Source organism: Pseudarthrobacter sp. W1I19 (assembly GCF_030817835.1).
In the GTDB taxonomy this organism is placed as follows: Bacteria; Actinomycetota; Actinomycetes; order Actinomycetales; family Micrococcaceae; genus Arthrobacter.
The window spans coordinates 3,096,590-4,014,508 of sequence record NZ_JAUSZR010000001.1; the positions used below are offsets into that span (position 1 = coordinate 3,096,590).

General features: G+C 64.9%; 809 protein-coding genes, 12 tRNA genes, 3 rRNA genes, 1 other RNA gene, 7 pseudogenes and 4 riboswitches (2 of these 836 only partly in view). Of the genes and pseudogenes, 374 read left to right on the forward strand and 458 right to left on the reverse strand.

Features of this window, described 5'->3' with window-relative positions; all coding sequences use genetic code 11:
- The 26 genes from QF038_RS14420 to QF038_RS14545 form a co-directional block, all read right to left on the reverse strand.
- A protein-coding gene (locus QF038_RS14420) for a branched-chain amino acid ABC transporter permease (protein WP_307610750.1) crosses the window boundary here: on the reverse strand, window positions 1–1,184 show its 5' portion. It extends 67 nt beyond the left edge of the window; 1,184 of the gene's 1,251 nt are visible here — the first part of the coding sequence; the start codon lies at window positions 1,182–1,184; the stop codon falls past the left edge of the window.
- Window positions 1,181–2,188, reverse strand: coding sequence for a branched-chain amino acid ABC transporter permease (locus QF038_RS14425; RefSeq protein WP_307610751.1), 1,008 nt, complete (start codon window positions 2,186–2,188; stop codon window positions 1,181–1,183). Before QF038_RS14425 ends, QF038_RS14420 begins: the two co-directional genes overlap by 4 nt.
- A 129-nt stretch (window positions 2,189–2,317) precedes the next feature.
- Window positions 2,318–3,550: a branched-chain amino acid ABC transporter substrate-binding protein gene (locus QF038_RS14430; protein WP_307610752.1), complete on the reverse strand. Its 1,233-nt coding sequence runs from the start codon at window positions 3,548–3,550 to the stop codon at window positions 2,318–2,320.
- Between the two features lie 235 nt (window positions 3,551–3,785).
- Window positions 3,786–3,859: transfer RNA gene (locus QF038_RS14435), tRNA-Leu, on the reverse strand.
- A 20-nt stretch (window positions 3,860–3,879) separates the two neighbouring features.
- Window positions 3,880–4,890, reverse strand: coding sequence for an N-acetyltransferase (locus tag QF038_RS14440; protein ID WP_307610753.1), 1,011 nt, complete (start codon window positions 4,888–4,890; stop codon window positions 3,880–3,882).
- A gap of 122 nt (window positions 4,891–5,012) precedes the next feature.
- Entirely contained in the window at window positions 5,013–6,494 is a 1,482-nt protein-coding gene (locus QF038_RS14445; protein ID WP_307610754.1) for an NAD(P)/FAD-dependent oxidoreductase, read from the reverse strand.
- Window positions 6,495–6,554: 60 nt separating this feature from the next.
- Window positions 6,555–7,940 (reverse strand): S8 family serine peptidase, encoded by a 1,386-nt coding sequence (locus QF038_RS14450; protein WP_307610755.1) that lies wholly within the window; start codon window positions 7,938–7,940, stop codon window positions 6,555–6,557.
- A gap of 6 nt (window positions 7,941–7,946) precedes the next feature.
- Window positions 7,947–8,894 carry a Ppx/GppA phosphatase family protein gene (locus QF038_RS14455; RefSeq protein ID WP_307610756.1) on the reverse strand — a complete coding sequence of 316 codons (948 nt, stop codon included), beginning with the start codon at window positions 8,892–8,894 and terminating at the stop codon, window positions 7,947–7,949.
- A complete protein-coding gene (locus QF038_RS14460) occupies window positions 8,891–9,574 on the reverse strand; it encodes a DUF501 domain-containing protein (protein ID WP_307610757.1) in 684 nt (227 codons plus the stop codon). Before QF038_RS14460 ends, QF038_RS14455 begins: the two co-directional genes overlap by 4 nt.
- Window positions 9,575–9,602: 28 nt before the next feature.
- Entirely contained in the window at window positions 9,603–10,301 is a 699-nt protein-coding gene (locus QF038_RS14465) for a septum formation initiator family protein (RefSeq protein WP_307610758.1), read from the reverse strand.
- A 123-nt stretch (window positions 10,302–10,424) separates the two neighbouring features.
- A complete protein-coding gene (eno, locus tag QF038_RS14470) occupies window positions 10,425–11,705 on the reverse strand; it encodes a phosphopyruvate hydratase (protein ID WP_307610759.1) in 1,281 nt (426 codons plus the stop codon).
- A gap of 133 nt (window positions 11,706–11,838) precedes the next feature.
- The gene (locus QF038_RS14475) at window positions 11,839–12,450 is read right to left on the reverse strand and encodes a MazG nucleotide pyrophosphohydrolase domain-containing protein (protein ID WP_307613490.1); all 612 of its coding nucleotides are present in this window, start codon (window positions 12,448–12,450) and stop codon (window positions 11,839–11,841) included.
- A 76-nt stretch (window positions 12,451–12,526) separates the two neighbouring features.
- Window positions 12,527–13,663: an adenosine deaminase gene (locus QF038_RS14480; RefSeq protein WP_307610760.1), complete on the reverse strand. Its 1,137-nt coding sequence runs from the start codon at window positions 13,661–13,663 to the stop codon at window positions 12,527–12,529.
- 27 nt (window positions 13,664–13,690) lie between these two features.
- Window positions 13,691–14,431 (reverse strand): DedA family protein, encoded by a 741-nt coding sequence (locus QF038_RS14485; RefSeq protein WP_307610761.1) that lies wholly within the window; start codon window positions 14,429–14,431, stop codon window positions 13,691–13,693.
- A 125-nt stretch (window positions 14,432–14,556) separates the two neighbouring features.
- A complete protein-coding gene (locus QF038_RS14490) occupies window positions 14,557–15,186 on the reverse strand; it encodes a DedA family protein (protein WP_307610762.1) in 630 nt (209 codons plus the stop codon).
- Window positions 15,187–15,192: 6 nt separating this feature from the next.
- Entirely contained in the window at window positions 15,193–16,524 is a 1,332-nt protein-coding gene (locus QF038_RS14495; protein ID WP_307610763.1) for a thymidine phosphorylase, read from the reverse strand.
- Window positions 16,521–16,946, reverse strand: coding sequence for a cytidine deaminase (locus QF038_RS14500; RefSeq protein WP_307610764.1), 426 nt, complete (start codon window positions 16,944–16,946; stop codon window positions 16,521–16,523). Before QF038_RS14500 ends, QF038_RS14495 begins: the two co-directional genes overlap by 4 nt.
- Window positions 16,933–18,258: an ABC transporter permease gene (locus QF038_RS14505; RefSeq protein ID WP_307610765.1), complete on the reverse strand. Its 1,326-nt coding sequence runs from the start codon at window positions 18,256–18,258 to the stop codon at window positions 16,933–16,935. The genes QF038_RS14500 and QF038_RS14505 overlap by 14 nt, the downstream gene beginning before the upstream one ends.
- On the reverse strand, window positions 18,255–19,628 hold the full coding sequence (locus tag QF038_RS14510; RefSeq protein ID WP_307610766.1) for an ABC transporter permease: 1,374 nt from the start codon (window positions 19,626–19,628) through the stop codon (window positions 18,255–18,257). Before QF038_RS14510 ends, QF038_RS14505 begins: the two co-directional genes overlap by 4 nt.
- Window positions 19,621–21,207 (reverse strand): ABC transporter ATP-binding protein, encoded by a 1,587-nt coding sequence (locus tag QF038_RS14515; RefSeq protein ID WP_307610767.1) that lies wholly within the window; start codon window positions 21,205–21,207, stop codon window positions 19,621–19,623. Before QF038_RS14515 ends, QF038_RS14510 begins: the two co-directional genes overlap by 8 nt.
- A gap of 182 nt (window positions 21,208–21,389) precedes the next feature.
- Entirely contained in the window at window positions 21,390–22,460 is a 1,071-nt protein-coding gene (locus QF038_RS14520; RefSeq protein WP_307613491.1) for a BMP family protein, read from the reverse strand.
- 294 nt (window positions 22,461–22,754) lie between these two features.
- Window positions 22,755–23,771, reverse strand: coding sequence for an NADP-dependent oxidoreductase (locus QF038_RS14525; RefSeq protein WP_307610768.1), 1,017 nt, complete (start codon window positions 23,769–23,771; stop codon window positions 22,755–22,757).
- On the reverse strand, window positions 23,768–24,196 hold the full coding sequence (locus QF038_RS14530; protein WP_307610769.1) for an organic hydroperoxide resistance protein: 429 nt from the start codon (window positions 24,194–24,196) through the stop codon (window positions 23,768–23,770). The genes QF038_RS14525 and QF038_RS14530 overlap by 4 nt, the downstream gene beginning before the upstream one ends.
- Window positions 24,197–24,233: 37 nt before the next feature.
- Window positions 24,234–24,668, reverse strand: coding sequence for a MarR family winged helix-turn-helix transcriptional regulator (locus QF038_RS14535; protein ID WP_307610770.1), 435 nt, complete (start codon window positions 24,666–24,668; stop codon window positions 24,234–24,236).
- A gap of 101 nt (window positions 24,669–24,769) precedes the next feature.
- Window positions 24,770–25,969, reverse strand: coding sequence for an amidohydrolase (locus QF038_RS14540; RefSeq protein ID WP_307610771.1), 1,200 nt, complete (start codon window positions 25,967–25,969; stop codon window positions 24,770–24,772).
- Window positions 25,970–26,044: 75 nt separating this feature from the next.
- Complete coding sequence (locus tag QF038_RS14545; protein WP_307610772.1) at window positions 26,045–27,178, reverse strand: mannose-1-phosphate guanylyltransferase; 1,134 nt, start codon at window positions 27,176–27,178, stop codon at window positions 26,045–26,047.
- Window positions 27,179–27,442: 264 nt separating this feature from the next.
- Between QF038_RS14545 and sdhC the strand changes: the two genes are divergently transcribed.
- The 5 genes from sdhC to QF038_RS14570 all read left to right on the forward strand — a co-directional run bounded on the left by sdhC (window position 27,443) and on the right by QF038_RS14570 (window position 31,904).
- Window positions 27,443–27,823: a succinate dehydrogenase, cytochrome b556 subunit gene (sdhC, locus tag QF038_RS14550; protein ID WP_307610773.1), complete on the forward strand. Its 381-nt coding sequence runs from the start codon at window positions 27,443–27,445 to the stop codon at window positions 27,821–27,823.
- A 3-nt stretch (window positions 27,824–27,826) separates the two neighbouring features.
- On the forward strand, window positions 27,827–28,288 hold the full coding sequence (locus tag QF038_RS14555) for a succinate dehydrogenase hydrophobic membrane anchor subunit (protein WP_307610774.1): 462 nt from the start codon (window positions 27,827–27,829) through the stop codon (window positions 28,286–28,288).
- Window positions 28,289–28,396: 108 nt separating this feature from the next.
- Window positions 28,397–30,196, forward strand: coding sequence for a succinate dehydrogenase flavoprotein subunit (sdhA, locus tag QF038_RS14560; RefSeq protein ID WP_307610775.1), 1,800 nt, complete (start codon window positions 28,397–28,399; stop codon window positions 30,194–30,196).
- Between the two features lies 1 nt (window position 30,197).
- Window positions 30,198–30,980 (forward strand): succinate dehydrogenase iron-sulfur subunit, encoded by a 783-nt coding sequence (locus QF038_RS14565; RefSeq protein ID WP_091423158.1) that lies wholly within the window; start codon window positions 30,198–30,200, stop codon window positions 30,978–30,980.
- 153 nt (window positions 30,981–31,133) lie between these two features.
- Window positions 31,134–31,904: a S9 family peptidase gene (locus QF038_RS14570; RefSeq protein ID WP_307610776.1), complete on the forward strand. Its 771-nt coding sequence runs from the start codon at window positions 31,134–31,136 to the stop codon at window positions 31,902–31,904.
- Between the two features lie 38 nt (window positions 31,905–31,942).
- Here QF038_RS14570 and QF038_RS14575 read toward each other — a convergent pair whose 3' ends face one another.
- Window positions 31,943–33,244 (reverse strand): ABC transporter substrate-binding protein, encoded by a 1,302-nt coding sequence (locus QF038_RS14575; protein ID WP_307610777.1) that lies wholly within the window; start codon window positions 33,242–33,244, stop codon window positions 31,943–31,945.
- Window positions 33,245–33,488: 244 nt separating this feature from the next.
- On the opposite strand from QF038_RS14575, the gene QF038_RS14580 reads away from it, so the two are divergent.
- Window positions 33,489–35,738 (forward strand): hypothetical protein, encoded by a 2,250-nt coding sequence (locus QF038_RS14580; RefSeq protein WP_307610778.1) that lies wholly within the window; start codon window positions 33,489–33,491, stop codon window positions 35,736–35,738.
- 11 nt (window positions 35,739–35,749) lie between these two features.
- Here the strand turns inward: QF038_RS14580 and QF038_RS14585 are convergent, their stop codons facing one another.
- The 10 genes from QF038_RS14585 to glyA form a co-directional block, all read right to left on the reverse strand.
- Entirely contained in the window at window positions 35,750–36,799 is a 1,050-nt protein-coding gene (locus QF038_RS14585; RefSeq protein WP_307610779.1) for a YihY/virulence factor BrkB family protein, read from the reverse strand.
- A gap of 37 nt (window positions 36,800–36,836) precedes the next feature.
- Complete coding sequence (locus QF038_RS14590) at window positions 36,837–37,532, reverse strand: 2'-5' RNA ligase family protein (RefSeq protein WP_307610780.1); 696 nt, start codon at window positions 37,530–37,532, stop codon at window positions 36,837–36,839.
- Window positions 37,533–37,536: 4 nt separating this feature from the next.
- A complete protein-coding gene (gene trpS / locus QF038_RS14595) occupies window positions 37,537–38,580 on the reverse strand; it encodes a tryptophan--tRNA ligase (RefSeq protein WP_307610781.1) in 1,044 nt (347 codons plus the stop codon).
- 19 nt (window positions 38,581–38,599) lie between these two features.
- Window positions 38,600–39,433 (reverse strand): exodeoxyribonuclease III, encoded by an 834-nt coding sequence (locus QF038_RS14600; RefSeq protein WP_307610782.1) that lies wholly within the window; start codon window positions 39,431–39,433, stop codon window positions 38,600–38,602.
- A gap of 10 nt (window positions 39,434–39,443) precedes the next feature.
- A complete protein-coding gene (locus QF038_RS14605) occupies window positions 39,444–40,001 on the reverse strand; it encodes a hypothetical protein (RefSeq protein WP_307610783.1) in 558 nt (185 codons plus the stop codon).
- A 129-nt stretch (window positions 40,002–40,130) separates the two neighbouring features.
- Window positions 40,131–40,964 carry an ABC transporter permease gene (locus QF038_RS14610; protein WP_307610784.1) on the reverse strand — a complete coding sequence of 278 codons (834 nt, stop codon included), beginning with the start codon at window positions 40,962–40,964 and terminating at the stop codon, window positions 40,131–40,133.
- Window positions 40,961–41,821 (reverse strand): ABC transporter permease, encoded by an 861-nt coding sequence (locus QF038_RS14615; protein ID WP_307610785.1) that lies wholly within the window; start codon window positions 41,819–41,821, stop codon window positions 40,961–40,963. The genes QF038_RS14610 and QF038_RS14615 overlap by 4 nt, the downstream gene beginning before the upstream one ends.
- Window positions 41,814–42,791 (reverse strand): ABC transporter ATP-binding protein, encoded by a 978-nt coding sequence (locus QF038_RS14620; protein ID WP_307610786.1) that lies wholly within the window; start codon window positions 42,789–42,791, stop codon window positions 41,814–41,816. Before QF038_RS14620 ends, QF038_RS14615 begins: the two co-directional genes overlap by 8 nt.
- Before the next feature lie 134 nt (window positions 42,792–42,925).
- Window positions 42,926–43,828: a bifunctional methylenetetrahydrofolate dehydrogenase/methenyltetrahydrofolate cyclohydrolase gene (locus tag QF038_RS14625; protein ID WP_307610787.1), complete on the reverse strand. Its 903-nt coding sequence runs from the start codon at window positions 43,826–43,828 to the stop codon at window positions 42,926–42,928.
- 3 nt (window positions 43,829–43,831) lie between these two features.
- The gene (gene glyA, locus QF038_RS14630; protein ID WP_307610788.1) at window positions 43,832–45,130 is read right to left on the reverse strand and encodes a serine hydroxymethyltransferase; all 1,299 of its coding nucleotides are present in this window, start codon (window positions 45,128–45,130) and stop codon (window positions 43,832–43,834) included.
- A 274-nt stretch (window positions 45,131–45,404) separates the two neighbouring features.
- On the opposite strand from glyA, the gene purU reads away from it, so the two are divergent.
- Genes purU through QF038_RS14645 form a run of 3 tightly spaced genes read left to right on the forward strand, consistent with a single transcriptional unit; the run spans window position 45,405 to window position 47,492 of the window.
- Window positions 45,405–46,265, forward strand: a complete 861-nt coding sequence (purU, locus tag QF038_RS14635; protein WP_307610789.1) for a formyltetrahydrofolate deformylase — start codon at window positions 45,405–45,407, stop codon at window positions 46,263–46,265.
- Between the two features lie 28 nt (window positions 46,266–46,293).
- Window positions 46,294–46,953: a class I SAM-dependent methyltransferase gene (locus QF038_RS14640; protein ID WP_307610790.1), complete on the forward strand. Its 660-nt coding sequence runs from the start codon at window positions 46,294–46,296 to the stop codon at window positions 46,951–46,953.
- Between the two features lie 20 nt (window positions 46,954–46,973).
- Complete coding sequence (locus tag QF038_RS14645) at window positions 46,974–47,492, forward strand: gamma carbonic anhydrase family protein (protein ID WP_307610791.1); 519 nt, start codon at window positions 46,974–46,976, stop codon at window positions 47,490–47,492.
- A 32-nt stretch (window positions 47,493–47,524) separates the two neighbouring features.
- Here the strand turns inward: QF038_RS14645 and QF038_RS14650 are convergent, their stop codons facing one another.
- The gene (locus tag QF038_RS14650; protein WP_307610792.1) at window positions 47,525–49,258 is read right to left on the reverse strand and encodes an NAD(P)/FAD-dependent oxidoreductase; all 1,734 of its coding nucleotides are present in this window, start codon (window positions 49,256–49,258) and stop codon (window positions 47,525–47,527) included.
- Window positions 49,255–50,793 carry an amino acid permease gene (locus tag QF038_RS14655; protein ID WP_307610793.1) on the reverse strand — a complete coding sequence of 513 codons (1,539 nt, stop codon included), beginning with the start codon at window positions 50,791–50,793 and terminating at the stop codon, window positions 49,255–49,257. The genes QF038_RS14650 and QF038_RS14655 overlap by 4 nt, the downstream gene beginning before the upstream one ends.
- 107 nt (window positions 50,794–50,900) lie before the next feature.
- Here QF038_RS14655 and QF038_RS14660 point away from each other — a divergent pair, with 107 nt between their 5' ends.
- On the forward strand, window positions 50,901–52,553 hold the full coding sequence (locus tag QF038_RS14660) for a PucR family transcriptional regulator (protein WP_307610794.1): 1,653 nt from the start codon (window positions 50,901–50,903) through the stop codon (window positions 52,551–52,553).
- Here the strand turns inward: QF038_RS14660 and QF038_RS14665 are convergent.
- A complete protein-coding gene (locus tag QF038_RS14665) occupies window positions 52,532–53,326 on the reverse strand; it encodes a nitrilase-related carbon-nitrogen hydrolase (protein ID WP_307610795.1) in 795 nt (264 codons plus the stop codon). The two genes, QF038_RS14660 and QF038_RS14665, sit on opposite strands and share 22 nt — an antisense overlap.
- Window positions 53,327–53,531: 205 nt before the next feature.
- On the opposite strand from QF038_RS14665, the gene QF038_RS14670 reads away from it, so the two are divergent.
- The 4 genes from QF038_RS14670 (at window position 53,532) to QF038_RS14685 (ending at window position 58,895) form a co-directional block, all read left to right on the forward strand.
- The gene (locus tag QF038_RS14670) at window positions 53,532–54,722 is read left to right on the forward strand and encodes an ROK family transcriptional regulator (protein WP_307610796.1); all 1,191 of its coding nucleotides are present in this window, start codon (window positions 53,532–53,534) and stop codon (window positions 54,720–54,722) included.
- 132 nt (window positions 54,723–54,854) lie between these two features.
- A complete protein-coding gene (mmsA, locus tag QF038_RS14675) occupies window positions 54,855–56,417 on the forward strand; it encodes a multiple monosaccharide ABC transporter ATP-binding protein (RefSeq protein ID WP_307610797.1) in 1,563 nt (520 codons plus the stop codon).
- A 43-nt stretch (window positions 56,418–56,460) separates the two neighbouring features.
- Window positions 56,461–57,747 (forward strand): multiple monosaccharide ABC transporter permease, encoded by a 1,287-nt coding sequence (mmsB, locus tag QF038_RS14680; RefSeq protein WP_307610798.1) that lies wholly within the window; start codon window positions 56,461–56,463, stop codon window positions 57,745–57,747.
- Window positions 57,748–57,797: 50 nt separating this feature from the next.
- On the forward strand, window positions 57,798–58,895 hold the full coding sequence (locus QF038_RS14685) for a sugar-binding protein (RefSeq protein WP_307610799.1): 1,098 nt from the start codon (window positions 57,798–57,800) through the stop codon (window positions 58,893–58,895).
- 87 nt (window positions 58,896–58,982) lie between these two features.
- On the opposite strand, the gene QF038_RS14690 is transcribed toward QF038_RS14685, so the two are convergent.
- Window positions 58,983–60,479: a polysaccharide lyase family 1 protein gene (locus QF038_RS14690; protein WP_307610800.1), complete on the reverse strand. Its 1,497-nt coding sequence runs from the start codon at window positions 60,477–60,479 to the stop codon at window positions 58,983–58,985.
- A gap of 223 nt (window positions 60,480–60,702) precedes the next feature.
- On the opposite strand from QF038_RS14690, the gene QF038_RS14695 reads away from it, so the two are divergent.
- The 5 genes from QF038_RS14695 (at window position 60,703) to QF038_RS14715 (ending at window position 66,804) form a co-directional block, all read left to right on the forward strand.
- Window positions 60,703–61,773 (forward strand): Gfo/Idh/MocA family protein, encoded by a 1,071-nt coding sequence (locus tag QF038_RS14695; protein WP_307610801.1) that lies wholly within the window; start codon window positions 60,703–60,705, stop codon window positions 61,771–61,773.
- Between the two features lie 321 nt (window positions 61,774–62,094).
- Window positions 62,095–62,898, forward strand: a complete 804-nt coding sequence (locus QF038_RS14700) for a hypothetical protein (RefSeq protein WP_307610802.1) — start codon at window positions 62,095–62,097, stop codon at window positions 62,896–62,898.
- An 87-nt stretch (window positions 62,899–62,985) separates the two neighbouring features.
- Entirely contained in the window at window positions 62,986–64,782 is a 1,797-nt protein-coding gene (locus QF038_RS14705; protein ID WP_307610803.1) for a hypothetical protein, read from the forward strand.
- Between the two features lie 292 nt (window positions 64,783–65,074).
- Window positions 65,075–66,298: a serine/threonine-protein kinase gene (locus tag QF038_RS14710; protein ID WP_307610804.1), complete on the forward strand. Its 1,224-nt coding sequence runs from the start codon at window positions 65,075–65,077 to the stop codon at window positions 66,296–66,298.
- 5 nt (window positions 66,299–66,303) lie between these two features.
- Complete coding sequence (locus QF038_RS14715) at window positions 66,304–66,804, forward strand: hypothetical protein (protein ID WP_307613492.1); 501 nt, start codon at window positions 66,304–66,306, stop codon at window positions 66,802–66,804.
- 162 nt (window positions 66,805–66,966) lie between these two features.
- On the opposite strand, the gene QF038_RS14720 is transcribed toward QF038_RS14715, so the two are convergent.
- Window positions 66,967–69,186, reverse strand: coding sequence for an NADP-dependent isocitrate dehydrogenase (locus tag QF038_RS14720; RefSeq protein ID WP_307610805.1), 2,220 nt, complete (start codon window positions 69,184–69,186; stop codon window positions 66,967–66,969).
- Between the two features lie 311 nt (window positions 69,187–69,497).
- Here QF038_RS14720 and QF038_RS14725 point away from each other — a divergent pair, with 311 nt between their 5' ends.
- Both QF038_RS14725 and QF038_RS14730 read left to right on the forward strand, forming a co-directional pair.
- Window positions 69,498–70,466: a serine protease gene (locus QF038_RS14725; protein ID WP_307610806.1), complete on the forward strand. Its 969-nt coding sequence runs from the start codon at window positions 69,498–69,500 to the stop codon at window positions 70,464–70,466.
- The gene (locus tag QF038_RS14730) at window positions 70,450–70,623 is read left to right on the forward strand and encodes a hypothetical protein (protein WP_307610807.1); all 174 of its coding nucleotides are present in this window, start codon (window positions 70,450–70,452) and stop codon (window positions 70,621–70,623) included. Before QF038_RS14725 ends, QF038_RS14730 begins: the two co-directional genes overlap by 17 nt.
- A gap of 131 nt (window positions 70,624–70,754) precedes the next feature.
- Here the strand turns inward: QF038_RS14730 and purH are convergent, their stop codons facing one another.
- Window positions 70,755–72,440 (reverse strand): bifunctional phosphoribosylaminoimidazolecarboxamide formyltransferase/IMP cyclohydrolase, encoded by a 1,686-nt coding sequence (purH, locus tag QF038_RS14735; RefSeq protein WP_307610808.1) that lies wholly within the window; start codon window positions 72,438–72,440, stop codon window positions 70,755–70,757.
- A gap of 141 nt (window positions 72,441–72,581) precedes the next feature.
- Here purH and QF038_RS14740 point away from each other — a divergent pair, with 141 nt between their 5' ends.
- Window positions 72,582–73,934, forward strand: coding sequence for an MFS transporter (locus tag QF038_RS14740; protein WP_307610809.1), 1,353 nt, complete (start codon window positions 72,582–72,584; stop codon window positions 73,932–73,934).
- A gap of 82 nt (window positions 73,935–74,016) precedes the next feature.
- Here the strand turns inward: QF038_RS14740 and QF038_RS14745 are convergent, their stop codons facing one another.
- Window positions 74,017–74,529, reverse strand: coding sequence for a hypothetical protein (locus QF038_RS14745; RefSeq protein ID WP_307610810.1), 513 nt, complete (start codon window positions 74,527–74,529; stop codon window positions 74,017–74,019).
- Between the two features lie 54 nt (window positions 74,530–74,583).
- Here QF038_RS14745 and QF038_RS14750 point away from each other — a divergent pair, with 54 nt between their 5' ends.
- On the forward strand, window positions 74,584–74,937 hold the full coding sequence (locus QF038_RS14750) for a hypothetical protein (RefSeq protein WP_307610811.1): 354 nt from the start codon (window positions 74,584–74,586) through the stop codon (window positions 74,935–74,937).
- Between the two features lie 202 nt (window positions 74,938–75,139).
- Here the strand turns inward: QF038_RS14750 and purN are convergent, their stop codons facing one another.
- Window positions 75,140–75,718, reverse strand: a complete 579-nt coding sequence (gene purN / locus QF038_RS14755; protein WP_307610812.1) for a phosphoribosylglycinamide formyltransferase — start codon at window positions 75,716–75,718, stop codon at window positions 75,140–75,142.
- 39 nt (window positions 75,719–75,757) lie between these two features.
- On the opposite strand from purN, the gene QF038_RS14760 reads away from it, so the two are divergent.
- A complete protein-coding gene (locus tag QF038_RS14760) occupies window positions 75,758–76,189 on the forward strand; it encodes a hypothetical protein (protein ID WP_307610814.1) in 432 nt (143 codons plus the stop codon).
- Window positions 76,190–76,213: 24 nt separating this feature from the next.
- Here the strand turns inward: QF038_RS14760 and QF038_RS14765 are convergent, their stop codons facing one another.
- Entirely contained in the window at window positions 76,214–77,527 is a 1,314-nt protein-coding gene (locus QF038_RS14765; protein WP_307610815.1) for a DUF6350 family protein, read from the reverse strand.
- A 155-nt stretch (window positions 77,528–77,682) separates the two neighbouring features.
- On the opposite strand from QF038_RS14765, the gene QF038_RS14770 reads away from it, so the two are divergent.
- On the forward strand, window positions 77,683–78,144 hold the full coding sequence (locus QF038_RS14770) for a DUF4383 domain-containing protein (protein ID WP_307610816.1): 462 nt from the start codon (window positions 77,683–77,685) through the stop codon (window positions 78,142–78,144).
- Window positions 78,145–78,430: 286 nt separating this feature from the next.
- Here QF038_RS14770 and QF038_RS14775 read toward each other — a convergent pair whose 3' ends face one another.
- On the reverse strand, window positions 78,431–79,303 hold the full coding sequence (locus QF038_RS14775; RefSeq protein ID WP_307610817.1) for a PRC and DUF2382 domain-containing protein: 873 nt from the start codon (window positions 79,301–79,303) through the stop codon (window positions 78,431–78,433).
- A 345-nt stretch (window positions 79,304–79,648) separates the two neighbouring features.
- Here QF038_RS14775 and QF038_RS14780 point away from each other — a divergent pair, with 345 nt between their 5' ends.
- Together QF038_RS14780 and QF038_RS14785 are read left to right on the forward strand one after the other, a co-directional pair.
- Window positions 79,649–80,824 (forward strand): glycosyltransferase family 1 protein, encoded by a 1,176-nt coding sequence (locus QF038_RS14780; RefSeq protein WP_307610818.1) that lies wholly within the window; start codon window positions 79,649–79,651, stop codon window positions 80,822–80,824.
- The gene (locus QF038_RS14785) at window positions 80,821–82,239 is read left to right on the forward strand and encodes a UDP-glucose/GDP-mannose dehydrogenase family protein (protein WP_307610819.1); all 1,419 of its coding nucleotides are present in this window, start codon (window positions 80,821–80,823) and stop codon (window positions 82,237–82,239) included. Before QF038_RS14780 ends, QF038_RS14785 begins: the two co-directional genes overlap by 4 nt.
- On the opposite strand, the gene QF038_RS14790 is transcribed toward QF038_RS14785, so the two are convergent.
- Entirely contained in the window at window positions 82,236–83,102 is an 867-nt protein-coding gene (locus QF038_RS14790) for an HAD hydrolase family protein (RefSeq protein ID WP_307610820.1), read from the reverse strand. The two genes, QF038_RS14785 and QF038_RS14790, sit on opposite strands and share 4 nt — an antisense overlap.
- 241 nt (window positions 83,103–83,343) lie before the next feature.
- Between QF038_RS14790 and QF038_RS14795 the strand changes: the two genes are divergently transcribed.
- The 4 genes from QF038_RS14795 to QF038_RS14810 all read left to right on the forward strand — a co-directional run bounded on the left by QF038_RS14795 (window position 83,344) and on the right by QF038_RS14810 (window position 90,036).
- Window positions 83,344–83,613 carry a GlsB/YeaQ/YmgE family stress response membrane protein gene (locus tag QF038_RS14795; RefSeq protein WP_307610821.1) on the forward strand — a complete coding sequence of 90 codons (270 nt, stop codon included), beginning with the start codon at window positions 83,344–83,346 and terminating at the stop codon, window positions 83,611–83,613.
- Window positions 83,614–83,788: 175 nt separating this feature from the next.
- Window positions 83,789–85,942, forward strand: a complete 2,154-nt coding sequence (locus tag QF038_RS14800; RefSeq protein WP_307610822.1) for an EAL domain-containing protein — start codon at window positions 83,789–83,791, stop codon at window positions 85,940–85,942.
- Window positions 85,943–86,083: 141 nt separating this feature from the next.
- Complete coding sequence (locus QF038_RS14805) at window positions 86,084–89,131, forward strand: response regulator (protein WP_307610823.1); 3,048 nt, start codon at window positions 86,084–86,086, stop codon at window positions 89,129–89,131.
- On the forward strand, window positions 89,128–90,036 hold the full coding sequence (locus tag QF038_RS14810; protein WP_307610824.1) for a diguanylate cyclase: 909 nt from the start codon (window positions 89,128–89,130) through the stop codon (window positions 90,034–90,036). Before QF038_RS14805 ends, QF038_RS14810 begins: the two co-directional genes overlap by 4 nt.
- 6 nt (window positions 90,037–90,042) lie before the next feature.
- Here QF038_RS14810 and QF038_RS14815 read toward each other — a convergent pair whose 3' ends face one another.
- A complete protein-coding gene (locus QF038_RS14815; RefSeq protein WP_307610825.1) occupies window positions 90,043–90,540 on the reverse strand; it encodes a hypothetical protein in 498 nt (165 codons plus the stop codon).
- A 227-nt stretch (window positions 90,541–90,767) separates the two neighbouring features.
- Between QF038_RS14815 and QF038_RS14820 the strand changes: the two genes are divergently transcribed.
- The 3 genes from QF038_RS14820 (at window position 90,768) to QF038_RS14830 (ending at window position 93,472) form a co-directional block, all read left to right on the forward strand.
- The gene (locus tag QF038_RS14820; protein WP_307610826.1) at window positions 90,768–91,319 is read left to right on the forward strand and encodes a dihydrofolate reductase family protein; all 552 of its coding nucleotides are present in this window, start codon (window positions 90,768–90,770) and stop codon (window positions 91,317–91,319) included.
- Window positions 91,320–91,387: 68 nt separating this feature from the next.
- On the forward strand, window positions 91,388–92,515 hold the full coding sequence (gene rlmC / locus QF038_RS14825) for a 23S rRNA (uracil(747)-C(5))-methyltransferase RlmC (RefSeq protein ID WP_307610827.1): 1,128 nt from the start codon (window positions 91,388–91,390) through the stop codon (window positions 92,513–92,515).
- A 540-nt stretch (window positions 92,516–93,055) separates the two neighbouring features.
- Window positions 93,056–93,472, forward strand: coding sequence for a hypothetical protein (locus QF038_RS14830; protein ID WP_307610828.1), 417 nt, complete (start codon window positions 93,056–93,058; stop codon window positions 93,470–93,472).
- A 42-nt stretch (window positions 93,473–93,514) separates the two neighbouring features.
- On the opposite strand, the gene QF038_RS14835 is transcribed toward QF038_RS14830, so the two are convergent.
- Window positions 93,515–94,927 carry a PLP-dependent aminotransferase family protein gene (locus tag QF038_RS14835; RefSeq protein WP_307610829.1) on the reverse strand — a complete coding sequence of 471 codons (1,413 nt, stop codon included), beginning with the start codon at window positions 94,925–94,927 and terminating at the stop codon, window positions 93,515–93,517.
- Here QF038_RS14835 and QF038_RS14840 point away from each other — a divergent pair.
- Window positions 94,926–95,915 (forward strand): DMT family transporter, encoded by a 990-nt coding sequence (locus QF038_RS14840; RefSeq protein WP_307610830.1) that lies wholly within the window; start codon window positions 94,926–94,928, stop codon window positions 95,913–95,915. The two genes, QF038_RS14835 and QF038_RS14840, sit on opposite strands and share 2 nt — an antisense overlap.
- A gap of 3 nt (window positions 95,916–95,918) precedes the next feature.
- A complete protein-coding gene (locus tag QF038_RS14845) occupies window positions 95,919–96,536 on the forward strand; it encodes an FMN-binding negative transcriptional regulator (protein WP_307610831.1) in 618 nt (205 codons plus the stop codon).
- A 105-nt stretch (window positions 96,537–96,641) separates the two neighbouring features.
- Here QF038_RS14845 and QF038_RS14850 read toward each other — a convergent pair whose 3' ends face one another.
- Window positions 96,642–97,466, reverse strand: a complete 825-nt coding sequence (locus QF038_RS14850; protein WP_307610832.1) for an SDR family NAD(P)-dependent oxidoreductase — start codon at window positions 97,464–97,466, stop codon at window positions 96,642–96,644.
- A 158-nt stretch (window positions 97,467–97,624) separates the two neighbouring features.
- On the opposite strand from QF038_RS14850, the gene QF038_RS14855 reads away from it, so the two are divergent.
- A complete protein-coding gene (locus QF038_RS14855) occupies window positions 97,625–98,011 on the forward strand; it encodes a TfoX/Sxy family protein (protein WP_307610833.1) in 387 nt (128 codons plus the stop codon).
- Here QF038_RS14855 and QF038_RS14860 read toward each other — a convergent pair whose 3' ends face one another.
- Complete coding sequence (locus QF038_RS14860; protein ID WP_307610834.1) at window positions 98,012–98,656, reverse strand: LysE family translocator; 645 nt, start codon at window positions 98,654–98,656, stop codon at window positions 98,012–98,014.
- A gap of 114 nt (window positions 98,657–98,770) precedes the next feature.
- Between QF038_RS14860 and QF038_RS14865 the strand changes: the two genes are divergently transcribed.
- A complete protein-coding gene (locus QF038_RS14865; protein WP_307610835.1) occupies window positions 98,771–100,354 on the forward strand; it encodes an alkaline phosphatase in 1,584 nt (527 codons plus the stop codon).
- Between the two features lie 137 nt (window positions 100,355–100,491).
- Here the strand turns inward: QF038_RS14865 and QF038_RS14870 are convergent, their stop codons facing one another.
- The gene (locus tag QF038_RS14870; RefSeq protein ID WP_307610836.1) at window positions 100,492–101,895 is read right to left on the reverse strand and encodes a GntP family permease; all 1,404 of its coding nucleotides are present in this window, start codon (window positions 101,893–101,895) and stop codon (window positions 100,492–100,494) included.
- Window positions 101,896–101,937: 42 nt separating this feature from the next.
- Window positions 101,938–102,474, reverse strand: coding sequence for a gluconokinase (locus QF038_RS14875; RefSeq protein WP_307610837.1), 537 nt, complete (start codon window positions 102,472–102,474; stop codon window positions 101,938–101,940).
- A gap of 191 nt (window positions 102,475–102,665) precedes the next feature.
- Here QF038_RS14875 and QF038_RS14880 point away from each other — a divergent pair, with 191 nt between their 5' ends.
- Window positions 102,666–103,400: a FadR/GntR family transcriptional regulator gene (locus tag QF038_RS14880; RefSeq protein ID WP_307610838.1), complete on the forward strand. Its 735-nt coding sequence runs from the start codon at window positions 102,666–102,668 to the stop codon at window positions 103,398–103,400.
- A 122-nt stretch (window positions 103,401–103,522) separates the two neighbouring features.
- Here QF038_RS14880 and QF038_RS14885 read toward each other — a convergent pair whose 3' ends face one another.
- The 4 genes from QF038_RS14885 to QF038_RS14900 all read right to left on the reverse strand — a co-directional run bounded on the left by QF038_RS14885 (window position 103,523) and on the right by QF038_RS14900 (window position 107,983).
- A complete protein-coding gene (locus tag QF038_RS14885) occupies window positions 103,523–104,794 on the reverse strand; it encodes a plasmid pRiA4b ORF-3 family protein (protein ID WP_307610839.1) in 1,272 nt (423 codons plus the stop codon).
- Between the two features lie 131 nt (window positions 104,795–104,925).
- Window positions 104,926–105,129, reverse strand: coding sequence for a cold-shock protein (locus QF038_RS14890; protein ID WP_050056011.1), 204 nt, complete (start codon window positions 105,127–105,129; stop codon window positions 104,926–104,928).
- 279 nt (window positions 105,130–105,408) lie between these two features.
- On the reverse strand, window positions 105,409–106,854 hold the full coding sequence (locus QF038_RS14895) for an SLC13 family permease (RefSeq protein ID WP_307610840.1): 1,446 nt from the start codon (window positions 106,852–106,854) through the stop codon (window positions 105,409–105,411).
- Between the two features lie 10 nt (window positions 106,855–106,864).
- Window positions 106,865–107,983 (reverse strand): PrpF domain-containing protein, encoded by a 1,119-nt coding sequence (locus tag QF038_RS14900; RefSeq protein WP_307610841.1) that lies wholly within the window; start codon window positions 107,981–107,983, stop codon window positions 106,865–106,867.
- A 237-nt stretch (window positions 107,984–108,220) separates the two neighbouring features.
- On the opposite strand from QF038_RS14900, the gene QF038_RS14905 reads away from it, so the two are divergent.
- Window positions 108,221–109,159 carry a LysR family transcriptional regulator gene (locus tag QF038_RS14905; RefSeq protein WP_091417880.1) on the forward strand — a complete coding sequence of 313 codons (939 nt, stop codon included), beginning with the start codon at window positions 108,221–108,223 and terminating at the stop codon, window positions 109,157–109,159.
- Here the strand turns inward: QF038_RS14905 and QF038_RS14910 are convergent.
- Genes QF038_RS14910 through QF038_RS14925 form a run of 4 tightly spaced genes read right to left on the reverse strand, consistent with a single transcriptional unit; the run spans window position 109,156 to window position 111,557 of the window.
- Window positions 109,156–109,488, reverse strand: a complete 333-nt coding sequence (locus QF038_RS14910) for a PRC-barrel domain-containing protein (protein ID WP_307610842.1) — start codon at window positions 109,486–109,488, stop codon at window positions 109,156–109,158. The two genes, QF038_RS14905 and QF038_RS14910, sit on opposite strands and share 4 nt — an antisense overlap.
- Entirely contained in the window at window positions 109,475–109,882 is a 408-nt protein-coding gene (locus QF038_RS14915; RefSeq protein WP_307610843.1) for a hypothetical protein, read from the reverse strand. Before QF038_RS14915 ends, QF038_RS14910 begins: the two co-directional genes overlap by 14 nt.
- The gene (locus tag QF038_RS14920) at window positions 109,879–111,108 is read right to left on the reverse strand and encodes an Nramp family divalent metal transporter (RefSeq protein ID WP_307610844.1); all 1,230 of its coding nucleotides are present in this window, start codon (window positions 111,106–111,108) and stop codon (window positions 109,879–109,881) included. The genes QF038_RS14915 and QF038_RS14920 overlap by 4 nt, the downstream gene beginning before the upstream one ends.
- Window positions 111,105–111,557 carry a hypothetical protein gene (locus QF038_RS14925; RefSeq protein ID WP_307610845.1) on the reverse strand — a complete coding sequence of 151 codons (453 nt, stop codon included), beginning with the start codon at window positions 111,555–111,557 and terminating at the stop codon, window positions 111,105–111,107. The genes QF038_RS14920 and QF038_RS14925 overlap by 4 nt, the downstream gene beginning before the upstream one ends.
- A gap of 276 nt (window positions 111,558–111,833) precedes the next feature.
- Here QF038_RS14925 and QF038_RS14930 point away from each other — a divergent pair, with 276 nt between their 5' ends.
- Window positions 111,834–112,286 carry a DUF4383 domain-containing protein gene (locus QF038_RS14930; protein ID WP_307610846.1) on the forward strand — a complete coding sequence of 151 codons (453 nt, stop codon included), beginning with the start codon at window positions 111,834–111,836 and terminating at the stop codon, window positions 112,284–112,286.
- 116 nt (window positions 112,287–112,402) lie between these two features.
- Window positions 112,403–113,170 (forward strand): alpha/beta fold hydrolase, encoded by a 768-nt coding sequence (locus tag QF038_RS14935; protein ID WP_307610847.1) that lies wholly within the window; start codon window positions 112,403–112,405, stop codon window positions 113,168–113,170.
- Window positions 113,171–113,184: 14 nt separating this feature from the next.
- On the opposite strand, the gene QF038_RS14940 is transcribed toward QF038_RS14935, so the two are convergent.
- The gene (locus tag QF038_RS14940; protein WP_307610848.1) at window positions 113,185–114,063 is read right to left on the reverse strand and encodes a hypothetical protein; all 879 of its coding nucleotides are present in this window, start codon (window positions 114,061–114,063) and stop codon (window positions 113,185–113,187) included.
- Window positions 114,064–114,918: 855 nt separating this feature from the next.
- Between QF038_RS14940 and QF038_RS14945 the strand changes: the two genes are divergently transcribed.
- The gene (locus tag QF038_RS14945) at window positions 114,919–115,524 is read left to right on the forward strand and encodes a GntR family transcriptional regulator (protein WP_307610849.1); all 606 of its coding nucleotides are present in this window, start codon (window positions 114,919–114,921) and stop codon (window positions 115,522–115,524) included.
- Between the two features lie 43 nt (window positions 115,525–115,567).
- Here the strand turns inward: QF038_RS14945 and QF038_RS14950 are convergent, their stop codons facing one another.
- A complete protein-coding gene (locus QF038_RS14950; RefSeq protein ID WP_307610850.1) occupies window positions 115,568–116,791 on the reverse strand; it encodes a DNRLRE domain-containing protein in 1,224 nt (407 codons plus the stop codon).
- Window positions 116,792–117,163: 372 nt separating this feature from the next.
- On the opposite strand from QF038_RS14950, the gene QF038_RS14955 reads away from it, so the two are divergent.
- Complete coding sequence (locus QF038_RS14955) at window positions 117,164–117,889, forward strand: hemerythrin domain-containing protein (protein ID WP_307610851.1); 726 nt, start codon at window positions 117,164–117,166, stop codon at window positions 117,887–117,889.
- Here the strand turns inward: QF038_RS14955 and QF038_RS14960 are convergent.
- On the reverse strand, window positions 117,886–118,926 hold the full coding sequence (locus tag QF038_RS14960; RefSeq protein ID WP_307610852.1) for a nucleoside hydrolase: 1,041 nt from the start codon (window positions 118,924–118,926) through the stop codon (window positions 117,886–117,888). The two genes, QF038_RS14955 and QF038_RS14960, sit on opposite strands and share 4 nt — an antisense overlap.
- Before the next feature lie 30 nt (window positions 118,927–118,956).
- Complete coding sequence (locus tag QF038_RS14965; protein ID WP_307610853.1) at window positions 118,957–120,402, reverse strand: MFS transporter; 1,446 nt, start codon at window positions 120,400–120,402, stop codon at window positions 118,957–118,959.
- Window positions 120,403–120,539: 137 nt separating this feature from the next.
- Between QF038_RS14965 and QF038_RS14970 the strand changes: the two genes are divergently transcribed.
- The 4 genes from QF038_RS14970 to QF038_RS14985 all read left to right on the forward strand — a co-directional run bounded on the left by QF038_RS14970 (window position 120,540) and on the right by QF038_RS14985 (window position 122,900).
- Entirely contained in the window at window positions 120,540–121,406 is an 867-nt protein-coding gene (locus tag QF038_RS14970; RefSeq protein WP_307610854.1) for a ribokinase, read from the forward strand.
- On the forward strand, window positions 121,403–121,903 hold the full coding sequence (locus QF038_RS14975) for a GNAT family N-acetyltransferase (RefSeq protein WP_307610855.1): 501 nt from the start codon (window positions 121,403–121,405) through the stop codon (window positions 121,901–121,903). The genes QF038_RS14970 and QF038_RS14975 overlap by 4 nt, the downstream gene beginning before the upstream one ends.
- Before the next feature lie 115 nt (window positions 121,904–122,018).
- Complete coding sequence (locus tag QF038_RS14980; protein ID WP_307610856.1) at window positions 122,019–122,372, forward strand: hypothetical protein; 354 nt, start codon at window positions 122,019–122,021, stop codon at window positions 122,370–122,372.
- A 141-nt stretch (window positions 122,373–122,513) separates the two neighbouring features.
- Complete coding sequence (locus tag QF038_RS14985) at window positions 122,514–122,900, forward strand: hypothetical protein (protein WP_307610857.1); 387 nt, start codon at window positions 122,514–122,516, stop codon at window positions 122,898–122,900.
- Window positions 122,901–122,921: 21 nt separating this feature from the next.
- On the opposite strand, the gene QF038_RS14990 is transcribed toward QF038_RS14985, so the two are convergent.
- Window positions 122,922–123,299 carry a nucleoside deaminase gene (locus tag QF038_RS14990; protein WP_373461649.1) on the reverse strand — a complete coding sequence of 126 codons (378 nt, stop codon included), beginning with the start codon at window positions 123,297–123,299 and terminating at the stop codon, window positions 122,922–122,924.
- Window positions 123,300–123,363: 64 nt separating this feature from the next.
- Here QF038_RS14990 and QF038_RS14995 point away from each other — a divergent pair, with 64 nt between their 5' ends.
- Complete coding sequence (locus tag QF038_RS14995; protein ID WP_307610858.1) at window positions 123,364–123,738, forward strand: PH domain-containing protein; 375 nt, start codon at window positions 123,364–123,366, stop codon at window positions 123,736–123,738.
- Between the two features lie 12 nt (window positions 123,739–123,750).
- Here QF038_RS14995 and QF038_RS15000 read toward each other — a convergent pair whose 3' ends face one another.
- The 6 genes from QF038_RS15000 to QF038_RS15025 all read right to left on the reverse strand — a co-directional run bounded on the left by QF038_RS15000 (window position 123,751) and on the right by QF038_RS15025 (window position 129,558).
- Window positions 123,751–124,635 carry a sulfurtransferase gene (locus QF038_RS15000; RefSeq protein WP_307610859.1) on the reverse strand — a complete coding sequence of 295 codons (885 nt, stop codon included), beginning with the start codon at window positions 124,633–124,635 and terminating at the stop codon, window positions 123,751–123,753.
- A gap of 82 nt (window positions 124,636–124,717) precedes the next feature.
- On the reverse strand, window positions 124,718–125,335 hold the full coding sequence (locus QF038_RS15005) for a CGNR zinc finger domain-containing protein (RefSeq protein ID WP_307610860.1): 618 nt from the start codon (window positions 125,333–125,335) through the stop codon (window positions 124,718–124,720).
- 56 nt (window positions 125,336–125,391) lie between these two features.
- Complete coding sequence (locus QF038_RS15010) at window positions 125,392–126,180, reverse strand: enoyl-CoA hydratase/isomerase family protein (protein WP_307610861.1); 789 nt, start codon at window positions 126,178–126,180, stop codon at window positions 125,392–125,394.
- Between the two features lie 56 nt (window positions 126,181–126,236).
- On the reverse strand, window positions 126,237–127,451 hold the full coding sequence (locus tag QF038_RS15015; protein WP_307610862.1) for an alpha/beta fold hydrolase: 1,215 nt from the start codon (window positions 127,449–127,451) through the stop codon (window positions 126,237–126,239).
- On the reverse strand, window positions 127,452–128,174 hold the full coding sequence (locus QF038_RS15020; protein WP_307610863.1) for a flavin reductase family protein: 723 nt from the start codon (window positions 128,172–128,174) through the stop codon (window positions 127,452–127,454).
- 214 nt (window positions 128,175–128,388) lie between these two features.
- The gene (locus QF038_RS15025; protein ID WP_307610864.1) at window positions 128,389–129,558 is read right to left on the reverse strand and encodes a thiolase family protein; all 1,170 of its coding nucleotides are present in this window, start codon (window positions 129,556–129,558) and stop codon (window positions 128,389–128,391) included.
- Between the two features lie 279 nt (window positions 129,559–129,837).
- Between QF038_RS15025 and QF038_RS15030 the strand changes: the two genes are divergently transcribed.
- Together QF038_RS15030 and QF038_RS15035 are read left to right on the forward strand one after the other, a co-directional pair.
- Window positions 129,838–130,731, forward strand: coding sequence for an alpha/beta hydrolase (locus QF038_RS15030; RefSeq protein ID WP_307610865.1), 894 nt, complete (start codon window positions 129,838–129,840; stop codon window positions 130,729–130,731).
- A gap of 36 nt (window positions 130,732–130,767) precedes the next feature.
- A complete protein-coding gene (locus QF038_RS15035) occupies window positions 130,768–131,619 on the forward strand; it encodes an MBL fold metallo-hydrolase (protein WP_307610866.1) in 852 nt (283 codons plus the stop codon).
- A 537-nt stretch (window positions 131,620–132,156) separates the two neighbouring features.
- On the opposite strand, the gene QF038_RS15040 is transcribed toward QF038_RS15035, so the two are convergent.
- Window positions 132,157–133,542, reverse strand: a complete 1,386-nt coding sequence (locus tag QF038_RS15040; protein WP_307610867.1) for an MFS transporter — start codon at window positions 133,540–133,542, stop codon at window positions 132,157–132,159.
- 543 nt (window positions 133,543–134,085) lie between these two features.
- On the opposite strand from QF038_RS15040, the gene QF038_RS15045 reads away from it, so the two are divergent.
- The 4 genes from QF038_RS15045 to QF038_RS15060 all read left to right on the forward strand — a co-directional run bounded on the left by QF038_RS15045 (window position 134,086) and on the right by QF038_RS15060 (window position 138,249).
- Window positions 134,086–135,075 (forward strand): 2-keto-3-deoxygluconate permease, encoded by a 990-nt coding sequence (locus QF038_RS15045; RefSeq protein WP_307610868.1) that lies wholly within the window; start codon window positions 134,086–134,088, stop codon window positions 135,073–135,075.
- Complete coding sequence (locus tag QF038_RS15050) at window positions 135,072–136,274, forward strand: four-carbon acid sugar kinase family protein (RefSeq protein ID WP_307610869.1); 1,203 nt, start codon at window positions 135,072–135,074, stop codon at window positions 136,272–136,274. The genes QF038_RS15045 and QF038_RS15050 overlap by 4 nt, the downstream gene beginning before the upstream one ends.
- On the forward strand, window positions 136,274–137,278 hold the full coding sequence (pdxA, locus tag QF038_RS15055) for a 4-hydroxythreonine-4-phosphate dehydrogenase PdxA (RefSeq protein ID WP_307610871.1): 1,005 nt from the start codon (window positions 136,274–136,276) through the stop codon (window positions 137,276–137,278). Before QF038_RS15050 ends, pdxA begins: the two co-directional genes overlap by 1 nt.
- 194 nt (window positions 137,279–137,472) lie before the next feature.
- A complete protein-coding gene (locus QF038_RS15060) occupies window positions 137,473–138,249 on the forward strand; it encodes a DeoR/GlpR family DNA-binding transcription regulator (RefSeq protein ID WP_307610872.1) in 777 nt (258 codons plus the stop codon).
- Between the two features lie 81 nt (window positions 138,250–138,330).
- Here QF038_RS15060 and QF038_RS22345 read toward each other — a convergent pair whose 3' ends face one another.
- The 3 genes from QF038_RS22345 to QF038_RS15070 are packed head-to-tail and all read right to left on the reverse strand — an operon-like array spanning window position 138,331 to window position 141,211.
- Window positions 138,331–139,332: a glycosyltransferase gene (locus QF038_RS22345; RefSeq protein ID WP_373461579.1), complete on the reverse strand. Its 1,002-nt coding sequence runs from the start codon at window positions 139,330–139,332 to the stop codon at window positions 138,331–138,333.
- Entirely contained in the window at window positions 139,322–140,632 is a 1,311-nt protein-coding gene (locus QF038_RS15065; RefSeq protein ID WP_307610873.1) for a glycosyltransferase, read from the reverse strand. Before QF038_RS15065 ends, QF038_RS22345 begins: the two co-directional genes overlap by 11 nt.
- A gap of 21 nt (window positions 140,633–140,653) precedes the next feature.
- Complete coding sequence (locus tag QF038_RS15070; RefSeq protein ID WP_307610874.1) at window positions 140,654–141,211, reverse strand: hypothetical protein; 558 nt, start codon at window positions 141,209–141,211, stop codon at window positions 140,654–140,656.
- A 205-nt stretch (window positions 141,212–141,416) separates the two neighbouring features.
- Between QF038_RS15070 and QF038_RS15075 the strand changes: the two are divergent.
- Window positions 141,417–141,748: pseudogene (locus QF038_RS15075) on the forward strand (DeoR/GlpR transcriptional regulator); the annotation flags it as partial.
- Between the two features lie 61 nt (window positions 141,749–141,809).
- Here the strand turns inward: QF038_RS15075 and QF038_RS15080 are convergent.
- Together QF038_RS15080 and QF038_RS15085 are read right to left on the reverse strand one after the other, a co-directional pair.
- Window positions 141,810–142,874, reverse strand: a complete 1,065-nt coding sequence (locus QF038_RS15080) for an amidase family protein (protein WP_373461580.1) — start codon at window positions 142,872–142,874, stop codon at window positions 141,810–141,812.
- An 81-nt stretch (window positions 142,875–142,955) separates the two neighbouring features.
- On the reverse strand, window positions 142,956–143,300 hold the full coding sequence (locus QF038_RS15085) for a hypothetical protein (protein ID WP_307610875.1): 345 nt from the start codon (window positions 143,298–143,300) through the stop codon (window positions 142,956–142,958).
- Window positions 143,301–143,413: 113 nt separating this feature from the next.
- Between QF038_RS15085 and QF038_RS15090 the strand changes: the two are divergent.
- Both QF038_RS15090 and QF038_RS15095 read left to right on the forward strand, forming a co-directional pair.
- Window positions 143,414–143,533, forward strand: a pseudogene (locus tag QF038_RS15090) (DeoR/GlpR transcriptional regulator); the annotation flags it as partial.
- 73 nt (window positions 143,534–143,606) lie between these two features.
- Window positions 143,607–143,909, forward strand: a complete 303-nt coding sequence (locus QF038_RS15095) for a YciI-like protein (RefSeq protein WP_307610876.1) — start codon at window positions 143,607–143,609, stop codon at window positions 143,907–143,909.
- 37 nt (window positions 143,910–143,946) lie between these two features.
- On the opposite strand, the gene QF038_RS15100 is transcribed toward QF038_RS15095, so the two are convergent.
- Entirely contained in the window at window positions 143,947–144,426 is a 480-nt protein-coding gene (locus QF038_RS15100) for a nucleoside deaminase (protein ID WP_307610877.1), read from the reverse strand.
- Between the two features lie 188 nt (window positions 144,427–144,614).
- Here QF038_RS15100 and QF038_RS15105 point away from each other — a divergent pair, with 188 nt between their 5' ends.
- Window positions 144,615–145,190, forward strand: coding sequence for an HNH endonuclease (locus tag QF038_RS15105; RefSeq protein ID WP_307610878.1), 576 nt, complete (start codon window positions 144,615–144,617; stop codon window positions 145,188–145,190).
- A 36-nt stretch (window positions 145,191–145,226) separates the two neighbouring features.
- Here QF038_RS15105 and QF038_RS15110 read toward each other — a convergent pair whose 3' ends face one another.
- Both QF038_RS15110 and QF038_RS15115 read right to left on the reverse strand, forming a co-directional pair.
- On the reverse strand, window positions 145,227–145,646 hold the full coding sequence (locus QF038_RS15110) for an Ig domain-containing protein (RefSeq protein WP_307613495.1): 420 nt from the start codon (window positions 145,644–145,646) through the stop codon (window positions 145,227–145,229).
- Window positions 145,567–146,586 (reverse strand): annotated as a pseudogene (locus tag QF038_RS15115) (beta-propeller fold lactonase family protein); the annotation flags it as partial. The pseudogene QF038_RS15115 and the gene QF038_RS15110, both read right to left, overlap by 80 nt.
- A 344-nt stretch (window positions 146,587–146,930) precedes the next feature.
- Here QF038_RS15115 and QF038_RS15120 point away from each other — a divergent pair.
- Complete coding sequence (locus tag QF038_RS15120) at window positions 146,931–148,061, forward strand: toll/interleukin-1 receptor domain-containing protein (protein ID WP_307610879.1); 1,131 nt, start codon at window positions 146,931–146,933, stop codon at window positions 148,059–148,061.
- A gap of 25 nt (window positions 148,062–148,086) precedes the next feature.
- Complete coding sequence (locus tag QF038_RS15125) at window positions 148,087–148,572, forward strand: DUF4231 domain-containing protein (protein WP_307610880.1); 486 nt, start codon at window positions 148,087–148,089, stop codon at window positions 148,570–148,572.
- A gap of 75 nt (window positions 148,573–148,647) precedes the next feature.
- Here QF038_RS15125 and QF038_RS15130 read toward each other — a convergent pair whose 3' ends face one another.
- Window positions 148,648–149,388, reverse strand: coding sequence for an aspartate/glutamate racemase family protein (locus QF038_RS15130; RefSeq protein ID WP_307610881.1), 741 nt, complete (start codon window positions 149,386–149,388; stop codon window positions 148,648–148,650).
- Between the two features lie 56 nt (window positions 149,389–149,444).
- Entirely contained in the window at window positions 149,445–150,698 is a 1,254-nt protein-coding gene (locus tag QF038_RS15135) for a S8 family serine peptidase (RefSeq protein ID WP_307610882.1), read from the reverse strand.
- 280 nt (window positions 150,699–150,978) lie between these two features.
- Between QF038_RS15135 and QF038_RS15140 the strand changes: the two genes are divergently transcribed.
- The 8 genes from QF038_RS15140 to QF038_RS15175 all read left to right on the forward strand — a co-directional run bounded on the left by QF038_RS15140 (window position 150,979) and on the right by QF038_RS15175 (window position 159,779).
- On the forward strand, window positions 150,979–151,974 hold the full coding sequence (locus tag QF038_RS15140; RefSeq protein WP_307610883.1) for a LacI family DNA-binding transcriptional regulator: 996 nt from the start codon (window positions 150,979–150,981) through the stop codon (window positions 151,972–151,974).
- A 42-nt stretch (window positions 151,975–152,016) separates the two neighbouring features.
- Window positions 152,017–153,393, forward strand: coding sequence for an ABC transporter substrate-binding protein (locus QF038_RS15145; RefSeq protein ID WP_307610884.1), 1,377 nt, complete (start codon window positions 152,017–152,019; stop codon window positions 153,391–153,393).
- Window positions 153,390–154,313 carry a carbohydrate ABC transporter permease gene (locus tag QF038_RS15150; protein ID WP_307610885.1) on the forward strand — a complete coding sequence of 308 codons (924 nt, stop codon included), beginning with the start codon at window positions 153,390–153,392 and terminating at the stop codon, window positions 154,311–154,313. Before QF038_RS15145 ends, QF038_RS15150 begins: the two co-directional genes overlap by 4 nt.
- A gap of 40 nt (window positions 154,314–154,353) precedes the next feature.
- Entirely contained in the window at window positions 154,354–155,274 is a 921-nt protein-coding gene (locus QF038_RS15155; RefSeq protein WP_307610886.1) for a carbohydrate ABC transporter permease, read from the forward strand.
- Window positions 155,275–155,326: 52 nt separating this feature from the next.
- Window positions 155,327–157,648, forward strand: coding sequence for a beta-L-arabinofuranosidase domain-containing protein (locus tag QF038_RS15160; RefSeq protein ID WP_307610887.1), 2,322 nt, complete (start codon window positions 155,327–155,329; stop codon window positions 157,646–157,648).
- A 451-nt stretch (window positions 157,649–158,099) separates the two neighbouring features.
- Window positions 158,100–158,693 carry a molybdopterin-dependent oxidoreductase gene (locus QF038_RS15165; protein WP_307613496.1) on the forward strand — a complete coding sequence of 198 codons (594 nt, stop codon included), beginning with the start codon at window positions 158,100–158,102 and terminating at the stop codon, window positions 158,691–158,693.
- Between the two features lie 10 nt (window positions 158,694–158,703).
- On the forward strand, window positions 158,704–159,441 hold the full coding sequence (locus tag QF038_RS15170; RefSeq protein WP_307610888.1) for a ferredoxin reductase: 738 nt from the start codon (window positions 158,704–158,706) through the stop codon (window positions 159,439–159,441).
- The gene (locus QF038_RS15175; RefSeq protein ID WP_307610889.1) at window positions 159,438–159,779 is read left to right on the forward strand and encodes a DUF6510 family protein; all 342 of its coding nucleotides are present in this window, start codon (window positions 159,438–159,440) and stop codon (window positions 159,777–159,779) included. The genes QF038_RS15170 and QF038_RS15175 overlap by 4 nt, the downstream gene beginning before the upstream one ends.
- A 108-nt stretch (window positions 159,780–159,887) precedes the next feature.
- On the opposite strand, the gene QF038_RS22350 is transcribed toward QF038_RS15175, so the two are convergent.
- The 8 genes from QF038_RS22350 to QF038_RS15205 all read right to left on the reverse strand — a co-directional run bounded on the left by QF038_RS22350 (window position 159,888) and on the right by QF038_RS15205 (window position 167,973).
- Complete coding sequence (locus QF038_RS22350) at window positions 159,888–160,010, reverse strand: hypothetical protein (RefSeq protein WP_373461581.1); 123 nt, start codon at window positions 160,008–160,010, stop codon at window positions 159,888–159,890.
- The gene (locus tag QF038_RS22355) at window positions 159,976–160,218 is read right to left on the reverse strand and encodes a type II toxin-antitoxin system PemK/MazF family toxin (RefSeq protein WP_373461582.1); all 243 of its coding nucleotides are present in this window, start codon (window positions 160,216–160,218) and stop codon (window positions 159,976–159,978) included. The genes QF038_RS22350 and QF038_RS22355 overlap by 35 nt, the downstream gene beginning before the upstream one ends.
- A complete protein-coding gene (locus QF038_RS15180) occupies window positions 160,215–160,418 on the reverse strand; it encodes an antitoxin MazE-like protein (RefSeq protein WP_307610890.1) in 204 nt (67 codons plus the stop codon). Before QF038_RS15180 ends, QF038_RS22355 begins: the two co-directional genes overlap by 4 nt.
- Before the next feature lie 86 nt (window positions 160,419–160,504).
- Complete coding sequence (locus QF038_RS15185; RefSeq protein ID WP_307610891.1) at window positions 160,505–161,623, reverse strand: Wadjet anti-phage system protein JetD domain-containing protein; 1,119 nt, start codon at window positions 161,621–161,623, stop codon at window positions 160,505–160,507.
- 11 nt (window positions 161,624–161,634) lie between these two features.
- Window positions 161,635–165,069 carry an ATP-binding protein gene (locus tag QF038_RS15190; RefSeq protein ID WP_307610892.1) on the reverse strand — a complete coding sequence of 1,145 codons (3,435 nt, stop codon included), beginning with the start codon at window positions 165,067–165,069 and terminating at the stop codon, window positions 161,635–161,637.
- Window positions 165,066–165,740, reverse strand: coding sequence for a DUF4194 domain-containing protein (locus QF038_RS15195; protein ID WP_307610893.1), 675 nt, complete (start codon window positions 165,738–165,740; stop codon window positions 165,066–165,068). Before QF038_RS15195 ends, QF038_RS15190 begins: the two co-directional genes overlap by 4 nt.
- Window positions 165,737–167,197: a DUF3375 domain-containing protein gene (locus QF038_RS15200; protein WP_307610894.1), complete on the reverse strand. Its 1,461-nt coding sequence runs from the start codon at window positions 167,195–167,197 to the stop codon at window positions 165,737–165,739. Before QF038_RS15200 ends, QF038_RS15195 begins: the two co-directional genes overlap by 4 nt.
- A gap of 149 nt (window positions 167,198–167,346) precedes the next feature.
- Window positions 167,347–167,973 (reverse strand): DUF4230 domain-containing protein, encoded by a 627-nt coding sequence (locus tag QF038_RS15205; RefSeq protein ID WP_307610895.1) that lies wholly within the window; start codon window positions 167,971–167,973, stop codon window positions 167,347–167,349.
- Between the two features lie 377 nt (window positions 167,974–168,350).
- Between QF038_RS15205 and QF038_RS15210 the strand changes: the two genes are divergently transcribed.
- The gene (locus tag QF038_RS15210; RefSeq protein WP_307610896.1) at window positions 168,351–169,547 is read left to right on the forward strand and encodes a hypothetical protein; all 1,197 of its coding nucleotides are present in this window, start codon (window positions 168,351–168,353) and stop codon (window positions 169,545–169,547) included.
- Between the two features lie 86 nt (window positions 169,548–169,633).
- Entirely contained in the window at window positions 169,634–169,861 is a 228-nt protein-coding gene (locus tag QF038_RS15215; protein ID WP_307610897.1) for a hypothetical protein, read from the forward strand.
- A gap of 272 nt (window positions 169,862–170,133) precedes the next feature.
- Here QF038_RS15215 and QF038_RS15220 read toward each other — a convergent pair whose 3' ends face one another.
- From QF038_RS15220 to QF038_RS15230, 3 genes are all read right to left on the reverse strand, one after another.
- Window positions 170,134–176,592, reverse strand: a complete 6,459-nt coding sequence (locus QF038_RS15220) for a DUF3320 domain-containing protein (protein WP_307610899.1) — start codon at window positions 176,590–176,592, stop codon at window positions 170,134–170,136.
- Between the two features lie 289 nt (window positions 176,593–176,881).
- Complete coding sequence (locus tag QF038_RS15225) at window positions 176,882–177,571, reverse strand: hypothetical protein (protein ID WP_307610901.1); 690 nt, start codon at window positions 177,569–177,571, stop codon at window positions 176,882–176,884.
- Between the two features lie 534 nt (window positions 177,572–178,105).
- Window positions 178,106–178,843, reverse strand: a complete 738-nt coding sequence (locus QF038_RS15230) for a hypothetical protein (protein ID WP_307610903.1) — start codon at window positions 178,841–178,843, stop codon at window positions 178,106–178,108.
- 169 nt (window positions 178,844–179,012) lie between these two features.
- Between QF038_RS15230 and QF038_RS15235 the strand changes: the two genes are divergently transcribed.
- The 4 genes from QF038_RS15235 (at window position 179,013) to QF038_RS15250 (ending at window position 181,235) form a co-directional block, all read left to right on the forward strand.
- A complete protein-coding gene (locus QF038_RS15235; protein ID WP_307610905.1) occupies window positions 179,013–179,408 on the forward strand; it encodes a hypothetical protein in 396 nt (131 codons plus the stop codon).
- A 177-nt stretch (window positions 179,409–179,585) separates the two neighbouring features.
- On the forward strand, window positions 179,586–180,248 hold the full coding sequence (locus tag QF038_RS15240; RefSeq protein WP_307610908.1) for a hypothetical protein: 663 nt from the start codon (window positions 179,586–179,588) through the stop codon (window positions 180,246–180,248).
- A gap of 153 nt (window positions 180,249–180,401) precedes the next feature.
- Window positions 180,402–180,620 (forward strand): hypothetical protein, encoded by a 219-nt coding sequence (locus QF038_RS15245; protein ID WP_307610910.1) that lies wholly within the window; start codon window positions 180,402–180,404, stop codon window positions 180,618–180,620.
- A 9-nt stretch (window positions 180,621–180,629) separates the two neighbouring features.
- Window positions 180,630–181,235, forward strand: coding sequence for a hypothetical protein (locus tag QF038_RS15250; RefSeq protein ID WP_307610912.1), 606 nt, complete (start codon window positions 180,630–180,632; stop codon window positions 181,233–181,235).
- A gap of 731 nt (window positions 181,236–181,966) precedes the next feature.
- Here QF038_RS15250 and QF038_RS15255 read toward each other — a convergent pair.
- From QF038_RS15255 to pglW, 7 genes are all read right to left on the reverse strand, one after another.
- A complete protein-coding gene (locus tag QF038_RS15255; protein WP_307610914.1) occupies window positions 181,967–184,069 on the reverse strand; it encodes a DEAD/DEAH box helicase in 2,103 nt (700 codons plus the stop codon).
- A gap of 3 nt (window positions 184,070–184,072) precedes the next feature.
- Complete coding sequence (gene brxD / locus QF038_RS15260) at window positions 184,073–185,401, reverse strand: BREX system ATP-binding protein BrxD (RefSeq protein WP_307610916.1); 1,329 nt, start codon at window positions 185,399–185,401, stop codon at window positions 184,073–184,075.
- A 5-nt stretch (window positions 185,402–185,406) separates the two neighbouring features.
- On the reverse strand, window positions 185,407–188,094 hold the full coding sequence (gene pglZ / locus QF038_RS15265) for a BREX-2 system phosphatase PglZ (protein WP_307610919.1): 2,688 nt from the start codon (window positions 188,092–188,094) through the stop codon (window positions 185,407–185,409).
- Window positions 188,091–191,951: a DUF6079 family protein gene (locus tag QF038_RS15270; protein ID WP_307610921.1), complete on the reverse strand. Its 3,861-nt coding sequence runs from the start codon at window positions 191,949–191,951 to the stop codon at window positions 188,091–188,093. Before QF038_RS15270 ends, pglZ begins: the two co-directional genes overlap by 4 nt.
- Before the next feature lie 67 nt (window positions 191,952–192,018).
- Window positions 192,019–195,621, reverse strand: coding sequence for a BREX-2 system adenine-specific DNA-methyltransferase PglX (gene pglX / locus QF038_RS15275; protein WP_307610923.1), 3,603 nt, complete (start codon window positions 195,619–195,621; stop codon window positions 192,019–192,021).
- A gap of 69 nt (window positions 195,622–195,690) precedes the next feature.
- On the reverse strand, window positions 195,691–199,278 hold the full coding sequence (pglX, locus tag QF038_RS15280; RefSeq protein WP_307610925.1) for a BREX-2 system adenine-specific DNA-methyltransferase PglX: 3,588 nt from the start codon (window positions 199,276–199,278) through the stop codon (window positions 195,691–195,693).
- Complete coding sequence (gene pglW / locus QF038_RS15285; RefSeq protein ID WP_307610927.1) at window positions 199,275–203,441, reverse strand: BREX system serine/threonine kinase PglW; 4,167 nt, start codon at window positions 203,439–203,441, stop codon at window positions 199,275–199,277. The genes pglX (QF038_RS15280) and pglW overlap by 4 nt, the downstream gene beginning before the upstream one ends.
- Window positions 203,442–203,739: 298 nt before the next feature.
- On the opposite strand from pglW, the gene QF038_RS15290 reads away from it, so the two are divergent.
- The 6 genes from QF038_RS15290 to QF038_RS15315 all read left to right on the forward strand — a co-directional run bounded on the left by QF038_RS15290 (window position 203,740) and on the right by QF038_RS15315 (window position 216,463).
- A complete protein-coding gene (locus QF038_RS15290; RefSeq protein ID WP_307610929.1) occupies window positions 203,740–204,948 on the forward strand; it encodes a DUF6361 family protein in 1,209 nt (402 codons plus the stop codon).
- Window positions 204,941–206,821 (forward strand): phospholipase D family protein, encoded by a 1,881-nt coding sequence (locus tag QF038_RS15295; protein ID WP_307610932.1) that lies wholly within the window; start codon window positions 204,941–204,943, stop codon window positions 206,819–206,821. Before QF038_RS15290 ends, QF038_RS15295 begins: the two co-directional genes overlap by 8 nt.
- Window positions 206,811–209,960: a helicase C-terminal domain-containing protein gene (locus QF038_RS15300; RefSeq protein ID WP_307610934.1), complete on the forward strand. Its 3,150-nt coding sequence runs from the start codon at window positions 206,811–206,813 to the stop codon at window positions 209,958–209,960. The genes QF038_RS15295 and QF038_RS15300 overlap by 11 nt, the downstream gene beginning before the upstream one ends.
- Window positions 209,961–210,525: 565 nt before the next feature.
- Window positions 210,526–213,438, forward strand: coding sequence for a DEAD/DEAH box helicase (locus QF038_RS15305; RefSeq protein ID WP_307610936.1), 2,913 nt, complete (start codon window positions 210,526–210,528; stop codon window positions 213,436–213,438).
- A 2-nt stretch (window positions 213,439–213,440) separates the two neighbouring features.
- Complete coding sequence (locus QF038_RS15310) at window positions 213,441–215,369, forward strand: AAA family ATPase (RefSeq protein WP_307610938.1); 1,929 nt, start codon at window positions 213,441–213,443, stop codon at window positions 215,367–215,369.
- Window positions 215,370–215,440: 71 nt separating this feature from the next.
- Entirely contained in the window at window positions 215,441–216,463 is a 1,023-nt protein-coding gene (locus QF038_RS15315) for a hypothetical protein (protein WP_307610940.1), read from the forward strand.
- Between the two features lie 58 nt (window positions 216,464–216,521).
- On the opposite strand, the gene QF038_RS15320 is transcribed toward QF038_RS15315, so the two are convergent.
- Complete coding sequence (locus QF038_RS15320) at window positions 216,522–217,526, reverse strand: IS481 family transposase (RefSeq protein WP_307610942.1); 1,005 nt, start codon at window positions 217,524–217,526, stop codon at window positions 216,522–216,524.
- 109 nt (window positions 217,527–217,635) lie between these two features.
- Window positions 217,636–220,713: a DUF3427 domain-containing protein gene (locus QF038_RS15325; RefSeq protein ID WP_373461650.1), complete on the reverse strand. Its 3,078-nt coding sequence runs from the start codon at window positions 220,711–220,713 to the stop codon at window positions 217,636–217,638.
- 152 nt (window positions 220,714–220,865) lie between these two features.
- Here QF038_RS15325 and QF038_RS15330 point away from each other — a divergent pair, with 152 nt between their 5' ends.
- Window positions 220,866–221,855, forward strand: a complete 990-nt coding sequence (locus QF038_RS15330) for a hypothetical protein (RefSeq protein ID WP_307610946.1) — start codon at window positions 220,866–220,868, stop codon at window positions 221,853–221,855.
- Between the two features lie 176 nt (window positions 221,856–222,031).
- On the opposite strand, the gene QF038_RS15335 is transcribed toward QF038_RS15330, so the two are convergent.
- Window positions 222,032–223,219, reverse strand: a complete 1,188-nt coding sequence (locus QF038_RS15335; RefSeq protein ID WP_307610948.1) for an McrC family protein — start codon at window positions 223,217–223,219, stop codon at window positions 222,032–222,034.
- A gap of 3 nt (window positions 223,220–223,222) precedes the next feature.
- A complete protein-coding gene (locus QF038_RS15340; RefSeq protein WP_307610950.1) occupies window positions 223,223–225,394 on the reverse strand; it encodes an AAA family ATPase in 2,172 nt (723 codons plus the stop codon).
- Between the two features lie 267 nt (window positions 225,395–225,661).
- On the opposite strand from QF038_RS15340, the gene QF038_RS15345 reads away from it, so the two are divergent.
- Window positions 225,662–227,251, forward strand: coding sequence for an SIR2 family protein (locus tag QF038_RS15345; protein WP_307610952.1), 1,590 nt, complete (start codon window positions 225,662–225,664; stop codon window positions 227,249–227,251).
- Between the two features lie 100 nt (window positions 227,252–227,351).
- Here QF038_RS15345 and QF038_RS15350 read toward each other — a convergent pair whose 3' ends face one another.
- On the reverse strand, window positions 227,352–228,020 hold the full coding sequence (locus QF038_RS15350; RefSeq protein ID WP_307610954.1) for an NUDIX hydrolase: 669 nt from the start codon (window positions 228,018–228,020) through the stop codon (window positions 227,352–227,354).
- A 93-nt stretch (window positions 228,021–228,113) separates the two neighbouring features.
- On the opposite strand from QF038_RS15350, the gene QF038_RS15355 reads away from it, so the two are divergent.
- The 12 genes from QF038_RS15355 (at window position 228,114) to QF038_RS15410 (ending at window position 245,182) form a co-directional block, all read left to right on the forward strand.
- A complete protein-coding gene (locus QF038_RS15355) occupies window positions 228,114–229,079 on the forward strand; it encodes an ARPP-1 family domain-containing protein (protein ID WP_307610956.1) in 966 nt (321 codons plus the stop codon).
- A complete protein-coding gene (locus QF038_RS15360) occupies window positions 229,076–230,209 on the forward strand; it encodes an ADP-ribosylglycohydrolase family protein (protein ID WP_307610958.1) in 1,134 nt (377 codons plus the stop codon). Before QF038_RS15355 ends, QF038_RS15360 begins: the two co-directional genes overlap by 4 nt.
- A complete protein-coding gene (locus tag QF038_RS15365) occupies window positions 230,199–230,573 on the forward strand; it encodes a hypothetical protein (protein ID WP_307610960.1) in 375 nt (124 codons plus the stop codon). The genes QF038_RS15360 and QF038_RS15365 overlap by 11 nt, the downstream gene beginning before the upstream one ends.
- Before the next feature lie 173 nt (window positions 230,574–230,746).
- Window positions 230,747–232,171 carry a hypothetical protein gene (locus QF038_RS15370; protein WP_307610962.1) on the forward strand — a complete coding sequence of 475 codons (1,425 nt, stop codon included), beginning with the start codon at window positions 230,747–230,749 and terminating at the stop codon, window positions 232,169–232,171.
- A gap of 27 nt (window positions 232,172–232,198) precedes the next feature.
- Entirely contained in the window at window positions 232,199–232,882 is a 684-nt protein-coding gene (locus tag QF038_RS15375; protein WP_307610964.1) for a DUF6308 family protein, read from the forward strand.
- A gap of 17 nt (window positions 232,883–232,899) precedes the next feature.
- On the forward strand, window positions 232,900–233,754 hold the full coding sequence (locus tag QF038_RS15380) for a hypothetical protein (RefSeq protein WP_307610966.1): 855 nt from the start codon (window positions 232,900–232,902) through the stop codon (window positions 233,752–233,754).
- The gene (locus QF038_RS15385) at window positions 233,751–235,439 is read left to right on the forward strand and encodes a nuclease-related domain-containing DEAD/DEAH box helicase (protein ID WP_307610969.1); all 1,689 of its coding nucleotides are present in this window, start codon (window positions 233,751–233,753) and stop codon (window positions 235,437–235,439) included. Before QF038_RS15380 ends, QF038_RS15385 begins: the two co-directional genes overlap by 4 nt.
- Before the next feature lie 78 nt (window positions 235,440–235,517).
- Window positions 235,518–238,058 carry a sigma-70 family RNA polymerase sigma factor gene (locus QF038_RS15390; RefSeq protein ID WP_307610971.1) on the forward strand — a complete coding sequence of 847 codons (2,541 nt, stop codon included), beginning with the start codon at window positions 235,518–235,520 and terminating at the stop codon, window positions 238,056–238,058.
- A gap of 47 nt (window positions 238,059–238,105) precedes the next feature.
- Window positions 238,106–238,645 (forward strand): hypothetical protein, encoded by a 540-nt coding sequence (locus QF038_RS15395; RefSeq protein ID WP_307610973.1) that lies wholly within the window; start codon window positions 238,106–238,108, stop codon window positions 238,643–238,645.
- A 134-nt stretch (window positions 238,646–238,779) separates the two neighbouring features.
- Window positions 238,780–239,238, forward strand: coding sequence for a hypothetical protein (locus QF038_RS15400; RefSeq protein WP_307610975.1), 459 nt, complete (start codon window positions 238,780–238,782; stop codon window positions 239,236–239,238).
- 71 nt (window positions 239,239–239,309) lie between these two features.
- On the forward strand, window positions 239,310–241,952 hold the full coding sequence (locus QF038_RS15405) for a PD-(D/E)XK nuclease family protein (RefSeq protein WP_307610977.1): 2,643 nt from the start codon (window positions 239,310–239,312) through the stop codon (window positions 241,950–241,952).
- Entirely contained in the window at window positions 241,949–245,182 is a 3,234-nt protein-coding gene (locus tag QF038_RS15410; protein WP_307610979.1) for an exodeoxyribonuclease V subunit beta, read from the forward strand. The genes QF038_RS15405 and QF038_RS15410 overlap by 4 nt, the downstream gene beginning before the upstream one ends.
- Before the next feature lie 440 nt (window positions 245,183–245,622).
- Here the strand turns inward: QF038_RS15410 and QF038_RS15415 are convergent, their stop codons facing one another.
- The 4 genes from QF038_RS15415 to QF038_RS15430 form a co-directional block, all read right to left on the reverse strand.
- Entirely contained in the window at window positions 245,623–246,747 is a 1,125-nt protein-coding gene (locus QF038_RS15415; RefSeq protein WP_307610981.1) for an EcsC family protein, read from the reverse strand.
- Window positions 246,748–247,133: 386 nt separating this feature from the next.
- Window positions 247,134–247,913 carry a carbon-nitrogen hydrolase family protein gene (locus QF038_RS15420; RefSeq protein ID WP_307610984.1) on the reverse strand — a complete coding sequence of 260 codons (780 nt, stop codon included), beginning with the start codon at window positions 247,911–247,913 and terminating at the stop codon, window positions 247,134–247,136.
- A gap of 51 nt (window positions 247,914–247,964) precedes the next feature.
- Window positions 247,965–249,314 carry an APC family permease gene (locus tag QF038_RS15425; RefSeq protein ID WP_307610986.1) on the reverse strand — a complete coding sequence of 450 codons (1,350 nt, stop codon included), beginning with the start codon at window positions 249,312–249,314 and terminating at the stop codon, window positions 247,965–247,967.
- 9 nt (window positions 249,315–249,323) lie between these two features.
- Window positions 249,324–250,202: a carbon-nitrogen hydrolase family protein gene (locus QF038_RS15430; protein WP_307610988.1), complete on the reverse strand. Its 879-nt coding sequence runs from the start codon at window positions 250,200–250,202 to the stop codon at window positions 249,324–249,326.
- A gap of 94 nt (window positions 250,203–250,296) precedes the next feature.
- Here QF038_RS15430 and QF038_RS15435 point away from each other — a divergent pair, with 94 nt between their 5' ends.
- Entirely contained in the window at window positions 250,297–251,049 is a 753-nt protein-coding gene (locus QF038_RS15435) for a FadR/GntR family transcriptional regulator (protein ID WP_307610990.1), read from the forward strand.
- An 878-nt stretch (window positions 251,050–251,927) separates the two neighbouring features.
- Here the strand turns inward: QF038_RS15435 and QF038_RS15440 are convergent.
- Window positions 251,928–252,650 carry a hypothetical protein gene (locus QF038_RS15440; RefSeq protein ID WP_307610992.1) on the reverse strand — a complete coding sequence of 241 codons (723 nt, stop codon included), beginning with the start codon at window positions 252,648–252,650 and terminating at the stop codon, window positions 251,928–251,930.
- A gap of 45 nt (window positions 252,651–252,695) precedes the next feature.
- Window positions 252,696–253,025 (reverse strand): DUF4234 domain-containing protein, encoded by a 330-nt coding sequence (locus QF038_RS15445; protein ID WP_307610995.1) that lies wholly within the window; start codon window positions 253,023–253,025, stop codon window positions 252,696–252,698.
- Between the two features lie 359 nt (window positions 253,026–253,384).
- Here QF038_RS15445 and QF038_RS15450 point away from each other — a divergent pair, with 359 nt between their 5' ends.
- From QF038_RS15450 to QF038_RS15470, 5 genes are all read left to right on the forward strand, one after another.
- Complete coding sequence (locus tag QF038_RS15450; RefSeq protein WP_307610997.1) at window positions 253,385–255,025, forward strand: AAA family ATPase; 1,641 nt, start codon at window positions 253,385–253,387, stop codon at window positions 255,023–255,025.
- A gap of 3 nt (window positions 255,026–255,028) precedes the next feature.
- On the forward strand, window positions 255,029–255,457 hold the full coding sequence (locus QF038_RS15455; protein WP_307610999.1) for a hypothetical protein: 429 nt from the start codon (window positions 255,029–255,031) through the stop codon (window positions 255,455–255,457).
- 217 nt (window positions 255,458–255,674) lie between these two features.
- Entirely contained in the window at window positions 255,675–256,469 is a 795-nt protein-coding gene (locus QF038_RS15460; protein WP_307611001.1) for a helix-hairpin-helix domain-containing protein, read from the forward strand.
- 20 nt (window positions 256,470–256,489) lie between these two features.
- Window positions 256,490–257,104, forward strand: coding sequence for a 4Fe-4S single cluster domain-containing protein (locus QF038_RS15465; RefSeq protein WP_307613497.1), 615 nt, complete (start codon window positions 256,490–256,492; stop codon window positions 257,102–257,104).
- A 504-nt stretch (window positions 257,105–257,608) separates the two neighbouring features.
- Window positions 257,609–258,049, forward strand: coding sequence for a hypothetical protein (locus QF038_RS15470; protein ID WP_307611003.1), 441 nt, complete (start codon window positions 257,609–257,611; stop codon window positions 258,047–258,049).
- A gap of 380 nt (window positions 258,050–258,429) precedes the next feature.
- Here the strand turns inward: QF038_RS15470 and QF038_RS15475 are convergent, their stop codons facing one another.
- The 5 genes from QF038_RS15475 to QF038_RS15495 all read right to left on the reverse strand — a co-directional run bounded on the left by QF038_RS15475 (window position 258,430) and on the right by QF038_RS15495 (window position 263,731).
- Entirely contained in the window at window positions 258,430–259,581 is a 1,152-nt protein-coding gene (locus QF038_RS15475; protein WP_307611005.1) for a CaiB/BaiF CoA-transferase family protein, read from the reverse strand.
- Window positions 259,578–260,135: a cupin domain-containing protein gene (locus QF038_RS15480; RefSeq protein WP_307611007.1), complete on the reverse strand. Its 558-nt coding sequence runs from the start codon at window positions 260,133–260,135 to the stop codon at window positions 259,578–259,580. The genes QF038_RS15475 and QF038_RS15480 overlap by 4 nt, the downstream gene beginning before the upstream one ends.
- The gene (locus tag QF038_RS15485; RefSeq protein WP_307611009.1) at window positions 260,132–261,223 is read right to left on the reverse strand and encodes an alcohol dehydrogenase catalytic domain-containing protein; all 1,092 of its coding nucleotides are present in this window, start codon (window positions 261,221–261,223) and stop codon (window positions 260,132–260,134) included. Before QF038_RS15485 ends, QF038_RS15480 begins: the two co-directional genes overlap by 4 nt.
- Window positions 261,220–262,233, reverse strand: a complete 1,014-nt coding sequence (locus QF038_RS15490) for an MBL fold metallo-hydrolase (protein ID WP_307611010.1) — start codon at window positions 262,231–262,233, stop codon at window positions 261,220–261,222. The genes QF038_RS15485 and QF038_RS15490 overlap by 4 nt, the downstream gene beginning before the upstream one ends.
- Before the next feature lie 118 nt (window positions 262,234–262,351).
- Window positions 262,352–263,731 carry an MFS transporter gene (locus QF038_RS15495; protein WP_307611013.1) on the reverse strand — a complete coding sequence of 460 codons (1,380 nt, stop codon included), beginning with the start codon at window positions 263,729–263,731 and terminating at the stop codon, window positions 262,352–262,354.
- A 361-nt stretch (window positions 263,732–264,092) separates the two neighbouring features.
- Between QF038_RS15495 and QF038_RS15500 the strand changes: the two genes are divergently transcribed.
- Both QF038_RS15500 and QF038_RS15505 read left to right on the forward strand, forming a co-directional pair.
- Window positions 264,093–264,758, forward strand: a complete 666-nt coding sequence (locus QF038_RS15500) for a GntR family transcriptional regulator (RefSeq protein ID WP_307611015.1) — start codon at window positions 264,093–264,095, stop codon at window positions 264,756–264,758.
- Window positions 264,751–265,587: a CoA ester lyase gene (locus QF038_RS15505; protein WP_307611016.1), complete on the forward strand. Its 837-nt coding sequence runs from the start codon at window positions 264,751–264,753 to the stop codon at window positions 265,585–265,587. Before QF038_RS15500 ends, QF038_RS15505 begins: the two co-directional genes overlap by 8 nt.
- A 293-nt stretch (window positions 265,588–265,880) precedes the next feature.
- On the opposite strand, the gene QF038_RS15510 is transcribed toward QF038_RS15505, so the two are convergent.
- Both QF038_RS15510 and hisC read right to left on the reverse strand, forming a co-directional pair.
- Window positions 265,881–267,296 (reverse strand): amino acid permease, encoded by a 1,416-nt coding sequence (locus tag QF038_RS15510; RefSeq protein WP_307611019.1) that lies wholly within the window; start codon window positions 267,294–267,296, stop codon window positions 265,881–265,883.
- Between the two features lie 45 nt (window positions 267,297–267,341).
- Window positions 267,342–268,439, reverse strand: coding sequence for a histidinol-phosphate transaminase (gene hisC / locus QF038_RS15515; protein WP_307611021.1), 1,098 nt, complete (start codon window positions 268,437–268,439; stop codon window positions 267,342–267,344).
- Between the two features lie 93 nt (window positions 268,440–268,532).
- Between hisC and QF038_RS15520 the strand changes: the two genes are divergently transcribed.
- The 9 genes from QF038_RS15520 to QF038_RS15560 all read left to right on the forward strand — a co-directional run bounded on the left by QF038_RS15520 (window position 268,533) and on the right by QF038_RS15560 (window position 278,484).
- Window positions 268,533–269,063: an Lrp/AsnC family transcriptional regulator gene (locus QF038_RS15520; protein WP_307611023.1), complete on the forward strand. Its 531-nt coding sequence runs from the start codon at window positions 268,533–268,535 to the stop codon at window positions 269,061–269,063.
- 94 nt (window positions 269,064–269,157) lie between these two features.
- Complete coding sequence (locus QF038_RS15525) at window positions 269,158–270,816, forward strand: thiamine pyrophosphate-binding protein (RefSeq protein ID WP_307611025.1); 1,659 nt, start codon at window positions 269,158–269,160, stop codon at window positions 270,814–270,816.
- A 390-nt stretch (window positions 270,817–271,206) separates the two neighbouring features.
- Entirely contained in the window at window positions 271,207–272,109 is a 903-nt protein-coding gene (locus tag QF038_RS15530) for a hypothetical protein (protein WP_307611027.1), read from the forward strand.
- A gap of 345 nt (window positions 272,110–272,454) precedes the next feature.
- Window positions 272,455–273,741: a hypothetical protein gene (locus QF038_RS15535; RefSeq protein ID WP_307611029.1), complete on the forward strand. Its 1,287-nt coding sequence runs from the start codon at window positions 272,455–272,457 to the stop codon at window positions 273,739–273,741.
- A gap of 394 nt (window positions 273,742–274,135) precedes the next feature.
- Entirely contained in the window at window positions 274,136–275,032 is an 897-nt protein-coding gene (locus QF038_RS15540; protein WP_307611031.1) for an RNA polymerase sigma-70 factor, read from the forward strand.
- Between the two features lie 120 nt (window positions 275,033–275,152).
- Window positions 275,153–275,908, forward strand: a complete 756-nt coding sequence (locus tag QF038_RS15545; protein WP_307611033.1) for an SDR family oxidoreductase — start codon at window positions 275,153–275,155, stop codon at window positions 275,906–275,908.
- 31 nt (window positions 275,909–275,939) lie between these two features.
- The gene (locus QF038_RS15550) at window positions 275,940–276,683 is read left to right on the forward strand and encodes an SDR family oxidoreductase (protein ID WP_307611036.1); all 744 of its coding nucleotides are present in this window, start codon (window positions 275,940–275,942) and stop codon (window positions 276,681–276,683) included.
- A gap of 94 nt (window positions 276,684–276,777) precedes the next feature.
- Window positions 276,778–277,452, forward strand: coding sequence for an alpha/beta fold hydrolase (locus QF038_RS15555; protein ID WP_307611038.1), 675 nt, complete (start codon window positions 276,778–276,780; stop codon window positions 277,450–277,452).
- A gap of 135 nt (window positions 277,453–277,587) precedes the next feature.
- Complete coding sequence (locus QF038_RS15560; protein ID WP_307611040.1) at window positions 277,588–278,484, forward strand: ketopantoate reductase family protein; 897 nt, start codon at window positions 277,588–277,590, stop codon at window positions 278,482–278,484.
- A 109-nt stretch (window positions 278,485–278,593) separates the two neighbouring features.
- Here QF038_RS15560 and QF038_RS15565 read toward each other — a convergent pair whose 3' ends face one another.
- The 3 genes from QF038_RS15565 to QF038_RS15575 all read right to left on the reverse strand — a co-directional run bounded on the left by QF038_RS15565 (window position 278,594) and on the right by QF038_RS15575 (window position 281,660).
- The gene (locus QF038_RS15565; RefSeq protein ID WP_307611043.1) at window positions 278,594–280,105 is read right to left on the reverse strand and encodes an MFS transporter; all 1,512 of its coding nucleotides are present in this window, start codon (window positions 280,103–280,105) and stop codon (window positions 278,594–278,596) included.
- A 240-nt stretch (window positions 280,106–280,345) separates the two neighbouring features.
- The gene (locus QF038_RS15570) at window positions 280,346–280,816 is read right to left on the reverse strand and encodes a hypothetical protein (protein ID WP_307611045.1); all 471 of its coding nucleotides are present in this window, start codon (window positions 280,814–280,816) and stop codon (window positions 280,346–280,348) included.
- Window positions 280,817–280,898: 82 nt separating this feature from the next.
- A complete protein-coding gene (locus QF038_RS15575; protein WP_307611048.1) occupies window positions 280,899–281,660 on the reverse strand; it encodes a hypothetical protein in 762 nt (253 codons plus the stop codon).
- Window positions 281,661–282,143: 483 nt separating this feature from the next.
- Between QF038_RS15575 and QF038_RS15580 the strand changes: the two genes are divergently transcribed.
- From QF038_RS15580 to QF038_RS15590, 3 genes are all read left to right on the forward strand, one after another.
- Window positions 282,144–282,875 (forward strand): response regulator transcription factor, encoded by a 732-nt coding sequence (locus QF038_RS15580; protein ID WP_307611050.1) that lies wholly within the window; start codon window positions 282,144–282,146, stop codon window positions 282,873–282,875.
- 426 nt (window positions 282,876–283,301) lie between these two features.
- On the forward strand, window positions 283,302–284,249 hold the full coding sequence (locus tag QF038_RS15585) for a sensor histidine kinase (RefSeq protein ID WP_307611053.1): 948 nt from the start codon (window positions 283,302–283,304) through the stop codon (window positions 284,247–284,249).
- Between the two features lie 82 nt (window positions 284,250–284,331).
- Entirely contained in the window at window positions 284,332–285,288 is a 957-nt protein-coding gene (locus QF038_RS15590) for a lipid kinase (protein ID WP_307611055.1), read from the forward strand.
- Between the two features lie 66 nt (window positions 285,289–285,354).
- Here the strand turns inward: QF038_RS15590 and QF038_RS15595 are convergent, their stop codons facing one another.
- Together QF038_RS15595 and QF038_RS15600 are read right to left on the reverse strand one after the other, a co-directional pair.
- Entirely contained in the window at window positions 285,355–285,675 is a 321-nt protein-coding gene (locus QF038_RS15595) for a GYD domain-containing protein (RefSeq protein WP_307611056.1), read from the reverse strand.
- Between the two features lie 79 nt (window positions 285,676–285,754).
- Window positions 285,755–287,194: a serine hydrolase gene (locus tag QF038_RS15600; RefSeq protein WP_307611058.1), complete on the reverse strand. Its 1,440-nt coding sequence runs from the start codon at window positions 287,192–287,194 to the stop codon at window positions 285,755–285,757.
- 533 nt (window positions 287,195–287,727) lie between these two features.
- On the opposite strand from QF038_RS15600, the gene QF038_RS15605 reads away from it, so the two are divergent.
- Window positions 287,728–288,420: a DUF2306 domain-containing protein gene (locus tag QF038_RS15605; RefSeq protein WP_307611060.1), complete on the forward strand. Its 693-nt coding sequence runs from the start codon at window positions 287,728–287,730 to the stop codon at window positions 288,418–288,420.
- A 6-nt stretch (window positions 288,421–288,426) separates the two neighbouring features.
- Here QF038_RS15605 and QF038_RS15610 read toward each other — a convergent pair whose 3' ends face one another.
- The 3 genes and pseudogenes from QF038_RS15610 to QF038_RS15620 form a co-directional block, all read right to left on the reverse strand.
- A complete protein-coding gene (locus tag QF038_RS15610) occupies window positions 288,427–288,873 on the reverse strand; it encodes a DUF1003 domain-containing protein (protein ID WP_307611062.1) in 447 nt (148 codons plus the stop codon).
- A 62-nt stretch (window positions 288,874–288,935) separates the two neighbouring features.
- Window positions 288,936–291,344 (reverse strand): HAD-IC family P-type ATPase, encoded by a 2,409-nt coding sequence (locus QF038_RS15615; protein ID WP_373461651.1) that lies wholly within the window; start codon window positions 291,342–291,344, stop codon window positions 288,936–288,938.
- 97 nt (window positions 291,345–291,441) lie between these two features.
- Window positions 291,442–292,532 (reverse strand): annotated as a pseudogene (locus tag QF038_RS15620) (zinc-dependent alcohol dehydrogenase family protein).
- A gap of 261 nt (window positions 292,533–292,793) precedes the next feature.
- Here QF038_RS15620 and QF038_RS15625 point away from each other — a divergent pair.
- Genes QF038_RS15625 through QF038_RS15640 form a run of 5 tightly spaced genes read left to right on the forward strand, consistent with a single transcriptional unit; the run spans window position 292,794 to window position 295,629 of the window.
- Window positions 292,794–293,699 carry a DUF6544 family protein gene (locus QF038_RS15625; protein WP_307611065.1) on the forward strand — a complete coding sequence of 302 codons (906 nt, stop codon included), beginning with the start codon at window positions 292,794–292,796 and terminating at the stop codon, window positions 293,697–293,699.
- The gene (locus QF038_RS22360) at window positions 293,587–293,952 is read left to right on the forward strand and encodes a DUF6544 family protein (protein WP_373461584.1); all 366 of its coding nucleotides are present in this window, start codon (window positions 293,587–293,589) and stop codon (window positions 293,950–293,952) included. The genes QF038_RS15625 and QF038_RS22360 overlap by 113 nt, the downstream gene beginning before the upstream one ends.
- A 9-nt stretch (window positions 293,953–293,961) precedes the next feature.
- Window positions 293,962–294,447, forward strand: coding sequence for a pyridoxamine 5'-phosphate oxidase family protein (locus QF038_RS15630; RefSeq protein WP_307611067.1), 486 nt, complete (start codon window positions 293,962–293,964; stop codon window positions 294,445–294,447).
- A gap of 55 nt (window positions 294,448–294,502) precedes the next feature.
- The gene (locus QF038_RS15635; RefSeq protein ID WP_307611069.1) at window positions 294,503–295,168 is read left to right on the forward strand and encodes a hypothetical protein; all 666 of its coding nucleotides are present in this window, start codon (window positions 294,503–294,505) and stop codon (window positions 295,166–295,168) included.
- A 17-nt stretch (window positions 295,169–295,185) separates the two neighbouring features.
- A complete protein-coding gene (locus QF038_RS15640; protein WP_307611071.1) occupies window positions 295,186–295,629 on the forward strand; it encodes a universal stress protein in 444 nt (147 codons plus the stop codon).
- An 8-nt stretch (window positions 295,630–295,637) separates the two neighbouring features.
- Here QF038_RS15640 and QF038_RS15645 read toward each other — a convergent pair whose 3' ends face one another.
- The 4 genes from QF038_RS15645 to QF038_RS15660 all read right to left on the reverse strand — a co-directional run bounded on the left by QF038_RS15645 (window position 295,638) and on the right by QF038_RS15660 (window position 301,361).
- Entirely contained in the window at window positions 295,638–296,624 is a 987-nt protein-coding gene (locus tag QF038_RS15645; protein WP_307611072.1) for an NAD(P)-dependent oxidoreductase, read from the reverse strand.
- Window positions 296,621–299,332, reverse strand: coding sequence for an alpha/beta fold hydrolase (locus QF038_RS15650; RefSeq protein ID WP_307611074.1), 2,712 nt, complete (start codon window positions 299,330–299,332; stop codon window positions 296,621–296,623). Before QF038_RS15650 ends, QF038_RS15645 begins: the two co-directional genes overlap by 4 nt.
- On the reverse strand, window positions 299,326–300,348 hold the full coding sequence (locus QF038_RS15655; RefSeq protein ID WP_307611076.1) for a 3-oxoacyl-ACP synthase III: 1,023 nt from the start codon (window positions 300,346–300,348) through the stop codon (window positions 299,326–299,328). The genes QF038_RS15650 and QF038_RS15655 overlap by 7 nt, the downstream gene beginning before the upstream one ends.
- A 179-nt stretch (window positions 300,349–300,527) precedes the next feature.
- On the reverse strand, window positions 300,528–301,361 hold the full coding sequence (locus QF038_RS15660; protein ID WP_307611078.1) for a hypothetical protein: 834 nt from the start codon (window positions 301,359–301,361) through the stop codon (window positions 300,528–300,530).
- A 98-nt stretch (window positions 301,362–301,459) separates the two neighbouring features.
- On the opposite strand from QF038_RS15660, the gene QF038_RS15665 reads away from it, so the two are divergent.
- On the forward strand, window positions 301,460–301,951 hold the full coding sequence (locus QF038_RS15665) for a hypothetical protein (protein ID WP_307611080.1): 492 nt from the start codon (window positions 301,460–301,462) through the stop codon (window positions 301,949–301,951).
- A 253-nt stretch (window positions 301,952–302,204) separates the two neighbouring features.
- Window positions 302,205–302,471: a hypothetical protein gene (locus QF038_RS15670; RefSeq protein ID WP_307611081.1), complete on the forward strand. Its 267-nt coding sequence runs from the start codon at window positions 302,205–302,207 to the stop codon at window positions 302,469–302,471.
- Between the two features lie 45 nt (window positions 302,472–302,516).
- On the opposite strand, the gene QF038_RS15675 is transcribed toward QF038_RS15670, so the two are convergent.
- Window positions 302,517–303,413, reverse strand: a complete 897-nt coding sequence (locus QF038_RS15675; RefSeq protein WP_307611083.1) for a diacylglycerol kinase family protein — start codon at window positions 303,411–303,413, stop codon at window positions 302,517–302,519.
- Between the two features lie 188 nt (window positions 303,414–303,601).
- Here QF038_RS15675 and QF038_RS15680 point away from each other — a divergent pair, with 188 nt between their 5' ends.
- The 3 genes from QF038_RS15680 (at window position 303,602) to QF038_RS15690 (ending at window position 308,328) form a co-directional block, all read left to right on the forward strand.
- Window positions 303,602–306,346: a PEP/pyruvate-binding domain-containing protein gene (locus tag QF038_RS15680; RefSeq protein ID WP_307611085.1), complete on the forward strand. Its 2,745-nt coding sequence runs from the start codon at window positions 303,602–303,604 to the stop codon at window positions 306,344–306,346.
- Window positions 306,343–306,942 (forward strand): DM13 domain-containing protein, encoded by a 600-nt coding sequence (locus QF038_RS15685; protein WP_307611087.1) that lies wholly within the window; start codon window positions 306,343–306,345, stop codon window positions 306,940–306,942. Before QF038_RS15680 ends, QF038_RS15685 begins: the two co-directional genes overlap by 4 nt.
- A 147-nt stretch (window positions 306,943–307,089) precedes the next feature.
- Entirely contained in the window at window positions 307,090–308,328 is a 1,239-nt protein-coding gene (locus tag QF038_RS15690; protein WP_307611089.1) for an MFS transporter, read from the forward strand.
- Between the two features lie 114 nt (window positions 308,329–308,442).
- Here QF038_RS15690 and QF038_RS15695 read toward each other — a convergent pair whose 3' ends face one another.
- Both QF038_RS15695 and QF038_RS15700 read right to left on the reverse strand, forming a co-directional pair.
- Complete coding sequence (locus QF038_RS15695; RefSeq protein WP_307611091.1) at window positions 308,443–308,859, reverse strand: CBS domain-containing protein; 417 nt, start codon at window positions 308,857–308,859, stop codon at window positions 308,443–308,445.
- An 850-nt stretch (window positions 308,860–309,709) separates the two neighbouring features.
- On the reverse strand, window positions 309,710–311,860 hold the full coding sequence (locus QF038_RS15700; protein ID WP_307611093.1) for a glycogen debranching N-terminal domain-containing protein: 2,151 nt from the start codon (window positions 311,858–311,860) through the stop codon (window positions 309,710–309,712).
- A gap of 309 nt (window positions 311,861–312,169) precedes the next feature.
- On the opposite strand from QF038_RS15700, the gene QF038_RS15705 reads away from it, so the two are divergent.
- Together QF038_RS15705 and QF038_RS15710 are read left to right on the forward strand one after the other, a co-directional pair.
- Window positions 312,170–312,997 carry an SGNH/GDSL hydrolase family protein gene (locus QF038_RS15705; RefSeq protein ID WP_307611095.1) on the forward strand — a complete coding sequence of 276 codons (828 nt, stop codon included), beginning with the start codon at window positions 312,170–312,172 and terminating at the stop codon, window positions 312,995–312,997.
- An 80-nt stretch (window positions 312,998–313,077) separates the two neighbouring features.
- Complete coding sequence (locus QF038_RS15710; RefSeq protein ID WP_307611097.1) at window positions 313,078–313,443, forward strand: DUF488 domain-containing protein; 366 nt, start codon at window positions 313,078–313,080, stop codon at window positions 313,441–313,443.
- A 9-nt stretch (window positions 313,444–313,452) separates the two neighbouring features.
- On the opposite strand, the gene QF038_RS15715 is transcribed toward QF038_RS15710, so the two are convergent.
- Entirely contained in the window at window positions 313,453–313,788 is a 336-nt protein-coding gene (locus tag QF038_RS15715; RefSeq protein WP_050056172.1) for a cupin domain-containing protein, read from the reverse strand.
- A 121-nt stretch (window positions 313,789–313,909) separates the two neighbouring features.
- On the reverse strand, window positions 313,910–314,779 hold the full coding sequence (locus tag QF038_RS15720) for a DUF1295 domain-containing protein (protein WP_307611101.1): 870 nt from the start codon (window positions 314,777–314,779) through the stop codon (window positions 313,910–313,912).
- Window positions 314,780–314,942: 163 nt separating this feature from the next.
- Between QF038_RS15720 and QF038_RS15725 the strand changes: the two genes are divergently transcribed.
- Window positions 314,943–315,869, forward strand: coding sequence for an SAM-dependent methyltransferase (locus tag QF038_RS15725; RefSeq protein ID WP_307611102.1), 927 nt, complete (start codon window positions 314,943–314,945; stop codon window positions 315,867–315,869).
- A 16-nt stretch (window positions 315,870–315,885) separates the two neighbouring features.
- Complete coding sequence (locus QF038_RS15730) at window positions 315,886–317,562, forward strand: FAD-binding dehydrogenase (protein ID WP_307611104.1); 1,677 nt, start codon at window positions 315,886–315,888, stop codon at window positions 317,560–317,562.
- A 326-nt stretch (window positions 317,563–317,888) separates the two neighbouring features.
- Here QF038_RS15730 and QF038_RS15735 read toward each other — a convergent pair whose 3' ends face one another.
- Window positions 317,889–318,821: a YncE family protein gene (locus tag QF038_RS15735; RefSeq protein ID WP_307611106.1), complete on the reverse strand. Its 933-nt coding sequence runs from the start codon at window positions 318,819–318,821 to the stop codon at window positions 317,889–317,891.
- Window positions 318,822–318,938: 117 nt separating this feature from the next.
- Between QF038_RS15735 and QF038_RS15740 the strand changes: the two genes are divergently transcribed.
- From QF038_RS15740 to QF038_RS15750, 3 genes are all read left to right on the forward strand, one after another.
- A complete protein-coding gene (locus QF038_RS15740; RefSeq protein WP_307611108.1) occupies window positions 318,939–320,240 on the forward strand; it encodes a hemolysin family protein in 1,302 nt (433 codons plus the stop codon).
- Between the two features lie 160 nt (window positions 320,241–320,400).
- Window positions 320,401–320,676: a hypothetical protein gene (locus QF038_RS15745; RefSeq protein WP_307611109.1), complete on the forward strand. Its 276-nt coding sequence runs from the start codon at window positions 320,401–320,403 to the stop codon at window positions 320,674–320,676.
- Window positions 320,677–320,791: 115 nt separating this feature from the next.
- Window positions 320,792–321,574, forward strand: a complete 783-nt coding sequence (locus QF038_RS15750; RefSeq protein ID WP_307611111.1) for a YsnF/AvaK domain-containing protein — start codon at window positions 320,792–320,794, stop codon at window positions 321,572–321,574.
- A 152-nt stretch (window positions 321,575–321,726) separates the two neighbouring features.
- Here QF038_RS15750 and QF038_RS15755 read toward each other — a convergent pair whose 3' ends face one another.
- Window positions 321,727–322,608 carry a MurR/RpiR family transcriptional regulator gene (locus tag QF038_RS15755; RefSeq protein ID WP_307611113.1) on the reverse strand — a complete coding sequence of 294 codons (882 nt, stop codon included), beginning with the start codon at window positions 322,606–322,608 and terminating at the stop codon, window positions 321,727–321,729.
- Window positions 322,609–322,717: 109 nt separating this feature from the next.
- On the opposite strand from QF038_RS15755, the gene QF038_RS15760 reads away from it, so the two are divergent.
- Genes QF038_RS15760 through QF038_RS15770 form a run of 3 tightly spaced genes read left to right on the forward strand, consistent with a single transcriptional unit; the run spans window position 322,718 to window position 325,866 of the window.
- Window positions 322,718–324,112, forward strand: a complete 1,395-nt coding sequence (locus tag QF038_RS15760; protein ID WP_307611115.1) for an MFS transporter — start codon at window positions 322,718–322,720, stop codon at window positions 324,110–324,112.
- Complete coding sequence (locus QF038_RS15765; RefSeq protein WP_307611117.1) at window positions 324,109–324,600, forward strand: GAF domain-containing protein; 492 nt, start codon at window positions 324,109–324,111, stop codon at window positions 324,598–324,600. Before QF038_RS15760 ends, QF038_RS15765 begins: the two co-directional genes overlap by 4 nt.
- Window positions 324,601–325,866, forward strand: a complete 1,266-nt coding sequence (locus QF038_RS15770) for an amidohydrolase family protein (RefSeq protein ID WP_307611119.1) — start codon at window positions 324,601–324,603, stop codon at window positions 325,864–325,866.
- Between the two features lie 16 nt (window positions 325,867–325,882).
- Here QF038_RS15770 and QF038_RS15775 read toward each other — a convergent pair whose 3' ends face one another.
- Window positions 325,883–326,920: a helix-turn-helix transcriptional regulator gene (locus tag QF038_RS15775; RefSeq protein ID WP_307611121.1), complete on the reverse strand. Its 1,038-nt coding sequence runs from the start codon at window positions 326,918–326,920 to the stop codon at window positions 325,883–325,885.
- Between the two features lie 119 nt (window positions 326,921–327,039).
- Here QF038_RS15775 and QF038_RS15780 point away from each other — a divergent pair, with 119 nt between their 5' ends.
- Window positions 327,040–327,438: a DUF1304 domain-containing protein gene (locus QF038_RS15780; RefSeq protein WP_307611123.1), complete on the forward strand. Its 399-nt coding sequence runs from the start codon at window positions 327,040–327,042 to the stop codon at window positions 327,436–327,438.
- A 104-nt stretch (window positions 327,439–327,542) separates the two neighbouring features.
- Here QF038_RS15780 and QF038_RS15785 read toward each other — a convergent pair whose 3' ends face one another.
- The 6 genes from QF038_RS15785 to QF038_RS15810 all read right to left on the reverse strand — a co-directional run bounded on the left by QF038_RS15785 (window position 327,543) and on the right by QF038_RS15810 (window position 331,496).
- Window positions 327,543–328,247: an excalibur calcium-binding domain-containing protein gene (locus QF038_RS15785; protein WP_307611125.1), complete on the reverse strand. Its 705-nt coding sequence runs from the start codon at window positions 328,245–328,247 to the stop codon at window positions 327,543–327,545.
- A 62-nt stretch (window positions 328,248–328,309) separates the two neighbouring features.
- On the reverse strand, window positions 328,310–329,341 hold the full coding sequence (locus QF038_RS15790) for a DUF1524 domain-containing protein (protein WP_307611127.1): 1,032 nt from the start codon (window positions 329,339–329,341) through the stop codon (window positions 328,310–328,312).
- A 370-nt stretch (window positions 329,342–329,711) separates the two neighbouring features.
- The gene (locus QF038_RS15795) at window positions 329,712–330,092 is read right to left on the reverse strand and encodes a VOC family protein (RefSeq protein ID WP_307611129.1); all 381 of its coding nucleotides are present in this window, start codon (window positions 330,090–330,092) and stop codon (window positions 329,712–329,714) included.
- Between the two features lie 221 nt (window positions 330,093–330,313).
- Window positions 330,314–330,826 (reverse strand): DinB family protein, encoded by a 513-nt coding sequence (locus tag QF038_RS15800; protein ID WP_307611131.1) that lies wholly within the window; start codon window positions 330,824–330,826, stop codon window positions 330,314–330,316.
- Window positions 330,823–331,026 (reverse strand): hypothetical protein, encoded by a 204-nt coding sequence (locus tag QF038_RS15805; protein ID WP_307611133.1) that lies wholly within the window; start codon window positions 331,024–331,026, stop codon window positions 330,823–330,825. The genes QF038_RS15800 and QF038_RS15805 overlap by 4 nt, the downstream gene beginning before the upstream one ends.
- Window positions 331,027–331,151: 125 nt before the next feature.
- Window positions 331,152–331,496, reverse strand: coding sequence for an iron chaperone (locus tag QF038_RS15810; protein WP_307611135.1), 345 nt, complete (start codon window positions 331,494–331,496; stop codon window positions 331,152–331,154).
- Between the two features lie 128 nt (window positions 331,497–331,624).
- Between QF038_RS15810 and QF038_RS15815 the strand changes: the two genes are divergently transcribed.
- Window positions 331,625–332,026: a DUF1801 domain-containing protein gene (locus QF038_RS15815; protein WP_307611137.1), complete on the forward strand. Its 402-nt coding sequence runs from the start codon at window positions 331,625–331,627 to the stop codon at window positions 332,024–332,026.
- 393 nt (window positions 332,027–332,419) lie between these two features.
- On the opposite strand, the gene QF038_RS15820 is transcribed toward QF038_RS15815, so the two are convergent.
- Together QF038_RS15820 and QF038_RS15825 are read right to left on the reverse strand one after the other, a co-directional pair.
- A complete protein-coding gene (locus QF038_RS15820) occupies window positions 332,420–334,000 on the reverse strand; it encodes an HNH endonuclease signature motif containing protein (protein WP_307611139.1) in 1,581 nt (526 codons plus the stop codon).
- 92 nt (window positions 334,001–334,092) lie between these two features.
- On the reverse strand, window positions 334,093–334,956 hold the full coding sequence (locus QF038_RS15825) for an alpha/beta hydrolase (RefSeq protein WP_307611140.1): 864 nt from the start codon (window positions 334,954–334,956) through the stop codon (window positions 334,093–334,095).
- A gap of 172 nt (window positions 334,957–335,128) precedes the next feature.
- Here QF038_RS15825 and QF038_RS15830 point away from each other — a divergent pair, with 172 nt between their 5' ends.
- From QF038_RS15830 to QF038_RS15840, 3 genes are all read left to right on the forward strand, one after another.
- Window positions 335,129–336,463 (forward strand): amidohydrolase family protein, encoded by a 1,335-nt coding sequence (locus QF038_RS15830; RefSeq protein ID WP_307611142.1) that lies wholly within the window; start codon window positions 335,129–335,131, stop codon window positions 336,461–336,463.
- Between the two features lie 158 nt (window positions 336,464–336,621).
- The gene (locus QF038_RS15835; RefSeq protein WP_307613499.1) at window positions 336,622–337,182 is read left to right on the forward strand and encodes a hypothetical protein; all 561 of its coding nucleotides are present in this window, start codon (window positions 336,622–336,624) and stop codon (window positions 337,180–337,182) included.
- Complete coding sequence (locus QF038_RS15840) at window positions 337,182–337,415, forward strand: helix-turn-helix transcriptional regulator (protein WP_307611144.1); 234 nt, start codon at window positions 337,182–337,184, stop codon at window positions 337,413–337,415. The genes QF038_RS15835 and QF038_RS15840 overlap by 1 nt, the downstream gene beginning before the upstream one ends.
- A gap of 29 nt (window positions 337,416–337,444) precedes the next feature.
- On the opposite strand, the gene QF038_RS15845 is transcribed toward QF038_RS15840, so the two are convergent.
- Window positions 337,445–337,942, reverse strand: coding sequence for a GNAT family N-acetyltransferase (locus QF038_RS15845; RefSeq protein ID WP_307611146.1), 498 nt, complete (start codon window positions 337,940–337,942; stop codon window positions 337,445–337,447).
- Between the two features lie 208 nt (window positions 337,943–338,150).
- Here QF038_RS15845 and QF038_RS15850 point away from each other — a divergent pair, with 208 nt between their 5' ends.
- Both QF038_RS15850 and QF038_RS15855 read left to right on the forward strand, forming a co-directional pair.
- Entirely contained in the window at window positions 338,151–338,528 is a 378-nt protein-coding gene (locus QF038_RS15850) for a MarR family winged helix-turn-helix transcriptional regulator (RefSeq protein WP_373461652.1), read from the forward strand.
- Window positions 338,525–339,784, forward strand: coding sequence for an MFS transporter (locus tag QF038_RS15855; protein WP_307611150.1), 1,260 nt, complete (start codon window positions 338,525–338,527; stop codon window positions 339,782–339,784). Before QF038_RS15850 ends, QF038_RS15855 begins: the two co-directional genes overlap by 4 nt.
- 17 nt (window positions 339,785–339,801) lie before the next feature.
- On the opposite strand, the gene QF038_RS15860 is transcribed toward QF038_RS15855, so the two are convergent.
- The 4 genes from QF038_RS15860 to QF038_RS15875 all read right to left on the reverse strand — a co-directional run bounded on the left by QF038_RS15860 (window position 339,802) and on the right by QF038_RS15875 (window position 343,230).
- Window positions 339,802–340,176, reverse strand: a complete 375-nt coding sequence (locus QF038_RS15860) for an SRPBCC family protein (RefSeq protein WP_307613500.1) — start codon at window positions 340,174–340,176, stop codon at window positions 339,802–339,804.
- Window positions 340,177–340,308: 132 nt separating this feature from the next.
- Complete coding sequence (locus QF038_RS15865; protein WP_307611152.1) at window positions 340,309–341,238, reverse strand: 2-hydroxyacid dehydrogenase; 930 nt, start codon at window positions 341,236–341,238, stop codon at window positions 340,309–340,311.
- Window positions 341,235–342,017: a DeoR/GlpR family DNA-binding transcription regulator gene (locus QF038_RS15870; RefSeq protein ID WP_307611154.1), complete on the reverse strand. Its 783-nt coding sequence runs from the start codon at window positions 342,015–342,017 to the stop codon at window positions 341,235–341,237. The genes QF038_RS15865 and QF038_RS15870 overlap by 4 nt, the downstream gene beginning before the upstream one ends.
- A gap of 70 nt (window positions 342,018–342,087) precedes the next feature.
- Complete coding sequence (locus QF038_RS15875) at window positions 342,088–343,230, reverse strand: Gfo/Idh/MocA family protein (protein WP_307611156.1); 1,143 nt, start codon at window positions 343,228–343,230, stop codon at window positions 342,088–342,090.
- Window positions 343,231–343,365: 135 nt separating this feature from the next.
- On the opposite strand from QF038_RS15875, the gene QF038_RS15880 reads away from it, so the two are divergent.
- The 10 genes from QF038_RS15880 to QF038_RS15925 all read left to right on the forward strand — a co-directional run bounded on the left by QF038_RS15880 (window position 343,366) and on the right by QF038_RS15925 (window position 354,208).
- Window positions 343,366–344,280 carry a PfkB family carbohydrate kinase gene (locus tag QF038_RS15880; protein ID WP_307611158.1) on the forward strand — a complete coding sequence of 305 codons (915 nt, stop codon included), beginning with the start codon at window positions 343,366–343,368 and terminating at the stop codon, window positions 344,278–344,280.
- Between the two features lie 12 nt (window positions 344,281–344,292).
- On the forward strand, window positions 344,293–345,177 hold the full coding sequence (locus QF038_RS15885) for an aldolase (RefSeq protein ID WP_307611160.1): 885 nt from the start codon (window positions 344,293–344,295) through the stop codon (window positions 345,175–345,177).
- 93 nt (window positions 345,178–345,270) lie between these two features.
- Entirely contained in the window at window positions 345,271–346,557 is a 1,287-nt protein-coding gene (locus QF038_RS15890; RefSeq protein ID WP_307611162.1) for an ABC transporter substrate-binding protein, read from the forward strand.
- The gene (locus tag QF038_RS15895) at window positions 346,554–347,513 is read left to right on the forward strand and encodes a carbohydrate ABC transporter permease (protein WP_307611164.1); all 960 of its coding nucleotides are present in this window, start codon (window positions 346,554–346,556) and stop codon (window positions 347,511–347,513) included. The genes QF038_RS15890 and QF038_RS15895 overlap by 4 nt, the downstream gene beginning before the upstream one ends.
- Before the next feature lie 4 nt (window positions 347,514–347,517).
- Window positions 347,518–348,333: a carbohydrate ABC transporter permease gene (locus QF038_RS15900; protein ID WP_307611165.1), complete on the forward strand. Its 816-nt coding sequence runs from the start codon at window positions 347,518–347,520 to the stop codon at window positions 348,331–348,333.
- A gap of 52 nt (window positions 348,334–348,385) precedes the next feature.
- Complete coding sequence (locus QF038_RS15905) at window positions 348,386–349,825, forward strand: NAD-dependent succinate-semialdehyde dehydrogenase (RefSeq protein WP_307611167.1); 1,440 nt, start codon at window positions 348,386–348,388, stop codon at window positions 349,823–349,825.
- Window positions 349,826–350,569 carry a sulfite exporter TauE/SafE family protein gene (locus QF038_RS15910; RefSeq protein WP_050056138.1) on the forward strand — a complete coding sequence of 248 codons (744 nt, stop codon included), beginning with the start codon at window positions 349,826–349,828 and terminating at the stop codon, window positions 350,567–350,569.
- Window positions 350,570–350,624: 55 nt separating this feature from the next.
- On the forward strand, window positions 350,625–351,899 hold the full coding sequence (locus QF038_RS15915) for an AGE family epimerase/isomerase (protein WP_307611169.1): 1,275 nt from the start codon (window positions 350,625–350,627) through the stop codon (window positions 351,897–351,899).
- A 280-nt stretch (window positions 351,900–352,179) separates the two neighbouring features.
- The gene (locus tag QF038_RS15920; RefSeq protein WP_307611171.1) at window positions 352,180–353,415 is read left to right on the forward strand and encodes a mechanosensitive ion channel family protein; all 1,236 of its coding nucleotides are present in this window, start codon (window positions 352,180–352,182) and stop codon (window positions 353,413–353,415) included.
- 40 nt (window positions 353,416–353,455) lie between these two features.
- Entirely contained in the window at window positions 353,456–354,208 is a 753-nt protein-coding gene (locus tag QF038_RS15925) for a metalloregulator ArsR/SmtB family transcription factor (RefSeq protein ID WP_307611173.1), read from the forward strand.
- A 56-nt stretch (window positions 354,209–354,264) separates the two neighbouring features.
- Here the strand turns inward: QF038_RS15925 and QF038_RS15930 are convergent, their stop codons facing one another.
- The 11 genes from QF038_RS15930 to QF038_RS15980 form a co-directional block, all read right to left on the reverse strand.
- Window positions 354,265–354,471, reverse strand: a complete 207-nt coding sequence (locus QF038_RS15930; protein ID WP_307611175.1) for a hypothetical protein — start codon at window positions 354,469–354,471, stop codon at window positions 354,265–354,267.
- Window positions 354,472–354,502: 31 nt separating this feature from the next.
- Window positions 354,503–355,864 carry an MFS transporter gene (locus QF038_RS15935; RefSeq protein WP_307611177.1) on the reverse strand — a complete coding sequence of 454 codons (1,362 nt, stop codon included), beginning with the start codon at window positions 355,862–355,864 and terminating at the stop codon, window positions 354,503–354,505.
- A 47-nt stretch (window positions 355,865–355,911) separates the two neighbouring features.
- Window positions 355,912–356,823, reverse strand: a complete 912-nt coding sequence (locus tag QF038_RS15940) for a serine hydrolase (RefSeq protein WP_307611180.1) — start codon at window positions 356,821–356,823, stop codon at window positions 355,912–355,914.
- 175 nt (window positions 356,824–356,998) lie between these two features.
- Window positions 356,999–357,349, reverse strand: a complete 351-nt coding sequence (locus tag QF038_RS15945; protein ID WP_307611182.1) for a GNAT family N-acetyltransferase — start codon at window positions 357,347–357,349, stop codon at window positions 356,999–357,001.
- A 50-nt stretch (window positions 357,350–357,399) separates the two neighbouring features.
- Complete coding sequence (locus QF038_RS15950) at window positions 357,400–357,630, reverse strand: hypothetical protein (RefSeq protein WP_307611184.1); 231 nt, start codon at window positions 357,628–357,630, stop codon at window positions 357,400–357,402.
- Between the two features lie 7 nt (window positions 357,631–357,637).
- Window positions 357,638–359,668 (reverse strand): glycogen debranching N-terminal domain-containing protein, encoded by a 2,031-nt coding sequence (locus QF038_RS15955; protein WP_307611187.1) that lies wholly within the window; start codon window positions 359,666–359,668, stop codon window positions 357,638–357,640.
- The gene (locus tag QF038_RS15960; protein WP_307611189.1) at window positions 359,665–361,002 is read right to left on the reverse strand and encodes a hypothetical protein; all 1,338 of its coding nucleotides are present in this window, start codon (window positions 361,000–361,002) and stop codon (window positions 359,665–359,667) included. The genes QF038_RS15955 and QF038_RS15960 overlap by 4 nt, the downstream gene beginning before the upstream one ends.
- Window positions 360,999–361,796 carry a sugar phosphate isomerase/epimerase gene (locus QF038_RS15965; RefSeq protein ID WP_307611191.1) on the reverse strand — a complete coding sequence of 266 codons (798 nt, stop codon included), beginning with the start codon at window positions 361,794–361,796 and terminating at the stop codon, window positions 360,999–361,001. The genes QF038_RS15960 and QF038_RS15965 overlap by 4 nt, the downstream gene beginning before the upstream one ends.
- Window positions 361,793–362,857, reverse strand: a complete 1,065-nt coding sequence (locus tag QF038_RS15970; RefSeq protein ID WP_307611193.1) for a zinc-binding alcohol dehydrogenase — start codon at window positions 362,855–362,857, stop codon at window positions 361,793–361,795. The genes QF038_RS15965 and QF038_RS15970 overlap by 4 nt, the downstream gene beginning before the upstream one ends.
- Window positions 362,858–363,030: 173 nt before the next feature.
- A complete protein-coding gene (locus QF038_RS15975; protein ID WP_307613501.1) occupies window positions 363,031–363,813 on the reverse strand; it encodes a substrate-binding domain-containing protein in 783 nt (260 codons plus the stop codon).
- A 15-nt stretch (window positions 363,814–363,828) separates the two neighbouring features.
- Window positions 363,829–364,128: a LacI family DNA-binding transcriptional regulator gene (locus tag QF038_RS15980; RefSeq protein ID WP_307611195.1), complete on the reverse strand. Its 300-nt coding sequence runs from the start codon at window positions 364,126–364,128 to the stop codon at window positions 363,829–363,831.
- Window positions 364,129–364,208: 80 nt separating this feature from the next.
- Between QF038_RS15980 and QF038_RS15985 the strand changes: the two genes are divergently transcribed.
- On the forward strand, window positions 364,209–365,189 hold the full coding sequence (locus tag QF038_RS15985) for an ROK family protein (RefSeq protein ID WP_307611197.1): 981 nt from the start codon (window positions 364,209–364,211) through the stop codon (window positions 365,187–365,189).
- Here QF038_RS15985 and QF038_RS15990 read toward each other — a convergent pair.
- Window positions 365,153–366,916: a class I mannose-6-phosphate isomerase gene (locus QF038_RS15990; protein ID WP_307611199.1), complete on the reverse strand. Its 1,764-nt coding sequence runs from the start codon at window positions 366,914–366,916 to the stop codon at window positions 365,153–365,155. The two genes, QF038_RS15985 and QF038_RS15990, sit on opposite strands and share 37 nt — an antisense overlap.
- 92 nt (window positions 366,917–367,008) lie before the next feature.
- Here QF038_RS15990 and QF038_RS15995 point away from each other — a divergent pair, with 92 nt between their 5' ends.
- Complete coding sequence (locus QF038_RS15995) at window positions 367,009–367,581, forward strand: SGNH/GDSL hydrolase family protein (protein ID WP_307611201.1); 573 nt, start codon at window positions 367,009–367,011, stop codon at window positions 367,579–367,581.
- Here the strand turns inward: QF038_RS15995 and QF038_RS16000 are convergent.
- From QF038_RS16000 to QF038_RS16015, 4 genes are read right to left on the reverse strand one after another with little or no spacing between them, the layout of a single operon-like run.
- Window positions 367,562–368,773, reverse strand: a complete 1,212-nt coding sequence (locus tag QF038_RS16000; RefSeq protein WP_307611203.1) for a trehalase family glycosidase — start codon at window positions 368,771–368,773, stop codon at window positions 367,562–367,564. The genes QF038_RS15995 and QF038_RS16000 overlap by 20 nt on opposite strands.
- On the reverse strand, window positions 368,773–369,702 hold the full coding sequence (locus QF038_RS16005) for a carbohydrate ABC transporter permease (protein WP_307611205.1): 930 nt from the start codon (window positions 369,700–369,702) through the stop codon (window positions 368,773–368,775). Before QF038_RS16005 ends, QF038_RS16000 begins: the two co-directional genes overlap by 1 nt.
- On the reverse strand, window positions 369,702–370,703 hold the full coding sequence (locus QF038_RS16010) for a carbohydrate ABC transporter permease (RefSeq protein ID WP_307611207.1): 1,002 nt from the start codon (window positions 370,701–370,703) through the stop codon (window positions 369,702–369,704). Before QF038_RS16010 ends, QF038_RS16005 begins: the two co-directional genes overlap by 1 nt.
- The gene (locus QF038_RS16015) at window positions 370,700–372,115 is read right to left on the reverse strand and encodes an ABC transporter substrate-binding protein (RefSeq protein ID WP_307613502.1); all 1,416 of its coding nucleotides are present in this window, start codon (window positions 372,113–372,115) and stop codon (window positions 370,700–370,702) included. The genes QF038_RS16010 and QF038_RS16015 overlap by 4 nt, the downstream gene beginning before the upstream one ends.
- 299 nt (window positions 372,116–372,414) lie before the next feature.
- On the opposite strand from QF038_RS16015, the gene QF038_RS16020 reads away from it, so the two are divergent.
- Together QF038_RS16020 and QF038_RS16025 are read left to right on the forward strand one after the other, a co-directional pair.
- Window positions 372,415–373,563, forward strand: a complete 1,149-nt coding sequence (locus QF038_RS16020) for an ROK family protein (RefSeq protein WP_307611209.1) — start codon at window positions 372,415–372,417, stop codon at window positions 373,561–373,563.
- Window positions 373,564–373,774: 211 nt separating this feature from the next.
- The gene (locus QF038_RS16025) at window positions 373,775–374,104 is read left to right on the forward strand and encodes a DUF6457 domain-containing protein (protein WP_307611211.1); all 330 of its coding nucleotides are present in this window, start codon (window positions 373,775–373,777) and stop codon (window positions 374,102–374,104) included.
- Between the two features lie 118 nt (window positions 374,105–374,222).
- Here QF038_RS16025 and QF038_RS16030 read toward each other — a convergent pair whose 3' ends face one another.
- Entirely contained in the window at window positions 374,223–376,550 is a 2,328-nt protein-coding gene (locus QF038_RS16030) for an FdhF/YdeP family oxidoreductase (RefSeq protein ID WP_307611213.1), read from the reverse strand.
- A gap of 247 nt (window positions 376,551–376,797) precedes the next feature.
- Between QF038_RS16030 and QF038_RS16035 the strand changes: the two genes are divergently transcribed.
- The 3 genes from QF038_RS16035 (at window position 376,798) to QF038_RS16045 (ending at window position 383,568) form a co-directional block, all read left to right on the forward strand.
- A complete protein-coding gene (locus QF038_RS16035) occupies window positions 376,798–378,525 on the forward strand; it encodes an ATP-dependent DNA helicase RecQ (RefSeq protein ID WP_307611215.1) in 1,728 nt (575 codons plus the stop codon).
- Between the two features lie 53 nt (window positions 378,526–378,578).
- Entirely contained in the window at window positions 378,579–379,784 is a 1,206-nt protein-coding gene (locus QF038_RS16040) for a TerC family protein (protein WP_307611217.1), read from the forward strand.
- 139 nt (window positions 379,785–379,923) lie between these two features.
- On the forward strand, window positions 379,924–383,568 hold the full coding sequence (locus QF038_RS16045; protein WP_307611218.1) for a TM0106 family RecB-like putative nuclease: 3,645 nt from the start codon (window positions 379,924–379,926) through the stop codon (window positions 383,566–383,568).
- 32 nt (window positions 383,569–383,600) lie between these two features.
- On the opposite strand, the gene QF038_RS16050 is transcribed toward QF038_RS16045, so the two are convergent.
- The 3 genes from QF038_RS16050 to QF038_RS16060 form a co-directional block, all read right to left on the reverse strand.
- On the reverse strand, window positions 383,601–383,930 hold the full coding sequence (locus tag QF038_RS16050; protein WP_307611219.1) for an acylphosphatase: 330 nt from the start codon (window positions 383,928–383,930) through the stop codon (window positions 383,601–383,603).
- 150 nt (window positions 383,931–384,080) lie between these two features.
- Window positions 384,081–384,998, reverse strand: coding sequence for a glycosidase (locus tag QF038_RS16055; RefSeq protein WP_307611221.1), 918 nt, complete (start codon window positions 384,996–384,998; stop codon window positions 384,081–384,083).
- A 264-nt stretch (window positions 384,999–385,262) separates the two neighbouring features.
- Window positions 385,263–386,324: an adenosine deaminase gene (locus tag QF038_RS16060; RefSeq protein ID WP_307611223.1), complete on the reverse strand. Its 1,062-nt coding sequence runs from the start codon at window positions 386,322–386,324 to the stop codon at window positions 385,263–385,265.
- Window positions 386,325–386,372: 48 nt separating this feature from the next.
- Between QF038_RS16060 and uvrA the strand changes: the two genes are divergently transcribed.
- Together uvrA and QF038_RS16070 are read left to right on the forward strand one after the other, a co-directional pair.
- On the forward strand, window positions 386,373–388,949 hold the full coding sequence (gene uvrA / locus QF038_RS16065; protein WP_307611225.1) for an excinuclease ABC subunit UvrA: 2,577 nt from the start codon (window positions 386,373–386,375) through the stop codon (window positions 388,947–388,949).
- Between the two features lie 170 nt (window positions 388,950–389,119).
- On the forward strand, window positions 389,120–389,776 hold the full coding sequence (locus tag QF038_RS16070; protein WP_307611227.1) for a transglycosylase family protein: 657 nt from the start codon (window positions 389,120–389,122) through the stop codon (window positions 389,774–389,776).
- 182 nt (window positions 389,777–389,958) lie between these two features.
- On the opposite strand, the gene QF038_RS16075 is transcribed toward QF038_RS16070, so the two are convergent.
- A complete protein-coding gene (locus QF038_RS16075) occupies window positions 389,959–390,549 on the reverse strand; it encodes a hypothetical protein (protein ID WP_307611228.1) in 591 nt (196 codons plus the stop codon).
- 155 nt (window positions 390,550–390,704) lie between these two features.
- On the opposite strand from QF038_RS16075, the gene QF038_RS16080 reads away from it, so the two are divergent.
- From QF038_RS16080 to QF038_RS16095, 4 genes are all read left to right on the forward strand, one after another.
- Window positions 390,705–391,625 (forward strand): MSMEG_6728 family protein, encoded by a 921-nt coding sequence (locus QF038_RS16080; RefSeq protein ID WP_307611230.1) that lies wholly within the window; start codon window positions 390,705–390,707, stop codon window positions 391,623–391,625.
- 3 nt (window positions 391,626–391,628) lie between these two features.
- The gene (locus tag QF038_RS16085) at window positions 391,629–392,489 is read left to right on the forward strand and encodes an SDR family oxidoreductase (protein ID WP_307611232.1); all 861 of its coding nucleotides are present in this window, start codon (window positions 391,629–391,631) and stop codon (window positions 392,487–392,489) included.
- A 120-nt stretch (window positions 392,490–392,609) separates the two neighbouring features.
- Window positions 392,610–392,996 (forward strand): DUF1622 domain-containing protein, encoded by a 387-nt coding sequence (locus QF038_RS16090; protein WP_307611234.1) that lies wholly within the window; start codon window positions 392,610–392,612, stop codon window positions 392,994–392,996.
- A 120-nt stretch (window positions 392,997–393,116) separates the two neighbouring features.
- On the forward strand, window positions 393,117–394,034 hold the full coding sequence (locus QF038_RS16095) for a glycoside hydrolase family 16 protein (protein WP_307611235.1): 918 nt from the start codon (window positions 393,117–393,119) through the stop codon (window positions 394,032–394,034).
- 47 nt (window positions 394,035–394,081) lie between these two features.
- On the opposite strand, the gene QF038_RS16100 is transcribed toward QF038_RS16095, so the two are convergent.
- The 12 genes from QF038_RS16100 to QF038_RS16155 form a co-directional block, all read right to left on the reverse strand.
- Window positions 394,082–395,134, reverse strand: coding sequence for a hypothetical protein (locus QF038_RS16100; protein WP_307611237.1), 1,053 nt, complete (start codon window positions 395,132–395,134; stop codon window positions 394,082–394,084).
- Entirely contained in the window at window positions 395,131–395,334 is a 204-nt protein-coding gene (locus QF038_RS16105; protein WP_307611239.1) for a hypothetical protein, read from the reverse strand. Before QF038_RS16105 ends, QF038_RS16100 begins: the two co-directional genes overlap by 4 nt.
- A complete protein-coding gene (locus QF038_RS16110; RefSeq protein ID WP_307611241.1) occupies window positions 395,331–395,666 on the reverse strand; it encodes a hypothetical protein in 336 nt (111 codons plus the stop codon). The genes QF038_RS16105 and QF038_RS16110 overlap by 4 nt, the downstream gene beginning before the upstream one ends.
- A 5-nt stretch (window positions 395,667–395,671) precedes the next feature.
- The gene (locus QF038_RS16115; protein ID WP_307611243.1) at window positions 395,672–397,450 is read right to left on the reverse strand and encodes a glycosyltransferase; all 1,779 of its coding nucleotides are present in this window, start codon (window positions 397,448–397,450) and stop codon (window positions 395,672–395,674) included.
- Entirely contained in the window at window positions 397,447–398,730 is a 1,284-nt protein-coding gene (locus QF038_RS16120) for a lipopolysaccharide biosynthesis protein (protein WP_307611245.1), read from the reverse strand. The genes QF038_RS16115 and QF038_RS16120 overlap by 4 nt, the downstream gene beginning before the upstream one ends.
- A complete protein-coding gene (locus tag QF038_RS16125; RefSeq protein WP_307611247.1) occupies window positions 398,727–399,539 on the reverse strand; it encodes a glycosyltransferase in 813 nt (270 codons plus the stop codon). Before QF038_RS16125 ends, QF038_RS16120 begins: the two co-directional genes overlap by 4 nt.
- A gap of 13 nt (window positions 399,540–399,552) precedes the next feature.
- Entirely contained in the window at window positions 399,553–400,644 is a 1,092-nt protein-coding gene (locus tag QF038_RS16130; RefSeq protein WP_307611249.1) for a hypothetical protein, read from the reverse strand.
- Window positions 400,645–400,657: 13 nt separating this feature from the next.
- The gene (locus tag QF038_RS16135; protein WP_307611251.1) at window positions 400,658–400,792 is read right to left on the reverse strand and encodes a hypothetical protein; all 135 of its coding nucleotides are present in this window, start codon (window positions 400,790–400,792) and stop codon (window positions 400,658–400,660) included.
- Complete coding sequence (locus QF038_RS16140) at window positions 400,789–401,784, reverse strand: glycosyltransferase family 2 protein (RefSeq protein WP_307611253.1); 996 nt, start codon at window positions 401,782–401,784, stop codon at window positions 400,789–400,791. Before QF038_RS16140 ends, QF038_RS16135 begins: the two co-directional genes overlap by 4 nt.
- 1 nt (window position 401,785) lies before the next feature.
- Window positions 401,786–402,589, reverse strand: a complete 804-nt coding sequence (locus tag QF038_RS16145; RefSeq protein ID WP_091417951.1) for a glycosyltransferase family 2 protein — start codon at window positions 402,587–402,589, stop codon at window positions 401,786–401,788.
- Between the two features lie 398 nt (window positions 402,590–402,987).
- Entirely contained in the window at window positions 402,988–403,308 is a 321-nt protein-coding gene (locus QF038_RS16150) for a hypothetical protein (protein ID WP_307611256.1), read from the reverse strand.
- Between the two features lie 67 nt (window positions 403,309–403,375).
- Entirely contained in the window at window positions 403,376–405,811 is a 2,436-nt protein-coding gene (locus tag QF038_RS16155) for a Tex family protein (protein ID WP_307611257.1), read from the reverse strand.
- 153 nt (window positions 405,812–405,964) lie between these two features.
- Here QF038_RS16155 and QF038_RS16160 point away from each other — a divergent pair, with 153 nt between their 5' ends.
- Window positions 405,965–406,261, forward strand: a complete 297-nt coding sequence (locus tag QF038_RS16160; protein ID WP_307613503.1) for a hypothetical protein — start codon at window positions 405,965–405,967, stop codon at window positions 406,259–406,261.
- A gap of 232 nt (window positions 406,262–406,493) precedes the next feature.
- Here the strand turns inward: QF038_RS16160 and QF038_RS16165 are convergent, their stop codons facing one another.
- On the reverse strand, window positions 406,494–407,564 hold the full coding sequence (locus QF038_RS16165; protein WP_307611258.1) for an alkene reductase: 1,071 nt from the start codon (window positions 407,562–407,564) through the stop codon (window positions 406,494–406,496).
- Window positions 407,565–407,704: 140 nt separating this feature from the next.
- On the reverse strand, window positions 407,705–408,469 hold the full coding sequence (locus QF038_RS16170; RefSeq protein ID WP_307611259.1) for a hypothetical protein: 765 nt from the start codon (window positions 408,467–408,469) through the stop codon (window positions 407,705–407,707).
- On the opposite strand from QF038_RS16170, the gene QF038_RS16175 reads away from it, so the two are divergent.
- Window positions 408,470–408,592 (forward strand): hypothetical protein, encoded by a 123-nt coding sequence (locus QF038_RS16175; RefSeq protein ID WP_307611260.1) that lies wholly within the window; start codon window positions 408,470–408,472, stop codon window positions 408,590–408,592.
- Window positions 408,593–408,633: 41 nt separating this feature from the next.
- Here QF038_RS16175 and QF038_RS16180 read toward each other — a convergent pair whose 3' ends face one another.
- Both QF038_RS16180 and QF038_RS16185 read right to left on the reverse strand, forming a co-directional pair.
- Complete coding sequence (locus QF038_RS16180) at window positions 408,634–409,290, reverse strand: DUF6318 family protein (RefSeq protein ID WP_307611261.1); 657 nt, start codon at window positions 409,288–409,290, stop codon at window positions 408,634–408,636.
- Window positions 409,291–409,485: 195 nt separating this feature from the next.
- A complete protein-coding gene (locus tag QF038_RS16185; RefSeq protein WP_307611264.1) occupies window positions 409,486–411,201 on the reverse strand; it encodes a cytosine permease in 1,716 nt (571 codons plus the stop codon).
- 175 nt (window positions 411,202–411,376) lie between these two features.
- Between QF038_RS16185 and QF038_RS16190 the strand changes: the two genes are divergently transcribed.
- From QF038_RS16190 to QF038_RS16200, 3 genes are all read left to right on the forward strand, one after another.
- Window positions 411,377–411,805 carry a pyridoxamine 5'-phosphate oxidase family protein gene (locus QF038_RS16190; protein WP_307611266.1) on the forward strand — a complete coding sequence of 143 codons (429 nt, stop codon included), beginning with the start codon at window positions 411,377–411,379 and terminating at the stop codon, window positions 411,803–411,805.
- Between the two features lie 23 nt (window positions 411,806–411,828).
- Window positions 411,829–412,293 (forward strand): very short patch repair endonuclease, encoded by a 465-nt coding sequence (locus tag QF038_RS16195; protein WP_307611268.1) that lies wholly within the window; start codon window positions 411,829–411,831, stop codon window positions 412,291–412,293.
- A gap of 298 nt (window positions 412,294–412,591) precedes the next feature.
- Entirely contained in the window at window positions 412,592–413,002 is a 411-nt protein-coding gene (locus tag QF038_RS16200) for an Hpt domain-containing protein (protein ID WP_307611270.1), read from the forward strand.
- Here QF038_RS16200 and QF038_RS16205 read toward each other — a convergent pair.
- On the reverse strand, window positions 412,975–413,742 hold the full coding sequence (locus QF038_RS16205) for a response regulator transcription factor (protein ID WP_307611273.1): 768 nt from the start codon (window positions 413,740–413,742) through the stop codon (window positions 412,975–412,977). The genes QF038_RS16200 and QF038_RS16205 overlap by 28 nt on opposite strands.
- Before the next feature lie 94 nt (window positions 413,743–413,836).
- Here QF038_RS16205 and QF038_RS16210 point away from each other — a divergent pair, with 94 nt between their 5' ends.
- On the forward strand, window positions 413,837–415,492 hold the full coding sequence (locus QF038_RS16210; protein ID WP_307611275.1) for a cell wall metabolism sensor histidine kinase WalK: 1,656 nt from the start codon (window positions 413,837–413,839) through the stop codon (window positions 415,490–415,492).
- Between the two features lie 45 nt (window positions 415,493–415,537).
- Here the strand turns inward: QF038_RS16210 and QF038_RS16215 are convergent, their stop codons facing one another.
- From QF038_RS16215 to speB, 10 genes are all read right to left on the reverse strand, one after another.
- On the reverse strand, window positions 415,538–416,782 hold the full coding sequence (locus QF038_RS16215) for a restriction endonuclease (protein ID WP_307611277.1): 1,245 nt from the start codon (window positions 416,780–416,782) through the stop codon (window positions 415,538–415,540).
- Entirely contained in the window at window positions 416,769–419,000 is a 2,232-nt protein-coding gene (locus QF038_RS16220; RefSeq protein WP_307611279.1) for an McrB family protein, read from the reverse strand. Before QF038_RS16220 ends, QF038_RS16215 begins: the two co-directional genes overlap by 14 nt.
- A gap of 69 nt (window positions 419,001–419,069) precedes the next feature.
- Complete coding sequence (locus QF038_RS16225; protein WP_307611281.1) at window positions 419,070–419,327, reverse strand: hypothetical protein; 258 nt, start codon at window positions 419,325–419,327, stop codon at window positions 419,070–419,072.
- A gap of 95 nt (window positions 419,328–419,422) precedes the next feature.
- A complete protein-coding gene (locus tag QF038_RS16230) occupies window positions 419,423–419,839 on the reverse strand; it encodes a thioesterase family protein (RefSeq protein ID WP_307613504.1) in 417 nt (138 codons plus the stop codon).
- Between the two features lie 83 nt (window positions 419,840–419,922).
- Window positions 419,923–421,995, reverse strand: coding sequence for an ABC transporter ATP-binding protein (locus tag QF038_RS16235; RefSeq protein ID WP_307611283.1), 2,073 nt, complete (start codon window positions 421,993–421,995; stop codon window positions 419,923–419,925).
- The gene (locus QF038_RS16240; RefSeq protein ID WP_307611285.1) at window positions 421,992–423,725 is read right to left on the reverse strand and encodes an ABC transporter ATP-binding protein; all 1,734 of its coding nucleotides are present in this window, start codon (window positions 423,723–423,725) and stop codon (window positions 421,992–421,994) included. The genes QF038_RS16235 and QF038_RS16240 overlap by 4 nt, the downstream gene beginning before the upstream one ends.
- Window positions 423,726–423,870: 145 nt before the next feature.
- Window positions 423,871–425,994 carry an MDR family MFS transporter gene (locus QF038_RS16245; protein ID WP_307611287.1) on the reverse strand — a complete coding sequence of 708 codons (2,124 nt, stop codon included), beginning with the start codon at window positions 425,992–425,994 and terminating at the stop codon, window positions 423,871–423,873.
- A complete protein-coding gene (locus QF038_RS16250; protein WP_307611289.1) occupies window positions 425,987–426,484 on the reverse strand; it encodes a MarR family winged helix-turn-helix transcriptional regulator in 498 nt (165 codons plus the stop codon). Before QF038_RS16250 ends, QF038_RS16245 begins: the two co-directional genes overlap by 8 nt.
- Window positions 426,485–426,654: 170 nt before the next feature.
- A complete protein-coding gene (locus QF038_RS16255) occupies window positions 426,655–428,358 on the reverse strand; it encodes a thiamine pyrophosphate-binding protein (protein WP_307611291.1) in 1,704 nt (567 codons plus the stop codon).
- A 5-nt stretch (window positions 428,359–428,363) separates the two neighbouring features.
- Window positions 428,364–429,428: an agmatinase gene (speB, locus tag QF038_RS16260; protein WP_307611293.1), complete on the reverse strand. Its 1,065-nt coding sequence runs from the start codon at window positions 429,426–429,428 to the stop codon at window positions 428,364–428,366.
- Window positions 429,429–429,716: 288 nt separating this feature from the next.
- Here speB and QF038_RS16265 point away from each other — a divergent pair, with 288 nt between their 5' ends.
- Window positions 429,717–430,544 carry a type IV toxin-antitoxin system AbiEi family antitoxin domain-containing protein gene (locus QF038_RS16265; protein ID WP_307611295.1) on the forward strand — a complete coding sequence of 276 codons (828 nt, stop codon included), beginning with the start codon at window positions 429,717–429,719 and terminating at the stop codon, window positions 430,542–430,544.
- 133 nt (window positions 430,545–430,677) lie between these two features.
- Here QF038_RS16265 and QF038_RS16270 read toward each other — a convergent pair whose 3' ends face one another.
- Window positions 430,678–431,253, reverse strand: coding sequence for a cupin domain-containing protein (locus QF038_RS16270; RefSeq protein ID WP_050056198.1), 576 nt, complete (start codon window positions 431,251–431,253; stop codon window positions 430,678–430,680).
- Between the two features lie 284 nt (window positions 431,254–431,537).
- On the opposite strand from QF038_RS16270, the gene QF038_RS16275 reads away from it, so the two are divergent.
- Window positions 431,538–433,058 carry a sodium:solute symporter gene (locus QF038_RS16275; RefSeq protein ID WP_307611298.1) on the forward strand — a complete coding sequence of 507 codons (1,521 nt, stop codon included), beginning with the start codon at window positions 431,538–431,540 and terminating at the stop codon, window positions 433,056–433,058.
- A gap of 78 nt (window positions 433,059–433,136) precedes the next feature.
- Here the strand turns inward: QF038_RS16275 and QF038_RS16280 are convergent, their stop codons facing one another.
- Window positions 433,137–433,361: a hypothetical protein gene (locus QF038_RS16280; protein WP_142059867.1), complete on the reverse strand. Its 225-nt coding sequence runs from the start codon at window positions 433,359–433,361 to the stop codon at window positions 433,137–433,139.
- Window positions 433,362–433,616: 255 nt separating this feature from the next.
- Here QF038_RS16280 and QF038_RS16285 point away from each other — a divergent pair, with 255 nt between their 5' ends.
- Both QF038_RS16285 and QF038_RS16290 read left to right on the forward strand, forming a co-directional pair.
- Entirely contained in the window at window positions 433,617–434,750 is a 1,134-nt protein-coding gene (locus QF038_RS16285; protein WP_307611301.1) for a VIT1/CCC1 transporter family protein, read from the forward strand.
- Window positions 434,751–434,883: 133 nt separating this feature from the next.
- Window positions 434,884–435,726 (forward strand): matrixin family metalloprotease, encoded by an 843-nt coding sequence (locus QF038_RS16290; RefSeq protein WP_307611303.1) that lies wholly within the window; start codon window positions 434,884–434,886, stop codon window positions 435,724–435,726.
- Between the two features lie 37 nt (window positions 435,727–435,763).
- Here the strand turns inward: QF038_RS16290 and QF038_RS16295 are convergent, their stop codons facing one another.
- Both QF038_RS16295 and QF038_RS16300 read right to left on the reverse strand, forming a co-directional pair.
- On the reverse strand, window positions 435,764–436,897 hold the full coding sequence (locus tag QF038_RS16295; protein WP_307613505.1) for an LOG family protein: 1,134 nt from the start codon (window positions 436,895–436,897) through the stop codon (window positions 435,764–435,766).
- A 114-nt stretch (window positions 436,898–437,011) separates the two neighbouring features.
- Window positions 437,012–438,427: a sugar porter family MFS transporter gene (locus QF038_RS16300; protein ID WP_307611305.1), complete on the reverse strand. Its 1,416-nt coding sequence runs from the start codon at window positions 438,425–438,427 to the stop codon at window positions 437,012–437,014.
- Between the two features lie 286 nt (window positions 438,428–438,713).
- On the opposite strand from QF038_RS16300, the gene QF038_RS16305 reads away from it, so the two are divergent.
- From QF038_RS16305 to QF038_RS16315, 3 genes are all read left to right on the forward strand, one after another.
- Complete coding sequence (locus QF038_RS16305) at window positions 438,714–439,454, forward strand: GntR family transcriptional regulator (protein WP_307611307.1); 741 nt, start codon at window positions 438,714–438,716, stop codon at window positions 439,452–439,454.
- 18 nt (window positions 439,455–439,472) lie between these two features.
- Window positions 439,473–440,366, forward strand: a complete 894-nt coding sequence (iolB, locus tag QF038_RS16310) for a 5-deoxy-glucuronate isomerase (protein ID WP_307611309.1) — start codon at window positions 439,473–439,475, stop codon at window positions 440,364–440,366.
- 115 nt (window positions 440,367–440,481) lie between these two features.
- Window positions 440,482–441,447 carry a LacI family DNA-binding transcriptional regulator gene (locus QF038_RS16315; RefSeq protein ID WP_307611311.1) on the forward strand — a complete coding sequence of 322 codons (966 nt, stop codon included), beginning with the start codon at window positions 440,482–440,484 and terminating at the stop codon, window positions 441,445–441,447.
- Here the strand turns inward: QF038_RS16315 and QF038_RS16320 are convergent.
- On the reverse strand, window positions 441,382–442,602 hold the full coding sequence (locus QF038_RS16320; protein WP_307611313.1) for an MFS transporter: 1,221 nt from the start codon (window positions 442,600–442,602) through the stop codon (window positions 441,382–441,384). The two genes, QF038_RS16315 and QF038_RS16320, sit on opposite strands and share 66 nt — an antisense overlap.
- A 178-nt stretch (window positions 442,603–442,780) precedes the next feature.
- On the opposite strand from QF038_RS16320, the gene QF038_RS16325 reads away from it, so the two are divergent.
- Window positions 442,781–443,230, forward strand: coding sequence for a MarR family winged helix-turn-helix transcriptional regulator (locus QF038_RS16325; protein ID WP_307611316.1), 450 nt, complete (start codon window positions 442,781–442,783; stop codon window positions 443,228–443,230).
- Window positions 443,231–443,234: 4 nt separating this feature from the next.
- Here QF038_RS16325 and QF038_RS16330 read toward each other — a convergent pair whose 3' ends face one another.
- The 9 genes and pseudogenes from QF038_RS16330 to QF038_RS16370 form a co-directional block, all read right to left on the reverse strand.
- Window positions 443,235–444,251 carry an MFS transporter gene (locus tag QF038_RS16330; RefSeq protein WP_307611318.1) on the reverse strand — a complete coding sequence of 339 codons (1,017 nt, stop codon included), beginning with the start codon at window positions 444,249–444,251 and terminating at the stop codon, window positions 443,235–443,237.
- Window positions 444,166–444,528: pseudogene (locus QF038_RS16335) on the reverse strand (TIM barrel protein); the annotation flags it as partial. The gene QF038_RS16330 and the pseudogene QF038_RS16335, both read right to left, overlap by 86 nt.
- Window positions 444,529–444,631: 103 nt before the next feature.
- Window positions 444,632–445,645, reverse strand: a complete 1,014-nt coding sequence (locus tag QF038_RS16340; RefSeq protein WP_307611320.1) for a Gfo/Idh/MocA family protein — start codon at window positions 445,643–445,645, stop codon at window positions 444,632–444,634.
- Between the two features lie 34 nt (window positions 445,646–445,679).
- Complete coding sequence (locus QF038_RS16345) at window positions 445,680–446,591, reverse strand: sugar phosphate isomerase/epimerase (RefSeq protein WP_307611322.1); 912 nt, start codon at window positions 446,589–446,591, stop codon at window positions 445,680–445,682.
- 69 nt (window positions 446,592–446,660) lie between these two features.
- Window positions 446,661–448,175 (reverse strand): CoA-acylating methylmalonate-semialdehyde dehydrogenase, encoded by a 1,515-nt coding sequence (locus QF038_RS16350; protein WP_307611324.1) that lies wholly within the window; start codon window positions 448,173–448,175, stop codon window positions 446,661–446,663.
- A gap of 44 nt (window positions 448,176–448,219) precedes the next feature.
- Window positions 448,220–450,208, reverse strand: coding sequence for a 3D-(3,5/4)-trihydroxycyclohexane-1,2-dione acylhydrolase (decyclizing) (gene iolD / locus QF038_RS16355; RefSeq protein ID WP_307611326.1), 1,989 nt, complete (start codon window positions 450,206–450,208; stop codon window positions 448,220–448,222).
- Window positions 450,209–450,214: 6 nt separating this feature from the next.
- The gene (locus QF038_RS16360; RefSeq protein ID WP_307611328.1) at window positions 450,215–451,150 is read right to left on the reverse strand and encodes a deoxyribose-phosphate aldolase; all 936 of its coding nucleotides are present in this window, start codon (window positions 451,148–451,150) and stop codon (window positions 450,215–450,217) included.
- On the reverse strand, window positions 451,147–452,187 hold the full coding sequence (gene iolC, locus QF038_RS16365) for a 5-dehydro-2-deoxygluconokinase (protein WP_307611330.1): 1,041 nt from the start codon (window positions 452,185–452,187) through the stop codon (window positions 451,147–451,149). Before iolC ends, QF038_RS16360 begins: the two co-directional genes overlap by 4 nt.
- Window positions 452,188–452,362: 175 nt before the next feature.
- Window positions 452,363–452,767, reverse strand: a complete 405-nt coding sequence (locus QF038_RS16370; protein ID WP_307611332.1) for a tautomerase family protein — start codon at window positions 452,765–452,767, stop codon at window positions 452,363–452,365.
- Between the two features lie 152 nt (window positions 452,768–452,919).
- Between QF038_RS16370 and QF038_RS16375 the strand changes: the two genes are divergently transcribed.
- Both QF038_RS16375 and QF038_RS16380 read left to right on the forward strand, forming a co-directional pair.
- Window positions 452,920–453,279, forward strand: a complete 360-nt coding sequence (locus tag QF038_RS16375) for a helix-turn-helix transcriptional regulator (protein WP_307611334.1) — start codon at window positions 452,920–452,922, stop codon at window positions 453,277–453,279.
- Window positions 453,276–453,758 (forward strand): SRPBCC family protein, encoded by a 483-nt coding sequence (locus tag QF038_RS16380; RefSeq protein ID WP_091417278.1) that lies wholly within the window; start codon window positions 453,276–453,278, stop codon window positions 453,756–453,758. The genes QF038_RS16375 and QF038_RS16380 overlap by 4 nt, the downstream gene beginning before the upstream one ends.
- 146 nt (window positions 453,759–453,904) lie before the next feature.
- Here the strand turns inward: QF038_RS16380 and sucD are convergent, their stop codons facing one another.
- From sucD to QF038_RS16410, 6 genes are all read right to left on the reverse strand, one after another.
- The gene (gene sucD / locus QF038_RS16385; RefSeq protein ID WP_307611337.1) at window positions 453,905–454,807 is read right to left on the reverse strand and encodes a succinate--CoA ligase subunit alpha; all 903 of its coding nucleotides are present in this window, start codon (window positions 454,805–454,807) and stop codon (window positions 453,905–453,907) included.
- Between the two features lie 11 nt (window positions 454,808–454,818).
- Complete coding sequence (sucC, locus tag QF038_RS16390) at window positions 454,819–455,988, reverse strand: ADP-forming succinate--CoA ligase subunit beta (protein WP_050056227.1); 1,170 nt, start codon at window positions 455,986–455,988, stop codon at window positions 454,819–454,821.
- 222 nt (window positions 455,989–456,210) lie between these two features.
- Window positions 456,211–456,918, reverse strand: coding sequence for a hypothetical protein (locus QF038_RS16395; protein WP_307611339.1), 708 nt, complete (start codon window positions 456,916–456,918; stop codon window positions 456,211–456,213).
- A gap of 19 nt (window positions 456,919–456,937) precedes the next feature.
- On the reverse strand, window positions 456,938–458,245 hold the full coding sequence (locus QF038_RS16400) for a glycosyltransferase (RefSeq protein ID WP_307611342.1): 1,308 nt from the start codon (window positions 458,243–458,245) through the stop codon (window positions 456,938–456,940).
- Between the two features lie 101 nt (window positions 458,246–458,346).
- On the reverse strand, window positions 458,347–460,842 hold the full coding sequence (pcrA, locus tag QF038_RS16405) for a DNA helicase PcrA (RefSeq protein ID WP_373461653.1): 2,496 nt from the start codon (window positions 460,840–460,842) through the stop codon (window positions 458,347–458,349).
- Window positions 460,843–460,939: 97 nt separating this feature from the next.
- On the reverse strand, window positions 460,940–461,770 hold the full coding sequence (locus tag QF038_RS16410) for an inositol monophosphatase family protein (protein WP_307611346.1): 831 nt from the start codon (window positions 461,768–461,770) through the stop codon (window positions 460,940–460,942).
- A 32-nt stretch (window positions 461,771–461,802) separates the two neighbouring features.
- Here QF038_RS16410 and QF038_RS16415 point away from each other — a divergent pair, with 32 nt between their 5' ends.
- Window positions 461,803–462,438, forward strand: coding sequence for a hypothetical protein (locus QF038_RS16415; protein WP_307611348.1), 636 nt, complete (start codon window positions 461,803–461,805; stop codon window positions 462,436–462,438).
- On the opposite strand, the gene QF038_RS16420 is transcribed toward QF038_RS16415, so the two are convergent.
- A complete protein-coding gene (locus QF038_RS16420; protein ID WP_307611350.1) occupies window positions 462,435–463,196 on the reverse strand; it encodes a DUF998 domain-containing protein in 762 nt (253 codons plus the stop codon). The two genes, QF038_RS16415 and QF038_RS16420, sit on opposite strands and share 4 nt — an antisense overlap.
- A gap of 84 nt (window positions 463,197–463,280) precedes the next feature.
- Here QF038_RS16420 and QF038_RS16425 point away from each other — a divergent pair.
- The 3 genes from QF038_RS16425 to QF038_RS16435 all read left to right on the forward strand — a co-directional run bounded on the left by QF038_RS16425 (window position 463,281) and on the right by QF038_RS16435 (window position 464,262).
- Window positions 463,281–463,353, forward strand: a tRNA-Arg gene (locus tag QF038_RS16425).
- A 1-nt stretch (window position 463,354) separates the two neighbouring features.
- Window positions 463,355–463,849, forward strand: coding sequence for a DUF6314 family protein (locus QF038_RS16430; protein WP_307611352.1), 495 nt, complete (start codon window positions 463,355–463,357; stop codon window positions 463,847–463,849).
- Window positions 463,846–464,262 carry an NUDIX domain-containing protein gene (locus QF038_RS16435; RefSeq protein ID WP_307611355.1) on the forward strand — a complete coding sequence of 139 codons (417 nt, stop codon included), beginning with the start codon at window positions 463,846–463,848 and terminating at the stop codon, window positions 464,260–464,262. The genes QF038_RS16430 and QF038_RS16435 overlap by 4 nt, the downstream gene beginning before the upstream one ends.
- A 41-nt stretch (window positions 464,263–464,303) precedes the next feature.
- Here QF038_RS16435 and QF038_RS16440 read toward each other — a convergent pair whose 3' ends face one another.
- Window positions 464,304–466,217 (reverse strand): ABC transporter ATP-binding protein, encoded by a 1,914-nt coding sequence (locus tag QF038_RS16440; RefSeq protein WP_307611356.1) that lies wholly within the window; start codon window positions 466,215–466,217, stop codon window positions 464,304–464,306.
- The gene (locus QF038_RS16445) at window positions 466,214–467,857 is read right to left on the reverse strand and encodes an ABC-F family ATP-binding cassette domain-containing protein (protein ID WP_307611359.1); all 1,644 of its coding nucleotides are present in this window, start codon (window positions 467,855–467,857) and stop codon (window positions 466,214–466,216) included. Before QF038_RS16445 ends, QF038_RS16440 begins: the two co-directional genes overlap by 4 nt.
- Window positions 467,858–468,105: 248 nt before the next feature.
- Between QF038_RS16445 and QF038_RS16450 the strand changes: the two genes are divergently transcribed.
- On the forward strand, window positions 468,106–468,843 hold the full coding sequence (locus QF038_RS16450; RefSeq protein ID WP_307611361.1) for a hypothetical protein: 738 nt from the start codon (window positions 468,106–468,108) through the stop codon (window positions 468,841–468,843).
- The gene (locus tag QF038_RS16455; protein WP_307611363.1) at window positions 468,840–469,577 is read left to right on the forward strand and encodes a hypothetical protein; all 738 of its coding nucleotides are present in this window, start codon (window positions 468,840–468,842) and stop codon (window positions 469,575–469,577) included. The genes QF038_RS16450 and QF038_RS16455 overlap by 4 nt, the downstream gene beginning before the upstream one ends.
- Window positions 469,578–469,826: 249 nt before the next feature.
- On the opposite strand, the gene QF038_RS16460 is transcribed toward QF038_RS16455, so the two are convergent.
- From QF038_RS16460 to QF038_RS16505, 10 genes are all read right to left on the reverse strand, one after another.
- On the reverse strand, window positions 469,827–472,868 hold the full coding sequence (locus QF038_RS16460; RefSeq protein ID WP_307611365.1) for a glycoside hydrolase family 38 C-terminal domain-containing protein: 3,042 nt from the start codon (window positions 472,866–472,868) through the stop codon (window positions 469,827–469,829).
- Window positions 472,869–473,012: 144 nt separating this feature from the next.
- Window positions 473,013–473,900: a formate dehydrogenase accessory sulfurtransferase FdhD gene (gene fdhD, locus QF038_RS16465; protein WP_307611367.1), complete on the reverse strand. Its 888-nt coding sequence runs from the start codon at window positions 473,898–473,900 to the stop codon at window positions 473,013–473,015.
- A 75-nt stretch (window positions 473,901–473,975) separates the two neighbouring features.
- Window positions 473,976–475,355 (reverse strand): molybdopterin molybdotransferase MoeA, encoded by a 1,380-nt coding sequence (locus QF038_RS16470; protein WP_307611369.1) that lies wholly within the window; start codon window positions 475,353–475,355, stop codon window positions 473,976–473,978.
- On the reverse strand, window positions 475,352–475,645 hold the full coding sequence (locus tag QF038_RS16475; protein ID WP_307611371.1) for a DUF6457 domain-containing protein: 294 nt from the start codon (window positions 475,643–475,645) through the stop codon (window positions 475,352–475,354). Before QF038_RS16475 ends, QF038_RS16470 begins: the two co-directional genes overlap by 4 nt.
- Window positions 475,629–476,309, reverse strand: a complete 681-nt coding sequence (locus QF038_RS16480) for a molybdenum cofactor guanylyltransferase (protein ID WP_307611374.1) — start codon at window positions 476,307–476,309, stop codon at window positions 475,629–475,631. Before QF038_RS16480 ends, QF038_RS16475 begins: the two co-directional genes overlap by 17 nt.
- Window positions 476,310–476,358: 49 nt before the next feature.
- Window positions 476,359–476,859 carry an HNH endonuclease gene (locus tag QF038_RS16485; protein WP_142043789.1) on the reverse strand — a complete coding sequence of 167 codons (501 nt, stop codon included), beginning with the start codon at window positions 476,857–476,859 and terminating at the stop codon, window positions 476,359–476,361.
- Between the two features lie 248 nt (window positions 476,860–477,107).
- A complete protein-coding gene (locus QF038_RS16490) occupies window positions 477,108–477,878 on the reverse strand; it encodes an NlpC/P60 family protein (RefSeq protein WP_307611377.1) in 771 nt (256 codons plus the stop codon).
- 160 nt (window positions 477,879–478,038) lie between these two features.
- Window positions 478,039–478,713 carry a C40 family peptidase gene (locus tag QF038_RS16495; RefSeq protein ID WP_307613506.1) on the reverse strand — a complete coding sequence of 225 codons (675 nt, stop codon included), beginning with the start codon at window positions 478,711–478,713 and terminating at the stop codon, window positions 478,039–478,041.
- A 70-nt stretch (window positions 478,714–478,783) separates the two neighbouring features.
- Window positions 478,784–478,944, reverse strand: a riboswitch (cyclic di-AMP (ydaO/yuaA leader).
- Between the two features lie 147 nt (window positions 478,945–479,091).
- On the reverse strand, window positions 479,092–479,913 hold the full coding sequence (locus QF038_RS16500) for a M23 family metallopeptidase (RefSeq protein ID WP_307613507.1): 822 nt from the start codon (window positions 479,911–479,913) through the stop codon (window positions 479,092–479,094).
- 10 nt (window positions 479,914–479,923) lie between these two features.
- Window positions 479,924–480,166: riboswitch (cyclic di-AMP (ydaO/yuaA leader) on the reverse strand.
- Window positions 480,167–480,269: 103 nt separating this feature from the next.
- A complete protein-coding gene (locus QF038_RS16505; RefSeq protein ID WP_307611379.1) occupies window positions 480,270–480,977 on the reverse strand; it encodes a metal-dependent transcriptional regulator in 708 nt (235 codons plus the stop codon).
- Window positions 480,978–481,256: 279 nt separating this feature from the next.
- On the opposite strand from QF038_RS16505, the gene serC reads away from it, so the two are divergent.
- On the forward strand, window positions 481,257–482,387 hold the full coding sequence (serC, locus tag QF038_RS16510) for a phosphoserine transaminase (RefSeq protein ID WP_307611382.1): 1,131 nt from the start codon (window positions 481,257–481,259) through the stop codon (window positions 482,385–482,387).
- Between the two features lie 65 nt (window positions 482,388–482,452).
- On the opposite strand, the gene QF038_RS16515 is transcribed toward serC, so the two are convergent.
- Both QF038_RS16515 and QF038_RS16520 read right to left on the reverse strand, forming a co-directional pair.
- Entirely contained in the window at window positions 482,453–483,154 is a 702-nt protein-coding gene (locus QF038_RS16515) for a DUF3027 domain-containing protein (protein WP_307611384.1), read from the reverse strand.
- 6 nt (window positions 483,155–483,160) lie between these two features.
- Window positions 483,161–483,544, reverse strand: a complete 384-nt coding sequence (locus tag QF038_RS16520) for a cold-shock protein (RefSeq protein ID WP_050056250.1) — start codon at window positions 483,542–483,544, stop codon at window positions 483,161–483,163.
- Window positions 483,545–483,774: 230 nt separating this feature from the next.
- On the opposite strand from QF038_RS16520, the gene QF038_RS16525 reads away from it, so the two are divergent.
- The 6 genes from QF038_RS16525 to QF038_RS16550 all read left to right on the forward strand — a co-directional run bounded on the left by QF038_RS16525 (window position 483,775) and on the right by QF038_RS16550 (window position 490,808).
- Window positions 483,775–484,008, forward strand: coding sequence for a hypothetical protein (locus QF038_RS16525; protein WP_307611386.1), 234 nt, complete (start codon window positions 483,775–483,777; stop codon window positions 484,006–484,008).
- A 10-nt stretch (window positions 484,009–484,018) separates the two neighbouring features.
- Window positions 484,019–486,499 (forward strand): helicase-associated domain-containing protein, encoded by a 2,481-nt coding sequence (locus QF038_RS16530; RefSeq protein WP_307611388.1) that lies wholly within the window; start codon window positions 484,019–484,021, stop codon window positions 486,497–486,499.
- 13 nt (window positions 486,500–486,512) lie between these two features.
- Complete coding sequence (locus QF038_RS16535) at window positions 486,513–488,159, forward strand: DNA repair helicase XPB (protein ID WP_307611390.1); 1,647 nt, start codon at window positions 486,513–486,515, stop codon at window positions 488,157–488,159.
- Between the two features lie 65 nt (window positions 488,160–488,224).
- A complete protein-coding gene (locus QF038_RS16540; protein ID WP_142059953.1) occupies window positions 488,225–488,935 on the forward strand; it encodes a response regulator transcription factor in 711 nt (236 codons plus the stop codon).
- Window positions 488,936–488,937: 2 nt separating this feature from the next.
- Window positions 488,938–490,413 (forward strand): cell wall metabolism sensor histidine kinase WalK, encoded by a 1,476-nt coding sequence (locus QF038_RS16545; RefSeq protein WP_307611392.1) that lies wholly within the window; start codon window positions 488,938–488,940, stop codon window positions 490,411–490,413.
- Window positions 490,414–490,520: 107 nt separating this feature from the next.
- On the forward strand, window positions 490,521–490,808 hold the full coding sequence (locus QF038_RS16550) for a WXG100 family type VII secretion target (RefSeq protein WP_307611394.1): 288 nt from the start codon (window positions 490,521–490,523) through the stop codon (window positions 490,806–490,808).
- Window positions 490,809–490,839: 31 nt separating this feature from the next.
- Here the strand turns inward: QF038_RS16550 and QF038_RS16555 are convergent, their stop codons facing one another.
- Window positions 490,840–491,853: a ribonuclease HI family protein gene (locus tag QF038_RS16555; protein WP_307611396.1), complete on the reverse strand. Its 1,014-nt coding sequence runs from the start codon at window positions 491,851–491,853 to the stop codon at window positions 490,840–490,842.
- Between the two features lie 275 nt (window positions 491,854–492,128).
- On the opposite strand from QF038_RS16555, the gene QF038_RS16560 reads away from it, so the two are divergent.
- Window positions 492,129–493,439 (forward strand): ABC transporter substrate-binding protein, encoded by a 1,311-nt coding sequence (locus QF038_RS16560; protein ID WP_307611398.1) that lies wholly within the window; start codon window positions 492,129–492,131, stop codon window positions 493,437–493,439.
- 90 nt (window positions 493,440–493,529) lie between these two features.
- Here the strand turns inward: QF038_RS16560 and groL are convergent, their stop codons facing one another.
- The 5 genes from groL to QF038_RS16585 form a co-directional block, all read right to left on the reverse strand.
- Window positions 493,530–495,158 (reverse strand): chaperonin GroEL, encoded by a 1,629-nt coding sequence (groL, locus tag QF038_RS16565; RefSeq protein WP_091417205.1) that lies wholly within the window; start codon window positions 495,156–495,158, stop codon window positions 493,530–493,532.
- 280 nt (window positions 495,159–495,438) lie between these two features.
- Window positions 495,439–496,719 (reverse strand): ABC transporter substrate-binding protein, encoded by a 1,281-nt coding sequence (locus tag QF038_RS16570; protein ID WP_307611400.1) that lies wholly within the window; start codon window positions 496,717–496,719, stop codon window positions 495,439–495,441.
- The gene (locus QF038_RS16575; protein WP_091417924.1) at window positions 496,716–496,922 is read right to left on the reverse strand and encodes a cold-shock protein; all 207 of its coding nucleotides are present in this window, start codon (window positions 496,920–496,922) and stop codon (window positions 496,716–496,718) included. The genes QF038_RS16570 and QF038_RS16575 overlap by 4 nt, the downstream gene beginning before the upstream one ends.
- Window positions 496,923–497,117: 195 nt before the next feature.
- Window positions 497,118–497,756, reverse strand: coding sequence for a LytR C-terminal domain-containing protein (locus tag QF038_RS16580; RefSeq protein WP_307611402.1), 639 nt, complete (start codon window positions 497,754–497,756; stop codon window positions 497,118–497,120).
- 51 nt (window positions 497,757–497,807) lie between these two features.
- A complete protein-coding gene (locus QF038_RS16585; RefSeq protein WP_142059961.1) occupies window positions 497,808–498,137 on the reverse strand; it encodes a DUF3263 domain-containing protein in 330 nt (109 codons plus the stop codon).
- 126 nt (window positions 498,138–498,263) lie between these two features.
- On the opposite strand from QF038_RS16585, the gene QF038_RS16590 reads away from it, so the two are divergent.
- Both QF038_RS16590 and QF038_RS16595 read left to right on the forward strand, forming a co-directional pair.
- Window positions 498,264–499,034 carry a uracil-DNA glycosylase gene (locus QF038_RS16590; RefSeq protein WP_307611406.1) on the forward strand — a complete coding sequence of 257 codons (771 nt, stop codon included), beginning with the start codon at window positions 498,264–498,266 and terminating at the stop codon, window positions 499,032–499,034.
- Window positions 499,035–499,048: 14 nt separating this feature from the next.
- Entirely contained in the window at window positions 499,049–499,888 is an 840-nt protein-coding gene (locus QF038_RS16595; RefSeq protein WP_307611408.1) for a siderophore-interacting protein, read from the forward strand.
- Here the strand turns inward: QF038_RS16595 and QF038_RS16600 are convergent, their stop codons facing one another.
- The 3 genes from QF038_RS16600 to QF038_RS16610 form a co-directional block, all read right to left on the reverse strand.
- On the reverse strand, window positions 499,889–501,376 hold the full coding sequence (locus QF038_RS16600; protein ID WP_307611410.1) for a threonine/serine exporter ThrE family protein: 1,488 nt from the start codon (window positions 501,374–501,376) through the stop codon (window positions 499,889–499,891). It abuts the gene before it with no gap.
- A 55-nt stretch (window positions 501,377–501,431) separates the two neighbouring features.
- The gene (locus QF038_RS16605; protein ID WP_307611412.1) at window positions 501,432–502,748 is read right to left on the reverse strand and encodes a peptidoglycan bridge formation glycyltransferase FemA/FemB family protein; all 1,317 of its coding nucleotides are present in this window, start codon (window positions 502,746–502,748) and stop codon (window positions 501,432–501,434) included.
- Window positions 502,749–502,875: 127 nt separating this feature from the next.
- Entirely contained in the window at window positions 502,876–504,009 is a 1,134-nt protein-coding gene (locus QF038_RS16610) for a peptidoglycan bridge formation glycyltransferase FemA/FemB family protein (RefSeq protein ID WP_307611414.1), read from the reverse strand.
- Between the two features lie 126 nt (window positions 504,010–504,135).
- On the opposite strand from QF038_RS16610, the gene QF038_RS16615 reads away from it, so the two are divergent.
- Complete coding sequence (locus QF038_RS16615) at window positions 504,136–504,681, forward strand: TspO/MBR family protein (RefSeq protein WP_307611416.1); 546 nt, start codon at window positions 504,136–504,138, stop codon at window positions 504,679–504,681.
- Between the two features lie 31 nt (window positions 504,682–504,712).
- Here QF038_RS16615 and QF038_RS16620 read toward each other — a convergent pair whose 3' ends face one another.
- The 5 genes from QF038_RS16620 to QF038_RS16640 form a co-directional block, all read right to left on the reverse strand.
- On the reverse strand, window positions 504,713–506,110 hold the full coding sequence (locus tag QF038_RS16620; RefSeq protein WP_307611418.1) for an L-serine ammonia-lyase: 1,398 nt from the start codon (window positions 506,108–506,110) through the stop codon (window positions 504,713–504,715).
- 43 nt (window positions 506,111–506,153) lie between these two features.
- Window positions 506,154–506,537, reverse strand: coding sequence for a glycine cleavage system protein GcvH (gcvH, locus tag QF038_RS16625; protein WP_307611420.1), 384 nt, complete (start codon window positions 506,535–506,537; stop codon window positions 506,154–506,156).
- A 459-nt stretch (window positions 506,538–506,996) separates the two neighbouring features.
- A complete protein-coding gene (gcvT, locus tag QF038_RS16630; RefSeq protein ID WP_307611421.1) occupies window positions 506,997–508,145 on the reverse strand; it encodes a glycine cleavage system aminomethyltransferase GcvT in 1,149 nt (382 codons plus the stop codon).
- A 4-nt stretch (window positions 508,146–508,149) separates the two neighbouring features.
- Complete coding sequence (gcvP, locus tag QF038_RS16635; RefSeq protein WP_373461588.1) at window positions 508,150–511,092, reverse strand: aminomethyl-transferring glycine dehydrogenase; 2,943 nt, start codon at window positions 511,090–511,092, stop codon at window positions 508,150–508,152.
- 177 nt (window positions 511,093–511,269) lie between these two features.
- A riboswitch (glycine riboswitch) is annotated at window positions 511,270–511,368 on the reverse strand.
- A gap of 94 nt (window positions 511,369–511,462) precedes the next feature.
- Window positions 511,463–512,002: a TetR/AcrR family transcriptional regulator gene (locus QF038_RS16640; RefSeq protein ID WP_307611423.1), complete on the reverse strand. Its 540-nt coding sequence runs from the start codon at window positions 512,000–512,002 to the stop codon at window positions 511,463–511,465.
- Window positions 512,003–512,068: 66 nt separating this feature from the next.
- On the opposite strand from QF038_RS16640, the gene QF038_RS16645 reads away from it, so the two are divergent.
- Window positions 512,069–513,649, forward strand: a complete 1,581-nt coding sequence (locus QF038_RS16645) for an MFS transporter (protein WP_307611425.1) — start codon at window positions 512,069–512,071, stop codon at window positions 513,647–513,649.
- A 97-nt stretch (window positions 513,650–513,746) separates the two neighbouring features.
- On the opposite strand, the gene QF038_RS16650 is transcribed toward QF038_RS16645, so the two are convergent.
- Window positions 513,747–514,226 carry a Dps family protein gene (locus QF038_RS16650; protein WP_307611427.1) on the reverse strand — a complete coding sequence of 160 codons (480 nt, stop codon included), beginning with the start codon at window positions 514,224–514,226 and terminating at the stop codon, window positions 513,747–513,749.
- A 215-nt stretch (window positions 514,227–514,441) separates the two neighbouring features.
- Between QF038_RS16650 and QF038_RS16655 the strand changes: the two genes are divergently transcribed.
- The 3 genes from QF038_RS16655 to QF038_RS16665 are packed head-to-tail and all read left to right on the forward strand — an operon-like array spanning window position 514,442 to window position 518,087.
- The gene (locus tag QF038_RS16655; RefSeq protein ID WP_307611429.1) at window positions 514,442–515,470 is read left to right on the forward strand and encodes a nitrilase-related carbon-nitrogen hydrolase; all 1,029 of its coding nucleotides are present in this window, start codon (window positions 514,442–514,444) and stop codon (window positions 515,468–515,470) included.
- A gap of 41 nt (window positions 515,471–515,511) precedes the next feature.
- Window positions 515,512–516,537 carry an agmatine/peptidylarginine deiminase gene (locus QF038_RS16660; RefSeq protein ID WP_307613509.1) on the forward strand — a complete coding sequence of 342 codons (1,026 nt, stop codon included), beginning with the start codon at window positions 515,512–515,514 and terminating at the stop codon, window positions 516,535–516,537.
- Window positions 516,534–518,087, forward strand: coding sequence for an APC family permease (locus tag QF038_RS16665; RefSeq protein WP_307611431.1), 1,554 nt, complete (start codon window positions 516,534–516,536; stop codon window positions 518,085–518,087). The genes QF038_RS16660 and QF038_RS16665 overlap by 4 nt, the downstream gene beginning before the upstream one ends.
- Window positions 518,088–518,154: 67 nt before the next feature.
- On the opposite strand, the gene QF038_RS16670 is transcribed toward QF038_RS16665, so the two are convergent.
- The 3 genes from QF038_RS16670 to QF038_RS16680 form a co-directional block, all read right to left on the reverse strand.
- Complete coding sequence (locus QF038_RS16670) at window positions 518,155–518,703, reverse strand: hypothetical protein (RefSeq protein WP_307611432.1); 549 nt, start codon at window positions 518,701–518,703, stop codon at window positions 518,155–518,157.
- A 284-nt stretch (window positions 518,704–518,987) separates the two neighbouring features.
- Entirely contained in the window at window positions 518,988–519,290 is a 303-nt protein-coding gene (locus QF038_RS16675) for a DUF4193 domain-containing protein (protein ID WP_050056290.1), read from the reverse strand.
- Window positions 519,291–519,382: 92 nt separating this feature from the next.
- Window positions 519,383–519,586, reverse strand: a complete 204-nt coding sequence (locus QF038_RS16680; RefSeq protein WP_307611435.1) for a hypothetical protein — start codon at window positions 519,584–519,586, stop codon at window positions 519,383–519,385.
- A gap of 191 nt (window positions 519,587–519,777) precedes the next feature.
- Here QF038_RS16680 and QF038_RS16685 point away from each other — a divergent pair, with 191 nt between their 5' ends.
- Window positions 519,778–521,199 carry an FAD-binding oxidoreductase gene (locus QF038_RS16685; RefSeq protein WP_307611437.1) on the forward strand — a complete coding sequence of 474 codons (1,422 nt, stop codon included), beginning with the start codon at window positions 519,778–519,780 and terminating at the stop codon, window positions 521,197–521,199.
- Between the two features lie 35 nt (window positions 521,200–521,234).
- On the opposite strand, the gene QF038_RS16690 is transcribed toward QF038_RS16685, so the two are convergent.
- Window positions 521,235–521,308 (reverse strand) — tRNA-Thr (locus QF038_RS16690).
- A gap of 169 nt (window positions 521,309–521,477) precedes the next feature.
- Window positions 521,478–522,365: a thioredoxin domain-containing protein gene (locus QF038_RS16695; RefSeq protein ID WP_307611439.1), complete on the reverse strand. Its 888-nt coding sequence runs from the start codon at window positions 522,363–522,365 to the stop codon at window positions 521,478–521,480.
- A 179-nt stretch (window positions 522,366–522,544) separates the two neighbouring features.
- Here QF038_RS16695 and otsA point away from each other — a divergent pair, with 179 nt between their 5' ends.
- The 4 genes from otsA (at window position 522,545) to QF038_RS16715 (ending at window position 527,736) form a co-directional block, all read left to right on the forward strand.
- The gene (otsA, locus tag QF038_RS16700; RefSeq protein WP_307611441.1) at window positions 522,545–524,044 is read left to right on the forward strand and encodes an alpha,alpha-trehalose-phosphate synthase (UDP-forming); all 1,500 of its coding nucleotides are present in this window, start codon (window positions 522,545–522,547) and stop codon (window positions 524,042–524,044) included.
- Window positions 524,034–524,861, forward strand: a complete 828-nt coding sequence (gene otsB / locus QF038_RS16705) for a trehalose-phosphatase (protein WP_307613510.1) — start codon at window positions 524,034–524,036, stop codon at window positions 524,859–524,861. Before otsA ends, otsB begins: the two co-directional genes overlap by 11 nt.
- Window positions 524,862–525,079: 218 nt before the next feature.
- Complete coding sequence (locus tag QF038_RS16710) at window positions 525,080–526,162, forward strand: ABC transporter ATP-binding protein (protein WP_307611443.1); 1,083 nt, start codon at window positions 525,080–525,082, stop codon at window positions 526,160–526,162.
- 155 nt (window positions 526,163–526,317) lie between these two features.
- Entirely contained in the window at window positions 526,318–527,736 is a 1,419-nt protein-coding gene (locus tag QF038_RS16715; RefSeq protein ID WP_307611445.1) for a DUF4032 domain-containing protein, read from the forward strand.
- A gap of 3 nt (window positions 527,737–527,739) precedes the next feature.
- Here QF038_RS16715 and QF038_RS16720 read toward each other — a convergent pair whose 3' ends face one another.
- Complete coding sequence (locus tag QF038_RS16720; RefSeq protein ID WP_307611447.1) at window positions 527,740–529,113, reverse strand: FAD-binding oxidoreductase; 1,374 nt, start codon at window positions 529,111–529,113, stop codon at window positions 527,740–527,742.
- A 168-nt stretch (window positions 529,114–529,281) separates the two neighbouring features.
- Here QF038_RS16720 and QF038_RS16725 point away from each other — a divergent pair, with 168 nt between their 5' ends.
- Window positions 529,282–530,994, forward strand: a complete 1,713-nt coding sequence (locus QF038_RS16725) for a glycoside hydrolase family 13 protein (protein ID WP_307611450.1) — start codon at window positions 529,282–529,284, stop codon at window positions 530,992–530,994.
- A gap of 2 nt (window positions 530,995–530,996) precedes the next feature.
- On the forward strand, window positions 530,997–532,037 hold the full coding sequence (locus QF038_RS16730; protein ID WP_307611452.1) for a LacI family DNA-binding transcriptional regulator: 1,041 nt from the start codon (window positions 530,997–530,999) through the stop codon (window positions 532,035–532,037).
- Here QF038_RS16730 and QF038_RS16735 read toward each other — a convergent pair.
- From QF038_RS16735 to QF038_RS16765, 7 genes are all read right to left on the reverse strand, one after another.
- Window positions 532,034–532,564 carry a hypothetical protein gene (locus QF038_RS16735; protein WP_307611453.1) on the reverse strand — a complete coding sequence of 177 codons (531 nt, stop codon included), beginning with the start codon at window positions 532,562–532,564 and terminating at the stop codon, window positions 532,034–532,036. The genes QF038_RS16730 and QF038_RS16735 overlap by 4 nt on opposite strands.
- A gap of 415 nt (window positions 532,565–532,979) precedes the next feature.
- Window positions 532,980–533,096: ribosomal RNA gene (gene rrf / locus QF038_RS16740) — 5S ribosomal RNA — on the reverse strand.
- 241 nt (window positions 533,097–533,337) lie between these two features.
- Window positions 533,338–536,463, reverse strand: a 23S ribosomal RNA gene (locus QF038_RS16745).
- Window positions 536,464–536,976: 513 nt separating this feature from the next.
- A 16S ribosomal RNA gene (locus QF038_RS16750) occupies window positions 536,977–538,501 on the reverse strand.
- The 16S, 23S and 5S rRNA genes sit together here, the layout of an rRNA operon.
- 482 nt (window positions 538,502–538,983) lie before the next feature.
- Window positions 538,984–542,682, reverse strand: coding sequence for a 1,4-alpha-glucan branching enzyme (locus QF038_RS16755; protein ID WP_307611455.1), 3,699 nt, complete (start codon window positions 542,680–542,682; stop codon window positions 538,984–538,986).
- Between the two features lies 1 nt (window position 542,683).
- Entirely contained in the window at window positions 542,684–544,480 is a 1,797-nt protein-coding gene (gene treS / locus QF038_RS16760) for a maltose alpha-D-glucosyltransferase (RefSeq protein WP_307611457.1), read from the reverse strand.
- The gene (locus QF038_RS16765) at window positions 544,477–546,558 is read right to left on the reverse strand and encodes an alpha-1,4-glucan--maltose-1-phosphate maltosyltransferase (protein WP_307611460.1); all 2,082 of its coding nucleotides are present in this window, start codon (window positions 546,556–546,558) and stop codon (window positions 544,477–544,479) included. Before QF038_RS16765 ends, treS begins: the two co-directional genes overlap by 4 nt.
- A gap of 153 nt (window positions 546,559–546,711) precedes the next feature.
- On the opposite strand from QF038_RS16765, the gene glgP reads away from it, so the two are divergent.
- Entirely contained in the window at window positions 546,712–549,333 is a 2,622-nt protein-coding gene (glgP, locus tag QF038_RS16770; RefSeq protein WP_307611461.1) for an alpha-glucan family phosphorylase, read from the forward strand.
- A gap of 47 nt (window positions 549,334–549,380) precedes the next feature.
- Window positions 549,381–551,177, forward strand: a complete 1,797-nt coding sequence (locus QF038_RS16775) for a thiamine pyrophosphate-requiring protein (protein ID WP_307611462.1) — start codon at window positions 549,381–549,383, stop codon at window positions 551,175–551,177.
- Between the two features lie 13 nt (window positions 551,178–551,190).
- Here QF038_RS16775 and QF038_RS16780 read toward each other — a convergent pair whose 3' ends face one another.
- From QF038_RS16780 to QF038_RS16815, 8 genes are all read right to left on the reverse strand, one after another.
- Window positions 551,191–551,547 carry a barstar family protein gene (locus QF038_RS16780; RefSeq protein WP_142059007.1) on the reverse strand — a complete coding sequence of 119 codons (357 nt, stop codon included), beginning with the start codon at window positions 551,545–551,547 and terminating at the stop codon, window positions 551,191–551,193.
- Window positions 551,548–551,554: 7 nt separating this feature from the next.
- Window positions 551,555–552,055, reverse strand: coding sequence for a ribonuclease domain-containing protein (locus QF038_RS16785; protein ID WP_307611465.1), 501 nt, complete (start codon window positions 552,053–552,055; stop codon window positions 551,555–551,557).
- Between the two features lie 16 nt (window positions 552,056–552,071).
- Entirely contained in the window at window positions 552,072–554,201 is a 2,130-nt protein-coding gene (gene glgX, locus QF038_RS16790; RefSeq protein ID WP_307611467.1) for a glycogen debranching protein GlgX, read from the reverse strand.
- 28 nt (window positions 554,202–554,229) lie between these two features.
- Window positions 554,230–555,219 (reverse strand): 23S rRNA (guanosine(2251)-2'-O)-methyltransferase RlmB, encoded by a 990-nt coding sequence (gene rlmB, locus QF038_RS16795; RefSeq protein ID WP_307611469.1) that lies wholly within the window; start codon window positions 555,217–555,219, stop codon window positions 554,230–554,232.
- Between the two features lie 103 nt (window positions 555,220–555,322).
- Window positions 555,323–556,789, reverse strand: a complete 1,467-nt coding sequence (gene cysS, locus QF038_RS16800; protein ID WP_307611471.1) for a cysteine--tRNA ligase — start codon at window positions 556,787–556,789, stop codon at window positions 555,323–555,325.
- A 9-nt stretch (window positions 556,790–556,798) separates the two neighbouring features.
- Entirely contained in the window at window positions 556,799–557,311 is a 513-nt protein-coding gene (gene ispF / locus QF038_RS16805) for a 2-C-methyl-D-erythritol 2,4-cyclodiphosphate synthase (RefSeq protein WP_307611474.1), read from the reverse strand.
- Between the two features lie 2 nt (window positions 557,312–557,313).
- Window positions 557,314–558,096: a 2-C-methyl-D-erythritol 4-phosphate cytidylyltransferase gene (gene ispD, locus QF038_RS16810; protein WP_307611476.1), complete on the reverse strand. Its 783-nt coding sequence runs from the start codon at window positions 558,094–558,096 to the stop codon at window positions 557,314–557,316.
- Window positions 558,097–558,193: 97 nt separating this feature from the next.
- Entirely contained in the window at window positions 558,194–558,676 is a 483-nt protein-coding gene (locus QF038_RS16815) for a CarD family transcriptional regulator (protein ID WP_011690592.1), read from the reverse strand.
- A gap of 273 nt (window positions 558,677–558,949) precedes the next feature.
- On the opposite strand from QF038_RS16815, the gene QF038_RS16820 reads away from it, so the two are divergent.
- On the forward strand, window positions 558,950–559,516 hold the full coding sequence (locus QF038_RS16820; protein ID WP_307613511.1) for a hypothetical protein: 567 nt from the start codon (window positions 558,950–558,952) through the stop codon (window positions 559,514–559,516).
- 101 nt (window positions 559,517–559,617) lie between these two features.
- On the opposite strand, the gene QF038_RS16825 is transcribed toward QF038_RS16820, so the two are convergent.
- The gene (locus tag QF038_RS16825; protein ID WP_307611478.1) at window positions 559,618–560,298 is read right to left on the reverse strand and encodes a response regulator transcription factor; all 681 of its coding nucleotides are present in this window, start codon (window positions 560,296–560,298) and stop codon (window positions 559,618–559,620) included.
- Window positions 560,295–561,536, reverse strand: coding sequence for a cell wall metabolism sensor histidine kinase WalK (locus QF038_RS16830; RefSeq protein WP_307613512.1), 1,242 nt, complete (start codon window positions 561,534–561,536; stop codon window positions 560,295–560,297). Before QF038_RS16830 ends, QF038_RS16825 begins: the two co-directional genes overlap by 4 nt.
- 207 nt (window positions 561,537–561,743) lie before the next feature.
- On the opposite strand from QF038_RS16830, the gene phoU reads away from it, so the two are divergent.
- The gene (gene phoU, locus QF038_RS16835; protein ID WP_307611480.1) at window positions 561,744–562,406 is read left to right on the forward strand and encodes a phosphate signaling complex protein PhoU; all 663 of its coding nucleotides are present in this window, start codon (window positions 561,744–561,746) and stop codon (window positions 562,404–562,406) included.
- Between the two features lie 74 nt (window positions 562,407–562,480).
- Here phoU and QF038_RS16840 read toward each other — a convergent pair whose 3' ends face one another.
- Complete coding sequence (locus QF038_RS16840; RefSeq protein ID WP_307611481.1) at window positions 562,481–563,227, reverse strand: phosphoglyceromutase; 747 nt, start codon at window positions 563,225–563,227, stop codon at window positions 562,481–562,483.
- Between the two features lie 116 nt (window positions 563,228–563,343).
- Here QF038_RS16840 and QF038_RS16845 point away from each other — a divergent pair, with 116 nt between their 5' ends.
- Window positions 563,344–564,189 carry a class I SAM-dependent methyltransferase gene (locus tag QF038_RS16845; RefSeq protein WP_307611483.1) on the forward strand — a complete coding sequence of 282 codons (846 nt, stop codon included), beginning with the start codon at window positions 563,344–563,346 and terminating at the stop codon, window positions 564,187–564,189.
- A gap of 60 nt (window positions 564,190–564,249) precedes the next feature.
- On the opposite strand, the gene QF038_RS16850 is transcribed toward QF038_RS16845, so the two are convergent.
- Together QF038_RS16850 and QF038_RS16855 are read right to left on the reverse strand one after the other, a co-directional pair.
- On the reverse strand, window positions 564,250–564,618 hold the full coding sequence (locus tag QF038_RS16850) for a DUF2516 family protein (protein WP_307611485.1): 369 nt from the start codon (window positions 564,616–564,618) through the stop codon (window positions 564,250–564,252).
- Window positions 564,619–564,627: 9 nt separating this feature from the next.
- Window positions 564,628–565,818 carry a PLP-dependent aspartate aminotransferase family protein gene (locus QF038_RS16855; protein WP_307611487.1) on the reverse strand — a complete coding sequence of 397 codons (1,191 nt, stop codon included), beginning with the start codon at window positions 565,816–565,818 and terminating at the stop codon, window positions 564,628–564,630.
- Window positions 565,819–565,929: 111 nt separating this feature from the next.
- On the opposite strand from QF038_RS16855, the gene tmk reads away from it, so the two are divergent.
- From tmk to QF038_RS16880, 5 genes are all read left to right on the forward strand, one after another.
- The gene (gene tmk / locus QF038_RS16860) at window positions 565,930–566,586 is read left to right on the forward strand and encodes a dTMP kinase (protein ID WP_307611489.1); all 657 of its coding nucleotides are present in this window, start codon (window positions 565,930–565,932) and stop codon (window positions 566,584–566,586) included.
- Entirely contained in the window at window positions 566,583–567,725 is a 1,143-nt protein-coding gene (locus tag QF038_RS16865) for a DNA polymerase III subunit delta' (protein ID WP_307611491.1), read from the forward strand. Before tmk ends, QF038_RS16865 begins: the two co-directional genes overlap by 4 nt.
- Window positions 567,726–567,743: 18 nt before the next feature.
- Complete coding sequence (locus QF038_RS16870; protein WP_307611493.1) at window positions 567,744–569,312, forward strand: alpha/beta hydrolase; 1,569 nt, start codon at window positions 567,744–567,746, stop codon at window positions 569,310–569,312.
- A gap of 104 nt (window positions 569,313–569,416) precedes the next feature.
- A tRNA-Thr gene (locus QF038_RS16875) sits at window positions 569,417–569,489 on the forward strand.
- 909 nt (window positions 569,490–570,398) lie between these two features.
- Window positions 570,399–570,656 (forward strand): hypothetical protein, encoded by a 258-nt coding sequence (locus QF038_RS16880; protein ID WP_307611495.1) that lies wholly within the window; start codon window positions 570,399–570,401, stop codon window positions 570,654–570,656.
- A gap of 90 nt (window positions 570,657–570,746) precedes the next feature.
- Here QF038_RS16880 and QF038_RS16885 read toward each other — a convergent pair whose 3' ends face one another.
- Entirely contained in the window at window positions 570,747–571,571 is an 825-nt protein-coding gene (locus QF038_RS16885) for a DUF1206 domain-containing protein (RefSeq protein ID WP_307611497.1), read from the reverse strand.
- A gap of 398 nt (window positions 571,572–571,969) precedes the next feature.
- Here QF038_RS16885 and QF038_RS16890 point away from each other — a divergent pair, with 398 nt between their 5' ends.
- The 3 genes from QF038_RS16890 to QF038_RS16900 all read left to right on the forward strand — a co-directional run bounded on the left by QF038_RS16890 (window position 571,970) and on the right by QF038_RS16900 (window position 573,898).
- Complete coding sequence (locus tag QF038_RS16890; RefSeq protein ID WP_307613513.1) at window positions 571,970–572,614, forward strand: DNA alkylation repair protein; 645 nt, start codon at window positions 571,970–571,972, stop codon at window positions 572,612–572,614.
- Window positions 572,615–572,693: 79 nt separating this feature from the next.
- Entirely contained in the window at window positions 572,694–573,674 is a 981-nt protein-coding gene (locus QF038_RS16895) for a hypothetical protein (RefSeq protein ID WP_307611499.1), read from the forward strand.
- Window positions 573,675–573,712: 38 nt separating this feature from the next.
- On the forward strand, window positions 573,713–573,898 hold the full coding sequence (locus QF038_RS16900; RefSeq protein ID WP_091422226.1) for a hypothetical protein: 186 nt from the start codon (window positions 573,713–573,715) through the stop codon (window positions 573,896–573,898).
- Window positions 573,899–574,009: 111 nt separating this feature from the next.
- Here the strand turns inward: QF038_RS16900 and QF038_RS16905 are convergent, their stop codons facing one another.
- The 9 genes from QF038_RS16905 to QF038_RS16945 form a co-directional block, all read right to left on the reverse strand.
- Window positions 574,010–574,855 carry an aldo/keto reductase gene (locus QF038_RS16905; protein ID WP_307611501.1) on the reverse strand — a complete coding sequence of 282 codons (846 nt, stop codon included), beginning with the start codon at window positions 574,853–574,855 and terminating at the stop codon, window positions 574,010–574,012.
- 62 nt (window positions 574,856–574,917) lie between these two features.
- Window positions 574,918–575,400: a hypothetical protein gene (locus QF038_RS16910; RefSeq protein WP_307611503.1), complete on the reverse strand. Its 483-nt coding sequence runs from the start codon at window positions 575,398–575,400 to the stop codon at window positions 574,918–574,920.
- Between the two features lie 5 nt (window positions 575,401–575,405).
- Window positions 575,406–576,035 (reverse strand): bacterial proteasome activator family protein, encoded by a 630-nt coding sequence (locus QF038_RS16915; RefSeq protein WP_307611505.1) that lies wholly within the window; start codon window positions 576,033–576,035, stop codon window positions 575,406–575,408.
- A gap of 98 nt (window positions 576,036–576,133) precedes the next feature.
- The gene (locus QF038_RS16920) at window positions 576,134–576,337 is read right to left on the reverse strand and encodes a YbdD/YjiX family protein (protein ID WP_091422215.1); all 204 of its coding nucleotides are present in this window, start codon (window positions 576,335–576,337) and stop codon (window positions 576,134–576,136) included.
- Window positions 576,337–578,637 (reverse strand): carbon starvation CstA family protein, encoded by a 2,301-nt coding sequence (locus QF038_RS16925; RefSeq protein ID WP_307611506.1) that lies wholly within the window; start codon window positions 578,635–578,637, stop codon window positions 576,337–576,339. The genes QF038_RS16920 and QF038_RS16925 overlap by 1 nt, the downstream gene beginning before the upstream one ends.
- A 273-nt stretch (window positions 578,638–578,910) precedes the next feature.
- A complete protein-coding gene (locus QF038_RS16930) occupies window positions 578,911–581,775 on the reverse strand; it encodes an FtsX-like permease family protein (protein WP_307611508.1) in 2,865 nt (954 codons plus the stop codon).
- Window positions 581,775–582,512, reverse strand: coding sequence for an ABC transporter ATP-binding protein (locus tag QF038_RS16935; protein WP_307611511.1), 738 nt, complete (start codon window positions 582,510–582,512; stop codon window positions 581,775–581,777). Before QF038_RS16935 ends, QF038_RS16930 begins: the two co-directional genes overlap by 1 nt.
- Window positions 582,509–583,117, reverse strand: coding sequence for a PadR family transcriptional regulator (locus QF038_RS16940; RefSeq protein ID WP_307611513.1), 609 nt, complete (start codon window positions 583,115–583,117; stop codon window positions 582,509–582,511). The genes QF038_RS16935 and QF038_RS16940 overlap by 4 nt, the downstream gene beginning before the upstream one ends.
- A 134-nt stretch (window positions 583,118–583,251) precedes the next feature.
- Entirely contained in the window at window positions 583,252–584,235 is a 984-nt protein-coding gene (locus QF038_RS16945) for an NAD(P)H-quinone oxidoreductase (protein ID WP_307611515.1), read from the reverse strand.
- Between the two features lie 108 nt (window positions 584,236–584,343).
- On the opposite strand from QF038_RS16945, the gene QF038_RS16950 reads away from it, so the two are divergent.
- The 3 genes from QF038_RS16950 to QF038_RS16960 all read left to right on the forward strand — a co-directional run bounded on the left by QF038_RS16950 (window position 584,344) and on the right by QF038_RS16960 (window position 590,327).
- Window positions 584,344–584,431: transfer RNA gene (locus tag QF038_RS16950), tRNA-Ser, on the forward strand.
- Between the two features lie 179 nt (window positions 584,432–584,610).
- Window positions 584,611–585,405 (forward strand): VOC family protein, encoded by a 795-nt coding sequence (locus tag QF038_RS16955; RefSeq protein WP_307611517.1) that lies wholly within the window; start codon window positions 584,611–584,613, stop codon window positions 585,403–585,405.
- A 380-nt stretch (window positions 585,406–585,785) separates the two neighbouring features.
- Complete coding sequence (locus QF038_RS16960; protein ID WP_307611519.1) at window positions 585,786–590,327, forward strand: ExeM/NucH family extracellular endonuclease; 4,542 nt, start codon at window positions 585,786–585,788, stop codon at window positions 590,325–590,327.
- A 138-nt stretch (window positions 590,328–590,465) separates the two neighbouring features.
- Here QF038_RS16960 and QF038_RS16965 read toward each other — a convergent pair whose 3' ends face one another.
- The 5 genes from QF038_RS16965 to QF038_RS16985 all read right to left on the reverse strand — a co-directional run bounded on the left by QF038_RS16965 (window position 590,466) and on the right by QF038_RS16985 (window position 596,810).
- Window positions 590,466–591,389, reverse strand: coding sequence for a TauD/TfdA family dioxygenase (locus QF038_RS16965; RefSeq protein WP_307611520.1), 924 nt, complete (start codon window positions 591,387–591,389; stop codon window positions 590,466–590,468).
- Window positions 591,390–591,457: 68 nt separating this feature from the next.
- Window positions 591,458–592,357: an ABC transporter permease gene (locus QF038_RS16970; RefSeq protein ID WP_307611523.1), complete on the reverse strand. Its 900-nt coding sequence runs from the start codon at window positions 592,355–592,357 to the stop codon at window positions 591,458–591,460.
- Window positions 592,357–593,259, reverse strand: a complete 903-nt coding sequence (locus QF038_RS16975) for an ABC transporter ATP-binding protein (RefSeq protein WP_307611525.1) — start codon at window positions 593,257–593,259, stop codon at window positions 592,357–592,359. The genes QF038_RS16970 and QF038_RS16975 overlap by 1 nt, the downstream gene beginning before the upstream one ends.
- Before the next feature lie 3 nt (window positions 593,260–593,262).
- Complete coding sequence (locus QF038_RS16980) at window positions 593,263–594,342, reverse strand: ABC transporter substrate-binding protein (protein WP_307611528.1); 1,080 nt, start codon at window positions 594,340–594,342, stop codon at window positions 593,263–593,265.
- Between the two features lie 527 nt (window positions 594,343–594,869).
- A complete protein-coding gene (locus tag QF038_RS16985) occupies window positions 594,870–596,810 on the reverse strand; it encodes an FAD/NAD(P)-binding domain-containing protein (protein WP_307611530.1) in 1,941 nt (646 codons plus the stop codon).
- A gap of 85 nt (window positions 596,811–596,895) precedes the next feature.
- Here QF038_RS16985 and QF038_RS16990 point away from each other — a divergent pair, with 85 nt between their 5' ends.
- The 4 genes from QF038_RS16990 (at window position 596,896) to QF038_RS17005 (ending at window position 601,436) form a co-directional block, all read left to right on the forward strand.
- On the forward strand, window positions 596,896–599,139 hold the full coding sequence (locus tag QF038_RS16990; RefSeq protein WP_307611532.1) for a prolyl oligopeptidase family protein: 2,244 nt from the start codon (window positions 596,896–596,898) through the stop codon (window positions 599,137–599,139).
- Window positions 599,109–599,669 carry a GNAT family N-acetyltransferase gene (locus tag QF038_RS16995; RefSeq protein ID WP_307611534.1) on the forward strand — a complete coding sequence of 187 codons (561 nt, stop codon included), beginning with the start codon at window positions 599,109–599,111 and terminating at the stop codon, window positions 599,667–599,669. Before QF038_RS16990 ends, QF038_RS16995 begins: the two co-directional genes overlap by 31 nt.
- 95 nt (window positions 599,670–599,764) lie before the next feature.
- Window positions 599,765–599,852: transfer RNA gene (locus QF038_RS17000), tRNA-Ser, on the forward strand.
- A gap of 150 nt (window positions 599,853–600,002) precedes the next feature.
- Window positions 600,003–601,436 carry an MFS transporter gene (locus QF038_RS17005; RefSeq protein ID WP_307611536.1) on the forward strand — a complete coding sequence of 478 codons (1,434 nt, stop codon included), beginning with the start codon at window positions 600,003–600,005 and terminating at the stop codon, window positions 601,434–601,436.
- A gap of 54 nt (window positions 601,437–601,490) precedes the next feature.
- On the opposite strand, the gene QF038_RS17010 is transcribed toward QF038_RS17005, so the two are convergent.
- Window positions 601,491–603,719: an ATP-dependent DNA helicase RecQ gene (locus tag QF038_RS17010; protein WP_307611538.1), complete on the reverse strand. Its 2,229-nt coding sequence runs from the start codon at window positions 603,717–603,719 to the stop codon at window positions 601,491–601,493.
- Between the two features lie 152 nt (window positions 603,720–603,871).
- Between QF038_RS17010 and QF038_RS17015 the strand changes: the two genes are divergently transcribed.
- The 4 genes from QF038_RS17015 (at window position 603,872) to QF038_RS17030 (ending at window position 607,606) form a co-directional block, all read left to right on the forward strand.
- Complete coding sequence (locus QF038_RS17015; protein ID WP_307611540.1) at window positions 603,872–605,290, forward strand: phosphomannomutase/phosphoglucomutase; 1,419 nt, start codon at window positions 603,872–603,874, stop codon at window positions 605,288–605,290.
- A 7-nt stretch (window positions 605,291–605,297) separates the two neighbouring features.
- A complete protein-coding gene (locus QF038_RS17020) occupies window positions 605,298–605,798 on the forward strand; it encodes a hypothetical protein (protein WP_307611542.1) in 501 nt (166 codons plus the stop codon).
- Window positions 605,799–605,813: 15 nt separating this feature from the next.
- On the forward strand, window positions 605,814–606,263 hold the full coding sequence (locus QF038_RS17025) for an Rrf2 family transcriptional regulator (protein WP_307611544.1): 450 nt from the start codon (window positions 605,814–605,816) through the stop codon (window positions 606,261–606,263).
- Between the two features lie 182 nt (window positions 606,264–606,445).
- Window positions 606,446–607,606, forward strand: coding sequence for a globin domain-containing protein (locus QF038_RS17030; protein ID WP_307611546.1), 1,161 nt, complete (start codon window positions 606,446–606,448; stop codon window positions 607,604–607,606).
- Window positions 607,607–607,689: 83 nt separating this feature from the next.
- Here QF038_RS17030 and QF038_RS17035 read toward each other — a convergent pair whose 3' ends face one another.
- Window positions 607,690–608,874: an IS30 family transposase gene (locus QF038_RS17035; RefSeq protein WP_307610195.1), complete on the reverse strand. Its 1,185-nt coding sequence runs from the start codon at window positions 608,872–608,874 to the stop codon at window positions 607,690–607,692.
- Between the two features lie 221 nt (window positions 608,875–609,095).
- Entirely contained in the window at window positions 609,096–610,922 is a 1,827-nt protein-coding gene (locus QF038_RS17040) for a phosphoenolpyruvate carboxykinase (GTP) (RefSeq protein ID WP_307611548.1), read from the reverse strand.
- 277 nt (window positions 610,923–611,199) lie between these two features.
- Here QF038_RS17040 and QF038_RS17045 point away from each other — a divergent pair.
- The 6 genes from QF038_RS17045 to QF038_RS17070 all read left to right on the forward strand — a co-directional run bounded on the left by QF038_RS17045 (window position 611,200) and on the right by QF038_RS17070 (window position 617,071).
- Window positions 611,200–611,273: transfer RNA gene (locus tag QF038_RS17045), tRNA-Arg, on the forward strand.
- Window positions 611,274–611,397: 124 nt separating this feature from the next.
- Window positions 611,398–612,852: an NAD(P)/FAD-dependent oxidoreductase gene (locus QF038_RS17050; RefSeq protein ID WP_307611550.1), complete on the forward strand. Its 1,455-nt coding sequence runs from the start codon at window positions 611,398–611,400 to the stop codon at window positions 612,850–612,852.
- A gap of 67 nt (window positions 612,853–612,919) precedes the next feature.
- The gene (locus QF038_RS17055) at window positions 612,920–613,678 is read left to right on the forward strand and encodes an ABC transporter ATP-binding protein (RefSeq protein WP_307611552.1); all 759 of its coding nucleotides are present in this window, start codon (window positions 612,920–612,922) and stop codon (window positions 613,676–613,678) included.
- A complete protein-coding gene (locus QF038_RS17060) occupies window positions 613,675–615,711 on the forward strand; it encodes a YhgE/Pip domain-containing protein (RefSeq protein WP_307611554.1) in 2,037 nt (678 codons plus the stop codon). The genes QF038_RS17055 and QF038_RS17060 overlap by 4 nt, the downstream gene beginning before the upstream one ends.
- Window positions 615,708–616,388, forward strand: coding sequence for a TetR/AcrR family transcriptional regulator (locus tag QF038_RS17065; RefSeq protein ID WP_307611556.1), 681 nt, complete (start codon window positions 615,708–615,710; stop codon window positions 616,386–616,388). Before QF038_RS17060 ends, QF038_RS17065 begins: the two co-directional genes overlap by 4 nt.
- Window positions 616,389–616,396: 8 nt before the next feature.
- Window positions 616,397–617,071: a hypothetical protein gene (locus QF038_RS17070; RefSeq protein WP_307611558.1), complete on the forward strand. Its 675-nt coding sequence runs from the start codon at window positions 616,397–616,399 to the stop codon at window positions 617,069–617,071.
- Between the two features lie 6 nt (window positions 617,072–617,077).
- On the opposite strand, the gene QF038_RS17075 is transcribed toward QF038_RS17070, so the two are convergent.
- Window positions 617,078–617,605, reverse strand: coding sequence for a histidine phosphatase family protein (locus QF038_RS17075; RefSeq protein ID WP_307611560.1), 528 nt, complete (start codon window positions 617,603–617,605; stop codon window positions 617,078–617,080).
- 404 nt (window positions 617,606–618,009) lie between these two features.
- Window positions 618,010–618,876: a winged helix-turn-helix domain-containing protein gene (locus QF038_RS17080; protein WP_307611562.1), complete on the reverse strand. Its 867-nt coding sequence runs from the start codon at window positions 618,874–618,876 to the stop codon at window positions 618,010–618,012.
- 681 nt (window positions 618,877–619,557) lie between these two features.
- Between QF038_RS17080 and QF038_RS17085 the strand changes: the two genes are divergently transcribed.
- The 4 genes from QF038_RS17085 (at window position 619,558) to QF038_RS17100 (ending at window position 623,369) form a co-directional block, all read left to right on the forward strand.
- The gene (locus QF038_RS17085) at window positions 619,558–620,298 is read left to right on the forward strand and encodes a response regulator transcription factor (protein ID WP_307611564.1); all 741 of its coding nucleotides are present in this window, start codon (window positions 619,558–619,560) and stop codon (window positions 620,296–620,298) included.
- 7 nt (window positions 620,299–620,305) lie between these two features.
- A complete protein-coding gene (locus QF038_RS17090; protein ID WP_307611566.1) occupies window positions 620,306–621,808 on the forward strand; it encodes a HAMP domain-containing sensor histidine kinase in 1,503 nt (500 codons plus the stop codon).
- Window positions 621,809–621,926: 118 nt separating this feature from the next.
- Window positions 621,927–622,087: riboswitch (cyclic di-AMP (ydaO/yuaA leader) on the forward strand.
- Between the two features lie 5 nt (window positions 622,088–622,092).
- Complete coding sequence (locus QF038_RS17095; RefSeq protein ID WP_307611568.1) at window positions 622,093–622,836, forward strand: hypothetical protein; 744 nt, start codon at window positions 622,093–622,095, stop codon at window positions 622,834–622,836.
- Window positions 622,837–622,925: 89 nt separating this feature from the next.
- A complete protein-coding gene (locus tag QF038_RS17100) occupies window positions 622,926–623,369 on the forward strand; it encodes a YdeI/OmpD-associated family protein (protein ID WP_307611570.1) in 444 nt (147 codons plus the stop codon).
- On the opposite strand, the gene QF038_RS17105 is transcribed toward QF038_RS17100, so the two are convergent.
- From QF038_RS17105 to QF038_RS17120, 4 genes are read right to left on the reverse strand one after another with little or no spacing between them, the layout of a single operon-like run.
- The gene (locus QF038_RS17105) at window positions 623,350–624,030 is read right to left on the reverse strand and encodes an HAD-IA family hydrolase (protein ID WP_307611571.1); all 681 of its coding nucleotides are present in this window, start codon (window positions 624,028–624,030) and stop codon (window positions 623,350–623,352) included. The genes QF038_RS17100 and QF038_RS17105 overlap by 20 nt on opposite strands.
- A gap of 22 nt (window positions 624,031–624,052) precedes the next feature.
- Entirely contained in the window at window positions 624,053–624,427 is a 375-nt protein-coding gene (locus QF038_RS17110) for a glyoxalase superfamily protein (RefSeq protein ID WP_307611573.1), read from the reverse strand.
- Between the two features lie 45 nt (window positions 624,428–624,472).
- The gene (upp, locus tag QF038_RS17115) at window positions 624,473–625,108 is read right to left on the reverse strand and encodes a uracil phosphoribosyltransferase (protein ID WP_307611575.1); all 636 of its coding nucleotides are present in this window, start codon (window positions 625,106–625,108) and stop codon (window positions 624,473–624,475) included.
- Window positions 625,109–625,150: 42 nt separating this feature from the next.
- A complete protein-coding gene (locus tag QF038_RS17120) occupies window positions 625,151–625,999 on the reverse strand; it encodes a phosphatase PAP2 family protein (protein WP_307611577.1) in 849 nt (282 codons plus the stop codon).
- A gap of 61 nt (window positions 626,000–626,060) precedes the next feature.
- On the opposite strand from QF038_RS17120, the gene tadA reads away from it, so the two are divergent.
- A complete protein-coding gene (gene tadA / locus QF038_RS17125; RefSeq protein ID WP_307611579.1) occupies window positions 626,061–626,567 on the forward strand; it encodes a tRNA adenosine(34) deaminase TadA in 507 nt (168 codons plus the stop codon).
- Between the two features lie 24 nt (window positions 626,568–626,591).
- On the opposite strand, the gene QF038_RS17130 is transcribed toward tadA, so the two are convergent.
- The 5 genes from QF038_RS17130 to QF038_RS17150 form a co-directional block, all read right to left on the reverse strand.
- Window positions 626,592–626,939, reverse strand: coding sequence for a hypothetical protein (locus QF038_RS17130; RefSeq protein ID WP_307611581.1), 348 nt, complete (start codon window positions 626,937–626,939; stop codon window positions 626,592–626,594).
- A gap of 64 nt (window positions 626,940–627,003) precedes the next feature.
- Window positions 627,004–628,101, reverse strand: coding sequence for a glycosyltransferase family 4 protein (locus tag QF038_RS17135; protein ID WP_307611583.1), 1,098 nt, complete (start codon window positions 628,099–628,101; stop codon window positions 627,004–627,006).
- A 4-nt stretch (window positions 628,102–628,105) separates the two neighbouring features.
- Complete coding sequence (locus tag QF038_RS17140; protein ID WP_307611585.1) at window positions 628,106–628,504, reverse strand: 6-carboxytetrahydropterin synthase; 399 nt, start codon at window positions 628,502–628,504, stop codon at window positions 628,106–628,108.
- A gap of 3 nt (window positions 628,505–628,507) precedes the next feature.
- Entirely contained in the window at window positions 628,508–629,566 is a 1,059-nt protein-coding gene (locus QF038_RS17145; RefSeq protein WP_307611588.1) for a zinc-binding alcohol dehydrogenase, read from the reverse strand.
- A 335-nt stretch (window positions 629,567–629,901) separates the two neighbouring features.
- Entirely contained in the window at window positions 629,902–631,731 is a 1,830-nt protein-coding gene (locus QF038_RS17150) for an HNH endonuclease signature motif containing protein (protein WP_307613514.1), read from the reverse strand.
- 382 nt (window positions 631,732–632,113) lie between these two features.
- Here QF038_RS17150 and QF038_RS17155 point away from each other — a divergent pair.
- The 6 genes from QF038_RS17155 to QF038_RS17180 all read left to right on the forward strand — a co-directional run bounded on the left by QF038_RS17155 (window position 632,114) and on the right by QF038_RS17180 (window position 639,948).
- A tRNA-Ser gene (locus tag QF038_RS17155) sits at window positions 632,114–632,203 on the forward strand.
- Window positions 632,204–632,909: 706 nt separating this feature from the next.
- Entirely contained in the window at window positions 632,910–633,860 is a 951-nt protein-coding gene (locus tag QF038_RS17160) for a patatin-like phospholipase family protein (protein ID WP_307611590.1), read from the forward strand.
- A 188-nt stretch (window positions 633,861–634,048) separates the two neighbouring features.
- A complete protein-coding gene (locus QF038_RS17165) occupies window positions 634,049–635,644 on the forward strand; it encodes a CdaR family transcriptional regulator (protein WP_307611592.1) in 1,596 nt (531 codons plus the stop codon).
- Window positions 635,641–636,573 carry a glutaminase gene (locus QF038_RS17170; RefSeq protein ID WP_307611594.1) on the forward strand — a complete coding sequence of 311 codons (933 nt, stop codon included), beginning with the start codon at window positions 635,641–635,643 and terminating at the stop codon, window positions 636,571–636,573. The genes QF038_RS17165 and QF038_RS17170 overlap by 4 nt, the downstream gene beginning before the upstream one ends.
- A 70-nt stretch (window positions 636,574–636,643) precedes the next feature.
- Complete coding sequence (locus QF038_RS17175; RefSeq protein ID WP_307611596.1) at window positions 636,644–638,164, forward strand: amino acid permease; 1,521 nt, start codon at window positions 636,644–636,646, stop codon at window positions 638,162–638,164.
- Between the two features lie 50 nt (window positions 638,165–638,214).
- Window positions 638,215–639,948 carry a thiamine pyrophosphate-dependent enzyme gene (locus tag QF038_RS17180; RefSeq protein ID WP_307611598.1) on the forward strand — a complete coding sequence of 578 codons (1,734 nt, stop codon included), beginning with the start codon at window positions 638,215–638,217 and terminating at the stop codon, window positions 639,946–639,948.
- A 76-nt stretch (window positions 639,949–640,024) separates the two neighbouring features.
- Here QF038_RS17180 and QF038_RS17185 read toward each other — a convergent pair whose 3' ends face one another.
- The 14 genes from QF038_RS17185 to QF038_RS17250 form a co-directional block, all read right to left on the reverse strand.
- Window positions 640,025–642,295, reverse strand: coding sequence for a gluconokinase, GntK/IdnK-type (locus QF038_RS17185; RefSeq protein WP_307613515.1), 2,271 nt, complete (start codon window positions 642,293–642,295; stop codon window positions 640,025–640,027).
- Between the two features lie 47 nt (window positions 642,296–642,342).
- Complete coding sequence (manD, locus tag QF038_RS17190; protein ID WP_307611600.1) at window positions 642,343–643,572, reverse strand: D-mannonate dehydratase ManD; 1,230 nt, start codon at window positions 643,570–643,572, stop codon at window positions 642,343–642,345.
- Window positions 643,573–643,625: 53 nt separating this feature from the next.
- Window positions 643,626–645,059, reverse strand: a complete 1,434-nt coding sequence (gene uidB, locus QF038_RS17195; protein WP_307611603.1) for a glucuronide transporter — start codon at window positions 645,057–645,059, stop codon at window positions 643,626–643,628.
- Between the two features lie 220 nt (window positions 645,060–645,279).
- A complete protein-coding gene (locus tag QF038_RS17200) occupies window positions 645,280–646,695 on the reverse strand; it encodes a mannitol dehydrogenase family protein (protein ID WP_307611605.1) in 1,416 nt (471 codons plus the stop codon).
- Complete coding sequence (gene uxaC, locus QF038_RS17205; RefSeq protein ID WP_307611607.1) at window positions 646,692–648,098, reverse strand: glucuronate isomerase; 1,407 nt, start codon at window positions 648,096–648,098, stop codon at window positions 646,692–646,694. The genes QF038_RS17200 and uxaC overlap by 4 nt, the downstream gene beginning before the upstream one ends.
- Window positions 648,099–648,214: 116 nt before the next feature.
- The gene (locus tag QF038_RS17210; protein WP_307611609.1) at window positions 648,215–649,276 is read right to left on the reverse strand and encodes a LacI family DNA-binding transcriptional regulator; all 1,062 of its coding nucleotides are present in this window, start codon (window positions 649,274–649,276) and stop codon (window positions 648,215–648,217) included.
- 82 nt (window positions 649,277–649,358) lie between these two features.
- Window positions 649,359–650,525 carry a Gfo/Idh/MocA family protein gene (locus QF038_RS17215; protein WP_307611611.1) on the reverse strand — a complete coding sequence of 389 codons (1,167 nt, stop codon included), beginning with the start codon at window positions 650,523–650,525 and terminating at the stop codon, window positions 649,359–649,361.
- Window positions 650,526–650,584: 59 nt separating this feature from the next.
- Complete coding sequence (locus QF038_RS17220) at window positions 650,585–651,445, reverse strand: sugar phosphate isomerase/epimerase (RefSeq protein WP_307611613.1); 861 nt, start codon at window positions 651,443–651,445, stop codon at window positions 650,585–650,587.
- 60 nt (window positions 651,446–651,505) lie between these two features.
- On the reverse strand, window positions 651,506–652,381 hold the full coding sequence (locus QF038_RS17225) for an ATP-binding cassette domain-containing protein (RefSeq protein WP_307611616.1): 876 nt from the start codon (window positions 652,379–652,381) through the stop codon (window positions 651,506–651,508).
- On the reverse strand, window positions 652,378–654,297 hold the full coding sequence (locus QF038_RS17230) for a dipeptide/oligopeptide/nickel ABC transporter permease/ATP-binding protein (protein WP_307611618.1): 1,920 nt from the start codon (window positions 654,295–654,297) through the stop codon (window positions 652,378–652,380). Before QF038_RS17230 ends, QF038_RS17225 begins: the two co-directional genes overlap by 4 nt.
- Entirely contained in the window at window positions 654,294–655,235 is a 942-nt protein-coding gene (locus tag QF038_RS17235; RefSeq protein ID WP_307611620.1) for an ABC transporter permease, read from the reverse strand. The genes QF038_RS17230 and QF038_RS17235 overlap by 4 nt, the downstream gene beginning before the upstream one ends.
- A gap of 6 nt (window positions 655,236–655,241) precedes the next feature.
- Window positions 655,242–656,777: an ABC transporter substrate-binding protein gene (locus QF038_RS17240; protein ID WP_307611623.1), complete on the reverse strand. Its 1,536-nt coding sequence runs from the start codon at window positions 656,775–656,777 to the stop codon at window positions 655,242–655,244.
- Window positions 656,778–656,984: 207 nt separating this feature from the next.
- Window positions 656,985–657,995, reverse strand: a complete 1,011-nt coding sequence (locus QF038_RS17245) for a Gfo/Idh/MocA family protein (RefSeq protein ID WP_307611625.1) — start codon at window positions 657,993–657,995, stop codon at window positions 656,985–656,987.
- On the reverse strand, window positions 657,992–658,840 hold the full coding sequence (locus tag QF038_RS17250; RefSeq protein ID WP_307611627.1) for a sugar phosphate isomerase/epimerase: 849 nt from the start codon (window positions 658,838–658,840) through the stop codon (window positions 657,992–657,994). Before QF038_RS17250 ends, QF038_RS17245 begins: the two co-directional genes overlap by 4 nt.
- A gap of 216 nt (window positions 658,841–659,056) precedes the next feature.
- On the opposite strand from QF038_RS17250, the gene QF038_RS17255 reads away from it, so the two are divergent.
- A complete protein-coding gene (locus QF038_RS17255) occupies window positions 659,057–660,088 on the forward strand; it encodes a LacI family DNA-binding transcriptional regulator (protein WP_307611629.1) in 1,032 nt (343 codons plus the stop codon).
- 52 nt (window positions 660,089–660,140) lie between these two features.
- Here QF038_RS17255 and QF038_RS17260 read toward each other — a convergent pair whose 3' ends face one another.
- A complete protein-coding gene (locus QF038_RS17260; RefSeq protein ID WP_307611631.1) occupies window positions 660,141–660,485 on the reverse strand; it encodes a hypothetical protein in 345 nt (114 codons plus the stop codon).
- 236 nt (window positions 660,486–660,721) lie between these two features.
- Between QF038_RS17260 and QF038_RS17265 the strand changes: the two genes are divergently transcribed.
- The 5 genes from QF038_RS17265 to QF038_RS17285 all read left to right on the forward strand — a co-directional run bounded on the left by QF038_RS17265 (window position 660,722) and on the right by QF038_RS17285 (window position 664,387).
- Window positions 660,722–660,931, forward strand: a complete 210-nt coding sequence (locus tag QF038_RS17265; RefSeq protein WP_307611632.1) for a hypothetical protein — start codon at window positions 660,722–660,724, stop codon at window positions 660,929–660,931.
- A gap of 71 nt (window positions 660,932–661,002) precedes the next feature.
- On the forward strand, window positions 661,003–662,073 hold the full coding sequence (locus QF038_RS17270) for a nitronate monooxygenase family protein (protein ID WP_307611633.1): 1,071 nt from the start codon (window positions 661,003–661,005) through the stop codon (window positions 662,071–662,073).
- Between the two features lie 100 nt (window positions 662,074–662,173).
- The gene (locus QF038_RS17275; RefSeq protein WP_307611634.1) at window positions 662,174–662,794 is read left to right on the forward strand and encodes a hypothetical protein; all 621 of its coding nucleotides are present in this window, start codon (window positions 662,174–662,176) and stop codon (window positions 662,792–662,794) included.
- 89 nt (window positions 662,795–662,883) lie between these two features.
- The gene (locus QF038_RS17280) at window positions 662,884–663,639 is read left to right on the forward strand and encodes a YcnI family protein (protein WP_307611635.1); all 756 of its coding nucleotides are present in this window, start codon (window positions 662,884–662,886) and stop codon (window positions 663,637–663,639) included.
- A 103-nt stretch (window positions 663,640–663,742) separates the two neighbouring features.
- Window positions 663,743–664,387, forward strand: coding sequence for a DUF4232 domain-containing protein (locus QF038_RS17285; RefSeq protein ID WP_307611638.1), 645 nt, complete (start codon window positions 663,743–663,745; stop codon window positions 664,385–664,387).
- A 96-nt stretch (window positions 664,388–664,483) separates the two neighbouring features.
- Here QF038_RS17285 and QF038_RS17290 read toward each other — a convergent pair whose 3' ends face one another.
- Window positions 664,484–664,954, reverse strand: coding sequence for a DUF4383 domain-containing protein (locus QF038_RS17290; protein WP_373461590.1), 471 nt, complete (start codon window positions 664,952–664,954; stop codon window positions 664,484–664,486).
- A 181-nt stretch (window positions 664,955–665,135) separates the two neighbouring features.
- On the opposite strand from QF038_RS17290, the gene QF038_RS17295 reads away from it, so the two are divergent.
- The 3 genes from QF038_RS17295 to QF038_RS17305 all read left to right on the forward strand — a co-directional run bounded on the left by QF038_RS17295 (window position 665,136) and on the right by QF038_RS17305 (window position 672,683).
- Window positions 665,136–666,686, forward strand: coding sequence for an FAD-dependent oxidoreductase (locus QF038_RS17295; protein WP_307611640.1), 1,551 nt, complete (start codon window positions 665,136–665,138; stop codon window positions 666,684–666,686).
- Window positions 666,687–666,772: 86 nt separating this feature from the next.
- Complete coding sequence (locus tag QF038_RS17300) at window positions 666,773–671,860, forward strand: DEAD/DEAH box helicase (RefSeq protein ID WP_307611642.1); 5,088 nt, start codon at window positions 666,773–666,775, stop codon at window positions 671,858–671,860.
- Window positions 671,853–672,683 (forward strand): Fpg/Nei family DNA glycosylase, encoded by an 831-nt coding sequence (locus QF038_RS17305; RefSeq protein ID WP_307611645.1) that lies wholly within the window; start codon window positions 671,853–671,855, stop codon window positions 672,681–672,683. Before QF038_RS17300 ends, QF038_RS17305 begins: the two co-directional genes overlap by 8 nt.
- On the opposite strand, the gene QF038_RS17310 is transcribed toward QF038_RS17305, so the two are convergent.
- The gene (locus QF038_RS17310; protein ID WP_307611646.1) at window positions 672,680–673,330 is read right to left on the reverse strand and encodes a YitT family protein; all 651 of its coding nucleotides are present in this window, start codon (window positions 673,328–673,330) and stop codon (window positions 672,680–672,682) included. The two genes, QF038_RS17305 and QF038_RS17310, sit on opposite strands and share 4 nt — an antisense overlap.
- A gap of 58 nt (window positions 673,331–673,388) precedes the next feature.
- Here QF038_RS17310 and QF038_RS17315 point away from each other — a divergent pair, with 58 nt between their 5' ends.
- The gene (locus tag QF038_RS17315) at window positions 673,389–674,939 is read left to right on the forward strand and encodes a PLP-dependent aminotransferase family protein (protein ID WP_307613517.1); all 1,551 of its coding nucleotides are present in this window, start codon (window positions 673,389–673,391) and stop codon (window positions 674,937–674,939) included.
- Here QF038_RS17315 and QF038_RS17320 read toward each other — a convergent pair.
- Window positions 674,929–675,435: a DUF4188 domain-containing protein gene (locus tag QF038_RS17320; protein ID WP_307611648.1), complete on the reverse strand. Its 507-nt coding sequence runs from the start codon at window positions 675,433–675,435 to the stop codon at window positions 674,929–674,931. The genes QF038_RS17315 and QF038_RS17320 overlap by 11 nt on opposite strands.
- 76 nt (window positions 675,436–675,511) lie before the next feature.
- Between QF038_RS17320 and QF038_RS17325 the strand changes: the two genes are divergently transcribed.
- Entirely contained in the window at window positions 675,512–676,087 is a 576-nt protein-coding gene (locus QF038_RS17325) for a TetR-like C-terminal domain-containing protein (RefSeq protein ID WP_307611650.1), read from the forward strand.
- A gap of 126 nt (window positions 676,088–676,213) precedes the next feature.
- On the opposite strand, the gene QF038_RS17330 is transcribed toward QF038_RS17325, so the two are convergent.
- Window positions 676,214–676,906 carry an SRPBCC domain-containing protein gene (locus tag QF038_RS17330; RefSeq protein WP_307611652.1) on the reverse strand — a complete coding sequence of 231 codons (693 nt, stop codon included), beginning with the start codon at window positions 676,904–676,906 and terminating at the stop codon, window positions 676,214–676,216.
- The gene (locus QF038_RS17335; RefSeq protein ID WP_307611654.1) at window positions 676,899–677,585 is read right to left on the reverse strand and encodes a helix-turn-helix domain-containing protein; all 687 of its coding nucleotides are present in this window, start codon (window positions 677,583–677,585) and stop codon (window positions 676,899–676,901) included. The genes QF038_RS17330 and QF038_RS17335 overlap by 8 nt, the downstream gene beginning before the upstream one ends.
- Window positions 677,586–677,684: 99 nt before the next feature.
- On the opposite strand from QF038_RS17335, the gene QF038_RS17340 reads away from it, so the two are divergent.
- Both QF038_RS17340 and QF038_RS17345 read left to right on the forward strand, forming a co-directional pair.
- Window positions 677,685–678,662, forward strand: coding sequence for an RluA family pseudouridine synthase (locus QF038_RS17340; RefSeq protein ID WP_307613518.1), 978 nt, complete (start codon window positions 677,685–677,687; stop codon window positions 678,660–678,662).
- Between the two features lie 79 nt (window positions 678,663–678,741).
- Entirely contained in the window at window positions 678,742–679,365 is a 624-nt protein-coding gene (locus tag QF038_RS17345; RefSeq protein WP_307611657.1) for a DedA family protein, read from the forward strand.
- A gap of 5 nt (window positions 679,366–679,370) precedes the next feature.
- Here the strand turns inward: QF038_RS17345 and QF038_RS17350 are convergent, their stop codons facing one another.
- The 4 genes from QF038_RS17350 to QF038_RS17365 all read right to left on the reverse strand — a co-directional run bounded on the left by QF038_RS17350 (window position 679,371) and on the right by QF038_RS17365 (window position 684,653).
- Window positions 679,371–679,676 carry a hypothetical protein gene (locus QF038_RS17350; RefSeq protein ID WP_307611659.1) on the reverse strand — a complete coding sequence of 102 codons (306 nt, stop codon included), beginning with the start codon at window positions 679,674–679,676 and terminating at the stop codon, window positions 679,371–679,373.
- Between the two features lie 97 nt (window positions 679,677–679,773).
- Window positions 679,774–682,584 (reverse strand): phosphoenolpyruvate carboxylase, encoded by a 2,811-nt coding sequence (gene ppc / locus QF038_RS17355; RefSeq protein ID WP_307611661.1) that lies wholly within the window; start codon window positions 682,582–682,584, stop codon window positions 679,774–679,776.
- Window positions 682,585–682,698: 114 nt separating this feature from the next.
- Window positions 682,699–683,241 (reverse strand): hypothetical protein, encoded by a 543-nt coding sequence (locus tag QF038_RS17360; protein WP_307611663.1) that lies wholly within the window; start codon window positions 683,239–683,241, stop codon window positions 682,699–682,701.
- A 134-nt stretch (window positions 683,242–683,375) separates the two neighbouring features.
- Window positions 683,376–684,653 (reverse strand): ROK family transcriptional regulator, encoded by a 1,278-nt coding sequence (locus QF038_RS17365; protein ID WP_307611665.1) that lies wholly within the window; start codon window positions 684,651–684,653, stop codon window positions 683,376–683,378.
- Window positions 684,654–684,730: 77 nt separating this feature from the next.
- On the opposite strand from QF038_RS17365, the gene QF038_RS17370 reads away from it, so the two are divergent.
- The 7 genes from QF038_RS17370 to QF038_RS17400 all read left to right on the forward strand — a co-directional run bounded on the left by QF038_RS17370 (window position 684,731) and on the right by QF038_RS17400 (window position 693,553).
- Window positions 684,731–686,026, forward strand: coding sequence for an ABC transporter substrate-binding protein (locus tag QF038_RS17370; protein ID WP_307611667.1), 1,296 nt, complete (start codon window positions 684,731–684,733; stop codon window positions 686,024–686,026).
- A gap of 62 nt (window positions 686,027–686,088) precedes the next feature.
- A complete protein-coding gene (locus QF038_RS17375) occupies window positions 686,089–687,063 on the forward strand; it encodes a carbohydrate ABC transporter permease (RefSeq protein ID WP_307611670.1) in 975 nt (324 codons plus the stop codon).
- Complete coding sequence (locus tag QF038_RS17380) at window positions 687,060–687,971, forward strand: carbohydrate ABC transporter permease (protein WP_307611672.1); 912 nt, start codon at window positions 687,060–687,062, stop codon at window positions 687,969–687,971. Before QF038_RS17375 ends, QF038_RS17380 begins: the two co-directional genes overlap by 4 nt.
- A complete protein-coding gene (locus QF038_RS17385) occupies window positions 687,968–689,692 on the forward strand; it encodes an alpha-glucosidase (RefSeq protein WP_307611674.1) in 1,725 nt (574 codons plus the stop codon). Before QF038_RS17380 ends, QF038_RS17385 begins: the two co-directional genes overlap by 4 nt.
- A 105-nt stretch (window positions 689,693–689,797) precedes the next feature.
- Window positions 689,798–691,720 (forward strand): family 49 glycosyl hydrolase, encoded by a 1,923-nt coding sequence (locus tag QF038_RS17390; RefSeq protein ID WP_307611676.1) that lies wholly within the window; start codon window positions 689,798–689,800, stop codon window positions 691,718–691,720.
- Window positions 691,721–691,810: 90 nt separating this feature from the next.
- A complete protein-coding gene (gene ppgK / locus QF038_RS17395; RefSeq protein ID WP_307611678.1) occupies window positions 691,811–692,614 on the forward strand; it encodes a polyphosphate--glucose phosphotransferase in 804 nt (267 codons plus the stop codon).
- A 102-nt stretch (window positions 692,615–692,716) separates the two neighbouring features.
- Window positions 692,717–693,553, forward strand: coding sequence for a DUF1684 domain-containing protein (locus QF038_RS17400; RefSeq protein ID WP_307611680.1), 837 nt, complete (start codon window positions 692,717–692,719; stop codon window positions 693,551–693,553).
- 65 nt (window positions 693,554–693,618) lie between these two features.
- Here the strand turns inward: QF038_RS17400 and QF038_RS17405 are convergent, their stop codons facing one another.
- Window positions 693,619–694,824 carry an acyl-CoA dehydrogenase family protein gene (locus tag QF038_RS17405; RefSeq protein WP_307611682.1) on the reverse strand — a complete coding sequence of 402 codons (1,206 nt, stop codon included), beginning with the start codon at window positions 694,822–694,824 and terminating at the stop codon, window positions 693,619–693,621.
- Entirely contained in the window at window positions 694,821–695,627 is an 807-nt protein-coding gene (locus tag QF038_RS17410) for an SDR family NAD(P)-dependent oxidoreductase (RefSeq protein ID WP_307611684.1), read from the reverse strand. The genes QF038_RS17405 and QF038_RS17410 overlap by 4 nt, the downstream gene beginning before the upstream one ends.
- 135 nt (window positions 695,628–695,762) lie before the next feature.
- Here QF038_RS17410 and QF038_RS17415 point away from each other — a divergent pair, with 135 nt between their 5' ends.
- The 4 genes and pseudogenes from QF038_RS17415 to QF038_RS17430 all read left to right on the forward strand — a co-directional run bounded on the left by QF038_RS17415 (window position 695,763) and on the right by QF038_RS17430 (window position 700,932).
- Window positions 695,763–696,968 (forward strand): glycoside hydrolase family 76 protein, encoded by a 1,206-nt coding sequence (locus tag QF038_RS17415; protein ID WP_307611686.1) that lies wholly within the window; start codon window positions 695,763–695,765, stop codon window positions 696,966–696,968.
- Window positions 696,969–697,130: 162 nt separating this feature from the next.
- Entirely contained in the window at window positions 697,131–698,180 is a 1,050-nt protein-coding gene (locus QF038_RS17420; RefSeq protein WP_307611688.1) for an iron ABC transporter substrate-binding protein, read from the forward strand.
- A gap of 4 nt (window positions 698,181–698,184) precedes the next feature.
- A complete protein-coding gene (locus QF038_RS17425) occupies window positions 698,185–699,777 on the forward strand; it encodes an iron ABC transporter permease (RefSeq protein WP_307611690.1) in 1,593 nt (530 codons plus the stop codon).
- A pseudogene (locus tag QF038_RS17430) lies at window positions 699,774–700,932 on the forward strand (ABC transporter ATP-binding protein). The gene QF038_RS17425 and the pseudogene QF038_RS17430 overlap by 4 nt, the downstream one beginning before the upstream one ends.
- A 12-nt stretch (window positions 700,933–700,944) precedes the next feature.
- On the opposite strand, the gene QF038_RS17435 reads toward QF038_RS17430, so the two are convergent.
- Both QF038_RS17435 and QF038_RS17440 read right to left on the reverse strand, forming a co-directional pair.
- Window positions 700,945–702,930 (reverse strand): glycoside hydrolase family 32 protein, encoded by a 1,986-nt coding sequence (locus QF038_RS17435; RefSeq protein ID WP_307611692.1) that lies wholly within the window; start codon window positions 702,928–702,930, stop codon window positions 700,945–700,947.
- Between the two features lie 110 nt (window positions 702,931–703,040).
- Window positions 703,041–703,640, reverse strand: a complete 600-nt coding sequence (locus QF038_RS17440) for a YdeI family protein (RefSeq protein ID WP_307611694.1) — start codon at window positions 703,638–703,640, stop codon at window positions 703,041–703,043.
- Between the two features lie 104 nt (window positions 703,641–703,744).
- Here QF038_RS17440 and QF038_RS17445 point away from each other — a divergent pair, with 104 nt between their 5' ends.
- The 6 genes from QF038_RS17445 (at window position 703,745) to QF038_RS17470 (ending at window position 709,104) form a co-directional block, all read left to right on the forward strand.
- Entirely contained in the window at window positions 703,745–704,479 is a 735-nt protein-coding gene (locus QF038_RS17445; RefSeq protein WP_307611696.1) for a VOC family protein, read from the forward strand.
- A gap of 9 nt (window positions 704,480–704,488) precedes the next feature.
- A complete protein-coding gene (locus QF038_RS17450) occupies window positions 704,489–705,028 on the forward strand; it encodes an NUDIX hydrolase family protein (protein WP_307611698.1) in 540 nt (179 codons plus the stop codon).
- A gap of 87 nt (window positions 705,029–705,115) precedes the next feature.
- The gene (locus QF038_RS17455) at window positions 705,116–706,150 is read left to right on the forward strand and encodes a DUF6707 family protein (protein ID WP_307611700.1); all 1,035 of its coding nucleotides are present in this window, start codon (window positions 705,116–705,118) and stop codon (window positions 706,148–706,150) included.
- A gap of 60 nt (window positions 706,151–706,210) precedes the next feature.
- Entirely contained in the window at window positions 706,211–706,936 is a 726-nt protein-coding gene (locus tag QF038_RS17460; protein WP_307611702.1) for an SRPBCC domain-containing protein, read from the forward strand.
- 33 nt (window positions 706,937–706,969) lie between these two features.
- The gene (gene tgt / locus QF038_RS17465) at window positions 706,970–708,319 is read left to right on the forward strand and encodes a tRNA guanosine(34) transglycosylase Tgt (RefSeq protein ID WP_307611704.1); all 1,350 of its coding nucleotides are present in this window, start codon (window positions 706,970–706,972) and stop codon (window positions 708,317–708,319) included.
- A 35-nt stretch (window positions 708,320–708,354) separates the two neighbouring features.
- Window positions 708,355–709,104 carry a dienelactone hydrolase family protein gene (locus tag QF038_RS17470; RefSeq protein WP_307611706.1) on the forward strand — a complete coding sequence of 250 codons (750 nt, stop codon included), beginning with the start codon at window positions 708,355–708,357 and terminating at the stop codon, window positions 709,102–709,104.
- On the opposite strand, the gene QF038_RS17475 is transcribed toward QF038_RS17470, so the two are convergent.
- The gene (locus QF038_RS17475) at window positions 709,105–709,821 is read right to left on the reverse strand and encodes a queuosine precursor transporter (protein ID WP_307611708.1); all 717 of its coding nucleotides are present in this window, start codon (window positions 709,819–709,821) and stop codon (window positions 709,105–709,107) included.
- Between the two features lie 160 nt (window positions 709,822–709,981).
- Between QF038_RS17475 and QF038_RS17480 the strand changes: the two genes are divergently transcribed.
- The gene (locus QF038_RS17480) at window positions 709,982–710,839 is read left to right on the forward strand and encodes a hydroxymethylpyrimidine/phosphomethylpyrimidine kinase (RefSeq protein ID WP_307611710.1); all 858 of its coding nucleotides are present in this window, start codon (window positions 709,982–709,984) and stop codon (window positions 710,837–710,839) included.
- Window positions 710,840–710,852: 13 nt separating this feature from the next.
- Here the strand turns inward: QF038_RS17480 and QF038_RS17485 are convergent, their stop codons facing one another.
- The gene (locus QF038_RS17485; RefSeq protein ID WP_307611712.1) at window positions 710,853–711,461 is read right to left on the reverse strand and encodes a TetR/AcrR family transcriptional regulator; all 609 of its coding nucleotides are present in this window, start codon (window positions 711,459–711,461) and stop codon (window positions 710,853–710,855) included.
- Between the two features lie 99 nt (window positions 711,462–711,560).
- Here QF038_RS17485 and QF038_RS17490 point away from each other — a divergent pair, with 99 nt between their 5' ends.
- Entirely contained in the window at window positions 711,561–711,860 is a 300-nt protein-coding gene (locus QF038_RS17490) for a hypothetical protein (RefSeq protein WP_307611714.1), read from the forward strand.
- A gap of 22 nt (window positions 711,861–711,882) precedes the next feature.
- Here QF038_RS17490 and QF038_RS17495 read toward each other — a convergent pair whose 3' ends face one another.
- Entirely contained in the window at window positions 711,883–713,139 is a 1,257-nt protein-coding gene (locus QF038_RS17495; protein ID WP_307613519.1) for a serpin family protein, read from the reverse strand.
- A gap of 329 nt (window positions 713,140–713,468) precedes the next feature.
- The gene (locus tag QF038_RS17500; RefSeq protein WP_307611716.1) at window positions 713,469–714,860 is read right to left on the reverse strand and encodes an MFS transporter; all 1,392 of its coding nucleotides are present in this window, start codon (window positions 714,858–714,860) and stop codon (window positions 713,469–713,471) included.
- Window positions 714,861–715,206: 346 nt separating this feature from the next.
- Here QF038_RS17500 and QF038_RS17505 point away from each other — a divergent pair, with 346 nt between their 5' ends.
- From QF038_RS17505 to QF038_RS17520, 4 genes are all read left to right on the forward strand, one after another.
- Window positions 715,207–715,875: a response regulator transcription factor gene (locus QF038_RS17505; protein WP_307611718.1), complete on the forward strand. Its 669-nt coding sequence runs from the start codon at window positions 715,207–715,209 to the stop codon at window positions 715,873–715,875.
- On the forward strand, window positions 715,872–717,326 hold the full coding sequence (locus tag QF038_RS17510) for a HAMP domain-containing sensor histidine kinase (protein WP_307611720.1): 1,455 nt from the start codon (window positions 715,872–715,874) through the stop codon (window positions 717,324–717,326). The genes QF038_RS17505 and QF038_RS17510 overlap by 4 nt, the downstream gene beginning before the upstream one ends.
- Window positions 717,319–718,347, forward strand: a complete 1,029-nt coding sequence (locus QF038_RS17515; protein WP_307611722.1) for a TAXI family TRAP transporter solute-binding subunit — start codon at window positions 717,319–717,321, stop codon at window positions 718,345–718,347. The genes QF038_RS17510 and QF038_RS17515 overlap by 8 nt, the downstream gene beginning before the upstream one ends.
- Window positions 718,348–718,607: 260 nt before the next feature.
- The gene (locus tag QF038_RS17520) at window positions 718,608–719,114 is read left to right on the forward strand and encodes a hypothetical protein (protein ID WP_307611724.1); all 507 of its coding nucleotides are present in this window, start codon (window positions 718,608–718,610) and stop codon (window positions 719,112–719,114) included.
- A 1-nt stretch (window position 719,115) separates the two neighbouring features.
- Here QF038_RS17520 and QF038_RS17525 read toward each other — a convergent pair whose 3' ends face one another.
- Window positions 719,116–720,627 (reverse strand): XRE family transcriptional regulator, encoded by a 1,512-nt coding sequence (locus QF038_RS17525; RefSeq protein ID WP_307611726.1) that lies wholly within the window; start codon window positions 720,625–720,627, stop codon window positions 719,116–719,118.
- A 148-nt stretch (window positions 720,628–720,775) separates the two neighbouring features.
- Here QF038_RS17525 and aceA point away from each other — a divergent pair, with 148 nt between their 5' ends.
- The 3 genes from aceA to QF038_RS17540 all read left to right on the forward strand — a co-directional run bounded on the left by aceA (window position 720,776) and on the right by QF038_RS17540 (window position 724,127).
- Complete coding sequence (gene aceA / locus QF038_RS17530; RefSeq protein WP_307611728.1) at window positions 720,776–722,092, forward strand: isocitrate lyase; 1,317 nt, start codon at window positions 720,776–720,778, stop codon at window positions 722,090–722,092.
- A 241-nt stretch (window positions 722,093–722,333) separates the two neighbouring features.
- A complete protein-coding gene (gene aceB, locus QF038_RS17535; RefSeq protein ID WP_307611730.1) occupies window positions 722,334–723,986 on the forward strand; it encodes a malate synthase A in 1,653 nt (550 codons plus the stop codon).
- On the forward strand, window positions 723,987–724,127 hold the full coding sequence (locus QF038_RS17540) for a hypothetical protein (RefSeq protein ID WP_307611732.1): 141 nt from the start codon (window positions 723,987–723,989) through the stop codon (window positions 724,125–724,127).
- 138 nt (window positions 724,128–724,265) lie between these two features.
- Here the strand turns inward: QF038_RS17540 and QF038_RS17545 are convergent, their stop codons facing one another.
- A complete protein-coding gene (locus QF038_RS17545) occupies window positions 724,266–725,462 on the reverse strand; it encodes a CynX/NimT family MFS transporter (RefSeq protein WP_307611735.1) in 1,197 nt (398 codons plus the stop codon).
- 140 nt (window positions 725,463–725,602) lie between these two features.
- Between QF038_RS17545 and QF038_RS17550 the strand changes: the two genes are divergently transcribed.
- On the forward strand, window positions 725,603–726,562 hold the full coding sequence (locus QF038_RS17550; RefSeq protein WP_307611737.1) for a D-2-hydroxyacid dehydrogenase family protein: 960 nt from the start codon (window positions 725,603–725,605) through the stop codon (window positions 726,560–726,562).
- 35 nt (window positions 726,563–726,597) lie between these two features.
- Here the strand turns inward: QF038_RS17550 and QF038_RS17555 are convergent, their stop codons facing one another.
- Window positions 726,598–727,806 carry an ROK family transcriptional regulator gene (locus QF038_RS17555; protein ID WP_307611739.1) on the reverse strand — a complete coding sequence of 403 codons (1,209 nt, stop codon included), beginning with the start codon at window positions 727,804–727,806 and terminating at the stop codon, window positions 726,598–726,600.
- 172 nt (window positions 727,807–727,978) lie between these two features.
- On the opposite strand from QF038_RS17555, the gene QF038_RS17560 reads away from it, so the two are divergent.
- From QF038_RS17560 to QF038_RS17580, 5 genes are read left to right on the forward strand one after another with little or no spacing between them, the layout of a single operon-like run.
- Window positions 727,979–728,725 carry a sugar phosphate isomerase/epimerase gene (locus QF038_RS17560; RefSeq protein WP_307611741.1) on the forward strand — a complete coding sequence of 249 codons (747 nt, stop codon included), beginning with the start codon at window positions 727,979–727,981 and terminating at the stop codon, window positions 728,723–728,725.
- On the forward strand, window positions 728,722–729,858 hold the full coding sequence (locus QF038_RS17565) for a Gfo/Idh/MocA family protein (protein WP_307611743.1): 1,137 nt from the start codon (window positions 728,722–728,724) through the stop codon (window positions 729,856–729,858). The genes QF038_RS17560 and QF038_RS17565 overlap by 4 nt, the downstream gene beginning before the upstream one ends.
- Complete coding sequence (locus QF038_RS17570; protein ID WP_307611745.1) at window positions 729,855–731,012, forward strand: Gfo/Idh/MocA family protein; 1,158 nt, start codon at window positions 729,855–729,857, stop codon at window positions 731,010–731,012. The genes QF038_RS17565 and QF038_RS17570 overlap by 4 nt, the downstream gene beginning before the upstream one ends.
- A gap of 1 nt (window position 731,013) precedes the next feature.
- A complete protein-coding gene (locus QF038_RS17575) occupies window positions 731,014–732,009 on the forward strand; it encodes a sugar phosphate isomerase/epimerase (RefSeq protein ID WP_307611747.1) in 996 nt (331 codons plus the stop codon).
- 31 nt (window positions 732,010–732,040) lie between these two features.
- A complete protein-coding gene (locus QF038_RS17580; RefSeq protein WP_307611749.1) occupies window positions 732,041–732,574 on the forward strand; it encodes a GNAT family N-acetyltransferase in 534 nt (177 codons plus the stop codon).
- A 40-nt stretch (window positions 732,575–732,614) separates the two neighbouring features.
- On the opposite strand, the gene QF038_RS17585 is transcribed toward QF038_RS17580, so the two are convergent.
- The gene (locus QF038_RS17585; protein ID WP_307611751.1) at window positions 732,615–734,762 is read right to left on the reverse strand and encodes a glycogen debranching N-terminal domain-containing protein; all 2,148 of its coding nucleotides are present in this window, start codon (window positions 734,760–734,762) and stop codon (window positions 732,615–732,617) included.
- Between the two features lie 53 nt (window positions 734,763–734,815).
- A complete protein-coding gene (locus QF038_RS17590) occupies window positions 734,816–735,877 on the reverse strand; it encodes a glycosyltransferase family 4 protein (protein ID WP_307611753.1) in 1,062 nt (353 codons plus the stop codon).
- Window positions 735,878–736,098: 221 nt separating this feature from the next.
- On the opposite strand from QF038_RS17590, the gene QF038_RS17595 reads away from it, so the two are divergent.
- Together QF038_RS17595 and QF038_RS17600 are read left to right on the forward strand one after the other, a co-directional pair.
- Window positions 736,099–736,797: a DsbA family oxidoreductase gene (locus tag QF038_RS17595; RefSeq protein WP_307611755.1), complete on the forward strand. Its 699-nt coding sequence runs from the start codon at window positions 736,099–736,101 to the stop codon at window positions 736,795–736,797.
- 56 nt (window positions 736,798–736,853) lie between these two features.
- Complete coding sequence (locus QF038_RS17600) at window positions 736,854–737,504, forward strand: TetR/AcrR family transcriptional regulator (RefSeq protein ID WP_307611757.1); 651 nt, start codon at window positions 736,854–736,856, stop codon at window positions 737,502–737,504.
- Window positions 737,505–737,512: 8 nt separating this feature from the next.
- Here the strand turns inward: QF038_RS17600 and QF038_RS17605 are convergent, their stop codons facing one another.
- A complete protein-coding gene (locus tag QF038_RS17605; protein ID WP_307611760.1) occupies window positions 737,513–738,187 on the reverse strand; it encodes a LytR C-terminal domain-containing protein in 675 nt (224 codons plus the stop codon).
- Window positions 738,180–738,479, reverse strand: a complete 300-nt coding sequence (locus QF038_RS17610; protein ID WP_170850843.1) for a type II toxin-antitoxin system VapB family antitoxin — start codon at window positions 738,477–738,479, stop codon at window positions 738,180–738,182. Before QF038_RS17610 ends, QF038_RS17605 begins: the two co-directional genes overlap by 8 nt.
- A gap of 147 nt (window positions 738,480–738,626) precedes the next feature.
- Between QF038_RS17610 and QF038_RS17615 the strand changes: the two genes are divergently transcribed.
- A complete protein-coding gene (locus QF038_RS17615; protein ID WP_307611762.1) occupies window positions 738,627–739,556 on the forward strand; it encodes a hypothetical protein in 930 nt (309 codons plus the stop codon).
- Between the two features lie 286 nt (window positions 739,557–739,842).
- Window positions 739,843–741,258, forward strand: coding sequence for a stealth family protein (locus QF038_RS17620; protein ID WP_373461655.1), 1,416 nt, complete (start codon window positions 739,843–739,845; stop codon window positions 741,256–741,258).
- Window positions 741,259–741,337: 79 nt separating this feature from the next.
- On the opposite strand, the gene QF038_RS17625 is transcribed toward QF038_RS17620, so the two are convergent.
- On the reverse strand, window positions 741,338–742,267 hold the full coding sequence (locus QF038_RS17625; protein ID WP_307611766.1) for a phosphodiesterase: 930 nt from the start codon (window positions 742,265–742,267) through the stop codon (window positions 741,338–741,340).
- A gap of 160 nt (window positions 742,268–742,427) precedes the next feature.
- Entirely contained in the window at window positions 742,428–742,940 is a 513-nt protein-coding gene (locus QF038_RS17630; protein ID WP_307611768.1) for a glutathione peroxidase, read from the reverse strand.
- 104 nt (window positions 742,941–743,044) lie between these two features.
- Between QF038_RS17630 and QF038_RS17635 the strand changes: the two genes are divergently transcribed.
- Window positions 743,045–743,428: a hypothetical protein gene (locus QF038_RS17635; RefSeq protein WP_307613559.1), complete on the forward strand. Its 384-nt coding sequence runs from the start codon at window positions 743,045–743,047 to the stop codon at window positions 743,426–743,428.
- A 722-nt stretch (window positions 743,429–744,150) separates the two neighbouring features.
- Here the strand turns inward: QF038_RS17635 and QF038_RS17640 are convergent.
- Window positions 744,151–744,933: pseudogene (locus QF038_RS17640) on the reverse strand (M23 family metallopeptidase); the annotation flags it as partial.
- An 87-nt stretch (window positions 744,934–745,020) separates the two neighbouring features.
- Here QF038_RS17640 and QF038_RS17645 point away from each other — a divergent pair.
- Window positions 745,021–745,950 (forward strand): oxygenase MpaB family protein, encoded by a 930-nt coding sequence (locus tag QF038_RS17645; protein WP_307611771.1) that lies wholly within the window; start codon window positions 745,021–745,023, stop codon window positions 745,948–745,950.
- 56 nt (window positions 745,951–746,006) lie between these two features.
- On the opposite strand, the gene QF038_RS17650 is transcribed toward QF038_RS17645, so the two are convergent.
- Window positions 746,007–746,091 (reverse strand) — tRNA-Ser (locus QF038_RS17650).
- 326 nt (window positions 746,092–746,417) lie between these two features.
- Between QF038_RS17650 and QF038_RS17655 the strand changes: the two genes are divergently transcribed.
- From QF038_RS17655 to QF038_RS17675, 5 genes are all read left to right on the forward strand, one after another.
- Window positions 746,418–746,768, forward strand: a complete 351-nt coding sequence (locus tag QF038_RS17655) for a hypothetical protein (RefSeq protein WP_307611773.1) — start codon at window positions 746,418–746,420, stop codon at window positions 746,766–746,768.
- 18 nt (window positions 746,769–746,786) lie between these two features.
- Window positions 746,787–746,883: signal recognition particle sRNA small type (gene ffs, locus QF038_RS17660), an RNA gene on the forward strand.
- A 51-nt stretch (window positions 746,884–746,934) separates the two neighbouring features.
- Window positions 746,935–750,447, forward strand: coding sequence for a DNA polymerase III subunit gamma and tau (locus QF038_RS17665; protein WP_307611775.1), 3,513 nt, complete (start codon window positions 746,935–746,937; stop codon window positions 750,445–750,447).
- 36 nt (window positions 750,448–750,483) lie between these two features.
- Window positions 750,484–751,083, forward strand: coding sequence for a recombination mediator RecR (gene recR / locus QF038_RS17670; protein WP_307611777.1), 600 nt, complete (start codon window positions 750,484–750,486; stop codon window positions 751,081–751,083).
- A gap of 14 nt (window positions 751,084–751,097) precedes the next feature.
- Window positions 751,098–751,694 (forward strand): GNAT family N-acetyltransferase, encoded by a 597-nt coding sequence (locus QF038_RS17675; RefSeq protein ID WP_307611779.1) that lies wholly within the window; start codon window positions 751,098–751,100, stop codon window positions 751,692–751,694.
- Here QF038_RS17675 and QF038_RS17680 read toward each other — a convergent pair.
- The 3 genes from QF038_RS17680 to QF038_RS17690 form a co-directional block, all read right to left on the reverse strand.
- On the reverse strand, window positions 751,686–752,762 hold the full coding sequence (locus QF038_RS17680) for a hypothetical protein (RefSeq protein ID WP_307611781.1): 1,077 nt from the start codon (window positions 752,760–752,762) through the stop codon (window positions 751,686–751,688). The two genes, QF038_RS17675 and QF038_RS17680, sit on opposite strands and share 9 nt — an antisense overlap.
- Window positions 752,763–752,857: 95 nt before the next feature.
- Window positions 752,858–754,003, reverse strand: coding sequence for an ABC transporter permease (locus tag QF038_RS17685; protein WP_307611783.1), 1,146 nt, complete (start codon window positions 754,001–754,003; stop codon window positions 752,858–752,860).
- On the reverse strand, window positions 754,000–754,965 hold the full coding sequence (locus tag QF038_RS17690) for an ABC transporter ATP-binding protein (RefSeq protein WP_307611785.1): 966 nt from the start codon (window positions 754,963–754,965) through the stop codon (window positions 754,000–754,002). Before QF038_RS17690 ends, QF038_RS17685 begins: the two co-directional genes overlap by 4 nt.
- A gap of 245 nt (window positions 754,966–755,210) precedes the next feature.
- Here QF038_RS17690 and QF038_RS17695 point away from each other — a divergent pair, with 245 nt between their 5' ends.
- Entirely contained in the window at window positions 755,211–756,569 is a 1,359-nt protein-coding gene (locus QF038_RS17695; RefSeq protein ID WP_307611787.1) for an aspartate kinase, read from the forward strand.
- Between the two features lie 116 nt (window positions 756,570–756,685).
- Here QF038_RS17695 and QF038_RS17700 read toward each other — a convergent pair whose 3' ends face one another.
- A complete protein-coding gene (locus QF038_RS17700) occupies window positions 756,686–756,901 on the reverse strand; it encodes a hypothetical protein (RefSeq protein WP_307611789.1) in 216 nt (71 codons plus the stop codon).
- 171 nt (window positions 756,902–757,072) lie between these two features.
- On the reverse strand, window positions 757,073–757,315 hold the full coding sequence (locus tag QF038_RS17705; RefSeq protein ID WP_307611791.1) for a hypothetical protein: 243 nt from the start codon (window positions 757,313–757,315) through the stop codon (window positions 757,073–757,075).
- Window positions 757,316–757,389: 74 nt separating this feature from the next.
- On the opposite strand from QF038_RS17705, the gene QF038_RS17710 reads away from it, so the two are divergent.
- Genes QF038_RS17710 through QF038_RS17725 form a run of 4 tightly spaced genes read left to right on the forward strand, consistent with a single transcriptional unit; the run spans window position 757,390 to window position 759,820 of the window.
- On the forward strand, window positions 757,390–757,914 hold the full coding sequence (locus QF038_RS17710; RefSeq protein WP_307611793.1) for a MarR family winged helix-turn-helix transcriptional regulator: 525 nt from the start codon (window positions 757,390–757,392) through the stop codon (window positions 757,912–757,914).
- Window positions 757,915–757,948: 34 nt separating this feature from the next.
- Window positions 757,949–758,566, forward strand: coding sequence for an SSI family serine proteinase inhibitor (locus QF038_RS17715; RefSeq protein ID WP_307611795.1), 618 nt, complete (start codon window positions 757,949–757,951; stop codon window positions 758,564–758,566).
- Complete coding sequence (locus tag QF038_RS17720; RefSeq protein ID WP_307611797.1) at window positions 758,544–759,476, forward strand: 3-methyladenine DNA glycosylase; 933 nt, start codon at window positions 758,544–758,546, stop codon at window positions 759,474–759,476. The genes QF038_RS17715 and QF038_RS17720 overlap by 23 nt, the downstream gene beginning before the upstream one ends.
- The gene (locus QF038_RS17725) at window positions 759,473–759,820 is read left to right on the forward strand and encodes a serine protease inhibitor (protein ID WP_307611799.1); all 348 of its coding nucleotides are present in this window, start codon (window positions 759,473–759,475) and stop codon (window positions 759,818–759,820) included. Before QF038_RS17720 ends, QF038_RS17725 begins: the two co-directional genes overlap by 4 nt.
- A gap of 71 nt (window positions 759,821–759,891) precedes the next feature.
- On the opposite strand, the gene QF038_RS17730 is transcribed toward QF038_RS17725, so the two are convergent.
- Together QF038_RS17730 and QF038_RS17735 are read right to left on the reverse strand one after the other, a co-directional pair.
- On the reverse strand, window positions 759,892–762,930 hold the full coding sequence (locus tag QF038_RS17730) for a S8 family serine peptidase (RefSeq protein WP_373461656.1): 3,039 nt from the start codon (window positions 762,928–762,930) through the stop codon (window positions 759,892–759,894).
- A 345-nt stretch (window positions 762,931–763,275) separates the two neighbouring features.
- Window positions 763,276–763,461 (reverse strand): hypothetical protein, encoded by a 186-nt coding sequence (locus QF038_RS17735; protein WP_091421117.1) that lies wholly within the window; start codon window positions 763,459–763,461, stop codon window positions 763,276–763,278.
- Between the two features lie 282 nt (window positions 763,462–763,743).
- Here QF038_RS17735 and purS point away from each other — a divergent pair, with 282 nt between their 5' ends.
- From purS to QF038_RS17755, 4 genes are all read left to right on the forward strand, one after another.
- A complete protein-coding gene (purS, locus tag QF038_RS17740; protein WP_003798434.1) occupies window positions 763,744–763,995 on the forward strand; it encodes a phosphoribosylformylglycinamidine synthase subunit PurS in 252 nt (83 codons plus the stop codon).
- Between the two features lies 1 nt (window position 763,996).
- Window positions 763,997–764,770 carry a phosphoribosylformylglycinamidine synthase subunit PurQ gene (gene purQ / locus QF038_RS17745; RefSeq protein ID WP_307611804.1) on the forward strand — a complete coding sequence of 258 codons (774 nt, stop codon included), beginning with the start codon at window positions 763,997–763,999 and terminating at the stop codon, window positions 764,768–764,770.
- Window positions 764,767–767,076, forward strand: a complete 2,310-nt coding sequence (gene purL, locus QF038_RS17750) for a phosphoribosylformylglycinamidine synthase subunit PurL (protein ID WP_307611806.1) — start codon at window positions 764,767–764,769, stop codon at window positions 767,074–767,076. The genes purQ and purL overlap by 4 nt, the downstream gene beginning before the upstream one ends.
- A 96-nt stretch (window positions 767,077–767,172) precedes the next feature.
- Complete coding sequence (locus QF038_RS17755; protein ID WP_307611808.1) at window positions 767,173–767,988, forward strand: GDSL-type esterase/lipase family protein; 816 nt, start codon at window positions 767,173–767,175, stop codon at window positions 767,986–767,988.
- Window positions 767,989–768,028: 40 nt separating this feature from the next.
- Here the strand turns inward: QF038_RS17755 and QF038_RS17760 are convergent, their stop codons facing one another.
- The 4 genes from QF038_RS17760 to QF038_RS17775 are packed head-to-tail and all read right to left on the reverse strand — an operon-like array spanning window position 768,029 to window position 769,612.
- The gene (locus QF038_RS17760; RefSeq protein ID WP_307611810.1) at window positions 768,029–768,322 is read right to left on the reverse strand and encodes a DUF503 domain-containing protein; all 294 of its coding nucleotides are present in this window, start codon (window positions 768,320–768,322) and stop codon (window positions 768,029–768,031) included.
- On the reverse strand, window positions 768,322–768,639 hold the full coding sequence (locus tag QF038_RS17765) for a putative quinol monooxygenase (protein ID WP_307611812.1): 318 nt from the start codon (window positions 768,637–768,639) through the stop codon (window positions 768,322–768,324). Before QF038_RS17765 ends, QF038_RS17760 begins: the two co-directional genes overlap by 1 nt.
- Window positions 768,636–769,196: a DUF1990 family protein gene (locus QF038_RS17770; protein ID WP_307611814.1), complete on the reverse strand. Its 561-nt coding sequence runs from the start codon at window positions 769,194–769,196 to the stop codon at window positions 768,636–768,638. The genes QF038_RS17765 and QF038_RS17770 overlap by 4 nt, the downstream gene beginning before the upstream one ends.
- Window positions 769,196–769,612, reverse strand: coding sequence for an MmcQ/YjbR family DNA-binding protein (locus QF038_RS17775; protein WP_307611816.1), 417 nt, complete (start codon window positions 769,610–769,612; stop codon window positions 769,196–769,198). Before QF038_RS17775 ends, QF038_RS17770 begins: the two co-directional genes overlap by 1 nt.
- A 45-nt stretch (window positions 769,613–769,657) precedes the next feature.
- Here QF038_RS17775 and QF038_RS17780 point away from each other — a divergent pair, with 45 nt between their 5' ends.
- Entirely contained in the window at window positions 769,658–770,686 is a 1,029-nt protein-coding gene (locus QF038_RS17780; RefSeq protein ID WP_307611818.1) for an isopenicillin N synthase family oxygenase, read from the forward strand.
- Between the two features lie 12 nt (window positions 770,687–770,698).
- Here the strand turns inward: QF038_RS17780 and QF038_RS17785 are convergent, their stop codons facing one another.
- The 6 genes from QF038_RS17785 to QF038_RS17810 form a co-directional block, all read right to left on the reverse strand.
- Window positions 770,699–771,124, reverse strand: coding sequence for a CoA-binding protein (locus QF038_RS17785; RefSeq protein WP_307611820.1), 426 nt, complete (start codon window positions 771,122–771,124; stop codon window positions 770,699–770,701).
- Between the two features lie 24 nt (window positions 771,125–771,148).
- Window positions 771,149–771,991, reverse strand: a complete 843-nt coding sequence (locus QF038_RS17790) for a hypothetical protein (RefSeq protein WP_307611821.1) — start codon at window positions 771,989–771,991, stop codon at window positions 771,149–771,151.
- Window positions 771,988–772,539, reverse strand: coding sequence for an RNA polymerase sigma factor (locus tag QF038_RS17795; RefSeq protein WP_307613520.1), 552 nt, complete (start codon window positions 772,537–772,539; stop codon window positions 771,988–771,990). Before QF038_RS17795 ends, QF038_RS17790 begins: the two co-directional genes overlap by 4 nt.
- 286 nt (window positions 772,540–772,825) lie before the next feature.
- A complete protein-coding gene (locus tag QF038_RS17800) occupies window positions 772,826–773,179 on the reverse strand; it encodes a YegP family protein (protein WP_307611823.1) in 354 nt (117 codons plus the stop codon).
- A 317-nt stretch (window positions 773,180–773,496) separates the two neighbouring features.
- Window positions 773,497–774,786: an adenylosuccinate synthase gene (locus QF038_RS17805; RefSeq protein ID WP_142063040.1), complete on the reverse strand. Its 1,290-nt coding sequence runs from the start codon at window positions 774,784–774,786 to the stop codon at window positions 773,497–773,499.
- Between the two features lie 253 nt (window positions 774,787–775,039).
- Entirely contained in the window at window positions 775,040–776,101 is a 1,062-nt protein-coding gene (locus QF038_RS17810) for a M14 family zinc carboxypeptidase (RefSeq protein ID WP_307611827.1), read from the reverse strand.
- Between the two features lie 340 nt (window positions 776,102–776,441).
- Here QF038_RS17810 and QF038_RS17815 point away from each other — a divergent pair, with 340 nt between their 5' ends.
- Window positions 776,442–777,071 carry a uracil-DNA glycosylase gene (locus tag QF038_RS17815; RefSeq protein WP_307611829.1) on the forward strand — a complete coding sequence of 210 codons (630 nt, stop codon included), beginning with the start codon at window positions 776,442–776,444 and terminating at the stop codon, window positions 777,069–777,071.
- Between the two features lie 134 nt (window positions 777,072–777,205).
- On the opposite strand, the gene QF038_RS17820 is transcribed toward QF038_RS17815, so the two are convergent.
- The 4 genes from QF038_RS17820 to QF038_RS17835 form a co-directional block, all read right to left on the reverse strand.
- Complete coding sequence (locus QF038_RS17820) at window positions 777,206–777,628, reverse strand: DUF3151 domain-containing protein (RefSeq protein ID WP_307611831.1); 423 nt, start codon at window positions 777,626–777,628, stop codon at window positions 777,206–777,208.
- A gap of 2 nt (window positions 777,629–777,630) precedes the next feature.
- Window positions 777,631–778,650 carry a class II fructose-bisphosphate aldolase gene (gene fbaA / locus QF038_RS17825; protein ID WP_307611833.1) on the reverse strand — a complete coding sequence of 340 codons (1,020 nt, stop codon included), beginning with the start codon at window positions 778,648–778,650 and terminating at the stop codon, window positions 777,631–777,633.
- Window positions 778,651–778,824: 174 nt separating this feature from the next.
- A complete protein-coding gene (locus tag QF038_RS17830; RefSeq protein ID WP_307611835.1) occupies window positions 778,825–779,763 on the reverse strand; it encodes a hypothetical protein in 939 nt (312 codons plus the stop codon).
- A gap of 128 nt (window positions 779,764–779,891) precedes the next feature.
- Window positions 779,892–780,548, reverse strand: a complete 657-nt coding sequence (locus QF038_RS17835) for a TrmH family RNA methyltransferase (protein ID WP_307611837.1) — start codon at window positions 780,546–780,548, stop codon at window positions 779,892–779,894.
- A gap of 71 nt (window positions 780,549–780,619) precedes the next feature.
- Between QF038_RS17835 and QF038_RS17840 the strand changes: the two genes are divergently transcribed.
- Window positions 780,620–781,450, forward strand: coding sequence for an HAD-IIA family hydrolase (locus QF038_RS17840; protein WP_091421066.1), 831 nt, complete (start codon window positions 780,620–780,622; stop codon window positions 781,448–781,450).
- A 2-nt stretch (window positions 781,451–781,452) separates the two neighbouring features.
- On the opposite strand, the gene QF038_RS17845 is transcribed toward QF038_RS17840, so the two are convergent.
- From QF038_RS17845 to pyrE, 4 genes are all read right to left on the reverse strand, one after another.
- Complete coding sequence (locus QF038_RS17845) at window positions 781,453–782,493, reverse strand: alpha/beta hydrolase (RefSeq protein ID WP_307611839.1); 1,041 nt, start codon at window positions 782,491–782,493, stop codon at window positions 781,453–781,455.
- Window positions 782,494–782,576: 83 nt separating this feature from the next.
- Window positions 782,577–783,221 carry a hypothetical protein gene (locus QF038_RS17850; RefSeq protein WP_307611841.1) on the reverse strand — a complete coding sequence of 215 codons (645 nt, stop codon included), beginning with the start codon at window positions 783,219–783,221 and terminating at the stop codon, window positions 782,577–782,579.
- Window positions 783,222–783,306: 85 nt separating this feature from the next.
- Window positions 783,307–784,074: a GAF and ANTAR domain-containing protein gene (locus QF038_RS17855; RefSeq protein ID WP_307611843.1), complete on the reverse strand. Its 768-nt coding sequence runs from the start codon at window positions 784,072–784,074 to the stop codon at window positions 783,307–783,309.
- A gap of 113 nt (window positions 784,075–784,187) precedes the next feature.
- Window positions 784,188–784,772, reverse strand: coding sequence for an orotate phosphoribosyltransferase (gene pyrE, locus QF038_RS17860; RefSeq protein WP_307611845.1), 585 nt, complete (start codon window positions 784,770–784,772; stop codon window positions 784,188–784,190).
- A 74-nt stretch (window positions 784,773–784,846) separates the two neighbouring features.
- On the opposite strand from pyrE, the gene nadE reads away from it, so the two are divergent.
- Entirely contained in the window at window positions 784,847–785,701 is an 855-nt protein-coding gene (gene nadE, locus QF038_RS17865; RefSeq protein WP_307611847.1) for an ammonia-dependent NAD(+) synthetase, read from the forward strand.
- An 80-nt stretch (window positions 785,702–785,781) separates the two neighbouring features.
- Here the strand turns inward: nadE and QF038_RS17870 are convergent, their stop codons facing one another.
- Complete coding sequence (locus QF038_RS17870; protein WP_307611848.1) at window positions 785,782–786,576, reverse strand: IclR family transcriptional regulator; 795 nt, start codon at window positions 786,574–786,576, stop codon at window positions 785,782–785,784.
- Window positions 786,577–786,758: 182 nt separating this feature from the next.
- Between QF038_RS17870 and QF038_RS17875 the strand changes: the two genes are divergently transcribed.
- From QF038_RS17875 to QF038_RS17885, 3 genes are read left to right on the forward strand one after another with little or no spacing between them, the layout of a single operon-like run.
- Window positions 786,759–787,490: a CoA transferase subunit A gene (locus QF038_RS17875; RefSeq protein ID WP_307611849.1), complete on the forward strand. Its 732-nt coding sequence runs from the start codon at window positions 786,759–786,761 to the stop codon at window positions 787,488–787,490.
- Window positions 787,491–787,521: 31 nt separating this feature from the next.
- Window positions 787,522–788,226 (forward strand): CoA transferase subunit B, encoded by a 705-nt coding sequence (locus QF038_RS17880; RefSeq protein WP_307611851.1) that lies wholly within the window; start codon window positions 787,522–787,524, stop codon window positions 788,224–788,226.
- Window positions 788,223–789,407: an acetyl-CoA acetyltransferase gene (locus tag QF038_RS17885; RefSeq protein WP_307611853.1), complete on the forward strand. Its 1,185-nt coding sequence runs from the start codon at window positions 788,223–788,225 to the stop codon at window positions 789,405–789,407. Before QF038_RS17880 ends, QF038_RS17885 begins: the two co-directional genes overlap by 4 nt.
- Before the next feature lie 119 nt (window positions 789,408–789,526).
- Here QF038_RS17885 and QF038_RS17890 read toward each other — a convergent pair whose 3' ends face one another.
- Together QF038_RS17890 and QF038_RS17895 are read right to left on the reverse strand one after the other, a co-directional pair.
- Complete coding sequence (locus QF038_RS17890) at window positions 789,527–790,234, reverse strand: ankyrin repeat domain-containing protein (protein WP_307611855.1); 708 nt, start codon at window positions 790,232–790,234, stop codon at window positions 789,527–789,529.
- Window positions 790,235–790,244: 10 nt separating this feature from the next.
- On the reverse strand, window positions 790,245–790,811 hold the full coding sequence (locus QF038_RS17895; RefSeq protein WP_307611857.1) for a heme-binding protein: 567 nt from the start codon (window positions 790,809–790,811) through the stop codon (window positions 790,245–790,247).
- A 210-nt stretch (window positions 790,812–791,021) separates the two neighbouring features.
- Between QF038_RS17895 and QF038_RS17900 the strand changes: the two genes are divergently transcribed.
- From QF038_RS17900 to QF038_RS17920, 5 genes are all read left to right on the forward strand, one after another.
- Entirely contained in the window at window positions 791,022–792,281 is a 1,260-nt protein-coding gene (locus QF038_RS17900) for a sensor histidine kinase (protein ID WP_307611858.1), read from the forward strand.
- The gene (locus QF038_RS17905; RefSeq protein ID WP_307611860.1) at window positions 792,278–792,904 is read left to right on the forward strand and encodes a response regulator transcription factor; all 627 of its coding nucleotides are present in this window, start codon (window positions 792,278–792,280) and stop codon (window positions 792,902–792,904) included. Before QF038_RS17900 ends, QF038_RS17905 begins: the two co-directional genes overlap by 4 nt.
- Before the next feature lie 132 nt (window positions 792,905–793,036).
- Window positions 793,037–793,240, forward strand: coding sequence for a cold-shock protein (locus tag QF038_RS17910; RefSeq protein WP_013599688.1), 204 nt, complete (start codon window positions 793,037–793,039; stop codon window positions 793,238–793,240).
- Window positions 793,241–793,407: 167 nt separating this feature from the next.
- Window positions 793,408–793,791, forward strand: a complete 384-nt coding sequence (locus tag QF038_RS17915; protein WP_373461657.1) for a hypothetical protein — start codon at window positions 793,408–793,410, stop codon at window positions 793,789–793,791.
- 33 nt (window positions 793,792–793,824) lie between these two features.
- Window positions 793,825–794,610 (forward strand): MerR family transcriptional regulator, encoded by a 786-nt coding sequence (locus QF038_RS17920; RefSeq protein ID WP_307611864.1) that lies wholly within the window; start codon window positions 793,825–793,827, stop codon window positions 794,608–794,610.
- Window positions 794,611–794,671: 61 nt separating this feature from the next.
- Here the strand turns inward: QF038_RS17920 and QF038_RS17925 are convergent, their stop codons facing one another.
- Both QF038_RS17925 and QF038_RS17930 read right to left on the reverse strand, forming a co-directional pair.
- Window positions 794,672–795,649: an SDR family oxidoreductase gene (locus QF038_RS17925; protein WP_307611866.1), complete on the reverse strand. Its 978-nt coding sequence runs from the start codon at window positions 795,647–795,649 to the stop codon at window positions 794,672–794,674.
- Between the two features lie 117 nt (window positions 795,650–795,766).
- Window positions 795,767–796,900: an acyl-CoA dehydrogenase family protein gene (locus QF038_RS17930; RefSeq protein WP_373461658.1), complete on the reverse strand. Its 1,134-nt coding sequence runs from the start codon at window positions 796,898–796,900 to the stop codon at window positions 795,767–795,769.
- Window positions 796,901–797,063: 163 nt separating this feature from the next.
- On the opposite strand from QF038_RS17930, the gene QF038_RS17935 reads away from it, so the two are divergent.
- Window positions 797,064–797,573, forward strand: a complete 510-nt coding sequence (locus QF038_RS17935) for a MarR family winged helix-turn-helix transcriptional regulator (RefSeq protein WP_307611870.1) — start codon at window positions 797,064–797,066, stop codon at window positions 797,571–797,573.
- Window positions 797,574–797,625: 52 nt separating this feature from the next.
- On the opposite strand, the gene QF038_RS17940 is transcribed toward QF038_RS17935, so the two are convergent.
- Window positions 797,626–798,279, reverse strand: a complete 654-nt coding sequence (locus QF038_RS17940) for a DedA family protein (RefSeq protein WP_307611872.1) — start codon at window positions 798,277–798,279, stop codon at window positions 797,626–797,628.
- Window positions 798,280–798,430: 151 nt separating this feature from the next.
- A complete protein-coding gene (locus tag QF038_RS17945; protein ID WP_307611874.1) occupies window positions 798,431–799,006 on the reverse strand; it encodes a helix-turn-helix domain-containing protein in 576 nt (191 codons plus the stop codon).
- Window positions 799,007–799,073: 67 nt separating this feature from the next.
- Between QF038_RS17945 and QF038_RS17950 the strand changes: the two genes are divergently transcribed.
- On the forward strand, window positions 799,074–800,075 hold the full coding sequence (locus tag QF038_RS17950; RefSeq protein WP_307611876.1) for an NAD(P)/FAD-dependent oxidoreductase: 1,002 nt from the start codon (window positions 799,074–799,076) through the stop codon (window positions 800,073–800,075).
- Here the strand turns inward: QF038_RS17950 and QF038_RS17955 are convergent.
- Genes QF038_RS17955 through QF038_RS17970 form a run of 4 tightly spaced genes read right to left on the reverse strand, consistent with a single transcriptional unit; the run spans window position 800,038 to window position 804,419 of the window.
- Window positions 800,038–800,814, reverse strand: a complete 777-nt coding sequence (locus tag QF038_RS17955; protein WP_307611878.1) for an enoyl-CoA hydratase — start codon at window positions 800,812–800,814, stop codon at window positions 800,038–800,040. The two genes, QF038_RS17950 and QF038_RS17955, sit on opposite strands and share 38 nt — an antisense overlap.
- Complete coding sequence (gene mmsB, locus QF038_RS17960; RefSeq protein WP_373461659.1) at window positions 800,811–801,794, reverse strand: 3-hydroxyisobutyrate dehydrogenase; 984 nt, start codon at window positions 801,792–801,794, stop codon at window positions 800,811–800,813. The genes QF038_RS17955 and mmsB (QF038_RS17960) overlap by 4 nt, the downstream gene beginning before the upstream one ends.
- A 34-nt stretch (window positions 801,795–801,828) precedes the next feature.
- The gene (locus QF038_RS17965) at window positions 801,829–802,920 is read right to left on the reverse strand and encodes an enoyl-CoA hydratase/isomerase family protein (protein ID WP_307611883.1); all 1,092 of its coding nucleotides are present in this window, start codon (window positions 802,918–802,920) and stop codon (window positions 801,829–801,831) included.
- Window positions 802,920–804,419, reverse strand: a complete 1,500-nt coding sequence (locus tag QF038_RS17970; protein ID WP_307611884.1) for a CoA-acylating methylmalonate-semialdehyde dehydrogenase — start codon at window positions 804,417–804,419, stop codon at window positions 802,920–802,922. Before QF038_RS17970 ends, QF038_RS17965 begins: the two co-directional genes overlap by 1 nt.
- A 162-nt stretch (window positions 804,420–804,581) precedes the next feature.
- On the opposite strand from QF038_RS17970, the gene QF038_RS17975 reads away from it, so the two are divergent.
- Both QF038_RS17975 and QF038_RS17980 read left to right on the forward strand, forming a co-directional pair.
- Window positions 804,582–805,388 (forward strand): exodeoxyribonuclease III, encoded by an 807-nt coding sequence (locus QF038_RS17975; protein ID WP_307611886.1) that lies wholly within the window; start codon window positions 804,582–804,584, stop codon window positions 805,386–805,388.
- Between the two features lie 34 nt (window positions 805,389–805,422).
- Complete coding sequence (locus QF038_RS17980; protein WP_091421007.1) at window positions 805,423–806,304, forward strand: hypothetical protein; 882 nt, start codon at window positions 805,423–805,425, stop codon at window positions 806,302–806,304.
- Between the two features lie 38 nt (window positions 806,305–806,342).
- On the opposite strand, the gene QF038_RS17985 is transcribed toward QF038_RS17980, so the two are convergent.
- The 5 genes from QF038_RS17985 to QF038_RS18005 all read right to left on the reverse strand — a co-directional run bounded on the left by QF038_RS17985 (window position 806,343) and on the right by QF038_RS18005 (window position 811,009).
- Complete coding sequence (locus tag QF038_RS17985; RefSeq protein WP_307611889.1) at window positions 806,343–807,395, reverse strand: LacI family DNA-binding transcriptional regulator; 1,053 nt, start codon at window positions 807,393–807,395, stop codon at window positions 806,343–806,345.
- Window positions 807,396–807,533: 138 nt separating this feature from the next.
- Window positions 807,534–807,782 carry a hypothetical protein gene (locus QF038_RS17990; protein WP_307611891.1) on the reverse strand — a complete coding sequence of 83 codons (249 nt, stop codon included), beginning with the start codon at window positions 807,780–807,782 and terminating at the stop codon, window positions 807,534–807,536.
- The gene (locus QF038_RS17995) at window positions 807,779–808,675 is read right to left on the reverse strand and encodes a carbohydrate ABC transporter permease (RefSeq protein ID WP_307611893.1); all 897 of its coding nucleotides are present in this window, start codon (window positions 808,673–808,675) and stop codon (window positions 807,779–807,781) included. Before QF038_RS17995 ends, QF038_RS17990 begins: the two co-directional genes overlap by 4 nt.
- Entirely contained in the window at window positions 808,672–809,709 is a 1,038-nt protein-coding gene (locus tag QF038_RS18000) for a carbohydrate ABC transporter permease (protein ID WP_091420997.1), read from the reverse strand. Before QF038_RS18000 ends, QF038_RS17995 begins: the two co-directional genes overlap by 4 nt.
- Window positions 809,710–809,716: 7 nt before the next feature.
- Window positions 809,717–811,009: an ABC transporter substrate-binding protein gene (locus tag QF038_RS18005; protein WP_307611895.1), complete on the reverse strand. Its 1,293-nt coding sequence runs from the start codon at window positions 811,007–811,009 to the stop codon at window positions 809,717–809,719.
- A 140-nt stretch (window positions 811,010–811,149) separates the two neighbouring features.
- Here QF038_RS18005 and QF038_RS18010 point away from each other — a divergent pair, with 140 nt between their 5' ends.
- Window positions 811,150–812,952 carry a glycoside hydrolase family 13 protein gene (locus tag QF038_RS18010; protein WP_307611897.1) on the forward strand — a complete coding sequence of 601 codons (1,803 nt, stop codon included), beginning with the start codon at window positions 811,150–811,152 and terminating at the stop codon, window positions 812,950–812,952.
- 11 nt (window positions 812,953–812,963) lie between these two features.
- On the opposite strand, the gene QF038_RS18015 is transcribed toward QF038_RS18010, so the two are convergent.
- The 9 genes from QF038_RS18015 to QF038_RS18055 all read right to left on the reverse strand — a co-directional run bounded on the left by QF038_RS18015 (window position 812,964) and on the right by QF038_RS18055 (window position 818,177).
- On the reverse strand, window positions 812,964–813,575 hold the full coding sequence (locus tag QF038_RS18015) for a hypothetical protein (RefSeq protein ID WP_307611899.1): 612 nt from the start codon (window positions 813,573–813,575) through the stop codon (window positions 812,964–812,966).
- Window positions 813,572–814,180: a hypothetical protein gene (locus QF038_RS18020; RefSeq protein ID WP_307611901.1), complete on the reverse strand. Its 609-nt coding sequence runs from the start codon at window positions 814,178–814,180 to the stop codon at window positions 813,572–813,574. The genes QF038_RS18015 and QF038_RS18020 overlap by 4 nt, the downstream gene beginning before the upstream one ends.
- Complete coding sequence (locus QF038_RS18025; RefSeq protein WP_307611902.1) at window positions 814,177–814,557, reverse strand: hypothetical protein; 381 nt, start codon at window positions 814,555–814,557, stop codon at window positions 814,177–814,179. The genes QF038_RS18020 and QF038_RS18025 overlap by 4 nt, the downstream gene beginning before the upstream one ends.
- Window positions 814,554–814,745 carry a DUF2273 domain-containing protein gene (locus QF038_RS18030; protein WP_091420981.1) on the reverse strand — a complete coding sequence of 64 codons (192 nt, stop codon included), beginning with the start codon at window positions 814,743–814,745 and terminating at the stop codon, window positions 814,554–814,556. The genes QF038_RS18025 and QF038_RS18030 overlap by 4 nt, the downstream gene beginning before the upstream one ends.
- Window positions 814,742–815,197 carry an Asp23/Gls24 family envelope stress response protein gene (locus tag QF038_RS18035; RefSeq protein WP_307611904.1) on the reverse strand — a complete coding sequence of 152 codons (456 nt, stop codon included), beginning with the start codon at window positions 815,195–815,197 and terminating at the stop codon, window positions 814,742–814,744. Before QF038_RS18035 ends, QF038_RS18030 begins: the two co-directional genes overlap by 4 nt.
- 163 nt (window positions 815,198–815,360) lie before the next feature.
- Entirely contained in the window at window positions 815,361–816,959 is a 1,599-nt protein-coding gene (locus QF038_RS18040) for a glycoside hydrolase family 68 protein (protein WP_307611906.1), read from the reverse strand.
- Window positions 816,960–817,816: 857 nt separating this feature from the next.
- A tRNA-Phe gene (locus QF038_RS18045) sits at window positions 817,817–817,892 on the reverse strand.
- 48 nt (window positions 817,893–817,940) lie between these two features.
- Window positions 817,941–818,014 (reverse strand) — tRNA-Asp (locus QF038_RS18050).
- Between the two features lie 90 nt (window positions 818,015–818,104).
- A tRNA-Glu gene (locus tag QF038_RS18055) sits at window positions 818,105–818,177 on the reverse strand.
- Window positions 818,178–818,341: 164 nt separating this feature from the next.
- On the opposite strand from QF038_RS18055, the gene QF038_RS18060 reads away from it, so the two are divergent.
- The 5 genes from QF038_RS18060 to QF038_RS22365 all read left to right on the forward strand — a co-directional run bounded on the left by QF038_RS18060 (window position 818,342) and on the right by QF038_RS22365 (window position 822,675).
- Complete coding sequence (locus QF038_RS18060; RefSeq protein WP_307611908.1) at window positions 818,342–819,385, forward strand: PHP domain-containing protein; 1,044 nt, start codon at window positions 818,342–818,344, stop codon at window positions 819,383–819,385.
- Between the two features lie 103 nt (window positions 819,386–819,488).
- Window positions 819,489–820,547, forward strand: a complete 1,059-nt coding sequence (locus tag QF038_RS18065) for a DMT family transporter (protein ID WP_307611910.1) — start codon at window positions 819,489–819,491, stop codon at window positions 820,545–820,547.
- Between the two features lie 9 nt (window positions 820,548–820,556).
- Complete coding sequence (locus QF038_RS18070; protein ID WP_307611912.1) at window positions 820,557–821,021, forward strand: metallopeptidase family protein; 465 nt, start codon at window positions 820,557–820,559, stop codon at window positions 821,019–821,021.
- A gap of 10 nt (window positions 821,022–821,031) precedes the next feature.
- Window positions 821,032–821,952 (forward strand): cation diffusion facilitator family transporter, encoded by a 921-nt coding sequence (locus tag QF038_RS18075; protein ID WP_307611914.1) that lies wholly within the window; start codon window positions 821,032–821,034, stop codon window positions 821,950–821,952.
- Between the two features lie 312 nt (window positions 821,953–822,264).
- Complete coding sequence (locus QF038_RS22365) at window positions 822,265–822,675, forward strand: C40 family peptidase (RefSeq protein WP_373461593.1); 411 nt, start codon at window positions 822,265–822,267, stop codon at window positions 822,673–822,675.
- Here the strand turns inward: QF038_RS22365 and QF038_RS18085 are convergent.
- The 5 genes from QF038_RS18085 to QF038_RS18105 form a co-directional block, all read right to left on the reverse strand.
- Window positions 822,653–823,501 carry an ABC transporter permease gene (locus tag QF038_RS18085; RefSeq protein ID WP_307611916.1) on the reverse strand — a complete coding sequence of 283 codons (849 nt, stop codon included), beginning with the start codon at window positions 823,499–823,501 and terminating at the stop codon, window positions 822,653–822,655. The genes QF038_RS22365 and QF038_RS18085 overlap by 23 nt on opposite strands.
- Before the next feature lie 22 nt (window positions 823,502–823,523).
- Window positions 823,524–824,564 carry an ABC transporter ATP-binding protein gene (locus tag QF038_RS18090; protein WP_307611918.1) on the reverse strand — a complete coding sequence of 347 codons (1,041 nt, stop codon included), beginning with the start codon at window positions 824,562–824,564 and terminating at the stop codon, window positions 823,524–823,526.
- Complete coding sequence (locus QF038_RS18095; RefSeq protein ID WP_307611920.1) at window positions 824,561–825,796, reverse strand: hypothetical protein; 1,236 nt, start codon at window positions 825,794–825,796, stop codon at window positions 824,561–824,563. Before QF038_RS18095 ends, QF038_RS18090 begins: the two co-directional genes overlap by 4 nt.
- A gap of 73 nt (window positions 825,797–825,869) precedes the next feature.
- Window positions 825,870–828,656, reverse strand: a complete 2,787-nt coding sequence (locus QF038_RS18100; RefSeq protein ID WP_373461594.1) for a PEP/pyruvate-binding domain-containing protein — start codon at window positions 828,654–828,656, stop codon at window positions 825,870–825,872.
- Window positions 828,657–828,689: 33 nt separating this feature from the next.
- Entirely contained in the window at window positions 828,690–829,727 is a 1,038-nt protein-coding gene (locus QF038_RS18105; RefSeq protein WP_307611922.1) for a universal stress protein, read from the reverse strand.
- Between the two features lie 483 nt (window positions 829,728–830,210).
- On the opposite strand from QF038_RS18105, the gene QF038_RS18110 reads away from it, so the two are divergent.
- Window positions 830,211–830,846 (forward strand): FAD-dependent monooxygenase, encoded by a 636-nt coding sequence (locus QF038_RS18110; protein ID WP_307611924.1) that lies wholly within the window; start codon window positions 830,211–830,213, stop codon window positions 830,844–830,846.
- A gap of 3 nt (window positions 830,847–830,849) precedes the next feature.
- Here QF038_RS18110 and QF038_RS18115 read toward each other — a convergent pair whose 3' ends face one another.
- Window positions 830,850–831,455 (reverse strand): copper resistance CopC family protein, encoded by a 606-nt coding sequence (locus QF038_RS18115; protein ID WP_307611926.1) that lies wholly within the window; start codon window positions 831,453–831,455, stop codon window positions 830,850–830,852.
- Between the two features lie 113 nt (window positions 831,456–831,568).
- On the opposite strand from QF038_RS18115, the gene QF038_RS18120 reads away from it, so the two are divergent.
- The gene (locus QF038_RS18120; protein WP_307611929.1) at window positions 831,569–833,011 is read left to right on the forward strand and encodes an NCS2 family permease; all 1,443 of its coding nucleotides are present in this window, start codon (window positions 831,569–831,571) and stop codon (window positions 833,009–833,011) included.
- A 7-nt stretch (window positions 833,012–833,018) separates the two neighbouring features.
- Here QF038_RS18120 and QF038_RS18125 read toward each other — a convergent pair whose 3' ends face one another.
- Window positions 833,019–834,323: a sodium:proton antiporter gene (locus tag QF038_RS18125; protein WP_307611930.1), complete on the reverse strand. Its 1,305-nt coding sequence runs from the start codon at window positions 834,321–834,323 to the stop codon at window positions 833,019–833,021.
- 176 nt (window positions 834,324–834,499) lie between these two features.
- Between QF038_RS18125 and hutG the strand changes: the two genes are divergently transcribed.
- A complete protein-coding gene (hutG, locus tag QF038_RS18130; RefSeq protein WP_307611932.1) occupies window positions 834,500–835,453 on the forward strand; it encodes a formimidoylglutamase in 954 nt (317 codons plus the stop codon).
- Between the two features lie 6 nt (window positions 835,454–835,459).
- Here the strand turns inward: hutG and QF038_RS18135 are convergent, their stop codons facing one another.
- Both QF038_RS18135 and QF038_RS18140 read right to left on the reverse strand, forming a co-directional pair.
- Window positions 835,460–836,128, reverse strand: coding sequence for a response regulator (locus QF038_RS18135; protein WP_307611933.1), 669 nt, complete (start codon window positions 836,126–836,128; stop codon window positions 835,460–835,462).
- Entirely contained in the window at window positions 836,125–837,741 is a 1,617-nt protein-coding gene (locus QF038_RS18140) for a sensor histidine kinase (RefSeq protein WP_307613522.1), read from the reverse strand. Before QF038_RS18140 ends, QF038_RS18135 begins: the two co-directional genes overlap by 4 nt.
- Window positions 837,742–838,039: 298 nt before the next feature.
- On the opposite strand from QF038_RS18140, the gene QF038_RS18145 reads away from it, so the two are divergent.
- From QF038_RS18145 to QF038_RS18160, 4 genes are read left to right on the forward strand one after another with little or no spacing between them, the layout of a single operon-like run.
- Window positions 838,040–839,050 carry a tripartite tricarboxylate transporter substrate binding protein gene (locus QF038_RS18145; protein ID WP_307611935.1) on the forward strand — a complete coding sequence of 337 codons (1,011 nt, stop codon included), beginning with the start codon at window positions 838,040–838,042 and terminating at the stop codon, window positions 839,048–839,050.
- On the forward strand, window positions 839,047–839,550 hold the full coding sequence (locus QF038_RS18150; protein ID WP_307611937.1) for a tripartite tricarboxylate transporter TctB family protein: 504 nt from the start codon (window positions 839,047–839,049) through the stop codon (window positions 839,548–839,550). Before QF038_RS18145 ends, QF038_RS18150 begins: the two co-directional genes overlap by 4 nt.
- The gene (locus QF038_RS18155; protein ID WP_307611939.1) at window positions 839,551–841,095 is read left to right on the forward strand and encodes a tripartite tricarboxylate transporter permease; all 1,545 of its coding nucleotides are present in this window, start codon (window positions 839,551–839,553) and stop codon (window positions 841,093–841,095) included. It begins immediately after the preceding gene.
- 52 nt (window positions 841,096–841,147) lie between these two features.
- The gene (locus tag QF038_RS18160) at window positions 841,148–841,537 is read left to right on the forward strand and encodes a universal stress protein (RefSeq protein ID WP_285314295.1); all 390 of its coding nucleotides are present in this window, start codon (window positions 841,148–841,150) and stop codon (window positions 841,535–841,537) included.
- Here the strand turns inward: QF038_RS18160 and QF038_RS18165 are convergent.
- Window positions 841,534–842,469, reverse strand: coding sequence for a fumarylacetoacetate hydrolase family protein (locus QF038_RS18165; RefSeq protein WP_307611941.1), 936 nt, complete (start codon window positions 842,467–842,469; stop codon window positions 841,534–841,536). The two genes, QF038_RS18160 and QF038_RS18165, sit on opposite strands and share 4 nt — an antisense overlap.
- Window positions 842,470–842,705: 236 nt before the next feature.
- Here QF038_RS18165 and QF038_RS18170 point away from each other — a divergent pair, with 236 nt between their 5' ends.
- The gene (locus tag QF038_RS18170) at window positions 842,706–842,966 is read left to right on the forward strand and encodes a hypothetical protein (RefSeq protein WP_307611944.1); all 261 of its coding nucleotides are present in this window, start codon (window positions 842,706–842,708) and stop codon (window positions 842,964–842,966) included.
- Between the two features lie 90 nt (window positions 842,967–843,056).
- On the opposite strand, the gene QF038_RS18175 is transcribed toward QF038_RS18170, so the two are convergent.
- The 4 genes from QF038_RS18175 to QF038_RS18190 form a co-directional block, all read right to left on the reverse strand.
- Window positions 843,057–843,293 (reverse strand): hypothetical protein, encoded by a 237-nt coding sequence (locus QF038_RS18175; RefSeq protein WP_091420919.1) that lies wholly within the window; start codon window positions 843,291–843,293, stop codon window positions 843,057–843,059.
- A gap of 162 nt (window positions 843,294–843,455) precedes the next feature.
- Window positions 843,456–845,048, reverse strand: coding sequence for a histidine ammonia-lyase (gene hutH, locus QF038_RS18180; RefSeq protein ID WP_307611946.1), 1,593 nt, complete (start codon window positions 845,046–845,048; stop codon window positions 843,456–843,458).
- Between the two features lie 86 nt (window positions 845,049–845,134).
- Window positions 845,135–846,832: a urocanate hydratase gene (hutU, locus tag QF038_RS18185; RefSeq protein WP_307611948.1), complete on the reverse strand. Its 1,698-nt coding sequence runs from the start codon at window positions 846,830–846,832 to the stop codon at window positions 845,135–845,137.
- 201 nt (window positions 846,833–847,033) lie between these two features.
- Window positions 847,034–847,858, reverse strand: coding sequence for an IclR family transcriptional regulator (locus tag QF038_RS18190; protein WP_307613523.1), 825 nt, complete (start codon window positions 847,856–847,858; stop codon window positions 847,034–847,036).
- 208 nt (window positions 847,859–848,066) lie between these two features.
- Here QF038_RS18190 and QF038_RS18195 point away from each other — a divergent pair, with 208 nt between their 5' ends.
- Window positions 848,067–848,639: a DinB family protein gene (locus QF038_RS18195; protein ID WP_307611950.1), complete on the forward strand. Its 573-nt coding sequence runs from the start codon at window positions 848,067–848,069 to the stop codon at window positions 848,637–848,639.
- Between the two features lie 6 nt (window positions 848,640–848,645).
- Here the strand turns inward: QF038_RS18195 and QF038_RS18200 are convergent, their stop codons facing one another.
- Window positions 848,646–849,620 (reverse strand): NAD(P)-dependent alcohol dehydrogenase, encoded by a 975-nt coding sequence (locus QF038_RS18200; RefSeq protein ID WP_307611951.1) that lies wholly within the window; start codon window positions 849,618–849,620, stop codon window positions 848,646–848,648.
- Window positions 849,621–849,861: 241 nt separating this feature from the next.
- Here QF038_RS18200 and QF038_RS18205 point away from each other — a divergent pair, with 241 nt between their 5' ends.
- The gene (locus QF038_RS18205) at window positions 849,862–851,367 is read left to right on the forward strand and encodes an amino acid permease (RefSeq protein ID WP_307611953.1); all 1,506 of its coding nucleotides are present in this window, start codon (window positions 849,862–849,864) and stop codon (window positions 851,365–851,367) included.
- Between the two features lie 62 nt (window positions 851,368–851,429).
- Window positions 851,430–852,065, forward strand: coding sequence for a LysE family translocator (locus QF038_RS18210; RefSeq protein ID WP_307611955.1), 636 nt, complete (start codon window positions 851,430–851,432; stop codon window positions 852,063–852,065).
- Window positions 852,066–852,127: 62 nt separating this feature from the next.
- Here QF038_RS18210 and QF038_RS18215 read toward each other — a convergent pair whose 3' ends face one another.
- Complete coding sequence (locus tag QF038_RS18215) at window positions 852,128–852,991, reverse strand: SDR family oxidoreductase (RefSeq protein WP_307611957.1); 864 nt, start codon at window positions 852,989–852,991, stop codon at window positions 852,128–852,130.
- Window positions 852,992–853,088: 97 nt separating this feature from the next.
- Here QF038_RS18215 and QF038_RS18220 point away from each other — a divergent pair, with 97 nt between their 5' ends.
- Window positions 853,089–853,478: a helix-turn-helix domain-containing protein gene (locus tag QF038_RS18220; protein WP_307611959.1), complete on the forward strand. Its 390-nt coding sequence runs from the start codon at window positions 853,089–853,091 to the stop codon at window positions 853,476–853,478.
- A 217-nt stretch (window positions 853,479–853,695) separates the two neighbouring features.
- Window positions 853,696–853,959: a hypothetical protein gene (locus tag QF038_RS18225; protein WP_307611962.1), complete on the forward strand. Its 264-nt coding sequence runs from the start codon at window positions 853,696–853,698 to the stop codon at window positions 853,957–853,959.
- Between the two features lie 79 nt (window positions 853,960–854,038).
- On the opposite strand, the gene QF038_RS18230 is transcribed toward QF038_RS18225, so the two are convergent.
- Entirely contained in the window at window positions 854,039–854,791 is a 753-nt protein-coding gene (locus QF038_RS18230; RefSeq protein WP_307611964.1) for a 3-hydroxybutyrate dehydrogenase, read from the reverse strand.
- A gap of 50 nt (window positions 854,792–854,841) precedes the next feature.
- The gene (locus QF038_RS18235; RefSeq protein ID WP_307611966.1) at window positions 854,842–856,224 is read right to left on the reverse strand and encodes an MFS transporter; all 1,383 of its coding nucleotides are present in this window, start codon (window positions 856,222–856,224) and stop codon (window positions 854,842–854,844) included.
- 132 nt (window positions 856,225–856,356) lie between these two features.
- Between QF038_RS18235 and QF038_RS18240 the strand changes: the two genes are divergently transcribed.
- Window positions 856,357–857,265, forward strand: coding sequence for a LysR family transcriptional regulator (locus QF038_RS18240; RefSeq protein ID WP_307611968.1), 909 nt, complete (start codon window positions 856,357–856,359; stop codon window positions 857,263–857,265).
- A gap of 119 nt (window positions 857,266–857,384) precedes the next feature.
- On the opposite strand, the gene QF038_RS18245 is transcribed toward QF038_RS18240, so the two are convergent.
- From QF038_RS18245 to QF038_RS18295, 11 genes are all read right to left on the reverse strand, one after another.
- On the reverse strand, window positions 857,385–858,314 hold the full coding sequence (locus QF038_RS18245) for a spermidine synthase (protein WP_307611970.1): 930 nt from the start codon (window positions 858,312–858,314) through the stop codon (window positions 857,385–857,387).
- Window positions 858,315–858,375: 61 nt separating this feature from the next.
- Window positions 858,376–859,932 (reverse strand): D-glycero-beta-D-manno-heptose 1-phosphate adenylyltransferase, encoded by a 1,557-nt coding sequence (gene rfaE2, locus QF038_RS18250; RefSeq protein WP_307611972.1) that lies wholly within the window; start codon window positions 859,930–859,932, stop codon window positions 858,376–858,378.
- Window positions 859,929–861,452 carry an aldehyde dehydrogenase gene (locus QF038_RS18255; protein WP_307611974.1) on the reverse strand — a complete coding sequence of 508 codons (1,524 nt, stop codon included), beginning with the start codon at window positions 861,450–861,452 and terminating at the stop codon, window positions 859,929–859,931. The genes rfaE2 and QF038_RS18255 overlap by 4 nt, the downstream gene beginning before the upstream one ends.
- Window positions 861,453–861,492: 40 nt before the next feature.
- Complete coding sequence (locus QF038_RS18260; RefSeq protein ID WP_307611976.1) at window positions 861,493–862,194, reverse strand: SDR family oxidoreductase; 702 nt, start codon at window positions 862,192–862,194, stop codon at window positions 861,493–861,495.
- Window positions 862,195–862,255: 61 nt separating this feature from the next.
- A complete protein-coding gene (locus QF038_RS18265; RefSeq protein ID WP_307611977.1) occupies window positions 862,256–863,680 on the reverse strand; it encodes a PfkB family carbohydrate kinase in 1,425 nt (474 codons plus the stop codon).
- Window positions 863,677–864,420 carry an SIS domain-containing protein gene (locus QF038_RS18270; protein WP_307611980.1) on the reverse strand — a complete coding sequence of 248 codons (744 nt, stop codon included), beginning with the start codon at window positions 864,418–864,420 and terminating at the stop codon, window positions 863,677–863,679. The genes QF038_RS18265 and QF038_RS18270 overlap by 4 nt, the downstream gene beginning before the upstream one ends.
- The gene (locus QF038_RS18275) at window positions 864,417–865,670 is read right to left on the reverse strand and encodes a glycosyltransferase (RefSeq protein ID WP_307611982.1); all 1,254 of its coding nucleotides are present in this window, start codon (window positions 865,668–865,670) and stop codon (window positions 864,417–864,419) included. Before QF038_RS18275 ends, QF038_RS18270 begins: the two co-directional genes overlap by 4 nt.
- Window positions 865,667–866,710, reverse strand: coding sequence for a glycosyltransferase (locus QF038_RS18280; protein ID WP_307611984.1), 1,044 nt, complete (start codon window positions 866,708–866,710; stop codon window positions 865,667–865,669). The genes QF038_RS18275 and QF038_RS18280 overlap by 4 nt, the downstream gene beginning before the upstream one ends.
- Window positions 866,707–867,795 (reverse strand): glycosyltransferase family 9 protein, encoded by a 1,089-nt coding sequence (locus QF038_RS18285; RefSeq protein WP_307611986.1) that lies wholly within the window; start codon window positions 867,793–867,795, stop codon window positions 866,707–866,709. The genes QF038_RS18280 and QF038_RS18285 overlap by 4 nt, the downstream gene beginning before the upstream one ends.
- Window positions 867,795–868,331 carry an HAD-IIIA family hydrolase gene (locus tag QF038_RS18290; RefSeq protein ID WP_307611987.1) on the reverse strand — a complete coding sequence of 179 codons (537 nt, stop codon included), beginning with the start codon at window positions 868,329–868,331 and terminating at the stop codon, window positions 867,795–867,797. Before QF038_RS18290 ends, QF038_RS18285 begins: the two co-directional genes overlap by 1 nt.
- 130 nt (window positions 868,332–868,461) lie before the next feature.
- Window positions 868,462–869,346: a sigma-70 family RNA polymerase sigma factor gene (locus tag QF038_RS18295; RefSeq protein ID WP_307611988.1), complete on the reverse strand. Its 885-nt coding sequence runs from the start codon at window positions 869,344–869,346 to the stop codon at window positions 868,462–868,464.
- 145 nt (window positions 869,347–869,491) lie between these two features.
- On the opposite strand from QF038_RS18295, the gene QF038_RS18300 reads away from it, so the two are divergent.
- Window positions 869,492–870,583, forward strand: a complete 1,092-nt coding sequence (locus QF038_RS18300; RefSeq protein ID WP_307611990.1) for an NAD-dependent epimerase/dehydratase family protein — start codon at window positions 869,492–869,494, stop codon at window positions 870,581–870,583.
- A gap of 42 nt (window positions 870,584–870,625) precedes the next feature.
- On the opposite strand, the gene QF038_RS18305 is transcribed toward QF038_RS18300, so the two are convergent.
- Window positions 870,626–871,171 (reverse strand): hypothetical protein, encoded by a 546-nt coding sequence (locus QF038_RS18305; protein ID WP_307611992.1) that lies wholly within the window; start codon window positions 871,169–871,171, stop codon window positions 870,626–870,628.
- Window positions 871,172–871,349: 178 nt separating this feature from the next.
- Here QF038_RS18305 and QF038_RS18310 point away from each other — a divergent pair, with 178 nt between their 5' ends.
- The 6 genes from QF038_RS18310 (at window position 871,350) to QF038_RS18335 (ending at window position 875,610) form a co-directional block, all read left to right on the forward strand.
- Window positions 871,350–872,339 carry a hypothetical protein gene (locus QF038_RS18310; RefSeq protein WP_307611994.1) on the forward strand — a complete coding sequence of 330 codons (990 nt, stop codon included), beginning with the start codon at window positions 871,350–871,352 and terminating at the stop codon, window positions 872,337–872,339.
- A complete protein-coding gene (locus tag QF038_RS18315) occupies window positions 872,339–872,770 on the forward strand; it encodes a phage holin family protein (protein WP_307611995.1) in 432 nt (143 codons plus the stop codon). Before QF038_RS18310 ends, QF038_RS18315 begins: the two co-directional genes overlap by 1 nt.
- Window positions 872,767–873,429 carry a DUF3618 domain-containing protein gene (locus tag QF038_RS18320; protein ID WP_307611997.1) on the forward strand — a complete coding sequence of 221 codons (663 nt, stop codon included), beginning with the start codon at window positions 872,767–872,769 and terminating at the stop codon, window positions 873,427–873,429. Before QF038_RS18315 ends, QF038_RS18320 begins: the two co-directional genes overlap by 4 nt.
- Before the next feature lie 104 nt (window positions 873,430–873,533).
- Complete coding sequence (locus QF038_RS18325) at window positions 873,534–874,718, forward strand: YihY/virulence factor BrkB family protein (RefSeq protein ID WP_307611998.1); 1,185 nt, start codon at window positions 873,534–873,536, stop codon at window positions 874,716–874,718.
- A 355-nt stretch (window positions 874,719–875,073) separates the two neighbouring features.
- Window positions 875,074–875,331, forward strand: a complete 258-nt coding sequence (locus tag QF038_RS18330; protein ID WP_307612000.1) for a hypothetical protein — start codon at window positions 875,074–875,076, stop codon at window positions 875,329–875,331.
- 102 nt (window positions 875,332–875,433) lie between these two features.
- The gene (locus QF038_RS18335) at window positions 875,434–875,610 is read left to right on the forward strand and encodes a CsbD family protein (protein WP_307612002.1); all 177 of its coding nucleotides are present in this window, start codon (window positions 875,434–875,436) and stop codon (window positions 875,608–875,610) included.
- A gap of 103 nt (window positions 875,611–875,713) precedes the next feature.
- Here QF038_RS18335 and QF038_RS18340 read toward each other — a convergent pair whose 3' ends face one another.
- The 3 genes from QF038_RS18340 to QF038_RS18350 form a co-directional block, all read right to left on the reverse strand.
- A complete protein-coding gene (locus QF038_RS18340; protein WP_307613524.1) occupies window positions 875,714–876,187 on the reverse strand; it encodes a Dps family protein in 474 nt (157 codons plus the stop codon).
- A gap of 110 nt (window positions 876,188–876,297) precedes the next feature.
- On the reverse strand, window positions 876,298–876,975 hold the full coding sequence (locus tag QF038_RS18345; protein ID WP_307612004.1) for an O-methyltransferase: 678 nt from the start codon (window positions 876,973–876,975) through the stop codon (window positions 876,298–876,300).
- 99 nt (window positions 876,976–877,074) lie between these two features.
- On the reverse strand, window positions 877,075–877,401 hold the full coding sequence (locus tag QF038_RS18350) for a thiamine-binding protein (protein ID WP_142059119.1): 327 nt from the start codon (window positions 877,399–877,401) through the stop codon (window positions 877,075–877,077).
- Between the two features lie 121 nt (window positions 877,402–877,522).
- On the opposite strand from QF038_RS18350, the gene QF038_RS18355 reads away from it, so the two are divergent.
- Both QF038_RS18355 and QF038_RS18360 read left to right on the forward strand, forming a co-directional pair.
- Window positions 877,523–878,152, forward strand: coding sequence for a TetR/AcrR family transcriptional regulator (locus QF038_RS18355; protein WP_307612006.1), 630 nt, complete (start codon window positions 877,523–877,525; stop codon window positions 878,150–878,152).
- A 202-nt stretch (window positions 878,153–878,354) separates the two neighbouring features.
- Window positions 878,355–878,615: a hypothetical protein gene (locus QF038_RS18360; RefSeq protein ID WP_307612008.1), complete on the forward strand. Its 261-nt coding sequence runs from the start codon at window positions 878,355–878,357 to the stop codon at window positions 878,613–878,615.
- Window positions 878,616–878,672: 57 nt separating this feature from the next.
- On the opposite strand, the gene QF038_RS18365 is transcribed toward QF038_RS18360, so the two are convergent.
- The 6 genes from QF038_RS18365 to QF038_RS18390 form a co-directional block, all read right to left on the reverse strand.
- Window positions 878,673–878,933: a hypothetical protein gene (locus QF038_RS18365; protein ID WP_307612010.1), complete on the reverse strand. Its 261-nt coding sequence runs from the start codon at window positions 878,931–878,933 to the stop codon at window positions 878,673–878,675.
- Window positions 878,934–879,038: 105 nt separating this feature from the next.
- Window positions 879,039–879,350, reverse strand: a complete 312-nt coding sequence (locus QF038_RS18370; RefSeq protein WP_307612012.1) for an AzlD domain-containing protein — start codon at window positions 879,348–879,350, stop codon at window positions 879,039–879,041.
- Entirely contained in the window at window positions 879,347–880,129 is a 783-nt protein-coding gene (locus QF038_RS18375) for an AzlC family ABC transporter permease (protein ID WP_307612014.1), read from the reverse strand. The genes QF038_RS18370 and QF038_RS18375 overlap by 4 nt, the downstream gene beginning before the upstream one ends.
- On the reverse strand, window positions 880,126–880,611 hold the full coding sequence (locus QF038_RS18380) for a hypothetical protein (RefSeq protein ID WP_307612015.1): 486 nt from the start codon (window positions 880,609–880,611) through the stop codon (window positions 880,126–880,128). Before QF038_RS18380 ends, QF038_RS18375 begins: the two co-directional genes overlap by 4 nt.
- A 59-nt stretch (window positions 880,612–880,670) precedes the next feature.
- A complete protein-coding gene (locus QF038_RS18385; protein WP_307612017.1) occupies window positions 880,671–882,068 on the reverse strand; it encodes a CoA transferase in 1,398 nt (465 codons plus the stop codon).
- A gap of 7 nt (window positions 882,069–882,075) precedes the next feature.
- Window positions 882,076–882,975, reverse strand: a complete 900-nt coding sequence (locus QF038_RS18390) for a glycerophosphodiester phosphodiesterase family protein (RefSeq protein WP_307612019.1) — start codon at window positions 882,973–882,975, stop codon at window positions 882,076–882,078.
- Between the two features lie 49 nt (window positions 882,976–883,024).
- Here QF038_RS18390 and QF038_RS18395 point away from each other — a divergent pair, with 49 nt between their 5' ends.
- Window positions 883,025–884,374: a DUF445 domain-containing protein gene (locus QF038_RS18395; RefSeq protein WP_307612021.1), complete on the forward strand. Its 1,350-nt coding sequence runs from the start codon at window positions 883,025–883,027 to the stop codon at window positions 884,372–884,374.
- Between the two features lie 6 nt (window positions 884,375–884,380).
- Here QF038_RS18395 and QF038_RS18400 read toward each other — a convergent pair whose 3' ends face one another.
- Window positions 884,381–885,130 (reverse strand): LamB/YcsF family protein, encoded by a 750-nt coding sequence (locus tag QF038_RS18400; RefSeq protein WP_307612022.1) that lies wholly within the window; start codon window positions 885,128–885,130, stop codon window positions 884,381–884,383.
- On the reverse strand, window positions 885,114–885,920 hold the full coding sequence (locus tag QF038_RS18405) for a hypothetical protein (RefSeq protein WP_307612025.1): 807 nt from the start codon (window positions 885,918–885,920) through the stop codon (window positions 885,114–885,116). The genes QF038_RS18400 and QF038_RS18405 overlap by 17 nt, the downstream gene beginning before the upstream one ends.
- 152 nt (window positions 885,921–886,072) lie before the next feature.
- Between QF038_RS18405 and QF038_RS18410 the strand changes: the two genes are divergently transcribed.
- The gene (locus QF038_RS18410) at window positions 886,073–887,389 is read left to right on the forward strand and encodes an MFS transporter (protein ID WP_307612028.1); all 1,317 of its coding nucleotides are present in this window, start codon (window positions 886,073–886,075) and stop codon (window positions 887,387–887,389) included.
- Here QF038_RS18410 and QF038_RS18415 read toward each other — a convergent pair.
- The 3 genes from QF038_RS18415 to QF038_RS18425 form a co-directional block, all read right to left on the reverse strand.
- Window positions 887,386–889,752 carry a glycoside hydrolase family 65 protein gene (locus QF038_RS18415; protein ID WP_307612030.1) on the reverse strand — a complete coding sequence of 789 codons (2,367 nt, stop codon included), beginning with the start codon at window positions 889,750–889,752 and terminating at the stop codon, window positions 887,386–887,388. The genes QF038_RS18410 and QF038_RS18415 overlap by 4 nt on opposite strands.
- Before the next feature lie 142 nt (window positions 889,753–889,894).
- Window positions 889,895–890,644 (reverse strand): HAD family phosphatase, encoded by a 750-nt coding sequence (locus QF038_RS18420; RefSeq protein WP_307612032.1) that lies wholly within the window; start codon window positions 890,642–890,644, stop codon window positions 889,895–889,897.
- A 450-nt stretch (window positions 890,645–891,094) separates the two neighbouring features.
- Window positions 891,095–891,733 carry an alpha/beta hydrolase gene (locus QF038_RS18425; RefSeq protein ID WP_307612034.1) on the reverse strand — a complete coding sequence of 213 codons (639 nt, stop codon included), beginning with the start codon at window positions 891,731–891,733 and terminating at the stop codon, window positions 891,095–891,097.
- A gap of 22 nt (window positions 891,734–891,755) precedes the next feature.
- Here QF038_RS18425 and QF038_RS18430 point away from each other — a divergent pair, with 22 nt between their 5' ends.
- The 6 genes from QF038_RS18430 to QF038_RS18455 all read left to right on the forward strand — a co-directional run bounded on the left by QF038_RS18430 (window position 891,756) and on the right by QF038_RS18455 (window position 896,802).
- Window positions 891,756–891,968 (forward strand): hypothetical protein, encoded by a 213-nt coding sequence (locus tag QF038_RS18430; protein WP_307612036.1) that lies wholly within the window; start codon window positions 891,756–891,758, stop codon window positions 891,966–891,968.
- 73 nt (window positions 891,969–892,041) lie between these two features.
- Window positions 892,042–892,299: a DUF6458 family protein gene (locus QF038_RS18435; protein ID WP_050056600.1), complete on the forward strand. Its 258-nt coding sequence runs from the start codon at window positions 892,042–892,044 to the stop codon at window positions 892,297–892,299.
- A gap of 257 nt (window positions 892,300–892,556) precedes the next feature.
- Window positions 892,557–893,363: a DeoR/GlpR family DNA-binding transcription regulator gene (locus QF038_RS18440; RefSeq protein ID WP_307612040.1), complete on the forward strand. Its 807-nt coding sequence runs from the start codon at window positions 892,557–892,559 to the stop codon at window positions 893,361–893,363.
- Complete coding sequence (locus tag QF038_RS18445; protein WP_307612042.1) at window positions 893,360–894,379, forward strand: 1-phosphofructokinase family hexose kinase; 1,020 nt, start codon at window positions 893,360–893,362, stop codon at window positions 894,377–894,379. The genes QF038_RS18440 and QF038_RS18445 overlap by 4 nt, the downstream gene beginning before the upstream one ends.
- Window positions 894,380–894,381: 2 nt before the next feature.
- The gene (locus tag QF038_RS18450) at window positions 894,382–896,460 is read left to right on the forward strand and encodes a fructose-specific PTS transporter subunit EIIC (RefSeq protein WP_307612044.1); all 2,079 of its coding nucleotides are present in this window, start codon (window positions 894,382–894,384) and stop codon (window positions 896,458–896,460) included.
- 63 nt (window positions 896,461–896,523) lie between these two features.
- The gene (locus tag QF038_RS18455) at window positions 896,524–896,802 is read left to right on the forward strand and encodes an HPr family phosphocarrier protein (protein ID WP_091423580.1); all 279 of its coding nucleotides are present in this window, start codon (window positions 896,524–896,526) and stop codon (window positions 896,800–896,802) included.
- A gap of 95 nt (window positions 896,803–896,897) precedes the next feature.
- Here QF038_RS18455 and QF038_RS18460 read toward each other — a convergent pair whose 3' ends face one another.
- From QF038_RS18460 to QF038_RS18470, 3 genes are all read right to left on the reverse strand, one after another.
- Window positions 896,898–897,329, reverse strand: a complete 432-nt coding sequence (locus QF038_RS18460; protein ID WP_307612047.1) for an SRPBCC domain-containing protein — start codon at window positions 897,327–897,329, stop codon at window positions 896,898–896,900.
- Window positions 897,319–898,176, reverse strand: a complete 858-nt coding sequence (locus QF038_RS18465; protein ID WP_307612049.1) for a class I SAM-dependent methyltransferase — start codon at window positions 898,174–898,176, stop codon at window positions 897,319–897,321. Before QF038_RS18465 ends, QF038_RS18460 begins: the two co-directional genes overlap by 11 nt.
- A gap of 235 nt (window positions 898,177–898,411) precedes the next feature.
- Window positions 898,412–899,542, reverse strand: coding sequence for a Ku protein (locus tag QF038_RS18470; protein ID WP_307612050.1), 1,131 nt, complete (start codon window positions 899,540–899,542; stop codon window positions 898,412–898,414).
- Between the two features lie 40 nt (window positions 899,543–899,582).
- On the opposite strand from QF038_RS18470, the gene QF038_RS18475 reads away from it, so the two are divergent.
- On the forward strand, window positions 899,583–902,153 hold the full coding sequence (locus QF038_RS18475) for an ATP-dependent DNA ligase (protein WP_307612052.1): 2,571 nt from the start codon (window positions 899,583–899,585) through the stop codon (window positions 902,151–902,153).
- Window positions 902,154–902,270: 117 nt separating this feature from the next.
- Here QF038_RS18475 and QF038_RS18480 read toward each other — a convergent pair whose 3' ends face one another.
- On the reverse strand, window positions 902,271–902,531 hold the full coding sequence (locus tag QF038_RS18480; protein WP_307612054.1) for a hypothetical protein: 261 nt from the start codon (window positions 902,529–902,531) through the stop codon (window positions 902,271–902,273).
- Window positions 902,532–903,006: 475 nt separating this feature from the next.
- On the opposite strand from QF038_RS18480, the gene QF038_RS18485 reads away from it, so the two are divergent.
- The gene (locus tag QF038_RS18485) at window positions 903,007–904,617 is read left to right on the forward strand and encodes an MFS transporter (protein WP_307612057.1); all 1,611 of its coding nucleotides are present in this window, start codon (window positions 903,007–903,009) and stop codon (window positions 904,615–904,617) included.
- A 254-nt stretch (window positions 904,618–904,871) separates the two neighbouring features.
- Window positions 904,872–905,963, forward strand: a complete 1,092-nt coding sequence (locus QF038_RS18490; RefSeq protein WP_307612059.1) for an FUSC family protein — start codon at window positions 904,872–904,874, stop codon at window positions 905,961–905,963.
- On the opposite strand, the gene QF038_RS18495 is transcribed toward QF038_RS18490, so the two are convergent.
- From QF038_RS18495 to QF038_RS18515, 5 genes are read right to left on the reverse strand one after another with little or no spacing between them, the layout of a single operon-like run.
- On the reverse strand, window positions 905,913–906,722 hold the full coding sequence (locus QF038_RS18495) for an SDR family oxidoreductase (protein ID WP_307612061.1): 810 nt from the start codon (window positions 906,720–906,722) through the stop codon (window positions 905,913–905,915). The genes QF038_RS18490 and QF038_RS18495 overlap by 51 nt on opposite strands.
- A gap of 54 nt (window positions 906,723–906,776) precedes the next feature.
- A complete protein-coding gene (locus QF038_RS18500) occupies window positions 906,777–908,600 on the reverse strand; it encodes an IucA/IucC family siderophore biosynthesis protein (RefSeq protein WP_307613525.1) in 1,824 nt (607 codons plus the stop codon).
- A 32-nt stretch (window positions 908,601–908,632) separates the two neighbouring features.
- Window positions 908,633–909,202, reverse strand: coding sequence for a GNAT family N-acetyltransferase (locus QF038_RS18505; protein WP_307612064.1), 570 nt, complete (start codon window positions 909,200–909,202; stop codon window positions 908,633–908,635).
- Window positions 909,199–910,611, reverse strand: a complete 1,413-nt coding sequence (locus tag QF038_RS18510; RefSeq protein ID WP_307612066.1) for a lysine N(6)-hydroxylase/L-ornithine N(5)-oxygenase family protein — start codon at window positions 910,609–910,611, stop codon at window positions 909,199–909,201. The genes QF038_RS18505 and QF038_RS18510 overlap by 4 nt, the downstream gene beginning before the upstream one ends.
- Window positions 910,608–912,194, reverse strand: a complete 1,587-nt coding sequence (locus tag QF038_RS18515) for a pyridoxal-dependent decarboxylase (protein WP_307613526.1) — start codon at window positions 912,192–912,194, stop codon at window positions 910,608–910,610. Before QF038_RS18515 ends, QF038_RS18510 begins: the two co-directional genes overlap by 4 nt.
- A gap of 296 nt (window positions 912,195–912,490) precedes the next feature.
- Here QF038_RS18515 and QF038_RS18520 point away from each other — a divergent pair, with 296 nt between their 5' ends.
- Window positions 912,491–912,841 carry a hypothetical protein gene (locus tag QF038_RS18520; protein ID WP_307612068.1) on the forward strand — a complete coding sequence of 117 codons (351 nt, stop codon included), beginning with the start codon at window positions 912,491–912,493 and terminating at the stop codon, window positions 912,839–912,841.
- Between the two features lie 158 nt (window positions 912,842–912,999).
- Window positions 913,000–913,323 carry a hypothetical protein gene (locus tag QF038_RS18525; RefSeq protein WP_307612069.1) on the forward strand — a complete coding sequence of 108 codons (324 nt, stop codon included), beginning with the start codon at window positions 913,000–913,002 and terminating at the stop codon, window positions 913,321–913,323.
- Window positions 913,324–913,425: 102 nt separating this feature from the next.
- Here QF038_RS18525 and QF038_RS18530 read toward each other — a convergent pair whose 3' ends face one another.
- The 6 genes from QF038_RS18530 to QF038_RS18555 form a co-directional block, all read right to left on the reverse strand.
- The gene (locus QF038_RS18530; protein ID WP_307612071.1) at window positions 913,426–914,385 is read right to left on the reverse strand and encodes an NAD(P)/FAD-dependent oxidoreductase; all 960 of its coding nucleotides are present in this window, start codon (window positions 914,383–914,385) and stop codon (window positions 913,426–913,428) included.
- Between the two features lie 169 nt (window positions 914,386–914,554).
- Window positions 914,555–914,908 carry a GNAT family N-acetyltransferase gene (locus tag QF038_RS18535; protein WP_307612073.1) on the reverse strand — a complete coding sequence of 118 codons (354 nt, stop codon included), beginning with the start codon at window positions 914,906–914,908 and terminating at the stop codon, window positions 914,555–914,557.
- Between the two features lie 15 nt (window positions 914,909–914,923).
- Window positions 914,924–916,243 (reverse strand): acyltransferase, encoded by a 1,320-nt coding sequence (locus tag QF038_RS18540; protein WP_307612075.1) that lies wholly within the window; start codon window positions 916,241–916,243, stop codon window positions 914,924–914,926.
- Window positions 916,244–916,349: 106 nt separating this feature from the next.
- Window positions 916,350–916,757, reverse strand: coding sequence for a DUF1304 domain-containing protein (locus QF038_RS18545; RefSeq protein WP_307612076.1), 408 nt, complete (start codon window positions 916,755–916,757; stop codon window positions 916,350–916,352).
- A gap of 100 nt (window positions 916,758–916,857) precedes the next feature.
- The gene (locus QF038_RS18550; RefSeq protein WP_307612077.1) at window positions 916,858–917,709 is read right to left on the reverse strand and encodes a class II fructose-bisphosphate aldolase; all 852 of its coding nucleotides are present in this window, start codon (window positions 917,707–917,709) and stop codon (window positions 916,858–916,860) included.
- Window positions 917,709–917,919 carry the end of a GntP family transporter gene (locus tag QF038_RS18555; protein WP_307612080.1) on the reverse strand. The gene runs 1,256 nt beyond the window's last position, so the window shows 211 of its 1,467 coding nt (coding positions 1,257–1,467); the start codon falls outside the window, past its right edge; its stop codon occupies window positions 917,709–917,711. The genes QF038_RS18550 and QF038_RS18555 overlap by 1 nt, the downstream gene beginning before the upstream one ends.

Genomic DNA, 917,919 nt, shown 5'->3' on the forward strand with positions numbered 1-917,919 from the left:
GCCGGATCCTTACCGTCTTTTCCGGAAGCCTTGTTGAAGGCGGTACGACCGTAGGCGAGCAACCGCTGACGGGCCGGGAGCAACCCTTGGGACCGGAAGATCATGATGAGCACCAGTGCGATGCCGAAGATCAGGTACTTGTACTCTGCGATGGCCGTGAACCGCAGCGGGATATAGCTCACCAGTGCCCCGCCCAGGATGGCACCCACTTTGTTGCCCGCTCCGCCCAGCACAACGGCGGCAAGGAACAGGATGGAAGTGGTGACGTCAAATTTCTGGTTGTTAACGAACCCGACCTGGCCAGCAAACAACGCGCCGGAAAGGCCGCCCACGGCGGCGCCGATGGCGAATGCCCATACCTTGTACTTGAAGGTTGGCACGCCCATGATTTCAGCCGCATCCTCGTCCTCGCGGATCGCGATCCAGGCCCGTCCAACCCGGCTGCGCTCGAGGTTGCCCACCAAGAGCGTAATGACGATGATGATGGTCAATGTCAGCCAGTACCAGGGCACACCATTTGAATTCGAAAAGATCGGAGCCCCGTCCGCCGCTGTCCCCGGTGGATGACCCACGTTCTGGAAACCCACCTGGCCCTTCATCGCGGGGACGATGGTGGCAAGAATGCGCACAATTTCACCGAAGCCAAGGGTCACGATGGCAAGGTAGTCGCCGCGCAGCCGGAGCGTCGGCACGCCGAGCACCACTCCGAAAAACATCGTCACCGCCATGGCCACAGGAATGGTCCAGAGGTACGGGATGTGCAGGTACGGCGAGTCAGGGCTGGTGAGCATCGCCGCACAGTAGGAACCCACAGCAAAGAAGGCCACGTAACCCAGGTCCAGCAGGCCGGCGTATCCAACCACCACATTGAGTCCGACAGCCACCAGCGCGAACCGCGCCATGTCAAAACACGCCAGGGCAAAGTTGTTTCCGGGCTCTGTGGTGATAATGGGCGGATTCAAAACGGGCAGCATGTAAGCCAGCACCACAACGACGATGAGGAATGCCCACTGCTGCTGGCGGGAGAGCGCATTCCAGCGCTCGGAAAGCGCTCCGCGCTTGCCTCCGCGGCGGGCGCCGGGTGTAACGCTTGTTCCCGGGCTGGATGCGGCAGCCTCGCGGTCCACGGCAGCCTGCTTGGCGGCCGCCGTTTCAAGAGGGGTGGGCCCATCGGTCATGCTCATGCTTTGCTCCTTCCAAGGGAAGTACCCAGGATGCCCTGCGGTCGCAGCAGCAGCACCAGGACCAGCACCACAAAGGCCACCACATCGGTCCATTGCGAGTTGCCCAGCAGAATCTGGCCGTAGTTGCCGATAAGGCCCAGCAGCAGACCGCCGAGAAGTGCCCCCCGTACGTTACCGATCCCGCCCAGGACGGCGGCCGCAAAGGCCTTGATGCCGAGGATGAAACCGCCGCTGTACTGGACACCGGATGGAATTTTCATGACGTAAAACAATGCGGCGGCTCCCGCCAGCAGGCCTCCAATGATGAAGGTGGTAATAATGATCCGCTCTTTGTTCACACCCATCAACGTGGCGGTATCCGGGTCCTGTGCGACGGCGCGGATTCCACGGCCGGTGCGTGACTTGCTGATAAACCGCTCAATGCCCACCATCATGATGATGGCCGCGATGATGATGAGCAGCTGCTGCGAGTCCACGATCGTTCCGAAGATGTCGAAGATGGGAGTGGGCCGGAACATCGTCACTGCAAGCTCAGGGCTCGGTCCACGCCACAGGTAGATCAGGTACTGGATGGTGAAGGAAGCGCCGATGGCGGTGATCAGGAACACCAGTCGCGGAGCGTTGCGCTTCCGCAGCGGTTTATAGGCAATCCGTTCCAGCAGGAAGGCCGTCACCGCTGACGCGGCCATCGCCACCACCAGCGCCAGCAGGAGGTTGAGAACGATCGCCAGGAAGCCCAGTCGGGGAATGGAAGGGCCGAAGCCGAGGTTGCTGAGGGTGAAGAAAACGGCGTAACAGCCGACGATGAATACTTCCGAGTGGGCGAAATTGATCAGGTTCAAGACGCCGTACACCAGTGTGTAGCCCAGCGCGACGAGCGCGTAGATAGCTCCGAACGTCAAACCGTCAAACGTGGCACTCCAGAAGTTTTGCTGAAGAGACGGAATATCGAAAGTTATCCAGTCATTTTCGATGGGGGGTAAATGGACAAGCAGGGGAAGCATGGGAACATCCTGATCCAATAGCACGCGGCCGTCGGCCCGCCGGTGATGGGTATGGTCTCTTTGTCGCCGAATCACGAAAAGGCTGTGGGGCCTGCATCTGCTGGCCCCACAGCCGATTCCATGGAGTTGTTACTCGCCGATCGGGCCAACAGGAACGATCTTGGCGTTCTCAACCTTGTAGCCGTACACCGTAGGCGCCTGCAGTTCACCCTTGGCATCCCACTTATAGTGCTTGCTCAGACCGTCTTTGTCGTAGGACTTGACCCACGCCAGCAGGTCCGGCCGCGACTGCTTGCCCGCGTCGATTCCGGACAGGAGTACTGTTGCTGCGTCGTAGCCCTCAATCGAGTACGTACCGGGTTCAACACCCTTGGAGACATCTTTGTAAGCCTTGGCAAAGTCAGGAATAAGCTCACCCGGGATGCAGGGGCAGGTGAAGAAGGCGCCGTTGGAGGCATCTCCAGCCTGCTTGATGAACTGTTCGTCCTTAACGCCGTCAGGAGCAACGAAGGTACCGGTATAGCCCTTGCCGGAGAGTTGCTGGATGAACGGGGCGCCCTCGGGATAATACCCGGAGTAGAAAACAGCATCTGCCTTGGAGTTCATGATCTTCGAAATCACGGCAGAGAAATCCTTCTGCCCGGTGGTCACCTTATCCGTTCCAGCCAAGGCGTCGCCCAGTCCCTTGGACGTCGAAGTAGCCAGACCGATGCCGTAGTCCGAGTCATCCTGGACCAGGTACACCTTCTTGGCGCCGAGCTTACCGGTCAGGAACTTGGCTGCGGCCGGCCCCTGCACTGCGTCATTGCCCAGGCCGCGGAAGAAGGTGGTCCAACCGTTCTCGGTCAGGGACGGGTTGGTGGCAGAGGGAGTGATGTGGACGAGGCCCCTTTGCTCAAAGATGTTGCCGGTCGCCTTGGACTCGCCCGAGAAGGCCAGGCCGATGACGCCCACGATATTTTCTTCGCTGACGAGCTGGGTAACTGGGCCGGTGGCCTTGTTAGGGTCACCTTCAGTGTCGAACTTCTTGAACTGGACCTGGCAGCCCGGATTGGCCTCGTTGTGTTGGTTGATGGCCAACTGGACCCCGTTGAAGATGTTGATCCCGAGCTGGGCGTTGGGGCCGGTTTGCGCACCGGCAAAGGCTAGCGTGGTGGTGGCGGGACAGGTAGCCTTACCGTCTCCAGCAGGAAGCACCCCTCCCGCCGGAACGTCCACCTTGGAAATGGCAGGAATGTCGACCTTGCCTCCGGCTGACGACGTCTCGTTTGTGCTTGGTCCTGCTTGATTGGCGCAGGACGACAGCAGCAGGCTGAGTGCAGCCGCTGTGGCAAACGAGGTGAAGACTTTCTTTCGGTACATAAACTTGCCTTCCGAAACAGGCCCTTGGATGACGGGGATGCGAACGTGCCGGCGCAGCTGCGCCGAGGATCAGGTGTTCCTGAGTAAGCTTCAAGCTAATGCATATCGCAAGGGAAGATAAGTGACTGAGGTCACATCTATATAACAGTCGTTGCATATTCGAAATTAAACGTGGGAAGCCGCCCGTAACTTGGGCGGCTTCCCTGTTTGCGGCCTCCACGGCCGGCAATCCAAGTACCCCAGGTGGGACTCGAACCCACAACACGCGGATTTTAAGTCCGCTGCCTCTGCCAATTGGGCTACTGGGGCAACTGATCCATGGTATCCCGTCAGAGGCGGGTGAATGGGTCGGCATACCGGAAGACACCGTGGATGCCGCCGCGCCAGAGCGCGAGCGGCAGAAGCTGGAAATTGTCGCCCCACACTTCCTCGGGCGGCAGGACTCCCAGCGAGGCCGCAGGAACGAAGCCAAACCTGGGGTAGTACTCTGTGCTGCCCAGAAGGGCGATTCCGTTCTCCCCCGCCGCGTTGGCCCGGGCGATGGTCTCCTTCATCAGGGCGGAGCCTATTCCCTGTCTCTGGAGCCGCGGCGTAACACTGATCGGGCCGAGTCCGAGGAGTTCCTGGGCGCCCACCCATCCGCGCGTGCTGATGACATGGCCCACCACTTCGCCGTCCAGCTCCGCCACCACGCTGAAGCCGGGCAGGTATTCCTGGGAGTCAAACAGTTCACGGAGCACGTTGACTTCCACCGGTTCCCCGTCCGCGGGAAGGCCGGTAGCCGGGGAGATGGCGAATGCTTCGGCTGTCAGCGCGAGGATGGCACCCCTGTCTGCCGGAGCTTCGTCGCGCAGCTGCAGCCCGGGCATGGGTTGCGATACCTCATCCAGCCCGCGCCCGTTGCCCGGCAGCTGGACAGGCTCCGGCACCCCGGCGGGGCTCTGCCTGCTCCGGGCGGAAAGTCCAGCAAGCACCTCAAGGGCCCGGGGTGCGTCAGCCACCGGCACCAGAAGGTGGTCGTGGTGGAAGCCTGCCAGGACGTTGCAGCTGATCCGGGCTTCCGTGAGGGCTTTGCTGACTGCGGCGGTCAGTCCCACGGCTTCCAGCGCGGAATGGATTTCCAGGGTGATCCAGGACGCCACAAAGTCATAGGACAGCCCTTCCCTGTCCGCTGCGGCCCGGGGCAGCACCACCGTCAGGCCTTCGGCTTCGCGGACCGCCGCCTCGATGCCGGGCGCCAGGGGCCGGCCATGCGGCCACAGGACGTAGACGTACTCGCCGCTGCGCTGTACCGGGTGCATCCCCGCGAGCAGGGCCTGCAGGTTCTTCTCGCCACTCATGCTGCCAGTCTAGAAGGGGAAAAGTTGCACCGACGCAAACGGCGGCCATCCCCCAAGAGGGGACAGCCGCCGTCGTGTGTTAAGGCAGGGTGTTCAAGCCCGTGCCCCAGGCAGAACCGGTGTTACTTGGCGTTGGCCGTAACGGCTTCCTTGGGATCAACCTTCGTCTTTTCCGCTGATCCTGCAGCGCCTGCCGGCGGCGCGGCGTCGACAGCAGGTGCGGCCGCGGGCTTGGGAGCCGGGGTGGCTGCTGCCACGAAGGCGCCGCGGGGGTTGTCCAGGTCCAGCAGCTGCGTGGTGTCGCGGCCGGCGAAGAAGGCGAGGATCCAGTTGAAGATCACACGGAACTTGCGCTCGAACGTGGGCATGGCCAGGCCGTGGTAGCCACGGTGTGCCAGCCAGGCGAGCCCGCCCTTGAGGCCAATGCTGCCCACGAGGTTGATGTTGGCAACACCCTTCCACTCGCCGAAGCCGGCAACGGCTCCCAGGTTCTTGTGCTTGTAATCCTTGAGCGGCTTGTCCCAACGGGAGGCCCACAGGTTCTTGGCGAGGCGCTTGGCCTGGCGGAGTGCGTGCTGGGCGTTGGGGACGCAGGTGCCGTCAGGGAGGCCCTTGCCGGTGAGGTCCGGAACGGCGGCGATGTCGCCGGCAGCCCAGGCGTTGTCGATGATGCCTTCGTCACCGGCGATGCGCAGGTCCGGAAGGACACGCACGCGGCCGCGGGGCTCGAGCGGGAAGTCGGTGGAGCGGACCATGGGGTTGGCCTGCACGCCTGCGGTCCACACCAGGGTGTCCGCTTCGAATTCCTGCGCCGGGGACTTGTCCGGCAGGTTGATGAGCTTGAGGGTGCCTTCGGCGCTGTCCAGCGAGGTGTTCAGCAGCACCTCGATGCCGCGGCTGCGGAGGTGCTCCACAACCCATTCTGCCTGCTTGGCGGTAACTTCCGGCATGATCCGGCCCATGGCTTCGACCAGCACGAAGCGGACTTCCTCCTGCTTGATGCGCGGGTTGTTGCGGACCGCGGCGCGGGCCAGGTCCTCCATCTCGGTGATGCACTCGATGCCGGCAAAACCGCCGCCCACCACCACGAAGGTGAGGGCCTTGGCGCGGGCAGCGGGGTCGGTCATGGTGGAGGCAAGTTCGATGCGCTCCAGGAGCTTGTTGCGCAGGGCAACGGCTTCCTCGATGGTCTTCAGGCCAATGCCCTTGTCAGCGAGGCCCTTGATGGGGAAGGTGCGGGTGATGGCGCCGGCGGCCAGGACGACGTCGAAATAGGGAACCTCGAAAGGTGCGCCGCCATCAGCGGGAGCCACTACCGCGGTGCGGTTTTCGTGGTCGATCGAGGTGACGCGGCCCTGGATCAGTTCGGTCTGCTGGAGGTGCTTGCGGTGGGAGACCACGGCATGGCGGGCCTCGATGTTGCCGCCGGCCACCTCGGGCAGGAACGGCTGGTAGGTCATGTAGGGCAGTGGATCCACGAGGGTGACGATGCCACCGGCATTCGCGATCTTCTTCTGCAGTTTGAGTGCTACGTACAGGCCGACGTACCCGCCGCCGACGACGAGTACCCGGGGACGGTCCTGGAGCTCTGGGGTGGTTGCCATAGCTCCAAGGATACAGCAGTTTGTGAAAATCTTCACTAACTGCCAAAAAGGCTGGAGGCCCTAGGTTTGCCGGCCCGAATCCACCCTGTCCACCACCCCGGTATCGGGCTCCTCCCGCAGTTCGCCCGGGTTCCTGGCGGCCCGCCTCAGCTGGATGACCGCTGCCGCGATAATGGCCACAAACAGCAGGCCAAAACCGATCACGACGGCGGCGCCCAGGGCACTGTCCCGCTGGGAGGGAGCCTTCACTGCGGGCACGGTGGCCTCGGGCAGGGTGGGTACTGCGCTGGGGACCTCCGCGGTGGGCACGGGCGCGGGTGTGGCCAGGTTTCCGCGGCGGTGGACCCTGATCCATTCGGCGATGGAACCCAGCGGGTTGGCCGATACCTCGGGAACGTCGTCCTTGAGAGCTGCCTCGGCGTTCAGCACACCAAACCCGTAGAGCGGATCCTTGCCGGGGGCACCCGAGTCCTTGGCCGTGGCAACAATCCTGTTGATGACCTGCTTGGCGCTCATGTCCGGCCACTTGGACCGGATCAGTGCGGCAACGCCGGCAACTATGGGGGTGGAGCCGGAGGTTCCGGCCCATTCCGCGTAGCTGCCGCCGGGAACGCCGCCCAGCAGATTTTCGGCCGGCGCCGCAACGCCGATGCTGATGCCCTGCGAGGATGCGTCAACGGACGCGGTTCCCTTGCGGTCCAGTCCGGCGACGGTAAGGACGCCCGGAATAGTGGCAGGCGCGCCCACCTGGATGTTGCCGCCCACCCGGTTGCCGGCAGCGGCCACGATCACCACGTCTTTTTGTTCGGCGTAGAGGAAGGCGGCGTCCCAGCTCTGCGGCCACTGCGGAGTGGTGCTGCCAAGGGAGATGTTGATGACCTTGGCACCGTTGTCCACGGCCCAGCGGACGGCTTCGGGGATCTGGTCCTGGTCGCTCTTGCCGGAGGGGTTCGTTGAGCCCAGCCAGGTGGAGACAGACAGGATCTGCGCTTCCGGGGCCACGCCCACGATTCCGTCCGGCGGAAGTCCTGATGGTCCCGGTGACGGACTGGCCGTGGCGTTGGCAGGCTGGTGGCCGCGTCCGGCAAGCATGGTGGCCACCAGGGTGCCGTGTTCGGTCTTGGACCCCACCACTTTTTGGCCGTCGGGTTGCCCTGAGCCGGAAGCGTCGTAACCGCCCACCACTGCGCCCTTGAGGTCGGGGTGCTTGGCGTCCACGCCGCTGTCGATCACGGCCACCTTGACGCCGGCGCCCCTGGAGACCTCCCAGGCCTTGGTGATTCCGGATTCAGCCAGCCAGTACTGCTTGTCGCGCCACTCGTCCGCCTGGGCATCGGGTGCGGTGAAGAGTCCTGTTCCCAGGCAGCAGGCGGCCAGGAGCAGTGCGAGAAGGGCTGTGCCGGCCCGCCCGAGCAATGGAGTTGTCCCGGTTTCGTGTTTCTGCATGGGCGCTCAGCCGATGCTCAGGGCGATGCCGTCGAGAATGTCGTGTTCGCTGGCTGTCGCGCTGGTGATACGGCCTCCGGTCAGCTCGCCGAGCCGTTCGAGGATCCGGCCCCACACCAGTCCGCCTGCACCGATGACGTCCACCCGGCCCGGGTGCATGTAGGGCAGGGCGGCGCGGTCCGCGCGGTCCATTGCCAGCAGGTCGTTGGCGGCGGCGCGGACAGTATCCAGGGGCAGTCCGGTGCCGTGGATCGCCTCCGGCGAATATTCGCGGAGCCGCATGGCGTGCGCGGTAATGGTGGTGATGGAGCCGGCAACGCCGACGACGGCGGTGGCGCGTTCCAGCGGAACGTCCTGCTGAGCGAGGGCGATGGCGTTGTCCACGTCGGCCTGGGCGGCCGCGATCTGTTCCGCCGTGGGCGGGTCCTGGCGCAGGTGGCGTTCGGTGAGGCGGACACAGCCGATGTCCACGGATTTGGCCGCCGTGACCCCGGCCGCGGTGCCGAGGACGAACTCGGTGCTTCCGCCGCCGAGGTCCACCACCAGCACTTCCTGGCCGTCCAGGATGGGCAGGACGCTGCTGGCGCCGGCAAAGGACAGCGCGGCTTCCTCATCTCCGGTGATGACCTCGGGTTCCACGCCGAGGAGGGTGCGGATGCCGTCCACGAAGACGTCCCGGTTGCGGGCGTCGCGGCTGGCCGAGGTAGCGACGAAGCGTACTTTGACCGCAACATGTTCCTTGATGAGCCGGGCGTAATCGGCGGTGGCTGCGAAGGTGCGCTCCAGGGCCTCGGGGGCCAGTTCGCCGGTGGCGTCCACGCCCTGGCCCAGCCGGACCACACGCATTTCGCGCACAACGTCGGTGAGGGTGGTGGTGCCGTGGCTGTGCCCGATGTCTGCGATCAGGAGGCGGATGGAGTTGGTGCCGCAGTCGATGGCCGCGACGCGCGTCACTGGTCCACCCCTGAAGTGCCTGCTGTTGTGCCGGAGGCCTTCCGGACGGGAGCGGGCCGGCCCACGATGTCAGGCAGCCCCTGCGGGCCGTGGCGGCTCAAGTCCTTGGAGGGCGCCTCCCCGGAGGTGTCCCACGCCCCGCCGCAGTAGCACCTGTCCGCGGTCCACCACTCGCTGATGGCGGTGATGGCCTGGTCTCCGAGGGGGTTGACCCCGGGACCGGCGGCCAGCGAGTGGCCCACCAGGACGTGGAGGCATTTGACCCGGGTGGGCATGCCGCCGGCGGAGATACCGTCGATTTCAGGAACTGCACCGATGCCTGAACGCTCGCCGATGGCAGCGCGGGCGGCCAGGTATGCCTCATGGGCGCTACGGTAGGCAGCGGCCAGTTCCTCGTCGCCGGCAAGCTGATCATTCATCTCATTCATCACTCCTGCCGCTTCCAGCCTGGAGACGGCGGAGGTGATGACGGGGTGCGTGAGGTAAAACGTGGTGGGGAAGGGTGTTCCGTTGCCCAGCCGCGGAGCGGTGGCCGCCACCAGCGGGTTGCCGCAGACGCACCGTGCAGGAATTTCCACTACGTCACGGACCGGCCGTCCCAGTTGGCGGCTCAGTACTTCCAGGTCCTGCGGTGATGGTTGGCGGGATTCGTCCCGGGCGGCTGCCGTGTAGGGTTCCACTGTCGCTGGCCGTCCTTCCTGTTGCTGTTCAGTCTGTGGCCGCGCGCGTGATGGACTCCCACAGGGAATCCACCCACGGCAGATCGGCGGGGTCTTGTGCTGCTGCACCGGTCTGGCTACCGCTTTCTCCGGCCGGCAGATCGCTGCCGAAGACCCAGTAGCCGGTTTCACCCGGCATAACCATGTTAATGCGGTCGCGGGCCTGCTGTTTCACGTAGTTGGGGTCCTGCCAGCGGGAGACCTGCTGCCGCAGTCTGTTGCCTTCGGCCTCACGGGCAGCGATATCGGCGTTCAGGGCCGCTATTTCAGCCCTCTTGTCGAAGAAGATCTTCACCGTGGGCGCCAGCATGATGGTGATGGCAATCATCACCACGGCCAGTGCGAGCATACGTCCGGAGAACGCCTTGGCCGGTACGGGCTGCTGCTCCTCCGCCAGGTCTGTGCCGGCCGTCCGGGAAACGCCGTGGGCGCCGGTCCTCTTCCCGCCGCCGTCGGACCTTTTTGCAGACGCGTTTGCAGACGGTGGCCGCGGGGCGTTGTCCGCTCCCGCTGTTCGGTGGCCTGTCCTTGCGGTTCCCGGTGCTTCGCGGCCGGCTGCGGCGGTGCCCGGTTTTCCTTTGGCCGAACCAAAATCAGCGCGGATGACGTCGGCGGTCTCATGCGTTGCCTGTGTTGTGCCGGACCGGGATGAGGCAACCTTGGGAACTTTGGGACGGCGGGTAGCCATGACACTCCTGAAACGCGCAGCCTGCCTGGGGCCGCCACTTTTTTGGGCTGGAACAATGCCGGAAACAACAACGGTGGCTATGGTCTTTCAACCATAGCCACCGGTTATTGGTTTACGCGGCTACTAGCCCTTGAAACGCGGGAATGCGCTGCGGCCTGCGTAGCGTGCGGCGTCGTCGAGTTCCTCTTCGATGCGCAGCAGCTGGTTGTACTTGGCCACACGCTCGGAGCGGGCCGGGGCGCCGGTCTTGATCTGGCCGGCGTTGGTGGCCACCGAGATGTCGGCGATGGTGGTGTCCTCGGTTTCGCCGGAGCGGTGCGAGGTGATGGTGGTGTAGCCGGCGCGCTGGGCGAGGCTGACGGCGTCGAGCGTCTCGGTCAGGGAGCCGATCTGGTTGACCTTGACCAGCAGCGAGTTGGCGGTCTTGGTGTCGATGCCGCGCTGCAGGATGGAGGGGTTGGTCACGAACAGGTCGTCACCCACCAGCTGGACCTTGTCGCCGATGGAGTCGGTGAGGGTCTTCCAGCCTTCCCAGTCGTTCTCGTCCAGCGGGTCTTCGATGGAGACCAGCGGGTAGTCGGCCACGAGCTCGGCGTAGTAGGCGCTCATCTCGGTGGCGGACAGCGACTTGCCTTCGAACTGGTAGGCGCCGTCCTTGAAGAACTCGGAGGAGGCGACGTCCAGGGCCAGGGCGATGTCCTTGCCCGGGGTGTAGCCGGCGTTCTTGATGGCTTCCTGGATGAGGTCTAGGGCTGCACGGTTGGACGGCAGGTTCGGGGCGAAGCCGCCTTCGTCGCCGAGGCCGGTGGACAGGCCCTTTTCCTTGAGCACGGACTTGAGGTTGTGGTAGACCTCAACGCCCCAGCGCAGGCCTTCGGAGAAGGTCTCGGCACCAATCGGGGCGATCATGAATTCCTGGATGTCAACGTCCGAGTCGGCGTGCGAGCCACCGTTGAGGATGTTCATCAGCGGGACCGGCAGGACGTGGGCGTTCGGGCCGCCCAGGTACTTGTACAGCGGCAGGTCGGCGGAGGCGGCGGCGGCGTTGGCAACGGCCAGGGAAACGCCCAGGATGGCGTTGGCGCCCAGCTTGCCCTTGTTCGGGGTGCCGTCCAGGTCCAGCATGGCCTGGTCGATGCTGCGCTGGTCCGTGGCGTCGAAGCCGGTCAGGGCCGGAGCGATCTGGTCGATGATGGCGTCAACAGCCTTCTGGACGCCCTTTCCAAGGTAACGGCCCTTGTCGCCGTCACGCAGCTCAACGGCCTCGTGCTCGCCGGTGGAAGCACCGGAAGGAACCGCCGCGCGGCCGATCTGGCCATCGGAAAGCAGAACTTCAACTTCTACGGTCGGGTTGCCGCGGGAATCGAGGATCTCGCGGGCGTGGATGGCATCGATAAGCGCCATGAATTTGCTCCTTATGGGCGATTAACGGGGGAAATACAGCAGAAAACTCGACGTACTCGTCAGGGACCAGCGTAGTCGAGAGTGGTCCGGGTTACGGAAACCTATCCAGCCCCCGGACGTCATGATGGTGCGGTTAACTTTGTTGATGCTGCCGGGGGACGTGCTGCTGGTAGTCCCGGACGGCGCCACGCAGGGCACGCTCGGCGTCGAATCCACTGGCATGCGCCGAACGTACGACGGCGAGCAGCAGCTCGCCGAGTTCTTCTTCCGTTCCCGGAATGGGAACCCCGGCAGGCAGTTCGACGCCGGCCCTTGCCGCGCGGTCGATGGACTTCTGCGCCCGCGCCAGTGCCGGCAGGGCCAGCGGGATTCCTTCGAACGGATCCGTGCGCTGTGGCCGCTCTGCGCGTTTCACGGCATCCCATTTCTGCACGATCTCATCGACCGTCGCGGGGAAGCTGTCCTGCAGGGAGCCGTCCGGGCGGAACACGTGGGGGTTGCGCCGGACCATTTTGGCAGTCAGGCCGCGCGCCACGTCGTCGAACATAAAGGCGCCGCGTTCCTCGGCGAGGCGGGCATGCAGCACCAGCTGCAGCAGGACGTCGCCCAGCTCACCGAGCAGTTCGGCGTCGAAGTGCTGCTCCCCCGCGGTTCCGCCGGAAACTCCTGCCTCAATGGTTTCGGCCACCTCAAAAGCCTCCTCGAGGAGATACTCCACGAGCGACTCATGCGTCAGGGCGCCCATCCAGGGGCAGTGCTCGCGCAAGGAAGCAATCACCCACTGCAGCTCCGCCACCGGGGAGCTGCGGGCGTCCTGCCCGTTAGCCAAGGTTTGCGTAAGCGTCGTTGATGTACTCGACGAGCGCTTCCTTCTCCTCCAGCGGCAGGAACGATGCCTCGGCGGCGTTCAGCGTCAGCTCCAGGAGGTCGTCGAGGTCGTAGTCGAAGGTTTCCACCAGCAGTTCGAACTCGTCGGTCAGCGTCACGCCGCTCATCAGCCGGTTGTCGGTGTTGATGGTGACGTTGAAGCCCAACTGGTACAGCATGTCCAGCGGGTGGCTTTCGATGCCCTCCCCGAATCCGGCGATGGCGCCTGTCTGGAGGTTGGAGGACGGGCAGATTTCCAGGGCGATGCCGCGGTCGCGGACCCAGCTGGAGAGATCGCCCAGGGTCACCAGTCCGATGGTGTCCTCGGTGTCCTCGTCGTCGTCGAACTCCACCATGATGTCCTCGGCGATCCGGACGCCGTGGCCCAGCCGCAGCGCGCGGCCGTCAACCAAGGCGGACTGGATGCTTTCGAGCCCGGCTGCCTCGCCGGCGTGCACCGTGGCCGGGAAGTTGTGCTGGGCCAGGTAAGTGAACGCGTCCCGGAAGCGGGAGGGCAGGAAGCCGTCTTCGGCGCCGGCGATATCAAAACCCACCGCGCCCTTGTTCCGGTGCCGGACGGCCAGTTCGGCGATCTCCTGGCCGCGGTCGGCGTGGCGCATGGCGGTGATGAGCTGGCCCACCTGGATTTCGCGTCCGGTCTCCCCCACTGCCTCGACGCCGGCCTCCAGGCCATCCTGCACGGCCTCCACTGCTTCGTCCAGGCTGAGTCCCTTCTGCAGGTGCTGCTCCGGAGCCCACCGCACTTCGCCGTACACCACACCGTCATCAGCGAGGTCCTCAACGAATTCCTTGGCAACCCGGAACAGGCCTTCGGTGGTCTGCATCACTGCAACCGTGTGGTCAAAGGTTTCAAGGTAGCGGACCAGCGAGCCGGAGTCAGCGGACTCACGGAACCACTGGCCCAGCGCCACAGGGTCGGTGGATGGAAGCGTGTGCCCAACGGCCTCGGCCAGTTCGATGATGGTTGCCGGACGGAGTCCTCCGTCCAGGTGGTCGTGAAGGGACACCTTGGGCAGGCTCTTCAGGTCAAAATCGATGGCAGGGGCAGCGTCAACAATAGGCTCAGTCACGTTCCCACCTTAGGGTGGGCAGGGATTCTATGCCAGCCGCTCTGTGGCGGCGTGCTCAGCGTCCCCGGCCGCTGGAGCAAGCAACTCCGCGGTCCCCGGATTCGGCTTCGTGGCACCGGAGCGGCCGCCGTCGAGCCACTCGTCCACTTCTTCGGCGTCGTTGCGGGCGAGGTGCTTATGCCACAACCTGAGCAGGTGGTCGAGGAGGACACCAAGCACGACGGCGAACACCACGGCGATGCCGGCACTGAGCAGCGGGTTATTGTGCAGCCACGGGAAGGAACTGGCCAGCACGCCGATGCCAATGGAGTACCCCACCCAGGTGATGCAGGCGAAAGCGTCCAGCAGGAAGAAGCGGCGGTGGGAGAAGCCTGTGCTTCCGGCGACGTAGTTGACCGCCACCCGGCCCCAGGGAATGTAACGGGCAGTGAAGATCAGCACCGCGCCGCGCTTGTCCAGCTCGTAGCGCGCCCAGCCGAAAGCCTTCTGGACCTTGGGCCGGCGCATCCACTTCCACCGGTTCAGGCCAATCCGGCGTCCAAGCATAAAGGCCATGTTGTCGCCGGCGATAGCGCCCACCAGAGCAGTGAAACCGAGGATCCACAGGTTGGGTTCACCGCTGTGCCGCGAGAACGCCGCCAGGGCCACGATAAGGGTCTCGCTGGGGACCACCATGGCGAAGCCGTCCACAAAGAAAAACACCAACAGGACCGGGTAAATCCACCACTGGCCCGCCGCATGGAGCACGGCCTCATTAATAAACTCCACGCAGTCTTGCTCCTATGCAACCTGGCGCAGCCGAAAGTGACGCAGCCAAAGCGGAAATCGTTCCTAAGTGTCCCACGGCCAAGGCGCTGTCCGCTACGCCCCTGCCTGCCCGAACAACGCTTCAACTACGCTTCTGGTTCCTTCATCCGCTCCATCATCGGAGCCCGGCGCCGCACCCGGTTGATCACAAGGTCCACCACCACGCCAAGAGCCACCGCGCACACGATGGCGATGGCGGCGCCCAGCAGGTGGTTGTCCTCGAACCATTGGCCGAAAAACAGGCCGATCCCCACTGAATAGCCTGCCCAGAGGGACGCCGAAAGGACGGTCAGGCCCACGAAGCGCAGGTGCGGATAGTGCGTGACGCCGGCCGTGAGGTTGACGGCCACCCGGCCGATGGGAACAAACCGTGCCACGAGGATGAGCGAGGCCGGGCGCTTGCGCAGTTCCCTGCCCGCCCACCGGAAGGCGCTCTGCATCCGGGGGCCCCGCATCCACCCCCAGCGCCTCGTGCCCACCCTCCGCCCGATCAGGTACGCGATGTTGTCGCCGGAGAAGGCCCCGAGCGCTGCCACCAGCATCAGGAGCCACGGGTTGGGAACATCCGCTGTGGCCGCTACGGCCGAAAGGCCCACCACCACGGATTCGCTGGGGATGGGGGGAAAGAAGCCGTCAATGATGCAGCAGGCCAAAACCAGGAACAGCACCCAGGGCTGACCGGCTGCCGCGAGGATGAAGTCATTGATGGCCTGCATGGGACCCTATGCTATGCGGTCGATGATCAGGCGCTGCGCCGGCCGTGATCCTTCGGGCGCTATCACCACAGCCTGCTCCAGTGCTTCCTTGGCGCGGGCGAAGCGTTCCGGGGTATCGGTCAGCAGGGTCATCAGTGGCTCGCCGGCCCGGACCACGGCGCCGGGCTTGGCGTGCATGCGCACCCCTGCACCCGCCTGCACTACGTCCTCCTTACGCGCCCGTCCAGCGCCGAGCCGCCATGCCGCCACCCCGACGGCCAAGGCGTCCAGCTCCACCAGCACGCCATCTGCCGGGGCGTACACCACCAACGATTCCCGGGCCACCGGCAGCTTGGCCCGCGGATCGCCGCCCTGGGCCTCGATCATGCGGTTCCAGACATCCATGGCGCGGCCGTCCCTCAGCGCTGCGGCGGGATCGGCGTCGTGCACTCCTGCGGCGGCGAGCATTTCCTCCGCGAGCCGGACAGTCAACTCCACCACATCATCAGGACCACCGCCGGCCAGCACCTCCACGGACTCCTCCACCTCGATGGCGTTGCCGGCGGTGAGCCCAAGCGGCGTATTCATGTTGGTCAGGAGGGCCACGGTGTTGACCCCGGCGTCCTTGCCCAGGGCCACCATGGTCTCGGCGAGTTCGCGGGCCTTGGCCCCATCCTTCATAAAAGCACCGCTGCCCACCTTGACGTCCAGGACCAGCGAGCCGGTCCCCTCGGCGATCTTTTTGCTCATGATGGAGGATGCGATGAGCGGAATCGCCTCCACGGTGCCGGTGACATCGCGGAGTGCGTACAGCTTTTTGTCCGCGGGAGCCAGCCCGGCCCCGGCGGCGCAGATGACAGCGCCCACGTCCTGCAGCTGTGCCAGCATTTCCTCATTGCTGAGGCTGGCCCGCCAGCCGGGGATGGCCTCCAGCTTGTCCAGGGTGCCGCCGGTGTGCCCCAGTCCACGGCCGGAGAGCTGCGGAACGGCAACACCGAAGACGGCCACGAGCGGCGCGAGCGGCAGGGTGATCTTGTCCCCCACCCCGCCGGTGGAGTGCTTGTCCGAGGTGTATTTCAGGCCGCCGTCGGGCCGCCGCAGGCTGGAGAAGTCCATCCGCTCGCCGGAGGCGATCATTGCGGCCGTCCACCGGGCTATCTCGCTGTGGTTCATGCCGTTGAGCAGGATGGCCATGTTCAGGGCGGCCATCTGCTCGTCGGCGATGACACCCCTGGTGTAGGCATCGATGGTCCAGTCGATCTGTTCGGGGCTGAGCGTGCCTTTGTCCCGCTTGACGCGGATGATGTCGACGGCGTCGAACGCTTCGGCGGTGTTGTTCTGTGCGCGGGGGCCTGTCACCGGGTTTCCTCCAAGTGTTCGGGACCGAAGGCGTCGGGCAGCACCTGGTCCATGGTTTTGATGCCTTGGGTGGTCATGAGTTCCATGCCGGGCGCACGGAATTCGTACAGCAGCTGGCGGCAGCGGCCGCAGGGCATCAGGACCCTGCCGTTGCCGTCCACGCAGTAGAACGCCCGGAGCAGTCCGCCCCCGGTCATGTGCAGGTTGCCCACCAGCGCGCATTCAGCGCACAGGGTCAGCCCGTAACTGGCATTTTCGACGTTGCAGCCGCTGACAATCCGGCCGTCCTCGGTCACCGCCGCCGCCCCCACCGGGAACTTCGAATATGGCACGTACGCCTTCTGCATGGCCGCGACGGCGGCAGCCTCCAGGGCGGACCAGTCCGGTCCCTTCGCCCCGGCCACGGCGTCAACCCTTGACATAGGGGATACCGCTGGCCGCCGGGCCCCGTGACCTGCCCACCAGCCCGGCCACAGCAAGGACAGTCACCAGGTAGGGCAGCATGGCCATGAACTGGCTGGGTACCGGGGTTCCGATGATGGTCACGATGCTCTGCAGGTTGTCCGCGAAACCGAAGAGCAGCGCAGCGGAGAAGGCTCCGATCGGGTTCCACCGGCCGAAAATCAGGGCGGCCAACGCGATAAAGCCGCGCCCGCCTGAGATTTCCTTGGTGAAGCTGTCGATCGCCACCAGGGTGAAGAATGACCCGCCGATGCCGGCCACTGCCCCGCCCAGGGTGACGTTCCAGAACCGGGTGGCGTTGACGTTGATGCCCAGGGTGTCGGCGGCCTGCGGGTGCTCGCCCACGGCCCGGACCCGCAGGCCCCAGCGGGTTTTGAACAGACCTACCCAGACCACAAGGACCGCGATGTACATCAGGTATCCCACCAGGGACTGGCGGAACAGGATGGGCCCGATGATCGGAATGCTGGACAAGACGGGAATCTCGATGATGTCCAGCCCGGGAGGGGAATTGAACCGGGCCTTGGTGGCCTGCATTACGGTGCTGAAGAGGAATCCCGTGACGCCGGAGACCAGGACGTTGAGCACCACGCCCACGATGATCTGGTTGACGAGGTATTTGATGCTGAACAGCGCCAGCACCATGGACACCACGGCGCCGGCAACGGCGGCGGCCGCCAGCCCGATGAACGGGTTCTGCGTCATGCTGGCCACGATGGCGGCGGTGAAGGCGCCGCCCAGGAGCTGGCCCTCGATGGCGATATTCACCACGCCCACGCGCTCACACAGGACGCCGGACAGCGAGCCGAACACCAGCGGGACCGCCAGGGTGACAGAGCCGGCAATAAGGCCGGCGAGGGAAATGTTCGGGGTCCGGGCGCCGCCCACCACCCAGATGAGGAACGCGGCCACGAACAGGACGATGAACGTCACGGTCAGCCAGCCCGGAGCGGGCCTGCCCTTGGTCTTGAGGTAGGCGGCATAGCCGGCGAGTCCCAACAGGAGGACGGAGAGGACGATGCCGCCGGCAAAGGCGTTGACCTGCAGTGCCGGCAGCTGGAAAAAGTCCTCGCCGGTGGAGATCCCGAAGCTGGCGGTCTGGTTGGGTGCCAGCAGGCCGAAGAAGACCAGGGCAATCAACCCGAAGATGGTGAGCAGGACCGGGGTCCGCCAGGTCACTGGTTTGGTGGAGATGGCGGCTGAGCCGGCATCCGGTGCTGTGCTGTCCGGCTGGGGCTTTCCGGGCCGGGGTGAGGAAACTGTTGTGCTCATGCTGCACCTCCGGTGGTTGCTGCCTTGCGGGACTTGGCGGTGCGGGCCTGCTTCTTGCGCCGCGGATTCAGGCCGAAGACGGCCCGGACCAGTGGCGGTGCCGCAATAAAGAGCACGATCAGGGACTGGACCACCAGGACGATGTCGATGGGGGTTCCGGTCTGGATCTGCATCTGGACGGCTCCGGCGCGGAAGGCGCCGAACAGGAGGCCGGCGGCGAAGGTGCCCCACGGCGTCGAACGTCCCAGGAGGGCAACGGTGATGGCGTCGAACCCGTAGGTGGCGGCCACGCCGTCGGTCAGGACTTTCTCGGTGCCCGCCACCTGGGCCACGCCGGACATGCCGGCCAGCGCGCCCGCGAGGGCCATCACCAGGACGGTGGACCGGGAGACGTTGATGCCGGCGGTCTGGGCCGCCTTGGGGTTGGCGCCGACAGCCCGGAACTCGAAGCCCACGGTGGAGCGGTTCAGCAGCCACCACACCAGGACGGTGGCCGCGATGGCCAGCAGGAAACCGAGGTGCAGCCGGTACTGCGTGCCAAAAATCTGCGGGTAGACGGCGCTGGGGTCCAGGATGGGCGAGATGGGGTTGGTCTCCCCCGGCCGCTGGAACGCCGGCGTGTTCAGCAGGAAGCGCAGGAAGTACAGCGCGATGTAATTGAACATGATGGTGAGGATGACCTCGTGGGCGCCGGTCCGTGCCTTGAGGACACCGACGAGTCCGCCCCAGAAGGCGCCGCCGACGATGCCCGCCAGCAGGACCAGCAGCAGGTGCAGTCCCACGGGCAGGTGGAGCGCGAAGCCCACCCAGGCGGCCAGGATGCCGGCCACGATGATCTGCCCCTGGGCACCGATATTGAACAGGCCCGCGCGGAAGGCCAGTGCGACGCCGAGGCCGGCCGTGATGAGCGGCGTGGCGATGGTGAGTGTCTCCATGAACGGCGCGAACTGGGCCGCAACGCTGTTGCCCCGCGGGTTGAAGACCGAGCCTTGGAACAGCGCTATGTAGGAGCGGGTGGCGGCGTTCCAGACGGCCGTCAGGAAGTCGGTGGGACGGGCGAAGAAGTACGTGGAGGTGGTGGCCACCTGCTTGTCGGTGCTGGCGATCAGGAGCCCGCCGATGATGAGCGCCAGCAGCACGGCCAGGACCGAGACCATCCCGCTGCCGGTAAAGATCCTGCGCAGCACGTTGTCCGGGCCGCCCGGCAGCTGCCCGCTCTGGGCAGAGGCTGGAACGGCGGAGGGCTCCATGGCACCGCCGGCCGTGTCAACGGAGACGACGGCGGCCGTCAGGTCTTCCGCAGGCGTGGCCTCCTGCGCCCCGGGGCCGGGTTCACCAGCCGCGTGCTTGGGTGGATGCTTGTCAGACATGCTCGCCTCCTTCGGCGTCAGACGTGGAGGACGTGGATGCCCTGGACGCTGGCCCTGCTTGCGGCACAGGCGTATGCTCCTCCCGCGGAATTCCCGCCATCATGAGGCCCAGGACGTCGCGGCCCGTGCCGGCCGGAACGATGCCCACCAGTTTGCCTTTGTAAATCACGGCGATCCGGTCCGCCAGTTCCATGACCTCGTCCAGCTCAGTGGAAATGATCATCACCGGTGTGCCCTGATCCCGCTCGACCACGATCCGGCGGTGCAGGAACTCGATGGAACCCACATCCACGCCGCGGGTGGGCTGTGAGGCGATGAAGAGGCGCAGGGGCCGGGAAAGCTCGCGCGCCATCACCACTTTCTGCTGGTTGCCGCCGGAGAGTGTGCCGGCGGCGGCAACCGCCGACGGTGTGCGGACGTCGAACTCGCCGATGCGCGCCTTGGCGTTTTCCAGGATCTTCGCCGGGCTCATGCTGATGCCCTTCGCGAACGGGGGCTTGTCGTAGAGGTCCAGGACCAGGTTCTCCGCTACAGAGAACGTGCCCACCAGTCCGTCCACCTTGCGGTCCTCCGGAACGAAGCCGACGCCCGCTTTCAGGACTTCCTTGACCGACCGGCCCAGCAGCTCCTTGCCGTCCAGTTTGATGGAACCTGATACACGGTCCTGGAGGCCGAGGATGGCCTCGGTGAGTTCGGTCTGGCCGTTGCCCTGCACGCCGGCCACTGCCAGGATTTCGCCGCGGGCAATATCGAAGCTGAGGCCGTCCACCACGTGGTGGCCGCTGGGTGCGATGACGGTGAGGTCGCGGACCTCAAAGGTCTTTTCCTTCGGCTGGGCCGGTGCCTTGTCCAGGTTCAGGCTGACGGCGCGGCCCACCATCATGGAGGCAAGCTCTGCGGTGGGGGCGGCGGGACTTGCCTCACCCACCACCTTTCCGCGCCTGATCACCGTGATGGTGTCCGAGACTTCCTTCACTTCCCGCAGTTTGTGGGAGATGAACACGATGGAGGTGCCGCCGGACTTGAGCTGCCGCATGATGTCCAGCAGTTCGTCCGTTTCCTGGGGCGTCAGCACCGCGGTAGGTTCATCGAGGATCAGGACCTTGGCGTTGCGCACCAGTGCCTTGATGATTTCCACGCGCTGCTGGACGCCGACCGGCAGGTCCTCCACCAGGGCGTCAGGATCGACGTCGAAGCCGTACTGGTCCGAGATCTCCTTGATCCGGCGGCGGGTCTCATCCAGGTTCAAGAAGCCGGCGGCCTTGGTGGGTTCGGCACCGAGTGCCACATTCTCCGCAACCGTGAAGACCGGGACCAGCATAAAGTGCTGGTGCACCATGCCGATTCCGGCCGCCATGGCGTCGCCGGGGCCGCGGAAGGAAACGGCCCTGCCGTCGATGAGGATCTCACCTTCCGAGGGCTCATACAGGCCGTACAGCACATTCATCAGGGTGGATTTTCCGGCCCCGTTCTCGCCCAGCAGGCAATGGATCTGCCCGGGTTCAACCACCACGTCGATGTGGTCGTTGGCAAGCAAAGTCCCGAAGCGTTTGGTGATCCCTCTGAGTTCAAGTTTCAAAACTGAAGACCAATCTCGAAGCGTCCAGTGATCGACCGGACGGGATATGTGGCTGCAGCACCAGCCTAGTGGTTGCAGTCCTGGGAAGGGCGGGCGGTAGCCCAAAAGCGGCAGGCCGCAGCAAAAAGCGCCGCCGCCCGGCCGGTCATCGACCAGCCGGGCGGCGGCGCTCTATGCACGGGTCAGGACTTGGGGCTTTCCTTGGACTCAACCTTGAGCTTGCCGTCCACGATGTCCTTTTTGATCTGCTCCAGCTCGGACTTGAGCTCGGCGGGGACCTGCGAATCGAGATCGTGGAAAGGCGCTAATTGCACACCTTCGTTGGCCAGGGTGCCGACGTACGGCGTGTTGCTGAACTTGCCTTCCGTGTCATCCTTGACCACGGACTCTACGGCCTCGTCCATCGTCTTTATGACGGAGGACAGCATGATGTCCTTGTAGTCAGGGGCGGTCAGGTAGCCGTCGGAGTCGACCCAGATCAGCTTGACGTCCTTGCCGGCGGCCTTGGCATCCTTCAGCGCCGCCCCCGCGCCCTTGCCTACCGGGCCTGCCACGGGCATCACGATATCGGCGCCCTGGTCCAGGAAGTTCTGGGTGACCTGCTTGCCCACGTCCTGCTTTTCGAAGTCGCCGGTGAACGTCCCGTCCTGGGCGTCCTTGTTCCAGCCAAGGAGCTGGACGTCCTTGCCCTTCTGCTCGTTGTAGTACTTCACGCCGTCAGCGAAGCCATCCATAAAGATGGTGACAGCGGGGATGTTCCTGCCACCGAAGGTGGCCACTTTCCCGGTTTTGGTGGTCCCCGCAGCCAGATAGCCGGCGAGGAACGCCGCCTGCGCGGTGTCGTAGATGATCGGCTTGACATTCGCGACCGGCGTGTCGTCTGCGAAGTCGATGATGGCGAAATGCTTGTCGGGGTTGGCTTCTGCCTGCTGCTCCGTGGCGTCACCCAGCAGGAAGCCTACAGTGAGGGTGAGGTCGCAGCCGGCGGTGACCATGGCGCGCAGGTTCGGCTCGAAGTCGTTATTGGTCTTGGACTCGGCCTGGTTGACCTTGATCCCCAGGTCCTTCTCGGACTTTTTCAGGCCTTCGTAGGAGGACTGGTTGAAGGACTGGTCGTCGAATCCGCCCGAGTCGGAGACAATGCAGCCGGTGTAGTCGGTGGCACCGGCGGACGAAGTGCTTCCGGTTTCGGGGGCTGCGCCGCAGGCGGTCAACAGAAGGGCCGAGGCGCTGACGGTAGCCAGGCCGGCCATTGAACCGCGCTTGACGTGTGCACGCAGTGATGTCTTCAATTTTCCTCCAGGATGAAGAGAGTGGCGCTACGGCTCGAATTCAATGAGTGTCCGTTTCTGCACTGAAATTCTGTTTTCACTGACGCCCGCAGCACTGCGCCGGAGCGCACTGATGGCACCTACTTTAGTGGCCTGCGCCACGTCTCCGTAGCACACCCGGACCCCATCCCGGAGATTGTTTACAAGTTGTTACCAACCAGTAGGGGGCCGTACCTCGGTGCGGCCCCCTGCATCGTCCACCGGACCTGTAGAACGTCAGAGGCGGACCAGCATCTTGCCCGTGTTGGCGCCGTCCAGCAGGTCCATAAAGGCCCGGGGAGCGTTCTCGAGCCCGTCCACGATGGTCTCGTCGTAGCGGACAGTGCCGTCCGCGAGCCAGCCCTCCATCTTTTCGGCGAATTCCGCGGCGTGCTGCCGCTGGCCGCCCACCAGGAAGCCCTTAAGGGTGAGCTGCTTGCCGATGGCCAGCATCAAGTTGTGGGGTGCCGGCGTGGGTTCGGTGGAGTTGTACTGCGCAATGGCGCCGCACATCGCCACGCGTCCGCCAACGCTGAGCGTGGCCAGTGCCGCTTCCAGGTGCTCGCCACCCACATTGTCGAAGTAGACGTCGATCCCGCCAGGGCCCGCGGCCTTCTGCAGCTGATCCAGGACAGGCCCGTCGTGGTAGTCGAAAGCGGCGTCAAAGCCCAGTTCCAGCAGCCGGGCCACCTTCGCGGGCGTGCCCGCGGAACCGATCACCCGGGATGCGCCCATGGCCTTGGCGATCTGGCCCACCAGCGAGCCCACGGCACCGGCGGCACCCGAGACGAAGACGGCGTCACCCGGCGCAAACTCCGCAACCTTGAGCAGGCCGGCATAGGCCGTCAGCCCGGTCATGCCCAGCGCGCCCAGGAAAGCGGAGGCAGGTGCGAGGTCCGTGCGGGCAGGCGTCGCCGCGGCGGCATCCACCACTGCGTACTCCCGCCAGCCAAGGGTGTGCACCACCACGTCACCTTCCTGGTGGTGTTCTGAACGGGACGCGGTCACCTCACCCACGGCGCCGCCGTCGAGCGCTTTGTCCAGCTTGAACGGCGCGGAGTAGGACTTGACGTCATTCATGCGCCCGCGCATGTAGGGATCCACCGACATAAAGAGGTTGCGGACCAGGACCTGGCCGTCCCGGAGTTCCGGCAGCGGCGACTCGGCAAGCCGGAAGTTCTCAGGAACCGGGCGGCCCGACGGTCGGGAGGCCAGCTGTATTTCGCGCGTGGCGACAGGAAGCGGCTGGCTCATGCGGCGTACTCCAGGATCTTGATGTCCACTGTGATGTTTCCGCGGGTGGCATTGGAGTAAGGGCAGATCTCGTGGGCCTTTGCCACCAGTGCCTCAGCTGTGGCCAGGTCAAGCGCCGGAAGGGCGATCTCAAGTTCCGCGGCCAGCCCGAAACCCGCGGTGTCCAGCTGGCCAAGGTGGACCTTGGCCGCCACTGCGGAATCCGTCAGATCGGCACGTTCCTTGCGGCCCACCAGCCGCAGTGCGGAGTGGAAGCAGGCGGCATAGCCGGCAGCAAAAAGCTGTTCCGGGTTGGTGCCCTGCCCGGATCCGCCGAGCTCCACCGGGCTGGACAGCGTGACGTCGAGTTTCCCGTCGTTGCTGCGTGCGGTGCCGTCGCGGCCTTCGCCCGAGGCAAGCGCCTCGGCAGTGTATAGGGGTTTCACGGTGTGTCCGTCCTGTTGGGGGTTGAAATCTTCGGTGTCAGAGAGCGCTGTGCAGGGCAGCTGTCAGGCGGCCCAGGGTGTCGCGCAGCTGGTCAAGTTCTTCGGCTGTAAGCCCCGCGGCGTCCGCGAGCCGCTGCGGAATGGCGCCGGCGTTCCCGCTCAACTCCCGCCCGGCCGGTGTCAAGTGGATGGCCACACGCCGCTCGTCTTCTCCGGACCGGCGGCGTTCCACCAGCCCCAGGGACTCCAGGCGCTTCAGCAGCGGTGACAGGGTGCCCGAATCAAGGCCGAGCTCTTCGCCCAATTCCTTCACGCCCCGCGGCTCGCTTTCCCACAGCACCAGCATCACCAGGTATTGCGGATACGTCAGGCCCAGCTTTTCAAGGACAGGCCGGTAGACAGCGGTGGCGGCACGGGACGCCGAGTAAAGCGCAAAGCACACCTGGCGGTCCAGCCGTGGAGCATCAGTCATGCAATAACCATAGCGCGCAAGTAAGTTGTGCACAACTTACTGCCTCCACCACGGGAAGGGATGGTCTTTATAGAGTGCGACGCCGGCGGGCGCGGCCGCTGCTACAGGTCCCGGATGGTGCGCAGCGCCGCAGCGGTGAGCACCCGGATGCCAAGTCCCAGGGCGCGCTCGTCCAGGATGTAGTCGCCGCGGTGGAGATCGTACTCCTCGCCGCCGGGAGTTTTGGTGCCGAGCCGCATCATGGCGCCCGGAAGCTCCGCGAGGAACCAGGCGAAATCCTCCCCGCCCATGGACTGCGGGGTCAGCACCACGGCGCTTTCGCCGATTTCGGCACGCGCGGATGCCTCGATGATGGCTGTTTCGTGCTCCGAGTTCACCACAGGCGGCACTCCCCTGGTGTGCTCCAACCGCACGTCCACGCCGTACGGGGCAGCCACCTGGTGCACCACTTCGTCGAGCAGTTCACCCGCGGCGTGCCACGCCTCGCGGTCCAGGCAACGCATGGTCCCGGCCATGTAGCCGGTGCCGGGGATGGCGTTCGGAGCCGAACCGGCCGAGATCTGGCCCCACACCACTGAAACGCCGCTGCGGACATCCACCCGGCGGGACAGGACTGCCGGCACATTAACGGCGATCTGTGCCAGGGCGAACACCAGGTCCTCGGTCAGGTGCGGGCGCGAGGTGTGGCCGCCGCGGCCGGAGAGCTCGATCCGGATGGTGTCCGAGGCTGACGTGATGGCGCCGATGCGGGTACCAATCTTGCCTACCTCGATGCGCGGATCGCAGTGCAGGGCCAGGATGCGGGGAACCCCGTCCAGGACACCCTGCTCGATGCAGGAGTGCGCGCCGCCGGGCATGGTTTCTTCGGCAGGCTGGAAGATGATGCGGACGGTGGCGCCGAGCGGTTCGTCCTGGTGCATGCGGTGCAGCACCAGGGCGATGCCCAGCATGGTGGTGGTGTGGACGTCGTGGCCGCAGGCGTGCGTTACGCCATGGTTTTTCGAGGCGAAGGGCAGGCCCGTCTCCTCGATGATGGGCAGCGCATCGATGTCTCCGCGCAGGGCAGTGGCGATGGGCCCCTCGCCCACATCTACGGTCAGTCCCGTGCCCTCCAGGCGGCGGGGGCGAAGGCCTGCGGCTTCGAGCCGCTCGGCCAGCTTGTCCGTGGTGCGGAATTCCTTGAACGACAGTTCCGGGTGCGCATGCAGGTCCCGGCGGAAATCGATCAGTTCCGGCAGGAGCGGCTCAAGCCAGGGTGCCACCAGCGCGGTGGGCTCGGCTTCCGTAGTGTAATTGCGCACTGCTTCACTCTAGCGAGGGTCACCGGATTACGGGCCATCGCGGTCCCCGCGTTACATCGCAGGGACCGCCACTGCCTAGAGAACGTCGGTGTCGCCGCTGGCTTTCAGGGCGTCGACGGCGGCCTTGACCCGCTGCGAGTTGGCCATGGTGGTCACCAGCAGGGCATCCGGGGTATCCACGATGACAACATCCTGGATACCGATCAGGGCGATGACACGCTTGGTGTCGGTCACCACCACGCCGCTGGAGTTCTCGGTGAACACGCGCGCGCCCTCACCAAGAACCGTAACGTCATCCACTTCCTTGGCACTGTTGAGCCGGCCCACGGAGGCGAAGTCGCCGACGTCGTCCCAGCGGAAGGAGCCGGGTACGACGGCGACGTCCCCGGCTTCGGCGGCAGGTTCGGCAACCGCATAGTCGATCGCGATCTTCGGCAGGGTGGGCCAGATCCGGGCAGTGACCTCGTCACGGGCAGGAGTGTCCCAGGCGCGGGCAATTTCCTGCAGGCCCTGGAACAGCTCGGGCTGGTTGGCCTCAAGGTGCTTGAGCAGGAGGGCAACGGGGGCTACGAACATGCCGGCGTTCCACACGTAGTTTCCGCTGTCCACGTACTGCTGGGCTACTTCCTCGTTCGGCTTTTCGACGAACTCCACCACGTCCTGGGCGCTGGGAGCGCCGTCAATGTGCAGGTCCTGGCCGGAACGGATGTACCCGAACCCCGTGGACGGGTGGGTGGGCTTGATGCCGATGGTGACGATCTTGCCGGCGGCGGCGGTGTGGATCGCCTCACGGACTGCCTGCTGGAAGAGGTTGTCCGGGCTGATCACCTGGTCCGCGGCGAAGGAACCCATGATGGTGTCCGGATCCCGCTCGTGCAGGATGGCGGCGGCAAGCCCAATGGCGGCACCGGAATCCTTGGGTTCGGACTCAAGGACAAGGTCGCCGTCCTGGACTTCCGGAAGCTGGCGGCACACCGCGTCCCGGTGGGCCTGGCCGGTGACCACCAGCACCCGGGTTCCGGCCAGCGGGTGCAGCCGGTCATAGGTGGCACGCAGCAATGTACTGCCCGAGCCGGTGAGATCGTGAAGGAACTTGGGAGCTGCGGCTCGCGACAGGGGCCAAAGGCGGGTCCCCACGCCGCCGGCCGGGATCACCGCAATGAAGCGGTCAAGGGGTGATACCGGGCTTGTCACTTTGTCTGTACTCATCAAGGCCTACTTTAGCCGACCGCCGGCCGGGGCCCCTTATGGGCCCTCGCGGCAGGCGCCCGGACTTCATCAGGACGCGCGATTGTGGTGTTTGTCTCATTAATCACGAAAATCCTTGCCGTTGTTGGGCACCAAGGAGTTCCTAAATTGAATAAGCTGTGAGCGAAGCCTAGATTTAGGCCTGAGCTACGAGTGCTCTCGCAGCAGGCGTTCCCCCCGCGTGGATCTCATGCCAGCGCCGCTGTGTTGCAGGGAGGTTTATCAGTGCCGACAAAACCAGCTGGCACCTTGTACCGCGGCCGTGAAGGCATGTGGTCCTGGGTAGGACACCGTATTACCGGTGTAGTGATCTTTTTCTTCTTGTTGGTCCACGTGTTGGACACCTCCTTGGTGCGAGTGTCTCCCGAGGCCTACACCGCGGTGATCGGTACCTACAAGAACCCCCTCATGGCCCTGGGCGAGACCGGCCTTGTTGCGGCCATCGTCTTCCACGCCTTTAACGGCCTTCGCATCATTGCGGTGGACTTCTGGAAGAAGGGTGCCAAGTACCAGCGCCAGATGCTCTGGGCAGTGCTCGGACTCTGGGTGGTCACCATGGTCGCCTTCTCCATCCGCCACCTCTCCCTCGCGCTCGGAGGTCACTAAGCCATGTCAGCAACGATTGAGAGCCCGCGCAGCGGGCGGATCGCACCCCAGTACCGCCGCACGGGCGGAAACCGTGGCAACTTCGAAATGATCGCCTGGCTGTTCATGCGGCTCTCCGGCGTGGTGCTTGTGGTCCTGATCTTCGGCCACCTCTTTGTGAACCTCCTGGTGGGCGAAGGCGTCCACGCGATCGACTTCGGTTTTGTGGCCGGCAAGTGGGCCGATCCTTTCTGGCAGTTCTGGGACCTCGCCATGCTGTGGCTGGCCATGCTGCACGGCACCAACGGCGTGCGCACCATCATCAATGACTACGCCGAGAAGGACTCAACCCGCCGCTGGCTGAAGACGGTCCTCTACTCAGCCACTGTGGTCATCATTGTCCTGGGCACCCTGGTGATCTTCACCTTCAACCCTTGCCCCGTCGTCGACGGCGTGCCCCTGCCTGGCGGCTTCTGCCCTGCCTAGCACCGGCACCATCCCGGGCCCGCGGGTACAACCGCGGGCCTTGTGTTGCGGAGCAGGCAACGCCCGCCCGTTGTTTTATTGCGAATTTTGAGAGAAAGAGCGTCTGGTATGCAGGTCCATAAGTACGACGTCGTCATCGTCGGTGCCGGTGGCGCTGGCATGCGCGCCGCGATCGAATCCGGTCAACGCGCCCGCACAGCAGTACTGACCAAGCTCTACCCCACCCGCTCGCACACAGGTGCGGCGCAGGGTGGCATGTGTGCTGCCCTGGCCAATGTCGAGGAAGACAACTGGGAGTGGCACACGTTCGACACCGTCAAGGGCGGTGACTACCTGGTGGACCAGGATGCCGCGGAGGTCATGGCCAAGGAAGCCATCGACGCCGTGCTCGACCTGGAAAAGATGGGCCTGCCGTTCAACCGCACGCCCGAAGGACGGATTGACCAGCGCCGGTTCGGCGGCCACACCCGCGACCACGGCAAGGCCCCCGTCCGCCGCGCCTGCTACGCCGCAGACCGCACCGGCCACATGATCCTGCAGACGCTGTACCAAAACTGCGTCAAGCACAACGTTGAGTTCTACAACGAGTACTACGTCCTGGACCTGCTCACGGTCGAAGAGGACGCCGTTCGCGAAGACGGCACGCCGTACAAGCAGAAGCGCGTTGCCGGCGTGGTCTCCTACGACCTCGCCTCGGGCGAACTGCACGTCTTCCAGGCCAAGTCCGTAGTGTTTGCCTCCGGCGGTGCCGGCAAGGTCTTCAAGACCACCTCCAACGCCCACACCCTCACCGGTGACGGCATGGGCATCGCCTTCCGCCGCGGTATCCCCCTGGAGGACATGGAGTTCTTCCAGTTCCACCCGACCGGCCTCGCCGGCCTGGGCATCCTCCTCTCCGAGGCCGCCCGCGGCGAAGGTGCCATCCTCCGCAACTCGGAAGGTGAGCGCTTCATGGAGCGCTACGCCCCCACCATCAAGGACCTGGCCCCGCGCGACATTGTGGCCCGTTCCATGGCCAACGAGGTCCGTGAAGGCCGCGGCTGCGGCCCCAACAAGGACTACGTCCTCCTGGACCTCACGCACCTTGAGCCGGCCCACATCGATGCCAAGCTTCCGGACATCACCGAGTTCGCCCGCACCTACCTGGGCGTGGAGCCCTACACGGAGCCCGTTCCCGTGTTCCCCACCGCGCACTACGCCATGGGCGGCATTCCCACGAACATCACCACCGAGGTCCTGCAGGACAACGACACCGTAGTCCCCGGACTCTACGCGGCCGGCGAGGTTGCCTGCGTCTCCGTCCACGGCTCCAACCGCCTGGGCACCAACTCGCTGCTGGACATCAACGTGTTCGGCAAGCGTGCCGGCATTGCCGCCGCCGAATACGCCAAGACGGCCGACTATGTGGAATTGCCGGAGAACCCGCTGGCGTACACCACCGAGCTGCTGGACATCGCCCGTAACGGCACCGGCGACGAAAAGGTGGCCCAGATCCGCAAGGAACTGCAGGACACCATGGACGCCAACATGCAGGTGTTCCGCACCGCGGACACCCTGAACCAGGTCCTGCGCGACATCGCCTCCTTCGAGGAGCGCTACAAACGCATCAACGTCCAGGACAAGGGGAAGCGCTTCAACCTTGACCTGCTCGAGGCCGTTGAACTCGGCTTCCTGCTGGAGCTGGCCAAGGTGATGACCGTGGCAGCCCTGCACCGTGAGGAATCCCGCGGCGGACACTTCCGCGAGGATTTCCCGGAACGCGACGACGAGAAATTCATGAAGCACTCCATGGCGTACAAGGACGACCACGCCCCGGCAGACGGATCGGCAGAAGCAATTGCCGGCATCCGCCTGGCCACCAAGCCGGTTGTCTTTACCCGCTACGAGCCGATGGTGAGGAAGTACTAAGATGACCGCTGAAATCGCTGAGCCAGCCTCAAAGATTGAACTGCCTGCCGGCGTCGGCGGTGGCGGCGAAATCCCCACGTTCGATGTGCACCTGCGCGTCCGCCGGTACAACCCGGAGGTTTCCGGCGAGGCCACCTGGGATGACTACAACCTGACTATGTACGGCACGGACCGTGTCCTGGATGCCCTGCACAAGGTCAAGTGGGAAATCGACGGCAGCCTCTCCTTCCGCCGCTCCTGCGCCCACGGCGTCTGCGGCTCCGATGCGATGCGCATCAACGGCCGCAACCGCCTCGCCTGCAAGACCCTCCTGAAGGACCTGGACACGTCCAAGCCCATCACGGTGGAACCCATCAAGGGCCTGCCGGTGGAGAAGGACCTCATCGTGGACATGGAACCGTTCTTCCAGTCCTACCGCGAAGTGATGCCGTTCCTGATCAACAAGGGCCACGAGCCCACCCGGGAACGCCTGCAGTCCGCCGAGGACCGTGAGCGCTTTGACGACACCACCAAGTGCATCCTGTGCGCTGCCTGCACGTCCTCCTGCCCCGTCTTCTGGACCGACGGCCAGTACTTCGGCCCGGCGGCGATCGTCAACGCCCACCGCTTCATCTTCGACTCCCGTGATGATGCCGGCGACATGCGCCTGGAGATCCTCAACGACAAGGAAGGCGTGTGGCGCTGCCGCACCACCTTCAACTGCTCCGAAGCATGCCCCCGCGGCATCCAGGTGACCCAGGCCATCCAAGAGGTCAAGCAGGCCATCCTCTCCCGCAAGATCTGACACAAGGATTTAGCGAACGACGGCGCCGTCCCCACTTTTGGGGATCGGCGCCGTCGTTGTTTCTCCCCACCCGCCCCCTGACCTCGCAAGCTCGGCCAGGGAACCCGGCGGGCGTGGGCCCACAGCCATTCGTACCAAACGAAAGGGGACAACGTGTCCCGCTCCGAAAAAGTCTCGTTTGCCGGTTCCACCGGCGAAATGCTCTCCGGCATCATTGATATTCCGGAGGGCCCGGTCAAGGGCTGGGGGGTCTTCTCCCACGGGTTCACTCTGGGCAAGGATGCGCCGTCCGCGTCGAGGATGTGCAAGGCCCTGGCGGACAGCGGCGTGGGCATGCTGCGGTTCGACAACCTGGGCCTGGGCGGGTCCGCCGGCGAGTGGTCAGCAGGCTCCTTCAGCCACAAAGTGGCGGATACCGTAAAGGCTGCCGAGTTCATGCGCAGCGAAGGGAAAGTGATTTCCCTCCTGGTAGGCCACTCGTTCGGGGGCGCGGCCGTGCTCGCTGCAGCGCGCGAGATTCCCGAGCTCGACGCCGTCGCTACCGTTGGCGCGCCGTTCTCACCCAAGCACGTGGCCCACGTGTTCGACGCCGCCCTGGACAAGATCCTCAGTGAAGGCAGCGCCGAGGTGGACCTCGGCGGGAAGCGGGTGGAGATCCGCAAGCATTTTGTGGAGGACCTGGAAAACGCGGACCTGACGGACTGCATCAAGCAGCTGCACAAGCCGCTGATGGTGCTCCACTCCCCCACGGACAACACTGTGGGGATCGAAAACGCCAGCACCATTTTCCAGACCGCCCGGCATCCACGGAACTTCGTATCCCTCGAAGGCAGCGACCACCTGCTCACCGGGAAGGGCCAGGCGGCACGGGCGGCAAGGATCATCGCTGCCTGGGCCGATCAATACCTCGACGCCGCCCAGTAGCCTGCCCGCGGGGACAGGCCGCTGGGCAACCTGTGCGCCTATTTGCCGATGGCGGCCTTACTTTCGCTGATCCATTGTTCCGCCGCCTTTTCCGGCGTCAGCCGCTTGAACAGGACTTCAGTGTTGATGCGGGCCGTGATCTCGGAGACAGCAGTGGATCCCGTGGGTCCGATGAAGGTTGGGGCGAAGTCCATCTTCCCGATCGCATCAATGTAGTCCGCCTCCACCTTGCCCTGCGGCGTCAGCAGGTCCTTGATGGCCGTGCGCATTTCAGGGTTGCTGGGGACTCCGCGGTCGCTCTGGATGATTTTGGCGGCTGACTCGTTGTTCACCAGGAAGCTGACCAGTTTCGCGGCAGCGTCCGTATGCTTGCTCCGCGCGGAGATGGTGTAGAACTGCGACGACTGCAGCCAGATCCCCGGGGTGGGGTTTTCGCCGGGAAGCTTGAGCAGCTTCAAATCCGCGCCCGATGCCTTGCTCAGCGCAGTGAGCGAGTTGCTCCAGGTGAGCATCATGGCCGCTTTGCCCATGCCCATCAGGGTTTGCTCCGTACTCACGTTGAGCTTCTCCACTGTCTCTGATGCACTGGGCGCAGCGCCGGACTCGCTCAGCTTCAAGCTGTAGTTGAAATAGTCCTGGACCGTTCCCTGGTCCAGTCCGAGCCGGCCGTCCTGGGTGTACAGCGACTGGCCGTGCTGCCGAGCGAAGGCGTCCAGCGAATCGTGGGTGAGGACTGTTGCCGTTCCGTACGTGCCTTTGGGGCTCTTGGCAGTTACGTCCGAGGCGACCTTCGCGAAATCGTCCCAACTCCATGTGCTGTCATCCGGAATGGCAACACCGGCGGCCTGGAAGACCGCAGGGTTGGCGACGATTGACAAGGCATTGGCGCCGGTGGATACACCGTACTGCTTCCCTTGGACCTGGCCGTTCTCCAGCGCGCCCTGGTCCATCTTTGTCAGGTCCAGGGAACCGCTGACCTTGCTGAGATCCAGGAGAGCCCCCCGGTTGGCATATTCGGCCGGATAAGCGCCGCCCATGGTGATCACGTCAGGGGCATCATTGGCCGCTACCTGTGTTGCCAGCTTGTCAAAGTACCCGCCGATGTCCCCGTATTCGGGCTTGACCTTGATGTTGGGGTTGGCGGCCTCGAATTCGGCGATGGCCTTGTTGGTCAGCTCCGCCCGCCCTGCGTTGCCCCACCAGGAGAATCGGATTTCAACAGGGCCGTCCCCAGGCTGGTTCGACGAAGCGCTGGAGCATCCTGCCGTGACGCCCAGAAGGCCCAGTGCAGTGAGTATTGCGACTGATTTACGGATTTTTCCAAAAACTCTACGCGTCATTGGGCAAGCTTCTTCCAGTCAGAAAGCGGTTTCGTGAAACGTATCAAGGACGCCTGCCGAGGGTCAAGGGGTAGCGCACGGGCTTTAGGCCGGCGGGGTGGGGTTGACAGTATCCGGCGCAGCGAACAAGGATTGGAACCTCGGAAACCGGTTTCTAGGCGAAGCGCGTTTCCACTCCCAGTCCAGCACCAGCACCGGAAGGGCGTGCAGCGTGCACAGCCAAAGCACCACCAGCCTGCCAGGAATGTCTTCCACCGGTTCCGCCAACAGCGCCGCCATCGACAGGCAAGCACTCGTCCGGCGCCACAACGTGTGCCAGCGGACCCTGGATCCCCGAAGCCCCGTCTCCGTGGGTAACGGCGAGTTCGCTTTCACCGTGGACCTCACCGGACTCCAGTCAATCCCCGACGCTTACCCGGTGGGTGCACGGGACGAGCTGCCGGCGGGAACCCTGCTGGGCACGCAGGCCCAGTGGGGCTGGCATTCGACACCCCCGGAGCAGCCGTACGGGCTCGCCGGTTCCACCGTCCTCTACGACTCCCCTCGAGGACCGGTTCCCTACGTGGACATGGTGGGAAACATCGTTAATGACCGGGAAACGGATGCCTCCAGGGCGGAAACGTGGCTCAGGGCGAACCCCCACCGACTGGACCTGGGCCGCATAGGATTCCGGCTGGTGGAGGACGGAACAGAACGGGCAATCATACGGGACGATGTAGCCCACACCCGGCAGACGCTCGATCTGTGGACCGGCGTGGTGAGCAGCAGCTTTACCCTGGCAGGCCACCCGGTCACTGTCACCACCGCCTGCCACCCGGACCGCGACGAAATCGGACTGCGCGTGGTGTCGCCGGCGCTCAGGCACGGTCTGGTGGTGGCCATGGATTTCCCATACGGTTCCGAGGCCTGGCACGATGCGGCGGACTGGAACCGCCCGGATGCCCACACCACCATGCTCGGGGAACCCGCGCCGTTCGGACTTCATGCCGGATCCAGCAGCTGGACCGCTATGCGCACGTTGGACGCTGCACGCTACGAGGTGGTGGTCACCGGCAACAACCTTAGGGTGGAACAAACCGGGCAGCATCGCCTTCGAATCGCTCCCAGCAGCGCCGCCCAGGGCCAGGACCACGCGGATGCCATGGACCTTGCCATTGCATTTATCCCAGACGGAACCGGCGGCTGCATCCCGCGGGGTGACAGCAGGCTGTCCCGGGTGGCGGCAAAGCCAGCCAAGGACGCAGGGGCCGGAACCGCCGTCGGCCTTTCACCGGGCAGCACCCTGTCCCCCGGCAGTGCCGTTGCCGATGCCTCCGCCGCCTACTGGCCCCGGTTCTGGTCCTCCGGCGGTGCCATTGAGCTGGAGGCGACAGACGATCCCCGGGCGAAGGAGCTGGAGCGCCGGATTGTTCTCTCCCAGTATTTGACCGCCATCAACTGCTCGGGCTCGCTGCCGCCGCAGGAAACAGGGTTGGTCTGCAATTCCTGGCGCGGCCGCTTCCACCTCGAAATGCACTGGTGGCATGCCGCCCACTTTGCCCACTGGAACCGTCCCGAACTCCTGCTGCCCTCCTTGCGCTGGTACTCCACTGTGATGGAACCTTCACGCGCGACTGCAAGGGCGCAAGGCTTCGACGGCGTCCGTTGGCCCAAGCAGGTGGGCCCCGACGGCAGGGAGAGCCCCAGCCCCATCGGGACGTTCCTCATCTGGCAGCAGCCGCACCCCATCCACCTGGCCGAACTCGTGTATCGCGCCCGCCCCGGCCGTGAGGTGCTGGAGGAATTCGGGGACATCGTGTTCGAAACGGCCGAGTTTATGGCCAGTTTCGCGCATCCAACCTCCCGGGGATTTGAACTGGGGCCTCCGTTGATACCTGCGCAGGAGAGCTACGGCAGCATCCGAGGCTCAGTCACCAACCCCACGTTCGAGCTCGCGTATTGGCAGTGGGCCCTTCGGGTCGCAGCTGCCTGGCGGGAAAGGCTGGGGCTGGAGCCCATCCCGGCCTGGCAGGAGGTGGCTGACGGGATGGTGCAGCCGCGGGTGATCGATGGCGTCTACGCTGCCATTGAGGTGGAGCCGTTCACCATCCGGACGGATCATCCTTCGATGCTATGCGCACTCGGTGTACTGCCGGAGACTGACGTCATCGACAAGGACATCATGCGGGCAACACTGGCGGAGGTGCTTGCCGACTGGGACTGGGGCAGCACCTGGGGCTGGGACTATCCCGTCATGGCCATGACCGCGGCGCGCCTCGGCGACCCGGAGGCTGCCGTCAACGCACTCCTGATGGACGCGGGGAAGAACACCGTCCTGCCCAACGGACACAACCGCCAGACGGACTCACTGCCGCTGTACCTGCCGGGCAACGGCGGGCTCCTCGCCGCCGTCGCACTGATGGCCGCCGGCTGGGATAACGGACCGGACCTCCATGCCCCTGGTTTCCCGCCCGGCTGGACTGTGGCGTGGGAAGGCCTGGTGGCCGCACCATAGCCCTGCCGGGATCAGCGCTGTTTTGCCGCGCCAGTACCCCGGCGCCGGACAGTAGCCGGGGTCCCATTGTCCGTGTGGACGGGCACCTTGCCCGGCTGGACCTGACGGGCTCCAAGGGTGCCTTTTTCATGTCCGTTCAACCCATTGTGCAGGTCGGCCTCACGGACCGCCGCCCAGCCCGCTGCGACGAGGTACACCTGGCTCACCAGGTTGAACCAGATCAGCAGGCCGATAATGATGGCGAAGGGCGCAAGGAGGGGATTTCGTCCGGCCCCGGCAAGCAGTTCGGTACTGAAGACCTGCAGCACGGTGGTACCCAACGCAGCGAGGACAGTGCCTTCCAGCAGTGCTCTGCGCGAAAGCTTCAGGCTCCCTCCCAGCCGGAACATGATGACGGCCGTAACCCAGCTCAAGACAAGCGGGACCGCAATCTTTACCGAGGTCGTCAGTGGCCCGGCAACGGCGTCGTCAAGCCGCAGGAAGTCTGCCACCCAGCCTGCGGCGGTGCCGAACAACAAGGAGGCGCCGGCGCTGATGACCAGGGCCAGGCCCAGCAGCAGCAACGTGCCGGCATCGCGCAGCTTCAAAAGGACCGGGTTGACACGCAAAGGCGGGAACTGAAGGACTCCGCGGAGGCCATCCCGCAGGCCGGCGATCCAACCCAGCGACGTGATTACCGTGACTATCGCTGCAATGAAGGCCGTCCAGCCCAACCCGTCAGGGTTCAACAGGTCCTTCGGATCGACCAGTCCTTCCCCGTTGCCAACCTTCAAGAGCCCGGGTGCGCTTTGGGCGACACTCTCGATGATGGTGTCCAGCAGTGCCTGCTGGCTCCGGAGCACCAGGCCGGCGATGGAAAAGCCGGTAGCGAGGAGGCCGGTAATCGAGAAGAACATCCTGAAGCCGATGCCGGCGCTCATCAACGGGCCGCGCTGGAGATTGTAGTGCTGGAAGGCCCGCAGGGGCCGGAGCGTGTTGAGCCGGGCAAGCAGCCATTGGACCATCGCCAGCAGGCTGGGCAGCGCGCCGCCGTCGGACCTCCGGACCTTGCCCCATTCCATCCGCTTTTGAATGACAGCGAGCTTAAGTTGGGAGCGGTCAGTGGGAAGCGGAGGCTCCGCCGGCATCCGCGGACCAGGTCCCGGCATGGTTGTCAGTTTCGGTCCCAAAGTCCAGCTCTTCCCGTAGCTGCCAGATGCCGTCCGCATCGTGCTCGTAGAGTCCCATGCTAACCACGGGGAAGGTGGCTCTGTAGTTCTTCAATACCGTTTCGGCCTCATCGAGGCTTTCAGGGGCAACATCGTGGGCGATGGTGACGTGCGGGTGGTAGGCGAAGGGAAGATCCCGCTGGAGGGGGCCCTGCTGGAGCTTCTCGTGGAGGTCCACGCAGGCCTCGAAACCTTCCTCCACGTTGATGAACACCACCGGCGAAACGGGACGGAACGTTCCGGTACCGGCGATGGTGACCATAAAGGGGCTTTGGCGGCGGGCCACGTCCCGCACGTGCTCCCGGGTAGCCTCCCAGTCCCGGGTAGGCGTGGTGGTCACCAGCGTGATGTGGGCCGGGACCACTCCTGCGAGGGGATCCCCGAAGGAAGCCCGCCAGCGCTGCAGCTCCTCAGCCACCTCCGGCGGGAAGCCCAGAATGACGCCGACGCTGATATCTTCCGTCCGGGACGGCCCATGCCCGGCCGCGCCGGTGTCCTCCGCCGGGTCGCCTTGGGGGTCGCCTCGCCTGCCCGCTGCTCGGACGGAGCGGGAGCCTTCCCTTGCGGTGACTTTGCTGGACGGCATGGCGCTAGCGGACTCCTGCGAGGGAGAAGGACGGCAGGAAGCCCATACGCTCATAGACCTGGCCGAGGGTAACCGACGCAATTTCACGGGCGCGCTCGGCGCCGTGGGCCAGCAGCCGGTCCAGTTCCGCCGGATCATCCATCAGCTCGTTGGTCCGGTCGCGCAGCGGCGTAATGAATTCCACCACCACCTCGGCCAAGTCAACCTTGAGATGGCCGTACATCTTCCCCTGGTACTCCGCTTCGAGTTCGGCGACGGGCTTGCCGGTGAGGGAGGAGTAGATGGTCAGCAGGTTCGAGATCCCCGGCTTTTCCTCCTGGTCGAACCGGATATCGGTACCGGCATCGGTCACGGCGGACTTGATGCGCTTGGCCGCGACCTTGGGGTCCTCAAGCAGCTGGATGGCCCCGTTGGGCGACTCCCCTGTCTTGGACATCTTGGCACTGGGGTTCTGGAGGTCATAGATCTTGGCGCGTTCCTTCACGATGGTGGCTTCCGGCACCGTGAAGGTTGCCCCGAATTTCGTGTTGAACCGCTGGGCCAGGTTCCGGGTCAGCTCCAGGTGCTGGCGCTGGTCCTCCCCCACCGGCACGAGGTCGGTCTGGTAGAGCAGGATGTCCGCGGCCATCAGGGTGGGGTAGGCAAACAGGCCCAGGGTGGCGGCGTCAGCACCGGACTTCTGGGTCTTGTCCTTGAACTGGGTCATCCGGGACGCTTCACCAAAGCCGGTGATGCAGTTCAGAGCCCAGGCCAACTGCGCGTGTTCGGGCACATGGGACTGGACGAAGAAGATGCTTTTATCCGGGTCGATGCCGGCCGCGATGTATTGGGCGGCCACTATTCGGGTGCGCTTGGCCAGTTCTGCGGGATCGAAGTCCACGGTGATGGCGTGCAGGTCCGGAATAAAGAAAACAGCATCGTACTCGGCCTGCATGTCCACCCAGTTGCGGACGGCGCCGATGTAGTTGCCCAGGTGAAGGGAGTCCGCGGTGGGCTTGGCTCCGGAGAGGATGCGCTTCTTGATGGCAGGGGAAGTCTGGCTAGTCATGGGGAGGAAACCTTCGGGCTTAGAGCTGGTAGTCCACTACAAGCGGGGCATGGTCGGAGAAGCGGGTGTCCCACGAGGCTGCCCGGTCAACAACGGCGGAAATGGCACCGGCCGTCAGTTCCGGTGTGGCCAGGTGGTAGTCGATGCGCCAGCCGGTGTCGTTGTCGAATGCTTTCCCGCGCTGGGACCACCAGGTGTACGGCCCGTCAACGTCCCCGGCAAGGTTGCGGTGGACGTCCTGCCAGCCGATGTCCTCCCCGAAGAAACGGTCAAAATACGCCCGTTCCTCCGGCAGGTGGCCCGCCTTTTTCACGTTGGCCTTCGAGTTCCGGATGTCCCTGGGCGTGTGGGCCACGTTGAGGTCCCCTACCACGAGGGCATGGTCACTGTGCTTGGTAAGCTCCGGCAGGCGGGTGCTCATCGCGTCCAGGAAACGGAATTTGTCGTCCTGCTTGGGGGTCCCCACCTCGCCCGAGTGGACGTAGGCGCTGGCCACGGTGAGCTGGACAGGGCGTCCGGCTGCATCGGCGAAGCGGAAGTCCGCCTCCACCCAGCGGCCCGCCGTCGCGAAGTAGTCGTCGCCGATGCCGTTGCGGGTTTCCAGCGGCTCCTCGCGTGAAGCGATGGCGACGCCGGCACGGCCTTTGGCTTCTGCCTCGGCGTGCAGGATGTGCCAGCCTTCGCCCAGCAGCTGGCCGACGATGGCGTCAGGCGCCCGGACTTCCTGGAGGCAGAGGATGTCCACTTCGCGCGGCTCCAGCCACGCCGCCATACCGTTCTTGTAGGCAGCCCGAAGGCCATTGACGTTGACGGATGCGATGCGAAGGTGGTCCTTCTTCAATGCCGAGCTCACCCGCTCCACTCTAGTCGATGATGGTTCCGGTGACCGGTTCCCCGCTGCCGGAGGACTTGATCATGTCCCGGGCGTTCGTGGCGGTGATCTCGATGGTTTCCAGGGCCCTGTTGATGGTGTCCTGGTTGGCGGCAGCGCCCTTGGCCCGCTCCTCCTCCACTACACGGATCTGCACCTGGACGATCTTGAAGGAGTGGTCCAGCTTGAGGTCGCGGACCTGGTCCGCCTGGCTGCGCTCCGCAACAACCCGGGTACCGCCCTGGTCCGCGCCGGCGTAGGGGCCGCGACCTGCCGCCGTCGTGAAGGCATTTTGGGCTTCGGTCAGCTTCGCGCCGGCCTTTTTGGCGGCCTTCTGGATGCTGAAGACCACGAAGGAGGCAAGGGCCAGCCAGAAGAAGGCGATGACGGCAACCACCCAGCCCACGACGTCGTTCTGGTTGGCTGCGAAGATCACTGCCACAACGAACGCGGTGACGAGGACCATCAGTCCCGGCCCGCTGATGCGGAACATCGAGAATCCGCCCCTGGCGGGTTTGGAGGATGACTTGGAGCTGCCCAGAGATTGCATGCACCCATTCTCTCAAACGCCCGGGCATGCTCCCGCCGCCTTCCACCCCCGGCGAACACCCAACTAACTCGCACTTAACGCCCCCAAATCGCGTTTTGAGTGCGTTACCTGCCAGCCAGTTGAGCCGGGCTACTTCAGGAAGAGGTGCCGCAGCCGCATGGTGGTGAGCAGCATGCCGGCGGCGGTCATTACCAGGTAGTAGCCAATGTGGACGGGCGTGGCCGCCGTGAAGGTGCCCACACTGATCTGCCGCAGCAGCTCCACCCCGTGCCACAGCGGCATGGCCTGGATGAGCCACTGGATGGCCTGCGGGTAGACACTCAGCGGGTAGAACGTGGCGCTGAACAGGAACATGGGCAGCATGATGAAGTTGATCCAGTCCATCTGCTGGAAGGTCTTCAGGAAGCTCGTGATCCCCATCCCGATGCTCGCGAACCCGAACGCGATCAACACCGACGCCGGGACCATCAGCAGGGCCCACGGAGTGGTGATCAGGCCCATCGCGCCCATCACTGCCGTGAAGCCCAGGGCGTAGAGGAGTCCGCGCAGCAGGGCCAGGAAGATCTCGCCCAGTGCAACATCCAGGGGTCCCAGCGAGGTGTACAGCATGCCCTGGTAGAGCTTGGCGAAGTTCATTTTGAAGAACACGTTCCAGGTGGAGTCGTACACGGCTCCGTTCATGGCCGAAACGGCAAGCAAGGCCGGGGCGATGTACGCGGCATAGCTGATCTCCCCGCCGCCCGGCCCCTGCACCGCTCCCACGATCGCGCCGAGCCCCACTCCCATGGAGACCAGAAACAGGACGGGCTCGAAGAATCCGGAGAGCATCACCAGCCAGTTGGTGCTCTTGGTGGCCAGGAGCCCGCGCGAAATCACGGCCTTGGCGTTGCGCGAGTACAACGGCCCGAACGTCCTGTTGCGGGCCGCCGCCGCGGCGCCCTTGACGGACACTCCGGCGCTCATCGCCCCATCCTCAACACGAACTGCCGCCTCGTCAGGAACCAACCCGCCACCGCAAGGCCCACCAGCACCAGCACGTGCACGGCGGTCAGCAGCGGCGGTTCCTGGTAGCCGTACGTAAAGACGCGTCCCAGCTCGGTCCCGTGCCAGATCGGCGAGATCCAGCCGATCCACCGCACCGCCAGCGGCAGGGTGTCCAGCGGAAAGAAGGTCCCGGAGAACAGGAACAGCGGCATCACAATGAAGCGCATCACCAGTGCGAACTGGCCTTTGTCCTCCGTTATCGACGCCGAATAAGCCATCAGCGGCAAACCAAAGGAGAGCGCAGCCAGCGTGGCTGCCAGGATGGCCACCCATCCCCATCCGCCCGGAGCGGCGCCGAACAGTGCAACCGCAGCAAAATAGATGGCAGACTGCAGCAGGAACCGCAGGGTCACCGCCATGATGTGGCCCGCCGCGATCTGTTGGGGCGCCAGCGGCGAAGCGTGCGGGCCGTAGTACGTTCGGCGCCACTTGAATCCGCCCATCACGGGGAACGTGAATTCGTTGGCTGCCGTCATCACCGCCGCGGAGACCAGCAGGGCCGGCGCCACAAACGTCACGTACCCCACTCCCCCGAAAGCTCCTGCACCCTGCGCGTCCACGAGGGTGGCGAGGCCCACGCCCATCGCGAACAGGTAAGCCACGGGGTGGCCCACGCTGTACATCAGCAGGGACCAGCTGTAGCCCTTCATCACCCGGAGCACATGCTCCATGTAGTAGAAAGCACCCCAGCGGCGCGCCTTCGCCGCCGCCACTCCAGGGCTGTGCGCCGCCGGAAGGGCACGGGCGGCCGCCCCCGTCAACGTCTCGTCAGTCAACGAGGCTCCTGCCCGTCAGCCGCAGGAACACGTCCTCCAGCGAGGACCTGCGGACCAGCGATGTCAGCGGCCTCAGGCCGCGGGCCGCTACCTGCTCAAGGGCGGACTCGCCGTCGTGCGCGTAAATGAGCACCCGGTCTGGCAGCACCTCAAGCCGCTCCCCAATGCCGTCCAGCTCGGCGGCGATGGTGGTGTTCCGTTCGGAGCCGAAGCGCAGCTCCACCACCTCACGGGTGGAGTGGTCGCGGATGAGCTGCGCCGGCGACCCCTCGGCCATGATGCGGCCCTTGTCCACCACGATCAGCCGGTCGCAGAGCTGCTCCGCCTCATCCATGTAGTGGGTGGTGAGAATCAGCGTGACGCCCTGCTCCTTGAGCCGGAACAGCCGGTCCCAGAGAATGTGCCGGGCCTGCGGATCCAGGCCGGTGGTGGGTTCGTCCAGCAGCAGGATCCGGGGTTCGTTAATCAGCGAGCGGGCGATTGTCAGGCGCCGCTTCATGCCGCCGGACAGCGCATCCACCTTGGACTTCGCTTTGTCGGTCAGCTGCGCGAACTCGAGCAGTTCGTCGGCCTTCGGTTTCAGGTAGCTCATCGGCAGGCCAAAATACCGGCCGTAGACCAGGAGGTTGTCGCGGACCCGCAGTTCCTCGTCCAGGTTGTCCTGCTGCGGCACCACACCCAGGTGTGCGCGCACTTCAGGCCCGTGCGCGTCCGGGTCCAGGCCCATGATTTCAAGGCTGCCGGAGGTGCGGCCGGTGACACCGCCGATCATCTTCATGGTGGTGGACTTGCCGGCTCCATTGGGTCCCAGCAGGCCGAACGACTCGCCCGCCGGGACACTGAAGGAGATACCGTCCACGGCGGCCACGTCGCCGTACTTTTTGGTGAGGTTTTCGGCGGTGATGACCGTGCGGGGCGTCTTCCGGCCGCCGGCCCGGGTTGTGGAGGGCAGGATGGCTTCGTTGTGCACCCTCCGCAGACTAGTTCAGCCACCCGCTAAACGGTAGTGCCGTCCTCCTTAACACAACCGTGTTAAGTGCGACGGCGGCAGGCGCCTTCGCTGGGGAAGGTGCCTGCCGCCGTCGTACTTGTCTGAGAGTGCCCTTAGGCGATGCCCGCCTTGCGCTCCGCGGCTTCCACCACGTTGGTCATCAACAGCGCCACGGTCATGGGACCGACGCCGCCAGGGTTCGGAGAGATCCAGCCGGCTACCTCGGCGGCAGCAGGATCGATGTCGCCGTGGACCTTGCTCTTGCCCGTCTCGGGGTCGGTCTCGCGCGTGACACCAACGTCCAGTACGGCAGCACCGGGCTTCACGTCCGAGGCTTTGACGATGTGCTTGGCACCGGCCGCGCCCACGATGACGTCCGCCTGGCGCAGCAACTCGGACATGTTGGTGGTGCCGGTGTGGGTCAGCGTCACCGTAGCGTTGATTTCGCGCCGGGTCAGCAGCAGCCCGATGGACCGGCCGATCGTCACACCGCGGCCAACCACCACCACGTGCTTGCCCTTGAGGTCGTAGTCGTTGCGCAGGAGCAACTCGATGACACCGCGGGGTGTGCACGGCAGCGGCGAGGTGATCTTGCCGTTGACGTTGAGCACCAGCCGGCCGAGGTTGGTGGGGTGCAGGCCGTCGGCGTCCTTGTCGGGGTCGATCCGTTCAAGGATGGCGTCGGTGTCCAGGTGCTTGGGAAGCGGCAGCTGAACGATGTAGCCGTGGCAGGTGGGGTCCGCATTGAGTTCGTCAATGAGGGCCTCAACCTGCTCCTGGGTGGCGTCGCCGGGAAGCTCGCGCTGGATGGAGTTCATCCCGATCTCCACCGACTGCTTGTGCTTCATGGAGACATACAGCTGGGAGGCGGGGTCCGCGCCCACCAGCACCGTGGCGATGCCGGGGGTGATGCCGCTGGCCTTCAGGGCCGCCACACGCTCAGTCAGTTCGGCCTTGATGGCCGCTGCTGCTGCCCGTCCGTCGAGGATCCGGGCGGTCTTGGTTGCTTCAGTCATGGGTCACCACTGCTCGTGCGTCGGGTACAGCGGGAAGTCGGCGGCTAGCTTGTCCACGCGGGCCTGCAGGGCCTCGACGTCGGCGCTGGTGCCGGCCTTCAGCGCGGTGGCGATGATCTCGGCCACCTCGGTGAACTCGGCGGCACCGAAGCCGCGGGTTGCCAGGGCCGGGGTGCCGATGCGCAGGCCGGAGGTAACCATCGGCGGGCGGGGGTCGAACGGAACAGCGTTGCGGTTAACGGTGATGCCCACGGAGTGCAGGAGGTCTTCCGCCTGCTGCCCGTCCAGCTGCGAGTTGCGCAGGTCAACCAGGACCAGGTGCACATCCGTTCCGCCGGTCAGGACCGAGACGCCGGCTTCGGCGACGTCAGCCTGGTTAAGGCGGTCAGCGATGATCTTGGCGCCTTCCAGCACGCGCTCCTGGCGCTCCTTGAATTCCTCGGTGCCGGCGATCTTGAAGGCCACGGCCTTGGCCGCAATAACGTGCATGAGCGGGCCGCCCTGCTGGCCCGGGAACACGTTGGAGTTCAGCTTCTTGGCCCACTCCTGCTTGGCCAGGATCACACCGGAGCGCGGACCGGCGAGGGTCTTGTGCACGGTGGAGGTGACGACGTCGGAGTGCGGCACCGGGCTCGGGTGCAGGCCGGCGGCAACCAGGCCGGCGAAGTGTGCCATGTCGGTCCAGAGCAGTGCGCCCACCTCATCGGCGATGGAGCGGAAGGCAGCGAAGTCCAGGTGGCGCGGGTAGGCGGACCAGCCGGCGATGATGACCTGCGGCTTTTCGGCTATGGCCTGCTCACGCAGCTTGTCCATGTCGATGCGGAAGTTGTCTTCCTCCACCTGGTAGGCAGCCACGTTGTAGAGCTTGCCGGAGAAGTTGAGCTTCATGCCGTGCGTCAGGTGGCCGCCGTGGGCCAGGGACAGGCCCAGGATCTTGTCGCCCGGGGTGATCATGGCGGACAGTGCAGCGGCGTTGGCCTGGGCACCGGAGTGCGGCTGGACGTTGGCGTACTCGGCGCCAAAGAGTGCCTTGACCCTGTCGATGGCCAGCTGCTCGGCAACGTCAACATATTCGCAGCCACCGTAGTAGCGGCGGCCCGGGTAACCCTCAGCGTACTTGTTGGTGAGGACTGAGCCCTGGGCCTCCATCACGGCGCGGGGGGCGAAGTTTTCGGAGGCAATCATTTCCAGGGTGCCGCGCTGGCGGCCGAGCTCCTGGTCCAGGACTGCTGCGATTTCGGGGTCAAGCTCAGCCAGCGGCTGATTGCTGACGGCGGTGGTTGAAGTGGCTGTAGTAGTCACGAAGAACTCCTGGCTAGGGATACGGGCACTGCTTAGGTCAGGCTACCGGCTGGCGCGCTTGCACACTGCCTTGTGACAGGCGTGAAAGCGCGGGTATGGCGCTGCAGTACTGACGCAGGTGCAGCCCCAATTCCGGCAAGACATGACCCTCGGCCCAGGCGTACGATCCGTGGTCTTCGTGATTGCCGCTCCCTGGTGGTTAGCCACCCAACGCCAGTTGCGACCTCCCCAGCGTACCAAATCCGGCCCCTCGTGCGCGGGTAGGCTTGTACGCGTGACTGAAGAGCAGCTGAACCAAGCGTACGTAGTAACCCTGTCCTGCCCGGACCGCCCGGGAATCGTCCATGCGGTGGCCGGCGCCCTGCTGGCGGCGGGGTGCAATATTACGGATTCGCAGCAGTACGGCAGCCCCGCCACGGGCAACTTCTTTATGCGCGTCGAAGTAACGACGGCGGCCCCCGCCGCCGAGCTTCGGGCCGCCCTGGAGCCCGTGACCGGCGCCTTTGGTATGCAGTGGAGCCTCAATGCGGCGGGCCAGAAGGTCCGCACCCTGGTGATGGCCAGCACCTCCGCACACTGCCTCAACGACCTGCTGTTCCAGCAGCGCTCCGGCACCCTTCCCATTGAGATCCCCGCCATTGTGTCTAACCACCAGGACCTTGCCGGGCTTGCCGAGTTCTACGGCATCCCGTTCCACCACATCCCGGTCACCAAGGACACCAAGGTCCAGGCCGAGGACAAGCTCCGCGCCATCATCGCCGAGCACGACGTCGAACTGACCGTTTTGGCCCGGTACATGCAGATCCTTTCCGACGAGCTCTGCACCGACCTCACCGGCAAAGCCATCAACATCCACCACTCGTTCCTGCCGTCCTTCAAGGGCGCCAAGCCCTACCACCAGGCCCACGCGCGCGGCGTGAAGCTTATCGGCGCCACTGCCCACTACGTGACGGCGGCGTTGGATGAGGGCCCCATCATCGAGCAGGAAGTGATCCGCGTTGACCACGCCCGCACTCCGGAGCAGTTTGTCCAGATGGGCAGAGACGTGGAAGGCCGCACGCTGGTCCAGGCGGTGCAGTGGCATGCGGAGCACCGTGTGCTGCTGGATGGCAACCGGACAGTCGTCTTTAACTAGGGTGTAGCCACCCTCCCCCGGAGGCGCAATGGACGCGGAATCGGACCACGGCGAGCGGCGCCTTGCCGATTTCTACAACGGCCGCGCCGCGTCCGGTGCCGACCACCCGCCGTCGCACCACCGGGTGGAACAGCGCGAACGCTTCATTGCCCTCCTGAAGTACGAGGGGCGCCACGCGATCCTGGAGATAGGGGCGGGAACCGGCCTGGACGGGCTGCAATTTGTGCAGGCCGGGATCCATTACACAGGCGTGGACATCGCCGAAGGCCAGGTCCGGTGGGCGCGTAGCCGTGGGCTCGATGTCTCGGTGGCCAGTGCGCGCCGGCTGCCCTTCCCGGACGGCTCGTTCCCGGCGATGTGGTCGATGAGCACGCTGCTGCACGTTCCCGCCCGTGATATCGATGCGGTACTGGCGGAGCTGACCCGCGTGGCCGCTCCCGGCGCGCCCATCGCCGTCGGGCTGTGGTCCGGGGACGATGAAGAGGTCCTTAACCCCGAGGACGACGTCGAACCTCGCTTCTTCAGCAGGCGCAGCGATGCCACGGTACGCGAGGTCTTTGGCCGCCATGGCACCGTCGAGGAGTTTGTGACGTGGCCGGAGGGAACCGGTCCCGAGTCGGGGCCCGGTGCGGGGCTCTGGACCCAGCATTACCAGTTCCTCATCCTGCGCACCCCTGGCCCCAAGTAGGGATGTCCTAGGCTTGGGCCATGGCTCCTCTTTACCCTTTCGCCGGGAATACCCCGGCCGTCCACCCCTCCGCTTTTGTTGCCCCCACAGCCTCGATCATCGGCAACGCCACCCTGGCCGCGGACGCCAGCGCGTTCTACGGTGTCTCGGTCCGTGCCGATACTGCCGCCATCTCGGTGGGCGCCGGCAGCAACCTGCAGGACAACGTGGTGCTGCACGCGGACCCCGGATTCCCCTGCACAGTGGGCGAGCGCGTCAGCGTGGGGCACGCCGCGGTCGTGCATGGCTGCACTGTGGAGGACGACTGCCTGATCGGCATGGGCGCGACAGTACTGAACGGCGCGGTGATTGGCGCCGGCTCGCTTGTTGCGGCCGGCGCCGTGGTGCTGGAAGGCACGGTGGTCCCGCCCCGCTCACTCGTGGCGGGCGTCCCCGGCAAGGTGCGCCGCGCACTCACCGATGAGGAGTACGACGGCGTCCGGGCCAACGCGGCGCGCTACGTCGAGTTGGCTGCAGCGCACCGGAACCTCCACGGCTGAGATTTCGACAGGCTCAACCGCCGGGCCTAATCTCAGTCCAACGAAATAGGCCCGATCTCGTCCAGCAGTTCGCCGGGCCCGGGATTGCCCGGGGCAGAGGCGCCGCCCAGGTGGTTCAGCACTCCCCACACGGCGTTCAGGCCCGTGGTCACGGCACCTTCCGCCCAGCCGGCCGTGAAGGAAACGTCGTCACCGGCCAGGAAGATGCCGCGCTGTGATTCGGGCAGCTTGTCCTGCTTGAAGTGCGTGAACAGCCGCTGCTGGTACCGGTAGTGCCCGGGAAGGTTGGCCTTGAAGGCGCCCATGAAGTTGGGGTCGGCCTCCCAGGAGACGGTGATGGGCTGGCCCACGATGTGGCCCGCGATGTCCACGCCGGGGTAGATCTGCTCAAGTGAGTGCAGCATGAGTTCAACGCGCTCGTCCGCATCAAGCGCCAGCCACTTCAGCGCGTCGTCGTTCCAGGTGTAGGAGAGCAGGATGACGGCGGGCTGGTCCGGGCCGTTGTCCAGCAGGTACGTGGCCCGGTTGAGGCGGTCGGTAAGGGTCATCGACAGGACCTCGTTGCCGGTGTCAGGGTCGATGTCCTTCCAGAACGGCCGGTCCACCATCACAAACGTTTTGGAGGACTGCATGTAGTGCGAGCGCTCGATAGCCGTCCAGAGTTCTGCCGGGAAGAGGGCTTCCTCCGTGTGGATCCGGGTGGACAGGAGCCAGGACTGGCAGGTGGTCACCACCGCCGGGTAGCTGGCTTCACGGCCCCAGCGTTCGCGGATCCGCAGGTTTCCGTCCGGGTCGCGGCTAATCCTGCCCACGGCACCGCGGGGCGAGCCGGAGTGCAGTGAGGACAGGGAGGTTCCTTCCGGCCAGTGCGCCATGCCCGACGGCGCGTGCTGCCAGAGTGCCTCGGGAAGGCGTTGTGCTCCCCCGCTGATGAGCCGGTGCTGGTCATCGGCATCCGTGTACACCACGCGCAGGATTTCCAGGATGGAGTTGGGGAAATCGGTGTCCCAGCCGCCGGTGCCGAAGCCCACCTGGCCAAAGGCTTCCCGGTGCGCGAACCCAGCCTTCTTGAAAGAGTCGCTGGCGGCGATGAAGCCGTAGAAGGTCTGCTCGTCCATCAGCGGCAGCAGTTCGTTCCACAGTTCCTTGATCCGGCCGGTATCCCTGGCCCGGATGGCCTGTTGCATCTCGGCGAACTTGGCCCCGTCATTGACCGCCGCTTTCCAGGCATCCGCCACTTCGCGGAAGAACGGCGGCAGGTCGCTGGGTTTTTCTGCATAATGTTTCTGGCCCGCCAGCTCGATCACCGTGCTGGACGTTGCCTGGGAGAGCGGATTCGGAAACTCCTCGGTTTCCAGGCCGAGCAGGTCCACGTAGTGGTAGAACGCCTTGCCTGATTCCGGGAAGCGCATGCCGCCAAGGTCTGCCACCACGCCCGGTGCCGCAGGGAATGAGGCAGTGCGCAGGCGCCCGCCGATGCGGTCGGCTTCGTACACCACCGGCCGCAGCCCCAGCTTCATTAGCTCATAGGCAGTGACCAGCCCGGAAAGTCCTGCCCCGATGACGGCGACCTCAGTGCCCAGCAGTTCGGCCGGGGCGGATCCCAAACCATCCTGGTGCGCCAGGTAGTGGTCGTAGCTGAACGGGAAGTCCGGGTTCAGCATGGTGATGGGACCCGCGGCGGTTCCCCCGGCAGCTGCAGCCGCGGCCGGGGCGGCTAAGGTGCTGGACGGGTCGGAGGCCGGCAGTTCGGTGGCGATGGTCATGGAAGTTCTGCCTTCGTCGGTTCGGGGTTTTGCTGGGTTGAAAGGTTCGGTCCGGACAGCTCGCGGTATTCTTCGTTGCTCAGTGCCGCCACCTTGGAGTTGCGGCGCCCGTAGCCAAAGTACGCCGCAACGCCCACCAGCATCCAGAGGGCGAAGACCACCCAGGTGTCCGCGCCGAGGTTGGCCATCAGGTAGGCGCACATCACGGCGCCCAGGATGGGTGTCAGCGGGAAGAACGGCACGCGGAAGGTGCGCTCCAGTTCCGGCCGGGTGCGGCGGAGGTAGATCACGGCGACGTTCACCAGGGCGAAAGCGAACAGGGTGCCAATGCTGGTAGCGTCCGCGAGGGCGCCCAGCGGTACCAGTCCGGCGGTGAGGGCGACGGCGGTTCCCACCAGGAGCGTGCCGGCCACGGGGGTGCCTGTGCGGCGGGAGACGCGGCCGAAGACCTGGGGAATAAGCCCGTCACGCGCCATGGAGAGCAGGATGCGGGTCTGCCCGTAGAGGACCGTGAGGACAATGCTGGCGATGGCCAGCACGGCTCCCACCGCGAAGACCAGGGCGATCCACGGCTGCCCGGTGGTTTCCTCAAGGATCTTCACGAGGGCCGCCTCTGTACCGTCGAACCAGCCCCAAGGCCGGGCACCGATGGCGGCGACGGCAACCAGGACGTAAATGGTGGTGACGATGAGCATGGACAGCATGATGGCCCGGGGCAGGTCCCGCTTGGGGTTGCGCGCTTCTTCACCTGCCGTGGAGGCGGCATCAAAGCCGATGTAGGAGAAGAACACACGGGACGCGGCGGCCGAAACGCCGGCGGCGCCCATGGGCAGCAGCGGTTCGAAGTTACCGGCGTCGAAGGCCGTGAAGGCCACCGCGCAAAAGAACAGCAGAATGCCCACCTTCACCACCACGATGGCGGTATTGATCCAGGCGCTCTCTTTGGCGCCCCGGACCAGGAGGATGGTGGCGAGCACCACGATGACCATGGCAGGAATGTTCACCACGCCGCCGTCGCCGGGTGGCTGGGACACGGCGTCGGGAAGGACGGCACCGAACACCGCGAGGGCCTCATTGACATACTGCCCCGCGCCCACGGCAACTGCAGCCACGGACACCGCGTACTCCAGTACCAGGCACCAGCCGCAGATCCAGGCCATTCCTTCGCCCATGGTGGCGTAGGTGTAGGAGTAGCTGGAACCGGCCACAGGCACCAGTCCTGCCATCTCCGCATAGGACACCGCGGACAGGAGTGCGGCCAGGCCGGCAATCGCGAAGGAAATCCAGATGGCCGGTCCTGCCAACGGGACGGATTCACCCAGGATCACCAGGATGCCCGTGCCCAAAGTGGCGCCTACGGAGATCATGGTGAGCTGGAGGACCCCGAAGCTGCGGACCAGGCGCGGGCCACCGCCGGAGGTTTCAGCCTCGTTGACCATCTGCCCGATGGGCTTGCGGCGCAGGAGCTGGGCGCCCAGGGCGGGACGGGCGGCTTGCGCGGCCCCTGCCCGGCCGGAGAGTGTAGGCACAGTCATCGTTGACGTCCGTTCTTTCGTTGGCTGCTTGAACTGGTTTCCCCTCATTCACAGTAGGGCTGTGAGGCGCATCTCAGGCGGTGCAAAGTGCCCTATAGTGATCATCCATGAGACGTAATGCACCAGCAGTGGACGGCAGCCCGGATCAGCTGGACGCTGTCACGCTGGGCCAGTTCCTCCATGCGCTGCCACCGGAAGTGGCAGTGGTCCACGATGCCGGCAACCGCCACGTGCCGTTGCGCTGGGTGGAGCCGAGCGAGCTGGAGGATCCCACCCCGTACCTGCTCGACGGTGAATTTGTCCTCACCGCGGGCTTGCCGTTCCGCGGTGAGGGGGACGGGAAAGGCGGCGGAGGCAGGGACATCCGGAACGCCACGTCACGGGCACACGAGTATGTCCGCCGGCTCGTGGACGCCGGGGTGGGCGCGCTGGGCTTCGGCCTGCAACCGTATTACGACGGCGTTCCGGACCACGTGCTGGCCGCTTGCCGGCAGCACGGACTCACCCTGGTGGAGGTCCCGGCCAGCGTCCCGTTCGCCGCCCTGGGACTGGAGTTCTCCAAACTCCTGGAGTCCGGAAACGCCCAGGTTTTCCGGCAGCTCGCGGAGACCAACCGGCACCTGATGCGCGCGGTCCTCTCCGCCCGGCCGGAGCATGAACTGCTGGCGGCACTGACCCAGCGCGTGCCCGTGTGGGCAGTCTTGTTTGGCGCGGACGGCCGGGTGCGTGCCCGGGCGGGTGCCGCCGTCGAGCCTTCCCAACTTCAGCCCCTTCTCAAGAAGCTCATGACCGGAAGCGGACCCCGGGTGGAAACAGAAGCGTTTGATGCCCCCGGTTCTGCGCTGGTGTTCGGCCATCCCCTCAGGAGCAGCAAGGACGCGACCCTGGGCAGCCTGGTCCTCGGTGCGGACAAACCGCTGACCCCGGCCCAGAACAGCGTGGTTTCGTCCGTCGTCGGGCTCCTGGAACTGCTGGTCCGCCAGCGCACCAGCGGGTCCCTGGCCCCGAGCCAGCTCGCCACCGCCCTGCTGCTCCACCCGGAGACACTGGCCGGAGGCAACACGCGGCAGCTGAACGGGCTGAAGGATCTGTTGGCGCAAAGCGTGGCCGGAACACGTTCCGGGCAGGTGCGGGTGGTGCAGGGAATGCGGGCGGCGGACGCCCCCGCAGCCGACGACGGGCCGGTCCGGGAACTGCTGCAGTGGCGGCGGCTGTTCGACAGCAAGATGGTGGAACTGACCGACTACGGCTTCGCGGCGGTGACGCGGCTGAAGGTCGATGACCAGCTGGTTGCGGAGGTGGAACAGCTTGGATGGCGCCTGGTGGTGGGTGAGCCGGTGGAGCTGTCCGGCCTGTCGGCGGCCTACCGCCGCACCTCCTCATTGCGGCCCCGGGTGGCGGCTACCGGCACAAGCGCCCGCGTCGAGGAGGTGACCTGGTCCGTCACAGGGCTGCTCGGCCGGGAAGCCGGCAGCATGCTGGCAGCCAAGCTCCTGGCGCCGGTGCTGGAGCTGGAGCCAGAACGCCGCGACGGACAGCTCCGCGTCCTGAAGTCCTGGTTGGCTGCGAACGGAAGCTGGGACGCCACGGCGGAAGAGCTGGGCTTGCACCGAAACAGCGTTCGCCGCCAGGTCAATGCCATTGCCGAACTGCTGGATCTGGACTTAAGCCTGGCCCAGTCCCGTGCGGAGCTGTGGATTGCCCTGCAGTACGAAGAGGTCCTGCTGGCCCGGGACGCTCAGGAATCCCAGGACCGGTAGAGGTCCGGCCGGCGTTCGGCCAGGTAGGGCACTTCGCTGCGCGCCCTGGCAGCAGCGTCTTGGTCCACCTCAGCGTAGAGGAGTTCAGGTTCTTCCCCGGCTGCTGCCAGCAGTGAGCCGTCGGGGCCGGCGATGACGCTGCCGCCCAGGAATCTGCATCCCTCTTCGACGCCGGAATGGTTGGCGTAGGCGATGGTCAGCTGGCTTTCCAGCGCCCGGGCCCGCAGCAGTACCTGGGGGACCTCGTCGTACCCGTGGGCCAGGGCGGTAGGAACCAGGAGCAACTCGGCACCGGCCACGGCAGCGGCCCGGACCGCCTCCGGGAATTCGACGTCGTAGCAGATCACCATGGAGGTGGGGATGCCGTTAAAACTGACGACGGCGGGAGGCCGGGCGGCGGGACCGAAAGCAGCCCGTTCCTCGGGGCCGAAGAGGTGGATCTTGTCATACGTGAGCAGGTTGGTGCCCTTGGTATCAAGGAGGGTTGCGCTGATGTGCCACTCCCCCTGCGGGCTGACCCGCGGAAGGCTGTACACCAGGCCAATCCGGTGGCGCCGGGCGATGCCTGCCAGCCTGGTGCGCAGCTCCGGCAGGACAGCGGGGTCCAGTTCCGCCCGGACACGGCGGGGAGAGTAGCCGGTGGGAAAAAGTTCCGGCGTCAGCAGGACTTTCGCCCCGGCTGCAACTGCCGTTCCGGCCGCTTCGTCGATGGCGGCGCAATTGGCATCCAGGTCCATCACAACAGCATTCGCCTGCAGGAGTGCCAGCAACACCGCGGCCACCTTCCGTCGTCGGAGCAGCCTACCCATTGAAGGCCTGACACCAGACTAACCAGCACGTTGGGCTCTCCCGGGGGGCCATTTGCACCGCTTCACCCCTTTCCCGGGACAGATCGTCCCGGTAGGTCCACTGCGGCGGAAGCGCTTCATTGCGTTAACTTCTTGACTACAAGAGCCCGAATGGGGCAATCTTCTAAGCATGCCCGCAACTACGCGCTCAACGAGGAGCAAGCCCAAAAACCCCGGCTCCCAGTCGGCCCTGAGGCAACTGAACCAGCAACGCATCATCGAGACGCTGATGGCGGGCCCTTCCACGCAGGCAGAACTGGCGCGGCAGACGGGTTTGTCCACCGCAACGGTTTCCAACATCGTGAAAATCATGCTCGATTCCGGCCTGGCTTCCACCGAACCCATCACCAGTTCGGGCCGGCGGGCGCTCAATGTCCGGCTCAACAGCAACGGTGCGGTGGCCGTGGGAATCGACTTCGGCCGCAGGCATCTGCGGGTGGTCCTGGCTTCGCTGAGCTACCACGTCATCGCGGAGGAATCTGTCGCCCTGCCGCTTGGACACCAGGCCGAGGAAGGCATCCAGGCGGCAGTGGTCCTGCTCGAGAAACTCCTGCGGGAAAGCGGCATCGCACGCTCTGCGGTGGTGGGCGCCGGCGTCGGAATCCCCGGCCCCATAGACCGGCGCACCGGCACTGTGGCGCAAGGGGCCATCCTGCCCGAATGGGTGGGAATCAACATCCTCCAGCACCTGGAGGATCGGCTCAAAATCCCCGTGTTTATTGACAACGACGCCAATCTTGGAGCCTGGTCAGAGGTGACCTGGGGCCAGCACACCGGGGTAAGCAACTTGCTGTTTTTGAAGATTGGATCCGGTATTGGAGCCGGCCTCATCCTCAACGGGGCACCCTACTACGGCAACGTGGGAATCACTGGCGAAATTGGCCATGCCACCATCCACGAGCAGGGGCTGGTGTGCCGCTGCGGAAACCGCGGCTGCCTTGAAACGATCGCTTCCACCACAACCATGATCGAACTCTTAAGCAGGGGCGAAGACCGGCCACTGACGCCTGCCGACATTGTCCGGAAGGCCTTGGCACGTGACTCCGCGACACTCCGGGTGCTGGATGATGCCGGGCTTGCCGTCGGCCGTGCGCTGGGCAATGTTGCGAACCTGATCAACCCGGAAGTAATCGTGGTTGGCGGGCCGCTGGCCGGCCTCGGCCACCTTCTCCTGGATCCCATCAAGAGGGGGCTGGTGCGGCATGCCGTCCCCGTTATCGGCGAGACCACCACCATCACCATGTCATCTCTCGGGGACCGGGCCGAGGCGCTGGGAGCGGCCGCATTGGTATTCCAGCACGCCGGAATCCGCAAAACCTAGACCGTTTCGTTACCCCCGATATGCGTTAAAGACTTGACGACAACACGCGTGATCCAGTTTACTTTTTCATCAGACGGCCCTGCGCTTTGCCGGCCGGACAAAGAAGTCATTGCATTGGAGGGTTAGGGCAATATGACGTCCCAGACCACGCAGACAGACCCGATCATCCTCGAGATGCGGTCCATCACCAAGGAATTCCCCGGCGTTAAAGCGTTGGATAACGTGAGCCTGCGAGTAAAGGCCGGCGAGATCCACGCCATCTGCGGCGAGAACGGCGCCGGAAAGTCCACCCTGATGAAGGTTCTCTCGGGTGTTTACCCCTACGGCAGTTACGACGGCGACATCGTCTACCAGGGGCAGGTCCAGCAATTCAGGGATATCCGGGCCAGTGAACACGCCGGCATTGTGATCATCCACCAGGAACTGGCGCTGATCCCGGAGCTCTCCATCATGGAGAACATCTTCCTGGGCAACGAGCCCACCAAACGCGGGGTCATTGACTGGGCCGAAGCCCGGCTGCGTTCCCTGGACCTGCTGGCCCGCGTGGGCCTGCGCGACGATCCGGACACACCCATCAAGGAAATCGGCGTGGGCAAGCAGCAGCTGGTGGAAATCGCCAAAGCACTGAACAAATCCGTGAAGATCCTCATCCTCGATGAACCCACGGCCGCCCTGAACGAATCCGATTCCCAGCACCTGCTGGACCTGATGCTCGGCCTGAAGGCCAAGGGCATCACGTCCATCATCATTTCGCACAAGCTCAACGAGATCGAGCAAATCGCAGATTCCATCACCATCATCCGTGACGGCAAGTCCATTGAGACCCTTGACGTCAAGGCCGACGGCGTGGACGAGGACCGGATCATCAAGGGCATGGTGGGCCGCACGCTGGAATCCCGGTTCCCGGACCACACACCGAAGATCGGCGAAGTCTTCTTCGAGGTCAAGAACTGGACTGTGGGGCATCCGCAGGTCCAGGACCGGCTGGTGTGCAAGAACTCCAGCTTTTTTGTCCGCCGCGGAGAGATCGTGGGCTTCGCAGGGCTGATGGGCGCCGGACGCACCGAACTGGCCCGGTCCGTGTTCGGCCGGTCCTATGGCCGTTTCATCGACGGGCACATCTATAAGGACGGCAAGGAAGTTGTCCTTAAGAACGTCCGCCAGGCCATCGACGCCGGCTTGGGCTACGTCACCGAGGACCGCAAATCCCTGGGGTTGAACCTGCTGGACGACATCAAGACCACTACTGTGGCCGCAAACCTGCGGAAGATCAGCCGCAATTCGGTTGTGGATCCGAACCAGGAGTTCACGGTGGCGGAGCAGTACCGCAAGTCGCTGCGGACCAAGACTCCATCAGTGGAGGAGGGCGTGGCCAAACTCTCCGGCGGCAACCAGCAAAAGGTGGTCCTGGCCAAGTGGATGTTCACCGATCCTGACCTGCTGATCCTGGACGAACCCACCCGCGGCATCGATGTCGGTGCCAAGTACGAGATCTACGGCATCATCCAGCAGCTCGCCAACCAGGGCAAGGGAGTAATCGTCATCTCCTCGGAGCTCCCCGAACTCCTGGGCCTGTCCGACCGTATCTACACCATCTTCGAAGGCGCCATTACCGGTGTCCTGAACAAAGACGAGGCCAGCCAGGAAAGCCTGATGAAACTGATGACCTCCGCCCGCAAAGCCGAAGCCGCCTGACCCTCAGGATCTCCCAGAACCTTCCGGACACAAGGACTGAACAATGAACGCCCTCAAGAAGCTATTTGGCGGAAATACCCGCCAATTCGGCATGATCTTTGCCCTGGTGGCCCTGATCGTCTTCTTCCAGATCGCCACCAGCGGCCGGACCCTCACCCCCGGCAACGTCATCAACCTCTTCAACGGCAACTCCTACATCCTGATCCTGGCCATCGGGATGGTCCTGGTCATCATCGCCGGCCACATCGACCTCTCAGTCGGTTCTGTGGCAGCCTTCGTGGGCGTCACGGTAGCCCTGGCCATCCGCGACTGGGGAATCCCCTGGTATGCCGGCGTGCTCCTGGGCCTGGTGCTCGGTGCGGTGATCGGCGCTTGGCAAGGATGGTGGACAGCGTACGTGGGGATTCCAGCCTTCATTGTCACCCTGGCCGGCATGCTGCTGTTCCGCGGCTTCAACCAGTTCGTGGGCAAATCCAATACCATCCCGGTACCCAATGACTTCCAGTACCTCGGCTCCGGCTACCTCCCTGAGATTGGGCCCAACACCGGCTTCAACAACCTCACCCTGCTGCTGGGCATCGCCGCCGCAGCGTTCGTGGTGTGGGGCGAACTCCGCTCCCGGGCCCGCGCCAAGGCCCTTGGTGCCGAGGTACCGGAAATGTGGGTCACCGCGCTCAAGCTGGTCCTGATCTGTGGTGCCATCCTCTACGCCACGTACCTCTTCGCCACCGGCAGGCCGGGCACCTCGTTCCCGATCCCCGGGCTCATCCTGGCCGTCCTGGTGTTGGTTTACGGCTTCATCGCCTCCCGCACCATCCTCGGCCGGCACGTCTACGCAGTCGGCGGCAACCGCCACGCGGCCGAACTCTCCGGTGTCCAGTCCAAGAAGGTCAACTTCCTGGTCATGATGAACATGTCCATCCTGGCCGGCCTGGCCGGCATGATCTTCGTTGGCCGTTCCACAGCATCGGGCCCCTTCGACGGCGTGGGCTGGGAACTCGATGCGATCGCAGCAGTATTTATCGGCGGCGCTGCGGTCACAGGCGGCGTGGGTACCGTCGTCGGGTCCATCATTGGTGGCCTGGTGATGGCTGTGTTGAACAACGGCCTTCAACTTCTCGGCATTGGCGCCGACCTCACCCAGATCATCAAGGGCCTCGTCCTCCTGATCGCCGTCGCCTTCGACGTCTACAACAAGAGCCAGGGAAAGAGGTCCATCATCGGCCTGCTGACCCGGAACTTCAACCGCCCCGCCTCAGGCGGTCCCAGCAACCCGCTCCAGCCCGACGAGACCACCTCCACCAAGGAAGCGATCGCCAGGGAAGCCTGAGCCTTGCAGCCTGAATAGCGGTACACCACCACAAAGAAAGAGAACCAACAATGAGAATGTTTGGTAAAGCAGGAAAGGCCGCAGCGGTTGCTGCCATCGCAGCGCTGACGCTGACGGGCTGCGGCCGCTCCGAGCCCAGCACGGGCGGCGGGACAGAAGGCGCCGGTGGCTTCGAGAAGGACGCCTCCATCGCCGTTGCACTCCCGCAGAAGACCAGTGAGAACTGGGTCCTCTCCGAAAAGCTGTTCAATGACGGCCTCAAAGATGCCGGATTCAAGGCTGATGTCCAGTTTGCCAATGCCGGCGTTTCCGAACAGCAGAACCAGATCAGCGCCATGATCACCAAGAACCCCAAGGTCCTCATCGTGGGCGCTGTCGACGGCACCCAGCTCGGCACCCAGCTGAAGCAGGCCAAGGATGCAGGCGCCACCATCATCGCCTACGACCGCCTGCTGCTGAACACCGAGAACGTGGACTACTACGTGGCCTACGACAACTTCAAGGTGGGCGTCCTTCAGGGCCAGGCGCTGCTGGAAGGCATGAAGGCCAAGAAGCCGTCCGGCCCGTACAACATCGAACTGTTCGCCGGCTCCCCCGACGATGCCAACGCCAAGGTCTTCTTCGACGGCGCCATGAGCGTCCTGAAGCCGAAGATCGACGACGGCACCCTCAAGGTCCTGTCCGGCCAGACCAGCTTCGAGCAGGCCGTAACCCAGGCTTGGAAGGGCGAAAATGCCCAGCGCCGCGCTGACACCCTGCTCAGTGGCAGCTACACCAGCGAAAACCTGGACGGTGTCCTGTCACCCAATGATCTCCTGGCCCGCGCGGTGTTGACATCCGTCAAGGCGGCAGGCAAGCCGATCCCGGTGATCACCGGCCAGGACTCCGAGGTAGCGTCTGTCAAGTCGATCCTGGCTGGCGAGCAGTACTCCACCATCAACAAGGACACCCGCAAGCTCGTTGAGCACGCCATCACCATGGTGAAGGACCTCCAGGCCGGCAAGACGCCTGAAATCAACGACAAGGACTCCTACAAGAACGGCGTCAAGACAGTTCCGGCCTACCTGCTGGAGCCGGTCATCGTCACCTCCGCCAACGTGAAGACTGCCTACACCGACGACCCGATACTCGGCCCGATCACCAAGTAAGCAATCCTGTTCTCACAGGAAACGGCTAGGAAAAGCCCGGTCCCCCACCGCGGGGACCGGGCTTTTCCGTGCCTGGTTACTGCAGCCCTACTGCTTGACGGTCAATACGCCCGGTCCGGTGAACTGGAGCGCGTGGTTCTTCACCGCCTGTGCAGTGGTGAACGCCTTGTAGTTGTAGGCATCGGCAGGGTTCCAGCCGACGTCGGTGGTGAAGTCCCAGCCGGTCCAGTCCGGGGCGGGTTCCCCACCGAGCTCGGCCTCGATGATCGCCTCCGCCCGGTTCTGTTCAAACGACGTCCGGGCCACCTGGTCCAGGTCCGCTTCGGCTCCGTTGTACCAGGACCCGACGTCATTGAAACGGTGGCCGTTATAGCTGCTCACCATGATGGACGGGTCCGCGCCCGGGCCGGTGTATTCAAAGGCATTGCGCTCAGAGAAGATCCGGGACTCATAGCCGGCGCCGAGGAAGTAGCTGCTGCCGCCTTGGGCTTCACTGATCATGGGATACTGCGGGTGGTCTGTGCTTCCCACAAAGTAGTTGTTCAACACATGGACCTGGCCGAACCGCACCCGCGGTCCCCGCTGCTGAATGTTCTCGAAGTAGTTCCCGATGAAGCTGACCCGCAGTTTGCCACCATCCTTGTCCACGTGTTCGTCGCCTGATCCCAGCAGCATTGTCTTGTCGTGGTTGGAGAGCCTGCTGTTTGAAATGGTCACGAAGTCGGTGCCGTCCTTGAGGTCCAGCAGGCCGTCATGCCGGTTCGCCCGCTTCCCGCGGAAACCCGCAGGGGCCTCACTGTCCGGGAACCTGCCGTCGGTGAGACGGACATGGTCTATCCACAGGTGATCCGAGGTCACCGAGGAGACGGCGTCAAAGCGCGCATTCCAGGCACCCTCCCCATCATCCGGTGACCAGGTGGTGAAGAAGTCCACCGGGGCCTCCACGCTGAGATTGCGCACCACTACGTTGGTGGCGCTGAGGATCACGATATTCGTACCCACGAATCCCGAATCTGCGCCGACCCCAATCAGGGTGGTGTTGCTCGGCAGGCTCACCTCGATCTGCCGTTTCATGTTGTTGCTGCCGGTCTGCCGCAACTGTCGCTGCTGCTTGCAGTAGTCAAACGTTTGGTCGCTCCATGCCTTCCCTTCCGGGCCGAAGCAGGACATGTACTTATTGATGTCGTACCCTGGGGCGTAGTCCTGCTTCCCCAGGATGCGGCCATCAGGGGTCTGGTTGCCGTCGATCGTTCCGTTGATGTAGACGATTTTCGGCGCCGTGGGCTCGCCATGGTTTGCAAGCGCGGCCTTAAGCCCGGCCAGCGTGCTGACCTCATAGCGGTTTTCGGCAGGCGCCCCCGCCCCACCGTTTGTACCGCTTCCGACGGCGGCCCAGCCGGTTGGTGCCGAGTCATCCGCTTTGATGACACCTCCCCCGGCGGGACCCGGGTTGGCCACCCCGGGCGCTGCCAGAGCCAGCCCCGCCGCGAGGGCAAACGCTGAAGCAGAGGCAGCAACTCCGGCCCCGCGGCGGAGATTGCCGAGGCAGGATGCAAAGGTTCGAGTTGTTGTTTTGGACGTCATTGGCCTTGTTTCCGGCATGCCAAACAGACCACATGCCTTAGTGGGTGCGGATCGGATGAAAAAGGATTGCCAGAGGGAAGACCAGTCAGAAAACGGTTTCCCGCTCGGTCTTCTATTCTTACTTCTCCCGTGACAAAGCTGTCAAGAGGTCTTCACAGCTCCACCACCGCTGTCCACCGCTGCCTTCCCCAACGCTCCAGCCGGCCTGTGACAGGATTGCTCCATGAGCGCGCCCATCGCCACGCCGTGGTTGTCCAGCCAATCCGACCAGGACCCCCGCTCCGCAACGGGAACTTCCCTGCGCTGGGGAATCATTGCGACCGGCGGGATAGCTCGTTCGGTATCGCAAGATCTTGCCTTGCTGAATGACGCTGAGCTCTATGCCGTCAGCTCCCGCGGCCAAGACACAGCAGACGCCTTCGCCGTGGCCTATGACTTCAGGAAGGCTTATGGGGACGACGGCGGTGTCCCCGGCTACCAGCGGCTGCTTGCCGATGAAGCGGTGGACGTTGTCTACGTTGCCACGCCCCACGCACAGCATTACGAAATCGTCCTGGCGGCGCTCAACGCGGGCAAACACGTTCTCTGCGAGAAGGCCTTCACCATCAACGCCCGGGAAGCGGCCGAACTGATCAAGGTCGCCAGGAGCCGCAAGCTCTTCCTGATGGAGGCCGTCTGGAGCCGCTTCCTGCCCAGTATGCAGAGGGCTTTCGAGATCGCAGCTTCCGGAGAACTCGGTGACATCCACTGGGTCACCGCCGATCTCGGGTTCCCCGCTCCATACTCACCGACCGCGAGGCTGTGGGCGAGGCAGGACGGCGGCGGCGCTCTCTTGGACCTTTCGGTCTATCCGCTGCTCTGGGCACTGGGCACCCTTGGCTTTCCGCAGACGGTCAGCGCTACGGGATTTCTCAATGACGACGGCGTCGATGCCCAGAACGCCATGACGCTCGGATACAACCACGGCGCGCAGGCGCAGCTGACCTCCTCCTTGCTCGCCCATGGTCCGCGCACGGCCAGTGTCGCCGGAAGCAAAGGCTTCCTGCAGAGCATCGGGTCGATTAATAATCCGCGTGAACTGGTTGTCGGATCCGGATGGGAAGAACGTCGCGTCGAGTCCTTTGATGTCGTCGGCCGCGGATACACCTACGAGCTGCGCGAAGTCACCCGTTGTATCCAGCAGGGCCTGACAGAAAGCCCGGTGATGCCGCTCGAGGACTCTTTGAACACGATGCGGCTTTTTGACGGGGTGCGGGCCCAACTTGGGGTCAGCTACCCCAATGACAGCCACTAGGAGCTTCCGCCAATCCGTCATAACAATGACCGACAGAGGGCGTGTTGTCATTGGCGTGATACAAAAGTTTCCGCTTTTGTCGAATTGTTTTAGCAGGCCCTAGACTTCCCGCAACATCCAGTCTTAGGCTGTAGGCATCGTCGAATGCACCGGGTACTGGGGGTGGTACGCATGGCTAGCGCTGTTTCTCCATGGCGTGCCCTTCGGCCTGTACTCCTCGCGGGGGCTGCGACCCTTAGCTGGTTAACGTTTTCATCCCCGGCAGCTTCCGCCGATGCACTTTCGGACACATCGCCGTTGCTTGGCGGTGTCACCAGCTCAGTGTCTTCGGTTACGGACAAGCTGGCCGGCCCTGCACCAAACGTTCCTGCCCAGGCTGCTCCTGCCCCATCTCCTGCGGCTGCGACCCCTGTCGGGCTGCTGCAGCCGGTGGTCGGCCAGGTTTCGGGTCTCGCGGAGAACATCGTTTCGCCAGTCCCGGTGGTGAACCAAGTGGTTCCCGCCGGTACCGTTACGTCTGTCGCTGTTCCAATCGCCCAAGTTGCGGACGGAGCAACCGCAGCAGTCGTGGACGCTGTTGTTCCACCCGTGGCTGGGACTCTTCCCGTGCTCGAACCCGTCCTGGAGCCTGTTTCCGATCTGGTGACCGGCCCGGCGCCGCTGCCAGTTGAGCTTCCCGAGCCGCCTATCGCGGCGGTTGAGGAGGAAGTTCCAGCGACTGCCGCCATTGTCCTTACTGAAGCCTCCACCGCAGAACAGTCGACGGCGGAGACGGCGGCAGCTGCGGAATCCTCCGTTGCTGCTGCTCCGGATACCGCCGCAAACCCTGATGGTGCCGTATCCCTGGCAGGAGCCTCTGCGCCCCTTCGGGCAACGATCGGCGCATCTGACTCCAGCCATGACCTGCACAGTACGGTCGACCCTTCGCCCGCGCCTGCCCACGCTCCTGCGGCCCCTGGTTCCGGCACAGGAAGCGGATCGGCATCAGCCGGTTCCCCCGGTGCGACTGCATTCCTGAACCCCTTCACCTTTGATCTTTCCCTTCCCGGTGCCATCTGCGCCGATGAAACCCCTGAGCATGCCCCTGCACCGGTGTCCTTCGACCCCGGTTCTTCCCCTGACTAGTTGAGGCACGCCTGCCCATTGCGGCAGAAACGTGACCAATCGGGTTGCTAAAAGCACCCTTACTCAACTTTCTCAGGAGACATCACCATGAGTTCCAACCTTCGCAGGGGGATGCTTGGCACCCTCTTTGCCGGCGGGCTTTTAGCCCTCGGCTGCACCGCGGCAAACGCCGCGGACACCACCAGCGGTTCGGATCTATCCGCATCCGCCCTCATCTCGGCGGCGGCGTCCGCTGACTCGACGTCGTTGGGCCTGCTGGGTGGTCCAACGCCGTCCGATTCATCGGCCGTCGCCGCCGTAGTGGATGCCGCAGTTACTCTGGGCACCGGCACAGGGACCGGAGGTACCACCAGCCCCGACCTTGCTGCGGCAGCGGTCGTTGACCTCGGGCTCGGCAACAGCGGAACCGAAGCAGCAGCAGCCGACCTGGCCGCCGCAGCAGACGTAGCCGTAGACCTCGGCACAGGGACCGGTAATACCACGAGCCCCGACCTCGCTGCGGCAGCCGTAGTTGACCTCGGCCTCGGCAACACCGGAACCGAAGCAGCAGCAGCGGACCTGGCCGCCGCAGCAGACGTAGCCGTAGACCTCGGCACAGGGACCGGTAGTACCATGAGCCCCGACCTTGCTGCAGCAGCCGTCGTTGACCTCGGCCTCGGCACCAACGGAACAGAAGCAGCAGCAGCCGACGTGGCCGCCGCAGCAGACGTAGCCGTAGGCCTCGGAGGCACCGGCACCTCAGACGGCCTCAACACCGCCGTGGATGCAGCAGCCGATCTCAGCCTCGACACCAACGGAACAGAAGCAGCAGCAGCCGACCTGGCCGCCGCAGCACACGTAGCCGTAGGCCTCGGAGGCACCGGCACCTCAGACGGCCTCAACACCGCCGTGGATGCAGCAGCCGATCTCAGCCTCGGCACCAACGGAACCGAAGCAGCAGCAGCCGACCTGGCCGCCGCAGCAGACATAGCCGTGAACCTCGGAGGCACCGGCACCTCAGACGGCCTCAACACCGCCGTGGATGCAGCAGCCGATCTCAGCCTCGGCACCAACGGAACCGAAGCAGCAGCAGCCGACCTGGCCGCCGCAGCAGACATAGCCGTGAACCTCGGAGGCACCGGCACCACCGGCGGCCTCGGCACCGTCGTAGACGCAGTGGTTGATCTCGACGCGGGCAACACCGGCGGCCTCGGCGCCGTCGTAGACGCAGCCGCCGACCTCAACCTCGGCAACACCGGAACCGGCACCACTGACGGACTCACCTCCGGCGGCCTCGGCGCCGTCGTAGACGCAGTGGTTGATCTCGACGCGGGCAACACCGGCGGCCTCAGCGCCGTCGTAGACGCAGTGGTTGATCTCGGCGCGGGCAACACCGGCAGTACCGGTGGACTCGGCGCCGCAGTCGACCTGGGCATTGACCTCGGCATCGGGCTAGGCGGCGACAACAACGGCACGGAGAACCCGGGCACCGGCACTCCGGGAACAGAGAACCCAGGCACTGAGGTCCCCGGCGATGGCAGCACGGGAGGCACCGGCACCGTTGACCCCGGTACCAACGCTCCGGGTACAAACGCCCCCGGCACCGGCGGCAACACCGGAAACACCGGAACCACCGGAACCACCGGAACCACCGGAAGCACCGGAGGGGACAACGGGACTGACGCAGGTACCGGTGGCTTCACGGCAGCACCGGCAGGGTCCACCGCAGTGAGCGGCACCATCGGCGTCGACACCAGTGCCCGCGGCACTGCGACCCAGAGCGGGACTGCAAAGGGCAGCACAGGCCTGGCCAACACGGGAATGGATGCTTCGCTCGTCCCGCTGGCCCTGCTGCTGCTGGTGGCTGGCCTCCTGGTCCTCCTCCGCAAGCGCAAGGTGTCCTAGGCGCCCGACGCTTCGTTGACCGTGCCTGCACCATGCGCCTGAAGCGGCAGCAACAAGCAGGCTGAGGGAAGGGAGGACCCCGCAAAAGCACACGACTCAAATACTCACATTCACGCAAACATGTCATCAGCACACATGTCCTTGTGGCCGATGGTCCGGCGGCGGAAGCTAGAGGTTCGCCGCCGGGCCGTCGGCATGTCGCAGAACAGATGTGCGGGGCCAATCTTCCGTTTACTCCACCGCCCGTATAATTTGAGGTAGGACAGTGCCGCAGCGCACCGGGAGGAACGGTATGGTGGCGGAATCGCCTAGCTCCATCAAGAATGAAGTGGTCGGCGGACGTTATCGGTTGGGTGAGGTCATTGGCCGCGGCGGGATGTCATCGGTCTACTGCGCCCGGGACGAGAACCTAGGCCGCGACGTTGCCCTCAAACTCTTCGCCCCGCAGGCGCCGGACGCCGACGAGCTGAAACGCCAGGAAGCGGAAATCCAGCTTCTCGCGACGCTCAACCATCCCGGCCTGGTGACACTCTTTGACGCCGGCATCGACGACCGCATACCCGACGAGCCCAGGCCCTTCCTCACCATGGAACTGGTGGAGGGCCAGGACCTGCGGACCCGGATCCGGCACAGCCGCGTCCCCCTCGAGGAACTCTCGGTCATCGGGGCCGGCATCGCCGACGCCCTGGCCTACGTTCACGGCCTGGGAATCATCCACCGTGACATCAAGCCCGCCAACATCCTGCTGGTACAGATCCGCCCCGGCGAGCCGCTGCGGCCCAAGCTCACGGACTTCGGCATCGCCAGGATCGCGGATGCCACCCGCCTGACCGCTACGGGAACCATGGTGGGCACGGCCGCTTACCTCAGCCCGGAGCAGGCCCTTGGCCAGCCCCTCTCCCCAGCCTCGGACATCTATTCCCTGGGACTGGTGCTGCTTGAGTGCGTCAAGGGCACCGTTGAATACCCGGGCGGTGCGGTGGAGTCGGCGGTGGCCCGCCTGCACCGCGCACCGGAAATACCCGAGGATTTGCCCACAGAATGGGCTGATTTGATCCGCTCCATGACAGCCATCGAGCCGCTGGAACGCCCCGCCGCGGCGGACATTGAAACTGCCCTCCGGCAGGCTCTGGTTTCCCCCGCCTCCACGCCCGGGGAGCTCGTTCCGGAAACCACCCGGGTCCTGCCGGCCATGCCGTTCCACCCTCCGTCCATCACCGCGGAAGAGTCGCTGGACGAACTGCGGGAAGCAGCGGAACCTGCAAACGAAGCCTCTCTGGAGGCACCGGAAGCAGGAACCAAGGGCAAACGCCCCGGAAAGAAACCGTCCGGCGCGTCCCGTGGCAGGAGGGTCTGGGTGGCCGTGGTTCTGGGGGTCCTGGTGCTGGCAGCAGCTGCAGCGGCCGTGCTGGTGAGCCTGAACGCCCAGTCCACGCCCGACGTCGTGCCTTACCCAACAGTGACCGGTGTCCTGGGCGACCACCTGGAGGAGCTCCAGAAGAGCGTGGAACCGTGAGGCTGATGAACGCCGAATGGCGGCCATCGCTGGCCATGGCGGTAACGGCGGCTGTACTGGCCGCCGGCCTGTTGGCCGGCTGCGGCACCACAGACGCAAGCCTGCAGCCGAGCGCCGCGCGGCAACTCCAGGCGCGGGTCCTGGAAGTGAGCGAGGCCTCCTCCCGGAACGATCCCGCTGCGGCGCTGAAGGCCTTGGAAAACCTTGAGTCTGACCTGGCCGCCGCGCAAAGCAAGGGGCAGGTTTCAAAGGAACGGCAGCAGACCATTACTACCATCGCCGCGGCCGTCCGCGCCGACCTCAATGACGCGGTTGCCGCGGCAGCAGCCAAGGCAGCGGATGAGGCGCGCGTCGCTGAGGAGGCGGCTGCCGCCCAGGCCTCCCGGGAAGCCGCACAAAAGGAGGCAGCCGCCCAGACGCCTGCTCCGGCACCAGCTCCGGCCACCGGTAAAGATGACGGTGACGGCGACGACAAGAAGGGCAACGGGGGCAAGGGCAAGGACTAGGGCGGTCTCTTAATCAAAAGCGCACGACGACGGTCCGCCGGCTGCTGCGCCACGCGAAAGCCCAGCCGCACGACAAACCAGCCACAGACAAAGAGGCGGTGTCCCGGATATCCGGGACACCGCCTCTTGGCGTTGCCTGTTCAGAGCTTGGGCAGCCCTGCCCTAGCTCAGGGTGGCGAGGACCTTGTTCAGCGTGGCTGACGGACGCATCACGGAGGAAGCCTTCGCGTCGTCCGGGCGGTAGTAGCCTCCGATGTCCACGGGTGAGCCCTGGACCTCGGCCAGCTCGCCCACAATCGTCTCCTCCTTGGAGGAAAGCTCGCCTGCGATGGAGCTGAACGAGGCGGCCAGCTCGGCGTCGTCCGTCTGCTTGGCCAGCTCTTCCGCCCAGAAGCGAGCCAGGTAGTAGTGGCTGCCCCGGTTGTCCAGTTCACCGGCACGGCGGCTCGGGGACTTGTTCTCCAGCAGGAAGGTGCCGGTGGCGCGATCCAGGGTGTCAGCCAGGACCTGGGCGCGGGCGTTGCCCGTAGTGGTGGCCAGGTGCTCGAAGCTGACGGCCAGGGCCAGGAACTCGCCCAGGCTGTCCCAGCGCAGGTGGTTTTCCTTGAGCAGCTGCTGGACGTGCTTCGGCGCGGATCCGCCGGCACCGGTTTCGAAGAGCCCGCCGCCGTTCATCAGCGGTACCACGGACAGCATCTTGGCGCTGGTGCCCAGCTCGAGGATGGGGAACAGGTCCGTGAGGTAATCGCGCAGGACGTTGCCGGAAACCGAAATGGTGTCCTCGCCCTTGCGGATGCGCTCGAGAGTGAACTCAATGGCCTTGACCGGGGACATGATGCGGATGTCAAGGCCCTCGGTGTCGTGGTCCTTGAGGTACTCGTTGACCTTGGTGATGAGGTTTGCGTCGTGGGCGCGTTCCTCATCCAGCCAGAACACAGCCGGGGTCTGCGAGGCGCGGGCGCGGGTGACGGCCAGCTTGACCCAGTCGCGGATGGGCAGGTCCTTGGTCTGGCATGCGCGCCAGATGTCCCCGACGGAAACCTCGTGTTCGATCAGGACGTTCCCGGAGCCGTCCACGATCTGCACCGTGCCGGCTTCCTGGATTTCGAACGTCTTGTCGTGGCTGCCGTATTCCTCGGCGGCCTGTGCCATGAGGCCCACGTTCGGGACAGTGCCCATGGTGGTGGGGTCGTAGGCGCCGTTGGCGCGGCAGTCGTCGATGACCACCTGGTAGATACCGGCGTAGGAGCTGTCCGGCAACACGGCCAGGGTGTCAGCTTCCTTGCCGTCCGGGCCCCACATGTGGCCGGAGCTGCGGATCATGGCGGGCATGGACGCGTCCACGATGACGTCGGAGGGGACGTTCAGCGTGGTGATGCCCTTGTCGGAATCCACCATGGCCAGGGCGGGACCCTCGTCGAGGCCCTTCTTGATCAGGGACTGCACGCCTTCGCGGACATCCTCCGGCAGGTCTTCGAGGCTGCTGAGGATGGCGGCCAGGCCGTTGTTGGGGCTGATGCCGGCGGCGGAGAGCTGCTTGCCGTAGGTCTCAAACAGTTCAGAGAAGTAGGCCTTGACCACGTGGCCAAAGATGATGGGGTCCGAAACCTTCATCATGGTGGCCTTCAGGTGGGCGGAGAACAGCACGCCCTCTTCCTTGGCGCGGGCAACCTGTGCCTGCAGGAATTCGTCCAGGGCGGCGGCGCGCATCACGGTACCGTCGATGACTTCGCCGGCCAGGACCAGGAAGGCCTTCTTCAGGACCTTTACCGAGCCGTCCTCGCGGACCAGCTGGATTGCGATGGTGCCCTCGGACTCGATGACCACGGACTTCTCGTTGGAGCGGAAGTCATCTTTGCCCATGGTGGCCACTTTGGTCTTGGACTCGGAAGTCCAGGCGCCCATGGAGTGCGGGTTCTGGCGTGCGTAGTTCTTCACGGACAGGGGTGCGCGGCGGTCTGAGTTGCCCTCACGCAGGACGGGGTTCACGGCGGAGCCCTTGATCTTGTCGTAGCGCGAGCGGATGGCCGTCTCCTCGTCCGAGGAGGGGTTGTCCGGGTAGTCGGGCAGTGCGTAGCCCTGGGACTGCAGCTCTGCAATGGCCGCCTTGAGCTGCGGGATGGAGGCGCTGATGTTGGGCAGCTTGATGATGTTGGCTTCCGGCGTCTTCGCCAGCTCACCGAGTTCAGCAAGGGCGTCACCGATCTGCTGCTCGGGGGTCAGGTAGTCACCGAAGACGGCGATGATGCGGCCGGCGAGCGAAATGTCGCGGGTCTCCACCTCCACACCTGCTGTCGAAGCAAAAGCCTCGATGATGGGCAGGAACGAATAGGTAGCCAGCATCGGCGCTTCGTCGGTGTGGGTGTAGATAATCTTGGACATGCGCGGGCGTCTCCCTGTGGGTCGGCTTGGTTATCATCTACAACTTACCCGAGTGCACGGCTTTGAACCCTACTGGCGCCCTACGGTTACCGCGGCGGTGAGGAGGATTACAGCGATGGAGAACGGCCGACGGCGTCGCCCGCCAGGTGCGTTAGCCCGCCGTCGCGCTTTCTGCTTGGAGGGCCCCTCCAGCCCGTCCGCGGCCGCTACATGATACGTCACTACTATTTACAAATCTGTCATATCCCGATAAATTCGAGTCCTTACTTCCGGCCCTTCCCACGGCCTACCCCCGTTACGACAGGACAACCATGACACGCACCAGGTCTCTGGCTACCGGCTTTCTCAGTCTCACGGCCACAGCCGTTCTGGCACTCACTGCAGCCGGTGGAGCCACCGCCGCCCCGGCCGCTTCCGGGGACGATAAGAATCCTTCCGTTACGAGTGCAGTGGTCAACACCGCGGGCGCAGCTGATTACTGGACTGCTGACCGGATGCTGACCGCCATTCCCGGGGACGTCCTTGCCGGCAAAGCCCTGGAACGGGGCAACCGGTCAAGCCCCCTGCTCGTGGAAAAAGGCAAGAGCACCGAGGTCAAGGCCACCCGGAGTAAGCAGCTCCTCGCGCAGAGCGAAACGCCGGTGAAGACGATCGGCAAGGTCTTCTTTACGCTTGCCGGCGCCAACTACGTGTGCTCGGGGAACTCGGTGTCCGCCAAGAACAAGAGCACGGTGTCCACCGCAGGCCACTGCATCAATGAAGGACCGGGAGCGTTCGCCACGAACTTCGTGTTTGTTCCTGCGTACCAGAACGGAGCCGCCCCTTACGGCAAGTGGACAGCCACCTCCCTGCATGCACCCACCCAGTGGAGCAGCGGCGGGGACATGACCTATGACACAGGGTTTGCGGTGGTGGGCCGGAACGGCAGCGGACAGTACTTGGCCGACGTCGTTGGTGCCTCGGGCGTCGCGTTCAACCAGGCGCGGGGCCTGACCTACAAGTCCTTCGGCTACCCGGCCGCCTCGCCCTTCAACGGCGAGACCCTCAAGAGCTGCACAGGCACCGCATCGAATGATCCCTACAACCCGCAGTTCAATACTCAGGGCATCCCCTGCGACATGACCGGCGGCTCCTCCGGCGGCCCGTGGTTCATCGGTACCAGCTCCGCCGGCACCCAGAACTCCATCAACAGCTACGGCTACGACCGTTCGGCAGTGATGTACGGCCCGTACTGGGGTTCGGTCATCCAGCAGGCGTACAACAGTGCAGCAGCCTCCTAAGGACACGCCTTCCGGCGAGGATGCCGTCAGCCGCAGCGACCTGAACCAGACGCGCGAGGAAGTCCTCGAGTACTGGACAGAGGAGCGGATCGCGGAAGCCAAGCCCCGGGAGGTCCGGCTTCCGAAGCCCGGCCCGGCTCCAGCCAGCCAGGACTAAGCCAGCAAACAACGACGGCGCCCGTCCCCTTTGAAAGGGACGGGCGCCGTCGTTCGTTAAGCCGTCATCGATTGCTCAGTAGTTGCCGTTTCAGAATGCGAAAACGGCAACTGCTGAGCAACCGGTGCCTGCTAGTGGAAGAAGTGGCGGGCACCCGTGAAGTACATGGTGATGCCGGCCGCGTTGGCTGCCGCGATGACTTCCTCATCCCGGACGGAGCCACCGGGCTGGACCACGGCACAGACGCCGGCGTCGATGAGGATCTGCAGGCCGTCGGCGAACGGGAAGAAGGCATCGGACGCCGCCACGGCGCCGCGGGCCCGCTGGGGTGCGCCGTCACCGCTGGCGTTTGAGGCACCGCCGGCGCCTTCGACGTCGGACTCCACCTGCACGCCAAGAGTGTTGGCCCGCTCGACGGCGAGCCGACAGGAATCCAGTCGGTTGACCTGTCCCATTCCGATGCCCACGGCAGCGCCGTCCTGGGCCAGCAGAATGGCGTTGGACTTGGCGGCGCGGCAGGCAGTCCAGGCGAAGACGAGGTCCGCGAGGGTCTTTTCGTCGGCGGCCTCACCGGCGGCGAGGGTCCAGTTGGCGGGGTTGTCGCCGTCGGCATCAACCTTGTCGCTGACCTGGACCAGGACTCCCCCGGAAACCTGGCGGATCTCCGAGGGGTAGCGGCCATAGCCTTCCGGCAGGGCGAGCAGGCGGATGTTCTTCTTCTTGGACAGGATCTCCACCGCCTCGGGCTCGAAGCCCGGCGCGATGACAACCTCCGTGAAGATGTCCTTCACCGTGTTGGCCATGCCCGCGGTCACGGTGCGGTTCGCGGCAATGACGCCGCCGAAAGCGGAGACCGGATCGCAGGCGTGCGCCTTGGCGTGCGCGTCGGCAATGGGGTCCGCAGCATCTTCCGCTCCGACGGCTACGCCGCAGGGGTTGGCGTGCTTGATGATGGCAACAGCGGGCTCGCTGAAGTCGTAAGCCGCGCGGAGGGCTGCATCGGCGTCGACGAAGTTGTTGTAGCTCATGGCCTTGCCGTGCAACTGGTCAGCCTGCGCGATGCCTGCCGGAGCGGCCTTGTCAACGTAGAGGGCCGCCTGCTGGTGCGGGTTCTCGCCGTAGCGCAGCACCTCCGAGCGTTCCAGGGACAGACCGGCGTAGGCGGGCCAGTCGATGACGCCGTCGCCGTCCTCATCCAGGAATTGGCTGGCAGTCCAGGTGGCCACGGCGTTGTCATACGAGGCAGTGTGGGCGAACGCCTTGGCGGCCAGCCGGCGCCGGGTCTTTAGGTCGAAGCCGCCCTCGGCGGCAGCGGCGACCACCTGGCCGTAGAAGGTTGGGTCCACCACGATGGCGACGGCGGCGTGGTTCTTCGCGGCCGAACGCACCATGGCGGGGCCGCCGATGTCGATCTGCTCCACAACGTCGTCCTGGGCCGCGCCGGACTTCACCGTCTCGACGAACGGGTAGAGGTTCACCACCACCAGGTCGAAGGGCTCGATCTCCATGCTGGTGAGCGTTTCCATGTGCGCCGCAACGCGGCGGTCAGCCAGGATGCCGCCATGCACACGCGGATGCAGCGTCTTCACGCGGCCGTCCAGCATTTCGGGCGAGCCGGTGACTTCCTCGACCTCCTGGACGGGGATGCCGGCCGCGGCGATCTTCTTGGCCGTGGACCCGGTGGAAACCAGCTTCACTCCCGCTGCATGCAGGCCCTGGGCAAGCTCCTCCAGACCGGTCTTGTCGTAAACCGAGATGAGGGCCCGGCGGATCGGAACTCGGTCAATGGATACGCGCTCATGCTGCGTGAAGCTCACAAATGTCTCCGTCTTATCTCGCGGAACAACGCCGCGGTTGGTGGGGATACGGCCAGTTTATCGCGAAGTGCACTTTGCCCCCCGTGCAGCCTGAAGTGTGAACGTCAGCGGGCCGGGCTAAAGTTCTTGCAGGAGGCTGCGATGAATACTTACACCACTGTGCCAAGCGGCGAGCAGGTGGTCCAGGAACTGCCATGGCGATGGAAAGTCCAGGGCAGGATTTTCGTGATCGGCGGCCTTGGTTTTATGTTCGACGCCTGGGACGTGACCCTTAACGGCATCCTCATCCCGCTGCTCTCCACGCACTGGGCCCTGACCCCGGGCGAGGTCGCCTGGGTGGGGACGTCCAACCTGATCGGTATGGCACTGGGTGCCTTTGTGTGGGGCACCATCGCGGACACCATCGGGCGCAAGAAGGCCTTCACGGCCACCCTGCTGATCTTCTCCCTCTTCACTGTGCTGGGCGCCTTCTCCCCCGATTTCATTTTGTTCTGTGTGTTCCGGTTTATGGCTGGCTTCGGCCTGGGCGGCTGCATACCCGTGGACTATGCGCTGGTGGGTGAGTTCACCCCCCGCAAGCAGCGCGGCAAGGTCCTCACCGCCATGGACGGCTGGTGGCCGGTGGGTGCCGCCCTGGCCGGCTTCGTCTCCGCCGGGCTGGTGGGCCTGTTCGGTGACTGGCGGCTGACCATGCTGGTGATGGTGCTGCCTGCTCTGCTGGTGTTCTGGGTCCGCCGGAGCGTGCCCGAGTCCCCGCTGTTCCTCATCCGCAAGGGCCGGCGCGAGGAAGCAGCCAAGGTCATCGACGGACTGGTGGCGGCCACGGGGGCCGAAGCCCGTGCCTACAGCCTGCCCGATGCCAAGGAAGTCCCCCGGCTTTCCGCTGGCAGCGCCTGGCACCAACTGCGCCTCGTGTGGCAGTTCAACTGGAAAATCACGGCCGCAGCCTGGTCCCTCTTCTTCACCATCCTGCTGGTGTACTACCTGTCGCTGACATGGATGCCGCGGATCCTGATCGGAGCCGGCTTCGCAGAGTACAAGGCGTTTGTCACCACGGCATCCATGGCCGCCGTCGGGCTCCTGGGCGTTATTGTGGCGGCCCTGCTGGTGGAGCGGGTGGGCCGCAAATGGATTCTTGCCATCACGGGACCGCTGTCCGCGCTGACCCTGGTGATCGTGGCGATTGTGGTGGACATCCCCACGGCGGCGGTGTTCTGGCTTCTGGTGTTCGGCTTCGTGGTTCAGGTGGCCATCCCGGTCCTGTACGCCTACGTTTCCGAGCTCTACCCCACCGAGCTGCGCGGCACCGGTTTCGGCTGGGCGTCCACGTTCTCCCGCCTGGGCGCCGGCTTTGGCCCGCTGATCTTCGCCAATTACTTCTGGCCTGAGCTGGGCCTGGCCACGTCCTTCGCCCTCGCCGGCGGCCTGGTGCTCCTTGCTGTTTTGTGGATGGCGTTCTTCTCCCCCGAAACCAGGCAGCGCCGCCTCGACTGACCCCCCTCTCCCTCCCCAACTAGGTAGCGCTAAGTGTCGTTTTGGGGCCTGATAACGACACTTAGCGCTAGCTAGTTTCATGTCAGTCGTACCGGGACCAGCCTCGTGAGAGCATTGTCCTTCTCACCTTCGCGACAGCAAGCCGGGCGTCGTTCTCCATGTGCCTTTTGGAGATTCGTACCAGGATCCAGCCCGCCCGGACGAAGTCCTCTTCGCGGGCAATGTCCCTGACAATCTGTGCACTCTCCGAATGTCCCTCGCCGTCGTATTCGACGGCGACTTTCTGTTCCGGGTAGCTCAAGTCAGGTTGACGCACGACGCCGCAACCCAGCTCCGTAGGTATGTTCAGCAAAGGTTCGGGCAGGGCAGCGTCCTCCAACGCAAGCCGCAGCCTGGTTTCCGGCGCGGAGTCCGATCCCACCCGAGCCAGGTCAAGGGCAAGCCGCGCCTTACGGATTCCTGGCGTTCCCTTGTGGCGGTCGAGCATGTCCTCCAGGTCCTCCCGCGTTGCGTAGGGCTCAGACCGGTTTTCGAAGTCGGGCCGCGGGACCCGTAGCAAGTGGTCAGCCACCACGGTCAGCTCTTCGACGCTCATTTTGCGGGAGCAATCCAGCCAGGTGCGGGTCCGGGACGTGATAAACAACCCTTGATGGATGACTACCTCGTCAGCGAAAAATTGTCCGCGGTGCCCCTTCACACCAGGTCGACGCATGATGGAGAAGGTGTCAGGACGGGAGATATGAAGCAGCGGTTCATTGTTGCCGGGCAAAAACCCGGGGAACTGCCAAAGGAGAAAAGCAGACGCATGGGAAGCTGCGGCGAACTCAGTCACCAAAGTAAAGGGTCGGATCCGGGGAGCCAGGGTTACGTCATCGGCAACCTGAGGCACCCGGATTCCCCTGCTTGGCGACTGCAAGCCTTGGTGACGGAGCCGACGTCGGCTTATTCCGGCGTCGACCGCTTCTTGGAAGGTGAACGGCAGGGACGCCAGTTGTTCGGGTAGTGGTGTTGGAACCTTCATTCGCCCATCGTGGCAGGCCTCCGCGACCGCAGCCGAAGTTATCCACAGCCCGCCCTCATCCTGCCAATCTGAGTAGCGCTAAGTGTCGTTTTGAAGGGTCAGAACGACACTTAGCGCTACCTAGTTGGGGGGAAGGGGGCGCGTTAAGCGGTGAGGGAGAGGAAGGGTTAAGAGGCAGGCGGGGTTAGGAGATGTGGGTGTTGGCGGCGGCGAGGTTTGCCAGGGTGGACACCAGCAGCCGGCGCTCCACCACTTTGATGCGCTCGTGCAGGCTTTCCTCGGTATCGGTCTCCTCGATGGCAACGGCTTCCTGGGCAATGATGGGCCCGGTGTCCACGCCGGCGTCGGCCCAGTGGACGGTGCAGCCGGTCACCTTCACGCCGTACGCCATCGCATCCCGCACGCCATGGGCGCCCGGGAACGCCGGAAGCAGGGCGGGGTGGGTGTTCAGGTACTTGCCGCTGAAAGCATCGATGAACTCCGGACTCACAATCCGCATAAAGCCTGAAGACACCACCACGTCCGGCTCAAAAGCAGCAACGGCCTTGGTCAGGGCGGCGTTCCAGTCCGCCCGGTCCTGATAATCCTTGAAGTCCACCACAAAGGTGGGGATGCCGGCAGCCGCGGACCGTTCCACCCCAAAAGTCCCCGGCCGGTCGGCCCCCACCGCGGCGATTTCGACGTCGAGTTCCCCGGCCTTAACCGCGTCAATGACTGCTTGGAGGTTGGACCCGGTTCCGGAAACGAGGACTACGATGCGCATGGCTCTAGCTTATGGGCAGCCTCGCGTAGGCTGGAAAACATGAACTCCACACCGCAACCGGCTGGGCAGCAGCGCACAAAACCGCCGCTCAGCGAGGCAGCCAAGGCCTCGCTCGCCAAGACCCACACCCTGTTTCGGATTTTTGTGGTTTCGGTACTCGGCGCCTTCTTTGTATACCAACTGGACGTCAACTACCTCTGGCTGACGGCCATCCTGACCGTGGCCAGCCTCACCCTCGGCGTGCTGCTGCTGATCCGGGCCGCGCGGCTGAAGGAGTCCCGCCTGGTCCTCATCGGCACCATCTCCGGCCTGGTGGTGTCGGCCATCATGGTGCTGCTGGTCCTGGTCACTGCCCTGTTCTTCGAGGACGTGCGCGAGTACCAGGCGTGCGCCGGGCGGGCTTTGACGCAGCAGGCACAGTCGGCGTGCCGGGCGCAGCTGCAGGAGTCGCTGCCCTCGCAGCTGCCCTAAGGGGCCGAACGCACCGGGCAGCCGCTATTGGACCAGCTCCGATTCGTCTTCCTTCGCCGCCTGCTCACGTTCCAGCCACGGCCCGGCCGCGTAACCGATGACGACGCCGGCGGCAACTTCGGCGGCCACCCAGACTCCAGTCCACAATGGGTCAGGGCCGATCGCGGTGAGGCGCCCGATCCCGGCTGACCCGCGCGCCAGCCACGCCAGCCCTGCGGTCAGCAGCCCGGCAGCCAGTCCGCACAGCACGCCGAGCACCAGGGTGGAAACCGTAGCGGTGAACCAGCGGGCGCGGACCTTGATGGAGAGCCACTCGTCAAAGTGGTTTTCGCCTTCGCGCAGGAACCACCAGCCGGCCAGAACACCGGCCAATACCGGAACGATCAAGGCAACGAAAGCGTACTCCAGCGGGCCGGCCGGGATCGCAGCCAGCACCGGGACGGAAGGGAGCGGCCCCACGGCAGTGCCCAGCGGGCCCACCTGGGAACCGACGCCCATGGAAAAACCTGAACCTGAGGCCCATGCCAGGGCAAACACCACGAGGTTGGGCAGGAACCCCAGCTGGGCAATGGTGAGTGCGGCACCTCCCACAGCGCCGGCGTCGAGCGCTTCATAAACCGCCACCACCAGGTTCCAGTGGACAAAGAGGTCAACAGCCAGCAGCAAAGCGGCCAGCGCCAGGGCGGACAGCACCGCCACAAATCCGGCCTTCGCGGCGGCCCCGAGGTAGGACCCCGCCCAGCGGGAATGCTGGCTGGTCCGGGAAATCCAGTCCACGGCGTCCACGCCGATGAGCCGGCTCCACGAGCCTGCCTCACGCCGTGCGCCGATCACCATGCCAAGGGCGTAGGAAATGAGCGGGATGAACATGGCATGCCAGGCATTGATGCCGACGTCGGGCGTACGGCAGACGAAACCGGTCGCCGCGCCGAAAGCCCCGTACACCACCCAGGAACCGAGGAGTGCCTGCCACAGCTGGTCTGTATAGGAAGCCCGTGCCAGCCGGCGGCCCGCCCGCCAGGCCAGCAGGAAGGGGATCAGTGTAAGGCCAAGCGGTATCAGCGTGAGCAGCCCGGAGCCCGTGCCGGCAGCGGCTGTGGAGCCGGCAGCCCTGAGTTCCAGCGGCACCCCATGGACCAGCAGCCAGGACTGGCCAGCCAGGCGGGCCAAATAGTCCACCGCGCCATCATGGAATCCGGCGGTGGCCCAGACGGCCAGGACCGGTGCGATCACCACCAGTGCGGAGATGATGGCGGCCTGGGCCGTTTCGAGGGCGCCTTGCATCCACAAGGGCATGGGAAGGCCACGGTCTCCGGTCTGATCAGCGCGCAGTTTCATCGTTTTCCATGGTGTCACGGCGGCATTGCCCGGTCCGTGACCGACAGGCGCAACACCCATACCGGCGCCGGCTCAATAGCGGCCCGCGCCGGCGCTTTTCACCAGGGGCAGCCGTAAAATTGAACTGTCCACAATATAGTGGCAGGAGGCAAAGAATGACTACCGCATCCCCGCATGCACACGGCGTTCACTTTGGACGGGCAGACGTCCAAAACGTTGGCATGGGAGTGGGAATTGTTTTGATGCTGGTGGGTGTCCTGGGCTTTATCCCGGGCGTCACCACTCAATACAGCGAACTGATGTTCCTTGGACCGGCTTCACATGCCATGTTCCTTGGTTTGTTCCAGGTATCCATGCTGCTCAACATTGTGCAGCTGGCCATCGGTGCAACCGGCCTGGCCATGTCCCGTTCCGAATATGGTGCCCGCAACTTCCTTCTGGGTGCAGGCGCGCTGTATATCGTCCTGGCTATCTTCGGGCTGATTGTCGGCGTTGGTTCGGCGGCCAATTTCCTGTCGCTGAACATGATGGACAACTGGACCCACCTGGCATTGGGCGTCGTGATGATTGTTGCCGGCTGGCTGTTTTCCAGGAACCTGACGGCCGGCAGGACATAGCCCGGAATCCGTACCCCGGGAAACAGGAGCCGCGAATGGAAGAAGGACACTAAGTTCTGAAGATGTTCGTCGTACTGGCTGGTGCAGTTGCCGTTTCCGGCGCTGCTGCACCAGCGTTCCGCAGCTGAACCGCCATCAGCGGGAACCAGCGGCGGGAATAGAACAAAGTTCCGCATGCACAACGACGCCGGGAGCCCCCAAGTGGACTCCCGGCGTCGTTCGCTCTGTGGTTGCTTTCGCGCCGGTCCGTTCAGCGGCGCGTCAGCAGCACTTCAGCGGCGGAAGGTCAGCGGCGGCGGTTGCCGTCGACGCCGTCGCCATCAGCCTCAATATGCTCCTTGCGGACTTCCTCGTTGACTGTGACGTCGTCCTGGACCACGTCCTTGTCGAGGCGGACCCGCTCCACGGGGACGGTTTCCTTCTCCACCACGGGGCGTTCCTCGTGCAGGATCACTTCGTGCTCTTCTTCGCTGATGTCCGGGCCGTCAAGCGCCGCACCGCGGTTGGCATCAGTGATGGGCTCGCGCTCCAGGCGTACCTCTTCGCGCTGTACCGGGACTGTCTTGGTGACGTTCTCAGTGGTGACGTACTTCCGGAGCCGGGCGCGGCCGGCAGCCTCGCGCTCGGTGCCAACGTGAAGCTGCTCCTCGGAGCGGGTCATGGCGTCATCGGTGGTGGGGCCGGACGTGTCATGGCCAACAGCATCGCGGCCCGAGGTGCCGCCAGTGGTGGCGGCGTAGCCATCCGTACCCGCATTCGGGGTGCCGGCGTTGAGGTCGGCGTCGCCCTGCAGGTCCACGCCACCGCGGGCACTGGAGTCGCGGGTGTCGGAGTAGGTCCGCGCGCCGCGCTCGTAGTAGGTGTACAGCCGGTCCTCTTCCTCAGGAGTGAGATGCCCGTCCACGTCCACCCGGGGCGCGTCCTTGACGTGATCCTTGCTGTACGGAACCACCAGGTCATCGCCCTGCGCGTGCGCACCTTCCACGGGCACAAAGGACTGGGAGGTGCCGAAGAGACCGGTCTTGACGGTGACCCAGGTGGGCTCACCGGTGTCATCATCCGCGTAGAGCTGCCCGATTGAGCCGATCTTCTCGCCGTCGGAACCGATGACGTTGCCGTTCTTGTTGAGCAGGCTTTCAAGGTTTTCCCTGTTGAGCATGACGTCTCCTTGGATTTGTCGTTGCGCTGGGTCAAGCCAGCATGATGTCCCGGCACCGGGGTCTCCCCCAGCGCACGGCCTCCGCCCCCTTTGCTAGAGGCTTCGCTGACTGCCCATCTACAGTAAGCATGCTTAGCATCAAAAGGAAAGTCTGCTTAGTAATTTTTTATGGTGGCGTCCCCCGTTCCCGCGCTGACAAGGCGTTTTGTCCTGAAGAATTTTCTGACACCTTGGCGCGGAAGACGAAGCGCCGCTGAGCCAACAGGCACTGATGTTTCCCTAATTTTTCCCCGGGCGTCACATCAGGTCCCCCGCCCCGCAACGCCGCACGCCCACCGTAGAGGGGTGAGGATCGCAATTGTTGCTGAATCATTCCTGCCCCTGATGAACGGTGTTACGCACTCAATCCTGCGGGTGCTGGAACACCTTGAGGAACGGGGTGACGACGTCCTGGTCATCGCCCCCTCCACCCAGGACGCGGAAGCGCCGGACCACATCAAGGGCGCGGAGATCCACAGGCTTCCAGCGGTGCCGCTGGCTGGCTATATGAACGTCCGGGTGGCCATGGGTGGTGTGTACCGGGTCAAGAGAATCCTTGCCGACTACGCACCGGACGTGGTCCACCTGGCCTCCCCGTTCGTCCTCGGCTGGCGGGCGGCCCAGGCCGCGAATCAGCTGGGGATCCCCGCCGTGGCCATCTACCAGACTGAGGTTCCCAGCTATGCGGCGCGGTACGGCGTCCCGTTCCTGGAGAACTGGGCCTGGAACCGGGTGGAGAACATCCATCTGCTTGCCAACCGCACCCTGGTGCCGTCCACATTCGCGCTGAACCAGTTGCGCGGCCGCGGCATCCCCCGGTTGCAGATGTGGCGGCGCGGCGTGGACACGGGACGCTTTTCGCCGGAAAAGCGCGACGACGGGTGGCGGGCCGGGGTGGCCCCCGGCGGTCAGCGGATCATCGGCTACGTGGGCCGGCTAGCCGTGGAGAAGCAGGTGGAGGACCTCGCCGCCCTGGCCGGAATACCTCACACCAGGCTGGTGATTGTGGGCGACGGTCCGCAGCGGGCGGCCCTGGAAGAGGCCCTGCCCGATGCCGTCTTCACCGGGTTCCTGGGCGGCGAAGACCTGGCCCGCACCGTGGCGTCCTTTGACCTGTTTGTCCATCCGGGCGAGTTCGAAACGTTCTGCCAGACCATCCAGGAAGCCATGGCGTCGGGTGTACCGGTGGTGGCCACGGGCCGCGGCGGGCCGCTGGACCTGGTGGAGAACTCGCGGACCGGCTGGCTCTACGAGCCCGGGGACCTGTCCGGAATGCGCAGCCGCGTGCTGGACCTCATGGGCGACGACGCCAAGCGGCGCGCCTTCGCCGCAGCGGCGCACGCGTCGGTGCAGGACAGGACCTGGCCTGCCCTCTGCGGACAGCTGGTCCGGCACTACGAAGAAGTCATCAGCGGCACATTGGCCGTGTTCCCTGCGCGCACCGGCCCGCGCCTAACCAACGCCAAAGGGGCAACGCTGTGAAGATCTCAGTTATCGGCTGTGGTTACCTCGGCGCCGTGCATGCCGCCACGCTTGCGTCGATGGGCCACACCGTTGTGGGCATCGACGTCGATCCCGGCAAGGTGGGCCAGCTGTCCCGCGGCCAGGCACCCTTTCACGAGCCCGGCCTGGACGAGCTGCTGCAGGACGGCCTTACTACCGGGCGGCTGAGTTTCTCCACGACTATGGCCGACGCCAAGGGCGCGCGGGTGCACTTCCTGTGCGTGGGCACTCCCCAACATAAAACGTCCGACGCCGCCGACCTCACCTACCTCGTCTCCGCTGCGGAGGCGCTGCTGCCGCACGTGGCCGTGGGCGCCGTCGTCGTGGGAAAGTCCACTGTGCCCGTTGGCACGGTGGACATGCTCCGCGAGGTGATGCGCGCGCGGCCGGACGTGCTGCTGGCCTGGAATCCGGAGTTCCTCCGGCAGGGCACTGCGGTGAAGGACTCGCTGGTGCCGGACAGGCTGGTCTACGGTGTGGAGGGCGGGCGGGCCGCCGCATTCAGCCCCCGAACGGGCGCGCCCAAGGGGGCCACTGCCGCCCTGGATGCTGTCTATGAGCCGCTGCTCGACGCCGGGATCCCCCGCCTGGTGTGCAACTTCGCCACCGCGGAACTGATCAAGTCGGCGGCCAACGCCTATCTTGCCACCAAAGTCAGCTTCATCAATGCCGTGGCCGAACTTTGTGACGCCGCCGGCGCTGACGTGGCGGAGCTGAGCGAGGCGATGGGCATGGACCCGCGGATCGGCGGCCGGTACCTGCACGCAGGGCTGGGCTTCGGCGGCGGATGCCTGCCCAAGGACATCCGCAGCTTCCGTTCCCAGGCAGCGGGGCTCGGCATCACTGCCCTGGAGGACTGGATGCAGTTAGTGGACGGCGTCAACCTCGGCCAGCGCGCCCGGACCATAAAGCTCGCCGCCGAACTCTGCGGCGGAAGCCTCGCCGGGCGTTCCGTCACGGTGCTGGGCGCGTCCTTCAAACCGGACACCGATGACATCCGCGACTCTCCCGCCCTGGACGTCGCGGACCGCCTCGCGGCGGCAGGGGCGCACGTAACGGTGACCGACCCCAAGGCAGTGAATCACGCCTGGCGGCGCTACCCGCGGCTCCGGTTCGAGGCCTCGACGCTGCGGGCGCTTCAGGGAGCAGAGCTGGTGCTCCTCCTCACCGAGTGGGATGAGTACCGGCAGCTCTCGCCCGGAGTTGCAGGCGCGCTGGTACGACGCCGGGCGGTGCTTGATGCGCGCAACGTGCTGGATGCCGCGGCGTGGCAGGCCGAGGGCTGGGTGGTGCGCGGCCTCGGAACCTCCACCGGCAATGGACTCAAGGTAACCCCGATGCCTGCCACCCCCGGGCAGGCTGCCAGCGGCGTCCCATTCCCTCGAAAGGGTTAGTTCAAGAGTCCGAGCTCGGCAAAGGCAACCGCCACACCATTGCCGCCCGGGCCGGGCGTAACCCTGTCGGCAACGGCCAGGACCTTGGGATGGCCATCCTCCACCGCGATGCCAATGCCTGCGTACTCAAGCATCTCGATGTCATTGGCGCTGTCCCCGATGGCCACGATGTCCTGGCGCTTCAGGCCCAAATGCTTCTCCACCACCTGGATGCCTACCGCCTTGTGGGTTCCGGCCATAAAGATCTCCCCTGCCTTGTCGCCCAGTGCGGAGAGCGAACTGGGGATGAGTCCTACCCCCTGGCCGAGCTCCTCGATCAGGCCGGTCAGCGGAACCGGCGAGTCAAAACAGGAGATCTTGGCGTAGGACACGGACCGGAGGTCATCGCTGTACTGCACCGGGCCCAGGATGTCCTCCACCGGATCAACGTCGGTGCTCAGCACGCCGTCGTGGCCCGACCTGCCCGCAAAAACAGGCGTCAGCACCCGCCGCAGGCGCTGGTCCACGCCGGTCCTGCCATACAGCGCCTCCGGCGCTTCAAGGATGTAGGCGACATCGTTGGCGTCAAGCGTGTCCACGATCCGTGCTGCCAGGTCCTGGCTGAACCGCGTGTCCTTCAGTACCGCCCCGTTCAGCTCAACCCGGGCACCCGCGCCGGTGATCACGCCGTCGAACCCTGCGTCCAGGATGTGACCCGGGACCATGGACAGCGGCCGGCCGGTGCACACGAACACCAGGTGTCCGCGCCGCCGCACCTCCTGGACGGCGTCCACATGGGCAGCAGGCACCACCCCGTGATCCGCATAGGTGCCGTCGATGTCGAGGAAGATGGCGCGTGGCCGGACGGTTTGCGGGCTGGACATTCCGGAGCTCCTTCGGTTTGGCCGGGGAGAGTCAACTCTATCGAAGGGGCCACCTGTTGCCCGAAAAACCACCGTATTCCCGCTGCTGCCGCCACCGGTTCCACCTTCAGGGCAGCCTGCTCCGGCCAAACTGACAGTCATCCCGTGATATTTAAGGTCTTGAAGTGTAGTAAGCACACTGATTGAATTAGGGAACCGGACATGGGGGCACGGCACAACTTACTGATTAAGGAGTGACAACATGGGTATTCTCGGATTTCTCATTTTGGGCCTGATCGCGGGTGCTATTGCCAAGGCCATCCTGCCGGGACGTCAAGGCGGAGGCTGGGTAATCACCATGGTCCTCGGCGTCGTCGGCGCCATCCTGGGCGGCTGGATCGGCTCGCTGATCTTCGGCGGCGGACTGGCTGAATTCTTCGATATCCGCACATGGCTGCTGGCCATCCTCGGATCGATTGTCGTACTGCTGATCTACGGTGCAGTCACCAACCGGAGCAGCCGCCGCGTATAGCTGCAGCTCACATTAACCAAGGCAAAGCGCCGTTCTCCCCTACGGAGGGCGGCGCTTTTGCATGCCCTGCACCCGTAGATTCTGCGTCTTCAGCCTGTACCTCGGAAAAAACGGTTTCCGCCGACCCGTGGATTTTGGGGGCGGGCACTTTATGATGTGCGAGGGGGGTGGTTTAATGGCTGATTCTCAAAGCCAAAACAACGGACTGGCAACGCCGTCATTCGGCATGGTCCTGGACGCCAGCCCCGACGCACTCCTTGCACTCGCCCCCGGCGGCAGCATCACCATGGCCAACGCCGCTGCTGAGAGACTTTTCGGGTTCAAGCCGAAAGAATTGGCGGGCCGGAATTACCGCTCCCTCTTTACGCCAGGCTTCCACGACGAGGTGGACCGGCTGTTCCAGCAACAGCTGGCCGAGCCGGGAGGACACCCGCCGCCGCGGGAGGTCTTTTGTGTGAACAGCAACGGGGCCGAGTTTCCGGCGGAAGTGGCAGTGGCGCTGCTCCCCGGTTCCGTCCTGGCGGTTCCACCCGGTGCCGGGAGCGGACACCAACTGCTGCTCTCGGTCCGCGGCACATCGCACCGGGCTGCGGCACAGGAGGATCTGCGGGAGGCGATGTCGCTTCTGACCGCAACCCTGGAATCCACTGCGGACGGCATCCTGGTGATCAGCAACCAGGGCAATGTTGCCGGTTTCAACGACCAGTTCTTAAGAATGTGGGGCATCCCCCCGGAACTCCTCGAGGGCGACAGCGAGGAACCGATCGTGCAGCTGGTGGTTTCCCAGCTGGCGGATCCGGTGGCATTCATGGGCCGCATCAATGAACTGCAGGACAACCCGGAAGCGGAAAGCCACGACGTCCTGGATTTCAAGGACGGCCGCACGTTCGAGCGGTATTCCCGCCCGCAGCGGGTGGGTGAGCAGATCGTGGGCAGGGTATGGAGCTTCCGGGACGTCACCCCCCGGCGCAAGGCCCAGGAACAGGCGCAACAAGCCATGCTGGACCTCGCCGCGCAGGCCGAAAAACTGCGGACCATGGCCTTCCAGGATCCGCTGACAGGGCTGGCCAACAGGGCTGTGTTCAACGACGCCCTGGCGGATGCGTTGAAGGAGCCGCGGCTGAAGGCGGTTGACGTCCTCCTGCTGGACCTGGACGACTTCAAGGAAGTCAATGACATCCTGGGACACCAGGCAGGGGACGACATGCTGATCGAAGTCGCGCGCCGGCTCCGCGGCTGCGTCCCCACCGCTGATGTGGTGGCCCGGCTGGGCGGTGATGAATTCGTAGTGCTGCTCACCGCCTGCCCGGACGCCGACGACATAGCGGGCTGCATTGTCCGCTGCCTGCACGTCCCCGTCACCATCAGCGGCACGGTGCTGCGGCCCAGCCTCAGCCTGGGACTCGCGTCCCTGGGGCAGGACAATGTGGGCCCCTCCGAACTGCTGCGGCATGCGGACATCGCAATGTACGCAGCCAAGGCCGCCGGAAAGAACCGCTTCCTCCGGTTCCACCCGGACATGATGACTGCCCTGGTACAACGGACCGACATGGAAAGCGGGCTGCAAATGGCGGTATCCCGGGGCGAGATCTCGGTGGACTTCCAGCCGATCGTGTCGCACCGGATGGGCCAGGTGGTGCAGTTCGAGGCGCTGGCACGGTGGGACAAGGACGGCGAGCGCGTGCCGCCGTCGGTCTTTATCCCCCTCGCTGAACGTACCGGGCTGATCAACGAAATCGGCGCCGAAGTGATGGCCTACGGCATGGTGCAGCTGGCCTCGTGGCTGAGCGAGGACCCGTCCCGATCCCTGTCCGTGAACGTCTCCGGCGTCCAGCTGCAGAATCCGGATTTCGCCGAAGAAGTCCTGCGCCTCGCCGATGCCACCGGAGTGGCCGCATACCAGCTGGCGCTGGAGGTGACCGAGTCGGTCTTTTTCGACGCCGACTGCAGCCTGATCAAACAGCTCAGCCGGCTGCGGGACGCCGGGGCCCGGGTTGCCCTGGACGACTTCGGCACCGGTTATTCCTCCTTGGGACGGCTGCAGGACCTACCGGTGGACACCGTCAAAATCGACAAAACCTTTGTGTCCATGGTGCGAACCGGCGCCGAACGGCTGCCCATCCTCAGTTCCATGATCAACATGGCCCACAGCCTCGGGTTGACCGTCACAGCGGAAGGCGTGGAGACGGCGGCCCAGGCCGACTATCTCACCGCCCTGGACTGTGACTCCCTGCAGGGGTACCTTTTCTCGCTGCCCGAGCCGGGCGTGCGTATGAAGTACGCCCTGCACCACGCGGAAGAAGCCCTTAACGCCCTTAAGGGGCGGTAAAAGGAAGCCTGAATCCCCGTCACCAGGCGCTGTGAGGCATATCATGGAAAAGCGTCTCCGCCCAGGTCTCGGGTGGGCCCCGTGCCCGGTTTTCCCAACGGTTCCGGGGTTCCAGGACGCACCTATGGGGAGGGTTTCCGCGTGTCTCAGACTGGTCTCCTGCAACACCGTCACGCCGGCAGCAGCAACAGATTTCCCCTGAAATGGCCGGCGGTGCTGACGGCTATCGCCCTGGCCGGGCTTGGCCTGTTTTTCGCGGCCAACAGCGGATCCCCGGCTGCCCTGGTCACCGGTGACTTCGTCATTCTGGCGGCGTCCCTGCTGGCGGGGGCAAGCTGCGCCCGGGCGGCACGGCGTGGCGGCGCCAACGCCAGGGCCTGGACTTTGATGGCAGCGGCGGCTTTCATCTGGGCAGCAGGCATGGCCCTCTACGCCTTTTACGGCCTTGCCAACAACCACGTGTACCCCTTTCCCTCCCTGGCAGATGCCCTGTTCATCGGCTACTCGGTGCCCGCCGTCGTCGCGCTTTTTGCGTTCAAAAGGCGCGGCGGCAACCATGTGGCGCTGTACCGGGCGGTGATGGATGCCGCGGTGATTGCCGGTTCCGTGCTGGTGGTCAGCTGGTACATCGTGCTGGGCGCCGCCTTCGACGCAGAGGGCGATCCCCTGGCCCGGCTCACCGGGATGGGCTACCCCGTGGTGGACCTGGTGATCACCTCCCTGGTGTTGGTCCTGGCCATGCGCCGGCAGCCGGGTGAGCGGCTGCCGTGGCTGTGTTTCGGCGGCGGGCTGCTGGTGCTGGCCGTGACGGACAGTATCTACGTGCGGTTGACGTTCGACGGCGTCAGCGGCACCACGGGTTCGCCCCTCGCCCTTGGCTGGATTATCGCCTTCCTCCTGATCGCCCTCGCGCCGCTGGCACCGTACCAGGAGAACACCGGGTCAGACCGGACCGGCTACACCCTCGCGCTTGAGCTGCTCCCGTATGTGCCGCTGCTGGTTGCCGTGGTGCTGTTCGCCGGTCCCCACCTGCCCGAACTCGAGCCCTTCCTGCTGGTGGTGGGTGCCGCCGTCCTGGTGTTCGTGATGGTGCGGCAGGTGCTGATCATCCTGGAGAACATCACCCTCACCAGCGGGCTCGAGGATGAGGTGGCGGTCCGCACCAGGGAGCTGGAGGCCGCCCGCGAAGCTGCCCTGGAATCGAGCCGGTTGAAGTCGGAGTTCCTGGCCACCATGAGCCACGAGATCCGGACGCCCATGAACGGCGTGGTGGGCCTGACCGCGCTGTTGCTGGAGACCCCGCTGGACCCCACCCAGAAGCAGTACGCGGATGGGGTGAAGGGCGCAGGCGAGGCGCTGCTGGCCCTGATCAATGACATCCTGGACTTCTCCAAGCTGGAGGCCGGCAAGGTTGACCTGGACGTGCGCCCCTTTGATCCGCGCGTCCTCGTGGAGGAAGTGGCCGGGCTCCTGGCCGAACCGGCACAGGCCAAGAACCTGGAACTGATCGCCTATTGTGAACCCGAAGTCCCCGCACGGCTGGTGGGCGACTCCGGCCGGATCCGCCAGATCCTCCTGAACCTGGCGTCCAACGCGGTGAAGTTCACGGCGTCCGGCGAGGTATCCATCAGGGTCACCATCCAGAACCCCGGCGTTGGTGCCGGAAGCACCGCCACGGTGCACTTCGAAGTCCGCGATACCGGTATCGGCATTGAGCCCTCCCACCACAGCAGGCTCTTCCAATCGTTCTCGCAGGCCGACGCCTCCACTACCCGGCGGTACGGCGGCACCGGGCTGGGCTTGGCCATCTGCAGCCGGCTGACGGAGGCGATGGACGGCGACATCGGCCTCGAGAGCGTCCCCGGGGAGGGCAGCACCTTCTGGTTCCGGCTGCCCCTGCCGGTGGCGCCGCCGTCAACGGATCCCGTTCCCGCGGCCGGCTTCCTCAACGGCCTGCGGGTCCTGGTGGTGGATGACAACGCCACCAACAGGCTGGTGCTCGAATCGCAGCTGCGGGGCTGGCGGCTCCTGCCCGAAGCCGTCCCCGATGCTGCCTCGGCGCTGGTCCGGGCCCGCGAAGCTGACGCCGCCGGGGAACCCTTCCACCTGGCAGTGCTCGACTTCTGCATGCCGGATATCGATGGGCTGGAGTTGGCGCGGCGCATCAAGGCCGATGCCGGGCTCGCGCAGATGGAACTGATCATGCTCACCTCCACGATGCAGGTCAACGCGGCGGAAATCAGCCAGGCCGGCGTGCGCGAATGGCTGATGAAGCCCGTCCGGAGCTCTGAGTTCTACAACCGCCTGGTCCGGCTGATGTCCACACACGAGCCTTCCGTCCCTGCCGTCGCCCCATCCCCTGTGCCGGCTGCTTCGGGCGGGCCGTCACGGGGCCGGATCCTGGTGGTGGAGGACAACGAGGTGAACCAGCTGGTGGCCCGCGCCACCGTCAGCAGGCTCGGCTACGCGGTGGACGTGGTCTCCAACGGCGTTGAGGCCCTCACCGCCACCGCGGAAACCCGCTATGCCGCAGTCCTGATGGATTGCCACATGCCGGTGATGGACGGGTTTGAAGCCACCCGCCAGATCCGGCGCCGGGACACCGCGCACCCGCGCCTGCCCATCATTGCCATGACCGCCGGCGCGCTGGACGGTGACCGGGAACGGTGCCTCGCTGCCGGAATGGACGATTACCTCGCCAAGCCGGTGGACGCCGCCGCGCTGGAAGCCACGCTGGTCCGCTGGGTTCCGGAACCCGGGGCCCGCCTTGTTCCAGGGCTTGTCCCCCAGCCGCTGGCAGTGACTGGAGGGACTCCGCTGGGCCCGGCAACCGTTGCCGCCCTGGACCAGGACCGGGTTGCCATCCTGCGGGAGCTGGGACCGGAGGATGGGCGGGGCTTGTTGCCCGAGGCGGTGGCCGCGTTCCGGCGGGGCCTGCCCGAGCGGGTGGCCGCCCTGCAGGCGGCCGTGGACGACGGCGACGGGCCGGCTTTGGCACAGGCGGCGCACGCGCTGAAGGGCTCGGCGGCCAATATCGGGGCCGCCGCCGTTGCCGGGATCTGCGCCGGGCTGGAAGGGCTGGGCCGGGGTGGGACGGCCGACGGCGGTGACGCCCTGGTCCGGCGCCTTGAGGCGGAGCTGCACCGGCTGGACGTGGAACTGGACGCAGCGCTGGAGGTGAACCTGTGAAAGTTCTGGTGGCCGATGACGACCCGGGCTCGCTGATGGTGGCAAGGGCCGCCGTCGAACGTTCCGGGCATAACTGCGTGACTGCCGCGGACGGCGACGAGGCGTGGGCGCTCTACCTGGAGCATCGGCCGGACGTGGTGGTGACCGACTGGATGATGCCGGGTATGGACGGGCTGGCATTGTGCCGGGCTATTCGGGCGCGGGAGCAGGACCTGTACACGTACGTGGTGCTGCTGACCTCGCAGGGCTCCCGGGATGATGTGCTGGCTGGGCTGGAGGCCGGCGCGGACGACTACGTCACCAAGCCGCTGGACCCGTTTGTGCTGCATGCCCGGCTGCTGGTGGCCCGGCGCATCACCACGCTGCACGCGGACCTGGCACATTACCGCCGCGTCCTGGCCCGGCAGGCGCGGACCGATCCACTGACCGGGCTGCACAACCGGCTCAAGCTGTCGGAGGATCTGGAGCAGCTGCACCTGCGCAGCGAGCGGTACGCGGAGCAGTACAGCCTGGCGATGTGCGACGTGGACAATTTCAAGAGCTTCAACGACCTCTACGGGCACCAGGCGGGAGACCTGGCCCTGCGGGCGGTGGCGGCGGCGCTGCTGGGCATTGCCAGGAAAAGCGATGGCGTGTACCGCTACGGCGGCGAGGAGTTCCTGCTGGTGCTGCCTCAGCAGTCGGGGTCGGGCGCGAAGGCGCTGATGGAACGGGCGCTGGCGGCCGTACGGGACCTGGCGATTGTGCATGCCGGCGATCCGTCCGGGCAGCTGCGGCTCAGCGCCGGGGTCTCGTCGTATTGCCACGGGCACCGGGCTGATGCCGACGCGCTGGTCGGTGCGGCCGACGCCGCGTTGTATGCGGCGAAGGCCGCGGGACGGAACAGGGTGGAACTGGCCCGATAGTTGCGGTCAGGCAGCCTTCTTGGAGCCGGACTTTTTCTGGGTCGGCTTCTGCTGATTCGGCCGCTGCTGGGCGGTAGCCTGCTGGGCGGGCGGCTGCTGGGCGGGCGGCTGCTGGCGTGCTGGCTGCTGCTGGGCGGGCGCCTGCTGCGGGACTGGCTGCTGTTGAACCGGCTCGGTGACAGTTTCTGCTGCGACTTCGTACGCCACGTCAGCTGCCTCTGCTTCCATCGCTTCGGCTGCTTCATATGCGCCGGCTGCAACGGCGGCGCGGTTGCGCTTCCAACGGCGGAGCAGGTCGACTGCGGCCACGGCGCCGGCCAGCGGCGTGAGTACGGCCGCCAGGTAGACGAAGAGCATCCAGGTCAGTGTGGTGAGCGGCGGCTGGTTGTTGTTCAGGAGGGAGAGCCCGCCCAGCAGGCCAGTGGCCCAAAAGAGGACCACTGCGGTGAGCACCGCCGCGGCCGGGAAATACTGGTTGGACACGATCTTTTTCAGGGTTTCCACGCACTTCCTCCTGCCTGGCCGGGGCACGGCTACAGCCGCTCAAGACCAGTATGGGGCTGCCGGCGCGGGAATCCCGGCAACACGCAGGCAGTGGTGACGAACCTAACGTCCGGATCGCCGCGGCCTGGATCTTTTCCCCCTCTTCCCTGCCGCAGACCCAGCGAATACCGTGGACCTGACCGGCGCCGCTGCCGGCTTGCCCGAACTGTTGGCCTCTGGAGGTCCCCATGCGAAAAGTCACTGCCGGTTTGTTCCATTCCGTGGACGGTGTGGTCTCAGAACCGTTCAAGTTCCAGTTCGACAGCTTTGACGACGAGCTCGGTGCGGGCCTGACCAAAATGATGCAGACGGTGGACACGGTGGTGCTGGGCCGGGTCAGCTACCAGGAATGGGCTGGTTACTGGCCAACCGCTACAGCGGACCAGGACTTTGCGGCCTTCATCAATTCCGTGGAAAAGTTTGTGGCCTCGCGGTCGCTGAAGGAACCGCTGGAATGGCAGAACTCGCGCCTGATGGACGGACCCCTGGAAGAGTTCGTGGGGAAGCTGAAGGAGCGCGACGGCGGAGAGATCGCCGTGTGCGGCAGCATCTCAGTGACCCGGCAGCTGCTGTTCGCCGGGCTGCTGGATTCGCTGACGCTGATGACCCACCCGGTCATCGCCGGCACAGGCCGCCGCCTGTTCGAAGACGGCCACCCCACCACCAGGCTCGAACTGCAGGACCAGTACCGGACCAGCAGGGGCAACGTGATCAGCGTGTACGGGCGGCGCGGGGAGTAGCGGCCGCCTCCATGCCCGCCGCGGCCGGGAGGTAGGCAGCTTCCCACAACGGGTAAAATCTTCGGGTCATGCATTGTTTCTACTTCGATGCCGGCCGTTGCCGCTCCTGCACCCACATGGGTACGCCCTACCTTGAACAGCTCGCAGGCAAGCAGAGGCACTGCCAAACCCTCCTCGCCGACCACACTTCGTCGTTGGCATGGCTGCCAGCTCTTGCGAGTGCGAAGTCCGGCTTCCGCAACAAGGCCAAGATGGTGATTGGCGGAACGGCCCAGAGGCCCACCATCGGGATCCTCGACGCTGAAGGCTCTGGGGTTGACCTGCGCAAATGCCGCGTCTGCTCCCCCGGCCTGCGGGCGTGTTTCCCGGTTCTAGCGGACTTCATCCGTCAAAGCCGCCTGACGCCGTACGACGTTCCCCGGCGGTGTGGGGAGCTGAAGCACCTGATCATCACCGAATCACCGGACGGCGACATTATGCTCCGGCTGGTGATGCGCTCGGAACAGCTGGTGCCGCGCATCCGGAAGAACCTCCCCGGCCTGCTGGCTGCCCTGCCGCAGGTGAAGGTGGTTTCGGTGAACCTGCTCCCGGAGCACAAGGCGGTGCTGGAGGGTGAGCGCGAGGTCCTGCTGACAGAGCAGTCAACGCTCAGGATGCGGGTCAACGACGTCAACCTGCACCTTCGGCCGCAGAGCTTTTTCCAGACCAACAGCGAGATGGCCGCCGCGCTTTACCGGCAGGGGCGGGAGTGGGTCAACCAGCTGGCGCCGGCCTCGGTCTGGGACCTCTACTGCGGCGTGGGCGGTTTCGCCTTGCACTGCGCGGACCCGTCCAGGAACGTGACCGGCATCGAAACGAGCAGCGAAGCCATTGTCTCGGCCAAAATCAGCAGGGAGGAAGCGGGTCTGCAGCGCATGGACTTCCGGGCCGGTGACGCCACCGCCTTTGCCCTCGCAGCGGACCAGTCGCCAGAACTGGTGATCGTTAACCCGCCCCGCCGCGGCATCGGCAAGGAGTTGTGCGGCTGGCTTGAGTCGTCGGACGTTGAGCACATTGTCTACTCGAGCTGCAATGCCCAGTCGCTGGCCCGTGACCTGGATGCACTCCCCTCTTTCACGGCGCGGCAGGCCCGAGTCCTGGACATGTTCCCGCAGACCACGCACTACGAAGCGATGGTCCTGCTCAGCCGGTCCTAACTCCTGCACGGGCGGCAAAGCCGATCATCTTCTATGCCTAGCCCTGACTGGCAACGACCAAGCCTGCAAATCAAGGTCTCCGAAGGATCACCTCAAGATTCACGCCTATCCCATCTTCTGCCTGCTCAGGATTGCTAGGCTCGCCTCACAATTCGCATCCTGCAACACAAAATTGGGGCATAAATGAATAAGAAGCACCACATTTCCCGGATCTTTCAAGCCCGGATGAAGAAATCAGGTCCCCCGCAAGGCACCCAGCAGCCAGGCTCAACGAGGATAAAGCTCGCCGCAACAGCGGGCGTCGCAATGCTTCTGCTCACCGGCTGCGGCGCATCGTCCAACTCACTGGCAGCGGTCTCCGACGGCCGGACCACCAGCTCAGCGACCGCTACCCCCACAGCCTCTCCGACACCGACTCCCATCGCAAAAACGCCCTGCAGCCCTCTGGAGAGCCAAAGGACCTCTGCTGGCGCCACATATATCTGCACTGGCGACGAAACTGGCAAACAGATATGGCTCGAACAGTCAGAATCAAAGAAGTTGAGCGAAAAGATAGCAGCCGCCGCAGCGGCAAAGGCGGCAGCGGAAAAAGCAGCAGCGGAAAAGGCTGCTGCAGATGCGGCCGCAGCGGAGGCAGCGGCCAAGGCGGCTGCGGAGGCCAAAGCCGCGGAGGACGCGGCGGCAGCTCAAGCAGCGGCCGCAGCAGCTGCGAAAGCGGCTCCGGCCCCGGCCCCGGCCCCTGCTCCTCCGGCACCAAAATATGTAGCGCCCGCCGCTCCAGCCGCACCATCGGGATGCGATCCCAACTATTCAGGCTGCGTCCCGGTCGCCTCGGACGTCGACTGTGCCGGTGGAAGCGGCAATGGACCGGCCTACGTCCAGGGTCCGGTGCGCGTCCTGGGGTCCGACATCTATGACCTGGACAGAGACAGCGACGGCATCGGCTGCGAAGGCTAACCGGCCCAAGGTCAGGGCAGCCACCAGTTCGTGGCCCAGGGCCTAGCCCCCGTTCCGGGCCAGCATCTCCCCGATGATCCGGGCGCCCTCAGGAAAGGCGCCCGGATTCGTCCCTGAGTAATTGAGCCGGATGAACGGGCCTGCGGGTTCTGCCGGGAACCACTCGTTCCCGGGGACGATAATCACCCCCGCTGCCTCACAATCCCGGGCCAGCCGGTCCAAGTCCGTCCCGTCAGGGAGCCGCACCCACACGTGCAGGCCGCCTTTTGGCACCTGCTCAATGTGGCCCTGCGGCACGTGCTGGCGCAGGCTGCTGACCAGCAGGTCGCGACGGGATTCAAGCTGGTGGCGGAGGCTGCGCAGGTGCGTCTGCCACCCGGGCTGGGTGACGACGTCGAGCGCGGCCGCCTGCAGGAGCCCGCTGACGTACATCGACTCGGCGGCCCGGTCGGCAAGGATGCGCTCCCGTGCAGGCCCGCGGGCGATCACCGCGGCCACCCGGATCGACGTCGACACACTCTTGGTCAGCGAGCGCAGGTACACAACATGCCCGGAATCATCGCGGGAAGCCACCGGCACCGGCGTACTGGTGATGCCGAAGTCATGCGCCCAGTCGTCCTCCACCAGGAACGCGCCCTGGTCACGCACCACGTCCAGCACCTGATCACGCCGCTCCGCGGTCCACTGGGCTCCGGTGGGGTTCGCGTAATTTGGCTGCGCATAGAACACCCTGGCTCCGGACTCCTCAAAGGCCCGGGTCAGTTCTACGGGGTCGGGGCCATCCGGACCAGTGGGCACCGGAATCACATGTACTCCTGCCTGCGCGGCCGCGAGGATGGCGCCCCAGTAGGTTGGCGATTCCAGCAGCAGCGGCTGCCCCCTGCCCACGAGTGCGCTGAAAATTGAGCTCAGTCCGCTCTGGCTTCCAGGAAGTACGACGACGTCGCTGGGGTTCGGCGGCGTAGTCCCGGCCGGCGTTGCCGCGCCCAGCTCGTGCGCGAACCAGGACTGCAGTTCCGGCAGGCCGGCCGCGGGCGGGCGGGACAGGGCTGCATCACCGCGGGCAGCCCGGGTGAGGGCGGCCCGCACCAGCCGCTCGGGCAGCAGCTCGCGGGCGGGGTAGCCGGAGTGGAAGGCGATGACGCCCAGTGGCAGGTCGCGCATGGTGGAGGAAGCGGACGGCAAGGTGGCGCGCGGTGAACGCAGGGCCGCCGTCTGCCAGCCGTAGTCCGACGGCTTGGCAGTCCTGGCCGAGCGGACAAAAGTCCCCACGCCGGGCCTGCTCTCGATCAGTCCCTGCGCTGTCAGCGTCTGCAGGGCTTTCTGCACCGTCACCGGGCTGGCCTGGTACTCGGCCACCAGGGAACGGGTGGACGGCAGCTTCGCTCCGGGTGCGGCGGCAGCCATCCAGGTTTTCAGGTGCGTCACGATCCGCGAACTGCTATCGTTGTTCATGAGAGACAATAGTAGCGCTACTCTTGCCGCGCGCACAGTGATACTGCCATCGCAGGCCTCCGGAATCTGGCTGGGGCTCCTCGGAGTGGCCGCGTTCTCCTTTACCGTCCCGTTCACCAAAATCGCCGTGGCCAGCCTGTCCCCGCTGTTCATCGGATCAGGACGGGCCGTGGTGGCGGCAGTGCTGGCAGGGTTGGCTTTGGCACTTACCCGGCAACGACTCCCCCACGGGAGGCAATGGGCGCGCCTCGCGGTAGTCGCGGCCGGCGTCGTCGTTGGCTTCCCGCTACTGACTTCCTTTGCCTTGACCGCCACACCCGCAAGCCACGGAGCCGTGGTGATTGCTTTGCTCCCGGCCGCTACTGCAACGGCCGCGGTGCTCCGGGGGCGGGAACAGCCGCCGCTGGCGTTCTGGCTTGTCACAGCGGCGGGAGCCCTTGCGGCAATTGTCTTCGCCTCTCTTCACTCCGGCGGCTTCGGGCAGCTGCACTGGGCGGACCTGCTGTTGCTTGGTTCAGTGGTTGCTGCTGCCGTCGGCTATGCGGAAGGCGGCCTGCTGGCCCGCGAGCTTGGCGCATGGCAGACGGTGTCCTGGGCGTTGGTGCTCGCGTCGCCGCTGATGGTGCTCCTGACCGCTGTGTCTATCGCGCAGCAACCGCCGTCCGCCGGGCCGGGGCAATGGCTGGCGTTCGCGTACCTCGGTGTGGTCAGTATGTTCCTCGGGTTCTTCGCCTGGTACCGCGGCCTGGCCGTCGGCCCCATCGCCTCGGTCAGCCAAATCCAGCTCATCCAGCCTGTCCTGACCATCTGTTGGGCGGCCCTCCTTCTTGGCGAGAGCCTAACCTGGCCCACCGCCCTCGGCGCCCTCGCCGTGATCCTTTGCGCCGGGGCGGCTGTCCGGGTGCGGCTCAAGCCGGAACCCCTGCAGCCGGCGCCCGCGCCGCCCGCCGTTCCCCCCGTCCCATCCCTTCAATCAGTAAAGGACTAGCCCATGTACACGCCAGCCCATTTTGCCGCCGGCCCCGAAACCGTCCATGGGCTCCTTGCCCGCCCCGGCGCGGCGAACCTGGTCACCATGACACCGCAGGGCCTGCTCGCTACCCTGGTGCCGATTGTCTTTGATCCCGACGTCGGTGAGCACGGCGCGCTGCAGGGGCACCTTGCCCGGAACAACACACAGTGGTCAGAACCCGCCGTCGGGGAGGCACTGGCCATCATCCAGGGAGCGGACGCCTATATCTCGCCATCCTGGTACGCGTCCAAAGCGGAACACGGGCGGGTGGTCCCCACCTGGAACTACACCACAGCGCATGTGTACGGCCGGCTGGTGATCCATGACGATCCTGAATGGATTTCCCGCCAGGTCCGCCGGCTCACCGGGGTCCACGAGGCAGAGTTCGAGCACCCGTGGAGCGTGGACGACGCACCGGAACGCTTCATCGCCGGGCAGTTGCGGGCCATCGTCGGCGTGGAACTGGTGATCACCCGGATCGAAGCGAAGGCCAAGCTGAGCCAGAACCGGCCGGAGTCGGACATTGATGGTGTGGTTACGGGGCTTACTGCCAGAGGGCAGACGAGGATCGCGGCCGACGTCGAGCGGACGCGCTGACCCGAATGCGTGACTTTTGGCGCCCGCACGGACGTGGACCCCGGAATGGCGCGGGCCGGGACGGGCGGGAGGACTAAAAGTCACGCATTCCTGTCCGGCACCAGCCTACGAAGCAGCCTTGACCAGCTCTTCGCTCTTCTCCCACAACCCCCGGGCCAGCACGGCGTCGTAGGCCTGGGGGTTGGCCTTGGCCAGGGCGCGCTTGGCGTAGTAGGCGCCGGAGATCCAATCCTTGCCCGCCGTGCCGTTGATGAGCCAGAGCATGGTGTCGGCACCTTGGTCCGGGCTGAGCATAAACCGGTTGAGCAAGGTCTTGTAGGCGTGCCGGAACGGGCTGGTGGACTCGGCCGCGAAGTTGGTACGGACCACGCCCGGGTGGAATGCCGCCGTCGTGATGCCCTGGGCGGCGTAGCGCCGGTCCAGCTCAGAGGTAAACAGGATGTTGGCGAGCTTGCCGGTGCCATAGGCGCGGTTGGTGGAGTAGCTGTGCTCGGAATTGAGGTCGAACAGGTCCAGCTTGCCCATGCCGTTGGCGGCGCTGGCAGTGTTGATGACCTTCGCGTTGCTGGCGGTGAGGGTGTCCATCAGCAGGGTGGTGAGCAGGAACGGCGCCAGGTGGTTGATCTGGAACGTGGATTCGTTGCCGTCCACGGTGAGGGTGTGCTTGCCCATGATGCCGCCGGCGTTGTTGGCCAGGACGTCGATGCGCGGGTAGTCGGACGTCAGCTGGGCCGCGAGTGAGCGCACCTGCGCGAGTTCGGCGAAGTCCGTGACGAAGTAGTCCGCATTCAGCTCCTTGGCCATGGCGCGGGTCTTCTCATCGGACCGCCCGACGAGCACCACCTGCTCCCCCGCCTTCGCCAGGGTCCGTGCGGCGGCTGCCCCGATTCCGTCGCTGGCGCCGGTGATCACGATAGTGCGAGGAGTCAAGGGAAAGTCCTTTGGTCGGTGGCAGGCCGGGCTCCCGGTGGGAGCGCCTTGCCCTTGGCACAACGACGGCGGGCGGCCGGGTGTTCCCCGTCGCACCTGGCAGGGCATATCCTGCACACACAATCGAGCACCCAGCCGAGCCCCGGGAGGGAAGCATCATGGAGATGCCCAAAGCGTCAGACGAGGATAAAGAGCGGTTCCGGTCGCTGGTCCCTGACCACCCGGACGTGGTGGTCAAGCCCATGTTCGGCAACCTGGGCGCTTTCGTGAACGGCAACATGTTCGCCGGGTTGTTCGGGCCCACCATCGGCATCAAGCTCTCCCCGGAGGACCGGGAAAAACTCGAAAGCTCGGAACGGACCGTCCCGTTCGGGCCCGCCGAGCGTCCGATGGGCGGCTACACCGGCCTGCCGGAGATGTGGAACGAGGAAGGCGACGGCGACGACGCACGGGCGAAAGCCTGGATCCACAAGGCTTTTGAGTACATCTCCACGCTCCCGCCGAAGGAGCCGAAGGCCGCCAAAGTGCGGTCCGCAGGCAAATGATCAGTGTGCGGGTTCGAGCGCGAGCCTGAGCCCGAAGCCCACCAGGACTGTGCCGGTGATGCTGTCGATGATGCGGATGCTGCGGGCGCCCTTGAGCCAGCGGGAGGCATAGCCCGTGCCGAAGATCAGCAGCGTGAACCAGGCCATGGTCAAAACGCAGTGGACCCCGGCCAGCAGGACGCCCACCAGCAAGGGTGATTCACCCGCCGGAATGAACTGCGGGATGGTGGCGATGTAGAAGACGCCCACTTTCGGGTTCAGCAGGTTGGTTCCGGTCCCGGTCAGCCAGCCTTTAAAGAGGTCGTTCCGGCCGGCCGCCGGCGCGGCCCCCTCAGGGGCTGCAGCCTTGCCGTGCCGCAGGCTCTTCCACAACAGGGACAGCCCCAGCCAGAGCATGTACGCGGCGCCGGCAATGGTCAGCAGGCGGTAGGCCACCTCGGATGCTGCCAGCAGTGCCGAGACACCTACCGCCGCGGCAACTCCCCAGATCATCGCCCCGGTGCTGATGCCGATTGCCGTGGCAAAGGCGAACGGGCGGGACCTGGAGATGGACGAGCGCAGCACCAGGGCCGTGTCCATGCCGGGCACAAGCGTCAAAAGCCCGGCAACCACAGCAAAGGAAAGAACAGCCTGAAGGAGAGTCACCGTCCAAGGATATGGGGCGAGTGGTTGAGCCTGCCGAAACCCGTGACCCTCAGTTCACTTTTGATTCACCCAGGCAACAACGGCTGTCCAACCGGCCTCCATAGCGTCGAACCCATGGACAACATCTCACGCAGATCCCTGATTTCCGCCGGCCTCGGAGCCGGCCTTGTCGCAGCCCTGCCGGGTGCCGCCGTCGCCACTTCCCTCGCGGACGACGCCGGTCTCCGCACCGATCCGTTTATGCTCGGCATCGCGTCGGGCGAGCCGTGGGCGGACGGCTTCGTCATCTGGACACGCCTGGCCCTGGACCCCCTTGCCGAGGACGGCCTGGGCGGCATGCCCTCCCGGCAGGTCCCGGTGGCCTGGGAGGTGGCCGAGGACCCGAACATGCGCACTGTTGTAGCCCGCGGCATCGAACAGGCCCGGATTGAAACCGCGCACTCGGTGCACGTGGAGCTCAAAGGCCTGAAGCCCGGCCGCGAATACTTCTACCGCTTCCGCAGCGGCCGCCACATCAGCGAAACCGGCCGCACCCTTACCGCACCGGCTCTGCACGAGACCCCGGCCGCACTGGCCATGGCCTTCGCCAGCTGCTCACAATACGAGCACGGCTACTTCACGGCGTACCGGCGGCTCGCGGAGGACCACCCGGACCTGGTGCTGCACCTGGGTGACTACCTGTATGAGTACAAGAAGGGCAGCTACGTGATCGGCGGCGGCAACCCGCGCGACCATCAGGGCCCGGAGACCACCACGCTGCAGGGCTACCGCCAGCGGCATGCCCAGTACAAGGCCGACGCCGACCTGCAGGCAGCGCACGCCGTCGCGCCGTGGCTTGTGGTCTGGGACGACCACGAGGTGGACAACAACTGGGCGGACGACATTCCGGAAAACCGCGACGCCGGCCAGCTGAACGACACCACCGAGAGGTTCCGCCAGCGCCGGGCCGCCGCGTTCCAGGCATACTACGAGAACATGCCGCTGCGGGCCTCGTCCGTCCCGGCCGGGTTCGACATGAAGATCTACCGGACCATCCGGTGGGGCCAGCTGGCCAATTTCCACATGATGGACACCCGGCAGTACCGCGACGACCAGCTCGCCGGTGACGGCTGGCGGAAAAACGTGGCGGAGCGTCTCGCAGAGGACCGCACCATCACCGGCGCGGAGCAGGAGAAGTGGCTGCTGGACGGGTTCAAGAACTCCACCCAGCGCTGGGACATCCTGGGCCAGCAGGTGTTCTTCGCCGAGCGCGACCGCGCCCAGGCACTGGACGTCGACGACGTCTCGATGGACGGCTGGGACGGCTACGCCGCTTCCCGCCGCCGCATCACCCAAGGCTGGCTGGACGCGAAGGTGCGCAACGCCGTCGTACTTACCGGCGACGTGCACCGCAACTGGGCCAATGACCTGAAGCTGGACTACAAGGATCCGGCCTCGCCCGTGGTGGGTTCGGAGCTGGTGTGCACGTCCATCACCTCCACCGGCAACGGCACGGGCTCCACCACCGACCCCACCATGGCGTGGAACCCGCACCTGAGGTTCTACAACGATTCGCGCGGGTACGTGAACACGAAGATCATCAAGGACGCGATGACCGCCGACTTCCGGGTACTGGACTACGTCACGACGCCGGGCTCCCCCGTTTCGACGAAGGCCTCCTTCACGATCCAGGACGGCGTGCCCGGCCTCGTAGGTTGAGCCCGTCGAAGGCCGGTGGTAGAGCCTGTCGAAACCCGTTGGTTGAGCCTGTCAAAACCCCTATAAACAAGTAACTCGCAGTCGACGTCGTGAAATTGCGTTTTCACGGCGTCAACTGCGAGTCAGTTTGGGGGAAGCTAGCCTGCCAGGCCGGCCACCAGGAAGATTGCCGCCGCGATAGCGAAGCCCATCACGCCGATCAGGGTCTCCATCACGGTCCAGGTCTTCAGCGTGGTCTTGACGTCCATGCCGAAGAACCGGCCCACCAGCCAGAAGCCGGAGTCGTTGACGTGCGAGACCACTACTGAGCCGGCGGCAACCGCGATCACCAGGGCGGCAACCTGCATGCCGTTCAGTCCGGCCAGTGCCACGGCCGGGGCGATGAGGCCGGCGGTGGTGGTCAGTGCCACCGTTGCCGAGCCCTGGGCGATGCGCAGGATGGCGGAGATCAGGAAGCCGGCCAGGATGAGCGGGATGCCCAGGTTGCCCAGGACATCGGCCAGTGCGGCGCCGATGCCGGAAGCGCGCAGCACACCGCCGAACATGCCGCCGGCGCCGGTGATCAGGATGACGGAGCAGACCGGGCCCAGCGAGGATTCGAGCAGCTTCTCGAGCGCGCCGGCGTCCTTGCCCCGCTTGGCACCCAGGACGAACATGGCCACGATCACGGCGATCAGCAGGGCCACCGGGGTCTCACCGATGGTGCGCAGGATCTGGAACCACTGCTCGTTCTTGACGGCTTCGCTGAGCACACCCGAGGATGCCAGGGTGTTAAGGCCGGTGTTCATGAAGATCAGGACCAGCGGCAGGAGCAGCAGCCCCACAATGGTGCGGAAGCGCGGCGGGTGGGACTCGGCGTCGGCCGTGGCGTGCCCCAGGAGTTCCGGCACGGGAAGGACCAGCTTCTTGCCCGTGTAGAGGCCGTACAGGTAGGCGGTGACGTACCAGGTGGGGATGGCGGTGATCAGGCCGGCGATCATCACCAGGCCGATGTTGGCCTCGAAGAAGGCGGCGGCAGAGACCGGGCCCGGGTGCGGCGGCAGGAAAATGTGCATCACGGAGAACGCGCCGGCGGCGGGCAGGCCGTAGCGGAGCACTCCCCCGCCCAGGCGGTGCGCCACGGCGAAGACCACCGGCAGCATGACCACCAGGCCGGCATCGAAGAAGATGGGGAACCCGAAGATCAGCGAGGCCAGGCCAAGGGCGAAGGGGGCGCGTTTCTCACCGAAAATGCCGATCAGGTAGTCGGCCAGGACCTTGGCGCCGCCGCTGGTTTCCACGATCCGCCCCAGCATGGCGCCCAGGCCCACGAGCAGGGCTACGGTGCCGAGGGTTGTCCCGAAGCCGTTGATCAGGACCGGCACCACCTGGTTGGCGGGGATGCCGGTAGCGAAGGCAGTGGCCAGGCTGATGACGATCAGCGCCAGCAGCGCGTGCATCCGCAGCTTGATGATCAGGAACAGCAGGGCGACGATCGCCGCCGCGGCGATGAGCAGCAGGGGGCCTGCGCCCATCGTTTGGGTCCATCCTTCGATGGTCATGGTTCTCCTTTGAAACAGGATTGGTGGGGATTCGGGGGAGGCTTAGGGTGCCTGGTCTGCAGGGAGGTGCAGTGCGGCGATGATGGTCTTCACGAGCTCTTCCGGGGACTTGGAGATGTCCAGCCGGAGGCTTCCGGCGGCAAGCTCCTCGTCGGTCAGCGGCTCGAGGGTGGCCAGCTGGCTGGGCAGGAGCGTGGGCGGCATGAAGTGGCCTTCGCGGCCCTGCATGCGCTGGCCGATCAGATCCGCCTCTCCGTGAAGGTGAAGGAAAAGAACGCGGCCCTCAGCCTGGGACAGCAGCTGACGGTAGCTCTGCTTGAGGGCGGAGCAGGTGAGCACTGTACTCTTGCCCGCGTTGGCCTGGGCGGTCATCCAGTTTTGGATTTCCTGCAGCCACGGCCAGCGGTCCTCGTCCTGCAGCGGCGTGCCCTGGCTCATCTTCTGGATGTTGGCCTGCGGGTGGAACTCGTCCGCTTCGGCGCAGGCCCAGCCAAGCTGCTGCGAAAGTGCTCCCGCGATGGTGGATTTGCCGGAACCGGCAACGCCCATGACCACCAGGTGCGTGGCGGGATACTGCATGTTTTACCTCCGAAGAAGACGCCGTTGGCTTAGGGAAGAAAGCTCGTGTGCACTTCGGGTGAGGAAATGCGCTGGAAATAAGGTATCACCTTTTGTGACCACAGATACTATCTTTGCGTGTCACAAGTCATACCTTTGCCGCTTTTTTCGGTAGGCTGTTACCGCGCAGGCGCGCAGAGGAAGGCAGGAAGATGTCGACGGCGACACCACAGGACCATGACACCGCGGACGACGGCGGAACCTCCCCCGCCATGCAGGGACGCGTTGTTGAGGCGCTTGGCGTAGCCATCGCCTCCGGCGATCTGCCGCCCGGAAGCCGGCTCACCCTGGAGGGCCTTCAGCAGGAGTACGGGATTTCGCGCACCGTGGCCCGGGACACCATGAAGGTCCTGGAATCCATGAACCTGGTGTACTCGCGCCGGCGGGTGGGCATTGTGGTGCAGGAGCGCCGGTTCTGGAATGTCTTTGATCCGAAGCTGGTGCGCTGGCGGCTTGCCTCGGACCGGCGGGAGATCCAGTACAGCAGCCTCACAGAGCTGCGCATCGCCGTCGAACCCATTGCCGCAGCCGGGGCGGCGCGCAGGGCGAGCGCCGCGGAACGGGCCAAGCTGACATCCCTGGCCGCCGATCTCCGCCGGCTGGGCGAAGCCGGTGAGCTCGAGGCTTTCCTTTCTGCGGACATCGAGTTCCACTGCCTCCTGCTGGAAAGCTGCGGCAACGAAATGTTCCTTGCCTTGGAAGGCATGGTGGCCGAAGTGTTGACCAGCCGGACCAAGCAGGGGCTTATGCCGTTCAAGCCGAGGAACGAAGCGCTGCAGGCGCACGAGGATGTGGCTGCCGCTGTGGCCGGCGGGGACGCGGTTGCCGCAGAAACAGCGATGCACCACATCCTGGATGAGGTGCGCAATGCCATGGGGCTGCACTGACCGTTGGTTGAGCGTGTCGAAAGCCTCGGCATGGACGGCCCTCGCCCGCATAAACGGTGTTGGCCAGCACCGTTCAAGCGGGCCACGGCCGCTCGTGCCGCCAGGATCCACACCGGCCGCGGCTACCCCTTCCGGGACAGCTTCTCTGCTTCCTGGACGGCCAGGAAGAACTTCACTCCGCCGTCGGTAAGAAGTGCAGGGTCAGCGAAGGTGGCCTTGGGAGTCTTCAGGCACAGGCACATCAGCTCCCACGAGACGGTCCGGTAGATGTCCGTGATCCACTCTTCGGGAATGGGATGGCCGGAGCGGGTAACAAATCCCGCTTCCTCCATCGCCAGCCGGATGACATCCCTTTCCAGGTTCCAGGGCGGCGCAATACCCGCGAGGTACCAGTTCGCATAAAGGTGCGTGACGAGCCGGACGGCATCGTGCCCGGGACTGGCGATGGTGTCCACCACGAGGTCCCACAAGTAGCCGGGATGTTCCAGCGCACGCCTGCCACGCGGCGCGAGCACCAGCCTGCCCTTGAGTTTCCGGACCAGCTTCCAGGCAAGTGCGTGCTCCCTGAGTTCGCGGACCGGCAACACATGGGCTTCACGGTTCCCCTTGCCGAAGACAATGCCGTCCCAGCCGATCTCCTCCACTGCCTGCTTGACCAGGACGGGCTTCAGGTAGCCGTCCTTGGTCAGTTCCAGGCCGTCGCCCGCGGCGTTTCGCAGGAGCCACAGTACCGGCTTGAGTACGTTGTCCCGCTCCTCCTCCGTGAGGGGCCGGGGCCACCACTGAAGGGCGAGAATCCGCAGTTTGCGGTTCGCGGCCTGCATATTGAAGCGCGTGGCGTCGAAGCGCTCGCCGAATTCGCCGGCCGTCTCGAAAACCCATCGCGCCGCATCCTCGTGTTCCGGGTGCTGCTGGTCGGCCAGGATTTGCACCAGGCGGGCGTACCCCCACGGCCCGCCGGAGTCCTCCACGGGTCCGCGGTTGGCGCCGTCCAGGCACACCAGTTCGCCGCGCTCCAGTTCAGCGGGGCCCACCAGTTCCACGCGGTGGGTCCATCCGTCGCCAAAGTCATACTCGTATTCGAACACCGTGTCCGGCTTCTGTGGGTCCAGCAGGTCTGAAAGTACGACGGCGGCAGGCGACTCGGCGTCAGAATCTTCCGGTGCGCCGTCGGGACCCATCACAACGCGTGGTTTTCCGGCGGGGTCCACAGCGCGGACGCCGTACAGGTGCCGGTCCTCCCAGCCGAAGACCGCCTGCACGGCCAGGTGGAACTGCTGGACTGTCAGCCCGGCGGGAAGCCGCAACTGACGCCAGATCAGCGGCTCAGATTCCTCGATGCTGATACGTAAGTCAAACGCAGGGACGGTGCCGGCTGAAAACATAGTGGCCATCTTGCCAGAGAGCCTGCGTGAAGAGTGCCTTGATCCTTTGTGGCACGCCCGGGTTAAACAAAAGCAGGGCCGGTCAGTGACCGGCCCTGCTCAAAAATTGAAACCCTGAGGGCCCCAGTTTCCCTAAGAGATTAGAGAGCCTGGATGTTGGTGGCCTGGGGACCCTTGGGGCCCTGCTCGGTTTCGAAGGAAACCTTCTGGTTCTCTTCGAGGGAGCGGAAGCCGTTGGAGTTGATCGCAGAGTAGTGTGCGAAAACATCCTGTGAGGAGTCATCGGGGGAAATGAAGCCGAAGCCCTTTTCAGCGTTAAACCATTTGACGGTACCAGTAGCCATTATTTTTGTCCTTCGTGAAGGTGGAGGAAAAGTCCCGACTTTCGGGTCCTCCGGTGTGGGGTGTTCAAAACCGCTACTTCAGAAGAACGCGGACTTTCGACCGCGCGTACTGCCTGAACTACCAACTGCATAAACACAACAACAGGATCAACCTTACAGGAGTTTTGGCGGACGGATTACCACGGGGCGTTTGTGGCGGACCGGCGCCCGCGAAATGGCACTTCGCGGCAATGTTGTGGGGAAACATTGCCGCGAAGTGCCATCTCGGGGAAGGTCCGGCTACATGATGCCGGTGGGTACCAGCAGGGCCCAGGCCAGGGCCGGAGCAACCAGCACCACACCACCTGCGTACATCATCAGCTGTTTGTAGACGCGCTGCCGGTCATTGTCACGGGCGTTGGCAACTACCAGTGCGCCGTCGGTGGAGAAGGGCGAAACATCCACCACAGTGGCCGCAATGGCCAACGCGGCCACTGTGCCGGAGGCGCTCAGGCTGCTGGTGGCCAGCAGCGGGCCGGCGAGCGGGATGAACGCGGTCAGCAGGGCAGTGGATGAGGCAAAGGCGGAGCCGACGCCGATCACATAGCACAGGACCAGGGCCACGAGCAGGGGCGCACCGAGTGCCAGGGCCTGTTCGGCAAGGGTGTCGATGACACCCACGTGCTGCAGGAGCGAGACGTACGTGATCATGCCGGCCACCAGCAGGACGGTGGACCAGGAGACGCCGCCGATGAATGTCTGGTGCTCCTTGATGTTGATGAAGGCGAGCAGCAGCCCGGCGGACAGGGCCACGAAGCCGATGGGCATGTGGAAGCCCAGTGTGCACACGAGCATCGCGCCGATCAGGACCAGGGTGAGGATCTGCTGGCCGTGCGGACGGCCGGTGCTGGTGGTGTCCACGTCGGCAAGCTGGCCGCCTTCGCCGTCGCGCAGTTTGCCCAGGAGGCCGAACAGCACGATGGTCAGGACGGACAGGATGAGGTTCAGGGCGAAGCTGGCAATGAAGAGTGCGCCCTGCGAGATGGGGAACCCGTTTTCAACGGCGATGTTGTGCACCAGAACGCCGGCCACGGACAGCGGGGAAAAGCCGCCGGCGTGGGCACCGTTGATGATGAATGCGCCCATCACCACCGGGTGGATGCGGGATTCGTAGGCGAAGCCCAGGGCGGCCGGTGCCAGCAGGGCGACGGCGGCGGGCGAGAAGGTGCCCAGCGAGGTGAGCGCGGCGGCGATCAGGAAGAAGACCCAGGGCAGCAGCATCGTCTTGCCCCTGACCAGGCGGACGCAGCTCTGGACGATGATGTTGATGGTGCCGTTCCGCTGGGCCATGCTGAAGAAGTAAGTGACGCCGATGATGGTCAGGACGATGCTGGCCGGGAATTCCTCCAGGATCTGCTTGTCCGTCATCCCGAGCATGAAATATCCGACGCCGAAGGAAGCTACCAGCCCCATCACGCCGATGTTCAGCGGCCACTTGGTGGCGACAACGAACATCACCACGAGGATGACGAGCGGGATGATCTGTACGGCTGTCATGGTGCGCTCCGGGTCCGTGGCGGCCCCCGGGTTGAGGAAGCCACCCCCCAGCACGAGGGCAGCCAGGCCCAGGATTGCGAGTCCGGCCACCACCATCAGTAGGATACGGCGGCGGCGGTTGGGACGCGGTGACTGTTCGTCCCGGGTCTCCTCAAGAGTGTCAGTGGGGCGTTGCGCTGTTTTGGTCATGGCTTACTCCTCATTGAGTGGCTCCCGCGAGGACGGCAGGTGCAGCGCTGCCGGAAACCTCGGGGAGGTGGATGATGGTGGTGGCGATGGTGCGGGCAGTGCGGTCGACGCCGACGAGCAGCCTTCCGCCGTGCTCCTCGCTCCAGGTTTCAATCACGCCGGCGGGGGTCTGCAGCCGCAGGGTGGCTCCCGGAGCGCCGCCCGTGATGGTGTGCAGCACGGTGCCCGGGGTTCGGGCGGCCAGTGTCAGGGCGATGCTGCCGGTGATGGCCAGCGCCGGGTGCGGCCTGCCCATGGAGAGCATCATGACGTTGACGTCGGCGCCCGCTTCGGCGTCTGCGGGGGCGGCAACGATGGCGAGCTTGGGGATTGCCCTGGCAGCTTCGGCGGTGGTGGGAGCCAGGCCCATCCGCACGGCTGCCTGGCGACGGATCTGCTCCAGGGTGTCCAGCTGCAGTTCCACGCCTGCGCGCCACGTGTCGTAGCGGGCGGGGTCCAGGCCCAGCTCCTCTGCGCGGACCATCACAACTGGTGCTCCGGCGTCGACCATTGACACGGTCCAGCTGGGCCCGCCGGCGGTGATGCTGTCTGTTGCTGCGCCGGTAGGAAGCAGGGCCCCGGTGGTTTTGCCGGCGGGGTCCTGGAAGCCGAGGCCCACGGGATAGCCGGGGAACGGGACGCCGGGCATCTGTCCTTCCGGGATGACCGGCAGGGCACCGTCCGGAGTGGGCACGCGCTGGACGATGATCTGGTTGGTGTTCGTGTTGCGGGTGACGATCCGGGTGACGTCCCCGGTAGGGACAACCCAGCCCTTCTCGATGGCGTACAGGCCCACCACTGCGGAGCCGTTGCCGCAGTTGCTGCCCCAGTCCACGCCGGCTTCTTCGATCCCCACCTGTGCGAAGGTGTATTCGACGTCGATATCCCCGCCCGTGGGCCGGTGCAGGATGATCGCTTTGCTGGTGGTGGAGGTGGCCCCGCCGACGCCGTCAATCTGGCGCGGGTCCGGACTTCCGAACAGCCGCGGCAGCAGCACATCAAGGCTGGCACCACCCTCCTGAAGATGCTCCGCTTCGAACACCCAGCACTTGCTGGTGCCTCCGCGCATCCATTCCGCTTCGATCTTCATCGACTTCCACCTCTCCTTCGCCTCAAAACTGTTGAGGGCCTGATAAGAGGTTGAGCCAGATCACACTTTAGGACAATGTCGGATAGTTGCATGGGGATGTAGAGTTGCTTCATTCGCTGTGGCAAAAGGGCGGCGGGCATCGGATTAGGCGTCCAGTACGTGGGTGTAGCGAGGGAAAGCACGCGGAATGGCGGAGACAATGCAGTGATTTAACGAATAGAACAGAGAGGCGAACGGATGCTTAACGAAGAGGAGCAGCCTCTGTTCGATATCCGGCGGCTGGCCCTGCTCCTGGAGGTGGTGGAGCAAGGATCGATCACTGCCGCGGCAGAGCTGATGATGTACACGCCCTCGGCTGTCTCGCAGCAGCTGCGCAAGCTGGAACAGGAAGTGGGGCAGCCCCTGCTCAACCGCCGTTCCCGCGGAGTAGTGCCAACCGAGGCCGGGCAGGTACTGGCCGGGCACGCCCGCAAGATCGTCCACCAGATGAAGGCGGCGCAGTCGGACCTGGGCCAGATCGCCGGGTTGAAGCGCGGATCCCTGACGGTAGGTACCTTTCCCACCCTTGCCGGTTCCTTCCTGCCCATCGTCATCCGGACCTTCAAGAAGCGCTACCCCGCCATTGGCCTTTCCCTCCGCAGCGCCCGCTTCGACGAACTCGTAGCAGACCTGGAGTCCGGCGTCACGGGCCTGTGCCTGCTGTGGGACTACCCCTGGAACCGTTTCGAGGACGAGTCCATCCGGGTCACCGAGGTGTTCCAGGAGAGCACGGTGATCCTGGTGGCGCGCGGCCACAAACTGGCAGGACGGGACCAGGTGAGCATGGAGGACCTGCGCAACGAGTCGTGGATCGTCCGGGCAGAAGCCCACCCTGTGGTGGAAGTCCTGCAGCGTTCCGCGCACGACGCCGGCTTTGAACCGACCATCGGCTTCCTGGCCAACGACTACCAGGAAGCCCAGGCGATGGTGAGCGTAGGCATGGGCGTGGCGATGGTGCCCAAGACCGCCGTGTCACTCCAGCATCCCGACGTCAGAGTCCTCAGCCTCGGCGCCGCAGCACCCCTGCGGCGGATCCTGCTGGCCCAGCGCCAGGATAAGGTCTACGCCCCGGCCGAGGTAGCCTTCCACTCGACGCTGCTTGAGGTTGCCCGCGAACGGGCCGGGGACTACCTCTAATCCAGCGCCGGCGAGTACGCGGTGAACCCCGCGCGCAGCCGGACCCCGGAGGAACCGATCATCAAAATGTCCTCCCACAGCACCAGGAACGAACCCCGGTGCCGCCACCGCAGCAGGGACGGCAGCGGCCAGGGCTGCCGAAGGCCCGTCCGCTCGTAGCCCAGGAAGGAGGCCGCACTGTGCGGGCTGACCACGAGACCGAGCAGGCGCGCCTCGGCCAAAAGCTGCCCCGGCTCGCCGTCCACCACGAACCGCGCGTCGGCCACCCTGCCCAGGCGCGTGCCGCCGTCGTCATGGACATCCATGCCCAGCAGGTCACCGAGGATCATGGTGGCCTCCCGGGATCCGCGCGATGATCTTGTCCCGGATCCAGCGTTCCACCCAGCCGGCGTCCAGGTGCTCCCCGCTGACACCCAGTTTCAGCACCACGCCCACGTCGGAAACGTCCTTCCAGGGAATGCGGATAAGCCGGGCCGACGGCGGCCTGCCGCCAAAGATGCGCGTCCCCAGCACGGGCCCGGTCAGCAGCGCCGTCAGGACCGGCGCAGGGGTGCCCGGTGCCAGCTCCACGTCCAAAGCAGGCCCGTTCAACTCGAGGTCGTCCACGGTGGTGACCGGGACGCCGTCGTTATCCAGGACCTGCCGGTCCAGCAGATGCAGCTGCGCGTCCAGGAGGCGGCCCGCCACAGGTGGAGCCGGTGCGAGCGGGCGGCGGGGCTTCACGATCCGGCTCCCGTCACGATCATCAGGGGAATCGCCGCCAGGGAGGCCGCCAGGATGATCACCAGGTAGAGCATGGCCAGGACGTTAACCGGCCGGCCGTTGACGTGTTGGCCCATGTACTGCGGATCGTTGGCCACAATCAGGATGGGCAGGTACGTCAATGGAAGGGCGATTGCGGAAAAGACCACCGAGTATTCGGTGACCAGCACTGGATCCACGCCGGTGGCCAGGACCGCCAGCCCGATGAACAGGCAGATGATCATGGCCAGGTGGAAGCGGGCGGCCTGCGCCGGGCGGCGGAACTTGCCCCAGGACCAGCCGAAGAACTGGGCCAGGGTGTAACCGCTGGACAAGGTGGTTTCGAGGGCCGCGCCAAAGGTGGCCGCCACCAGGCCCACCAGCACAAATGCCAATCCCACCTTGCCCGCGCCTTCGGCCACCGGGAGGACCACCTGGGACAGTGACGTCACGGCGATCCCGGCGGGAAGGAGCACCACGGCGGCGCAGCCGGCGATTGCCACGGACAGCAGCCCGCCCAGCGGAAAGCCCACCAGCACATTGACGCGGGACTGCACCAGGTCCCTGATGGACCACCCCTCCTCCACCGCCCCGGAGGAGAAGAAGAACACCTCGTACGGTGTCATGGCCGCGCCGAACAGGGCGATGGCGTAATACCAGTAGGTGGGCGCTGTTTCCTGGGCAGGCACGGCGGGCGCCAGGGCCTGCCCGGCGAGGCTCCCCCAGTCAGGTTTGAGCAGGAACAGGGCCACGGCAAACACGATCAGGGTCAGGCCCAACAGCCCGGTGACGTTCTCCATGATGGAGAACTTGACCCGCCACACCACCAGCCACACGGCGAGCGCCGCCACCGGGATCCACAGCAGGTAGTGGACGCTGCTGGCCAGCTGGAGCGCCAGGGCCACGCCGCCGATTTCCGCCGTCACGGTCATCAGGTTGATCAGGAACGACGCCGAGAGGTTGGCCAGCCCCGCCCGCGGCCCCAGCCGTTCACGGATCACCTCGAACGTTGCCCGGCCCGACGCCGCAGCCACGCGCCCGGACATGTTGGCGAACAGGCAGATGCCCAGCACGCCCACTCCCACCACCCATACCAGGGACAGGCCAAAGCGGGAACCCACGACGGCGTTGGTCACCAGGTCGCCGATGTCCACGAATCCGCCGATCGCCGTCAGGATGCCAAGCGCGACGCCGAGGAGCCGCTTCATGTTCCGCCGCCCTTCGCCATCAGTGCGGACAGCCGGTCCACGGCTGCGGCCAACTCCCGGTCGCCGTCGTGGAGGGAGGGATCGCCGTCGTCTGACGCTACGGCATCCCGCGCGGTGGTGAGGCTGGCGGTGCAGCCGTCCAGGACGGAAAGCGCGTCCTGGACTGACTCCCTTTCTTCTGCGCTGCCGGGCGCCAACCGGAGCACTGAGTCCCTGCTGGTCTGCAGTTCTTTGAGTGCGTCGTCCAATGCGGTGGCGGTGGCAGCTTTGGTGAGCTTGCCCGCTGAGTCCAGCCGGACTGCGAGCTGCGCGGTGGCCATGGCGGAGTGGCTGTCCTCGACGGCTGTGAAGATGGTACCGCTTGCCCCGCCGCAGCCGGCGAGGACGGCGAGCGCGGCGAAGCAGGCGGCGCACGTCAACCGCCCCTTCAGCACTGGTCCCCACAGCACTGCGCGCCTCCAGCCTCCGGTGCTCACCCGGTGGTTTTAGCGCCCCTCAGCAAACCGCCGAATTAGTTGCCTTGAGCTAGGTATAGCACCCCGGGGACGCATGTGGCTGCGATTGAGCCAGGGAAGTTTTTGATGGCCAGGGGGAGCATCGTCCAGCCACAAAATTCTTTGGCAACAACCCATCCCGGGCGCCTTGGACCGCGAATAGCTGGCATAAGCACATGGGTCGGCAGGACGGGCTGATCCATACAAACAGATCGCATTCAGGAGATCACCATGGCAACACACACCAGCACCGGCATGGCAGCACGCACCAACGTCCAGAAGGCATCGATTGCTGTGGGGGCGGTGTTCCTGCTGGTTGGCGTCCTGGGCTTCGTTCCGGGCATCACAAGCAACTTCGACCAGCTGCACATCGCCGGCCACCACTCCGAGGCCATGCTGCTGGGCCTCTTCCAGGTCTCGGCCCTGCACAACATCGTCCACCTGCTCTTCGGCGCAGCGGGCATCGCACTGGCCAGGACTGCCGCCGGCGCCCGCTCATTCCTGCTCTACGGCGGGGTCATCTACCTGGTCCTGTTCATCTACGGCCTGGTGGTCCCCCAGGATTCCGCCGGCAACTTCGTGCCCCTCAACGGCTTCGACAACATCCTGCACCTGCTGCTCGGCGTGGGGATGATCGCCCTGGCCGTGATCCTCACCAAGGGCCGCACCACAACACGCGCCTAGACGTCCCCGCGGCAACCCGCCGCATCCGCACCAGTTCCTGGCCCCGGCCGCAGCTTCCGCTGCCGCCGGGGCCATTCACGTTCCGGACGCCTGGCGGCAGGCGTAGCATCCTCCCCATGGAACCAGTTCGGGCCATCCTTCTACCCGGGAGCGTGCTTCCCGCCCAGCCGGCGTACGGCGCGCTGATTGATGCTTTGGGGCCGGAGGTCCAGGCCGCCGCCAAGGACCTGGAACTCTACGCCGGCGACGCTCCCCCGCCCGGCTGGAGCCTGGACACCGAGATCGAAGGCGTCCTGCGCGAAGCGGACGCACGGGGCTGGGACACGTTCCACCTGGTGGGGTATTCGGGCGGCGGATCGGCCGCTTTGGCCTTCACCGCCAAGCACGGCGGGCGCCTGCTCAGCCTGGCCCTGCTGGAGCCGGCGTGGGCAGGGAGCTGGGACTGGAGTCCCGCCCATGCTCAGCTATGGAAGCAGTATGACCGGCTGGACACACTGCCGCCGCAGGAGTTTATGCCCGCGTTTATGCGGCTGGGAGTTAAGCCCGACGTCGTCCTGCCGCCACCGCCGCCGGGTCCCCCGCCGCCGTGGATGGCAAAGCGCCCCGGTGGCATCAGGGCATTCGTCGAAACCTTCAAGTCCTATGATCTTGACCGTTCGCCGCTGGCCGCTTTCACCAGGCCGGTGCTCTTTATCCTTGGCGGGCTGAGCAACCCTGACGACTACGCGGACAATGCGGAGCGCCTTACCAGGGTCTTCCCGGACTTCCGGCTTGAAGTATTTCCGCAGCGGCACCACTTCGACCCGCCGCACAGGATGGAGCCGGGCCGCGTTGCGGAATTGCTGCGGGAGCACTGGGAGCGGGCGGAGGGCAGGGCCGCATAGCCGGAGTGGGACAGCTACGGTTTGGAACGCGTACCCGAGTCCGTGCTTGTCCCGGTTGTTGGCACGAAGTTCCAGTCGAAGGACCCGTCCCCGTGCAGCGTCAGCCGAAGGAACCCGTGGGTGTCGCTGAACCGCTTCTCGATGTACCGCGGACTGCTGATGAAGGACCGGAGGCTGGTGCCGCCCGTTGAAACCTGGAACGCCGTCATCCCGTCATCAACGCACCGGTCCGCGTTGTTCACCGGGCATGACCTCTCGTAGTTGTGTTGTGACGCCGACAGGGTCAGGCGGACCCGGTGCTTCCACATGACGTCGACCCACGGCTTGTGGTCGGCGGCCCGCTCATGCTGGTCCGTGTTCGAGGTGAAATACGGTTCGTGGTACACCACGGCCAGGTGCTTGCCGGCCTCCTTGGCAGCAGCGAGGTCCTTGTCCAGCCAGGTGGTCAGCTCCCGGGCCCGCTTGGGGTTGTACTCCCACTGCGCGGAGGACAGGAATGCGAAATGCCAGTTTCCGAAGTCCTTCGAGTACGGTTCCCCGTTCGAGATGGAACCACGCTCCTGGTTGATCGCAGCCTTCTCCGGTGACCCCGGGCACCGGCCATCCATGAAGTTGTCCAGGTCCGCATTGCGCCCGGGTTCCCAGTCATGGTTGGGGGCCGACACCCAGTACAACTTGGGCAGCGTGCCGCCCCACAGCGGCTTCCAGTAGTCCACGTAGTCTTTGCAGCGCGCGGTGCTGTACTGAAAGTCCCCGAGCCCCAGGAAAGCGTCAATCTCGTTGTTCTCCACGAGCCGGGTGATCTCCGCACCGTTCCGGCCTGACGGGCTGTCCGGGTCAACATTCCCAGCGTCGTTCATGTCGCCCACAGCGGCGATGCGGACATCAGGCACAGGAGACGGGGGCGGCTCCGGAGTGCCGGTGCACCCCGCGGCTGAGAACGCCAGAAGGGCTGCGAAGATTGCCGCCGCACCCCGGAGGGATCTGCGGCGAGGGACTGCTGACTCCAACCGATACCCCCTTCGAGAAGCCGAACCGAAGCCTGGCGCGTGAACGACAGCCAAGGTCAGGCACCTTCAGTATTCCTCAGGCGACATTCCCATGCACGGACTGGCTGTCAAGGCGCGCCGGGCTTAGGCAACACCACTACCGGGGCCGCGGCTACCAACGCTGCCATCGCCTCCAGGTCTTTTCCTCTACGTCATCGGCCTCGCCAATCTCAAAGGGCTGCTTGGTGCCTTGAGAAGGCAGGCCCGTCCCCGGGCAAGCCATGGCGAGGAAACATTGCCCGCAGTCAGAACGCCGGCAAGCATGCTGCTGGCCCGAACGTCATGGGTGGTGGACAAGCTACAACGCCGTGGTCACGGGCATAGTGGTCGCGGCCGCCTTCGCGGTCGGTTCCTTGCAGCTGGCGTCAGTCGTGGCAGGCGCCGCCTGACTTCGGCTGCCCGGCATCTACCTGCACCAGGCGAGCGCTGTCCCGTAATTCCGCGCCAGGGCAGTCCTGTTGTCCAACAAACCCGTCACACCGGTAGGCTGGAAATCCCAGACCCACGAAGCGAGGCAAAACGTGCACCAGGACGCCGCCCGGTTCCTGTCCCAGCCGGTGGCCGCCCAGCCCGGCTCCCCCCTCCGCGTGGCGGTGTACTCCCGGATCGCCGAAGCCATCCGCAACGGCCTCCTCACGCCCGGCTCCATGATCCCCACCGAAACCGAACTCGGGGCGGACATGAAAGGTCAGCCGCACAGTGGTCCGCGAAGCCCTCATGCTGCTCGAGGAGGACGGGCTCATCAGGGCGAGGCGCGGCGTCGGCCGTTTCGTCTCGGACACCCTCCCCCGCATCGGCATCGAACGCATCCGCCCCTTCGAGGAAGTCCTCGGCACTGCCGGACAACAGCTCGAGGTCAAGCGCGTCCAGGTGGTGCGCCAGCCCGCGTCCGAGTTCGCCGCACCGGGCGTCGGCGTCGAGCCGGGCACCGACTGCTGGCTCTGGGAGTCCGTCCTGATCCGCGACGGCGAGGCCATCGCCCACCTGCAGGAAAACATCTCCGCCCAGCCTGTCAGCCTCGGCACCAGCCCTGCCGCGCCTTTGGACATAGAGGACGACGGCGGCAGTACTTTGCTTGCCTCCCTCAACAAACAGCTGGGCCGGCTGCCCGGGCCGGGCGAGTGCCAGATCAGCCTGAGCCAGGTGGGGCCCAGCCGCGCCAAGCTGCTGGACCTCCGCCCGTCCGATCCTGTGCTGGTCCTCACCCAGTACGTCAGGTACGGCAACCGGCCGTTCTACCTGGCCAAGTGCCTGGTGGCCGGCCGGGCCGGGCACATCTCCGTGATGCAGTCCCTCCAGTCCTGACGGACACTGGCGTCCGCGTCTTTTAACCGGGGGCGGAACTGCACTAGGTTCCAGCCGCATACACGCGGACCCAGTCCACCCGCATCTCGCCGGGGCCATCAGGAGTGCCGTCCGGGAACCAGTCCAGTTGCAGTGTCTGGTGCATCGACGCCGGAGGCTGGTGCGCGGGGTCGGTGTCCTCAAACCACTTCACGCCATCGACGTAGCCCACCATCCCGTACGGTGACCAGTCAACGGCGTAGTTGTGGAACTGGGAAATGTCCAGAATCATGGACCCTGACGTCTGCGAGTTCGAGCATCCATAGTGGTGGAAGAACTTGAGCAGGTTCCAGTCACCGGTGGTTTCCGCGTAGTCGATCTCGCCTTCACATGGCCAGTTTCCACTGTCCGGCCACAGAAGGGACACAAAACGGTATTCGTTGTCACCGGACCCCGCGGCACGGATCTCCCACCGCCCATACTTCTGGCGTGCGAACTTGGCGGACATGCCGGCGGTAGTGCCGTCCGGTGTCCCGGTGATGACCATCGTGGAACCATTCACGGCAGCCTGCTGCGGACTCCGGATACCGTTACCTCCGTGCCCAAGACTGTTGTAGACGTTCCACTTCGTGGCGTCCGGTGCACCTGCGTAATTGAACTCGTCGCCGGCAACAGGGGCGCCCCAGCCATGGAGCACCGCGGCCTCGGTGGAGGAAACCGTGTCAGGCGCGGTGGTCACCACCAGCTGTGGCCGCAGGGCGGTAGCCGGGGATTCCTTCGACTTAAACCCGATCCACTTTTGCGCGTTGCTTTCCAGCTTGAAGTTCTGTTCGCCTCCTTTTGCGCTGACGCCCTTGGTCACGTCCCATTCAACCCAGGAGCCCGTACGGAAGCCTCCGGCTCTCCCCAGCCATGTCCCGGCCGCCGGTGCGTTATTCCAGGTGAGTCCCCGTTCGGTCCAGCCCCCGGATGTGGTGTAAACATCCACAAACTGGGTGGACGTCGTGGACGCCTCAGAATATGCCCGCAGTTTGGCCGAAACAACGTGCTCGCCGGCAGGAACCGGAACGTTGAACCGCACGAATGCATGCCGCCAGATGCCCGCGCGGCCCTCTGTGGACACGCGGGCGCTGGTCCCGAAGTTCGTCGCCGGCCTGTCCCGCTGAGTGTAGGTGTCCATGGTGGCCACCGAGGTGCTTGTTGCCGCGTTTGCCGTTGTGGGCGCCATGATGGCGAACCCAACCAGCAGAAGGGAGGAGGCAATGGCCAGGCATCTACGCCGGAACATCAACCCGCCGCCTGACAAGGCTGAAGATCCTGTCAGACCCCGAGGAAGGGGGTTTGCGAAGCCAGCGGACGGAGCATTCATTTTGATCGCTGTTTCTACTGGGGATTTAAAGCATCGAACTGGATAAAGCGATGATCGGCCCAGTAACAATCATGCAAATGCCAGCTATGCAAAGCGTAGGCGGGTGCGAAAAGGTGCGCAATCAATCCCCTATACCCAATTCCTGGGAGTGATTAAATCCCTGTACCGGACAGTGAAATGTACTTACGCCCCCACCAGTCCGGGGCCCATTGTGCCCCGGTAGGGGCAGCGGCTACGATGCTGGCGGGGAGAGGGCCTGGTCTGTCATGACGAGCGCAAAGGGGCCCACCAATGACCGACTTCTTCACCATGCGGCCCGGCGAGACCGCGGCTCCGCTGCCAGCCGGACCCATCCTGTGCGGCGGGACCGCCGGCATGCGGCGCATCCACCGCTTTTTCCTGTGGGCCTATGAGGAGGCGCCCGGCCTGGTGCGTTCCGCAGCGGCCGGAGACACCGCCCGTGCCGCGTACGTCGGCGACGTGCTGGGGAACTTCGACAAGGTGCTCCATATCCACCACGAAGGCGAGGACCTGCTGATGTACCCGCCGCTGAAGGACCGGGCACCAGCCTGCGCGCTGCACGTAGGACAGATGCTCGAGCAGCACCGGCAGGTCACCCAGCGCCTCGAGAGCATCGAGCCGCTCCGCCTGCGCTGGATGCAGACGGCAGACGCCGAAACCGGCTCAGAACTCGCTGCACGCTACGAGGACCTGAAGTCTGTCCTCAACATTCACCTGCGCCGCGAAGTCACCGAGATGATGCCCGTAGTGGACAGGGTGCTGACCGAGAAGGAGATGAAAACGGCCGCGCAGCACGGCATTGATCAGCTCGACAAAAAGTTCCTGGTGGGATACCTCGGGATGGTGCTGGCCACGAATCCGCCGGCGGACCGGAGGGAAATGTTCAAGGAAATCCCCCCGCCGGTCCGCCTTGCGTACCGCCTCTTCGGGCGCAGGCTGTACCGGAAACAGTACGCCACGCTCTTTCCCGGACGCCCGATTCCCGAGACGCTTTAGGCGACCGACGCCGCGGCGGCGAGCGCCGCCGTCGTGGTTTCGACAGGCTCAACCACCGGGGGTACCGGCTCAACCACCGAGAAGTAGCTCAGCAGCGTCTCCACCAGGTGCGGGGCGAAGTCCTCCTCAAGCGACAACACCACCCGGCACCGCGAGCCCGCCACCGGAGGGTAGCCGGCATACAGGCCGCGCATGTCGCAGATGGTCTGGCCACGGCCCGGCCCTTCAGAGGTGTCGACGGCGGCACGCACCACAGGCGCAAGAGCGGCCTTAACAGCACCTACCGCGAGCGCTGCCGCCAGCGGATCGTGCATGGCGGAGCACGGTCGGCCATAGATGCCCTCGTAGAACCGGAAGTAGTAGCCCAGCATCTCCCCCAGCGCCTGTGCCACAGGCGAAGAAGACGCGAGCAACTCCTGCCTGTGCGATTCCTCCAGGACAGAAGCCATGGTCACGTCCAGCGGCACCAGGGTGATGTCCCAGTCGGCGGCCAGTACCAGCGCGGCGGCCTCGGGGTCGTTGTGGATGTTGGCCTCAGCCACCGGTGTGATGTTTCCCGGAGCCAGGGCAGCCCCGCCCATCACCGTGATGGACTCCACCAGGGACGGCAGGGAAGGCTCCAGCCGGAGGGCCTCGGCGATGTTGGTCAGCGGGCCGATGGCCAGGACCTTAAGAGTGCCAGGGTACAAACGGGCCAACCGGACCAGCATCTCAGCCGCGGATTCCTCCACAACCGGAGCAGCCGCCGTCGTCAGCGCAACCTCGCCGATCCCGTTACCGCCATGCACCCACGGCGTCCCGCCGCCGAAGGAACCGGCGAGGGGATCGTGCGCGCCGAGCGCCACGGGGATGTGGGCGTGGCCGGCGAGCTGGAGCAGGTCCAGGGTGTTGCGGGCGCCGACGGCGGCACTGACGTTGCCGCTGACGGTCCCGATGCCCACCACCTCGGCGGTGGGGGCGGCCAGCAGGTAGGCCAGGGCGAGGGCGTCGTCGATTCCGGTATCGCAGTCGAGGTAGAACGGGGAGGTGGCGGTCATGGCGGTGGTTCTCTTTCGGTTGAAGCGGGGTTAGACGGTCTCGCCCTTGGGGGCGGCGACAAAGAGGCTGACGATGAACGCGGCGGCGGTGATGGCCACCGAAATCCAGAGGGCGGTGGCGTACCCGGCAGCCGTGGCCTGGGCGGCGAACGGTGCCACGAGGACGACGCCGAGGCTCGCCCCGATGCCGAAGGAGGCGCCGTTGATGCCGGGCAGGGCAGCCGGGGCTTCCTTGGGTGAGAGGAGCACCGAGAGCCCGTTGATGGCGGTGAGGAACAGTCCGTTGTAGAAGACGCCCAGGGCCGCGACGGCGATCAGCACAGCCGTCTGGTTGGTGGAGAACGTGGCGGCTGCGATGGCGCAGGCCAGGCTGAGCCCGGTCCCTGCGCGGAGGGTCTTGATCCAGCCGCGGCGGTCGGCCAGCCAGCCGGCCAGCGGTGCGGCGAAGACGCCGATGAGTGCGGCCGGGGTGAGGAACAGCAGCGCCGAGACGGAGGCACTAAGCCCGAAGCCGCCGTCGGGATCCTGGCTTAGCAGCACCACGGTGAAGTTGATGATGGCGAAGATGCCGGCGAGGGTGAGGACGGTGGTGGCGATGACCGGCCACACCTGGCGGGAGCGCAGGTGGTGGACGGCGATCAGCGGGTTGCTGCGGCGCTTCTCGATCAGCCAGAAGGCGGAGAAGGACGCGATGGTGCCGGCCAGCAGGGCCAGGGTGGAGTGCGCGGTCCAGCCCGCTGCCGAACCACCGGAGACGAAGTAGGTGATGAATACCAGGAAGAGCGAGAGGGATCCGGCGCCCCACCAGTCCATGGCACCGCGGACGCCGGCGGGACGGCCCTTCGGCACCATTTTGATGATGCAAGCGGCGGCGATCGCGGTGAGGACCAGGACGACGCCGAAGATGGACCGGAAGCCGAGCGTCTCGGCCATCAGCCCGCCCACGTAGCCGTCCACCCCGCCGATTCCGCCGTTGATTGCGGCGATGATGCCCACGGACGTGCCGAAGACCTTGGCCTGGAGGTTCTCGCTGAGCACGATGTAGGCGAGCGCAAAGACGGCGCTGGAGACGCCCTGCAGGAACCGGCCGGTGACCAGGAGCGGAAGTGTGGGTGCGGTGATGCAGAGGCTGGTCCCGGCGCCCATGATGCCGAGGACCAGGAGCAGTGCGGCGCGGCGGCCGATGAAGTCGCTCCACCGGCCGATCACGGGCCCTGCGATGGCGCCGGCCAGGAAGAACACGGACTGGACGGGGGCGGCGCTGTCCGCGCCCTGGCCGAATTCGGCGGCGATCTGCGGCAGTGCAGGGGTGACCATGCTGGCGTTGAGCTGGAAGGACAGCACGCCGAGCAGGAGCGTGGAGATCAGCAGGGCGGCGCGGCGGCCCTGGAATTTGGGTGCGTTCGTTTCATGGACGACGGCGGCGTCCGCGGCTTGGGCGGGAGGCGCGGCTGCCGCGGGGGTTGGGGTGTTCACATCAAACTCCTTTGTTTTGGGCTTACTGCCATGTGGATGTGAGTTGTTATACAACCATGTATGACGGACAAGTACAACAGTCCCGTACACTATTTCCTAATCCGGCCGCTTCCGGCTCCTCCCCCGTAAGGAATCTCATGAGCAACCAACTTCCTGCCCTCACCGTTGTGGGCAGCATCAACCTGGACCTGATCGCTACCGCCCAGCGGCTCCCCACCGCGGGCGAAACCATCGGGGATGCGGTTCTTTCCGAGCAGCCCGGCGGCAAGGGCGCCAACCAGGCCGCAGCTGCCGCCCGGCTGGGAGGCAGCGCCCGCATGGTGGGCGCCGTGGGCAGCGATGCGCAGGGTCGGCTGATGCTGGACGCCCTGGCGAGTGCCGGCGTCGACACCGCTGACGTGGCCGTCCTGCCCCAGCCGACTGGGACCGCCTTGATTGTGGTGGACCGCGACGGCGAGAACCAGATTGTGGTGTGCCCCGGCGCGAACTCGCAGCTGTCTTTGGAAGGCGTGGAGTTCGGCCCGGACGAGGCGGTTCTCTGCCAGCTGGAGGTGGGCCTGTCGGTGGTACTGGAGGCTGCCCGCCGGTCAACGGGCTACTTTGTGTTGAATGCCGCCCCCGCCATGGACCTGCCGGCGGAGCTGCTGGAGCGCTGCGACCTGGTGATCGTCAACGAGAGCGAGTATGCCCTGATCCCCGCCCTCGCGACGGCGAAGCTGGTGGCGGTGACCTACGGCGGCGAGGGCTCCGCAATGTTTGAGCATGGGCGGAAGGTGGCCGAGGCTCCGTCGGCGTCAGTAACGGTGGCGAACACCATCGGTGCCGGTGATGCCTTCTGCGCCGCCCTGGTCCTGGCGCTGCAGCAGGGGCTGGACTATGCAAGGGCGCTTGCTGTGGCGAACGCGGTGGGCGGAGACGCTGTGGGCGATCCCTCGTCGCAGCCGGAATTGGCACGGCTGGGCAACTATGTTGGGCGGACTGCCGCGACCGCAGGCGTGCGGTGAGCGTCGGGTTCAGGCGGGCGGCGCCGTCGGACTTTTCGGAGGTCCGGCGCATCACCCGGGATGCCTATCTGGCGGCTGGTCACTTCGCTACGGATCATCCGTACATGAGCGTGCTGGAGGACGTGGAGCACCGGGCCGAGCATGCGCAGGTGTGGGTGGTGGAAGCCGCCGGGCAGGTGGTTGCGGCGGTAACGCTGACGTTTGCCGGCGAGCCGTACAGCGAGGTCGCCCGGGACGGTGAGTTGGAGTTCCGGATGCTGGCCGTGGACCCGGCATGCCAGGGCAGTGGCCTGGGCCGGGCGGTGGTGGGCAAGGTGGTGGAGCATGCCCGGCAGCTGCGCGGCATCGAGGCGATCAGCATCACCAGTGCCATGTTCATGGAACGGGCCCACGGGCTGTATGAGTCGCTGGGGTTCCGGCGCGCGCCGGAGCGGGACTGGTACGTGCCGGGCGAGGACGTGCTGCTCTGGGTGTTCACGCTCCAGTTCGGTGGTTGAGCCGAGGTTAGGGCGGGGGTGGGGAGCGAAACCCGGTGGTTGAGCCTGTCGAAACCCCCAGCGCTGGGGCCCGAATCCGCACCCCAAAAAGACCGCCAGCTAGGTAAAATGGGTCATGGTGTTCATCGGGCTCCTACTCTGGTTTGCTTTCCTTTTCGCCGCCATGGTCCTGTTCGGCATTATCTGGGCGGTAAGCAAAATCGCCCTGTGGCTGATTGACCTAAAACCACTGCCTTCCGGGCCAACAACCCGATTGACGGCCCCGGTGAATCCGCCCGTCCGCCAGAGGCCGAACGTGCCCCAAGTGCCGCGCCCGCGGAGCGTTGCACGGGTTCCAGACCGGCCCGCGGCCGATACCCCCGCCGCATCCGACATCTGGCCGAAATGGACTGCGTCGTACAGGCAATACGTAAACCAGGAAAAGTCCCTCTGGCAGGAGCAGTTCGACTCCCTCAACTCCCGCGAGTGAGACTCGCTCCCGCGTCCGAGCATCCGACTCGGTTTGATCTTTGAAAGTAACGAGCGACTCATTGACGGAGCTATACCGGACCGCTATGATTCGTTCACTGCGCACTGGGGAGCCCGACACGGAAACGAAAGGGACCCCACAATGAACAATCTAACGCGCCTGATTGTCGCCTCCGGCGCTGGCCTGATTCTCGGACTTACTGCCTCGCCAGCTTTGGCAGCACCTTCGACTGGAGCGGGCACCAATGGCGCCCAGGTGGAACGATTCGAATCCTCCGATGGGACAATTCAAAACCATACCGTTGCACGGCAACATGCCGGCGACCAGTACACGACCAACGGCCGCTATCAAGAAGTCCTTGGCGGCACCACCACCGACTGGAAAACGCAATACACCGTGCTCAATCGTGTGACAAAGCTGAGTAGCCAGATCACGACGTCTACGGAGGCTGGCGTGACGTGCCGCGCCAACTCCCTCACCGTCATCGCCAACGGCGACACGCGTAGGGTGAAGGAGCCGGGCTGCTAATACGGGGATGTCTGCCCGATCCTACTCGGCGATGTCCTCCGCCCAAAGGTCCGGGTAGGCGTCCTGGAACCGGCCCATCGTGTCCACGCAACGCTGATCATCCAGGATCACCACATCAACGCGCCGCGAGCGCAGAAGCTCCAGTTCGCCGTCGAATGTGCGTGCTTCCCCCACCACCACGCGGGGGATCTCGAACTGGATGATGGTTCCGGCGCACGGGGCGAGGGTGGTATACAGCGTCGTGTCGTGGTAGCGCTTCTGCCCAATTTGTTGTTGTACGCTCGCCAACCTGCACCGTCCACATCGGTGGTTGCGACAGAAATGGGCGCCACGGAACACAGGAAAAGCGCCCGCGGGGAAGCTTCCGCCGGACTTCCGACACGCCGTCAGCCAGCTCAGGACATCGGCGGCTACGGGCCTGAAAGACTGACCCTGTACGTGAACCAAGCGAGAGGGGGCACCAATGGAGGCAGCAGCAGTAACCACGTGGATGTTCGTTGAAGAATGTCCCGTCCCACAGGACGTCATGGAACTCATGGTCGCGGGCGAACAGCCGGTGGCCGCTTACCGGACCTTCCGGGACAGCGCCATCTTCACCACCAAGCGGATGATCGTCCGCGATGCTCAGGGCATCACGGGAAAGAAGGTGGAGATCTATTCACTGCCCTACTCCGCCATCAATATGTGGTCATCTGAGAACGCAGGGAAATTCGACCTCGATGCCGAACTTGAGCTTTGGACCCGAGCCGGGCACATCAAGATCAAGGTCGGTAAAAAGGTGGACATCCGTCGCTTGGACATGCTGATCGCGCATTCGGTCCTTGGCGGGCAGCACTAAGGAACCCGACCTTCAACTACCCACCGCTATGGGAGCCTGCACTGCGTTGCCCCATTCGGTCCAGGAGCCGTCGTAGTTCCTCACCCTGTCCATCCCCAGCAGGAAAGTCAGCGCAAACCACGAATGGCTTGAACGCTCGCCAATGCGGCAGTAGGTGATGACTTCATCGTCGGCTCGCAGGCCTGTTTCCTTGAAGTAGATCTCCTCAAGTTCCTTCCGCGGCCTGAACGTCCCGTTGTCCGACACAGCCCGCGCCCACGGGACGTTGCGGGCCCCGGGAATGTGGCCGCCCCGAAGAACCCCCTCCTGCGGGTAATCGGGTATTGACGTGCGCTCCCCCGTGTATTCCTCAGGGCTGCGGATGTCTATCAGGGGTAGCCCGATGTGTCCCTCAACGTCATTCTTGAACGCCCGGATGGACACGTCGTGGCGCATCACCACCGGATACGGCTTTGCCGTCCTGGCGGCAGACGGCGCCGCCGACTCGAGAGGCCGCCCTTCGGAAATCCAGGTTTCCCGTCCGCCGTCGAGCAAGCGGACGTCTGGGTGGCCAAAAAGGCTGAATACCCAGAGCGTATAGGCAGCCCACCAGTTGTGCTTGTCACCATAAATGACAACCGTGCTGTCCCGTGAAATACCGCGGGAGGTCATAAGATCGGCAAATTCCTGCCCATTCAAATAGTCGCGCATCACCTGGTTGTTCAGATCTGTGTGCCAATCAATTTTCACTGCGGACGGGATATGGCTCATTTCATACAGCAGCGGATCCTCGTCAGACTCCACGATGACCAGCCTGCGGTCGGTCATGTGCTGCACCAGCCAATCGGCGGTGACCAGCCTGTCAGGATGTGCGTACTCGGTGATTCGATCGGCATTGTCCGGAGGTAATGCTTGCATTGAGGTCCTTTGAGTGGATAGTGAGCCCAGTCAGCGAAAAGACCCCTCTGCCATCCTGTTCATACTCGAACAGGAATGGGAGTCAATTCACGAGCTTCGATTCATGTTTGCGCGCCCGGTGCGCGCGAAGATTCGCCGGGTTGCCGCACATTTTGACGTCATGCCAAACGCCACTGTTGTTGCGTGAGCGGTCAAAGAACGCAACCCTGCATTTTTCGCTGCGGCATAGTTTGAGCCGGTGCCAGGTCCCTGCCAGTTGGGCCTGGAAAATCTCTGTCATGGCCAGGGATTCGATGTGGCCGGCTCCCGCTCCCTGCGGTTCTGCCTGGACCGTGCCATTGGATTTGAGTTTCAACGATGTGGCAGCGGTCCAGACTGTGGGCAGGGCGTCGACGCCGGAACTCACGACGGCGTCGGGGTCACCTTCGGCGCTGAGAGTGCTGGCAAGTTCATCACGGAAGTACCGCAGGTGTTCCATGTCGCGTTCCGTAAGTTTGACGTCGATATAACGCTGGCCGGTGGCCAGTGCCCACTGTTGCAGCGCAGCATCCACCCATGCCTGGGCGAGTCCGAGGTCAAGCATCAAATCGGACCTTCGCGGCTTTCCAGCGGATTTAGTGTTGAGCAGGTCATGCACGAAACCGAGTCCCCCGGGAGCACTTTCCATGTCATAGCGCTGCGTCGCGTTCCAGTCGCTCACTGCATCCTCTTTCGCCGACTTCCTGGGCACTTCGCCATCCATCATGTTAAGTGTGGTTACCGCCCTTGGAATTCCAACACGGGCCGTGGCCTTCCCTCCTTGAGGGCTTCCACCGCCGAGTTCAACCCCGCTTGGGTATCTTCGCGCTCAAACAAGGGCATGGCGATATCAAACATGGCTTGGTCCGCCGCAGCGACGCCGCCGAGCGACCAGGTCCTCAGCAGTGCCTTATGGGCAGCGTGTGCCTGCGTGGCGCCGGTAGCGATCCGCTGCGCAAACGCGGATACTTCCTCCCGGAGCTTGTGGTCAGAAACAACGCGGTTCACCACTCCCGCGCGCCGCATCTCGGACGCCGGTACTCTTTCCGACGTCATCGCCCATTCCGCCGCCCGCGCCTTTCCTGCCTTCTCGGCCACCCGGTAGATGCCGCCCAGGAGAGTAACGATGCCAAGAGTCTGTTCCGGATGCCCGAACTCCGCTGACTCGGCGGCAAAGATGAGGTCGGCCCGGAGAGCAAGTTCAAATCCTCCTCCAAAGCACAGGCCCTGGACTTCGGCAATGACGGGCATCGGCAGCTGCTCAAGCTGGTTGAAGACTGACATGTAGCGCTCAAATAGGGCACGCAGTTCCCGCGTTTCTGCGCCGGGCCACGTCATGATGTCACCTCCGAAGCTGAAGTCCGCGCCCTCGGACCGGACGATGACCGCACGGGCATCACTACTGCCGATGGCGATAATGGCTTCGGAAAGCTCATCCGCCATCTGAAGGTCGATCCGGTTCTGCGGCGGATTGTCCAGGACGATGGTTGCGATCTGGTCCCGGACGGTGAACGTTAGGTGGGTCATTGGCTTAGTCCCTTTCGTTGGGAACGTACTGGCGAATCGGCTGAGTGCAGCAGGATTCATTCGGTGGAGTAGAAACGGGATTCCCCCATGGCCTTCCCGATCCGCTTACCGAGTTCAGCTGAAAAGCGGAGCGCTGCCTCAAGGGGACGGTGGTGGATGGCGGCGGAGACGATCTGGCCGGATTCATCCTTGGTGAGGATGGTGACTCCGTCGATTGTGAGACCGCCGAACGCCGTTGCATGCCATTCAAGATAGGTGCGCGGACCATTGACGGTTTGTTGCGTGAACTCCAAGGATTCGTAGATGGAGCTGGCAGCGCTCATGACCGCTTTGACGTTCTCCCGGCCGGTGATGGGAGACCGCATGACAGAAGCCTCGAGGACAACGTCGCGGTGGAAGGCCTCCCCAAAGTCGTCCGCGGATTTGCTCGCAAAGGCGTTGATCCAGCCTTGGGTGTTTGCTTCGCCAGGCGCAGTGGCAGGTGCTTCCGAGATGTCCGTGAGGAACCGGCCGATGAGTCCGGCGACGTTCCGGGGCTGCTCGACGTGGGGCCAGTGGCCCGCCTCACTGAGTACTTCCTCATGGACGCGCCGGAATCGTGGGGAGACCGCTGTAGACACCAGTTCAGCGGTGGCGAAGGGGTCTGCTTCACCCCGGATGATTAACACGGGTGAACTAAATTCGCTTTCAACAGGGGCGTCCGGAATACCTTCGTTCCAGCAGTCCACGAGGTGGGTAACAACTTCCGGGCGGATGCGGTCGCCTATATAGGTGAGCTTGTCCAACCCGAACTCGTTCAGCCCGCCGCCCAGGTACTTCCGGACCCCTCGCTGCGCTTCCGTATTCCCGCCGAGCTGCCGGAAAGGACCTACAGCTTCCTCCGGCAGATGTGTCCCGGCCAAGGGCACGGGCGTTAGGAGTACCGCACCCACCACCTTGTCGGGATGGCGGACGCCAACGAGCTCGGCGACGAGCGTTCCCATGCTTTGCGCGACGATCACGACGGGCCTGTCCAGACCCCCAACGACGCGCGCGACGTCGTCGGCATATCGCTCCAGGCTGTAGGGCCCCTCGTCCCCGCTCCGGTCCCCCATGCCTGCCAGGTCCAGCCTGAGCAACTGGACGTCAGCGGCGGCGAGTTCGGAGACGACGTCGTCCCAGACACTCTGATCATCCAGGAAACCGTGGATGAAGAGCACCGCCACAGTCCCGTTTCCGGTTGTGGTCAGTGAAGGATCCTGCTTCTGCAACTGCTCCATTACAGTCGTCATCTACTGCTCCTTGGTGAGGGTCGAACCGGACGGCGACCACGCTGCCGTATTGATGGGTGACCAGTCAGCCGGCTGGCCGTCCAGCCGTGCCATGCGCTGCTTGTGCTTGGACTGGAGGAGTTCGTCCTCAAGGGGTGTGGTGAACACGTTTTCAACCAGGGTGTACTCCGCCGCCAACCGGCCGACGGCGGTGACCGCCGCAGTGTCGATCCGCCCCCGTTCCAGGTAAAGCTCGTCCTTGACATGGAAGCGGACAACTTCACCCCAGACCACGTGATCGTTCATGTCGCCCACAGGAATGATGCGGTTAAGGATGCATTCCATGGCGATCGGGGCGTCTTTGATCCTGGGCGCTGTCACGGCGTCTGAAGCCTCTTTTTCGAGTCCCACCGCCTCAAACTCGTCGATACCCGACGGGAATTCGAAGGCGGAGGAGTGCAGGGCGTGAGCCTGTGGAAGCGTGGCCACGTTGACCACGAAGTTCCCCGTTTCACGGATATTGACGAACGTGTCCTTGAGGGTTTCGCCGTCTGAGCGTGGCTGGAGCGAGATGGACACCATGGGCGGCTTGCGTCCCACCGCCGTGAAAAAGGAAATCGGTGCAAGGTTGGCCACTCCCTCCGGAGAGACGGTGCTTACCCAGGCGATCGCCCGGGGAATGATGCTTCCGATGAGGAGTTTGTAGGAGTCGACGGCGTCGAGATCTGCACTGTTGATGATCATGGAGGGCCTGTATCTTTCCCTGTGAATGAGTGGGGGCGTTCCCGAATGGGAACGCGGCCTGGGGCTGCATCGGCGCAGCCTGCGGCGGCTGGAAGTATTTGAGCTTTTGGAGAATCAGCTGAAGTAAGCGTACGCGTTTTACTTATTTCGTTCAAGGGGTGGATCCATAAATTGCAGTCACGTCTCGGGTTGCTGCTGGGGTAGGGACTGCGGCCTAACGTTCCAGGACAACGGCGAGGCCTTGCCCCACTCCGATGCAAATGGCGGCAACTCCGACTCCTCCGCCGCGGCGTTTCAGCTCCCGCGCCAGGTGGATCAGGATGCGGGAGCCGGAGGCGCCCAGCGGGTGGCCCAGGGCCAGCGCGCCGCCGTGGATATTCACCTTCTCAGGATCCAGCTCTGGCCAAAGCTGCAGGCACGCGAGGCTTTGTGCTGCAAAGGCTTCGTTGAGCTCCACGACGTCGACGTCCGCCCAGGTCTTGCCTGCCCGGGCGAGCGCCCGGTTGGCGGCCTCGACGGGAGCAATGCCGAAGATGTTTGGGTCGTTGCCGGCCACGCCGCGGGAAACGATGCGTGCCAGGGGTTCGGTTTCCAGGGCGCCTTCACAGCCGATGAGCATGGCTGCCGCCCCGTCATTGAGTGGAGAGGAATTGCCTGCGGTGACGGAGCCGCCGTCACGGAATACCGGCTCCAGGCTGGACAAGGCGTCCATGGAGGTGGTGGCCCGGACGCCCTCGTCCGTAGTCAGCTGCGAATCCGGATGCGGCAGCACTTCGTCGTCGTAGATCCCCTCCGACCAGGCCTTGGCGGCTAATCTGTGGCTTTGAACGGCAAACTGGTCCTGCTCGGTCCTTGATATGCCGAACTTGTCGGCGAGGATTTCTGCCGTTTCGCCATTGGAGACGGTCCAGGCCTCGTTCATCTTCGGGTTGACCATGCGCCAGCCGAGCGTCGAACTGTGCAGGGTTTCAGGACCGGCAGGATACGCCCGTTCGGGCTTTGCGAGGATCCAGGGCGCCCTGCTCATCGATTCGACGCCGCCGGCAACAATCAGGTGGCCATCGCCGGTTTCCACCGCTCGGCTCGCCTGGATGGCAGCCTCGAGGCCGGAGCCGCACAGTCGATTAACCGTGACGCCGGGCACCGAGGTGGGAAGCCCGGAAAGCAGCGCAGCCATTCGTGCCACATTGCGGTTATCCTCTCCGGCACCATTGGCGTTGCCCAGAATCACTTCATCAATCCTGTGCGTTTCCAGCCCCGGCTGCCTGTCCACCACCTCACGGATCACATGGGAGGCCAAATCATCGGGTCGGATGCCCGCCAATGACTTCCCGAATTTTCCGAAGGGGGTGCGGATCCCGTCATAGATGAAGCTGCTTGCCATGCTTCTGCCTTTCGTTGTGCATCGGTGAAGAAAATCAGGAATGGGGGGCCGGCCCGCGGCCGTGCAAGGAGCATACGTCAAAAAGTCGTTGCTGGACATAGCCTAACGCTGTACGCTTATTTCACACCTTACTCCTGTAAAAGTCTTGGGCTCCCCTTGGAAGCCAGGACGCGGGCCCTTCACCACGCAACTAATTCACGATTTCCCGCGCCACGCGGCGTGGCTCCCGCGGTTTTCACACCTACCCGGCCATGAGCGCCGGAGAGAAAAGAGAGACTCATGGCAGAACGACTCGATGTTGAATTCACGGCCGAAGGCGGCATCAAGCTTCGCGCTTGGCTCTACCTCCCGGATGGTCCCGGACCCCATCCCGCCATCACCATGGCCCACGGATATGCCGGCACACGCGCCCACGGACTCGCCGCGTATGCCTCCCGCTTTGCAGCCAACGGATTTGTGGTCCTGGTCCACGACCACCGGAATTTCGGAGCCAGCGAGGGGGAACCCCGCCACGACATCAACCCTTGGCAGCAGGTCAAGGACTGGCGCCGGGCACTGACCTACCTCGAGAGCCGGCCTGAAGTAGACGCATCCCGCATAGGTCTTTGGGGATCCAGCTACTCCGGCGGGCACGCCCTGGTTCTGGGAGCTACGGAGCAGCGGCTCAAGGCGGTGGTGTCCCAGGTGCCCGCTATCAATGGCCATGTGGCGGGTTCCCGCCGCGCGGTAGGCGATGCCAAGACGGCCCTGGAACAGTCCTTCATAGACGACGAACGGGACCAGGCCGCGGGTAAGGCACCCAGAATGATCGCGGTGGTGAGCAGTGACCCTAGCCAGCCTGCCGCGTACCGGCTGCCCTCCGCCGTCGCCTTCTACACACAGCCCGGCCCGGAAGAATACGGCTGGGACAACACCGTCACGTTGCAGTCCACCCGTGCCGCGCGGCTCTACGAGCCCGGGGTCTGGGCCTCAAGGGTGTCGCCGAAGCCGCTGCTCTTCATCGTCGCTGAAGACGATGAACTGACCGGCACGGACCTGGCCCTTGAAGCCTACGAACAGGCCCAGGAGCCCAAATCCCTCGTGATGCTTCCGGGCGGCCACTTCGAGCCGTACGTCGAGAACTTCGAAGACTCAAGTTCGGCCGCCCTCACCTGGTTTCAGCAGCATCTCTAAAACCCACACCAAAGTTCAGGGAAAGTGAAACAAACTATGGCACCCACAACCGAGCTGGCTTACGACGTCTTTGTCTCCGGCACTCTGCCCCAAACCGGACGAGGGACACTCCCGAACGGGGAGCCCCGCATCTGGTCGCCGCTGTCCTCAACCCTGATCTCCGGACAGGAGAACGCCGTGCTGGTTGACCCGCCCATGACAGTCCACCAGACAAGGAGTGTCGGGGACTGGGTTGAGGCATCGGGAAAGAACCTCAGCCACATCTACATCACCCACGGCCACGGTGACCACTGGTTCGGCGCAGGACCCCTCGTGGAGCGGTTTCCGGGGGTGACAGTTCTGGCAACCCCGGGAACGCTCCAGGAAATGGCGACGCACGGGTCCCCCGGGTTCCGATCCTCTTTCTGGGACTCGATTTTCCCTGACCAGATTCCGCCCACCACCACGGTGACCCAGCCCATCGAGGGTGGATCCTTTGAACTGGAGGGACATGAACTGCGGATTGTTGAAGTAGGACATACTGACACCGACAACACCACCATGCTGTTCGTCCCCTCCACGGGGCTCCTGGTGGCCGGGGACGCCGTCTACAACGGGGTCCACCCGTACCTGACGGAGTCGCAGGATGGGGGCATCGATTCGTGGCTGCGGGCGCTTGATATCGCCGAGAGTCTGGAGCCGCGTTTCGTGGTGGCCGGGCACAAGAACCCCGCATTACCGGACCTGCCCGCTCAGATCCAGGAAACGCGCGGCTACCTGCAGGACGCATCGAAGCTCCTGGCCGAGGAACCAACGCCGGAGGAGTTCTTCTCGGCAATGCTGGCGCTTCATCCTGATCGGATCAACCCCGGCGCGTTGTGGGGTGCGGCCCTGAAACTGCTGGGCTGACCAGCCGCAGCGCAGCCCCGCGCGGCCGCGCCCAGGGCAACGCCCGACGTCGGGGGCTTGTGTGGGAAATGGTTGCGGTGTGCGACGGGAGACATAAGGAAGACCTCCGGGTGGAGCGGGACTTGTTAAGAGTCCAACTCCACCCGGAGGTCTTTGTGTTGCCCCAGCACTTTCGTCGCATCGCAGGGCTGGATCCGGCTGGCCAGGCCGCCGTCGACGGCGGCTACTCCCTCTGTGCCGGCAGCAGAACTTTCCTGCTTGGGTCAGGAAATGCCACTGCCTATGCGCCGCTGCTGCAGGCTTTCCCTTCGTTAAGTCTTCTGCCCCCTCGATGGAGCACCGACCCACTAACGCACGGTTCTGCACGGCCGTTGTGGGCCACCGTCCGGATGCATCCAGGAACCTGGCTGTCTCCGTCTGCCGCTGCCAACAGCCGAGCCACCTTGCTCCCAGGTAGGCGCAAGGTGGCTCGGCTGACTCTGTATCGCTGCCCTCAGGTGACCATGCGACTGTCAGGGGCGGTAAACGTTGGCCGCGTCATGCGGTTGCGCGCGAACGACGTGTGGTCATCGCCTTGACTGCACCCACGGCTGCAGCTCCAGCCAGGAGCGGGATGGCCAGGGCCAGGAAGATCTGGGCGACATCCCATCCTGCACCCAGCATCAATCCACCCAGTAAACCGCTGACGATCGAACCGGCCTTGCCGAAGCTGTGCATCCAGGACACACCGGTTGCGCGTGCCTCAGTGGGGAAAACCGAGGTGCTGAGTGCGTTCATGCCGCTGTTGGCTCCCACCAGCACGACGCCGATGCTGAAGCCCAGGACAAGCAGCAGGGGCAAGGTCAGATTGACGGAAGCAAGGATCCAGGCAGCTCCGGCGGCCAGTGTGAAGGCTGCTCCGAGGGATACAAATTTCCCGAGCTTCTCCATGGCGAAGCCGATGGCCAGGGCTCCAATGACGCCGCCGAGGCCGAACAGCGACACCACACTACCTGCCCCCGCGGCGTCGATATTGAGTTGCTTGACGATGAGCGGCAGGTAGTTCAGGAACATGTAGACCACCGCGGCACAGATGAAGTAGCAAAGCCAGATCAGCAGCGACACGACCACCAGTTTCCTGGAGAGCACGGCCCTCACGCCGCCAACCGGCTTGGCACCGGCGGTGGGAGGAACGCCTGCGAGGTCGATTGTCGTCATGTCGAAACCGGGGATGATTGCGCTCAATACCTTCGTCACGTTTTCTGTCCGTCCTCCCCGTCGAATCATGAAGACGGTGGATTCGGGCAGGCCCCACAGCAATGCTGGCAGGAGAATCAAGGCCAGGAGTGTTCCGGTTCCGAGCAGCCAGTGCCAGCCCAAGATGGGCATAATGGCAGACGCCAGGAAGCCGGTGATCACTGTCCCTAATGGGAAACCGGTGAACGTGATGGCAACGATTGCCGCCTTCCGATTTTCAGGGGCGAACTCGGCTACCAAAGTGATGACGAGGGGCATAACAGCTCCCAGGAACAGGCATGCCACTACGCGGAAGATTCCTAATGTCAGGTCGTTTTGTGCCAGCGCGCCCCCTAGGGTGGCGAGGCCGAACCCGGCCGTGCCCACGATGATTGGGAGCCTTCGGCCGATCTGGTCAGAGAGTGGCCCTGCGACCATCGAACCGACGGTAAGTCCCACCACTCCCAGTGTGACCATGGTTGTGACTGTTGCCAGCGACGTACCCCATTGGGTGACGATCTGGGGGTAGACAAATCCCCATAAGCCGATTTCAACTCCCTCCAGGGTCATCGTCAGGAACCCGAGCAGGATGATCACCCGCCGCCTGTTGCCCAGCGGTGCTTGATTTAGTAGTTCCTGAACCGTCAAGCGGGAGAAATGTGAGGTCCGGAGGTCGGTCGTCTTTGACGCCTCATTGGCCATTGCCATGGTTGTTCGCCTTTCTGAGACACGCCGTCGTTGGCGTGCGTGAGCTGATGCGAAGCTCGTAGTGCTCGTGAATCCTGGCACGCAGCCTTCTTTGAGGGGTTGCCCGTCTAAGTTGTTCCCTTGCGCCTTGCTCTTAGCAACCGAAGCTTCAACTGTGATATCGGCTACACAAGGGAACCCTGCGATTGAAAGAAGCTTAGGCTATACGTCTCTTTCGAGCAATGCTTTCCTCCAGATGGATCCACGTCTCGCTCCAAGGCAGCAGGCGGGGGCCTGAAACCAGGCAATGTTCACTATGAAACCGCCTAATTACTGACGCTTCTTTTTCTGAGCGCTCAAGGGCTTGCACGCCAGCTCTAGGCAACCCCGCGAGAATGGGCGTCGGGAGGCGGGGTTCGACAGGCTCAACCACGTGATGCGCACAACAGTCTGCGTGTTGTGCGCATACGGGGTTGCGCTAAACGCGCACTAGTGTTTATGATCTTAATCATGCTTCGAGCAGAGCGCTCGACCCCTCTCCCCCAACAACAATGAGGTTGCAACATGTCTGTCCCCATCAAGGCCACCATGGAAAAAGTCCCTGGCGGCATGATGCTGATCCCGCTGCTGATCGGCGCCCTTCTGGCCACCTTCGCACCGGACTCCGCTAAATTCTTCGGTTCGTTCACCGGCGCACTCTTCACCGGCGGCACCACCATCCTTGCCGTTTTCTACGTGTGCATGGGCGCAAGCATCGATATCAAAGCCACCCCCTACATCCTCAAAAAGGGCGGCGTCCTCTTCGGCAGCAAGGTCCTGTTCGCTGTGATCATCGGCGTCGTTGCCGGCCGGTTCCTGGGCGAACTTCCCATCGACGGCGGGCTGCTTACAGGCCTGTCAGTCCTGGCCATCCTGGCAGCCCTCAATGACACCAACGGCGGAATGTACATGGCCCTCATGGGCCAGTACGGAAAGCCGAAGGACGTTGCTGCCTACTCCGTTATGACGCTCGAATCCGGGCCCTTCCTGACGATGGTCACCCTGGGCGTGGCCGGCTTGTCTGCCTTCCCGTGGCAGGCTCTTGTCGGCGCCATCATCCCCCTGCTCCTCGGAGTCCTGCTGGGCACCCTTGACCCGGCCATGCGCAAGTTCCTTTCCTCTGCAGCCCCCGTTCTTATTCCGTTCTTCGCCCTCGCCCTCGGCTTCGGCCTGAACCTGGGACAGGTGCTCAATGCGGGCCTGCTCGGCGTGGCTCTTGGCCTGTTCGTTCTCATCGTCGGCGGCGCTGTGCTGTTCTTCGCAGACAAGCTGACCGGAGGCTCAGGCATTGCCGGCCTGGCGGCGGCCACCACTGCAGGCAACGCGGCAACAGTCCCCATGCTGGTAGCCGCAGCCAACCCTGCTTACCTCCCCGCTGCCGGACCCGCCACCGTGCTGGTTGCCGCTTCCGTGGTAGTCACCGCCATCGGGTGCCCCCTGGTGGTGGCCTGGTACGCCAAGCGCCTCAAGAACAAAGAAGCCGCAGCATCACCCGAGGTGTCTGCAGCAGTATGAACACCTCCGCAGCTCCGCGCTGGGCAATCATCGCCGACGACCTCACGGGAGCGGCAGATGCTGCCGCAGCCTACGGACCCACACACACCAGTTCCGTAATCCTCGACGTCGACTGCACCTGGCCTGAGGCAGAGATCCTTTCGGTCAACACGGAGAGCCGCTACCTGGCCGCGGAGGAGGCAGCCTCGGCTGTCACCTCCGCCGTGGGGCGCGCCCTGGGGCAGAACCGCCGGATCTTCAAAAAGATCGATTCGTTGCTTCGAGGCAATGTGGGCGCAGAGGTCGCGGCAACACTGGCGCAGCTTACACATGGCCACGGCAAGGGCCTCGCCGTTGTTGCTCCCGCCTTCCCGGCCACGGGCAGGACCACCGAGGGCGGCATCGTCCACGTGGGCGGCGTTCAGAACACTGAAGGAAGCTTTGGCGGCGACGTCGCCGGGGCGCTGGCTGCCGGTGGATTAACCGTCGAGGCAGCCGGCGTGGCCGGACGTAACCCCGAGGAACTGGCCTGGCACCTTCGCGAGGTGCAGGAACGGGGAACTGACGCCGTCGTACTGGACGCTGCTTCCGATGACGACCTGGAAACCATCGCGGCCGCTGCAGACCTGCTGGACTTTCCGGCACTCCTGGTGGGATCCGGCGGACTGGCGGGGCACATTGCTGCGCGTGAAGACGGAACGGCTGCGCGGAATGCGCAGGAGCGGCACATAATCCGCACCCTGACCGTGATCGGCAGCTACTCGGGCCTTGCCCGGCAGCAAACCGAGGCACTTGTTGACGCCGGCGCTGAACACATCACGCTGGACCACGCCGCGCTGGACGATCCGGAAGTTCCCCGCCGGGTTGCCGAGGCGATGGCCTGGACGGACGTGGTACTGACGCCGGATCCGATGGCCACCGTGGACAAGTCGCAGGCATTTGTGGTGGCAGAGGCTCTGGCCCGCGCCACCGCTGCCGGCATCGGACACTGCGACGCCCTCGTCCTCACGGGCGGCGAAACGGCCACAGCGGTCCTGAAGGCCCTGGGCGCCGGCAGCTTCACCGTCCTCGGGGAGATTGAAGCCGGCGTCGTCATGAGCCTGCTGCCCGACCCCCTCCCCCTGCTGGTCACCAAGGCCGGCGCTTTCGGGGACGCCGGTACGCTGGCCCGGACCAAACAATTTCTTACTGGCACAACGACTGAAATGAGTATCAAATAATGGGACGCCCGATTGTTGCCATCACCATGGGCGATGCGGCCGGCATCGGTCCGGAGATCATCGTCAAGGCCCTGGCTGACAACGAACTGCGGTCGAAAGCCCGCATGCTCGTCATCGGCGACCTCCGCCGGCTGAAGCTCGCCGCGGACATCGTCGCCAGCCCGCTGACCCTGCGCAAGGTCGCGGAACCGTCGGAGGCCCTGTTCGAGGAGGGCACCATCGACGTGCTGGACATCGACTGCATCCCGGAGGACCTCGCGTGGGGCGAACTCTCCGCGGCAGCCGGACACGGTTCCTACCTCTTCATTGAGAAGGCTGTTCAGCTGGCCATGGACCGCCAGGTGGACGCCATCTGCACGGGCCCGCTGAACAAGGCCGCCCTGCACGCCGCCGGCCACAAGTACCCGGGCCACACCGAACTCCTCGCCGAACTGACCGGCACCGAGGAGGTTTCCATGATGCTGACCGCTCCGAAGATGCGCGTCATCCACGTGACCACCCACATTGGCCTGATCGATGCGATCGCCAAGATCAACGGTGACCTGGTCTACCGGACCATCAAGCGTGGACACGAACTGCTGCAGGCCTCCGGCATCGAAAACCCGAAGATCGCGGTGTGCGCCATCAACCCGCACGCCGGCGAGAACGGACTGTTCGGCTATGGCGAAGAGGCCGAGAAGATCCAGCCGGGCATCGAGAAGGCCCAGGCTGACGGCATCAACGCCTTCGGCCCGCTTCCGGCCGACACCCTGTTCTTCCTCGCCGGCCGCGGCGACTTCGACCTGGTGGTAGCCCAGTACCACGACCAGGGCCACGGCCCGGTCAAGGTCCTCGGCCTGGAGAACGGCGTCAACATCACCGTGGGCCTGCCCGTGGTGCGCACGTCCGTTGACCACGGCACCGCCTTCGACATCGCGGGCAAGAACATCGCCGACCACGAGTCCCTTCTTGAGGCGCTGCGGCAGGCAGTGGACCTGGCGCCGGCGCGGGAAGAGGCGCACTAAGCACTCCGCAGGAGACAAACGGCCGGTCAGCGTAGAATTGCTGACCGGCCGTTGCCGTCCCCGGCCGGTGGTTGAGCCTGGGCCCACGCCCGCAGGGTCCCCTGGCCGAGCTTGCGAGGTTAGGGTGCGGGTGGGGACGAAACCCCGGCCCGGAACTAGCATGGTTACCACTGCCACGGGAAGGAGACCGGGAAATGCTGAGCGCAAACGCGCGGCGCGAGGAGATCTACCACCTTGCCGTGACCACCGGCCTGGCCTCCGTGGAGGAGCTCTCCGCCCGGTTCGAGGTGACGGCGTCCACCATCCGGCGCGACCTGGCTTTGCTGAACGGGCAGGGCCGGCTGGCCCGCACCTACGGTGGGGCCATGGCCTTGGGCGCGCACCCGGAGGCGTCGCTGCGGCAGCGCACCGGCGAGGCGTTCGAGCAGAAGCACGCCATCGCTAAGTGGGCGGCGTCCGTGATCCGGCCCGGGGAGAACATCCTGCTCGACGCCGGTTCCACCGTGGGTGCCCTGGCCCACGAACTGCGCGGGTTCGAGAAGCTGTCCGTGACCACCCCGGGTATCAACACCCTGCAGGAGCTCGCCGAGTCCGAGGGCGTCGAGGTGGACTGCCTGGGCGGCCGGCTGCGCAGCGTTTCGCAGAGCTTTGTGGGACCGCTGGCCGAGGCGGCACTGGAGCGGATGAGCTTCGACCGGGTGTTCCTGGGCGCCGACGCCGTCACCGCCGAGGACGGCATCTGCGAGGCCGACCACGCCCAAACCCGCCTCAAGGAACTCATGGCCCGCCGCGGCAACGCTGTGTATGTCCTGGCGGACTCCTCCAAGCTCGGGTTGCGGCCGTTCCACGCCTGGGCCCGCTTGGGCCTCCCCTGGACGCTAGTGACGGACGACGGCGCCGACCCGGCCCAGGTGCAGAAGTTCCGGGACGCGGGAGTTGAGGTTGAGGTGGCCGCGGTCGTTACTGGGTAAGCGTAGCCTTGGCCTACAAGCCACAAGGACAGCGTGCGCCTCGTGTCTCATATTGCAGCCGAATCACAAAGATTTTAGAGCTTAGTCTTCCTGGACCAGCCGCTCATACAACGACACCAGAGCTATCGCTGCTCTTTCATGTGGCCGAGAGGCCGCCCATCGGGCAGCCTCGTCAGCCCTACGACTCCGAAGACCCTCGTCGTTACAGAGCGAACGTAGCTGCTCGGTGAAAGTGCTGTCCGTACCGAGAACATAGCTTGCGGTTGGGGCGCTCCGATAACATTCCAAGTCACGCAGAACGAGGGGTAGACCACTAGCAGCAGCTTCGAGGACGGCTACCGGGTCCAGCTCGTGGTAGCTGGGATGAAAGTAAACATCGGCTGCGGAATAGTAAGTCTTTACATACTCTCGAGGTAGATGCCCGGCGTGAACGACGTTTGCTGGCTTCGACTTCAACATGCGTCGCATCGTCCAATAGCTGGCTGTCAAAGGCCCAAAAGGAAAGGCCCCCACCCAAATGAACAGTGTCTCAGGCATGAGCCTAGCGCATCTATGGAATGTCCATATGCCTTTGCGCGGTTGCAATTGACCGACAGAAAGTACTATCTTTGTGTCCGGATCAACAGCAATGGCTTTTCTTGCATCCATACGCGAGATGGTGCGAGGCATTCTCGAATTGAAAATTGCATTGGGTATCACCGTGATTGGACTGGTCACTCCTAGATCATCCAACTGGTCGCGCATGTGTGCGCTCAGAGCTATCACCGCGTCAGCTCTGCTGTAGAACCAACGTAGATAACGGCGCGCGATTCGCGCGAGCAGTCGGCCCGCCGCCAAACTGCCGACTAAAGAATCTGGAGTCAAGTGAGCTGTCACGACACTCCGAGTGGCGGAGTACCGCATCATCAATACGGCAACAGGCCCTGCAGTATGAAGATGAACGACGTCGGACTTTGCGAAAATTTTGCTGAAAACATCAAGTCCAGGGGTTTCTCTGAGCGCTTTTAAATTGTCCTTGTATACGGAGTGAACGCCGTGTCCCTTTACCGTAAAGGACGACTCTGAAATCACATTAACGCGCATGCGACTCTGCTCGCTTATGTCTATCTGGCTGACCGATTATTGACTTATATAGATCAATGGTCGCGGCGGCTTGCTGTTCCTTCGAGTACCGAAACGACATTGCCTTCCCCACTTTTGAGGCTTCATTCCTGTATGTGGAATCTGAACATAATGCCACCATCTCGGTCATAGCAACAGCCAATGACGCGGCAGTTGCATCACATATCAGCGCGTTCTTATTCTGCCGGAGGACCGCTAGCAGTTCTGTATCCACCGAGACGATAGGAAGTCCGGCTTGGGCGGCCTCATGTAGAACAAGAGCCTGCGTGTCAGAGGTTGAAGGGAATACGAATGAGTCGGCGTTGCTGTAGTACTCAGCAAGCGCGGTTCGTTCTACTTCCCCCACAAATGTGATGTTACTGTCGTTGAAAGCAGCCCTTAGCCGCTTCCTTAACCTTCTGGCATTTCTATAATCGCCAACAAGAACCATAGTGGCATTGGGCACTTTATGGCGAACTATCGAAAATGCGTCCAACAGGAGGGCGATTCCTTTTTCCGGCGTTATTCGTCCCACATACAGAAAACGGTGACCGTGTGATCTGCGCGGAGCATCAACCACGCGTGAACGAAGTACAGGTATACGAAGATCCGCTCCGGAGGGGATCATCTTTATGGGAGTCGTGACACCAAGATGCTTGAGCTGGTTAGCAACCTTTTCCGATGGAGCCGTCACATAGTCCGCAGCGTTCAATAAGATCATGGTTCCTATTGCCAAATCGCATTGCTGGCGGTCACTCCCATACCTTCTGTCAGAATCTTCGCAATTCATTCTTTGATCAGGCTTATGGGTGCAAATGGTGGTGACGACATGTCGCCACAAACGAACCAGCGGGCGGAGGTAGCCATAATGCTGAAGATACGACGAAAGGTCCGTGTGCCAACTGACCACCAAGGGCAAGCTATTTTTTTGCGCGAAATATATCCCAAACAGACTGACTAGTCCGACACCGTGGACGTGCACGACATCCAGCCGCTCCTGGACGAGCAGACGTCGGCAACGAAATAGTCCCCAGCCCGTTGCTACGGGCGGATGCATACCCGGCAGCCGCAAAGAAGGAAGTGCATACCAAGACTTATCAGCTCTTCCCTTGCCCTTAGAGTCAGAAGGAGCCACGAATGCTACGAAATGTCCCCTTGCCCGCAACTCTTCATGAAGCTGCGCAACGGCGATGTTGACACCGTTGTAACCGGGACCGGCGCTGTCCGTGAAAAGTCCTACGCGCGGGAGCTGCACCCCGCACTCAATCTGGATGTTGGTCACTCGATGCAGAACCCGCCTTAATCAAAGCCAAGCGTCACTCGCAAGCTTTTCCGCCGCTTTTTCAGCGTTAACATTTTCTTTCACCGCAAGAAAAATTACAAAGAGCGCAAAAGCTATCAATGCAATGTATATAGCGAAATAAGCGGTATTCCAAGGTCCAAAAATCGCATACCAAGACCAAACAGTAATACCTCCCAGAGCTATTGTTCCTATCCAAACAATGAATATTAGGACAGGGGCTAGAGCGACACTCCTACGCCTGGCATGGCCGGTCGCTACGCGGTTTTGGCCAACTAATACGACTTGGCCAAACTCCCTTTCCAGGTGCAACTCTAAGGCGCGACGGTGTCCGCTGTGCATACCTGCATCGGTATAAATTTGAACCATATACAGGATAATGATTGCTAGCCCTATGGGCAGCCCTACCAGGATTATGTCTAGGCGCTCTTTGAGTCCCAAAGTGAGTCCGACGCCAGCTAAGGCACCCGCAACGGCGATGAATCGCTCCGCGGCAGCATGTCTTTCGGCAATGGAATCTCCTAATCTCGACGCCTCGGACAACATGGCGTCGAGAACCATCTTTCGTGTCTCGCTCTTATCCATTTTCCACTGTCCCGCCCTTCTCCCGATGCAGTGAAGTGATTGAAGTTTACGTCCGCAGACTCCTCGAACCCGTTAGACGCGGCTGTTATCAAGAAAAGGCCTGCGCGCCTTGGCGTTTCGCATGCTGAGAAACGGGCCGTTTGCCGATATCAAATTTTTTTCAACTCGCGTGGTACCGCCTATTCAGCAGAGCTTTGTGGGCCCGCTCGCCAAGGCGGTGCTGGAGCGGATGAGCTTTGACCGGGTGTTCCTGGGCGCCGACGCTGTCACCGCCGAGGACGGCACTGCGAAGCCGACCACGCCCAGACTCGCCTCAAAGAGCTTATGACCCGCCGCGGGAATGCTGTGCACGTGTTGGCGGATTCTTCCAAGCTCGGGTTGCGGCCGTTCCACGCCTGGGCACGGCTGGCCCTCCCCTGGACCCTGGTGACGGACGACGGCGCCGACCACGCCCAGGTGCAGAAGTTCCGGGACGCGGGGGTACAGGTCGAGGTGGCGGTAGTTGGGGGATAAGTACCACCGGCCGGGCAGGTGACGGAGCGCCTCAAACACCAAAGGCTGCAACTGCCAGCCGTTAGGGGAAGCCGCCAGATCTCACCGCGGTGACGCCCTCGAGCCATTCGGCAAAGTCCAACGCCAGCGCATCCGCGCCCGGGCGTGCAACAACCTGGACTGACAGGGGCAGGCCCTCGGATGACAACGCGACGGGCAGCGAAACAACAGGTGCGCCAACCATGGTCACGGCCCTGCATTGGCCCATGATGTCCCAGCCAAAGATGGATTGTCCGTCGATGTCCAGCTTTCCGGTCACGTCGCATGCAGGACCGCCGGCCACCGGCAGGAGGACGATGTCAGCGGTATTGAAGACTGCCAAGTCCTGGCTTCGTGCCTGTGCGGATTCGGCAAAAGCCGCTTCGAGTTCGCGAGCGTCAGTTTCCATGGAACGCCGGATGACGTCGAGATTCGCAGGGATAACCAGGTGCTCCTGGCTGGCGACAGCCGCGGCATGATCAATCATCGGATCAAGAGGGCGGAGCCGGTTATAGGCCGCCAGTGATCCCGCAAAGAGATCCGGTACGTGCGTCAATGTCCGGACCTCCGGCGAGATCTGCTCCGCCAGAGAAGCGATCATCGCTGACACTTCACGGCGTACCGGCCCCAAGGCCGAACCGTCACTCCATGCCACCGCGATGTTGCCGGGGCCGGCCCCGGCCGCCAAGCTCTGAACGCCGGGACGTAGATCCGCAAGCACTGCGAGCGCTGTCCGCAGGTCCCGCACGGACCGCGCAAGCGGCCCTATGGCTTGAGTGGCGGTTTGAAGGCGGGCACCGGGCGGGGCCGGGTTGCCAACCCCGTACCAACCGCCCGCTCCCGGAACGATTCCAAGGTCGGGCACGATGCGCGGGGTGGGCCGCAGGGCGGTGATACCCACGCATTGCGCCGGCCACCGCAGTGATCCGCCGTAGTCGGTGCCCAAGCCGAGTGCCGAAATGCCGGCAGCGACGACGGCAGCTTCTCCCCCGCTCGAACCTCCCGCCGTCGAGCCGGGAAACCGCGGGTTGAGCGTCCGGCCCCCTACGGCGCTCTCGGTGATGGCACCGAACGCAAACTCGGGGCAATTGGTCTTCCCGATCACCACTGCCCCCCGCCTCCTGCAGGCGCCGCACAGCAGTGGCAGTGAATGAGGCTATGTTTCCGGCGTAGGCGGCACTGCCGCCGGTCAGCTGCAGACCTGCCACGGCGATGACGTCTTTGACGCTGAGCGGGACACCGGCCAGCGGCCCCGGATCCTCCCACGGGCCCGGCGGCGGTCCACCTCCTTCGCGGCGATGGCGGCACCGTCCCAGTCCTCCTGGATAAACGCACAGAGAAAAGGAGCCGAATCGGCCCGTGACCGCGACTCTGCCAGGACATCTTCGGCGAAGGCTTCACCGGCGCGGACCGCGGCGGCGAGCGCGGTGGCGTCACGGAGCGGAGTCTCCAGTGAGCCAGCGGTCTGCAGGCTATCGTCCTGCACGCCTGCACCCGGCTGGTTTCGGGCCCGGCAGCCCGGTGTTATTGTCACGTGCAGCGCTCCCCTTTGATCTCGATCGTCCCGCGCTTCATAGCCCTCGCAGGTCACGTACGGGTGGTTGAACCGAATGTATCAGGACGATGTCCGCCGGAAGACACTCCCCCGCTCGGGCACAGCTGCCGCTCCCGTGGACTTTGGTGACGGACGACGGCGCCGACCCCGCCCAAGTGCAGAAGTTCCGGGGCGCGGGGGTACAGGTTGAGGTGGCCCCAGCCGGCGGTTGAGCCTGTCGATACTAGTCCCGGTGGGTACGCTGCTCCTACAACGATTGAAACCCTGAACAAATCGGAGACCCCCATGCATGCCGTGCTCGAATACACCTACGAGGACAACTACCTTGAAACCCGTGAGAAGTACCGCGCCGACCATCTCAGGGCAGGGTGGGAAGCAGTCGAACGGGGCGAGCTTCTCCTGGGCGGGGCTGTTGGTGACGGCCCCTTGAAAGGGTTGCTGATCTTCACCGGAGAGAACGCGCTCGAGGCCGCAAGAACTTTTGCCGCCGCAGACCCCTACGTCATCAACGGCGTCGTCACGTCGTGGACTGCCAGCCCATGGACAACGGTGCTGGGAAACGAGGCGGCCACACCCGTTCGCCCCTAAAGCCCATCAACCCCGCGTCATCGCAGCAGGACCGAGGCTACTCGGCGATGTCCTCCGCCCACAGTTCCGGGTGCGCGTCTTGGAACCTGCCCATCATGTCCACGCAACGCTGATCATCCAGGACCACCACGTCAACGCCGCGTGAGCGCAGAAGCTCCAGTTCGCCGTCGAACGTGCGTGCTTCCCCCACCACCACGCGCGGGATCTTGAACTGGATGATGGTTCCGGCGCACATGGCGCACGGGGCGAGGGTGGTGTACAGCGTCGTGTCGTGGTAGCGCTTCTGCCGGCCGGCCGCACGGAGCGCGGACATCTCCCCGTGCGCGATCGGATCGGCTTTTTGGACGCGTTCGTTGTGCCCGGTGGCAATCAACACGCCATCCCGTGCAAGTGCCGCCCCGATGGGGATGCCGCCTTCGGCCAGGCTCTTTTGTGCGGCCTGATAGGCGGCTTCAAATGCTCGGAGGTGGGCGCTGTCCAGTTCCAGCTCGGCGGACTGAGGCTGCTCGTGGGTCATGGCGTCATTGTTGCACAGCTGTTCCCACTGCCCTGAGCCGCCACAGCGCCTGACCCGGCCACCAATGGGGCAGGAAGAACTCGGCAAAAACTGAGCTAAACCTGGGACCACGGCCTCCGTCCGGCCTATACGATTCCCCTGGAGATCCGGGACGGGGCGCTTCCGGCCAACTGAAAATGGGGGAATCGATGCAGGAACTGGGCCGCATCTATTGGACACGACAGGGCCTTCGCCTGACCTACTCAGCGGTGATGTTGTGGCTCGCCGTCTCCGTGATGATGGCGCTTATGCCGCAGGGAACATCTGTCATCGGAACGGCACCGTCCTCCGCCGCTGAGGTTCTGCGCGGCATGGTGGGCAGTGTCGTGGCCGCGGCCACGCTCCCTGGCCTGGCCGTCGTCGCGCTGGGCGTTGTGGGTGCCGTCCTAAACCGCCGCGACACTAGGCGCCGGGACCCGGTTCGCCGCTTTACCCGCCAGCAGCGCCGCGAGGGGATGGCCCGGGCCGGTGGCCGGTGTGAGATGGAAAGCGGGTTCGGCCACCGCTGCGGCCGGCCCGCCGAGCACGGCGACCACTTCTATCCATGGTCCAAAGGCGGCTCCACCAGCCTGCAAAACTTCGTCGCTGCGTGCGCCCGGTGCAACCGCACAAAGCGGGCCAGGATTCCGTCGCCGGCGCAGCAGCAACGGATGGAACGACGACGGCGGGACTACGTGCCGCCGTCGTCCTCCGTCAGCGTCGGCGAACGGCAGCCGCTTCCCTAGGCACCTGCTCTGCCGACGCATCCACGCGGGTCATTCTCACCGGACCTTCGCCTTGGCCACGGTGATCGTGATGCGGCCCGTCACCGCGTCGGGGCTGACCCCGTTGGTGGCGGTCACCCTGAACGTGAACTTGCCGGCCTTGGTGGGGGTTCCGGACAGCACTCCCGTGGCAGCGTCCAGGCTGAGGCCTGCAGGCAGTGCACCGGAGGACACCCGCGAAGGTCGGGGCAGGGGCACCCGTGGCGGCAAACGTGTAGCTGTAGGCTGCACCCGTTTTCGCCTTTGTGGGCGGTGTGGCGGCGGTGAACACCGGCCGCGCTGCGTCCACGGTGATGACGGACACCATGTTGGACGGGGTGTTAACGACGTAGACACGCGACCTGTCCGGGGCGACCGCAACACCGGTCGGAGACGTCCCGACGGGGATGGTGGAGGTCTCCTTATGCAACGCCACATCGATGACCGACACCGTGTCCGCACCGGAGTTCGTGACGTAGGCTGTCGACCCGTCCGGGGCAATCGCAACACTGTCCGGGTCCCACCCGACCGGGATGGTGGAAGTCACCTTGCCCCTGGCGACATTGATGACCGACACAGAGCCGCCCTCGTTGTTGGTGACGTAGGCTGTGGACCCGTCCGGGGTGAACGCAACGCCTGTCGGAGACGACCCGACCGGGATCGTGGAAGTCATCTTGCCCTTGGCGACATTGATGACCGACACCTGGTTGGAATCCTGCCCGTTGGTGACATAGGCCTTCGACCCGTCCGGGGTGAACGCTACGGCATTCGGAAGCGGCCCGACCGGAATTGAGGAGGTCATCCTGCGAGAGGCCACGTCGATGACCGACACGGTGTCGGACCTGGCGCTGGTGACGTAGGCCGTCGATCCATCCGGGGCGAACGCAACGGCGGTCGGAGCCGCCCCGACCGGGATGGTGGAAGCCACCATGCCCGACGCCACATCGATAACCGTCACAGTGTTGGAACTGGCGCTGGTGACGTAAGCAATCGACCCGTCCGGGGCGAACGCAACACCGATCGGAGACTCCCCGACCTGGATGGAAGTCACCGCGCTCGAGGCGACATTGATGACCGACACCGTGCTGGAATCGAAGTTGGTGACGTAGGCTTTGGACCCGTCCGGGGTGAACGCAACATTCCTGGGGCTTGAACCGACCGGGATCGGGGAGGTCACCGTGGCTGCAGCGGTTGCGGGGATATTGCCAACCAGCATGAGGGCCGCCAGGATCATACCGGGGATGGCCGCACGCCGGCCGCGAAGGCGGGCAGCGGACGAACGCATGGCAAACAGGCGTTTACCCGGGCGCAGTGCTTTGATGGCTTGGCTCGAAGATGGACCCTGGTATCGCCTGGACAATGTACTGATTAGCTGCATCACGTTTCCCCCTGTTTGAAGAGCGGATTCTGTTGTGGCGCGTTCCTGCGGCCTTCGGAAAATCACCTGTCGTCGCTGACGGCCGGAAAGGTTTCGGCTCAACCTTGCGCCGAAACCAACGGATGCCGGCAGACGACCCCTTTAACGGTGGACGACATAACGGCTTGAGCCGGAGTCTAGAGGCCACGCAAACCCACGATCACCGTGGCCGGTACCTGTCTTTTGGGATGGAACTACCTGTTTCCTCGACAGACCGTTCCCCCCCGCGGCAGTAACGCGCCAGTAACGCCTCCGGCGGTGTAATGCCCGCAGGGTCTGGGCTCGGTCGCAGAAGGTCGTGGGCAATGACTAGTTCTCTCCCGAACGCTACGGGCCGGATCTTCATCAGTTACCGGCGGGAAGAGACCGCCTACCCGGCCGGCTGGTTATATGACCGGCTTGCGGACCGTTACGGCGGCGGCCAGGTCTTCAAGGACGTCGACTCGATCCAGCTGGGCGACGACTTTGTCGAGTCAATCACCAGGGCCGTGGGGTCCTGCGACGTGGTGCTCGTGCTGATCGGCGATGAGTGGCTGACCATCACTGACGAGCATGGCCGGCGCCGGCTTGACGACCCTGACGACTTTGTACGCCTTGAGGTCCAGGCTGCCCTGACCCGGAACGTCCGGGTGATCCCCATCCTGGTGGACACGGCCAGGATGCCGCGCGCCGACGAGTTGCCCGAGAGCCTGGCCAGGCTGGTGCGCCGGCAGGCCCTGGAATTCAGCCCGGCCCGCTTCGAGTTCGACACCAGCCGGCTCTTCAAGGTCCTGGACAATACTCTTGCCGAGGTGCGGAGAACCCAGGACGACGGCGAGACTGCGGCAGCGGCAGCACCTCCTCCAGCCCCTGCAACGGACCGTACGCCCCTCCGCGAGCAAACTGCCCACACCGAAACATCGCGCCGCCGGCCCCTCTCCAGGCGCGCGCTTCTGCTAGGCGGGGCCGCCGCCGCCGTCGTAATCCTGCTGGTGGTCCTGGTGGTCGCCAATCTCCAGACGAGGCCATCGCCAAATGCCAACCCTGGTGATCGGCAGGCACCTGTCAAGGAAGGTGGCGGAATCGACGTCGACTCCTCCCCCGTCACGAGCGAAGACGGGATTCAACTGACGGGGCTGCAGGCGGCCAGCCGGCGGGATCCCGATCCTCCCCGCGTCGGTGACACCATCACGGTGAGCTACGCCTTGACCAACACCACGGACCAGCGCCTGCAACTGGAGTACACGTTTGTTGGAGCCCGGGATGCGGAAGGGGAACACCACGATGCCGAGGAGATGAACGAAGGAAGAGCCCTCGAGCCCGGAGAAACCATCAATGCCCAGGGCAGGGTCCTGCTCACCAGCGCCGGCAGCTGGGAGATGTGGCCGTGCTACGTGCTGACCGGGGAACGCTTCTGCCCGGATAAGTGGCAGGTGTTCTTTGTCCTTGCCGAGTAGCTGACTTCAAGGGAAGGGAAAGCCCATGGCGCGCCGCGAGGATGAACAGGAACCGGCACGGCCCATCACGGCAGTGCGCACTCCCGTCGCTGAGGATCCCACATGGGACCGGCTGGAGGACCAGATCAGCTGGTATGACGGCAAGAGCGCGGACAACCAGCGCTACTACAAGTGGCTCAAGCTGCTGGAACTCGCGGTCGCCGCGGCGCTGCCGGTGGTGGCCGGCATAGGCAGCCCTGTCCTGGTGACCGGCGCACTGGCCGCCGTCATCGTGGTCCTGGAGGGCGCCCAGCACCTCTATCAGTTCCAGGAGCGCTGGATTACCTACCGTTCCACCGCTGAGGCCCTCAAACACGAACGCTACCTGTACCTTGCCAAGGCAGGGCCGTACCTGCGTGCGGACCGACACCAGCAGTTGGCAGAGCGGATCGAGGGCCTGATCTCCCAGGAACACGCGAAATGGACCAGCAGCCAGCAACAGACCCCGAGCCACTCGGAGGAAGCGCGGTAGCCAGGATTCCCTCCCCGGGCCAGCAGCAAGGGACGGAACGACGACGGCGGGACTGCGTTCCGCCGTCGTCCTCCGTCAGTGCCGGCGAACGGCAGCCGGTTCCCGAGGCAGGTGCTCTGCCGACGCGTCTGCCGGGTCATTCTTGAAGCCCCGTTGTACCGCCGCGACGGCTTCGACGGCGGAGCGGGGGCTCGTGAGGACAGGTGTTTCGAGGCCGGCCAGCAGGGCGGCGGCAGGTTCCATGCTGGCCTGGGCGAGGACAACGACGTCGCAGCGGCCGGCGAGCCCACGAGCCGCCTGGGCGATGCGTGAGTGGTAAGCCTCCGCGTCTCCGGCCAGGAAGGCGTCCCACGCACCCTCCACCACGCTGACCTCAAGGGTTATGTCAGTTCCCGCGTCCGCGGCCTCCTCGGTGAGGACACCGGTGGTTGGCTCGATGGTGCTCGTGAGGGCCACGAGGACTCCAATTCGTGGGCCGAGGGTCACGGCCCGGCGAAGCATCGGCCGGTCGATCCTGATAACGGCCAGTCCGTCAGCCGACAGGTCCTCCGCTACCTCGCCCAGCGTGGAGCAGGTGCACAAGACGATTCCGCATCCAGCATCGCGAAGTTCCGCCAGATGGGCGGCGACGACGGCACGTACCCTCTCCGAGGTCCCGTCCTGCCGGGCAAGCTCCAGGGCTTCGGGATCCACACGGTGAATCGTAGAGGCGGACGGCAGATGCTTACGGGACAGGGCGTCGAATGTCGCCACGTGGACCTGCGCCGTATGGAGGAAGCCGACCTTGCCAGCGGCGTCGGGTCTAAGTTCGGTCATGCAGCACGACTTTAACAGAGCGTGCGGCAGGGCGCCGATCCCAACCGGCGCGCTGGCTAGGGAAGCGGCGGCTTGACGGCGTTGTACGCGTTCACCCGGCCACGCGCCCAGTCGGTCCCGATGACGCCAACTGGGTCCGTGCTGGATTCGACCTTCTCGCGAATGGCCGAGTTCGTCCAGCCAGGGTTGGCGCTGCGGGCGAGCGCAACGACGGCGGCGACGATTGGTGAGGACATCGACGTGCCGCTGCCGATGTCATAGCCCCGGGAACGGTTGTACTCCCTGGCAAGGACAAATTTGTGGTTGGGGAAGGTGGAGTAGACGCTGACCCCTGGCGCTGCGATGTCCACCCACGCGCCATACGTGGAGAACAACGCCTTGTTGTCGTTATTGTCGGTTGCCCCCACGGCAATGACGTTGGGGTAGGCGGCGGGGTAATTCATGCTGGTGTTTCCACCGTTGCCGGCTGCAGCAACGAGCACCACGCCAGCATTCCAGGCGTTGTTCACCGCAGTCTCCAGAGTGGTTGACGCCCCAACAACCAAGCTCATGTTGATGACCCGCGCACCATTCTGGACTGCCCAGTTGATGCCGTTCGCCAGGCCTGAGCTGGATCCCATCCCCGTGTCGCTGAGGATTTTTCCAGCCAGGATGGTGCATTCCGGGCAAACGCCGGCTACGCCCATGCCGTTGTTGGCGAAGGCAGCCACGATGCCGGCTACGTGTGTGCCGTGTCCGTAGTTGTCCTCGTTGTTTCTCGATGTGGTGAAGTTGGCCCGTGCAACCACTTTCGGGTTGATGTCGGGGTTGTCGGTTGCGACGCCGGAATCGAGGACGGCAACTTTGATCCCGCCGCCCTTCGTGACGTTCCAAGCTTCGACGGCGTCCACATCAGCGTCCTCCGCGCCAGCGTCTATTGTGATCTTGCGGTCTGTGTTCTGGAACGATTGGCCAGTGTTTTCCAAGGCATACTGACGGTCAAAGTAGGTATCGTTTGTGGCCGGAGTGACCACGTAATCCGGTTCCGCATATTCAACGGCCGGGTTCCGGCTGAGTGCTTCAACGAGCTGCAATTCCTTTCCCGCCGGCACCGTGATGAGGTGCGCACCGGTGCTGCCGACGCCGGGCCCGTCACCGAGGCCGTGCGGGCGGAGGACTCCCGGGGCAGCGGCGCTGTCGCGGAACTTTACGAGGATCTGCCCCGCCGTGATCGAGGGGCCGGGCGCGGCATTGCCCGGGACGACGGCGCCCAGCAGGGTGCCAACAACCATAACAAGAGCGGTGAGACCGGCCAGCACGAGTTTTTTCATAGGGTCATCTTCCGCGCACGAGCACGTGGTGGATAGGGGGAAAGACCCTAATGTCCCGCAGCTGCAGAGTGGGGCGAGCGCCGCCGTCGTACTTCCACGTGGCAGGGCGGAGGACGGCGGGAGCACCGCCCGCCGTCGTCCCGCCCCTACGGATGCACCAGCTACAAGAGGACAGACATACGACAGGAAAAGTGCTTGCAGAAAAGTTTCCTATTGACAGGAAAAGTTTCCGCAACCTATGGTGAATGTGTTGCACATCTCATCACTTCCAGGAGGATCCGTGAGCTTCACGTCCCGCAGGGTCACCATGGCCGACGTCGCCAGCGCCTCCGGCGTTTCCATCGGCACGGTCTCCAAGGCGCTCAACAAGCGGGGCCAGTTACGTGAAGATACCCGGGACCGTGTCCTCGCCGCGGCGAGGGAACTCGGTTTCGAGGCCCCTGCGGCGGAAGGCAACGCCAACGACGTCCTCACCATCGGGCTGGTGACCTCGGACGACATCGGACGATTCAGCATTCCCGTGATGTACGGGCTGGAGGATTCGTTCGGCCCGGAGCAGGCATCCGTGCTCATCAGCAACTCCCGGGGCGATCTGGTCCGCGAGCGCCACTGCGTGGAGACGCTGGCCTCCCGCAATGTGGATGCGATCGTGGTCATGACCAACCTCACCGGCCCGCGCACCCCACTGCCCCCGACATCGGTCCCGATCGTCTATGTCATGGGACATTCTTCCGACCCCGAAGATATGTCCGTGGTGGTTGACCAGGTGCAGGGGATGCTCCTGGCACTCGAACACGCAGCCAACCTGGGCCATAAGAACATCGCCTATGTAGCAGGGCCGCGCCAGGACTACTCCGCCCGAATCCGGGCCCAGGCCGTCCAGGAACATGCCGGAGCCTTCGGGCTGACCCTGGTGGGCGACCGTCCACTCTACGGAAACTGGTCCGAGGCCTGGGGCAGGCAAGCCGCACAGATGCTGCGCCAGCGGGTGGAACCGGTGGACATCGTGCTGTGCGGAAGTGACGAAATCGCTCGCGGCGTGGCAGACGGACTCCGCGAGGCAAACATTGTGGTGCCGCATGACGTCGCAATCATCGGCTTCGACAACTGGGCCGCAGCGGCCGTGAGCTGCCGGCCTTCCCTGACAACCATCGACATGAACCTTGAGGAACTGGGCCGCGCAGCAGGAACACGCGTCCTTGAAGCCATCGGCGGAAACAGCAGGCCCGGCGTCGAAGAACAGCCTTGCCAGCTGATCGTCCGCGATTCCACTTAAACACCCATCCAGCTCCACCAAGTCAACGACCACGAGGGACCAATGATGCACTCCCCACCGGCCGGCCTTCGCCGCGCCAAAATTTCCCCCGACGGCGGCAGCCGGGACTTCAGCCGCCGCTCAGTACTTACGCTTGGAGCCGCAGCCGCGGCAGCGGCGTTCGGCCTGTCAGGATGCTCGGCTGTCCTGCCCGAAACCGATGTGGCTGCAGTGAACTTCGGGAAGAACCCGTCGGGCACCATCCGCTTCTGGTGCCGGGCCACGGCCTTCAAGCCCGCCCAGCTCATCGTGGACAAGTACCACCGGGCCCAGCAGGCAGTGAGGATCCAGCTCACCGTCCTGCCGGAGGGCCAGATGACCACAAAGCTCGCCACCGCGATCCGGGGCGGCTCCGTGCCGGACGTCGTAGCCCCTGACTCTGTCACGACTCCCGTTTTCACCACCCGGGACGCCTTCACGGACCTCACACCGCTGATCAACGGGCTCCCCTACGCTGAGTACCTGAACAAGCCGCTCCTGGACGTGGCCTCCTTCGACGGAAGAATCTACGGGCTCCCGGCCCTTTCCAACGTTTCCCAGCTGTTCTGGAACAAGGAACTCTACGAACAAGCTGGGCTAAACCCGGAAAAGGGCCCAGGCAACTACACCGAATACCTGGAGCACGCCGCGGCGGTTCAGTCCATCAACGGCGCCTCCGGAGTGACCTTCACCGGTAACTCCGCCGGCATCCTTGGCTATGTGATCCAGCCGCATTTCTGGGCAGACCAGAGCCCGTTCTACACGGGACCGCTGGGCCGGCAGCAGGCGGCAGTGCTGGGCAACGAGCCGCTCCGCAGGACGCTGGAGCTCTACCGCAGCTTCTACGCCCAAGGATTCGCCCAGCCAGGGGCCGAGGCAGACTCCGGTGCGGCGTGGGGGCAGGACTTCCTGAAAGGAACTGTAGGGCTCTTCCCGGGGTCCTACGACCTGGTGGTAGGGGGTGCCACGCCTGATTTCCTGGACAAGCTCGGTGTCAGCGCCTTTCCGGGACCCGACGGAAACTTTTCCCAGTTTTCCGGCGGAGCCGTGTTGTCCATCCCCCGCGGCGCCGCGAATCCGGGCGCCGCCTGGGATTTCATCCGCTTCGTGGGCGAGCTTGAACAGCAGTCCGAACTGGCCGCCTTGGGCTGGTATCCGGTCCGCAGCGACATCCTCAAGACGGGCTTCACCGAGAAATTCCCACTTATGGTTCCGGGCATGGAGCGCATGAACGAAGGCTTCGCTGCTCCTACAACGCTGTACACACAGCTCACCAACACCGTGCAGTCGCCTTGGCTTGCGATGTTCCGCGAAGCAGTCTTCAGCAAAGACGCCCTCGATGACGTTCTTCACCGGGCGCATGAAGAGACTGCCCGAGTTCTGAAGGTGAATCAGGCATGAAAACCGCAACCCCGTACCAGACCCAACCCCGTGCCGGTGAAAAGGCACCCCGGCGCGCATCGCGCCGCGATTCCTACACCGGCATGCTGATGCTCGCCCCGGCCGTGCTCCTCGTCGCTGTTTTCGTCATCGTTCCGCTGGTGTTTGCCGTGGTCATCTCCCTGACCAACTGGCCGCTGGTGGGCGAAGTGGAGTTCAACGGGATCGAGAACTACGTCACCGCCTTCGCCGACACCGTGTTCTGGGGATCCATCCTCTACACGCTGGGTTTCGCCGTCATCTCCACAGCCCTGGGGATCACCGTGGGCTACCTGCTCGCCATGCTTGTCCGCTCCAACCGCAGAGGTGCCGGGCTCATCCGCACTGCAGTGTTCCTGCCCTACGTCATCGGCATCACCTCCTTAAGCTTCGTGGCCATCCTGGAGTTCCGGCCGGACAGCGGCGCGCTGGACCAGCTGCTCCTTAACCTCGGCATCACCCCGGCGCCCACGGCCTGGCTCCTGGACGGCACCAGCGCCACAGTGCTGATAGTCCTCCTGGGCGCCTACGTGGGCGCCGGCTTCACCATGATCATCCTTATGTCCGGCATGCAGAGCATCCCGGACGAACTCTACGAATCCGCCCAGATAGACGGCGCCGGACGGTGGAAGCAGGAATTCCTGGTCACTGTGCCGCTGCTCAAGCGGTACCTCGGGCTGCTGACGGTGATGGGCTTCATCGGCGCCATCCTCGCCTTCACCCAGTTCTTCATCATCACCGGCGGAGGCCCGGGAACAGACACCCTCACCACCATGCTCTACGTCTACAACAAGGCCTTCGGCGACCTGCAGGTGGGTTACGCAACCGCCTTGTCCTTCGTCGTCGTCGTCATCGCAGCAGGCCTCACCCTCATCCAGTTCCGCGTCATGCGCGAGGACTGACAAACACACTCTTCGTCCGGGTCCGATCAAAGGAGATATCGTGACAACTTCCATCCAAGCGCCGCCGCGGGTTACATCGCGGCTGGCCGGCACTCCCCCTAACGCCCCCCACGCGAAAAAAGCCACTGCATCGGCACGGTTCAGGACGGTACTGTACGCGCTCATCGGCACCGTGGTATCGGTACTCTTCGTTGCCCCGGTCCTCTGGTCAGTCCTCCGTTCCCTTCAGCCCGGAGACCAGATTGCGGGCCCTGCGGCGGGGCAATCGTTCACGGACCTGTCCCTGGACAACTACATCGGCCTCATCAACAACATCGGCGCCGGCTCCTACATCTGGAACAGCCTGACCATCGCGCTGGGCTCCGCGGTGCTGAGCGTGGTGGTCACTACCCTTGCCGCCTACGCCCTGGTCAACTACCCGTTCCGCGGCTCGAACCTGGCGTTCGCGCTCATCCTGCTGACCATGATGGTCCCCTTCCAGGCCATCCTGACGCCGCTCTTCCTGGAGATGAACGCCCTGGGCCTGACGGACTCGCTGGCCGGGATCATCGTTTTCCACCTCACCTTCAACCTCCCCTTCGGCGTCTTCCTGATGAGGAACTCCTTCGCCCAGATTCCGGCAGAGGTTGTGGAAGCGGCACGGATCGATGGCGCGGGTCCCCTCCGGATCCTGTTCTCCGTACTGAGGCCAATGATTGTCCCCGGAGCCGTGACCGTATTCCTCTTCGCGTTCCTCGGCGCCTGGGGAGACTTCATCGGTGCGCTGACTTTCCTGACCCGGCAGGAGCTCTTCACACTGCCCGTGGCGGTGGAAAATGTCGCGTCCGGCGCGTTCGGAACGGTGAATTACGGCTACGTCATCGCAGGCGCGGTATTGCTGATGCTCCCCTGCCTCATCCTCTACGCAGCCGTCCAGCGGTACTACGTGCGGGGCCTCGTCGCGGGGGCCGTCAAGGGCTAAGAACCCGCCGTCCCGCTCCTCACACACCCAAGCCAAGAAAGCCGCACTTCCCATGCACCCCACCACCGCCTTCGCGGAAACTACCCTGCCGCCGTCGTCCTTCCCTTTGAGCAGCGTCCGGCTGCTGGCCGGCGACTTCAAGAACGCGCAGGACACCAGCATCCGCTATGTCCTGGCACTGGACGCCGACCGCCTCTGTGCGCCCTACCGCAGGGAAGCAGGACTTACGACGACGGCGGCTGCTTACGGCGGGTGGGAATCCGACGGCATGGGAGGACACATCGGCGGGCACTACCTCTCTGCCTGCGCGCAGCTGTTTGCGGCAACGGGCGATGCCCGTTTGCTCGAGCGGCTGCAATACGTCCTGGGCGTGTTCGAAGAGTGCCAGGACGCGGCCGGCACCGGGTACCTGGGCGGGGTTCCGGGCGGGCGCCGCCTCGGCGACGAACTCCGGGCAGGAGAGATTGATGCGGACATTTTCACGCTGAACGGGCGCTGGGTCCCGCTGTACAACCTGCACAAGACCTTTGCCGGGCTCCTCGATGCCTACACGTATGCCGGGGCGGAATCCGCCCTGCGGATGCTGACCCGTCTGGCGGACTGGTGGCTTACGGTTTCGGCCGGCCTGGACGATGCCTTGTTCGAGGAAGTCCTGGCCACTGAGTTTGGCGGCATGAACGACACCCTGACGTCCCTTGCCCAGCTGACGGGGCGGGAGGACTACCTGCGCGAGGCCGATCGTTTTTCCCACCGGGCCGTCCTGGAGCCCCTGGCCGCGGGCCATGACCGGCTGGACGGGCTGCACGCTAACACGCAGATACCCAAAGTGGTGGGGTACGAACGGTACGCGCAGGCCACGGGCAGCCACGAGCACCTCAAAGCGGCAGACTTCTTCTGGCACACCGTCACCCGTCAGCGGACTGTATCGATCGGGGGCAACAGCGTCCGGGAGCATTTCCACCCGTCGCGCGATTTCACCCCCATGATCCTGGACGTCCAGGGGCCGGAGACCTGCAACACCTACAACATGCTGAAGCTCGCCAAGCTGCGCTTCGAGCGGACCGGCCACCCCGCAGCGGTGGCGTTCTACGAGCGCGCCACCTTCAACCACATCCTCTCCTCCCAGCACCCGGAGCGCGGCGGGTTCGTGTACTTCACGCCGATGCGTCCGTCCCACTACCGGGTGTACTCCACCGTCCATGAGTCCATGTGGTGCTGTGTGGGCTCCGGCCTGGAAAACCATGCCCGCTACGGTGAGCTGATCTACAGCCACAGTGGCGGCGACCTGGCGGTGAACCTCTATATCGCCTCGGAGCTCACTTGGGCCGAACGAGGCGTGACGGTGCGAATGGAGACCGTTTTCCCGTACTCCGACACCGTCCGGCTGAGGGTCACGGCGGACAGTCCCACAGCCTTCACCCTGCAGCTGCGCCGCCCGGAATGGGCGACGGCCATGGAGATTCGTGTCCAAGACGCTGCCGGCGGGCGGCCGCATGCGCAGGCAGTGGAGGGGGACGCCGGCTTCGTCCATCGCGTGTGGGAGGGAACCACCACGGTCTCCGTCCGGCTGCGGGCCGACATCACTGCCGAAGCCTTGCCCGACGGTTCTCCCTGGGTTTCCTTCCTCTACGGCCCAGTGGTCCTCGCCGCCCGTGAGGGAACCACCGGTGTGGAATCTTTCGAGGCGCCGGACGAGCGGTTGGGCCATGTTGCCTCGGGTTCCCAGGATCCCTTGGCCGGGACACCAGTGGTGGTGGGAGTAGACCCAGCGGCCGCCGTCGAACTGTCCAACCGCGCGGACCTTACTGCGGAACTGACCGCCGTCCGGAATGGCGCAACCGTTCGGCTCACGCTCGAACCGTTCGCCGGGATCCACGACGAGCGCTACACCGTGTACTGGCCCACGGGTGCCTCCGCCGCCGGGGTACGGACGGCCGAACTTGCCGCAGCTGATGCGGCCACGGCCACGAGTGGCGGTGTGATCGACGCCCTGACCGCCGGTGAGCAGCAGCCGGAGGCCGACCACTTCTTCGCCGGTGAAGCCACCCGGGCCGGCGGCCAGGACGGAGTGCACTGGCGCAACGCAACGGGCTGGTTCTCATATGTCCTCAGGGATCCCAACGGAAGGGCCGCCTCCTTGAGGGTGAGGATGCGGCCTGATACAGGACGCGGGCAGCGGATCAGCCTCAACGGTGTGCCGCTGACCGAGGCATTGAGTTCCGGCACGGATCAGGGCACTGAGGTTATTGAATACGCCGTTCCGGCAGAGGCAAGGACTGAAGAGTCCGGGGCACTCGTGTTCGCCGTCCATGCCCTCTCCGGCACCGCCACCGGCGACCTGCTCTCCGTCGAGTTGCTCGGGGAGGCGGGTTGATGGGGTTGCTTGGTCTTCCGCTTGGTCGGGTGCCAGCAACTGCCTTTTACAAGTAGGCCACTAGCAGGTGATCACACTCAAGGCAATGAAGGCTTGGCGAATGGACTCCTCGGAAAGCCGCGCCAGTGGGACACTCGACCGCCGGCTGGCAAACTGTGTGCGCCTCAGGTGGGAATGATCCGGATATGCCCCAGCCGGAGGTACTTCAGTGTGCGCTCTCCGCGAGCATTACATTAGACCTCGATAGCCGGGTATTCGTCAGTTTGGGCCAGCCGCGCCGAATTCTCAATGGCTTTTTAGGCCATCACCCTTACTGCGGCATTGTGCTTTCACCTGCCGATCCTGGCCTCAAGCTAAGTCCCCAATCGGACCTCTAGACCCTGCTGTTCGCTTGCCCTATCGTTGGGGAACCGATCACAGTCGACCGGAAGCTCCGTACTGGAGGTGCATGATGGGCATCATTTCGTCCGGTTTTCATGGAAAACGGCACTCCGGCAATCCAGCCTTACCTCCGGGCCAGTACGAGACGGCGAGTTTTCCGGTCCTGAGCGCCGGACCTGCACCGCACATCCCCCAAGGTGACTGGGAATTCTTCATCACTACTGAAGCTGGTCTGCGGCATGCCTGGTCGTGGGAGGCGTTTATGGACCTTCCGCAGGTTGACATCCCCACTGACATCCATTGCGTTACCAGCTGGTCCAAGCTGGGCACCACGTGGCGGGGCGTATCCATGGACACGTTGTTCGAGGATGTGGAAACGAGCTGCGGGTATACGACGGCCCTCTCTTATGGCGGCTACACCACCAATATTCCGCTGCCGGATCTCTTGGGCGGCCGGTCCTGGGTGGTTTGGGAATTCGACGGTGAGCCGTTGGAGCGCGCCCACGGCGGACCCGCCCGGCTGCTTGTGCCGCACTTGTACTTTTGGAAGAGTGCAAAGTGGGTCAACGGCCTTGAACTCACGCCGACCGATATCCCGGGCTTCTGGGAATCCAACGGGTACCACCTCCACGGCGACCCGTGGCGCGAAGAGCGGTATTCATGAGGCCGCAACAATGACCGGGCTCTGGCGCGTCGCCGAAGTGGTCAGCGGCGTGCCCGAATCGGAAACGTCCAGAACCATCGGCCTGCGGGTTGACGGTTTGATGGGCAACCTCGCCGGACAGCACATCGATATCCGGCTTACGGCGGACGACGGTTATTCGGCGGTCCGCTCCTACTCCGTGGCGACGGCCGGCACGGATGAGCTCCTGGAGATCACTGTTGACGAATTGCCTGACGGTGAAGTCTCCCCCTATCTGGTCAGGGATGTTGCCATCGGCGACCAGCTGGAGATCCGTGGCCCTGTGGGCGGCTGGTTCGTCTGGCGTCCGACGGATACGAACCCGGTGCAGCTGATCGCGGGCGGATCCGGCATCGTGCCGCTGATGTCCATGATCCGGGCGCATGAGGCCTCGGAAAACCCATCCCAGTTCCGGCTGTTGTATTCACTCAAGTCACCCAAGGCGGGGTTCTACCGCGAAGAGCTGCTGACCTTGAGCCGGGAATCCCCCAAACTGACCGTGGACTATGTCTACACACGCGAAGCGCCACCGGGCTGGTCGGCGACTCCTCAACGGCTCACGGCGGAGGTGCTTCTGGCGAGTATCCTGCCGGCGGACCCTGCACCTGACATCTTTATTTGTGGCCAGACTGTCTTCGTCGAAACGGTCGCAGAATGGCTGGTCCAGGCAGGCTATCCCGCCGCCTCGATCAAGACCGAACGCTTCGGCGGAACGGGAGGAACCCTGTGAGCGGCAAACACGCTATCCCCGGAGCTGAGAACCCGGGCGCTGAGGACCGGGACATCGCCGGTAGTGAGCACAACCCGATACCCCATCTCGATGGAAACGCGGCGGCAGGACCCCTGTGGGAAGTGTTCCGCTTCGATATCGTCGCGGCGATCGGACGGTGCAAGCACTGCGGCGCGGTCCGGGCCTTCGCGGAGGCAAGGGTCTACGCTGACGCCCCGGGCATCGTGGTGCGCTGCAGTTCCTGCGAGGGCGTCCTGTTGCGCCTGGTGGAGACTCCCACCCAGTACTGGCTCGACCTCAGCGGACTCAGCTACCTGCAGATCGACCGCGAGGGCTAGGGTTCTACGACCATAGCGACGGGGCGATATTCGTCGACCAGGCACGACGCCGGGAATCACCGTGGTGTTCCAGCCCGCCGTGGCCAGCGGGCTGGCCCTCGTCCTCCATCAGTGTGCCAAGTCGAGAAAGGCGGCGAGCGATTGCTCAACAGCAACCATGGTTTCGGAATCGATTCGGCCTATTCGCTGGCTGAGGTTAGCGCGTCGTACGGTTGTCAGCTTGGCCACCATGATCTGACTGCTCGGTGCCAACCAACCCTGTCAAGGAACTGGGGTTCACCGTCAGCCGGAGCAATGGAGCGTCCGTGAGGTGCGAGGTCAGCGGGAGAAGGGTGATCGATTCTGATGCGGCAAACAGGTCATCCTGCATGATGAGCGCCGGCCGCGGTTTCTGCGCATACGTTCTGCCCCATACCGTCCAGAGCTCACCACGATTCACTCCGGCAAGTCTTCCGAGATCTGCTCGATGAAGTCCTGATCGTCGCAGGCACGCTCGGCAGCGGCAACCTCCAGCGCCTGACGTTCAGCCTCCCGACTGAACTCGTCCGTGCGCGCGTCCGGCACCCACATCTGAATCTGCCGGAAGCCCCGTTCGCGCATTGCGGCACGGTGACGGGCAACTCGATCCCTAACGCCCATTGCCCGACGTTACATGTAACGCTTTGACCTGTCACTCATGTTGTTGCCATGCGGTGCTAAAACAAAAAGAGATTACGCCCAGCCGGTCAACGCCGTGTCGAAATTAGCGCTTTCATGGCAGTACTCCAGTCGATTCGTTCCTGTTCCAGGCGCACGTTGCCGCGTATTGCTAGCTGTTCCACTGTGGCAAGCTCTTCCGGCAGAAGGTGCTGCATGGTCCCAACGGCAGGCTGGGGCTCGTGCCCCCACAGGTCTTTGAATGCCTCCAAAGTGGCGACGTCCATCAACACAGTGCTGACTGCAATGTGTTGGGCCCGCAAGCGGTTCAAAATGCCAAAGCCGTGGCTGTCCAGGTCGCCCCAGTAGATCACGCCAACATCACGGATCCACGGGATGCGGGCCAACCGGTCCACGGCGTAGCCGGAGCCATGGAACACCACAGCACCCCGTAGAGGTGGCATGGCCAATACGGACTCCAGATTCTCAAATACATAGACCACTTCAGGGTTTAGGTCCATAGCGGCCAACTCCGTGACCGGTGCAGCCAGATCCGCCAATCCTCCCGGCGCCAGAGCGGGGTCGAGGAAACGGACGCGGACCAGATCCGGTTTGTCCGCCAATCCCAATCCGCTTCTACCGGTGGCTGCTTCATGCAGTCGCGTGACGAGGGGCCTATACTTCTGGACCCATTTGGTGTCGACTCCGCGGATGGGCAACTGGCGGATATACAGTCCAGACGCCGGATGCACTCTGAGCCATTCCAGTACCCCGGCGAGGCGGGTGAAGTCTTCGGGAGCCAAAGCGACGAGTTCCACGGCGCTGCGGCCCACAGCGGTCGCAAACAGGTCCGTATGGGGCAGCGGCACCGAGTCGAGCAGCGCCTTGGCCCTAGAATATGCCCGTTGCCAGTGGGTGCTTTTGCCGGCAAATGCCGCGACGGCCGCAGGGGTGTCGAGTTGCACACGGTCGGGAATCCTCTGCTGGCCCAGACTTGCCCACCGACGTTCTGTCCAGACCACGGAGTCAATCCCCTCCCATGACTTGGCCCAGTCGACGGCGGTGGACACGGAGGCCAAGGCCTGCGCTTCGGTGGGCGGATGCAAGGGGATGCCCAAGGGAAGCGACGCGTCGCCGCCTACCGACCACGGACCGACGTGACGGTTATATTTCTTGAGCGCCTGCGCGGTCGCCCCGGCAGGAGTCACAGGCGTAGGGCTCAAAACAAGGCACCCGTCTCGGCCGGGTCTTCAGCGTTCCCGGTGTCCGACAGCGCTGCGACGGCCGGCCTCTCCCGTGCCGGCACTTCGGCGCGCAGTGGAGCAGAATCCGGACCGTCATCGTCATCCATGGACAGGGAGCCGATGCGGGAGTCCTGGAAGTCCCGGCAGGTGATCACGGCCATGCCCCCGATGTAGTCCTCCAGCGTTTGCAGGAGTTTCAACGGGGTGGCGAGCACCATGTGGAAACCGAATTCGGTGAAGACGTCCATGGCGATCCGGGTGAAGTTGCTGTCCGCCTTATCGAACGCCTCGTCCATGATGACAGTTCCGTAGCGCGGCACGTCCTCGTCATCGCCGGCCAGCTGGTAGCGCAGGGCCGCGGCCAGGCAAAACGTGACAAGCTTTTGCCGCTGACCGCCCGAGAGACCCGCGCTGGAATCGTATACATTGAGCTGCCTGCCAGCGAAGTCCACCTCCGTGGCGGTGAAGCGCACGTGCAGTCGGGTGTCCAGGCATTGGTTCCGCCAGGAGGTATCGCCGGGTTCGCTCGAGGCGAGTCTCTCCATGAGGCGCCGCATGACTTCGAACTTGGCTTCGGCCTCGTCGCGGTTCTTGGCCACCCATGATCCCGTACTGATGTCCTGCAGGTCGCTAAGGAACTTCCTACCCAGCTCGCCCCGGTTCTCCTTGACGACGATCTTCAGGAACCGCCCGGCGTCGAAGGCAGACCGTTTAAGGGAGCCGTTGATGGGGGCCACCCTGTCGCGCACTTCCAAGGGCGCGCGGCGGATCTCATTGGCCAATGTGGCCACATTTTGCTGCGACTGGCGTTCCACGAGTTCGAAGAACCGGGTCTCAAAGTCCGGCAGGCGGTCCGCGACAAGCTGCTCCAACAGAGCAAGATATCCGCCAGCATCCTCCACCTGGTCGGTCAAGTCCCCGGCTTTGGCGGCCCAAAGACGCCGGAACTCTCCCGCCAGCGAGGCGAAGGCAGTTCGGGCGGCTGCGGCCTGTGACGTGGCCAGCTTTTCCTCCGCGCCCAACCCCGTGGCCACTGTCAGTGCGACTTCGTCGATCACCTCGTGGACGATGCTGCGGCGCTGCCCCAGGAACCGTTCCCGGAGAAGATTGCCAAGCTCCTCAGGCACCTCTGTTGCCCCGGCAACGCGAGGCTCAAGCCCCAAGACAATACGGTTTAATCCCGCTAGTTCGGTTTTCACTTCAGCCAGTGTCTCCATGGCGGCTTGCTGGGCCTTCTGCGCGGCCTCCCATCGTGCCCCCGCCTCCATCGCGGCAGCTTCCGCTGCTCGAAGGTCGCCGCTTGCCGCCAGGATCTCTTCCAGCCGTTCCTTGTGGCGCTCCACCCTGCTGCTGGCCCGGGCAGAATCCAGTTGGTCCCATTTGTGGGTTTCAGTCAGTGCCAGTGCCTCAGCGCGCAGGCGTTCGGTCTCACGGCGATTCTCCGCAGCGTCGACTTCGGCGGCGAGTTGGTCAGCCTTGACGCGGGCGGCCTGGAGGAGCGAACTCAGGTGCTCCAGTTTGTCAACGTTGTCGAATCCAAGCACCCATGTAGAGCGATCATCCACTCGTGACCGATCGTCTTTTTCATGACGGGTGCGGGAACGTTTGACCTGCCCGGCATGGGTTACGGCTTTCTCCGAACCGCTTAGTTCCGCGGGTGCATCCACGCATTCGTAGTCATAGTTGACGGACAAGACCGAGTGCAGCCACCCGGCCATAGGACCGTCCGCCACTTGCACCCGCGAGACTAGGGACCGCTCGGTCCTTGCTGGCCGCGGCAGTTCCGCCCGGCTCGGGACGGATTCAAAGACAAGCCGCGTACCCAGAAATAGCCTGTCGACGGCGTCGCGCACTCGGTCAATGTGCGTCTCCGGGACGAGCATGACGGTGGCCAGGGGGCGCAGCACCCGCTCGATGGCTCCGGTCCAGTCGGCGAACTCCTTCCGGACCTCCAACAGCTCACCAGCGAACGGAAACGCGGACGCCGGTAGGCCCGCCGCTTCGGCTACGACGGACCTCGCGCTGACGAGCCTGTCGCCAAGATTGGACCGTCGACCGCGAAGGGATTTGAGCTCCGTTTCGAGGTCACGGACTTTCGCTTTGGCGGCGGCGCGGGCCTCATGGAGCTCATTGATCGCCCGTCGGCTGGCCACTTGGGCGTCATGGAAGGCGCTGCGTTCAGTGCGGGCCGCAGCCCGAAGTTCCTCATACTCTTCAAAGCTGGCGGGAAAGGTGATACCCACCGCCTCAAGCTTCGAGGCCAGCTCGGCCCGCCGCCCCAGAACAACGCGATTGCGTTCCTGTGCGAGGTCCAACTGACCCTGTTGGTCGCGCAGGGCCTGGCCGCCATGGTCGACCACCAGTCGCCGGGCGGCCGAGTGAGCCTGGTCCAATTCTGCTGTGGTGGAGGTCGTCATATCGACGTCGTACTGTGCGGTCAGCGCAGCGGACTCGGCCGCCGTTTTGGCGTCCATGGCCAGCTTGAGCTTCCATTCATCTTTGAAGCTTGGCAGCGCCACGGCAAGTGCGGCGGCCTCGGCCGCACGGGCACTGCTGAGCCTAAAGCTGCGGGCCGGTTCCTCCATACTCCGCAGGTGTTCCACCTGCTCGCGCGCCTCCACCACCAGCCGGTGGGCCTCGGACAATTCGCCAAACTGCGCCACTGCGGTAGTGGCGATGTCGAACGTCTTCGGCTTGTCCAGCATGAATTGGCGGAATAGGTCATCAAGGCTGCCCAGCGACTTGGCCGATTGCGTCTTGTGCAGCAGAAGGACGGCATTCTCGCCGGAGATGCCCATCAGGCGGCAGAAGCGGCTGGCAAAGGCCGAATGCTTGTCGGTGACGTATGCGGCCGGCCAAGTGCTCTTGATGCGCCGGGTCTCGATGCCGTTGCGAAGGTAGTCGACAAAATCGGTGAGCGTCGCATCCTCCTGAAGGAGGATACTCAATTCGCTGACTTCAGCGGGCGTGTTGGAGCCTCGGCGCAGGTGGTACAGCTTGAGCAACAGCACGGGCTTAGCCCCTGTGTTGTCGTTGTAGCGCAGCAGGATGCCGCTAAACGTGGCGCCGGTACGCAGATATTCCGCACGCACTTCGCCCGTTTCGTCATCGGCGCTGCGCCGCCACGCGCCGCGGATGTAGCTCACAATCGTCCGGTCTTCCCCCCGGGCGGAGGTGTCCTGGGCGGCCGCGTTGAAATGCAGCTTTCCGCGAGGCGTCAGCACGGCTGAGATGGCGTCGACCAGCGAGGACTTTCCCGAGCCGGAATGTCCAGTTAGCAGGAAGCCCTTTCGTGCAATGTCCAGGCGGTGGTGGCCTTGAAACGTCCCCCAGTTGAGCAGCTCTACCCGTTCCAGCCGCCACTGACCGGTCCGGGTGCCTGGTGCCGTGGCCGCCATCGTCATGCTCATTCTGTCTCCTCATCGGTGTCGGGCAGTTCTGCGGAGCCGGGCTCTACCTCCGCAGCCAGCCGCCGGTACTCCGCCTGCACGGCTGCAATCTCCTCCGCACCGAAGACGAGCCTCAAGACGGGCGAAACCTCGAAACGGCCCTCCGTGCTGGTTGCAGCCAACAGCCCGTATTTGACCATTTTTTGCCAGGACGAGTTGATGCGTTTGGAGAATCCCGCGACGTCGGCGTTGTCTTTCCCTCGGTAAACCTGCAGTTGATCGGCCACCTCATCCGCGCCAACGATGGTTTTCCGACCGCCGCTTTCCTGCAGTAGCGTCTGCCGCAGGTGGAGCAGCAGCGCTGTGTCCAGGAACGTCAATGTGGCAGTGCGCATCACCTTCGGCGCGTCAACGTCCGCAGAGGTGTTGCGGACGAAGGCGACCTGTGCGGCGTGATCGGTGACTAGGTCCAGGAACAGGTCTGCCAAGCTGGACCGGACGGCGTCCTCGTCGGACAAGAGAGCCGTCCATAGATTGCCGTGCCGGGAGGCGGAGAGATAGGGGCCGCGTAGAAGCTGGACGAGGACCCGGCGGGAGGGCTCCCGCAGGGTGCCGGTGTCGCCCTCCCACAGCGCGACGTCGGACAACGGTCCCTCGGCTCCGGCCGGTCCGGGTACGCCTGATTCGCTCACGGGTGAATCCTTTCGGTGAAGAGATAGCGGCCCACAGTGCCGCGGCGCGTGGTGCCGGAGCCTCCGGGGGGCCGCCAGGTGACGTCTTCACGGCCGCTCAGCGCGATGGCGTGCTCTTCGGCTAGAACTAGGAGTCCGACGACGCTCGCCACACCTTGGGTGGCCGGACGATCAGCCAAAACGTCAGCAATGGTTGCAGAGCTTTGACGGCTCAGCACGGTATTTATATTGCCGGTCAATTCGATCATGTCGATCTCGGAGGCGCGGGCCAGAGCCCGGAGTTCCTCAATGTCCACTGTCTCGGCGGCATGCTCCGTGATCTCGCCAGCGGCTTCGAAGTCGGCCGGATTGTGCAGATTAAGGGCGGCCACTGAATTGAGCGGAACACTGGTCAGGTCCAGTGACAATTCCGTCTTAGCATAGGGCTTTACCGACTGCGAGGTCTCTAAAGCTTGCCGCAATGCAGAACGCAGCCGCTGGTTGATCAACCGGTCCTGTTCGAGTTCCTGGGACTGGACGAAGCGGCGCAGGCTGCGGCTGAACGCAGTCATGACGGCATGGATTTCGGAGCTACGGTCTTGGAGCGTGGGCAGAATCCGGCGCAGAGTCCTCACTTGCGTTGCGGAGAGCCGGGACGTGAATTGCCTGTCCATGATGGTGTCGATGCTGTCCTCGAAATCACGTCCCTGTTCCGGGTCAAGCAGTAGAGCATAGAAGCCGGAAAAGCTCCGTCCAGCCTCGGACTCCGCCAAGAGATCAACACCGCGGAAGATGTCATCCAGGACGCTGCCGCGCGGGCCATCCTGTTCGATCAGCCGTTCCCGCAGGTCCCTGTTGAGTTGCTCAAGCTCGGACCGGACCCGGGCAAAATCACTGGGTATTTCTTCGATGAGCGATAGTACGTCGCGCAGCCGTTCAGCGGCCTGCTCGGCGGACAGCACGTCAATGTCCCCGCCGGCGGCCCGCTCAATCTGGCCATCGATGCGGGCGCGTTCCTCATGCAGTGCGCGCAGCCGTGACGTACTGTCCGGGTCTGTTTCGCGGGCCAGTACGCGCACCCTGTCCAGGATTGTGGCAAGACGCGATTCGGTGGCGGCCTGCCGCGGCTGGGACAGCTCCGCGACAAAGCGAATGGCCTGCAGAGCTCCCAGCGACAATTCAAAGGTCTCCTCGCGGGATCCCTCTGCAGTGCGACGGATCAGGACGCCGTCATTGCGCCACGCTGTGCAATAGGCCTGAGCCGTCTGCGGCAGATCGAACCCGTTGCCCCGCAGCTCCTCCAGATCCTCCTCAACGTGCTCAAAAAGCGCCGGCGCCGCCAACCGACGTTGCTCGCCGCCCAGATGCTTGCTCAGCACAGCTACTGCAATCGCTGCGTTATTTGCCCGGAGCAGACGCCACGCTGGATCCTCGCTCAACAAGCGAGAAGCCGTGAGTGCGGCGCGGAGAACAGTCATGGGTTCACACTAGCCAATGGCACTGACAATGATTCCTTGCCCGATAAGCCCGAAGTCGTCAACGGTGAGCGCCATCACCGCCCCTGTTGCTGCCAGCTAGCCGGGTGATACAGCAGCAAGTTTGAGCCAAACCGGTCGATCAGCATTACCTAACTAGATGCGCCGCCCTCAAAGGTAACCTCGTATCCAAGCGACCCGAACAGACTGGTCAGCATGCTCTTGGTATTTTCACCCGCTCGCTGCCGCAGCTCGGAGTTCTCAGCAGCGTGAGCCATATCCGATTCGGCGAGGAGATAGAGCTCCGCTTGCTGAGGGGCCGTGAACGCATCTACGACTCGGTCAGCGATACCCCGATCCTGGCTGTACACATAGGACCGGTCATGGTCGATATTGGGCTTGTCGAGCTGCGGCTCGGGAAGCCGCAGCGTCACCGATTTGCCGTCCGCTGACACCGTAAGGTCCTCTTCGGCGAGACCTGCAAGGTCGACATAGGCATTGACGGTTCCAGCGGCCACAAAGAGCGTCCGTCGTCCTGCTATGAAATCGGGAAGCCCCCCGGTGCTTTCTTTCTCGTCCAACAAAAGTTCAAAATTACCGACCGCAGCATGGTACTGGCTTACGTTCTTCACGGACTTCAAAAGAGCGGTTTGGTTACGCTCGCTCTTGCTCGAAAACGGGCCGAACCCAAGCATGCTCGCTACAAGCAGTGCAGCCAGTAGCACCGCCACCGCAGATGCAGCGAGCGCGACCGGCTTGAATGATTTGGCTTCGGACATTGGACCCCTTTTGCCTTGAAACGGCTCGGGTTCCGTTCCTCTTGGTTGCCTTCCAGAACTGCTGGATGGCTAATTCAGCACCAGTGTAGCGGGACCAACCTACGGGCGCGGCAACGACAGTTTCATAAATTTAGGTCTCAATATGGGACGATAACGACTGGTGACAATTGGGCAAGGATCACGTTCTTGGCTCCCCCAGGCGCCGTCGCTAGCACCGCCCACGGCGGCTTCACTTTATCGAGGGGAAACAAGTGACTACTATTGACAGCAAGGCACTCGTGCCGGTATGGACACTGGCTACAGAGGCAGTCAGCGTTTCTGACGTCTTGGGCACCGAAGGTCTAACGCCGGCCCGCCTCGCAGAATTGAGAACGGTTTTGGCAGCACTTGCGGATTCTCCCATCGCAACACTCGAGATGCATGCCATGCCGCAGACCCGTGATCGCAAGGGCGGTCTGCCGCTTGACGTTGCAAGTCCACTCGCAAAGCAATTGGCGCAGCTCGTAACCCAAACAGCAAAATCCGCTCCCCCACAACTGAACGTGGCTGAAACCGGAGAAGTGCTGTACCGGATAGTGGTACCCGCCAAGCTTGCAGCGCAGGTGGGCAAGGGACTGGTTCGGCCTATGGCAGCCCAAGGACCTTCAGGAGCTGTGTACGGCGCTTTGGTGAACTCGACCGGGATAGTCGGGCAGGCCAAGCTCGTACCCGTCGTTGGTGGAGCCGCAGCTGCAGGCACTGCCGGCGCTGCAACTGGCTCGGCAGCGACGGCTGGCGTTGCGGTAGCCAGCGCTGGAGCTCTGACGGTGGCCGCGCCACTCGTGCTGATGGCCGTGGCCGTCAGCGTCAGCGCATACGCCGAGCACCAGCGCCAGGAAGCAATCGAGCGGATCACTGACCTCTTGGAGCAGTTGCACGAGGACAACCTGGATAAAGAACGCAACGAGTTGGACGGTTGCCGTGAAGCGATCGACAAGGCGACGTCGATCCTCCTTGACCAGGGCCGCATTGGCCTTTCGCTGGGTCTGGATTCCTCCGTGCACGGCATTAATACCGCTATCGCTGCAACTCGGCGGCGGCTGAAGAAGTGGGAAGCGGCATTGGATGCGTTGTCCGATGCCGCAGTCGAAGTAAGTGAATTGAAAAAGCCGTTTCCCGGCATCACTGAGGAAGGCGGAACCTTCCGGGCGCACCTGGAGATTGCACGGCTGGCCATCGCTCTCAAACGGCGGGTGCTCGTGCTTCAGGCAGTCGAGCACGCCCAGCAGGACACCGGCAATTCCTTCAAGAGTTTCATCGGGACGCTCCACGACGACGGGCGCAGCACCGACGAGTTGGAGTCAGGTATCAACCAGGTGCTCCTTCGACTGTCTGCGCTCCAGGTGAAGCGCGACAGCGGTTTCCGTATTCCCGCGTTTACGGCCGGCGAGGTAGACCAACTGCTTCAAGCCTCGTACCGACTTCGCGCTCTGGGAGACGGTCTCCACATGTCTGGCCACCGGGATGACGTTGCAATTGAAATTGAACGGAAGCGTGACGGATCCCTCGTCGTATTCCCTGGAGTCGCAGCCTAATAAACTCGGGTGGGCAAAGCGCTTACTACCATCTGACGCTTACTCAGCTTGCTAACACAACCAGCCTACGATTTTACGGAGCAACTATGGCCGGAAAAGCAGACAAAGCCGCTGCTGTCATGAAGGACGGCGGGCAGAAGGCCAAAGATGCCGCCGCAAAGCTTTACGCTCTCGCTCAAGATCCCGAAATGCAGGCGAAGGCAGGGAAGTTGCTTGAGGACGGCAAGAAGTTGTACCGGGCAGCAACAAGCCCCGAAGCCAAAGAGGCCTACCGCAAGGCAGCGGAAGTAATACACAAGATGCGGAAGACATAGCCGAGGGTTGGATTCCCGCCAGGTCACCCAAGGCGGCGTTGATCCCGCCGATCCCGCCGATCCCGCCAATTGCCCGTGTTTTAAGGGGTACTTCGACAAGACCCGCGCGATCGGTGCTCCGAAATCACGAGCCACTCCACGAGTTCCTCCGCCCGTGCCTCGTCCAGTAATTCGCCGGGCCGCCTAATGACGAGCTTGTATGCTTTGCGGTCGGGCCAGTGACCGCCGTTGCCGCGCGGCACCGTGCGGATGGAAAGAGGTCAGGGCCTCTTTTAGGATTGAAACGATGTGGCCAGCCGCACAGTGTCGCCGCGCAGTTCCAGGTGCCCAGTGTCCACTCCATGCTGCAGCCCCTCATTCAGGCGAGCCGTGATGCCAGCAGTGCGCCGCCTCCCGCCGAAGGTCTGGATCGTTTCCCGATGCAGCTCACTCACTCCGATGCCGCCTGTCGCACTCACGATATCCACCATCGCATTCCGTAGTTCCACAACGCTGATGTGCTCGGGCTTACGAACGATCTCAGCGTCATTAGACCGAAAGATCCTCCAAGTGCGCCGATCCACCGTGGCATCCCAAACAAATCCGTCTTCATCAATAACCTGTGTCGACGGTTCGACCAGACGAAGCACGGAGTCCGCACGAGGACCGTTGACCTTATTGAGGCCGAATGCAGCACACACCAGTCTTGCCAGGCGATCCTTGTGCACGGGCCCTTCAGCCGCGACCACAACACCGATGGCGTCACGGACGGCAGCAATGGAACGACGTGAATGCAGGCTGTCAAGGACGTCGGTGCTACCAAATCTCTGGACAGTCCACGGTTCGTAAACCCCTGCATCAACACGTTCTGTCGACAGCGAGGCAAAAGGTTTCCGGATCTCCTCGAAAAGTGGCAAGGTCCCCAAGATGTCCGTGAAGCTGCCGTCCGCATCAGCGGGATCAGATTCGTCAAGGATTCCCGGGCCGGCGATCACCCAGGTGTCCGGCTCTGCCGTCAGTTCGTCCGAAACCTCGTCTGCGGCTTCCCGCAAGGAAAGTTCCAGCCGGTCGAGGACAGCCTCGCTGTCCGAAAGCCAGGCCGGCAACCAGACGCGCTCCACCGAAGGCCACCGCATCATCCGCGTCAGGACATCCCTGGGCAACCCGTCCCGGTCGCCCGCGGTCCGGCGTGCAGCCCAGGCCGGACCGTCCAACAATATGGCCATCAGCTGGCGGGACGGGTCTTCCGCCAACGCAACGCTCAAATCCACCTTGAAATCGGACAATCCCACATCCGAGACAACCACGAACCCGCGGTCCCGCAACGCGTCGGCTATCTCTTCCCGGTGCAGGTCAATACTGGCGGCGCGGCGCCCGTCATATGGCAGCGCAGCGGTCCCCTGCTCGGCCAGATCGAGGTATGACCGCAAATGCTTGATGCCAACAGAGCTGGTTTCCTCGGAGCGCAGATCGGCCGGGTTGAAGCTGGAGAAGACAATAACTTGCCGGCGTGCACGGGTGACAGCAACGTTGAGGCGCCGTTCCCCGCCAGACCGGTTCAAGGGACCAAAGTTCAGCGGCAGGTATCCCTTGTCATTCTTGCTGAACCCCGTCGAGAACAGGATGACGTCCCGCTCATCACCCTGCACGTTCTCGAGGTTCTTGACGAACAGCCCCTCTGAATCCTCGTCCAGGGCAGCGACGATACGCGGATCCTCGGTGTCGCGCAGCAGCCCTTCGATCAGTGCACGTTGCTGCAGGTTGAACGTCACCACACCTACGGAGGGAGTCCCCGCCGGATCAGCATCAAACCTGCGGCGGATCTCGGCCACCACGGCAGCGGCCTCCACCGGGTTGGTACGAAGGAACTTGGACGGTCCCGAGCGGTGGAACTGGCCATCCACGCGGACAAAGTTCACGCCATGCCCCCGGACACCCGCATTCGCAGCGCCGTGGGACGGGCCCGGGAACGAGGAAAGCTTGCTGTCGTAGTACTGCTGGTTGCTAAAAGCAATCAGCGATTCGTCCTGGCTCCGGTAGTGCCAGGACAACCACTGCCGCGGCACCCGCGCTTCCACGCACTCGGAAAGGATCGACTCCATATCCTCCACCACGGAGATCTCGGCGTCGCCGTCGCTGCCGGCGTCGGAGGAGATTTCCGCAAACGACGTGGGCGGCATCTGCTTGCTGTCACCCACCACCACTACGGACGCACCGCGGCCCATGGCACCCACCGCGTCAGCTACCCGGATCTGTGAAGCTTCATCGAACACCACGATGTCAAACAGACCGGCCCTGGCCGGGAAGAACCGCGCCACTGAATCCGGGCTGACCAGCGTGCAGGGCATGATCCCCGTGATGAGATCTGCATAGTGTTCCATCAGTTTTCGGACGGACAAGCCACCTCGTTGCCTGGTCAGTTGCCGCTGCAGCTCGCCCATGCGCCCGGAGGTCGACGACGACGAGACCGTACGGGAGCGCAGGACCCCGGCGGCGAGGTTGGTTTTGAGCAGCTGACGTACCGTTTCCGCTCGGCTGGTGAACCGCTCGATGGTGCGCTCGTGCAGGATGGTGTCAAAGTCGCTCAACCCCGTAGCGATGCGCCGTTCGGCCAGCGACCCTTCGGCCAAACCGCGCTCAAAAGCTGCTGCTGCGTCATCGGCCTCCAGCTCGCCGTCGAGGATGGCACTACGGGCGTCCACCAGCCCCGCAGCACGCAGCGGCTCGACATGACGGACCAGCTCGAGCCACCGCGTCAGCGGCACCGACCCCGCCGTATCCAGTCGCCGCGCCACGGACGTTTCCCACCAGCGGGCCAGGAAGCCCCGCCCACCGGTCCACTTACGCAGGTCAGCAGCAACCACACCCTTGATCTGCAGGAATTCTTCCCAGGCCTGCGAAAGCTCCCGCAGCCAGCCGACAACGTTCTGGTGGACGTCCGGGGCGTCCCTCAGGAACGTACGGAGCTCGCTCTGGAAGCTCACGACGTCAGGCTCCGGGGACGGCTGCACCGCCTGCGCGGCCCAGCGAAGCCAGGAAATGCGGTGCTGCAAGTCGGCTTGTGCGTCCGGCGTCAGCGGGTTCCATTGCTGATCCGCAGGAAGCCCAGGCAAAGAGCCCCGCGTCGCCCGCAGGCCGGAGACCTCGTGCTGAACGGCCACCAGTTTCTCCAGCAGCGGCACCAGCTCCTTGTGACGGACTTCAGCTCGAGAAACAAGCACGGGAGACAGTTCGGCGGCCACTGCCAACAGCCGCTTCTTGCGTCCCCAGAACCCGGAAGCGGCGGCCTGCTGCGCGCGACCGAGGATTTCCGGCAGAGGAAGATCCATAGCCTCCGGCGCCACCTGCTCGAGGCCCGGATGTTGGACGGATGCAAAGGCCGTCACCAGTTTCTCCAACTGTTCAGCGTTAACTGACCAGTCGCCGGAGCGGACCACATCCAGGGTCCCCAACGGAACGTTCCGGTCCTGCAACAGCGTAGCGAGAGTCTCGACGTCGGCCGGCGTCTGTGCTGCGTCCAGAACCGATGGCAGTCCGGGGGTTGGCCGCAAGGCGTTCAGCGCCTCGTTGAGGCGACGTCCCAGAGTCAGCAGCTGCTGTTCCTGCTGCTCGCCAACGGCAACAGTGGCGAACCGCCATGGGTGGTCAGGCCCCGGACGGACGGGGTCGGTGAACTCCGGAAGTTCCCGGAGCACCTGCCGGATCGAGTTCAGGGTGGAGTCATTCAAGGACGCTGTCAGTTCAGGGCTGAGCGGAACTGTTGCATGATCAGGTTCATAGGTCAGAGCCTTGGTCCGCGCGCTGTAGAGGGAAAGCTGCGCACCATTCTCTTCGTGGACGTTGTTGGCATAGCGGACCAGTCCACGCCGGGCTGCGGCAAGATCGGTGGAGGCAGTCTCAAGCTGCTGCTTATTTGCAGACAGGCTCAGCTCCAGGGCGTGTTTGATCTGCGCCCTGACCACCGCCGGCTTGCTGCCCTTGTCGTGCAGGTCAAGGGAGAACGGCCCCATCCCGACGTCGTCGAGCCGCCTCTGGACAACATCGAGTGCTGCCCGCTTCTCCGCAACGAACAGAACCCGCTTGCCGTCAGCAATGGCGCGGGTCAGGAGGTTGGTGATGGTCTGTGACTTTCCGGTGCCCGGAGGGCCTTCCAGGACAAACGTCTGGCCGGCGACGGCAGACGCGACTGCCTCCAGCTGCGACGAGTCCGCTGGTATTGGACACTGCGCGGCAAGGGCGTCCAGGTCGACGTCGGACGTGACGGGAACGCCGTCAGAATAGAGCTCCGTCGGGGTGCTGATCAGGTGGTTGACCAGGCTGTTGGCCGTGAATTCCTTCCAGTTCTCGTCAAGGTCCTTCCACAGCCGGAACTTGGCGAACTGCAACATGGACAGGTCCACGGTGTTTTCCACCCGGAAGGCAAGGCCCTTGGCCGAAACGGCCGCCCGGACTGCAGCGAACGCCGCGTCCAGATCGATTCCAGATCCGTCTTCGTCCGGCTCTGCGAGACCCGGGATGCGCAGGTCATGGGACTGCGCCAGCTTCTCAAGTAGACAATAGTTCGGCGTGGACTGGCGCGTCTCATCAAGTGTGACCCGGTACAGACCGTTTTTCCCTGCAGAAGTCAGTTTGACGGGGACCAGAACCAGCGGGGACCGAAGCGCCCGGCCGTCCAGCTCCCACATCAGGCTGCCGATGGCCAGGTAGAGGTTGTTGGCTCCGGTTTCCTCCAACTGGGTCTTCGCCTTGTAGGCGAGCCCGCGCATCCTGGCGTTGTAGCCGTCTTCGCTGACCTCGGCGAACACGGACTTTTTGGAGCTGAGCAGCTCCGCGAGTTCGTCTTGCGGAAGGTCCCTGCCGAAGCGGACGCCGCGCTCCTGGTGGATGGCGCTGATCTGGTTGGACGGAAGCAGGCTGACGGACGTGCCCTTGCTGATGAGGTCCTCGAAGGCGCCCATCCATGCAGTAGGCACTGCGAGTGGAAACCGGGCGGTGTCAGTGAAGTTGATGAGCCTGTTCCGCAGGCTCAGGTCCAGCAGGGCGTTCTTCCACTGGAGCACCCTGGGTGGAACATCAGTTGTGGTCCTGGCCGGTCCCCCGCTTGAGGCTGCTTTCTTCGGCAGCGCCGGCGCAGTCTTGGTTTCCGGGACATAGTTGACCACGGTGTAGGTTCCGGCGTCGGACGTGGTCCGGGCCGGCAGCGGGTAGATGCCATCGAGGCGGGCGCGCCTGATGTCAGTCACCGCGTTGATCTCGTCATTGCCGCTCTCCACATAACGGTTCAGCGGGCTGTTGCGGAGTGCACCCGCCGAGATCGGCTGACTGCCGGTGAGGAGCGTGGTTTCCACGAGGCCGATGAAGCCCCGCTGTACGAGGCTGACCAGCTCGGGCACGTCGTCGGAGGCCGCAGTGCTGAGGCTGCCTTCCTCGCGCCAGTAGCCGAGGAAGGCGTGGCCGTCCACTAGCCAGAGCAGAGGCCTGATGCCGCAGAATTCCAGGGCGGCGGCCAGGACCAGCGTGGTGTCGAGGCACGTGCCAAGACGGTCGTCAAGGACCTGCGCCGGCGTGCGTACCTGCTGGCCTTCAAGGCCCCAGCTGGCGGGTGGCATGCTGTAGCGGATGTCGCGGGCGCTCATGGCCTGGGCGATGGCGAACACGATCTGGTCAACCCGGTCCCCGTCCTCCAGGTACCCGTCGAAGCTGCCGCTGCCGCTTGTTTGCATGAGGATGTCGGCGGCCTCGGACATGAGCTTGGCAATGCTGGGATGGTGCGGTTGCACGTACGCGGCCAGGAACTCGTAGGAGACGAGTCCCCGTCCAGCGATCCACAACTGTGCGGGCAGGAGCGTCAGGTCTGTCTCTGCGCGGCCCAGCTCGGCGACGGCGGCATTGGCGCCGGCCGAGTGGACGGTCACCAGCACCTTTCCCATCTGGCGGTCAGCCAGTTCATACATGGTGGCAGCCTGAACCGGGACGTTGAGGTCATCGAGCGTGATGGTTTGGCCTGCGGCAAGATCCACATACTGCTGGAAGTCGCCGGAGATCCGGCCTGACTGCGCGGAGGCCTCCACCTGGACCACTGCACCACGGATTTCCGCCCCCATGTTGGTGATCTTGACCTGCCTGACGAACCGGAAGCCGTTGTGCGCCATCGCATAGCTCAGGGCATCTGCTGTGGTCACCTCAACCACAACGTGGGCAGCGGATGCAGCCGGTCCAGGGACCGAGGGCTCACCCGGAAGGCTTTCCTCCGGGTGGTCGGACTGCGCGACGGCGGCCGGCAGAGCCTGCTGGTCTTCTTCCGGTTGTTCCCGGTTCGGAGAGGACCGGTTCTGGTACTCGGTAAGAAGCGCAACCAACTTGCTGTGAGTTTGGTCCAGCCCGATCACTTTGACCAGCCGGCCTGCGGTGTCCAGGGCACGGAAGGTATCGGCGTCGTCGAAGGTCTCATTGTGGGCCCACCGGTTCCGTGCCTGGCGCAGCTCGGAGGTATGGCTGCGTGCGTCATGCGGAAGGTTGAAGGGGTAGCCAAGTGAGCCCATGGATTCAGTCATGATGCGCAGCTGCAGGCTGAGATCCGTGGCTGCGTAGGATTGCGCAGCGCGGCCTGCGTTCTCATCCTTGTGCTGAATGATCTTGGTCCATGCCACGCCGGGGGCTACCTCGGAGAGCACTGCTGCGATGTAGGGCTCAAGGCCAACCGCCAAGGCCTCAAGGGCCCGGCCCACATACTCGCGGTTGGACAGACTCATCAAATTCCCCCATCTACGGCACCGGCATCAGTACCGTTATTCAATCAATGCAACCAATCATGGCATCCGGCGCTGACAATCCTGCGTGTCTGCTGGTTCTGGCGCCGCTCAGCGGTCATCAAGCCCGTTAGGTTACGGCCCGGACCAATTGAACCCGCCGGTGTGAGGCCCTTTCGGCCTCACACCGGCTACGGACACGAAGAAGCCGTGCGAACGGCCCAGCGAGCTTTGACCGCGGACGCCGCCGTTCCGCAGCGCCGGTGGGACTGCGACTAAGTGGACTTCCGGCTTACCGTGCGATCCGCCCTTGGAGTTCTTCGTCGATCCTGCGATTGCGCGCGCTGATGAAAGCGTTGCTGAGCCGTAGATACTCGAGGTATTCGTCACGGTCTTTCGGAACAGCCGGTGTGCTGAAGTCGGCGAACGGGTGGAAGAACCGGATTGTCTGGCCGTCATCCTCGACGAGGTCTTCGAGTAAGAAGAATTCGACGTAACCGACGAAATCCCCGAACAGTGCGAAGAAGTCCGCATACCTGAGCAGGACCTCTCCGAGGGGGCTCGGCTCACCGAAATAGTGGCGGCGGATGCACTCGAGAGTCAGATCGAAGCGATCGGCGATCCTCGGGTGGAGCCCGCGTGCACCATTGATAGTCGGTTTTCTGCCGATCCTGTTGCCTGGAAACACGAGCGTGCTTCCGGGGGTGTAGCCGCGGTACTTGGGTAGGCCGTCTTCCGGTATGTCACGGATGACGTTCCAAGCCTTCTTTCGCAGCCTGGTGGTGATCGTGTCGCTGGCCAGGAAGAAAACACCGGACGAGGATCGGTGCACGAGGTACCTGCGGGGTTCCATAGCCAGGTGGAAGTGCTGGCCGGTGGGCAACTCCTTGCTCCACAGCAGTTGGTGGTACTTCCGCAAGGCGGGGCTGAAGGAGTCAGGGTCTTTGCCGGCCGGAGTATCGGAGTGGAAGTCGAAGGTCATCGGTGTCCCTCGAGTTCGATGCGGATTCCACGGCTGTGACTTTCACCAGTCTGAGCGCCCGGAGGTTGCTCCGCGTGCCTCATGGCCACTTCAGTAGGCGCTGTGAGAGCAAGCGCCGGCAATAATCTTTTGTACTTCACTGTTGGAGACCCCCAGATCGTGCATTGTGCGTGCATCGTCTCACGTGGATTCACGGGCAAAACCGGTCTTGATCCAATGCTTCCGTGTTCCTGCGCCAATGCTGAGACATAGTCGCTGGGTCCCTGTAAGCGTTGGGCTGTTGCCTGACCACGGGCAGGCGTGGGGGTACGACGGCGGCAATCGCCTCCCGCCGTCGTCCTTCCTCACGGCCGCCCACCAGAACCTAGCGGCGCACCGGAACCTTCACCTCTTGTCCTTGTGGTTGAAAGTATCGAAGCCCTGCTCCACCAGGTCCTCCAACTGGATCCGGCCCGTGATGCGCGTCCACCAGGATCTTCTCGCTCGGCCCTCCCCCGCCCCGCCGGACAGGTCACCGCGCCGCTGGCCCCGTGATCAGGGCACTCCCGCTGCTGCTTCCGCCGCCGCCAGCGCTTGGGAAAACCGGTCCACCGCGAGCCTGTACCCGCCCGGATTACCTGCGCTTCTCTCGTGGTCGGCGGCGCGCATGGCCCTGAGCATGGCCGAAGTGGCCGGAAGAGAAGTATCCGACATCGCGGGATAGTCGAACTGCAACTGCGGGTCCACCTCGTAGGTGAGCCACCGCCGCTTCAGCAGGTCATGCCGGTCCGCGGTCCTTCCGTATTCCTGCAGATCCGTCAGCGAAAGATTCGCCAATAACATTTCGTCCACGCCTGAAACTTGGGACGCTGTTCGAACTGCCTCACGCTGGCGGCCCAGGGCGTCTTCGGTCCCCAGAGCCAATGGTGTCACGCCCTTTTGGGCGAATTCTGCGTTGAATTGGTAAGCCCGGATCTCCGCCGGGGTCATAAAGTCCATGTCGGCCGGGGATTTCTTGGCGAACTCCCTGACGCCGTAGGGGCTCGCGAAACTGCTGCGGGGCACCGGGTAAAAGTACCTTCCTCCGAAAAACCCCGCCACCGTTGCAAGCCAGAAAACAAGGTCGGGAGCATCGACCGACACTGCCCCGACCGCTGCGCCCACCGTGCAGGCCGCGTGGCCGGTTGTGAAGAGAATTTTGGTCCGGCCCAGCCGGTGTACACGACGGGGACGGTCCAGTTGCTTCTCATGGATTTTCTTGAGTCCCAATGCCCAATCACTGGCGTTGCTCACCAGTCACGCTCCTCAGTAATTCCGGACGGCGCCTGCACCGTCAACTCGGACCCCGGTGGCGTGCTGCTGCGCGACCTGCCGCGGTCAACCCGAACACCGGTGTAGGACTTGACCGTGTACGGTCCCCCTCGCCAAGAATACCTGGGCGGGCTGCCCAGGCTCGCGTGTCATGTCCGGTGTCCCGCGCCCGGAGATCCCCACCGGCCTGGCTGATTCGTGGCGCCGCTCCATCGCCCTGGGAATCAGCCCGGACCACCACAGCCCGCGGCACCTGCACGACGTCGCCGACGTCCTGGAGCTTCGGCGGGAGCACCGGCTGCACCAGGTGATGCCGGCGCTGCACGACCTGCTGGCCGACGATTTCAGTTCCGGCCGGCACCTGCTGGTGCTGACCGACGCCCGCGGCGAGATCCTGTGGCGAGTGGGCAGCCCGGAGGTGCTGCGGCGGGCGGACCGGCTGGAGTTCACCGAAGGGGCCGCCTGCCAGTATCACGGTCGTTTCGTCATCAACGGACGCAACAGCGGGTTCTCAATGCCCTCACGCGGCAAATGCCGATGTAGATGACCTGGCCGTTTATGATTCCTTGGGTGACTCGAAGTGAAAGCTCGGTTGCTCCTACCGCGGCATCACCAGCAAGCCTCGTCCGTTCCATGACGTTAATCTCGTTGAATGAGTCGATTCGAAGCGGTGTCGCCATATGTAATTAATTAAGCGCTTATGACGGGAATTTAAAAGAGCATCATGGAGTTCTTGAACTGGCTTCGCGGGACACTGTCAGGACTTGCCGGGATACTGTCAGCTGAGAAGGCGTCGTGGTGGGGCATTCCGGCCGTCACCGCAGCAGCTACGATCTTGGGTGCCATCGTAGCCTTCACTTCGACTAGAGCCAGTGACAACCGTAAGCAGAAGGCGGAGGATGCCCGCCGCTATGACGAGGAAATTAAAGATCTCGGCAGCAAGTTTCTGACGTACACCGATGAATACAAGAAGAATTCGCAGGATTACAACCGCCTCTCCAAGGCGGCGACATACAGGTCCGTAACTGATGCGAAGACTGGCAAGAGCATGAAGCAAAGTGACATTGCCCTTCGCGACCAGTCCGTCGCACGTCACAAAGCGCATAAGGCCCTCAACAAGCTGTCCTTCGTAGCGCCTGAAAGTCTCCACGGTGTGTGCCGAACGTTGATCGTTGCAGCTATACGGATAGACATGCTGGAAAAGAACGATAAAACCACAAATGATGAATATCGGTTTAGGCGGCGTGCTGTCCTCAACGAGTTGAGAAAGACTATAAAGCTGGAGCCCCTCCCTCATAAGGCACCACTGCGAGCACGTGTGAAACGGCGCATTAAGAACCCAAAGAGCTTCTGGACTGATTTCCAGCAGATCAAAGCAGAGCCGTGAGAAGAAGGAAGCCAAGAAGCTGGCGAAAGAGGCCAAAAACAAGACAACCTAGTGGGACCTCTTCCTCGGTTGCAGGCTGCTACGTAGTCGGGCGCTTTCAGTCACGGTGTCCATGTTAAGTTCCCTGCATCCGACTCACGATGGGTGTTACGGATGGCCGTAAAGAACGATCGTCGACCTGCCGAACAGGAACGTGACGAGAAGCAGCACAAGACGGCCTATGCAACAGCATTCATCACAGTTGTGGGCACGCTCGTTGCAGCCGGCATCGGGTTCGGTGGAGCGGGCTGGGGCGCCCATATCAGCCCCGAGGCGTCGGAAACCACGCAGCTTCGAGAAATCAAGCATCATCAAGGCACAAAAAGAAGGTAAAAGAGGCGCATGGACCAGTTCATCCAGTTCCTGATGCAGGGAGAAGCGCCCTGGTGGTCCGCACTTGTCGGCACTGTCGTGGGTGGCCTCATCACGTATCTAACGACCAAGCACAACGCCAACGAGCAGCGGTTAGCTGATCGCATCAAGGCTGACGATGATCGCTTGATAGCCGACAAGGAGAAATGGCGCACGGAGACTATCGCTCATGTCTCCGACATGCTGGTCGCAAACTATCGACTGCGAAACCACATCTTGGTGTCCCGGCGTGGCATTTTCAAGAAGTACCCAGGAGCACCTGTCGTGGCACCCGAGGAACTGAAGGCGTTTCAAACGGATTTGATGGACACCACTGAAACGACACTGCCAATATTGACCGACTTGCAGCGACAGTGGGCCATACTTCAGATCACCTCAGACGGAGACTTAGCCGAAGCGGCAGGTAACCTCTTCCTTACGCTGAGCGATCACCATCCCGAACTCTCTAGTGCCGAGTTTGAGCTGACGCGGGACAAAGCGTCAAAGGCCGCAGCGCTACTCATGAACGTGGCGAAGCGAGAGCTGGGCTTCCCCTTCGGGTCTAGCACGGGCGTGGTGAAGCAGTTCGGCCAGTAGACAAGTGAAAGAGCACCCAACCGGGTGCTCTTTGCATTGGTGCCGGTCGATTCTTTGCTGGATTGCTTCTTTGTTTCAGCCGCGGCCTTCGCAGCGTCATCCTTGGCTTTAGCCAGGACTATTTGCGGGAGTGCCGCTGCGTGGGTGCAGACTCCTAGTCTCGGCGGCGGCCGATGAGCGGCAACGAGCTGGAATTTCGACCCTTGCCTGTCAGGACGCGCAAATTGAAAGATTCCGGGCCTGTACGCTTCTACTGTGCACGATGCTCTCTTTAACTTCGAACCAAGTGAACCGCCAGCTGAAAGCGCGGGTCCCGCTGACCCCTTAATCCGGGATGACCAGGTCGCAGCGATTCGCGAAGCCTTCGCCGCGGCTGGGATTGACGGCCAAGATCGGCGGCAGGAGATCGCCCAGAGCTGTGTGGTGCGGCCGCTAGCAGCCCTAAGGGACCTCACGGCTGCTGAAGCTCATCGGGTTCTGAAGCGAATCAAAGCAGCTGCGGAGGCAAAGCCGCGCCCGGAAGGCGCTTCCTCCTGGGACCTCAGAGAAGAAGATACCTGGATAGATAAGCTCTGATGGCGCCATAAACGAGCATCAGACCGTTACTGACGTCCCGGCATGGGCACTTGTACGGCGAACGTTCGTCAAGTGCAGGCACCCGTTAAGTGCTGAGAACCGGGGCAGCATCTAATCCGCTGCGAACAGGCATCATCGTCATTCACGGTGCTTCGCTATTCAGGACTCATCCTCCCGGTCGCGGGTATCAAACTCTCCGCCGCAACCGCTGCTGCACCCGCCCTATCGGCGAACCGCTCCGAGAGCGTCTTGACAGCTGTCGCTTCCGGCAGCGCAGCGGAAAACTTTAAGTTGTCGACCATCTCCACAGGAATATGCGGCACTATGTCGTCAAACGAGATCTGCGCGAGCCGCGACAGGTCCACCGCCCCGCGCAGTACCATGACGTCGTTGTACGACTGTCCCTCCGCTCCTCCAAGGCCGGCACGTAGCGTCTCGTTCGCCTTGAGTCCCGCCCAAGTCCAGAAATGGACGTCTTGACCCGACTGTTCAACCACGAGCTCGCCTTTTGAGACCTGATCTGCCCGTGCCTCGCGGACGAGGTCCAGCCGCTCGGTCGCTCGCCGTGACAACGGCACTTCTGGAGTCTCGCCAAGAACCACATCGCGTTGCGCTCGCATCATCTGAAATGACAGCGCCATCGCGTCGCTATGCCACCGGACGTCGCCCTTGTAGGTCGACGGACTGACAACGACTTCGAACCGTTCCCAGTTCACGTGCTCGACACGCCAAGCCCGCCCATTCATGAGGATGGGCTTGGCGTCGAGCTTCTCGGAGCCTTCTCGTGGCAACGCGAGTGGTGAAATGAAGCCAAGTTCCTTGTTCCCGCTGACGACACGCAATTCTTTCTCAGCGTTGAATGAGCTGAGCAGGTCCATAAAGTGTCGGCGGCCGAACGCCTTCTCGGCGGCCGGCCCGATCATCAACAGTCCGCCGTCCTCTACGAGCAAGTCTTCGTCGCACAAGTACTTAAGTACTTCTTCGCCGTCGTCCATCAGTTCCAGGGTTCCCCACCATTCCCGCCAGGTGTTGGCTCCGTAGGCACCTTCCTGCAGCGCAAGCGCAAGCAGCTGCTGCGCGGTGAGGTGCCGCGGGTGTGGTGGTGGCGTGATGGGCTCAACAAAGCCGCGCTTCCACAGCAGCAGAAGCCCTGCGGCCTCGAGGAACGCGTCTGGGCTGGTGGCCAGGAACAATGTGTTTCGCGTCGACCCGGGGCGCCGTCCCGTTCGCCCCAACCTCTGGAGGAACGATGCGACGGTTCTGGGCGCATCGATCTGGACGACGCGGTCGAGGTCTCCTATGTCAATGCCCAGCTCGAGGGTTGAGGTAGCGACAATGACGGTATTCTGAGCTTCGGCGAACGCCTGCTCGGATCTGCGCCTCTCCTCCGCGGAGAGAGATGAGTGGGACACAAACGTCGCCACGCCAAGCGTACGGAGCTCGAAAGCAAGCTGCTCGCTGACGCGGCGTGATTCGCAGAAAACGAGCCGCTTCTCCCCCCGATGAAGTGCCGCAATGATCTTCGCTGCGTTAGCCACCGAGCCGACGTAGTCCAGCAGCACTTCGGGCTCTGGTGCAGATGCCGGGGTTTCCTCGAAGACCACGCGTAGCTCCTGCTTCCCTGGTCCGGCAGCGGTCTCTCCTCCTTGTAACCAACGTCCGATTTCCTGTGGATTGCCAACTGTGGCCGACAAACCGACCCTCTGGATCGGACGCCCAGCTATCCGTTCCAAACGAGCGAGAACTCCAAGCAGGTGCCATCCACGATCAGAGGCCGCGAATGAGTGCAGCTCGTCAACAACGATGGCCTGCAGTCCGGTAAATAGTCTGTCGTGGTCGACCCTCCGCGACACGAGCATCGCTTCGAGCGACTCTGGCGTGGTTAGAAGGATATCCGGCGGATCAGCAAGGATGCGCTTCCGTGCGGTGTCGCCGACGTCGCCGTGCCAGAGCCCGACTCGTCGGCCGAGCCAGTCGCCGTATTTGGTAATACGTGGGTGGAGGTTGTTGAGCAGCGCTCGGAGCGGGGTCACGTAGAGGACGGACAGCCCGCTCCATTGCCTTTGCACCATGGAGGAGAGCAAGGGGAAGACAGCCGCCTCAGTCTTGCCTCCGGCCGTGGGTGCGATGAGCACGCAGTCACCGCCCGAGCGGATGGGCTCGACTGAGGCCGCCTGAAGAGGGCGCAGGCTGGACCATCCCAGAGAGTTGACGACATGGTATTCAATAGCCTCGTCCAGGCCCGAATCGCCTGCCATTGGCTAGAAACCTATGTCGACGTCGTCGACCGAAGACGCGGCGCGCAGGTCACCGCGTGTCTGGGCTTCCCGCTCGACGTCAGTAAGTTCGGAGACGCTAAGAGTGAGCTCGTAATGTTTGCGCGGGTCAAATTCCGGGAACTGATCGACGCGATCGAGTACATCTGCAACCAGCTTCTTGAGGAACACACGAGGAGCCACCCCCGTCCGGCCGCCCAGCTCCCCTGCTACCGCACCTGCAAGGTCAGCGACGTAAGCATCGTCAACAACAGCGTGAATGCGGTCGAACGTCGCGGTCCCCACTGCGTAAATGTCACGAACCCGGCTGCCGAGCTCTACTAGAGATTCCGGTGTGAACCCTTGCAGTCGGATCTGTGCTGCTCGCGGGTTGTCGAATCGCGCGTCGGTTGCGAAGTCCGTCTGCAGCCGCTGGGCGAGTGGAGCCAGCCGCTGGACTCCCTGTTGCCCGTCGTAGAACGCGGGCGTGCCCGTCATAAGGAGGTACAGGCCCGGGTAGCGTCCACTGTCAACTTCGTCCATGAGCTGGCGCAACGCGTTGAGCGACTTCTCGCGCACATCGGACCGCATCCTTTGCAGTGTCTCGACTTCATCCAGGACGAGAACGAGCCCGGCGTAGTCCGAGTCGCGCAGTACCGTCAGGAGCCCTTGAAGGAATCCGAGGGCGCCAAAATGGTCGAGCTCGCCTCGCACTCCAGCGGAACGGCGGGCACTGGCAGACACATGGGGCTGACCACCAAGCCAGGCCAAAAGGGCATCCGCCTCGGCGTTTTCCGCGGCAGCACTCATCTGGCGGTAAGCACGCAGCGCCATGGCGAACGCGGGCGCTTCCTTCGACACCGATGCAAGGCGCTTTTCTAGCAACTCGTCAGTTCGACTCTCGAGGTCAGCGGCGTCAGCGGGGCCGGCTCCTTGAGCATCCTGCCCGAGCACGTACAGCCAACCATCAACGACATCGCCGAAAGCTCCGCTGGCGACAGTCGGCGTCGAAAGGTTTTCGACGACACGCCGGTACACCTTTTCCAGCTTGTACAGCGGCGTCTCGGTCTCTGAAATTTGAATCTCGGCAGTAGCGAAGTTCATCTTCTTCGCGCGCTCGGTGAGCCAACGGGAGAAGAACGTCTTACCGGAGCCGTATTCACCGCGCACCGCCTTAAACTGCGCTGCACCCTGCTTGACTGAACTCAGCTCTTCGTCAATTGCCGCCTTGAAGCTGCCGAGTCCTACGGCCATGACCTCAAGACCCTGTTGGGGCACGGTTCCGCGGCGCAAAGCGTCTATGATTTCACGACGACGTCGAGGACTGATCGCCACATCCGTCATCCTGCGACTCCGAACTGATCCTTGAGCAGATCGACGTCGAGCCGCAGCGTCTCACCGTCACTGTCGTAGGACAAGATGTCGTAGCCCTCAACGTTCAACAAACGTTTAACCACGGCCAGCCCTTGTCCTATTGAGGCGTAGGGCAGCCCGGCGGCGGACGCTACTGTCTCCTGGTGCGCTCGCCCACCTCGATCAATTAAGGTGCGCAGCACCGCCTCCACAAGCGGCGCTGCTCCTGCTGCTGCACGCCCGGCGAGCCTCATTTGGGCGCTGTACACCTTCGAAGCAAGTACTCGTTTAAGGAGGTCAGTCGCAGGCGCCACCTCGGGAGCTCTTGGCTCCTCCAATTCGAATAACGTGAACGCTGATTCCTTGGCCGCGGGCTTTTTGCGGGACTTCTTCGCGGGAGCGGCCGTAGGCGCCGGCAATGTCTCGAGGACCGGATCATTCCACCAGGCCGGCGCCTGAGGTGGGGCCGGCTCCCAGCCTTCCGGCGCGGTCTGCGCCAGTGACCGCTGGTACACCAGTACTGGGACGGTCAGCTCGGCCAGTGACGCACCGCCATGGTAGCCGGCCCTGGCAGGCCCGAACCGCGCGTCATCACGCCACAGCAGTACTGCTTCGCCGGCGTCGAGCGCAACACGCGGTCCGCTGACCAGTACCTCGCCATCCCGAGGCGGACCTGATGCTGTCGGTCGCCAGCGAGCGTCACCACCCGCCAGCGTGGAAAGCATTTCGGTCTGCCGCTCCACGACGTGGCCATGGTCGGAAGTGAGCACTACGGCGCGTCCAGCGATTGATGCGGCGTTCAGCAGTGCACGCAAGGGTTCCAGGTCTGCCATTACCCATGCCCGGCCAGCGGTGTCGTTCTTATGCGTCGCGTCGTCTATCGCATTGATGACCACGCCGACTACAGGGACGCTTGGGTCTGCAATCGCCGAGGCGACACCTTCCTCTAATTGAGATCCCCCGGCAGCGCGCAACTCGCCCTTATGGAACATCCTCGCGCCAGGGAATGCCATTGCGATGCCGGCCTTCTCCGTTGCCGAATTTCCGTTGCGAATTTCGCCGCACAACAGGCTTGTGCGCGAGATCCCCGTCATCGACGGCAGCGCGGCCACGGCAGCAAGCCGGCGCTTCGACGAGGGTACCCATTCCACGAGACCCGAACGACCTACCTCGGTGGCGAGATCGATGGCTACTGCGGCGCTCATCCCGTCCAATACCACTAGAAGCACCCCGCCGTGGGACTTCCAGGGGCCAACGACGGCGCGTAGAACATTTTCGATTCCAAGCGCTGGTCCATTGCTCAAGACTTCGGCGATGGAATGCTCGGCGGGCGAATCCCCCAGGTGTGCCGCGGCTACCTCATCACGCCGACGGCGGCGGGCGCGTGCCCGCTCAATTAGCCTCCCGTAGGCAGCGCCCACCTCGGCATCTGACGAGCCGCTCCACAACACGCCGATCGCGGCGTCCACCCACGCGCCATCGTCAAGTTGTCTCTGCAGATCTGCCGCGAGACTGTGCAGCTCTGACTCCGGCGATGCCAACCATCGGGAAAGCCGCACGGCCATCCGCGGCGCAAGATCCTGACCAGCTAGGGTGGCCTCACGGTGGTCAAGTACCGCCGCCAAGGCTTCCTCAGCACCGGAACCGTCATCGAGTGCCTTGCCAAGCGCCCGTAACCGACTGATGAATCCGGGACGCAGGATCGCCGACTGGTCAGCCCCGCCGGGCCAGCCAAGATTTTCGCGGAGCAGGGCCTCGGCCTGGTCTAGGACCACTCCCAGCCGCCCTTCAGGATCGCCCTCCCGCGACAGGCGTAGAACAGCAGCAGCCGAGGTGTTGGCAATTTCCCGTGCCTGCAGCGGGGTAATAGATCTGCCGCCCGCGTATCGCTCGAGCAACCGGGTGCGGGCTGCAACCTGCTCCTCAGTAAGATCCCCGGGGGGATGAGGCCACAGCACATCGATGGCCAGCCCGAGCGCGAGAGGCTTAACGAGCCCGGAAGGCGCTGCGGCGGTGCGCAGCGCGAACCCGGCGGCAGTGCCGTACTCCTGCTCAGCCCACTCGACCAGGTGGCCCTGCAATTTCTGATCCACAGCAGCCCAGGATGCCCGGGACTCACTGCTCAACGCACTGAGGATGACAACCCCATCGAGGTCACCTGAGCCGATCTCCAGCAGGTGTGCGAGCAGGCCGCCGATGGCATGCCCGGCGCTCACGGCCAAGTCAGGCGACGGCGACCATCCTCCAACAGGCTCGTGGTCAAGCAGAGCCGTAGCTGCCCATTCCAGCCGGCGCAGCTCGCGACTGACTTCCCGCGCTCCGCCGAAGAGAGCCGGGATACTCCCCCACTCATCAGGGTCTTCGACTTGCTGCCGGTAGGCCCGGGCCAGCACCGTGTCGCCAAGGTCGGCGCGCGGCCGGTCGGTCAGCACTACCAGGTACTCGTCGTCCGCTTGAGCAGCGTAGGCGTCAAGTATCGCGAGCTGGGAGATACCCTCAACGACCCTCACGCTCTGACCATCGACAGCCAAGGTACCGCCGTGCCAGCGCGGCTGAGCACGCATTACGAGCACCCGCGCGTCACCACCCTTGCTGATGAGCTCAGCAGCACGCGACCGCACCAACGCCTCAGAAACGGCAACGGCGCGGGTCGGCTCGCTTGCAATGCTGATCACTCCCACCTCCAACTCACCCGTAGTTTCTTGCCCTCGACTGGATTGGCAAGTTCCTCGCTGATCTTCTGCCCAATCGCTTGAACCTCAACCACGCGGGCGACAACCTGGCTTTTTTCACTGAGTCGCTGCCGTTCGCGTTCCTCCTCCTCAAGAAGGATTCGGTTGAGCTCGGCGAGTTTCCGGTGAATTTCGGCCTCTCGCTCCTCCTGCTCCCGACGCTGGGCATCGAGAGACGCTTGCTCCTGCTGCAACTCTGCCTCACGAGCCGCGCGCTCTGCAGCCGCTTTGCGGTCAGCCTCGTCCCGCTGCCTTTGAGCTTCCTCCCGAGCATGCCGTTCTGCTTCCTCCCGACGGCACCGCTCAGCTTCATCCCGTTGGCGGCGCTCAATCTCGTCGGGGTCCTCAAGCAGAGCCTCTGTCGCTGCGTGCGCTGCAGCTTCAAGGGCCGGTTTGAGCGGGGCATGCAGCTCCGCTTGGGATGCGGCCTCGCGCAGCTGAGCCAGCGCCTGGGCGGCGCGCTCGCCACCCAGCGAGGGCAGCTTGTCGATGAGCCCCCAGTTCGCACCACGGATGGCAGCCACAATGTCACCCGCAGCGCTGATTGATTTCGCTATGGTTTGCGGCTCGGCTGGCAGGTCGAACTGGGCAAGGGCCTCGATCCTCGCCACCGGCCCGTTGGCCGCGGAAAGGACGGCGATTAAGTCCCGCGCGCGCTTAATGCTCTGCCATCGCGGTGCAATTTCGGTGAGTCCAAGTGTCTCAAAGTGCGCGGTCAGCTCCGTCGCCGCGTTCTCGGTAGCCTGGACCGCCGGACGGACCCTGCTCACTAGCCCGTCACTGACGCGTTCCACGGCTGCTGTCGATAGGTGATACTCGTCTGCGCCCACTCCGAAAAGTGTTTTAGCACGAGTAAGCGCGATTTGCCACTCCTCCTCCGACGGCAGCAGGGGCTCACGCAGCAGCATGTCCGGAGCCAGGCCACCGATTCCAGGCTCAGCCGTGCGTGCCCCGGCCCGGTGCCACTCGCGGTCGGTGATCTTGGCCCATGCCAGGACCAGGAGGTCCATGGTGTCCATCGTCATGCCACGCTCGGCCAGCAAACCGCGCAGGGTTCCGACTGTCACATCGCCAGTGCCCGCGGCGCGGGTGAACTCATCAAAGAACGCAAAGTGCTGTGCATCAAGCGCGTAAGTGGTTTCGCGCAGTGCACCTATGCCATAAGCGGTCACTAGGCGGCGTACACGGGTTCCGGCAGCCCGGTCGACATTGGGCAGCCGACCTCCGGCGTCCACGGCTTTGCGTGCCAGTTCCAGAACGGCGTTGAGCTCCGCTCTGCGGACCTCCTCCATGCCACGCTCAATCTCCGGGTGCTTGGGGTACCGGGCAGTCAACGCCGAGCCGAGCACGCTCGTGACGGCATCCCGCAAGGTCGCTACCGAGGGCTGGGTCGCTGTGAACCCGTCAGCAAGGGTGACAAAGTTGGGCCCGGAAACGAAGGTCCCAAGGTTCTCCTCATTTCTAGCGTCCACTCCATAGGCTTGGCGCAGCAGGGCGGCAAGCTGACTGCGCAGCGAGTCACGCTGCCCCGTCAGAAGCCGGCGGGCCGGCTCCCGGTCGCCGACCGGGAGGTTTGCGGCATATTGGTCGAACCGGTCACCGGTCAGCAAGTACTCGAGCTGGACGAGTTTGCCCACGTCCTCCATTCGCTGTGCCGTCAGAAAATGCGGGATCCACGCGATTGTGTCGCTGACCACACCGTCCTGCCGAAGCGTGTACATACGCTCGACATCATCCGACGGTCCGCGGTCATCCATGTCGTCAAAGGGGAAGTCGATCACGAGCTTCCATCGTCCGTCTGAGGCCTTGAGCGCCTCGACAGGGAGGGCGGCCTTGTCCCGGACGTTCCCGAAAACGACGTCGACCGTTCGTTTCTGGCCTCGCCAGATGTGGTCGAGCGCGTACTCGCCCGCGTACGACCCCGTGGTAACGGCGTTGATTTCAGCGATTACCGTGTCACGGATAAGGCGGCGGCGGTTCGCGTGGGAGTCCTCCTGCGTGACATGTGCGAGGATCGCGTCGAAGTCCACGCCGGTCAGCTGAAGGCTGATCACCGGGTCCGCCGTTGAGCCGACCGTAATTTCCGAAAACTTGGCCTGCCATTCAGTGGCCAGGGTCACGACCTGCCCGGACACATTGCCGCCGAACATTGACACGACGCTGCCGAAGTTGAGCGCGGCGAGCTTGGATGCCGTCAGGTCCTTCAGCGACGTGGCCCCCGGGGCGATGGCCGCGACAAGAAGGGTCTTGGCGAGGCGGTCCTCGCGGCGGAACGAGTCGTTGCGGTCGAGGTTTCGGGCGTCCGCGTCGCTGACTTGGTGTTTGTCCAGCAGGTATGGGCGCATCTTTCCACGGTAGAAGGACGATGCGGCCTCAAAGACCTTGACCATGTCGTCGGTCAGAGGCTTGGCGTCGCCGAGCACGATGGCGTCGAACAGGTCACCGACCGGGATGACGTCTCCGACAGTCAGCTCATCACGCCCGCGGTACAGCAGCTCGCTCATGATTTTCAGCGCGGTGCGTTCGCGTTGCATGATCGCCGACAGCGCGACCATGGCGTCCACGAGCGCCGGGGAGAACGGATAAACCTTTTCGAAGTCCACGGCTCCCGAGCCGACTGAATCCGTCAGCAGGTGCTTCCAGTCTGTCGGATTTGCCCGCACCCTTGCAACGGCGGCGGCCAGCGACATTTTGCCGGTCTCGGACGCCGGCGACAGCAGGCGTTTGTTGACGATCTCTGGAAGGTCCGCGGCGGCAAGGGTAATTTTGTCGAATCGATCTTCCCACCACTGAAACGAATCTTCCAGGGCGACTTGCTCTGCGCCGACGTTGCCGCCGCCCAGGAACTCCTTCAGTGCTCGCTGCCGCGCGACGAACGAGATCATCGGGATCGCCATCTGCCCCGAACCGGTTTCGACAAGCTTGGCTACCTTGGAGGTCTCGTTTTGGATGAAAGCCGAGTCGCGCAGGTGGTTGGCGAGCCACAGCACCAGTTCATCAAGAAACAGCACTAAGCCGTCATAGCCGAGCCCTTTGGCATGCTCCGTCATGATCCGGAGCCCCTGATCGATCGGAAGCCAGGCCGAGGTGGAGGTGTAGGCCTCGAAATAAGTCTCTACCAACGTGGCGGCCACCGCCTGCCGGTCCCGTTCGCTTGCGGTGCCAGCGGCCGCCGCGTCCAGCTCCGCCGCCGTCAGCCCTCCCCCGCTCAGGGTCCCCAGCACCGGGTCGAGGTCAGAGGCAAACTTCGAGAAGAACAGCTCATCCCCCATCTGCGCCCGGAGACCCTGCGCGTTCTGGAACAGCAGGTCGCTCTGGTGCAGCACCGGCAGCGTCGCCGTGGGGTGCCTCGCCTTGACAGTGTTGATGTACCCCCCAAACAGGGCACCCTCAAAGGAATTGGCCCCGATGAGGTGATAATCGACCGCGAGGAACTTCCTTGCCAGGACGTCTGAGTGTTCGGCCACGACCGCTTGCAATCCCTGCAGCGCCCGTGCCTGCGGGTTTCCGCTCAGTAGCAAGTGCATCACAGCCATGTAGTGGGACTTACCGGCACCGAACGAGCCATGGATGAACGCCCCTTTGGCGTTGCCCCGGGTAAGCGCGGACTTTACGAGCGTCAGGCCCTCTCCGAACGCCTCGGCGATTTTCTCCGTGACGACGTAGTCCTTGAGGGTTTGCTCGGCGGCCGGCACGCCCTCGTGGATGCGCATGACGAAGTCATCGTCGTGGACTGCCTCGGGTACGTGGATCGCGTCGCGCAGCATCATCGTCAAGGCGCCTGCGGTTGGAGTGCTCATTGGTTGAAATTCCCGTTCATCAGATACTTTGTCCCTCGTCTACTACTGTGTGTGCATCCAAAGTTCATTAGGTGCTACGACGGCGCCCGCGCGTCGCCGCCGGCGGTCGCCACGCGTTGACGTCGTCGCGCGTCAGCTGCAGCTGTGCCAGGAGCTGGTCGATCTGGCTGGTGACCGCTTGGGCTGCACTGGACCCGAACTCCGGTTCCAGCTCCGTGTGCCACTGGTGTAGCCACGGCTCGAGCTCGACCAGCCCGGCAACCATGGGTACCAAGGTTTCGTTCGACGCACCGAGGGCTTGCTGGTTCATGATCTCTCGGACCAGCGCAACCGCCTGGTCTCGGTGACTCCATCCTGCCCAGCCAAGCACAGAGCTGTTATCTCCCTCGCGTCCGACGCCCGGATACAGCACAAACCGCTCCTTGGGCACATCCAGCTTGCCGCGGGCCTTCCAGTACTCAACTTTCTGAAAGTCCGGCGTCGAGTACTTCGGCGGAACCGGGATTTTGACTTCCTCCCCCGCGTCCTCGCGCCGCTGCAGATCCCAGACCGCCTGCCACTCGCGAAACTTCTCCATGCCGGAGGGCTTGAACCGATAGGCCGCCAAGTAGGGAACGGCTTCGACGGGGGCCAAAGACCCGATTACAGCCCCGAGATCTGGTTCAGGATTGCCCGTTAGCACTCGGACCAGCTCAGCCAGGCCCTCTTCGCTCCGTAATAGGTCCGCCAGCTGGGCAACCGAACGGGTACTGGGCCCTTGGAGATCCCGCCACAGCTCGGGGTCCTCAAGTCGGTCTAGAATCGCCGCCTCCAATGCCTCCCGGAGCTGCTTGTCCCACGGGACAGTCGCCCACCGGCGCTTGTACTCCGGGCGCTCAAGCAGACGAATGCTTCGGTCCGACTCTATGAGCGCAAGCCGCTTTTGCACGAGCGCTCGGTAGTCCGCGGGCCATTCCAAGGGGACTTCGCGCACCGGAATCGATCCGTGCCTCTCGAACCAGGCGGCCCCATCTTCGCCTTCCTCGATGCTTTGAGCCAGCGCGATTTCGAATGCCCGCTCTCCCAGGGAGATCTTGTCGACAGACCAACCGTCATACGTCATCGGCTCGTCCACGAGGCCGTAAATCTCGTACGTTTCCCAATCCAGCTCCTCCTGTTCGAACACTAGACGTTTACGAAACATCGACCACTGTTCATAGGCCTGAACCAGCGCGTCTTCAGGCTCTTCACCCTTGACACTTCCCCTGCCCCAGTCGGCCACGACGGCACGTGGAGCCAAGGAGTCCAGCGCCCTCGCTAGCCCGTCAATCAATGTCGATCGCCGCCCAGGCAGCACCGCCGGCAACGGGAACTGTCCTACTTTGGTGCCATTGAACTGGTAGAAATCCTCCCAAGGGATGGTGGTCTGACGGGCGCCATTAGAATCAACACTAGAACCCTTGTTGTGCGCCACCTGCTTCAGCCAGAAACACGCCACCGAGCTGTTGAGTATGCCGAGCAGCTCGAGGTGCTGCGCCTCTGTCGCACCGTCCGGCAGCTTGATCACGGGCGCCGTCTGTTTGAACACCTTCGCTCCGCGGTCGAGCACGAAGTGGTTATGCGTCGCTACCTCCGCGAGGGTGATGGCCGGTCCCTCAACGCGGTCGAGGCCGATTTGATGCCACTCCCACCAAGTGCGCCCTTCTTGGCGGTACGTGTTCTTGGAAAACGTTGCTCTGTTCCAAGCCTCAGTGCGAACGGGCCACACCCACCTATACGCGCCAGGGAAATCATGGATGTCGAGCAACTCCCGCGAGTTGTACGGAAAAAAGACATGATCACCACGGTTGATGCCATGGTCACGGACAAGGTCTCCCGTCACCAGGCAGCGGACAAGGTCGGTCTCGACCCCCCTCCTAGCAAACGCATCACGCGGCGCCAGAAAGGCGTCGTCGATATTGGTCATCCCCATCACTCCGACGAGCCGGACTGCCGCCGCAAGCTTTTGAGCGGCCCCGTCTTCGAGAACCTTTTTCAGGTCACTGGCACCACCGCCGCTGAGCGACCACGGGAACGTGGAAAAGATTTGGCTGGAAAGGTCGCTTACCGAGACGTACAGGCCCTCGAATCCAGCGTGATCGATGTGCTCGATGATCTCGGTCCAGACGAAACCCTTCGACGGATCCTTCGGCCGGCCCGGCTCACCGCGGACGCCGAGGACCGCCCGGACCTCGCCCGCGACAGGTCGGCGTCGCCGTCCGATGAGGATGACGGTCGGCGTGCCGTGGCCGGGAATGTAGGCGCCCGAGGTGTCGATGACGTGGGTCAGGTCGACGGGGTTGTCGAGGTGGTATCCGGCGAAGAGGTCCTCGATGAGCTTTTTGCCGAACTCCCGTTTCATGAACGAGTTGGACGTGATCTGCCCGACGTGCCCGGCGCCTTGCCCTGCTCCGCCCTGGATCGCGAGACGGAAGAACAATTCCATGAACGGCACCGACAGCGCATACTTCCCGGCCGCCGTCTTGTAAGCCTCCCGATAGGCTTGGTTGAGGACTTTGTCTTTGACCGTGATGTAGGGCGGGTTTCCCACGACGACGTGGTACCGCCCAGGTTTGAGAATGTCGGTGTATTCGCCGAGGTCCTCGGTGGAGTAGGTATAGGCGTCCTCACCGAAGAGGGCATTAGTGACGCCTTGTTCCCCCAGGAGCGAGTCCCCGATGGCCAGATGGAACCCCCACTCCTCCAGCCCGACCAAAGACTTCTCGCCCGCGGCCAGGATCCCCGCGACCGTGAGACGGAAACGGGCAATAGCCACGGCAAAGGGGTTCAGGTCCACGCCATGGATGGAGTCCATCGCCTTGCGGACCCGCTGCCTGGGATCCATGCCGGGGGCCTCGGCAGCCCACTGTTCGTTGAGGCGCTCGAAAGCCCCGAGCAGGAAGTGACCGGATCCGCAGGTAGGGTCGATGACCTTGAGTCCGTCGACGCCGAACTCGGCGATCGCGGGCGTCAGGGTGCGGTCGAGGATGAATTCTTCAACAAACACCGGCGTCTGCAGCAGCGCGTAAGTTTTCTTCGCATGATCCGACAGGTCCTGGTACAGGTCACCCAGGAAACGGGTGTCCAGATCCGGGTCGGTGAAGTCATGCACCAGCACGCCGTCGCCGCGAGTGCGGCGCCAGAAGCCAACGAGCCCCTTAGCGGCCTCGGCGCTGATCTCCGCGGTCCAAACCGGATTATGCCGGGGATCGACAAGAGCTGCCCCGGCGGGCTGGGCAGCCAGCACCCGGAACGACTGTTGCAGCCAGTCACGGTCATGATGACTTCTGTTGACGCGAAAATACGCAGTCTGGTTCTCCCGGGCGCGGAGGACCCGGTCACCAGGCCCGGCGATCCAGCTGACCGGGACCGGCACGCCGTCCAGGACGGCACCCATGAGCAGATCGTTGTCCTCACAGAACCGGACAAACGTCGTCGCAAGAACCCATGCGACAGCCGCCTGATCAACCTCGTTGTCCCGCCACACCGACCACGACAGACCCGTGCGCTCACGCTTCACCGCCTCCGCATGCTCACGCTGCAAGGCAGCGCCCCACACGGTGCCTGGGTCATCGGCCCGCGACTTCAGGTCAGCCTGCAACACCCGCAACTGAACCTTGAGATCGGAAAGAAGGGCGGAAGAGTCAATCATGAACGGTCTCCGGAACGCTGCATAAATTCGGTGGTCATATCGTCGCCAAGCTGCGCCAAAGTATTGGCGTTATCCACGTTTACGGCCGCGGACAGGCGGTGGCGGTCGCCACGCGTTGACGTCGTCCCGGGTCAGCTGCAGTTGTGCCAGGAGCTGGTCTATCTGGCTGGTGACCGCTTGTGCTGCACTGGACCCGAATTCCGGTTCGAGCTCGGTGTGCCACTGGTGCAGCCACGGCTCCAGCTCGACGAGCCCGGCAACCATCGGCACCAGAGCTTCCTCCGCCACGCCGATGGCCTGCTGGTTCATGATCTCGCGGACCAGCGCAACCGCCTGGTCACGGTGGCTCCAGCCGGCCCAGCCGAGTACAAGGCTGCTGTCTCCCTCGCGTCCGACGCCCGGATACAGTACAAACCTTTCTTTGGGAACATCAAGCTTTCCGCGGGCCTTCCAGTACTCAACCTTTTGGTAATCCGCCGCCGAGTACTTGTCTGGAATTTGAATTGTGACCTTGTTCCCGGCGTCCTCGCGCCGCTGCAGATCCCAAACCCTCTGCCACTCATTGTATTTCTCGAGGCCCGAGGGTTTGTACCGGTAAGCCGCCAAAAAAGGGACCGCTTGGGTGCTTGTCAAAGACCCAATTACCGCCACAAGATCTGGTTCTTGACTGCCCGTCAACTCTCGTGCTAATTGGAGCAGGAACTGATCGTGACGGAGCATGTCGGCAAGCTGGGCCACCGAGCGCGTGGTAGTTCCCTGGTGGTCGCGCCACAGTTTTGCATCCTCGAGGTGGTCGAGTATCGCTGCGTGCAGTGAATCTCGGAGCTGCTCCTCCCAAGGAGCAGTTGCCCAACGACGCTTGTACTCTGGACGTTCAAGCATGCGGATCTTCCAGTCCGACTCTAGGATAGCTAGCCGCTTCTCCACGAGAACTCGGTAGTCCTCAGGCCAGTCCGCGGGCACGTCATTCAGCTGCGTCAATCCGTGCCTTTCAAACCAAGCTGATTGCTCTTCGCCACCATCAATGCGCCGAGCCAGCGCAATTTCAAACGCCCGCTGCCCACTGTGAATAAGCTCCATCGATGAACCACTGTAAGTCATCGGTTCATCGACAAGTTCGTAGAGAGCGTATGTTTCCCAGTCCAACTCTTCCTGCTCGAAAACCATTCTTTGGACGGCATAGGCCCATCGACGCTCGGACCGCTCAATCAGCTCAGCAAGACTTTCTGTCCGCCCTTCAGAGACCCATTTCGCAACTATGTTGGAGGGAGAAACCATCTCCCGCTGTTGCGCCAGCTCGTCGAGCACGCCCCCACGAATGCCTGGTAGCTTATCCGGCAACGGGTACTCTTTTAGCTTCGTGCCTGTAAATTCATAGCGCCAGCCCCAAGGTTCGGCCTGATCCCCCCCCTTGCTGTGGCTGACCTGCTTGAGCCAAAAGCACACTAAGGAGGTGTTCATCAAACCGAACACCCCAAGGAATTGTTCCTCACTCGCATCTCCTGGCAGCTTGATTACAGTCGCCGAGTGATGAACGGGGGCCCCCGATCGATCAATCATGAAGTGATTGTGGGTAGCAACCAAAGGAAATACAATTACCCGGTCATTGCCGATTTTGTCGGGGTAAACTTCGCGCCACTCCCACCATGTAAGTCCACGTTCCCGCATGGAGATCCCAAATTTTTTGCGGCGGGATAGGTGTTCGCGAAACATCCACAACAGCTTTTGACTGGTATTTCCAATACTGTCGAAGAGCAAGGGCTTTAGGTTTTCCCCTTGGGTCCAAATAACAACTTCACTTAGGCCTGCTGCGTAGTCGCGAACCTCGTCCCCTCGCACCACACGCACCCCTGGACGAATGGAATCTGAAAGTCGCCGTGTCGGTTCCCCGAGGAAGTAAAACTCGTCCTCACCCGAAACGACCGATAAACCCATTGTCGCCACCACCTCTTTTACCCGGGAAGACGAGGTTGCCTCGAGCAATTGCTTCAAGTCGCTTGCACCACCGCCTCCAAGGGACCACGGATGCTTCGACAGCACACTTCGTTCCAAATTCGTTACACTCACGAAAGTTCCGTCGTGGCCTGGGTCCTCCACGTGAGCCACAATTTCAGTCCACACAAGTCCATTAGCGGGGTTTGCTGGTATGCCAGGCTCACCTCGTACCCCTAAGACAGCGCGGACAGTAGCTGACACTGGGCGACGACGCCTGCCAACCAGAATTACGGTCGGAGTTCCGTGCCCTGGGATGTAGGCGCCAGATGTGTCAATTACCTCTACGAGATCTACCGGGTTCTCCTGCCCCAGCTTTACATTCCGGCCGCCGAAGAAATCCTCGACAAGAAGCTTGCCAAATTCTCGTTTCATAAACGAGTTGCCCGTGATTTGGCCCACGTACCCGGCAGACCGACCTTGCTCACCGCGAATAGACAGGCGGAAGAACAGCTCCATGAATGGTACGGTCAGCGCGTACTGGCGATGAGTGGTGGCATAGGCAGCGCGGTAGGCTTGGTTGAGCGTCCGATCTTTGACCGTGATGTAGGGCGGGTTTCCCACGACGACGTGGTACCGCCCAGGTTTGAGAATGTCGGTGTATTCGCCGAGGTCCTCGGTGGAGTAGGTATAGGCGTCCTCACCGAAGAGGGCATTAGTGACGCCTTGTTCCCCCAGGAGCGAGTCCCCGATGGCCAGATGGAACCCCCACTCCTCCAGCCCGACCAAAGACTTCTCGCCCGCGGCCAGGATCCCCGCGACCGTGAGACGGAAACGGGCAATAGCCACGGCAAAGGGGTTCAGGTCCACGCCATGGATGGAGTCCATCGCCTTGCGGACCCGCTGCCTGGGATCCATGCCGGGGGCCTCGGCAGCCCACTGTTCGTTGAGGCGCTCGAAAGCCCCGAGCAGGAAGTGACCGGATCCGCAGGTAGGGTCGATGACCTTGAGTCCGTCGACGCCGAACTCGGCGATCGCGGGCGTCAGGGTGCGGTCGAGGATGAATTCTTCAACAAACACCGGCGTCTGCAGCAGCGCGTAAGTTTTCTTCGCATGATCCGACAGGTCCTGGTACAGGTCACCCAGGAAACGGGTGTCCAGATCCGGGTCGGTGAAGTCATGCACCAGCACGCCGTCGCCGCGAGTGCGGCGCCAGAAGCCAACGAGCCCCTTAGCGGCCTCGGCGCTGATCTCCGCGGTCCAAACCGGATTATGCCGGGGATCGACAAGAGCTGCCCCGGCGGGCTGGGCAGCCAGCACCCGGAACGACTGTTGCAGCCAGTCACGGTCATGATGACTTCTGTTGACGCGAAAATACGCAGTCTGGTTCTCCCGGGCGCGGAGGACCCGGTCACCAGGCCCGGCGATCCAGCTGACCGGGACCGGCACGCCGTCCAGGACGGCACCCATGAGCAGATCGTTGTCCTCACAGAACCGGACAAACGTCGTCGCAAGAACCCATGCGACAGCCGCCTGATCAACCTCGTTGTCCCGCCACACCGACCACGACAGACCCGTGCGCTCACGCTTCACCGCCTCCGCATGCTCACGCTGCAAGGCAGCGCCCCACACGGTGCCTGGGTCATCGGCCCGCGACTTCAGGTCAGCCTGCAACACCCGCAACTGAACCTTGAGATCGGAAAGAAGGGCGGAAGAGTCAATCATGAACGGTCTCCGGAACGCTGCATAAATTCGGTGGTCATATCATTAGCAACCTGGGTCAGGTCGGACGGAAGGTCTAGCCAGCCACTGGGGCCGAGCGGAACCGAACGGCCTTCCAGGAGCGGGGCGCGGGCGTCGCCAGCTTTGGCAACCAGTAACCAGCGGGCGGCGGGCCGCTTGGTGCCCGTGTCCAGCAGGGTGGCAAGGAATGAGGTCATCCCGTAGCGCACCAACGGGCCGGCGTTTGTCAGCAGAAGGGGGCGGTCTGAACTGAGCCGTTCTTCCCACACGGGTTTGACGGCCACTTGAACGACCCCCTCGAGCGCCTTCCACTGCTTGCTGTCACGGTCCAAAGCGTCATAGGTCAGCAGGCCGTTCCAGATACCGCCGGCCTTTTCAATTTGCTCTCTCGTAGCCCTAACGACGAGCTCGGCGATGTCGAGCACTTCGATGCCGAACCTTGAGGCCAATACCCGCTCGGCCAAAACATAGCGTTTGGGGGCCACAGTCAGGGTGAGTGCTGCATGCCTTTGAAGCGACTCCGTGAGCTTGCGCGAAATCTCGGCGGCGGGTGTAGCAGCAAACTGAGTCGTTGATACCGTACCGGTGGTGTACAACGCCGTGCTCTTGGGGGCGAATACCCCGTTCTGATACACAAGCTCGGGGTAGAGCTCACGCATAAGCGCGGTGAGCCGATTGGCAGCCGGCAGCGGTTCGGTCAGATGGGGGAACCGCGCACTGAGCGTACGCTGCACCGCCATTTGGCTGATCGAACGGCCTGGCTTACCGCGCATCGCATGTTCCAAGGCCTCCTTGACAGGCATTTCCCGTGGGTACAGCTCGTGGAACCCCGACACAGCCGCCGTCTGGCTCGCCGCCGCAGCCAAACGCAGGAGGCGGGCGTCGGTTACCTGCCACTGGCCGACGCCGTCAAGGTCACCGACGACGCTGCGAAGTTCAGTGGTCGCTGTGCTGGCGGCGACGACGCCTCTAACCACCAGTTCATCTGCTTTACTGCCGAGCTCGCTGGCTAGCTCGGTGAGCAAGTCTGCAGGCGGGGCAGCCGGGCCGTCCTCGGAGACCTCGTCGTCCTCGCTCAGCGCCAACAGGTCAACCTTGGCGCCTGCACGGCGGCGTAGCACGAAAACCGGGTGGCTGTTCCGCGCATCAAGCTCGATGATCGCCCTGATGAGCGCAGTGCCGTAGGCAGAGCGTTGGGCACCGTCAAGGGTGGAGCCACGAAGAGTCAGGAGCGCGGCGACAGCTTCTGGCACGGTCATGACGCGTCCAGCATTTGCCACAATATTACTTAGCTCACTGCACGCCGTGAGGAATGATTTGTCCTTCGACCACTCAGCGACAGCGTCATCGAGCATACCGGTAACGCGTTCGCGAGTGGTCTGGAAACTGCTGGCGATCTCGGCAGCGGTGGGCCACAGGGAGCCGTCGCCGAGGCCGAGCAGGCCTTGCGCGAGCGGCTTGTCCGCCGCGGGAAGCCGCTCGAGGAGGTTGTCGACTACCCTGTCGACACCAAGGGCTACGTTGAGCCCAGGTGCAGACTCGGTAGGCCGCAAGAAGGTACGCCACTGCTTGATGCGTCGCTGGATTTCCTTGCGGTAGGTTTCACCCAAGCCGCGGATGCCGTTGATCTTGACGGGGTGGACGCCGAGGAGATCGCCAACAGTGACCACGCCGTCCAGGCGGCGCAGCGCAGAGAGTGCTTGGGCTGACAGGCCGGACTGCTCAAGCGGCGTCTCCAGGGTCGCCTTGGACGCCAGTTCCTCGTCCTTTTGCAGGGCGTCGTCGTTCAGGTCAAGGCTTGCGAAGACGCCGCTCCAGGCACGCAACAGGTCTTCGACGTTGCCGAAACGCTCCTTTACGTCCGGCGACAGCGCCTTGCGGAACAGCTCGGCAAGAGGCCCGCCGACAGCCGGATCGAACGACGTCGGCTCTACGACCGGGGAGTCGGTTGGGCTGGCAGGGGTGTTCGCTCCGTTGGTCCACCAAGGCAGCACCCCGGTCGCCATTTCGAACAGCGTCGCTGACACTGCCCACAGCTCAGCTGCCCGGTCGTAGCGGGTGCGGCGTCCTTTGCCCAGATAGGGATCGAGGTACCCGGGGGTGCCCGAGGTGATGTTGTCTAGCGGCTCACGGGCCAGCGAAAAGTCGAACAAGGTCAGGTGCGGCTTGCGGTATGCAGGATCCGGTGCGATGCCCAGATTCGCCGGCTTGATGTCCCGGTGGAAGACGCCTTGGGCGTCGACGAGGTAGGCCATGGCTTCCAGAAGATCGGTTCCCCAGCGCTGCAGCTGCTCCAAGGTCGACTGGCCTTCCTTAGCCAGACGCGTAGCCAAAGTCTCCTTGCCGGCGTCGGACATGAGCAGGACGCGGCGGCCGCCGAGGAACAGCGTCTCTGTCAGCCGCACGACACGCGGGTGCTCAAGATCCTTGAGTACCGCAGCCTCGACGTCGAGCCTTCGACCTGCCGCGTCGTCCCGGGCGATTTTGAGAATGACCTCCTTGTCGTCGCCCGAGTTATCGTCCAGTACTGCAAGGGCAATGCCGGAAGACCCCTCACCGCGGCGATTGACCACGAGGAACCGTCCCTCGATCATGTCGGCAGTCTGGGCGTCCAGCGGGTCCTTGACCTCGACCGGCGGGGCTTGGGTGTCAGGCCGACGCGCTTCGTCCCATGCCATGCGGATAAGTTCCAGCGCGTCTTCCAAGGACGAGGGCCGGACAGTTTCGTCAACACTGGTCAACTCCGCCACAACCTCGGCCAAGGTGTCCGGAAGACCGGCGGTGACCGCACGGGGATCGAATCGCCCAGCCTGCTGCTGAATCTCTTGAACCTCGACGATAGTCGTACCCGGGGCCTTGCCGGTCAGGATCAAGAACGCCAATGCACCGAATCCGAAGACGTCCAGAGGTGTGCCAGGCACGTCAGTCACCGAAAGACGTGCTTCCGGCGCAAGCCAAACCAGGTCCACAGCGCCTGCCACACCGAGCAGGTCCGTCACACCGCGGCTGATGACGGTCCAGTTTGTTGAAGTGGCCGTTTCGCTGTTTTTCTGAGCAGAGTACCAGTCCCGTACTTCAAGGCGGGGCCCGTCCGGTGATGGCCGCACCCATACCCGCTGTGGTGACAAAGCGCGGTGAAAAAGATGACGGTTATGGGCGAACCGGAGGATGTTCCCAAGTTGTTCGGTCATCGCTACGCGGTCGTCCAACGTCAGGACGGCGCCCTCGTCTACAAGGTAGGCGTCGAGTGGACGCTCGTTATCTTGATATTCGAAGACGAGCGCCGGCCCATCATCGGTTGTCAAGTACTGATGCGGTACTGCGATGCCCTCGTGGCGGATGCCGAAGGTAAGTTGGTACTCCCTTTGGGCGAGCTGCTCAATGCGCTTGCGCTCCAGCGCGGACGCTTTGGGAGGTACGTCGTACAGGCGCAACCGCTGCTTTATTTTCGACAAGTTCGGGTGAGTAACGACAACGTCTTGCCAGTCGACACCTTCTGCTACTGGATCAGAGTCAGCGACAGCGTAGTCGCCCACCATCCGGGTTTTAGGGGTCGGACGGAAATCCGCCCTGTCGCAGAGCTGCCGCACCATGTGTGCGCGCTGGGGGTCGATGAGATCCCGGGGGTTCTCCGGCGGCGTCGCCAGGAATTCGCTCAACCGCTGCAGCGGAGGCCTGGAGGCCACGTTATATCCGTCAAGCTTTATGACACCTGCTCTCCCGGAGGCATCGACTGCGAATGTGGAGCCCTCTCCATGGAGCACAATGAGCGCCGTGATCCACGGAACTGACCGCTCCACGTGGGATGGCGCATAGGACTTCAGAAGCGACGCGAGGCGCTTCCCCTTCCTGTCAGTTACCAGGAACGGGTTGGGGTGCGTCTTCCCGGGCTGATACCAGCGCTGTGAGTTGCCGGTAATGGTGCCATGCCAGCCCTTGAGCTCCACGCAGAAGAGACCAACCGGGGTTAGCAGCAAGACGTCAATTTCCGCGGTGCGGCTATTGGTGTCGATAAAGGTCAGGTTGACCCAGGCAGTGGTACGCCCATCGTCCGGCAAAACCTTGCGAAAGGCCTCGAGCGCGGCCGCCTCTTCCGGCGTAGCAGGCGGTCCCATCACCTTCCAGTGGGGCGAATCAGCCTTCATCGGATTATCGGTACTCCCCCATTATTGAATGTCCCCTCGCACTGCTGTCAGTGTCCTGCACCAACATCATAGATCGCGTATTGGGGCGGCAGTTCACTGCGCTCCCGTTAGCCGCCGCGATAAGTCCTCGTCGGATACAAGGCACAAGACGTGAAACGAAGGATTTCCTGAGGATTGTCGCAGCTTCACAAGCCGTGGGAGCCCGGTGCCATAATGTGCAGTTGGGGGACGATTCGTAGTTGCGGAGTGCCACCATTGCACACGTTTGGCACCAGCGCAGAAGCGAGTCCTCAGAACCATGACCTCCCTGATCTCCTGGCTCGACGCATCCACCGAGGAAAACTCGAAGATGCGTGAGCTCGTTAAGCTCTTCGGCACGCCCGAAACCACGGACGACCTCGGCATGGGCCAGCTCCGCGACGCGATCAGCAACAGCCTGTTCCCCGGCACGTCCGTACTGCACCTCGGCGCACGTTACATGCTCCTTGTCCCCTGGGCCTATCAAACCGCTCACCGCGGCACTAGAAACCCTGAGGACCTTCGGAAGCGGTCCGAGGAATCTGAGCGGCAGCTGATTGGCCGGTTCAAGGAACTGGGCGTGGAGAGCTTCATCGGCCGCGACGCCGGCAGAAACGTTCAGCAGCTGCCATCAGCGGCCTACTGGTCGGCACTTCGCCGATACGGGATCGTCAGCCCAGAGACAGATCGCTCCGCCGTCGCACAACTAATGTGCGCAGAGACCCCTTCCCCTGAGGAAGGCGAAAACGCCTACTACATCTGGGATCCAAGCCTGCCAAAGCCGCCGGAAGGCTTTCCGCAGTCCGAAGAGAATGGACTGACGCTGTCCCACGATGAAGCGCGGTGGCTCCAGGAGCGGATCCTTATCACTTGCGCGGGCACAATGCTGGCTCACGTCGTTGGCTCCGCGACCAGTCCCGAACCAAAGTCGCGGGCACCTTGGGTTGACCCCGCATGCCGCAGTGCGGAGGGAGGACCAGCGCGGTGGCTCAACGATGCTGAAGCATTCTCCTTCATTCACAACGGTGCCACCATCCTCTATCAGCACCTTCTCGCGGAGCTGTCAGGAAAGACTTTCTCCAAAGAGGCCGACACTCTGGAGCCAACACGGGATCTCCTGGAAGCCTGGGAAGAACGCCGCGACAGCAAGCGCCAACTCCTCGCCAACTGGGACATCGAGGATTACCTCGGCCGTGCCAAAACCCTGAACAAAGGCATTAACAGCAGCACTGCGGACTTCGCCCGGGAAATGCTCGCAGCCGCCGTAAGCCCCAGGAAGCTGATCGACAACGCAAATTTCCGCGAGGCGGTCGAAACCCGGGAGAAGCTGATGAAGAAGTCCAACTCACGCTTTCGCAACGAACGCCGGCTCCGTGCATGGCAACCGCCAACCCAAGTTGCGTCGCTGACCTTCCGCTGGACCCAAGTCCGCCGAAACGTACTGGATATCCACGCCGGGCTGGTCCGGGAAGGACAGGCAAATGCTTAATCCAGCAAACAGGCAGGCACTCACCCAACAACTGCGCCCGCCAGCCGGATTCCGGCTCGCCCATGCCGTGGGTACCACCTTCACTTTGGACATGACCAGCGCACTGTCGGTACCGCTGAGCTTCGTCGCCGGTTCCGGAGAAGAATTCACCAATCCGGTGGCAGTTCTCAGTGCCCTGCGTAAAGTCTCCGACCGCGTAGACATCTTTTGCCAGGCCGGCCACATCAAGGCACCTTCGGATGCCTCCGACCTGCTCGCGCTGCTGGAACCGATGGTCCACCAGGTCAGCGTCAAAAGCGGCCTGTTCCACCCCAAAGTCTGGCTCCTTGAATTCGAGAACGACCACGAGCGCCGTTACCGCTTCCTGTGCAGCAGCCGCAACCTCACCACCGACGCCAGCTGGGACCTTCTCGTCCGGCTGGACGGCGAACCCGTGCAGGACGTCGACGATGTCGGCCCGGACAGCGGGCCTCTTGCGCGCTTCATCGCCGGGCTCCCCAGCCTCTGCACGGTAAAGCCCGACGCCGACCGACTGGCCAGGGTGCGCGGCCTCGCCTCCCGCCTCGCGAACGTCCGCTGGGACCTGCCCGAGGACATCCACCGTCTGGCGTTCCACCCGATGGGCATGGGAGAAGACTTCGAACAGGGCTCGATCGTGGCCCACCTCCGAGACCCAGAGAACTTCATTGCGCTGAACAACAAAACAGGGAACGCAGCCTTCCTGGGACGCGACAAGCTGGTCATCTCGCCATTTTTGGACGACCGGCTGATCGGCCGGCTGCAGGACCGCTGGACAGAGAACCTCTACGTCTACTCGCGAGGCGACCAGCTGGACCTGCTCAACGAGAAGACCGTGGCCGATACCCGTACGTCCTTCCAGGCTTTCGACGAGCTCGGCATCCCCGAGTCGGCGGACTCAGGTTTGAGCGAGATAAGCGAATCAGGAATCCAGCGCGTGGCAGATGACCTGACCGGCCTGCATGCCAAGGCCTACTTCTGCGACTACGACCACTTCACCTACGCCCTTCTGGGATCCGCCAACGCCACCGAGGCAGGGTTCACGCGGAACGTGGAGTTCCTGTTGGAAATGCGCGGAACCAAGAAGCGTCTCGGGGTACAGCGGATCAGGGAAAGCATGAAGGACGTTCCCTTCGCGGTTTATGACGGTACGGGCGGCCAAGCCCGCTCGGAGGAAGACAAGGCAGCCTTCCGACTCGAGAATGCCCTGCGGGATGCCGCAGCGCACCGGTTCCTCCTAGACGCCGTTCCCGATGACGGACCAAAGAACGCCTTCACGGTGACCGTCTCGCATGACTGGTCGCCGAAGCCCGAGTTCACCGCGACGCTGAGGCTCCTCTCGCTCCCCCAGCCGAGCGCCGTCGTCGAGCCTTCCTCTGGCCCGCATGGCCATTCCTTCCGAGCAATACCGCTCGCAGACGTGACCCCTTACCTGGTGCTCACGCTCGAGGACCCGGACGCCAAATTGTCCAAGAGCACGGTGATTCAGGGCAGCCTGCGGACGGACCCCGAGGGGCGGCTGGATGAGATCGTCGCCCGCCAACTCGATGATCCGCAGAAGCTGCGTCAGTTCCTGCTGCTGTTCCTCACGCCCGAAGATGCGCTGCCCGGCTCCGGAACCGGCACTGGGTGGTTCGCGAGTTCCGGTTTTGGAGACGGATCCACCGCCGGACTCTTCGAGGCGATGGTGGGTGCTATGGCTGGCCCCGACGCGTCGTCCGTGTTTCCAGACTTGAAGGTGGTCATGGACCGGCTGCTCGCCCTTCGCGGCGATGATCCGGAGATTCAACAGCTGCACGCACTGTGGACGGCAGCCACGGAGGCACTAGACATGGGGGAACTTTATGGGGTTTGACGCAACGCCTGCTCTGGAGGGCCTCCGCGGGTTCCAGCGCCGGACCGTGGAACACGTCTTCAAACGCCTGTACCTGGACGATCAGCCGGCGGACCGCTTCCTTGTGGCCGACGAGACAGGCCTCGGTAAGAGCATGGTGGCCCGGGGCGTCATAGCGAAGGCAATTGAGCGACTCGACCAGAGGGACTCCGGCGTGGACCGCATCGACGTCGTCTACGTCTGTTCCAATGCTGACCTGGCAAAGCAGAACCTGAGCCGTCTAAACGTCACAGGCCAGAAGGACATCATCGAGTCTGGAAGGCTTACACTGCTGCCCACCGAGTTGGCCAAGCTCAACGCCCCGGCGGCGCCCGGGACCCGCAAGCGCGTCAACTTCATTTCGCTGACACCGGGTACGTCGTTCAATGTGGGAGGCGCGACAGGGCAGGCGCGGGAGCGGGCCGTGCTCTTCCGCATCCTGGCGCAGCTCGGCGTCATTTGCGAGGAGCAGCATTCCGACGCCGTTGAGCTTCTTCGCGCCGGCTCCTCGACCGAGCGATTCGCTCGCCGCGTGCAATACATGCACGAGCAATTCCCTGGTGGTTTTTCCGTCCCGGTACGGAACCGTTTCCGGACGATCGCCCACCAAAGCGGCAATCTGCCCGCGTTCCGCAAAGCCCTCCGTGATGCTTCGCGCGACGGAGCTAATGCTGTTCGGCCCCGCATGAGCGCCATTATCGGTGGCCTACGGGGAGACCTCGCCCAGGCAGGCCTGGATTGCCTGGAACCGGACCTGATCATTCTCGACGAGTTCCAGCGCTTCCGCGATCTGCTCTACTCCCCCGGCACCACGTCCGAGGAGGATGCCGCCACAGAGCTCGCCCGGCAGTTCCTCAATTACAAGGGGGCCAAGCTCATCCTGCTTTCGGCGACGCCGTACAAGGCGCACACGGCTGCGAATGACGCTGACGGCGACGATCACGCCGCGGACTTCCGGCAGCTGCTGCGGTTCCTGAGCAGCGAGCGTTCCGGGTATATGGAAAGCCTCGAGGCAGGTCTGGACGACCGGCGGACGCAGCTGCTCAAGCAGGTACCGGACGATGCGCTTACCGAGCGGATTGAAGACCGGCTGAAGATGTTTATGGCCCGGACGGAGCGCCCACAGCTGGGCAAGGACGACATGCTGTCCGTGATTGAGATGGCGCCTACCGATGTCCGGGCTGCCGACCTTACGAGCTACAAATCTCTCTCCGCATTGTTCCGGGCCACCCGCACTGGCAATCCCATGGAGTATTGGAAGTCCGTGCCGATGTTCGCCCACTTCCTGACGGACTACAAGGTGGGCAGGATGCTGGACGGGCGGATCCAATGCGACCGCGAAGCCGTTGACCCGCTGCTGCCGGCGCTGACGACGATCGATGCAGATGCGTACCGCCGCTATGGCGCCGTGGAAACTGACAACGCGAAGTTCAGGGCCGTGCGGGACCACACCGTTGGGCAAGGCTGGTGGAAGCTGCTGTGGATGCCGCCGTCACTCCCGTACGTTGAGCCTTCCGGGGCTTTCGCCGAAGTTGGAGCGGCCGTTACCAAGCAGCTGGTCTTCTCCGCGTGGAACGCCGCTCCGACGGCGATCACCACGATGCTCTCCTACGACGCTGAACGGCAAATTCTTGAGGGGTCTCCGCTGCACGGTGAAAACACCGCTGATGCCCGCCAGCGTTTCCGTGGTCGATTGCGGTTCCGTGTCCGCGAAGGTGAACCACAGGCTATGTCCACCTTGGCGTTGTTCATTCCCCATGCTGCCCTTGCCTTGGTTGGTGATCCGTTGCAAAGCGCGTCCATGAGTGGCTCTGCGGTGCCCGCCGACGTTGTCCGGGATGCTGCCGCGACTGCCGGCAACACCATCCTGGGCGGCACGTCCGTCGACCATGCGAGCCGCCTCGGCGCATGGGCTTCCTATTTCGGAGTTCCGGGCGCTCTGCCGGCAGAGTGGAAGAACGATGCCAAGCTGGCGACGCGAGAGCTGCGGCAGCTGGACGAGTTCACCCAGCAGCAAGGCAAGGCCAGCGAGGGCGGGGAAGTCGACCAGGAAGGCGGTTCCGAGGCCGGGCTATACCTTGCCCACATTGAGCGCATGTTGGAGGCAACCGGCGGCGAGCACACCGGTTGGGAAGACGGAATCGAAGACTTGGCCGTCAACTCCCCGGCCAACTGCCTCTACCGCGCCTTGCGGCGTGTGGTTCCCGATGACTTCGACGGTGCTGAGCTCTGGAAGGGCGCAGTGTTCGCGGCAACCGGCCTGCGTACGCTGTTCAACCGGCTCGACGCCACGGAGCTGCTGGACAAGCTGTATCCCGAAGGCGATTACTGGCAGAAGGTCCTGCGCTACTGCGAAGCTGGAAACCTCCAGGCGGTGCTGGACGAGTACGTCTTCCAGCTCCGCAGCCAGCAGGCTCCTGGGCAGATCACCAACGAGCAGCTGTGGGTCCTGGCCGATGACGTCCGTCGCTCGCTGTCCCTCAAGCCGGCACAGATGCTCGCCAAGTATCCCGACGGATCCCACGAGGACCTCCGGATGGGTGTGCGCTTCGCCGTGAAGTACAGCAACGCCAAGACTGACGACGGCGACAGCAACCGTATGCCCGATGTCCGGAGAGCCTTCAACAGTCCGTTCTGGCCGTTCGTGTTGGCCTCCACGTCTGTGGGCCAAGAGGGCATCGACTTCCACTGGTGGGCGCACTCGGTGATCCACTGGAATGTCCCGGGCAATCCTGTCGACTTCGAGCAGCGGGAGGGGCGGGTGCACCGGTATCTGGGACATGCGGTACGTAAGAACGTGGCAGATGCCCACGGCGCCGCGGTGCTAAAGCCTGGGGTGACGGATCCGTGGGAAGCACTGTTCTCGGTTGCCGCCTCTGAGATCGCTGCGCGGCTGGAAGATTCCGGCTCTGAATTCGCCCCGCACTGGATTCACCCCGGAGCACACAAGATCGAGCGACGACTGCTGGATCATCCACTGAGCCGTGATGTGCCGCGAACCAAGCACATGTTGGCCGGGCTGGCGAAGTACCGGCTGACCCTGGGGCAGGCCCGGCAGGACGATCTGCTGGGGCTGATCAAGGATGGAGCGGAGATCAAGCCCTTGAACTTGCGGCCGTAGAACGAAACAAACCGCCCAAGATTGCAGGAAACCACAATGGCGAGCGCCGTACGTTCAGCTTGACTAGACGCTCGCATATTATTCAGCTATCGAATTGTCAGACCCCTGAGTCACAGTTGTCTCAGGAAGTCTTTTGCTACAACTGGGGGAAGTTATTAACCAGAACATGTGCGGTTACCATCCGCAGATTTCGGACCTTGTCCAGCTCGGTGCCTCGTGGGGGCGGGTCCTGCAAGTGGGCTGCACTCCTCTGGACTTAGAACTCGACGTGGAAACTCGCGTCTTGACCCGTGCCGGTGAAGATCCGCAGTTGCCCCCCGGGATCTACTGGGCCACGACTGACGGCGTCACCGATGCTCTAGTCCTCCACGGAAGTGGCGACTTGAGCACGCTGCCGGAACCGGCCCAACGGACCACGTTGGCGGAGGCATCCGAGAACGACCTCGGGCCCGCAGGGCTGAACTGGTTGGACCACTGGTGGCCGGATGGATTGGAAGTTCCAGCCCCATCATTCTCGTTGAGGGACCTAGCGGTAGCCCGTTCCACTGGACGGGATGCCACGATCATGAAGCGCAGACTCGACCGCACGGCGTGGAGCTACTACGTGAGGACCGATGGCAAGCATCAGTGGGTGTCGGAGCGCGACCTTGAGCCGATCCCAGAGCTCGCGGGTGAGGCAGATTGGGTATCCGGTGACCCCTCACCGGCCGCCAGCTTTTCCGCAATGTTAACGCGGGCCAAACTGAACCGCGGTGTGACGGACGCTTTGTTCTCCTACGGAGTTTCCAAGACCAACATTTTGCCTTATCAGTTTAAACCCGTACTCAAATACCTCGATTCGGCTACGGAACGCATGCTGATTGCCGACGAGGTGGGCCTGGGTAAGACGATTGAGGCAGGGCTGCTTTGGACGGAAATGGCGGCCAGAGGCCAGGCCGACCGTGTCATGATTGTGTGCCCCTCCGCTCTCGTTGAAAAGTGGCGGCGCGAAATGCAGAACCGTTTCGGGTTTGAGTTGCAGAGACGCTCGTCTGCGGATCTTTCGAACATGGTTGAACAGCTGAGAAACGGAACACTTCCCGCCCGGTTTGCCTATGTAGTTTCTCTTCAGACATTCCGAAGCTTTAAAGACCTGGACGAGCTGGACGGCCTGAACTTTGGTCTTGATCTGTGCATCGTAGACGAAGCTCACCAGATGCGGAATTCAATAACTGCTAGCCACAAACTCGGGCTCCTACTGCGGGATTTTTCGGCTTCGATGATCTTGCTGAGTGCTACGCCGCTTAACCTCGGGAACTCTGATCTGTTGTCACTCATGCAGCTGCTCATGCCCGGTGAAGTGGAAACGGTTCAGGATCTCGAGGCCAGGCTTGACCATCATGAGCCACTTCAGCTGCTTCGCCGAAGCGCCACAAACCCATCAGTGACAAACGCGCAAAGGCGCTTATGGCTAGGACGAATTGCAGACTCCAGCATGGGGGCGGCACTGCGGCAGCGCGCTGCGTTCAGCAAGCTCGAACAACTTCTTAAAGACGACAGTTTTGGCCCTGATCAGGTTCCAGCGCTGAGGGAGGCCTGCTCTCAACTCCACGGGCTGTCTGCGGTTATCACGCGTACTAAGAAATCTGAAGTAAACGAGTCGACAACAGTACGTCACGCCACCAACGCCCCAGTCCGTTGGACGGACGCGGAGCGTAACTTCTATGAGGCGTACTACCAATGGCTCCGCGACGTTTCGATCCAACGTCAGCTCCCTACGGGGTTCGCTCTACAGATGCCCCTTAGGCTGGCCGGGAGCTGCCTGCCGGAAACCGCCCGCAGCGTGCTTCGCGGCGCGCTGGATGAATCTGACGGTGACGGCGGCGGAAGCGCAACCAATAAGACTTCAATTCTGCAGCAGGAAACACCGCCTCCTGGGGTCGTAAAGCTCGCGCTTGAGCTAGGTTCGACGGACACAAAGTTTGAAGCGCTTATCGAGGCACTGAATTCCGACGAGATGAGAGGCCGTCAAGCCCTCCTCTTCACGTTCTCGCGGGATACGCTGGCCTATCTTAGGAAGCGCCTTTCCCCCCTAATGAGGATCGCGGAACTTCACGGTGGTGTCTCCGTCGATGACAGAGAGACACTAATGCGTCAATTCCGTGCTGGAAAGTTCGACCTAGTGATCGCCACACGAGTAGCAAGTGAGGGTCTGGACTTCGAGTTCTGTTCACTCGTGATTAATTACGATCTCCCCTGGAATCCAATGGAAGTTGAGCAGCGTATCGGCCGTATCGACCGTATCGGGCAATCCTCGGAAAAGATTCTAATCCTGAACTTCTCCACACCAGAAACGATCGAAACGAAAATTCTGGAGCGTCTCTATAAACGGCTTGGAGTTTTCGAGCACTCGATTGGAGAGCTGGAGCCGATTTTGGCCGAAAGCTTCGAAGAGATCCAGGACATCGTTCTAGACTTCACATTGAGCGCGAGCGAGCAGCAGTCAAAGCTCAACAAAGCCCTGGCTGCCGTGGAGCAGAACCAGTCCGATTCACGTGAGCTGGACTCTGCCGCATCGAAGCTTCAAGCCGAGGATCAATTCGGCATAGAAGCGGTAGAGAAGCGAGTGGCTCGGGGCCGTTATCTTGGCCAGAACGAGCTGGCGACCCTGGTTGCCGATTGGGCTCGGATTAGAGGTGGCAAAGCTGACATCAATCGCGAAGCCTCGGAGCTTAGGGTCTCAATAAATGACGAGATGCTCCATCGTATGGTCACGTGGCGCCGCGACAATGGGCAAACTTCCTCTGAGATCACTCGTGTGGAGAGTGCAGCTCGGGCCAAGCGGCCCGTCGTTCTGTCTCTGAGTCCGGAAATAGCCCGACTCGAGGGCGGGTCGCTACTTAATGGTCATCACCCATTAGTCCAGATGGCCTCACACGATTATCAGGACCACCATGTTCCGCGTTTTTCGATGCTCCAGGCGGATGCTACGGACGAATGCCGACCTGGCACCTACATAGTGGCATTCGCCGCGGCTGAATGGCGGGGACTTCGCCCGACTCATGAGCTGTGGACAGCGTCGATAAACCTAGACACCGGTGAACAAATGGACGATTCGGTCGGCGGACTGTTGTTTTCGGCCTTGGCGCAAGGCCGTCTTCGTGAGGGGACAGCCTCGCTACATCCAGAAGCAGGTATTCTTTCCACCGCATCGATGGAGACGCTGAGGCAGAGACGGCACGAGATCGAATTTGATCGTCAGAAGGAAAATGAGGCACTGGTCCTCGAACGAGAAATGCGGGCGAAGCAAGTATTCAAGAATCATCGAATATCAGTCCTGAACAGGATGGCCCAAGCACCGAGCATGAGGAAGGCGTTTCAGGGGCAGCTGACACGGGGGGAGAACCGCTTCAATGACTCGATGGCACGGATCAGCACCAGTCGACAGACAAGCCTTTCGCTGCAAGAACTCGCCGTCGCCCAGTTCGAGGTGGTTTGAACGTGGATAAGAAGTCACAGGTTCTGGCCTACGAGAACGCGGTGAACAGTCGTTACATAAAAAGTGCCGCGTCAAAGTTGGAGTACCGCGCCGCTGGAGCATCGCGGTCTCGGAAGGAACAAGGACCGCTTACTGGGCGAGTGTCGGTCGAAGGCCAAGAAAAAGGCACGTTTGAAGATTTCTATATCGGACCACGTCACCTGGAGGCTGAGGGTGTTTACGTAATCAGCTGGGCTGCCCCCGCCGCTGCAATGTTTTTTGGACGTGAGAAGCGCTGGAACAACCAAAAAATCAGGGCACGGCGTCGTTTTTCGAAGCGAGTAGACCGTTTGACTGATTATGCGGACGACTGGATTGTACGCCCTGAGGGCGATCCTTTCGTTGCCGCTCGCAGCCAACCGAAGCAACCACCCCGACCCGCTCCGGCGGGTGGAAAATCCTGGTTATCCAAAACACGCGCAGAGAAGGCTCCGATTACCGAGCCACAACAAGTGGACCTGATTCCCGACCTGCTCCTCCCACCGCCGTCAGTCAACGGTGACCTTTTCTCGCACCTCGAAACCCCGGCTGAGTCCGCGCCCTCAACTACCGAAGATCTCCTGCGAGCGACGCTGGCCGCCCCAAGGACGGGCGGGTTGGAAGCGGTCCTGTCCACTCTTCAGCCCGAGCAATACAGTCTCGTTACGGCAGACCCAACTGCTTCCCTTGTTGTTCAGGGCCACGCCGGTACCGGAAAAACGATCATCGCTACGCACCGTGCAGCCTGGCTAGTTGACCCTAACAGGGGGCAGCCCCTCAAGGACGTACTATTGGTGGGCCCGACCGAGGCGTGGGAAGAACACATTTCTCTGGCGGTAGCGGACCTGCACGATGGCGCAGGACTGGTCCGTATCACCTCGATCCAGCGGGTACTTGTGGACGTGCTGGCAATAGATGAAAAACAAATCCTTGGCCGACGAATGGAAGATGCCGCCGCGCCACCGAAAGGCTCGGAGCGAGTCATTGCGGATTTAGTCGCCTTGTACAAATCGACTCGGAGAACTGGCAGTTTGCGTGCTGCCTACGAAGCAATCCTGATCCTTGAAACGGCCAAGGCGTCTGCTCGGTCGAGAGATTTTTACTCATGGAGAAGCACACTCCCCCGCACCTACGAGACAGCACGTTCCCGACCATCCCTTTGGCCCCTCCTCGCATACGTCCAAGTGCTGATCAATCCGCCACAGCGACACTCGCACATCATCGTTGATGAAGCCCAAGATCTGTCACTGCTTGAATGGCAGACGCTGATGCACCTAAATTCCGGTACGTGGAGCCTGGTCGGAGATATGAACCAAAGGCACTCTCCTCGGACGTTCAAAAAGTGGAGCGAACTGTATAGGGATCTTCCGAGTAGTCGTTGGGCGGAGCACACAATTAACAGCGGTTTCCGCACAACCCAGTCCATTTCCGACTTCGCTGCATCCCTATTGCCGATCACCCAACGCCGCCGCGGAGCGTCGCCTCTTGGCGAGGGCAAGCCGCCCTTGGTCATCAGCGTGGCGGAGCGCCGCCGGACGATGGAGTCCCTGACAATCGACGAATGCCTTCGACTGTCCGCGGATCACCCGGAAGGAACAGTAGCGGTCATCACGCCCAACCTTGAAGGGGTGGCTGCAGCGGCCCGACTGGCAGGCTGGAAAGCCGATGGACGGCACGCTTACGTGACGGGGGAACGGAAGCGCTTTCAACTTCTCTCGCCAGAGGAGGCTCGCGGGCTCGAATTCGACGCCGTCGTCGTCATGGAGCCAGCGACTTTCCGTGCCAGTTCCGGGACTAACGGTCGGCTTTATACCTCACTAACACGTGCCAACTTGGAGCTCGTCGTTGTGCACGACAAGCCTCTTCCAGCCGCTTTGGCGCGAGCGACCAAAAAGCTGCAGCGCGGTACATAACAACTGACGGAGTATAAGCCGTTATTGTGCTTCGGTTCAGCAGGGTACTAGAAAATGAAATTACGAAAATTATGAGGACTTCTTTGGGTTACGGGACAAACTCTGCCAGAAAGATCAAACGCGGATACCTAAGCGCCTTTCTAACAGGCTTCTTTTTCCCTGTCACCGTATTTTTTTACATGATGGCTTATGTAATAAACGAGGCACTTGTTCACTGGAACCGCCGCCCCAAGAATAAAGCGAAGTGGGGTCGTGATTCGGTGATCAGCATTGAGATGTTAGCGACCCTGATTGTTATACCCACGGTGGGATTAGTCGCCAGCGTTGGCACGAGTTGGGCGTTTTACCAATTCGCTGAATCATCGAGCAAACCAGGACTAATAAATGATGCATGGGTGACGCTGACTGTAACCATGATCGTGAGCCTTCTTATTATAGTCTCAACGGTAAGAGAATTAGCTCGGCATCAGGAGGGAATTGAAGTTTTCCCGTTTGAACGCGATGCCAAGCCTTCCGTCGCGCTGAGACAGCTTCGCGACCTTCGAGTCCGGGTAGACGCCGCCTTCCTTCCGGGACGGTACCGCGAAGCGAGTCGTTGGATTGATGAGATCTGTGCTGACGACGCGCGGATCGAATCATTTTCGCGCCGAGCTGCTCTCCACAGACTCTTACGGAAAGGCTCGCTAGATTTCAGGCAGTACGTTGTGATGATGTCCGGCGGTCTCATGTCAACGGCGGCGGTCCTTTTGTTCATTTGGATCAAATTCCAGCCGCCAGGTGGGACGCTCGCCCAGTGGCAGTTGACGCTGGCGCTCCCCATTATGTTCGTTTTGTTTATTGCACTTTTTCGAGGCACGGTCGCCTGCCGCCTTCTACTTGAAGCATTCCGGCATCAACGACTAGAGAAAAGAATCCGGATTATGGAATCGAGACAGCAGGAAAGAACGGAGGGCGGCGCTAGTAGCGCAATCCAACTTCAGAGTCTGAACGATAAGCTGGTTGCACTTACCACTGAAATTGAGCAATTGAGATCCGATATTCGCCGCTCGCAAGTGCAAGCCACACCCAGATTCAAAATTTGGGGGACGCGCTGAAAGTTTTCCCTTAGAAGCGGCTTGTTGGCCAGGCCACTCCAAGAAAGAGCTAGCTGTACTAACCCGGTTGGTTGATGACGCGGCTGGCTGGTGAGGCGCCTTTGAGTGCGGTGTGGGGCCTGCGCTGATTGTAGTACTTGATGAAGTCCGGGTAGCAGGCTTGCCTTTCGGCTTCTGAGCGGTAGGTCTTGGCGTAGGCCCATTCCTCCTGGAGGATGCGGTTGAAGCGCTCGACTTTGCCGTTGGTTTGCGGCCGGTAGGGCCGGGTGCGCTTGTGTTTTATCCCGGCTTCGGCGAGGACAGCGGCGAAGGTACGGGAGCGGTAGCAGGCGCCGTTATCGGTGAGCACCCGCTGGATTTTGACGCCTCGAGCGGCAAACGCGGCGATGGCGTTGAGCATGAATGCCGACGCGGTTTCCTTGGTTTCGTCGGGCAGGATCTCGGAGTAAACGAACCGGGAATGGTCATCCACTGCGTGATGCAGGAATGAGTAGCCCCGGACCTGGCCGCGGTATTTGGCCCGGCCTTCACCGAGGTTCCGTGCCCGGGAGTTCGCTGCGCCCTGCACCCGGCCGTGGACGCGGTGTCCGCCGCCGTCCGGGATCCGGCCAAGTTTCTTGATGTCCACGTGAATCATTTCGCCAGGCCAGGCGTATTCGTACCGGCGGGCCCGGTCCCGGCCACGGACCCTGACCCCGGTGGCGGGGTCGGTGAACCGCAGTGGCGGGCAGAGATAGCGGGTCAGAATGCGGTGGACCGTAGAGATGTTTAGGTGCAGGTGGTAGGCGATTCGGGCAGGTCCCCACCGCCTGCTCACCCGTAGTCCCAGCACGCGTCGCTCCGTGCGCACCGGGGTCTGGTGCGGGCAGGTCAGGGGCCGGCTCCGGCGGTCCTCCAAGCCCGCTTCCCCCAGTTCCCGATAGCGGCGGGACCAGCGTGTGGCGGTCGGGACAGAGACATTGAATCTTTCGGCGGCACGGCGCAACGGCCAGCCGTCAACCACGATGCAACGGGCCAGACGCAGACGCCCCGAATAGGCCAGAAACGCGTTACGGTGGGACACGAGGACCTCCTGGTTTGTGTTTGCTCTCGACAAGCACCACACAACACCCGGAGGTCCTCTTATTACGTCAAATCAGTACCCGTGTCATCAACCTGCCGGGACAGTACAGCTAGCGAGCCACTGCGGCCGATGCCGCATACACATCCGCGGGCATCGGCCGGTGCAGTTTCCACGTGATCGCCATCGGTTTCTCGCCGACGTGCTGCAGGTAGTCCACCTGCCCCAGGCATGTATACGGAACAGTCAGACCGGTCTCGTCGTCCGCAGTGTCCCTAGTAAAGATCAGAACCCTTGAGCCGTGGGAAACCCGGTCAAGGTAGCGCCGTCCCGTCGGGCTCGTCGGCGACGTCGCGTTCTGCGACTCCCAGTGGAACAGCTCCGGGCTGATGGCGTAGTCCTTGTACATCGTGGTCGCAGAATGCTTCTTGTCGTCCTTGTTCAGGGTGACAAAGAAGGCATCTGTGGAAGTTGCAGGACACCATGCGACGCCCTCGCGGTGCTGCACGTTCTTGCCCTGTTCCAGCGAGCCGTACTGAAGCGCCGCGAGAACCTCCTCGCGCCGGTAGGTAGCATGCGAGAGCAGCGGGACATGCTGTAGCCCGGCACCAAGGCTCTTGGCTGCATGTTTCGATGCAGCCACCCCCAGCCTCACGACCTGACGGATCTCGCGGCACACAAACTGGTAGCTACGCAGATGGTCCAGGCCGTCGTCGTACGTTGTGAATCCGCCGCCGTCGTCCCATACCGTGTAAAAAAGCATGCGTGCAAAAGTCTGCTCGCGCATGCCGAGCTCGGCGTAGCGGGGCGCGTCGGGAGCAACGAGCATCGAATAGGCATCGACACGTTCGGGATCGTCCACGTGAATCAGCGCGGCCATGCGGCCCAGCAGCTTCTTTTCCTCCGTGTCCGACAGCTCCTCGATCTTCCCGCGGAGCACGGTCTCCAGGGGTGAGAGCCCTTCGATCAGCCCTGCCTGGCGGAGGTACCCGGTCCACGAGTCCCTGGTGGACCGGTAGATCGTCTTCATGTCGTTCCCCGACCGCTCCAGATAGGCCTCCAGCTCGGTCTCGGCGTATGAGGCGATGTCCCGGACCAGCTGCGCCCGGTTAAACCGGAGCTGTGCCTTGATGTTGTCCAGCACCACCTTCTGCGCCACCCGGTCCAGCACGATCTGCGAGCCGGACGGCAGGAACGGGAACTCGTCCTCGACAGCCTTCTCCAGCTCCTTGCGGCCGTAGCCGGTCAGCGCCCGGTAGCGCAGATCAAAGCGGAGCTCACGGCGCTGCTGACCGATGAAGTCCAGGACCGTCAGCACCGCCTTGCCCTCGGCGCGACGCAGTCCGCGTCCCAGCTGCTGGAGGAAGACGGCGGCGCTCTGCGTGGGCCGGAGCAGCAGGATGGTATCTACTTCAGGCAGGTCGAGGCCCTCGTTAAAAAGGTCGACAGCGAAGATGCAGTTGATGGTCCTGTCCCGCAACTGTTGCAGCGCGAGGGCGCGTTCGCCGTCGTCGGTCTTTCCGGAAACGGCGACGGATGGGATGCCTGCACGGTTGAAGACCTCTGCCATGTAGAGCGCATGCTGCACCGAGACGCAGAAGCCAATGGCCCGCATGTCCGCTGTGCTGGTGACCTTGTCGCGGAGTTCGCGGATCACTTTGCCGGCACGCGCCTCATTGCCGGTATAAAGGGCGTCCAGCTGAGCGACGTCGTAACTGCCACGCTTCCACTCCAAGCGGCTGAGGTCGACGTCGTCGGAAACGCCGAAGTAGTGGAACGGCACCAGGAGATCCGCGTCCAGTGCGTCCCAGAGACGGAGCTCGCTGGCCCGGCGGCCGTCAAAGAACTGCTTGGCGACGTCGACGCCGTCACCACGTTCGGGAGTGGCGGTCAGGCCAAGGAGCTCCAGGGGGCGCAGGTGGTCAATGATCCTGCGGTAGGTTGGTGCTTCGGCGTGATGGAACTCGTCGATGACAACGACGTCGAAGTCGCCTGGCGCGATCTTGTCCAGTCCAAGGGACGCCAGAGACTGGACACTCGCGAAGACGTGCTTCCAATCTTTTGGCTTATGTTCCCCGACGAACAATTCGCCGAAGGAGCCTTTCTGCAGCACCCGCCGGTAAGTCTGCAGCGATTGCTTCAGGATTTCCTGCCGATGCGCGACGAACAGCAGTTTGAGGTCCCGACCGGCCGCTTCGCTGAGCCCCTTGTAATCCAATGCCGCGATTACGGTCTTGCCGGTGCCCGTGGCAGCGACGAGCAGGTTGCTATGGTGGCCCTTGGTGCGCTCGGCCTCGAGATCTTCAAGCATCTCAATTTGGTGGAGGAAGGGCTGGACTTCCAGGCCGGTGTTCCACTCCGGCGCCCCGGTGGCCCTCCCGCCATTGCGGGCCAGGGCTGCGTCCAGCTTGTCCCCGTCCGCTTCCGGGTCGTAGGGCTGAAAGGTCCGCTGCTCCCAGTAGCTGTCGAAAGTGACCTCGGATTTCTGCAGGAGCGCCGGCGTGGCTACCGAGCTGAGCCGGACGTTCCATTCGAGCCCGTCCAGGAGTGCAGCGCTGCTTAGGTTCGAACTGCCCACGTAGGCGGTGTGGAAGCCTGAGTTGCGGCGGAACAGCCACGCCTTCGCATGGAGCCGGGTGGAGTGGGTCTCGTAGCTGATCTTGACCTTAGCTCCGTACCGGTTGACAAGTTCGTCGATGGCCCGGCGTTCACTGGCGCCCATGTAGGTGGTGGTGATGACGCGAAGTTTCACGCCCCGGTCTCTGAGCTGCTCAAGTGCCGGCTCGAGAAGTCTGATGCCGGTCCAACGGACAAAGGCGCAGAGGAGGTCGACGGTGTCCGCTGACTCTATTTCTGCGCGCAGTTCTGCAGCCAGGTTGGGGTCCTCGTTGCTGTTAGTCAGGAGCGCGGAGTCGCTGAGCCTTGTTGTGGGGCGGCGGAGGTGGCGGCGCTTGAGGGTGTCGGGGCGGTGGAGCGAGTGGAGCACCGTGGGCCCGTCCGCGATGCGGTCATTTTGCTGCAACGCTTCGAGTAGTCGGTTGGCAAGGGCAACTCTGTCCGCGGGGTGGGCGGCAGCGAGAGCGTCGCGCACTGCGTCGGCGACATGACGGGAGAGGAGATCGGGAGTGTCTTCGTCTCCTACTGATTCGAAACACGGTTCCAACAGGGGAAGCTTTGACAGTGTCGTCATAAGTGCGTCGGTCTTTATCAGTTCATAGAGACCTTCCGGCAATTCCTCAATCGCCGCTCCCCCATCAGAAATATTCACTTCGCCAGGCTATTGGGTGGAGCAGATGAAAACCAATAACTCGTCCTGTCCGCGGCGTCATTTAGCATGGGCCAATGACCATCTCAGTGGGGGAACTCTTCGAAAAGTCCGAATTGCTGCCAGCTGGTGTCGTGCAGTGGGGCGAGCAGGCTGAACTAGATCTTCTCGGTGTCTACATAGTGGCGTCCACCCCGGACCTCAGCGACCGAGTAGGCCGGATCGGCATTTATCGGCCTGACACCAGTGCATTCGACACGCTTAGATCCCGTTGCCCCTCGGTGACCGTGGATGGCGCACCGGCAACGAACGAGAAGCTCGCCAAACGAATCGGAGCCTTTTGGATTCCTGAGTCTGCCGTCCTTTACATCGGTCTTGCCGGCACTTCTGTGCGGAAGCGGGTCAACCAGTACTACAGCACTCCTATTGGTAACCGCTCCCCCCATGCCGGTGGTTGGTGGCTGAAGACCCTTGCCGATCTTGAGGCACTGTACGTGCACTATGCGGCCGCAGAGTCACCGAAATCGGCCGAAGCTCGACTCCTTAATTCCTTCGCAGCTGCCATTCCACCTCCCGTGCGCCGTGCCCTTCACGATCCTGAGAGAATCGCACCCTTTGCAAACATCGAGGTGCAGGCGGGAATGCGGAAGCGGCACGGCATGGCCGGTTATAAGAAAGAGCGTGCAAACGCAGCGACTCCGCCGATACCTGCCGCCGGCGCCGCGTTCTCAGCTGCGCCTGACAGTAACCGTGCTCCTGCAAGGCCGGCATCCGCAGGCACGGCTGGTTCCGGTAGTGGGATTCGAATTGAATCTCAGATCATCACCGACAAAGACCGTGCCAGTTCTAACCTACGTATCCCTGCCCGATCGAAGTTTGCGCTGCCGCGTGCAGATGGATATCTAGAGGTGAGCTATCAAGACCGGATTTTTAAGGCACGCTGGCGAGTGAACGGGTCCCGTTCTGGAACCATCGGACTGGGAAGGACAATCATGAGTTCAATTGAGGCCCCGAATAACACCATTTGGATGCGCGTTGATGGAACCAGAGTCTTTATCGAGGATTGAGGCAGTCATCATCGAACCGGTAACATACCATCGCCCGGCGTCGTCAGGAAGGGGAGAGTGAAGGCATATCTGATCTGAAAATTCATCTGGGACGGGGCCTGCACCGGCTGCGACTTTAGTCCAGATAGGTGACCCTGACCGGTCACGGTCATACCTGAACCTGGGGGCAGGCACAATCACTCGGCTTTGATGTTGGAGTGTTTCACAACCTTCGCGGCCAGGCGTCCGATTTGGCCCAGTAGCTCGAGCGGTTGTGCTTCCAGATCCAATGAATGAGTGAAAATACGAACGTCCGTCCCATGTATCTCATAAATCGTCTCGTCGCATTCACCCTTGGCGTAGACAAGGTGGCCCGCCTGCATCTTGAACCTCGTGCAATATGCGAGCATTTGATAGAGGTCTGCATTAGGAAAGCGACCGTTCCTCTCAGCCTTGTATTTCGCGTCGAGAACAGCCAGAACGTCTTGGTCGCGTCGCCACACGATGTCAGGCCGGAGTGGCACCACTCCGCCAACGTCCAAATGTTTTCCTCGGTACTGCAGATCCACACTTCCACCGTGGGACGCCATAGCTTCACGGAGTGCTACGGATACGAAGTCCTCGAAAACCTCCCACATGTCGAAGAGGAATGAACTGGCACTAACGGTCCCAACCTGCTGTTCCAGAGAGCCACCCTTGAGAATGATCTCCGCCAACAGGACGGCGGGAGCGTAGTGGGCGTTGAGCCGGGTAAACCGGATGGGTGGAAAAACCGTAGGCCAGGCCAGACCCACTCCTTCAAACTTCAGTTCCAGCTTGCGCAAGGACTGTCTGTCAGTTTCGGCCAGTCGGGGGACGGTGAGCAGCTTGCGTGTTGCTGCCAGCAGCATGCGGTTCTCCGCGATGTCGACGGTGTAGTCGTCGTATGTCACCTCCGCCGGCAATGGGAGTCCAGCTCGGCGCCCAATCTGTGCTGGAATGTTAAGTTTGCCTCGGACCATGGGTTCAGACTCCTGCACCGTCTTGTAGTCCTGAAGAAGGCCTTGGACGGTGGCCTGCTTGACCTGGCGGATGAAGGAGCCCACGATGCTGCTGACCAGGTGCTCATCTGCTGAGAGTGACACATCGTCATTTCGCCAGTAATTCGGCGAACGCGAGTAGCCCATGAGGAAGAACAAACGTGGGATCGGAAGCTTGGGCTTGATGTATAGCTCGTGCTCACCAACGGCGACCACGCCAACTTTTGACACGGAAGACACTGACCACAGTCCTTCACCTTGTGGCAAAGCAGTAGCAATTCCCAGACTATTTATGGCCCAACCAAGACTGTCCGGTAATGCCAAAGTCAGGGTGGCTGCGGCTTCACGGATTTCGAACGCCGGCACTATCTATTCGCTCCCAGTGGCTGCGGGACCGTGACCGTCCAAGTCCTCGAGCGAAACTGGAACGCGCTCCGCGAGCTCCGTCCTCAATGTGTCCAGACGGTACTGCTTTAGTACATCCTTCCCTTCGCCGTAGTGGTGCTCTTCCAGGAGCGGCAGGATTTCCGACTCCCAAATCCTCGTGAGGACATCCTGCGTGATCCCTCCAACCTTGGGCATGAGATATGACGGCCCGATGCTGAATGATGGATCAATAATCTTCTTGTTGAGCTGTCGAAGCAGCAGTGCTGGTTCTGAACCGAGATCATTGCTCTTGTGCGCAAGAAGCCATCCGTGGAGCACCTCGGATACAGGACTTTGCGCTGGATGCAGTTCGCGGAAGGCGAAGCGACGGCGCATGGCCGCGTCCATCAGGGCGATGGACCGGTCAGACGTGTTCATGGTTCCGATGATGAAGAGGTTGTCTGGCAGCTCGAACGTTTCCTCGCTGTACTGAAGGCTGATCTTCCGGTGCCGGTATTCGAGCAGGAAGTAGAGCTCTCCGAAGATCTTCGCAAGGTTGCCCCGGTTGATTTCGTCGATGACCAGTACGAAGTTTCGGTGCTTGGCTTTGTTCGCTTTGTCGACTATCCGCCGCAACGGTCCATCTTTGAGTTCGTAGCTCAGGGCCCCGTTGACAGTAATGGGCCGGTACCCCTGGAAAAAGTCTTCATAGGAATAACTCGGGTGGAACTGCACAAGCTCTGCCTCGTCACGGGCAACGTGTTCGGCCAAGGCCAGGGCAATAAACGTCTTACCCGTCCCCGGCGGGCCGAAGAAGATCAATTGCCGCTTGTTCTCGAGGAGGTCCAACGACTCCTGCAACCACTTTTCCTCGATGTAGACCCGACCACTCAGAGCCGCGTCTGCAGCAGGAAACGGTTCGCGTTCGAGCCCTGGAGTCATCTGTTCGCCGTTCGTCGGCGTGACGTCGTCCACGGGTTCCGGTTGTGGGGTAGGACGAGTAACACCCTTTTTCCAAAGGGGCTTGTGCTGTTCATCGTAGAAGTCCACGGGAGCCATGGTCTCCTGTTGCATTCGGAGACCGATGTTGAATAAGTCGCGGTCCACGTCCCCAGTCGAATCAGCATCGCTGCTGATGAAAGCGTTTCGGACCAAGCCCTTGTCCTCGTCAGAAAAGATATCGGTGAAGGTTTCCGGATGGACCATGTACAACAGTGCGTTCCTCTGGGTAGGGAAGCTGCGTCCCTTGACGCTGAAGACGAAAGACTTCCAAGCCCACGGGTCCGATAAGACTTCCTGCTGCACCTCAATCGAGGACTGCAGGTAGTTCTCTACGACGGAAAGCACAAGGACCATCGCCTGAAATGTGTTGCTGTTCATCGCCTGGCCGGGGTGGACGACCCCGTTCTTTAGTCCTTTGAGGACCACGTCTGGAATTACTGCTGGCTCGTCCATGGTCTGGAGAATTGCCGAGATTCGTTCATTTTTCTTGCCGAAGCCGATTGCACCCTCAAAAATGGGCAGAACCTGCCACGTCACAAGCTCGGCCATCAAGAGTCGCGCTTCATCAGAGGCCTCTGCCAGCTGCATCCTTATCTTTTCGACAAAGGTGCCACCTCCTGCGTCCGGAGCTTCGATAAATCTGGTCCTTAGTTCGGTGATCGCAGCAACGGTCCAAACATCACGGTCCGGATCAAATACTGAAGACCCTTCCCGGAGGCCCCTCTCCACGAAAAGACCCGTAGTGGCGCGGAAAACATCCTCTTTCGCGTTCCGTGAGACGAGTACCGTTCGGAGTTGCTCTGCGCGGTTAGCTTTTCGCCGTGCGGTCTGGGCAGCTGAAAGCTTTGCCATCTGGCCGAAAAGTTCATCAGCGCTTGGGTAGAGGTCTAGAACCTTCAGGCCCTCCGGCGTTATTCGCCAGATTCCGTCCGTCTTCGTTATCCAGCCTGCCGCTACCAGGCCGATGGAGTCGAAAGACAAGTTTGCGTTCCCGCGCACGAGACCGCTTGCATTGGTGGTGGCTTCAGCCGGGCTCAGAGGCACGCGATCAACGGCGAGTTGAAACACACCATCCGGATCCTTCGAGTTGCGGACGCCCTCCGAGTGTTCCGACAGGATCTCCAGAACCGCCCTGATGCGTTTGCGGCGGTTTGGTCCAGTGCTTTCAGTCATATCGGTATTTGCCAATCTCTCGGGAAAGGGCACAAAGCAGAAGCTCGATGGCTAGTACGCTGCCGCTAACACTAACGATGTAACACAAAGGAGGCATAGATACTCCTCTTCGATCCTAAACATTGCCGCTTGGAATGCAGTGGTGGCAGATGGAGAGCGAGTCGCCTTATCCAATTAGTTGCACTTAGACTGCAACGGCTTGTACCAGCAGTCCGTGGGAACAGCAAACCTTTTGCCTCGGCGGATGGCAGCTGATATACCAGCTCAATGACCAAAGGCCACGTTTTCGTCACCATGGGCGATCTGCTGAATCTCAAGTCGGATGCTTGGTTGCTGCCTGTCGATCGAAGGGCTTCTCCAGGGGCTCGATGGACGAGGGCAATGCCAGAGCTTGCGGATGCAATAGATGCAGAAGACCTCTGGTCCTTTCAAAATGAATCCACTTTCGCACATGCGCTTCATGCTTGGCCCGCTGGTTCATCCATTCCGGTCCTAACAGCGGTACCAATGGCGGGCATTACGGATGCGGATGGGTTGCTGCCGCGATTTCGTGCATTTCTGGAAGTAGCCACCGCTGCTGTAAACGAGCGCCGGGTGACGTCCGCAGACCGGGCGAGCCCTTCCGTGCTGGCCACGCCCTTCTTCGGGACCGGCCATGGAGGTGGAAACATATATCGGGGCGCCATTCTAAAAGTCCTTCTTAAGGAGGCTCACCGGCATGCCGGTGAGGCGGGCGTCGATATCGTATTTGTGTTTCAAGATCCGGCAGCCTTCGCTCTCGCACAACAACAGCGCAGGGAAGGGGAAACTGCGTGGGCCGCCTTGACGCCGCCCCTTCTGACCAAGGCCAAAGAGCTGGGTGAGATCGCCCGGTCCGGCAGGTTGGTCCCATTCATGGGCGCTGGAATCAGTATTAGCGCCGGCGCTCCCACTTGGAGTCAGCTCCTAGGCCGGTTGGCAGGAGCCGCAGGTCTCTCAGAGCTGGAAAAGAAAGCGCTGGAGGAGCTCAGCAACTTAGACCAAGCTGCGGTTCTTCGGTCCTACTTTGAGGAGAAGTTTCCCGAAACCAGCGACACCAGATTTGGTCGCACGGTGAGCGAAGCCGTCAACATGAAGCAATATGGACTTGCGCCCAGTCTGCTCGCCTGCCTGCCTTCCAGCGGCGCCATCACCCTCAACTACGACACTCTCTTCGAGACGGCGTCCAAAGACGCCGGCAGCCCTCGCACGGTCATACCTGGGGAGAAACCTGACGACGCTACCGCCGCGACCCATAAGTGGCTGCTGAAGCTCCATGGGTCAGTTGATAAACCAGAAACCATCGTCCTTACACGAGACGACTACTTAGGTTACAGCGCTACGAGAGAGGCACTCTCAGCGCTCGTGAAAGCACATCTCATTACACACCATTTGTTGTTTGTGGGCTTTGGACTTGCCGATGATCATTTTCACGAAATAATCCATGACGTCCGCCGGGCTTTGCCTGCGCAAGAAGCAGGCCGGCGATTCGGGTCAGCGCTCATGCTGAAGCGCGACGCGATGCAGGAAAAGCTTTGGGGCAAGCATCTGAACCTCATCGATATGGAGGACGCTGGTTTCTCTGAATCCGGTACCGCCGCCCAAGCGAGACGGCTTGAGATCTTTTTGGACGCCTTGATTGCCCACGCTTCGGACAGCCATTCCTTCCTTTTGGCTCCCCATTACGGGGACGGCCTCACGGACGAAGAGTCGGCTCTCAGAAGCGCCCTGCTTGAAGTCGCCGGAGTTTCTTCTCGCGGAGCGGCCAGCAGCACAACATTGGTGATTCACCGCATGCTGAGGGATCTCGGCTGGGACGGGTCAGCTCCCAGCAGTTAGCGGTACCCCCGGAAGACCGAGTCGCTCACCTCCGGCAGCACGGCCGAGAAGTCGGGATTGGCCACCAGCAGATACGCGGAAATACAGAAGATCCACGGAGCTAGCTGCCCCGCACCCACAACCGCGACGGCCTCCCCCGCGTCCCGTCGGACATCTGCCCTGTCCCCACCAACTTGGGCTCCATGAACCTCCGGAACGTGTCGCGCATCAGCGGGGCGCCCGCCACCGCCTCGTGCAGCTCCCGCAGGTCCTTCAGAGTGAACGGCTCGTCCAGAAGCGCCCCAGGATCCGGCGCCTCGGCATAGGCAGCACGCAGCCACTCCACAGCCTTGGCCACGATGTCCGCGTGCCCATAGGGAAGCCCGGCGATCAGCTCCGGCTCCCCGGTCACGGAAGCCAGCCGCGCGCCGTCGGACTTTAACGCTTCCTTCAACGCCGCCAGCGGCACCACGTCCACGTGCGCCACTGACAACACCCAGCCGCGGTCGTCGCGCCCCGGCTCGTCAAACACCTGCAGCTGCCGAGGCACCCGCCCCGAGATCCCCGCCTTTTCCCGCAGGCACCGCAGCACCGCGTCCGCCAGGGTCTCGCGTTCACGCAGGAACGTTCCCGGCAGTGCCCACTTTCCGTGCTGGTGGTCCTCCGCGCGGCGCACCAGCAGCACGCAGACGCTCCCCTTCGCCACGGTCAGCACCGCCGTATCCACTGCCACCGACGGCCGCGGGTAGTCGAGCAGGGACGGTCCCGGAGTGTTCTTGGAATCCTTCACACGTCCATTTATCGCAGTCTTGCGCTAAAGAAGCAACACGTGCATACTGAAACCAATTAGCGCAGAAATGCGATAAATCAACTGGAGGTTCCCATGAAAGTCCCGCAGCTTCACGTCGGCGCCGGCAGCAGCCTCGGCCCGCTCAACATCTTCCCTGTCTGGACCTCGGCACCGGGAAGCCTCGGCATCAGCACCGGCACCCACGCAGACGTGGCCGTCACCGAACTAGCCAGCGGCGCCCAGGTATCCCGTCTCAGCGTCACCAACAACGGCCCGCACCCGGCGCTGCTGCTGGAAGGTGAGCTGCTCGAAGGCGGCCAGCAGCACCGGACCTGTGCCCGCGACGTCGTCCTCGGCCCAGACGAAACCCGCGACATCGACACCTTCTGCGTCGAAGCCGGCCGCTGGGAAGCCGGAGAGAGCAGCCACCGCCGGCAGGCACGCCGCGCCCCGCTGAACGTCTGGTCCGAGCTGGCCAACGGCCTGGACGGGCAGCGGGGAGGAGACCGGCAGGACCGCATCTGGGAACGGGTCCGCCGCTTCGACGCCGCCCGGGGCGCATCCGCCACCAGCTCCCTCCTCCAGCACATGGACTGGTTCAAGGACGACAAGGAGGAACGGAACCGGTTCAGCGCCGCGGACGCGCCCGCTCCGCTGGAGGGCCAGCGCGGTGTGGTGATCGGCCTGGGCCGGCAGCCGCTGCTCCTGGAGGTCTTCGGCACCCACACCCTCTTCCGCCGCCACTACCGGCAGCTGATCGAAGCGGCGCTGCTGGACCTTGAGCTCCTGCCACCCCAGGTGCTGGCATCAGGACCGATGCCCGGCCAGCGGGCCCGTTACTTCGCCGCACACGTCCAGGCGATGGACTTCGGAACGTTCGACGGCGGCACCGCGGCTGTCGAGGTACGGAACCACGGCTCCCTCCGGAGCCGCAGCGTGTCCCGTGCCGCCGGAGCAGTCACCGCCGCCGGCATCGCCGTCGCACTCCCACAACGCCGGCCCCAGCTGGCCCACCTGACCGGCTGGAACACCCAACACCCCCTGATGGAGATGGCATGAAACTGAACCCCCTGCAGAATGACCGCGCGGCCGGCGTCCTCGTCGCCCTGGCCGCCGGCGACGCCCTCGGAGCCGGCTACGAGTTCGGCGCCCCGCTGCCGGACGGCGCCGAAGTGACCATGAAGGGCGGCGGCCCGTTCGGATTCGCGCCTTCCGAGTGGACCGACGACACGTCCATGGCCATCCCCATCGCCCAGGCGCTGCTGGAGTCCGCGTCCGACGCCGGCCCCTCCTCCCCCGCGACGCTCACCATGGTGGTCCGGGCCTGGACATCCTGGGCGGCCGAAGCGAAGGACGTCGGGGCGCAGACGAGCTCCGTCATCGCTGCCGCCCGGCGGCTGGCTGCTGCTGCCGGGCGGAACGTCACAGCCGCCGACTTCACCGCCGCGGCCGCGGACTTCCATGCCCGGACCGGCCGCAGCGCCGGCAACGGGTCGCTGATGCGCACCGCCCCGCTAGCCCTCGCCTACCTGGAGCGGGACCCTTCTGAACTGATGGCTGCGGCCGGGATGGTAAGCGCCCTGACCCACGCCGACCCTGATGCCCAGGAGGCCTGCGGGCTGTGGTGTGTGGCGATCCGTCACGCCGTTCTCAGCGGGCAGCTCGATGTCCGGGTGGGTCTGCCGCTGCTGCCCGACGAGCGGGCTTCGGTCTGGCTGGAGCGGATCGAAACGGCGGAGCGGTCCCGACCCCGCGACTTCACGCGCAACGGCTGGGTGGTTGAGGCGTTCCAAGGCGCTTGGAGTGCCATCCATTACGCGGGCCTTTCAGCGTCAGGCCCGGACCATCTTCGGGCAGCGCTGGAGGAGGCCGTGCGCGGCGGGCGCGACACCGATACTGTCGCCGCCATCGCCGGCGGCCTGCTGGGAGCTACTTACGGCTACACCGCTGTGCCCTTCGAGTGGCGGCAGCGCCTGCACGGCTGGCCGGGCCTGCGCGCCCGCGACTTGATGGTGCTGCATGGAGCTGGGCCGCGGCGAGGGCAGGCGGGCTGCGTCCTGGCCGCGGGCCGAACGTCAGGACTACAGCATGTGGGGCCGCACCGATGCGCTGGTCCAGCATCCGCACGACGACGGCGTGTGGCTGGGCGGGGTCGGTTCGCTTGGGCGGGGCGCCGAGTTGGGCATTGAGGCGGTGGTCTCGCTTTGCCGGCTGGGCACGCTGGATGTGCCGGGAGTGGCTCCTGAAGATTATGCTTCTTTCTGGATGGTCGACTCTGCTTTTGAAGGCGACAACGCACATGCCGCCTTTGTCCTCGGGGAGGCGGTAGCCGCCGTCGAACGCTATCGGGCGGAGGGCAAAACGGTACTGCTGCACTGTGTCCGGGCAGAGTCCAGGACGCCGACAGTCGCTGCGCTTTACGGGGCTCATGTGGCCGGCATTTCAGCGGTGGAAGCCTTGGAGGAACTGCAGCGCGTGCTGCCAGGGGCGCAGCCGAATCCGCTGTTCATGCGGATATTGAAAGACGCCTGGACTGCCGTCGTCACGTCATGAGGGTGACCGCGCGGAGCAGTTGCCCAACAATGTCCGCAGGTGCTGATAAGAATGACATGGCATCGGAGAAGATGCCGCGTTGGCGCTCAGGATGGGGAGAGTTGCAATTGGGGGAACTGGAGTCCAGGTCGCACCGACGTCCACTGGATCGGCACCAGGTTGCTGGTCGGGCAGTGAAGGCCTACCAGGCAGGTGACCCGCTGCTGCGCATAGCGGCCGATGCCTGTATGAGAACTTACGACATACTGCGTCTACTCAGCACGCGGGTTGCTGATAACAGCGAGCAGCAGCGGTCCGAAGCCCTTCGCCGGCGGTGCTCTGCGACTGCTGAGGTTCTGCGAGAGGATGCCTACCGGATTGTCCAGCTTTTAGAAGCTGGAATTGAAAGATCTGACATTCCAAGAATCCTGGCCGCTCTTGGCACCCCGATCGACATCGATATCGCTGCAGAGCTGTTGAAGAGCCCTGACCTCCTCATAGACCCCGTCCTTCGTCGAAGACCATCTATGGTCACCCACATGATGTGGTTGCGCTACGTGACGGGGTATCACCGAGGGCTACAGCCTGATTACGAGCTCGCCGTAGGCAAAATTCCTTTGCCAGCTATCCACGATTTTCGAATGATCCTAACTGAGCATCATTCGCTGCAGCAGGTAGCTCAAGTCATTGCCCTTGTTGAAACAACAGCTGAGGCCATTAGTACGGGCGACGACGAAGGCATCACATTCTCTGAATACGAAACCGCTCGGGAAGCGATAATCCTCGGCTCAGGCGCGGAGCGACGCCCATTGCTTCCACCCCCGGCAGAATTGATCCGTGATCAAACGGAAGGAAGGTCCTGGCACGTGGCGCTGGAATCGGTGGGCTTGAAATTTCCTGCTGTGCGCGGCGGATTTATCGCTTCCGACTTCGAAGATGCGTCGCAGGCATACGGTGCCACAGAGTGTCACTTCGGGTCCCCGAAAGATGTCGCCAGTTATGACAGCTGGATGATCGCCGAAGCAGCCATGGGTCGGGATCGCCCCTCTGCGGTGGCCATCGGACGGCACTTTGGAGCCTGGGAGTCTGTGATCGGCGCCTGCGTTCCGCTAGAAGAAGATGAGCTCCGCGGGATCGTCACTCATTTGAGGACCGAGGCTGCTGCAGACTACGCGTGGGCGCGAGCTGCAGAACTCATCAGTGAAGTGCTCCAAACGATGCCGTGGAACTCGTTCCTCAGCATCCAATACGGGGCAGGCGCGGATGGAGGGCCTCAGCCGTACGCCCAGATCACCCCTGGGCCCGACGGGGCGTGGTGTGAGATCGTCTCCGAAGAATTCCTGCAGCCGGACGACTGGCCGATTTATCCCGAGCGCCTGCTGCAAGACGGATGGTCGAAACCTGATGCGGAGGTCCCCAACTGGTTCAGGGAAGGCGTTGCGTTGGAAGATGCCGGGCACGTCACTCTTGAGGGCCTCAGAGACGGCCGGTCTTGTTATGAAGCTGACGAGCTTCGATGGCACACCGGGAGTTTCCCCTCCGGAACCAGCCCAGACGGCGGAGTCACAGTTGACGATGTCCTGAAAGGCTCTGTGCAAACGCTCCGCAATGCCAGTTGAATTCCCGTTTGAGTAGATAGGACCAACGTGCCAGTCCCCACGATCCTCACCGAAGGCAATGAAGAAGAAGCGGCCCGTCTCCTGGCCGCTTACTATCGGCGCACAGCAGATGGCCTGCCCGCCTACACCGGCAGCTATTTCAATTCGTGGGCTGGCGGCGGCGACTCAAGCGACAACGTAGACACTATTACGGCCGACGACCTTATTGCTGTCTCTTTCCTGTCAGTCGATATACCGGGCGACGCCGCTATTGGATTACTGGATACCCACAGCGACAGCATTTCGCGCTTGCTAAAAGACATTTCTAGCGACCGTGATCTTGCAGACGTCTCCCCCAGCGAATATTCGGATTTTTTTGGCACAAACAGTCCAGCGACTGAGTTATGGCACGTCCTTCGCGGACGTGACACCGGCAGGTGGGGAGTAGGAGAAACAAGGGCCAGTAAGATCATGGCCAGGAAACGCCCCCGACTGATTCCCATTTACGATTCTGTAGTGGGCCCACAGATGGGCCTAAATGGGACATCCAAAAACCAGTGGCTCATCTGGCACTCCGCTTTCATTGAGGATAAGGGACTGAGGCAACGCCTGGCCACGATCTACAAACTCTCTGGTGTCGAGGACTCCATTTCCGATATCCGAGTTATGGACATCGTCCTGTGGATGTTCGGTAAGCAGCCTCCACAGGCAACAGCAAACATCAACAAGTAAAGGCACGTGGAGTCGTCATGCCCCTATACCTCGACCAACTTGCCATAAGCGTCGCCCGTTGCAGTGAGCTAGTGCGCGTAGGCAAGGAAACTGAAGAGGGCCGCCATCACCCCTGCCGGAAGATCGTGGACTCACAGGACGCGTTCGCCGGCCCCTTTCAGGTGCCTGAAGCATGGGCGGGCAACCTAGCTTCGGCCCGCATAGCGTTCCTCTCCTCGAACCCGGCCATCAGCGTAGGCAACCCCGCCGCTCGATGGCGCGCAAAGCGCGTAGCCGAAAAGTACCCCACCGTGGACTGGCAAGATTCCGACATTGCGGACTTCATGATCCACCGCTTCGAGCCGGAGCACGGTTGGGTCCTGAACCGCCGACACCGAAAAGTGGAAACAGCGGACGGGCCGACGTGGGGTACCCCCGAGCCGTACTGGGGCTGGGTAAAGCAGCAGACGTATGCCCTACTCGGCGCAGGAGCACCGTGGTACGAGCAGGCTGTGATGACGGAGGTGGTCCACTGCAAGTCCAACGGTGAGGAGGGCGTCGCCCAGGCTGCACCTCTTTGCGCTCAAAAACATATGGACCGCATTCTCGCTGCGTCACCGGCAGGGCTTGTTGTGGTCGTTGGAAGCAAAGCCGCGCAGACCCTCAAGCTTGCCTATCCTGCCGTCTTCCAGCAGCGGCCATTGTTTGGGAAGTACACGGAGCACGGCGTGCCGTACCAAGAGCAGAACCTCTTTCAGATGGTGCTCGGTGGCAGAAATAGGCTCATCTGCTTCCTGAAGCATCCGAGCTCACACGGCGCCAAGCCTTCGCTAGCGCTGACTTACGCCGACAACCTCGACAGGCTGAGACTCGCTGTCGAAGGAACAGTATGAGGTGCATTCCGGAGGAACCGGAATTCGGCGAGGGACATCACGCGGAGAAGGCCGTCTGGACCGCCCTGCGGAACAGCCTCCCCGATGACTGCGTCTTGGCCCACTCGGTCCACGTCCGTGATGGCCGGAACGAGTACGAGATCGACTTGCTGGTCCTTTGGCCCAATGTGGGCATGGCCGCGATCGAGGTCAAGGGTGGCCAGGTCAGCATTGCAGACGGGCAGTGGTATCAGTCGGACCGGACGCAGAGGCGCAAGATTCAAAGCCCCGTGGCGCAGTCCCAGAGTTCTCTTCATGCCCTCAAGAACTGGCTTGAGGACCAGCTTGGTTCGCGCCTTAGCAGCCGCTGCGTCTACATGGTCAGCCTGCCGTACACCGACGTGCCAAGCGACTGGACCATGGCGGGCTGCCCCCGATCACTCATCCTTGACCAGACCGACAGCAAGTTCCCCGCCGAGCTAGTCCGCCAAGCCATCGAAAACGAAGGAGGCGGCGCCGCCCCGCTGGCCCCGGCTTTCCTGGACCGCATCGTCCGCAAGCTAAGTGGAGACCTGGACGCCGCCGTCGTACCTTCCACCACTTCCCAGGAGGATGAGGCAGCGCAGGACCACCTCACCGAGCGCCAGTCCGTGCTGCTCCAGGCGACCCGGTCGCTCCCCCGGATCCGCTTCACCGGAGGCGCCGGCAGCGGAAAGACCTGGCTCGCCGTCGAAAAGGCCCGCATGCTCAGCAAACAGGGCAAACGCGTTGGCCTCTTCTGCTACAACAAAGGCCTGGGGCAATACCTCCAGGACCGCGTCGAAACATGGCGGCGCCAAGCGAAGCCGGTGTTCACGGGCGAGTTCCACGAATACGTGCGCAGGCTGGGCGTACCGAACGGTACAGGGCAGGAGTACTTCGACGTCGAAATGCCCCGACTCCTCAAGGAACTGGCAGCCAAAATGCACCCGCACGAGCGGCTGGACGCTGTCATTGTCGATGAGGCACAGGACTTCGCGCCCCTGTGGTGGGACGCGCTTCTCGCGTGCACCACCGACCCGGACGCGGGTGAGGTGTACGCCTTTATGGACGGCCGGCAGGACGTCTACCAACGCTGGGGAGGCGCGACGGCGGATCTCACCAGTGGGCCGATGACCACGCTGGTGCCTATCCACATCGACGACAACCTACGCAATACCCGCAAAATCGCCGAGACCTTCAAGCCCTTCACGGGCGAGTACTTCACACCCCGCGGCAGCACCGGCCTGCCCGTACGGTTCGTGGACTGCCCAACCGAGGAGGCGCTCCAGGTCGCCGATGACTGTGTGGATGCCCTAATTGACGAGGGCTGGGCGAACAACCAGATCGCGCTCCTCACCACCAAGGACCGCCACCCCATCCATCTGGACTACTTCAAGCGCGATGCCACCGAGGAATACTGGCGGGACTTCCACGCCAACGACGGTGAGTTCTACGGCCATGTGCTGGGATTCAAGGGATTGGAACGGTCCGTGGTTGTCCTCTGCGTCAACGGGTTTAAGGACATGGGCCGGGCGCGGGAACAGCTTTATGTCGGATTGTCCCGGGCGCGTAGCCTGTTGGTTGTTGTGGGTGATTCCGGGCTGCTGGAGGAGGCGGGCGGCCGCGAGCTGAAGCATGCGCTGTCGCGCAGCCAGGCCTGGAAGCCGGCGCTGGAAGACGGTTAGTGGCACTGCTCACCTAAATTGTCGGTGCCCCGCAATACTCTTCAGGCACCAGATCAGAACCGTCCAATAGGGGATGAAATGCCAGAACTAGCCGACGCCGGGTCTCACCCGGTCGCGACGCTTCCGCCGGTGCCCGCCCAGGCTCCGCCCGCGGCGGTGCCTGCCTCCTACGACTACGCCTTCCTGTACCCCTGGCAGCAGGAGGCACTCAAGGCCTGGCACTCAAATGCGCGCCGCGGCGTGGTGGAGGCCGTTACGGGTTCCGGTAAGACCCGCGTCGGGATCGCCGCCGCTTTCGAAGCAGTGCGGCAGGGCATCAAAGTCCTGATCCTGGTGCCAACAGCCGAGCTGCAGCGCCAATGGCTGGTCTCCCTGCGCCGGGACCTGCCCGCCGCACAGCGCGGTGCCCTCGGTGACGGCCGATCCGATTCCCTCGATGAAGTGGACATCCTCGTCGCCATCGTTCACTCCGCGTCGAACCGAGAGACCCTCCGCTCGCACAAGGCCGGACTGATCATCGCTGATGAGTGCCACCGTTATGCGGCACCCATGTTCACCGGCGCCCTGCAGGAAGGGTACGCCTGGCGGCTTGGACTGACAGCCACGTTCGAAAGGGCGGACGGTGAGCACGAGAACCTCCTGACCCCCTACTTCGGCGGCGTCATTTACAACCTCTGGTACGACCGGGCGTTGAAGGACCAAGTCATCGCCCCGTTCGACATTGCGTTGGTGGGCGTTGATCTGACTTCAGCGGAACAGACCGACTATGACGAGTTCTCGGCCGTGATGGTGGAGGCGGCGCGAAACCTCGAGACGTACGCAGGCATTCCCCGCCGGCCCTTCCCGCAGTTCATTGCAGCGGTGGCCACGCTGGCGGCTTCGGACTCCCTCAGCCGGGAAGCAACAATCGCGCGCAGGTACATGCGGGCAATGTCCTCGCGGCTCACCCTGCTGGCGGAAGCCAAGACGAAGTACCTGGCACTTGCAGCACTGAAGGAAACGGTTGATGGGTCCCGCGGGACCTTGGTTTTTACACAGACCCAGGAGTCAGCCCGGCGGGCGCAGGAGCTGTATACGTCCCTCGGTTCGACGGCGTCGGCGGTTTTCAGCGGAATGGCCAGGGATGACCGCCGGCAGGGCCTGGAGGATTTCCGCACCGGCGCATCACAGGTACTCACCGCGCCGCGGCTCCTTGACGAAGGCATCGACGTACCCGAGGCGGACCTCGGGATCATCGTTGCAGCCAACCGGAGCCAGCGGCAGATGGTGCAGCGGCTCGGCCGCGTTATCCGTAAGAAAGCCGACGGGCGGCCCGGACGTTTGGTTGTCCTCTACTCCAAGGGCACCGTGGAGGACCCGGACGTCCAGGGCGAGGAGTTCCTGGGCAAGGTTCTGCCCTTCGCCCGCAACGTTGGGTTCTTCGACATCAAGACGGACCAGGACGGGTTGCAGGAGTTCCTCCGCCAGGCCGACCCTGAAGAGGCTTCAGGGCCCGAGCCCGGTGAGCCCGCGGCGGGTACGCCCGGCGACGGCGCTGGACCGGAGGTCGGCAATGAGCTGAAGCCGGTTGTGGAGCCTCCCGTGGAGGAGGACGACGAGAGCGCGCCGACGTCGTTTGATCTTGATGACTCCGGCTGGCTTGAGGAGCTCCAGGGGGTCGAGGGCTTCAGCGACGACGGTGTATCGGACTACCTCCAGCGGGCAGGCCGCGCGGACCTGCTGACAGCCGAGCAGGAAGTGGAGCTCGCGAAGGACATCGAGGCCGGCCTTTACGCCGCTCACCTGCTGGCAGAAGGCCCTGCCCGCGGGCGCCGCGAGACCCGGGAGCTCCGGATGATCGCCCAGATGGGCCAGCGGGCCGCGGCCGCATTGCTTGAGGCGAACCTCCGGCTGGTGGTGTCCATCGCCAAGAAGTACGTCTACCACGGCATGGACCTGCTGGACCTGGTCCAGGAGGGGAACATCGGCCTCCACCGGGCGGTCTGCAAGTTCGACTACACCTTGGGCTTCAAGTTCTCGACGTATGCCACGTGGTGGATCCGGCAGGCTGTCACCCGGGCCCTGGCCGACCAGGCGCGGGTGATCCGGCTCCCGGTCCACATGGTGGAGCAGATCCACAAGGTGCAGGCAATTCAGCGTGAAGCCGCCCGGAAGGGGCTCGAATACAGCCTTGAGGAACTCGGCAAGCTCATGGACCAGTCGACTGCAAAAGTGGAGTATCTTTTGGCGCTGGACCAGCCTGTACGTTCGCTGGAGTACCTTGTCCCCGACGGCAAGGGGGGCCTCGAGCCGCTGGCGGACCAGCTCCTCGATCCCTGGCACGTGGATGTCGTTGACAAGATCGCCAAGGAACAGCTGACGGCACAGGTGCATGCGGTCCTGGACACGCTGACTGAACGGGAGGCCGGAGTCATTGCGATGCGTTTCGGCCTGGACGACGGCGAGGAAAAGACCCTGGATGCCATCGGCAAGGCCTACGGCGTCACGCGCGAGCGCATCCGCCAGATCGAGTCGAAGACCATGGCTCTGCTCAGAGAACCAGAACGATCCCAGTCCCTACGCGAGTACAACTTTGACGGCATCGCCGGATCCACAGGCACCGAGACCGGTGCAGCATGATGGCGGAGCCACGAAAACTGCCCTGGCCGACCAAAAGTGCGGCGCCGGTGGACAACTACGAAGAGTTCATCGGCCGCCTTGATGCCGCGAGCGCCAAACTCAAGGCCCGGCGCAACACCCTGAACGAGATTATTGCGATCCTGGCATTGCTGCTGAGGCAGAACACCACCGGTATTCAGCTCTGGGAGCAGCGGCTTCACGCGTGCGAAGAGCTGTTGGCACATGCCGCCGGCGAGCCTGAACGGAGCACTGCCCTGATGGAACTTCACGAGGTTGCGCTCAAAATGGAGCCCCTGTTCCGGAAGAGGGCGCAGCGGATCGACGTGCGGCTGGCCGCGGTCCGCGCGCGCTACGCGGAGATCAACAGCTCCCTCCACAGTCTGGAGAAGAGCAAAATCAAACTGACGTCATCCCGGATGATTGCGAAGGAACGCGAGAGCCTGAGCAGGGCGATCGGAGAACTCAGCGGGACGCCGGACGCGGTTGCAGTGGCCAACCCGGACCCGGGCCTGCGCAGCGATCTCCAGGACGCACGGCACGCCATCATCCTGGCCGAGGCCCTGCTGGAAGCGAAACGGGAGAAATGATGCCGAATCCCAAACCGGAGCAGCGTGTGCTCCATGCTTTTACTTCCGAACAATGGAGCGGCCGGCCAGCAAAGGACGGCGGAAGCATATTCGTTGGGTCTGCCATCATCGGCGGGGTGCTATGCCTGGTTCTCATGACCTTCGTGCCGGGCCTCAGGAGCGGAGGAGCATTCACCCTCTTTACCGCTGCCTTCGCCGTCCTCTTCACGGTGCTGGCAATCAAGGGGAAGGCTTCTACCGAACGCAAGTTCCTGGAGGCCCTGACCGCAGCACTCAACGACACAATCGTGGGGCTGACCGGAAATATTGAACACCGGTTGTCGGCCCAACAGTTCAGGGCACTAATCGAAAACGGCGGGCCCCTGCCGCTGCCCGTCAACGGTGTTCCCGGGCTGGAACTCCAGGCAGTCCGGGAGAAACCGCCTGTGCAGGCTTGGAATCCTGCCGTAAAGCGTGTGGACAACGTTGTCTGGACGACGCGCATCGTCGTCACCGCCACCCCTCCTGACTATGGAGTAACAAGCTTTGACCGTTTGATGGCCGCCGCTGCAGACTTTGGCGGGGACAGCGGCGCGCAGAAAACAGCAGGGTAATCCGATGGCACTACCGCACGGACCCTGCCCTACCGTAGAACAAAGCCAGCAGACAAAACTTGGGGGCAACAATGATCGTTGAGTTCGGATGGCTTCTGGACCGAGCCCCGTGGGCTTACACTGAGCCTGGCCTGAACCACGTGCGGGTAGGCCGCAAGGGATTGACCACCCTGCTGCAGACACGGCTGGGCATTACCCGCCCCGAAACCCCGCACGCCGAGCGCATCGGCCAGTACCTGCAGCGACTTCAGTCCATAGACACACCGGCCCAATGGTTCCATGCCTCGCTCCAGGTGGATCCATGGTCCACCGCCCGGGAGGTTCTCGACGCCCGGGACGACGCCGTCAGCAACGGATGGGACGGCACGCTGCCCGAGAACGGTCCTGACGTCGCAGGTCCTTCGCCGTTGCTTCGCACGCTGACTGCTGCGGAACATGCCGCAGGATATTTGGCCCCCTCGCTTGCGGACGACACCTTGGAACTGCTCGACGCCCTCGACACTCCCCTGCCGCTCGGGATCGACCAGCTGATCCTCCAGCACCCCGAGACATCCTTCCCCGCAGTCTGGCAACGCATTATCGCCAAACTTCGCGGGCACGGCGTCCAGGTCAGCGATGCGACTCAGGCACGTGTCCAGCCGCGCCTGACAATTCTCACAGCCGAAACAGAGTGGGAGGCCGCCGAGCAGGCAGCCCGTTGGCTTTCCAACGGAGACAACGCCAGAACAGCTGTGGTGTGCTCGGACAGCACCTCCGTCCTTGACCAGTACCTTGCCGGGCATGGACTACCCCGTCTGGGTGTGGGCGCCCGCTCCCCGTGGCGGGTACAGGACCAGCTAGTTCCCCTATTCTTCGAGCTCATCTGGGCCCCGGCCGACGTACGGCTCCTGGCTGAGTTCCTGTCGCTCCCCGGCAGCCCGGTCAAGCGACGGGCAGCGCACCACCTCCTCCAGGCCCTCCAACAGGCACCCGGCACAGGCGGCGCCGCTTGGAAGGAGGCCATCCGGAAGATTGCCGACGACGAACAGCTTGGTCATGACCTGGCCGCCATCCTCGACCGTACGTTTAACGCTGGCCTGATCACCGGGGACAACGCCAGCGGAGCCGACCTGGCGGGGAGCGCGGCGTGGTTGGCCGGGCGGCTGCGGGCCCGCGCCGCCGTCGACCCCGTCTTCCAGGCCCCGTCCACCCAGCTACAGCGGATTCTGGAGCTCGTCGCGCCCCTCCCGTCCGTCTCCCGCCGCGAGCTGCGGCGCATCATCTCCGCCGTGGTGACGCCAACGTCCAGCCCCTTAGTCGCCGCGGAAGCCAGTCCTTGGCTCCGGCTCAACCATCTGCACGAACTCGGTGGAAACGTCGAGAACGTACTGTGGTGGGGCTTCCGCAGTGGATCCGTGGCTCCGGGGCGGCGCTGGGACGCGCACGATGTCGAGACCCTCGCCAGGGTGGGTGTCCACCTGCCGTCACCGGAAGGCCTTGCGGCGCTTTCGGCCGGGCAGACGCTCGCAGCCGCCAGCCGGTGCCGGAACCTGGTCATCATCCAGGCCCAGCAGCTCAATGGCGAGCGGACGGAAAGCAATCCGCTCCTGGAGGCACTGGCCGCCGCCCAGCCCCCGCGCCCGGAAGAGGGAACTGCGAAGTCATTGTCCGAACGCATCGCCCTACTGAGCACGACGCCGGCCGAGCTCACCGGCCCCGACGGCCGCTGGCGGTTCGCCGGGCGGAGCGCCCAGCTGGTTCCCGTGGACCGGCACCTGCCCGTTCCACCTCCGCCTGTCCACGAAGTTGGCCCGAATCCCTCGCTACGACCGGAGCGACTGTCCTTCAGCCAGCTAACGACGCTGCTCGGCTGCTCCCTTGCCTGGGTGCTGCAGAAGAAGTCACGGCTGCACGTTGCCGACGCCGCTGGCATCCCCATGGACAACCAAATGCTCGGGAGCTTCGCGCACAAGGTGGTGGAGGTCCTCCACCATCGCCTTCGCCCCAAAAATCGCGCAGTTCCCGACGAAACAGAGATCCGGCTGACCGTCGACGAACTGATTCCCCACTACGCCTCGGAACTGCTGCTGCCGGGCCAGTTGCGCCGCCGTTCCGCCGTCACCGCCACCCTCGTGGCCTCGATCGGAACCTTCTTCAGACAGCTCTCAGGGGGCGGCATAACGCTCCAGGACGTCGAGCGGGAATTCGAAAAAGACGTACTTCTGTCCGCCGACGGCGAGGAATTCACGGTCCACGTGAAGGGCAGCGCAGACGCCGTGGGCATCGACGCAGAAGGCCGCACCGTCGTCGTCGACCTCAAGTGGACCAATAACGCGAAGTACCGCCGCGAGGAAATCCAGCAGGGCACCGCCCTCCAGCTAGCGCTCTACCAGTGGGCCCTCCATTCCGGGGACACCCCGCCCGATGACCCGACGGCGTTCTACCTGCTGAAACAGGGCGCTTTCGCGTCGGCCCATCCGCACTTCGGAACGCCCCTGCCCCGGGCGGTTGAGCCCGCGCAGCTTTGGACACGGGCTGTGGCGGCCGCCGAATTCACTGTTGAAGAAGTGCTAGCGGGCCGCATCACCGCAGCCCAGCCGGCCGACGACGCCCGCACGGCAGACGTGCCTGACCGCGCCCAAGTGGACGCCGACGCTGGCAGACACCACATAAAGCCGCCTTGCCGTTTCTGCGATTTCGGTGTGCTCTGCGGATTGAAGGGGGACTTTTCATGAACCTGCTGGACAACGTCACCATGGTCTCGGCGAGTGCCGGGACCGGCAAAACGTTCCATCTCACCCAGGTCATCGCCGAAAAGATCGAGGACGGACTGCCTGCCGACGCCGTGATGGCCACAACCTTTACCAAGAAGGCGGCTGGTGAGCTGAAGGAGCGCATCGGGGCGCGGCTTCTGGATCAGTCGGGTTCAGCCTCCTCGTCCGGAGATCTCACGCTGGCCGAGTCATTGCAGCTCGCGGCGCAGCAACTGCCGGCGAGCCTTATCGGGACAGTGAACAGCGTCTGCGGAAAACTGCTTCAGGAGCATGCCATCGATGCAGGGCTCTCCCCGGCACTTGAAGTGATCGGAGAGGAGCAACTTCATGGGATCTTCCACCTGGCCACGGACACCATCCTCGCTGAGCACGGAGCCGATATCCTGCCCATCGCCCGCAGGATGGGCACTGACGGTAACGGAGCCCGGGACGCACAGCCGTGGGAAGAGACTGTTCGCGCGATCGTAGACGCCGCGCGCACCAATCTCCTTGATGCCGACGATCTGGCTGCCTGTGCCGAGCAGTCCTGGCGCGGGCTCCGGGAACTGCTGGACGAGCCGGGCCAGGACGACCGGCAGGTATGGCACCGGGAGTTCATCGAGCGGCGAATCCAGCTCGATACCGTTGCGAGGACGGGAATCGGTCCGGACGGAAAAGCCGCGAAAATCAACACGAAGGCTTTCTGCGAGCAGTACCCCAAGGTGATCCAGAAGCTCGACCAGGCGGTCAACGTCGATGACACACCGTGGGAGATCTGGCGCGGTTTCATCGCGTCCGCCCCTGCCGCGCCGATCAAGTCGATCTTCTGGGACCTGCGGGAACGCATTCATGAGGGACTTCTCTCCAACCCGGCGTTCCACTCCGACTTGGAGCAGTACATCCGGCGCATCTTTGCCTGTGCCAACGAATGCCTCCTGACCTACGCCGAGTTCAAGCGGCTTCACGGGCTCATGGACTTCGTGGACCAGGAGACCCTCGTCCTCCAACTCGCCCGGAACAGCGAGGCCTTCCGCGCATCGTTTGGCCGGCGCATCAGCTTCCTTGTTGTCGACGAGTTCCAGGACACGAGCCCGCTGCAGCTGGAACTCTTCCTCCAGCTCAGCAGCCTGGTGAAAGAGGCCGTGTGGGTAGGCGATCCGAAGCAGTCCATCTACGAATTCCGCGGCACCGACCCGGACCTGATGCAGGCGGTCGTTGACCGCGTGCCAACGAGACAGCAGCTTTCACAGTCCTGGCGGTCCCACCAGGCCGTCGTCGAGCTGTCCAACGCTGTCTTCGAGCCGGTATTCGCCCAGCACGGCATGGCTTACGACACCGTGCACCTCGAGCTGCCGGAGGATCACAAAGACTGGTCACCCGGAAGCCTCGAGGCCTGGACGCGTCCGCAAAGCAACGATGGCGAGCGCTTGCGTGCCACGGCGGCCGGCGTTGCTGAGTTCCTGGCACGCCGCACAGAGTTAAGCCCGGGAGACGTTGCTGTGTTGACCCGGTCCAACGCCGATGTCGAGGCGCTCTCCGCGGCCCTTGACGGCTTGGGTATCCGGGCAAGCCGCAATCCGCGCAAGCTTGCCGACGCCCGTGAAATCCAGTTGGCCCGCGCAGGAATGGCTTATGTGGCGGACGGCTACGACACGGTGGCACTCACCGAGATTGTGGCCCTCCACCCCGGTCATTCTGCGAACCTGACATGGCAGCGGGAACTGCTGTCCGCCGTCGAGCCCTCAACGGTGCTGGACCGCTGGAGAACGGAACCATTGCTGACAGCGCTGGATGCGCTGCGCACGCAGGCCAAGACGGCAACGCCGACCGAAATCTTCGAAGCGGTGGTCGGTGCGCTGGGACTTCCGCGGCTGATCAAGTCCTGGTCCGCGCCGGCGACACGACTGCGCAATCTCGACGCTTTCCGCGGCGCCCTTGAGGACTACTACGAGCGTTGCCTGGCGCTCCGCTCGCCCGCCACCTTGCGGGGATTCCTGACGTTCTTCGGTGCGGAGCAGCAGCAGTCGGCTGAGAACGCCGGCCCGGACGTCGTCAACGTCCTCACCTACCACAAAGCCAAGGGGCTGGAGTGGCCTGTGGTGGTCATGGAAGCACTGGACAAGGACCTGCGCTTCGCGGCGTTCGGTGCCGCCGTGGAACAGGACGGAACGCTTGATCTTGAGCAGCCCCTCGCCGGACGCTGGATCCGCTTCTGGCCTAGCCCTTTCCCCTACTCCGGCTCTCCGCTGGATGCCCGCGGCAAGGAGAGCCAGGTGGCCTTGAACGCCGAGGAGCGCGAGCGGCGGAACGTGGCACGGCTGATGTACGTCGGAATGACCCGAGCTGTGGAGACCAATGTGCTGACGGGCAAGGGAAACGTCCCCGGTCTGCTGAACAATCTCGGCGTCGAATCCCTTCTGTCCTGGTCTGCAACCGAGGAACCCGAAGCCCGGGACTCCGGGGCGGACCTGTTCGAGGACCCTGAGTCGCCAAGCGCCTCTGGGACGCTGAAGGTTGCCGGCGACGGCGTCTTTCCGGCCCGGGTTGCGACACTCGAACCGGCGGAGCAGACTGCGGCCGTACCCGCAGTGGCCGCACAGTTCACCGACGCGCCGAGTCAAGTACCCCCCGTCGCGTATCTTCCGGCGCGTCTGACCGCCAGCTCCGAGGGTTCCGGCGCGGACAAGGCAATCGTGTCCTTGGCTGCCGAACTTGGCTCTCGGCTCGCCGAGCATGGTGCGGACGAATGGGGCGCCGTGGGAAGCGCGGTCCATGCGTACCTCGGCACCGAATACGGTGCTCTGGACGGCGGGCAGCAGCTGAATCTTTCGGAAAGAATTATCGGGCGTTGGAAAGTCGGACATCTGGTCACGCCTGAGCTCCTCGTGACATCAGGAACCCGCCTAGAGGAGTACCTGGACTCAGAGTTCCCCGCCTGGGTCAGGCACCGTGAGGCCGCTATTGGCTGGCGCCCGGACAACAGAGTAATGGAGGGGTGGATAGACCTTTTGCTGGAGGGGCCGGAAGGATTCGTGCTTGTCGATCACAAGACGTATCCGGGCAGCGATCCCGAAGCACATGTGCGGGAAAAGTACCTTGGCCAGATGGCGGCGTACCGGAATGCGATTCTCGCTGCGACGGGAAAACCTGTGTTGCGGACGCTAATCCACTTTCCGGCATTGGGCAGTGTTTACGAGGTAAGCGAGGCGTAGAACCCGGGTGCGGTCACCACCAGTAATGACCGCACCCGCCGTTCTGGCAGGCCCATTTCGGAACACCGAGTTCTGTCTTACCGGTCCGCGGGTAGTAGCGCTCTTCAGTGAGTACGACGCAGCCTGCGAACTCCGCTTTCGGGTACTGTTCCCTCGCATCGGGCATAACCATGCCGTAGATGATGCGCCAAGACTCATGCCCGCAAACCGGACACTTCCTTGTCGCAGTTCTTTTCCTTGTCGCGCCGTCATTAGCCATACGAGCAATATAAAGGCTGTCGTGGGCATTTCCCCGACTTACAAAAAGTTCTTATCGCCAAGCGTTTTTTGTAATCAGCCGGTCCGTTTGGCACTGTCACTGTTCTGGGGCACAGCTTTGAGGTCGGCGTCCACGGCCTGGACAGATCTACATCACGCTCCTTCGCGCGGAGACACTACGATCAGTGCAGGTCAGGGCCGCCCGCCTCGACGATCTCACCGAGCACGCTGATAGGTTCGTCGGAGTCGTCTAGGCCGGATTGGTCGTCGTAAGGAAGCCATCCTTGTGATTCCCCCTCTTCAAGGTGCGGGTACTTTTCAAGGAGAAACCGCCGACGGTACGCGATATTGGCGGCGTCAAAGATCCCTTCCAAAGTGGTCCAGTTAAGGGTCCCGCCCACGAGAATTCCTGCAACGGGAACAACCTTGCCAAGCCCCTGCTTTGTAAGGCGAACGCCGAATGCCTTCGCGAATTGCTTCGAGACCTGCGAGACGATCGATCTATCCAGAACTTCCCACGTCTTTTTGCGGACAAGAGCTTGGGTGAGGCGTGAAATGTCGGCCAGTGCGGCAGACTTCGCACCGGCGGACACAGCCGTTCCGGCATTGACGACAGACATGATGAAGAGCTTTTCAGCAGGTTCTTCCGGATCGTAGCCGTAGTGCAACGACACTTCGCCGACGCAGCGGGACCCAAGCGCCAGAACTAATGCGGCGTCGCCAACGAAGGCGCCGGCGATTACGGCACCCGAAGGTGCTGCCGCAGCACCACCAGTGAGGGGGACTGCAAGTTCCCCGCCGGAGATCGCCAGTCCTGCACCGGCTCCAGAAAGTGCAGCAGCAAGCGGATATCCCCAGCTCGCCCCTCGTCCACGAACAGCGTCGATCTGCTCGAGGTCCAAACGTCGCAGGTCGGAAAGGTTACTGACGGCATGCTTTCGCTTCTTGTGCTTCGCTACCACTTGCTTTGGTGAGAGTCCTGCCCTTGAGACCCGAGCCACCGATTTGCGCATCGATGTAAATGCAGCGCCGCTCCAATCGGAAATTCCATCCGGAATGGCCTCGGCCGCTTTTCGAGCCCCGGTGCCGAGCGCGTGAGCTCCCCTGGAAACGAGCTCCTGTCCCCGGACAACGGTAGCTTGAGCTCTTGGCCTTTCCTCCAAATACTGCGTAGCGCGTTCACCGATCTTCTCAGCGCCGATGGCCACCTGCTCGCCCGCATTTCGTATCGCCTGTGAGAGCGGTCGGCCCTTGAACCGCTGGATGTTGTGCCATGCTTCGAGCTCGTACGTCGAGGGTTCTGTCATGCCGCAATTATGCCTTCACGTAGCAGTGAACGCAGTCCGACACGATGGCAACCGGAAAGCGACCCACGAGCAGTACGAGCCACAGGTATATAAGAGCATCGGACTTCATCCATGAAGACATGTAATTCTTGAATATTTTGATGATCAATCTTGAGTCATTGCTGAGCAAGGGCAGTTAGATTGGTCTTACGGTTCACAAGGTTGGTAGCCAAGAGTACCGAACAGCAAGGCCCTTGCTCACTCAGCGAGGGCCTTGCACGTTTCCGACGCGGTGCAAGGGCGGCGGGCACTTATCGTCTCCGTTTATACCGGCCCGTTGGTCTTAGCCGGTAAGACGGTGACGGGGCGGCTGCCTGGGTTCGCAGGTCTCGCCGAGGGCATTACCCCTAAAGACGCCGCTGCCGGAACATCGGAAACGACTCCCGCACCCGCTCCACCGTCTCCAGCGAAACCTTCACCGCCAGCACCCCAGGCTCCAGCCCAAGATCCGCCTCGACAACCCCCATTGGATGGACCAGCACGCTCCGGCCGACAGACACCGGCGGCGCCTGGCACACCCCGGCCACGTACAAACTGTTCTCGATCGCCCGCGCGGCGTTCAAGGCGAGCCACTGCTCCGTTTTGTGCTCGCCCGGCACCCAGGACGAGCAGACCAGCAGAACCTGCGCGCCGGCGTCGGCCAGCGACCTGGCCAGTTCCGGGAACCGCAGGTCGTAGCAGGTCATCAGCCCGAACCGCACTCCCCCGTGCTCGAACACCACCGGGTCCGTGGACGGTCCGGGCTTGATGAACGTGGACTCCCCGAAGCCCTGCGCGTCGAAAAGGTGGATTTTCCGGTAGGAAGCCAGCGGGCCGCCGTCGGGCCCAAACGCCACCAGCGTGTTGTACGCCCTGCCCGGCTCGTCGGAGGTTTCCACCACGCCCGCCACCAGCGCGATGCTGTGGCGGCGGGCAATGGCGGCGAGCTCCGTGCAGACGGGGCCGTCCAGCGGCTCGGCCACCGCGGGAAAGGTCGCGTCCACCTTCTTCTTCTCGTAGGTGGCGTACTCCGGGAAGGCGACCAGCGCGGCGCCGTCGTGGGCTGCTTCTGCGGCGAACCGGTCGATCGCGGCGAGGTTGGCCCGGATGTCGGCGCCCGACTCCAGCTGCCCCAGCGCTATCCTCACAAGAAGTTCCTTCCCTCGGCCCAGCGGCCAAACAACCACGCTGACCAGAACTCAGGCCGCGGCCTCGACCGTCGCCTTCTCGGTCGCCGTCATCTCCGGCGGCGCTGCCTTGAACCCGCGGGTGATCAGGGCCAGGACCAGCACGCCCAGCACCAGCCAGGACACTCCCAGCGTAATGGCGTTGCTGTCCAGCTGGGAGAGCAGGTAGGCGCAAATGATCGCGCCAATCACCGGGACCACCACGTAGGACACCGGGTTCAGCTGCTGCCCGGCCCGGCGCTGGCGCACGTAGTGGAACACCACCGAGGCGTTCACCAGCGTGAAGGCGGTGAAGGCGCCGAAGTTGATGAACGACGTCGACGTGGCCACGTCCAGGAAGATCGCGATCAGGCCGATGATGCCGGTGATCACCAGATTCACCACAGGGGTGTGGAACTTCTCGCTGAGCTTGCCGAAGACGGCCTTGGGCAGGACGGAGTCGCGGCCCATCGCGTACATCAGGCGGGAGGCGCTGGCCTGGGCGGCGAGGCCGGAAGCGAACTGTGCCACCACCAGGCCGGCCAGGAACACGGCGCCGAACAGCTGCCCGCCGATCTGCAGGGCGATGGAGCTGGCCGCGGACGCGGAGTCCTCGAACACGCCGCCGGGGTGGACCAGCTGGGTAACGTAGGACACGGCCACGAAGATGCCGCCGCCGATCAGCGCCACGAGCATGATGGCGCGCGGCATGGTCTTGCGCGGGTTGACGGTCTCCTCGGTGAGGGTGGTGACGGCGTCGAACCCCAGGAAGGAGTACGCGGCGATGGCCGCGCCGGCGGAGATGGTGGCGAAGCTGGAGGTGCCGTTGACGAACGGCTGGCTGCTCACCAGTCCCCCGGCGCCGGCGGTGGACACCACGTTGCCGATGGACAGCGCCACGAAGAACACGATGACCAGCAGCTGGAACGCCATCAGCACGTAGTTGGCCTTGTCCGCCACCTTGATGCCCAGGATGTTCAGCAGCGTGGTGATCACGATGAAGCCCACGATCCAGAGCCCGATGGGGATGCCGGGGAACTGCGCGCTCAGGTACGAGCCGCCGATCAGCCAGATGACCATGGGCAGGAACAGGTAGTCCAGCAGGATGGCCCAGCCCACCAGGAAGCCCACCCGGGGATCGATGGAGCGGCGCACGTAGGTGTACGCGGAGCCGGCCACGGGGTAGGCGATGGCCATCCTGCCGTAGCTGTGCGCGGTGAACAGCATGGCGATCAGCGCCACCAGGTAGGCGGCCGGCGAGGCGCCGCCGGTGGCTTCGGCGATGATCCCGAAGATCCCCAGGACGATCAGCGGGGTGAGGTATGCCAGGCCGAACAAGACCAGCGAGGGCAGTTTCAGCGTGCGGGTGAGGGTTGTTGTCACGGTGTTTCCTTAGGGCTTGTAGGACGGCGGTGTCCAGGTGGCCGGATTGATCCGGCCTTGGTAGACGGAAAGTTCGACGGCGGGCTCCCCCTCGCGGAACTGCGACCAGGGGCGGTTGAGGTTCTCCGTGCCATGCGTGCGGACGCGGTCGACGGCGGCCAGGTCCAGTTCCGCGGTGAGCAGCTGCGGCTGATCGTCCGGTGCCTCGGCGAGAGTGTTGCCCTCCGGGTCCACGATGATGCTTTGGCCCCTGCCGGTGGGGCCGGCGCAGTTGACGCTGACCATGAACACCTGGTTCACGATGGCGTTGGCCTTGGCGAGGATGAGCTCCTGCCTGCGGTCCGGCGTCGTGGTTTTGACGACGTTGAGGATCACCTCGGCGCCCATCCAGGCGAGCTGGCGGGACACCTCGGGGTACCAGGCGTCGTAGCAGATGTTCAGGCCCACCCTGCCGATGCCGGGCAGGTCCACGGTGGTGAACCGGTCGCCGGGATCGTACGGCTCGAACGGGCGCCAGGGGAAGATCTTCCGGTAGTACCCGGCGAGCTCCCCCTCCGGGGAGAGGACCAGCTGGGTGTTGAACAGCTGCCCTTCCGGGCCGCGTTCGCAGACGCTGCCGGGGACCAGCCAGATGTTGAGGTCTTTCGCTAGCTGTTTCAGTTCTTTGACCCTTGGGCCGTCCAGCGGTTCGGCGGATTCTTGAAGGATTTCCGTGCGCTGCAGGTCCGGGTTTTCGTCGCCGAACAGGTGCAGCTCGGGGAAGACCACCAGCTTGCTGTGCGGCTGGGCTTCGAGTGCTGCTTTGACCTCGTCAGCGAAGGCCGAGACGGGTTCGCCGATGAGCCGTGGCCTTGCCTGGGCTGCGACGAGGGGAAGGATGCGTTGCATGTTTTTCTCCACTTTGGGGTGTGATCCGGGTTATATTAGATCAGAATGATCCAATAAAGGGAAGGGGGCCGGTGTGGGCCGTAAAGTAGCGGTTATGACGGATCGGCTGGAGGACACCGCCGAGCCCTCACGCCTGAGTGCCGGCAGGATGCCCGGGATGGAGCGGCGGAGCGCCATGGATGCGGTCCGGATGCGGATCGGGATGGCGATTTCCCTCGGTTTGCTGAAGCCGGGTGAACGGTTGCCGGACCAGGAGGACGTGGCGCTTGGTCTTTCGGTCAGCCCGATTACGGCCCGCCGTGCGCTGGCGAGCCTGGCGGAGCAGGGTGTTGTGGTGCGCCGGCGCGGCCGGGCCGGCGGAACCTTTGTTGCTGATTCGCCGCCTACGGATGTCTTGGCCGAACTTTCAGCGTCCCCTGCGGAATCCCAGGCCGTGAACCGGCTGGTGGACCGGAGGCTTTTGTTCGAATGCGCGGTGACCCATTATGCGGCAGTTAATGCCACGCCTGAGCAGCTGGATGAGTTGGAGCGGCTGACGCGCGAGATGGCGGAGTCCACAGACTGGTCCTACTATCACCGGATGGACGAGCAGTTCCATCAGCTGGTGGGCACCGCGTCCTGCCTGGACTCCGCCGTCGGGGTCTACCACGAGACTCTTGCGGAACTGTACGACTACTTCATCCCCTACCCGATCGAGAAGCTGCACAGATCCAACCACGACCACATCGCTTTGGTGGCCGCCCTCCGGGCTGGTCATGTCGAGGAAGCGGTGGAGCTCGCCCGGAAGCACGTGGACATCCTCCACGGGACGATGTTTATGGGGCTGACGCAGGGCGGACGTCCGTAGCGCCCAGTGCAGGAACGTAGCAACTTCTAGCGCGTGCCCTGCCTTATGCGTCAGTCGTTCCCCGAGCCTCCCTGTAGAAAGCAAGTATGTACGGCAGGATTGAACCGTGGACGACTTCATGATCAGCGCTGAAGAAGCCGCTGCCAATATTGGGATGAATCCGAAAACGTTACGACAAAGGCTTCGTGATGAACGGCCTCCAGGCGCCCGACAGTTCCCTCCGCAGCATGGAGGAAACTGGTTTCTCAGGCCGAGTTACGTAGAACAACTCGCCGCCGAGCGCGGACGGCGTATTCCGAAACCGCCGTCACCTCCCGCTATCCCACCCATTCCAACCCATCTGCCGACAGTTGAAAAGCCCAGTCTTCACCCTGCTCCCGTCCGTGCAGTCGCCACCCCCAGTCATGGAACTTGGTCCGAATGGACCCCGTTTGACGATGCCCTTAAAGTCGCACCGCGATTTCCCGGCGTTTAGATGTTCCGGATCGCAGCGGAACCTCATCGCGGCCCTGTCTACATAGGCATGGCGGGAGAAAGGAAGGGCAATGGGCTCCGTGGCCGACTGGCAATCTACGCAAGCGGCAAGGGAGCCGGCTCCGGGTTGGGAGAGCATGCTTTCGACAGGGCATTGGAAGACCCGAAGTGGCTCCAAGCACGGCTGGACGAAGCTCATGCAGGCACTCCCATGAGGGCGAAGGAAGCAGCGCGTTCAGCAATTGACCATGCAGGACTGGAAGTGCGCTGGCAGACGCTTGAGACCAGAGCCCAGGCCCTTCAGGTGGAAGCTCAACTGATCAACGAATACAGGAATCAGCTCTGGAACCGCTGATACGACAGACAACTCCGCCGGTCACTTACCGCGCCCTCCTGAGCCTTTATCAGCTGCCCAAGTGCCATGAATAGCTGGCATCGTTCCAGTTGACAGTTGCCGAAAAGCGGTAGCCTGAGGATGACCCGTCAGCTTCGGTCTTGTTGACTGCGATGCATTGGAAGGTCCCGGTGATGGCCGTCAAGTCATCGGACGAACCTCCACCAAGAGGGGTGCAGGATGCCCGGGTGATTGGCCCCTCGAGGACTCCTTTGGCGACACGGGACTCGGCGTCCTTCAGGATGGAATCTTCTAGGGATGTCACTATCAGCTTCCGCTGGGCGCGTTTGGTTGCATCTGCTGCCTGTTTGGCAGCGGCCGCGGCCTGGGATGCCCGCGTAGCTTCCGCCTGACGTTTGTTTTCCGCTTCGGCCGCCGACGCTGCCGCAGCCTTCTCTGCATTGACCTGGTTTGCGTGCTGAATATTAAGTGAAATGGCAATCCCGGCTACCGCAATAATGAGAACGGCTGCAGCTATAGCCACGAGGCGCTTATTCACATTGGCGAAACGCCGTCGCGCGACATATGGCGTGCCACAACTCGGGCAGTAACCACCGACGGTCAGACTTTGCACACTGCATTTAGGGCAGACCTTTGTCTGTGGCTCTAGGGAATCCGTTGAGTTTGGCGTTCCGGCAGGGAAGGCGGTGTTGCTGCCGGAGACATCTTCCTCAGGCTCCTCCGGACGAGGCGGACCGCCCTGAGGTGAATTGTTAGTTGCTGAAGTCGTCACAGTGCATCTCCCTTTGCCCGGTTTCTGAATCAGTCAGGTAGGAAGTCAGGCGGAGGCCGGCAAGGTGAGCGGGGCTGGTGCGACTTTTCGGTTGAACTCGTGCTGCACTATGGCTGAACCGATGGTCCCGAGAAGGAGCATCAGCCAAAAAGCAGCATGACGTCCGAGACCACGACGCGTGAAGGCTTCGACTCCCACAGAGTATTTCCATAGCCAAACGATGTTGGCGATAGGCAGGACCAGCAACCAAGCGGTGGGTATGCCCGTGCCGTACTTATTCATTTCGTTCTTCGTTTTAACACTCCAAACCAAGGAGTAGATACCGAAAGTGACGAGAGGCAAAAGTAGGGGAGCTGCGATGCTGCGGTATTTCATAATTCTCCTAGGTACGTTTTATGAACTCTCGGAGTAATACCGTCGGCGCAACACAGCGTCGTAGATTTCCCCCGAAAGAGACGGTATCCGACGGCCGTTATGCGGATCGGCGAATCTGCGCAAATCTTGAGGTGATCCTGCGGGAAACGTCATATTGAAGAGTCGCAGTGACTTTTTCCTTGAGCGCGAGATGGCCGCTCCTCATCCCTCGGGCCTGGATACGTGGCATTCAACTCGCGCCCTCGTTGCGTGCCTTTCGTACTTGCGTTGCTTCAGCCGCCGTTTTTGCCCTTCACCGCGGTGGAAGTTAGTGGGATATGCTTCCTCCAGTTGTGACAGAAGTTATATTGGGGGCATATGTGAATTCGAAGACGCCACTGAAGTTCGGGGCCACACTCGTGGAGTTGATCCGGGCCAGGCACCCGATCCTTCTCGTCGAGACCCACGAAGGTGACAGGGTAGTCGCCGCGGCGGAAGCCGTCGCGGTCAGCCCGGACATTCGTCGTCAGCGGAGGGTCGTCACTTACACCGTTTCGAGGGGACTGCACGCCCCCGGTCAGATGACGGGAAAGCCCACGGCTCCCGACGCTGCCCTAGCAGAAGCGATAAAGACTCAAGAGCCGACCATATTCGTCTTCTTCGATCTGCACCACTTCCTAGGATCGCAGGGACGCCCAGCCGAGGCCACCATGGTGCGTGCAGTGCAGGACGCAGCGACTGCGTTTCGCACGGGAGAAGTCCCGCATACTCTCATCATCGTTTCACCGGGAATGACGCTTCCGCCTGACCTGGAAAAGGAAGTCACTGTTGTTGACCTTCCTTTGCCTACAGCAGGGGAAATCGAGGGTGTTCTGGATGAGATAGTCAACGCGAACGCGGCATCGATCGTCGTTGATCTGAGCACGGATGAACGTCAGAGGCTCATCCAAGCAGCACAGGGCCTCACGCTTGGCGAGGCAGAAAATGCCTTCGCACGCGCCATCGCTTCGGACCGTCGACTGGACGCTTCTGACATCGCTCTGGTCCTTGACGAAAAGCGCCAGACCATCAGGAAATCAGGACTGCTGGAGTTCATCACGCCTGAAGGTTCGATGAACGACGTCGGAGGCTTGGAAAATCTGAAGAAATGGCTGGAAAAGCGGAACGGCTCGTGGCTGCCCGAAGCCCAGCGCTGGTCCATCCCGGCGCCGAAAGGTGTCCTCATAACGGGCATCCCCGGCTGCGGCAAGAGCCTGACAGCGACATGCATGGCGACGCTCTGGGGTCTGCCCCTACTCCGCCTAGATGTCGGCCGAGTCTTCTCCGGCCTCGTAGGATCCAGCGAGCAAAATATGCGGGGAGCTCTCAGGCTGGCTGAGGCTGTCTCGCCCTCCATCTTGTGGATAGATGAAATTGAAAAGGGCTTTGGTTCCAGCGGCAGTGGTGACTCGGGCACCAGCCAGCGGGTCTTCGGTACATTTTTGACCTGGATGCAGGAGAAAAAGAATCCGGTCTTCGTCATCGCCACCGCAAATAAGATCGATACCCTTCCGCCAGAGTTCCTCCGCAAGGGCCGCTTCGACGAGATCTTCTTCGTGGACTTGCCAACCAGAGAGGAACGCGTCCACATCTGGCGCATCCAGCTTGAGAAGAGACTCACCGCGGGGTCTGCGGCGAGTGGCGATTTCGAGATCAACAGCGACTCCCTGGGCTTCCTTGCGGAACATACAGAAGGTTTCTCAGGTGCAGAAATTGCCGAAGCGGCCGTCAGTGCCTGCTTCGAGGCTTATTCTGAACGCCGGCGGTTAAACGAAAAAGACCTCCGACGGGCGATCACCAACACTGTCCCCTTGTCGGTCACCCAAGCCGAGCAGATCAAGGGAGTCCGAGATTGGGCTTCACAGCGTGCCGTGGCAGCAACGTCGACGAGTTCCAGGGGCGATTACTCCACCAGCGGGTCAGCAGCGCCAGCAGACGTCAACTCTTGGCGTGGTGGTCGGCAGATTGACTTCGGGGACTAGGCCATGAGTCTCGAAGTCCTCCTCATCCCCCTTGGGATTGCCGCCATCGCGGCTATCCGCGAAGCGCGTAGCACTGATCTCTGCGAGAAGTGCAAGACCACCCGGATCAAGGACCAGCAACTGCTCCACGACGCGCTCCTTGCAATGGGCGCCACCAGCCTCAGCGTCGCAGAAGGGCGCATTACCGGCGACAGCCCTTACGGCCGGATCACTTTTCAACGGATCGGTGAACTGTTCCTCGGGCGTGTCGATCGCGCCGACGACCAGGTCACTGACAACATGCTGGCTGCCTTGGACATGACCGTTGGTGCCGTGCTGCAGCAAAGAACGATCGCTTCCTTGCACGCCCGGGCCGCGGAGATGGGGATGACCCTGGTCTCCCAGACGGCAGCAAACGGAGAAGTTCAACTCGTTTTCGAACAGGCCACATAATGCAAAAGAAGACCATAACTATCACGGTTTCAGCCTCCGGATCAATCACTGCTGAGGCCAATGGTCCGGGCCCAGCCTGCGTAGATGAGCTGGCGGCGATTCAGGCACTCCTCCCCGACGCGGTCATTGCGGATTCACGCCTGACTCCGGCCTACTTCCAAACCGCCACACAAACAGTGGCACATCAGCAACTACAGCATGAGGGGGACAACGGACGATGACGCCCGAAGAAAAACTGTGTTCACGAACATGGCGGCTGCGGAACAGTGCCGGAGTCCTGTGGAGTATTCTCTCCTTCGGCTTACTTACGGGCGTGGGAATTCTTATCCGCGGGGTGAAAGCCAAGAACAAGCTGTGGATCCAAACGGGCATAGGGTTCCTCGTTTTGGGGGTCGGCCTCATGGTGGCGACCGGAACGTATGACTCCGGCACGAAGGAAGCACCTATTCGTTCCACGGCGAGCACCGTTTGGGGATGGGTATGGTTCCTCACCTTCATCGGTGGACTCGTGGCAACCTTCATCACAAACCGGAAATGGCTGGTGTGGAAGGCACACGCTGGCGACACCAAGTGGTATGCCCAAGCCGGTAGTTCCGCACCCTCGGTTAGTACCAACCCTGCCGCAGGCTACGATCCCAACGCCGCGTCCGCCGCCTTCAGGTCAGTCGTTCCTCCACCTCCGGCACCTCCTGTGCAATACGCTCCGCCAGCCCAAATTTTTTCGGGTCATAGTGCCCAGTCGGCCGCCATTGACGTGAATGCGGCACCCACCCAGGACCTCGTTGCTGCCCTCGGAATCGATCATGCCGTTGCCGAACGTATCGTGCAGGCACGTCAAAGCCAAGGACAGTTCACCTCCTTCGAGCAACTCATGGCCAGGGCCCAGATACAACCGCACATTCTCATTCCACACCGTCACAGGCTTGTCTTCGGAAATTCAAACAGTGGGGCTACGCCGTCCCCGGACCAGCCACAGCCAACACGGCGCAGCGCAAATCAAGCAGCCCGTTGACTCGACCTTTGACGACGGACGTGCTGCGCATCGCGCGTGTCCTTCATGGGACGACAGCCGAAGGCCCTGGCCTACGCACAGCTGTCTGGTTTCAGGGATGTAGCATCCGCTGCATGGGATGCATTAACCCTCACCTCTTTAGCCCCAGCGGCGGAAGCGATGTGACGGTCAGCGACATCGTTCTTGGTGCCATGGCCGGGGAAGTCGAGGGCCTCACGCTCATCGGGGGTGAGCCCTTTGACCAGCCTTCCGCCGGTGCAAAGCTTGTCACAGAGGCGCAGGAACAAGGGCTTGGTGTCATCGCGTTCTCCGGCTACGAGTACGAGATGCTGCGTGACAGGGACGAAGACACCAAAAGGTTCCTTGCCGGGATTGATCTGCTCGTCGACGGCCCCTACCAGGCATGGAAGCAGGAAACAGGTCGAGCATTGGTCGGTTCCACCAACCAGCGCTTCATCCATATCTCCGACCGGTATCGCTCCTACCAGCCTGATATGGCTGCCAACCGCGTTGACATACGGATTCTTCCTGATGGTTCCATCGACGTGGCCGGCTTCCTTGACACGGATGCGCTCAAGAACCTACTCGAAGCAACGGGAACGAGCAGAAAACCGCGACGAGCAATCGCCGAGTAGAAAGGCGACAACCGCTGAGCGCGTCCTCTCCTAACATCCTGCACAAAATTCGAGTTGTGGAAGGCTAAGTAACCCGTCACCCTATCAATCCCGCGGGCCTCGGGGTTATTCTGCTCGAGCGCTACATAGTCCTCTCCGGAACTTGTCCTCGCTGCACGTACTTTCCGTAATTCCGGATTCGGGGCAATAACAATAGAACCGTGCCTTCAAAATTAAGGACAAGGGGCTCAGGGGGTTGCGCGATCTGGTACCGCGCTAGCCGGGTGGCACCGTGCATCCCTCCTAGGGCGACTATGCACATCACCCGTGGCAGCATGAAGAACCCAAGTGCCGCCAACGGTACATCTGGCTCCATGATTCCGTGGTTGCCGGCAGACTTTGTCTCGTTGTTTCTGTACACGAGAAAATTGCAGCCGGCTTAGGTGGATTGACTTTGACGCATTCTTAAAAAATGATACTTGTGCCATATTCTGTCATTCGGTCTTCTATCCGAATTGGGGGAATATGCAATTCAAGCCATCAGCCGGCATCTTTGTTACAGGCCTGGTCCTATCGATCATCGGCACTGTTTTCGGATTTATCGGGATCGGTATCGCCGGTTCGAGCCGTTCCTACTACTCCAGCGGTGCATCAGCCGGTGGAGGCTTCTTAGCTTTCCTTGGCTTCGCTACCGCCTTGATCGGAGTGGTTCTGATTTACGTTGGTGCCAGCCGTGCTCTCAAAATCATTGATGCGTTGCCATTCGTGCTGAACTTCAACGGGCAGGGGCAGTCTTCCCACATACCCGCCCACCAGCCAGCTACCCATCAGCCATCTGCTCAGCAGATCCAGCAATCTCCTCCCGCGCCGAAGCCACAGCAGCAGCAACCCAACGCCCGACCGCAGACCCCTCAGCACCTCGTGTACAACGAGCCACAGGGCGAGCAGCAGCCGCCAGTTCAATAGCTGGGGTTCGCCGTTGGAGGTTGGGTCGTAGGGCGCCCGTACGGCTGGTCTCTCCCCTGGAACTCGTCAACGAGGTCCGTGCCTTCTTAGTACAGGGCGATGCTCCGCATGTGGTCCAGGTCCCCCCCTTTGGCCACGCTCCTCCGCTCTATGTTGCAAACGGACGAGCGCGGACGCGCCTGGCAGAACGCCCTCATACGAGGGGCCTTGAGGTTGCTAATGCTTACAGGGAAGCCGAAAGTGCGGCCGCCGCGCCAAGTTGTCAGAAGCCGCAATCCGCGTGCCGCCGTCGCACTTTCGCGGTGCGACTCCAAACACATCCGGCCTCCCCGCCAGAGCATGGGAGGCCGGATGTGTTCGGCTCCATCGGAACAATGTCACTACGCTGACACACGTTCTTCTTCGAGCCAGCTGAGAATGGCTTCGGTGTCGGCGCCGACGGCGGGCACTGGCTCCAGCCTGGGTACCCAGCCCGCTGATTCCACCACGGGGAGAAAGGCATTCACTGTTCCCGCCTCCGTTTCCACTGTCGAGATGCGGTTCCGCGCTAAAAGCTGGGGATGTTGATCCAGGTCGGCAACATCATTCATCCGGCCCTGGGCTATTCCCGCTTCGTCCAAAGCCTCTGCCACATCGAGGACAGGCCGCTTACCCAGCTGTTCATCGATGAGCAGGTCGAGGTCAGCGCGGTTGGCGATCCGGTTGCTGACCGTGTCGAAGCGCGGATCCGCAGAGAGCTCGGGCTTATTCAGCACCGAGGTGCAGAAGCGTTCCCACTCGCGTTCGTTCTGAACCGCGATCAGGAGTGAACCGTCAAGGCAGGAGACAGGGCCGTAGGGGGCGATGGATGCGTGGTGTGCTCCTGCCCGGACCGGGCGGCTTCCCCCGTAACGGGCGTAGTAGTACGGGAAGCCCATCCATTCCGTGAGGGAGTCCAGGAGGGATACGGACAGCTGGCGGCCCTTTCCCGTGACTTCCCGTTCATACAGGGCGCTGAGGATTCCACTGTAGGTGTACATGCCCGCTGCGATGTCCGCGATGGAGATGCCCGCCTTCGCCGGTTCATCCTCCGTGCCCGTCACCGAGAGGAATCCGGCTTCCGCCTGGATCAGCAGGTCGTAGGCCTTTTTATTTCCAAGCGGGCCACCGCTGCCGTATCCACTCAGGCTGCAGGTGATCAGCTGCGGAAACTCCCCGCACAGCTCTTCTGGAACAAAACCGAGCCGTTCAATCGCCCCGGGGGCGAGGTTCTGGACAAAGACGTCGGCCTTAGAGATCAGCCGGCGCAGCGCTTCCTTGCCGCTTTCTGTTTTGAGGTCCAGGACGATCGACTTCTTGTTCCGGTTAAGCCATATGAAGTGGCTGGATAAACCATGGACGGTTTCGTCATAGTCCCTAGCAAAGTCGCCTCTTCCCGGCCGTTCTACTTTGATGACGGTGGCCCCGAGGTCGGCGAGTTGGCGCGTGGCGAACGGCACGGCTACGGCCTGTTCGAGGGCGACAACCGTGATTCCTGTGAGTGGCAGCGTCATCGGACCGGGCTTTCGTCGTGGTGGTACCTTCCTTCAGCGTCAGTGGTGGCTCCGGGGACGGGGATGCCCCAGAACTTCGAGCGGAGGTCCTGGTGGACGGCAGGGGTGTTCACCGCAAAGATCTCGAAGTCCTCCTCGTTTTCGGCGGGGTTGAATACTTCGTGCCGCACTCCTGTCCGCTGGTGGAAGGTGTCCAGTGGGCCGGCGTCATAGAGCTCCCCATCGATCCGGACCTTGCCGTGGCCGGAGATGACGAGGTAGATCTCATCCCCGTAACCGTGCACATGTTCCGGGAAGCCATGGCCGGGCTTGATCCGGATCAGGCAGTAATCCATCTGCCGGTTGGGCAGGGCAAGGAAATTAATGGGCAGGTCGGTGGGGCAGCCTGGGAACTCTGCGGTGATGACCGGTTCGCGCAGGTTGCCCTTCGGAGAGAACCCCGCGTCGTTGCGGGCCTTCTCGAGGGTGGCGTCGAACTCCCGTGCTTTGTCCGCCAGGGGCCCGGTCAGCCGGGAGAATCCGTTGTCGGTAAAGAAATCTGTGGCGTCGCTCATGACATGGTCCTTTCAGGTTCTTCGGCGAACAGGACGTCGCCTTCATTCAATGCGTCGGCAGCGGGCTCGACGATGGTCCGGCCAGGTGCACGGCCGGGTGACCCGAACGTGGCGAGGGCGCGGTCCACGTCGTCCAGGCCGATGACCTGCCCGATCATGGTGTCCACGTCGATGAGCCCGCGGCTCATGAAGCCAAGCACGTCTTCAATCTCGTTCTTGTCGAAGGCGTAGGAGCCCATAACCGTTTTTTCCTCGCGGACCATGATGCTTCCGGCCGCAGTGTTCCAGGAGTGGGGACTGTGGCCAACCACCACCACGCGGCCTCCACGGTCCACCAGGCGTGTGGCGGCCTGGACGGTCTCGGGACGCCCGACGAAGTCCAGGGCATAAACAGCGTTTCGGGTCCCGGCCCAGGCAGGATGGTCAGCGTCCTCCAGTGCTTCGGCGGGGATACTGTGCGTCGCTCCGAGGCTCATGGCCAGCTCGAGGGCTTTCGGATCGGCGTCCACGGCAATGATCGGGTAGGCGCCGCGGATCTTGAGCAACTGCACGGCGCTCAGGCCCAGGCCGCCCACCCCGATCACGATGCAGCCCTCCCCCGCCTGCACCTGCGCGCGTTTGGAGATTGCGTGCAGGGAGGTGGCGAAGGCGTCCGTGGCCAGGGCCGCGTGGCGGAAGGGAACTGGGTCCGGAATGCGGATGAGGTTCCGTTCGGGCACCACCATGTACTCCGAGAACCCGCCGTCGCGTACGATGCCGAGCCCCTCCCTGCTGAGGCAAAGCGAGGTCCTGCCTGCCACGCAGTACCGGCACTGTCCGCACGTGATCAGGAAGTTCACCGCAATTCGGGCGCCGGCCTCGATCCCGGTAGAACCGGGGCCGGTTTCGCATACCGTGCCGGCGATCTCGTGGCCCAGGACTCTGGGGTAGTGAGGCAGGGGCGTCCGGCCGTTGAGGATGTGCAGATCGGAGCCGCACAGGCCGGCGGCTTCGACCCGTATCAGTACCTCGTCACCGGTTGGGCGCGGGACGGGAATGTCATCCACTTGGACGCCATTGCCCACCTGGTGCAGACGGACGGCTTTCATTTCCGGGCTGCTCCTTCACGCGCTTCGGCGTCGAGGTCCACCGCAGGGGTGGGCCCTGCCTGCAGGGACACCGAAGAGCCTGTGACGTTCAGGAGGAAACGGTCCGGGATGGCTCGGGCGATGTCCATAATCGCCTCCATGCCGGTGCAGTGGCTGGGAGCGACGACTTCGACGTCGAGGTCCTTCAGCGCCTGAATGGTCTTTTCGGTCTTGGCTTTGGGCGAGCCCGGGAAGCCCAGATGGAATCCGCCAAAGGCCCCGATGACCCGCTCAATACCGGTGATCTTCTTCGCGTAGTTAATCGTGTTGATGATGCCCGCGTGGCTGCACCCGGCGAGGATGATGATGCCGTCACCCAATTGGATAACCAGGGCCTGATCATCGGGAACCACGTCCGCCTCCACCTTGCCCTCGCGGACGTGCAACAGCGCGTTGGGCGCGGACAGGTCCGTGGGCGGAACCTCGAAGTCGCTCTCCCGGGGAATCGGACCTGTCGCAACGAGCCCGGGCCCGATCTCCAACGGCTGCGTGTGCTCCACCAGCATTCCGCCACGGGATGAGATCGATTCCTTGGTCAGTCCGTAGTTGAAGTACGGCGCCACCTGGCCGGAGGCGAGCCGAAGGTAGCGGGGGGCGAAGGCGTCGGGGTGCACGGAAATCGGCAAGGGCGCTTCCCGCGCGTCGAGCAGTCCTTGCAGTCCCCCGTAGTGATCCGGGTGCCCGTGGCTAAGGACCACGTGGTCCAGTTCGTTGGCGGCGAGGTGAAGTGTTGAGAGGTTGTGCAGCAGAACGTTTGAGGACATGCCGGTGTCGAACAGTGCCCGGTAGGTGTACCTGCCCCAGCTGACTTCCACGTGCAGCGCGATGCCATTTTCGCCCAGCACGCATTGGGTTTTCGGATCGAAGTGGTGGGCGAGCCCCGTGCGGGTGACGTTGGGAAGGTCCGCAAGCAGCATGTCGACGTGGTTGTCGGTCACCATCGTCAGCTTGACCCGGTCAACTCCAGGCATTTTCAACTCCTAGTTATGTATATGGACTCTCGTGGCGGCAGGTGAGGCCGGGTCCCCGGCCATCCGCTTCGAGCCTGAAGGCAGGAGAAGGGATGACCGGGGTTTGTTTCGGCTGCGGTTACTGCGAGGGCACTGACTGCACAGCGTTCGTGCGGGAGTTCGGGCCTTGGCCCTCGGTGTTTTCGTTGAAGCGCTCGTCGCTTCCCTGGTGCGCGTCTGAACGGAAGTACTTGGAGTAGTAGACCGCCGTGAGGCTGACCAGGGCCATGACTGCCATGAACGTCGCGATCGGCCACCAATGCCCTGACCAGGCGAACAGTGCCGTGGCGAGGAGTGGCGCGGTGCCGCCCAGCAGCGCACCGCTGACTTCGCGGGCGAACGCGACGCCCGAGTAGCGGATGGCCGGAGGGAACAGTTCGGTCAGGAATGCGGCCTGGGCGGCCATGGAAGTGGCCACCGCACCGACGAAGCAAACAACCAGTGCCAGCAGGATCACAACAGGCTGGCGGGTATCGATGAGCATGAACATGGGGAATGCCCACACCGCGCCGAAGGCAGACCCGAAGAGGAACAGTTTGCGGCGGCCGATCTTGTCCCCGAGACGTCCGAACAGGGGCATGAATGACGCCCCGCCGAGCAGGAGCGCGGCGTTGATGCCGAGGGCCAGGACAGCTGCGAGACCAAGGTTATTGGTCAGGTAGCTCAAGGCCCAGACCTGGGGAATGTAGGCAAAGCCGGACAGGATGAAGTTCGATCCGAGGGCAATCAGCAGCCGGCGCTTCTCGGTCCGGAAGAGGCGGACCAGCGGGATCCGCTCAATCTCCTTGCCCTGCTTTGCCTTCTCGAAGGACTTGGTTTCGTTGACCTTGCGCCGGATGTACATGCTGATGAGCAGCATCACGAGGCTGAGGATAAACGGAACCCGCCAGCCCCAGGTGTAGAAGGCATCGCCGGTCATGGCGAGCACCGCCTGGAACGACAGGAGCCCGAGGGCCGAGCCGATCCATACGCCGGCGCCGGACCAGGACGCGTAGAAGCCGCGACGGGCAGACGGTGCCGACTCCGAGGAGAGGATGACCGCTCCGGCGTATTCCGCTCCGGCTCCAAGGCCCTGGACAATGCGAAGCAGCACCAGCAGCAGCGGGGCTCCCAGGCCGATGGTGGTGTAGCCGGGCAGCAGTCCGATCAGCGCCGTGCTGATCCCCATGATGGTCAGCGTTGCGATCATCACCGGCTTGCGGCCGATCTTGTCACCCAGATGTCCGAACACCATGCCACCGAACGGGCGGGCAAAATAGCCGACGGCGAAGGTTGCGAAAGCGGCCAGCAAGCCGGCTGCGGGGTCGGTGGTCCCAAAGAAGTAGGTCTTGAATATCAGGGCCGCTGCGGCACCGTAGAGGGCGAAGTCATACCATTCGACAAGGCTGCCGACGGCGGAAGCTGCGGCGGCCCGCCGGGCCTCGCGTTCCCCCGCTGGGGACTGGACTTTCGAATCCATTGTTGCTCCTTTGCACGTGGATCTGATCTTGCCGGCTGTTTTTGTGGCCGGCGAAGGGTTGCCGCGTTTTTCCAGTGCTGGGTTCTGCTGGCGCTGGTGGCAACGCGAACGGGAGACGCCGACTGGGAAGGGAAGTGGTTCCTTCTGTCGGCTGCGAGCCTTGCCGGAGGACCTACCGCGGCTGTGCCGCAGGACCCCATCAGTCGCCCCTTGTTGACTCCTGCCATCCACAGTGACAAAGAAAATGCACATCGTCAAGAGATAATCGATAATCTTTCAAAAGAATGCATTCTTTGCTAGTCTTAGGCATAGTTCAAGCTAGTCTGATGTGTAAGCACCAGACCGGAACCGAAGGAGCAGCGTGGCAACCAAGAGGGATTTGATCGCGGCCGAACTGCGGCGGCAGATCAGCACCGGTGAACTCGCGCGCGGGGCGCGGGTGCCCCAGAGCCAGTTGGCATCGAAATTTTCAACGAGCATCACTCCTGTGCGCGAAGCGCTGGGACTCCTCGAGGCCGAGGGCGTCTTGGTTGCAGAGCCGCACCACGGTGTACGCGTGGCGACAGCCAACCTCGCCCAGGTCAAGACGGTGTATCTGATGAGGCAGTTGGCCGAGCCCTATGCAATGCAGCGGGCTGTGTGGAATATGAGCCGCCGGGACCTCCAGGTGGTGACAGAGCTCTTCGAGCACATGGAGAAATCGGAAAGCGTCGGGGACAAGCCGGCGTTCAACGAGGCCAACCGGAAGTTCCACTTCGCCTTTTATGACCGGTGCGGGGACGACGGGCTTCGGACGGAGATTGCGATGCTGTGGCAGCGGTACCCGTGGGACCTGCTGCAGGTCATCGAACACCGGGCCCCCGATTCGCATGAGGAACACCGTCGTATCCTTGATGCAGCACGGGCCGGTGACCTGAACCTAGTGGCCACGGCCACGCGCGACCATCTGAAGCACGGGTACCTGGCTCTGGCCTCCCGGCTCTCCGAGGAACCCCAGCTGGACCCTTTCCCGGTGAACGATGACTAGGGCCGCCTCAAGCAATGCCTCGTTTCTCTATGTCCCCGCTGACCAACCCAAGCTTCTCGCTAAAACAAGAAGTCACCGCGGGGCCATCATTCTTGACCTGGAGGACAGCGTTGCACCCTCACGCAAGGAAGCTGCGCTTGCCGCAGCCGTCGCCTTTCTGAAAGACGAACTCCGGGACGGTGAAGTCTGGGTCCGGATCAATACCGGAGCGGCAGGATTGCGTGAAGCGGAACTGCTTGCTGGATGCCCCAACCTCACCGGGCTCTGGATCCCAAAGGCCGAGGAACCCGCCTACGTACAGGACATTGCCCGGAGAACCAGTGAGGCACCCGGTGGCGGCCCTGCCCTGGGTTTGTTGATCGAAAGCACCCGGGGCGTGCTGGCTTTGGCCGAACTGCTGAATCTTCCCGACACCCAACAGGTACAGCTCGGCGAAATCGACCTTGCGGCTGATTTACGGCACTCCGCCTCACACCCTGAGAACATGACTTGGTTCCGCCACTGGCTCATCACCCATGCGGCCGCAGCGGGTCTTCCCCAGCCAGTGGCTCCGGTGGACGCGGATTACACAAACCTGGCCAGTTTCAAGGCCTCCTGCATCAGTCTTCGGGACATGGGGTTTGGAAGCCGAGCCTGCATCCACCCAGCACAAGCGGACGTCGCGGAGCAGGTTTTCAGCACCGGCGCCGAGGACCTCGCCGCCGCACATGCCCTTCTGGACCAGTACGAAGCCGCGCTCAGGGAAAACCGCGGAGCAGTGGGTGATGACAGCGGTTCAATGATCGACGCCGCAAGTGTGCGGTCGGCGCGGCGCCTCACGGGGCGCTAACGGTCCCGATTCTGCTGGCACATGTGTGAAGCAGGTCCGGTCTGGGTGGCAATGCGGGGCTCGGCAATGGTCGCGGAGCTGCCCAGGAATCGGAGAGTGTTGTTCGGCCAGTCCGGAACAACATCCTCCGACGTGTTTCGACAGCAACGTGCTGCACCACCGGCAACGGCGGGCCAACGAGCCAGAAAACTAACGGCCTCCGGGCCGCTTCCAGTCAGTTACGCGGGGAAAGCAGAGGCGACGCCCCCGCAAAAGCCGGGGCGCCGCCGTCGTGCATTTCCTTTTAAATTGTTTCAGTCGATGAGCACCGGAGGCTTGGCGCGATCGGAAGGATCCACAACGGGCGCCACCTTCCGGACGCCACGATGATTCACCCAGTTCGCCACCGCCAGCAGCGCCACGAGTCCGAATGTGCTCAGAAGCTGGGGACGGGAATCCTCGCCGATGAAGCCCACGGTGAAGATCGCGGCGAGGATCAGCAGACCAAGGGAAGTGAGCCACGGGAAGCCGGGCATCCGCAGGGGAAGCTCCGTTCCCTCCCGGTCGGCGCGGAGGCGCAGTGCAAGCTGGGCCAGGAGCGCGGACGTCCACACCAGCAGGCACGTCGAACCCACGATGTTGAGCAGGATGGGCAGGACCATCTCCGGGAAAGCCAGCTCCAGCACCACCGTGACAACGCCGAACGCGACGCTCGCCAGGACTGCCGCCACCGGGACCCGGGCCTTGGACACGGACGCAAGCAGCCGCGGTGCTTCACCGCGCTCGGCCAAGGAGTACGCCATGCGGGAGGCGCCGTAGAGGTTGGCGTTGAGCGCGGAGAGCAGTGCTGCCACGGCCACCAGGGTGATCGCGGTGGCTGCACCCGGCATACCCGCGGCGTCCAGCACCGCGGCGAACGGGCTCTTGAGCCCTGCCGAACCCACGGGAACCACAGCCGCGATCACAAAGATGGCACCGATGTAGAACACCAGGATGCGCCACAGCACCGTGCGGACGGCCTTCTTCACGCTGCGGGCCGGCTCGGCGGTCTCAGCTGCCGCCACGGACACAATCTCGGTGCCCCCGAACGCGAATGCCACCACAAACAGTGCCGTGGCAATCCCGGCGAAACCGCTGGGCGCGAAGCCCGCTCCGGTGAAGTTGGCCAGGCCCGGCGACTGCACGCCCGGCAGCCATCCGAAGAGCAGGGCAGCGCCCACCAGGAGGAACCCGACGATCGCCGCCACCTTGAGCAGGGCGAACCAGAACTCGAACTCGCCGAAGTTCTTTACGCTGGTCAGGTTCACGGCGGTGAGCACCACGATGAACACAAAGGCCATCAGCCATACCGGCAGCGCCGGGAAGATGGTGGCAAGCAGGCCCGCCGCACCGAGCGCTTCCGCCGCGATCACCACCACGAGCTGCAGCCACCAGAGCCAGCCCACCGTGGCACCGGCCACCGGCCCGTAAGCCTTGGCCGTGTAGACGGAGAAGGCGCCGCTGTCCGTGTTGGCCGCAGCCATCTCGCCGAGGGCCCACATCACCAGGATGATGAGCGTGCCGGCCACGAGGTAGGAGATCAGTACCGCCGGGCCGGCCGCCTGGATGCCGGCGCCGGAGCCGATGAAGAGGCCCGCGCCGATGGCGCTGCCGAGCCCCATCATGGTGAGCTGGCGGGGTTTGAGGGCCGCGCCGAGCGCGCGGGCAGACGTCTTTGTCTGTTGTTCCATGGGATTCCTCTAGTTAGTAGGTGGAACGGATTTTGGGATAAAAGTTCAGGCTGCGTGGGCTGCCAGGATCCGGAGCACGCGGTTGTTGGCGGCGGCGTCAGCAACGGTGATCCGCACGCCGTCGCCTTGGTACGCCCGGACCATAATGCCGGCGCCGTCGAAGGCCTCCATCAGCCTCGTCCGGAGCTCGTCGTCGGCACGGATCCACAGGAAATTGCCCTGGCTCGGCTCCAGCTTCCAGCCCCGGGCTGCCAGCTCCCGAGACATCCGGGCACGCTCCTGCTTGACGACGGCGACCCGCGCCTCCATCTCCTCCCCCGCGTCCAGCGACGCCACGGCTGCCTTCTGGGCCAGGGCGCTCACGGAGAAGGGAAGGGCGGTCCGGCGCAGTCCCTCAGCGATGTCCGGCGCCGCCACGGCGTACCCCACGCGCAGTCCGGCCAGTCCGTAGGCCTTGGAGAAGGTGCGCAAGATGCAGACGTTCGGAAACTCGCGGTAGAGCGACAGGGAATCGGGGCCGCTGCCCGCCTCGGCGTATTCCACGTAGGCCTCATCGATCACCACGAGGATGTCGGAACGGACCGAGCGCAGGAAGGCCTCGATGCGGTCGTGGCTTATCGGGACGCCGGTGGGATTGTTGGGGGTGCACAGCAGGATGACCCTGGTGCGTTCGGTGACGGCCGCGGCCATGGCATCGAGGTCGTGGCCCTCCAGGTGGTCCAGCGGGATGCGGACCGGCCGGGCGCCTGCCAGTTCCACCAGGATGGGGTAGGCCTCGAAGGAGCGCCACGCGAAGATCACCTCATCGCCGGCGTCGCACAGTCCGGTGATGATCTGCTGGAGGACGCCCACGCTGCCCGGTCCCACGGCAATCTCCCCGGCGGAGACGCCGAGGTGCCGGGCAAGCCGGTCGCGGAGTTCGACCGCGGCCATGTCCGGGTAGCGGTTCATGGCACCGGCCGCTCCGGCCACCGCAGCAATTGCTGCTGGCAGCGGCTCGTAGTGGCTTTCGTTGCTGGCGAGGGCTGCGATGTCCATGCCAGCGCTGCGCCGGCCCGGGACGTAGGACGGGAGGCCGGTCACCGCGCCACGAAGGGTGGGGCGCGCGGCGGCCGGTGCCGATTGAAGCTGAGTGAGGGTCATGAGGACCGATCATGATTGTGACCCGGCGCACATTGCAAGGTACCCTCAAGGCATTGGGACTTCTGCTCAACTTCTACTGCATGTGGTGAAAATATGACCATCGCTAACTCCCGCACCCTGGATTCCCTCGACGGCAGGATCATCCTCGCCCTGGACAAGGATCCGGAAGCCAGCGCCCTGGCACTCTCCCGGACGCTCGGCGTCGCCCGCAACACCGTCCACGCCCGGCTGTCACGGCTCGAGCGCAGCGGCGCGCTCCGCTCCTTCAGCCGCAGGCTGGACCCCGCCGCCCTCGGCTACGACCTGATGGCCTTCCTCTCGCTGGCCATCAGCCAGACCCGGGCGGGCGCGGTGGAAAACGGGCTCGCGGCCATCCCCGAGGTGATCGAGGTGCACGCCACCACCGGCGACGCGGACCTGATGGCCAAGGTGGTAGCCCGCAGCACTGCCGACCTCTACCGCATCACCAACCAGATCCTGGCCATCGACGGGATCCAGCGGACCAGCACCGCGATTTCCGTCGTCGAACTTATGCCACCCCGGTACGACGGCCTCCTGAACCGGCTCTCGAAGCAGGAATCCCACCCGTCGGATGAAGCCACGGGTGACGCAGGCCATAAGTAGGCATATTTTCAATAAACCCTGTTCCTTATTGCCAATAAGCCCAGTCAGATCCAGCTCTATTGCTTATCCGCAAGCTGGCCCACAGGATTCCTGCATGACTACTCTCACCGTCTCGGGCCGCGTGGTACAGGTTCTCAGCAGCTACCTCAGCGACGTCTTCGGCGTTATGGGCAACGGCAACGTCTACTTCCTGGACGCTGCCGAAAAGATGGGCCTGCGCTTCTCCGCGGTCCGGCATGAGGGCGCCGCGATCGCCGCCGCCGACGCCTACTACCGGACGTCCGGACGGCTCGCGGCGGGCACCACCACCTACGGACCCGGCTACACGAACGCACTCACCGCCCTGGCCGAGGCGGTCCAGGCGCAGATCCCGGTTGTGCTCGTCACCGGAGACGCACCCAGCAGCGGCGCCCGGCCGCAGGACGTGGACCAGGCGGCCATCGCTGCCGGACTCGGCGCGGCCACCTTCACCGTCACCCGCGACGCCGCGGGCTCCATCACCCAGCAGGCGGTGGAGTACGCACTCACCAAGCACACCGCCGTCGTGATTGCCATTCCCTACGACCTCGCGTCAGTCGAGGCAGCGGACGAGGAACTTCCGGCGCCGTTGGCTGCAAAGGTGACGGACGACGTCGACCGCGGCCTCGTGCAGGCAGCCCGCCTGCTCGCCGGGGCCAAGCGCCCGCTGATCCTCGCCGGCCGCGGTGCGCACCTGGCCGGAGCCGGCCCGGAGCTCCGGGAACTCGCCGACCGACTCGGCGCCCTGACCGCCGGCACCGCCCTGGCGCTCAACCTGCTCCAGGGCGAGGGGTACCTCGGCGTCGCGGGCGGCTTTGGCACGGACACCGCGGCCGGGCTCATGGGCGAGGCCGACGTGGTGCTGGCGGCCGGGGCGAGCCTGAGCCCGTTCACCATGCGGTTCGGGCACCTGCTCGGCCCGGACAGCACGGTCATCCAGATCGACACCGCCCTGCAGCCGACGAACCCCCGGGTGGACCTGTTCGTCAGCGCGGACGCGAAGTCCGCCACGGGACGCCTTCTTCATCTGCTTGATGACGCGGCTTCCGCGGAAGGCTGGCGCGCGGAAGCTTCTAAGCGTCTGGCTGCGGGACCGGGGCACCACCCGGGCTCGGACGAGACGCCGGACGGCCGCCTGGACCCGCGCTCCCTCGCCACCGCGCTCGATGCCGTGCTGCCGGAGCGCCGCACGGTGGTCCAGGACGGCGGGCACTTTGTGGGCTGGGCACCGATGTACTGGAACATTCCGCGGCCGCAGGACCTGGTGATGGTGGGGACCGCGTTCCAGGCCATCGGGTTGGGCCTTGCCAGCGCCGTGGGGGCGGCCCGCACCGTGGAGGACGGCCGCACCTTGGTGCTGGCCTCCGGCGACGGCGGTTTCCTGATGGGCCTGGCCGACCTCGAATCGCTCATCGGCGCGGCGAAGAGCGCCATCGTGGTGATCTACAACGATGCCGCCTACGGGGCCGAGATCCACCAGTACGGCTCCCAGGGCCTGACCGAAAAGCCGATGCTGATCCCCGAGGTGGACTTCAGCGGGATTGCGCGCGCTCTGGGTGCAGAGTCGGCGATCGTCCGGTCCCTGGCGGACCTCTCGGCGCTCACGGATTGGATCGACGCCGGCGCTCAGGGAACCTTCGTGGCCGACTGCCGGATCACGTCCAGCGTGCGGGCGCCGTGGCTGAGCGAGTGGATGAACGCCAAGCAGGCGGCTAAGGCGGCAGTGGCGGGGTAACCGTTTCTATCCTCAGAGCTTGGCGGTTGCTTCTTGTGACCGGACGACGACCTACATACGGGTTTACGCAATTCGGGGAGGCGCCCCGGACCCGACAGTCTGAGACAACCACGTACCTACCGTAACCAAGCTGCCACTTATCAAGAATCAGTCCGTCGTTCATGATGAAAACTCATCCACTCTCGGGCTGCTGCAACTTCGTCAAAATTACATCAAGATCTGTGCAGGATTTCCCTCGTAGAAACGAATTATTGCTGCAGCATTAGGGCAGGATTTATTTGATATTGAGCGCATTGCCCGCGAAATCAAGGGCGAAACTTGCATCGGGCGAGTCCTTTTCATATGAAGGGGATGAATGCGAAAAGCCAACAATTCTGTCATCATCATGACATGACTACACCAGAGCTTCCGGGGGCAAGTTCTCAGCAGACGGCGCCCCACCAGCAACCGCAATTTCCACCTATGCCGCCGCGCTACGGCCCACCAAGTGCTACGGGCCCTCAAGAGTACGCAAAGGCAAAAAAGCAGCGAAATGTCATCGGACTCGTCGCACTTAGTGCCGCAATTGTCGGTTTCATCTTTGCATGCATTCCCGGGGCGCTTATTATCGGTTGGGTCTTGCTGCCGATTGGGTTCATCCTGGCAATTGTTTCTCTCTTCTTGAAAGACAAAGCCAAGGGAATGGGCATCACAGCCCTGATCTTGTCGATCGTGGGAACCATCGTCGGCTTTGCTGTCTTCTTCTCCGTTGTCACCTCGTCCGCCAAAGACGCTTTCGGCAGCGGCGACACTAAAGTTTCGGCACCTACCGCTGAAGCAGGTGGTGATGCTCAAGCAGCAGCAGCAGCAGCGCCCGCCGCCAAGGCCGGAACACGTGAAAATCCTTCGCCAATCGGCTCGGTGGTGGAGTCTAAGGACTGGAAGGTAGTGGTTAATTCGGTCACCCTTGGGGCTTCCGATGCAGTCGTAGCGGCCAACCGGTTCAATGACGCTCCTGCTGCGGGCTCGGAGTACATCCTGGTGAACTACTCGGCAACGTACGTCGGCGACGACGCCAATGGACAGACACCTTCCTTCGTCTCTGTGGATTACGTCACCGCCGACGGTAAAACCATAAATGCGTACGACCACCATGTCGTTGCACCTGAAGCCATCGACAGCAACACCCTCTACAAGGGCGGCACAGCAACCGGCAATATCGCCATTCAAGTACCAACCGCCACAACCAGCCAAGGTGTTCTCGCCGTCCGGCCGGGCATGATCGCCGACAAGGTATTCGTCGCCGTCAAATAGCTTTCTTCCACAACAAATCAAGGCCTCCGGCAGTCACCGGGGGCCTTGATTTGTTGGGATACTACGATCGATCCCCGGCCCATCTTCAAATTCCCGGTCGTTCACACCGGCCAGATGAGCGAAGAGCAAAGGCTCCAGCTCCTCGAATTCATGGGCGGTGGACAATGTCCGCGATGTTCCGGGGACACCTGCGGGGTTCGCAAACGTCTACCTAATGCCCTCCCCTTTCGGCTCCCCTTTTTGCCACCGCTGTGGCTCACGGTGAAGCATGCAGACGTAGAGTTTTGCCGCATAGAGGTGATGAAACGGCCTCCCGTCCACCGATATAACTCAGAGGACACCATCATGCGTCTGCTACGCCTTTTCATCGCTCTACTACTCGCGGCGGCTGGCGCTGTCGCACTCCCCGTCCCGGCCCAGGCGGCCGACATCGGAGTTCCTGGGCCGTCCTATGTAGGCGACGGTGTCCGAAACCCGACTGCGGACAAGGCCCAGAGCAAGCTCTGGTACCAGGATGGGAGCTGGTGGGGGCTGTTATGGAGCGCGTCCGCACACGCGACGACGATTCACCGGCTCGACGCCGCAACGCAGGCGTGGCAGGAGACGGCAACGGTTGTTGACTCACGGGTGAGTGCGCGCGGTGACGCGCTCTGGGATGCAAAGGATGGCAAGCTCTACATCGTGTCGGGCACCACCGTGCAATCGGAGTGGGCCGCGCCGCCATCCCAGAAGGAGGTGGCCTCCGGATCCGCAGTGCTTCTCCGCTTCAGCTACAACGCGTCGACGAAGACCTACTCACAAGACGCCGGATTCCCGGTCACCCTTCACAGCGGGAGCACGGAATCGATCACCGTGGCCAAAGATTCCATCGGTAAGCTGTGGGTCACCTATACCGTCGTATCGTCCGCCGACAGCAACAGTGTCTACGTCAACCACTCGACGACGAGCGACTCGGCATGGGGGACTCCCTTCGTCCTGCCGACGCCCAATGCCAAGGTGAACCCGGACGATATCTCCGCGGTCACGTCGTTCCAGGGCGACAAGATCGGAATCATGTGGAGCAATCAGCGGAAAGAGCATAAGAAGTTCTACTTTGCTGTCCACCAGGACGGTCAGCCAGAGGACTCGTGGCAGACGGAGGTCGCTTTCGGAGGGGGAAAGAACTGCACCGGAGGCTGCGCGAACGACCACCTGAACCTCAGGCAATTAACAAGCGACGGCAGCGGCCGGCTCTACGCAGCGATCAAGACAGCCAATCGAAACGCCGGTCAAACGTTGGTGGCGCTCCTGGTGCGCGATGGTAAGGGCCAATGGACCAGCGCGCAGTTCGGGGTTGTCGAGGACGCCCACACCCGGCCCATGGTCATGATCGACGAGGAGCACCGTCAGGTCTGGATGTTCGCGGTCGCACCGGAGACGGGCGGCACCCTCTATTACAAGAAGGCGCCGATTGACAACGTTTCCTTCCCGCCCGGCGCCGGTACGCCCATCATCAGCAGCAGTACCGACACGGACATCAACGACCCCACAACAACGAAACAAAACGTCAACGGCCAGACCGGTCTGGTGGTGTTGACGGCCGCGAGCATCAACGCCCGGTACTGGCACGCCTACATAGATCTTGCGCAGTAGTTCACACCGCTGGATGGTGGGGGTACGGCGGCGCGGACGGTGACCGCCGTGTCCCCGGACGGCTTCGCGGGCTGCGAAGGCGGTGGTCGCCGGTAGGACTGCCTCAGCCAGGCGGCAACTGATCCAGTGATCGCGGTGCCATGGCTCATCTCCTTCACAACCCACTTGCTGCAGCGGCATCAACGTCTCAAAACGAGATGCCCGTTTCTTCTGTCACAAATTCGAATGCTGTCCGGTCTTAGGTGTTGACGAGACCAGAGGACAAGCTGCAGAGCAAGGGAAACAGTCAAGGATGGCACATCAACTTACCGCCAGAGTTGCCCGCCGTCGGATGCCACCGCGCCCCGGAATTCCATCGCCAGGATCCAACCCTTGGAACAGTAATATTGGGCGCATGGATGCCGACGCCGGGTCAACGGACGAATTGGAAACGGCAGCCTCGATTTTCGCTGAGGTCCGTCCTCGACTCTTCGGGATCGCCTACCGCATGCTCGGCAGTGTCAGCGAGGCGGAGGACATTGTCCAGGAGACGTGGGTCCGATGGCAGACCTGCGATCGCAGCCTGGTTCGGCATGCGCCGGCGTTCCTGGCGACCACCGCCACCCGGCTAGCCATCAATGTCGGGCAGTCGGCACGTGTCCGTCGTGAGACGTATGTGGGTCCCTGGCTGCCCGAGCCTGTGGACACCAGCGCCGACCCCGAACTGGGCGCCTTGCATGGTGAAGCGCTCGAGTTTGCGGTGTTGCTGATACTGGAAAAATTGTCGCCGACCGAACGGGCAGCGTACGTACTCCGGCAAGCGTTCGACTACCCGTATGAGCAGATCGCCGAGGTCATCCAACAGACAGAAGGGAATGCCCGCCAGTTGGTCAGCCGGGCGCGGAAACGCCTTGCTGAAGAGAAACGCGCCGAGGTGAGCGTGAGCGAGCAGCGGCAACTGCTGGAGGCATTCCTTGCTGCTGCCCGAACCGGAAACCTGGCCGCGCTGGAGGCACTGTTCGCCGCCGACGTCGTCAGTTACTCCGACGGCGGTGGCAAGGTCCGGGCTTCCAAGTTCCCTGTTGTCGGACGGGAACGGGTGGCGAAGTACTACCAGGCGTTCGCGTCGCGTTTCTGGGTTGGCGTGGATACCCAGCCTTTCATGGCTAACGGCCGGCCCTCCGCACGGCTGGTCCAGGACGGGGTGGTGTTTGCGGTGGTGACGCTCACGGCGTCTGCCGATGGAATTGATCGGCTGTTGTGGACCATGAATCCGGACAAACTCTCCGGCGTGACGAGGGTTGGCGCCTAACCTGCTGGCCTTACAGCCCATTTTTCCTAAGCCTGTCACAGATTGATCTGGTACCCGGTCATAGCTGGTGGAAGGAATGCCATTGCATTCCTCTCAGCCATTATCGGAGGGAAGACCATCATGAAAATCGTTGTAATCGGCGGCACTGGCTTGATCGGCAAGCAGGTTGTGGAGATCCTCAGCAGTCAATGCCATGAGGCGAAAGCGGCGTCCCCTTCCACCGGGGTGGATTCCGTCACCGGCCAGGGACTGGATGAGGTGATGGTGGGGGCGGACGTCGTCGTCGACTTGACCAACACCGCCGATTTCGATGAGAAGGTAGTGGTTCCCTTCTTCTCCACTTCATCCCGCAACCTTCTCGCTGCCGAGAAAAAGGCCGGCGTGCGGCATCATGTGGCTCTCTCGGTTGTGGGAACCGACCGCATCGGCGTCGGCTATTTCGCCGGAAAAACTGCACAGGAGAAGGCAGTTAGGGAAGGCGGAGTGCCGTACACCATCCTGCGGGCTACTCAATTCTTCGAGTTCATCCCGCTCATCGCCGATGCCGGAACACGCGACGGCTCGGTGTACGTGACAAATCACCTGATGCAGCCGATGGCCGCCGCCGACGTTGCCCGCATAGTGGCGGAGACGGCCGTCTCGCCCGCGATTGACGGCGTCCTTGAAATGGCGGGCCCTGAGCGCGCTGGACTCGATGAATTCGCGAGTCGGGTTCTCGCGGCCCGCAATGATTCCCGCCCAGTGGTCACTGATACCCAAGCCGGCTACTTCGGCATACCGATCGAAGAGACCAGCATCGTTCCCGTGGGTGAATCCCGCATCGGGGACATCACCCTCAAGGAGTGGCTGAACTCGACGTCCCCGGCCGGTCTGTAGCTCGTTACAAGAGATTATTGAAAGGAAGATCATGAAGGTCGTAGTTATCGGCGGTACCGGCCTTATTGGCTCGAAACTGGTCAGCAAGCTCCGCGAACACGGACACGAAGCAGTGGCCGCTTCCCCTGACTCGGGGGTGAACACGCTCACCGGCGAAGGCCTTGCGGACGTGCTGCAGGGAGCCGACACCGTAGTCGACGTGTCGAATTCGCCCTCGTTTGCAGATGCGGCCGTGCTGGATTTCTTTACCACCTCCACCCGCAACCAGCTCGCCGCGGAGAAGGAGGCCGGCCTGGGGCACCACGTCGCCCTGTCGGTGGTGGGCACCGAGCGCCTGGCCGAGAGTGGCTACTTCCGGGCGAAAATCGCGCAGGAGAAGCTCATCAAGGAATCAGGCGTCCCGTATTCGATTGTTCATGCGACGCAGTTTTTCGAGTTCGTGAAAAGCATCGCCCAGGCCGCGACCGAGGGAAACACTGTTCGCCTGTCACCCGCCCTGATCCAGCCCATGGCCGCAGAGGACGTGGCCACCGCGGTTGCACGCACCGCCGTCGGGACTCCGCAAAACGCCACCGTTGAGGTGGCCGGTCCCGAGCAGTTCGGCCTTGATGAGCTCATCCGCAAAGGCCTCAGCTTCCGTGGCGACCCCCGCGAGGTTGTCACTGACCCCACCGCGCGCTACTTCAACGCCATGCTTCAGGACGGAGAACTGCTTCCCGGAAGCGAAGCGACCATTTACAACACCCGCTTCGAAGAATGGTTGAACCAGCAGTAGCCGAACGGGGCGGGGTGTCCTTCACGGCCTCTGGAGGACACCCTGCTCCCGCTTTTCCATGCCCTCGGGCGAGAATGAACAGATGGAACCAGCCGTGAGTACCTTCGTTCTGGTCCCAGGTGCAGGCGGCGCGGCCTGGTACTGGAGCCGTGTGGTCCCCCTGCTTCAAAGAGCCGGCCACGAAGCAGTCGCCGTCGACCTACCCGGTGACGACGAAAGCGCCGGTCTGCCCGAATATACGAACCTGGTTCTCGAGGCGATCGGTGAGCGCCAGGACGTGGTGCTCGTCGCTCAGTCGTTGGGCGCCTTCACAGCGCCGCTGGTCTGCAACCGGGCGGCTATTCGAGAGCTTATCCTCGTCAATGCCATGATCCCCGTCCCGGGCGAGACTCCCGGTGCATGGTGGGAGAACACCGGGTGGGCTGTGGCGCAGCAAAGCGCGGCGAAAGCCCAAGGGTACGGTACCGAGTTCGACGTCGGCACCTACTTCCTGCACGATGTCCCACGGGACGTCGCCGCCGAAGGAGAAAAGCATCAACGCTCCGAGGCAAATGCAGTCTTCGAATCAGTGTGCAATTTCGACGAATGGCCCAAAATTCCAATCCGAATACTCGCCGGAGAGGCAGATCGGTTCTTTCCGATCGACTTCCAGAGACGAGTCGCCCGCGAACGCCTCGGGCTGGAGCCGGACGTCGTGCCCGGTGGCCACCTTCTGGCACTGGCAAACCCGGAGGCCGTGGCCAACTACCTGATCCAAGACATGCCCTGAGCAGTTCGCGGGATCCGGAACAAATGCGCCTTATCGCTTCGGGGGAACCCCTTACCCTGAATGGGGACCCATCGGCACTTCCTGGCTCCTGTGCCCGGTCAACATTCTTCGAAAATTACCGAAAGGTAGCCACGCATGCGGATACTCGTCGTCGGAGCAGGAGCAACAGGTGGGGCGTTCGGAACGCTCCTGCAGGAGGCAGGACGGGACGTCACGTACCTGGTGCGGCCACGCAAGCAGGAGGTCCTCAGCCGCGACGGATTACGCTTCGTCTCCCCCACCGGTGACCGGACGCACGCAGTGAAAACCATCACCGGCCCGGACGCGTCAGGAGCGTTCGATCTGATCCTCGTAACGGTCAAAGCCACGGCCTTCGATGGCGTTGTGGGTGAAATCGGCGCTTTCGCCGGGCCAGGAACCAGCATCATTCCCATCCTTAATGGCATGGCTCACGTGGAGCGCCTCGAGCATCTGTACCCGGGTCAGGTCCTGGGCGGTCTGGCCCGGATCGTCGCCACTCTCGACGGCGACGTGGTCCGCCAGCAGACAACCCTGACGTCCCTCACCGTCGGCGGGTTGAACGGCAACCCCGTCCCTGGGGAGGTTGCCCAGGCACTGGACGTCCCCACCATCGCCTTCTCGGTGGTTGACGCCATCGTCGGCGCCCTCTGGGAGAAATGGGCATTCATCGCCGCCGCGGGGATTGTCAATTGCCTCTTCCGGGCACCCGTCGGACGGATCCTGGACGCCGGCGGTGAGCCGAGGATTCTGGAGGCCATCCATGAAACGGAAGCGGTAGCGGCGGCGGCAGGACATCCCGTATCGGACGCCGGCCACGCACAGGCCGTTGGTTTACTCACCGAGCCCGGATCAGCCTTCACGTCCTCCCTGTACCGGGACCTCAGCGCAGGACTGCCGTCGGAAGCTGAGCACATCCTTGGCGACCTCGCCCGCAGGGCCCGCGACCTCAACGTTCCCACGCCGCTGCTGGACCTCACCCTCATCCAGATCAGGGCCAGCCCGCAGCCCTGAACCCCTAGGCGCGGCTGCACGCAGCGCGCGGACTGCAGCCTTTGACGCGTAACCCGAATCATCGGCGACGGCGGCACTCACGCAAATCCCGCCGTCGCACGTCCCCGCATCACATCACTGTCGGCTTCCCGGGCCGCCCCTTGTGCGACTCCCGCGCGATCGCAAAGCTGCTCTCGAACGGCAGTGAGTCCACGTCCAGCAGCGGGTTGGTGTCCTGCGTCTCCACCAGTTGCCGGGCGGCTTCCTCGGAGTCCACACTGGGCATCGACCCGGGCAGGTGCCGCCCGGCTGATTCTGGCAGGAAACGGATGGCCACGGCGGCCACCACGGCCACCGCCATGAGGTAGTACGCAATCGCCATATCGTCGCCGGTCAGCTCAATGAGGGCCGCGATGATGAACGGGGCCGTTCCACCGAAGATGGCAACTGCCAGGTTGTAGGCGATGCCCATGGCTGAATAGCGGTGCTCGGTGGGAAACAGCGCCGGCAGCGCCGAGGCGAGGTTCGGTACCGAAAACGCCACCGGGAAGGCAATCAGGGCCAGGCCGAGCAATGTCATCGGAAGGCTGCCCGCCGCTATCGCCAGGAACGCGGGAACCGCGAACACCACCGTACTGAAGGCCCCGATCCACAGCACGCGGCGGCGGCCGATCCGGTCCGAGAGAAGCCCGGTGAACGGGATGCACAGCGCCATGGCCACCAGGACCGGGAGGGTCAGCAGCGTCCCCTGGACCTCGTCGTAGCCCTTGTTGCTGGTCAAATACGTGGGCATGTAGGACGTCAGGGCATAGGCCACCGTATTGGCAGCCGCCGCCAGGATCATGGCCAGCACGAGAGGCCGCCAGTGGGCCTTCACAATGCCCACCGGGCCCACGGGGCGAACCTCTTCGGCGCCAGGACGCTTCGCCGCCACGGCTTCAGCTTCCAGCGTGGCCTTGAAGGCGGACGACTCCTCGATCTTCATCCGGAAGTAGACGGCGACGATGCCCAGCGGACCGGCCACCAGGAACGGGATCCGCCAGCCCCACTCCCCCATCTGCTCCTGGCCCAGGGTCAGCTGAAGGACGGACACCACCGCCCCGCCCGCCGCAAAACCAAGGTAGCTGCCCATGTCCAGGAAGCTGACGTAGAAGCCCCGGCGCCGGTCCGGCGCGTGCTCGCACACAAAGGTGGTGGCTCCCGAGTACTCGCCGCCGGTGGAAAAGCCCTGCACCAGCTTGGTGGCCACCAGCAGCACCGCCGCCCACAGGCCCAGCACCTCGTACCCCGGCAGCAGGCCGACGGCGAACGTTGCGGCGGCCATGAGCATCAGCGTCATGGCCAGGACCTTCTGGCGGCCGATCTTGTCCCCGAGCCAGCCGAAGAAGATCCCGCCCAGGGGCCGGGCGATGAACGTGGCGGCGAACGTCCCCAGCAGGAACAGGTTCTGCACTGCTTTGTCCGCTTCGGGCAGGAACACCGGCCCCATGGTGGTGATGAGGTAGCCGAACACCCCGACGTCGTACCACTCCATCGTGTTTCCGACGATGGTGCCGCCCAGCGCCTTCCGCAGCGTCCGGTGGTTCACCACGTTGACGTCGGATACCTTCAGCCGCCGCTGCTGCCCGTTGCGTTCTGTCATGGCCCGCTCGTCGCCGCCTCGCTGATCACGCTGGGCACACGTCGTCGTTCTTCCGGCCCGTTTGGCCGGCAGGAGCCCAACACTTTCGATCATCCTGCTACTGCCGCGCGGTGGCAATAACGGAAGACGGGCACTTCCTGAAGTGCGCCGTCGTAAGCCAACGGACGACGGCGGCCCGCTGGCCACCTGCCTAGCTCCCCTGCTGTCCCGGTCCTCTCCACGGCGGCCGGGTGCCCTGTCTCAGCGATCAACATGCAGTAGCAGGATCTGTTCACTCAGCTTGCCCTCGACCACGCAAATGTTCCTCAGCCGTACCGCCGAGAATGCAAACACCGCAACCCCCAATGTTGCGGTGGCCACGGAACAGCAGAGGAAGAGGGGACCCCCTGCGGGATCGCGGAGAAAACCATATACGTCGATCAGAGTGACCACCGCTGTCACCGCCGGAAACACGCGGAGGGCCAGCGAATACGTCTCCCGCTGTTGTGCGAGTTCATCGCTCCAGTCACTGAACAGACTGGCCAGGGGCAGGACTCCGGAACGGATTGCGTATTTCAGCTGCCCCTGGTGCCCCTCCGGCATGGCGTCGGGCATCGTTCCGCCCGGCAGTGGCTTCAATGCCAGAAGGAGTCCCGCGGCGAGGAGAACCACCGCAGAGGACAAGTGATCCATGTAGGTGGTGCCTGGATAAAGATCCAGGCACAGGACCATGCTGCAGGGCAAAAGAGTGAGGAAACACGCGGCGGGAAGCCACGGCAACCCGCTTCTGGGTTCGCTTGCCATGTCACACGAGCTAGCTGGTGACCGGATTCGCCGGCTTGACGGCAAACCGGGCTCTGGGGTGGTTGCGGGCGAAGCCCCAGCGCAGGCTGATCACCAGTTCCCACACGAGGATCAGCAGGAACGACGGCGCGAAGCCGGACTCCGGAAGATTCACGCCAATGACCGCCGCGGTGACGATATTGCCCGCCCCAATGGCAATGCCGGACCAAGCCAACACAGGGCCCAACTCCTTCGCCCGGAGGGCAGAAATGGCAGCGCAGAGCACGAACAGACCAGCCGGCAGCAGTCCCACCATGAAGTCTGCCTTGTTCATCTGGGTGAGAATAGCGGCCTGCTCCGGCGAAATCTGGTCACGCAGCGAATAGCCCGAAATGAGAGGGGCCGCTGAACCCAGCTTCACTGCAATCTCGACAACACCGCCCACCAGGGCCACTGCAGCCACCCAACCGGCAGCCCGAAGGCGCCAGCAGACGTATCCGATGAACGCCATCCAAAGTGTAAACGCCAGAAATTCGAGGCCAACCGCCACCTGGGCGGCTGGGTTTGCAGCCATTCGTTCCAAAGCATCGAGGCTCTGCTGCCCCGTTGGTGCATCAGGCGTCGCCGGGTCTGCGCCAATGGCAATTGCAGCGTTCGCCAGGATGAAATATGCGGCGCCGCTGAAGGCTCCGACCCTGTCCATGGCGGTGATGGCTCCGCCTGACGCCCGCTGTCCTGGGCCGTTGCGGCCGCCGGATTCAATGTCGTCTGCTGGGTCTGGACGGGTTTTCATGATGATTCCTTTCACTTCCGGCGCCACTGATCTTTACGGCCTCATCTGTGCGTGAGGCGGCGAAACTTCCAGAGTTCCGGTGAGCCTTCCAGCGGCGTGTCCGTATGGTCCTGCTGATGTGGAACGTCGCAGCCAGTTGGTGCTGGAGGTACTGTGCTTTCCTGTGTGCCCTCGGAGAGAGCTGTCGCAATTAGGCCGAGGCTGAGGATGGTGATGGTCAGCCGAGCTGTCCGCGGTCTGGATTTGTGGGCCATGGTGCTCCTTGGCTTTTCTCGTCCATGAACGTCTACGTCACGGAGTTGATAGCCATCAGTGTTGATCGCGGAAGCGATGTGCCGCGTCGACCCCCGGTAGCCATTCCGGCGTACATCTACAGGGGATGCGGCGCGGTCACCAACTACATCCCGCGGCGTAGGAATCCTCCGCCCGCCAGATCCACACGTGCCCGTGGCTTTTCAGTTCGCGGATGGATAAGGTCCACTCATGGATGGCACACGAAGCGGTGCGCCCGTGTCGGCCGGTGAAGCCGAGCGCCGCCTTCGTGTGGTCCTGATTGACGACGAAGCCCTGATCAGGGCCGGCCTCGCCCTGCTGCTGGAGTCGGAGCCAGACATCGAGGTGGTTGGGGAGGCTGGCGACGGCCGCGCCGGCGTCGAAGTGGTGGCAGGGCTGCAGCCCGACGTTGTGGTGATGGATATTCGGATGCCTGTGATGGACGGCGTCGCGGCCACCCGGGTCCTCACCTCCGAAGAGTTCAATGCCGGCCGCACGGAAGCAATACCCGTGCTCATCCTGACCACCTTCAACGAGGATGAAGCCGTCCACGCCGCCCTCCGTGCAGGCGCCTCCGGCTTCATCCTTAAGAACTCTGCGCCACGCATCCTGGCCTCCGCCATCCGTGCTCTTGCCGAGGGAGCAGGCTGGCTTGACCCCAATATCACCCGCAAGCTCCTTGAGGAATTCTCGAACAGGCCGGAACCGTACCTTCCCGGCCACGCCGAGCTGGATCAGCTGACACGGCGCGAACGGGAAGTGCTCGCCGCGATAGCCACAGGAATGAACAACAGCCAGATCGCAGGCAAGCTGTTCCTGAGCGAGGCGACCGTGAAAACGCATGTGCACCGCATCCTCATGAAACTCGGCGTCGCAGATCGTGCGCAGGCTGTGGCGGCGGCGTACCGGTCGGGCCTGGTCAAGCCGGACGGCCGCGGCTGAGCATTACAGCCGCTGCTTGCCCTAGTCCTGCAATAGTCCACTCGGTGGTGTATGCCATTGCTCAACCGGAGGATGGATGAAGGCCGCCGTCCCCGGGGGCACACTAGGGACAGAGGCATAGCCTTGACTGGTAAACCAGTTGTGAGGTGGGCAATGGTCCAAAATTATTTGAAATTCAGAGTGGCAAATTCTGGCCCTGCACGCCTGAACGGATCGCGTGGCTTCACACGGGCGGATTACACTGTTGTGCTGCTGGCATTTGCGCTTGAGCTTGCCAGCTTTTTTCCGGCTACGGCCGGCTCGCTCTCGGGGATCCTGGCCGTGGCGGCCTTTCTGTACGTGGCGGTTGGATTTCTTCCCCTCCTTTGGAGGCACCGCGCCCCGATCTTAGTTTTCGCCGGGCTCTTGTTGCATCAGGCGATCTTCGTGTTCTTCGTGACTCCCAACTACTTCGACTTCTCGCAGATTTACCGTGTCCCTTACATGCCAATAACCACTGTCCTGGTGGCGCTGGCCGCAGTGGCATCCGATCGTTCGTTGCGGCAGTCCCTCACGGCCCTCTTTACCGCAATCGCCTTTCCTGTTCTGATCACTTCACGCGGCAGGCCAGTCGAAGAGGATCTGTGGTTCATCGGCACCGGGGCCGTGTGGCTGGGAGGAGCTTGGGCTTTTGGCCGCTTTGTGGCCCGGAACCGGCAACGGATCAGCGCCCTTCAAGAAGAGCAGCGCAAGGCTGAACTGGCCGTAGCGCAGGAGCGCGCCCACATCGCCGCGGAACTGCATGACATCGTCTCCCATGCCGTCACCGTGATGATGCTGCACGCGGCCGGCGGGCGCAGGGTCATCGATTCCGATCCCCAACGCGCCGCCCAGGCCCTGGAGGTGATCGAGTCCGTCGGCACGGAGGCGACGCAGGAACTCGGCCGCCTCCTGAGGCTGCTGAAGCCACCCGGTAAGAACTCAGACGAAGAACAGCAGACCCCGCTCCCCACCCTGGGCGATATCCATTCGCTGATCGAGCCTGTCCGTTCAGGAGGAGTGCAGGTGGACGTGCGGGCATCCGGGGAAGCTGGCAGGCTTGACCCAAGCGTTGGCCATGCTGCGTACCGTGTTGTGCAGGAGTCGCTGACGAACATCTCCAAGCACGCCGGATCAGGAACCACTGCACTCATCGATGTTCGATGGGAGCCGCGGACGCTGACCCTCAACATCTCCGATGACGGTGGAGGCACGCCCGGAGGCCATCCGGAGGGTGCATCAGGCTATGGGCTCCTGGGGCTCAAAGAGCGGGTGGAAGTGGCCGGGGGAAGCATCGAATGGGGGCCGCGAGATCGAGGCTTCTTCCTGAGTGCCCATCTTCCCTCGTCACCTTAGTAAACCCGCCTCGCCTTGGAACACCGGGAACAAAGCGCCGTCGCCCGGAGGAATTCACAGGTCCACCGCCTAACATTGCCCCATGAAGGCTGCCCGGGACGCACGCTCTGCCGCCGTGGTGATCAACGCCGGATCACGCCGGGGGGCGGCACACGAACTCGCCGTGGACACCATGCGCAAGGCAGGCGTGCCCATCTCCTCCGTCCATCCTGTGCACTCCGTGTCGGACCTGGCCGGGACGCTTGACCGGGTGCTTGCCGACGGGCACGACCTGGTGGTTGTCGGCGGCGGCGACGGGACTGTGTCCTACGCCGCCGGCCGGGTTGCCGGCACCAACACTGTGCTGGGTGTTCTTCCGCTGGGCACCGCCAACGACTTCGCCCGCACGCTGGAGATACCAAGCAATCTTTCCGAGGCCTGCGCTGCCCTTGCCGACGGGAAGGTGGTGGACATCGACCTCGGCCGGGCCAACGGTGAGCCCTTCCTCAACGTCGCCTCCGTGGGCCTGTCGGTGGCTGTGACGGAAGCCCTCAGCCCACGCCTGAAGCGGTACATCGGGCCATTGGCGTACAGCATCGCCACCCTAACGGCTTATGCCCGGCACAAGTCGTTCCGGGCCCGCCTCGAATTCCCCGAGGGCGACCATGAGCCGATGGAGCTCGAGGACCTGCTTCAGGTGGCCGTCGGCAACGGCAGGCATTACGGCGGCGGCAACACGGTCTCCCCCACGGCCGGGATCGACGACCACACCCTGGACATCTACGCCATCGTGGCCGGGCCGCTCCGGGAGCACGTGAGCATCGCCCGGCTGCTCAAGGACGGAAGCTTCATCAAACACGACCGCGTGCACCACCTGACCAGCCGGGCGGTCCGGCTGGTCACCGACCCGCCGCTGCCCGTGAACCTCGACGGCGAGATTGCGGCCACCACGCCCACCGACTTCACCATCCAGCGCAACGCCGTCCACGTCGTGGTGCCCCAGGGCAGCAACAGCGCGCTGTTCGACGGACCGGGCGCGGAGAACTGGCCGCCTCTGTGAAGCACAAGGCGACGGGCCGCCGTCGTACATTACGACGGCGGCCCGCAGGCAAGGTGCCTGACTCCCCTACTGTCCCGGGGCCCGGTAGGACGGCGTCTTCTTGGCGGCTTCGTCGAGGTCTTCCACGGTCAGGAGCGGCTTCAGGCGGACGTTGACGTTTCCCGTCGAGTTGATCAGCAGCGACAGCGCTGCAGCACTCGCATCGTCCGGCGCCTCAAAAACACCAAGGACGTCGTAGTAGCCAAAGGCGTAGTAGAAGCTCTCCAAGGAACCTCCCACCGAGTTGAGGGCCTCCGCCAGCGCGTCACGCCGCTTGCTGCCGCCCTCCTGCATCAGCCCCTTGACGCCCGGGCCCACATACGTTCCTTCAAACAGATACTTCGGCATGCTCTTTCCTTCCTATTTTTCATTCCACCCGCGCTGTGGCGGACGTCTGCCGGCCCGTCCCTTAGCCGGGAGCGCACGGCTAAGAATCCCGGGTGAAGGTTCCCAGCCCGGTTCTGTCGTAGAAGTCCAGGGTGACGCTGGGCGAGGAGCCGTTGCCTGGTGCAGCAAAGATCGCACCGGCCAGGCCGTTGCCGTTCTCGCCGATGGTCTCGAAGCTGAAGGTATCGCCGTCGAAGTGGGTGAGGGGGAACGTGGTGAGTTTGTCGGCAGGGCCCATCCGCATGGCCAGCTGCCCGTCCTGCTCGAAGACCACGAGCGGGCCGTAGTAGGGGTTGTCATAGGTGCCCGTGTAGGCACTGTTCGGTTTGGCAAAGGCCGGCTTGGGCGGAAGTTTGGTGTAATCGACCTCGGGTTTGTCGGCCTCGTCCTGCTGCTTGAAGAGTCCGGCGAAGAAAGACAGCCAGTCCACGGTGGGTGAGCCATGCTGGGCCGTGTCCATAAAGTCCGCGTTGATGGCTTCCGGAATCCCCTGCGGGCGGCCGTTGGTCAGGGTCACAATGGCCAGTTGTTCACCGGGAAGCATGGAAACGGCAGTTGCGGCGCCGAGGTTGAACGCGCCCGAATGTCCCAGCGAGACACGGCCCTGGTCGTCGTAGGAGACATTCCAGCCCAGCCCGTAAAAACCTGACCGGGCTGCGGGGGCGGACGCTACCCGGGAAACGATATGGGGGACGTGGGTTGTTTGCAGGGCAGCGGGATCAATGACCGGCTTCCCCTCATATTCGCCGTTGCCCAGCTGCAGCCGGAGCCACTGGGCCAGATCCCGGACGGACGAGCTGGCACCACCCGCCGGGGCTTCGGAGTCGGGGTCGCGGTGGTATTTCGCCGCCCACTCCTTGTTCCCCACCGGCACATGCAGCACGGCCTTGTCTGCGGCCTTTTCATAGTCGGCGAGGCGGTAACTGGACGCAGACATGCCCAGCATGCGGAACAGGATCCCGTCCGCCAGGTCCTCCCAGGCCAAGTTCATGGCATCCGCTGCTGCCTGCCCGCCCTCGGTGAAGCCGAAATTGCTGTAGTTGTAGCTGGACCGGAAGGTATCAAGCGGTTGCTGGTTCAGGTGGGACAGGATGTAGTCACGGTCGAAGCCGAGGTCCTCCAGCAGGTCACCCGAACCGGTTCGAAGCCCAGTGCGGTGGGACAACAGGTCAGCGAAGGTCGCGTTCCGGGTGACGTACTCATCGTTGAGCGCGAAGTTGCTGTTGTATTCGATGACGGGGTCGGTCCATTTGATGACTTCTTGTCCCACCACCCCTGCCACCACGGTGGACGCCAGGGGCTTGGACACCGAAGCCACCTGGAACACCGTGTCCGGAGTGATCTTTCCGGGCTTTCCGACTTCCCGGACGCCAAAACCCTTGGAAAACACCACCTCGTCCCGGTACACCACGGCAACGGCCATCCCCGGCAGGCCGGTACTGGCCATGGAGTCCTGGATGAATCCGTCCAGCCTGGCCAAGGCACGGTCTACTTTCGGCCTGTCCAGCAGCGGTGGAACCTGTCCCGGCGGGGTCGGGAGAAGTGATGCGGGCGCCGATGCACCAACAGCCTGTGCCGATGCCCCGCTGCAAGCGGTCAGAAAGGGTAAACCGACGACGCCCACCCCGGCTGACTTCAGCAGCGTTCGTCGGTTCGGGAGAAGGGGAGCATTGTTCATAACGAATCCTTGATCCTCAGGCGGTGAGCACTCATGAGGCCCCAGCCTTCCCGAGCCTTAATAGTGGACCCGGCGCCCGCACCCGTGCAATGGGCTGCTGGGACGAGCCTCCCCTAAATCGGAGCACCCGCGGGGAGAGCGGCTACCTCATGATCCCGCAGGGACCTTTGGCCTATCGCTTACCGGATCCATGTGCAGTAGGTTGGGCGTACGCCGTATGAACAGGGTGCTGCTGGGCACCGTTATTTCCGGCTGTCAACGCTTGGCTCAACTCGTCAGGCCTGCATGGACAGTGCTGTCCACGCCAACGCCCAGTAACTTCAGAGAAGCCCATCATGGCAACTGCAACCATTCCCCGTATCCGTCCCAACCCCAGGTTCGGGTGGCTCGTGCCCGCCGCCCTGATTCTCCTCAGCCTCGTGCCCATCATCGCCGGGGCCGTCCGTATCACCGATCTGACGGGTGGCCAGATCAGGCCGGACAACGCCCGGTTCTTCGATGCGCCCATCCCCGTGCTGATCCACATCCCCGCCGTCACCCTGTACCTGGTTCTGGGCGCGTTCCAGTTCGTTCCCCCGCTGCGCCGGGGCAAGCGCGGCAGGCCGAGCTGGCACAAAGTCGCCGGCCGCATCCTTGCCCCCACAGGTTTGCTCGCTGCCCTGTCCGGTTTGTGGATGGCGGTATTCTACGACCTCCCGCCCCTGGACGGGACCCTGCTGCTTGTCCTTCGGTTGGTGTTCGGGTCCGCGATGGTGGCGTTTATTGCCCTGGGATTCATTGAGGTGCGCCGCAGGAACTACGTCCGGCACAGCGAGTGGATGTCCCGGGCGTACGCCATCGGCATCGCCCAGGGAACCATCGTTGTGGTGACCATTCCCTGGATCGTCCTGGTGGGGCCGGTGACCGAGCTGAGCCGGGCGCTGCTGATCGGCGCCTCCTGGGTGCTCAGCCTGGTTGTGGCCGAATACTTCATCTACCGGCGCGCGCACGCATCCGGACGGAACCCCCGCGCTATCAAGCCGGCCTAGGCCTGCCTACGCCTCTTGGGTGTCTGCGCGGCCATGGAGGTGCAGGCCCTCGAACGCCGCGACCTTCTTCAGCTCCTGCAGGATCGCGAGCTGCTCACGGTTGATGGCTATCAGAAGTTCGATCTCTTCCTTGGCCTTGGTGTTGGTGTCGTAGTCGTGCTGGGCCATGGCCGCGGCGATGGCGTCCTGCCGTTTGGCGGCGATGAGCAGTATGGCGCCCTGGAGTCCTGCCAACATGGAGAGCAGGAGGTTCAGGAGGATGTAGGGGTATGGGTCCCAGGCCTGGGTGGCCAACGCCCAGGTGTTGATTGCGGCCCAGATGAACATGAACCCGATGAAGCTTCCAACGAACGGCCAGCTTCCCATGCCGTTGCGCATGACGTCAGCCGCCCGTTGCCCCCTGGTGAGAGAGGCCTTGTGTTTGTCATGCCAGGTCTTCTGTTGATGGTTCATGACTCAGACTAAGCCTCCGGTCCACGCCGCGGGGTGCACGGTGGTTCCGCGGATTTGCGATCCTAGGCAGTATGGGCGCGGTCCCTGCTGAGGTACCGTCTGTGTGCCCGATGGAGGAGTTCGACGGCGAGGCACCCGGCGAGGGCGATCAGCGCCGTCGCTGTCAGGTGTTCTTGTTCGGGCAGGGTGAAATCAAAAAAATCGCGGAGCAGCGGCACTGTCAGCAACATGGCAAGAGCGGCATACATCACGCCAACAATTAACATCCGCCAGCGGTTCAAGGGGCGCGAGAGAACCACCAACACCCACAAGGCGATAAGGGTCAGGACAAGAACGGAACCAGTCCGGACGGCGGGCCCGGTGCCCTGACCGGCCAACAGGGCATAGGCGTTGATGCTGAGGACGGCGAGCGCGATGATGAGCCCGGCAGGGACAGCGAAGGACAGTGAGCGCTTCAGGAATCCGGCCCGGTAGCGGCGGGTGTTCGGCATCAGCGCCAGGAAGAAGGCCGGAATTCCGATGGTGATGCCGTCCGTGGCGGACAGCTGGCGGGGAAGGAATGGAAATCCCCAGAGCAGCGCCCCGAACGTGACCGAGAGGATGACGGCGTAGGCGGTTTTGGCCAGGAACAGCATGGAGACCCGTTCGATGTTCGCGATCACCTGCCGGCCTTCCGCGACCACCCCCGGGAGCCTGTCGAATCTGCCGTCCAACAGGACGAGCCGCGATACGGCTTTGGTCGCGGCGGCGGCGGAGTCCATGGCGATGCCGATGTCCGCTTCCTTCAAGGCCAGGGCATCGTTGACGCCGTCACCGGTCATGGCCACCACGTGCCCTCGCCGTTGCAGCGCCCGGACCATGTCCTTCTTCTGTGCAGGAGTGACCCGGCCGAAGACGGTGTGCTGCTCCATGACATCAGCCAACTCATCGGGATCTTCGGGCAGCTCCCGGGCGTCGAAGCCTCCATCGGTTTCCACCCCTACCTCCCGGGCAACAGCTGTCACGGTCCGGGGATCGTCACCGGAAATAATTTTCAACTCCACGCCCTGGTCCCGGAAATAGGACATCGTCTGCGCGGCGTCCGGACGGACCTGCTCACGAAAGGTCAAAAGTACGGCGGGAGCGGCCTGGGCCGGAAGCACTTCTTCGTTGTCGTTTCGGGTGAAGCTTGTTCCGGGGGCGTGTGCGAGCACTAGTGTCCGTAATCCTGTGGAGGCAAGTCCGGCGGCCGTCCGGAGGGTACTGTCAGGCTCGGGCGTTCCCGGGAGAAGGACAATCTCCGGGGCCCCCAGCAGCCATGTCCCGGCCATGGTGGTGCCGGCAGGGAAGCTGACGGCGCTCCACTTCCTGCCGGACGAAAAGGGCACTGAATCGAGCGGACGGAGCGTATCCGCGGGAAACGCTTCCGTGAGGCACCGGGCGGTGGCGTTGGCGTTCGGGTCGGCGCCAAACCATCCAAGCGCCCGCTTCCATCCTGCCGGTGCTTCTGTATCCAACTCGTGGACGGCGTCGAAGACGATCCTGCCCACGGTGAGGGTCCCGGTCTTGTCCAGGCACAGAACGTCCACCCGGGCAAGGCCCTCCACAGCAGCAAGTTCCTGGATGAGCACCTTCTGGCGTGCCAGCCGGACGGCGCCCACAGCAAAGGCGACGCTCGTCATCAGGACCAGGCCCAGCGGAATCATGGCTATGACGCTGGCGACGGCGCCCACGGACGCAGTCTTCCAGGTTCCCGTTGCTATGGCCTGCTGCCATCCGCCCTGGCCCTGCATCTGCCCGTTGACGACGATGGCCATGATGGGCAGTAGCGCCAGGGTGATCCACCGAAGAATCCGGTCAAGCCCCCGGCGGATCTCCGACTGCACCAGGGAGAACCGCTTCGCCTCGGCTGTCAGGCGGCTCGCGAACGACTCCGCGCCCACGCGGGTCACCACAGCCCTTCCCTGGCCGGAGACGATGCTGGAGCCGGACAGCACTTCAGCACCGGCAGCTTTCTGCACGGCGTCCGATTCGCCGGTCAGCAAAGACTCATCGACCTCCAGGCCGTCGGCGTCCAGAATCACCCCATCCGCGGGGACCTGGTCTCCGGCGCGGAGGACCAGCACATCGTCGCGGACGACGTCTTCGATATGGATCTCCTGAACCGCGCCGTCCCGGAGCACCCGTGCCCGCGGGGAGTTCAGGACGGCCAGGCGGTCCAGTGACTTTTTGGCCCTGTATTCCTGGACGACACCGATGAGGGCGTTGCTGACGGCCGCGAATCCGAACAACGCGTCCCGCCACTGGCCGAGCAAAAGCAGCAGCACGAAGCTGCCGGCAACGATGGCATTGAAGAGAGTCAGGACGTTGGCCCGGAAAATGTCCCAAAGGCTCCGGCTGGAATCATTTGACGTGACGTTGGTCAATCCGGATTCGATGCGCACGGCAACATCGTCAGTGGACAGTCCTGCCCTTTCCGACAGGTGCGCCATGCGGACAGCCGCGTGCTCTTGCCCGGTCATCCCGGTTCCCGCATCCAGCGCGGTGACATCCCTGAGCGCCCGGCCACGGTCCGGGGCGGGGCCATCTTCATGTGGCTGCTTCCTGCCGTGCCTCCGTGGTTGCACTCGCATTGAGCATCACCTTCAGTGCCTTGGTTTCGGCGGCCCGGGAAAAGGTGTCGTACGCCTTTTCGATGTCGTCGAGGTCGAACTCGTGACTGACGAACGGGTCCACCTGCAGCTTTTTCTGTGCGACGAGCTTGAGTAGCGTGCCGGTGGTGTTCGTATTCACCAGCCCCGTGGTGATGGTGATGTTCGAGATCCAGAGTTTGTCCAACGGCAGGTCAGCACCTTTGCCATGTACGCCCACATTGGCCACGTGGCCGGCGGGCCTGACAATGTCCAGCACCATGGCAAAGGTCTCCGGTATACCCACTGCTTCAATGGCTACGTCGACGCCGAGACCATCCGTGAGGGCGAGCACCTGACCCTTCCAGCCAGCATCGGTGGACACCACGCCGTCCGTGGCACCAAACCGTTTGGCCTGCTCCACCCGGTTCCGGTCCACGTCCACCGCGATGATGCGGGATGGACCGTAGAGTCCCGCGGTGGTGATCGCCGCCAGTCCAACGGGACCTGCACCCACCACGGCGACGACATCACCGGGCTTGACGGCCCCGTACTGCACTCCGATCTCGTGGCCGGTGGGCAGGATGTCGGACAGCATCGTGCCCGCCTGGGTGTGACGCCGTCGGGCATTTTGTACACGGAAGTCTCGGCGTACGGGACGCGCACAAACTCGGCCTGTGTCCCGTCGATGAGGTGCCCAAGAATCCAGCCGATCCCGGCGGCCCCCTCCTCACCCAGACAGTGGGCGAAAACTCCCTGCTTGCAGTAATCGCAGTGCCCGCACGCGGAGATACACGAGATGATCACCCGGTCACCGGTCACGAGGCCGGTGACCGCGGACCCCACTTCAGTGATCGTGCCCACGCCCTCGTGCCCGAGGATGCGGCCGCGCTCCACTGCCGGCACGTCGCCCTTGAGGATGTGCAGGTCCGTCCCGCAAATGGTGGTTGTTTCGACTTTCACGATGACGTCGGTCGGTTTCCGGATCTTGGGATCGGGTACCTCTTCCCATGCCTTCTGGCCAGGACCGTGGTAGACAAGTGCCTTCATCGTCGTTCCTTCGATCGGCCAAGGCGCCCCCGCCTGGGAGCTGCGTTCGGCGGCATCGCTGACTGCACGAGTTGCCCTAAGCGTACGTCCGGCCTCCCCGCCCCACGCAAGGGGACCATTCGGTTCGGGCCGCAGCCTGAAGTCGAGGACCGGCAGTCACGGTCAGAATGAGCATGACTTGTGGACTCTTTCGCCGGTGAAGGGGCACACACTGGGAAGAGGAGGGGGCCCACCCCGCCACCGGCCAGGACGCGAGATGACATGAGAATACTGTTTGCCCTTTTTCTCGGCCTCCATGGTCTACTTCATCTGCTGGGTGCAGCGAAGGGGCTCGGGCTCGCCGACGTTGCCCAGCTAACCCAGCCAATCACCCAGCCCGAGGGCGTTCTATGGCTTCTCGCAGCGGTACTGCTCCTCGCCACCGCGATCTCCCTGTTCGTCCTGCCCCGGTTGTGGATGGTGATCGGCATTTCCGCGCTCATCATGTCCCAGCTTACGATTAGTCTTTCGTGGGCTGACGCCGGGTACGGGACCATCCCGAACATCATCCTGCTTGCCGGACTGGTCTTCGGGTTTCTGTCCTCGGGGCCCCGGAGCTTCCGCGCCGAGTACAACCGTGAGGTCGCACAAGACCTGGCCCGATCCGTCCCCACGCCGCTGCTCACCGAGGCCGACCTCGTGCACCTCCCCGCCGTGGTGCAGCGCTACATCCGCCGCAGTGGCGCTGTGGGTTTACCCAAAGTCCAAAATTTCTCGGCCCGCTATCACGGACAGATCCGCAGCGGGCCGGACTCGTCCTGGATGTCCTTCACGGGCCGGCAGCAGAACGCCTACGACCGTCCCTCACGCCTGTTCCTCATGGACGCCTCAAAATCCGGAGTGCCCTTCCAGGCCTTCCACCGTTTTGTCGGCCCCTCCGCGACGATGAGGGTCAAAGTCGCCTCACTCGTCACTTTGGTGAACGCGGCTGGCCCGGAGATGGACGAGGCGGAGACAGTCACCCTTTTCAACGATCTTTGCGTCCTGGCGCCGGGCGCGTTGATCGCCGGCAGCATTGAATGGCGCGAGATCGATCAGGAGTCGGTGGAAGCGTCCTTTACCAATACCGGCCGCACCATCCACTACCAATACCGGCCGCACCATCCACGCAATCCTCTCGTTCAATGAGCTCGGGGAACTGATCAACTTCGTTGCCGATGGACGAGGCGCAGCGTCGTCGGATGGACGATCATTCACCAAAATGCGGTGGTCCACTCCGTTGACTGCCTACCGGAGCTTCGGAGTGCACCGGCTCATGGGTTCCGGCGAGGGAATCTGGCACGCACCGGCAGGGAACTACTCCTACCTGCGCTTTGTCCTGGATTCGATCGAGTACAACGTGGCCAGACCGCCCCTATTGCAAGGCTGGCCCCCTGTGTAGGCTCAGGCCATGGATACCGCCGAGCCAGGACAAACAACTGAAAACCTCAGCGTTCATGACTGCTGGAAATACCTTCGGTCAGTCTCCGTCTGCAGAGTGGCCGTGACCGGCGGCGACGGAACGGACATCTTCCCCGTGAACTATGTCCCCAACTACGGGACCGTCATCTTCCGGACGGGCCCCGGCACCAAATTGGATGCCCTGCTGGCAATACCTGCGGTGGTGCTGGAAGCGGACGGAATGAACAGTTACGGCACCATTGCCTGGAGTGTTGTCATTAAGGGTCTTGCTGAGGTGGTATCGAACGGCGAGGAGCTCCAGGAGGCTGCAGAGGCAGGCCTGTCCCCGTGGCAGCCGGGGGTGAAAGACACGCTCGTCCGGGTCACTCCGAAAGAAATCAGCGGCCGCCGCTTTGTCATCAGCTCGCCATTGAATTGGTGGCCGCCGCTGGACTCGGCCTCTTCCGAGCCCAAGGACGCTGGCCAGACAACGTGAAAAGCGAGAGCAGGCACGTGGGTGAAGGCCCGGGCTCCGGTATTACCGGAGCCCCGTGAAGAAAGCCGACGCCGCCCCTGGGCTGCCACGAAGAGCTTTCCTCCGCAGATGGGTCATTGCAGTCACGGCGGGCGAGGCACTCGGTTTTATGATCCCGGCCGCCGTGGGTGGAGTTCTGGCAGTGGCCGCCACACCCAGTTTCCTTGTTTACCCTTTGATGATTGCTGCTGGCGCCTGCGAGGGTGCTCTGCTCGGGCTGGGGCAGTCGATCGGTTTCGGTTCTTCGGTGGTACGGCGGTCCTCCTGGGTGGCGGCCACCGCAGCAGGCGCGGCTGTGGCCTGGTCGGTCGGCATGCTGCCCAGCACCATCAACGACTTCGATCCCGGCTCACCGTCGGTTGTCCCATGGATTCTGGCCGGTGCCGTGCTGCTTCTGGTGTCCATTCCGGCCTTGCAGTGGCTTGTCCTCAGGAGGGTTATCAGGCCTGCGTTCTGGTGGATACCCGTTAATGTCGGCGTCTGGGCAGTGGGCATCCTGTGGACCCTGGCGCCGTCACCGTTCATCGACGAGAGGACGGCACTTCCTGTGCTGTTCGGGACGTACCTCTTGGCGGGCCTACTGATGGCCCTCACCGTGGCCTCACTGTCAAGCCTCGCCGCACTGCGCGTGGTGCAGTTGCATTCCCGAACTGAAAACCAGCAAGCGGAAGTTACTAACTAATCGATTGGAGAAGTGCCATGCAGGACAACCCCGGATCCCACGTCGTTGTGGGGGTCGATGGCTCCCCGGCATCAGTTGAGGCGCTGAGGCAAGGACACCGCCTTGCCACCGCACTTGGTGCGGAAGTCCACGCCCTCGCCTGCTGGGAGAACCCGCAAATGTATGACGGCTACGCCGTGATGGGCATCGGAGGCTTTGAGGAGAAGGTGGAACAAATACTCGCCCAGGCGGTGCAGGACGCCTTTGGAACACAGCGCCCAGCCAACCTGCGGACCCGCCTGGTCAATGGAGCACCGCGCCAGACCCTTCTTGATGCCAGCAAGGACGCGGCCATGCTTGTTGTCGGCAGGCGCGGCCACGGTGGCTTTGGAGGGCTGCTTCTGGGTTCGGTAAGTTCCGCGTGCGTCGCACACGCCGATTGCCCGGTTCTCGTGGCTCACGCACCCAGCACCAGCAGCTGATCCAGCCCTCAAGAACCGCCCTGCGGCCGGGAGCCGTAGTGCTCGGCCAGCTTCGCCAGCCCCTCGTCAATGGAGACTGCGGGGGTCCAGTCGAGGAGTTCCCGGGTCTCGCGCTGGTCGAACCAGTGCGCGGTGGAGAGCTGTTCGGCGAGGAACCTGGTCATCGGCGGCTCCTCTTCCCGCCCGGCCCAGATCCAGAGCTTCTCCACCACAGCCCCCGCCGCCCGCGCCACCGCACCAGGCACGGACCACGACGGCGGGCGGACGCCTCCCGCGGCGCAGATGCCTGCCAGCAGCTCGCCCACCGGGCGGGGCTCGCCGTTGGTCACCACCAGAGCCCTGCCATGGATGTGGTCCATCCTGTGCAGCGCGGCGACGATGGCCGTGGCGGCATTGTCCACGTACGTGGTGTCGATCAGGGCCCCACCGGCGTCGAGCAGCGGCAGGCGTCCCTGCTTGGCGCGTGCCAGGACCCGTTCCACCAGTTGGGTGTCGCCCGGTCCCCAGACGATGTGCGGGCGCACCGCCGCCACCCGGAAGGCAGGAGAGTCAGCTGCGAGCGCCAGCAGCTCGGCCTCGGCCTTGCTGCGGGAGTAGTCTCCGTGCGCATGCTCCGGGTCGGCCGGCTCCGCGCCCAGCCCGGCGATGGCGGCGCCGGAATTGGCCACCGACGGGGAGGACACATACACGACGTCCCGCACCCCGGCGGCACGGGCGCAAGCGAGCAGGCGGCGGGTCCCTTCGACGTTCACCTGATCGAACTCCGCCGCGCGGCCCGTGAAAGAGACTTTTGCCGCCAGGTGGATGATTCCGCCGGCGCCTGCAACTGCTGCCCGGAGCGCCGCATCATCCGTGACGGACCCGCAGAAGTCCGTGGCGCCGTCGACCCCCGATGGGCGGCGCTGGAACGTCGCCACCTCATGCCCCTGACGTACCAGCAGCCGGGCAACCTCTCCCCCGAGCAGCCCGCTGGCACCGGTGACGAGGACCCTCATGGCTTTCCCGGCCGGCCGCCAGCAAGCACCCGCGAAGCCCAGCGGGACAGGCGGGTCCGGTCGATCTTGGCGTTGTGCCGGATGTCCGTGGGCTGCGCGGGAACCACGAGCACGGCGGAGACTTTCACGCCGGCCTCCAGTGCGGCCTTCCGGACCCGCCCGGCCAGCTGCGGCCCAGCGGGTCCGGCTTTCCGGACTGGAGGGGAGGTCTCGACGACGGCCACCACGGCCTGGGTGCCCGCGGGTCCGACGCCGGTGATCGCCGCCAGCCGTACGCCGTCCAGTCGTTCGATGGCCTGTTCGGCACCCACGGGGGTCACCACGCCGTCGGGTCCCGTAACAACATGCGCAAGGCGTCCTTCCACCCAAAGCCTGCCCGCGGCGTCGAAGTGCCCCACATCGCCGGTGCGGTGCCATCCGGGCAAGCTGGCACTCTCCCGCTGGACCAGCCAGAGCCTGTCGTACGCTTCCTTGACGTGCGGGGCGCACACCAGGATCTCACCGGTCACTCCGGCCTCTGTCACGGGATCGGCTCCGGGGGCGGTGCCATCCGCCGCCAGCGGGACGACGGCCACACGGGCGCCATGCACGGGCCACCCCACACACACGCCGTTGCCTGCTCCCGCCACGGCGTCTGCTCCAGCGGAGGTGCCGGCGGCAGCATCGGCGTCGGCCGTTTGGATCTGTTCCAAGCTGATGTCGGTGACCGGCAGCGCCTCCGTCATCCCGTACGGGGTGTGCAGCGAGGCCCGGGGCATGAGCCGCTGTACCTCTGCCAGCAACGGTTCCGGGACGGGGGCACCGGCGGAGAGCAGCAGTTCGACACGTTCCAGAGCTTTATGCCCTGCGCTGCTGAGGCCATCTTGCGTGGCAAGGACGTTGCGCAAAGCCGCCGGCGAGGCGAAGACCGCCGTGGCGTCGATGGCCGCGGCAGCGTCGGCGAGCGCGTTCGCCGTCAAGGTGCGCGGCGCGGTGACGTCCATGGCCGGGGTCACCGACACCGCACCGAGCGCCGGACCCAGCAGCGCGAACGGCGCGAAGCCTGCCACCAGCCGGGCACCGGGACGGATCCCGAACGTTTCGGCCACCGTGTCCCGCATCGCCGCCAACTTCCGGTGCGTATAAAGCACACCCTTGGCTGGGCCGGTGGAGCCGGAGGTGAAGAGTACGGCGGCCGGGGCATCCGGGTCCACGCTGTCCGGCAATTGCGCCGCACCGGGAGCGGCGCCGCTCCGGGCCAGCTCGTCAAGGGAGGTCTCCACGCCTAGGATCCGACGGCGGGCGGCCGGGAGATCCCGCACGCTGATCCGCCGCCCGGGCCAGCCCAGCAGTGAAGCGGCCGCGAACGCCTTGTCGATGCCGATGAGGACATCAGGGGTGGCGCCTTTGACGGCGCGGCTCAGGCCCCTGGTTCCCAGTCCGGCGTCGGCCACTACCACCACGGCGCCCAGCCGCAGGCAGGCGTAAAGGGCCACGGTCAGGTCCACCCCGGGCGGAACCATCAGGCTGACACGGCTGCCGCTTTCAACCCCCGCCTCCTTCAGCCCCGCGGCGAGGTTCAGGATGTTACGGTCCAGCTGCCGCCAGCTCAGCGAGCGGGCAGCTGTGCCGTCCGGCGCCATTTCCACGACGGCGGTGTCCGCTCCCGCCGGTCCTGTCGCCTGCTGCTGGAGCGGGTGCCAGAGGGGCCGGAATTCGGCAGGGCCTGGCTGCGCCGCGTCCTGCTCCTGGCCGCCGGCAGGCGTTGCTTCAGATCTCGTGGACTCGCCTTCGCTGGCTTCAACGTTCCCGGCGAGCCACTGGAAAACCGGCGTGGCAATGTCCCGGTCCTCCGCCACAAGATGGCCGGCGCCTTCGAAGCGGTGCACCTTGGCGTGCGGGAGCCTGCTGATGAGGTCCTTGAGGTACCGGTCCGAGAAGATGGGATCCCGCGGGCCCCAGAGCATCAGCGCCGGGGCTTTCAACCCGCGCAGTCCTTCCGCCACGCCACTGAGCGCCGCGAAACTGGGATGCGAGGCGTCCACCGGAATGTCTGCAACAAAGTTCCCCACTCCCGCCCTGCGCTCCGCTCCGCGGTAGGGGGCCATGTAGGCGCTGCGGATATCGGCGGAAAGCGGCGGGTGCGCCAACGAGTGCGTCACCCGCAGGAAGGCGTCCGACGTCGTGGTTCCCCACTTGTGCAGGGCGGGGTGCAGGGCAAGCCGCAGGGCCGGCGGGATGGCCTGGCCTGCGGGCTGGTGCACGGCCGTGTTGGTCAGCACCACCCCGGCCAGCTGTTGCGGATGCGCGAGGGCCCAGCCCAGGCTGATCACGCCGCCCCAGTCGTGGCCCACAGTGACAACCGGCCCGTCCAGGGCCAGGGCGTCCGTGAGGTCGCGAAGGTCATTGATCCGGTGGGCCAGCCGCCGGAAAGTGCCGGTCCGCTCCGAGTAGCCCATGTCCAGCTGGTCTACCGCGACCACGCGCCACGGGTGGGCGGGATCGGATCCGGCAGCGAGCAGCGTCCGCCACAGGTATGACCAGGTGGGGTTGCCGTGCACGCACAGCAGGGTGCCGGCGGGGACCAGGGCACGGCGGGACAGCTGCGGGCCGTTGTCCAGCAGGTGCCAGCGGCGCACGGTGCCTGGCCGATCGGCGTCGGACGTGGAAGCTACCTCGATTTCACGCGACCACTCCGGGTCCACGCCGGGCCAGTTGGCGGCTACCAAACGATTTCCATCATGGCGGTGTTCAGTCCGGATCCGACGCCCATGCAGAGCACCCGGTCCCCCGTCTCGAGGGATTGTGCCTCGGCCGCGAGGGTCATGGGCAGCGACGCCGGACCCACGTTGCCCCAGTGCGGGAACGTGATGGGCACCCTGGCAGGGTCCAGGTCGATCGCGTCGATGATCGCTTGGGTGTAGGCGTTGCTCACCTGGTGCGTGACGTACCGGTCCATGGCGGCCCAGTCCCACTCTGCCCGCGCCTCATCCCAGGCGTCGACGACGAGTTGGAGGCCGCCGTCGAGCAGTCCCTTGGTGTCGGTGGCCATGCCGTCGATGCCGCCCACGCACAACTCATGGTGTTCGGTGCCGGCGCGCATCACGCCGCCCACCACCCGGTGCGATCCGGGGTGCTGGTCCGCGGGGCCCAGGACGGCGGCGGCGGCACCGGATCCCAGGGTGAGTGTGGCGAACTCCCGGTTGAAGTCCTCGCGTGTGGTTTCGGGCCGCTGCAAACGGGCCAGCGTGGCCTCCTGCGTGGCTTCGGCATCCTCTCCGTTGACGATCATGGCGTACTTGATCTGGCCGGAGTCGATCATGTTGGCCGCCAGTGTCAGTCCGTTTACGAATCCCAGGCAGGCGTTGGCGAGGTCAAAGTTCATGGCCGACGACGGCAGGCCAAGTCCGTGGTGGATCTTCACCGCAACGGACGGTTCAAGGTTGCGACGGGTCACCGAGGTGTTGATCAGCAAACCTACCTCGGACGCTTCGACGCCGGCCTCCGCCAGCGCCTTCGCGCCCGCCTCGGCAGCAGCGTCATCGAAGGAGGTCCCGGCCGCCCACCAGCGGCGGTGCGTTACGCCGGCAACGCGCTCAAGCAGCCGTGTCGGGAACTTCAGCCGCTGCAGGGTGGAAGCCAACCGGCGGTCAAAATCCGTGGAGCTCACGATCCTTGGAGCCTCGACACTGCTCACCGAGAGCAGCGCGGTGTTACTGTGCCGGAAGGTTGCATTCCCTGCCAATTCAAGCCCCTGTTCGTCCGTCCTGCATTCACGCGGCGATGTACCCATCAAGGCAAACGCAGAGCTTAATAATGCCGGTCCGTGACCGGCATCCGCGAAATGCCAATGGTAAGCATGCTTAGGATAGGATACAGCGGCATTCAGGGACTGCCCCTACGCAACAGGCTGGCAGGTACCCCTCAAGGCTGGCTGGCTGGAACAAGCCGGTAGGCGAAGCGGCCCTCCAGCCCACCGTCCGGGATCATGGTGAGGTCCGCTCCCTCGGTAGGCAGCTGCACGGGCGCCTTGAACATCGTCCCCGTGCAGGGCACCTGCACGGGAGCCAGGACTTCAACACCTGCTGCCGTGGACACGGACAGCTGGGCCCCGGGCAGCCAGTCGCAGACGAACTGCAGCTCGTACTGGCCCGGTGCCGCCATGAGCGTTGCCGTGCTGGTGATCTTTCCGCTGCTGCTGCCGCGAAGCTCGCCGGGGAGCCGTGGCTGCAGCTGCTGCGCCGACCACTCCGACAAATCCTCCAGCTCCGACGCCCGGCGGTCCGGATTGGTCTGGACTTTGACCCCCGTTGCGGCAGGCTTGCCCGATGGCGGGACCGCGCTGATGGTGATCGGCCCGCCGTCGTGCCTGACAAAGCGGTCCAGCGAGGAGCCGCACTCAAAGCTGGACGCCTCCGGTTCCCCGTCACCCTTCACGATGGTCAGTTTGGCCCCGTACGTCCCGGCACAGGCACCGGAAACCATATAGTCTCCGGGCGCCAGAACCAGGGACAGCCTCCCGGCGGGCTCCGCCTCGGACGGCATGCCCGGCTCTGTTGGGGAAGCCTCGAGCCGGCGGGCCACCTCGTCCGCGTTCTCCCCGAAGGACCGGGGCTGTGGTGTTGCTGCCGGCGGGGAGGCCGGAGCCGCCTGTTCATCCGGGCCGCTGTACTCACACCCCGCAAGGGCCATGGCCAGAACGGCCACTCCGAACAAAACTCCTCCGCGCCGTGCCGGCACTCCCCCAGAAGCTGACATGGCTTCGAGTCTATGGCCTCCTGCCGGATGCCGTTGCCTGAGGAGACCCGTGGCTGCGCGGCGTAGGAAGGAGGGGCCAAAGGGCGCATAGTTGAACCATGACCAGTCCTTACACCCGCGGCGACTCCTTGAGCAGCGGCGCTTCCCGGGAACGCATCAGGCTGGCGCTCGTGGAATACGGCGCCACGGACGTTCTTTTCAGTCAGCGCGGAAACCGGAGCGCTATCGCCTTCAGGGGCGGCGGAAGGCAATTCCGGATTGTAGTTTCCTTGCCGGACTCTGACGGGAGCGTGATGGTCCCGGGGGACACAGCGCAGGGCCCCATGGGCGAAGCGAAGGCAAAGGCGCTCGAACGCGCCAACCGCAGGTTTTGGCACGCCCTGTCCGTGTCAATAGACGCCAAACTAGCAGCGGTGGCGGCAGGCCTTGCCACTCTGGAATCCGAATTTCTGGCCCACGTGGTTCTCCCCGGGAACCACACGGTTCTGGACGAGCTCGAACCGGTCATCGAGTCTGCTTACCGGTCTGGCCGGCGTCCCTCCTTCGGCGATTCCGCCCCGTCTTCGAGGCTGGCTCCGGCGGTGCCGTAGCTTGGCGTAGATTGCCCCGGCTTCACCGGCTGAATGTGGGCTATTGGAGCGTAGACTCGCTGTACGTCGGGACGGCCGTGACTGGACATCTGGTTCCCTGATCAACGCGGACGGCCATGATGGAACCACAGGCCGGAACAGGCATCAACCGTTGCCCTCGCTGCAGTGACCCGGCCCCGGGTCTCTGACCCCGGCACAGCCGTTCCACGTTTCCAGCGGACGGACAGTGCATCCACACGAACGTTGGCGCGCAATGACCGACACCTTTATCCAAGACCAGTGGCACCGGCTTCCTTCAACGGTCACGCAGTGGCTGATAGATAACCCTGGCTGCATGATCCTTCCGCGGACCTTGTCTGCGGAAATCAGTGCAGCCACCGGCCACCCCCTCAACCAGGACCCTCACGGCGAGACTACGCTCTGCCAGGAGGATGTGGATTTCATCCGCATGAAATCGCATGAAGCCGAGACCGCGGGGCCGGATGGCGGGTACACGTTCTTCGACTCCGTGCAACCGTAGGCACCTCCCGGAGACAACACCAGGACTGCATGCGGCAAAGATCCGTCAAGTGGTGGCGAGGGCGCCTTTGGCGCTTTCCACGAGGACGTGCGTGCCCGCCTGGATATGCACAACTTCGCCGTCGATCTGGCAGGGAACGGCGTTGCGCGTGGTAAAGGCATAACTGCTGACGGCGGGTTGATGGCCCAGGCCCAGCGTGACGGCGCGCAGTGTCATCAACGCCATCTTCCACCGGCCGGCATGGGGCAGCGTCACCACCTCGAACCGGCCATCGACCGGGTGGTGCGCCTCGCTGGCTGTTCCGTACTTCGCCATCCGGGAGATGTTGGCCAGGATCAGGCTGTCGAACTGCGCCGTGGCCCCGTCATCCCGCACAAGCTCGAACGGCCGCAGGCCGGAGAGGGTCCGGGCAACGGAGATGAGTTCGAGGACCTTTCCTTTTCCGCCCTTTTCGATGCCGATCGCCATCAACGGCGTGAGCCCGAACCCCACGTAGGAGTGGGCGTACTGGACCTGTTCACCGCCGGCGCGGCGGAATGTGATGCGCAGCAGGTCAATGTGCCGTACCCGGCGCTCGCGGATGGCGTCCGTCAGCGGCCTTGCGGGCAAGCTCCGATGATGGTCATTGGCATTACCTGCAAGAAGCACCGTGCACACCGCCCTGCTGCCGGGAACGTCCATCACCCCGTTGACTACCTCGTTGTATCCGCCATCGCCGCTGACTGACACGATGAGCGGGGCTCCTCGCCCGGCCTCGGACCTCGCCAGGTCCCTGGCATGCCCCGCAAAGCCTGTCGGCAGAAGCTCAACAGGCAGGCCCTGCAGGTCGAGGGCCAGATCCCGCTGCAGCGTTTCTATGCGCCCGGCCATTCCGGCCCTGCCTGGATTGAAGATCAGGACTAAGCGGTCGAAGGGGGCGGCAGGTGCCAGGTCATCAGCCATGGTGTTCATCCTTCAGGCGCTGCTGCGGTTAAGTCCAGCCGAGGCCCTGGCGACCGCCGTTCCGCCCTGCCAGCAGTCCCCGATGAACGGGCCACGCCCGGAAGTTATGGCCACCCGCCCGCTGCAGTGCCAGTATGTGGAGAACCAGTTCACTCCAGGCACCCCATCCAGGCAGCAAGGACTCGCTCATGAGCTTTATCACCGATTTGGCCGATGTTGGACAGGGCGACCTAGCCGGGGCCGGCGGCAAGGCCGTGGGCCTTGGCGGCCTCATCCAGGCCGGCCTGCCGGTCCCGCCGGGGTTTGTCCTCACCACTGCCGCCTACTCGCACTTCGTCCACGAAAACCAGCTCGACGCCGCCATCCAGGATTTGGCCACGCTCCCGCCGCAAGCGTCGCCCCAGGAGTATGAGGAGGCCTCGGAGCGGATCAGGTCACTGTTCCACGGCGGCACTGTGCCGGCAGGGATTGCGGCCGAACTCGCCGAAGCCTACGGGCGCCTCGGCGGGGACGCTTCAGTGGCGGTCCGTTCCTCGGCCACCGCCGAGGACCTGGCCTCCGCCAGTTTCGCCGGGCAGCAGGACACCTACCTGAACGTCCGCGGCATGCAGGCGCTGACTAAAGCCGTGATCGACTGCTGGGCTTCGCTCTGGACGGCGCGCGCCATGGCCTACCGTGCCCGCGAAGGCGTGGCGCCTGACCAGGTGCGACTCGCCGTCGTCATTCAACAGATGGTGGAGGCGGACGCTTCCGGGGTGATGTTCACCGCCAACCCCACGAACGGGCGGCGGGACCAGACGGTGATCAGTGCCGCGTGGGGCTTGGGCGAATCGGTGGTGGGCGGAACGGTCACCACGGATGACCTAGTGGTCGACGCGGCGACCGGCACGGTGCTGTCGCGGCAGACAGCCGACAAGGACGTTATGACCGTCTACGCGGAGAACGGAACGCAGGAGCAGCCGGTGGCGGAAGCCCGCCGTCGTACGCCGGTGCTTGGTGACCGAGCAGCCGCCCAGCTGGCCAGCTACGGCCGGCAGATCGCCGCCCATTTCGGTGCCCCGCAGGACATCGAGTGGGCGCGGGCCGGTGGCCGGTTCTACATGCTGCAGTCCCGGCCCATCACGGCGCTGCCCGAGCCGGCGGCCGACACCCCGGACACGTGGCCCCTGCCCTATCCGGACGGGCTCTACTTCCGGGCGAGCATTGTGGAACAGCTGCCGGACCCGCTCACTCCGCTGTTCGCCGACATGATTGACGGCTCCGTGGCGCGGTCGCTAAACGCCCTGATGGCCGAGGCCCTGGGCAGGAACGTCATCCGCGACGGCGACGTGGGACTGCCCACCATCAACGGCTACGCCTATTACTATTACCGCAACTCGGGCATGCGCCGGATGATGGCCAGGACGCCAAAGGCCCTTGGTGCCCTGGCCCGCGGCAAGGCGCATATGGGAGTGGCCGGCTGGCGGGGGTTTTCGCACCCGCGGTACGTGAAGGTGATCAAGGACTGGGCGGCCAGGCCGACGGCGGGGCTGACGGGCGAGGAACTGCTGGCGGGAGTGCAGGCGTTGCTCGACGCCGGAACCGTGTACTACACGGCCGTGCAGTCCATCATTCCGCTCGCGGCCACCAGCGAGATCGCCTTCCGGGCCTTCTACGACAAGCTGGTCCGGCGCGACGGCGATCCCCCGGCCCAGACGTTGCTGCTGGGCTTCGACAGCCAACCCATTCAGGCGGAGAAGTCCCTGTACGATCTCGCGGGCTGGGCGCGGAGCGATCCCGGGCTGACGTCGGCCCTGCTGGATGAGCCGACGGCGGTGCTCACCGAGTCCCAGCGCACCGGCACCCCGCCCGCCGGGGTGAACGATGGCCTGTGGCAGGAATGGCGTTTCGCGTTCAAGGAGCATCTGGCCCTCTACGGCCATGGAGTCTACAACCTTGATTTCGCCAGCCCGGTACCTGCTGACGATCCGTCCGCCCTGCTGGAAACGGTGAAGTTCTACCTGGGCGGGCAGGGCATAGATCCGCATGAGCGGCAGCGGCTGCTGACCGAGCGCCGGGAATCGCTCACTGAGCAGATGGCCGCGCGGCTGGGGCCGCGCCGCCGGGCCGCCTTCCTCCGTCTGCTCCGGTGGGCGCAGGACACAGCACCGATCCGCGAGGACGCGCTGGCCGACGTCGGCCTGGCCTGGCCGCTGCTGCGGCAAATGCTGCTCGAACTCGGGCAGCGGCTGGTGGGCTCCGGCGTCATCGCTGCTCCGGACGACGTGTTTTGGCTCCGGCACCAGGAGCTGCGGAGCGCGGTGGAGTTCGGCCTTGCCGCGCCGGGCGCGCGGGCCGCCGTCGTTATTGCCGGAGCCGGGCGGCCCGTCCGTGCCGCCGCCGTGGAGGAACGCAGGATGCTGTGGCGGGGCCAGGCGAAGGCCGCCGCACCGCAGATGCTTCCCGAGAGCCGCTGGATGGACAAGGCCTTCGGATCCATGATGCCGGCCGGCCCCCGGCAAAAGCCCGGCGGCGTGATCAAGGGCGTGGGAGCAAGTGCGGGCAAGGTTACTGCTCCCGCCCGCGTCCTGACGGGTCCCCAGGACTTCGGCACCATGCAGCCCGGCGACGTCCTGGTGGCCCGCATCACCACGCCCGCGTGGACATCGCTGTTCGCGATGGCTTCCGCCGTGGTCACCGACGTGGGCGGTCCGCTGAGCCACAGCTCCATCGTGGCCCGCGAGTACGGCATTCCCGCCGTCCTTGGTACCGGCGTGGCCACGCAGCGGCTGGCCACCGGCCAGCGGATCCTCGTGGATGGCGACGCCGGGACGGTCACGGTTGAGGATGCTTCCCCGGACCGGGCGGCCGTCGGGGACGCGCCGGGCAGCTCCTTGGCGAACGGCTATCCAGGCCGGAACGGCGCCCTTCGGCCGGGCGTTGACAGGTTATGAGAAAGCGCATAATCATCCCGGCTGCGCTTCTCATTGGCGCCATCGTGGTGGCCGTGGGCCTCTACCTGTTCCAGCCCTGGCGGATCTTCACCAGCTCAACGGTTATCGAGGATCTTCCGGTTGCCCCCACCCCGGCCTCGCAGTCGCAGGGGCCCACGGGAGCGCCCTCCACACCGGCCGCGGGCGCTGCGCCTTCCGCCGGTACCACGCCCTCCGCGGGCCCCGCACCTTCCGCCGTCGCCGCTCCGCGGGAACTGGCAACAGGCCAACTCATCAGCCACGAACACGCCAGCTCGGGAACGGTGAAGATCCTCGAGCTCCCTGATGGAAGCCGGATCCTGCGCTTCGAAGGCCTTGACACCTCAGACGGTCCGGATCTCCGGGTATGGCTCAGTGACGCACCGGTGGTAGAGGGAATAGCTGGCTGGTATCTGTTCGACGACGGCCGCTATCTCGACCTGGGCGCGCTCAAAGCAAACAAGGGCAATCAGAACTATGACATCCCGGCCGCAACGGACCTGGGCGCCTACACCTCGGTCAGCATCTGGTGCGCCCGTTTCACTGTGTCTTTCGCCGCCGCCGAGCTGACCGCATAGCCCGCCCCGGCACCCGTTGGATGTCCGCTGCGCCACGCCGGAACCTGCGCGGAAGCCCTTAGTTCACCGGGTAAACTTGTTAGAGGAACTGTTAGGCCAGAAGCGCCCGGTTCCACTCTCCCTCCCCCTTGAATGGAACACCCCTTAATGTCCTCCGCGATTTCCGCGCCGGCGCCCCAGCGTTTCCCGCTGGCCGCCATGATGGTCCTGGCCACCATCGCCTTCACCGCCATCACCACCGAGCTGCTCCCGTCCGGCCTGCTCCCCCAGATCAGCACCGGGTTGAACGTGTCCGAACCGGTGGCCGGCTACCTCGCCGCGGCCTACGCCGCCGTCATTGTGGTTACGGTGGTGCCCGCCGCACGGCTGCTGGCCAACATCCCGAAGCGGCCGTTGCTGGTGGCCCTGGTCCTGACCTTTGCGCTGAGCAACGCCCTGGTGGGGCTGGCCCCGGACTTCACCTTCGCGATGGTGGCACGGCTGGTGGGCGGCCTGGCGCACGGGCTGCTCTGGACCACCATGGCCCCGTACGTCGCCCGCGTGGTCCCTGCGGACAAGGTGGGAAAGGCCCTGGCCATTGTCTTCAGCGGCAACAGCCTGGGCCTGGCTATCGGCGCACCCATTGGCACTGCGCTGGGCACAGTCCTCGGCTGGCGCTCGGCGTTCCTTGCCCTCGCCGGGTTCGGTGTGGCCCTTGCGGTCCTGGGCTTTTTCTTCCTCCCGTCTGTCAAGCGCGGCGCCGGCGAAGCCCGCCCCTCCATGCGCGCGGCCATCGCCCAGCCCGGCGTGAAGTCCGTGGCCATCGCATGGCCATTGCTTGTCCTGGCCCACTTCGCGCTCTTCACCTACATCGCTCCGTATATCCGCGAGGCCGGCCTGCCGGACTACGCCATCAGCCTCTCCCTTACCGTCCTGGGCGTCTCCGGCCTGCTGGGCATCTGGATCGCAGGAATGACCGTGGATTCCCACCCGCGCCGTTCGCTATTGATAACGACGGCGGCAATTGCAGCTTCGATGCTTGCCTTGCCGTTTGTGGGTGGCAGCCTCTTCTTCGCCCTGGCTTTGATGACCGTGTGGGGCGCGGGGCTGGGTGCCATCGGCATCTACAACCAGTCCGCCATCCTCCGGGCAGGCCGTGAAAACAAGGACGCGGCCAACGGGCTGACGGTCCTGACCATCCAGCTGGGCATCACCATCGGCGCCCTCTACGGCTCCGCCGCGCTGGTTGTTGCCGGGCCTTTGCTGGTTCCCGCGGCGGCTGCGCTTCCGGTTCTTGCCGCGCTGGCGATCGCTTGGGCCGGCAAGACTGCGGCCTACCCGCCGGGCCCCCGCGAGTCCACGTGGAAGAGCCCGCGGCCTGTTAGGGAACCCGAAGAGTCACACTAAACAGTTTGAGACTCCTCACGCTGTAACGGCGTTAAGGCCCCACCATGGACGGCACTGAGGCGACCCGGGCAGCCAGGTTCACGCTACCGGCTCACGCTGCCGGCCGAGATTCTGTCAGTAAAAAGAGATCAGCTCCACGAGTTCCCCCACCCTGTCTTCCGGGTAGTTTCGGGCGATGTCCGCCTGGGTGAGGATACCCACCAGGTCATGGCCGTCAATGACCGGCAGCCGACGTACCTGGTGCTCTTGCATGGTGCTGATCGCTTCCTCAATCGAATCGTCCGCACCGATGGTCACCGGCTTGCCCTGGCCGAAATCCCCTGCCTTTGCATTTCGCGGATCGCCGCCCTCCGCGAAGCATTTGATGACGATGTCCCGGTCCGTGATCATGCCTTTGAGCCGGTTGTCCTCTCCGCAGATAGGCAGTGCGCCAACGTTCAGTTCCTTCATCTTCCGGGCGGCTGCTTCCAGCGTTTCGTTTTCACCAATGCATTCAACCCCGCCGGTCATGATTTCGCGTGCTGTGGTCATGGCATTTCTCCTTCGGTTGCGCCCCGGCGGCGTCACGAAGTTCCCCTGCTCCGGGGGTTTCCCAGGACTTCGTCGCCTCAGGGGACAGTTCTCCCTATCCTGCAATTCAAAGCGCATGCAGCACCGGGCACACGAGTATTTACTACCTGCATTTGAGAGCCCCGCGATACTCAGCCGGCACTCCACGGGCAGCTCAACCGCGAATTCCCCTGGCACCCAATCTGCGCCGCCGCCCCGGCGGGTGAGCCGTTGCGGGGTGGATGCGGTGCCACGGCTTCTGAACGTGGTTTACGACGGGGTCCGTTGGTGGGGATGCTGTTGCTACCACCGATGACCCACGCCTGCGGCGGCGCAGGCGGAGGAGTACGAATACGGTCAAGCCCAGCCAGGCCAAAGCCACACCAAAAATCAGGAACACCGCCGGCATCGCATCCATGGCTCAGTCTAGGCGCGAGGCCATGTATGCGGCTTACTCGTTTTCCAGCGCCGGACTACGTGCTTGCCGGCTATCCGGCGGCGGGTACCTGCTAAGGCTTCTGCCTCTTGCGTGCCAACAAAGAAAGGAGCCGGCGACGGCTGGGGGGTGGTGCCCGCGGTCTCGAACGGACACTCTCGTCGCCGGCCCCTGCCTGGTACCTGAGGGACTCAGGAAGTTCAACTGGCGGAAGCCTCAGCGCCGTGAATCTCAACTGCGCTGTGCATCAAGCCTATGCAACACCCCCCGGGTGCGGCACGAGTAGCCGGTACTCGTTTACGGGCCGGCGCCTTACCTGCCGAGCCTGGCCACGCCAAAGGCTTACGCGGCGAAGGGATAGCTTCAGACGGTTCTGCGCCAGGACCGGCGCCAGCCTCAATCGGCGGCCAGGACCGAACGCATCTTGACCAGTTCGTTCAGCGGCGGGCGCGGCTCACGGCGCAGCCTGATGTTCTCGGGCAGGCCCCGGACATCGACTGTTTCCCCCTCGATGTGGATCGAGAGCCGGTTGTCATCGCCGGAAAAGGGGACGTTGTCGAAGTGGAAGTAGGTGTTGTGTGGGGGCAGCGTGGGTGCAAGCCACACCTCGTCCCAGGGCAGCCCGGGATCGAACCGCAGGAGCGTCCGGATGAGCTGAACAGGGGCGGCCGACGCCCAGGCTTGCGGGGAACAGGAGGCAGGGTATGGGACCGGCTCCGGGTAGGCTGCCCGGTCCAATCCGCAGAAGAGTTCCGGCAGCCGCCCGCCGAAACGGTCGGCCGCCTCCAGCAGGGAGTACGCCACTTTCCGGGCCTCCTTAACGAAGCCGTGCCGCATAAGCCCTGCAGCGGCGATCGCATTGTCGTGGGGCCACACTGATCCGTTGTGGTAGCTGGCTGGGTTGTAGGCGCCCATGTTCGTTGCCAGGGTTCGTATCCCCCACCCGGTAAACATTTCGGGGGACATCAGGTGTTCCACCACTTGCGGCGCCTTGGAGTCATCCACGATTCCGGTCCACAGGCAATGGGCCATATTCGAGGCGAGGGCGTCAACGGGTTTCTTGTCCCGGTCCAGGGCAATCGCGTAATAGCCGCGGTCCGGCAGCCAGAACTGGTCGTTGAATTTTCGTTTGAGGACGGACGCTTTGGCCAGGCAGGCATCAGCCGTGGCTCCGTCCCCCGCGGCGATCGCCATCAGCGCCCGGCCGAGGTACGCGGCATAGGCATACCCTTGGACTTCGCAGAGGGCGATGGGTGGCTCCGCGAGGGACCCGTCGGCGAAATTCACTCCGTCAGCGGAATCCTTCCAGCCTTGGTTGCGAAGGCCCTTTTCCGTTTTTCGCTGGTACTCGATGAAGCCGTCGCCATCGCTGTCACCGTAGTCCTCCATCCACCGGATTGCCCTGTCTGCTGCGGGAAGAAGCTGACGGGTCGCGTCATCGTCAAGCCCCCACCTGCTGAGCTCGGCCAGCACGACCACGAAAAGCGGGGTCGCGTCGACGCTCCCGTAGTAGACACCGCTGCCGCCCAGTGCGAGCCCGGCGGTGGCGCCGAGACGAACTTCGTGGAGGATTTTCCCGGGCTCTTCTTCCGAGGCTGCATCCATTTTGGTGCCCTGGTAGTCCGCCAGGGTCAGGAGGGTTCCCTTGGCCAGGGAAGGATCCAGGAGCAGGGACATAAACGAAGCGAGGAGGCTGTCCCTGCCAAACAGCGCCATGAACCACGGTGCCCCTGCAGCAACCACGGCGCGGTCCGGGTGCTCAGGGTTGAAAATGCGAAGGGAGCCCAGGTCTTCCTGGCTGCGCCTGATGATCTTCTCCACGGCGCGGTTCCGCAGGTTGGCCGTCGGCATGGACTTGCGCCAATGCATGACACGCTCGACAGCATCCGCCTCGGGAGCGCCGGTGCCGGCGGCCGGGGCCCCGGCTGCCCCTTCCAGCAGGGGTGTGGCCGAGACGGTGAAGGACCAGTGCCCATGGGCGGCAATGGTGGAGGCCAACACCAGCCTGTCCCCCTCGATTTGGGCGCCGGGGCAGGCGACGGCGATGCGCCGGGTGTGGCCGTCCCGCACCGACTCCAGCGTGACGCCGTCCTGCACCATCCGACGCGAGCGATGCCGGGGAACCCGCTTACCTTCCTTCACCTCGAAGAGGCTGGCAAAGTCGGCGTCAACAAATAGCTCCACGCGGCATAACTGTGGAGTCCGGGAGTAGTTATGCACCGTGACTACCTCCGTCAGGCTTGTCCCGAGCTTTCGTTCCCGGTCAATGAGGAGGGAAGTATCGGCGTGGTCGGGCCTGCGTGCCCTTCCAACGAAGACTCCGTGAAAGGGGTCCGGAGTACTCGCGGACAATGCTTCAACCGGCAGGCCCTGAACCTTCAGGGCCCAATCACTGATGAAGCGGGTGTCCTGGAAGAACACCCCCTGAGGGAGACCCGATGCCATATCCCCGTTGGAGGACGCTATGCAGAAGGAAGTCCCCTGAATCAGGGTGACTGCTCCGGGACCAGCGGAGCCGGCATTATTCTCGACATCCCCGTTGGCCATCCCGGCTTCTTCCACAGCACTTCACGGTCGCACCACCTCCCATAACTATCGGAGATCCTGCTGCCTTCCGGCAAGGGGGCACCTCCGGGCTTGCATGGAACCTGCGGCAGTTCTTTGGGTACACCGGAATCTCACTACGGGAACATTGCGGCCGGTCAAACGGTTATCACCATATAAGAATGTTCTTCCGCAGCGAAGGGAGGCAGGGCGATGAGATGGCGTGGCCCGGCTGCTACCCGGAGCCTTCTTCGCAGCGACGGCACAGCGGTTCCTCGGTCCCTGGAGCACAATGCCCCCAGTAGTGAAACCGTGCGCACTGAGGACGGGCTGCACCCGTGGAGCCGCTACGTGGCACTGGGTGATTCCTTCACCGAGGGGGTCGGAGATCCGGAACCGGCGAGCGCAGGAGGACTGCGGGGGTGGGCGGACCGTGTTGCCGAAGAACTGGCTGCCGGCCGGTCCGATTTCGGCTACGCCAACCTGGCAGTCCGCGGCCTGTTGCTGCAGCAGATCATGGACCAGCAGGTTGGCAAAGCACTGGCACTGCAGCCGGACCTGGTCACCTTGTCAGCCGGCGGAAACGACATGGTGTTCCACGGGACTGATCCGGACAAGCTCGCGGCCAAACTCGAGGCCGGTGTAAGCCAGCTGGCTCAGGCAGGCCCTACGATCGTGTTGTTCACCGGACCGGACTGGGGTTCCACCCTGGTCCTGGGCCGTAACCGTGCGAAGGTGGCCATCTTCAACGAAAACGTCCGCGCCCTCGCTGCCCGCCACGGCGCACTCATCGCAGACCTCTGGGCGCTGACCCAACTCAGGGACCCCCGGATGTGGGACCCTGACCGGCTGCACCTCTCGCCGCTGGGCCATCACACCGTGGCCATGGCGGTACTGGAAGCCCTCAACGTGCCGCACACCCTGCAGCCCCTGGAGCCCAAAGAACTGCCGGCGAGCAGCTGGCGCCAGGCAAGGGCAAGCGACCTGTCCTGGGCCAGGGCATACTTTGTCCCCTGGATGGTCAGGCAGCTCCGCCCCCACGGAGCGGATGAGGAGCTGCAGGCTAAGCGCCCGTACGCCGGCCCGGTGTTCCCGGCCGGAAACCCTTCGGCACCAGCCCTGGCCCACCTGAAGAGTTAGCGGTTGAATTGGTGCGCGATTGGTCGACATCCATTCGGGCCAACCGACACTAGGGGTGCCGGTGGAAAGGGGACCAGCTCATGGCGACGCATCATCCAGTGAAGGTACGGCGGATCTATGACGATCCGCTTCCGACAGACGGCACGCGCATCCTCGTGGACCGGCTCTGGCTACGAGGATTGACCAAGGAAAGGGCACACCTCGATGACTGGTGCAAAAGCGTGGCCCCCTCCACAGAACTGCGGAAGTGGTACGCCCACGATCCCCGGCTTTTCGATGAGTTCAGCCGGCGCTACCGGACGGAACTCCAGGAGCCTGCCGCAGCCAGAGCCCTTGACCATCTCCGCACCCTTGCCGGGCAGGGTCCCCTGACGCTGCTGACTGCCACCAAGGAGCCCGGAATCAGCGAAGCAGCCGTGTTGTGTGAGCTCATCACCGCAGGGTGAGGCGGGGACTTACCGGTCCAGCTTCACCGCCGTGAACAGCACCGCCGAGTCCTCCTCGGCCTCCAGGCTGTGCATCCCGTCCGGGACGATCAGGAGGTCCCCGGCCTTGCCCTGCCACGCCTCGCCGCCGGACTTGAGCCACACGGATCCCTTGATCACGAAGACTGTGGCTTCACCGGGGTTCAGGTGTTCGCTGAGCTGGGTGCCGGCGCGGAAGGCCATGACGGTCTGCCGCAGCCTCTTCTCGTGGCCGCCGAACACTGTGTCCGAAGCGCGCCCACTGGATCCGGACACGGCCGCTTCGAGTTGCTGGCGGGCCAGGGCATCAATCGATATCTTCTGCATGAGGACACCGTACCCATGGGCCGCGGGCGGATCGAGGTAAAGCTGCCAATTCCGCCGTAAAAAGAACAGCGACGGCGGCACCCGGCCGGGTGCCGTCGTCGTACGCCCTGATCCCAGCCCGCTACGTGAGCTTCGGAAGCAGGACCGGGGTGTCCTTTTTGTAGGCCTCATAGTCGGGCTGGCCGCCCCACTTCCTGTCCGCCTTCTCCTCAAGGGGCGGCACGCCGCTGCCCCGGATCAGCAGCAACGCCACAAACACCGGCGACACCAGGGCAACCCACTGCCAGCCCTGCAGCACCGGCAGGGCGATGATGGCCACGCCCACCCAGAGCGTGATCTCGCCGAAGTAGTTGGGGTGCCGGGACCTGGACCAGAGGCCGGTGCTGATGAAGCGGCCCTTGTTGGCGGGGTCGGCCTTGAAGCGGGTCTTCTGGGCGTCCGCCACCGTCTCCAGCGCGATACCCAGCGCCCACACCAGCAGCCCCACCCAGAAGAACCCGTCCAGGCCCACCTTCTTGTCCGAGGTGATGGCCACCCAAGCGAGGGCTGCGGTGAGCACCACCCACAGTCCCTGGAGGGTCCAGGTGTTCAGGAAACGGGCAAAGTCAGCCTTGAGCTCGTCGAAGCGGTCGTCCTTGCCGTGCTTCATCACCCGCCGGAACAGGTAACTGCCAAGCCGGGCCGCCCAGAGGACCACCATGGCCGCCAGCAGCAGTCCGCGCGCATCCACACCCGGGCTCGCCAGCACCAGGAACACCGTAATGGCGATATAGGTCAGGGCACCGGTGAGGTCGTAGAACTTTTCCGTCTGCGCCTTGTAGGACGGAACGAACACCAGCCACTGGATCACGAACGCGGCAGCCACGCCCAGCGCGAACACCGGCAGCCCGCCGATCGTGGAGCCGCCATGGCTTCCGGCCAAGGCGATGAGCACCCCCGCCACCACGGCGATGGGGATGCTGATGAGTGCCTTCCGGCTCTTCTCGTTCATGCGTTTGGTCCTTTCAGCGGAGCTCGCTCACCTAGTCTTCGGAGCGGGGCCGGTGTTGTATGGGTGGCCGTGCGCCATGCTGTGAGCGAAGCAGGAGGAGAGTGTCGGTCCCCGGGGGTAGGCTCCGTGTCAGAGAATTGACCACTCCCAGGAGGGGCACCACATGACGGAGTTCGAGGACCAGGGCGTGTCATTGACCGCGCTCGCCGTGGCTGCTGGCCGGGCCGTGGAAACCTCCCGGCCCGATGCCCTGGTGAAGGACCAGTTCGCTGCCGCGCTCGTAGAGGCGGCCCATTCGCACGTGGATTTCCCGACGGCGTGGCCTTCCCATTCCGAGGGTGTGTCGCCTTTGCAGCAGCCTCTCCTTCTGGCCTCCATTTACATCGGTGTGCGGACCAGGTTCATCGACGACTTCCTCCAGTCCGCCCCTGCCACCGCGCAGACTGTGGTGCTCGGAGCAGGGCTGGACACGCGCAGCCACCGGCTGGACTGGCCCGCGGGAAGCCGGGTCTTTGAAATCGACCACGCCAACGTCCTGGACTTCAAGGCCGGCGTGCTTGCACACCTGTCGCCGCCGCCGTCGTGCGAGCTCATCACCCTGGCCGCCGACCTGTCCGAGCCGTGGCGGGCACTCCTCCTGGCGGTGGGGTTCGACCCCCGCCAGCCCACCACCTGGGTCCTCGAAGGGCTGCTCCCCTACCTCGATTCCGCGGCTCAAAAAGCTGTGCTGGCAGAGGTGATGGAGCTGTCGGGTCCAGGCTCACGCGCCGTGATGGAGCGTGCCGTACCGCTGCCCAAGACCGAGGACTTCGAGGCCAAGCTGCGCGACTTCAGCCTGCAGACCGGGCTGCCCATGAGCAAGCTCCTGGCCCGGGCGGACCCGCCGGACCCGGAGGAACTGCTGACAGGGGCAGGGTGGCACTGCAAGGGGCACGCGGTCCAGGACCTCTGCGAAACATACGGGCGCACGTTGTCGCTCAGTCCGGCTGACCCCGCTGACCGCATAGACCCCGTTGACCCCGTTGAGGCAGGGCGGCAGCCCCCGCACGACCATTCCCGCGGCGGCTTTGTCACCGCTTGGCGACCTTAGTCGGAGGAAGCATTTGATGGACGCGGACGTCATTATCATCGGCGGCGGCCTGGCCGGGCTGGTGGCCAGCAACGAACTTGTGATGGCCGGCAAGCGCGTGGCCATCCTCGACCAGGAGAACGGCGCAAACCTGGGCGGTCAGGCGTACTGGTCCCTTGGCGGGCTCTTCCTGGTGGACACGCCCATGCAGCGCCGGCTTCGGGTGAAGGATTCCTTTGAGCTGGCGTGGCAGGACTGGCAGGGCTCGGCGCAGTGGGACCGGCTCGGCGGCGAGCATCCCGAAGACGAATGGGCGCAACAGTGGGGACGCGCTTATGTCGAGTTCGCGGCCGGCGAGAAGCGCCCCTGGCTGCAGGAGCAGGGCATCAAATTCACCCCGCTGGTGGGCTGGGCCGAACGCGGCGACGGCAGGGCCGGTGGCCATGGCAACTCGGTCCCGAGATTCCACGTCCCGTGGGGAACGGGCACCGGCGTCTCCGAACCCTTTGCCAGCAAGGCGCGGGCTGCTGCGTTGACGGGGTGGGTAAAGTTCTTTTTCCGCCACCGTGTGGACGGTTTAATGTTCGACGGCGGCAGGGTCACCGGAGTGCGCGGCAGCATCCTGACGCCCGATTCGTCGCCGCGCGGCGTGGCCTCCAACCGGGACGTTGCTGGAGAATTCGAGCTGCACGCCCAGGCCGTGGTCATCGCCAGCGGAGGCATCGGCGGCAACCACGATCAGGTCCGCAAATGGTGGCCGCAGCGCCTCGGCACTCCACCACGGAAGATGATCACCGGCGTGCCGCAACACGTGGACGGGCGGATGCTGGACATCGCAGACCAGGCAGGCGTCCGGCTGGTCAACCGCGACCGCATGTGGCACTACACGGAAGGAATCCAGAACTGGAACCCCATCTGGCCGGACCACGCCATCCGGATCCTGCCCGGGCCGTCGTCGCTCTGGTTCGATGCCCTGGGCCGCCGGCTCCCCGCACCCGGCCTGCCCGGCTACGACACACTGGGCACTCTCAAGCTGCTGCGGACCACCCCGGATATCCAGCAGTACAGCCATTCCTGGTTCATCCTCACCCAGAAAATCATCGAAAAGGAATTCGCCCTCTCCGGCTCCGAGCAGAACCCGGACATCACCAACCGGGACCTGAAACTGCTGCTCAAAGCCCGGCTGGGCCGCGGCGCCCCTGCTCCCATCGAAGCGTTCAAGGACCACGGCGCGGATTTCGTTGTCGCCAGCGACCTGGCCGAGCTGGTCAAGGGCATGAACGGCCTCACCGACGAGCCGCTCCTGGACTACCAGCACCTTCGCCGCCAGATCGAGGAACGCGACGCGGAAGTCCAGAACCGCTATTCCAAGGACATCCAGGTCACGGGCATCCACAACAGCCGCCGCTACCTCGGGGACCGGCTGTTCCGCACAGTGAAGCCGCACCGCATCCTGGACCCCGCGGCAGGACCGCTGATCGCCGTGCGGCTGCACGTTCTCACCCGGAAAACGTTGGGCGGCATCCAGACTGATCTCACTGGCCAGGCCCTCGGCCAGGACGGCTCCCCCATCCCTGGCCTTTACGCCGCCGGCGAGGCAGCCGGGTTTGGCGGCGGCGGAGCCCACGGCTACAACGCGCTGGAAGGCACTTTCCTGGGCGGCTGCCTCTTCACCGGCCGGACCGTGGGCCGGTCGCTGGCAGACAGGCTTTAGACGCGGAGCCAAAGCTCGCGGCTGTGCCCGGCTACCGCCCCGGTATTAGTCCCAGGTCCAGTCCGTTGCCGGATCCGCCGCCGGTTCGGCTCTGCGCCTCCGCAGCACGACGACGAGAACGGCAGCCCCCATAAGCAACAATGTCGCGGCCCCTGCCGCGATGGCCGGAGGCGCGGCAGAAAAAGCGCCGCCAGAGGGAACTGCGTCGGCATCAAAGGGCCCGCCGGTTCCCGTGGAGCCAGTATTCTCGTCGGCCGTGGGTGCCTCGGGAGAGGGACCCTGCAACCCGCCGTCGATCACTGTAAGTGATTTATCGCCCCGATTCACTACCGCCACTGAGCCGTCCGCCATGACTGCCAACCTGCCGGGTCTTCCCCCGTCGGGACCGTTTCGGCCACCCTGTCTGTTCCCGCCTGGATGACGGAAACCGTATTGTCCCCAGCGTTCGTCACGTATACCGTTCCGTCCGGCGCAGCCACCACTTCCTGCGGTTCGCGGCCCACGCGGATCCTCCGCGCCACCTCTGTGGCGCCCGGTTCAATGACTGCAACGTCATTCGAAAGGACATTTGCCACGTACACCGTTCCGTCCGTCGCTGCAGCAATCCCGTGCGGGCTCGACGTCCTGCCCATATCGATGGTGCGGGAGGGGCCGGATGCACCACCGGGCACCACGGTGACGGTGCCGGCGTGCTGATTTGTGGCGTAGGCGGTTCCGTCCTTCGCCACAGTGACCTCCACAGGATAGGGCCCGGCCTCGACGACGCGTTCAACGCGCGCCTGCCCGGGCAGGACCACAGACACCGTGCCTTCAAACGGGCTGGCCACGTACAGCGAACCGTCCGGCGCTGCCGTCAGCCAGTGCATGCCGCGGGCGAGCGGAATGGTTTCTGAAACTTCGTTTGCGCCGGGCTCAACAACGCCGATCTCGGTGTGCATATCTTCGCTGTTTTGGAGCACATACAGGGTGCCGTCCGAAGTCATGGCTATCGAGGTTGAAAAAAGGCCCGCCTGGATCTGCCTGGCCGCTTTAGTCTCCCCTGGCTTGAAGACGCTGACACCCCCTGCCGGGCTGTAGTCGCTGACATACAACAAACCGTCCGGTGCTGCCACTACGCCCAACGGCTGGCCCGGCGTATCAATCACCGTCGGGTCAGCGGAGGCAGGAGTCGCGGCATTCGCCGGTGGCGGTGACAGCAGCGCCGCTGCCCCCGCGACGAGCAATGTGCCTATGGCACGGCGGAAAGGATTGATTCCCACGATGTTTCCCCCAAAACTGTGGCCGGCCCTCCGGCGATCTTTAGATCCTACCGGCCGTGTGCCTGCGCGCGTTCCGTGCGCACCCCAACCGGCAGTGCCATTGGGTAGTGTCTGATCATGGACAGCGACACCCTGGCCAATTTTCTGTTGGTCCTCTTCTTTGTGCTGCTGGGCGGCGTCTTCTCCGGCACCGAAATGGCTCTGGTGTCCCTCCGCGAGAGCCAGGTGCGCCGGATGGAGAAGTCAGGAAAACGCGGCGCCCGGATTGCAGCACTGGCCGGGAACCCCAACCGGTTCCTCTCAACAGTGCAGATCGGCGTGACCCTGTCCGGCTTCTTCTCGGCGGCCTATGGCGCCTCGACGATCGCGCCCGACGTCGAACCCCTCCTGCGGGGCATCGGCTTCGGTGCCGCGGCCGAGCCCGTCTCATTCATCGGCATGACGCTCCTCGTGGCCTACCTCTCCCTGGTGCTGGGGGAACTGGTACCCAAGAGGCTCGCCATGCAAAGCGCCGTCGGCTTCACCAGACTCCTTGGCCCTCCCCTGCATGTCCTTTCCGAGATCATGCGGCCCGCCGTCTGGCTGCTCTCTGTGTCCACGGACGCCGTCGTGAGGCTTCTCGGCGGCGACCCGAACGCAAAGCAGGAAAGCGTCACCTCGGAAGAACTCTGGGACATGGTGGCCGAGAGCGAGGCGCTGGAAGAACACAGCCGCATTATCCTTTCGGACGTCTTCGGGGCCGGGGAACGCTCGCTGCAGGAGGTGATGCGCCCGCGAACCGAGGTGACCTTCATCAACGGCAACCTCACCATCGCCGCCGCCCGCAGCATGGTCCGGGACGGCCCGTACTCCCGCTATCCCGTCATCGACAAAACACCCGATGACGTCCTCGGCTTCATCCATCTGCGGGACCTTATGCCCCGGGATGCAAACTACGACGACGGGCTGGTGCGGGACATCGTCCGGGAGCTCCTCCCGCTGCCGGGAACCAACAAGGTGGTGCCCTCCCTGTCACGTATGCGGAGGCTGGGCCAGCACATCGCACTCGTGGTGGACGAATACGGCGGCACGGACGGGATCGTCACCCTGGAGGACCTCGTTGAGGAGCTGGTGGGCGAAATCTACGACGAGTACGACGCCGGTGCGGACCCCGAGGACCATGTCACCAGGGCCAACGGTTCAGTAGACGTCGACGGGGGCCTGATCCTTCAGGAGTTCGCTTCGGCTTCCGGGGTTGAACTGCCTGAAGGGCACTATGAGACGGTGGCCGGGTTCGTTATCGACCGGCTGGGCCGTCTCCCCCGGGTCGGCGACAGCGTGGAGGCGGACGGACACGTGCTGACTGTGACGGCCATGGACCGGCTGCGCATCGCCCGGATCCACGTCACTCCACTTGCCTCCCAGCAGGGCGGATCCTGACTCTGGCGCTTCCGGCCCAGGCTGCATTCGGAGCGATTCAAATTTTTTCATATTCTGGCCCATCCGCTACCGCCGTGGCTCCGAACCGCTTTATGTGTTCGGGGGCAACGCCCGGGCAAGCCCATATTGTAGAGCTTGATCGCGCAGAAGGACTAGAGAAATGAGTGTTTCGAACTACTCCCGGTTTTTGTCCGAATGCATTGTCCCGGCACCGGACAGGCACAGCGGCGTTCTCGCAGAAGAGGTGTATGGGGTGTACGTCAGTTGGTGCCTGCTGAACAGGGAGAAACTCGGCACAGAAAGTGCTCTCGGCGCTGCCATGGAACACGAGGGCCACGTCAAGCAGGGCGGTGTTCGGGACCGGTACCCGGGACTCGCCGTGACGGGGGCAGCAGCCGTGGATTACATCCTCGCGAGCCAGCCGAGCCTTATCTAAGCATCCGGGCCACGCTGGGGTCAAATAGTAAGCATGCTTGCTTTCTTGCTCGCAGACATGCTTGTATGAACTCCACCACGCAGGTCTTCAACCGCAGTACGAGAAGGAGAACAGCATGATCAGCACTGATAACCTTTCTGCACTCACCACCGCCGGCGGCCACGTCGTAGGCTCCGACGGAAGCAAGATCGGCTCCATCGGACAGATCTACGTCGATGACCAGACCTCCGAACCCACCTGGGTCACGGTCAAGACCGGACTCTTTGGAACCCACGAATCCTTCGCCCCGCTGGATTCCGCTTCGCTGGACGGCCACGACATCGTGGTCGCGCACACCAAGGACAAGGTCAAGGACGCGCCCCGCGTCGCTCCTGACGGTCACTTGGAGCCGGAAGAAGAAAATGAGCTCTACACGTACTACGGGATCACCGGCGGCGCTGCCTTTGCCGGTACCGGCCGGGACACCACCCACGAAGCTGCCGGACACGGGACCGTTGGCCATGACACGTCCGGACCCACCACGGATGACGCGATGACCCGCTCGGAAGAACAGCTCCACGTGGGCACCCGCAAGGAACAGGCCGGCCGCGCACGTCTGCGCAAGTACGTCGTCACCGAAAACGTCACCAAGACGGTGCCGGTCCAGCGAGAAGAGGTCCGGCTGGAACGCGAACCCATCACCGACGCGAACATCGGCAACGCCATGGACGGCCCTGCCATCAGCGAGGAGGAACACGAAGTGATCCTCCACGAGGAACGCCCAGTGGTCCAGAAGGAAACCGTCCCCGTCGAACGCGTCCGCCTGGACAAGGAGACGGTGACTGACGAGCACACCGTCACCGAGGAAGTCCGCACGGAAAACATCGAGCTCGACGACGACGGCCGCAACCGCCGCTAAACCCCGCCTTGACCCCGGCTACCCGGGCGTCAGAACACAAGCCAGCGGCCCGTCCTCCAAGTGGAGGGCGGGCCACTGGCTTGTGTGCACCGAGGTGACTACCGGCTCCCCGGCACTCGCACGCCGGGCAACCACCGTAATAACTGCACTCTTTATGAGCTTGAGCGCGGATGCATGATCCGCATCTGGTCCCAGGTCCGCTCAGACGCGGCGATGTTTTTGTTGGACCGCTCCCGGTCCAGTGAAGCGAGTTCGACGGCGATGGCCTGCACCGCGGCGACCGCCCCGGTCAGCGACGGGAAAAAACCCGCGCCTTCGGTGGGGACAACGATTCGCTGCTCGGCATGCTCCGCCACGGGAGACCCCGCGCTGTCCGTGATCGAAGCGATGGCGGCGCCCGCATTGTGGGCGATCCCCATGGCCCGCATGGTGCTGTCGTAAACCCGCCACAGGCTGATGGCAATCACCAGGTCCTCTGAGGTCACCCGCGCGAGAGTATTTGTGAGTGCTGCGACGTCGGCGTCGAGCAGCCGGACGTTGTAGCCGGCAATGACAGCGTTGTGCTCCAGTGCCTTGCCCGGGATCGCGTAGCTGCCCGCGGCGACGATCAGGGTCTGCCGTGCCCCCGCGATCGCTTCGGCGATGGAGCGGACGGTAGCCGGATCGAGTGTGCGCTCCAGATGGGCGAGGTTGGCTCGGTCCGTGGAGACGGCGGCCTGGGCGGGGCTGCTGATGTGGCCGTTGTGCTCCGCGGCGATTTCGAGGGCGCTCAGGGATGCCAGAAACCGCGAGCGGAGCTCGAACTGGAAGTCGGCCCAGCCTTTGAATTCCAGCGCCTGCGCGGTCCTGGTCACCGTGGAAGCGTTCGACGACGCGGCTGCCGCGATGTCGCTGACTGACCCGTAGGAGGCAAGCCGGGGCTGGGAGCGGAGGACGCCGATGACCTGCATCTGCCTGGCAGCCAGCTTCCTCCCCTGCACCCGGCTGTCCAGCCACTCGGTGACCGACGAAGAGTTGTTTTCCTGTTGCACCACCTATTGACCTACCTCACACTCTGGCGTAATTTCGATTACATCACATCTGCACAGATCCGTGCATATTCCCCAAAATGTACAACTTGGCCCACTCTGGCAGGAACCCGCAATGTCACTTACAGCACGCTTGGACCGGCTGGCTCTCAGTCGCCCACACTACAAGCTTCTCCTCATCGGAGGCCTCGGTTACTCGTTCGACGGAATGGACGGGGCAGTGGTCGCATTCCTGCTCCCGCGCATCCAGGAACTCTGGGGCCTTAGCAACGCCAGCCTTGGCCTGGTGGGGTCCGCCGCCCCGCTTGGCTTCTTCTTCGGAGCCATCCTCTCGGGATGGATGGGCGACCGGTTCGGCCGCAAGAAGGTGATGCTCTGGGCGCTTGCCTTCTACTGCGTTATGTCCGTTGTGGCCGCCATGGCTCCGAACTTCGAAGTCTTCCTGATTGCACGGATCTTTGCAGGATTGGGTGCCGGCGCTGAGAGCGTGATCATCGCGCCGTTCCTGTCCGAGTTCATCCCGCCGAAGCGCCGCGGCTGGTTCATTGGAACGCTGGCCGGGTTCTTCTCCTTTGGCTTCGTTGGTGCAGCACTGATTGGCCGTTTCATTGTTCCGATGGGCGAAGACGGCTGGCGCTGGGCCCAGGTGGTCACCGCCATCCCCATCCTCCTCCTGCTCTGGTGGCGCCGAAGCCTGCCCGAATCCCCCCGCTTCCTCATCAGCCGCGGCCGCATAGCCGAAGCAACAGAGGTGGTTGAACGCTTCGAGCAGAGCGTGGTGAAGGCAACCGGCAAGAACCTCGCCACGCTCCCGCCAGCCACCGAGGAGATCACCAAGCACGAGCAGAAGATCAGCATCTGGAATGCCCTGAAGTTCATGTGGTCCAGGGCCATGCGCCGCCGGACCGCCGTGATCTGGCTGATCTGGTTCGTGATCACGTTCTCCTACTACGGCTTCTTCTCCTGGATCCCCACCCTGCTGGTGGGCCGCGGCTCCACCGTCACCAAGAGCTTCGAGTACTCGATCATCATCTACCTCGCACAGATTCCCGGCTACTTCTCCGCCGCCTGGCTCAACGACCGGATCGACCGCAAGAACACCATCGCCCTGTACCTGACCGGTTCCGCGCTCAGCGCCTTCTGGCTGAGCCAGTCCAACGATTCGGGCATGATCCTGGTGGCCGCGGCGACCCTGTCCTTCTTCCTGAACGGCACCTACGCCGGCGTCTACGCCTACACACCCGAGCTGTTCCCCACCTGGATGCGGGCCACCGGCGTTGGCCTGGCCAGTGCCGTGGGACGCATCGGCAGCATCCTGGCCCCTTCCATCATCGGCATCTTCTCCGTGGCGCTCGGCTTCGGCGGGGTATTCGTGATGACAACGGTGGTCCTGACCATCGGCGTCCTGGGCGTGGTCATCTTCGGCGCCTCCACCGCCGGCAAATCGCTCGAAGACATCAACGCCCGGGCCGAGCATGACCCGGCACCGGCGGGAACGGGACAGAAATGACAGAAACACCAATGAAATCGGACGTCGTCTTCCAGCAGGTCTTCGACGCCATGCGGCAGGATCCCGGCGTCATTCTCTTCACCGTCCTGCAATGGATCCCGGAGCGGTCCAGCCTGCGGCGGCTCTTCACCAGCCATCCGGCTGAGTACCCGGTAGGCGGTGAGAAGACCGTGGAAATCTCCCCAGGCTGGCTCGGGACGGTCATTGAAGACAAGAAGCCGTTCCTGGCCCCGGACCTGGACGCGCTCCGTGAGGTCTTCGCCGATTCCGAACTCATCCAGCGGCTCGGCTGCGGTTCCGTCATCAACGTTCCCGTGCTCGACGGCGGCGGCAACGTGGTGGGGGTCCTCGCCATGCTGGACGCGGAAGGCCGCTACACGCAGCAAAGTGTGGAAGCCGCCGTCGCCGTCGTCAAGACGAACCTGACCGGCCTCATCGAAGCATTCGCAGCCCATCCCCACGAAGTCCCAGGGAAGGACACCATCTAAATGAGCACCACCCCGAACACCCAGGCCCCGCCTGAAGAAACGGCCGGCAGCGGCGCCCTAGTGGTCCGCAACGCCAGCGTGCTGGACGTGGACGCAGGCACCTACTCCATCGCCGACGTCGTCAGCATGGACGGGAAAGTAAGCCACGTTGGTCCGGACGCCGACGCACCCTCCGGGGCCCGGGTCATCGACGGCACCGGAAAGTTCGTCCTTCCGGGGCTCATCGACTGCCACGTCCACGTGGTCGCCTCCAGTGCCGACTTCCGGTCGCTGACCTACACGCCGGCGTCGTACGTATACGCGCAGACGGCCCGGATCATGGGCGGGATGCTGCGCCGCGGCTTCACCACCGTCCGGGATCTCTCCGGCGCGGACTTCGGCCTGGCGATGGCACAGCAGGAAGGCCTGTTGGAAGGCCCGAAGATCCACTTCTGCGGGCACGCGTTGAGCCAGACCGGCGGCCACGGCGACATGCGCCTGCCCGGTGAAGACCACGATCCGAACGGGCGGGGATGCTGCGGCATCGGCCGCGTCGCCGACGGGGTGGACGCCGTGCGTGCCGCCGCACGCGATGAAATCCGCAAGGGCGCACATCACATCAAGATCATGGCCTCCGGCGGAGTCTCGTCCCCCACGGACCGCATCGACTCCACCCAGTACTCGATGGAGGAGATGCGTGCAGCCGTGGAGGAGGCGGAGGCAGCGAACCGCTACGTCGCCGCCCACGCCTACACGGCCCGTGCCATCAACCGCGCCCTGGAGGCCGGCGTTCGTTCCATCGAGCACGGCAACCTGCTCGACGACGAGAGCCTCCGCCTGTTCCTCGAGAAGGACGCCTTCCTGGTGCCCACCCTGGTGACGTACTGGGCGCTCAAGGAGGAGGGCAGGAGTTTCGGCCTCACCGAAGAGATGTGGGCCAAGGTGGACTCCGTCCTCAACAGCGGCCTCGAAGCGATCGGCCGGGCGCACGAAGCGGGGGTCAAGATGGCGTTCGGAACCGACCTGCTCGGCGGCATGCACCGCCACCAGAACGAACAGTTCCGGTTGCTGGGCAAGGTCCAGCCGACCATCGATGCCATCCGTTCGGCCACCACGACGGCGGCGCGGCTGCTGGAGCGCGAAGGCCAGCTCGGCGTCGTGGCAGCGGGGGCGGATGCCGACATGCTGGTGCTGTCCGCGGACCCGCTTGCGGACATCTCGGTGCTCGCTGACATTGCCGACCACCTGGACGTACTGGTCCAGAATGGGAAGGTGGTCGGTCCCTGACCTTGGGATGCCCGCCTTACGCGACGAGCCTGGCCACCAGCTCTCCGCGGCTGCCCACGCCCACCTTTCCGAAGAGCGACTTCAGGTGGTCGTGGACAGTGTGCGGGGAGATGAACAGGTGGCGGGCGATGTCCGCCGTCGAACTCCCGGACAGTACCTCCAGGCAGACCTCCCGCTCCCGGGCCGTGACGCCATATGCCGCGAGCAGCAGGGTGGCCAGGTCAAAGGTGGTGGCCGGCTCCACCGTGACCACCATCTGTTCGGGATCATCGCCGGTGATCAGGCGGCTGGCCTGGAGCACCACCCAGTTGTTTCCGGCGTCGCGCATCCTTGCCCTGGCCGTGCCCGATCCCGAGGCATGGGCATGTGCCACCACCGAGTGCAGGGTCATGCTGAAGCGCCCCGGTTCGGCGTCTTCCACCTCGGCCAGCCAGGTTGCCGCTGCCGCGGTGGCTGCCTTCAGCCCGCCGTGCAGCCCGGCGATGACGATCACCGGCCCGGCCGTTGCCTGGCGGCCGGCATGTTCTGAACGCACGGCGATCCGGCTGGCCGCCGCCAGGGTGGCTGTGAGGGCGGCGAGGAAGTCCACCTCCCGGTCCGAGAAATCAGGACCCGATTCCCGGAAGATACTGCCCACTCCCCAGCACGCCTGGTCCACCCGGAATGCGGCCCGGAGTTCGTGCTCCAGGCCCAGCGGCTTCAGGATCTCGTTGACGCGGACGCTGCCCGTCACGTCCCGGTACGGCGCGTCGGAAATCCGGGCGATGGGCCGTGGGCGCAGGGACAGCTCAGCGAACCGGTGGGGCTCCTGCCCGGCATACTCCGTTTCGGCGAACCGTGCCGCATACTCCTCCGTCACGCCCCAGTCCCGCCAGTTGGTGACAGAGGTCATCACCAGAGACTCGGGGTCGACGCCGGCCCAGCAGCCCTGCTCGAACGGCACCTCCCGCTGCACCACGGCGAGCGCAGCGGCATAGAGCTCGGCCAGGCCCAGTCCGCCGGCGGCCAGGGTGGCGATCTCCCGCCGCGCGCGTTCAGCGCGCTCCTCCCACATAGCTCCAGTATCTGCCCAAGGGGCGGTGACGCAATCCCCCACAGTGGGGATTCCCCAAGCACCCGGAACCCCGGCGCGGGGGATGTGGGCGGCGCGCACCGCCGTCGTACTCTTCCTCCATGAACGCCGTATCCCAGATTTTCGCGGTACTCGCCGCCATGATCTACATCGTGGTGTTCCCGCTGGAAAGCTTCCTGATGCACCGGCCGGGCGCGCAGAAGTTCCTCAGCACCCCGCCGCAAAACGTTCCGGCCGTGATGATGTGGGCCATTCCCACCGGGTTCCGGAATCTGGCGATCGGGCTGGGCGTCCTGGCCGGGGTGGTGGCCGTGAACCTGGGCGACGAGGTGGTGGGCTATACCCTGGTGGTCTACTGCTGTTTGAACATGGTGCTGACCGCTCCGGCGATGTTCCTCGCCGACATGCAGGGCCATTATCCGAAGAGGGGCGACAGCATCCCCGGGACGTTGGGTGCCACCGTGCCGGCGCTGATCGCACTGGTGGCGCTGCCGTTCTGAACCGGCAGCACCCAACGAAGATGCCGTAGACACCCGTAAAGGGCGTCCACGGCATCTTGTCTAATACGCACTCATTCGACGGTGAGTCAGTTCAGCACTGGACCCTACTTGTCGCAACCGATGCCGTCGCCATCCCTGTCGAGGTGCTTGCCGTAGCCCGGCGTACCGGCGTACACCGGCGCTGCTCCTGCTTGTCGCGCTGCAGTGCAGTTGGCGTAGTAAACAGCGGCCGGTGCCGGCACAGCGGGAGCCGGAACAGCAGGAGCGGGTGCAGCGGGAGCCGGTGCAGCGGGAGCCGGTGCGGGCTTGGCTGCTTGTGCAGCGGCAACATCTGCCGCAGCCTTGTCCGCGGCCGCTTTGTCTGCGGCGGCTTTGTCGGCCGCTGCCTTCTCTGCCGCAGCCTTTGCAGCAACTGCCTGCTCGGCGGCAGCCTTCTCGGCAGCCGCTTTCTCCGCGGCAGCCTTTTCCGCGGCCAGCTTTTCAAGGGATGTGACCCCGAGGTGCACCGTGGACCCCTTCGCAGCCGTGGCACTCTCGGTGGGGTCCTGGGAAATCACCTGCCAGTTTTTCTTCACAATGATCGATTTGCCGTCAACGGTGTCCAGAGCCTCAACCTTGAAGCCGAGATCTTCCAGCTGCTCCGTGGCCTTGTCCAAAGTCATGCCTATTACGCCTGGAACCGCCACCGTTTCTGCAACCGCGGCAACGGCGGTTGCAGTTTCTGTTGCCTGCACGGCTACCTGCTTGCCGCCGCCGCATCCGGTCAGCATCAGTCCGGTCAGGACAACTAATGTCAGCGTCTTTTTCACTTTTCCCCCTAGGAATGTTTGTGATGGTGAAACATGGGGCCTGAAAGCCCCAAGACTTTGGGTCAGCTTTCGCAGGCGACGCCGTCCAGGTCGCGGTCCAGCCCTGCCCGGTAACCGGGCTGGCCTGTGAGGATGGGCGCTGCACCGGCGGCTTTTGCCGCCGCGCAGTTCGCATAGAAGACGGCCGCCGGTGCAGGAACAACTGGCGCAGGGGCAGCAGGAGCCGGCACCACTGCAACCGGAGCAGGTGCCGCAGCAACCGGCGCCGGTTCCGGCGCAGATGCCGGCGGAGCTGATGCAGGAGGTGCTGGAGCAGCAACCGCCTGCTGTTCCGTGGGGGCCAACTGCCCCGTGCATGCGGCGAGGATGTTCGCCATAGCGTTGTGCTCCGCCTGGGTAACCCACAGGCTGTACGTCGCCTTGACCGAAATCTGCCGCGCGACGTACTCGCAGCGGAACGCCTTGTTCGGCGGCAGCCAGGTGGCGGCGTCGCCGTCGCCCTTTTTCTGGTTAGTGGGACCGTCCGTAGCCTGGAGGTTCCGTGGGTCGTTGGCAAAGGCCGTCCGCTGCTCAGTGGTCAGCTGCTGCGCGCCCTTCTGCCAGGCATCACTGAGGGCAACAACATGGTCGATCTGGACGGCGGTGCTGGTCCCGCTCCCCCGCAGGAAGCTGATGCTGGCGCCCGTGTACGGGTCCGCCAGCGTTCCGGTCTGCACTTTGCAGGGAACGCTGTTCGTGTAGGTGACGTCGGTCAGATCGCGCTGGAGGATGTCGTTCCGGGTGTCGCAGCCGTTGCGGTCAACGTCCGCCCACGCCTGCCCGAACTGCGCCCGGTCATAGCCCGTCTTGGGCGCCCGGCCCTTGATGGGCAGGGTGGCGAGCAGATCGATCGCTTTGGTGGTAAAGGCCGGCGCGTTCGGCGCAGCGGCGCCCTGCGCCACAACGCTGGACGTTTCGCGGGCCAGCGGCTCCGCGGTCTCCCAGGAGGAGGGAACGGACGACGGCGCCGGCGCAGCTTCCGCAGTTGGGCTCGCCTCCGCCGGGACGGCCGTAGCTGTGCTGGCTGAAGCTGCCGTCTCCAGATCCGCGGACAAAACACGAGGCAGGGCGATGGCACCTGCGATAAAAAGTGCAAGAGAAACCCCAACGGCAATTGCCCCTGGCTTCCGGGCCCGCCGCGGTCTCCCTGCTGACCCCGGCACCTTCCCAAACTTTGACAATGATTTCCCCCATAAAAAGGCCCGGCAATGAGCCGGGCCTCTTGCTTAAGCCGCGTTGGTTACAGCTGGGAGCCTATTCGCCAAAAAGCGGGGGAAGCCGGGATTCGGAAAAACCTGAGGCAACTTTGCTCTTCTCTTGATCCAACCTTGATATGCCTGTCGCACAGCAGACTCTGCACTTAACAATCGCGTGCGCAGTACCCCAAGCCCGCGCGGGCAGGAGGCTCGCGCGGGCTTTGGCGGGCTATGCGCGCTGGGTGATATTAAGGATGTTGCCCTCGCTGTCCAGGAACCAGGCGGCCTTTCCCCAATCACTGGTGGCAACGCCGTTTTCCGTCTTCAGGCCGGGAAAATCGTAGTCTTCGAACCTCACGCCGCGGCTGCGCAGGTCCCCCATTTCCTTGTCAAGGTTGTCCGTTTCCCACCCCATCTGGGTGTTCTTGGCAGACCCCGCATTGTCAGTCTGGTAAACGAGGAAGCCTGTCCCTTTGCCGCAGGTATACATGAGGCTGTCCTCTTCCATCGAACCGGATGGTTCAATGCCCAACTTGTCCCGGTAAAAGTCCCGCGCCCTGTTGATGTCCTTGGCCGGAAGAACAGCAATGATTGCTGAATCTTTGAGCATAATAAATTCCTTTGTGCATTTTTATCGCGATGATGGCGCTGCTCTCCCCCGATTGCAGTCCCGGAACGTCCCTGTCCGCGGCTGCGTGGCCGTCCACTCCGCCCTGCTGTGGGCGGCTACCTGGGACTCTGCAACGCCCCGCCAGCCATACCGGCGCGAGGGTCCCCGAAGCCTATGTGGCCATTATGGAACTGAATTGTGGCCAGCGAAATAGGGAAAGTTTATTCTGCGGGTTTCCGCTGCAGGCCCTTTGCATACGCGGCCTGCCCTATGTGTTGAAGGCAGTCCGCAACGGTGCTCACCAGCCGCACGCCGAGCGTCACGGGCGGGTCCCACCGGGTGTCAACCACCCGGTCCAAGTCCTCGTCGCTGACTGTCTGCAGAAATTCAACCGTCTGCCGGTGGACTGCGTCGTAGTACTCAAGCAGCTCTTCGGCCGGAGCCCGCACAGCATCCACCTGGTCGCTCGAGTGCCCGTAGCCCGTATCGGTGGGGCGAAGTGGCAGTCCGAAGCGGCCTACGAAATCCTGCGTGAACCATACTTGTTCCAGCCCTGCAACATCCGAAACCTGAACATCTTCCACCCTGGCCAGATGCCAGATCAGCCATGCGATCGAGTTGCCGGTTCCCGATGGCCGCACGGTGAGGGACCCGTCGTCGAGCCCTTCAAGAGTTGCTTCCACCGTTTCCCGGATCCTGCCGAACGCGTCCAGCAGCAGGTGGTTCGATTTCATTGCTGCTGCCCGTCGGCTTCCGTTTCCTTGCTTCGGGCGTCGCGCAGGTGCTGCTCCAATTTGGCTTCCGCATCCCGCCGGCGGTCACCAACAGACCGCCCCTGTTCGGCCGCGGGAGGCGGATTTCCCGGCTCCTGCACCTGGTCATCCACCCCGGCGGCGGGGACGGCGCTGTCCAACTCTTCGCTGTTTTCACCCATACCGGATGGTCTCACAAGCGGGGGAAGGGGTCGAGGAACCTGCCGGGCGGGCCGCGGAATCCACCTGACGGCGAATGACCAGCCCATTACTCCCCTGCCGCTGGACCCGGCGCAACTCTAGGAGACTACTTCCGGATCTCCGCCATCCGCAGCCGGACCATCTCCGCCACTATGTCATCGGGAACGGGATGGTCCGGCGTGAACCGGACCGTCCCCTTGGACAGGGAAAAGCCTTCGAGACGGAGTGCGACGGCATCAACCACCGCGGGCGAGAACGGAAAGATGGACAGGTGCTTGGCCGCCGCCACCACGCCGATCAGCGGCTTGCCGTCCAGCTTCAGGGCGGGCATGCCGTAGCTCATCCCTTCGACGGCGTCCGGCGCGAGGCCCCGCGCAAGCTCGACAACGCGCTGCAGGCATGCGCGATCGGTCCCGGACATGGCGGCGAGGGAATCGTCAACGGCACCCATGCGGCAAGCTTAGACCCGGAGAACTTACGACGGCGGAGCGCAGCTTTCCGCACCGCCCACCTCTTCCCCTCTCCGATGGAACGGTGAACCATGGCCGTAGAGGCGCCGACATTCGAAGGAGTTCGCCGATGAGCTACGAGAAGGACCCCCGCGTGGACCAGTACATCGACCCCCTTCCGCCGTGGCAGCAGGGGATCTGCCAGCGGGTGCGGGACCTGGTCCACGCCGCTGATCCAGCGGTCGAGGAGACCATCAAGCGCACCGTCCAGCCCTACTTCGTCCTGCAGGGCAACATCTGCGCGCTGCTCGCGGCGAAGGACCACGTCAACGTCTTTCTGTACGACGGCGGCCTAACCCCGGACCCGCACCACATCATCACCGGCGGCCACGGCAACAAGACGGCCCGGATGATTTCGTACTACGAAGGTGACCCCGTCCAGGAGGAACCCCTGCTCGAGATCTTCCGCGGGATCATCGCCACCAACCGCTCCGGAGGCTGGCGGAAGGCCAAGGCAGGTTCCGGCGCTTGACCCGTCGACGTCGCGGTACTTGAGTACGGTGCACTTCGGTGGTTGAGCCTGGGCCCACAGCCGCCGGGTTCCCGGGCCGAGTTCGCGATTATGGAGCGGCTGGGGAGCCAAACCCGAAAGCAGATGGTCGATCCTGCGGCTGGGCATGACGAATCCGGTGGTTGAGCTTGTCGAAACCCGAAACCCGAAACCCGCGGCGAATCCGGTGGTTGAGCTTGTCAAAACCCTAAACCCGAAACCCGCGACGAATCCGGTGGTTGAGCTTGTCAAAACCCGAAACCCGAAACCCGCGACGAATCCGGTGGTTGAGCTTGTCAAAACCCTAAACCCGAAACCCGCGACGAATCCGGTGGTTGAGCTTGTCGAAACCCTAAACCCGAAACCCGCGACGAGTCAGGCGGGTGGGGCGTGCAGGAACCGTTCGAGTTCTTGTTCTCCTGGGGAGGGGCCGTAGACAAAGTCAGGTGGCAGGCAGGTCGGGTTGAGGCGAGTTGGCTGCGGTTGTCCTGGCTGCCCTTGCGTGGGCCAGTGTGGTGGTTCCCAGTCGTGGTGTTCGGCTTTGTAGTGGCGGCCGGTGGGTGAAATCCAGCCGGGTGGTCCGTGTTTGGTGGCCGGTGTGGGCGTCCATCCGGTGGCATGTTTGAGGTGGTGGTGTTTCGGGCAGAGTTGGGCCAGGTTGCTGAGCCCAGTGGTGCCGCCGTCTTGCCAAGCTTGAAGGTGGTCGGTCTCGTTGTCCAGGGATGGGTTGTTGCAGCCGGGGAAGGTGCACTTACCGTCCCGGAGTTGCAGGGTCTTTTTCATGGCTTTGGTGAGCCGGTAGCTGGTGCGGCCGATTTCCAGCGGCGCCCCGTCCCGCGGGTCCACCAGCACCCGGTAGAACAAGGTGGCACCGTTGGCGACGAGTCTGCGGGCCATGGACGCGGGGATCGGACCGTAGCCGTCCAGGTTTGCCGGTTCGTCCGTGATGCCGAACAGGACGAGTACCGGCACGGTGACGAGGACGTCCGCTTTGGGTGCCGGGACGGTGCCTAAGGCGGCACCTGCGTACGTTTCACCCGGCTTGCCTGCAGCCGCGATGCTTTCTCCCGTGCTGCTTTGTCCTGTGCTGGCCTGTCCCGTGCTGCTTTGTTCTGTGCTGGTTTCCGGGCCGGGGTGAAGTGCGGCTCCGGCGCCGAGCAGGAGGCTGGCGGCGATGTCGGGGCGGAGTTGGGTGATGGTGCGCGGTTCGTCGGGGCTTTGGAGGCCGCGGGCGATGGCGGTGGTGCGGTTCCAGATGGCTGAGGCCTGGTCCGCGGGGACGTAGAGGGAGACCCGGGCCATGCCGTCGCGGTCCGGGGTGTATTCCATTCGCCGGTCCGCCACACTCTTGGCGTGGCGCTTCTCGATGGATTCGGGGTGGTGGCGCTCCCGCCACTTCCTGGCCTTGGCACGGAACCTGTACGCCGGCAATTCCCCGATCGGGGCGGCCGTGGCCGGCCGAGGCACATCGGGGGCCAGGAACTGTGCCTCCAGCGCGGCAGCGCCGGCGGGGTCAAGGCCGGCCGTTTCCTCCACCACGACCAGGGCATGCTGCCAGGAGATCTTGCCAGCCTGCAAGGCCGAGAACGTCAGCGGCCGTTCCTTCGTTATGGCGTGGGACGCGGCCAGGAACGCACCGGCTGCCCGGGGACCGAGGGCCAGGAGGGCGCCGATTTCCGCGGCCACGGACATTTCCAGCGCCTGCATCGGCACGTCCGGCCCCGCAATGGCCTGGGCAGTATCCGCGTACGTCACGGCAGCCCGGGCCTTCAAGCCCGCGATCCCGGCCTCCGCCGCCCGCGCCCCGGCGAGGATGTCCAGGCACCCATCCCCCAGCCCGGCCAACGGATCAGCATCCGAGAACGGCTCCGCACCACACCCCTCCACCTCCGCGTTGAGCACGGCAAGGGCGGCATTGATGTCCTCAAACGCCTTCACCACCGCCGCTTTCCCCATGCATCAATCATCGCAAGGGGGTCAGACAATTCCTGCCGCCGGAAGCGGAAAGCGGGGGTCGACAAAGGAGACATGACCCGCGCCCCGTGATCCTAGTCCCGAACCCAGCCAACCTTCCTCAACCACGCGCCCAGGAGAGGCAGGACCACGGCACCGTGCATCGCGCCCAGGTGATCCAGTCCAGGCAGGACCTGGACATCCCAGCCGTCGGCGAGCAGCACGTCGCGGTGCTTGGCGAGCGGCTCGCCAATGCTCACCCGGACACCGCCCCACTGCTCGCTGTAGTCAATCTGGTCGTTGGCCCCGGCGAACGCAAGACGCGACAGGCTGGCCGGCACTGCAGCAGCGACGTCGTCGAAATCCTGCAACGCCTCATACAGGGTGACGAACTGGCGGGTTTGGGCCTCGGTGGTCTGTACGGCCACTGAGTCCCAGTCCCCCGGCTCCGCCTCAGCAAGAGAGATGGCCGACGGGTCAGGTGCTCGGGTGGACGCGGCATGCGCGGCCCGCGTTACTGCCAACATGCTTCGGTAGGGCCCGTCCCGCGGCGGAAACCCGCCCATTGCGAGGGCCCGCAGGCGGTCAGTGCGGAGGGCCAGTTGAAGCCCGGCGAGCGCGAGCCAGGAGTAGCCGTAGTAGCCAAAGGCGGCTGTCCCGCCGGCATCGGCAATCGCGAGCAGGTCGGCGGCAAGGTTGTCCGGCGTGAGGGTCTCCGTTGCAGGGTGGGCCATCCGATGCCCTTCGTAGTCCGCCACGATCAGCCGGTTCGATCCGGAAAACCCGTCAACCAGGGCCGGCCCCAGGTCCGGGTCCCCGCCCCACTTCCGCATCGTCGCGGCCTCGTCCGGCGTATACGGCTCCAGCCTGGCAAGCAGCAGCAGCGCGGGGCCATCGCCGTGGACGCTGACCGGAATGACGGAGCCGTCATGGAGGACGGCCTCAGCAGTTGCAGCCATAAACAACCCCTTCGATGGATGGAGCACCAGTTTCAGGATGACACCGGAGCGCAGAAGTTATCCATTCCCATTGGCTGGGATCCCAGAACGGCCGTTCAATACCGGCAGGTAGCCACGTAGCATCGTCGACAGCCCGCGTCCGGTTCGGGCGATTCACCGTAAGGAGACAACGATGTGCCTTCATGACCACACCTCTGCCCCCACACCCGGCGCCAGGCTTCCCCGCCGCGGAATCCTGGCCGGCGCCGCAGCCCTCGCCGGAATCTCAGTGGCCAGCATCGCCGCCCAGCTCGGCGGCTCCCCGGCCGCGCATGCCGGGGACGAACCCTCCGGTCCCAACTACCCCGGCAGCCCCCTCACCAACCGGCCGCTGATCATCGAAGGCGGTACCATCGTCGATCCCAAGACCGGAGGCGCCGTCGAGGACGGTGTTGTGGTGCTCGACGGCGGCAAAGTCACCGCCGCCGGAACGCGCGACGAGACGCGGAAGGCGGTGGCCGCGGTCGCCGGGCGTGCGCAGGTCCTGAACGCCTCGGGCCGGTGGGTACTCCCCGGCCTGGTGGACGTGCACGTCCATGCGAACACGCTCGCCGACGCCCGCGCCATCCTGCAGGGCGGCGCCACCAGCGTGCGCAGCGGCTCGAGCAGTTTCTACCAGGACGTGGCGCTCGCCGCCCTCCCGGAGTGGGCCCCCGGCGTCTCCCCGCGGATGACACCCGCCGGTTTGTTTATCTCGCCGGACCTCGGGGATTCACTCCTTGCCGATCCCGACCTTGCACCGCTGGCCACCCTCTCCGGCGGCGTTAAGGAAACCTCGGACCTGGCCTACCTCACCCGCGTGAACCTGAGCCGCGGCGCCAAGGTCATCAAGACCCGCGCCAATCCCCGCGCCGGTCTCCCCGAGCAGGATCCGCGCGAGCTGGTCTACAACCAGGAACAGCTGTCCGCCGTGGTCAAAGCAGCGAACGGGGCCGGCGTCCTGTGCCACGCCTACAGCGCAGAAGGTATCGACGGCGCAGTGCGCGCCGGGGTGCGCAGCGTGGAGCACGGCGTCTTCGTTGCCGAAAACACCATCGCCGAGATGGCCCGCCGCGGCACCTACTTCACGCCCACCATGGATGCGATCACCAGCATGGCAACTTCCACGAATCCCATCCTGGCCGCACGGGGCAAGGAGTACACGCCCATCCTGCAAGCCGCGGTGCTTGCGGCGCAGGAAGCGGGCGTGACCATCGTGGCCGGCACGGACTCCTTCGGCACCGATGTCACGCCCATTGGCACCGAGGCGCGCCTTCTCGCCGAGGCCGGGCTCTCGCCGCTCGAAGCGCTGCAGTCCGCCACCGTCCACGCGGCCCGCCTGCTTGGACGGGACGACGTCGGGCGGTTGGTCCGCGGATCACTCGCCGACGTGGTGGTGGTCGACGCCGATCCACTCAGCGACGCTTCCGCCTTGGAGAAGGTGCGCGTTGTGGTGGCTCAGGGCGCCGTGGTGCGGAACGAACTGTAGGGATTTGACGCCAGGAGTGTGGGAGCCGTAGGTTATCGATTGTCATTATTATCGGCAATCGATAACTTACTGGGGGAATAGTGAATTTTGCCAAGGCAGGTTTGCAATGGAGGCAGGGTAACCGCAGGGTTGTATCCAGGGCGGACGCGGTGGCGCTGATGGCAGTGTCCGCGGCAGCTGCTGTTGCCACGACGGCCCTCACCATCCCGGGCATCGTGGCCTACTTCACCGGCCCAGTGACGCTGACCCTGCCGTTGAGCACCAACCAGCACACCCTTTCGGACGTGCAACTCGGCGCGCAGGCGCATTTCACCTCAGTGGAGGTGGCCATCCCCGCCTTGCCCACCGGTGAAGCCGCGCTGTTGGCGTGGGCCGGGACGTTGAGCCACATCAGCGTCCTGGCCGTGCTGGCTTTGCTGTTCCTGCTGGCCTTCCGTCTTCGAGCTGCGAACCTGTTCACAGCTGCATCCGTCTGGATCATCGGAGCCTGCGGCGCGGTCCTGGCCGTGGCGGGCAGCGCTGCCCAAGTTCTCGACCAGATCGCCCGCGGCCGCCTGGCAGAAGTGCTCGGGATCAACGCGCGGACTGCAGGAGAAGGGCTCAGTTTCAGCGCGCATTTCAACATGGCTCCGGTGGTTGCCGGGCTTGTGCTCATCCTCGTGGCCGGGGTTTTCCAGTTCGGCGGACGCCTGCAGAAAGACACCGAGGGCCTGGTCTGATGCCAGCCGAGGACACAACCGGGATTCATTGCCGGCTGGACGAATTGCTGGAGCAGCGCGGCATGACCCTGACGGAGCTCAGCAAACGGGTCGGGGTTAGCTTGGTCAACCTGTCCGTCCTCAAGAATGACCGCGCGAAAGCCATTCGTTTCTCCACGCTCGCGGCCGTTTGCCAGGCCCTGGAGTGCGAGGTCGGCGACCTGCTGGTGACAGACCCCGGCGCAGCAGGCTAGCAGGCCTTGCACCGCAGCTCCTCGCCCCGCTACGGCCCAGTCCGGACCATCCGTATCTCCGGCAGGCTTTCCCACTCTGGCGGCAGCAGCCCACGCCCGCCGTCGGGCCGGAAGCCGAGCCTGCGGTAGAAAGCCTGGGCCCTTACGTTGTCCTCCAGCACCCAAAGGTACGCCGGCGACTCCCCGATTGCCGCGCCCACCAGGGCCGTCCCCAGGCCCGTGCCCTGAGCGCGGCCGAGGAGGTAGATCGAATACAGCTCCAGCGGAACGGGGCCATCCTCGTCGCGGCCTGGACCGGCGTCGGCAAATCCCACCACCTCGTTGTTGGCGTCCACAGCGACGATGCGGGGGTCCTCCACGTCCAGGTGAGTCCGACGGCGGGCCACCCGTTCGGGAACCGCAGCGCGGCGGGCGGCAAAAAAGGCCGGGGACAGCAGGTGGAAATAGCACTCCTCGTGCGCCAGCGTGTGCATCAGCACCACGGCTTCTGCATCGTCAGCAGTGGCCTGCCGGAGTACATAATCCATGCCCCAGCCTAACCAGTGATCAACGTCAACCTTCGAAGCCCTTGCCCTGAGTCCTGCGCAGAAGCATACTTATTAGCAGGACTAATTAGCAATGCTAAGCATTTTCGGGAGGCGCAACACCACAGTGACCACAACCAAAACCGACAACAGCAAGACCACGGAATCCACTACCTCCGACACCCTCGCCATCGAGCTCCGCACTGCCGTGATGCGCACATCCCGCAGGCTCCGCGTCGAAGCCACCGGCGACGTCATCACCCCCGGGCAATACACAGTGCTGGCCCAACTGCACGGCAGCGGCCCGACCACCCTCCGTGAACTGGCCGAGCGGGAGCACGTGCAGGCTCCCTCCATGACCCGCATCGTCAACGCCCTCGCCGACCAGGGCTTCGTGTCCCGTGCTGCCAATCCCGACGACGGCCGCCAGGTCCGCGTGGACATCACCGACGGCGGCAGGGCAGTCCTGGCGGAAGCCCGCAACCAGCGCACCGCCTGGCTCGCCCAGCGCGTGGCCGGGCTGAGCGAAGAGGACCGGCAGATCCTCAGCCGGGCCGCCCACATCATGCAGGAGATGAGCGGAAAATGAGCGCCATGTTCCGGGCCCTGGATAACCGCAACTACCGCATCTGGGCCGGCGGGGCCATTGTGTCCAACATCGGGACCTGGATGCAGCGTGTGGCACAGGACTGGCTGGTACTGACGGTCCTCACCAACCATTCGGGCGCCGCCCTCGGCATCACCACCGGCCTGCAGTTCCTGCCCATGCTGCTGCTCGGCCCCTACGGCGGAGTACTGGCGGACCGCTACCGCAAACGCGTCATCCTGCTGTGGACGCAGGTGGCCATGGGCGTGACCGGGCTGGTGCTGGGACTCCTGGTGGTCACGGGCACCGCCCAGCTCTGGCATGCCTATCTTGCCGCTCTCTGCCTTGGAATCGCCGGCGCCATCGACGCGCCGTCGCGCCAGGCGTTCGTTTCCGAACTCGTGGGGCAGGACAACATCTCCAACGCGGTGGCACTGAACTCCGCGTCCTTCAACACTGCACGGCTCACCGGGCCCGCCATCGCAGGCGTGCTGATCGCATGGGTAGGCACCGGACCAGTGTTCCTGCTCAACGCGGCCAGCTTTGCCGCCGTGATCATTTCGCTGTTCCGGATCCGGACTTCGGAACTGGTCCCTGCCGTCCGGCCGTCCCGCAGCAAACACCAGGTGGCGGAAGGCGTGCGCTACGTCCGCCAGAGGCCGGATCTGGTGCTGATCCTCTTTATGGTGGGCATTTTGGGCGCCTTCGGCATGAACTTCCCTATCACCAACGCCCTGATGACCACCACCGAGTTCGGGGTGGGACCCGGTGAATTCGGGCTCCTTGGTTCCATCATGGCGGTGGGCACATTGGCCGGTGCGCTGCTCGCGGCGCGCAGGGCCGGCCCGCGGCTGCGGTATCTCCTGGGCGGGGCGCTGGGCTTAGGTGCGTTCACGCTCCTGGGCAGCGTATCGCCGTCGTTCTGGCTCTATGCCGCCGTGCTCATACCGGTTGGCCTGGCATCCATCACGTTCCTGAACAGCTGCAACACCAGCATCCAGCTCTCCGTGGAACCGCAGTTCCGCGGACGGGTGCTGGCCCTGTACCTTGCCATCCTCCAGGGCGGAACTGCCGTGGGTGCGCCGCTGATGGGCTGGATCGGCTCCGAATTCGGCGCCCGCTGGTCAGTGGCCGCCGGCGGTGCCGTGGTCCTGGCCACCGCACTGTCCGCTGTCATCGTGGTGAGCCGCCGGAACAGCCTCAGCTTCCGTGACAACCTCAGGATAGTGTTCCGCAGGCGGCGCGAGCCGGCCGTGTAGCCGGCCGGCTGCGGGGGTCAACTCTTCCGGGCCGCCACTGCCTCGGACAGCGATTTCAGCCCGCGTTCGAAGTCCGATCCCACCAGCTTGTCCATGTTCATAAAGAGCGCGAACAGCTTGGCAGCGCCTTTGTTTTCCCCTGTCATCACCCAGGTGACCTCGGTGCCGCCGGGTACGGGGGTGAAGGTAAAGGTGGTGGGGTTCAGGGCTTTGAACGGCTTGTTGAACTGCAGGCGGACGTGGATCCGGCTGGATGGTTCCGACTCGACGATCTCCATGGTTCCGCTGCCGGCTTTGCGGTTGCCGCTCCCTCGTAGCCTGCGCCCACGCCTGATTCGCTGCCGAAGTAGCGCCGGCTCATGCCCGGATCCACGGTCTCCCACGGCGACCATTTGGTCCACTCGTGGAAGCTGTTGACCACCGGGAAAACGTCTTCGGCGGGAGCAGGGATGACCGCGCTGCGGCGGACTTCATAAGTGGACATGGCCCTAAGCATAGGAGCGGGGGGCTCCGCCTGGGTAGCTTCAAGCCAGTGGAGCGCCCAGCACCACGTTCACTGGTTCCTTGCCCTCCAGCATCAGCCTGATCTGCTGCTTGACCAGCCGGACCATGCGCGGAAACATCGCCGAACTGGCCCCGCCCACATGCGGAGTGATCAGCACGCCGGGCGTCGTCCACAGCGGATGGCCCGCCGGCAGCGGTTCGGGATCCGTCACGTCCAGGGCCGCGCGCAACCGCCCGGCTGACGTCTCCGCCAGCAGCGCATCAGTGTCGGCGACCGGGCCGCGCGCCACGTTCACCAGCAGCGCGCCGTCCCGCATCGCCGCCAGGAACTTCGCGTCCACCAGCTGCCGGGTCTGCTCGCTGAGGGGAACGCTTACCACCACAATCTCGTGCAGCGGCAACTGCTCATACAGGGAGTCGATCCCGTAGATTTTTCCGCCGGCATCCTCGCGTTCGCGGCTGGCCATCCGGGTTACCTCGGTTTCGAACGGCAGCAGCCGTGCCTCGATGGCCTTGCCCACTCCCCCGTAGCCCACCAACAGCACCCGCCGGTCGGCCAGGCTGGGCCGCTGGCTGTTGTCCCAGGTTCCGGTGGCCTGATTGCGGGCAAAATCAGCCAGGCCGCGCTGGCTGGCGATCATCATGCCTAAGGCGAGTTCCGCCGTCGAGGTCTCATGGACCCCCGCCGCGTTGGCGAAAAGGCACCCTTCGGGCAGCACGTCCGCCACGCCGTCGTACCCGATGGACTGGCTCTGGACCAGCCCGACGTCCACACCGTCCAGGGCCGCCAGCGCTCCAGGCTTGCCCATGTAGGGCGGCACCAACAGGTCGATCCGGCCCTCCGGGGCGGGCCCGGTGAGATCCCAGAGGAGAAGTTCGACGCCGGCGCTGACCTCCAGCGCATCCAGCAGCTTCTGGTCGGGCAGGGCCACCCGCAGCGGCGCGCTCATGCGGCCACCACGAGCTTCACGTTGGCGGCGCCCAGTGCGTCCTCGATCTCCGGCGGCGGTGGTGCGTCGGTCACCAGCACGTCCGCGGCGTCAAACGCGGCCAGCCGGGCCAGTGCGTACCGGAGCATCTTCTGGTGCGTGGCCACTACGACCACCTGTTCCGCAGAGTTCATGAGGGCGATCTTAGTGGCGCGCTCCACATCCCGCTCAATGTAAAACGCCTCGTCGTGGATCCCGCTGACGCCGATAAAGGCCGTCTTGGCACGAAGGCCTGCAGCGGCGCTGACCGTCATGGGGCCATTGAACGCCTGGCTGTCCAGGAGCAGTTCACCGCCCAGGCAGATGGTCCGCGCCGCCGTCAGCTGCAGGCACCGCTGGATGGCGGGCGCCGAGTGCGTGATGATGGTGCCCGTGAAGGAAGCGGGGAGCTCCTGCGCGATCTGGTACGTGGTGGTGCCGGCATCCAGGATGATGGCGTCCCGCTCCCCGATCATTGCAACGCAGGCCAATGCCACCCGTTGCTTGGCGTCCGCATCCTCCCGGACCCGGGCCGCGAAGTCCGCGTTCTGGCCGCCGGTGTGGAGGGCGCTGACGCCACCGTGAACCACCCGGACCAGGCCAAGCTTGGACAGCACCCGGGTGTCCCGGCGCACCGTCATGTCAGAAACAGCAAACGTCTCGGCCAAGTCGGTGGTGGAAATGAAGCCCCGCCGGCCCAGCTCGTCCAAAATAGTGCGCTGGCGGGGCGTCAGCGGGCCCTCTTCACGTGCGTTGCTCATTTCCTCTTCTTCCTGCCCCATGTGCCGGACACCGGCCCGGCGCAATGTTGCTATTCCAACACCAATCTACTTACTGGCCTACCCCGGCACCGGCATTCGCAAGCTCCACGGGGCGCCCCTCAACAATTGAACGCTCGGCGGCCAGGCCCATCCGGACCGACTGGAGGCCGTCGGCAACCGTAACGTCCACCGGTCCTTCACCCAGGATGGCCTTCCGGTAACCAAGGTGTTCGTAGTAGGTGGAACCATGGTGCGCGCCCGCTGCCAGAACCGCCTCATCCACCGGAACCTCGTGCTTTTCCGGGCCCAGCGGCGAGCGCGGGCTGAGTTCCACCGTGGCTTCGGCTTCATCTCCGGGAATCCAGTGGTTTGCCGCGACCGGGATGAGGGTCTCGATCTTGGCTGCGTCACCCACGATGGAGATCCGCTCCTGGAACTTGGATCCCTCGGCGAACATGGACAGCTCCAGCATGGCCCGCCGGCCGCCCTTGAAGTCCACAATCACGTAGGCGTTGTCGATCATGTCCGGGATCCGGCCCTCGTAGACCTCATCCATGTGGTTCACGTCGTGGCCTCCGCTGGCATAGACGCGCACGGGCTCGTCCTGCAGGATCAGCCGCATCAGGTCGAAGAAGTGGCAGCACTTCTCAACGAGGGTGCCGCCGGTCCGCTCCGCGAAGCGGTTCCAGGAGTCCACCTTATGAAGGAACGGGAACCGGTGCTCCACGATGGAGAGCATGTAGATATTGCCGAGTTTGCCGTTGTGCGCGGCCTGGATGACTTCCTGCACCGGCGGCATGTAGCGGTATTCCATCGCCACCCAGACCGGGGCGGGGTAGCTGGCGGCCAGCACCTCGAGTTCATCTGCCTGCTCGGCGGTGGTGCATACGGGCTTCTCCACCAGCACCGGGAGATTGGTGCCGCTGGCGAAGATGTCCTTCAGGATGCCCAGATGGGTGTCGTTGGGGCTGGCGATCACCAGCGCGTCCACCAGGCCGGAGGCCAGCAACTCCTGGTGGGACGGAAAAGTCTGCACCTCGTAGCCGATCTCCGCAGCGGTTTCCGCCAGGGAGGACGGCTGCGGATCGGAGACTGCAGTGATCCGGCTTCCGGGGATCAGGGCAAGGTTCCGGACGTGTTCGCGGGCCATGTGGCCAGCCCCGATAAGGCCGTAACGAACTGTCCGGACCGGTTCCGCAGAAGGCAATGACATGAGTTGCTCCGTTTCTCTACGTTGAGGGGGGACCGCGGCGTTGCATCCCAAACACAACTATACAGAAAGTGTTGTTTTTCCAACATAGCGTGTGTATATTTCTTCAATACCAGCCAAACTACAACGAGGTGGAACGTGCCCCAACCGTCAACCGGAACCCTGCTCTTCGTAGGCTGCGCCACTCTTGACTCCATCGCCCTGGTCCAGGATTACCCCGCCGCGGACAGCCGCACCGTTGCGTCAGGCTTCGCGACGGCGGGCGGCGGCCCTGCCGCCACCGCAGCCGTTGCGGCAGTGAGGGCCGGTGCCAGCACAGCGTTCGCCGGGGTCCTCGGCACGGACGAGGAAGGCGAGCGCATTATCTTGGGCCTGCAGGCGGAAGGCGTGGACACGTCCGCCGTGATCCGTGATTCGACCGTCAAGACCGGCGCCAGCGTCATCGTGGTCAGCCAGGCCACCGAGAGCCGCGCCATCGTCACCCGCCCCGTGCCGCCCGTCAGCTTCCCCGCCGGCAGCCGCTTCCACGAATTGCTCGCATCCGCAGCCTGGGTCCACGTGGACCACCTGGGCTGGAACGCCGTCGCTTCCGCGCCCGGCTTCACCCCGGGCCGGCTGAACATCAGCGTGGACGCCGGCAACCCCATCCCGTCTTTCAGTCCGCAAGGCGTCGCCCTCTACGTCCCCACCATCGAGCGGCTCCGCGCAGACTACGGCGTGGACCACTCCGCCGGGGACCTGCTCCGGAAAGCCATCGACTACGGCGCCTCCGCCGTCGTCGCCACCGCCGGCTCTGACGGTGCGTGGGTCCTGGAACGGGGCGGCGAACCCGTCCACGTTCCGGCCACGCCGGCCACCATCGTTTCCACCCTGGGCGCCGGCGATGTGTACCACGGCGCCCTGCTCGCCGCCGTCGCCGCCAACCTCCCGCTGGTAGAAGCCGCCGCTTTCGCCGGCCGCACCGCCTCCGCATCGTGCGCCGGCCTCGACGGCCGCTCCGCCATCCCCCGCCAAACCATCAAACCCGTCCTAGCCTCCAACCTGCCTAGCTGAAAGAAGCAGCACATGACCGCCACTGACCTTTCCCCGCTGCAACGCCCGTCCGGCGCCTTCGCGATGCTCGCCGTGGACCAGCGCGAGGCGATGCGCAACATGATCGCCGAACACCAGGAAACCCCCGTCACGGACCAGGACCTGCAGGACTTCAAGCTGCAGGCCGCCAGAATCCTCACGCCCTACGCCTCAGGCGTCCTGATCGACCGCCAGTTCGCCCTGGACCAGGCCATCGCAGACAACGTGGTGGACCCCAGCTGCGGACTGATCGCCTCCGCTGACCACTTCGAATCGGCGCACGGCGAACTGGTGGGCGAGGTAACCATCGACCGCCTGGTGGACCCCCACAAATACAAGGCCCTGGGAGTGAAGGCCCTCAAGCTCCTGGTGCTGTACCGCCCGGACGAGCCCGCCGAAGGCCGCGTGGCCATGGTCCGTGAATTCGTGGACATCTGCCGGTCCGCCGGACTCATCAGCATCATCGAACCCGTCTCCCGCAAACCCCTGGCCGGCGGTGACTTCGACTGGAACGCCGGCATCCTCGCCGCTGCCAAGGAACTCGGCAGCCTGGGCGCCGACCTCTACAAGGCCGAGGTCCCCTTCCACGGCAAGGCACCCGAAACCGAAGTCCGCGCAGCCTGCGCCGAACTGACCAACGCCATCGACGGCCCGTGGGTGGTCCTGTCCTCAGGTGTCCCCGAGGACGTCTTCCCCGACGCCGTCCGCTGGGCCTGCCTGGAAGGCGCCAGCGGCTTCCTCTCCGGACGCGCCGTCTGGGCGTCCTGCATCGGCGCGCCCGACGTCGTCGAATCCCTGTCCACTGACGCCGTCCGCCGGCTGCAGCGCCTCTGCGCCGTGGTTGACGACGTCGTCTCGTCACAGAGGTCCAACGCATAGCGCTCCCGGAGCGCAACAGCGTCCTGGCAGTACCCACCCGCTTTTCCGCAGTCAAGTAACAAGGCATAGCAAAAACTCAACGAGGAGATTATTGTGAGTCAGATTTCACGCAGGCAGGCCATGGCCCTTCTCGGGGCGCTGGGCTTCGGTGCCACCGCGGCAGCATGCGCCGGACCCGGTGGATCCACTGCACCCGGTGGTGCCACCGGACCGGCCGCACCCGCCACCGGCAACGTCACCGGCAGGGTGTCCTTCGCGCACTGGCGCGGCGAGGACAAAGCGGTGTTTGACGAACTCATCAAGCGCTTCGCAGCAATGCACGACGGCGTGGAGGTGGCCCAAGACATCTCCACCTCCAACGACTACAACGCCCAGGGCCTGCAGAAGGTCCGGGGTGCAGCCATCGGCGACGCCTTCGCCACTTTCCGCGGCGCCCAATTCAAGAACTTCACCGAAGCCGGGATCTACACCGAGCTCAAGAACAGCAAGGCTGTTTCCAACTACCAGGAGGGCCTGCTGTCCGCCGGAAAGTCCGGCGAGAGCCAGCTGGGACTGCCGTACCAGGTGGTGTTCCCCATGCCCATGGCCAACGTGGACCTGTTCGACAAGGCCGGCGCCGACATCGCACCCAAGGACTGGGACGCGTTCCTGGGCATGTGCGAAAAGCTCGCTTCCTCCGGCGTGGTTCCCATCTCCTGGCCGGGCGGCGATGTGGGAAACGGCGGCCAGCTGTTCAATTGCATGATCGCCAACAACGCACCGGTCGATGACATGTGCGCCCAGATCGAGCAGGGCAAGCTCAAGTGCACCGACGACTGGTTCATCAAGATGCTGAACCAGTACAAGCAGCTGGTCCCGTACCTGCAGTCCAACGCCACCGGCACGGCCGTGGAACCGGCGCAGAACCTGTTCTCGCAGGGCAAGGCCGCCATGCTGGCCACCGGGTCGTACCACATCGCCGCCGTCCGCGGGCTGGGCGCCACCTTCCCCATCGAGCTGGTGTTCCCCAACACGTCGGACGGCAACGGCAAGTATGAGGGCGCCTATAACGCCACGTTCATCCTGGGCGTCAATGCCGCCAGCAAGAACCAGGCAGCCGCCGCGGCGTGGATCGACTTCCTGTCAGAGCCGGAAAACGCCGGCTACTACGCCAACCAGACAGCGCAGCACGTGTCCGTCAAGGACGTCGAATACACCAACCCGGACCTCAAGCGCCTGAGCCCGTGGCTGGACAAGAAGACGGCCCTGGCCGCCCGGTTCCAGTTCCAGAACCTGGACGTCCGCAACGCCGTGGAAGCCAGCGCGACGGCGGTCATCTCCGGCACCAGCCCGGAGCAGGCAGCCGACGCCGCCCAGAAGATTGTTGACGAACGGCTATGAGCATCCATCCCGGAACGGCGTCGGAGCGAAGGGCGCCGGACACGCATACCGAAACCGGTGCGAAGAAGCGCCGCCGCTCCCCCACCCGGGTGAATCCGGCGCTGTACCTCTTCCCGCTTCCCGCCGTCGCCATCATCGCGTTCTTCCTGGTGATGCCCACCCTGCAGGCCTTCCAGTACGCCATCACGGACTGGAACGGGTTCTCGGCGGCCTTCAACTACGTGGGGCTGGACAACTTCATCCGGGCCTTCACCAAGGACTCGCTGTTCACCAACGCGCTGACCAACAACCTCAAGTTCGTGCTGCTGGTGGTGATCGCGCAGACGGCGTTCTCGCTGATCCTGGCCCTGATGCTGACAAAGAACTCCCGCGGCAGCATCCTGCTCCGCGCCCTGTTCTTCTTCCCCACCATCCTGTCCTCGGTCTCCGTGGCCTTCATCTGGAAGTTCATCTACGACCCCAACTTCGGCCTGGCCAACGCGGTCCTGGGCACCGTCGGCCTGGACGCACTGCAGGGCTCCTACCTCGGCAACAACGCCCAGGCGCTGTACTGGGTGGCCGTCACCCAGGTGTGGTTCCACGCAGGGCAGATGATGGTGGTCTACATCGCCGGCCTGCAGTCCATTCCCCGCGAACTCTACGAGGCAGCGGAGATGGACGGCGCGGGCAAGTGGCAGCAGTTCAAATCCATCACCTGGCCGTTTGTGGCCCCAGCAACCTCCATCGTGGTTGCCTACACCACCGTCCAGTCGTTCAAGGCGTTCGACCTGATCCTCGGCATTGCGGGCAACCCGCCCAAGAGCTCCCTGGACATCCTCTCCACCCGTATCTACAGCACTTTTGCCAACTCGGAGTTCGGCTACGCCGCCGCCCAATCGATCATCTTCATGGCGATGATCGCCCTGGTCACCTGGCTGCAGCGCCGGCTCCTCCGCCTCACCCCGAAGGGGGAATGACAGCATGCTCGCGTCAATAACCCGCCGCGGAATCCTCGCGATCTACGCGGTCATCATCATCGTTCCGCTCACCGTGGTGGGGTTCGGCAGCTTCAAGTCCACGCAGGAACTCTTTGCCGGGCCGTTCAGCCTGCCGCAGTCCCTCTCTCCCGCCAACTACGCCGAGGTGATCGGCGGCCAGGACCTGGGTTCCTCGTTCTGGAACAGCGTCATTGTCACCGCCGTCTCCGTGCCGCTCACCCTGTTCCTGGCCAGCCTTGCCGGCTACGCCGTGTCCCGGCTCAAGGGCTTTATCTCCTGGGCCATCTTCGGTTTCCTGGTCCTGGGCATGGCCATCCCGGCGCAGGCCAACATGGTGCCGCTGTACGTCCTTTTCGGCCGGTTAGGGCTGCTGGACAACCTCACTGGCCTGATCCTGGCCAACGTGGTGTCCACCCTGCCCATCGCCGTCTTTATCCTGGGCGGGTTCATGCGGACCCTGCCCCGCGAACTGTACGAAGCATCCTCCATTGACGGGACCGGCCCGTGGCGGACCTACGTCTCGATCGCCCTGCCGCTGTCCGCTCCGTCCATCGCCGCCGCTGCGATCTTCCTGTTCGTCATCCACTGGAACGAACTGCTGTATCCGCTGCTGTTCATCCAGTCCCCCGGCAACCGCACCCTGCCGCTGGCACTGCTCAGCTTCCAGGGCGAGTTCCAGACCAACTACCCGCTGCTGTTCGCCGGCGTCATCCTGGCCTCCCTGCCCGTGGTGGTGGCGTACATCTTCCTGCAGCGGTACTTCGTGGCCGGCATCACGGCCGGCGCAAGCAAAGGATGAGGCACCGGCAAGAGATGACCGGACCCCGCCTGGCCCAACGAAAGGCACATCAGTGAACCTCAAATCAGCCCGACACCTGGTGAACGGCACCTGGCATGCGGCCGGAACGTCGAAGGACGTCACGGATCCCGGAAACGGCAGCACCGTGGGCGAGGTCGCCTGGGGAACCGCCCAGGACGCCACCCTGGCAGCCGACGCGGCCGCCGAAGCCTTCGCCTCCTGGTCCCGCACCACGGTCCGCAACCGTGCGGACCTGCTCCGCAACGCCGCCGACCTCCTGGCCGAACGCAGGGACGAACTGGCCCACACCCTGGCGCTGGAAGCCGGCAAACGGCTCCCCGAGGCGCAGGGCGAAGTGGACTTCTCCGTGGAATACTTCCGCTGGTTCGCCGAGCAGGTCCGCCGCTCCACCGGCACTGTCAGCCCGCCTGAGCTGCACGGCCGCCGCCACCTCAGCCTCCGCAAGCCCATCGGCGTCGCGCTAAGCCTCACGCCCTGGAACTTTCCCGTGTCCATCCAGGCCCGGAAACTGGCAGCCATGCTGGCCGCCGGCTGCACGGTGGTAGGCCGGGTTTCCGAGAAAGCGCCGCTCGCAGCCACCGGGCTGTTCGAGGTACTGCACGACGCCGGGTTCCCGGCCGGGGTGGTCAACCTGGTCCACGGCCCGTCCAGGGACGTTACCTCCGCGCTGCTCCAGCACCCGGCCGTGCGTGCCGTCAGCTTCACCGGCTCCACCGGCGTGGGCCGCCAGATCATGGCCTCAGCTTCGGAGCGGGTGGTCCGGCCGCTGCTGGAACTCGGGGGCAACGCGCCCTTCATTGTGTTCGAGGACGCGGACCTGGACGCCGCCGTCGAGGGTGCTGTGCTGGGCCGGCTCCGCAACACCGGCCAGTCCTGCGTGGCGGCCAACCGCTTCCTGGTACAGGACAGCATCGCCGAAGAGTTCGCCCGGAAGCTGGGCGCCCGCTTCGATGCAATGAGCATCGGGCACGGCGTTCCCGACGGCGGAACACCCGTCCCGGACCTTGGCCCGATGATCGACGCCGACCGCGTCTCGGCCGTCCAGGCCCTCGTTGACGATGCGCTGGAGCGCGGCGCCCGCCGCGTCACGCAACGGACATCCGTCCCTGGACACGGCGCGTTTATGGCACCCACGCTGCTGATGGACGTCCCCGGGGACGCACCCCTGGTGAGTGAAGAAGTCTTCGGCCCGGCGGCCGGCGTCGTCACCTTCTCTTCGGAGGAGGACGCAATCCGCAAGGCAAACGCCACCGAAATGGGACTCGCCGCCTACGTGTGGAGCGGCAATGCCAGGCGCGCGTGGGATGTTCCGGAGCGGCTGGAAGCCGGCATTGTGGGGGTCAACGATCCCCTGCCGTCCGTGGCGTTTGCCCCGATGGGCGGGGTCAAGCAGTCCGGCCTGGGCCGCGAAGGATCGGACCTCGGCCTGGAAGAGTTCGAGGAGGTCCAGTACGTGGCCTGGCGGCCGTAAGTGCTGACCACGGGACTGGTGCTGGCCGCCGTTGTGATGGGCGCGGGGATGCAGCGCATCACGGGGATGGGCTTCGCGCTGGTCGCGGCTCCCTTCCTGGTCCTGCTGCTGGGGCCGGTGGAAGGAGTGGTCCTGGTCAACCTCTGCGGTGCCGTAACGGCGGGGGCCATCATCTTCCGGGTGGTGCGGGACATCGACTGGAAGCGGTACGCGGCGCTGGCGGCGTCGGCGCTGCTGGGGATTGTCCCCGCCGCTTTCCTGATCCGGCTGATCCCGGCGGCGGTCCTGGAAATCTCCATCGGCGTGATCCTGGCCGTGGGGCTGACAGTTCTGCTGGTCCTGAAATCCGCGGTGCTGCCTCCCCGCCGGCGCTACCTGCTGACGGCCGGCGGCCTGAGCGGTTTTATGAACACGGCGGCCGGTGTGGGCGGGCCGGCGGTCAGCATGTACTCCATCGCCACCCGCTGGCAGCACAAGTCCTTCGCCGCCACCATGCAGCCCTACTTCTTCACCATCGGCACCTTCTCCCTGGTGTCCAAAGCCCTCACGGCACCTGCCTCGTTTCCGGCCCTCCCGTTTGCCATGTGGGCAGCTGTTGCTGCGGCCTGCCTAGCCGGCCTGGTACTGGGAGACGTCGCCTCGAAGTTCGTTCCCGCCCGCGCCGCCCAGCTCCTGCTGATTGTCCTGGCCTACCTGGGAGCGGCCGCCACCATCATCCGCGGCGTACTGGACGCCGCCGGCTGACCTGATTTTCACTTGCACCAGCAACCTTGCACCAGTACCAGAGAGAGGAAATAACATGACGTGGCTGAACAGTGCCGCTCACGCACGATGGCTTGAGGCGGAAACCGACCGGCTGATCAATTTCGCCGCGGCTTCAAAGGTCCCTACGGGATTCGGCTGGCTCGACAACAACGGCGTGGTATTTCCCGACAAGCCGACCCATCTCTGGATTACCGCGCGGATGGTGCACAGTTTCGCTGTCGCCGCTTTGATGGGACGCCCGGGCGCCGGGAAACTCGTCGACCACGGCATTGCCGCCCTCAACGGAGCCCTCCACGATGACGAGTTCGGCGGTTGGTATGCCGAGGTGGACCAGAACGGTCCCGTGAACGACACCAAGTCCGGCTACCAGCACTCTTTTGTGCTCCTCGCTGCTGCCAGCGCCGTTGCGGCGGAGCGCCCCGGAGCCCGGGAACTGCTCGACGAGGCGCTGCGGATAGCCGACACGAAATTCTGGGACCATGAGGCCAACATGTGCTTCGACTCGTGGAACCGGGACTTCACCGAAACCGAGGCATACCGTGGCGGGAACGCGAGCATGCACTCAGTCGAGGCGTACCTCATCGTCGCTGATGTGACCGGGGAAGACCGGTGGCTGGAACGGGCCCTCCACATTGCCGAGCTGCTCATCCACAACTTCGCGCGCAACAACAACTACCGGGTCTTCGAGCACTTCGACCCGGAGTGGAACCCTATGCCCGAATACAACACCGATGACCGGGCCAGCCAGTTCCGGGCCTACGGGGGAACCCCTGGCCACTGGGTTGAGTGGGCGCGGCTGCTGCTGCACCTCCGTGCCGGGCTCGAGGCCCGCGCACTGGACGCCCCGGAATGGCTCCTAGAGGACGCGCGGGGCCTGTTCGACGCTGCCATCCGCGACGCCTGGGAGCCGGACGGTCATCCGGGATTCGTTTACACCGTCGACTGGGAGGGCAAGCCGGTTGTTACCACCCGCATCCGCTGGGTACCCGCCGAGGCAATTGGAGGAGCGGCGGCCCTCTACATCGCCACCGGCGAGAAGAAGTACGCCAACTGGTACGAGCGGATCTGGGACCACGCCCGCGACTGGTTCATCGACTACGAGCACGGCTCCTGGAAGCAGGAACTCGACGAGAACGGCAACGTTACCTCCACCGTGTGGTCCGGCAAGGCGGACATCTACCACCTCTGGCACTGCCTGGTGGTCCCGCGCCTACCGCTGGCGCCAGGGCTTGCTCCGGCAGTCGCGGCAGGCCTGCTGGACTCACGGCTTGATGCACCAGTGCCAGCCAAGGAACCGGCCGCCCGCTGATTCCGGAGGCCCCCGCCCGGCCGGGCTCCTACACGGACACCGATTTCGGCATCCGCGGATAGCCTGGGCGTTCCACGCCACCACGCCCGGGCTGCGGCGTGCGTTCCAGCCCAGTTGGCCGCCCGGGTGTCAGGCTTTGGCCGGCAACAACCGCACGGATAAAGGGATTGCTAACCACCAGCGGGTGCGGCCCACGGAGTAACCGGGAAGGAGCGCACGCACCACACCAGGGTCAGGGTCAATTTCGGCCCCTGCAGCCGAAGTTGGTAGTGGTTAATGGATGCAAGACCTGCTCAATCCCGCCATGCCGTTCATTGCCGTCACGCTTGCAGTGGCCGCAGGACTGGTCCTGTCCTGGCTGCTGCGCAAGCTCGTCCTGCGCCTCAACCGCAAACGCCCGGAACTGCAAGCCACCTCCCGGGTGGCCCGCCAACCGCTGCGGCTGGCGCTCTGCCTCATCGGCGTCCGCACCGCGCTGGGGCTGACGGCCGGGGACGAAGGCTGGCGGCCCGGCGTCGACCATTTGCTTCTGATAGCCCTCATCGGTTCCCTCGCCTGGCTGGGCGTGGCTGTCCTGCTGATTATCGAAGCGGTGGTTCTCGGCCGGTACAGCGTTGACGTTGCGGACAACCGGCGTGCCCGGCGGCTCCGGACGCAGATGATCCTGGCCCGCCGGATTGGCGTTGCCCTGGTGGTGGTCCTGGCCGTGGGCTCGGTGATGCTCACTTTCCCGGCCATCCAGGCCCTCGGCGCCGGACTGCTGGCATCCGCCGGCGTAATCTCGATCGTCGCCGGCCTCGCCGCGCAGACCTCGCTGGTCAACGTCTTCGCGGGCATGCAGCTTGCTTTCACGGACGCCATTCGCGTGGACGACGTGGTGGTGGTCCAGAAGGAGTGGGGCCGCATCGAGGAGATTACCCTGACGTACGTGGTGGTCCACATCTGGGACGACCGGCGGCTCATCCTGCCCTCCACCTACTTCACCACCACACCGTTCGAGAACTGGACCCGCCGCCAGTCCGAGGTGATGGGCACCGTGGAGTTCGACCTCGACTGGCGCGCCCCGGTGGAGGACATGCGCGCCGAACTGCGCAGCGTCCTGGCCGGCACGGAACTGTGGGATGAACGTGTAGGCGTCCTGCAGATCACGGATGCCACCGGCGGCTTCGTCCGCGTCCGGATCCTCGTCAGCGCGGCGGACAGCGCCGCCCTTTTCGACCTGCGCTGCCTTATCCGCGAGGCGATGGTCACCTTCCTGCAGCACCGCCATCCGGAAGCACTTCCCCAGCAGCGCTGGACCGAGGCAGCGTCCGACGGCGGCGCCTCCTCTCGCCGTCAGCAGCCACTGCAGGGGCTGGCAGCTTCCGGCCGGGACGGCTCGCGCGCTCCGGCAGACCCGCACGAGTCCCAGCTGTTCACCGGCTCGATCGAGGCCGTCCAGCGTTCGCGCGCCTTCACCGGCCCCGGTGATGAGGTGTTCCAGGACCGGGACCAGAGCTTGGCATCGAGGAACTGACCGTTGATATGTGACCGAATGGTCACCTATCATTGTTCCTATGGATGCCGTGTTCAAGGCACTTGCAGACCCTACCCGCCGGGACCTGCTTGACGAGCTCTTCCGCGAGGACGGCCAGACCCTCGGCGCCCTCGAGGGCCGCTTCGACATGACCCGCTTCGGGATCGCCAAGCACCTCAGGATCCTGGAAGAAGCAGGCCTGGTGGTGACCCGCCGTCGGGGGCGTGAAAAGCTGCATTTCCTGAATCCGGTGCCCATCCGGCTCGTCCACGACCGCTGGGTGAGCAAGTACGCCGAACCATGGGCCGCTGGCCTCAGCGACCTCAAATCCAGATTGGAAAGTCCCATGGAAAAAATCTTCGAGATCTACATCAAGACCACGCCGGAGCGGCTCTGGGAAGCCATCACGGACAGTGACATCCGGAGCAAGTACCAGTTCGGGAACACGATCGAAACGGACTGGACCCCGGGCAGCAGCTTCACCATGAACAACATCAAAGCCGGCGCGCCCCTGGGTGAAGGCGAGAACCTGGAGGTGGACCCGCCGCGCCGGCTCGTCCAGACCATGCGCGCCCTCTGGGGCGAGGACGTCAAGGCCGAGGGAACCTCGAAAGTCACCTGGGACATCGAGCCAGTGGGCGATTCCTGCCGCCTCACCGTCACCCACAGCGACCTCCGCGAAGGCGCCAACGAACAGCTCTACGGCGGCTGGCCCATGATCCTCTCCGGCCTGAAGACCTGGCTGGAAACCGGCCAGAAGCTCACCACGCCGGGCTCGCTGATGTACACCTGAGAAAAGCCGACCACGCGGGACTGAACAGGCGGGGCGGCACGTTGCTCAGATGAGCATCAGCTTCGGCGCGTGCCGTCCCACCCTCTCCGCCGCAGGTTTCGGGTGGCCATCAGCGACCCGCCGATGAACAACACTCCAAGCACCACGGTGGCCACGCCCACGTAGAACCATGCACCGCGGCCAAAGATCATCATCGCCGCGCCCAGGATGCACAGGCCTTTTGCGGTGATATCCAGGTACAGCTGCGCCTTTGGAGAAGCCATATCTCCACGATAAACCCGGCTTACAGGACGCTTAGTCCGTCCGCTGCTTCCACACCAGGAATACACCGAACGTCACCACGCACAGGGCCAGCATGGCCAGGACCATCCGCGCCCAGTTTTCCTGGTGCACGCCGTCGGCCGCGAACACCCCGATCATCACCGTGGCGGTGATGGCGCCGACGTACCGGCAGGTCTGGTAGATGCCCGCCGCAACACCACGCTCCTGCGGCCGGGTGGAGACGAACATCCCCTGGTTGGTGGCGATGCTGACCGTTCCGTAGGGAACGCCCATCAGTGCCGTCAGGACCACCACGAGCGGAATCACGAGCGTGCCGGTGAGCAGCCACATCAGGGCTGCAACGGCTGTCAGCAGGACGACGCCGGCAATCAGCACCCGCCGCACACCGAACCTTCCGATGGCCTTCACTGCCCACGGGGTTGCCACCACGGACATCGCTGCGAGCGGCAGCATCAGCAGGCCCACAACGCCGGGATCGTAGCCCCCGGCCTCCTGCAGCAGCTGCGGCAGGCCGAAGAACACAAAGTAGTACACGCTGCTGAACACCGCGAAGCCGAGGTACACCAGCATCAACGGCCGGTTCCGGCCCAGGAGCCTGAGGTCCAGGAACGGCCTGTTGAAACGCAGCTCCCGCCAGGCGAACAGGGCCGCGATGACGGTACCGGCGGCCAGCATCCACCAGCGGTAGCCCGGCGCCACGTTGAGCGCGGCCATCATCACCAGCAGCAGGGCTGAGACAAAAGCCAGGATGCCGGGAATGTCCGAGTCCCTGACGAGCTCGGCCACGCTGCCGTGCTCCCGGGCCTCATCCCTTGGAGCGGCCTGCCGCACGATCAGCAGCGCGGCCAGGGCGAGAGGCACGTTGATCAGGAACAGCGCCTCCCAGCCCACCAGGCTTACCAGCAGGCCGCCGACTACCGGGCCCACCGCCGCGGCCGACGTGTTCGCCATTTGCAGCCGCCCCAGCGGCCGGGCCGAGTCAACGTTTGCCCGGTGGGCTATGGCGCCCACCATCACCACCGCGCTGGGATAGGCCGTTGCCGTACCCAGCGCCATGAATGCCCGGGCCACACACAGCAGGGCGAAGTTCGGCGCGAGCGGCGCAAGCGCGCAGGTGACGGCGACCAGTGCCATGCCGAGCATAAACATCCGCCGTGGCCCGAAACGGTCCGCCAGCCTGCCCATCACGGGCTGTCCGGCTGCCGAGGCGAGGTAGAACGAGGTGACCACCCATGTGACTGCCGCGACGTCGAGGCCGAAATCGGAGCGGAGCACCACCAGTGCCACCGCGATCATCGACGAGTTGAGGGGGTTCAGGGCCGTGCCCAGGCTGAGTCCGGCGACGGCCAGACCGGTCCGGGGATTGTTGCTCACGGAAACAGTCTTACCCACGGGGGCGGGCGTTAGCGACTTTGATGACCCTAGGGTACCTTGTTGCCTGCCTGCACCGGCGGGTACAGGGCCTTTTCCACCACGCCGGTAAGCTCCCGGATGACCTCAGCCTGCCCTTCATCCTGGGTGCCGTCTTCATTCTCGGTGTAGATGACCAGGACAAAGGTCGAGCCGCGGTAGGCGAGGATGGCGGCGTCGTGGAGTTCGCCGTCGAACTCGCCGTATTTGTGGAACACTTCGATCCCGGACTGGGAGCCGGCGGGAATAAGTTCCTCGTTGTTGGTGTCTTGCATGTAGCCCAGCAACTGTTTGGTGTTGTCCGGGTTCAGCAGGTCTCCGGCGTACAGCTGCTTCAGGACCAGGGCCATGCCGACAGGGGTCAGGAGATTCTTCTCCGGGTCGTAGGTGATGCCGATGGAGGACGCGTAGTCGATCAGCCGCGGATAACCCACCGCATCCATCAGCAGCAGCCAGGAATCGTTGTTGCTCTCGTTGACCATCGCCTCGAGCTGGAACGCGGCGTCGTAGTCCCCCAGCGGGTCATCGAGGCTTGCTTCCCCGGTTTCCACCAAGTGGTAGTAGGCGGCGGCGGTGATGATCTTCGCGGTGCTGGCGGCCGTAAAGACCTCCTGGTCGCCGAAGGTGAGTGCCGCGTCGCCGGAGATGTCGGCCATGGCCAGCCCGATCCGGTAGTCCGGATTTTCGTCGAGGATGGACTGGATGCTGTCCTCGAGGGAATCCGGGGCCACGGCCACAGGCGCTTCCGGAACAGCCACCGGGACCGGACTGGTGGCCGACAGGGGCCCTGACCGCACCACGGCCAGGACAAGAATCGCCACGATCACCAGCGCCACGGCCGTGAACAGCAGCGCAAGCCTCTTCCGGTCCCGCCGGGGCGCAGCGACATCCCGCGCTGCAGCACGCCTCTCTTGGTCCCGCATAGGGGCTCCTCTTTCACCTCAACGAACCGATCCGCATCCTGCGGGCCCACAGGGCACGCGATGCGGTGTCGATTAGATCATCCAAGGTTGGGAGCTGGCTGTAAGGATTGCGGACGTGTCTTTAATCCGCACCCGTTTGTGGACTTTGCACCCGAAAGCGGGGGTGCAAAGACCGTCAGCGGGTGCGGGCAGCCAGCGCAGAGTCCAGGAACTCCAGGTGGGCCGGTGCCACGCGGACAGCGCTGCCGGCGTACTCGGGGTGTTTGGTGAGGAACTTCTTGATGAAAGGGCACACCGGAACGATGCCCATCCCCGCACTGACCGTTTCGTCCAGTGCCACCGTGGCGAGCTGGCCTGCCAGACCCTGGCCGCCGTATTCCTCGTTGATCACCGTGTGGTAGAAAATCCGCTGCGGTGAGCCGCCGCCGTCGTACTCCTTGTACGCCGCCTTGCCGATCACGCTGCCTGCGTCCAGGATTTCGAAACGCTCGCGGCCGGCATTGTGGCGGACGGTGATCTCACTCAAGGGGACTCCTTCGATGGGCTCTGCACATGATAACTCGGCAGCGGCCCCCGCTATTTCCGCTCCCGCACAAGACCGTGGGGCACCGCGGGGTGGGCCCGCACCACGTACCAGCCTTCGCCGAGCCCGGTGATCATGATTCCGGTGGAATACCGGTCCGCCGCTTCCCGCACCATCAGGATGGCGTCAGCCACTGCGTCGCGGGCCTGTCCTGCCTCCCGCACCCTCACCTCCACCATGCCGGCACTGCAGGCCCCGGCCTTGGTTTCCTCTTTGCCGGGCATCAGCGGATTAACCACTGGTGGGCCCAGCTTCCACTGCCTGCCCTGTTGGCCGGGGACTGTTCCATGCGACGGCGGCCCCGGCCTGTTGAAGCCCGGTCCCTGCATCGCCGGCCCGGCCCGCGAGCCGGACAGCAGCAAGTCCGGCAGCGGCTGCCCAGGCCTGGGGCGAGCCAGCGTGGTGGTACTGAACTGGCACGGGGAAATCTGTGCGGGAGAACCCGGCGAACAGCTCCGGAAGCGTGTTTCCGAAGTGCGCTGCCGCCTCCCGCATGGCACCTGCGACCTTCCGCGCCTCGTCCAGAAAGCCATACGCTGCCATACCCTCGGCCGCCAGCATCGTGTCATGGGGCCACACGGAGCCATTGTGGTATGACATCGGGTGGTAGTAGTGCTGGCCGGCGGCGAGCGTGCGGATGCCCCAGCCCGTGAAGAAGTCGTCCTGGAGAAGCCGCGAGGTCACCGACCGCGCATCATCAGCATCAAGGATTCCCGTCCAGAGAAGATGCCCCGCGTTGGAGGCCAGCGCGTCCACCCGGCGCCCTTCACCATCCACTGCCAGCGCCGGGAAGCGGTGCTGCTCCATCCAGAACTCTTTGCGGAACCGGGTCTTCAGTGCGTCCGCGAGCGCATGCAGCGCTTCGGCCCATGCGGGGTCCCCCCACTGCCCTGCCGCGAGGCCGGCGCACTCCCGCAGACCGCGCCACGTGTAGCCCTGGACCTCGGCGAGTGCGATGGCGCCTACCGGTTCACGGCCGTCCGCGCCGGCAACGGCATCGAATGAGTCCTTCCAGCCTTGGTGGAGCAGCCCCTTGGGGTCAGGGGTGTAGCGGACAAAACCGGTATCCCACAGGCCGCCGTGGCCGAGGATCCAGTCCACGGCCTCCCGGGCCGGCTCCTCGAGTTCGCGGAGCAACCCGGGATCCTCCACGTTGCCCAAGGCCATCAGGAACAAGGGGGTGGCATCCACAGTGCCGTAGTACCTGCCGTAGGGAACAGCCCCAAGTTGGGCCAGTTCGCTGACCCGCACCTCATGCACTATTTTCCCCGGCTGTTCTACCCGCCCGGGGTCCTCAACTGCGCCCTGGGTGGCGGCGAGGGCGCGCAGGACGTCGCCGAGCATCGCGGGCCGTTCGGCCCCGGCCAGCAGTGAGGTCAACAGGGAGTCGCGGCCAAAAAGCGTGAGGAACCAGGGCAGCCCGGCCGCAGGGATGGTCAGTGCGGGGTCAATCGGACACGGCATGAGCAACGAGTCCAGGTCCAAAAGGCTCTGGCGTGCCAATGGTCCCGTCTGATCAGCAGTTCCGCCAGTCGCGGCGCCCGCAGTAGCGGCCCTGGCAGCCAGTCCACCACCAGTGGACGCGCAGGGACGGCTCTCGCTGGTGGACAGGGCAGCGAGAGTCAGGGCACGGGTTTCCCCGGCGGCCAGCGGCAGCTCCCATGACAGAACGGCACCCACGAAGCGCCCGGCCACCCGTTCGCGCAGGATTTCCGGGACGATACTGGCTGTCAGTTGGACGCCGGCGGTGAAGGTCCGCTCCCCCACGGTATGGGTGTAGTCAAAGGTGAGCGAGCCCTCGTCAAGGACTGTGAGGCTGGTGGCCGCGCCGCTGAGGTCGAAGTTGCGTCCGTCAGTGCGGACCGTGAATTGGTCAGCGAAGTCGGTGCCGGCGCGCAGGACCAGCCGCGCCGTCATGGGTTCCCTGCCAAGGTTGCGGATGGACAGGGTCTCGGTGAGTCCGTCGGCGGCGAGGTCCTGGGTGCGGAGGACGAAGAGATCGTGCGTCTGGTTTCGCCGGGCTGCGGGGCTGAGGGCAGTGTGGCGGCGGCCTGGTTCGAGGACTCTGCCCACGTCCCAGAAGGTGGATTCGTTGATTTCCACGATCCACCGGGACAGGAGGCGCGTGTCTGCCACATAGAGCCCCTCAGTGCCCTGAGCAGGAGAATCGGCGCGGCCCACGCTGCCGTCAGCTCCGCCGCGCATCATGGCACCGTGGGCCACGAGTACGGAAACTGCCGATGGCGGGGCGGTTGCGGTCATGGCCTGCTCCGCTGATAGGTGGTTTCCAGCGCCAGCGCCGCTGTCCAGCTGAAGCTGCGGGTGCCGTGTGCCGCGCCGGTCCACGGGTCCACATATTCCGGAAATTCGTGTTCGACGGCGAGCCTGCCGATATTGCCGCGGAGGAAATCCGCCTGGTCCGTTTGTCCGAGCCCTTCCAGCGCCTCAGCCACCATCCAGGACATGTTGAACCAGGCAGGCCCCCGCCAGTAGAGGGCAGGGTTGTGGTCCTCTGCCGTGGCGTCGTAGCTGGGCACCAGAAGGGCGTTGCCTGCCATAAAGCGGGGTCCGTTCAGCGTTGCGAGCAGCTCATCAGCATGGGCGTTTCCCGGCAAAAGCAGCGGGACGAGGCCGTTGATGGTGGCCTTGCGGATAACGCTTCCGTCCGTCACGTCGCGCGCCGAGTAGCAGCCCAGTTCCGGAACGTAGAGCTCCTCCAGGGCCGCAGTGATGAGCTTGGCCCGCTTCCGGTGGGGGGTTCCGGGCAGGCCCAGTTCCGCGGCGATGTCCGCCAACGCGAGTTCCGAAACGGCGAGCAGGGTGTTAAAGAGCGGATCCTCCATCAGAAAGGGGTAGTCAGTGTCTGCGTCGTCACAGTTGTGGTCACGGTAGCGTTCGGCCATCCAGAAGTACTTGCCGTACTCCTTCTGGCTGGGCCGCTCTCCGGGGTCGGCGTGCCGGAGGTCGGGGCGCTTCAGCTCCGTTTTGCAGTCTGCCGGGACGCGGGTCATGGCTGTGTCCCAGAGCGGTGAGTTATCAGTGCCGGATTCCCAGGGGTGCACAATGGCGGCCAGGCCGGAATTGCCCCGGTCCCGGCGCCCGGAAAGGTACGCGTGCCACTGCAGGAGTTTGGGATAGTTGCGCTGAAGGAAGGATCGACGGCGGGACTCGCCGGGATCGGCCTGGTGGATCCTCCACACCGCCCAGGCATGGTTGGGCGGCTGGACCAGGCCTGCCGTGTCCACTGATGCGGGGGCACCCGGGATGCTGCGGGACTGCCAGAAGGCTGCTCCCGGCGAATACTCCTGGTCCCGGTGGGGGTCGAAGACAATCTGCGGCAGCCTCCCGTCGTCCCATTGCCCGGCGAAGAGTGCGTCCATCTCCTGCCCGGCCCGGCGCGGCGAGATCCTGGCCAGCCCCATGGCGATAAAGGCCGAATCCCAGCTCCACTGGTGCGGGTACAGGCCTGCCGCCGGGACTGTGTGGCTCTTGCGCCAGTTGGCCTCCAGGACGGCCGTTGACCGGGCTGCGATGATGGGATCGGCAATCGCCACGCCGGTACTGCCGGTTCCGGCGTTTCCTGCACCGCCGGTCACAGGTACCGCCCCAGCAGGGACGGCACGCGCGGAAGGACGTCCTCCGCGGGACCGGACAACCTGGACTCCAGCGCCACGGTCCCCGCGTAGCCGATCGATTTCAGGGTGGCGCCGAAGAGCGCCCAGTCCACGTTTCCGGCACCGGGCTCAAGCCGGTTGGAGTCGCTGGCCTGGATATGGCCGATGAACGCGGCGGCGTCCTGGAGTGCGGCTGCGGGGTCGCTTTCCTCGATGTTCATGTGATACGTGTCCGGTGCCAGGCGCACGGCGTCCTGCCCCACCAGCTTGAGCAGCTGGACGCCGTCAGCGAGCGTGTTGATCATATGGTCCTCGTAGCGGTTGAGGGGCTCCAGGTAGATCTCCACGCCTTCGGACGCAGCATGCTCGCCGAGCGCTGTAAGGGCTTCCACCAGCACAGCAGTGTCCTCCTCGTCAGTGCGTGGTGGCACGAACGGCGGGAGCCGCTTGGAGAACATGCCGTAGGAGGCAGGGGTCATCACTCCGCGTCCGCCGATCTCGGCCATAACACTCAGCTGGGATTTCAGCTGGACGACGGCGTCCTTCCGGAGTTCGTCGTCGAACGCGCCAATGAAATGGGCCATGTCCACGCAGGCCGTGGGCATCACCACTCCGGCGGCGCGGGCCCGGCGCAATTCAGGAAGCCTGGCCTGGAACTGCAGGTTTCCGGCGGAGCGGAGTTCGATTCCCCCGAAGCCCCACGCCAGTGCGTTGCCGAATTTCTCCTCCAGGCTGCCGCCCGGGAGGTGCTGCTCCTGCACGGTAATCATGGTCATGAGAACTCCAATACAACCTGGAGCGCGGATTGGGGATCCGTGTCCAGCAGTTCATAAGCCTTTGCGGCATCTGTCAGGGAAAAGGTGTGGGTGACAAGCGAGGGGGCATCCAGCAGCCCCTTGGCAAGATGGTCCACCACGGTCTGCTGAAGCCGCGGGACGGTCCAGCGCGAACGGAGGCGGTTGGGAACGGAGCCGATTTGCGATGCCAGGAGCTGGACCCTGTTGTGGTGGAACTCTTCGCCGAAGCGCACCCCCGCGGCCTCGCCCTGGTAGAAACCGGCTGCGATGACCGTGCCGTCAGCACCCACCGCCCGGGTAGCCTCATGGAGCGCCCGGTAGTTTCCGCTGAGTTCGACGGCGACGTCCACGCCCGCACCGCTGGTGATCCTGCGGATAGCGCCAGCCAGCTCCGGTGACGGGTTCAGGGCGTGTTCGGCGCCCCACGCGAGCGCGCGGTTCCGACGGGCCTCGATGCCGTCCACCGCTATGACCTTGGCCCCGTTCAGGACGGCGAAGCGCGTGGCCAGCAGCCCGATGACGCCCTGCCCGAAGATGGCCACCGTGGACCCGGGCCCCAGATCGGCAGCAAGGACCGCGCTCAGGGCGATGGCGCCCACCCGGACAAATGCGCCGGCCAGCGGATCCATGCCTTCCGGCAGCACGTGGCCGCGCAGGGACTCCGCGGCCAGAATCCCCTCGTCACGATGCCCCCAGATCCCCCACACAACATCGCCAACACGGACCGGAGGAACCTTTTCTGCAGTGCCGGGAGAATGGGCCGCAGTCGGGGCAATCTCCACAACTTCGCCCACTTCCGAATAACCCCAGCCGTCCAGTGGATACCCGAGTTCTTCCTGCCCTGGCTGGAAGAGCCGGGATTCCGGGTCCCAGACGGAGGTGAGGTAAGGGTTGGTACCGCGATAGGCCGTGAGCTCAGTGCCTGCCGAAATACCGGAGTAAATGGTCCGGACCCGCGCCTGCCCCGGCTCCAGCGGGACGGACGGCTGGTCAATAACGGCGACGCTGCGCGGTGCGGCGATACGAAGGAAGCGGGACACTTTTGGCGGTCCTTAGGGTGGTGGGAGAGTCCTGAAAGGATGTGACGCAAACGACATTAGCATAAGCGCTAGCCAACTTGTGTATAGACGTTAGGCAGAATCTGCAGTAACTTCAACACATGGTTTTGGACTCCCCCGCCGCCCCACCCGCTGCCTCCGGGAGGATTGGAGGATCAGAAGCGGCGCACGGAAACGGGCAGCTGGACAGTGACCGGCTCACGGCGGGGGCCACCGGCGGCCTCCCCGGCCAGCCGCTTGAACAGCAGCTCCGCGGCGGCGGCTCCGAGCTCCCGGGGATCGTGGGACATCACACTGAGCGGCACGCCCAGCAGGTCGGCGAGTTCGACGTCGTCAAAGCTCGCCAGTGCGGGCACGGGTGGGGCGATCCCTGCATCGGTTGCAACGCGGCCGGCCCGCCATTCACAGATGGCCCGCAGCGCGCCCACGGTGGTGCGGTTGTTGGCGGAGAAAAAGGCCGTGGGCGGATGCGGCCCGGCGAGGAGTGCCGTCACCGCACGGGCCGCCGCCTCCGAACCGCGGACCCGCGCCAGAAGCCCCTGGTCGAAGCCGAGTCCTGCACCTTCCAACGCCATACAGAAGCCCTGGAACCGGCGCCGCGCTGTGGAGATGCCCTCAACGTCGCCCAGGAACCCTATTCGAGCGTGACCGTCGGCAAGGAGCGCCGCGGTCCCGGCGGCAGCTCCGGCGACGTCGTCCACCAGGACCGCATCACACGCCAGGCCGTCCACCGTCCTGGTGGCGAGAACCAGGGGAATCCCGGCCAGCTGGCGGACCCCCTCCGGATTCAGCCCATTACCCGCAGGAACCAAAATGACACCCTCCAGCTGCCGCCCGGCGAACTCCGTGAGCAACTGTTCCTCCAGCTCCGGATCCTCCACGCTGCTCCCCAGGACAACCTGCCGGCCGTGCGCGGACGCCACCTCCTGGACACCCAGGGCGAACCGCCCGTACTAGGGGTTGCCCAGATTCGTGACCGCAATGCCGATCAGGCCCGTGGGTTTGCGCAGGCGCGTGTTCCGGGCATTCTGGTTGGGCCGGTAACCGAGCTTCTCCACGGCCGCCCTGACCCGCTCCTGCACCTCTGGCAGGACGTTCAGGCCGCCTGCCATGGTGCGGGACACCGTCATCGGACTGACGCCCGCCAAGGCTGCGACGTCCCGGACGGTCGGGGCAGCCCGCACCGCGGGATCACGCGAGACCGGCGCACCCTGATCCGGCGCGGCGGACGCTTTGCTGCGGGACATGGTCATACCCAGGAAATTCTTTCGGCAGTGCCGCACGGCAGGTTCCTGCCGGACGCTGTCAACGTTACCAACAGCCAGGAGCGCGAATGAAGAATGACAGCCTGTCCACACCGGTCCTGGAGATCGGCGGGACGCACGTCACCGCGGCCCGGGTCCTGGGGCCGGAGGGCGGCTGGCAGGTCGAGGACGGCAGCCTGGTGCGGCGGGAATTGGACGCGCATGCTTCCGCAGAGGCCCTGCTGGACGCCCTTGCCAAGGCAGCCCATGAACTGGGCGGCAGCCACAGCGGCAGGTGGGGCGTGGCATTGCCGGGCCCGTTCGACTATCACCGCGGAATAGCCCTGTACGAACATGTGGGAAAGTTCGACCAGTTGCGGGGCGTGGACGTGGGAACGCAGCTCGCCCGGCGCCTGGGGCACGAGCTTCGGAGCATGATTTTCCTCAATGACGCCGACGCCTTTGGAATCGGCGAGTTCGCCATGGGCGTCGCGGGCAACAGCCGGCGCGCCGCCTGCATCACGCTGGGAACCGGCGTGGGATCCTGCTTCCTGGCCGATGGGGTACCCGTAAAGACCGGCCCCGACGTGCCACCCGATGGCAGCAGCTACCTCCTGGCATACCAGGGGCGCCCGCTTGAGGACACTGTTTCGCGCCGGGCAATCCGAAGCGCGTACGCTGCAGCGATTGCCGGCGCCGCCGAACAGCGCGTTGCCGTCGGACAGCACGGCCCCGGCGCTACCCGTGGCACCGGGGCGCCGGACGTGCACAACATTGCTGAGGCCGCCCGGCGCGGCGACGCCGTGGCAGCCGCGGTGCTGGAGCATGCCTTCGCGGCAGTGGGAGAAGCTGTGGGCCCGTACCTCCACCGCTTCGGTGCCGAAATGCTGGTCATCGGAGGCTCGATGGCGGGCTCCTGGGACATTGTGGAACCCGCCATCCGACGTGGCCTTGAACGGGCGCACCCCGCACTGGGCACACTGCCCATCAACGCCGCGAAGCGTTCCGAGGAGGCGGGCCTGATTGGCGCCGCCTACTGGGCCCGCCGTGCTTCGGTCCCGCGGACATAGGCCTTCACCGTGGCGAGCTTCTGGCCCACACCACTGCCGTGCGGCCGGATGGTGTACGCCCCCACCGATGCCGGAATGATAAAGGTTTCGGCATAACTGACCACGAAGGGGGCAAAGCTGCCGGTGGGGCTTTCCACCACAGCTTCGCTGCCCTCCACCAGGTTCAGTACGTTGACGGTTCCGTTCGTGTGGTGGTCCACGGATCCCGTGAACCAGTGCCGGCGCACTTCTATGAATTCGAGCTCGTGCAGCCCTGTGCGTTCCTCGGTCCAGCCCGGGCCTGATCCCAGTTCCTGGACCTGGTCCAGCAGCTGTTCCCGCGCCCATTCCGTATCGCGGTCCCACTGGATGTTCCGGCTGGCGTGGTCCACGTGGATGGGGCGCGGCCGGCCGTCCAGTCCCACCCGGTCCCAGTCCCACATTTTGAAGGTGAAGATGTACGGTGTGGCGGATATTTCCAGCACCATGGAGTTGGCGCCGGAGCAGTGCACCGTGCCGGCGGGGATGGAGAAGTGGTCGTGCTTCTTTGCCGGGAATGCGTTGACGTAATCCTCGGCCGGGAAGTGGGTGCCGCCGTCGGACGCCTTTTTCAGGGCCTTCACCATCTCCTCCGGGTCCGTCCCGGACTGCAGGCCAAGGTACACCACCGCGTCCGGACCGGCGTCCAGCAGGTAGTAACTCTCATCCTGGGTGTAGTGCATGCCGAACCGGTCCTGGATGTAGTCCGTCAGCGGGTGGACCTGCAACGAGAGGTTGCCGCCCTCCATGGTGTCCAGGAAATCAAAACGGATGGGGAACTCGGCACCGAAGCGGGCGTAGGTCCGCGGCCCCAGCAGCGCCGTGGGCTGGGTAAAGACCACGTCCACCGAGGGCAGTTCCACCGCCTCCCCGCCCACGTCCAGCAGGATGCTGTTTTCCTCCGGAACGCAGTCAAAGCACCAGGCGTAGTTCTCGGCGTCGCTGTCCAGGCCGATGACCTGCTTCATCCACTGGCCGCCCCACACGCCGGGATCAAAAAACGGCACCACCCGGAAAGGGGCAGCCGCGGCGGCCGCCATCCCCTCGTGGAAAGCATCGCCCGTGATCAGCTTGGCTTGTCCGGTGCCGCGGTTGGTGTCCAGGACGTAGTCGACGGCGGGGAACAGTTGCCGCTTATGCCGGTCCGCCACGCGCCATTCCACGAAGAAGCTCCGCTTGTATTTGCGAAGGTTGTCCTCGGCAGCGTTGTTGCAGCGCCAGTTGGGGGCACCGGCACGCTGCCTCTGCTGAAGTTCCCAGCGCGCCATATCCGCGAGGACCAGGGTCCGCTCCTGCAGCGGCACCAGGGCAGCTCCCCAGCCCACCAGGATCACGGGACCGGCCGACGCCGAGGCCTGGCGGCCGAGGTCCGCCAGCCTTTCGGCGTCGTAAAAGTCGCTAAGGGTGTGGTGGCTCATGACACCGAACACGCGGTCATCGGTGAGGTTGGGGGCAATCAGGGCATCGATGTGGCTGATGGGATGGGCCGCGAGTTCTTCCACGTTCAGGATCCGGTGTTCCGGGAGGGCCCGGGCGAGGGCCGCCACCAGGTCATCCAGGTCCACGCCGGGATAGGTGTCCACCACAACGGGGCCTTTCCCGGACCGGGCGATTTCCCGCCAGGCGTCCTGCCCGGACCATGTCCGATGGTTGCCGGGCACGGTGACGGTGGGGAACTTGTCGTAGCTGCGGGGAGGGTTGTGGCTCATCGTCTTCCAATCAGGCTAATATTATTGATAACGTTACCAGAACTGCGCTGCTCCACCACGGAAGGCGCTGACAGCGAAGGGCAGGTGCCGCGATGCGGCGGATGGTTTCTTACGGGCATTCCTGGGTGGACGGCGATGGCGCCTCCACGGGAGCATCCTGTATGGCTGCGCTGGTGGCCAGCGGGCTGGGACTGGAACTGGACAACCGGGGCGTGGGCGGCAGCAGCAGCACGGGAACGGCGGCACTGATCACTGCGGACGCTCCCCCGCCGGCCGTCCTCTACCTGCTGATGACGGGACTGAACGATCTGCGCCTGGGCGGCGAGTCGGCGTCGTCCCTTCAGCAGTACGCGGACTCCCTGCGGACGATTTTCGAAGCGATCCGCCAAGCCTCTCCCGATGCTGTGGTGGCAGCCCTCGCGCAGCCGCACCTGCTGGATTTCAGCCTGCATGCCCCGCACAACCTCGGCTCCAACACCCTGGTGGACACCTATAACGCAACCCTCCGGAAAATCGCCGGTGCCCAGCCGGGGGTTGTGGTGGTGGAGCCGGACGGCTGGGATGCTGCGTCCATGCTCGATGCGGACACGGTCCATCCCAACGACGCGGGCCACTCCTGCCTGGCCCGCGCCGCTGTTCGCGCGGTTACTGCTGCATGGCAATGACGAGGCCTGCCCAGCTCTGGGGCACGGCGCCCAGTCCGCGCCCGTTCTCGGGGTTCCAGTACTCCGCCCACCCACTGGTGGTGGCGCCTCCGGCGGTGAGCTCCGCGAGCGCGGCGGCCTCCTGCTCCAGGCCGAGCCGCTTCAACGCCTGCTGGAAGAGGTAGTTCAGCGGCGGCCATGCCGGGCCCCGCCAGTACGTGTCCGGATCGTAGGCGGGGTGGTCCCGGGCCACGTTTGCAGGGCCGAACGCAGCACCGAACCGGGCCGGATCCGCGAGCTGGCGCAAGGCAGCCCGGGCCTTGGTTTCGTCGGCAGTGACCAGGGCGCCCATCACGCCGTCGCTGATGGGGATCCTGACAGATGCTCCGCCGCCTACGACAGCCAGGTCGGACCAGAGCTGCTCCTCCCCGTCCCAGAGATGCCGGTCCATGGCGGCCGCCAGCTCAGCTGCCCTGTCCTCCAGCGCCGGGTCGCCGGTAACGGCAGCCAGCTCCCGGAAGTTGAAGGCCGTGTAGGCATTGAAGGCAGCCGGGCACGCGACGAAGCTGGTGGACCAGGCGGCCGCGCCGTCATCAGAGAACGAGACTTCGTTCATGCGCTCCTTGTTCCAGGCGGTGCGTGCCGGGCGGCTGTAACCGTCCGGGGTCCGGCCCGGGGCGCCCCAGTCGTCCCAGCGGGGTGAATGGTCGTTGCCCGCTTCCCAGGGATGCACCACATAGATGAGCCCCTCCCGGGTGCGCCGGTTCTCCCACAGCCAGTCCAGTCCGTCCCGCGCCTTGGCAAGGGTCTCCTTGGACACCTGGATGCCGGCATCGGTCAGGACGCGGATGGCGTGGCCGAACATGGGCGGTTGTGTGAGGGACGACGTCTCTGCCAGGGGCCCCAGCCACGTGTCCGGCCCTTCGCCGCCGTAGCGCATGTGCGGAACCATCCCGTTAGCCAGCTGGCCGGCCAGCACGGCCTCGATCTCGTGCAGCGCCCGGTCGTCGCCCAGGCATGCCCAGATGATCGCATGAAAACAGGAATCCCACAGCCACAAGTGGGGGTAGGTGCCCGGATTGGGCACGCTGTAGCCGTGGTCCGGGCGCCAGTGCGCCTCCATGAGGCGCCGTACGTCGTCGGCCAGAGCCACCGTCGTACTGCTCTCCTGCTGGGCGGTGCCGCCCTCCCGCGTACCGCCCTGCTGCCCCATCAACCCTTCTCCGCCCCGGCCGTGAGGCCCTCGGTGAGCAGCCGCTCGGCGGCGAAGAAAATGATGATGATGGGCAGCGTCAGGATCACCGAACCGGCCATCAGCACGGTGGTGGGCACTTCGATGCTGCCCGCCAGCTGGGACAGGCCCAGCGAGACGGTCCAGTTGGGCCGGGTGTTGACCAGGAACAGCAGGGCGAAGAGGAACTCGTTCCAAGCGATCATAAAAACGAACAATCCGTTCGAGATGATGGCAGGCATGGCCAGCGGCAGGCTGATCCGGCGCAGCACGCCGAGCCTGCTGCAGCCGTCAAGGGCGGCGGCCTCTTCCAGGCTGGTGGGGATGGTGTCGAAGTAGTTCCGCAGCATGTAGATGGTGACAGGAATGACCTGCGCCACATACACGATCAGCAGTGCCACCAGCTGCCCCCGCAGGCCCAGCCGGGTGAAGAAGGTGAACAGCGGGATGGCCAGCAGGATGCTGGGAAACAGGTACACCGCCAGGAACAGTCCACTGACCTGGCGCCGGCCAAAGAAGTTCAGCCGGCTGATCGCGTAGGAGCCGGGGATGGCCACGATCAGCGAGATCAGCACTGTGCCCAGTGCCACCAGGGCGCTGTTGCCCATAAATTTCAGGAAGCCCTGGCCGCCGTTCTCCTGGGGGGTCAGGATGCTGACATAGGAACCCCAGTCCAGTTCGCCGAACGGGATGACCAGCGAGCCCGGATCCCGCAGCAGCGAGTCCAGGGGCCGGATGGACAGGACGAACATGTAATAGAAGGGGAACAGCGTCACCAGCACCAGCCCGGCGATCACCACCCAGCGGAGGATGCCGAAAACCTTGGTTTCGATCACGTCGCGGGTCCAGCGGGAACCCTCCGGCGGCCTCGACGGGGAGGACGGGCGCCTCGTTTCTACTGGGACCGCCATCAGGAGACCTCCTCTTTCCTGGCGAAGAATTTGATGTACACGCCGACGAACACGCCCAGAATCACTGCCAGGACCAGGGCCTGGGCGGAAGCGGCACCAATGTCGCCGCGGGCTGTCAGGTAGTTGAACACTGTCACGGCCACCACTTCGGTGCCGCCGCCACCACCGGTGAGCAGGTAGATGTCATCGAAGCTGTTGAAGGTCCAGATGAAGCGCAGGACGGACAGCATGGCCATGGTGGGCAGGAGCTGGGGCAGGATGATGTGGTTGAACCGCTGGATGGGCGTGGCGCCATCAACCCTGGCCGCTTCCTCCAAGCTGTCGGGCACGGCGTTGAGCCTGGCCGTGAGGAACAAGAAGGCGAACGGGAAGGACCGCCACCATTCGAACACTATGACGGCGATCAGCGCTGTGGGGAGCTGGAATTCCAGCCCCAGGAAGGAAACGTCCCTGGCCCGCTCACTGAGGAAGGGAATGGATTCCTCCCAGCCGAACAGGCGCTTGCCCCAGTAATTGACCAGCCCGAACTGCGGATCGAGCATGGTGCTCCACGTGAACGTGACCGCCACGATGGGGGCAACGTACGGGATCAGCATGGACGCCCGGATCAGGGTCCTGCCCTTGAACGGCTTCCGGAGGGCGAGCGCCGCGATCAGGCCCAGGATGATGGCCCCGGCGGTGCCGAAGATGGAGTACGCCAACGTGGTGGCGAGCGAGGTGAAGAAGCTGCTCGAGAACACGTTGTCGAAGTTGGCTATTGTGTACGGGCCGAAAATGCCTGCCGTGCGGATGTTCAGGATCCGGACCCGCTGGAACGCGAGGACCAGGGTCCAGAGGATCGGCAGGACCACCATGACCAGCACCAGGACCAGTGTGGGCGAAAGCAGGGTGAGGCCGGCGCGCTGCTCTTCCCGGGCCATCGGTGAAAGCTTGCGGCGCCCCCGCGGGCCGGCGGTTGATGCCGCCGGCCCTGCAGAAGCGTCCTTTTTGGTCGAACTCACTTCAGCGAATCCTTGATGGACTTAAGGGATTCTGCGGCCTGCTTGGCTGCAGTGGCGGGATCCACGCCGCCGGAGGTGACATCGCTGACGGCCTTGGCGATGGGCAGTTCACCCAAAGCCGCACCCACCAGGTCGCCCTGGCCCTGCGTGATGCCCCAGCGCTTCAGCTCGTCCGGGCCCTGCTCCAGGACGGAGAGCACATCTTTGGAGTAGAAGTTGCCGAGGGGTTCCTTCTTGTCCACGCCTGCGGGCATGGTCTTCCACTTGTCCGCGTACTCGGTGGGGTTGTCCTTCGTGCCTGCCCGCACCGGGAGCCGGCCCTCGGGAGCAATGGACAGCCAGTCAACGTAGCCTTCGGTCATGAAGTACTCCACGAACTTGCGGGCAGACTCGGAGGCCGAGTCCTTGGTGACAGTCCAGGAAACAACCTCGCCGAACTGGGCGGGCTGGTCGCCGTCGGGGCCTTGGATGCCTGTGACCACGCCGGTGTTCTTGGCGAGGAAGGTCGGGTCTGCGGCGCACTCGGGGCACGTGGGCTTGGCGTCGTTGCGGAGGCCGGCCATTTCATCCAGGAGGAAGGTGGACCAGACGGCCATGGCAGCCTGGCCGGCGAAGTAGGAGGCACGAACGGTGTCCACGTCCTGGGCCCCCGGCACCGAATAGTCCCGAAGCATGTCGCGGTAGAACTCCAGCGCCTTCACACATTCGGGGCTGTCGAAGGTGATGTCCCCCTTGTCGTTGACCATCTCGCAGCCGTTGCCTTGGGCGATGTGCTCAAAGGTCTGCTGGGTGAACGCCTCGCCCGGCTTGTTGGCTGCGGCGATGCCGGCCAGTTGCGGGGTATCCAGCTTCTGGGCTGCGGCCTTGATGTCGTCGTACGTCTTCGGGGCAGCGATGCCTGCCTTATCGAAGAGGTCCTTGCGGTAGTAGAGGAGCTGCTGCCAGGAGGAGTCCGGGACCGAGAGTTGCTGATCGCCGTCGCGCGTCAGCTCAAGGGCGCGCTCTGAGAAGGTGCTTGCGTCCAGGCTCTCCACGATCGCCTTGTTGGTGCCCGCGTCCACCAGATCGTTCGCGGCAAGCGTGCGCACCTGGGCAAGGGAGATGGAGCCAATGACGTCCGGCAGGTCGCCGGCTGCGGCCGAGGACGTGAGGACCTGGTTGAACTGGTCTTCGGGAACGCCCACCAGGTCAACCTTCACACCAGTGGCTGCCGTGAACTTCTCGATAATGGCCTCGGTCTTGGCCACCCGGTCAGGGAGCGTGTCCGCGGTCCAGACCGTGATCGCCTGGGCCTCCCCGTTGGGGCTTTCGCCGTCGTTCGAACCTTCATTTTGTGTACAGCCTGCCAGCATTGCCATGGTCAATGACGCCGCGGTCAGCACGGCCATGGTGGACCGGCCTCTGGTTCTCATCACTTCGATGCTCCTGTCTATAGCGGCGCCGGAAGCGGTGCCGCGGTTCGCGCGCTCGGCCCCGTCGCCAAACGGTGCGGGCCACTTCGGCCGCGCCGCCGGAACAGGTGCTGAATACTTCCCGGGCCTGTGAGCGCAGTCACAGGCCCGGGACTTGTGCCTAAAGGCTATCCAAATGTTGCCTAGCTGTCTAGCATTAGCTGCAGAACCATTCGACATGAGCGGGAGAGTGTTTTGTCCGATGCGCTCCCGGAGCACCTAGGATTGCAAGAGTGCCTTTTGAGCGGTAGGAGCCATCTATGTACGTGGGACCTGGGGATGTCCTTCACCTGATCCGGTCCGGCCAGGCCCGGACGCGGGGGGATATCCAGGAAGAAACGGGCATGTCCCGCATGACCGTGGCCCAGCGTGTGGACACCCTGCTCAAGGCGGAACTGATCCGGGAGGCCGGCACAGCCCGGCCCTCGGGCGGCCGCCGCCCCACCGACCTCGCCTTCAACCTCCAGCACTCCTGCGCAATCTCGGCCTCTGTGGAAACGACATCCAGCCGGGTGGCCCTGACGGATCTTGGCGGTGCAATCCTTGCCGACGAACACCTGGACATCGCCGTGGACGACGGTCCGGAGAAGGTGCTCCACGCCATTACCCAGGCGGGGCGCGAACTGTTGAAGCGCTCGAAGATGCCATTGGCCAAGGTTTCCGGGGTGGGCATCTCCATCCCCGGTCCCGTCGACCCCGGGACGCTGCGGCCCTCGCAGCCGCCCATCATGCCGGGGTGGGACGCCTACCCCGTGGTGGAGCTCATCCAGGAGGCCTTCCCTGTACCGGTCCTGGTGGAGAACGACGCCGACGCCATGGCGGTGGGCGAATACAGCGCCGGTTTTGCCGGCACGAGTTCGCTTTGCCTGGTGAAGGTGTCCACCGGCATCGGCACCGGGCTGGTGATCAACGGGCAGATCTACCAGGGAGTGGATGGCGGCGCCGGGGACATCGGGCATGTCCGCCACCCTGCCTTCGCCGAACTGCAATGCCAGTGCGGCTCCTTCAGCTGCCTGGCGGCGGGAGCAAGCGGCGGCGCCATTGCCCGCAGGTTGACCGAGCTGGGCATCCCTGCCTCCTCCGGCCGTGACGTGCGCCAGCAGCTGCTGGCGGGAAACGTAGACACGATGCGCCTCACGCACGAGGCAGGCAGGCGGCTGGGCGAGGTGATGGCAACGGTGGTGTGCCTGCTGAATCCGGCGGTCCTGCTCATTGCCGGTGACCTTGCTTCGTCATCCCTGATTGGCGGAATCCGGGAAACCCTGTACCCGATGTCGCTCCCGCGTGCCACCCGGCACCTGGACGTGCGGTTGGCTGCCCTGGGTGAGGATGCCGGCATCCGGGGCATGACCTCACTTTTGGTCAACCAGGTCTTCTCCCCCGCCGCGGTCAACGCCCGGCTCGCCTAGCCATGCCCTCATAATTGGCCTGGTCGCCCACCCAGCCGCCCGTGTCCACATACCCGGGGCCAGAGCCAGAAGGGCGGCGGCTCTACCCTGTTTGGGATGAGGGGTTTTAGGAACCCGATGACTTCGGCGGTGAAGCCTTGTAGTGTCAGCACCGGTAACAGCCGGCCTCGGGGCAAAGTGGATCCTCGGGATGTTGATGAAGGAGCAGACCATGGCAGTCAGTGACGAAGAAGCACAAGTGCTTGACCAGTGGAGCAACAGGCTTGCCCAGGCGCTGCAGATCCTGGACCTCAAGGTGGACAACGAACTGCTCCTGGACCTGGCCCGCAAGTCCGCCGACTCCGTGATCCACCCCGCCGCCCCGGTCACCACGTTCCTGGTGGGCTACGCCGCCGGGTTGGAAGCCGGCACTGGCAGCGCCGGGTCGCGGGAAGCATCCAGTGCGGCGGTGCAGCGGGCGGCAAGCGTTGCCTTCGGCCTTTGCGACGACGGGCACGAGGGCGGCCCCGCCAGCCAGGGCTGGGCGGACACCGCCCAATAAGGGCCTGGTGATTGAGCTTGTCTTAGGTGCCGGTGATTGAGCTTGTCGAAATCGGGCCGGGTAATTGAGCTTGTCGAAATCGGGCTGGTGAATACAGCTTCGACAAGCTCAACGACCGCTACCCCGCGGCTGTTGGCTCCTCTTCGAGTACCAGGACCGGCTCGAGCTTCACGATCACGGCCTTGGATGCGGGCGTCTGACTGCCCTCGGCCACGCTTTCCAGCGGCACCAGGACGTTGGCCTCCGGGTAGTAGGCGGCGGCGCACCCGCGGGCCGTAGGGTAGGACACCACGCGGTAGCCCCTCAGGACCCGCTCCGCGTTGTCCGGATACACGCCCCAGATATCTACGTGCTGGCCGTCCTCCAGCCCCAGATCGGTGAGGTCTGCTGGGTTCACGAACACCACCTCGCGGCCCTTCTTGATGCCCCTGTAGCGGTCGTTGTGGCCGTAGATGGTGGTGTTGAACTGGTCGTGCGAGCGCATGCTTTGCAGGATCAGGGTGCCGGCCGGCCGTTCCACGTGTTCGAGTTCATTCACGGTAAGAATGGCCTTGCCCGTGGGGGTGTTGAAGGTGCGCGAGTCCCTGGGCCCGTTGGGCAGGATGAAGCCGCCCTCCTGCCTGATCTTCCGGTTGTAGTCCTCGCAGCCCACCACCACGCGGGAGATGTGCTCCCGGATGAGGTCGTAGTTCTTTTCGAAGCCTGCCCAGTCAGCGGCGATCCGGTCGCCCAGAACCCGGCGCGCCAGCCGGCTGACGATCGCCACTTCGGAGAGCAGTCCCGGCGCCACCGGCTCCACGGTTCCGTGGGAGGCGTGGACGGCGCAAACAGTGTCCTCCACCGAAACAAACTGCGGGCCGGATTCCTGGCGGTCGATCTCGGTGCGCCCCAGCGTGGGCAGGATCAGGGCCTCGGCGCCGGTCACGGCGTGGGAGTGGTTGAGCTTGGTGGAAATCTGGACCGACAGTTCGGTGCTCTCCATCGCCGCTTCAGCAGCGTGGGTGTCCGACATGGCGCCCACGAAGTTGCCGCCCAGCCCCACAAAAACCTTGATGCCGCCGTCGCGCATCTGTCGGATGGTCTCCACGGCGTCCGCTCCGTGCTCCCGGGGCGGTTCGAAGCTGAACTCCTTGCCGAGCGCATCCAGGAACGCAGGCGGCATCTGCTCCCAGATGCCCATGGTGCGGTCCCCCTGGACGTTGCTGTGTCCACGGATGGGCGAGGCGCCGGCGCCGGGTTTGCCGATGTTGCCCCGGAGCAGCAGCAGGTTGATGATCTCCTTGATGGTGGCCACGGCTTTTTTGTGCTGCGTGATGCCCATGGCCCAGGTGATGATTACTTTGTCTGCCTGCAGGTAGCGGTCCGCCAGTTCGTCGATTTCCTCCGAACGCAGCCCTGTGGCCTCAAGGACGGTGGCTTCGTCCAGGGTGGCGAGGTGTGCCTTCAGTTCTTCAAGCCCCTGGCAGTGCTCCTCCAGGAACTGATGGTCCAGCACGGTGCCCGGTGCCGCGGCTTCGGCGGCCAGGACCCGCTTGGAGACCGCCTGCAGCAGCGCCATGTCCCCGCCGAGCCGGATCTGCAGGAACTGGTCAGCCAGGTCCGTTCCGTGGCCGATGATGCCCTTCACCCGCTGCGGATTCTTGTAGCGCATCAGGCCCGCCTCCGGCAGCGGGTTGACTGCAACGATCTGCGCGCCGGCGTCCTTGGCTTCCTCCAGTGCGGTGAGCATCCGAGGATGGTTGGTCCCAGGGTTCTGCCCCAGGATGATGATCAGGTCAGCTTTTTCGAAGTCGTTGTAGGAGACCGTGGCCTTGCCCACGCCGATGGTCTGGCCCATGGCCCAGCCGGAGGATTCGTGGCACATGTTGGAGCAGTCCGGCAGGTTGTTGGTGCCGTATCCGCGAATGAACAGCTGGTACAGGAACGCTGCCTCGTTGGACGTGCGGCCGCTGGTGTAGAAGGCTGCCCGGTCAGGGCTTGGCAAGGAATTGAGCTTGTCCGCGATGATGCCGAACGCCTCGTCCCAGCCCACCGGCCGGTAATGGTCCTCGCCGGCCGGTTTGTACACGGGTTCGGTCAGGCGCCCCTGCATCCCCAGCCAGTACTCTGACCTTTCCCGCAGTTCGCTGACGGGATGCTCGGCCCAGAACTCCGATGAGACCACTACCGGGGTGGCTTCCCAGGTGACAGCCTTGGCGCCGTTCTCACAGAATTCGAACGTCTTGCGGTGGCCCGGGTCCGGCCACGCACAGCTCATACAGTCAAAACCGTCCTTCTGGTTCAGCGCCAGCAGGGTTTTCCTGGACCGCTCCAGGCCCATGTGCTCCAGCGCAGGCTTCATGGAGTGATAGACACCGGGGACTCCGGCGGCCCAGGTTTTGGGGTGTCCGGTCACCTCAAGTTCGGACTCGTCTGCCTCTTCAACCTTCGGATTTTTGCGCGCCACGCTGCATCCTCCTTGCTTGGCCCGGTCCCGAAAATACCGTGCACCTGCCGCGGGACTGGTTCCCTTCCACAGTTGTTCACAGGTGGCCGGGAAGTCAAGGACGCGGGCGCCGGATGTGGATAACAGGAGCGCTCGACTTGTCCACATAGCCTGCGGACGGTGACCACGTTGTGTCCGGGCCGCGCTAGGCTGGTTACCTCGGCTGAAGCAAGCGGCCGCAGGATCCACCGTTGCGGAGCCGCTCCCTATGCCCGACGATCGTGCCCTCGCCGCCCTGGCGGCCTCTTCCTTCTCCCTGCCCCGCCTCCGCGACGGCCAGCTGGCCGGAATGGCTGCCCTCGCAGGCGGCCGCGATGTCCTCGCGGTGATGCCCACCGGCTACGGCAAATCTGCTGTCTACCAGGTCGCGGCCCTGCACCTGAAAAACACGACGGGACGTCCCGCCGTCGTGGTTTCACCCCTCATTGCCCTGCAGGAAGACCAGCTGGACGGGCTGGCCGCGGATCTTGGTGCGGATGCCGCCGTCGCGATCAATTCCTCCCGTAGCGACGCGGAACTGGAAGCCGCGTGGCAGGCGGTTGAGAACGGCAGGGCCAGCTTCCTGTTCCTCGCCCCCGAACAGCTCGCCAAGCAGGAGACCCTGGACCGGATCGCGGACCTGGAGATCTCCATGTTCGTGGTGGACGAGGCCCACTGCGTATCCTCCTGGGGGCACGATTTCCGCCCCGACTACCTCAACCTTGGCAGCGTCCGTGAGCGCCTGGGCAACCCGCCGGTGGCAGCACTGACCGCCACTGCATCCCCGCCGGTGCGCGACGAGATCGCTGAACGGCTGCGTATGGAGGACCCGCTGGTCCTGGTCCATGGCTTCGACCGGCCCAACATCGGCCTCGATGTGGTCCGGCACCAGGAGGACAAGGGCAAACGCAAGGCAGTCCTGGAACAGGTCGCGGCGCTGGCCAGGGACCAGGGGCAGGGCCTGTTGTACGCCGCTACCCGCAAGGACACCGAGAAGTACGCGGCCAGTCTGGCCAAGGAAGGACTACGGGCGGAGGCGTATCACGCCGGCCGTTCGGCTGCCGACCGGGAGCGGATCCACGAGCTGTTCCTCGACGACCAACTGGACGTGGTGGTTGCCACCACCGCTTTTGGCATGGGCATCGACAAACCGAATGTGCGGTTTGTGGTGCATGCAGACATTCCGGAGTCGCTGGACGCGTACTACCAGGAGATCGGCCGGGCGGGGCGCGACGGCGAGCCTGCTTCGGCCATATTGCACTACCGCGCCGAGGACCTAGGCCTGCGGAAATTCTTCGGTACCAACTCCCCCGATCCGGACCGGCTGCTGGCTGTGCTGAAGGTCCTTAAGGCCGCGAAAGCGCCCGCTCCCAAGACGTCGGTGGCTGAACTGACCGGGTTCCCCGTGCGCCGCGTCACCGGCCTGGTCAACCAACTGGAGGAGGCGGGGGCAGTCACCACGGGCAAGCGCGGCATCCGGCTCACTTCCAAAGCCAAACTGCCCGCGCTGGTGCAGCGCGCCGTCGAACTGGCCGAGGCCCGGCAGCGCGTGGACCAGTCGCGGCTCACCATGATTCGTGGCTATGCGGAAACGGACAGTTGCCGGCGACAGTTCCTGCTGGGCTACTTCGGCGAGGATCTGCCGGAGCCGTGCGGCAACTGCGATGCCTGTGCTGGAGCCGCCGCCCAAGCGGATGCCGCCGGTGCAAAGGACTTGCACGACGGCGGGTCGGGCCCCGTGGGAAAGGGTTCCACTGGGAAGGGCTCATCCCGGCAGGCCTCCCCAAGTGCGGACGAGCAGTTCCCTTTGCAGTCGGCCGTCATCCATAAGGAGTGGGGTCCGGGGCTGGTGATGCGGCACGAGGACGACGTTATTACTGTCCTGTTCGAGCAGGAGGGGTACAAGACGTTGTCCCGTACCGCCGTCGTGGAGCATGAACTCCTGCGCCCTGCTTAGGTAAGCATGCTTTCGGTAGGCTGGGAGGACACTGACGACGAAAGGCCCGCCGCGTGGAAGTACCTTCTTATGTCTGGACGCTGACCATCGCAGGGATCGTTGGCCTGCTGGCTTTCGATTTCTTTTTCCATGTGCGGAAGGCCCACACACCCTCGCTGAAGGAATCGGCCACCTGGTCCGCGATTTACGTCAGCATTGCACTGCTTTTCGGGCTGGGCGTGCTGCTGTTCGGCGGGCCAACGATGGGCACCGAGTACTTCGCCGGCTACGTCACGGAAGAAGCGCTCTCGGTTGACAACCTCTTTGTGTTCCTCATCATCATGGCCAGTTTCAAGGTGCCGCGGGCGCACCAGCAGAAGGTACTCCTGTTCGGCATCGTCTTCTCCCTGATCGCCCGCACGGCCTTTATTTTCGTCGGCGCCACCTTGATCAACCGGTTCGCCTGGGTGTTCTATATCTTCGGCCTGATCCTCCTGATCACCGCCGGAAACCTGCTGCGGCCCGAAAACCACGACGACGAGGACGCGGACGGGCTGGTGGTGCGGCTCGCCAAGAAGTTCCTCCCGGCATCGCAACACTACGACGGTGACAAGCTCTTCACCATTGAAAACGGCAAGCGCGTCCTCACCCCGATGCTCCTGGTGATGGTGGCCCTCGGCGGCACGGACCTTCTTTTCGCGCTGGACTCCATCCCGGCGATCTTCGGCCTCACGCAGAACGTCTACATCGTCTTCACCGCTACGGCCTTCTCCCTGATGGGCCTGCGCCAGTTGTTCTTCCTGATCGACGGACTGCTGGACCGGCTGATCTTCCTCTCATACGGCCTGGCCGTCATCCTGGGCTTCATCGGTGTGAAGCTGATCCTGCACGCCCTGCACGAGAACACCCTGCCGTTCATCAATGACGGCCAGCATGTAAATGTAGTGGAGGTCAGCACGGAAGTCTCCCTGGGCGTCATCCTTGGTGTGCTGCTGGTGACCATCCTGGCCTCCGTTTTCAGCTCCAAGGGCAAAGCCAAGAACGCCGTCTCCGGTGCCAAGCGGCATGCCAACGAGTATTTGGACCTGAACTACGAGACGGACATGGCCGAACGGGACAAGATCTTCGCTGCCATGTGCCGCGAAGAGGACCAGATCCGCAAGCTGCCGGAGAAGTACAAAAAGCTCGTCCGCAACGAGACCGAGTTCATGAACCTGCTGCGCCGCGCGCACGCGGAGCACGACAAGGCACAGGTCCGGGCGGCGGCCAACGGGAGCTGACAGCTGTCCGCTGGCATGTTGGTCCCCGTCTGCCAGTGCCGGAATATCAGTCCCGCACCGGATTGTCAGTACCCCTTGCTAGGTTGGACTCAAGGCCACGGGAACCCTCCTCGGGCCTGGCTGTCGATGGGGAGGCCCCGTGTTTTTGATTGAAGCTGCAGCCGCCGGTGCGCCGCCGGACCTGGTGTTTTCCGCCAGTGACCTGGTGGCGGCCAGCGAGTGCGAGTACCGCGCGCTCCGGATCCTGGACGAGAAACTGGGCCGCTCCCCCAAGGCCGAATTTGACGCCGACGAGATGCAGGTCCGAGCCGGCAAGCTGGGCGACAAGCACGAGCAGACCGTCCTTGCCAGCCTGATCGCCAAGTACGGCGCATGGAATGCCAGCCGGGGAGCGGGCGTGTATTCCCTTGAGCGCGGCGAGAACCTGCGCGGGGAGCTCCAGGCCAAGCACGCGGAAACTGAGCTTGCCCTGCGCTCGGGGGCCGACGTCGTTTTCCAGGCAACGTTCTTTGACGGCGAGTTCCTGGGTTACGCGGACTTCCTGGTCAACGAGGCGGCCGGCACGGGCAGCCCCGGCCGTTACGAGGTTTGGGACACCAAGCTGGCCCGGCACGCTAAAGTGGGTGCCCTGCTGCAACTGGCAGCGTATGGGGACCAGCTCCTTGGGATGGGCCTGGAACCCTCCTCCACCGTGACCCTGGTGCTCGGAACCCGTGCGGGAGATGACTGGCTTCGCAGCAGCCACTCCCTCCCGGACCTGCTGCCTGTTTTCCGGGAACGACGCCGGCGCTTCCGCCAGCTGACAGCGCAGCACCGCGCCGCTGATACCACTGTGCAGTGGCAGCAGGCCGGGATCGTACACTGCGGCCGCTGCGACTATTGCTCCGAGCAGGTGCAAGAGCATCGGGACCTGCTGATGGTGGCCGGGATGTCTGTGGTGCAGCGCCGGAAGCTTCACGCCGCCGGCATCACCACCATCGACCAGCTCGCGGCCATGCCTGCTGACGACGCGAGGAACTCAGTGGTCCGGCTCCGGGCGCAGGCGCGGATGCAGCTGGGCCTGGATGCAGCCGCCGGGTCCAGGACGTTCACTAAAGACGGCCACCCGCACACAGTGTCATTCACGGTCCTGCCGGAGAACAGCATCGGGGCGCTCCCGGCACCCAGCCCGGGCGACATCTTCTTCGACTTCGAAGGCGATCCGCTCTGGCAGGACCCGGCCACGGGAGCGTGGGGCATCGAGTACCTCTTCGGGGTGATCGAGGCACCTGTTGCCGGGAGTTCCGGTGATCCTGTTTTCCGTCCGTTCTGGGCCCACTCCCGATCCGAAGAACGCCGGGCCTTCCTGGATTTCCTGGGCTATGTAGAGGAACGCCGCGCCCGGTATCCGGACATGCACGTCTACCATTACGCCGCCTACGAAAAAACAGCCCTGCGAAACCTTTCACTGGCGCACCAGGCCGGTGAAGACACCGTGGACGCCTGGCTCCGCGAAGGCCTGCTCGTGGACCTCTACGCCACGGTGCGGCAATCCCTGCGCATTTCCGAAGCGTCGTACTCCATCAAGAAGCTCGAACCGCTGTACATGGGAGACAACCTGCGTTCCGGGGACGTCAAGGACGCCGGCGCCTCCGTAGTTGCATACGCCGCATACTGCGCGGCCCGTGATGCGGGGAACGAGGCGGAGGCGGCAACAATCCTGGCGTCCATCTCCGACTACAACCGGTACGACTGCCTTTCCACACTCCGGTTGCGTGACTGGCTACTGGAAATCGCCGGGCCAGCCGGGACGGAACCTGCGTCAACGGCAGCTTCGAAAGCGCGGGCCGGTTCATCCGCTGGGACTGAATGGGATGAACGCAGGGAAGTGCCGGACGAGGCTGCCGGAACCCCTGAAACCCTCGAGGAGCGCCGGTTGCGGGAATACTTGGCCGGCCTGCCGGACAACCGCCCCTGGACGGACGACGAACGTGCCATCGCCATGGTCGCCGCGGCTACCGGCTACCACCGCCGCGAACGCAAGCAGTTCTGGTGGCAGCACTTCGACCGGGTGGAAGCACCTATCGAGAACTGGTCCGATCAGCGGAATGTTTTTGTGGTGTCTTCGGCCGAAGTTACCTCGGAATGGGCGCTGGCCAAGCCGCGGGAACGCATGCGGACAAGGGTCCTTCGGCTGCGCGGCACCATGTCCGAGGGCTCGGACTTCAAAGCTGACTCAAAATGGTGCCGGCTCTACGATGCCCCTCCTCCGGAGGGGATGGTCGCTCCTGACGCCGCTCCCGGTTCCCGGGCGTATACCTTCGCGACCAGGATCAGTGAGGTCGCGCCTGCCCCGGACAATCCGGAGCACACTTTCATCACCATCGCCGAGCGGGAGACCGGCAAGGTTGCCGCTTACCCGCACCTGCCGGTGGCGCTCACAGAAGACAAGCCGATACCTACGGACAGCATCGAAGCTGCCATCGCCGAGATTGCCGCCAGCGTCGGAGCGTCAGTGCCTTCGCTGCCGGCCCAGCCGGGACTCGACATCCTGCGCAAGCAATCCCCGCGCTTCCGGACCCTGCAGCAGCCCGTGGACGTCCCCCACGGCCCTGACGGTTCTGCCGATTACGCCGCGGCGATCACCGCGTCTGTCCGCGACCTCGACCGCTCCTACCTCGCCGTCCAAGGTCCCCCGGGTACGGGAAAGACCTACGTCGGTGCCCACGTCATCGGCAGGCTGGTGCGTGAGGGCTGGAAGATCGGCGTGGTGGGCCAGTCGCACAATGTGGTCGAGAACCTGCTCTGCTGTGCCATTGCTACCGGCGGGGTGGATCCGCGTGTCGTGGCGAAGAAGCTCGCGACACCGCACGACGTTCCCTGGCCGGCCACCGCCGAAGGCGACGTTGCACGGCTCCTGTCCTCGCCGGGCGGCTGCCTGGTGGGCGGCACCGCCTGGACCATGACGGGCAAGGAGGTGCCGGCAGGATCACTGGACCTGCTGGTTATTGACGAGGCCGGGCAGTTCTCCCTGGCCAACACCCTTGCTGTGTCCCAGGCCGCGAAACGGCTCCTTCTGCTCGGCGATCCCCAGCAACTGCCGCAGGTCACGCAGGGCGCACATCCCGAGCCCGTGGACGAATCAGCCCTGGGGTGGCTCGCCGCCGGGCACGCCACCCTGCCGGCCAACCTGGGATACTTCCTCGCGGACAGCTGGCGGATGCACCCCGAATTGTGCCGCGCCGTATCCCGGCTCAGCTACGAGGGAAAGCTCCAGTCCGCTCCGGCGGCGTCCCAGCGCCAGCTGGAACAGCTTCCTCCGGGCGTGGAAACTGTCTTCGTCGATCACAGCGGCAACGCCACAGCATCGAAGGAGGAAGCGGCAGAGGTGGTTCGCCAGGCGCGCCGCCACCTTGGGTTGAAGTGGACGCCGGGTGCGGACAGCGAGTCCCGTCCGCTGGGCCAGGAAGACCTGCTGGTGGTGGCCGCCTACAACGCCCAGGTCCACCTCATCCGGAAAGCCTTGGAGGAGGATGGCCTGCCGGACGTGCGGGTAGGAACGGTGGATAAATTCCAGGGCCAGGAGGCACCGGTGGTGCTGGTCTCGATGGCGTGCTCTGCGATCAGCGAGGCACCCCGCGGCGCCGAGTTCCTGCTGAACAGGAACCGCATCAATGTGGCGGTCTCCCGCGGGCAGTGGCGGGCAGTCATCATCCGCTCCCCCGAGCTCACAAATTACATGCCGCGCCGGCCCGCAGCACTCGAGGAACTCGGCGCCTTCATAGGGCTCAGTCCCCGGGAGTGAAGTGTCCCAGGCGTGAGGGGCCTGGGACGAAATCAGCGGGCATTGAAGCCGCGGAAGGTCCCCTCAGCTTCGGAGATGGAGTCCTCCACCCGTTCCACCCGGCCTGGTGTCCTGTCGGAATTCAGCCACTCCCGGAGCTCGTGGATCTTCCACTGCGGCCCCTCGGCAACCAAGCCGACTGAACCGTCGTCAAGATTCCTCACCTCGCCGGTGAGGCCCAGCTCCTCTGCCTTGCCCATTGTCCAGTAGCGGAATCCAACACCCTGCACCACGCCAAAAACGCGGGCAGTCAGCCGCACGGCCCCGGCACCAGGCGCAGCCGGATCAGGCTCTTCGGGCGGTGAACCTGCGTGCCTCGCCATGGGTGCCTTCCCCTCTTTCGCCGGCTTACTGGCCCACAAATTCTCGCGGGGCACTGTCCCACAACCAACCCTCCCAACTGAGTCGCAGTTAACGCTCCGAAAACGGGTTTTCGCAACGTTAACTGTCAGTCAGTTGGGAGGGTAAGGCGGTTAGTTGATGGTGATGTCGCGGGTGCTGTGGTTGTAGCGGATGGTGACGGTGCCGCCGTCGTGGTGCAGCTCGTGGTTGGGGCCATCGAACGTGCCGAAGGCGCCATAGTTTTCATCCCAGGACCGGTTCAGCGCGATCTTGAAGGTGTAGAAACCGGCCGGCAGTTCGGCGCTCTTCTTCCAGAGCTGGTCCAGGAAGTCGAACTCCATCTGCGCTTCGTCGTACTCCGGGGCCCAGTTCTCGGGTGCACCAAGGAGGGTGTTGAAGTCGCCCGCGACAGCCACGGCCTCCGGCTGCGGGTGCGTCTCGACATCCGGGCCCTCAAACGGCTCCGCGGCAGCAGCCTCATCGGCCTTGGCCGGAGCCTTGCCCTTACGCACTGCCTTCACCACCGGCTCAACGGCGTCCTCGATCACCTTGGCAGCCTTGCCCACAGCCGCGGCAGCCTTCTTGGCAGGGGTCTTCCTGGCGGTCTTCTTGGGCTCAGCCTTGGCCACTGCCGGCGCCGGGATTTCAGCAACAGCAGAGGTCTTGCGGACGAACCCTGCGGGAGCCGCAGGAACCGGGGTGTCGGCAGGAACCGGGGTGCCGGCGTCGAGCGCCGTGGCGAAGGACACGGCGTCCGGGTAGGCCACCGTGGCGCGCATGCCGTCTTCGGTGATGGTCCAGCCGGAGCGGCCCTTAACCAGCCAGCCGGCCTTGACCAGCTTGGCCGTGGCCGAGGTCAGCGTCTTGTGCCCGCGGGGAATCCCGCCGCTGAGCAGTTCGGCCTCGTGCTCGTTGAACGGCACGCGTGCCGTAGCCTCCGCGAGGACCTGCCCCGCGTTCAGTGCATCACCGGACCACACGCCTTCGGTCAGGACATCCAAAACGGTCTTGAGTCGAAGGAAGGTGTTTTCTGCGGTGGACTTGGCCATGATTCCCCTTTTATAAAAGCGATCGGTCTTAGGCATCTTGCCAACTGCCGGTTACATCGCGCGACTTAAAATGGTTAACTCTGCGTGTCGTGACCGACTATGAAGCGGAGATTCCCGCAAGTGAGTCTGGAGTATCGGGTGTAGGGCCGGCTGCATAACCCTGGAGCGACTCCACAGGTACCCGTTCTGCACCCCTCCGGACACGCCTGCGGCACCAAGTTTAGCCGCAAGTTGGCGCGGTTGTTGCCTTGGACACAGCGGACGTCATTGCGGCGCTTCGAGGCCGTTCAGTTCGGCCAGCAACTCTGCCTTCCGCTCTTCGGATGCGAAGGACGAATGGATGGAGTTCGCGGCCAGCCGGGCTTTGTCGAAATCGGAGAGTTCGAATACTGCGTCCAGCTGGCTGAAGTTGTCGTCCACATAGCCGCCGAAGTAGGCGGGATCATCCGAATTGACGGAGACGTTCAGTCCCGCGGCGAGCATGGCGGGCAGCGGGTGGTCGGCCAGGGTGTCCACCGCACGCAGCCGGACATTCGACAGCGGGCAGACGGTCAGCGGGGTGCGCGCGTCAACGAGCCGCTCCACCAACTCAGGATCTTCCATGCAGCGGATGCCGTGGTCGATCCGCTCCACGCCCAGGATGTCCAGGGCTTCCAGAATGTAGGACGGCGGCCCCTCCTCGCCTGCGTGCGCGGTGAGCCGCAGGCCCGCTTCGCGCGCTTTGGCGTAGAGCCGCTCGAATTTCGACGGCGGGTTGCCCACCTCGGCTGAGTCCAGGCCCACCGCGCCGATAGGGGCGTTCATCACCAGCAGGGCGTCGAATACTTCAAGCGCAGACTCTTCGGAGAGGTCACGCAGGAAGGCTGCGATCAGCAGGGTGGAGATCCCGAACTCTTCCTGGGACGTGGCCAGGACGGAGGCGACGCCGTTGACGCAGGTCTCCAACGGAATGCCCCGTGAAGTGTGGGCCTGCGGGTCCATCATGATCTCGGCGTGCCGCACACCGGCAGCAGCAGCGCGCTCCAGGTATGCACGGGTCATGTCGGCAAAATCCTGCTCCGTCTGCAGCACGGCCATGTTGGCGTAATACAGGTCCAGGAAGGACTGCAGGTGGGTGAACTCATAGCGTGCCCGCAGCTCATCCAACCCCGAATACGGCAAGCTGATGCCGTTCCGTTCGGCCAGCGCAAAAATCAGTTCCGGCTGGAGGGTTCCCTCGATGTGGAGGTGCAGTTCAGCCACCGGGAGGGGCTTGGCGGAGACCTCCAGCTCGGCTGCATCGGGCTCGGTTTCAGGCACGGCAGTACCGCCGGCAAAGTTATCCATCCGGTCAGGATAATGCCCTGTCCGGTAAACGCCACTAGAGTCGAACCAATGCAGAACGCCAAGCACGCTGATCACCTGCAGTATCCGGTTCCTGCCCACGCAGCCGATGGCTTTGTCCGGGTACGCGGAGCCCGGGAAAACAACCTCCGCAACGTGGACGTGGATGTTCCGAGGGACGCCATTGTGGCATTCACGGGGGTTTCCGGCTCCGGGAAGTCATCCTTGGCGTTCGGTACGATTTACGCCGAGGCCCAGCGGCGCTACTTTGAATCGGTTGCCCCTTACGCGCGCCGCCTGATCCAACAGGGGCACAACCCCAAGGTGGAGCTCATCAGCGGCCTGCCGCCCGCCGTCGCGCTTCAACAGCGGCGTGGCGCGCCCAGCAGCCGATCCACGGTGGGAACGGTCACCACGCTCTCCAATTCCCTGCGCATGCTCTTTTCCCGTGCGGGTACCTACCCGGCAGGCAGCACCCAGCTGGACTCGGATGCCTTCTCCCCCAATACGGCCGCCGGAGCCTGCCCCGAATGCCACGGACTGGGAACCGCGCATACCGTCACGGAGTCCTCGCTCGTCCCCGACCCGTCCTTGAGCATCCGCGACGGTGCGGTCGCTGCCTGGCCCGGCGCATGGCAGGGAAAGAACCTGCGGGACATCCTCACCCAACTGGGGTACGACGTCGACATCCCGTGGCGCAAACTGCCCAGGAAGCACCGGGAGTGGATCCTCTTCACCGAGGAACAGCCCGTGGTTGAGGTGACCCCGCAGCGCGACCGGGTTGCCAAGCCTTACAAGGGGCGGTTCTGGAGCGCCAGGAGCTACGTGCTCCACACACTGGCAGACTCGCAGAGTGCCTCGATGCGTGAACGGGTCCTTGCCTACATGGAATCGGGGCCCTGCCCGCGCTGTTCGGGCACCGGGCTGACTCCGCAGGCCCTGGCCGTCACGTTCGCGGGCAGGACCATCGCGGAACTCAACCGCCTTCCCATGACTGACCTTGCTGAGATTGTCCGTCCCACCTCGGAGTTGCACGACGCCGGTACGGCCTCACGCAGGCAGCTCACCGGAGAGTCGAACGAGGTTGCGGTGGCCATCACGCGGGACCTGCTCCAGCGCATCACTGTCCTGCTGGATCTCGGGCTAGGATACCTGGCTCTGGGCCGGGCCACTCCCACGTTGTCGCCCGGCGAGATGCAGCGGCTCCGGATCGCCACGCAGCTGCGTTCCGGCCTCTTCGGCGTGATCTACGTGCTGGACGAACCTTCCGCAGGGCTCCACCCGGCCGACGCCGAGCCTCTCCTGGACGTGCTGGAGCAACTGAAGTCGTCAGGCAACTCGGTGTTCGTGGTGGAGCACAACATGGATGTGGTGCGCCGGGCCGATTGGCTTGTGGACGTGGGCCCCCGCGCCGGTGAGGGCGGCGGCGAGGTGCTCTACAGTGGACCCGTTGCCGGGCTCGCTGACATCGGCGCGTCCGTCACCAGGCCCTTCCTGTTCAGCGAAGCCTTGCCGCAGGTCCCCGACAGTTCGGAAGCAAGGCAGGCTCGGGAGCCCGGCGGATGGCTCGAACTGAAGGACGTCCGCCGGCACAACCTGCGCGGACTCCATGCGCGCTTTCCCCTGGGCGTCTTGACTGCCGTCACCGGCGTGTCCGGTTCGGGGAAGTCCACCCTGGTGAGCCGGGTGCTCGGTGAGGTAGTGGGTTCAGGACTCAAGTCCCCCGTTGAGGCAGGGGAAGCCGGCGACCCGTTGGCCTCGGGAACCGTTACCGGGAGCCACCTCATCGATCGCCTGGTGACAGTGGACCAAAAGCCCATCGGACGGACGCCGCGCTCGAACCTGGCCACCTACACGGGACTCTTTGACGCGGTCCGCAAGGAGTTTGCCGCCACCGAACAAGCGAAGGACCGGGGCTTCGGTGCCGGAAGGTTCTCCTTCAACGTTGCCGGCGGCCGCTGTGAGACCTGCCAGGGCGAGGGCTTTGTAGCGGTGGAACTGCTTTTCCTGCCAGGCAGCTACGGCCCTTGCCCGGAATGCGCCGGGTCCCGCTTCAACCAGGAGACACTCGAGGTGGAGTACCGGGGCAAGAGTGTGGCCGAAGTGCTGGCCCTGACGGTAGATGCCGCTGCGGAGTTCCTTGCCCAGGTCCCTGCCGCGGCACGAAGCCTCAAAAGCCTTCAGGATGTGGGGCTCGGCTATCTTCGCCTCGGGCAGCCGGCTACGGAGCTCTCCGGCGGAGAAGCGCAGCGCATCAAGCTGGCCACCGAACTTCAGCGGGCGCAACGGGGGCACACCCTGTACCTGTTGGATGAACCCACCACCGGGCTGCACCCGGCGGACGTGGAATTGCTGATGGCCCAGCTCCACGGCTTGGTGGATGCCGGGAACTCGGTGGTGGTTGTCGAGCACGAGATGGCGGTGGTGGCCGGTGCTGACTGGGTCATCGATCTCGGCCCGTCAGGTGGCGACAAAGGTGGGCAGATCATGGCCACTGGAACTCCGGCCGATGTGGCGCAATCCCCTGAGAGCCGTACAGCCCCTTACCTGGCTGCTGCCCTCGGTCAGGAAACTGCCAGGCAACGCCCAGAAAAATCTCGATTTGATAACGCCGCTGCTATGTCCTAGCGTGAAACACATGCCCGGCCAGCGGGCGACATGAATGCCCGGTGCTGCCTCCACCAGAACTGCCCAGCAGGCAGCCGCCGAAATTGACCTCTATTCGTCAGGGGCGGGCAGTGGCGCGATGATCTCCGGGGACGGAACCAGCGCAGGTGGCCTTCAGGAGCATAACCATCATGAACAACACCAGATTCCGTACTGCCGCGCGCCGTGGAGCCACCGTGGTCGCTATTTCGGCCGCAGGACTCGCCCTTTCGGCAACCGCGGCAAACGCGGCTACCAGCACCTCTACGTGGGACGCACTGGCACAGTGCGAGAGCGGCGGCAACTGGGCCATCAACACCGGCAACGGCTTCAGCGGCGGCCTCCAGTTCACCCCCAGCACTTGGGCAGCTTACGGCGGCAGTGGTTCGGCCGCAGACGCCAGCCGCGAGCAGCAGATTGCCGTGGCCGAGCAGGTCCAGGCAGCACAGGGCTGGGGAGCCTGGCCCTCCTGCGCAGCGCAGCTTGGCCTGAGCGGCGGAGCTACCGGCGCGGTACAGCAGAGTGCGCCGGTGCAGAGCGTTCCCGTTCAGGCGGCACCCGTCCAGGCCGCCCCTGCCCAGGCCGCCCCCGTCCAGGTGGCCCCAGCCACGGCTCCGGCTGCCAAGCACGTGAAAGCAGTTGCCCTCAGCGGCGAGACGTACACGCTCCAGGCCGGCGACACCTTGAGCATCGTGGCCGGGAAGCTGGGCATCAACGGCGGCTGGCAGCAACTTGCCGACGCCAACCTGGACACCATTTCTGATCCGAACCTCGTCTTCGAGGGCCAGGTCATCCAGCTTCCCGCGTGAACCACTCACTCCCGCGTAAACCACCGCCGCGTCATTGACGGCGCGATCGTGGACTGAGGCCCGGCACGGCCTCCCATACAGGTCGGCGATAGACAAATTCCGTTGACCAAAAAACGACGCCGGCGTGCCCCCAGAAGGGGCGCGCCGGCGTCGTACTTTAATGCAGCTGTTGGCAGAAGTCCTTAGCTGCTGGCAGGAATTTCGCGGACGATCCGCACCTTCCAGGCGGACTCGTCACTCGTGTCCAGCAGGGCAACGGTGCCGTGGGCCAGGTTGAGGGCGACGCGCTTGACCGCCAGGAGCTCCAGGTAGAGGTGCTCGTTCATGCGGCTGGGGGTGTCGATCATGTACTTCACGGCGTCGCGGACCTTGCGGTAATTGGCGCTCTTCTCCCGGTGCATGTGCAGCTCCAGCGCCGACTGCTGCTTGAGCCGCGGCTCGTGCCGGTTCAACAGCGTAACGGCAGTGTGCACGCCGACCACGAGGGCGAGCGAAACGCCGTAGATCCACCATCCGCTGGAGAGCAGGAACAGTGGAAGATTGCCGATGGCCACGATCGCGATGATCACGCGAAGGGCCGCGATACGGCGTACGGTGCGGGCGACGGCGGCAATGCCGTCGCGGAAACGGTGCTGGTCCTTCCGCGCCGTCTCGGGGTCAAGGGTAAATTCGTCAAGGACCAGGATGCCGTTTGCTTCCGGGCTCAGCATCTGCCCAAAGCGGGGCGCGAAGGAGTGCGGGATTCCGGCGGTTTTTTCAGGTGTTGATGTCATGAGTGGGCTTCCAAAATGGTGGGGTGTTGCGGAGATCTTAGTGGTTTTACCTCCGGGCTGTATGCATAGGTCCACTATGTGAACACTTCGACGTTCCCCGTGTGGCGCCCGGCACTGCAATTGGCACATCCGCAAGCTGCCGTCAGACTGAAGGGATGCAAACCTTCCTCCCGTACCCCGATTTCCGGCAGAGCGCCGCTGCCCTGGACACCGCCCGGCTCGGCAAGCAGCGCGTCGAAGCGCTCCAGACACTGCGCGCCCTGGTGATTCCCGGATACGGCTGGCAGACCCACCCGGCGATCCGGATGTGGATGGGCTACGTGCCCGCCCTGACCATGTACGGGCTGGCGATGGTGGACGAATGGACCAAGCGCGGGCACCCGGATAAGACGCGTGAAAACATCACCGAGTTTGCGCCGCAGGCGGCCCACCCGGACTATGCGGCCAAGATTCCGATGCCGCCGTGGCTGGGAGACCCCGACTTCCACCTCAGCCACCGCTCCAAGCTGGTGCGCAAGGAACCCAAGTTCTACACCTCCGTCTTTGAGGACGCGGTACCGGACATGGACTACATCTGGCCGGAGCCGAAGCACGAGTTCCTGCCGCAGGAACCCGAGGGCGACATTTTGTGGATCCTCCGTTCACCGCATCACGACGTCGATCCCCAGGCCCTGGACACGGTGGCGCTTCCCCCGGTGCATGGTTTCCCCGCTGCCGCGGCTGCCGAAGACGAGCCGGATGACGGCTACTCCCCTGTCTACATCGACGACGGATCCCGCCGCCCTTCAAAGCAGCCGCGGAAGGCGCCGCCCAAGCCGCAGCAGAAGAAGCCCACCCGCAAGCGCCTGGCGCAGGAGGAAGCCTTCGCTACCCTCCCCGGGAAGACGCCCGTGGCCGTCCCGTTCGAACACGGCCACAAGTTTGCCGTGGGACAGGTGGTGGGCCGGCCCATCACACTGGAGGACGGACGGTTCGGCAGGAACTTCACGGTGACCGAGATCATCGACCGCTCGGCCTTTACCTACCCGGCGCTCCTGCAGGATCCCCGCGTGTTCTTCCCGGTTGAGGCACCGTAGCGCATGACAATCCTCCTTGCCGGCTGCGGCGACCTGGGCACCGAAGCGGGCCTGCGGTTCGCTGCCCTGGGCCATCGTGTGGTGGGATGGCGCCGCTCCCCCTCGAAACTGCCGGCCGCCATCGAAGGCGTTGCGGCTGATTTGAGCGCGCCCAACCTTCCGCCGGTCCCGGCGGACACTGCCGCCGTCGTCATTTCCATAGCCGCAGATTCACCAACGGAAGCGGCCTACCAGGCCGCGTACGTTCGGGGAGTCGGCAATATCCTTGACGCATTAAAGCGCGACGGCGTGACGCCGGACAGGGTGCTCTTTGTCTCGTCCACGGCGGTTTATGGCGATGCCGGCGGCGGCTGGGTGGACGAGGAAACTCCGCCGGCACCGGCTGGCTTTTCCGGCAGGATCCTCATGGAGGTGGAGGAGCTCCTCCGGGAGCGGCTCGCGGGAACATCCACCGCTGCTGTATCCCTGCGGCTGGGCGGCATTTACGGGCCGGGCCGGACCAGGTTGATCGACCAGGTGCGCAGCGGTTCCGCCGTTGTCCCGGTGGACATCCGGTACACGAACCGCATCCACCGGGATGACGCTGCCGGTGCGATCGTCCACCTCGCCACCATGACTGCTGAACCGGCTCCCGTCTATGTCGGGGTGGACGATGACCCGGCCGGCCTGGGCACCGTGCTCCGGTTCCTTGCGGGCGAACTGGGCATGGCCGAACCCCCGGTGGGTGATGCCGGACCTGCCCGCGCTGGAAACAAGCGCTGCAGCAACAAGCTCCTCCGGGGCACGGGCTTTGGCTTCACTTTTCCGTCCTTCAGGGAGGGCTACCGGGACATCCTGGCCGGGAACGGCATGCGCCACCCATAGCTTCCGCTGCGGCCGGTTCCGGCGCAGACCGAGGCCCGGCGTTTAGGCTGGCTGGGCAGGAGTTCCGTGCCGGTGCTGGCGCAGGAGTCCGGACAAGCGTTGGGCAGGAGTGAGGCGGGAATGGATTTTCGGGAAGTTATTGAGGCTGCCGGGCAGGTTGTCGATTTCGCCGGCGTAGCTGTGATGGTGATCGGCGCCCTGGTGTCCATCCCTCTGGCGCTTCGAGGTCATCAGCCGCGAAGGCTCCCTGCCGGCACCGGGAAACTGAGCTTCTACCGCTTATACCGCCAACTCTTAGGCAGATCCATTCTGCTGGGGCTTGAGCTGTTGGTTGCCGCCGACATCATCCGCACTGTCGCGGTCACGCCCACCTTCGAAACCGTGGGAGTCCTGGCAATCATTGTGCTGATCCGGACCTTCCTCAGTTTTTCCCTTGAGCTTGAAATCACCGGGCGCTGGCCGTGGCAGAAGCAGTCAGGTGATCCTGGAGAGGCACCGGCAAGTTAGGAACTCCTGGAGTAGGCGCGGAGAGAACAGCGCGCCCTTACCGGGGCGCATATCCCGCAAGTAGTGACTGCGGTACAGTGCCTGTATCTTTCCGCCGGCCCGCAGAGGCAACTGAATGCAATGATCGGATTCAGAACCATCGAAGCGGGCCCTGCACGGGCTGACAGTGCGGAGAAATCCCGGCGTCGCATGCAGGCACGCCCCGTCGTGCTGACGATCGTGTTGTCGGTTCTGGCATATGGCTCGCTGAGTTTCGTTTCCGATTCATCACCGGTCCAAGCCAACATCAACCCGCCCAGCGGAGAAGCCATGCCCATCGGCAACCTGCCCGGTTGGAAGCAGGTGTTCACTGAGGATTTTGTCAGCGGAAATGTGCCTGTTGGCGAATTCCCCGGCGGGATGTACGGCGCGAAGTGGAGCGAAAATTATGCTGACGGCACCCCGGATACAGCGGCCCAGCTGAATGAGGCGAGGTCCGGATATTTCCCGTCCAGGGTTCTCAGCGTCAAAGACGGCGTCCTGGACATGTATCTGCACTCCGAAAACGGCACCTCAATGGGCGCAGCGCCGTCGCCCAAGTTCAGCGAGACCAGCGGGCGTCCCTACAACAGCCAAGTCTACGGACGCTACTCCGTGCGGTTTAAGGCCGATCCGCTGCCGGGATACAAAACAGCCTGGTTGCTCTGGCCCGACAGCAAGCAGTGGCCGGAGGATGGCGAGATCGACTTTCCCGAAGGAGATTTGGCGGCAACGATCTTCGCTGCCATGCACGGCACTGGCAGCGCTGAGGGCGAGCTCATTGACATGTTCCACACCACGGCAACATTTAGCTCCTGGCACACTGCCACCATCGAGTGGAACCCCGGACGCGTTGAATTTTTTCTTGATGGCAGGTCTATCGGCATCAGCACGACATCGACTCCTGACAAGCCCATGCATTACATCCTGCAGACTGAATCGTGCCTGCCGGTATGCCCGGCCCCTGAAACCAGCGGCCATCTGTACGTTGATTGGGTTGCCATCTGGGAGAAGAGCTAGGACGCATGGGCCGGAGCCAGCATGCATAGGGCGGAGGTGAGCCGGGCTTAGCCGGCATCCGGGCGCCAGTACTGCAGCCCGCCGCCGGTGGCGCCGTCGAGGCCGACGTCGACCACAGCATACGGAAACGTCCGGCGGTCCGATTTGTCAGGTCCGCGGCCACGGACATCCGAACACCATGTACCGGTGTTGACGTACCGGGTGGCGCCGCCCTCGAGCGCAGCCTCAAGGGCCCGGTGGGTGTGGCCCGAGACGTACCAGGCCACCGCTGATCCATGCGCCTCAAGGGTGCGTGCCACCTGGCCCGCAGCCGCAGGAGCTTCCTCGCTGGCGATGCTGCGGCCGGCTGCAGCGAGAACCATACGGCTGGCGGTCCGCGGGAGCACCGACACCGTCCGGAAGCGGGACAGGCGTGCGAGATCCCGAACGGCGGCCCCGCCGAGCTCCAGCCGAAGCGCTTCGGCCTGCAACAGCTCGCCGTAGGCGAGCTCCCGGACGCGGCGTTCCGCCCGTTCTGATGCCAGGAAGGCCCGGGCAACGGCCCCGGCACGGCTGAGGCGCGAGTTCGACGGCTGGGCGTGCCAGGCGGCGAGCGGTGGCAGATCCAGTTCGTCGGTACCGCTGACCGCGGTGCGCAGCAGTTCGGGGATACGGTGCAGCGCGTGGTGCTGGTGCCCGTGCTCGGCCAAGAGAACGCCGGGTACGTGCAGGAACCACGGGTGCACCCGGACCTGGGCGGGCTCGACGGGTGACAGCAGCGATGCCAGGCGGGCGGCCACCGAGGGCCGCGCCAGCTCCACGTCGTGGTTCCCGCACACGAAGTGCAGTTGAACCCCGCGCGCCGCACACCCTTCCAGCGCGCTCTGCGTCTCCGGGTGCCGGGCCAGGATGGATTCGAGGCGGGCCAGGCTCTCGTCTTCGGCGAGCCCTGCCAATTCGAAGGTGTCACCGACGAAAACGACGTGCTGCTGCGGACCTGACGCTTGGAGCACCTCGCGGCGCAGGAAATCGGGCAACACTTTGCCGGGGCGCCTGGGGTCCTCGTCCCCCACGCCGAGGTGGAGGTCGCTGAGGAGCCACCACCGCGCCGAGCGGTTCACGTCAGTAGTTCCAGCAGGCGTGGCAGGAAGAGGAACAGGCATATCAACCACATGACGGCGACGGCCGTGTGGCTCACTGCCCGGCCGAGGAGCCTCGGGCGGACGGTTTGCCGCGGGTCCGGTCCGGCGTGCCGGACCTCGAGCGTGACAAGGGTGGCGAGCAGGACAGCAGCCACCACCAGTGCTGCCAGATCAATCATGACGCAGCCTCCTGCCGTGCGCGTGCAATGCACGCAAGGATGGTGATAACGCCCATCGAGATGACGCATGCCTGCCAGGACCACACTGCGAGGTAGAACATCGCTGTGGACACCGCGGTGAGCGTGGCCAGGCCAAGCGCCAGGAGGAGCAGCATTCCGAGGGCAAGGTCGGTAACCGGGGTGAGTCGGGCCAGTGCCCGCCCCGGCAGCAGGATGAGGACCGCTACCGCGGCGACCGTTTGCAGTGGTGTCGGCAGCCCCACAAGGGTGAGGAGCGCCAGTACGACGGCGGCGAGGCCGAGCACGATGGTGGGCCGTTTGGCTAATGTCATGGCACTCATGGCGCCACCCGGTAGACGCGCGCGTCGGTGTTGCTGAACGCCAGTTCCACGCCGTTCTGCATGCTGATCCACTCCTCCAACTCGGCAAAACCTTGTGCACTGCTGTCGCCCTGGAGCACCACGCTCGCCTCGGACGAGCGCATGAAGAGCATCATGGCGCCCCCGGGGTTGTGCCGGGCGTAATTGAAGACGATGGGGCCGCAGGTAGCCGTCGTCAGGTCCTCCCGGCACAGGTCGTCCATTGTCCGGTAACGGTGATCGAGGTAGGACTCGCTGCGCCATGGCGTCGGGTGGGCGGCCGAGAGGATCGCCATGCCCGGGGGCGCCAGCTGTTGCACGGTGGCGACTGCGTCCATCTCGCTGTCAGTGAAAACGTCATACTGGGCGTTTCCAAACCGGCCGGTCACGGTCAGCACGGCCAGCAGGAAGCAGGTGAGCACAAGGGCGCCCGTGGCACGGGAGGACGGGCGGGTGCCCCGGTCCGAGGGAAGCAGGACCGAGCTCGCCAGCAGTGCAATGAAGGGCAGCGCGAACAACGAGACGCGGATGAGCATTTCTCCGCCGTATGCCTGCGCCGGGAAAAGCAGCAGCGGTGCGCCGGCGAGCAGGACCACCCTGATGTCCAGGCGCTTCCTCCGCCAGTCACGCACGGCTCCCACGGCGGCGAGCGCCCAAAGCAGAACGGTGAGGAGAACCCGAAGCTGCACCACGAGCAGGTGCCCGGCAGACCCGCTCACGCGCTCGACGACGTTCGCCTCGGCCGCAACCTGCAGCCCCGCGTCCTCCAGGAGCGGATGTCCGGCGAGGTACGTACTCGCTGGGTAGATGAGCCAGAGCACCAGCACTAGGCCGGCGATCAGGGGCAGCCGGCTGGTCCATACCCGTCCGCTGAGGGTGAGAACGGTGATGACGATGAGCAGGATAAACGGCGTCAGCTGATGGCTCGCGGTGATGACGGGGATGAGCAGGAGGGTCACGACGAGAGCGGCCAGCCGGAATCCCGCCCGGGGCTCGGCCGGTGACCGCTCCCGCCACCACTGCCCGAGGTCGGCTGGCCGGAAGCCGTGGAACTTGGCGGACCGCGCGGCCAGGGGACCGAGAAGCATTCCAAGCACAACGAGGTACAGGAAGAAGCCAAAGGCTTGTGGAGACAGGTAGTCCTGGTCCTGCCAGTTACCAAGGCAGAACAGCCAGAGCACCAGCCAGCGCCGACGCGGATCCCGCGTCAGGTAACCGGTGAGCACCGCGACGGCAACGAGCCACAGACTCACGTTGAATACTGGAGCCCACAGTGCAAGGCTCACCGGGTCGAGCCCCGTTGCCCCGAGGACCGTCGCCAGCAGGGCGAAGAAACCGGGCCAGTTGAAGTAAGCGTCGATGTTCGGATCGACCCGCTGCATGCCCGAGAGGGCATCGGCGATGCCGAGATGCCGGAACGCGACCTCGCCGCGCGGTACATCTGTAACGAAGGCTGCGGTCCCGAAGAGCACGAGCACGAGCACCGCGACGAGCCAAATCATCACGGGGCCCCTCGCCGGGCCCGCCGCGTCCCCCCGCAACGCCACGAAGAAGGCGGCATTAAGAATCAGGACGCCGGCCCAGAAGGGGACGGGCAGGACGGCCACGAGCCCCAAGTCGCTGGTCACAGGCACTGCCACGGTGGACGCGGCCCACACAACAAGGGCCAGGGACACCGCGCCGGCGAGGGCACACCACAGGTCGCGGGGCTTCCAGCGCCGGTCTATGCGGCTGGGCGTATCAAGCGTGCTGGTCATCGTACCTCCTGTTTGACGCGCCGGAGGACTGCGATCAACCGAATGCCGACCACCAGGGCTCCGATAGAGAGCACCACCAGCCAGGTAAGGGCCATGGCGCTGGGGCCGCTTCCAGCGGCCGACAATGCTGAGATGCAAAGGGCGGCGGCGAGCACCACGCCCACCGTGATGGCCTCAACGTAGCGACCGCGGGCACGGCACACGGCGTTGTAGGCCTGCAGCACCGCATAGGCCACCACGCCGGCCGCCAACCACCGCAGGGCGCCGGCTGACGCGTCGGCGTACCGGTCTCCGAGCAAATGGAGCAGGGGGCGGGCGAAGACGATGAGGACGACGGCGCCCAGCCCTCCGATGGCGAGCGACCACCGGAGAGTCGCCCACGTGGTCGATACGAGGCGGCCAGGATCCCGGACACCCTCGGAGAACTGAACGATGCCCATCAACATCGGAGCGGTATAGGCTGCCCACGCCATCATCCAAGCGGGGTACCAGTAGGCAGCGGCCTCCGGCGACACCATGTGCGCAAGCAGGAGCGGCAGCACCAGCCCGGGGGCACGCTCGGTGAGCGTGAGGAGCTGGTTCGGGATGCCAAGCATCAGCAGCGGACGGCCGCGCGCCGGGTGCAAGGATGGCCGCGGCCGGTAGCCCACAAGTCGTCGCAACTGGATGACGCCCACGATGCATGTCAGGGCGGTCCCGAGGGTCCAGCAGGCCATCAGCAGGTCTGCCGCCGCGGGATGCGCCAGCCAGGCCACGAGCGCTGCAGCCCCGAGTGAGACGCCGCCGCCCATCGTGTACCTCAAGGTGGCGCTGGCGCCGCGTCCCAGTGCCACAAGGGCCTGGTCCAGCACGGTACCCATTGTTCCGGTCACGGCGGCCACGAGGAACATCAGCCAGAAGAGAACCGATGTCGAGGCCGTGTCCGGGGCTGCGGTCAGCTGCAGGACGAGGTACCCCAGGGCCAGCACGGTGCTGGCTACCCCCACGATTGCGAACGCCGCATCCAGCACCCGCGCCGGCGGTTCCCCCCGCCCCACCGAGACGATCACGGCCGACCCTGCGCCCAGCACCGCGAGCTGAGCGCAGATCAACACTGCCGAGACGGCGGCCGTAGTGAGCCCGACCTCACGGTCGGAGGCCGCGTGTGCGGCCACCACCCAGAAAGCGAAACCCGAGCCGGTCTGGGCACCCTTGGCAATGATGAGGCCTATTGAACTGCGCAGTGCGGAGTGCCGGACGGGCGGGCCGTCCACGGCGGATTTCCCCCTCACTGTTGTCACGATGCGAAACCCTTGACCAAACCCGTGTAGTTGTACCAGCAGAAGGCGATGTAGTAGCGAAGCCAGCGGGGCTGGCCCGCGGCGAGGCTCAAGGCGCTGCCCCGGACCGCGGCGGCGGCGGGCAGCAGCGCCAACCTCGCGCCGCGCCAGCCGTGTTTGCGGATCATCCGTCCCAGTCCGGTTCCATCCATGAGGAACTGGTCGAGCGCAAAGTCGAAGTCGTCTGCGGCGAATCGATGTTCGACGACGACGCGGCGTGACACCGCCGTTCGCAGCCCGGACTGCCGCATCCGCCAACGCAGCTCGATGTCCTCCCCCGACTTGAACGAGTCGTCGAAGCCCAGGCCCAGCATCAGGTCCCGGTTGACGATCGTCGCCACGAGCCCGAACCAGTTGCGGCTGCGGCCGGTGCGGTGGTGGTGTGCCAGCGCCTGCCCCCAGTAGCCCGGTCCGGCGACACTTTCCAGGCCGGCCTGGAGGGCATCGTGTCCGTCCTCCACCAGCTCTGTGAGCAGGTCGGCCACTCCCCTAGGCCCGAACACAACGTCGGCATCAACAAGAAGGACCCAAGGGGTGTTACTGCTCCGCACACCGAGCGTTCGTGCCCAGGGCAGGCCGCGGCCCTCGTCACTGAGGACCCTGGCACCGGCGGCGAGCGCGAGCTCGACGGTGCGGTCGGTGGAGAGCCCGTCCACCACAATGATTTCAGCGACACCTTGTTGGCGGAGGGCCTCCAGGCAGCGCGGGAGCAGGCTCTCAGCGTTGCGGGCCGGAACGACGGCAGTAACGTCGGCAGGACTGTGAGTCATGGTCTCCCACCCCTCAGGCCTGGTCGTCCAGGACCGACGGCAGCAGTTCCTCAAGATGCCGGACGATGTCGTCGGACGCCTCATCCGCGGAGTACGAGGCAGGCACCTGCAGCAGGTGGCAGGGGCGTCCGTCGAGCGCCTTGTTCAGTACGAGCCCCTTGGCCGCGAAGTGCTCGCGCCACGGGACGACGGACGTGGCCGCCAGGCCGGTGACTACTTGCTGCGAGAAGCCTGCCATCTCGATGTGGAAGTTGCCGATCATGCGGTCCACCATCCAGTCGGTGCTCCGCTCGAGAATCCGGGTCTTGGTACCCTCGAAGCGCTCAACATAGATGGCGGCGGCGAGCGGGGCCGTGGTGGTCACTTCACGCCCTGGGAACGCGGTGGCCGCGTCAACCATGCGGTGCTCCGGCGACCACCGGCGGGAGAAGTCCGCGAGCCGCGGATACCGGATGACATACGGGTGGACCACAGTGGTGAGGCGGCCGACGCTCTGTGAGAACCGTGGGGGGACGAGGGGCTTCCGGACACCTTCGAACAAGTGCGGGTAGATATTCCGGTGGTGCGGCTTGATGAACATAGGTTTCGCGTAGCCGAGCAGCGTGGCGTCCTCCGCGAGGAAGGCCCAGTCATCACCCATGAAAGACCAGCCCTCGCGCCGCATCAGCTTGGCCGCCGTGCTCGTCTTACCGGTCCCTCCGGCCGCGGGAAGCGCGATCGCGTGCCCCCGGTAGGCCATCGTTGCCGCATGGATCATGGCAGCGCCCCGGGCGATCATGGCCGCATCGAGCACGGGAACCACAGATGTCAACAGCTCACCCGATCCGTGGACGCGCCACTGGTCTGCGTCCCTGACCACCTGGACCCGATCTGCGTTGAAGCGCACGGTGGTGTCGGTGTATGCCAGCTCGTGCTCAAGCAGGCCCGCATCCGGCATTGGCTCCGGCCGGTCATCGACCACGATGTCGGCCGGCCGTTCGGTGTCGGTGGCGAAACACGCCAACATGGTCCGGAGCTGGTGTGCTGCCGGAGCCTGTGCGTCCACACGGATGGTGAGGCGGCCGTGGATGTCGAAATTCAATGCCTTAGTTTCTCTGGTGCGCATAGTCGTCCCCTAACTAAATGGTGTCGCTTGGATCGTTGTTGCTGATGTAAGTCGTGTCGCCCCGGCGGAGTGTGTCCGTGGTGTCATCCCGGCGGGTGGTTGCAGGTGGACCGGTGGCGGCGGGACCGCGCAGGAAGACCGCGGTCACTTGACTTCCCGCCACGGGCTGACTCCGGCCAGTACCGGCTGGCTCAAGGGCCTCCCAGGCACGTGCGCCAGCTGGCGTCCCCGAAGGTAGCCTGCCGCCGTACACCCCACGACTGCGACGTAGGCGGCTGCGCGGCCCAGTCCTGCGGGATCACCGCGGGTCCAGTCATACATCGCTAAAAAGACGGCCCGGGGCAGGATGCTGCGCACGTACCGGCGTTCGGGGCCGAGGGCCCGCTTGTGCCCGACGACGTGACTGACCTGGGCTTTCGAAATGCCTTCCGACCAGGAGCGTGAAAGCATGTAGCGGACGGTTCCCCTGTTTGCGGGCACATGGTGCCGTACCAGCGCCGCCGGCTCGTAAACGATGCGGCATCCGGGGGCACCCATGGTCGACCGAATGCAGATCTCGGTTTCCTCGCAGCCTAAGGGAGTGGAACCCTGCCGGCCCAACGAGTGGTTGAAACCGCCCACGGTCCGAATGACGTCAAGCCGGAACGACATGTTGGCACCGATCACGTTCCTGACTTCGGATGCCACGCGTGGCAGGCCCCGGTGGCTGCAGCCGACGATCCAGTCGAGCTCTTCGCCGAAGTAACCGGGCCGGCCCGCCTCCCAGAGGGGTTCCACCCGGCCGCCCACACCGAGCACCTCAGGATCGTCGTAGAGCGCCATGAGCCGTTCAAGCCAGTCCGGCGCGGCTATTGCATCATCATCAAGGAAGGCCACAACGTCCGAGTCCGCCAGTCCCACGCCCGTGTTGCGGGCTCCGGAGAGTCCCCGCGGGCCGGTGTTTTTCACGACGGTGACGTCATCTACGGTCGCAGCCAAACGCTCGTAAAGTTCGTCGTTGTGGTCAACCACCACCAGGACCTCTTTAGGGGCCCAGGTTTGCACGCGGAGGGATTCGATGACATCCAGCAGCCAACTCCAGCGTTCGGTGGTGTAGGCGCAGACGATCACGCTGACGCTCGGGAAAGGTAAGTACGTCATGTCACGCCACGCTTATGACGGGAAGAACGCTGGTCGGATCGGTGGGCGTTCGCGGGAAGCTCACGTTGGCGTAGGCGTACTTCACCCTGCGCAGTGCCTCGGGGCGGGCGCCGGCCGTGGGGGCCTCCCACAGGAGGCACTCATGGGCCATGGTCTTCAGCACCCGCCAGCCGTCCCGGAACGTCTGGAGGTTTGATGCCCCCGATATACGGTCCAGCTCCAGGCTGGGGACTTCGGCAATCCGCAGGCCTGCCTTGGCAGCCCTGACGATCAGCTCCGTCTCAATTTCAAAACCGTCGGATTCCAGCTGCAGGACTTCCAGGCACTCCCGGCGGAAAGCGATGTAGCCGTAGCAGAGGTCCGAGTAGTTGCTGTGCAGAACGGCGTTGGCCAGCCCGGTCAGCGCACGGTTTCCGTAACGGCGCAGCCGGGTCAGGTCCTCGGACCCTCCTCCGGTGACGTGGCGGGAACCTTTGACGAAGTCGAAGTTGTGCTGGAGTGGAGAGACAAACCAGCCGATTTCCTGGGGATCCATGCTTCCATCAGCGTCCAGCATGACGATGATGTCACCTGTTGCTGCAGCAAACCCGGACCGCAGCGCAACTCCCTTGCCCTTGCGCTGCTCGTCCACCACCACGATGTCGTTGCGGACCGCCCGCGCCACTCCAACAGTGTTGTCTGTGGAACGGCCGTCAACAATCACCACCTCGTCGACGTAGAGGGGCATCCGCCGGAGGACCCAAGGAATGTTTTGGGCCTCGTTCAGGGTTGGGATCACCACGCTGATGGAGGCTCTCTCGGGCACTGCCGCCAGCTTGGAGAAGGAAATTGGGGGCTGAATGGAAATAGACAAATGCCTCACCACTTCATGGCGTGTGTAGGGTACTTTGGCCGATTGGCGGCCCGGACTACTAATTCGTGAACTGAGCGTATGGGAGGCCGGTCTACCTAAACATCAGTAGTGTGTACTTGCTTTTAGAACCTTTCCTACGTAGGGAATTTCCGTGTTCAGCGCGCTAGGGGTGAAGGGGCAGGGGCGGCTGTTCTGTTAGGTACATAGGGGTTTATCGGCAGGGCCCGCGCGTAGCCCAATCGAACCAGAATCCGGCGCTTAAACAGCTCCGCCCCGGGGGAACCAAAGGTTCCACCGGGGCGGAATGCCACCCGCCGACGACGTTCTTGCGGGGAAAGGGCGCAATGGGCCTAGATGTCCTGCCAGCCGCGGCCTTCAGTGAAAGTGGCAACGAGGGTACCCACCCCTGCGTTCAGCGAGTTGGACGGGTCGAAGTACAGGGACGCCTCAGTGGCACGGCTGTGGGTGATCAACTGCTCGGCCTCCAGCTTCGCCTCGGGAACGGTGGCGCCAATGATGCCCGTCCGCGCCGGCAGTTCCGGGGCGTGAACGACGTCGGCCTTCGTCTGGGTCAGCGGGACGGTAGTGCCGGAGCTGATCTCATCGTGGGGGAACTCAAACTCGGCGTCGTTGGCGGGCGCAGGAATGGTGTACTCCAGGAAATAGGTCATGAAACCACCTTTGCAGAAACGCACCATCGAATCCACCAACCCCACGTGGCCAACCGCCGGCGCGTACCTACTTACCGAGGCCGGCTTTCCGCAGCGCCTCAGCCATCGCGGTATTGGCCGGTGCCGGCGGGGGTGAAGAAGCGCGCCCGGCGGAAGGGGCATTGCGGTTCGGCCGGTTTCCGGACCGCCCTTGCTCCTGGCGTCCGCCCCGATCGGATCCTTGGGCATGTCCGCGGTCAGCCCCGGGCCGGCCGCCCTGCTTGGCAGAGGCTGCCCCACCCGGGGACGGTTCGTCGTCGAGCCGCAGGGTCAGGGAAATCCGCTTCCGCTCGGGGTCTGCCTCAAGGACTTTCACCCGTACAACTTGCCCGGACTTCACCACCTCGCGGGGATCAGACACAAAGCGGTTCGCGAGCGCAGACACGTGAACCAGGCCGTCCTGGTGCACGCCAACGTCAACAAAGGCGCCGAAAGCGGCAACGTTGGTCACGGTCCCTTCCAGGATCATGCCCGGCTTGAGGTCCGAGATCTTCTCGATCCCCTCGGAGAAGCTGGCCGCCGCGAATGCCGGGCGTGGATCCCTTCCGGGCTTGTCCAGCTCCGCCAGGATGTCCTTAACAGTGGGCAGGCCGAAAGTTTCGTCCACAAAGTCACGGGGATCCAGGGACGAGGCCGGCGCCGTGCCCGCGGCAACCAGGATCCTGCGCGCCACTGAGTAGGACTCGGGATGCACGCTCGAAGCATCCAGGGGTTCCGCTCCCCCGGTAATCCGGAGGAAGCCGGCGCACTGTTCAAAGGCCTTTGCGCCGAGCCGCGGCACTTTTTTCAGGTCCGCGCGTTTGGCGAAGGGGCCATGTTCATTGCGGTAGGCGACGATATTCTCACTCAGCAAAGGCCCCACGCCGGCCACCCGGCTGAGCAGTGCGGGCGAAGCGGTGTTCACGTCCACTCCAACGGCGCTGACGCAGTCCTCCACCACGGCGTCAAGGCTCCGGTCCAGCTTCGACGCCGTGACATCATGCTGGTACTGGCCCACGCCAATGGACTTCGGATCAATTTTTACCAACTCGGCCAGCGGGTCCTGCAGCCTCCGCGCGATGGACACCGCTCCGCGGAGCGATACATCCATGCCGGGCAGTTCCGCCGCGGCAAGAGCGGAAGCTGAGTAAACGGATGCCCCGGCCTCGGAAACCACCAGCTTCTGCGGTTTCCGGTCCACGTCCGGCAGTCGCTTGATCAGCTCGGCGGCGAGTTTGTCGGTTTCCCGGGATGCTGTGCCGTTGCCAATGGCCACGAGTTCGACGGCGTGCTGCCGCGCCAGCCGCTCCAGCGTCGCCAGTGCATCGTCCCACTTCCTGGCGGGAGCATGCGGGTAGACGGTGTGGGTGGCCACCACCTTGCCGGTTCCGTCCACCACAGCTACTTTGACGCCGGTTCGAAGGCCCGGGTCCAGGCCGAGCGTCGCCCGGTTCCCGGCGGGGGCAGCGAGCAGGACATCGCGAAGGTTGGCAGCGAAAACGCGCACGGCCTCGTCCTCGGCTGCGGCAAACATCTTGCCGCGCAGGTCTGCGGTGAGCCGGGCCAGCACGCGGGACCGCCACGCCACCTGGGCCGTCTCCATTAGCCAGGCATCGGCGGGCCGGCCGCGGTCGGCGACCCCGAGGCACTTGGCCACCGCTGACTCGTACCGGGCACGTGCGGCGGCGAGGGCGGCGTCGTCAGTGGGATCTGCTTCGGTGAGGTCCAGCTCAAGGACGCCGTCCTTCTCCCCGCGGAGCAGTGCGAGGACGCGGTGGGACGGCATGCCGGCCGGAGCCTGCGCGAACTCAAAGTAGTCGGCAAACTTCTGCCCGTCCGCTTCCTTGCCCTTCTTCACGCGCGACACCATGCGGCCCTGCGTCCACAGCCGCTCGCGCAACGTGGCGGCGAGGTCAGGATCCTGGGCGACGCGTTCAACCAGGATGGCCCGGGCACCTGCGAGTGCGGCGGCGGCGTCGCCCACGGCATGCTCGGTGTTCAAGTACTTTGCGGCTTCGCGTTCCGGATTGAGTTCGGGGCGTTTGAGCAACGCCTCAGCGAGCGGTTCCAGGCCGGCTTCGCGCGCGATCTGCGCCTTGGTTCGGCGCTTGGACTTGAACGGCAGGTAGATGTCCTCGAGGCGGGACTTGGTGTCGGCGGCGAGGATGGCTTTTTGCAGCTCCGGGGTCAGCTGGCCTTGGGCAGCAACCGAGTCGAGCACTGTACGACGGCGGTCCTCCAGTTCGCGGAGGTAGCGCAGCCGCTCGTCGAGGTCACGAAGCTGGGTGTCGTCCAGCGTCCCGGTGGCTTCCTTGCGGTAACGGGCGATGAAGGGCACGGTGGATCCGCCGTCGAGCAGTTCCACTGCCGCCTTGACCTGCCAGGCTTTGACCCCCAGTTCCGTGGCAATCTGCGTGTAGATGCCGTCCTCCCGTTTCTGGGACGTGGACGGAACGGTGGAAGGGGCCTGCGGCTGTTGGGTCACCAGAACATCTTGCCCTAACCGGCTGCACGGCTCCACTGCCATACGGTTGCCATACGGTGCGAGCCCTCCGGTAAGGGTATTCCGCTGCCGCCCGCAAAGTGCTGTAGTTGAAATGCCGTCTCAGGCAACCCAACGCTCGAGGAAGAGGGCATGATGCGGGAGCTGCTTATTGTGTTTCAGGAGGGGTTCGAGGAGGCAAACATCACCGTGACGGTGAACGGCAAGCAGGCGCGGCGCGACTTGGATGTGTCCACCAATCCGATCCTCGGCATTGCGAACGAGGTGTCAATTGAGTTGCCGGCGAAGGGTGCGCATGTGGGGGTTGAGGTGACAAACCGCGGCCTTAAGGCGATCACGAAGGTCAGCGGAAAACCCAAAAGCGTCCTCGTTAATATTCAGGACGGGAAGCTTGTTATGACGGAGGGAACCGGCCGGGAGGCGGTCTTATAGCCCCCTGATGCCGTGGCCAAACCGGCCTCTGGTAAAAGTCCATTTGCTGGAGTAGCATCTGATCACCGCCGGCTTCCCCGAGGAGCCCGGCGGGCCAACTTCACTAGCCAAGGGCCGTCGGATGGCTTTTTGGCGCCTGCTGCCGGGACAGCACACCGAGCAGCAAACGACGGCGGCACCCAAGCCGGGTGCCGCCGTCGTCTCTGTCAGCGGGTTGCTTTGGAAAGCGCGTTTAGCCCGCGTACGCCGGGTAATCCGTGTAGCCCTCAGCGCCGTCCGCGTAGAAGGTGGACGGGTCCGGCTCGTTCAGCGGCAGGCTCTCGTTCCAGCGGCGGGCCAGGTCCGGGTTGGCGATGGCGGGACGGCCCACCACCACGGCATCGGCGTGACCGTCGGTCACCAGGGCTACGGCTTCCTCGCGGGTGGTCACGACACCAAAGCCGGTGTTGACCAGGAACGTTCCGCCGAACCGGGCACGGAGATCCTGGACCAGATCGCCGGAGGGTTCGTGGTGCAGGATGCTCAGGTAGGCGAGGTTCAGCGGGGCGATACTGTCCACCAGCACCTCGTAGGTGGCACGGACATCTGCTGCGTCCACTTCGGCAATACCCTGAACATTGTGCTCGGGCGAGATGCGGATGCCAACCCGGCTGGCTCCGATGGCTGCCACAACAGCGTTGACCGTCTCGATGACGAACCGTGCCCGGTTTTCGGGGGAACCGCCATAGCTGTCATTTCGGACGTTGGAGTTCGGTGCCAGGAACTCGTGGAGGAGGTAGCCGTTGGCCGAGTGCAGCTCCACGCCGTCGAAGCCCGCTTCGATGGCGTTCAGCGAGGCGTCGACGATTTCCTGCATGATCAGCGGCAGTTCGTCGGTGGTCAGCGCATGCGGCGCCGGATACGGCCGCTTGCCCGCCGGGGTGCGGACTTCACCCTCGATGGCAACGGCGCTCGGGGCCACGATGGTGTGGCCGCCCGTAATGTCGGGGTGCGAAACCCTGCCGCCGTGCATAATCTGGGCGAACATGCGTCCACCCTGGGCGTGGACGGCGTCGGTGACTGTTTTCCAGCCGGCTATCTGCTCTTCGGTAACAATGCCAGGCTGGCCGGGGTAGGACCGGCCGGCGGGGCTGGGGTAAGTACCTTCGCTGACGATCAGGCCCAGGGATGCGCGCTGGCGGTAATGCTCAGCGAGGAGGGGCCCGGGAATGCCATCTTCGCCGGCGCGCAGCCGGGTCAGGGGCGCCATCACCAGGCGGTTCGGGAGTTCAAGTTCGCCCAGGGCCAGAGGGGAAAACAGCATGCGCGGTTCCTTTCGGGGTTGCCAACGTTCTGTTAGGCCCAACTGGCAGGCGTATGCAACTATTCCGGATGCGGCGGGAATCACACAGCGTCGGCGGCGGACTGGTGCGCGGGTGCCGGGGGTTCGGCTGCATTCCGTCCCTACCGCGTGGCACCAACTCCGGGGCAGCCCTGGCCCTGGGGGTTGGCGTTACAGTCATCGGCGTAGTTCCGGGTCAGGGACCGCCAGACGCTGATGGTTTGCGGCGGTGCATTGAATTGCCCTTGGCCCGGGATGGGCAGCGGAGGGCCGGCGTTGACCGAGTATGTTCCCTGGAAGGACGTGGTCAGCACAACCTGGAAGTCGCCGGTTGCGCCGTAGGCATGGCTTGTCCTGGTCTTTTCGCCCCACCGGTCCTGCGGCAACGGGCCTCCCATGGAGGGTTGAGGTCCGAAGACGGTGCCGTCGCCGTAGTTCCAGGTGTACTGGACGGGAGTTGCGACAACGTGCACTGCCTGCCCGAACATGCTGATGTCGAACTGCTGCTCTGTTGCTTCTGCGTAGAAGTTGGTCTCGGCTCCTCGAAGTGTGTGCGGACTGGGCTGCGCCACCACCGTTCCGGCGTTGACGGGAAGGTTCTGGAACTCCCGCTGGATGTCGGCGGCAATGCGGGGCAGCAGGTCCTCCGGCTTGGCGTCAAAGAGGCAGGTAGGTCCCGAGTGGATGGCCCACACGGCTCCAGGAACACCACGCGGCCTTGAGTGCCAGATGACAGGAATCCCGTCTTCACCATCAGGACCGTCTTTGCACTCCAACTGCCGGCCCAGGCAGGGAGTGTCAAAGTCTCCCCCGCCGAGATGGCACTGAAGTTCGTACTTGTACTCGTTGGGGTCGGTGTTTACTGCTCCGGGTGCGGGCGGGGACATGTGACCGATCACTGGATCCATCGTCCAGCTATCGACATCGATTCCTACTTCACCGAAGTCAGCTTCAAGACCGTCGTCAGCAAGAGCGAGAACGGCTGGCGCGACGTTAAGAACGAACAATAGCACCAGTAACGTGACGATACGTCGCCGCACTGACCCAGTCATCACCGGATTGGGTGCAGGTCGTTGACGCGCCAAGCGCCGTTTACAAAATTGGCGAGTAATACGTTGCCCGTGTTCGAGCCGTCACTTGCGGTTCTGAACTCCTTACCACCGGTCTCGTAGTAGATAACTGGACTTTGCAGGACCTGCAAAATGACCTGAAAGTTTCCGTCGCTGGATCTCTCAAACGATGTGGTGCTGGCAGGAGTTGTGATCTTTCCGCCAGCGAGCCAACGATCCCCTTGATAGTTCGTCGTTAGAGAAGCCGTTAGTTTCGAGCAGTAGACGCAGTTCGGGGAAGTCACCGCGTCGAATCCCGCAATGTCTCCGGTTTGATACGCGTAATTGAGCTGCTCGAACCAATACTTCGCAAACGCCTCGAGCCCCTCCTTCGTCTCCGTCTTTGCCACCTCAGGCAGCACTGGGACGGGAACGTTTTGGGCCGGGCCGGAGGCATCCGCGGGTTTGTAGACCGCGCTCGGGGTCGGCGTAGGAGTGGGCGTGGCGCTGGGCGAACTGGGTTCCGACGCGCTGGAGGATGGGCCAGGATCTGCAGGGGCTCCGCCCGAGCAACCGGCCAGCACGAGCGAGCCAAGAAGAATGAAGGCAATTGCGCCAGAGCGCATTCCACCGGACGTACAGCTGTTGTGCGATGTCATGGGCCGCTATTCCCCCAGTAGTTTTAGACGGCATTCTCCGGACAGTGACTTAAGGGTAGCCCACATCACATTTCAACGATAAGAGTTATCCACAGGCACTTCACCCTCGTTCTACCACTGCCGGAAACCGGCGCAAAGTCACAAAGGAGGCCGGAGCAACAGATGCTCCGGCCTCCTCAACAACAGCTGCGGCAACTAGGGCTTCGGGGGCAGCACCAACTCCCCTGTCTTGTCCGTTGAAAGTGCCAGGGATGAAACGTACTGGGGGCCGCCGTCGGGCGCGTCCTGCGCGGACCGGACCATGTCCGGCCGCTCAAACTCAATCCCTGTCACGTGGCAAAGGAGCCTGGCGTCGCTGGGGTTGCCGTCAGCGTCGAACATGGGAAGGTCGATGCCGTCGTCGGTCCTCCGCAGGTAATACCGCCCCTTAATGAGAAGAGCCAGCACAGGCGGAAGAACCAGGGCCAGCCCCACCGCGAAGATCGGTGAGAAGGGCTGGATGGCCGGCCCAAAAGCCCCAAAGAATACGGCTATCGAAATACCCGCAGAAACCAGCATGGAAACGAAGCCCACAGGGTTTACCGCGTACAGCATTCCACGGCGGAACTCAGGCGTCTTGGGTGAGATCTTCAGCAAGTACTTATTGATGGCGATATCGGAGGCCACGGTAACAACCCAGGCCATGGCGCAGTTGGCATAGAAGCCAAGAATGGTGTTGAGGAAGTCGAACATGTTTGCCTCCATCAAAACGAGCGCGATGAGCAGATTGACCACTACGAAAACCATGCGGCCCGGGTACGTCTTGGTAATCCGGGTAAAGGAGTTTGTCCAGGCCAAGGACCCGGAATAGGCATTGGTGACATTGATCTTGATCTGCGAAATGACCACCAGCACCACCGCGAGTGTCATGGCCAGCCATGCCGGCATCATTTCACGATAAACACCCAGGAATTGGTGCACCGGCTCGTTGGCTGTGGCAGACGCGGCGGGATCCAACGAGGCAATCAGGTAAATGGCAATGAACAACCCCACGATCTGCTTCAAGGCCCCAAAAATCACCCAGCCCGGCCCTGCCAGGATCACCGCACGCCACCACGCGCCCTTGTTCGCGTCGGTGCGCGGCGGCATGAACCGCAGGTAGTCGATCTGTTCGGCGATCTGCGCCATCAGGGACAGGCATACACCCGCGGCGAGCATAACGGACGCCAGGTTCGGCCCGCCGTCGCCCGATTCTCCGGTGTACGCAAAAAAGCTGTTGATGCTCTCGGGGTGGGAAATCAACAGGTAAGCAACCGGCACCACCATCAGGAGCAACCACAGCGGGGTGGTCCACACCTGCAGCTTGGCCAGGGTGTTCATCCCATAAATCACCAGCGGAATGATGATGACGGTGGACGCCGCATACCCCAGCCACTGAGGAACGCCCAGCCCCACCTCCAACCCCTGCGCCATGATGGAGCCCTCCAACGCAAAGAAGATGAACGTGAAGGTAGCAAAAATAACGTTGGTGACCACGGACCCGTAGTAGCCAAAGCCTGAGCCCCGGGTGATCAGGTCCAGATCGATGTTGTACCGGGCTGCGTAGTAAGCCAGCGGGAAACCGGTGGCAAAGATGATCACGGCGGCCACCAGGATGCCAAAGATCGCGTTCACGGTTCCGTAGGCGATGCCAATGTTCGCGCCAATCGAGAAGTCGGCCAGGTAGGCGATGCCTCCCAACGCACTGGTGGCCACCACCCCCGCACTCCACTTCCGGTACGATCGCGGCGCAAACCGGAGCGTGTAATCCTCCAGGCTTTCCTTGGTGGCGTTCAGTGCAGCGGCATTACCCGTGGGAGAACTGCCGACGACGGCGGCAGGCGGTTGCGCCGCCGGCTCCAGTAATTTGGTGGTTTCCATGTCATTACTCATCTATGTGCGTCGCTTTCGTTGCAGGAATTTCCTGGGCTGACGCTATCCAGCGCGGACGACGGTCCCGTCACAGCCTTGTTTCCACACGGTTAATCCTTGACAGCGTCTGTCAATAAGAAGCCCTGCAACGGGTCTTCCCCTAGCGAATTTCTACCTAACGTAGAAGAATAGGCCCATGATGTTCGAACACGCAGATGGAAACCCTGTCCTGGAGCTCAATGACGAACAGTCCTGGCGCCTGCTGGAAGGCACAAGGCATGGACGCCTTGTTGTTGCCGTTGCCGGCGAACCGGACATTTTTCCCGTGAACTACGTCAGTTCCAAAGGCAAGCTGTACTTGAGGACTGCACCGGGCAACAAACTCGCCCAGCTGACCATCAATCCGGAAGTGCTCTTCGAGGCTGACGGGATCCTCTCGGACGAGGCATGGTCGGTGGTCCTTCGGGGGAAGGCGCGGGTGCTGAACACCTCAGCGGAACTGGCGGAAGTGGAGGGGTTAGGACTGAAATCGTGGGTGCCCACGCTCAAGGACTTCTATGTCGAGATCGACCCCACCTCCCTCAGCGGACGCCACTTCCAGCTTGGGGAGCAGCCGGAGCGCTGAATCCCGGCTTCTAGACTGGAAGCATGGCGGATAAGCTCACGCCGGAGCGGCGCAGCTGGAACATGGCCCGGATCCGGGGTAAACACACCAAGCCTGAACTGCTGGTGCGCCGGCTCCTGCACGCCAAGGGATACCGGTACCGCCTGCACGGGCGCGCCGGCGGAACCCGGCTGCCGGGCAATCCGGACCTGGTGTTCGCTGGCCGGCGGAAGGTCATCTTTGTCAACGGCTGCTTCTGGCACTTCCATGACTGCCGCGTCGGCCAGCATGCGCCCAAAGCGAATGCTGAGTTCTGGGCCGCGAAGCGGGAACGCACCAAGGAGCGCGATGCAAGCCAGCGCCGCTTGCTGGAGGACGCCGGCTGGGAGGTACTCACCCTGTGGGAGTGCGAGCTCAAGAACAGTTCAGCACTCGAATCCCAGCTGGTACGGTTCCTGGAATCCACCAGCCCAGCGCAACACCCAGACCTGCAGAAACGCCATTCTTGAGGTAATCTTTGGCCTTTGTCCGAGCCGATCTTGATGCGGTTCCAGAAAAATGGATGCATTGTCCCCGTAAGGGACTGCAAGCCATTCCACCTCGGCATGCGGCCGCGGCCGGCATTAATTGGCCGGCAATTCCCCGAGTTAAGTATTAGCGACAGAAACCCGCAGTCCCATCAAGAAACCCACAATTATCCCGCGAAACCATTATTAGCAAAAGGAACACCCCTAATCTGAAGAAGAAGAAATTCCGCCCATGAGCGGCCCGTTTCCCAAGTGGAAAACCCCAGCCGAGAGGACCGTAATGACGCCGTCTGGTGACGCCGGGAGGCCACTCGTGGACAAGTCAGTCCTGGACAGGCTGCGTGCGGAACTCGAGGAGGAAGAGGGTTACTGCAGGATCTTTGTGGGGAACTTCATCCACTATCTCCCGCACCGGATCGGACGGCTGCAGCAGGCCTTGACCACCGGCGACCTGGACGGGTCAGTGGACGCGGTCCTGAGCTTGAGGACATCAAGCCAGATGGTGGGGGCCGAACGGCTGGCTGGCCTGGCCATGGCCTTGGAAGGAGAAATCCGCACGGAAGCGTACAAGGCCGACGTCACCGTCGTACTGCCCAGGCTCGCGGCGTCCTTCCTGCGGCCCATCAACCAGTGCAGCCGGCAAACAATGGATCGGCTGCAGTCTCAGTGCTCGCTTGGAGCCAGCCGGTAGCCGACGCCGCGCACGGTCTGGAGCCATCGCGGCTTCTGCGGTGAATCACCCAGTTTCTTGCGCAGGTTGCCCATGTGGACCTCAACGGACCGCTCGTCGGCCTCGCTGATGTAGCCCCCGACGTCGTAATCCTCGTCCCGCAGCCGGCGCACCAGGTCTGCTTTGGTCCGGACAGTGCGGCCTGCTTCCAGCAGGGCGTGCAGGAGTTCGAACTCCGTGCGGGTCAGATTCATTTCCGTGCCGTCCACAGTCACCGTGCGGGATGCGTAGCTCAGCTCCAGCCCGTTGTGGCTGTAGTTCCCCCGGTCGGGATGCGCGGCGGCATCAGCCGAGCCCTCAACACCCGACGCTTCGGCCGATTCGGACCCCGAACGGGGGCGCCGCATCATGGCCGCGATGCGGGCGCGGAGCTCGCGGGGACGGAACGGCTTGGTGAGGTAGTCATCGGCGCCGGATTCGAGCCCGATCAGCGTGTCCAGCTCTTCCGTGCGGGCCGTCAGCATCACGATGTAGGCGTCCGAGAACTCACGGATTTGCCGTGACACTTCAAAGCCGTCGATGTCCGGCAGGCCAAGATCCAAGGTGATGACGTCCGGATTCAACGTCTTCGCAGTCAGGACGCCCTCGGCGCCGCTGCTGGCCACCGTTACGTCAAAGCCGGCCTGGGTCAGGACAGTACGGACCAGTTCGCGGATGTCGTGGTCATCCTCGATGACCAGTCCCACACGTGCATCACTCATAGCGCCCCCTCAGCAGCCGACGTCAGAAGTATAGCTGCCTGCGGATATCCTGCTGCTATGGCTCTGCACACCCCAGCCCGTAAGCTGCCGCGCAATGACTGACCCCATCGCATGGTCCACGGGGAGGCTGAGGTTTTTTCGGCGCCCTTTCCATGGGTACACGCTGACCGAGCGCGTGGCATTGAGCCAGATGCCGCTGTTCGTTACCACCTTGCTGACGGCGTTCCTCATCTGGGCCTTCTTCCCCTCCACCATGGGCAACCCCCTGTTTGTCACCTTCCTGGTATCACAAATCGCCATCATGGCCCTGTGCTACCTGGTGCCCTGGGGCCGGCTGCCGTACACGAGCTTCCTGGTCATTCCGCTGCTGGATTTCGTCTCCATTGCGCTGGGCCGGGAGGGCGGGCAGGAAAGCCTGACGGGCATCAGCCTGCTTGCCGTATTCCCGGTGATCTGGTTGTGCGCCTCCGGCTACTATCCCCGGGCAGCCTTGTGGCTGTCCTTCCTCGGGCCGCTGGCCATTATCTGGGTTCCCTTGATGATCAGGGGCCACGTCACCGGCCAGGACCTGGCACGGTCACTGCTCTTGCCAGTGATGATGCTCGGCATTGGCGTCTCTGTCAGTGTCCTGACGCTCAGCATGATGCGCCAGCAGCGCGAACTTGAGGAAAAGGACGCCCAGCTGCAGGACAACCTGCGGAGCAGCCAGCGCCAGGAATCATTGCTCAATACCGTCCTGGATACCGTCCACCTCGGCGTCCTCGCCGTGGACGCCGACGGGCATGACGTGCTGATGAACCGGAAGCAGCGGGGTAACCACGAGCTGGCCCGGCCCAAGGACATAGAGGATCCGAATGAGTCCCAGCTCCTGGTCTTCGGCCCGGACCGGAAAACCCTTGTTCCCTTCGAGGAGCGTCCGGTACGGCGGGCGGTGCTGGGCGAAACATTTACCGACTACCTGGTGTGGCTGGGTTCCGGGAACGAACAGCGCGCTTTTGTTACCACCGCGCGCGCCATGAAGGACAACGACGGTACATTCACCGGCTCCGTGATCGTGTTCAGCGACGTGACTGACCTCGTCAACGCGCTGACCGCCAAGGACGACTTCGTCTCCAGCGTCTCGCACGAATTCCGGACGCCTCTGACGTCCATCCTCGGATATGTGGAGATTCTCCTGGGTGACGAACCCGAGGAATCGCAGGTGGACATGCTGGAGATCATCCGCAGGAACTCGGAGCGCCTGCTGACGCTGGTGTCCGACCTGTTGTCCAGCCGCAACGGCCAGCTCATCGTGACGCCGCATGCCGTGGATGTAGCGGAATTGGTGCGCAGCAGTGTTTCCTCCGCCATGCCCAGGGCGGCCGCCTCAGGTGTGGTGCTCAGCGCCGAGACGCCGGACCGGCTCGAAGCGCACGTCGACGGGCCCCGGATCTCGCAGGTGCTGGACAATCTGGTCTCCAACGCCATCAAGTACTCCCCCGGGGGCGGCAACGTGCTGGTGACACTGGCCCAGGACGACGGCCACCTGGCCTGCCGGGTAACCGACACCGGCATGGGTATGACTCCGGAGGACGCGTCGGAAGTCTTCGCCAAGTTCTTCCGCACCAGCAACGTCCGCAGGACCGCCATTCCCGGGGTGGGCCTGGGCCTTCCCATCAGCAAGGCGATCGTGGAAGCGCACGGCGGGACCATCGAAGTGGAAAGCGCACTCGGCGAAGGAACCACGTTCACGTTCCGCCTTCCCGTCTAGCCACATCCGGTGGTTGAGCCTGTCGAAACCAGGATTTCGGCAAGCTCAATCACCGGTGGTTGCGCGCGCCTGGCGGACAACCTCGCCCCAGGACTGCCGGGCGAGTCCCCGGACGGCGGCGAGGATTTCCGACGGCGGCCGGGACAGGTCGAGCGGGAACTCCACGATATCGATGTCCGTATTAAGGATGCGCCGCAGTTTGACCTCCCCCGCGCCGGCGTAAACCAGCCAGGCCGTGGGCACCGCCAGCGCGGTGCAGTGCGCCAGCGTCTGATAGTGGTCAGCGGTCAGGGAGGCTCCGAGGTCAGAGGCAGCTTTGTACTTGGTGTTGTATGCCACCACAGGCCGCCCGCCCAGCAGGTGCACGGCGTCCGGCTGCACGGACAACCGGTCCGCGTCCCGCACAGCCTCGCTCAGAAGCGCGTTGTACTGGAGCCGGAGCTCCCCCGGGTACGCCGCCATCGCCTCCCGCAGCGCCTTGCCCACAAAGTCCTCAAACACCTGCGCCATGTCCACTACGAACGAGGCGGTCTGCTGCTTGCCGTCGCCGGCTTCTGCGGAGGCGTTCCGCAGGATGAGCTCCGCCAGGCGGAGGACGGCGTGGTAGCGGACATTCATCCGGGTGGCCGTCCACGACGGCAGCGGAGCGCCGGCCGGAAGGCGGGTGACGGCGTCGAGCTTTCCCTTGAGCTGGCGCAGCCGGCTCAGCACGTCGGGCCGGACCCGCGGCACCTGGCCCATCCGCTCCAGTGCCGCCCGCAGGATGCGGTTTTCTGCGATGTCCTCGCTGAACTCGTCGTAGGACACTTCCAGCGGCACCAGCATGCCGGGCCGCCGCGAGATCTGGTCCGAGATCCGGATCCGGCCCTTGACGGTGCGCAGTGATTCGTCCACGGTGCGGTAGCCCTGCAGCACACCGCGCCCCAGCGCCCGCTCGGCAAGCTGTGCCAGGGACTCCGCTAAGGCGCTCCACAGTTCCCGGTCCTCGACGGCGGCCACGGAGTCGGGACGGAAACCCTGTTCACCCGCGTAGCTGAGCAGGAACAGGAGCCGGCTGAGCCCCAGCCGGTCCTTGGGGCGGACATCCAGCTGCATGGTGGAGGTCCGCACGGAACCCACGTTGCCCACCGGCTCGATCCGGTAGAGGCCCATACCCATCGGCGATGCCTTGGCCAGGCCGCTGGAGTTCAGGAAGGAGGCGCTGGCCGGATCCAGCCGTTCCACAATGCCGCGGGACAATTCGTCCAGCACCAAGTGCCGGACGGAAGCACGTGGATCAGTGGCCTGCAAGGCGTTCCAGCAGCCGGTCAAGGCCGAAGCGCTCCTCGAGCTGCGCCCGGGTCAGCTGTCCGTGGTAGTGCTCCTCGAGCAGTGGCATCAGCTCGTACTTCCAGATCCGGCGCAATCCTGGGGGCGTCTGCGCTGCCGGCTTCATGAAGTACGAGGGGCCGATCATCAGGTCCCGGTCCCACTCATCGATGGCCGCGTTCAACGCATCCAGGAGCCGCGCCGGTGTGGTGTCCAGCTGGCGGGCCTCAAGGAACCGCAGGAGGGACCCCTTCACGGGTTCGGTCTGCGGGTGCAGCTCGATGAAGGCAAAGCGGCGTCGGATTGCGGCGTCCATCATGGCAATGGACCGGTCCGCGGTGTTCATGGTGCCGATGATGTAGAGGTTGTCCGGCAGCGTAAACGGCTCGTTGGGGCTGTACTGCAGGTAGATCCGGTCGTCGCGGTACTCCAGCAGGAAGTACAGCTCGCCGAACACCTTGGCGAGGTTGGCGCGGTTCATCTCGTCGATGATGAGGAAGTAGGGCTTTTTCTCGTTGCCGGGCTTCGCCGCTTCCTCCGCCAAACGGCGCAGCGGTCCGGCGACGAGCTTGAATGACACCTGGCCCTCGTCCGTTTTGTCCGGCCGGTAGCCTTCGAAGAAGTCCTCGTAAGCGTAGGACGGGTGGAACTGGACCAGCTTGACCCGCTCGTCCGTGGTGTCGTCCGCCAACTCTGCCGCGAGGTGCTTGGCCAGGTACGTCTTGCCGGTACCCGGCGGACCGTACAGGACCAGCTGCCGGTTCTCCTCCAGCAGCTCCGCGATCTCCTGCAGCGGCTCGAGTTCCATGTGCAGCGAATCAGCGAATTCACGGGTCAGCGGGCGGAAGCCCTCCTGCACGGGAGGGACGACGGCGGCCGCTTCACCATCGCCGTCGGGCTCGGTTTCCGCTTCGGCGGGCAGCAGGCCCTGCAGGGCCTGGACCACGCGCGTCACGTCAACGACGATGCCCGGGGTGGCCAGCTGGCGCTGGACGTGCCGGGGAAGGCTGGTGGTGGTGTGCCCTTCGTCGAACCAGCGCACCTTCCGGCGCAGCCGCCGGTTGTCCTCATTGTGTTCAGGCTCGCCGAGCACCCCGCCCAGCCGCACCTTTCCGGCGTGCTGGTAAAGCACCAGGTCCCCGGGTTTCATCACGGTGAGGAAAGCGAAAACAGCTGTCTTGGTGTCCTCGCGTTCCACGTATCCCAGGTGCTTGTAGTCCTCGTCCACGGCGTGCTGCACCACCCCTGCGGTGACGCCGGGGCCCAGCAGGCGGAGGTGTTCGACGTCAAGCGTCACCTTCTCCTCGCCCTGCCACGCTGTGAGGAGCTCGGTGTTGTCGCTGTGCGTGCGCAGCAGCCACGCGCGCCTGCCCGGATCCCCCACCTTCCGCCACTGGCTCACCAGCTGCCGCGCGTACCAGTCGATCCGCTGGCCCGCCTGCTCATCGAGGTGGAGGCGGATGCGGTGGATGTCCGCGGTAATGTCTTCCTCGGCGTCGCCCTTGGCACCGCCCACCAGCGAAGCGAAGGCGTCCCGGATCTCCTGGCGCTCCACGTCCGCCACCACAGGTTCAAAGTAGCCGGGCCAGGTGAGGAACTCGATGCTGCGGCGGATGGCTGGCTGGTCGCCGGGCGTCGCCGCCGCGAGCCGGTGGAACTCCAGCGGGTCCTGGAGTGCGGCGGCGATGTCCGCGGTGGGCAGCTGGTCCACGTGCCGCACAAACCGGCACAGCCATTTCAGGTGGTCCCAGATGGTCCAGTTGAACTCGGCAGTGCGGTCGCGGATCACGCCGTGGTCAGTGAGTCCCTGGTAGAGGTCCTCCGGCAGCTCCAGCGGAGGTTCCAGCCAGGAGGCGGCCTCGGCCACCCGCGCGCGCTTAACCTTCAGCGACTTCACCTCGTGCGCCAAGGGCAGCGACTGCAGAAACAGCAGTTCAACGGCCAGCTGCTTCGCTTCCCGGGATGCGCCCTCGAGGTTCTGCCGAAGGTTGGTCATCATGGGAGCTTTCGGGTCCGGGGTGCCCCGTTCCAGCCTGTCCAGCAGCTCCGCCGCGGCCTCCGACGTCCAGGTCATGGTGCGCCCGTCGAGGGCGGACGGCTTCCCGAGGAGCCCGGGGCCCAGGACGAACCACGCCGCATCCTCAATTTCCTTCGAGATACCAAGGGCACGGGTCATGGCAGTCGCGGAGGCGGGGGTCATGGATTCAAATTTACAGGGTGAAGCTGGACGGGCGCTCAGAGCGGTTTGGCACCCGTCCGGTTTCAGGGGCTACATCGCTGTTGTTGGCCGCTTCCGGCCGAAGGTGAAGTAGCCCACCGGGCCAATGAAATTGATGAATGATGCCGCCCGCCAGGCAGCCTTGGGTCCGTTGATCTGGGCCGCCGGGCGCTGGGAAATGTCCCGTTGCGCCGCAATGAGCAGGGACAGGTTGATGAGTCCCGCCAGAATGGTGCCGGCCTTCGCGGAGGGGGACATTTCCTTCCAGGTCTTCTTTTTCCTGGCGACTCGGGTCTTGTTGTTGGCCATGATGATCTACTCCTTGGTGGGGGTTACTAGTCTCTGACGGGGTGCTTTTCTGTGCAATCCATTCTGCAAGCGCCAGTGGAACCAGGGTCCGCGGGTCACGCCGTGAACGGAGCCATACGTTCCTTCTGTTCAGGCGTGAGGCGCTGCACCCGCCCCGTTGTCTCGTCCACAAACGCCAGGTGGCTGCTTGCCTTCACGCAGTCTTCGCGTGTGACGGGGTCCTGGAGCAGGTAGTGGATATCGAAACTGGCGCCCTTGACCGCGCCGATCCATACCTGCACCACGGCCGGAACGTTCCGGTACTCCAAGGTCCTGACATACCGGATCTTGTGGTCCACTACCAGGGCCATGGTGCCCTCGGGAACATCGTTGAACAGGGAGACGTGCGGTTCCACGCCCGGCAGTCCTGCTCCCCTGGGCGGTCCGAAGGCCGCGATCCGGGCTTCCTCCAGCATCCGCACGATCTGGACGTTATTGATGTGTCCGTAGGCGTCCATATCGCCCCAGCGCATGGGGACCAGCACTTCGATGCGGCTGGCCTCCTGCACCTCGTCCTCCCGCACGCTTTCATCCTGCACCGGGGCCTCCTGCGCGCTCAGCTGTGCACCGCCGTCGAGTCGTCCACCGGAGCTTCCCCGGCGTCCGTGCCCGCAAACTGCGACATGTAGAGCCGGTAGTAGGCGCCTTCGGCGGCAAGGAGGACCTTGTGGTTGCCCTGTTCCACGATCCTGCCGTTTTCCATCACCAGGATGGTGTCGGCGTCGCGGATGGTGGAGAGCCGGTGGGCGATCACAAAGCTGGTGCGGTCCGTCCGCAACGCAGCCATGGCCTTCTGCACCAGCAGTTCGGTGCGGGTGTCAACGGAGCTGGTGGCTTCGTCGAGGATCAGCAGTGACGGGTTGGCCACAAAGGCACGGGCGATGGTGATGAGCTGCTTTTCGCCGGCGCTGACGTTGTTGCCTTCCTCGTCGATCACGGTGTCGTAGCCCTCGGGCAGGGCACGGACGAAGCGGTCCACGAAGGTGGCTTTGGCTGCGGCCATGACCTGCTCTTCGGTGGCGTCGAGGTTGCCGTAGCGGATGTTGTCGTAAATGGAGCCGCCGAACAGCCAGGCGTCCTGCAGCACCATGCCCACCTTGGAGCGGAGTTCGGACCGGCTGAGGTGGGTGATGTCCACCCCGTCCAGGGTGATGGACCCGGAGTTGAGCTCGTAGAAGCGCATCACCAGGTTGACCAGGGTGGTCTTGCCGGCGCCGGTGGGCCCCACGATCGCCACGGTGTTTCCGGGTTCCGCTGTGAAGGACAGGTTCTCGATCAGTTTCTTGTCCTCGGTGTAGCTGAAGGTGACGTCCTTGAAGTCCACGTGCCCGTCCGTCTTGGCCGGCAGGTGCTCGGTGGCCGTCTCAACATCCTGTTCGTCTGCGTCGAGGAACTCGAAGACCCGCTCGGAGGACGCGACGCCGGACTGGAGCATGTTGGCCATGCCCGCCATCTGGCCCAGCGGCTGGGTGAACTCGCGCGAGTACTGGATGAACGCCGTCGCGTCTCCCAGTGACATGGAGCCCGAAGCGACGCGGAGCCCGCCCACCACGGCGATGCCCACGTAGCTGAGGTAGGACACGAACTGCATCACGGGGAAGATGATGCCGGAGACGAACTGGGCACCGAAGCTGGCCTTGTACAGTGCCTCGTTGCGTTCCTCGAACCGTTCCAGCATGTCGGCGTCCCGGCCGAAGACCTTTACGAGGTCGTGCCCGGAGAAGGATTCCTCGATCTGCCCGTTGAGGGAACCGGTGTTCTTCCACTGGGCGGCGAACAGTTTCTGGCTGCGCACGCCGATCATGCCGGCGGCCACGCCGGACAGCGGCAGGGCGACCAGTGCGATGAGCGCCAGCTGCCAGGAGACGATGAACATCATGACCACGATGCCGATGACCGTCAGGACAGAGTTGATCAACTGGGCGAATGCCTGTTGGAGCGCCTGCTGGATGTTGTCGACGTCGTTGGTCACCCGCGACAGGACGTCGCCGCGCTGGCGGGTGTCGAAGTAGTTCAGCGGCAGCCGGTTGAGTTTCTTCTCGGTGTCGTCGCGGAGCCGGCGGATCACCTTCATTACAATGCGGTTCAGCACATACCCCTGCAGCCACAGGAAGATGTTGGCCACGAAGTACATCAGCAGCACCACGGCGATGAGCGTGGTGAGCTTGTCGAAGTTGATGCCGGCGCCGGGCACCAGCTCCATCCGCGACACCATGTCCGCGAAGTTGTCCTGGCCCTGCTGGCGCAGGCCGTCCACGAACTGTTCCTTGGTAGCTCCGGCGGGAAGCTGTTTGCCCACCACCCCGGCGAAGATCACGTCCATGGCCTGGCCCAGGATCTTCGGGGCAATCACGTTCAGGACCACGGCGATGACCACCATGGCCACCACCACGTATATCCCCAGCGCCTCGGGCTTCAGCAGCCCCATCAGCCGCTTGGCAGAGGGCCAGAAGTGCTCGGCTTTTTTGGCCGGCATGCCGCCGAACATGTCGCCGTCAGCTTCGGAGGGTTTGTACTCCTCCTCGACGAATTCGTCGTCCTCCAGGACGTCCGCCGCTGGTCCGGCGTTGAGCTGCTCCTCGGCAGCCGTGTCTTTCACCCCGGTGGAGTCCTTCTTGCGGGCGCTCATGCCATTTCCTCCACGCTCAGCTGGGATTCAACAATTTCCTGGTAGGTGGGTGAGGTTTCCAGGAGTTCCTCGTGTGTTCCGCGGTCCACGATCCGGCCGTTGTCCAGCACCAGGATCTGGTCCGCCTCGGTGATCGTGGAAATCCGCTGGGCCACGATGATAACGGTGGCGTCGGCAGTGGTGTGCTTGAGCGCGGCCCGGAGCCGGGCGTCCGTGGCGACATCGAGGGCGGAGAAGGAGTCATCAAACAGGTAAACGCGGGGTTTGGTCACCAGGGCACGGGCAATGCAGAGGCGCTGCCGCTGCCCGCCGGAGACGTTGGTGCCGCCCTGGGAGATGCGGGAGTTCAGCCCGTTCTTTTTCTCCCGGACGAAGTCGGCGCCCTGCGCCACCTCGAGCGCGTCCCAGAGTTCATGGTCCGTGGCCTCGGTCTTGCCGAAGCGCAGGTTGTGCTCGATGGTCCCGGAAAAGAGGTACGGCCGCTGCGGGACGAGCGCCACGCGCCTGGTGATCTCGGCGCGGTCCAGGTTGTTGACGGGAACGCCGTCCAGCAGCACCTCGCCTTCAACGGTGTCGTACAGGCGCGGCAGGAGCGACAGCAGGGACGTCTTGCCGGCACCCGTGGAGCCGATGATCGCGATGGTCTGGCCCGGCCGGGCAGTAAAGCTGACGTTGCTCAGGACCGGCGCTTCGGCGCCGGGGTAGGCGAACGTGACATTGCGGTACTCGACCACGCCGGCGAGGGACGCGGGCGCCTCCGGCCGCTCAGGGTCATGGATGGAGGGTTCGACGTCGAGCACCTCGCCGATGCGGTCCGCGCAGACGGAGGCGCGCGGGATCATCATGGCCATAAAGGTGCCCATCATGACGGCTACCAGGATCTGGAGCAGGTATTGCAGGAACGCCGTCAGGGCGCCCACCTGCATGTCTCCGGAGTCCACGCGCTGCCCGCCAAACCAGAGCACTGCGGCGGTGGACAGATGCAGGATCATGCCGATGGCCGGGAACATCAGCACAAACAGGGAGCCGATCTTCAGTGAAACGTCGGTCAGTTCCTTGTTGGCCTCACCAAACCGCCCGGTTTCGTACGGCTCGCGGACGAATGCCCGCACCACGCGTATACCAATGATCTGCTCGCGCAGCACGGCGTTGATGCGGTCGATCTTTTTCTGCATGGACCGGAACAGCGGCATCAGCCGGACCACGAGGTACCCCACCACAACGGTCAGCAGGGGCACTGAAACCCAGACGAGCCAGGACAGGCTGATGTCCTCACGCAACGCCATGATGATGCCGCCGACGCACATGATGGGGGTGGCCACCATGAAGTTCAATCCCATCAGCACCAGCATCTGCACCTGCTGGACGTCGTTGGTGCCGCGCGTGATCAGCGTAGGCGCACCAAAGGCGTTGACGTCCTTGGCCGAGAAGCTGGTGACTTTGCGGAACACTGCGCGCCGCAGGTCCCGGCCGAGGGCCATCGCGGTCCTGGAGCCAAAGTAGACACCGGCAATCGCAGTGCCCACCTGGACGAACGCCACCAGCAGCATCACCGCACCCGTGCGCCAGATGAAGTCGGTATCCCCGCGGGACACGCCTTCGTCGATGATCCTGGCGTTCAGGCTGGGCAGGTAGAGGGCTGCGATGGTGGAAGCCAGCTGGAAGAAAATGACAGCCAGAATGTACGGCGCATACGGTTTTGAGTAGCGCCGGATGAGGGTGAGGAGCATGGTTCCAACTCTAGTGTTGACCACCGACAACACGCCGCCGGGGAAGCATATTTTCCGTGGAATTGATTAATTCGGATCCGGGCAGCACCAAAGCGCCGCCCGGCACCGGTTGACTCCGGTGCCGGGCAGCGGTTTTATGAGGTGCTCACTCTTCTGGTGCAGCGGCGCTGTGCCTGCCATGGCTGGCGATGTAAAGCGCGGCGGCAGCCTGCGACTTCCGTTCTTTAAGGAGCCTGCGCTTCAGCCGGCTGAGCTCGGCGGCCGTCGCTGCCTGCTGGGCGGCCACTTCCCGCTGGGAGCGCAACTGTTCCTGGATGTCCAGCACCAGCTTCCCCAGCTCCACCTGTTGCCGGGCCAGCAAATGCTGGGTGTCCTGCAGCTTCTGCACCGTCTCGGCAGTAGTTGCAGCGGCACCGGCTTTGAAGTCCTCCGCGTCATAGTTCAGGGCAAAGGCTTCCTCGAGGTCGTCAGCGGTGAGCACCGCAGAACTCGCAGCCGGCACTGCGGAGGTGCCGCCGTCGTACGCCTTGCTGCCGGCGCTGCCTGAATCAAGGCTGCCGGCGCTGGCACGCACAGCACCTGCATCACTGCCGGGCACAGCTCCCGCTGCCTGCGGCAACTGCCCGGTGATGGCGGTCATCCCGGCTTCTCCGTCAGCATTGGCCTGGATATTGGCTTCCGGAGTGATGTCCACGGTGCGGCGTAGTGGCTTTTCCTTGATGAACAGGACGGCAAGCAGGGCAACCACGCTGACCGCGGCGGAGATCATAAAGATCCCGGCAGTGGCGTCACCGTAGGCGGCGCGCATGACCTCAGCCACCGGGGCAGGCAGGTCCTTCAGGTCCAGGGTGGCTCCGCTGTTCCCCGAGGCCTGGATGCCCAGCTTGGTGAGGCCGTCCGTGGCAAGGTCCTTCACATGGTTGGCCATCACGGCACCCAGGACGGAGACGCCGATGGCGCCGCCGACGGAGCGGAAGAAGGCAACGGAGGCGCTGGCGGAACCGATGTCAGACGCCTTCACAGTGTTCTGCACGGCGAGGACCAGGTTCTGCATCAGCATGCCCAGGCCGACGCCGAAGATTGCCGTGTAGAGGCCGGTGAGCCAGAGCTCGGTGGTGTGGTCCATGGTCCCTGCGAGCGCCAGGCCGCCGATCAAGAAGACCGTACCGCCGATCAGGAAGCGCTTCCACTTGCCATAGCGGCTGATGAGCTGGCCGGACAGCACGGACCCGACCAGGTTGCCGGCGATCATGGGCAGCGTCAGCAGGCCGGCCTCGGTGGGTGTGGCGCCGCGGGCCACCTGGTAGTACTGCCCCAGGAAGGTGGAGGACCCGAACATGGCCACACCGACGGCCACGGATGCGACGATGGCCAGGGCCGTGGTGCGCTCGGAGATGATCTTCGGCGGGATGATCGGCTGGGAGACCTTGGATTCAACCAGCACCAGCAGCGCGAGCAGGAGGACGCCGCCGCCCACCATCGCTGCCGACTGCCAGGACCACCAGTCGTAGTAGTCGGCCTTGCCGGCGAAGGACACCCAGACCAGGAGCACGCTCACGCCGCTGGTCAGGAGGATGGCACCGAGCCAGTCGATCTTGGCAGGCCGCTTGACGTGTGGAACCTTCAGCGTCACCTGGAGCAGGATCAGGGCCACGACGGCGAGCGGGACGCAGACGAAGAAGGTCCAGCGCCAGCCCAGGGGGCTGTCCACGATGAAGCCGCCCAGCAGAGGGCCGCCGGCAGTGCCCACGGCCATCACCGCACCCATGTAGCCGGAGTACTTGCCGCGTTCGCGGGGCGGGATGATGGAGCCGATGATGGCCTGCGCCAGGGCCGTCAGGCCACCCATGGCTATGCCCTGGATCACGCGGGCGGTCAGCAGGAACGGGATGTTTTCGGAGAAGCCGGCCATTACGGAGCCGGCCACAAAGATCACGATGCTGAGTTGGACCAGGACCTTCTTGTCGAAGAGGTCCGCAAGCTTGCCCCAGATGGGTGTGGTGGCCGCGTTGGCCAGCAGGGCCGCGGTGATCACCCAGGCGAAGTCAGTCTGTGTGCCCTTGAGCTCGGACATGATGGTGGGCAGCGCGTTGGCCACGATGGTGCTGCTGAGGATCGCGGTGAAGAAGGCTGCCAGCAGGCCGGTGAGGGCCTCCATGATCTGCCGGTGGTTCATGGGGGCGCCGGGTTCGTGGCGTTTGGACTGCCGCGATTCCTGCTTCCCGGTCCGGGCGCGCTCGTGCTGCGCGGTGGCGGTGACGTTAGCCATTAAGTGACTCCTCCAAGGTTTTCTGTTCATTGGTGGCGCCGGCCGCCGTTGCCCGGGCTGATTTCTTCAGTGATTCGGTGAGCCTGCGGAGGGATTTCGCCGTGTCACCGGCGTCCTCCTCGCTCCAGTCGCGCAGGTAGTCCTGCAGGACCGCGGTGCGCTGCTCCTCGATATGCCGGAGCTTCTCGGCTCCCAACGGGGTGAGGGCAACCAGCTGGGCCCGGCCGTCGTCGGGATCCTGCCTGCGGGCCACCAGGCCATGCTCCTCAAGGTCCGCAATATGGCGGCTGAGGACGGGAGCGCTGACGCCGAGCCGCTCGGCCAGCCGGGTGGCCCGGGTTTCCCCCTCCCCCACAAACCGCAGCACCCCTTGCAGGGCCACGCCGGTATCCTGCCCGCGGACGTTCGCGGTGGAGATGCATCGCACCGCGCGCTGGAGATCGAAAATTTGGGAGACGAGGTCCGCTGCCGTATCCGGTGCTACTGCCACTGCTTCAGCACTCCTTACTTGTTTGCCTGAAGCAACTATATCTCAACTTGGTTGCTTTGGGAAACTAAACGAGCTTCGAGGGGAATGCTGAAGGTCCCGGCTCCACGTGGGAGCGGGACCTTCTCGGGGTTATTCAGTGAGCGCAGGGCTTGTTCAGCCCCGGTGATGCATCAGTCAGGCAGGTGCGTCGGGGCGAACATTTTCAGCAGCGTTTCCACCACGACGACGTTGGGCCCGTCCGCGGCAAATCCTGCCTTGAGCGCCTCCCCCACATCCTCGGGCGCCACTTTTGTCGCCGGCACGCCGAAGGCTTCGGCGAGTTTAACAAAGTCGGGGCGTGCGAGTTCGGTAGCGGTGGCCTTGCCAAAGGCTCCCACCATGTATTCGCGCAGGATGCCGTAGCCGCCGTCGTCCACGATGAGCCAGGTGACCGGCACGTTGTGCTGCTTGGCAGTGGCAAGTTCAGAGATGGAGTACATGGACGAGCCGTCGCCGGACACGGCAAGGACCCGGCCCGGCTTGCCAACTGTTTCCAGGCCCACCGCTCCGCCGATCGCCGCCGGAAAGCCGTAGCCCAGGCCGCCGGCACCCTGGGCTGAGTGGAACTGGCCCTCCTGGGCGTCCCAGCAGCTCCAGCCCCAGTACGCGGAGATAGTCATGTCCCAGAAGGTCTGCATGTCCGCCGGAACTGCTTCGCGGATGTCCGCCATGAACTTCAGTTCCTTGGCCAGGTCCTGTGATTCCAGGCGGGCACGGACCTTGGCCAGTGATTCCTGCACCAGGTCCTCGGGGGAAGTCCCGTGCCAGTTCGGCGTGGCGCGGCCAGCCTGCAGCGCCTCGTCCAGGGCAGCGAGGGCCTGGCCGGCGTCCGCGCGGATGCCCAGGCCTGGGCGGTTGGACTCCAGGACCCGGGGTTCGGCGTCGATCTGGATGATCCTGCCGCGCGGGGCAAAGGTGAAGTAGTTGGAGGTGACCTCGCCCAGGGACGAACCGATGACCACCAGGACGTCAGCGTCCTCCAGCACATTAGTCATGTGGCGGTCCTCGATCCACGCCTGCAGCGACAACTCGTGGTTCCAGGGGAAGGCGCCGTTGCCGCCGGGGGTGCAGATCACGGGGGCGCGGAGTTTCTCTGCGATGGAGAGCAGGGACTTCTCAGCCCGGCCGCGTCGGGTGCCGCCGCCGGCGATGATGGCAGGGCGCTCTGCCGCCTGCAGCCATTTAACCGCTTCGCGGACCAGCTCCACGCGCGGTGGGTTGTCCGCCGCTTCCGCCAGCGCGTCCTCCACCGGCGGCACCATGATGGGATCGAGCAGGACGTTCTGCGGAATCTCGATCCACACCGGCCCCTGGGGCGAGGAGATCGCTTCGGTCCAGGCGTCCTGGATGGCGGACGGGATGCCGGAGGCGTGCTGGATCAGCCGCTGGCTCCTTGTGACATTAGCCGCCGAGGCTTTCTGGTCATCCAGCTGATGCAGCATACCCTTGCGGCGGGCGCCAAGGCCTTCGAGCGGAATCTGGCTGGCCACCACCACCATTGGCACACCCGTGGCATAGGCTTCCTGCAGCCCGGCCAGGGATGTCAGCGCCCCCGGGCCGGTGGAGAGGAAGAGGACACCCACTTCGCCGGTGGCACGCGAGTAGCCATCCGCCGCAAAGGCGGAATTGTTCTCGACGCGGGAAGAAACAAACTGGAGGTTTCCGCGGCCTATCGCATCAAAGAGCCCCAAGGCGTGCTGCCCGGGAATGCCGAAGACGGTCTTCGCGCCCAGCGCCTCGAGGGTTTCGACGACGAGGTCCCCGCCGTTACGTTCCCCCGTGCGAGCGTTTTCCCCTGCGGTCGCAGCTGCCGTCACCGGATCGAAATCGATCATTCGGCTTACTCCTTGCCCGCGGCGGCGAAGCCTGCCGGTCGGCGGACCTCCTGGCCGAGGGCCTGGGCCGCGTAGCCCGTTTCGGCTCCGAACCGGTCGCCGGGTACCGCGCTGTCCGCCATCAGGGTCACCAGTTCATAGGCGACATGGCTGGCCGCGACGCCGGTGATTTCGGCGTGATCGTAAGCGGGGGCAACTTCGACGACGTCGGCGCCCACCAGGTTTATGCCGCGGAAGCCCCGGATGATTTCCAGCAGTTCCCGGCTGGTGATGCCGCCCGCTTCAGGGGTGCCGGTGCCCGGAGCGTGGGCCGGGTCCAGGACGTCGATGTCCACGGAGATGTACAGGGGGCGGTTGCCGATCCGCTCGCGGACCTTGGCCACGGTTTCCAGGACGCCCTGGTAGTAGACGTCCGCGGAGGTGACGATGCCGAACCCGAAGCGGTGGTCGTCGTCGAGATCCTTTTTGCCGTACAGCGGGCCGCGGGTGCCAATGTGGCTGATGGCCTCGGTGTCCAGGATGCCCTCCTCGACCGCGCGGCGGAACGGGGTGCCATGGGTGTACTCGGCACCGAAGTAGGTGTCCCAGGTGTCCAGGTGCGCGTCGAAGTGGAGCATGGCGATGGGCCCGCCGGCGCGCTCTGCGGCGGCCCGGAGCAGGGGCAGCGCGATGGTGTGGTCGCCGCCAAGGGTGACCAGCTTGCTGCCGGCGGCCGTGAGGTCCAGGGCATTCTGCTGGATGGTTTCGATGGCTTCGTTGATGTTGAACGGGTTGACGGCCATGTCCCCGGCGTCGGCCACCTGGACGTTTTCGAACGGGCTGACGTCCCACGCAGGGTTGTACGGGCGTAGCAGGCGGCTGGCTTCGCGGACATGGTTGGCGCCGAAGCGGGCGCCCGGGCGGTAGGAGACTCCGGAGTCGAAGGGTACGCCCACCACGGTGACGTCGGCTTTGGCCACCTGGTCAAGGCGCGGAAGGCGGGCGTAGGTAGCGGCCCCGGCGTAGCGGGGAATACGGGATGAATCGATGGGGCCAAGGTTGCCGTTGGCTTCGATGCGCAGCTCTTCCAATGGAGGCCTCTCCTTCAAGGAGTTGAGGGACTGATGTGACTGCCATCATACACCTCGGTTTTCTAATGCGCACCAAGTGTTTACCTTTCGCCATGGAGGCTTGTGCATTCCCGCCCGGTTACTGCGGCAAGAGCGCTTGGGCTATCCCGGAATCCAGCCACTTTCGCCGCGATCAATGCACCGCGCCACAAAGTAACCGGGGAGGAACGCAAACCTAGCCCCCGAATTCATCCACATACAACGGCCCACCGGTTCCCATACGACAGCCTCAAGCTTCAGATGGCAGGTATGGAAATTCTTGAGTACCTGAAGCGCGCTGGCGGAGTGGCCCGCTCAGGGCAACTTCTGGAGGCCGGATTCTCGCGCCGGGACCTGCTGCGGCTCAAGGAGTCCGGCGTAACCCAGCCCAGGCGCGGGATCTTTACCATGCCGGACTGCGACGAGGCCCTCCATGCTGCAGTCCGGCATAACGCCCGGCTCAGCTGCGCCAGCGCGGCGGCGCACTACGGACTCTGGCTCCGACAACCACCCGAACGGCCTCACTTGGCCTGCAACCATGGCCACGGCAACGGATTCATCCGGCACCGCACGGTCAGATTCCAAGGGCATCCGCTCATGCCGATCGCAGCGGTCGAAGATGTAGCCCTGCATGCACTCGGCTGCCTGGCACCTCCGGCATCCACGGCAATGGCCACCTCCGCGATCCGCCTGCATGGTGTGCCAAGGGACCTGCTGGCGGACCAACTGCGGGCAGACCGTTCTGGAACAGCGCGCCGGGCCCTGCGGGACATCGACCTGCGGGCGGAATCCATCGTGGAGGTCGATGCGCAGCACCTGTTCCGAACAAACGGTATTGCCTATCAGGCGCAGGTGTTTCTCCCAGGCATCGGCAGGGTGGATTTCCTCCTGGACGGCTTCCTCATTGTCGAGATCGACGGCTTCGCATTCCACTCACAAAGGGCGGACATGCTCCGCGACAGGGACCGGAATAACACGTCAACGGTCAAAGGTTTTGCCGTCCTGCGCTACATGCCCGAACACATCTGGTTCAGCCCTGACCGGGTGGCAGCAGAAATCAAGGCAGTTTTGGCAGCCCACATGCCGCCGATTCGCTAAAAGACCGTGCGGTCCAGCCCAGTTACTCCGGGACAGCCGACCCGGGCAGGACTGACTTACGCCCGAACAAGCGGCAGCCAGTGCGGACTGCCGGAAGCAACCGGGCAGGAACGCACACAGCCACGGGGGGAGGCTACCGGCTGGCGGCGGGAACCAGGACCCAGAGGACCTCCACGGGCTTATCCGTCGGGTTGACCCACGTGTGCGGTTCGCGGCCGGGGAAGGTGACAGTGTCCCCGGTATTCAGGTCGTACTGCTCATTGGTAAGGATCAGCCGGATACTGCCCTTGATCACGTGCAGCACATCAACATCGCAGTCCACGGCGTAGAGCTCGGACTCGCCGCGGCCGTGCGGCTCAATGCAGGCCTGGATAATCTGGATCCGCCGCTCGGAGCGGGCGGTCAGCAGGCGCTCCACGATCCCTTGGCCGCCGAGCGAGATCCGCGGCCCGTCGTTGCGCTTGGTCAGGTGGGTTTCCGGCGCCGCAAAAAGGTCGCCGATGGAAATCGACAGGACCTGGCAGAGCGTGACAAGCGAGGCCACGGACGGGGACGTGAGGTCGCGTTCCACCCGGCTGAGGAACCCCTTGGTGAGCCCGGTGGCGTCGGCAACCTGTTCGATAGTGAGCCGCTGCGACTGCCGTGCGGCCCGGATCCTGGAACCGATGGCAACCGGCACGTTGCTCGGCTCAACTGGCAGTGCCTTCATCTGCGTACCTTTCATGGCCGGCAGCCCGGCCCCGACTCTGGAGCAATACTAATGGCCAGCCGCTTCTGTGACGCTCCCATGGCGGGCGTGCCCCTGCGAGCAGCAGCGCGTGCGCCAGTGCGCCCTTGACTGTTACCACGGTCACAGCCTACTCTTTGGAAAACATCTGTTGCCTGTCGGGCAATAATTGAGAACCTGCTCTCACCCCACCCCGTGCAGCGGTTTCCTCCCGTTCCCCCCTTCCGGAAGCCACCCCGGCTGCCGCACAGTCCAAGGAGTCCAACGTGGATTCAAGTGTCATCAACATCGCCATTGTGGTGGTGTATCTTCTCGCAATGCTGGCCTTCGGCTGGTGGGGCAAGTCCCGCACCAGGAACAACAGCGACTTCCTGGTGGCAGGGCGCCGCCTCGGTCCGTTCCTCTACACGGGAACCATGGCCGCCGTCGTCCTGGGCGGAGCCTCAACTGTGGGCGGCGTTGGCCTCGGCTACAAGTTCGGCATCTCGGGCATGTGGCTGGTGGTGGCCATCGGAGCCGGCGTCCTGCTCCTCAGCCTGCTCTTCGCCGGAACCATCCAGAAGCTCAAGATCTACACCGTCTCCCAAATGCTCACCCTGCGGTACGGCAGCAGGGCCACGGAGGCCTCCGGCATCGTGATGCTCGCGTACACACTGATGCTCTGCGCCACGTCCACCGGCGCCTACGCCACCATCTTTGTGGTGCTCTTCGGCTGGGACCGGGCCATGGCCATCGCAGTGGGCGGTGCAATTGTGCTGGTCTACTCAACCGTCGGCGGAATGTGGTCCATCACCCTGGCGGACCAGGTGCAGTTCGTCATCAAGACCGTGGGCATCTTCTTCCTGATGCTCCCCTTCACCCTGAACGCTGCCGGCGGCTTCGACGGCATCCGCAGCCGCGTTGACGAAAGCTTCTTCCAGATCGACGGCATCGGCCTGCAGACCATCATCACCTACTTCGTGGTGTACACCCTGGGCCTGCTCATCGGCCAGGACATCTGGCAGCGGGTCTTCACGGCCAAGACCCCGGGCGTGGCCCGCTGGGGCGGCGCCACGGCCGGAATCTACTGCATCCTCTACGGTGTTGCCGGCGCCCTGATCGGCATGGCTGCCAGCGTTGCCCTGTCCGATATCAAGATTGCCGCCAAGGACGATGTCTACGCCGAAGTGGCCCAGAACCTGCTGCCCCTGGGCATCGGCGGACTGGTGCTCGCGGCAGCCGTAGCCGCGATGATGTCCACCGCATCCGGCGCCCTGATCGCCGCCGCAACCGTGGCCCGCGCCGACGTCCTGCCGTTCGTGGCCAGCTGGTTCGGCAAGGACATCAACACGGAGGACAGCGACAACCCCGAGCACGACGTCAAAGCCAACCGCATCTGGGTCCTGGTCCTGGGCACCGTCGCCATCGTCATCGCCATCATCACCAAGGACGTGGTCGCCGCCCTGACCATCGCCTACGACATCCTGGTGGGCGGCCTCCTCGTGGCCATACTCGGCGGCCTGGTGTGGAAGCGCGGCACGGGCGCGGCGGCCGCGGCTTCCATGGCCGTGGGCTCGGTGGTGACGCTGGGCACCATGATCGTCCTGGAGATCAACGCCAAAGCACCCCTGGACGGTATCTACGCCAACGAGCCCATCTACTACGGCCTGCTGGCCTCGGCCGCGGTGTACGTAGCCGTTTCCCTGCTGACAAAGCCCACCGACCCGCTGGTCATGCGGAACTGGCAGCGCCGCGTCGCGGGACAGGCGTCCGAAGAGGCACCGGAGGCAGTCCCCACGGCGCAGTAGCGCCGGGCCTTAAGGACACGCACGACGGCGGCACCTCCTTTCGCTTTCCAGCGAAGGAAGGTGCCGCCGCCGTCTGTTCTATTCAGCTTCGCGGACCTCGTCATCATCCAGCGGGACCACCCGGTCCTCGGCATCTATGACCACAGGGGGCGCCTGGACCACGGGTTCTTCCGCGTCCAGGAATTCATCCTCGGTGTCCCAGTCCTCTTCGCTGACGGGGACGTCCTCGGCGTAGTCGTACGCAGGATCTGCTTCTACGGAATCAAGGTGGGGCATGTCCGGGTGCTGTCCGGTGGTGTTCATTGTGCTACCTCCGTTTGTTCGTACCTGACGTGCTCTTTTGCGGGTGCCGACAGGGCGCCACACTTTCATCACAGCACCGCCCGGTGCCATGGTCAAGGGTGTGTTGCCGGCCACGCGAACCCTCAAAAACCAGCCGGATTTTAAGGGCCGCCGAAACTCGGAAGTGAGGGATGCCAGCCGAAAAACCGCGGAATTCCGCGGTAAGCTGGCGTGGCAATGGGGCCACATCATGCCCGTCCAGCCCAGGAGTTTTCCGTGTCGCAGCACGCCCGTCCCAACCACCCGAACGCCCCCGCCAGGGAAAAGTCCCGGCCGTCGCCGTCGGACATCCGCCGTTGGCGCCAGTACCTTGCCGACGAACGCGCCGAGGCTGCTGTCTACCGGGACCTGGCGCAAAACCGGCAGGGCGAGGAGCGGGAAATCCTGCTTGCCCTTGCCGAAGCAGAGGGCCGGCACGAGGAGCACTGGCTCCGCCTCTTGGGTGAGCACGCAGGCAAGCCGCGTCCGGCGTCCATCCGCAGCCAGTTGCTGGGTTTCCTGGCCCGGCACTTCGGCTCGGTCTTCGTCCTGGCCCTGGCCCAGCGGGCAGAAGGCCGCTCCCCCTACGCCAAGGACCCCAACGCCACCGAGGCAATGGCTGCCGACGAGCAAATCCACGAAGAAGTGGTCCGCGGCCTGGCCACCCGCGGGCGCAACCGCCTGGCAGGGACGTTCCGTGCCGCCGTCTTCGGTGCGAACGACGGCCTGGTCAGCAACCTCTCCCTGGTGATGGGCATGGCGGCGTCCGGCGTGGCCAGCTCCGTGGTGCTGCTCAGCGGCATCGCCGGGCTTCTTGCCGGCGCGATGTCGATGGGTGCCGGCGAATTTATCTCCGTCCGCTCCCAGCGCGAGCTCCTTGCAGCGACGCGCCCCACGCAAATCACGCTGGCAGCGGCACCGAAACTGGACCTCGAGCACAACGAACTGCTCCTCGTTTACCTGGCCAGGGGCATGTCCCAGGAAGCCGCACGGCACCGGGTAGCCGAACGCATGGGCCTGCTGTCCTGCGACTGCGACCCCAGCCTCTCCCTCCAGCCGGAGCTGCCCGAGGCCGAGGACGAGCACGAGGCCGTGGGCACCGCCTGGGGAGCGGCGCTGTCCAGCTTCTGCTTCTTTGCCTCCGGCGCCATAGTGCCCATCCTGCCGTTCCTGTTCGGCCTGACCGGACTCCCGGCGCTGGTGGTTGCCGGCGTACTGGTGGGCCTTGCCCTCCTGGTCACCGGTGGCATTGTCGGTTTGCTCTCCGGCACCTCACCCCTGACCCGCGGCCTGCGCCAACTCGCGATCGGGCTGGGCGCCGCCGCAGTCACCTATCTGCTGGGCCTCGTCTTCGGCACAGTTGTTGGCTAGCACCCCGGCTCTTTGGCAGTAGGCTCCATACAAAAAGAGCTGACTGGGCAGATGGGGGTGCAGTAGTGGAGGACCAGCCGCGACATGGCGGGAGGCGGGCGCGTACGGGAAGTACCCTGCAGCCGCCAGGTTCGTGCTTACGGGTGCATTGTTCTCCGCAGCACTCTTCGGCACCGCACTGGTGCTGGACAATCCCCGGTTCAGGGATCTCCTTGATATCCGTCTTGGCCAGGGAGGCCAGCAGGAGGGGCCACGGGCACCAGCTGCCGGCGAGGCCGAAGCGAATGCACCGGCCGAGGCGCGGACGCAGGCCCCGCCCCCGGGATTCGAGGAAGCGGACGCGCCCTTGGCTGAGCCCGTGCCGCCGCAGACAGGGAGCGATTCGTACAAGTTCCTGGCCGTCAACGGCGACGGCAGTCCGGTGGGCTACTCCCCCTGCCGGCCCCTGCACTACGTGGTCAACGATGACCTGGCCCCGGCCGGCGCCCAGCAGCTGGTATCCGATGCGATCAACGCGATCTCCGCGGCCACGGGCATCACGTTTGTCTATGACGGCACCACCGGCGAGCAGCCGTCGCCGCAGCGGCCCCCGTACCAGCCGGATGCCTATGGCGAGCGCTGGGCGCCGCTGCTCATCGCCTGGACCACTCCGGAGGTTGCACCGCAGCTCAAGGGCAAAGTCATCGGGACCGGCGGCAGCACGCACTACAGCTACGACGACGGCGCCAAGACTTTTGTGACCGGCGGACTGGACCTGGACGCCCCCCAGATCGGTGCTGAGCTCCTGAATCCCGACGGCCATCTCTACGCCACCGCCGTGATCCTGCACGAACTCAGCCACGTGATGGGGCTGGACCATGTGGAGGATCCCACCCAGCTGATGTATCCGGAGATCGGCACTCCCGAGGGGCTGTCCGCCGGGGACCTCAACGGCCTGTACGAGTTGAGCAAGGCGCAGTGCCGGAAGGACCTGTAACCGGTAGGGGCGGGCTGCTGGCAGCAGGATGAGCTGGTCAGCCGCGCAGGACGGCCGCCGCCTCCTCCACTGAATCCACCAGGAAGATCCGCTCTTCCATGGACCGTCCCGCTGCCAGGCTGCGCAGCATGGGCCACGCCGGGTACTCATGCTTCCAGTGATGCTTGCCCACGAGCACCATCGGGGTAACCTTCGCGTCCGCGGCGTAGTAGTTCTCGCACGCATCCTGGAAGATCTCCTGGATTGTTCCGGCCGCGCCGGGCAGGAACACAATGCCCCCGTGGCAAAGCTCCAGCAGGATGGCCTCCCGGATGGCGTTCGCGAAGTACTTGGCGATGTGCGTGGCGAAATAGTTGGGCGGCTCGTGGCCGTAGAACCAGGTGGGGATTCCCAGGGACGGGGCGCCATCCGGAAAGAGTTCGACGACGGCAGCCGCCGCACGCGCCCACGCGGACACGGAGGGACGGAAGCCAGGGACGGAGGCGAGCGTCCGCAGCGCAGCGTGCAGCGCGCCGTCATCGGCCTGGCTGAGGTAGGCGCCCAGGTTGGCAGCCTCCATGGCGCCGGGCCCGCCGCCCGTCGCCACCATGTGGCCGTCCCGTGCGAGCAGCCTGCCCAGCAGCGCCGCCTGCGCGTAGTCCGTGCTGCCCCGCTGGGCGGCATGCCCGCCCATCACACCCACCATTTTCCGGCCTGCCCACGCATCCGAGCGGTGAAGCTCGTCCAATGCGTCGCCGATGGCGTGGTCGTGGAGGGCCGAGGCCAGGGTGGCATCCAGCCGGTGCCGCATCCCGGGCTGGATGCTCCACTGGTAGATCCGCGCGTCGGGCAGTTCCTCGTAGGGCGAATTCGCGAGGCCCGCGTACAGCTCCTGCGGCGAGTAGACCCCTGCCCGGTAGGGGTTGAAGGGTACGCCCTCGAGGCGCGGAAAGATCAGGGCGCCCCGGCGGCGGAGCGCGTCCTCCATCCCCTCATCAAAGGTGCAGCCCAGGAAGATAGCGCCTTCAACGCGGATCCGGCCCAGCGCCGCGGACCGCCCGCGGAGATCAAGGGACTGGGCGTGCCAGCCGTCCATCTCTTCGGCTCCGGCACTGACCAGCCGGTCGAAGCTGGCCAGATCCTCCACGTCGAGGCTGCGGGGGCTTGGCCCGAGTTTTCCGGAGAGATTCACGGCCGGCCCTTCATGGTGCTCATCCACCCAGCGTAGGGCACCTGCACCTGCAAAGCGGGGCCAGGCCGGGCCCATCCGGAGCTCCCGGATGGGCTGGACCTGACCCCGCGTTGCTTATACCGGCAGGCGGACCGGCTCGTCGGTTCCGCGGAAGTGGGCCTCGAGCTCTTCGAGGGAGCGGCCCTTGGTTTCCGGAACGCATTTGATAACAAAGGCGAGCGAGGCCAGGTTGACCAGGACAAACAATCCGAAGGTGCCTGTCGACCCCAGCGCGCCCACCACGATCGGGAACAGGAAGGAGATGGCCGCGTTGACCGTCCAGAGCGCGAAGACCGCGATTCCCATGGCAAAGCCGCGGATGGCCAGCGGGAACATTTCGGAGAGCAGCAGCCACACACAGGTGCCGATGAAGCACTGGACGAACGCAACGAACAGCATCATGGCGGCCAGGATGGTGTAGCTGGCAAGGTCGGACTGGGGCAGCAGGAAGACGAGCGCCAGCAGGGCTTGCGAGCCCACCACGCCCGAGAAGCCGACGATCAGCATCCGGCGCCGGCCGATGAAACCGAGCAGCCAGATGCCCAGGACGGTCATCAATACAGAGGTCACGCCGACGCCGATGGTGGCCACGAGCGACGCGCTGACACCGAGACCGCTCTTTTCCAGGATGGTGGGGGCGTAGTAGTTGACGGTGTTGATCCCGGTGGCCTGCTGGACGGTGGCGAGGCCGATGCCGATCCACAGCAGCCGGCGCATCCAGGGGTTGTTGCGGAGGTCGCGCCAGGCGTGGCCGCGCTCCTTTTGGGCCGTCTGTGCAGCCTGGGCAATCTCCTCGAACTCCCGGGCCGCTTCCTCCGGGTTACGGCTCAGGTTGAGCACGCGGCGGCTGTCCTCGAGCCGCCCGCGGATGGCGTACCAGCGCGGTGACTCGGGCAGCATCAGCATGCCGGCGAGCAGGGCCAGCGCCGGGATCGATGCGATGCCCAGCATGGTGCGCCAGACTTCGGTGTCGTGGATCAGGGCGTCCAGGAGGGCGTTAATGGCGAAGGCCAGCATTTGGCCGGTGACGATCATCAGTTCGTTGATGGTCACCATCCGGCCGCGGAGGTGGGCCGGGGCCATCTCCGCCAGGTACAGGGGGCAGGTGACGGCGGCCGCGCCGACGCCGAGGCCCAGCAGGATCCGGGCGGCAATCATCAAGGAAACGTTGGGTGCGATGGCGCAGCCGATGGCTCCGAGCAGGAACAGCAGGGCGCACACCAGCAGGGAACCGCGGCGGCCGAGCTTGTCAGCCATCCGGCCGCCCGTGAGGGCGCCTGCTGCGGCACCGGGAAACAGCAGCGCGCTCACTACTGTTGCTTCCTCGACGGCGTTCATGTTCAGGGAGTCGTTCATGTACAGCAGCGCGCCGGAGATAACACCGGTGTCATAGCCAAACAACAGGCCGCCAAGGGTGGAAATGACAGTGAGCCGGGCGAGGTACCCGCGGTGCTGGCCGGGGACGCTTTGGGTCGGTTTTTGCAACAGCATTGTTGCCTCTCAGATTCTTAGGGGACCGGAAGGACGACCGGTGAATGTGATGTGTGGCACTAACGTTAGAGCGCTCTAACGGCGAGGTCAATAGAAAGACTTAATGTCAGAACATTTACTTGCGGTTACTCCTGCGCCTCGAACGCAGGGAGGGACCCTTGACCGGCAAATCCGGCCTGCTACGATCGAGGCAGGAACTATGTCCTATCAAGAGAACATATGGTGGCAAAGCAGCCGGCGCTTACAGGCCCGAACGGACTGCCACCAAGGAACAGGAAACGTAAAAGTGGCAAACAACCTGGGTCTCAGCATCGATCGCTCCTCCCCCGTCCCCCTTTATCACCAGGTGGTGCAGGGCATCGAAGCTGCCATCCACAGCGGCGTCCTGGAGCCCGGAAGCCGGCTGGACAACGAGATCGACCTCGCCGCCCAGCTGAATCTCTCCCGGCCCACCATGCGCAAGGCCATGGACGAACTGGTCAGGTCCGGGCTGCTGGTGCGCAAGCGCGGGGTGGGAACACAGGTGGTCTCCAGCCAGGTGCGCCGCCCGCTGGAACTGTCCAGCCTCTACGACGACCTCACCAACAACGGCAAAAAGCCCACCACCGAGGTACTGAGCTTCTCCCATGTGGAAGCGGATGACGCCACCCTTGCCACCCTCCAGCTTCCCGCCGGCTCGAAGGTCTACCACTTCACCCGGCTGCGCAAAGTCGGCGGCAAACCCCTGGCACTCATGGAGAACTGGGTGCGTGATGATATCGCCGCCATGGATGAGGCGATGCTGTCAGCGGAAGGCCTGTACTCGATCCTCCGCAGGGGCGGGGTGAATTTCCGGCTGGCCACCCAGCGGATCGGCGCCATGACCGCCAACGACTACCAGGCTTCCATGCTGGACACCGGAGCCGGATCCGCCCTGGTCACCATGGAACGCACCGCGGTGGACGATACCGGCCGCCGGGTGGAGACAGGCCACCACGTCTACCGCGCCGATTCCTACAGCTTTGAAATGACACTCGTACAGCGCTAAACGCAAGGAGCCAACTCGATGACCAACTGGGTCTATCCGCTCGGGACCGCTACTGACGGAAAGTGGGATGTCTCCATCGGAACGTCCGACTCCTCCCTCGCCCTGGAGGGGTGGGCACATACCGGGCTGAAGGTGGCCACCCTGGCCGCAGGCGCCGACGTCGTCCTTCCTGCAGCGCAGGAGGAGCGCATCGTGGTGCCGCTCAATGGATCCTTCACCGTCACGGTGGACGGGACCGGGTACCAGCTGAACGGCCGTGCGTCAGTATTCAACGGCCCCACGGACGTCCTCTACTCCGGCACCGGCCGTGCCCTGACCATCAGTTCAGCCGACGGCGGCCGGGTGGCCGTCGCGACTGCACCAGCCAATGCGTCGTACCCCACCCGGCTGGTAACGGCGGCGGAAACTCCGGTAGAGCTGCGGGGGGCGGGCAACTGCTCGCGCCAGGTCCACAACTTCGGTACACCGGCAGCGCTGGAAGCCGACCGGTTCATCGTGTGCGAGGTCCTCACGCCGGCCGGAAACTGGTCCTCCTATCCCCCGCACAAGCACGACGAGGAGAAGGACGGAGAGACCCACCTCGAGGAAATCTACTACTTCGAGACGCAGGTGGCCGCCGGTTCGGCAGCACCCGTGGATGCCGATGCAATCGGCTACCAGCGCGTCTACGCCTCGGACGAGCGCCCCATCGATGTGTCCGCCGAGGTGCGCACGGGAGACGTGGTCCTGGTTCCGTACGGCTGGCACGGCCCTGCAATGGCCGCACCCGGCTACGACTTGTACTACCTGAACGTGATGGCCGGCCCGGGCCCTGTCCGCGAGTGGCTGATCAGCGATGATCCGCACCACGGCTGGGTGCGGCAGACCTGGGAGACCCAGGACATCGACCCGCGGCTGCCCTTCGGCGGGTAGGCGGCGCACGGTCAGAGAGGCCCCACATGCGCAGGCCCGGCTCCCCGCCGCAATGGCATAGTGGTCTCTTGTGAATCCGACATCCTCCGCCCGCAGATCCGTCACTATGGAGGACGTGGCGCGTGAAGCCGGGGTGAGCCGGGCACTGGTCTCGCTGGTGATGCGCGACTCCCCTAAAGTTTCACCGGCCAAGCGGACGGCTGTGCTGGAAAGCGCCGCAGCCCTGGGGTACTCGCCGAACCGGCTCGCCAGCCGGCTCGCGAGCCGGCGCACCAACACCCTGGGTGTGCTCTTCCTGGACCTGCACAACTCAGTCTTCGCCGACATGTACGACGGCATCCGCGAAGGGATTTCAGGCAGCGGCAACCAGCTGATGGTCGCCGTCGGCTCTGCCGACCCCCGCACCGAGCTCGAAGCGGTGCGGTCCTTCGTGGATCTGCGCGTGGACGGCGTGATCCTGGCCGGCTACACCGGTTCCTCCCCCGACCTGGCGGCGGCACTGCGCGGGACACCCGCCGTCGTGATCACCCGTGAGCTGGAGGTCGACGGCGTCGATTCCGTCTTGACCGACGACTTCCGTTCCGGCGCACTCGCCGTGGAGCACCTGCACGGACTCGGGCACCGGCGGATAGCCCACGTGGACATCTCGGACTGGCTGCCCTACACCGCCCGCCGGGAAGGCTACCTGGCGGCGATGCAACAGTTCGGGCTGGAACCGCAGCTGGTGCACAGCGATATGACCGAGCGCGGCGGGCGGGCGGTGATGGAGAACTTCCTGGCCTCCGGCGCCACCCTTCCCACTGCCATCTTCGCGCACAACGACCTTACGGCCATCGGCGTCATGGAAGCGCTGGCCGCGCATGGGTTGTCGGTGCCCGGCGACGTCGCAGTGGTGGGCTGCGACAACATCGAAGTGGCCGCGTCCCCGCTGATCGGACTGACGTCCATCGACCAGCATGCCGGCGAACTGGGCCGGCTGGCAGCGCAGGCGATGCTGGACCGGGCGGCGGGAACCTCAGGACCGGCGGTGACCCGCAAGCTCGAGCCCGCCCTGATGGTCCGGCGCTCCTCCGGCGCCTAGGGTATTGCTGCGCCTGGCAGCAGCGGCCGCAAACGCCATCACGGCCAGGCCCAGCAGCGTGATGCCGGCGCCGGCCCAAATAGGTGACGTATAGCCGAGGCCTGCGGTGATGGTGACACCGCCGAGCCAGGCTCCCAGGGCGTTACCCACGTTGAATGCACCGATGTTGGCACCCGAAGCCAGGGTGGGGGCGGTGCTCGCGTAGGTCATGACCCGCATCTGCAGGCCGGGAACGGTGGCGAACCCAAAGCCGCCCATCAGCACCAGGGATGCCACTGTGAGCACCTGGCTGGTGGCGGTGAGGGCAAAGAGCACCAGGACGGCGGTCAGGACGGCAAGGACCACCAGCAGGGTGCGGTCGATGTTGCGGTCGGCGGCTTTCCCGCCGATGGTATTGCCCGCGAAGAGGCCTACACCGAAGATGATCAGCAGCCATGGCACCGTGCTGGGGGCGAAGCCCGTGACATCGGTGAGGGTGTACGCGATGTAGGTGAAGGCACCGAACATGCCGCCGAATCCCAGGATGGTGACGGCGATGGACAGCCAGACCTGGCCTGAGCGGAAGGCCCGGAGCTCGTGGCGCAGTCCCCCGGCTTCGGCTTTACCCCCTGCTGCCTTGGGGACGAGTGCCAGGATCCCGGCGAGCGCGGCCACGCCGATGACCGTGATGGCCCAGAAAGTGGCGCGCCAACCCGCGGCCTGGCCCAGGAGGGTTCCGAACGGGACCCCGAGGACGTTGGCTGCGGTGAGGCCGGTGAACATCAGCGCAATCGCACCGGCCTTCTTGTTGGGCGGCACCATGCCCGCGGCGACAACGGAGCCGATGCCGAAGAATGCTCCGTGTGCGAGGGCCGCGATGATGCGGCCGGCCATCATGGGCCAGTAGCCGGCGGCAGTGGCGGACAGCAGGTTGCCGGCCATAAACAGGACAAGCAGTGCCGCCAGCACGGGCTTGCGCTCAAGCCGGGTCACTGCGGCCGTGAGCCCGAGGGCGCCGACTACCACGGCGAGAGCGTAGCCGGAGATGAACCAGCCGGCCTGCGCTTCGGTGACCTGGAAGTCGGCTGCCACCTCGGGCAGGAGGCCCATAATGACGAATTCGGTGAGTCCAATGCCAAACCCGCCAAGGGCGAGGGCTATCAGTCCGACAGGCATGCCGGTGCTCCTTCGGGTTGTTTGGGGGTGCGGTCGGCGCCTAAGATAGTTGCAGACGCGGTATTTATTGTTGCACGTGCAAATATACCGCGCAAGCAACTATCTCCGCGTGCAATGCTGGCTGGTTGGCCGCTGTACCTCACACCGGGCGGGGCTGCCCCCTTGAAGGAGCAATGACATGGGCATCAAGGACGACGCCGTTGAGGTCCGCGCGCAGGGTTGGCGCACCCTGGCCGCCCTCCACGGGCTGATCGAAACCGAACTGGAGCGTGCGCTCCAGGCGGAATCGAAGCTGTCCGTGGTTGAGTACACGGTCCTGGATGCACTGAGCCGGCAGGACGGCTGGCACATGAGGATGCAGCAGCTTGCGCGTGCATCCGCTTTGAGCCCCAGCGCCACCACCCGGCTGGTCAACAGGCTGGAGGACCGGGGCCTCCTGACCCGCATCCTGTGCGCCGACGACCGCCGGGGAATCTACACGGAGCTGACTGCCAGTGGCCTGCGCCTGCTGGAGGACGTCCGGCCCGTGCATGACGCAACCCTTGAGCGCGCCTTGGACGAAGCGCTGGCTATCCCGGAACTGGCGCCCCTGGTGGATGCCCTCCCCCGGCTCCACGCCCCCGCTTGAGCCATTAGGCAGGTACTGGTTTCCAGCCCGCAACGTTTTTGAAGTAGTGCTCCAGGTCCTCCAGGCTCTTGTCCTTGGTTTCAGGCACGTATTTGGCGGCAAAGGCGATGGCGCCCACGCCCAGCACCGCGAACACAAAGAAGGTGTTCGAGATGCCGATGGCTGCCAGGAGCTGCGGGAAGCCAAAGCCAATAAGGAAGTTGACCATCCACAGCAGGAAGGCCGATGCTCCCATACCCAGGCCGCGGATCTTCAGCGGAAAAATCTCCGAAAGCATCAGCCACGTGACCGGTGAAATCGCACCCTGCTGGAATGCCAGGAACGTCACCGTCAGCGAAAGGATAACGAAACCCCGGACCGAGCCTTCCGGCAGGATCAGTGAGAAAAGCCCGATCAGCAGCAGCGCCGTCGTCGTGCCTGCCTGGCCGGTGATCAGCATCCTGCGGCGCCCCACCTTGCCCAGCAGCCAGATGCCCACGAAGGTGGCGAGCACGGAAATGACGCCGTTGGCGATGTTGGCGGTCAGGGCAGCTTCCCGGCCAAATCCGGACTGCGCCAGGATCTGGGTGCCGTAGTACATGATCGAGTTCACGCCGGTGATCTGCTGGATCACGGCCAGGCCGAGGCCCACAAAGAAGATCCGGCGCAGCCACGGAATGCCCAGGTCCTTCCACGAGCCCATCTTGGACTTGTAGTCCTCCACGGCCATGGCTTTGACTTCTTCGAATTCGGTCCGCGCGTCGGCCTGGGACCGGATGCGCTGCAGGACGCTGAGGGTTTCGCCGAAGCTTCCCATTGAGGCGAGCCAGCGGGGGCTTTCGGGCATAAAGTTCATGCCGATCCACAGTGCGATGGCGGGGAGGGTGGCGATCACCAGCATCCAGCGCCAGATGCCGCCGGCTTCGCCGAAGGTGTTGCCGAGGTAGGCATTGAAGCTCGGACTCTTCAGCTTTCTCCGGCCGGCCACTGAATTCGGTGTTGATAGTGCTGACGCCAAGGTCGACGGTGATCTGGATGGCACGCTTCCAGTAACGCACTGCGGCCTCGCGGGCGTCCTCGTCGGGGCCGGACCAGCGCAGGACCGGCAGGACGGACGCGATTTCGATTCCCGCGTCCCGGCAGGCCTTGTTCAGCTGGCCCACCAGTTCATCATCCGCTTTGGGGTGGTTGTAGAAAGGGATGAAATCCCGGTGCGGAGTCATCTGCATGTACTTGTAGCCAAGGTCCGCCGCCACCTTCGGGAACTCAAGCAGGCTGTGCGAGTGGTGGAACGGGGTGGGGTCAAGTGCGATTTTCACGAAAAACACTCCATGTGGATCTGTCACGGGCGGGAGTTTTTGTCCAGATATGCAGGGCTAAAGGGCCTGAAAGTCTGCATATCTGGACAAAAGCTCCTAGGGGCTACTTGTAGAGGTCCGGTTTGGCGGCCAGTTTCACGGCCACCTTTTCGCCGTTCTTCTGCGCCTCCACGCCGGCTTCACAGCATGCGGCGGTGGCGTAACCGTCCCAGGCGGTGGGGCCTCCGATTTCTCCGCGGAGTGCCGCGTCCACCCATGACTGGATTTCGACGTCGTAGGCCGCTCCAAAGCGCTCTTCGAAGCCGGGGGTGACGTTGCCGCCCCAGCGTCCGGCGCTGCGGGTGTAGGGGCCTTGGTCGCCGCCGATGCTGACGATTCCTTCTTCGAAGGATGCCTGGGTGGCCACTTCGTAGCCGTACTTGGCGTTGACGTAGATTTCGACGTCGGCCAGGACACCCGACTCGGTTTCGAGCAGGACATGCTGGGGATCGTGCTGGCCGGAGGGGGCGTTCTTGGTGGCCTTGCCCAGGCGGACCTGGACGCTGGTGATCTCCTCGCCGGTGAAGAAGCGGATGGCGTCAAACTCGTGGACCACGGAATCGTTGATGAGCATTTCGTTAGTGAAGCCGGCCGGCGTGGTGGGGTTGCGGTGCTGGTGGTGCAGCATCAGCAGTTCGCCCAGTTCGTGGTCCCGGATGATCTTGCCCAGCGAGGCGTACTCGGCGTCGAAGCGGCGCATAAACCCGACCTGGATGCGCTTGTGGCCCAGCTGCACCTCGGCCTGGACAATCTTCCAGGAGGATTCGGCGTCGGGGGTGAGTGGCTTTTCGCAGAGGATCGGGATGTCCTTGGCGATGGCCTTGAGCAGGATGTCCTCGTGCAGGAAGCCGGGGGTGGCGATGAGGACGGCGTTGACGTCGCCGTTGTTGAGTGCTTCCTCGGCGTCGGCGAGGGCCACGGCGCCGGGGATGCCTTCGATGGCGGCCTGTGCGCGGGCGAGGTCGACGTCGACGACGGCGGCGACTTCGGCTCCGTGGATACGCGTGTGGAGGCGCTGGATGTGGTCGGCGCCCATGCGTCCGGCACCGATGACGGCTACGCGGAGGGTTTCAGTCATTGTTCTCTCCTTCATGTGTCTGGGATTAATGCAGTCAGCTGACGGCGGTGCGGGAGCCGCAGGACAGCAGGTAGTTGCGGGTGCGCTTGGCGATGGGCATGGGCACATCGAAGGCGACCGGGTACATGTCCTGCTCCACAATCCCGAAGATGGGGCGGTTCAGCGCTTCCACGGCTTCGATGACGGCGCGCAGGTCCGGCAGCCCGTTCGGGGGTTCGGTCATCACGCCGGCCAGGTTGGCGGCGGCCCAGGTCATGTTTTCCTCGTTGACCCGCCTCAGGATGTCCGGGTTGATTTGCTTCAGGTGCAGGTAGCCGATCCGGTCCGGGTAGTTCTTGATGAGATCAAGGCTGGAGGCGCCACAGTATTCGGCGTGGCCGGTGTCCAGGCACAGGTTCAGGTACTGCGGGTCCGTGGCTGCCAGGAGGGTTTCGATGTCTTCCTGCGCACCCACGTGCGAATCGGCATGGGAGTGGAACTGCTGCTTCAGGCCGAAGTCTTCCAGCAGGGTCTTGCCCAGGCGGTTGTGCCCTGTGAACAGGTCGCTCCAGGCCTTCTCGGTCAACTCGCCGCTTTCCACGGCCTCGCCGGTGACGTCGTCGCGCCACATGGCCGGAATCACCACGATGTGCTCGCCGCCCATCGCGGCCGTGAGTTCGGCGACCTTGCGGGCGGGTTCCCAGGCTGTTTCCCACTGGTCCAGGCCGCGGTGGAAGGCGGTGAAAACGGTGCCGGCGGTGACCTTGAGGTCGCGCTGCTTCAGTTCTTCGGCCAGCCGGATGGGGTCGTTGGGGAGGTAGCCGTAGGGGCCAAGCTCGATCCACTTGTAGCCGGACTCGGCCACCTCATCGAGGAACCGCTCCCACGGTGTCTGCTTGGGGTCATCCGCGAACCAGACACCCCAGGAGTCCGGTGCCGTGCCGATAATCAGTTTGTTCTCAGTCATTTTCACTCCTTGTGGGTTTCGACAGGCTCAACCACCGGTGGTTGAGCCTGTCGAAACTGAGGTACCGGGTCAGTTGGAGGGGAAGTTGTAGGAGGCGCCTGAGGCGTGGTGGGTTTCGGGCCAGCGGGACGTGATGACCTTGCCGTGGGTGTAGAAGGAGACGCCTTCGGGTCCGTAGATGTGCTTGTCGCCGAAGAGTGAGGCTTTCCAGCCGCCGAAGGAGTGGTAGGCCACGGGAACGGGCAGCGGTACGTTGATGCCGATCATTCCCACGGTGACAGACCGCTGGAACGTGCGGGCGTGGGCGCCGGAGGAGGTGAAGATGGCGGTGCCGTTGCCGTAAGGGTTGGCGTTAATCAGCTTGATGCCGTCTTCGAGGGTGTCGACGCGGACGACGACGAGGACCGGTCCGAAGATTTCCTCAGTGTAGGCGGTCATTTCGGTCTTCACGTGGTCGATGACGGTGGGGCCCACCCAGAAGCCGTCTTCATGGCCGGGGACCACGAGGTCGCGGCCGTCGACGACCATGGCGGCGCCGGCGGCTTCGGCTTCGGTGACGATCCGTACGATGCGTTCCTTGGAGGCCGGGGTGATGACCGGGCCCATCTCGGCGTCGGGGGCCGTGCCGTTGTTGACCTTCACGGAGAGGGCGCGCTCCTCGACCTTCTTGACGATCAGGTCCGCGGCATCCCCGACCGCGACGGCGACGGAGATGGCCATGCAGCGCTCCCCTGCGGAGCCGAACGCGGCGGCGGCGAGGTGGTCGGCGGCGTTGTCCAGGTCGGCGTCGGGCAGGATGATGGCGTGGTTCTTCGCCCCGCCCAGGGCCTGGACACGTTTGCCGTGCCTGGTGGCGGTTTCGTGGACGTACTGGGCGATCGGGGTGGAGCCGACGAAGGAGATGCCGTCCACGTCCGGGTGGGTCAGCAGTCCATCCACGGTTTCCTTGTCGCCGTGCAGGACCTGGAACACGCCGTCGGGCAGGCCTGCTTCCTTCCAGAGCTTGGCCAGCAGCATCGAGGCCGACGGGTCGCGTTCGGAGGGCTTGAGGATGAACGCGTTGCCCGTGGCGATGGCCATCGGGGCCATCCAGAGCGGCACCATCACGGGGAAGTTGAACGGGGTGATGCCCGCCACCACGCCCAGGGGTTCGCGGAAGGAGAACACGTCGATGCCGGTGGAGACCTGGTCCGAGTAGTCACCCTTGAGCAGGGTGGGGATGCCGCAGGCGTACTCGATGACTTCGAGGCCGCGGCCGATTTCGCCCTTGGCGTCAGAGAGGACCTTGCCGTGCTCGGCCGTGATCAGGGCCGCGAGTTCTTCGACGTGGGAAGCGACGAGTTCCCGGAATTTGAACAGCACGGCGGTGCGCTTGGCCAGGGAGATGTCGCCCCAGATGTCGGCGGCGGCGCGGGCGGCAGCAACGGTGACGTCCAGGTCGGCACGGTTGGCTAGGCGAAGCTCACCCGACACCCCGCCCGTGGCCGGGTTGTACACAGGCTGGGTGCGGGTACTGGTACCGGCGTTTACGGTGCCATTGATGAAGTGGTTGATAACCATGGTCTCAGTGGTGGTGGCAGTCATGGAGGACTCTTCCTTGAGTGGTTGAAGGGATCAAGTGGGGAGGTTCAGCCGAGCAGTTTGCGCTGGCGGTTCTTGTGGCCCGTGTAGGTCTGGAAGGCGGCCTTGGTGGAATCCAGTTCGGAAACCTGCGAGACGGGGACGTCCCACCAGGACTCGGAGGACGGTGCGTCCAGGAGCGGGTCGGATTCGACGTGGATCAGGATCGGGCCGCTGCCCTCGGGGGCTGCCTTGGCATCGCGGATGGCTTGTTCGAGTTCGGCGATGACCTTCTCGCCCGGTTCGATCCGGACCACCTTGACGCCCAGGGACTGGGCATTCAGGGCCAGGTCAACGGGGAGCGTTTCGCCGTCATCAAAACTGTGCTGTTCCTCGTCCAGGACCCGGTATTTTGTGCCGAAGCGCTGGGACCCGAGGGATTCGGACAGGGACCCAATGGAGGCGTAGCCATGGTTCTGGATCAGGACCACAATCAGCTTGATGCGTTCGGCGACGGCGGTGACCAGTTCGGTGTGCATCATCAGGTAGGAGCCATCCCCCACCATCACGACGACGTCCCGTACCTCCGCAGCGCCAGTCCCGTCAGTGCCGCCGTCCGCCGTCGTACGTGCCGCTTCGGCGAGGGCTGCACGCTTGACGCCCAGGCCGCCGGGGATTTCGTACCCCATGCAGGAGTATGCGTATTCGACGTGGTAGCCGAACGGGTCCCGGACCCGCCACATCTTGTGCAGGTCCCCTGGCAGGGACCCGGCGGCGCAGATCACCACGTCGCGGGCGTCCATGGCCCGGTTGGTGGCGCCGATGATCTCATTCTGCGCGGGCAGCGGGGTGTAGCGGGTGTCGAAGGCTTCGTCCACGGTGCCGTCCCAGCGCTGCTTCTCAGAAGCGATCTTCTGCTCCAGGTCCGCGCCGACACGGTAGCCGCCCAGCGCCTGGTTCAGCTTGACGAGTGCCTTGCGGGCGTCGGCAACGATCGGCAGCGGGGTGCCGTGCTTGTAGGCGTCGATCGGGGCGACATTGATGTTGATAAACTTCACGTCCGGGTTCTGGAACGCGGTCCGGGACGCGGTAGTGAAGTCCTCGTAGCGGGTGCCGATGCCAATGATCAAGTCCGCCTCGGCAGCGATGGCATTCGCCGCCGTCGTGCCCGTGGAACCGATCGCGCCAAGGCTGAACTTGTGGTCCCAAGGCAGGACACCGACGCCGGCCTGGGTGTTGCCCACCGGGATGCCGGTCAGCTCGACGAACTTCGCCAGTTCCTCGTTGGCGTAGGCATAGAGGACACCGCCGCCGGCGATGATCAGCGGCCGCTTGGCGGCGCGGATGGCAGCGGCGGCGCGGGCGATGTCGTCGTCGTCAGCCTCGGGGCGGCGGATCCGCCACTCCCGCTCAGCCAGGAACTCCTCCGGCACATCGAAGGCCTCGGCCTGGACGTCCTGCGGCAGCGAGATGGTCACGGCGCCGGTCTCGGCAGGGTCGGTCAGGACGCGCAGGCCGTGGTGGAATGCCGAGAACAGCTGCTCGGGCCGGTTGACCCGGTCGAAAAATTTGGACAGCGGCCGGAACGCATCATTGACCGTCAGGTCATAGGCGTAGGGCTGTTCCAGCTGCTGCAGGACCGGGTCCGCCGCGCGGGTCGCGAACGTGTCGGACGGCAGCAACAGCACCGGAAGCCGGTTCGTCGTGGCCAGCGCGGCGCCGGTCAGCAGGTTCGAGGACCCCGGCCCGATCGAGGTGCTGACCGCGAAGGTCTGGCGGCGGCGGGTGTGCCGGGCATACCCGACGGCCTGGTGGACCTGCGCCTGCTCGTTCCGGCCCTGGTAGTACGGCATGACCGCCGGATCCAGCTGCTGGTACTGCTTCAACGCCTGGCCCACCCCGGCCACGTTGCCATGCCCGAAGATGCCGAACATCCCCGGGATCAGACGCTCACGGTACTCAAGGCCGTTGATGAAATCGACCGTGTACTGCTTTGAAAGGTACTCGACGACGGCCTGGGCCACCGTCATCCTGCGTGTTCCTGATGTGGTTCCCATGGGGAGCTACTCCGATACTTCTGCGGTGTGGTGAAGGAGGGAAGCGGCGGTGGCGACGGCGCCTGCCACGTCCCCGTCAGCGGGGTACAAAAGCGTCCGGCCCACGGTGAGGCCCTGAACCCCGGGCAACGCCAGCGCCGCCTGCCAGCTGGCGAAGACCTCGTCCTGGGTCCCTTCCGGATCGCCTCCCAACAGGACTGTGGGCATGGTGGTCGCGGCCATGACGCGTTCCATCTCCGCCACGACCGGGAGCTTCATCCAGGTGTAAGCGCTGGTGGAGCCCAGTCCTTCGGCAATGGCGATCGACTTGATCACGGCATTCGTGGAGAGGTCGTTGCGGACCCGGCCGTTCTCCCGGACCGACAGGAAGGGCTCCACCATGGCGATCAGTTTTCGCTCGGCGAGGGAGTCGATGGCCTTGGCGGTGGCCTCCAGGGTGGCCACAGTGTCCGGGTCGCCCAGGCAGATGCGGGTCAGCATCTTGCCGCCGTCCGCGCCCAAGGCCGCCAAAGCTGCGGCGGTGTGGCCGGTGAAACGGTCATCGAGCTCATTGACCAGCCCGGACAACCCGCCCCGGTTCATCGAACCAAACACCAGCTTGCCATCCAAGGCACCCAGCAACAGCAGGTCGTCCATGATGTCCGGGGACGCCAGGACCCCGTCCACCGCAGGGTTCGCCAGCGCGATCTGCAGCCGGTCCAGGAGTTGGCGGCGGTCCGCCATCGCCACCGGGTCGCTGCCTACAGCCAGGGCGCCGCGGGCGGGGTGGTCTGCGGCGACAATGAAGTTCTGCCGGCCGGATTTCAGTTCGGGGTGGCGTCGGCGGGATTTAGCGGCACGGGCCACGGCGTCGGGGTCTTCGAGCCGGATGGTGCTCAAGTGCGCATACCGGCGCGGATCGTCGTTGAGCGCCTGATTGGCGGCGATCGGGGTGAGTGTCACAGTGCTGCTCCTTCGGTGGCAAGCTGCACACTGGGATCAGCAACAGCGGCGCCAGGAACAGTGCCTGGCACAAGGCGGCCGCGTTCGGCCAGCAGCGAGGTGACTTCGTCCGGCGTCGGCATCGCGTCGGCGCAGGACAAACGGGAGGCGACGATCGCGCCCGCGGCATTGGCGTAGTCCAGGACCTGGGCCAGCGTCCAGCCCGAGAGCAGCCCGTGGCAGAAGGCCCCGCCAAAGGAATCCCCGGCACCCAGTCCGTTGACAGTTTCCACGGGGACCGGGGCAGAGACCACACGCTCGGTGCGGGTCTTGGCCATCACACCCTCAGGTCCAAGCTTGACCACGGCGATCTCCACACCGGCTGCCAGCAAGCGGTCCGCCTGCTCATCCGGCGTGCCTTCCCCCACTGCGACGGCGCATTCCTTGTCATTGCCGATGGCGACAGTCACGTGCGGGAGGATCTTGGCAACCTCTGCCCGGGCTTCCTCTTCCGAAGCCCAGAACATGGGCCGGTAATCCAGGTCCAGGATAGTGAACTGCCCCTCGGCGAGACCGGTGCGGGGCCGCGCCTGGTGGGCGGCGGCGTGCGCGCTGCGACTGGGCTCCTGGCACAGGCCCGTCACCGTAGACCAGAAGATGCCGGCCTCCCGGATCGCGTCCAGGTCCAGCTCCTCAACCTTGATCTGCAGGTCAGGTGCGGTGGGGAACCGGCCGTAGAAGTACAGTGGGAACTCGTCCGTCGCCGGCTTGATTGCGCAGAAAGTAACCGCCGTCGGATACTCCTTGACAGGGGAAACGAAGGAGTCATCGACGTTGAACTTGTGCAGTTCGCGGTGCAGGTAGTTGCCGAACGCGTCCTCGCCCGTGCGGGTGATAACCCCGGTCCGGCGCCCGTGGCGGGCAGCGGCGACGGCAACATTGGACGGGGAACCACCAAGGTATTTCCCGAAGGACGTCACGTCCTCCAGGTCTACCCCGATGTCGTTCGGGTAAATATCAACGCTGATGCGCCCGATGGTGAGAAGCTCGTGGGTCACGATGATCGTGGACCTTTCTGATCTGAAAACTGCGGACCCCTGAACTGCTGGCTTCGGTCCGGATGGCGTGGTGCCGGCCACAGGCACTACTCTGCCCTAGATCTCATGTCCTGTCAAAGGTTTGTTCTGACATACTTACAACCCTTTTAGCGCGCGCTATTCGTTGCCACGAGTGCTACTTCTTCGGCACTGCCAACTCTCCGGTGATGTACTGCGCCCGGCCGAACCCGAAAGACCAATCGCCGGGCGAGTTTTCCACGTAACCGATAAAGACATCCTCACCGGCAACGCCAAGCGTGGAAAGCTTGTTTGCAACGGCGGCGAAAAGCTGCTGCTTCGCTTCCTGCGTTCGCCCGCCCTGGGTAAAGATCTGGATCATCACCACAGCCCGGCTCCGCTCGAACCCGAGGCCGGCATCCTGGGCAAAGATCTGCCCCTGCGGGTGTTCCGTGAGGATGTGGAAGTAGTCCCGCTCGGGAATGGCGTACTCGGCGAGGATCGCGTCATGGATCCCCCGGCTCAGCCGCTGCAACTCCTCCTGGCCGCGTCCTTCGTTGACATCAATACGTACAAGTGGCATGTTCTTCTCCCTAGCAAATTTTGTATTGACATACTAACAAACTGGCTTGCAAAAAGAACAAGAACAAAGGTCTTGCAACAAACCGGCCGCAGTCCTATCCTTAAACAACCACCAGGTTGATAAAAGGGAAGGTTGATTACGAAAGGCCGACCATGGACTCTGAAAGCGCGGCACTGGACTCGGCTTTTATGGCCCTGGCCGACCCCGTGCGGCGGAGCATCATTGCCCGGCTCAGCCGGGGCCCGGCCACTGTTAATGAATTGGCAGAACCGTTCGCGATCTCCAAACAGGCGGTCTCGAAACATATCCAGGTACTCGAGCAGGCGGAACTGGTGACCCGGACCAGGGACGCACAGCGCCGGCCCGTCCACCTGAACCCGGCACGGCTTGAGGCGCTCACTGCCTGGATCGACCAGTACAGGCTGGTCCGCGAAGGGCAGTTCCGCAGCCTCGACGCCGTACTCAGATCAAAAGCTGCGGCCAGCAGCGACAAACCCAAGGAGTCATCATGAGCAATTCCCTGAAACTCAGCGTTCCTGAGGGCGTCCCCTTCATCGATTACGAGCGCGAGTTTGATTTCCCGGTCGCGGACGTGTTCCGCGCCCACAAGGAACCGGACCTGATCGTTCAGTGGCTGGGCCCCCGGGGCTACAAGATGGACATCGACCACTACGATTTCCGCACGGGCGGCAGCTACAGCTACCTGCACACCGGGCCCGAGGGCGTGCCCTACGAGTTCAAGGGCATCTTCCACACTGTCCGCGAGAACGAGTTCGCCATCCAGACCTTTGAGTTCGGCGGGTACCCGGATGTAGTGAGCTTGGAATTCATGACGTTCGAGGACCTTGGCAACGGCCGGACCCGGCTGCGCGGCCATTCCGTCTATCCCAGCCAGGAGGCACGCGACGGCATGGCGCAGTCCGGAATGGAGGGCGGCATGAGCGAAGGCTACGAGCGGCTGGAGGAGCTGCTGAGCGGCGCCAAGGTGTAGGACCTGAAAGTACGACGACGGCAGGTCACCTTTCCTGGAAAGGTGACCTGCCGTCGTCGTGCTTAAACAGCAACGCGGGGTCACTTCGCGCCCATCCCACTGTGTGGAACGGGCGGAAAGTGACCCCGCGTGTGTGCTGGTGGATCCTAGAGGGCTGCGTAAACTTCGCGCAGCAGCTTCGCGGTCTCGGACGGCGTCTTGCCGACCTTCACGCCTGCAGCTTCGAGGGCTTCCTTCTTGGCCTGTGCGGTTCCGGCGGAACCGGAGACGATGGCGCCGGCGTGGCCCATGGTCTTGCCTTCGGGAGCGGTAAAGCCTGCCACGTAGCCGACAACCGGCTTGGTGACGTTGGCCTTGATGAAGTCGGCTGCGCGCTCTTCGGCGTCGCCGCCGATTTCGCCGATCATCACGATCGCCTTGGTCTCGGGATCAGCCTCGAACGCGGCCAGGGCGTCGATGTGCGTGGTGCCGATGATGGGGTCGCCGCCGATGCCGATGGCGGTGGAGAAGCCCAGGTCGCGCAGTTCGTACATCATCTGGTAGGTCAGGGTGCCTGACTTGGAGACCAGGCCGATGGGGCCCTTGCCCGTGATGTTGGCCGGGGTAATGCCCACCAGGGCCTCGCCCGGGGTGATGATGCCGGGGCAGTTCGGGCCGATGATGCGGGTTACCTGGTTGCCGTCGGCGTCCAGCTTGGACTGGGCCAGTGCCCAGAATTCAGCGGAGTCCTGGACCGGCACGCCTTCGGTGATGACCACAACGAGGCCGATGCCGGCTTCGATGGCTTCAACAACAGCGTTCTTGGTGAATGCCGGCGGCACGAAGACGATGGAAACGTCTGCGCCGGTTTCGGCAATGGCTTCCTTGACGGTGCCGTAGACGTTGATTTCGTTGTCGCCGTGCAGGACGGTGGTGCCGGCCTTGCGGGCGTTGACGCCGCCCACGATGTTGGTGCCGGCCTTCAGCATCAGGGCGGTGTGCTTGGTGCCTTCGCCGCCGGTGATGCCCTGGACGATGACCTTTGAGTCTTTGTTCAGATAGATAGACATGGTGCGTCCCTTTACTTCGCTGCGTTGGCGAGCTCGGCGGCCTTGTCGGCGCCCTCGTCCATGGTGGCGGCCAGGGTAACCAGCGGGTGGTTGGCCTCGTTCAGGATGCGGCGGCCTTCTTCGACGTTGTTGCCGTCGAGACGGACCACCAGCGGCTTGTTGGCGGTGTGGCCGAGTTCGGCCAGTGCGCCGACGATGCCCTTGGCAACCGCGTCACAGGCGGTGATGCCGCCGAAGACGTTCACGAAGACGGACTTGACCTGCTCGTCGCCGAGGATGACGTCCAGGCCTGCAGCCATGACCTCAGCGGAGGCTCCGCCGCCGATGTCCAGGAAGTTCGCGGGCTTGACGTTGCCGTGGTTCTCGCCGGCGTAGGCAACGACGTCCAGGGTGGACATGACCAGGCCTGCACCGTTGCCGATAATGCCCACTTCGCCGTCCAGCTTGACGTAGTTGAGGTCCTGCGCCTTTGCCTTGGCCTCAAGCGGGTCGGCTGCGTCCTTGTCCTCAAGGAGGGCGTGCTTGGCGTGGCGGAAGTCGGCGTTCTCGTCGAGGGAGACCTTGCCGTCAAGTGCCACGATCTCCCCGGCGCCGGTCTTGACCAGCGGGTTGACCTCCACAAGGGTGGCGTCTTCCTTCTTGAAGACGTCCCAGAGCTTGAGGATCACGTCGGCGACTTTGCCGCGGAGTTCCTCAGCGAAGCCTGCGGCTGCGACGATTTCGTCTGCCTTCGCCTGGTCGATGCCCACGGCGGGGTCGATGGCGATCTTGGCCAGCGCTTCGGGGCGTTCGACGGCGAGCTGTTCGATTTCCATGCCGCCTTCAACCGAGCACATGGCCAGGTAGTTGCGGTTGGCCCGGTCCAGCAGGACGGAGAAGTAGTACTCCTCGGCGATGTCAGCACCCTGGGCGATCATCACCTTGTTGACGGTGTGGCCCTTGATGTCCATGCCCAGGATGTTGGTGGCGTGCTCAAGTGCCTCGTCAGCGGACTTTGCGACCTTGACGCCGCCGGCTTTGCCGCGGCCGCCAACCTTGACCTGTGCTTTGACGACAGTTACGCCGCCGATCTTCTCGGCAGCTGCCTTTGCTTCTTCTGGGGTGTGCGCCACGATGCCGGCAAGCACGGGTACACCGTGCGCCTCGAACATATCGCGCGCCTGGTATTCAAACAGGTCCACGGTTTAGTGTCCTTCTACGTCGAAGTAGTTTCTGTACAGTCGGACACCATCGAAGACGATGACCGGGCTGCGGAATTGCACGCACCGGCGGCCTGTTGGAAACGAGCCACGCGGCGTGATGCTCCACTGGGAACTCTAGTCCTTTGGAGGGACCGGCCCGTCCCAGAGTACCGCTTATGTGAGTAAGGACACTATTCTATGGAGCGTAGAAAAACCGCGGAATTACGGGGTTTTTGAGCCCTCTGCGGGCGTCGGGGAGGCACTTTCCGCGGGCCCGGAAATTAGCTCGTAATGGTCCGGGGAAACAAAGAATCCGACGCCGGCGGAGACGTTTCCGCACGCCACCCCGCCGTTGTAGGCCGAACAGCGCAGTCCGTTCCCTTCGAGGTTCTGCCCCTCCCCGAGCACCTGCAGTTCCGTTATGTCACCGGTTTTGGTTCCTTTGGGGCTATAGGTTGCTTCCATTTGTGTGACGCCGGACCGGCATTCCCCGTAGGTGGCGCTGTCCGGGGTGAGCAGCGCAACGCCGCCCAGGTAGCCCAGGTTGGTTCCCGCGCAGTCGTCCTTGGCGTCCCCGGCCTTCGGCGGGGGGTACTTGGCAAGTTGGCAGTGTGCCACAGGCACCGTTGCCAGTTTGTTGTTGGCCGAATCACTGAAGTTGTTCTGTTCGTAGGGCAGATTCACATGCTCTCCCCTGGCGGCGGTCAGCGAACAGGCAACCGTCCGGTCTGCGGTGATAAAGGAGACAACCCCATCACCGTTGGAGAAGCCTTTGGCGTCCACCAAAGCGGCCTGTTCCAACTGTTCCAGAGGCGGCAGCGGTGGCGGCGGGACGTAGCCGGGATCCTGGGTGGTGATGGTGCAGGCCGTGGCCGCCGCCAGGATCAGGGCGGCGAAGATCCCCAGAACAGTCCGTCGCATGCGCCCCATTATGCTTTACGCCGGTGCTTTATCTTTTGCTGAATACGTCTTCCACCACTTTGGCGGCAGCCTCGGCAGGATTGTCGGAGCCAAAATCGGCGCGCATCTGCTGGGCCCGGTGCTTCCATGCGGGATCAGCCAGGATGCTGTTCACGGCGTTGCCAATGCTCTCTGCGGAGGGGTTGTCCGTCCGCAGGTTGATGCCCACTCCGGCGTACTCCACCCTGGCGTTGACATCGTTCTTTCCCTCGTTGATCCCGGACACCACCAGGGGGACTCCCTTGGAAAGCGCGAGCTGCACGCCGCCAAATCCGCCGTTGGTGACAAAGACGTCCGTATGGTCGAAGACGGCGGCAAAGTCGATGTAGTCGTGGATCTGGATGTTCGGTTGAGGATAGCGTTCACGGAGTTCCTCCGTACCGCGGCCTGCCGTCGCCACCATCACTATGGTGTCCGTGTCCTTCAGTGCCTCTACTGCGGGAATGATCAGTTTGTTCGGGTCCAGGTTGTCCACCGTGCCCTGGGTGACCACTATTGTCCTGGCAAGACCTCTACCGGCGGAACCTTGCGGATCCATGTGCGGCTCCCCTTGCAGGCCGGACGTATCCGCGAGCCGGTACGGCAGGAGCGCCCCGACGTAGTGGACTTTGGGGTTGTCCTTTCTTCGCGGAAAATCGAGGGACCTGGAGCCGGTCTGGATGACGGCGTCCGAGCAGCGGTAGGGCTCGTCGGTGAGCCGGCCTCTTTTGGGCACCTCCTGGCCGTAGAACGCGTGCTGCCGTCGGTAGCTTTGGCTGGCGGGGCGAAGAATGACCTTGTCGGAGAGAAGCCCGGCCGCGGCCTGCAGGACCTTTTCCCCTGCGTTGCGCGCGGGGAGGAAACCGAAAAAGAGCGGGGGCACCAGTGGATCGCTTTCCATATTGGGAATCGCAACAAAGGCCACCACCCGCTTTCCCATCAGGTGCGCAACGAGCCGGTGGATGAACATGGAACTGTCCGCCACCAGGACATCAAAAGGGAAGGCCCGGTCCAGTTCCAGGATGTCCTCGAAGAAGCTGCTGATGTTGCTTGCGAAGATTTTCTCCCCGTCAAAGCCGATGGCGGGGGGCCCTTTCAGCTTGGCTCGTTCCGGGTAGAGCTCACTGAGGTTGTCGGCGCGGTGTTCGATGGCGCGATTGAAGGGGAACAGCGGAATCCCGAGTTCACGGAGCTTGCCGGCGAGGACCGGGCCCGTGTACCAGCGGACATCATGCCCCCGTTTTGCGAGCTCCGCCGCCACCCCGGTCATCGGGTTGAAATGGCCGTCGATGGCCTGGCTGGCAAACAGAATCTTCACGGCCCACTCCGTCATGTTGTTTACGGCTGCTGGGAAAAGGTTCCTGAACTGTAAACCCGCCTGACGGGCCGGACAAGGGCGGACCTTGTCCGGCTCCGCTCCTAGGCGTCGAGCTTGGTGAGCGGCGCGTACCGGAGCAGCAGCCGTTTTTCGCCGACGTCGAACTTCACCTTTGCCACGGTCTTGTCCCCGGCCCCCTCGAGGGCCAGCACCGTCCCGTTTCCGAAACTCGTGTGGTTGACCTTGTCCCCCACACTGACCGCGACGATCTCTTTTTGCGGCTGCACACGGTTGCGGGCGATCACAGCGGGGACATCGGCATTGAAGCCCGCCGAGGGATCGGCGGCAGCACCGCGGGAAGTCCCGGCGCCCCAGAAGGATCCGCTGTAGCGGCCCGAACTGATGGATCCGCCGCCCCAGTTGGACTGCCTGCTGGTTCCTTCACGCTTCCATTCCAGGAGATCAGCGGGGATCTCCTCAAGGAACTGGCTGGCAGGGTTGTACTGGCTCTGCCCCCACATGCTGCGGACCTCGGAACGGGTCACGTAGAGCCGCTTCCGGGCACGGGTGAGCCCTACGTAGGCGAGGCGGCGTTCTTCCGCCAGTTCCTTCGGATCCGTTGCTGAACGCTGGTGCGGGAACAGGCCATGTTCCATGCCCGTCAGGAACACCACCGGGAATTCGAGCCCCTTGGCCGTGTGCAGGGTCATGAGGGTGACCACGCCCAGCCGTTTTGCCTCCGCGACGGCGGCAGCTGTTTCTTCGGCGGTTCCCGCCGGGGCATCCGGGATCTGGTCGGCATCCGCCACCAGGGACACCTGTTCCAGGAAGGCCTCCAGAGACCCTTCCGGATTCTCCTGTTCGTATTCACGGACGACGGCGACGAGTTCGGCGAGGTTTTCCACCCGGGACTCGTCCTGCGGATCCGTGCTGGAGCGCAGCGCGGCCAGATAACCGGTCTGCTCCAGGACGGCTTCCAGTGCTGCCGCCGCGCCCGAGCCCGCGGCCACTTCTGCCAGGTCATCCAGCAACTTCACGAACCCAAGCACGGCATTCACGGACCGGGTTGCCATGCCCGGAGCCTGCTCGGCCCGGCGTGCGGCGGCCATAAACGACGTCCGTTCACGCTGGGCAAGCGCGGCCACGGCGCCCTCGGCGCGGTCACCGATGCCGCGCTTTGGTTCGTTGAGCACCCGCCGCAGGTTGACGTCGTCGTCCGGATTAACCAGGACACGCAGGTAGGCGAGGGCGTCCTTGATCTCCTTGCGCTCGTAGAAGCGCGTGCCGCCCACCACCTTGTAGGGCAGGCCAACCCGGACCAGCACGTCTTCGATGGAGCGCGACTGGGCGTTGGTCCGGTAGAAGATGGCGACGTCGCCGGGGCGGAGGTTTTCCTCGTCCTGGAGCCGGTCAATTTCCTTGGCGATGAACTGGGCTTCGTCATGCTCGTTCTCGCCCACGTAGCCGATGATCTTGTGACCTTCGCCCTCGGCGGTCCACAGCCGCTTTTCCGGACGGTTCGGATTCCGTGAGATCACCGAATTGGCCGCGCTGAGGATGTTCTGGGTGGAGCGGTAGTTCTGCTCCAGCTTGATGGTCCGCGCCTCGGGGTAGTCTTTCTCGAACTCCACGATGTTGCGGATATCGGCACCGCGGAAAGCATAGATGGACTGGTCCGAGTCACCAACCACGGTCAGCTCGGAAGCCCCGGGCCCCTCCCCCACAATTTCGCGGACCAGGGCGTACTGGGCGTGGTTGGTGTCCTGGTATTCGTCCACCAGCACGTGCCGGAACCGCCGGCGGTAGGACTCCGCGAGGGCAGGGAAGGCCCGGAACATGTAGACGGTCTCGGCGATGAGGTCGTCGAAGTCCATGGCGTTCGCCTGCCGCAGCCGCTGCGTGTAGCCCTTGAAGACATCAGCAACAGCCTGCTCGAAGGGATCGTTGTAGTTGGCGGCCGAGGCGAATGAATCGGCGTCGATAAGTTCGTTCTTCAGCGCCGAGATCTTGTGCTGGATAGCCTTGGGCGCAAACTTCTTGGGGTCCAGGTCAAGGGCTTTAGAGACCTGGGTGACCAGCCGCAGGGAGTCGGCGGAGTCGTAGATGGAGAAGTTCGATTTCAGCCCCACATTGGCCGCCTCCTGCCGGAGAATGCGGACGCAGGATGAGTGGAAGGTGGAGATCCACATGATCTTGGCGCGTCCGCCCACCAGTTTTTCGATGCGTTCCCGCATTTCCGCGGCGGCCTTGTTCGTGAAGGTGATGGCCAGGATTTCGCCGTAGTGGGCCCGTCCTGTGGCGATCAGGTAGGCGATCCTGTTGCTGAGTACACGGGTCTTTCCCGAACCGGCACCGGCCACGATGAGCAGGGCGCCACCAGCATGTTTGACGGCTTCCTCCTGCTGGGGGTTGAGCCCCTGCAGCAGCTTGGCCGGGTCCATGCCGTGGCTTCGGTGAGCCTTCCCTTCCGGCACCTGTGCGCGGACGCTTCCGCCCGTCCCCGGCGCCGCAGCTACGCCCTCGGAAGGCGACTTGGTGCGGGCAGCGGCGGTGGGAGCGGCTTTAAAGGGTCCGTCAGAGTACGGGTCAAACAACATATCCATGGTGCCTACAAGTCTAGGCGGTGGGGCCGACACCCAGCTCCAGCCTGTGGATGACGGGACGTTATCCACATACGGCTGATGTCGTGATCCTCTACGCCACCGAACCGGACTCGAGGGCGGCACGCAACTCACGAACCGCCGTCGTTCCCCCGGCCATAAACCACTCCAGGCCGTTTACTCGAACTGTGTCCACGGCTCCGCCGGCAGCCCGGACGATCGCTTTGCCCGGAAGCCAGTCCCACTCGGGGCAGCTGTGCTGGAACCAGCATCCAAGCTGCCCGTCGGCCACCCGGCCCAGGTCACAGGAACCGGAACCCAGCATGCGCAGCGCGGCGGCGGATGTAGCGGCCGCGTGCCACGGCATCGCGCACAGTGGATCCATCAGCCAGCTCGGGTGGATGTACGTTGCGGCCCCCAGTTCAGCCACGGCGGTGCTGTTGCGGGCGCCCCGGTCCTGGTGGAACACCGTGAGGGGTTCGCCGTTCAACGTTGCAGGGCGGGCCTTGCCCCCGAGCCAAAGCTTGTCCTCCTCCGGCTGGAAGATGGCTCCGAGCATTACATCGGAGGAATCCTTCAGGGCAATCGCGGAGCACCAGTACGTTGAACCATGCAGGAAGTTGTAGGTGCCATCCACCGGGTCAATCACCCAGGTCCGGCCACTTGTCCCCTGGACCGAGGCGCCCTCCTCCCCCAGGATGCCGTCGTCCGGCCGGCAACGCCGCAGCTGCTCAAGCACGTAGGCCTCGGCGGCATGGTCGGCAGCTGTCACCACGTCGGAAACCGACGTCTTCTGTTCGGACTGCAGGCCCGCCATCCGCATCAGCAATGCAAGCTGCCCTGCTTCGCGGACCAAAGCCGCCGCCAGCTCGTAGTCGTCAAGGGAGGGGTCAAGTTCAACAGCGCTGTGCCGGCCAATGGTCATGGCTTCAGTTTATGGGGCGGGATAATGGTGCCATGGCCAAAACCCCCGCCCAGCGGATCAAGAAGCACGGCTCCAAGGCGGCGGTGCCGCAGCACCACCTTCCGCCAGTGGTGAACCCCAGCACGAACCGCACACCGCAGAAGGCCGAGAACAACAGCAACCTGATCCTGATCGCCGGAGTGGTGGCCAGCCTGTTCCTGTTCTGGTACCTGCACCTGCTCACGCTGGACCAGCTGCGGCAGCTCACCACGGGCGGCCTGGCCATGCCGGACTCCCTCATCGGCGGGTTCGATGCCCACTACATCGGCCAGCTGCACGCCACCATGGATGACGACGCCCGCGGCCAGCTCAACTACGTCCACAAAACCGCCGGCACCCTGTTCCCGCTGATCTTCGGGTTCACCTGGCTGCTGCTCATCGGGACAAGTGTTCCCAGGAAGGCACTGCGCTGGGCGCTGTGGGCACTTCCGCTGCTTTTTGTTGTGGTCCGGCTCTGGGCCAACGTGGCCATCGACGGCGTGTTGGCGTCAGAAACGCCCGACGCCGGCCAGGTGGCACTCGCGTCCGGCCTCACCATAGCCGGCTGGGTCCTCCTGGTCCTGAGCCTGCTCGCAGGCGCAGCCGCCGTGCTCCTTAAACCCCGTAAGGCCAAAGCGACAGAATCCTAGAGCGGCTGGCGAAGCGACGCCGCGGCACGGACCTGCTTCCGGTGCCGGTGGACGCGCTGCGCGATGACCAGTCCGGCGGCAGCCATCCCCACCGTGACCGGGTAGCCCATGAGCCGTTCCAGTGTGCCGGGTTCCGGCACAGCCATCCGGGTCAGTCCGCCGGTGACCAGGGCAGCCAGCGAAACCGAACCGCAGGCCAGAATGAACCACGCCATGGCTGTTTTCCGCAGCCAGAGGAATCCCAGCACCAGCAGGGCGGCTGCCCCGGCAATGAAGTACGTCACGGCACCGGTGTAGTGCCAGCCGGAGCCGGCATCCTCCGGCACCAGTCCCACAATCACCGTCCCGGCCCCGGCCGTTCCGGTCAGCAGCCGCACCCAGACAGCCGCGAGCCAGGGCCGCCGCCGCTGTACACGGGCCCCGGCCAAGGCGGCCACGCACAGCAGTCCCGAGCTCAGCAGCAGCGCACCGAGCAGCATCCCGAGGCCCTGAACCACAAAGGAGGCATTCATGAGCCAGTTCAAGGGAGAACACACCGGGCGCCCGTCAAAGACACCACAGCGGAGGGCTCCGAGGTCACTGATGTAGCCCGTGCGCAGGTCGTAGGGCTGCGGGCCTGCCCAGGCCAGGATCACTGCAGCCTCCGCCGCGAAATACTGCAGCACGCTGAGCACTGACCATGCTCCGATGTACTGCCGGGTGGAGGTGGTGTCCGGAATAACGGCAGCGGCTGACGATGTGGACGGCGCTGAACTCATGCATTGAGCGTAGTACGGCTCCACACCTTGTATGCTTGTATCCGTGTCCGACGCGGACCGGCTCTGCCGATCCAATGGATGCCCGCCCTCGTAGCTCAGTGGATAGAGCACGGCTCTCCTAAAGCCGGTGTCGTTGGTTCGATTCCAATCGAGGGCACTTGGACTTTCCTCCCCCGGAGTTCGACCTCCGCGCCTACCTGCTGGGCCCCGCCGCGGCCATTGGGGGCGCCGCTCCGGGAACCGGCCAGTGGAGCGTTCAGCGTGACCTGCTGGACCGCGCCACCGGCACCCGCGGAACCTTCTCCGGCGTCGTCCATTTTGCTTCCAGGGACGACGGCGGCCTGGACCTCCGCGAGGAAGGCACCATGCACTGGCCTACTTTCACCGGCCCCGCCACCCGCGAATATGTCCTGGCAACCACCCCGCGCGCAGACACCATGGATGTCTCCTTCCCGGACGGCCGCCCCTTCCACAGCATGAGCTTCACTCCCCGCGAAAATTTGGACCAGCACTGGTGCGATCCCGACACGTACCGCGTCACCTACACCTACGAGGGTCCAAACAGCTTCAGCTACAGCTGGGACGTCACCGGGCCACGGAAGGATCTCCTGCTGACATCACGGCTGGTCCGGCTGCAGAAAGAGGAAGCATGAATAACCGCATCGTCGTCTCCGCAGTCTGCGTCTTTGACAACACCGGCCGGCTCCTGACCGTCAGGAAGCGCGGCACTGCGATGTTTATGCATCCGGGCGGTAAGCCCGAAGCGGGCGAAAGCGCCGTCCAGGCTGCTGCCCGTGAGCTCGCCGAAGAGGTGGGGATAGTCCTGGACCCGGGCGAACTGCAGCTGATGGGCGTCTGGATCGCCGACGCCGCCAACGAAGCCGCCACGGATATCGAGGCGACGGTGTTTATGGCGCCGGGGACGTGGGAGGCCCATCCTTCCGCCGAGATTGCGGAGATCCGGTGGCTTGACCTGGCTGCCCTTGACGGCGGCGCCGAGTTGCCTGGCGACCTTGCCCCCCTGCTGACGGACCATATCCTGCCCGAGCTGGCCCGCCAGGCCTGAAGCGCCCAGCCTGTACCGTCGGACCTGAAGCCGCAGCACACCTAGAGTTCAGGAACTGCTTCCTGTGCCACGGCGGTGGCTTCGGCGAACTGCGTCCTGTACAGCTCGGCATACCGGCCTTCGGCGGCCAGCAGTTCGGTGTGGGTGCCGCGCTCCACAATCCGGCCGTCCTCCACCACCAGGATCGCGTCGGCGGCGCGGATGGTGGAGAGCCGGTGGGCAATCACGACGGCGGTGCGCCCCTCGAGCGCAGCACCCAGGGCAGCCTGCACGGCTGCTTCGTTGGTGGAGTCCAGCGCGGCCGTGGCCTCATCGAGGATGACAACGCGGGGCTGGGAGATGAGAAGCCGGGCGATGGTCAGCCGCTGGCGTTCCCCGCCGGAAAGCCGGTAGCCGCGTTCACCCACCACCGTGTCCAGCCCATCAGGCAGTGACCGGATCATCGTTTCGAGCCGGGCTTGGCGGACGGCCTCCCACATGTCCTTCTCAGTGGCGTCCGGCTTGGCGAGCCGGAGGTTGGAGGCGATGGTTTCGTGGAAAAGGTGGCCGTCCTGCGTCACCATGCCCAGGGTGTCCCGGAGGGAATCGAAGGTGGCGTCACGGACATCGAGGCCGGTTCCCGGGACGGTGCCGCCGAGGCGTACGGCGCCGGAATCGACGTCGTACAGCCGGGCAAGCAGCTGCGCGACTGTCGATTTTCCGGCGCCGGAGGATCCCACCAGCGCCACGGTCTGCCCGGGCTCAACCCGGAAGCTGATGCCGTGCAGCACCTCCTCGCCACCGCGGGTGTCCAGCGTGGACACCTCCTCCAGCGAGGCAAGCGACACCTTTTCCGCGGAAGGGTAGGCGAAGCGGACATCGTCGAACTCCACGGAGACCGGGCCCGGCGGAACCGCCACGGCGTCCGGCTTCTGCTGGATCAGCGGCTTGAGGTCCAGGATTTCAAAGACCCGCTCAAAGCTGACCAGCGCGCTCATGATTTCCACCCGTGCGTTGGACAGCGCGGTGAGCGGGGCGTAGAGCCGGGTAAGCAGCAGTGCCAGCACCACAACGTCGCCGGCCGCCAGCTGGCCGGTGATGGCCAGCCAGCCGCCCAGCCCGTACACGAGGGCCAGTGCGAGCGCGGAGACCAATGTCAGGGCAGTCACGAAGGTGAACTGCAGCATGGCTGTACGGACCCCAATGTCGCGGACGCGGCCGGCACGGACGGCAAATTCGTGGGATTCCTCATCCGGCCGGCCGAAGAGCTTAACCAGCGTGGCCCCCGGGGCGGAGAACCGCTCGGTCATCTGGGTGCCCATGGCGGCGTTGTGTTCGGCAGCCTCGCGGCGCAGGTCCGCAAGCCTGGAACCCATTCTCCGGGCCGGAATGAGGAACACCGGCAGCAGGATCATGGCCAGGACGGTCACCTGCCAGGACGTCCCCAGCATCACCACGAGCGTGAGGATCAATGCCACCACGTTGCTGACGACTCCGGAGAGCGTGCCGGCGAAAGCGGACTGGGCGCCGATGACGTCGTTGTTCAGCCTGCTGACCAGGGCGCCTGTGCGGGTCCTGGTGAAGAAGGCGATGGGCATTTTCTGCACATGGTCGAAAACCCGGGTGCGCAAGTCCACGATCACGCCCTCGCCGATGGTGGAGGAGAGCCAGCGGCTCACCAGTCCCAGGCCCGCTTCGGCTACTGCGACGACGGCGATCAGCACCGCCAGGCGGACAACCTCCTCCGTGGCGGCCTTGGCGACGATCGCGTCCACCACTTGCCCTGCCAGGACTGGGGTTGCCACAGCCAGGAATGCCATCACAACGGACAACGCCACGAACGCCACCAGTTTGCCCTGATGGGGGCGGGCGAAGCCCAGGACGCGCTTCAGCGTGGCTTTAGAAAAGGGTTGGGAACCGCTTTTGGCCCGGGTGATCTTGTACAGGGAGTTCCAGGCCACCCCTTCCATGCTCATTGCTGCTGCTCCTCTACCATTCCGTTCTCGACATTCCAACGTACATCCAGCCGCACGTTTTCCAGCAGCCGCCGATCGTGCGTGACCAGCAGCAGGGCGCCGTCGTAGCTTTCCAGCGCTTCCTCCAGCTGCTCGATGGCCGGCAGGTCGAGGTGGTTGGTTGGCTCGTCCAGGACAAGGAGGTTCACGCCGCGGGCCTGCAGCAGGGCCAGGGCGGCCCTGGTGCGTTCGCCCGGGGACAGCGAATCGATGGTCCTGGCGGTGTGATCCGCTTTGAGGCCGAACTTTGCCAGCAGCGTCCGGACCTCCGCGGGGGTCAGGTCCACCAGGACCGCCTCGACGGCGTCAGCCAGCGCAAGGTGGCCGGCCAGCAGTCCGCGGGCCTGGTCGATTTCGCCGATGGCCACCGAGGCACCCATGGCAGCGCTGCCGGACTCCAGTGCGATGTCGCCCAGCAAGAGGCGGAGCAGGGTGGACTTGCCGGCGCCGTTGGGGCCTGTGATACCGATCCGCTCCCCCGCGTTGAGCTGGAGATTGACGGGACCCAGGGTGAAGCTGCCCTGCCGCACCACGGCGTCGCGGAGGGTGGCCACTACTGAGCTGGAGCGGGGCGCCTGGCCGATGGAGAACTGGAGCTGCCATTCCTTCCGCGGCTCTTCCACGACATCCAGCCGGGCAATCCGCGATTCCATCTGCCGCACTTTCTGGGCCTGCTTTTCCGAAGACTCGGTGCTCGCGGCGCGCCGGATCTTGTCGTTGTCGGGACTCTTCTTCATGGCGTTCCGCACGCCCTGGGAGCTCCATTCGCGCTGGGTCCGGGCCCGTGACACCAGGTCCGCCTTCGTGGCAGCGAACTCCTCATATTTCTCGCGCGCGTGCCGCCGCGCAACGGCGCGTTCTTCGAGGAAGGCATCATAGCCGCCGTCATAAACTGCCACCGAATTCTGCGCCAGGTCCAGCTCCACCACGGTAGTGACGCAGCGGGCCAGGAACTCCCGGTCGTGGCTGACCAGCACAACACCGCCGCGCAGGCCGCGGACAAAGTCCTCCAGCTTCGCCAAGCCGGCCAGATCGAGGTCATTCGTGGGTTCGTCCAGGAGCACCACGTCGAACCGGCTGAGCAGCAGGGCGGCGAGCGCCACCCGGGCGGCCTGCCCGCCGGACAGGCCGGTCATCACGGCATCGGCACCCGTGTCGAGGCCCAGTTCGGCCAGGACGGCAGGGATGCGTTCATCAAGGTCCGCGGCGCCTGAGGCCATCCAGCGGTCGAAGGCCCGGGAGTAGGCGTCATCGGCACCGGGCGCCCCGGAACCAAGGGCTTCAGCGGTGGACTCCATCTCCGCTGTCGCAACCGCACAGCCGGTTCGCCGGGCGATGTATCCGGCCACGGTTTCACCTGGAATGCGCTCGTGTTCCTGGGGAAGCCAGCCCACGAATGCGTCTGCCGGGGCAAGGCTGACCGTTCCGTCCTGCGGCTGGTCGACGCCGGCCAGGAGCCGCAGCAGGGTGGACTTGCCGGCGCCGTTGGCACCCACCACGCCCACCACGTCGCCCGGGGCGACAGTCAGGGAGAGCCTGGAGAAAAGCTGCCGGTGGTCGTGACCGCCGGAAACATCCTTGGCAACAAGGGTCGCAGTCATGATCCATCCTTTCGCCGGAGCATCCGCAGCCGGCCTTCCCCGTTGCAGCGCGCAAGTGCCTTGCTGATCCGCAGCAGGGAGGGCGCCAGAGCCGGCGGACATAAAAGAACCCGCTGGTCCGGACTTGGGGGGTGTACGGACCAACGGGCTCGACCATCAAGCATAGTCGAAACCGGGGCGCGGGTAAAACCGGCGGCAAAATTAGCAGGATAAAATCGACAAATCATCCGTTCTGCAGAGAGCCCTCCATGACCCTCCCCGCCAAGGCGTTCCAGCGCTGGCTGCAAGGCGTTGCGCCGGAGGCCAGCACGGCTGACGTCTGCAGGATCTCCGGGATCAAGCGGACCACCCTTGCCCAGCAGCTGGTGCGTGGGAAAGTATCAGTTTCCACCGTGGTCAGCATCAGCCGGGCCTACGGCATCAATCCGGTGTCCGCCCTGGCCGATTTCGACGCCTACCGGCAGCTGGCCAATCCGCAGCCTGGCCCCACGCGCTGTGAACTGGTGAGCCAGATTTCCACCGCGGACCTGCTGCACGCCATGCTGGCGCGTCCCGCGATGGACCCCGGAGGAAAAGCCGGCCCTGAGCCGCCCGCTCTTTCGCCGGCGCCGCACTCCACTTCGGTAAAGAACTGGGTTGATGCAATTGACGACGGCGAGGTGCGGCACCGGGTATCCGCCGCCACTGGCATCGCCCCACAAAACTATTCAGCGCAGCTGACCGCCAACCGCCTGACGGCCGAGCTGGCCGTGGCCACGGCGCGGGCCGCCGGCGTTGGCCTGGCCAACGGCCTGGTGGCCACCGGACTGGTCACCGAGGAAGAGGTCGGCTGGGCCCCCGGCGCACGCCGGGCCGCCCTGGAGAGCCTGTCCGACGGCGACCTTGCCGTTCTCACCGGTGACCGGCTGCAGGCATTGGGCAAGGTGTTGCGACGCCAGGAGCAGGACCAGGCGCAAACGGAAAAGATCTGGGAGAACCTGGGATGATCGAAATACTTCAATGGTCAACGCTGGCCACGTGCGGCCTCATCGCGGCAGCCCGCGTGCCCAGCGCCATCCGCGGCGAGAACAGGTCCCTCTTCTACATTTTTGCGTTGTTGACCGCTGCCATCCTCTTGAGCATCGAGGCACCGTACGTCGCCGTGGACACCGCGCTGGGTGGCATCAACCTTGCCAACCTGCTGCTGCGCTTTATCATTTTCGCTGCCATCTACTTCGTGGGCATCCGCGTGACGCGGGGTTTCGGCGCCGACCATGCTTACCGGCTCATTACCGGCAAAACCGGGATGACCGTCCTGCTGGTGATCTCCCTGGTGATGGTGTTCGTGTTCTTCCTGATGGACACTGCGGGATCGTCCGCAGGGTTGAGTGCGGTGGCGGGAAAGGACCCGTGGCACGGGGCCCTGGTGGAGTACTACGGCGCTGCCGGCCGCGCATATCCCTCCTACGTGTCCCTGGTGCTGTTGCCCGCAATGGTCCGCGCCGTGGGCAGCAGGTTGCCGGTGCTGGTGCGGTTTGCCGCCGGGCTCCTGGCAGTGGGCGGGGTGGCCATAGCGCTCACCCTGTTGTTTCCTGTGGTGCCGCCGGAACTGGGCGCCATTGAGTTCATCATCAACTACACCGCAGTGCTCTGCTTCGTGGTTGGCCTGGCGCTGATCTGGGCTGCGCGGGTGAGGAACAAAAGGGCCGCCGGTCCCGGAAGGACATCTACCGAAACGTAACCTCAGGGGCTTTCACAAATTCATTAGAATGTGGAACAATCATGGATGTGTGAAGGTGGGAGTTGCCGGGCGTTTACGAACGGGGATAATTTCTTGAACGTGGCACCTCCCGGGGGCCTTTGCACGCTTTGGGGGGATGAGTGGTGGCGGCCGTTGGGGACCGCCCCCACTCAGCCATTTAAGGCCCCTTTCACACTTCAAGCTTTCCACGCCCGTGGCGGCCGTTTCCACCTTGGCGGAAGCTTGGCCCTAACTCCCGGCCGCAGCGCGGACAAACCGCAGCGTCACCAGCTGGAACGGGCGCAGGAGCAGGTCGGCACCGCCCGAACCGGCCTCCACCCCAACGGCCTCGATGGGCCGCTCCAGCAGGTCCATTGAAGCGACGCGCCGGACTGGGAAGTTGGCGGTGATGCTGCCGGCGGAACGCTGGCCCAACGATTCGTACAACCTGACGATCACGTCCCCGGAGCCGTCCTCTGCAAGCTTCACTGCCTCGATAACAACCGCCGGGTTGGACACGGCAAACAGTGGCTCCGCGGGTGAACCGCCGCTGACCAGGCGGGGCTCAAGGTTGGTCCCGTAACCCTCCTGGACCGCATCGGCGATGTCGGCTCCCGGGCGAACGGTCATCGTCAGTTCGTGGTGCCCGCGATCCGATTCCGGGTCAGGGAACTTCGGGGCGCGCAGCAGTGACAAGCGGACGGTGGTGGTGGTGCCGCCGTCGGCCTCCCTGATGCTCCTGGTGACATCGTGCCCGTAGGTGGACGAGTTGGATACAGCGACGCCGTAACCGGGTTCGGCGACGTGGATCCAGCGGTGCGCGCAGATTTCGAACTTCGCTGCTTCCCAGGACGTGTTGGTGTGGGTGGCGCGGAAGACATGCCCAAACTGCGTCTCGGCAGCAGACCGGTCAGCCCGCACATCGAGGGCAAATCCGAGCTTCAGCAGCTTTTCGCGCTCCTGCCAGTCGACAGTTGTGGTGATCGACAGCGAAGGGCTGCCTGCGGCAAGGCTGATGCGCTGGGAAATGGCAGAAGATCCTGCCACCCGTTCCACCACTACAGCCGCTTCCTCCTGGTCCTTTGCCAGCCGTACGCACTGGGCGGTTGTCAACGGCGTGACGTTGCGCCGGTAGAACTCGTCGATATCCCAGGCATCCCACTCATTGGGCGTGTCCCGGTGCAGCTCAAGCAGGTTGCCGCGCTCCCCCGGGGCGATCGCTTCGCGGCCGCTGGCGTAGTCCCGGAGGGAGCTGATCAGTCCGTCAGCATCCACCACTGCGCGGATGATGCCGTTGTCCAGGACGTAGCCGCCCTCCTGTGCAGCGGCCCGGGCAGGAAGCGCCGGGACGGCAGGTTCCGCTGCCCCAAGCGCCTCCACTCCCGCCCGCGCATGCGGCGCGGCATTGAGCAGGAAAGTCCGCTCCCCGTTGCCAAGGATGGCGGCCGCAGCCTCGGCGATGAGAGCTTCGAGGGCAACCTCGATGGCCTGGTAGTTGCGTTCGGCGTCCTGGTGCACCCAGGCGATGGAACTGCCCGGCAGGATGTCATGGAACTGCTGCATCAGCACCAGCCGCCACAACCGCTTGAGCTCGGCGGCCGGATAAACAAACGAGTCCGTCCGGACAGCGGCAGTGGCACACCACAATTCCGCTTCGCGGAGGAGGTGCTCGCTGCGCCGGTTGCCCTTCTTGGTCCGCGCCTGGCTGGTGTAGGTACCGCGGTGCAGTTCGAGGTACATCTCACCCACCCAGACCGGCAGGGACGGATACTCTGCCTCGGCCTGCTCAAAGAAGCTCTGAGCCGATCCGGTCCGAACCTTTGGTGATCCTTCCAGGTCCGCTGTCCTGGCAGCGGCGGCAAGCATTTCCCTGGTGGGCCCGCCACCGCCGTCGCCATAGCCGAAAGGCACCAGCGACACCGTACCGCGGCCGTGGTCACGGTAGTTGCGCTCCGCGTGGGCCAGCTCGCGTCCGCTGAGCTGGGAATTGTAGGTATCCACGGGCGGGAAGTGCGTAAAGAGCCGGGTGCCGTCGATGCCCTCCCAGTTGAAAGTGTGGTGCGGCATCCTGTTGGTCTGGTTCCAGGAGATCTTTTGTGTGAGGAACCACCTGCTGCCGGCAGCTTTTACGATCTGCGGCAGGGCCGCGGAGTACCCGAAGGAGTCCGGCAGCCAGGCTTCCTGGCAGTCCACTCCGAACTCCGCCAGGAAGAAGCTCTTGCCCTCAACAAACTGCCGGGCCATGGCTTCCCCGCCGGGCATATTCGTATCGGATTCCACCCACATCCCGCCAACGGGAACAAACTGGCCTGCCCGCACCTTTTCCCGGATCCGGCCGAAAAGTTCGGGGTAGTACTCCTTGATCCAGGCGAGCTGCTGTGCCGAGGAGCAGGAAAAGACGAAATCCGGGTATTCATCCATCAGGGCCACCACGTTGGAGAACGTCCTGGCACACTTGCGGATGGTCTCCCGGACTGGCCACAGCCAGGCAGAGTCGATGTGGGCGTGACCGGTGGCCACCAGCTGGTGCGCGGACGCATAGGCTGGCCGGGCCAGGACCTCGGCGAGCGCTTCGCGTCCGGCTGCTGCCGTTCCGGCGACATCGTCAGGATCCATCGCATCCAACATGCGCTCGAGGGCGCGGAGGATCTCATGCCGCCGCGGCTGTTCCCACGGCAGTTCCGCCATCAGCCCGGACAGCGTCCAGATGTCCTGCTGGAGCTCCCACACTGTCTGGTTCAGTTCGGCAATGGCAATGGTACCCAGTCGGTACTGCGGCGCCGTTCCCGCCGTGGACTTGTCCCCATACGGTGTGGCCGCGAAGGTCCAGCCCTGGGCGACGTCGGGGTTGGCAGCTGCCTCCACGTAAAAGTCCACAGCCATGCCGCCACCGAGCAGCTTCAGCGGGATGTACTGGTTGCGGGGCGAGAGCGCTTTGATAATGGTGCCGTCGGCCCGCCAGGCTATCCCTTCGCATTGGAAACCCGGGACTTCGGTGGTGAAGCCCAGGTCCACCACCACTTCAACCGTGGTGTCCGGCCCGGCACCCCAGAATTCCGGCACCTCGCCTTGAAGGCGGAGCCATTTGGTGCCCCATGGCTTCCCCCAGGGAGCACCGTGGTCCTGCGGGTGGAAGTCCTGCCGCATGGCCTCGAGGGCCGGGACCGGCTCGTCGGGGACATCCCAGCTGCTCAAGGCCAGAGGCAGGCTCCTGCTGTAAACAGCAGGGATGATACGTTCGCGGACGAACCTTTCGAGGCGGACTTCCGTGATCCGGCGGTCGTCATGCAATGTTGGCCCTCTTCAGCGCTGGAAATGTGGACCAAGGTGTCCATTCGGTGGATTAACTACCCACTGGTAGCTTACTAGCCAACGACTATCCGGGGAACAATTCCGCAGCGGTTTGTGGACCGATTCGCAGGACGGCCCGTTGCATCAAGGAACTGCGGCGGCAGGAACCTGTACAGCGGGCCTGATGATGCGCTGGTCCCCGGTATAGATATTCAGGCTGGTTCCCCGGCTGAAACCGGCCAGGGTCATGCCGCTTGCTTCCGCGAGTTCCACGGCAAGGCTGGACGGCGCGCTGACGGCTGCCAGCACGGGGATTCCTGCCAGCGCCGCTTTCTGCACCAGCTCGAAGGAGGCCCGGCCGGACACCTGGAGAACGGTCCCGCGCAGCGGGAGCAGTCCTTCACGCAAAGCCCAGCCCACAACCTTATCCACGGCGTTATGGCGCCCTACGTCCTCGCGGAGGCACATAAGGTCCGCAGCGCCGTCGTCCGTGATCTTGAACAGACCTGCCGCGTGCACTCCCCCGGTGTCCTCAAAAACCCGCTGGGATTTCCGCAGCAGCCCCGGCAGCGATGCCAGGAGTCCGGCCTCGAGGTTCAGGGAATCCTCATCCAGGCTGTAGCGCGATGATTTCCGCACGGACTCCACCGAATCAGTGCCGCAAATGCCGCAGGAGCTGGACGTGTAGATGTGGCGCCCGATGGAGGGAATGGTGACGTCCGGCCGCAGTTGGACCTCCACCACATTGAAGGTCTGCACCCCGTTCTCGTCTTCGCCCGCGCAGAAACGCAGCGACACAAGCTGCTCGGCGCTCCAGATGATGCCCTCCGACACCAGGAACCCGGCCACCAGGTCAAAATCGTCACCCGGGGTGCGCATGGTCACCGAGAAGGACAACTGGCCCAGCCGGATCTCCAGCGGCTCCTCCACCGCGAGGACATCCTCGCGGTGCCGTACCGGAAATTCGAGGGCCTTCGGAGAGCCATCGAGGACATATTTGTGCACCTTGCGGCGCTGGGTCACGCGGCCCATGGCCACCCCTGCCTGTTCATAGGTCCATCATGACAACTGCCGGTGCCGGATGCCAGCGCGCTTGCCCGGCGACGGTCAGCCAAGCAGCGCGCTCCAGTCCACGGGGCCACTGGCCGCCGGCTTGGCAGGGGTCCGTCCGGGCCGCGCAGCATTTCTGGGTTTCGCCTTGGAACCGGGCTCTGCAAGCGCCGGAATGGGCGGTCCCCAGGGCAGCGCGAAGGCTGGCACCAGTTCGCCGAGCTGGACACCATGCGGCGGCACCACCAGCACACCGTCTGCCGATGCGAGTCCCCGCATCATGCCGGGGCCCGTATGCTGCGCCGGCGACGCCATTCCGTACAGCAGGCGGAACGGCATCAGGCGGGTACGCCCCGGGTCGGGTTCGATGATGCTCCCACAGGGCACCTCCTGGATGTCCGGCAGTTTGCCGTGGCCCAGTGCGGCGAGCAGTGGCGCCCCCACGGTGGACAGCGCCATCATCGCGGCGAGGGGATTCCCCGGCAGGCCCAGCACAAAGCGCCCGTCCGGCAGCTCCGCGAGGACGGCCGGATGCCCCGGCCGCATGGCTATGCCATCGATGATGAGCCTTCCGCCCAGTTCAGCAACCGCCTGGCGGAGGTGGTCCGTACCTGACTGTCCGGTCCCTCCCGTGGTGATTACGACGTCGGCCGGCAGGTCCGGTGCGCCCGGCGCCTCCGGGACCACATCTTCCAGTGCTGCAAGCCACTCCGCGTAAGAGTCGCCAATCCGCTGCTGTTCGCCTGCGATCCCGCCGAGCATGTTCACGACGGCCGGCAGTTGCGGACCGAAGGTGTCCCGCACCTTGCCGGGAACCGGGACGCCGTGGCCGATCACTTCGGAGCCCGTCAGCAGCAGCCGCACCATGGGCTTGCCCTGGACGGGCAGCTCGTCATATCCGGCCAAGGCAGCCAGGGCCAGATGCGCGGGGTTAAGCTGCACTCCGGCCTTCACCAGGACGTCTCCCGCCAGCGCCTCTTCCCCGGCTTTCCGGATGTGCTGGCCGCTGCGCGGCTCACCGGGCCTGGCGCTGCCGCCGGTCAGCAGCACCGGCAGTCCGTCCTCATCCTTGCCCAGCAGTGCACTCTCGCTGCGAAGTATCGCTTTCCCGCCGGGGGGAATGAGTCCGCCGGTCACAATGGGGCTTGCCTGGTGGGGTGCAAGGCGCGTGCCCGGTTCCACGAGGATCCACGGCCCCGTCCCGTTGACCGCCCAGCCGTCCATGGCCGACGACGCGTAGTGCGGCATGTCCTGCAGTGCCACGATATCCCGGTCCAACGTGCGGCCCAGGGCCAGGTGCAATGGCACGGGTCCGGCTGGAATTGGAGTTGCCGCCTCGAAGGCAGCCTGCCGCGCCTCATCCCAGGTATGGGCCAGGTGCCGCGTCTCCTCCGGCTGGTCTGCTGAACTCCGTTCTTCCCCGGGTTCTTCAGTCATTCGCCAGAAGCCCCGGCGGCTTCAGCGTCGTAATCGGCAGCCAGTGAACGTGCAACGGCCAAGGCGTCCTCCATGGACGAAGCCTCGGTGCCTTGCCCGGAGCCCGAGGCAAGGCCGGCTGCGTAGCCGGCTATGAAGGTGGTCAGGGGCGCCGCCGGCCGCACAACGGAGTGCGCAGCAACGCCCGCGAGGGCAAGGATGGCATTAACGTCCACCTGGACGTCCTCAAGCTCATAGGCCTGGAGGAGGGACCTGCACCATTCCTCCAGTGTTTCATCCTGGCTTTTCACTCTTTGCCTCCCAATTCAACTGCTGCCGCGCCGGTCCTGGCGCACGTCCGGCTGCCCCGGCGTCAACTCCTAATGCGGCGGCATCATCCCAGGTATCCACATCATCTGTGGTTCCGGCGGGGACGGTGACAAGCTGCACGTCCAGACTAGCAAGGAGGGACCGCATGGAACCGTTGATTAAGCCGTCCCGAGCAGCCAGCGCCTGCGCCGATCTTTTTAACCCGGCCGTGCGGTAAAAACCCAGCAGCATTTGGGCAGTTCCGTCTTCGGAACAGGCCATCACTCCGTCCCCGGCATCAGCCAAGGAAACAAGGCATTGCGCCAAAGTTTCCACCGCGCCCGAGGCCCTGGGCATATCGCAGGCCAGCACCAGGGTGAATTCGCGCCCGCCGCCGGCGCGGCCCAGCGCTTCCAGCCCGGCGGCGACTGCCGCAGCCGGTCCTGCGAACTCGGGCTGCTCGCGGCAGGCGACCACCCCTGCAGGCAACGGACCGGAATCCGGACCCACCACAGCAATGAGGGACGCCGGGGAGCAGGCAGCAAGCGAATGCTGCAGCAGCGTGGCGCCCTCAAAGACGAGCCCCTGCTTGGGTACCCCACCCAGGCGGGAGGAACGGCCGCCCGCAAGGATCAGGGCGTCGAAGGCCAGTCTGTCTGATTCCACTCCACCAGCTTAATCCGGAGCGGGCCCAGGCCAGACCAGGCAGGCTATGTCAGGCAGCGCGCTCCGGAAGCAGGAACGGATCCCAGGCAGGAGTGGGCTTCTCCAGTTCCTTGATCTGCCAAATGGTGCCGTGCGGAGGCTCGGGCACGAACCGCAGCTTCCAGCCCATCTCCGCCGGGGTGTGATCGCCCTTAACGTTGTTGCACCGCAGGCATGCCGCCACGAGGTTCTCCCACGAATCCGCACCGCCGCGGGACTTGGGATGGACATGGTCGATAGTGTGCGCAGCTTTTCCGCAATAGGCGCATTTGTGCCCGTCGCGCCGGAGCACCCCGCGTCTGCTCACCGCCGTGGATTGGTTGTATCTGGGGCGGATGTAGCGGTTCAGGAGAATCACGGACGGGCGGCCCAGGATCTCCTGGGGACCCACCACAGGATCGTCCCCTTCGGCCACAACGCTCGCCTTGTTCGTCAGCACAAGCACCAGCGCCCGGCGGAAAGAAATAACCGCCAGCGGTTCATATCCAGCATTCAGAACGAGAGTGCGCATGCACGTACCTCTTCACGGCCGCACCCGTCAGGGGCACGAGGGCCGGCTGCCCTCGGCATGTCCGGGCTATGGATCGACACCACAAGAGTAAACAAAGAAGTGCGCTATCGGCTAATTCCGGTGAAGGGACAGGCCGTGTCCGCTCGCGACGGCTGCCGCGACCTGCCTGCTTAAACAAACACAGCCCCTGCCTTCCAAGGCAGGGGCTGTGTTCGATGCTGATGCGTCCGATCAAACGGACCGGGTTGTCAGTTGACGCGGATGAAGACCGGGCCGGAACCAACGTTTGCGCTGAAAACAACGGTCTGGTTGCCGTTGTAGCCGCCGTGTACCGCCTGGCCGTTTCCGGCGTAGACAGCGATGTGGGCCATGCCGGCGCCGCCATCGGCGTAGTAGATCAGGTCGCCCGGCTGAGCTTCAGCGGCGCTCACGGTGCGCCCCAGGGAGAGGTAACCCGCGGGCCAGTCGTGGAAGTTGATTCCGACGGCGGCCAGGGAGTTGGTGACCAGCATGGTGCAGTCCTGCATCACACCAAGCTGGGCGTAGGCGGCGGAAAGGATGGCTGCACCCTTGCCGCTTGCCGAAGCCTGGGCTGCGGGAGCCGCGGCAGGAGCCGAGGCGGTCACCTTGGCGGCAAGAGCCGGCTTGGCGGCCGGGGCCGCCGGGGCGGCTGCTTCCTGGACCTCAACCTCAGGTTCCGGAGCTTCCACCACAGGAGCCGGAGTGGTGGTCACCGCGGGCTTCTCGAAGGAAATGGCGATGGTGGACTCAGCCGAAATCGGAGCCTCAACCGTTGATTCAACTTCCAGGTTGGAAGCCGGAGCGGAGTCACGCTGGACGTTGGCGTCTGCAGCGTTGGCTGCCAGGCCGCTGGTCAGGACCAGTCCGGAAGCAGCAGCGATCACTGCAGCCTGGCGGCCGACGCCGCCTGCGTTGTCGCCGACAGCCTTGGCAATGATGGCGAGCGAATTGGTTTTGGTGACCTCGGCGCGATGCCGTGCGGTTGCACGAGTAGTCATCAGTTCTCTCTTTCGTATTCCCCCGTCGCCTTGTAGGCAGACAGGGGGTTTGGACGTGCCGGCATCTTGGGGGTACGCCGGCACGCCCCGAACGGGGATGTGTGATTTAGCGAAAAGCTTGGGGGCAAAGAAAAAGCCCTTGGACCCGGAGGTCGAAGAACTAGTTCATTGTGAAGAACGCGGAGGAGCCGGTGGCGGCTACCGCGTGCAGCAGCGTTCCCTGGGAGGGGTTCAGTGCGCTGATCATCATGCCGTTGCCAACGTAGATGCCAACGTGGGCGCCGCCGTTCTGCATAACGAGGTCACCGGGCTGCGGAGTGGAAGTCGGCTTCATGGCAGTCCACGCGTTGATGCGGGGGATGCTGATGCCGGCCTGGGCATAAACCCACTGCGTGAAGCCCGAGCAGTCCCAGCCCGTGACGGGGCTGGTGCCGCCCCATACGTACGAGTGGCCGATTCCGGTGTAGGCGATTGCAGCGATGCCCGAGGTGGAAGCAGAAGAGACAGTCTCGGCCAGCTTCTCAGTAGCGGAGGCAGCAGTACCGGTGGCAGCGTTTCCATTGGCGGAGGCGGTGGACTGGGTGCGTACGGTCTGCACCTTGGGAGCGGCTGTGGTCTTGACCACCGGGCGCTCGAAGGAAACGGTGGCCGTGGGGGCCGCAGTAACTGCAAGCGCGCTCTGGGCTGACCCGGACTCGGTGGAGGCGGAAACACCAGCGGTGTTGTCCGCGGCAGTGGCCGGCAGGCCCATGCTCAGGATCAGGCCGGAGGCAGCTGCGATGACTGCAGCCTGGCGACCAACTGTCCCGGCATTGGCACTAACGGCCTTGGACACAGTGTCCAGGGGGTTGGTACGAACCGTTTGCGCACGGTGGCGCGCAGAATTATGGCGTGAAGACACGAAGGTAGCCTCTCCCAATGCCTGCGAGGTGAGCTGTCGGATTCGGATGGGAGTCACCCGGCCGCGCTGCTTCCAAGGAAGCTTTGCGACTTAACCCCAAGGTCTTTCCATGGAAAGGCCAAAATTGGTTCCCCCGCCCCTGCCAGACGATGTCATGCGAACGGACCTTGAGCGGTGGCAGAGCTAGGCAATCCGCACAAGAGCGTCAACTTCGGAAAAGTTGACGCGAGTTAGACGGTACAGCAGTTTTGACTGAATGTCACATTCAGGTCACGGCAAGTCAAGACCATCTGATAGTTCACCGTCACTTGACTAGAGCCAGCCAGTGGGATCAACCACTTCGCCATTGACCTGGACTTCGAAGTGAAGGTGGCAGCCTGTGGAGGCTCCCGTAGTGCCGCTGAGCGCGATGGCTTCCCCGCGCGATACGGTCTGCCCTTCCTTCACGCTGAAGGACGACAGGTGGTTGTAGGTGGTTTCCAGGCCGTTGCCATGGTCGATCACAACGCGGTTCCCGCCACCGAACTGGTGCCAGCCCACAAAGGTCACGGTTCCGGTGGCGGCGGCCATGACGGAGGTGCCGCATTGCGCCACATAGTCCTGTCCGCGGTGGAAGTCGCCGTTGCCGCCGGTGATGGGGCTCACGCGGTAGCCAAAGGGCGAGGCGGTGGTCATCACGGCGAGCGGAGCGCCGAGGCTGCCGGTCGAGGCTGCGCGGCTGATGGCGCCCGCCGACTGGGCACTGAGCAGCTGCTTCAGCTTGCCGTCCGGATCAGCCTGGGTAACCACGGCGGAGCGGCTGAAGTCGATCTGGGCGCCCGCTTCCGCTGAGATTTGCGGCTGGGGCGCCACGGCAGAGGCGGCAACAGGCGTGGCGCCCGAAGCATCGTTGGCCATAACGGGACTGGTGGCCGGAACCGTGACAGTGAGGACCAGGCCGGTGGCGGCAAGGGCAACGCCGGCCTTTTGGCCGATCCCGCTGGCGGACGCGAACTCGGTGATCTGGCGGAGGGGACCCCGACGGCGGCGCGCATCACGGTGGAGATCGCGGGGGCGCTCCGAGGTGATGACTTCGACAACACGCGGTGTCGAAGCAGGGCCCGCCGCGCGGCGGCGTCCCCTGGAATTCTGCATGGTCAAGAAGGGTTCCTCTCTGGAAAGCCTGCGAAGTTAGCTGTCGGATTCGGGTCAGAGAGTTCAAAGACCCGGTCCGCCGTAAGCAAGCTTCGGCACAGAGATATCCCGGTAGGGATCCTTCACTGGAAGAGGCTTGCTGCTGACGGACTTCACCCCAAGGCAGTCCCCCGCTGCCGCTTGTGGTTCCCCCGCCTCTGCCAGTTACGACTCGTGCTCCTGATCCGCTGGCAGAGCTCGGCTCCAGATCAGGTAACGCTTTAATATCAACGTTTGGTTCAACTATAGGGGCTTAAGGCCCTTAGTAACAATTCCGTTATCTTTGGGTATATGCCCTGTGATGGGGTAGTCAGCCCCTAAGCTGCAGGCTGGCGGATGGCGACAAACACGTGCGCGGCCACCTCGGGCGGCAGTTCCAGCGCCCCTTCAATGCCCGGAACCCGTACCGAAATGTAATCGCCCACCCGCTCCAGAGTCACGGTGGCGCCCGGACGGATACCGCCTTCATCGAGCTGGGACAGCAGTTCCGGTTCCACCTGGATGGGCTCTGCAAGCCGGCTCACGGTCACCTCTGATGCCGGACCATAGGACTTCATCGCATCCAGGAGGCTGATGGCGCCGTCGGCAAAACCCAGGGACGGCGCGCCACCCAGGGCTGCCAGGCCGGGAATCGGATTTCCGTAGGGTGATTCGGTGGGGTGGTTGAGCAGCTCATAGATGCGCCGCTCCACCCGTTCGCTCATCACATGCTCCCAGCGGCAGGCTTCGTCATGGACGTAGGCCCAGTCCAGGCCGATCACATCGGCGAGCAGGCGCTCGGCGAGGCGGTGCTTGCGCATAACCTCCGTTGCACGCTTGCGGCCCGTTTCAGTGAGTTCCAGATGCCGGTCTCCAGAGACAATCACCAGCCCGTCCCGCTCCATCCTGCCGATGGTCTGGGAGACGGTGGGCCCGGAGTGGCGGAGCCGTTCGGCGATGCGCGCACGAAGAGCAACGATGTTCTCTTCCTCAAGCTCCAATATGGTCCGAAGGTACATCTCCGTAGTGTCGATCAGATCCGTCATCCAGCTCAGCTCCTCGAGCGCAGTACCTTGCGTTGTCCCACCGTATCGCCTTACACCGCGACGTAGTCCGTGGAAAAGCTTAGCCTATTTTGACTTTGTCCGAATAGTTCGCGTGTGTGCTACGCGGGCGTCTCATTGACTGGACTATGACGGTACGGGTTCCCGCGGAATCAGCGCTTCAGGCAGAATGAGGAAGGCCCTGGTTGCAGTCACTGCAGACTGCCGGCCGCCAACACCCGTCCGGACCACAGTTACGTCCATGCCGAAATTGGAGCACCCGTGAGCGAAACCAGCATCACTATTCCCGCCGACCTCCTGCCCAAGGACGGACGGTTCGGCGCCGGGCCTTCCAAGGTCCGGCAGGAGCAGATTGATGCCCTGTCAGCCGCGTCAAAGGACATCCTCGGCACCTCTCACCGCCAGGCCCCGGTCAAGAACCTCGTGGGCTCCGTCCGCGAGGGGCTGAGCCAGTTCTTCCGGGCGCCCGAAGGGTACGAGGTGGTTCTCGGCGTGGGCGGCTCCACGGCATTCTGGGACATCGCCAGCTTCGGCCTGGTCGAGAAGAAGGCGCAGCATCTTTCCTTTGGTGAGTTCGGCTCCAAGTTTGCCGCGGCCACCAACAAGGCACCCTTCCTTGATGCGTCCTCCATCATCAAGTCCGAGCCCGGCACCCGCCCCTCCGCCCAGGCCGAAGCCGGCGTGGACGTTTACGCCTGGCCGCAGAACGAGACCAGCACCGGCGTCTCTGCACCCGTGCAGCGCGTCTCCGGCGCGGACAAGGGCTCGCTGGTCCTGGTGGACGCCACCTCTGCCGCCGGCGGCCTGGACGTCGATGTGGCACAGAGTGACGTTTACTACTTTGCCCCGCAAAAGAACTTTGCCTCCGATGGCGGGCTGTGGCTTGGCTTGTTCTCCCCTGCCGCCCTGGAACGTGCCGCCCGGATCAAGGCCGGCGACCGCTGGATCCCCGACTTCCTGGACCTCCAGACCGCCATTGACAACTCCCGCCTGAACCAGACGTACAACACCCCCTCGCTGTCCACCCTGGTGACGCTGGATGCCCAGGTCCAGTGGCTGAACTCCAACGGCGGCCTGGACTTCGCGTCCAAGCGAACCGCGGATTCCGCCGGCCGGATCTACAGCTGGGCCGAGGCTTCAGAATTCGCCACTCCCTTCGTCGCCAACCCGGACGAGCGCTCGAACGTCATCGCCACCATCGACTTCGACGAGTCCGTGGATGCGGCCGCGGTAGCCAAGGTCCTGCGCGCCAACGGCGTGGTGGACACCGAGCCGTACCGCAAGCTGGGCCGCAACCAGCTGCGCATCGCAACGTTCGTGGCCATCGAGCCGGCCGACGTTTCTGCCCTGCTGGAAAGCATCGACTACGTCGTGGGCGAGCTGCGCAAGTAGCCAGGACGCTTTAACGTACGACGGCGCCGCCCGGGTTCACCCCGGACGGCGCCGTTCGTTTGTGGTCAGGAAGTCCTTGCTTCGTCGCCGCGCTGCCCGCCGTCGTCGTCAGGCTCCCCGTCCCCGGACTCCTGGTCCTGGTCCTGGTCCTGCAAAGAGTCCTGGTCCTGCAAAGGTTGTGGGCCCTGTTCCTGTTCCCCTGCGGCCGGCTCAGCCGCTGCATCCTCCGCCGCAGCTGGTTCCGCCGAAGCTGGCTCCTGGACGCCAGGCTCAACCTCAGCAGTCTCCTGTTCCGGTTCCTGCTCATCTTCGGGCCGGACCCGCTCCGCCCACGGAACCCATTCCGGGGCAAGGATGGAGTCCTCGGAAGGCAGCAGGCCCAACTCGTTGACCGTGACCACCTTTGAGCGTGAGTTCCGGGTCAGGACCGCGAACCATTGCCAGCCACCGTAGCCCGGCAGCCGGGACTCAAAAAGATGCGTCACCAGGCGGTCACCTTCGCTCTTGGCTGCCAGGTGCCGCCCAATATCCTTTGCTGCCGTAATGCCTTCAATTGCAGTCCGGGCAGTGTCCACGGCTGCGGCAAGGAAGGCGTCGGGCTTGCCGGTCCGCCATACCGGCACACCTGCACGCGGCTTGGCGCTCCGCACCGGCGCAGGCGCGGAGGCCCGTGACTCGGCGACGGCCGTAACAGGGTGCTCCGGTTCCCGGGACACCAACTCCTGCGACTCAACTGCCGGCTGCGGCTGATCAGCTTCCGAACTCATCAGGGCCTAAACATCCAGCTCGTCGGCAACCTTACGCAGGGCGGCGGCGATGGCCTTGCCCTTGTTGCCTTCCGGATATTTGCCTTTGGAGAGCGTTCCGGACAGGTTGTCCAGTACTGTCACCAGGTCCTGGACCAGAGGCGCAAGATCGCGGGCGCTGGGCCGCTTCGCCTTGGCGATGGACGGCGTCTTATCCAGCACGCGAAGCCCCAGGGCCTGGGCACCCTTGCGTCCGTCGGCGACTCCGAACTCAACGCGGGTGCCGGCCTTCAGCTCCGTGACACCCTCGGGCAGCGAGGATTTGGGCAGGAACACTTCCTGGCCGTCTTCGCCCGCAAGGAATCCGAAGCCTTTGTCCTTGTCATACCACTTGACCTTGCCGGTAGGCACGTAATCAACCTTCTTCGTTCTGACGTCTTGAGACACGGCCAGCCGTCACCGCATCCACATTGTTGTGCGGGTTCAGGGTATGACGGCTGAAGACCGTGTTGGTCTGTATCCCTCAAGGTTATCCTGCCCGATGCCCTAACCCTGCTTTCAACGGCGCCCTCCCCGCCCGTGCCCTAGCCTCCCGGGAACGCATGCCCGCACTGTCGGACCGGGCTGTTAGCGTTACGTCCATGACTCCCTCGCGTTACCGGCGGCTCCTGACGATTTTCGCCGCGGTTATAGCCGTGCTCTCACTGGCGGCGGTGGCTGCCGTCATGGCGTTTGCGTTCGCCCGTGCGGTGGCGCCCGCCTGGGTCACCTATACCGCGCTGTACGGCCTGCCGCTGGCGTTCCTCCTGATGCTGTTCCTTGTCCTGGACAGCGTCGCCGGGCGCCGCCGGGCAGGAAAACCGGACGGGCGGTAACGTTGGACTGATGTCCCTTATTCGCGCGCTCAGCAAGGACCTGGAGGCCCGCAGCGACGACTCGTTGCGGTCCCTGTTCGACGCGCGGCCGGACCTCATCTCCCCCGCCGTTCCCGATTTCGCCGCCCTCGCTGCCAGGGCCAGCGGGAGGGTCAGCGTCCAGCGCGCCCTGGAGCGCCTCAACCGGCCCCAGATGCAGGTCCTGGAAACCCTCCATCTGTGTACAAACACCGATACCAAGCACAGCGCGTCAGCCGCGGGCCTGCGCAGCCTTATTTCGGGGTCCACCCTTGCGGCGGTGGAACGCATCCTGGCCTCGCTGCAGGAACTGGCGCTGGTACACCGCGCCGATCCGCCGCACGGAACTCCCGCCGGCAAGCAGCGCTACTACCTTCCGGTGGGCAGCCTTAAGGACGTGGTGGGGATATACCCGGCCGGGCTGGGGCGGAGCTATACGGAACTGGTGCGCCTCCAGCCCGCGTTCGCGCAACGGGCCGTCCAGCTTGTTTCCGAACTCCACCGCAGCGGTGTGGCCATCCATGGCGCCACAACGCCCATGGAGGCGGCGTTGGCGCTGCAGCACTGGACGTCCTCCCCCGAGGCACTGCACAACATCCTGTCCACGGCTCCGGAGCGGACCACCACGCTGCTCGCCAAATTCCGTAACTGGGCCATGGGTGCCGTCCCCCAGGCCCAGCGCAAAGCATCCATCGCCACTGAGGGATCCGACGTCGGGCCGGTCGACTGGCTCCTGGCCCGCGGCCTGCTGGTGCCGCTGGACGCCGCCCACGTGGAACTGCCGCACAGCGTGGGACTGTCCCTTCGCGGTGGCGCCATTATCAATGACTTCACGTTGTCGCCGCCGGTCCCCGAACTGGGCCGCACCAGCGCCGCCCTCCGCCGCAACGCCGCGCTGGGCGCCATCGCGGAAACCCTTCGGCTGGTGGGCGAAATGCTCCATGCCGTGAAGGAACAGCCGCTGGCCACGCTCCGCAGCGGAGGCGTAGGCGTCCGGGAGATGAGGCGGCTCGCTGACGTCCTCAGGATCGACCAGCAACGCGTCGGGCTGCTCCTGGAGCTCTGCGGGCTTGCCGGCCTGATCCGTCTCGACGTCGACTCGTCGTCCTGGATGCAGCCGCCCGAATTGGAGTGGCTGGTCCTGCCCCGGCAGGAACAATGGCTCTGGCTGGTGAACGCCTGGCTGGCCAGCGAGCGCGTACCGTCCATGGTGGGCCAACCCATCAGCGGGACGCCCGGAGCAGCGGCAGGGCACCGCGCTGCATCGGGGAGCACCGTCATAGCGTTGTCGGCCGAAGCACAGCGGCCCGACGCCCCCGTGGTGCGCAAACGGATCCTGGAAATCCTCAACGAACTCACCCAGGAAGCTGCAGCACCGGACGGAACCGCGCCGGTCCTTGATGCTGCCGCAGTCCTGCAGCGCGCCGAATGGGCGCAGCCGCGGATGGCCCGGCGCTTCAGCTCCCTGATCCGCGGTGTACTGGCCGAAGCGGAAATCCTCGGTTTGCTGGGTTCCGGAGCGCTCAGCCAGCTGGGAAGCGCCATCGCCGGCGACGATCCCGACGCCGCACTCACCATCCTTGGTGAGCACCTGCCGGCAGAACTGAACCACGTGCTGCTCCAGGCGGATCTTACTGCGGTGGCTCCCGGCTACCTCGCTCCGGCGCTCAGCGAGAAACTGCTGCTGATGGCGGACGCGGAAGGTCAGGGCCCGGCCACCATCTACCGGTTCTCACCGGAGTCCATCCGCCGCGCTTTGGACGCCGGGCACGATGCCGCAGCCTTGCTGGACATTCTGCGGGAGCACTCGGCCACAGCCGTCCCGCAACCGCTGCAGTACCTTGTGGAGGATACGGCAGCACGCCACGGCCGGCTGCGGGTGGGTGTGGCGGCCAGCTTCATCCAGAGCGAGGATGAGGCGGGCCTGCTTGAACTGCTGCGGGGGCCCAAAGCTGAGGGGCTCGGCCTAGTCCGGATTGCACCCACGGTCCTGATTTCTTCGGCTCCCCCGCGCGAAACAGCCCAGGTGTTGCGAAGCCTGGGTCTCTCACCGTCGCTGGATGAATCAGAACAACCCGTACTCCGGCTCCGGCGTGCACCCGCCCCACATACGCCGTCCCGGCCCGTCTACACCGCCCCGCGGACCGCACCGGAGCCCGAGGAAGTACAAGCCCAACTGGACGTGCTCCGCCACCGCCCGGCCGCCGTCGTAAGCCCTGCCGGCCAGGCGGATTTCGGCTCGGAAGCGGCCACCCAGCTGGGTCTGGAGGCCCTGCAGCGCGCCATCCGGCTGAAGCAGCGGATCAGCATGAACGTGGTGGACGGCATGGGGAATGCCAACCTGGAGATCGTTGTTCCACTCTCAGTTAGCGGCGGGCGCGTCCGGGTCTTCGACCCCGCGAAGGACACCGAACGGGTGCTGTCCATCCATCGCATCATCGATATAGAGGCTGCAGAGGAACTGCACCAGTGAAGGACTTTCCCGCGTGAACGACGGACCCCTGATTGTCCAGAGCGACAAAACCATCCTCCTCGAGGTGGACCATGACCTCGCCACCGAAGCCCGGCATGCCATAGCGCCGTTCGCCGAACTGGAACGCGCGCCCGAGCATGTGCACAGCTACCGGCTGACGCCGCTGGGACTGTGGAACGCCCGCGCCGCTGGACTGGACGCCGAAAAGGTCCTGGACACGTTGCTGAAGTATTCGCGCTTTCCGGTGCCGCACTCGCTGCTGATTGACGTCGAGGAAACCATGTCGCGGTACGGCCGGCTGCGCCTGGAAAAAGACCCGCAGCATGGGCTGGTCATGCGCACGGACGACTACCCCGTCCTCGAAGAAGTGATCCGGTCCAAGAAGATCCAGCCGCTCCTGGGGCCGCGGATTGACGGCGAAACGGTAGTTGTTCACGCTTCCCAGCGCGGGCAGCTCAAGCAGCTGCTGCTTAAGATCGGCTGGCCGGCCGAGGATCTGGCCGGCTACGTGGATGGCACCCCGCACCTGATCGCCCTCAACGAGGACGGCTGGAAACTGCGGCCCTACCAGCAGATGGCCAGCGACAATTTCTGGGCCGGCGGCAGTGGCGTGGTGGTGCTTCCCTGCGGGGCGGGCAAAACCCTGGTGGGCGCGGCGGCGATGGCCACCGGCTCCACCACCACCCTGATCCTGGTCACCAACACCGTTGCCGCCCGGCAGTGGAAGGACGAGCTGCTCAAGCGCACGTCCCTCACAGAAGACGAGATCGGCGAATACTCGGGGGCTCTGAAGGAAGTCCGCCCCGTCACCATTGCCACGTACCAGGTGCTCACCACCAAGCGCGGCGGGCTGTATCCGCACCTGGAACTGGTGGACGGGCATGACTGGGGCCTGATCATCTACGACGAGGTCCATTTGCTGCCGGCCCCGATCTTCCGGATGACGGCGGACCTGCAGGCCCGGCGCCGCCTGGGCCTCACCGCAACCCTGGTGCGTGAAGACGGCCGCGAGGGCGAGGTCTTCAGCCTGATCGGGCCGAAGCGCTACGACGCGCCCTGGAAGGACATCGAGTCCCAGGGCTACATCGCTCCTGCTGACTGCGTAGAGGTCCGTGTGGACCTGCCGCGGGATGAGCGCGTTGCCTACGCCATGGCCGAGGACGCGGACAAGTACCGGCTTTGCGCCACGTCAGAGTCCAAGACACAGGTGGTGGAGCAGCTGGTGGCCCTGCACAGCGGGGAGCAGCTGCTGGTGATCGGCCAGTACATCGACCAGCTGGATGAGCTCGGTGAGCGCCTCCACGCGCCGGTGATCAAGGGCGATACCCCGGTCAAGGTGCGCCAGAAGCTTTTTGACGCCTTCCGGGCCGGGGAGCTACAGACGCTGGTGGTGTCCAAGGTGGCCAACTTTTCCATCGACCTTCCGGAGGCGTCGGTGGCGATCCAGGTGTCGGGGTCCTTCGGGTCGCGGCAGGAGGAAGCGCAGCGGCTGGGACGGTTGCTGCGCCCGAAGAAGGACGGCCGGGCTGCCCGCTTCTACTCGCTGGTGGCCCGGGACACTTTGGACCAGGACTTCGCCGCCAAGCGCCAGCGGTTCCTCGCCGAACAGGGTTATGCCTACCGAATCATGGACGCCAAGGACGTGGAAAAAGCGGAATAGGGCCTCACAACCGGCTTCCACCCAATATCCAGACAACTCCCAGAGTCTGGGAGCATGATGGGAACATGAACAAGAACGGCCCTGAAGCGAAGCTCCTTGTGGTGGACGACGAGCCCAACATCCGCGAACTGCTGTCCACCTCCCTGCGGTTCGCCGGATTCGACGTCGTCTCAGCAGCCAACGGACGCGACGCCCTTGCCGCCGCCGACCTGCATTCACCGGACCTCGCCGTCCTGGACGTGATGCTCCCGGACATGGACGGGTTCACCGTCACCCGGCGCCTCCGCGCTTCAGGCAAGCACTTCCCCGTCCTGTTCCTGACCGCCAAGGACGACACCGAGGACAAAGTCACCGGCCTCACCGTTGGAGGCGACGATTATGTCACCAAGCCCTTCAGCCTGGACGAGGTAGTGGCCAGGATCCGCGCCGTCCTGCGCCGCACGCAGCCCTTGCTCGACGACGACGCCGTGATCCGGGTGGATGACCTGGAACTCGACGACGACGCCCACGAAGTCCGCCGTGGCGGCACCGTCATCGAACTCTCCCCCACCGAGTTCAAGCTGCTCCGCTACCTCATGCTCAACCCCAACCGGGTGCTGTCCAAGTCGCAGATCCTGGACCACGTGTGGGAATACAACTTCAACGGTGACGCCTCCATCGTCGAGTCCTACATCTCCTACCTCCGCCGGAAGGTGGACATCGATCCTGAAGCTCCAGCCCTGATCCAGACCAAGCGTGGCGTGGGGTACGTGCTTCGGACGGCAGAAAAGCGCTGACCTTGCTCCAGCGTTGGAAGTCGGCCTCCCTCAGGACGCAGCTCGTGGCCATGATCATGGCCCTGCTGATCGTTGCCCTGACAGTGACCGGGGCGGGAACCCTGACCCTCCTTCACAGCTACCTGCAAGGCCAGGTGGATGACAAGCTGTATGCCGCCGTCGAGCTGGCGGGGAAGCAGCGCTCCTTCACGCAGCTGCAGACCCCCAATCCTCCGGTTCCCACCGACTACTCGTTGATACTTTTTGTCCCGGGACAGGACCCCTACCCGTTTGGTGGTGACGCCGAGAAGCATCCGGACATCAGCTCCATCAGCGTTGAGCAAGCCCAGGCCCGCGGAGTCGTCCCGTACCAGGTGAGGGGTACCGACGGGCAGAACTGGCGGGTTGTAGCGGTGACCGTCCAGACCAACCAGACCACGGCTGTTGTTGTCATCGGGCTGCCGCTGCAGAGCGTGGATGATGTGCTGAAGCACGCCACGCTGGTGGTGACCGGCGTTGGCCTCCTGACCCTTCTGCTGGCGTCCCTGATCGCAAGCTGGACCGTGTCGCGTTCCTTCCGGCCGCTGGCCCGGGTGGAGAAGACGGCAGCCGCGATCGCCGCCGGTGACCTGTCCCGCCGCGTGGACGTGGAGAACCCCGGCACCGAGCTGGGCCGGCTGAGCAGTTCGCTGAATGCCATGCTCGCCCACATCGAAACGGCCTTCGCCGCCCGGACGGCCTCGGAGGCGAGGATGCGCCGGTTCGCTGCCGACGCCTCGCACGAACTGCGGACCCCGCTGGTGACCATCCGCGGCTTCTCCGAGCTGTACCGGCACGGTGCGTTAACCAGCGACGAGGACGTTGCCACCGCCATGGGAAGGATCGAGAGCGAAGCCAAACGCATGGGCTCCATGGTGGAGGACCTGTTGCTGCTGGCCCGCCTTGACGAGCAGCGGCCGTTGCAGCAAAAGCCGGTGGACCTGCAACTGATCGCCCACGATGCGGTGGTGGATACGCAGGCCAGCTCGCGTTCGCGGGTGATTACGCTGGTCGGACTCAACGGCGGCTCCGCAGCTCCCGCGCCCGTGCTGGGCGACGAGGCCAAGCTCCGCCAGGTGGTGGGCAACCTGGTGGGCAACGCCCTGCGCTACACGCCAGAAGACAGCCCCATTGAACTGGCCGTTGGCATCCACGTTTCAGCGGACGGGCAGGAGCGGTCCGTTATCGAAGTCCGCGACCACGGACCGGGTATCTCCGAGGAGGATGCGTCCAAGGTTTTCGAACGCTTCTACCGTGCCGACACATCCCGCACCCGGGAGACCGGCGGCAGCGGCCTGGGCCTGGCCATCGTGGCCGCAATTGTGGGATCCCACGGCGGTTCTGTCCGGGTGGCCACTACCGACGGCGGCGGTGCAACCCTGGTGGTCAGCCTTCCAAAGCGCGAAGACGCGCCAACGGCGGCCAAGGCCGAGGGCAGCGACGAGGTTATCCACATATAGCCTTCGGCGGTAGCCCCGGTAGGAGGCGCATCCCTAGGCTCATTGCAGACGTCCGGACCAGCCGGGCATGGGAGCACACGCTGCCAGCTACAGCGAAAGGCACTGCCATGAGCATCATCTCTGTCGATACCGAACTCCTGCAGCTCAAGTCGGCCAACGTCCAGGCCACAGTGGACCGGATCAGCGCCGACGTCCAAACCATGAAACGGGGACTGGACGAGCTCCAGGGCTCCTGGCGGGGCTCCGCAGCCACCAACTTCCAGGCGCTGGTCACGGAATGGACCATCACGCAGGGCCGGGTGGAGGCTTCACTGGCGTCCATCAACATGGCACTGGCGTCGGCGGCCGCTACTTACGCGCAGGCAGAGCAGGGGAATACCCAGCGGTTCAGCTAGGCCCACCGCCGCAGACCCGCTCGTGCCTTCGTCAGGCTTCGGGCGTGCCCTGGTGGAACCGCAGCCGCCAGCGCTCACCGTCGAGCACCCACAGGGAGCTCCGGAGGGTTGTGCCTGAGCGCGCGAAGCTCCGGTAGGTCAGCAGCACGGCGCCAGGGCCCACACGGTCCGCGCCGATGATCTCGATATCGGTCCGCTCCCCCGGGTCCTCTTCCAGCGCCATCATCATGGCATCGCGCGTCCAGACCCGGCCGGAGCTGCCGATCTCCAGGAAGTCAGGGTGCAGGAGGACTGCTGTCCTGCCAATATCACCGCGCACCAGGGGGCCCAGCAGTTCCCGCTCCAGCTCCTCCACGAGTGCTTCGGGCGGCGCAGTTTCAGCCGGGCCGGTTCCGGCGAGGTCAAAAGCCCCGTCACCAAGCTGGGCGAAATCCAGCTGGGCGTAGTCCTGGCTGGTGTCCTGCCGGGTCAGCTCCTGCTGGTTGAACAGGTCGGGCTCACGGGTGGCTGCTGCGGGAGTGTGGACCGGGGTTGACGCTGTCCCGGCAGTACGCGCTCCCGAGGCGGACAGGTGGTGCGCCCCGGGAAAGCCGGGTCCTGAGCGGGCGGCCACACCCTGCTGGTAGGCAGTGGCAGCAGCCCGGGCACGCTCGTCCGCGGCTTCGTTCAGGTCATGCCCGGCGTGGCCCTTGACCCATTCAAACCTGTATTTGCGCCCCGCCAGTTCCCGGTCCAGTTCCTTGAGCAGGTCAACGTTCAGCACGGGTTTGCCGTCGGCCTTACGCCAGCCCTTCCGCTTCCAACCTGGCATCCACTTGGTGATGGAGTTGATGACGTACTGGCTGTCGCAGAGGATGTGCAGGTCCTCCTCGGGAAGATGGGCAGTGGCCCGCAGCAGATCCAGGACAGCCATCAGCTCGCCCTGGTTGTTGGTCCCGTGCGGCCATCCGCCGGCGCGCCAGCAGTCGTCGTTCACGTACCAGGCCCAGCCCGCCGGGCCGGGATTTCCCAAAGCCGAACCGTCGGCCGCTGCTGTAATCGTCACCGGTCCATCCTGCCAGAAGACACCGACAAACAGATGGTCGGGCTCCGCTTCCGACCGCTGCTGCCTGCTGTGACCGCTGCGCGCCCCGCGGCGTCCGAAGAAACACCAGCGGCAGGAAAGCGTTTACCGAAACTTCTTGACGGTGGCACCGGCGCCCGGCACAATCGGATGTCATACGAGAAAACGCTTTCTTAGAGTTTTGGCGAGGCGGCCGAGGATGCCCCCTTTGCCAGCAAGGGAGAAGGCGTTTCCACCAGAACAAGGAAGGCATATCGATGACGATTCCAACCGGCAGGCGGAGGAAATTCCAGCTGGGTGCAGTAGCTGTGGCTCTCTCCCTCCTGGCAACAGGATGCGGCGCGTCCGGCGGTTCGGGCAACAGTGAGGAAGTGACGCTGCGGTTTGCCTGGTGGGGAAACGAGTACCTCAACGCGCAGACCGAAAAGGTCATTGACGCTTTCGAAGCCGAACACCCGAATATCAAGATCGAATCCGAGCCCGGCGAGTGGGCCAGCTACTGGGACAAGCTGGCCACCAAGACTGCTGCGAACGACGCGCCGGACGTCATCCAGATGGACCAGAAGTACATCGCCGAATACGGCGGACGCGGTGCCCTCCTGGATCTGTCCAAGCAGAAGGGTATTGATATCTCCAAGCTGGACAAGGAGGCGCTGGCATCAGGCCAGTACGACGACGCCCAGTATGGCCTCAGCACAGGCCAAAACGCCTACGTGGTCATGGCTAACACCAAAGTCTTTGAGGCCGCCAATGTTCCCCTCCCGGATGACAGGAAGTGGACCTGGGATGACTTCATGGCCACGGCCGCCAAGATCAGCGCCGCGGGCGACGGCAAGAACTACGGTGCGGCCTATGGTACGAACGAAGCCGACCTGATTATCTGGCTGCGGCAGCACGGCGAGAACCTCTATTCAGAGGACGGCAAGCTGGACTTCGCCACCTCCACTGCTGCCTCCTTCTGGGAGCGCCTGAAGGAACAGCGTGATTCGAAGGCGAGCCCGCCGGCAACCGTCGCCACCGAAGATTCCGGTGCAGGGCTGGAGGAAAGCCTCTTCGGCACCAACAGGGTGGGCATGGCCTGGTGGTGGACAAACCAGCTCGGCTCCCTTGAGGCGACCACCGGCAGCAGCATCAAAATGCTCCGCGCTCCCAGCACAGACGGCTCCGCTGCAGGGAACGGCATGTACTACAAGCCCACCATGTTCTGGTCCGCCTCCTCCCGCTCAAAGCATCCGGAAGAGGCAGCCACCTTCATCAACTACCTGGCCAACAGCCCTGAAGCCGGGGCGATCCTCATGACCGACCGGGGCGTACCCACCAACCCGGAGATCGTGGAGGGCATCACCCCCTCGCTGAAGCCCGCGGACACCACGGTGGTCAGCTTCCTGAAGGACATCGCCCCCGACATCAAGGAAGCGCCGCCGGTTCCGCCGGTGGGTGCGGGCAGCGTGCAGAACGTCATCAAGCGGTATACCGATGAAGTCCTTTACGACCGCCTGACGCCGCAGGCAGCTGCTGACGCGTTCAAGAAGGAAGTTGAAGGAATGCTGGCCAGCGCCAGGAAGTAGAACTCCCGCTGGACACAAAACAAATGCGGCCCCCCTCGAAAGAGGGGGCCGCATTTATGTATTCGCGGGACCAGGCCCGGCAGGGAAGGCTTAGAAGCCGCCCATGCCGCCCATGTCGTCGCCGCCGCCAACCGGGGCAGCGTTCTTCTCGGGCTTGTCGGCCACAACTGCCTCGGTGGTGAGGAACAGACCGGCGATGGAGGCCGCGTTCTGCAGGGCAGAGCGGGTCACCTTGACGGGATCGTTCACACCGGCAGCCAGCAGGTCGACGTACTCGCCGGTTGCGGCGTTCAGGCCGTGGCCGGCAGGCAGGCCGCGGACCTTGTCAACCACAACGCCCGGCTCCAGGCCGGCGTTGAAGGCGATCTGCTTCAGCGGGGCGTCGATGGCAACGCGGACGATGTTCGCACCGGTTGCTTCGTCACCGGACAGCTGCAGGTTGGCGAATGCCTTGGCACCGGCCTGGATGAGGGCCACGCCGCCACCGGCGACGATGCCTTCTTCAACAGCAGCCTTGGCGTTGCGCACTGCGTCTTCGATGCGGTGCTTGCGCTCCTTGAGCTCAACCTCGGTTGCGGCACCGGCCTTGATGACTGCAACGCCGCCGGCCAGCTTGGCCAGGCGCTCCTGCAGCTTCTCGCGGTCGTAGTCCGAATCGGAGTTCTCGATCTCGGCGCGGATCTGGGCCACGCGGCCGGCGATCTGGTCGGCGTCGCCGGCACCTTCGACGATGGTGGTCTCGTCCTTGGTGACAACAACCTTGCGTGCCTTGCCCAGGAGTTCCAGGCCGGCGTTCTCCAGCTTGAGGCCAACTTCTTCGGAGATGACCTGGCCGCCGGTGAGGACGGCGATGTCGGCGAGCTGTGCCTTGCGGCGGTCACCGAAGCCCGGAGCCTTGACGGCGACGGACTTGAAGGTGCCGCGGATCTTGTTGACGATCAGGGTGGCCAGGGCCTCGCCCTCGATGTCTTCGGCGATGATCAGCAGCGGCTTGTTGGACTGCATGACCTTTTCGAGGACAGCAACCAGTTCCTTGACGTTGGAGATCTTGGAGTTGACGATCAGGATGTACGGATCCTCAAGGACCGTTTCCTGGCGCTCGGCGTCGGTGACGAAGTAGGCGGAGATGTAGCCCTTGTCGAAGCGCATGCCTTCGGTGAGCTCAAGCTCCAGGCCGAAGGTGTTGGACTCCTCGACCGTGATGACGCCTTCCTTGCCCACCTTGTCCAGGGCCTCGGCGATGAGGGCACCGATTTCCTCGTCACCGGCGGAGATGGACGCCGTAGCAGCGATCTCTTCCTTGGTTTCGATTTCCTTGGCGGAGTTCAGCAGTTCGGCGGTGACGGCCTCAACGGCCTTCTCGATGCCGCGCTTGAGGGACAGCGGGTCGGCGCCGGCAGCAACGTTGCGCAGGCCTTCCTTCACCAGTGCCTGTGCCAGCACGGTTGCCGTGGTGGTACCGTCGCCGGCGACGTCGTCCGTCTTCTTGGCAACTTCCTTGACCAGCTCGGCGCCGATCTTCTCGTAAGGATCGTCCAGCTCGATCTCCTTGGCGATGGAAACACCATCGTTGGTGATCGTGGGGGCGCCCCACTTCTTCTCGAGGACGACGTTGCGTCCACGCGGGCCGAGGGTGACCTTAACGGCGTCGGCGAGGATGTTCAGGCCCCGCTCAAGGCCGCGGCGCGCCTCTTCATCAAATGCAATGATCTTGGCCATAACGGCAGTAGTCCTTTCGGGACAGTCGTTAAGAATGAACCTTCGCTGCAGTGCCCGCGACGGACGATCCTTCGCCTTCGGCCTCTGTATGCCTCCGGCTGCGGATCTCACTCCAGTTAGGTGTTTCTTCGCTCCTCGACCGGTGCAGCGCGCGGCGGGCCGGAACCAGCTTTGCTTTAGCAGTCGGTACGTCAGAGTGCTAACTCAATAATTAGCACTCCCCACGTTAGAGTGCAAGCGAATAAGACCCTGCTTTGCCCCGTTTAGCCGACGGCGAAGCTCAGCCCGCTGCCCGTCCGGCGGTCTCCCGGCCACTGGGCACGGGATTGTTGTCGGCCCCGTAGGTATAGACAGTGAACGTGGCGGTGGTGATGTCCCCCTTGGCGTCGAAGGCAATCGAGCCCGATTCGCCGTCGTAATTAATATCCGGGCGGGTCATGAGCCCTGCCCGGCAGTCCTTGTAGGTGAGGCAGGCTTCGGCCTCCGGTTTTCCGGAGGATCCTTCCACCGCTCCTCCGGAGGCGGAGATCAGGTTGGCGGCGATGGAGCGGCCCGCGTCATCCTGCGCCCTGGCGGCGGCGAGGGCAGCAACGGTGACGGCGTCGTAGGCCTCGGCGGCGAACGACACGTCCTTCAGGCCTGGGTCCACCGTGAGCAGCCTGGCCTGGAAATCAGCATCCGGAAGCTGGCCGGCAACCACCGCGCGGGCGCCGTCGAGGGACTTGGCGGGCAGGCGGGAACTGTAGCGGGCAAAGGCGCCGTCGCTGAGGATTATCCGCTTCCCGTCCACATCGGCATTGCTGAGTTCAGCCAGGGCGCCCTGCGCACCGTCCCGGGCGATGACAATGACCGCATCCGCTCCGGCCTTGGCCATTTCCGCGGCAGCAGTGCCAGCCTCGCCCGGCTTGAAGTCTTTGGTTGCTGCCACGTTCATTCCGGCCTGTTCAGCAGCGGTGGCGACGGCGGCTGACACGTCCGTGCCGTAGGAGCCGTCCTGGTACATCACGGCCACCGTTGTGGCGCCGGCGTCCTTTGCGAGCTTCACGAGGACGGGGCCCTGGGCGACGTCGGCAGCTGCGGTCCGGAAGTAGTAGCCGCCGCTGTTGGAGGTGCTGAGGCCAGCGGCCGTGTTGGCGGGCGAGATGAGGGGGGTCCGGGCGCGGGACAGGATGTCGATGGCAGCGGCGGCGTGGCTCGAATCGGTGGGGCCGACCACAACGTCAGCCTTTGCGGAAACGAGTGCCTGCGCCTGCCCGGCTGCATCCTGCCCCGTTTCGGTAGGCAGCAGCTCCACCGGCTTGCCTTTGTGGCCGCCTGCGGCGTTGATCTCCTGCACGGCGAGCCTGGCGGCAGCCAGCTGCGGTGCGTTCAGGAAGGCGTTCCCGCCGGTGCTGTCCAGGATCAGCCCGATCCGCAACGTGCCGTCCCCGGACGCCTCCGCCGGTTCAACCCTCGCGTTGCCGGCGGCGCCGGAACAGGCCGTCAGGGCGAGGGTTGAGCAGGCGGCAGCTGTGACGAGCGTCCGGCGGATGCCCGCGGGACGGAAGAAAGCGCTGTTCACTCCGCCGGCCGGACGCTTTCGGCCTGCGGGCCCTTCTCGCCTTCGCCGACTTCGAGCTCCACGCGCTGGCCTTCGTCGAGGGCCCGGTAGCCTTCGCCCTGGATGGCGGACCAATGGACAAAGATGTCATCACCCGTGCCGTCCACGGTGATGAAGCCGTAGCCCTTTTCCGCGTTGAACCATTTGACGGTCCCCAGTGCCATGTCCGACCACTCTTTCCATTGTGTCCGGGTGTCCACGCCGCGGTGTTCCGGCTGGCCCGAACCGAACCTGAAAATCACTCTAGCCAACTCCGCGCCCGCCGGGGCAGGACGGCTCCGGGACAGCCGGCAATAGTTATTCAGGCGTAACAGCCGGGACGGCAGGCAGGTGCGTGGCCGCCCCGGGACGGACGCTGTCTACCGGTAGCCGGGACCCAGCACCACAACCAAGGGCACCTGGAATTCCGTGCTGTTCACCAGGGTGGGGATACCGAGGAGCTCTGCCAGGGCCTGGGCGTTGGCGAGCTGGCCTGCTCCCGAGTAGAAAATGGTGGACCTTTGCTGCGGCGAGCCGGCCCAGTTGCCCACCTGCCCCAGCGTCCAGCCGTCAGCCTGGACCGTGCCGCCAACCCGGCTTGCCAGCCCTGCGGTGCCCGCGGCGTTGTAGATGGCCACGCCCTGGGATTTGTTGATCGGCGCAGGGGCGTCGGCAGAGGCGCTCGGCTCGGGTTCGGCCTTGGCGGTTGCTTCGGGTTCAGCCGACGCGGAAGGCTGCACCTCAGCGGAGGGAGAAGCGTCCGGAGTCGCCGAGGGCGTGGACCCGGTACCGGCCAATGCTGCTGCCTCCTGGCTGACGGAGGCCTGGTCGCCGGCCGTGGCGAAACCCAGCTTGGGAAGGATCAGGAAGGACACCAGTCCTATGACCAGTGCGGCCACGCCCACGGCGAGGATAGGCCACAGCCGCACCCGGGCGGGGGCGGAAGCCGTGCGGTGGACACCTTGTCGCGAAGCAGTCTCCGGGACCTTGTCGAATTCATCGCGGGCATATCTGGTCATGGTGGATGACATCCTTGTTGGTTTGCTGCTGGAGGGCACAGCGGGAGCGTCTTACGCGTCGGACCCCAGGCGCCGTGCGGTACGTGCACGGTGACGCGACGTACGTAGTCTACGCAATCGCTTGACCAGCATGGGATCGTGGGCCAGCGCATCCTCGGTATCGATGAGGGCATTGAGCAGCTGGTAATAGTGCGTCGCGGAGAGGTCAAAGAGCTCCCGGATGGCCTGCTCCTTGGCACCGGCGTACTTCCACCACTGCCGTTCGAGGGCGAGCATCTGCTGCTCCCGCTCGCTCAGCGGCGAGTCACGGAGCGAGAAATCCGCCAGGAGTGAATGCCGTGGTTCCTGCTCCGGCAGGTGCTCCCGGGCTGGCTCCGCCACTGCATACTCCTTTGCTGGTTTACAAAAATGTCTGACCCCATGCTACGGGCGAATAACACCAATGTCATTTGCGGCATGGCCCGGCTGCCGGCCCCTCACCCGGGGCGTCCCTGCAAGAATGGGACGGTGTTTGAATCAGATGCCTTGTTCGACCTGGCCCAGCAACCCGCGGATGCGCTGGGTTTCGCGGAGCTGGCGCGGCTCCCACTGGATGAGCTTATGGCACCTGACTGGGCTGAGGCTCTGGCGGGAATGGAAAGCGAACTCCGCCACGTGCTCACCTTCCTTGCCGGCGAAGTGGAAGCGGGGCACCAGGTCCTGCCGGCGCCGTCGAACGTCCTGCGCGCTTTCCGGCAGCCGCTCGCCGATGTCAAGGTGCTGATTGTTGGCCAGGACCCCTACCCCACACCCGGCCACGCGGTGGGGCTGTCCTTTTCGGTTGCGCCGAACACGCGGCCCATTCCGCGGAGCCTTGCGAATATCTACCGGGAGCTGGAAGAGGACCTCGGAGTCCCTTCGCGGGTGCACGGGGACTTGTCCGCCTGGGCTGACCAGGGCGTGCTGCTGCTGAACCGGGTTATGACGGTGCGGGCGGGCTCAGCCGGTTCGCACCGGGGCAAAGGCTGGGAGAAGATCACGACGGCGGCCGTCGCCGCCGTCGCAGGCCGGCGCCGGCCGGACGGGTCACGGCAGCCCCTCGTTGCCGTGCTGTGGGGCAAGGACGCTGAAAGCGTCCGGACACTCATGGACGGGGCCCCCGCCGTGGCGAGCGCCCACCCCAGCCCGCTATCCGCGTCCCGCGGTTTCTTTGGCTCCCGTCCCTTCAGCCGCGTCAACGAACTCCTGCGCAGCCAGGGTGCGCCGGACGTAACCTGGGAGCTCCCGCCGGTCCCCTAGCTTAGGCTTGCCTTATGAGCACCGTGCCGGCCGCCACCAGCGCCACCAAAAAAAGCCGTCCGCAGGTCAATCTCACTGTGATCCGGAGGGAAGAACTGTCCCCGCACATGGTCCGCATTGTTGCCGGCGGGGACGGCTTCGCGGACTTCTCCAACAACGATTTCGTTGACCGCTACGTCAAGATTGTTTTCCCTCAGCCGGGCATTGAGTACCCCTCCCCCCTGGACCTGTGGAGCATCCGCGAAACCATGCCGCGCGAACAATGGCCGTTCACCCGCACGTATACCGTCCGCTGGGTGGATGAGACGGCCCGCGAACTGGCCATCGACTTTGTGGTGCACGGCGACGAGGGCCTGGCAGGTCCGTGGGCGGCGCAGGCACAGCCGGGCGACGTCTTGACGTTCACCGGCCCGGGTGGTGCCTACAATCCCGCACCCGATGCGGACTGGTACCTTTTCGCCGGGGACGAGGCTGCGCTGCCGGCCATCGCGGCAGTCATCGAGTCGCTGCCGGCGGAAGCCGCCGGCCTGGCCTTCCTTGAGGTGGATTCCGACGCCGACATCCAACCCATCGCTGCCCCGGCGGGATTGGAACTGCGCTGGCTCACCCGCAACGGCGTCCCCGCCGGCGACAGCAACCTCCTGGTCGAGGCCGTGGCGGAGGCCGCGTGGCCTGCCGGCCGCGTGGACGTGTTCGCCCATGGCGAGCGTGGCTACATGAAAGCCCTGCGCGACGTCTTTTTCAAGCAGCGCGGCCTGGACCGCAAGCAGGTCTCGCTCTCCGGCTACTGGGCCAAGGGCCGGGTGGAGGACGTGTTCCAGGCGGAGAAGAAGCTGCCGGTCGGCCAGATCTAGTCAGCGGCGGCGGGCGCGGCGCCGCTCGTTGCTCGCCAGGCTCCGGGTCAGCGGCCGGGCAAGCGTGTCGCCGAGGACGATCCCGCCCGCCGTCCCCAGGACGATCGCACCGGCGTTGAGCATCCCGCCGGCGCCGAGGAGGATCTCGGCTTCCTCGATGGTGAGCACATACATGGACCGGAAGATGGTCAGGCCCGGCAGCAGGATCAAAGCTGCCGGCACGGCCACCACAAGCTGCGGTGCCCCCATCCGCAGGGCAACCACGCGGGCCAGCAGGCCGATCACCACGGCGGCCAGCGCGGGCGAGAACCGGTCCCCGACTCCCAGCTGGTTCGCTGCGAGCAGGACGAAGTAGCCCGCCACTCCCACCCCCGCCGTGGGCAGCAGCAGCTTCCAGGTGGTCTGTTCCGTAATCCCGATGGCCATCACGGCCACCGCCACGAAGAGCACCAGGACCCAGAGGTCGTAGGCGGGCGGGAACGTCTCCGTGACGTCGATGCGCTGCATGCCCGTCAGCTCTCCCACCACAAAGGCGACGGCGATGCCCGCCACGATGGCGCCGAACGTCAGCAGCGTTGACAGGAACCGTCCCGCAGCGGTGACGGGGAAGCCGTTGATCGCATCCTGCACCGAGGAGACGAGGCGTCCCGTGGGCAGAAGCAGGAGGATGCCGCCCACCACCACGATGGCCGGCGATGTTGTCAGCCCGAACTGCCACAGCACCAGCGCCAGCTGTGTCACCACAAATGAACAGCTGGCGGTGATGAAGAAGTCCGGCACCCGCCACCGGCCCAGCTGGCGGGCCAGCAGGCTGATGCCGATGTTGGCCACAAAGGCGATGGCCGAGGACACCGGCCCGCCGCCCAGGACGCCCACAAAGACCGCCGCGAAGGTTCCGAACGCCACCGTGACCAGCCATCGCGGGAACGGCTTGGGGCTGGTGATGGCCTCATCCAGCCGGCGGATGGCTTCGTCACGGCCCACTCCCCCCGCCACGATATCCGTGACGAGCTGGTGGACCTTGGCCAGGCCCGCGTAGTTGTTGGTCCAGGAGCGGACCACGCGCAGCAGCGCGATCGGTGTCTGGTCCTTGGGAGCGTAGTTGATGCCGACGGACTGGTTGGTGATGTCCACTTCGATGTTCTTCAGTCCCAGCGCTGCGGTGACGGCGATGATGCTGGTTTCCACCTCCAGTGCACCGGCTCCATAGCGGAACATGGTCTCGGCCAGGTGCAGGACAAAGTCGAGGGTCTTGCGGGCAGAGGTGTCGACGCCGCCCACCTGGATCATCGGGTTGGCATACGGGCTGCCTGTGAGCCGGTCCACGATGCTCAAGGGGGCGGTGGGCGGGCTTTCACCCTGGACCAGGCGCCGCAGCATTCTTTTCGCGGCGGCGTTCTGGCGCACCTGGGAGGGGGTCAGTGGTTCGGTTTTGGGCAAGCCGTCCGTCCGCGGCCTGCGCCCGGGGTACTCGGGCCGGTCAGTCATTGTTGCCTCCTCCCAGTGCGGCGCGGTGTCCCAGTGCGCTGTTGTGACCAGTCTTTCAGGCTGAACGCCTCAGGGGCAGCTTGCCCAACGCTGTGCGGGCGGCGGCCACCGCTGCCCGGGCCAGGCGGTTTGCGTGGAAGACGGCTGGCCGGACCGGCATCACGAAGTCACCCACCAGCTGGACCACTTCTCCGCCGAACCCCTTCTTGAATTCGTACCCGCCGTGGCCTTCCTCGTCCTGCCCGGAGATGCCGAACGTTCCGTAGAAGTTGTACCGAATGTACCCCTTTTCCAGCGCGTGCAGCATCATTCCCCAATAGAGCGAGGTGGCCCCGTTGAAGTAGATGTAGTCCTGCACGGTGCCGCCGATCACGCACACCACCTCGTCCCCGTAGCAGACGAAGTGGATGGCGGCCACTGTGGCAACACCCACGGAGTCGGGGAACCGCTCGATGTCCCTAAGGCTCCGCTCGTAACTGTCCACGAGGTCCTGGACCACCTTGAGCCGGTTCGCCTTTTTCTTGCTGCCGGTCTCTTCCACCTCGCGGCGCAACTCGGCGGCGGTAGCGGCTTCGGCCGCCATCCGTTCCGTGATGGATTTCCGGTAGGCCGGGATATCGATTTTGGCCATCATGAGTTTGGTGAATTCCGGGGAGGTGGTGCGGAGCAGGTGCTCGTAGTAGCCGCGTTCGCGGTAGACGAACCCCTTTTCATCCCCGGCCTTGCTCAGTGCGCCGTAGAAGTCGTCGAGGGTTTCCAGCGTGGCCTGTTCCAGGAAAACACCGTTTTTCTCCGCTTTCCGGATGGCCTTGCGGGTCCGGTAGCTGGTGCCCATGATGAGCTCTTCGGCGTCCTTGATTCCGGTCAGGTCCTTGATGAACATCCAGTTCACGTTGACAAAGTTCATGTCCAGACCCTGGTGCTGGAAGCCCAGGCCGGACAGCCGTGACACCAGCGGGCGGTTGTCCTCAACCTCCGGGTGCTCTGCACCGTCCTCGTCACGGGCGATGTACTTCAGGTTGGGGGAAATCCGCAGTTCCGCGGCTTTGCGCCCGGCGGCGCGCCCGCGGAGGAGTCCGACGACGTCACGCACCAGTTCGAGGTCCGTGTAGTCCATCAGGGGGCCCTTGGCGCATTCACACACGGTGTACCCCAGGCGGGTGGTGGTGTAGTTCAGCTTCCCGGCGGCCACCAGTTCGCCGCCGCGCCGGATGCCGAAGAGCTCCACCTGCTGGCCGCGGGCGCGCTGGAAACGGGCGAAGTCGACGGACTGGAGGAAGCTGTTCTGCGGGTGCTTAGCCGCAAAGGCCTCGAACTCGGGGTCGTTGAGGATGGCAAATTCAAGATCGGTGCCGGTGGTGACTGGATTCAAGGGATTTCCTTATTCACGGGTGTGCGGCCAACAGGTAAGCCGCTGGATCAGGGGCGGGTATGCGGGCGCGGCCTTGTTTACAGTCCGGGGTTTCAGCCTGCTGGCTAAGCCTGCGCCGGGGCTGCGGTCAGTAGAACTGCTGGCCGGTCCGTGCCGTTTCAATCCGGCGGAAGACCTTTTCTGCGCCGTTGACCCAGAGTCGGTGGCGGAGCGGGGCAAGGATGTAGTCGTGGCAGCCCACAAAATCCGTGACGGTTTTGGTGAAGCTGGTCTTGAACATCCCCATGCCATACAGGTTGTGGCTCTTGTCCTTGATCCGGGCGGCCGGCGGTGTTCCGCAGAAGTCGTATTCGGTGCAGCCAAGTTCCTGCATCCGCCGGATGGCTGCCCACTGAACCAGGTGCGAATCGCCGTACTGTTTGCGGTTCTGGGTGGAACCGCCGTCCTTGTACGTTGCCTTGGCGCCGTAATTGATCACGAAGGCGCCCACGCTGGGTTTGCCGTCCTCGTATACGAAGAAGAAGTTGCCCTGGCCGCGGCTGCAGAATTCGTCCCAGAACGCAGCGTAGTACTTGTAACCGCGCAGGGGCATGGAGCCCTTGGCTTTCACGGTGTCCGCCATGAGGTCATAGAGCGCGCGGTAGGTTTCGGGGCCGGGTTCTTTCCGGAGCACCTCGCAGCCTTCCCGTTCAGCACGGCGGATGGCATTGCGGGCCCGGGAGGAGATGGCTTTGAAGACTGTTTCTTCGGCGCCGGAAATGTCCAGCAATGCGGTGGAGTCGTTGGACTGGATGTTGGGTGCCTTCACCAGGCCGGCGGCGGCCAGTTGGGCCTGGGCATCAGCGGAGTCCACGACGTCCGGTTCGATCTTGATGGTGAAGACGTTCAGCTTCCTGTCGCGGACAAAGGCTGCGCAGGCTTCCAGCGCCGCCTTGAGGTCCCCGGCAGCTGCCAGGTCAGGGCCCTTGATGAGGTACCAGAGCCGGCCCATGACCGGAAACTTTTTCTCCAGTACCAGGTTGTAGCTGGCAGAGCCAGGGGTTTCCAGCACCAGGAACCGGACTTTCCAGCCAGCGCCGTTTTTTACCGTGGCGTACGCGGCGGACTGCAGCATATTGCCGCCGTTCGGGTTGGCCGTGACGTGCTTGTCCCAGTTTTCAATTTCCTCGGCTGTGGCAAAACGTGCGGTGAATTCTCGCAAAGGGGCCGTGTCCAATCGGGGGTTGTGCGCGGTTCTGTACTCGTGGCTGCGTGCGGACATGCAGCCTCAAGTCTAAAGCCTGGCGGCGCCGCGGCTTTTCAGCAGGACGGACTCGAGCCGTATATCGAAGCTGGGAACGGGCCTGTTGCCTTGACTCCAGCAAGGCTCTTGACGAGGGTTGGGGGCATGCAGCCGTATGCCGGACAGTTGGAGCCATCCCCGCGGAAAAATCAGGACCGGCCGGGCGTCAGCAGACAAGTCCTGCTGTTGGTTGCCTTCCTGGCTGCATCGTTCCTTGTTGCGGGTCTCGGCTCACTCGCCACCTTCAATAACGTGACAGGCTGGTACGCCGCCGCGGACAAGGCGCCCTGGTCACCGCCGGACTGGGTGTTCGGCCCGGTCTGGACTTTTCTCTACGCCGGGATGGCCGTGGCCGCATGGCTGGTATGGCGCGAGCAGGAACCCGGCACCCCGCGCGCATTGGGGTTATACGGCCTCCAGCTTGCCTTGAACCTTGCGTGGACGCCCGTGTTCTTCGGCCTCTACCCCGCCATCGGCGGAGCTGCCCTGTGGCTGGCCCTGGGCATCATCATTGCCCTGATCGCCGCCGTCGCGGTTACCGTGCTGGCCTTCGGCCCCATCAGCCGCACGGCAGGCCTGCTTCTGCTGCCGTACGTGTCCTGGCTGGTGTTCGCCACAACGCTGAACGGGTGGGCCGCCCTCAACAACTGACCGGCGGTCCACCTGTCGCTTTCAAGCCCCGCTAACACACGGCCACATTGACAGCCAGGCCGCCCATGGCGGTTTCCTTGTATTTGGAGCTCATGTCCTTGCCGGTCTCGCGCATGGTCACAATGACCTCATCGAGCGAGACGCGGTGCGAACCGTCACCCCACAGCGCCATCTTCGCGGCGTTGATGGCCTTGGCCGCGGCGATTGCGTTGCGTTCGATGCAGGGCACCTGGACCAGGCCGCCGATCGGGTCGCAGGTCAGGCCCAGGTTGTGTTCCATCGCGATCTCGGCCGCGTTTTCCACCTGGGCGGGTGTTCCGCCCATCACCTCGGCCAGTCCGGCCGCTGCCATGGACGACGCCGATCCTACCTCGCCCTGGCAGCCCACCTCAGCCCCGGAGATAGACGCCTGCTCCTTGTAGAGCACCCCGACGGCGCCCGCGGTGAGCAGGAACTTCACCACGACGTCGTCGCGGTCCTCCTGGGTGGCATTCTCCATCCCGGGGGCATAATGCAGTGCGTAGTACAGCACCGCCGGGATGATCCCGGCCGCGCCGTTGGTGGGGGCGGTGACCACCCGGCCGCCGGACGCGTTTTCCTCGTTGACGGCCAGGGCGATCAAGTTAACCCACTCCTGCCAATACTTCGGGTCCCGGTCCTTGTCTTCCTTCAGCAGCCGGTCATGCCAGTCAGGCGCACGACGGCGGACCTTCAGTCCCCCGGGCAGCAGCCCTTCACGCTTCAGGGACACCTGCACGCAGTCCTCCATCACCGACCAGATGTGCAGCAGGCCCTCGCGGATGTCCTCTTCCGAGCGGGAGGCCTTCTCGTTGACCAGCATGATGTCGGCAATGGAAAGTCCTTTGGACTGGCAGCGCCCCAAAAGTTCCGCGGCGGTCCGGAACGGCAGCGGAAGTTCTTTCTTGGACTCCTCCAGCTGTTGCCGTGCAGCGTCCTCCTCGCCTTCCCGGACGATGAAGCCGCCGCCCACGGAGAAGAACGTGGCGGTGTGCAGGATCTCGTCCTCGGCGTCGAAGATGGTGAAGGTCATGCCGTTAGTGTGCCGCGGCAGTATGGTCAGCGGCCGCAGCACCATGTCCTTCACCCCATACGGCAGGGGCACCTCACCGGCCAGTTTCAGGATTCCGGTTTCGGCAATCGCGCTCAGCCGTTCCTCCACCTCGTCCGGCAGGATCAGCTCCGGATGGAAGCCCTCCAGTCCCAGCAGGATCGCGGTCATGGTGCCGTGCCCGTGGCCGGTCGCCGCGAGCGAACCATAAAGGTCCACCCGCAGCGACGCCACTCGGTCCAGCGCTCCGGAGGACTTCAGCTCCTCGGCGAAGACGGCCGCAGCCCGCATCGGCCCTACGGTGTGCGAACTCGAAGGCCCGATCCCGATGGAGAAGAGATCAAAGACACCAACAGCCATGTGCGTAAATCCTTAATAGAGGTTTGGTGCTGCTCGGCGGAACTTAAAGGTCCCCGCCATTTTTGGAGGCGTACTCCTGCGCGGACAACAGGGGTCCTTCGGACTCGGCAGCTACCTTGAAGAGCCAGCCGGCGCCATACGGATCGTTGTTGATCAGCGCGGGATCATCCACAACTCCAGTATTGATCTCCACCACCTCACCCGTCACTGGTGAGTACAAATCGGAGACCGACTTCGTGGACTCCACTTCACCACACGTCTCCCCCGCAGTCACCGTGGCACCCACCTCGGGCAAGTCCACGTAGACGATGTCGCCGAGGGCATCCGTAGCGACAGCGGAAATCCCGATCGAAACCAGGTTCCCACCCTCCCGGGCCATCCACTCGTGCTCGTCGGAGTACTGCAGGTCAGCGGCAACTTTAGCCATGTGTGTTTTTCCTTTTGCTTGTTTGTTCGAAAACTCTTGTGGCTGGGTTGGGTGCGGCTGTGCGGATTCCTCCGCGTACTGGCTCGTTCCTCGCCTCTGACGTACGCTTCCGGAATCCCCACAGCCGCCAAAACAGGTTCAGTTTTCGAGGCCAACAGTCCCAAGAAAAACAAACACGTCGCCAGAGTGCCGCAGGCTCCTGTTACCGACCAGCGCAACCACGGGCCCGGAGCGACAACCCGTGGGTTTCGAGGGATTTAACCGCCCAAGTTGGTGAGTCGATCGTCCCCCGGGTTTCGACAGGCTCAACCACCGAATTGGTGACCGGCGGGGCCCCTTCGGGTGCGGCCTCCGGCAGCGTGCGTCTAAGGGAGCGTCACGTCCGCCCAGCGGGCGTCTTCGCGACCGAGCACGCAGAGGAGGCCGGACCCGACGGGCCAAAGGTGAACAAGCGCGTGGTTACAGGGAGCGCTTGTAGAACGGGAGGTCGACGACTCCGAAGGGCTCTGCCTTGCCGCGGAGATCGATGTCCAGTGCCGTGCCGGGCTGGGTGAACTCGACGTCGACGTATGCCATGGCTATGGGGTAGCCGAGGGTGGGCGAGGGCTGGCCGGAGGTGACCTCGCCGACGACGCTGCCGTCCTTGAGGACCGGGTAGTGGGCTCGGCCGGCGCGGCGGCCCAATCCCTTGAGCCCGACGAGCCTGCGCCCGGCGGTGGAGCCGGCGCCCGCTTCCTTTTTGGCTGCCAGGGCGGCCTTGCCCACGAAGTCGCCTTCCTTGGACAGGGCGACGACGGGTCCCAGGCCTGCTGCGAACGGGTCGCCCTGCAGCGACAGTTCATTGCCGTAAAGGGGCATCCCCGCTTCGAGCCGGAGGGAGTCGCGGGAAGCCAGGCCCGCGGGCGTCAGCTCCCCGTCGTCGGCGATGGCAACAAGCGACTGCCAAAGCCCGGGGGCGTCGTCGTTGGACACAAAGATCTCGAAACCGTCTTCGCCGGTGTAGCCGGTCCGGGCGAGCAGCAGGGCCAGCCCTGCGCCGCCCACCAGGAAGGGGACCTCGACGGCGGCGTAGTACTTCAGTTCCGCCACGAGGCCGTGGTGGGCGGCCGGAACCAGGCGGAGCAGCAGCTCCTGCGCCTTGGGGCCCTGCACCGCGATCAGCGAAGTGGTATCGGAAGCGTCGTCCACCTGCACGTCGAACCCGGCAGCCCGCTTGGCCAGTTCAGCGGCCACCACGGCGGCATTGCCGGCATTGGGGACCACCAGGAAGACGTCGGTGCCGTCGGCAGCCAGTGGCCGCCGGTAGGTGATGAGGTCGTCGATGATGCCGCCGTCCTCGTTGCAGATCAGCGAGTATTTGGCTTTGCCCACGGGCATAGCGGAAATTTTTCCCACCAGGGCGTAGTCCAGGAACGCGGCGGCCTCCGGCCCGGTGACCCAGACCTCGCCCATGTGGGAAAGGTCGAACAGCCCGGCGCTCTTGCGGACGGCATGGTGCTCGGCGAGCTCGGAGGTGTACTTCAGTGGCATCTGCCAGCCGCCGAAGTCGGTAAAGGAGGCACCCAGCTTCTTGTGCTCCGCGTAAAGAGCGGTGTACTTCTCACTCATGCGGTCAGCCTTCCGAGCCGGTGGTTGAGCTTGTCGAAACCTCGAACTCGGAAAGCGGCGGGCAGGAGCAGATCAGGTTGCGGTCTCCGGCTGCCCCGTCGATGCGGCCCACCGGCGGGAAGTACTTGTCCTGCCTGAGCGATTTCACCGGGAACACTGCCTGCTCGCGCGGGTAGGCGCGGTCCCAGTCGCTGCTGATGGCGGCGGCCGCGGTGTGCGGGGCGTTGCGCAGCGGGCTGTCCGCGACTGAGAACTCGCCGTTCGCCACCTGGTCGATTTCGGCACGGATGGAGATCATGGCCTCGATAAACCGGTCGATCTCGCCGAGGTCCTCGGATTCGGTGGGTTCCACCATTAGGGTGCCCGCAACGGGGAACGCCAGGGTGGGTGCGTGGAAGCCGTAGTCGATGAGGCGCTTGGCCACGTCCTCCGCGGTGACGCCGGTCTTCGCAGTCAGCTCGCGCAGGTCCAGGATGCACTCGTGCGCTACCAGTCCGCCTTCACCGGTGTACAGGACCGGGAAGAAGTCGTTCAGCCGGGCGGCGACGTAGTTCGCGGCGAGCAGGGCGGACTTAGTGGCCTCGGTGAGGCCCTGGCCGCCCATCAGCTTCACGTAGGCCCAGGAGATGGGCAGCACGCCGGCTGAGCCATACTTGGACGCTGAGATCGGCACGTCGTTTCCCTCGGTCCACGTTGCAGCATTGCCGGGCATAAACGGTGCCAGGTGCGCCTTGGCAGCAACCGGTCCCACGCCGGGTCCGCCGCCGCCGTGCGGGATGCAGAAGGTCTTGTGCAGGTTCAGGTGCGAGACATCGCCGCCGAACTTGCCCGGCTGTGCCAGCCCCACCAGGGCGTTGAGGTTGGCCCCGTCGATGTACACCTGGCCGCCAGCGGCGTGGACAGCGTCGCAGACTTCCCGCACGTCGGCGTCATACACACCGTGAGTGGAGGGGTAGGTGATCATGATGCAGGACAGGGCCTCCTTGTGGGCCTCGATCTTGGCGTACAGGTCGGTGTGGTCGATGGTGCCATCCGGCGCTGTGGCCACCACAACAACCTTCATGCCCGCCAGCACAGCCGACGCGGCGTTCGTGCCGTGTGCCGAGGCCGGGATCAGGCAGATGTTGCGCTGCTGGTCGCCCCGGGAGTGGTGGTAGCCGCGGATGGCAAGCAGGCCGGCGAGCTCGCCCTGTGAACCGGCGTTGGGCTGGATGGACACCTGGTCATACCCGGTGATTTCGGTCAGCTGTGCTTCCAGATCGGCAATCAGCTCGCGCCAGCCTTCGGTCTGGGAGTCGGGGGCGAACGGGTGGATGGAGGCGAATTCGGGCCAGGAGATGGCTTCCATCTCGGCGGTGGCGTTCAGCTTCATGGTGCAGGAACCCAGCGGGATCATGGTGCGGTCCAGGGCCAGGTCCCGGTCGCTAAGCTTCCGGATGTAGCGCAGCAGCTGGGTCTCGGACCGGTGGGTGTTGAACACCGGGTGCTGCAGGAAGTCGGAGGAACGTTCGACGGCGGCGTCCAGGGCGAAAGCGTCACCCTCGGCTTCAACCGCGGAGGCGCCAAAAGCTTCCAGCACCCCGGCGACGATTGCCGGCGTCGTCGTTTCATCGGTGGAGAAGCCCACCGTGTCCGCGTCAATGCTGCGCAGGTTGATGCCCTTGGCTTCGGCGGCGGCGACAATGCCCGCGGCCTGGCCGGGAACGGAGACCGTGACGGTATCGAAGAAGCTGGTCTGCAGCACGTCGAAGCCGGCGGCTTTGAGGGACGCCGCGAGGGTCTTGGCGTGGGTGTGCGCGGACCGGGCGATCGCCTTCAGGCCCTCCGGGCCGTGGTACACCGCGTACATCGAGGCAACGATCGCCAGCAGGGCCTGGGCGGTGCAGATGTTGGAGGTGGCCTTCTCGCGGCGGATGTGCTGCTCACGGGTTTGGAGGGCCAGACGGTAGGCGGGCACTCCGGCGTTGTCCTTGGAGACCCCCACCAGGCGGCCGGGCATGGAGCGTTCCAGGCCCTTCTGTACCGCCATGTAGGCGGCATGCGGGCCGCCGTAGAACAACGGGACGCCAAAACGCTGGGCTGAGCCAACGGCGATGTCCGCGCCCTGCTCGCCGGGAGGCGTGATGAGGGTGAGTGCCAGGAGGTCGGCTGCGACGGTGACCAGCGCGCCGCGTTCCTTCGCCTCGGCGATGACGGCGGACTGGTCCCAGACCCGGCCGGAAACGCCGGGCTGCTGGAGGACAACACCGTTGATAGCGCCGTCGGGCAGTCCCTGGGCGAGGTCAGCGACCTCCACCTCGAAGCCGAGCGCCTCGGCACGGCCCTTGACGATGGCGATGGTCTGCGGCAGGCAGTCCGCATCCAGCACCGTCTTGCCGTCCCGGGCGGCTGCGTTCTTGTTGGCCCGGCGCATCATCAGCACGGCCTCGGCCACGGCGGTGGCTTCATCCAGCAGGGAAGCATTGGCGATGGGCAGCCCCACCAGGTCCTCGACCATGGACTGGAAATTCAGCAGTGCTTCGAGGCGGCCCTGGGAGATCTCGGGCTGGTAGGGCGTGTACGCGGTGTACCACGCCGGGCCCTCAAGGATGTTGCGGCGGATCACCGGCGGGGTCACGGTGTCGTAGTAGCCCTGGCCGATCATCTGCACAGCGGTTTTGTTCTTCGCCGCCAGCCTGCGCAGCTCAGCGAGCGCCTCGACTTCGCTCAGTGCGCCGGCCAGCTCCAGTGCCGAATCCTGGCGGATGTCCTTGGGCACGGCGCTGTCAACCAGCGCATCCACGCTGTCGTAGCCCACGGCTTTAAGCATGGTGTCGACGTCGGCCTGGCGGCGGGCGCCGATGTGCCGGTCAACGAAGGTGGCAGCCGGAGCAGTGGCGGGAATGGCCGGGGCTGGAAGGGCGGAGGCTGGGGAGGCGGACGAGATAGCAGTCACGAGGAACTCCATACATAAGGCGGCGCAGGGTACGCCACATCGATTCGGGTCCTCCCCGCTCTGTAACTGGACCTGAGAGTTTCCGCGTTCCCTGCTTGCGCCGGTCCCGCTTGCACCGTCGGTGAGCACAGCAGTCCAGGATTCGGGACGGTCTCCCGGGGCGGACAGCGTGCTGCTTTCCAGAGGTGCCTCGCCGCGGCGGTACATGGGCCTGTGAGATTCCTGGGGAGGTATTGCTCCTACGGCGCCTGCTTGTACCTTCTGGCAGAACTCTCCCGCCGCAGATCAAAGGCTATTCAATTAGGTTGTTTTTGCTGGCGGCCGCAACGGCCGGCACATGCACCAATTCTCCTATGGCACTGCCCCCGGGGCAAATGAACGGCTAGCCCCGCAGCCGCTCGACGGCGGCCAGCAGTTCCTTCACATCGGCCTCCCGGCTTCCGGCCTTTCCGGACGGCCCACTCTCCCACATGGCGTTGAAGTACAGCCCGTCCCCCATGTAAAGCACAGCTTTTGCCATGGCCGGGCCCACATCTTCGCCGATGAGCTCCAGCCACTGGTGCTGGATGGCAGCGAAGCGGCGGCGGGCTTCCTCGTGGGCCACTTCAGCCAGGCGCGTGGCGGCGACGAAGGACCGGTCCATGGGGGTGTCGGACCAGAGCGATGACCGAATGAAATAGGCAGCCGCCCCTTCCGGTGCCGCCGCCATGGCGTCGAGGTCCTCCCCCGCCAGGCGGTCCAGCCGCTCAAGGGTGGCCGCGATCAGCGTTTCCTTGTTGGGGAAGTGGTACAGCAGCCCGCCCTTGGAGACGCCTGCCCGTTTCGCCACGGCATCCAGGGTGGCGGCACGTTCCCCCACGTCAATCAGGAGTTCTTCAAAGGCGTCGAGGACTGCATCCCGCGCCACGGGTTTTCTGGCCATGGTTCCTATCATGCATTGCCTGGAACGGGTTTCTTAACTGTACCGTCCGGACGGTACAGTTAGACGATGACCGCTTCCTCCTCCGCGCAGCAGAACCACTACCGCCTGAACGCAACAGCGAGCCAGGCACCTGCATCGCCCCGGGGCACCGGGCGCGACTGGCTCGCACTGGGACTGCTGATGTTCCCGGTACTCCTGGTGGCCGTCGACAACACGGCACTGACGTTCGCGCTGCCCGCGATAGCGCGGGCACTGGACACCTCGGGTGTCGAACTGCTGTGGATTGTGGACGCCTACCCGCTGGTCCTGGCCGGGCTGCTGGTTGCCATGGGAAGCCTGGGTGACCGGATCGGGCGGCGCCGGTTACTGATCATCGGCAGCATCGGCTTCGCCGCAGTGTCAGCCGCAACGGCATTCGCTCCCAGCGCCGGCTGGCTGATCGCAGGCCGCGCCGCGCTGGGGTTCTTCGGAGCGATGCTGATGCCCTCCACGCTGTCCCTGATCCGCAACATCTTCCCGGACCCCAACCGCCGCCGGCTCGCCATCGCCATCTGGGCCGCCGGGTTTTCCGGCGGCGCCGCCCTGGGACCGATCTTCGGCGGCTGGCTGGTGGAACAGTTCTGGTGGGGAGCGGTCCTCCTGGTGGCCGTGCCCATCATGCTTCCGCTGCTGGCCTTTGGCCCGGCGTTCATTCCGGAGTCCCGCGACCCCAAGCCGGGCAGGGTGGATGCTCCGAGCATCCTGCTTTCACTGCTGACCATGGTGCCGGTGGTGTACGGCATCAAGGAGTACGCCACCGAAGGACCAAACCCTTTGGCCCTGGGAAGCATCGCCTTCGGGCTGGCCATGGGCGCCGCCTTTGTCCGCCGCCAACACCGGCTGGACAGTCCCCTGCTGGACATGTCGCTGTTCCGGAACCGGGTATTCAGCATGGCCATCACGGCGAACATCCTGGCCCTGTTCTCCTTCAACGGCTTTATCCTCTTCCTGGCCCAGCACCTCCAGCTCCTTGAAGGCATGTCCCCTTCGGCCGCAGGAGTGGCCATGATTCCGGCCCTCGTGGCCACCGTGGTGGCGGGCCTCGCGGTGGTGCCGCTGGTCCGGAAGATCCGCCCTGGCTTCGTGGTGGGCGCCGGTCTCGCCATGAGCGCTGCCGGGTACAGCATGGTGACGTTCGGCAGCCACTCCAACGGGCCGGCGCTCCTGCTGGCAGCCCTGCTGGTCCTGGCACTGGGCGTGGGGACGGCGGAGACCATCTCCAACGACCTCATCCTCGGCAGTGTTCCGGCAGAGAAGTCCGGAGCCGCGTCGGCGATTTCGGAAACGGGATACGAGGTTGGCGCACTGCTCGGCACGGCGGTGCTGGGCTCCATCCTCACAGCCTCCTACCAGCACAACCTGCAGCTGCCCGCCGGCATCGCGGAGGCCGCCGGTGGCCAGGGCGCTGCACATGCCGGGCAGACCCTTGCCGGAGCCATGGAACTGGCGGCCGGACTGCCCGCTCCGATGGCCGACGCCCTGCGGCAGGCTGCCGGCGCCGCCTTCGATTCAGGGGTGCATGTCACCGCGGCGATCGGACTGGTACTGATGGCGACGGCGGCAGTACTTGCCGCCGTCGTCCTGCGGAAAGTGCCCAAGGCCGGCTAGGGGCAGCATGCTGGCATGGGGCGGGCCAAAAGCAGCGCCCGGTGCCGGACTTCGAAGTCCGGCACCGGGCGCTGAATGCTTTGCAGGCCGAGGTGGACTACTTTGAGTCGGGCGCCGTAACGCTGGCTGTGGCCTTCAGGGTCTCGGCGTTGACCATCCACGCGAACTGCTCGAGCTTGGCGATGAATTCGTGCAGGAGGTCGGCAGACGTTGGGTCTTCCTCGTCCACTTCGTCATGGACCTTGCGCATGGTGCCCACGGCCGCCTCAAGGGCGGCCACGATGCGCTCAATCGCGTCCTTGGTGTTGATGAGGCCCTCCGGAAAAGGAGCGAGGCTGGTGGATTCAGCCACGGTGGAGCTGCGCCCGTCCGGAAGGGCATGCAGTGCCCGCATCCGTTCGGCCGCATCGTCAGCGAACTGGCGGGCGGCGTCGACGATTTCGTCCAATTGCAGGTGGAGGTCGCGGAAGTTGGTTCCCACGATATTCCAGTGTGCCTGCTTGCCCTGGATGTGCAGTTCGATCAGGTCCACGAGCACAGCCTGAAGGTTGTTGGTCAGTGTCGGTGAAGCTTTCATGCGTCCTCCTCGATTGGTCCAGTAATCCTGACGCTATCAGCCCTTCACGGTGCAGGCAGTGGACGCTGCAGCAATTTCTCAGTGAGCTTACTAACCCTGCGCGGAGCGACATAAAAGAACGTGATTCATATTTTCCCTTGCATCCGCGGCCGCGGCACCGCATACTAAATGAACGTCATTCATTTAGTGACCATCGTCTCACTGGAGTAGCAAACATGATTGAAATTTCCTGCCTCGGCGCACCCGCTTCCCTGGCCCGGACAACGCAGTCCGCCCGGCCCGCCCTGCGCGTCGGCGTGGTCCAGCACCGGTGGCACGCGGACAGCGCCGTCCTCGAGGCTGAACTGGACGAGGGCATTGGCCGGGCAGCCCGGCTGGGAGCCTCCGTGGTCTTCCTGCCAGAGTTGACACTTTCGCGCTACCCCGCGGATACCCGCCCGCACAATGACCCCTCCGAGGGACCCACCAGGACCCGACCCTCGGATATTGCCGAAGACCTGCTGACCGGCCCCACCTTCCGCTTCGCTGCCGAAGCTGCCCGCCGCCACGGGGTATCCGTCCACGCGTCCCTGTACCAGCGTGCGGAGAACCCGGACGGCCAGGACGACGGCCTGGGACTGAACACCGCCATCCTGGTCTCCCCGGCCGGCGAGCTCCTGGCAAGGACGCATAAGCTCCATATCCCCGTCACCGCCGGATACTACGAGGACAAGTTCTTCCGCCAGGGACCGGCCGCCGCCGACGCCTATGAAGTCCACGCTCCCGCCGAACTTGGCGGCGCGAGGCTGGGAATGCCCACCTGCTGGGACGAATGGTTCCCGGAGGTTGCCCGGCTGTACTCCCTGGGCGGGGCGGAAATCGTGGTGTACCCCACCGCGATCGGCTCCGAACCTGACCACCCGGATTTCGATACCCAGCCGCTGTGGCAGCAGGTCATTGTGGGCAACGGCATCGCCAACGGCCTGTTTATGGTCGCCCCGAACCGCTGGGGCAGCGAGGGCACGCTGAACTTCTACGGTTCGTCCTTTATCTCCGATCCCTACGGCCGCATCCTGGCGCAGGCGCCGCGGGACGAGTCCGCCGTCCTCGTGGCAGACCTGGACCTGGACCAGCGGAAGGACTGGCTGACCCTGTTCCCGTTCCTTGCAACGCGCCGGCCGGACACCTATGGCCGCCTCACCGAGCCGGTCCGCCAGAATGAACTCCTGGGCGGCGAGCGCGGTTTCGCAGAGGTCTGCTCGTGACCGCCCCGCACCAGGACGCCACCGCCGCTCCGCAGTGGCGGATGCCTGCCGAGACTGCCCGCCAGGAGCGGCTGTGGATGGCCTTCCCTGCCGGCGGCTATACGCTGGGCGAGTCCACTGAGGCCGCCCATGCTGCCAGGACCACCTGGGCAGCTGTGGCGAACGCCGCCGTCGAGTTCGAGCCCGTCATCATGGTGGTGGACCCCGACGACGTCGAAACGGCCGCCGCTTACCTACACCCCGACGTCGAGGTGATTACCGCCCCGCTCAATGACGCCTGGATGCGGGACATCGGCCCCACCTTCGTCTTGGACGGTGACGGGCAGCTCGGTGCGGTGGACTGGGTATTCAACGGCTGGGGCGGCCAGGACTGGGCCCAGTGGGACAAGGACGCCCTGATCGCCGGCGAGGTGGCCGGCCGGTCCGGCGCCAGCCATCTCGTGTCAGCACTGGTCAATGAGGGCGGCGGGATCCAGGTGGACGGCCAGGGAACCGTGCTCGTCACAGAAACCGTGCAGCTGGATCCCGGCCGCAATCCCGGCCTCAGCAGGGCCGACGTCGAGCAGGAACTGGCCCGCACCGTCGGTGCCACCCATGTGGTGTGGCTGCCGCGCGGCCTGACCCGCGACTCCGAGCGGTTCGGCACCCGCGGCCACGTGGACATCGTGGCCGCCATCCCCTCCCCCGGCACGCTCCTGGTCCACTCACAGGAAAACCCGGAACACCCGGACTTCGAGGTCTCCCGGGAAATCATCGACTTCCTTCGCGGCACCACCGATGCCGCCGGGCGGCAGTGGAACATCATCGAAGTCCCCGCCCCGGAAACCCTTCGCGACGACGAAGGCTTCGTGGACTACAGCTACATCAACCACGTGGTGGTCAATGGCGGCGTCATCGCCTGCAGCTTCAACGACCCCCAGGACGACAAGGCCCTGCAGATTCTGGCAGAGGCCTACCCCGGACGGCGTATTGTCGCCATCGACGCACGCGAGCTTTTTGCCCGCGGCGGGGGGATCCACTGCATCACCCAACAGCAGCCCGCTGCCTCCCAGAAAGTGGTGTCATGACAGAAACCATCCGCACCGGCGCCTCCGCCGGCGGAGCCGGAAAGCCGGCAAACCCCTCCGGAGTCTCCCCTAAGGGCCTGAAGGGCGGGCAGCTGGGACTCCTCGCCGTCGTTGTCCTTGGTATCTCCACCATCGCCCCGGCGTACACGCTCACCAGCGCGCTGGGACCCACCGTCAACGAAGCCGGACTGCAGCTGCCCGTCATCTTCCTCATCGGGTTCATCCCCATGATCCTGGTGTCCCTGGCGTACCGGGAGCTCAACGCCGACTCCCCGGACAGCGGCACCACCTTCACCTGGGTGACCAAGGCCTTCGGCCCGTGGGTGGGGTGGATGGGCGGATGGGGGCTCCTTGCAGCCAACATCATCGTGCTGTCCAACCTGGCCGGCGTGGCGGTCGACTTCTTCTACCTCTTCCTCTCCCAGCTCACCGGTGCCCCGGAACTGGCTGACCTCGCGGCCAACAAACCGCTGAACGTGCTCACCTGCTTTGTGTTCGTAGCCCTTGCCGTGTGGGTCAGCTACCGCGGCCTGCACACCACCAAACTGGTGCAGTACGGCCTGGTGGGCTTCCAGCTGCTGGTACTGGGGCTGTTCGTGGGCATGGCCTTCGCCAACTGGTCCACCTCCGAAACGGCCATCCCGTTCAGCTGGGAGTGGTTCGACGTCACCAAGATCGAGACATTTGGCCAGGTGGCTGCGGGAATCTCGTTGTCCATCTTTGTGTACTGGGGCTGGGACGTCTGCCTGACCGTCAACGAGGAAACCGCTAACGGTAAAAAGACAGCGGGCCTCGCAGGTACTCTGACCGCCCTCATCGTCCTTGGGATCTACCTGCTGGTCAGCATCGCCACCATGATGTTCGCCGGCGTCGGGGATACCGGCAACGGCCTGAACAACACGGAAATCCACGAGAACATCTTCACCGCCCTGGCCTCCCCCATCATGGGCCCGTTCGCAATCTTGATGTCCCTGGCCGTGCTGTCCAGCTCCGCCGCCTCGCTGCAGTCCACGTTTATGTCGCCGTCGCGCAGCCTGCTGGCCATGGCCCACTATGAAGCATTGCCGGAGCCGTTCAGCCGGGTGAGCAGGAAGTTTGCGACGCCGGGCTACGCCACCGTTGCCGCCGGCATCCTGTCCGCGGGGTTCTACGCAGTGATGCACGTGCTCAGCGAAAACGTCCTGAACGACACCATCCTGGCGCTCGGCCTGATGATCTGCTTCTACTATGGGCTGACGGCGATCGCCTGTGCCTGGTACTTCCGCAACAGTGTCTTCAGCAGCCTCCGCAACTTCCTGCTGCGGTTCCTCTGCCCCGTGCTGGGTGGCGTGGGCCTGTTCGTGGTGTTCTTCCAGACGGCCGTGGACAGCCTGGCACCGGAGTTCGGCAGCGGCTCGGAAGTGTTCGGCGTGGGCCTGGTGTTCGTCCTCGGAGTAGGCATCCTGGCCCTCGGCGCGGTGTTTATGCTGGTGATGTCCCGGCTGCGGCCCCGGTTCTTCCGCGGGGAGACCCTGAAGCAGGACACCCCGGCCCTGGTGGTCCCCGAGTAAGGTTCCTGCAGGCACAAAAAAGGTGCCGCATCCCGGATCAGCGGGGTGCGGCACCTTTTTGTGTCCATCACCAGAAGTGGGCCACGTCCACGATCAGGCGGGAACCGGAACCTGGGCCATCCAGTGTCAGGACCCTGAAGGGCAGCCGGGCACGGACGCCCAAGCCAATACTGGTGTAGCCCTCGAAGCTTCCGGCGTAAACCACTTGCCGGAAGGTCTGGTAACCGGCCACGTTAGACAGCTCAGCCTTGGCGGCCGGGTTGTACGTGACGTTACCCTTCTGGTCGTACGAGGGTGCGTTCACGGTGACCTGCAGGCGCGCATTGCCCTGCACCGGAATGGTGAAGCCGGAGCCGTCCTGGACAATGTTCGGGACGTATCCGACGGTATAGCCCTTGACGGGGCCGTTGAGGTCAACCACCATCCGGTCGAAGCAGTAATGCTGCCCCGTCCGAACGTTGGTGACGGATGCGGTGCTCAAATCCGGCGCCGTTTTGGCGAGGGACCCCCATGCGAGACCGCAATACGAGGTGGCTGCCGAGGCGGGCCCCGGTGCCAGGATTCCCAGCCCGACGGCCGCAAGGAGCGCCGTGAGCCAGAGGAGGAGTTTCTTCATTGTGGGTGCCATCCAGAGGAAGTGGTGCGGTTGGATAGCTCAAGCGTAGGAGTGTCGGGAGCCCGAAACGAGGGTTGTGGCCGCTTCGGCGTGCAACCGTAAGGAACACTGGTTCCGTGTCACGCCGCTGTAAATCCCGCGGGTTTTTACCGTCCAACTTAACCGTTCCGGTGCCGTTTCTGGACCCGGCTGTTATGCCGGATAACGGTGCCGGAACCACGAAAGAGCGCCGGTCACCCGAGAGGTGGCCGGCGCTGTTTTAAGCTGTCGCGCGTCGCGGGATTCTAGCCTTCGCACTCGCGGCAGTACTTCATGCCGTTCTTTTCGCGGGCCACCTGGGAACGGTGACGGACCAGGAAGCACGATGAGCAGGTGAATTCGTCTGACTGCTCGGGAACAACAATGACGGTCAGTTCCTCGTTGGAAAGATCGGCACCGGGCAGGTCGATGCCCTCGGCCGTGTCGTTTTCGTCAACGTCGATCACCGCGGTCTGGGCGTTGCCGCCGCGGGATGCCTGCAGGGCCTCCAGGGAATCGGCGGGAGACTCTTCCTCTTGCTTGCGTGGAGCATCGTAATCGGTAGCCATAGCGAGTTCACTTTCGTTGCTGCACAGCGCCATTTCAGGCACCTCAGTGAAGCAGTTTAGGTCACAATGCCCTCACCCACGCAATAGTGTGTTCAAGCAGACAATTCAGGGGGTTCCGGGGTGGTTTCTGAATGGGTTCGGCGGACCTGATCCGCCCCTGCGGCCACTCCGCTCAGGGCCGGCAGCCACCCCCATCTCGTGGCATCAGCCATCGCATCGGCAGCCTGTCCCGGGGTGTCAAAGTAGAAGGCATCCGCCAGCCAGGCGCGGACCCGGGCGGGAAATTGTATGGTCATGCGGGCGACGCTACGCAGGCATTGTTGTGGGTGCGTTTCGTCCCGGTCTCGCGCACATTAAAACGCCACGTGAATACGGCGGCAGGCAGTCCTAAAAAGAAGTTGTTGACCCGTCCAGGGGCCGATCCTAGAATCACCGCACCGGTATTCCTGCTGGATTATTACCGCCTTTTGATCTGGAAGTATCAGCGATGGCCATAGTTCATGAACACCTTCCGGAGCCGGACGTCCAGCAGTCGCTGCACGAGTTGCGCGGGCAGCTGCGGGGATCGTTGATCGAGCCGCAGGATCCCCTGTACGACGAAGCACGCGCGGTGTGGAACGGCATGGTCGATCTGCGTCCGCGGGCCATCGCCAGGGCAGGAGCCGTATCCGATATTGACATAGTCCTGGCCAGTGCGCGGCGCAGCGGCCTCGCACTGGCCGTCCGCGGCGGCGGGCACAACATCGCCGGCCACGGCACTGTCGACGGCGGCCTGGTCCTGGATCTGGGAGCCCTCCGGGAGGTACGGGTGGACGCGCAAAGCAAGCGGGTCGTCGTCGGGCCCGGAGCGACCCTTGGGGACGTGGACCGGGCCACGGCCGCACAAGGCCTGGCGGTACCCCTGGGAGTCATCAGTGGAACGGGAGTGGCAGGACTTACCCTGGGCGGCGGCGTCGGCTGGCTGACCCGGACCGGAGGGCTCAGCCTGGACAACCTGGACTCCGTAGACGTGGTCACCCCTGCCGGCGAGCACGTGCACGCCAGCGCGGAAGAGAACCCGGAGTTGTTCTGGGGAGTGCGCGGCGGTGGCGGGAACTTCGGCGTGGTGTCCTCCTTTACCTTCCGCGCCCTCGCCCTGCGGGCAGCACCGTTGGGCGGCAACCTCTTTTACCGGCCGGAGCACTGGCGAAATGCCCTCCTCGCCTTCGATGCCTGGACCAGGGCACTGCCGGACGAGATGAATCCCATCGTCTCGTTCCTGGTGCTCCCGGCCGACTTCGGCATGGGCAGTGAGCCCTGGATGGCTATTGGATTCGCTTGGGTCGCCGAGGATCATCAGGCCGGCCTGGCGCTGGTGGGCCAGCTTCGCGCCGCTGCCCCGCCCGACGGCGAGGAGGTGGGACTGACGTCGTGGCCTGAATGGCAAAGCGCCATGGACGCCGTCTTCCCCAAGGGTTCGCGCGGCTATTGGAAGAACGTTTCGTTCTCGCGGCTGGACGAGGAGGTGGTGGACGCCGTGCTGGGTTTCGCTTCCGAGCTGGCCTGGGAAGGAACGGGCATCGATATCCATCATCTGGAGGGTGCGTTCGGACGGGTACCCGAAGACGCCACGGCGTTTCCCAACCGGTCCGCGCGGTACTGGCTGAACGTTTACGGGTTCTGGCGTGACGCGGCGGAGGACGAACGGCTGACAGCATTCGCCCACAAGGCCTACTCCGTGATGCGGCCCTTCGCGGAGCAGGGCGAATACGTCAACTTCCTGGGAGCGGAAGTGGGAGTGCAGGCGCCGGACGCCGCCCGCAGCGCCTACGGACAGGACAAGTACCAGCGCCTCGTGGCCCTCAAGGACCGTTACGATCCGCAGAATCTCCTGCGCCTGAACCACAACATTTTGCCATCGGGCGGCTAGGGGGCCGGCGCGGCCGGCAGCGGGCAAAAAAATAGAGCCCCCTGTCGGATTCGAACCGACGACCCCCGCTTTACAAGAGCGGTGCTCTGGCCAACTGAGCTAAGGAGGCTTGCCCTGGCGGGCGGGCGCCGTGACGGCGCTACATAAGGTTAGCCCAAGTCCTCCCGGTGGTAAAAACGCCGCCCTTTGTCCAAGGCCGGGAGAACCGCCGGGCGCAGGAAACGGGCAACAAAAAGGGCCCGCCGCCGGAATGATCCGGCAGCGGGCCCTCAAAGCCCTTAAGCCTTCGCGTCGATCGCTGCCTGGAGGAAATCGGGGAATGGGGTCTGGGCGCTATCACCCTTGCCCCACTGCTTGCCGTCCACGAAAACTGTGGGGGTGCCGGTGACGCCGATGGCTGAAGCTTCCTTCGTGGTGAACTTCACGAACGGCCGGTAGGTCTTCTCGTCCACGCAGCTGCTGATGTCAACACCGAGGTCGGAGGCCATGCTCTTGAGCTTGTCATCCGAGAGCCCGGCGCCGCCTTCAGCAGGCTGGTTCGCGAAGAGCGCATCCACAAACTCCGCGTACTTCTCCGGCGATTCGTTCACAACACAGGCGGCGGCGTTGGCAGCCCGGGACGAGTAGTTCGTGGTGGAGCGGCTGTCCAGGAACCCGAGCGCGCGGTATTCCACCGTAATCTTGCCCTCGTTGCGCAGGGACGTGAGCTGCTCGTTGTACTGGGCCTCAAAGTTCTTGCAGACCGGGCAGATGAAGTCGATGTAGAGCACAACCTTCACCGGCTTGCCCGCCTCGGCCTCGGCCCCGGGAGCCACCACTTCGGCCGGAGCAGCCTGCGGCGGCGCGCCAACCGCAGCTGCGTCAACAGTGGCCGGGTCCAGTTTGGCCACTTCAGTGTTCGCCAGCAGCGTGACGCCGCCGTGCACATTCCCGTTGGCCGGCGTGGGTCCCTGGTCGGCTATGGGCGCATTCTGCTTCATTGAGGTGGTCACCACCAGTGCCACCACCACCAGGATGGCCACCACGGCGGCCACAATCCCCCACCCGATCAGCAGCTTGTTGCGCTTGTCCTTTTTCAGCTGCGCTTCGCGGATCAGGCGCGCTTTCTCGCGGGCCTCCGCGGTGCGCTCAGCCTTGGACTTACGTACTTCGTTTGCGGGGCTCATGTGTTCCTTGGGTCGATCGACGAGGGGGACCAGTTCGTGGCAACCCCCTCATTTTAGGGGAGAAAGCTGAGAGCTTGCTGTTTCAAGTATTCCTCGGGGTTGACCAACGGACGAATAGCATGGAAGATTCCGTCCCGTTAGGGTGGGCTAAGAGGCACAAGCAACCCCAGGGGGCAGCAATGCAAACACCCGTCCAGGAAAAACCCGCCACCGCAGCCGCATCCGGCGCCGCCGACGCGGGCCACAGCGCCGAGACAAAGTACGACTTTATGGTGGTCTCGAACAGGCTGCCCGTGGACCGGGTCGCCCCCGGCGAAGGCGACGACGACTCCGGCTGGCGGCGCTCCCCCGGCGGACTCGTGACGGCGCTGGCACCCATGATGACAAAAACCGACGGCGCGTGGGTCGGCTGGCACGGCGCCCCGGACGAGACCGTGGACCCGTTCAGCCATGGCGGCATGGACCTGGTGCCCGTCCAGCTCAGCGCGGACGACGTCGAGCTCTACTACGAAGGCTTCTCCAACGCCACGCTGTGGCCGCTCTACCATGACGTCATCGCCCCGCCGGAATTCCACCGGACCTGGTGGGACGCCTACCGCTCGGTGAACAGAAGGTTCGCCGACGCCGTCGTACGCCATGCCGACGATGGCGCCACCGTCTGGATCCAGGACTACCAGCTGCAGCTGGTGCCGCGGATGCTCCGTGAAGCGCGGCCCGACCTCAAAATCGGGTTCTTCAACCACATCCCATTCCCGCCGCCGGAGATTTTCGCCCAGCTGCCCTGGCGCCAGGCCATTATCGACGGTCTCCTCGGAGCCGACCTGGTGGGATTCCAGCGGCCCAGCGACGCCGGCAACTTCATGCGCTCGGCCCGCCGCTTCCTGGGCGCCAGCGTCAAGCAGCAACAGGTACACGTCAAGGGCAAGGACGGGGAAATCACCCACATCGCCAGGGCCCAGGCGTTCCCCATCTCCATCGACGTCCAGCAGATCAGCGAGCTGGCCGCCAAGCCGGAGATCATCGAGCGCGCGCGGCAGATCCGCCAGGACCTCGGGAACCCGAAAACCATCCTGCTGGGCGTGGACCGGCTGGACTACACCAAGGGCATCCGGCACCGGCTCAAGGCGTTCGAGGAGCTCCTGGCCGACGGCAGGCTGTCCGTCAGCGACGCCACCCTGATCCAGGTGGCCAGCCCCAGCCGCGAACGCGTTGAGCAGTACCGGCTTCTGCGCGAGGAGGTGGAGGGTACGGTTGGCCACATCAACGGCACGTACGACACCCTCGAGAACACCGCCGTCCGCTACCTGCACCACAGCTACCCCGTGGAGGAAATGGTGGCCCTGTACCTGGCCGCCGACGTCATGCTGGTCACGGCCCTGCGGGACGGCATGAACCTGGTGGCCAAGGAGTATGTCACGGCGCGCACCAACAACGACGGCGCGCTGGTGCTCAGCGAGTTCGCCGGCGCAGCCGACCAGCTCAAGCAGGCCCTGCTGATGAACCCGCACGATATCGACGGCCTGAAGAATGCGATCATGCGCGCCGTGGAGATGTCCCCCCGGGACGCGTCGCGGCGGATGCGGGCCATGCGCAAGCAGATCCTTGAGCACGATGTGGACTACTGGTCGGCCGATTTCCTGCAGGCCCTGAAGGAGAAAGTGGTCCGTGATGACACCTGAGAGCCGGACCGGCAACGGCAGGCTGGCGCTGACACCGGAGCTCCGTGAGGCCATCCGCACCATCGCCCGGACTGACCACCTGCTGGTGGCCATGGACTTCGACGGAACCATGGCGCCCATCGTGGGGCATGCCGACGACGCGCGGCCGCTTCCCCGGGCCGCCACGGCCTTCGCCGGGCTCGCCGTGCTGCCGCGCACGACGACGGCACTCATCTCCGGGCGTGCCCTCGCCAGCCTGCGCAAGGTCGCCTCGCCGCCGGTGGACACAGTGCTGATCGGCAGCCACGGGGCTGAAGCCTGGCTGGGCCCGGGGTCAGCGGGACTGGAACTGGACGATGAGCAGAAAGCACTCCTCGCCGAGGTGCGCGGCATCCTCGCCGGCATCGTTTCCGAGGCACCCGGCACCATGCTGGAGGACAAGCCGGCCGGGGTGGTACTGCATACCCGCCAGGCGCCCGACGACGTGGCAGAGGACGCCGTGGCCGCAGCACGCTCGTTGCTGCAGGATCGCAAAGGCGTATTCCTCAAGGACGGAAAGCGGGTCCTGGAAACCTCCATGGTGAACGCGTCCAAGGGCGAGGGCGTCACATTCCTGCGGCAGATCAGCGGCGCCAGCGCCGTCCTGTTCGCCGGCGACGACACCACGGACGAGGACGCACTGGCGCGGCTGGAGTCCGGTGACGTCGGCGTCAAAGTGGGCCTTGACTTCACCCAGGCGCAGTACCGGGTGGAAGCTCCTGTCCATGTTGCCGAGCTGCTCGAAGTGCTGCTCCAGGAGCGGAGCCTTGCCGTGGCGGAGGAAGATCCGCAGGGGTGATGGTTACCAACCTCACTTGTGACGTTCGTAACATTTGCGCCAATTCGAACAGTATCTGACATACTCTTCTCTGTGATGTGGCGCACAGAAACCGTGCGGCGTCACTCGGTGTCTTCTGGCCTTTGGCCGGGAAGCGTCTGCAGCACAAAACTGAACAAGCATGTTCCATTCACAACGGATCGTCCGGCACGTACCTGCCGGTGAAGGGATTGATAACTGTGGCTACAGTTACTTTTGATAACGCTACGCGTCTGTACCCGGGCACAGAAAAGCCCGCCGTCGATAAGCTCAACATCGACATCGCCGATGGCGAATTCCTGGTCCTCGTTGGACCCTCCGGTTGCGGTAAGTCCACCTCCCTGCGCATGCTCGCAGGCCTCGAGGACGTCAACGCAGGCCGGATCCTCATTGGCGACCGCGATGTCACCGACGTTCCCCCGAAGGACCGCGACATCGCAATGGTTTTCCAGAACTACGCGTTGTACCCGCACATGACTGTGGCCGACAACATGGGCTTCGCCCTGAAGATTGCAGGCGTTTCCAAGGAAGAGCGTGCCGAGCGCGTCCGTGAAGCCGCCAAGCTCCTTGACCTCGAGCCCTACCTGGACCGCAAGCCGAAGGCACTCTCCGGCGGTCAGCGCCAGCGTGTTGCCATGGGCCGCGCAATCGTCCGTAACCCGCAGGTCTTCCTCATGGATGAGCCGCTGTCCAACCTGGACGCCAAGCTCCGTGTGCAGACCCGCACCCAGATCGCATCCCTGACCCGCCGCCTGGGCGTCACCACCGTTTACGTGACGCACGACCAGGTCGAGGCCATGACCATGGGCGACCGCGTTGCCGTGCTGAAGGACGGCCTCCTGCAGCAGGTGGACACCCCGCGCAACCTCTACGACCGCCCGAAGAACGTCTTCGTCGCCGGCTTCATCGGCTCCCCCGCCATGAACCTGCTGGAACTGCCGGTCGTCGACGGCGGCGTCCAGTTCGGCGGCACCGTTTACCCCGTTCCGCGTGACGTCCTCGAAGAGGCACACGGCTCCACCGTGACCCTGGGTTCACGTCCCGAGGACCTCGAGACCGCACCGCACGGTGAAGGCCTGAAGGTTGAGGTCGACGTCGTCGAAGAGCTGGGTGCCGACGCTTACGTCTACGGCCACACCACCCTTGACGGCAAGGACCACGACATCGTGGCTCGCGTCGACGGCCGCCGCCCTCCGATGAAGGGCGAGTCCATCTACGTCCGTCCCCAGTCGGGCCACGTGCACCTGTTCGACACCAAGACCGGCCTGCGCCTGGGCAATTAAGCCCCACCCACCGTCCGGTGGTTGAGCTTGTCGAAACCCCGGACAGCACCGCATAGAACCGACGGCGGCCTTCCTTACTGGACGGCCGCCGTCGGCCTTTAACCGTGCCTGCAGAAGAATTAGCTGGCCGCGCCTATCTACGGAAGAATTGACGCATGACCGAGGAATACAGCGCCCAGTGGCACGACGAACCCACCGACTATGCGCAGGTGGGCAAATTGCCCCGGTTTGTGGCCGCGAGTGCGGACGACGGCAAGGTCGTCTCGGCAGCCAGCTCCCTGAACATCACGGCAGCAGCGGCCGATCCCGAGCTGCTGGACCTGCCCTGGCACATCGCCCTGGAGGACTGGCCGGCTGAAAACCTGGCCGCCCTCCCCCGCGGCATCTCCCGGCACATCGTCCGCTTCGCCCACCTTGGCGGTTCGGTCATCGCCATCAAGGAAACCTCCGAGCACGTCGCCCGGCACGAATACCACATGCTCCGCAAGCTGGCCAGGCTGGATGTCCCGTGCGTTGAGCCGGTGGCCGTGATCACCGGCCGCACCACCCTGGACGGAAAACCGCTGAACCCCGTCCTGGTCACGCGTCACCTGAAGTTCTCCATGCCCTACCGGGCCCTTTTCTCCCAGATGCTTCGCAAGGACACCCTCACCAGGCTCATCGACGCGCAGGCGCTGCTGCTGGTGCGGCTGCACCTGGTTGGCTTCTACTGGGGCGACGTTTCCTTGTCCAACACCCTGTTCCGCCGCGATGCAGGCGCGTTTGCCGCCTACCTGGTGGATGCAGAAACCGGCGAGCTGTATCCGGACCTTTCCACCGGCCAGCGCGAGTACGATCTCGAAATCGCCCGCGTGAACATCGCCGGTGAGCTGATGGACCTGCTGGACGGAGGGTTGATCGAGGAGAAGGTGGATCCCGTGGCCACCAGCGAGCTGATCATGGACAGCTACCGACGCCTGTGGGCTGAGCTGACGGAGAAGGAATCCTTTGAACTCGGCGAACGATGGCGGGTGGGCGCGCGCATCCGGCGGCTCAACGAACTCGGCTTCGACGTCGAAGAGTACGCCATCAAGACCACCCAGAACGGGTCCACCATCCAGCTGCAGCCCAAGGTGGTTGACGCCGGCCACCACATGAGGCGCCTGCTGCGGCTGACCGGCCTTGACGCCCAGGAAAACCAGGCCCGTCGCCTGCTCAACGACATGGATACATTCCGGGCGGACAACAACCCTGACATGGACGAGGAATACAGCGCCCACCTGTGGGTCAGCCAGGTCTTCGAGCCCATTGTGAGGTCCATTCCGCGGGACCTGTCCGGCAAGCTGGAGCCCGCCGAAGTGGTGCACGAGGTCCTCGAACACCGCTGGTATATGTCCGAAAAACAGGAACGGCACATCCCCCTCGCCGAAGCCGTTCAGTCCTACATCGACTCCATCCTGCGGCACCGCCGGGATGAGGCGGCCATTATGCTGAACCCGCCCACCGGGCTGCTGAAAATCCTCGAGGTGGAAACGGAAGAGTCCCGGTACGGCGACGAGGAATCCATCGACGAATACCCGGACGTGGACGACTAAAGGCTAGATCGCCTTTCCGGGGTTCAGGATGCCTGCGGGATCGAACAGGTCCTTGATCCGGCGCTGGAGTTCCCGAAGCGGTTCCGGCTGCTCCTGGCCCAGCCACCGCAGTTTGTACTGCCCTACGCCGTGTTCGCCAGTGATGGTGCCGCCCATGCCCAGGGCGGCCGTGATGGACTCATCCAGGGCCCGGTGGAGCCGCTCCAGAGCTCCCTCGTCCACCAGCTTGTCCTGCCGGTCGATCCAGAACGTGGGATGCAGGTTTCCGTCGCCGGCGTGGGCCACCACTTTGAGGTGCACGTTGTGCTGCACGGCCATGGCCTCCAGGGCGGCCACGTAGTCCACCAGGCGGGACCGGGGAACGGCGACGTCCTCCCCCACCCGGTACTCGTCGTCCACTTCCACGCCCCGGCTGTGGCGCCGCAGTTCCACGAGCCGTTCCGCTTCGGCACTGGCTTCGGTGGTGACGGTTGCCCCGCCAGCTGCCAGGACCTCGCGGACCATCCGGGCCTCGGCGGCGGCGCCGAAGCCGTCGGTCTGGATCAGCAGCAGGGAGCGGCCCCGGGCGGCGAGGTCCGACCCGTGGATGTCATCCAGCTGTGCCAGCGTGCCGCCGTCGAGCAGTTCCATGATGGCGGGCTGGACGCGCGCCCTGCCCACGGCCAGCACTCCGGCTGCGGCTTGCCGGAAGTCCGGGTAGAAGGCTGCGATGGTGTGCACTTCCCGGGGAAGGTACTTGAGACGCACCGTCACGCCCACCACGACGCCCAGCGTTCCTTCCGACCCCACGAAGAGGCCGGTCAGATCGTACCCGGCCACGCCCTTGAACGTCTGGTGACCGGTGTGCAGGAGCGAGCCGTCCGCCAGGACCACGTCCAGCGCAAGCACGGAGTCCCGGGTGACGCCGTACTTGGCGCACCGCAGCCCGCCGGCGTTCGTCGCCACATTTCCGCCAATGGTGGAGCTGCGGAAGCTGGCGGGGTCCGGCGCATACATCAGTCCGTGTTGCGCTGCGGCTTCATTAAGTACCGCGTTGATGACGCCCGGCTCCACCACTGCTGTTTCATCATCCGGGTTCAGCGCAAGGATCCGGTCCATCCGCTCGAGGGACAGGATGACGCAGCCCTTGGTGGCATGGGCGCCGCCGGAAACGCCGGTTCCCGCCCCGCGGGGCACGATTGCCACCCTGGCAGCGGCGCATATCCGTACTACTGCCTGGACGTCTTCCACCGACTCCGGAAACACCACTGCCAACGGCAGCTGGTAGTCAAGGATCGGCGCCTGGTCCACCGCATACCGGATGAGCGTGGTCTCTTCCCGGTCCACCTGACCACTCGCCAGGCCGGCCTCCAGCTCCTGAACTGCCACGCTTCCCACAAAGCCTCCATCCGCCGTCGCACGTTTTCCATCAGTTTATGGGCCCCTGTGCGTAACACTTCTGCAAGCGCTTCCAGTCCTGACCAGCGGAAATGCGACTTACGTCCCTGCCACCCTCAAAATAAGGATGGAAGCGTTTCCATGGACGGCCCGCCTAAGCTTGGGCCTATGTCTGTCGAAACTTTGACACCCGCCGCCGCCGGTCCCCTGACCCTGATCCACGCTCCCGACAACCAGCCGGGCTGGTGGCGGTCTGCCGTGATCTACCAGGTGTACCCCCGCTCGTTCCGGGACCTCAATGGCGACGGCGTGGGCGACCTCGCGGGCATCACCGAGGAGCTGCCCCACCTGGCGGACCTTGGCGTGGATGCCATGTGGCTGTCCCCCTTCTACCGGTCCCCGCAGCGCGACGCCGGGTACGACGTCAGCGACTACTGCGACGTGGACCCGATCTTCGGCACCCTCGGCGACTTCGACGTGATGATGGCCGAATCCCACCGGCTGGGCCTGCGGGTCATCGTGGACCTCGTACCAAACCACTGCTCCGACCAGCATGCGCTGTTCCAGGCAGCCCTGGCCGCGCCTGCAGGCAGCCCGGAGCGGGACATGTTTATCTTCCGCGACGGAAACGGACCCGAGGGACACGAGCCGCCCAACAACTGGCAGTCCCACTTCGGCGGCCCCGCCTGGACGCGGGTAACGGGCCCGGACGGCCAGCCGGACCAGTGGTACCTCCACCTTTTCGATTCATCCCAGCCGGACTTCAACTGGGACAACCCTGCCGTACACGCTGAGTTCGAACGGATCCTCCGGTTCTGGCTGGACCGCGGCGTTTCCGGCTTCCGGGTGGACGTGGCCCACGCGCTGGTCAAGGCGCCTGGCCTCCCCGCCTGGGGCGGACGCCCCGACGGCGGAAGTTCAGACGGCTTCCCCGGCCACGAGGCGCCGATGTTCGGGCAGCCGGCAATCCACGACATCTACCGCAGCTGGCGACAGATTCTGGACGGCTACGGCCCCGACCGGATCCTGTGCGCGGAAGCGAGCGTTGACCTTCCCCGGCTGGCGCACTGGGTTAGGCCGGACGAAATGCATCAGGCGTTCAACTTCCCGTACCTGCACGCGGGGCTGGACGTTTACCGGCTGCGCTCGGTCATCACCGATTCCCTGACGGTCCTGGATGGCGTGGGGGCTCCCAGCACCTGGGTGCTGTCCAACCACGACGTCGTCCGGCATGCCAGCCGCTTCGGCTACAACGGGCAGGGGCCCCGCGACGGCGACGGCATCGGTCCGGCGGATCCGCAGCCTGACACCGCCCTGGGCCGGCAGCGGGCGGCGGCCGCCTCGCTTTTTATGCTGGGACTGCCCGGCGGGGCGTATGTCTACCAGGGTGAAGAGCTCGGCCTGCCGGACGGTATCGACATCCCCGAGCACCTGCGCCAGGACCCCACGTTCGCCCGTACCGGCGGGCAGCGGCTGGGCAGGGACGGCTGCCGGGTTCCGCTGCCGTGGCGCGCAGGCGAACCCCACTTCGGCTTCGGGCACGGCGAGGACCCCTGGCTGCCCCTTCCTGCCTCCTTTGAACAATGGGCGCGGGACGTACAGGCCGGCTCACCGTCGTCGCACCTTGCTCTTTACCGGACCATGCTGGCGGTGCGCCGTGAGCTGGACCTGGGGCGGGGCTCCCTGGCATGGGCGGAGGATTGGTGCACCGGCTCATCCTTGGGGTACGTCAACGGCACTACGCTGGTGCTTATGAACCTCAACCACGAACCGCTGGAGATGCCTGCAGGGCAGGTCCTGGTCCGCAGCGTCCCCTCCGGTCCGGAAGGCCTGCTGGCGTCCGGCGAGACCGCCTGGATCAGCCTTACTTCCGCTCCCTGAGTATGGCGGGTATCAAGGACGTCGCAGACAGGGCAGGGCTGTCCATCGCCACCGTCTCGCGGGCGTTGAGCGGCAAGCCCAATGTCTCTGCGAAGAGCCGGAAGCTGGCGATGGAGGCGGCGGGGGAACTGGGGTTCGTCCCGTCCTATCACGCGGCCAGCCTTGCCTCCGGCCGGAACCACAACATCGGCCTGGTGGTCCCGTCCATTCACCGGTGGTACTTCTCCTCAGTGCTGGAGGGCGTGTCTGGGACCCTGCTGGATGCCGGCTACGACCTCACTCTGTACAAGGTGGGCGACCAGCCCGAACGCCGGCACAGTGTGCTCAACGATTTCCTGCTCAGGAAGCGCCTGGATGCGGTCATTGCAGTAGCCCTGGTGCTGACCGACGCCGAAATCCAGCAGCTGCTGGCTGTGCACCGCCCCATCGTGGGTATCGGTGGCACCTTGCCGGGGGCTTCCACTATCAGGATCGACGACGAACGGCTGGCGCGGATGGCCACTGATCATTTGATCCGGCTTGGCCACACCCGGATAGGCCATGTCACCGGCGACGCAGCGCTGAACCAGGACTTCAAGCTGCCCGGCATCCGTCAGGGCGGATACCAAAAGGCCATGGCGGCAGCTGCCTTGGAAATCCGGCCTGAGTGGCAGATCAGCGCTGACTTCACAGTCCAGGGCGCCTACGCGGCGGCACGTCGGCTGCTGGGCGGTGCCACGGAGCGGCCCACCGCGATTTTTGCAGCCTCCGACGAAATGGCGGTGGGTACGATTCTTGCGGCCCGGGACTTTGGATTGCAGGTTCCCCGGGATCTCTCAGTGGTGGGCATGGATGGACACGAGCTGGGCGAGACGTTCGGCCTGACCACCGTGGACCAGGATCCCCGCAGGCAGGGAGTCCTGGCGGCCGCCACTGCGCTGCAGTTGCTTGAGGTTGGCCCGAACGGCTCCGATGATGGATCAGTGCCACCGGCAGCTGACCAGGAGTTCCCGACCGAGTTTGTCATCAGGACGAGTACAGCTGTGCCTCCGGCCGGCCCTTAGCCGTCCTGGTTCCCGCTGGTGTCTGAAACTCCTTCTTCGGGAGCGCCCATGAACCGGGCATACCTGGCAAGGATGTCCGGCCAGGCCTCAGCGTACCGCTTGCGCTCCGCCGAGGGGTCCTCGGCCCCTTCCCAGCCTTCGTGGAACACCCGCACCTCGGTGCCTTCCCCTACCGCCCTGAAGGCCACCCGAAGCTCGGTGGACCAGAGCGCTGTGGATCCCGGGTGCCAGGTGGCATGGAAGGACAAAGGCGGCTGCCAGTCATCAAGCGTTCCCCAGATGCTGGTCCGGCCGTCATCAGCTGTTTCGAGGATCAGGTTCTCCTCGAACTCAACATAGGAGCCGGCGCCGTAGACGCCGAATGATTCCAGCGGCCACCACAGGTGCGTATGGTCGGTAAAGCCGGCGAAGGCGTGGGCCACGGTGCCCGGAACGGTGATGGTGTTGACCACCGGTTCCAGGAGCTCAAGGGCCGGCTGGTCATCGCTTCCAAACGGCTCGGCGCCGTGGCTGAAGAGGCTGTTCATGGTGCCCAACTCTACCCGTGCAGCCCTCCCCGCAACGCGCCCACTACCTGCTCGCTGCTGTATCCCAACGCGCCATCATGTCCTGCGGCTCTTCTTCCAACGCGCCATCACCTCCTGCGACTTTCCTTACAACGCCCTGTCGGCTCCTCCGGCGAAGTGATGGCTGAGTTGCGCAAGAGGTGATCAGGGGTTGCCTGATGTACTGCCGGAGGTGATGGAGGGTTTTTCGAATCCTGTGCGGGAGGTGATGGGGCGTCCGCCGGTTCAGTGCAGGACGTGATGGGGCGTTGCGGTATCAGTTATCGTCGTTTTGAAGGCCGGGTGGGGACTGTATCTGATAGCTCAGCGGGTTTTGGTGGTTAAAGCAGAGTAGGGCCCTGACGTCTCTTGTCAGGGCCCTACTTCTTCAATTTATGTCCGGCGGTGACCTACTCTCCCACACCCTCCCGGGTGCAGTACCATCGGCGCTGTGGGTCTTAGCTTCCGGGTTCGGAATGGGACCGGGCGTTTCCCCCACGCTATGACCGCCGTAACCCTTCTACCCGTTCCCCCAGGGCTTTGCGCCGTGGTGGGTGGGAAATCTTGTGGTTACAACATGCTCTCCTTGTTAGGCAGAGCTGTGGTGTTGTTATGTAGTTTTGTGTTTTTGTTCCCTGGCAACAAACGTGTTTGGTTTGTTGTTTGGGAACCACATAGTGGACGCAAGCAGTCTTGTTTATCTTTTTACCCGCCCCGGGTGCAAACGCTTTTGAATCCGTTTGCGGGGTGGGTGTGTGGTGTAAGTTATCGGCCTATTAGTACCGGTCAGCTTCACGAGTCGTTAGTCCTCGCTTCCACATCCGGCCTATCAACCCAGTGGTCTGGCTGGGGGCCTCTCACACACAAGGTGTATGGAAATCTCATCTTGAAGCGAGCTTCCCGCTTAGATGCTTTCAGCGGTTATCCCATCCGAACGTAGCTAATCAGCGGTGCACTTGGCAGTACAACTGACACACCAGAGGTTCGTCCGTCCCGGTCCTCTCGTACTAAGGACAGCCCTTCTCAAATTTCCTGCGCGCGCAGCGGATAGGGACCGAACTGTCTCACGACGTTCTAAACCCAGCTCGCGTACCGCTTTAATGGGCGAACAGCCCAACCCTTGGGACCTACTCCAGCCCCAGGATGCGACGAGCCGACATCGAGGTGCCAAACCATGCCGTCGATATGGACTCTTGGGCAAGATCAGCCTGTTATCCCCGAGGTACCTTTTATCCGTTGAGCGACGGCCATTCCACAATGTACCGCCGGATCACTAGTCCCGACTTTCGTCCCTGCTCGAGATGTCTCTCTCACAGTCAAGCTCCCTTGTGCACTTACACTCGACACCTGATTGCCAACCAGGCTGAGGGAACCTTTGGGCGCCTCCGTTACTTTTTAGGAGGCAACCGCCCCAGTTAAACTACCCATCAGGCACTGTCCCTGACCCGGATTACGGGCCGAAGTTAGATGTCCAAAGTGACCAGAGTGGTATTTCAACGATGACTCCACCCGAACTGGCGTCCGGGCTTCAACGTCTCCCACCTATCCTACACAAGCCACTCCGAACACCAATACCAAACTATAGTAAAGGTCTCGGGGTCTTTCCGTCCTGCTGCGCGTAACGAGCATCTTTACTCGTACTGCAATTTCGCCGAGTTTATGGTTGAGACAGCGGGGAAGTCGTTACTCCATTCGTGCAGGTCGGAACTTACCCGACAAGGAATTTCGCTACCTTAGGATGGTTATAGTTACCACCGCCGTTTACTGGGGCTTAAATTCTCAGCTTCGCCGTGAGGCTAACCGGTCCTCTTAACCTTCCAGCACCGGGCAGGAGTCAGTCCGTATACATCGTCTTGCGACTTCGCACGGACCTGTGTTTTTAGTAAACAGTCGCTTCCCCCTGGTCTCTGCGGCCCCGATCCCCTCCCGGACGCGTAGTCCGTTCAAGGTTGGGGCCCCCCTTCTCCCGAAGTTACGGGGGCATTTTGCCGAGTTCCTTAACCATAATTCTCTCGATCGCCTTAGTATTCTCTACCTGATCACCTGTGTCGGTTTGGGGTACGGGCGGCTAAAACCTCGCGTCGATGCTTTTCTCGGCAGCATAGGATCACCAAATCCCCCCAAACGGGGGTCCCATCAGATCTCAGGCATCATGAACAGCGGATTTGCCTACCGTTCGCCCTACATCCTTAGACCGGGACAACCATCGCCCGGCTCGGCTACCTTCCTGCGTCACACCTGTTAATACGCTTGCCTCCCAGGATCAGGTCCTGCGCTCCACCAAAACCCTTCACCCACAAGGGGTGTCGGGCAGGTCTCGGGCAGTTAGTATCCCCTGTTCAGCATGGGCGGTTTTTCGCCGGTACGGGAATATCAACCCGTTGTCCATCGACTACGCCTGTCGGCCTCGCCTTAGGTCCCGACTTACCCAGGGCAGATTAGCTTGACCCTGGAACCCTTGATCATTCGGCGGACGGGTTTCTCACCCGTCTTTCGCTACTCATGCCTGCATTCTCACTCGTGTAGGCTCCACCGCTGGTTTACACCGCGACTTCACTGCCCACACGACGCTCCCCTACCCATCCAAACGCCTGAACCACAAGGGCTTAGCTAATATTTGAATGCCACAACTTCGGCGGTGTACTTGAGCCCCGCTACATTGTCGGCGCGGAATCACTTGACCAGTGAGCTATTACGCACTCTTTTAAGGATGGCTGCTTCTAAGCCAACCTCCTGGTTGTCTGAGCAACTCCACATCCTTTCCCACTTAGCACACGCTTAGGGGCCTTAGTTGGTGGTCTGGGCTGTTTCCCTCTCGACTATGAAGCTTATCCCCCACAGTCTCACTGCTGCGCTCTCACTTACCGGCATTCGGAGTTTGGCTGACGTCAGTAACCTTGTAGGGCCCATTAGCCATCCAGTAGCTCTACCTCCAGCAAGAAACACGCAACGCTGCACCTAAATGCATTTCGGGGAGAACCAGCTATCACGAAGTTTGATTGGCCTTTCACCCCTACCCACAGCTCATCCCCTCCATTTTCAACTGAAGTGGGTTCGGTCCTCCACGACGTCTTACCGTCGCTTCAACCTGGCCATGGGTAGATCACTTCGCTTCGGGTCTAGATCACGCCACTGCAACGCCCTATTCAGACTCGCTTTCGCTACGGCTTCCCCACACGGGTTAACCTCGCGACGTAACACTAACTCGCAGGCTCATTCTTCAAAAGGCACGCCGTCACAACTACTAAGGTTGCTCCGACGGATTGTAAGCACACGGTTTCAGGTACTGTTTCACTCCCCTCCCGGGGTACTTTTCACCTTTCCCTCACGGTACTGGTCCGCTATCGGTCATTAGGGAGTATTTAGGCTTATCAGGTGGTCCTGACAGATTCACACGGGATTTCTCGGGCCCCGTGCTACTTGGGATACTCTCCAGGCGGTACACAACATTACGGTTACGGGGCTCACACCCTCTCTGGCCGGCCTTTCAAGACCGTTCACCTATGCCTGCACATCACACCCCACTGTCCCGGCAGAGACAGAACGGAAAGTCCCACAACCCCGACCATGCAACGCCCGCCGGCTATCACACATGGAACGGTTTAGCCTGATCCGCGTTCGCTCGCCACTACTAACGGAATCACTATTGTTTTCTCTTCCTGCGGGTACTGAGATGTTTCACTTCCCCGCGTTCCCTCCACGCACCCTATGTGTTCAGATGCGGGTCACCAGGCAACTCGCGCCCCTGGCGGGGTTTCCCCATTCGGACACCCTGGGATCACAGTCCGGTTATCGACTCCCCCAGGCTTATCGCAGATTCCTACGTCCTTCTTCGGCTCCTAATGCCAAGGCATCCACCGTGTGCTCTTAAAAACTTGACCACAAAAGATCAAAAAACTAATTCACGAGAGAACCACGAAAACCAACCACACCCCAACACCCCAAAAAGAGGTGCCAACAGCGCAGCCAGATCCAGGTTCATATTCTTGGAAATTGCTTCTTATAAAAGATGCTCGCGTCCACTATGTAGTTCTCAAACAACAACCCCAACCACACACCCCACACACACAACATGCATGACCGGTGCAGCCAGGAAAACCAGAAACAAACAAACCCGGAAAACCACCACGACCAAAACCGCAGCAACCCCCGGCCCTGTTGCCTCAGGACCCAACAGTGTGCCAAACACTAAACCACCCACCCCGCTCCCGCACCGTTCCAGGACACCCAAAGGCATCCGTACTAGACAAGGAGAAGAACAAGCAGCCGCTATTTGTTGATATTCCACCCTTGAGCACCCGCCGCAGAACTTGCGTCTGCGCAACGGGCATATACTCCTGACAAACCCCCACCACCACATACGCGGCAGCAAATGATCTGTAGGTGCTCCTTAGAAAGGAGGTGATCCAGCCGCACCTTCCGGTACGGCTACCTTGTTACGACTTAGTCCCAATCGCCAGTCCCACCTTCGACAGCTCCCTCCCACAAGGGGTTAGGCCACCGGCTTCGGGTGTTACCAACTTTCGTGACTTGACGGGCGGTGTGTACAAGGCCCGGGAACGTATTCACCGCAGCGTTGCTGATCTGCGATTACTAGCGACTCCGACTTCATGGGGTCGAGTTGCAGACCCCAATCCGAACTGAGACCGGCTTTTTGGGATTAGCTCCACCTCACAGTATCGCAACCCTTTGTACCGGCCATTGTAGCATGCGTGAAGCCCAAGACATAAGGGGCATGATGATTTGACGTCGTCCCCACCTTCCTCCGAGTTGACCCCGGCAGTCTCCTATGAGTCCCCACCATCACGTGCTGGCAACATAGAACGAGGGTTGCGCTCGTTGCGGGACTTAACCCAACATCTCACGACACGAGCTGACGACAACCATGCACCACCTGTAAACCGACCGCAAGCGGGGCACCTGTTTCCAGGCGTTTCCGGTTCATGTCAAGCCTTGGTAAGGTTCTTCGCGTTGCATCGAATTAATCCGCATGCTCCGCCGCTTGTGCGGGCCCCCGTCAATTCCTTTGAGTTTTAGCCTTGCGGCCGTACTCCCCAGGCGGGGCACTTAATGCGTTAGCTACGGCGCGGAAAACGTGGAATGTCCCCCACACCTAGTGCCCAACGTTTACGGCATGGACTACCAGGGTATCTAATCCTGTTCGCTCCCCATGCTTTCGCTCCTCAGCGTCAGTTAATGCCCAGAGACCTGCCTTCGCCATCGGTGTTCCTCCTGATATCTGCGCATTTCACCGCTACACCAGGAATTCCAGTCTCCCCTACATCACTCTAGTCTGCCCGTACCCACCGCAGATCCGGAGTTGAGCCCCGGACTTTCACGGCAGACGCGACAAACCGCCTACGAGCTCTTTACGCCCAATAATTCCGGATAACGCTTGCGCCCTACGTATTACCGCGGCTGCTGGCACGTAGTTAGCCGGCGCTTCTTCTGCAGGTACCGTCACTTTCGCTTCTTCCCTACTGAAAGAGGTTTACAACCCGAAGGCCGTCATCCCTCACGCGGCGTCGCTGCATCAGGCTTTCGCCCATTGTGCAATATTCCCCACTGCTGCCTCCCGTAGGAGTCTGGGCCGTGTCTCAGTCCCAGTGTGGCCGGTCACCCTCTCAGGCCGGCTACCCGTCGTCGCCTTGGTAAGCCATTACCTCACCAACAAGCTGATAGGCCGCGAGTCCATCCAAAACCACAAAAAGCTTTCCACCAACCACCATGCGATGATCAGTCATATCCGGTATTAGACCCAGTTTCCCAGGCTTATCCCAGAGTTAAGGGCAGGTTACTCACGTGTTACTCACCCGTTCGCCACTAATCCCCCCAGCAAGCTGGAGATCATCGTTCGACTTGCATGTGTTAAGCACGCCGCCAGCGTTCATCCTGAGCCAGGATCAAACTCTCCGTTGAAGTAAAACAAAAACGAACACAACCAAGAAACCACGGGAAAACGCGGAAACCAGGCTGCAAAATTTGAAACCAGCTGTAAAAACCAGACCCACCCACAGGGGCGGACAAGCCCGGTCAATTCAACCAATCACTAAAACAATTGGTATCAACAAACTTGGCACACTATTGAGTTCTCAAACAACAGACACACCCGGCACCACCACAACATCTACCAGTCGAGGATCGCTCCGGAGCAACTTTTCAAACTTACCGGCTGGCTTCTCACTTGTCAAACCGGCGTCCGCAACCCTGATTGCCGTGAGGCTTGAGTTTCGGTTTTTCCGGCTGACTCTGTGGACCAGCGCGGAAATAAACTCTACCACCACTCTGCCGGGATGGCCAACCGGGCCTGCCCGGCATACAAGGCAGCGCGGGCCCCCGGCCACGAAAAAGCCCGGAACCACGAGGATTCCGGGCCGTTCGTCAACACTTGGAACCAAGGGTCAGCCAGCGGCTGATGTACCCGGCTTGAAGTAGGCAGCACCAAGCGGCGGCAAGGTGACGCTCAGGGTGGCCGGCTGTCCGTCCTGCCCTTCCCCGGTGGCCTTCAGTTCTCCGTTGTTGAGCACCCCGGATCCTCCGTAAGTGGTGGAGTCGGTGTTGAGCACCTCGGTCCAGACACCTGCCTCCGGCACTCCCAGCGTGTAGCCGGCATGCGGCGCGCCAGAGAAGTTGATGGCGCACACCAGGGGGTTGCCCTCCTTGTCCCACCGGATGAACGAGAGAACGTTGCGGTCCGCGTCTCCCCCGTTGATCCACTGGAAGCCCCCCGGTTCGTTGTCCCGGGTGTAGAGCGCGGGAGTGGACGCGTAGAGCTCGTTGAGGTCCTTGGTCAGCAGCTGGATTCCCTTGTGGGCCGGAATGTCCGCAAGCCACCAGTCGAGGCCGTGCTGTTCAGACCATTCCGCTTCCTGGCCGAATTCCGTGCCCATAAAGATGAGCTGCTTGCCCGGGTGGGCCCACTGGTATGCCAGGAAGGCGCGCAGGTTGGCCAGCTGCTGCCAACGGTCGCCGGGCATCTTCCGGAGCATGGAGCCCTTGCCGTGCACTACCTCATCGTGGCTGATGGGCAGCAGGAAGTTCTCGGTGAAGGCATATACAAGGGAGAACGTGACCGTGCCGTGGTGCCACTTGCGGTTGACCGGATCCTCGGAGGCGTACTTGAGGGAATCGTGCATCCAGCCCATGTTCCACTTCAGGCCAAAGCCCAGCCCGCCGTGGCTGGTGGGGGCAGTGACGCCCGGGAATGCAGTGGATTCCTCTGCAATCATGACGGCCCCGGGGTGCGTCTTGTACACAGTGGCGTTGACTTCCTGCAGGAAGGAAATGGCTTCCAGGTTCTCCCGGCCGCCGAAACGGTTGGGCCGCCACTGGCCCTCCTCGCGGGAGTAGTCCAGGTAGAGCATGGATGCTACGGCGTCCACCCGCAGGCCGTCGATGTGGAACTCTTCCAGCCAGTACAGGGCATTGGCCACAAGGAAGTTGCGCACCTCTGTCCGGCCGAAATCAAAGATCAACGTCCCCCAGTCCGGGTGCTCACCCAAAGCCGGATCGGAGTGCTCATAGAGGGGCTCGCCGTCGAACTGGGCCAGAGCCCATGCGTCCTTGGGGAAGTGTGCCGGCACCCAGTCCAGCAGGACACCGATTCCGGCCTGGTGGAGTGCGTCCACCAGGTACCGGAATTCGTCCGGATGGCCGAACCGGGAGGTGGGGGCGAAGTACGAGGTGACCTGGTAGCCCCAGGAACCACCGAAGGGATGCTCCGCCACGGGCATGAATTCCACATGGGTGAAGCCAAGCCACTTGACGTAGTCCACCAGCTCTTTGGCCAGTTCCTTGTAGCCGAGCCCCAGCCGCCAGGAACCGAGGTGGACTTCGTAGACGCTCATGGCCGAGTTTTGCGGATCCCGCTGGGCCCGGGCTTCCATCCATTCGTCGTCCTTGAAGGCGTACGAGGGCTCCACAACACGGGAGGCGGTCAGCGGCGGGACCTCGGTTCCGAACGCGAGCGGGTCGGCCTTTTCCACCCAGTGGCCGGACCGGGTGCGGATCTCGAACTTGTAGCATGCACCGGCTGTGACACCGGGAATGAAGATTTCCCAGACACCGGATGAGCCCAGGGAGCGGAGCGAATTCTCGCGGCCGTCCCAGCCGTTGAAGTCTCCCTTGATCCGCACGGCCTGCGCGTTGGGTGCCCAAACGGCAAAGGAAACACCGTCTACGTCGCCGAGGGAGGACTTGTAGTGCTGGACGTGCGCACCAAGCACCTGCCAGAGCTTCTCATGCCGGCCCTCGCCGATAAGGTGCAGGTCAACTTCACCCACGGTGGGCAGGTAGCGGTACGGCTCGTCCACGATGACGGGTTCGGCGCCCGCATACGTGACGGCAAGGCGGTAGTCCGGGACGTGGCCTTGCTGCAGGGGCTCCATCACGGCTACCCACACGCCATGGGCTTCATGCTCCATGGGAACCTCGCCCGCGGCCGTGATCACGGTGACGGACTCGGCCAGATGCTTCACGGTGCGGATGGTGACGTGGCCGTAGTCGTCCAGGTGCGCCCCGAGGACGGAATGGGGGGCGTGGTGTTCGCCGTTCGCGATCTTGCCCAAGATGCCTGCATCCACATGCAGCGGCACCCCGGGATGGTCGGTTCGTGCTGAGCCTGTCATTTCGTTACCTTCCGATGCTGCGCCGGTCTGTTGGATGGCGCCGTTACCGCTGAGGAGCCGCCTGGCGGCGTTCACGGGGATCGCCAGCCAGTCGGGCCTGTTACGCATTTCATAAACTACTTCGTACAGCGCCTTGTCCAGCCACAATGCCACAAAGAGGGGCGCGTCCTTGTCCACCGTGCCCGGCGTAACCTCCGCGTAGCCGGCAAGGAAGGCATCGGCGCAGTCGTCAACCCAGGAGGCGGGCACCTGCGCGCCCTCCTGCTCGCGCTGGGCGGCCCCCGCCGCGTAGTCGAAGGACCGGAGCATTCCCACCACGTCGCGGAGGGGAACGTCGGGAACGTTGCGTTCGGCGATGGGACGCAGCGGTTCGCCTTCGAAGTCGAGGATGGCCCAGCGTGGCGCCGCCCCCGCCTGCCCCGGAACCTGGAGGATCTGGCCGAGGTGGAGGTCCCCGTGGATCCGCTGCAGCGGACCGGCAGGGACGCCGTCGAGCCCCTCCAGCAAGGCGTCCAATGCCGTGCCATAGGGCCCGACGGCGGAGGCGGCTTCGGCCCACGCCTGCCGGACGCGCTGGGCTACTGCCGGCGCGATCACCTTACCGGGCTCAGCCTCCTCGGATTGTCCGAGTGCTTCGGCGAGCCGGCGGTGGACGGTTGCCGTGGCGGCTCCGAGAGCGCGCGCCTCCGCCGTAAAGTCCGTTCCGGACCGCGCCGCATCAACAGCCAGGCGCCAGGCATCGAGCCCGCCGGCCAGGAACTCGTGCGCAACCGCCAACTCCCCCTCCGCATGCCTTGAACCCGCAGCAGTGCCGTTAGGGGAAGGAAGACCTTGGGCCAACCACTCGCCGCGGACCCAGCCGAGGGTGGCTGGAACTTCAGCTGTACCCGCGGAAGTGAGGGCGGCACCCACTTCAACTTCGGGATTGGTTCCTTCCGAGAGGACACGAAAGAACTTCACGATGGCGGCTGATTCGCCGTCGTCCACGATCACCGAACTGTTGGACTGCTCTCCAGACAGCACTTTGACCACGCCGCGCGCCGTGGGCAGCCTGGGCCCTCCCGGGGTACGGAACCCGGCGGCGGTGCCGCTGGGCGCCTTCTCCCCGCCGCGCATGAGTTCAAGCCAGGCACCCACAAAGTCCGGGTCGTGCACTGCGTCATAGACCCATGGCCTGGAAGGATCAGTGCCGGCGGCCTCGCCGATCAGCGCCCGCTCCATGCCCGCGGCCGGTGCGGGCCGGAAGCTCAGGGGGACCTGCACCACTTCGGTGCGCCGGCCGCCGTCGGCTCCCTTGGTGGTGACTTTCAGGAGGAACACCGCCAGCGCGGCGTGGCCGGTGGGATCTTCCAGCCCCAGGCTGCCTGCCTGTGCTACCTCGAATCCGGGGGTTTTGACGGGGAACCAGCGTTGCCTCGGAAGCCATTCCTGAAGCAGCGCGGTCAGGGCGGGGGTAAGGATGGGCTGGTTCATGTCAGTTCTCAATCGAGAGGATCGGCATTGCCTGCGTATAGGGGGACGAAGGATTGGACGCTGCCGAGCGGACCCGCAGCCAGAAAAAATCGTGGCTGCCCAGGGTCAGCGTCAGCGTCCCGTCCTCGTTGATGCCAGGAAATGGCTGGCCGCCGAACACATCCCGAAGGCCGCGGCCGGCGTAATCGGGAATGCGCAGCCTGGCGGCCACTGGATGCTGCGAGAGATTGAAGGCACACAGGACGGTTTCACCGTCCACCCCGGCGGAATTGCCGTCCGGCAGCTCCCTCAGGTAGGCCAGCACGGCGTCGTGGTCCGCCTCAACGTGTTTGAAGGAACCGAGGCCGAACGAGGGATGGTTCTTGCGGACGCTGAGGATCTGGCGGGTCCAGCGGAGCAGGGAGCCCGAGTGCGCAGCCTCGGCCTCGACGTTGGCCATGTTGTAGTTATAGACCAGGGACTGGATGACCGGCAGGTAGAGCTTGCCGGGGTCCGCGTGGGAGAAGCCTGCGTTGCGGTCGGGGTTCCACTGCATGGGGGTGCGGACGGCGTCCCGGTCTTCGAGCCAGATGTTGTCCCCCATGCCGATCTCGTCCCCGTAATACAGGAACGGGCTGCCGGGCAGCGAGAGCAGCAGGGCGTTGATCAGTTCGATTTCTGCCCTGGAGTTGTCCAGCAGGGGCGCCAGCCGGCGGCGGATGCCGATGTTGGCCCGCATTCGGGGGTCCGGCGCGTACCAGCCAAGCATGGCGGCCCGCTCGTCCGCGGTGACCATCTCAAGGGTCAGCTCGTCATGGTTCCGCAGGAAGGTTCCCCACTGCGCGCCCTCGGGGATATCCGGTGTGTCCTGCATGGTCTCAATGATGGGCGCGGCCTTTTGGTCCCGGAGCGCGTAGTACAGGCGCGGCATGATCGGGAAATGGAAGGCCATGTGGCATTCGGGTTCCTCTTCCGTGCCGAAGTACTCCACCACCTCGTTGGGCGGCTGGTTGGCCTCAGCAATGATGACGCGGCCGGGGTAACTCTCGTCCACCATGGCGCGCAGCCTGCGGAGGAATTCGTGGGTGGCTGGCAGGTTCTCGCAGTTGGTGCCCTCCTCCTCATAAAGGTAGGGGATGGCGTCGGCACGGAACCCGTCGATGCCCTGGTCGAGCCAGAACCGCACCACGTCGAACAGGGCCTCGATGACCTTGGGGTTCTCGAAGTTCAGGTCGGGCTGGTGGCTGAAGAACCGGTGCCAGAAAAACTGCCGCCGGATGGGGTCGAACGTCCAGTTTGATTCCTCGGTGTCCACAAAGATGATCCGGGCGTCCTGGTACTTCTCGTCCGTGTCACTCCACACATAGAAGTCGCCGTACGGGCCGTCGGGGTCCTTCCGCGATTCCTGGAACCACGGATGCTGGTCCGAGGTGTGGTTCAGGGGCAGGTCGATGATGACCCGCACGCCCCTGGCGTGTGCTTCCGCCACCAGCCGCTTGAAATCGGTAATGGTGCCGAACTCGTCCAGCACCGAGTTGTAGTCGGAGATGTCGTATCCGCCGTCGCGCAGCGGCGACTGGAAGAACGGGGGCAGCCAGAGGCAGTCCACGCCCAGCCACTGCAGGTAGTCGAGCCTGTCGATGAGGCCCGAGAAATCTCCCGAGCCGTCACCGTTGGCATCCGCAAAAGCTCTGACGAGGACCTCATAGAAAACGGCCTTCCGGTACCACAGAGGATCGTGCTGCAGGCCCGGCGCGTTCAGTTCGAAGGTGCTCTTCGGCGTGAAATGCCGGCCCGAACTTTGCGGATTAAAACTCACTGATGCGCTCTCCTGACACTCAGGATGTGTGCGGGCTCAACGTGCGGGTCGAGGCGGACGTAGTTGAATTCGCCCCATTCCCAGCTTTCCCCGGAAATGAGGTCGTCCACATAAAAGCCGCCGTTCGCAGTGCGGTCTTCCGGGTCCAGCTCCAGGGCCGCGAGGTCCAGGGAGACACTGCACTCCTTGGTGACGTGTGGATCCACGTTCACCACCACGATGATGGTGTCCTTGGATCCGTCCGGGAGCGTTTTGTGCTTCGAGTAGGCAACCGTGGAATTGTCCGTTGTGTGATGCACGGTGAGGTTCTGCAGGTCCTGCAGCGCGGGGTGCGCGTGCCGGAGCTCGTTCAACCGGGTGATGTACGGTGCCAGGGTCCGCCCGGAGTGGGCCGCGGCGTCCCAGTCACGCGCTTTGTATTCGAACTTTTCATTGTCGATGTACTCTTCGGCTCCGGGCCGGGCAACGTGCTCATAAAGTTCGTAGCCGGCGTAGACGCCCCACAGGGGGCTTGCCGTGGACGCCAGCGCGGCCCTGATCTTGAAGGCCGCCGGGCCGCCGAACTGGAGGTATTCGGTGAGGATGTCCGGGGTGTTCACAAAGAAGTTGGGCCGGAAGAAGGCGGGGGACTCGTGGCTGACTTCGGTGAAGTAGTCCTCGATCTCCTTCTTGGTGTTCCGCCAGGTGAAGTAGGTGTAGGACTGCTGGAACCCGGCCCGGCCCAGCGCGTGCATCATGGCGGGGCGGGTGAAGGCTTCCGCGAGGAAGACAACGCCCGGAACCTCTTTATTCACCTCCGCAATGAGCCATTCCCAGAACCACACCGGTTTGGTGTGCGGGTTATCGACGCGGAATATCTTTACGCCGTGGCTGACCCACAGCAGGACAATACGCAGAATTTCGTTTGAGAGCCCCTCCGGGTCATTATCGAAATTCAGGGGGTAAATGTCCTGGTACTTCTTGGGCGGGTTTTCGGCATAGGCAATGCTGCCGTCCACCCGGGTGGTGAACCATTCCGGGTTCGACTGGACCCAGGGGTGGTCCGGCGCGGCCTGCAGGGCCAGGTCCAGGGCAACTTCCAGGCCCAGTTCGTTGGCCCGCGCTACAAAAGCATCGAAGTCCTCGAACGTGCCAAGGTCCGGATGGATGGCGTCGTGGCCGCCTTCCTTGGCGCCGATGGCCCACGGCGACCCGGGATCGTTGGGGCCGGCGATCAGTGTGTTGTTGGGACCCTTGCGGTGCTGGACGCCGATGGGGTGGATGGGCGGCATGTACAGGACGTCGAAGCCCATGGCAGCAACGGCGTCCAGGCGCTTCGCAGCTGTGCGGAAGTTGCCGGAGGTCCAGGTACCCGTTTCGTGGTTGCGGACCGCGCCTTCGGAACGGGGGAAGAACTCGTACCAGGCGCCGCGGCCGGCGAGGTCGCGCTCAACCAGCAGCGGGAACTGCTCGGAGATTGTCACCAGTTCGCGAATGGGCTCGCGGCGCACGATTTCGGCCACCCCGTTGCTGAACCCGGCGGCGAGGCGCTCTTCGGGGCTGAGCGACCTGTCTGCCAGCCGGTCGGCGACCCAGCGCAATGTTGCCCGGTCCGCCTCGCTGCGGGAGCAGTCCTCGGAGGCTTCACCCAGCAGCGCCGCGCCCTCGGCGAGCATCAGTTCCACGTCGATTCCGGCAGCCACCTTCACCTCGGCGTTGTGGTGCCAGGTGCCGTAGCGGTCGTGCCAGGCTTCGATGACAAAGGACCAGTTGCCAACGTCCGACGGCGTGAGCACACCTTCCCAGCGGTCCGTTCCCATGCCGCGTTCCCCGCGTGGAGGTGCGAGCCTCACGCGCTGGCGCTCGTTGCCTTCGGGATCCAGGAGCACGGCACTGACTCCGAGCATGTCATGCCCCTCGCGGAACGCCGTGGCTCCAACGACTATCCCCTCACCCGGCAGGGCCTTGGCGGGGAATCTTCCACCTTCCACCACCGGCTGCACGGCGGTGATGGGAAAACGTCCAAACCGGAGGCCGTCAGTGATGCGGACCTTCGGTTTATTGTCTAATGCGGCACTGGTTCCTGAGTTAGTCGTCACACGCTCGACGTTAGCGAGAAATGGCGAAGATTGCTAAGCCTGCTCCCTAATTTTGTTGCGGGCTGCGTCATTTCCTGGACGCCAACAGTCATTTACCCAAAAGAAACCCAAAGCTGGTTCCGGCTGCCCATGTTGTCCGTTAGTGTGACGCAGGTGAAGGCAATCCGCAGATTTACGGTCCGAACAGTCCTCCCCGAGCCCATCCGCCCGCTGGCCCGGCTGGCCAGCAATTTGCGCTGGTCCTGGCACCGCCCCACCCGCGAACTCTTCGCCGGGCTGAACCCCCGGCTCTGGACTGAAAGCGGTGAGGATCCGGTCGGTTTCCTGGGCCTGGTGAGCCGCGAAGAGCTGCAGCAGCTGGCTGCGGACCAGTCGGTGGTGGAACGCGTACGCGCCGCCGAGGAGGACCTCGACCGCTACCTCGAGGAGCCACGCTGGTACCAGGGCCTGGGGCCGGACGCGCCGGCCGCGATTGCCTACTTCTCCCCCGAATTCGGCATCACTGAAGTCCTTCCGCAGTACTCCGGCGGCCTTGGCATCCTGGCCGGCGACCACCTGAAGGCCGCCTCGGACCTTGGCGTGCCCCTGATCGGCGTTGGCCTGCTGTACCAGGCCGGGTACTTCAAGCAGTCCCTCTCCCGGGATGCCTGGCAGCAGGAAACCTACCCGGTCCTGGATCCTGACGGTCTCCCGCTCACCCTGCTCCGCGAGCCTTCCCCGGACGGCAACGGCCGCCCCCTGCAGGTCTCGCTGCCCCTTCCCAACAACCGGCGCCTGCTGGCACACATCTGGCGGGCCGACGTCGGCCGTGTCCCGCTGCTGCTCCTGGATTCCAACGTCCCGGGCAACGACGAAGCGGCCCGCAGCATCACCGACCGCCTGTACGGCGGCGGCGGGGACCACCGGCTGCAGCAGGAGCTGCTGCTGGGCATGGGCGGAGTCAAGGCACTGCGCGCCTTCCAGAAGCTCACCGGAACGGTGGCCCCGGAGGTTTTCCACACCAACGAGGGCCACGCCGGCTTCCTGGGCATCGAACGCATCCAGGAACTGATGGCCGGGGACGAGGCACTGACCTTTGACGAGGCATTGGCTGCCGGCCGTGCATCCACCGTTTTCACCACCCACACGCCGGTGCCTGCGGGCATCGACCGCTTTGAGATCGCGCAGATCCACCACTTCTTCCAGGCCGGCCTGGCACCGGATGTGCCAGTGGACCGGATCCTGGAACTGGGCAGGGAAAACTACGCCGACGGCAACGCGTCAGTGTTCAACATGGCCGTGATGGGCTTGCGGCTGGCACAGCGTGCCAACGGCGTGGCCAAGCTGCACGGGGAAGTGTCCCGCGGCATGTTCTCTGCCCTGTGGCCGGGATTCGACCACTCCGAAGTACCCATCACGTCTGTCACCAACGGCGTGCACGTGCCGACGTGGGTGGACAGCAGGATTTCCAAGCTCGCCCGGGACCAGTTCGGCAGCGAAGCGGAAGCCAACGGCCGGTGGGACCTGGCCTACAACGTCAGCGATGCCGACGTGTGGGCATTGCGCCGCGAGATGCGGGCAGCCCTGGTGGAGGATGTCCGCAAGCGGCTGCGCGCCGCCTGGAAGAAACGCGGCGCCGCGGACGCCGAGCTGGGCTGGACGGACAACGTCCTGGACCCGGACGTGCTCACCATCGGGTTCGCCCGCCGTGTTCCCACGTACAAGCGCCTCACGCTGATGCTGCGCGAGCCCGAAAGGCTCAAGGCACTGCTGCTGCACAAGGAACACCCCATCCAGCTGGTCATCGCCGGCAAATCCCACCCCGCTGACGACGCGGGCAAAAAGATGATCCAGGACCTGGTCCGCTTCACGGATGATCCCGAGGTCCGCCACCGCATCGCGTTCCTGCCGAACTACGACATCGCGATGGCGCGCACCCTCTTCCCGGGCTGCGATGTGTGGTTGAACAACCCGCTCCGTCCGCTTGAGGCCTGCGGAACCTCGGGCATGAAGGCCGCCCTGAACGGTTCGCTGAACCTCTCCGTCCTGGACGGCTGGTGGGACGAGATGTACGACGGCGAAAACGGCTGGGCGATTCCCACCGCCAATAACGGCGCATCGCCGGAGGAACGCGACGATATCGAGGCCGCCGCCCTGTATGAACTCCTGGAAACCCAGGTGGCGCCGCGCTTCTACGGCAGCACGGTGTCCGAAAGCGCGGGCGCCGCAGGGCCGTCCACAGCGTCGGGTGCCGAGAAGGTGCCGACGCACTGGGTATCCATGATCAAGCACACGCTCTCGCACCTGGGACCGAAGGTCTCGGCCGAGCGTATGCTGCGCGACTACGTGAACATCCTCTACCGCCCGGCGGCGGAGGCGGGACGCAGCGCCGGTGCGAATTCGTACTCGCAGGCCCGCAACCTCGCAGCCTGGACGGCCAACGTCCGCTCCGCCTGGCCGCACGTGCACGTTGAGCATGTGGACTCGGTAGGGGTTTCCGAGGATCCGCAGATCGGCGACACCCTCCAGGTCAATGCCTACGTGGCCCTGAACAGCCTCACCCCCGAGGACGTCAGCGTGGAAGTGGCCTACGGCCGGGCCGAGGAAAGCGACACTTTGGCTGAGATCACCGTGATGGAACTCAAAGTCCAGGAAGACCTGGGCAGCGGCCGGCACCTGTTCAGCGGTTCCCTGGTGATCGACCGTTCCGGGTCCTTCGGTTATACCGTCAGGGTGCTGCCGCGGCATGACGCACTGGCATCCAAGGCTGAGCTGGGACTGATCGTTAACGCGTAAGGGCTGACGCCGGACGCGCGGCAGGAGAAACGCAGCAGGAGGAACCCATGAACGACCGTACGGTGGCAGACCTGATAGTTGACCGGCTCGAAACATGGGGCGTCAGCCGCGTGTTCGGCTACAGCGGGGACGGGATCAACGGGTTCATGGGGGCCTTGCGCCGGGCGGAAGGCCGCGTTGAATTCGTGCAGGCACGGCACGAGGAAACCGCGGCCTTTATGGCAGTGGGCCACGCCAAGTACACCGGCGGGGTGGGTGTAGTGACCTCCACCCAGGGGCCGGGCGCCGTCCACCTGCTGAACGGCCTGTACGACGCAAAGCTCGACGGCGTCCCCGTGGTGGCCATCGTGGGCCAGCAAAGCCGCACCGTGCTGGGCTCGGCCTACATGCAGGAAATCGAGCTTACCGTTCTGTTCAAGGACGTTGCAGCCCAGTTCGTGCAACAGGTCAGCGCCCCTGAGCAGCTGCCCATGGTCCTGGACCGTGCGTTCCGGACGGCAAAGGCCACCTCGTCGCCCTGCGTGGTGATCCTGCCGCATGACATCCAGTCCGCGCCCGCGCCCGAGCTGGAGCAGCAGCACGGCGTGGTGGTCACCGCACCCTCCTGGAGCACCTCTGCCAAGATCCCTCGAACGGAAGACCTGGAGGCGGCCGCCGTGATCCTCAACGGCGCCACGAAGGTGGCGCTCCTTGTTGGCCAGGGCGCCCGCCACGCCGGGGCGGACGTGGTGGCTGTCGCCGAACAGCTTGGCGCCGGGATCGCCACCAGCCTGTTGGGCAAACCGTACGTGGACGAAACCCTGCCCTTTGCCGTGGGCACGATGGGACATTTGGGGAGCACGGCAAGTGCGCACCTGCTGGGAAACTGCGACGCCCTGCTCATTGTGGGTTCGAACGATCCCTGGACGGAGTTTTATCCGCCGCCCGGCGCCGCCCGGGCCGTCCAGATCGACATCGACGAGCGGAAGATCGGCAACCGCTACCCGGTCGAAGTCGGCCTGGCCGGCGACGCCGCGGCCGCACTCCAGGCGCTCAGTTCACGGCTGACGGCGCGTCCCCGCGGACAGTGGCGTGACGACGTCGAACAGGAAGTGGTCCGCTGGCGGGCGTTGGCGGAGGAACGCGCAGCTGTCCCGGCCAGCCCGGTGAACCCGGAGCGGGTGGTGCGGGAGCTGAACGGCCGGCTGCCGGCCAACGCGCAGTTAAGTATCGACGTCGGCAGTTGCGTTTACTGGTATGCCCGCCAGCTGGTCCTTCCGCCAGGCGTTCCAGCGCACCTTTCGGGCACGCTGGCCAGCATGGGCTGCTCCATCCCGTACGGCATTGCCGCAAAGCTTGCGCACCCGGACCGGCCGCTGGTGGCACTGGCCGGGGACGGCGCCATGCAGATGGCCGGGATCGCCGAACTGGTAACCGTGGCGCACCGCTGGCGGCAGTGGCAGGACCCGCGGTTCATTGTGTGCGTCTTCAACAACCGGGAGCTCACGGAAGTCACCTGGGAGCAGCGCGAGTCCGAGGGCGAGCCCAGGTTCCGGGACAGCCAGGAGCTCCCGGACTTTCCGTTCGCGGGCTACGCCGAACTGCTGGGTTTCACGGGTATCCGGGTGGAGGATCCGGAGCTTCTTGGGGACGCCTGGGAGCGGGCGTTCGCAGCGGACCGGCCGGTGGTGATCGAGGTCCTGACCGACCCCGAGGTTCCCCTCCTCCCACCCTTCCCGGGTGGGAAGGCGAAGGCCGAAAGCATGCGCAAGGCCCTTGCCGAAGAGGACGGCGGCGGCCGGGCACTGGACCTGCTGGACACGTACACCGGGCAGGAAGAGCGCGGCCAGGGCGGGGCTGGTTGAAACAGGGCTGGGCTTAGAGCAGGACGGCGGTAACGGCCAGGTCCTTTCCGGCATAGCGCTCGGCGTCCTGGAGGACCTCGCACATGACCCCGAAGGACCGGTCGGCGCGGAACGGGGCAGCCACCTGCCAGAGGACCGTGACCGGCGGATTGCCGTTCTCCGTGATGCTGTCCGCGAAGTCATGGAGTGAATCGTTGAGGGCATCCAGGTTCACGCCGTAGTGTTCCGGGAAGTTCAGGACCTCGCCAAAGGTTTCCAGGACGGCTCTTTTGCTGTCGGCTGCGGGAACCACCAGGCTGCGGCGTCCGGCGTCTGCCACCTGCTCCTGCAGCTCTTCCAAGGTCCAGGTATCGCCGGAGTAGATCTTCATGGCTGTGTTAGCTGCCTTCCACTATGAATCGAAATGTCTCGTAGTGATCATCGGTGTAGTACTTTTCCCCGCCATCGCCGGCGACGATGCGCCGGGCTCCCCGATCTGATTCTCCGGGCGTGGGCACAGTGTATTCGCGGTAATAGCCCCTGTCCCTCCGCGGGAGGATCCGTTCAAAGTTTCCGAACGCCTGGTTGTCCTGGCTGTAGCGGAAGGGTCCCCCGGCCCGTATGAGGCCAAGCGTGCTCCGGGCTTCGGCAGGAAGGGCGGACTCGCGCACCTCCCGCAGTCCTGACGGGTTGTCCGGGACGGATGCAGGGGGCGCAGCGGCGCCCCCTGAGCCGGGCGCAGCAGCGGTGGGTGCAGGCGGCACCGGGGCAGCGCTCGAGGTGCCATCCGCCGTCGTACTTTGCGTCAGCTGGCCCAGGACTCCGGTGCCGCCGAACGCCAGGAGCGCCAGCACAACAAATGCGGTCAGCAGCAAGGGCAGGATGTTGCGGTTGCGCATGGATTCTCCGGGGCGGCTACGTGCGGTAGATGTTGATGGAGTTGGCCTCGACGAGGTCCTTCTCCCCAGGGGAAACCCTGAGGCCCTGCCGGAGCTCGTGCAGCGGCGATGTGGTCAGCCGGAGCTCGAACTGGCGGTGGTCGGCGCCTTCTGCAGCGACGCGGGGCAGGGTGATCTGCACGTCCGAGGTATTGCCGTTCACGACCACCAGGCCGGCCAGGGTGCCGTCGTCGGAGCCGAGCAGGAGCTGCACCACGCGGTGCTGCGGATCATTCCAGCGTTCCATCGACATAGGCTGGCCGGTGTGGTCGAACCAGTGGAGATAGGACTGTCCGTCCTGCACCGGGAAGTCATGGGGCTGTGCGGCCAGGAACTCCTTCCGCAGGCGGATGTAACGCTTGGTGCTGCGGAGCATCTCGTGGGATTCGGGCGTCGCGGTCCAGTCGAGCCAGGCGATGGCGTTGTCCTGGCAGTAGGCGTTGTTGTTTCCCTGCTGGGTCCGCGCCAGCTCGTCTCCCGCGGTGATCATGGGGACGCCGAGGGATACCATCAGCGAAGCCATCAGGTTCCGGCGCGACTGCGCACGCGCGGCGAGGATGGCGCCGTCCTCGGTGGGGCCTTCAAAACCGTGGTTGTAGCTGCGGTTGTCGCCGTGCCCGTCCCGGTTCTGCTCGCCGTTGGCCTCGTTGTGCTTCCGGTCATAAGAGACAAGATCGTTCATGGTGAAGCCATCGTGGGAGGTGATGTAGTTCAGCGACGCCAGGCGTGAACGGCCGGACGCGGCGAAGAGGGCGGCGGACCCTGAGAGCACGTCCGCGAGCCTGGACACCGAACCGCCCTGGCCGCCGGACTCAAGGGAAGCCCGGTCCGCCAGCCAGAAGGAGCGCACGGCGTCGCGGAAGTGGTCGTTCCAGTCTGCCCAGCCCGCCGGGAACCGCCCGGTCTGCCAGCCGCCGTAGCCCACATCCCAGGGTTCGGCGATAAGCTTCACATCGGACAGGACGGGATCCGCTGCAATGTCTTCCAGGAACGGGTGTTTGGGATCGAACTCGTTGGCGGCATTCCGGCAGAGCGTCACCGCCAAGTCAAACCGGAAGCCGTCGATGTGGAACTCATCCACCCAGTACCGCAATGAGTCCAGGACCAGTTGCACCACTTGGGGCCGGGAAAAGTCCAGGCTGTTGCCGCAACCAGTGGTGTCCACATACTTGCCGTTCCCGTCGGTGCGGTAGTAGGTGTCCTCCCCCAGGCCCCGGAAGCTGAACGTCTGGCCACCGGCACCGCCCTCGGCCGTGTGGTTGTACACCACGTCCAGGATGACTTCCAGCCCGGCGGCGTGCAGCGCCTTGACCATGCCCTTGAACTCGTCCTGGACCGCCTGGGGGCCGGCCTCCTGCGCCGCCCTGGTGGCGTAGCCGGGGTGCGGGGCGAAAAAGACGGCGGTGTTGTAACCCCAGTAGTTGGTCAGGCCCAGGTCCTGTAAATGCGGTTCATCCAGATGGAAGTGCACGGGCAGCAGTTGGACGGACGTGATACCCAGGCTTTTAAAGTGCTCAACGATGGCAGGGTGGGCCAGGCCGGCGTAGGTGCCGCGGAGTTCCCGGGGGACGTCCGGGTGGAGCATGCTCTGCCCGCGGACATGGGCCTCATAGACAATGGTGTCCCGCCACGGCAGCTTCAGCCGCGAGTCCTCTCCCCAGTCGAAATCGCCGGCCGTCCGCACGCTCGCCAGGAAACCCTCTGACTGGTCCACGGCGCGGCCGTAAGGGTCCAGCAGCAGCGGCTGCCCGCCGTCGTCGTCCATGCCGCCCGCCGGCACAGCCAGTGGCAGGGACTCCCCGCCGGCCGCTTTCCGGAAGCCATATCTGGAACCGTATGGCAGGTTGTCCACTATCCCGTGATGGACGTCCTGGCTCACATTGGGAAGCGCCTGGACACGCCAGTCGCCGCCGGGAGCCTTGTAGACAATTTCCAGGTTCCGGACCCCGGGGGCGTAACAGGCAACGTTGGCCTGCGCAGCGGGCCCCTTTCCGTTGCCGGTTGAGCCTCCACGGGCCGTGGCCGCGCGCGGGACACTGACACCGAGTGGAACAGCCGTTGAGGCATCCGTGGCGGAAGCAGCAGTATCAAAGAGCGGCATAACCATCACCTAAATTTTAGCCGCCACTGACCTGCTATTTTGCCGCGCGCTGGCGGGACACTTCATACAGCGAGATGCCAACGGCCATCGAGGCGTTCAGGGATTCCATCGCGGAGTCGATCGGAATGGACACAATCTGGTCGCAGTTTTCGCGGACCAGGCGGCTGAGGCCCTTGCCTTCGGAGCCCACCACGATGCATACGGGTTCGGTGGCGAGGGTGAGGTCCGGAAGAGAGACGTCGCCGTCGCCGTCCAAGCCCAGGACAAAGATGCCCATGTTCTTGAACTGCTTCAGCGCGTTGTTCAGATTGGAGGCGCGTGCCACCGGGACACGCACGGCCGCCCCGGCGCTGGTTTTCCAAGCGGAGGCGGTGACGCCCACTGAGCGGCGTTCGGGGACGATCACGCCGTGGCCGCTGAAGGCGGATACGGAGCGGATGATGGCGCCCAGGTTGCGGGGGTCCGTGATGCCGTCGAGGGCGACGAAGAGCGGCGCGTTGCCGATATAGCCTTTTTTCCACTTCGCCACAGTGTCTTCGGCGAGTTCGTAAGCGTCCTGATACTCGTAGGGCGGGATCTGGAGCACCAGGCCCTGGTGCACTGCGTCATCGGTCATCCGGTCCAGCTCGGGTTTACCGGTCTCCATCAACGGGATGCCGCGCTCGGCAGCAATCTTCAGGGATTCCTTGACCCTGTCATCCATTTCGATGCGGATGGCCACGTGCAGGGCTTTGGCGGGGATGCCGGCCCGGAGCGCTTCGACTACCGAGTTGCGGCCGGTGACCACTTCTTCGGTGGCGCGTCCCTTGGGGCCGGACTTGGCCGCACCGGCGCTGCGGGCACCCGGGTTGCGCTTGGCGGCGGAGCGCTCGGAGAGCTGCTTGGCCTTGTGCGCTTTGTGGTACGGGCGGTCCTCCGCCTTGGGCGTAGGACCCTTGCCTTCGAGGGCCTTGCGGCCATGGCCACCGGTTCCGATGGTTGGGCCCTTCTTCGCTTTAACCGATCGGCGACCATTGTTGGCCATTGTGTTCCACCCTTGATTGTGTTGACTGAATCTGCCTACCAGTCTACTGACCGAAGAAAAATCGAGCGATCCGCGGTTTGGGTGTCCGGTGCCGGGTGGGGTGTCAGTCCCGTTTCAGGCTCCAGGTTGGGCCGTCCGGCCCGTCCTCCACCACAACGCCGGCCTGGTTGAGGGTGTCCCGGATGGCGTCGGATGCTGCCCAGTTCTTTTCGGCCCTGGCAGCTGCCCGGGCGTCCAGCTGTGCCTGCACCAGGACGTCGAGGGCGGCGGCTTCCTTGCTGTTGCCGGCGTCTGAACCGGCCACTGCGTTGAGACCGAGGACGTCGGTCATCACTGCCACCGTGTGCATTGCGAGTCGGGCCGCGTCATCATTGCCTTCGGCAAGGGCGGTGTTGCCGGCGCGCACCGTTTCGTGAAGTGCTGCCAGTGCGCGCGGTACGTTGAGGTCATCATCCATGGCTTCGGAGAAGGCACTCAGTGTGTCCGGGGAGGAGCCGTACGTGCCGGGTACAAAACCGGCGTCAGTTCCGAACCTGGCGGCGGCTTTGGCGAGGAACCCGTCAATGCGTTCGACGGCGGCCGCGGCTTCCTGCAGCGAGGTGGGACGGTAGTCCAGGATTGAGCGGTAGTGCGCCTGGCCGAGGTAGTACCGGACCACCCGGGGCGGGGCCAGTTCCAGCATCTCGGCCGGGCTGACGGTGTTCCCGATGGACTTGGACATCTTTTCGCCCTCGTAGGTGACCATGCCGTTGTGCATCCAGAAGTTGGCGAACGGGTGGCCTGCCGCCTGGGACTGGGCCAGCTCGTTTTCATGGTGCGGGAACCGCAGGTCCAGGCCGCCGCCGTGGATATCGAACTCGGTGCCGAGATATTTAGTGACCATGGCCGAGCATTCCAGGTGCCAGCCCGGCCGGCCGGCACCCCAGGGCGAAGCCCAGCTTGCCGTCGCCGGTTCTCCGACCTTGGAACCCTTCCACAGCGCGAAGTCGCGGGGATCGCGCTTGCCCCGGGGGTCGGCGTCGGGAGCTGCCTGCATGTCATCGATGTTCTGACGGGTGAGGGAACCGTATTTGCTCCAGGAACGGACGTCGAAGTAGACATCGCCGGAGTCGTCCAGCGCCGGGTAGGCGTGGCCGCGGTCGATCAATTGCTGGATGAGCGCATGCATTTCCGGGATGTGGCCGGTGGCGCGGGGTTCGTAGGTGGGACGGGAGACGCCCAGGGCGTCGTAGGCCTTCAGGAACTCCTGCTCGTAACGGTAAGCGAGGGCCCACCACTCTTCCCCGGGCACTTCCCCGGGCTCAGGCGCGAAACCCGGTGCGAAGGATGCCTCGGACTTGGCAAGGATCTTGTCGTCGATGTCCGTGACGTTCCGGACCACCGTGACCCGGAGGCCGCGGTATTGCAGCCAGCGGGTGAGCTGGTCGAAGGCAATGGCGGAGCGGATATGGCCAACATGGGGCATGCCCTGCACCGTGGCGCCGCAGTAGTAGAGGCTGGCCTTGCCCTCGACGAGGGGGACGAAGTTCCGGACTTCGGCGGAGGCAGTGTCATAGAAGCGCAGGGTCACCGCTCCAGATTAGCCGATGGGGCCGGGCTGGCTTGGATACACCAGTGCAGTGGCCACAGCGCTGATGCCTTCGCCGCGGCCCGCGAACCCCAGCCCGTCGCTGGTGGTGGCGGTAACGCTGACGGGCGCGCCGGCCGCCTCGCTGAGAACGCGTTGTGATTCCTCCCGCCGGGGGCCGAACTTGGGCCGGTTGGCCACGAACTGGACCGCAACATTGCCGATCTCAAAACCGGCGGCGCGCACAATCCGGGCGGCTTCCGAGAGCAGCGTTACCCCGGACGCGCCGGCGAACTCAGGGCGGCTGGTTCCGAAGTGCGTTCCGAGGTCGCCGATGCCCGCTGCCGAAAAAAGGGCGTCAGCGGCCGCGTGGGCCACCGGGTCACCGTCGGAGTGCCCGGCCAGGCCACGTTCCCCCTCCCAGAAGAGGCCGCCAAGCCAGAGCGGACGGGGCGCGTCATCCGCGGCGTAGGCATGGACATCCAGTCCTATGCCGGTGCGGGGAAGAATCGCTGTGATGTCCATGCCTAGCCTTCCACCCACCGGGCGCCCAGGGGCCCTTCCAGCAGTCCCTCGGCAATGATCAGGTCCAGCGGGGTGGTGATCTTCAGTGACTGGCTGGAACCGCGGACCGCGTGGACCGGCGTGCCCAGCATCTCCACGAGCATGGCGTCATCGGTCACGGCGGCGGACTGCTGCGGGTCCAGGGTCCGGGCGGCCTCGTGCGCTTTCAGGAGGGTGCCGAGCTGGAAGCCCTGGGGTGTCTGCACGGCGCGCAGTTCCTCCCGCGGCGCGGTACCGGTCACGATCTCCGGCGCCAGGGCGCTGTCCTCCCCGGTGGTCGCCGCAACGGTTTTGACGGTATCCACAACGGCGACGGCGGGAATCACCGCGGCAGCGCCGGCCGCCAGGGCGTCAGTCACCCGGTGGAAGACGGATTCGGGGGTCAGTGCACGGGCTGCGTCGTGGACCAGGACCGCCTCGATCCCGTCCATCAGGGCAGCAATACCAGCCCGGACGGAGTCAGCGCGGGTGGCGCCGCCGTCGACAATCGAAAGGAGGGGGCCGCCGTCGGCCAGTTCCTCCCTGAAGTCCTCGCACAGCTGCCGCAGGGCGGTGTCCGCGGCCGGCAGCGCAATGCACACCTGGCTGCTGACGCCGGAGGCAACGATCCCCCGCAGGGCATGCATCAGAATTGGTTCGCCGCCCAGGGGCACGGCTGCTTTGGGCATGCCGTAGCCAAGCCGCTGCCCGGAGCCGGCGGCCACCAGGATCACGGCGGTGACAAGGCGGGTGGGAGTTTCGCTCATGCGGACTAGCCTACGTCGCTGCGGCCCGCCCCGCCCGGACCTGAATCCGGGCAAAAAGAAGCCCCGGCGGCACTTGGGTGCCACCAGGGTTCAATTCTTAGGAAGCCAGGACCTCGTCGAGAACGCTTGCAGCCTTCTCCTCGTCGGTCTTTTCAGCCAGCGCCAGTTCTGAAATCAGAATCTGCCGGGCCTTGGCCAGCATTCGCTTCTCGCCTGCGGAAAGGCCCCGGTCGTGATCGCGGCGCCACAGGTCGCGGACGACCTCTGCTACCTTGATGACGTCACCGGAAGCAAGCTTCTCCAGATTTGCCTTGTACCTGCGTGACCAGTTGGTGGGCTCTTCGGTGAACTCGGCGCGAAGCACATCAAACACGTGCTCCAGGCCTTCCTTGCCCACTACGTCCCGAACCCCAACAAGATCAACATTCTCTGCTGGAACTTCAATGGTCAGATCACCCTGAGCCACCTTGAGCTTGAGATACATTTTCTCTTCGCCCTTGATGGTGCGCATCTTGATTTCTTCAATCTTCGCAGCACCGTGGTGAGGGTAAACTACTGTCTCGCCGACCTCAAATACCATGTGGACATTTCCCCTTTCCCGCAGACCAGTTTATCACGATTCAGGCATATGACCGGCCGGCAAAAGGGCCCCGAACCGCGAAAATCCGCGGAAAAACAGCACAATCGACCCCCTCAACCCCCTTGACGAAAGCGGATAATAGTGCATCGCGTGCGCTCTGCCAAGGGTGATGTGACGGCCCTCGAATCCTCGTTTGACCCCGTTTGCGGCTAGGCTATGGGCTGAATAATCTTTCAAAACCCTCGAGGAGTACGTGACGTGCGTTTCACTGCGATGACCCGGGCCCAGCGCGCCAAACTGGCATTGACCGGGGCCGCCATTGGCGTCGGCCTGCTGACGGCAGGTTGCGGATACATCACACCCCAGCAGACAAACCATCAGTACTCCGCGTCGGACGGCATCCGCGCCGATCTCGGCCCGCTCCAGCTGCGCAACATCCTCATCGTTTCTTCCGGCGAGGATGAGCCCGGCCGTGTGATTGGTGCCGTCTACAACTCATCCTCCAAGGATGTAACGCTGAAACTGAACGGCGCTGAGGGCTCGCAGACGGAAGTGCCGGTCAAGGCCAACTCCTACACACTGCTGAATGAGAGCTCGGATGAGGCGATCCTGAGCACGTCCGGCGGGGCCCCCGGTTCGCTGGTGGACATCAAGGTCACCGAAGACGGCACCAACGTCAGCAACACGGTGAAGGTTCCTGTACTGGATGCAACGCTGCCGGAGTACAAGGAATACCTGCCCGCCGGCAGTACTCCCTCACCGAGCACCTCGGCTACCCCGTCCTCGACGGCTTCCGGAAGCGCAACGTCCTCACCGTCGGCCGGCGGAACGGGCCACTAGGTCCGGACGGGTCCAACACGGACGTATCGAACACAGGGAAAGGGAGGGGCCGGCCGGCCCCTCCCTTTCTCTGTGCCTTTTGTTTTGGTGAGCCCTTGGTGCTACGGCTCGAACTTGTAGCCGAGTCCGCGGACGGTCACCAGGTATCGCGGTGCTGAGGGATCGGGTTCAATCTTGCCGCGCAGCCGCTTGACGTGGACGTCGAGGGTCTTGGTGTCGCCCACGTAGTCGGAGCCCCAGACGCGGTCTATGAGCTGCCCGCGCGTGAGCACCCGGCCCGAATTGCGCAGCAGCATCTCCAGGAGTTCGAATTCCTTCAGCGGGAGCAGCACTTGTTCCCCGCCCACGCTTACCACGTGGCGTTCGATGTCCATCCGCACCGGACCGGCCTGGACCGTAGAGGGAATCAGTTCCTCCGGTTCGCCCTGGCGGCGCAGGACAGCCCTGACCCTGGCCACCAGTTCGCGGGAGGAGTAGGGCTTGGTGACGTAGTCATCCGCGCCCAGTTCCAGGCCCACCACCTTGTCGATTTCGGCGTCCTTGGCCGTCAGCATGATCACCGGGACACTGGAGCGCTGGCGCAACTGGCGGCAGACCTCGGTGCCGGACAGCCCGGGAAGCTGCAGGTCCAGCAGGACAAGGTCTGCGCCGTTCCGGTCAAATTCGGTGATGGCGTCGAGGCCGTTGTCCACCACTTCCACTTCGAACCCCTCTTTGCCCAGCAAATAGGACAAGGGATCGCTGAACGATTCCTCGTCCTCCACAATCAAGATCCTGCTCAAGCGTTGGCTCCTCGTTCTTTTGCGCCGGCGGCGCGTGGTACCTGGGTGACAGTTGGCTTAGGGGGTCCCTGCCCGGCCGCGCTGTTGGCTGCCGGCTGCGGGAGCTCCTCCTCGGCGTCCTGGCCCTCCATCTCGGGCAGGCGCAGGGTGAAGGTGGAACCCTGGCCGGGCTGGGACCAGAGGGTCACTTCCCCGCCGTGGTTGGAGGCGACGTGCTTAACGATGCTCAGTCCCAGGCCGGTGCCGCCGGTGTGGCGGGACCGGGCTGCGTCAACACGGTAGAAACGCTCGAAGACCCGCTCCTGGTCCTCCGCGCTGAGTCCCTCGCCCTGGTCCGTCACCGAGATCGACACCAGCCCGTCCCTGGACCGCACACCGATTCCGACCCTGGTGTTCGCCGGGGAGTAGCGGATGGCGTTGTCGATCAGGTTGCGCAGCGCGGTCACCAGCAGATCCTGGTCGCCAAAGACGTTAGCCTCGGTCCGGCCGCCCACAACGATGCGGATGTTCTTGCTTTCGGCCGGGAGCTGGGAACGGTCCACGGCTTCCGCGATGACCGCGTTGACGTCAATGGGGCCGCCCTCCTGGGTAACGCTGGCGCCCTGCAGCCGGGAGAGCTCGATGATGTCCTGCACCAGGGCAGCGAGCCGGCCGGACTCCTTGTGCATGCGCTTGGCAAACCGGCGCACTGCCTCTTCGTCATCGGCCGAGGACTCGAGGGCTTCGGCGAGCAGGGAGATAGCGCCCACCGGCGTCTTCAGTTCGTGGGAGACGTTGGCCACGAAGTCGTTGCGGATCTCCTCGGTGCGCGTGATTTCCGTACGGTCATCTGCCAGCAGGAGGATGTATTCCTCACCGAGCATGGCTGCCCGCACCTGGACAATGATGGTGCCTTGTCCCAGTGGTCCCCGTGGCAGCTCCAGTTGCTTCTCCAGGATGACGCCATCGCGCCGCACTCCTGCCGTCATGTCCAGCAGTTCCTTGTGGACCACGGTGTGCCCGCGGACCAGCCCGTAGGCATAGGCGGCAGGACTTGCGCGGACCACGCCGTCAACGGCGTCCACCACCACAAAGGCGCGTCCGACGACGGCCAACACCTCGGCTGCACCGGCCGGCAGCGCGAGTTCGTCGGCGTCGATATCCAGCAGCCGGCGCTGCTTCTCGCTGACCCTGTAGGCAAGGACTCCAAACGTACCGAGCGCCAGGCCAACGAGGCCGGCGACCAGACCGATGAGCATAGGATCCACAGCTCCACCTTATGCGCTGGCAGGCGGCCATCAGCACCTCCCGGGCTGCTGCGCCAACGGTTCAACTAACGTTCATCTTCAAGGGCCTAACCGTTTACCGGATACTGGCAGAGTAACGAGTTGGACTGCCGAACGGCGACATGAATTCCTGCTGTCCGGATGCGGGCGGGACGGGAGTTCCAAGGAAAGGACGCCTACGTGCGTAAGGTTTTTCAGGAAGAGCTCACCCAGGTTGGTGACCAGCTGGTGGAGATCTCCCGGCTGGTCAGCGAAGCGATGGCGAAGGCCGCCACCTCGTTCCAGGTGGCAGATGTGGATCTTGCCCAGGATGTGATCGCTGCGGATGCCCGCATCGACTTCCTGCAGAACAGCCTGGATGAACGGGCCATCGACATCCTGGCGCTGCAGGGCCCTGTCGCCAGCGACCTGCGGATGATCGTGGGATCCCTGCGGATGAGCGCGTCGTTGGAGCGCATGGGTGACCTCGCCCGGCACATCGCCCAGCTGGCCCGTCTCCGGTTCCCCTCAATCGTTATTCCGGAATCCATGACGGCGACGTTTAAGAGCATGGCGGTCCTGGACCAGGAGATTGCGGACAAGCTCACCGTTCTGCTGGAGACCCGCGACCTTGAGGTGGCCCGGGACATCCTGAAGGCCAACACCACCATCAATGATCTGCACCTGAGCGTCTTTAAAGCCATCGCGGCTCCTGAATGGGCCGGGAGCCCGGCCACTACCGTGGACGTTGCATTGGCCAGCCGGTACTTCGAGCGCTTCGCGGACCATGGAGTCTCCGTTGCGCAGAAGGTCACCTACCTGGTGACCGGCGCCTGGCAGCCGAACGCCACCGAACACAGCTGACCGTTCGAGACCTTGGAGCAGACGACGGCGGGCTGGTCACTTTCTGTGACCAGCCCGCCGTCGTACGTTCTACTTTATTTCTTACCCTGGTTGGCGACGGCGAGGATGGCCTCTTCCGCAGCCGCGGGGTCGAGGTAGGTGCCGCCGCGCTTGATCGGCTGGAAGTCTTCATCAAGGTCGTAGACCAGCGGGATGCCGGTGGGGATGTTCAGGCCCGCGATGGCTTCGTCGCTGATGCCGTCCAGGTGCTTGACCAGTGCGCGCAGCGAGTTGCCGTGGGCAGTCACCAGCACGGTCTTGCCGCTCTTCAGGTCGTCCTTGATGTCCGATTCCCAGTACGGCAGCAGGCGGACCAGGACGTCCTTCAGGCATTCGGTGCGCGGCAGGGCGTCACCGAGGTCTGCGTAGCGGGGGTCGCGGGCCTGGGAGAACTCGGAATTGTCGTCCAGGGGCGGCGGCGGGGTGTCGTAGGAACGGCGCCACTCCATGAACTGCTCTTCGCCGTACTCGGCCAGGGTCTGGGCCTTGTCCTTGCCCTGCAGTGCACCATAGTGGCGTTCGTTCAGGCGCCAGTCGCGCTTGACCGGGATCCAGCCGCGGTCAGCCTTGTCCAGGGCAATGTTGGCGGTGTTGATGGCGCGCTTCAACAGGGAGGTGTAAAGGATGTCCGGGAGAACATCGTTCTCAACCAGGAGCTCCCCGCCCCGTGCTGCTTCCGTGCGGCCCTGGTCGTTGAGGTCTACGTCCACCCAGCCGGTGAACAGGTTCTTGGCGTTCCATTCGCTGTGGCCGTGGCGCAGCAGAATCAGCTTGTAAGTCATGATTTTCATCCTAGCCGAGCGCCGCTGCCGCCCGCCCAGCGTTACAGGCGGCGCCCCTCCAGCGTTACGAAGGAGCCGGCAGCGGACGATTATGCCCGCAACGATAAAGTGGGCCGGTGGTGCAAAAAGCTGAACGGGTGGCCGCCCCGCAGATAACCGGCAGGAAGCCCAACGGCCGGCAGGGCCGGCCGGTGGGCAACGTCACCCGGGGCACCACCAACCCCAACCGCATGCGCCGGCTGGACCGCTGGTTGACCGGGCCGCAGGCCTGGCGGCTGCGCTCCGCCCCAAACCCCCTGGTGGTGGACTTGGGATACGGTGCCACGCCCGCCACCGCCGTCGAACTTTTTGAGCGGCTCGCTGCCATACGGCCGGACGTTCAGGTGTGCGGGATAGAAATCGAGCCGGAAAGGGTCCGTGCCGCCTTGCCGCTGCAACGGCCCGGGCTGAGCTTCCAGGTGGGCGGTTTCGAAATCCCTGTTCCGGGCCGGCCTGTGCTGGTGCGCGCCTTTAATGTGCTGCGGCAGTACGAGGAAGCGGATGTAGCGGGCATCTGGCGCCTCGTGCAGGACCGGCTGTCCGAGAACGGCCTGTTTATCGATGGCACCTGCGACGAGATCGGGCGGCGGGTCACCTGGGTGGCGCTGGATGCCCGCCGGCCGCTGTCATTGAGCTTGTCCGTTCGGTTCGGCAGTTTTACCCTGCCCTCCGAGATTGCCGAGCGGCTGCCCAAAGCACTGATCCACCGCAATGTCCCCGGGGAACCGGTTCACGCCCTGATGCAGGCCATGGACCGGGCCTGGCTGGAATCGGCCCCGCTTGCTTCGTTCGGCAACCGGCAGCGCTGGCAATCGATGTGCCGCCTTCTGCGCGATGCCGGGTGGCCGGTGCAGGACGGGCCCGCACGCTGGCGGCTGGGCGAACTGACGGTGGACTGGGAAGCAGTGGCCCCGCGCCGATAGCCGACCGGGCTGGTTTACAGGTGGATCAGGCCAACTGCCGTGGGCCCACGCCGGCAGGGATTACCAGGGCCCGTAAGGGCCGGTGTTGCGCGTGCCGCCACGGCCGGCATCCTTGACTGCCGGGCGGACGTCGGCGAGGTAGACGGACGCTGCCACCACGGCCGCGAGCCCGAACAGGCCCAAGGTGCCAAAGAATCCGCCGTTGCCACCGTTGTTGAGCATCGAGAAAACCGAGATAGCGCCGACCAGCACAGCACCCCCCGTCAGGGCGAGCCAAAAACTCTTGGTCCGCTTGCCGGTGGCTTCAAAGGCATTTGCCCTGTGCCTTGCGCAGTCGACAACAGCCCACAACTCCAGCCCGAATGCCACAAAGGCAAGGATGAAATACACGGCCCGCTCTACAGGCAGGATAATCAGTTCACCGTCCACAAGCCCAGCCTAGCCGCCCAGCGCGTCCAGCGCCTGTTTCAGGTCAGCCCAGAGGTCCTCGACGTTTTCGATGCCGACGCTGAGGCGTACCAGGTTTTCGGGAACACTGGCCGGTTCGGCGGTGTGCCTGCGGCGGCGTTCGATGAGGGATTCAACCCCGCCCAGTGAGGTCGCCGGCAGCCACAATTCCAGGGCCCGTACCAGCGCGTCCGCGGCATTGGCGCCGCTGAGCCCTCCCACCGGTGCCACCTGGATGCAGATGATCGAGCCGAAGCCCTTCATCTGTGCCTTCGCGCGTTCGTGTCCGGGATCGGCGGGAAGTCCCGGGAACCGAAGTGATTCGACCAGCGGATGGGCAGCCAGCCGATCAGCCAGGACCAGTGCGGAGGCCTGGGACCGTTCAATCCTCAACGCGAGGGTCCGCAGCCCGCGCAGTGCCAGCCAGGCTTCGAACGGGCCCGCGATCCCGCCGTGGATGATCCTGTGGTGAAGCAGTGCGGAGCGGATATCGGGGTTGGATGTCACCAGGGCGCCGAGGACGACGTCGGAATGGCCAGCCAGGTACTTGGTCACCGAATGCAGGACGACGTCCGATCCCAGCAGCAGGGGCTGCTGGACCAAGGGAGTGGAAAAGGTGTTGTCCGTGACCACGATCGCTCCGGCGGCGTGCGCGGCTTCGGCGAGGGCAGGTACGTCGGCGATCCCCAGCATCGGGTTGGTAGGGCTTTCCAGCCAGAGCATGGCAGCGCGGCGTGCGGCCGGACCGCGGGGCGAGAGCGCTTCCTTGACGGCCTCCGTGTCCGCAATGTCCACGGTCCGGAGTTCGATGAAGCCCTTCTGGGCAAGCTCGGCGGCCATCACCAGGGAACCGGAATAGCTGTGCGACGGCATCACCAGCACTCCCCCGGCCGGGATGAGGGAAAGCGCCGAGCTGACGGCGGCCAGGCCGGACGCGTAGAGGAGGCCGGGCAGTTCCGAGCCTTCGAGCTGTCCGAGCGCCTCTTCAAAAGGATCCCAGGTGGGGTTGGAGTACCGGCCGTAGCCGCGGTCCCCGTCGGCAAGCGGACCGCTGCCAAAGTATGTGGAGGACAGGACGATGGGCGGGTTGACCGGCTGGTCCCGGTCCCTCGGGGGACGTCCGGCGGCGACCACTACCGTCTCAGCTGCCAGGGACGCCGCTTGCTGTTCGGAAAGGCTCATGGAGAAAAGCGTACTGTTCGCCGGCGGGAGCCTTGAAAGCCGCCTCCAGCCCTGTCCACATGGCACCGGCCTCAAACTGCGATTGACGGTGCGGATCGGTAGGCTTGTCCAGTGAGCAAACAACGCGCGGGTCTTTTCATCGCATTTGAGGGCGGGGACGGCGCCGGCAAGTCCACCCAGGCAGCCCGGCTTGCGGACGCCCTTGAATCACGCGGACTCACCGTCTTGCGCACCCGGGAGCCCGGCGGAACGCCGATAGGCGAGAAACTGCGGTCCCTGGTCCTTGACCACGGCCAGGGGCACATCGATGCCCACACTGAAACCCTGATTTTTGCCGCCTCCCGGGCAGCGCATGCAACCCAGGTGATCCGGCCTGCCCTCGAACGCGGCGACGTGGTTTTAACGGACCGCTATATCGATTCCTCGGTTGCCTATCAGGGCGCCGGGCGGAACCTCGGCAAGGACGCGGTGCGGTCCATTAACGCCTGGGCTACCTCCGGCCTGGAGCCCCATCTCACAGTGCTGCTGGATGTTGACCCGGAGGTTGGCCGCCGCCGCAGGACCGCGGGCGAGGCTGCCGAAGACCGGTTGGAATCCGAAGCTGACGAATTCCACCTGCGGATCCGGGACGCCTTCCTGGAACTGGCCGCCAGCCGCGCAGGTTCCTACCTGGTGCTTCCTGCGCATCTTCCCGTCGATGACCTGGCCGCACAGATCCTGCAGCGCGTGGACGCCCTGCTGGCCGCGGCGAAGGTGGACAGCGCATGACGGTCTGGGACGACCTGCAGGGCCAGGCCGCCGTCGTGGAACAATTGCGCCAGGCCGCCAGCGGCGAAAACCTGACGCACGCGTGGCTTTTCACCGGCCCGCCGGGCTCCGGCCGTTCGAACGCGGCCAAAGCGTTCGCCGCTGCCCTGAACTGCGACGAGGAGGATGTCACCCGGCGCGGTTGCGGGCAGTGCCCCGCGTGCCTGACCATCCTGGGCGAAACCCACTCGGACGTCACGTTCGTCCGGACTGAAAAGGTGACCATCACCATTGATGAGGCCCGTGAGCTGGTGGCTACAGCGGGCAACCGGCCATCTGCCGGCCGCTGGCGCATCATCGTGGTCGAGGACGCGGACCGGATGGCCGAGCGGACCACGAACGTCCTGCTGAAGGCCATCGAGGAGCCAACCCCGCGGACGGTATGGATGCTGTGCGCACCGTCCCCCGCCGATGTCCTGGTGACCATCCGTTCGCGATGCCGCAGCGTGGCTTTGCGCCTGCCGCCCGCCGCCGATGTGGCTGCCCTGCTGGTGAAGCGCGACGGCGTTGAACCGGCTTTGGCGGAACGTGCGGCGCGGGCGGCTCAAAGCCATGTGGGCATTGCCCGGCGGCTGGCCCGGGACCCCGCGGCTCGGGAGCGCCGGCTCGAGACGGTGCGCTTCCCACTGGGACTGCGCGGGGTCACCGCTGCGGTGATCATGGCGGAAAAGCTGGTCAAGATCGCAACGGCCGAGGCCACGAGTTCCAACGAGGAACGCGACGCAGCCGAGAGGGCCGCCCTGCTGGCCACACTTGGAGCACCGGAATCGGGTACGCTCCCGCCGGCCATGCGGAGCCAGGTGAAGCAGCTTGAGGAGGACCAGAAGCGCCGTGCCAAGCGGTCCGTCACCGACTCGCTGGACCGCACCCTCACGGACCTGCTGTCCTTCTACCGGGATGTGACGATTATCCAGCTCGGGAATGCTGTGGAGCTCGTCAACGTTGAGTTGACGAGTGAATTGGAGGAGTTTGCCAGCCGCTCCACTCCAGAAGCCACACTTGCCCGGATGGATGCCATCAATAAAGCCCGTGAACGCATCACCACCACCAACGTAGCCCCGCTGTTGACCATTGAGTCCATGGCAGCCAGCCTGATCTAACCCTTCCAAGGAGACCCGATGACTGCCCGCTCCCTGCCCGCATGCCCTGCATCCTGGGTGATTGCGGCACGTGCCGCCGGGGCCATGGCCCTTGCCATGGTTCTGGCCAGCTGCAGCCTCCTGAATGGCGGCGGCGACCGCAACCAGGAGGCAGCCACGGCAAAGGCCGACCCCTCGATTGTGGCGTCCGCTCCGGCCGGGCTTGAGGAGTTCTATTCGCAGGAAGTGGTGTGGGAGCCCTGCGAAAACAGTTTTCAGTGCGCCAAAGTGGATGTGCCCATGGACTATGGCAATCCCGGCGGCGACACCATTGAACTTGCGGCCTTGCGTTCCCCCAGTACGGGCAAAAGAACAGGCAGCCTGCTCGTCAATCCTGGCGGCCCGGGGGCGTCCGGGTACGACTTCGTCAAGGATGCCGCAGGCACACACTTTTCCCAGGCGGTACGCGACGCGTACGATCTGGTGGGCTTCGACCCCCGGGGCGTGAAGCGCTCCGCCCCCGTGACCTGCATGACGGACGCCGAACGCGACGCTGCCCGTGCCAAGATCTACAACCTGGACACAGACGCCGGCCTGGAGGAAGTGCTGTCGGACAACAAGGCCATTGCCGCCAAGTGCTCCGAGCAGACCGGGGCCGTACTGGCCCATATCGACACCGTGAGTTCGGCCAAGGACCTGGACATCCTCCGCGCCGTGGTCAACGACTCGAGGCTGAACTACCTCGGATACTCCTACGGCACGTTCCTGGGGTCCACTTATGCCTCACTTTTCCCAGACAACGTGGGCCGCATGGTGCTGGACGGTGCACTTGATCCGTCCATCAGCAACGAGGAGCTCACCCGGGGCCAGGCGCGCGCCTTTGAAAAGTCCATTCGGGCTTATGTCGAGAGCTGCCTGAAGCAGGACGGGTGCCCGCTGAGCGGAAACGCCGATTCCGGCGTGCAGCAGATCCGCGACCTCATCAACGCTGTCCAGCAAACGCCGCGCACGGCCAAGGACGGCCGGGTGGTCAACGCCACGATGTTCGTCAGCGGCCTGATTACCCCGCTGTACAACGACCAGAGCTGGCCTGCACTGACCCAGGCCCTGGACGCGGCTATGGCAGGGGACGTGAGCCTGATGCTTCGGCTGGCTGACTTGGGTGCGGACCGGGCGTCCAACGGCACGTACACCTCCAACTCAACCTTCGCGTTCAACGCCATCAATTGCCTGGACTATCCCATGGAGTCAGATACCGCAGCCATGCGGGCTGAACAGGAGCGGCTGATGCAGGACTCCCCCACTTTCGGGTACTTTTTCGCCTATGGCGGCACCAACTGCGCTGACTGGCCGTACAAGAACCTCCGCACACCCGCACCCGTGGAATACACCGGTGATGCCCCCATCGTGGTGATCGGTACTACAGGCGACCCCGCTACCCCGGTGGAATGGGCCGCATCGCTCCGCAAGCAGTTGGGCAATGCCTCGCTGCTGACCTGGACAGGCGAAGGCCATACAGCTTACGGCCGGTCCAACAGCTGCATTGAGGACCCCGTGGACCGCTACCTGGTCAGCGGTCAAGTGCCCGCCGATAACACGGTGTGCTGAAGGCCTCAGCCGTATAGCCCCAGGCCATTTTGACCCGGGCGCGGGGACTCTATTACAGTTGACTCTTGCATGAAGGGCCCGGTTCTTCCGGGCGGTTATGCGGTGCTTCCTTAGCTCAGTCGGTAGAGCGTTTCACTCGTAATGAAAAGGTCATCAGTTCGATTCTGATAGGAAGCTCGGGATAAACCCCGGACAGCCCCTGAATTCAGGGGTTTCCGGGGTTTTTCGCTGGTTAAGCGACGTCGCCCGCTTGCGCCTCCAGGCATTGCGGCTACGGAACTCCGGGCGCCGTGGAGCCAGAACGTCAGAGGGTGCGCCTGGTCTTCGGTGCCCTGCGCTACTCGAAGAGCTCGACGCGCGGGTCGCCCTGGACGCCGCTGCGCTGCATGGCGTCCCTCAGGTCGTCCCTGCCGAAGAACGCCCTGGCGGTGTCCACGTTGTCGAAATGATGGATGACGAGGACGTTGTTAGGATCATCGATGGTGCTTCTCCTTTAAAAAGTGCCGCGCGGTTCCTTCGGACCGGCCCCTGGGCAAGTGAGCGTCAGGGCATGGTCGTCGACGGCACGGACACAACGCGGACACAATCAGAGCGGCACAGGATTGGGCCGCCACTGGCTGTGTCACTCCCGCCCTCACAGACTGTCTACAGGCGCCGGCTGCCGCTGAGTGTTCCCGGTGCCAGCCGTCCGCGAACTCCTCCATTCCCCGCTTCTGCGGCAGGCTCAGCATGCGCCGCGGGCCAGCCTTCCACCGGCATTGATTTTTATGGACTCCCGGTTCATCCGGGGGTAGGCTGACCTCCACGCGGTCTGAGGGCAGGTCCGGTTCACCTGCGCCGGCGGGGCCGCCCTTGAAGCACATCGGGGGGAAGATGATGGTTCTCGTGTCTGACCTGGGACGGCAATTTCCTACGAATGCGCGCAGTGCCCCTGAGCCCATCAATCCACATCCCCCCGACGGAGTCTCAGGTACCGCCGGAGGGAAGGCCACCATCGAATACGCCCGTGAAGGAGTCGTGCGCATTACGGTGCCTCCGGGCAGCCGGATCACGGCAGAGGACGGGGCCTTAATCCGGGACCGTTTCTTGACGCTTACTGCAGGTGCCGGTGCCGCTGTCCTGCTGCAGGTCGCCGGGGTGGAGTCCGTGAGCAAGGAAGCCGTTCGGATCATCGTTGAAGCTGTCACCGTCACAGCCTTTGCAACGCTGGGCACCACCGACGTGGACCGGGTCATCGCCCACGGTCGGCGGGGACTACCGGTGCCGCGGTGCCCCATCCGGTATTTCTCTGATGAACAACAAGCCTTGGCGTGGCTGACCCCGCAGGCCCCGGGCGGTTCCTGAATCAATTCTTTGAATTTTGGCGGCGAGAAGTGATGAGGGAGCCATTCCTGAGGTTCGTGGGGGCCCGAGCGGCTTTGACCAAGCGCCGCTTTAGAACTTCCCGAACCGTGCCCGGGCCATCGAGTATGCGCCGTAGCAGATCAGCCCTGCCGCAATTGCGGCCAGGAGGAACACGCCATACGGCTGCGAACCCAAGGTTTTCAGCCCGCCGTCCAGGCCCGAGGATTTCGAAGGATCCGCAGTTGCCGCTGCAGTGATGATCAGAATTCCCACCACCGCAAGGACAACACCCTTTGCGGTGTAGCCGATGGTCCCGATCCATTTGACCGCCGAACGTCCGCTCCCCGGGTCCTGCAGGTCCTTCATAAACTTCCTCGTGACGCCGCGGTAGGCATAATAGGCGCCAGCAAAAATGATCGCCAGACCGGCGGCGATCAGCAGCACCACGCCGGCGGGTGCACCCATTAGCCTGGCCGTAAAATCACTCGCGGACTGGCCGGAATTCTTGCTTCCGCCGGATGCGAAGACAGCGAAGGTGAAGGCCAGGAAGGCGAAGACCACGGCTTTCCCAACGGCTGCCCCCGCCCTTTTCAATTTCTTCTTCGACTCGCTTTCCGTACGGGCCACATAGAACGCTTCGCTGACCATCCAGAGGGCCAGGGCCCCGCAAGCCACCAGACCCGCCCAGAGCAGCACTGGCCCGCCCGGCTTGGAGGCGATCGATGCTATCGCACCGGATTGGTCGGCCTGCCCACCCTGGCCCCGGTCCACCTGAAGGGCGATGACGCCGATCAGGATGTGCAGCAGTCCGATGAAGACGTAGCCGGTTCGAGCCAGGATGCGCAGTCCCGGGCTTCGGCTGGCCGACGCAGCTTCGGATACCGCCCGGTTAGCTTTCCCCGAGACACTGCCCATGACCGGCCTTTCCCGATATGCACCTGTAATCCAATCGTGCGCCCGGCAGCCCAGCCCACTACTCGGCGGAATAGTTCAGTGTAGATCTCTGCAGTCTGTCCGGACAGACGTAGCAGGGCAGGATAACCCGCTCCCTGCACTGCCGGGCTGAAAGTGGACTTGGCCGGACTCCTGTGCAGGAAGCCACGCTGGAGTCTTCCCTGCGAGGCTCCCGCCGCCGTCGTGCCACTGGTTCAAACGCGGGCCCCGCCGGAGAATACCCGGCCGGTATGCGGCCGACGTGCTTGCGTCGTAGGCTGAACCTCGCAGGCGACGGAAAGGAGCCAGACGTGGCCGGGACGGCACTAAACGGGACGGTCTCGAAGGAAACGGCGTTGGCCGGTGCGGCGACCGAGGTGATGGCTGAGCTCGCTGCCCTTGAGGACCCGCGGGTGCGGGAGGTTAACGAAAGGCACGGTGACGATCACGGCGTAAACCTCAGCAAGCTCCGCGCCGTGGCAAAACGGCTCAAGACGCAACAGGAACTCGCCCGGCAGCTGTGGGCCACGGGTGACACGGCAGCGCGGCTGCTGGCACTCCTCATCTGCCGCCCCAAGGAGTTCGGGCGCGACGAGCTGGACGCTATGCTGCGGGAGGCCGCCACACCCAAAGTGCATGACTGGTTTGTGAACTACGTGGTGAAGAAAAGCCCCCACGCAGAAGAACTCCGCGGCCAATGGTTGGCTGCCCCCGATCCTGTGGTTGCCAGCGCCGGCTGGGCGCTGACCAGCGAACGCGTGGCGAAGCAGCCTGACGGCCTTGACCTCACCAAACTGCTCGACGTCGTCGAAGCTGACATGAAGGACGCCCCGGAGCGGCTGCAGTGGGCGATGAACACCTGCCTGGCCACCATCGGCATCTGGCACGCCGAACACCGCGGCAGGGCTGTCAGCATCGGCGAGCGGCTGGAGGTCCTCAAGGACTACCCCACTCCTCCTGGCTGCACTTCGCCCTTTGCGCCAACATGGATTGCCGAAATGGTGCGGCGGCAGCAGAACATATAGGAACAGTAGCCACTTACAGGCCTTGGCCCCGCTGCAGGCCTGTCAGTCAGGAGCAACACCGGCCCCTAAGATGGCGTGCATGGATGACGAGGCCCTGGCAGAGATTGCAAACGAACTCTATGCCAAGCCGCTCGAGGACTTTATCGGCGCCCGTGCAGCCGCGGCGAAGGAAGCGGCCGGATCGGACAAGGAGCTGGGGGCGGCTGTGCGCGGGCTCCCCAAGCCGTCGGTTGCCGCCTGGGCCGTGAACATGCTCGCACTGCATCAACCAGACGTCCTCGCCGGGCTGACGGATCTCGGCAGCCGCATGCGTGAGGCGCAGGCCTCACTGGACGCCACTGCACTGCGTGAGCTGGGACGTGAGCGCCGCACCATGCTGGCTGCCGCTGTCGACACCGCCCGTGCGGTGGCGCAGAAGCAGGGCCGGTCCATCAGCGATGCCATGGCAACGGACGTAGAAGAGACCTTGCGCGCCCTGACCGCCGATGCTGGAGCGGCCGCCGCTGTCCAAAGCGGCCGCCTGCTCAAGACGCTCTCGGCGGACGGCGTAAACGCCGTGGACCTTGACGGTTTGGTGGCGGTCCCCGCTGCCCTCCCCGCGGCGCCCCGGACCGCTCCCGCTCCGGCTGGGGCGGCCCCTGACCAGCGGCGGAAGGCGGGTACGACGGCGGCGGGCACCTCCCGCCCGAAGCCGGACAAGCCGCGGCTCGAGGCAGTCCGGCAAACACCGCGGCCAGCGTCACCGCCCGCGCTTGAGAAAGCAAAAGCCGCGCTGGCCGAAGCCGAGGCCGCGCAGGCAGAGACCACTCAGCTGGCCCGGGACCTGCAGGACCGGGCGGACGGGGCACGCGCCGAGATGGCTGAACTCCTCCAGGAAACAGCCGAACTCCGGGCACGCCTCAAGGCGGCTGAGGACAGGCTCGAGCAGTTGCGCAGAAGCCTCGCCGGCACTGCTGCCGAGGCAAAGCAGGCGGTGCGGGCTGCGGACAAGGCAGAGCGGACTGCCATGCTGGCGCAGGAGCGGGTCCTTCGGCTGGGCAGCACAGACACGCCGTCCTGATTCCAAGGAATGTCAGACCCCGGTTGCACACTGGATTTATGGAAAACCAACCCGTACAGGAATTTCACGTCACCTACTTCGACGCCGACTGCGGCCGTGCCCGGGCTGAAGTCTTTAACACCCTGGCAGAGGCAGAACGCTTCGCCAGCCGGCACTGCCACGGCGAGGACAGCTGGGCTGTTGTGGACGCCGTTCCCGTGCAGCAGGTCCGCATCGCCGCCTGAGCCGGTCGCGCTCCAGCAGGCAGCCGAGGGGTCTTTCCGGCGGTTTAAAGCAGCAACCCGCGCTGCCCGGGCAAAAATGCCTGGCAGCGCGGGTTGCGCGGTCCGCTGGTTCTAGGCGAAGTCGGAAACTGCCGGGTCCGGCCCGATCCGGCCTTCGCCCTTGGCGGTGCTGTCCAGCGCATTGATGGCTTCGACGTCACCGGCGTCCAGGGAGACATCCAGCGCTGCGAAGTTTTCGCGGATCCGGGACTCGGTGACGGACTTCGGGATCACCACGTTGCCAATGGCAAGGTGCCAGGCAATAACAACCTGGGCGGGCGTGGCTCCGTGCTTGGCAGCAATGGCGGCCACTGCGGGGTCCTCCAGGAGCTCGCCGCCCTGGCCCAGCGGGGACCAGGCCTGGGTCAGGATCCCTTTCGAAGCGCCGAATTCGCGCAGTTCCCGCTGGCTGAAGTAGGGGTGCAGCTCGATCTGGTGGATGGCCGGAACCACGCCGGTTTCGTCGATGAGACGCTGCAGGCCCTCAACGGTGAAATTTGAGACACCGATGGACTTCACCCGGCCGCGCTTCTGCAGCTCGATCAGCGCCTTCCAGGTGTCCACGTACTTATCCTGCTTGGGCTGCATCCAGTGGATCAGGTACAGGTCCAGGGTCTTGAGGCCCAGCCGGTCCATGGACTCCTCGAACGCGGCGAGGGTGGACTCGTACCCCTGGTCCGCGTTCCACAGCTTGGTGGTAATAAAAAGCTGCTCGGGCGACAGGCCGGAGCTGGCGATTGCCCGGCCAACACCGGCCTCGTTGCCGTAGATCTTGGCGGTGTCGATGTGGCGGAAGCCCGCTTCGAAGGCCTGGCGGACCACCTTTTCCGCCACTCCGTCCTCAACCTGCCATACGCCGTAGCCGAGCTGGGGAATCTGGTTTCCGTCGTTGAATGTCAGTGTGGGTGAAGAAGTCATTCTTTTATCCTGCCAAACTACAACGGTCCGGCCGTCGAAATACCCCCGAGTAAGCCAGACGCTTAACCGGGAATATCTTCCTGCCCGGACGTGGAGTCCGGGCCTTCCTCGGCAAGGTGCCTCTCGGCGTCGGCCACCTGCTGGAACACTGCCTCGGCGCGGCGACGTACGGACGCGGCGCCTATCGGGATGGGGCCAACGGCGAGCCGGAGCATGGCGGCAGCTTCGGAAGTGGTGGCCAGGGAATTGCCGGCTTTGGACAGCGCGCGGTGGACGCCGGCCAGCCGGACCGGGATATCCAGTCCTTCGCTGGGCGAGCGCCGCTGCGCTTCCGTGCAGACAGCCCTGACACGTTCCAGCAGCGCGGCGAGCTCATTGGCGATCTCCACGAGCTCGCCGTAGAGCTGGTCGTCCTCCACGCCTTCGAGAACCTGGTGGAAGCGGTCCAGCCCGCGGTGGAAGCGGTCGTGGGCGCGGCGCCACAACCCCTTCCCCAATTCCACGTCGTCCTTGCGCCCCTGCCTGGCGGCGCTGAAAAAGCCCAATGAACCTAGAGGTACTGTCCGGGACCGTGGTCCGGATCGTTCGGCTGGCCGGGGCCTGCCGGCGTGCCCGGACGGGCGCCGGCGGGGGCCCGCTGCGGCTCGCCGTTCTCCCCGATCACCACACCGGGTGCGATCACCGTGCCAGGCGGGAGCTGGCGGAGCTGCATCTGCGCCGCGGCGTGCTCGCGGGCGGCGTGCTGTGCGGCGATGGCTGTCTGGATGCCGTGGAACAGCCCCTCCAGCCAGCCCACCAGCTGGGCCTGGGCTATGCGCAGCTCAGCATCGGAGGGGGTGGCATCATCGGAGAACGGCAGGCTGATCCTGCCCAGCTCCTCCACCAGTTCAGGCGCCAGCCCGTCCTCGAGCTCCTTGATGGAGCGCTCGTGGATCTCGGCGAGCCTTCCCCGTGCGGCGTCGTCCAGCGGGGCGGACTTCACCTCCTCCAGGAGCTGCCTGATCATGGTGCCGATCCGCATCACCTTGGCCGGTTCATCAACCAGATCCTGCAGGTTGCTGCCTTTGGGTTTGCTGCCGTTTGCCGGCACTGCCGGAGCTGGTGCAGGCTGGCTGTCATCGATGGTGGTGCCTTCTACCGGGAGGTCCTCAGGTGCCTGAGTGTCGTTCGGATCGCTCATGCGTTCATACTCTCATGAGCGATCCGCCCAAGGTCCACTCGATGAACCCCGCCGGCGCAGTGTCCGCTACGGGCTCAATCATCCGTTGCGGGGCCCAATCAGCAGCACCGGCCCTGCGGGTTGGAGTCCTGCCGGTCCGTCCGGTCCCGCCAGAACTCCCGCTCGCTCAGCGGCGGCGTGTTGTGCCCTGAGGCCTGGTGGTGCTCCAGGTACTTGGTATAGGCATCGGCACCAAGGACGCCGCCCAGGTAGCGCGCGAACCCTCGGAAGCCGCGGGTGACGGCAGCGAGTCCGGTGCTCATCAGTGGTGTCCTGCCCGTTCGAACCTCAGCTCGGCCGGCACCTTGTCCCACTCGGCCATCAGCTCCCGCTCGGCGGGTGTGGGAATCAGCCCGGCGGGGGCAAAGACCCGCGAAGGCCTGGCAGGATCCTCGTTGTCCTTCACGGCTGTCCCGTGCGCGCGGCTCCGGAACGCATTGACGGTGGCGAGCAACGCCGTCGCGATCACGATGATGCTGAGCACCACAAAGATGACTGAAAGCCAGCCCTGGATGGCAGTATTGCGCACCACGGCTTCCATGGCTGCCACGGATTTCGCCGTGCCAAATTCAGTCTTCCCGTCTGCGAGCGCTTTGCTGAAGGCGGCGTTGTTGGCGAAGTACCCCACCGCCGGGGTGGGCGAGAAGATCTTCTGGTAGCTGGCGGTGATGGTGACCACCGCTGCGAAGGCCAGCGGCAATGCCACGATCCAGAGGTACTTGAAGGTGCCCTGTTTGGCCACGATGGCCAGGCAAACAGCCAGGGCGATGGCGGCCAGCAGCTGGTTGGCGATTCCGAACAGCGGGAACAGCGTGTTGATGCCGCCCAGCGGATCAGTGACGCCCATCAGCAGCACCGCACCCCAGGCACCCACCATGATCGCCGTGCAGAGCCACGCGCCGGGCCGCCAGGACGCTTCCTTGAACTTGGGAACGAAGTTGCCGATGGAATCCTGGAGCATGAACCGGGCAACGCGGGTTCCGGCGTCGACAGCGGTGAGGATGAAGAGGGCCTCAAACATGATGGCGAAGTGGTACCAGAAGGCCATCATGGCCGTGCCGCCGATGAACTGCTGCATGATGTGGGCGAGGCCCACGGCCAGTGTGGGTGCACCACCGGTGCGGGAGACGATGCTCTCCTCGCCCACGTTCGCGGCGGTCTCCGAGAGCAGGTTCGGGCTGAGGTTGACGCCGGACAGTCCGAGGCTGTTGACCCAGGTGGCGGCCGTTTCGACGGTTCCGCCGGTCAGGGCTGCCGGAGCGTTCATGGCGAAGTAGAGGCCGCGGTCAATCGAGATGGCCGCCACGAGGGCCATGATGGCTACGAAGGACTCCATCAGCATGCCGCCATAACCGATGAAGCGGGTCTGCCGTTCCTTTTCCACCAGTTTGGGTGTGGTGCCCGAAGAGATCAGCGCGTGGAAGCCGGACAGGGCGCCGCAGGCGATGGTCACGAACAGGAACGGGAACAGCGCGCCGGGGAACACGGGCCCGTTCTCCCTGCTGGCGAATTCGCTGAACGCCGGAACGGTGATCTCCGGGCGGACCACAATGATGGCCAGCGCGAGCATCACGATCACGCCGATCTTCATAAACGTGGACAGGTAGTCCCTGGGGGCCAGGAGCAGCCAGACCGGCAGGATCGCTGCGATGAAGCCGTAAACAATGAGGCCCCAGGCGATGGTCACCCGGTCCAGTGTGAAGATGTCCACGCCCCACTGGGTCTCGGCCACCATGCCGCCGCCGATGATGGCCGCCATCAGCAGGACAAACCCGATCAGCGAGACTTCCATCACCTTGCCGGGCCGCAGGAACCGGAGGTAGACGCCCATAAACAGGGCGATGGGGATGGTCATGCCAACGGAGAAGACGCCCCACGGACTTTCGGCCAGGGCGTTGACCACCACCAGGGCGAGGATTGCCACGATGATGACCATGATGAGCAGGGTGGCCACCAGGGCAGCGGTGCCGCCGATGACGCCGAGTTCCTCGCGCGCCATCTGTCCCAGCGAACGGCCGCCGCGGCGCATCGAGAAGAACATCACCAGGTAGTCCTGCACGGCGCCGGCAAGCACGACGCCGATGATGATCCAGATAGTGCCGGGCAGGTAGCCCATCTGGGCGGCAAGGACCGGGCCCACCAGGGGGCCTGCGCCGGCGATGGCGGCAAAGTGGTGGCCGAACAGGACGTTCCGGTCCGTACGCACGTAGTCCTTGCCGTCCGCCTTGTATTCAGCGGGGGTGGCCCGGCGGTCATCAGGCCTGGTGATGTAACGCTCGATGACCTTGGAGTAGAAGCGGTAACCGATCAGGTATGTACAAACAGAAGCAAAAACGAACCAGATGGCGTTGACGGTCTCACCGCGGATGATGGCGAGCATAAACCAGGCCACGCCGCCCAGCAGGGCAATCGCTGCCCAGAGCGCGATTTTTCCGGGCGTCCACTTCTTCTCTTCCGCCTCGCGGACGGTCTCGTCAATTGCCGACGGCGGGAGCGCGGTATCGGTGGCGACCGCACCTTCCCTCCGGGCTGCGCTCCGTCGATGATCCGGTGTTCCGGCCATGTCTCCTCCTTGAGATTCGTCCTCATCTGCTGACAGGCACCCTACCAACGGGGAGCTTGGACCGGACTGTGTTTTGCCGTGATCAGGACCAGCCTGCGCCGAACGGCAGGCACCCGGCGACGAGCGTCGGGCCGCACCGCTGTCGAAGGTGTTGCGGGTCCCTTGCACGGCTGCCCGGAGGGCAGCTCCTAACCCCACGGTAAGCCTGCCGGCGCCAATCAGAAAGACCCCCCGCGGGATCAAAGGCGCTGTTCAGGTACACGGGGGTCCCGCTCAGGTACCCAGCGTGCGCCGTGACGCCGGCAGGCGCGCACGCGTAAAGAGCCAGGCCAGCAGGGCGCCGGCCAGGGGCACCGCAATGACGAGCGCCAGCAGATGCAGCCAGGGCACCTCGACGGCAGTGCGCAGCTCGGTGGAACCTGCAACGAGCACCGCCGGCAGGGTCCCGGCGATGCTGCCGAGCAGGATTCCCAGCCCAGCGGTCAGCAGCGCCTGGGATCCTGCAAGGCTCTTCCGCAGGCGGGGCGAGGCACCGATGCCGGCGAGGGTTACATGGTCCGCGCGCGCATCCGCCAGGGAAAGGCCTGTGGTTATGCCTGCGGCGCTAAACGTGATCACCGCGCTGATGGCAACGATGGACCAGGTCATCCACGAATCGCCCTGCGGGATGCCCGGTTCGGCCCAGAATCCGACGGCGGGCTGCTGGTACAAGGCCGCGACGGCCCCGGCTGCAGCATCCCTCTCCGCGGCCGAGGGAAAGCTGTTGAGCTGGACCAGGAGTTCGGCCGGCTCGGGATGCAGGTCCAGGCGCCCGGCTGTTTCCGGCGAAATGACCCCATAGTAGGGAAGGGGTACAGCGGGTTCGACCACAATGGCGGGAAGCGTGCTGCTGGTGACCGTCTCATGCATGCGGGCAGGGTCCGCCGGATCCTGGACCTGCGTGCGCACGTCCTGGCCCTCGAGCACCACCGTCCCGTCCCGAACGAAGACAGCGTTGGTCACCACCATGCCGCCGGACTCTAGGACTGCCAGGGCCTCAGGTCCGGCCTCGATGCCGAGGACGGCACTGATCTCGTCCGCGCCGCCCACCAGGATGGAACGTTGGGAACCCGGCGACTGGGCGAGGGAACCCCGGCAACGCCAGTCCTCGGGGTCCACCACCCGCCGCTCCGGCGTCACGGGGCACTCGTTGCCCGCGGGCCTGCCCAGTGAATATTGCAGGCAGTTGGACGTGGCAGTGCGTGCCGGCCCCGACACTTCCGCGCCATTGCCAAAAGCGCAGTTTTGAACGTACGCCGGTGCGCTGACGGTCCTGGTCCAGGCAACGTTGCCGGTGGCACCTTCCACGGCGGAAGCGAGTTCGGAGGGATCGACGACGACCGCCGGCTGGGTGCTGCCGTCCGGCAGGAGGGGCTGCTCCAGGGACAGCGGCAGGAAGGCCTGGTTTTCCAGCGCGGTCCATGAATGGTTCTCCCGCATCATTGCCTGCTGGCTGGCCGCAAGGACCAGTGCGGCGCTGGCCAGCGTGGCGGCGGCGAGGACGGCCCCTACAGCCGGCACCGTCCGGCCCCGGTTCCTGGCCGAATCACGGGCAGCCATCCGCAAGGACAACGGCAGCGTACCTGTCCGCGCGGTCAGCAGGGCTACGAGGTATCCGGCCAGGAGCACCAGCGCGGCGACGGCCAGCACGGCGCCCCCAATCAGCAGGGATGTGACCAACGGCAGTTGCCCGGCCCTCCGGTCCGGATCCCCGGCCGACTCCCCCAGAAGCCAGCCCGCCGCCAGCAGTGCGCCGGCCAAAAGCAGCAGCACAGCACCGGCCACGGTGGCCCGCTTCCCGCTACCGGCAGGTGCCCGTCCGGACTTTAGCGCACCCAAGGCCGCCTGCCTGGCAACCCGGTTGGCCGGGGCCACGGCTGCGAGGAGGCAGCACACCAGTCCCAGGACCATGGCCGCCAGCGTCAGCAGAACGTCGGGGTGTACGCCGGCAAAGCGGGCCGAGCCGAGGGAGCGGACCCAATAAACCACCGCTGCCCCGGACGCGAGCCCCAGGACAGCGCCGGAAATAACAGCGATGCCACCAAGCCAGAGCCCGCCGGACGTCACCACGGAGCGGACGGTTGGTGCGTCGGCTCCGGATGCTGCCAACAGAGCCAGTTCCCGGACCTGCCTTTTAGCGCCGACGGCGAACGCAGCTCCCGCCAGGAGGCCCACCTCCAGCAGCGCCAGGGCAGCCACCAGGCCGAACGTTGTGTACAACGCCACAGCTCCCGACGATGGTGATTGCGGCGGGACGCCGCCGACGCTGCGCTCGGCCAGGGACGGCGGATTGAGCACCACGCTGCGGGAGAGCACACTGACGCCCTGCCGGTTTGCCGCGAGGATCTGCGGCCAGGCCACCGGTTCGGAGCCAACCAGGTAGTAAGACGTGGCGTTCGGGGACCGGGGATCTTGCTTCAGGACATCCTCGGGCACTTGCCCCTGCTGCAGGAAAATGACGGAGTTCCGGTCAGAGGCATCCGCATCCCGGATGGTTCCCACCGGCACGAAGGTGCCGGCCGACGTCGTGATTTCCTCTCCGAACCTCAGGGTGAACCGCTCAAGCAGCCCCGGCGACACCAGGGCCTCGCCGGCCGCCTGCGGAGCCCTGCCCTCAAGCAGCGTGAATTTTCCGGCGAAGGCAGGATGCAGCGTATCCGCCACCACGCCCTGCAGGGACACCAGCGCCGCCCCGACCCCCGTGGTCAGGTTCAGCTGCCGCAGCGGCAACACCTCATAGCCCGCGGGGAGAAGGTCCTGGGGATTGGCCGGCTTGAAGTCCGGATCGTAGACGCCGGTGCTGGAGGCCACCATGGCGTCGTTGAGCGGGTCCTGGACGGAGTCGGCATTGGGAGCAGGCAGGGTGCTGAACCTGGCCTGCGTTTCCCCAAGCTCGAACTCGACAATTTCTTCGGGGGTTCTTTGCGCGCTCTGGAACAGCGTGGCGGCGCCTGTCATTCCGGCAACGGGAAGCATGATCAGCAGGATGATGAGCAGCGAGCGCCCTTTGTGCCTCCTGATGTCCCGGCGGGCCACGCGCAGGGCAACGCGGAAGCTGCTCCGGCGCCCTTTCGGCGCCGGAGCGAGATCAACCCTCATCAGAGCCCTGCCTGGGCCAGGAGCATGGCGGGATCGTGCATGGCCGCTGCCTGGTCCACGATCCTGCCGTCGCGCAGGAACACAACCCGGTCCGCCCAGGCAGCATGCCGTGCCTCGTGGGTCACCAGCATCACGGCGGCCCCGGCATCAGCGCGGGCGCGCAATACTTCCATCACCCCCTGGCCAGTGGTTGAGTCAAGTGCGCCGGTGGGCTCGTCGGCGAGGATCAGCCGCCGCTGCCCCACCACGGCCCGCGCGATGGCTACCCGCTGCTGCTGCCCGCCGGACATCTGGTCCATAAAACGGTCTGCCAGTTCCGTGATTCCAACCTGCCGCAGGGCATCCAGTGCCTGCCGGCGGGCCTTTTTCCACGCTGTGCCGTCCAGTTCCAGCGGCAGTGCAACATTCTCGGCCGCCGTGAGGGTGGGCACCAGGTTGAAGTCCTGGAACACATAGCCCACGGCGCGGCGGCGAAGGCGCGCCAGTTCGTTCAGCCCCAGTCCCGCCAGGGGCGTGGATTCCACAAAGACACCGCCCGACGTCGGGCGGTCCAGTCCCCCGGCCAGCGCCAGCAGGGACGACTTTCCGGACCCGGACGGCCCCATCACCGCGACAAACTCGCCCGCCGCGATGGTGAGGTCCACCTCGCGGAGGGCGGCGACCGCCGTCGCGCCTTCCCCGAAGGTCCTGCTGACCTTCGCAAGTTCAAGGACCTGCTGCGGCCCCTGGACGCTCACCGGCGGCTGTCCGCGTTGAGCGGGGTGGCGTCTTCCGTGACCCCGTTGGACGTTTTGCGTGCCTGGCCCGGCCCGGCGGACTGCGCCTGCTGGACCATCCTGGCCTCACAGAGGTCCAGCCAGCGGACCTCCGCTTCCGTCTGGAAGATCAGGGAATCAAGGACCAGCAACCAGGCAGTATCACCGGCGCGCTGGTTGGCGGTGGTGTCCCGGCGTGCCTTGGTGTAGTCCTGCAGCGCCCGCATGGACGCGGCACGCTGGGCCTGGATGATGGCCTGGACATCCACACCGGGCAAGGTCACGGCGAGCGCCAGCTTGATAGCGAGCTCGTTCCGGGGCGGGTTGTTCCGCTCCACCGGCGCCGCGAACCAGTTGTTCACCTCAGCTTTGCCCGCATCGGTGATGCTGTAGACCACGTGGCCGTCGCCGTCGTCGCCCTCCTTGGTGACCAGGGCGTCGCGTTCCAGCCGGTCCAGGGTGGTGTACACCTGCCCGATGTTCAGGGGCCAGGTGGCCCCGGTGCGGCTTTCGAACTCGACCCGCAGCTGGTAGCCGTAGCGCGGCTGGTCCTGCAGCAGGGCGAGGAGACTGTGACGGATGGACATGTGCTCCTTGTGCTTTGGCGGCAGTCCGCACGGTCCCCCAATGGCCCGTGCATACCGCGTATGGCACTGAGCCTAGCGGAGTAGTTTCGTTTCGGCAATACTCAGTATCTAACTAGGGCCGGGACCCGGGTTAGTTAAAGGAGCAGGAGGATTTTGCCTACGTGGTCGCCGCTGTCGAAATAGGCGTGGGCGGCCTGGACCTGTTCCAGCGGGAAGGTTTTGGCCACCAACGGGCGGATCCGGCCGTCAGTGATCATGGGCCAGACGGCGTCGCGGACGGCGTTCATAATGGCGCCTTTTTCCTGGACAGGCCGGGGCCGCAGCGCCGTGGCCACTACGGCGGCGCGCTTCTTCAGCAACTGGCCGAGGTCCAGTTCACCCTTGGCGCCGCCCTGCAGGCCGATCACCACCAGCCGCCCGTAGTCGGCGAGTGCGTCCACGTTTTGGGCTAGGTACTTGGCGCCGACGACGTCGAGGATCACGTCCGCGCCGCGCCCGCCGTTCTGTTCACGCAGGCTCGCCGGGAAATCCTCCTCCGCATAGTTGATGGCGATATCCGCGCCCAGGAAAGCCTTGGCCGTTCCCACTTTTTCGTCCGAACCTGCCGTTGTTGCCACCTTGGCGCCCAACGCCTTGGCCAGCTGGATGGCCATGGTGCCGATCCCGCCGGTCGCGCCGTGGATCAGGACGGTTTCCCCGGGTTGGAGCTGGGCGGTCATCACCAGGTTGGAGTAGACCGTGGCGGCCACCTCTGGAAGGGACGCCGCTGTCACCAGGTCCACACCGTCGGGAACCCTCAGGACCTGCTCGGCGGGAACGGCCACCTGCTGGGCGTAGCCGCCGCCGGCCAGCAGCGCCACCACCTTGTCACCGAGGGAAAAGGGCTTGCTGACGCCGGTGCCGAAGCCGGCGATCCGGCCGGATACCTCGAGGCCTGGGATTTCCGAAGCGCCCGGCGGCGGCGGATAGAAGCCCCGGCGCTGCTGCACGTCCGCCCGGTTCAGGCCGGCGGCGACGACGTCGATCAGCACCTCACCCGGCCCGGGTACCGGAGCCTCCGTTTCGCGGACCTCCAGGACCTCCGGGCCGCCCGGTTCCGAAATATAGACGGCTTTCATGGAACACTCCCGTTTCTGACTGAATACTCGCTGCAACCAGTGTGCACCGGACACCTTGTTTGCCTCTGTTTTGTTGCAGGCAAGTGCCTATGAAACACTACTAGTGGAGGAAGGTTGTCCGAGCGGCCGAAGGAGCTAGTCTTGAAAACTAGTGTGCGGTAACCCCGTACCAAGAGTTCGAATCTCTTACCTTCCGCGATCGGGACCCCTGTCCGCCAGCATGCTGGCCGGCAGGGGTCCTTCGTTTTCGCCCTTCATGCGCTTAAATCTCCGGCGATCGGGCAGGAACTGCGGGATCCATTGAAACTGTCAGACCCCGCACATAGCCTCTTGGTGTCCCACCAGCCCGAACACCTACCGCACCAGGAGATCGCTATGCCCAGTCCCGACATCAAACCCGGTTCCCCCTGCTGGATTGACCTGATCACCTCGGACGCCGCCAAGGCCCGCGAGTTCTATGGCGAACTCTTTAGCTGGGAGTTCCAGTCCGGCGACCAGGAGCTTTACGGCGGCTACATCACGGCGTCACGGAACGGAAAGACGGTTGCCGGCATCATGCAGAAGCAGGAGGACCAGGCCGGATTCCCGGACATGTGGTCCACCTACCTGTGCACGGACGATGCCGCTGCGACGGCAGCTTCGGTGGCAGCGAACGGCGGCCAGGTGCACATGGAGCCCATGGACGTCCCCGCCCAGGGAATCATGGCCATGTTCGGCGATCCCAGCGGCGCGTCCGTTGGCGCGTGGCAGCGGCGGGAAATGCGCGGGTATGAAATTGCCGGGGAACCCGGAACGCCCGCCTGGCACGAGCTGCACGCCAAGGACTACCAGAAGGCCGTGGCGTTCTACGAAAACGTCTTCGGCTGGCAGACGAGCGTTATGAGCGATTCTCCCGACTTCCGTTACACCACCTTGGGCTCGGGTGAAACGGCACAGGCCGGAATCATGGACGCTTCGGGATACCTTCCAGGCGAGGTCCCTTCCCACTGGCAGGTGTACTTCGCTGTTGAGGACACGGATGCCACTGTGGAGCGCGCCCTGGCCATGGGCGGAACCCTGCTGGACGGACCGGCGGACAGCGACTTCGGCCGGGTGGCGCAGCTTGCCGATCCCACCGGCGGCATGTTCAAGGTCATTTCCACCCGGTACCCGTCGGCAGGAGACCAGTAAGCCAACCACGGCCCCATAAGGGGAGCCCGGGCTGACACCCGGAAGCGGTTACCGGCAACATGCCGGCCGGAACTTTCCTTAAAGCTACCGGCCGGTATCCTTTGTGTGATGGACGGCACATTCCGTACCGGCCACCAACCCAAGCACTGACAGCTTCCGCCGGGACCGGGCTACCGGGGCAACCGGACGGCGGGGCGGTATGTTCCGCTGGGGAACGTTCCGCCGAATGTACGCGCTATCAACCCTGCGTTCATTCAACGCTGCTGTTATGTGCCGGATACCACTTGACCAGGAGCAGGATCCGGGCCCTTGTCCGTCGGTACAACCCGGACACCTTCCATCGGTTTCCCCACCGGGGACCCTTCTGAAAGTAAGAGCGGATGCATCGAACACCTTGGAAATTAGCGCTGGGCACAGTGCTGTCAGCGGGGCTCGCAGCAGCTCCCCTGGCAGCCTTGCCCGCAGTTGCGGACTCTACAGCCGCGGAGGTCTCAGCCGCGGCAGGAACCTCACCCGTTGTGATCAACGAGGCCTACCTCAGCGGCGGCAGCAGCGGTGCCGCCTACAAAAACAAATTCGTTGAACTCTACAACTCCTCGGATGAGGCGGTCTCCCTGGCCGGCTGGTCGCTGCAATACCGCTCAGCAACAGGCACCGCGGCTCCCACCGGCGTTGCGGCCCTTTCCGGCTCGATCCCGGCCAAGGGGCACTACCTGGTCCAGGGCTCAAGCAACGGGGCCAACGGCGCAGACCTTCCGGCACCGGACCTCGTGGCGGGAGGCCTGAACTTCAGCGGCACGGGCGGAACCATCGTGCTCGCAAAGCAGCCCACCGCCGTCGTACTGGCCACCGGCTCCCAAGTGGAGCCTGCCGGCGTGGCCGACCTCTTGGGCTACGGCGCCTCCAACACCTTCGAAACGCAGGCAGCACCTGCCCCTGCCGGCAATACCGACGTCAAAAGCCTGAACCGGAGTGCCGGGGCAGACAGCAACAGCAACGCCGCGGACTTCAGTCTCAACGCGGCCATCACCCCAACGGGCAACGGCGGCACCGCACCGGATCCGGATCCATCACCGGACCCGACACCTACACCGTCCGCCAGGAGCATCGCCGAAATCCAGGGCACGGGCACCGAAAGCCCGCTGGCCGGAACCACGGTGACCACCACGGGCAAGGTCACAGCTGTCTTCCCCACCGGCGGACTCAACGGCTACTACCTGCAGACTGCGGGAACCGGCGGCGACCTCACAGCAACCAACCACGCCGCTTCGGACGGCATCTTCGTCTACTCCCCCGCCACCGTTGCCTCAGTACAGGCGGGTGATTATGTCCAGGTAACCGGCGCCGTGGCGGAGTACTACGGGATGACGCAGCTCAACGTCACCTCGGCGGCCGGGCTGGCCAAACTGACGGAACCAGCCCCTGAAGTGAAGGCCACCGCCTTCACGCTGCCCGCCACCGAAACCTTCCGTGAATCCCTCGAAGGGATGCTGCTGGCGCCCCAGGGCCCGCTGACCGTCACGGACAACTACAGCCTGAACCAGTACGGCGAGATCGGCCTGGCCGGCGGAACAACGCCCCTGGTCCAGCCCACCGCAGTCGCACCTTACGGCTCTGCTGAGTACACCGCGGCCGTGGCGGACAACGCTGCCCGCGGCATCAAGCTCGACGACGGCTCCAGCACCAACTTCCTCAAGGACGCCGCCACCAAAGCCCTGGTGCTGCCCTACCTGACCACCACAGACCCGATCCGGGTGGGTTCATCCGCCACTTTCACCACCAACGTGGTGCTCGGGTACGCGAACAACGCCTGGAAGCTCCAGCCCCTTACGCACCTGACGGAAGCCAACAAAGCCACTGTCCAGCCCGCCGCCTTCGGGGCCACGCGTACGGATGCTCCCGCCCCGGTGGGCGGAAACGTGAAAATTGCCTCCTTCAACGTACTGAACTACTTCCCCACTACCGGCGACCAGCTGACCGGCTGCACCTACTACGAGGACCGCGAGGGCAACCCCATCACCGTCCGCGACGGCTGCAACGCCCGTGGGGCGGCCAACGCCGAGAACTTCAAGCGGCAGCAGGACAAGATCGTCGCGGCCATCACGAAGGCCGGCGCAGACGTTGTCACGCTGATGGAGATCGAAAACTCGGCGCAGTTCGGCAAGAACCGGGACGACGCCCTGGCCAAACTGGTGGACGCCCTGAACATCGCGACCCCGGGGATCTGGGATTACGTCCGGACGCCGGCCAACGCGCCGCCGCTCAGCGACGAGGACATGATCCGCACCGCCTTTATCTACAAAAAGGCCGTGGCCGAACCCGTGGGTGAATCGATCATCCACAACGACACCCTGGCCTTCGCCAGTGCACGCAAGCCGCTGGCACAGGTCTTCAAGCCGCTCGGCGGCGGCGCCGGGACCGAGTTCATCGCCATCGCCAACCACTTCAAGTCCAAGGGATCGGCAGCTACCCCGGACGACACGGACAAGGGCCAGGGCGCATCAAACCTGGCCCGCACCGCCCAGGCCAAGTCCCTGCTTGAGTTCACCAAATCCCTGCAGCAGTCCAAGGGCACCGACAAAGTCTTCCTGATTGGCGACTTCAACTCCTATGCCAAGGAAGACCCCATCAATGTCTTCACCGCCGAGGGGTACGTCAACCAGGACGAGAAGGCCCGCAACGCCGATGGAAGTGCCAAACACTCCTACCTCTTCGGCGGGATGGTCGGCTCGCTGGACCACATCCTCGCTTCCCCTGCGGCCAACGCCGTGGTGGCGGGCGCGGACATCTGGAACATCAACTCCGTGGAGTCCGTAGCCCTGGAGTACAGCCGCTACAACAACAACGTCACCAACTACTACGCCCCGGACCAGTACCGCGCCAGCGACCATGATCCGGTAATTGCGGGCCTGAACCTGCAGCCTGCGCCGGCCACCGTTGACCTGAACTTCCTGGGCATCAATGATTTCCACGGAAGGATTGACACCAACACTGTCCAGTTCGCCGGCACCATCGAGAAGCTGCGCGCAGCAGCTGCCCCGGGAGCCACCGCTTTCCTCTCCGCCGGCGACAACATCGGCGCATCCCTGTTTGCGTCCGCCATCGCCAAGGACCAGCCCACCATCGACGTGCTGAACGCACTGGAGCTTCGGGCTTCCGCGGTGGGCAACCACGAGTTCGACGGCGGCTGGGCGGACCTGCGGGACCGCGTCATGGCCGGCGGTTCCAACGCGAAGTTCCCCTACCAGGGAGCAAACGTCTACCAAAAGGGCACCACCGAACCGGTCCTGCCCGAGTACGCCATCCTGGACATGAACGGCATCAAGGTGGCCATGATCGGCACCGTCACCCAGGAGGTTCCCTCCCTGGTGACTCCGGCCGGCGTCGCCGACCTGGAGTTCGGCGAGCCGGTGGAAGCGATCAACCGGGCCGCTGCAAAAATCACGGCAGGGAACCTTGCCGACGTCATCATCGTGGAGAACCACGACGGCGCCGGCTCGGGAACGGTGGAAGGTGCCACTTTGGAGGAGGAAGTTGCAGCCGGAGGCCCCTTCGCGAAGCTCGTCACCGAGACGTCCCCGGACGTTGACGCCATCTTCACCGGCCACACCCACAAGGAATACGCCTGGGACGCTCCCGTCCCCGGTGTGGACGGCAAGACCCGCCCCATCGTCCAGACCGGCAATTACGGCGAGAACGTGGGGCAGATCCAGCTCACCGTAGACACCGCCACCAAGGAAGTCATTGCGCACAAGGCCGGTAACGTCAAACGGAGCACCGACCCCGCGGCGGACCTGATCGCAGCGTACCCGCGGGTGGCTGCTGTGGACGCCATCGTGAAGAAGGCGCTGGCGGATTCCGCCGTCGTCGGCAACCAGCCTGTCGGCTCCGTCACCGCGGACATCACCACGGCCTTCACCACGGACGCCACCGGTGCCGCCAAGCGCGACGACCGCGGCAGCGAGTCAACCCTGGGCAACCTGGTGGCAGATTCCCTGCTGGCCTCACTGCAGCCGGCGGAACTTGGCGGTGCCGAGATCGGCGTGGTCAATCCCGGCGGACTCCGGAACGAACTGTACTACGCCCCGGACGGAACCGTCACTTACGCCGAGGCCAACGCGGTGCTGCCGTTCGTGAACAACCTCTGGACCACGTCCCTGACGGGCGCGCAGTTCAAGACGTTGCTGGAACAACAATGGCAGACCAACCCCGACGGTACCGTTCCCAGCCGCGCCTACCTGCAGCTCGGCCTGTCGAAGAACGTCAACTACACCTATGACGCCGCCCGGCCGGTCGGGGACCGCATCACGTCCGTCCGGGTGAACGGGGCCACGCTTGACCCGGCCAAGTCCTACCGCGTGGGTACGTTCAGCTTCCTGGCCACCGGGGGCGACAATTTCAGGGTTTTTACTGAGGGTGCCAATACCAGGGACTCGGGCCTGGTGGACCGGGATGCCTGGATCGGATACCTGCAGAAAAGCAGCCCGGTCTCGCCTGACTTCGCGCGCAGGTCAGTGGCCGTCACCAACACCACTGCGCCTGAAGTAAAGCCCGGAGAGCCCATCTCCCTGGCGGTCTCCAAGCTGGACCTGACGTCACTTGGCAGCCCGGTTAACACCGCGCTGTCAGCTGTCTTCACCGATTCTGCCGGAACCGCAACCCAGCTCGGATCAGCGCCGGTCAGTGGCGGCGCGGCCAACGTGAACCTGTCCGTGCCGGCCGGCGCAGCAGCAGGGACCGGGACTCTCGTCCTCACTGCCGTTGAATCCGGAACCGTGGTCACTGTTGGTGTGCCCGTGGCGGTCTCGCCGGTTGAACCGGTATGCACCGCTCCCGTGCCGCCCACCAAGTGGTACGAGGTCCTAGGCTGGATCCGCTACAGCATCGCCTGGCTGCAGTACCAGCACTGCCTGCGGGGCTAGCACAGGAGTGATCAGCAAAAGGTGCCCCTCCCCGGCCGACAAGGCTGGGCAGAGGCACCTTTTTGCTTCGGGTTTTTGTCCACGTATGCCGGCTTCCGGTGCCTTAAGCCCTGCATATCTGGACAAAAACTCCGGGTTTTAGGGGAGCACTACCGTCTCGGAGTACGTGGACGAGTCGCCCTTGATGGCCTGGCTGCTGCGGCCGTCCACACCCACTGGGATATCGCCGGCGATGGTGACGCGGTTCAGCTTGCGGGGCTGGCGGTCGTAGTTGTCCGGCGCATAGTGCTGGGTGATCCGGTTATCGAACAGGACCAGCTGGTCCGGCTCCCAGTTCACCCGGACCACGTTCTCCGGGCGGGTGATGTAGGCCTGCAGGATGCGCAGGATGTCCTTCGATTCGGTGTTGGACAGCCCCACGATCCTCAAACGCTGGGCGAAGCCGCCGATGAACAGCCCGCGCTCCCCCGTCAACGGATGCACGCGCACCACAGGGTGGGCGGTTTCAAAGTGGATCCGGGTGAACTCCTTGCGCCGCTCCTCCGCGTTGCTGTGCTCCAGGTTCTGGGGGACGGAGTAGTCGTAGTCGTTGGTATGGATGGCCCAGAGGGTGTCGGCGAAGTTCCGCAGCTCATCGGGCAGGTCCTGGTAGGCGCCGGCGGATGACGCGATCAGGGTTTCCCCGCCGTACGCCGGCAGGGTGATGCTGCGCAGGGTGGAGGCCTGCGGCGGGTTGACCACAAACGTGACATCGGTGTGCCAGTTGTTCGCGCTGCCGTTTTCGCTGTCTACAGGCAGGACCGCCGGCTTTCCGTCCACGGACGCCACGGTGGGGTGCGCATTGGTGAGCGGGCCGAACCGGCTGGCAAACCGCACCTGGTCCTCGTCGGTGCCGATATTGGCCTCCCGGAATACCAGGGCCTTGTGCGTATTCAAGGCTTCGCGGATCTGGGCGATCGTGTCGTCGCTGAGCTCGGCGCTGAGGTCCAGGCCGCGGATTTCGGCCCCGATGCGGGCACCCAGCTTGGTGAATTCGAGTTTGGTTTCGGTAATGACGGTCATGATGGTTCCTTGCCTTTCAGTGCGGGTTGGTTCAGTGAGTTTTCGTTCAGGGCGGTCAGTTCAGCAGGTCAGTTGCCGGAGCCGACGGCGGTGCGCCAGCGGGAGAAGTGCCGTTCCAGTGCCACGAGCAGGACGTTCACCAGCAGCCCGAGCACGGAGACGGTGAGGATGCCGGCGTACATGTCCGGGATCAGGAAGCTCATCTGGGAATTGACGATTAGGTACCCCAGACCCGCCTTGGCACCGACCATCTCCGCGGCGATGAGCACCAGGATGGATGACGTGCCGGCCATCCTGATGCCGGTGAAAATTGTTGGTACAGCGGAGGGCAGGATCACCTTCTGGAAGAGCCGGAAGCTGCCCAGCCCCAGTGACCTGGCGGCCCGGATGAGCAGCGGGTCTACCGTCCGGACACCGGCGATGGTGTTCAGCAGCACCGGGAAGAACGCAGCGTAGGCCACGATGGTGATCTTGGATTCCTCGCCGATGCCCAGCAGCAGGGTGAACACCGGGAGCAGTGCCAGGGTGGCGGTGTTGCGGAAGAGCTCCAGGAGCGGGTTCAGGAACGAGTTCAACCAGCGGTACCAGGCGATCAGGAGTCCCAGGACCACGGCGGACACCACCGCGATGGTGAAGCCGGATACCGAACGGGTCAGGCTTGCCTGGAGGTGGCTTTGCAGCTGCCCGGTATCCACCAGCCGGGCGCCGGCGGCCAAGACTTCGTGGAGCGGAGGAAGGAACACCCTGGTGGCCGGGGCCGCCAGGAACGTCGGGCCGAATTCCCACAAGGCGAGGAACAACACCACGGCGAGGGACTTCCACCCCGCCCGTGCGGCGAGGCCTGCCAGGGCAGCGGACCTGCCGGCCGCCGTCGGGCGTTGCTCGTTTGTGCGCTGTGACTGTCCGGCCGGATGGGAAGGGTCGACGGCGGCCGTCGTCTTGTGCGGTTGGGTCAGCAGTGCGCTCATCAGGCAGCGCTCCTTTCAGCGGGCTCTTCGTCGGGGGCGGTGCCGTCCGGCAGGATCTTCCGGTGGCCGGAGTCCTGTGCCAGCTGGACCTCGTCGTGCAGGAGGGACCAGACCTGGTGCCGGTGTTCCACAAAGGCCGGGTGGGAGCGGATGTCCTCGTCGCCGTCCCGGTCCGGGATGTTGATGTCAACAATTTCCTTGAGCCGGCCCGGGCGGGCACTGAGCACTGCCACGCGCTGGCCAAGGTAGACGGCCTCGTCGATGCCGTGCGTGATGAACACGATGGTTTTGCCGGTGGCTTTCCAGATCCGCAGGAGCTCGTCCTGCAACTGTTCCCGGGTCTGGGCGTCCAGGGCCGCGAAGGGTTCGTCCATCAGGAGGATGTCCGGCTCATAGGCGAGGCTCCTGGCGATGGCCACGCGCTGCTTCATACCGCCGGACAGTTCGTGCGGATACCGGTCCTCGAACCCGGCCAGGCCCACGAGGTCCAGGAATTCACTCGCCTTGGCCGCCCGCTCCTTCCTGGACAGGCCGGTGTTCTCGAGGCCGATGGAGACGTTGGCCGATGCCGTGCGCCAGGGAAACAGGGCGTACTGCTGGAAAACCACGGCCCGGTCCTGGCCGGGTCCTGTCACAGGCTTGCCGTCCACCAGGACAGTTCCGGAGGTGGGGCTGGAGAGCCCGGCGAGCAGGTCAAGCAGGGTTGTTTTGCCGGAACCGCTTGGCCCCACCAGGGTGAGAAATTCTCCGGCGGCAACCTCGAGGCCGAGATCGGACAGGGCTGTCAGGACGGACGCTTCCGCCTGCCGCCAGGCCGCCTTGCCCTTTCCCCTGCCCTGGCCCTTGGCCTGGCGGACCGCGAACTCCTTGGTCACGTTTCGAAGGCTGATCTTGGGAGTCATCTTTTATCCTTTGGACGTTGCTGCCGGGGCGGAGGCTTCCAGCAGGTTGAACTCGTTGGTGTAGAGCTTTGCGGTGTCCAGGGCGCCGTTGATGATCCCGGCGGACTTCAGGTAGTCCTCCCACCGGGTGAAGTCCTGGTCCTGGATCCGCCCGCCCGGTGAGGCCACACCCACGCTCTTCCAGTACTTCAGTGCCTCGGTGCTCTCATTCCGTCCGCGCTTGGCGATGATCTCCTCGAACTTGGCGATGACCTGCTCCCGCGGGGTGGTGCGCTCCCATTCGATGGCCTTGGCCACGCCCGTCACTACGGTGCGGCTGGTTTCGGGGTTCTTCGCAATGAAGTCCCTGCGCAGGACATACTGGCCGGCGTCGAACGGTCCCCCAATGACCTCGACGTCGGTGAACAGGGCCCGGATGCCGCCCTCGGCGAGCGCGCGGTCCTGGAGGACGCCGCCCAGGGTGCCCACGTCCACCTGCTTCTTGCGGAGCGCCACCTCGGTTTCGTTCGGCGGCACCACTACGAGTTGCACCTGCTTGATCTCCTCGGGCGTGAGCCCGCTGTTCTTCAGGTAGGTGGTGATGACCGCTTCGTGGTGGGCGCCGAGGGTGTTGACGGCGATCTTCTTGCCGATCAGGTCCCTGGGGGTTTTGATCGGGCTTCCTTCCTCCACGTAGTAGCCGGTGAAGGTGTCCTTGTCCTCGCCGTAGTAGTTGATGACCGCCTGGACGGGGGCTCCGGCCTCGATCAGCTTGATCACAGCGCCGGTAAATGCTCCGCCAATGTCCGTCTGGTCGGTGGCGACGGACTGGATGCTTTGGGGGCCGCTGGTGGTGTTGCTGACCCATTCGAGTTTGACGTCGCCCAGGTACCCCAGGTCTTCAGCCACCTCCAGCAGGGCGACGCTGTTGGGCGAGCCTTGGTAACGGACCTTCTTTGTTTCCGGGCCGCTTTGTGCCCCCGGCTGGGCAGTGGCCGGGCCGCCGCATCCGGACAGCGCCAGCATGAGTGCCGCGGCGGCAGCGATGGCTGCTGCCACGCCTGCGGCGGGGCGGTGCCTTTTGGGGAGGGGACGGTTTTTCATGATGCTGTTCTTTCTGCTGTTCTTTGGGGACCAGTTGGGTCGGGGACCGGTGCAGTTGTGGATCCGGGCCGGGGTGGCTGTGGGGACAACTAGAACAGGAAAGAGTCCGGGGCAGAAGAGGCGGGTTAACCCCAGGAAATCCGGGGAAATTGCAGGACGTGCGGCGTCACGGGACGTTCCATGGCGTTGCCTGCTGACACTTCGGGACACGCAAGGCAGCATGCCGAAATACCGGTTAACGCCCGGTAAGGAAACCTGGCCGCGGAAGGTCATATGCGGCCACGTGATGTCCCGCCGCGACTTCAGGGCGCAACGAACAGGGCGTGCAGGCGGCCGGACCCACGCGGCTCGCGAGCCCCGGCGCAAGTCACAGCGGCCGCAACGCAGCCAAGGCCGCCGAAATGGTCAAAATATTTCGGCCGGGAGCGCCACAGTGTTACGGCATCCGTGCAGCCCCGGGTTTTTGTCCAGGTATGCAGACTTGGGAGGCCTCGAACCCTGGCACATCTGCCCAAAAACTCCAGGGGTCAGGAGGTGAGGATGGCGCCCGCGATTTCGTCGGCGTCGCGCAGGGTCCGTTGGCCGCTGCGGTAATTCGGCCCGCCCGGCTGTAAGGCCTCGGCGGCAATGGCGGTCCCCCACTGGACTGAGGAGAGCTGCAAGCCCAACACGTACAGCCCTTCCGTCACGGAACCATTGGCTGCCAGGGGGCGGTACGGGTGGGGCACAACATCCAGGCCGGTGGACTGAACGGGGGCGCCTTCGACGGTCATCATGAGGCGTGGCCGCACCAGCCCGTCCGCCAGCAGCTGTTCCAGGACCGGCGAATCATTGGCCGAAATCCTGTTGCCGGGCGCCAGCGCTTCCACCATGGTCTTTGCCGTTACCGGGGCAGCAGTGACCCAAGGCGAAACCGCCGTGAAGCGGCGGTTTTTCCGGTCCACCGCGAACTTGGGGTCGGGCCCCACAAAGCTCACGACGCCTGCCTTGGCCAGCGCGGCAAGCTGCTCGGCGCGCAGGGCGGGCGGCCCGCTGGCCAGCCCCTCCACGAACGACTCGAACCAGCCACGCAGTCCAGCCACCCAGGATTCGTCGGTAATGCCGCCGTCGGCCACTGCTGTCTTCAGGACAGCGCGCCCGTGGTGGAGGGCACCGATGGCCATCTTCACGGGGTCGTCCTCGCCGAGCGCGGACCGGCGGGCATCGTCCAGCAGGTAGTCCACGACGGCGGCGTCCAGTTCCGCGCGCGAGGCAAACGAGCGTCCGGCCAGGGGCCCGGCCAGACCGGGCAGGTCCAGGCGGTGCCGGGGGCCCACGTGGACGGCGAGCACGCTTTCCACGCTGTCCTCCCAGTTCACCGCACTATGGGCGTGGGGATGGAGGGCTTCGTCAAGTGCGGCGAGGAAGGCCGCGGAGTCAGGTACGGCGTTTGGCTGCGAGCGCACCAGGGTTGAGTAGTAGGCCCAGAGCGCATCGCGGTGCAGGAGCGGCCAGAAGTCGTGGTCGAATGCCGGGCGGATGCCGGCGGTGCGGAAGCGTTCCAGCGCCGCCTCGGTGAAGTACCGCAGCGTGACCGACTCCGGGTAGTAGCCGTTCAGGGCCGCTTTGGCACGGTAGGGCGTTCCGCGCCGGGACGCGGCAATGATGTGCGGTTCCTGACCTGAGGGCTCGTAGCGGAGCCCCGTGCCGTTGCTGAGGAATTTTCCGCCCCGGCCCTCGGTCAGCTGGACCATGGTGTCGAAGAAGTTCAGGCCCATGCCCCGGACCAGCACGGGTTCGCCGGCAGGAATCCGGGACCAGTCCACGTCCGCAGGCACTGCCGGCTGCAGGTACTGCAGTCCCAATTGCTCCGCCGCGGCCTGCAGCTCCCGCTGTTCGGGGTTCAGCCGCGACGGGATGTGGCCCAATGCCAGCACCACGGAGCCGGTGCGCAGCGTCGTTCCGGTGGCCAGGCCGACGTCGAACGTTCCGTCCCCCGAGGGGCGCACCGACAACGCCGTCGTTTCGTGGAAGTCGATGCTGACGCCGTCGGGCAGGTTGCTGGTCAGTTCCTCCACGATGCCGCGGAGGTAGCGGCCGTAGAGGGCGCGGCTGGGGAAATCGGTGGCTTCCAGGACGGCCAGTTCCGCGAGCTCTTCCTCGGTCAGGGAGGGCGCGGGGTTGCGCCGCTGCCGGGTCCGCCACTGTTCGAAGGTGGTGCCGGCGATGGGCGGCGCCAGGTCAGGGTCCTCGGGGATCAGGGTGGGATAGAAGGACTGGGTGTTCATCAGGAACAGCCGGGACTGCTGCGGCTGCCACACGTGCCCGGGGCCCGCAGGATAGGGATCGATCACGTCGATGTGGAGACGTACCGCGCCGGAACCCGAAGCGGCCTGCGCGGCATTGCGGGCCAGCAGGCGTTCCAGGACGCTGGTGCCCCGCGGACCTGCCCCGATGATGGCGGTCCGGATGCTTTGCGTTATTTCCACGGCATCCAGCGTACGGGCTGGAAACAAAGTATGCGCCGGGCGCTTGACTTGCCAGCGGTCTGCCGATGTTGTTTGGATGGGGCGCATGACCACCACTGCAGCTGATCCAGCGCCCGCCCCCGGTTTCGGCAACACATCCGGCACCGACCCGCAGGGCATCGCGCCCGAGCCCACAGACGAAAATGTCTGGCTTGAGGACATCTACGGCGAGGAGCAGCTTGCCTGGGTGAAGGAGCAGAACTCCCGTACGGAGGACCTGCTGGAGGACGCCGATTATGTGCAGCTGGAGGGCAGCATCCTGGAGGTGCTGGACTCCACGGACCGGATCGCCATGGTGGGCAAGCGCGGCGACTGGTACTACAACTTCTGGAAGGACCAGCAGAACCCCAAGGGCCTCTGGCGCCGCACCACGTGGGAGAGCTACTGCTCCGATGCCCCGGAATGGGACGTCCTGCTGGACGTCGACGCCCTGTCCGCCACTGAAGGCGAGGAATGGGTCTTCCACGGCGCCACCTTCCTCCGCCCTGCCGCCGGCGAGCCCTACCGGCACGCGCTGCTGGCACTGTCCCCCGACGGCGGCGACGCCAACCGGTACCGGGAATTCGACGTCGAATCGCGGACCTTCGTGGACCCGGCGCAGGGCGGCTTTGACCTGCCGACGGCGAAGGGCCACGTTTCATGGCTGGACGCGGACACGCTCCTGGTGGCCTCCACGGCAGAGGGACTTCCGCGGACGGCCTCCTCCTACGCCCGCACCGCCGTCACCCTCAAGCGCGGCGGGTCCCTGCCCGGCGCACCCCGCCTGTTTGAAGTGCCCGAGAACCACATGATGGCCGTGGTGGCGCACGACTCGACGCCCGGCTTCGAACGAACCTTCGCCGTTGACTACATCGATTTCTACAACCGCAGCAACGCCGTGCTGCGGGATGGCTCCTGGGTGGTGATCGATGTTCCCACCGACGTCAACGTCAGCGCCCACCGCGAGTGGCTGCTGTTCCGGCCCCAGCAGGACTGGGTGCTCGACGGCGTCACCTACCCGGCGGGTTCGCTCCTCGCCGCCCCGTTTGAGGACTACCTGGCGGGCTCGCGGAAGGTGTCAGTGCTGTTCACCCCGGACGCCAGCACGTCCCTGCAGTCTTGGAGCTGGACGAGGAATTTCCTGCTCCTGAATCTCCTGAAGGACGTCTCCTCCGAGATCCGGGTGCTCGATCCGTCCCGGCCCGGCGCTTCCCTTGAGGCGGCATGGGACTCTTCGCTGCTCGATGCCTGCCCGCCGCTGCACGACGTCAACGCCTACGCCGTGGACGACGAAGACGAGGCCGACGGCGGTGCGGGCGACGACTTCTGGCTCGTCGCCACGGGCTTTACCACCCCCAGCACCCTGATGCGGGGCACCTTGGAGCGCGCCGCTGACGGGACCAGCGGAGTGGTGAGCCGGCACGCCGTGGTGAAGACGTCGCCGTCGTTCTTTGCCGACGAAAACTATGAAGTCCAGCAGCACTTCGCCGTGTCCGACGACGGCACCCGGGTGCCCTACTTCCAGGTGGCCTCGCGGGACCTGGCCCTGGACGGGCAGAACCCCACGCAGCTGTCCGGGTACGGCGGTTTCGAGGTCTCCCGCACTCCCGCCTACAGCGGCACGGTGGGCAGGGCGTGGCTGGAGCGCCGGACGTCCCTGTCGGCCGCCGGCGACGGGGACGCGCCGCACTCGCGGGGCGGCGTTTATGTGGTGGCGAACATCCGGGGCGGCGGCGAATACGGGCCCTCCTGGCACCGGGCGGCCCTGCAGGAAAACCGGCACAAGGCGTACCAGGACTTCGCCGCCGTAGCCCGGCACCTCATCTCCCGCGGCGTCACCTCGCCGGAGCGGCTGGGCTGCGTGGGCGGATCCAACGGCGGCCTGCTGGTGGGAAACATGCTGACCCAATACCCGGAGCTGTTCGGGGCCGTCTCCTGCGGCGTGCCGCTGCTGGACATGCGCCGCTACACCAGGCTCTCCGCCGGCCACTCCTGGATCGCCGAGTATGGTGACCCGGACGTCCCGGAGCAGTGGGAGTACATCCGCACCTTCTCTCCGTACCACCTGCTCAAGGACGGGGTGGAGTACCCGGAGACGTTTATCTGGACGGCTACCTCGGACGACAGAGTGGGCCCCGTGCAGGCACGGAAGATGGCTGCCCGCATGCTGGCCATGGGCATCCCCAACGTCTGGTTCCACGAAGCCCTCGAGGGCGGTCACGCCGGAGCGTCGGACAACCGGCAGGCCGCTGCGCTGCAGGCCCGAAGCCAGCATTTCCTGTGGAAGGCGCTGGCCGGCGGGGGCTCGTAGCCTTGGCCCTGCTGGTGCGGCGGGCGGCGGCCGGCGATGTGGAGCGGCTGGCGGAGGTGCATGTCCGCTGCTGGCAGGAGACGTACCGCGGCATGCTGTCCGCGGAATTCCTTGCGTCGCAGAACCCCGCCTCCCGGCTGCCGCTGTGGCGCCACCTGCTGGAAGCTGCCGAGCCGGCGGACGCCTGGGTGGCAACCGATGCCGGCACTGTAGTGGGGTTTGCCGGCGTCCGGAGGGAGCCGGGCGCTGCTTCGCACGGCTTTGTGCCGCCGTCGTCCGGCGACCTGGAACTGTGGGGGTTGTACCTGCTGGCGTCGCACCAGGGCCTGGGCCTGGGACGACGACTCCTTGAGGCAGCGCTGGACGGTGAGGCGGCGAGCCTGTGGGTGGCAGCGGACAATGTGCAGGCCATCGGTTTTTACGGGCACTTCGGTTTTGCCCCCGACGGGGCCGCCGACGTGGTTCCGGAGTGGGAAAACCTGCGGGAAATCAGGATGTTACGGCCCGGGCAGGCCCTATTTCACCCGTGAAACTGTCCTTGGCCTGCTGCTCGGGGGTTCCTGCCGGCCCGTTTTGCGCTGGATGGCCGGATCTGCGTATCCTTGGTGGGCTAGGAATAGCAATTGGAGACGTGCCAGAGCGGCCGAATGGGCTTCACTGCTAATGAAGTGTGGGGCACAACTCCACCGGGGGTTCAAATCCCCCCGTCTCCGCGTTTGGCCCCGGTCCTGGACCGGGGCCTTTTGCGTATCCGGGCCGCAGGATCTCGGTGCTGGCGGCCCGATCTCTCCCAGCGGTCCCGGTCCCGTCCGGGGTACGGACACCTGAAGTTCCGGAGGCCGCGGCGATGGCAGGATGGGCAGATGGCAGCAAGCAGCACGGTGGACGAGGCGTCCGGCAGTAACCAGGCATGGAGCCCGCGCCTGGCGCTGCTGGTGGCCGCCACCTTCTTCATGGAGTTCCTCGACGGCACGGTCCTCACGACGGCTATCCCCAACATTGCCGCCGACTTCCACGTGCCGGCCGCGGACGTGAACATCACTATGACTGCCTACCTGCTGACCGTTGCCATGGGCATCCCGTTCAGCGGCTGGCTGGCGGAACGGCTCGGCGCGCGCCGGGTTTTCTGCCTGGCCATAGCCATTTTCACCTTTGCTTCGCTGGCGTGTTCGCTGAGCCAGGACCTCAGTATGCTGACCCTCAGCCGGGTTGCGCAGGGGTTCGGCGGCGCCATGATGGTTCCGGTGGGCACCCTCCTGGTCCTGCGCGGCACGCCCAAAGCCGACCTGCTCCGCGCCACGGCCTTCCTGGTATGGCCCGGGCTCTTGGCCCCAGTTCTTGCACCTCTGGTGGGTGGGGCCTTGACCACGTACCTGTCCTGGCACTGGATCTTCCTGATCAACCTCCCGCTGGGTGTTGCCGCGTTCATCGCCGCCCTGCGGCTGGTCCCGTCAGTGGCAGGTGATCGGGGCCGGCGGCTGGACTGGCTGGGGCTGCTCCTCACCACGCTGGGCGTGGGTGCGTTGGTAGTGGGACTCGAGCTGGTGAGCACCCACCCTGCAGCCCCCTGGGCGGCTTTGAGTGCCGGATTGGGCCTGGTGTTCCTTACATGTGCAGTCCTGTGGATGCGCGGGAGCCCTAATCCGCTCTTCGACCTCGGGGTTTTCGGCACCCGTACATTCCGGGCTATGGCCACAGGCGGATTTGCCTACCGGCTGACCATCAGCTCAGTTCCGTTCCTTCTGCCGCTGATGTTCCAAGCCGGATTCGGCTGGTCCCCGCTGCACGCCGGAGCGATGGTGGCGGCCGTTTTCATCGGCAACATCGGCATCAAGCCGGCCACAACACCGCTGATCCGGCGCTTCGGTTTCCGCGCGATGCTGGTGTTCGCGTCGCTTGCCTCCGCGGCCACATTCGCCCTCTGCGCCCTGCTGACCCCGGACACGCCGCAGCCCCTGACGTTCGCCCTGCTGGTCTGCAGCGGCGCCTTCCGCTCCATCGGTTTCTCCGCCTACGCGTCCGTGCAGTATGCCGACATCGCGCCGGCGCAGCTGACGTCCGCAAACACCGTTTCCGCCACCCTGGTGCAGCTTGCCACCGGTTCAGGTATTGCAGTGGGCGCCCTGCTGATCCGGGTGTTCGACGGGCTAGGCACCTTCCCTGACGACTCCGCCGGGCCTTTCCGCGGGGCTTTCCTCGCCATGACGGTGCTGATGCTCGCAAGCACCGCAGACAGCCTCTTCCTGCCGCGCCACGCCGGGGCGGAAGTCAGCCAGCGCAAGGCCGAGCGGGTCTGAGCCGGACGGGCGACGACAGCAGGCCCTCACCGGGCCCGGCACGCCAGCCTTGGGTCAGCCCGCCTGGGCCAGTACAAGCGGAAGGACGGCTCCCGCCCCCGCCTGCCGAAGCGCCCGCCCGGCGACCGTCAAGGTCCACCGGCTGTCCGCCAGGTCGTCAACCAGCATCACTGCCTGGCCGTTGAGACCGCCCAGCGCGGCCTCAAGTTCAGGTCCCGGCACTAACCGGTCCCAAACCCCGGCCAGCCTGTAGGCGCTGTTGCCGCCGCGGCCCCCGGTGGGACCGCCGTGTGCCAACTCCAGCGCGCCAAGGTAGGGGATCCGCCCGATCTCTGAAATTCCCCGGGCCAGGGATTCCACCAGTTGCGGCTTGCTTCGGGAGGGAATACTGACGATGGCGGCCGGCCTGCCAACGCCGCTCCATCCCGGACTGCGGCTGTCCCCGGCACCCCACTCTTTCAGGACCTGCACACAGGCCTGAAGCATGCCGGGATCCACGGGCCGGTCCTCAGCTCCCGCGGCGAAAAGCTCCCGCAGTGCGCCGCCCCAGCCGAGGTCGGTCAGCCTTGCCAGGACACGGCCTTCCGCCAGCCCCTCCGCCGGCTTGAGCTTTCCCTTGACCGGAACGCCCAGGCGGTCCATGCCGCTGGGCCACTGCAGTCGGGCCTCCAGGACGCCGCCTGCGCGGCTGAGTGTCTGGCTGGCTGCCTCCGTGGCAGCCGCCGCGATCTCTGCCGGAAACCACCGGCCGGCGCAGTTGTCGCACCGGCCGCAAGGGGCAGCGGTTTCGTCGTCGAGGACGGAGGTGATGTATTCCATCCGGCACCCTGCGGTGTCCTGGTAGATCACCATGGAGTCCTGCTCGTCCACGCGCGCCTCGGCGATCCGCCGGTACCGCTCGGCGTCATAGACCCAGGGCTGCCCGGTGGCCCGCCATCCGCCGCCCACCCGTTCCACGGCGCCGTCAACGGACAGGACCTTGAGGAGCAGTTCCAGCGGAGTACGGCGGAGGTCCACGCGCGCCTCCAGGGCAACGGTGGAGAGCGCCGTTCCGGCCTCACTCAGGGCGGTGAGGACTGCCGCGGCCTTTTCTTCGGACGGCATGGAAGCAGTGGCAAAGTACTGCCAGATGTCCCGGTCCTCCGCGCCCGGCAGCAGCAGGACGTCGGCGTTGGCGGCACCTCGACCCGCACGGCCCACCTGCTGGTAGTACGCCACCGGGGACGACGGCGCCCCGAGGTGGACCACAAACCCCAGGTCCGGCTTGTCGAAGCCCATCCCCAGGGCCGAGGTGGCCACCAGGGCTTTGACCTGGTTGTCCTTCAGCAGCTGCTCGGCACGCTCCCTGTCCGCCGGGTCCGTCCGGCCGGTATAGGCCAGCACGTGGTGGCCGGCTTCGGCGAGGAGCCGTGCGGTGTCCTCGGCCGCGGACACGGTCAGGGTATAGATAATGCCGCTGCCGGGAAGATCAGCCAGGTGGGTCAGCAACCAGCCCAGGCGCTGCTTCGAGTCCGGCAAGGACAGGACGCCCATCCGCAGGGAGTCACGTCCCAGGGAACCGCGGATGGTGAGCACCCCGTCCCCCAGCTGCTCCTCGATGTCATGGACCACCCGTGAGTTGGCCGTGGCCGTGGTGGCCAGTACGGGAACAGAATCCGGAAGCTGGGTGATCAGGTCCGCGATGCGGCGGTAGTCAGGGCGGAAGTCGTGGCCCCAGTCGGAAATGCAGTGCGCTTCATCGATCACCAGCAGGCCCGTGCGCCGGATCAGTTCCGGCAGCTGTGTTTCCCGGAAGGACGGGTTGGTGAGCCTTTCGGGGGAGACCAGCAGGACATCCACCTGGTCGGCCGCGAGCTGTTCACGGACGCTGTCCCACTCCAGCTGGTTGGCGGAGTTGATGGCAACGGCACGCACCCCGGCACGGGCGGCGGCGGCCACCTGGTCCCGCATCAATGCCAGGAGCGGCGAGACAATAAGAGTGGGCCCGGCTCCACGGCGGCGCAGCAGCAGGGACGCCACAAAATAGACGGCCGATTTGCCCCAGCCGGTCCGCTGGACCACCAAAGCCCTCCGGCCGCCGTCCACCAGCGCCTCAATGGCCTCGAACTGTCCCTCATGGAAGGCAGCTTCCGGGTGCCCCACGAGCTCGCGGAGAACCGCCAGTGCTTCGCTGGAGGTTGAGGAGGCAGAATCGGAGGTGCCGGACGGTGCGGCGGCCGGCAAGGGGCCGTCAAAATCCGGGGCCGGCTCTGAAGTTGCTGTGGCGTACTGGTTATCGACCATTGATTCAGTATCCCAGCCGCCCCTGACACCCACCGCCGGGCAAGGCCGCTATGTGGAAATACCGGGCTGCGGCACCGCGGGAGCCAGCGTCACAAACAGCGGCTCGACCCGCCCTCCACAGGGATCTCCACCGTCCACGTAAGATAAAGCCCGTGACTAGCGAACAGACAACGACTTTTGACCTCTCGGCATCCTTCAAGGCGTACGACGTCCGCGGCATTGTGGGCCAGTCGATCACGGCCGAAATCGTCGAAGCCGTGGGGGCCGCGTTTGTGGACATCCTGCAGCTCCAGGGACAGACCATTCTGGTGGGCGGAGACATGCGCCCTTCCTCCCCCGAGTTCAGCAAGGCGTTCGCCAATGGTGCAGCAGCCCGCGGCGCCGACGTCGAACTCCTGGACCTGATCTCCACCGATGAGCTCTACTTCGCCTGCGGTTTCTACAACCGTGCCGGTGCCACCTTCACCGCCAGCCACAACCCCGCCGGCTACAATGGCATCAAGATGTCCAAAGCCGGGGCCGTGCCCATCTCCTCCGAAACCGGCCTCAAGGACATCCAGGCGCTCGCCGAGCAGTACCTGAACACCGGTTCCATCCCTGCCGTTGAGCAGCGCGGCCAGATCAGCGTCCGCGACGTCCTCAAGGACTACGCCGAGTACCTGCGCAAGCTGGTGGACCTGTCCGGCTCACGCCCCCTGAAGGTAGTGGTGGACGCAGGCAACGGCATGGCCGGCCTGACCACCCCTGCAGTCCTGGGCGACGCCCTGCTCCCCAAGCTGCCCCTGGACATCGTCCCCCTGTACTTCGAGCTGGACGGCTCGTTCCCCAACCACCCCGCCAACCCGCTGGAGCCGGAGAACCTCCGCGACCTGCAGGCAGCAGTGGTCCGTCACGGCGCAGATATCGGCCTGGCCTTCGACGGCGATGCCGACCGCTGCTTCGTCATCGACGAGAAGGGCGAGCCCGTCTCGCCGTCGGCCATTACGGGGATGGTGGCCCGGCGCGAAATTGCCCGCGCCAAGGCATTGGGCGAAACAACCCCCACAGTCATCCACAACCTCCTCACGTCCCGCGCTGTGGCGGAACTGGTGGAGCACGACGGCGGCCGGCCAGTCCGCACGCGCGTCGGCCATTCCTTCATCAAGGCAGTCATGGCAGAGGAAGGAGCGGTGTTCGGCGGAGAGCACTCAGCCCACTTCTACTTCCGTGACTTCTGGAATGCGGACACGGGCATGCTGGCCGCTATGCACGTCCTGGCAGCCCTCGGCGAGCAGGACGGGCCGTTGTCTGAGCTGGGCCGTGAGTACGAACCGTACGTCTCATCCGGTGAAATCAACTCCGAAGTCGAGGACAAGGCGGCCGCCGTGGAGCGGGTCCGGCTCGCATTCGACGGCGAAGACCTCACTATCGACACTATGGACGGCAGCACGTTCACGGCCAACGACGGCAGCTACTGGTTCAACCTGCGTCCGTCCAATACCGAACCTTTCCTCCGGCTCAACGTCGAGGCCACCGACCGCTCCACCATGGAGCGGATCCGCGACCACGTCCTCTCGATTGTCCGGGCCTAGCCTCCGCATGACTGAGGACCACGGACTGGACGCCACACCAGGAACCGGAGGGCAGGCGTCCTGGCGCGACTCCGTCCCGGAAAGTACTGCTACCGACCTTGAGAACCTCTTGGGTACGGGTATCAGTGCCGCACAGGAGCAGCTCCAGCGCAACGGTGGCTTCCTGCCCTTCGCCCTGACGGTGCAGACCGACGGCGAAGTCCGCATGGTTGCCGTCTCGCCGGCGGACGCTGAAGAGGGTTCCGGCGGCGACTTCGACGCCGACGGCATGATCAGCGACCTCACCGCGCTGCTGCGGCAGAACCGGGAAGATTTCCGGGCTGCTGCTGTGGTCTGCGACATCCTCCTGGTGGAGGAAGAGTCGGACGCCATCCATGTGGCGACGGAGCACCGCGACGGCCAGGTCTTCGCGGCCGTGCTGCCCTACTCCCCCAATGCCAGGAACCGGACCTGGGCGTTCGGCGAACTTGCGGCTGACGCCAGCGAGCCCACCATCTGGGTGGACTAGACCGGGACGTGGCCGATGAAAATCAACGCTTTTGCCGACGTGAGCCTCCGGGCCCTCATGGTGCTGGCCGCCGCTCCCGCCGGCACACTGCTCACCACACAAAACGTCGCCGACAGTGTGGGGACGCCCTATAACCACGTCAGCAAGGCGATGGCAAAGCTTCGGAACCTCGGACTGATCGAGGTGGAGCGGGGCCGGACCGGCGGTTCCCGGCTGAGCCATGCCGGACGGATTGCAACGGTGGGACAAATCCTCCGGCAACTCGATACCCGCACGGATGCCGCCGAATGCGTGGCCCCGGGCGGTGATTGCCCGCTGATCAATGAGTGCAAGCTCCGCTCAGCCCTGTCTCGGGCCCGCGAAGCCTTCTACCGCGAGCTCGACAATGTGGTGATCGCAGACCTTCCTGTATCCCGGCAAATGGACCCCGTCTTCGAAATGATCGGCCTCCGGCCCGGGCTGTAACCGGTTCCACGGGCGGCGGGGGTCGAAATTTTCCTGCCAGACTTCCATATTTCGCCACCTTCCCGATTGATTTGATTGCAAGTTCTACAGGGTGTAGAACTTGGGATATGAATACACGCATTTCGAATGCTGGTATTCGCTAAGGCCGGACGAAGGCCCCGGCCGCTACCTCAGGAGTTCCTATGCTCTCGGACAAATCCCGCCCTGTCATCGAGGCCACGCTGCCGCTCGTTGGTTCCCGCATCGGCGCCATCACGCCCAAGTTCTACCAGCGGCTTTTCGCCGCGCACCCCGAACTCCTGGACGGGGTTTTCAGCCGCTCCAACCAGCGCTCGGGCAACCAGCAGCAGGCGCTGGCGGGCAGCATCGCGGCCTTCGCCACGCACCTCGTCAACAACCCGGGAACCCTCCCCGAGACGGTCCTGTCCCGCATCGCCCACCGGCACGCTTCACTGGGCATTACGGAGCCGCAGTACCAGGTGGTCTACGAGCACTTGTTCGCCGCCATTGCCGAAGACCTCGCGGAGGTCATCACGCCCGAGATCGCAGAAGCGTGGACGGAGGTGTACTGGCTGATGGCAGACGCATTGATCAAGCTTGAAAAGGCGCTGTATGCAGGCCAGGCCAACGACAAGATGTGGATGCCCTGGCGGGTGGCCGCGAAAACTCCCGCTGGTGCCGGGTCCATGACGTTCACCCTTGTACCGGCAGACGAAACCCCGGTGACGCCGGCCCTTCCGGGCCAGTACATCAGCGTCATGGTGGTCCTGCCGGAAGGCCTCCGCCAGGTGCGCCAATACTCCTTGTCCGGAGAGGCGGGTACCAGCCGCAGCTTCACTACAAAAATTGACGACGGCGGCGAGGTTTCGCCCGTACTCCACAAGAGTGTGCAGGTGGGAGACATCCTGGAGATTTCCAACCCGTATGGAGAGATCACCCTCAAGGAAGGCGACGGCCCCGTGGTGCTGGCCTCCGCCGGCATCGGCTGCACCCCCACGGCCTCGATCCTGAGGTCACTGGCCGAGGCCGGTTCCGACCGGCAGGTACTGGTCCTCCACGCCGAAAGCACCCTGGACAACTGGGCGCTGCGCAGCCAGATGACGGACGACGTCGAACGCCTGGACGGTGCCGAACTGCAGCTGTGGCTGGAACAGCCGGAGGCGGGGGCCAGGGAGGGTTTTATGTCGCTGCGCGAGGTTGACCTTCCGGCCGATGCATCCCTGTACCTGTGCGGCCCGCTGCCGTTTATGAAGAACATCCGCAATGAGGCCATCAACGCCGGCATTCCGGCCACGCAGATCCATTACGAGGTGTTCGGCCCGGACATCTGGCTGGCCAGCTAGGTCCGAACCGTCCTTGGAGATTTTGTCCAGATGCGCGGACCTCAACGCCGGCAAAGTCAAGTGGTGGGAGCAACGCGTGGTGGTTATGCCGCTTGCAGCAGCTGGTTCAGCCGGTTGGCTGGGGTATCGAGGTTCAGGGTGGGTCGGGGCCGGCGGTTGAGCTTTGCTGCGATCCGGTTGAGGTCTTCGGGGGTGTGGACTGAGAGGTCGGAGCCTTTCTCGAACCAGAAGCGCAGGAGCCGGTTGGTGTTCTCGTTGGTGCCCCGCTGCCAGGGTGAGTGCGGGTCGCAGAAGTAAAGGGTGGTCTCGAGGGCGGTCTGGATCTTTGCGTAGCCGGCCAGTTCTGTCCCGCGGTCCCAGGTGATGGAGCGGCGCAGGTGGTCCGGGAGTTGGGCCATCTCCCGGATCATCGCCGCGGCGACGGTTTCTGCGGTGTGGTCCCCGGGCAGGTGCAGCAGGATGGTGAACCGGGTCGAGCGTTCGACGAGGGTGCCGATCGCGGTCCCGTCCGAGCCGATGATCAGGTCCCCTTCCCAATGTCCGGGGATGGCCCGGTCCTGGACCTCTGCGGGGCGTTCGCTGATTTTGAACGCCTCTTTGTAGGGGCTGCTCTTGCGCCGGTCGGCGGTGTGAGGGACGCGTTCTTTACGTTTGAGGCTGAGGTTCTCGGACAGGTCCGCCCGCAGTTTCCCGCGGGTCTGGACGTACAGTGCCTGGTAGATGGTCTCGTGGCTCACCTGCATAGTCTTGTCATCGGCGAAGTAGAACGCCAGCATCGAGGCGATCAGCTTCGGGCTCCACCCGTCGTCCATCCATACCGCGATCAGCCGGCACAGATCCTCGTCCTCGACGAGCTTGAAGGGCTTGGGCCGGCGCCGTGCCTGATGCGCCTTCGCGTGCGCGACCAAGGCGTTGTACCTGCCTTCGCCGTCGCAGTTACGCTTCACCTCCCGCCAGACCACTGATTTGTCCCGGCCGATCGCTTCACCGATCTCCCGGTAACTCATCCCGGTCAGCCGGCCCATCTGGATCATCCCCCTCTCGGCTTCGCTCAACGCCCGCCCGCAAGGTCCACCAGAGGACGGGACAGGATCGGCCAGACCACCAACAACAGAGATATTCAGCGTCATCTGACCAGATTCGCCCCACCACTTCTTCGCGGTCCCGCGCGAGGCCCCGACACGCCGGGCAGCAGCACTGACCGACATGCCCGAGCACACCAGGTCGAGAAAATCATCACGAACATGAGCAGCGAACAACTTCGGCATCAAACGCTCCTTCAATCAGAGCGTTGCAACCACCATATGAATCTGCCGCCCCGAAGCCTGCATATCTGGACAAAAACTCCGGACATTACGACGGCGGCCCCGCACCTTTACAGCGAAAGGTGCGGGGCCGCCGTCGTACTTCAGGACGCCGTTGTCCTGGGTGGGCCCACACTGCCGAGGGGACCCCAATCGAGCTTGCGAGATTGGGGAGGCAGTGGGGACTAACCCAGCCGGGACTTCAGGGTCACAAGCTCGGACTGGAGGGCATCGGGCAGGGAGCCGCCGAAGTTCGCGAACCATTCCTCGATGGAGGCAAGTTCCGCAGCCCATTCCGTGGGGTCCACCTTGACGGCTTCCTCCACCTGGGCGGGGGTCATGTCCAGGCCTTCGAGGTCGATGGAGTCGCCGGTGGGGACGAAGCCGATGGGCGTCTCCACGGCATCTGCCTTGCCCTCGAGGCGCTCGATGGCCCACTTCAGGACACGGGCGTTGTCGCCGAATCCGGGCCAGGCAAAGCCGCCCTCGGAGTTCCGGCGGAACCAGTTGACCAGGAAGATCTTGGGCAGCCGCTCGGGGTTGGCCTTGGCGGAGAGATTGACCCAGTGGTTCAGGTAGTCGCCGGCGTCGTAGCCGATGAACGGCAGCATGGCCATGGGATCGCGGCGGACCACACCCACGGCACCGGCTGCGGCAGCAGTGGTTTCCGAGGACAGGGTGGCGCCCATGAAGATTCCATTGGACCAGCTGCGGGCTTCAGTGACCAGCGGGATGGTGGTCTTGCGGCGGCCGCCGAACAGGATGGCCGACAGCTCAACCCCGTTGGGGCTGTGGTACTCCTCGGCCAGCATGTCGATCTGGTCGATCGGGGTGCAGAAACGGGAGTTCGGGTGCGCGGCGAGCTTGTCTGAATCCGATGTCCAGGAGTTGCCCTGCCAGTCGGTCAGGTGCGCGGGCACTTCTTCCGTCATGCCCTCCCACCAGACACCGCCGTCGTCGGTCAGTGCCACGTTGGTGAAGATGCTGTTGCCCTTGGCGATGGCACGCATGGCGTTGGGGTTGGTGCCCCAACCCGTTCCGGGAGCGACGCCAAAGAGGCCGGCTTCGGGGTTGACGGCCCGCAGCTCGCCTTCTTTCCCGAACCGCATCCAGGTGATGTCGTCACCCAGGGTTTCGACCTTCCAGCCCTTGATGGTGGGGTCGAGCAGGGCAAGGTTGGTCTTGCCGCAGGCGGACGGGAAGGCAGCGGAGACGTAGTACGTCTTCTGTTCCGGCGAGGTGAGCTTAAGGATGAGCATGTGCTCGGCCAGCCAGCCCTCATCGCGTGCCATGACGGATGCGATACGCAGGGCGTAGCACTTCTTGCCCAGCAGCGCGTTGCCGCCGTAACCCGAGCCGAAGGACCAGATGGACCGCTCTTCGGGGAAGTGGACAATCCACTTGTCCGGGTTGCAGGGCCACGGGACATCGGCCTGGCCGGCTTCCAGCGGCGCGCCCAGGGAGTGCAGGGCGGGAACGAAGAATGCGTTCGTTTCGGTAATGCGGTTCAGGACGTCGGTGCCAATGCGGGCCATGATGCGCATCGAGGCGACAACGTAGGCGCTGTCCGTGATCTCCACGCCGAACTTGGGGTCTTCCGCGTCAAGGTGGCCCATAACGAAGGGAATGACGTACATGGTCCGGCCGCGCATGGAGCCGGCGAACAGGCCGCGGAGCTTTTCCTTCATCTGTGCCGGGGGCATCCAGTTGTTGGTGAAGCCGGCGTCGTGCTCCTTCTCGGAGCAAATGAAGGTCTGCTCCTCCACGCGGGCAACATCCGCAGGATCGGAGAAGGCGGCAAAGGAGTTGGGGAAGAGGTCCTGGTTGAGCCGGGTCAGCGTTCCCGCGGCCACCAGTTCGTCGGTGAGGCGGGTGTTCTCCTCTTCGGAGCCGTCCACCCAGTAGATACGGTCCGGCTGCGTAAGCTCAGCAACCTCCTCGACCCATGCCAGCAGACCGGCATGTGTAGTGGGTGCGTTATCAAGCAGCGGCTTCTGCGCCAGATCGCCCATTGCGGTTCCCTTCCTCGGGTTCATCGGTGTGTGCTAAATGCTATGGTCCGGACCACTGGAGTTTTTTGGACGTATGCTGACGTTTTACGCCTCTTGAAAAGCACTTCCGCGCGAAATCAAGGAATTTGAGGCGAATTTGGAGTAATTAAGTGACGAAGGTCACCTATACCGGTCTAGTCGTGGAGATTACACGGGCTTCGATTTGGCATCGCGGCCAACCCTCGCGTAAAGTAATTCGAGGTTCAGGGAGAGCGGTTCTTCTCCAGGAACACGAGATGCGCCCATAGCTCAGCTGGATAGAGCGTCTGTCTACGGAACAGAAGGTCAGGGGTTCGAATCCCTTTGGGCGCACAGATGAAAGGTCCGCACCGGTTCGCCGGTGCGGACCTTTTGCTTTGCGCCGCCGCATCCCCGCCGCTGTCCCCGCCGCTACCACCCGGCCTCCACTGTCGGATCCCCGGCGTAGGCTTTCCCCATGATGCCCGAGGCAGTACTGCGTGAGTTCGATGTTGTGGTGATCGGCGCCGGCGCCGTGGGGGAAAACGTGGCGGACCGGGTGGTCCAGGGCGGCCTCACAGCGGTGGTGGTGGAAGCGGAACTCGTGGGCGGCGAGTGCTCCTACTGGGCCTGCATGCCGTCAAAGGCCTTGCTCCGTCCCGGCACAGCGCTCCACGGGGCCCAGACATTACCGGGGGCCAAGGAAGCCGTCACCCGCACCCTTGATGCTGCAGCCGTCCTGAAATACCGGGACTACATGACGTCCAACTGGCAGGATGACGGCCAGGTGAAATGGCTGGACGATACGGGCATTGAGCTCATCCGCGGCCACGCCTGGCTCACGGCGCCCAAGTCAGTAGAGGTGGCCGGACTGGACGGCAACTCCTATGAACTCCAGGCTCGTCATGCGGTGGTGCTGGCCACCGGCTCTGCGCCCAATACTCCCCCCATCAAGGGACTTCAGGACGTGCAGGTGTGGGGAACCCGGGAAGCCACTTCCGCCAGGGAGGTTCCGGACCGCCTCGTAGTGCTCGGCGGCGGCGTCGCCGGCACTGAGCTGGCGCAGGCCTTTGCCCGGCTCGGTTCCAGCGTGACGCTGGTGGCGCGCGGCGGGCTGCTGAAGAACTTCCCGGCGGAGGCTGCCGGCCTTGTGGCAGCAGGGCTGCGTGCGGACGGCGTGGAGATCCGGCTCAACACCTCTACAGACAGCATCAGCGAGAACGATGACGGCACCTTCAGCTTGCAACTCGCCGACGGTTCCAGCGTGGCAGCGGACCGGGTCCTGGTGGCCACGGGCCGGCATCCGGCCCTGGAAGGGCTGGGGCTGGAGAGTGTGGGCTTTGAGCCCGACGAGGCCGGCCACCTGAAGCTCACCACCGATAATTCGGGCCTGGTCAACGGGGCTCCCGGAGCAGAACCCTGGCTGTATGCCGTGGGTGATGCTGCCGGCAAGAACCTGTACACCCACCAGGGGAAGTACGAGGCGAGGGCCACCGGAGACGCCATCGCCGCGCGCGCCAAGGGGGAATTGTCCGGCACCGCGGAGGACTGGAGCCGCTTCGCCCAGACCGCCAACGAGCACGCCGTACCCGGCGTTGTCTTCACCGACCCCGAACTCGCCGCCGTGGGCCGCACCCTCGAAGCTGCACACAAGGACGGCTACAACGCCTCTACCGTGGAACTTCCCATCCAGGTGGCAGGCTCCTCGCTCCATTCCGAGAACTACGAGGGCTGGGCCCAGCTGGTGATTGACGAGGATCGCAAAGTCCTGCTGGGGGCCACCTTCGCGGGGCCGGATGTAGCGGAGCTCCTGCATGCAGCAACCATCGCAGTAGTGGGCGGGGTGCCGCTGGACCGGCTGTGGCATGCCGTTCCTTCCTACCCCACCATCAGCGAGGTCTGGCTGCGCCTGCTGGAAAAGTATGGACTCTGAGAGCTATTTGAACTGACTGGTCAGTTTAGATATACTGGGTGCAGCAACCGTCGGTGAAAGGCCCTTCTTGCTCTCAGCTCAACAGCTCCATGTCCGCGGCCGCCGCGACCCCCTGCTTCCGGACACCTCGCTCCAGGTCCAAAGGGGCGAACTTATCCTCGTATCCGGGGACCGGCAGGACCACCGCACCGCATTGGCGCTGGTGCTCAGCGGCCGGATGAAAGCCACCGGTGGCACCGTTAGCTGGGACGGAAAAGGCGGAACCAAGCGGGTACGGATGGCCAGCGCGCTGGTCGATGCCCCCGGCGTCAATGAGCCCGAGCGCCACCTCAACGTCCGTGACCTCGTGACCGAGGATCTGGCGCTGATTCCCCGCCGCTACCGGGGCGCCCTGCTCAGCAACCCGTGGCTCAAAGTGAACAGCTTCGAGGACATCGCGGACCTGTGGATCGAGCAGCTGGATCCCTTGCGCAGGCTGGAACTCCTGACGGCCCTGGCGCTGGCCAACCCGCACACTGACCTGCTGGTGGTCGACTCCCCCGACCGGCACACTGCAGACGCCGCCAATTGGCTGCCTCGCCTTGAGCAGCTTGCGGCCGACGCCGGGAGGCCGCTGGCCGTTGTGGCCACCGTAGCTGCCCTGCCGCCGTCGTGGTCGGGCTCCTCCGCGGGCATCGGCAACGCGGAAACCCACGCAGAAACCCGTGCAGAAGCGCTGCGGGAGGAAACCGTGGCGCCCGTAGAACCCCACAACACAAGCCACGCAGTGCCGGAGGGCCACGTGGTTGCCCAGGACATTGAATTCGAGACCGAGGATGCCAAGTGACTGTACTGCGGCTGGCCCGCTCAGAACTGAAGCGGATGACCGGCGGGCTGCTGCCCAAGCTGACCATCCTCGCCCTCACCATGGTTCCCCTGCTGTACGGCGCCGTGTACCTCTACGCCAACTGGGATCCCTATGGCAACCTGGACCAGATTGACGCGGCCCTGGTGGTGGAGGATGCCGGCGCCACCGCCAGCGACGGCACCGGGCTCCAGGCCGGCACGAAGGTCGCCGACAGCCTCGTGGAAGGCAATGTTTTCCATTGGATCCCGGTGGCGAGCGGACAGGAAGCCGATGAGGGAGTCAGCAGCGGCAAGTACGCCTTCGCGTTGAAGATCCCGGAGGACTTTTCTGCCCACCTCGTGTCCCCTGGCAGCTTCGATTCCGCCAGCCAGGCCATGCTGAACGTCACCACCAACGACGCCAACAACTACCTGCTCAGCACCATCGTGGACAAGCTGACCACCTCAGTGCACAGCACTGTAGCCGCAGACGTTGGCGAAGAGACCGCCAACCAGCTGCTCACCGGTTTCGGCACCATCCACACCCAGATGGTCAAAGCGGCAGACGGCGCAGGCCAGGTTGCCAACGGCGTGGCTGCCCTCCGGGACGGAACCGCCACCCTGCACGAGGGAACCACGGGCCTGGCCAGCGGGGCCGACCAGCTCTACGCGGGCCAGCTCAAGCTGCGCGACGGCGCCAACCAGCTGACGGACGGCGCAGGCCAGCTGAGCAGCGGGCTGTCCGTCCTCAAGGACAAGACGGCAACGATGCCCAGCGACACGCAGACGCTGGCGGCCGGTGCCGCGCAGGTGGCTGCCGGAAACGCGCAGCTGAATACCAAGGTCCAGGACGTGGCAGCGCAACTGGAGGCAGCCGACCAAGGCCTCCGCACCCGCGTGCTGGAGTCGAACAACAGGCTCATTGCCTCCGGCGTACTCACCCAGGCCCAGGCGGACAGCATCCTGGCCGACTTCGACGCCGCGGCTGCCTCAAACCCGGTAACGGCTGCCAAGACGAAGATCCAGGCGGACGCTGCCCAGATCCAGCAGCTGGCGGACGGCTCGGAGGCCGTCAGCGTGGGCGCGGCCCAGCTTGCCGCAGCCACCCCGGCATTGAAGGAAGCCATAGGGCAGGCCTCCGCCGGCGCCGACCAGCTCCACACCGGCGCGGCAACCCTGGCAACCGGCGAGCAGGCAGCCGTGGACGGCGCCGCAGCCTTGGACCAGGGGGCCCACAAGGTGGACGACGGCGCAGCGCAGCTCGAACAGGGGGCAGGGACAGCCGCTGACGGCTCGAGGACCCTTGCGGACGAAATCGGCAGGGGTGCGGGGCAGGTTCCCAATCCTGACGACGAACAGAAGAGCAACCTGTCCCGGGTGATCGCCGATCCCGTGGCCGTCAGCAACGTGTCGCAGGCGAAGGCTGGATCCTACGGCGCCGGGCTGGCCCCGTTCTTCCTGACCCTTGCCCTGTGGATCGGCGTCTTTATGCTGGTCCAGGCCATGCGGCCGCTCACCCAGCGGGCGCTGGCCTCCAACGCTGGGTCGTGGAAGATCGCCCTGGGCGGCTGGCTGCCCTTCTTCGCCGTCTCCGTGGTGCAGGCCACCCTCCTCACCCTGGTGGTTAACCTCGCGCTGGGCCTGCATGCCGCACACCCGGTCCTGATGTGGCTCTTCATGCTGGCGGCGGCCATGGCGTTCAGCGCCATCATCCAGGGAATCGTGGCGCTGCTTGGTTCCCCCGGAAAACTGGTGGTCCTGATCCTGCTGGTGCTGCAGCTGGTTTCCTCGGGCGGCACGTTCCCCTGGCAGACAACTCCGCAGCCATTGCACGTGGTGCATGAGATCCTGCCCATGGGCTACGTGGTGACGGGGATGCGGCACCTGATCTATGGTGCCGACCTGTCCATGATCCTCCCCACCGTCCTGGGCCTGCTGGGTTACGCGGCATTGGGCCTGGCCATGTCCACGCTTGCAGTCCGAAAGGGCAAATTCTGGACACTGAAGACGCTCCAACCGGAGATCGCGGTATGACTTCCGCCCAGCCGGAGTCAGCGGCCCGGGAGCAGGCCGAACCGGAGTCGGCGAAAAAACTCCGTCCTGCCCGGACCACAGCCACCCGGCAGAAGCTCTTCGATGCCTCGATGGAGCTGATCGGTGAGCGGGGGGCGGCGGGTGTGACGGTTGATGAAATTGCCGCAGCGGCCGGGGTGTCCAAGGGAACGGTCTACTACAACTTCGGCAGCAAATCGGACCTCATCGCCCAGCTGCTGCGACACGGCGTGGATATCCTCAAAGGACGCCTGCTGGGCGCGCCGGAAGAGGCGGCCGCCGCGGCTGGCGATCCCCTGCTGGCGATGGAAGCCATGATTGGCCAGGCCATGGATTTCATGGCTGAATACCCCTCCTTCGCCCGCTTGTGGGTCAGCGAGAACTGGCGGACACCCAGCGAATGGCAGGGAACCTTCACCCTCCTGCGCGCCGAGCTCCTGCAGGTCATTGGCGAGGCAGTGGAAAGGGTGGCCAAGGTTTACCCGGTGGATCCGTCCGTGTCCCGCGGCAGCCTGGAGACAGCCATCTTTGGGGCCTGCTTTGTGGTGGGGCTGGACCGACAGACGTACAACCCGGAACGGACCCGTGACCAAAGCGTTGCGGCAATCATGGCGATCATGCGCGGCTACGTGCTGAAGGATGCCCGTCCTCGGGGATGATGGTGCACATGCGTCATATGGGGAACAGCGGAAAGTTTGCGGTCATCTGTGGCCTCGTGGCTGCGGGGCTCCTGGTCCTGACAGGCATGACGCTGGCCGAACCTGTTTTCCTGGCATTCCTTGGAATGCTGGCCCTGGCGTACCTTGCCTGCATCATGGAGGTCCTTCGGCGCCGGCGGTACGTGATGCTGGCGATCGCCGGACTGTCCACCAGCCTCGCCATTGCGGGATCGCTCGCGTTCCTGAGCACGTGGGAGCTGGCGTTCACTGACGAGTCGTCGCTGTTTGGCACTCCGCTTCCCACGGACGACCCCGACAACTATTTCTTCCTGGCCGCGCTCTCGCTGCTGACGGCCCTTGCGGCACTGTTCCTCGGCGCTGCGTGGCCGGGACGCCAACGTCCGCCAGGGCAGGCTGCTTCCGCACGGGCCTCCTCCCGGCCCGGAAACGGTGGGCGCGGGCAGGCGCCTGTCCGGCGCCAGGGCGCGGCAGGAACAGCGCCGCCGCTCACCTCCTCCGCGGGACGCACCCCAGTGCGGCAGCCGACGTCGTCCGCCCGGCAGGTGCCCCAGAGACAAAGTGCCGCCAGGCAGAGTTCCACGGGGCAGGGTGCTGGTGGTCAGGGTGCTGGTGGTCAGGGTTCAGTGCGGCAGCCGCCGCGGCGTCCTGTCCCGAAGAAGTAACCGGTCTCAGTGCGCCCGCGGCACTTTGAACTTTGTGATCCGCGCGTCCTGGCCGTCCAGCTCCGCCCAAGTTTTCTCGGTTTCGAGCACGGTAACCGCACTGGTGGGGAACCTTGTGGCGGCGTCCATGTAGGCGTCGTGATCGGAGTCGCGTGAGGCCAGGTGCATGGCAAGGTCCTGCACGCCAGGCAAATGTGCGATCAGCATCAATGTGGTGACCGTATCCGGTACGTGATTAACCACGGTGAGCATTCTGAGCGCAGAGGCCGCGTACAGGCCGTCCTCAAGTTTGGGCGTGGGCGCCTTGTCCCCCAGCTCGGAGCATACCCAGGTGCAGGTTTGCCGGGTGCGGAGGGCGCTGGAGCACAGGATGAAGTCGGGAACGATGTTGTGCTTGAGCAGCCAGCGCCCGGCCAGCGGCGCCTCACGATGGCCTCGTTCTTCCAGGGGACGCTCGTGGTCAGCAACCCCGCCCGGCCAGTCCGCCTTTGCATGGCGCATAATCACAAGGCGTCGAAGATGGTGCTCACTCATGGCCCAAGCCTATAGCCCGCCAAATCCGCCGAGGGCAGCCAAACTACGTCACGCCAAGCACGCTTTTACGAGCCCCCGAGTAAAAGTTCCCCGGAAAATCAGGCCTCAGCCAAGACCAAGGCGTCAAAAGCATGCTCGTGGTGACACGCAGGAGACTTCAACCAGCCGCGGAGGCCAAATACTCGGAGAACCCGTACGCGCAAAGGCGGCTTTCCGCGAAGGGCGCTGTAGCGCAGCGGCACATCCCGAAAGCGCCGTTGTCGCTGGGCCCACGCCGCCAGGGTTCCCTGGCCGAGCTTGCGAGGCGAGGGAGGCGCCGGGGCGGTACGAGCGCAGGCGCTGAGGGATCGTGCCGCGAAAGCGGAAGCGCCCACCCAAGCGGGACAGGCCCTTCAGAGTAAGAGTTAGATCGAGTATTCCGGAGCGGCCCAGACAACAACCTCGGGGTGCTCATAGAACCGGTAGCCCTGGCCGCGGACGGTGCGCACGGTGTTGGCGAGGCGGCCCAGCTTGGAGCGGAGGCGGCGGATGTGGACGTCGATGGTGCGCTCGTTGGGGACTTCTTCGGCATTGCGCCATAGGCCTTCGAGCAGCTCGTCGCGGCCCACGGTACGGGTGCCGTTCTCCACGAGGTAGTTCAGGAGTTCGAACTCTTTGAAGGTCAGGTTCAGGGATTCGCCGTCGAGGTGTACTTCGCGGCGGGCAAGGTCGATCAGGACGCCGGAGGGGCGCGGCTCCTGGGGCTGCTGCGGACGGGGGGTTTCGGTGCGCTGCCGGGTGTTGACGGTGGGGTCACCGAAGGTGGAGCGGACGACGTCGAGCGCTGAGCCGGGCGTTCCGGCGGGGGCCACTGCAACGGCGGCGTAGCTCTCGGCGCCGGACACCAGGGACTGGGCGTAGGCGCGGATCTCCTGGGCGAGCTTGGCGATGGAGGTACCTGCGGCGGCCGCGGTTTCCTCGTCGATGCCCATGTAGAGGACGAAGCCGCGGGCTACATTCTCATTGGCGACCGGACGGACCGTGTTGGGTCCGGCCACGACGGGCGTGGGAGCAGTCACCGGCGCGGACTCGGCCGGGGTTACTGCGCGGAGCTGGCCGTAAGAGTTGGGGTTGTAGCCCTGGGGTGCGTAGCCAGAGGCGGGAAAGCTGCTTCCGGGAGCTGAGGGTGCGAGCGATGGGCGCGGTGCGAAGCCGGGGCGGAGGCCGGAAGGCTGGCCGGCCTTGGCGGCGTTACGGACAGAAATGTGGACGTATCCGGATGCAACTGACATGGATGCTTACCTCAATGTGAATGGCCGTCATCACGGCTCGAATGCTGGGTTCCCCGCACTGAAAACTGGGGAGGGACGCCCGACGCTGGGCTGGGGGGCGAATGCCTGGAGAACTTCGAGGGGTGGGGAAGGTCAGGCGTACATTCGACAACAGCGCATGTCGGCAGCAGCGGATGTGCTGGGCCAATAGTCTGCGGCTGCAGGTGCTGTTGAGTTCTTGTTCACAATGAGAGTGTGCAGCGTAACAATGCTAACTTGCAAGTAACAATGGACCGATCAGTCCGCATTATGAGACAAAATCCGCCTTTGTGGTGTAGATCACCATTCTGAAGTGCTGGCAGAACGTCATTCATTATCCATCTCCTGGTCCCCCAACTGCCCATTTGAGGAACTTAATTCGGGCTGAGGTCCGGTTCGCACCCTTTTGTTCAAGTGCGCGTGATATCCCAAAATCGACCATCGCGGAGGCCGTTCTTGTCCAGCGGCGCGCCGTCCCCGCGAAGAAAACAGTCCCATCTTCGCAGGGATGACCCGCCAATGCCTCAAAGAAGTGTCTCCCAGCCCCCATTCGGCATCCTGCCGCATCAGCACCTTCCACATACAGCTGGCAAGGCTACGATTCACAGCCGGGACACAGGAATCCCAAAGCCCGGGCTAAACGAGTGATCGGAGACTTGTTCCATGGCCTCACCGCACTCCATGACAAACCATCTCCCCCAGCTCTCCCACCCCGACGGATCCCCCATCCGCGCGCTGGTGGTGGACGACGAGCCCAGCCTCTCAGAACTCATGAGCATGGGCCTGCGCATGGCCGGCTGGTCCGTTGCTGTGGCAGCGGAGGGGCCGGAAGCCGTGAAGCTGGCCCGTGACTTCCGCCCGGATGTCCTTGTCCTGGACGTTATGCTGCCAGGGTTCGACGGCGTTGAGCTGCTGGGAAGGATCCGTGCCTTCGCACCCGAGGTCCCGGCGCTGTTCCTGACGGCCAAGGACGCAGTGCAGGACCGGATCGTGGGCCTGGCCGCCGGCGGCGACGATTACGTCACCAAGCCGTTCAGCATGGAGGAAGTCCTCCTGCGGCTGCACCGCCTGGTCCAGCGTTCCGGGGTGGCCGCAATGGATACGGCTGAGCTGGTGGTGGGCGACCTCGTCCTGAACGTCGACACCCGGGAGGTGACCCGGGCCGGCGGGGAACTCCAGCTCACGGCCACCCAATTCGAATTGCTCCGTTACCTGATGGAAAACCCCAAGCGGGTCATCAGCAAGGCGCAGATCCTGGACCGGGTCTGGGACTACGACTTTGGCGGCCAGGCCAACATCGTGGAGCTCTACATCTCCTACCTCCGCAAGAAGGTGGATGCAGCGCATCCTCCTATGATTCACACTGTGCGCGGTGCCGGCTACGTCATCAAGCCAGCGGAGTAGGCGCGCCGTGGCCTCGCAACAGGCTGCGTCCCAGCGCCGGAGCTGGCTGAAGCCGAACACCTGGCACCTGCGCACCCGCCTCATCCTCCTTGCCATGACACTGCTGATCGCCATCTGCGGCGCAGTGGGTGTGGTCAGCTACGCATCCATGGACGCGTTCCTCACCCGCCAGCTCGATGACCAGCTCAGCCAAGCGGCGGAGCGGTCCAACAATCCGGGCCGTCCTCCCATGGGCGGCTTCAACGGCCGGGATCCACTGGACGCCCGCGGCCAGAGCGTGGGCACCCTGAACGCCCGCATCCTCAACGGACAAGTCAACAGCGCCGGGTTCCTGGCCTCTGACACCTCCCGCTCGCCGCTGTCCGCCGAGGACAAGCAGGCCCTGGTGGCTTTGGCCACAGATGCACAGCCAGTGGACCGCACCCTCTCCAACGGCGACTACCGGTTGACAGCCGTGAAAACGAACTACGGCGACGTGTTGGTGACCGGACTCCCCCTCGCCGCCAAGGAAAGTACGCTCGCTTCCCTCGTCTGGACCTTTGTGTTCGTATCCCTGGCCGGCCTGCTGCTCATCGGGTTGGCGGGAACGGTGCTGATCCGCCGTTCCATGAAGCCCCTCGAGCAGCTGTCAGAGGTGGCCACGCGCGTTTCGCAGCTGCCGCTGGACGCCGGCGAGGTGGCACTCGCGGTGCGCGTGCCGCCGTCGAACTCCAATCCGGGAACGGAAGTGGGCAGCGTGGGCCACGCGCTTAACCTCCTGCTGGACAACGTGGCCAATGCGCTGCAGGCACGGCAGAAGAGCGAAACCAAGGTGCGGCAGTTTGTGGCCGATGCCTCGCACGAGCTGCGCACTCCCCTCACGGCCATCCGCGGCTACACAGAGCTGATGCGGATGACGGAGAAGTTCACCCCCGACGGCGAAAAGTCGCTGGCACGCGTGCAGAGCCAGTCTGAGCGGATGACCGCCCTGGTGGAAGACCTGCTGCTGCTGGCCCGGCTCGATGAGGGCCAGCCGCTCAAGCTCAGCGAGGTGGATCTGACGCACCTGGTGATTGACGGCGTCAGCGACGAAAAAGTGATGGCACCCGACCACAACTGGCGGCTGGAAGTCGCCGAGGAACCCGTGGTGGTCAACGGCGACGCCTCGCAGCTGCGACAGGTCCTGATGAACCTGCTCTCCAACGCACGCAAGCACACTCCCCCGGGAACCACCGTGGTCACCGGGGTGGGCACGTCGCCTGACGGCGCGGCGGTAGTAACGGTAACGGACGACGGCGGCGGGATCCCTGTGGAGTTCGTGGACCATGTCTTCTCGCGCTTCGCCCGCGCAGACGCGGCCCGGAAGGGCGCGTCCGGCCTGGCCGGCGCCTCCGCTGCTGAAGGCACCAGCGGACTGGGATTGTCCATCGTGGAATCCATCGTCGAGGCCCATGGCGGCAAAGTAACGGTGACGTCACAGCCAGGACGTACCCAGTTCGCCCTGCAGCTCCCCCTTCATCAGCTTTCGTAGCAAAGCGACGCGCCGTCGTCGCGATCGCTGTTACCAAAATGTGACTTAAGTGCCTGACTCCTGTACCGTCGATTGGGTGAGGTTCCTGATCGGGAGCCCATATCCGGATGACGCCAAGCTCTGCCGCTTCCCGGATTCCGCTTGAGCAACGGCAGAGGCGGGGGACCCATCGTCCCGGGCAATAACTGCCCTTGGGGTTAAGCACGCACGTGTACTTTCCGTGCGGCCGGATGCCCTCATCCGAACCCGACAGCTAACTCCGCAGGTGTGAGAGGCGATTCATCATGTCTAAATTCCTGGTTAAACCGCGCCCGAAATCCGGGTCTGCACCCCACGCCGGACGCACAGCCGGCAAGTTTCCCTTCATCGGCAAGCGCGCCGCCGTCTTCGCCGCATCCGCGGCCCTCCTGGTAGGTGTCGGAGCGGCCGGACAGGCGACCGAGTTAAGCATCAGGGTTCCCGCCACCGAAACGCAGGCCGCCGAGGCCCAGTCCAACCTCAGCATCGAGAAGAGCGAAATCCGGGCCAACCCGGCACCGGCCGCCGCTGCTGAGGAGATCGCGGTGGCCCCGCAGGCGGCAGAGCCGGCACCGGCACCGGCCGCAGAGCCCGCACCAGTGCCCGCAGCCGAACCGGCACCGGCTCCCGAGCCTGCCCCCGCGCCTGCCGCGGCTCCTGAGCCTGCCCCCGCACCTGAGCCTGCCCCCGCCGTCGCGGTCAACGATCCCGCCGGCGCCCAGGCTTATGCCGCCGGTCAGCTTGCCAGCTACGGCTGGGCACAGGACCAGATGCAGTGCTTGGTAACCCTGTGGGACAAGGAGTCCGACTGGACCACCACGGCCACCAACGCCAGCAGCGGCGCGTACGGCATCGTCCAGTCCCTGCCCGCTGAAAAGATGGCCAGCGCCGGTCCGGACTACCTGACCAACTACCGCACGCAGATCAACTGGGGCCTGAACTACATCCAGGAGCGCTACCAGTCCCCGTGTGGCGCGCTGAACTTCCACCTCTCCAACAACTGGTACTGAGCCCACAACTGGCCTGAGCACCCGGCGAACCGTGACCCATGGCGCGCCGCATCTGTTGGAGTGGCAGAAGGCCCGGCATACTGTGACCCATGAAGTTCACCACCACCATCCAAGGCACCGGAAACAAGACCGGCATCGAAGTTCCCGATGAGGTCCTCGCGGCCTTGGACGCGGGCAAACGACCGCCTGTAGTGGTGACCATCAACGGCAGGAGCTACCGCAGCAGCATCGCGGTGATGGGTGGCCAGAACCTCATTTCGCTCAGCGCAGCCAATCGCGAATTCGTTGGCGTTTCGGCTGGGGACACAGTTGAAGTGGACCTGGAGCTGGACACGCAACCTCGCATCGTGGAAGTCCCCGAGGACCTTGCCGCTGCGATGGCGGCGGAACCGGCCGCCCGGCAGTTCTACGCCACGCTGAGCTACAGCGCCCAGCGACGGTACGTGGAGCCGCTGGCCGAGGCCAAGACGCCCGAAACGCGGTCGCGGCGTATCGCCAAGGTGGTAACCGACCTTAAAGCCGGAAAGAAATGACGGTCCGGCCTTCACCGTCCTGGCCGGCTTCGACGGCGACTCCGCTGTAATCCGCTATGTGCAGGACGCCTGCGGGCAGTGGGCCGGTGTTGGGTCCCACGGCCACCGTGCGGATTCCGGCGGCCACGCCTGCGGCGATTCCCGCTGGAGCGTCTTCGAACACCACGGCTTCAGCCGGGTCCACGCCAAGGTTGGCTGCGGCCTTCAGGTATCCCTCGGGATCCGGTTTGCCGCGGGTCACCAGTTCAGCCGTGACTGCGACGGCCGGCATGGGCAGGCCGGCTGCTTCCATTCGGATGTCGGCCAGGACGAGGTCAGCGGACGTGACCAGGGCGACGGCGTCCGCCGGCAGGGCTGCCAGCAACCGGGCGGCACCGGGCAGGGCCACAATCCCGTCGGTCCGGACGCGTTCCATCGCCCCGAGTTCGGCCGTCAGTGCCGGCACGTCTGCACCCGCGGGAGCAAACCGGGTGACAGTATCGCGTGCCTGGACGCCGTGCGAGGTGCGCAGAATCTCCTCGAGGTCCAGCCCGTAGCGTGCGGCGAATTCACCCCACACCTGCTCCACCACGGCGGTGGAATCGACCAGGGTGCCGTCCATGTCAAAGAGGACGGCCCGGCACGTCAGGTTCCGGGCTCCGGCAGGGGTGGAGGAAGTCATGGTCCCATTCTGCCGGTAGATGTCAGCTTTCGCGGCCCGGGATGTACTGGACCGCCCACCTGTTGCCATCGGGATCGGCAAAGTACACGAAGTGGCCCCATTCCTGCACGTCCACGTCGCTGACGTCCACCCCGTTGTCCTTCAGGTGCTTGTGGGCTGCGTGGATGTCGTTGACCACCAGTTGGAGGTTCGACCCGGAGCCGGGAGGCGCGTCCGTGAGCCCTTCCCCGATGCAGATCGAGCAGGCCGAGCCGCGGGGGGTCAGTTGGACAAAGCGGATGGCGTCCGAGGGACGCTCATCAAAGTCCGGGTTGAATCCCACCTTGTTGACGTAGAAATCCTTGGCACGGTCCACGTCCGATACAGGGACAAACACAAGTTCCAGTTTCCAGTCCATCCGCACAGGCTAGCGGCGCGAGGGGGAATGGAAAAGGGTTGTGGGCTAGCCTGCGATGCCGTACAGGCGGTCGCCTGCGTCCCCGAGCCCGGGCACAATATAGGACTTCTGGTTGAGCTTTTCGTCGATGGAGGCCAGGACGATGGTGACGTTCGCGCCCGAGAGTTCCTCTTCCAGCTTGGCCAGGCCTTCCGGTGCGGCCAGCAGGCATATGCAGGTCACATCGGAGGCGCCGCGCTTGAAGAGGAACTTGATGGCTTCGCGCAGGGTCCCGCCAGTGGCCAGCATGGGATCCAGGACAAAGATCTGCCGGTCCGTGAGGTCTTCCGGGAGGCGTTCGGCGTAGGTAATGATGTCCAGGGTTTCCTCGTCGCGGGCCATGCCAAGGAAGCCCACCTCGGCAGTGGGGACGAGCTTGGTCATGCCCTCGAGCATGCCTAGGCCGGCGCGCAGGATAGGCACTACCAGCGGGGTGGGTTTGGTGAACGCGGTTCCCACGGTGGTGCTGACCGGCGTTTCGATGGTGACCGGTTCGGTGCGGACCTCGCGGGTGGCCTCGTAGGCGAGCAGCGTCACCAACTCCTCCGTCAGCTGCCGGAAGACCGGAGACGGAGTGTTTTTGTCCCGCAGGACGGTGAGCTTATGGGCGACCAGGGGGTGGTCCACAACGAGAGTGCGCATGGGTCAAAACTACCATCCGGTAGTTGGACACATTCCCTGGCTTCAGCCCCCTGCGCCTGACTGCGGGGAGCCGCCGTCGCTCCTTCCTGGAGTGCCGCCGTCGTGCGTTGCCGCAGTCCCGGTGCCCTGCTGCTCCTCGCCGGAATGGTCCTCGCGGATGACCGGGTGCTCGAACGTGGGGGCAGGCCCGGCATGCTCCCGTTTCCGGATCAGATGGAACAGCCGGTGGGCGAGGATCACCATGCACACCCAGGCGAGCCCCAGGAACCATCCGGCCATCACGTCCGTGAGCCAGTGGTGTCCCAAAAAGACCCGGCTCAGTCCCATGGCGATGATGAAGATGACGCCGGCGGTTATGGCTGTAATCCTGGCCCAGAGGATCTGGAACTGCAGGCACATGATGTAGACCAGCACCCCGATCACCACGGTCGTGTTCAAGGTGTGCCCGCTCGGGAAGGACGGCGTTGTTTCGTAGGGCGGAACTGCTTCCGAATGGTCCGGCCGGGCCCGGCCTACCAGGCGCTTACCAAACGTGGTGGCCATGGTGGAGACGAGCGCTGCCCCGCCCACCAGGACGATGGGCCGCCAGGTGCGGCTCAGGAAGGTTAGCCAAGCCGTGAGGATACTGGCGAGGATCGGCATCCCGGTTCCGCCGCCCACGTTGGTGAAGCCGGTGGCGAAGGCGGCGAGTTCGGGGTTCCGCAGGGTTTGCGAGTATTCCAGGGCAGGAATATCCAGGCTGGCCAGGCCTTCCTCATCGACCACATTCGAATAGACCTCGGCACCCAGCAGGGCCAGTGTTAGCACCAGAGCACCGCCGATGATCATGGTCAGCCACAGGGCTGCGTATGGCTTGATCCACATGTCCACGCGGTCTCGGACGGTGCTCATTGTGCCTCCCGGCGGATGTACGTCACGGGCTCCGGATATCCTTCGAAACTATCATTGAGCCATGGTCTCCGCAGAAAAGAATCACGATGTGTGGATGGGCCTTGCCCTGGCGGAGGCCCGCCGTGCCCTGGCGACGGAGGATGTGCCCATCGGCGCCGTGGTGATAGGGCCCGACGGCGAAGTGCTGGGTTCGGGACGGAACCAGCGGGAGGAGCTGGGAGACCCCACCGCCCACGCAGAGGTGGTGGCCATCCGGGAGGCCGCTGCACGGTTGCGGGAGCTGTCCATGGCCGACGGCGGGAGCGGAGACGGCTGGCGGCTGGCAGACTGCACGCTGGTGGTGACGCTTGAACCGTGCGCCATGTGTGCCGGCGCGATTGTCCTGGCCCGGATTCCCCGCGTGGTTTTTGGGGCGTGGGACGAGAAGGCCGGCGCCGCGGGCTCGGTGTTCGACGTCCTTCGCGAGCGCCGGCTCAATCACTGGGTCGAGGTGTACGCGGGGGTGCGGGAGGCCGAATGCGGCGGCCTGCTGCGCGACTTTTTTATAGAGCACCGAACCCGGATTTAGGGTGCTTTGTTTCAAGCCCCGATTTCAGGCCGCCCGGGCGCCCAAGTGTTGTTCCGCCAGCCGGACAAGGTGGTCTGGAACGTCTGCTTCCTCCCAATGCCTGCCCCGGCCCAGGAAGACAGCTGTTCCGCGTATGAGGTGGCCGTCCGCACCGCACTCGTTCAGCAGTTGGGTTGCCCGGAGGTTGGGAAGCAGGCCCGCCGCGTGGCCCTCGGCGTTCAGGTAGAGGTGCCAGTCTCCCCGGATGATGCCCTCCACGGGCCCGCCGACCAGCTGTTCCAGGTCGCGCGGCAGGTCTTCCACGTGCTCCAGCCTCAGGGGGTCCGTACTGTTCGCCGGAATGATCAATGCTGTGAAATTTGCAGTGTTCACGATGGTTTCTCCACCTGATTTAACAGCTGTGAACGATCGGATGTTCCCGCTGCATCCGTGGCACCTAGGCCTCCGTGTCCCTTGTTTCTGAGCCTGCCATAGTGGTGACTGCCTCCAGCACAAGCCGGGCCGGCCGCTCCCATCCCGGCAGCCTGTCCCTTGTCTCCAGGGCTGCCGCCCGCCACGCGTCCCGGGTGCTGCCGTCCTGCAGCCAGTCCCGCAGCACTCCCGCCAGGAGGGCCGGATCCCCGGGAGCATCAGTGCCCGGGAAGCGTACGGCCGTTCCCGGCAGCCGTCCGCTTTTTCCTTCGCCCTGCGCGGCAGAACCCAGGGCCTCCACGGCGCCGGTTCCTGCACGCACCACCACGGGGATTCCATGTGCCAGCGATTCCGTGACCACCATGCCGAACGCCTCCGCCTTGGAAACCAGGACGCTGAGGTCTGCGCGGTTCCATTCTTCTTCGAGTGCCGTGCCCTTCAGTTCACCGGTTATCCGAACCCGGCTCTCCAGCCCATGAGCGGCGACGGCTGCATGCACGCGCTTTGCATATTCCGGGTCTGCCTCGCCCGAACCCACCAGCGATGCGGTCCATTCGAGTTCCCGGATCTGGGCAAGGGCGTCGACCACCAGCACCTGGTCCTTATTCGGCAACAGCGCGGCCACGGTAATGATGTGCGGCGGAACCGAGCCTTCCGCCAACGGCGCGCTGTCAGTACCGGGCAGGGCGACCCGGAGTCCACGCAGGTGGTGGCGCTCTCCGAGGATTTCCGCGGCCCAACTGCTGGTACAGATGACTCCCGATGCCGCGCGAAGGGACCGGGCCTCGAGATCGTAGTTTGCCGGCGCCGGCATATGCACCAGTACCCATATGTCCCGTCCGGCTTTGGCGGCAAACTCCAGAGAATCAGGTGCACCCATGGCGATCAGGCCGTCGACGATTGCCACGGCTGCCTCGGGCATCCCGCCAGGTTCCCATGAGCCGAGCATGGTGCCCAGCCGCCGTCGTTCCTTTGCACTGGACTCCGGCCAGGAGCCTTCCACCGGGACCACTTCCACTTCGGCACCCAAAGCCCGCATTCCCGTTACCAACCGGGCGTTGTAGACGTTGCCGCCCGAGTTATGGCGGATGTTGGCGGGCACGAACAGCCGAAGGGGGCGCATGGGTTCAGGCCGCGCGAAGGTCCAGCGAGTACGTTGCCCAGGCGTCGGGGTTCTCCCGCAAGGTGACGTCGATTCCGGCGAGCTGGCCGCCGTCGTCGTCTTCCTTCAGCTTTGCCGCCACGGACTGCGCGATGTATTCCGCCAGCGCCTCGGTGGTGCTGAGCTTGCCTTCGAAGTCCGGGTGCTCGTCCAGGTTCCGGTAGTTCAGCCCTGCCAGCACCTGCTCGATGATGGTGCCTGCGGCACCGATGTCCAGGACGATGGCGTTGTCATTGAGCGTCCGACGGCGGAAAGCCACCTCGGCGACAAACGTTGCCCCGTGCAGGGCCTGGGCAGGACCGAAAGCCTCCCGGGGAAGGCTGTGGGCGATCATAAAATGGCGGCGGACGGTCAGGCTGAACATGGGCTACCTCTGGTCTTCGGTGGATGCTTCGCGGACGGGGTTTTCGGGGTGGGCTTCCCGGGATTTTTCGTCCTGGGGGTACTCGATGACGTGGCACAGTGCGTCCAGCGTGCCGTCTGCCAGTTCCTGCACCACGCCCGGCAGTTCGGAGAACGGTGAAGATCCGGTCAGGAACGCATCGAACACCGGATCCGCGAGGAGCGATACTGCCAGGTCCAGGCGGTCTGCGTTGGTCCTGCGGTGCCGCCGCGCCCGCGCTACTACCCCTACCTGGCTGGCCCTAATGGACAGGCGGCGGGCGTGGAAGTCTTCTCCCAGCGGGAGCGTGACCTCCCGGTTGGCGTACCAGGACATCTCAATGACGTCGCCCTCATCACCGACCAGCTGCAGGCTGCGCTCCAGCCCTTCCTGGGAAGCCGAACAGTGAAAAACGATGTCGCAATCGGCGAGGGCGTCGTCCGGATGCGCGAACTCCACACCCACGGTGTCTGCAAGCTGCCTCCGCCCCGGATCAAGGTCCACGAGCTGAAGGCGCTGCAAGGGAAAGCTCCGCAGCAGGGCGGCAACCATACCGCCCACCAGGCCCGCACCGACGACGGCGACCCGGTCACCCAGGCGCGGACCGGCCTCCCACAGGGCATTAACAGCTGTTTCCACTGTTCCGGTGAGGACCGCGCGTGGGGACGGCACGTCATCTGGAATCTTGGTGAGCGCAGCCAACTCCACCACGTACAGGTCCTGATGCGGGTTCAGGCAGAACACGCGCTGGCCGATCCACTCCTCCGGCCCTTCCTCCACCATGCCTACGGAGAGGTAGCCGAACTTCACAGGACCCGGGAAATGCCCCTCCTGATGCGGGGCGCGCATCTCTTCTGCAACACGCGGCGGGACCGAGCCGTGGTGGACTACCATCTCGGTGCCTTTGCTGATTCCCGAGTACAAGGTGCGGACTAAGGCCTCGCCCTTGCCGGGGGCGGGCAGCTCCTCAGGCCGGAGCTCACCGTGCTCCCGGGCCATGGTCCAGTAAGCCATTGCATGTCTTGGCGCGTGTGAATTAGTCATCTTGCTGATGAATCTAGCGGCCTGCGTGCCCGGAGGAAAGTTGGGCGGCCGTGCGTACCACGTTGTGGCTGCTCGACAGGCTCACTCCGTTTGATCCCGCACCAGCAGACGAGATCCGCACGCGGCCCCCATCCCTGGCCGCATCCCATCCCGGCCATACTCGAGCCGCACGTTCCTGTTTCCCCAGGCACACCCCAAGCCGCACGCGCAGGGTCCCTAGGCACTCGCGACTCGCACGACCTTTGGTCCCCTTGCATACTCGCCCCCGTCACACCCGATGCCGGCCGCATTCCATCTCCCCGGCTGCCATCACCACAGGCCCTCCTCACGACGGTTCAGGTGACGCCAGCGTTTGCGTCACGGACCATCTCCGGGAAGAGGTCTTTCGGGATCGGGTCTTTGGGTGGGCTGTCTGCCGACAGGAACCAGTCCGCAAACGTCTCTTCGGGAATCTCGTCTCGCAAATCTTCATCAGCGGCAGGTGAGTAGCACGGCGGTGGCCATTTCTCCGACGGGTCACCGGATGGTGGCCACAGCTCTGACGGGTCATCGGGCGGCTCCCACAGGTCCAGGAGGTCGTCAAAGGCGAGGATGCTCTCGGGCACGGCTGTGTCTGGCCAGTGTGGTGGTTCCCAGTCCTGATATTCGCTTTTATAGTGCCGTCCCGTGGGTGAGGTCCAGCCGGGTGGTTCGGTTTTGCTGCCCGGGGTGGGTTTCCAGCCGCTGGTGTGGCGAAGCTTGTGATGTTTCCGGCAGGGCTGTCCCAGGTTCGACACCCCGGTGCTGCCGCCCTCATGCCAGGCCAGGATATGGTCAGCCTCATTGTCCAGGGATGGGTTGTTGCAGCCGGGGAACGGGCATTTGCCGTCCCGCAGCCGAAGCCAGTTCCGCATCGCCTTGCTCACCCGGTAGCTGGTCCGGCCGATCTCCAGCGGCGCCCCATCCCGCGGATCCACCAGAACCCGGTAGAACGAGGCGGCCCCATCTGCGACGAGCCTGCGGGCCATCGAAGGCGGGATGGGTCCGAACCCGTCCAGCATCGCCGGCTCATCAGTCAGGCCCATCAGGGAGCAGACCGGCACGGTGACCAGCACCTGCGCCCGGATCGGTGATCCTAAACCAGAAGCTGTTCCCGAAGTGGTTCCATCACCTTGGCGGGGACCATCCGGTTCGCCGTCCCCGGCACTGTTGCCGCCGCCGGTACTGTCAGCACCGTTGCTGACACTGCTTGCGCTGATTTCATCGCCAGCCCCGCGGTCGCCGCCGGTACCCACGTCGTTGGCGGTGTTGCCGGCTGTGGTGCCGGTGGTGAGGAGGCCTTCGGTGAAGGTGTCTGCTTTGAGCTCGGGCAGGCTGCGGGTTTCGGTGGGGCCTTGCTTGCCGCGGGCGATGGCGCTGAGCCTGTTCCAGATCGCCGAGGCCTGGTCCGCGGGCAACAGCGCGGCGACCCAGGCCATCCCGTCGTTGTCCGGCCAGTACTCCACCCGCCGGTCCGCCACACTCCTGGCGTGGCGTTTCTCCAGGCTTTCGGGGTGGTGGCGTTCCCGCCAGTCACGGGCCCGGGCCTTGAACCGGTACGCCGGCATTTCCCCGATTGGACACCCGCGTGCCGCGCCCGGGGCGTCCGGGTCCAGGAAATGCGCCTCCAACGCGGCGGCCGCGGACCGGTCCAGGCAGGAGGTCTGCTCGACCATGGTCCGGGCGTGCGCCCAAGACATCGTCCCGGCCTGCAACGCCGCCAACGCCCTGGGCAATGACGTGGTCAGGGCGTGGGATTCAGCCAGCAGCGCACCGGCGGCCCGGTCACCGATCGCCAGCGCGCACCCGACCTCGGCCACCAGGCTCCTCTCCTGCGCCGAAGCCTCATAAGGAGAGGAAGCCGGACCATTCAATGCCTTCGTACCTTGGGCGACCACCGTCACGGCCAGTGCCTTCACCGCCGCGATTTTCGCTTCCGACCGCCCCACCGCAGCCAAAACGTCCAACGCCCCATCCACTAACCGCTGCAATGGATCATCATCGGATCCGCCAAGGCCACAGAAAACAGAACCGGAAGCGTCCGGGCAGGACCCGGCAGCGTCCTGGCCAGTCAGCACAGCCATAAACGCAGCGACCGAAGCATCAACCGCCCCCTCCGCCTGCACCACCGCCGGATTCATTTCCATACCTCCACCTTCGTGCGGGGGTACGACAAAACCGGGTGCCTCCGAACGCGCAGCGACGGCACCAGTGACTTCCTCCACCTGCGCCACCGCCGGATTCGTTTCCATACCTCCATCTTCCTGAAGGGGTATGACAAAACAGGGCCCCCTTGAGGCAGTCCCCCGCAAAATCCTTCAAACTTTTTCAGGCTCCTCCCGAACGCATTTTGAGGCTCCTCCCCAAACGCAGCTGGATAGGCATCGCATACCCCACTGCTGCGCGACCGTAATCCGCGCGGTCAGAGGCAGCAGGAAGGGTGGACGAGCAAGGCGGAAACAGGACAAGGGCCTCGTCGGCCAGCCCGTTTTGGGGTTGGGCGCCTCGCTCCGGTAACCTATTGAGGTTGGTGACGTGTCCGAGCGGCCGAAGGTGCAACACTCGAAATGTTGTTTGGTGTAAAAGCCAACGTGGGTTCAAATCCCACCGTCACCGCCAATACGAAAGGCCCTGCCTCCCTTCTAAACAAGGGGAAGCAGGGCCTTCTGCTGTACGCGGTGGTGGTCCCACAGGCAGGACAAAACGTGCGTGAGTCGGGAGTGTCGTATGCGTTCGGCCCAGGTTTCGGCTTCAGCGTGGAACTCTCCATCACCTCTGGCATTAAATCGGGCCACCCTCCATCACGTTGGCGCCTTACGGAGGCGTGAAAGGCATACGGCCGCGGCAGCACCGCCGTCGGACTTCATCAGAAGATGATGGAGCGATGGGCTAGAAGCCGCAGGAGGGATGGGGCGTCGTCCGTAAAGCGACAAAAGCTGATGGTGCGTTGCCCGAGAAGCGGCGGGAGGTGATGGCGCGTTTGGGTTCACGAACACAGCTCCGCCAGCACCCCGGCCACTCAAAACTTCAAAAGCTTAGCCAACGCCAATTTGCCGCGTGTTTCCTGGCAAAAAAGGCCCCTCCCCTACACATGTTTTGTCCTATAACCCGGCCCCGCAGTCCAGGAGTGGCGCGCATCAGCCGGTGCCCCGTCGACAGGAACAAGGAGGCGTGGTAGTTTTCCCGTGATCGTGTTCTTTCAACAGGAGGTGAGTCCCATGAACGCAGTATCCGCATTGGGCGCTCCCCTGGAGTCCACGATCGTGCGACACATCTAGTCGCCGCCGGGAGCGCCACACAAGGCAATTCGCGAAAGGCGACTCCCATGAACACCACATCTTCTTCCCCTCGTAACTCCGTCTCGACGACGGCTTACGACCTGCCAAGTTCCGGCCACAGGCGCGCCCTGGTCCTCGGCGGGGGCGGATCGACAGGCAATGCCTGGCTCATCGGCGTGATGGCCGGCCTGTTCGATAGCGGGCTGGACGTCACCGCAGCCGATCTGACTATTGGAACTTCAGCCGGCTCCACAGCCGCAGCCCAGATAGCTGGCGCGTCGCCGTCCGAGCTCTTTGCCGCCATCCTTGCCGCTCCGCCCCAAAAGCGGCCCGTTCCGGCTGGATCCGTCCCGGAACGCGTTGCCACCAGGCCTGTGGCCGACCATCTGGAGCGGATCAATAAAATCATCGCCTCCTCTGAAAATGCGGCTGATATGCGCCGGAAGATGGGCGCCGCAGCACTGTGCAGGGAGGCGGCTTCGGACGGTTCCTGGCAAGCACAGTGGCGCAGCACCGTCGCCGCGCGGCTACCCAATCAGGGGTGGCCGCAACGAAGGGTGCTCATCACGGCGGTCGATGCGCAGACCGGTGAACCGGCGGTGTTCGATTGCCACAGCGGAATCGACCTGGTGGACGCCATCGCCGCCAGCTGTTCCAGCGGCCTTCCCTACAGGATCGGAGATATTCCCTACATCGACGGCGGCTACCGGTCCAACGCAGAAAATGCCGATCTGGCAGCCGGATACCGAAGGGTGCTGGTGCTCTCACCGTTCGGCGGCAAATCACTGGTGCCGAAGCACTGGGGCGTGCAGCTGGCAACGCAGGTGCATGAGCTCCGTGTGCATGGCAGCAGGGTAGAGACGATCTTCCCGGACAGCAACTCGGAGCATATGTTCGGCGCCAACGCGATGGATTTCTCGCTCCGTCCGCCCGCCGCCCAGGTTGGTTACGAGCAAGGCAAGGCCTTGGCCGGGCAACTGACCGAGTTCTGGCGCTGAGGCTCCTCATCGCGCCGCCAGCCAGGCCGCCGGCCGGTATAGGGGAAGAGCAGGCGTCCCGGCTTGGACAACGAACCGAAAAAGGGCCACTGAATTGGGGTTCCCTCACAAATTCCGGCGGACCATGGCTGGATACCATGGGCTGACCGGACAGAGCCGTCCGGGACCGATCGACGCAGAAGGAACCCATGACCGCGGTTACGGTGGACCACATCCTCTCGGATCTCCCCCTGGGATTCGCGAGCCTTATCCTCCGCCCGGCGAATGGTTCCGCGATTGAACGTTTCCTGATCGCAGACGCTGAGGATGAGATGCCCGACGGCGCCGCCGCCTTTGTCCTGTTGATTGGGGTCCGCGGGCGGTCGGCTTTGCCCGCGTTGCGGCGGCTCCTTCAGAACCCGCCCCCGGTGGTCGCCGTCAAGGGAAGCCGTGAAGAGCTCTCCGAGGCTGAAGAGCTGCTCCGCGACGCCGGAACCGGCCTGCTCCTGGTGAACCCGACAGCCGACTGGGACCGCCTGCTCTCCATCGCCAAGGACCGAATCCAGCCGCGCAGTTACCAGAGCGAAGTCCTGACGCTCCTGGAAGAAGACCTTTTTGCCATCGCCCAGACCACGGCCCGGCTCACCTCGAGCCATGTGGTGATCGAGGACGCCGCCAACAAGGTCCTGGCATACTCCACCGTCTCGAACGACATCGATGAGCTTCGCAAGGCCTCCATTTTGGCCCGCCGGGGTCCCCGGAAATACGAGCTGCTGCTCAAGGACCTCGGCGCCTACCGGGAACTGCACGGGACACGGCTCCCGGTGCGCGTACCGGCGAGGCCCCAGGACGGGCTGCGCGAGCGGGTGGCCATCACTCTCTTCGCCGGGGACCGGATCATGGGCTATATCTGGCTGCAGGAAACTGGCGGCGGCTTCGGCCCGGACGTCGACCATGTGCTGAAAGGTTCAGCCGCCCGGACCTCAACTGAGCTGATCCGCTACCGCAACCAACAATCGGTGCACATGCGCGAAGACCGGATTGCGCGGATACTTTCCGGCCCGGCGGAGGCAGCAGCCAGTGCACACAGCGAGAAGATCCCCGCAGAACGCCCGGCGGCGCTGATCCTGATTGGGATATCCGATGCGGAAGCCCAGGCCGACGACGCCGCCCTGAAGCACGGCGAGCTTGCCAACCTGGCGTCCATCCACGCGGCCGCCTACAAAGCCTCTGCAATTGTGGGTCAGTTCAAAGGCGACACCGCAGTGATTGTCCCGGGCCTGCAGTCCGCAGCGGCGGAACCGGGACTCAAGGGCCTGGCCGACTCGATCGTGCGGGATGCGCGCAAACACCTGGGCATCACCCCGTTCGCAGCGGTGGGCCCGGTGGTCCCTGATCTGTTGTCCATCCACTCCATCACCCGCATCACGGAGGCCCTGTTAAGGTGCGTCAGCGGGGCGACCCAAACATCCGTTGCCACCGTGGACGACTTCGAAGGAGAGATCCTTTTCCAGGAGGCGGTGCAGAATTTCGCGTCCTCGACCTTCCGCCACCGCACCCTCTCGGCACTCCTTCGGGACGACCCAGAACTGGCCGAGACCCTGCGGACATACTTCGAGTCGTCCCTGGACGTCGCCGAATGCGCCCAGCGGATGAAGCTGCACAAGAACACCGTCTACTACCGGATCAGCAAGGCCTCCAGGGTGACCGGCCTGGACTTCGGCAACCCCCGGGACTCGCTGGTGGCCTTGCTCCATATCCAGGAATGGGCCGGAACACCCTCACAACAATCAGGCAGGAAATGACTACAGCACTTGAGGCGCCGCCACTTGGCCCCCTCCTGGACGACCTCGTCCGCAGCCACCGCCCGCAGCAAGAGGCCGGATCCGTCCCGGCAAACATTCCGTTCCTGGCCACCGTTCCTTTCAACACGTTCGGGATAGCCGTTGCCACCACTTCCGGCCAGCTCTTCAGCTCCGGTGACGCAGCGGTCCCCTTCTCCATCCAGAGCATCTCCAAAGTGTTTACGCTGGCCATGGCGCTCCAGGGCGACACGAGTGGAACACTGTGGACCCGCGTCCTGCGTGAACCCTCCGGTACCGCGTTCAACTCCCTGGTCCAGCTGGAAGTGGAACACGGAATCCCGCGCAACCCCTTCATCAACGCCGGTGCGCTGGTGGTCACGGACCACCTGATGGAAGGAACGCCCGACGCCGCCACGCAGCTTTTGCGGTTCCTCACCACTGAGGCCGGCAGCAGCGGGCCGTACATTGATGAGGCGGCAGCGTCCAGTGAGCTGTCCGGCAGCAGCCGGAACCTGGCACTTGCGCACTTCCTAAAGAATTTCGGCAACCTGAGCCAGCCGGCGGAATCAGTGGTGGAAAACTACGTCCGCCAATGCTCCATCATGATGACCTGCGTCGAACTCGCCAAGGCGGGGCTCTTCCTGGCCCGGGAAGGCCAAGGAACGCTCGGACGTGTCTTGTCCGCCAGCGATGCCAAACGCATCGGCTCCATCATGCTGACCTGTGGCATGTACGACGCCGCCGGAGAGTTCGCGTACCGGGTGGGCCTTCCCGGCAAGAGCGGTGTAGGCGGTGGCATCCTGGTCATCGTTCCGGGTGAGTGCGCCATCTGCGTCTGGAGCCCCCGGCTGGACGCTAAGGGCAATTCTCTTGCCGGGACTGCTGCCCTCGCCGATCTTTCCGACCGCACCGGCTGGTCCGTCTTCTAACGCTGCCGCGGCTAAAGAATCCATAACTTTCCCCAACCAGTTAGATCTCCCCAGATCGAAAGGATCACCCATGCCCAACAACCCCAATGACGAGGTTGCAGCACACTTGATAGACGGTGGGCATGCGCATGCCTCCGAGAGCGCCCTGCACGCGGAGGATAAGGGCTATCACAAGAATTTGAAGCCGCGGCAGATCCAGATGATCGCGATCGGCGGTGCTATCGGTACCGGCCTGTTCCTGGGTGCCGGCGGCCGGCTGAACGCGGCGGGCCCGTCCCTGGTGATCGCCTACGCCGTGTGCGGGTTCTTCGCGTTCCTGATCCTGCGCGCGCTGGGCGAACTGGTCCTGCACCGGCCCTCGTCGGGCTCGTTCGTGTCCTACGCCCGGGAATTCTTCGGCGAAAAAGCCGCGTTCGTCTCCGGCTGGTTCTACTGGATCAACTGGGCCACCACCACCATCGTGGACATCACCGCCGCCGCCCTGTACATGCACTTCTTCGGCAACTACATCCCCTGGATGGCCGACGTCCCGCAGTGGGCCTGGGCCCTGACCGCCCTCATCGTCGTCCTGGCCCTGAACCTGGTCTCGGTCAAGGTCTTCGGCGAAATGGAATTCTGGTTCGCCCTGATCAAAGTCGCCGCCCTGGTCATCTTCCTCATCGTCGGCACCTACTTCGTCATCTTCGGCACCCCCGTGGACGGCCAACAAGTCGGCCTGAGCCTCCTCAGTGACAACGGCGGGATCTTCCCCAACGGCCTGCTGCCCATGATCATCCTCATGCAGGGCGTCCTGTTCGCCTACGCCTCCATCGAGCTCGTCGGCACCGCCGCCGGCGAAACCGAAAACCCCGAAAAAATCATGCCCAAGGCCATCAACTCCGTGGTCTTCCGCATCGCCGTGTTCTACGTCGGCTCCGTGATCCTCCTGGCCCTGCTGCTCCCGTACACCTCCTACGAAAAAGGCGTCAGCCCCTTCGTAACGTTCTTCGGCTCCATCGGCATCCAGGGCGTGGACGTCATCATGAACCTCGTGGTCCTCACCGCCGCCCTGTCCTCCCTGAACGCCGGGCTCTACTCCACCGGCCGGATCCTGCGCTCCATGTCCGTCAACGGCTCCGCCCCGCGCTTCGCGTCCCGGATGAACAAAGCAGGCGTCCCCTACGGCGGGATCGCCATCACCGCCGCCGTCTCCCTCCTGGGCGTCCCGCTGAACTACCTCGTCCCCGCCCAGGCCTTCGAAATCGTCCTCAACGTCGCCTCCGTCGGCATCATCATGACCTGGGCCACCATCGTCCTGTGCCAGATCCAACTCAAACGCTGGGCCGACAAAGGCTGGCTCGAACGCCCCTCCTTCCGCATGTTCGGCGCCCCCTACACCGGCTACCTCTCCCTCCTCTTCCTGGTCGGCGTCCTCATCATGGTCTTCATCGACTCACCCCTGACCATGCTCGTCACCGCCATCGCCTCCATCCTCATGGTCATCGGCTGGTACGCCTGCCGCCAACGCATCCACGAAATCGCCGAAACCCGCGAAGGCCACACCGGCCTCTCCCCCGTCATCGCCAACCCACCCGCCGAGACCTTCAGGTAATCCGGAAAACAACAACAGCCATCCAAGAACCCGAACAACAAAGAAAGACCATGACAACCCAACCCGCAGCAACCCTGACCGCATCACCCACCCGGCCTGCCGCCGTCGAGCCTTCCCGGCAGCACAACGCCCAGGAAGAGAAGGCACCACCGGCAACCAAGTCCGCGGGGCACGTCATAGTTGATTCGCTGCTGGCGCACGGCGTGGAACGCACGTACGTGGTGCCGGGCGAGAGCTTCCTGGACGTGCTGGACGGCCTGCATGCTTCGGACATCGAAACCATCGTGTGCAGGCATGAAGGCGGCGCCGCCTATATGGCGGAGGCCGACGGAAAAATGAACCAGCGGCCCGGCGTGGCCATGGTGACCCGCGGGCCTGGCGCTGCCAACGCCCACGTGGGCTTGCACACCGCGTGGCAGGACTCCACCCCCATGCTGCTCTTTGTGGGCCTGATCCCGTTCGCCCACCGCGACCGGGAGGCCTTCCAGGAGTTCGACATCAAGGCCTGGTTCGATACCGGTGCCAAGCGCGTCATGGTCCTGGACCACGCGGAGCGGGCGTCCGAGATCGTGGCCGAGGCGATGTTCGCCGCCATGAGCGGCCGCCCCGGCCCGGTAGTGGTGGGCCTGCCGGAGGACATCATCCGCCAGCAGATCGAGCCGGCGCTGCATCCCGCAATTCCCGTGGCCGCCGGCGGCATGAGCAGCACGGACGCCACGGCCCTCCGCGCTGCACTGGCGGAATCGCGCAAGCCATTGTTCGTCACCGGCGGCAATGACTGGACACAGGAAGCGGCGGACCAGCTGACCGGCTGGCTGGAACGGCACCAGATCCCGGCAGCCGCCGAGTGGCGGACGCAGGGAACAGTATCCTTCGATTCGCCCTCCTACGTGGGCCCCATCGGCTACGGCCGGCCCCGCCCCACGTACGACCTGCTGGAGGAAACCGACCTGCTGGTGTTTGTGGGAACGGTGCCGGGGGACGTCATCACGGACGGGTTCGTCTGCCGCCAGGACTGGAACAAAAAGAACTTCCTGGTGACCGTGGACCCGTCGCTCCGCGGGCGCTCCGGTCCGGTGTCGCGGCAGATCCTCTCCAAGCCGGAGGCTTTTGTGCAGGACCTGGCCGGCATTGACCTCCCGGTGAAGGAAGAGTGGAAGGCGTGGACGGAGCGGATGCGGGGCGAGCAGGAGCACTTCGCCGCGCTGCCTTCGGCTGTCCCGGCAGCGGGACAGGCCAGGATGGACACCCTGATGGCGAACCTCGTGCCGAGGCTGCCCGAGGATGCCATGGTGACCTTCGGCGCCGGGGAACACACCAACTGGGCCCACCGCTACTTCCCCACCCGCCGCTACGCCTCCATGATCAGTGCCCGCAACGGCTCCATGGGGTATTCGGTGCCGTCAGCCATCGCGGCTTCCCTGGCAGACCCGGAGCGCCGGGTGGTCACCATCGCCGGGGACGGGGAGTTCCTGATGAACGGCCAGGAACTCGCCACCGCCGCCCAGTACGGCGCCACTCCACTGGTGATCGTGATGGACAACCAGGAATACGGCACCATCCGGACTCACCAGGAACGGCACTATCCACAGCGCGTGTCGGGTACCCAACTGCAGAACCCCGACTTCGCTCTGATGGCCAAGGCCTTCGGCGGTTTTGGAATCACGGTCACCGAGGACAAGGACATTCCTGCCGCCCTTGATGCAGCTTTTGCCGCCATTGACCAGGTCGGCGTCTTCGCCCTGATCCACCTCCTCGTCGAACAGCGCGTGAAGGCGTACTAAGGGTAGGAGGCGTACAGCAGCGGACGACGGCGGGAGGTCCCGCCGTCGTCCGCTGCTGTTGTGTGGGGAGTTCCGCCTACAGCCGGGTGTCGAAGGATCCGCAGAACACGTTGTCGTTGAAGGTTCCCTGGAACGCGGACTTGCCCTGGATCTTGTCGATGGTGGCCCGGATGGCTTCCCGGGATCCGGCGTGGGCATGGATGGCCGTCTTCACCATGGGGACGTCAATCAGGTGGTTTGGCTGGTTGAGCGACACAAACACCGTGGGCACCTCGGTGACGTACCACGGGATCTCCGCGGCCATGGGCGAGGACCACTTGATCCGGATGGCTGCCTCCTGGGCGAACCCCTTAACGTTGGCGAACACGAACGCGGCGTCGTACCTGTCCGCGTAATCGCCGGTGGCTTCCTCGGACAGGACCCGCATGAAGTTCATCCCCGTCTCCCCCGCCGCTTCCCGCTGCTCGGCAGTCTTGAAGATATGCACCTCAAAGCCGGCAGCTTCGAGCTCTTCCTTGACCGTGTCCAGGTAGGCCAGCGGGTCGGCCCGGGTGAAGTCAGCGCCGCCGGAAATACCGTACAGGCGGATCCTGGGATGCGTCTGCGGCGTGATGGGCAGGTTGTTGGCCGTGTCCTTGACCAGGGTGACGGTCTTCTCCGCGATCTCCGCCGCGATGGCCCGGTGTGACTCGCTGCCGATGACGGCCAGCGCCTCCGCCGGCGGCACGAGCTCAGAGACGGGCTTGCGGTGCAACCCCAGTGAAGCCTTCAATCCCAGGATTCTGCGCAGCGCGTCGTGCAAGCGCTGTTCGGTGATGACGCCGGATTTATAGCCGTCCAGCATGTACTGGAAATCCTCGGCGGGGTTCCGGAAGAACAGGAACATGTCGCAGCCTGCCGCGATGGTGGCCGGGACCAGGTCCTTGCGCTTCATTGCCTGGGTGAGGCCCACCATGAGCGAGGCGTCGGTCAGGACCAGTCCGTTAAAGCCGAGTTCGCCGCGGAGCAGGTCCTGCAGCAGCTCCGGCGCCAGCGTCGCGGGGCGGATGCCCCCCTCCGCGAGGCCTGGCCGGAAGTGCCGGGACAGCTCCGGCGCGCCGATGTGCCCCACCATGATGGACTGCACGCCATGGCCGATCATTTCCCGGTACACGTGCCCGTAGGTGCGGTTCCACTCCTCGTAGCCAAACGTGTTGTAGGAGGTGACCACGTGCTGGTCGCGCTCGTCCACGCCGTCGCCGGGGAAATGCTTCATGGCGCACACCGTGGGAGATTCGCTGATGCCGTCGAAGTATTCCTTGGCCCGCTCCACCACGATGTCCGGCGTGTTGCCGAAGGACCGGGTGGAGATGACCGTGTTCCGCCAGTTGTAGTGGATGTCCACGATGGGGGCAAAGGCCCAGTTGCAGCCCAGCGCCGCGGTTTCCACCCCGGCCACCTGCCCCATCTGGCGGGCGATGGCCTTGTCCGGATGCGAGCCCGCCTGCAGATGCGTGGACACAAACGTTCCGTCATCACAGCTTCCGGCTCCGCCCATTTCCGGGTTGGACGCCACCAGCAGTGGAATGCGGGTCTTGGACTGCGCATAGCGGATGTGCTCCTGCACCGCGGCCGAGGGCCCGGGCCGGTAGCGCATGCCGCCCACGTGGAAGTTCTCCAGGACACCATCGAGGTACTCCGGGGAGTAGTCGGTGTTGTGGTTGATGAACAGCTGGCCGATCTTCTCCTCGAGGCTCATTCCGGCGAGGATGGTTTCCACCCACGCGACTGCGTCGCCGTCGAGATTAAACGGCGCAGCCTGGAGGTCGACGTCGAACTGCCGCGGCCGGGTGCCTGCGGCACCCGCAATGCCGGCAACATCAGCAGGACGCCCGACGGCGGTAATCCCGGCGAGTGCCTCCTGCACCACCTGTTGCACGGGGGCGGCGATGTCGACGACGAGGCCGGCTTCGTCGGCGCGGAGCGGTTCCAGCGTGGCCAGCTGGGACTCGAGGAGGGCGGGCGGCATAAAGTGCCCGGTCCGCCCCTCGGTGCGTGCCCGCAGGACCTCTTTGCTGCCGTGCAGGTGCAGGAAGATGGTGTCCGGCGCCTGCGCCCGGATGGCGTCGCGGTAGCTGCGGCGCAGTGCCGAGCATGCCAGCACCAGGCCGCCGTCGCCGGCGTTGGCCAGCTCGGTGCCCACGGTGGCGAGCCAGGGCCAGCGGTCCTCGTCCGTCAGGGGCGTGCCGGCGGCCATCTTGGCGACGTTCTCCACGGGGTGGAGGGAATCGCCGTCCAGGAACGGGACGCCGAGTTCCCGCGCCACGAGGTCGCCGATGGTGGTCTTGCCGCAGCCGGACACGCCCATCACGACGATACGGAGCTTGGGCTTGCCTGTAGTGGATTGGGGAGTGTTCACCAGTCGTGGACCGTTCCGTCGATAAGGCGGTTGTAGGGCAGGTAGGCCTGCTGGTACGGGTAGGCCGCTGCGGCTTCTTCGTTGAATTCGACGCCGATGCCCGGCTTGTCGCCCGGGTGCAGGTAGCCGTCCACAAAGGTCATGGATTGTTCGAAGACCTCGTTGGTCTTGTCCGAGTGCTGCATGTATTCCTGGATGCCGTAGTTATGGATTGCCAGGCCCACGTGCAGCTGCGCGGCGAAGCCCACCGGGGAAATGTCCGTGGGGCCGTGGAAGCCGGACTTGATCTGGTACTGCGCGGCAAAGTCCATGACCTTCTTCAACGGGGAAATCCCGCCGAAGTGGGTGGAGGCGGCACGGACGTAGTCGATCAGCTGTTCCTTGATGATGGTCTGGTAGTCCCAGACGGTGTTGAAGATTTCACCGATCGCCAGCGGGGTGGTGGTGTGCTGGCGGACCAGGCGCAGCCCTTCCTGATTCTCGGCCGGGGTGCAGTCCTCCAGCCAGAACAAGTCATACGGCTCCAGCGCCTTGCCAAGCTTCGCCGCCTGGATCGGCGTCATCCGGTGGTGCCCGTCATGCAGCAACGGGATCTCCGGGCCGAACTCGTTCCGGACCGCCTCAAACACGGTGGGCAGGTGGCGCAGGTAGGCGCGGGTGTCCCAGTCCTCCTCCACCGGGAAAGCACCCCGGCCGGCGGGTTCGTAGTCGTACCGCTCCCCCGAGGCCTGCGCCTGCGCGGCCACACCATAGACGGCCTTGATGCCGGGGACGGCGGTCTGGATCCGGATCGACTTGTACCCGAGCTCCAGGTGCTCCCGCACCGAATCAAACAGCGAGGGGAGGTCCGCACCGGAGGCGTGGCCGTACGCGCGCAACCCGTTCCGGGACGCCCCGCCCAGCAGCTGATACACCGGCATGCCCGCCAGCTTGCCCTTGATGTCCCACAACGCCATGTCCACCGCGGCGATCGCGGCCATCGTTACCGGGCCCCGGCGCCAGTACGAGGACCGGTACAGGAACTGCCAGGTGTCCTCGATCCGGTGCGGATCCTTCCCGATCAGCAGCTGCGCCACATGCTCCTTCAAATACGCGGCAACAGCCAGCTCACGCCCGTTCAACGTGGCGTCACCAATACCGGTCACCCCATCCTCGGTAGTGATCCGGAGCGTCACGAAATTCCGGGAGGGACTGGTCACAAAAACGTCAGCAGCAATGATTTTCACAGCAGGTCCTTTCAGGGGATGGACTGGAAGCGGGAAGTTGGGACGGAGGGGGCTTACTTGAAGGTCGGCGCCGCGGGCTTGGCGGCGGCAGCGGGTTCGCCTGATGCACGGTTGGCGCTGCCGGCGGCACTTCCGGCTGGATCGGCGTCGGCTTCGCTGCTGGTGCGGCGGGCCCGGATCTCGGCCAGGATCTCTGCATGCAGGGCATCGGTGAGCTTGTACTTGGACATCACCAGCAGGGCCAGGAGCGCAAGGACGGCGGGGATGGCACCGGCGGCAACCTGGATTCCGAAGACGGCGTCGGCGCTTTGGGCGGCGCCGGACTTGTAGCCTCCCAGGGCGAGGGCATAGGCGGCGAGGGCGCCGCCTACGGCCTGGCCGGTCTTGCGGGTAAAGGAGAACAGGGCGTAGGTGATGCCTTCGGTGCGGACACCGGTCTTCCATTCGCCATATTCAACGGTGTCTGCTTCCAGCGCCCACACCACGATGCTGACGGCCATGACGCCAACCACGCAGAGCAGGAGCCCGCCGAAGCCGATCCACGTCTGGCTGGCAGGCGTCAGGAAGACGACGATGCCGCCGATCACCGTGACCACGGAGGCGTAGACGTAGACGTTCTTTTTGCCGACGGCGCGGACCAGCCGGGGCATGACGGCGGCCAGGACGAAGGTCAGTACCAGCTGGATGATGGACAGGACCGGGTACAGGTCCAGCCGGCCCAGCACGTCGCGCAGGTAGTACAGCTGGACCGAGGTGAGTGCCAGGTAGCCGGAGAGGAAAAGGAAAGAGCTCAGGCACAGCATCAAGAGCGGCTTGTTGCCCTTCAGGGTGTCGAGGCTCTGTTTGAGGGTCACGTTGGGCACTGCGCGGTGGACGCGTTCCTTGGCGGTGAAGACCGTGAAGAAGTAGAGGGCGGCGCCGATCACCACAAAGGCCAGCGTGATGCCGGTGAAGGTGGCCTGCAGGTCGGCTCCCGGCTTGATCAGAGGTGCCACAAAAATGCCCAGCGATGAACCCACGAGTGCGGCGCCCACCATGCGGGCGGATCCCAGCTTGGCGCGTTCGCCCGGATCCTGGGTCATGGCTCCGGCCAGGGAGCCGTAGGGGATGTTCACCAGGCTGTAGGCCAGGCCAAGGGCTGCGTAGGTGACATAGGCGTACAGCAAGGTGCCGGACTCGCCGATCTGCGGGACCGAGAATGTGGCCACGCTCAGCAGAAGCAGCGGGATGGAACCGAACATAATGAACGGGCGGAACTTGCCGAACCGCTTGCTGAAGGTGCGGTCCACCAGGCGGCCGGCGAAGACGTCCGCGAAGGCGTCGAAGATCCGGACTGCCAGCAGCAGGGTGCCCGCGGCGGCCGCGGAGATGCCGGCAACGTCGGTGTAGTAGACCAGCAGGAACATGGTGGCCGTGGTGAAGGCCAGGTTGTTGGCGGCGTCACCGGCGCCATAGCCGGCGATGCTCATTTTGCTCAGCTTTTTCATGATGCGGGCTCCTTTACCCGGGGCGGCCTGGGGCGGCCAAAAAAATAAAGCGTCAGGGCCGGGGGTGACCGGCGGGGTTTGCTCTGCTGTAATCCTAATCACGTGGCAAACAAATGGCAAGCGGTTGCCAAAAGATCGTTGAATTTTCAAGAAAAAGGGCTGCCCGGCACCTTCGAGGTGCCGGGCAGCCCCAATCGCAGCAGGCGTGGCGGATCAACGATCAGCGGGAAGCGGAGCTGCCTGCCACCGTGCCACACAGGCTTTCCACCAGGCCCACTATGGCCGCGTCTTCGGCCAACAGCGGATCGACGACGGCCAGCAGCGCCTTGATGCGCTCAGTGCCGGACAGTCGGTTGGCAGCAGCCACTTCTTCCCCCAGGGGGTCCTGGAAGGTTGCTGCCACGCTGAAATCCATCCACGCGGCGATCATGAGTGCGGCGGCTGCACCTGTCCTGCCGGCTGCACGTTCAGCCTGCAGCACCGGGACGGCGCGCATCCGCAGCTTGGTGCTGCCGTCCTGGGCAATTTGTGACAGGTTGTGGGCGATTCTGGCGTTGCCGAAGCGGGCCAACAGGGCTTTGCGGTAGGCAGGGATGTGCAGTTCGACGGCGGGCAGGTTCGCCTCGGCTTCGTCCCAGAAGGCTTCCACTGCCCGCAGGCATTCGGTGTCTGCGAGAGCTTCGGCCACGGTGAAATGGCCCCGCAGCTGCCCGGCGTAGGCGAGCAGTGAGTGTGCGCCGTTGAGCAGCCACAGCTTGCGGTTCTCGTACGGCTCGATGTCCTCCACAAAGAGGGCGCCGGCGTCTTCCCAGCGGGGCCGGCCGGCAGGGAAGTCCCCGCTGAGCACCCAACTGGAGAAGGGCTCGGCCACCACAGGGGACGTGTCGCGGTACCCGCAGGCCTCCCGGACGTCAGCACGATCCTGGTCCGTGGTCCTCGGCGTTATGCGGTCCACGGAAGTGCTGACGAAGCTGACGTTGGCATCAATCCAGGCGGCGAGCCCGGAATCCCAGGCGCCGGCGAACCCGGCGACAGCCTGCCGCGCAACCGCTCCGTTGTTGGAGAGGTTGTCGCAGCACACCACGGCAATCGGCCCGGAGCCCGCGTCCCTGCGGGCGGCAAGTGCCAGCGCGAGGCGCCCCAGCGGCGTAGCCGGTCGGCGGCCGCCGGAACCCAATAGCGCAAGGTCGGTGGCGACGTCGGGCGCGGTGATTTCCAGCGTGCCGTCGGCACCCAGCCCGTAAGCCGCCTCCGTGATGGTAAGGGTGACCAGGGCAGTCCCGGGCGCGGCCACCAGCCCGGTGAGCCGCTGCAGGTCCGCGCCGTCCACGGCCTCCACGATGCTCCCCACCACGCTGAAGGAATCGCCGCCGTCTGCGCGTTCCACCAAGGTAAACAGTCCGTCCTGTTCCGCCAGGGCGACGGCGGCGCCGGGGCGGCGGCCGGTAAAGGCGGCGATCCCCCACTGGTCCGCATCGCCGGCCTGCTGGGTGTACCAGGCCTGGTGCGAGCGGTGGAAGGCGCCCAGGCCCAGGTGGACAATCCGCACCGGGGCTTTGGGCAACGGGCGGAGCGTGCGGTTCAGCTGCGGAAGGTCCGTTGCCGGAACAACCGGAGCGTGCAGTTCCGTGCTCACAGCTTGAACACCCGGCGGGGCGACCCGTCCACGATGTCCACAATCAGTTCGTGCGCACGGTCCTCACTGACCCGGTGTTCGGCGACCAAGCGGGCCAGGAATGAGGCTTCGATCCGGCGGGAGGCGTCGTGCCGGGCCGGGATGGAGCAGAAGGCGCGGGTGTCGTCGATGAAGCCGGAGGACCGGGAGAAACCTGCGGTCTCGGTGACCGCGGAGCGGAACCGCAGCATCGCATCCGGGGCGTCCAGGAACCACCACGGCGCACCCAGGTACACGGACGGGTAGAAGCCTGCCAGCGGCGCGAGTTCGCGGGAGAACACGGTCTCGTCCAGCGTGAACAGCACCAGGTGGAAGTCCTTGGCGGTGCCGAAGTCCTGCAGGACCGGGCGGATGGCCTCGGTGTAGTTGATCGCGAAGGGGATGTCATGCCCGGTGTCCGCGCCGAAAGTGTTGAAGGTGGGCTCGTGGTGGTTGCGGTACGAGCCCGGGTGGATAGTCATCACCAGGCCGTCCTCCACGGACATGCGGGCCATCTGGTACATCATGTGCGCTTCGAAATTGTCCCGGTCCTGCGCCGTGGCCTTGCCGGAACGGGCGCGGTCAAACAGCCTGGCCGCGTCCGCGGCGTCGAGCTTTAGCGTGGCAGGGGTGCGGACGCCGTGGTCGGCTGAGACCGCGCCGTGCTCCACAAAATAACGACGCCGGTTCTCCAGCGCGGTGAGGTACGCACCATAGCCGGTGCCGCCGTCGCCCGCTGCCGCGATGAGACGGTCCACGTTCTCCGACCACGCCGGGTGGGCGATGTTCAGGTAGGCGTCCGGGCGGAAGGTGGGCAGGACCCGGCCGTGGAAGGTGGGATCCTGGGCGATGGCCTGGTGGCTTGCCAGTGTATCCAGGGGATCGTCAGTAGTGGCCAGGACCTCGATATTGAAGTCCTTGAACAGCTCCCGGGGCCGGAAGCCAGGCTCCTGGAGTTTGGCCGAGATGGCGTCGTAGCTGGCATCGGCGGCGGCCTCGCTCAGCTCGCTGTTCAAACCGAAGACGCTATGGAACTGGGTGCGGAGCCAGTAGCCGGAGGCCGTGCCCTCGAATAAAGGCCAGGCCTTGCAGAATTCGCGCCACACGGTACGGGATTCCGGTGCGGAAGTGTTGGATTCGCGCAGCTGTTCCAGCGGGACACCGCTGGCGTGGATCAGCCGGGTGACGTAGTGGTCCGGGCTGACCAGCAGCGCTGCCGGGTCGGGGAAGGGGGTGTTCTGCTCGATGACTGCGGCGTCAACGTGCCCGTGCGGGGAAATGATCGGGAGGTCCTCGACGCGCTGCAGGAGTTCGCGCGCAATGCGGCGGGTTCCGGGATCAGCGGGCAGGAGCCTGTCTGGGTTGGCGGCAATCGACTGTGACATACGTCAATGGTCCGGGCTTCATGGCATCCTTGTCAACCGGTTGCCAAAACTTGCCATTCCAGTTTCCGCCGCCGGGTCGCGGCCCGGGTAGTGCAGGCAAGGGAGTTTCGGGCGGGCTAGCCCTTGGGCAAGAGCCGGCCGCTGGAACCTCGCAGCACCAACTCCGTCTCCACCCTCTGGATGCCTGCCGGATCCCCGTTGCCCTGGAGCAGATCAAGCAGCAGGGCCGCAGCTCCCGAGCCGCACTCCCCCAGAGGCGAGCGCACTGTGGTCAGAGGCGGCGTGGTGAAGTCCGCACCGAAGATGTCGTCAAAGCCCACGATGCTGATCTGGTCCGGCACCACCATGCCGCCGGCCTGCAGCTCCTGCATCAGTCCGATGGCCAACAGGTCGTTGTACGTCATCACGGCCGTGGCCCCGGTGGCCAGCACGTCGCGCGCCGCCTGCCTGCCGCCGTCGACCGTTGGTTTGGTGGACTCCACCCGAACCGGCTCCAGGCGGGACCAGTCACACGCCGCCTGAACGCCTTCCCAACGCCGGGCGGACATCCAGGAGCGCGCGGGGCCGGCCACGAAGGCAAGCTTTTTGTGGCCGTTCGCCGCGAGGCTGCGTACCGCTTCCCCGATGCCCTTCCGGACGTCAGGAATCACGCACGGCAAGCCCTCCACCTCGCGGTTGATGACCACCACCGGCTTGTCGCGGGACAGGGCCCGGATGTCGTCATCGTCCATGCGGGGGCTGGCCAGGATGAGGCCGTCGGCAGTGCTCATCATGCGGCGGGCCGCCGTGAGTTCGGTGACTGCTGACTCCGCGGACTCGGCCAGGACCAACGTGTAGTCCCTTGCAGTGCCGGTCGTCTCGGCGCCGCGGATGATGTCAAAGAAGGTGGGGTTGGTGATGTCCGCGACGATCAGGCCGAACGTGTTGGTCCTGCCGGTGGGCAGCGCCCGGGCGAACGGGTTGACCTGGTAGTTCAGCTCGGCGGCGGCGTCCTCGATCAGCTTCTGGGTCTTGGCGCTGACGCGGCCCGGCTTGCTCAAGGCCCGCGAGACAGTGGACGGGTTGACCCCGGCCACCTTGGCAATGTCGTAGATGGTGGCGTTGCCCTTGCCGGCCCGGGCGTGCTTTTTGGCGGCCTCCGTTGTTGCGGCAGGGCCCTGCGTCTTGGGTTCGGTCACCGCCCCATCCTAACGAGCATCAGGCAAGAAGTGGCCAGCGGTTGCCGGGCGGCCCGGCGGGCGTGCCCGGCAACCATGGCCCCTAGGAGCGCTCGGGGAACTTGCCCTCTTCGCTGATGCGCTTGTTCAGCTCCTGCATGTATTCCTCTTCGTCGAAGTCGAGCGGAACTTCTCGTCCGGTCCAGCTGGAGAGGTGGATGGCGTTGGCCAGGCGGACGCCGTTGATGCCGTCCGAGCCCGGGGCCAGCAGCGGGGTGCCGTCCAGGATGTTCGCCGCAAAGTTCTCCAGGACGCCTGCATGCTGGCCGCCCCAGACGGACTCGAACTCGATAACCTCGGTGCTGTAGTACTGCTCCGGCTTCAGCTGTCCCATAAAGAGCTTGCGGACGTCATCCATGTCCATGGAGTCGCTGAGTTCACGCTCCGGCCGGGTCAGCCGGGTAACAGTGGCGGTCTTCGAATTTTCGACGACGATCTTGCCCTGGTCGCCGAGGATCTCGAACCTGTCGGTGCCCACGATGTCGTGGGTGGCCGTCACGAAAACGCCCGTGGCGCCGTCGCCGTAATCAACCACGGCCGTGACCTCATCCTCGACGGCGATGTCCCGACGGAAGCCGTACGCCACCTTGGAGTACACCGATTTGGGCGCCCCGCAGATCCACTGCCACAGGTCCAGCTGGTGCGGAGCCTGGTTGACCAGCACCCCGCCGCCTTCGCCGCCCCACGTGGCGCGCCACTCGCTGGAGTTGTAGTAGCCCTGCGGGCGCCACCAGTTGGTGATGATCCAGTTTGTCCGGCGGATGCTGCCGATTTCGCCGTTGTCGACGATTTCCTTGAGCTTCTTGTACAGCGGGTTGTTGCGCTGGTTGAACATAATGCCGAACGAAAGCCCGGGCTTGGACGCCGCGAACTCGTTCAGTTCCTTGACCTGTTTGGTGTAGACACCCGCGGGTTTTTCCACGAGAGCGTGGATGTTGCGCTTGAGCGATTCGATGCCCATTTCGGGGTGGAGGTAATGCGGTACACAGGTGACCACGGCATCGATGTCGCCGCTTTCGAGCATGGCGATGTAGTCGTCGTAGAACGGCACGTCAGGATACGAGGCAGCGGCCAGTTCCTTTTTCGCGGGATCGATATCGGTAATGGCACCGATCTCCATGTTCGGGACGAGTCCGTCGGTGATGAACTTGGCGTAGGCGCCGCCCTGCTGACCCAGGCCGATGATGCCCAGGCGTACTTTCTGACTCACAGTTGTTTATCCTTCTTCGTTGGTTGGCTTGGTCGGCCGTTGGTTGAGCTTGTCGAAACCTAGAAGAGGTCTCCGTGGCCCATGGCCACGAGGTTGTCGTAGGAGGTCTGCAGTGCGTCCCATACCGTGCGGCCGTACAGCTCGTCCTGCTCCACGAGGAGGTACCGGGCGCCGGCGGCCTGGGCAGCGGGAATGATGGCCGGGAAGTCCAGGTTGCCCTCGCCCACTTCGGCGAACTGCACCACGTTCTTGAATTCCGCCATGAATCCTGCGAAATCGCCGGACTCCAGGAGGCTGAACGAGGACGCCGGCATCTGTCCGATCCGGTAGTCCTTCAGGTGCACCATGGCGGTCCGTCCCGCGTACTTCTGCAGGGTCCGGACCGGGTCCAGGCCGCCGCGCTGGACCCAGTGCACGTCGATTTCCATGCCCATGGCCGGCGAGTTGTCCGCGATGATGTCCAGCATGTACGTGCCGTCGAATTTGGCGAACTCGATGTGGTGGTTGTGGTAATACAGGCTAATCCCGTGTTCCTGCAGCCGCTCGGCGTACCCGTTGGCCTGCTTGGCGAAGTCGGTCACGGCGTCAATGGACTTCATGGCCCCGAACGGCAGCATCCCGATCCGCAGCAGCGACGTGTCCAGCCGCTTGGCATCGTCCACGATCTTGTCGAAGTTCTCCGCCAGCGATTCCACCGGCATTCCTTTGCGGCCTTCAATATTGACGGAGAGAGCAGCGATGTCCATGCCCAGTTCGGTGCGGGAACGGTCCAGCTCTGCCACGTTCTCCGGGGACATGGGAATCTGGGAAATTTCGACGGCGTTATAGCCGATCGCGTTGACCTTGCGAAGCGTTTCAAACGCCCCCACTTCGGCGAAGCTGTCCTTGAGCATCATCGCTTGTACGCCTATTTTGGCCACTGGGTTCCTCCATGGTGTTCCGGCCGGTGAAGGCCATTGGGTGTGTGCCGGGGGCGGCCGCTATGCCGCGGCGCCGGCCTGTTCAGTCTGTTGCCGCTGTGCTTCCAGGAGCCGGTGCCGTTCCGCACGGCGCTGTTCCTGCCGGTCCGGATCCGGCACTGGGGAGGCGAGCAGGAGGCGTTGGGTGTAGGGGTGTTCGGGGTCGGTGGTGACCACGTCGGCGGAGCCTTGTTCCACGATTTCGCCCCGGTACATCACGGCCACGCGGTGGCTGATGTGCCGGACAACGTCCAGGTCGTGGGAGATAAAGAGGTAAGAAACCCCGGTGTCCTTCTGGATCTGCAGGAACAGGTCCAGGACGCGGGCCTGGGTTGAGAGGTCGAGGGCGCTGACCGGTTCGTCACAGACGATCAGTTTCGGCGACAAAGCCAGGGCCCGTGCAATCGCAACGCGCTGCCTCTGGCCACCGCTGAACTCCCGCGGCAGCCGGTGGATCGCGTCAGACGGCAGTCCCACCTGGTCCAGCAGCTCCTTGACGCGCTTTTTTGCGGCTGCGGGTTCCATGCCCTGCACCCCCAGGGGCTCGGCGAGGATGTCGCCGATTTCCAGGGCCGGGTTCAGGGACGTGTAGGGGTCCTGGAAGACCACCTGCAGGTCGCGGCTCAGCGTCCGGCGCTCCTTGCGGCTGGCATTGCTGATGTCATTGCCCTCGAAGATGATCCTGCCCCTGGTGACGGGCGCCAGACCCAGGACAGCGCGGCCCAGGGTGGTCTTGCCGGAACCGGACTCCCCCACCAGGCCAAGGGTCTCGCCCTGGCCGATGGTGATGTTGATGTCCGTCAGCGCCCGGAAGGGCTTGGCGCGGAACCTTTTGCTGGGGTACTCGACCACAAGGTTTTCCACTGACAGCAGAGGGGCGTTCTGTACTTCGCTCATGCCACCGGCTCCTTTTCTGCAGCTGCACCCTGTCCTGCCGGCTGGCCGGCGGACTCGTGGGAAACGGGACCTTGCGGCGGGGAAACCAGCATGGTCATGGGGGTCTTTCCTTCGAGCATGGAACCCAGCAGGGTTTGGGTGTACTGCTCTTTCGGGTTGCGGAGGATCTCGCGGACCGTTCCTTCTTCCACGAGCCGGCCGTTCTGCATGACCACCACGCGGTCGCACAGGTCGGCGACAACACCGAAGTTGTGGGTCACCAGGATGACGCCGATGTTCAGGCGCTGCTGGAGTTCACGCAGCAGGTCCAGCACATCTGCCTGGACCGTGACATCCAGCGCAGTGGTGGGTTCGTCGGCGATGACGAGGTCGGGTTCGCAGCTGATGGCACCGGCGATCAGGACGCGCTGGGCCATGCCGCCGGAAACCTCGTGCGGGTAGGCCTGGAAGGTCCGTTCGGGGTTGGCGATCCCGACGTCGTCCAGCAGCTTCAGTGCCCGCTTCCGGGCCTCTGCCTTGGAGATTCCGAGGACGCGGACCATGGGCGTCACCAGCTGGTAGCCGATGGTGAATGCCGGGTCCAGGTTGCTCATCGGTTCCTGCGGGATGTAGGAAATCCTCTTGCCGCGCAGCTTGGACAGCCTGTCCTGGCTGACCCGGTCCTCCCCCGGGGCCACGGTGTAGTTGCCGTCGAACTGGATGGACCCTGCCACAATGCGGGCGTTGTCCGGGAGCAGTCCCAGGATGGAGAACGCGGTCTGGGACTTGCCCGAGCCCGACTCGCCCACAATGCCCAGGATCTCGCCCCGGTCCACGTGGAAGGAGACGTCATCCACCACCTTTTTGATGGAACCGTCGGCCTGCGGGTACCCGACGCCGAGGTTGGTCACCTTCACGAGGTGGTGCTCGGTGCCGCTTTCGACGGCGGCCACGGACTTACGCGACTGGCGCGCTTTGGCAGGTTCCGCCGTCGTACGCTCTGCAGAAGTACCGGCCACAGACGCCGGCTTCCTGCGGTGCTTGATCTTTTCGCCGTCCTCCAGCGCGTCGCGGATGGCGTTGCCGAGGAGGACCAGGCCGCCGATGGTCAGGGCCATGGCAAGGGCGGGCCAGAGCAGCAGCGTGGGGGTCAGGTAGACGTTTTTGAAGCCTTCCGAGAGCATCACGCCCCAGGTTGCCCTGGTGGGATCGCCAAGGCCCAGGAACTCAAGGCCGGACTGGATGGCGATGGCGACGCCGGCGATGGCTGCGGTCTGGATGATGATGGGTGCGCGGACCACCGAGAAGATGTGCCGGGCGATGATGCTCAGGTCCGACAGACCCGAAACCCTCGCGGCGTCAACGTAGAGCTCGTTGCGGACGGACTGGACCGCGGTCCGGGTCAACCGGAAGTACGACGGGCTGATCAGGACGCCGAAGGCGATCATCGAAATCCATACAGAGGGTCCGAAGGCCGCGCGGATGGTGAGCAGCACGATCAGCCCGGGCAGACTCATGAGGATGCTGACCACCCAGTTGGAGACGCCTTCGAACTTTCCGCCGTAGTAGCCGGCGATCAGGCCTGCGGGGAGGCCGATGGCGATGGCCACGCCGGCGCACAGCAACGCCGACAGGAGTGTCAGCTGCGCGCCGAAGAGCAGGCGGCTCCAGGTGTCCCGCCCGGCGCTGTCCGTGCCGAGGATGTTCACTGAATCCGGTGCTGCCAGTGTTTTGGTGATGTTGGCGAAGTTCTCGCCGAAGGGTGCCAGGACCGGGGCAAGGACCGCCAGCACCGCGATGCTTCCCAGGATCACCAGTGAAGCGATGCCGAGGGGGTTCTTGAAGAGGCGGCGCATCACGGTGGAGCGGACCACGGTGCCGCTCTGTCCGGCCGGAACCGGCGCTGCTACCGCCGCTGTTTCTACGGAATCGCTCATGACACACGCACTTTCGGGTTGAGCCAACCATTGAGGATGTCCACCAGGAGGTTCACCGTGATGACCACCACCACGGTGTACATCACTACTCCCATAACCACGGGAAGATCCGTCTGGCCGGTGGCGGTGACAGCCAGCGGGCCCATGCCGGGCAGGGCGAAGATCTGCTCGATGATCACCACGCCGCCCAGCATGCCGATCAGCTGCAGGCTCAGCACCGTGAGGCCTGCCGGAGCGGCGCTGCGCAGTACATGCTTGAAGAGGATCTCCCGCTCCCCGATGCCACGGCTGCGCAGCGTCCGGACGTAATCACGCTCAAGCTGTTTGATCACTGCACTGCGGATTTGCTGCGCACCGCCGGTCACGCCGTTGATCAGCAGGGCGATCACGGGAAGAGTCATCGAATACACCCAGGCCTCGGCACCCACGCCGGGAGAGATGGTGCTGGTGGCCGGGAAGAAGCCCAGCTGGATGGCCAGGAGGGTCACCAGGAACACCCCGATGACGTATCCCGGGATGGAGTCGCCCAGGATGGCACCCACCTGGACCACCCTGTCCACCCAGCCCCGCTTCACCGCTGCAGCAACGCCGATGAGCGTCGCGCAGATGGCGATCAGGATCATTGCGGCGAAAACCATCGTCATGGTCACCGGAATACGCGTGGCCAGGGAATTGGCCACGGGCTCCGAGGTGAACCAGGAGGCTCCCAAATCCCCGCCGAGGGCGTCTGCCAGCCAGGTGAAGTAGCGGCCGACGAGGGGCTGGTCGAGTCCCAGCTCCTGTTCCTTCAGGGCAACCTGTTCAGGCGTGGCCTGGTCGCCCAGGATGTTGCGGGCGATGCTTCCGCTGGAGGTGTACAGCAGGGTGAAGGTGAGTGCGGAGACAACGAACAACACCACCAGCCCGCTGCCCAGCCTTTTCGCAATGAACCTGATCATGGAGTCCTACTTGGCAGGCGAGTAGTTGTAGATGGACGGAACGGCCTGCTGGGCCTGCGGCGTGACGTTCACTTTGTCGTTGTGGTAGTACATCTGGTTCACGCGGAACAGGGGTGCGAACCATGCCTGTTCCACCACGTACTTGTTGACGTCCTGCGCCAGTTTGCCGGCATCTTCGCCGCCGGTCCGTACGGCCTGGATCTTGGCCTCAAGCTCCGGGGTGGTGTTCTTGAAGGGGTTGTACAGGGCCTTGGTGGAGACGATCTGGTCAATCGCCACGGTGGGCTCGCCCTGGAAGAGGTTGAAGAACAGGGCGTGGTACTTCTGGGCTGCAACGTCCGACGTGAATGTGTTGGTGATCGCGGCGCCCGGCTTCAGGGTGATGCCGACGTCGGCCAGCTGCTGCTGGAGAACGGAGATCAGGGTTTCGGCACCCGGGAGCGTGGGAACGTCGATAGTCACGTTGCCTTCAAAACCGGATTCCTTCAGGAGCTGCTTGGCCTTGGCGGGGTCGTAGCTGTAGTAGTTCTCCAGCTCTTCGGTCCAGGCGCCGCTGTCCTTGCCGAACGGCTGCGAGGTGGGTGTGCCCTGGCCGAGCATGACCTGGTCCAGGATGGTCTTGCGGTCGAAGGCGTAGTTGATGGCCTGGCGGACCTTGAGGTCGGCGAGGGCCGGGTTCTTGGTGCCGTCGCGGTCCAGCAGGAGCAACCCGGACCAGTCAACCTGGTTGGTTTCCAGTTTCATCTTGGCGCCCTCTGCCTGCTTGCCGTTCTTGGGATCCAGGAGGGTGGCGTCAATCTGGCCGGAGACCAGGGCGTTGGTGCGCGCCGTGGGATCCGTGAGGATTTTCAGGGTCAGCTTCTGGTACTTCTGGAGGTCCTTGTTCCAGTAGTCCTTCCGCGCATTAAAGACTGTCTGGCTGTCCTTGACTGTTGCAGCCTTGTCCATCACGTAGGGGCCGGAGCCTACGGGCTCGGTCTTGATGGCGTCCGTTCCCAAAGCCTTGGGGCTTCCCATCAGGCCTGCAGCCTGGCTCAGGAAGTACTCGAGGGCAGGCTCCGCGGCGCTGAGGTTAATGTCGATGGTGTCCGCGTCCACCACGGCCACATCGGACACGGAGGCAAGCTGGGCCATCTGCGGTCCGTTGGCCTTCTTGAAGTGGTCCAGGTTGGCCTTGGCTGCTTCGGCATCGAACTTGGCGCCGTCGCTGAAGGTGACGTCCGTTCGCAGGTCCACGGTAAGTTTGGTGTTGGCGTCGTTGTACTTCCACTCCGTGGCCAGCATCGGGCTGAGCTTGCCGTCCGGTTCCCGCAGGATCAGGCTGTCATATGCAGCCTGGTAGGGCTGGAGGGCGTGGCCCACGTGGGCCTGGGCGGGGTCCCAGTTGGCGATGTCCCTGAGGGTTCCGAGGGTCAGGGCGGTGACGGTCTTTCCGCCGGCGGCGGTGGAACCTGCACCAGCGCCGCCGCCGCCACAAGCGGTGAGTGCCAGCGAGGCACTCAGTACGAGAGCGGCAGCTGCCGCCTTGGGACCTAACTTCATTGTCGGCTCCTTGAAACTTTGTCGAAGTGGGAGTTTGGGAGAAAGGCGATTGTGGCGTGGACCACACCTGCCTTGTGGAATTCAGCGTACGCACACTCAGAAGCTTTGGCAACCGGTTGTCTAAAATTGTTGCAAATTGTGCCAACGTTGGAAACGACGCTCCAGTAACACTTCGGTGTCACTCTAACAATCGGTTGCCAACAGCCGCTAGGAAACACGGGAAATGGCGTCCGGAAAGCTCTGGCGGTAGACGTCCTTAATGATCCGCAGCGACTTTTCAGCTTCCGCAGGACTGATCCAGAACGGCTCCGCGTCATGCAGCCGGCCGTAGAAATCATTGATCAGCAGTTCGTGCGAGACGCCCCAGTAGGACCTGCCGCCGGTGTCGCTCGTGCGCTCCGGTATCACGTCCACCCGCCCATCTGAATAGGTGACCGTGAGGTCGCCGCGCAGGCTCAAGACGGCCTTTTCGGTGACCACTTCGAGGGTCACCGGTGCATTGTAGGCATGGCCGAGCGTGGCGTAGAAAACGCTCCTGGCACCACCGGCGTGTTCGGCAACGAATTCCGCGGTGTCTTCCACCTCGATGGTCCCGCCCAGGAAGCGGGTGGCGGCGTTGCCGCGCACCTCGACGACGTCGCCCACCAGCCATTGCAGCAGGTCCACCGTATGGATGGCCTGGTTCATCATCAGCCCTCCCCCGCCGCCCTCCCAGGAACCGCGCCACGGCCGGTTGAGGTAATAATCCGCCGAACGATGCCACATGACGCTGGCGGCAGCCCCCACCACGGCGCCGAGTTCACCGGTTGCTAGGAGGGAGTGCATGGCCTGGGATGTGGCGTTGTAGCGGTTCTGGAAGCAGACGGCGATTTTTGCCTTGCCCCTGGACGCTGCGTCAACCAGGCGGCGCCCTTCCGCCAGCGTGTGGGCCAGCGGCTTTTCCACGATGACGTTGACGCCCTGTTCAAGGCAGTCCGCGGCTATCGAGGCGTGCTGGTTGTGCGGCGTGCAGATGTGCACCACATCGGGCCGGACGGCATCGAGCAGGCTTTGATGGTCAGCGAAGCCGGGCACGCCATAAAGTTCCGCAGCGGCAGCGAGCCGCTCCGGATGGGGGTCGCAGACGGCAACCAGCCCGGCGCCGTCGAGCTTGGCCACCGCCTCAAAGTGAACGGTGGAGACGTCGCCGCAGCCGATGACGGCAGCCCGGATGCTCAAGAGAGCTCAACTCCGTTTTTTGCAGCCAGTGCCGCGAAGGCGCGGGCTGCGACCCCAAAGGCCACCGGCCCGGAAAAGCCGCCGAGCTCGTGGGCGCTGGCAAGATGGGGTTCCAGCGAGGCGAACCCGCTATAACCGTCAGCCTTGAGTGCGGCAATGGTGGCGTCCAGTTCGCCGTCGCCCTCACCGGAGGGAACCACTTCCCCGGTGGTGGACAGCGCATCCTTGACCTGGAGATACTCCAGGTAAGGGCGCAGCATGGCATACCCGTCCGTGTACGGCTTCACGCCAACCTGCACGAAGTTGGCGTTGTCCCAGGCAACCCGCAGGGCCGGGGAGTTGACGGACTCCATGATGTCCAGCACCCGCGTGGGCGTATCACCGTAGATGTCCTTTTCGTTCTCATGCAGCAGCACGACGCCGGATTCCTCGGCGAGTGCCGCCAGTGCACGCATGCGGACCAGGACGTCGTCGCGGATGTCCTCGGGACTTTGGCCGTCGGCCCGGTAGAACGAAAAGATCCGGATGTAGCTGGTGCCCAGGCCTTTGGCCACGGAGATGATTTGGCGCAGCCGGTCCAGTTCGTGCTCAACGGGCAGGCTGGCGTCCACCTTGCCGATGGGGCTGGCAACAGCCGAGACCTTCAGGCCCTTGGCGTCCAGGATTTCCTTAAGGTCTGCCACCTGGGCGGGGGCCAATTCGGAGACGTTCGTTCCCCAGGCGCTCCTGACTTCGATGTGGCTTGCGCCAAGCGCCAACAGCACCGCGGCCTGGATTGCGGGGTCGGGATCTATTTCGTCACCGAATCCTGAGAGCTGCCAGGGTGTTTGTGGTGCGTGGGTCAACGGAATCTCCTTGCTAGGACCCCGCGCAGGGCAGCCTTCGATTCCAGCTACGTCGCGTGGGTGATTTGGTTCACAGAAAAGGTACTCCGGCAAGTCTAGGCAGCCTGCCAACTTTTGACAACCGGTTGCCATAAATTGGCCAGTTGTGGCATCCTTGGGTGATGCAGCTGTGGCAACGGTCACAGCTTCCCGTCATTCCGTTCAGAGAGGAGCGCCATGGCGACGCAAGCGGCAGGAACAGACCGTCCTGCCACCATCCACGACATCGCCGCCATGTGCGGAGTTGCCGCTTCCACTGTTTCACGCGCCCTGTCAACGCCGGACCGGGTAAATATCCGTACCCGGCAGCGTATCCAGGCGGCCGCCGCAGAGCTGAACTATCTGCCCAACAGCCAGGCGAAGGCATTGAGTTCGGGGCGTACGGGGGCCGTGGGAGTGCTGGTTCCCGACATCACCAACCCGTTCTATTTTGACCTGATCCGGGGAACCCAGCTCCAGCTCAAGGCCGCGGGTTACACCCAGCTGCTCGTGGACACCGAGGAATCGGATGAGGTTGAGGCCAGCACGCTGGAACAGTTGCGCAAAACGGCCGACGGCGTCATTGTCGCAGCATCCCGGCTCACCGATGAGGCCCTGTTGGCAGCTGCCGGCAAGGCCCCCCTCGTGACGATTAATCGTGACGTTGCCGGTGTTCCTGCCGTCATCATTGATACCCCGTCCGCCACCAGCCAGGCGCTTGACCACCTGATTTCACTGGGCCATACCCGGGTTGCCTACATCGCCGGGCCGTTGACGTCCCAATCCAGCGAACGGCGCTGGGCTGCCCTGTCCGAAGCAGCCCAGGACCGTGGCGTGGAGGTGCGAAGCCTGGGCCCGTTTGCTCCCAAGACCCAATCCGGCGCAGCTGCCGCCGACGCCGCAGTACACAGTGGTGTCACCGCCTGCATTGCCTTCAATGACCTCATTGCCATCGGCATGCTCCAGCGCCTGCGGGAACGGGGGATCCGCGTACCGGAGGAGATGAGCATCGTAGGGTGCGATGACATTTTTGGCGCGGACTTCTGCAATCCCCCGCTGACCACCATGGCTTCGCCTATTGAACAGGCTGGCCGGGTGGCAGTTTCGATGCTTCTGGCGAAATTGAATCCGTTGGCCGCAGGCGGCGTGCGCACCCGTTCCGTGATGCCTACACACCTGACAGTGCGGAGTTCCACGGCCGCGGCGCCCGCCCCATCGACTGCTCCGTAACTGCCGTTTCCGGGGGTCTAAAAGGCAGGTGTGGAGCAGTCGATGAGTGCTGTTAGAGCCGGTCCGTCTTGTCGTCGCCCTTGTGGGTGGCCCCGCGCAGGTTCTCCTGGACCTTACCGAACAGGTCCTTGATGGTGGACTCGGCGTTGGAGATAACGTCCACCGGCACATAGACATCGTGCGTGATGGGCAGGTCGTATTCGTCCTTCAGGTGCGTGCCGTTTCCCACGCCGGTCAGGGACAGGTAGACCATGGCCTCAGTGCGGGCGATTCCGGCAAGCTTCCCAAAGACGGTCGTGAACTCGTTGGGCTGGAAGCTGATGGTCTGGCCGATGTGGCTGCGGCCAAGTTCACCAGCGGGAACAGCCTTTTCCGACTGGCTTCCGGTGTATTCCATAACTACTCCTCAGGTCGGGCGGGCATCTACGCCTGCAGTCTAGCCTCGCCCCGATCGCCCGGTACACCTCCCTGCCCCGGCACATCCCGCGGCAACGTGTTGGTGCGATGCACAAACCTGCGCCGTCCTGCGTGGCCAGTCCTCCACTGAGCACGGCACCACCGGGCCGGTTTGATGGAGGAGGGCCGGCATCATCCGTTCCCAAATCCTCAACCAAAGAAAGCAGCGTGGCTTCGATGACGAATCGCGTCAAAGGTCCCGGCCTCTGGGAAGACGTACAAGTGGGCGATCCCGTGGAACTGAGCAGGAACGGCCGGGCAGCCTATGCAGGCCTGGTGGATGACCGCACTGCTGACGGGGACGTGGTGTGGGTCAGCGCGCCCGTGGGAGGCCGCCGCCTCTTCCACATCGCCGACGGCTACGACCTCGCAGTCGCCGCTTCCTAACCGGGCTTGGGCGCATTGCCGCGGCCTGCAAGACTGGGTCCAACGCCTCAGTAGAACCACCAGGAGCTGCCATGACCGCACACCAGCACCCCGCCGAGAGTTCCAACCGCTTCACCAGGCTCCTGGGCATCGACGTTCCGGTGGTGCTCGGCCCCTTCGGCGGTGTTTCCTCAGTGGCGCTCACCGCCGCAGTGAGCGACGGCGGCGGGCTGGGTTCATTCGGGCTCTACGGGTACGACGCCGCTGCCATCCATAAGACGGCAGCCCAACTTCGCGAGGCGACAGCGAAGCCCTTCGCCCTCAACATGTGGGTGCCCAACGGCACCGAAACCACAACCCTCCCGCCCGAAGATTTCGAACGTTACACCGCCATCCTGAAGCCCTACTTTGACGAGCTCGGCCTTCCATACCCGGAGATGCCGGCGCGGTACATGCCGGACTACGGCGAGCAGGTGGAAGCTGCGCTCGAGGCGCGTCCCGCCGTCGTCAGCTTTGTCTTTGGTGTTCCTGGCCCCGACGTCGTGGAGGAGGCGCACCGCCGCGGCATCAAGGTGGTGGGCACCGCTACCACCGTCGCCGAGGCGGTGGCGCTGGAAGCAGGCGGCGTAGATGCAGTGGTGGCCACCGGGATGGAGGCCGGCGGCCACCGGGTGTCCTTCCTGAAGCCTGCCGAAGAATCGCTGGTGGGTACGTTCGCGCTGGTCCCCCAGGTGGCCGACGCTGTGTCCGTTCCGGTCATCGCCGCGGGCGGCATCGCGGACCGCCGCGGTTTCGCTGCCGCCATGGCATTGGGCGCCGATGCGGTGCAGGTGGGAACGGCTTTCCTGGCCACCCGCGAATCTGCCGCCGTTCCCGCCTACCGGGAGGTCCTGCACGGCCCCGCCGCTGCCCACACTGTCTTGACCCGCGCCCTCAGCGGCCGGCTGGCCCGCGGCATTCCCAACCGGATCATTGCTGAGCTTGAAGAAACCGGCGAGGTGGCCCCTTTCCCGGTGCAGAACTGGCTGACGGGGCGGTTCCGTCCACAGGCCGCCGCCCAGGGAAACACGGACCTGATGTCCCTGTGGGCCGGCCAGTCGGCGCCGCTTCTCCGGCACCACACCGCAGCAGAGGTCCTCGCCGAACTGCTGGCCGGAGCCTGACCCGAGCCTGGCCACACCCGGATCACCGGTAGAATCTGAACGATATCTGACCGGCGCCGCCCGCCCGCGCCTGGTTCCGGCACCGGGAAAGGGAGGATTCGTGCGAACACAACGCGCGCGCCCGCCCTTCCACTTCCTCCGGGCGTCCACTGTGGCCACCGTCATCCTGGCACTTGCCTCCGGCGCCCACCTTGCAGGCGGCGGGGAACTGCCGGCCCCGGTCATCCTGCTGGCGGTGCTGGCACTGACCACGCTCGCCAGCACCACTGCCACCCGCCTGCAGTTGGGCTTTCCAGCCATGGCCGCCCTGCTGGGCAGCGGACAGCTGGCGCTGCACGAAGTGTTTACTGCCTTTGGTGCTCCCGGACCCGCGGGGGGAGCACCCACCCTTCATGCCGGACATCTCGCCGGCGCGGATGTACTTCCTGCGGCGTTGGGCCACGCCCATGCCGCGGAACCTGCGTCCGGGCCCCTGATGCTTGCCGCACACGCCGTGGCAACGCTGGTGTGCGCACTCCTGCTGGCAAAGGGCGAGGAGGCCCTGTGGGCACTGGCCACCTGGCTGCGGCCCCTTGCTGCCCTCCCCCACGCGGTGGCGCCCGACGCCGTTCCAACGGCTTTCGCTTCCTTTCCCACCGCTGCTGCGCCACGGCCACCCTGGCGGAACCTGCGGCAAGACAGCCGGCGTGGCCCGCCGCCCGCCGTCGTACTTTCCCGCTAGAAACCGCCCCGCGCTCCCCGCGGCGGCACCCCATACTTTTGCGCGCCTTGCTCCTATTCCCGCAGGGCGCGCGCCTGAAAGGCAACACCATGAACACCTCCGCACTTCGCCGCACCCTGCAAACAGCCGCCGCCACGGGAGGCGCTGCAGCCATGCTGCTCGCCGTGGCGGGCGGGGCTTCGGCCCACGTCGGCGTGACGCCGGACAAGACCGATGCCAACTCGTACGCCCTGCTCACCTTCGCGATTCCGCACGGTTGCGACACCTCAGGCACCACCAAAGTGGCCATCACGCTGCCGCAGGAACTCAACGATGCCCAGCCGACGGTCAATCCCAACTGGACGGTTGAGAAGGTCACCGAACAACTCGCCGAGCCGAAGAAGCAGGCCGACGGCACGTCCATCACCAAGCGGACCAGCCAGATTGTCTACACCGCCAAGGCGCCCCTGGCCCACGAACTCCGCGATGCGCTGGTGCTCTCCGTGAAGCTTCCTGACGCTGCCGGCAGCACACTGTACTTCCCCACCCTCCAGAGCTGCGAAACCGGGCAGACGGACTGGTCGGAGATCGCCAAAGACGGCCAGGACCCGCACGCCCTGAAGGCACCGGCGCCCTCGGTCACGGTCACCCCGGCAGGGGGCGCAGGACACGGCGAAGCCGCCACTGCCTCGGATTCGCATTCCAGCGCTGCCGGGTCCACCGGGGAAGCCCCGGTGACGGACAGCGGGGCCAACGCCCGCAGCTGGACGGGCCTGGCAGCGGGCATCGGCGGCCTGGTGCTCGGCGGCGCGGCGTTCTTCCGCAACGCACGCCGCAAGGTTTCTGCGGACCCGGCGGCCAAGTAGGGCAACGGCGTTGATGCCCGGATCATCACGATCCGGGCATCAAATTGCCGCGCCACCTCGCCTCATCGTTGACGCGGCCCACCACTGCCGCGAAGGTGGTGCCATGAGGTCTCAGCGAATTTCACACGGGCTTGCCATCACGACGGCGGCAGCGGCCGCCGCACTGCTGCTCAGCGGGTGCGGCCCCAGCCAGCCGCAATCATCAACGACCCCCACTCCGGGCACCAGCTCTGCCAGCCCCGGCGCGACATCAGCGTCACCCGCCCCGTCCGGGACGCCGTCGGACCCGCCGTCCACAACCGCTCCGGCTACCGCTCCCCCCGCAGGACCGGCGCTCTGCAAGGCCGCCGGGCTTTCCGCAGCCACGGATGCGTCCGGCGGCGGGGCCGCGGGCAGCGTCTACATGAAGCTCAACCTCACCAACACCGGTTCCGAACCCTGCCTGCTCCGGGGCTTTGCCGGCGTGTCCCTGGCCGCCGACGCAGCCGGCGCCCCCATCGGCGCGCCGGCCATCCGCGACGAGGCCACCGCACCCACCGACGTCCTGCTGGCACCCGGGCAGACAGGCTCGGCCGTCCTGCGCTACACCCAGGCCGGCAACTATCCCGATTGCGCCATGGTGGACGCCGCCGGCTACCGGATCTATCCGCCGGAGGAGACGGCGTCGCTGTTCCTGCCCCAGCCCACCAGGGCATGCAGCAACGCGGAGATTACGCTCCTCACCATCGGAGCGTTCCAGCCGGCGTAGGTCCCGAACCCAAGGCAACAGTCCTCAGCGCAGAGAACTGCGGGCGGTCCGGCACGTGCCGGACCGCCCGCAGTTTTGTTTTGTTTGCAGGTCTTCCTAGTGGGCCGTGGTGGTTCGGCCGGCACGTGCGGTGCCGCGGGACAGCACCACGCCCAGGCCGATCATGCCGACACCCAGGACAAAGTGGAGCCAGTTGTCGGCGGTGTTCAGCGGGACGAAGTTCGCCGGCGTGTCATGTCCGATCAGCAGGCCGTAAAGCCAGAGAACCAGGTAGATGGCGCCACCCACGATCAGGTAGTTCCTCGACTGCGCAGCATTCCGGGCCAGGGCGATCCCGGCGGCCCCAAACAGCAGGTGGACGATGTTGTGAAGAATTGACACCTGGAAAATGCCCAGCAGCAGGGCCTCAGACTCATGGCCGGCGAAACCCAGGGATTCGTAGTTGCTGGTGATGCCCGGGATGAACCCCAGGACGCCCACCAGGAGGAACACTGCGCCCACCGCAAGGGCTGCTTTTTGGATGTTAGTACGGCCCACGGTGCGACCGTTCGAACTCATACTGGTCATGATCACTCCTGCTGTTTGTCGTTTCCGTTTACATCATGGCTGCCGGGTCGCGCCTGACCATAGACTTAAACACCGACATCATAAGTATACTTAGCACCTACGCCAGGCATAGATCAGGGTCTATAACGGACCCATCACAAACGGCCCGCCAGGGCCCGGACCAAAGGCAGGCTGAACTGGGATGACGTCGATTTGGTTGGACGGCCGGGAAGCATTTGCTTCCGATCCGTTCGAGCCCGGAGGCACGTACGACACCGTGGTGGCCGGGGCCGGGCTGACCGGTCTTGTGACCGCCCTCCTGCTGGCACGCTCGGGGCAGAACGTCCTGGTGCTGGACGCACGGTTCCCCGGTGCCGTCACAACCGGGAACACCACGGCTAAGGTCACACTGCTGCAGGGCACCTTCCTGTCCCAGCTGTCCCGCCAGTACTCGCAGAAGCAGGTGCAGGCGTACGTGGACGGCAACCGTGAGGGCCAGGCCTGGCTCCTGCGGTACCTCGACGAGCAGAACGTGCCCTACCAGATCCGGGATGCCTACACGTACGCGGCGTCCGCCCAGGGGACGGAGAAACTCCGCGAGGAAGTCAGCGCCGCCACGACGGCGGGCCTGGACATGGAATACGTGCGCGACGCCGGCCTGCCGTTCCCCGTGCACGGCGCCATCCGCCTCGCGGACCAGGCGCAGATCCACCCCGTCGACGTGCTGGACGCCCTGGTGGCGGACATCCGCAGCCGCGGCGGGTCAGTGGTGGGCGGCGTCCGCCTGCAGGATGTCACCGGCGGCCGCCCGGCCACCGTCCACACCGACCGTGGAACCGTCACGGCGAACGAAGTGGTGCTGGCCACCGGCATCCCTGTGCTGGACCGAGGGCTGTACTTCGCCAAGCTGAAGCCCAGCCGGTCCTACGCGGCAGCACTGCAGCTGCAGGAGGACCAGGCACCACCCCCGGGAATGTACATCTCGGTGGAACAGCCAACCCACTCGTTGCGGGACTACGAGAAGGACGGCCGCAGGCTGCTGCTGGTGGGCGGGCACGGCCACCACGTGGGCCGGGCGAGATCGGAAAAGCACCATCTCGGGAGCCTTCTGGACTGGGCCGCGCAGCAGTACCCCGGCTCGCAGGTGACGCACACGTGGTCGGCGCAGGACTACATGGCCGTGAACCTGATGCCTTTCTTTGGCAAACTGCCGCGGGGCAAAGGCCACGTCTACTTCGGCACCGGCTACAACAAGTGGGGCATGACCAACGCCGTTGCGGCGTCTTTGGGGATTGCTGCCGACATCCTCGGCGGGCAAGTGCCCTGGGCCAACACCATCCACCACCGGATCACGTCACCGTCCGGCGCACTCTCGGCGGTTTCCCTCAACGCCGGGGTGGCGGCCAAGCTGGCCTCCGGCTGGGGGCAGCTTGCGGCCGAAGGGCTGAAAACGGAAGGTGCGAAGGTCCTCAAAAAGGACAAGGACCAGCTGCCCCCGGCTCCCGCTCCGGTGGTCCCGGAGGAGGGCCAAGGGCAGGTGTACCGTGAGGGCACCCGCCCGGTCGCCGTCTCCACCGTGGACGGAACCACCTGCAAGCTGTCCGCTGTCTGCACGCACCTGGGCGGCATTGTTCACTGGAACGACAGCGAGCGGACGTGGGACTGCCCGCTCCACGGCTCCCGTTTCAGCAATGAGGGAGAGCTCCTGGAGGGCCCGGCCACCCGGAACCTTCCCGCTGCAGGGAAGGCTTGAGCAGCGGAGCACCTCAGGGACAGCCGCACGATCCGGGCCGACCGGAGTCTGGGTGGGCTGTCAGTGGGTTAGGGCATGATGGAGGCATGCAGCAGGAACAGGGCTCCATGCCGGGCGGCGCCTCAGCGTCCGGTGCGCCCATGGGGCAGTTCAGCAGGCCCACCCGTGAGTGGTTCCTTGGCGCCTTTTCGGAGCCGACTCCTGCCCAAGTCGGCGCGTGGCAGGCCATCTCCTCCGGCTCGCATGCGCTGGTGGTCGCCCCCACCGGCTCGGGCAAAACCCTGGCCGCGTTCCTCTGGGCTCTGGACCGGCTGTTGGTCTCTGGTTCCACTGTGTCGGAAACCCCGGTTCCGGCGCCGGAGACACCGTCAAGGGGACGGCGTCCCCGGGCGCCAAAACGCAAGACCCGTGTCCTGTACATTTCACCCCTGAAAGCGCTCGGCGTGGACGTGGAGCGGAACCTGCGCTCGCCGCTCATCGGTATCACCCAGACCGCCAAGCGGCTCGGGCTGCCCGCCCCGTTGATCACCGTTGGCGTCCGTTCCGGAGACACCACCACGGCGGACCGGCGCGCGCTGCTGAGCAACCCGCCGGACATCCTGATCACCACGCCGGAATCGCTGTTCCTGATGCTCACGTCCCGGGCCCGCGAAACCCTCACCGAGGTGGACACCATCATCATCGATGAGGTCCATGCAGTGGCCGGGACCAAGCGCGGTGCGCACCTGGCCGTCTCACTGGAGCGGCTGGATGCCCTGCTGCCCAAAGCGGCACAGCGGATCGGGCTCTCCGCCACCGTTGAGCCGCGGGAACTGGTGGCCCAGTTCCTGGCCGGGACCGCGCCGGTGGAAATCGTTGCCCCGCCGGCGAAGAAGAACTGGGACCTCACCGTTTCCGTCCCGGTGGAGGACATGTCTGACCTCCAGGGTGCCGCCGGCGCCTTCGATTCCGGCCCGGCGTCCGGGCTCCAGCCCCAGGCCTCGATCTGGCCGCACGTGGAGGAAAAGATCGTTGACCTGGTGCTGGCCAACCAGTCCACCATTGTTTTTGCCAACTCCCGCCGCCTGTCCGAACGGCTCACGGCCCGGCTCAACGAGATCTACGCCGAACGGCAGCTGGTGGATGCGGGCGGCGGCTGGGATGATCCCGTGCCCCGGCAGCCCGGCGTTCCCGCCTCCACTGCTACTCCGGCGCACATGATGGCCCAGGCAGGAAGCTCGGCCGGGGCGGACCCGGTGCTGGCGCGCGCCCACCACGGCTCCGTCTCAAAAGACCAGCGTGCCTTGATCGAGGACGACCTCAAGTCCGGCCGGCTGCGCTGCGTGGTGGCCACGTCATCCCTGGAACTTGGCATCGACATGGGTGCCGTGGACCTGGTGGTGCAGGTGGAATCGCCGCCGTCCGTGGCAAGCGGCCTGCAGCGGGTGGGCCGGGCCGGCCACCAGGTGGGCGAGGTTTCCCAAGGCGTCCTTTTCCCGAAGCACCGCGCAGACCTGGTGCATACGGCAATCACCGTGGAACGGATGCTGACCGGAAAGATCGAGCGCCTCAGCATCCCCGCCAACCCCCTGGACATCCTTGCCCAACAAACCGTGGCTGCCACCGCGCTGGGCAGCATCGATGTTGAGGAGTGGTTCGCCACCGTCCGCCGTTCAGCCCCGTTCGCGTCCCTCCCCCGGTCAGCCTTCGAGGCCACGCTGGACCTGCTGGCCGGCCGCTATCCGTCCGACGAGTTTGCCGAGCTGCGCCCCCGAATCATCTGGGACCGCAACGCCGGCACCATCGAAGGCCGGCCGGGCGCCCAGCGCCTGGCGGTCACCTCGGGCGGCACCATCCCGGACCGCGGCCTCTTCGGCGTCTACATCATTGGAACCGAGGTGGAGGGAACAGCCTCCCCCTCAACGGACGGCAAACCCGCTCCTGCGCCCAAGGGCGGCCGGCGCGTGGGGGAACTGGATGAGGAGATGGTGTACGAATCGCGTGTTGGCGACGTCTTCGCCCTCGGTGCCACCAGCTGGAAAATCGAGGACATCACGCACGACCGCGTCCTGGTCTCCCCCGCGTTCGGCCAGCCCGGAAAGCTGCCCTTCTGGAAGGGCGATTCCCTCGGCCGCCCCGTGGACCTGGGCCGCGCGCTGGGCGCCTTCGTCCGCGAATTGTCAGCGTCCGACGTCGGGCCCGCCACCGAACGCTGCAAGGCCAGCGGCCTGGACGACTTCGCCGCCAACAACCTCATCCAATATTTGAGCGAACAGAAACAGGCCACCGAGGTGGTGCCCAACGACACCACGCTGGTGGTGGAACGGTTCCACGACGAACTGGGCGACTGGCGGGTAATCCTGCACAGTCCCTTCGGCATGCCCGTCCATGCGCCGTGGGCTTTGGCGGTCGGCCAGCGGCTGCACCAGCGGTACGGCCTGGACGGTTCGGCCATGGCCGCCGACGACGGGATTGTGCTGCGGGTGCCCATGATGGAGGACGAGCCGCCCGGCGCCGAGCTGTTCCTGTTCGATCCCGAGGAACTGGAACAGATCGTCACCGCGGAAGTGGGCGGCAGCGCACTCTTCGCTTCGCGCTTCCGTGAATGTGCTGCGCGGGCCCTGTTGCTGCCGCGGCAGACTCCCGGCAAGCGGCAACCGCTGTGGCAGCAGCGGCAGAGGTCCGCCCAGTTGCTGGATGTGGCCCGGAAGTACCCCACCTTCCCTATCGTGCTGGAAACCGTGCGGGAATGCCTGCAGGATGTTTACGACCTCCCCGCACTGAAGGACATCGCAGCGTCCGTGGAGCGGCGCGAGCTGCGGATCGTGCAGACCACCACCACCCAGCCGTCACCCTTCGCAAAGTCACTCCTGTTCGGATACGTTGCCCAGTTCCTCTACGAGGGTGATTCGCCGCTCGCGGAGCGGCGGGCTGCGGCACTGGCCCTGGACTCCACGCTCCTGAACGAACTGCTGGGCCGCGTTGAGCTGCGGGAGTTGTTGGACGCGAAGGTTATCGAGGCTACCGAGCGGGAGTTGCAGCGCCTGGCGCCGGACCGTCGGGCGCGCGGGCTGGAGGGCGTGGCGGACCTGCTGCGGCTCCTTGGCCCGCTGGCGCCGGAGGAAGCTGCCGCAAGGCTGGAACCGGCGGTTGAGGCTGCCCAAACCGAGGCTGCCGTAAACCCGGTGGTTGAGCCCGCCGAAACCGAGCCTGCAGACTCCCCGGTGGTTGAGCCTGTCGAAACCGAGCCACCCGAAACCCCGGTGGTTGAGCCTGTCGAAACCATCCATGCCAGCACGGAAACAGCCACCGCCCACCTGGTGGCCCTGCAGCGCGCCAACCGCGCCATCAAGGTGAACATCGGTGGGGCGGAACGGTTCGCTGCGGTTGAGGATGCCGCCCGCCTCCGGGATGCCATCGGCGTGCCCCTGCCCATGGGGGTTCCGCTCGCGTTCATCGAACCCGTGGCTGATCCTTTGGGCGACCTCGTCTCCCGGTATGCCCGGACGCACGGACCTTTTACGGCGGACGAAGCAGCAGCCCGCTTGGGCCTGGGTGTGGCTGTGGTCAGCACTGCCCTGAAACGCCTCGCCGCCGACGGCCGGGTGGTGGAAGGCGAATTCCGGCCCCACGGCGGTGGGTCTGCGGCACCCGACGTTCCAGCCGTGGATGCACCAGAACCTGATGGCCAGCACCCCGAGACTCAACTCCCTGAGACGCAACTCCCGGAGGCACAAAACCACATCCCCGTCAGCGAATGGTGTGATGCCGAGGTGCTCCGCAAGCTGCGGCGGCGGTCCCTGGCAGCATTACGCGCCGAGGTGGAACCGGTGGACGCGTCCGCCTATGGCCGGTTCCTGCCGGCGTGGCAGCACGTCCAGACTCCCGGCGGCGGCCGCGGGCAGCCGTCGCTCCGCGGACTGGACGGCATCGTCACCGCCATCGACCAGCTCTCCGGAGTCCCTGTTCCCGCCTCCGCCTGGGAGCCGCTCATCCTGGCCAGCCGGGTATCCAACTACCAGCCCGCCATGCTCGACGAGCTCATGGCCGCCGGCGAGGTGCTCTGGTCCGGGGCCGGCGCCTTGCCGGGCAACGATGGCTGGATCAGCCTGCACCTGGCCGACTCGGCGGAGCTGACCCTGAACCCTGCCATCGACTACGAACCCGGGGACGCCCAACTGCGGCTCCTGGAGCACCTGCGCACCAACGGCGGCGGCTACTTCTTCCGGCAGCTGACAGACGTGGCCGGCGGCATGGACTCCGTCCTGAGCGACCAGGAAGTTGTGACCGCACTGTGGGACCTGGCATGGGCGGGCCGCATCACCGGCGACACCTTCGCGCCGGTGCGGGCACTGATCGCCGGGGGCCACACCGCCCACCGGCAGGTCGCCCGTGCCCCACGCGCCCGGGCCCCACGCCTGAGCCGGCTGGGGCGTTCGCACGGCACCGGACTAATGGGCTCTGCTGGCCTGGGCAGCGGCCGCTACGGCGCGTCCTCAACGGCAGTAGCCACTCCTCCCATGGCAGCAGGCCGGTGGTCCGCGCTTCCGCAGCCCGAACTGGACGCCACCATCCACGCCCGCGCCACCGCAGAGCTCCTGCTGGACCGCTATGGCGTGGTGACCCGCGGTTCGGTGATGGCAGAGCAAATCCTGGGCGGATTCGGCCTGATGTACAAGGTCCTTGCCCGGCTGGAGGAGGCCGGCCGGTGCCGCCGCGGCTACTTCATCGAACACCTCGGCGCGGCGCAGTTCGCCGTTCCCGCAACCGTGGACCGGCTGCGTTCGTATTCGGAGGACACCCAGCTCGCCAAGCCGGAACCCGTTGCCCTCGCCCTGGCTGCCACGGATCCTGCCAACCCTTACGGCGCTGCCCTCCCCTGGCCCGCCCAGCATGACGACGCCGGAACGGGCCACCGTCCCGGACGCAAAGCCGGTGCACTGGTGGTACTGGTGGACGGGGCGCTGGTCCTCTACGTGGAACGGGGCGGCAAGACCCTGCTGGCGTTCAGCGACGACGAGAGCATCCTGGCCGCGGCCGGCTCGGCCCTGGTGGGCGTGGTGACCCGCGGCGCCGTGGACAAGCTGATTATGGAGAAAGTCAACGGGCACGACATCCTGGATACTCCGGTTGCAGCCGCCCTCAGTGCGGCCGGGGCCTACTCCACACCCAAGGGGTTGAGGATCCGTGCCTGAGGGGGATTCCGTCTGGCGCGCCGCCCACCAGCTGCACCAGGCCCTGGCCGGACAAAAACTGGTGGCCTCGGACTTCCGGGTACCGCGCTTCGCCACCCTGAACCTCGCCGGCTGGACCGTGGCCGAGGTAGTCCCCCGCGGCAAGCACCTGCTGATGCGGGTGGTAAGCCCGGAGGACAAGAAGCTCACCATCCACTCGCACCTGAAGATGGAAGGCGCCTGGCAGGTCTACCCGCCCGGCGGTAAGTGGCGGAAACCGGGCTACACCGCCAGGTGCGTGCTGCGCACCCCGGTGGCGGACGCCGTCGGGTTCTCCCTGGGGATCGTCGAAGTTGTGGCCACCGCAGACGAAGACTCCATTGTCGGTTTTCTCGGCCCGGACCTGCTGGGTCCGGACTGGGATCTCGACGAAGCAGAGCGGCGGGTACGGGCAGCTCCGGACGTTCCCATCGGCGTGGCGCTGCTGGACCAGCGCAACCTCGCCGGCATCGGCAACATCTACCGCTGCGAAACGTGTTTCCTGTCCGGGGTGCATCCGGCGTTGCCCGTATCCGCCGTCGAGGACGTCCGGACCCTGATGACCGACGCGAAGCAACTGCTGGAGATCAACCTCGGCCCCGGCCGGCGCGTCACCATCCTCAACCCCAAAGGGATGCCGGTGGGCAGGATGGCGGGGCGGCCGGGGTACTGGGTCTACGGCCGGGAGCACCGGCCCTGCCTCAAATGCGGGACCCCCGTGCGGCGCGGCACCCTCGGCAAACCCAACGGCGAGGAAGAACGGGACATCTACTTCTGCCCGCGCTGCCAGCCGGTGCCAGGCTAGCGCCGCGCGGCGGCACCCGGAGCGGTGGCAGCGGCTACGCCCTCCTGTGGGTCGGGCTCGGCCGGCAGCGCCGCGGGCACCATAAACACCGGCATCAGCAACTGGACCAGCGGACCGATGGCAAGGGCGTAAACAACAGTGCCAACCCCCACCGAGCCGCCGAGGAACCATCCGGCAGCGAGAACCACAACTTCAATCAAGGTGCGGGACACCCTCACTGACCATCCCGTCCGCCGGGCCAGCCCGGTCATCAGGCCGTCACGGGGACCGGGGCCGAACCGCGCACCGATGTAGCAGGCGGAAGCGATTGCATTGAGGAGGACGGCGCCAGCCAGCATGCCGATCTGACCACCCAAGTGGGAGAAGGCCGGGATCAGGGCCAGGCCGATGTCCGCGAAGACGCCCACCAGCACGGCGTTGCACAACGTGCCGAACCCTGGCCGCTGGCGCAGTGGGATCCACAGCAGCAGCACCAGGAAGCTCACGATAATGACCACCGCCCCGATGCTGAGACCGGTTCTGCCCGCCACGCCCTGATGGAAGACATCCCACGGGTCGAGGCCAAGGCCCGCGCGGATGAACATGGCAAGGGAAATGCCGTACATGGCGAGGCCGATAAAGAGCTGGAGGAGTCTGCGGGTCAACATGCCTCTAACTCTGCCAATAAACTGGCCTTGAAATACATAGCCAGTTTGAGATACTGGCCTGATGTCTTCCCTGACCGCATCAGCCCTTGCCCGCCTCCTGGGCGCGTGGAACCTCGGCAACGCCCCCGCCTACCGCGAGCTGGCCGACGTCGTACGCCTTCTGGTGCTCGACGGAAGAGTGGCACTGGACACGGCCCTTCCCAGCGAGCGCGCCCTCGCCGAAGTCCTGGCCGTCAGCCGGACCACCGTCACCGCGGCCTACGGCCTGCTCCGCGACCAGGGATTCCTCAGCAGCGGGCAGGGCAGCAGGAGCCGGACCAGGATCCCGCGCACGACGACGGCCGGCACCACAGCGCACAGGGGGCCTCTGCCGAATACGCCGGATTCAGGCGGGCTTGCTGCGGCCGCACTCGCACCGGGACTAGCCGCACCCGGTTTGGCAGCGCCGCAGGGACTGATCGACCTGGCGTATTCATCCTTGCCGGCCAGCGGCGAACTGGTCCACCGGGCGTTCGCAGCAGCGCTGACCGAGCTGCCCGCCCTGCTCCCGGGCTTCGGCTATGACGCCATGGGCCTGCTTCCCCTGCGGGAAGCGGTGGCAGCACGGTATTCCGCAGCCGGTGTATCTACCACTGCGGACCAGGTCCTGGTTACCTCCGGAGCGCAGCACGCCCTGAACGTCGTCCTCCGGGCCCTCACCAGCCGGAATGACCGGGTTGTGGTGGAACACCCGAGCTATCCGAACGCCCTGGACGCCATCCGCGCAGCCGGGTGCCGTGCCGTGCCGGTAGCCTTCGCAGCGCCAGTCGTCGGCAAACCAGAGGGTCGGACAACCGTTGCCTGGGACATGCACGGACTCCAGGCCGCGCTGGCGCAGCAGCGGCCCAGGCTGGCATATCTGGTGCCGGACTTCCACAACCCCACAGGGCAGCTCATGCCGGACCTCCAGCGCCGCCAGCTCGTCAGGGCTGCCGCGGCCGCCGGGACCACCCTGGTAGTGGATGAGACGCTGCGGGAGCTGAATCTCGACGGCGCAGCCACCACGCCCGTCGCAGCTTTCAGCCCGGCGGTGGTCACCATCGGAACACTCAGCAAGTCGCACTGGGGCGGCCTTCGCACGGGATGGATCCGGGCCTCGCAGGAGCTGATCCAACAGTTTGCCGCGGCCCGGACCTCCCTGGACCTCGGCGGGCCGGTGATGGAACAGCTGGCCGCCGCCCACCTGATCCGGGCCATGGACGAGCCACTCCCGGCGCGCCTTGCCGCCCTCCGGGACAACCGGGCAGCCCTGCTGGAACTTCTCGCCGGACACTTGCCGGGGTGGGAAACGCTCTACCCCTCCGGCGGGCTGTCTGCGTGGTGCAGGCTTCCGGCCCCCATCAGCACCGCCCTGACGGTGATCGCCCCGGATTTCGGCATCCGGCTGGCTGCAGGTCCGCGCTTCGGCGTTGGCGGCGCCTTCGAACGTTACCTCCGGGTACCGTTCACCCTGCCGCCGGAAAAACTGGAAACCGCAGTCCTGGCACTGCTGTCAGCCCAGGACCGGCTGGATGCAGCCCCCCAGCTCCGGCGCAGCCTCAAAAACGCCCCCGCCGTGGCTATTGCCTGACCGGCGCCGACTGCCTGCCAAACCGGCCCATCCGCTGCTTGGAGCTATTGGTCCCGGCTCCCACAGGAACATGGGCAGTGGCCTTGGCCAGCCCAAAGAGGGGCATCCCGTTGTAGATGACCTCGATCCCCGCGGCCGGCACCTGATAGGTCTCGTGCCAGACGCCCACGTCGCCACTGCCGGCCGTCTCCTTCATAAACCGGCGCCAGGGCTCCAGGTGGGGGGACTCCCGGTCCGCGGCAAATTTCCGCAGGTGTTCCGGGCTTTCCCAGTAGCTGAGCAGCATGGTGGTACGGCCAAACCATTGCTGGTACCCCAGCATCCCGGACGCCGGATCCGCGGCCAGATGCTGGAGCATCCGGGGCATGGCGCTCGCCACCTTGCTGATTGTTCCCAGCTTCCACCACCGGTTGGCCCGCATACCGATCAGGAAAACCGTCACTGATTCCCGGCCGGGATCGGCGGTGTACCGGCCCGGAAAGACACTGTGCACCATGAGAAGCTCCTTGGGTGGTTTCGAAACGATGTTTTGTAACGACGTTACGAAACAATGTTATGAAACAATGGAACCCATGGCAAGACCTGTGATCCACAACGATTCCCTGCGTCAGGAACTGCTCGCTGTCACCGCTGAACTGGTGGACCGTGACGGGCCCGCCAAGGTGACGCTGCGCGATGTGGCAGCAACCGCACGGACGTCCACCACCGCCGTCTACTCGCTGTTCGGCGGTAAATCCCAACTCCTCACCGCCGTGGTGGACCACGGGTTCCGGTCCTTCCGGGACTCCCAGGTGGCCGCAGCCCCGGCGGGGCTGCAGGGCCTCGGCCTGGCCTACCGTGCCTGGGCAGTGGAGCACCCGGCGCTTTACCGGCTGATGTTCGGCGGCGCCCTGGCCGCGTACGTGGATTGCCAGCCGAGCCCGGAAGTCGCCGCCGGAGCCATGGATCCGCTGATGGAAGCGGTGGCTTCCGCCCAGGCGTCGGGCGCCCTGCGGGCTGAGCCTGTGGAAGTGGTGGCCTTCGCCATCTGGGGCCAGGTGCACGGCCTGGTGAGCCTGGAACTGGCGCAGGTTGGCCCGCCCGACGCCGACTGGGCCGCCGCCTACAACTCCGCCTTGGATGCCATAGCCCGTGGCTGGGCCGCCTGACACCACCGCTTTTCGACGGGCTCAGTCAATGCTGCACGCAAAAAACCTGACGCCGCGGAGATATCCACCGCGCCAGGTTTTTCGCGTCGATCTGTATTTTGCGGGTCGCTGGCCCTTCAAAACCCTTTAGGCGTACACCTTCTCCAGGAAGTTGCCCCAGGCCTTGGCAGTGGTTTCGGTATCGCCGGCCCCGCTGAAATCGTGGACGGTCATTCCCACCGGCGCACCAAAGGCGTTGCGTCCGAAGAACCGGTAGAGCGCGTCCGAGGTGCGGATCCCCAGGAAGTGCTCGTTGGAGAAGTCCACTTCGCCGCTCAGCCGGCCCACGCCGTCGAGCTCCAGCTCCACCTGCGACCCCGCGGCGGAGGCTTTCACGCCCAGGGCCCTGCGCAGCTGCGCAAAGCCGTCCGGGTTCTGCGAAGCCGCGGGCGCCTGGATATCCGTGAAGACCACGGGACGGCCGTCAAAATACTGCAGGTACTGGCCCAAAGTGTGGAGGTAGAACTCGGTGTGGCGGGTGGCGCCGTCGTACTGCCCGTCCCAGTTGTCCGCAAAGATCCCGCTGTGCACGTAGTGCAGGCGCGCGCGGCCGCCCTCAAGCGGTTCCAGGACGTGCTCGAGCTGGTTGAACCAGCCGTCCGGGCCATCCATCCTGGACACGAGATGGCTCGGGTATTCCTCGACGGTTTTGACGTCCGGCCACTGGTCTGTGGGGAACATCCAGGCCGGAGTCCCTGCAGTCACGGCCTCCCACACCCGCTCCGGCGTGCCGGGCAGCTCGGTGTCGTAGACGATCTCGAATTCGCGCTTGTCAGTCATTGTCCTGCTCCTTTGCTGTAGGGGTTTCCGGGCTTTCCGGGGTTTCCTTGGTTGTTTTTGGAACGGTTGTTGTGGGGTTGCCTGCCTTGAGGACGGGGTGCAGCGCCACCACCAGCCGGTGGCACCTGCCGCCTGATGCCCCCGCAGCTGAGGTGGCACCGCCGTCGTGATACTTGTCCACCAGCCGGGTGACCGCCACGCCCAGCTCCTCCGCGAAGGCGGCACGGTCAGCGGCGGTCCGGAAGGTAATCTCGCCGTCGATGGCGAACGTGGCCAGCTTTTGCCGGGCAGCGGCGGCGCCGGCGATCAGCTGGCCCATCTCCTGGACCATCCGGCCGGCAAGTGCCAGCAGCCAGAAGGCTGAGAAGCGGTCCGAGAACCGGTGTGGATCCGGCGATACCGAGGACAGGGCCTGCGGTGATATCAGGTAGGACGCCGCAGTGGCCTGGAGCACCCGCTCGGTCACGTTCCCCTTGCGCCGCTCCTCCACCAGCTCCACCAGCCCATGCCGCTCGAGCGTCTTGAGGTGGTAGTTGACCTTCTGGCGGGGCAGCCCCACCTTGACCGCGATCTGCGTGGCCGAGCCGGGACTGGACAGCTCGTGCAGGATCCGGGTGCGCACAGGATCCAGGGAAGCTTCGGCCGCCGCGGGGTCCTCGATGACTGCTATGTCCAACATCCTTCAAGCCTGCCAGCCGACAACTTTTTTTGTCAAGAACTTTTTTATCATCGGATGCCAGACCGATGTTTCGGCAGGCACACGTAGAATTGTCCAGTGATGCAATCCCCCCTCCCCGTACGCGACGGCGTGAACGCGACCCGCCTGCGCCTGCCCGGCGAGGGACCGTGGGACACCGCGATGGACTACATGATGCACCGTTGGGGCCACATCGATCCGCAGGGCATCGAGGACAGGTTCGACGCCGGCGAGATCGTTGGCGAGGGCGGCGTTCCCCTGGACCGGGGTACTCCGCTGACGGACCACACCTTCATCTGGTACTACCGCACCCTGCCGCCCGAGACCCGCATCCCCGTGGATCTGTCCGTCCTGCACCAGGACGAGCACCTCCTGGTGGTGGACAAGCCGCACTTCCTCCCCACCACTCCCGGCGGGACCTACATCCAGGAATCCGCCCTGGTGCGGCTGCGCAACCAGCTGGACCTTCCGGACCTGATTCCCATGCACCGGCTGGACCGCATGACCGCAGGGGTGCTGCTCTTCTCCACCAATCCGGAGACCCGCGGAAAGTACCAGGTGCTTTTTGAGAAGCGCCAGGTCCAGAAGGAATACGAGTGCGTGTCTGCAGCCCAGCCGGCGGAGGGGTACCCGGGGGTCGAATTTCCCGTGGTGGTGCGCAACCGGATGACCAAGTCGCGCAGCTACCTGCTCGCCGAAGTGATCGAGGGCGAGCCCAACGCGGAGACGCGGATTGAGCAGCTGGCAACGTTCGACGGCGGCCCTGCAGCGCGTGCCGCGGGCACCGCCACTGCCGGGCCGGTTAAGAGCCCCCGCCGCGCGCTGTACCGGCTGGAGCCGCATACCGGCAAGACCCACCAGCTGCGGGTGCATATGGCCTCACTGGGGCTGGGGATCGTCAACGATGCCTTCTACCCTGACCTGCTGGACAAAGCTCCGGACGATTACACCAAACCCCTGCAGCTCCTGGCCCGGGGCATCCGGTTTGTGGACCCAATGTCAGGGAAACCGGTGGAGTACCGCAGCGGCCTGCAGCTCAGCGAGGCCGCCGGCGCCTGACCTGCGGAAAGGTCCGCTGGACGCACCGCTGCGGTAAATGTGTGGTCCCGGGGGCACCAATCTGCGGTACCTTGTGGCCATGGACTTTGGCAGCGCTGACAGCTGGGGGGCGGCCATCTATTTCTGGATCATCCCCGTCGTGCTGGGCGACGCCATCTTCCCGCCCATCCCGTCCGAAATGGTGGTGATCACCGGCGGAGCGCTGTCCGCGGACGGCAGGGCCAACGTGTTCCTGGTGGCCGCACTGTCCGCCCTGGCGTCCTGGCTGGGCGACATGGTGGTGTTCCAGCTGTTCCGGCGCCGGCTGAGCCACGTCCTTGACCGCTGGAAGTGGGGCCGCCGCGTCCATTCCGGGATCCACGAGGCTCTTGCCAAGGCCGGGCGCTCGTCCACCTACGGCGCCATTATCGGAGCCAGGTTCATTCCCGGCGGACGGCTGGCCACCTCGGCTGCCGCCGGGATCGCGAACGTTTCCGTCCGCGGCTTCAGCCTGTGCGCCGGGCTCGGCGCCCTGTTTTGGGCGTGCTGGCTGGTGGGCCTCGGCTACTTCACCGGCTCGGCCACCGGGCTGCCGTTCTGGGCGAGCTCCCTGATCGGGGTGGCGCTGGGGCTGGTGATCGGCGTCGTCGTCGGAATTATTGTTACGCGGCGCCGCGGCAACCGGTCCCCCGTCGTCGAAGAACCCGAACCGCCCCTGCCGTAACGGTCCTAGAGCGGCATCCAGCGGCCGCGGCTGCGCCGCAGGACGGTAAGGGAACCTGTCAGCGCAACACGTTCGACGGCGTCGCGCATCATGGCTGCCGATTCGACCGCCTGGCGGTTCTCACCGCTGTATTCGGTCGCCTCCACGAGGAAGCGCAGGTTCAGCTGCGGGACGCCGCCGGCAATCTGCAGCTGGTTGGACTCCACGTGGTGCCGTGTTCCCAACGCGTCCACCGCTGCGTCCATCACGGCTTCGGGCGGGTTGCCGGGACGCAGCCCGGTGATCTTCAGGCGGGTCTGGAACGAAGGCATGCCTTCAACCCTACCCACCCCCGTTGCGCTATCACTTCCGGTCGTCAAACAGCGCTGAAGAGGACGATAAGTGATAGCGCAACGGGTGGATATGCCGTTACCCGGTGTTGCGGAGTCCTGCTGCCACGCCGTTCACCGTGATCAGCATGGCCCGCTGGAGGCGTTCATCAATCTCGCCTTCGCTGATGGAGCCGCTTTCGGCCCGTACGCGGCGCAGGAGTTCCACCTGCAGGTAGCTGATCGGATCGAGGTACTGGTCGCGGATCTCGAGGGAGCGCTTCAGCGTAGGCTGGGCGTCCAGGAGCAGGCGCTCACCGGTGAGGTTCTGGACTTCCGCCACGGTCAGCTCATACTCCTCCCGGATGGCCCGGAAGATGTGGTGCAGGCCTTCCGGGACCAAGGTGGACACGTAGTATCCGGCAATGTCCATGTCCGTCTTGGCGAGCGTCATCTCCACGTTGCTCAGCACCGACCGGAAGAAGTGCCAGTTCTCCCACATGTCCACCAGTTGCGCGGCGTTACCGGCCTCGCGGGCAGCCTTGAGCCCGGAGCCCACGCCGAACCAGCCCGGCACGATCTGGCGGGACTGGGTCCAGCCGAACACCCACGGGATGGCACGAAGGCCGCCGAGGCCCGCACCGGAATCCGGACGCTTTGAGGGGCGGGAGCCGATGTTCAGCGAGCCCAGCTGCTCCACCGGCGTGGAGGACAGGAAGTAGGCCGGCAGGTCCGGATCGTCGATCAGCTTCCGGTACCGGTCAAAGGCGGCATCGGAGATGGTTTCCATGACGTGCCCGTACCGTTCGCGCTGGTCCGCGGAGGTCCGCGGATCGCGGTGCAGGGCCGAACCCTGGAGCACTGCTGCGAGGCTCAGTTCAAGGTTTTCGCGGGCCAGTTCGGGCAGCGAGTACTTGTCCGAGATGACTTCGCCCTGCTCGGTGAACTTGATCTCACCTTCCAGGACGCCGTTGGGCTGGGCCAGGATGGCGTCGTAGGTGGGTCCGCCGCCGCGGCCCACGGATCCGCCGCGGCCATGGAACAGGCGCACGCGGACGCCGTGCTTGGCAGCCACGTCCCGCAGCTTGCGCTGGGTCTTGTGGATCTCCCACTGGCTGGTCATCACGCCGGATTCCTTGTTGGAGTCCGAGTAGCCCAGCATGATCTCCTGGACGTCCCCGCGCAGCCGCACCAGTTCGCGGTAGGACGGATCGGACAGCAGCCGGTCCACGATCTCGGCGGAGGCGCGGAGCTCCTCCACCGTTTCCAGCAGCGGCGCGAAGCCTATCTTCGCGTACGGCTTCTCGCCGAACAGGTTCACCAGGCCGGCTTCGCGTGCCAGGACGGCGGCGGCCAGGACGTCGTCCGCGCCCCGGGTCATGGAGATGATGTAGGTCTCGATGACGTCCGGGCCGTACGTGCGCAGGGCACGGCGGATCTCGCGGAAGACGTCGTAGGTGCCGTCAGCGGCGCCGTCGAGCTTAATGGGGTGGCCGGACAGCGGACGGCGGGAGGCAAGCTCGGAGCCGAGGACTTCGAAGCGTTCCTCGCGGCTGAGTTCGGCGTAGCGGAGCCCGGGACCGCCGATCCGGTCCATCAGTTGGCCCACGGCGTCGTGGTGGTGGTCGGCGTGTTCGCGGATGTCCAGGGTGGCCAGGTGCAGGCCGAAGGAGGCGATGGCGCGGCGGACGCGGGCCAGGGCGCCGTCCGCAGCGAGCGACGCCGAGTGGTTGCGCAGCGAGAGTTCCAGCAGTTCGAGGTCCGCCAGGAGTTCGGCGGTGCCGTTGTAGTCCCGGCCGTGCTCGTGGTTGGAGTCTGCGGCGACGCGCTTGCCGGTGTTGATGAGCTTGGCCTTGATGCAGGTGAGCTTCAGCCGGTAGGGCTCCTGCGCGTTCAACTCAAGGACACGGCGGTCCAGGCCCGGCAGCTTTTTCAGGTCCTCGTCGATGGAGTCGAGCAGTTGCTGGTCCGCCCCGGCGAGCGCCGTGGAGTTGGAGAGGATGGAGATCAGTTCGTCGATCATGGCGATGCTGATCCGGACCGCGTGCTGGTTCTGGATCTGGAGGATTTCCCGGGTCACTGCGGCAGTAACGTTGGGGTTGCCGTCGCGGTCGCCGCCGATCCAGGAACCAAACCGGATAGGGGCTTCCTTGGACGCCAGGCTGACGCCGTGTTCGCCCAGCAGTTCGGAGAATTCCGCCAGCATCTCGGGCATGGCGTCGGTGAGGATGCCGCCCAGGTAATAGATGGCGTTCCGGGCCTCGTCCACCGGGGTGGGCCGGACCTGGCGGAGTTCGTCGGTCTGCCACATCTGGTCGATGATTTCAGCCAACTGGCGGTCCTGGCGGCGGCGGGTCGTGGTGCCTTCGGTTGTGGGCTGTGCGAGCACATCCGAAAGCTTGCGGATCTTGTCCAGCACCGAACGGCGGGAGGCCTCGGTGGGGTGGGCAGTGAAAATGGGGCGGACATCAAGCCCGTTCACTACTTCCTGGAGGACACTGGGCCCGGCCTGGGCGGCGATTTCGTTGACCGTTTTGGCCAGCCAGCCGTCTTTCTCCGCACGGGTCCGCAGGCCCCGCACCCGGTGGACCTGCTCGGCGGCATTGGCGAGGTGGAAGTAGAAAGCGAAGGCACGCACCAGGTCCGTGGCCTGCTCGATGGGCAGGGAGCCGAGGAGCTCGCGGACCTGGGCGACGACGTCGTGCGCGCTCCAGGGCCCGGTGGCATCGGCGCCGCCGCGGGCGGCTTCCTTGGATTCCTTCGTAAGGAGGCGGACCTGCTCCACGAGCTCAAGGAGCTCGGGCCCGTGCTGGCGGACCAGGGATTCGCCCAGCAGGGTGGAGACACGGCGGACGTCTGCCCTCAGTTCGGAGGCAAGGTCTGTTTCGGGATGTGCTGCAGTGTGAGCCATGGAAGCAATCTTTCGAGGGTTTCGGGACTTGGCTCGTACACTGCGCTGGATACTGTGAGCCACGTTACTAGCTAAAGATGCTACCCGCAGGGCGGCGTCACCGGGGAATCCGTCTCAGATAATGTCATCTGCCGGGTAACCTACGTGCCGCTTCACACGCTCAAGTTCCGCCCGCAACATTGCCACTTCCCTGCTGCAGGCGCTTAGTTCAGCATGACGACGCCTGGCCGCCCGCATGCTGGCCGCCAGGACCAGGAGGCCCACCGGTATGGACCCTGCAAAAGCCCAGCCGGCCGCCGCGAAAAACTCGAGAGCCACGGGAAGCGCGGACTGGAAGTCCATAAAGCCGTTGACGCCATCGGCCATGTCCCCGAGGGCCCCTTGCAACGGTTTCAGGAAGTCCCCCACCACCGGAGCCTCGGACAGGTTGGGCGGGCGGAGTTCCTGCCCGGCGCGGCCCCACCGCTGGTCACCCACGTGGTTCAGGACGTAAATTCCGGCGCCCACGCTCGCGGCGATAAACACCAGCAAGGCTGCCAGCAGCGCCTGGTCCGGCCGGCGCCCCCGCCACGCAAGCATCGCCGCCCCGCACACGAGGGCAGCGATCCAGGTCAGGGCTTTGAGCCAGTCAGTGCTTATTGCTCCAAGGATGTCCACGCCCACTATTCAACAGTGCGGACAGCCGTAAGGTTGATAACCTCAATGGCGGTGACCCTACGGGTGCTGGCGACTCCACAAAGCCCGTCTTCGTTCCCGTGACCTGCCTTAAAGTTCCCGTGACCTGCCTTAAATCAGGACGTTGATGAGGTCCCGGCGCTTTTCAATCGGCGCTCAGGCGGAGCCGAAATTGCTGGCAGGGTTCCGTGCACAAACGCCTGTATGGCGAGGACGGCCGCCCCGCGGCACCATTGCACGTTATCCTTCGAGGCCAGGACGATCGGAGGCGTTGTCGCGCGGGGATCACGGTCCAAGGCAATACCGGCATCCAGAGCGGGGCGCGCAACTGCGGCGAGTCGGACGCCTTCTCCGGCGATGATGATGCGCTGTGGCAGCGTCAGGTTGCAGATGGCCGCGATGAGCCTGCCTAAGCCGCGTCCGGCGTCGTCGATGACTCGTCTTGCTACGGCATCGCCCTCTGTAGCCAAGTCCAGGGCGCGTTCATAATCCACCTCGCGCCCAAGGGCGTTTGAAATGTGGCGCGCGATGGAATCAGAATTCAAAATACTTGTCGCACAGCCCCGATGGCCTGCAAAACACAGCGGTCCTGTGGGGTCGAGCGGCCAGTGTCCCACGAGGCCGATGCCGTAATCGTCCCCCGTGACAAGGGCGCCGTTGGCCACGAGGCCGAATCCTGTACCGATGCCGAGCGTGACGACGGCGAAGCGGTCATCTTCCTTCCCCTCGCCGAACCAATGTTCATATTCGGTAAAGGCGACAAGATCGTTGTCGATCAGAGTAGGTATCCCCGTTGCTGCTGTCACCATGTCCGCCAGGTCCAGATTGCTCCATCCAAGGAACCTGGCATCGATGACAAACTTCCGGTCTCGAATCAAACCACCGATGCCGATACCGATGCCGCTGATGTCTTTCTCCAGCACCAGACGCTGGGTCAACCCTGCGATTTGCTCAACGACTGCAGCGGGGTCTCGATCCTTAATCATTTCGGTTCGGTGGCTTCTGATCTCACCGCGAAGGTTCGTCTGGGCAGCAATGATCTCGCTTTCGCGGATCTTCATCCCAATGAAATGCCTGGAATCGGCGTCCACGTCCAACAGTCGGGTCGGCCGGCCCACCCGGCCATCGTTGTGCTCCCCCACCTCTCTGAGCAGGCCCTCCTCGATCAGTGGCGTGCTGAGCCGGGTTAACGAACCTGGAGAGAGCTGGAGCCGGCGGGCTATTGCCGCCCTGGAAATCGGCCCCCTGCGCAGAACCTCGATCGCCACGGGAAGCGAGGCGTCCGGGGCCGACCACATTGACTGAGCTTTCACAGAACCATCTTGCCACGACCAATTAGTTCCGTCGCTCAACTTTTCCAGTCGCCACATCCGCATCAGTTCTACTATTGACACTGCTATTAGTTTCGGATCAAAATAATTAACCAAGCCCGCAGACGGGTTTCCCACTTTTAGACCAACGGAGCTCACTGATGTTCATCCAAAACAAACTCTCGCGGCGGGCCTTCGCGGCTCTGGCAACATCCGCGGTCGCGGCACTGGCCCTCTCAGGATGTTCTGCACCGCAGGCCACTTCCGAGGCAAAAACCCTCAAGGTCTGGTGGTGGGAGAACGATGACAGTGCCCTCTCCACCGGCTGGAACCGTGCCATTGAGCTCTTTGAAGAGAAGCACCCGGACGTAAAGGTTGAGTTCGAACTCAAGACCTACGAGCAGATGCAGCAGTCGGGTCAGCTCCTGTTGGACTCCAATGACGCACCCGACGTTTTGGAGTATCTGAAGGGCAATGCCACAGCAGGGGTTGTTTCGCAGGCAGGGTTGTTGACTGACCTCACGGACGTGGCCAAGGAACGCAACTGGGACTTGGACAGCACCGCCCAGGACGTGGGGCTCTACGAAAACGGCGTGATGGGTTCCGGCCAGCGGTACGGCATCACGAACTACGGCGAGTATGTCTCGGTCTGGTACAACAAGGACCTCTTTGCAAAGCAAAACCTGCAGGTTCCCACCTCACTGCCCGAGCTCGAACAGGCCATGGACAAGTTCACGGCAGCGGGAATCACACCACTGGCCCTGGGCTCCCAGGACTACCCCGGCACCCACCTGCTCTATGAACTTGCGCTGGCCAACATGGATAAGAGGGCCTGGTCGGCTTACCAGCAGTTCGAAGGCGACGTTGACTGGAGCGCCTGGGAAAAGGCCGCCCAAACCGTGCAGGACTGGACCGACCGCGGCTATATCAGCAAGGACTCCACCGGAGTCAGCGCCCAGGACGCCGGCAACGCCTTCGCGGCGGGGCAGTACCCCATCTTCGTTTCCGGCACCTGGTGGGCCGGCGGCTTCGCCGATGACATCAAGGACTTCCAGTTCGACCAGTTCCTCTTCCCCGCTACAGACCTGCACCCGGGCTCCGGCGGCAACCTCTGGGTGGTCCCCGAGAAGGCACGCAACAAGGAACTCGCCTACGACTTCATGGAGATCACCATGAGCCCGGAGATCCAAAACCTCCTGGGCAACGAAGGCGCCGTTCCTGTCGCCGCCGATGAAGCAGCCATCACCTCCCCGATCGGCAAGCTCACCACACCTAGGTTCAACGAACTGCTGAACAGCAACGACGGCGGCCTGGGCTGGTACCCCGACTGGCCCGTCCCGGGACTCAACGACGTCCTGGTCGCCCAGACCAGCGACCTGGTCCAGGGCAACATCACTCCGGCCAAGGCCGTGGAAAACATCAAGGCAGCTTACGAACAGGGCAAGCCCAGCAAGTAGGCCCGCCCCCAATATGTGGCGGTGCACCAGACAGGCGCGCCGCCACATGAGAAGGACACATCATGACCGCAGTCACCCCGGCCCCTCCGGCCCCCGCATCCCGGAACACCCCACGCAGAACAGGAACGCCGCGGCGCACTGCACGGGAAACCCCGCTCGGCTATTGGATCTACCTCCTGCCAGGCGCCATCGGCTTCATCGGCATCGTGGCCATCCCGTTCGGCATGAACCTCTACTACAGCCTCACCAGCTGGCGCGGCGTCGGCACCCCCAAGTTCGTCGGCCTGGACAACTACGCACGCCTCGTGGCCGACCCCGCGTTCTGGGCGTCGTTCCTGCACAGCACCGCTTTTATCCTTGCCATGGCCGTTATCCCCACCGCACTGGGCGTCTTCCTGGCCGCTGTCCTCTTTGACTACATCGCTCCCAAGTTCGGTGCCCGCGCCGCCAGCATCCTCCGCGCCATGTTCTACCTCCCGCAGATCCTGCCCATCGTGGTCGCCGGCGTCCTGTGGAAATGGCTGTACCAGCCGCAATACGGGATCATCAACACCGTCCTTGACGGCATGGGCCTGGGCTGGCTGCAGCAGAACTGGTTGGGCGATTCCGACACCGCCATGCTCGCCGTCATGAACGTCCTGATCTGGCTGCAGATCGGCTACACCGTCGTGGTGTTCATGGCCGGACTCTCCCGCGTCGATCCTGCCCTGTACGAGGCGGCCGAGATCGACGGGGCCGGCTGGTTCCAGCGTTTCTGGAGCATCACCGTCCCCCAACTCCGCCCCGAAATCGCCGTCGTCCTGATCACCACGTCCGTGGCAGCCCTGAAGGTCTTCGCCCCGATCTACGTCCTCACCAGAGGCGGGCCCGGGACCAGCACCATCGTCCCGGCCTACTTCTCCTACTCAAACTTCTTCACCACCACACAGGTGGGCTACGGCGCCGCCGTCGCCTCGCTCCTTGCGCTTCTCGTCACCATCATCGCGATCGTGCTGCTGCGCTACCAGACCCGCAACGCCGAGGGATTCGAAAAGTGACCACCACAGCCCCCGCCCCCGACACCGCCCCGGCATCACCGGAACGCCACCACAAAACAGCCCGCACCAACAGGAGCGCCAGGAGCCGGCGCGGCATCAGCGGCTGGACCGTCCTGATTCTGCTGGCCGTGGCCGCGGCACTGATGATCTTCCCCTTCTGGCTGGCCCTGATCAACGCGTTCAAACCCTCCACGGAGTACATCGCCGACGGCCCCATCGGGATCCCCACCGAGCTGGACTTCACCGCGATCATCGACTTCTGGATCGGCGTGAACTTCAACCAGAAACTGCTCAACAGCGTCATCCTCTCCGGCAGCGTCGCCCTGATCGCCGCCAGCTTGAGTCTTCTCAGCGCCTTCGCCATCGGCATCGGCCGGCTCAAGGGCAGGGTATGGATCCTCGCCGTCTTCATGCTCGCCTTCACTATCCCCCAGGAAGCCCTGGTCTACCCGCTCTTCGTCCTCTCCCGGGAACTGAACCTCTACGACAACCTGCTCGGCGTCACCATCATCCTGGCCGTGCTGCAAAGCGCCTTCGGCACCTATATGCTCGCCTCCGTGCTCGGTTCCTTCCCCATGGAAGTCCTCGAGGCCGCACGACTGGACGGAGCCAGCCGCTTCCAGATCCTCCGGATCATCGTCCTGCCCCTCACCCGACCAACCCTGGCCGTACTGGTGACCTTCTTCTTCATCTGGACCTGGAACGACTTCTTCCTCCCCCTGGTCCTGCTGCCCAGCGCTTCAAACCAGACCGTGTCCGTGTCCCTGGGCGCCCTCAGCGGCCAATACACCTCCGACCCCACCGCTCTGGCCGCAGCATCCATGGCCGGCATCCTGCCAGCACTGATCTTCTTCCTTCTCTTCCAGCGCACCCTCATGCGCGGCGTAAACATCGGAGCCATCAAGTGACCCTCCAGCCCGCCCTGCGGCACCCCAGCCTCGGTCCGAACGACGAATGGTGGAAGGCCGCCGTCGTCTACCAGGTCTATCCGCGCAGCTTCGCCGACTCCAACGGCGACGGCATCGGCGACATCCGCGGCATCATCAACCGCCTGGACCACCTTGAAGACCTGGGCATCGACGTCGTCTGGCTCTCCCCCGTCTACGCCTCACCCCAGGACGACAACGGGTACGACATCAGCGACTACTACGCCGTGGACCCCACCTTCGGGACCCTGCAGGACCTCGACGAACTCATCGCTGAACTCCACGCCCGCGGCATGAAACTGGTCATGGACCTCGTGGTCAACCACACCTCCGACGAACACACCTGGTTCCAGGAATCCCGCGCCAGCCGCAGCAGCGCCAAACGTGACTGGTACATCTGGCGCGACCCCCGCGACGGCGCGGAACCGAACAACTGGGGCTCCTTCTTCTCCGGCTCAGCCTGGGAACTGGACCAGAACACCGGGCAATACTTCCTCCACCTCTTCTCCCGGAAACAGCCGGACCTGAACTGGGACAACCCTGAGGTCCGCGCCGCCGTCTACCAAATGATGAACTGGTGGCTGGACCGCGGCATCGATGGCTTCCGCATGGACGTCATCAGCTTCATCTCCAAGCACCCCGACCTTCCCGACGGCCCGGTGCAGGACGGCGCAGCCTGGGGCGACGGGATGCCGTTCTACGGATCCGGGCCGCGGGTCCACGACTACCTCCAGGAAATGCACCGCGAAGTCTTCGCTGACCGGGACGTCGACCTGATGACCGTGGGCGAGATGGTGGACGCCACTCCCGAACTCGCAGGGCTCTACACCGATCAGGCACGGCAGGAACTGGACATGATTTTCCAGTTCGAGCACGTGGGCCTGGATCACGGGACCGGGGGCAAGTTCACCCGCAAGCCCCTGGACCTGGTGGCCGTGAAGCACTCCTTCGCCCGGTGGCAGAAGGCCCTGGCGGACGTTGGCTGGAACAGCCTCTACTGGAACAACCACGACCAGCCCCGCGCCGTCTCCCGCTTCGGCAATGACACCGACTACTGGTACCAGTCCGCAACGGCCCTTGCTACGGTGCTGCACCTGATGCGGGGCACGCCCTACATCTACCAGGGCGAAGAGCTGGGCATGACCAACATGCCGTTTTCCACCGTCGACGACTTCCGGGACCTGGAGAGCCTGAACTACTACCGCGAAGCCCTCGCCGGCAGCGACGGGAGCACGGCCGCCGAACTCCTTGCCGGCATCGCCGTGGGCGGCCGCGACAACGCCCGGACACCCGTGCAGTGGGACGCCACACCGAACGCGGGCTTCACGACCGGCGAGCCATGGATCCCGGTGAACCCCAACCACACCTGGCTCAACGCCGAAGCCCAGAGGACCGACCCCGGCTCCGTATTCGCCTGGTATCGCCGGCTGGTCCGGCTCCGTCACGAAGAGCCTGTCCTGGTCGACGGGCGCTTCATCCTCCTGTACCCGGAGGACCCGCAACTGTTCGCTTACACGCGCACCAACGAGGACACCAGCCTGATGGTCCTGGCCAACTGCTCCGCCGGATCGGTTTCTCTGGGCGCGGAAATCGAAACCGGATGGGCGCATGCGGAAGTTCTACTCAATAACCAGCCTGACGCTAACCCAGCCCAGCAATTGCGGCCCTGGGAGGTGATCGTCCTCCGTAAGCGTCTCAGCTGAGGTAACCCACGGGCCGGCAACCCCGGTACCCACACAACGGAGTGTGCTGCTACTCAGAGGAGCAGTCTCCATGGGCACAACGCCCGATCGACGAGAGGAACTATCATGCCCGGATCAGGGCTGAGGCTACTAGCCAAAACCATCACCATCGCCGCAGCCACCATGCTTGTGGGCAGCGGCACTGCCATCCCGGCCCAGGCCGCCGGCAGCGCTCCGGCTGCCCCGAAGAAATCCGCCGAAGTAAGTACCGTGGACAACGGCAACCTGCACACCTGGTGGCACAACAACGGGGTCTTCAACACCGAAGGCCCCATCGGGGACAACGAGGTGCGGCAGTCCTCGATCTACGACGTCCAGGTCGCCTCAGCCAACCAACCGGAGAAGGCCTACGACGCCTTCACCTACATGAGCATCCCCCGCAGCGGAAAGGACAAGGTCGGCTACACCAAGGAAGACGGCGCGGAGTTCTCCTCCCAGGCCGGCCTGTCCATGAGCTGGTCCAGCTTTGAGTACGCCAAGGACGTCTGGGTGGAGGTCAATCTCAAGACCGGCCAGACCATCACCTCAGCCGACCAGGTCCAGATCCGTCCCAGCAGCTACACCTTCGAAAAGCAGCTCGTGGACGCGGACACCGTGAAAATCAAAGTGCCCTACTCTGACGCCGGCTACCGGTTCTCGTTGGAGTTCGAACCGCAGCTGTACACGGCGTACAACGACATGACCGGGGACAGCGGCAAGCTGACCACCAGCGCCGAGGGCAACCGCGCCATCCACACCGAGCCCCGGAACTCCATGATGATCTTCGCCGAACCGAAACTCCGCGGCGAACAAAAGGAGCGCCTGGTTCCGGCCGAGGAATCAGGAAGTATCCACTACCCGGCCGAAGGTGAGGTGACCAACCTCAACTCAGTTACCGAGGAGATCATCTACTTCAAGCCCGGCACCTACAGCATGGGATCGGACTACCACGCAGTCCTGCCACCCAATGTGAAATGGGTCTACTTGGCACCCGGAGCATACGTAAAGGGTGCTTTCAAGTTCCCTGAAGGCAACCAAGCCCAATACAAAGTCACCGGATACGGGGTCCTTTCCGGCGAGCAATACGTCTACGAGCCAGACACCAGCAACGGCTACAAGGCACTCAACGGAGCATCCAACTGCCACGTCACCTGCGTGAAAATGCTGCAGTTCGAATCCTCCAACGCCGGACAGAAACTCGACCTGCAAGGCGTCACGATCAACGAACCGCCCTATCACTCCTTCGTCGTCTACGCGCACGAAGGAGAAAAAGAGGTGGGCGTGGAGCGCTTCCAAATGAATGTGGAGAACTACAAGCAGGTCGGCAGCTGGTACTGGCAGACCGACGGACTGGAACTCTACGACGGCAGCACCATGAAGAACACCTTCTTCAATTCCAATGACGACGTGCTGAAGATGTACCACAGCGACGTCAGCATCGATAACACCGTGATCTGGAAGAACGAGAACGGACCAGTGGTTCAGTGGGGCTGGACGCCGCGGAACATCGACAACGTGAACGTCACCAACACCTCGGTCATCCATAACCGGATGTACTGGAAGGACGTTAAATACAACACCTGCATCTTCAATTCCTCCTCTCACTGGGAGGATATGGGCTCCACCACCAAGGCGGACCCCAGCACCACGGTCAGGAACATGACGTTCGACAACTTCACTGTAGAGGGCATGACCAACTGCGCCATCCGCGTCTATGCCCTGTCGAACACGGAAAACATCAACATCAAGAATCTCCAGATTGACAGCTGGAACGGACTCGACTGGACCTCGCAGGTCAGCCACCTCAAGCGCTACACCAACCCTGCAGGCGAGAAGGTCACCATGGGCAACGAGGTGACTGACGGCAAGGGCCTCGCGCTGGAAAACTACTCCGTTGGTGGCGAAATCATCGAGAAATCCGCTGGCAATTGGGCCGACTACCTGCCTGGCCGGCTCGGCTTCGATGGCGAGAACTGGGACAGCTGGAACGCCTTCAAGTCCACCCCTTAACCAGACGAAGTACAGCCAGCTTGTGAACAAAAGCGGGCAGCAGCGCAAAAGCTGCTGCCCGCTTCCTTAATCTTGAAAGAACGGAACAGCATGGCCAACACCAACGTCCAGACCGGCTGCTTCATCGGCATTGACATCGGCGGTACCGGCATCAAGGGAGGCATCGTCAATCCCGGGAAGGGCATTCTCGAAGGCAGCTGCATTCGCCTGGCAACACCGCAGCCCGCCACCGCGAACCTGGTGAATGAGGTTGTCTCGCAGATCGTGAACGAACTCGCTGCGGGAAGCAATTCCCTGGACCACTCCTCAACCGTAGGGGTGACTTTCCCCGGTATCGTCCAGCATGGAATATCCAGGTCTGCCGCAAACATGGACAGCAGCTTCATCAACTGTGACATCAACACCCTTTTCGCAGGGCGCCTGGGCCGACCAACTGCCGTTATCAACGACGCCGATGCCGCCGGACTCGCAGAAGCCCGATGTGGTGCCGGCAAACACATCAACGGAACCGTCCTTGTGATCACCCTGGGCACAGGCATCGGCTCAGCCCTGATCTTCGACGGGCAACTTGTACCAAACGCCGAGCTCGGCCACCTTTCCGTAGACGGCTTCGACGCCGAAATCAAAGCCTCCGCTGTCGCCCGGGAACGCGACGGACTCACGTGGAAGGAATATAGTGCCCGGCTCCAGCGCTACTTTTCCGAACTCGAGTTCATATTCTCCCCCGAACTGATCATCGTCGGCGGAGGCATCTCCCAAAGAACAGACGAATACCTGCCCCACCTCAACCTGAGGACGCCGATAGTACCGGCAAGGCTGAAAAACGAAGCAGGCATTGTCGGTGCCGCCTTGCAAGCAGCATCAACCCGCAACGGCATATCTGCTCCGGCCTAGCTCGCATCGAGTTCCGCTAATTCCTCCGCCAGGCAGTTCTCCGGAATGAAAGCCGGTACAGCGCCGTTGTAGCCGAGGCATAACGAACCCCGGAAGGGACCCATGAACACCATTCCAGCCGCCAAGGTGGAGCGCTGGCAGCGCTTCCGCGACAACAGGGACAAGGCGCTGGCCGCCCGCCACGGCTGGCTGACCCTCACCTCCTTCCAGTGGCTTGAAGACTCTCCGGCCGCCGTCGAGATGGTGCCCGGCCTCTGGTCCACGGACGGTACGACGGCGTCACTCACCGCAGTGCCCGCGGACGGTTTGACGCTGGTGGAGACAGGGCAATCGGTGGCTGGGACCATAACGGCGTCCCTCGCCGACGAAGAATCACTGATGTGGGTCCAGTTCGGCGGCAAGGACGGCGCCCAGGTGGTGGTTGAGCTGGCCATGCGGGGCGGCCGCTACGCCATACGGACCAGGGACGCGGAGTCCCCCGTTTTCACGGAATTCCAAGGCGTCCCCACCTACCCGTACAACCCGGACTGGGAAATTGCTGGCCGGTTCGAGCCCTATCCGGAGCCTGTGGAGGTTCCGATCGCCACTGCCAACCCGCTGGTGGACGGCATCCACCGAACCGTGGGCGAAGTTGTGTTCCGTGTGCCGGGCAGTCCGCACGAAATGCGGCTGCAGGCGGAGGAGGAAAAGCTCGGGGCGCTGGCCGTCACGTTCCACGACGAAACCAACGGCGAAACCACGGACGACTGGCGCAAGCTCACCGTGCCCCGGCCGCGGCACGATGCAGCCGGCAACTCAACCGTGGTCCTCGATTTCAACCGGGCCATCAACTACCCCAGCGCTTTTACACCCTATGGAACCTGCCCTATGCCGGTGAAGAACAACTCGCTGGACGTGCGCGTGGAGGCCGGCGAGAGGCAGCCGTACCCCAGTGATTGAACCTTTCGGAAGCGCGGTGATTGAGCCTGTCGAAATCCGGTTTCGACTGGCTCAACCACCGGGCGTCAGACGATCGCCGAAAGCCCCGTGATGGCCCGCCCCACGATCAAGGTGTTGATCTCGAACGATCCCTCGTACGTGTAGATGGCCTCCGCGTCCGAGAAGATCTTCGCCATCCGGTAGTCGGTGACAATGCCGTTTCCGCCCAGGATTGACCTGCCCAGGGCAACCGTCTCGCGCATCCGGGCGCTGAGGTACGACTTGGCCAGTGCCACCTGCGGCATATCGGCGGCGTCGGCGTCCTGCAGCCTGGCCAGCCCGGCCATCATGCCCATGCTGGCCACGGCGTTGCCCAGCATGGTCACAAGCTGCTGCTGGACCAGCTGGAACTGTGCCAGCGGGCGGCCGAATTGATGCCGCTCCACGGCGTACTGCCGGGCGACGTCGAAGGCCGCCAGCTGCTGGCCCACCGTCTGCCACGCCACCATGATGCGCGAGCCGCGCAGCAACTCGTTCGTGTCATCGAAACTGCTGATGGCGGCGAAGCGGTCCTCCTCCGCTACCCGGACGTCGTCGAAGACGATGTCCGCATTCTGCACGGTCCGCAGCGCGATCTTGTTTTCGATCCGCCTCCGGGTGACCCCCGGCAGGGTGGCATCAACAATGAAGCCCCGCACCGAACCGTCCGCCTCATCGCGCGCCCACACCAGCATGTAGTCGCAGAACGTCCCGTTGCCAATCCACCGCTTCGCGCCGTTCAGCACCCAGGTGTCTCCGCCGTCGTCCGCCCTGCCTGTTGCGGAAGAAATCCGCCGTGCGCGCGTCTCCATGCCGCCAGCCACGTCCGAACCATGGTTCGGTTCGGTGAGGGCGAACGCGCCGGTGATCCGCAGGTTTGAGGCGTCGTCCAGCAGCCGCCGCTTCTGGCCGGCGCTGCCGAAGGCGTACAGCGACTCAACGAAGAGATCGTGATGGACCAGGAAGAAGGTGGCAATGGACGTGTCCGCGCGGGTCATCTCGGCGATCACCAGGCCAGCGAACAGGTGGCTGTAGCCGCGCTGCGCAGGGGTGCTCAGCTGCAGGGCCGCGAGTTTGGGCAGGATGTGCGCGGGAAATTCGGCCTTGTTCCACCAGTCGCCGGCAAAAGGTGCGATCTCCGCGGCCAGGAACTCCCGCAGTTCGGCCAGCTTGTCCCGTTCAGCCTGGTTCAGCAGGGATTCGACGGCGAAAAAATCGGCCGACGGTAACACGGCAGTTTTAGGGAGGGTCATTTCGGTCCCATCCGGATGGCGCCGTCCAGCCGGATGGTCTCGCCGTTCAGCATGGCGTTGTCCACAATATGCGCCACGAGGTTCGCGTACTCGGCAGGTTTGCCCAGCCGCGAGGGGTGCGGCACCTGGGCGCCCAGGGAATCCTGGGCTTCCTGCGGCAGGCCCGCCATCATGGGTGTTTCGAAGATTCCCGGCGCTATGGTGACCACCCGCACCAGCGAGCGCGCCAGCTCCCGCGCGATCGGCAACGTCATCGCCGCCACGGCACCTTTGGAAGCCGCGTAGGCTGGCTGGCCGATCTGCCCCTCAAAAGCCGCCACCGAGGCGGTATTGATAATGACGCCGCGTTCCGGCCCGCCCAGCTCCGAAGTGGCCGGCTCGTTGGCCACCATGGCTGCCGCGGCCAGCCGGAGCACGTTGAAGGTCCCCACGAGGTTGACCTGGATGACCCGGTTGAACGCCTCCAGGGGAAGCACGCCTTCCCGGCCCAACACCTTGCCCGGGGTGGCAATGCCTGCGCAGTTCACCACGATGCGGAGCGGGCCCAGCGCCTGGGCGGCGTCGACGGCGGCCTGCACCTGCGCTTCATTGGTGACGTCCGCCGGTACAAAAATGGCGGATTGATCCGTCCCGCCGCCGCCGGCTTTGCCGTCCTTCAGCTCGGAAGCAAACGCTTCACCGGCAGAGGAGGCAAGGTCAACAAGCACCACCGAGGCTCCGGCGTCGAACAGCCTGCGGGCAGTAGCTGCGCCCAGACCCGAGGCACCTCCCGTAATCAACGCAACGCCGCCTGTGACGTCCATACATCCTCCTTGATGCGCGCACGCCCCGGCCGAAGTCCAGGAAGCGTTAGTTAGTGAATGTTAACTGAAATTACCCCTCCCACGCACCATCCGGCGTTGCCCGGCGCTGCCGTGGGCGCGGCTAGGGTGGTTGCCATGACTTCCGCGGATGCTTCCACTCCCGTTGACTGGCACGAAAGAGCCAACGAGGCCGCACGGTCAGTCACAGCGCTCTTTGGCAGGAGGCTGTTCTTCTTGCCGGGCACACATCTTGGTGCCGTTCAGTGGCCCGTCCCCGGCTGGCGCGTCGACGTGAAAGGCAAGCTGCTCCAGCCCTGGCACTACTGGTGGCAGGCCCACTATGTTGACTGCCTGGTGGATGCGGGCCGGCGGGAACTGGGCAGCGGTGCCACCCCTGCCGCAAGGTTCAACGGCCCGGAGCATACCAGCGCCGGCAGGCTCGCTTCCCGGCTGGTGACCGGGATCCGGCTGCGCAACGCCCTGACGTTCGTCAACAATTACTACGACGACATGGCCTGGCTTGCCCTGGCCACCCTCCGGCTGGACACACTCGCGGAGGAGACGCGCCGGCCTGGGCGCCGGCGCAACGAGGCCGTCCGCAGGACGCTCACCCTTCAGTTCGATGCCGCGTGCACCGATGACCTGGGCGGCGGTTCCTATTGGAGCAAGAAACGCGATTTCAAGAACACCCCTGCCACCGCACCCGTCGCCCTCTTCTATGCCCGCACGGGGCAGCGGACCAAGGCGCAGCAGCTGCTGGACTGGCTGGACGCGACCCTCTTCGACAAGGAGCAGGGCCTGTACCTCGACGGTGCCCGGCTGGGCCCGGACGGGAATGTGGTGATCGAGCAGGCCGTCTATACCTACAACCAGGGCCCGGTCCTGGGCGCGCTCCTTGAGCTGGGCGGTGACGCGAACCTTGCCAGGGCAGCTGCACTGGTGGCGGCGGTGGAGCGCCGCCTGACTGTTCCGGCAGGTGAATCAGGCGGGGCCGGGCCGGTCCTTCGCTGTGAAGGAGCGGGCGACGGCGGGCTCTTCACCGGGATCCTGTGCCGGTACCTGGCGCTGGCTGCTGCAGACAGCCGGCTGCCGGCGGGCACTCGGGAAGCAGCGGCGGGGCTGGTCAGGAATACAGCAGCGGCTTTTTGGACCGGACGGCGCCACGTGGACGGCACCGAGGCCGGCAGTCCCGGACATTCTGCAAGCATTTTTTCGATGCATGCGGACCGGGCGGCGGAGCGTTTGTACCCGCCCGGCAACGCCGTGGAACTTTCCACCCAGCTCCAGGCGTGGATGACGCTGGAAGCGGCGGCGTCAGTGGAGCCAAGCTTCCGGAATTAAGTCACGCCATAGTCACGTAATTTTTGAGAGCCTCGTCACAAATAGCCACTTCCGGCTATATTCTTAGGTTTGCCTACCCTACAGTTCCTTGCGTGGGCATCTTCTCCGAAAGCCCATGGGGGCTTCGTTCCCCGAGACTTTTCCCCAGAAAGCAGCTCCTTAATGAAGATCCGCAACCGCGCCCTGGCCGGCATCGCACTCGCCGCCAGCGCCGCCCTTGGCCTGTCCGCCTGTGGCGGCAGTGGCACCCCCGCAGCCACTGGAACATCTGAAGCAGCAGAGTCCGGCGGCATCACCGTATACAACGCCCAGCACGAGAGCCTGACCAAGGAATGGATCGACGCCTTCACGGCCGAGACCGGCATCAAGGTCACCATGCGCCAGGGCTCGGACACTGAGCTGTCCAACCAGATCATCCAGGAAGGCGCCGCGTCCCCGGCGGATGTGTTCCTCACTGAGAACTCCCCTGCCATGACGCAGGTCGAAAACGCGGGCCTCTTTGCCGATGTTGACAAAGAAACCCTCGAGCAGGTGCCCGCAGAGTTCGTTCCCTCCACCAGCAAGTGGACCGGCATCGCCGCCCGCTCCACCGTCCTGGTGTACGACAAGAACAAGCTCACCGAGGACAAGCTCCCCAAGTCCATGCTTGACCTGGCCAACCCGGAGTGGAAGGGCAGGTGGGCTGCTTCGCCCACCGGCGCCGACTTCCAGGCCATCGTTTCGGCACTGCTCGAACTCAAGGGCGAGGCCGCCACTGAGGAATGGCTCAAGGGCATGAAGGAAAACTTCAAGGCCTACAAGGGCAACAGCACGGCCATGAAGGCAGTCAACGCCGGTGAAGTGGATGCAGCCCTCATCTACCACTACTACTACTACGGTGACCAGGCCAAGACCGGCGAGAACTCGCAGAACGTCGCTCCGTACTACTTCAAGAACCAGGACCCGGGCGCCTTCCTGTCCGTCTCTGGCGGCGGCGTGCTGAAGTCCTCCAAGAACGCCGAAGCTGCCCAGCAGTTCCTGAAGTTCATCACCGGCAAGAAGGGCCAGGAGGTCCTGAAGAACGGCACTTCCTTCGAGTACGCCATTGCGTCGGAGGTTGCCGCCAACGACAAACTGGTTCCCATCAAGGACCTGCAGGCCCCGGCGGTTGATGCAGCCAAGCTGAACTCCACGAAGGTCACCGATCTGATGACCAAGGCCGGACTCCTCTAATACCGTGAGCACCGATCTATCGGCTCCCCCATCAGGGAAGGGCACGACGACGGCGGGCCGGGGCAAGCAGCCCCGCCCGCCTTTCGGCGTTTCAGCGGTGTCCGTCCTGGCCGTACTGATCGCCGTCTTCTCCCTCGTGCCCCTGGGGTACGTGGCATACATGACCGCGGCAACCGGGTGGGACACCGCCGTCGGCCTGATTTTCCGGCCAAGGGTGCTCGAACTGCTGCTTAACACGCTGCTGCTCACCGTCATTACGGTGCCGCTGTGCCTGCTCCTGGGGGTGGCCGGCGCCTGGCTGGTGGAACGCACAACGCTGCGCGGGCACCGGATCTGGGCAGTGCTCCTGGCCGCCCCGCTGGCCATTCCGGCCTTCGTCAACAGCTACGGCTGGGTCTCGGCGGTGCCGTCCCTGGGCGGCCTGGGCTCCGGCGTCCTCATTGCGACGCTCTCCTACTTTCCCCTGGTGTACATTCCTGCTGCCGCGTCCCTGAGCCGGCTGGACCCCGCCATCGAGCAGTCGGCGGCGGCGCTGGGCCTGGGCAACTGGGCCACGTTCTTCCGGGTGGTACTCCCGCAGCTCCGCATAGCCATGACCGGCGGCGCCCTGCTGGTGGGGCTGCACCTGCTGGCTGAGTACGGGGCATTCGCCATGATCCGCTTCGATACCTTTACCACCGCGATCATGGTGCAGTACCAGTCCACGTTCAACGGCGCCGCGGGCAACATGCTGGCCAGCGTCCTGGTGTTCTTTTGCCTGCTCCTGCTGCTGGCCGAAGTCCGCAGCCGCGGCTCGGCCAGATACGCCCGCGTGGGGCCCGGGGCGCAGGCCAAGGCCCTGCGGCTGCCGCTTCGCGGATACCAGCTTCCCGCGCAGACTTTCCTGCTGGCACTGACCCTGCTTGCCGTGGGGCTTCCCCTGTTCTTCGTCCTGCGCTGGACTGCCCTGGGAGGCGCGCCCGTATGGGCGGCTGCGGAGTTCCTTCCCGCCCTCACCACAACCCTGGCCTATGGGCTTGCGGGCGCGGCCGCCACCGCGGTTGTGGGGTTTCCGATGGCCTACCTCGCCGTCCGCCACCCCAGCTGGTTCAGCAAGTCCCTGGAGCTCTCCAACTACGTCACCAGCTCAATGCCTGGCATCGTGGTGGGCCTGGCCTTTGTCACCGTTAGCATCCGTGTGGTTCCGGGCATCTACCAGACCGCCGGCGTACTGGTGGCGGCCTACGTGCTGTTGTTCCTCCCGCGCGCCCTGGTGAGCCTGCGGGCAGGGCTGGCCCAGGCACCCAAGGAGCTGGATGAGGCTGCGCAGTCCCTGGGCAAGCCGCCGCTGGCCGCGTTCCTCCAGGTCACCCTGCGGCTGACCGCGCCTGCCGCTGCCGGCGGCGCCGCCCTGGTTTTCCTTGCCATCACCAACGAGCTCACCGCCACGCTGCTGCTGTCCCCTAACGGGACGCGCACCCTGGCCACCGAGTTCTGGAGCAAGAGCAGCGAGATCGACTACGCGGGAGCCGCGCCCTATGCGCTGCTGATGATCCTGCTCTCGGCACCCATGACGTACCTCCTTTTCCAACAGTCCAAGAAAGTGGCCGGACAGTGACAGCACAATCCACCTCACGGCTGCCGGAGCCAAGGATCGCCCCGTCCGTGGCAGCCAGCACCAACACGCACCTGGAGATCGCGGGTGTCACCAAGAACTTCGGCTCGCAGGACGTCCTGCGGGGGGTGAACCTTTCGGTGGCCAAGGGCGGAACCACGGCAATCGTTGGTCCCTCCGGATCGGGCAAAACCACGCTCCTGCGGCTGATAGCGGGCTTCGAGCACCCGCTGGCCGGCAGCATCGCGCTGAACGGCAGCACGGTGGCCGGCGATGGTGTCTGGGTGCCGGCGCATAAGCGGAAGATCGGCTATGTGGCGCAGGACGGGGCACTCTTCCCGCACCTGACGGTGGCCCAGAACGTGGCGTTTGGACTGGATCCGGCGAAGCTCCCCAAAGGCCGCCGCGGCGTCGCCGGCAGGGTGGGTGAACTGCTGGAGATGGTGTCCCTGGATCCGGAAATGGCAAAGCGCCGCCCGCACCAGCTTTCCGGCGGGCAGCAGCAGCGGGTGGCCCTTGCCCGCGCGCTGGCACGCGAGCCCGAACTGATGCTCCTCGATGAGCCGTTTTCCGCCCTTGATGCCGGCCTCCGGGTAGCCACCCGCAGGGCTGTGGCCCAGGTCCTGGCCGAAAACGGGCGTCACCACCATCCTGGTAACCCACGACCAGGCCGAGGCACTGTCCTTCGCCGATCAGGTGGCGGTGATGCGCGGCGGGAAACTGGCCCAGACAGGCAACCCCTTTGTGGTGTACACCCGCCCGGCCGACCGCGCCACCGCAGAGTTCCTGGGAGACGCCGTCATCCTCGACGCCTGGATGGAAGGTTCCCTGGCCACGTGTTCCCTGGGCGGCATCCCTGTCCGCCGGCCGCCTGCCCAGGGCCGGGTGCAGCTGATGCTCCGGCCCGAACAGATCCGGATTGCCGAGGACAGCCCCATCCGCGGCGTTGTGGTGGACACAGACTACTTCGGCCCGGAAACCACCGTGCGGCTGAAGCTGGCGCTTCCCCCCGAACTTGCCGGCCGCGCAGACCACCGCTACCCGGGCGGCGGCGAGATCATCACCATCCGGCACTGGAACGCTTCCATCGCACGGCCCGGAATGGAGCTGTGCCTGCGGGTGGTAGGCGAAGGCGTAGCCTTCCCCGTCGAACCCTGACCGCGCTGCGCCTCAGCGAATTCCCGCGAGCGGTGTAACCGTGCCGCTGTTGACGCCCACGCGGCCTCCCGCCGCGGTGAGGCGCACCTCTTTGGCTCCCGACGGCGGGAAGACGAGTGAGGTGAGGCTCTGCCTGCCACCATCCACAAAAACTTCCACCGAGGACCTGTCTACATAGGCCGTCAGGCGGACGGCGGCCCTTCCCGGACCGTCATCTGATGCCTGGATCTGACGGTACGTGTCGCGCCCCGCGGCTTTATCGCTGCCTGGGTCAGGACGCGGCCCGCCGGCAACATCGTCGCCGTCCCTGGCAACAAAAGCTTTGCCAGTCGCAAAGTCATAGCCAACAGTGGCATACGTCCTGCCGCCGCTTTGCAGGAGCACACGGGCTTCGCCCGTCCCCGATTCCGGCGTCCCAAGTTCAACATCCACCTTGAACGCTCCGCTGGCCGGAACGGACAGCGCCTCGCCAGACCCCTCCCGGAGCATTCCCGCCGGAATCTGCGTCGGGGCACCCTCCAAGGACTTGAGGGCAGGGGTGGGCGTGGACACCAAAGCCGGCCGCCCGCCGTCGGACTCCAGCCGGATGTCCCGCACCACCGACGCCGCGCCGAACCAGTCCTTGGTGGGCAGCTCGCGGGCGTAGGCCCAGTTGTTCATCCACCCGATCGCGTGCCGGGAGGACTTGCGCTGCCCGTCGGTCAGCCGCGGGTCGTCCCAGGTCACGGCGGCGTAGAAGTCCGATCCGGCGTCGAGCCATTGGTGGTCACCGTCTGCCCTGAATCCCTTGCCGTCCCAGCTTCCCGTCCAGTACGCCAGCCCGGTGCTCCGGCCTTCCGCGGCGCCGTTGGCACTGGCAGCCAGCACCCAGGTCCGCCGGGAGGGATCACCGTCGATGTCCAGCTGGAAGAAGTCCGGGCATTCGAGGATGCCCAGGCCCTCGCGCTCAAAGCCGGATACGTACTTCCACTGCTTCAGGTCCTGCGACGTGTAGAAGCCGATTTTGTGGCCCTCGGCAAGCAGCATCAGCCACTGGTTGTTGGCCTCGTCCCGCACGATCCGGGGATCGCGCCAATGCTCCGCGCCGGGATTCTCCATCACGGGATTCCCGTCGTAGCTGGTGAAGCTGTACCCGTTGTCCGTGGAGTAAAACAGGGATTGGCGCTGGACGCCGTCGTGCTGCTGGGTGAGGATCGCCACCACCGCGCCTTTGCCGAAGCCGGCAGTGCCTTCGGTGTCCACGACGGCCGACCCGGTTTCAATGTCCCCCAGCCCGTTACGGAACTTGGGGATGGCCACGCCCTCGTTCTTCCAGTGGACCAGGTCCGCGCTGGTGGCGTGGAACCACTCGGTGCCGTTCCCTTCCGGGTAGTCGGCGTTGTAGAGGTAGTAGTAATGCCACAGGCCGTCCAGGTAGAACGGGCGCTGCGGATCGTTCATCCACCGCTGCCCGGGGGTGAGGTGGTAGAGCGGGCGGTACCCGGGGTTCCCGGCAGGAGCCTCCAGTTGGGCCGCATCGGCCGCAGGCCAGGTCCGTTCCTCGCCCAGGTCCGCGAGCAGGGCATCCCGGGCTTCGGAACTGATGCATTCCGGAAGCTGCCCGGACCCCGGATCCTGCCGCACGGCGTCGGCTGTGCTGCTGCGCAGGAAAACCTGGCCGTCCACCCGGACCCCAGCCAGCCAGCCGGTGCCGCACTCGATGCTGCGGACATCCTCCGCGCCCTCCGCCGGTACGTCCTTTCCGTGGTCCGCCAGCGTGCGGTCGTTACCCTTTAGCCACAGCGAGGCGTAGGCACCGGTCTGCTCCCGGGCGGCGGCCTGGGCAGCTGCGACGCTGCCAAGGACCCGGCCGGCTTTGGCGCCTGCCCCGGAGCCGGCGTTGCCGGACAGGACCAGGGAGAGGACCACCACCAGGGCGGCAGCGGCTGCCGCGACAGCCCACCACAAGGGGCGGCCCCGGAAAGTGCGGCTGGAAATTTTGAAGGGTTTGCGGATCATGGGTATCGTTCCGTCGCCGAACACACAAATGCCGCCCCCGGATGAGGAGGCGGCATCAGCGCAAGTGAACCATCAACCCTACCCGTTCAAAGGCCAGGACCCAATTACTGTTACATCCCGGCAGGCCGCTTCTTCTGCGGGTACGGCGCCTCGCCGCGGGCCAGCATCTCAACGAACCCGGCAATTTTCCGTTCGCGGGTGGCAGCCTGCTTCACCGAGTTGGTCCGGTAGATCAGGGCGAAGCGGTTGGTTTTGGTGAGGACGTCGAACATCGCCTGGGCGGCCGGAACGGCGGCGATGGCGGCCGCCAGATCTGCTGGAACCTCGGCCGTGGCCTGCCCGTCATACGCTTTGTCCCAGCGGCCGTCTTCCTTGGCGGCGTTCACGGCTGCCCAGCCGGCGTCTGTCATCCGGCCCTCAGCGTCCAACCGGGCCACATGGCCCACGTTCCGGGCGGACCACGGGCTTTTGGGACCCCGGGGCGTCATCCGCTGCAAGGAAGTTTCTGCGTCCCGGCTCTTGCCCTGGCCGTCGATCCAGCCGAAGCACAGCGCCTCATCCAGCGCAGCCGCATAGTCCAGCGCCGTTACCTGCCCGCCCTTTTTGTGCAGCACCAGCCACACGCCGGGGCTGGTCTTGTGGTTCTCCTCCAGCCAGCCACGCCACGCGGCGGCGTCCGGCACCAGCAGTTCCTCGAGTTCAACGGCCATGGCCCTATTCTGCCTGTGACCCGCGAGGGCACAACCCCTCCCCGGCGGACACCCGGCGTGGCACCATGGCCTTACGCCCGCTTCACCGAACAAGAGGAAAGACCATGCTGCGTGTCCGTCCGCTCCATTTCACGTCCAGGACCGATGTCTGGGAGCTGCTGCTCACCGAGTTGGGCATGGTCCGCAGCGAAAACGAGCCCGGGTGGCAGGTCTTCGACGCGGGTTCGGGCCGCCTTGCCCTCCACGCCGTGCCGGACGGAGCAGCCGAGGACGGAACCACCGCGTTCGCAGTGGAGGTGGGCGACCTTGCGGAGTTCGCCCGCCGCACCAACCTCTCAGCCCAGGATGTTGGAACCAACCCCGCGGAAATCATCACGGCGGGCCACGGCGAAACCTGCCGGATCACCGCACCGGACGGATTCACTTTCCTGGCTGACAAAGCCGTCCACATGGCCCTGTGCGTCGATGCTGACCCGGCCCTGGCGGTCGTTGGCGTGTGGTTTACGGAGGATCCCGCCTCGGCAAGCCGGACCCTGCAGCATGTTGGCGCCCGTCCGCGCCCCGTTCCCGACGCGGACGAAACCGCCGATTTCACGGCCAAAAACGGAGGGGTGCTTCTGGTGCGTCCGGCCGCGGGTCCGCCCCGGTCCGGCTTGGGTTTTGAGTACGACGGCGGCCTGGAACCATTGCGGGCACGCCTCGCCTCCGCGGGGTTTGAGGCAACGGTGACGGAGGAGGCCTTTGGCAGCACTCTCCACGTGGCCAATCCGGATGCCGGGTCCGGCGCGGACCACGTGCCGGCCGCGGTGTGGGTCTCTGGGCACCGTCCCATGGGGTAGAACTTAAGCATGAACGTGCGCACACCTGACCCGAATCCCGGCTGGCTCTCCGAAGAAGACCTTTTTGAGGCGCGCGGGCGGCTGCCCATGGTGTACGTGGAGGCTGTGCCGGTCCGGCTCGATCCGCTGGGTTTCGTCAACGAAGTGGGAACCCTGCTCCAGGCCGACGAGGACGGCACCATGGTCCGTTCGCTGGTGTCCGGGCGCGTCATCTACCGCGAAACCATCCGGGCAGCCCTTCTCCGGCACATGGAAAAGGACCTTGGCCCGCTGGCGTTCCCGCAGCTGCCCATCAGCCCCGTTCCCTTCACGGTGGCGGAGTACTTTCCTGCCCCGTCCCAGACCGGCTTCACCGATGAGCGGCAACACGCCGTGTCCCTGGCCTACGTCATCCCGGTGACGGGCGAATGCGAACCGCGCCAGGACGCCCTGGAGCTGACCTGGATGACCCCCGCGGAAGTCCTGAGCCCCGGCGTTCAGATGGAGTTCACCGGCGGGCGCGGCGGCCTGATCCGGCAGGCGCTGGCCTTCGCGGGCGTAGGGTTCTGACACCCTCGGCAGCACCCGGCGTCCCCGACTTCCGGTGCCCTCCTTTGTAGACTGTAGGGCGGACCGCAAGAGAACTTAAGGACTCCCATGACCGAAACACCAGCCGCCCGGAACTACAGCGAACAGCAGGCTGGATCTCTGACCACCGGCAGCCACATCCTGCTGCCGGACGGTGAGCGGACAGCGGAAATCCGCCAGGTTGAGCTTGAGCAGGACGATTTCGGCGCGCCCGCGCTGGTCCTCGCCAGCCTGTCCGGCGGAGGCACCTTGCGCATCGCCGTGGGCACGTCGGTGACGGTGGTGGACGCAGTGCTCGACGGCGTCACCCAGCTTCCGCTGCAGGCCATCCCCGCCGGGGTGGCCGGCACCGCCGGGGAAACGGGACCCGTTAAGGAGGCCGGGCTGAAGCAGCCCGGCGGAGAGCCGGCTGGGGCACCTGCGGCTCCCGCCGTCGTCGTGCCACCCCTGCCTGCCGTCCCGCCGGCGGCCACCGGCCCAGGCGAGGAGGAACTGGCCCTGATCCCGGCGCCGAAGGGGACGCCGGAATCTGTGGTGGAAGCCGCGGCCGAAGCCCACCCGGATGCGGAAGGCGTGCTGCTGCTGGCCGACCGGCTGGCGAAGGGGGTCAACTTCAAGTCCGGCAGCTGCCTGAAAGACCTTAGCGACCTCGCCCACGAGCTCTTCATCACCCTCAAGGATGCGGACGGTTCCCTGGCCGTCGCGGACCTGCTCAACGTCCTGCCTTATGACGGGAACCCGGGCCGGTGGGCCTCCGTGGAAGCCTCCTTGGCTCTGTCCAGCTACATCTGCCGGCAGAACGGCCAGGAAGCGCGGGCCGAGGTCTACGAAAAGCTGCTCCGCACCCCGGAAAACCAGGAAACGGACCCCTTCAAGGCCCGGATGGCCGCCAAGGTGCGGCAGCGCTCGCTCAACGAGCCCAACCTGTATGACAAGGAAATTTTCCGGTCCATCGATAACGCCAACCACGATGCAGAGCGCGAATGGCGGCTGCTGCGGCTCGAATCCCTGTTGTTCCTGCGGGCACACGGAGGTTCGGAGACCATCCTGCCCGGAGAGCTCGAGCGCCGCATCAGCAACGAACTTGAGGCCGTCCGCTCCTGAACTCCAGGGTGGACAAATACCCCCTACCCGGCGTCGGGCAGGGATTGTACATTCGGGGCTATGACTAACAATCTGAGCGTTGTGATCAATGCTGACGCGCCGCAGGTCTGGACGATGCTGCGCGAACCGTCCAAGGTGGCCCAATGGCACGGCTGGCAGGCCGAGGACCTGGACGCCGAGATCAAGCAGATCTACTTCTCAGGGGACGAGGAGGAGTCGCCGGACCACACCAGCTTCACAGTGCACGGCGGCGACGTCTTCGAGCTCCACCCGGAGCCGAACGGGACGCGCGTCAGCATCACCCGGGCAGCGCTGGACCATAATTCGGAATGGGCCGCCTGGGATGAAGACATCACCCAAGGTTGGCTGACCTTCCTGCAGCAGCTCCGCTTTGCCCTCGAACGCCATCCACACGGCAAGCGCCATACCCTGTTCCTCCAGGTGCCCGGCGGCCCGGGTTCGGCGGTCGAAAAACTCGGCCTTTCGGACGTTCCTGCCCCGGGCAAGGAGTACACGCTGACCTTGCCCACCGGCGAGGAGATCTCCGGGAAGGTCTGGTACCGGAGCAACCACCAGGTGGGGCTCACCGTCCACAGCTACGCGGAGCATGGCGACGGCCTGTTGATTGTGGCCGACCAGCCAAAGATTGCCGATGTCCGGCCCGAGGGCGGCTCGCTGGTCATTATTTCCACCTACGACCTGGGCGCGGCCAGGGTCGATGCGATCCGCTCGTCCTGGGACTCCTGGCGGGCTGAGAACTACCCCACAGCGGAACCGGTGAGCTGAGGAGCCAGCCCCATTTGCTGGCACACTGGTACGGTGCCAGCCAACCCTGCTTCCGCTTCGTCCCCTTCTGCCCCGGCGGCTGCCCCCGCCGGGGAAACCGCGCTGCATGGCGCGTTGTCCCGGCAGTCCGAGTTCGGCTTCCGCCTGGGTTCCCGCCTCGCGGAGGCGTGCCCGCCGTCCGCAGCCCAGGTTTCGGCCAACGGCGGGGAATTCCTGGGCCGCACCGGCACCATCACCACGCCCCACGGTGAAATCCGGACGCCCGCGTTTATCGCTGTGGGGACAAAGGCCACGGTGAAGGCCGTCCTGCCCGAATCCATGGCGGACCTTGGTGCGCAGGCCCTGCTGGCCAACGCGTACCACCTGTATCTGCAGCCCGGGGCGGACATCCTCGATGAGGCCGGGGGCCTGGGTGCCTTTATGAACTGGTCCGGGCCCACTTTCACGGACTCGGGCGGATTCCAGGTGATGAGCCTGGGGTCGGGGTTCAAGAAGGTCATCGACATGAAAACTGTTTCTTCCGCGGACGCGGCTGTTCCCGACGACGCCGTTGCCCCCGGCAAGGAGCGCCTGGCCCACATCGACGACGACGGCGTCTGGTTCAAATCGCACCTGAACGGCGATAAACACCGTTTCTCCCCCGAAATCTCGATGCAGGTCCAGCATCAGATCGGTGCGGACATCATGTTCGCCTTTGACGAGCTGACTACCCTGCAGAACTCCCGCGGCTACCAGGAGGAGTCGCTGGAGCGCACGCGGCTGTGGGCGGAGCGGTGCATCACGGAGCACTTCCGGCTGACCGGCTCGCGGGTGGGAAAGCCGTACCAGGCCCTGTTCGGCGTGATCCAGGGCGCCCAGTACGAGGACCTGCGCCGGAAGGCGTGCCGGGACCTCGGCGCCATGCCGTTTGACGGATTCGGCATCGGCGGAGCCCTCGAGAAGGAGAACCTGGGCACCATTGTCCGGTGGTGCAACGAGGAGCTGCCCGAGGACAAACCGCGCCACCTGCTGGGCATCTCCGAACCGGACGATATCTTCACTGCCATCGAAAACGGCGCTGACACCTTCGACTGCGTCTCCCCCACCCGGGTGGCCCGCAACTCTGCGTTCTACACGCCGCAGGGCCGCTTCAACCTTTCCGGCGCCAAGTACAAGCGCGATTTCGGCCCGCTCCAGGACGGCTGCGACTGCTACACCTGCACGCATTACTCACGGGCCTACATCCACCACCTGTTCAAGGCCAAGGAGATGCTCTCCGCCACCCTGATCTCCATCCACAACGAGCGGTTCGTGGTGAAAATGGTGGATGACGCCCGGCTGGCCATCGAATCCGGCACCTTCTTCGAGTTCAAGGCCGAGACGCTGGGCCAGTATTACTCCTAGGCATGCGCCCCCGCCGGTTCCGATATCCTGACCCCATGCCCATAGAGATCCCCGCCGCAGAAGGCACCGCCCAAGCCCAGGTGGCGCGTCCCTCCACCGGCACCGGCCCCTTTCCCGGCGTCATCCTCTACATGGACGCGTTCGGCCTGCGCCCCCGCATCCAGGACATGGCCCAGCGGGTGGCCGATTGGGGCTATATCGTCCTGGCACCGAACGTCTTCTACCGCGAAGGCAAGGCTGCCGAGCTCGCTCCCGTAACGGACATGACCACGCCGGAGGGCAGGGAAACCGCCGGCAAGGCCGCCTTCCCGCGGGTGGGGCGGCTCACTGCGGACAGGGCAGTGGCTGACGTTGACGCGTGGGTCAAGGCGCTCGGCGGGCTCGACGGCGTAGCGCCGGGTCCGATCGGCGCCTTCGGCTACTGCATGGGAGCCAGGCTGGCCGTCCGCACCGCCACGGCACGGCCGGATGTGGTGGCAGCCTGCGCTGGATTCCATGGCGGGGGACTGGCCACCGACGCTCCGGACAGCCCCCACCTCGGACTTGCCCACGCCCGCGCCCGGTTTGTCTTCGGCCACGCCGACCATGACCCGAGCATGTCTCCCGACGCCGTAGCCCGGCTGGGCGAGGCGCTCCAGTCGGCGGGCCTTGAGGCGTCCAACGAGATCTACCCCGGAGCCTCCCACGGCTATTCCATGGCGGACACCTCGGCCTTCCACGCCGAGGCCACGGAGCGTCACTTCCGGGAGCTGCGGGCGCTGCTCGACGCCACCCTCAAGGGCTAGCTACGCGCCGTAGCTCGGTTCGCGCTTTTTGACCCAGCCGATCACCAGGGAAGTGACCGGCACAAAAATGAACTCCACCAGGGTCTTGTACACGAAGCCCGCCACCACGTAGTTCACGAACGTGCCGAAGTCGGTGATGCCGATGACGGAGGCGGCGATGCTGCAGAAGATCAGGGTGTCCACGAATTCACCGGCACCCGAGGAGCCCATCAGCCGCGCCCACAGGGACTTCTCGCCGGAGCGGGCCTTCATCTTCACCAGGATCCAGGAGTTGATGGTCTGCCCGGCGAGGAACGCCAGCAGCGAGGCGAGCACAATCTGGGGAACGGGGCCCAGGGCGCCTTCCAGCGCGGCCTGCTTGGACATTCCGTACTCGTCGTCGAAGCCGGGCAGGGCGATGATCACCCAGTAGCAGAGGGACGCGAAGACGGACAGCGCGAAGGCGGTGAAGATAGCTTTGCGGGCCACCTTGAAGCCGTAGACCTCGCTGATGACGTCGCCCAGGATGTATGCCAGCGGGAACAGGAAGAAGCCGCCGTCGGTAATGATGGGGCCGATCGCCACACCCTTCGACGCACCGATGTTGGACAGGATCAGCACCACGGCCATCACCGCCAGCATGATCCCGAAGTAGGGGGAACCGATGGAAGCGAACCTTGCGCCGCTGCCGGCATGAGCGGTTTGGGGCACGGCGTTCTGGCCTGGGGCTGGGGGCATGGGGATTCCGTTCGTAGTGGTTCGCTCGGGGCCCGGGAATGAATGGGGCGGCCGGCTGTATTAGCACTGTCCGCCCCATTGTCCCATTGAACGGGCCCTGCTCAAGGCGCTGTTCAGACAAACAAAGCCGGCGGCCGACGGCGGATGGCAGGATGGTGCCATGACTTCCGTTTCCACCGATGTCCAGTCCCCCGCAGCCGCTCCCGCCGTCGTCCTGACGATCGCGGGCTCCGAAGCCACCGGCGGTGCCGGCGCGCAGGCCGACCTGAAGACCTTCCAGGAGCTGGGGGTCTTTGGCATTGCCAACCTGACCTGCATCGTGTCCTTCAACCCGAACGACAGCTGGAACCACCGCTTCGTGCCGGTGGACCAGCAGGTGATCGCCGACCAGCTGGAGGCGACGACGGCGGCGTACGGCGCGTCGTCGGGCGCGCCGTCCGTGCTGGACACCGTGAAGATCGGCATGCTGGGCAGCCCGGCCACCATCAGCACTGTGGCGGGCGCCCTCGCGGGCGGCCGGTTCCGCACTGTGGTGCTGGACCCGGTGCTGATCTGCAAGGGCCAGGAGCCGGGACACGCCCTGGACACCGACCAGGCGCTGAAGGCGCAGATCCTTCCGCTGGCCACCTTCGTGACGCCCAACCACTTCGAGGCGGAATCCCTCTCCGGCCTGGAAATCACGGACGTGGAGTCCCTGAAGGCAGCAGCCGTCCGCATCCACGAGCTCAGCGGCGCCGCAGTGCTCGCCAAGGGCGGGGTGCGGCTGGAAGGCCCGGACGCCGTCGACGTTTTCTATGACGGTGAAACCCTTGAAGTGCTGCGCGCCGAGAAGGTGGGCGAGGTGGCGGTGTCCGGCGCAGGGTGCTCCCTTGCTGCCGCGGTCACCGCCGAACTGGCCAAAGGCGCGGCGCCGCTGGAGGCGGCACGGACAGCGAAAGCGTTTGTCACCGCCGGGATCCGGAACCGCGTGGCCTCGGGCGCGCCGTTCGATGCCCTGTGGCAGGGCGGACCGCGCTAGCTTCCCCGCTCCCTTACGGCCGGGCTGCAGCCACCGGAGCTTCGTCCAGGAGGGCTTCGGCGATGAGCGTGGCAGTCCGGGCGATGAAGGCCCGACGGCGTTCCAGCCGGTCCGGTGCGGCGCCAGCCAGTAGTTCGTCGATCTGCGGCAGCACCGGCCAGCCGTCGCAGAGCGTCACGATGGTAATAACAAGGTCCGCGGCGTCGGTCCGGTCGACGCCCGGCAGGACGCGGAGCATCTGGTCCACCTTGGCGGCACAATGGTCTGCCCGGGTGGCACGGTCCACGGTGTTGCGGCCGCGCTCCAGACCTTCCCAGAACAGCAGCCGCGCCAGAGCACTGTCCTTGGTGTGACGGTCAAAGAGCCTCGCGGCGTACTCTCCCACGGCCGCAGCGCCGTGCCCCTCGATGGGAACCTCGGTCATCACCCGGACCAGTTCCGCGGCCAGGACGGCATCAAAAAGATCATCCTTCTTGCCGAAGTACTGGTAGATACGCTCCTTGTTTACGCCGGCGGCGGCCGCGATCCGGTCTACCCTGGCACCGGCCAGGCCTTTCTCGCTGAATTCCTCGGTGGCAGCAGCCAGCAGCAGCGCTTTGGTGCGTTCAGTGTCCCAGGCCATAACAACATTCTACGCCGATTCCAACTAAGTAGTTGCAGTTTGCCCGGCAGAGGTCTACTGTCGATTCAAGCAAAAGCAACCGTTTAGTTGGAGATTCCCGTGAACAACAGCGCCGCTCCCGCCGCCGTCACTGCAGCAGCCGCTTCCCCGTCCGTCCCGGCTGCTCCCCCCGCGCCATCCATCCACGTGCGGGCAGTCATCACGTGGCTGGCAATCTTTCCCCTCGTGGCCGTGGGCATGGTGTTGACCGCACCGCTGACGGAAAGCTGGCACCCCGTCCTCCGGGCCCTGGCCCTCACGCTGGTGGTTGTCCCGGCGGCCGTGTACGTGGTGCTGCCGCGGCTGTTCGCGGCGTACGGCGCGATCGTGCGCCGCGCTGCTGCAAAATCCGGGAGCTAAGCCGCACAGGCCCGGCGCCCGATCAGCCTCGCAGCCACCAGCGCGGGTCGGTGACCTTTCCCATAAAGAGTGGCAGGCCAGTCTCCGTGTGCACGATCTGGTAGTGGAACGGCCGGTCGAAGGTGATGGATTTTTCGGGCTGGGCCCGGCCACTGACCGCCATCCCGTTGATCTGGGTGACGGCCGCCGCCACCGTTCCCTTTTCCGCGACGGTAATGTTGGCATCCTGCGCAGCCTGGGTGAGCATCAGGCCCGGTTGAATGGCATTGAAATCGGAAGTAGTTTCCAGGGTTTTGCGGAGGCCCATTTGCCCGAGCACTTCGCGCAGATCAAAGCTGCTGTTGTGGTCCCACGTGGGCAGTGCGATGTCCACCATGCCGGGATCTGCTGCCTCCAGGGCATCTGCCACCCCGGCCAACAGGTCCGCCTTGATGGCGGCAGCACCGCCGTCTGAACCCCTCGCGGGAAGCACCAGCCGCATCACAAACCCTTCGCCATACGGCAGGTCCACCGCCTGCCAGCCGGCGCCGTCCGCGTACGCCATGTACTGCGCGCCATGCATCATGGGCACGCTGGCGGTTCCCTGCGGCGTTTCGAACGGCCGGTCCGACGTAGCCTCGGCACTGAACGGGGCCTCCCAGGCGCCGGCAAAATATACAGAGTTCAGGAGGCTGAAAGTGTTTTTCGGGTCGTACCGGGCGGGCGCCTTCTCAACCCGGCCGCCGGTATTCCTGTTGACCCAGGCGTCCATGGCCGGCTTCGTGGCTGCCTCGTCAGTGAAGTCCACCGGGTACACGCCCGTTCCGTAGAACTGCGCGAGGGTCTTCAGGTAGTTCTCCCCCGTGGGAACGCTCCGGTCCACAAACAACCCGTTCGCGGCGTGCATCAGGGGCTTGGCGGGCGGGTTCTCCTCATCCACTGAGCCGGGGTCGCCGTCGTACTCCTCCAGGGAGGCGAGCAACGCGTTCATGGCCTCGTCCCGGCCGCCGGCCGGGAGGCCGAGCACGGCATCAATCTCCGCGGCAGCCTCCCCGGTTGCGCCCGCACGAAGCATAGCCAGGGCAATCAGCAGGCTGCCGGGCGACGCAACCACGTTGCCCTCTCCCCCGCTGGCCAGGAGGGTATCCCCCAGCACGAAGGCGGAATTCCGGAAACTGATCAGCTCATCACTGAAGGCCGCGCTGTCCACCGCAACCCGCTCCACGCCGTCTGCCGTGAGCAACTGCGGTGGCGCCGGTGCAGCACACCCCGCCATGGCCAGTACGGCGCCGAACGCCATTGCCCGCTGGAAATGCTTCACGGCTGTTGCCTCCCCCGGCGTCACCAGGCGGAAGCCCGCCTGCTTCCAGTGAAACAGCGACGCCGGCAACGGACCATGCCGGTAGGGTCACGCTTTGCACTCATTTAGGTCTCGCCACCCGCAGCGTCCCCACAGGACGCTCTATCACCTAACGCGGGAAAACCCGGAACGCTCCATCACTTTCCTGAAGAGAGTGATAGAGCGTTCGGGTATTTCCTGCAGGAACTGATAGAGCGTCCTGCTGTGGTGGGCGTACGACGGCGGGCGGCCACCCGCCGTCGTACCCTCCTTTGTTCCTTCTGCCGGCGTCAGACGCCCAGCGGGTCCTTTTCCTTGTCGCCGTCCTTGGGTGCCTGGACCCAGGCATGGCCCTGTTCCCGGTCCAGGTGGGTTGCCTTCTTGTTCTTCAGGGCGAAGATGTACACCAGCAGGGACACGGCAATGGCCACGGTGACGTAGGTAAAGAACAGGTCCTCCCGCTCAGCTTTCTGGAAGGCCGCGCCGATCAGCGGAACGGTGCCGCCGAAGAGTGAGTTGGCGATGGCGTAGCCCAAACCCACGCCAAGGGCCCGGATGGAAGCCGGGAACAGTTCGGCTTTCACCAACGCGTTGATGGACGTGTAGCCGCCCACTATGAGCAGGCCGCCCATCATCAGCAGGAAGGCTGTAAACGGATCCTTGGTTCCGGCCAGGGTGGAGAGCAGCGGCCAGGTGAACAGGACCCCGGTGATGCCGAACCACAGCAGCAGCGGCTTGCGGCCCACCTTGTCCGAGATGATGCCGTAAACCGGCTGCAGGAGCATAAAGATGAACAGCGCCCAGAAGTTGATCACGGAGGTGTCCGTCTTGGCGATGCCGGACGTATCGTTCATGAACTTCAGGATGAAGTTGGTGTACGTGTAGAACGCCACGGTGCCGCCCAGGGTGACGCCGATGCAGATCAGCAGCGGCTTCCAGTACTGGGTGAACAGCAGTTTCATGGTGCCCGGCTGGGCTCCCCCCGCTGCCGGGGCTTTGGCAGCCTGGATCTGCTCGGCCGAGACAGTTTCTTCCATGGAGCGCCGCAGCCACAGGACCACCAGCGCGGCGACGCCGCCGATGGCGAACGGGATGCGCCAGCCCCACTCGGTGAGATCGCCCTTGGGCATGGCGTTCTGTAGGATCACCAGGACCAGCAGCGCCAGCATCTGGCCGCCGACCAGGGTGACGTACTGGAAGCTGGAGAAGAACCCGCGGCGCTTGCTGGTGGCCGCCTCCGACATGTACGTGGCGCTGGTGCCGTACTCGCCGCCTACGGAGAACCCCTGGATCACCCGGATGAGGACCAGCAGGATCATCGCCCAGAGCCCGATCACGTCTTGGGTGGGGAGGACGGCGATGGCGAAGGAACCGGCAGACATCAGGGTCACGCTGAGCGTCAATGCTGCCTTGCGGCCCTTGCGGTCCGCGTACCGGCCGAAGAACCAGGCGCCGATGGGGCGCATGAGGAAGGACGTCGAGAAAACGGCCATGGCTTCAAGGCCGGCCTGAAGTTCATCCTTGGAGTTGAAGAAGTGCGCCTGGAAGTAGGCGGCGAAGACTGTGTAGACGTAGAGGTCGTACCACTCCACCAGGTTGCCGGCGGAGCCCTTCAATATGTTGCCCACGGCGCGCCGGGTCTGTACCGATTCGCTGACTGCTGCGGTTTGCTGGCTGCTCATCGCTGAACCTTCCTTGGCTGCGCGGTCCCCGCTGTCCGCTCCGGCCTGATTTTTGTGCTGTCCATGGCAGCGTTGCTCATGGTTCCTCCTTGAGGTTGTGCGTCCCCTCGTAAAGCTTGAGGACCTCAACCAAGCTATGCGTGAGCCACGGCACAGCCCAAGCGAAAAAGGAATTCCTAACACTTCCTTAGGTATTCGTGCCTGTTGCCGGTTGTGCCGGGTGGGTCCTCCGGGGGCAACGGAGAACCGGTGGAAGGGGTAATCTGCCAAGGGCAGGCAGAGTGGTGCGGGAGAGTCGTCCGGCGGCCGCGACATCGCGCCGCTCGAAAAGGAACAGGAACTGGCTATGGATGTGCTCATCGTCGAGGACGACGACGCTATGGCATCCGCCCTCGAAGCGGCGGTGGTTTCTGCCGGGCACAACTCCAGCCGGGTTTCCCGCGGCGCGGACGCTCTCCTAGGGCACCGGCGGTTCGGAGTCATTCTGCTGGACCTCGGACTCCCGGACATGGACGGGCTGGAGGTCCTGCGCAAGCTGCGGCAGGTCACCGATGTTCCCATCCTGATTCTGACCGCGCGCGACGACGAACGCAGTGTGGTGCTCGGACTCCGCTCTGGCGCCGACGACTACCTGGTCAAACCGGTCAAGCTGGTGGAGCTGCTCGCCCGCATCGAGGCCGTGACCCGCCGCGCGGCCAGGTCACAGGACACCAGGCAGCGCCTCATCAAGTTGGGCGAACTGGAGGTGGACCTCGAACGCCGGGTTGCTGTCCTCGCCACGCAAGACCTTCCCCTGACGGCCACGGAATTCGACCTGCTCGCGCTCCTGGCAAGCCATGCAGGTTCGGTGGTGACCCGGGAGCAGATCCTGGATTCGCTGTGGGGTGACGCGTTTGTCGCCTCCTCGCGCGCCCTCGATGTGCATCTGACGGGCCTCCGGGCCAAGCTTGGGCTGCCGGGCTTCATCATCAACGTCCGCGGTGTTGGCTACCGCATCGAGGCGGGTTCTGCGTGAGGCTCCGCGTTCTCGGGATCCTGAGCGTCCTGTCCGTCCTTCTGGTCCTCATCGCCTCCAACACCATCCTGGCCTCCGCCGGCAGGGAGCTCACGCAGGAGCTCCAGATCAACCGGGCTGCTTCCCTGAACCGACTCGCCCAGGTCGCTTTCGACGCCGGGACCGACGGCGGCGACGCCACCCAGCTGCAGGCTGAAATGGACCGGTACTCCGAGCTCTACGGCGAAGGCGTTTTGATCCGGCTGCAGCAGGGAACCCTGCGCTCCGGCGGCCTCAGCGAGGACAGGGCCGACGTGCGGGACGCCTTGGCCAGGGCCAGCCTGAACCTGAGTGACACCACCCTGGCGCCAGTTCAGCCCTTCGGCACCGGTTCGGCGGTGATCTCCCGCTCCTTCGGAAGTGCCAGCCAAGTGCTCGGGGCGGCCGTCCTGGAAGTCAACCAGGACGCTGCCCGCCAGAAACTGCGCGAACGCTGGCTCGCCGTCGGACTCGCTGCAGCCGCCCTCGCAGCCCTGCTCCTCATCGCCGCAGCCCGGGTGACCCGCTGGGTGCTGCGCCCGGTCCACCGGCTCAATGCCGCCGTCGCCGAGCTGGAAGCAACCGGACGGAGCGGTCAACTGCCGGAGGAAGGCCCGCCCGAGTTGAGGGAACTCAGCAGGTCCTTCACCGCCATGGCGCAGAGTGTCAGCGACAGCCTCGAAGCCCAGCGCCAGCTCATCGCGGACACCTCCCATGAGCTCCGCAACCCTGTGGGAGCGCTGCGGCTGCGGATCGACCTGCTGCAGTTGGAGCTGAAGACAGCCAAGGAGCGGGATGCTGCCGCCGCAGTGGTCACGGAACTCGAACGCGTGGAAGAGATCCTGGACGGCGTGTTGAAACTTGCCGCGGCGGAGCACCGCGCCTTCGCGGACTCGGCGGGCACCCCGTCTGGAGGTCTCTCCGCTGCGGACCGGACTCCCGTTGACCCCTTCCCCGTCGTGCAGGGGGAAGCCGAACGGGCAGGACCCGCTGCCCGGCTGGCCGGTGCTTCGATCGTGCTTGGGAGCCCGCCCCAACAGCCGGCACTCATCGCCTGCCGCCCGGACGACCTGGCCCAGATGGTTGGGGAACTGCTGAACAACGCCATCAAATACGCCGGCCGCGCCACTATCACAGCTGCTGTCCGCGCCCGCGGCAACAGTGTGGTGATTGAAGTGACCGACGACGGGCCCGGGCTTTCGTCCGAGGAAAGGTCAGCGGCCACCCAGCGTTTTTGGCGCTCGCCGGAGCACTCGGCGGTGAGCGGCAACGGCCTGGGCATGACCATCGTGGACAAGCTGGCCGTGGCGAATGGCGGACGTCTTGTGTTGGCTACAGTGGAGCCCCACGGCCTGCGTGCCTGCCTCGAGTTTCCACATGCCGGCGACGCTCCGAGCGGGGACACCAACCGGCAGGCGGCGCCGCATGGGTGACCCTTGTTCCCCTCTGACTGCACCCTTCCTGTCCAGGCGCGGCGTGCTCAAAGCCGGTGCTGCGGCAGGGCTGGCGGGGATTTTGTTGCCGGCGCTGAGCGCCTGTACTTCGGAAGACCGGGTGGATTCCTTAGTGGTGGCAGGTGGCGAGCCAGGCGGCTTCTACCTCGAGTTCGCTACCCTGCTTGCCGCCTCACTCCAACGCAACGGGGTGGCCCGGCAAGCCACCGCGCTCGAGACGGGCGGCAGCCTGGACAACCTCGAGCACCTCCTCGGCGGGCGGGCCACGTTCGCCGTCGCCCTCGCTGACTCGGCGGCCGAAAAGGCAGCGGGAAAGAGCGCATCCGAGACGGGAATTACCGCCCTCGGAAGAGTCTATGAAAACTACGTCCATTGTGCGGTCCGGCAGGAGAGCGGTCTTCACGCCATCTCCGATCTGGCCGGCAGGACGGTGGCTGTGGGTGAGCCGGGGTCCGGAACGTCCCTGACAACACTGCGCCTGCTGGAAGCCGCCCGGCTCACTTCCGTCAACGCAGGTGAAGGTGCCGCCGGCGGTGGAGGACAAGCGGTTACCGTCCTGAATCTGGGACTCAATGACGGGCTCTCAGCACTCCGGGACGGATCAGTGGATGCCTTGTTCTGGTCCGGAGGCGTTCCCACCGCCGCCATCGCCGCCGCCCATCACGACGTGGGGCTGAGTTTCCTGGATCTTTCCGTGCTGCTGCCAGTGCTGCGCGCCCAGTACGGCGCCTTCTACGACCGGGTGCTCATCCCGGCCGGAGCGTACGAGGGGCTTCCCGCCGTCTGGACCGTAGGCGTGACCAACCTGCTGCTGTGCCGGAGCGACCTGGCGGACACCACCGTACAGCGGACGGTGGAGCTGTTGGTGGGCCGCGCGGAGGAGCTCATTCCGCAGTCCAGCCTGGGCGTCCAGTTCCTCAGCCCCGAATCCCTCATCAACACCGCGGGCCTGCCGCTGCACCCTGGAGCAGCTGCCGCGTACCGGGAGCTCCACGGGTAAGCCCACGCCCCTTTCCACGCGCCCCATCAGCTCCTGCCCCACACCCGCAAAACGTCACATCAGCTCCTGCAACAATCGGGCAGACGCCCCATCGCTCTTGCATCACATCCGCAAACAGCAAGATCTATGCGGCGTTTGAATCAGGTCCCCGATTGCGCTTCCGCCAGCTATCCACATACGGCCTTCAGTGCATGGCGGCCCGGGGTGCTTCCTCATTAGCGTTTGGTCTGACCGACGCAACAAGCAAGGTGAGGATCAATGTGACCAGGAAGCAACGCCGGTTGGCGGCACGAAGGAAGCCGGCCCGCAAACAACCGGGCAGCCCGGTCAAAGGCACTCGGCGGGAGACAGCGCACGCCTCGCCGGGCAACGTGAGCGAGTTGCAGGCCCTGACTCCGGCCTTCACCTGCTGGTACCGCGAGCACTGGTTCCGCACAGATGTCAGGGTGGTGTTGAAAAGCTTGACGATGTTTTTCCGCTTTTACCCTGCGTCCAAGGGATCCGGTGCCATAACTGCCCTTGAGCCCGCTGACGTCGCCGCAAGGTTGGCTTCTCTTATATTGGGCACGCTCCACGAGGGCATTACCGCTACCTATTGCATGATGCATTTCCTGCGCTTTCTTCGCGATTCCGGCCGTTGGTCCGGCGACGAGGAATCTTTTCGTGCAGTGCACGGCATCCTCACAGACATCATTGGCCTCGATCTGCGTGTGGCTCTGCGCGACATGCAAGTGACGGCGAGCCCAAGGGCCTATGACCTTCGGTAACTTAACTCCCGGAGTGCGCCTGCAGGAAGCTGTACACCTCGGTTTCGTCCACGCCTGGGAACGCGCCCGGCGGCATGGCTGCCAGCAGGTGCGAGTGGGCGCGGGCGGACGGCCAGGCGTTTCCGGCCCATTCGGACGTCAAGGACTCAGGCGGGCGCTTGCAGCACGTGGGATCCGGACAATTTGAAGTAGCCCGCGCCGTCGTCTCCCGCCCGCGGAACCACTTCACGTGCTGGTAAGGAACGCCGATGCTCAATGAAAACTCGCCGCTGGGCGACCGTTCGGTGCGGGCGGCGCACCAGTAGGTGCCGGACGGCGTGTCAGTGTACTGACTGTAAGCGCTGAACTTGTCCGGCACGTCGAACACTGCCCGCGACGTCCAGGCCTTGCACGACGGCTGCCCCTCGATGGCGCCGGTGTGGTCCTGCGGAAAGTTCACGCCGTCGTTCTCGTAGGCCTTGTAGATGATCCCGCTCTGGTGGGTCTTCTGGAAATGGGTGGTGATGCCCAGGTGCTTGGTGGCCAGGTTGGTGAAGCGGTGGGCCGCGGTTTCGTAGGAAACGGCGAACGCGTCGCGGATATCCTCGACCGCGATTTCCTTCGCCGTCTTGGCTTTTTGCAAAAATTCCACCGTTGCCTGTTCGGGGAGGAGAAGGGCGGCGGCGAAGTAGTTAGTGGCCACCCGCTGGGCGAGGAAATCCCCGTAGTTCCGGGGTGTCTCGTGCCCCAGAACGTAGTGGCCCAAGGCCTGAAGCAGCACCGAGCGGGGATCGTGGTCCTGCCGCTGGCTCTGGGTCAGGTAAATTCTGCGGTTCTTCAAATCTGTCACTGACCGCGTTGAATGAGGCAAATCGCCCACGTGATGCAGGGTAAAACCGAGGTGAGCCGCGATGTCCGCGATCACGTGCTGGCTCAGCGGCCCGGTGGTGTAGCCCACCTCCTTGAGGACCTTCTGCGCCTCGGCCTCGTACTCCGGAAAATAGTTGCCCCGCTCCCGCATCATCGCCCGCAGTTCCCCGTTGGCCCGGCGGGCTTCTTCCGGGGTGGCCACCTGCTCGTTCATCTTGCGTTCGAGCTCCTGCAGCAGGCCCACCTGGGCCTCAAGCACATCCAGCGGAAGCCGCGAGCTGATGCGGATTTTGGGCAGGTTCAGGGATTCGTAAAGGGGCCCGCGCTGGTACCGCTCAAGCTCGATTTCCAGGGCTGCCCGGCGGCTGGGAGGTTCGGCCCCCAGCAGCTGGTCGATGCTGACATTGAGCGCGCCCGCAAGGTGCTGGAGCAGGGTCAGCTTGGGCTCACGTTTGCCGTTTTCGATCAGGCTGAGCTGGCTTGGAGCTGTGCCGACGGCGGCGCTCAGATCATCGAGCGTGAGCCCGGCTTGTTTGCGCAAGTGGCGGACACGACGGCCCAAGGAAATGACGTCCAGTTCCGCAGCGGCGGTAGGCGGCGGCTGGGAAACGTCCCTGTTCCAGCTTGAAGGTGACATTTCTGAAGAATACGTGAAGAAGTGCATTTCTTTCCACACTTTTTATCTAGAAAGGGGTTTGAAAGTGCTGAAAAGTAGTGGCTACGGAAAGAAACACCGCACCGGAAAGCCGGTGGGAACCTCAACGACGCGGTTCCCACCTACTCCATCCGGAGCTCAATCGAGGAGATCAACGATGACTGCAGCATTTGAGCCCACCCAGCAGACGCCCGAACAGCAGGCCGCAGCCCTGGAGCTCGAGTGGGCCGCCAACCCCCGCTGGGAAGGTGTGACCCGGGACTACTCAGCTTCCGACGTCGTCCGCCTCCGCGGCCGCGTCTCCGAAGAGCACACCCTGGCCCGCCGCGGTGCCGAGAAGCTGTGGAAGCAGCTCACCGAAGAGCACAAGACCGGCGGCTACACCAACGCGCTGGGCGCCCTGACCGGCAACCAGGCAGTCCAGCAGGTCAAAGCGGGGCTCCGGGCCATCTACCTTTCCGGCTGGCAGGTCGCTGCGGACGCCAACAACTCCGGCCACACCTACCCGGACCAGTCCCTCTACCCCGCCAACTCGGTGCCCACGGTGGTTCGCCGGATCAACAACGCGCTGCTCCGGGCGGACCAGATCGAGTTCTCCGAGGGTGTCCAGACCGTTGAGGACTGGCTGGTCCCGATCGTCGCCGACGCCGAGGCCGGCTTCGGTGGCCCGCTGAACGCCTACGAACTCATGAAGTCCATGATCCAGGCCGGCGCGTCAGGTGTGCACTGGGAAGACCAGCTCGCCTCGGAAAAGAAGTGCGGCCACCTCGGCGGCAAGGTCCTGATCCCCACCCAGCAGCACGTGCGGACCCTGAACGCCGCGCGCCTGGCAGCCGACGTCGCCGGCACCCCCACCGTGGTCATCGCCCGCACCGACGCGGAGGCAGCCACCCTGATCACCTCGGACGTGGACGAGCGCGACCAGGAATTCATCACCGGTGAGCGTACCGCCGAGGGCTTCTACAAGGTCCGCAACGGCATCGAACCCTGCATCGCCCGCGCCAAGGCCTACGCCCCGTACTCGGACCTGATCTGGATGGAAACCGGCACCCCGGACCTGGAGCTGGCCCGCAAGTTCGCCGAAGCGGTCAAGGCCGAGTTCCCGGACCAGATGCTCTCCTACAACTGCTCACCGTCGTTCAATTGGCGCAAGCACCTGGACGACGCCACGATCGCCAAGTTCCAGCGTGAACTCGGGGCCATGGGCTTTACGTTCCAGTTCATTACCCTGGCCGGTTTCCACGCCCTGAACTACTCGATGTTCGACCTCGCCCACGGCTACGCCCGGGAAGGCATGAGCGCCTACGTCGAACTCCAGGAAAAGGAATTTGCCTCCGAGTCCCGCGGCTACACCGCAACCAAGCACCAGCGCGAAGTCGGCACCGGCTACTTCGACACCATCTCCACCGCGCTCAACCCGAACGCGTCCACCCTTGCCTTGGTCGGATCGACCGAAGAGGGCCAATTCCACTAGCAACTTACGACGGCGGGCGGTGGTTGAGCTTGTCGAAACCCGTCCGGCCTTCGGACCGGCATCGCTCGGCCTGCTATTCCCCATGCCCGCCCCATGACCTCGTAGAACTCGGTCGGGGGGCGGGCATAGGGCCCCTTTTACGCAGGCTGCCGCGATACCGGCTCCTTCGGCCTTTTGCTTTAGTCGCCTACCTGCCGCCACCCGCCGTCGAACTTCCCTTTTCGTCTTTAAGGAGACAGAAATGAACAGCTTTACTGACAGCTTCACGATCAATGGCATAACCCTGACTGCCCAGCCGATTTGCCGGCAGGACGAGGTGTTGACGCCGGACGCGCTGGCATTCATTGCCAAGCTGCACCGGGCAACGGCTGAGCGTCGGCAGGAGCTGCTGCAGGCACGCCGGACCCGGCGTGCTGACATTGCCGGCGGGCAGGATCCAAGGTTCCTGCGGGAGACCGAGGACATCCGCAATGACCCGTCCTGGCGCGTCGCTCCGCCGGCCCCGGGCCTTGAGGACCGCCGGGTGGAGATCACCGGGCCGGTGGACAAGAAGATGACCATCAACGCCCTGAACTCCGGCGCCAAGGTCTGGCTCGCGGACATGGAAGACGCCTCCACCCCCACATGGCGCAACGTGATCAAGGGCCAGCTGAACCTCACCGACGCCCTTGAACGCCGCATCGACTTCACCTCCCCCGAGGGCAAGGAATACAAACTCCGCCCCGCCGGTGAACTTCCCACCATCGTGGTCCGCCCCCGCGGCTGGCACCTGCCCGAAAAGCACATGCTCATCGACGGCGCCCCCATCGCGGGCGGCATCGTGGACTTCGGCCTGTTCTTCTTCCACAACGCCCGCCGCCTCCTGGCCCAGGGCAAAGGCCCGTACTTCTACCTGCCCAAGATCGAGAACCACCTCGAAGCCCGGCTCTGGAACGACATCTTCATCCTCGCCCAGGACCTGCTCGGCATCCCGCAGGGCACCATCCGCGCCACCGTACTGATCGAAACCATCACCGCAGCCTTCGAAATGGAAGAAATCCTCTACGAACTGCGCGACCACGCCTCCGGCCTGAACGCCGGCCGCTGGGACTACATCTTCTCCCTGATCAAGAACTTCCGCACCCGCGGCCCCCGCTTCGTCCTCCCGGACCGCTCCCAGGTGACCATGACCGCCCCCTTCATGCGCGCCTACACCGAACAACTCGTCCGGGCCTGCCACAAACGCGGAGCCATGGCCATCGGCGGCATGGCAGCAGCAGTCCCCAACCGCAAAGACCCCGAAGCGAACGCCAACGCCTTCGAGAAGGTCCGCGCGGACAAGACCCGCGAGGCCAACGACGGTTTCGACGGCTCCTGGGTGGCCCACCCCGACCTGGTGCCGGTCTGCCGCGAAGTTTTCGACTCCATCCTGGGCGAAAAGCCCAACCAGCTCGACCGCACCCGCGAAGACGTCACCCCGGACGACCGGGCCCTGATCAACGTGGCCGCAACCCAGGGCACCATCACCGAACAGGGCATCCGGAACAACATCGAAGTCGGGATCCGCTACATCGAATCCTGGCTCCGCGGCAACGGCGCCGTCGCCATCCACAACCTCATGGAAGACGCCGCCACCGCCGAAATCTCCCGCTCCCAGCTCTGGCAATGGATCTACGCCCGCGCCATCACCGACCACGGCGAAATCATCACCCACCACTGGATCGAGGAACTCCTCGACGAAGAATTCGCCCGGCTCGAACGCTTCGACGGCGACCGCTTCGAAGACGCCCGCGACATCTTCGAAGAAGTCACCCTCGCACACGACTTCCCGTCCTTCCTCACCCTCCCCGCCTACACCCGCTACCTCACCGAGGCACGCGAGAAGGCAACCCAGGAGGAGTTGGCCGCGGCCTGAGTGGCAATAACTTCCGTCTGCCGGGCCGGCACGCCCTTCGCAACAGGCACCTCCGAAATCCGGAGGGCCGGCCCGGCAATGGAGCACCCCCTGGGCGGCGCCGACGCGCAGGACGGCCTCACCCGCCACGACACCCCCTGACGCTCTCTCACTTAACGTGCAAAATCCAAGGACGCTCTCTCACTTTCCAGAAGAAAGTGAGAGAGCGTCCGGCGTTAAACCGCGTTAAGTGAGAGAGCGTCCGTGGGGCGGGGAAGGCGGACGACGGCGGCGGGCCGGCTAGCGCCCCCTCGGCACCCGCCGCACGGACAGGGTGGACGCGACGAAGAACGTCAGCACCGATGCCAGGATGACCAGCAGGGCCGGTGTCCAGGAACCCCAGACGTCGTGCACAAAACCCACCAGCGGAGGCGCCACGGCACCGAAGCAATAGCCCAGGCCCTGGACGGTGGCGGACATCCGGCCGGCGGCAACCTGGTCCCGGGCGAGCTTGATGATGGCGATGAAGATCAGGGTGATTCCCCCGCCCTGGGCAACGCCGCCGAAAACAGACCACAGCCACCAGAGCTCCGGTGCCAGCAGGAGGCCGGCGGGGACGGACGTCCACAGCACACCCAAGGTGACCGCCGCCGCCGTCGTACTGAAATACTTGGCCGCAAAGGGCACGCCCAGGCCGCCCACAATGGCGAACACCTGAAACAGCGAGGATCCGGCGCCCGCACCCGAAGCGGACATGCCGAGTTCGTCGCTAAGGTAGCTGGGCAGCCATGCAGTGAGGGCGTAGTAGGAGAATGCCTGGCCGGCGAATGCTGCAGTGAGCCCGGCCGTGGTCCATGCCGAACCGGCCGCAGCCGCCGGCCGCTGCCCGTCCGGCACGGGAGCGGCGGAGGGCACAAAGGCTGCGCGCAGTCCGATGGCGAGCACCCAGCACACGATGGCCGCTACCGCCAGGAGCGCGGTGGACGCGAGCGCGAGCTGCCAGCCCGCGAATTCGGCCAGCGGCGCCGTGACCATCGAGGTCAGGAAGGACCCGACATTCAGTGCGGCGGTGTAGACGCCCATCGCGGTCCCCTGCCGCAGCGGCGGGAAGTCGCGGCGGATGATGAGGGGCGCGGCGATGTTGCCGATGGTAATGGCGAGGCCGATCACCACCGTCCCGGCCAGCACCAGCGCCGGACCGCCGGCTGAGCGGATGATGACGCCGGCGAGCACTCCCAGGATGGTCAGGGTCACGGCAAGTTCCGCACCGTACCCCCGCGCCACCAGCGAGGCCAGGGGTGCCGCCAGCGCGAAGCAGAGGACCGGAATACTGGTCAGCAGGCCCAGCACCACCGGTGAGAACCCGAGGTCCGCCTGCATCACGTCCACCACAGGGGCAACGGCCACGAACGGGCCCCGCAGGTTCAGCGCCAGCAGCCCGATACAGGCCAGCAGGATCCAGGTCCTCGGAATCCGGGCCAGGAAACGGGCGCTCACCGGCTGGGCGTGGGGGTCGGATCTTTTTTCATCACCCTCATTGCTATCACGGGCATAACGCGGGCCAGTCCCTTATTGCCGCGCCCTCCTGCCATACGATGAACATCACTGCCGCACCCTCCGGGACGAAGGACACAGACATGCAGCACCGGCTTGCCATCCTTGACGACTACCAGGACGTTGCGCACGGATTCGCCGACTGGTCCTCCCTGGCGCCCGACGGCGTTGCGGTCACCACGTACCGCGAGCCGTTCAGTTCGCCGGATGCGATGGAGTCCGCACTCGCCGACGCGACGATCATCATTGCCATGCGGGAGCGGACGGCCTTTCCCCGTGAGGTGCTGGAAAAACTCCCCGCCCTTCGGCTCCTGGTCACCACCGGGATGGCAAACGCCTCCATCGATGTGGCCGCGGCGGACGACCTCGGCATCACGGTCTGCGGCACGCCTGGATCCCCCACCGCCGCGCCGGAACTCACGTGGGCCCTGCTCCTGGCCATCGCCCGCAACATCCCCGCCGAAGACAGTTCGCTGCGCGCCGGGTCGTGGCAACACACAGTGGGGTTTGAACTTGCCGGCAAAACGCTCGGGGTGGTGGGCCTGGGCAAGATCGGCCGCAGGATTGCCTGCTACGGCCAGGCTTTCGGCATGGACGTGCTCGCGTGGAGCCAGAACCTCACGGACGAGGCCGCGGCCGAGGCAGGAGTGCGGAAGGTGTCCAAGGAGGAGCTCTTCCGGAATTCCGACGTTGCCACCCTCCACCTCCGTTTGTCTCCCCGTTCAGAGGGCATCGTGGGAGAGCCGGAGCTGAGGCTGCTGGGCCCCGACGGCATCCTGGTGAACACTGCCCGCGGCCCGCTGGTGGACCAGGACGCCCTGGTGCGGGCCCTGGCCGAAGGCTGGATCGCAGGGGCCGCGGTGGACGTCTTCGACCACGAACCCCTCCCGGCAGGTCACCCCCTCCTTACCGCTCCCAACACTGTGCTGTCCCCGCACCTCGGCTACGTAACGCGGGAGAGCTACCGGCAGTTTTACGGCGGGGCGCTGGAGGACGTCAAGGCCTGGCTCGCAGGGGCACCCGTGCGCGTGATTTCAGCATAGGACTGGCAGTCTCAGCTGACTCAGCCTGACGCAGGCTAACCCGCTGCCTGAAGGGTTGCCTCCACCGCCGCCGGGGACAACACGTGCTGCGTGACCATCTGGCTGGCCCCCAAAATGGCAGCCCTGTCTCCGGCCATCGACAGGGAAATCCTCAGGTGGGCTGTGGCCAGGGGCAGCGAGCGCCGGTACACCACTTCGCGCACCCCGGCCATGAGGTGTTCCCCTGCCTGGCCCAGGCTCCCGCCGATCACAATGACAGACGGGTTGAGCAGGTTGACCACTGTGGCCAGGACGTCCCCCACGTCGCGTCCGGCCTGGCGCAGCACCTGGATGGCCTGCAGATTTCCCTGTGCCACGAGCCGCAGCACGTCACTGCCCTTCGCTGCGGGCACTCCCTGCCGGTTCAGTTCCGCTGCCAGGGCCGGGCCGGATGCCAAAGCCTCCAGGCAGCCGTAGTTCCCGCACCGGCAGAGCACGTCGTCCCCGCGCGGGACCCGCACATGGCCAAGGTCCCCGGCGGTACCATTGGCGCCGCGCTGCAACGTCCCGCTGCTGATGATCCCGGAACCCACTCCGGTGGCCACCTTGATGAACAGGAAGTTATTGTGCTCCGGCCAGTGCGCGGTCCGCTCCCCCAGCGCCATGATGTTCACGTCGTTGTCCACCAGCACCGGAACCGGCAGCGAGCGCTGAACATAAGCAACGACGTCGAACCCGTCCCAGCCCGGCATGATGGGCGGCTTCACCGGCCTTCCGGTGGCGTGCTCCACGGGCCCCGGCAGGCCGATGCCCACTCCGGCCACATCTCCCACAGTCCGACCCACAGCAGCCAGGAGGGCCACGCCTTCCGTGAGCACCTTGCCCAGCACCGCTTCCGGCCCGGCCGCCACGTCCTGCGCCAGGCGCTGCTCGGCCAGGACTTCGCCGTTGAGGTCCGTGACGGCAACGATCACATGTGTGGCCCCAACGTCCACAGCCAGCACCACGCGTACGGCCGGATTAAAGGCAAAGCGCGACGGCGGCCTGCCGCCGCTTGAGCTGGCCTCCCCCGCCGGGCCCACCAGGCCGGACGCGATCAGGGCATCGATCCGGGACGCCACGGTGGACCGTGCCAGCCCGGTGGCCAGGGCCAGTTCGGCACGGGTGCGTGCCTTGCCGTCGCGCAGGAGCTGGAACAGCACGCCCGCACCGCCCTGGGCCAAGGCAAGCTCCGGTATGGCGCTGCCTCCCGCTGTCTTGGTCATAGGACATGAATAGCACGGCTACTTCTGTATGTCACGCCCGCAACTTTTGCTTGACGCGCAGCAAAAGCCACCCTAGCGTTGCAGTAGCCGAAAAGTTGTGGCGGATCCCACTCCCGCCGGAATCCGGATACGGCGCTGCGTCCGGAACAACGCCCAGAAACCAGGAGACAAGATGTCCTACTCGCTCCAGCTCTACACCCTGCGAAACGCCATCCAGGAAGACCTTCCCGGGACCATCCGGAAAGTCGCAGGGATCGGCTTCACACAGGTTGAGCCCTACAACTTCGTCGCTACCGCCAAGGAACTCGGCGCGGCGCTGCGGGAGAACGGGCTGACGGCTCCCTCCGGCCATGCCCCGCTGCTGAGCCAGGACCAGGACCAGATCTTCGCCGCAGCCAGGGAACTGGGCATCACCACCGTCATCGAGCCGTACATCCCGGCCGACCGCTGGCAGAGCGCCGGGGACGTACAGGCCACCGCGGCCCGGCTGAACGAGACGGCCAGGAAGGGCGCCGAATACGGCATCCGGGTGGGGTACCACAACCACCAGTGGGAGCTGGAGTCCACCATCGAAGGCCGGACTGCGCTGGAGTACTTCGCGGACCTCCTGGATCCGGAACTGGTCCTTGAGGTGGACACGTACTGGGTGGCCGTCGGCGGCCAGGACCCTGTGGACATCCTCGGCAAGCTCGGAAACCGCGTGAAGTTCATCCACATCAAGGATGGTCCCCTGACCACCGACACCAAAGCCCAGCTTCCGGCGGGCCAGGGCAAGGTGGCCGTACTGGATGTCATCGCAGCAGCCAAGTCACTGGAAGTCGGCGTGGTGGAATTTGACGACTACGACGGTGACATCTTCGAGGGCATCCGCCAGAGCCTGGACTTCCTGACGGCATCAGGCGAAGGAATCAAGGCATGAGCACCCCCGCAACATCCACCGGCAAAGGCCCGGTGGGCGTCGCCGTCATCGGCGCCGGAAACATCAGCAAGCAGTACCTGGACAACCTGACCATGTTCCCGGACCTCAAGGTCCACGTCATCGCGGACCTCTTTGAGGAAGCGGCCCAAGCACGGGCCAAGGAATACGGCATCCCCGAATGGGGCGGGGTGGACAAGGCACTGAACCACCCCGACGTGGACATCATCGTCAACCTGACCATTCCGGCCGCCCACGTGGAGGTGGCCACTGCCGCCGTCAACGCCGGCAAGCACGTCTGGACCGAAAAGCCCTTCTCCCTGGACCGGGAATCCGGCCTTGGCCTGCTCAAGACCGCTGACGCTGCTGGGCTCCGGCTGGGCTGTGCGCCGGACACGTTCCTGGGCGCAGGTTTGCAGACGGCGCTGCGCGTCATCCAACGCGGCGACATCGGCACCCCGCTGACGGCCATGACCACGTTCCAGACCCCCGGCCCGGAATCCTGGCACCCCAACCCGGCTTTCCTCTTCCAGCACGGCGCCGGTCCGCTGTTCGACATGGGCCCCTACTACCTCACCACGCTGGTCCAGGCCTTCGGCTCCATCCGCAAGGTGGCCGCCGTCGGATCCAAGTCCAAGGACGTCCGCGTTATCGGCTCCGGCCCCAAAGCCGGCGAGGAATTCACGGTGGAAGTCCCCACGCACGTGTCAGCCATGGCCCAGTTCGAGTCCGGCGCGTCCTCGCACAGCGTGTTCTCCTTCGAATCTCCGCGGGTCCGGATGGGCTTCGTGGAAATCACCGGCACCGAGGCCACCATCTCGCTGCCGGACCCCAACGTATTCGACGGCGACATCAAGCTCTGGCGCGCCGGCGACGAGGACTGGACCACCATCGAGTCCACCGGCCCGGCCAACGGCCGCGGCCTGGGCGTCCTGGACATGGCCCGCTCCATCCGGGCCGGTGTCCCCCACCGCGCCACGGGCGACCTGGCCTACCACGTCCTGGACGCGATGGTCTCCATCAACGAGTCGATACAGTCCGGCAGCTTCGTGGACGTGGCGAGCAACGCGCCGGCATCGCAGCCCATTCCCGAGGACTGGGCCCCCGAAACTTTGACGCTGGGAGAAAGCGCATGAGCAACCAGACGCATCAGGGCGCCCTGGGCGTGGCGATGATCGGCTACGCCTTTATGGGCAAGGCACACTCCAACGCTTGGCGGAACGTGGCCAGCTACTTCGACGTCCCGGCGTTTGAGCAGAAGGTCCTCGTTGGCCGTGACGCCGCCGCCGTTGCGGAAGCCGCCGCGAAGTACGGGTGGCAGGAAACGGCCACGGACTGGCGCACGGTTATCGACCGGGACGATATCCACATCGTCGACATCTGCGCCCCGGGCTGGATGCACGCGGAGATCGCCGTCGCCGGGCTTGAGGCCGGCAAGCATGTGCTGCTGGAGAAGCCGCTGGCCAACACCCTGGCCGAAGCCGAAGCCATCACGGCCGCGGCCCAGGCTGCCAGGGCGAAGGGTGTGCAGTCGATGGCGGGCTTCAACTACCGCCGCGTCCCGGCTCTGGCCCTTGCGAAGGAATTGGTGAGCGAAGGCAGGCTGGGGACTGTCCGGCAGGTCCGCGCCGCCTACCTCCAGGACTGGCTCGCCGATGAAACAGCACCGATGACATGGCGGTTGAAGAGGGAGACGGCCGGTTCGGGGGCTTTGGGAGACATCGCATCCCACGCCATCGACCAAGTCCTCTTCCTGCTCGGCGAGCGGGTTACGGAAGTTTCGGGCCGCCTGCAGACATTCGTGGACCGGCGGCCGGGTGCCGAAGGGCTGGAAGACGTCACGGTCGACGACGCCGCCTGGGCAACGCTGCACCTCGCCTCCGGAGCAATCGCCTCCGTGGAGGCTTCCCGGGTTGCCACCGGCCGGAAGAACTCCCTGCAAATAGAGATCTACGGCGACAAGGGCGCCCTCCGCTTCGACCTTGAGAACCTCAATGAGCTCCTTTTCCTGGATGCCACGGCGCCGGCGCGCGAGCAGGGCTTCCGCCGGATCGTGGTCACCGAACCGGAGCACCCGTACCTGGACGCCTGGTGGCCGCAGGGCCACATCATCGGCTGGGAGCACACTTTCACCCACGAAGTCCGCGACCTCCTGCTGGCCATCGACACCGGAACCCGGCCCTCGCCGTCGTTCGAGGACGGCCTGGAAGTCCAGCGCATCCTTGCCGCCGTGGAGGAATCCGCCGCCGCCAAGTGTGCCCTCGTCCAACTGCCCACCGAAGGAGCCTGACATGTCCCGCCCCTACACCTTGTTCACCGGCCAGTGGGCGGACCTGCCCTTCGAAGAGGTCGCCAAACTGGCGTCCGGGTGGGGTTACGACGGCCTGGAGATCGCCGTCTCCGGCGACCACCTGGACGCCTGGCGCTGGGACGAACCCGGCTACGTCGAGTCCAAACTCGAGATCCTGGAGAAGTACAACCTCAAGGTCTGGGCCATCTCCAACCACCTCAAGGGCCAGGCCGTCTGCGATGACCCCATCGACTTCCGCCACGAAGCCATCGTCGGCGCCAAGGTCTGGGGCGACGGCGACCCCGAAGGCGTCCGCCAACGCGCCGCCGAGGAAATGAAACACACCGCCCGGCTCGCCAAGGCACTCGGCGTGGACACCGTCGTCGGCTTCACCGGCTCCTCCATCTGGCAGTACGTGGCCATGTTCCCGCCCGTCCCCGACAAGGTCATCGACGCCGGCTACCAGGACTTCGCCGACCGCTGGAACCCCATCCTGGACGTCTTCGACGAAAGCGGAGTCCGCTTCGCCCACGAAGTCCACCCCTCCGAAATCGCCTACGACTACTGGACCACCGTCCGCACCCTCGAAGCGATCAACCACCGCCCCGCCTTCGGCCTGAACTGGGACCCGTCCCACATGATGTGGCAGGGCATCGACCCCGTCTCATTCATCTGGGACTTCAAGGACCGGATCTACCACGTGGACTGCAAGGACACCAAGATCCGCCAGACCGGCCGCAACACCGTCCTGGGCTCCCACCTGGCCTGGGGCGACCCGCGCCGCGGCTGGGACTTCGTCTCCGCAGGCCGCGGCGACGTCCCCTGGGAAGCGTCCTTCCGTGCCCTGTCCGCCATCGGCTACACCGGACCCATCTCCGTCGAATGGGAGGACGCCGGCATGGACCGCCTCCACGGCGCACCCGAAGCCCTCGCCGCCCTCAAAAAATTCGACTTCCCGCCGTCGAACACCTCCTTCGACGCCGCCTTCAAGCAGTAACTCCAGGAGTTACCGAACGTAGAATCCCTGCATGCCGCATTCCATCCGCACAGCAACCATGGACGACGCCGGGGCTCTGGCTGCCCTGGCGGCCGTCACCTTTCCGCTGGCGTGCCCGCCGTCGGCCTCGCCTGAGGATATTGCCACGCACCTGGCGAACACGCTCAGCGAACGGCACTTCCAGGCGTACCTCGCCGACCCCGAAGTGACGGTCCTGGTGATCGACGCCGACGGCGGCCTGCGCGGTTACAGCCTGCTGGTGAACCGTCCGGCTACAGACCCGGACGTTGTTGCCGCCCTGGACATCCTGCCGTCGGTGGAATTGAGCAAGTGTTATGTGCACCCGGAACACCACGGGCTCGGTGCCGCCGCCGAACTGATGCATGCCAGCCTGGCGGCGGCAGCCGAGGCTGGCGGGAAAGGCGTCTGGCTGGGAGTCAACAGCCAGAACGCCCGGGCCATACGCTTCTACGAGAAGTCAGGGTTCCGGAAAGTGGGCACAAAATCGTTCCGGCTGGGCAGCACGGTGGAGCATGACTTTGTGCTGGAGCGCGCCGTTCCCTGAGTGCGGCAGCCTTCCGGTGTGCGCTGCCGGCAGGGCTCCGTCAGACGTGCTGATGGGCCTTTGGCGGGTAGGCCAGGGGCGGACGCGGTTGCGATAGAAGCTTCAAGCCCGGTGGGAGCCCGTCAATGCTGCCGCCGGTCCCGTGGGCCCTGATGGTGATCCGGGAGGTGTCGATCAGGACGTTCGCAGCCTGGAAGTCGCCCATGTCGTCCGGGAGGATCGGCGCCAAGTGCACCACTCCGTGGGTATAGACGGGGTCGAAGCGGAGCAGCACGCGCATCAGCTGCACCGGCGCCGCCGCCGCCCAGGCCTGCGGTGAGCATGCGGTGGGGTAGGGCACAGGTCCTGCTAACTCGCCGCGGTCAAAACCGCAAAACAGTTCCGGCAGCCGGCCGTCAAAATGTTCGGCGGCGTCAATGAGGCCGGAAGCAACCCTCCGGGCCTCCTCCACGAATCCGTACCGCATCAGCCCTGTTGCCACCAGTGCTGAATCGTGCGGCCACACCGACCCGTTGTGGTAGCTCACGGGGTTGTAGGCGCCCATGTCCGAGCCCAGGGTGCGGATGCCCCAGCCGGTGAACATCTGGGGCGACATCAGATTCTCCACCACGGAAGGCGCTTTGTCCTCGTCCACAAGGCCCGTCCAGAGGCAATGACCCATATTCGAGGTACAGGCATCCACCGGCCGTTTGTCCTTGTCCAGTGCCACCGCAAAATAGCCCTTGTCCGGCAGCCAGAATTTCTCGTTAAAGGCAGTTTTCAGGGCGGCGGCCTTGTCCGCCCAATGCTGTTCCAGGTCCCCATCGCCGTCCCAGCGCGCCAGCAGCGACCTGCCGATATAAGCGGAGTAGACATAGGCCTGTACTTCGCACAGGGCGATGGGGGCTTCCGCGATGGTGCCGTCGGCAAAGTTGATGCCGTCCCAGGAGTCCTTCCAGCCCTGGTTGACCAGCCCGTGGTCGTTAGGCCTCTGGTACTCCACAAATCCGTCGCCGTCGCGGTCACCATACTTTTCAATCCAGTCCAAGGCACGGTCGGCGTGCGGAAGGAGCGGGTGGATGATCTCGCGCGAGAGGCCCCAGCGGCTCAACTCGCCCAGGAGGCCAACGAACAGCGGGGTGACGTCGGCTGTACCGTAATAGGCTGCGCCGCCCAGCGACAGCCCGGCAGTAACACCCAGCCTCACCTCGTGCGGAATTCGTCCCGGTTCTTCCTCGGAGTCCGGATCCACCTTGGTTCCCTGCAGCCCCGCCAGGGTCTGCAGCGTTCCGGCCGCCAGTTTCGGGCTTACCAGCAAACTCATGTAGGACGAGAGCAGCGAGTCCCGGCCGAACAGGGCCATAAACCACGGAGCCCCGGCTGCCACCGCCTCCCGGCCGGGATGGTGCTCGTCAAAGATCCGCAGCGAGCCCAGGTCGCTCTGGCTGCGGTTCAGCACCTGCTGCAGGTTACTGTCCGTAACGGTGACCTGGGGGACGTTTTCCTCCCAGGCCCGGTGCCGGCGTACCCCTTCGCGGTGGCGTGGAAGCCGCTCCTCGGTGAAAGGATCGGCCGGTGCCTGTCCATTGACGAGTGGCACCACAATCACACTGGTGGCCCATTTGCCCCGGGGCGGGACTGTGGCACGGAAACGCAGCCCGTCCGTGCTGGCCTCAGCACCGGCTGCCCTGATGGAGGTCCCCCGCCGTTGTCCGTGGCGTGCGGCTTCTATGACCACGCTGCCGTCCACCACTTCGCGGGTGGCCCCGGCACCCTGGGTAGTCCGGCCACCCTTGACGTCGAAAAGATCTGCCTGGTCGGCGTCGATCAGGAGCTCGATGTCGCAGTCAACCGGCTCCGCGGAATAGTTTTCCAGGATGATGTCGTCCTGGAGACCCGGACCGATGTGGCGGACCTGGCGGACAACCAAGGGGCTGTCGAACCTGCCGTCCGGCCATTTGGCCCTGCCTACAAAGGTGGCTCCGAACGGCTGCGGCTTCTGGGCGACCAGGGGCTCGCGGAGGGACCCGTTGATCCGGAGGATCCAGCGGGAGATGATCCGGGTGTCCTGGAAGAAGGCCCCGTTCGCACCGGCATCGGAACTGATGTCACCCGTTTCGGACGAGATGCAGAACGAGGACCCCTCCACTACAGTGACCGACCCTGACTCCGATGCGCCGGCCTCAGTATCGGCGTTCCATGCGGTCATGGACGCACTCCTTTGCTAGGCGGCGGGCTTGCCGCGGATCGCCAAGACCTGCCTTAAAGATTCTGGTGCAAGCCGACCTTATCCGGAACCCCTGCCGGCATCTGCCCTTCCAGCAGTTGCCCAAAAAGAACAAGGTGCTCGTTCACCATGCGTTCCTCGCCGAATCGTTCTGCCGCAACTTTCCGGCAGGTTGCCCGGCTGAGGCCTGCCGCTTCCTGCACAAAGCCCGCAAGCTGCTCCGTGCGCCCCAGGAATCCGGTCCGGCCATGGTCAATAATTTCGGGTGCTGAACCCACGGCTGTGCCTATCACAGGGGTTCCCGTTGCCAGCGCCTCGATCATGACCAGCCCGAAGGGCTCGGACCACTGGATGGGGTTCAGGAAGGCCAGCGCTTCGCCCATCAGCCTGTACTTCGCTGCGTCATCGACCTCGCCCACGAAGTCCTCGTTGGGCCCCAGCAGGGGTTCGATAACCTCACGGAAGTAGCGCAGCTCCTCCTGCTCGCGCATCTTCACCGCGATCCGCAACGGCATGCCGGCTTCCCGGGCAACCATGATCGCTTCGAACAGGCCTTTGTCCGGGCAGGCCCGTCCCACAAAGCACAGGTACCCGCCTTCCCCAGATCCGATTGGCACGGAGGAAACGTCCATGCCGTGGTGAATCACCCTGGTCACTGGAGCGTGCGGGACATGCGACGTCTGGTCCCGCGAGATGGCGATAACTGCCCCCTTGCGAGCGACCGCCCGGTAAATATCGGCGGACTCAGCAGTCAAGGGCCCATGCATGGTAGTCACCAGGGGAACGCCGTCAGGGCGGTGCATGTACAACGGTCCGGCCATAGTGTGGTCGTGGATGATGTCGACTTCCTGCAGCCCCTCATAAGCCCTGACCACGTGGCTTAGCTCCGAGAGGGTGCAGTTCAACCCGTCTGGTTCAGCAGGCCGCATACCGGGAACCCTGGGCACAGGACACCTGCTATCCGAGGGTGCTGCCAGCAATACCTCATGTCCAGCCGCGACAAACCCGCGCGCCAGGCTGTCCACTACCCTTTCGGTGCCGCCGTATGTCACCGGCGGAACGGGAATCCACGGTCCTGCAACAAGTCCTATCCGCATTCCTGGCCTCACGAAGAATACAGGCCGGGCTCCCCAGTCCGCCAGGCGCAAGCGTCCGCGGGGACTGATGTGCACCGCGGTGTGCACCGGATTCTCCGGTGGTGTTTGCTTAACCTCCATTTCAGACTATTGCGCACGATCAGCGCGGCGGCAAGGCCTACTGTGCGGTATCTAACACCCGGTTTCGGAATCGCCAGCCAGGTTCCGGGGTTACGTTCAGCATGAAGATTGAGATCTGGTCTGACGTCGCGTGCCCCTGGTGCTACATCGGCAAGCGCCGCTTTGAGACGGCCCTTGCCACGTTCGAACACCGCGATGCTGTGGAAGTGACATGGCGCAGCTACCAACTGGATCCCGCCCTGCCCGAGCATTATGACGGGACCGAGCTGGAGTATCTCAGCACCCGCAAGGGCATGGCGCCGCAGCAGGTTTCGCAGATGTTCCAGCATGTCGCCGAGCAGGCCAAGAGTGAGGGCCTGGACTACCGGTTCGATGCGGTGGTGGTGGCGAACAGCTTCACCGCGCACCGCCTGATCCATCTCGCGGCCGCCCACGGCAAGCAGGATGACGCCAAGGAGCGCCTGCTCAGCGACCACTTCGAACACGGCAAGGACATCGGCAGCCGCGAGTACCTGACGTCCCTCGCACTGGACCTCGGCATCGACAGGGACGAGGTGGATGAACTGTTTACCACTGACAAGTACGCCGACGACGTCCGCTTTGACTTCGAGGAAGGACGTTCGTTGGGCATCAACGGTGTGCCGTTCTTCGTGATCGACCGCAAGTTCGGCCTGTCGGGCGCCCAGCCGGCCGAGACGTTCACTGCCGCGCTCAACCAGGCGTGGCAGGCCGCCAATCCCCTGGTGCTGGTCAATTCCACCGACGGGGACGCCTGCGGCCCGGACGGTTGCCAGATCTAACCTGTGCCTTTCCACGGCCAGGGCCGTTTACTGACACTTCGCGGTAAAGTGTCTGTATGCCCAGGATTTCAGCGGCCAGCAACGCCGAGCAGCGCGCGGACACTCAGCGCCGCATCCTCACCGCCTTCGGTGAGCTCCTCTTTTCCCACGGCTTGCCCGGGCTGACCATGACCGATGTGGCCCGGCATGCCGGGGTGGGCCGCACTGCCGTCTACAACTATTACGCGGACATCGAAGAGCTCCTCATCTCCTATGCGCTGGATGAGACCGAGAAGTTCCTGTCCGAGCTTCGCGAGGAACTGGGCCGCCTCGACAACCCGGTGGAGCGGCTGGCACTCTACGTCCGCGCCCAGGTGGTGGACCTCAGCCGCCGCCATCTCCCGCCGGGACCGGCGATGGGGGCCGTGTTGTCGCCGTCGTCATTCGCCAAGCTCGCCCACCACGTGGGCGAGCTGAGCGTCCTCCTGCAGGGCATCCTGCGCGACGGAATGGAGCAGGGCTACCTCCCGGTGGCTGACGTGGGCCAGCAGGCACAGCTGATCCTCGGCACCCTCTCGTCCAGTGCGGCCCGCGGCAGCGACGAGCCTGCGGAACTGGAAGCGCGGGTCGCCCGGACGGTACGTTTCATCCAACTGGGTGCCGGCGCACGGTTCGACGACGCCGGCCGCCCCGTCCGCCTGGCCCCGCTTCCCGCTGTAGCCAGCTAAGCCACCGCTCAGCGGGTCGGCGCCGCGGACGGCATGACCGGCCACAACTCGTCATCGGAGACGCGGCGGCTTTCGCGCGGGCAGCTGAGCTTGCCCGGCGTCTGGTCAACAAGGTCCGGCGGGGCGAGCGCCTTGTAGTCCTGGGCCAGGATCACATCAACGCTGCCGTCGGTCCTGCCGTCCTGGAAGTAGTCCGAGCCCGGCAGGTTGCGCTGGATGCTGAACGCCGCGGACTGGCCGGCCGGGCCGGACACCACCGCGGCAACACCCCGATAGCCCGCCTCGACGTTGGCCACTGCCCCCACTACAAACTTCCGCGCCAGGAATTCATCGGCCACCGACCGCGCCAGCCCGGGCCGGCTGGTGGAGTTATAGACGTTGAGGTTGATTTTGTCGGCCGGCGTGTAGTCAAAGGTGCCCGCCGGGCAGGTGGACACCGACTTCTCGGCAGGCTCCGCGGCGGGAATCTTCAGGCGCCCGTTGATGATGGCGAGCGCGGTGATGATGGCGGCGGCGATCAGTCCGATGAGGAGCACAAGAACCACGCCGTGAAGCACGCGCCGGCGCACCCTGGCGGTGTCGTCGGCGTCGTGCCCTGTTTCAAAGGCGGCCCTCAGTTCCGGGCCCGTAACAACGCGGTGGCCGTGGAGGACGCTCGCGTCCTGCTGCTTCTTCCTAACCATCTATGACCAGCACACGGGCGTGGATCGCCGTGCGCTGGTGCAGGGCGGTCCGGACGGCGCGGTGCAGGCCATCCTCCAGATAGAGGGTTCCCTGATACTGCACCACGTGAGGAAACAGGTCACCAAAAAAGGTGGAATCCTCGGCGAGGAGCGCCTCCAGGTCCAGGGTGCGCTTGGTGGTCACCAGCTCGTCCAGCCGCACCGGACGCGGCGGCAGCGCAGCCCATTCCTTGGGCGTGTTGTAACCATGGTCAGGGTAAGGGCGGCCCTCGCCCACAGCTTTGAATATCACCATGCCACCCTAGGCACCCATCGGGTCCAGCGAAAGTGTCCGGCACCCCCGGGATCAGGTTGTAGCCAAACAGTGACCATGTGTCACACGCGGTGATCTTCCCAGCGCGCGGACGGGACTTTACGGCGCTGCTGACAGAATGGAGCCATGACAGCAACCGAGTCCATTGCCTCCTCCCGCCCGGGCGCCCGCCCGCCCGCCACGCCTCCCCTGGCGCTGCTGCTGGATGTGGACGGACCGGTGGCGAGCCCGGTGACCCGCGACGTGAAACAGGAGATCATCCTTGACCTTGTGGCGTTGGCCACGGCGGGTATTCCTGTCATTTTCAATACCGGCCGCTCGGACGCCTTCATCCGCAGCCAGGTGATGGAGCCGATGATCGAGGCCGGAATTCCGGCGGGCACCATCATCCACGCCATCTGTGAGAAGGGCGCCGTCTGGTTCAGCTACACCGCCGCCGGTCCTGGCCCCATCCATGTGGACCGCGAACTGGCCGTGCCCGCCGCTTACGGCGACGACGTCCGCCGGATGGTCGCTGAGGACTACTCCGCACACATGTTCTTCGACGAGACCAAGCGGGCCATGGTGTCCGTGGAACAGCACATCGAGGTTCCCACCGCCGAATACCTGGCCGAACAAAAACTCTTCGACGCCGACGCCATGGACCTGATGTCCCGCCACGGCCTGGGCGTGGTCCGGCTGGAGCACCACGCCCCCAATTCGGACGACGAAGTGGACTACCGCGTGGATCCCACCATTATTTCCACCGATATTGAGTCGGTGCGGCTGGGCAAGGACCTGGGCGCCAGCCGGGCGGTGGAACTGCTGGCAGCCCAGGGCATCACGCCGCAGGCCTGGCGGACGGTGGGTGACTCCCGCACGGACTACGCCATGGCTGACTGGCTCCACCACAACGACCACGAGGTAAAGCACGTGGATGTCCGCCCGGCCGACGGTGTTCCGGACAAGCCCTACGACGTCCTGACCGCCGCGGACCTTGGGTTGGATTCCTCAGTAATCCACGACGACGCCGGCGGCGCTTTCCTGCGCAGCTGGCGGGAGTCGCTGGGGGCCTGAGCCCCTTCCGCGGCCGGGTGACCCCGGCCGGAAACCTGCCGTTTCCACCTCGCGGCTATCATGCAGGTAGGAAGGCTTACTTACATTGACCAGCTCGGAGAACACCATTACAGAAGCACCGGTACAGGACGAGGTCTACTACGGCAGCCAATCGTCCCTAGAAGAACAGTTTCATGCAGAGGTTACCTCTGCTGCAGCGGAACAGCGGCTCAGGCACCGCCCCGATGTCATCAGGCACAAGGGCCGTTACGCCCTGATCAACTACAACAGGACGCCTTACCAGGCGATGGTTGAGGACCTGTTGTTCCTGCGCAACGTCCTGGTGGCTGCCGACCTTGCCTACCTCCTGGTCCGCGGCAACAACGACCGGCCCGTCCTTGCCCTGGACTGGCAGGACCGGAAGAAGCTCCGGTCCGCCCTGGTGGAGGCCTGCCGGGACGAGCCGTTCTACTCCATGACGGTGGATGCCAAAAAGAAAACCTCCGTCCTGGTGGCCGACGGGGAGCTCTCCTCCAACCGGCAGGCACGCATTTTCCGCCTGTACCGCCCACGCGTTGAACCCGGAGGCGGGTTCGAGTTCGGAGCCTCGGCGGGCGTGCAGATCGAACTTTGGGCCTTCGAAGGCGAGCAGCTGATCCTGCCTATCGAAAACTCCCTCACCCGCCGCACCCTCCTGCGGCAGGATGCCGTGCGCGGCACCGTGGAACGCTACGGCCACACCTGGCCCACCATTGAAAACATGTTCGCCGACCATGCCAGCGACATCAGCTTCGACATCGACCTGGTGTTCTCCTGGGTGGACGGCAGCTCCCCGGAGTACATCGCAGCCCGGCGCTCACAGCAGCAGGGCGTGGTCCTGGGTGAGGGCGACGACCACGAAGCCCGGTTCCGGCAGATCAACGAACTCAAGTACGCGCTCCGGTCCGTCTACATGTTCGCGCCGTGGATCCGCCGCATCTTCATCGCCACGGACTCCCCCGCCCCTGCCTGGCTGGCGGACCATCCTGCGGTCACCATTGTCCGCAGCGAAGAGTTCTTTGCGGATCCTGCCGTGCTGCCCACCCACAATTCCCAGGCGGTGGAGTGCCAACTGCACCACATCGAAGGGCTTTCAGAGCACTTCCTGTATTCGAACGATGACATGTTCTTCGGCCGGGCGGTGGGCCCGGACATGTTCTTCACCCCGGGCGGCATCACCAAGTTCATCGAGGCCGAAACCCGGATCGGGCTGGGCGAGAACGCCGCCGAGCGCAGCGGCTTCGAGAACGCGGCGCGCGTCAACAGGAAACTGCTGTGGAACCGGTTCGGGCGGATCACCACCCGCCACCTGGAGCACACCGCAGCCCCGCTGCGGCGGAGCCTGGTGGAGCAGATGGAGCAGGAATTCCCTGAAGAATTCCGGAAAACGGCCGCGAGCCGGTTCCGTGCGGCGGACAACATTTCCGTCACCAACTCGTTTTACCACTACTACGCGCTGCTCACGGGCCGCGCGGTCACTCAGACGGCCGCCAAGGTCCGTTACGTGGACACCACTATGCGCGCCGGGCTGAACTACCTGCCCAAGCTGCTGGCCAAGCGCAACATGGACTTCTTCTGCCTGAACGACGGCAGCTTCCCCGAAGTCGATGCGGACGAACGGGCCGAGCTGGTCACGGACTTCCTGGAAAAGTACTTCCCCATCAAGGCGCCCTGGGAGAAGTAGGCGGAAAAGGCAAAGTCCGTGCCGCTGGGCGGCACGGACTTTGCTGCACTTCCTGGCGCTGCCGTCCTGGCAGGTCTTCCTACCGGCTTGTGGGCTGGCCGGGCTTCACGCCGGTCCGCCGCTTCACCGTCTCCGGTATGCGGACCCCGGCGGCTGCCAGCCGCCGTGCGGTCTCTTCCGGCGAAACATACTCGCCAACCGTCGTGGAACGTCCCAGCGGGACCACGGAGTGCACGATGGTGTGCTCGTAGACATGCACCAGGTTGAACGCCTGCCCGCCGTCCTGCCCACGGGTACCGCCCACGGGAACGTTCAGGTCCTGCGTGTAGCAGCTGGCCGAGGCGACTGAGACGGGGACTCCGGCAAAGCTCGCTGTGGTGGAATAGTGCAGGTGGCCGGCAAGGATGGTCCGGACATCGGAGTTCCGGACAACCGCTGCAAGGGATGCCTGGTCCCTCAGCTCCACCAGGACCGACAGGTCCAGGACTGAGGGAACCGGCGGGTGGTGGAGGGCCAGGATGGTGCCGTCCGGGGCCGGGGTCTCCAGTTCCTCTGCCAGCCATTCGAGCTGGGAGTCATCAAGTTCGCCGTGGTGGAACCCCGGGACTGACGTGTCCAGGGTGATGACGCGCAGGCCGTTGATGAAGTAGCTGTGGTCCAGCGGGGCGTCGTTTCCGGGCTGGTCCAGGAGGCCCTTCCGCAGGTTCGCCCGGTTGTCATGGTTTCCCATGGCCCAGATGACTTCCGCGCCCAGTTCCTGGCAGGCTGGCTCAACGATGGCCCGGAGCTTCGCGTAGGCTTCCGGATGGCCTTTGTCTGCCAGGTCTCCGGTGAAGATGACGGCTTCGGGCCTTGCACCGGATGCTTTGACCTCGTCGAAGAGCTGGATGAGCCGCTTTTCGCTGTCTACGACGCCGTAGAGGGGATCCGGACCTCCCAACAAGTGGGGATCGCTCAGGTGGAGTAGGAAGTGGCGTGGCCGGGGGTGTTCGGCCTCGATGTGCTCCATTGCTGCCTCTGTGGTCGGGGGGAAGCGGATCTTCCCTTCTACCCTTCAGTAATCTTTATCCAATCAGACATTTGGCAAACTTTGGGTGAATCGCCGAAGCCGATGTGGAAAAAGCTAAAAGAACTGCGCTTTCCTGGAATTAATTCGGCAAGGCGCAGTCTCAGCCCAGGGCACCTTCGATGGCGTCGATGACTTCCGCCGAGTCCGGCTCAACTGTTGGTGCGAAGCGGGCCACCACTTCGCCGTCCCGGTTGACCAGGAACTTCTCGAAGTTCCACTTCACGAGTCCGGGCAGCAGCCCCGTCTTGAATTTAGTCAGCTCAGTGTAGAGCGGGTGCTGGTCCTTGCCGCGAACGTCGGCCTTGACCGTCAGGGGGAAGCTCACACCATAGTTCCGCTCGCAGAACTCAGCGATTTCACTGTCGCTGCCCGGCTCCTGGCCGGCGAACTGGTTGCACGGGACCCCCAGGATTTCGAAACCGCGGTCGCGGAACTTTTCGTACAGCGCCTCGAGCCCGGAGTACTGGGGCGTCAGGCCGCAGTTGGAGGCGACGTTGACCACCATCACCACTTTGTCTTTAAACCTGCCGAAATCAGTCTCGGTTCCGTCATTCAGGGTCAGCGGGATCGGGTACAGGGATGTCACAGGCTGGGTCCTCAGGAAGTTGTTCATCAGGGGAAATTCGTTGCCGATCCGCCAGTGTACTGGTGGGGTCTGGATGTTTCCTGGGCAGGTTTCCCGGGGCCGTTTCCCCGGGCAGCAGACAGGCTGCCCCGATGGAGGGGCCTGCCGGCGCCGTGCCGGCCGTGGACGTTGATTCAGTCGCCGTCGGGGACGGAGCGGCCGACGGCGGACCAACAGTGGCGGGGTCAGGTCCAGCAGGCGTCGGTGTGAGTGCAAGGATCGGGGTCTGGGTCGGCGTCGGAGTCAGTGCCGGGATCGGGGTCTGGGTCGGCGTCGGAGTCAGTGCCGGGGGCGGGGTCTGGGTCGGCGTCGGAGCCAGTGCCGGGGTCGGGGTCTGGGTCGGCGTCGGAGTCAGTGCCGGGATCGGGGTCTGCGTAATTGTCGGTGTGGGCGTCAGAGTAGCGGCCTGGTTAGGCGATGGCGTCATTGTTGGCGTCGCCGTCGGGGACGGATCATCCGGCGGGGCAGTCGTCTGAGTCGGTGACGGCGTCGCCGTCGGCGACGGATCACCCGGCGAGGCAGCCGTCTGAGTCGGTGACGCCGTCGCCGTCGGGGAAGGATCACCCGGCGAGGCAGCCACCTGAGTCGGTGACGCCGTCGCGGACGGATCACCCGGCGAGGCAGCCGTCTGAGTCGGTGACGCCGTCGCGGACGGAACACCCGGCGAAGCAGCCGCCTGAGTCGGTGGCGCCGTCGGGGACGGAACACCCGGCGAAGCAGCCGCCTGAGTCGGTGACGCCGTCGGGGACGGATCACCCGGCGAGGCAGCCGCCTGAGTCGGTGACGCCGTCGGGGACGGATCACCCGGCGAGGCAGCCGCCTGAGTCGGTGACGCCGTCGGGGACGGATCACCCGGCGAGGCAGCCGCCTGAGTCGGTGACGCCGTCGGGGACGGATCACCCGGCGGGGCCGATGATGGCTGGGTACTCGGGGCAGCCACCTGCGCCGCAGACGGTGGGGAGGCCGGCGCCGCAGCCGCTGCTGCAGCACCTTGACCGTCATGATCGTCCGGACCAAAGCTGACGGGTATGATCCACTGCAGCCAGCCCAGTGGGGAACCACTGCCGGGTGCGTAGCTGCGCAACTCTTCGGCCCTGTCGTCTGCCAGGGGATGCACCGGCAGCAGTCCCCACGTCAGCGGACTGACATGGCGTCCGTTAAGGATGGTCTCGAAATGCAGGTGGCAACCTGTAGACCATCCGGTGGTACCCACCTCGGCGATGAACTGTCCAACATTGATCCTGTCGCCCGTGCGCACGGCAATGGCTTCGAGGTGGTTGTAGGTGGTGATCAGCCCGTTGCCGTGGTCGATCTCCACCCTGTTGCCCCCACCCCAAGGGTGCCAGCCGGCGGCCCGCACCACGCCAGAGTCAGCGGCGTAGACCTTTGTTCCGCATGGTGCGGCGTAATCCTGGCCGAGGTGGAAGTCGTTGGCGGCTCCGGACAGGGGGCTTACCCGGAAACCGAAGGGTGAGCTGGGGTTGAGCAGTTCAAGTGGCGCCCGCAGGAAGCCGGCCGGCGGCCTGCCCAGTCCAGCGGCCCCAACCGACACGGGCAGCGGCTTGTCCCCGGCATAGCTGCCCAGCACCGGACGGGGAAAGGGAACCAGAGCCTGGGGATCGGTGACGATTGTGGCTGGCAAAGTACTGGGGCCAACAGTGCCGGACGGCGCATCGCCCTGGCGACCGGATAACGCAGGAGCCACGTCGGGGCTGGCAGATAAGGCAGTCCCGCCGCCCGGGCCCGCCGCCGCTGTCCGCTCCTGGACGCCTCCCGCGAGATTCAAGGACCAGACGGAGAGAGCCAGGGCACCTGAAGCCGCGAAGGCACGCACAAGGGAGCCATACGGACGGCGCGGCAGTGTGTGGCTATCTGGTCTCCGATGTTGCCCCAAAAGACTGACTCCAGAACATAAATCAACCGCCCGTGTCATGACGGTATTTCCCATGGGACCATACCGCCGGAAGCCTGTGAAGCCCATAGTGCGGGTTTGCCCAGATAATTGATCAAACCTTGCGGTTCATGCCTCCCCTGGCCCCCTCGGTCTTCCCATGGGCAACAATTGGATATGCGCAGCTTCCTCCGGAAATGGCAGGACGAACTCAAGAAGACGTTTACCGGCCGGGCCGATGCGGTCCCGGACTGGGTATCGAGACTCGCCGAGGGCGATGATCCCGGGTACCACCTCCCGGGCTCGGCAGTGTGGGCAGTGCACGGTTCCATGTCCCCCATCGTCGCCGGAATCAGAACCCTGCTGATGCAATCCCTCCACCCGGGCGCCCTCGCAGGTGTGCACGAGCACTCCAACTTCCGTGAGGATCCCCTCGCCCGCCTGGCAGCGACCATCCGCTGGATCTTCACCGTGACGTACGGGTCCAAGAGTGCCGCGGAGGAAGCGTCACGCCGCGTGCAGCACCTTCACGAGCAGGTGCATGGCAGGTTCGTGGACAACCAGGGGGCGGAGCGCTCCTATAGTGCGAACGATCCTGAGCTGGCAGCTTGGATCCACATTGCCTTCACGGATGCGTTCCTCACGGCCCACAAATTATGGGGCGGTCCCATCCCCGGCGGCCCGGATGCCTACGTCCGCGAATGGGCGCAGGCCGGGAGGCTGATGGGCGTTGAGGATCCGCCGCTGAGCGAAGCGGACATGCGCGCGCAACTGGACCGGTGGTACCGGAACGGCGAGCTGCGCGTGGACCACAGGGTGGCCGAGACGGTGGAATTTATCCGGAACGCCCCGCTGAATCCCATGCTTCGGCCCGGATACCGCATCCTGTTTGCCGGAGCGGTCTACAGCCTCGAGCCCCGATACCGCCAGATGCTCGGCCTGTCCGTGCCACGGCTGGGCCCTTTCCCATTGCCGGTGAGGTTGGCCACCAAGGTGGTGCTCGGCGTCGTCCGGCTTGCCCTTGGCCGGCCTGGACCCAGCGAACTTGCAGCCAGGGAACGGCTTCGCCGGCTGGGCTACACGGAGAAGGCTCAGACGGCCGGATAGGCGCGGGAAAAGCGAAAGAACCCGGTCCCGCCAACGCGGGACCGGGTTCCAACCGGCGGAGAATGGGGGATTTGAACCCCCGAGGGCGTTAACCCAACACGCGTTCCAGGCGTGCGCCATAGGCCGCTAGGCGAATTCTCCAACTGCTTCTGAATCAAAAGCAGGTACTAGACTACCTGAACTTTTCCGCATCGCCCAATTGGCGCTCCCGCGCCGGGTTTGGGCGGCTTCCCGGATGCTCCCCGGGAGGTGGCTGCCAGGGCCTTAACCCAGAAATGGACGCCCCCAACGCGCCCATTCCAACGGAACCCCGTTGAGCTGCCAGGTCCGGCTCCGTTCAGCCAGGCCTCGCAGCTCACAATCTTGAGATTGCCCCAATCGGTGTACATACCCATGATCGTGGCTGACGCGCGGATAAGCAATGAATTGCCGAGCCTTTGCAGGGATTGATGGGGAACCATGGAGGCATGAGCGAACTGCACGCCCTGGTGTTTTATGTTCCAGCCACGCATACACAGCGGGTCCTGAAGGCAATTGGCGATGCGGGAGCGGGCCGGATCGGAAACTACTCGCACTGCTCCTTCACCTCCCGGGGAACAGGCCGCTTCACTCCACAGGACGGCGCCAATCCCTACCAGGGGCGGGTGGGCATGCCGGAAGAAGTGGCAGAGGACCGGGTTGAATGCATGGTGGAACGGCCGCTGCTTGAAGCCGTGGTCGCAGCGTTGCGGGCCGCGCACCCGTACGAGGAACCTGCCTTGATGAGTTGGAAGGTTGCGGGCTGGCCCTCCCCGGGGGCCGATTCGAGTCGTGCCTGAACTTCGGGTAAAGTAACTGGCGGCCCCTCATGTGGCGTCATCCTGTTGAACTCCCCCAGGACCGGAAGGTAGCAAGGGTAAATGGGCTCTGGCGGGTGCATGGGGGGTCTTTACTATTCCCCCACAGGGCGGCAGACTGTCAGCCCGGATTGGTAGGGTTTTCTCTGTGACAGTTACTACCGCCCTGTACCGCAGATACCGTCCAGATTCGTTCGCTGACGTTATCGGGCAGGAGCATGTCACCGAGCCGCTGATGACGGCTTTGCGGAAAAACCGCGTCAACCATGCTTACCTGTTTTCCGGCCCCAGGGGCTGCGGAAAAACCACTTCGGCGCGCATCCTGGCGCGCTGCCTGAACTGCGCCAAGGGCCCCACGGACACCCCTTGCGGCACCTGCCCCAGCTGCATTGAGCTTGCCCGCGGCGGGTCCGGATCACTGGACGTGATCGAGATCGACGCCGCCAGCCATGGCGGTGTGGACGACGCCCGGGACCTGCGCGAACGGGCCACATACGCTCCCGTGCGGGACCGCTACAAGATCTTCATCATCGACGAAGCGCACATGGTCACGTCCGCAGGCTTCAACGCGCTGCTGAAGATCGTCGAAGAGCCGCCGGAACACATCAAGTTCATCTTCGCCACCACGGAACCGGACAAGGTCATCGGCACCATCCGCTCCCGGACACACCACTATCCCTTCCGGCTGGTGCCGCCCGAGCCCCTCATGGCTTACCTGGAACTGCTGTGCAACCAGGAGAACGTCCCGGTGGCGCCCGGAGTCCTGTCGCTGGTGGTCCGTGCCGGCGGCGGTTCCGTCCGTGATTCCCTTTCCGTCCTGGACCAGCTGATGGCTGGCGCCGGGCCCAACGGCCTGGACTACGAGTTGGCCGTTGCGCTCCTTGGCTACACCCATGCCTCGCTGCTGGATGACGTGGTGGAAGCTGTTGCCGCCTCAGACGCAGCCACCGTTTTCCGCGCCGTGGACAGGGTCATCCAGACCGGCCATGATCCCCGCCGGTTTGTCGAGGACCTGCTGGAACGCTTCCGCGACCTCATCATCGTCCAGGCCATGCCTGAAAGCGCGCAGACCATCCTGCGCGGCATGCCTGCCGACCAGATCGCGCGCCTGAAGAACCAGGCCCACAACCTTGGCGCCGCCGAGTTGTCCCGCGCCGCAGACGTCACCAACACGGCCCTGACCGAAATGACCGGCGCCACCTCGCCCCGGCTGCACCTGGAGCTTCTGTGCGCCCGGATCCTGCTGCCCAGTTCCGAGCAGAACGAGCGCGGCATGGCGGCGCGGATTGACCGCGTGGAACGCCGGCTTAATTACGCCGGAAACGACGTCGGTGCTCCCGCCGCCGTCTCCTCGCCGCACCCGCCTGCACCCGCGGGCGACGCCGCACCTGTTGGGACGGCCGCACCTGTTGCGGGGGCCGCACCTGGCCCCGAATCTGTCCCAGGCGCCGCGCGGCCGGAGACGGCACGAGTGGTATCCGCGAGCCCAGCGGCGGCCGTACCGGACCCGGCACAAACCGGACCGGCGGGCATCCCGGCTGCCATTGCCGAACCGGCTGCTGCAACTTCTCCCCGGCGACAGCCTCCTCTGCAGGCACCGGTTCCGGACGCCACGCCTGCTGCCGGTGTTGCTCCAACCGGCGCTGGAACCCGCCCGCCCCTGACTGCGCCGCGCGTGAGCACCAGTGATTGGCCGGTCGAACCACCCGCCGGCACTCGTCCCGCCGCCCCTGGCGCGCGGCCTGACACAGGGGCAGCCGCCAGCGCGGAACCCCACAGCGCAGTTGCGGGCACCGCAACTCCTGCAGCCTCCCAACCCAGCGCGGCACCTGCAACCGCCACCACGCAAGCTGCGGCTCCGGGCTCCCGGAACACACCGGACACTCGGCCCGAGCCCTCCGCCACTGCTCCCGTTGCCCCCGCTCCCGCTGCCTCCACGTCCGGGGGTCCCGCGGCCGCCATGGGTGATGTGGAAGTACTGCGCCGTGCCTGGCCGGACGTCCTGCAGACGTTGGCGAAGATCAAGCGCAGCACCTGGGCACTCGTTGAGCCGAACGCCCAAGTCAGCGCCTTCGACGGGCAAACCCTCACTCTTTCGTTCAGCACGTCCGGACTCGCGGGCGCCTTTGGCCGGGCAGACCATTCGGAAAACCTGCGGCAGGCGATTCACAAGACCGTGGGCATCGACTGCCAGATCACGGCAGTCTCCGGCGGCGGCCGGGCGAGCTCTGAACCAAACCCAAAAGCACCCGCTAGCCGGCCTGCCCCGGCAACGTCAGCCGATGTTGCCTGGGGACTGGCGCCCGCAACGGCGTCTCCGGCGGCGGAAGCACCAGCAACACCGCCCGCTGCAACGGGTACAAGCCGAGCGGGTACAAGCCAGGGACCCCCTCCAGGGACCACTGCGCCCGAAGGTGGCACCTCCGCCGCCCGCACTAACGCTCCCGCGCCAGGACGGCCTGAAGGAAATCTCCCCCAGAGGGAAAGCGGCCAGTCCTCGCCCGTTGCGGGTGAACTCCCAGCCCGGACCCCAGCAGCTAACCGCCCTTCCCAGGCCCAACCGGCTGCCGGACCGTCCGCAGGCGCTTCCCCCCAGGCGTCACCGGCCCAGCCGGCCGGGGCGCCCCCTGCGAACCCCTCGGCTCACAATCCATCGGCCCCTGCTCCTGAGGCCCAGGCCGACTACAGCACAGCCGGTGACTACTCATACTCTGACGATGACTGGGGTCCGCCCCGGGACGAAGACGCTCCCCCGCTGGATGAAGAGCCTCCCTTGGACTGGAGCCCCTCGGCACACCCGCCGCCACTCCCAGCCGGGGCTGGCGGCACCGGGCAGCACAGCGCCGGAGACTCCGGAACTGCCCGCCCCACTGGCGCCTCTGCCGTTGGAAATCCGGGCATCACCAAGCCCGAACCCCAGGCAATTAGCGGAGCCCAGGCACGCGGTGGAACCGTAGCTGCACAGCCCGCCGCCAGGGATGCACCGCACGATCCCTGGACCCGCGCGGTGGAACAGGCACCAGGTGTCTGGGTGGTCGGCGAGGAAAGCAACATTGGCAGACCGGCAGCTGCCGGCATCCCGGAAACGGAAACTCCTGCCTCCACCCCGCCCCACCACTACGAACCAGCCGCTGCGCAAGTTCCCCCGTCCATACCGGTCACCAGTACGACCTCCGCGGTGGATGCCGAGTGGGGCCTGGCAACAACTGCCTCTTCCACGAGTGAAGAGGCCGGCCAGGGCAGCGGATCCTTCGGATCAGCGCCGGAACGGGCTCGAGAGTTCGCCATGGCGTCAGCCGCTCCCGTGGCAGCGCCAGCTGCTACAGCGCGGCCAGCCCCCGCTGCCGCACCGGCACCGGCTGCTCCCGTGGCGTCGCCTGCCCCGCCTGCCCCTGCTCAGGCGGCCCCGGCCCCCGCCGGCACGCGGCAGAGCCTTTACCAGCGTTTGTCCAACAGCCCTGAGGCAGAGGCAGGCCGGGCAAAAGCCCCTGCCCGGGCCGTCCCGGCCGCGGCCACTTTTGTCCAGGACATCCCGAGCCCGGACGATGAGACTATTGAGGCATCCGGCGTCTTCGGCCGTGCTGCGGTGGAACGTATCCTTGGCGGGAAGCTGATCGAAGAACGCTCCCTCGACGGCAGCCCCGTGCCGCCCCGCTACTGATCCAACCACTATCCGCTCCTAGCTAAAGAGGAAAACGTGTACGAAGGTGCTGTCCAAGAGCTGATTGACGAGCTCGGACGCCTTCCCGGCGTGGGACCCAAATCCGCACAGCGGCTGGCGTTCCACATCCTTGAAGCGGACCCGCAGGACATGAAGCGGCTGGTGGAAGCCATCACCACCGTGAAGGAAAGGGTCAAGTTCTGCACGGTTTGCGGCAACGTCACCGAGCAGGAGCTCTGCAACATCTGCCGGGACCCCCGGCGGGACCCCGCAATAATCTGCGTGGTGGAGGAATCCAAGGACGTACTCGCCGTGGAGCGTACGCGCTCGTTCCGGGGCAGGTACCACGTACTGGGCGGTGCCATAAATCCGATTGCCGGCATCGGTCCGGAGCAGCTGCGGATCCGCGAGCTCCTCACCCGGCTGAACGACGGCGCCATCCAGGAAGTCATCATCGCCACCGATCCCAACCTCGAGGGTGAGGCGACGGCCACCTACCTGGCCAGGATGCTGAAAACCATCGGGATCGCGGTGACCAGGCTCGCGTCTGGACTGCCCGTAGGCGGCGATCTTGAATACGCGGACGAGGTCACGCTGGGGCGCGCCTTCGAGGGCCGCCGAAACGCCCTCACCTGAGGCCAGGCCGGCGAATGCCCCCGGATGAGATCGAGCCGCTCGTCACCGAGCGGCTCGTCCTGCGGCTGGTCGAGGGCTCGGACGAGGCCGCCATCCACAGTTACCGCAGCAATCCCGCCGCCACCCGGTACCTCTCCCACGAGCCGCTCTCCGTCGAGGCCAACCGGGAAAGGCTCAAAGAGCTCCTGGTCCTTGCCGAGGCATCGGCCGGCGCCTGGTTCAACTACTGCTGGGCCATCACCCTGCGGCAGTCGGGAGAGGTGATCGGGGATGCGCGCACCTGGAACAGCACTGCCGTCTCCGGTCCGGGCATGCTGGCCCCCGGAAGGCATCCTGCCGGGCACGCCGCGTTGGCTTACGTCCTGCATCCCGACTACCAGCACCACGGCTACGGACGTGAGGCTGCGGCCGCCCTGGTGACTTGGCTCTTCGCGCAGCGCCGGATAAAGATCATCGCAGCCACAGTCTATGAACCGAACAGGCCGTCCATCCAGCTTCTCCGAAGTCTCGGGTTCCAGCCCGACGCAGTTCCCCCCGAATACCAGGAAAGCGCCGGCAAAGGCCTTCCCTTGCTGATGTTTCGGCTGGAAAGTCCGGATTCATCACCCTGAGGCGGACCGGCGCCTGGTCGCCGCATAACCCCCGCCAAGGAAGACCCCGCCCACAGCCAGTTGCACGCCGATGCCGACGGCTGCCAGGGGCACTCCGTCCGGTGCGCCATCGCGCTCCCGGCCATCCACGCAGGGAACCTGCGAAGCATCAGCGGCGTCCTGCATCGCTCCGGGAAACCATGCCAGCGTGTCATCCTGTGAACCGGATTCCCCCGCCAGCAAGCTGAACAGGATCAGCGGATTGCTCGCAGCTATCCAGGCGATCCTCTCGGTGTGATAAACCTCCGTGAAACCCCGCAGCTCGGGCAAGCATTGCCACGACACCAGTCGCCCCGAGCCGTCACGCTCGATGTTCACAGCAACAAGGACCCGCTCCGAGGTTCGCACTGCGGGAAGAAGTGCTGCAACGGCAAGGACATTTCCGAGCAGGAGCAGGAAAGCCGCACTCCACGCCACGGCCCGTCCAGTGTTCTTGCCGAACCACCACAACGTTCCCGCCCCGATCGCACTAAAAACCAGGACCTCCAGCAGGGTCAGAACGGCAGCTGTGAGGGCTACGGCAGGGGATGACTTCGTTGCGTAGGCAACACAAAGCAGGAACAGTGCAACCAGCACGGCAAAAGCCGCACCGCGGCCACACGCCACGGTCCAGGCAAGGAACGGCCCGTCCGCCGGACGCTCGTCGCCCTCGTCCCTCCTGCCCGGATGGCGTGCCCACCTGATCGCCAGCACGCTGGAAACCGCAACCAGGATCACCGCGGCCAGAACGTAGACGCCTCCGGGCGCATCGGGCGGAACGTCGCCTCCGGTCGCCACCATCACCGTCAGGAGCCCAGCGGCCAGGGACGCGAGGAAAACAGTGGCTGACTGCCACCAGAAGCGTCCGGAGCGGACAATCCGGGCCACGTCGCTCAAGGCCTGGCGCAGGACCACGCGGGAGGCGCCCGGGCTTGGCGGCAGGCCATCATCGTCGTCAGCGGCCGCAGGGATTGTCCCGCCTGCGCCAATAACCTCGTAAACAGGGTCTTCGATGCCGCGGCCCTCGTCCTGCCGTTCGTCACCAGCCACAGTTAAAGCCCCCGTATCCCGCTACAGGCCCAGCCCCGGTGGTCACGGGGTAATCCCATCGTGGTCCACGGTGCCAGGCCTGTCCACAGGAGCGGCTAGGCTATGCGGCTTCCCCGCGCCAGCTTGTGGGCGGGCGTGCGAAGTGCACGCCAACCCAGCCACATCAGGAGCGCGGCCACCAACAGCTGCAGGCCCAGCCCCAAAGGCCACAGCGGGGTGGACTGCGCCAGATACCGCGGCTTGACCTCGCCGTTCGCACACGGGTAGGTGCCCTCCGGACCGGCCATGGCATACCGGGCACCCTGGCTGATGGTCTCTATTGCCCCCACTGACGAGTAGTTGCGCTCCTGCGAACGGTCCTTGTACGGGATCGCATCGGCCACCACCACGTAAGGGTTCATAGCTATCAACCAGGCCACCCGTTCGGTCCGCATTGCCCTCTGCTCCTGCAGCGGTCCGGAGCACGTGTACTCCGGTTCAATGGGCCCCTGTTGGCCTTCCTCGCGGGACAGCGGCTCGTACGCCCGATATTGGGCCTGGTTGGCCATAATGGTGCCCTGCGTAAGCCCTGTTCCCAACCCAAAGGCGATCAGGGTGCCCACGGCAAGGCCGGCCACGGCGAGGTACGTGACCACGATCGAGAACAGCGGCCGTCCCGCGAGCGCGGAGATGCCAACACCGATGGCGCAGACAACCCCCACCTCAACAGCCAGCATGAGCAGCGCCACCAGTACGTGGCCGGGAGTCATGCCGCCCAGCGCCACCCCAATCGCAAGGAAAGGCGTGCTGGCCACCAGGAAGGCCAGGGCCGCCGCCCACGCCGCCACGAATTTGCCCCACAGGATCTGGCCGGGCCGCAGCAGCGTTACCTGGAGGATGGCCAGCGTGCCGCCGGCGCGGTCGCCGTTAACGGCGTTGGCGGACAGCGCCGGGGCAACCAGCAGCGCAAAGAGCAGGACGAAGGCCAGGACCACCTCGAAGATCATGGATCCCGGACCGGCGTCGGGCGGGGCCACGTAGCCGGGGTATCCGCGCTGCGCCTCCTGGGTGGCATTCCAGCTGGCCCAGGTCAGCCAGGTCACCAGGCCGGTCAGGACAAACCAGATGGCCAGCATGATGTACCAGCCGCGGGACCGCAGCCGCTGCTTGAGCTCAAGCACCACCACATCCCGAATGCCGGGCAGGTAGCCACCTCTTGTCCTGCCACCGGTGTCCTGCCGGTCCTTTGTTGCGTGGCTCATCGCAGCTCCCCTTCGAGGCTCATGTAGGTCTCTTCAAGGGCACCTGTTGCGGGGGCAAAGGAAGTTACCCCGACGCCGGCAAGCACCAGGTCACGCAGCAGCCGCTCGGCGTCGTTGTCGCCGCCCAGCATCAGGCTGAGAGCCGGACGGCGTCCATCCTCGCGCCGGAAGGCCAGCCCCAGCCCGGTGAGTTTGCCAGCGAGCCCCTCCATGTCTGAGGCGGTGACGGCGTACCGCCTCCCGGCGGCGGCGGCTTGCTCAGTGGTTTGCTGCCTCACGGTACGGCCCTTGTTAACGAACACGGCGCCGTCGGCAATTTCGTCCAGCTCGCTCAGAACGTGGGAGGAAACCACCACCGCCTTACCCTCTGCCGCCAGTTGCCGCAGCATCAGCCGAAGCTCCACGCGGGAGCCGGGATCCAGGCCGGACGCCGGCTCGTCGAGCAGAAGGACGGACGGATCATGGATCAGCGCCCGCGCCAGGCTGAGCCTCTGCTGCTGCCCGCGGGACAGCACCCGCGCCGGCTGGTCTGCAAGGTCATCCAGCCGGACGCGTTCCAGCAGCTCCGGGACCCGCAGTGCGATGCCCTGGGCGGGAAGCCGGTAGAAGCGGGCCATCTGGGTGAGGATTTCGCGGGCGGTCAGCGACTCCCACACACCCAGGGTGTCCGGCATCCAGCCAACCCGGCTGCGTACTTTCGCGCGATCCCGGCGCGGATCGAGGCCGCCCACACTGATGCTGCCTTCGTCGGGCGCCAGCAATGACGCCAGCATCAGCAGCAGCGTGGTCTTGCCGGCCCCGTTTGGCCCGATAAGAGCGGTCACCTTGCCTGCCGGGGCATGGAAGTCCATGTGTTCGACGGCGTGTACCGTGCCGAAGCTGCGGCTGACGGCATGTGCCGTGATGCCGCCGTCGGGCTCCCGCCCTGCCGTGCCGTCCGGTAACTCAGAAATCATTGGCATGTATTACGCACCTGTCCCCCACAGTTTTTGATGCATGCTGACACTTTTGAGCGTACGCCCGCGGACGGTGCCGGCACGCTTCCTAACGCCCAGGATTCGGTCACAATTCAACCCCTGGCCGCGGGCGGCGATAAACTGGGTCCAAGAAGTCGCGCCAACAATGGCGTAAATTCCCCCGGGTCAGGGCCAACACAGCATTACCGCTGCTTGGGCCGGCTCCAATTTGATCCAGTGAAGGTTCGCGCATGAGTACGCCCACTACAGAAGTGCACAACGCAACGCAGGCACAGGAGCTGCCCGACGGCGGCGCAGTAACCAAACAGCTGATCGTGCAGAAGTTTGGCGGATCGTCGGTGGCGGATGCCGATGGCATCAAACGGGTGGCCAAGCGCGTAGTGGACGCCCAGTCTGCCGGCAATGAAGTGGTTGTGGTGGTGTCGGCCATGGGCGATACCACTGACGAACTCCTGGACCTGGCCGCCCAGGTGACGGACTCGGCGCCCGCCCGCGAAATGGACATGCTGCTGTCCGCCGGCGAGCGCATCTCCATGGCGCTGCTTGCCATGGCCATTAACAAGCTGGGCGCCTCCGCCCAGTCCTTCACCGGCTCCCAGGCCGGCATGATCACCGATGGCATCCACGGCAAGGCCCGGATCATCGACGTCGACCCCCACCGCATCCGCACCGCGCTCGACAAGGGAAACATCGCCATCGTGGCGGGCTTCCAGGGCATGAGCCGCGCCACGAACGAAATCACCACTTTGGGCCGCGGCGGTTCCGACACCACTGCCGTGGCGCTGGCAGCGGCCCTTGAGGCCGACGTCTGCGAAATCTATACGGACGTGGACGGTATCTACACGGCCGATCCGCGGGTGGTCCCCTCGGCCCAGAAGATCGACACAATCTCCAGCGAGGAAATGCTGGAACTTGCGGCATCGGGAGCCAAGATCCTGCACCTTCGCTGCGTGGAGTATGCGCGCAGGTTCGGCGTGCCGCTGCACGTCCGTTCGTCATTCAGCCAGCACGAAGGCACCTGGGTCATCCCCAGCGCCGAAGACAAGATCACCACTCAAGAGGGAGTTGCCTTGGAGCAGCCAATCATCTCCGGCGTCGCGCACGACCGTTCCGAAGCCAAGGTCACCGTTGTTGGTGTGCCGGACATTCCCGGCAAGGCTGCCGCCATCTTCCAGGTCATTGCCGATGCCCACTCGAACATCGACATGATCGTGCAGAACGTGTCGACTCACGGCACTGGCCGGACGGACATTTCGTTCACGCTGCCCATCGTGGAAGGCGCCGACGCACTGGCAGCCCTGCACGCAGCACAGGACCAGATCGGTTTTGAAACCATCGAGTACAACGAGCAGATCGGCAAGCTGTCCCTGATCGGCGCCGGGATGCGCTCGCACCCGGGCGTGTCCGCCACGTTCTTCAAGGCACTCTCGGACGCCGGCATCAACATCAACATGATCTCCACCTCGGAGATCCGCATCTCGGTTGTTACGCACGCTGACCTGCTGGACGAGGCCGTACGGGTCATCCACCGGGCCTTTGAGCTGGACAGCGAGAGCGAAGCCACCGTGTACGGCGGGACAGGCCGCTAGCCGCTCGCCGCACCGCGGGACTTGCAAAACCGACTTTCAGTAAAAATGCACTGGTGACGGACTCAGTCCGTCACCAGTGCATTTTTTTGGGTCTGACCGCAGCAGCGCTGCCCGGGTCAGGCCTCCTTCTCGAGGTCCTCGCGGCGTACAGCGTAGTGGTGGCCGGACGAATCGGTTTCCACCACAAAGTGCGTCAATTCCTCTTCCGAGGCCTGCTCGAACTCGTCATGTTTGTGCACCACCGGCAGACTGGAGTCCAGCCTGGTGGCCGGTCCAAAGACGAACCGAAGCCGCTCGGTCGCGTTCATGAACCCGTTCAGTACATGTACCACTGTTTTCCACCCCCTTCCCGTGTGACTGGGAAAGAGCCATTCCGAAGAGAATCCTGGCGGAGCCAGTGCCCTTATTTTACGCCCGGCACCTTGAAAAGGATCAGGAGCCCGGCAAATCCAGACAGGGGCTGCTGGGACACATGCGGAACCGGCACAGCGCCGGCGGCAGGGTTAGCGAAGCGATTTGTCGTCAGGGTTCCTGGGCACCACATAGGTGCTGCCGTCGGGGCGCGTGAGGGTCTCCCACTGTTGGGTTTCAGCCTCGCGCTGGGCCAGGAGCCGGCGGTTTTCCTCAGTCATGTCGTGGATCAGGGACGTGCGGCTCGCAGGTCCGAAAACGGCCCGCAGCTTGCCCGTTGCCCGCATGAAGCGCTGGGAAGCGTTTCCCTTGCTTCCGAAGCTTGCCTTACCCATGAACCGACTCCTTCCAGTAACCCATCTACCTGTAACAGTGTACGCTAATAATTAGTGCACTAACAATTGGAGGCATGATGAATCCTGCAACCGGCACCGCCACCGCTGCCAGCACTTCCACCCCGTCCGGCGCCACCACTGCCGGTACTGGCACCGCCCAGGACGATGACCTGCTGCTCGAGCACCAGCTGTGCTTCGCGCTGACGGTGGCGGCCCGCAGCGTAGTGGGAGCCTACAAGCCAGTACTGGAGAGGATGAACCTCACCCACCCGCAGTACCTGGTGATGCTGTGCCTCTGGGAATCCAGCCCCCGTACCGTACGGAACATCAGTGATGCCCTCGCGCAGGAACCGGCCACCATCTCGCCCCTGCTGCGTCGCCTCGAGGCGTCGGGCCTGATTTCCCGACGGCGGGTGGACGGCAACGAGCGCGCCCTCGCCGTTGACCTGACCCCGGCGGGTGCGGCGCTGCGGCAGGAGGCGCTCAATGTCCCGGGAACCATGATGGAGCGTCTGGGCCTGACCCGGGACCAGGTGGGCGAACTGCACGCGTCCATGATGAGCCTCATCGCAGCTACCTCCAACGGCCGGCACGCTTAGCCAGGCGATGGAGCCGCGGCGGTAGAATGTCAGCATGACGGACAGGCCCCGGCGCGGGCACCATGTGCTTTCAGGTACGGTGCCATCATCAGTGCTGCTGGCCGCCCTCCTGCTGGTGCCCGGCTGTTCCTCCGGGCAGGGCGGCGGCACGCCGTCCGGCGGTGCCTCGGGAGGACCCGCCGGCCCCGTTTCTTCATCAACATCGCCGGGTTCCGCTGCCCCCTCCGGCAGCACCGCCCCCGACGCCGAATCCACCGTCCCGGCGCCCTCCCCCGAGCCACCCGCAGGGCCGTCGGCAGGTCCGGGACAGGGCAATGCTGAACTGGCCATTACGTATAAGCCGTCAGCCGGCGAGCCGGAGGTCCACTACACGCTGGTCTGCGTCAACGGCATGGCCGACGCCGAAAGCAAACACCCCGCCGCTGCGGCCGCCTGCTCCGCCCTGAAAGAAAACGCTGCGCTGCTGGCCTCCCCGGCGCTCCGGACCGACCAGGCGTGCACGGAGCAGTATGGCGGTCCGCAGGAAGCCACGGTTACGGGAGTGGTGGACGGCGTCCCTGTTGATGACGCCTTCAAACGCACCAACGGCTGCGAGATCAGCGCCTGGAACGCGGCAAAGGACGTCATCGGTGCCAGCGGTGGAGCAGCTTAGGGTCCTCGCGGCGGACGAATGGCGGGAGAGGGAGGAAGCCCACCAGCAGCGCGTCAGCCGCTATGCGGACCCCTACCTTGCCCGGCGCTCCGCCGGACAAAAGCACCCGGTGGAGGACTTCCTTTTCACCTACTACACCCAGAAACCAGGCCAGCTCCGGCGCTGGCACCCGGGTGCCGGCGTCGTCCTTGCTGGCAGGGAAGCGGCCGCGAGGCGCGACTGGAAACACTACCGGACGCTCGACGACGGCGAGCTCGCCTCCCTGGGGCTGCCCACGGGAAGTACCGCTGTCACCTTGGACCGGCCCGGCTTCCTTGCCGACCGCAAGGATGCCGTCGCCTTCGCCGGCATCATCCTGCGGGGCACGGCTGCGCGGCCTGCCCAGTTTGGCTGCTTCGGCCTGCACGAATGGGCCATGGTCTACCACCAGGACCGGTTCGATCTCCGGCACGAGTACCTGCAGCTGCGCCTCGGTTCAGCGGGGACGGACAAGGTGGTGGAGGACAACCGGATCCGCTGCACCCACTTCGATGCCTTCCGTTTCTACACTCCGGACGCCATCCCGCTCAATGAACTGGCACCCAGCCGCGAGTCCCAGCGGCACCTGGAGCAACCGGGATGCCTGCACGCGAACATGGACCTGTACAAATGGGCCTACAAGCTGCTGCCGGCCCTGCCCAGCGAACTGGTGATGGACTGCTTTGAACTGTCCTGGCGCATCCGGATCATGGACATGCAGGCTTCTCCCTACGACCTCGCCGAATGGGGTTACCCGGCCATTCCCATCGAAACCCCGCAGGGCAAGGCCGCCTACGTGGAACACCAGCGCGGTTTCGCGGCCGAGGCAGCCGGACTCCGCGAAAAGCTTGCCCTTGAACTTGCCGCACTCGAGGGGAACGGTCCTGCATGATCGACCTGACCATCAGGCTGCGGGAGGACCCTGGCGCTGCCGAACACCTCTTCCGGCTGGTGGCCGACGATGACGGCCCTTCCGCTGAGAGCACCCTGCCGGACCCCGAAGCTGCATTGACCGCAGTCCGGACGCACGGTGAAGACATCTTCTTCCCGAAACCCGGGCCGCCCAGACTGTGCACCCAGCAGTACGGCGGGCCCCAGGTTGCCAAGGTCACCGGGACGTTCCACGGCCGGGTTGTAGAGTCGGTTTTCACCAGGACCGACGGCTGCGAAATCGCCAGGTGGAGGGCCATGGCGCCGCTGCTGGGCAGCGCCGGCGGCGCATGGGGCAACACCTAGGTTTCGCAGGAGAAAAGCAGGGTCCCGGGCGGCTTCAACCGCCCGGGACCTGCTTCGGCAAGGAGCAACTGCTAAGCCGCGGGCACGCCGTCCGCGAAGTCAACCTGCGGAGCGCCGGATGGGGCAACGGAGGCTGCGCCCACCTGGACGTTGACCCAGGTCCTGATGCCGTTATCCCCCAGGCTCAGGCGGGACAGGTAAGCCCCTTCGGACAGGCCTGTCCAGGAGAGTGTGGCCGCCGTGGCGGTGCCGTTCGGAGCCACGATCGGGTTCGGGTCAACCCTGAGGTTGCCGGCATCCCCGGCGAAGGTAACGGCCTGGACCGTCGCTGTTGCCGGTCCATTGTCCGGGGTGGAGTAGAGGTTGGCCACGACGTAGTAGGTGCCCGCCCGGGGCGCCTCCAGATCCAGGAACTCACTGGCCGAGGCCGTCGCCACCTGGGTGGCCGTCAATCCTCCCGCGCCGTTTGGTGCGTAGACCACCATGTCCCAGTCGACGTCGTCGGATTGGGCCTGGACACCCAGCCTGGCGAAGGAGGCCCCTTCCGGCACTGTCACCTGAAGCAGTGCGTTGTGGGCATCGTTGGCCGGCGCGTACTCCCCCGGAGTCTTGGTGATGGCCGTCTGGCTGACCGGAGCCAGGCCTTCCACGCCAACGCTGATGGGACTGTCCGACCCCGAAACCAGTTCCATGGTGCCGCTGCCGCTTCCGGCGGGTGAACTGAAGGAGAACGAGGGTGCGATCTGTGCATCAACCGGCCGGATGGCGATCGGCGAGCTTACGGTGCGGGGACCCTTCCATGTCAGGCTGCCGGTACTGAATTTGCCCACCGGTGCGCTTACGTTCCGGATGGTCAGGGTAACTTCGCGGGTCTGGCCTGCCTTGGCGAAGTTCAGTGCTTTCGGTTCCACCTGGACGTTGAAGCCCGGCAGGTTGACCTCGGGCCGGTACATGCCGGGGACCAAGGCCGTCAGCTGGCGCTTGACCTGCACCTCGCCCACCAGGCTCCCGAGCGCGATGGAGGGCAGATTCAAATCCCGGGCGGCGATGGTGCCGGCCTGCGGAGCGCCGGTATCCACTCCCTGGCCATTGAGGAAGCCCAGCCAGTCCTTGATCGCGGAGTTGTAGACCAGGCCCGGATCCAGGACCCGGGTTGAATCGATGTGCCCCGCACCGCCCTGGAACGGATCCGTGTTGGGCGTGCCGTCCGCGTTGACGAGCGGGTAGGCCGTGGTCATCATGGCCGACTTGACCATCGCGGGCGTCCACTTGGGCTGTTTGCTGAGCACCAGTGCGCCGAATCCGGCGATGTGCGGTGCCGCCATGGACGTGCCGGACATAAAGCCAAACTGATCCCCGTCGTTGCCAATGGTGGAGACGCCGGCAAGAACGTTGACGCCCGGAGCCGCGATGTCAGGCTTCAGCAGGTCTCCGCCCGATGCGAGGGTGGGACCACGTGATGAGAAGCCGGCGATCTGGGGAGTAGGGGCAGGAGGCAGGCCGGTCAGGTCGCCTTTGACGAGGCTGACGGTCAGCGCGGGGTTGGACTCCAGCTTCGACTTCAGTTCCAGGCTCTTGGGGGCGTTGACGTGCACGGTGGGCAGCACGTGGTTGTCCGCGTCTTCTGAACTGCTGGTGAGGTTCACCAGGATCATGCCCACCCCGCCCTTGTCCTGGACCTCCTGGCTCTTGGCCGTCCGGTCCACCACGCCGCGGTCGCAGACCACAACTTTGCCGAATACCTTCGCAGCATCGAGGGAACCGGGGCCGCACAGGTTCGGGTTGGTGGCCCCGGCAGCTGCCGCCGCGGCAGCAACCACCACAGGCTTGTCCGCGACTTCGGTCTTCATGATGGAGGCGCCCCGGTACACCGACCCGTCCGAGACCTTGACGGTGCCCAGCAGATCGCTCGGGAAGGTGGACGCGGCCACCGTGGTCAGCCACGGTGAGGCGTGGTTCACGGTGGAAACGGTGGGGCCCGAGTTGCCGGCCGAGGCCGAGACAAAAACGCCGGCCGCGGCGGCGTTCAGGAAGGCCAGTGCCACAGGATCGGTGGTGCTGTTGTTGTTGCCGGAAATCGAATAGTTCAGGACGTCCACGCCGTCCTTGACCGCGGCTTCCACTGCCTCAACCGATGCAGAGGAGTAGCAGCCGCCGGTGTCCGGGTTGGTATCTTCCCAGCAGACCTTGTAGACGGACACTTTGGCGGCCGGAGCAACACCGGAGCTCTTGCCGAAGCTTGCGCCGTCGATGACCTGCTCCACGTTCGCATTGCCCGCCGCTGTGGTGGCGGTGTGGGTACCGTGGCTGCCCACGTCCACCGGAGAGATGAGCTCCTCAGGGGCGCGGTTCGCGGGGGTCACGTACTGCAGGTAGGAATCGGCGAAGTAGCGGGCACCGATGACCTTGGAGTTGCAGAGGGAGCCGTCGAACGCCGCCCCCGTTCCCTGGCCCTTCTGGCACTCGCCCTCGAAGGTGGTGCCGTCGGCCTTGAGCATGGCTATTTTGCCGTCGGCGGTCCGGTAGGGAAAACCAACCTGGGCGGGACCGCTCAGGGGCTGGACGGGCTCGCCCTGGAGGAACGGGTTGTCCGGGGCGTACCCGGAATCGATGACTCCCACCACCACGCCTTTGCCGGCATTGGCCTCGCCGCCAAACTGCTTGGCCCACGCACCTTCCGGCCCGGTCAGCTTGAGGAAGTCGGTGGTGGTGTAATCGGGCCGGTTCTCGACGTCGGGTGCAACCAGGAGAACGCGCTGGTCTTTCGACAGTTCCATCGCCTGGGCGGCAGTCAGTTCGGCGGTGAAGCCGTTGAGGGCGGCCGTGAACTGCTTTTGCGGTGTGGCGCCCTGGCTTGCAGCCACGTCACGCTGCTGCTTGCGAAGGTGCGCGTCATAAGCCTTGTAGTTGGCGCTTCCGGAGTCCAGTTTCCGGCCGCTTTGTGGTCTGGTTGCCCCAAGCCCCGGGGTTTCACCCTCATAGGCGGCAGCCGCCGCACCTGCCAGCACAACAACGTAGCGGCCGTCGTTGAACTCAACAGGCGCGGTTTTGTTGGCAGCGGGGGGCAGAACCTGTCCGGCCGGCGCCGCGGTGGCGGGAGTGACGGCCATCGGGGTGAGGAGAAGCGGCAGGGCCACGGCAAGCGCCGCAGCCCTCCGGAATACCCCGCCCCTTACGGGGCTCTTTCCAGTTGATCTCACATGCAACCCTTTCAGAGGTAGCGGCCCAGCCATGGTTGGGGGCCCAAACGACTGGCTCGGCACACGAAGTTACAGATCTTGTCATTCCGTGACACCGGCCGATTCAAAGGGTACAGACTGATAGCCAAATATGACATAGGACACAAAGGCTGATTTTTTTCAGTCATGCGCGTAGCGTGCATGTCCGGTTGCGGGCATAAAAAAGGGCGCCCCGCAGGGCGCCCCGACTACCTCACACTGCTGTGCCCGGCGCTGTTATTGGCGGGGCGTCCTGACGACGTCGCTGATCCACTGCCTGGTTTTTTCGTCCACCGGTCCGGCGACCCGGTTCTCCCGGGCAAAACGGTCTGCCTTGATCTTCTGCAGGACCATCCGGCCCAGCCCGGCGAACACGGCGGCGGCCATCACGGGCAACAGCACAGATCTCGATTTCTCAGCCATCCAGCAATCCTAATGACCCCGTCTGTTCAACTCCAGAGCCTCTTCAAAAGGGGACTGCGGCGAAACCCTGCAACTCCCGCTCCAGACGCTGCCGGAACCGGTCAATGCTGCAGGAATTGGCCGAATACAGGGTGGGGCGCTCTGGCCGGTAGAATGGACTTGCAAGCTCGCGGAGCGCCCGTCCACCAAGTCTTTCAAAGTGTGTCCCCAACACCTCGGTACGGCGTGAGACGGCACCACTGAGCTGCGCCCTTACCCAAGCTCACGCACAGGAGTTACCGGATGCCCCGGATCGTTGTTGACGTCATGCCCAAGCCCGAGATTCTGGACCCGCAGGGGAAGGCTATCGTCGGCGCTCTGCCCCGGCTGGGCTTCACCAGCTTCAGCTCTGTCCGCCAGGGCAAGCGTTTTGAACTGACGGTCGACGGCGAGGTGACCGAGGACATCCTGGCCCAGGCGCGCGATGCCGCCGAAACCCTCTTGTCCAACCCCGTGATCGAGGACGTCGTCAACGTCGAGGTCGTCGAGGCCTGACATGACTGAACTTCCCCTGATCGGCGAGGCAATCGCCGTCGCGGCCCAGCCGCGCCTGGCAGGCGCCCGCATCGGCGTCGTCACTTTCCCTGGGACCCTGGATGACCGCGACGCCGCCCGCGCCGTCCGTCTGGCCGGCGGCACCGCCGTCGAACTCTGGCACGCGGACACGGAACTTGGCGACGTGGACGCGGTGGTTATTCCCGGCGGTTTCTCCTACGGTGACTACCTCCGCGCCGGTGCGATCGCCCGCTTCGCACCGCTGATGTCCAAAATCATTGACGCAGCCAACAGCGAGGCCAAGCTGCCCGTGCTTGGCATCTGCAACGGCTTCCAGATCCTCACCGAGTCGCACCTGCTGCCCGGTTCGATGATCAAGAACGACCACCTGAAGTTCATGTGCCGCGACCAGGTGCTGCGGGTCGAGAACAGCAACACCGCATGGACGCTGGACTACCAGGCCGGCCAGGAAATCACTGTGCCGCTGAAAAACCAGGATGGCCAGTACATCGCCGACGAGAAGACCCTTGACGCGCTCGAGGCCGAGGGCCGCGTGGTGTTCCGCTACGTCGGGTTCAACCCGAACGGTTCGCGCCGGGACATCGCCGGCATCTCCAACGCCGCCGGCAACGTGGTGGGCCTGATGCCGCACCCCGAGCACGCTGTGGAGGCCGGATTCGGCCCGGAGTCGCTTGATGGCATTGGCGGCTCCGACACCGACGGCCTCGGCTTCTTCACCTCCGTTTTGACCAAGATTGTGGGAGGCGACAAGTGAGCATCGAAACCACCAAGAAGTTCAATATCGACACTGTCGAGAACGCCGCGAAAACCCCGGACACCGAACTGCCCTGGGCCGAGCTGGGCCTGAAGCAGAACGAGTTCGACGAGATCGTCAAGGTCCTGGGCCGCCGCCCCACCGGCGCCGAGCTCGCCATGTACTCCGTCATGTGGAGCGAGCACTGCTCCTACAAGTCCTCCAAGAACCACCTGCGCCAGTTCGGCGAAAAGGTGACCCCGGAGATGAAGAAAGACATGCTGGTGGGCATCGGCGAAAACGCCGGCGTGACCAACCTTGGGGACGGCTGGGCCGTGACCTTCAAGATCGAATCGCACAACTCGCCGTCGTTCGTTGAGCCCTACCAGGGCGCCGCAACCGGCATTGGCGGGATTGTCCGCGACATCATCTCCATGGGTGCCCGCCCCGTCGCCGTGATGGACCCGCTGCGCTTCGGTGCCATCGACCACCCGGACACCGCACGCGTGATGCACGGTGCCGTGGCCGGCATCGGCGGCTACGGCAACTCTCTGGGCCTGCCGAACATCGGCGGCGAAATGGTCTTCGACTCCGTCTACCAGGGCAACCCGCTGGTCAACGCCCTCGCGGTTGGCGTCATGCGCCACGAGGACATCCGCCTCGCCAACGCCTCCGGCAAGGGCAACAAGGTGGTCCTGTTCGGTGCGCGCACCGGCGGTGACGGCATCGGCGGCGCGTCCGTCCTGGCCTCCGAGTCCTTCGACGACACCAAGCCCTCCAAGCGCCCCGCGGTGCAGGTGGGCGACCCCTTCGCCGAGAAGGTGCTCATCGAGTGCTGCCTGGAGCTGTTCAAGGGCTCCCTGGTGGAAGGCATCCAGGACCTCGGCGCCGCCGGCATCTCCTGCGCCACCTCCGAACTGGCTTCCAACGGCGACGGCGGCATGCAGGTTGAGCTGACCTCCGTGCTGCTGCGCGACCCCACGCTGACCCCGGGTGAAATCCTGATGTCCGAGTCGCAGGAACGCATGATGGCCGTTGTCACGCCGGAGAACGTTGCGGCGTTCGAAGCCGTGATGGACAAATGGGCTGTTGAATACGCATGGCTGGGCGAGGTGACCGATACCGGCCGCCTCATCATCACCTGGGAAGGCGAGGTGATTGTCGATGTCGATCCCCGCACCGTGGCACACGACGGTCCCGTCTACGACCGCCCGTTCGCCCGTCCCGAGTGGCAGGACGCCGTGCAGGCCGATACCTTCACCGGTTCTGTGCAGGACGCCGGCCGGCCTTCCGCTCCTTCGGAGCTCGCGGCGGCAGTCACCGAACTGGTGGCATCGCCGAACATGTGCTCCAAGTCCTGGATCACCAACCAGTACGACCGGTACGTTGGCGGCAACACCTCCATGGCGTTCCCGGACGACGCCGGCGTGGTGCGCGTGGATGAGGAAACCGGCCTGGGTGTTGCCCTGGCCACTGACGCCAACGGCCGCTACACCTACCTCGACCCGTACCACGGTGCGCAGCTGGCGCTGGCCGAGGCCTACCGGAACGTTGCCACCTCCGGCGCCGTTCCCATGGCCGTCAGCGACTGCCTGAACTTCGGTTCCCCCGAGGACCCCGACGTCATGTGGCAGCTGGCGGAGGCGATCCGCGGCCTGTCCGATGCCTGCAAGGTGCTGGGCGTCCCCGTCACCGGCGGCAACGTCTCGCTGTACAACCAGACGGGCACCACGCCCATCCACCCCTCCCCGGTGGTGGCAGTGCTGGGCAAGCTCGACGACGTTGCCCGCCGCACGCCGTCGGGCTGGCGTGAGGACGGCCAGGCGATTTACCTCCTGGGCACCACCGCTGCCGAACTGGACGGCTCCGAGTGGGCCAACATGCGCGGGCACCTGGGCGGCCAGCCGCCCAAGGTGGACCTCGACGCCGAACGTGCCCTGGGCGAGATCCTGATCAACGCATCCCGCGACGGCATGATCGATTCGGCCCACGACCTCTCCGAAGGCGGCCTCGCGGCTGCCTTGGTGGAGTCCTCGCTGCGCTACGGCGTGGGTGCCCGAATTGCACTGCAGGATGTCCTGGACCGGGACGGTGTGGACCTGTTCACGGCGCTCTTCTCCGAGTCCCAGGGCCGTGCCGTTGTAGGCGTTCCCCGTTCCGAGGAAGTCCGCTTCACGGACATGTGCACCGCCCGCGGCTTCGCGCATACCCGCATTGGTGTGGTGGATGCGGCCAGCGGCAAGCTGGAGATCAACGGTGTGGAGAGCCTGTCCCTGGACGCCCTCCGAGAGGCGCACGAAGGGACCCTGCCGAAGTACTTCGGCTAGCCCCTCCCACCGCGAATCCGCGGCGGATTCGGCAAACACATCCCTGCCCAGGGGTGCGAATGTCCGGAACCGCCGCGGTTCGGCTTTAATCGTCCTATGGGCAAGGTTGCAAAGTTCCTGGCTCTGCTGCTGTTGCCGTTCCTTGTTATGGTTGCCGCCGCCCCCACCCCGCCTCCAGCGGTAGAAGAATCGTACCCACACAGCATGGCGGACCTGGGTGATTCCATCACGCAAGCCAACAACGTATGCTGCAGCCAGGACGACCATCCGGAAAAATCCTGGGCAACAGGAGATGATACCGACGACGGCATGAGCAGCCATTATGAACGGCTGCTCCAATTGGCGCCCGGCATACGAGCACACAATTTCAACTACTCCGTCAGCGGGGCGAAGGCGTCCGATTTGCCCCGCCAGGTTTCTTCAGCGGCCAGACAAGGGGCTGGTTATGTCACCCTGCTGGTGGGTGCAAATGATCTGTGCACGCCTTCCGTGGAATCCATGACGTCAGTGGAAGAATTCCACTCTTATGTGGACCAGACATTGCAGACCTTGGAACAGATGCAGCCGCGGCCGCAGGTCTTCGTGGCGAGCATTCCCGACATCTACCAGCTGTGGAATGTCCTGCATGCGGATCCGGCTGCGAGGTCGGCCTGGTCTGACAGGGGTATCTGTCCGTCAATGCTCAGTGTCACTGCTACCGAGGAGACCCGCCAGCAGGTGGTTCAGCGCCACCTGGCCTTCAACGCCGTCCTCGCTGAAGCCTGCGCACAGCACACAAACTGCCGCACGGACGATTACGCCGTCTACAACTACCAGTTCAGCACTACTGATGTGAGCCGCCTGGACTACTTTCACCCGAGCCTCCAGGGCCAAGCAAAACTGGCTGAAATCACCTGGAACGCGGCCTGGTAGGTTTCGACAGGCTGGTTTCGACAGGCTCAACCCACGGAGGTCAGTCTTCGCTGTGGAGCTCCCGCTGCCGAGCGCTGAGCAATTCGATTTCGGGGCGCCCTGCTACAAGGCGTTCGACGGCGGCCAGCACGTCCACGAGGTGGGCCCGGTCGGCTGCCACGAGGCCTGCACCCAACCGGGTGCGCCGGTACTGGTCGTGATCGCCCACCTCGGCGACGGAAACGTCGAACCGGCGCTTCACTTCAGCAATCAGCGGCCTGACGACGGAGCGTTTTTCCTTGAGGCTCTGAACGTCGCCCAGAAGGATGTCGAATTCGATCCAGCCGATCCACATCAGATGGTGAGCTCCCCCATGCGGTCCCAGGCGTCGCCATCGAGCTGGCGGCTGATGATCCGGGGCGTTTCGGCGAGGGCCTGGGGCATGTCTGCCATGGCCTGCTTGAAGTGTGGGCTGTTGACGTGGTGGCCGGCGGCATCGTCCTTGAAGGCTTCCACCAGGACGTACTCGTTCGGGTCCTCGAGGCTGCGGGACCAGTCAAACCAGAGGTTGCCCGGTTCCTGCCGCGTGGCCTGGGTGAAATCCGCCACCAGGGCGGGCCATCGCTCCGACCAATCGGGCTTGACCTTGAATTTAGCGACGATAAAAATCATGGGCGTAATCCTTCTGCAGCGAGTTGCCGTGCCCCTTCAATGTACCGGGATGTAACGTGGCGTTGCGCCGCCCGGGTCACCAGTCCCCCGGCCGCGTAGAACCAGTTGCCCGGCTTGCTGAACGCGCGAATGATCAGATGCACGTCGGCATTGCCGTTGATCTCCACCTCGAAGGATTCCTCGCCGCGGGCCGGGTGACCATGCAACGCCCCGTAGCCAAATCCAGCGGACTGCGGCACATCCGCCGGCAGCGGTTCGTGCACCCAGACCACCTCGCAGGGTGCGTTCACCCGAAAAGGCCCGGCGCCGAAACCACTCACCACCCGCGCTCCCGGCACCACCTGTGGTGAATCCGTCCGGACGCGGAGGCCGGCACGCCGCTGGAGCTCCCAGGACAGAATGCCGGCGGCCACCCGCCTGTACACGGCAAAGCCGGTACCCAGCTGGACCTCTTCCAGCACCCCGGCGTACCCCTTCGGAACGGCCCCGTGTTCCGTTCCCCCAATGCCGGGGTATCCAAGGTCATGCCGCGTGCCCTGAGGAAGCCACTTGGCCATCACTGTTCGACGCCCCTGGAGCCGGCAAGACGGGCCCAACCGAGCTGCTCCTGCTGTTTCCTGGTCAGCCCTGCCACCACCAGGTCGTAGGAGTCCTCAACCATGTCGCGGATCATGTCATCCTGCAGGGCCCCGTCAAGGCGGACCCCGTTCCAGTGCGTCTTGTTCATGTGCCATGCGCCGGTGATTTCCGGGTGTGCGGCGCGGAGCTGCACGGCAAGGTTGGGCTCACATTTGAGGTTCACGTACCAGTCCCGGAGGTCCATTGCGGAGAGTGCAAAAAGCTTGGCCTCATGCCGGGCTCCCCCGGCGATGTTGGCGCGGACCTTGAACACGGCGGTCTCCGGCCCGAACGGATAATCCTCGAACGCGCCGGGAAACGAGAGGCAGATCTTCCTCAATGCAGCAGGGTCCATGCAGGAAGCCTATAAAGCCGGCTGCCACGGTGCTAGTCTGCGAGGATGTCACATGATCAGGGGGCCATTCCTGTTCTGGACCTGGCCACGGCCCGGCAATCCGATGGGTCATTCAATCCGGAGTTCATCGAGCAGCTGCGCCACGCAACGCACCATGTGGGTTTCTTCCAAATCACCGGTTACGGTGCGTCCCCCGGCCAGCCGGAACTCCTGCTGGACCTTATCAGGCGGTTCTTTGCGCTGCCGCTGGAGGAACGGATGAAGCTGGACAACCGGCTCTCTCCGCACTTCCGCGGATACACGCGGATGGGCACCGAGGTGACCCAGGGCCGTGCGGATGCCCGGGAGCAAATCGACTATTCGCCCGAACGCGAGCCTGTCACGGACTATCCCGACGACAAGCCTTACTGGCTGCTCCAAGGCCCGAACCTGTGGCCCGAAGACTCCTTCCCGGAACTCAAGCCTGCCGCAATGGAATGGGCGGAACTGATGTCCCGGGTAGGAATGGAATTGCTCCGGGCCATCGCGGTCTCACTGAAACTGCCCGAAGACTACTTCGACGAGCCCTTCCAGGGTTCCCCGGCCTGGATGGGAAAGCTGGTTCACTACGTGGGCGGGGTCGTGGAGGCCGCAGGCGACCAGGGCGTGGGCTCCCACGCGGACTACGGGTTCGTCACCCTCCTGCTGCAGGACGATATCGGCGGGCTGGAGGTCCTTCCGCCCGGGGCCAGTGAATGGGCGCCCGTAGAGCCGATCCCCGGAGCCCTGGTGGTGAACCTTGGCGAGATGCTCGAAGTCGCGACCGAAGGCTACCTCGTGGCCACGATTCACCGGGTCCAGGCGCCGCCACTGGGCGTGGACAGGTATTCGGTCCCGTTCTTCTGGTCGCCCCGCCTCGACGCCGTCATCGATCCCGTCCCCCTGCCGCCGGAGCTCAAGGCGGAAGCGCGAGGCATCACTGACGATCCCGCCAACCCGCTGTTGGCTTCCTACGGGATGAATATGCTCAAAGGCAGGATGCGGGCACACCCGGACGTCACGGAACGGCACTATCCGGAACTCCTGACACGCTGAACCGGCAAGCCGTCAGAGGTTGTATTTCCAGGCCTGCTGCGCGGGGCAGGTGTCCATCACAACGTCCAGCCCGGCAGCCTTGGCCCGTTCCGCCGCGGCCTCGTCGATGACACCCAGCTGCAGCCACACCGCTTTCGCTCCCACCGCGATGGCCTGGTCCACCACGTCCCCCACCTTCTGCGAGTTCACAAAACAGTCCACGACGTCGATGGGATGCTTTTCCGGCGGGATGTCACCGAGGCTCCGGTAGCCTGGTTCCCCGTGGACTGCTTCGCCCGGAAGGTTGACGGGGATAATCTCCATTCCCAGCCGGTCCCGGATAAAAAGCGAGGTGTCGTAGGCGGCACGCCACTCATTCCTGGTGAGGCCCACGATGGCCCAGCGGCCTTTGGTCCGCATCAGGCGTTCGACAACGGCAGGATCATTTTTGTGGCCCATGCGCTTAGCCTACGTCGCCCGCCGCTACTGGTTGAACTTCTGCAGCCAGCTGTTGCCGGGGATGGCCTTCAGGGCCTGGCCGGCAGTGTCCGCCGTCCCCTGCAAAGTCCCACCGGCCACATGGGCCAGCACACCCGGCACGGCATCACCAACCTTGCCCGGCACATCGGAACCGACTTGGCCGTCCTGCCCCACGGCATGCTCCGGCTGCCCGCCCGCCTTCCCCGTGGCGGCAGCACCGGCGTCGTTTCCGGTCTCTTTCGCAACGCCCTGCCCCGCGGCGGCCGGACCGCTCCCCTTCACGCCGGAGGCGGGCGCGGCCGGGACGCCGGCGGAGTCCGGGCCGCGGCGGGGACCAGGCGGATTCTCCACAGTGCCGGCAGTGGCGGGTTGGCTGTCAGAGGCATCGCCGGCATCCGGTTCAGAAGCTTTCACTTCAGCGCCACTGCTGCCGGACAGAGCCGTTGAATGCAGCCCTGTTCCGAGGGCCTGCGGCGCCGGAAGACTCCAGGCGGGCGCCCAGTCCTTGAGCATGTGCTGGATGGAGAGGTTGCCCGCCTGCCCTGGAGGGGCCGTGCTGGCGGCAACCCCGCCCGCACCCATCCCCATCCCCGCTATCAGGGCAAGCCCCACCACCGTGGGCCGGTGCGCGCGGAGCCATCGGCGCCGCCCCAACTCGTCCCGCACTGGCCCTTCGTTGTCTCCGGCCAGCAGCGCGGCAAGTTCGCCGGACGGGACGGGTGCGGGCAGCGACGCCAGGGATCCCAGCGAGAGGAGAGCGGAGCGAAGCGAGTCATCCTGCCCGAATCCGGCGTCAAGGAGCATCTCCTCCACGGTGTCCGGCAACACGTTGGTTTGCGGTGTCATGGCCTCAAGTACTCCTTCACTGCCGAAAGTTCCCGGAGCTTGCCCAGCGCCCGCCGCTGCAGCTGCTTGACGGCACCCGGGCTTTTGCCCATGGCGTCGGCTGACTGCTCCACGGTGAGCCCGGCCACGAGGCGCAGGGACAGGACCTCCCGCTGGTCCTGGGGCAACCCGTCCAGCAGGTCCAGGACTTCCCGCGGGGAGATGCGTTCGAGGGCTTCCGCTTCGGCGGAGGAGTCTTCCCGCTGGTCAAGCTCGGGCTCGAAAGGCAGCTTGGCGGGTGTGCGGCTTTGGCGCCGGTGGTCGTCCACCATCCGGGCGTGGGCCACCGAGAAGATCAACGTGCGCAGCCCGGCGGTACCCCCGTGAATGGTGCCAAGCCGCGGCAGGACGGAGAGGAACACTTCCTGCATGGCCGCCTCCGGATCCTCGACTCCCCGCGCGGTGAGATAGCCCAGGACCTGTGACGCATATGTCCGGTAGACGACGCTGAAGACGGGCGACCCGGCGGAGTGGTCGCCGAAGTCCTGGTCTGTCAGTGCATCAATCACGGACGTAGTGCTTTCGGTCAAAGAAGGGCTACTGAGGGGAAAGGCTGAATCCGGTTCACGGAATGCCTTTTCCCCGCATCACTTTACCCTTCGGTAACCACTGCCCGGATGCACCACGCGTTGACGCTGCAACCGTCGCATTCCCGCCCCGGACATTGAAAGAGCCGGCCTGGAACGTGATGGGGGACAAGTTCCAGGCCGGCGCTACACAGGGGTAATCGCTCCGGGCACGCCAAGGGTTACGCCCTGGGGCAAAAACTTTAGGAAATTTTTTACGGGCCCTTTTTCAGCGGGCCGCAGCCGTCACCCAACGGGGCCGGCTTCCCTGCCTGCGGGGACCGTTGGCCAAGCTGAAAGTGTGCCCGGAGGCGGGCACGCGCCGGTCGTCGCAGTCGTCCTGGACGGTTGCGGCAGCCGAGGCCGGAACTGCAGCAGGCGGCTGGCGCGCCACCGTGCCGGCCGGGCACAGATCGGTCACCAGTCCGGTGCCCGCGCATTCCCGGACTGCGGCAATCCCGGCAGCGAGGGCGGTTTTGCTGTCAAAGGGGCCCGAGATGGCCATGATGGTGCCATCCGGTGCAAGGAGTCGGAACCTGAAAAAGGAATCGTGGTCAACAAACGCTTCGAACTTACCGGCCATAACAAATCCTTCCGTTCTGCGGGTCCGTGTCCGTGGGCGCCATTGCCTCCGGCCGGTCCGGGCGCATCACTGCCCCTTATTCCCGCGGGTCTGGTCGAACGATTGGTGATCGGGTCACCGGGTGTACCAACGAGTCTCTCCGGTACGCCCTCAACCCCGCAAGACCTAAGGCGTTAACCGTGTGTAAATTGCTGTAATTTACCTGCACAACGCCAGCGGCGGGCCACCTCTGAAGGTGACCCTCCCCGCTACCTCCCCAATCTCGCAAGCTCGATTGGGGCCCCTCGGTAGCGTGGGCCCAGCCGTGGTCCCATATGTCAGTCGTTGATGAGGTCGTTCACCACGATGGTCTGGTCCCGGTCAGGGCCAACCCCGATGGCAGAGAACCGCGTACCGGAGAGCTTTTCGAGGGCCAGCACATAGTTGCGGGCATTCTCCGGCAGGTCAGCGAGCGTGCGCGCGCCGGTGATGTCCTCGGTCCAGCCCTCGAAGTACTCGAAGATGGGCACTGCGTGGTGGAACTCGGTCTGCGTCATGGGCATCTCATCGTGGCGGACGCCGTCCACGTCGTACGCCACGCACACCGGGATCTGTTCGATGCCGGTGAGCACGTCCAGCTTGGTGACGAAGTAGTCCGTGAAGCCGTTGACGCGGGAGGCGTGGCGGGCCAGGACGGCGTCGTACCAGCCGCAGCGGCGCGGCCGGCCGGTGTTGACGCCGAACTCGCCGCCGGTCTTCTGCAGGTACACACCCATTTCGTCGAACAGTTCCGTGGGGAACGGTCCTGCACCAACACGGGTGGTGTATGCCTTGATGATGCCGATGGAGCGGGAGATGCGCGTGGGGCCGATGCCCGAGCCCACGGAGGCGCCGCCGGCGGTGGGGTTGGAGGAGGTCACGAACGGGTAAGTGCCGTGGTCCACGTCCAGGAACGTGGCCTGGCCGCCCTCCATGAGCACAACCTTGCCCTCGTCCAGGGCTGTGTTCAGGACCAGGGTGCTGTCAATGACCAGCGGGCGGAGCCGGTCGGCGAAGGAGAGGAAATACTCCACGATCTCCTCGACCAGCACGCCGCGGCGGTTGTAGATCTTGACCAGGAGTTCGTTCTTCTGCCGCAGCGAGCCTTCCACCTTCTGGCGGAGGATGGACTCGTCGAAGACGTCCTGGACGCGGATGCCCAGGCGGGCCACCTTGTCCATGTATGCGGGGCCGATGCCGCGGCCCGTGGTCCCGATGGCGCGGCTGCCGAGATAGCGCTCCGTCACCTTGTCCAGCACCTGGTGGTACGGAGCCACGAGGTGGGCGTTGGCGGAGACACGGAGCTTTGAAGTATCGGCGCCGCGTGCCTGGAGGCCTTCGATCTCCTGGAAGAGTGCCTCAAGGTTTACGACGCAGCCGTTGCCGATAATGGGGACGGCATTGGGGCTGAGGATGCCTGCCGGAAGCAGCTTGAGTTCGTATTTTTCACCGCCTACGACGACGGTGTGCCCGGCGTTGTTGCCGCCGTTTGGTTTGACGACGTAGTCAACGCGGCCGCCCAGCAGGTCGGTCGCCTTGCCTTTTCCTTCGTCGCCCCACTGGGCTCCTACGATCACAATTGCTGGCATGGGATCCTCCCCCATTCGTTCGGGCTGCCCGGTCCGGCCACAACGTGGCGGAACTGTACAGCGCCGTTCATGAGAATGCCCCGAATCTACCGCCCGCCGCCGGCCGCAGGGCGGCACAACGATGCAAGAGTTCCGGGGCTCTTACCACCCAAGTTTAGCCGATCGGGGAGTTTGTCCGCCCGTTGGCCCGCCGCGGCCCTTCTTGCGGAGTAAAAGGACTCCGGGAGGGGACGCGGCAAGCTGCAGGCGGCTGTTACTCGCCGTCGGCCTCCCCCGCCGGGCGGGAGGTCTGGGTGGCGAGGCTGTCCCAGAAGGAGGTGTCGGCGTCGGCAATTGACCCGTCAGCGATGGCGGCGGCCGTTGCGGTCAGCGTGGTGACCGTCTGCTTGATCAGGTACCCGTTGCTGCGCAGGCCCAGGGCATAGCCGTCCAGGTAGTGGTCGGACATGCCGCGCATCTCGAACAGCAGGGTTGCGATGCCGTATTCGACGGCGATGCCGTTGCGGCTGATGGTTTCGGCGCTGCCGCCCACATACTTGCCCAGGTGGCCCCAGCCGGTGGAATCGACATTATGGAACACCACGGAGCCCAACTGTTTGGACTTCTCCACGACTGCAGGATCGGCGTTGGGCGTGGTGGGGTAAAGGATGGAGCCGGAGACAAGCTCACCGTCGCGCTCGCTGCGGGCGCCCTGGTGGTGGAGGTCGATCATGTAATCGATCCGGTACTTGCGCATCACGTTGTTATGCAGCGCCTGGGTTTCCGGCTGGAGCTTGTCCACGTGGTCCCGGTTGAGGTCCACTTCTTCGGCGTTGTAGCGCGTCATGTTGCGGTCGCCCTTGGCCTGGTAGTCATCCAGGGAGAAGTTCACGTCACCCATGGCACCGTCTGCATTCAGCATGGGAACGATGAGCACGTTGACTCCGTCCAGGACGTCCCCCGACTTTGCGGTGCCGAGATGCTTGACGAACTCCAGGGCGCCCTCGGTGGTGAGCTGTTCATTGCCGTGCTGCTGTGTCAGGTAGAGAATGGTGGGCTTGGCCGGATCCGAGATGTACTTGACCAGGTGGATGTCGCGACCCTTCACCGTCTGCCCGATGACCTCCAGTTCCATGGCCGGCTGGCGCGCGTCCTGGTCTTTGAGGAATGACACCATCTGGTCGTAGGTGGCCAGCTTCGAGGTGGTGATCTGGCCGTTGCCGTCATAGTTGGGGCCTTCGCCCACGGCCATCGCCTGTGACGGCGCGGTCACTGCGGCCAGAGCCAGGGTTCCGGAAACGGCCAGGGTCCTGAAAGTTGCCAGGGTTTTTCTCACGGTGCGTTACCTCTTTCGAGTGCATTGGGTGCGTCCAGGCCGCCATGTCCCCCATTGCAGCCTGTGACAAGAGCCAACCAAGCTGGACGAAAGCTGTCAATGGATATAACAGGTTCCGGCAAGCAGTTATTACGATCCGGAACATACGTCGAAATCAGGGGGAGCACCACTTTTCCGGTGTGCCTGCACCGGCGTTTCGTTTCCCGGGGCTTGCTAAACTGGGAAAGGCCGACCCGGAATCGGCCCACCCCATTTCAACCACCTCGAATGTGTTGCGCCATCGTGCGCCCATTTTTCGCGGTGGCAGCAACACCAATCCCCGCAGGAGACCCAGCACTACATGACCGCCCTGGCACCCGAATCCTTCCATGAGCAGCTTTTGAGCCGCCGCTACGAACCCAATGTTGCCGCCGTCAACGAGCTGTGCGATTCCCTGCAGGAGGCAAAGCCCGGCACGACAGTGCCCTACGTCGACCCCATGCACGACGTGGATGAATGCCGGATCATCAGCCTCTACTCGAACATTGGTGAGGCCGACAAGTCCGGTTTCATCACATCCGGGGACGCTGACGCCGCCACCCGGATGCTCGGCATCCAGTGGAAGCTGGGCCTTCGCCCGGAGTACGTGATGCCGTGGAACGTCCACCCGTGGTACATCCCCGGCGAGCCGAACGGGAAGTTCACCCCGGACCAGATAGCCGCCGGCCTGAAGCCGCTGCTGAAGTTCCTGGCCGTGGTACCCCGCGCTTCCGTGATCGTAGCTCACGGCACGGAGGCCAACCGCCTGGCCAACCTGCTGCTGAAGACCGAAGTTCCGCTGCTCTGGCGCCGCGGCCTGAAGACCTACAAAGTGCGCTCCCTCAGCGGCCGCGCCTTCGCCGGTTCACCTGCCCGCCAGGAGGAGTACCTTGAGGCCATGCTCGTGGCCTACGCCGACGCCATGGCGCGCACAGGCCTCCAGAAGTCCTAGCCAAAGCCCATTGAGGTTGCTCTTTTCCGGTGGTTGAGCTTGTCGAAATCAGGTTTCGACAAGCTCAACCACCGCTGACGACGACGGCCGGTCACCTTTCTTGAAAAGGTGACCGGCCGTCGTCTTACGCTTTGCTACTTTGCTTCGATGGCTGCTTTCGCCGTGGGATCGGAGTCGTCCAGGAACTTCTCGATCCGCTCCGGCTCCTCGGCCTCACCGATGGCCGATGCTGCGCGGCCCAGCGAATACAGTGCCCGCAGGAAGCCCCGGTTAGGCTCGTGCTCCCACGGGATGGGACCCACGCCGCGCCAGCCGTTGCGGCGCAGCGAGTCCAGTCCCCGGTGGTAGCCCACCCGGGAGTAGGCGTAGGAATCGATGGTGCGGCCCTCCGCCCAGGCCTCCTCTGCGAGCAGGGCCCACAGAAGCGAGGATGTGGGGTGTTTGGCCACAAGGTCCAGGGGCTCCTGGCCCGCTTCCAGCTGCTGGTTGACCTCGGTCTCGGCGGGCAGGAGCGTGGGCTCGGGGCCCATCAGGTTCCGGCGGAACTCGTCCGACATCCCTAGAAGGTCTTTCCGGCCGAACCGAGCTGCTTGGTGGCCTCCATCACGCGGGCTGCCAGGCCGGCTTCAGCCGATGCGCCCCAGACGCGGGGATCGTAGGTCTTCTTGTTGCCCACTTCGCCGTCAACCTTGAGGACGCCGTCGTAGTTGCGGAACATGTGGTCCGCCACCGGACGCGTGTAGGCGTACTGGGTGTCGGTGTCGATGTTCATCTTGATGGTGCCGTAGGAGACAGCGTCCGCGATTTCCTGGTCCGAGGAGCCGGAGCCGCCGTGGAACACGAGGTCGAACGGGCTGTCCTTGCCGATCTTGGCGCCAACCTGAGCCTGGATGTCCTTCAGGATCTCGGGGCGCAGCTTTACGCCGCCGGGCTTGTACACGCCGTGGACGTTGCCGAAGGTCAGCGCGGTGATGTAGCGGCCGTTCTCGCCGGAGCCCAGCGCTTCAACCGTAGCCAGGGCGTCTTCGACGGTGGTGTAAAGCTTTTCGTTGATCTCGTTCTCCACACCGTCCTCCTCGCCGCCCACGGTGCCGATCTCGACCTCAAGGATCATCTTGGCGGCAGCGGTGCGCTCGAGCAGCTCACGGGCGATGCGCAGGTTCTCCTGCAGGGTTTCGGCGGAGCCGTCCCACATGTGCGAGTTGAACAGCGGGTTGCGTCCGGCCTTGACCTCAGCCTCGGAAGCAGCCAGCAGCGGCAGGACGAAACCGTCCAGCTTGTCCTTGGGGCAGTGGTCAGTGTGGAGGGCGATGTTGACGTTGTAGTTCTTGGCCACCTCGCGGGCGAAGGCCGCAAAGCCCAGCGAACCGGCAACCATGTCCTTGGTGGAAGCGCCGGACCAGTACGCCGCACCGCCGGTGGACACCTGGACGATGCCGTCGGACTCAGCGTCGGCGAAGCCGCGCAGGGCTGCGTTCAGCGTCTGGGAGGACGTCACGTTCACGGCGGGGAATGCGAAGCCGCCCGCCTTTGCGCGGTCGATCATCTCGGAGTAGATCTCTGGGGTTGCAATGGGCATGCTGACTCCTATGCTGAAGTTCGTCTGTGGGCTGGTAACCCTGGAGTACCGCTTACGGCTAGCACCATCCTAGTCATTTCCGCCGGGGGTGTGCTGTGGGTTACGCCCCACCCGCACCCACATGCCCCCCGGCGAGTTGGCACTAAACGGCAATCGAGGCGCCCGCCATTGCCGTTATCTGTCATATCGGCTCCAGCCCCGGCTTTGCAACGCCCGCCTGACCGTAGATACAACGGCGGGGCGCTCACCTTCGAGGTGCTGCTTGCCAATCCGGACTTCCATCCAGCCCTGTGATGCAGTCATGTCCTGCCGGCGGATATCCCTGAGGTGCTGCTCCGCACCGGCATGGTGTTCGCCGTCATACTGGAGTGCAATCCCCCATTGTGGGTAGGCGGCGTCTGGCCAAAGGACAGGCACCCCGCTCTGGTCGAACAGCACGTGGTTCAGCACCGGCTCCGGCAGTCCGGCATCAATGAGCAGCAGGCGCATTTGGGTCTCGGGTGCAGAATCCGATCCCACTCGAATCAGGTCAAGCGCCTCGCGCGCACTGCGAACGCCCCTCATCCCGGGATGGCTGCCGATGATGACCCGCAACTCTTCGATACTGCAGATGGCCTCCTTGGGGCGTGGGAACGCGGATCCATGGGAGCAGACGAGATAGTCACCCACCGCCACCAGTTCTGCCACATTCAGGACAGAAGCCAAGTCCAGCCAGGTCCGCGCAGGCGAGGTGGGCCGGACGCCGTCGTACTCCGTCACCTCATCCGGGAGGAAGGTCAACAGGTGCCCTACGACGTTGGCACGCCGCGGGAAGCTGAAACCGCGGCGCCGGGCGAGGTGGATCCGCCAGTCACCACTCCATCGGGCTGACAAAGGAGCGCCCCAAATGTGCGCAGCGGACAACGACGCCAGGATGGACGTATCGTCGAGGTCAGTGTAGGCCCGCAACGCCAGCGATCCCGTGGCTTCAGACTTTGCCGGGACGCGGATTCCGCGTGAAACAGTCACCAGGTCCTTCGCCGCCGTGCGCGTACGTGTGACCCCGGCTTTGTCGGAGGCCCGGAGGGAAAAGGAACCGTTGGTCAGGTGGTCTGGAAGGGCGGCCCTGCGCATCCCTCATTCTCGCGCGGGAGGACTGGCCGGAAGGAGTTATCCACAGCCCAGGCAGCCAATACTCAGCGAGATGGCATTTAAAGGCAATCCGCGGCGCCAGCATTGCCGTTAAGTGCCATCTCGCGAAGCTACACGTGCTGGTTGAAGACGTGCCGGCGCACCCAGGCATGCATGGCGATCGCGGCAGCGGAGGCTGCGTTGATGGACCGGGTGGAGCCGAACTGTTCAATGGACAGCGTGGCGACGGCGGCCTCGTGCACTTCGGGGGTCAGGCCAGGGCCTTCCTGCCCGAACACCAGCACACAATCCCTGGGCAGTTCGTAGGTTTCGAGCGGCACCGAGTCGGGGAAGATGTCGATACCGATGATGGCCAGCCCCTCCCCCTGCGCCCACGCCACGAAGTCTTCAACGGTGGAGTGGTGGCGGACGTGTTGATAGCGGTCGGTGACCATGGCGCCGCGCCGGTTCCACCGCCGTCGGCCGATGATGTGCACCTCTTTGGCGAGGAACGCGTTGGCGGTGCGGACCACCGTGCCGATGTTGAGGTCGTGCTGCCAGTTTTCGATGGCGACGTGGAAGTTGTGGCGCCGGGAGTCCAGCTCAGCGACGATCGCGTCGTGCTTCCAGTAGCGGTACTTGTCCAGCACGTTGCGCCGGTCGCCGTCCGCGAGGAGGTCAGGGTCCCAGTGGTCGCCCTCGGGCAGTTCGCCTTCCCAGGGCCCGACGCCGACCTCCGCCTTTTCGGGCACGGTTTCCTCCGGCTCGGGCTGGGGTTCGGACGTCATACCGGGCGTTTGGTTCACCCCTCAACACTAGACTGGACCTTTCGGGCTTTCATCACGGTGAAGAGGTAGGCATGGCAGAAGCGGACAAGGTTGCAGGCAATCCGGCGGTGTACCGCAGCGGCCAGGAGATCGAGTGCTGGCTGACGGACATGGACGGGGTCCTGGTCCACGAGAACCAGGCGGTGCCGGGCGCCGCGGAGCTCATCCAGCGGTGGGTGGACACGTCCAAGCGCTTCCTGGTTCTCACCAACAACTCCATTTTCACGCCGCGTGACCTTGCCGCCAGGTTGAAGGCTTCCGGCCTGGAGGTTCCGGAAGAGAACATTTGGACCTCTGCTTTGGCCACCGCCCAGTTCCTCAAGGACCAGGTGGAAGGCTCAGGGTCCGGCAACCGCGCCTACACCATTGGCGAGGCAGGGCTGACGACGGCGCTGCACGAGGCCGGCTTCATCCTCACCGACCAGGATCCGGACTTTGTGGTGCTGGGCGAGACGCGCACGTATTCCTTCGAGGCCATCACCACGGCCATCCGCCTGATCCTTGCCGGGGCCCGTTTCATTGCCACGAACCCGGACGCCACCGGCCCGTCCAAGGATGGCCCCCTGCCGGCCACAGGAGCGATAGCAGCACTCATTACCAAAGCCACGGACCGGGAGCCATACATCGTGGGCAAGCCCAACCCGATGATGTTCCGCTCGGCGATGAACCAGATCGATGCACACTCGGAAACCACCGCCATGATCGGTGACCGGATGGACACGGACATCATCGCTGGCATGGAAGCCGGGCTGCACACGGTCCTGGTCCTGACCGGCATCACCCAGCGTGAGGACATTGGCGCCTACCCGTTCCGGCCAAACCAGGTGCTGAACTCCGTGGCGGACCTGAAGAACCAGGTCTAGGCCTAGAAGACGCTCACCCGGGATCCGCCCCGGGGCAGCGGAAAGTTTTCGTCCAGCAGCTGTTGAAGGAGGGGCCGGTAGATGTTCGGGTTCCAGCCCGGGCTGGCGTGGGCCGGGGCAGCACCGACGGTCTGCAAATCGCTGGACACCATGTTCGCCTTGAATGCCACCGCCCAGGACTCGACCGCCGTCTGGTAGCGGACGGTGCGGTCGCGCGGATTTCCGATGTAGGCCATCTTGGCGCGGCCCAGCTTGTCCACGAACCGCAGGCCGTCGAAATGGTAGATATAAGCGGACTCGGACTGGATGAGCAGGTTGGACGGGGCAATCGGGGACAGCTGTTCGAGCGCCTGGTCAAGAATCTGGCGCCAGGTGCGTTCGTCCTTGTGGATGACCCGCTCGCCCAGCTCGTACCCGCCCCGAACCGTGGACGGGAACCGGATGCCGCGCTCATAAAGGAACACGACGCCGTCGAACCAGCTCTGGTCCAGAACGTCATGCTTGCTGTAGGGACTGGAGTCCAGCACTATGAACTCCACCTCCACTCCATGGATTTCGAGCAGCCGGGCAGCCACCTCTGTTGCCACCATGCCGCCGAAGCTGTGTCCGTAGAAGAACAGTTTGGTGAGCTTCTGCGCCCGGACGTACTCGATGATGGCGATGACCAGCTCGTCGATATCCAGCCCCTGGTTTGAATAGCCGACGGCGGCCAGCCGGGCGCGTTTGTTCAATGCGCCGCGGAGGGAGTTCAGGATCCACTGTGCCTCCTCCCAGCTGGTTTTGTAGCCGGGAAACAGGAACCAGCTGGCGTCCGGGTAGTAGGCGTCGGCGAAGTCGTCCGGAACCGCGAGGATCCTGTTGGAACGGCGCTGCGACTGCACCTCCCGGGTGAGGATCATGTCGGCCGCGAGTACGCCGGAGACGCCCGCTCCGGTCAGGAACGCGCGGCGTGAAAACTGTTTGAGGGCAGCCGCTTCCGCCAGCAGCCGGGCTCCGGAAGCCCCCCGCTTGTCCTGCGGACCTGTGTCCCCCTCATACGGCACACCCCTACCGTAGGCACAACGGAAGACGCCGCCGCAAGAAGGCGGCGGTAACCATTCAGTGACGCCTGGTCACCCGCAGCAGTTCAGCTGGCTGCCTGGCCTTCCGTCAGAGGAAAAGGGCTGGCGGTGTCCTGCTGGCGCCGTGTGATCTCCCGGCCAATGTCCTCGTACCGGCCCATCAGGTCCGAGCCGGCGAAAGCCCCGGGGTTGTCCAGCAGGCTGAAGAGTGTGTCGCTGGCCAGCAAAAGTTCATCATCCGAATACTCCTGCAGCGCGCGGCCGCCCCACGCTCCCAGGTCTGGCAGGTCCAGGCGCGGCGCCTCATCAAAGCCGGATAAGGCGGCCGCGGATTCAATATCGTAAAGATCTGCTGTGGGGTCAGCGGAAATGCCCTCGATCATTGTCAGCGTCTCCTCGTTGGGGGACAGCATCCACTCGTCGGTGGCCGGCGAAAGGTCAAGCGATACTCCCGAACCGTGAATTCCCTGGAGGATGCCATTATCGATGGCGTTGAGGTCACTGCGAAGACCCGCGAGTGCGGAGGACTCCACCAGGGCGGCCCGTGAAAGCTCAACGCGGATGTGCGAACGGATGCCCATGCGCCTGATACGGCGGATGATCTGGAGGAGGCCGGCGCGGGAATCGTGGGTGAGGCTACCCTGGACATCGATGCGGACAACGTCGGCAGGGACATCAAGATTGACGAGGGCATTAAGAGTCTGGTCCATAGTTACTCCAAAAAAGGGTGTCTATGGCCGACGGCTCAACCTCGGTAAGCCTAACCTCCAGCGGGAGTCCGGCACAAGCCGCCGGCTACGCTGATTGATCCGCCTGCAGCTGTCCAGGTTCCTGGAAATGGGTGCGCGTCCCAGCTCCCCCTACCGAATCCACAAGGGATTTGGCGATGTCCCGCAGCTTGGTGTTGCTGTTGCTGGACGCCTCAGTGAGGATACTCACCGCAGCCTCCTGGCTGCACCTGTTCTGCGCCATAACGATGCCTATGGCAATGTCGATGATGGTCCTGGACTGAAGCGTGGCCCGGAGATTGGCCGCGCTGTCCGTGTGAAGCGAGAACCGCACAGCCAGCCGGAGAGCTTGTGAAATTTCCCGGGTGAAGCCCCGGGCCTTGGCAGTGGCGCCCTCATCAAACTTGCGCGGGACATCGGAATAGAGATTCAGTGCCGCCTTGGCGTCGCCCTGGAGGTTGAACGGCAGGGACAATACCGACCGCAGCCCGTGCGAGGCTACGGCACTTGCGTAATCCGGTCCCCACCGGTTCTCCTCGAACAGGTCAGGAACATGGACTTCGCGTTCCTCTTTTGCCGCAGTAAGGCACGGCCCCTGCGACAGGGAATACTGAATCTCGTCCACTTCCCGGGCAGAGTCGCTGCTCCAGCCGATGGTGGCGGCCTTCCGGTCCCGCAGCAGAGTAATGCCGCAGAGAGCGTCCTCGCCGCCGCCAGCCACTTGATGTGCCGAAAACCGGGCAAGCTCATTCATAAAGTCCTCGAAGTCGGCACTCTCCAGGATCAGGTTCTGGACCTTCTCGGTGGCGCTCAAGGGATGTTCAGGGGGGACCATAGTGCACGTTCTCTGTACGGAATCAGGGGGATAAGGCAAATGATAAAGGACTCCCGCCCCAGATCCAACACGCTGCCCGGGCCGCACAGTCCCGGGCAGCAGCGGAAACAGGCTTATGAAAGGCCGAGTTCGTCCTTGCCGAAGGCGAACAGGTAAGGCACGCCGGTCTCGGCTTCAATCTTTTCCTTGGCCCCGGTATCCCGGTCCACGATCACCGCAACGGCCACCACATTGCCACCGGCCTTCCGGACGCCTTCCACTGCCGTCAGCGCCGAGCCGCCGGTTGTGGAGGTGTCCTCCAGGACCAGCACCTTGCGGCCCTCTACCGAGGGACCCTCCACCTGGCGGCCCATGCCGTAGGACTTCTGGGCTTTGCGGACCACAAACGCGTCAACGGTCCGGCCGGCGTCGCGGGCGGCATGCATCACTGCCGTCCCCACGGGGTCGGCTCCCATGGTGAGCCCGCCGGCGCACTCAAAGTCGATGCCGGCGTCGTCCGCCAGGGCGAGCATCACCTGGCCCACCAGCTTCGAGGCCTCATGGTGCAGGGTGATGCGGCGCAGGTCGATGTAGTAATCGGCTTCCGCTCCGCTGGACAGGACCACTTTGCCGCGGACCACGGCAAGTTCCTTGATCAGTTCCAGCAGGCGGGCGCGGGCGGCTGCAGTGTCTACTGCAGTGTCACTGGGGGAAGTCATGGTCTCCAGTTTAGTGTGGGCGTGCCGGTGTGGATGCTTGAGCGCCGTTGACACTGCTGGCTAGGCTGGACCACATGCGCGAACTCCAGGCCAGGATCATTGATGAAATGGGCGTACAGCCCCGGATCGACCCCGCCGGGGAGGTGCGCAAACGCGTCACTTTCCTGAAGGAATACCTTCAAGCCACCCGCACCAAAGGCTTTGTCCTGGGCATTTCGGGCGGCCTGGACTCCTCGCTGGCCGGAAAACTGGCCCAACTGGCGGTGGAAGAGCTCGAGGCAGAGGGTGTGGACGCGAACTTCGTGGCCGTGCGCCTGCCGTATGGCGTCCAGCATGACGAGGAAGACGCCCAGGCTGCACTGGACTTCATCCAGCCCAAGACGGAGTGGACGTTTAACATCTCAGCTGCCGTGGACGGCTTCGAGGACGAGTTCGAAAAGACCGTAGGCTCTGAGATTTCGGATTTCCACAAGGGGAACACCAAGGCCCGGACCCGCATGATTGCCCAGTATGCGCTGGCCGGCGAACACAATTACCTGGTGATCGGCACTGACCACGGTGCCGAGTCTGTCACCGGCTTCTTCACGAAATACGGCGACGGCGGCGCCGACATCCTGCCCCTGTTCGGCCTGAACAAGCGGCAGAACCGCGCCCTGCTGGCCGAGCTCGGCGCCCCGGCGCGGGTGTGGGAAAAGGTGCCCACTGCTGACCTGCTGGATGACAGGCCGGGCCGCACCGACGAGGACGAGCTGGGCCTGAGCTATGACCAGATCGACGATTACCTGGAAGGCCGGGACGTCCCCGAATCCGTGGCGGAGTCGATCGAAACGAAATACCTGCGCACGCGGCACAAGCGCACCGTTCCCGTCACCATTTTTGACACTTGGTGGAAGGGCGAGGGCCCCGAGGAACCCCGCGCCGGGCTGTAGCCCCGGAGGCAAGCACGACGGCGCGCCGCACCCAAAAGGGGCGGCGCGCCGTCGTCATTCCCTGGCAAAGGCGGGGAGGCTCAGCGGGCCCGGGCGCCTTTCCCCTCCGCCCCCAGCTGCTGGGTAATGCGGTGCGCCTCGGCCATCAGGAGGTTGCCCAGCTCCTCCTGCCGCTCGGGTTTGAACCGGGGTTCGATGCCTGTCAGTGACAGTGCCCAGGCCGGCCGGCCGGACTGATCGAACACCGCGGCGCCCATCCCCCAGCTGCCTTCCAGCACCAGCCCTGGATTCACGGCGTAGCCATTAAGCCTGGTGCGCTCGAGGCTGGCCCTGACAAGTTCCTCCGGATGGCCCACTGCGAATGTCCCGGCATGCGCTGCCCAGTCATGCAGCAGTTCCTCCTGCTCGGCCTCCGGCAGGAAAGCCAGGATCGCGGTGCCCGCCGAGGCCACGCCCAGCGGGAACCGGACGCCCTCGTGCAGCACAAATGACCGCACCGGGAAGCTCCCCTCCTCGCGCAACAGGCATACAGTCTCGGAGCCGCGGCGAATGGAAAAGAAGGCACTCTCGCCGGTTGCCTCTGCCAGCCGCCGGAGGCTGGGGCGGGCCACCTCCTCCAGGGGGAAGCGGGCTGACGCCACCGACCCCATCAGGAAAATCTCCGGACCCAGCACCCAGTTACCGCTGCCGGGGTCGTGGTCCAGCAGGCCCTCGGAAGCCAGCGAGGACAACAGCCGGTGGACCGTGGGCCGGGTAAGACCGGATTCGTTCACCAGGGCGGACAGCGGCATGCCGTCCGCGTTGCGTCCGATGAGACGCAACAACCCTGCAACACGGCCGACCACCTGGGCTCCCGGAACTGGGGAATTGCTCACTTTTCTCCTTTTTTATCCATAATATGGACACGAATTACCTTACCGTCCACACTGTAGAAACCTGCCTAAAAGGCGTAAATTGACCGCCTTGACAGTCCTCCCGGCCCACCCGTAATGTCCATCTCCAGACCCATAGTCCACAAAGTGGACAAGTATTCCAGGACTCTCAACGAGGAGGCGCCATGTCCAAAATTCAGCCAGCTCCCGCCGTCGCCCTGGAAGGGGCAGTGCGGGACGGAATGACCCTGGCCGTGGGCGGATTCGGCCTCAGTGGCATCCCCGCGGACCTGATCGAAGCCGTCCGGGATTCGGGCGTGAAGGACCTGACGGTGGTCTCGAACAATATGGGGGTGGACGGCAAGGGCCTGGGCATCCTGATCGAGGCGGGCCAGGTCCGGAAGGTCATTGCCAGTTACGTGGGTGAGAACAAGCTCTTCGCGGAGCAGTACCTCGCCGGCCGCCTGGAGGTCGAGTTCACGCCGCAGGGCACCCTTGCGGAACGACTGCGGGCAGGCGGCGCGGGCATCCCTGCTTTCTACACCAAAACCGGCGTTGGCACCCTGGTTGCCGAAGGCAAGCCGCACGAAGTGTTCGACGGCGAAACGTACGTCCAGGAGCGCGCCATCACGGCCGACGTCGCGCTGGTCCACGCCCACACCGCGGACACAGATGGAAACCTCATCTACCGCTACACCGCCCGGAATTTCAACCCGGTGGTGGCCACGGCAGGCCTCCTGACCATTGCCGAGGCGGAGGTGATTGTGGAGCCGGGCGAACTGGACTCCAACCACATCGTCACCCCGGGCGTCTTCGTCCAGCGCCTGGTCCAGGCCGGCAACAGGGTCAAGGACATTGAGCAGCGCACCGTCCGGCCGCGCGGTGTCCCGTCTGATGCCGAAGCCCTGGCCGTCTGACCACCGAATACCTAGCGAAAAGGAGAACCCCATGGCCTGGACCAGGGATGAAATGGCCGCCATCGCGGCCGAGGAACTGAACGACGGCGACTACGTCAACCTGGGCATCGGCATTCCCACGCTGGTGGCCAACAACCTGCCCGAGGGCGTCCGGGTTGTCCTGCAGAGCGAAAACGGGCTGCTGGGCATGGGGCCGTTCCCGTACGAGGGCGAGGAGGATGCCGACCTCATCAACGCCGGCAAGCAGACTGTCACGGTGCTGCCCGGCGGCAGCATCTTCGACTCCGCCACCTCCTTCGGCATGATCCGCGGCGGCCATGTCAAGGTGGCCATACTGGGCGCCATGCAAGTTTCCGGCAGCGGGGACCTCGCCAACTGGACCATCCCCGGCAAGATGGTCAAGGGCATGGGCGGCGCCATGGACCTGGTGGCCGGAACTCCCCGCGTGGTGGTCCTCACCGAGCACAACGCCAAGGACGGCAGCGCCAAAATCGTCCGCGAATGCACCCTCCCCCTGACCGGGCTCAGCTGCGTGGACCGGATCATCAGCGACCTGGCGGTCTTTGACCTTGCGAAGAATGAGCAAAAAACAGGCGGCGGGCGGCAGCTCACCCTGACCCGGCTGGCGCCCGGGGTCACCGTCGAGGAAATCCGGGAAAAGACGGAGGCGGAATTCACCGTTGCCCTGGACGGATCCGGCGTCGGAGAATCCGCCCTGGAAGGAGCAACGGCATGAGCCTGCAGGAACAGTTCGGCAAGGATGTCCTGCTCACGGGATGGGGACACAGCCGGTTCGGAAAGCTGGCGGACGAGACCTTGGAGTCGCTGATCGTCCAGGTGGCCACCGAAGCAATCACCAACGCCGGCATCGAGCCCGGCCAGATCGACGAGATTTTCCTGGGCCAGTTCAACTCCGGCATGATGCCCCTGGCGTTCCCGTCCTCCCTGGCACTGCAGGTCTCGGACCAGCTCGCCAACGTCCCAGCCACCCGGGTGGAGAATGCGTGCGCTTCCGGCTCCGCCGCCTTCCAGCAAGGCGCCAAGTCCCTGCTGGCCGGCACCGCGAAAACCGTCCTGGTGATTGGCGCCGAGAAGATGACCCACGCCGGAGCCGACGTTGTGGGCGCCGGCCTTTTGGGCGCCGACTACGACATGGCCGGCAAGGCCTCCACCACCGGCTTCACCGGGCTCTTCGCCGAGGTGGCCAAGCACTACGAGAAGCGCTACGGCAGCGTTTCCGACGTCTTGGGCAGCATCGCCGCCAAGAATCACCGCAACGGCGTGGACAACCCCTACGCGCAGCTCCGCAAGGACCTTGGCGAGGAGTTCTGCCGCACGGTCTCGGACAAGAACCCCATGGTCGCCGATCCCCTGCGCCGCACGGACTGCTCCCCTGTGTCTGATGGTGCTGCCGCCGTGGTGCTGTCCACTGCGGCGACCGGCGGCGCAACCGCTCCGGTGCGCCTCGCCGGCTTCGGCCACGCCAACGACTTCTTCCCCGCCGCGCGCAGGGACCCCGTAGCCTTCAACGCCACCCGGGTGTCGTGGCAGCGCGCCCTGGCGATGGCCGGCGTCGGAATCGATGGGCTGGACTTTGCCGAAGTGCATGACTGCTTCACCATCGCGGAGCTGCTGATGTACGAGGCCATAGGGCTGACGGAGCCGGGCCAGGGCGCCCGCGCCATCGAGGAAGGCTGGGTGTACAAGGAAGGCAAGCTGCCGGTCAACGTCTCGGGCGGGCTCAAGGCCAAGGGCCATCCGGTGGGCGCCACCGGCGTCTCCCAGCACGTCATCGCCGCCATTCAGCTCACCGGGACCGCCGGGGACATGCAGCTGGCCGGCCCACGCCGGGCCGCCGTCCAGAACATGGGCGGCGTGGGCATCGCCAACTACGTCAGCGTCCTCGAGGCCCTGTAGGGCCGCTGGGTTTCCCCACCTTTCAGGCACGACGACGGCGCGTCGCACCAAAAGTGCGGCGCGCCGTCGTACTTTCCGGCAAAAGATGGGGAATTTCAGCGGGGGCGGCAGCCGCGAGGTCAGCCGCGGCTGCGGACCAGGGCGGCGATCTCGGCGAAACCGAGGCGCTCCGCGTTCTGCAGCGCCGTTCTGCCTTCCCGATCCCGGATGTCGGGATCGGCGCCGGCATCGAGGAGCATCCGGACCACCTCCTGCTGCCTGGGTCCGCCGTTGTTCAGCAGGATGGCTTCCTGCATGGCGGTCCAGCCCAGGTTGTTCACGTGGTTGACCGGCACCCCCGCGGCGATCAGGATCCGGACGGTCTCCACGTGGCCGTGTTCGCTGGCCGGGATCAGGGCGGTACCGCCGTACCGGTTGGTGCTGGCGACGTCTGCCCCGGCGTCCAGTGTCAACCGGAGCACCTCGTTGAATCCCTCGGCGCCCGCGTAGAGGAATGCCGAATCCTGGATCGCGTCCTTGGTGTTGACATTGCCGCCCCGCCCGATGAGTTCCTGCACCAGCGGCACGTTGTTGGCCTTGGCGGCGGCGATGAGTTCCTGGTCAAGCTGCGCTTGTTCCTCCGCGGACAGCACTGGAGGAGCAGCTGCCGGGGCCGGGGCCCGGGCAGGCGCTGATGGGGTTTCCGCCGCGGCCGTCGTCCCTTCCGTGCCGGCAAGGGACGACGACGGCGCAGGCTGCGGCGGCTGAGTCGCCTCCGAACCCGCCTGGCACGCAGCCGTGGCCAGGGTCAGGGAGACGGCAAGACAGCAAGCCCCAACCCGCTTCATGCGGCCCAGCCTACTGAGCGGCAGCAGCAACGATGGCATCAGCACCGGCGGCGGCGCACGCCTCGTCCAAGGCTCCGTCGGGAGCACCTCCGACGCCGATCCCGGCCACGGAAACACCGTTCACCTTCAGCGGGACGCCGCCGGCCAGGAAGAGGGTGCCTGGGAGGTCGGCGATGCTGGGGCCGTTGCCGTTGATCCGTTTGGCCAGTTCGCTGGTGGGGGTTCCAAACGCTGCGGCGGTGTAGGCCTTCTGCTTTGCGGCTTCAATGGTGTGCTCGGCGGCGTTGTCGCCCCGCAGGAGCGCCTGCACCGTGCCGAAGCGGTCCACCAGCGCCACGGTGACGAACGGCAGCTTGTCCGCCTGGCACTTGGCGAGCGCCGCGGACACAGCCTTTGCGGACGCGCCCACGGAAATACGGTTCTGCTGGACCACGTTCTCCGGCACGGGCTGGACGTCGGCAGCAGGGACGGCTGCTGGAGCAGCGCCGGGGCCGGCATTTGCGGTGACGGTGGCGACGGCGGTGAGCGCAAGTGCGCCGGCGGCTGCGGCGGCGAATACTTTCGATGACTTCTTCATGGTGTTTTCCTTATGGTCAAAGCCCAGCCACGGTTCAGCGCCGGGGTACAGTCCCATCCTTTCGCGGGCGTGGCAGCAAAGCATCGGGCCTTTGGCTGCGGCCTCCTGCTCCGAAAGGCCAGCCGTATCAGCCAAAAGGCTGAGAGACGGGCAAGGGCGCGGGCAATAGCATGGGAGGTAGCTGTCCCCCATTCGAAACCGGAAAATTCCATGCCTCCCCGAGCCACCGCATCCCACGCCGCGCCCGCACCGGACCCGGGCGCCGCCAGGAGCGCAGGCGGGACTGCCGCATCCAGTAACACCCCGGCCGGGCTACCGCGCCTCGGCAGGATCGACACAGCCGTACACCTTGGCTTCGGCGTCCTGATGGTGGCGTCGCTGGTCCGCTACGTAATGCGCCACAGCCCGGCAGACAACATCCTGGTCCTGGGCCTTGCGGCTGGCGCCTGCCTGTTGTACCTGGCCGTCGCCATCCAGGCGCAGCGCGCCAGGCCGGGTGCACCCTGGATGGTTGCCCTGGTGGGAGTATGGGCCGTCCTGGTCATCGCTGCCCCCAGCTTTGCCTGGTGCTCGTTCGCGCTCTTCTTCCTCTGCCGGATCGCCTTCAACGGAACAGCCGCCTACGTGGCAGCAGGTATTACGGCGGCTGCCACCGCCGCCGGCCTGTTCAAGCTGAGCGACGGCACTGACCTGGCAATGCTCCTGGGGCCGTTGGCCGTAGGAGTCATGCTGACCCTGGTTTATGACCGGATCCAGCACGACGCCGAGGAGCAGCGCCGCCTGCACGCGGAAGTATCGCTCGCACAGGGACAGCTCGCGGCCAGCGAGCGGCGGGCCGGCACCATTGCCGAACGGGAACGGGTGTCCCGGGAAATCCACGACACCGTGACCCAGGGCCTGGCCAGCAGCCTCCTCCTGCTGGAAGCGGCCGGGAGGGCATGGCCTGGTGATGCCGCCAGGGCAGACCTGGGCCAGGCCACCGCGCTGCTGAGGGGGAACCTCTCCGAGACCCGCAGCCTGGTCCACGAACTCGCCTCCCCCGGGCTGGACGCCTCGCCGTTGCCGGACGCCCTGCTTGTCGCGGCCAGGCAGTACGTCCCAGTGGCCCGGCTCCTGGTCACCGGCGAACCCCGTCCTGTGCCGGCCGACGTCCGGCACGCACTCCTGCGGGTAGTCCAAAGCGCGGCCTCGAACATCAAGCTGCACGCCGCCGCCTCCACGGCCACCGTGACGCTCGGCTTCCTGCCGGACGCCGTCACCTTGGATGTGTACGACGACGGCACCGGTTTTGATCCGGCGGCGGCAGCACCGCCGTCGGACACCGGAGGGTACGGCCTGCGCGCCATGCGGCAACGGGTGGAACAGCTGGGCGGCGTCTTCTCCGTGGAAAGTGCGCCGGGCGAAGGGACCGTTGTCGCCGCCCAGCTGCCCGCTGCGGCAGAGCCGAAGAGCCCCGGAGGGGCCCTATGAGTGCCATCACTGTATTGCTGGTGGACGACCACCTCGTGGTGCGAAGCGGGCTGCGGGCCCTGCTGGGTACCCAGGCGGACATCGACGTCGTGGCCGAAGCAGCGTCAGGCGAGGAAGCACTGGAGCTGCTGGCGCAGCACCCCGTGTCCGTGGTGGTGATGGACCTCGCCATGGGTCCCGGGATGGACGGAATCGAAGCCATCCGCACGATTCGGGAGCGCAACAAAAGGCAGGCCATCCTCGTGTTCACCACTTACGACTCCGATGCGGACATTGTCCGGGCAGTGGACGCCGGTGCCATGGGCTACCTGCTGAAGGATGCCGCACCCGAGGAGATCTTTGCGGCCATCCGGGGCGCCGTCCAGGGCAAGAGCGTGATGAGCGCGCCCGTGGCGTCCCGGCTTTTCCAGCAGCTGCGCAACCCGGACGAGATCCTGACACCACGGGAGGCCGAACTGCTCAGCCTCCTGACAGAGGGCCTCAGCAACCGCGAACTGGGGCAACGCCTTTTCATCTCCGAGGCGACGGTGAAGACCCACCTTGCGCACATTTATGCCAAGCTCGGGGTGGACACCAGGGCCGCTGCCATTGCCACCGCGATCCGCCGTGAGGGCATGCGCTGACGACACTTAAAATCCCGTTACCCTTGCAAGGTTGGCGCCAGCCCCGTACGTTGGGGACTGCGGGGGACGTTCTCCGCGCACTTCGGGCCGGTGGCCCGGGGGAGAATCAGAGTCACACGAAGGAATGCAGCCATGGCAACAGGCACAGTTAAATGGTTCAACGCCGAAAAGGGTTTTGGCTTCATTGCCCCCGATGACGGGTCCGCTGACGTTTTCGCCCACTACTCCGCAATCGCCAGCAGCGGATACCGCTCACTCGATGAGAACCAGAAGGTTGAATTCGATGTGACCCAGGGTCCCAAGGGCCCGCAGGCAGAGAACATCCGCCCGCTCTAAGGCTTCGGCTTTCCTCCTGCACCAGCAGGAGAAACCCGCCAGGCAGCGGCCTCCCCAACAATGTTGGGGAGGCCGCTGTTTTGTTGGCTCTCCCCCCCATCCGACGCTCTAGTGAGAGAGCGTTGCCCGGGCCCCTGTCTCATTGCCAGGTTTGGGATAATGGGATGATGACGGGACAGCACCCGGACAATGTTCCAGGCAACGATGCAGGCAAGGACCCCTGGGAGGAGTTCGACCAGCTTCCGCCTGCCGGGCCGGACCTCGTCCCGGGGCATCCCGGCGGGGAACCATTGGGCTTCGGCTTCCGGACCGGGGTCCGCAGCGCGCGCGTCGCCGTCGGGTTTGCCGTCTACACCCTGATCCTCGGAACCATCCTCGCGCTGGCAGGGTGCATTGTATTTATTGCAGAGGAACAATGGCTGCTCGTGGCGCTGATGCTCCTCATCGAGGCCGCCTTCATTTTTGCGTTCACCCGGCTCGTTGCCCAGGCGCGCACACGTTCCCCACGCCCCCGGCCACCGCGTAAGAGATTTCCTGGAAAACCCGCTTGACCTTGACGTTGCGTCAACCCCTACGCTCAGACCATGGACGCATCCGGAACAGCAACAGGCATTGACTGGTCTATCCAGGATGTTGCCAGGATGGCAGGCACCACCAGCCGGACACTGCGCCACTACGACGACATCGGGCTGCTGAAGCCCAGCCGCGTTGGCAGCAACGGATACCGCTACTACAACGGCGCAGCGCTCCTGCAGCTGCAGCGGATCCTCCTGCTCCGGGAACTCGGCCTGGGCCTGCCGGCTATTGCCGAGGTATTCCAGCACGAGACAGACACCGTCCATGCGCTGAGCCGCCACCTGGACTGGCTCCGGCAGGAGCAGGAGCGGCTGGCGCGGCAGGTCCTGTCTGTCCAGCAAACCATTGAAACAGTGAAAGCAGGAGGCGAACTCATGGCTGAAAAAATGTTTGACGGCTTCGACCACACCCAGTACAAGGACGAGGTGGAGGAGCGCTGGGGCAAGGACGCCTACGCGAAGGGGGACGCCTGGTGGCGCGGCATGGGAACCGCGGAGAAGCAGGAGTGGAAGTCCCGGGCCGAAAAGCTGGGCAGGGACTGGACGGCCGCCTCGGAAGCAGGGCTCGGCGCGGACAGCCCGGAAGCGCAGGACCTGGCACGGCGGCACGTTGAGTGGTTAACTTCCATCCCTGGCACTCCCGCGTCGGAGCCCGGCGGAGACGTCAAGGGCTACGTGGTGGGCCTGGGAGAAATGTACGTTGCCGATCCGCGTTTCGCCGCCAACTACGGTGGCGAGAAGGGCGCCGGCTTCGTGCGGGACGCCTTGCGTGCCTATGCCGACAGGAACCTCTAACAAGGCTCAAAGCACGACGGCGGAGGCTGGCTTGGCGAGGCAGGATATGGGCCAGCGGCAATCAGCCCAGCCTCTTCCGCACGGCGACCACGGCTGCGGCGAGCACCGCGGCGGTTCCAATCCGCCGCCGTGCCGTCCGTCGTCGGCCGTGCCATCCCCCGCCCACGGAAGGCCTGCGGACCATCTGCGACGCCTGGCTGAGGTTTCCGGAGGTCAAAGGTGCGGACCGCCGCCGGGACAACTGGCGCGTGTCCACTTGGCGGGCGGTGGCCGCTTCTACCGCACCAGGTGCCAGCTTGTGCTGCAAGACCAGGAGCCGGCCCGCCAGGCCTCCCGCGACGAGCTCCCTGCGCGGGTGTTCCACGAGCCTCACCACGGCTTTCGCAACCCGCTCGGCCGTGTAGACCGGGGGCATGGCCATCGGGCGGCGCCCGGTGTAGTTGGCGGCGTTCTGGTAGAAGGGTGTGTCAATGGTGGCGGGGAGGACCGTGCACACGTGCACCCCGGCCACGCCTTCACGAGCCAGTTCGGAGCGCAGGCTGATGCTCAGCGCTCGCACCGCCGCTTTGGACATGGAGTACGCGGCTGAGTAGGGCAACGGAATTTCCGCAACCACTGACGCAACGTTGATCAGGACACCGGACCCTTGGGCGCGCATGCGGGGAAGAGCCGCCCGCGCTCCATTGACGTAACCGGAGATGTTGACGTCAAGCACCCGCTGGAAGTCCTTCGGCGGAATCTCGGTCAGCAGTCCGAATGCACCCACCGCGGCATTGTTGACCCACACATCCAGGCCGCCGAACTCTTGTTCTGCACGCGCCGCCAACTCCTCCATCCCGCCCACGTCCGTTACGTCGGTGGGGACGGCGATGGCTTTCGCGCCGCGTCTCCTGCAGGCCCCAGCCACGTCCTCCAGGGATTCCGCTCCCCGGGCGGCCAAGACCAGCCGGGCCCCCTTGGCGGCGAAGCGAAGGGCCGTGGCGCGCCCGATCCCGCTGGAGGCGCCGGTGATCACCACAACTGGATTTTTGACGCGCATTCGGCTTCCCTTTCTCTCCGCGGACGGCCCTCGCATAAAACTAAGCAGGCTTAGTGTTTGATGCTACCGATCACGGCACGGCCGGACAACGGCCGCTGGCTCAGCCGGGTTATGCACCTAATGGAAGGCGGATTTTCCGGTGACGGCCCTGCCCACAATAAGAGAGTTGATCTCGTAGCTGCCCTCATAGGTGTAGAGGATTTCGGCGTCACCGAAGAGCTTGCCCATCTCATAGTCGCTGCTGATGCCGTTACCGCCCAGCAGCGAACGACCCATGGCCACCGAGGCCCGGGCCAGCCTGGTGACCGTGGCTTTGGCCATGGCCGCCTGGACCATCTCCAACTTTCCCTCCTGCTGGACGCGCGCCAGCTGCGCCATCAAGGCCAGCGAGGCAGACGCGTTGCCCAACATATCGGCGAGTTGCTGCTGGACCAGTTGGAAGCTGGCCAATTCCTTGCCGAACTGGCGCCGGTTCAGGGCATAGGCCCGCGCGATGTCGAAGGCGGCCAGCTGGATTCCGGCACCCTGCCAGCCAACCCAGGCGCGGGAGTCGCGCAGGAGCTCGTTTGTCCGGGAGAAGCTTGTGGCTCCGGGCAGCAGGTTTTCCGCCGGAACCCGTACATCATCCAGCACAATGTCCGCGTTCTGCATGATCCGCAGGCCGATCTTGTGCGTAATTTTGGTGGCCGTGTAGCCTGGCCTGTCCGTCTCCACGATGAAGCCCTTGATCTCGCCGTCCGCCACATCCCGCGCCCACACCAGCGCGAAGTCGGCGATAGTGGCGGCTCCGATCCAGCGCTTGGCACCACTGAGGACCCACTCGCCGCCGTCCAGCGTGGCCGATGTTTCCAGCCCGCCGGCAATGTCTGAGCCGTGGTCGGGCTCCGTCAGGGCAAAGGCGCCCAACTGGCTGAAGGTTTTCAGGCCCGGCAGCCACCGGGCCTTCTGTTCGTCGGAGCCCAACTCGCTGACCATCCCGAGGATCAGTTCATTATGGATACCGGCGAGCGCTGACAAGGACACGTCCGCACGGGCCAGCTCAACGTACATCAGTCCCTTGAACAGCGCGGAACTGCCGTCCAGCTGGAGGGCGCCGAGGCCATGTTTTCCCATGTCCGCCAGCAGCCCAAAAGGAAACTCTTCACGATTCCAATACTCGATGGAGGGCTGCCGTACCGAGGATTGGAGGAACTCGCGGATGCCAAAGTACCTGTCCCGTTCAGGAGGCGCGAGGAGGTCAACAATGTACATCAGGTCGGCATCCGGAAAGGGTGGCACTCCCTTGTCTCCCCTGGCCCGCACTGGCATTGGTCCCCCCGCTCTGCCGAAACAGCATTACCAACCATTGGATGTCCTAGTATATTGCACAGACCCCGCAACGGGTGAGGTGCATCACATCTGCGAAAGGCTGCTTATGGCCACTCCGCTTCCCCGAGACCCCATCGCTGACGCCCGCCGGAACTGGGAAAATAACGGCTGGGCGGAGGAGGCGGCGCCAATGGCAGCTATCACCGCCATCATGCGGACCCAGCAGATCCTGCTCGCCAGGATCGAATTAGCACTGAAGCCTTTTGGACTGACGTTCGCACGCTACGAGCTGCTGGCCCTGTTGAGCTTCGCCAGGAACGGGTCCCTTCCAATGAAGAAGGCCAGCACACTCCTCCAGGTCCATCCCACGTCCATCACCAATGCGGTTGACCGGCTGCAGGAGGCCGGGCTGGTGCGCCGTTCGCCGCATCCGACGGACGGCCGCACCACATTGGTTGAGCTCACCGCCGAGGGCCGCACCTTGGCGAAACGTTCGACGGCGGCACTCAACGCCGAGGTCTTCGGCGCCTCCGGCTTCGGGCAAGAGGATATCGATCAGCTGATCCGGATACTCGGGAACTTCCGCCGGAACGCCGGCGACTTCATCGGTCCCTGAAAGGGCCGGACGGTCTGAACGAGCCGGACATCCCGAGCCGGCCCGAGGAGGGTCAGCGTGGCGTCTTGGCGCGTTTGATCCGCCGGGCAACGAGCAGCACCACGGTGACGCCGACAGCAGCATAGACGGCGTAGTTCAGGAAACGGGAGTACTCCTCGATCAACCGGTACTGGGTGCCCAGCAGGTACCCGAGCCCCAGCAGCAATCCGTTCCACAGCCCGCTGCCGGCGAGCGTGTAGATGGTGAACATTCCCAGCGGCATGGCTGCAGCTCCGGCCGGAAGGGAAATGAGGCTCCGCACGCCGGGAAGCAACCTCCCGAAAAAGATCGACGAGCGTCCATGCCGGCGGAACCAGCCGGCCGCGTGTTCAAAGTCCTCCCGGTCCACCAATGGAAGCTTCGATAACCCGCGGATGGACCGCTCCAGTCCGAGCTTGGCCCCGAGCCAGTACAGGAACAGGGCGCCAAGATACGCACCGAGGGTGCTGGTCACAAATACGAGGACCAGGCTCAGGGAGCCCTGCCTGGCCAGGTAGCCGGCCAACGGCAGGATCACTTCGCTGGGGATGGGCGGCACCACTGTTTCAGCGAGGGTGAAGAGCCCCACACCCCATTCTCCGAGCTGCTCGATGCCCCGCGCAGCCACGCCCACCAGCCCGGTCAGGTTATCGGCCGAACCGCCCGCGTCCGCTGCTGTCCCCCACATAGAACGCCCCTCTGTCCGCGCCGCCGCCATACTGTTCTCGCGGTCTTGTCTACCTTACGCACCTGTGTAAAAGCTGGGCCCGGCGCGGCGGCCGCACCCAGCTTCATCGCCGGCCACCGCTCCCTGGCCCCAGCCCGGCCCGGGCCAGCGATCAGGCAGGCTTGGCCCGGACGTGCATCCGCTCCCCCTGTGTGCCGAAGAGGCTCAGGAACTCCACCGGGTTGCCGTCGGCACGGCCGAACCAGTGCGGGACCCTGGTATCGAATTCCGCGGCTTCCCCCGCATTAAGCACCAGGTCCTGGCCACCCAGGACCATCCGCAGCTTTCCGTTGAGCACATACAGCCACTCATATCCTTCGTGCACTTGAGGGTTGGGTTCCTCCAACCGTCCGGCGGGCAGGATGTGTTTGTAGGCCTGGATGCCGCCAGGTTTTTTGGTCAGCGGAATGATGGTCATTCCCCGTACTTGGAGGGGCCGCAGGTGCACCCGGGGATCTCCTGTGGCCGGAGCGCCCACCAGTTCATCCAGCGGAACCTGGTACGCCTTGGCCAGCGGCAGCAGCAACTCGAGGTTGGGCCGGCGCTGGCCGGACTCCAGCCTGGATAATGTGCTCACGGATATGCCCGTGGTTTCGGCCAATGCTGTGAGCGTGATGCCGGTTGCCCGCCGAAGGGCCCGCAATCTGGGACCCACCGCGGCCAGGACATCGTCAATCTGTTCCTCCATTTCCCCATATTGCCATTCCGGCAAGATACTTTGCCAGCACCGGCGGGGGTGGAACACCATGGCAACCATGACAAACCACAACTCATCAATCTCTGACGTCCTGATCATTGGCGGCGGCGCGGCCGGCCTCAGCGCGGCACAAATGCTCGGCCGGTCGCGCCGCTCGGTCCTGGTACTGGACAGCGGCGAACCCCGCAATGCCCCTGCCCAGGGGGTCCATGGGTTCCTGTCCCGTGATGGCTTCAGCCCCGCGGAACTCCTGGCGACCGCCCGGGCCGAAGCAAGGGAGTACGGCGTCCGGACCATCCATGGCGAGGCTGTGGCCGCGGCCGGAAGTGTTGCCGAAGGCTTTGCCGTCACCGCTGCGGACGGCCGTGTCCTGCGGGCGAGGCGGCTCCTGATCACCACCGGCCTGGTGGACGAGCTGCCCGGGATCCCCGGACTCCGCGAGCGCTGGGGCAGGGACGTGCTGCACTGCCCCTTCTGCCATGGCTGGGAGGTCCGCGACCAGGCAATCGGCGTCCTTGGAAATGGTCCCTGGTCTGTGCATCAGGCGTTGCTGTTCCGGCAGTGGAGCGCCAACATCACGCTGTTCCTGAACGAACTTGTGCTGCCCTCCGCCGAGGAACTGGAGCAGCTGGCCGCCCGTGGCATCAAGGTTGTTGCCGGCATGGTCGAATCGCTCCGGGTGGAGCAGGACCGGTTGCGCGGCGTTGCCTTGGCAGGCGGGCCGGAAGTGGCCGTGGATGCCGTGGTGGTAGGGGCGCAGGTCCGGGCCCGCCTGGACGCGTTCGCCGGCCTCGGCCTGAAGCCGGAACCGCATCCGATGGGCATCGGGAATTTCCTGCCGACGGATGCCGACGGAGCCACCGACGTCGCCGGCGTATGGGCGGCAGGCAACGTGACGGATGTGCGCGCGCAGGTACTGGCGTCAGCAGCGGCGGGCGCCTGGGCCGCCGTCGCCATTAACAACCACCTGATGGCGGAGGAGATGGCAGCAGACCTGTCCGCCTACCGGCAGTCGTTGATGCTTAACGGTGCCGGAATTCGGGCTGGCGTTTCTCAGTGAACGCCGCCATGCCTTCCTTTTGGTCCTCCGTGGCGAAGAGCGAATGGAAGAGCCGGCGCTCGAATACCACTCCCTGGGTGAGGCCCGTTTCAAAGGCCGCGTTCACGGCCTCTTTTGCCACCATGGCCACGGGTTTGGACTTGGACGCGATCACGTCCGCGGCCTTGATGGCCTCGTCCACCACATCCTCGGCTGGAACCACTCGGGACACCAGGCCGCACCTGTCGGCTTCCTCCGCGCCGATGAACCGGCCGGTGAGGATCAGGTCCATCGCTTTGGCCTTGCCTATGGCCCGGGTGAGCCGCTGTGACCCGCCCATGCCGGGCAGCACGCCCAGGTTGATCTCGGGCTGGCCGAACTTCGCGTTGTCCCCGGCAATGATGAGATCGCACATCATGGCCAGTTCACACCCGCCGCCCAGCGCGAACCCGGAGACCGCTGCGATGGTGGGAATGCGCAGCCGGGTGAAGTCCTCCCAACCCCGGAACCAGTCCGCGGTATACATGTCCATGTAGCCTTGGGCAGCCATTTCCTTGATATCGGCGCCGGCGGCGAAAGCCTTGCTGGAGCCGGTGATCACCACCGCTCCTACCGCGGGGTCGGAGTCCATGGTGCGGACGGCCTGCACGAGCTCTTCCATGGTGGCCTTGTTCAGGGCATTCAGCGCCTGCGGCCGGTTGAGCGTCACCAGCCCCACCCGGCCGCGCTGTTCCACCAGGATGTTCGTGTATTCCGTCATTCAGGGCTCCCGTCGTCCTGTGCTGCACTGTTTGCTGCGGTCGTTGATGCCGTTCCTGGGGCTCCGCCGGCAACATTTGCGGTCTGGTTTTTGTTTCCCGCTCCATCAGGACCATCGGATCTGTCCCGGATGTCCGTGATGATTCCGGAGAAGTCCCGGCCGGCGCCGCCTTCCGCGGCAAACGTATCGTAGATTTCGGCGGCGAGCGGACCTACCCGGGCTGCCACTCCGGTGCTTTGCAGTGCATTTACGGCAAGTTTGAGGTCCTTGGCCATCAGGGCTCCGGCAAAACCGGGCTGGTAATCGCGGTTGGCCGGGCTGGTGGGGACCGGCCCCGGCACGGGGCAGTTGGTGGTCAATGCCCAGCACTGACCGGATGCTGCCGATGCCACATCAAACAGTGCCTGATGGCTCAGGCCCAGCTTCTCCCCCAGGACAAAGGCTTCGCTCACGGCTATCATGGAGGCACCCAGGATCAGGTTGTTGCAGATCTTGGCAGCCTGCCCCGCGCCATGGGCACCACAGTGCACCACCCGCTTGCCCATCACTTCCAGCAGCGGACGCACTGCCCCGAAGTCCTCAGGATCTCCGCCCACCATAAACGTCAGCGTCCCGGCCTCTGCACCCACCACCCCGCCGGAAACCGGAGCGTCCACCGAGCGGTGGCCGGCGTCGATAGTCAGCCGGGCCGCTTCACGCGCTTCGTCCACATTGATAGTGGAGCAGTCCAGGAACATGGTTCCGGGCGACGCCACCTCCAGCAGGCCCGGAACGCCGTCGCTTCCCTGGTAGGCGTCCAGCACATGCCGGCCGCTCGGGAACATCGTCAGGACAACCTTGGCGCCGGACGCTGCGTCAGCGGCGCTGGCAGCAACCGGAATCCCGGCCGCCCGCGCTGCGTCGAGCGCGGCAGGCACCACGTCGAAACCGGCCACGGTGTAGCCGGCTTTGACCAGGTTCACCGCCATGGGCCCGCCCATGTGGCCAAGGCCCAGGAACGCGATGGTGTAGTCCTCAGGCACGGTCCGTCTCCTTCACTCCAAGATCCAGTTCCCTGCTGCCCAGCGGTTCAAAAAAGCGCTCCACCTGTTCCGGCAGCACCTCAGCAAGAGTCAGCGGGATCCAGCGCGGCGTCCGGTCCTTGTCCACCACCTGCGCCCGGATCCCCTCGCGGAAATCGGGCGCTGCCAGGAAGCGCAGTCCCACCCGGTACTCCTGGGCCAGGGCCTCATCCAACGTCATCCCCTTGGCGCGCCGCAGTGATGCCAGTGTGACTTTTACGGACGTGGGTGACTTCGCCTCGATGGTATCGGCGGCCTGGGCGGCCTCGCCGTTTCCTTCGCCGTCGAAGCTCCGGAGCCTGCGGACGATCTCCCCGGCGTCGTCGAAGGCGTAGCAACTGTCAATCCAGTCGCGGTGCTGCTCCAGGGTGGAGGTCGGTGCGGTTTCGCTGCAGCGCCCGACGGCGGCTTCCGCAGTTTCGCTTTCCAGCGCCAGCATCAGCTCCTCAAGCCTGGTAGACGGGACGTAGTGGTCGGCGAGGCCGAGGTACAAGGCATCGGCCGCACTCAAGTGCGCGCCGGTCAGCGCCGCGTGGGTTCCCGCCTCCCCGGGCGAGCGGGACAACAAAAGCGTCCCGCCGACGTCGGGCGCAAAACCAATGGTGGTTTCCGGCATGCCCATCCGCGTACGTTCCGTCACCACCCGCACAGAGCCGTGTGCTGAGATTCCCACGCCCCCGCCCAGGACCAGCCCGTCCATCAAGGCGACGTATGGCTTGGGATAGCGGGCGATCAGCGAATTCACCCTGTACTCCGTTTGCCAGAAGTCTGCAGTCTGCCCGCCGCCGGCGAGCATGTCCTCATAAATGGCCACAATGTCGCCACCTGCACACAGGCCACGTTCCCCGGCCCCGCGCACCACAACCGTGGCAACGCCGTCGTCGTCCGCCCATGCGGTGAGCTGCTCCAGAAGCGTCCCCACCATCCCGGCAGTCAGGGCGTTCACTGCGCGGGGCCTGTTGAGGGTGACCACCCCCAGCTGCCCCCGGCGCTCAAACAGCACCTCGGAATTGGTGTCCGTACCGGTTTGCGTGCTGTCCGCCATCAACTTCCTTCCGGCATCACGAAGCTGGCCCCGTGCCGTATCCCTGACGGCCACCGCGTGGTGACCGTTTTCGTTTTGGTATAGAAGCGGAAGGCGTCGGCGCCGTGCTGGTTGAGGTCGCCGAACCCGGACGCCTTCCAGCCGCCGAAGGTGTAGTAGGCCAGGGGCACCGGGATGGGCACGTTGATGCCCACCATGCCCACATCCACCCTGGTGGCAAAATCCCTGGCGGCGTCCCCGTCGCGGGTGAAGATGGCCACACCGTTTCCGTACTCGTTCCGGCTGCAGAGCCGGAGGGCTTCATCGTAGTCGGCAGCCCGGACCACGCTCAGGACGGGGCCGAAGATTTCCTGCCGGTAGATGGCCATCTCCGGTGTCACATGGTCGAAGAGGGTGGGGCCCACCCAGAAGCCATCCTTGTAGCCTTCCACCGTGACGCCCCGGCCATCCGCCAGCAGGGTTGCGCCCTCGTCCACTCCCGCCTGGATGCAGCCCTCGATCCGCTCCTTGGCGGCGGCGGTGACTACCGGGCCGAAATCCGTGGCCTGGTCCAGGCTGTGCCCCACCTTGAGCGACGTGATCCGTTCCTGGAGCCTGGCTACCAGCTTGTCAGCTGTTTCCTGCCCCACCGGAACGGCCACTGAAACGGCCATGCAGCGTTCCCCCGCGGAGCCGTATCCGGCGCCGATGAGGGCGTCCGCGGCCTGGTCCAGGTCCGCGTCCGGCATAACCACCATGTGGTTTTTGGCGCCGCCGAAGCACTGAGCCCGCTTTCCTTGGGCGGCGGCGGTGGCGTAGATGTATTGGGCAATCGGGGTGGAGCCGACAAACCCGATGGCCCTGACAAGGGGGTCCTCGAGGAGGGCGTCCACGGCTTCCTTGTCCCCGTTGACTACGTTGAACACTCCGTCCGGGACGCCCGCTTCGGAGTACAGTTCGGCCAGCCGCAGCGGCACGGACGGGTCCCGTTCGGAGGGCTTGAGGATGAATGCGTTGCCCGCAGCCAGGGCCGGGCCGGACTTCCACAACGGGATCATGGCGGGAAAGTTGAACGGGGTGATTCCGGCCACCACGCCAAGGGGCTGCCGCAGCGAGTGGATGTCTATCCCGGCTCCGGCCTCGGTGGAGAACTCGCCCTTGAGCAGGTGCGGCGCGCCGGCGGCGAACTCCACCACCTCGAGTCCGCGCTGGATGTCTCCCCGGGAGTCGGCAAGGGTCTTGCCGTGTTCGGAGGACAGCAGCCGGGCCAACTCCTCCATGTCCCGGTTGACCAGGTCCACGAACCGGAGCAGGATCCTCCCCCGGCGCTGCGGGTTCATGGCCGCCCATTCCTCCTGGGCCTTCGCGGCAGCGGCCACGGCGTTGTGCACCTCGTCCCGGCTTGCCAGCGGCACGCCTGCCTGGACTGCGCCGGTGCATGGATCAAAGACGTCGCCGAAACGGCCGGACATGCCTGCCGCCTGTTGGCCGCCGACGTAGTGGGAAAGCTCGCGCACCATGAGCAGACGCTCCTTCGCATGTGACCTAAGCCATTTCTGGTTGCGAATATACTCGGGCTTCCAACTAAACTCCACCACTCCCTTGCGCCCCGGATGGAGCCTGTAGGCGGCTGCCGCAGCCTGCTTTACCGGCGGCAGCACGGCCAAGGTAAGTTAGGAACTGTGAAGATTGCTACCTGGAATGTGAATTCGCTCCGTGCCCGTGCCGACCGTGTGGAAGCCTGGCTCCAGCGCAGCGACTGCGACGTGCTGGCCATCCAGGAAACCAAGTGCAAGGACGACAACTTTCCCTGGGAGCTCTTCGAACGGATGGGCTACGAAGTGGCCCACTTCGGCGTCAACCAGTGGAATGGCGTGGCTATCGCCTCCCGCGTGGGCCTCGAAGACGTTGAGCGCACGTTCCTGGACCAGCCGTCGTTCGGCAAGGCCGGCACGGATCCCGTGCAGGAGGCCCGTGCCATGGCCGCAACCTGCGCCGGCGTCCGCATCTGGAGCCTTTACGTTCCCAACGGCCGCTCCCTGGACGATGAGCACATGCCGTACAAGCTCAAGTGGCTGGAAAGCCTGAAGACGCACGCCCAGGAGCTGGTGACCCGGAACCCCGAAGCCCAGGTGGCGCTGATGGGCGACTGGAATATCGCCCCGTTCGACGAGGACGTGTGGGACATCGATCTCTTCGTCAACAACCGCTACACGCACGTCAGCCCGCCCGAGCGCGCCGCGTTCCATGCCTTCGAGTCGGCCGGTTACACCGACGTGGTGCGGCCCTACACTCCCGGCCCGGGCGTCTACACCTACTGGGACTACACCCAGCTGCGCTTCCCGAAGAAGGAAGGCATGCGGATCGACTTCATCCTGGCGTCCCCGGCCCTGGCCGCACGCGTCACCGGCGCCGCAATCGACCGCGAGGAGCGCAAGGGCAAGGGCGCCTCGGACCACGCCCCCGTGCTGGTGGAACTGGCCGACTGATGACGGAATCCTGGACCCATTCAAGGAGACCGTGATGACGGGAAACCTCTACCGGGGCCAGGCCGGCCTGCCATTCTCCTCAACCCTGCGCGTCTACGAACCGCTGGATGCCTTCCCGGAGGAGCAGCGCGCCGCGATCCAAGCCGCAGGGGCGCGCTCTGCCTCCCGTGCCGCCGTCGAAAACGCCGAACTGCTGGCATCGCTGGGACGCATCACGCGATCCGGCGGTGATCCTTTCCCCACCGGGCGAACGGACCTGGTGCGCGTCACCACTGCCCCGGCTGGGCCGGGCGGAACAGACGACGCCGGCGACGACGAGCCGGTGCTGCTCTACTGCCCCAGCCAGCTGGTTTTGCGTGCGGGCCTGGCTGCCAATGCCCTGATGGAGGGGATCCACGGTCCGCTGGCGGAACTGCTGATTCCGGAGGAGCAGCGGGACAAGCACCAGGAACGGATCGATCAGGTGAAGGCCCGTGACGGGTCCATCCGCGTGCACACCCGCGCGTCCACCTGGGGCATTCCCTTCAGCTGGTTTTCCCTTTTTATGGAACAGGACCATAAAGACGTGGTGGAGGCTGCCGGCAGGATTCTCACAGTCCGCGTGTGGGCACCCATCACCGAAGCGCTGGAGCGGGCCCGCTACGCCGTGGCCAACCTGGCACTCGCGGCGCCGGACCTGGATATGCTCGATGACCTGGCCCAGCTCACCGAGTGGCTGGAAACGTTCCACGTGGAATCGATGGTGGAACTGGACTACGGCGCGGTAGCGGACAAAGTGTATCCGGACGATTCACCCATGGACATCCGGCTTGGCATCGAATGCCTGGCGGAGGGCGACATGACGGGCGCGGCGGCGGCCTACCGGCGCCTGGCCTCCCGCTGGATCCCCATCCGGCAACTGGCCCGTGCTTCCTGAACGGGGCTTCCTCAACCGGTCAAAACCCAAGTTAACCGCTAGGACTGCGGCGGCGCCGTCGTCCTTCTGATGATCAGTTCATGGGGCGCGACGGCGGACTGCACTGATCCTGCGGACCCGTCCAGTTCGTCGAGGAGCATCTTGGTGGCCAGCTCGGCCTGCTCGTCGGGCCGCTGGCCCACTGTGGTCAGGCCCATGGCGTCGGCAAAATCGTGGTTGTCGATGCCCACCACCGAGACTTCCTCCGGCACCCGGATGCCCAGCCGCGAGGCTTCAAAGATGACACCCATGGCCATCTCGTCCGAGGCGCAGAAAATGGCTGTTGGTTTATCCCCGGGCTTCGCCCAGAGCCGGCGGAAAGCCTCCTGCCCGCTGCGGACCGTGAAGTCCCCCCACTCGTCCCATTCAGGGCGGGTGGGGAGGCCGGCAGCGGTCATCACATCCTTGAAGGCCAGGATCCGGACGCGCGGAACATCGAAGTTCAGGTCCGTTTCGTCGTCGCCGTGCAGCAGCGCGATGTTCCGGTGGCCGAGGTCGATCAGGTGCCGCACGGCTGTGGAGGCGGCGGCGTAATCGTCGATGCCGATGTAGGCGCACTCTTCCACGTGCCCGCCCACCACCACCAGCGGGATGTCGATCTTCTGGAGGTGGTCGAGTTCGTCATGGGACAGCGCCATACACAGGACCAGCAGGGCGTCGATCTGTTTGTAGACCATGGTCTTGCTGAAGAGCCGCTCCCGGTTGCTGCCGTGGCCGCCGAGGTTGAAGAGCGACAGGTTGTAGTTCCGGGCGTGGAGTTCCCGGTCCGCCCCCTCGATTGCTTTGGAGAAGAACCAGCGGCTCACGAACGGGGCGAGCACGCCGATGGTCCTGGTTCGTCCCGTGGCCAGGCCGGATGCGGAACTGGAAGCTACGTAGCCCAGGTTCCCGGCTACCTCGAGGATTTTTTCCCGGGTGGCGGGCGACACCCGGGGCAGGCCGCGGACGGCCCGCGAAACCGTGGCAGTTGAAACCCCCGCTGCCGCGGCCACGTCCTCGATGCTGACACCGCTGTGGCCGCCCCGTTGGGACCTTTCACTTGTGCGAGCCACGGTGCCCCCTCAATACTTCCTGCAGGCCTCCGCCATGCTTGGTGCGATGCCCCCACGCCATAGTATTTGCGGCGCCTGAGTGTATCGCAGTGTTACTTTTCGGCCCGATGCCCGGTAGCGGCAGGTCAAGCGCGTACCCTACCTCCGGTCTGGAAGCTTCCGCCGCAGCCGTACCATCCCGTAGATCGCCAGGAGAGACGCCAGCAATCCCAGTGCCCAGCCCAGCGCGGGCTGTGCCGTCACTTCCATCCAGACCGTGACAACGAGCAGCACCACCGCCCAGAAAGCGAGGAATCCGATGATGATGTCGAAGTCTTCCCCGGACCTCATCCGGCGGCGGTCACTTCCCGCCCCCGTGGACCGGGGGCGGGAAGGGCTGTTCGTCACTTGACCGCACCTGCCGTAAGGCCGGCAACGATCTTGCGCTGGAAGACCAGCACGAGGATCACCAAGGGGATGGTGACGATGGTGCCGGCGGCCATGATGGCCGTGTAGGGGATCTGGTTGGGCTGCGCGCCGGCAAAACTGGCGATGGCAACCGTTACTGGTTTCGTAGCCTCACTCGAGAGCTGGCTGGCGATCAGGAACTCGTTCCAGGAGGAGATAAATGCCAGGATCGCCGTCGTGAAGATCGCCGGAGCCGCAAGTGGCATGATCACCTTCCGGAACGCCTGGCCCTGCGTGCAGCCATCAACACGGGCTGATTCCTCCAGCTCCCACGGCATTTCGCGGAAGAAGGAGGTCAGAGTGTAGACGGTGAGCGGCAGGACGAAGGAGATGTTCGGAATGATCAGGGCCTGGTAGGTGCCCATCCAGCCGATGTTGGTGAAGAGCTGGAAGAGCGGGGTGATCAGGGCAACGCCGGGGAACATGGAAGCACCCAGGATGAAGCCCAGCACCAGGTACTTGAACCGGAAGTTCAAGCGTGCCAGTGCGTATGCGGCGAAGACGCCGATCACCAGCGAGATCACCGTGACGGTCACTCCGATAAAGATGCTGTTGAGCAGCGCTTGACCGAATTTGTTGCCGAACGATGTATCGAAGGCAGTGATGAAGTTGTCCAGCGTCACGTGCGTCGGCCAAGGCGTTGTATCGTACGTGAACCCCACCTCGCGGAAGGCCGTGACCACCATCCAGTAAGCGGGTGCCAGACACCAAATCAGGATAACGGCGGCGCTGATGTAGGTGCGTGCCTGCGCCCACTTTTCCCTGTTCTGGGCAACCTGCCGCCCTTTGTCCTGGCGTGCCCGCAGGCCTGAATCTGCTGTTGCGGCGGTCATTTTTTACCCTTTCCTGTCGCTCCACTTTGCTCAACTACATTCGCCCCGAGGAAGCGGACAAAGATGAACGCCACCAGGAAGATGATGATGAACGTGATGGTCGACAAGGCAGCCGCAGCGTTGAACCCTTGCCTGATCTGGTTGATCACCAGGATGGACAGGGTGGTGGTGTTGTTGGCACCGCCAGTGAGGATGTACGGCAGGTCGAACATACGCAGTGCATCCAGGGTACGGAACAGGATGGCCACCATCAGAGCCGGTTTGACCAGCGGAAGGGTGATCATCCGGAACCGCTGCCACGCAGTGGCTCCGTCCACCTTGGCCGCCTCATAGACTTCGGCGGGAATCATCTGCAGGCCGGCCAGAATCAGGAGGGCCATAAACGGGGTGGTCTTCCAGGTGTCAGCGATGATGACTGCCCACTTGGCCGGCCATTCGCTGCCGGTCCAGAGGATGCTGACGTTGAACAGCTTGTTGATGATTCCATTGAAGTCGAACATAAAGAGCCACAGCTGTGCGGTGACGGCCGTGGGGATAGCCCAAGGGACGAGGACGGCCGCGCGGACCAGGCCGCGGCCTTTGAAGGTACGCGCCATGATCATGGCCATCCAGAAACCTAGGACAGTTTCGAAGGCGACCGTAATGACAGTAAAAATGAAGGTGGTGCCGGTAGCCGTCCAGAATTGGCCGGCCAAGGTACCCGGCGGACAGGCTACTGTGCCGCCACCCTGGGCTGCACACTGCTGCGCCAGCCAGTTCACATAGTTCTGGATGCCGGCCGGTCCGCCCTCAGTGAAGAGACCTGTGGCCGGATCCAGCCCCGCGTCCTTCGTGAAGGACATCACGATGGCACTGATGATCGGGTAAACGATGACTACGCCCAGGGCAATGACGGTGGGGGCAAGGAGCCACGATGCCCAGCGGCCCTGGCTCGCAATCCTGTTGTCCTCACCTACGCCTTTGGGTGCCTGGTGGACTGGAGTCCCGCCCGACGCCGGCTTGGTGACCGGCGTCGGGCCTAATTCTGTTGCCATGGCTGAATTACGATCCTGCGCTTGATGACTCGATGGACTTCTGCATGTCAGAGAGTGCCGTCTCGACGGGCTTCTCGCCCTTAAGAGCTGCGTAGGCATTCTCCTGGATTGCCTTTGTGACCGCCGGGTAGAAGGGCGTCACGGGGCGCGGTACCGCGTTCTGGATGGACGTCTGGAGAACACTCAGGTAGGGCAGTTTAGCCACCAGCTCCTTGTCCTCGTACACCGAGGTCAGGATTGGAGCCAACGAAGCCTGGTTTGCAAAGAACTTCTGGTTTTCCTCGGTCTCGATGTACTTGATGAAGTCCAGTGCCGTGGCCTTGTTCTTGGAGTAAACACTGATGGCTGCGTTATGCCCACCGAGGGAGGACGCACCGGGGCCGTCCTTGCCCGGCAGGGGCGCCATTGCGAACTTATCCTTTACAGCAGACGATCCCTCAGTCGTGATCAGGCTGTAGATGTAAGGCCAGTTGCGGTGGAAGAGCAGGTTGCCGGACTGGAAGGCGCGGCGGCTCTCCTCTTCCTGGTAGGTGATTGCCTCCTGCGGAATGTTGCCGTCGGCGTATGCCTTAACCAGGTTCTCCAGGCCAGCCTTTGCCTCAGGCGTGTTCAGGCTCGGCTTGCCTTGGTCATCCAAAACGGATCCACCGGCCGAGTTGATCGCCTCAGAGGCGTTAACCGTCAGGCCCTCGTACTGCTTGTATTGCCCGGAGTAGCACCCGATGTTGTTGGCCTTGGCAATCGAGCACATGCTCATCATTTCGTCCCAGGTCTTGGGTGGCGTTGGGACGAGGTCCTTGCGGTAGTAGAGGATGCCGCCGTCGGAATCCTTCGGTCCAGCGTACAGCGTGCCCTTGTAGGTGGAAGCCTCAACCGGAGCCTTAAGCATTTTCGAGGTGTCGATCGCCATCTTGTCCTTGAGCGGCTGCAGCCAGCCCTTGGCAGCGAACTCAGCAGTCCAAATGACGTCTACGCTGACCACGTCATAGTCGGACTGCTTAGCCTGGAAGTGCTGGACCAGGTCGTCGTGCTGCTGGTCCGCTTTGTCTGTCTGTTCCTTGAACGTGACCTTTTCATCAGGATGCGCTGCATTCCACTTCTCGATGAACGGACGGACCACGTTGTTGTTGTCCTTGCCCTGTACGTAGGTAATGGGACCCCGGCCGTCCAGGTTGGCTTCGGCATCACTGCCACCGCCGCCACCTCCGGTGGTGCCGCCACCGCCTCCGCCACAAGCGGACAGGGTAAGGGCCAGGATGCCGGCAGTCGCCGCCGGAAGTAGGAATCTACGGGTTTTCATTAGCTTGAAGCTCCTCGCTGAGTGACAAGTAAGTACACGTTGCGCTTGCTAGGTGAGGTTGATGTGGTGACGCTCACACTAGTAAGGTTGCTCCGGGTAATGCAAGCGTTTACATCAAAAAGTTATCTGAGAGGAACCAAATGTCCAACCCGGACGTTCCTGCTGATCGGCCAGCCGCCAGTGAATGGTGGACGGACGCTGTGGTCTACCAGATCTATCCCCGGTCCTTTGCTGACGGCAATGGCGACGGCATGGGCGATCTTCGCGGTGTCACCGATCGTTTGCCCTACCTTCAGCAGCTTGGAGTGGACGCCCTCTGGCTCTCACCCTTCTACAAATCACCCCAGGCGGACGCCGGATACGACGTTGCGGACTACCGCCAGGTGGACCCCCTGTTCGGCTCGCTGGAGGACTTCGATGCGATGTTGCAGGAAGCCCACCAGCGCGGCCTGAAGGTCATTGTTGACCTGGTTCCCAACCACACCTCCGACGAGCACGTGTGGTTCCGGGAGGCCTTGGCTGCACCCCCGGGCTCGCCAGAACGCGGACGCTACATCTTCCGTCACGGCAAGGACGAGGTACCGGGCTCCGGAGACGGCAACCGGGCACCCAACAACTGGAAATCGATCTTCGGCGGACCGGCGTGGAGCCGGATCACCGAGGCGGACGGGTCACCGGGCGAGTGGTACCTCCACCTTTTCGACACCAAGCAGCCGGACCTGAACTGGGAAAACCAGGAGGTGCAGGAGGAGATGCGCTCGGTGCTCCGCTTCTGGCTGGACCGCGGCGCGGACGGGTTCCGGGTGGACGTTGCCCATGGCCTGGTTAAGGAGCCGGGGCTGCCCGACTGGGATGGCGTGGCAGCCATGGTTGAAGGAACGCCGGAAGTGCGGAGGGAACCAGCCCCTCCCGGCGACGCGCCGGGTGCCCATACCGATGCCGAGGAACCGCACCGCGCCGTCTCCCCGGTTTATCCGCCCTCACCGTTTTTCGACCAGGACGGTGTCCACGATATCTACCGGGACTGGAACCGGGTGCTGGCCGAGTACGACGGCGACCGCATGATGGTTGCCGAGGCCTGGGTGGAGCCGGCCGAACGGCTGGCCCGCTACACCCGGGCTGACGAAATGCAGCAGGCCTTCAACTTCGACTTCCTGCTGGCCGGGTGGGACGCCGAGCGCATGGCAGCGGCCATCGAGTCATCGTTGGAAGCAGCCGCGTCAGTGGGAGCCCCCTGCACCTGGGTGCTGAGCAACCATGACACCGTCCGCCACACAACCCGGTTCGGACTCAAGGACCCTACAACCTTTCCGAAAGGCATCGCCTCGGAGGACGAGCAGCCCGATTCCGCCCTGGGCCTGGCCCGCGCCCGCGCAGCCACGCTGATTTCCCTGGCCCTGCCGGGTTCCGCCTACCTGTACCAGGGCGAGGAGCTGGGGCTTCCCGAGCACACCACCTTGCCGGCCGAAGCACGGCAGGATCCAACATTCCACAGGACCCGGGGTGCGGAGATCGGGCGTGACGGCTGCCGGGTCCCCCTCCCGTGGACGCAGGACGCGCCAGGCTATGGTTTTGCGGTTACCGGAGGTGCAACAGCAAACCCGTGGCTGCCCCAGCCCGAAAGTTTTGGGCCGCTCGCCGCCGACCAGCAGGACGGCGTGGAGGGCTCCACCCTGCAGCTCTACCGCGCAGCCCTTGCTTTCCGGTCCGCCCGGCAACTCGGCAGGGGCTCCTTCGCCTGGGCTGAGGTCCACGCTCCCGAGAGTGGAGTCCTGGCCTTCCATAACGGGGAGGTGCTGGTCCTTGGCAACTTCGGGTTCGCCTCGGCGCCGGTCCCCGAGGGGTATTCCGTGGTGCTTTCGAGCGCTCCTGAGCCCGCTGCAGACTGGAGCGGGATGGACGAGGTGCCGGTGGACTGCACCGTCTACCTCGCCACGGACTAGGACCAGCCTGGTCAGCGGACGCGCTCTGCCCTGCCGAAGCGCGTCCGCGCCCCGGCTCCGATATGGATCAGCACCGGAATCCGTTTCCCCACTACGGCCTCCAGTGCGGCCACCAGGGCGTACACCTCGTCGGCGAGCAGGTGCGGCGCCACCCCCTGTCGCGGGAGCAGGCGGACCTTCAGTGCCGGGCTGCCCTTGACCGTGTAGGTAGTCACGGTGGCACCAGCCAGGTCCGGACGGTTCGCCAGGGCGTGCTTCAGCGCTTGCTCCGCCACTCCCCCGCCGATCCGCACGTCGCCGGGGACTTCACCGGGATCGTATTCCAGGGCCAGGAGGTTGGCCCGGCCTTTTCCTTGCTGGGCCACCCAGGCCACCATAAGCCCGATCAGCACCAGCAGGGCGAAGGCCACCAGGACCCACAGCCAGCTTTGGGGCCTGCCCGGGAACCGTGTGGCGTTGAATGCCTGGTTGATGCCGCCCCAGGCTCCGGCGGACCAGGAATGCCACCAGGAAGCAACGGCCGGGACGGAAGCCAGCAGTATCAACAGGACGCCGATGGCCAGCATCTTCAGGCCCAGGATGGCGATCAGGATCCGGTTAAGCAGGGTGGGTGTGCTGTTCATGCGCCGATGACTCCGGTCGGCGCCACATTGACGTGCACCTCGGGGGACGGGTTCAGTGCCATGGCAGCAACTTCGCTCCCAACGGCTGCGAGCACGGCATCCGGATCCACTGGCACCCCCGACGTGGGCCGGACATTGACCACTACCTGGCGCTGCGAGACAACCACCATCACCTGTTCGGGGGTGACATTCGCGGCAAGCCGGGCCCGCCGCGCCAGCGAGGAAGCCACGACCTCGTCGTCCACCACCACGGCAGGGCCATCCGCGTTCCCGCCGCGGGCCAGGAGGTGCCGGGCACGGCGTCCCGGCAGGATCCCGTTGAGGAAAAAGACGAGGCCGAACATGGCGAGCACCGCTCCGATGGCTCCCAGCAGCAGCGGCGGGATCCCGGCGGGCAGCGCCACCAGGCGCTCAGCGGCCACTTGCGGCTCGATCAGCCACGCAGGCTGGCCGATGGCATGCACGCCGGCCTCAAGGAGGCCGTAGGCGGCGAAAACAATAACCAGGACTGCCGCGGCGGTGGCAACTACAGCACGTGATGAATGCGTTTCGCGGCGCAGGATCCTGCCCATGTCCGGTGACTGGTCTTCCTGGTTCCGGGTCATCGGACCCTGCCCCCTTCGCTGATCCGTGCTCCGCTGATCCTGATATCGACGCGGCTCATTCGCGCTCCGCTGAGTTCAGTCACAGTTGCCAGGATGCGTGCCTTCGCCCGGACAGTACGGTCCCTGATGGAGCCACCGGCAGCGTCCACCCGCGAGGGATCGGTGACCACCGCTTTCAGGGGCGGGATGCTGATAGGTGTGACGAGGGACAGCGCCAGCATGCCGTCGTCGTCCGCCCAGTCCGCACGGACGTCCTCCGCCTCCACTCCCAGGAATTGGGCGGCGGCGGCTTTTGCAAGGCTGGTCAGCGCTTGGGTGCTGATGCGGTTGTGGCCGCTGAACTCCTGCGCCCGGACCAGCGGGGCGGTGGCGCTCATGAGGACGAGCGCCGGCCGGTGATGGCATCCAGGACGCCGCGCAGGTCCAGTTTTCCTTCCGCAGCGCGGCCCAGGAGTGCCCCGATGGCCATAAAGAGCAGGGATACAAGGAAGCCCCACAGACCGAACTGCAGGGACATAAAGGCGACAAAGGCGCCGATGGCAACGCCGGCGACGGTGAGGCTCACAGCAGTGCCTCCCGTTCCGCGGGCCCGGAAAGGCTGGGTTTGACCGGCGGCGGGACATAGACATCGGTGATTTCGACGTTCACCTCGATCACCTGCAGCCCCACCAGTTCCTCGACTGCCCGGTAGACCGCGGCGCGGACCTCGTTAGCCAGGGAATGAAGCGGGGTTCCGTAGCTTGCCACGAGGCTGATGTCCACGGCCACCTGCGTTTCGCCCACTTCAGCGTGCACACCGGTGGCATGGTCTGAACTTCCGACGGCGTCGCGGATGGCTCCCAGGGCACGCGACGGTCCGGAGCCCAGCGAGTAAACTCCCGGGACGGCACGTGCGGCGATTCCTGCCACCTTGGCTACTGCGGTTTCAGAGATTACTGTGCGGCCAAGGCCGGGCACGGGAACCGGCGCCGGCACTGCATGGGTGCCCTGGCTGGGTTGTGGGTTCTGGTATTCCATCAGGCACTCCCCCTTCTGTTGATCCCAACCCTATCCCCTGGCTGCATCGATGTGCTCGATACCCTGCCGCCAGTGTTAAAGGACCCAGGCGGGGACGCCCCCAAGGACATCCCCGCCTGAGCGGTGCCGCCGGTTTCAGCGGCTGCGCGGCAGGTGCCGCAGTCTATTTGTAGAGGCCTTCGCCGCCAACCTTGACGTTGGTAGGCAGGTAGCCGAAGGGGCCAAGGCCGTTCTGGCCGAAGCTGCGGTCAACCTGGGTCACGCCGTTCTTGAAATTGATCTTGACGGTCGGGGAAAGCGACCCGCCGCGAACCCCGTTGACGTTGTCGATGAAGGACTGCACCAGGCCGCCCGGCTGCACGTAGTGCGAGTAGGCCTGGAACTGCCGGCCGTTCTGCTGGCCGGAGATGGTCCCGCTCGGGTTGTTTGCCGGCAGGTTCAGGTCGGTCGGGGAACCGAGGGCCAGGCCGCTGTTGTTGACCGGCTGGAAGTCGGAACGGACGCCGTCGCCCACGAAGCCGTAGACACCGTCGGGGCCGCGCATGCCTGCCGCGTAGGTGAACTGGTGGCTGATTGTGTACAGGTAGTACTTGTTCTTGCCGTTTTCGTTCTGGATGAAGATCTGCGGGCGCTCAGTCTGATCGTTCACGCAGTTGGCGGAGAGGACGGGCGGCAGGAAGGACCACTTGGTCAGGTCCTTGTTGTCCGCCACGGCCAGGCCCACGTTGGCGGTCTGGTAGTGCGCGCCGCTGTTCTGGACGTCATTGACGTTTTCGGCATGCGGGTCGCCGGGCTGGTAACCCAGGTCCTCGCCCTTGCACTGGTATTCGCCGCGGTTCCCGGCGGTGTTGCCCTCGAAGACCATAAAGGTCTTGCCCGGGTGGGCGGGATCGGCAAAGGTGTACGGGTCGCGGAAGGCGAAGCCCGGGTTCTGGGCCTTGGTCTGGTACATCTTTCCGTCCGGCTCCAGCAGCTTGGTGTGCTCGAAGCCGTCGAAGGTGACGCCGTTCTGGTCGGCGTGGATGTTGCCCAGGGCCTTGGCGATGGCAGCGTCCGGGGCGATGCCGCCGCCGCCTGCGTTGCGCTCGGCCACGTCATGGAACGTGGTGGCGGTGTAGAACACGTTCACGTGGTTGCCCTGCATCAGGCGGGTGGAGCCGGACCACTCGGTGTTGCCGATAGAGGTGTTGTCCAGGAACAGGTGTCCGCCGTAGTTCCACTTGTCCTTGACCGGATCAGCGTTGGTCTTGCGGAAGAAGTAGCCGATGCGGGCGTTCCAGTGGCGCTGGTCGAAGCCGTAGCCGGCGTGGCGGTCGGCTACCAGGGAGAAGACGACGTCCCAGCCCTTGTAGCTGATCTGGTTGGCGTTCTCGTCCGTCAGGGACCAGGTGTCCCAGACCCAGACGTCGTCATTCATGGCGGGGAAATCCTCGGGGATTTCAGGCATGGAGACATCAGGGCTCATGGAGTTCTGGCCGGGTGCGACGGTGGGATCGCTCTGGGCCATGATCTGCTGGGCGTCGGCGCGGGTCCACTTGGACGTGAAGTCCGACGCCGGGTCGAAGGCCTGCTGCGTGTGTTCCGTGGGGAGCGCGAAGCCGGGGGTCGGGGCCGGCAGTTGCTGGCTGGCCGGCGGATCCGCCGGCTCATTGGCCAGTGCGGAAGGAACGGCCAGGAAGGCCGAGGCCGCTACGGCCGTCGCCAGCGCTGCGGCGGCAGGACGCCACCGCAGCAACCGGGGGGTTTGGGGGTGCTTGTGCATTTTTGCTCTTCTCGCGGAGTTGAAACTGTTCGTGGAAGACGGGCTGGTGCCCTGGTCCTTCGAACTCCGGCGGCCCCAACAACACTGCAGGCGTTATGGGGGACACCTTTGTATCGAGGGGAACGGGGTTGGGTGGTCCCCGTAGAAGTTGGCCCAGGAGCGTGGTGCTTTCCTGGCCGCTCTCCACGCTAGGCAGCTTCCGCCGCGCATTTCAAAACGTGTTTCATGTCCGGATTCTGGGTCTGGCACTCAACTGCGCAAGCGCTTACATTGCCCAAGGCGCGCGCGTGCCACAACGGTTTGGCTCGAGTCAAATGTTTCAAAGGTCAGTCCAATTTTTCGTGATTAGGTTTGCGGGGGCACACCCAAGCCCGGCAGGAATGTGGCCAATCGCACCTGGATTGACGAGACGTACTCCACTTAGCACCCGCATCCGGGCAATTCCCCTGCCCACGCCACGGTGTTTTGTCCGGAACCGGGTGCGACGCCACGGGTCCCTGCGGGGAGGGCGGCCCCGGCTGCGGGCCGGGCAGGACGTGGTTAGGGCACGACGCGGGCCGGGCAGGACGCGGGCAGGGCGGGAGCCTGGGCAAGCGCAGCACCTGGCCCCTCGATATGACGAACGGAACGGACTTGCACTCTTATTCGCGGGTCAGAACCATCAAGGCAAGGATTTGCGAACAAGACCAGGAGTCTGGCGGGGCTCACTGCGAAATAATGCCGGGCACGGGATTCAAGCCAGGCTGCTGCTGGATTCAGGGCCGCTAACCCCACATTTTGGCCGCTAACCCCTGTATTCACGCGGCTGCCGCGTTAAAGAAGAAAAGCACCAGTTCCGAAGAACTGATGCTTCCCAGTGGTGGCTCCGACCGGCGTCGATCCGGTGACCTTTCGATTTTCAGTCGAACGCTCTACCAACTGAGCTACAGAGCCTAGGTGACTAGTCACCATGAGAGCCGGAATTGCTTCCAACAATCAGAGCGACCCTGACGGGACTTGAACCCGCGACCTCCGCCGTGACAGGGCGGCGCGCTAACCAACTGCGCTACAGGGCCTTGCGTTTCTTGCTTCACAGTATCTCTACCGCTTTTTTCAAGGCTTCCAGCCTACCAGACATTTTCTGCCTGTTTGACCAGTTCCTTGCGTACCCCCAACGGGATTCGAACCCGTGCCGCCGCCGTGAAAGGGCGGTGTCCTAGGCCGCTAGACGATGGGGGCCAGAACCCGTTCGGAACAAAATAAAAGGCGTCAAGCGAGGCTTTCCGTCTTTGTCTTTCGCGTTTCTCCGAACTGGACTCTAAAACTATAGGGCCTACTCAGGAATAATCCAAAATCGGCCAAAACACCCGTCCAGAGCGGGAAGAACAGGTGAAGATGGACTGATGGATGCCGTTGCAGCACTCAACGAGATTGCCTTCTGGCTGGAGCGCGGGCGCGTTGCCACCTTCAAGGTCCAGGCCTTCCGCAAAGCGGCGGCGGCGATCGCCCCGCTCACGCCGGAGGAAGTGGCGGCCCGGGTCCAGAGTGGCCGGCTGAAATCCATGAAGGGCATCGGCGACCGGACCTACCAGGTCATCCGCGAAGCTGTGGACGGCCAGGTTCCGGACTACCTCGCCGATCTCCGGGAAAAGGGCGCCCTGCCGCTGGCTGCGGGCGGCTCCACTATCCGGGAGGCGCTGCGGGGTGATCTCCACAGCCACAGTGAGTGGTCCGACGGCGGATCCCCCATTGAGCTCATGGTTGCGGCCGCCGGGGTACTGGGGAGGGAATACCTGGCGCTGACGGACCACTCCCCCAACCTCACCATCGCGAACGGGCTCTCGGCCGAACGCCTCCTCCAGCAGCTGGACGTGGTGGAGGCCATCAATGCCGGAGACCACCCAAGCCTGGACGGACAGCAGGACCACAAAGCACAACTGCTGACAGGCATCGAAGTGGACATCCTCGAGTCCGGGGAGCTGGACCAGGATCCGGAACTCCTGGAGCGCCTGAACATCGTGGTGGCGAGCGTCCATTCCAAGCTTCGAGCCGATTCGAAAACCATGACCAAGCGCATGCTGGGCGGTATCCAGGACCCGCACACCAACGTGCTTGGCCACTGCACCGGCCGCCTGGTGGAGGGATCGCGGGGAACGCGGCCGCCGTCGGACTTCGATGCGAAGGAGGTGTTCGCAGCCTGCGCCGAATACAACGTGGCCGTGGAGATCAACTCCCGGCCCGAGCGCCAGGACCCGCCGGACGCGCTGATCCAGCTGGCGCTGGACGCCGGCTGCCTGTTCTCGATCGACAGCGACGCCCACGCGCCGGGCCAGCTGGACTTCCTGCAGTACGGTGCCGAACGCGCTGAGCGCAACGGTGTGCCCGCCGAGCGGATCATCACCACCTGGCCCGTGGAGCGGCTGCTGGAATGGGCGGGATCGGCCTAGCCGCACTGCAGCGCGCCGGCCCTGCAGCTTTTTGGCAGGATCTTCGCTAGACGTGGCCGATTTCCGCCAGCCTGCTGTCCGCGTTCACGGATACATTGGCAGCATGCCATCAACCACCCCCGTCAGCACAAGCGTTCCCCCGCCGCGTCCATCAAGGGTCAGGGCCCTCGGGGTGGCAGCCATGGTTACTACCGTGGTGCTGTGGGCGTCCGCCTTCGTGGGCATCCGGGCCATCGGCCCCCACTTCTCCCCCGGCTCCCTGACGCTGGGCAGGTTGGCGGTTGCCGCCGTCTTACTGTCCGTTCTGGTCCTGCCGCAATTGCTGAAGAGCCGGCTCCTTCCCAAGGGCCGCGAGTGGTGGCCCATCCTCGCCTACGGAGCCATGTGGTTCGGCGGCTATAACGTGGCGCTCAATGCAGCGGAACATGTGCTGGACGCCGGCACCAGCGCCCTGCTCATCAACGTGAACCCCATCCTGGTGGCCGTGATGGCCGGGATCTTCCTCAAGGAAGGCTTTCCGCGCTGGCTCATCGTCGGAAGCGTGGTTGCCTTCGCCGGAGTGGCGCTTATCGCTTTCGGTTCCGGACAGCCGTCACGGGCGGGGGAAAGTCCGACGGCGGATGTTGCGGGTGTGCTGCTCTGCCTCCTTGCCGCCGTGCTCGCCGCAGTCAGCGTCATCATCCAGAAGCCTGTACTGCGGAAGTTTCCCGCTGCCCAGGCAACCTGGTTCGGGATACTGGTGGGCGCGTTGTGCTGCCTGCCCTTCACCGGCCAACTGGTTGCCGAAGTACAGGCCGCACCCGCAGGGGCGACGCTGGGACTGGTGTATCTCGGGGTCTTTCCCACGGCGATTGCCTTCACCACCTGGGCCTATGCGCTTTCCTTAATCGATGCCGGCAAGCTCGCCGCCACCACCTATCTGGTGCCCGGCACCACCATCCTGATCTCCTGGTTCCTCCTCGGCGAGATCCCTACGGCGTTGGGCCTGGTGGGCGGCCTGGTCTGCCTGGCGGGTGTGGGACTGACCCGGCGCAGGTCCCGGCCAATGCGCCCGAAGGATGCTCCAAGGCACCCTGCAGGCGCAACTGCCGGGCACACGGCGGGACCAGCTGCCGGGGAGGCTGCTGTGGGACCAGGGGCCAAGGGGAGCCCTTCCGGCTAGAGTCGGAGTATGCCAGCCAGCCTGCCGCCGGGCCTTCCCATCATTCCCGAAGGGCCCAGCGAGCCCCTGCACGCCGCCACGCCTGCCCACCACTTCCCGACGCAGGCGTTCAGCATGTCGCCGGATGAGTTCGAGGCCGCCGTCCGGGACGCACTGGACAGCATCCCCGGCAAATTGGCCCAGGCCATGGACAACGTGGCGGTGTTCATTGAGGACGACTATGTGCCCCCGCCCGGGGAGGACCCGGATACCGTCCTGCTGGGACTGTACGAGGGCGTGCCGCTGACCGAACGGGATTCGTGGTGGGACGCCGGCTCGCTGCCGGACCGCATCACGATATTCCGCGAACCCATCCTGGAAATCTGCGAATCGCGCGAGGACGTGATCCACGAAGTGGCGGTCACGGTGGTCCACGAGATCGCCCACCACTTCGGAATTGATGATGCCCGGCTGCACGAGCTTGGCTGGGGCTAGCCTTGTAGGCATGGGACACAACCACAGCCATACGCATGGGGTCACCGGAACAGGCCGGCACCGCAACCGGCTGGTGGCCGTCCTCGCCATCACTCTTGCCGTGGTGCTGGTCCAGGTGGTGGGTGCCGCCCTCTCGGGGTCGCTGTCCCTGCTGGCTGATGCCGGGCATATGCTGTCGGATGCTGCCGGCGTGACCATTGCGCTGCTCGCGGCCTGGATTGCCGGCCAACCTGCGAGCGACCAGCGGACCTACGGGTACCAGCGCGCCGAGGTGCTTGCCGCGCTGGCCAACGCAGTGATCCTGATCGTGATCTCAGTGGTGATCTTTACCGAAGCCATCCGGCGGATCGGGACGGCACCCGAGGTGCAGACGGACATTATGCTCTTCGCCGCAATCCTGGGTGCCGCCGCGAACCTGGTGTCACTGCTGATACTGAGGGGCGGGCATCAGGAAAGCCTTAATGTCCGCGGCGCCTACCTCGAAGTCCTTGGTGACCTGCTGGGCTCCTTCGCCGTTATTGCCGCCGCCGTGGTCATCATGGTTACCGGATTCCAGGCCGCGGATACCATCGCCTCCGTGCTGATCGCCCTGCTGATCCTGCCCCGCGCCTGGAGCCTTCTGCGCGATGTTGTGGATGTACTGCTGGAAGCCACCCCCAAAGGCGTGGAAGTCCAGATGATCCGGGAACACATACTGTCCGTCGAGGGCGTCTCGGACGTGCACGATATCCACATCTGGACCATCACGTCCGGTGTCCCCGTCTTTTCGGCCCACGTTGTGGTGGAGGACGGCGTGTTGACCGCGCGGGGCGCGGACCAGCTGCTGGACAAGCTGGTCACCTGCCTGGGCTCGCACTTTGATACCGACCACTGCACCTTCCAGCTTGAACCGGCCACGCACTCCGAACACGAAGCGCACCAGCACGCGTAGACCGGCTTGTTTCTTGCGCGGCGGTTGCATGGTTAGCGCTCCCGGCGCCTTCCCGGCACGGAGCACTGGCCCCCTCCTCGCGACACGCCGGATGTTCCTGCCCCGGCTGGCCCCGTACCGCCCGCAGCGGCACCCGCTCCGCCAGCACCCGCTCCTGCACCTGCCGCTCCTGCTCCGGCGGCTCCGGCACCCGCACCCGCGCCTGCTCCGGCACCCGCACCAGCTCCGGCCCCCGCCCCAGCACCAGCCCCGTCACCTGCGCCCGCTCCAGCACCCACGACCGGCAGCGGGACCTATGAGGCAGCCATCTCAGTGGCGCTCAGCAAGGTGGGCGCTCCCTACTACTACCAATACGGTGGCACCGGCCCCTACGGCTTCGACTGTTCGGGCCTGGTGCAGGCATCCTTTGCTGCGGCCGGAAAATACCTGCCGCGCACCGCCGGCCAGCAGTATGCAGCCGCTCCGGTCCACGTACCCATCTCGCAGGCACGGCGGGGCGACCTGCTCGTGTGGGGCTCGCCGTCGAACTTCTACCACGTTGCCATTTACCTCGGCAACGGCCAGGTGGTGCAGGCGCTCAACCCCCAGGAGGGTATCGGCGTGACCCCGCTGAGCGCCATGGCAGCATGGAGCTCTATTCCTACGCCGCCCGCTACTGACCCCATGCCGTCGGGCAGCCAGCCTACGGCCGCGTTGAAGGTCAGCTCAGGACGTCCTTGGTGACAAACCGGCCATAGGCGAGCGCGCCGAACACGGCCACGTAGCCCGCCTGGAGCCACGCGTTGTCCACAAACGAGTCCCACAACACGGGCTGGCGCAGCAGGTCCCCAAAGCCGAGCCAGTAGTGGCTGAAAAGCCACGGGTGCAACCACTCCAGCTGCGGCAACTGGTCAAGGACCTGGGACACCACGGAGACCACCACTGTGGCGGCCATGGCGCCCACGGGGACCACCGTGAGCGTGGACAGGAACAACCCCACCGCGGAAAGCCCGGCCAGGGAGACCGCGAGGTACGCGGCGATCAGCAGGATGCGCACCGCGGCTTCCGGAGGCCCGATGACGTCCCCTGACAGCAACGTCACAGGACCAACAGGAAAAAGTGCCGCCCCGATCGCGGCGCCCGCCAATCCAACGGTGAGGGGCGCAGCAAGGCAGAATGCCAATGCTGCCGCATACTTGACCAAAAGCAGCCGCACCCGGCCCGTCGGGGCAACCAGCAGGTACCTCAACGTTCCCAGGCTGGCTTCGCCCGCGATGGCGTCCCCTGCCACCACTCCCACTGTGAGCGGCAGGAACAAAGGAACGGACACCAGCATGGCGGTAAAGGCCACGAATAGACCGTTCTGCGTGATGCGGTCCAGGAACGCCGGCCCCCGTCCGGCAGGAACCGCTGACGAAATCCGCACGGCCACCGCTATCAACACCGGGATCGCCGCGAGTGCCAGCAACAGCGCCCAGGTGCGCCGGCGCCCAAACAGCACCCGGAGTTCCGAACGCAGGAGGGAAAGCCCCGATCCACGCGGCGCCGCCACCGCCGTCGTCCTGGTCAATCGGGCGCTCTCAGAATGGGCGCTACTGGGCAACGTCGAACCCCTCCCCCGTCAAGGCGACAAACCGGTCCTCAAGGCTTTCGCGTTCCACGGCGAACCCCCGGACCCGGACGCCTGCGTCCACGAGCCGGGCCACAATATCCTCCGGCGCGGTGCTACCAGGGGACGCAGTGCTTCCCGGGGACGCAGTGCTTCCCGGGGAAATGCCCTGACCGGGTGCGTCCAGCGCCGCCGTCACCACCTGGCCGTCCTGCTGCGCTGCCGCCTCCTCCGGCGCCAGCCCCAGGCGGGCGAGAACTGCCATAGCGGCCGTGGCATCTGGCGTCAGCAAGCGGATGCGGACAGTTCCGGAGCGGCGCAGTTCCGGAAGCGGCCCCTGGGCCACCAGCCGGCCCGCACTCATGACTGCCGCATGGGTACAGATCTGTTCCACTTCGGCCAACAGGTGGCTGGACACAAAAACGGTGGTTCCGTCGGCCGCGAGGGAACGGACCAGGTTCCGCACTTCCCGGGTGCCTTGCGGGTCCAGCCCGTTGGTGGGCTCATCGAGGACCAGCAGTTCGCGGGGCGAGAGCAGGGCGTTGGCGATGCCCAGCCGCTGCTTCATGCCAAGGGAATAGGCATGGACCCGCTTGCCGGCCGCATGCCCGAGGCCCACCCTTTCCAGCGCCTGATTGACCCGGGCCTTTCGGGTTGCGGGGGCAGTATGCCGGGTGGCGGCGTCGAGACGGTGGAGGTTCGCGGTACCGGAGAGGAACGGATAGAAGGCCGGGCCCTCCACCAAAGCCCCTACATGGGGAAGGACGTCCTGGAACCGGCCGGGCATCTCCATCCCGAGCAGCCGGACGCTCCCCGCGGACGCGGCAGCGAGGCCGAGCAGCATCCGGATGGTGGTGGTCTTGCCCGAGCCGTTGGGGCCAAGGAAACCAAAAACCGCTCCCTGGGGCACAGCCATGTCCAGGCCGTCCACGGCCAACTGCTGCCCGAACCGCTTTGTCAGCCCCTGTGTCTCGATGGTCAGGCCGTTCGTCCACGATCCGGGGCCCTGCGCGGCCCCGGTCACGGGGCCGTGGAAGCGGCTTGCAGCCTCTCCGGCGGGACCATTCCCGCGAAGATCCGGCCGTCGTCAGTGAGCAGGACGTTGAAAAGTGCAGTGGAAATCAGCCGACCGCCAGGAACGGCGACGGCGGCATGGGCCAGCAGCGGATTGCGGGTCAGCAGGGCATTGAGCCTTGAGCCTGCGCCGCTTTCCGCCGGAACTTCCGCTACCGTTTCCCAGCCGGACCCGGACATGTAATGCCGGGCGTGGTCCTGGATGTTCTCTGCCAGGCGGTCAGGAGTGATATACGTTCCCGGCGTCTCGGGGAATCCTTGACCGGGCTGCCGGTTGACGGGGTGGTTGAACTGCAACTCTTCGACCCTGCTGCCCGGTGGCGGGGCAAAGTTGAACAGCGCCTCGTCCGGCGCTTCCAGTGAAAGGCTGGTGAATCCAGCGCTGAAGGCAGGCTCTGCGGCTCCCCTCGCAGTGACCTTCACGGAGAGCGGCATGCCAGTCTGTGAGTCGACGGCGACCGTTACTTTGCCTACGAGGGTGCCGTCAGTGCGTGGTTCCAACTGCAGGGTGTAGGCCCGCCGGCCGGCGGTTTCCACGTCCGGACCGACGGTGACGGCGGTGGTGCTGTCAGCCATGGCCAGGAACTTCCCTGCCAGTTCCTCCGGTGTGTGGGGGGCCCGCATTCCGGTGTCAGTCTGGGACGGCTCAGCCACCGGCAGGTCATGGGCGTGGGCGGGCAGGGTCAGATGCGCGGCTGAGTTGTCCTTGGAGGAGTAGAACCAGACGTCGTTGTTATGGCGGACGATATCCCGCTCGGCGAGCCGGTCCACTACCTGGATGCGCGCCTTGGTGGGGCCGTCCATAAACACCCGCGCCGTATGCTCGCCGGTGAGGAACTCCATAACTGAAGCCACGCCGTCGGCCGATGCGGGACCCGAAGTGGGTGGTGTAGCGGGGAGCTCCGGCAACCCCAGCTGCGAGGTCTGTTCAATGGTGCCCGAGAACGTGTGCGTCTTGGGCGAAGCGAGAAGGGCGATGACTTCGGCCGGGGTTTTCTCCGGCAGGGGGTCGCCGGCCCGTGCCGGAAGGGTTCCCGACAACACCGCGGCGGCGATGACCGAAGGTACGGCCACCGCGGGAATCCAGCGCAGCCAGGGGCGGCGGATGACGTGGCTCACGCCGCGGTCCCTGATCTCCAGGCTTGTCCCGTGGTCGCTCCGGTGGTTGAAACTCCGGTTCATGGCTGATCGTCTCCGTCGCTGGAGCCCATAGTCCAAGGGTACGCCTCGAATACGCCTGCAACACCTGCCCGGGCTACCCCCGGGGCTGCGCAGGCACCACGGTTCCCGCACCGCCGTCGACCGTTATGTGCTGGCCGGTGGCGAGCCGGACTGTGGCCTCCGGGACTCCCACCACGGCAGGGATACCGTACTCGCGGGCCACTACTGCACCGTGGGAGTTGGGGCCGCCCATCTCCATCACCAGGCCGCCGGCGGTGAGGAACAGCGGGGTCCAGCCGGGATCGGTGGACGGCGCCACCAGGATCTCTCCTGGTTCCAGATGGGCCCCCACGGGGTCCAGGATGACCCGGGCGGCAGCTGTGACAGACCCGGCTGAAGCGGGGCTGCCGGTCAGGGCGCCGTCCGCCGCAGCAGCACGGCCGGCATACAGCACCTCCGGCTCGGTCCCGTCTGAGAGCAGGACCCGGGGAATGTGCCGCCTGCCTAGTTCGCTCGAATAGGCAACGCGCCGCTCCACGACGAGTTCGCGTACGTTGCGCTGCCGGCCGGCCGGGGTCGCGCTGGTGTGGCCCAGCGCCTGCCGAAGCTCATCAAAGTCGAGGAAGAAGACGTCATCCGCGCTCGCGAGCCGGCCGTCTGCAGCCAGCGCGGCTCCCACGAGCGCCAGCTGCTTCCGTACTTCAGCAAGGCCCAGGACCAGCTGGTACTTGGGCGATTCCCGCAAACCAGCGAACAACCTGGCACGCCGCAGGGCCGCGCCAACAAGCACGGACCGCACCCTGCCGCGCGCCCGGGCTTCGGCAACGAGCCGGTCCACTGCAGCCTCCGCCTCAGCCTCGGCCCGGCTGAACTGCGCGTCCGGGGCCATGGCCGGATTGTCCAGGCGGAGGTAGTTGGCCAGCACGCCCAGGATGTACGTGGCATCATCGGACCACCGCGGCATCCCCACGTCGATCTCCGCCACCGCCCGGTGGCCGTAGCGTTCCAGGAACCGCGCCACGCCTGCATTCAGCACGGGAGGCAGGTTACCGTCCCGGAAATCCGCGGCAAGCCGGGACGGCTCCCATGTCTCCAGGGCCTCCCGTGCTTCGCGCTCGACCTTCATGGCTGCAGCGAGGCGCCACAGGTCAAGGTCCATCTCGGTGGTCACATTTCGGGGCAGGCCCCGGAGCACCTTCTGCAGGTCTTCCCCGCGGCCAGGCCCGCCCAGCAGCTTGCCCGCAACCCACAGCGCGGCGAATCCCAGCGCGGGCAGCGGCAGGATGGCCGGAACGATCGCAAAAAGCCGGCTTCCAAGGAGCTGCTCGGCGTGGTCCAGCCGTTCCACGGGGCCGGCTCCTGAATCCAGCTCCAGGTCGTCGGCGAACTGCCGGCTGAACCGGTCGAGGCGGCGGAGCGCCGCCTTGGGTGTCAACAGCCCGCGGAGCAAGGTTTCCGGGGCCCGGGCACGCACCGCAGCGGGCAGGACATGGCGCAGGAGTCCGAACGGGGTCTTCCGGGTCACCGAAAATCGGGGGTCGGAAAAAAGCTGGCGCAGCACGGTGGCGGACCGGGCCTCCATGACGTCGAACACGCGCGGCAGGATGCGGCGGCCCACGGTGCTCCGGACGGGCGTCGTGACGTCGACGTACATGCGCTGGGCGGCCTCCGCATAGGGTGGTGGACCGCGGCGCGGGTCAGGGACGTCGAACCCTGCTGCCCGCGCAACAGAGGAGCCAACGAGCCGCAGTGACGCCAGCCCCATGGGGGTGAGGGGGCGGGTCAGTCCCTGGGCGAGGCTGAAGCAAAGGTATATCCGGGCTTCCCCGTCAGCGGCGGAACGGCTTTCCGGTAAGGGATACAAGGTGGTGATGGGCCGGGACTGCGTCAGCCAGAGCGCACCGCCGGTATCGATAGCCCACTCCGTGTCCTGTGGTGCTCCGAAGTGCCGCTCCGCCTGCAGGCCCAGCGCGGCGAGTTCCAGCGCCTGCCCATCGGTCAGGCTCGAATTATCCGCCGCGCCCTGGACGTTGTGGGTTTCCGTTCCACCGCCCGCCCTGGGCCGGACGGCAACCCGCTTATCGCCAAGCTTCCGCTCAAGAACCCGGTGTGCTGCCGTGTCCACCACGAAGTGGTCAGGATTGACCGCCCCGGAAACCACGGCTTCGCCAAGCCCCGGGGCGGCATCAATAACGGCTTCCCGCCGCCTTCCCGTCAGGGGGTTGGCGGTGAACATCACGCCGGCTGCCGCAGCGTCAACCATCCGCTGGATCACGACGGCGAGGGCTACTTCGTGGGGCGCAATGCCCAGTGCGGCACGGTAGGCCACCGCACGGTCTGTCCAGAGGGACGCCCAGCAGTTCCGCACGGCCACCAGGAGTGCGCCAGGTCCGATGACGTTCAGGTAGGTGTCCTGCTGGCCGGCGAAGCTGGCAAACGGAAGATCCTCGGCCGTGGCGGAGGAGCGTACAGCCACCGGAGTTTCATGTCCCAGCGCGGAGTAGGCCTGCTCTACGGCTGCGGCAATGTGCGGCGGCACCTGCAGGCCAACGATCGCTTCGCGTACAGTGCCGGCGAGCGCGGCAAGTCCGGCGGCCTGGTTGGGGGTTCCCTGCAATGCCTTTTGAAGGTCACCGAGTTGGCGGAGGCCACCGTCACGGACAGTGACGGTGGCCTCTTTGTATGCCTCGGTGGTCAGGCAAAAGCCGTCCGGCACCGGCAGCCCTGCCGATATCAGTTCACCAAGATTGGCCGCCTTGCCGCCCACCAGCGGAAGCATGCTGCCGTCGAGGTGGCTGAGGCGGACCACCAGGGCATGGTCGCTCTCCCCGCCGGCCTGGCGCGGATCCTGCCCCGCCTGTGCTGGATTGTAGGCAGCCATGGTGTGGCGCGTTCGAAGCGGCCGGGCCGGAGATCAGGCTGCGCCGAGGATGGGCCCGAAACGTGCCCTGTCGGCCAGCCGCGGGTCCTCACGGTCCGGAACCACCATCACGGGGCCCTTCGCGTGGTGGAGGACGCCGTCCGAGGTGGACCCCAGCAGCATTCCCGTGAAGCCGCCGCGGCCGCGCGTACCCACCACCACCAACTCCACGTGCCGGCTTGCGTCCACCAGCACATCCACAGGGGAACCGTCCAGCAGTTCGCTTTCCGCGGGAAGGCTGGGGTAGTGGCTCCTCAGCCAGGCCATGCCGGCGTCCAGGGTCACCTGGATGTCGGCGAAGAGCGCCTTCCGGTCCATGGGGGCGGGAACCCAGGCCAGTGAACCGCTGTACTGGGGAACGGCGCACACCACGCGGAGCGACGCGCCCAGCCGCTCGGCCTGGTCCGCGGCTTCAAGGACCGCAACCCGGGCCTGCTCCGAGCCGTCAACGCCGACCACCACCACGTTGTCCACGCGCCGGTGCCCGGCCTTGGCCTGTTCCGCCCTGATCCGCTTGTCCTCGGTAGTTTCGCCCAGACGATCAGAACACACCAGGGGCACCGTGACGGTGGGGCATTTTGCGTGGGCGGGCAGCGCGCTGCTGACTGAACCCAGGAGCCTGCCCACGAATCCGCCCCTGCCCCTGGTGCCAAAGACCAGGAGCTCCGCGGTCCGGGACATCTCCAGCAACACACCCGAGGCATCCCCGTTCTCCACCGAGGCGCTCACGTCGATGTCATACCTGGAAACCTTCTCCACCGCCTGCTTGACCACGGCTTCCGCGCCCTCGCGGATCACAGAATCGTCCACAGTGGCGTATCCGCCGTCCAAGCCGGAGGCGGCAAAGATGGGCACGGAATACGCGGTCACGATATGCAGGGGGCGGCGGCGGCGCTGGGCTTCCCGGGCCGCCCAGACCAGTGCGCACTGGCCATGTTCCGAGCCGTCCACGCCAACAACAATCCCGTCGGGAGCGGCAGGAGCACCACCGTTGTCCCGTGCCGGGTCCGGATGCAACTCTTGTGCGCCCATGGGGCCGCCTCCTCGCGATACTGCCGTATGTTGCGGCTATTCTGCCAGAACCGGACCCTTCCCCGTGCACCCGTTCAGCAGCAGCCGCCGCGCAGGAAGGGCCTGCTTCCGGTTCTCACTATTCTCCGTCCACCGTCCCTTAGCAAGCCTGTTCAGGGCCGGATAAGGGAGGTTATCCACAGGCTTCCGGCGGCAAGGGCCGCACGCTTTCCGAGGTACCGGTCCGCCCACCGCGGCAGCCCGGCCCCGCCGTTTCGGCGGTATCACGGAAAGCGTGTTCACCCGCAGGGGAATGTTTCCGGATTGGGCTATCCAGCACCGGAATTGTTCTGTAGTCTTCAGGACATTGTTGGTCCGGGACGTCAGCTGCACATGGAAGTGAGCGCTGCCCGGCCATGCATTGCGGCCGGACTTTGGGGGTAACGGGACGCGCGCGGGCGAGGACGCCTGCACCTGCCGAATCTTCGAAGGAGGGAAACTGTAGTGTCAAGCACGCCTGGGAACGCCGGGACCGAGCAGACCACCACTGTGATCATTGGCACAGGCCTCTCCGGCCTGGCCGTGGCCGCCGAACTGTGCCGCCGCGGGGTTGATTCGATCGTGGTGGACGGACTGGACCTCCTTGGTGCGGCGCAGCCGGCCAACACAGCTTCCCTCCAGCGCTGCGATGCAGCGGACCCCGTCACCCTCCGTGAACGGAACGAAATCCTGCGCCACCTCCGCAACTATGCCGCCAGCCACGACGTGGATGTCCGGAACACCACCAGGGCTGTCCAATTGACCATGGTGGAGGGCCTGCCCGGGGGCACAGCCGTTCCGCAGTGGGAGGTGCACACCCCCAGCGGCATCCTGGTCGCTGACCACATCGTGCTGACGCGCTGCGCCCACAGCCAGCTGCGGCGGATGATCAACGACTTCGGCATCACCGTGGGCCGCAACGTCGTCGCTGCCATGCGTGCCATCGGCATCTACATGGTGGGTGTGGGCGAACTGATCACCCCTTCACCTAAGGAGGTGCTGCGCCAGGCCAAGACGGTGGGCCACGCCATTTCCGCCAAGGTCAACCCGGACAGTGTTGGGTCCGCCTTCACCGGAAGCCTGGCGATCCTGCCCTGTTAGGGCTCAGCGCTCGTCATCACTGCCCGCCGTGAGCCTGCGGCGGGCCAGGACGGCGAGGGTGGCAAGCAACCCCGCCGCGGCAGCGGCAAAGATTACGATGCTCCATTGGAACGGCTCACCGGAGCCCGTGGGCTCCGGCGCCGCTGTCTGTCCCGGCTGGGCGGTTCCCATGGCAGGAACTGTTGCCGCCGCCGTCGTACCGGCTGCCGGAGCAGCCCCGCCCGCAGCCGCAGCCGCAGTGAAGCTGAACGTCCCTTCGATAGGGTGCGAGTCAGCGCTGACCACCCGCCACGCGACCGTGTACTGCCCGGCCGGGGCACCGGCCTTGAGTTTCTGGCGGGCCACGTTGTCCACGATCTCCACCGCCCCGTCGGCCCAGTCCCTGCCCGAGGCGTCCTTGACGGAGAAGGATGAGCCGATCCCGAGCGGGTTGTTGCTGAAGGTTACTGACACCTGCTCCGGCACTACGGCCACCGAGGCGCCCTGGGCGGGGCTGCTGGATTCGGCAGCGTCGTGGGCGGCGGCCGGACCGGCCAGGCCCAGGACGGCGGCGGCGCAAACGAAGGACCCGAGCACAAAGCCCAGTAACTGGCGGCGGATGGAACCCATGCTTGGACTGCTCCCTTGGTGTTGGCTTCCTAACAGACTAGGCGAAATTGGCGGGCTCTCCGCCAGAGTCACCATAGGATTCAGGTATCCCCAAAGACTTCCCCGGAGGACTAATGCTTAAGCAAGGCTCTGCCCTGGACCGGTATTTTATGATCACCGAGCGCGGTTCCAACCTCTCGCGCGAGATCCGCGGAGGCTTCGCCACGTTCTTCGCCATGAGCTACATCGTGGTGTTGAACCCCCTGATCCTCTCCGGCCCGGACTCAAGCGGCACCACCCTCGGGTTTCCCGCCGTTGCCGCTGTCACGGCTTTTGTTGCCGGCATCCTCACCATCCTCATGGGAGCCTGGGCCAAGCACCCCTTCGCGCTGGCCACCGGACTGGGCGTCAACGCCTTTGTGGCGGTCACCGTTGCCACCAACCCCGGCCTGACGTGGCCCGACATGATGGGCCTGGTGGTGATCTCCGGCGTCACCATGCTGATCCTGGTCCTCACCGGGTTCCGCACCGCCGTGTTCAAGGCAGTTCCGGAGGGCCTCAAGACGGCGATCGTGGTGGGCATCGGGCTGTTCATTGCCCTGATCGGGCTGGTCAACGCAGGCTTCGTCCGCCGCATCCCGGACGTGGCCGGCACCACCGTCCCGGTTGGCCTCGGCTTCGAAGGCAAGCTCCTTGGCTGGCCCACCGCCGTGTTCGTGTTTGGCCTGGTCCTGACCATCGCGCTGGTGGTGCGGAAGATCAAGGGCGCCATCCTGATCGGCATCATCACCTCCACCGTCATCGCCGTGATCGTGGAGATGACGCTACACATCGGGCCCAGCGTGCAGCCCGGCAAGCCCTTCAACCCCCAGGGCTGGTCCCTGGTGGCCCCCACCTTCAGCGAATGGGCCGCCCCCGACCTGTCCCTGATCGGCAAGGCCAACCCGTTCGGTGCCTTCCAGCACCTCGGCTTTGTGGCCGCCACCCTGCTGGCCTTCGTGATCCTGCTCAGTATCTTCTTCGACGCGATGGGCACCATGGTGGGCCTGGCCAATGAGGCCGGCACGGTGGACGAGCACGGCAACATTCCCGACGTCGACCGCGTCCTGCAGGTGGACGCCCTCGGCGCAATCGCCGGCGGCGGCGCGTCCGTGTCCTCCAACCAGATCTACGTCGAGGCCGGCGCCGGAATCGGTGAAGGCGCCCGCACGGGCATCGCCTCGGTCGTCACGGGCCTGTTGTTCCTCGTGGCCATGTTCTTCACCCCGCTCATCAACCTGGTGCCCTTCGAAGCCGTGGCTCCGGCCCTGGTGGTGGTGGGCTTCATGATGGTGTCCCAGGTGGGCAAGATCGACTGGCAGGACTGGGGCATCGCCATCCCGGCCTTCCTCACCTTCACGCTGATGCCGTTCACATACTCGATCGCGAACGGACTCGGCGCCGGCTTCATCGCCTACGTCCTGATCCGCACCGTCCAGGGCCGGGTCAAGGACATCCACCCCCTGATGTGGGCAGTGGCCGGTGCGTTCCTGCTGTTCTTCGCGATTGGTCCCATCGAGGCCGCCGTCGGAATGTAGCCACCGCCTACACAGGGGTGTTGGGGGCCAGCCCCTCATCTCCGGACACTGCGCGGGCCTTCTTGATGCGGAGCCGGTCCAGCCGGTTCATCAGCGGTGAGGTGGTGGCGCCATGGATTACGATCGAGAGCGCCACCACCAGGCCCACAAAAGCCCACAGCCACTCCGCCTGGCCCGCAAACTGGCCCTTGCCCAGGGCATAGGACAGGTAGTACAGCGAGCCGATTCCGCGGATTCCGAAGAACGAGAGGGCAATCCGTTCCCGCGGGCCGGTCTTGCCGCCCAGCAGCCCGAGCCAGCCTGCCAGGGGCCGCACCACCAGCAGGAACGCGAGCGCCACCAGCACCTCCGCCCAGCCGATTCCCGCCAGCAGCCCGCGGGCGATCGCGCCGCCCAGCAGGACCAGGATCACCACGGTGAGAAGCCGTTCGAGCTGCTCCACGTAGGAGTGCAGCACCCGGTGGTAGCCGTGCGTGCGCTCGGCGGCGTGGATGGTCACGGCGCAGACAAACACGGCGATAAAGCCGTAGCCCTCGACAACTTCGGTGACACCATAGGCCAGGAACGTGGCGGCGAGCGCCACAAAGCCCTCGGAGTGGTTGGATACCCGCAGGCTGTCGGCCCGCGCGGAGAAGAAGATCCTGGCCAGGACCTTGCCGGTCAGGAAGCCCAGCAGCAGCCCGATGGCGAGCCGCCACAGCACGTCCACCCCAAACCATTCGGGAAACCAGGCGGACGGCGATGACCCGGCAATGCTGATGGCGATGGCGAGGTAGACGAACGGGAAGGCCAGGCCGTCGTTAAGCCCGGCTTCGGAGGTCAGGCCGAAACGTACCTCGTCCTCCTTGTCCGTGCCACCGTCGTCGTCCGCGGGCTCCCCCACCTGCACCTCGGAGGCCAGGACGGGGTCCGTAGGCGCGAGGCTGGACGCCACCAGCAGGGCGGCGCCGAGGCCCAGCCCCAGGAACCACAACCCCAGCAGGGTCAGGCCGATGATGCACAACGGCATGGCGATCCCCAGCAGGCGCCAGGTAGTTGACCACTGCCGCCGCCCCACGGGCCGGTCCAGCGCCAGCCCGGCGCCCATCAGCGAAATGATCACGCAAATTTCCGAGAGGTGCAGGACAAAGTCGCCGTGCGCTACCGGGTCCGGGTCCGGAAGGGTGGGAATCAGGGCAAACGCGCCCATGCCCGCCCCGAGGAAAACCATGGGCATGGAGAAGGGCATGTCGCGCAGCAGTTTGGGGAGCACAGCGGCTGTGAACACAGCCAGTCCGGCAGCGGCAAACAGGATGTTGGGGGCTTCAAACACGGTGCTGTTCTCCGGCCTGGGTCGATTGCGCCCTCGTGGCGCGGCAAGATGGCATGGTCCCGGAAGGGATTGCTCCACCTTAGCCCCTCCGGATTCCGCCGGCAGGTTCTTGAATTCCAGACACCACGACGGCGTCGTTGCTGGTTTTCAACCCCGGGATGCAGTGAGCTTGAACCATGCCTGCCTCAACCCCTGCCGTCGACGTCCCGCCCCAGCCCTGGACCGGCCGGTTTGATGGCGACGGTGCCGGGCACCTCCGCTGGTGGCAGGCGGTAAAAGCGTACGACGCCGGACCGTCAGCCGGCGGCGGAACAAAACCTGCAGCGCTGCTCGGCTTTTGCAGTGACGAGGGGGTGCGCCGGAACAAGGGCCGCGTTGGTGCAGCCAACGCCCCGGCTGCCCTTCGCGCCGCCCTGGGCCCCTTGGCGTACCATCTGGAGCGACCCGTGGCGGACGCCGGTGATGTGGTGGTCTCCGGCTCCGAACTGGAGGCAGGACAGGACCGCGCCGGCCGCGCAGTGAGGGAAATGCTCGACGCCGGGCAGCTCACCGTGGTGCTGGGCGGCGGCCACGAAACCGCCTATGCGAGCTATTCGGGTGTTGCCGCATCCGCCGCCGTCCAGGGGGGCCTGAGGCTGGGCGTGCTGAACCTCGACGCCCACTTCGACCTGCGCGACGAGCCCGTCCCCAGTTCCGGCACACCATTCCTCCAGATGGCCCGCGCGGAAGCAGCCGCCGGGCGCGACTTCCGCTACGCCGTCGTCGGAATCTCCGAACCCAACAACACCCGCACCCTCTTCGAAACGGCACGGAAGCTGGGCGTGCGGTACCTGCTGGATGAGGACTGCGGAGCGGAGCGGGTGCAGGAATTCGTGGCAGGGTTCCTCGCGGACATCGACGTCCTGTACCTGACCATCGACCTTGACGTGCTGCCCGCAGCGGTGGCGCCCGGTGTCAGCGCCCCCGCCGCGTACGGGGTGCCACTTCCGGTTATCAGTGCCGTGTGCCGCCAGGTAGCGCGGTCACGGAAGCTGCTGCATCTTGACGTCGCGGAGCTGAACCCGGAATTCGATATTGACGGCCGGACCGCGAAAGTTGCCGCCCGGCTGATCGACACCCTGCTGCGCTGAGCCTGGCTACTGGCCTTTGAGGACGTAGCGCCGCTCAGGGCGCCCCACCCCGTATTTGAGCCGGACGTCCAGCGTTCCTTCGTCATACAGGTACTCAAGGTAGCGGCGGGCACTGACCCGGGACGTCCCCACCTGCTCGGCCACCTCGGCCGCGGACAGGTCACCTTCCGCAGCGTTGAGGGCGGCCTCCACCAGCTTCAGCGTCTCGATGCTGCAGCCCTTGGGCAGCGGCCGCTCCGTCCGGTCAAGGCCGAACACCCGGTTGACGTCCGACTGCTCCGCCACATCCTTGGCGGAGTCCAGGCCCTGGTAGGCGCTGCGGTAATGCTCCAGCCGTTCCTGCAGGTCCGACTGGGAAAACGGCTTGATCAAGTAATGCACAATCCCGCCCCGCAGCGCCTTGCGCACTGTTTCGACCTCACGGGCGGCACTGATGACCAGCACGTCCAGTTCCGGGGCAACATCGCGCAGCTGATGCATAAGGTCCAGGCCGTTGATGTCTGGAAGGTGGATGTCCAGCAGCACAAGGTCCGGCTGCAGCCGGCCGGTTTCCAGCACGGCCTGGGCGCCGGTATGCGCCACCCCCACCACCGCGAACCCGGGCGTCCGCTGGATGAAGCCTGCGTGCACCTTGGCCACCATAAAGTCGTCGTCAACGATCAGCACCTTGATCATGGCTTCGTTGCACCTCCCTTGGGCTGGGTTGTACCTCTGATGAACCGGGCGGTGAACACCGCTCCATTATGGTTGGCGACAGTGAGATCACCCCCGGACCTCCGGCAAACCACGCGGGACAGTGCCAGGCCGAAGCCGCGCCCGTCCGAGGGCCCGGCCTCTTTGGTGGTGAACCCCTGGCGGAAAATCTCCTCCACCGCATCTCCCGGGACGCCTGGGCCGTTGTCCCGGACGGTGACGGTCACGTGGCCGGCTGCGGTGAGCGGGTCCCGGCCCTCCTCCACCAGCACCCGGACAGCGGCGTCCGGACGTCCTGTCACGGCGTCGAACGCGTTGTCCACGAGGTTCCCCACCACCGTGGTGAGGTCGCGGGACAACTCGTCGCTGACCGGACGCAGGGCAGATTCGGGATCCAGCTGCAGGGCCACGCCACGTTCGGTGGCGAGGCTTGATTTGGCAATGAGCAGCGCGGCGAGGGCGGGATCATGGATGCGGCTGGTGACTTCATCGTTGAGCCGCGTCCGGTCCACTGTGGCGCCATTAACGAACTGCACCACGGAATCGTATTCACCGATCTGGATCAGGCCCGAGATCACGTGGAGCTGGTTGGCGAACTCGTGGGCCTGCGCGCGGAGCGTATCCGTGGCGGTGCGCGTGGCGCCCAGTTCACGCTCAAGCGAGGACATCTCGGTACGGTCGCGCAACGTGGTCACCGAGCCTATTTCGCGGCCGCGGGACCGGATGGGAACCCGGTTCAGCACCACCAGCCGCTCCCCCACCAGCACCAGCTGATCGGGATCCGGCTGCTCGCGCGTGAGGACGGTCTTCAGCGCCGGGTCCACGGGAAGCGAGGCAACCTTCTTGCCCACGCAGTCTGCCGGCAGGCCCAACAATTCGCGGGCACTGTCGTTGGCCACCGTGATCCGCTCGTTCGGATCAAGTGCCACTACGCCTTCCTTGAGACCGTGCAGCATGGCTTCCCGGTTTTCCACCAGTCCGGTAATCTCACTCGGTTCCATGCCCAGGGTCTGGCGTTTGACGCGGCGGGACAGCAGCAGGGAGCCGGCCACGCCCAGGACGCTGGCTACTCCGAGGTACGTGAGCAAATTGGGAACTGCATCCCCCAGACGTTCCAATATAGTGGGATAGTTCCGGCTGATGGAGGCGATGCCGATCATCTTTCCGGCATCATTCAGCACCGGGACGTGCGCGGACAGGACCGCTGCATTGCTTTCGGCCACCACACCGGTCCAGGCGCGGCCCTCCATGACCCGGCTCGGCCCGATGTCCAGCTTCTCGCCCAGCAAACTGGGGTCCGAGGAGGCCACCACGGTACGGTCCTGTTTCGCCAACGCCACCTGGGACGATCCGGACAGCGTCCGCACGGCCTCAGCCACGGCAGGGAGTGCCGCTCCGTTGCGGGGCTCGGCCGTTGGAAGCAGTTCACGGACCGCCGGGTTGTTGCCCAGGGCTTCGGCGGCAGAGAGCGCGCGCCGGCCCTCTACCCGTTCAAACGTTGCGGCGGACTGGGCCAGGGAGATGGCCACCACCGCCACCAGGACCGCCAACACAATAAGCAACTGCAGCACGAGGTACTGCCCCGCGAGGGACATCCCTCTTCGTCGAGTCACTGTGGTTGGTCCTTTGGATGGTTCAGCGGGTATCTCCGGCCAGGTTCCGGCGTTTTCGGCCCCGGCGGAGGTACGGGAACTATACCGCAGGCAGCGCCGGAGCCGTCGTTTGCAGGCTTTTCAACCCATCCGACGGGCAGCCGCCGCTCGTTCCGTGAAACGTGAACGCAATGAACTTAACTTTCTCTGCGTACACAAGAGTGACCGGCATCACGGCGGAACCTAGCATCGAAACACCAAGTCAGTCTTGCTGATCATTTTTCATGAGAAGAGGAACACCATGCGCCAGATCCGCGCATTGCGTATTGCCGCCGTCGCCGCCGGCATCGCCCTGATGGCCACCGGCTGCGGTGCCACCGGAAAGAGCTCCACCGGTACGGAAAGCTCCGGCGCCGCCGCCGGACCCATCACCGGCCTGCAGATCATGGTCCCGAATACCCCCGGCGGCGGGTACGACACCACCGCCCGGGCAGCAGCGAAGGTCCTCGACGACGAGAAGATCTCCACCAACACCGAAGTCTTCAACCTCGCCGGCGCCGGCGGCACCGTGGGCCTGGCCCGCGTGGTGAACGAAAAGGGCAACGGGGACCTGGCCATGCTGATGGGCCTGGGCGTGGTGGGCGCGAGCTACACCAACAAGTCCGAGTCGAAGCTGACCGAAACCACGCCGCTGGCCCGTCTCATCGAGGAACCCGGCGCCATCATGGTGGGCAAGGATTCCCCGTACAAGACCATTGACGAGCTCGTCAAGGCCTGGAAGGCCGATCCCGGTTCCATCTCCGTGGGCGGCGGCTCCTCGCCCGGCGGCCCGGACCACCTGCTGCCCATGCAGCTGGCCGGTGCAGTTGGCATCGACGCCACCAAGGTGAACTACGTGGCCTACGACGGCGGCGGTGACCTGCTCCCCGCGATCCTCGGCAACAAGCTCGGTTTTGCCGCCTCCGGCCCCGGCGAGCTCCTGCAACAGATCAAGTCCGGCGAAGTACGCGTCCTGGCCACGAGTGGCGAAAAGCGGATCGAGGGCGTGGACGCGCCGACTCTGAAGGAATCCAACATCGACCTGGTGTTCACCAACTGGCGCGGCATGGTGGCCCCTCCGGGCATCAGCGATGACGACAAGTCCAAGCTGATCGGCGCCCTGGAGAAGATGCACGGCACCGCGGGCTGGAAGGAAACGTTGAAGACCCGCGGCTGGACCGATGCCTTCATCACCGGCGACGAGTTCAAGACCTTCCTCGCCGACCAGGACAAGCGGGTGGCGGACGTGCTCACCAAGCTTGGGTTGGCGTGAGCTCCCTGACAACAGGCCTCAAAGGACGCGCCGAGCTGGGAGTTGCACTCCTGCTCGGCGCGGCCGGCGTCCTGGTCTTCGTGGACGCCAACCGCCTGGTAACCCCGTATTCCCAATCTGATCCGGTCGGTCCCAAAACCGTTCCCTACATCGTGGCCGGCCTGCTGGTGGTCTGCGCTGTCCTGCTGGCCATCAACGTCTTCCGCGGCGGCCAGGGCGAAGCAGAAGGCGGCGAAGATGTGGACCTCACCCACCCCGCTGACTGGAAGACAGTCCTGCCCCTGGCCGGCGCTTTCATCCTGAACATCCTGCTCATCGACTGGGCCGGATGGGTCATCTCCGGCACTGTCCTTTTCTGGGGCTGCGTGCTGGCCCTCGGCAGCCGCCACTACTTCCGCGACGGGCTCATCTCCATTGCCCTGTCGCTGCTGACCTTCTACGGCTTCTACCTCGGCCTAGGCATCGCACTGCCCGCCGGACTCCTGGAAGGAATCCTCTAAATGGACGTCTGGTCCTCACTGATGGACGGCTTCGCCACCGCCCTGACCCCCATGAATCTCCTGTACGCCGTGATCGGCGTACTCCTGGGCACCGCCGTCGGCGTCCTTCCGGGCCTCGGCCCGGCCATGACCGTGGCCCTGCTGCTTCCGGTCACTTACGCCCTGGAACCCACCAGCGCCTTCATCATGTTCGCCGGCATCTACTACGGCGGCATGTACGGCGGCTCCACCACCTCCATCCTGCTGAACACACCAGGTGAATCGTCCTCGGTGGTGACGGCGATCGAGGGCAACAAAATGGCCAAGGCCGGCCGGGCGGCCCAGGCGCTTGCGACGGCGGCCATCGGCTCGTTCGTTGCCGGCACCATCGGCACCGCCCTCCTGGCCGTCTGCGCACCGATCGTGGTCCAGTTCGCCGTCAGCCTCGGAGCCCCCAGCTACTTCGCCATCATGGTCCTGGCCCTGCTGGCCGTCACCGCCGTCCTGGGCTCGTCCCGGCTCCGCGGCTTCGCCTCGCTGGCGCTCGGCCTCGCCATCGGCCTGGTGGGCATCGACTCCGTCACCGGCCAGCGCCGCCTGACCTTCGGCCAGCCGCTGCTCGCGGACGGGCTGGACATCGTTGTAGTGGCAGTGGCCATCTTCGCGGTGGGCGAAGCCCTTTGGGTTGCAGCCCACCTGCGCCGCACCCCGCTGCATGCCATTCCCGTGGGGCAGCCCTGGATGGGCAAGTCTGACTGGAAGCGCTCCTGGAAGCCGTGGTTGCGCGGCACCGCCTTCGGCTTCCCCTTCGGCGCGCTGCCGGCAGGTGGCGCCGAGATCCCCACGTTCCTCTCCTACGTCACGGAAAAGCGCCTCAGCAAACACCCCGAAGAGTTCGGCAAGGGCGCCATCGAAGGTGTTGCCGGCCCCGAGGCTGCCAACAACGCTGCCGCCGCCGGCACCCTGACCCCCATGCTGGCGCTGGGCCTTCCCACCAACGCCACCGCCGCGGTGATGCTCGCCGCTTTCACGTCCTACGGCATCCAGCCGGGCCCGCAGCTCTTCAGCAGCCAAGGTCCCCTGGTGTGGGCCCTGATCGCAAGCCTGTTCATCGGCAACCTGCTGCTCCTGCTGATCAACCTGCCGCTGGCACCGATGTGGGCGAAACTCCTGCAGCTCCCCCGGCCGTACCTGTACGCGGGCATCCTCTTCTTCGCCACACTGGGTGCCTACTCGGTGAACCTGCAGGCATTCGACCTGGTGATCCTGCTGGTCCTGGGCGTCCTCGGGTTCATGATGCGGCGCTTCGGACTGCCCGTGCTGCCGCTGATCCTCGGCGTGATCCTTGGCCCGCGCATTGAAGGCCAGCTCCGGAAGACGCTGCAGCTCAGCGCCGGTGACCCCGCCGGCCTCTTCAGCGAGCCGATCGCCGTCGTTGTCTACATCATCGTGGGACTCATCCTGCTCTGGCCTCTGGTGTTCAAGCTGGTCAAGCGGAACCGTCCGGCAAGCAAGCCGCTGCTTCCGGCCAATTCCGGCGCTCCCGAACCGACGGACGTTGGCTGACCAGTCCTTGGACACCGTCTCCCGCATCCAGACCTACAGAAAAGAGAAAACCATGACCATCGTGGTGGGATACGTCCCGACGCCCGAGGGTGAAGCAGCCCTGACGCAGGCCATTACCGAAGCCCGCAAGAACAACACAAAGCTGCTGGTTATCAACTCCTCCAAGGGCGATGCCCTGGTGGACAACCGCTACGCCCAGGAGCCGGAGATCCAGAGCATCGAAGACCGGCTGGCCACCCAGGGCATCGACCACGTGATCAAGCAGCCGGTCCGTGGCCACGATGCGGCCGCCGAGGTCTTGGATGCCGCGGAGGAGAACAATGCCGAGTTGATTGTGATCGGGCTGCGGCGCCGTACTCCGGTGGGCAAGCTGATCATGGGCAGCGTATCCCAGCGGATCCTGCTCGAAGCCGACTGCCCGGTCCTGGCGGTGAAGGCCTAGCTGGACTGAAGCTGTCCCTGCGGCGCCGGCTGCGCGGGCGCGTGCTTTGCTGGTTGGGCATTTGTTGGACGGGCGCGGTACAGTTCCTGGCGCTGGCGCCCCAGGCCCTCAACTTCAACCTCCACCACGTCCCCCGGCCGCAGGTATGGGAAGCGGCCGCTGAGCGCAACACCTTCTGGAGTTCCGGTGATGATCACATCACCGGGCTCCAGCCGCATGTACTGGCTGCAGTGGTGCACCAGGGTGGCGGCGTCGAAAATCAGCCCGGCAGTAGACGAGTCCTGCCGGGCTTCGCCGTTCACCCAGCTGCGCAGGCGCAGGTTGCCGCCGTCGACCTCCCCGGCCGGAACAAGCCACGGGCCCAGCGGCGTGGAGCCGGGCAAGGACTTGCCCTTGGTCCATTGACCGGCCGCACCGGGAAGCTGGTAATCCCGCTCGGAGAGGTCGTTGGCGGTGACGTAGCCCGCGATGCAGTCCTGGGCCGCCTCCACGGACGGCAGGTAGCTGGCCTCCGCGCCGATCACGATGCCCAGCTCCACCTCCCAGTCGTATTTGTTGGAGTGCGGCGGAACCGGGGCGGGGTCATTGGGGCCGGTCACGGTATTCGTCGGCTTGAGGAACACGACGGGAATCTCCGGCGGCGCCGAACCGGACTCGGCCGCGTGCGCGGCGTAGTTCATGCCAATACCCACCACTGCTCCCGGCCGGGCCACCGGAGCACCGGTGCGGAGGCCTGCAGCACCCTCCAGGACCGGCAAAGTGCCGGCATCGAGGGCTTCGCGTACTTTAGCCAGCCCTCCCCCGGCGAGGAAGGCGCCGTCAACGTCCCCGGTCAGGGGCAGCAGGCTGAAGTACTCTTCGTCGCCGGCCGCGGACCGTGCCAGAACGGCGGGCTGTTCCTTGCCGATGTCCCCGAGGCGCATGATTTTCATACAGGATTTCCTTCTCTTCGCATCCGGCCGTGATCCGGTTGATGATGGCTTACCACCATGGTGTCGGACGCAGGAGGGCCTTCGCCACTGCGCGGATTGTGACTGGGCCCGCAGCGCCACGACCACGCGTTCCGGCCCGGAGGAACGGCGTTGCAAACGGCAGTCATCTGACATTTGAATCCGCAGCCGGTAGAATGGGCAGGCCCTGGGGGACGAAAAAACAGAAAGTTCAGTACATGTCTACAGCCACTATGGAACGCCGTCCGGCCGCTTCCGCCTCCACGGAGGAGCCGCTGAACCGCTCCATCAACCTGGAGTTTTCCACGGCAGGTGAAATGCACGCGGGCTTGGAAGAGGCAGTCGCAGAACTGATCGAGGTGGCCGCCAAGGACGCCTCCTGCGGCATCCTCGTCACCCGGCTTCGTCCGGGACGCTACACCGTGGCACTGGATGAATCAGTGCCGTTCGGCGAGACCTACGAGGCCATCGCCGCCTGAATTGTTCGGCGGACGCCTCGTCCGCGACCATACAAAAGTCCCCGCACTGCATCAGGCAGCGCGGGGACTCTTGTTTGTCCTGGAAAAACGTCAGCCGCGGCGTACCTGCACGCCGTCGGACTTCAAAAAGAGCTGCTTCTCAGTCGGACCAGCCGGCACGAGCCACAGAACGTTTCCGCTCTGCGACACTTCTTCCACCTCCCCGGTGGCTACCACATGCGCCTGCTTGATGATCTCGACGCGTTCCCCGGCCCGGAGGCTCCTCCAGTCGGAAACAGCGGCGGAATGGGCATTGCGCCTCGATAGGACTGCCCCACGTGCTTTCATGTGAACTTCTACCCCTTTGTATATGTTCGTGCGCCACAGCTTCTTTGATGTGACTTTTGCTACACCTTCAGTTCTACTACACCCCCCGTCCGCCCGATGACCGTGTCGGCGGAAATTTCACCAGGCGGACGGATTGCGCTTCTTTCCGAAGATTCTTTTCTCCTACGCCAGGACGCCGACGGCGGATTCGGCCGCCCTGCGCACCTCACCAGCGGCGACGAGCAGGTCAGCCGCCTCCAGTTCGGGCGACAGGAACCGGTCGGTCCCCGGCCCGTCCACCTTTTCGCGGAGGACGGCGACGACGGCGGCACCCGCCGGTCCCGGGGTCAGTACGCCGCCTGAAAGCTGCGTGCGGATATCCAAGGCCCGGGCTGAGGTCACCAGCTCAATGGCCAGGACCCGGCGGAGGTTCTCCACTGCCTTGCGCAGTTTGCGTGCCGCGTGCCAGCCCATGGAAACGTGGTCTTCCTGCATGGCCGAACTCGGGATGGAGTCCACGGACGCCGGAACTGCCAGCCGCTTGTTGTCGGACACCAGCCCTGCCTGGGTGTATTGGGCAATCATCAGGCCCGAATCCACTCCCGGGTCAGCAGCAAGGAAGGCGGGAAGGCCGTGGGAGCGGGCCGGATCCAGCATCCGGTCCGTCCGCCGCTCGGCGATCGAGCTCAGGTCCGCGACGGCAATAGCCAGGAAATCCAGGACATACGCCACGGGGGCGCCATGGAAGTTGCCGTTCGAGCTCACCCGGCCGTCCGGCAGGACTACCGGGTTGTCGATGGCCGCAGCCAGTTCGCGTGATGCCACCAGTGCCGCATGGTCAACGGTGTCGCGGACAGCGCCGGCCACCTGCGGGGCGCAGCGGAGCGAATAGGCGTCCTGCACGCGCGAGTCCCCCACCTTATGGGAGGCCACGATCGGTGAATCGGACAGCACGCGCAGCATGTTGTCGGCGCTGGCCGCCTGTCCCGGGTGGGGACGGAGGGCGGCATGAAGCTCAGGCAGGAACACCTGGTCGGTGCCCAGCAGCGCCTCGACGCTGAGCGCGGCGGTGACGTCCGCCGTCGTCAGCAGCTGGCGAAGATCGGCGATGGCCATCAGGAGCATGCCCAGCATGCCCTCCGTGCCGTTCACCAGGGCCAGGCCTTCCTTTTCGGCGAGGGTGACGGGTTCGATGCCGTGTTCGGCGAGCAGCTCAGCAACGGTGCGGTGGCCGGCGGCGCCGTACGTCACGCCGTCGGGCCCTTCCGCCTCGCCTTCGCCCATCAGGACCAGGGCGCAGTGGGACAGCGGGGCGAGGTCGCCCGAGCAGCCGAGTGACCCGAACTCGCGGACCACGGGGGTGATGCCGGCGTTGAGGACGTCCACCATGGTCTGCAGGACCACGGGGCGGACGCCGGTGCGGCCGGAGGCGAGGGTCTTGGCGCGCAGGAACATGATGCCGCGCACCACTTCACGTTCCACGGCCGGGCCCATGCCGGCGGCGTGGCTGCGGATCAGGCTTTTCTGGAGCTGGGTGCGCAGTTCGTTGGGGATGTGGCGGTTGGCCAGGGCGCCGAAACCGGTGGAGATGCCGTAGGCCGGGACGTCGCTGGAGGCGAGGTCATCGATGTGGGCGCGTACCTTGGCGACCGTTTCCAGCGCTTCCGCGGAAATGGTCACCTTGGCGTTGTGGCGTGCGACGGCGACAACGTCCTCGGGCGTGACGCCGCTGGAGCCGAGGGTGACGGTGAGCGGTTCGTGGGTTGTAAGTGTCATGGTTCCTACTTCAGTGGTGGAGGCTGCGCCGCTGGTTGAGCTTAGGGTGCTGGTGGGGAGCGAAACCTGGATTTCGACAGGCTCAATCACCGGTTCTCGTTCATCGGGATGCGGACGCCGCGTTCTTTGGCGACGTCGAGGGCGCGGTCGTAGCCGGCGTCGGCGTGGCGGATAACACCCATGCCGGGGTCGTTGGTGAGCAGGCGCTCGAGCTTCTGCGCGGCAAGCCCGGTGCCGTCGGCAACGGAGACCTGGCCGGCGTGGATGGACCGGCCGATGCCGACGCCGCCGCCGTGGTGCAGGGAGACCCAGGTAGCGCCGGAGGCGGTGTTGAGCAGGGCGTTGAGCATGGGCCAGTCGGCGATGGCGTCCGAACCGTCGGCCATGGCCTCGGTTTCGCGGTACGGGGAGGCGACGGAACCGGAGTCCAAATGGTCGCGGCCGATCACGATGGGCGCCTTGACCTTGCCTTCCTTGACGAGCTGGTTGAACAGGAGCCCGGCCTTGGCGCGTTCACCGTAGCCGAGCCAGCAGATGCGTGCCGGCAGGCCCTCAAACTCGACGCGTTCCTGGGCGGCGTCGATCCAGCGGTGCAGGTGCTTGTTCTCGGGGAACAGCTCCTTGATGGCCTCGTCGGTGACGCGAATGTCTTCCGGGTCCCCGGACAGGGCCACCCAGCGGAACGGGCCCAGGCCCTCGCAGAACAGGGGCCGGATGTAGGCCGGAACGAATCCGGGGAATTCGAACGCCCGGGTGTAGCCGCCCTTGCGTGCTTCGTCGCGGATGGAGTTGCCGTAGTCAAAGACCTCGGCGCCGGCGTCCTGGAATTCCACCATTGCCTGGACGTGCCGGGCCATCGATGCCTGGGCCTTCTTGGTGAAGCCTTCAGGATCGGCCTCGGCCTCGCGGTGCCACTCGGCCACCGTGATGCCCTCGGGCAGGTAGGACAGCGGATCGTGGGCGCTGGTCTGGTCGGTGACGATGTCCACGGTGAGTTCGCCGGCCTTGTGGCGGCGCAGGATTTCGGGGAACACCTCTGCGGCGTTGCCCACGTAGCCCACGGACCAGCCGCGGCGCTCTTCCTTGGCCTTGAGGACCTTGGCGATGGCGGCGTCGAGATCGGTTTCCACTTCATCGAGGTAGCGCTTGCCGGCACGGCGGCGCAGGCGGGTCTCGTCGACGTCGACAATCAGGCAGGCGCCCTCGTTCAGGGTGACGGCCAGCGGCTGCGCGCCGCCCATTCCGCCGCAGCCGCCGGTCAAGGTGAGGGTGCCGGCGAGGGTGCCGTTTTCATCGCCGGTGAGCTTACGCGCGATCGCGGCGAAGGTTTCGAAGGTGCCCTGCAGGATGCCCTGGGTGCCGATGTAGATCCAGGACCCGGCGGTCATCTGGCCGTACATCATCAGGCCTTCGGCCTCGAGCCGGCGGAATTCAGGCCAGTTGGCCCAGTCGCCTACCAGGTTGGAGTTGGCCAGCAGCACGCGCGGGGCCCACTCGTTGGTGCGGAACACGCCCACGGGCTTGCCGGACTGGACCAGCAGGGTCTCGTCCTTTTCCATCGTTTCCAGGGTGCGGGTGATGGCATCGAAGGCGGCCCAGGACCGGACGGCGCGGCCGGTGCCGCCGTAAACCACCAGGTCGTCCGGGCGCTCGGCCACCTCCGGGTCCAGGTTGTTCATCAGCATCCGCAGCGGGGCTTCGGTCTGCCAGGACTTGGCGGTGAGCTCAGTGCCGCGGGCAGCTTTGACCGGGCGGGCACCGGTGGTGAAATCGGCGGGTGCCATGATGGCTCCTTTTCGTTGGTGTCTGTGATGTGAAAGAAGTTCTGTATCAACTAAAGCCCTTGGCGAGAGGGCTTTACAGGGGTTTTGGAAGGGTGCTGTCCGGCATTCCAGACGCTCCCACCCTTCCCGTTGCGCCATCACTTTCGGTTGCCAAAAGCCCCGGTTGGGGACCATAAGTGATGGCGCAAAAGTGGGGAGCGGTTACTTGACGGGGCGGCCGTGGAGCCGGAGGGACAGTTCGTCGGCGACTTTTTGCACCCGGCCGGCCAGGACCGGCCACTCCTCCACCGGCAACTTGTCCTCGAGGAACGTCACGGCGACTGCCGCCGTCGGCCATCCCAGGTGATCCGTCACGGCAGCGGCAATGGAGCCGAAACCTGGGGTCACCTCACCATGTTCTGTGGCGTAGCCGCGCTGCCGGACCTGGTCCAGGTGGGAGGACAGCGCCGAGTATTTCATGATGGCGCCCTCCACCTCGTGCCGGGCCGAGAAGGCGGCAGCATTCGGGTACAGGGCGCGTACCTGGGACTTGGGCAGTGCGGCAAGAATCGCCCGCCCGCTGGCGGTGAGATGGCTGGGAAGCCGGACGCCGACGTCGGTCACCAGGGACGGCCGGTTCTTGGCCCGTTCCTCCACGATGTACAGCACGTCGCGTCCATGCAGGACCGCCAGGTGGGCGCTCTCGCCGAGCGCATCCACCAGGCTGGCGAGCAGCGGCCGGCCCAGCCGGGACAACGGTTCCTGGCGGGAGTAGGCGGAACTGAGCTCAAAAGCACTGATCCCGAGCCCGTACCGCTGCTCCTCGTGAAGATGGAGCACAAAGCCATTCGCCTCCATCACACCAAGCAGGTGGTAGACGCTGGACCTGGGCAGGCCCAGGGTGGAGGCAATTTGCGACGCCGCCATTGGCCCGCGCCGGGAGGCCAACAGTTTGAGGATGCGGAGCGTGTTCTCGGCAGCGGGAACCTTCGACGCCAGTTTTGAGGCCGCCCTTGAGGCCGCTTTTGATTCGTTGCCGGCCTCCAGCCTCGCTTCGGTGGCTAACACCGGAACCTCCTTTTTGTTGGCGGTACATCCCGGCGCTATCCGGGATCCCGTACTTAAGCTTGCGCCCTCCTCCGGCTTGTAACCCTCATGCAAACACGCCTGCTGTCTGAAATGCCAGACAAGCGTGGACGTGCTGCCCCGCTGCTGACCTGGCCAAGGCCGGCTTGCGGTTCGGTAGAGTCCCGCTATGGACGAAAAAGAGACGCTTCACCGCTATCTCCGGGCCAGGCGGGACGACCTGCTCGGCAAACTGGAGGGCCTCAGCGAGTACGACGCCCGCCGGCCGCTTACACCCACCGGAACCAACCTGCTGGGCCTGGTCAAACATGTGGCCAGCGTGGAGGTGGACTATTTCGGCGTGGTGTTTGGCCGCCCCAGCGGGCGGCACCTTCCCTGGCTGGACGACGGCGCCGTCCCGGACGCGGACATGTGGGCGACCGCGGCCGAGTCCCGGGAGGACATCATCGAGCTGCACCACTTCGCCGCCGCACACAGCGACGCGACCATCGAGGCATTGCCCGCTGACGCCCCCGGTGTGGTTCCGTGGTGGCCGGAAGAGCGGCGCAACGTCACCCTGCACCAGATCCTGGTCCATATGGTCGCCGAACGCTCCCACCACCTGGGCCACGCAGACATCCTGCGCGAACTCATCGACGGCAGTGCCGGGCAGCGCCCCGGCGATCCGAACCTCACCAGGCGAAGCCCTGAAGAATGGGCTGCCCACCGTGCCGCCATCGAAGCTGCGGCGAAGCAGGCATGAGCACCTTCAGACCTGGACCACCACTTTGCCGCGCGCCCGCCCCTCGTGGAGGTACTGGATGGCGGCCGGCGCTTCGGCAAGGGGAAAGACCTTGTCCACCGCAGGCTTGACGCTGCCGGCCTCGATCATCGACGCAAGTGCCTCGAGATCCAGGTGCGTTTCCCTGGCGACAAGCCCCCTGAGCTTCCGGCCGGAAAACATGGCGACCAGCGGCGCAACCAGGGACCGCTGAAATCCGCCGGTCAGCTTGCCACCGCCTTCGCCGCCGATGATCACCAGCGTGCCCTTGGGTACGAGCAGCCGGCGCAGGAGAGTCAGCGGCCGGTTGCCGGCCGTGTCCAGGATGACGTCGTACAGCTTTCCATCGCCCGCAATATTGGTCGTCCTGTAGTCAATGACGGCATCCGCCCCAAGGGAACGGACCAGTTCAACCTTGCCGGTGCTGCACACCCCTGTCACCTCTGCTCCGAAGGCTTTGGCCAGCTGCACCGCGAAGGATCCCACTCCCCCGCCCGCGCCAAGGATCAGCACCTTCTGGCCGACAGTGACCTGGCCGGCATCGCGGACAGCCTGCAGGGCAGTGACGCCTGAGATCGGCGAAGCCGCGGCTTCTTCGAAAGACAGGCTCGTGGGTTTTGGGGCCAGCTTGTCCTCCTTGGCGCAGGCGTACTCGGCAAAGGACCCTTCGCAAATTCCAAACACCTCGTCCCCAACAGCAAAACGTGTCACTCCAGGCCCCACCGCCGCCACTACGCCGGCCACTTCCCTGCCCCGGACCGGAACCTTTGGCTTCTTCAGCCCATAACCAAAGAGCCGGACAAGGTACGGCAGCCCGGTCATCAGGTGCCAGACCCCCTGGTCGACGCCGGCCCCCCGCACCCGGACCAGCACCTGGCCGTCGCCGGGCCCGGGCCGGGCGATGTCCCGCAATTCGAGCACGTCTGCCGATCCATAAACGTCCTGCACGATTGCTTTCATCATCGATCTCCTTCGGGCTGGTGGTACGGGGGCACAACAACCTCATCCGCGCGGTTACCGGCGGCCCCTCAAGGTAAGGAATAGCCGGGGTCGCGTCAAGGGTCCCGCCTCTGAACCGAAAAAGCAGGGATCCACCGTCCAATCTGAAATGAAAGACACCAAGCCCCCGTGAGGCTCATCACGTCGCCCGCGGAAGTGGTCTGCTGGTTACCGGCCCACCTCCCAAAGACGAGAAGGTATTTGTATGCAACAAGCACCAAGCCCAACCCGGAGCGAAACTCCGGCCGCACAAGAAACCGCAACAGCCGCCGTCGGAAGCGTCCTGAACCGCGGGCTGAACGTGCGCCATATCCGGTTCATGGCCCTGGGTTCGGCGATCGGCACGGGCCTCTTTTACGGGTCGGCCTCCGCAATCCAAAAGGCCGGCCCCGCCGTCCTGCTGGCCTACATCATCGGCGGCGCAGCCGTGTTCATGGTGATGCGCGCGCTCGGCGAAATGGCCGTCCGGCACCCGGTTTCCGGTTCCTTCGGCCAGTACGCCAGCCGTTACCTGGGCCCGCTGGCAGGCTTTGTGACCGGCTGGACCTACGTCTTCGAGATGGCCATCGTGGCCATCGCGGACGTCACGGCCTTCAGCATCTATATGGGTTTCTGGTTTCCTCAAGTGGAGCGTTGGGTCTGGATCCTTGCCATCATCTTCTTCCTGGCCGCCCTGAACCTGCTCAGCGTCAAGGTCTTCGGCGAACTGGAGTTCTGGTTCTCGCTGATCAAGGTGGTGGCCATCATTGCCATGATCGCCGGCGGCGCAGCCATCATCGTGTTGGGTTTCCAGGCCGACGGTTCAACTGTCACCCCCGGCCTGGGCAACCTCGTGGAGCACGGCGGGTTCTTCCCGTTTGGCTTCGAAGGGCTGCTCGCCTCCTTCGCCGTGGTGATGTTCGCCTTCGGCGGGATCGAGACCCTTGGCATCACCGCCGGCGAGGCGGCCGACCCGAAAAAGGTCATCCCCAAGGCTGTCAACACCGTCCCCGTGCGCGTCCTGCTGTTCTATGTCCTCACCCTGGGCGTCCTCATGAGCCTCTTTCCGTGGAACGAGATCGGCAGCAACGGCAGCCCCTTCGTCCAGATCTTCAGCGGCCTGGGCATCCCCGCGGCCCCGCACATCCTGAACGCCGTGGTGATCACCGCCGCGCTCTCCGCCATTAACAGCGACATTTTTGGCGCCGGACGCATTCTCTTCGGCCTCTCCCGCCAAGGCCACGCCCCCGCCGCCTTCGGCAAGGTGTCCCGGCACGGGGTGCCCTGGATGACGGTGGTGATGATGGCCGCGATCCTCCTGGTGGGTGTGGTCCTGAACGCCGTCATCCCCGAGGACGTCTTCCTGGTCATCGCCTCGATTGCGACGTTCGCCACGGTCTGGGTCTGGGTGATGATCCTCGCTTCCCACGTGGCCATGAAGCGGGAGATCGCCCGACGCGGCCTGCCGGCCTCGGAATTCCCTTCACCATGGTGGCCCGCCGCATCAGTCCTTGCCATCGCCTTTATGGCGCTGGTGATCGCCGTCCTCGGCGCCTTCGAAGACACCCGGATCGCCCTGTACGTGGGCGGCGCGTGGCTGGCGCTTCTGGTCATTGCGTACCGTTTGTGGATCAAGGGTGACGGACGACGGCGGGCGGAGCTTGTGGACGAAACGTCACCGCTGCCGGTGGTTGCTCCGGCCGAAGCCGCTGCCGTCCGCAGCCGCGGCTGAGCCCACAGGGCCAGGGAGCGCCAGGCGATGCCTGACGCTCCCTGCCGGGGCTAAACTCAGGCATGGTTCCACTGTCCGGCCTGCTTGCCTTTGCCCTTGCCGCCGTGATCCTCATCGCCGTGCCTGGGCCCAGTGTTCTGTTCGTGATCGGCCGTTCCCTTGCCCTCGGCTGGAAGGGCGGCGTCCTCACCGTGCTGGGAAATGCCTCCGGGCAGCTGGTGCAAGTGACAGCGGTGGCGTTGGGCGTGGGAATTATGGTGGCGCAGTCGGTGATCCTGTTCAGCGTGGTCAAACTGGCCGGCGCCGCCTACCTGGTCTACCTCGGCATCAAAGCCATCCGCCACCGGCGGGAGCACACTTCCCCCGGGCGCCGTCCCGTGGACCCGCGGCCGCTGCGCCTGGTGGCCGAAGGCCTGGCCGTCGGCGCCACCAACCCCAAATCCGTGGTGTTCTTCGTAGCCGTCCTGCCGCAGTTTGTGGATTACCCCTCGGGTGCCATTGCATTCCAGCTGGCGCTGCTCGGGGTGCTGTTTGTACTGATAGCGCTGGTGTCAGACAGCCTCTGGGCCACTGCCGCGGGCTCCGCCCGGCACTGGTTTGCCCGCTCGCCCCGCCGGATTTCCGCCATGGAGGCAACCGGCGGGGCGCTGATGATTGGCCTTGGCGGCACCCTCGCACTGACGGGTACCAAGTCCTGATTTCCTGATTGCCCGGCGCGGAAGGCCGGGCAATCAGGGAGCTTCGTCAGGGAAGCTGCAGCCTAGGCAGTCGCAGCGGCGGCCCGCACGGCCTCGCCCAGTGACGTCGTCGGGCGCCCGATCAGCGTGCGGAGGTCCCCGGTGCTGACCAGGAGGTCGCCGCGGGCAATCCCAAGATCGGAATCGGCGAGGATATCCGCGAACGCCTCCGGCACGCCGAAACCGGCCAGCATTCCGGCATAATCCTGGGCCGGGAGGTCCTGGTAGGAGACATGCTTTCCTGCGGCAGCGGTGATCTCGGCGGCCAGCTCAGCCATGGTGAACGGCTCGTCGCCACCGAGTTCGTAGATCTTGCCTGCCTGGTCATCGGCAACCAGGACGGCGGCAGCCGCGTGGGCATAGTCCGCGCGCGACGCTGCACTGACGCGGCCTTCGCCTGCACTTCCGGCGATGGCACCCTGGGCAAGGGTGCCGGGCAGCTGCTCGGTGTAGTTCTCCAGGTACCAGCCGTTACGCAGGAGGACAAAAGGAACACCGGATTCCCGCAGGATGGCTTCCGTGGCCTGGTGCTCGCCGGCCAGCAACATTGCCGTGGTGTCCGCGTTGGCGATGCTGGTGTAGGCAAGCAGTTCAACACCTTCGGCCTTTGCGGCTTCAATTACAGTGCGGTGCTGCTCCACCCGCTGGCCCACCTCGCTGCCGGAAATGAGGAGGACCTTGGAGGCACCCCTCAGGGCCTCGGCCACGGAAGCGCGATCAGCGTAATCCAAGCCCTTGACCTGGACGCCGCGCTCCGCGAAGTCTGCGAGCTTTTCAAGGGAGCGCCCGGTGGCCACAATCTCCTGCGCGGGAACATTGCGCTCCAGCAGTGCCTCGACTACATGGCGGCCCAGTTTGCCGGTTGCGCCGGTGACGACGATGCTCATGAATTTTCCTTCCGTTGGGGTTGTTCATGGAGCACAACCACGGCATCTCCGAGATACTTCCCCAAAGAGAGTACGCACTTTCAGGTAAGGTACTGGTATGGAAGTAAGTACCTCCGCTCCTGCCCCTGCTGCACCCCTTCCCGTGGCGCTTGCCGACGGCGTGTTCCCGGCCGGGTGCCCCAGCCGGACGGTCCTGGACCATATCACCAGCAAATGGGGCGTGCTGATCCTGCTGGCATTGTCCGAGGGGGAGCAGCGGTGGAGTGAACTGCGGCGGCGGGCCGAGGGCATCAGCGAGAAAATGCTGGCACAGACCTTGAAGACGCTGGAGCGTGACGGCCTGGTCAGCCGGAAAGCGCAGCCCGTCATTCCGCCGCGGGTGGATTACAGCCTCACCGAACGCGGCTACGAACTCGGAAGCCTGCTGGTTCCGCTGGTGGCGTGGGCATTCGAGAACGCGGAAGAAATAGTCAACGGCCAGCCCTGACCGGGCACGATCCAGTGGTCCCCGGAGGGACAACACAAGCAAGTAGTCCCGCCTGGAAAAAGCGAGTACATGTTACTGATGTGACTGGTGTGAATAGCGCATAGCTTTGGCGTAAGGTGCCAACCGGAATGGGAGGGCCGCCCTCTGCTGGGAGCGTTCCGGTTAACCTGCACCGCCAGTGGGTGGCTTTGCTGCCGCCCGCGAGGAGTTGGTACGCATGGTGAAAACTTATGTCCCCGACCCGGCCGGCATGGGCCGGCCCATCAGCCTTGCCACTGCCGCAGTAAAAGCGTGGGACCGGACAAAGACCGCCCTCACCCCGCGGTCCCCGTTCAAGATCGGCGATGCGGTGGTGGGGGATGATCCCTTTATTGGCCGCCGCGAGGGAATCGTGGTGGTTCGGCAACGCAACTCCGTGGGCGTAGAAACCGCTCACGGAGTGGTGTTCTATGATCACCGGCTAGTGCGGCAGCTGGACTGAGTTCTTGTCCAGATATGCAGGGCTGGAGAGCGGAAACGTCTGCATATCTGGACAACAACTCCAAGGGAACGGGCCTGCCTTAGCGGGCCGACCAGCCGCCGTCCATCGTGTAACTGGCGCCGGTGACCATGCCGGCGTGGCCGGAAGCAAGCCAGGCGACCAGGGACGCAACCTCCCCGGGCTCCACCAGGCGCTTGATGGCAGACTCGGTGAGCATCACTTTGGCCAGCACCTCCGATTCCGGGATGCCGTGCACCTGGGCCTGGTCCGCGATCTGCTTCTCCACCAGCGCCGTCCGGACGTAGCCGGGGTTGATGCAGTTGGACGTGACTCCGTGCTCGCCGCCTTCGAGTGCCGTCACCTTGCTCAACCCTTCCAGGCCGTGCTTGGCGGCAACATAGGCGCTCTTGAATGGCGAAGCCCGGATCCCGTGCACGGAGGACAGGTTGATGATCCGCCCGAAGCCGTTGCTGTACATGTGCGGCAGGGCCGCGCGGATCAGCAGGAACGGAGCCTCCAGCATCAGGGCGATGATCCGGCGGAACTGCACGGGATCAAACTCCTCGATGGGACTGATGCGTTGGATCCCGGCGTTGTTCACCAGGATGTCGCAGTCCAGGCTCAGGGTGGCGAGCGAGTCCACGTCCAGCAGGTCCACAGTCCAGGAGGTGCCGCCCACCTCGTCGGCGAGCGCGGCGGCTCCGGCGGCATCGACGTCGGCCACCACCACTTTCGCTCCGCGTGCTGCCAGCTCGCGGACGCACGCGGCGCCGATTCCGCTCGCTCCCCCGGTGACCAGGGCTTTGCGGCCATTCAAAGTGTTGTTGTCCATGGCAGTTCCCTTGCGATTGTCCATCGGAAGTCTCCAGCTATCCAGGCCGCTTAGCGGGTCCGGGCGGGGAGCAGGCCTTCACGGGCGGCGTCGGCCTGGTCCACTTCCTCCAGGGCGATACCCTTGGTTTCCCGCAGGCTCAGCACTGCCACCGCGGTGATGGCGCAGGCCACCAGCAGGTAGATGGCGGTGGGCACCCAGGACCCTGTGTCCTTCAGCCACTGGGTGGCAAGCAGCGGTGCGAGCGAGCCGGCGAAGATGGAGGTCACCTGCGAGCCGAGCGAGACGCCGGAGTAGCGCATGCGGGTGGGGAACAGTTCAGCCATGATGGCCGGCTGTCCGGCGTACATAAAGGCATGGAGGCAGAGTCCAATGGTTACGGCCGCCACGATCACAACGGGGCTCCGGGTGTCGAACATGGGGAAGGCGAAGAACGGCCAGGCCGCGCCGGAAACCGCGCCGAACAGGTACACCGGCTTGCGTCCGAGCTTGTCCGCCAGGCGCCCCACCTGCGGGATAACCAGGAAGTGGATGACATGGGCGATCAGGAGGGCCAGCAGGAGCGAGGAGGTGTCGTACTTGTGGACGGTCTTGAGGTAGACGATCGCGAAGCTGACCACCAGGTAGTACATGATGTTCTCGGCGAAGCGCAGGCCCATGGCCTGGAAGATGCCCTTGGGGTACTTGCGGACCACTTCGAACACGCCATAGCTGACTGCCTGTTCCTTCTCCACCAGGGCCTTGGCCTCCAGGAAGATGGGGGCTTCGGTGACGTGGGTACGGATGTAGTAGCCCACGAACACGATCACGGCGGAGAGCCAGAAGGCCACACGCCAGCCCCAGCCGAGGAAGGCCTCGCTGCTGAGGACGGAGGACATGATGAACAGCACCAGCGTGGCCAGCAGGTTGCCCACCGGCACGGCGGCCTGCGGCCAGCTGGACCAGAAGGCGCGCGACTTATTGGGGCTGTGCTCGGCCACCAGCAGGACGGCTCCGCCCCATTCGCCGCCGAGGGCGAAGCCCTGGATGAAGCGCAGGGCCACCAGCAGGGCGGGGGCGAGGTACCCGATGTCGGCGAAGCCGGGCAGGCAGCCCATCAGGAACGTTGCCACGCCCACAATCACAATGGTGAGCTGCAGCGTGGGCTTGCGGCCCAGTTTGTCGCCGATCTGGCCGAACACAATTCCGCCCAGCGGGCGTGCAACGAAGCCGACGGCGTAGGTGAGGAACGCCTGGATGATGCCGTCCAGTTCGTTCCCGGTGGCCGGGAAGAAGTACTTGCCGAACACCAGGGTGGCGGCGGTGGCGTAGAGGAAGAATTCGTACCACTCCACTACCGTGCCCACCATTGAGGCGGCCACGATTTTCTTTAGTCCGGATCCTTTGGATGCAGGTCCGGCAGTATTGTCCGCCGGGCGTTGTTCAACGCTCATGGGGTTTCTCCTAAGTGTCCACGGTGACACGTGCTGTGATCTCCAGCACCTGAATGGCTTCCCTGAGTATTGCTGCACAAACAAGCAGCTTCAATAGCCAAACCGGCACGAAGTATGTGCAGAATTGCAGATATGAAAGCGAACCCTGATGATTTGCTGGTCCTTTTGGCGGTGTCCCGCTCCGCAAAATTTACGACGGCGGCTCAGGCCCTTGGCCTCAACCACACCACCGTCTCACGCAGGATAGCCGCGCTGGAGAAGGCGCTCGGCGGCCGCGTCCTTGCACGCGCCACCGGCGGCTGGGAGCTGACGGACCTCGGCGCCCAGGCGGTGCAGGTGGCCGAACAGGTGGAAGCGGTGGTGGGCACGCTGGGAGCAGCAGGCAAGGCACCCGACCCGGTCACCGGCGTCGTGCGTATGACAGCCACCGACGGGTTCAGCGCCTACATTGCGGCGCCGGCCGTGGCCCGGCTGCGGCGCGACCACCCGGGACTCAGTGTGGAGGTGGTGACCATGACCCGGCGGGCGCTGCAGCAGCGCTCGGGCCTGGACATCGAAGTGGTGGTGGGCGAACCGCAGGTGCACCGGGCCGAGGCCGTGCGGCTGGGCGACTACATGCTGGGAATGTATGCCTCCCGCACCTACCTGGCCGAGCACGGAACCCCGGCCACCGTGGCCGAACTCAACGGGCACCCGCTGGTCTACTTTGTGGACTCCATGCTCCAGGTGGACGACCTCGATGCGCCCCGCCGGCTGGTGCCCGCCATGCGGGACGGCCTGACCTCCACCAACGTCTTTGTCCACGTGGAGGCAACCCGCGCCGGTGCCGGGATCGGTTTCCTGCCCTGCTTTATGGGTGATCTCCACGGGGACCTGGTGCGCCTGCTGCCAGGCGAAATCGCCGAGCTGCTGCCGTACTGGATGGTGCTGCGGCCGGACTCACTGCGCCGCCCGGCCGTGGCTGCCGTGGTGCAGGCGCTCCGGGAGCAGATGGCGGAGCACCGGGACTGGCTGCTGGGCAAGGGCAACTCCGCTGGTTGAGCCTGCCGGTGGTTGAGCCGGGGCCCCGCCAGCAGGGTTCCCTCAGCGAGCTTGCGAGCTTAGGGTGCTGGTGGGGAGCGAAACCTGGATTTCGACAAGCTCAACCACCGGTTGACCGCTCAATCGCCGGCTGGTAACTCAAGCACCGGCAACGGGTCGTGGCGGACAGGGGAGCCCGCCGCGAACGCCCGGACCTGGTCGTCGTCCCAGAGGTGGGCCGGAACTGCTCCGCCCAGGAGCCGGCGGTGCAGCTTGGGATCATCGCCAAACGGGACGTCGCTGCCGGCCATCACCATGTTTCCGTAGCGGCGGCCCTTGAGCATGGCCGGGTCCGCGATGATCACGGTGTGCTTGAAGGCAGCGGCGATGGTGGCCGCGTCCTCGCGGGCGTTCTTGAGATCGGGGGCGTCGCCGGAGTTCACCACGTAGAGCCCGCCGGGCGCCAGGACGCGCTTGACGTGCCGGGTGAACTCCGCTGTGGTGAGCGACCGCGGGGTGAGGGCGCCGGCGAAAACGTCCCGGATGATGAAGTCCCTGGTTTCGGCGGTCAGCGTTTCGGTGACCTCACGGGCCTCCCCCACCCGCAGGCGCAGCAGCGGGGCCTTGGGGAGATCGAACCAGTTGCGCACATATTCGGCGAGCTTGCCGTCCAGCTCCACCACCACCTGCCGGGCCTCCGGGTAGACGGTATGGAAGTAGCGTGCCAGGGAGCAGGCGCCACCGCCCAGGTGCAGACCGCGGAGTTTAGGCCTGGCCCCGGACGCGCCCGACGGCGGCCAGCGCGACTCGATCAGCGCGGACATCCACCGCATGTACTCGAAGTCCAGGAACAACGGGTCCGCGAGGTCTATATGCGAGCTCATCACACCGTTGATCTTCAGGAGCCAGCCGGTGGAATTGTCCTGGTCCGCGATCAGCTCGCAGTCCCCGGTATCGATGTAATACACACCTTCAACAGGTCCGCTTTGGCGCGAACCGGCCGGCACCTCCACAACCCCGGCTACCGACCGCAGGCCGTTCCGGCCTCCTGACCTTCCGCGTTTTGCCATTACCCGTGCCGCGCTTCAGTCATGGTTCAACCTTAGTTGCCGCTCGATACCAGCTGGCACCTTAGTTGCCGGGCACGGCCCCCTCACCCTCGCGGATCCGTTTCACCACGGCAGTGGTGGACCGCTCAGCGACATAGTCCAGGATGGCCACCCGGCCGCCGTATTCCTCCACGGCGGGCGTCTCGGCCAGCATTTCCGGACTGTAGTCCCCGCCCTTGGCATAGACTTCGGGCCGCAGCTGCCGGATCAGCGGTGCCGCCGTGGGGGTGTCGAACACTGTCACGTAGTCCACGCAGCTCAAGGCCGCCACCACGGCGGCACGGTCCGCCATGGAGTTGATGGGCCGGCCGGCGCCCTTGAGTTTCCGTACGGAATCGTCGCTGTTCAGCGCCACCACCAGGACGTCGCCCAGCTGCTTGGCCTGGTTGAGGTATCGGGTGTGGCCGCTGTGCAGCACGTCGAAGCAGCCGTTGGTGAGCACAATCCGCTGGCCCTGGGACCGGTGCAGCTCCAGCTGCCGTTCCAGCTCGTCGGCACCAAGGGCAGTATCAGCAAAGGCCTTCAGGTACCGGCTGAGCTGGCCCGTACTGCAGACGGAGGTGCCCGGCTGGTGCACCACCACGTCCGCGGCCGACTGGGCAAGGTCCAGGCTCGCCGTCAGCGGCAACCCGGCCGAGCGGGCCAGCGTCAGCGCCGCAACGAACGTGTCGCCGGCACCGGATGCCTGCTTCTCGGCGGCCGGCCGTGCCCACGTACGGTGCGTGACGCCGTCGGGCCTTAACAGCACGGTGCCGTCCCGGTCCAGGGTGACCACCACGGCGGCCGCACCGGTTGCCGCCAGCAACTCCTCCGAGTGTGCGCTGACAGCTTCCACCCGGTCCTGGCCATCGGGAAGCCGCAGGTCCAGCATCCGGGCGGCCTCCTGCGCGTTGGGCGTCACCAGGTCCGGGCGCAGTGGTGCCCACGGACGGGGATCATGGGAGTCGACTACCAGCAGCGGGCGGTCCCCGAGTGGAACGGGCGCCTCCCCCAAGGCTTCGATCAAACCTTTGTGGACAGGGCCGGAAAGCACGCCCTTGCCGTAGTCGCACACCAGCACTGCGTTCTGGCGTTCGACGGCGGCACGCACCGAAGCGGCCAGCGCCTCCAGCGCCTCGGCCGGCACCGCCTTGGCGGAGTCGTCGAGGCGGAGCATCACCTGGCCGCCGCTGCTGATCCGGATCTTGGTGGTGGTCACCATGTCCGGATGGCTGTGGAGGTGGGTGACGTCGATGCCGGCCGCGACGAGCTGGCTGCGCAGGTCCTCGCCGGCATCATCAGTTCCGACGATGCCTGCCACCGAAACCCTGGCTCCGAGCGCAGCCAGGTTCATGGCCGTATTTGCTGCTCCGCCCGGGACGGACTCCCGGACCTGGAGGTCCACCACAGGGGCGGGGGCCTCCCGGCACAGCCGCTCGATGCTGCCGCTCCACCAGCCGTCCAGCATCAGGTCGCCGATCACCAGGATGGCCGGTTCTTCTTCGGCCAGCCGGCCCGGCAGCCATTCAGACAGGGCGCGCTGGCTGGACAGGTCCACCAGGGCGGGGTCCACCGGCAGGTTCTCGGGGTGCAGGCTCACGACTTGTCCTGTTCATCGGCTGCGGATTCGGGGCCCGGACCATCAGGAGCAGCGCCCGAATTGTCCTTTGTTGATTCCGGCGGCGCCGCTATGTGGACCACTTTCACCCGGGTGAATTCGTCCAGGAGCTCCGGGCCGTAGCCAAAGCCGGCGCCGCTTTCACCGCGAGGCTGGGCCGCACCGCCCGGGGCGCCGCCGAACACTTCGTTGATCTTTACCGTGCCTACCGGGAGCGCGGCCACTGCCTGCTGGATGTGGGCGATGTTGCCGCTCAGGACTGTGGCGGCGAGGCCGTACTTGCCGCTGCACGCGAGCCGCAGCCCGTCGTCGAACGATTCCACCACCTGCACCGGGGCAACAGGGCCGAAGGTTTCCTCAGTCATGATCTGCATATTGTCTGTGCAGCCGAGCAGGACGGTGGCCGGGTAGAAGGAGCCCGGGCCGACGGGAAGGGCGCCGCCCTCCACCGCCCGTGCGCCCTGCCGCAGCGCGTCGGCCACCTGGGCGTGGACCTGGTCCCGCATTCGGAGATCCACCAACGGGGCAACGGTCCCGTTGTTGTTGCGGAGCGCCGCTTCCGTTTCCAGGGCAGCGCAGAACTCGGCCGCGATCTCCTGATGTACGTAGATCCGTTCCACGGCCACGCAGATCTGCCCGCTGTTGCTGAAGGCGCCGATTGCTGCCTGCCCGGCGGCCCACACGGGGTCCACGTCGCGGTCCACCAGCAGCGGATCGTTGCCGCCGTTCTCGCGGATGACGTGGGCGCCGGTCAGCACACCCGCCCTGGCAATCCGCGCGCCGGCCGCGCTGGAGCCGACATGCGCGATCACGTCCACCTCAGACTGCGTCAGGAGTGCCCCAACGTTTGCACCGCCGGACACCGTCTGGAACACGCCAGGCGGAAAGGCAGGAGCCAGGACTTCGCCCAGTGCCTCACCCAGCCGCGGACAACGCTCGCTCGGCTTGTGCACAGCGGTGTTGCCGGTCACCAGTGCAGCCCCGATCAGGCCGCATGCCACCGCCACCGGATCATTCCACGGGGTCAGGAGGGCAGCCACGCCGCGCGGCTCGGCCACCGTGTAGTCGGCAGCGAGCCGGTTGCCCCGAAGGCTGTGGCCGCGGTGGACGGGGCCCAGTTCCGCGTACTGCTCCAGGGTGGAAACCCCCGCGCCGATGCCGGCGAGCGCCTCGTCCACCGGCCGGCCCGTTTCGCTGAAGTTGAGTTCGGCCAGTTCCTGCGCGGCTGCTTCTAGTGCTTTCGCCGCCTTCCGGAGGGCCGCGCCGCGTTCCGCGGGCGCGGTGGAGGCCCAGTCCGCAGCAGCCCTTCGTGCCACTTCCACGGCATGGGTCACTGCAGCCGGTTCCGCTTCCGGCACGGTCCACAGGACCTCACCGGTCCTGGGGTTCAGGATGGTGATGCCGTTGCTGTCAGTTGCTTCCGGTTGTGCAGTTTTGTCCTGTGTTGTGGAGTCCTGTGCGGTGGAGTCTTGTGCAGTGGTGTCGGTGGCGATGCTGGGCATGATGTTCCTCCCGTCGGTTCCGGCGTGGGTCGTTTGGCGTTTAGGGCCAGGAGCCCTCTTCTTCATGGCAGATCAGCATTTCCCGGACCTCACAGCCGGTGGGCTGGGACAACGCAAAGAGGATCGCCTGCGCCACGTTGTTGGGGTCGTTGAGCCGTGAATCGTCCTGCGGCTTGTACTGCTCGGTGCGGTCGTCGAAGAAGCGCGTCTTCATGCCGCCGGGAATCATGGTGGTCACGCCGATTTCACCGCCGGTTTCCGCTGCGAGCGCATGGCTGAAGCCCACCACGCCGAACTTGGACGCGCAATAGGCGGTGGCGTCGGCCACTGCACGCTTGCCCAGCGTGGAGGCGACAGTCACCACCCGGCCGTGGGAGGACTTGAGGTAGGGCAGGGCCGCCCGCACCACGGAGACGGTCCCCATCAGGTTGACCCCGATCACCTTTTCCCATTCCGTGGCCTCGACGTCGGCCAGCTTGCCGCACCGGTCGATGCCGGCGGCCGTCACCACCGCTTCGAGCCCGCCCAGTGTTTCGGCGGCTTCCTTAACGGCGGCCTCCACGGCCAGCCGGTCCGCGACGTCCACTTCGAACGCCTTGACGGCGGACACGTTGCTGATGTCGCGGTCCAGCACCACGGGGGTACCGCCTGCCTTCAGGACAGCATCGACGACGGCGGCTCCCAGTCCGGAGGCACCTCCGGTCACAAGTACACGTCCGGGTGATTTCACATCGGCAGTCATGGTGTTCCTTTCGATTGGGAATTCAAAAACTCTTTGGCGCCGTCGGCTGACTTTTCAGCCGTCAGCTCACTTTGGCGAGGGCATCGGCCAGCCCGGTGGTGGAGCGTGCCGGGTGGTACGGGACCGTCAGGCAGCGTCCGCCCCAGCTCTCCACCAAGGGGGCCTCGGGCAGGCTGGCGCCCTTGTAGTCGCCGCCTTTGACCCAGATGTCCGGGCGGAGGCGTTCCAGGGCGGCCTCCGGAGTGTCTTCGTCGAAGACCATCACGGCGTCCACGCATTCCATCGCCAGGAGCAGCTCGGCACGGTCATGCTGGCCGATGATGGGCCGCTCCGGCCCCTTCAGCCGGCGCACGGAATCGTCCGAGTTCAGGCACACGATCAGGCAGTCCCCCAGTTCACGGGCAGCCGCCAGGGAGCGGACATGCCCGGCATGCAGCAGGTCGAAGCACCCGCCGGTCGCCACCACCTTGCCGCCGTTCTCCCTCACAGCGCGGGCCAGCAGCAGCGGGTCGCTGATGCGGGGCTGGACCGGGGCGGGCTCCCCGGCATCCGGAAGGGCGGATACTCCGCCGTTGGCCAGGAAGTCCGCGGCGTCGTGGACAGCCAGCGCTGCGGCTTCGCTGAGCGCGCGGCCGGCCAGGAGGTGCACGGCAAGGCTGGCGGCAAGCCGGTCGCCGGCCCCGCAGGGATCGCCGGCTTCCACTCTCGGGGCGGGAACGGGTTCCGGGCTGCGGCCGGGCCGGCACAGGACAGCGCCCTTCTCGCCCTTGGTCACCAGGACCGCCTGGCTGCCCCATTCCTCCAGCAGGATTCCGCCTGCCTCGGCGGCAGGATCCTGCGCATCGGCAGCGGGACCCGGTGCAGCAGAGAGCCGGACAGCTGCCGGCTCCTGCCGGGCTTCCTTCCGGCCGCGCGACTGCACGGCCTTCTGGGCTTCAGCCAGGTTTGGCGTGACGACGGCGACGCCCGGCACCGGGTCCGGCCCGGCGGGGTGCGGGTCCCAGACGATGGGAACCTCATCCGCCATCCGGGCCAGGAGCTCTCTCAATTGATGGTTCGCCGCAAGGCCACGGCCGTAATCGGCCACGATGATCACACCGGCCTTCTCCACGGCACGGAGCATGGCCGGGGTGACCTCCGGGACGGGAGTCTTTCCACACCCCTGATCAAAACGGACCACGGGATGCGATCCTGCCCGGACCCGGGTTTTGACCGGCGAGGCATAACCGCTGGGACCGGACACGAGCCGCACTCCGGCGAGCTGCCCTTGAAGCTGCCTGCCGGCGTCGTCATCGCCCAGAACCGTCACCAGCGTGACGGGCCAGTTGTCCTGGGCAAGCATCCGGGCCACCAGGCCCGCTCCCCCGGCACGGCGCTTGACGCCGGACACGTCCACCACAGGCACGGGTGCGTCGGGGCTCAGCCGCGTGGCTTCACCGGACAGGTCCACGTCCAGCATCACATCGCCCACCACCACGATCCTCATGCCACACCACCGCGCTTCTGCAGCCCCTGGTTTTGCACACCAAGGTTTGTCAAGGCCAGCGGATCAGCGGACCCGCGCCGGCCCACTTCCAGGTCGAAGGCGCGGCAGATGGCATGCAGGGCGATCAGATGCCCCTCCTGGGCGTTGGCGTTGAGCGCGTCAATCATGACCGCCTCGTCACAGGCCTCAGACAAGGGATTGGGACCGGTGCCCGTAAGCGCCCACGTGGTGACGTTCAGCCGTGATGCTGTTTCGGCAGCCCGAAGCAGGTTGGGACTCTTGCCACTGGTTGACAGCAGCATCAGCACGTCGCCGGACCTGCCGTGGGCCCGCACCTGGCGGGCGAAAACGTCGTCGTACCCGTAATCATTGGCGATGGCCGTCATTGCCGAGGACTCCGCGTGCAGCGAGATGGCAGAGAACGGCACCCGCTCGCCGTCGAACCTTCCCACCAGCTCGGCTGTGAGGTGCTGGGCCTCCGCCGCCGATCCGCCGTTGCCGGCGGCGAGGAGCCGCTGGCCGCGGAGCAGGCGCTGGGCCAGCTCCACTCCCCAGGCGGCCAGGCGGCCGGATTGGCTCCGGAGCGAATCGAGGGCCGGCACCACGTTGTCCAGGTGCGCGCGCACCGCCTCCGCGCTGTCCGGATCCACAAAAGTGGCGCCCGGCAGCACCGCGGGCAGCGGGGCCGGCCGTGCCAGGACCGGCAGGTCGGCTTCACGAAGGGACCATTCCGCAGTCACAGTGCCGCTCCTTCCATCGGGACGACGCCGGGGGCAGCCCCTGCCACCGCCAGCTGATAGGCCTTCTCGGTTTCGGCTGCTACCCGGTCCCAGGAGTACCTGGCCCGCGCGCGCCGCTTTCCTGCATTCCCAAGCTCCGTCCGCAGGGCGGGGTTCTCCAGCAGCAAAGCGAGCGCTGACGCGATGGCCTCGGGGTCCCGTGGCGGCACGTGCAGCCCGGTTCCGTGGTCAACCACAGTGTCCCGCAGGCCGCCTACCGCGGCAGCTACCACCGGGACGCCGCAGGCCATGGCCTCGAGCGGGACGATGCCGAAAGGCTCGTACCAGGGCGCGCACACCACGGCATCGGCACTGCGGAAGATGCCGGGCATCTCGCCGCGTGACACCTGGCCCTGCAGGTTTACCTGGTCCGAAACCCCCAGTTCCCCGGCAAGCTCCAGCAGGCGGCGGACCTCGGGGTCCGCGTGGAGCACGCCCGACTCTGCGCCGCCGCCCACAATCAGGAGCTCGACGTCGTCAAAACCCGCGTCCTTGAGGTACGGCAGCGCACGGATCACCAGGTCCACGCCCTTGCGCGGCACCAGGCGGCCCACGGAGAGGATGCGGTGCTTGCGCTGCCTGGCGGCTGCCGGGCCGTCTGCGGAAAAGAAGCCCAGGTCCACCCCACAGGGGGCAATGGAAATCTTTCCCGTGTTGATGCCCATGGCTTTGAGTTCAAAAACTTCGTCGGAGCAGGTGGCAACGATCCGGTCCACGGACCGACCCACTCCGGGCTCGAGCCAGCGGCGTTCGGCCGGGCTGGTGTCCTCCGCGCCCTGGTGCCGCCGCTTGACCGTGCCCAGGGCGTGGAAGGTTTGGATAACGGGAACCCGGTAACCCTGCTCCGGCCGCCTCGCGGCATCCAGGGCAGCCAGGCCGGACATCCAGAAATGCCCGTGCACCACGTCCGGCGGCCGCTGGCTCCAGTCCCGCGCCACGCCGTCGGCAAGCTCACCCATATAGGGCAGCAACTCATCCTTGGGGACATGCCGCGCCGGGCCCGCGTCCACATGGACCACTTCGAACCGGCGCCCCACGCGGACCCTCTCCGGAAGCTCCGTTGCGTCCCGGCGGGTGTAGACAGTGACATGGTGGCCGCGCTTGGCAAGTGCTTCGGACAACGCGGCAACGTGCACGTTCTGCCCGCCGGCGTCCACCCCGCCCAGCGCCGCGAGCGGACTGGCGTGCTCGGAAATCATCGAGATCTTCATGGGGTCTTCCTCTCTCGCGCCGGAACGAGGATCTTCTCGTCCAGGCCGTCGTTGCTGGCGGTAAGCGGGTGCAGGATCCCCCCGCCCAGGTCCGCGAGGAGCTCATCCCAGCGGTCCTGGAACCTGCCCAGGCCGTAGCGTTCCAGTGCCGCTTCACGGGCGGCGACGCCCCGCCGTCGGGCTTCATCCGGATTGGCGACCAGCCGCTGCGCGCAGCGAAGCAGCTCATCGATATCGGCGGACACGATGCCGGCCTCCGGCGGCACGGTTCGCGGGGCTTCGGTGGTGGCCAGGGCAACCACCGGCATGCCCAGGTGCATGGCTTCCAGCAGGGACAATCCCAGGGAGGTCCAGCGCATGGGGTGTACGTAGACGCGGCAGCGGGCCAGCTCACGGTGCAGCTCCCGGGTCTGGAGGTCGCCGCGGGCCGTCAGCCGGGAGGCGTCAATCCCGGCGGCGGCGGCAAGGCCATCGGTCTTCATGCCGAACACCTGGAGCGGGGCAACGGAGGCGAACGCGGGCAACAGGTCCGTGCCGGTGACCCGGCCGCGGCGGATGGGTTCATTCACTACCACGCCCAACTCCGGCAGCTCCCCGGTGTAGAGCTGCCCTGGGTCTGGAATCCCGTGCTCGATCACCAGGCTGCGCGCCGATCCGTTATCCCACGCCAGCCTGTTGAAGTGCGTGACATGCACCAGGGGGATGGCGCTCTGGTCCGCCAACGGGTGCCGGGTAAACGGGAAGTCCCCCTTGGGGGTGTTGTGCTCCACGTACACCGCAGGCAGGTCAACTCCAGGCCTGCGGCCCAGCAGCCGCGCAACTTCAGCAATCTCCTCAGGGCGCTGCAGGACGACGGCGTCAACGGCGTCCGCATCAAGCCCGCCGAGGTCCACCTCCCGCACCGACGCCGGCCAGTCCCTGCCGGCACGGCCCAGTCCCCAGGCACCACCCCCCGGCAGGACAGGGAGCAGGTACTCGTGGCGGCCACGCACAAAGGCGTCCGTCCATGAACCGTGGACATGCCAGAGCAGGATTCTCATCTGTTGCGGGCCTTTCTACGGGTACTGACGTGGGTACTGAAGGAGCTCACTCCGCCGATCAGGCGCTCCACTGCCGCCACCACTTCCTCCGGCGAAACCGAGTCAAGGCACGGGTGGCCCGGCACGGGGCACACCCGGGCCCGGGACATCCGGCAGGCGGCATTCTGGTCACCGAGCAGCTCCAGCGGGACTCCATACGGAGCCCAGCGGATGGCCGGCACCACCGGCGAAAAGAGGCAGGCCACAGGAGTGCCAACGGCAGCGGCGAGGTGTGCCGGCCCGGTGTTGCCTGTGACCACGGCTTCGGCCCCGGACATCACCCCGGCCAGGGTGTGGAGGTCCGTGCGGCCGCCAAGGTCGAGGGCCGACGGTCCTGCGACTGTCGCGGTCAGGGAGCTCTCTCCCGGGCCGCCGGTTACCACCACCCGGTGCCCTGCGCCCTGCAGGAGTTCGACGGCGGCAGCATGGTGCAGCGGCGGCCACGCCCTGGCAGGGACGGCGGCTCCGGGATGCACCACGACGTAGGGTTCGTCTCCCACGAGGTCCCGGACGCCCGGCACCGATGCAAGGCGGAGTTTCCCGTCGTCCCCGGCAGGCAACCGGAAGCCGCCCGCTTCGGCGATGCCCAGCGCGCGCTCGGCCTCGGGTTGGTCTTCGGGAAAGTCTTCGCCGGGCTTGAGCCGTACGTCCAGCAGGGAGCCTGCGTAATCGGTGGATGCCCCGGTGATCCGTTCCACACCGGCAAGCCGGAGCAGCAGCGCCAGTGGCAGGGGTGACTGGTGGAAGGAGGTGAGGATGACGGCCTCGGTAATCCGGGAGTTACGGACGTACTCGATGAGCCTGTCTGCGTGCGGGCCGGTCATCCGGGGAGCGGGATTCATGATCCACGGGCTGTCCCAGCTGTAGACCTCGGCCACGCCCGGCAGCATTGCCGCCGCCGCCTCGCCCTGCCGTCCGCAAAGCATTACCACCTGGTTCGGGCGGCTGCCGTCCCGGAACCTGCCGTTGGCGACGGCCCGCACGGCGGGCCCGGCCAGCAAAACATCGCCCATGCTGTCCAGCCGTGCCACCAGGACGCGGCCCATCAGGGCTGCCCCCCGAGCAGTGAGACGGCCTCGGCCAGGTTCCGGGCCACCAGCTGGGCCTCGGCCACCTCCTCGAGCCGGGTCACGGGGGTTGGAACGAGCACGCCCGTTGCTCCGGCGGCTTCGGCGGCGCGCACGTCGGCACCGATATCACCAATGAGCGCTGCCTCCGATTCGCGGATGCCAAGCTTGCGGCAGGCACTGTGCACCATTCCCGGTGCAGGCTTGCGGCAGGAGCAGAGGTCCTGCTCCGCATGGGGGCAGACCTCCCACACATCAAAGGGCCCCAGCAGTTCCTCCACCCTGGCATTGACGCCTGCCACGTCGGCAGCGGTAATCAGGCCGCGCGCGATTCCCGACTGGTTGCTGATGACTCCGGTGGCTATCCCGTCTGCCCGGAGGGCGTCCAGGACTTCCTTGGCACCCGGCATTGGGGCGACCCGTTCGGGGTCCCCGTTGTAGGGCACATCGACTACCAGGGTCCCGTCCCGGTCGAACAGGACAGCGCGGAACTTGGAGGTTACGGAGCTTCCCATACCCACTCCGTTCCCCACTGCTGCTGCTCCTAAACAGGGGCTGCTGCTTTTCTCGCCTTTGAACAGGCAAGATAGGACGTCGCTGGGGCTCCTCCCGGTGCTGGTGCTGCCTCCCGGCACGCCTCGGGCGCTAACAGCCCCCGGTCCTGAACGCCGCCCTGGAGGGCGTCCGACGGGATGAATTTTTGCCGGGAACGGAGTTGGGAACTGCGGAGCCGGCAACGTGCCCGCTGCTGAGGAGGCGGCGCTGGAGCTCCACGAGCACCCGGGCCAGCCGGCGGGAAACCTGCATTTGCGACATCCCCAGCCGCTTCCCCAACTGGACCTGGGTTTCCTCACAGAAATAACGGCGGTACAGCAGTTCCCGGTCAGCGGCATCCAGGTCCTGCATGGCCTCGCGCAGGCAGGCCAGGTCTTCGAGCCGTTCCAGGGGTGTTTCCGGGCATGCGAGCAGCTCGCCGATGGACGGGGCGTCACTGTGCGGGTTGGCTGCGTCCAGGGAGTCCGGATGCATGCTGCTCGACGCCGAGATGGCTTCCCGGACTTCGGTGGCGTCAGCCCCCAGCTCCGTTGCCAATTCCTCCACACTGGGATTCCTGCCCAATGCCTGGACCAGCTCCGGTTCCACGCGGAACATCCTGGTGCGGAGGTCCTGGATGTGCCTCGGAGGCCGGACCACCCATGTGCGGTCACGCAGGTATCTCTTCAACTCCCCCGCAATGGTGGGCGCCGCGTAGGCCGGGAAGCTTTCCCCCTTGGACTGGTCGAAACCGCGGGCGGCCTTTACCAGTCCAAGGTAGGCCACCTGGTTCAGGTCGGCACGTTCCCGGCCCCGGGCTTCAAAACGGGCGGCCAAGGCCTCGGCGAGGTCCAAATAGCCCAGGACCAGGTCATTTTCAAAGGTCTCCCGCAGCCGCCCCTGTTTATTGGCAGGCCGGATTTCCCTTGGTGGTTCCAGGCATGGCTCCTGGACGTGCGTATTGTCCACGGCAAGCGCGGCGAAAGATTCGGGCATTGTCGTTGGTTCCCTCGGTCTGGTTCCGAAGCCTGCGGCAAGACTTAGCAGTAGGAAATCATAAGGCTGCTTATAAAACAATCCTTCGCAGCATTAGGCTCGGCATGTAAGACGAAACTGCCCTCTTCTGCGAAGGAGCCTTGCCATGCGCATCGCCATCACCGGAGCCAGCGGAAATGCAGGGACCGCGCTGCTGCGCACCCTGCACGGGAAGCTCGCCAGCAGGCCGGGCAGCCTGGAGCTGACAGGGATCAGCAGGCGCCTGCCGGACACATCCCGCGCCCCCTACGCCGCGGTTGCCTGGCACACGCTCGATATTGGCCTGGAAAGCGATCGCTCCCGGCTGGAATCCGCACTCGCGGGCATTGATTGCGTGGTGCATCTGGCGTGGCAGATCCAGCCGAACAGGGATCTGGACCAGCTGTACCGGACTAATGTCACCGGAACGGCAAATGTCCTGGAAGCAGCCCGGAAGGCAGGCGTAAAGCAGGTGGTCTGCGCGTCCTCGGTTGGCGCTTACAGTAAAGCCCCAAAGGACCGCCGGTCCGATGAGTCGTGGCCTGCGACAGGGATGGCGGGTTCGCACTACAGCCGGCACAAGGCGGCCCAGGAAGAGCTCCTCGACAGGTTCGCAGCAGCGGAGCCGGGCATCGCCGTGGCCAGGCTCAGGCCCGCACTGATTTTCCAGCGTGGCGCCGGAAGCGAGATCGGCAGGTACTTCCTGGGCCCGGTTATCCCCCGACTCCTGCCGGGGAGGCTCCGGATCCCCCTGCTGCCCGCCCCGGACGACCTCATTTTCCAAGCCGTCCACGCCGACGACGTTGCCGACGCCTACTGGCGGGTCATCGACCAGCGGGCGTCCGGGGCCTTTAATATCGCAGCGGAACCAGTGCTCGCGCCGCAGGAACTTGCGCGGATCCTGCGGGCGCGGAGAATCCTTCCGATCCCCATGGGACTGCTACATAAACTCGTGGGCCTCGCCTGGCAGCTCCACCTTGTACCTACGGACTCCGGATGGGTTGAGATGGCGGCAGGCGCGCCCGTTATGGACACAAGCCGCGCCCGCCGGATTCTCGGGTGGGAAGCGAAAAAATCATCAGTGGAGGCCGTCCTTGAGGTGCTGGAGGGCATCGGGACGGGGGAAGGAGTGGCTCCTTCCCCCGTCCTGACCCCTCGTCAAGGCATGTCATCCAGTCAAGGCATTTCACCGAGTCCAGGCATCCCACCCAGGAGCTAGGCAGAGCGTCACGCACGCGGATGGGGTTCCGCCCGTTTGCTCCTAGATGCCTGAACGCGGATTTTCGCGGTCCACATGGGAACCACCCTGGCCGGGACCTGCATCATCCGGCCGGCGGTCACCGCGGGCCCCGTCATGGGCTCCCGCTCCGCGGGCTGTGTCAGCGGCGTCGCGGGCCGCATGAGTGCGGCTGGCGGCATCGCGGTTGGCGCCATCACGGTCCCGGTCTCCCTTGACATCGGGGTCAATCTCGTCCGCTTTCCGGGTCCTTTCACCCACGTCATCACGGAGCGTCCTGGCCTCGGTGGCCTGCTGGTCCGCCTGTTGGCGCAAGCGTGCAGCTTCGACCTGCGCCTGTTCTGCATCCGCCCTGGCACGTGTTGCCTTGGCCTCACGCTCACGGGCATCCAGTTCCCTGTCCTGGGCCTCGCGTCGAATTTCCGCAGCCTTCTCGCGGTGCGCGTTGTCCCGCTTTTGTTGGATCGCCTTCCGGCGCCGTCCTGTTGCGAGCAGCAGCAGCACAATCAGCACCACCACAACTATGGCAATTACTACCCAAACCCACGGAGCTATTTCCAAAATACCCACCACTTCCACCTAGATGTGACCGGGCCGGCGGAGGCCATTCCGGCTGACTTTTTTGGAACCGTTGATAACTCGCTTAGCAAGCGTACTTACCTTTTATTAGTAATCATGCTTATTATTTTAGGGCCAGTATCGCTGGTTCTTGATCAACAACCGGCCTTCTTGGAAAGAGAGAGCGAAGATGACAGAGAACCAATGGCCCGAGGATCCCGCTTACACGGCTCCGCCGGCCTCCACAGGAATCCCGGGCGAGCGAAGCGCCACCACTTTCCCGCCCGCCGCCACTCCCCAATATGGCGAGGTACCCGCCGGTGACACCGCCGGGACGTCCCGCAAGGAAGCAGCGAAGGAAGAAGCAGCAGATGTAGCCCGTACGGCGAAAGGCTCCGCGCAGAATGTGGCGCAGACGGCGAAGGAAGAAGCCGCCCACGTTGCTTCCGAGGCGAAGTACAGCGCGCAGGATCTGCTGTCACAGGCAAAGACCGGACTGACCAGCCAGGCCGGCACGCAGCAGCAGAAGGCCGCCGAAGGGATCCGGACCATCTCCAGCCAGCTGCACAGCATGGCCAGCGCCCCCGAGCAGCAGGGCGTGGCCAGTGATCTTATCCGGCAGGCTGCCCAGCGCAGTGAATCGGTGGCTTCCTGGCTTGAGAACAGGCAGCCGGGCGACCTGCTCGGCGAAGTCCAGAAATTCGCCCGCAACCGCCCCGGCACCTTCCTCCTGCTGGCAGCAGGGGCCGGTGTCCTGGCAGGCCGGCTCACCCGCGGCCTGACCGCGGGCGCCACCGGAAGCCAGAGCGGCACCAGCAGCAGGGGACTTTCGGCTCAGTACTCCAGCCCTTACGGCGACCAGTACAGCAGCACTTACAGCGACCAGTACAGCGAGGGTTACGTCCCGACCGGCGGAACAGTACCACCTCCCCCGGTCCAGCAGCCGGGCCCGGCCACCACGACGACAGGCTACGACGACGTCGCTGCCGGCACCATGTATCCAACGGCTGCGTCCACCGCCAGCCCCCTGGGCAGCCCTGACCTCGTGGAAGAAGAACCGTGGTCCGGCAACCGGACGGCTGAGGACCCCCTGGGCGACCGTACCCTTGCCGATGACCCAATGGCCAGCGACCCCCTGACCCGGGACCGCTCCAGGGACGGCCAGTCTGGTGGACTGTGATGAGTAGCCAGATTCCGGAGATGCCGCCGAGCGAGGCGCATCAGAAGGCGGATAACGCCTCGTTGGGTGAGTTGCTGGGTGAGGTAACCCGGGACTTGTCCACGCTGATGCGGCAGGAAGTCGAACTGGCCAAGGCCGAGGCCAAGCAGTCGGCCACCAGGGCGGGTAAGGGCGCCGGGATGCTCGGCGGTGCCGGCGTGGCCGGGCACTTCGTCCTTCTCTTCCTGTCCCTGGCCCTGATGTTCGCCCTGGGCGCCCTGATGCCGCTGGGCTGGGCCGCTGTGATCGTCGCCGTGATCTGGGGCATCATCGCCGCGGTCCTGGCCTCGATCGGGCGCAAGGAACTAAAGCAGATCAAGGGCCTGCCCCAGACAGGCGAAACACTCTCCGAAATTCCCCCAACCCTAAAACCAGGTGAGGTAAACCGATGAGCGATAACCCGGACGCAATCCGCCAAGACATTGAAGAAACCCGCGCCCGCCTGGGCACCAACGTGGACGCGGTCGCGGACAAAGTCACCCCGTCCAACATCGTCCACCGCCAGACCGACAAGGTCAAAGACGCCGTCACCGGAGTCAAGGAGCGAATCATGGGAGCAGCAGACTCAGCAACATCCTCGGTCCAGGACCGGGTCCACTCCGGCACCGGACAGACCAGCGGCGCCCTCCACAGCACCGGGGACACCCTGCACGGGGCCAAGGACAACGTCAGCGCCAAACTCAGTGACGCGGGCACCGCGATCTCACACGCACCGGACCAGGTCAAAACCAAAACCCAGGGCAACCCCCTGGCCGCGGGCCTGATCGCGTTCGGCGCCGGGATGCTGGTCTCGTCCCTGATCCCGCCCAGCCAGAAGGAACGCGAAGCGGCCCAGCAGCTCAAAACCGCCGCCGAACCCCTGGCCACCCAGGTCACCGACGCCGCCAAGGACATGGTCCAGGACCTGAAGGAACCGGCCCAGGAAGCGATGGAGAACGTCAAGGCCACCGCCACCGAGGGCGTCCAGAACGTCAAATCCGAAGGCCAGGGCGCCGTCACCGACGTCAAAGACCGCGCCACCGATGCCAAAACCAACGTCCAAAACACCTAAGCACCAACGCGGTACCCAAGGCATGAGCATCACCTGACAGGCCGGCCCCGCAACCCGCGGTGCCGGCCTGTCAGTTTTTGCGCCCCAAGCGAGAGGACAACCCCATGGCCACTCAGGATTCTTCCGAAACCAGCACAGCCAAAGCAGGCCAGGCTCCGGACCCGAACGACAGCAGAAAGCCGGACGGCATCCGGGAGTTGGACAAACCGTCCTGGAAATACATTCTCAAGAAGACCCTGCGTGAGTTCACCAAGGACGATTGCCCGGACCTTGCCGCCGCCCTGACCTACTACGGAGTGTTGTCCCTGTTCCCCGCCATACTGGCACTGGTTTCACTGATCGGGCTTTTTGGGGACCCGCAGAAAACGACAGACGCCCTGCTCCAGATCGTGCGGGGATTTGTCCCGGCGGAGACAGCCGATACCGTCGGGGGCGTTGTCTCGGATCTCGCCAACGCGCCGGCAGCAGGGTTCACTCTCGTGATCGGCCTCGCCACCGCCCTCTGGTCCGCCTCGGGCTACGTCGGTGCCTTTGGCCGGGCCATGAACCGCGTGTACGAAGTGGACGAAGGGCGTCCGTTCGTCAAGCTGCGCGGCACCATGCTGGCGGTCACACTCCTGGCCATTGTCATCGTCGCTGTCTTGGCTGGCATGTTGGTGCTGAGCGGCCCGGTGGCCGAGGCAGTGGGCGGGTTGATCGGGCTCAGCGGTGTTTTCCTGACCATCTGGAACATTGCCAAATGGCCCGTGATGGTGGTGCTCATTATCGGGATTATCGCCGTGCTTTACTACGCCACACCCAACGTCAAGCAGCCTAAGTTCAAATGGATGAGCATGGGTTCAGGCATTGCCCTGTTCGTATTCCTGCTCGCGTCACTTGGCTTTGGGTTCTACGTGGGCAACTTCGGCAACTACAACAAGACCTACGGCGCCCTGGGCGGCGTGATCGTGATGCTGCTGTGGCTCTGGATCCTGAACATGTCATTGCTCTTCGGCGCGGAGTTTGACGCCGAGATGGAACGCGGCCGCCAGCTTCAGGCAGGCATCGAGGCCGAGGAAACCATCCAGCTGCCGCCGCGGGACACCAAGAAGAGCGACAAGCTGCAGAAGCAGGAGGAAGAGGACATCCGCCACGGGCGCGAGCTTCGCGAAAAGTACAGTGCAGCGAACGGCGGGGATGACGATTCCGGCGAAAGCGCGGACCGGAGCCAGCGTTCCGGCCAGTCCGCTGAGCGGCACCGCGACAGGGTCCGGGACAAGCTCCGCGAGCGCAGTACCGGTAACGAATAACCAGCAGGGCGGCCCCGGGGCGGCGGAAAAAGCAGGCACGGCCGGCGCCGCCTCCGGGGGCTAGGCAGGACCTGAAAGTTGGGGGAAAATTGTTGTGAAGGTCCTGTTCAGGTTTCCCGGGTCAGCAAGGTGGCCCGGGACAAGGCGGGGCCGGCGGTGAGATGGCCTCTTCTGAGACCGAGGCCAGTCCCCCCAGTCGCCGTCGGCCCCCTCGATCCCGGCAAGCGACGGCGCGACTGGACAAAGTGAACCGCCCTGCAATAGTTTCATGTTTACTCTGCGCGGCCTTACTGGAGCCGTGCAGGGCCGCTGAAGCAGATACGGCGGCATCACGGTCGACCCCGAATGAGCGAACATGCCTGCCACCCATTTTGAACAATTTATTGCTGAAGCAGTTGTCGCGGACAGGGAGCCCGGACTGGGCCTTCGCCGCGATGAACTCTATGGGCTCTACACCAGCTGGTGCCTGCTCCACAAAGAGCAGCTTCAGGCCCCGGAGGCCCTGTGGGAGGCACTGCAGGTCCACGGAATTAACCCGGACAGCAACAACCTGTCCATGACAGGCCCCGCCGCAGCAGACTACATCGTGGCCAGCGCCCCGGACTTGGTCTGAGTTCCTGTCCAAGGCCTGTTGAAGCTGCTCTTGGCTGGTTAGCATGGAGATCATGGCCGGTGAATTACCGTCTGCCGGCCACCAGCCGAAGGGAGAATCACCATGGGTTTGGATGACAAGATTGACAATGCCGCGGAAAAGATGGGCGGCAAAGCCAAGGAGGGTGCAGGCGCGGCCACGGACGACGAAAGCCTGCGCACTGAAGGCAAGATGGACCAGTCCAAGGCTGACCTGAAGCAGGCCGGCGAAAAAATCAAGGATGCTTTCAAGAAGGATTAGGTCCGACGAAGCCATAGCCGACTGAAAGGGCTGCTGCGCATTGCGCAGCAGCCCTTTTTCGTTCCTCCGGCTCCGGTCCCCGGCCAGCTTCCCAGGAAAGCGGCTAGGCAGGCTCGGTGACGGGTGCCGTGGCGGCCATGGTTTCGGCATTGACCATCCAGGCCAACTGCTCCAGGCGCTCGATGACGGCATGGAGCAGGTCAGCACTGGTGGGGTCTTCCTCATCAACCTCGTCGTGGACGTCCCTCATGGTCTGCACAGTACGTTCGAGGCGGGCGGTAACAAGTTTGACGGTGTCCTTGGTAGTCACCAGCCCTTGCGGAAACTCCTCGAGGCGGCCGCCGGAGGAGACGGTGCTGCTGCGGCCGTCCGGCAGGGCGTGCAGTGCCCGCATCCTCTCCGCCGCCTGGTCGGCGAAGAGCCTGGCGGCGGCAATGATCTCGTCCAGCTGCAGGTGTAGGTCGCGGAAATTGGTGCCCACCAGGTTCCAGTGGGCCTGTTTCCCCTGCAGGTGCAACTCAATGAGGTCAGTGAGCACCATTTGCAGGTTACTGGCAAGGGTGGGCGACGCTTTCATCATTTACCTCCACTGCGGCTGAGTATCCGGCTGGGACCAACCGGACAATTACTATAAGCATACTTAGCAGTTTGATGGAGGCAGGGACCCTGAGGAGCAGGCCAGCTGCGCTACCTGATCCGGGCCAGTGCGAATCCATCCCAGCCTTTGGAGCCCACAGTCTGAATGACGGTGGCGTCCAGCCGGGGATGTTCGCCCAGCAGCTTCAAAGCATCAACGATTCCCGGCGCGTTAACAGGGTCCATGTCCGGGTTCAGCACCGCACCTTCCCAAATGGTGTTATCCAGGACCACAGTGGTCCCGGGGCGGCCTAGCCGGACCGCCCAGTCCAGGTAGCGGCTGTTGTTCTCTTTGTCGGCGTCGATGAAGATGAAGTCGAAGGGTTCGCGGTCCTCCTCTGCCAAGGCCGCGAGAGTGTCCAGGGCAGGTCCCAGCCGGATCTCCACCTTCTGTCCCAGTCCGGCGAAGTCAATATTCGCCCACGCGACTTCCGCGTGCTTGGGGAGGAATTCGCACGTCACCAGCGTGCCGTCGTCGGGCAGGCCCTGCCCCATCCAAATGGTACTGAAGCCCGCCAGCGTGCCAATCTCCAGGACCCGCCGGGCCCCGGACAGCTGGACCAAAAGCTTGAGCAGCTTGCCTGCATTGGGCGCCACCTCGATGGGCGGTATACCGGCATCAGCTGCGGATTGCACTGCCCGGAGCAGGGCGGGATCGGGATGTACCACCACGTCGGACAAGAACTTTTCGGTGGCGGTCCACTCCGGCCGGGGCTTGTGCTCAAACATGGGCACAGTCTGGCACGGGGCTCCGGCGCGGGTCCAGACAATTTACGCATCCCGAAAGGTGCTGACCCAGCAGGCAGCCGGCCCTTCGGGTGCACCGCCTCAGGAGGGGCCGTCCGCCAATGCTGCTTCCAGCCGGTCCACCTTGGCCGTCAACTCGCCGGAGTATCCAGGCCTGATGTCCGCCTTGATGACCAGGGAAACGCGGCTGCCGTAGCGGCCCACGGCCTCCGTTGCACGCTTCACGACATCGAAAACTTCATCCCATTCACCCTCGATGGTGGTGAACATTGAATCGGTTGTATTGGGGAGCCCTGACTCCCTGACGATTTTCACAGCGGCGGCGACGGCGTCGTGAACGGAGGCGTCCGCGGGCCGGGAGCCTTCAGCGGGGGTACCGGAGGGGGCAACAGAAAAGGCAAGCAGCATAGGGCCAGTGTGCCATGGCAGGGGCGCAGGGCGCAGGCGGGGTACGCCGCTGCCGCCGTCACAAAACCCCCTACCCCCCGGTAACGGTGAACGGCAGGACCTCCATTGCTAACCTTTTGGCATGAGCCTCGCAGTCGCCCGCAAGCCACTCCGCGCCGACGCAGCGCGGAACGTGGACAAGATCATTACGGCGGCGCGCCAATGCTTCCGCGAATTCGGTCCGGAAGTACCGCTGCAGACCATCGCAGCAACTGCAGGCGTGGGGCCGGCCACCTTGTTCCGGAACTTTTCCGACAAGGAGGAACTGGTCCTTGCAGCGCTTAACCGGCAGCTCCGGCTCACGGTAGATCCGGTGGTGGACGGCGCCCTGGCCGATATCGACGCCGCCGCGGGGCTGCTGCGGGTCATGGAAGCCCTGATGGGCGCCGCCAGCGACGACGCCAACCTCCTCGGGGCTGTTGCCGGCCGCCGGGAACTGCTCACCGGCATCACAGGATCATTGATGGAATCGATCAGCGTGCTGCTGGTCCGCGGGCAGGGCCAGGGAAGCCTGCGTGAGGACATCTCCATGACGGACATGTTCCGGCTGCTGGCTATGCTCATTGGGGTGGTGGACACAATGGAACCGGGATCAGATGCGTGGCGCAGGCCACTGGCCCTGGTGGAGGACGCCATCAGGACAGTGCGGCCCAGCCGGCCGCTTCCTGTGCATGTGCCGGTGCCGGCCGCTCCCCTGACGCCGCTCCCCTGACAGGCCTAAAGCGGGACACTACCTTCTGCAAGGCTGTCCGGAAATGGCTCCGGACACCCGGTGACAACCGTGGGGGTCTCCCCATTGTGGGCGTTCAGCAGGTGCAATACACTTCAAGTGGGTTACGCAGCCAGCCTCTCTGAACTTTCCGGATGGAGCCCTCCATGCCCCAGTTCCTGCACCTCCGGCCCATGGCCGCACCATGATGAACAGCTCCAGGCTTCTGCACTACATCAACGATCCGCGAGGTCCAGAGGAAGTTCTTCCCACCTTGTCGGGTGAGGAACTCGCGAAACTGTTGGATGCCCTTTTCCAAAACCTTGATACTCCCGAACCGGAGTACGGCGCGCAGGCCTGGTATGAGATGGCAGTTGAAGAAAGCTTGCGACGGTCCACGTCGGCCGGTTCACATGCAAGGGAAAACGCTGCTGCAAGCGAAAGTGCCGCGCACGGAGTGGCATAACTGACTGCTGCCGCCGGGGTTGACCAGGCTGGCCTGCCTGCCACCGCCTCCGCCAATCTAGCCGCCGTTCGCCGCTGCCCTCGCCCGCAGTTCCTCGCCCACCATGGCCTGCAGCGCCATGACCTGGGACGCCGGATGACAATCCATCCCCCCTTTCAGGCTTTCTGACAGGGCTTCCAAATCTTCGGCAGGGACATCGGACAAGCCGGAGAATCGCCTAAAGAATCGTTTGGCGGGCAGCCCTGCCCGGCGTCGCGAATTCTTGTGGAAGTGGGAGCGTCCGGATTTGTCCCCGGTCGCGTGCAGTTGATTTTCCATCGTCGCCGTTCATACGAACCATTCGTGGCCAACTGCTTAGCCATTTTCATACTACAACTCGCCGCTCCCCGCGGCAGTGATTGGCGTCACGCCGCCAGAGGTTGCTCAATTCCAGCCCAGCATCCTCAACACGGCCGCAGTTCCGGCGCCCAACACCACCACCAGCAGGAAGGGCGCCCGCAGCGCCAGTGCGATCGCCGCAGCCGCGAGCGCGCCCAGGCGTGCGTCCGCCGCCAGCGACTGCCCGGAAGCCACGGTGTTCACAACAGTGAGGGACGCCAGCAGACCGATGGTCATGGTTCCGGCAACCCTCGACATCCGGGGGTCCTTGAGGAGCTTGGCCGGGACAAAGTAACCCATGAGCTTCCACGCGTAGGCCAGGGCGCACGCGATGAGCAGCCAGATCCAGAGGCTCATGTGCCTGCCCCTGATACGCCCTTGCCGTGCTGCCGGTCTTCAGCGTGGCGGTGTTCGGCGCCTCGGTGGTGATGCTCGCGGTAGGGCTCGACATCCGGTTCCAGGCCCTCGTCGCTCCGGCCATGGCTGAACCAGCCGACCACCGCCGCCACGACGGCTGCGACAAGAATCGGTACACCCGCCGGAACGAACGGCACCGCAGCCACCGTGGCAACAGCACAGGCCACTGCGATGGCGATCGGTTCCCGGCCCTTGAGCCGGGGCCAGAGCAGAGCCAGGAAAGCAGCCACCGCCGCCCCGTCGAGTCCCCACTGCTTCGGATCGCCCAAGCCGCTGCCGGCGAGTGCCCCGACGGCAGTAAACAGGTTCCACAGCAAATAGATGCCGATGCCCGCCGCCCAGAAGCCGCGGCGCTGCTCGGCGGGATCGGCCTGGCCAGTGCTCGTGGCGGTGGATTCGTCGATGGTCACCTGCGCGGCGACGTATTTGCGCCACCCGGTGGGGTGCAGCAGCGCGTTGAGCTGCATGCCGTAAATTCCGTTGCGCATGCCCAGCAGCGTGGCGGCGCTCATGGCTGCAATGCCTGATCCTCCTCCGCCCACAACACCGATGAAGGCGAATTGCGAGCCGCCGCTGAACAGCAGCAGGCTCAGTGCCATGGTTTGCCAGAAGTCCAGCCCGGACGTGACGGACAAAGCGCCGAAGGACACTCCGTACAGGCCCGTAGCAACGCTGATCGACAGTCCCACCCGGACGGCAGGGGATGACAAGAGCCTCACGTCCAGGCTCCCGGCGCGGGCCTGTCCGGCGCCGACGCAGGCTTTCGCAGGCTCCAAGCCCACAGGATGAGGGGCGCTTGAAGCGGGAGCCGCAGCGTATGCATTTTGCGCTGGACGGGGGTTCCTTCCGGACTGTAGGCATGCCGGAGGGCGTCGACGTGCCCGGCCAGGAAGACGGTGAACATGGCGGCGAGGGCAGTTGCGGTGGCCTTGCGCGCCGGCGGAACAAGGAGGCCGGCGGCGGCTGCCAGCTCCAGCAGGCCGCTCACCGCGATCCACTCCTCCCTGGTCATCACCGCGAACGGTCGACGGCGGTCCGGTTCCGTTCCGTTGTCCCTCCCTTCCAGGCAGAGGTAGTCAGGCACCACTTGGCGGTAGAACCGCGGGTCGCGGAAGTGTTTCATGGCGCTGGCCAGAAGGAGGGCGCTCATGGCTGCAGCGGAAAGGCTTTGGAGGGCCCGGCCGGACCGGGGAAAAGGCATGCCTCCACTCAATCACAAGCGTGGCAGGGCCCGAAAACCAGCCGGGCACACTGGATCCGTTATGCCCAGGCGAGCACGGAACTTCCATAGGGTGCCGGCGGGCCGGGATAGTCGAGCGGCTGCCCGTCCACCAGGAGGGGCGGGCCGACGTAGCGCAGGTTCCCGTAGCTGCTGGCCATGCTGCGCAGTCCGGGTGCGGATACCGGCTGTATTGGAGGATCCGGTGGCGGGGGCTGGAAGCTGAACAGCTCCTCGGCGGTACGGGCCAGGGACAACCGGGCCGATCCGCCCAGCCCCAACTCCTGTCGCCGGGCGAGCAGGGCGATGGCAGCCGCCGCCACGCCGTAGCCGGTGGCGTGGTCCAGGGCCTGGACAGGGAGCGCACCAGGCCGCCACCCGTCGTCGTGATGTTCCGTCCCGTAAAGGGAGGCGATTCCGGTGGCCGCCTGGACAATGCTGTCGAAGCCGCGCAGGCCCCTCCACGGGCCGGTGCTGCCCCAGGCGTCCAGCGAGACCACCACCAGCTCCGGCCCGGCCGCCAGCAAAACGTCCGGTTCCAGCCCAAAGCGCTCCAAGGAGCCGCGGCGGTATCCACTGATCACCACGTCGGCGGAAGCCAGCAACTCCTGCAACAGGTGCCGGTTCCCAGGGGCTGCAAGGTCCGCCTCTGCGCTCCGCTTGCCAAAACCGGTGTCCACGAACTGGTCCATGATTTCAGGAAGGCTTGGCGGATCAATCCGCAGGACGTCGGCGCCGAGCGCTCCCAGCAGGCGTGTGGCAACCGGCCCGGCGATGACCCTGGTCAGGTCCAGGATCCGCATGCCAGCCAGGGGCCGGCGTGGGTCGTCCCCGGACAGGGGACCCGGCTTCCGCCCAGCGGTTTCCCCGGAAGCAAGGTCCACTTCGATCCAGGGCCCTGTACCGGCAGCCCTTCCCATCCGGGAATTGAGCCACTCCTGGCGGTTTCGGACCGCCGCAGCCACCCCGCCGCGGGCTTGGATCGCCGATTCCGCCTCGACCGAGGTCATGGCGGCGAGGGCCGCCGCCACCCCTTCCGCCGTGGTGGCGTCCAGCGCCTGCATCAGCCGCTGTTCATGGTGCGGGTAGTTGGCATGGAGCCGGATCCAGCCGTCGCGGGTGCGCCGGAAACCGGACAGCGGGGCAAAGCCCTGGATGCCCCGCCCGTCAATCCGCAGATAGCCGTACGAATCGAACGCAGCTGCGGTCAGGGCAGCCGTAGTGCCGAACCGGCCAGGAGTTCCTGCCAGGACGTTCAATGCTGCAGCGGCGACTCCCACGGACCCCAACACCAGGCCCTCCACATCCAGCAGGCCGCCCCACCACCGGCGCGGGCCGGACCAGGAAGTGGCCTCCTCGCCCAACACGAGTCCGGCGTCCGCGAACACCGGCACCAGGTCACGAAACAGTGGGGGAATCCAGCTGGCAGCCTGCACCATCCTGGTCCTACCTTCCTTGCGGCGAGGCCACGTGCAACTGCCCCAACACGCGGGCGGGCACGTTGGTGGTGATCTCGTGGATGCCCAGGCCCTGGCACAGCGCTACATCCTGGTCCGTGTCCACGGTCCACACCCGGAGGCGCCGGCCCCGCTCCTGCCACCGCAGGATGGTGCCCGGGTGCCGGCGGACGTACTCGACGCCGGGACCGGCCAGTCCGGCTTCGCCGGTATCCAGGATCCGCTCCCCTTCGAGCTGGGCGGCTTTCATCACATTGGCTATTGCGCCCCCGGTGATCAGCCCCAGGCCCAGTTCTTCGCGGAGTTCATGCACGTCCACGTCGTCCAGCAGCTGGCAGACGTACTGCGCCGGAACGGACCGCAGCAGCCGGCGGACGGATTCGGGGCTGAAGCTCATGAAGGTCACCGCAACGTTGTCAATACAAGAGTCCGCTGCCTGCCAGCCCCCGGCACGCAGGACCTCAAGCACCCGGTCCTCCAGCTTGAGCTGGTACGGGCTGGGATGTTTCAGCTCGATGGCGAGCCGCACGGGCCGGCCGGCACCGCGGAGGATCTCCAGCAGTTCCGGAAGCGTCAGGAACTGCTCGGATCGGGCCCCGTAGATCTCGGGGATGCGCACACCCTTCCAGGCCGAAAAGTCCAGGCGGCGGAGTTCGCGCAGCGTCCGCTCCGCCACCGGCCCGGTTCCATCTGAAGTACGGTCCAGGTTGGCGTCATGCAGGAGGACGACGTGCTGGTCGCGGGTGAGGTGGACATCGCACTCCACCCCGTCAGCCCCGTCGGCCAACGCCTGCAGATAGGCGGCGCGGGTATGTTCGGCGAAGGCGGCACTCGAACCGCGGTGGGCAAAGACCAGCGGCCGCTGCGGCAGTGACTCTTCAGTAGTCATGCAGACACGGTAGCCGACCCGGCCCGGGCTGCGGGGCTAGGCTTGGCACATGCAGGTGAACTCTGAACCAACTACCCGCGAAGCACCCACCAGGCCGGCGCCCGCCGGACCATCCGAAGAACAGGCGCGTGCCGCCGTCGTCCGCCAGCAACTCACTGCCGGCGACGCCGAAAAAGCGGCAGCGCTGCGGAAAATGAAGCTTGTGGCACTGGGACTGCTCATCGCCATGGCCGTGGTGTTTGTGTTCGCCTTCGCCCTGCAAAGGGAGTATCCGTGGCTCCAATACGTGCGGGCGGCCGCGGAGGGCGGCATGGTGGGCGCGCTGGCCGACTGGTTCGCCGTCACCGCGCTGTTCAAGTACCCCATGGGCATCAAGATCCCGCACACCGCGATCATTCCGCGCCGCAAGGACCAGATCGGTGCCTCGCTGGGCGAGTTCGTGGAGACCAACTTCCTGTCCGAGCAGGTGGTCCAGGACAAGCTGGCAAGCGTGAACATCGCCCGCCGGGCCGGCGAGTGGCTTGCCACGCCTGCGGGCGCCAACCGGGTGGCCAAGGAGGGCGCGGCCGTTATCCGGGGCTTGTTCAAGGTCCTGAACGACGACGACGTCCAGGCGGTCATCGAGGGAATGGTGCGCAAGCACCTGCTCACCCCGCCGTGGGGACCTCCGGTGGGCAAGATGGCGGAGAGGATTTTCCACGACGGGCACCACCACAAGCTGGTGGACCTGCTGGTGGACCGGGCGGCCGACTGGGTCAGCGAAAATCATGAAACGGTCAGCCGGCTCGTCTCGGAGCGTTCGCCAACCTGGGTTCCGCAGTTCGTGGACGGGCTGGTGGGCGACAAGGTCTACATCGAGTTCCTCAAATTCGTCCGGGCCGTGCAGTCCGATCCGAACCACCAGGTCCGGCAGTCCATCGACAAGTACCTGAACGATCTTGCCCAGGACCTGCAGCATGATCCGGTGATGATCGCCCGCGCGGAGGACATCAAGGCCCAAGTTCTTGGCGACCCGGAAGTGCGCGAGCTTGCCTCCCGCACCTGGGGAACCGTGAAGAACGCCCTGCTCGGCGCCGTGGAGGATCCGGACAGCGAGCTGACCGTCAAGTTCAAGGCGGCCGTACGCGACTTCGGCTCCAGGCTGGTCAACGACCCCGAACTCGCCGGCAAGGTCAACGCCTGGATTGGTGACGCCGCGGGCTATCTGGTGCGGACCTACCGCTCGGACATTGCCGGGGTGATCACCGATACCGTTGCCCGGTGGGATGCCGAGGAAACCTCGCAGAAGATCGAGCTCCAGGTGGGCAAGGACCTGCAGTTCATCCGGATCAACGGCACCGTGGTGGGCTCGCTGGCCGGCCTGGCGATCTTTACGGTGGCGCACCTGATTTTTGGGTGAGTGCTGTCAGGCGAACGCTTCCAGTTCAACGCCGGCGGCCTCCAGCCCGGCGCGGACGGCCGCAGCCATCCCCACGGCGCCCGGGGTGTCGCCGTGGATGCACAGGGAGTCCGGACGCACCGGGACTACTGTCCCGTCCAGTGCCACGACTTCGCCTTTAGTGGCCAGGCGCACGGCCCGCTCGACGATCGCGTCGACGTCGTGCAGGACGGCGCCTTCCTGGGAGCGCGGCACCAGGGTCCCGTCACTCTGGTAGGCGCGGTCCACAAAGGCTTCGATGAAGACCGGATGCCCGGCTTCCTTGGCCTGCTTCAACAGCTCAGACCCGGGCAGGCCAAGGATAGGCAGGCCGGGATCGTAGGAGTTCACGGCGGCCACTACCGCCGAGGCCTGTTCTGCGTCGCGTACCAGCCGGTTGTACAGCGCCCCGTGCGGCTTCACGTAGTCCACCGAGGCACCCACGGCGTGCGCCACGCCGTCGAGCGCGCCCAGCTGGTACAGCACATCGCCGAACAGCTCGTCAAAGGACATGTCCAGCGAGCGGCGGCCGAAACCGGCGAGGTCGCGGTAGCCTACATGCGCCCCGACGGTTACATCCAGCTCGTAGGCGGCCCGGCAGCTGTCCAGCATGGTGACGGGGTCGCCGGCATGGAACCCGCAGGCAACGTTGGCGCTGGTGACCAGCTGGAACATCGCGGCGTCGTCCCCCATGGTCCAGGAGCCGAATGATTCGCCGAGGTCAGCGTTGAGATCCAAGGTTGTTGCCTTCCAGCGTCAGATGGTCCGGTGCGGCGGCGTTCAGCTCGCCGGGAATGGTATCGGGCATGGGACCAAACGCTTCCTTCGCATTCCCCACCACTGCCCGCCCCATCATGAGGTTACCGGCTCCACCCACCACTGCGCCGATGCCGAACGGCAGCGCCCGGCCGAACAGCGCAGTCCCTTGGCGTTTGAGGAGGTTCTTGAGGAAGGCTTTCTGGATGCGGTTGCGGACCGAACCGAAGCCGGGCACCGACATGGATTTGGACAGCACATTGCCCCAGGCCCGGGTGGCGTTCGTGCCGTTTCCGGCCGCCTGTCCGCTGAGCGTTCCGAGCAGGGCCGTGCCCTCCTCGCCCAGCATGATGGCCATCACCATGGTGCTGGCCTTTTCCGGGTTGGTGAGGCGGATGCCGTGCAGCTCTGCGAGGGACGTGGCATAGAGGGCGGTGGCTTCCAGGAACCCTACTGTCGCCGCAGCGGACAGTCCCAGGGACGCAACTGTGCCAACGCCGGGAACGACGGCGGTTGCCCCCACGATTGCGCCGCCTCCGGTGACGGCACGAAGGTAGTCCCGCTCCAGGATGTCTGCCAGCTGCGCGGCGGTGGCGCGCGGGTGCTTTTTCTGCAGCCGGCGAATGTAGGCCAGGACCAGCGGGCGCTGGATCTCCACTGCCTTCAGGAGCGCGTTGTGGACTCCGGGCTTGGGCTTCCCGTCGGCGTCGAACACTGCATTATGGGCGGTTTCGGTTGCGATTCGTACTGCGGGGTTGCTGCGCCTGGCCATGGTCACCTCTGTTGGTCTCGCCGGCCGCGTTGGTTGCGGCCCTACTGATACTAAGCTTGCTTAACACTAGGCCACGCATGGTGGCTGGCCCCAGTCGGTTTTCAGGGCAGCCACCGTGTGCCGCCTGTCCGGCCGAAGCCTAGACTTACCCTATGCCCGCTCCCAAAGCCTTGCGGCCCTTTGTCCACCGTGAGTACCGGGTACTGATTTTGGCACTGGCCATCTCCATCTTCGGCTCCGGTATGTGGGCCGTTGCCATGGTTTACCAGGTGATCCATCTCGGCGGCGGACCCGTGGAGCTCTCACTGGTGGCCGCTGCCGGCAGCGTGGGCCTGGTGGCCTTTGTCCTGGTCGGCGGCATCGCGGCCGACCGTATTCCGCAGCGCCGACTGATCATCGCCGTAGAGGGTGCCAACCTCGCCGTTATCGCCGCCATCAGCGGGCTGGCCCTTGCCGGCTGGCTGCAGCTTTGGCATGTTGCCGCGGGTGCTTTTGTGCTCGGCGTCGGTGCTGCCTTCTTCTTCCCTGCCTACTCCGCGATCCTGCCGCGCATCCTTCCGGCAGAGGACCTGCTGGCCGCCAACGGCATGGAGGGATCCATGCGCCCTGTGCTCCAGCAGGCCGCCGGGCCGGCCGTTGCAGGTGTTGTGGTGGCTGCCCTGTCACCGTCGCACGCCGTGACGGCTGTGGCGCTGTGCCACCTTTCGGCCTTCATCATCCTGAACTTCCTGGGCCGGCACGAACTGGCTGCGCCGCTCATGGGCACAGAGGGCGGTGGCGACCCAAGCCGCAAATCATCCTTTTTCCAGGACCTGCGCGAAGGGGTCAGCTACACGCTGCGGACACCGTGGCTGCTCTGGACCCTGATCTGGGCGTGCATTTCGGTCCTCTTCCTGATCGGCCCCATCGAAGTGCTGCTGCCGTTTGTGGTCCGCGACCAGCTGGGTGGCGACTCCAGTATGTTCGGCTTCCTGCTCGCCGTCATGGGTGTGGGCGCGGCCCTCGGCTCGCTGCTCACGGCCTCCCTGCGGCTGCCCAGGCGCTACCTCACGGTGATGATGGTGAGCTGGGGCGCGGGCAGCCTGCCGCTGGCCGCCGTCGGGTTCATGGACAACTTCTGGATCATCGCAGCGGCGCTCTTCATCTTCGGCGCCACCGGCAGCGTGGGCATGGTTATCTGGGGCACGCTGCTCCAGCGGCGCGTTCCGCCCCACCTCCTGGGCCGGGTATCCAGCCTGGACTTCTTCGTCTCGCTCGCCCTGATGCCGGTGTCCATGGCCCTGGCCGGACCCGCCGCCGAAGTCCTGCCTATCTGGCTGATCTTCGTGGTGGCCGGGGGCGTGTGCCCCATCATGGCGGTCATCGCCATGATGGTGGCACGGATGTCCGACGACGAACTGGCCCACCCGCTGGACGGCTCACCTGAGGCGGAAAGGACGACAGCGGGCGAAGGCCAGGTGCGCGGCTAGGCTGCCGGACGCGGGCCTGCGCTGTTGGCGTGCACTATCGGGATGCTCGCCGTTGGATGTCCGCTCGGGAACACCGTGGACTCCGGCACCGGGACCGGGGCGAGTCCCACCCGGACCGGTCCGGCGCCCACAGTCACCAACTTGCCGCGGACGTCCACCTCAAGCGGGTCGCCTTCCTGGATGGCCAAGGTAAGGGAGCCGGCGTCGAGCTGGACCCGCAGCAGCCGTCCGCGGATCTTGAGGTGGAAGGTTAGCCCTTCCCACTCGGCAGGCAGCCGGGGATCGAAGAACGGAACAGGACCCTGGTCCCGCAGGCCGGCAAAGCCGCACACCAGCGAGCTCCATACCCCGCCGGTGGAGGCGATGTGTACGCCGTCGATGGTGTTGCCGTGCGTATCGTCCAGGTCGATGAACACGGCGTTGGTGAAGTGCTCCAGCGCTTCGCGCGAGTACCCCACTTCGGCGGCCATGATGCCCTGCACGCAGGCGGAAAGCGTTGAATCTCCGGTGGTCAGCGGATCGTAGAAGTCGAAGGCCCTGTGCTTTTCCTCGGCGGTGAAATCCTGCCACTGCAGGAACATCGCCAGGACGGTGTCGGCCTGCTTCAGGACCTGGTGGCGGTAGATGACCAGGGGGTGGAAGTGCAGGAGCAGCGGGTACTTGGACCGGGGCGTGGTCCAGTCCCAGGACTCCAGGGTCATAAAGTCGTTGTCCTGCGAATACACCTGCATGCGCTCATCGAAGGGCAGCTGCATGCGGCTCGCCGCCGCCTCCCACAGCTGCCGCTCCTCCTGGCTGATGCCGGCGTGTTCCAAGGCAGCGGCGGCGCGCAGATTAAAACGGGCCATGACGTTGGTGTAGAGGTTGTCATTGACCACTGCCGTGTACTCGTCAGGACCCGTGACGCCGTGGATGTGGAACATGCCGTCTTTGCCGAAGAAGCCAAGCGAAATCCACATCCGGGCCGTCTCGATCAAGAGGTCGGCACCGATGCTGTCCCGGAACGCCACGTCCCCAGTGGCCCAGACGAACCGGTTGGTGGCGAAGGCGATGGCGGCGGCGATATGGAACTGGGCCGTGCCGGCGGCATAGTAGGCACTGGCCTCAAGCCCGTTGATGGTGCGCCACGGGAACAATGCGCCTTCCACACTCAGTTCCTTCGCCCGGATCTTGGCTTCCGGGAGCATGGCGTGGCGGAATTCCAGGACCCGCCGGGCGCCCACGGGGTTGGTGTAGGTCAGGTACGGCAGGAGGTACACCTCCTGGTCCCAGAAATAGTGGCCCTCGTAGCCCGAACCCGTGACGCCCTTGGCGGGGATCCCGGCCACGTCCGCGCGGGCCGTTGCCTGGGCCAGCTGGAACAAGTTCCAGCGGATGGCCTGCTGGAGTTCAGGCGTACCACCGGACACCACGATGTCCGAGGTGGCCCAGTGCTCGCGGTAGTGCGCTTCGCTTTCGGCGAAGATGTCAGCAACCGGCTTCAGGCCCGTTTCTGCGACAGCGGCAGCATCAATGGAGGGGTCCTGGATTCCGGCGCCCGCGGCGTAGCTGACGGTCTTTTCCAGCCGGAACGGCTCGTCCGGGCCCACTGCAAGCACGTAGCGGACGCTGCTGTCGTCCTGGTCCACGAGGGTATCGAACGGCTGGTGGCCCGCCGAGGTCCAGTGGTCCACCGCGACGCCCACCCGCTGCTTGGATTCGGCTGCTTCCCAGGCAAGGCGGAGCGAGCCGTCGCCGCCGTCAAGGCGCAGCGGCAGCAGCACGCGTCCGGCGTGGCGGCCAGCCCGGCGGGGGTCATGGACCGAGTGGTCCTCCACCGGCTGGTCCTGGCGGTTGATCACCGAGGACGTGACGTCCACGGAGATCTCGCGGTCAGTGGCCACCTCGAGTGAAATGCCGAGGGCGCCGCGGGTTGCGAACCCGACGGCACGGCGCTCCGTGGTGGTGACGACGGCCCCGGAGCGGCACTGCCAGGTGATGCGGCACTCGTAGACTCCCGTGGCGAAGTCAACGGAACGGCGGTAGTCCAGGACCTCGGATTCGGCCAGGGTGAGGGACTCGCCGTCGATGACCAGTGTGAAATTGTTTGCATCCGGGATATACAGGATGCGCTGGCCGGTCCTGGCAAAGCCGAAGGCATTTTCGGCGTGCTTGATGTCCCAGATCTCATGCAATCCGTTGATGAAGCTGCCCGGCAGGTCGGAGTCTGCCGCCGCCCAGTGGGCGCCGCGGATTCCGAGGTGCCCGTTGCCGAGGGCAAAGAGGGTTTCCAGAGTGCCCTCCACGCCCGGCTCGTGGCGTGTTTCGACGAGTTGCCAGGGGGTGTTGGGGAACCGCTCGCGGTCTGCGGTGATGATAGCCATGGTGTTGGGGTCCTTAGGCGGGTGCTGGGGCAGCTGTCGTTGGCCTGGGGCGGGCGCGGCAGCTTGGATGCTGCTTTACTGCGTGCTTAAGTAGTTCGTTGGGTCCGGGCGCCGGGATGGGGGAAGCGGCTGGGCCCGGGAGTCAGAGGAGTTCGTCGAGGTCGTTGACCACCACTGTTGCGCCGGCGTCCAGCAGGGTTTGCCGTCCGGCGCCCCGGTCCACACCAATCACCGAGTGGAACGAACCGGCCTCTCCGGCCTGGACACCGGAGACCGCATCCTCCACCACTACGCATTCCTCACTGGGCAGGCCCAGCAGTTGGGCCGCGTACTGGTACGTGGCGGGGCTGGGTTTGCCCGGCAGGCCTTCCCCGGCTGCCACAACGCCGTCCACCACTACACGGAAGTGGTGGCTGAGGCCGGCCGCTTCCAGGACTGCGGGCGCGTTCCGTGAGGAGGAGACCACCGCGACCTTCAGGCCGCGGGCAAGCACCGCCTCCAGGAAGCGGACCGAACCTTCGAACGGTTCCACGCCCGTGCTGACAATGTCGTTGAAAATCCTGTTCTTGCGGTTGCCCAGGCCCTGCACCGTAGTGTTCGCGGGGTCGTCATCGGTGGGGCCTTCGGGAAGGACGATCCCGCGTGAGGCCAGGAAATCGCGGACGCCGTCAAAACGCGGCTTGCCGTCGATGTGGTCGAAGTAGTCGCTCTCGCTGTAGCCCGTGACCTCCGGCCGGGAGGAGAGATAGCTTTCGAACAACTCCTGCCATGCCTGCTCATGCACCGCTGCGGTGGGGGTCAGGACGCCGTCCAGGTCAAAGAGGATGGCGGAGGCACCCGTCCAGGCGGTGAGGCTGTTGACAGGATGTTCTGTGGCGGTGTTTTCACTCATGCGTGGTGCGGTGTCCTTTCAGACGGCGGGCAGCCTCGAAGGCGGGGTTGCTTCTGGGGTGTGGTGGCTTCGGTGCCCGGATCATCTGCAGAGTCGGCGGGCCGGCCGGCGTTACATTCGCAGCGGCGTTGTCCCGGCTGTTGTCCCTGTTGTCGTCCCGCTGGGGGGCCTTGCCGGCGCCCTGCTGAACCATCTGTCCCTACCATCATGGGCCAGTTTCGGGCTGCCGGACAAGCCAGCCGGACGTCCGGGGCTGCCGCAGGAGCCAACAATGATGCGCCTCGACAGGCTGCCGCAAAGCATCCGCACCGCACCACCTTCCGTGTCTGCCCAGTTCACGGCCGCGCACGGGGCCGAAGACGAGTGTAAGCGCTTACAAATTTGGCTGGCAACTGTTTTTTCTTGAGCCGCCTTTGTGACGCACGTCTCGCTGCCTGAGTCCCGGAAGTGCTAGGAGCCTGCGGAACCGTTGGGGCGGAGCACGTAGTGGCGGAGGAAGGCGCTGACATCCACCATTTCCGTTTTGGACATGGCGTGGCCCATACCCGGATAGGTCCTGGCGGTGAGAAGCGTGTTCGCCTGCAGCCACTCCTCCGTGTAAGCCACCGCGTCCTCGTTGATCACCAGGTCCGCCTTATCCCGCCCCCAGAAAAAGGGCGGCGGGGTATCAAAGGACTCCGTGAGCGAGAGGAGTTCGTTTTCGAGCACAAAGCCGGACAGTCCCACAACTGCCGCATAGTCCTTAGGATGCAGGCGCAGCAGGGTGCTGGCCATGGCCATACCCTGGGAATAGCCGAGCAGGCTGACGCTGGTGTGCTCGCCCTTGACGCTGTTGATCCAGGTCTGGACGGCGTTGGCAGCCTTAATGACATCAGCGAAGTCATTGGCAAGGAAGTAGTCCAGCAGGAACCAGCCGTAATGGTCCCCAATAGCCATGGGAGCCCGGAGTGCTGCGCACGTGAATTCGGCTGGCAGATACTCAAAAAGCCGGACCATCCGGGACTCGTCGGTGCCGTAGCCGTGCATCATCACCAGCAACGGAGTGCCCGCCCGCTCGCCCTCCGCCTTTGACCACACCACTGTTTCCATCGGATCAGCCTAGCGAGGCGGAATGGCAAGCAGCCTGAAGCCGTGCCGGGCCAGCGGCGCGAAGCTGTTAATCGGCGTTGAGCAGCCGTCGATCCGCCCAGAAGGGGCCGGCCAGCATGCAGGGGGCGCAAAGGGCAGGAGAAACGGGAAAGGCAACGGGAATCACACCAGCACCAACCGCATCAGCGTCGAAAGCGCCCTCCGAACCATTGAATACGGGTCCACGGAGCTGTAGCGTGACGCTTGACAGCATGCTTAGCAATTCCCGGGGGCCAGGAAAATGCCCCCACTCACAACAGGAGAACCACATGAGAATCGGATCCTCCATCTTCCTCATCGCCCTCGGCGCCATTCTCGCTTGGGCGGTCGCTCCCGGCCTTATCCCCTTTGTGGATCAGGTGCTCATTGGCTACATCCTGATGGCGGTGGGTGTGATCGGACTCATCGCTTCGCTGATCCTGGCCTCCCCCGGCCGCAGCCGCCGCGTCAGCGAATCGCGCTCGGTAGTGGACCCGAATACCGGCGAGCGCATCACAAGGAACGAAAGCCGGGACGGCGGGCTCTAACCAGCCCCAACACGTACAACCCGGGAAGCCGGGCGGAACCACTGCGAACTGGTCCCGCCCGGCTTTCTTGTTCCCCAAAACGGTTCGCATCGCCCCATGGAGACAGCCTCCGAGGACCTGCGGGACCACCCGCACTTCGCGAATTTTGTTTCATGTTGGTTTCCATTGACAAACCAACAGAAGCAAAGATAAAGTCAAGTAACTCAACATCATGTGATGCCAGTCACTGACAGCAAGCCTTACGCAACGGAGGGTACGTGTTCGCCGAGGAGCGCCAGCAACAGATTGCCGAGCTTGTAGCCGGCACCGGCCGGGTCAGCGTGACCCACCTGGCCGAGCGCTTCCGCATCACCACCGAAACCGTCCGCCGCGATCTCGCCACGCTCGAAAACGCAGGCACTGTCCGGCGTGTACATGGCGGTGCCGTGGCCGCAGACCGGTTCAGCACCACCGAGGAAAGCGTCACCGAGCGGGCCATCCAGCGGCCGGACCAGAAGATCCGCATCGCCGAGGCCGCCTTGGCCCTTATCCCCAGGACCTCCCCCGGCAGCGTCCTGATCGACGGCGGAACCACCACCGAAGTGCTGGCAAACCTGCTCGCCAGGCGCACCGCCGTCGAACCTTCCGACGGAACAGGGCCCCGGGCCGAGCTGGTGGCCGTCACGCACGCCCTTCCAATTGCCAGCAGGCTTTCCAACATTTCCGGAATCGCCCTCGACATCCTGGGCGGACGCGTCCGCGGAATCACACAGGTCGCCGTCGGTCAGTCAACCGTGGAAGCCGCCGGCAGGATCCGCCCGGATATCGCCTTCATCGGCACCAACGGCATCCATGCATCCTTTGGCCTCAGCACTCCCGATCCCGAGGAAGCCGCCGTCAAGGCAGCTTTCGTCCATTCGGCCCGCCGCATCGTGGTGTTGGCCGACTCCTCCAAGCTGGACGCGGAAACCCTGGTCCAGTTCGCCTCCCTGAAAGATCTGGACACCTTGATTACAGACAGCGAACCCGGCCCGGAACTCGCAGCCGCCCTTGAGGACGCCGGCGTGGACGTGGTGATCGCATGATCGTCACCTTCACCGCCAACCCGAGCCTGGACCGGACGGTGGCACTTCCCGGCCCGCTTGAACGGGGCGAAGTGCAGCGCGCCGTCTCCGTCAGCCAGGAGTCCGGCGGCAAGGGCGTCAACGTCTCCCGCGCGTTGGTGGCGTCCGGCCTGGAATCCCTTGCGGTCCTCCCCGGCGCGGACAGCGATCCCGTCCTGGCCGGCCTGCGCGAAAGCGGGGTGCCTTTCGTTTCCCTGCCCATCGGTGAGCCCTTGCGCACCAACGTTGCGCTCACCGAACCCGGCGGCGTGACCACCAAGATCAACGAACCAGGCCCCGTGCTGGATGAAAACCAGCAGGAAGCCCTGATCAAGCTGCTGGTGGAGAGCGCCCGCGGCGCCAGCTGGGTGGTCCTGGCCGGTTCGCTGCCTCCCGGATTCCCCGCCGACTTCTACGCCACGGTGGCGCGCCGCCTGCGCTCCGCCGCCGATGGAACCGCCCCGCAGATCGCGGTGGATTCCTCAGGCGCCCCTCTTGCCGCCGCCGTTTCCAGCGATAGTCCGTCCAGCGACGGCCTGGCGGGGGCAGGCACTGGTTCGGGAAAACCGGACCTCCTCAAACCCAACGCCGAAGAATTGGCTGAGCTGGCTGCCGCAGCCGGCTTCGCTTCCCCGGCCACCGCTGACGAACTGGAAGCGGACCCGGCTGCTGCCGCAGCAGCCGCCGCCGCCGTCGTACGTTCCGGTGTGGGTGCTGTGCTGGCAACTCTCGGTTCCAAGGGAGCTGTCCTGGTAACGGCCGACGGCGCGTGGCTGGCCACGCACCCGCCGGTCGCCGCGGTCAGTACTGTCGGCGCGGGCGATTCAGCCCTTGCAGGCTACCTGCTCGCCCAAGGCCAGGGCGCCGCCCCGGCCGATTGCCTTCGTCAGGCGGTGGCCCACGGTGCCGCAGCCGCCTCCCTGCCGGGCTCCACCGTCCCGGCAGTTCACCAAACCACCCCGGATGCCGTAACCATCACGGCCCTTCGAAAGGATTGACAGTGACCCAGCTCATCACCACGGAACTGGTCGAGCTCGACCAGAACCTGGGCAATTCCCCCGAGACGGTGATCCGGCACCTGGCAAGCAAAGTAGCTGCCACCGGACGCGCATCAGAAGTCGAAGGCCTCTTCGCCGATGCCTTCGCCCGCGAACAGAAGACCGCCACGGGCATTCCCGGCGGTATCGCCATCCCGCATTGCCGCTCCGCGGCCGTCACCGAACCCACCCTGGCCATGGCCCGCCTGGACCCCAAGGTGGACTTCGGCGCCAAGGACGGCCCGGCGGACCTGGTCTTCTTTATCGCAGCCCCGGACGGTGCAGACCAGGCGCACCTGAAGCTGCTCTCCAAGCTCGCCAGGTCCCTGATCAAAAAGGACTTCACCGCAGCGCTGCGCAACGCCACCTCCCGCGAGGAGATCGTTGAGCTGGTGGACGGTGCGCTGGCTGACAAGCCTGCCGCCCATGCCGCCGCGCCTGCAGCTGCCGGTGTTGCAGCCGGCGCTGGCGCCAGTGCTTCGGCAGGCTCTACTTCGACAGCTTCGGTTTCGACAAGCTCAACCACCGGGGCTTCCGCAGCCCGGGGGCCCAAGCGCCTCGTTGCCGTGACCGCATGCCCCACTGGTATCGCCCACACCTACATGGCAGCTGACTCCCTCGTCCTGGCAGCACAGGAAGCCGGCGTTGACCTGCAGGTGGAGACCCAGGGTTCCTCCGGCGCCAAGCCGCTGGACCCCGCCGTCATCGCCGCCGCCGACGCCGTGATCTTCGCCGTGGACGTGGACGTACGCGGCAAGGAACGCTTCGCCGGCAAGCCAGTCATCAACGCACCCGTCAAGCGTGGCATCGACGAGCCGGCCAAGATGGTCCAGGAGGCCCTCGCGGCCGCCGACAACCCCAACGCCCGCCGCGTCCCGCACTTCGGGGCGGAAGAACAGGCAGAGCATGAGGCGGAGGAAAAGGGCGAGCACATCGGCCAGAAGCTCAAGCGCGCACTGCTCACCGGTGTCAGCTACATGATTCCGTTCGTTGCCGGCGGCGGGCTGCTGATCGCCCTGGGCTTCCTGCTGGGCGGATACAACATCACCAGCGTGGCGGACAAGGTAGTCCTGGCCAACAACTTCGGGAACCTGCCCGAGGGCGGCCTGGCCATTTACCTTGGCGCGGTCCTGTTCAAGATCGGCAACCTGTCCATGGGGTTCCTGGTCCCCGCACTGGCCGGTTACATCGCGTACGCCATTGCTGACCGTCCCGGCATCGCCCCCGGCTTCGTCGCCGGTGCCGTATCCGGCTTTATGGGCGCCGGCTTCCTCGGCGGCATTGTGGGCGGCCTGCTGGCCGGCTACATCGCGCACCTCATCGGCACCTGGCAGGTGCCTCGCTGGCTGCGCGGCCTGATGCCCGTGGTGATCATTCCGCTGCTTGCCTCCATCGTTGCCTCCGGCCTGATGTTCCTGGTGCTCGGCGGACCCATCGCAGGCCTCACCAACGCCCTCAACGCTTGGCTCACCGGCATGACCGGCGCCTCCGCCGTGGTCCTGGGCATCATCCTCGGACTGATGATGTGCTTCGACCTTGGTGGACCCGTCAACAAGGTGGCCTACGCCTTCGCTGTGGCCGGTCTCAGTGCAGGCAGCGCCGCGAACCAGGCGCCGTGGCAGATCATGGCAACCGTCATGGCCGCAGGCATGGTGCCCCCGCTGGCTATGGCCCTGGCCACCGTCCTGGACAAGAAGCTCTTCAGCCTGGCCGAGCGTGAAAACGGCAAGGCCGCCTGGCTGCTGGGTGCATCCTTCATCTCCGAAGGGGCCATCCCGTTTGCTGCTGCGGATCCGCTGCGCGTGATTCCTGCCAGCATGGTGGGCGGCGCCCTCACCGGCGCACTCTGCATGGCCTTCAACGTCACCTCGCAGGCACCCCACGGCGGCATCTTCGTGTTCTTCGCCATCGGCAACCTGCTGATGTTCGTCCTGTCCATCATCGCCGGAACCATCGTCAGCGCGCTGGCCGTGGTGGCCCTCAAGCGCTGGGCAGCCCCGAAGACCGCTGCTACGGTGGAGACCGTTCCAGCAACCGTCTGACCCTGCCCCACCCACTACCGCTACCCGGCACCAACCATTCCGCCGGAAGACAAAGGAGCAAAAATGCCAGAACGCACAGCAACCGTCGCCAGCCGCGTGGGCCTGCACGCCCGCCCCGCCGCCATCTTTGCCGAGGCAGCCGGCGAGTACGACCTGGACATCACCATCGCCCGTGAAGGCGAACCGGCCGACGAAGCGATGGACGCTGCCAGCATCCTGTCCCTCATGAGCCTGGGCGCCTCCCACGGCGACGTGGTGGTCCTCCGGGCCGAGGGCGACGGCGCTGAGACCGCCCTGGACCACCTGGTCCAGATCCTCGAAACGGATCACGACGCCGAGTAGCAGGCCCGCTGCCACAGGCAGCCAAGCCGCGCGGCCGCCGTCGGACTTCCCTTCCCGGGAGGTGCCCGACGGCGGCCGTAGCGTTTAAGCGCTCCTCAGGTGCGCTCGGCGAGCCTCTTGACGTCCGCCACCAGCTTGTCCCACATGCCCTGCGAGTGCTCTGCGGCCTCGGCGGTGGGGTTGTTGTCCTGGGACAGCGTCAGCAGCGTCCGGCCGCCCTGGTCCTGCAGTGTCCAGGTGAGCGTGTGGTAGTTTTCCGGCTTGTCCTCCTGGCCTGCGAGCGGGCTGAAATGCGTGTACACCAACCGCCGGCCGGGTTCCATTTCGAGGACCACTCCCTTGTCTTCGTACTCCTTGCCTTCCCAGGTGCCCCGCCAGGTGATGGGCCCACCGACACTCCAGTCCGTGGCGAGATCGGCGCCGAACATAAACTCCTTGGTGGCCGCCGGATCAGTGATGACGTCCCACACCCGGCCGGGCGGGGCCTCGATGGTGACGGACGACGCCGCCACAAAATCACCCGACATTGCCCTTGGCCTTCTTCGCCGTGAACAGCAGGTATTCCCATTCCATCTGGAACGGGGAATCACCGTGGGCATCGCCGAAGGATTCAGCAAGTTCGGTCAGCGCCCTGTCCAGCTCCTTGACCTTGTCCGAATCCTCTCCAATGAACTTGTAGACGGAGATGGTGGGGCCGTAGTGGGATTTGAAGTAGCGGACGAAGTCCTCCGGCTGGTGGAAACTCCGGACGGCCAAAGACTGTTTGCGGGCCTTGACGTCGGTGACCCTGTTACCGAGCAGTTCGCGTACGTGGTCCTCGCTGCCCCATAAGGGGGCGGGTTGCGCACCCGGTGGCGGCGGCGGGGCGAACGGCTTCAAGGCGGCGAACATCTTGCCGATGAACCCTTCCGGCGTCCAGCTGAGCAGCCCGATGGTGCCGCCCGGCTTGCAGACGCGCAGGAGCTGGTCCGCTGCCGCCTGGTGGTGCGGCGCGAACATCACACCAAGGCAGGACATCACGGTATCGAACTCTTCGTCGCCGAACGGCAGGGCCTCGGCGTCCCCCTCTTTCCATTCCAGCTCAACGCCCCGGTCGGCGGCCTGGTGGCGGCCGGCGTCGAACAGCTCCGGGGTGAGGTCGCTGGCCACCACCTTCGCCCCCATCATCGCCGCGGGGATGGCTGCGTTTCCTGAGCCGGCGGCCACGTCCAGGACCCGCTGGCGCGACGTGATGCCGCAGGCTTCAACGAGGATCGCCCCCAGCTCGGGGAGCAGCTCGCTCGCGAGCGCAGGATAGTCCCCCGATGCCCACATGGCACGGTGCTTTTGCTTGAGCGCCCGGTCCGCCTCCAGAACATCAGCCTGTTCACTCATGACTGTGCCTCCCTACTGTGATGGTTCCCAGTGAGTAGCAGCGCGCTGCCGGCACAGCGGAGGCTGCGATGCGACTCATTGTGGACGCGCCCGCCTTCGCTGTAAAGAGACAGCCGAAACAGACACGGCATCAGAGGCAGCGAACGGGGACACCCGCTATCGCAAAGCCGGCACGCTCAGTAGTTTCATAGGCATGGCACTCACCAAGGCAGCGCTCCCGGCGGGACCGCGATGGTCACGCCGGCTTGCGCGCCCTGGTACTCGTTGCCTTGCCGGCAGCGGTTTTCGCGGCAGGCTTGTCGGCAGTTTTGCTAGCCGTGGATTTGGCGGCCGTGGATTTGGTGGTACCGGTCTTGGCAGCGGACTTGCTATCCGTGGACTTGGCGGTGGTTCTGCTCGCGGTGTTCTTGCTCGCGGTGGTCTTGCCGGCCGTGGACTTGGTTTCAGCGGACTTGCTTTCCGTCGCTTTGCCGGCCGCAGCCCGCTTGCGCGCCGGCTTGGCAGCAGTCTCTTCGTCGTCCTCGGATTCCGGGGAGCCAGCTGCGTCGTCGGAGCCGCCGGCAGCAGTTCCAGCCCCTCCCCCACGTTTCCGGTCCAGGCTCCGCTTCAGCGCCTCCATCAGGTCGATGACTTCGCCCTTGCCGCCTTCACCGGCCTCCACGCCAAATGTTTCTTCGGTGTCGAGAGCATCGCCCTGCTCGAGTTTGGCCTCAATGAGCTGGCGCAGCTGCACCTGGTAGTCGTCGGTGAAGTGCTCCGGATCGAAGTCGGCGGCCATGGATTCCACCAGGGCCGCGGACATGTCCCGCTCCTGCGGGGAGATCTTGATGGATACGTCCAGGGAAGGGAAGTTTGCTTCGCGGACTTCGTCCGGCCAGAGCAGGGACTGCAGCACCAGGACGTCGTCCTTAATCCGGAGCGCCCCCAGCCGGGTCTTCTCGCGCAGCGCGAACTGGACGATGGCCACCCTGTCCGTGTCCTCCAGCGCGCGCCTGAGCAGCACGTAGGCCTTGGGCGATTTGGAGTCCGGCTCCAGGTAGTAGCTCTTCTCGAACATCATGGGTTCGAGCTGCTCGGACGGGACGAACTGCACCACCTCGATCTCGTGGCTGTTCTCTGCTGGGATGGCCTTGAGCTCGTCCTTGGAGAGGACCACAGTCTTGCCGTCCTCCTCGTAGGCCTTCTCGATGTCCGAGTAATCGATGACCTGGCTGCACACCTCGCACCTGCGCTGGTAGCGGATCCGGCCGCCGTCGGCATTGTGGACCTGGTGCAGACTGATGTCATGATCTTCGGTTGCGCTGTAGACCTTCACGGGTACGTTGACCAGGCCAAACGCGATGGCACCTTTCCAGATGGCTCTCATTCCCTAAGTCAACAGCACGCAGCGCCGGAGGTGAAGACCTGTGGCCGCCGCTAAAGAGCGTGTCCGGGTTGCAGGCCGGGAATTGACCCTCACCAACCTGGGCAAGGTCATCTATCCGGAGACCGGCACCACCAAGGCGGACGTCCTGGCCTACTACGCCGCCGTTGCACACGTCCTGATCCCCGCCGCAGCCAACCGGCCGGCCACCCGGAAAAGGTGGGTCAACGGCGTCGGAACGGAAGAAAAACCGGGCGAGGTCTTCTTCCAGAAAAACCTGGAGGACTCCGCCCCCGGCTGGCTCCCCCGCGCGGCCATCACCCACAAGGACCGGACCATCCACTATCCCATGGTGAATGATCCCGCCACGCTGACCTGGTTCGGCCAGATCAACTCCCTGGAAATCCACGTCCCCCAGTGGCAGGTGGATTCGCACGGCAACCAGCTGAATCCGGACCGGCTGGTCCTGGACCTCGACCCCGGCGTGGGCGCCGGACTTGAGGAGTGCGTGGAAGTGGCCTTGCTGGCACGAGGCATCCTCGAGGACGTGGGGCTGGACCCGGTCCCGGTGACCAGCGGCAGCAAAGGCATCCACCTCTACGCCCCACTGGACCGGAGCCAGACCTCCGACCAGATCTCCGCGTTCGCCCGCGAATTGGCCCGCGCCCTGGAAGCGGATCATCCGGACCTGGCCGTCAGTGACATGAAAAAAACATTGCGCAAGGGCAAGGTGCTGGTGGACTGGAGCCAGAACAACGCGGCCAAAACCACCATCGTGCCGTATTCGCTGCGCGGTCGGCCCACTCCGATGGTGGCTGCTGCCCGGACGTGGGGTGAGATTGGTTCGCCGGGACTGAAACACTTGGACTACCAGGCCGTGCTGCGCCGGGTGCAGGACGGCACTGACCCGTTTGCCGCCGTCGTCCGTGCCTCGAATTTCCGCGCCGCGCACCAAAGCGTGGACTCACCGGGCAACCATCACGACGGCGACCCGCGCCTGGGCAAGTACCGCTCCATGCGTGATCCTCACGCCACGCCGGAGCCATTCAGCGGCGCGGCCGGCAGCGGTGACGCGTTTGTCATCCAGGAGCACCACGCCAGCCGGCTCCACTTCGACCTCCGCCTTGAGCGCGATGGCGTCCTGGTGTCCTGGGCTTTGCCGAAAGGTGTCCCGGAAAGCGGCGGCAAGAACCACCTGGCGGTCCAGACTGAGGACCATCCGATGGACTACCTCACCTTTCACGGGACCATCCCCAAGGGCGAGTACGGTGCCGGTGAAATGACCATCTGGGACCACGGCACCTATGAACTGCACAAGTGGATCAACGGCAGGGAGGTCATCGTCACCCTGCACGGTTCCGAGGGCGGCGGCCTGGGCGGGACGAAGAAGGTTGCGCTCATCCATACCGGCCGCGGCCAGGGCAAGGATGCCGAAGGCCAGTGGCTGATCCACCTCATGGACAAAGACCGGCCAAGCACCCGGCACCGCTCTGTGGCCGTGCCGGAGGAGCCGGAAGAAGAGGGGGACGAAGAGCCGGACAACGGAGAGCCCGCGGCCAGCCAAACCGATGCGGCGGAGGAGGCTGTGGAGGAGCCCATTGCGGAGGACAGCGAAGCCGGGCAGCCGGGTGAACAATCGCAGGCGGTTGGGGTATCACCTCAGGACTTCAGCCCGATGATGGCCACGTCCGGGAAAGCAGCGGACCTGCAGGGCAGCAACTGGCAGTTCGAGCTCAAGTGGGACGGGGTCCGCGCCATCCTCGTGGCCGACGAACAATCCATCCGTGTCTTCAGCCGCAACGGGAACGACGTCACCAGAACCTACCCGGAGTTCACCAACCGGGACTGCTGGCCGCCCCAGCCGTTCGTCGCCGACGGCGAGATCATCGCCGTAGGCCCTTCCGGCCGGCCTGACTTCGGGCTGCTCCAGGGCCGCATGAAGCTCACCCGGGCCGCCGACGTTGCCAAAGCGAGCAAGGCCATCCCCGTCCGGCTGATGCTCTTCGACCTGCTGTACGACGGCGGCACGGACCTTCGCACGCTGCCCCTCACCAAGCGGCGCGGCCGGCTGGAGACGTTTTTCAGTCCTTCGGACTGTCCTGTGGACCTGTCACTGGTCCTTGAGGAACCGGTGGAACACATCCTCGAAAGCGCGCAGGAGCTGGGGCTGGAAGGCGTGATGGCGAAGCGCACCGACAGCCGCTACGTCAGTGGGCAGCGGACCCGCACCTGGATCAAACTCAAGCTCGACCAGACCCAGGAAGTGGTGGTGGGTGGCTGGCGGCCCGGGAAAGGCGCCCGTGCGGGGTCCGTGGGATCATTGCTGGTGGGCATCCCCGACGGACAGAACCTGCGCTATGTGGGCAGGGTGGGCAGCGGCTTCAGCTGGCGTGAACTCACCGAGCTCCGGCAAACCGTGGACCGGCTGGCGAGAAAAACGTCGCCCTTCCAGGACGTGCCGCGTGAAGATGCAGCTGATGCCCGCTGGGTGAGTCCCCGGTTGGTGGGTGAGGTGACCTACAGCGAGTGGACCGGAACCGGACGGCTCCGGCACCCGGTGTGGCGCGGCTGGCGGCTGGACAAGGAACCGTCGGAGGTTGTGCCGGAGGCCTGAGTCCGCGCAGCGATCCCACTCCGGAACAATGAAACGGCCGGGTGACCCCCGAAATGTGGGTGTCGCCCGGCCGTCTCCCGTCGTGGGAATGGACTTGTGTCCTAAACGCGCGTGCTCCTAGGACGAGTGCGGCATCTGCGGCCGGCTGGTGCGGTGGACCGCCGTTACAGCTGCCCCCTGCCCCATACGTCCGTGACCGGACCCGCGTTCCTTGGGGTGCCGCCGCTTCCCGTTGCCATCCGGCCAGGAGCCCGCTGCACCTGAGTCCATCGACACGGCCGGAACCGCCGCGCTTGGCATATCGGGGGCTTTCATTGCCTCCGCCAGGTGGTCAGCGACTTCAGGCGCCAGGTTTTTTCCGGTGATTTCGTCAGCCATTTGTTCTTCCTTTCCGCGATGAAATGAAGTGTTAGAAAGTGGGGCCCAGCAAGGCCCGTGCGACTGTGGGGTGGCCGGCAATGCCAGGCCGCAGGCGTCCGCCTGCTCTAAGAAAGTGTTCCCATGGGACCACCTTAGGGAAGCACCCGGCGCCTGTGAACCCCCGCCATGAAGTGCCCCCGGCAAGGCCGTGGGCGGCGTCACAATCTGCTTCCGGGAGCATGCCAAAAGCCGCTGTCCGGAGCCCAGCCGGGAAAAAATTCGGTAACGATTGCGTTGTGTCGTGCCGATCCCTGTGCTGGCGCGGGAAAAGCGGGAAAAAGAAATCGGCCAAACCGTCTTGAAAGGCGCCGAAAAGGGTTGATCCTACGGCATGAAACGGACGGGCGCCATGGGTTTCGCGTAAAATTGAAGGCCTGCCCGGAGCGGGGCAGCTACAAGTCGCAAGCAAATGACCTCCACAGGAGTTGCCCAAATGCCCACAGACCGAAGCATCACCGACTCTTCCGCAGGCGCGTACGGCGCCTCCGGAACCAACCCAGCAACACCCCCCGGCACCCCACCTGCGGCTGCCAAAGCACCGCGGAAACCCATAAAACTGGGGCGCCGCCGGCTCAAGGAGTCGGACGTCAACGTGGTGAACCAGCCCATGCTCAAGAAGGCATTGGGCGGAACCATCGTGGGCAACACCATGGAGTGGTACGACGTAGGCGTTTTCGGCTACCTCATCACCACCATGGGACCGGTCTTCCTGCCGGAATCAGATCCCACCACCCAAACGCTGTTCCTGCTCGGAACTTTTGCCGCAACGTTTATCGCCCGCCCGCTCGGCGGCGTCATCTTCGGCTGGCTTGGCGACAAGGTGGGCCGGCAAAAGATCCTCGCCACCACCTTGATGATCATGGCGGCAAGCACTTTTGCCATCGGACTCCTCCCCGGCTACGCGCAGATCGGCCTGTGGGCAGCAGCGCTCCTGGTGCTGCTGAAGATTGTCCAAGGCTTCTCCACCGGCGGTGAATACGCCGGTGCCACCACCTTCGTCAGCGAGTACGCCCCGGACAAGCGCCGAGGCTTCTTCGCCAGCTTCCTGGACATGGGCAGCTACTTTGGCTTCGCCCTTGGCGCCGCCCTGGTCTCCGTGCTGCAGCTGACCCTGGGCCAGGACGTGATGGAAGAGTGGGGCTGGCGCATCCCGTTCCTGGTAGCCGGTCCGATGGGCCTGATCGCCATCTACTTCCGGAGCAAGATCGAGGAATCCCCCCAATTCCAGGCCACCTTGGACGCGCAGGAGGACCTCGCCAAGCACGCCGCCTCAACTGACGCGGCAACGGCAAAGGGCCCGGTAGGAATCGTCAGGGCCTACTGGCGCTCCATCATCGTGGCGATGGTCCTGGTGGCCGCCGCCAACACCGCCGGCTATGCGCTGACGTCCTACATGCCGACCTACCTCACAGAGTCCAAGGGCTACGACGAGGTGCACGGCACCCTGCTGACCATCCCCGTCTTGGTGGTCATGAGCCTCTGCATCCCGCTGACCGGCAAGCTGTCCGACCGGATCGGCCGCCGGCCCGTGCTGTGGATCGGTGCGCTGAGCACGGTTGTACTGGCAGCCCCGGCCTTTATGCTGATCGGTGTTGGCGAGATCTGGTCCACGCTGGCCGGCCTCGCACTCATCGCGTTCCCGGTGACGTTTTACGTGGCCAACCTGGCCTCGGCCCTGCCGGCCCAGTTCCCCACGTCCAGCCGTTATGGCGCCATGGGCATTGCCTACAACTTCTCGGTGGCCATCTTCGGCGGCACCACCCCGTTCATCGTGGCAGCCCTGATCAGCGCCACCGGCAACGACATGATGCCTGCCTACTACCTCATGGGCACATCACTGGTGGGCGCCGTTGCCATCTACTTCCTGAAGGAATCCGCCCAGCGGCCCCTGCCCGGCTCCATGCCCAGCGTGGACACCCAGGCTGAGGCCCGCGAACTGGTGGCCACCCAGGACGAGAACCCGCTGATCGACCTGGACGAGCTCCCGTTCGAGACCCAGGACATCACCGATTCCAGCGCCGAAAAGGTTCCAGCCCAGGTCTAGCGGCCCAGGGTTAGCGAACCAGGTTTAGCCAACCAGGCCGGCAGAGTCCGGTCACGGGCAGACCAGCAGCCCACGCTCCCAAGGCCCGTCCTGCGCAGCTTCGACAAAAGCGCGCGGGGCGGGCCTTTGCCGTGCCGCGCCGATGTCGTTTTATTTCCCCGCGACGCTTCAGGAAATGCCGTCAGGCGGCGCCCGATGATACTTTCCAAAGGGACCTTGAAGGGGATCCGGGATACAGGCAGGGACGGTGCGGCATGAAGCTTCTCATGGAGCAGATGCGCGCCCTCCACCGGCTGGAGCCCGCGAACCGCGACCACCTGGCCGCCCTGCGCGTGGCGATCAGCGTCGCCGTCCCCTCGCTCCTGCTCCTGGCCGCGGGCCGGACCGACCTCATCATGTACGCCGTCTTCGGTGCCCTGACCGGCATGTACGGGCGCTCGGAACCGCACCAGCTCCGCTTCCTGCACCAGTGCCAGGCCGCGGTGGTCCTGTTGGGCGGCGTGACTGCCGGGCTCTTGCTGTCCGTCAACCACCTCCAGTCCTGGTGGCTTGTCGGCGTGGAAGCGGTTCTGGCCGGGGTGGGGTCGGTGTTCGCCGACAGGGTGCGGCTCAAGCCGAACGGGCCGTTCTTTGGCATCCTGGCACTGGGCGCCTGCGCCTCGGTCCCCGTACCAGTTCCCTGGTACATCGCCCTGCTCATTGCGGCCGGCTCAGCAGCTTTTTCCCTGATGGTTGGTTTCGGCGGCTGGCTCCGGCACAGATCCTGGCAGCCGGGCGCCGCCCGGACCGCGGCCGCCCTGCAGCCCGCCGGGCAGCGCGAGTTGCTGGTGCACGCCACCCGATACGTGCTCGCCGTTGGGGCCGCCGGTACCGTGGGGGTCCTCAGCGGCAGCGGCCACCCGCACTGGGCCATGGCCGCCGCAGCAGTTCCCCTGGCCGGCGCCGACCTGCCCAGCAGCGTCCGGCGGGGCATCCACCGCATCGTGGGAACGTTTGTGGGGCTGGCCGTGACCGCCGTCGTCCTTATCCCCGGGCCGTGGACCCTGGCGGGACTGTTTCCCGGGCAGCAAGCTGTGCTGCTGGCCGTCCTGGTGATCCTGTTCCAGTTCACCACGGAGCTGTTTATGGCCCGCCACTACGGGCTGGCGATGGTTTCCTTTACGCCGGTGATCCTGCTGATGACCCAGCTCGCCGCACCCATCGACCCCGCGGTCCTTATCCTGGAACGCGGCGTGGAGACCCTGGTGGGCGCGCTGGTGGGCATCGCAGTGGTGGTGGCGGTACGGCGGGCAGGTTCACGGACCGTTGCTGCCCTCCTTGGGCTTCCGCGGAGGGCCCGCCACTAGCTTCGCCGGGGCTATCCGCGCCAGCGCAGCCACCAGTTTGTAGCGTTTGGTGGGGATGGAAACGGCTTTGCCCCTGGCATTGTCCGCCAGCCCCTCCCGGACCACCCTCCCCGGACGCAGCCAGGTCCACGATGGAACCACCGACTTGTCCATGCCCATGCGCTCATGGAATTCCGTGTGGACAAAGCCGGGGCACACCGCCGTGACTTTCACGCCCCGCGCACCGTAGGCGAGGTTGGCCCACCGGCTGAAGCTCACCATCCACGCCTTCGCCGCGGAATACGTGCCCCGCGGCAGGAACGCGGCGATGCTGGCCACGTTGATGATCCGCCCCTCGCCACGGTCCAGCATGCCCTCCAAGGCGGCGTGCGCCAGCACCATGGACGTTTCCACATGCAGCTTCAGGTGCAGTTTCTCCTCGGAGACGGGGTTGTCCTCGAAGTTGTGCAGCAGCCCGATGCCCGCGTTGTTGACCAGGATTCCCACCGGCCGCCGGGGATCGGACAAGCGTCCGACGACGGCGGCAACGTCTGCGTCGTCCGTCAGGTCTGCGGGAAGCACCTCAGCCGTGATTCCGTAGCGCCGTTCCAGGCCCGCCGCCGCTTCCTCGAGGCGGGCCCGGTCCCGCGCCACCAGCACCAGGTTGTGGCCTTGTTGCGCCAGTTGCCTTGCGAACTCGGCGCCCATGCCTGCACTTGCCCCGGTGACCAGGGCTGTTGTTCCGGAAATCGAAGTTGGTCCGGAGATATCTGGGGTCATGGTGCCAGCCTAGCCGTGCCTCTGTGCCTTTCTGCCAGTCCTTCTTCCAGTTGCTTACCCGGCAAACCGAGCCAACGGGTTTGCCAGGCGCCCGGCCATTTGAAGCCCGCCGGAGGGATCCGCCAGGTCCAGCATCTGCTGGTTGTTGCGGAGCTGGAGCCGGTTCAGGCAAGACAGCTCGAAATCGGCGGCGAACAGGTCGTGGCGCGCGAACTGGTCCGAGAGCTCCGGGTGCTGCCCCTGATAGTCCCGGATGCTGGCGGCAGCGGTCCGCCAGAACTCCTCCTGGCTGACCTTGCCGTCCTCCGCCAGGAGTGCGGCCAGGAAACGGAAAATGCAGTCGAAGATATCCGTGAAGACCGCCAGCACCTTTTCCCCGTCCGGGATGTCCGCCTTGATCCGCGACACCTCTTCCGGGAGGTCCAGCCGGTCCCCCATCACCACGATCTCCTCGGCAATGTCCTTCATGACGGCCCGCATCGGCACCCCGTCGTCGAGGATGAGGATCACGTTCTCGCCATGCGGCATAAAGGCCAGCTCATAGTTCAACAGGCAGTGCACCAGCGGGACCAGGTAGGCCTCGAAGTACCGCCGGAGCCACTCCTCGGGGGCCAGTCCGGACCGCTCGATCAGCGCCGAAACCATTGGCTTGCCCTCGGCGTCCACGTGCAGGAGCGAGGCCATGGTGGCCAGCTGCTGACCTTCCTGCAGCAGCGGAAGCGGACTTTCCCGCCACAGGGCAGAGAGCATCTTCCGGTAGGGCGAACCCTTGGCGGAGGCAGCCTCGTAGTATCCGTTGTGGTAGCCGATCGCGGCGAGTTCGCCGATCATGGTGAACCCCCGGCTTTGGAGGGCATCATCGGCGTCGATCAGGTTCCGCAGCCAGTCATTGATGGCCGGCGTGGCTTTCATGTACTGCGGCGACAGCCCTCGCATAAAGCCCATGTTCAACACGGACATGGCGGTTTTGGCGTAGTGCCTGGCCGGGGCCGTGGTGTTGAAGAAGGTCCGGATGGACTGCTGCGCCTGGTAGCTGTCCCTCCCAGTGCCCAGGTACACAATCCGCTGGCGGGCGATCTCAGCTGCGAAAGTCACGGTGAGCTTGTTCTCCCACTGCCACGGGTGCACGGGCATCAGGAAGTACTGCTCGGGGTCGAGGCCCTGCACCTGGAGCACGGCGTCGAAATCGCCCAGCAGCGGACCCAGCTCGGCGTCCAGGTGTGCCCGGTAATCGAGCCCTGCAGTTGCAGTAAAGACAGCGTGGCTCCGGTGCACTGCGATCCACTCCAGCTGGACCGGAGCGCCGGTCTCCGGCGCGAAAGCGTGGTAGTCGCTGATGCCGAAACCGAGGCGCCCGTTGTTGGCCACGAAGCACGGGTGCCCTTCGGTCATGCTGCGCTCGATGGCCTGGAAGTCCACGGCCGGGTCGAGCCCGCGGGTGACTCCAGCGGCCAGTTCCGCAACAGGGGGCTGGCCGGCCCACTGCTTGTAGGCATGGCTTGCCAATGTACTGCTGATTTCTTCGAGGTAGACCGGGAGCATCTGGAGGTTGATGCCCAGGGTGCCGTGGAACGCCGTGATGAACTTCAGCACGTCGAGCGGTGCTTCGCTGCCGTCCTGGAAACAACGGATGGAACCGGCGTCGATGGACCAGTGCTCCAGTTCAAGGAGTGTGGCGTTGAAGCGGTACTCAAGGGCGCCGTCGTCGCTGCGGACCCCGTAGCTCCCGGCTTTTTTGTCCAGGGGCTCGGGGGAAAGGATCCGTTCGTGGGAGAACTCTGCGAGTGCCTTGCGGAGGAGGTGCCGGTTGGCGTTGTCCCAACGGTCTGCGTTGAGGTGCGGGGCCGCGTTGGCGGTGCCTTCAGCTGCCGGATTCATGCGGGGTGCAGGCGCGGATTCGAGGTGGATGGTCACAGTGGGGCTCCCTGCATAATGGGTGTGGAAAGAGTGTTCAGTGCCGCACGCGCGGCCAGGTAGTCAGTGTGGCTGCAGAAGCTCAGCAGCGCGTCTTTGTCCGGCAGGGTCACCACCCCGGCAGGCTGGAAACCCAGCCGTTCATTGAGCGCGTGGATTTTGGTGTTCCGGGCATCCGGCTCCACGACGATCCGCTCCACTCCTGGTTTGGAGAACAGCCGGTCCAGGACAACGTCCATGACTGAGGTGGTGTAGCCCGGCACGGGAGCTTCCGACGGCGGCGCCACCAGCAGGTGCATCCCCAGGTCCCCTGGGAGGACGGGATACACCGCTGCAAGCGGCGAGGAGGCCGGCAGGTACTCCTCCATCAGGAAGGCGGGGACACCGTCGTCGAGCCCCAACAAGGCGTGGTGGTGGCCGCTGGTTTGGATCCTGGTGTATTCCGCCACCACATCCTCCACGCTGGCCGTCAGCATGCCCCAGAACGAGGCGTACGGCCGGGTGACCCAGCTGTGGACGAGCGGTGCATCGGACTGCGCGTCAAGGCAGCGGAACGTGAAGTTCATGCCGGCACCCCTGCCGCCGGGCCTGCGGGTGCGCTGAAACCCGCCGCGGAACTGCTGCCCGTCGATGCACGGGTATCAGCCGACTCCGCGGTATCTGCTGGCGCGCCGAACTGCTGGAACGCGATGCTCCGCTCCACGGGGTACACCTCGCGGCCGGTGATTTCGCGCAGGATGCAGGAGTTGCGGTAGGCGCCCATGCCCAAGTCGGGGGTGACGAACCCGTGCGTGTGCAGCTCGGCGTTCTGGACGAAAATCTCGCCGGGTTCCACGCCGATGCTGTAGTTCCGGTCCACGGCGAACCTGCCGGCGCTGTCCCGGGCGATGCGGTCCTGGATGCCTACCAGGAACCCGGGTTCCTGGTAGCCGTAGCCGGTAGCGAGCACCACCGCTTCACTGTCCAGCGTGTAGGACGTGCCCTGTTCCCCGTGCCCCAGGTGCAGCGTGTGCGTCCGGGCCTCAGGGTCCCACCGGGCACCGGTCAGGGTGGAGTGGGTCAGCAGTTGCGTGTCCACCAGGCCGGAGATGCTCTTGGTGTAGAGCAGGTCGTAGATCGCGTCGATCAGGTCCGAGTTGATGCCCTTGTAGAGGTTCTTCTGCGTCTTGTTGAGGTGGTCGCGCTGGTGCTGCGGCAGGCCGTGGAAGTAGTCCACGTACTCGGGCGAGGTCATCTCGAGCGTCAGCTTGGTGTACTCCAGCGGGAAGAACCGGCCGGAGCGGGTCACCCAGTTCAGCTGGTACCCGTGGGCGTCAGATTCCTGCAGCAGCTCGTAGTAGATCTCCGCGGCACTCTGGCCGCTGCCCAGGATGGTGATGCTGCGCTGTTGCTGCAGTTCGGCCTTCCGTGCCAGGTATTCGGCATTGTGCAGGACCACTCCCCCGCGGCCCACAGCGGCGTCCGCCACGATTCCTGCCGCGGTCTTCGGCACGTACGGGGAGGTGCCGGTGCCCAGCACCAGCCGCCGCACCAGCAGTACCTCCGGCCCGTCGGGACCCGAGACGGACAGCCGGTACACGCCGTCGTCGTACGTCGTATCCAGCACAGCTGTGCCAAAACGGACGTTGGGCAGCTGCCCGGCCACCCACTGGCAGTACTGGTTGTATTCGGCCCGCAGGGGGTAAAAGTTCTCCCGGATATAGAAGCGGTAAAGGCGCCCGGTCTGCTTGAGGAAGTTCAGGAAGGAGTAGGGCGAGGTGGGATCCGCCAGGGTGACGAGGTCCGCCATAAAGGGCACCTGCAGGTGGGCCGGCTCCAGCATCATGCCGGGGTGCCAATCAAAGGATTCCCGGCGTTCCAGGAAGACGCCGTCCAGCCCATCAATTGGCGCAGAAAGCGCGGCCAGGCCCAGGTTGAAGGGCCCGACGCCGATGGCGGCGAAGTCGTAAATCCGGCTGGAGCTGGGGGTGCTCATGCGGATACCTCGCTCTGCAGCAGCCCGGCGCCGGTGCGGCGCAGGAGGCTGATGACCTGGGCAATGTCCTCAAGGGTGGCCTCGGCGTTGAGGAGGGTGAATTTCAGGTAGTGGCGGCTGCCCACCCTGGTCCCGGCCACCACAGCTTCCCCGGAGGCGAAGACGGCGGCGCGGATGGCAGGGTTCAGGGCGTCGGACGCATCATCGGAGAGGCGCTCCCCGCTCTCCAGCCGTGGCCGGTACCGGAACACCAGGGTGGACAGCTGCGGCGGTGCGGCGAGTTCGAAGTCGTCGTCCCCGGCAAGGAGCGTGCCCACGCGCGCTGTGAGGTCGATGGCTTCGTCGAACAGGGCACCGATGGCGTCCGCGCCCATGATCCGCAGGGTGAGCCAAAGCTTCAACGCATCGAACCGGCGGGTGGTCTGGATGCTTTTGTCCACCTGGTTGGGGATGTCCGCCAGGGCGGCGCTTTCCGGATTCAGGTAATCGGCGTAGTACGTGATGTGGCGCAGCATGGTCCGGTCGCGGACCAGCAGGGCGCTGGAGCTTACCGGCTGGAAGAACGTCTTGTGGAAGTCAACGGTGACTGAGTCCGCGAGCCTGGTTCCATCCAGGAGGTGCCGGTACCGGCCGGAGACCATCAGCCCGCCGCCGTATGCAGCATCGATGTGCAGCCAAGCGCCGTAGGCCCCGGCCAGTGCGGCGAGCTCGGCAAGCGGGTCCACGGCGCCGAAGTCGGTAGTGCCGGCGGTGGCCACCACGGCCATGGGGGTCAGTCCGGCGTCCCGCGCTTCCGCCAGGGCTTCGGCGAGGGCGGCCGGGTCCATCCGGTGGTCAGCGGTGCAGGGGACGGTGACCACGGCGTCGAACCCCAGTCCCAGCATGGACGCCGATTTCTGGATGCTGAAGTGGCTGTCTTCCGAGGTGAAGATCCGCAGGGTGTCCAGCAGGGCAGGCAACCGGAGTGCGCTGTGTGCAGAGTCCTGGCGGAGGCCCGCCACAGCGTGGTTGCGGGCGATCAGCAGGGCCTGGAGGTTGGACTGGCTGCCGCCGGAGGTGAAAATGCCGTCGGCGGCGTCGCCGAGGTGCAGCCGGGCGGCGGCCCAGTCGATGAGGCGCCGCTCGATCATGGTGGCCCCGGCGCTCTGGTCCCAGGTGTCCAGTGAGGAGTTCACGGCCGAGAGGACGGCCTCGCCCACCAGCGCTGGAATCACTACCGGGCAGTTGAGGTGGGCTGCGTACTTGGCGTCGTGGAAGTAGATGGCGTCGCGCAGGTACACGTCTTCGAGTTCCTGCAGCGCTGCTGCCGTGTCCGGCAGGGGTGTTTCCAGGTCCACCGCTCCCACGCGGGCCTTCAGCTCTGAAGGTCCGACGCCGGTGAAGGGCCGGGTGGTCCGCTCCAGTTTGGTGGCCACAGCCGTGACGCCCTGCAGCACCTGTGCGACATAGCGGGGCGAATTGCGCGTGTTGAGGAGGTGGTTGCTGGCCGAGAGCGCGAGTTCCACCCGGGAGCCGAAGTCCTGGCCCGGGGATTCCTGGCGGTCTCGCGGTTCGTCCACTTCCAACTCATCAAGGCGGGGCATCAGCGGCACTTGGTCATCCTTTGGTTCGGCGTTTCTCATGACAAAAGGCAAGCCTTACTTAGGCGACCCTTTTAATCAAACTTTTGTGATGTATTTATCCGAGCCCCGCGATTCAGCGGTTCTTGGGCTTCCGCGCACGTCATTGACTGGCAGGCACTGTCCTCCTGCTGCACAATGCCCCACCGTCGCCTACCGCAACAGCGAGTCCTGAAGGGCACCCGGGGATAGGTGGCGCCGGGAGGGCTAGGGTTGGGGTAGAGGCAGCCGGCCAGGCTGCACATCCATCAGGGGGAAACATGGAGCAGTCAGCGGGCATGGTGGGCTTCCGGGAAGTGGACCGGGACGGGAACCCCGTAGCCGCAGACCACTCGGCGGAGGCGGAGGATCAGCCCGGCGGGCGCTTTCCTGCCGCCGTGAACCCCTTCATCGTTGCCTTGTGGATGCTTGCCGCCACGCTGCTCGGCGGCGGAGTTTGGGCTTTCCTCAACGCCAACTTCACGATAGGGCCCTCAAGTGGGTCCGTGCCCTTGTCTTTTGTGATTTTCACCCTTGCCCCGCACGCGGCACTGAGCGGCATCATCGCCATCGTGGGCCTGCTGTTCTGGCACGCACACCAGTGGCAGCGAAGGCACGCCCCGGCCCACTAGAGTTCGTCTGCGGGAGCTGAATATGTGACCTGTGGAACACCCGGATTTGTCTCCAGAATAGTAAGCATGCTTTGCTTATGGGGTAAATGAACCTCCGCAAGCAGTCGCGGCGGGCTGCCAACGCCGGCAGGACCGTAAGAAGCCCAAGGACGAACATCATGACCAGCGCTACCCAAGACCACCTCGCGGCCCCCGTGGAAACGGCACCAGAAGCCGGAGCTCCCGTAAGCTCCATTCGTCCCGCAGACATGGGTTTGCTGGAGACGTTGAGTTCAAAAATGCACTGCCGAACTCCCATGAAGCGCGTGGATCCGGACGAGACGCGGCTCTTCCAGCCGGTGCTCGTTGATGGCGGCAGGGTCATTCCCGTCCGCGCCGCATCCCCCGCCGGCCAGCCACCCGCCGCTGTGGAAACCTACCGCTGCGCCTGCGGCTTCACCATCGATGTCCCCGCGGCCGCGGCACACGCCCTGGCCAGCTGACGCACCCGGCGCCACTGTGGCGCCGGACGACCAAGGCGGCCCCACGGCGGCGGGCCGCCTCGAGTCCGCCGCGTACCTACTTAAACAGGATTGCCCGCACCGCTAATGTGCCGGAGCCCCGGCAGCCTCCACCGCCAGCAGGGTATCCTCCAGCACCAGGTCGGCATTGATTGCGGCGGCAGCTTTCAGTCCAGCGGCCGCGGCCGTCATCACCTGCGCAGACACATCGGTCACATTGCCTGCGGCCCACACTCCCGGGCACGTTGTCAGCCCGGAGTCGTCGGTGTGAAGGCGGGTTCCCGGCCCTTCCTCCAAGTCGTCCGGTTCCAGCCCAAGGACCTGGAGCATGTTCGCCCTGCTGACAATCGCCGGATTCACCACCAGCACCTCCAGCGGTACCGCCGAGCCGTCGTCGAGCGTGACCGCACTGAGCTTGTCGTCCTGCACCACCAGTCCGCGCACCCTGCCTTCGACCACCTTCACGGACCGGGCGTCCAATTGTTCCCTGTCGCCGGGGCTGAGGGTCACTTCGCCGTTGAGCAGAAGAGTCACGTCGTGGCTCCATTGCCGGAAGGTCAGGGCCTGGAGCACGGCATGGGAACTGGCCGCCAGGACCCCCACCTTTTGGTTCCGGATCTCCCAGCCATGGCAGTAGGGACAGTACAAAACGTCCCGGCCCCAGCGCTCGCGCAGTCCTGGCAGGTCCGGAAGCTCATCCTCACTGCCCGATGTGATCAGCAGCCGGCGGGCTGTGCAGGTGGAGCCGTCGTCCAGTGCGAGCACAAAGTTCCCGCATTCATGCGCCGCGGACTTGACGATTCCGGTCACGGCCGTCCCGCCGTAGCCCTCCAGTTCAGCGCGTCCGGCAGCAAGGAACTGCTGCGGGCTCATTCCTTCGCGCGTCAGGAAGCCGTGTACTCCCTCCGCCCGCAGGTTTCGCTGACCGCCGGCGTCAATCACCACTACTGAGCGCAAAGCCCTTGCCAGGGCAACTCCGGCGCTCAGCCCGGCCGGCCCGCCGCCGATGACGGCAACATCGAAAAGTTGTTCGAGGTGGTTCATCCCCGGTTCCTTCCCAGTGTGCGCAGCACTGTAAGGCGTGCGCATTCACGATGCGCGCGCCCTCTGCAAGACCGCGCTCAGGAAGAATTACCCGGCGCTGCAGCTAAATAACGCTCGGCCCGGGTTTCAAGGGAAAGAGATATGGGAAGGCGGCGGCTGCTGGCGCCGCTCATGCTCCCAAGCCGGTCCTTGGCGCCCTCTCGGGCCAATCCACGCACTGTTCATAGCCCTCATGCTTGCGCAGGTAGGCGGCGATGAACGGGCAATGCGGGATGATCCGCTTTCCTGCTGCCACAACGTCATCCAGGGCAAAGTGGGCGAGGACCTTTCCCAGGCCCTGGCCTTCAAAGTCCGGCGAGGTTTCGGTGTGGCTGAAGTCGATATGGCCGGGCAGGTCTTGGTAGAAAGACTGGACGGCAAGTTTGCCGCCCACCAGCAGCTCGTAGCGGTGCTGCGCGTCATTGCGCCGCAGCGTGACGTCGGGGGTGAACCTATCCTCGGTGGACATCATGTTCTCGGTCATGGTTCGACACTGGCACTACTTCACCCCGCTGGCAATGCCCCGGTGCCCCCTCCTGCGGGGATCCCGGGATGTGGACCCCGCAGGACCGGACACCCTGCCCGGCATTCCGCGCAGCAACAGGACGGCAATGGCAAAGCACACAGCGCCGGCTCCCAGCAGTTCCAGCGTCAACCCGCCCAGCGCGGCCGCTGCGACGGGAAGGAAGGCCACCACCACGGCGGCCGCCACGTCAGGCGGGCGGCAGCGGGAGGTGCTCACCGCCGTCGGACGTTCCTCCAGGCGGCCAAAGACCGCCATCACCGGGAGCAGCAGGAGGATCAGGGCCAGGAGCACCATGGGCCTGGCCCACCACCATGGAGCCGTGCCGGATGGGGGCTTGGGGACGGGGGTGAGGAGGAGCAGGCCGGACATTCCCACCAGCAGCGGAAGATGCCAGAGGTACACGGTCAACGAGCGGGTTCCGGCAACGTACAACAGGCCGTGCACCCACCGCACGGCGCACAGTGGTGCCAGCGCCGGCCGGGAAAGTTCCAGGATGGCGGCCTGCGAAATCCCCAGCAGGAAGAGGCAAAGGTTGGGCGGATTGAGGTTCACCAGCATGTTGCCCGGGTACAGCCCGAGGCCCGTCACGGTTCCCAGAACAAGGTTCGCCGCCAAGGCAACGCCCACGAGGCCGGACCGTGAAACCCTGGGCCAGTGCCCGTCGGCCGCCAGGAAGCCAAGCTGCTGCACAGCGCACCAGAGGAACACCAGGTTGGCGTAGGCCAGGGCGGGCAGTGCGCCCCGCAGGCAGTCCACTGCCACCACCAGCGCCGTGAGGGCGGCCATGGTGAGCCAAGGTGCCCGGGTGTGGCAGGCGGCCAGCAGCGGAATGTTCAGCTGCGCCGCCAGGTAGGCAGCCAGGAACCACAGCGGCATCGCCGCGCCCGCCGCCATCAGCTGCACAACCTGCGGGTGGACTCCCAGCCGTCCGGCGGCCCCGAGGCCCAGGAACATCACGGCCAGCAGTGCCATGGCCGGCCGCACCAGGCGCAGCAGCCGTAGCCGGACGAACTGGGCTGCCGTGCCACCGGAGGCCTTGAGCCGCCGCCACGACTGCAGACCGGTGGCGCCTCCGGTGACGAAGAAGAGCGGCATCACCATAAAAATCCAGATGACGGGCACGAACCAGTCCTGCTCCGCAAGGGTGTTTTCTGTGGTCACGGTGCCGTCCGCCTGCAGCACCGGGCCGACCATCATGCAATGGCCCACCACTACCAGGGCGAGGCAAAAGAACCGGACAAGGTCGATGACGGGGTCACGGCCGGTTGCCGTGCCGGGTCCCGGGGATGCCATACGTTCCCTGACGCCGCCCACCAAGCTGCCTAACGAAAAGCCGTCGCTGCTGACAGCTCCATTGTCCCCCTGCGGCGGTTCCGGACTAAAGAAGGGGCTGGGAAAGTCAGGTCATAACGAGGGCCAGAGTGCCCAGCACGACGGCGAGCAGCGGCAGGGTGCCCTGGGTGGCTGCGGGCCGGAGGTACTTCCTGCCGGTTCCGGCCAGTACCGCGGCGGCCAGCACCATGGAACCGCAGCTGCTGAAGACCAGGGTCCAGCCCGCCACGGACCGGCCCGATCCCTCCTCGCCCAACGCCGCCAGGCCAACGCCGATGAAAGCTCCGATGGCCAGGAACAGGTTGTAGAAGCCCTGGTTGTAGGCCAGCGGCCGGGTGACTTCAGCGTCGGCCTGCGAACCCACACCGAAACGCTTCCAGGTGGCCGGCCTGGTCCAGGTCACCGACTCCATGGTGAAGATGTAGACGTGCAGCGCGGCGGCCAGGAAGGCAAAAAGGAGGGAGGCCAGGATCATTGCTTGATCCTAGCCTCCCCCTCCCGGAGTTTTTGTCCAGATATGCAGGCCTTACGAGGATTTAACCCTGCATACCCTGGACAAAAACTCGAAGGGAATGTCAGCGGGTGAGGGTCGCCAGTGTGGTGCTGGCGAAGTTGGCCGCGGACTGGTTCCAGTGGCCCAGGAGCCCTTGGAGGTTTTCACCGTCAGACCGGTGGGCCGGCAACTGCTCCTGCAATGTGGAGAGCACACCGGTGCGAAGCTCCGTGTTGAAGTTGACCTTGCCTACGTTCATGGACGCCGCCTTCACCAGCTCTTCAGCGGGAATGCCGGAGGCGCCATGGAGCACCAGCGGGATATGGGTCCGCACGGCGATGTCCTGCAGGACCTCCCAACGCAATTGCGGCTCGCCCTTGTACTTGCCGTGGACATTTCCGACGGCGACCGCCAGCAGTTCCGCGCCGGTCCGGGACACGAAGTCCTCCACCTGCCCCGAATCCGTCAGCCCGGCCACTGAAACGCCGGACTGGTCTGCGCCGAAGGCGCGGTCCTCGTCTCCGGCCAGGCCGCCCAGCTCGGCTTCCAGCACCACGTCCGGACCCAGCAGCTCCCGGGCGGCGCGGACCAGCGCAATATTGTCCTCGTAAGCGAGGGACGAACCGTCGGCGAGGACGGAATCCGCCCCGGCGGCGACGGCGTCGGCCATCACTGAAAGGTCGGTGGCGTGGTCAAGCTGCACCGCGACCGGAACGGCTGCGGCGTCGGCGAGGCCGCGAAGGGCTCCCATTAGGCGCAGGCCGTTGGGTGTGGCGGCTGTTCTGGGTGCGACCAGCAGGATGACGCCGCGGCCGGATTCCTCGGCAGCGGCCACCACTGCCAGCGCGGTGGTGAAGTCGTAGCAGGTGAAGGCCGGGACGGCCGAGCCGTGCTGCAGGGCGGAAGTGACCAGGTGGTCGAGTCGGGTGCGCATCAGACGCCCAGGCCTCCCACCAGGATCCAGGCAACGAAGGTCAGCGCGAAGCCGGCCAGGCCCAGGATGGTGGTGAGGACCGTCCAGGTCCTCAGGCCGTCGGAAACGGTGAGGCCGTAGTAGCGCACCACGGTCCAGAACCCGGCGTCGGTCACGTGGGACAGGCCCAGTGATCCGAAGCCGATGGCGATGACGATCACCGCGATCTGG

What these genes read in the sequence shown, in the direction of transcription:
- QF038_RS14425 (WP_307610751.1), bottom strand. Translation starts at nt 2,188, where the DNA reads ATGCTTCCCCTGCTTGTCCATTTACCCCCCATCGAAAATGACTGGATA.
- QF038_RS14430 (WP_307610752.1), bottom strand. Translation starts at nt 3,550, where the DNA reads ATGTACCGAAAGAAAGTCTTCACCTCGTTTGCCACAGCGGCTGCACTC.
- QF038_RS14440 (WP_307610753.1), bottom strand. Translation starts at nt 4,890, where the DNA reads ATGAGTGGCGAGAAGAACCTGCAGGCCCTGCTCGCGGGGATGCACCCG.
- QF038_RS14445 (WP_307610754.1), bottom strand. Translation starts at nt 6,494, where the DNA reads ATGGCAACCACCCCAGAGCTCCAGGACCGTCCCCGGGTACTCGTCGTC.
- QF038_RS14450 (WP_307610755.1), bottom strand. Translation starts at nt 7,940, where the DNA reads ATGCAGAAACACGAAACCGGGACAACTCCATTGCTCGGGCGGGCCGGC.
- QF038_RS14465 (WP_307610758.1), bottom strand. Translation starts at nt 10,301, where the DNA reads ATGGCTACCCGCCGTCCCAAAGTTCCCAAGGTTGCCTCATCCCGGTCC.
- eno (WP_307610759.1), bottom strand. Translation starts at nt 11,705, where the DNA reads ATGGCGCTTATCGATGCCATCCACGCCCGCGAGATCCTCGATTCCCGC.
- QF038_RS14475 (WP_307613490.1), bottom strand. Translation starts at nt 12,450, where the DNA reads ATGGGCGCCCTGACGCATGAGTCGCTCGTGGAGTATCTCCTCGAGGAG.
- QF038_RS14490 (WP_307610762.1), bottom strand. Translation starts at nt 15,186, where the DNA reads ATGCAGGCCATCAATGACTTCATCCTCGCGGCAGCCGGTCAGCCCTGG.
- QF038_RS14500 (WP_307610764.1), bottom strand. Translation starts at nt 16,946, where the DNA reads ATGTCAAGGGTTGACGCCGTGGCCGGGGCGAAGGGACCGGACTGGTCC.
- QF038_RS14505 (WP_307610765.1), bottom strand. Translation starts at nt 18,258, where the DNA reads ATGAGCACAACAGTTTCCTCACCCCGGCCCGGAAAGCCCCAGCCGGAC.
- QF038_RS14510 (WP_307610766.1), bottom strand. Translation starts at nt 19,628, where the DNA reads ATGTCTGACAAGCATCCACCCAAGCACGCGGCTGGTGAACCCGGCCCC.
- QF038_RS14520 (WP_307613491.1), bottom strand. Translation starts at nt 22,460, where the DNA reads ATGGCCGGCCTGGCTACCGTCAGCGCCTCGGCCCTTCTGTTGACCGCC.
- QF038_RS14525 (WP_307610768.1), bottom strand. Translation starts at nt 23,771, where the DNA reads ATGAGCCAGCCGCTTCCTGTCGCCACGCGCGAAATACAGCTGGCCTCC.
- QF038_RS14535 (WP_307610770.1), bottom strand. Translation starts at nt 24,668, where the DNA reads ATGACTGATGCTCCACGGCTGGACCGCCAGGTGTGCTTTGCGCTTTAC.
- QF038_RS14545 (WP_307610772.1), bottom strand. Translation starts at nt 27,178, where the DNA reads ATGAGTACAGACAAAGTGACAAGCCCGGTATCACCCCTTGACCGCTTC.
- QF038_RS14555 (WP_307610774.1), top strand. Translation starts at nt 27,827, where the DNA reads ATGTCAGCAACGATTGAGAGCCCGCGCAGCGGGCGGATCGCACCCCAG.
- sdhA (WP_307610775.1), top strand. Translation starts at nt 28,397, where the DNA reads ATGCAGGTCCATAAGTACGACGTCGTCATCGTCGGTGCCGGTGGCGCT.
- QF038_RS14565 (WP_091423158.1), top strand. Translation starts at nt 30,198, where the DNA reads ATGACCGCTGAAATCGCTGAGCCAGCCTCAAAGATTGAACTGCCTGCC.
- QF038_RS14575 (WP_307610777.1), bottom strand. Translation starts at nt 33,244, where the DNA reads ATGACGCGTAGAGTTTTTGGAAAAATCCGTAAATCAGTCGCAATACTC.
- QF038_RS14580 (WP_307610778.1), top strand. Translation starts at nt 33,489, where the DNA reads ATGTCTTCCACCGGTTCCGCCAACAGCGCCGCCATCGACAGGCAAGCA.
- QF038_RS14585 (WP_307610779.1), bottom strand. Translation starts at nt 36,799, where the DNA reads ATGGAATGGGGCAAGGTCCGGAGGTCCGACGGCGGCGCGCTGCCCAGC.
- QF038_RS14590 (WP_307610780.1), bottom strand. Translation starts at nt 37,532, where the DNA reads ATGCCGTCCAGCAAAGTCACCGCAAGGGAAGGCTCCCGCTCCGTCCGA.
- trpS (WP_307610781.1), bottom strand. Translation starts at nt 38,580, where the DNA reads ATGACTAGCCAGACTTCCCCTGCCATCAAGAAGCGCATCCTCTCCGGA.
- QF038_RS14605 (WP_307610783.1), bottom strand. Translation starts at nt 40,001, where the DNA reads ATGCAATCTCTGGGCAGCTCCAAGTCATCCTCCAAACCCGCCAGGGGC.
- QF038_RS14610 (WP_307610784.1), bottom strand. Translation starts at nt 40,964, where the DNA reads ATGAGCGCCGGAGTGTCCGTCAAGGGCGCCGCGGCGGCGGCCCGCAAC.
- QF038_RS14625 (WP_307610787.1), bottom strand. Translation starts at nt 43,828, where the DNA reads ATGACTGAAGCAACCAAGACCGCCCGGATCCTCGACGGACGGGCAGCA.
- QF038_RS14640 (WP_307610790.1), top strand. Translation starts at nt 46,294, where the DNA reads ATGGACGCGGAATCGGACCACGGCGAGCGGCGCCTTGCCGATTTCTAC.
- QF038_RS14645 (WP_307610791.1), top strand. Translation starts at nt 46,974, where the DNA reads ATGGCTCCTCTTTACCCTTTCGCCGGGAATACCCCGGCCGTCCACCCC.
- QF038_RS14650 (WP_307610792.1), bottom strand. Translation starts at nt 49,258, where the DNA reads ATGACCATCGCCACCGAACTGCCGGCCTCCGACCCGTCCAGCACCTTA.
- QF038_RS14655 (WP_307610793.1), bottom strand. Translation starts at nt 50,793, where the DNA reads ATGACTGTGCCTACACTCTCCGGCCGGGCAGGGGCCGCGCAAGCCGCC.
- QF038_RS14660 (WP_307610794.1), top strand. Translation starts at nt 50,901, where the DNA reads ATGAGACGTAATGCACCAGCAGTGGACGGCAGCCCGGATCAGCTGGAC.
- QF038_RS14670 (WP_307610796.1), top strand. Translation starts at nt 53,532, where the DNA reads ATGCCCGCAACTACGCGCTCAACGAGGAGCAAGCCCAAAAACCCCGGC.
- mmsA (WP_307610797.1), top strand. Translation starts at nt 54,855, where the DNA reads ATGACGTCCCAGACCACGCAGACAGACCCGATCATCCTCGAGATGCGG.
- mmsB (WP_307610798.1), top strand. Translation starts at nt 56,461, where the DNA reads ATGAACGCCCTCAAGAAGCTATTTGGCGGAAATACCCGCCAATTCGGC.
- QF038_RS14685 (WP_307610799.1), top strand. Translation starts at nt 57,798, where the DNA reads ATGAGAATGTTTGGTAAAGCAGGAAAGGCCGCAGCGGTTGCTGCCATC.
- QF038_RS14690 (WP_307610800.1), bottom strand. Translation starts at nt 60,479, where the DNA reads ATGACGTCCAAAACAACAACTCGAACCTTTGCATCCTGCCTCGGCAAT.
- QF038_RS14695 (WP_307610801.1), top strand. Translation starts at nt 60,703, where the DNA reads ATGAGCGCGCCCATCGCCACGCCGTGGTTGTCCAGCCAATCCGACCAG.
- QF038_RS14705 (WP_307610803.1), top strand. Translation starts at nt 62,986, where the DNA reads ATGAGTTCCAACCTTCGCAGGGGGATGCTTGGCACCCTCTTTGCCGGC.
- QF038_RS14710 (WP_307610804.1), top strand. Translation starts at nt 65,075, where the DNA reads ATGGTGGCGGAATCGCCTAGCTCCATCAAGAATGAAGTGGTCGGCGGA.
- QF038_RS14715 (WP_307613492.1), top strand. Translation starts at nt 66,304, where the DNA reads ATGAACGCCGAATGGCGGCCATCGCTGGCCATGGCGGTAACGGCGGCT.
- QF038_RS14720 (WP_307610805.1), bottom strand. Translation starts at nt 69,186, where the DNA reads ATGTCCAAGATTATCTACACCCACACCGACGAAGCGCCGATGCTGGCT.
- QF038_RS14725 (WP_307610806.1), top strand. Translation starts at nt 69,498, where the DNA reads ATGACACGCACCAGGTCTCTGGCTACCGGCTTTCTCAGTCTCACGGCC.
- QF038_RS14740 (WP_307610809.1), top strand. Translation starts at nt 72,582, where the DNA reads ATGAATACTTACACCACTGTGCCAAGCGGCGAGCAGGTGGTCCAGGAA.
- QF038_RS14745 (WP_307610810.1), bottom strand. Translation starts at nt 74,529, where the DNA reads ATGAGCGTCGAAGAGCTGACCGTGGTGGCTGACCACTTGCTACGGGTC.
- QF038_RS14750 (WP_307610811.1), top strand. Translation starts at nt 74,584, where the DNA reads ATGGATGACTACCTCGTCAGCGAAAAATTGTCCGCGGTGCCCCTTCAC.
- purN (WP_307610812.1), bottom strand. Translation starts at nt 75,718, where the DNA reads ATGCGCATCGTAGTCCTCGTTTCCGGAACCGGGTCCAACCTCCAAGCA.
- QF038_RS14760 (WP_307610814.1), top strand. Translation starts at nt 75,758, where the DNA reads ATGAACTCCACACCGCAACCGGCTGGGCAGCAGCGCACAAAACCGCCG.
- QF038_RS14765 (WP_307610815.1), bottom strand. Translation starts at nt 77,527, where the DNA reads ATGAAACTGCGCGCTGATCAGACCGGAGACCGTGGCCTTCCCATGCCC.
- QF038_RS14770 (WP_307610816.1), top strand. Translation starts at nt 77,683, where the DNA reads ATGACTACCGCATCCCCGCATGCACACGGCGTTCACTTTGGACGGGCA.
- QF038_RS14775 (WP_307610817.1), bottom strand. Translation starts at nt 79,303, where the DNA reads ATGCTCAACAGGGAAAACCTTGAAAGCCTGCTCAACAAGAACGGCAAC.
- QF038_RS14790 (WP_307610820.1), bottom strand. Translation starts at nt 83,102, where the DNA reads ATGTCCAGCCCGCAAACCGTCCGGCCACGCGCCATCTTCCTCGACATC.
- QF038_RS14795 (WP_307610821.1), top strand. Translation starts at nt 83,344, where the DNA reads ATGGGTATTCTCGGATTTCTCATTTTGGGCCTGATCGCGGGTGCTATT.
- QF038_RS14800 (WP_307610822.1), top strand. Translation starts at nt 83,789, where the DNA reads ATGGCTGATTCTCAAAGCCAAAACAACGGACTGGCAACGCCGTCATTC.
- QF038_RS14820 (WP_307610826.1), top strand. Translation starts at nt 90,768, where the DNA reads ATGCGAAAAGTCACTGCCGGTTTGTTCCATTCCGTGGACGGTGTGGTC.
- rlmC (WP_307610827.1), top strand. Translation starts at nt 91,388, where the DNA reads ATGCATTGTTTCTACTTCGATGCCGGCCGTTGCCGCTCCTGCACCCAC.
- QF038_RS14840 (WP_307610830.1), top strand. Translation starts at nt 94,926, where the DNA reads ATGAGAGACAATAGTAGCGCTACTCTTGCCGCGCGCACAGTGATACTG.
- QF038_RS14835 (WP_307610829.1), bottom strand. Translation starts at nt 94,927, where the DNA reads ATGAACAACGATAGCAGTTCGCGGATCGTGACGCACCTGAAAACCTGG.
- QF038_RS14845 (WP_307610831.1), top strand. Translation starts at nt 95,919, where the DNA reads ATGTACACGCCAGCCCATTTTGCCGCCGGCCCCGAAACCGTCCATGGG.
- QF038_RS14855 (WP_307610833.1), top strand. Translation starts at nt 97,625, where the DNA reads ATGGAGATGCCCAAAGCGTCAGACGAGGATAAAGAGCGGTTCCGGTCG.
- QF038_RS14865 (WP_307610835.1), top strand. Translation starts at nt 98,771, where the DNA reads ATGGACAACATCTCACGCAGATCCCTGATTTCCGCCGGCCTCGGAGCC.
- QF038_RS14870 (WP_307610836.1), bottom strand. Translation starts at nt 101,895, where the DNA reads ATGACCATCGAAGGATGGACCCAAACGATGGGCGCAGGCCCCCTGCTG.
- QF038_RS14875 (WP_307610837.1), bottom strand. Translation starts at nt 102,474, where the DNA reads ATGCAGTATCCCGCCACGCACCTGGTGGTCATGGGCGTTGCCGGTTCC.
- QF038_RS14880 (WP_307610838.1), top strand. Translation starts at nt 102,666, where the DNA reads ATGTCGACGGCGACACCACAGGACCATGACACCGCGGACGACGGCGGA.
- QF038_RS14885 (WP_307610839.1), bottom strand. Translation starts at nt 104,794, where the DNA reads ATGGCCACTATGTTTTCAGCCGGCACCGTCCCTGCGTTTGACTTACGT.
- QF038_RS14890 (WP_050056011.1), bottom strand. Translation starts at nt 105,129, where the DNA reads ATGGCTACTGGTACCGTCAAATGGTTTAACGCTGAAAAGGGCTTCGGC.
- QF038_RS14895 (WP_307610840.1), bottom strand. Translation starts at nt 106,854, where the DNA reads ATGACCAAAACAGCGCAACGCCCCACTGACACTCTTGAGGAGACCCGG.
- QF038_RS14900 (WP_307610841.1), bottom strand. Translation starts at nt 107,983, where the DNA reads ATGAAGATCGAAGCGGAATGGATGCGCGGAGGCACCAGCAAGTGCTGG.
- QF038_RS14905 (WP_091417880.1), top strand. Translation starts at nt 108,221, where the DNA reads ATGCTTAACGAAGAGGAGCAGCCTCTGTTCGATATCCGGCGGCTGGCC.
- QF038_RS14910 (WP_307610842.1), bottom strand. Translation starts at nt 109,488, where the DNA reads ATGATCCTCGGTGACCTGCTGGGCATGGATGTCCATGACGACGGCGGC.
- QF038_RS14920 (WP_307610844.1), bottom strand. Translation starts at nt 111,108, where the DNA reads ATGAAGCGGCTCCTCGGCGTCGCGCTTGGCATCCTGACGGCGATCGGC.
- QF038_RS14930 (WP_307610846.1), top strand. Translation starts at nt 111,834, where the DNA reads ATGGCAACACACACCAGCACCGGCATGGCAGCACGCACCAACGTCCAG.
- QF038_RS14935 (WP_307610847.1), top strand. Translation starts at nt 112,403, where the DNA reads ATGGAACCAGTTCGGGCCATCCTTCTACCCGGGAGCGTGCTTCCCGCC.
- QF038_RS14950 (WP_307610850.1), bottom strand. Translation starts at nt 116,791, where the DNA reads ATGTTCCGGCGTAGATGCCTGGCCATTGCCTCCTCCCTTCTGCTGGTT.
- QF038_RS14955 (WP_307610851.1), top strand. Translation starts at nt 117,164, where the DNA reads ATGACCGACTTCTTCACCATGCGGCCCGGCGAGACCGCGGCTCCGCTG.
- QF038_RS14960 (WP_307610852.1), bottom strand. Translation starts at nt 118,926, where the DNA reads ATGACCGCCACCTCCCCGTTCTACCTCGACTGCGATACCGGAATCGAC.
- QF038_RS14970 (WP_307610854.1), top strand. Translation starts at nt 120,540, where the DNA reads ATGAGCAACCAACTTCCTGCCCTCACCGTTGTGGGCAGCATCAACCTG.
- QF038_RS14980 (WP_307610856.1), top strand. Translation starts at nt 122,019, where the DNA reads ATGGTGTTCATCGGGCTCCTACTCTGGTTTGCTTTCCTTTTCGCCGCC.
- QF038_RS14985 (WP_307610857.1), top strand. Translation starts at nt 122,514, where the DNA reads ATGAACAATCTAACGCGCCTGATTGTCGCCTCCGGCGCTGGCCTGATT.
- QF038_RS14995 (WP_307610858.1), top strand. Translation starts at nt 123,364, where the DNA reads ATGGAGGCAGCAGCAGTAACCACGTGGATGTTCGTTGAAGAATGTCCC.
- QF038_RS15000 (WP_307610859.1), bottom strand. Translation starts at nt 124,635, where the DNA reads ATGCAAGCATTACCTCCGGACAATGCCGATCGAATCACCGAGTACGCA.
- QF038_RS15010 (WP_307610861.1), bottom strand. Translation starts at nt 126,180, where the DNA reads ATGACCCACCTAACGTTCACCGTCCGGGACCAGATCGCAACCATCGTC.
- QF038_RS15015 (WP_307610862.1), bottom strand. Translation starts at nt 127,451, where the DNA reads ATGACGACTGTAATGGAGCAGTTGCAGAAGCAGGATCCTTCACTGACC.
- QF038_RS15020 (WP_307610863.1), bottom strand. Translation starts at nt 128,174, where the DNA reads ATGATCATCAACAGTGCAGATCTCGACGCCGTCGACTCCTACAAACTC.
- QF038_RS15025 (WP_307610864.1), bottom strand. Translation starts at nt 129,558, where the DNA reads ATGGCAAGCAGCTTCATCTATGACGGGATCCGCACCCCCTTCGGAAAA.
- QF038_RS15030 (WP_307610865.1), top strand. Translation starts at nt 129,838, where the DNA reads ATGGCAGAACGACTCGATGTTGAATTCACGGCCGAAGGCGGCATCAAG.
- QF038_RS15035 (WP_307610866.1), top strand. Translation starts at nt 130,768, where the DNA reads ATGGCACCCACAACCGAGCTGGCTTACGACGTCTTTGTCTCCGGCACT.
- QF038_RS15040 (WP_307610867.1), bottom strand. Translation starts at nt 133,542, where the DNA reads ATGGCAATGGCCAATGAGGCGTCAAAGACGACCGACCTCCGGACCTCA.
- QF038_RS15045 (WP_307610868.1), top strand. Translation starts at nt 134,086, where the DNA reads ATGTCTGTCCCCATCAAGGCCACCATGGAAAAAGTCCCTGGCGGCATG.
- QF038_RS15050 (WP_307610869.1), top strand. Translation starts at nt 135,072, where the DNA reads ATGAACACCTCCGCAGCTCCGCGCTGGGCAATCATCGCCGACGACCTC.
- pdxA (WP_307610871.1), top strand. Translation starts at nt 136,274, where the DNA reads ATGGGACGCCCGATTGTTGCCATCACCATGGGCGATGCGGCCGGCATC.
- QF038_RS15060 (WP_307610872.1), top strand. Translation starts at nt 137,473, where the DNA reads ATGCTGAGCGCAAACGCGCGGCGCGAGGAGATCTACCACCTTGCCGTG.
- QF038_RS22345 (WP_373461579.1), bottom strand. Translation starts at nt 139,332, where the DNA reads ATGCGCGTTAATGTGATTTCAGAGTCGTCCTTTACGGTAAAGGGACAC.
- QF038_RS15070 (WP_307610874.1), bottom strand. Translation starts at nt 141,211, where the DNA reads ATGGTTCTCGACGCCATGTTGTCCGAGGCGTCGAGATTAGGAGATTCC.
- QF038_RS15095 (WP_307610876.1), top strand. Translation starts at nt 143,607, where the DNA reads ATGCATGCCGTGCTCGAATACACCTACGAGGACAACTACCTTGAAACC.
- QF038_RS15100 (WP_307610877.1), bottom strand. Translation starts at nt 144,426, where the DNA reads ATGACCCACGAGCAGCCTCAGTCCGCCGAGCTGGAACTGGACAGCGCC.
- QF038_RS15105 (WP_307610878.1), top strand. Translation starts at nt 144,615, where the DNA reads ATGCAGGAACTGGGCCGCATCTATTGGACACGACAGGGCCTTCGCCTG.
- QF038_RS15110 (WP_307613495.1), bottom strand. Translation starts at nt 145,646, where the DNA reads ATGTGGCGTTGCATAAGGAGACCTCCACCATCCCCGTCGGGACGTCTC.
- QF038_RS15120 (WP_307610879.1), top strand. Translation starts at nt 146,931, where the DNA reads ATGACTAGTTCTCTCCCGAACGCTACGGGCCGGATCTTCATCAGTTAC.
- QF038_RS15125 (WP_307610880.1), top strand. Translation starts at nt 148,087, where the DNA reads ATGGCGCGCCGCGAGGATGAACAGGAACCGGCACGGCCCATCACGGCA.
- QF038_RS15130 (WP_307610881.1), bottom strand. Translation starts at nt 149,388, where the DNA reads ATGACCGAACTTAGACCCGACGCCGCTGGCAAGGTCGGCTTCCTCCAT.
- QF038_RS15135 (WP_307610882.1), bottom strand. Translation starts at nt 150,698, where the DNA reads ATGAAAAAACTCGTGCTGGCCGGTCTCACCGCTCTTGTTATGGTTGTT.
- QF038_RS15145 (WP_307610884.1), top strand. Translation starts at nt 152,017, where the DNA reads ATGATGCACTCCCCACCGGCCGGCCTTCGCCGCGCCAAAATTTCCCCC.
- QF038_RS15150 (WP_307610885.1), top strand. Translation starts at nt 153,390, where the DNA reads ATGAAAACCGCAACCCCGTACCAGACCCAACCCCGTGCCGGTGAAAAG.
- QF038_RS15160 (WP_307610887.1), top strand. Translation starts at nt 155,327, where the DNA reads ATGCACCCCACCACCGCCTTCGCGGAAACTACCCTGCCGCCGTCGTCC.
- QF038_RS15165 (WP_307613496.1), top strand. Translation starts at nt 158,100, where the DNA reads ATGGGCATCATTTCGTCCGGTTTTCATGGAAAACGGCACTCCGGCAAT.
- QF038_RS15170 (WP_307610888.1), top strand. Translation starts at nt 158,704, where the DNA reads ATGACCGGGCTCTGGCGCGTCGCCGAAGTGGTCAGCGGCGTGCCCGAA.
- QF038_RS22350 (WP_373461581.1), bottom strand. Translation starts at nt 160,010, where the DNA reads ATGGTGGCCAAGCTGACAACCGTACGACGCGCTAACCTCAGCCAGCGA.
- QF038_RS15180 (WP_307610890.1), bottom strand. Translation starts at nt 160,418, where the DNA reads ATGGGCGTTAGGGATCGAGTTGCCCGTCACCGTGCCGCAATGCGCGAA.
- QF038_RS15190 (WP_307610892.1), bottom strand. Translation starts at nt 165,069, where the DNA reads ATGAGCATGACGATGGCGGCCACGGCACCAGGCACCCGGACCGGTCAG.
- QF038_RS15200 (WP_307610894.1), bottom strand. Translation starts at nt 167,197, where the DNA reads ATGACTGTTCTCCGCGCCGCACTCACGGCTTCTCGCTTGTTGAGCGAG.
- QF038_RS15205 (WP_307610895.1), bottom strand. Translation starts at nt 167,973, where the DNA reads ATGTCCGAAGCCAAATCATTCAAGCCGGTCGCGCTCGCTGCATCTGCG.
- QF038_RS15215 (WP_307610897.1), top strand. Translation starts at nt 169,634, where the DNA reads ATGGCCGGAAAAGCAGACAAAGCCGCTGCTGTCATGAAGGACGGCGGG.
- QF038_RS15220 (WP_307610899.1), bottom strand. Translation starts at nt 176,592, where the DNA reads ATGAGTCTGTCCAACCGCGAGTATGTGGGCCGGGCCCTTGAGGCCTTG.
- QF038_RS15225 (WP_307610901.1), bottom strand. Translation starts at nt 177,571, where the DNA reads ATGACCTTCGACTTCCACTCCGATACTCCGGCCGGCAAAGACCCTGAC.
- QF038_RS15235 (WP_307610905.1), top strand. Translation starts at nt 179,013, where the DNA reads ATGTCCGGTGTCCCGCGCCCGGAGATCCCCACCGGCCTGGCTGATTCG.
- QF038_RS15240 (WP_307610908.1), top strand. Translation starts at nt 179,586, where the DNA reads ATGGAGTTCTTGAACTGGCTTCGCGGGACACTGTCAGGACTTGCCGGG.
- QF038_RS15245 (WP_307610910.1), top strand. Translation starts at nt 180,402, where the DNA reads ATGGCCGTAAAGAACGATCGTCGACCTGCCGAACAGGAACGTGACGAG.
- QF038_RS15250 (WP_307610912.1), top strand. Translation starts at nt 180,630, where the DNA reads ATGGACCAGTTCATCCAGTTCCTGATGCAGGGAGAAGCGCCCTGGTGG.
- QF038_RS15255 (WP_307610914.1), bottom strand. Translation starts at nt 184,069, where the DNA reads ATGGCAGGCGATTCGGGCCTGGACGAGGCTATTGAATACCATGTCGTC.
- QF038_RS15270 (WP_307610921.1), bottom strand. Translation starts at nt 191,951, where the DNA reads ATGAGCACTCCAACCGCAGGCGCCTTGACGATGATGCTGCGCGACGCG.
- pglX (WP_307610923.1), bottom strand. Translation starts at nt 195,621, where the DNA reads ATGATTGACTCTTCCGCCCTTCTTTCCGATCTCAAGGTTCAGTTGCGG.
- pglX (WP_307610925.1), bottom strand. Translation starts at nt 199,278, where the DNA reads ATGATTGACTCTTCCGCCCTTCTTTCCGATCTCAAGGTTCAGTTGCGG.
- pglW (WP_307610927.1), bottom strand. Translation starts at nt 203,441, where the DNA reads ATGAAGGCTGATTCGCCCCACTGGAAGGTGATGGGACCGCCTGCTACG.
- QF038_RS15290 (WP_307610929.1), top strand. Translation starts at nt 203,740, where the DNA reads ATGACCTCCCTGATCTCCTGGCTCGACGCATCCACCGAGGAAAACTCG.
- QF038_RS15295 (WP_307610932.1), top strand. Translation starts at nt 204,941, where the DNA reads ATGCTTAATCCAGCAAACAGGCAGGCACTCACCCAACAACTGCGCCCG.
- QF038_RS15300 (WP_307610934.1), top strand. Translation starts at nt 206,811, where the DNA reads ATGGGGTTTGACGCAACGCCTGCTCTGGAGGGCCTCCGCGGGTTCCAG.
- QF038_RS15305 (WP_307610936.1), top strand. Translation starts at nt 210,526, where the DNA reads ATGAAGCGCAGACTCGACCGCACGGCGTGGAGCTACTACGTGAGGACC.
- QF038_RS15315 (WP_307610940.1), top strand. Translation starts at nt 215,441, where the DNA reads ATGAGGACTTCTTTGGGTTACGGGACAAACTCTGCCAGAAAGATCAAA.
- QF038_RS15325 (WP_373461650.1), bottom strand. Translation starts at nt 220,713, where the DNA reads ATGACGACACTGTCAAAGCTTCCCCTGTTGGAACCGTGTTTCGAATCA.
- QF038_RS15330 (WP_307610946.1), top strand. Translation starts at nt 220,866, where the DNA reads ATGACCATCTCAGTGGGGGAACTCTTCGAAAAGTCCGAATTGCTGCCA.
- QF038_RS15340 (WP_307610950.1), bottom strand. Translation starts at nt 225,394, where the DNA reads ATGACTGAAAGCACTGGACCAAACCGCCGCAAACGCATCAGGGCGGTT.
- QF038_RS15345 (WP_307610952.1), top strand. Translation starts at nt 225,662, where the DNA reads ATGACCAAAGGCCACGTTTTCGTCACCATGGGCGATCTGCTGAATCTC.
- QF038_RS15355 (WP_307610956.1), top strand. Translation starts at nt 228,114, where the DNA reads ATGAAAGTCCCGCAGCTTCACGTCGGCGCCGGCAGCAGCCTCGGCCCG.
- QF038_RS15360 (WP_307610958.1), top strand. Translation starts at nt 229,076, where the DNA reads ATGAAACTGAACCCCCTGCAGAATGACCGCGCGGCCGGCGTCCTCGTC.
- QF038_RS15380 (WP_307610966.1), top strand. Translation starts at nt 232,900, where the DNA reads ATGCCCCTATACCTCGACCAACTTGCCATAAGCGTCGCCCGTTGCAGT.
- QF038_RS15385 (WP_307610969.1), top strand. Translation starts at nt 233,751, where the DNA reads ATGAGGTGCATTCCGGAGGAACCGGAATTCGGCGAGGGACATCACGCG.
- QF038_RS15390 (WP_307610971.1), top strand. Translation starts at nt 235,518, where the DNA reads ATGCCAGAACTAGCCGACGCCGGGTCTCACCCGGTCGCGACGCTTCCG.
- QF038_RS15400 (WP_307610975.1), top strand. Translation starts at nt 238,780, where the DNA reads ATGACCTTCGTGCCGGGCCTCAGGAGCGGAGGAGCATTCACCCTCTTT.
- QF038_RS15405 (WP_307610977.1), top strand. Translation starts at nt 239,310, where the DNA reads ATGATCGTTGAGTTCGGATGGCTTCTGGACCGAGCCCCGTGGGCTTAC.
- QF038_RS15410 (WP_307610979.1), top strand. Translation starts at nt 241,949, where the DNA reads ATGAACCTGCTGGACAACGTCACCATGGTCTCGGCGAGTGCCGGGACC.
- QF038_RS15415 (WP_307610981.1), bottom strand. Translation starts at nt 246,747, where the DNA reads ATGACAGAACCCTCGACGTACGAGCTCGAAGCATGGCACAACATCCAG.
- QF038_RS15430 (WP_307610988.1), bottom strand. Translation starts at nt 250,202, where the DNA reads ATGCAACGCATCCTTCCCCTCGTCGCAGCCCAGGCAAGGCCACGGCTC.
- QF038_RS15435 (WP_307610990.1), top strand. Translation starts at nt 250,297, where the DNA reads ATGACGGATCGGCTGGAGGACACCGCCGAGCCCTCACGCCTGAGTGCC.
- QF038_RS15445 (WP_307610995.1), bottom strand. Translation starts at nt 253,025, where the DNA reads ATGAAATACCGCAGCATCGCAGCTCCCCTACTTTTGCCTCTCGTCACT.
- QF038_RS15455 (WP_307610999.1), top strand. Translation starts at nt 255,029, where the DNA reads ATGAGTCTCGAAGTCCTCCTCATCCCCCTTGGGATTGCCGCCATCGCG.
- QF038_RS15460 (WP_307611001.1), top strand. Translation starts at nt 255,675, where the DNA reads ATGACGCCCGAAGAAAAACTGTGTTCACGAACATGGCGGCTGCGGAAC.
- QF038_RS15470 (WP_307611003.1), top strand. Translation starts at nt 257,609, where the DNA reads ATGCAATTCAAGCCATCAGCCGGCATCTTTGTTACAGGCCTGGTCCTA.
- QF038_RS15475 (WP_307611005.1), bottom strand. Translation starts at nt 259,581, where the DNA reads ATGACGCTGCCACTCACAGGAATCACGGTTGTCGCCCTCGAACAGGCC.
- QF038_RS15480 (WP_307611007.1), bottom strand. Translation starts at nt 260,135, where the DNA reads ATGAGCGACGCCACAGATTTCTTTACCGACAACGGATTCTCCCGGCTG.
- QF038_RS15485 (WP_307611009.1), bottom strand. Translation starts at nt 261,223, where the DNA reads ATGAAAGCCGTCCGTCTGCACCAGGTGGGCAATGGCGTCCAAGTGGAT.
- QF038_RS15490 (WP_307611010.1), bottom strand. Translation starts at nt 262,233, where the DNA reads ATGCCTGGAGTTGACCGGGTCAAGCTGACGATGGTGACCGACAACCAC.
- QF038_RS15495 (WP_307611013.1), bottom strand. Translation starts at nt 263,731, where the DNA reads ATGGATTCGAAAGTCCAGTCCCCAGCGGGGGAACGCGAGGCCCGGCGG.
- QF038_RS15505 (WP_307611016.1), top strand. Translation starts at nt 264,751, where the DNA reads ATGACTAGGGCCGCCTCAAGCAATGCCTCGTTTCTCTATGTCCCCGCT.
- QF038_RS15510 (WP_307611019.1), bottom strand. Translation starts at nt 267,296, where the DNA reads ATGGAACAACAGACAAAGACGTCTGCCCGCGCGCTCGGCGCGGCCCTC.
- hisC (WP_307611021.1), bottom strand. Translation starts at nt 268,439, where the DNA reads ATGACCCTCACTCAGCTTCAATCGGCACCGGCCGCCGCGCGCCCCACC.
- QF038_RS15520 (WP_307611023.1), top strand. Translation starts at nt 268,533, where the DNA reads ATGACCATCGCTAACTCCCGCACCCTGGATTCCCTCGACGGCAGGATC.
- QF038_RS15525 (WP_307611025.1), top strand. Translation starts at nt 269,158, where the DNA reads ATGACTACTCTCACCGTCTCGGGCCGCGTGGTACAGGTTCTCAGCAGC.
- QF038_RS15530 (WP_307611027.1), top strand. Translation starts at nt 271,207, where the DNA reads ATGACTACACCAGAGCTTCCGGGGGCAAGTTCTCAGCAGACGGCGCCC.
- QF038_RS15535 (WP_307611029.1), top strand. Translation starts at nt 272,455, where the DNA reads ATGCGTCTGCTACGCCTTTTCATCGCTCTACTACTCGCGGCGGCTGGC.
- QF038_RS15540 (WP_307611031.1), top strand. Translation starts at nt 274,136, where the DNA reads ATGGATGCCGACGCCGGGTCAACGGACGAATTGGAAACGGCAGCCTCG.
- QF038_RS15545 (WP_307611033.1), top strand. Translation starts at nt 275,153, where the DNA reads ATGAAAATCGTTGTAATCGGCGGCACTGGCTTGATCGGCAAGCAGGTT.
- QF038_RS15550 (WP_307611036.1), top strand. Translation starts at nt 275,940, where the DNA reads ATGAAGGTCGTAGTTATCGGCGGTACCGGCCTTATTGGCTCGAAACTG.
- QF038_RS15560 (WP_307611040.1), top strand. Translation starts at nt 277,588, where the DNA reads ATGCGGATACTCGTCGTCGGAGCAGGAGCAACAGGTGGGGCGTTCGGA.
- QF038_RS15565 (WP_307611043.1), bottom strand. Translation starts at nt 280,105, where the DNA reads ATGACAGAACGCAACGGGCAGCAGCGGCGGCTGAAGGTATCCGACGTC.
- QF038_RS15570 (WP_307611045.1), bottom strand. Translation starts at nt 280,816, where the DNA reads ATGGTCCTGTGCCTGGATCTTTATCCAGGCACCACCTACATGGATCAC.
- QF038_RS15575 (WP_307611048.1), bottom strand. Translation starts at nt 281,660, where the DNA reads ATGAAAACCCGTCCAGACCCAGCAGACGACATTGAATCCGGCGGCCGC.
- QF038_RS15580 (WP_307611050.1), top strand. Translation starts at nt 282,144, where the DNA reads ATGGATGGCACACGAAGCGGTGCGCCCGTGTCGGCCGGTGAAGCCGAG.
- QF038_RS15590 (WP_307611055.1), top strand. Translation starts at nt 284,332, where the DNA reads ATGAAGGCTGCCCGGGACGCACGCTCTGCCGCCGTGGTGATCAACGCC.
- QF038_RS15595 (WP_307611056.1), bottom strand. Translation starts at nt 285,675, where the DNA reads ATGCCGAAGTATCTGTTTGAAGGAACGTATGTGGGCCCGGGCGTCAAG.
- QF038_RS15605 (WP_307611060.1), top strand. Translation starts at nt 287,728, where the DNA reads ATGGCAACTGCAACCATTCCCCGTATCCGTCCCAACCCCAGGTTCGGG.
- QF038_RS15610 (WP_307611062.1), bottom strand. Translation starts at nt 288,873, where the DNA reads ATGAACCATCAACAGAAGACCTGGCATGACAAACACAAGGCCTCTCTC.
- QF038_RS15615 (WP_373461651.1), bottom strand. Translation starts at nt 291,344, where the DNA reads ATGGCGCACCTGTCGGAAAGGGCAGGACTGTCCACTGACGATGTTGCC.
- QF038_RS15625 (WP_307611065.1), top strand. Translation starts at nt 292,794, where the DNA reads ATGAGAATACTGTTTGCCCTTTTTCTCGGCCTCCATGGTCTACTTCAT.
- QF038_RS15630 (WP_307611067.1), top strand. Translation starts at nt 293,962, where the DNA reads ATGGATACCGCCGAGCCAGGACAAACAACTGAAAACCTCAGCGTTCAT.
- QF038_RS15640 (WP_307611071.1), top strand. Translation starts at nt 295,186, where the DNA reads ATGCAGGACAACCCCGGATCCCACGTCGTTGTGGGGGTCGATGGCTCC.
- QF038_RS15645 (WP_307611072.1), bottom strand. Translation starts at nt 296,624, where the DNA reads ATGAGGGTCCTCGTCACCGGTGCCAGCGGGCTGCTCGGGGGAGAGGTT.
- QF038_RS15660 (WP_307611078.1), bottom strand. Translation starts at nt 301,361, where the DNA reads ATGTCAGCTTCTGGGGGAGTGCCGGCACGGCGCGGAGGAGTTTTGTTC.
- QF038_RS15665 (WP_307611080.1), top strand. Translation starts at nt 301,460, where the DNA reads ATGACCAGTCCTTACACCCGCGGCGACTCCTTGAGCAGCGGCGCTTCC.
- QF038_RS15670 (WP_307611081.1), top strand. Translation starts at nt 302,205, where the DNA reads ATGACCGACACCTTTATCCAAGACCAGTGGCACCGGCTTCCTTCAACG.
- QF038_RS15675 (WP_307611083.1), bottom strand. Translation starts at nt 303,413, where the DNA reads ATGGCTGATGACCTGGCACCTGCCGCCCCCTTCGACCGCTTAGTCCTG.
- QF038_RS15680 (WP_307611085.1), top strand. Translation starts at nt 303,602, where the DNA reads ATGAGCTTTATCACCGATTTGGCCGATGTTGGACAGGGCGACCTAGCC.
- QF038_RS15685 (WP_307611087.1), top strand. Translation starts at nt 306,343, where the DNA reads ATGAGAAAGCGCATAATCATCCCGGCTGCGCTTCTCATTGGCGCCATC.
- QF038_RS15690 (WP_307611089.1), top strand. Translation starts at nt 307,090, where the DNA reads ATGTCCTCCGCGATTTCCGCGCCGGCGCCCCAGCGTTTCCCGCTGGCC.
- QF038_RS15695 (WP_307611091.1), bottom strand. Translation starts at nt 308,859, where the DNA reads ATGACCACAGCACGCGAAATCATGACCGGCGGGGTTGAATGCATTGGT.
- QF038_RS15700 (WP_307611093.1), bottom strand. Translation starts at nt 311,860, where the DNA reads ATGGCCAACGGGGATGTCGAGAATAATGCCGGCTCCGCTGGTCCCGGA.
- QF038_RS15710 (WP_307611097.1), top strand. Translation starts at nt 313,078, where the DNA reads ATGGCGACGCATCATCCAGTGAAGGTACGGCGGATCTATGACGATCCG.
- QF038_RS15715 (WP_050056172.1), bottom strand. Translation starts at nt 313,788, where the DNA reads ATGCAGAAGATATCGATTGATGCCCTGGCCCGCCAGCAACTCGAAGCG.
- QF038_RS15720 (WP_307611101.1), bottom strand. Translation starts at nt 314,779, where the DNA reads ATGAACGAGAAGAGCCGGAAGGCACTCATCAGCATCCCCATCGCCGTG.
- QF038_RS15725 (WP_307611102.1), top strand. Translation starts at nt 314,943, where the DNA reads ATGACGGAGTTCGAGGACCAGGGCGTGTCATTGACCGCGCTCGCCGTG.
- QF038_RS15730 (WP_307611104.1), top strand. Translation starts at nt 315,886, where the DNA reads ATGGACGCGGACGTCATTATCATCGGCGGCGGCCTGGCCGGGCTGGTG.
- QF038_RS15740 (WP_307611108.1), top strand. Translation starts at nt 318,939, where the DNA reads ATGGACAGCGACACCCTGGCCAATTTTCTGTTGGTCCTCTTCTTTGTG.
- QF038_RS15745 (WP_307611109.1), top strand. Translation starts at nt 320,401, where the DNA reads ATGAGTGTTTCGAACTACTCCCGGTTTTTGTCCGAATGCATTGTCCCG.
- QF038_RS15750 (WP_307611111.1), top strand. Translation starts at nt 320,792, where the DNA reads ATGATCAGCACTGATAACCTTTCTGCACTCACCACCGCCGGCGGCCAC.
- QF038_RS15760 (WP_307611115.1), top strand. Translation starts at nt 322,718, where the DNA reads ATGTCACTTACAGCACGCTTGGACCGGCTGGCTCTCAGTCGCCCACAC.
- QF038_RS15765 (WP_307611117.1), top strand. Translation starts at nt 324,109, where the DNA reads ATGACAGAAACACCAATGAAATCGGACGTCGTCTTCCAGCAGGTCTTC.
- QF038_RS15770 (WP_307611119.1), top strand. Translation starts at nt 324,601, where the DNA reads ATGAGCACCACCCCGAACACCCAGGCCCCGCCTGAAGAAACGGCCGGC.
- QF038_RS15775 (WP_307611121.1), bottom strand. Translation starts at nt 326,920, where the DNA reads ATGTGGGAGGAGCGCGCTGAACGCGCGCGGCGGGAGATCGCCACCCTG.
- QF038_RS15780 (WP_307611123.1), top strand. Translation starts at nt 327,040, where the DNA reads ATGAACGCCGTATCCCAGATTTTCGCGGTACTCGCCGCCATGATCTAC.
- QF038_RS15795 (WP_307611129.1), bottom strand. Translation starts at nt 330,092, where the DNA reads ATGCTCAAAGATTCAGCAATCATTGCTGTTCTTCCGGCCAAGGACATC.
- QF038_RS15800 (WP_307611131.1), bottom strand. Translation starts at nt 330,826, where the DNA reads ATGAAATCGAACCACCTGCTGCTGGACGCGTTCGGCAGGATCCGGGAA.
- QF038_RS15805 (WP_307611133.1), bottom strand. Translation starts at nt 331,026, where the DNA reads ATGGGTGAAAACAGCGAAGAGTTGGACAGCGCCGTCCCCGCCGCCGGG.
- QF038_RS15810 (WP_307611135.1), bottom strand. Translation starts at nt 331,496, where the DNA reads ATGGGTGCCGTTGACGATTCCCTCGCCGCCATGTCCGGGACCGATCGC.
- QF038_RS15815 (WP_307611137.1), top strand. Translation starts at nt 331,625, where the DNA reads ATGAGCTACGAGAAGGACCCCCGCGTGGACCAGTACATCGACCCCCTT.
- QF038_RS15820 (WP_307611139.1), bottom strand. Translation starts at nt 334,000, where the DNA reads ATGGGGAAAGCGGCGGTGGTGAAGGCGTTTGAGGACATCAATGCCGCC.
- QF038_RS15825 (WP_307611140.1), bottom strand. Translation starts at nt 334,956, where the DNA reads ATGGCTGCAACTGCTGAGGCCGTCCTCCATGACGGCTCCGTCATTCCG.
- QF038_RS15830 (WP_307611142.1), top strand. Translation starts at nt 335,129, where the DNA reads ATGTGCCTTCATGACCACACCTCTGCCCCCACACCCGGCGCCAGGCTT.
- QF038_RS15835 (WP_307613499.1), top strand. Translation starts at nt 336,622, where the DNA reads ATGGCAGTGTCCGCGGCAGCTGCTGTTGCCACGACGGCCCTCACCATC.
- QF038_RS15840 (WP_307611144.1), top strand. Translation starts at nt 337,182, where the DNA reads ATGCCAGCCGAGGACACAACCGGGATTCATTGCCGGCTGGACGAATTG.
- QF038_RS15845 (WP_307611146.1), bottom strand. Translation starts at nt 337,942, where the DNA reads ATGGATTATGTACTCCGGCAGGCCACTGCTGACGATGCAGAAGCCGTG.
- QF038_RS15850 (WP_373461652.1), top strand. Translation starts at nt 338,151, where the DNA reads ATGCGCACATCCCGCAGGCTCCGCGTCGAAGCCACCGGCGACGTCATC.
- QF038_RS15855 (WP_307611150.1), top strand. Translation starts at nt 338,525, where the DNA reads ATGAGCGCCATGTTCCGGGCCCTGGATAACCGCAACTACCGCATCTGG.
- QF038_RS15860 (WP_307613500.1), bottom strand. Translation starts at nt 340,176, where the DNA reads ATGGTCGCCGTGGGAGACCGTGGATCCGGGCATGAGCCGGCGCTACTT.
- QF038_RS15865 (WP_307611152.1), bottom strand. Translation starts at nt 341,238, where the DNA reads ATGAGCGCGCCGCTGCGGGTGGCCCTGCCCGACCAGAAGCTGCTGGAT.
- QF038_RS15870 (WP_307611154.1), bottom strand. Translation starts at nt 342,017, where the DNA reads ATGAGCAACGCACGTGAAGAGGGCCCGCTGACGCCCCGCCAGCGCACT.
- QF038_RS15875 (WP_307611156.1), bottom strand. Translation starts at nt 343,230, where the DNA reads ATGTCATTGCCTTCTGCGGAACCGGTCCGGACAGTTCGTTACGGCCTT.
- QF038_RS15885 (WP_307611160.1), top strand. Translation starts at nt 344,293, where the DNA reads ATGACCGCCACTGACCTTTCCCCGCTGCAACGCCCGTCCGGCGCCTTC.
- QF038_RS15895 (WP_307611164.1), top strand. Translation starts at nt 346,554, where the DNA reads ATGAGCATCCATCCCGGAACGGCGTCGGAGCGAAGGGCGCCGGACACG.
- QF038_RS15900 (WP_307611165.1), top strand. Translation starts at nt 347,518, where the DNA reads ATGCTCGCGTCAATAACCCGCCGCGGAATCCTCGCGATCTACGCGGTC.
- QF038_RS15915 (WP_307611169.1), top strand. Translation starts at nt 350,625, where the DNA reads ATGACGTGGCTGAACAGTGCCGCTCACGCACGATGGCTTGAGGCGGAA.
- QF038_RS15920 (WP_307611171.1), top strand. Translation starts at nt 352,180, where the DNA reads ATGCAAGACCTGCTCAATCCCGCCATGCCGTTCATTGCCGTCACGCTT.
- QF038_RS15925 (WP_307611173.1), top strand. Translation starts at nt 353,456, where the DNA reads ATGGATGCCGTGTTCAAGGCACTTGCAGACCCTACCCGCCGGGACCTG.
- QF038_RS15930 (WP_307611175.1), bottom strand. Translation starts at nt 354,471, where the DNA reads ATGGCTTCTCCAAAGGCGCAGCTGTACCTGGATATCACCGCAAAAGGC.
- QF038_RS15940 (WP_307611180.1), bottom strand. Translation starts at nt 356,823, where the DNA reads ATGCGGGACCAAGAGAGGCGTGCTGCAGCGCGGGATGTCGCTGCGCCC.
- QF038_RS15950 (WP_307611184.1), bottom strand. Translation starts at nt 357,630, where the DNA reads ATGCCCGGCAAAGAGGAAACCAAGGCCGGGGCCTGCAGTGCCGGCATG.
- QF038_RS15955 (WP_307611187.1), bottom strand. Translation starts at nt 359,668, where the DNA reads ATGACCGCAACCGCCCCGCCATCGGCAGTTTCCGTACTCGTGGCCCAC.
- QF038_RS15965 (WP_307611191.1), bottom strand. Translation starts at nt 361,796, where the DNA reads ATGACCATGATTACCGTGCAGGAGCAGCACCTCCCGGGCGGCAGCCTG.
- QF038_RS15980 (WP_307611195.1), bottom strand. Translation starts at nt 364,128, where the DNA reads ATGACCATGTCCCGCAGCAAAGCGTCCGCCGCGCCGGATCAGGGTGCG.
- QF038_RS15985 (WP_307611197.1), top strand. Translation starts at nt 364,209, where the DNA reads ATGAAGAATGACAGCCTGTCCACACCGGTCCTGGAGATCGGCGGGACG.
- QF038_RS15990 (WP_307611199.1), bottom strand. Translation starts at nt 366,916, where the DNA reads ATGAGCCACAACCCTCCCCGCAGCTACGACAAGTTCCCCACCGTCACC.
- QF038_RS15995 (WP_307611201.1), top strand. Translation starts at nt 367,009, where the DNA reads ATGCGGCGGATGGTTTCTTACGGGCATTCCTGGGTGGACGGCGATGGC.
- QF038_RS16000 (WP_307611203.1), bottom strand. Translation starts at nt 368,773, where the DNA reads ATGGGGCAGCAGGGCGGTACGCGGGAGGGCGGCACCGCCCAGCAGGAG.
- QF038_RS16005 (WP_307611205.1), bottom strand. Translation starts at nt 369,702, where the DNA reads ATGGCGGTCCCAGTAGAAACGAGGCGCCCGTCCTCCCCGTCGAGGCCG.
- QF038_RS16015 (WP_307613502.1), bottom strand. Translation starts at nt 372,115, where the DNA reads ATGAGAACCAGAGGCCGGTCCACCATGGCCGTGCTGACCGCGGCGTCA.
- QF038_RS16020 (WP_307611209.1), top strand. Translation starts at nt 372,415, where the DNA reads ATGTACGTGGGACCTGGGGATGTCCTTCACCTGATCCGGTCCGGCCAG.
- QF038_RS16025 (WP_307611211.1), top strand. Translation starts at nt 373,775, where the DNA reads ATGGCAGTCAGTGACGAAGAAGCACAAGTGCTTGACCAGTGGAGCAAC.
- QF038_RS16035 (WP_307611215.1), top strand. Translation starts at nt 376,798, where the DNA reads ATGCCCGACGATCGTGCCCTCGCCGCCCTGGCGGCCTCTTCCTTCTCC.
- QF038_RS16050 (WP_307611219.1), bottom strand. Translation starts at nt 383,930, where the DNA reads ATGGCGAGGCACGCAGGTTCACCGCCCGAAGAGCCTGATCCGGCTGCG.
- QF038_RS16055 (WP_307611221.1), bottom strand. Translation starts at nt 384,998, where the DNA reads ATGGCCAAGTCCACCGCAGAAAACACCTTCCTTCGACTCAAGACCGTT.
- QF038_RS16060 (WP_307611223.1), bottom strand. Translation starts at nt 386,324, where the DNA reads ATGGATAACTTTGCCGGCGGTACTGCCGTGCCTGAAACCGAGCCCGAT.
- uvrA (WP_307611225.1), top strand. Translation starts at nt 386,373, where the DNA reads ATGCAGAACGCCAAGCACGCTGATCACCTGCAGTATCCGGTTCCTGCC.
- QF038_RS16070 (WP_307611227.1), top strand. Translation starts at nt 389,120, where the DNA reads ATGAACAACACCAGATTCCGTACTGCCGCGCGCCGTGGAGCCACCGTG.
- QF038_RS16075 (WP_307611228.1), bottom strand. Translation starts at nt 390,549, where the DNA reads ATGACATCAACACCTGAAAAAACCGCCGGAATCCCGCACTCCTTCGCG.
- QF038_RS16080 (WP_307611230.1), top strand. Translation starts at nt 390,705, where the DNA reads ATGCAAACCTTCCTCCCGTACCCCGATTTCCGGCAGAGCGCCGCTGCC.
- QF038_RS16085 (WP_307611232.1), top strand. Translation starts at nt 391,629, where the DNA reads ATGACAATCCTCCTTGCCGGCTGCGGCGACCTGGGCACCGAAGCGGGC.
- QF038_RS16090 (WP_307611234.1), top strand. Translation starts at nt 392,610, where the DNA reads ATGGATTTTCGGGAAGTTATTGAGGCTGCCGGGCAGGTTGTCGATTTC.
- QF038_RS16095 (WP_307611235.1), top strand. Translation starts at nt 393,117, where the DNA reads ATGATCGGATTCAGAACCATCGAAGCGGGCCCTGCACGGGCTGACAGT.
- QF038_RS16105 (WP_307611239.1), bottom strand. Translation starts at nt 395,334, where the DNA reads ATGATTGATCTGGCAGCACTGGTGGTGGCTGCTGTCCTGCTCGCCACC.
- QF038_RS16110 (WP_307611241.1), bottom strand. Translation starts at nt 395,666, where the DNA reads ATGACATTAGCCAAACGGCCCACCATCGTGCTCGGCCTCGCCGCCGTC.
- QF038_RS16115 (WP_307611243.1), bottom strand. Translation starts at nt 397,450, where the DNA reads ATGACCAGCACGCTTGATACGCCCAGCCGCATAGACCGGCGCTGGAAG.
- QF038_RS16125 (WP_307611247.1), bottom strand. Translation starts at nt 399,539, where the DNA reads ATGACTCACAGTCCTGCCGACGTTACTGCCGTCGTTCCGGCCCGCAAC.
- QF038_RS16130 (WP_307611249.1), bottom strand. Translation starts at nt 400,644, where the DNA reads ATGCGCACCAGAGAAACTAAGGCATTGAATTTCGACATCCACGGCCGC.
- QF038_RS16140 (WP_307611253.1), bottom strand. Translation starts at nt 401,784, where the DNA reads ATGACGTACTTACCTTTCCCGAGCGTCAGCGTGATCGTCTGCGCCTAC.
- QF038_RS16150 (WP_307611256.1), bottom strand. Translation starts at nt 403,308, where the DNA reads ATGACCTATTTCCTGGAGTACACCATTCCTGCGCCCGCCAACGACGCC.
- QF038_RS16160 (WP_307613503.1), top strand. Translation starts at nt 405,965, where the DNA reads ATGCGGGAGCTGCTTATTGTGTTTCAGGAGGGGTTCGAGGAGGCAAAC.
- QF038_RS16165 (WP_307611258.1), bottom strand. Translation starts at nt 407,564, where the DNA reads ATGCTGTTTTCCCCTCTGGCCCTGGGCGAACTTGAACTCCCGAACCGC.
- QF038_RS16170 (WP_307611259.1), bottom strand. Translation starts at nt 408,469, where the DNA reads ATGTCCCCGCCCGCACCCGGAGCAGTAAACACCGACCCCAACGAGTAC.
- QF038_RS16180 (WP_307611261.1), bottom strand. Translation starts at nt 409,290, where the DNA reads ATGACATCGCACAACAGCTGTACGTCCGGTGGAATGCGCTCTGGCGCA.
- QF038_RS16185 (WP_307611264.1), bottom strand. Translation starts at nt 411,201, where the DNA reads ATGAGTAATGACATGGAAACCACCAAATTACTGGAGCCGGCGGCGCAA.
- QF038_RS16190 (WP_307611266.1), top strand. Translation starts at nt 411,377, where the DNA reads ATGATGTTCGAACACGCAGATGGAAACCCTGTCCTGGAGCTCAATGAC.
- QF038_RS16195 (WP_307611268.1), top strand. Translation starts at nt 411,829, where the DNA reads ATGGCGGATAAGCTCACGCCGGAGCGGCGCAGCTGGAACATGGCCCGG.
- QF038_RS16200 (WP_307611270.1), top strand. Translation starts at nt 412,592, where the DNA reads ATGACGCCGTCTGGTGACGCCGGGAGGCCACTCGTGGACAAGTCAGTC.
- QF038_RS16205 (WP_307611273.1), bottom strand. Translation starts at nt 413,742, where the DNA reads ATGAGTGATGCACGTGTGGGACTGGTCATCGAGGATGACCACGACATC.
- QF038_RS16210 (WP_307611275.1), top strand. Translation starts at nt 413,837, where the DNA reads ATGACTGACCCCATCGCATGGTCCACGGGGAGGCTGAGGTTTTTTCGG.
- QF038_RS16220 (WP_307611279.1), bottom strand. Translation starts at nt 419,000, where the DNA reads ATGACCCCCGCCTCCGCGACTGCCATGACCCGTGCCCTTGGTATCTCG.
- QF038_RS16225 (WP_307611281.1), bottom strand. Translation starts at nt 419,327, where the DNA reads ATGGCCAACAACAAGACCCGAGTCGCCAGGAAAAAGAAGACCTGGAAG.
- QF038_RS16230 (WP_307613504.1), bottom strand. Translation starts at nt 419,839, where the DNA reads ATGCGCTGGGGCGATATGGACGCCTACGGACACATCAATAACGTCCAG.
- QF038_RS16235 (WP_307611283.1), bottom strand. Translation starts at nt 421,995, where the DNA reads ATGAGCGCCCGCAAGAAGGACTCCACCGGGGTGAAAGACACGGCTGCC.
- QF038_RS16240 (WP_307611285.1), bottom strand. Translation starts at nt 423,725, where the DNA reads ATGCTCCTCACCCTCATCCGGCGCTACTCAAAACCGTATGCGCCGTAC.
- QF038_RS16245 (WP_307611287.1), bottom strand. Translation starts at nt 425,994, where the DNA reads ATGGCTAACGTCACCGCCACCGCGCAGCACGAGCGCGCCCGGACCGGG.
- QF038_RS16255 (WP_307611291.1), bottom strand. Translation starts at nt 428,358, where the DNA reads ATGATCGATTTCGATCCGGTGACGGCAGCTGCGACCGCAGGGGAAAAC.
- QF038_RS16265 (WP_307611295.1), top strand. Translation starts at nt 429,717, where the DNA reads ATGGAAATTCTTGAGTACCTGAAGCGCGCTGGCGGAGTGGCCCGCTCA.
- QF038_RS16270 (WP_050056198.1), bottom strand. Translation starts at nt 431,253, where the DNA reads ATGAAGGCACTGCCAGTTGAGCCGAGCAACGTGCCGGTTGCCATCGGT.
- QF038_RS16280 (WP_142059867.1), bottom strand. Translation starts at nt 433,361, where the DNA reads ATGAACACCACCGGACAGCACCCGGACATGCCCCACCTTGATTCCGTA.
- QF038_RS16300 (WP_307611305.1), bottom strand. Translation starts at nt 438,427, where the DNA reads ATGCTGTTGCAAAAACCGACCCAAAGCGTCCCCGGCCAGCACCGCGGG.
- iolB (WP_307611309.1), top strand. Translation starts at nt 439,473, where the DNA reads ATGACCAACTGGGTCTATCCGCTCGGGACCGCTACTGACGGAAAGTGG.
- QF038_RS16320 (WP_307611313.1), bottom strand. Translation starts at nt 442,602, where the DNA reads ATGCCTGTCGGACTGATAGCCCTCGCCCTTGGCGGGTTTGGCATTGGA.
- QF038_RS16325 (WP_307611316.1), top strand. Translation starts at nt 442,781, where the DNA reads ATGGGCATCAAGGACGACGCCGTTGAGGTCCGCGCGCAGGGTTGGCGC.
- QF038_RS16340 (WP_307611320.1), bottom strand. Translation starts at nt 445,645, where the DNA reads ATGACTGAAACCCTCCGCGTAGCCGTCATCGGTGCCGGACGCATGGGC.
- QF038_RS16345 (WP_307611322.1), bottom strand. Translation starts at nt 446,591, where the DNA reads ATGACTGAGAACAAACTGATTATCGGCACGGCACCGGACTCCTGGGGT.
- QF038_RS16350 (WP_307611324.1), bottom strand. Translation starts at nt 448,175, where the DNA reads ATGACTGCCACCACCACTGAGACCATGGTTATCAACCACTTCATCAAT.
- iolD (WP_307611326.1), bottom strand. Translation starts at nt 450,208, where the DNA reads ATGGGAACCACATCAGGAACACGCAGGATGACGGTGGCCCAGGCCGTC.
- QF038_RS16370 (WP_307611332.1), bottom strand. Translation starts at nt 452,767, where the DNA reads ATGCCACTTGTACGTATTGATGTCAACGAAGGACGCGGCCAGGAGGAG.
- QF038_RS16375 (WP_307611334.1), top strand. Translation starts at nt 452,920, where the DNA reads ATGGACTCTGAAAGCGCGGCACTGGACTCGGCTTTTATGGCCCTGGCC.
- QF038_RS16380 (WP_091417278.1), top strand. Translation starts at nt 453,276, where the DNA reads ATGAGCAATTCCCTGAAACTCAGCGTTCCTGAGGGCGTCCCCTTCATC.
- sucD (WP_307611337.1), bottom strand. Translation starts at nt 454,807, where the DNA reads ATGTCTATCTATCTGAACAAAGACTCAAAGGTCATCGTCCAGGGCATC.
- QF038_RS16395 (WP_307611339.1), bottom strand. Translation starts at nt 456,918, where the DNA reads ATGGGGCGCATGCGACGGACTGTTCTGGGGATCTTCGCCGCCCTGATC.
- pcrA (WP_373461653.1), bottom strand. Translation starts at nt 460,842, where the DNA reads ATGTTGTTTGACCCGTACTCTGACGGACCCTTTAAAGCCGCTCCCACC.
- QF038_RS16410 (WP_307611346.1), bottom strand. Translation starts at nt 461,770, where the DNA reads ATGACCATTGGCCGGCACAGCGCTGTTGAACTTGACCCCTCCCTTGAC.
- QF038_RS16415 (WP_307611348.1), top strand. Translation starts at nt 461,803, where the DNA reads ATGGCCAAAACCCCCGCCCAGCGGATCAAGAAGCACGGCTCCAAGGCG.
- QF038_RS16420 (WP_307611350.1), bottom strand. Translation starts at nt 463,196, where the DNA reads ATGAGTTCAGCGCCGTCCACATCGTCAGCCGCTGCCGTTATTCCGGAC.
- QF038_RS16435 (WP_307611355.1), top strand. Translation starts at nt 463,846, where the DNA reads ATGAATAACCGCATCGTCGTCTCCGCAGTCTGCGTCTTTGACAACACC.
- QF038_RS16440 (WP_307611356.1), bottom strand. Translation starts at nt 466,217, where the DNA reads ATGAGCATGGAAGGGGTGGCCTGGAACTCCCTGTACAAGATCACCCGG.
- QF038_RS16445 (WP_307611359.1), bottom strand. Translation starts at nt 467,857, where the DNA reads ATGACTGCGACCCTTGTTGCCAAGGATGTTTCCGGCGGTCACGACCAC.
- QF038_RS16450 (WP_307611361.1), top strand. Translation starts at nt 468,106, where the DNA reads ATGACCCTCCCCGCCAAGGCGTTCCAGCGCTGGCTGCAAGGCGTTGCG.
- QF038_RS16455 (WP_307611363.1), top strand. Translation starts at nt 468,840, where the DNA reads ATGATCGAAATACTTCAATGGTCAACGCTGGCCACGTGCGGCCTCATC.
- fdhD (WP_307611367.1), bottom strand. Translation starts at nt 473,900, where the DNA reads ATGGGCCGCGTGACCCAGCGCCGCAAGGTGCACAAATATGTCCTCGAT.
- QF038_RS16470 (WP_307611369.1), bottom strand. Translation starts at nt 475,355, where the DNA reads ATGACTGAAGAACCCGGGGAAGAACGGAGTTCAGCAGACCAGCCGGAG.
- QF038_RS16485 (WP_142043789.1), bottom strand. Translation starts at nt 476,859, where the DNA reads ATGCGCACTCTCGTTCTGAATGCTGGATATGAACCGCTGGCGGTTATT.
- QF038_RS16490 (WP_307611377.1), bottom strand. Translation starts at nt 477,878, where the DNA reads ATGACTACTCGTGCAACCGCACGGCATCGCGCCGAGGTCACCAAAACC.
- QF038_RS16500 (WP_307613507.1), bottom strand. Translation starts at nt 479,913, where the DNA reads ATGCAGAATTCCAGGGGACGCCGCCGCGCGGCGGGCCCTGCTTCGACA.
- QF038_RS16505 (WP_307611379.1), bottom strand. Translation starts at nt 480,977, where the DNA reads ATGACGGATCTGATCGACACTACGGAGATGTACCTTCGGACCATATTG.
- QF038_RS16515 (WP_307611384.1), bottom strand. Translation starts at nt 483,154, where the DNA reads ATGAGTTCGGAAGCTGATCAGCCGCAGCCGGCAGTTGAGTCGCAGGAG.
- QF038_RS16525 (WP_307611386.1), top strand. Translation starts at nt 483,775, where the DNA reads ATGACTCCCTCGCGTTACCGGCGGCTCCTGACGATTTTCGCCGCGGTT.
- QF038_RS16530 (WP_307611388.1), top strand. Translation starts at nt 484,019, where the DNA reads ATGTCCCTTATTCGCGCGCTCAGCAAGGACCTGGAGGCCCGCAGCGAC.
- QF038_RS16540 (WP_142059953.1), top strand. Translation starts at nt 488,225, where the DNA reads ATGAACAAGAACGGCCCTGAAGCGAAGCTCCTTGTGGTGGACGACGAG.
- QF038_RS16550 (WP_307611394.1), top strand. Translation starts at nt 490,521, where the DNA reads ATGAGCATCATCTCTGTCGATACCGAACTCCTGCAGCTCAAGTCGGCC.
- QF038_RS16560 (WP_307611398.1), top strand. Translation starts at nt 492,129, where the DNA reads ATGACGATTCCAACCGGCAGGCGGAGGAAATTCCAGCTGGGTGCAGTA.
- groL (WP_091417205.1), bottom strand. Translation starts at nt 495,158, where the DNA reads ATGGCCAAGATCATTGCATTTGATGAAGAGGCGCGCCGCGGCCTTGAG.
- QF038_RS16575 (WP_091417924.1), bottom strand. Translation starts at nt 496,922, where the DNA reads ATGGCACTGGGGACCGTCAAATGGTTCAACGCGGAAAAGGGCTACGGC.
- QF038_RS16580 (WP_307611402.1), bottom strand. Translation starts at nt 497,756, where the DNA reads ATGACCAGATATGCCCGCGATGAATTCGACAAGGTCCCGGAGACTGCT.
- QF038_RS16595 (WP_307611408.1), top strand. Translation starts at nt 499,049, where the DNA reads ATGAGCACCGTGCCGGCCGCCACCAGCGCCACCAAAAAAAGCCGTCCG.
- QF038_RS16600 (WP_307611410.1), bottom strand. Translation starts at nt 501,376, where the DNA reads ATGACTGACCGGCCCGAGTACCCCGGGCGCAGGCCGCGGACGGACGGC.
- QF038_RS16610 (WP_307611414.1), bottom strand. Translation starts at nt 504,009, where the DNA reads ATGTCCGCACGCAGCCACGAGTACAGAACCGCGCACAACCCCCGATTG.
- QF038_RS16615 (WP_307611416.1), top strand. Translation starts at nt 504,136, where the DNA reads ATGCAGCCGTATGCCGGACAGTTGGAGCCATCCCCGCGGAAAAATCAG.
- QF038_RS16620 (WP_307611418.1), bottom strand. Translation starts at nt 506,110, where the DNA reads ATGGCTGTTGGTGTCTTTGATCTCTTCTCCATCGGGATCGGGCCTTCG.
- gcvH (WP_307611420.1), bottom strand. Translation starts at nt 506,537, where the DNA reads ATGGCTAAAGTTGCCGCTGACCTGCAGTACTCCGACGAGCACGAGTGG.
- gcvT (WP_307611421.1), bottom strand. Translation starts at nt 508,145, where the DNA reads ATGAGTGAGAAGTACACCGCTCTTTACGCGGAGCACAAGAAGCTGGGT.
- gcvP (WP_373461588.1), bottom strand. Translation starts at nt 511,092, where the DNA reads ATGGAGTTCCTCGTGACTGCTATCTCGTCCGCCTCCCCAGCCTCCGCC.
- QF038_RS16640 (WP_307611423.1), bottom strand. Translation starts at nt 512,002, where the DNA reads ATGGCCAGAAAACCCGTGGCGCGGGATGCAGTCCTCGACGCCTTTGAA.
- QF038_RS16645 (WP_307611425.1), top strand. Translation starts at nt 512,069, where the DNA reads ATGACCGCTTCCTCCTCCGCGCAGCAGAACCACTACCGCCTGAACGCA.
- QF038_RS16650 (WP_307611427.1), bottom strand. Translation starts at nt 514,226, where the DNA reads ATGAAAGCTTCACCGACACTGACCAACAACCTTCAGGCTGTGCTCGTG.
- QF038_RS16655 (WP_307611429.1), top strand. Translation starts at nt 514,442, where the DNA reads ATGATTGAAATTTCCTGCCTCGGCGCACCCGCTTCCCTGGCCCGGACA.
- QF038_RS16660 (WP_307613509.1), top strand. Translation starts at nt 515,512, where the DNA reads ATGCCTGCCGAGACTGCCCGCCAGGAGCGGCTGTGGATGGCCTTCCCT.
- QF038_RS16665 (WP_307611431.1), top strand. Translation starts at nt 516,534, where the DNA reads ATGACAGAAACCATCCGCACCGGCGCCTCCGCCGGCGGAGCCGGAAAG.
- QF038_RS16670 (WP_307611432.1), bottom strand. Translation starts at nt 518,703, where the DNA reads ATGAAGAAACTCCTCCTCTGGCTCACGGCGCTCCTTGCGGCCGTCGGG.
- QF038_RS16675 (WP_050056290.1), bottom strand. Translation starts at nt 519,290, where the DNA reads ATGGCTACCGATTACGATGCTCCACGCAAGCAAGAGGAAGAGTCTCCC.
- QF038_RS16680 (WP_307611435.1), bottom strand. Translation starts at nt 519,586, where the DNA reads ATGACCATACAATTTCCCGCCCGGGTCCGCGCCTGGCTGGCGGATGCC.
- QF038_RS16685 (WP_307611437.1), top strand. Translation starts at nt 519,778, where the DNA reads ATGGCCATAGTTCATGAACACCTTCCGGAGCCGGACGTCCAGCAGTCG.
- QF038_RS16695 (WP_307611439.1), bottom strand. Translation starts at nt 522,365, where the DNA reads ATGAGCCCCGCAAACGAAGTACGTAAGTCCAAGGCTGAGCGCACCGCG.
- otsA (WP_307611441.1), top strand. Translation starts at nt 522,545, where the DNA reads ATGCAAACACCCGTCCAGGAAAAACCCGCCACCGCAGCCGCATCCGGC.
- otsB (WP_307613510.1), top strand. Translation starts at nt 524,034, where the DNA reads ATGACACCTGAGAGCCGGACCGGCAACGGCAGGCTGGCGCTGACACCG.
- QF038_RS16715 (WP_307611445.1), top strand. Translation starts at nt 526,318, where the DNA reads ATGACCGAGGAATACAGCGCCCAGTGGCACGACGAACCCACCGACTAT.
- QF038_RS16725 (WP_307611450.1), top strand. Translation starts at nt 529,282, where the DNA reads ATGTCTGTCGAAACTTTGACACCCGCCGCCGCCGGTCCCCTGACCCTG.
- QF038_RS16730 (WP_307611452.1), top strand. Translation starts at nt 530,997, where the DNA reads ATGGCGGGTATCAAGGACGTCGCAGACAGGGCAGGGCTGTCCATCGCC.
- QF038_RS16735 (WP_307611453.1), bottom strand. Translation starts at nt 532,564, where the DNA reads ATGAACAGCCTCTTCAGCCACGGCGCCGAGCCGTTTGGAAGCGATGAC.
- QF038_RS16755 (WP_307611455.1), bottom strand. Translation starts at nt 542,682, where the DNA reads ATGAACCAGCCCATCCTTACCCCCGCCCTGACCGCGCTGCTTCAGGAA.
- QF038_RS16775 (WP_307611462.1), top strand. Translation starts at nt 549,381, where the DNA reads ATGAACGACCGTACGGTGGCAGACCTGATAGTTGACCGGCTCGAAACA.
- QF038_RS16780 (WP_142059007.1), bottom strand. Translation starts at nt 551,547, where the DNA reads ATGAAGATCTACTCCGGCGATACCTGGACCTTGGAAGAGCTGCAGGAG.
- QF038_RS16785 (WP_307611465.1), bottom strand. Translation starts at nt 552,055, where the DNA reads ATGCGCAACCGCAACATCCTGCCCTTGCTGCTGACCGCATTTGTTGTG.
- glgX (WP_307611467.1), bottom strand. Translation starts at nt 554,201, where the DNA reads ATGGTTATGCCGCTCTTTGATACTGCTGCTTCCGCCACGGATGCCTCA.
- rlmB (WP_307611469.1), bottom strand. Translation starts at nt 555,219, where the DNA reads ATGGCCAACAATGGTCGCCGATCGGTTAAAGCGAAGAAGGGCCCAACC.
- ispF (WP_307611474.1), bottom strand. Translation starts at nt 557,311, where the DNA reads ATGGACATCACAGCGATTCTTCCCCGCACCGGCATAGGACTGGATGTC.
- ispD (WP_307611476.1), bottom strand. Translation starts at nt 558,096, where the DNA reads ATGAGCGAAACTCCCACCCGCCTTGTCACCGCCGTGATCCTGGTGGCC.
- QF038_RS16815 (WP_011690592.1), bottom strand. Translation starts at nt 558,676, where the DNA reads ATGGTATTTGAGGTCGGCGAGACAGTAGTTTACCCTCACCACGGTGCT.
- QF038_RS16820 (WP_307613511.1), top strand. Translation starts at nt 558,950, where the DNA reads ATGACCCGGGCCCAGCGCGCCAAACTGGCATTGACCGGGGCCGCCATT.
- QF038_RS16830 (WP_307613512.1), bottom strand. Translation starts at nt 561,536, where the DNA reads ATGCTCATCGGTCTGGTCGCCGGCCTCGTTGGCCTGGCGCTCGGTACG.
- QF038_RS16840 (WP_307611481.1), bottom strand. Translation starts at nt 563,227, where the DNA reads ATGACTTACAAGCTGATTCTGCTGCGCCACGGCCACAGCGAATGGAAC.
- QF038_RS16855 (WP_307611487.1), bottom strand. Translation starts at nt 565,818, where the DNA reads ATGAGCCTTTCCGAACAGCAAGCGGCGTCCCTGGCAGCTGAGACGGTA.
- QF038_RS16865 (WP_307611491.1), top strand. Translation starts at nt 566,583, where the DNA reads ATGACGGTCTGGGACGACCTGCAGGGCCAGGCCGCCGTCGTGGAACAA.
- QF038_RS16870 (WP_307611493.1), top strand. Translation starts at nt 567,744, where the DNA reads ATGACTGCCCGCTCCCTGCCCGCATGCCCTGCATCCTGGGTGATTGCG.
- QF038_RS16885 (WP_307611497.1), bottom strand. Translation starts at nt 571,571, where the DNA reads ATGGGCAGTGTCTCGGGGAAAGCTAACCGGGCGGTATCCGAAGCTGCG.
- QF038_RS16890 (WP_307613513.1), top strand. Translation starts at nt 571,970, where the DNA reads ATGGCTGAGCTCGCTGCCCTTGAGGACCCGCGGGTGCGGGAGGTTAAC.
- QF038_RS16895 (WP_307611499.1), top strand. Translation starts at nt 572,694, where the DNA reads ATGGATGACGAGGCCCTGGCAGAGATTGCAAACGAACTCTATGCCAAG.
- QF038_RS16900 (WP_091422226.1), top strand. Translation starts at nt 573,713, where the DNA reads ATGGAAAACCAACCCGTACAGGAATTTCACGTCACCTACTTCGACGCC.
- QF038_RS16905 (WP_307611501.1), bottom strand. Translation starts at nt 574,855, where the DNA reads ATGACTTCTTCACCCACACTGACATTCAACGACGGAAACCAGATTCCC.
- QF038_RS16915 (WP_307611505.1), bottom strand. Translation starts at nt 576,035, where the DNA reads ATGAGCGATCCGAACGACACTCAGGCACCTGAGGACCTCCCGGTAGAA.
- QF038_RS16920 (WP_091422215.1), bottom strand. Translation starts at nt 576,337, where the DNA reads ATGAGCACCGGACTCGCTGCCGTCACCCGCGGCTTCCGAGGGTTCGCG.
- QF038_RS16925 (WP_307611506.1), bottom strand. Translation starts at nt 578,637, where the DNA reads ATGGCCGGAACACCGGATCATCGACGGAGCGCAGCCCGGAGGGAAGGT.
- QF038_RS16930 (WP_307611508.1), bottom strand. Translation starts at nt 581,775, where the DNA reads ATGAGGGTTGATCTCGCTCCGGCGCCGAAAGGGCGCCGGAGCAGCTTC.
- QF038_RS16940 (WP_307611513.1), bottom strand. Translation starts at nt 583,117, where the DNA reads ATGTCCATCCGTCACAGTCTCCTCGCCCTGCTGCAGGACCAGCCGCGC.
- QF038_RS16945 (WP_307611515.1), bottom strand. Translation starts at nt 584,235, where the DNA reads ATGAAAGCCGTCTATATTTCGGAACCGGGCGGCCCGGAGGTCCTGGAG.
- QF038_RS16955 (WP_307611517.1), top strand. Translation starts at nt 584,611, where the DNA reads ATGCCCAGTCCCGACATCAAACCCGGTTCCCCCTGCTGGATTGACCTG.
- QF038_RS16960 (WP_307611519.1), top strand. Translation starts at nt 585,786, where the DNA reads ATGCATCGAACACCTTGGAAATTAGCGCTGGGCACAGTGCTGTCAGCG.
- QF038_RS16965 (WP_307611520.1), bottom strand. Translation starts at nt 591,389, where the DNA reads ATGACCGTCATTACCGAAACCAAACTCGAATTCACCAAGCTGGGTGCC.
- QF038_RS16970 (WP_307611523.1), bottom strand. Translation starts at nt 592,357, where the DNA reads ATGAGCGCACTGCTGACCCAACCGCACAAGACGACGGCCGCCGTCGAC.
- QF038_RS16975 (WP_307611525.1), bottom strand. Translation starts at nt 593,259, where the DNA reads ATGACTCCCAAGATCAGCCTTCGAAACGTGACCAAGGAGTTCGCGGTC.
- QF038_RS16980 (WP_307611528.1), bottom strand. Translation starts at nt 594,342, where the DNA reads ATGAAAAACCGTCCCCTCCCCAAAAGGCACCGCCCCGCCGCAGGCGTG.
- QF038_RS16990 (WP_307611532.1), top strand. Translation starts at nt 596,896, where the DNA reads ATGACCACCACTGCAGCTGATCCAGCGCCCGCCCCCGGTTTCGGCAAC.
- QF038_RS17005 (WP_307611536.1), top strand. Translation starts at nt 600,003, where the DNA reads ATGGCAGCAAGCAGCACGGTGGACGAGGCGTCCGGCAGTAACCAGGCA.
- QF038_RS17010 (WP_307611538.1), bottom strand. Translation starts at nt 603,719, where the DNA reads ATGGTCGATAACCAGTACGCCACAGCAACTTCAGAGCCGGCCCCGGAT.
- QF038_RS17020 (WP_307611542.1), top strand. Translation starts at nt 605,298, where the DNA reads ATGACTGAGGACCACGGACTGGACGCCACACCAGGAACCGGAGGGCAG.
- QF038_RS17025 (WP_307611544.1), top strand. Translation starts at nt 605,814, where the DNA reads ATGAAAATCAACGCTTTTGCCGACGTGAGCCTCCGGGCCCTCATGGTG.
- QF038_RS17030 (WP_307611546.1), top strand. Translation starts at nt 606,446, where the DNA reads ATGCTCTCGGACAAATCCCGCCCTGTCATCGAGGCCACGCTGCCGCTC.
- QF038_RS17035 (WP_307610195.1), bottom strand. Translation starts at nt 608,874, where the DNA reads ATGCCGAAGTTGTTCGCTGCTCATGTTCGTGATGATTTTCTCGACCTG.
- QF038_RS17040 (WP_307611548.1), bottom strand. Translation starts at nt 610,922, where the DNA reads ATGGGCGATCTGGCGCAGAAGCCGCTGCTTGATAACGCACCCACTACA.
- QF038_RS17050 (WP_307611550.1), top strand. Translation starts at nt 611,398, where the DNA reads ATGATGCCCGAGGCAGTACTGCGTGAGTTCGATGTTGTGGTGATCGGC.
- QF038_RS17065 (WP_307611556.1), top strand. Translation starts at nt 615,708, where the DNA reads ATGACTTCCGCCCAGCCGGAGTCAGCGGCCCGGGAGCAGGCCGAACCG.
- QF038_RS17070 (WP_307611558.1), top strand. Translation starts at nt 616,397, where the DNA reads ATGCGTCATATGGGGAACAGCGGAAAGTTTGCGGTCATCTGTGGCCTC.
- QF038_RS17075 (WP_307611560.1), bottom strand. Translation starts at nt 617,605, where the DNA reads ATGAGTGAGCACCATCTTCGACGCCTTGTGATTATGCGCCATGCAAAG.
- QF038_RS17080 (WP_307611562.1), bottom strand. Translation starts at nt 618,876, where the DNA reads ATGTCAGTTGCATCCGGATACGTCCACATTTCTGTCCGTAACGCCGCC.
- QF038_RS17085 (WP_307611564.1), top strand. Translation starts at nt 619,558, where the DNA reads ATGGCCTCACCGCACTCCATGACAAACCATCTCCCCCAGCTCTCCCAC.
- QF038_RS17095 (WP_307611568.1), top strand. Translation starts at nt 622,093, where the DNA reads ATGTCTAAATTCCTGGTTAAACCGCGCCCGAAATCCGGGTCTGCACCC.
- QF038_RS17100 (WP_307611570.1), top strand. Translation starts at nt 622,926, where the DNA reads ATGAAGTTCACCACCACCATCCAAGGCACCGGAAACAAGACCGGCATC.
- QF038_RS17105 (WP_307611571.1), bottom strand. Translation starts at nt 624,030, where the DNA reads ATGACTTCCTCCACCCCTGCCGGAGCCCGGAACCTGACGTGCCGGGCC.
- QF038_RS17110 (WP_307611573.1), bottom strand. Translation starts at nt 624,427, where the DNA reads ATGGACTGGAAACTGGAACTTGTGTTTGTCCCTGTATCGGACGTGGAC.
- upp (WP_307611575.1), bottom strand. Translation starts at nt 625,108, where the DNA reads ATGCGCACTCTCGTTGTGGACCACCCCCTGGTCGCCCATAAGCTCACC.
- QF038_RS17120 (WP_307611577.1), bottom strand. Translation starts at nt 625,999, where the DNA reads ATGAGCACCGTCCGAGACCGCGTGGACATGTGGATCAAGCCATACGCA.
- tadA (WP_307611579.1), top strand. Translation starts at nt 626,061, where the DNA reads ATGGTCTCCGCAGAAAAGAATCACGATGTGTGGATGGGCCTTGCCCTG.
- QF038_RS17135 (WP_307611583.1), bottom strand. Translation starts at nt 628,101, where the DNA reads ATGCGCCCCCTTCGGCTGTTCGTGCCCGCCAACATCCGCCATAACTCG.
- QF038_RS17140 (WP_307611585.1), bottom strand. Translation starts at nt 628,504, where the DNA reads ATGTTCAGCCTGACCGTCCGCCGCCATTTTATGATCGCCCACAGCCTT.
- QF038_RS17145 (WP_307611588.1), bottom strand. Translation starts at nt 629,566, where the DNA reads ATGACTAATTCACACGCGCCAAGACATGCAATGGCTTACTGGACCATG.
- QF038_RS17150 (WP_307613514.1), bottom strand. Translation starts at nt 631,731, where the DNA reads ATGGAAATGAATCCGGCGGTGGTGCAGGCGGAGGGGGCGGTTGATGCT.
- QF038_RS17160 (WP_307611590.1), top strand. Translation starts at nt 632,910, where the DNA reads ATGAACACCACATCTTCTTCCCCTCGTAACTCCGTCTCGACGACGGCT.
- QF038_RS17165 (WP_307611592.1), top strand. Translation starts at nt 634,049, where the DNA reads ATGACCGCGGTTACGGTGGACCACATCCTCTCGGATCTCCCCCTGGGA.
- QF038_RS17170 (WP_307611594.1), top strand. Translation starts at nt 635,641, where the DNA reads ATGACTACAGCACTTGAGGCGCCGCCACTTGGCCCCCTCCTGGACGAC.
- QF038_RS17175 (WP_307611596.1), top strand. Translation starts at nt 636,644, where the DNA reads ATGCCCAACAACCCCAATGACGAGGTTGCAGCACACTTGATAGACGGT.
- QF038_RS17180 (WP_307611598.1), top strand. Translation starts at nt 638,215, where the DNA reads ATGACAACCCAACCCGCAGCAACCCTGACCGCATCACCCACCCGGCCT.
- QF038_RS17185 (WP_307613515.1), bottom strand. Translation starts at nt 642,295, where the DNA reads ATGGGCGTGTCCGGCTGCGGCAAGACCACCATCGGCGACCTCGTGGCG.
- uidB (WP_307611603.1), bottom strand. Translation starts at nt 645,059, where the DNA reads ATGAAAAAGCTGAGCAAAATGAGCATCGCCGGCTATGGCGCCGGTGAC.
- uxaC (WP_307611607.1), bottom strand. Translation starts at nt 648,098, where the DNA reads ATGTCACAGTCGATTGCCGCCAACCCAGACAGGCTCCTGCCCGCTGAT.
- QF038_RS17225 (WP_307611616.1), bottom strand. Translation starts at nt 652,381, where the DNA reads ATGAGCGAAGTACAGAACGCCCCTCTGCTGTCAGTGGAAAACCTTGTG.
- QF038_RS17230 (WP_307611618.1), bottom strand. Translation starts at nt 654,297, where the DNA reads ATGAGCGATTCCGTAGAAACAGCGGCGGTAGCAGCGCCGGTTCCGGCC.
- QF038_RS17235 (WP_307611620.1), bottom strand. Translation starts at nt 655,235, where the DNA reads ATGATCAGGTTCATTGCGAAAAGGCTGGGCAGCGGGCTGGTGGTGTTG.
- QF038_RS17240 (WP_307611623.1), bottom strand. Translation starts at nt 656,777, where the DNA reads ATGAAGTTAGGTCCCAAGGCGGCAGCTGCCGCTCTCGTACTGAGTGCC.
- QF038_RS17255 (WP_307611629.1), top strand. Translation starts at nt 659,057, where the DNA reads ATGGCGACGCAAGCGGCAGGAACAGACCGTCCTGCCACCATCCACGAC.
- QF038_RS17260 (WP_307611631.1), bottom strand. Translation starts at nt 660,485, where the DNA reads ATGGAATACACCGGAAGCCAGTCGGAAAAGGCTGTTCCCGCTGGTGAA.
- QF038_RS17265 (WP_307611632.1), top strand. Translation starts at nt 660,722, where the DNA reads ATGACGAATCGCGTCAAAGGTCCCGGCCTCTGGGAAGACGTACAAGTG.
- QF038_RS17270 (WP_307611633.1), top strand. Translation starts at nt 661,003, where the DNA reads ATGACCGCACACCAGCACCCCGCCGAGAGTTCCAACCGCTTCACCAGG.
- QF038_RS17280 (WP_307611635.1), top strand. Translation starts at nt 662,884, where the DNA reads ATGAACACCTCCGCACTTCGCCGCACCCTGCAAACAGCCGCCGCCACG.
- QF038_RS17285 (WP_307611638.1), top strand. Translation starts at nt 663,743, where the DNA reads ATGAGGTCTCAGCGAATTTCACACGGGCTTGCCATCACGACGGCGGCA.
- QF038_RS17290 (WP_373461590.1), bottom strand. Translation starts at nt 664,954, where the DNA reads ATGACCAGTATGAGTTCGAACGGTCGCACCGTGGGCCGTACTAACATC.
- QF038_RS17295 (WP_307611640.1), top strand. Translation starts at nt 665,136, where the DNA reads ATGACGTCGATTTGGTTGGACGGCCGGGAAGCATTTGCTTCCGATCCG.
- QF038_RS17300 (WP_307611642.1), top strand. Translation starts at nt 666,773, where the DNA reads ATGCAGCAGGAACAGGGCTCCATGCCGGGCGGCGCCTCAGCGTCCGGT.
- QF038_RS17310 (WP_307611646.1), bottom strand. Translation starts at nt 673,330, where the DNA reads ATGTTGACCCGCAGACTCCTCCAGCTCTTTATCGGCCTCGCCATGTAC.
- QF038_RS17320 (WP_307611648.1), bottom strand. Translation starts at nt 675,435, where the DNA reads ATGGTGCACAGTGTCTTTCCGGGCCGGTACACCGCCGATCCCGGCCGG.
- QF038_RS17325 (WP_307611650.1), top strand. Translation starts at nt 675,512, where the DNA reads ATGGCAAGACCTGTGATCCACAACGATTCCCTGCGTCAGGAACTGCTC.
- QF038_RS17330 (WP_307611652.1), bottom strand. Translation starts at nt 676,906, where the DNA reads ATGACTGACAAGCGCGAATTCGAGATCGTCTACGACACCGAGCTGCCC.
- QF038_RS17335 (WP_307611654.1), bottom strand. Translation starts at nt 677,585, where the DNA reads ATGTTGGACATAGCAGTCATCGAGGACCCCGCGGCGGCCGAAGCTTCC.
- QF038_RS17340 (WP_307613518.1), top strand. Translation starts at nt 677,685, where the DNA reads ATGCAATCCCCCCTCCCCGTACGCGACGGCGTGAACGCGACCCGCCTG.
- QF038_RS17345 (WP_307611657.1), top strand. Translation starts at nt 678,742, where the DNA reads ATGGACTTTGGCAGCGCTGACAGCTGGGGGGCGGCCATCTATTTCTGG.
- QF038_RS17350 (WP_307611659.1), bottom strand. Translation starts at nt 679,676, where the DNA reads ATGCCTTCGTTCCAGACCCGCCTGAAGATCACCGGGCTGCGTCCCGGC.
- ppc (WP_307611661.1), bottom strand. Translation starts at nt 682,584, where the DNA reads ATGGCTCACACTGCAGCACATCCCGAAACAGACCTTGCCTCCGAACTG.
- QF038_RS17370 (WP_307611667.1), top strand. Translation starts at nt 684,731, where the DNA reads ATGTTCATCCAAAACAAACTCTCGCGGCGGGCCTTCGCGGCTCTGGCA.
- QF038_RS17375 (WP_307611670.1), top strand. Translation starts at nt 686,089, where the DNA reads ATGACCGCAGTCACCCCGGCCCCTCCGGCCCCCGCATCCCGGAACACC.
- QF038_RS17390 (WP_307611676.1), top strand. Translation starts at nt 689,798, where the DNA reads ATGCCCGGATCAGGGCTGAGGCTACTAGCCAAAACCATCACCATCGCC.
- ppgK (WP_307611678.1), top strand. Translation starts at nt 691,811, where the DNA reads ATGGCCAACACCAACGTCCAGACCGGCTGCTTCATCGGCATTGACATC.
- QF038_RS17400 (WP_307611680.1), top strand. Translation starts at nt 692,717, where the DNA reads ATGAACACCATTCCAGCCGCCAAGGTGGAGCGCTGGCAGCGCTTCCGC.
- QF038_RS17405 (WP_307611682.1), bottom strand. Translation starts at nt 694,824, where the DNA reads ATGACCCTCCCTAAAACTGCCGTGTTACCGTCGGCCGATTTTTTCGCC.
- QF038_RS17410 (WP_307611684.1), bottom strand. Translation starts at nt 695,627, where the DNA reads ATGGACGTCACAGGCGGCGTTGCGTTGATTACGGGAGGTGCCTCGGGT.
- QF038_RS17415 (WP_307611686.1), top strand. Translation starts at nt 695,763, where the DNA reads ATGACTTCCGCGGATGCTTCCACTCCCGTTGACTGGCACGAAAGAGCC.
- QF038_RS17420 (WP_307611688.1), top strand. Translation starts at nt 697,131, where the DNA reads ATGAAGATCCGCAACCGCGCCCTGGCCGGCATCGCACTCGCCGCCAGC.
- QF038_RS17435 (WP_307611692.1), bottom strand. Translation starts at nt 702,930, where the DNA reads ATGATCCGCAAACCCTTCAAAATTTCCAGCCGCACTTTCCGGGGCCGC.
- QF038_RS17440 (WP_307611694.1), bottom strand. Translation starts at nt 703,640, where the DNA reads ATGGCCGTTGAACTCGAGGAACTGCTGGTGCCGGACGCCGCCGCGTGG.
- QF038_RS17445 (WP_307611696.1), top strand. Translation starts at nt 703,745, where the DNA reads ATGCTGCGTGTCCGTCCGCTCCATTTCACGTCCAGGACCGATGTCTGG.
- QF038_RS17450 (WP_307611698.1), top strand. Translation starts at nt 704,489, where the DNA reads ATGAACGTGCGCACACCTGACCCGAATCCCGGCTGGCTCTCCGAAGAA.
- QF038_RS17455 (WP_307611700.1), top strand. Translation starts at nt 705,116, where the DNA reads ATGACCGAAACACCAGCCGCCCGGAACTACAGCGAACAGCAGGCTGGA.
- QF038_RS17460 (WP_307611702.1), top strand. Translation starts at nt 706,211, where the DNA reads ATGACTAACAATCTGAGCGTTGTGATCAATGCTGACGCGCCGCAGGTC.
- QF038_RS17470 (WP_307611706.1), top strand. Translation starts at nt 708,355, where the DNA reads ATGCCCATAGAGATCCCCGCCGCAGAAGGCACCGCCCAAGCCCAGGTG.
- QF038_RS17475 (WP_307611708.1), bottom strand. Translation starts at nt 709,821, where the DNA reads ATGCCCCCAGCCCCAGGCCAGAACGCCGTGCCCCAAACCGCTCATGCC.
- QF038_RS17480 (WP_307611710.1), top strand. Translation starts at nt 709,982, where the DNA reads ATGACTTCCGTTTCCACCGATGTCCAGTCCCCCGCAGCCGCTCCCGCC.
- QF038_RS17485 (WP_307611712.1), bottom strand. Translation starts at nt 711,461, where the DNA reads ATGGCCTGGGACACTGAACGCACCAAAGCGCTGCTGCTGGCTGCTGCC.
- QF038_RS17495 (WP_307613519.1), bottom strand. Translation starts at nt 713,139, where the DNA reads ATGGCGTTCGGCGCCGTACTGGCCATGGCGGGGTGTGCTGCACCGGCG.
- QF038_RS17500 (WP_307611716.1), bottom strand. Translation starts at nt 714,860, where the DNA reads ATGAGCAGCCAGCAAACCGCAGCAGTCAGCGAATCGGTACAGACCCGG.
- QF038_RS17505 (WP_307611718.1), top strand. Translation starts at nt 715,207, where the DNA reads ATGGATGTGCTCATCGTCGAGGACGACGACGCTATGGCATCCGCCCTC.
- QF038_RS17515 (WP_307611722.1), top strand. Translation starts at nt 717,319, where the DNA reads ATGGGTGACCCTTGTTCCCCTCTGACTGCACCCTTCCTGTCCAGGCGC.
- QF038_RS17525 (WP_307611726.1), bottom strand. Translation starts at nt 720,627, where the DNA reads ATGCACTTCTTCACGTATTCTTCAGAAATGTCACCTTCAAGCTGGAAC.
- aceA (WP_307611728.1), top strand. Translation starts at nt 720,776, where the DNA reads ATGACTGCAGCATTTGAGCCCACCCAGCAGACGCCCGAACAGCAGGCC.
- aceB (WP_307611730.1), top strand. Translation starts at nt 722,334, where the DNA reads ATGAACAGCTTTACTGACAGCTTCACGATCAATGGCATAACCCTGACT.
- QF038_RS17550 (WP_307611737.1), top strand. Translation starts at nt 725,603, where the DNA reads ATGCAGCACCGGCTTGCCATCCTTGACGACTACCAGGACGTTGCGCAC.
- QF038_RS17555 (WP_307611739.1), bottom strand. Translation starts at nt 727,806, where the DNA reads ATGACCAAGACAGCGGGAGGCAGCGCCATACCGGAGCTTGCCTTGGCC.
- QF038_RS17560 (WP_307611741.1), top strand. Translation starts at nt 727,979, where the DNA reads ATGTCCTACTCGCTCCAGCTCTACACCCTGCGAAACGCCATCCAGGAA.
- QF038_RS17565 (WP_307611743.1), top strand. Translation starts at nt 728,722, where the DNA reads ATGAGCACCCCCGCAACATCCACCGGCAAAGGCCCGGTGGGCGTCGCC.
- QF038_RS17570 (WP_307611745.1), top strand. Translation starts at nt 729,855, where the DNA reads ATGAGCAACCAGACGCATCAGGGCGCCCTGGGCGTGGCGATGATCGGC.
- QF038_RS17575 (WP_307611747.1), top strand. Translation starts at nt 731,014, where the DNA reads ATGTCCCGCCCCTACACCTTGTTCACCGGCCAGTGGGCGGACCTGCCC.
- QF038_RS17580 (WP_307611749.1), top strand. Translation starts at nt 732,041, where the DNA reads ATGCCGCATTCCATCCGCACAGCAACCATGGACGACGCCGGGGCTCTG.
- QF038_RS17585 (WP_307611751.1), bottom strand. Translation starts at nt 734,762, where the DNA reads ATGACCGCATGGAACGCCGATACTGAGGCCGGCGCATCGGAGTCAGGG.
- QF038_RS17590 (WP_307611753.1), bottom strand. Translation starts at nt 735,877, where the DNA reads ATGCGGATAGGACTTGTTGCAGGACCGTGGATTCCCGTTCCGCCGGTG.
- QF038_RS17595 (WP_307611755.1), top strand. Translation starts at nt 736,099, where the DNA reads ATGAAGATTGAGATCTGGTCTGACGTCGCGTGCCCCTGGTGCTACATC.
- QF038_RS17600 (WP_307611757.1), top strand. Translation starts at nt 736,854, where the DNA reads ATGCCCAGGATTTCAGCGGCCAGCAACGCCGAGCAGCGCGCGGACACT.
- QF038_RS17605 (WP_307611760.1), bottom strand. Translation starts at nt 738,187, where the DNA reads ATGGTTAGGAAGAAGCAGCAGGACGCGAGCGTCCTCCACGGCCACCGC.
- QF038_RS17615 (WP_307611762.1), top strand. Translation starts at nt 738,627, where the DNA reads ATGACAGCAACCGAGTCCATTGCCTCCTCCCGCCCGGGCGCCCGCCCG.
- QF038_RS17620 (WP_373461655.1), top strand. Translation starts at nt 739,843, where the DNA reads ATGGTTGAGGACCTGTTGTTCCTGCGCAACGTCCTGGTGGCTGCCGAC.
- QF038_RS17625 (WP_307611766.1), bottom strand. Translation starts at nt 742,267, where the DNA reads ATGGAGCACATCGAGGCCGAACACCCCCGGCCACGCCACTTCCTACTC.
- QF038_RS17630 (WP_307611768.1), bottom strand. Translation starts at nt 742,940, where the DNA reads ATGAACAACTTCCTGAGGACCCAGCCTGTGACATCCCTGTACCCGATC.
- QF038_RS17635 (WP_307613559.1), top strand. Translation starts at nt 743,045, where the DNA reads ATGGAGGGGCCTGCCGGCGCCGTGCCGGCCGTGGACGTTGATTCAGTC.
- QF038_RS17645 (WP_307611771.1), top strand. Translation starts at nt 745,021, where the DNA reads ATGCGCAGCTTCCTCCGGAAATGGCAGGACGAACTCAAGAAGACGTTT.
- QF038_RS17655 (WP_307611773.1), top strand. Translation starts at nt 746,418, where the DNA reads ATGAGCGAACTGCACGCCCTGGTGTTTTATGTTCCAGCCACGCATACA.
- QF038_RS17675 (WP_307611779.1), top strand. Translation starts at nt 751,098, where the DNA reads ATGCCCCCGGATGAGATCGAGCCGCTCGTCACCGAGCGGCTCGTCCTG.
- QF038_RS17685 (WP_307611783.1), bottom strand. Translation starts at nt 754,003, where the DNA reads ATGAGCCACGCAACAAAGGACCGGCAGGACACCGGTGGCAGGACAAGA.
- QF038_RS17690 (WP_307611785.1), bottom strand. Translation starts at nt 754,965, where the DNA reads ATGCCAATGATTTCTGAGTTACCGGACGGCACGGCAGGGCGGGAGCCC.
- QF038_RS17695 (WP_307611787.1), top strand. Translation starts at nt 755,211, where the DNA reads ATGAGTACGCCCACTACAGAAGTGCACAACGCAACGCAGGCACAGGAG.
- QF038_RS17705 (WP_307611791.1), bottom strand. Translation starts at nt 757,315, where the DNA reads ATGGGTAAGGCAAGCTTCGGAAGCAAGGGAAACGCTTCCCAGCGCTTC.
- QF038_RS17710 (WP_307611793.1), top strand. Translation starts at nt 757,390, where the DNA reads ATGATGAATCCTGCAACCGGCACCGCCACCGCTGCCAGCACTTCCACC.
- QF038_RS17715 (WP_307611795.1), top strand. Translation starts at nt 757,949, where the DNA reads ATGACGGACAGGCCCCGGCGCGGGCACCATGTGCTTTCAGGTACGGTG.
- QF038_RS17725 (WP_307611799.1), top strand. Translation starts at nt 759,473, where the DNA reads ATGATCGACCTGACCATCAGGCTGCGGGAGGACCCTGGCGCTGCCGAA.
- QF038_RS17730 (WP_373461656.1), bottom strand. Translation starts at nt 762,930, where the DNA reads ATGGCCGTCACTCCCGCCACCGCGGCGCCGGCCGGACAGGTTCTGCCC.
- QF038_RS17735 (WP_091421117.1), bottom strand. Translation starts at nt 763,461, where the DNA reads ATGGCTGAGAAATCGAGATCTGTGCTGTTGCCCGTGATGGCCGCCGCC.
- purS (WP_003798434.1), top strand. Translation starts at nt 763,744, where the DNA reads ATGCCCCGGATCGTTGTTGACGTCATGCCCAAGCCCGAGATTCTGGAC.
- purQ (WP_307611804.1), top strand. Translation starts at nt 763,997, where the DNA reads ATGACTGAACTTCCCCTGATCGGCGAGGCAATCGCCGTCGCGGCCCAG.
- QF038_RS17755 (WP_307611808.1), top strand. Translation starts at nt 767,173, where the DNA reads ATGGGCAAGGTTGCAAAGTTCCTGGCTCTGCTGCTGTTGCCGTTCCTT.
- QF038_RS17760 (WP_307611810.1), bottom strand. Translation starts at nt 768,322, where the DNA reads ATGTGGATCGGCTGGATCGAATTCGACATCCTTCTGGGCGACGTTCAG.
- QF038_RS17765 (WP_307611812.1), bottom strand. Translation starts at nt 768,639, where the DNA reads ATGATTTTTATCGTCGCTAAATTCAAGGTCAAGCCCGATTGGTCGGAG.
- QF038_RS17770 (WP_307611814.1), bottom strand. Translation starts at nt 769,196, where the DNA reads ATGGCCAAGTGGCTTCCTCAGGGCACGCGGCATGACCTTGGATACCCC.
- QF038_RS17775 (WP_307611816.1), bottom strand. Translation starts at nt 769,612, where the DNA reads ATGGACCCTGCTGCATTGAGGAAGATCTGCCTCTCGTTTCCCGGCGCG.
- QF038_RS17780 (WP_307611818.1), top strand. Translation starts at nt 769,658, where the DNA reads ATGTCACATGATCAGGGGGCCATTCCTGTTCTGGACCTGGCCACGGCC.
- QF038_RS17785 (WP_307611820.1), bottom strand. Translation starts at nt 771,124, where the DNA reads ATGGGCCACAAAAATGATCCTGCCGTTGTCGAACGCCTGATGCGGACC.
- QF038_RS17790 (WP_307611821.1), bottom strand. Translation starts at nt 771,991, where the DNA reads ATGACACCGCAAACCAACGTGTTGCCGGACACCGTGGAGGAGATGCTC.
- QF038_RS17800 (WP_307611823.1), bottom strand. Translation starts at nt 773,179, where the DNA reads ATGGCCGGTAAGTTCGAAGCGTTTGTTGACCACGATTCCTTTTTCAGG.
- QF038_RS17805 (WP_142063040.1), bottom strand. Translation starts at nt 774,786, where the DNA reads ATGCCAGCAATTGTGATCGTAGGAGCCCAGTGGGGCGACGAAGGAAAA.
- QF038_RS17815 (WP_307611829.1), top strand. Translation starts at nt 776,442, where the DNA reads ATGACCGCCCTGGCACCCGAATCCTTCCATGAGCAGCTTTTGAGCCGC.
- QF038_RS17820 (WP_307611831.1), bottom strand. Translation starts at nt 777,628, where the DNA reads ATGTCGGACGAGTTCCGCCGGAACCTGATGGGCCCCGAGCCCACGCTC.
- fbaA (WP_307611833.1), bottom strand. Translation starts at nt 778,650, where the DNA reads ATGCCCATTGCAACCCCAGAGATCTACTCCGAGATGATCGACCGCGCA.
- QF038_RS17830 (WP_307611835.1), bottom strand. Translation starts at nt 779,763, where the DNA reads ATGCGCAGGGCCGCCCTTCCAGACCACCTGACCAACGGTTCCTTTTCC.
- QF038_RS17835 (WP_307611837.1), bottom strand. Translation starts at nt 780,548, where the DNA reads ATGACGTCCGAACCCCAGCCCGAGCCGGAGGAAACCGTGCCCGAAAAG.
- QF038_RS17840 (WP_091421066.1), top strand. Translation starts at nt 780,620, where the DNA reads ATGGCAGAAGCGGACAAGGTTGCAGGCAATCCGGCGGTGTACCGCAGC.
- QF038_RS17850 (WP_307611841.1), bottom strand. Translation starts at nt 783,221, where the DNA reads ATGGACCAGACTCTTAATGCCCTCGTCAATCTTGATGTCCCTGCCGAC.
- QF038_RS17855 (WP_307611843.1), bottom strand. Translation starts at nt 784,074, where the DNA reads ATGGTCCCCCCTGAACATCCCTTGAGCGCCACCGAGAAGGTCCAGAAC.
- pyrE (WP_307611845.1), bottom strand. Translation starts at nt 784,772, where the DNA reads ATGACTTCCCCCAGTGACACTGCAGTAGACACTGCAGCCGCCCGCGCC.
- nadE (WP_307611847.1), top strand. Translation starts at nt 784,847, where the DNA reads ATGCGCGAACTCCAGGCCAGGATCATTGATGAAATGGGCGTACAGCCC.
- QF038_RS17875 (WP_307611849.1), top strand. Translation starts at nt 786,759, where the DNA reads ATGTCCAAAATTCAGCCAGCTCCCGCCGTCGCCCTGGAAGGGGCAGTG.
- QF038_RS17880 (WP_307611851.1), top strand. Translation starts at nt 787,522, where the DNA reads ATGGCCTGGACCAGGGATGAAATGGCCGCCATCGCGGCCGAGGAACTG.
- QF038_RS17885 (WP_307611853.1), top strand. Translation starts at nt 788,223, where the DNA reads ATGAGCCTGCAGGAACAGTTCGGCAAGGATGTCCTGCTCACGGGATGG.
- QF038_RS17890 (WP_307611855.1), bottom strand. Translation starts at nt 790,234, where the DNA reads ATGAAGCGGGTTGGGGCTTGCTGTCTTGCCGTCTCCCTGACCCTGGCC.
- QF038_RS17895 (WP_307611857.1), bottom strand. Translation starts at nt 790,811, where the DNA reads ATGAAGAAGTCATCGAAAGTATTCGCCGCCGCAGCCGCCGGCGCACTT.
- QF038_RS17900 (WP_307611858.1), top strand. Translation starts at nt 791,022, where the DNA reads ATGCCTCCCCGAGCCACCGCATCCCACGCCGCGCCCGCACCGGACCCG.
- QF038_RS17905 (WP_307611860.1), top strand. Translation starts at nt 792,278, where the DNA reads ATGAGTGCCATCACTGTATTGCTGGTGGACGACCACCTCGTGGTGCGA.
- QF038_RS17910 (WP_013599688.1), top strand. Translation starts at nt 793,037, where the DNA reads ATGGCAACAGGCACAGTTAAATGGTTCAACGCCGAAAAGGGTTTTGGC.
- QF038_RS17915 (WP_373461657.1), top strand. Translation starts at nt 793,408, where the DNA reads ATGACGGGACAGCACCCGGACAATGTTCCAGGCAACGATGCAGGCAAG.
- QF038_RS17920 (WP_307611864.1), top strand. Translation starts at nt 793,825, where the DNA reads ATGGACGCATCCGGAACAGCAACAGGCATTGACTGGTCTATCCAGGAT.
- QF038_RS17925 (WP_307611866.1), bottom strand. Translation starts at nt 795,649, where the DNA reads ATGCGCGTCAAAAATCCAGTTGTGGTGATCACCGGCGCCTCCAGCGGG.
- QF038_RS17930 (WP_373461658.1), bottom strand. Translation starts at nt 796,900, where the DNA reads ATGTACATTGTTGACCTCCTCGCGCCTCCTGAACGGGACAGGTACTTT.
- QF038_RS17935 (WP_307611870.1), top strand. Translation starts at nt 797,064, where the DNA reads ATGGCCACTCCGCTTCCCCGAGACCCCATCGCTGACGCCCGCCGGAAC.
- QF038_RS17940 (WP_307611872.1), bottom strand. Translation starts at nt 798,279, where the DNA reads ATGTGGGGGACAGCAGCGGACGCGGGCGGTTCGGCCGATAACCTGACC.
- QF038_RS17945 (WP_307611874.1), bottom strand. Translation starts at nt 799,006, where the DNA reads ATGGAGGAACAGATTGACGATGTCCTGGCCGCGGTGGGTCCCAGATTG.
- QF038_RS17950 (WP_307611876.1), top strand. Translation starts at nt 799,074, where the DNA reads ATGACAAACCACAACTCATCAATCTCTGACGTCCTGATCATTGGCGGC.
- QF038_RS17955 (WP_307611878.1), bottom strand. Translation starts at nt 800,814, where the DNA reads ATGACGGAATACACGAACATCCTGGTGGAACAGCGCGGCCGGGTGGGG.
- mmsB (WP_373461659.1), bottom strand. Translation starts at nt 801,794, where the DNA reads ATGGGCGGGCCCATGGCGGTGAACCTGGTCAAAGCCGGCTACACCGTG.
- QF038_RS17965 (WP_307611883.1), bottom strand. Translation starts at nt 802,920, where the DNA reads ATGGCGGACAGCACGCAAACCGGTACGGACACCAATTCCGAGGTGCTG.
- QF038_RS17970 (WP_307611884.1), bottom strand. Translation starts at nt 804,419, where the DNA reads ATGGTGCGCGAGCTTTCCCACTACGTCGGCGGCCAACAGGCGGCAGGC.
- QF038_RS17980 (WP_091421007.1), top strand. Translation starts at nt 805,423, where the DNA reads ATGACGGGAAACCTCTACCGGGGCCAGGCCGGCCTGCCATTCTCCTCA.
- QF038_RS17995 (WP_307611893.1), bottom strand. Translation starts at nt 808,675, where the DNA reads ATGACCGCCGCAACAGCAGATTCAGGCCTGCGGGCACGCCAGGACAAA.
- QF038_RS18000 (WP_091420997.1), bottom strand. Translation starts at nt 809,709, where the DNA reads ATGGCAACAGAATTAGGCCCGACGCCGGTCACCAAGCCGGCGTCGGGC.
- QF038_RS18005 (WP_307611895.1), bottom strand. Translation starts at nt 811,009, where the DNA reads ATGAAAACCCGTAGATTCCTACTTCCGGCGGCGACTGCCGGCATCCTG.
- QF038_RS18010 (WP_307611897.1), top strand. Translation starts at nt 811,150, where the DNA reads ATGTCCAACCCGGACGTTCCTGCTGATCGGCCAGCCGCCAGTGAATGG.
- QF038_RS18015 (WP_307611899.1), bottom strand. Translation starts at nt 813,575, where the DNA reads ATGAACAGCACACCCACCCTGCTTAACCGGATCCTGATCGCCATCCTG.
- QF038_RS18020 (WP_307611901.1), bottom strand. Translation starts at nt 814,180, where the DNA reads ATGACCCGGAACCAGGAAGACCAGTCACCGGACATGGGCAGGATCCTG.
- QF038_RS18025 (WP_307611902.1), bottom strand. Translation starts at nt 814,557, where the DNA reads ATGAGCGCCACCGCCCCGCTGGTCCGGGCGCAGGAGTTCAGCGGCCAC.
- QF038_RS18035 (WP_307611904.1), bottom strand. Translation starts at nt 815,197, where the DNA reads ATGGAATACCAGAACCCACAACCCAGCCAGGGCACCCATGCAGTGCCG.
- QF038_RS18040 (WP_307611906.1), bottom strand. Translation starts at nt 816,959, where the DNA reads ATGCACAAGCACCCCCAAACCCCCCGGTTGCTGCGGTGGCGTCCTGCC.
- QF038_RS18060 (WP_307611908.1), top strand. Translation starts at nt 818,342, where the DNA reads ATGGATGCCGTTGCAGCACTCAACGAGATTGCCTTCTGGCTGGAGCGC.
- QF038_RS18065 (WP_307611910.1), top strand. Translation starts at nt 819,489, where the DNA reads ATGCCATCAACCACCCCCGTCAGCACAAGCGTTCCCCCGCCGCGTCCA.
- QF038_RS18070 (WP_307611912.1), top strand. Translation starts at nt 820,557, where the DNA reads ATGCCAGCCAGCCTGCCGCCGGGCCTTCCCATCATTCCCGAAGGGCCC.
- QF038_RS18075 (WP_307611914.1), top strand. Translation starts at nt 821,032, where the DNA reads ATGGGACACAACCACAGCCATACGCATGGGGTCACCGGAACAGGCCGG.
- QF038_RS18095 (WP_307611920.1), bottom strand. Translation starts at nt 825,796, where the DNA reads ATGAACCGGAGTTTCAACCACCGGAGCGACCACGGGACAAGCCTGGAG.
- QF038_RS18100 (WP_373461594.1), bottom strand. Translation starts at nt 828,656, where the DNA reads ATGGCTGCCTACAATCCAGCACAGGCGGGGCAGGATCCGCGCCAGGCC.
- QF038_RS18105 (WP_307611922.1), bottom strand. Translation starts at nt 829,727, where the DNA reads ATGGGCGCACAAGAGTTGCATCCGGACCCGGCACGGGACAACGGTGGT.
- QF038_RS18115 (WP_307611926.1), bottom strand. Translation starts at nt 831,455, where the DNA reads ATGGGTTCCATCCGCCGCCAGTTACTGGGCTTTGTGCTCGGGTCCTTC.
- QF038_RS18120 (WP_307611929.1), top strand. Translation starts at nt 831,569, where the DNA reads ATGCTTAAGCAAGGCTCTGCCCTGGACCGGTATTTTATGATCACCGAG.
- hutG (WP_307611932.1), top strand. Translation starts at nt 834,500, where the DNA reads ATGCCTGCCTCAACCCCTGCCGTCGACGTCCCGCCCCAGCCCTGGACC.
- QF038_RS18135 (WP_307611933.1), bottom strand. Translation starts at nt 836,128, where the DNA reads ATGATCAAGGTGCTGATCGTTGACGACGACTTTATGGTGGCCAAGGTG.
- QF038_RS18140 (WP_307613522.1), bottom strand. Translation starts at nt 837,741, where the DNA reads ATGTCCCTCGCGGGGCAGTACCTCGTGCTGCAGTTGCTTATTGTGTTG.
- QF038_RS18145 (WP_307611935.1), top strand. Translation starts at nt 838,040, where the DNA reads ATGCGCCAGATCCGCGCATTGCGTATTGCCGCCGTCGCCGCCGGCATC.
- QF038_RS18155 (WP_307611939.1), top strand. Translation starts at nt 839,551, where the DNA reads ATGGACGTCTGGTCCTCACTGATGGACGGCTTCGCCACCGCCCTGACC.
- QF038_RS18160 (WP_285314295.1), top strand. Translation starts at nt 841,148, where the DNA reads ATGACCATCGTGGTGGGATACGTCCCGACGCCCGAGGGTGAAGCAGCC.
- QF038_RS18165 (WP_307611941.1), bottom strand. Translation starts at nt 842,469, where the DNA reads ATGAAAATCATGCGCCTCGGGGACATCGGCAAGGAACAGCCCGCCGTT.
- QF038_RS18170 (WP_307611944.1), top strand. Translation starts at nt 842,706, where the DNA reads ATGTCTACAGCCACTATGGAACGCCGTCCGGCCGCTTCCGCCTCCACG.
- QF038_RS18175 (WP_091420919.1), bottom strand. Translation starts at nt 843,293, where the DNA reads ATGAAAGCACGTGGGGCAGTCCTATCGAGGCGCAATGCCCATTCCGCC.
- hutH (WP_307611946.1), bottom strand. Translation starts at nt 845,048, where the DNA reads ATGACACTTACAACCCACGAACCGCTCACCGTCACCCTCGGCTCCAGC.
- hutU (WP_307611948.1), bottom strand. Translation starts at nt 846,832, where the DNA reads ATGGCACCCGCCGATTTCACCACCGGTGCCCGCCCGGTCAAAGCTGCC.
- QF038_RS18195 (WP_307611950.1), top strand. Translation starts at nt 848,067, where the DNA reads ATGGACGAAAAAGAGACGCTTCACCGCTATCTCCGGGCCAGGCGGGAC.
- QF038_RS18200 (WP_307611951.1), bottom strand. Translation starts at nt 849,620, where the DNA reads ATGATGAAAGCAATCGTGCAGGACGTTTATGGATCGGCAGACGTGCTC.
- QF038_RS18205 (WP_307611953.1), top strand. Translation starts at nt 849,862, where the DNA reads ATGCAACAAGCACCAAGCCCAACCCGGAGCGAAACTCCGGCCGCACAA.
- QF038_RS18210 (WP_307611955.1), top strand. Translation starts at nt 851,430, where the DNA reads ATGGTTCCACTGTCCGGCCTGCTTGCCTTTGCCCTTGCCGCCGTGATC.
- QF038_RS18215 (WP_307611957.1), bottom strand. Translation starts at nt 852,991, where the DNA reads ATGAGCATCGTCGTCACCGGCGCAACCGGCAAACTGGGCCGCCATGTA.
- QF038_RS18220 (WP_307611959.1), top strand. Translation starts at nt 853,089, where the DNA reads ATGGAAGTAAGTACCTCCGCTCCTGCCCCTGCTGCACCCCTTCCCGTG.
- QF038_RS18225 (WP_307611962.1), top strand. Translation starts at nt 853,696, where the DNA reads ATGGTGAAAACTTATGTCCCCGACCCGGCCGGCATGGGCCGGCCCATC.
- QF038_RS18230 (WP_307611964.1), bottom strand. Translation starts at nt 854,791, where the DNA reads ATGGACAACAACACTTTGAATGGCCGCAAAGCCCTGGTCACCGGGGGA.
- QF038_RS18235 (WP_307611966.1), bottom strand. Translation starts at nt 856,224, where the DNA reads ATGAGCGTTGAACAACGCCCGGCGGACAATACTGCCGGACCTGCATCC.
- QF038_RS18240 (WP_307611968.1), top strand. Translation starts at nt 856,357, where the DNA reads ATGAAAGCGAACCCTGATGATTTGCTGGTCCTTTTGGCGGTGTCCCGC.
- QF038_RS18245 (WP_307611970.1), bottom strand. Translation starts at nt 858,314, where the DNA reads ATGGCAAAACGCGGAAGGTCAGGAGGCCGGAACGGCCTGCGGTCGGTA.
- QF038_RS18255 (WP_307611974.1), bottom strand. Translation starts at nt 861,452, where the DNA reads ATGCCCAGCATCGCCACCGACACCACTGCACAAGACTCCACCGCACAG.
- QF038_RS18260 (WP_307611976.1), bottom strand. Translation starts at nt 862,194, where the DNA reads ATGACTGCCGATGTGAAATCACCCGGACGTGTACTTGTGACCGGAGGT.
- QF038_RS18265 (WP_307611977.1), bottom strand. Translation starts at nt 863,680, where the DNA reads ATGAGGATCGTGGTGGTGGGCGATGTGATGCTGGACGTGGACCTGTCC.
- QF038_RS18275 (WP_307611982.1), bottom strand. Translation starts at nt 865,670, where the DNA reads ATGAAGATCTCGATGATTTCCGAGCACGCCAGTCCGCTCGCGGCGCTG.
- QF038_RS18280 (WP_307611984.1), bottom strand. Translation starts at nt 866,710, where the DNA reads ATGAGAATCCTGCTCTGGCATGTCCACGGTTCATGGACGGACGCCTTT.
- QF038_RS18285 (WP_307611986.1), bottom strand. Translation starts at nt 867,795, where the DNA reads ATGGGCCGCGTCCTGGTGGCACGGCTGGACAGCATGGGCGATGTTTTG.
- QF038_RS18290 (WP_307611987.1), bottom strand. Translation starts at nt 868,331, where the DNA reads ATGGGAAGCTCCGTAACCTCCAAGTTCCGCGCTGTCCTGTTCGACCGG.
- QF038_RS18295 (WP_307611988.1), bottom strand. Translation starts at nt 869,346, where the DNA reads ATGCCCGAATCTTTCGCCGCGCTTGCCGTGGACAATACGCACGTCCAG.
- QF038_RS18300 (WP_307611990.1), top strand. Translation starts at nt 869,492, where the DNA reads ATGCGCATCGCCATCACCGGAGCCAGCGGAAATGCAGGGACCGCGCTG.
- QF038_RS18310 (WP_307611994.1), top strand. Translation starts at nt 871,350, where the DNA reads ATGACAGAGAACCAATGGCCCGAGGATCCCGCTTACACGGCTCCGCCG.
- QF038_RS18315 (WP_307611995.1), top strand. Translation starts at nt 872,339, where the DNA reads ATGAGTAGCCAGATTCCGGAGATGCCGCCGAGCGAGGCGCATCAGAAG.
- QF038_RS18320 (WP_307611997.1), top strand. Translation starts at nt 872,767, where the DNA reads ATGAGCGATAACCCGGACGCAATCCGCCAAGACATTGAAGAAACCCGC.
- QF038_RS18325 (WP_307611998.1), top strand. Translation starts at nt 873,534, where the DNA reads ATGGCCACTCAGGATTCTTCCGAAACCAGCACAGCCAAAGCAGGCCAG.
- QF038_RS18330 (WP_307612000.1), top strand. Translation starts at nt 875,074, where the DNA reads ATGCCTGCCACCCATTTTGAACAATTTATTGCTGAAGCAGTTGTCGCG.
- QF038_RS18335 (WP_307612002.1), top strand. Translation starts at nt 875,434, where the DNA reads ATGGGTTTGGATGACAAGATTGACAATGCCGCGGAAAAGATGGGCGGC.
- QF038_RS18340 (WP_307613524.1), bottom strand. Translation starts at nt 876,187, where the DNA reads ATGAAAGCGTCGCCCACCCTTGCCAGTAACCTGCAAATGGTGCTCACT.
- QF038_RS18345 (WP_307612004.1), bottom strand. Translation starts at nt 876,975, where the DNA reads ATGTTTGAGCACAAGCCCCGGCCGGAGTGGACCGCCACCGAAAAGTTC.
- QF038_RS18350 (WP_142059119.1), bottom strand. Translation starts at nt 877,401, where the DNA reads ATGCTGCTTGCCTTTTCTGTTGCCCCCTCCGGTACCCCCGCTGAAGGC.
- QF038_RS18355 (WP_307612006.1), top strand. Translation starts at nt 877,523, where the DNA reads ATGAGCCTCGCAGTCGCCCGCAAGCCACTCCGCGCCGACGCAGCGCGG.
- QF038_RS18360 (WP_307612008.1), top strand. Translation starts at nt 878,355, where the DNA reads ATGATGAACAGCTCCAGGCTTCTGCACTACATCAACGATCCGCGAGGT.
- QF038_RS18365 (WP_307612010.1), bottom strand. Translation starts at nt 878,933, where the DNA reads ATGGAAAATCAACTGCACGCGACCGGGGACAAATCCGGACGCTCCCAC.
- QF038_RS18370 (WP_307612012.1), bottom strand. Translation starts at nt 879,350, where the DNA reads ATGAGCCTCTGGATCTGGCTGCTCATCGCGTGCGCCCTGGCCTACGCG.
- QF038_RS18380 (WP_307612015.1), bottom strand. Translation starts at nt 880,611, where the DNA reads ATGCCTTTTCCCCGGTCCGGCCGGGCCCTCCAAAGCCTTTCCGCTGCA.
- QF038_RS18385 (WP_307612017.1), bottom strand. Translation starts at nt 882,068, where the DNA reads ATGGTGCAGGCTGCCAGCTGGATTCCCCCACTGTTTCGTGACCTGGTG.
- QF038_RS18390 (WP_307612019.1), bottom strand. Translation starts at nt 882,975, where the DNA reads ATGACTACTGAAGAGTCACTGCCGCAGCGGCCGCTGGTCTTTGCCCAC.
- QF038_RS18395 (WP_307612021.1), top strand. Translation starts at nt 883,025, where the DNA reads ATGCAGGTGAACTCTGAACCAACTACCCGCGAAGCACCCACCAGGCCG.
- QF038_RS18405 (WP_307612025.1), bottom strand. Translation starts at nt 885,920, where the DNA reads ATGGCCAGGCGCAGCAACCCCGCAGTACGAATCGCAACCGAAACCGCC.
- QF038_RS18410 (WP_307612028.1), top strand. Translation starts at nt 886,073, where the DNA reads ATGCCCGCTCCCAAAGCCTTGCGGCCCTTTGTCCACCGTGAGTACCGG.
- QF038_RS18415 (WP_307612030.1), bottom strand. Translation starts at nt 889,752, where the DNA reads ATGGCTATCATCACCGCAGACCGCGAGCGGTTCCCCAACACCCCCTGG.
- QF038_RS18420 (WP_307612032.1), bottom strand. Translation starts at nt 890,644, where the DNA reads ATGAGTGAAAACACCGCCACAGAACATCCTGTCAACAGCCTCACCGCC.
- QF038_RS18425 (WP_307612034.1), bottom strand. Translation starts at nt 891,733, where the DNA reads ATGGAAACAGTGGTGTGGTCAAAGGCGGAGGGCGAGCGGGCGGGCACT.
- QF038_RS18430 (WP_307612036.1), top strand. Translation starts at nt 891,756, where the DNA reads ATGGCAAGCAGCCTGAAGCCGTGCCGGGCCAGCGGCGCGAAGCTGTTA.
- QF038_RS18435 (WP_050056600.1), top strand. Translation starts at nt 892,042, where the DNA reads ATGAGAATCGGATCCTCCATCTTCCTCATCGCCCTCGGCGCCATTCTC.
- QF038_RS18445 (WP_307612042.1), top strand. Translation starts at nt 893,360, where the DNA reads ATGATCGTCACCTTCACCGCCAACCCGAGCCTGGACCGGACGGTGGCA.
- QF038_RS18455 (WP_091423580.1), top strand. Translation starts at nt 896,524, where the DNA reads ATGCCAGAACGCACAGCAACCGTCGCCAGCCGCGTGGGCCTGCACGCC.
- QF038_RS18460 (WP_307612047.1), bottom strand. Translation starts at nt 897,329, where the DNA reads ATGTCGGGTGATTTTGTGGCGGCGTCGTCCGTCACCATCGAGGCCCCG.
- QF038_RS18465 (WP_307612049.1), bottom strand. Translation starts at nt 898,176, where the DNA reads ATGAGTGAACAGGCTGATGTTCTGGAGGCGGACCGGGCGCTCAAGCAA.
- QF038_RS18470 (WP_307612050.1), bottom strand. Translation starts at nt 899,542, where the DNA reads ATGAGAGCCATCTGGAAAGGTGCCATCGCGTTTGGCCTGGTCAACGTA.
- QF038_RS18480 (WP_307612054.1), bottom strand. Translation starts at nt 902,531, where the DNA reads ATGGCTGACGAAATCACCGGAAAAAACCTGGCGCCTGAAGTCGCTGAC.
- QF038_RS18485 (WP_307612057.1), top strand. Translation starts at nt 903,007, where the DNA reads ATGCCCACAGACCGAAGCATCACCGACTCTTCCGCAGGCGCGTACGGC.
- QF038_RS18490 (WP_307612059.1), top strand. Translation starts at nt 904,872, where the DNA reads ATGAAGCTTCTCATGGAGCAGATGCGCGCCCTCCACCGGCTGGAGCCC.
- QF038_RS18495 (WP_307612061.1), bottom strand. Translation starts at nt 906,722, where the DNA reads ATGACCCCAGATATCTCCGGACCAACTTCGATTTCCGGAACAACAGCC.
- QF038_RS18500 (WP_307613525.1), bottom strand. Translation starts at nt 908,600, where the DNA reads ATGAATCCGGCAGCTGAAGGCACCGCCAACGCGGCCCCGCACCTCAAC.
- QF038_RS18505 (WP_307612064.1), bottom strand. Translation starts at nt 909,202, where the DNA reads ATGAACTTCACGTTCCGCTGCCTTGACGCGCAGTCCGATGCACCGCTC.
- QF038_RS18510 (WP_307612066.1), bottom strand. Translation starts at nt 910,611, where the DNA reads ATGAGCACCCCCAGCTCCAGCCGGATTTACGACTTCGCCGCCATCGGC.
- QF038_RS18515 (WP_307613526.1), bottom strand. Translation starts at nt 912,194, where the DNA reads ATGCCCCGCCTTGATGAGTTGGAAGTGGACGAACCGCGAGACCGCCAG.
- QF038_RS18520 (WP_307612068.1), top strand. Translation starts at nt 912,491, where the DNA reads ATGGAGCAGTCAGCGGGCATGGTGGGCTTCCGGGAAGTGGACCGGGAC.
- QF038_RS18525 (WP_307612069.1), top strand. Translation starts at nt 913,000, where the DNA reads ATGACCAGCGCTACCCAAGACCACCTCGCGGCCCCCGTGGAAACGGCA.
- QF038_RS18530 (WP_307612071.1), bottom strand. Translation starts at nt 914,385, where the DNA reads ATGAACCACCTCGAACAACTTTTCGATGTTGCCGTCATCGGCGGCGGG.
- QF038_RS18535 (WP_307612073.1), bottom strand. Translation starts at nt 914,908, where the DNA reads ATGACCGAGAACATGATGTCCACCGAGGATAGGTTCACCCCCGACGTC.
- QF038_RS18540 (WP_307612075.1), bottom strand. Translation starts at nt 916,243, where the DNA reads ATGGCATCCCCGGGACCCGGCACGGCAACCGGCCGTGACCCCGTCATC.
- QF038_RS18545 (WP_307612076.1), bottom strand. Translation starts at nt 916,757, where the DNA reads ATGATCCTGGCCTCCCTCCTTTTTGCCTTCCTGGCCGCCGCGCTGCAC.
- QF038_RS18550 (WP_307612077.1), bottom strand. Translation starts at nt 917,709, where the DNA reads ATGCGCACCCGACTCGACCACCTGGTCACTTCCGCCCTGCAGCACGGC.